This is a genomic window from Cobetia sp. 1AS1, assembly GCF_029846435.1.
GTDB classification, from domain to species: Bacteria; Pseudomonadota; Gammaproteobacteria; order Pseudomonadales; family Halomonadaceae; genus Cobetia; species Cobetia amphilecti.
On sequence record NZ_JARWKU010000001.1, the window covers coordinates 230,686 to 904,188 of the forward strand.

Annotated in this window: 569 protein-coding genes, 3 tRNA genes and 2 riboswitches (1 of these 574 only partly in view); of the genes, 339 read left to right on the forward strand and 233 right to left on the reverse strand. The window is 61.9% G+C overall.

The features are described from left to right. On the reverse strand, positions 1 to 621 hold the 5' portion of the coding sequence (locus tag QD280_RS00980; protein WP_279838036.1) for a helix-turn-helix transcriptional regulator. It extends 192 nt beyond the left edge of the window; the window shows 621 of its 813 coding nt (coding positions 1–621); the start codon lies at positions 619 to 621; its stop codon lies beyond the left edge, outside the window. A gap of 293 nt (positions 622 to 914) precedes the next feature. On the opposite strand from QD280_RS00980, the gene QD280_RS00985 reads away from it, so the two are divergent. The 13 genes from QD280_RS00985 (at position 915) to QD280_RS01045 (ending at position 8,521) form a co-directional block, all read left to right on the forward strand. After that, a complete protein-coding gene (locus QD280_RS00985) occupies positions 915 to 1,409 on the forward strand; it encodes a phage regulatory CII family protein (protein WP_279838037.1) in 495 nt (164 codons plus the stop codon). An 81-nt stretch (positions 1,410 to 1,490) separates the two neighbouring features. Further along, a complete protein-coding gene (locus QD280_RS00990) occupies positions 1,491 to 1,811 on the forward strand; it encodes a hypothetical protein (protein WP_279838038.1) in 321 nt (106 codons plus the stop codon). Next, entirely contained in the window at positions 1,808 to 2,068 is a 261-nt protein-coding gene (locus QD280_RS00995; protein ID WP_279838040.1) for a hypothetical protein, read from the forward strand. Before QD280_RS00990 ends, QD280_RS00995 begins: the two co-directional genes overlap by 4 nt. Further along, entirely contained in the window at positions 2,065 to 2,961 is an 897-nt protein-coding gene (locus tag QD280_RS01000; RefSeq protein ID WP_279838041.1) for a DnaT-like ssDNA-binding domain-containing protein, read from the forward strand. The genes QD280_RS00995 and QD280_RS01000 overlap by 4 nt, the downstream gene beginning before the upstream one ends. Continuing rightward, positions 2,903 to 3,646, forward strand: a complete 744-nt coding sequence (locus QD280_RS01005) for a replication protein P (protein ID WP_279838042.1) — start codon at positions 2,903 to 2,905, stop codon at positions 3,644 to 3,646. Before QD280_RS01000 ends, QD280_RS01005 begins: the two co-directional genes overlap by 59 nt. Further along, entirely contained in the window at positions 3,639 to 3,995 is a 357-nt protein-coding gene (locus QD280_RS01010; protein ID WP_279838043.1) for a hypothetical protein, read from the forward strand. The genes QD280_RS01005 and QD280_RS01010 overlap by 8 nt, the downstream gene beginning before the upstream one ends. 181 nt (positions 3,996 to 4,176) lie before the next feature. After that, complete coding sequence (locus tag QD280_RS01015) at positions 4,177 to 4,461, forward strand: hypothetical protein (RefSeq protein ID WP_279838044.1); 285 nt, start codon at positions 4,177 to 4,179, stop codon at positions 4,459 to 4,461. Continuing rightward, positions 4,458 to 4,979: a VRR-NUC domain-containing protein gene (locus tag QD280_RS01020; RefSeq protein ID WP_279838045.1), complete on the forward strand. Its 522-nt coding sequence runs from the start codon at positions 4,458 to 4,460 to the stop codon at positions 4,977 to 4,979. The genes QD280_RS01015 and QD280_RS01020 overlap by 4 nt, the downstream gene beginning before the upstream one ends. A gap of 35 nt (positions 4,980 to 5,014) precedes the next feature. Next, positions 5,015 to 5,572, forward strand: coding sequence for a hypothetical protein (locus tag QD280_RS01025; RefSeq protein ID WP_279838047.1), 558 nt, complete (start codon positions 5,015 to 5,017; stop codon positions 5,570 to 5,572). A 723-nt stretch (positions 5,573 to 6,295) separates the two neighbouring features. Next, on the forward strand, positions 6,296 to 6,826 hold the full coding sequence (locus QD280_RS01030; protein ID WP_166019408.1) for a glycoside hydrolase family 104 protein: 531 nt from the start codon (positions 6,296 to 6,298) through the stop codon (positions 6,824 to 6,826). Positions 6,827 to 6,870: 44 nt separating this feature from the next. After that, positions 6,871 to 7,224, forward strand: coding sequence for a phage holin, lambda family (locus tag QD280_RS01035; RefSeq protein ID WP_131431534.1), 354 nt, complete (start codon positions 6,871 to 6,873; stop codon positions 7,222 to 7,224). Further along, positions 7,212 to 7,637 (forward strand): hypothetical protein, encoded by a 426-nt coding sequence (locus tag QD280_RS01040; RefSeq protein ID WP_279838049.1) that lies wholly within the window; start codon positions 7,212 to 7,214, stop codon positions 7,635 to 7,637. The genes QD280_RS01035 and QD280_RS01040 overlap by 13 nt, the downstream gene beginning before the upstream one ends. A gap of 389 nt (positions 7,638 to 8,026) precedes the next feature. Further along, a complete protein-coding gene (locus QD280_RS01045) occupies positions 8,027 to 8,521 on the forward strand; it encodes a KilA-N domain-containing protein (protein WP_279838051.1) in 495 nt (164 codons plus the stop codon). A 16-nt stretch (positions 8,522 to 8,537) separates the two neighbouring features. Here the strand turns inward: QD280_RS01045 and QD280_RS01050 are convergent, their stop codons facing one another. Next, positions 8,538 to 8,729 carry a DUF2188 domain-containing protein gene (locus tag QD280_RS01050; RefSeq protein WP_279838053.1) on the reverse strand — a complete coding sequence of 64 codons (192 nt, stop codon included), beginning with the start codon at positions 8,727 to 8,729 and terminating at the stop codon, positions 8,538 to 8,540. 399 nt (positions 8,730 to 9,128) lie between these two features. Between QD280_RS01050 and QD280_RS01055 the strand changes: the two genes are divergently transcribed. From QD280_RS01055 to QD280_RS01155, 21 genes are all read left to right on the forward strand, one after another. Further along, positions 9,129 to 9,455, forward strand: a complete 327-nt coding sequence (locus QD280_RS01055) for an HNH endonuclease (RefSeq protein WP_279838055.1) — start codon at positions 9,129 to 9,131, stop codon at positions 9,453 to 9,455. A gap of 124 nt (positions 9,456 to 9,579) precedes the next feature. Next, on the forward strand, positions 9,580 to 10,059 hold the full coding sequence (locus QD280_RS01060; protein WP_054557049.1) for a phage terminase small subunit P27 family: 480 nt from the start codon (positions 9,580 to 9,582) through the stop codon (positions 10,057 to 10,059). A 6-nt stretch (positions 10,060 to 10,065) separates the two neighbouring features. Further along, complete coding sequence (locus QD280_RS01065) at positions 10,066 to 11,775, forward strand: terminase TerL endonuclease subunit (protein ID WP_166019414.1); 1,710 nt, start codon at positions 10,066 to 10,068, stop codon at positions 11,773 to 11,775. A 1-nt stretch (position 11,776) separates the two neighbouring features. After that, on the forward strand, positions 11,777 to 11,941 hold the full coding sequence (locus tag QD280_RS01070) for a hypothetical protein (RefSeq protein ID WP_166019415.1): 165 nt from the start codon (positions 11,777 to 11,779) through the stop codon (positions 11,939 to 11,941). After that, a complete protein-coding gene (locus QD280_RS01075; protein WP_054557051.1) occupies positions 11,938 to 13,158 on the forward strand; it encodes a phage portal protein in 1,221 nt (406 codons plus the stop codon). Before QD280_RS01070 ends, QD280_RS01075 begins: the two co-directional genes overlap by 4 nt. After that, positions 13,155 to 13,757: an HK97 family phage prohead protease gene (locus QD280_RS01080; protein WP_084208182.1), complete on the forward strand. Its 603-nt coding sequence runs from the start codon at positions 13,155 to 13,157 to the stop codon at positions 13,755 to 13,757. The genes QD280_RS01075 and QD280_RS01080 overlap by 4 nt, the downstream gene beginning before the upstream one ends. Before the next feature lie 15 nt (positions 13,758 to 13,772). Continuing rightward, the gene (locus QD280_RS01085) at positions 13,773 to 15,008 is read left to right on the forward strand and encodes a phage major capsid protein (protein ID WP_279838059.1); all 1,236 of its coding nucleotides are present in this window, start codon (positions 13,773 to 13,775) and stop codon (positions 15,006 to 15,008) included. 77 nt (positions 15,009 to 15,085) lie between these two features. Further along, positions 15,086 to 15,415: a head-tail connector protein gene (locus QD280_RS01090; protein WP_054557054.1), complete on the forward strand. Its 330-nt coding sequence runs from the start codon at positions 15,086 to 15,088 to the stop codon at positions 15,413 to 15,415. 7 nt (positions 15,416 to 15,422) lie between these two features. Further along, positions 15,423 to 15,968, forward strand: coding sequence for a head-tail adaptor protein (locus tag QD280_RS01095; RefSeq protein ID WP_279838060.1), 546 nt, complete (start codon positions 15,423 to 15,425; stop codon positions 15,966 to 15,968). Between the two features lie 11 nt (positions 15,969 to 15,979). Then, positions 15,980 to 16,558: a hypothetical protein gene (locus QD280_RS01100; RefSeq protein WP_279838061.1), complete on the forward strand. Its 579-nt coding sequence runs from the start codon at positions 15,980 to 15,982 to the stop codon at positions 16,556 to 16,558. Further along, positions 16,555 to 16,995: a hypothetical protein gene (locus QD280_RS01105; RefSeq protein ID WP_279838062.1), complete on the forward strand. Its 441-nt coding sequence runs from the start codon at positions 16,555 to 16,557 to the stop codon at positions 16,993 to 16,995. The genes QD280_RS01100 and QD280_RS01105 overlap by 4 nt, the downstream gene beginning before the upstream one ends. Positions 16,996 to 16,998: 3 nt before the next feature. Then, positions 16,999 to 17,745 (forward strand): hypothetical protein, encoded by a 747-nt coding sequence (locus tag QD280_RS01110; protein WP_279838063.1) that lies wholly within the window; start codon positions 16,999 to 17,001, stop codon positions 17,743 to 17,745. A 12-nt stretch (positions 17,746 to 17,757) separates the two neighbouring features. Next, positions 17,758 to 17,949 carry a hypothetical protein gene (locus QD280_RS01115; RefSeq protein ID WP_054557059.1) on the forward strand — a complete coding sequence of 64 codons (192 nt, stop codon included), beginning with the start codon at positions 17,758 to 17,760 and terminating at the stop codon, positions 17,947 to 17,949. A 71-nt stretch (positions 17,950 to 18,020) separates the two neighbouring features. Next, positions 18,021 to 21,824, forward strand: coding sequence for a hypothetical protein (locus QD280_RS01120; RefSeq protein ID WP_279838064.1), 3,804 nt, complete (start codon positions 18,021 to 18,023; stop codon positions 21,822 to 21,824). A gap of 33 nt (positions 21,825 to 21,857) precedes the next feature. Next, positions 21,858 to 22,256: a hypothetical protein gene (locus tag QD280_RS01125; RefSeq protein ID WP_279838065.1), complete on the forward strand. Its 399-nt coding sequence runs from the start codon at positions 21,858 to 21,860 to the stop codon at positions 22,254 to 22,256. A 29-nt stretch (positions 22,257 to 22,285) separates the two neighbouring features. Next, positions 22,286 to 25,660 carry a hypothetical protein gene (locus tag QD280_RS01130; RefSeq protein ID WP_279838066.1) on the forward strand — a complete coding sequence of 1,125 codons (3,375 nt, stop codon included), beginning with the start codon at positions 22,286 to 22,288 and terminating at the stop codon, positions 25,658 to 25,660. An 80-nt stretch (positions 25,661 to 25,740) separates the two neighbouring features. Next, entirely contained in the window at positions 25,741 to 26,898 is a 1,158-nt protein-coding gene (locus QD280_RS01135) for a hypothetical protein (protein WP_279838067.1), read from the forward strand. Next, complete coding sequence (locus QD280_RS01140; RefSeq protein ID WP_279838068.1) at positions 26,899 to 28,584, forward strand: LamG-like jellyroll fold domain-containing protein; 1,686 nt, start codon at positions 26,899 to 26,901, stop codon at positions 28,582 to 28,584. Next, positions 28,581 to 28,982 carry a hypothetical protein gene (locus QD280_RS01145; RefSeq protein WP_279838069.1) on the forward strand — a complete coding sequence of 134 codons (402 nt, stop codon included), beginning with the start codon at positions 28,581 to 28,583 and terminating at the stop codon, positions 28,980 to 28,982. Before QD280_RS01140 ends, QD280_RS01145 begins: the two co-directional genes overlap by 4 nt. 103 nt (positions 28,983 to 29,085) lie before the next feature. Beyond that, positions 29,086 to 30,852 (forward strand): hypothetical protein, encoded by a 1,767-nt coding sequence (locus QD280_RS01150; protein ID WP_279838070.1) that lies wholly within the window; start codon positions 29,086 to 29,088, stop codon positions 30,850 to 30,852. A gap of 42 nt (positions 30,853 to 30,894) precedes the next feature. Beyond that, positions 30,895 to 31,116 carry a hypothetical protein gene (locus tag QD280_RS01155; RefSeq protein ID WP_279838071.1) on the forward strand — a complete coding sequence of 74 codons (222 nt, stop codon included), beginning with the start codon at positions 30,895 to 30,897 and terminating at the stop codon, positions 31,114 to 31,116. 145 nt (positions 31,117 to 31,261) lie between these two features. Here QD280_RS01155 and QD280_RS01160 read toward each other — a convergent pair whose 3' ends face one another. From QD280_RS01160 to QD280_RS01175, 4 genes are all read right to left on the reverse strand, one after another. Further along, on the reverse strand, positions 31,262 to 31,774 hold the full coding sequence (locus tag QD280_RS01160; RefSeq protein WP_279838072.1) for a hypothetical protein: 513 nt from the start codon (positions 31,772 to 31,774) through the stop codon (positions 31,262 to 31,264). Positions 31,775 to 31,974: 200 nt separating this feature from the next. Continuing rightward, positions 31,975 to 32,598: a hypothetical protein gene (locus tag QD280_RS01165; RefSeq protein ID WP_279838073.1), complete on the reverse strand. Its 624-nt coding sequence runs from the start codon at positions 32,596 to 32,598 to the stop codon at positions 31,975 to 31,977. A gap of 137 nt (positions 32,599 to 32,735) precedes the next feature. Next, positions 32,736 to 33,416, reverse strand: coding sequence for an NYN domain-containing protein (locus QD280_RS01170; RefSeq protein WP_279838074.1), 681 nt, complete (start codon positions 33,414 to 33,416; stop codon positions 32,736 to 32,738). 883 nt (positions 33,417 to 34,299) lie between these two features. Beyond that, a complete protein-coding gene (locus QD280_RS01175) occupies positions 34,300 to 35,469 on the reverse strand; it encodes a glycosyltransferase (RefSeq protein WP_279838075.1) in 1,170 nt (389 codons plus the stop codon). Positions 35,470 to 35,781: 312 nt separating this feature from the next. On the opposite strand from QD280_RS01175, the gene QD280_RS01180 reads away from it, so the two are divergent. Then, positions 35,782 to 36,723: a methyltransferase domain-containing protein gene (locus QD280_RS01180; RefSeq protein ID WP_279838076.1), complete on the forward strand. Its 942-nt coding sequence runs from the start codon at positions 35,782 to 35,784 to the stop codon at positions 36,721 to 36,723. 81 nt (positions 36,724 to 36,804) lie between these two features. Then, positions 36,805 to 37,860 (forward strand): methyltransferase, encoded by a 1,056-nt coding sequence (locus QD280_RS01185; RefSeq protein ID WP_279838077.1) that lies wholly within the window; start codon positions 36,805 to 36,807, stop codon positions 37,858 to 37,860. Positions 37,861 to 37,905: 45 nt separating this feature from the next. Here the strand turns inward: QD280_RS01185 and QD280_RS01190 are convergent, their stop codons facing one another. Further along, positions 37,906 to 38,445, reverse strand: a complete 540-nt coding sequence (locus QD280_RS01190; protein ID WP_279838078.1) for a GreA/GreB family elongation factor — start codon at positions 38,443 to 38,445, stop codon at positions 37,906 to 37,908. Between the two features lie 196 nt (positions 38,446 to 38,641). Here QD280_RS01190 and QD280_RS01195 point away from each other — a divergent pair, with 196 nt between their 5' ends. The 6 genes from QD280_RS01195 (at position 38,642) to cysN (ending at position 44,758) form a co-directional block, all read left to right on the forward strand. Beyond that, entirely contained in the window at positions 38,642 to 39,325 is a 684-nt protein-coding gene (locus tag QD280_RS01195; protein ID WP_131431568.1) for a hypothetical protein, read from the forward strand. Between the two features lie 332 nt (positions 39,326 to 39,657). Further along, on the forward strand, positions 39,658 to 40,296 hold the full coding sequence (locus tag QD280_RS01200; RefSeq protein ID WP_043337028.1) for an NUDIX domain-containing protein: 639 nt from the start codon (positions 39,658 to 39,660) through the stop codon (positions 40,294 to 40,296). A gap of 331 nt (positions 40,297 to 40,627) precedes the next feature. Further along, positions 40,628 to 41,074, forward strand: a complete 447-nt coding sequence (locus tag QD280_RS01205; protein WP_043337025.1) for a DUF1249 domain-containing protein — start codon at positions 40,628 to 40,630, stop codon at positions 41,072 to 41,074. Positions 41,075 to 41,194: 120 nt separating this feature from the next. Further along, complete coding sequence (locus tag QD280_RS01210; RefSeq protein ID WP_192838500.1) at positions 41,195 to 41,941, forward strand: metallophosphoesterase; 747 nt, start codon at positions 41,195 to 41,197, stop codon at positions 41,939 to 41,941. A 295-nt stretch (positions 41,942 to 42,236) separates the two neighbouring features. Next, positions 42,237 to 43,148 (forward strand): sulfate adenylyltransferase subunit CysD, encoded by a 912-nt coding sequence (gene cysD / locus QD280_RS01215; RefSeq protein ID WP_054557074.1) that lies wholly within the window; start codon positions 42,237 to 42,239, stop codon positions 43,146 to 43,148. A 158-nt stretch (positions 43,149 to 43,306) separates the two neighbouring features. Then, positions 43,307 to 44,758 (forward strand): sulfate adenylyltransferase subunit CysN, encoded by a 1,452-nt coding sequence (gene cysN, locus QD280_RS01220; protein WP_279838079.1) that lies wholly within the window; start codon positions 43,307 to 43,309, stop codon positions 44,756 to 44,758. A gap of 165 nt (positions 44,759 to 44,923) precedes the next feature. Here the strand turns inward: cysN and QD280_RS01225 are convergent, their stop codons facing one another. Then, complete coding sequence (locus tag QD280_RS01225) at positions 44,924 to 46,141, reverse strand: globin domain-containing protein (protein ID WP_279838080.1); 1,218 nt, start codon at positions 46,139 to 46,141, stop codon at positions 44,924 to 44,926. A 195-nt stretch (positions 46,142 to 46,336) separates the two neighbouring features. On the opposite strand from QD280_RS01225, the gene norR reads away from it, so the two are divergent. Continuing rightward, positions 46,337 to 48,118: a nitric oxide reductase transcriptional regulator NorR gene (gene norR / locus QD280_RS01230; RefSeq protein ID WP_279838082.1), complete on the forward strand. Its 1,782-nt coding sequence runs from the start codon at positions 46,337 to 46,339 to the stop codon at positions 48,116 to 48,118. Positions 48,119 to 48,282: 164 nt separating this feature from the next. On the opposite strand, the gene cmoB is transcribed toward norR, so the two are convergent. Both cmoB and cmoA read right to left on the reverse strand, forming a co-directional pair. Beyond that, the gene (gene cmoB, locus QD280_RS01235; protein ID WP_279838083.1) at positions 48,283 to 49,311 is read right to left on the reverse strand and encodes a tRNA 5-methoxyuridine(34)/uridine 5-oxyacetic acid(34) synthase CmoB; all 1,029 of its coding nucleotides are present in this window, start codon (positions 49,309 to 49,311) and stop codon (positions 48,283 to 48,285) included. Between the two features lie 31 nt (positions 49,312 to 49,342). Beyond that, a complete protein-coding gene (cmoA, locus tag QD280_RS01240) occupies positions 49,343 to 50,089 on the reverse strand; it encodes a carboxy-S-adenosyl-L-methionine synthase CmoA (RefSeq protein ID WP_043335167.1) in 747 nt (248 codons plus the stop codon). A gap of 204 nt (positions 50,090 to 50,293) precedes the next feature. Here cmoA and pgi point away from each other — a divergent pair, with 204 nt between their 5' ends. From pgi to QD280_RS01270, 6 genes are all read left to right on the forward strand, one after another. Further along, the gene (gene pgi / locus QD280_RS01245; protein WP_279838084.1) at positions 50,294 to 51,997 is read left to right on the forward strand and encodes a glucose-6-phosphate isomerase; all 1,704 of its coding nucleotides are present in this window, start codon (positions 50,294 to 50,296) and stop codon (positions 51,995 to 51,997) included. Between the two features lie 269 nt (positions 51,998 to 52,266). Beyond that, positions 52,267 to 53,019, forward strand: coding sequence for a YqiA/YcfP family alpha/beta fold hydrolase (locus QD280_RS01250; RefSeq protein ID WP_225996379.1), 753 nt, complete (start codon positions 52,267 to 52,269; stop codon positions 53,017 to 53,019). Positions 53,020 to 53,233: 214 nt separating this feature from the next. Continuing rightward, the gene (gene parE / locus QD280_RS01255; protein WP_043335172.1) at positions 53,234 to 55,114 is read left to right on the forward strand and encodes a DNA topoisomerase IV subunit B; all 1,881 of its coding nucleotides are present in this window, start codon (positions 53,234 to 53,236) and stop codon (positions 55,112 to 55,114) included. 107 nt (positions 55,115 to 55,221) lie between these two features. Then, complete coding sequence (parC, locus tag QD280_RS01260) at positions 55,222 to 57,498, forward strand: DNA topoisomerase IV subunit A (RefSeq protein ID WP_279838085.1); 2,277 nt, start codon at positions 55,222 to 55,224, stop codon at positions 57,496 to 57,498. A 106-nt stretch (positions 57,499 to 57,604) separates the two neighbouring features. After that, a complete protein-coding gene (gene serB, locus QD280_RS01265; protein WP_131431580.1) occupies positions 57,605 to 58,816 on the forward strand; it encodes a phosphoserine phosphatase SerB in 1,212 nt (403 codons plus the stop codon). A gap of 239 nt (positions 58,817 to 59,055) precedes the next feature. After that, positions 59,056 to 59,304: a TIGR02647 family protein gene (locus QD280_RS01270; RefSeq protein ID WP_043335179.1), complete on the forward strand. Its 249-nt coding sequence runs from the start codon at positions 59,056 to 59,058 to the stop codon at positions 59,302 to 59,304. Positions 59,305 to 59,414: 110 nt separating this feature from the next. Here the strand turns inward: QD280_RS01270 and QD280_RS01275 are convergent, their stop codons facing one another. Together QD280_RS01275 and epmB are read right to left on the reverse strand one after the other, a co-directional pair. Continuing rightward, positions 59,415 to 59,774: a 5-carboxymethyl-2-hydroxymuconate Delta-isomerase gene (locus QD280_RS01275; protein ID WP_043335180.1), complete on the reverse strand. Its 360-nt coding sequence runs from the start codon at positions 59,772 to 59,774 to the stop codon at positions 59,415 to 59,417. A gap of 125 nt (positions 59,775 to 59,899) precedes the next feature. Then, positions 59,900 to 61,117, reverse strand: coding sequence for an EF-P beta-lysylation protein EpmB (gene epmB, locus QD280_RS01280; protein ID WP_279838086.1), 1,218 nt, complete (start codon positions 61,115 to 61,117; stop codon positions 59,900 to 59,902). A gap of 91 nt (positions 61,118 to 61,208) precedes the next feature. On the opposite strand from epmB, the gene efp reads away from it, so the two are divergent. Together efp and QD280_RS01290 are read left to right on the forward strand one after the other, a co-directional pair. Then, positions 61,209 to 61,775 carry an elongation factor P gene (efp, locus tag QD280_RS01285; protein ID WP_043335182.1) on the forward strand — a complete coding sequence of 189 codons (567 nt, stop codon included), beginning with the start codon at positions 61,209 to 61,211 and terminating at the stop codon, positions 61,773 to 61,775. 239 nt (positions 61,776 to 62,014) lie between these two features. Next, positions 62,015 to 63,115 carry an EF-P lysine aminoacylase GenX gene (locus QD280_RS01290; RefSeq protein ID WP_279838381.1) on the forward strand — a complete coding sequence of 367 codons (1,101 nt, stop codon included), beginning with the start codon at positions 62,015 to 62,017 and terminating at the stop codon, positions 63,113 to 63,115. 487 nt (positions 63,116 to 63,602) lie between these two features. On the opposite strand, the gene asd is transcribed toward QD280_RS01290, so the two are convergent. Next, a complete protein-coding gene (gene asd, locus QD280_RS01295; RefSeq protein ID WP_279838087.1) occupies positions 63,603 to 64,526 on the reverse strand; it encodes an archaetidylserine decarboxylase in 924 nt (307 codons plus the stop codon). A gap of 291 nt (positions 64,527 to 64,817) precedes the next feature. Continuing rightward, on the reverse strand, positions 64,818 to 65,681 hold the full coding sequence (locus QD280_RS01300) for a rhodanese-like domain-containing protein (RefSeq protein ID WP_279831148.1): 864 nt from the start codon (positions 65,679 to 65,681) through the stop codon (positions 64,818 to 64,820). A gap of 596 nt (positions 65,682 to 66,277) precedes the next feature. On the opposite strand from QD280_RS01300, the gene QD280_RS01305 reads away from it, so the two are divergent. Then, positions 66,278 to 67,612 (forward strand): NCS2 family permease, encoded by a 1,335-nt coding sequence (locus QD280_RS01305; RefSeq protein WP_153635353.1) that lies wholly within the window; start codon positions 66,278 to 66,280, stop codon positions 67,610 to 67,612. A 111-nt stretch (positions 67,613 to 67,723) separates the two neighbouring features. On the opposite strand, the gene rsgA is transcribed toward QD280_RS01305, so the two are convergent. After that, positions 67,724 to 68,734, reverse strand: a complete 1,011-nt coding sequence (gene rsgA / locus QD280_RS01310) for a small ribosomal subunit biogenesis GTPase RsgA (RefSeq protein WP_192837873.1) — start codon at positions 68,732 to 68,734, stop codon at positions 67,724 to 67,726. Between the two features lie 183 nt (positions 68,735 to 68,917). Between rsgA and orn the strand changes: the two genes are divergently transcribed. Further along, entirely contained in the window at positions 68,918 to 69,490 is a 573-nt protein-coding gene (gene orn, locus QD280_RS01315) for an oligoribonuclease (protein ID WP_107335235.1), read from the forward strand. A gap of 45 nt (positions 69,491 to 69,535) precedes the next feature. Here the strand turns inward: orn and queG are convergent, their stop codons facing one another. Next, a complete protein-coding gene (gene queG, locus QD280_RS01320) occupies positions 69,536 to 70,606 on the reverse strand; it encodes a tRNA epoxyqueuosine(34) reductase QueG (RefSeq protein WP_279838382.1) in 1,071 nt (356 codons plus the stop codon). A gap of 288 nt (positions 70,607 to 70,894) precedes the next feature. Between queG and QD280_RS01325 the strand changes: the two genes are divergently transcribed. From QD280_RS01325 to QD280_RS01415, 19 genes are all read left to right on the forward strand, one after another. Continuing rightward, complete coding sequence (locus QD280_RS01325; RefSeq protein WP_279838088.1) at positions 70,895 to 72,700, forward strand: NAD(P)H-hydrate dehydratase; 1,806 nt, start codon at positions 70,895 to 70,897, stop codon at positions 72,698 to 72,700. Further along, positions 72,681 to 73,166 carry a tRNA (adenosine(37)-N6)-threonylcarbamoyltransferase complex ATPase subunit type 1 TsaE gene (gene tsaE, locus QD280_RS01330; protein ID WP_043335197.1) on the forward strand — a complete coding sequence of 162 codons (486 nt, stop codon included), beginning with the start codon at positions 72,681 to 72,683 and terminating at the stop codon, positions 73,164 to 73,166. Before QD280_RS01325 ends, tsaE begins: the two co-directional genes overlap by 20 nt. Positions 73,167 to 73,287: 121 nt before the next feature. Further along, the gene (locus tag QD280_RS01335) at positions 73,288 to 74,742 is read left to right on the forward strand and encodes an N-acetylmuramoyl-L-alanine amidase (protein ID WP_279838089.1); all 1,455 of its coding nucleotides are present in this window, start codon (positions 73,288 to 73,290) and stop codon (positions 74,740 to 74,742) included. A 163-nt stretch (positions 74,743 to 74,905) separates the two neighbouring features. Next, positions 74,906 to 77,263 (forward strand): DNA mismatch repair endonuclease MutL, encoded by a 2,358-nt coding sequence (gene mutL, locus QD280_RS01340; RefSeq protein WP_279838090.1) that lies wholly within the window; start codon positions 74,906 to 74,908, stop codon positions 77,261 to 77,263. A 60-nt stretch (positions 77,264 to 77,323) separates the two neighbouring features. Next, positions 77,324 to 78,307, forward strand: coding sequence for a tRNA (adenosine(37)-N6)-dimethylallyltransferase MiaA (gene miaA, locus QD280_RS01345; RefSeq protein ID WP_279838091.1), 984 nt, complete (start codon positions 77,324 to 77,326; stop codon positions 78,305 to 78,307). Positions 78,308 to 78,421: 114 nt separating this feature from the next. Then, positions 78,422 to 78,670, forward strand: a complete 249-nt coding sequence (gene hfq / locus QD280_RS01350) for an RNA chaperone Hfq (protein WP_043335203.1) — start codon at positions 78,422 to 78,424, stop codon at positions 78,668 to 78,670. A gap of 15 nt (positions 78,671 to 78,685) precedes the next feature. Beyond that, positions 78,686 to 80,056 (forward strand): ribosome rescue GTPase HflX, encoded by a 1,371-nt coding sequence (gene hflX / locus QD280_RS01355; protein WP_052384759.1) that lies wholly within the window; start codon positions 78,686 to 78,688, stop codon positions 80,054 to 80,056. A 388-nt stretch (positions 80,057 to 80,444) separates the two neighbouring features. After that, positions 80,445 to 81,665, forward strand: a complete 1,221-nt coding sequence (gene hflK / locus QD280_RS01360) for an FtsH protease activity modulator HflK (protein WP_043335204.1) — start codon at positions 80,445 to 80,447, stop codon at positions 81,663 to 81,665. After that, positions 81,665 to 82,546: a protease modulator HflC gene (hflC, locus tag QD280_RS01365; RefSeq protein ID WP_043335206.1), complete on the forward strand. Its 882-nt coding sequence runs from the start codon at positions 81,665 to 81,667 to the stop codon at positions 82,544 to 82,546. The genes hflK and hflC overlap by 1 nt, the downstream gene beginning before the upstream one ends. Before the next feature lie 348 nt (positions 82,547 to 82,894). Next, positions 82,895 to 84,079 (forward strand): ATP phosphoribosyltransferase regulatory subunit, encoded by a 1,185-nt coding sequence (locus QD280_RS01370; RefSeq protein WP_279838092.1) that lies wholly within the window; start codon positions 82,895 to 82,897, stop codon positions 84,077 to 84,079. Between the two features lie 188 nt (positions 84,080 to 84,267). After that, the gene (locus QD280_RS01375) at positions 84,268 to 85,563 is read left to right on the forward strand and encodes an adenylosuccinate synthase (RefSeq protein WP_043335209.1); all 1,296 of its coding nucleotides are present in this window, start codon (positions 84,268 to 84,270) and stop codon (positions 85,561 to 85,563) included. A 406-nt stretch (positions 85,564 to 85,969) separates the two neighbouring features. Then, complete coding sequence (locus QD280_RS01380; RefSeq protein ID WP_279838093.1) at positions 85,970 to 86,476, forward strand: SUF system Fe-S cluster assembly regulator; 507 nt, start codon at positions 85,970 to 85,972, stop codon at positions 86,474 to 86,476. Positions 86,477 to 86,611: 135 nt separating this feature from the next. Further along, complete coding sequence (gene sufB, locus QD280_RS01385) at positions 86,612 to 88,054, forward strand: Fe-S cluster assembly protein SufB (protein WP_054557094.1); 1,443 nt, start codon at positions 86,612 to 86,614, stop codon at positions 88,052 to 88,054. Between the two features lie 74 nt (positions 88,055 to 88,128). Further along, positions 88,129 to 88,878 (forward strand): Fe-S cluster assembly ATPase SufC, encoded by a 750-nt coding sequence (sufC, locus tag QD280_RS01390; protein ID WP_043335213.1) that lies wholly within the window; start codon positions 88,129 to 88,131, stop codon positions 88,876 to 88,878. After that, complete coding sequence (gene sufD / locus QD280_RS01395; RefSeq protein WP_279838094.1) at positions 88,878 to 90,290, forward strand: Fe-S cluster assembly protein SufD; 1,413 nt, start codon at positions 88,878 to 88,880, stop codon at positions 90,288 to 90,290. Before sufC ends, sufD begins: the two co-directional genes overlap by 1 nt. Then, positions 90,287 to 91,531, forward strand: a complete 1,245-nt coding sequence (locus QD280_RS01400; protein WP_153635361.1) for a cysteine desulfurase — start codon at positions 90,287 to 90,289, stop codon at positions 91,529 to 91,531. Before sufD ends, QD280_RS01400 begins: the two co-directional genes overlap by 4 nt. A gap of 166 nt (positions 91,532 to 91,697) precedes the next feature. Continuing rightward, positions 91,698 to 92,273 carry a putative Fe-S cluster assembly protein SufT gene (gene sufT / locus QD280_RS01405; protein ID WP_043335218.1) on the forward strand — a complete coding sequence of 192 codons (576 nt, stop codon included), beginning with the start codon at positions 91,698 to 91,700 and terminating at the stop codon, positions 92,271 to 92,273. Positions 92,274 to 92,528: 255 nt separating this feature from the next. Further along, entirely contained in the window at positions 92,529 to 93,134 is a 606-nt protein-coding gene (locus tag QD280_RS01410; RefSeq protein WP_153635363.1) for a YceI family protein, read from the forward strand. A 138-nt stretch (positions 93,135 to 93,272) separates the two neighbouring features. After that, positions 93,273 to 94,205, forward strand: a complete 933-nt coding sequence (locus tag QD280_RS01415; protein ID WP_279838095.1) for an ElyC/SanA/YdcF family protein — start codon at positions 93,273 to 93,275, stop codon at positions 94,203 to 94,205. 105 nt (positions 94,206 to 94,310) lie between these two features. On the opposite strand, the gene QD280_RS01420 is transcribed toward QD280_RS01415, so the two are convergent. The 4 genes from QD280_RS01420 to QD280_RS01435 all read right to left on the reverse strand — a co-directional run bounded on the left by QD280_RS01420 (position 94,311) and on the right by QD280_RS01435 (position 98,318). Beyond that, positions 94,311 to 94,769 carry a hypothetical protein gene (locus tag QD280_RS01420; protein WP_043335223.1) on the reverse strand — a complete coding sequence of 153 codons (459 nt, stop codon included), beginning with the start codon at positions 94,767 to 94,769 and terminating at the stop codon, positions 94,311 to 94,313. 308 nt (positions 94,770 to 95,077) lie between these two features. Beyond that, complete coding sequence (rimK, locus tag QD280_RS01425) at positions 95,078 to 95,986, reverse strand: 30S ribosomal protein S6--L-glutamate ligase (protein WP_043335225.1); 909 nt, start codon at positions 95,984 to 95,986, stop codon at positions 95,078 to 95,080. Positions 95,987 to 96,183: 197 nt separating this feature from the next. Beyond that, a complete protein-coding gene (locus tag QD280_RS01430; RefSeq protein ID WP_082388802.1) occupies positions 96,184 to 96,693 on the reverse strand; it encodes a RimK/LysX family protein in 510 nt (169 codons plus the stop codon). Positions 96,694 to 97,193: 500 nt separating this feature from the next. Continuing rightward, positions 97,194 to 98,318: a DUF3549 family protein gene (locus QD280_RS01435; RefSeq protein WP_279838096.1), complete on the reverse strand. Its 1,125-nt coding sequence runs from the start codon at positions 98,316 to 98,318 to the stop codon at positions 97,194 to 97,196. Between the two features lie 780 nt (positions 98,319 to 99,098). Here QD280_RS01435 and QD280_RS01440 point away from each other — a divergent pair. The 3 genes from QD280_RS01440 to QD280_RS01450 all read left to right on the forward strand — a co-directional run bounded on the left by QD280_RS01440 (position 99,099) and on the right by QD280_RS01450 (position 101,416). After that, positions 99,099 to 99,833, forward strand: a complete 735-nt coding sequence (locus QD280_RS01440) for an amino acid ABC transporter substrate-binding protein (RefSeq protein WP_043335456.1) — start codon at positions 99,099 to 99,101, stop codon at positions 99,831 to 99,833. A gap of 147 nt (positions 99,834 to 99,980) precedes the next feature. After that, positions 99,981 to 100,655, forward strand: a complete 675-nt coding sequence (locus QD280_RS01445; protein ID WP_043335389.1) for an amino acid ABC transporter permease — start codon at positions 99,981 to 99,983, stop codon at positions 100,653 to 100,655. Continuing rightward, a complete protein-coding gene (locus tag QD280_RS01450; protein WP_131431600.1) occupies positions 100,652 to 101,416 on the forward strand; it encodes an amino acid ABC transporter ATP-binding protein in 765 nt (254 codons plus the stop codon). Before QD280_RS01445 ends, QD280_RS01450 begins: the two co-directional genes overlap by 4 nt. 191 nt (positions 101,417 to 101,607) lie before the next feature. Here QD280_RS01450 and QD280_RS01455 read toward each other — a convergent pair whose 3' ends face one another. Then, positions 101,608 to 101,874, reverse strand: coding sequence for a late competence development ComFB family protein (locus QD280_RS01455; protein ID WP_054556810.1), 267 nt, complete (start codon positions 101,872 to 101,874; stop codon positions 101,608 to 101,610). Between the two features lie 199 nt (positions 101,875 to 102,073). Further along, positions 102,074 to 104,062 carry a cation:proton antiporter gene (locus tag QD280_RS01460; protein ID WP_082388800.1) on the reverse strand — a complete coding sequence of 663 codons (1,989 nt, stop codon included), beginning with the start codon at positions 104,060 to 104,062 and terminating at the stop codon, positions 102,074 to 102,076. Positions 104,063 to 104,137: 75 nt separating this feature from the next. On the opposite strand from QD280_RS01460, the gene QD280_RS01465 reads away from it, so the two are divergent. Together QD280_RS01465 and QD280_RS01470 are read left to right on the forward strand one after the other, a co-directional pair. Beyond that, positions 104,138 to 104,503 carry a YqcC family protein gene (locus tag QD280_RS01465; RefSeq protein WP_279838097.1) on the forward strand — a complete coding sequence of 122 codons (366 nt, stop codon included), beginning with the start codon at positions 104,138 to 104,140 and terminating at the stop codon, positions 104,501 to 104,503. 87 nt (positions 104,504 to 104,590) lie between these two features. Further along, positions 104,591 to 105,091: a gamma-glutamylcyclotransferase gene (locus QD280_RS01470; protein WP_279838098.1), complete on the forward strand. Its 501-nt coding sequence runs from the start codon at positions 104,591 to 104,593 to the stop codon at positions 105,089 to 105,091. Between the two features lie 128 nt (positions 105,092 to 105,219). Here the strand turns inward: QD280_RS01470 and brnQ are convergent, their stop codons facing one another. Both brnQ and QD280_RS01480 read right to left on the reverse strand, forming a co-directional pair. Continuing rightward, on the reverse strand, positions 105,220 to 106,560 hold the full coding sequence (gene brnQ, locus QD280_RS01475) for a branched-chain amino acid transport system II carrier protein (RefSeq protein WP_197738709.1): 1,341 nt from the start codon (positions 106,558 to 106,560) through the stop codon (positions 105,220 to 105,222). 269 nt (positions 106,561 to 106,829) lie between these two features. After that, on the reverse strand, positions 106,830 to 108,092 hold the full coding sequence (locus tag QD280_RS01480) for a DUF1853 family protein (RefSeq protein ID WP_279838099.1): 1,263 nt from the start codon (positions 108,090 to 108,092) through the stop codon (positions 106,830 to 106,832). A 1,228-nt stretch (positions 108,093 to 109,320) separates the two neighbouring features. On the opposite strand from QD280_RS01480, the gene QD280_RS01485 reads away from it, so the two are divergent. The 6 genes from QD280_RS01485 (at position 109,321) to QD280_RS01510 (ending at position 112,949) form a co-directional block, all read left to right on the forward strand. Next, positions 109,321 to 109,662, forward strand: a complete 342-nt coding sequence (locus QD280_RS01485) for a hypothetical protein (protein WP_107335218.1) — start codon at positions 109,321 to 109,323, stop codon at positions 109,660 to 109,662. Positions 109,663 to 109,749: 87 nt separating this feature from the next. Beyond that, the gene (locus QD280_RS01490; RefSeq protein WP_279838100.1) at positions 109,750 to 110,082 is read left to right on the forward strand and encodes a hypothetical protein; all 333 of its coding nucleotides are present in this window, start codon (positions 109,750 to 109,752) and stop codon (positions 110,080 to 110,082) included. Between the two features lie 96 nt (positions 110,083 to 110,178). Continuing rightward, on the forward strand, positions 110,179 to 110,511 hold the full coding sequence (locus QD280_RS01495) for a hypothetical protein (RefSeq protein WP_043335408.1): 333 nt from the start codon (positions 110,179 to 110,181) through the stop codon (positions 110,509 to 110,511). Between the two features lie 115 nt (positions 110,512 to 110,626). Then, positions 110,627 to 110,959, forward strand: a complete 333-nt coding sequence (locus QD280_RS01500) for a hypothetical protein (RefSeq protein ID WP_279838101.1) — start codon at positions 110,627 to 110,629, stop codon at positions 110,957 to 110,959. Positions 110,960 to 111,521: 562 nt separating this feature from the next. Beyond that, a complete protein-coding gene (locus QD280_RS01505; protein WP_192837887.1) occupies positions 111,522 to 111,788 on the forward strand; it encodes a hypothetical protein in 267 nt (88 codons plus the stop codon). A 477-nt stretch (positions 111,789 to 112,265) separates the two neighbouring features. After that, positions 112,266 to 112,949: a carboxylesterase gene (locus QD280_RS01510; RefSeq protein WP_279838102.1), complete on the forward strand. Its 684-nt coding sequence runs from the start codon at positions 112,266 to 112,268 to the stop codon at positions 112,947 to 112,949. Between the two features lie 112 nt (positions 112,950 to 113,061). Here the strand turns inward: QD280_RS01510 and QD280_RS01515 are convergent, their stop codons facing one another. Next, the gene (locus QD280_RS01515) at positions 113,062 to 113,628 is read right to left on the reverse strand and encodes a DUF6314 family protein (protein WP_279838103.1); all 567 of its coding nucleotides are present in this window, start codon (positions 113,626 to 113,628) and stop codon (positions 113,062 to 113,064) included. Between QD280_RS01515 and QD280_RS01520 the strand changes: the two genes are divergently transcribed. Continuing rightward, positions 113,627 to 114,502 carry a carboxylate/amino acid/amine transporter gene (locus tag QD280_RS01520; RefSeq protein WP_213113909.1) on the forward strand — a complete coding sequence of 292 codons (876 nt, stop codon included), beginning with the start codon at positions 113,627 to 113,629 and terminating at the stop codon, positions 114,500 to 114,502. The two genes, QD280_RS01515 and QD280_RS01520, sit on opposite strands and share 2 nt — an antisense overlap. Before the next feature lie 39 nt (positions 114,503 to 114,541). Here the strand turns inward: QD280_RS01520 and QD280_RS01525 are convergent, their stop codons facing one another. After that, positions 114,542 to 116,248: a PLP-dependent aminotransferase family protein gene (locus QD280_RS01525; RefSeq protein WP_279838104.1), complete on the reverse strand. Its 1,707-nt coding sequence runs from the start codon at positions 116,246 to 116,248 to the stop codon at positions 114,542 to 114,544. Positions 116,249 to 116,403: 155 nt separating this feature from the next. Between QD280_RS01525 and QD280_RS01530 the strand changes: the two genes are divergently transcribed. After that, positions 116,404 to 117,396: a DMT family transporter gene (locus QD280_RS01530; RefSeq protein ID WP_279838105.1), complete on the forward strand. Its 993-nt coding sequence runs from the start codon at positions 116,404 to 116,406 to the stop codon at positions 117,394 to 117,396. Between the two features lie 159 nt (positions 117,397 to 117,555). Here the strand turns inward: QD280_RS01530 and QD280_RS01535 are convergent, their stop codons facing one another. The 3 genes from QD280_RS01535 to QD280_RS01545 form a co-directional block, all read right to left on the reverse strand. Continuing rightward, a complete protein-coding gene (locus QD280_RS01535; protein WP_279838106.1) occupies positions 117,556 to 118,305 on the reverse strand; it encodes an OmpW family outer membrane protein in 750 nt (249 codons plus the stop codon). Between the two features lie 342 nt (positions 118,306 to 118,647). Then, positions 118,648 to 119,241, reverse strand: a complete 594-nt coding sequence (locus tag QD280_RS01540; protein WP_054556795.1) for an OmpW family outer membrane protein — start codon at positions 119,239 to 119,241, stop codon at positions 118,648 to 118,650. 361 nt (positions 119,242 to 119,602) lie between these two features. Then, positions 119,603 to 120,466, reverse strand: a complete 864-nt coding sequence (locus tag QD280_RS01545) for a lipopolysaccharide kinase InaA family protein (RefSeq protein WP_063124274.1) — start codon at positions 120,464 to 120,466, stop codon at positions 119,603 to 119,605. A gap of 586 nt (positions 120,467 to 121,052) precedes the next feature. Here QD280_RS01545 and QD280_RS01550 point away from each other — a divergent pair. From QD280_RS01550 to QD280_RS01595, 10 genes are all read left to right on the forward strand, one after another. Continuing rightward, entirely contained in the window at positions 121,053 to 122,669 is a 1,617-nt protein-coding gene (locus QD280_RS01550; RefSeq protein WP_279838107.1) for a cytochrome ubiquinol oxidase subunit I, read from the forward strand. A gap of 6 nt (positions 122,670 to 122,675) precedes the next feature. Continuing rightward, positions 122,676 to 123,809, forward strand: coding sequence for a cytochrome d ubiquinol oxidase subunit II (cydB, locus tag QD280_RS01555; protein WP_192837894.1), 1,134 nt, complete (start codon positions 122,676 to 122,678; stop codon positions 123,807 to 123,809). A 120-nt stretch (positions 123,810 to 123,929) separates the two neighbouring features. Then, a complete protein-coding gene (gene cydX, locus QD280_RS01560) occupies positions 123,930 to 124,031 on the forward strand; it encodes a cytochrome bd-I oxidase subunit CydX (RefSeq protein WP_024951692.1) in 102 nt (33 codons plus the stop codon). Between the two features lie 59 nt (positions 124,032 to 124,090). Continuing rightward, positions 124,091 to 124,396, forward strand: coding sequence for a cyd operon YbgE family protein (locus QD280_RS01565; RefSeq protein WP_279831094.1), 306 nt, complete (start codon positions 124,091 to 124,093; stop codon positions 124,394 to 124,396). A 543-nt stretch (positions 124,397 to 124,939) separates the two neighbouring features. Further along, the gene (locus QD280_RS01570) at positions 124,940 to 126,076 is read left to right on the forward strand and encodes a glycosyltransferase family 2 protein (protein WP_225996383.1); all 1,137 of its coding nucleotides are present in this window, start codon (positions 124,940 to 124,942) and stop codon (positions 126,074 to 126,076) included. Then, complete coding sequence (locus tag QD280_RS01575; protein ID WP_159055771.1) at positions 126,066 to 126,500, forward strand: GtrA family protein; 435 nt, start codon at positions 126,066 to 126,068, stop codon at positions 126,498 to 126,500. The genes QD280_RS01570 and QD280_RS01575 overlap by 11 nt, the downstream gene beginning before the upstream one ends. Beyond that, complete coding sequence (locus tag QD280_RS01580) at positions 126,497 to 127,696, forward strand: hypothetical protein (protein WP_279831088.1); 1,200 nt, start codon at positions 126,497 to 126,499, stop codon at positions 127,694 to 127,696. Before QD280_RS01575 ends, QD280_RS01580 begins: the two co-directional genes overlap by 4 nt. Then, on the forward strand, positions 127,671 to 128,366 hold the full coding sequence (locus QD280_RS01585; RefSeq protein ID WP_279838108.1) for a hypothetical protein: 696 nt from the start codon (positions 127,671 to 127,673) through the stop codon (positions 128,364 to 128,366). The genes QD280_RS01580 and QD280_RS01585 overlap by 26 nt, the downstream gene beginning before the upstream one ends. A 243-nt stretch (positions 128,367 to 128,609) precedes the next feature. Beyond that, complete coding sequence (locus QD280_RS01590; RefSeq protein WP_234368228.1) at positions 128,610 to 129,449, forward strand: mechanosensitive ion channel domain-containing protein; 840 nt, start codon at positions 128,610 to 128,612, stop codon at positions 129,447 to 129,449. Between the two features lie 144 nt (positions 129,450 to 129,593). Then, positions 129,594 to 131,465 carry a glucosyltransferase domain-containing protein gene (locus QD280_RS01595; protein ID WP_279838109.1) on the forward strand — a complete coding sequence of 624 codons (1,872 nt, stop codon included), beginning with the start codon at positions 129,594 to 129,596 and terminating at the stop codon, positions 131,463 to 131,465. Positions 131,466 to 131,634: 169 nt separating this feature from the next. On the opposite strand, the gene putP (QD280_RS01600) is transcribed toward QD280_RS01595, so the two are convergent. From putP (QD280_RS01600) to QD280_RS01615, 4 genes are all read right to left on the reverse strand, one after another. Continuing rightward, the gene (gene putP / locus QD280_RS01600; protein WP_279838110.1) at positions 131,635 to 133,116 is read right to left on the reverse strand and encodes a sodium/proline symporter PutP; all 1,482 of its coding nucleotides are present in this window, start codon (positions 133,114 to 133,116) and stop codon (positions 131,635 to 131,637) included. Between the two features lie 468 nt (positions 133,117 to 133,584). Further along, the gene (gene putA / locus QD280_RS01605) at positions 133,585 to 136,764 is read right to left on the reverse strand and encodes a bifunctional proline dehydrogenase/L-glutamate gamma-semialdehyde dehydrogenase PutA (RefSeq protein WP_279838383.1); all 3,180 of its coding nucleotides are present in this window, start codon (positions 136,762 to 136,764) and stop codon (positions 133,585 to 133,587) included. A 660-nt stretch (positions 136,765 to 137,424) separates the two neighbouring features. Next, on the reverse strand, positions 137,425 to 138,183 hold the full coding sequence (locus tag QD280_RS01610) for an AraC family transcriptional regulator (RefSeq protein ID WP_192837901.1): 759 nt from the start codon (positions 138,181 to 138,183) through the stop codon (positions 137,425 to 137,427). Further along, positions 138,183 to 138,548, reverse strand: a complete 366-nt coding sequence (locus QD280_RS01615) for a hypothetical protein (RefSeq protein ID WP_043335450.1) — start codon at positions 138,546 to 138,548, stop codon at positions 138,183 to 138,185. The genes QD280_RS01610 and QD280_RS01615 overlap by 1 nt, the downstream gene beginning before the upstream one ends. A gap of 200 nt (positions 138,549 to 138,748) precedes the next feature. On the opposite strand from QD280_RS01615, the gene QD280_RS01620 reads away from it, so the two are divergent. Further along, the gene (locus QD280_RS01620; protein ID WP_279838111.1) at positions 138,749 to 139,414 is read left to right on the forward strand and encodes a helix-turn-helix domain-containing protein; all 666 of its coding nucleotides are present in this window, start codon (positions 138,749 to 138,751) and stop codon (positions 139,412 to 139,414) included. Between the two features lie 125 nt (positions 139,415 to 139,539). Here QD280_RS01620 and QD280_RS01625 read toward each other — a convergent pair whose 3' ends face one another. The 3 genes from QD280_RS01625 to QD280_RS01635 are packed head-to-tail and all read right to left on the reverse strand — an operon-like array spanning position 139,540 to position 142,471. Then, entirely contained in the window at positions 139,540 to 141,060 is a 1,521-nt protein-coding gene (locus tag QD280_RS01625; protein WP_043335451.1) for a tripartite tricarboxylate transporter permease, read from the reverse strand. Further along, positions 141,060 to 141,497: a tripartite tricarboxylate transporter TctB family protein gene (locus QD280_RS01630; protein WP_043335453.1), complete on the reverse strand. Its 438-nt coding sequence runs from the start codon at positions 141,495 to 141,497 to the stop codon at positions 141,060 to 141,062. Before QD280_RS01630 ends, QD280_RS01625 begins: the two co-directional genes overlap by 1 nt. Continuing rightward, complete coding sequence (locus QD280_RS01635; RefSeq protein ID WP_225996384.1) at positions 141,497 to 142,471, reverse strand: tripartite tricarboxylate transporter substrate-binding protein; 975 nt, start codon at positions 142,469 to 142,471, stop codon at positions 141,497 to 141,499. The genes QD280_RS01630 and QD280_RS01635 overlap by 1 nt, the downstream gene beginning before the upstream one ends. 604 nt (positions 142,472 to 143,075) lie before the next feature. On the opposite strand from QD280_RS01635, the gene QD280_RS01640 reads away from it, so the two are divergent. Next, the gene (locus QD280_RS01640) at positions 143,076 to 144,728 is read left to right on the forward strand and encodes an MFS transporter (RefSeq protein ID WP_279838112.1); all 1,653 of its coding nucleotides are present in this window, start codon (positions 143,076 to 143,078) and stop codon (positions 144,726 to 144,728) included. Between the two features lie 176 nt (positions 144,729 to 144,904). Here the strand turns inward: QD280_RS01640 and QD280_RS01645 are convergent, their stop codons facing one another. After that, the gene (locus tag QD280_RS01645; RefSeq protein WP_279838113.1) at positions 144,905 to 145,972 is read right to left on the reverse strand and encodes a tripartite tricarboxylate transporter substrate-binding protein; all 1,068 of its coding nucleotides are present in this window, start codon (positions 145,970 to 145,972) and stop codon (positions 144,905 to 144,907) included. A 335-nt stretch (positions 145,973 to 146,307) separates the two neighbouring features. Between QD280_RS01645 and QD280_RS01650 the strand changes: the two genes are divergently transcribed. Further along, complete coding sequence (locus tag QD280_RS01650) at positions 146,308 to 147,348, forward strand: adenosine deaminase (RefSeq protein WP_347881944.1); 1,041 nt, start codon at positions 146,308 to 146,310, stop codon at positions 147,346 to 147,348. A 158-nt stretch (positions 147,349 to 147,506) separates the two neighbouring features. Continuing rightward, a tRNA-Gly gene (locus QD280_RS01655) sits at positions 147,507 to 147,580 on the forward strand. 78 nt (positions 147,581 to 147,658) lie between these two features. Here the strand turns inward: QD280_RS01655 and QD280_RS01660 are convergent. Continuing rightward, entirely contained in the window at positions 147,659 to 148,378 is a 720-nt protein-coding gene (locus tag QD280_RS01660; protein WP_279838114.1) for a hypothetical protein, read from the reverse strand. Between the two features lie 99 nt (positions 148,379 to 148,477). Beyond that, positions 148,478 to 148,930 (reverse strand): HIT family protein, encoded by a 453-nt coding sequence (locus tag QD280_RS01665; protein WP_279838115.1) that lies wholly within the window; start codon positions 148,928 to 148,930, stop codon positions 148,478 to 148,480. 351 nt (positions 148,931 to 149,281) lie between these two features. Here QD280_RS01665 and QD280_RS01670 point away from each other — a divergent pair, with 351 nt between their 5' ends. Beyond that, positions 149,282 to 149,920, forward strand: a complete 639-nt coding sequence (locus QD280_RS01670) for a LysE family transporter (protein WP_279838116.1) — start codon at positions 149,282 to 149,284, stop codon at positions 149,918 to 149,920. Positions 149,921 to 150,028: 108 nt separating this feature from the next. Here the strand turns inward: QD280_RS01670 and QD280_RS01675 are convergent, their stop codons facing one another. Further along, the gene (locus tag QD280_RS01675; protein ID WP_279838117.1) at positions 150,029 to 151,027 is read right to left on the reverse strand and encodes a TRAP transporter substrate-binding protein; all 999 of its coding nucleotides are present in this window, start codon (positions 151,025 to 151,027) and stop codon (positions 150,029 to 150,031) included. Positions 151,028 to 151,195: 168 nt separating this feature from the next. Next, complete coding sequence (locus tag QD280_RS01680) at positions 151,196 to 152,209, reverse strand: TRAP transporter substrate-binding protein (protein WP_279838118.1); 1,014 nt, start codon at positions 152,207 to 152,209, stop codon at positions 151,196 to 151,198. Between the two features lie 322 nt (positions 152,210 to 152,531). Between QD280_RS01680 and QD280_RS01685 the strand changes: the two genes are divergently transcribed. The 10 genes from QD280_RS01685 (at position 152,532) to xylB (ending at position 163,903) form a co-directional block, all read left to right on the forward strand. Next, entirely contained in the window at positions 152,532 to 153,125 is a 594-nt protein-coding gene (locus tag QD280_RS01685; protein WP_082388794.1) for a Yip1 family protein, read from the forward strand. A 181-nt stretch (positions 153,126 to 153,306) separates the two neighbouring features. Continuing rightward, a complete protein-coding gene (locus QD280_RS01690) occupies positions 153,307 to 154,263 on the forward strand; it encodes a sugar-binding transcriptional regulator (protein WP_043334551.1) in 957 nt (318 codons plus the stop codon). A gap of 867 nt (positions 154,264 to 155,130) precedes the next feature. Further along, on the forward strand, positions 155,131 to 156,474 hold the full coding sequence (locus QD280_RS01695; RefSeq protein WP_107335189.1) for a sugar ABC transporter substrate-binding protein: 1,344 nt from the start codon (positions 155,131 to 155,133) through the stop codon (positions 156,472 to 156,474). A 248-nt stretch (positions 156,475 to 156,722) separates the two neighbouring features. Then, complete coding sequence (locus QD280_RS01700) at positions 156,723 to 157,610, forward strand: sugar ABC transporter permease (RefSeq protein ID WP_043334545.1); 888 nt, start codon at positions 156,723 to 156,725, stop codon at positions 157,608 to 157,610. Between the two features lie 28 nt (positions 157,611 to 157,638). Beyond that, positions 157,639 to 158,526, forward strand: a complete 888-nt coding sequence (locus tag QD280_RS01705) for a carbohydrate ABC transporter permease (RefSeq protein ID WP_199852368.1) — start codon at positions 157,639 to 157,641, stop codon at positions 158,524 to 158,526. Positions 158,527 to 158,733: 207 nt separating this feature from the next. Then, entirely contained in the window at positions 158,734 to 159,981 is a 1,248-nt protein-coding gene (gene ugpC, locus QD280_RS01710; protein ID WP_153635405.1) for a sn-glycerol-3-phosphate ABC transporter ATP-binding protein UgpC, read from the forward strand. A 41-nt stretch (positions 159,982 to 160,022) separates the two neighbouring features. After that, the gene (locus tag QD280_RS01715) at positions 160,023 to 160,733 is read left to right on the forward strand and encodes an HAD family phosphatase (protein ID WP_279838119.1); all 711 of its coding nucleotides are present in this window, start codon (positions 160,023 to 160,025) and stop codon (positions 160,731 to 160,733) included. Between the two features lie 21 nt (positions 160,734 to 160,754). Further along, entirely contained in the window at positions 160,755 to 161,600 is an 846-nt protein-coding gene (locus QD280_RS01720; RefSeq protein ID WP_153635406.1) for an L-iditol 2-dehydrogenase, read from the forward strand. Positions 161,601 to 161,659: 59 nt separating this feature from the next. Continuing rightward, positions 161,660 to 162,361: a nucleoside/nucleotide kinase family protein gene (locus tag QD280_RS01725; RefSeq protein WP_318833280.1), complete on the forward strand. Its 702-nt coding sequence runs from the start codon at positions 161,660 to 161,662 to the stop codon at positions 162,359 to 162,361. 24 nt (positions 162,362 to 162,385) lie between these two features. Next, complete coding sequence (xylB, locus tag QD280_RS01730; RefSeq protein WP_279838120.1) at positions 162,386 to 163,903, forward strand: xylulokinase; 1,518 nt, start codon at positions 162,386 to 162,388, stop codon at positions 163,901 to 163,903. 125 nt (positions 163,904 to 164,028) lie between these two features. Here the strand turns inward: xylB and mgrA are convergent, their stop codons facing one another. Continuing rightward, on the reverse strand, positions 164,029 to 165,057 hold the full coding sequence (mgrA, locus tag QD280_RS01735) for an L-glyceraldehyde 3-phosphate reductase (protein WP_192837910.1): 1,029 nt from the start codon (positions 165,055 to 165,057) through the stop codon (positions 164,029 to 164,031). Positions 165,058 to 165,251: 194 nt separating this feature from the next. Between mgrA and QD280_RS01740 the strand changes: the two genes are divergently transcribed. Next, positions 165,252 to 166,157, forward strand: a complete 906-nt coding sequence (locus QD280_RS01740; RefSeq protein ID WP_279838121.1) for a LysR family transcriptional regulator — start codon at positions 165,252 to 165,254, stop codon at positions 166,155 to 166,157. Between the two features lie 172 nt (positions 166,158 to 166,329). On the opposite strand, the gene QD280_RS01745 is transcribed toward QD280_RS01740, so the two are convergent. The 4 genes from QD280_RS01745 to glcD all read right to left on the reverse strand — a co-directional run bounded on the left by QD280_RS01745 (position 166,330) and on the right by glcD (position 171,044). After that, a complete protein-coding gene (locus QD280_RS01745; protein WP_043334532.1) occupies positions 166,330 to 166,737 on the reverse strand; it encodes a heme-binding protein in 408 nt (135 codons plus the stop codon). A 102-nt stretch (positions 166,738 to 166,839) separates the two neighbouring features. Then, the gene (gene glcF / locus QD280_RS01750; RefSeq protein WP_279838122.1) at positions 166,840 to 168,162 is read right to left on the reverse strand and encodes a glycolate oxidase subunit GlcF; all 1,323 of its coding nucleotides are present in this window, start codon (positions 168,160 to 168,162) and stop codon (positions 166,840 to 166,842) included. Between the two features lie 28 nt (positions 168,163 to 168,190). Further along, a complete protein-coding gene (gene glcE / locus QD280_RS01755; RefSeq protein WP_279838123.1) occupies positions 168,191 to 169,393 on the reverse strand; it encodes a glycolate oxidase subunit GlcE in 1,203 nt (400 codons plus the stop codon). A gap of 151 nt (positions 169,394 to 169,544) precedes the next feature. Beyond that, positions 169,545 to 171,044 (reverse strand): glycolate oxidase subunit GlcD, encoded by a 1,500-nt coding sequence (gene glcD, locus QD280_RS01760; RefSeq protein WP_279838124.1) that lies wholly within the window; start codon positions 171,042 to 171,044, stop codon positions 169,545 to 169,547. 390 nt (positions 171,045 to 171,434) lie between these two features. On the opposite strand from glcD, the gene glcC reads away from it, so the two are divergent. Both glcC and QD280_RS01770 read left to right on the forward strand, forming a co-directional pair. Beyond that, on the forward strand, positions 171,435 to 172,250 hold the full coding sequence (gene glcC / locus QD280_RS01765; protein ID WP_153635413.1) for a transcriptional regulator GlcC: 816 nt from the start codon (positions 171,435 to 171,437) through the stop codon (positions 172,248 to 172,250). A 151-nt stretch (positions 172,251 to 172,401) separates the two neighbouring features. Next, complete coding sequence (locus QD280_RS01770) at positions 172,402 to 172,986, forward strand: VTT domain-containing protein (protein WP_279838125.1); 585 nt, start codon at positions 172,402 to 172,404, stop codon at positions 172,984 to 172,986. A gap of 4 nt (positions 172,987 to 172,990) precedes the next feature. Here QD280_RS01770 and QD280_RS01775 read toward each other — a convergent pair whose 3' ends face one another. The 4 genes from QD280_RS01775 to QD280_RS01790 form a co-directional block, all read right to left on the reverse strand. Further along, positions 172,991 to 174,418: a D-serine ammonia-lyase gene (locus tag QD280_RS01775; protein ID WP_279838126.1), complete on the reverse strand. Its 1,428-nt coding sequence runs from the start codon at positions 174,416 to 174,418 to the stop codon at positions 172,991 to 172,993. A 614-nt stretch (positions 174,419 to 175,032) separates the two neighbouring features. Then, the gene (locus QD280_RS01780; RefSeq protein ID WP_043334523.1) at positions 175,033 to 175,452 is read right to left on the reverse strand and encodes a CBS domain-containing protein; all 420 of its coding nucleotides are present in this window, start codon (positions 175,450 to 175,452) and stop codon (positions 175,033 to 175,035) included. Between the two features lie 158 nt (positions 175,453 to 175,610). Continuing rightward, positions 175,611 to 177,095, reverse strand: coding sequence for a dihydrolipoyl dehydrogenase (locus tag QD280_RS01785; protein ID WP_279838127.1), 1,485 nt, complete (start codon positions 177,093 to 177,095; stop codon positions 175,611 to 175,613). Between the two features lie 113 nt (positions 177,096 to 177,208). Continuing rightward, positions 177,209 to 177,958 (reverse strand): glutathione peroxidase, encoded by a 750-nt coding sequence (locus QD280_RS01790; RefSeq protein WP_107335176.1) that lies wholly within the window; start codon positions 177,956 to 177,958, stop codon positions 177,209 to 177,211. 375 nt (positions 177,959 to 178,333) lie between these two features. Between QD280_RS01790 and QD280_RS01795 the strand changes: the two genes are divergently transcribed. From QD280_RS01795 to QD280_RS01820, 6 genes are all read left to right on the forward strand, one after another. Further along, the gene (locus QD280_RS01795; RefSeq protein WP_279838128.1) at positions 178,334 to 178,612 is read left to right on the forward strand and encodes a hypothetical protein; all 279 of its coding nucleotides are present in this window, start codon (positions 178,334 to 178,336) and stop codon (positions 178,610 to 178,612) included. Positions 178,613 to 178,696: 84 nt separating this feature from the next. Continuing rightward, entirely contained in the window at positions 178,697 to 178,858 is a 162-nt protein-coding gene (locus QD280_RS01800; RefSeq protein ID WP_043334518.1) for a YqaE/Pmp3 family membrane protein, read from the forward strand. A gap of 368 nt (positions 178,859 to 179,226) precedes the next feature. Then, the gene (locus QD280_RS01805; RefSeq protein ID WP_175089820.1) at positions 179,227 to 180,375 is read left to right on the forward strand and encodes an ABC transporter ATP-binding protein; all 1,149 of its coding nucleotides are present in this window, start codon (positions 179,227 to 179,229) and stop codon (positions 180,373 to 180,375) included. A gap of 174 nt (positions 180,376 to 180,549) precedes the next feature. Further along, a complete protein-coding gene (locus QD280_RS01810) occupies positions 180,550 to 181,686 on the forward strand; it encodes an extracellular solute-binding protein (protein WP_225347830.1) in 1,137 nt (378 codons plus the stop codon). A gap of 174 nt (positions 181,687 to 181,860) precedes the next feature. Further along, complete coding sequence (locus tag QD280_RS01815; protein WP_054556762.1) at positions 181,861 to 183,162, forward strand: ABC transporter permease; 1,302 nt, start codon at positions 181,861 to 181,863, stop codon at positions 183,160 to 183,162. A gap of 3 nt (positions 183,163 to 183,165) precedes the next feature. Continuing rightward, on the forward strand, positions 183,166 to 184,017 hold the full coding sequence (locus QD280_RS01820; RefSeq protein WP_043334517.1) for an ABC transporter permease: 852 nt from the start codon (positions 183,166 to 183,168) through the stop codon (positions 184,015 to 184,017). Between the two features lie 180 nt (positions 184,018 to 184,197). Here QD280_RS01820 and QD280_RS01825 read toward each other — a convergent pair whose 3' ends face one another. Beyond that, complete coding sequence (locus QD280_RS01825; protein ID WP_279838129.1) at positions 184,198 to 186,102, reverse strand: sigma 54-interacting transcriptional regulator; 1,905 nt, start codon at positions 186,100 to 186,102, stop codon at positions 184,198 to 184,200. A gap of 682 nt (positions 186,103 to 186,784) precedes the next feature. On the opposite strand from QD280_RS01825, the gene QD280_RS01830 reads away from it, so the two are divergent. The 7 genes from QD280_RS01830 to QD280_RS01860 all read left to right on the forward strand — a co-directional run bounded on the left by QD280_RS01830 (position 186,785) and on the right by QD280_RS01860 (position 195,409). Beyond that, entirely contained in the window at positions 186,785 to 187,951 is a 1,167-nt protein-coding gene (locus QD280_RS01830) for an ABC transporter ATP-binding protein (RefSeq protein ID WP_279838130.1), read from the forward strand. Beyond that, positions 187,951 to 189,189 carry an ABC transporter ATP-binding protein gene (locus QD280_RS01835; protein WP_279838131.1) on the forward strand — a complete coding sequence of 413 codons (1,239 nt, stop codon included), beginning with the start codon at positions 187,951 to 187,953 and terminating at the stop codon, positions 189,187 to 189,189. Before QD280_RS01830 ends, QD280_RS01835 begins: the two co-directional genes overlap by 1 nt. Then, a complete protein-coding gene (locus tag QD280_RS01840) occupies positions 189,189 to 190,058 on the forward strand; it encodes a sugar ABC transporter permease (protein WP_043334509.1) in 870 nt (289 codons plus the stop codon). The genes QD280_RS01835 and QD280_RS01840 overlap by 1 nt, the downstream gene beginning before the upstream one ends. 11 nt (positions 190,059 to 190,069) lie before the next feature. Further along, positions 190,070 to 190,870, forward strand: a complete 801-nt coding sequence (locus tag QD280_RS01845; protein WP_043334505.1) for a carbohydrate ABC transporter permease — start codon at positions 190,070 to 190,072, stop codon at positions 190,868 to 190,870. A 73-nt stretch (positions 190,871 to 190,943) separates the two neighbouring features. After that, entirely contained in the window at positions 190,944 to 191,216 is a 273-nt protein-coding gene (locus QD280_RS01850) for a DUF2160 domain-containing protein (protein WP_043334560.1), read from the forward strand. Between the two features lie 145 nt (positions 191,217 to 191,361). Further along, positions 191,362 to 193,452: a DUF4955 domain-containing protein gene (locus QD280_RS01855; protein WP_279838132.1), complete on the forward strand. Its 2,091-nt coding sequence runs from the start codon at positions 191,362 to 191,364 to the stop codon at positions 193,450 to 193,452. Positions 193,453 to 193,756: 304 nt separating this feature from the next. After that, complete coding sequence (locus tag QD280_RS01860) at positions 193,757 to 195,409, forward strand: ABC transporter substrate-binding protein (protein ID WP_279838385.1); 1,653 nt, start codon at positions 193,757 to 193,759, stop codon at positions 195,407 to 195,409. Positions 195,410 to 195,562: 153 nt separating this feature from the next. Here QD280_RS01860 and gcvP read toward each other — a convergent pair whose 3' ends face one another. Then, positions 195,563 to 198,457 carry an aminomethyl-transferring glycine dehydrogenase gene (gcvP, locus tag QD280_RS01865; protein ID WP_279838133.1) on the reverse strand — a complete coding sequence of 965 codons (2,895 nt, stop codon included), beginning with the start codon at positions 198,455 to 198,457 and terminating at the stop codon, positions 195,563 to 195,565. 311 nt (positions 198,458 to 198,768) lie between these two features. Then, positions 198,769 to 199,161, reverse strand: a complete 393-nt coding sequence (gcvH, locus tag QD280_RS01870; RefSeq protein WP_043334495.1) for a glycine cleavage system protein GcvH — start codon at positions 199,159 to 199,161, stop codon at positions 198,769 to 198,771. An 879-nt stretch (positions 199,162 to 200,040) separates the two neighbouring features. On the opposite strand from gcvH, the gene QD280_RS01875 reads away from it, so the two are divergent. Further along, a complete protein-coding gene (locus QD280_RS01875; protein WP_043334493.1) occupies positions 200,041 to 201,408 on the forward strand; it encodes a sodium:alanine symporter family protein in 1,368 nt (455 codons plus the stop codon). A 228-nt stretch (positions 201,409 to 201,636) separates the two neighbouring features. Beyond that, positions 201,637 to 202,752, forward strand: coding sequence for a glycine cleavage system aminomethyltransferase GcvT (gene gcvT / locus QD280_RS01880; protein WP_279838386.1), 1,116 nt, complete (start codon positions 201,637 to 201,639; stop codon positions 202,750 to 202,752). Between the two features lie 265 nt (positions 202,753 to 203,017). Here the strand turns inward: gcvT and QD280_RS01885 are convergent, their stop codons facing one another. From QD280_RS01885 to QD280_RS01895, 3 genes are all read right to left on the reverse strand, one after another. Further along, on the reverse strand, positions 203,018 to 203,224 hold the full coding sequence (locus tag QD280_RS01885) for a cold-shock protein (protein ID WP_043334489.1): 207 nt from the start codon (positions 203,222 to 203,224) through the stop codon (positions 203,018 to 203,020). 636 nt (positions 203,225 to 203,860) lie between these two features. Further along, positions 203,861 to 204,523, reverse strand: a complete 663-nt coding sequence (locus tag QD280_RS01890; RefSeq protein WP_043334487.1) for a 3-oxoacid CoA-transferase subunit B — start codon at positions 204,521 to 204,523, stop codon at positions 203,861 to 203,863. Positions 204,524 to 204,650: 127 nt separating this feature from the next. After that, positions 204,651 to 205,352, reverse strand: a complete 702-nt coding sequence (locus tag QD280_RS01895) for a CoA transferase subunit A (protein ID WP_043334485.1) — start codon at positions 205,350 to 205,352, stop codon at positions 204,651 to 204,653. 357 nt (positions 205,353 to 205,709) lie between these two features. On the opposite strand from QD280_RS01895, the gene QD280_RS01900 reads away from it, so the two are divergent. Then, the gene (locus QD280_RS01900) at positions 205,710 to 206,606 is read left to right on the forward strand and encodes a LysR family transcriptional regulator (RefSeq protein WP_043334482.1); all 897 of its coding nucleotides are present in this window, start codon (positions 205,710 to 205,712) and stop codon (positions 206,604 to 206,606) included. 151 nt (positions 206,607 to 206,757) lie between these two features. Here QD280_RS01900 and QD280_RS01905 read toward each other — a convergent pair whose 3' ends face one another. The 5 genes from QD280_RS01905 to QD280_RS01925 all read right to left on the reverse strand — a co-directional run bounded on the left by QD280_RS01905 (position 206,758) and on the right by QD280_RS01925 (position 211,415). Then, the gene (locus QD280_RS01905; protein WP_279838134.1) at positions 206,758 to 207,567 is read right to left on the reverse strand and encodes an alpha-ketoglutarate-dependent dioxygenase AlkB; all 810 of its coding nucleotides are present in this window, start codon (positions 207,565 to 207,567) and stop codon (positions 206,758 to 206,760) included. An 85-nt stretch (positions 207,568 to 207,652) separates the two neighbouring features. After that, entirely contained in the window at positions 207,653 to 208,204 is a 552-nt protein-coding gene (locus tag QD280_RS01910) for a phosphatase PAP2 family protein (RefSeq protein WP_043335024.1), read from the reverse strand. Beyond that, positions 208,176 to 209,333: a glycosyltransferase family 1 protein gene (locus QD280_RS01915; protein ID WP_043335027.1), complete on the reverse strand. Its 1,158-nt coding sequence runs from the start codon at positions 209,331 to 209,333 to the stop codon at positions 208,176 to 208,178. Before QD280_RS01915 ends, QD280_RS01910 begins: the two co-directional genes overlap by 29 nt. 236 nt (positions 209,334 to 209,569) lie before the next feature. Beyond that, on the reverse strand, positions 209,570 to 210,523 hold the full coding sequence (locus tag QD280_RS01920) for a LysM peptidoglycan-binding domain-containing protein (RefSeq protein ID WP_279838135.1): 954 nt from the start codon (positions 210,521 to 210,523) through the stop codon (positions 209,570 to 209,572). Beyond that, a complete protein-coding gene (locus QD280_RS01925) occupies positions 210,513 to 211,415 on the reverse strand; it encodes an acyltransferase (RefSeq protein WP_192837934.1) in 903 nt (300 codons plus the stop codon). Before QD280_RS01925 ends, QD280_RS01920 begins: the two co-directional genes overlap by 11 nt. A 271-nt stretch (positions 211,416 to 211,686) precedes the next feature. Here QD280_RS01925 and nhaD point away from each other — a divergent pair, with 271 nt between their 5' ends. Next, on the forward strand, positions 211,687 to 212,976 hold the full coding sequence (gene nhaD, locus QD280_RS01930) for a sodium:proton antiporter NhaD (RefSeq protein ID WP_153635427.1): 1,290 nt from the start codon (positions 211,687 to 211,689) through the stop codon (positions 212,974 to 212,976). A gap of 460 nt (positions 212,977 to 213,436) precedes the next feature. Here nhaD and QD280_RS01935 read toward each other — a convergent pair whose 3' ends face one another. Beyond that, entirely contained in the window at positions 213,437 to 214,219 is a 783-nt protein-coding gene (locus QD280_RS01935) for a DUF1338 family protein (protein WP_043335032.1), read from the reverse strand. A 149-nt stretch (positions 214,220 to 214,368) separates the two neighbouring features. Here QD280_RS01935 and QD280_RS01940 point away from each other — a divergent pair, with 149 nt between their 5' ends. Next, a complete protein-coding gene (locus tag QD280_RS01940) occupies positions 214,369 to 215,235 on the forward strand; it encodes a DMT family transporter (RefSeq protein WP_225996441.1) in 867 nt (288 codons plus the stop codon). Positions 215,236 to 215,383: 148 nt separating this feature from the next. Here QD280_RS01940 and QD280_RS01945 read toward each other — a convergent pair whose 3' ends face one another. The 3 genes from QD280_RS01945 to QD280_RS01955 form a co-directional block, all read right to left on the reverse strand. Beyond that, the gene (locus QD280_RS01945; protein WP_107335164.1) at positions 215,384 to 217,141 is read right to left on the reverse strand and encodes a monovalent cation:proton antiporter-2 (CPA2) family protein; all 1,758 of its coding nucleotides are present in this window, start codon (positions 217,139 to 217,141) and stop codon (positions 215,384 to 215,386) included. A gap of 214 nt (positions 217,142 to 217,355) precedes the next feature. Next, positions 217,356 to 217,622 carry a GrxA family glutaredoxin gene (locus QD280_RS01950; protein ID WP_043335038.1) on the reverse strand — a complete coding sequence of 89 codons (267 nt, stop codon included), beginning with the start codon at positions 217,620 to 217,622 and terminating at the stop codon, positions 217,356 to 217,358. A gap of 177 nt (positions 217,623 to 217,799) precedes the next feature. After that, entirely contained in the window at positions 217,800 to 218,852 is a 1,053-nt protein-coding gene (locus QD280_RS01955) for a YeiH family protein (RefSeq protein WP_225996387.1), read from the reverse strand. A gap of 214 nt (positions 218,853 to 219,066) precedes the next feature. On the opposite strand from QD280_RS01955, the gene QD280_RS01960 reads away from it, so the two are divergent. The 3 genes from QD280_RS01960 to QD280_RS01970 all read left to right on the forward strand — a co-directional run bounded on the left by QD280_RS01960 (position 219,067) and on the right by QD280_RS01970 (position 222,258). After that, positions 219,067 to 219,975, forward strand: coding sequence for a LysR substrate-binding domain-containing protein (locus tag QD280_RS01960; RefSeq protein WP_153635429.1), 909 nt, complete (start codon positions 219,067 to 219,069; stop codon positions 219,973 to 219,975). 193 nt (positions 219,976 to 220,168) lie between these two features. Further along, positions 220,169 to 220,993: an alpha/beta fold hydrolase gene (locus QD280_RS01965; protein WP_347881945.1), complete on the forward strand. Its 825-nt coding sequence runs from the start codon at positions 220,169 to 220,171 to the stop codon at positions 220,991 to 220,993. Beyond that, the gene (locus tag QD280_RS01970) at positions 220,990 to 222,258 is read left to right on the forward strand and encodes an MFS transporter (protein ID WP_192837939.1); all 1,269 of its coding nucleotides are present in this window, start codon (positions 220,990 to 220,992) and stop codon (positions 222,256 to 222,258) included. Before QD280_RS01965 ends, QD280_RS01970 begins: the two co-directional genes overlap by 4 nt. 136 nt (positions 222,259 to 222,394) lie before the next feature. Here the strand turns inward: QD280_RS01970 and QD280_RS01975 are convergent, their stop codons facing one another. The 3 genes from QD280_RS01975 to QD280_RS01985 form a co-directional block, all read right to left on the reverse strand. Next, positions 222,395 to 223,699 carry an ABC transporter substrate-binding protein gene (locus tag QD280_RS01975; RefSeq protein WP_279838137.1) on the reverse strand — a complete coding sequence of 435 codons (1,305 nt, stop codon included), beginning with the start codon at positions 223,697 to 223,699 and terminating at the stop codon, positions 222,395 to 222,397. Positions 223,700 to 223,881: 182 nt separating this feature from the next. Continuing rightward, positions 223,882 to 224,649 (reverse strand): ABC transporter permease, encoded by a 768-nt coding sequence (locus QD280_RS01980; RefSeq protein ID WP_279838138.1) that lies wholly within the window; start codon positions 224,647 to 224,649, stop codon positions 223,882 to 223,884. Then, positions 224,646 to 225,398, reverse strand: a complete 753-nt coding sequence (locus QD280_RS01985) for an ABC transporter ATP-binding protein (protein ID WP_279838139.1) — start codon at positions 225,396 to 225,398, stop codon at positions 224,646 to 224,648. The genes QD280_RS01980 and QD280_RS01985 overlap by 4 nt, the downstream gene beginning before the upstream one ends. Positions 225,399 to 225,456: 58 nt before the next feature. Then, positions 225,457 to 225,570, reverse strand: a riboswitch (TPP riboswitch). 152 nt (positions 225,571 to 225,722) lie between these two features. On the opposite strand from QD280_RS01985, the gene QD280_RS01990 reads away from it, so the two are divergent. From QD280_RS01990 to QD280_RS02000, 3 genes are all read left to right on the forward strand, one after another. Continuing rightward, positions 225,723 to 226,688, forward strand: coding sequence for a hypothetical protein (locus QD280_RS01990; RefSeq protein WP_192837940.1), 966 nt, complete (start codon positions 225,723 to 225,725; stop codon positions 226,686 to 226,688). A gap of 137 nt (positions 226,689 to 226,825) precedes the next feature. Next, a complete protein-coding gene (locus tag QD280_RS01995; protein ID WP_131431696.1) occupies positions 226,826 to 228,535 on the forward strand; it encodes a potassium/proton antiporter in 1,710 nt (569 codons plus the stop codon). A 173-nt stretch (positions 228,536 to 228,708) separates the two neighbouring features. Beyond that, complete coding sequence (locus tag QD280_RS02000; RefSeq protein WP_216059892.1) at positions 228,709 to 229,833, forward strand: GGDEF domain-containing protein; 1,125 nt, start codon at positions 228,709 to 228,711, stop codon at positions 229,831 to 229,833. 143 nt (positions 229,834 to 229,976) lie between these two features. On the opposite strand, the gene QD280_RS02005 is transcribed toward QD280_RS02000, so the two are convergent. From QD280_RS02005 to QD280_RS02015, 3 genes are all read right to left on the reverse strand, one after another. Beyond that, positions 229,977 to 231,188, reverse strand: coding sequence for a DEAD/DEAH box helicase (locus QD280_RS02005; RefSeq protein ID WP_279838140.1), 1,212 nt, complete (start codon positions 231,186 to 231,188; stop codon positions 229,977 to 229,979). Between the two features lie 223 nt (positions 231,189 to 231,411). After that, positions 231,412 to 231,502: transfer RNA gene (locus tag QD280_RS02010), tRNA-Ser, on the reverse strand. Between the two features lie 219 nt (positions 231,503 to 231,721). After that, positions 231,722 to 231,812 (reverse strand) — tRNA-Ser (locus tag QD280_RS02015). A gap of 254 nt (positions 231,813 to 232,066) precedes the next feature. Between QD280_RS02015 and QD280_RS02020 the strand changes: the two genes are divergently transcribed. The 6 genes from QD280_RS02020 to QD280_RS02045 all read left to right on the forward strand — a co-directional run bounded on the left by QD280_RS02020 (position 232,067) and on the right by QD280_RS02045 (position 235,473). Next, on the forward strand, positions 232,067 to 232,735 hold the full coding sequence (locus QD280_RS02020; RefSeq protein ID WP_054557334.1) for a Bax inhibitor-1/YccA family protein: 669 nt from the start codon (positions 232,067 to 232,069) through the stop codon (positions 232,733 to 232,735). A gap of 127 nt (positions 232,736 to 232,862) precedes the next feature. Continuing rightward, on the forward strand, positions 232,863 to 233,252 hold the full coding sequence (gene tusD, locus QD280_RS02025; RefSeq protein WP_043335054.1) for a sulfurtransferase complex subunit TusD: 390 nt from the start codon (positions 232,863 to 232,865) through the stop codon (positions 233,250 to 233,252). 55 nt (positions 233,253 to 233,307) lie between these two features. Then, positions 233,308 to 233,718, forward strand: coding sequence for a sulfurtransferase complex subunit TusC (tusC, locus tag QD280_RS02030; protein ID WP_235507078.1), 411 nt, complete (start codon positions 233,308 to 233,310; stop codon positions 233,716 to 233,718). A gap of 121 nt (positions 233,719 to 233,839) precedes the next feature. Then, a complete protein-coding gene (gene tusB / locus QD280_RS02035; protein ID WP_043335056.1) occupies positions 233,840 to 234,130 on the forward strand; it encodes a sulfurtransferase complex subunit TusB in 291 nt (96 codons plus the stop codon). Positions 234,131 to 234,185: 55 nt separating this feature from the next. Further along, the gene (locus QD280_RS02040; protein WP_279838141.1) at positions 234,186 to 234,539 is read left to right on the forward strand and encodes a TusE/DsrC/DsvC family sulfur relay protein; all 354 of its coding nucleotides are present in this window, start codon (positions 234,186 to 234,188) and stop codon (positions 234,537 to 234,539) included. A 205-nt stretch (positions 234,540 to 234,744) separates the two neighbouring features. Further along, positions 234,745 to 235,473: a YebC/PmpR family DNA-binding transcriptional regulator gene (locus QD280_RS02045; RefSeq protein ID WP_054557332.1), complete on the forward strand. Its 729-nt coding sequence runs from the start codon at positions 234,745 to 234,747 to the stop codon at positions 235,471 to 235,473. Positions 235,474 to 235,638: 165 nt separating this feature from the next. Here the strand turns inward: QD280_RS02045 and QD280_RS02050 are convergent, their stop codons facing one another. After that, a complete protein-coding gene (locus QD280_RS02050) occupies positions 235,639 to 236,325 on the reverse strand; it encodes a DUF4396 domain-containing protein (protein ID WP_153635435.1) in 687 nt (228 codons plus the stop codon). 280 nt (positions 236,326 to 236,605) lie between these two features. Between QD280_RS02050 and QD280_RS02055 the strand changes: the two genes are divergently transcribed. From QD280_RS02055 to QD280_RS02095, 9 genes are all read left to right on the forward strand, one after another. Then, a complete protein-coding gene (locus tag QD280_RS02055) occupies positions 236,606 to 237,202 on the forward strand; it encodes a RimK/LysX family protein (RefSeq protein WP_052384744.1) in 597 nt (198 codons plus the stop codon). A 69-nt stretch (positions 237,203 to 237,271) separates the two neighbouring features. Further along, positions 237,272 to 237,667, forward strand: coding sequence for a DUF393 domain-containing protein (locus tag QD280_RS02060; protein ID WP_153635436.1), 396 nt, complete (start codon positions 237,272 to 237,274; stop codon positions 237,665 to 237,667). Between the two features lie 141 nt (positions 237,668 to 237,808). Further along, positions 237,809 to 238,690 (forward strand): siderophore-iron reductase FhuF, encoded by an 882-nt coding sequence (gene fhuF / locus QD280_RS02065; RefSeq protein WP_279838142.1) that lies wholly within the window; start codon positions 237,809 to 237,811, stop codon positions 238,688 to 238,690. Positions 238,691 to 238,776: 86 nt separating this feature from the next. Beyond that, on the forward strand, positions 238,777 to 239,973 hold the full coding sequence (gene rlmF, locus QD280_RS02070; protein WP_279838143.1) for a 23S rRNA (adenine(1618)-N(6))-methyltransferase RlmF: 1,197 nt from the start codon (positions 238,777 to 238,779) through the stop codon (positions 239,971 to 239,973). A 331-nt stretch (positions 239,974 to 240,304) separates the two neighbouring features. After that, positions 240,305 to 241,189 (forward strand): glycosyltransferase family 2 protein, encoded by an 885-nt coding sequence (locus QD280_RS02075; protein ID WP_279838144.1) that lies wholly within the window; start codon positions 240,305 to 240,307, stop codon positions 241,187 to 241,189. Further along, positions 241,189 to 241,665 carry a lipid-A-disaccharide synthase N-terminal domain-containing protein gene (locus QD280_RS02080; RefSeq protein ID WP_279838145.1) on the forward strand — a complete coding sequence of 159 codons (477 nt, stop codon included), beginning with the start codon at positions 241,189 to 241,191 and terminating at the stop codon, positions 241,663 to 241,665. Before QD280_RS02075 ends, QD280_RS02080 begins: the two co-directional genes overlap by 1 nt. 101 nt (positions 241,666 to 241,766) lie before the next feature. Then, positions 241,767 to 243,458: a glycosyltransferase family 39 protein gene (locus QD280_RS02085; RefSeq protein ID WP_279838146.1), complete on the forward strand. Its 1,692-nt coding sequence runs from the start codon at positions 241,767 to 241,769 to the stop codon at positions 243,456 to 243,458. A gap of 113 nt (positions 243,459 to 243,571) precedes the next feature. Beyond that, positions 243,572 to 245,356, forward strand: coding sequence for a hypothetical protein (locus QD280_RS02090; protein WP_279838147.1), 1,785 nt, complete (start codon positions 243,572 to 243,574; stop codon positions 245,354 to 245,356). A 2-nt stretch (positions 245,357 to 245,358) separates the two neighbouring features. Next, on the forward strand, positions 245,359 to 246,525 hold the full coding sequence (locus QD280_RS02095) for an NAD-dependent epimerase/dehydratase family protein (protein WP_279838148.1): 1,167 nt from the start codon (positions 245,359 to 245,361) through the stop codon (positions 246,523 to 246,525). 113 nt (positions 246,526 to 246,638) lie between these two features. Here QD280_RS02095 and QD280_RS02100 read toward each other — a convergent pair whose 3' ends face one another. Both QD280_RS02100 and QD280_RS02105 read right to left on the reverse strand, forming a co-directional pair. Continuing rightward, entirely contained in the window at positions 246,639 to 247,802 is a 1,164-nt protein-coding gene (locus QD280_RS02100; protein WP_279838149.1) for an NADH:flavin oxidoreductase, read from the reverse strand. Between the two features lie 399 nt (positions 247,803 to 248,201). Next, positions 248,202 to 248,687, reverse strand: a complete 486-nt coding sequence (locus tag QD280_RS02105; RefSeq protein WP_279838150.1) for a hypothetical protein — start codon at positions 248,685 to 248,687, stop codon at positions 248,202 to 248,204. A gap of 421 nt (positions 248,688 to 249,108) precedes the next feature. Between QD280_RS02105 and QD280_RS02110 the strand changes: the two genes are divergently transcribed. Next, complete coding sequence (locus QD280_RS02110; RefSeq protein WP_175089859.1) at positions 249,109 to 249,540, forward strand: OsmC family protein; 432 nt, start codon at positions 249,109 to 249,111, stop codon at positions 249,538 to 249,540. A 174-nt stretch (positions 249,541 to 249,714) separates the two neighbouring features. Here QD280_RS02110 and QD280_RS02115 read toward each other — a convergent pair whose 3' ends face one another. From QD280_RS02115 to QD280_RS02125, 3 genes are read right to left on the reverse strand one after another with little or no spacing between them, the layout of a single operon-like run. Continuing rightward, entirely contained in the window at positions 249,715 to 250,776 is a 1,062-nt protein-coding gene (locus QD280_RS02115; protein ID WP_279838151.1) for a YihY/virulence factor BrkB family protein, read from the reverse strand. 47 nt (positions 250,777 to 250,823) lie between these two features. After that, positions 250,824 to 251,774 carry an EamA family transporter RarD gene (gene rarD, locus QD280_RS02120; protein WP_279838152.1) on the reverse strand — a complete coding sequence of 317 codons (951 nt, stop codon included), beginning with the start codon at positions 251,772 to 251,774 and terminating at the stop codon, positions 250,824 to 250,826. Next, complete coding sequence (locus QD280_RS02125; protein WP_215824197.1) at positions 251,771 to 252,124, reverse strand: DUF1904 family protein; 354 nt, start codon at positions 252,122 to 252,124, stop codon at positions 251,771 to 251,773. Before QD280_RS02125 ends, rarD begins: the two co-directional genes overlap by 4 nt. A 330-nt stretch (positions 252,125 to 252,454) precedes the next feature. Here QD280_RS02125 and QD280_RS02130 point away from each other — a divergent pair, with 330 nt between their 5' ends. The 6 genes from QD280_RS02130 to QD280_RS02155 all read left to right on the forward strand — a co-directional run bounded on the left by QD280_RS02130 (position 252,455) and on the right by QD280_RS02155 (position 259,694). After that, positions 252,455 to 253,369 carry a nitrilase family protein gene (locus QD280_RS02130; RefSeq protein ID WP_052384749.1) on the forward strand — a complete coding sequence of 305 codons (915 nt, stop codon included), beginning with the start codon at positions 252,455 to 252,457 and terminating at the stop codon, positions 253,367 to 253,369. Next, complete coding sequence (locus tag QD280_RS02135) at positions 253,369 to 254,070, forward strand: pseudouridine synthase (RefSeq protein ID WP_153635445.1); 702 nt, start codon at positions 253,369 to 253,371, stop codon at positions 254,068 to 254,070. The genes QD280_RS02130 and QD280_RS02135 overlap by 1 nt, the downstream gene beginning before the upstream one ends. A gap of 355 nt (positions 254,071 to 254,425) precedes the next feature. After that, positions 254,426 to 255,385: an ABC transporter substrate-binding protein gene (locus tag QD280_RS02140; protein ID WP_279838153.1), complete on the forward strand. Its 960-nt coding sequence runs from the start codon at positions 254,426 to 254,428 to the stop codon at positions 255,383 to 255,385. Positions 255,386 to 255,700: 315 nt separating this feature from the next. Beyond that, on the forward strand, positions 255,701 to 257,023 hold the full coding sequence (locus QD280_RS02145) for a dicarboxylate/amino acid:cation symporter (protein WP_279838154.1): 1,323 nt from the start codon (positions 255,701 to 255,703) through the stop codon (positions 257,021 to 257,023). A gap of 91 nt (positions 257,024 to 257,114) precedes the next feature. Next, complete coding sequence (locus tag QD280_RS02150) at positions 257,115 to 258,641, forward strand: amino acid racemase (RefSeq protein ID WP_279838155.1); 1,527 nt, start codon at positions 257,115 to 257,117, stop codon at positions 258,639 to 258,641. A 138-nt stretch (positions 258,642 to 258,779) separates the two neighbouring features. Next, on the forward strand, positions 258,780 to 259,694 hold the full coding sequence (locus QD280_RS02155; RefSeq protein WP_279838387.1) for a LysR substrate-binding domain-containing protein: 915 nt from the start codon (positions 258,780 to 258,782) through the stop codon (positions 259,692 to 259,694). Between the two features lie 210 nt (positions 259,695 to 259,904). Here QD280_RS02155 and QD280_RS02160 read toward each other — a convergent pair whose 3' ends face one another. Continuing rightward, a complete protein-coding gene (locus tag QD280_RS02160; protein ID WP_043335079.1) occupies positions 259,905 to 260,258 on the reverse strand; it encodes a hypothetical protein in 354 nt (117 codons plus the stop codon). Positions 260,259 to 261,554: 1,296 nt separating this feature from the next. Between QD280_RS02160 and QD280_RS02165 the strand changes: the two genes are divergently transcribed. From QD280_RS02165 to QD280_RS02185, 5 genes are read left to right on the forward strand one after another with little or no spacing between them, the layout of a single operon-like run. Further along, complete coding sequence (locus QD280_RS02165) at positions 261,555 to 263,828, forward strand: class I SAM-dependent DNA methyltransferase (protein ID WP_279838156.1); 2,274 nt, start codon at positions 261,555 to 261,557, stop codon at positions 263,826 to 263,828. Continuing rightward, complete coding sequence (locus QD280_RS02170) at positions 263,828 to 265,141, forward strand: restriction endonuclease subunit S (protein ID WP_279838157.1); 1,314 nt, start codon at positions 263,828 to 263,830, stop codon at positions 265,139 to 265,141. The genes QD280_RS02165 and QD280_RS02170 overlap by 1 nt, the downstream gene beginning before the upstream one ends. Next, entirely contained in the window at positions 265,134 to 266,000 is an 867-nt protein-coding gene (gene dinD / locus QD280_RS02175; protein WP_279838158.1) for a DNA damage-inducible protein D, read from the forward strand. Before QD280_RS02170 ends, dinD begins: the two co-directional genes overlap by 8 nt. Before the next feature lie 40 nt (positions 266,001 to 266,040). Continuing rightward, the gene (locus QD280_RS02180; protein WP_279838159.1) at positions 266,041 to 269,079 is read left to right on the forward strand and encodes a type I restriction endonuclease; all 3,039 of its coding nucleotides are present in this window, start codon (positions 266,041 to 266,043) and stop codon (positions 269,077 to 269,079) included. Between the two features lie 27 nt (positions 269,080 to 269,106). After that, positions 269,107 to 271,206, forward strand: a complete 2,100-nt coding sequence (locus QD280_RS02185) for a DUF262 domain-containing protein (protein ID WP_279838160.1) — start codon at positions 269,107 to 269,109, stop codon at positions 271,204 to 271,206. A gap of 326 nt (positions 271,207 to 271,532) precedes the next feature. On the opposite strand, the gene QD280_RS02190 is transcribed toward QD280_RS02185, so the two are convergent. From QD280_RS02190 to QD280_RS02205, 4 genes are all read right to left on the reverse strand, one after another. Next, positions 271,533 to 272,048: a flavin reductase family protein gene (locus tag QD280_RS02190; protein ID WP_279838161.1), complete on the reverse strand. Its 516-nt coding sequence runs from the start codon at positions 272,046 to 272,048 to the stop codon at positions 271,533 to 271,535. 272 nt (positions 272,049 to 272,320) lie between these two features. Next, entirely contained in the window at positions 272,321 to 273,355 is a 1,035-nt protein-coding gene (locus QD280_RS02195; RefSeq protein WP_054555785.1) for a methionine synthase, read from the reverse strand. A 97-nt stretch (positions 273,356 to 273,452) separates the two neighbouring features. Continuing rightward, positions 273,453 to 274,442: a DUF1852 domain-containing protein gene (locus QD280_RS02200; protein WP_279838162.1), complete on the reverse strand. Its 990-nt coding sequence runs from the start codon at positions 274,440 to 274,442 to the stop codon at positions 273,453 to 273,455. A 542-nt stretch (positions 274,443 to 274,984) separates the two neighbouring features. Next, positions 274,985 to 277,036 carry a sigma-54-dependent Fis family transcriptional regulator gene (locus QD280_RS02205; RefSeq protein ID WP_279838163.1) on the reverse strand — a complete coding sequence of 684 codons (2,052 nt, stop codon included), beginning with the start codon at positions 277,034 to 277,036 and terminating at the stop codon, positions 274,985 to 274,987. A gap of 400 nt (positions 277,037 to 277,436) precedes the next feature. On the opposite strand from QD280_RS02205, the gene QD280_RS02210 reads away from it, so the two are divergent. Both QD280_RS02210 and QD280_RS02215 read left to right on the forward strand, forming a co-directional pair. Beyond that, positions 277,437 to 279,233, forward strand: coding sequence for an NAD(P)/FAD-dependent oxidoreductase (locus tag QD280_RS02210; protein WP_279838164.1), 1,797 nt, complete (start codon positions 277,437 to 277,439; stop codon positions 279,231 to 279,233). Positions 279,234 to 279,317: 84 nt separating this feature from the next. Next, positions 279,318 to 280,094: an SDR family NAD(P)-dependent oxidoreductase gene (locus tag QD280_RS02215; protein ID WP_279838165.1), complete on the forward strand. Its 777-nt coding sequence runs from the start codon at positions 279,318 to 279,320 to the stop codon at positions 280,092 to 280,094. 183 nt (positions 280,095 to 280,277) lie between these two features. Here QD280_RS02215 and QD280_RS02220 read toward each other — a convergent pair whose 3' ends face one another. Then, entirely contained in the window at positions 280,278 to 280,751 is a 474-nt protein-coding gene (locus tag QD280_RS02220; protein ID WP_279838166.1) for an META domain-containing protein, read from the reverse strand. Between the two features lie 243 nt (positions 280,752 to 280,994). Here QD280_RS02220 and QD280_RS02225 point away from each other — a divergent pair, with 243 nt between their 5' ends. The 6 genes from QD280_RS02225 (at position 280,995) to QD280_RS02250 (ending at position 286,898) form a co-directional block, all read left to right on the forward strand. Further along, entirely contained in the window at positions 280,995 to 281,990 is a 996-nt protein-coding gene (locus QD280_RS02225) for an ion transporter (RefSeq protein ID WP_153635470.1), read from the forward strand. A 214-nt stretch (positions 281,991 to 282,204) separates the two neighbouring features. Then, positions 282,205 to 283,242, forward strand: coding sequence for a TauD/TfdA family dioxygenase (locus QD280_RS02230; RefSeq protein ID WP_279838167.1), 1,038 nt, complete (start codon positions 282,205 to 282,207; stop codon positions 283,240 to 283,242). A 282-nt stretch (positions 283,243 to 283,524) separates the two neighbouring features. Beyond that, positions 283,525 to 284,844, forward strand: coding sequence for an ergothioneine biosynthesis protein EgtB (gene egtB, locus QD280_RS02235; protein ID WP_279838168.1), 1,320 nt, complete (start codon positions 283,525 to 283,527; stop codon positions 284,842 to 284,844). Between the two features lie 77 nt (positions 284,845 to 284,921). Continuing rightward, the gene (locus QD280_RS02240) at positions 284,922 to 285,263 is read left to right on the forward strand and encodes a DUF427 domain-containing protein (RefSeq protein WP_279838169.1); all 342 of its coding nucleotides are present in this window, start codon (positions 284,922 to 284,924) and stop codon (positions 285,261 to 285,263) included. Between the two features lie 111 nt (positions 285,264 to 285,374). Continuing rightward, positions 285,375 to 285,914: a DUF4823 domain-containing protein gene (locus QD280_RS02245; protein WP_131431741.1), complete on the forward strand. Its 540-nt coding sequence runs from the start codon at positions 285,375 to 285,377 to the stop codon at positions 285,912 to 285,914. Positions 285,915 to 286,160: 246 nt separating this feature from the next. Then, on the forward strand, positions 286,161 to 286,898 hold the full coding sequence (locus tag QD280_RS02250) for an NERD domain-containing protein (protein WP_244995188.1): 738 nt from the start codon (positions 286,161 to 286,163) through the stop codon (positions 286,896 to 286,898). 437 nt (positions 286,899 to 287,335) lie between these two features. Here the strand turns inward: QD280_RS02250 and QD280_RS02255 are convergent, their stop codons facing one another. The 7 genes from QD280_RS02255 to QD280_RS02285 all read right to left on the reverse strand — a co-directional run bounded on the left by QD280_RS02255 (position 287,336) and on the right by QD280_RS02285 (position 298,253). After that, positions 287,336 to 289,948 (reverse strand): site-specific integrase, encoded by a 2,613-nt coding sequence (locus QD280_RS02255; protein WP_279838170.1) that lies wholly within the window; start codon positions 289,946 to 289,948, stop codon positions 287,336 to 287,338. Continuing rightward, a complete protein-coding gene (locus QD280_RS02260) occupies positions 289,945 to 292,542 on the reverse strand; it encodes a hypothetical protein (protein ID WP_279838171.1) in 2,598 nt (865 codons plus the stop codon). The genes QD280_RS02255 and QD280_RS02260 overlap by 4 nt, the downstream gene beginning before the upstream one ends. Before the next feature lie 18 nt (positions 292,543 to 292,560). Beyond that, positions 292,561 to 293,394: a hypothetical protein gene (locus tag QD280_RS02265; protein ID WP_279838172.1), complete on the reverse strand. Its 834-nt coding sequence runs from the start codon at positions 293,392 to 293,394 to the stop codon at positions 292,561 to 292,563. A gap of 364 nt (positions 293,395 to 293,758) precedes the next feature. Beyond that, entirely contained in the window at positions 293,759 to 294,706 is a 948-nt protein-coding gene (locus QD280_RS02270) for a site-specific integrase (protein WP_279838173.1), read from the reverse strand. Positions 294,707 to 295,038: 332 nt separating this feature from the next. Continuing rightward, complete coding sequence (locus QD280_RS02275; protein WP_279838175.1) at positions 295,039 to 296,604, reverse strand: DEAD/DEAH box helicase family protein; 1,566 nt, start codon at positions 296,602 to 296,604, stop codon at positions 295,039 to 295,041. Continuing rightward, positions 296,601 to 297,377 carry a hypothetical protein gene (locus QD280_RS02280; RefSeq protein ID WP_279838176.1) on the reverse strand — a complete coding sequence of 259 codons (777 nt, stop codon included), beginning with the start codon at positions 297,375 to 297,377 and terminating at the stop codon, positions 296,601 to 296,603. The genes QD280_RS02275 and QD280_RS02280 overlap by 4 nt, the downstream gene beginning before the upstream one ends. A 522-nt stretch (positions 297,378 to 297,899) precedes the next feature. After that, positions 297,900 to 298,253 (reverse strand): helix-turn-helix domain-containing protein, encoded by a 354-nt coding sequence (locus QD280_RS02285; RefSeq protein WP_279838388.1) that lies wholly within the window; start codon positions 298,251 to 298,253, stop codon positions 297,900 to 297,902. A gap of 191 nt (positions 298,254 to 298,444) precedes the next feature. Between QD280_RS02285 and QD280_RS02290 the strand changes: the two genes are divergently transcribed. The 12 genes from QD280_RS02290 to QD280_RS02345 all read left to right on the forward strand — a co-directional run bounded on the left by QD280_RS02290 (position 298,445) and on the right by QD280_RS02345 (position 313,768). Beyond that, positions 298,445 to 299,323, forward strand: a complete 879-nt coding sequence (locus QD280_RS02290; protein WP_279838177.1) for an ABC transporter substrate-binding protein — start codon at positions 298,445 to 298,447, stop codon at positions 299,321 to 299,323. Positions 299,324 to 299,634: 311 nt separating this feature from the next. Further along, entirely contained in the window at positions 299,635 to 300,084 is a 450-nt protein-coding gene (locus QD280_RS02295) for a DUF417 family protein (protein WP_279838178.1), read from the forward strand. A 442-nt stretch (positions 300,085 to 300,526) separates the two neighbouring features. Next, positions 300,527 to 301,537: a LacI family DNA-binding transcriptional regulator gene (locus QD280_RS02300; protein WP_248379047.1), complete on the forward strand. Its 1,011-nt coding sequence runs from the start codon at positions 300,527 to 300,529 to the stop codon at positions 301,535 to 301,537. 680 nt (positions 301,538 to 302,217) lie between these two features. Further along, on the forward strand, positions 302,218 to 304,641 hold the full coding sequence (locus tag QD280_RS02305) for an FAD-dependent oxidoreductase (protein WP_279838179.1): 2,424 nt from the start codon (positions 302,218 to 302,220) through the stop codon (positions 304,639 to 304,641). A 245-nt stretch (positions 304,642 to 304,886) separates the two neighbouring features. Beyond that, on the forward strand, positions 304,887 to 305,639 hold the full coding sequence (locus QD280_RS02310) for an electron transfer flavoprotein subunit beta/FixA family protein (protein ID WP_054555819.1): 753 nt from the start codon (positions 304,887 to 304,889) through the stop codon (positions 305,637 to 305,639). A 10-nt stretch (positions 305,640 to 305,649) separates the two neighbouring features. Further along, on the forward strand, positions 305,650 to 306,579 hold the full coding sequence (locus QD280_RS02315) for an FAD-binding protein (protein WP_054555820.1): 930 nt from the start codon (positions 305,650 to 305,652) through the stop codon (positions 306,577 to 306,579). A 32-nt stretch (positions 306,580 to 306,611) separates the two neighbouring features. Continuing rightward, positions 306,612 to 307,472 (forward strand): formyltetrahydrofolate deformylase, encoded by an 861-nt coding sequence (gene purU / locus QD280_RS02320; protein WP_279838180.1) that lies wholly within the window; start codon positions 306,612 to 306,614, stop codon positions 307,470 to 307,472. Positions 307,473 to 307,489: 17 nt separating this feature from the next. Beyond that, positions 307,490 to 308,407 carry a bifunctional methylenetetrahydrofolate dehydrogenase/methenyltetrahydrofolate cyclohydrolase FolD gene (gene folD, locus QD280_RS02325; protein WP_279838181.1) on the forward strand — a complete coding sequence of 306 codons (918 nt, stop codon included), beginning with the start codon at positions 307,490 to 307,492 and terminating at the stop codon, positions 308,405 to 308,407. 11 nt (positions 308,408 to 308,418) lie between these two features. Next, on the forward strand, positions 308,419 to 310,077 hold the full coding sequence (locus QD280_RS02330) for an electron transfer flavoprotein-ubiquinone oxidoreductase (protein WP_279838182.1): 1,659 nt from the start codon (positions 308,419 to 308,421) through the stop codon (positions 310,075 to 310,077). Positions 310,078 to 310,126: 49 nt separating this feature from the next. Next, positions 310,127 to 311,071 (forward strand): glycine betaine ABC transporter substrate-binding protein, encoded by a 945-nt coding sequence (locus tag QD280_RS02335; protein WP_279838183.1) that lies wholly within the window; start codon positions 310,127 to 310,129, stop codon positions 311,069 to 311,071. A 68-nt stretch (positions 311,072 to 311,139) separates the two neighbouring features. After that, entirely contained in the window at positions 311,140 to 312,261 is a 1,122-nt protein-coding gene (locus QD280_RS02340; protein ID WP_279838184.1) for a glycine betaine/L-proline ABC transporter ATP-binding protein, read from the forward strand. After that, positions 312,251 to 313,768, forward strand: coding sequence for a proline/glycine betaine ABC transporter permease (locus tag QD280_RS02345; protein ID WP_279838185.1), 1,518 nt, complete (start codon positions 312,251 to 312,253; stop codon positions 313,766 to 313,768). The genes QD280_RS02340 and QD280_RS02345 overlap by 11 nt, the downstream gene beginning before the upstream one ends. Positions 313,769 to 313,943: 175 nt before the next feature. Here the strand turns inward: QD280_RS02345 and QD280_RS02350 are convergent, their stop codons facing one another. From QD280_RS02350 to QD280_RS02400, 11 genes are all read right to left on the reverse strand, one after another. Further along, entirely contained in the window at positions 313,944 to 314,936 is a 993-nt protein-coding gene (locus tag QD280_RS02350; protein WP_279838186.1) for a nucleoid-associated protein, read from the reverse strand. Positions 314,937 to 315,016: 80 nt separating this feature from the next. After that, the gene (locus QD280_RS02355; RefSeq protein ID WP_279838187.1) at positions 315,017 to 316,072 is read right to left on the reverse strand and encodes a LacI family DNA-binding transcriptional regulator; all 1,056 of its coding nucleotides are present in this window, start codon (positions 316,070 to 316,072) and stop codon (positions 315,017 to 315,019) included. A gap of 145 nt (positions 316,073 to 316,217) precedes the next feature. After that, positions 316,218 to 317,936 (reverse strand): alpha-amylase family glycosyl hydrolase, encoded by a 1,719-nt coding sequence (locus QD280_RS02360; protein ID WP_279838188.1) that lies wholly within the window; start codon positions 317,934 to 317,936, stop codon positions 316,218 to 316,220. A gap of 178 nt (positions 317,937 to 318,114) precedes the next feature. Next, positions 318,115 to 319,419, reverse strand: a complete 1,305-nt coding sequence (locus tag QD280_RS02365; RefSeq protein ID WP_279838189.1) for an ABC transporter substrate-binding protein — start codon at positions 319,417 to 319,419, stop codon at positions 318,115 to 318,117. Between the two features lie 92 nt (positions 319,420 to 319,511). Next, positions 319,512 to 321,179 (reverse strand): alpha-amylase family glycosyl hydrolase, encoded by a 1,668-nt coding sequence (locus QD280_RS02370; protein ID WP_279838190.1) that lies wholly within the window; start codon positions 321,177 to 321,179, stop codon positions 319,512 to 319,514. Between the two features lie 38 nt (positions 321,180 to 321,217). After that, positions 321,218 to 322,867 (reverse strand): alpha-amylase family glycosyl hydrolase, encoded by a 1,650-nt coding sequence (locus QD280_RS02375; RefSeq protein ID WP_279838191.1) that lies wholly within the window; start codon positions 322,865 to 322,867, stop codon positions 321,218 to 321,220. A 151-nt stretch (positions 322,868 to 323,018) separates the two neighbouring features. After that, the gene (ugpC, locus tag QD280_RS02380; protein WP_248379032.1) at positions 323,019 to 324,125 is read right to left on the reverse strand and encodes a sn-glycerol-3-phosphate ABC transporter ATP-binding protein UgpC; all 1,107 of its coding nucleotides are present in this window, start codon (positions 324,123 to 324,125) and stop codon (positions 323,019 to 323,021) included. A 45-nt stretch (positions 324,126 to 324,170) separates the two neighbouring features. After that, positions 324,171 to 325,811 carry an alpha glucosidase gene (locus QD280_RS02385; protein ID WP_279838389.1) on the reverse strand — a complete coding sequence of 547 codons (1,641 nt, stop codon included), beginning with the start codon at positions 325,809 to 325,811 and terminating at the stop codon, positions 324,171 to 324,173. Between the two features lie 26 nt (positions 325,812 to 325,837). Next, complete coding sequence (locus QD280_RS02390) at positions 325,838 to 326,680, reverse strand: carbohydrate ABC transporter permease (protein ID WP_043334057.1); 843 nt, start codon at positions 326,678 to 326,680, stop codon at positions 325,838 to 325,840. Positions 326,681 to 326,691: 11 nt separating this feature from the next. Continuing rightward, complete coding sequence (locus QD280_RS02395) at positions 326,692 to 327,666, reverse strand: sugar ABC transporter permease (RefSeq protein ID WP_043334056.1); 975 nt, start codon at positions 327,664 to 327,666, stop codon at positions 326,692 to 326,694. A gap of 15 nt (positions 327,667 to 327,681) precedes the next feature. Beyond that, positions 327,682 to 328,950, reverse strand: a complete 1,269-nt coding sequence (locus QD280_RS02400; protein WP_248379031.1) for an ABC transporter substrate-binding protein — start codon at positions 328,948 to 328,950, stop codon at positions 327,682 to 327,684. A gap of 381 nt (positions 328,951 to 329,331) precedes the next feature. Here QD280_RS02400 and QD280_RS02405 point away from each other — a divergent pair, with 381 nt between their 5' ends. The 13 genes from QD280_RS02405 (at position 329,332) to QD280_RS02465 (ending at position 346,402) form a co-directional block, all read left to right on the forward strand. Then, positions 329,332 to 330,873: a carbohydrate porin gene (locus tag QD280_RS02405; RefSeq protein ID WP_225996396.1), complete on the forward strand. Its 1,542-nt coding sequence runs from the start codon at positions 329,332 to 329,334 to the stop codon at positions 330,871 to 330,873. 638 nt (positions 330,874 to 331,511) lie between these two features. Further along, a complete protein-coding gene (locus tag QD280_RS02410) occupies positions 331,512 to 331,706 on the forward strand; it encodes a CsbD family protein (RefSeq protein ID WP_043334054.1) in 195 nt (64 codons plus the stop codon). A 674-nt stretch (positions 331,707 to 332,380) separates the two neighbouring features. Then, on the forward strand, positions 332,381 to 333,412 hold the full coding sequence (locus QD280_RS02415; protein WP_054555839.1) for a LacI family DNA-binding transcriptional regulator: 1,032 nt from the start codon (positions 332,381 to 332,383) through the stop codon (positions 333,410 to 333,412). Between the two features lie 279 nt (positions 333,413 to 333,691). Next, positions 333,692 to 334,927: a Gfo/Idh/MocA family oxidoreductase gene (locus QD280_RS02420; RefSeq protein WP_279838192.1), complete on the forward strand. Its 1,236-nt coding sequence runs from the start codon at positions 333,692 to 333,694 to the stop codon at positions 334,925 to 334,927. Between the two features lie 138 nt (positions 334,928 to 335,065). Continuing rightward, positions 335,066 to 336,793 (forward strand): L-arabinonate dehydratase, encoded by a 1,728-nt coding sequence (gene araD / locus QD280_RS02425; RefSeq protein ID WP_279838193.1) that lies wholly within the window; start codon positions 335,066 to 335,068, stop codon positions 336,791 to 336,793. Between the two features lie 120 nt (positions 336,794 to 336,913). Continuing rightward, positions 336,914 to 337,870 (forward strand): SMP-30/gluconolactonase/LRE family protein, encoded by a 957-nt coding sequence (locus tag QD280_RS02430; protein ID WP_279838194.1) that lies wholly within the window; start codon positions 336,914 to 336,916, stop codon positions 337,868 to 337,870. 72 nt (positions 337,871 to 337,942) lie between these two features. Beyond that, positions 337,943 to 338,725 (forward strand): aldolase/citrate lyase family protein, encoded by a 783-nt coding sequence (locus QD280_RS02435; RefSeq protein WP_107335096.1) that lies wholly within the window; start codon positions 337,943 to 337,945, stop codon positions 338,723 to 338,725. A 62-nt stretch (positions 338,726 to 338,787) separates the two neighbouring features. Further along, positions 338,788 to 339,552 (forward strand): SDR family oxidoreductase, encoded by a 765-nt coding sequence (locus tag QD280_RS02440; protein ID WP_192837993.1) that lies wholly within the window; start codon positions 338,788 to 338,790, stop codon positions 339,550 to 339,552. Between the two features lie 419 nt (positions 339,553 to 339,971). Further along, entirely contained in the window at positions 339,972 to 341,822 is a 1,851-nt protein-coding gene (gene iolD, locus QD280_RS02445; protein WP_131431787.1) for a 3D-(3,5/4)-trihydroxycyclohexane-1,2-dione acylhydrolase (decyclizing), read from the forward strand. Positions 341,823 to 341,921: 99 nt separating this feature from the next. Beyond that, positions 341,922 to 343,124, forward strand: coding sequence for a Gfo/Idh/MocA family oxidoreductase (locus QD280_RS02450; RefSeq protein WP_054555846.1), 1,203 nt, complete (start codon positions 341,922 to 341,924; stop codon positions 343,122 to 343,124). A 143-nt stretch (positions 343,125 to 343,267) separates the two neighbouring features. Then, entirely contained in the window at positions 343,268 to 344,176 is a 909-nt protein-coding gene (locus QD280_RS02455) for a TIM barrel protein (RefSeq protein WP_279838195.1), read from the forward strand. A gap of 164 nt (positions 344,177 to 344,340) precedes the next feature. Continuing rightward, a complete protein-coding gene (locus QD280_RS02460; RefSeq protein ID WP_082388443.1) occupies positions 344,341 to 345,846 on the forward strand; it encodes a sugar porter family MFS transporter in 1,506 nt (501 codons plus the stop codon). Between the two features lie 160 nt (positions 345,847 to 346,006). After that, complete coding sequence (locus tag QD280_RS02465) at positions 346,007 to 346,402, forward strand: VOC family protein (RefSeq protein ID WP_192837996.1); 396 nt, start codon at positions 346,007 to 346,009, stop codon at positions 346,400 to 346,402. Positions 346,403 to 346,558: 156 nt separating this feature from the next. On the opposite strand, the gene QD280_RS02470 is transcribed toward QD280_RS02465, so the two are convergent. The 9 genes from QD280_RS02470 to QD280_RS02510 all read right to left on the reverse strand — a co-directional run bounded on the left by QD280_RS02470 (position 346,559) and on the right by QD280_RS02510 (position 358,925). Next, positions 346,559 to 348,028 carry a sugar porter family MFS transporter gene (locus QD280_RS02470; protein WP_279838196.1) on the reverse strand — a complete coding sequence of 490 codons (1,470 nt, stop codon included), beginning with the start codon at positions 348,026 to 348,028 and terminating at the stop codon, positions 346,559 to 346,561. A 191-nt stretch (positions 348,029 to 348,219) separates the two neighbouring features. After that, positions 348,220 to 349,050, reverse strand: coding sequence for a sugar phosphate isomerase/epimerase family protein (locus tag QD280_RS02475; protein WP_192837998.1), 831 nt, complete (start codon positions 349,048 to 349,050; stop codon positions 348,220 to 348,222). 80 nt (positions 349,051 to 349,130) lie between these two features. Further along, positions 349,131 to 350,636 (reverse strand): CoA-acylating methylmalonate-semialdehyde dehydrogenase, encoded by a 1,506-nt coding sequence (locus QD280_RS02480; RefSeq protein WP_192837999.1) that lies wholly within the window; start codon positions 350,634 to 350,636, stop codon positions 349,131 to 349,133. Between the two features lie 198 nt (positions 350,637 to 350,834). Then, positions 350,835 to 351,740 carry a myo-inosose-2 dehydratase gene (gene iolE / locus QD280_RS02485; RefSeq protein WP_192838000.1) on the reverse strand — a complete coding sequence of 302 codons (906 nt, stop codon included), beginning with the start codon at positions 351,738 to 351,740 and terminating at the stop codon, positions 350,835 to 350,837. A gap of 119 nt (positions 351,741 to 351,859) precedes the next feature. Beyond that, positions 351,860 to 353,737 (reverse strand): 3D-(3,5/4)-trihydroxycyclohexane-1,2-dione acylhydrolase (decyclizing), encoded by a 1,878-nt coding sequence (iolD, locus tag QD280_RS02490; RefSeq protein ID WP_279838197.1) that lies wholly within the window; start codon positions 353,735 to 353,737, stop codon positions 351,860 to 351,862. Next, positions 353,734 to 355,725 (reverse strand): 5-dehydro-2-deoxygluconokinase, encoded by a 1,992-nt coding sequence (iolC, locus tag QD280_RS02495; protein ID WP_279838198.1) that lies wholly within the window; start codon positions 355,723 to 355,725, stop codon positions 353,734 to 353,736. The genes iolD (QD280_RS02490) and iolC overlap by 4 nt, the downstream gene beginning before the upstream one ends. 116 nt (positions 355,726 to 355,841) lie before the next feature. Continuing rightward, positions 355,842 to 356,624, reverse strand: a complete 783-nt coding sequence (locus QD280_RS02500; protein ID WP_192838264.1) for an ATP-binding cassette domain-containing protein — start codon at positions 356,622 to 356,624, stop codon at positions 355,842 to 355,844. A 110-nt stretch (positions 356,625 to 356,734) separates the two neighbouring features. Next, the gene (locus QD280_RS02505; RefSeq protein WP_192838003.1) at positions 356,735 to 357,853 is read right to left on the reverse strand and encodes an ABC transporter permease; all 1,119 of its coding nucleotides are present in this window, start codon (positions 357,851 to 357,853) and stop codon (positions 356,735 to 356,737) included. 79 nt (positions 357,854 to 357,932) lie between these two features. Next, the gene (locus QD280_RS02510; RefSeq protein ID WP_279838199.1) at positions 357,933 to 358,925 is read right to left on the reverse strand and encodes a sugar ABC transporter substrate-binding protein; all 993 of its coding nucleotides are present in this window, start codon (positions 358,923 to 358,925) and stop codon (positions 357,933 to 357,935) included. Positions 358,926 to 359,208: 283 nt separating this feature from the next. On the opposite strand from QD280_RS02510, the gene QD280_RS02515 reads away from it, so the two are divergent. The 3 genes from QD280_RS02515 (at position 359,209) to iolB (ending at position 362,069) form a co-directional block, all read left to right on the forward strand. Continuing rightward, positions 359,209 to 360,096 carry a MurR/RpiR family transcriptional regulator gene (locus tag QD280_RS02515; RefSeq protein WP_279838200.1) on the forward strand — a complete coding sequence of 296 codons (888 nt, stop codon included), beginning with the start codon at positions 359,209 to 359,211 and terminating at the stop codon, positions 360,094 to 360,096. 125 nt (positions 360,097 to 360,221) lie between these two features. After that, positions 360,222 to 361,217, forward strand: a complete 996-nt coding sequence (gene iolG / locus QD280_RS02520; protein WP_215824256.1) for an inositol 2-dehydrogenase — start codon at positions 360,222 to 360,224, stop codon at positions 361,215 to 361,217. 48 nt (positions 361,218 to 361,265) lie between these two features. Next, entirely contained in the window at positions 361,266 to 362,069 is an 804-nt protein-coding gene (iolB, locus tag QD280_RS02525; protein WP_192838006.1) for a 5-deoxy-glucuronate isomerase, read from the forward strand. A gap of 97 nt (positions 362,070 to 362,166) precedes the next feature. Here iolB and QD280_RS02530 read toward each other — a convergent pair whose 3' ends face one another. From QD280_RS02530 to QD280_RS02550, 5 genes are all read right to left on the reverse strand, one after another. Continuing rightward, complete coding sequence (locus QD280_RS02530; protein WP_233593508.1) at positions 362,167 to 362,295, reverse strand: putative transporter small subunit; 129 nt, start codon at positions 362,293 to 362,295, stop codon at positions 362,167 to 362,169. Between the two features lie 39 nt (positions 362,296 to 362,334). Continuing rightward, positions 362,335 to 364,038, reverse strand: a complete 1,704-nt coding sequence (locus QD280_RS02535; protein WP_279838201.1) for a sodium:solute symporter family protein — start codon at positions 364,036 to 364,038, stop codon at positions 362,335 to 362,337. A gap of 812 nt (positions 364,039 to 364,850) precedes the next feature. Further along, a complete protein-coding gene (locus QD280_RS02540) occupies positions 364,851 to 366,473 on the reverse strand; it encodes a BCCT family transporter (protein ID WP_279838202.1) in 1,623 nt (540 codons plus the stop codon). Positions 366,474 to 366,787: 314 nt separating this feature from the next. Beyond that, positions 366,788 to 368,398: a BCCT family transporter gene (locus tag QD280_RS02545; RefSeq protein ID WP_279838203.1), complete on the reverse strand. Its 1,611-nt coding sequence runs from the start codon at positions 368,396 to 368,398 to the stop codon at positions 366,788 to 366,790. Between the two features lie 363 nt (positions 368,399 to 368,761). Beyond that, positions 368,762 to 369,721, reverse strand: a complete 960-nt coding sequence (locus QD280_RS02550) for a LysR substrate-binding domain-containing protein (protein ID WP_279838204.1) — start codon at positions 369,719 to 369,721, stop codon at positions 368,762 to 368,764. Positions 369,722 to 369,777: 56 nt separating this feature from the next. Between QD280_RS02550 and QD280_RS02555 the strand changes: the two genes are divergently transcribed. From QD280_RS02555 to QD280_RS02575, 5 genes are all read left to right on the forward strand, one after another. Next, on the forward strand, positions 369,778 to 370,683 hold the full coding sequence (locus tag QD280_RS02555) for a phytanoyl-CoA dioxygenase family protein (protein WP_318527679.1): 906 nt from the start codon (positions 369,778 to 369,780) through the stop codon (positions 370,681 to 370,683). 82 nt (positions 370,684 to 370,765) lie between these two features. Continuing rightward, a complete protein-coding gene (locus QD280_RS02560; protein ID WP_215824260.1) occupies positions 370,766 to 372,013 on the forward strand; it encodes a Xaa-Pro peptidase family protein in 1,248 nt (415 codons plus the stop codon). A 291-nt stretch (positions 372,014 to 372,304) separates the two neighbouring features. Further along, on the forward strand, positions 372,305 to 373,219 hold the full coding sequence (locus QD280_RS02565) for a LysR substrate-binding domain-containing protein (protein ID WP_192838010.1): 915 nt from the start codon (positions 372,305 to 372,307) through the stop codon (positions 373,217 to 373,219). Positions 373,220 to 373,582: 363 nt separating this feature from the next. Next, the gene (locus QD280_RS02570) at positions 373,583 to 374,542 is read left to right on the forward strand and encodes an NAD(P)-dependent oxidoreductase (protein ID WP_279838205.1); all 960 of its coding nucleotides are present in this window, start codon (positions 373,583 to 373,585) and stop codon (positions 374,540 to 374,542) included. Positions 374,543 to 374,650: 108 nt separating this feature from the next. Further along, positions 374,651 to 376,084 (forward strand): aldehyde dehydrogenase family protein, encoded by a 1,434-nt coding sequence (locus QD280_RS02575; RefSeq protein WP_107335082.1) that lies wholly within the window; start codon positions 374,651 to 374,653, stop codon positions 376,082 to 376,084. A gap of 307 nt (positions 376,085 to 376,391) precedes the next feature. Here QD280_RS02575 and QD280_RS02580 read toward each other — a convergent pair whose 3' ends face one another. The 4 genes from QD280_RS02580 to aldA all read right to left on the reverse strand — a co-directional run bounded on the left by QD280_RS02580 (position 376,392) and on the right by aldA (position 381,797). Then, positions 376,392 to 377,150 carry an IclR family transcriptional regulator gene (locus QD280_RS02580; protein WP_107335081.1) on the reverse strand — a complete coding sequence of 253 codons (759 nt, stop codon included), beginning with the start codon at positions 377,148 to 377,150 and terminating at the stop codon, positions 376,392 to 376,394. A gap of 179 nt (positions 377,151 to 377,329) precedes the next feature. Beyond that, positions 377,330 to 378,958 (reverse strand): GMC family oxidoreductase N-terminal domain-containing protein, encoded by a 1,629-nt coding sequence (locus QD280_RS02585; protein ID WP_279838206.1) that lies wholly within the window; start codon positions 378,956 to 378,958, stop codon positions 377,330 to 377,332. Positions 378,959 to 378,963: 5 nt separating this feature from the next. Continuing rightward, positions 378,964 to 380,199 (reverse strand): mandelate racemase/muconate lactonizing enzyme family protein, encoded by a 1,236-nt coding sequence (locus QD280_RS02590; RefSeq protein WP_077373025.1) that lies wholly within the window; start codon positions 380,197 to 380,199, stop codon positions 378,964 to 378,966. Between the two features lie 173 nt (positions 380,200 to 380,372). Further along, on the reverse strand, positions 380,373 to 381,797 hold the full coding sequence (aldA, locus tag QD280_RS02595; RefSeq protein WP_054555865.1) for an aldehyde dehydrogenase: 1,425 nt from the start codon (positions 381,795 to 381,797) through the stop codon (positions 380,373 to 380,375). 429 nt (positions 381,798 to 382,226) lie between these two features. Here aldA and QD280_RS02600 point away from each other — a divergent pair, with 429 nt between their 5' ends. The 8 genes from QD280_RS02600 to QD280_RS02635 all read left to right on the forward strand — a co-directional run bounded on the left by QD280_RS02600 (position 382,227) and on the right by QD280_RS02635 (position 390,753). Continuing rightward, complete coding sequence (locus tag QD280_RS02600) at positions 382,227 to 382,436, forward strand: antibiotic biosynthesis monooxygenase (RefSeq protein ID WP_225347905.1); 210 nt, start codon at positions 382,227 to 382,229, stop codon at positions 382,434 to 382,436. 162 nt (positions 382,437 to 382,598) lie between these two features. Then, the gene (locus QD280_RS02605) at positions 382,599 to 383,312 is read left to right on the forward strand and encodes a UTRA domain-containing protein (RefSeq protein ID WP_054555867.1); all 714 of its coding nucleotides are present in this window, start codon (positions 382,599 to 382,601) and stop codon (positions 383,310 to 383,312) included. A 145-nt stretch (positions 383,313 to 383,457) separates the two neighbouring features. Then, on the forward strand, positions 383,458 to 384,504 hold the full coding sequence (locus tag QD280_RS02610; RefSeq protein ID WP_200019508.1) for a putative 2-aminoethylphosphonate ABC transporter substrate-binding protein: 1,047 nt from the start codon (positions 383,458 to 383,460) through the stop codon (positions 384,502 to 384,504). Between the two features lie 62 nt (positions 384,505 to 384,566). Next, positions 384,567 to 385,790 carry a putative 2-aminoethylphosphonate ABC transporter ATP-binding protein gene (locus QD280_RS02615; RefSeq protein ID WP_279838207.1) on the forward strand — a complete coding sequence of 408 codons (1,224 nt, stop codon included), beginning with the start codon at positions 384,567 to 384,569 and terminating at the stop codon, positions 385,788 to 385,790. Continuing rightward, positions 385,787 to 387,478, forward strand: coding sequence for a putative 2-aminoethylphosphonate ABC transporter permease subunit (locus QD280_RS02620; protein WP_279838208.1), 1,692 nt, complete (start codon positions 385,787 to 385,789; stop codon positions 387,476 to 387,478). The genes QD280_RS02615 and QD280_RS02620 overlap by 4 nt, the downstream gene beginning before the upstream one ends. 48 nt (positions 387,479 to 387,526) lie before the next feature. Further along, entirely contained in the window at positions 387,527 to 388,666 is a 1,140-nt protein-coding gene (locus QD280_RS02625; protein ID WP_279838209.1) for a 2-aminoethylphosphonate--pyruvate transaminase, read from the forward strand. 13 nt (positions 388,667 to 388,679) lie between these two features. Then, a complete protein-coding gene (phnX, locus tag QD280_RS02630; RefSeq protein ID WP_279838210.1) occupies positions 388,680 to 389,498 on the forward strand; it encodes a phosphonoacetaldehyde hydrolase in 819 nt (272 codons plus the stop codon). Positions 389,499 to 389,856: 358 nt separating this feature from the next. Next, a complete protein-coding gene (locus tag QD280_RS02635) occupies positions 389,857 to 390,753 on the forward strand; it encodes a drug/metabolite transporter (RefSeq protein ID WP_279838211.1) in 897 nt (298 codons plus the stop codon). A gap of 116 nt (positions 390,754 to 390,869) precedes the next feature. Here the strand turns inward: QD280_RS02635 and QD280_RS02640 are convergent, their stop codons facing one another. Next, positions 390,870 to 392,351 (reverse strand): mannitol dehydrogenase family protein, encoded by a 1,482-nt coding sequence (locus QD280_RS02640; protein WP_279838212.1) that lies wholly within the window; start codon positions 392,349 to 392,351, stop codon positions 390,870 to 390,872. 140 nt (positions 392,352 to 392,491) lie between these two features. Then, positions 392,492 to 394,252: a hypothetical protein gene (locus QD280_RS02645; protein ID WP_131431814.1), complete on the reverse strand. Its 1,761-nt coding sequence runs from the start codon at positions 394,250 to 394,252 to the stop codon at positions 392,492 to 392,494. Positions 394,253 to 395,056: 804 nt separating this feature from the next. Here QD280_RS02645 and QD280_RS02650 point away from each other — a divergent pair. From QD280_RS02650 to QD280_RS02675, 6 genes are all read left to right on the forward strand, one after another. Further along, positions 395,057 to 395,452: an RcnB family protein gene (locus QD280_RS02650; RefSeq protein ID WP_279838213.1), complete on the forward strand. Its 396-nt coding sequence runs from the start codon at positions 395,057 to 395,059 to the stop codon at positions 395,450 to 395,452. Between the two features lie 282 nt (positions 395,453 to 395,734). Beyond that, complete coding sequence (locus QD280_RS02655; RefSeq protein WP_279838214.1) at positions 395,735 to 396,829, forward strand: ADP-ribosylglycohydrolase family protein; 1,095 nt, start codon at positions 395,735 to 395,737, stop codon at positions 396,827 to 396,829. An 837-nt stretch (positions 396,830 to 397,666) separates the two neighbouring features. Further along, positions 397,667 to 398,011, forward strand: coding sequence for a hypothetical protein (locus QD280_RS02660; protein WP_043334022.1), 345 nt, complete (start codon positions 397,667 to 397,669; stop codon positions 398,009 to 398,011). 65 nt (positions 398,012 to 398,076) lie between these two features. Continuing rightward, complete coding sequence (locus QD280_RS02665; RefSeq protein ID WP_279838215.1) at positions 398,077 to 398,415, forward strand: hypothetical protein; 339 nt, start codon at positions 398,077 to 398,079, stop codon at positions 398,413 to 398,415. 69 nt (positions 398,416 to 398,484) lie between these two features. Further along, on the forward strand, positions 398,485 to 398,823 hold the full coding sequence (locus QD280_RS02670) for a hypothetical protein (RefSeq protein WP_043332307.1): 339 nt from the start codon (positions 398,485 to 398,487) through the stop codon (positions 398,821 to 398,823). 77 nt (positions 398,824 to 398,900) lie between these two features. Next, the gene (locus QD280_RS02675; RefSeq protein ID WP_043332305.1) at positions 398,901 to 399,248 is read left to right on the forward strand and encodes a hypothetical protein; all 348 of its coding nucleotides are present in this window, start codon (positions 398,901 to 398,903) and stop codon (positions 399,246 to 399,248) included. 405 nt (positions 399,249 to 399,653) lie between these two features. On the opposite strand, the gene QD280_RS02680 is transcribed toward QD280_RS02675, so the two are convergent. The 6 genes from QD280_RS02680 to QD280_RS02705 form a co-directional block, all read right to left on the reverse strand. After that, entirely contained in the window at positions 399,654 to 401,600 is a 1,947-nt protein-coding gene (locus tag QD280_RS02680) for an ABC transporter ATP-binding protein (RefSeq protein WP_279838216.1), read from the reverse strand. 23 nt (positions 401,601 to 401,623) lie between these two features. After that, a complete protein-coding gene (locus tag QD280_RS02685; RefSeq protein ID WP_279838217.1) occupies positions 401,624 to 402,523 on the reverse strand; it encodes an ABC transporter permease in 900 nt (299 codons plus the stop codon). Positions 402,524 to 402,530: 7 nt separating this feature from the next. Then, complete coding sequence (locus QD280_RS02690) at positions 402,531 to 403,475, reverse strand: ABC transporter permease (RefSeq protein WP_279838218.1); 945 nt, start codon at positions 403,473 to 403,475, stop codon at positions 402,531 to 402,533. Between the two features lies 1 nt (position 403,476). Continuing rightward, the gene (locus tag QD280_RS02695; protein ID WP_279838219.1) at positions 403,477 to 404,754 is read right to left on the reverse strand and encodes an alkaline phosphatase family protein; all 1,278 of its coding nucleotides are present in this window, start codon (positions 404,752 to 404,754) and stop codon (positions 403,477 to 403,479) included. Further along, a complete protein-coding gene (locus QD280_RS02700; protein WP_279838221.1) occupies positions 404,754 to 406,253 on the reverse strand; it encodes an ABC transporter substrate-binding protein in 1,500 nt (499 codons plus the stop codon). The genes QD280_RS02695 and QD280_RS02700 overlap by 1 nt, the downstream gene beginning before the upstream one ends. Before the next feature lie 305 nt (positions 406,254 to 406,558). Continuing rightward, complete coding sequence (locus QD280_RS02705; protein WP_064503243.1) at positions 406,559 to 407,539, reverse strand: LysR substrate-binding domain-containing protein; 981 nt, start codon at positions 407,537 to 407,539, stop codon at positions 406,559 to 406,561. Here QD280_RS02705 and QD280_RS02710 point away from each other — a divergent pair. From QD280_RS02710 to QD280_RS02720, 3 genes are all read left to right on the forward strand, one after another. Further along, entirely contained in the window at positions 407,538 to 407,687 is a 150-nt protein-coding gene (locus tag QD280_RS02710) for a hypothetical protein (RefSeq protein ID WP_192838059.1), read from the forward strand. The two genes, QD280_RS02705 and QD280_RS02710, sit on opposite strands and share 2 nt — an antisense overlap. 162 nt (positions 407,688 to 407,849) lie before the next feature. Beyond that, entirely contained in the window at positions 407,850 to 408,947 is a 1,098-nt protein-coding gene (locus QD280_RS02715) for a TauD/TfdA family dioxygenase (protein ID WP_279838222.1), read from the forward strand. After that, on the forward strand, positions 408,944 to 409,519 hold the full coding sequence (locus tag QD280_RS02720; protein ID WP_043332289.1) for an HD domain-containing protein: 576 nt from the start codon (positions 408,944 to 408,946) through the stop codon (positions 409,517 to 409,519). Before QD280_RS02715 ends, QD280_RS02720 begins: the two co-directional genes overlap by 4 nt. Positions 409,520 to 409,535: 16 nt before the next feature. Here QD280_RS02720 and QD280_RS02725 read toward each other — a convergent pair whose 3' ends face one another. After that, positions 409,536 to 410,438, reverse strand: coding sequence for a LysR family transcriptional regulator (locus QD280_RS02725; protein WP_043332286.1), 903 nt, complete (start codon positions 410,436 to 410,438; stop codon positions 409,536 to 409,538). A gap of 235 nt (positions 410,439 to 410,673) precedes the next feature. On the opposite strand from QD280_RS02725, the gene QD280_RS02730 reads away from it, so the two are divergent. Next, the gene (locus tag QD280_RS02730; protein WP_279838223.1) at positions 410,674 to 411,660 is read left to right on the forward strand and encodes a zinc-dependent alcohol dehydrogenase family protein; all 987 of its coding nucleotides are present in this window, start codon (positions 410,674 to 410,676) and stop codon (positions 411,658 to 411,660) included. Between the two features lie 161 nt (positions 411,661 to 411,821). Further along, on the forward strand, positions 411,822 to 412,631 hold the full coding sequence (locus QD280_RS02735; RefSeq protein ID WP_279830778.1) for an SDR family NAD(P)-dependent oxidoreductase: 810 nt from the start codon (positions 411,822 to 411,824) through the stop codon (positions 412,629 to 412,631). Positions 412,632 to 412,760: 129 nt separating this feature from the next. Here the strand turns inward: QD280_RS02735 and QD280_RS02740 are convergent, their stop codons facing one another. From QD280_RS02740 to QD280_RS02755, 4 genes are all read right to left on the reverse strand, one after another. Then, entirely contained in the window at positions 412,761 to 414,011 is a 1,251-nt protein-coding gene (locus QD280_RS02740) for a PAS domain S-box protein (RefSeq protein WP_054555892.1), read from the reverse strand. 330 nt (positions 414,012 to 414,341) lie between these two features. After that, on the reverse strand, positions 414,342 to 415,754 hold the full coding sequence (locus QD280_RS02745; protein WP_279838224.1) for an amidase: 1,413 nt from the start codon (positions 415,752 to 415,754) through the stop codon (positions 414,342 to 414,344). A gap of 190 nt (positions 415,755 to 415,944) precedes the next feature. Further along, a complete protein-coding gene (locus QD280_RS02750) occupies positions 415,945 to 417,471 on the reverse strand; it encodes a sodium:solute symporter family protein (protein WP_248378983.1) in 1,527 nt (508 codons plus the stop codon). A 10-nt stretch (positions 417,472 to 417,481) separates the two neighbouring features. Beyond that, complete coding sequence (locus tag QD280_RS02755; protein WP_279838225.1) at positions 417,482 to 417,721, reverse strand: hypothetical protein; 240 nt, start codon at positions 417,719 to 417,721, stop codon at positions 417,482 to 417,484. Between the two features lie 268 nt (positions 417,722 to 417,989). Here QD280_RS02755 and QD280_RS02760 point away from each other — a divergent pair, with 268 nt between their 5' ends. Further along, positions 417,990 to 420,182, forward strand: a complete 2,193-nt coding sequence (locus QD280_RS02760; RefSeq protein WP_279838226.1) for an OsmC domain/YcaO domain-containing protein — start codon at positions 417,990 to 417,992, stop codon at positions 420,180 to 420,182. A gap of 99 nt (positions 420,183 to 420,281) precedes the next feature. On the opposite strand, the gene QD280_RS02765 is transcribed toward QD280_RS02760, so the two are convergent. After that, a complete protein-coding gene (locus QD280_RS02765; RefSeq protein ID WP_279838227.1) occupies positions 420,282 to 421,223 on the reverse strand; it encodes a LysR substrate-binding domain-containing protein in 942 nt (313 codons plus the stop codon). A 169-nt stretch (positions 421,224 to 421,392) separates the two neighbouring features. Between QD280_RS02765 and QD280_RS02770 the strand changes: the two genes are divergently transcribed. Together QD280_RS02770 and QD280_RS02775 are read left to right on the forward strand one after the other, a co-directional pair. After that, the gene (locus QD280_RS02770; RefSeq protein ID WP_192838068.1) at positions 421,393 to 422,097 is read left to right on the forward strand and encodes an SDR family oxidoreductase; all 705 of its coding nucleotides are present in this window, start codon (positions 421,393 to 421,395) and stop codon (positions 422,095 to 422,097) included. 244 nt (positions 422,098 to 422,341) lie between these two features. After that, on the forward strand, positions 422,342 to 423,025 hold the full coding sequence (locus tag QD280_RS02775) for a type 1 glutamine amidotransferase domain-containing protein (RefSeq protein WP_279838228.1): 684 nt from the start codon (positions 422,342 to 422,344) through the stop codon (positions 423,023 to 423,025). A 161-nt stretch (positions 423,026 to 423,186) separates the two neighbouring features. Here the strand turns inward: QD280_RS02775 and QD280_RS02780 are convergent, their stop codons facing one another. The 9 genes from QD280_RS02780 to QD280_RS02820 all read right to left on the reverse strand — a co-directional run bounded on the left by QD280_RS02780 (position 423,187) and on the right by QD280_RS02820 (position 437,302). Beyond that, entirely contained in the window at positions 423,187 to 424,242 is a 1,056-nt protein-coding gene (locus QD280_RS02780) for an ABC transporter substrate-binding protein (RefSeq protein WP_279838229.1), read from the reverse strand. Between the two features lie 142 nt (positions 424,243 to 424,384). Then, the gene (locus tag QD280_RS02785) at positions 424,385 to 426,580 is read right to left on the reverse strand and encodes a TonB-dependent siderophore receptor (protein WP_192838069.1); all 2,196 of its coding nucleotides are present in this window, start codon (positions 426,578 to 426,580) and stop codon (positions 424,385 to 424,387) included. Positions 426,581 to 426,963: 383 nt separating this feature from the next. Further along, positions 426,964 to 428,796 (reverse strand): allophanate hydrolase, encoded by a 1,833-nt coding sequence (gene atzF / locus QD280_RS02790; RefSeq protein ID WP_279838230.1) that lies wholly within the window; start codon positions 428,794 to 428,796, stop codon positions 426,964 to 426,966. Further along, positions 428,796 to 432,635, reverse strand: coding sequence for an urea carboxylase (gene uca, locus QD280_RS02795; RefSeq protein ID WP_279838231.1), 3,840 nt, complete (start codon positions 432,633 to 432,635; stop codon positions 428,796 to 428,798). Before uca ends, atzF begins: the two co-directional genes overlap by 1 nt. Positions 432,636 to 432,799: 164 nt before the next feature. Beyond that, positions 432,800 to 433,510 (reverse strand): urea amidolyase associated protein UAAP2, encoded by a 711-nt coding sequence (locus QD280_RS02800; protein WP_192838071.1) that lies wholly within the window; start codon positions 433,508 to 433,510, stop codon positions 432,800 to 432,802. 90 nt (positions 433,511 to 433,600) lie between these two features. After that, positions 433,601 to 434,359 carry an urea amidolyase associated protein UAAP1 gene (locus tag QD280_RS02805; RefSeq protein WP_279838232.1) on the reverse strand — a complete coding sequence of 253 codons (759 nt, stop codon included), beginning with the start codon at positions 434,357 to 434,359 and terminating at the stop codon, positions 433,601 to 433,603. Beyond that, positions 434,343 to 435,224, reverse strand: coding sequence for an ABC transporter ATP-binding protein (locus QD280_RS02810; RefSeq protein ID WP_279838233.1), 882 nt, complete (start codon positions 435,222 to 435,224; stop codon positions 434,343 to 434,345). Before QD280_RS02810 ends, QD280_RS02805 begins: the two co-directional genes overlap by 17 nt. Continuing rightward, positions 435,221 to 436,045: an ABC transporter permease subunit gene (locus tag QD280_RS02815; protein WP_043332237.1), complete on the reverse strand. Its 825-nt coding sequence runs from the start codon at positions 436,043 to 436,045 to the stop codon at positions 435,221 to 435,223. The genes QD280_RS02810 and QD280_RS02815 overlap by 4 nt, the downstream gene beginning before the upstream one ends. A gap of 108 nt (positions 436,046 to 436,153) precedes the next feature. Then, positions 436,154 to 437,302: a putative urea ABC transporter substrate-binding protein gene (locus tag QD280_RS02820; RefSeq protein WP_279838234.1), complete on the reverse strand. Its 1,149-nt coding sequence runs from the start codon at positions 437,300 to 437,302 to the stop codon at positions 436,154 to 436,156. 53 nt (positions 437,303 to 437,355) lie between these two features. Next, positions 437,356 to 437,464, reverse strand: a riboswitch (guanidine-I (ykkC/yxkD leader). A 441-nt stretch (positions 437,465 to 437,905) separates the two neighbouring features. Between QD280_RS02820 and QD280_RS02825 the strand changes: the two genes are divergently transcribed. Both QD280_RS02825 and QD280_RS02830 read left to right on the forward strand, forming a co-directional pair. Then, positions 437,906 to 438,748, forward strand: a complete 843-nt coding sequence (locus QD280_RS02825; protein ID WP_279838235.1) for a hypothetical protein — start codon at positions 437,906 to 437,908, stop codon at positions 438,746 to 438,748. Between the two features lie 562 nt (positions 438,749 to 439,310). After that, positions 439,311 to 440,549: a histidinol-phosphate transaminase gene (locus tag QD280_RS02830; RefSeq protein WP_279838236.1), complete on the forward strand. Its 1,239-nt coding sequence runs from the start codon at positions 439,311 to 439,313 to the stop codon at positions 440,547 to 440,549. A 78-nt stretch (positions 440,550 to 440,627) separates the two neighbouring features. Here QD280_RS02830 and QD280_RS02835 read toward each other — a convergent pair whose 3' ends face one another. Together QD280_RS02835 and QD280_RS02840 are read right to left on the reverse strand one after the other, a co-directional pair. Then, positions 440,628 to 441,041, reverse strand: coding sequence for a DUF6691 family protein (locus tag QD280_RS02835; protein WP_215824289.1), 414 nt, complete (start codon positions 441,039 to 441,041; stop codon positions 440,628 to 440,630). Continuing rightward, positions 441,038 to 441,496, reverse strand: coding sequence for a YeeE/YedE family protein (locus QD280_RS02840; protein ID WP_279838237.1), 459 nt, complete (start codon positions 441,494 to 441,496; stop codon positions 441,038 to 441,040). Before QD280_RS02840 ends, QD280_RS02835 begins: the two co-directional genes overlap by 4 nt. 139 nt (positions 441,497 to 441,635) lie before the next feature. On the opposite strand from QD280_RS02840, the gene QD280_RS02845 reads away from it, so the two are divergent. Then, the gene (locus QD280_RS02845; RefSeq protein ID WP_165873919.1) at positions 441,636 to 442,547 is read left to right on the forward strand and encodes a LysR family transcriptional regulator; all 912 of its coding nucleotides are present in this window, start codon (positions 441,636 to 441,638) and stop codon (positions 442,545 to 442,547) included. Between the two features lie 141 nt (positions 442,548 to 442,688). Here QD280_RS02845 and QD280_RS02850 read toward each other — a convergent pair whose 3' ends face one another. From QD280_RS02850 to QD280_RS02890, 8 genes are all read right to left on the reverse strand, one after another. Continuing rightward, positions 442,689 to 443,438, reverse strand: coding sequence for a 2OG-Fe(II) oxygenase (locus QD280_RS02850; protein ID WP_279838239.1), 750 nt, complete (start codon positions 443,436 to 443,438; stop codon positions 442,689 to 442,691). A 291-nt stretch (positions 443,439 to 443,729) separates the two neighbouring features. Further along, the gene (locus tag QD280_RS02855; protein WP_279838242.1) at positions 443,730 to 444,518 is read right to left on the reverse strand and encodes a CmcJ/NvfI family oxidoreductase; all 789 of its coding nucleotides are present in this window, start codon (positions 444,516 to 444,518) and stop codon (positions 443,730 to 443,732) included. Positions 444,519 to 444,702: 184 nt separating this feature from the next. Continuing rightward, on the reverse strand, positions 444,703 to 445,023 hold the full coding sequence (locus tag QD280_RS02860; protein WP_043332225.1) for a multidrug efflux SMR transporter: 321 nt from the start codon (positions 445,021 to 445,023) through the stop codon (positions 444,703 to 444,705). 14 nt (positions 445,024 to 445,037) lie between these two features. Continuing rightward, entirely contained in the window at positions 445,038 to 445,406 is a 369-nt protein-coding gene (locus tag QD280_RS02865) for an SMR family transporter (protein WP_054555915.1), read from the reverse strand. A 269-nt stretch (positions 445,407 to 445,675) separates the two neighbouring features. Further along, complete coding sequence (locus QD280_RS02870) at positions 445,676 to 447,085, reverse strand: NAD(P)/FAD-dependent oxidoreductase (RefSeq protein WP_279838245.1); 1,410 nt, start codon at positions 447,083 to 447,085, stop codon at positions 445,676 to 445,678. Positions 447,086 to 447,248: 163 nt separating this feature from the next. Then, positions 447,249 to 448,139 carry a PAS domain-containing protein gene (locus QD280_RS02875; RefSeq protein WP_279838247.1) on the reverse strand — a complete coding sequence of 297 codons (891 nt, stop codon included), beginning with the start codon at positions 448,137 to 448,139 and terminating at the stop codon, positions 447,249 to 447,251. Next, positions 448,136 to 449,083, reverse strand: a complete 948-nt coding sequence (locus QD280_RS17855) for a response regulator transcription factor (protein ID WP_347881947.1) — start codon at positions 449,081 to 449,083, stop codon at positions 448,136 to 448,138. Before QD280_RS17855 ends, QD280_RS02875 begins: the two co-directional genes overlap by 4 nt. Further along, a complete protein-coding gene (locus QD280_RS02890) occupies positions 449,080 to 450,393 on the reverse strand; it encodes a histidine kinase (RefSeq protein WP_279838250.1) in 1,314 nt (437 codons plus the stop codon). Before QD280_RS02890 ends, QD280_RS17855 begins: the two co-directional genes overlap by 4 nt. Positions 450,394 to 450,659: 266 nt before the next feature. Between QD280_RS02890 and QD280_RS02895 the strand changes: the two genes are divergently transcribed. From QD280_RS02895 to QD280_RS02915, 5 genes are all read left to right on the forward strand, one after another. Then, positions 450,660 to 453,119, forward strand: a complete 2,460-nt coding sequence (locus QD280_RS02895) for an aminomethyltransferase family protein (RefSeq protein ID WP_279838252.1) — start codon at positions 450,660 to 450,662, stop codon at positions 453,117 to 453,119. Between the two features lie 352 nt (positions 453,120 to 453,471). Continuing rightward, entirely contained in the window at positions 453,472 to 454,830 is a 1,359-nt protein-coding gene (locus QD280_RS02900; protein WP_107335007.1) for an ammonium transporter, read from the forward strand. A gap of 164 nt (positions 454,831 to 454,994) precedes the next feature. Then, positions 454,995 to 455,162: a hypothetical protein gene (locus QD280_RS02905; protein WP_153635554.1), complete on the forward strand. Its 168-nt coding sequence runs from the start codon at positions 454,995 to 454,997 to the stop codon at positions 455,160 to 455,162. A 182-nt stretch (positions 455,163 to 455,344) separates the two neighbouring features. Further along, the gene (locus QD280_RS02910) at positions 455,345 to 456,277 is read left to right on the forward strand and encodes a phosphodiesterase (protein WP_192838087.1); all 933 of its coding nucleotides are present in this window, start codon (positions 455,345 to 455,347) and stop codon (positions 456,275 to 456,277) included. After that, positions 456,274 to 456,912, forward strand: coding sequence for an HAD hydrolase-like protein (locus QD280_RS02915; RefSeq protein ID WP_279838255.1), 639 nt, complete (start codon positions 456,274 to 456,276; stop codon positions 456,910 to 456,912). Before QD280_RS02910 ends, QD280_RS02915 begins: the two co-directional genes overlap by 4 nt. A gap of 138 nt (positions 456,913 to 457,050) precedes the next feature. Here the strand turns inward: QD280_RS02915 and QD280_RS02920 are convergent, their stop codons facing one another. Then, positions 457,051 to 458,460 (reverse strand): NAD(P)/FAD-dependent oxidoreductase, encoded by a 1,410-nt coding sequence (locus tag QD280_RS02920; RefSeq protein WP_279838257.1) that lies wholly within the window; start codon positions 458,458 to 458,460, stop codon positions 457,051 to 457,053. Between the two features lie 952 nt (positions 458,461 to 459,412). Between QD280_RS02920 and arfA the strand changes: the two genes are divergently transcribed. Next, positions 459,413 to 459,592: an alternative ribosome rescue factor ArfA gene (arfA, locus tag QD280_RS02925; RefSeq protein ID WP_107335003.1), complete on the forward strand. Its 180-nt coding sequence runs from the start codon at positions 459,413 to 459,415 to the stop codon at positions 459,590 to 459,592. A gap of 116 nt (positions 459,593 to 459,708) precedes the next feature. Here arfA and QD280_RS02930 read toward each other — a convergent pair whose 3' ends face one another. Further along, complete coding sequence (locus QD280_RS02930) at positions 459,709 to 460,908, reverse strand: oxidoreductase (RefSeq protein ID WP_279838260.1); 1,200 nt, start codon at positions 460,906 to 460,908, stop codon at positions 459,709 to 459,711. A 167-nt stretch (positions 460,909 to 461,075) separates the two neighbouring features. Between QD280_RS02930 and QD280_RS02935 the strand changes: the two genes are divergently transcribed. Together QD280_RS02935 and QD280_RS02940 are read left to right on the forward strand one after the other, a co-directional pair. Further along, entirely contained in the window at positions 461,076 to 461,954 is an 879-nt protein-coding gene (locus tag QD280_RS02935) for a LysR family transcriptional regulator (RefSeq protein ID WP_279838262.1), read from the forward strand. A 111-nt stretch (positions 461,955 to 462,065) separates the two neighbouring features. Further along, positions 462,066 to 462,845: an NYN domain-containing protein gene (locus QD280_RS02940; RefSeq protein ID WP_279838264.1), complete on the forward strand. Its 780-nt coding sequence runs from the start codon at positions 462,066 to 462,068 to the stop codon at positions 462,843 to 462,845. 88 nt (positions 462,846 to 462,933) lie between these two features. Here QD280_RS02940 and QD280_RS02945 read toward each other — a convergent pair whose 3' ends face one another. From QD280_RS02945 to QD280_RS02955, 3 genes are all read right to left on the reverse strand, one after another. Then, a complete protein-coding gene (locus tag QD280_RS02945; RefSeq protein WP_054555932.1) occupies positions 462,934 to 463,176 on the reverse strand; it encodes a YdcH family protein in 243 nt (80 codons plus the stop codon). Between the two features lie 120 nt (positions 463,177 to 463,296). Continuing rightward, positions 463,297 to 464,142, reverse strand: coding sequence for an enoyl-CoA hydratase/isomerase family protein (locus QD280_RS02950; protein ID WP_192838093.1), 846 nt, complete (start codon positions 464,140 to 464,142; stop codon positions 463,297 to 463,299). Between the two features lie 252 nt (positions 464,143 to 464,394). After that, positions 464,395 to 465,582 carry a CNNM domain-containing protein gene (locus tag QD280_RS02955; RefSeq protein ID WP_279838266.1) on the reverse strand — a complete coding sequence of 396 codons (1,188 nt, stop codon included), beginning with the start codon at positions 465,580 to 465,582 and terminating at the stop codon, positions 464,395 to 464,397. A gap of 542 nt (positions 465,583 to 466,124) precedes the next feature. Here QD280_RS02955 and QD280_RS02960 point away from each other — a divergent pair. Then, positions 466,125 to 467,072: a helix-turn-helix transcriptional regulator gene (locus tag QD280_RS02960; protein ID WP_279838268.1), complete on the forward strand. Its 948-nt coding sequence runs from the start codon at positions 466,125 to 466,127 to the stop codon at positions 467,070 to 467,072. A gap of 125 nt (positions 467,073 to 467,197) precedes the next feature. On the opposite strand, the gene QD280_RS02965 is transcribed toward QD280_RS02960, so the two are convergent. The 3 genes from QD280_RS02965 to QD280_RS02975 form a co-directional block, all read right to left on the reverse strand. After that, positions 467,198 to 469,177 (reverse strand): tripartite tricarboxylate transporter permease, encoded by a 1,980-nt coding sequence (locus QD280_RS02965; protein ID WP_213115147.1) that lies wholly within the window; start codon positions 469,175 to 469,177, stop codon positions 467,198 to 467,200. Between the two features lie 176 nt (positions 469,178 to 469,353). Next, complete coding sequence (locus QD280_RS02970) at positions 469,354 to 470,487, reverse strand: tricarboxylate transporter (protein WP_279838270.1); 1,134 nt, start codon at positions 470,485 to 470,487, stop codon at positions 469,354 to 469,356. A gap of 183 nt (positions 470,488 to 470,670) precedes the next feature. Beyond that, positions 470,671 to 471,786 (reverse strand): 4-oxalomesaconate tautomerase, encoded by a 1,116-nt coding sequence (locus QD280_RS02975; RefSeq protein WP_153635566.1) that lies wholly within the window; start codon positions 471,784 to 471,786, stop codon positions 470,671 to 470,673. A gap of 134 nt (positions 471,787 to 471,920) precedes the next feature. On the opposite strand from QD280_RS02975, the gene QD280_RS02980 reads away from it, so the two are divergent. Both QD280_RS02980 and QD280_RS02985 read left to right on the forward strand, forming a co-directional pair. Continuing rightward, on the forward strand, positions 471,921 to 472,811 hold the full coding sequence (locus QD280_RS02980; RefSeq protein ID WP_043332186.1) for a LysR family transcriptional regulator: 891 nt from the start codon (positions 471,921 to 471,923) through the stop codon (positions 472,809 to 472,811). Positions 472,812 to 473,073: 262 nt separating this feature from the next. Beyond that, the gene (locus tag QD280_RS02985) at positions 473,074 to 474,915 is read left to right on the forward strand and encodes a dipeptidase (protein WP_279838271.1); all 1,842 of its coding nucleotides are present in this window, start codon (positions 473,074 to 473,076) and stop codon (positions 474,913 to 474,915) included. 239 nt (positions 474,916 to 475,154) lie between these two features. Here the strand turns inward: QD280_RS02985 and QD280_RS02990 are convergent, their stop codons facing one another. Beyond that, positions 475,155 to 476,603, reverse strand: coding sequence for an amidase (locus QD280_RS02990; RefSeq protein WP_279838272.1), 1,449 nt, complete (start codon positions 476,601 to 476,603; stop codon positions 475,155 to 475,157). 219 nt (positions 476,604 to 476,822) lie between these two features. On the opposite strand from QD280_RS02990, the gene QD280_RS02995 reads away from it, so the two are divergent. Beyond that, a complete protein-coding gene (locus QD280_RS02995; RefSeq protein ID WP_043332182.1) occupies positions 476,823 to 477,011 on the forward strand; it encodes a DUF3008 family protein in 189 nt (62 codons plus the stop codon). Positions 477,012 to 477,164: 153 nt separating this feature from the next. Here the strand turns inward: QD280_RS02995 and QD280_RS03000 are convergent, their stop codons facing one another. Beyond that, a complete protein-coding gene (locus QD280_RS03000; RefSeq protein ID WP_279838273.1) occupies positions 477,165 to 477,953 on the reverse strand; it encodes an OBAP family protein in 789 nt (262 codons plus the stop codon). A 272-nt stretch (positions 477,954 to 478,225) separates the two neighbouring features. Here QD280_RS03000 and QD280_RS03005 point away from each other — a divergent pair, with 272 nt between their 5' ends. Further along, on the forward strand, positions 478,226 to 478,963 hold the full coding sequence (locus QD280_RS03005) for an HAD family phosphatase (RefSeq protein ID WP_279838274.1): 738 nt from the start codon (positions 478,226 to 478,228) through the stop codon (positions 478,961 to 478,963). A 311-nt stretch (positions 478,964 to 479,274) separates the two neighbouring features. Continuing rightward, on the forward strand, positions 479,275 to 480,336 hold the full coding sequence (locus QD280_RS03010) for a capsular polysaccharide synthesis protein (protein ID WP_279838276.1): 1,062 nt from the start codon (positions 479,275 to 479,277) through the stop codon (positions 480,334 to 480,336). Between the two features lie 222 nt (positions 480,337 to 480,558). Here the strand turns inward: QD280_RS03010 and QD280_RS03015 are convergent, their stop codons facing one another. Then, positions 480,559 to 480,870, reverse strand: a complete 312-nt coding sequence (locus tag QD280_RS03015) for a hypothetical protein (protein ID WP_043332181.1) — start codon at positions 480,868 to 480,870, stop codon at positions 480,559 to 480,561. 576 nt (positions 480,871 to 481,446) lie between these two features. On the opposite strand from QD280_RS03015, the gene QD280_RS03020 reads away from it, so the two are divergent. Next, on the forward strand, positions 481,447 to 483,078 hold the full coding sequence (locus QD280_RS03020) for a BCCT family transporter (RefSeq protein ID WP_192838101.1): 1,632 nt from the start codon (positions 481,447 to 481,449) through the stop codon (positions 483,076 to 483,078). Positions 483,079 to 483,265: 187 nt separating this feature from the next. On the opposite strand, the gene QD280_RS03025 is transcribed toward QD280_RS03020, so the two are convergent. Further along, positions 483,266 to 484,297: an LLM class flavin-dependent oxidoreductase gene (locus tag QD280_RS03025; RefSeq protein WP_279838277.1), complete on the reverse strand. Its 1,032-nt coding sequence runs from the start codon at positions 484,295 to 484,297 to the stop codon at positions 483,266 to 483,268. A gap of 289 nt (positions 484,298 to 484,586) precedes the next feature. On the opposite strand from QD280_RS03025, the gene QD280_RS03030 reads away from it, so the two are divergent. Together QD280_RS03030 and QD280_RS03035 are read left to right on the forward strand one after the other, a co-directional pair. Then, complete coding sequence (locus QD280_RS03030) at positions 484,587 to 485,354, forward strand: extensin family protein (protein ID WP_279838279.1); 768 nt, start codon at positions 484,587 to 484,589, stop codon at positions 485,352 to 485,354. A 285-nt stretch (positions 485,355 to 485,639) separates the two neighbouring features. Next, positions 485,640 to 486,077 (forward strand): Sbal_3080 family lipoprotein, encoded by a 438-nt coding sequence (locus QD280_RS03035; RefSeq protein WP_131431883.1) that lies wholly within the window; start codon positions 485,640 to 485,642, stop codon positions 486,075 to 486,077. 153 nt (positions 486,078 to 486,230) lie between these two features. Here QD280_RS03035 and QD280_RS03040 read toward each other — a convergent pair whose 3' ends face one another. Beyond that, a complete protein-coding gene (locus QD280_RS03040) occupies positions 486,231 to 486,653 on the reverse strand; it encodes a hypothetical protein (protein WP_153635572.1) in 423 nt (140 codons plus the stop codon). Between the two features lie 278 nt (positions 486,654 to 486,931). On the opposite strand from QD280_RS03040, the gene QD280_RS03045 reads away from it, so the two are divergent. From QD280_RS03045 to QD280_RS03055, 3 genes are all read left to right on the forward strand, one after another. Then, entirely contained in the window at positions 486,932 to 487,657 is a 726-nt protein-coding gene (locus QD280_RS03045) for an SCO family protein (protein WP_279838281.1), read from the forward strand. Then, entirely contained in the window at positions 487,654 to 488,130 is a 477-nt protein-coding gene (locus QD280_RS03050) for a hypothetical protein (RefSeq protein WP_279838282.1), read from the forward strand. Before QD280_RS03045 ends, QD280_RS03050 begins: the two co-directional genes overlap by 4 nt. A 108-nt stretch (positions 488,131 to 488,238) precedes the next feature. Continuing rightward, entirely contained in the window at positions 488,239 to 489,762 is a 1,524-nt protein-coding gene (locus tag QD280_RS03055) for a PepSY domain-containing protein (protein WP_279838284.1), read from the forward strand. Positions 489,763 to 490,111: 349 nt separating this feature from the next. Here the strand turns inward: QD280_RS03055 and QD280_RS03060 are convergent, their stop codons facing one another. From QD280_RS03060 to QD280_RS03085, 6 genes are all read right to left on the reverse strand, one after another. Beyond that, positions 490,112 to 490,696, reverse strand: coding sequence for an NAD(P)H-dependent oxidoreductase (locus QD280_RS03060; RefSeq protein ID WP_153635580.1), 585 nt, complete (start codon positions 490,694 to 490,696; stop codon positions 490,112 to 490,114). 245 nt (positions 490,697 to 490,941) lie between these two features. Next, positions 490,942 to 492,216 carry a Y-family DNA polymerase gene (locus tag QD280_RS03065; RefSeq protein ID WP_279838390.1) on the reverse strand — a complete coding sequence of 425 codons (1,275 nt, stop codon included), beginning with the start codon at positions 492,214 to 492,216 and terminating at the stop codon, positions 490,942 to 490,944. 8 nt (positions 492,217 to 492,224) lie between these two features. Further along, entirely contained in the window at positions 492,225 to 492,686 is a 462-nt protein-coding gene (umuD, locus tag QD280_RS03070; protein WP_043332158.1) for a translesion error-prone DNA polymerase V autoproteolytic subunit, read from the reverse strand. 242 nt (positions 492,687 to 492,928) lie between these two features. Beyond that, positions 492,929 to 493,240, reverse strand: a complete 312-nt coding sequence (locus tag QD280_RS03075) for a putative quinol monooxygenase (RefSeq protein WP_043332154.1) — start codon at positions 493,238 to 493,240, stop codon at positions 492,929 to 492,931. Between the two features lie 233 nt (positions 493,241 to 493,473). Next, entirely contained in the window at positions 493,474 to 494,964 is a 1,491-nt protein-coding gene (locus tag QD280_RS03080; protein ID WP_279838286.1) for a CoA-acylating methylmalonate-semialdehyde dehydrogenase, read from the reverse strand. Positions 494,965 to 495,085: 121 nt separating this feature from the next. Continuing rightward, complete coding sequence (locus tag QD280_RS03085; RefSeq protein WP_279838287.1) at positions 495,086 to 496,435, reverse strand: aspartate aminotransferase family protein; 1,350 nt, start codon at positions 496,433 to 496,435, stop codon at positions 495,086 to 495,088. A 201-nt stretch (positions 496,436 to 496,636) separates the two neighbouring features. On the opposite strand from QD280_RS03085, the gene QD280_RS03090 reads away from it, so the two are divergent. Beyond that, positions 496,637 to 497,623, forward strand: coding sequence for a LysR family transcriptional regulator (locus QD280_RS03090; RefSeq protein WP_279830654.1), 987 nt, complete (start codon positions 496,637 to 496,639; stop codon positions 497,621 to 497,623). Continuing rightward, a complete protein-coding gene (locus tag QD280_RS03095) occupies positions 497,620 to 498,687 on the forward strand; it encodes a LacI family DNA-binding transcriptional regulator (protein ID WP_279838288.1) in 1,068 nt (355 codons plus the stop codon). The genes QD280_RS03090 and QD280_RS03095 overlap by 4 nt, the downstream gene beginning before the upstream one ends. Before the next feature lie 64 nt (positions 498,688 to 498,751). Here the strand turns inward: QD280_RS03095 and QD280_RS03100 are convergent, their stop codons facing one another. The 5 genes from QD280_RS03100 to QD280_RS03120 all read right to left on the reverse strand — a co-directional run bounded on the left by QD280_RS03100 (position 498,752) and on the right by QD280_RS03120 (position 504,740). Next, the gene (locus QD280_RS03100; protein ID WP_279838289.1) at positions 498,752 to 499,888 is read right to left on the reverse strand and encodes a hypothetical protein; all 1,137 of its coding nucleotides are present in this window, start codon (positions 499,886 to 499,888) and stop codon (positions 498,752 to 498,754) included. Positions 499,889 to 500,058: 170 nt separating this feature from the next. After that, on the reverse strand, positions 500,059 to 501,534 hold the full coding sequence (locus QD280_RS03105; protein WP_279838290.1) for a sodium:solute symporter family protein: 1,476 nt from the start codon (positions 501,532 to 501,534) through the stop codon (positions 500,059 to 500,061). 526 nt (positions 501,535 to 502,060) lie between these two features. After that, positions 502,061 to 502,489, reverse strand: a complete 429-nt coding sequence (locus QD280_RS03110; protein ID WP_279838291.1) for a GNAT family N-acetyltransferase — start codon at positions 502,487 to 502,489, stop codon at positions 502,061 to 502,063. Positions 502,490 to 502,553: 64 nt separating this feature from the next. After that, complete coding sequence (locus QD280_RS03115; protein WP_347881948.1) at positions 502,554 to 503,231, reverse strand: XRE family transcriptional regulator; 678 nt, start codon at positions 503,229 to 503,231, stop codon at positions 502,554 to 502,556. A gap of 363 nt (positions 503,232 to 503,594) precedes the next feature. Beyond that, entirely contained in the window at positions 503,595 to 504,740 is a 1,146-nt protein-coding gene (locus QD280_RS03120) for an aminomethyltransferase family protein (protein ID WP_107334968.1), read from the reverse strand. A 685-nt stretch (positions 504,741 to 505,425) separates the two neighbouring features. Between QD280_RS03120 and glnT the strand changes: the two genes are divergently transcribed. The 8 genes from glnT to QD280_RS03160 all read left to right on the forward strand — a co-directional run bounded on the left by glnT (position 505,426) and on the right by QD280_RS03160 (position 514,741). Further along, on the forward strand, positions 505,426 to 506,760 hold the full coding sequence (gene glnT / locus QD280_RS03125; RefSeq protein ID WP_279838292.1) for a type III glutamate--ammonia ligase: 1,335 nt from the start codon (positions 505,426 to 505,428) through the stop codon (positions 506,758 to 506,760). 117 nt (positions 506,761 to 506,877) lie between these two features. Then, positions 506,878 to 507,795: a glutamine amidotransferase family protein gene (locus tag QD280_RS03130; RefSeq protein ID WP_054555958.1), complete on the forward strand. Its 918-nt coding sequence runs from the start codon at positions 506,878 to 506,880 to the stop codon at positions 507,793 to 507,795. After that, positions 507,795 to 508,481: a protein glxC gene (locus QD280_RS03135; protein WP_279838293.1), complete on the forward strand. Its 687-nt coding sequence runs from the start codon at positions 507,795 to 507,797 to the stop codon at positions 508,479 to 508,481. The genes QD280_RS03130 and QD280_RS03135 overlap by 1 nt, the downstream gene beginning before the upstream one ends. A gap of 14 nt (positions 508,482 to 508,495) precedes the next feature. After that, positions 508,496 to 509,836: an FMN-binding glutamate synthase family protein gene (locus QD280_RS03140; RefSeq protein ID WP_213114087.1), complete on the forward strand. Its 1,341-nt coding sequence runs from the start codon at positions 508,496 to 508,498 to the stop codon at positions 509,834 to 509,836. A 687-nt stretch (positions 509,837 to 510,523) separates the two neighbouring features. After that, positions 510,524 to 511,210 carry a dimethylamine monooxygenase subunit DmmA family protein gene (locus QD280_RS03145; RefSeq protein WP_279838294.1) on the forward strand — a complete coding sequence of 229 codons (687 nt, stop codon included), beginning with the start codon at positions 510,524 to 510,526 and terminating at the stop codon, positions 511,208 to 511,210. Then, entirely contained in the window at positions 511,195 to 512,139 is a 945-nt protein-coding gene (locus QD280_RS03150; RefSeq protein ID WP_279830634.1) for a PDR/VanB family oxidoreductase, read from the forward strand. Before QD280_RS03145 ends, QD280_RS03150 begins: the two co-directional genes overlap by 16 nt. A 39-nt stretch (positions 512,140 to 512,178) precedes the next feature. After that, entirely contained in the window at positions 512,179 to 513,234 is a 1,056-nt protein-coding gene (locus tag QD280_RS03155; RefSeq protein ID WP_153635593.1) for a DUF3445 domain-containing protein, read from the forward strand. Positions 513,235 to 513,394: 160 nt separating this feature from the next. Next, the gene (locus QD280_RS03160; protein WP_279838391.1) at positions 513,395 to 514,741 is read left to right on the forward strand and encodes an ammonium transporter; all 1,347 of its coding nucleotides are present in this window, start codon (positions 513,395 to 513,397) and stop codon (positions 514,739 to 514,741) included. A gap of 285 nt (positions 514,742 to 515,026) precedes the next feature. On the opposite strand, the gene QD280_RS03165 is transcribed toward QD280_RS03160, so the two are convergent. From QD280_RS03165 to purU (QD280_RS03195), 7 genes are all read right to left on the reverse strand, one after another. Next, on the reverse strand, positions 515,027 to 515,872 hold the full coding sequence (locus tag QD280_RS03165; RefSeq protein ID WP_279838295.1) for an IclR family transcriptional regulator: 846 nt from the start codon (positions 515,870 to 515,872) through the stop codon (positions 515,027 to 515,029). Positions 515,873 to 516,013: 141 nt separating this feature from the next. Continuing rightward, the gene (locus QD280_RS03170) at positions 516,014 to 516,709 is read right to left on the reverse strand and encodes a hypothetical protein (RefSeq protein ID WP_279838296.1); all 696 of its coding nucleotides are present in this window, start codon (positions 516,707 to 516,709) and stop codon (positions 516,014 to 516,016) included. A gap of 1 nt (position 516,710) precedes the next feature. Next, positions 516,711 to 519,719 carry a 2Fe-2S iron-sulfur cluster-binding protein gene (locus tag QD280_RS03175; protein WP_279838297.1) on the reverse strand — a complete coding sequence of 1,003 codons (3,009 nt, stop codon included), beginning with the start codon at positions 519,717 to 519,719 and terminating at the stop codon, positions 516,711 to 516,713. Continuing rightward, entirely contained in the window at positions 519,716 to 520,027 is a 312-nt protein-coding gene (locus QD280_RS03180) for a sarcosine oxidase subunit delta (protein ID WP_054555966.1), read from the reverse strand. The genes QD280_RS03175 and QD280_RS03180 overlap by 4 nt, the downstream gene beginning before the upstream one ends. 115 nt (positions 520,028 to 520,142) lie before the next feature. Next, positions 520,143 to 521,384: an FAD-dependent oxidoreductase gene (locus tag QD280_RS03185; RefSeq protein ID WP_191236889.1), complete on the reverse strand. Its 1,242-nt coding sequence runs from the start codon at positions 521,382 to 521,384 to the stop codon at positions 520,143 to 520,145. A gap of 38 nt (positions 521,385 to 521,422) precedes the next feature. After that, positions 521,423 to 522,370, reverse strand: coding sequence for a bifunctional methylenetetrahydrofolate dehydrogenase/methenyltetrahydrofolate cyclohydrolase FolD (gene folD / locus QD280_RS03190; RefSeq protein WP_279838298.1), 948 nt, complete (start codon positions 522,368 to 522,370; stop codon positions 521,423 to 521,425). Positions 522,371 to 522,477: 107 nt separating this feature from the next. Further along, positions 522,478 to 523,356 (reverse strand): formyltetrahydrofolate deformylase, encoded by an 879-nt coding sequence (gene purU / locus QD280_RS03195; RefSeq protein WP_279838299.1) that lies wholly within the window; start codon positions 523,354 to 523,356, stop codon positions 522,478 to 522,480. Between the two features lie 454 nt (positions 523,357 to 523,810). On the opposite strand from purU (QD280_RS03195), the gene QD280_RS03200 reads away from it, so the two are divergent. From QD280_RS03200 to phnE (QD280_RS03225), 6 genes are all read left to right on the forward strand, one after another. Continuing rightward, positions 523,811 to 524,134, forward strand: coding sequence for a hypothetical protein (locus tag QD280_RS03200; RefSeq protein WP_279838300.1), 324 nt, complete (start codon positions 523,811 to 523,813; stop codon positions 524,132 to 524,134). A 597-nt stretch (positions 524,135 to 524,731) separates the two neighbouring features. Next, the gene (gene phnD / locus QD280_RS03205) at positions 524,732 to 525,679 is read left to right on the forward strand and encodes a phosphate/phosphite/phosphonate ABC transporter substrate-binding protein (protein WP_192838126.1); all 948 of its coding nucleotides are present in this window, start codon (positions 524,732 to 524,734) and stop codon (positions 525,677 to 525,679) included. 236 nt (positions 525,680 to 525,915) lie between these two features. Continuing rightward, a complete protein-coding gene (gene phnD, locus QD280_RS03210) occupies positions 525,916 to 526,863 on the forward strand; it encodes a phosphate/phosphite/phosphonate ABC transporter substrate-binding protein (protein ID WP_279838301.1) in 948 nt (315 codons plus the stop codon). 22 nt (positions 526,864 to 526,885) lie between these two features. Next, the gene (gene phnC / locus QD280_RS03215) at positions 526,886 to 527,722 is read left to right on the forward strand and encodes a phosphonate ABC transporter ATP-binding protein (RefSeq protein WP_153635600.1); all 837 of its coding nucleotides are present in this window, start codon (positions 526,886 to 526,888) and stop codon (positions 527,720 to 527,722) included. A gap of 56 nt (positions 527,723 to 527,778) precedes the next feature. Continuing rightward, positions 527,779 to 528,540, forward strand: coding sequence for a phosphonate ABC transporter, permease protein PhnE (gene phnE / locus QD280_RS03220; protein WP_225996452.1), 762 nt, complete (start codon positions 527,779 to 527,781; stop codon positions 528,538 to 528,540). Between the two features lie 5 nt (positions 528,541 to 528,545). After that, entirely contained in the window at positions 528,546 to 529,361 is an 816-nt protein-coding gene (phnE, locus tag QD280_RS03225) for a phosphonate ABC transporter, permease protein PhnE (RefSeq protein WP_279838302.1), read from the forward strand. 190 nt (positions 529,362 to 529,551) lie between these two features. Here phnE (QD280_RS03225) and QD280_RS03230 read toward each other — a convergent pair whose 3' ends face one another. Then, positions 529,552 to 530,442, reverse strand: a complete 891-nt coding sequence (locus QD280_RS03230) for a LysR family transcriptional regulator (RefSeq protein ID WP_279838303.1) — start codon at positions 530,440 to 530,442, stop codon at positions 529,552 to 529,554. 122 nt (positions 530,443 to 530,564) lie between these two features. On the opposite strand from QD280_RS03230, the gene QD280_RS03235 reads away from it, so the two are divergent. The 7 genes from QD280_RS03235 to QD280_RS03265 all read left to right on the forward strand — a co-directional run bounded on the left by QD280_RS03235 (position 530,565) and on the right by QD280_RS03265 (position 536,396). Continuing rightward, positions 530,565 to 530,855 carry a putative quinol monooxygenase gene (locus tag QD280_RS03235; RefSeq protein WP_279830606.1) on the forward strand — a complete coding sequence of 97 codons (291 nt, stop codon included), beginning with the start codon at positions 530,565 to 530,567 and terminating at the stop codon, positions 530,853 to 530,855. A 137-nt stretch (positions 530,856 to 530,992) separates the two neighbouring features. Further along, positions 530,993 to 531,721 (forward strand): glycine betaine ABC transporter substrate-binding protein, encoded by a 729-nt coding sequence (locus QD280_RS03240; protein WP_279838304.1) that lies wholly within the window; start codon positions 530,993 to 530,995, stop codon positions 531,719 to 531,721. A gap of 124 nt (positions 531,722 to 531,845) precedes the next feature. Then, positions 531,846 to 533,012, forward strand: a complete 1,167-nt coding sequence (locus QD280_RS03245; protein ID WP_279838305.1) for an L-dopachrome tautomerase-related protein — start codon at positions 531,846 to 531,848, stop codon at positions 533,010 to 533,012. A 336-nt stretch (positions 533,013 to 533,348) separates the two neighbouring features. Continuing rightward, on the forward strand, positions 533,349 to 534,362 hold the full coding sequence (locus QD280_RS03250; protein ID WP_153635607.1) for a zinc-binding alcohol dehydrogenase family protein: 1,014 nt from the start codon (positions 533,349 to 533,351) through the stop codon (positions 534,360 to 534,362). Between the two features lie 157 nt (positions 534,363 to 534,519). Continuing rightward, positions 534,520 to 534,915 carry a VOC family protein gene (locus QD280_RS03255; protein ID WP_279838306.1) on the forward strand — a complete coding sequence of 132 codons (396 nt, stop codon included), beginning with the start codon at positions 534,520 to 534,522 and terminating at the stop codon, positions 534,913 to 534,915. A 235-nt stretch (positions 534,916 to 535,150) separates the two neighbouring features. Continuing rightward, positions 535,151 to 535,588: an RcnB family protein gene (locus QD280_RS03260; protein WP_279838307.1), complete on the forward strand. Its 438-nt coding sequence runs from the start codon at positions 535,151 to 535,153 to the stop codon at positions 535,586 to 535,588. A 379-nt stretch (positions 535,589 to 535,967) separates the two neighbouring features. Continuing rightward, positions 535,968 to 536,396, forward strand: a complete 429-nt coding sequence (locus QD280_RS03265) for an RcnB family protein (RefSeq protein WP_175090282.1) — start codon at positions 535,968 to 535,970, stop codon at positions 536,394 to 536,396. 98 nt (positions 536,397 to 536,494) lie between these two features. On the opposite strand, the gene QD280_RS03270 is transcribed toward QD280_RS03265, so the two are convergent. From QD280_RS03270 to QD280_RS03300, 7 genes are all read right to left on the reverse strand, one after another. Continuing rightward, positions 536,495 to 537,886: an amidase family protein gene (locus tag QD280_RS03270; RefSeq protein WP_279838308.1), complete on the reverse strand. Its 1,392-nt coding sequence runs from the start codon at positions 537,884 to 537,886 to the stop codon at positions 536,495 to 536,497. Beyond that, positions 537,883 to 538,566: a DUF2848 domain-containing protein gene (locus QD280_RS03275; protein WP_279838309.1), complete on the reverse strand. Its 684-nt coding sequence runs from the start codon at positions 538,564 to 538,566 to the stop codon at positions 537,883 to 537,885. The genes QD280_RS03270 and QD280_RS03275 overlap by 4 nt, the downstream gene beginning before the upstream one ends. Before the next feature lie 114 nt (positions 538,567 to 538,680). After that, the gene (locus QD280_RS03280; RefSeq protein ID WP_054555981.1) at positions 538,681 to 539,961 is read right to left on the reverse strand and encodes a TRAP transporter large permease; all 1,281 of its coding nucleotides are present in this window, start codon (positions 539,959 to 539,961) and stop codon (positions 538,681 to 538,683) included. Beyond that, positions 539,961 to 540,566: a TRAP transporter small permease gene (locus tag QD280_RS03285; RefSeq protein WP_279838310.1), complete on the reverse strand. Its 606-nt coding sequence runs from the start codon at positions 540,564 to 540,566 to the stop codon at positions 539,961 to 539,963. Before QD280_RS03285 ends, QD280_RS03280 begins: the two co-directional genes overlap by 1 nt. 235 nt (positions 540,567 to 540,801) lie before the next feature. After that, complete coding sequence (locus tag QD280_RS03290) at positions 540,802 to 541,848, reverse strand: TRAP transporter substrate-binding protein (protein WP_043332132.1); 1,047 nt, start codon at positions 541,846 to 541,848, stop codon at positions 540,802 to 540,804. Positions 541,849 to 542,053: 205 nt separating this feature from the next. Beyond that, positions 542,054 to 542,854, reverse strand: coding sequence for a putative hydro-lyase (locus tag QD280_RS03295; RefSeq protein WP_279838311.1), 801 nt, complete (start codon positions 542,852 to 542,854; stop codon positions 542,054 to 542,056). A gap of 176 nt (positions 542,855 to 543,030) precedes the next feature. Then, positions 543,031 to 543,933 carry a LysR family transcriptional regulator gene (locus tag QD280_RS03300; RefSeq protein WP_064503238.1) on the reverse strand — a complete coding sequence of 301 codons (903 nt, stop codon included), beginning with the start codon at positions 543,931 to 543,933 and terminating at the stop codon, positions 543,031 to 543,033. A 437-nt stretch (positions 543,934 to 544,370) separates the two neighbouring features. Between QD280_RS03300 and QD280_RS03305 the strand changes: the two genes are divergently transcribed. The 5 genes from QD280_RS03305 (at position 544,371) to QD280_RS03325 (ending at position 549,674) form a co-directional block, all read left to right on the forward strand. Beyond that, a complete protein-coding gene (locus QD280_RS03305; RefSeq protein ID WP_279838312.1) occupies positions 544,371 to 545,339 on the forward strand; it encodes a LysR family transcriptional regulator in 969 nt (322 codons plus the stop codon). 470 nt (positions 545,340 to 545,809) lie between these two features. Further along, positions 545,810 to 546,838, forward strand: coding sequence for a TRAP transporter substrate-binding protein DctP (gene dctP, locus QD280_RS03310; RefSeq protein WP_054555987.1), 1,029 nt, complete (start codon positions 545,810 to 545,812; stop codon positions 546,836 to 546,838). Between the two features lie 227 nt (positions 546,839 to 547,065). Next, on the forward strand, positions 547,066 to 547,632 hold the full coding sequence (locus QD280_RS03315) for a TRAP transporter small permease (protein WP_279838313.1): 567 nt from the start codon (positions 547,066 to 547,068) through the stop codon (positions 547,630 to 547,632). Further along, positions 547,629 to 548,906, forward strand: coding sequence for a TRAP transporter large permease (locus tag QD280_RS03320; RefSeq protein WP_279838314.1), 1,278 nt, complete (start codon positions 547,629 to 547,631; stop codon positions 548,904 to 548,906). The genes QD280_RS03315 and QD280_RS03320 overlap by 4 nt, the downstream gene beginning before the upstream one ends. A 6-nt stretch (positions 548,907 to 548,912) precedes the next feature. Beyond that, complete coding sequence (locus QD280_RS03325) at positions 548,913 to 549,674, forward strand: M15 family metallopeptidase (protein ID WP_192838144.1); 762 nt, start codon at positions 548,913 to 548,915, stop codon at positions 549,672 to 549,674. Between the two features lie 125 nt (positions 549,675 to 549,799). Here the strand turns inward: QD280_RS03325 and QD280_RS03330 are convergent, their stop codons facing one another. Both QD280_RS03330 and QD280_RS03335 read right to left on the reverse strand, forming a co-directional pair. After that, a complete protein-coding gene (locus QD280_RS03330) occupies positions 549,800 to 551,077 on the reverse strand; it encodes a Zn-dependent hydrolase (RefSeq protein WP_213114113.1) in 1,278 nt (425 codons plus the stop codon). Between the two features lie 123 nt (positions 551,078 to 551,200). Next, positions 551,201 to 552,037, reverse strand: coding sequence for an FCD domain-containing protein (locus QD280_RS03335; RefSeq protein ID WP_279838315.1), 837 nt, complete (start codon positions 552,035 to 552,037; stop codon positions 551,201 to 551,203). A gap of 230 nt (positions 552,038 to 552,267) precedes the next feature. Between QD280_RS03335 and QD280_RS03340 the strand changes: the two genes are divergently transcribed. After that, positions 552,268 to 553,701 carry an FAD-dependent oxidoreductase gene (locus QD280_RS03340; RefSeq protein ID WP_279838316.1) on the forward strand — a complete coding sequence of 478 codons (1,434 nt, stop codon included), beginning with the start codon at positions 552,268 to 552,270 and terminating at the stop codon, positions 553,699 to 553,701. A gap of 94 nt (positions 553,702 to 553,795) precedes the next feature. Here QD280_RS03340 and QD280_RS03345 read toward each other — a convergent pair whose 3' ends face one another. Together QD280_RS03345 and QD280_RS03350 are read right to left on the reverse strand one after the other, a co-directional pair. After that, positions 553,796 to 555,466: an SEC-C metal-binding domain-containing protein gene (locus tag QD280_RS03345; protein ID WP_279838317.1), complete on the reverse strand. Its 1,671-nt coding sequence runs from the start codon at positions 555,464 to 555,466 to the stop codon at positions 553,796 to 553,798. Positions 555,467 to 555,680: 214 nt separating this feature from the next. Beyond that, a complete protein-coding gene (locus QD280_RS03350; protein WP_279838318.1) occupies positions 555,681 to 556,838 on the reverse strand; it encodes an alpha-hydroxy acid oxidase in 1,158 nt (385 codons plus the stop codon). A 258-nt stretch (positions 556,839 to 557,096) separates the two neighbouring features. Between QD280_RS03350 and QD280_RS03355 the strand changes: the two genes are divergently transcribed. The 14 genes from QD280_RS03355 (at position 557,097) to QD280_RS03420 (ending at position 572,568) form a co-directional block, all read left to right on the forward strand. Then, positions 557,097 to 558,908: an aminoglycoside phosphotransferase family protein gene (locus tag QD280_RS03355; RefSeq protein ID WP_279838319.1), complete on the forward strand. Its 1,812-nt coding sequence runs from the start codon at positions 557,097 to 557,099 to the stop codon at positions 558,906 to 558,908. Next, positions 558,901 to 559,803 (forward strand): GAK system ATP-grasp enzyme, encoded by a 903-nt coding sequence (locus QD280_RS03360; RefSeq protein ID WP_279838320.1) that lies wholly within the window; start codon positions 558,901 to 558,903, stop codon positions 559,801 to 559,803. Before QD280_RS03355 ends, QD280_RS03360 begins: the two co-directional genes overlap by 8 nt. Next, on the forward strand, positions 559,800 to 560,993 hold the full coding sequence (locus QD280_RS03365) for an HprK-related kinase B (protein WP_279838321.1): 1,194 nt from the start codon (positions 559,800 to 559,802) through the stop codon (positions 560,991 to 560,993). The genes QD280_RS03360 and QD280_RS03365 overlap by 4 nt, the downstream gene beginning before the upstream one ends. Before the next feature lie 2 nt (positions 560,994 to 560,995). Then, positions 560,996 to 561,988 carry an NUDIX domain-containing protein gene (locus QD280_RS03370; protein WP_192838152.1) on the forward strand — a complete coding sequence of 331 codons (993 nt, stop codon included), beginning with the start codon at positions 560,996 to 560,998 and terminating at the stop codon, positions 561,986 to 561,988. Between the two features lie 108 nt (positions 561,989 to 562,096). Continuing rightward, on the forward strand, positions 562,097 to 562,837 hold the full coding sequence (locus QD280_RS03375; RefSeq protein ID WP_279838322.1) for a histidine phosphatase family protein: 741 nt from the start codon (positions 562,097 to 562,099) through the stop codon (positions 562,835 to 562,837). 280 nt (positions 562,838 to 563,117) lie between these two features. Further along, a complete protein-coding gene (locus QD280_RS03380) occupies positions 563,118 to 564,410 on the forward strand; it encodes a metallophosphoesterase (RefSeq protein ID WP_279838323.1) in 1,293 nt (430 codons plus the stop codon). Positions 564,411 to 564,430: 20 nt separating this feature from the next. Continuing rightward, positions 564,431 to 564,712 carry an amphi-Trp domain-containing protein gene (locus QD280_RS03385; protein WP_279838324.1) on the forward strand — a complete coding sequence of 94 codons (282 nt, stop codon included), beginning with the start codon at positions 564,431 to 564,433 and terminating at the stop codon, positions 564,710 to 564,712. Positions 564,713 to 564,878: 166 nt separating this feature from the next. Continuing rightward, positions 564,879 to 565,874, forward strand: coding sequence for a class A beta-lactamase (bla, locus tag QD280_RS03390; protein WP_279838325.1), 996 nt, complete (start codon positions 564,879 to 564,881; stop codon positions 565,872 to 565,874). Positions 565,875 to 566,070: 196 nt separating this feature from the next. Then, positions 566,071 to 567,177 (forward strand): NADH:flavin oxidoreductase/NADH oxidase, encoded by a 1,107-nt coding sequence (locus QD280_RS03395; protein ID WP_279838326.1) that lies wholly within the window; start codon positions 566,071 to 566,073, stop codon positions 567,175 to 567,177. A gap of 434 nt (positions 567,178 to 567,611) precedes the next feature. Continuing rightward, positions 567,612 to 568,484 (forward strand): DMT family transporter, encoded by an 873-nt coding sequence (locus tag QD280_RS03400; RefSeq protein ID WP_279838327.1) that lies wholly within the window; start codon positions 567,612 to 567,614, stop codon positions 568,482 to 568,484. Positions 568,485 to 568,773: 289 nt separating this feature from the next. Next, a complete protein-coding gene (locus tag QD280_RS03405; protein WP_279838328.1) occupies positions 568,774 to 569,730 on the forward strand; it encodes an NAD(P)-dependent oxidoreductase in 957 nt (318 codons plus the stop codon). Positions 569,731 to 569,854: 124 nt separating this feature from the next. Next, positions 569,855 to 570,604, forward strand: coding sequence for a class II aldolase/adducin family protein (locus tag QD280_RS03410; protein WP_197738731.1), 750 nt, complete (start codon positions 569,855 to 569,857; stop codon positions 570,602 to 570,604). Between the two features lie 102 nt (positions 570,605 to 570,706). Further along, on the forward strand, positions 570,707 to 571,381 hold the full coding sequence (locus QD280_RS03415) for a TetR family transcriptional regulator C-terminal domain-containing protein (RefSeq protein WP_279838329.1): 675 nt from the start codon (positions 570,707 to 570,709) through the stop codon (positions 571,379 to 571,381). A gap of 2 nt (positions 571,382 to 571,383) precedes the next feature. Beyond that, entirely contained in the window at positions 571,384 to 572,568 is a 1,185-nt protein-coding gene (locus QD280_RS03420) for a pyridoxal phosphate-dependent aminotransferase (protein ID WP_279838330.1), read from the forward strand. A gap of 169 nt (positions 572,569 to 572,737) precedes the next feature. Here QD280_RS03420 and QD280_RS03425 read toward each other — a convergent pair whose 3' ends face one another. Then, positions 572,738 to 572,956 (reverse strand): TIGR02450 family Trp-rich protein, encoded by a 219-nt coding sequence (locus QD280_RS03425; RefSeq protein ID WP_043332808.1) that lies wholly within the window; start codon positions 572,954 to 572,956, stop codon positions 572,738 to 572,740. A 93-nt stretch (positions 572,957 to 573,049) separates the two neighbouring features. Then, positions 573,050 to 573,955: a LysR family transcriptional regulator gene (locus QD280_RS03430; RefSeq protein WP_043332806.1), complete on the reverse strand. Its 906-nt coding sequence runs from the start codon at positions 573,953 to 573,955 to the stop codon at positions 573,050 to 573,052. Positions 573,956 to 574,355: 400 nt separating this feature from the next. Here QD280_RS03430 and QD280_RS03435 point away from each other — a divergent pair, with 400 nt between their 5' ends. From QD280_RS03435 to QD280_RS03465, 7 genes are all read left to right on the forward strand, one after another. Further along, positions 574,356 to 575,369 (forward strand): D-cysteine desulfhydrase, encoded by a 1,014-nt coding sequence (locus tag QD280_RS03435; protein ID WP_054556003.1) that lies wholly within the window; start codon positions 574,356 to 574,358, stop codon positions 575,367 to 575,369. 128 nt (positions 575,370 to 575,497) lie between these two features. Further along, positions 575,498 to 576,814 (forward strand): histidinol dehydrogenase, encoded by a 1,317-nt coding sequence (gene hisD / locus QD280_RS03440; protein WP_279838331.1) that lies wholly within the window; start codon positions 575,498 to 575,500, stop codon positions 576,812 to 576,814. A gap of 9 nt (positions 576,815 to 576,823) precedes the next feature. After that, a complete protein-coding gene (locus QD280_RS03445; protein ID WP_279838332.1) occupies positions 576,824 to 578,032 on the forward strand; it encodes an aminotransferase class I/II-fold pyridoxal phosphate-dependent enzyme in 1,209 nt (402 codons plus the stop codon). A gap of 168 nt (positions 578,033 to 578,200) precedes the next feature. After that, the gene (locus tag QD280_RS03450; protein ID WP_213114127.1) at positions 578,201 to 579,139 is read left to right on the forward strand and encodes a TRAP transporter substrate-binding protein; all 939 of its coding nucleotides are present in this window, start codon (positions 578,201 to 578,203) and stop codon (positions 579,137 to 579,139) included. A gap of 135 nt (positions 579,140 to 579,274) precedes the next feature. Continuing rightward, the gene (locus tag QD280_RS03455; RefSeq protein WP_077376958.1) at positions 579,275 to 579,832 is read left to right on the forward strand and encodes a TRAP transporter small permease; all 558 of its coding nucleotides are present in this window, start codon (positions 579,275 to 579,277) and stop codon (positions 579,830 to 579,832) included. 4 nt (positions 579,833 to 579,836) lie between these two features. Beyond that, positions 579,837 to 581,117 carry a TRAP transporter large permease gene (locus QD280_RS03460; RefSeq protein ID WP_043332797.1) on the forward strand — a complete coding sequence of 427 codons (1,281 nt, stop codon included), beginning with the start codon at positions 579,837 to 579,839 and terminating at the stop codon, positions 581,115 to 581,117. A 131-nt stretch (positions 581,118 to 581,248) separates the two neighbouring features. Further along, on the forward strand, positions 581,249 to 581,968 hold the full coding sequence (locus QD280_RS03465; protein WP_279838333.1) for an amino acid racemase: 720 nt from the start codon (positions 581,249 to 581,251) through the stop codon (positions 581,966 to 581,968). 9 nt (positions 581,969 to 581,977) lie between these two features. On the opposite strand, the gene QD280_RS03470 is transcribed toward QD280_RS03465, so the two are convergent. Next, a complete protein-coding gene (locus QD280_RS03470; RefSeq protein ID WP_279838334.1) occupies positions 581,978 to 582,856 on the reverse strand; it encodes a helix-turn-helix transcriptional regulator in 879 nt (292 codons plus the stop codon). A 156-nt stretch (positions 582,857 to 583,012) separates the two neighbouring features. Here QD280_RS03470 and QD280_RS03475 point away from each other — a divergent pair, with 156 nt between their 5' ends. Together QD280_RS03475 and QD280_RS03480 are read left to right on the forward strand one after the other, a co-directional pair. Further along, the gene (locus QD280_RS03475; RefSeq protein WP_279838335.1) at positions 583,013 to 584,245 is read left to right on the forward strand and encodes an MFS transporter; all 1,233 of its coding nucleotides are present in this window, start codon (positions 583,013 to 583,015) and stop codon (positions 584,243 to 584,245) included. A gap of 191 nt (positions 584,246 to 584,436) precedes the next feature. After that, entirely contained in the window at positions 584,437 to 586,347 is a 1,911-nt protein-coding gene (locus QD280_RS03480) for a bifunctional 2',3'-cyclic-nucleotide 2'-phosphodiesterase/3'-nucleotidase (protein ID WP_279838336.1), read from the forward strand. Positions 586,348 to 586,512: 165 nt separating this feature from the next. On the opposite strand, the gene QD280_RS03485 is transcribed toward QD280_RS03480, so the two are convergent. Further along, the gene (locus tag QD280_RS03485) at positions 586,513 to 586,818 is read right to left on the reverse strand and encodes a hypothetical protein (protein ID WP_084208808.1); all 306 of its coding nucleotides are present in this window, start codon (positions 586,816 to 586,818) and stop codon (positions 586,513 to 586,515) included. Between the two features lie 177 nt (positions 586,819 to 586,995). Between QD280_RS03485 and QD280_RS03490 the strand changes: the two genes are divergently transcribed. After that, the gene (locus tag QD280_RS03490; RefSeq protein ID WP_279838337.1) at positions 586,996 to 587,838 is read left to right on the forward strand and encodes an alpha/beta hydrolase; all 843 of its coding nucleotides are present in this window, start codon (positions 586,996 to 586,998) and stop codon (positions 587,836 to 587,838) included. Between the two features lie 127 nt (positions 587,839 to 587,965). Here the strand turns inward: QD280_RS03490 and QD280_RS03495 are convergent, their stop codons facing one another. Further along, entirely contained in the window at positions 587,966 to 588,664 is a 699-nt protein-coding gene (locus QD280_RS03495) for a GNAT family N-acetyltransferase (protein ID WP_192838167.1), read from the reverse strand. A 510-nt stretch (positions 588,665 to 589,174) separates the two neighbouring features. Between QD280_RS03495 and QD280_RS03500 the strand changes: the two genes are divergently transcribed. Genes QD280_RS03500 through QD280_RS03515 form a run of 4 tightly spaced genes read left to right on the forward strand, consistent with a single transcriptional unit; the run spans position 589,175 to position 593,977 of the window. Next, positions 589,175 to 590,626, forward strand: a complete 1,452-nt coding sequence (locus QD280_RS03500; RefSeq protein ID WP_279838338.1) for an ABC transporter substrate-binding protein — start codon at positions 589,175 to 589,177, stop codon at positions 590,624 to 590,626. Then, a complete protein-coding gene (locus tag QD280_RS03505; protein ID WP_054556011.1) occupies positions 590,623 to 591,549 on the forward strand; it encodes an ABC transporter permease in 927 nt (308 codons plus the stop codon). Before QD280_RS03500 ends, QD280_RS03505 begins: the two co-directional genes overlap by 4 nt. Next, on the forward strand, positions 591,546 to 592,463 hold the full coding sequence (locus QD280_RS03510) for an ABC transporter permease subunit (RefSeq protein WP_197738734.1): 918 nt from the start codon (positions 591,546 to 591,548) through the stop codon (positions 592,461 to 592,463). The genes QD280_RS03505 and QD280_RS03510 overlap by 4 nt, the downstream gene beginning before the upstream one ends. Further along, entirely contained in the window at positions 592,460 to 593,977 is a 1,518-nt protein-coding gene (locus QD280_RS03515) for an ATP-binding cassette domain-containing protein (protein ID WP_279838339.1), read from the forward strand. The genes QD280_RS03510 and QD280_RS03515 overlap by 4 nt, the downstream gene beginning before the upstream one ends. Positions 593,978 to 594,178: 201 nt before the next feature. On the opposite strand, the gene QD280_RS03520 is transcribed toward QD280_RS03515, so the two are convergent. Beyond that, on the reverse strand, positions 594,179 to 594,718 hold the full coding sequence (locus tag QD280_RS03520; protein WP_279838340.1) for a tryptophan-rich sensory protein: 540 nt from the start codon (positions 594,716 to 594,718) through the stop codon (positions 594,179 to 594,181). Positions 594,719 to 594,886: 168 nt separating this feature from the next. Then, the gene (gene rhtA, locus QD280_RS03525) at positions 594,887 to 595,780 is read right to left on the reverse strand and encodes a threonine/homoserine exporter RhtA (RefSeq protein ID WP_192838169.1); all 894 of its coding nucleotides are present in this window, start codon (positions 595,778 to 595,780) and stop codon (positions 594,887 to 594,889) included. 147 nt (positions 595,781 to 595,927) lie between these two features. Between rhtA and QD280_RS03530 the strand changes: the two genes are divergently transcribed. The 3 genes from QD280_RS03530 (at position 595,928) to QD280_RS03540 (ending at position 599,914) form a co-directional block, all read left to right on the forward strand. Further along, complete coding sequence (locus QD280_RS03530) at positions 595,928 to 596,500, forward strand: XRE family transcriptional regulator (RefSeq protein WP_215824525.1); 573 nt, start codon at positions 595,928 to 595,930, stop codon at positions 596,498 to 596,500. A 651-nt stretch (positions 596,501 to 597,151) separates the two neighbouring features. Further along, on the forward strand, positions 597,152 to 598,609 hold the full coding sequence (locus QD280_RS03535; protein ID WP_279838341.1) for a Na+/H+ antiporter NhaC family protein: 1,458 nt from the start codon (positions 597,152 to 597,154) through the stop codon (positions 598,607 to 598,609). A 267-nt stretch (positions 598,610 to 598,876) separates the two neighbouring features. Further along, the gene (locus QD280_RS03540) at positions 598,877 to 599,914 is read left to right on the forward strand and encodes a hypothetical protein (RefSeq protein WP_279838342.1); all 1,038 of its coding nucleotides are present in this window, start codon (positions 598,877 to 598,879) and stop codon (positions 599,912 to 599,914) included. A gap of 307 nt (positions 599,915 to 600,221) precedes the next feature. Here QD280_RS03540 and QD280_RS03545 read toward each other — a convergent pair whose 3' ends face one another. From QD280_RS03545 to QD280_RS03555, 3 genes are all read right to left on the reverse strand, one after another. Continuing rightward, positions 600,222 to 600,737, reverse strand: coding sequence for a DUF3455 domain-containing protein (locus tag QD280_RS03545; RefSeq protein ID WP_054556016.1), 516 nt, complete (start codon positions 600,735 to 600,737; stop codon positions 600,222 to 600,224). Positions 600,738 to 601,029: 292 nt separating this feature from the next. After that, positions 601,030 to 601,569, reverse strand: coding sequence for a redoxin domain-containing protein (locus QD280_RS03550; protein WP_279830484.1), 540 nt, complete (start codon positions 601,567 to 601,569; stop codon positions 601,030 to 601,032). A 238-nt stretch (positions 601,570 to 601,807) separates the two neighbouring features. Further along, the gene (locus QD280_RS03555) at positions 601,808 to 602,377 is read right to left on the reverse strand and encodes a manganese efflux pump MntP family protein (protein ID WP_054556018.1); all 570 of its coding nucleotides are present in this window, start codon (positions 602,375 to 602,377) and stop codon (positions 601,808 to 601,810) included. Between the two features lie 384 nt (positions 602,378 to 602,761). On the opposite strand from QD280_RS03555, the gene yghU reads away from it, so the two are divergent. Further along, the gene (yghU, locus tag QD280_RS03560; RefSeq protein ID WP_153635652.1) at positions 602,762 to 603,625 is read left to right on the forward strand and encodes a glutathione-dependent disulfide-bond oxidoreductase; all 864 of its coding nucleotides are present in this window, start codon (positions 602,762 to 602,764) and stop codon (positions 603,623 to 603,625) included. A 144-nt stretch (positions 603,626 to 603,769) separates the two neighbouring features. Here yghU and QD280_RS03565 read toward each other — a convergent pair whose 3' ends face one another. Both QD280_RS03565 and QD280_RS03570 read right to left on the reverse strand, forming a co-directional pair. After that, on the reverse strand, positions 603,770 to 604,834 hold the full coding sequence (locus QD280_RS03565) for an alcohol dehydrogenase family protein (protein WP_279838343.1): 1,065 nt from the start codon (positions 604,832 to 604,834) through the stop codon (positions 603,770 to 603,772). Next, entirely contained in the window at positions 604,831 to 605,352 is a 522-nt protein-coding gene (locus QD280_RS03570; RefSeq protein ID WP_279838344.1) for a TetR/AcrR family transcriptional regulator, read from the reverse strand. The genes QD280_RS03565 and QD280_RS03570 overlap by 4 nt, the downstream gene beginning before the upstream one ends. A 384-nt stretch (positions 605,353 to 605,736) precedes the next feature. On the opposite strand from QD280_RS03570, the gene QD280_RS03575 reads away from it, so the two are divergent. The 3 genes from QD280_RS03575 (at position 605,737) to QD280_RS03585 (ending at position 610,317) form a co-directional block, all read left to right on the forward strand. Next, a complete protein-coding gene (locus QD280_RS03575; protein ID WP_279838345.1) occupies positions 605,737 to 607,887 on the forward strand; it encodes a TonB-dependent siderophore receptor in 2,151 nt (716 codons plus the stop codon). A 465-nt stretch (positions 607,888 to 608,352) separates the two neighbouring features. Further along, complete coding sequence (locus QD280_RS03580; RefSeq protein WP_279838346.1) at positions 608,353 to 609,246, forward strand: LysR family transcriptional regulator; 894 nt, start codon at positions 608,353 to 608,355, stop codon at positions 609,244 to 609,246. A 369-nt stretch (positions 609,247 to 609,615) separates the two neighbouring features. Next, positions 609,616 to 610,317 carry an HD domain-containing phosphohydrolase gene (locus tag QD280_RS03585; RefSeq protein WP_279838347.1) on the forward strand — a complete coding sequence of 234 codons (702 nt, stop codon included), beginning with the start codon at positions 609,616 to 609,618 and terminating at the stop codon, positions 610,315 to 610,317. A 106-nt stretch (positions 610,318 to 610,423) separates the two neighbouring features. Here QD280_RS03585 and QD280_RS03590 read toward each other — a convergent pair whose 3' ends face one another. Both QD280_RS03590 and putP (QD280_RS03595) read right to left on the reverse strand, forming a co-directional pair. After that, positions 610,424 to 611,293, reverse strand: coding sequence for a DUF1989 domain-containing protein (locus QD280_RS03590; protein ID WP_279838348.1), 870 nt, complete (start codon positions 611,291 to 611,293; stop codon positions 610,424 to 610,426). A gap of 162 nt (positions 611,294 to 611,455) precedes the next feature. Further along, the gene (gene putP, locus QD280_RS03595) at positions 611,456 to 612,940 is read right to left on the reverse strand and encodes a sodium/proline symporter PutP (protein ID WP_279838349.1); all 1,485 of its coding nucleotides are present in this window, start codon (positions 612,938 to 612,940) and stop codon (positions 611,456 to 611,458) included. 330 nt (positions 612,941 to 613,270) lie between these two features. Here putP (QD280_RS03595) and QD280_RS03600 point away from each other — a divergent pair, with 330 nt between their 5' ends. Further along, on the forward strand, positions 613,271 to 614,203 hold the full coding sequence (locus QD280_RS03600) for a LysR substrate-binding domain-containing protein (RefSeq protein ID WP_279838350.1): 933 nt from the start codon (positions 613,271 to 613,273) through the stop codon (positions 614,201 to 614,203). Positions 614,204 to 614,410: 207 nt separating this feature from the next. On the opposite strand, the gene QD280_RS03605 is transcribed toward QD280_RS03600, so the two are convergent. The 4 genes from QD280_RS03605 to QD280_RS03620 all read right to left on the reverse strand — a co-directional run bounded on the left by QD280_RS03605 (position 614,411) and on the right by QD280_RS03620 (position 617,431). Next, positions 614,411 to 615,724 (reverse strand): arsenic transporter, encoded by a 1,314-nt coding sequence (locus QD280_RS03605; RefSeq protein WP_213114685.1) that lies wholly within the window; start codon positions 615,722 to 615,724, stop codon positions 614,411 to 614,413. A gap of 61 nt (positions 615,725 to 615,785) precedes the next feature. Further along, on the reverse strand, positions 615,786 to 616,520 hold the full coding sequence (arsH, locus tag QD280_RS03610) for an arsenical resistance protein ArsH (protein ID WP_225348124.1): 735 nt from the start codon (positions 616,518 to 616,520) through the stop codon (positions 615,786 to 615,788). 81 nt (positions 616,521 to 616,601) lie between these two features. After that, the gene (gene arsC / locus QD280_RS03615) at positions 616,602 to 617,033 is read right to left on the reverse strand and encodes an arsenate reductase (glutaredoxin) (RefSeq protein ID WP_279838351.1); all 432 of its coding nucleotides are present in this window, start codon (positions 617,031 to 617,033) and stop codon (positions 616,602 to 616,604) included. Beyond that, positions 617,030 to 617,431 carry a helix-turn-helix transcriptional regulator gene (locus tag QD280_RS03620; protein ID WP_279838352.1) on the reverse strand — a complete coding sequence of 134 codons (402 nt, stop codon included), beginning with the start codon at positions 617,429 to 617,431 and terminating at the stop codon, positions 617,030 to 617,032. The genes arsC and QD280_RS03620 overlap by 4 nt, the downstream gene beginning before the upstream one ends. Positions 617,432 to 617,607: 176 nt before the next feature. On the opposite strand from QD280_RS03620, the gene QD280_RS03625 reads away from it, so the two are divergent. Continuing rightward, the gene (locus QD280_RS03625; RefSeq protein ID WP_192838184.1) at positions 617,608 to 617,991 is read left to right on the forward strand and encodes a hypothetical protein; all 384 of its coding nucleotides are present in this window, start codon (positions 617,608 to 617,610) and stop codon (positions 617,989 to 617,991) included. A gap of 60 nt (positions 617,992 to 618,051) precedes the next feature. Further along, positions 618,052 to 619,140, forward strand: a complete 1,089-nt coding sequence (locus QD280_RS03630) for an NAD-dependent epimerase/dehydratase family protein (protein ID WP_279838353.1) — start codon at positions 618,052 to 618,054, stop codon at positions 619,138 to 619,140. Between the two features lie 78 nt (positions 619,141 to 619,218). On the opposite strand, the gene QD280_RS03635 is transcribed toward QD280_RS03630, so the two are convergent. Beyond that, complete coding sequence (locus QD280_RS03635; protein ID WP_279838354.1) at positions 619,219 to 619,431, reverse strand: DUF3820 family protein; 213 nt, start codon at positions 619,429 to 619,431, stop codon at positions 619,219 to 619,221. 135 nt (positions 619,432 to 619,566) lie between these two features. Between QD280_RS03635 and QD280_RS03640 the strand changes: the two genes are divergently transcribed. Then, a complete protein-coding gene (locus QD280_RS03640) occupies positions 619,567 to 621,033 on the forward strand; it encodes an aldehyde dehydrogenase family protein (protein ID WP_279838355.1) in 1,467 nt (488 codons plus the stop codon). A 241-nt stretch (positions 621,034 to 621,274) separates the two neighbouring features. On the opposite strand, the gene QD280_RS03645 is transcribed toward QD280_RS03640, so the two are convergent. Further along, a complete protein-coding gene (locus QD280_RS03645) occupies positions 621,275 to 622,081 on the reverse strand; it encodes a sulfite exporter TauE/SafE family protein (RefSeq protein WP_279838356.1) in 807 nt (268 codons plus the stop codon). 306 nt (positions 622,082 to 622,387) lie between these two features. Between QD280_RS03645 and QD280_RS03650 the strand changes: the two genes are divergently transcribed. From QD280_RS03650 to QD280_RS03675, 6 genes are all read left to right on the forward strand, one after another. After that, a complete protein-coding gene (locus QD280_RS03650) occupies positions 622,388 to 623,062 on the forward strand; it encodes a response regulator transcription factor (RefSeq protein ID WP_279830439.1) in 675 nt (224 codons plus the stop codon). Continuing rightward, entirely contained in the window at positions 623,040 to 624,374 is a 1,335-nt protein-coding gene (locus QD280_RS03655) for an ATP-binding protein (RefSeq protein ID WP_279838357.1), read from the forward strand. The genes QD280_RS03650 and QD280_RS03655 overlap by 23 nt, the downstream gene beginning before the upstream one ends. Positions 624,375 to 624,458: 84 nt before the next feature. Beyond that, entirely contained in the window at positions 624,459 to 626,435 is a 1,977-nt protein-coding gene (locus QD280_RS03660; RefSeq protein ID WP_279838358.1) for a copper resistance system multicopper oxidase, read from the forward strand. A gap of 9 nt (positions 626,436 to 626,444) precedes the next feature. Continuing rightward, positions 626,445 to 627,227, forward strand: coding sequence for a copper resistance protein B (locus QD280_RS03665; RefSeq protein WP_216060277.1), 783 nt, complete (start codon positions 626,445 to 626,447; stop codon positions 627,225 to 627,227). 225 nt (positions 627,228 to 627,452) lie between these two features. Further along, positions 627,453 to 628,184: a cytochrome c gene (locus tag QD280_RS03670; protein ID WP_248378614.1), complete on the forward strand. Its 732-nt coding sequence runs from the start codon at positions 627,453 to 627,455 to the stop codon at positions 628,182 to 628,184. 109 nt (positions 628,185 to 628,293) lie between these two features. After that, positions 628,294 to 628,740: a hypothetical protein gene (locus QD280_RS03675; protein WP_279838359.1), complete on the forward strand. Its 447-nt coding sequence runs from the start codon at positions 628,294 to 628,296 to the stop codon at positions 628,738 to 628,740. A 75-nt stretch (positions 628,741 to 628,815) separates the two neighbouring features. On the opposite strand, the gene QD280_RS03680 is transcribed toward QD280_RS03675, so the two are convergent. The 3 genes from QD280_RS03680 to QD280_RS03690 all read right to left on the reverse strand — a co-directional run bounded on the left by QD280_RS03680 (position 628,816) and on the right by QD280_RS03690 (position 632,850). Beyond that, positions 628,816 to 630,042, reverse strand: a complete 1,227-nt coding sequence (locus QD280_RS03680) for a TauD/TfdA family dioxygenase (protein WP_279838360.1) — start codon at positions 630,040 to 630,042, stop codon at positions 628,816 to 628,818. A 128-nt stretch (positions 630,043 to 630,170) separates the two neighbouring features. Next, positions 630,171 to 631,262, reverse strand: a complete 1,092-nt coding sequence (locus tag QD280_RS03685) for a GlxA family transcriptional regulator (protein WP_279838361.1) — start codon at positions 631,260 to 631,262, stop codon at positions 630,171 to 630,173. Positions 631,263 to 631,458: 196 nt separating this feature from the next. Beyond that, the gene (locus QD280_RS03690; protein ID WP_225348018.1) at positions 631,459 to 632,850 is read right to left on the reverse strand and encodes a diguanylate cyclase; all 1,392 of its coding nucleotides are present in this window, start codon (positions 632,848 to 632,850) and stop codon (positions 631,459 to 631,461) included. Between the two features lie 216 nt (positions 632,851 to 633,066). Between QD280_RS03690 and QD280_RS03695 the strand changes: the two genes are divergently transcribed. Next, complete coding sequence (locus QD280_RS03695; RefSeq protein ID WP_279838362.1) at positions 633,067 to 635,514, forward strand: DNA polymerase II; 2,448 nt, start codon at positions 633,067 to 633,069, stop codon at positions 635,512 to 635,514. Between the two features lie 73 nt (positions 635,515 to 635,587). On the opposite strand, the gene QD280_RS03700 is transcribed toward QD280_RS03695, so the two are convergent. From QD280_RS03700 to gloB, 10 genes are all read right to left on the reverse strand, one after another. Further along, positions 635,588 to 636,754: a DUF1513 domain-containing protein gene (locus QD280_RS03700; RefSeq protein ID WP_279838363.1), complete on the reverse strand. Its 1,167-nt coding sequence runs from the start codon at positions 636,752 to 636,754 to the stop codon at positions 635,588 to 635,590. Between the two features lie 86 nt (positions 636,755 to 636,840). Then, a complete protein-coding gene (locus tag QD280_RS03705; RefSeq protein ID WP_279838364.1) occupies positions 636,841 to 638,019 on the reverse strand; it encodes an imelysin family protein in 1,179 nt (392 codons plus the stop codon). Between the two features lie 16 nt (positions 638,020 to 638,035). Further along, entirely contained in the window at positions 638,036 to 639,508 is a 1,473-nt protein-coding gene (locus QD280_RS03710; protein ID WP_279838365.1) for a di-heme oxidoredictase family protein, read from the reverse strand. 204 nt (positions 639,509 to 639,712) lie between these two features. Next, a complete protein-coding gene (locus QD280_RS03715) occupies positions 639,713 to 641,023 on the reverse strand; it encodes an imelysin family protein (protein ID WP_279838366.1) in 1,311 nt (436 codons plus the stop codon). Positions 641,024 to 641,346: 323 nt separating this feature from the next. Next, a complete protein-coding gene (locus QD280_RS03720; protein ID WP_279838367.1) occupies positions 641,347 to 642,984 on the reverse strand; it encodes a dipeptide ABC transporter ATP-binding protein in 1,638 nt (545 codons plus the stop codon). Beyond that, positions 642,981 to 644,015, reverse strand: coding sequence for an ABC transporter permease (locus tag QD280_RS03725; protein ID WP_279838392.1), 1,035 nt, complete (start codon positions 644,013 to 644,015; stop codon positions 642,981 to 642,983). The genes QD280_RS03720 and QD280_RS03725 overlap by 4 nt, the downstream gene beginning before the upstream one ends. 106 nt (positions 644,016 to 644,121) lie before the next feature. Then, the gene (gene yejB / locus QD280_RS03730) at positions 644,122 to 645,210 is read right to left on the reverse strand and encodes a microcin C ABC transporter permease YejB (protein ID WP_279838368.1); all 1,089 of its coding nucleotides are present in this window, start codon (positions 645,208 to 645,210) and stop codon (positions 644,122 to 644,124) included. A gap of 172 nt (positions 645,211 to 645,382) precedes the next feature. Beyond that, on the reverse strand, positions 645,383 to 647,383 hold the full coding sequence (locus QD280_RS03735) for an extracellular solute-binding protein (RefSeq protein WP_279838369.1): 2,001 nt from the start codon (positions 647,381 to 647,383) through the stop codon (positions 645,383 to 645,385). Positions 647,384 to 647,796: 413 nt separating this feature from the next. Further along, a complete protein-coding gene (locus QD280_RS03740; protein WP_279838370.1) occupies positions 647,797 to 649,203 on the reverse strand; it encodes a LysM peptidoglycan-binding domain-containing protein in 1,407 nt (468 codons plus the stop codon). 208 nt (positions 649,204 to 649,411) lie between these two features. Continuing rightward, entirely contained in the window at positions 649,412 to 650,200 is a 789-nt protein-coding gene (gene gloB / locus QD280_RS03745) for a hydroxyacylglutathione hydrolase (protein WP_279838371.1), read from the reverse strand. 747 nt (positions 650,201 to 650,947) lie between these two features. On the opposite strand from gloB, the gene QD280_RS03750 reads away from it, so the two are divergent. The 4 genes from QD280_RS03750 (at position 650,948) to nudC (ending at position 654,319) form a co-directional block, all read left to right on the forward strand. Further along, complete coding sequence (locus QD280_RS03750) at positions 650,948 to 651,814, forward strand: class I SAM-dependent methyltransferase (protein WP_279836327.1); 867 nt, start codon at positions 650,948 to 650,950, stop codon at positions 651,812 to 651,814. Between the two features lie 341 nt (positions 651,815 to 652,155). Further along, positions 652,156 to 652,590, forward strand: coding sequence for a ribonuclease HI (rnhA, locus tag QD280_RS03755; RefSeq protein WP_054556047.1), 435 nt, complete (start codon positions 652,156 to 652,158; stop codon positions 652,588 to 652,590). 149 nt (positions 652,591 to 652,739) lie between these two features. Beyond that, positions 652,740 to 653,546: a DNA polymerase III subunit epsilon gene (dnaQ, locus tag QD280_RS03760; protein WP_279838372.1), complete on the forward strand. Its 807-nt coding sequence runs from the start codon at positions 652,740 to 652,742 to the stop codon at positions 653,544 to 653,546. Further along, entirely contained in the window at positions 653,546 to 654,319 is a 774-nt protein-coding gene (gene nudC, locus QD280_RS03765) for an NAD(+) diphosphatase (RefSeq protein ID WP_107334885.1), read from the forward strand. The genes dnaQ and nudC overlap by 1 nt, the downstream gene beginning before the upstream one ends. A 124-nt stretch (positions 654,320 to 654,443) precedes the next feature. Here nudC and QD280_RS03770 read toward each other — a convergent pair whose 3' ends face one another. Continuing rightward, positions 654,444 to 654,761 carry an SCP2 sterol-binding domain-containing protein gene (locus QD280_RS03770; RefSeq protein ID WP_043332726.1) on the reverse strand — a complete coding sequence of 106 codons (318 nt, stop codon included), beginning with the start codon at positions 654,759 to 654,761 and terminating at the stop codon, positions 654,444 to 654,446. Positions 654,762 to 655,294: 533 nt separating this feature from the next. Here QD280_RS03770 and sohB point away from each other — a divergent pair. Next, the gene (sohB, locus tag QD280_RS03775; RefSeq protein WP_279838373.1) at positions 655,295 to 656,398 is read left to right on the forward strand and encodes a protease SohB; all 1,104 of its coding nucleotides are present in this window, start codon (positions 655,295 to 655,297) and stop codon (positions 656,396 to 656,398) included. A 166-nt stretch (positions 656,399 to 656,564) separates the two neighbouring features. On the opposite strand, the gene QD280_RS03780 is transcribed toward sohB, so the two are convergent. Further along, positions 656,565 to 656,879 carry a metalloregulator ArsR/SmtB family transcription factor gene (locus tag QD280_RS03780; protein ID WP_054556050.1) on the reverse strand — a complete coding sequence of 105 codons (315 nt, stop codon included), beginning with the start codon at positions 656,877 to 656,879 and terminating at the stop codon, positions 656,565 to 656,567. 567 nt (positions 656,880 to 657,446) lie between these two features. Between QD280_RS03780 and QD280_RS03785 the strand changes: the two genes are divergently transcribed. Then, positions 657,447 to 659,417, forward strand: a complete 1,971-nt coding sequence (locus QD280_RS03785; RefSeq protein ID WP_279838374.1) for an AMP-binding protein — start codon at positions 657,447 to 657,449, stop codon at positions 659,415 to 659,417. A gap of 128 nt (positions 659,418 to 659,545) precedes the next feature. Here QD280_RS03785 and QD280_RS03790 read toward each other — a convergent pair whose 3' ends face one another. Further along, the gene (locus QD280_RS03790; RefSeq protein WP_279830389.1) at positions 659,546 to 661,147 is read right to left on the reverse strand and encodes a Na+/H+ antiporter NhaC family protein; all 1,602 of its coding nucleotides are present in this window, start codon (positions 661,145 to 661,147) and stop codon (positions 659,546 to 659,548) included. Positions 661,148 to 661,654: 507 nt separating this feature from the next. On the opposite strand from QD280_RS03790, the gene QD280_RS03795 reads away from it, so the two are divergent. From QD280_RS03795 to QD280_RS03805, 3 genes are all read left to right on the forward strand, one after another. Next, complete coding sequence (locus QD280_RS03795) at positions 661,655 to 663,106, forward strand: sodium:alanine symporter family protein (protein WP_279838375.1); 1,452 nt, start codon at positions 661,655 to 661,657, stop codon at positions 663,104 to 663,106. Between the two features lie 337 nt (positions 663,107 to 663,443). After that, complete coding sequence (locus QD280_RS03800) at positions 663,444 to 664,109, forward strand: 7-cyano-7-deazaguanine/7-aminomethyl-7-deazaguanine transporter (RefSeq protein WP_200019710.1); 666 nt, start codon at positions 663,444 to 663,446, stop codon at positions 664,107 to 664,109. Between the two features lie 103 nt (positions 664,110 to 664,212). Next, the gene (locus QD280_RS03805) at positions 664,213 to 665,277 is read left to right on the forward strand and encodes a ParA family protein (protein WP_347881949.1); all 1,065 of its coding nucleotides are present in this window, start codon (positions 664,213 to 664,215) and stop codon (positions 665,275 to 665,277) included. A gap of 156 nt (positions 665,278 to 665,433) precedes the next feature. Here the strand turns inward: QD280_RS03805 and QD280_RS03810 are convergent, their stop codons facing one another. Beyond that, positions 665,434 to 666,258, reverse strand: a complete 825-nt coding sequence (locus QD280_RS03810; protein ID WP_043332713.1) for an inositol monophosphatase family protein — start codon at positions 666,256 to 666,258, stop codon at positions 665,434 to 665,436. A 467-nt stretch (positions 666,259 to 666,725) separates the two neighbouring features. Between QD280_RS03810 and QD280_RS03815 the strand changes: the two genes are divergently transcribed. After that, the gene (locus tag QD280_RS03815) at positions 666,726 to 668,009 is read left to right on the forward strand and encodes an alanine--glyoxylate aminotransferase family protein (RefSeq protein ID WP_235506999.1); all 1,284 of its coding nucleotides are present in this window, start codon (positions 666,726 to 666,728) and stop codon (positions 668,007 to 668,009) included. Continuing rightward, positions 668,006 to 669,358 carry an allantoate amidohydrolase gene (locus QD280_RS03820; protein ID WP_279838376.1) on the forward strand — a complete coding sequence of 451 codons (1,353 nt, stop codon included), beginning with the start codon at positions 668,006 to 668,008 and terminating at the stop codon, positions 669,356 to 669,358. Before QD280_RS03815 ends, QD280_RS03820 begins: the two co-directional genes overlap by 4 nt. Before the next feature lie 35 nt (positions 669,359 to 669,393). Here QD280_RS03820 and uraD read toward each other — a convergent pair whose 3' ends face one another. Further along, positions 669,394 to 669,927 carry a 2-oxo-4-hydroxy-4-carboxy-5-ureidoimidazoline decarboxylase gene (uraD, locus tag QD280_RS03825; RefSeq protein ID WP_279838377.1) on the reverse strand — a complete coding sequence of 178 codons (534 nt, stop codon included), beginning with the start codon at positions 669,925 to 669,927 and terminating at the stop codon, positions 669,394 to 669,396. A 397-nt stretch (positions 669,928 to 670,324) separates the two neighbouring features. Between uraD and uraH the strand changes: the two genes are divergently transcribed. From uraH to QD280_RS03840, 3 genes are all read left to right on the forward strand, one after another. Beyond that, positions 670,325 to 670,678 (forward strand): hydroxyisourate hydrolase, encoded by a 354-nt coding sequence (uraH, locus tag QD280_RS03830; protein ID WP_054556057.1) that lies wholly within the window; start codon positions 670,325 to 670,327, stop codon positions 670,676 to 670,678. A gap of 9 nt (positions 670,679 to 670,687) precedes the next feature. Beyond that, positions 670,688 to 671,935: a urate hydroxylase PuuD gene (locus QD280_RS03835; RefSeq protein ID WP_279838378.1), complete on the forward strand. Its 1,248-nt coding sequence runs from the start codon at positions 670,688 to 670,690 to the stop codon at positions 671,933 to 671,935. Between the two features lie 201 nt (positions 671,936 to 672,136). Beyond that, the coding region (locus QD280_RS03840; RefSeq protein ID WP_279838379.1) for a Cache 3/Cache 2 fusion domain-containing protein at positions 672,137 to 673,503 on the forward strand (1,367 nt) is incomplete at its 3' end.

The following is a 673,503-nucleotide window of genomic DNA, read 5'->3' on the forward strand; positions in this document are numbered from 1 at the left end:
GATGTGACGGCAGCTCTTGTCGATGCCGATAGGGGACCCGTCAAAGATGGCTGGCTCCATAGAGTCACCTGAGACAGTAGCGCAGGCGGCTTGCTTGGGATCGACCCCTGCACGCGCCAGTCGCGACAGGCTGAAGCGCATGTAGGCCCCGTGATTCTCGATGACCTGAGTGCGACCATCACCAGCCGCCATCTCGACTTCGCGGAAGTAGGGGATTTCCACCTCATCCTCAGCTAGTGGAGCATCGCCATCCACGATTTCCGTTTCATGGAAGACAAGCTCATTTTTCCTGGTCTCCCGCATTGGCCCAGACCCGAACCTTAGCCACTCCGCGCGTACGTTCAGCCCTTTAGCGATCGCCACCAGCTTAGCCTGGCCTGGCATTGATTCGGCATTGAGCCATTTGCTCGCGGCTTTGGGTGTAACGCCGGTGAGGTTTTTTAGGTGCACGCCCTGGCCACGATCAGGTATGCCCTGCTCGGCGAGTGCTTTCTTGAGGCGGGAGGCGAACTCATCCCTTTCTGACAATGAATGAACCATAGGTCCAATGATGATCGGACTTGCCTTGACTTTCAGTACATGTTTATTATGTACTTCCGGTACAAATTGAAGGGTGAGCAAATGAACTCCTTGCGCGAATTGGTCGAGCAGGCAGGAGGTGTGGAGGCGGTATCCAAGGCATGTGGAGTTTCAATTCGTGCCGTTTACAAGTGGGTCGAAAAAGGATGCCTACCGAGGACTGAGTACACGGGCGAAACCTGTCATGCGGAGGCCATCGCGGAGATCTCTCCTGCTGGATGTGACGCTGCAAACATTCGAGCTCTTTTCACGCCCAAGAGAAGCACCGCCTGACACCCACAGCCTAGCCCGCCGCCCATATCGGCTTAAACGGAACGAACACGGAGAGATTCACCATGGACAGCCATACAGTCCCCGAACGTGACATGGATACCTATCTGGATGCGGTACATGACGTGGTTTTCGAGTGCTGCCCCAAGGTGCTGGCAAGCGATATCGGCATGTCGGTGAAGTCACTTTACCGCCGAGTGGCCGAGGACGACCCCATGCCGATGCGTCTGATCGATGTGGTGGGGATCTTCTGGAACGTGGATCGCGAGCATCAGATGCGTTTGATCGCCCCGTTTCTCGATCACTTGGGGATGGTCGCGGTGCCGCGTTATGAGCAGGGCGAGGTGAGTCGTGGTGACGTGTTCGCGTCAGTGCTGGATGCCCAGCAGGGCCAGGGTGCGATGGCGGCGCTGATTCAGGCGGCGATTGCGGATGGCGAGATAGATGACAAAGAGGCGGCGCAGCTTGAAGCGCAGCACAAGGCCATCGAGCAGCAGATGAGCACCCTGATGGGCCAGCTGCAGGCGATGCGTAAGCCGCTGAAGGTGGTGAGCCGATAACCGGGCACCAGATACGAAAATCCCCCGAAGGCGTCCAAACCATTCCGGGGGAAGCATCTCACTATGCCAAGGGAGTATGGCATGACGATCAAGACGAGTGAAGCCAAGCAGATGTTGACCAGCTATCGCGGTTGGAGCTGTGAGTCCCTCAAGGCCGAGACCTATCGACTGGCGGTGGCCATCGAGAAGCGTGAGCGGGTGGGTGGCGTGATCGATTTGCGCATGAGCATGCAGCACCACCTGGCTGTGGTGGCCCTGCTGGAATGCGGCAAGGGGCAGGGGGAGACGGCCAAGGAAGATGCCCGCCGATCCCTGTCGATCGACCACCACATGAGCGAGGCAGGACGCTATGAGCGCTTGTCGCTGGGAATGGCTGCCAAGGGCGACGAGGTAATGGCATGACGATAACGGCAAGCATGAGCACGGCACGTATTGAAGCCGAGATGGCTCGCGCGAGTCGTCATATTGCTCAGCGAGAAGATATCCGCCATGAGCAGCCGGTGCGGGCCCGTGAGTATCACGAAGCTTATGCCACTTGGCACAAGTGCAATGCCATTCTCGCTGCCCGCCGAGGTGACAAGGGCGATGAGCTGGGCGGCAAGAAGTGGCACCGGGCGCGTGCGGCACGTCACTTGAAGTTGGCGGGAGGTGAGGCATGAGCCTGCATGCGATGAGTTGGGCGCGTGAGGTGATGCTCGAGATGCCTGAGTCGATCAAGGCGGGCCCGCGTCTGTTGCTGTTGTTGATGGCCGATTACGCGAACGAGCAGGGCGTGTGCTGGCCGTCCGTTCGTCGCCTGGCGGATGAGATGGCCTGTTCGATGCGCACGGTGCAGCGCGCGATTGAGGCGCTGGTCGAGCAAGGGGTCATGACGGTTGTGGCCCGCAAGACACCCTCTGGACGCCAGACCTCGAACTTCTACCGCCTTGCCATGGGTGATGACCAGCAGCAACCGCAAGCCGCCGATGAGCCGTCACCGGAAGAGCTCGAGGCGCTGATGGCCGGTAGCGATGAGGAAGAGGCACCTGTCGAGCCTGCCACCGCACCTGCCCAAGCCGAGCATCTCATCTTCGCCAATGCCGCCCAGCAGGCAGACAACGCCCAGTCGCAAGTGACTGCCGGTGCCCGTCAGGTGCCGATGACGCTGGACTGGCGACCGGACGATACCCACTGGCAGGCGGAGACCCTGCGCCGGGGTGATCCATCGCTGACATGGGATCAGGGCGAGCTGGCGGACTTCACCGCGCACTTCGCGGATCAGCCCGGGCGGAGGCATTCGCATCATGCCTGGTGCGCCAAGTTCGCGGGCTGGGTGAGTGAAAACCGCAAGCGAGAAGCGGCCCGTCAGGCCCGCATGAGCCAGAACGCCAACACTTCATCGAACAACAATGCACGCAACGCTGGAGGCACCCATGGAAGCCGTCGCTCAACTGGTCCAATCCGTAACTCGAAACTCTCAGCCGCTGAAGGGCGTGCACTCATTGAGCGCCGCCGTGAACAAGCCGAAGGCCAGCCGCCGTCCGGCGACGTCATCGATGGCGAGTGGTTGTGATGACCTGCCACGAGTGAGTCAGAAGGCGGTGGATGCGCTGTTCGATCGCTTGGCCCAGTTGCATGGCGCCCATTGGCACCGCCGCTGCCGTGAGATGGGCTGGGGAACTGAAGAGAATGGCCAGTGGGTGAGCTGTGACGTGGAAGGCGAGTGGCTGGCGGCCCTGAGCCACCTGAGCGCCCAGCACCTGCGCTGTGGCTTGCAGGCCGAGAAAGCCCGCACGGCCAAGTCACTCCAACAGCGTGGTAACGCCTTCCCGCCTGACAGCGCCATGCAGTTCGCCGAGCTATGCCAGATGACACCCGAGGGGCTGGGCCTGCCGGACTTCGATACCGCCTGGCAGGCATTGCAGGACCACGCCTTCACCGGCAAGCCGTACCCGCATGAGGCCATCGCCGCCGCGGGCGAGCACATGGACCTTCATGGCATGGCCTCGGCCACCTACCAGCGAATGGACAAGCATGAACGTGCCTTCCGCGTGTACTACCAGCAGGTGGTGGAGCGATACGCCCGGGGTGATGACCTCAAGCCGCAAGCGGCGATTGGACATGATGGCCAGCTGTCACCGGCAGAACGAGCCGCCATGGCGGGGGAGGAGAAGGCCCGTAAGGCAGCGGGTGAACTGGCAGGTATTACACCTGCCCAGGCACTGAAGATGATGCGGGGAGGGTTAGCGCATGGATAACCATGAATATCAAGCACTCACAACCACTACCGGTGCCAACATTGGCAGAACCCCACGGCCACGACGTGCGGCGCTGGACAACCCCGCAAGTCAGCTGGGGCGAACTTATCTGGCGCTTAGCGAATCGCGCTCATGGCTGATGCTGCATGAGCTGGCCGCCGAGATCCGCAAGCGCTTCGATCGGTTGGATAGTGAGGCAGCTATCAGCGCCCGCCTGCGAGATCTGCGTCGCCATCATGGGGTAAGAGTGGAGAGTCGCCGCCGTGGGGGGAGTGCGGCCCATGAGTATCGCTTGCTGCATCTTGCTCGAGGCAAGTCCCAGTCTGACATGCTGGAGGCTCTGCAGTGAGCTATCGCCCCGCTGGCAGCTTCAGCCGGCCGAATCGTTCAGCCCTGCGTCGCTGCTTTGCCTGCGGTAGGCGTGTAGCCGTTGATCAGCTGGCGGCGTGCCTGGGTACGTGCAAGCGCTGCATTGCCCTGGGTAGGCCCCACTACAACGCCAAGGGTGCTCGGATAAGAGGAACAGGGTGATGGGGTATTCAGGCGGCAAGTACGCTCAGATGGCGGAAATGTTGCTGGCTACGGAGGACTTTCTGCTATTTCTCGATCATGCCAAGCGCTACCGCTACAAACTTGATGAGAACACTATTCCGGATGGGACTCATCAATATGAGGATGGCGTGGATTTCCTTTGCAAGGCATGCGGCGTCACGACTTTTGCCGATATGGACAAGAGCAAGCGATCTGGCCAGATGCTACCGCGAATCATCGCGAACTTTCGTCGCTGGCAGTCGGCGCAAAGGAGGCCTGAATGAGCTGGGCAACACACCCATCCGCCAAGGTGGCGGCCCGCAAGGCAGGCCAAGCCCGCAAGTCGGCGCCACGCATCGACCGCGAGGGCAACGAGCAAAAGGTGCTGATCCGTTGGCTCAAAGGCGAGCAGCGACGCGGAAAGCAGGTGGGGGTGCTGCTCGAGGATGTCACCTATCACGTCCCCAATGGCGGCCAGCGCAACAAGAAGACGGCGGCAGACCTCAAGATGCAGGGCGTGCGGGCTGGGGTGAGTGACCTGGTGGTGGCCACGGCCCGCGGTGGGTATCACGGGCTCTACATCGAGTTCAAAGCAGCCCCGCCACATGATGCCGCCCTGGCGAAGTCTCAGCGCGAATGGCTTGAGAAGATGGAGGGCAATGGCTATCTGGCGGTGCTGGCCAAAGGCGTGGATGAGGCCAAGGCGGTGCTGGTGGCTTATGCGAGCTGGCCCGAGACAGTGGTGGCCGGTGAGCCGGAGGTGATGCCGCATGGCAGTGAGTGGCGCAAGGCAACGGCATAGGGCTCACGTAGTAACTCGGAGCAGGAGGGCAGGACATGCAGCGGATCGAGGATATGGGGCTGGCGGAGACCTTCCGCCTGATCGAGAAGCTGCCGGAGGGCGTGAGGCGTCAGCAGGCGTTGGCGCATGCCCTGGATGAGCTGCTCGAGGAAGAGATCGAGTATCGCACCGGGCTGCGCCACCAGAACGCGGGATGGCATCAGGTGTCATCGGTGGGCGGCATGGGGGAAGGGCGTGGCGAGTGCACGGGCCTGGTGGATCACGTCGGCAAAGCGTCAGAACGTTATCAGCAGGAAAGCCAGTGGCGGACGATGGCGGCAGCACTGCTGTCACGCCTGAGTGATCGACAGCGTATGGCGGTACTGCTGGCGGCCTATGCCATTCCGCCGGTGCAGAATTGCCAGTCGCCGCGCATGATGACCCAATCGCAGGCCGTGGCGGCGCAGGTTGCGATTCTGGCGCGGCTGGGCTGGGTGCCCGGGGCAGTGAAGGTGGAGCCGTTCAAGTCGGCCAAATCGATGCAGTGTGCGGCATCTCGTGGTCGTGAATCGCTACTGCATATGGTGCTTTCTCAAGCTGAAATGGCTGCCTGACTACCATATGTTGCAAAAGCGAGGGTTTGAGGGTACGATCCAGCTATTGTGTGATTCTTGCGTCTCTGGATCACCGCTCATTTCAAGGCCCTGCCATCTGGCGGGGCTTTTTGGTTTATATCTCGTTGATCGATAGCTTAGCTCTTCTCCCCGATATAGCTCACCCTCGCTGATGGGGGCACTCTGAGCAGGGGATAACATGAATCACATAGACGCTGGACTCGTTGAAAGAGCTAAGGCTGACCCTTCGGAGCTTCTGGCTCTAGGGGCTTTGCTAAATAAAGAGCGAAACAGGGACGAGCTCACCTTCTCGGAGCTACTCGAACGCTATAGACACTTAGGGCTGACGAGTGACATAGCAGGTTCGGCCTGTCACGAGGAGGAGCTTGCGCGCAGGCTGGAGCAAGCGAGAGGTATCAATCGAACTTTTTCCTTTAAGGACGGCCATGCTCGATGACATCATTTGTGTGACTCATGTGGAGATGGCCAAAGGGGGCGATTTCAGGCCTCTTGGCGAGTCTCTATGCATTGTGTGTGACGACATGGGGATAGACTTGGATGTTGTCATTGAGGAATGTGAATTTACACGGCTCACTCATGACGTAGCTGAGGCAGCGCTGGAGCACGGCCGTTCCCGCAGACGATATTCGTAGTGTGTTCCATATAATTTGCGAGCCCTGCCATCTGGCGGGGCTTTTTCGTATCTGCTCCCCGGTGATTCCTATGCCTGCACATGCTCCCGCGCACTGGCTCGATGAGGTCGAGCTGGTGGGCTTCGATGCGCCTATTGATCCGTCGGCTGATGATGCCAGCAATCTGTCGGCCTTCCTGGACACCATTGCCTATGCCGAGGGCACGCCGCGCTTCAGCTCGATTGAGGGCTATGACGTGCTGGTGGGCGGCAAGACCTTCGGTGGCTTCGATGATCATCCCCGCCAGTCGGTATGGCTGAAGTCGTACAACATCCACAGCACGGCGGCGGGCCGGTATCAGTTCCTGGTCGGGACGTGGGATGACCTGGCCAAGCGCTTCCACCTGTCGGACTTCTCGCCCGCCTCGCAGGATGAGGCAGCCAAGCAGTTGATCCGGCAGTGTCGGGCATTGGGCATGGTGTATGACGGGCGTATCGCTGAGGCCATCCACGCCTGCCGGCGCATCTGGGCGAGCCTGCCAGGGGCAGGTTATGGGCAGCGTGAGCTTGATACCGATGAGCTGCTGGGCGTTTACGTGCGTGCTGGCGGCCACATCGCATAACGATAACGACGAACTACGCAGGGCCTACCGACTCAGGAGGCCATATGCATGACGACGACCACGAGCCCGCCGATATGCCACACCGCGATCCATCGACATGGCAGATGCTGCTGGAGTGGCTACAGCCGTATCAAGCCAACCTCTATGCAGCGGGGCTGTCATTCGTGATCGCGCTGCTGCGCGGTCTACATGCCGGTGGCCGCTTCTACAAGTCATTGCTCGAGGCGACCCTGGTGGGTGGCCTGACATTGGCGCTCAAGCCGCTGCTGGACTGGGGCGGCTTGGATCAGGACATGGCCGTGGCCATCGGGGCTGCGATTGCTTTCCTCGGTGTCGAGTGGCTGCGTGCCAAGTCTGACGCCATCTTCGATAAGGTGCTGGGACGATGGCTGCACTGATCACGACCGCGTGGGCATGGGGCCGCAAGCTGATATCAGGTGTGAAGGTCGAGGTCATCCTGATGGCGGTGGTGCTGGGCTGGGGTGCCATGAAGACCTATGAGGCGACCAAGGCCGAGCAGCAAGCCAATGACCTCAAGGCTGAGCTATCCACCGAGAAGGCGGTCAACCGTGGGCTCGAGATGATGGCGTTGCACTACGGCAATCAGATGAAGCGATTGTCCGTCGCATTGGAGGCCCGCGAAGCCAGCCGCGCCCTGGATGACCGTTCAATCATGGCTGCCCGGGCAGCTGCACGCCGGATGGAGAGAGACGATGCGCCGACTGGGGATTGGGCTGACCGGCCTGTGCCTGACGCTGCTGCTGAGTGGCTGCAGCGCCTTCGAGAGCAAGCCAGTGGTGATGCCAACTGAGTGGCAGTGCACACCTGAAGTGCCGAGCTACCTGCTCAATCCACTGCCTGCGCCTGATCGGTCAGTGACATCCAACCGCGATCTGCTCAGCCTGCTGGCTGACTATGAGTCGCAGCGCCGTCGCTTCAATGCTGACCGCACGGCGACGGCCTCAATCCTCGAGCGCCTGGCCGATGGGCCTGATGGGGCCGAGCAGACGATTGCTGAGTGACACCACAAGAATTGAAAAGCCCTGCCATCCGGCGGGGCTTTTTTGTGGGCGCTTCACCCGCGCCCGGTACTTACCAGAGCCTTTCAGGATAGAGCCTGAGGAGCGCCGATGGCTTCATCGGGCCTCTCTGGGTTGGCGACTCCTGGGTGACAGGCTCTATCTCTAAAAGGCTCTACCGATGACAAACGTTATTCCTCTCGACTACGAAGGCCAGTCCATCCGCTTCAACACAGATGGCTGGATCAATGCCACCGACATTGCCAAGCGCTTTCATAAGCGCCCTGTGGATTGGCTTAAGCAAGACGAAACGCAGGCGTATCTTCGAGAGTTCGCTGCGGCACTTAATTGTGATCCTGAGTCACTTTTAAAAACCCGCCGTGGTCGTTATGACAGTGGCACATGGTTGCACCCGAAACTCGGAGTACGGTTCGCCCAATGGCTGGATGTCCGGTTCGCAGTATGGTGTGACCTCAGAATCGACGCATTCATGCGGGGCGAGCTAAGCGCTATGCAAGAGTTCGAAAAGGCCTGCTGCGCACTGGATGACCAGAATGCCAAGGGGAGCCTTGCCGGTCGCGAGCTGGCCAGCCATCGATGGATCAAGCCGGCACTGGAGTCTCGCGCTGACTACTGGCGGCAAGAGCTTCAGATGGCGCTGCCCATCGACTCTTAAGCACTCCTTGCTCCGGTCACAGTACGCGGTCTCGCCCAGTTCCCCCGTCGCGGATGACATAGAGCTTGTATCCCTTGATATGAGCGAGAGCCTCTGCGTACTCGCGGGCTTCGGCTTCCTGCTTGAATGTCTTGTGTGGCACATCCTCGAGCTCACGACGTACTGCCCAACCGTCAGAGCAGCGATAGAGATATAGCTCGAGCATCATGAAAGGCTCCTGTGATCGATAGCCATGGATCGATATATGTGTAGTTCTTACTGTAGTAATGGTGAGTATTTATCAACAATGTTTCCGCCTCTTGCTTCAATCACGAGCTTGGTTCTCAGTCGGGTCGCGAGGACGCGTGCGTAATCAATCGCATCGTATTGCGTTGTAAAGCTTCTGATACACAGTGTTTTCCCCTCTCGCTTCACGGCCCACTGATTATCTCGGATGACCACGCGGATACTCTTAGAAGTCGTCATATCGGCCCCCCCTTCCTATAGATATGGCTCGTGCATCTTCGTGCACTAAATTAGCTACATCAATAAGAATAATTATATCTATCGATTCTCCTGTTGAGGTCTTCACATGCCTATCAAGCCACCACGTCCATGCAAGGCACCCATGTGTGGTGGCAAGACGACGGCCTCTCATGGGTACTGCGAGGCGCATGCCGATCGCGCTATCAACTGGGGCAAGAGCAAGCGAGGCGGGCAAGGCCGAGGCGGCCGGCCTTGGCGACGACTGCGAAACGCGATTCTCAAGCGTGATCGCTACCTCTGCCAGCCATGCGAGCGCATGAATCGCATCACGCCAGCCACTGAAGTTGATCACATCGTGGGTAAGGCTCAGGGCGGGACAGACGCCCCTGACAACCTCGAAGCGATCTGCAAGGCCTGCCATCAGGCCAAGACGGCAAGCGAGGCGCAGGTGGCCAGACCAGGCGACTGAGGCAGGCCCTGAGTGGGGGGAGGGGGTGCAATCTCTACCACCTTTGGGGGCGGCCACCGTTCCGTTACGTTTCTTTCTCACACCCGCGAAATTGAAAAATCAGCCTAGCGCGAAGGATTCTCAGATGACACGAGGTCGCAAGCCCAAACCAAGCCACTTGAAGGCGGTGCAGGGCAACGCCGGCAAGCGTGCCATCAACCATGACGAGCCCGAGGGCGATGCACTCGATGAAGCCCCGCCGGCACCCGACTGGCTGTGCGAGATCGGCCGCGATGCCTGGGACAAGCTCGCGCCCTGGTTGGTCGGCTCCAAGATCCTGACGCGCTCTGACCTGCATCAGCTCGAGGCCTACTGCGATGCCTACGCCACTTGGCGTCAGGCCGTGGTCGAGATCCAGCAATGCGGCCTGGTGCTGGAAAGCCCTGCCACCGGCGCCCCCATCAAGAACCCAGCTCTGACCGCGAAGAATGAGGCGGCCCGTCAGATGACGACCTTCGGCAGCGCACTCGGTCTCGACCCATCCAGCCGAGCACGCCTGGCCGTGCCCGGGTCCAAGGATGCCGCCAACCCCTTCGCCGAGCTGCTGGGTGGTAACAAGCGATGACACTCAATGGCCAGCTATCCCAACGTCAATGCTGCGAACAAGTACGCTCGGGACGTGGTGGCTGGCCGGATACCCGCTTGCAAGTGGGTCCGTCTTGCCTGCCAGCGTCATGTCGATGAACAGAAGGCGGCCAAGACGCGCGCCTTTCCCTATCGGTTCGATCGTGACGCCGCCGAGCGGGCATGCGCCTTCATCCAGCTGCTGCCTCACACCAAGGGCAAGTGGGCACGCGAGCGCAAGCTGATCACCCTCGAGCCCTGGCAGCTCTTCATCTTCAGTGTGCTGTTCGGCTGGATGAGCAAGCGCAGTGGGCAGCGTCGTTATCGTGAGGCTTACATCGAGGTACCGCGCAAGAACGGCAAGTCAGTGATCGCCGCTGGCGTGGCCACCTACATGCTGGCCGCCGATGGGGAATACGGCGCCGAGGTCTACTGTGGTGCCACCACAGAGAAGCAGGCTTGGGAGGTCTTCCGCCCGGCCAAGCTGATGCTGCAGAAGTCACCGGCCCTGATCAGCGCCGCCGGCATTGAGGTGATGGCCAAGAACATCAGCATCCCCGGTGACGGCTCCCGCCTGGAACCGATGATCGGTGACCCGGGCGACGGCTCGAGCCCCAGCTGCGCCATTGTCGATGAGTTCCACGAGCACCAATCGCCCAGCCTCTACGAAACCATGCTGACCGGCATGGGTGCCCGCGATCAGCCGCTGATGTTCATCATCACCACTGCCGGCTTCAACCTCGCTGGCCCTTGCTACGACAAGCGCCGGCAAGCGCAGCAGATGCTCGAGGGTGTGGTTGATAACCCTGAACTCTTCGCGCTGATCTACACCATCGATGAGGGCGACGACTGGCAGTCACCGGACGTGCTGCGCAAGGCCAACCCCAACTTCGGTGTCAGCGTCAGCGAGGAATTCCTGCTCAAGGCGCAGCGCGATGCCATCCAGTATCCCAGTCGCCAGAACTCCTTTCTGACCAAGCACCTCGATGTCTGGGTCTCGGCACGCAGCGCCTGGCTGAACATGGCCACCTGGCTGGCGGCCGGCGATGACTCGATGTCGCTGGACCAGATGGAGGGCGAGCCCTGCTGGCTGGGCGTTGACCTTGCCAGCAAGACCGACATCGCCGCCATCGGCCTGATCTTCCGCAAGGTGCGCGAAGACGCCAAGGTCGAGTGGCGTGCCTTCGTGCGCAGCTACCTGCCGGAAGGTGCGATCGAGCGCGCCAGCAGCAACCGCGCTGCCTATGAGGGCTGGGTCAACTCCGGCCACCTGATCATCACTGATGGCGAGGAGCTCGACTTCGAGGTCATCCGGCAAGACATCCTCGATCTCTCCAGTCGCTTCGATGTGCAGGAAGTCGCCTACGATCCGTGGCGAGCCACCCAGCTCGCCCATCAGCTGATGCAGGAAGGCGCGCCGGTCATCGAGTACCGCAACACGGTCCAGAACATGAGCCCCGCCATGCGCGAGATGGAGGCCGCCGTCACTGGTGGTCGCTTCACGCACCCGGCTGACCCGCTGCTCACCTGGATGGCCAGCAATGTGGTCGCCAAGGCCGACGCCAAAGAGAACATCTACCCGCGCAAGGAAGCCGCCGACAACAAGATCGACGGCATCATCGCGCTGCTCATGGCGTTGGGGCGTGCCATCACCCTCGATGTCGAGCCACCCAGCCTTCTCGACTCCCTCTCAGACGACGACTTCCTGGTCATGTGACATGCGAAACCTACTGTTCGACACCCTCGGGCTGGCCGGCTTCGCCAGCCTGACGGGCGGCCTGTACCTGCGATTCGGCCTCGCGGACGCGCTGATGGTCAGTGGCAGCCTGCTACTGGTGTTGGCACTGCTCGGCGCACGCGCCATGCGCAAGGGGGCCTCATGATTCTCGATCAACTGTTCTCCACCCGCTCGGTCGAGAACCCGGCAACACCGCTCACCGGTCAGACGCTGGCGGACTATCTGCATGGCGACTCCAGCATCACGGTCAACCAGCAGAGCGCCATGACGCTTGGCGCGGTCTACGCCTGCATCTACGTGCTGTCATCCTCGCTGGCGCAATTGCCGCTGCACGTCATGCGCAAGCAGAACGGCGTCATCACCGCCGCCACGGACCACCCCGCGTATCAGCTGCTGCATGACGAGCCCAACGACTGGCAGACCAGCTACAAGTGGCGCGAGACGGCCCAGTCCCACGTGCTTGGCTGGGGCAATGGCTACACCGAGGTGGTTCGGGATGCGCGGGGCAATGCCGTCTCCCTGCAACGCCATTGCCCGTGGAACTGCAGCCCAGTGAAGCGCGGCAACCGCTGGCTATATGCCGTCACCGATGAGGATGGCTCACGTGCCGTCGCCACCGAGGACATGATCCACGTTCGCGCGCTTGGCTCGCACGATCGCACCGGCGTCAGCGTGGTGCGTCAGCACGCCGAGACCATCGGCCTCGGGCTGGCGGCTCAGCGCTACGGCAAGGATTTCTTCGAGGGAGGCGGGCGCCCGACCGGGCTTGTCACCGTCAAGGACAGCTTGAACGCCGACAGCTGGAATCGCCTCAAGGAGACCTGGGCCAAGGCCGTGGCCAGTCTGCGCCAGTCCGAGAACAAGACGCTGATGCTCCCCGCACAGCTGGATTACAAGTCGATCACCATCGCGCCGGAGGACGCCCAGTTCCTCGAGACGCGCAAGCTCAACCGCTCCGAGGTGGCCGGCATCTTCAACGTGCCCGCGCACATGATCAACGACCTGGACAAGGCCACCTTCTCGAACATCTCCGAGCAGGCCATCCAGTTCGTGCGGCACACGATGATGCCCTGGGTCATCAACTGGGAGCAGGAGATCAACCGCGCCATCTTCACGCCCACCGAGCGTCGGGCTGGCTACTACGCCAAGTTCAACCTCGCCGGGCTGCTGCGCGGCACCCCCACGGAGCGTGCCGAGTTCTATCACAAGGCCATCACCGATGGCTGGATGGATCGCAACGAAGTCCGCGCCCTGGAAGACATGAACCCACGCGATGGCCTCAGCGAGATGCTGATCAGCGTCAACGCCACCCCAGCCAGTCAGCTGGGCCAGTCACCCTCGCCCGAGGACTCCACATCATGAGTGAGACAGAAAAGCGCGCCCTGACGTGCGAGGTCCGCGCCGAAGCGGGCGAAGAAGGGCAGCCGTTGCGGATCATTGGTCACGGCGCCGTCTTCAACAAGCGCAGCGAAATGATCATGGGCATGTTCAAGGAGCAGATCGCCCCCGGTGCATTCGACAACGTGCTGGGCGATGACGTGCGCGCCCTGTTCAACCATGACCCCAACTTCGTGCTCGGCCGCACCCTCAGCAACACGCTGTCGCTGTCCGTGGATGAAGAGGGCCTGCGTTATGAGATCGACCCACCCGACACCCAGTCGGTGCGTGATCTGGTCATGGCGCCGCTGGCACGGGGTGACATCACCGGTTCCAGCTTCGCCTTCCGTGTCGCCCCCGATGGTGACGAGTGGGGCGAGGACGAGCACGGCGTGATCGTGCGCACCATTCACCGATTCAGCCGCCTGCTGGATGTGTCCCCCGTGACCTATCCGGCCTACCCCGATGCGGGCGCCGCCAAGCGGTCGCTCCAAGCCCGTTGCGATGAACTCCGAGAGATCACGCAGCGTGCCGTCAATCAGCGCCGCGCCCGCGAGCGCTTCCTTGAACTCATCAATGCCTGAGCCCGTGGAGGCTACATGAAACTCTCTGAACTGAAGCAGAAGTACGCGGCCATCGCCAAGGACATGCGCAAGATGCATGAAGATGCCGGCGACACCGAATGGAAGGATGAGCAGCGCAGCCAGTGGCAGTCCATGAAGAGCGAGCTGGATGGCCTGCAGGACAAGATCGATCGCGAAGAAGCCCTGCGCGATGCAGATCAGCGCTTCGTGCGTGACAACGAAGAGGAGCTGCGCGGCCAGTCTCAGACGCCGGAAGCTGGGCAGTCCCAGGGCCTGAGCGTGGATGAGCAGCGTGCCGCGGCCTTCGATGCCTTCGTACGTGAAGGCATGGGCAACATGAGCAAAGAGCAGCGCGCGATCATGCGTGAGATGCGAGCTCAGGCAGCGGGCGAGAATGACAAGGGCGGCTACACCGTCCCGACCACCATGCTCAACCGCATCCATGAGTCCATGCAGGACTATGGCGGGCTGGCCTCGGTCGCCCAGATCCTGAATACCTCCGATGGCGCCACCATCGAATGGCCGGTGTCTGACGGTACCGGGGAAGAGGGCGAGCTGCTGGGCGAGAACACCGCCGCCAGTGAAAAGGATGTCGAGTTCGGCATCCAGAACCTCGGCGCCAAGAAGCTGAGCTCCAAGGTCATCCGTGTCTCCAATGAGCTGCTGCAGGACTCGGCCTTTGACATCGAGGGCTTCCTGGCCTCGCGCATCGGCTCCCGTATCGGTCGCGCCGAAGCCAAGTACCTGGTGAGCGGTACCGGTGCCGGCACTCCCCAGCAGCCCAAAGGCCTCGCCACCTCGGTCACTGGCACCGTGGCGGCAGCCGCTGCGGCCAGCCTGAACTGGAAGGACATCACCAAGCTGATCCACAGCATTGATCCGGCGTACCGTCGTGCCGCGAACTTCCGTCTGGGCTTCAACGACAACACCCTGCAGAAGATCACCGAGATGGAAGATGGCCAGGGGCGCCCACTGTGGCTGCCGGCCGTCGCGGGCCTGGCACCGTCCACGGTACTCGGTCAGTCCTACTTCATTGATCAGGGCTTCGAGGACATGGCCGCGAGCAAGAAATTCATGTTCGCCGGTGACTTCCAGCAGTTCGTGATTCGTCGCATCAACTACATGACGCTCAAGCGCCTGGTCGAGCGCTATGCCGAATTCGACCAGACAGCCTTTCTCGCCTTCCATCGCTTCGATTGCGTGCTGCAGGACACTGCCGCCATCAAGGCGCTGACCGGCAAGGCGGCCTGATCCTCACCCACCACCTGACACAAGGGCCGCCATCGCGCGGCCCTTGCCTGTTGGGGCCAACCCAATGAGGCATGTCGATGCTCGAGCTGGACATCATCAAGTTGCACGTCCGGCTGGAGCCGGACTTCTCCGAGGACGATCAGCTCCTGGAGACCTATTCCAATGCGGCCCGTCGCGTCATTGAAGGACGCACGGGACGCACGCTGTATGAAACCCACGACGCCATCCCGGCAGAAGGGGATGAGCACGCGCTGGTCATCGATGACGACATCACCACCGCGATGCTGCTGCTGATCGGCCACTGGTACGAGACCCGTGAAGCCGTGGTCATCGGCACCATCACCTCAGAGGTACCCATGGCCGTGGGCGCCCTGGTCGATCACTACACCCATTACCATTTCGCATGAGGTGACTATGCGCGCCGGACAGCTTCGTCATCGCGTCACCCTGCTGGGTAGCCGCACCGGGCATCCGCCCAGCTGGCCCACCTTGCGTGAGGTCTGGGCCGAATTCGTGGAGCCCAAGAGTGCCGGGCGAGAAGAGCAGTCGGGCATCCGTGCCCCATCCTCCACGCTGGTGCGCATGCGGCCCCGCGATGAGTTGACAGCAGGCCAGATCATCCGCCGCCGCGATGGGGTGCTGTTCATCATCGAATCCCTCGACCCGGCACGCAGCATGGTCGAGATTGCCGCGCGTCGCCTGCAAGGCGTGGTGGCCGAGTATGAGCCGATGAGGGGTGAGGCCTATCCCATTCAGGCATGGCTGCACCGGCAGAACGTCTTCATCGGCCAGGCCAATGAGGCCCGCAACGTGGTCGAGATACTGCAACCGGAGCTGCGCTGGCCGTGGCCAGAGCCCGGCGACAGGATTCACATCGCCGGCCTGGCGCTCGAGATCGAAGGCATCGTGGAAGGCAGCGATGACGGCATCACCGTGCAGCTGTTCACCATTCCTCGCTGACAGGAGGCCGCATGCCTCGCAAGCGTGGCAAGAACTCACGGCTGCCCAAGGGCGTGGCCATCGAGGGGTTGACCGATAGCCTGGCGGAGTTCAAGGCGCTACCCGCGGCCACCCGCCGCGCGATGACCTCGGCCATCAATGAGCAGGCATCCGCGACCCGCAAGCAGCTCATCGATGACATCAGCGTCGATGGCAAGGTCAGGCCGACGGCGGTGCGCTCGCGCATCACGGTCGAGAAGGCCAGCAAGGACCAGCCAAGCGCCAGCCTCACGCTCAGCCGCTCACCGGTGCCATTCAAGTTCTGGCAGTACCGCACCGAGGTGGAGGATGGCACTGGTACCCGCGCCAGTATCTGGATTCGCAAGGGCGGCAAGCGCATGCGGGTCTATGGCTTCGTCAATCCCAAGGGCGGCAGCAAGACACCGCTGGTGCGCTACCGCAAGGGCAGCCAGCGTCGCCTCACCCGTGCCAACGGCTGGACCCTCAAGAACCACTGGAATCATCAGGTGAATGGCGAGCTGCGCAAGCAGGTCGCCTTCGACCTCCAGCAACGCTTCCTCGCTCGCCTGGCCAAGGAGAGAGCCACATGACGCCCATCACCCGCGTGATCGATGCCTTCGTGGCACAACTGGCGGCCATCTCGACGGCCAATGGCCATGCCACCGACATCGCGCATATCGAGACCGAGGCCATCCAGATCAACCTGCGCTCGGAGACCCCGCTGCCACTGCTGCATGTCCGTCGTCTGACCAGCAACGTGGATGCCCGTGCCGGGCGGGGGACGCGCAAGGAATCGATCAGCCTTCAGATCGAGGCCTACCTCGACCTCAAGACGCATGGGCGTGCCGGTCAGGATGCGCTGCTCAATGATCTTTACAACGCCATCTATCCGGAGAGCCAGGTACTACTGGATGGGCTGGCGGTCGCCATCACGACTGGTGAAGCCGAACTGGATGATGCGGAGCTGGGCAGCCGCATTCTTCCCATCTATCTGCCCGTGACCATCACCTACACCCGCACGAGGTAACTCATGGCTGATTTCAAAGACACAGGCCTGATCATGTCTGGCGACATCTTCATGGCCGAGGTGGATGCCAACGGCAAGTTCGGCGCCCTGAATGGCCCGATGAACGTGCCGTCCCTGAGCATCACGCCGACCAGCGTGAACCGCATTTCTCGCCCTTCCTTCCAGAAGGACAACTACGGCCAGGCGCTGGATGCCGTCAACCTGCCCAGTGACTCGGCCAGTGTCACCATCCAGTTCGATTCCATGCCGGCCGCCATGCTGGCGGAGACGCTTGGCGGCACGGCAGAGCTGGCGGATGCCGAAGCTGACAGCGTGACCGGCGAGGCGCTGACCCTGACGGAAGGGGCTTGGGCGGCGCTGCCGCATTCCTCGCTGGCCGCGGGCAGTGTCGTGGTCACCAAGGACGCTACCGATGTCACTGCTGACTGCGAGATCAACCTGAGTGCCGGCCTCATCAAGGCGCGTACCGCTGCCGCGGCAGGTGATGTCACCGTGGATTACGATACCGAGGCGGTCACCGGCCATCGCGTGATGGGGGACACCGAGATCTCCAAGCCGCGTTACATCCTGGTGGATGGCATCAACCTCGCCACCGGCAAGCGTACCCGGGTCGAGATCTTCCGTGCCGTGTTGTCGGCGGATCAGGCCACCGAGCTGATGGGCACCGAGTTCATCACCGGGCAGCTGTCCGGCTCGCTGGTGGTGCCGCCCGGCAAGGGCGCCGCCTACACCGCCACCATGTACAGCTAACGGGAGCGAGCCATGACCGACAAGACTGCTACGGGCAAGACTGGCACTGAGGCCAAGCCCGGCACTGAGGCAAAGCCCACCGACTCGGTGAGCGTCAAGCTCAGGAAGGCGCACCGCCACGGCGGTAAGGAGTATGCCGCCGGCGACTCCCTCACCCTCGAGGTGCGCCAGCTGGATCGACTGAAGAAGGCGGGCAAGGTCTGAGCCTGCCTGCTGTGAGTTGCACCACCTAGCCCGCCATCTGGCGGGCTTTTTCATGTCCGGAGCACGACACGATGGCCAATCAGAGTGACATTCAGCTGCGCATTCAGGCCGCGGTCGATGGGCTGCAAGACATCGGCAAGCTGATGAGCGAGCTGGACAATCTCGGGCAGGATAGCAGCGAGGCCTCAGCCGAGGTCGAGCGCCTCTCTGAAGAAATGTCGGCCATCGGCCAGCAACAGAAGCTGGTCACCCAGATCAACAAGGTCGCGGCGGTCGTGGATGACGCCGGGACTGCCATGCGCGAAGCCGTGGACAAGGCTGACGGCTTGCAGGCCGCGTATGAGAATTCCGCCAATGGTGCGGACTCGCTGCGGCTGGCGACACAGCGGGCTGCTCAAGAGGCGGACGACGCCAAGGCGGCGCATGTCGCCCAGACTCAGACGCTGACCCAGCTGCAGACCAGCTACAAGGGCGCCCAGACCGCCACCACTGCCGCCCGTCAGGCATGGCGTGATGCCGCACAGCGTGTGCGTGACCTCAAGTCCGAGATCGGCCGGAGCGCCAACGCCACCGACGAGCAGCGCCAGGCATTGTCGCGGGCCAGTGGTGCCGTGGAGCAGGCGAAGGATACCTACGATGCCCAGGCACAAAGCCTCAGCAGTCTGCGTGATGAGCTGCAGCAGCAGCGTGAAGCGACGGATGAGGCCAAGGAGGAGTGGCAGAGCGCTAGCGCCAGTGCGGCCCAGCTGACTGCCGAGCTCAAGCCGGTCGAGCGCGAACTGAAACAGCAGGAAAAGGCCCTCAACAAAGCCCGCGCGGCAGCCGACAAGGCGACCGCCGGTCATGAGGCTCAGGCCCAGAAGCTCACGCGCCTGCAGCAGGATGCCCACGCCGCGGGTGTGAACATCGACAACCTGGCCGATGAAGAACAGCGCCTGGCCCGCCAATCCCGTGAGCTGGAAGACAACGTGACCTCGCTGGCATCCGGCTTGCGTGAGACCGCCGCGGCCGCCCGCGAATCCGGTGAGGCAGCCGAGCGCAGCGAAAGCCGCTTCAAGAAAGCGGGTGCCTCACTCAAACAGTGGGCTGCCGGTGCTGCCGCCGCCACGGTGGCAGGGGCAGGGCTGGCCGTCGGCTGGGCCACGCGCTACACCGCTCAGCAGGCCGAGATGGCCCAGCAGCTGGATATCACGTCGCGCTCGCTGGGTATCTCCACTCAGGCGCTGCAGGGCTATCAGTACGCCTTTCAGCGTGCCGGTATCGATGCCGACAAGACCGGCAATATCTTCAAGGACACTGCCGACAAGATCGGTGACGCCTACCAGAACGGCGGCGGTGAGGCGCAGGACGCCCTCGATGCTCTGGGCATCAAGGCCGAGGAGCTGATCGAGCTGGCGCCAGACGAGATGATGCTGCGCCTGGCCGATGCCATGAAGAATCTGCCCCAGGCAGCTCAGGTCAACCTGCTGGAATCACTGGCAGACGATGCCACACGCCTGCAGCCACTGCTTGCCAATAATGCCGCTGAACTCCGAGCGCTGATGGAAGAGGCCAGCGAGGTGGGGCTGATCATGTCCCCCGAGCAGATCGCCAATCTGCAAGCGACCGATGCCGCCATCACCCGCCTGCAAGGCCGGCTACAAGGGTTGAGCAATCGCCTGATGGGCGAGCTGTCACCGGCGGTCAATCAGGTATCTGCCGACTTCGAGCGGGCACTGGCGGAAAACCCCGGGCTGCTGGATGACCTCGCCACGGCCATCGGGGGTGTGATTCGCACCGGCGGAGAGTGGGCGCGAAGTTTCATTGAGCATCGCGAGCAGATCGGTGGTGCCATGCAGTCGATCATTGATACCGGGCAATTCCTCGGCAACTCCCTCACGGCGGTCTTCCGTGGTGTGCAATCTGTTGTCGCGGGGCTGGTCGCTGCGGTCGCGGCAGCTTCCACCTGGGTGCTGGAGTTGACGGCTACCTCGGTCAGGGCGCTGGAGGTGGTGGGGCTGGCATCCGAGGCACAGGTGGCGCAGGCCAAGGCGCGGGCCGTGGCTGCCCGTGCCACCTTGAATGACTTGAACGCGGATGCAGTGCGCTATGCCCAGCAAGCTGCTGCCGCTGCCAAGAATGCCTTCAACGCCTTCGACAACAGCGATACGGCCGCGCAGAAGGCCGCCAAGTCGGCTGCCAAGCAGGCCGCTGCCGCTGAGGCTGCGGCCATTGCCGCCAAGAAGCAGGCCGAGGAGGAAGAGAAGGCTGCCAAGCAAGCAGCGGATGCGGCCGCCAAACGCCAGAAGGCACTGGAAAACGCTGCCACATCTCTCGGTACCTCGCTGGGCGAGCTGTCCAGTGGTATCGCCGACAGCGAGCAGGAAGCCCTTGATGCCTTCGCCACGCTGGCGGCCAGTGGTGAATTGAGTGCAGCGCAGCTGGCGACGGCCTTCGAGAAGGCGCAGGACAAGATCAAGTCTGACAAGGGGATCGCCGCCCTCAAGGATCAGGTCGATGGGCTGGTGAATGACGGCGTGAGCGGCGCGGATTCTCTCGCGACCAAGTGGAAGTCTGCCGGTGCCCGCCTGGCCAAGGACATGGGCACCACCCTGGAAGAGATTCGCACCGGTGTGACCGAGGCGGAACGCTCGGCCATTGATGCCTTCACCAAGATCGCCTCCACCGGTGAGCTGTCCGCCAAGGAGCTGAGCCGTGCCTATGTCGGCGCCAAGGAGCAGATCAGCTCGAAGGAAGGCATCAAGGCCTTCGGCGCGGTTCTCGATGGGCTGGTCAAGGATGGCGTGACCGGGGCTCGCACGCTCAAGGCCCAGTGGATCGAGGCGCAGGAAGCCACGGCCAAGGCAGCCCGGGACACGGGAGACAAGGCGCAGCAGGCCTCTGCCGACACGGCCAAGACGGTGGAGGCCTCTGTCACACGCAGTGCCCAGACCATTGCTCAGCTGATGAGCAATGCCTTGCACGAGACGGAAGAGCAGATGCGGTCACTCAGTGACGCCGCCTATCAGGCCTTCGCGACTGACTGGGGGATCGATACCCAGGCCGAAGGCATCGAGGGAATGCAGGACCGCATTGCCGAGTTGGATCATGAAATCGGTGATCTTCGCGACAACCTCGCCACCCGTCTCGACTCCACCGGCTTCACGGCCTGGATGACGGACCTCGCCACTACGTCACGTCAGACCGAGATCGCCTTCCTCGAGCAGAAGATCGCCGTGGAATCGCTGACCGATCAGATCGAGGCAGGGCGGGCGCCAGCCAGCGCACTCTCACAGGACATGGACGATCTCTCAAGCCGCTTCGACCTGCTCGATGAGTCGGATCTTTCCGGCCTCGAAAGCTCCATTCAATCGGTGCGCAGTCAGGTCGAGTCGCTGTCAGACAGCGTGAGTGACACCTTGGCCAGTCTGCGCTCGGAGCTCGCCAGCCTGCAGGGCGATAGCGCCCAGGTCGAGGCGCTGCGGTATCAGCAGCAACAGGCCGAGCTTCAGGAAGCGCTCAACGCCGCCCGGGCATTGGGCGATGCTCAGACCATCAGCGCGGCACAGGAATCGCTGCGGCTGGCGGAACGCGCCCACGATCTTCGCCTTGAGGATATCCGCGCCCAGTCCGAGCAGGAGAAGCAGCAGGCCTTGGCCGATGAGGCTGAGCGGCAGCGCAACGTGCAGGAGGCCGAGGTCACCCAGCGCGAGAACAACCGTGACGCCCAGAACCGTACCAGCCAGCTCACCCAGTCGGTGCAGGCTCAACGCCGCGTGGCGGTGGATCTCAACATCGCCGGCCAGCAGGTCACGCTGAACGGGGTGGACGAGCGCGAGGCCGATGTCTTCCTTGATCGATTGGCCCAAGCCTCACGCACGACGGCCCGCCGCTGATGGCGGGCGTTTCATTTCTATTGAGAGAGCACCATGGCGATCACCCTTGAGGGCATTGTCTTGCCCGATGACATCCAGTGGACCGATGAGCTGGTGTCCCACAGCGTCGGCCAGGTGCAGACGCCCACGCTGACCGGGGCACTCATCATCGAGGAATCCGCGCAGGCGGCAGGGCGTCCCATCACCCTCGCCAGTGGCAACGGGGCCTGGGTAACCCGTGCCACCGCGTTGTCCCTCACTGAGCTGGCGGCCACGCCACGGCCAGACGGCACGCCCATGACGCTCATCTGGGGCGATGGGCAAACCTTCGATTGCGTGTTCGATCGTGCCAGTGGTGAGGCGGTCACGGCCACCGAGGTCTATCGCCTCGCCGCTGGCGGCCAGGGGCCGGATCATCCCTACACCATCACCCTGCGCCTGATCACCGTCTGACACCCCATCATCTTGCTGGAGCCAGCCCAATGGCCGACGAAACAATCCATAGCGGCGACATCCGCATCCTGCAGTCTGAGCGCATGACCGATAACGCCGATGGCGGTGGCCGGCTGACTGGTCGCCCCGTGGTCGATGGCGCGAGCAATGACATCTTTGATGACATCTCTGACCTCGATCGCGCCGCAGGGCGCACCTCGCTGCGCAAGGTGGGTGCCGGCGTACTGACCGACAACACCGCCCAGTATTTCGGCGCCCACGCGATCATCGATCAGGTGCCATCCGACCCGAACGTCAGCGTGGTGATGTTCGATACCGGCTCCCCCTCGGATGAGCGGGAGTCCGCGCGTGACCATGTGGAAAGCTATGTCACCGCCGGCGTCAATTCACGCATGACACTGCTGGGCGATCAGCTCGCCGGTCAACGCAGCCTCACCACGTTTCAGATGACCGAGGCCCCATTGCCGGACCTGGGCGATGTGCTGGCGCTGATCACCGAGCAGGGCGACTTCGCCGGCGAGGTGCAGTACGTGCGTATCACAGAGATCGATCACGAGATCCGCACCTTCGAGTATCTGAATGGCAGCAGCGTGCAGACGTTCGAGCGCCGCGTGCTGACGCTGGGGCTATCCACTGCGCTGCGCCAGCGTGTCTATGGCGTGCAGCCCAAGCCCGGCACCGTGGACCCTGACACCGTAATCCGCGAAGGGCAGAGCACTGATGCTGCCCGATACTATGGCGTCAGCACTCTGGCCCAGCCCGCTGAGTTTGGTGACAACACCGTGCAGGTCGCCAGCACCTACGCGCCACTGGTACCGGCCACCACCACCGAGCAGGCAGTGACCGACGTGCAAGTGGGCGGCACGGCGAGTATCACCGTCAGCAGCAACGGCCAATCCTTCGAGGTGGCGCAGATCGCCAGCACCACCCAGATCGCGGTAGAGCTCAACAATCGCGCCTTCACCTATGTCAATCGCCTGAATCCGCTGCCGGCCCCGGGCAGCGTGGTGATCGCCTTCCGTAGCTTGGGCAAGTGGTATGAGCTCAGAGATGAAGACAGCAATAGCGACCTCACCGGCAATGGCGCAGGTCGGGTGGATTACACCAGCGGCTCGGTCAACGTCACGCTCAGCGCCATGCCGGATGTGGGCAGCGCCATCCTGTTCAGCTGGGGCACGCCGGTCCATTACGAAGACCGTGCCGGTCAAGCCACCATCGACAAGCCGTGGATGACCTTCCCGCTCGAGCATCCGGGTGTGGTGCCCAACTCGGTCACCGTGCGTTGGATCGCTGGCGGTAGCCAGAAGACTGCCACCGATGATGGTCTGGGCACTCTGAGTGGGGCCGCCACCGGCCGCATCGTCTATGGCTATGCAGACCGCAACGGCAATCCTCAGCCGGGCGAGGCCTATGTCGCGTTCAACGGCGATGCCTTCCCGGATGCCAACTCTCAGGTCGAGATCGAATACGACTACGGCGCCCCGACCACCGAGCAATTCCTGCCGTCTGCCAATGGGGCAGGGCTGGTCAGCCTGACCATCAGCGATGCGCCAGTGCGTCCGGGCAGTGTGTCACTCACCTGGACCGTCACGCGTACCTGGTCCAGCTCCGAGAATGAGACCAGCACCTCGCGCAATGGCACCTGGGAGACTGTCGAGCAGAATGGCGGCGAGGCCGATGTCACCTACACCATCACCGATGATGGCCGTGGCGGCTTTAATGGTGGCTGGGAGGGCAGCATCGACTACGCCACCGGCGCGGTCACTTTCGAGGTTGAGAAGGTCCGCGAGGTCAAGGAATGGGATGACGGCGACAACCTCAACCGTGAGTGGGGCAGTTACGAGAAGCGCGACAACTTCGAGAATGGTTCCAGTGTGTGGCTGACCAGTCAGCTGGATAGCGCTGCGCCGACCACCCACACCATCACTCAGGATCTTGCCCCTCTGGATGTAGACCTGATGCCGCTGCTGCAGGACAGCGTGGTGCCCGGCACGCTCAGCTTCACCTTCCGTGGTGACACCTTCATCGACCGCCAGGGCAGCCTCTATCGCAGCGTGGACAGCAATGGCGCTGGGGTGTTGGCGGGCACCATCGATTATGGCAGCGGCGATGCCCGCATCACCGACTGGCCGACAGGCACCAGCGCCACCATCACCGTGCAGACACTCGTGTCTACTTTCGGTACCTGGACGCTCGATGAAGCCTTCTTCCGCACGCCCGGCTCGCCGCTGCAGGTGGGTGGTCTACTGATTCAGGCCACCACGCTCGACGGCCGCTCGATCACCGGCCAGGCGGCACTCTCTGGCGAGATCGAGGGTGATGAGATGGCAGGGCAGGTCAGCTTCGAGACGGGCGTGGTGCGCGTCATGTTCGGCAAGCAGGTGGCCGATGCCAGTCTGACAGCCGCCGAGAAGTCAGAAAGCTGGTATGACGCCGCTGCGGTGGATGATGCCGGTATGATCTGGCGACCGACACAGATCATCCCCAGTACGGCCCGCTTCAATGCTGTGGTGTTGACCACTCTGCCGCTTGAGGCTGAGTTGATCGGTATCGACCCCGTGCGCCTGCCTAGCGATGGCCGCGTGCCCATCTATCGCGCCGGCGGCGTGGTGGTGGTGCACCACACTGGCCGAGCGCCGTTCCCCTTGGGGCTGGCGGATGGCACCACGCTGGATGTGGGACGTACCCGTCTGGCCAGTCTGGTGGTGGAGGACGCTACCGGCGAGGAGGTGCCGGCCACCCAGTACAGTGCAGACCTCGATGCCGGCACCGTACAGCTCGCCGCGCCTGACACGGCCACCTACCCCGAGCCCTGGTACGCCCTTCACCGTGTCGAGGACATGCTGCTGGTGGGTGACGTGGACCTCTCAGGCGTGCTGACGCTCAAGGGCAATCTGAGCCACGACTACCCGTCAGATGACACTCTGGTCAGCGCCGCGATGGTGGCCGGTGACCTGCAGGCGCGCGTCACCAATTTCTTCGACCTCGCCAGCTGGGACCGGGACTGGAGCAAGGATGATAACGACGGCGCAGACGGCACCCTGGCCGAGTACAACGTGACCACCTATCCGCCCATCATCACCAACCGCGGGGCCATCACCGAAGACTGGGCGCTGATCTTCACCGGCTCGAGCACGTTCCGCATCATCGGTCGCACTGTAGGTGAGATTGGCGTGGGCAATATCAATGAAGACACCGCCCCCACCAATCCCAATCACGGCGTGCCCTACTGGACCCTCAAGGCGGGCGGCTTCGGGGCCGGCTGGGTGAATGGCAACGTGATCCGCTTCTCGACCATCGGCGCGAGCTTCCCGATGTGGCTGGCGCGCGTGATCCTGCAGGGGCCGGCCAGCGGCCAGCAAGATTCTTTCCGCCTGCAGATCCGTGGCAACGCCAACGCCTGACCGCCACCGGCAGGCGCAACCCTCTATCCCTCAACCGCCCAGCCACTCGCTGGGCGGCCTTGTTTCTGGAGACGTTCAAGATGGCCGATTTTCCCGTGAAGTGGCTCAGCAGTGACATGGGCGGCAGCCCCGAGAATGGCGACCAATATGGTGCGCTGATCGAGCTGCTGAAAGCCTGCCTCGTGACCGGCTTCAACACCAAGCCCATTGCCTCGCTGACGTATGACAGCGCTACCCAGCAAGCCACCGCGAGCGTGGGCAGTGGTCATGGCTATCTCAAATGGCAGGTAATCGCCATCAGCGGGGCAGATCAGGCTGGCTACAATGGCGAGCATCGAGTGACCGCTATCGGCAGCGACTGGGTGCGCTTCGCGCTCGATACCGCGCCCGCTGCCAATGAGGCGACCGGCGATCTGATCGAGATCAAGACGGCACCCGTGGGCGGCTGGGAGATCGCAGCAGAGGATGCTGACAATCATCGCGCAGTGTTCAAGCGTACCAGCGAGCGTGCCACCGAGGTGATGCTGATGGTGGAGAATGGCACCTGGGGAGGGCATAGCAGTAACAGTGGCCGCCAGGCGCGTGTCAGTCTCATTGAAGAGATGATCGACATCGACACGTATACCGTGGCCGCGTCACGGCAATGGCCCTATTCCGCAAAGGAGACGACGCGCGATTGGGCATTGTTGGGGGATGGTCTGACGATGTTCTACCTCAACCGCTATGGCGGCCAAGGTAAGCACGGGGTATTCGTCTGGGGTGACATTAAGACGGTACGCCCAGGCGATGCGTATCATTGTGTGGTCGCGGGGCTGCAGGATGGCACCTGGTCCTCAAGCTCAGACACTTACGAGACGTATAGTGCGCTTCCCTACTTTGGCTCGACTGTCGAGATGAGTATCGCGCGTGCCTGGCATCAGCTGCCTGGTGCGGTGGGCTGGACGCTGGAGGGTGTCGGGGATCGCATCGGTAGCCTGATCAGTTACCCGAATCCGCAGGATAATGGCTTCTATGTGGCGCAGGGCGAGATGCTGGTCATTGAGTCAGGCGGCGTGCGCGGCTCGATGCCAGGGATGCTGCAACCGCTTCACACGGGGGCAGGGTACGACAAAGCGGTGGTGGACAATCTGCCCCAGATGGATGATGTGCCCGTCATGTTTCGCCTAGCGGCCAGTCGCGGGAATGCCGGCAAGGAGACGTTGATGGCCTGGCGGCTTGATCGCTGGCAGGAGGTATAAATGGCACTCACACACCATTACCCGCTAGAGGGTGATCTAGTGGATGAGCTGGGCGACTCTACCGCTCAGCAGGCGCTGGGTGACTGGACACCGAGCCAGATGCTCGAGGCGACCAAAGAGCTTGATCTGGCCGTGCCTGGTGCTAGCGCCTTATTTCCGATGGGGCTGGTGGCACCCTGGACGCTCGAGGTCTGGATGCTGTCAGCAGGGGGCGGCACTAGCCTTGTCCTGGGTGACAGCGGCATCGCGCTAGAGACAGATGCTGATGGCCTCTGGCTTGTCGTATCCGGCGAGCGCGTGCAGGCCCAGGGATTTTACCCTGGCTACTATCACACCGTTTTTATCACGCATGACGGGGCAAGTATCGGCGTGGCACTGGATGGGCGAGAAGGCATCGAGAGGCCGGCGGCTGCCATGCCACTCGAAACGCTGACCATCTCTCAGGCCACTGCGGCTGACCTGCGAGTGGTCGATGTTCGAGGGTATGACCAGGCGTTGACCAGGCCCGAGCAAGACCAGGCAGCGATGAGTCTTGCGGTACGTGACTTCCGCCCTAGCTGGGCAGTCGGCGGGATTGGCGGGGAGATCGCGGCGTATGACATGAGCATCGTGGCCGGGGGCAAGGTGGTCGATCAGGTCGGGGGCATTGATGCTGAGATCGTCGGGGCAACACCTACCACCCTAGGCGGCGTGCCTGCCATGGCGTTTGATGGTGAGGCCATGCTGCGAAGTGACAGTAGCCCCGCCATGATCAAGACCAAAAACCACACCATTGCCATGCTCTATCGCATGGATTCTATCGGTCACGACAATTTTTCCAACCTGGTCACGCTGGGCAGCCCTGGCGAGGATGTGGCCAGTAACTACTATTCGTGGCGCATTGATGTGTCTGCTCGCCTGTATACCTTCTATGAGGTGGGGGCTGGGGCAAATCGTAATACCTATCTCAATCACCGGCTGAAGCTCGATGGAAAGTCTCATTTTCTGGTGCTGCTGGTGGGTGATGGTGTTGTCAGTATTTATGAAGATGGGGTGCTGTCAGAGAGCAATGCGGCGTTTGGCCATTCCGACTCTGAGGCCACGCAAGTTGCCATAGGCGCAAACCCCGACACCGGCAGTGATGGATTTATTGGCGCTATTGGAGCGTTCACGTCCTATGACCGGCTATTGACTGAGAGTGAGATACTGGCGCTGACGGCCCGTTTCGGCATGCTGGCAGAGGCAAGGATGCCCAAGCAGTCGATGCGCCCACTAACTCGCCCCAAGCCCCAAGGGTATACCACCGCCACCGTGCCGGTGCCCAATCCGTCCGCGATTGATAGCAGAGGCATGAGCGATCAGAGGGTGGAGGCAACGGCAGGGGAAGGCATGTCGCACCTCGATCAAGTCGATGGCAGTGGTGCCAATGGCACGCCGACTGGCGGCGTCTCTGATCCGACGCGCATGGGCGTCATTGCAGGCACCGTTCTGGACATTCAGGCGCAGCCCGTCAGCCGGCGGGTGCGGGTGCATGAGCGCGCCACTGGCCGCATCGTGCGCGAGACATGGAGTGATGCCGATGGCAAATACCGACTTACGGACCTCGACCCGCGTCGCGCCTTCTTTGTGATGGCGTTCGATCACACCCTGCAGCAGAACGCGGTGGTATCTGACAACGTGCATCCTGAGCTGGAGGACAGCCCGTGATCCAATTCTCGACAGCAGTGAAGAATGAGCGGCTGGCAGCCATTGCCACCGCTATCGATGCCGGCGAGTCGCCGGCATCTTTCGTTGTGTACTCAGGCACTCGCCCATCACCTGGTGCTGCCGTCACCGATCAGGTGGCGCTGGCCACGCTGGAGGTGCCCCAACCCTTCGCGGCTGACATCTCGAGCGGAGTGCTGACAGGGGCCGGATTCGAGGAAGTCATGGCCGACGCCGACGGCGAAGCCACCTGGGCGCGATTGGTGGATGGCGAGGGTGGCTGGGTGATGGATCTGGATGTCGGCATCGAGGGATCAGGCGCTGACGTGACCATCAGCTCGACGACGATTTATCGCGGCATCATTACCCGAATCAGTCGAATCATTTTCGCCGAGGCCTGATGTGACTCCAATCGATCTGCGTTTCACTGGGCAGCCGTTGGCAGGCGATGCCCTTCAGCTGGTGTTGGATTTCAGCGGTGGCAAAGGTGAAGAGCGGATCACGTTGGCAGTAGATACTACGCTGCCGCCCCCAGAGCTGGATGCCACGCTCAGTCAAGGGCTGCTGATCGAGCTCGTCGCCACGCTGGGCGCACCGGCGGTTATCGATGTCGCCATGACTCGGGACATCAATGCCTATCGTGGTCCTGCCGAACAGGCGGGGTCACGGTTCGAGAATGCCGCGCGGGTAGAGGCCCAGGGCAGCACCCGCTGGCAGCAGCCTGCTCGCCCCTATGGGGCCACCGTGTCAGGCTTCGAGCAGGGCGCAACGCTTGCGGCCAGCCAGGGCGGCCAGTGGTCGGCACGGCCCCGCACCGATGCCGCCAGTGGCTCGCGGTGGGAGCAGGCCGAGCGCATCCTGGGCACCCTCAGCGGTAGCTCATGGCTGAGCTTGCCGCGTGTCCGCCGCGGATCTCGGCCGGTATGGGAGCAGGGGCAGGGAATCGCCGCGGCTCGCTCGAGCGGCTACCAGCACCCGCCCCGCAATGATGCCCGCCGGCGCTCGCGCTATGAGGAGGCCCGCACCCTCGAGCCGGTGACGATGGAGGTGCCCTATCAGCAGGGGCGCACCACCGGCGACGATTGGCGCGTGCCCTGGGAGCAGGCCCGCCGGCCACCGCCTGGCCTCGACTTGCCGCCAGACCCGCCTGAGCCGCCGGTGCTCGAGCCGGTGGAGGGTGGCACCACCCTGCAATTCTGCCACGCCATGCCGAGCGCCCCGTGGGTGCTGCAGTTTGGTCTGACGTGTGAGATACCCACCCCGACCATTCCCGTCAAAAGGCTCTATATCGTGCAAAACTCCGCGCGCCTGGTGCGCCTCTCCGATGGCCTGGAGCTGCCGGCCACCCAGATGACGCTCAGCATCGACGCTGACAGCTGGGCATGGTCATTCTCTGCCGGCCTGGCAGGGCGTGATGCTCAAGCGCTGGTGACCGGTACTGATGGCCAGCCGGTGGAGGTGATGGCCGAGATCAATGGCGAGCAGTGGCGGTGCTTGGTGGATGGCTGGCGACGCTCTGAGAGCTGGCAGAGCCATAGCGTGACCATCAGCGGCCGCTCGCTTGCGGCGTACCTGGGCGCGCCCTACGCCACCGCGCGCAGCCACACCGAGGACAGCCAGGCCACCGCCTCGCAGCTCGCCCGTGCTGAGCTGCCAGAGGGCTGGTCACTGGATTGGCGCATGACTGACTGGGTGGTGCCCGCCGGCGCGTGGAGCTATGACAGCCTCGCGCCCATCGACGCCATCTCGCGGATCGCCCAGGCGGCCGGCGGCTATGTGCAGGCCCATCAGCAGGATCAGACCATCATCGTTGCGCCACGCTTCGAGTCAGCGCCCTGGCGCTGGGCTGAGGTCGAGGCTGATCTGGCGGTGCCGCGTGACATCATCACCCAGCTGGGCAGCGATCAGCAGCCAGGTGATGCACGCAATGCCGTCTGGCTCCATGGCGACACCGGTGGCATCCAGGCCCAGATCATTCGGCAGGGCACCGCCGGCGATCAGCTTGCGCCCACCGTGGTGGATGCCCTGATCACCGATCAGGCACCGGCGCAGTCGCGCGGGATCGCTGAGCTGGCCGCTACCCTACGCCAGAGCACCGAGAGCCTGCAGATGCCCCTGGCGGCCTCTTTGGGCGGCCTGCTGCTGCCTGGCATGATGATCGAGTGCGATGGCTGGCGTGGTGTCTCGCGGGGCGTGAGCGTCAGCGCAAGCCTGCAGGGGCGTGCCCTGAGCGTGCGCCAGTCTATCGAGCTGCAGAGATTCCATCTGTGATGGCGTCGTGTGGTATCAGTTCAAGCAAAGGAGGGGGATAGCATGGCCAATCCATATCGCCGCTTGCTGGCGTTGCTGCCGACCACGCCGCGCCAGGTAGGCGAGGTGATCAGCGTCAGCGGCTCGCGCGTTCGCGTGGATCTGGTAGGGGGTGGGGTGCGCACCTGCCAGGGCGATGCCCAGGTGGGTGGCATGGTCTACGTGGAGGGGGACCAGATCACTGGCGTGGCTCCGAATTTAAAAATTATTGTTGTTGAAGTGTGAGTGAGAAGGATATTGCTTATTAAGTGATTAGTACTTAGATGTCAGGATGAGTTAGAGAGATTTAGGTAGTTAGTTAAAGGCCGGCTCACTTAGAACCGGCTGGAGTTATAAAGCATCTCGAGATTTTCAATGAGTAGCTATTTTATTAAAGTGCCGCTAACAAAGCAGACGAACCAGCACCAATAAGACTAGAAACAGTAGGGTTTTCGAGAAGCGATTTTAGTTTTGATTTTGCGTCTGTGTCTTGGCTTTCGGCTACATGCTTAACTATTTCTTTTATAGTTGCGTTGTGTATTAGTGTATTATTGTTTCCGACTTGTACGCTATTGGATGAAATTGACCCGATATTAATTGTGTTGCTTTCTGGCTTAGGCTTATGTTTTTCAGCAGCCTGATTGGTGATATATAGTGTAAGTAAACCTGGTGATTTTGTGCCCACACTTAATGACCCTTTTTCGTTAAAGTCAAAGTCAGTAATCATTAGCGGGATAAGCAGGGAGCCAATTTTTTGTTCTATTACCATCCCATGAGTTATGGCAGGGATGTCTTCGCAAGGAATTAGGACCTTGCCTTCTTTAGTTATTTTTTGAGCCCCATATTCTTCATTGTTGATTATCACTAAATCTGGGTAAAAGAATTTGTCTACAGTATTAATCATAACCGCTCCTTGGTTTGCTATATTTTATTAGTCTCACCCAATTCACTGTAGTCTAGTCGTTATGTTCTGTAAAGACGCTAGGTGCTAAAATTAGATGTATATTTATACGAGTAAACTATTTTGTCAGTGCATACTAAACACTGCTGGTGTTCTTCACTAGATATAAGTCATGCAATAGCTTTGTAGATGCTTTAAGTAAGCTATTTTAAGTTGCTGGAGGTCAAATTTTCACTTGTCTTATTAATCCCCCACAATGTGCGGGAAATTCCATCTTCTCTTTCCTTTCCCTTCTCTATCAGCCCATCTTCCTTAAGTTTCTCTAGAGATTTTGTTAATTCTACCCTACTAATAGGTAAAGTAATTCTTAGGCTCCGTTCAGTAAAAAATTTTCCCTTATTGTTATTAAGGTAGCTGTAAACTTGTGATTCGCTCGACTCAGCCAATCGCTCGTTGAGTGAGTTTAATACTGACTTTTTGAACTTGTTCCAGTCAATGTTATTGTTGATGTTGTTTTCATTTTTCTCATGGTTAAAATCTTCAATTGATTTGTCTATGGATTCTGTAACTGACTGCTCCAAGCTATGCGCGAGCAAGTAGTGATTTTGATCGATAAAGTCACTTGGCGCATACAAGCATTTATTGTTGAAGAGTAGTGCATAAAAAAATAAAGCCACTAAAATTATAGGGAAAGCCATGACAAAATAAACAAATATCTTTTGTATTTCAATCGGTAGGTTTACTAACGCAAGTGCAGCAAATGCTTCCGCTGCGCCTGCAAATACCGATATTAATGTAAGTGGATTGCTTATCTTGAATCTATCCATGACCACATCCTTGTGTATCAATAGCTTTTGGAGTTAACAAAATATTTTTGGTACTAAATGTAAAAATAAATATTAAGTTCTCCGTAAATACTTCTTTATCTTCGAAGTGCTAAGAGTTTTTTGGGCAAAGCAGTATGTCAACTGTGTTTACTCGTAGCTATTTGAGGGCATGTGCTACGTAGCCCATCGATATGCTCATCAAGGGCTGCTGGTATTTCGCGCCTCATTGGATCTAGAATGAAATCGATCCCCTCTCGTCGAGCTATTTTGGCTACGGGTACAAAATCTGCGTCACCTGCGAATAGAATTATCTGATCGACCTGGTTCTTCAAGGTCAACGATGTGACATCAACACCTATTCTCATGTCTACACCCTTCTGACGAGTAGACATTTTGACATCATCAGGACCAAGTTCTTCCAGCTTATACTTGCCTTTCAGCATCTTTTCAATGATATGAGGCTTTATGGTCCATTGTGTATCTTCCGATAAGTTTCCCAAGCGCAAGGCTACTTTGCGTTTCTTTTTAAGGGAACTATGCAACTCATTTCTAAAAACAGCTTCGTCAGTTTTTGAAAAATCTATAGCTCGCTTTGTTATTGGGTTATGGGCTTTCTTTTGAAGAGGAGGGCAGTCGTATACAAATATGCGATAAAGTTCTTTCCTAGACTTTTGGCCATGTATACGTTCATTCAAATGGCTAACAGCCCAGCGATGTAAACAGTCAGCTGCTCTTGACGCATTATAAGCATTTTCAGGCTCGATCTTTCGAAAGCGCTTAATGAAATAAGCGCAGTCAACTAGTATTGCTGTTGGCAATTATTTTCTCCTTGAAACGTAAACGCCCCTGGGCTGGGCACACCTCATGATTGTTTGAGGAGGCTTACTGCCAGGGGCGAAGATGAGTAAAACATACAATCCTTTTCTAGGGGTGTCAACATTCTCCCATTGAACTGGGTTGATGCTATACGAAAGGAGGGGGCCGTGAGGTTCTATGAAGTCGCCTGATGACGCTGCTGCCAGCCTTGCTACGTTGCTAGGTGGGGAACCAGGATAGACGTCAGCGGCTGCGCGTTCGCGTGGATCTGGTAGGGCGCGGGGTGCGTATCTGCCAGGGGATGCCGAGGTGGGCAGCATGGTCTACGTAGAGGAGGATCAGATCATCGGTGAGGCACCGAGGTTGCCAGTGGTGGTAGAGGTGTGAGCTAGCGGTACTATGAGAATGTGTGAAGATCGATTCTCAAAGCCGTGCAGTGATGTCTTAGTCCATAGCTGTGCCCCGTGTATGGTGACATGTATGGTGGAGATAGAAATATGCCGTTGGGCCCAGTATCTGCCGGTCTATTAGACTCCTGCAGGGGGCGCCAGCAATCCCACCTTCTGGACGACGTCGTCTGCCCTGCCTTCTGCGTCATCGCCTTATCGTCTTCTCAGTACCCTTCGTTGTGTGCTCAGCCCTCGCGGTGAGCAGCGTCTGTCTTGGCTTCAGGCCCGGAGTAAGAATTGCCGCACTTGATCTTCCTATCCGATACTCAATCAACAATGCCCTGACTCCTGGTCTGGACATCGCACCGTCGTGTCTGTCGGTCGCTTTGTCACTCAAACGTATTGCCAGCCAATCGTCCTGCCAGTTCAGCGCCGCGGGAAGGCGCAAGAGCAAGCCCTGCAAGAGAGTCTCTCGATAAATGCAGGGCTTTGGGTGTCAGCGGGAGTCTGATGTCACGGCATCAGTGGGCAGGGACAGAAACTTCTGCATGATGCGGGTATCGCGGAAGCGTTCGATCAGCTCCGGATCCGAGTCGAGTGCCGGCGGGTTGGCGAGACCTTCACGAATCTTGGCTGCCAGCGCCTCGATGGAGTCTTCGGAGATCAGGCGCGCCTGATCATGGATCAAGACATTGCGAATGCCGCCGGGGACATCCGGTGCCACGCACGGCGTGCCACAACACATGCTCTCCACCAGCACGATGCCGAAGGCCTCACTGCGTGAACTGAGCACGAACAGGCGGGCGTGCTTCATCCACGGGTAGGGGTTCAAGCGGCTACCGATCAGGTGGACCCTGTCGCCGACGCCCAGCTCGCGGATCAGTGCTTCGGTGGCTTCCCGCTTGGGGCCATCGCCGACGATGACGAGGTCTTCCTCGATGCCTGAGGCGAGGTATGCCTTGATCAGCACATCCTGACGCTTGACGTCCGAGAGGCGACACACCTGCACCACATAGGGGCGGGAGGGCAGTTCCACCTCTTCCTCTGCCATGGCGGCGATGGCATCCAGATCACAGACATTGCCGATGGTCGCGAGTCGCGCCGCCTTGATCCCGTGATGGTCCAGCAGGTGCTCGAGTTGCTGGCGCACATTGTCGGTGTTGCACACGACCTGCTTGCCGCTATACAGGCGGCTTAACAGGAAGCGTTGTTGCCAGCCCTCTTTCAGGTCGCCGGGCCATGACACCGCCACCTGCCACAGGCGTGGGTCCCGCCACGACCAGAAGGTCTCGAAGGCGCCCTGGCCGCGCGTGATGACCCGGTCGATCGGGCCGTGTTCCTTCTCCAGGCGCGCGATGAAACGGCGCAGGTAGTGACCGCCGTAATAGCCTCGCCAGACGTATCCTGAGCCCTTGATCCACGGAGCCAGCAGCAGGCGAGTGAACAGGTCGTAGAACAGGCCGATGCCCGTCTTGCGAAATGCCTTGTCGAAGTCGACCTGATGAAGGTGCACGCCGGCATCCGGGACGAGCTCCAGTTCGCCCTTCAGTACCAGTACATGGACCTCATGGCCTTCGCGGTGCAAGACATTGGCGAGATTGACGGTATTGCGTTGGATACCGCCGATGTTGAGCTTGCGGACGATTAGCAGGACGCGTTGTTTCATGGCTGAGGTCTATGTCGGAAGTGGAGTCGATGTGCACAAGTCAGTCACGTTGAAGCCTTGGCTGCTCAAGTCGATCAAGTGTCGGTCTTTCTCTGCCCCATGACCTCTTTCCTCGCCATGTGCCGTTCCTTGGCCCCTCGATGCAGGCGCCATTCTACGCCGATCCATTTGGCGGAGGAAATGCGTGGCGGCGGGCCATCAGCGGCATCAGTGCGCGGTTCATCCGCACCGAGAAGTGCCTTTGGCGAGTGAGTGAGGCATTATCTGCACCATTGCTTCGTCAGTTCTTTCTCCTTCGCCAAGATATTCTTCATGCCTGAGCCGAAAACCTCGTCCCGCGCTGGCGCTTCCCGCGTTCGCCGTGCCACCGCTGATCGTCATTTCGACGGTCTGGCCGACAAGTTCGAACGTGGTTTCTACACCACGGAGCGCGGCCGTGTTCGCCTTGCGCTCACCCAGCGCCTGATGGATGAGCGTTTCTCGCATTTGCCGCCTTCCCCGGTACTGGAAATCGGTGCGGGGCTTGGGCAGACAGCCCACTGGTGGCTCACGCGCGGACACCATCTCACGCTGGTCGAACCCTCTGGCGAGATGCGTGAGCGCGCGAAACGCTTCCTGAGCACTGCCGCGCCGCAAGGCCAGGGGTTGTCCGTTGGTACGACGGCTGACCCATCCCGGGCGGCTCAGGAGGCGTCAGATCCGCAAGTGCCAGGTCAAACCGACGCGCTGTCGAATGATGAGCCGTTCGCTGGGCGGCTGGTCTGGGAGGAGCGTGATCTGCAGGGCTTCGCCGCCGAGACTGATCAGCAGTGGCCGGTGGTGGTGTGCCACGCCGTGCTGGAGTGGCTGGTCGATCCCCGGGAGGGTTTTGCATTGCTCGCGAAGTTGCTGGCGCCCGGTGGCGTCATGTCGCTGAGTGTCTTCAATCGCGATGCGCTGGCGTTTTCCAATGTCAGCAAGGGCAATTTCGACAAGGTACTGGAAGGGCGCCTGGCAGGCTGGGGTACCGGCAAGCGCTTGACGCCCATCTCACCGCTGCGCGATGGCGAGATACGTCAGTGGGCCGCGGAGGCGGGGCTTGAGGTACGTGAGCTGACCGGGCTGCGCGTCTTCCATGACTATCTGCGCTCACGCGACCCGCTGAGCGAGGCTGACATGCAGAAATTGCTCGCGCTCGAGTGTCAGCACTGGCGCACGCCCCCCTTCGTCTATCTGGGCCGCTATCTGCACTATGAGCTGGTGTGTCCAGCCTGAGGCGGCACCCGCACAACCGTATTGTTTCGATATCCGGCGCTCTCGCCGTTGTTCGTATCTTCCTACCCTGTTGGAGTCTTCATGTCTGCTCAAACCCCCGCCTGTCAGCTGCTCGAGCGTCAGGACAGTGATTTCCGTGATTGGCTGTGGGTCGCTGCACCGCGTGATGACTGGTGGCTGTCATCGGACCGCCAGCGGCGTGTCTGGGGGCATGACACAGGCATCGTGAATGCCGCGCGGGAGGCCGGGCACCGGGTCAGCCATGCGGTGTCCTTCGCCGATGCGCGAGCTGATGACACCATCGCGCAAGCCGCGGGCGCCATCGTGTTCTGGCCCAAGGCGCACGCGCTGGGCGAGTGGTGGCTGGTGGCGCTGTGCCAGGTGTTGCCGGCCGGTACGCCGATCAAGGTGGTGGGCGAGGTCAACGGTGGCATCAAGCGCGCTGAGCGCATCCTCAAGGCGCTGGGAATGACGGCGCGCAAGGACGATACCGCGCGCCGTTGCCAGCTGTGGTCATCCTCCACGCGTGAGTTGACGGCCGAACAGGCCGCCAGCAGTGAATCGCCACTGGCAGTGGCTGGACAATGGACAGAAGGCTGGGGCGAATTCGAGGCGCTGGAGATGCGACTGACCAGTCATCCGGGGCTCTATGGCAATGCCAAGCTGGATCCGGGTACCGCGCTGCTGCTGGAGAACCTGCCGATCCGTGGCTACAAGCGTGCGCTGGATATCGGGACGGGTGATGGCATCATCAGCTGCTGGCTGGCGCGCCACGGTGCGCGCGTGATGGCAGGCGATGTCAGTGCCTTCGCGGTGGAAGCGACCCGTCGCAGCCTGGCGCTCAACGGGCTTGAGGCGGACGTACGCCTGAGTGATGTCTTCGCGGCGTTCGAGGGGGAGCGGTTCGAGGCCATCGTGGCCAATCCGCCGTTCCATCATGAGCGCGATATCGATTACGGACCGGCGGCGCGCCTGATCAGCCAGGCACCGGATCACCTGATGCCCGGCGGCACCCTGACACTGGTCGCCAATGCCTTCCTGCCGTATCCCGACCTGCTGCAGGCGGCCTTCGGCGAGTTTGAAGTGCTCGCGGAAACGCGCCAGTTCAAGGTCTATCGTGCACGCAAGGCGCGCTGATTCCCTGCGACCTGAGCCTCTGCGGCCTGATGCCCAGCTCGCCGCTTACGCCTCTGGCGACTGATAGCGGATGGCCGTGATGATGTAGGTCGTCTCGCCACCCGGTGCGGCCACGCTCACCTCGTCATCCAGCCCCTTGCCCAGCAATGCCTTGGCAAGGGGGGCATCGACGCTGATCCAGCGGCGCGGATTGTCGGTCTCGTCAGGGCCGACGATGCGGATCTCCATCTCCTCTCCCTGCTCGTCCTCCAGCGTCACGAAGGCCGCGAAATAGACGCGCTCCAGATCCGCGGGCAGGCGATCGACGACCGTCAGCTCATCCAGGCGTTTCTCCAGATAGGCGATCTTGGCGATGGTCTGATTGAGCGCCTTCTTGTTGTAGGTGTAATCCGCATTCTCGCTGCGATCCCCCATGGCGGCAGCTTCGCCCGTCTTGCGCGAAAGCTCCGGGCGCCTCACGCGCCTCAGGTGGTCGGCCAGCCCCTTCATCTTCGCGTGGCCCTGCGGGGTAATCACTTTGCTCTTCTTTTCCTGGCGCGGGTCCGTCTTGGGGTCGCGCCAGCGTGTCATGTTGCGACCTTGCATGGTCTGCTCCGCTGGTTCTGTGGGTAAGGCTCAAGGCGTCGTGTGCGATGTTCGCTAGCGTTGAGACCTGCGACCAAGGGTGATTGGCGGCCGATTCAAACGTTCGTTACAGTCAGTGTGTGCTCGCCGGAGCACTTGCGCGTCACCCATGCTGAATCTGCCAACAATAACGAAAATCAGGGAGCTGTCCATGCCCATGCTGCCATCTTCACACCCGTCTTGCCGTGTCATATCCCGTTGCTGTCGCGTATTGCTCTCCGGGGGCATGGCGCTGGGCATCACGCTGGCCGGCATGACCGGAGTCCATGCTGCCCCGGGCGATGATGACGTCTTCCCGCTCTCCAAGCGCTGGGCACAGATCAATTATCAGGTCTCCGGTGATGCTCAGGAAAAGGGCATGGAGGCCCTGGGCAAGGAGGTACGCGCGCTGGCGGATCAGTATCCGGACAATGCCCATGTGCTGACCTGGGAAGGCATCATTCTGGCCTCATGGGCCAAGGCGCGCGGTGGCCTCGGAGCGCTGGATCTGGCCAAGGAAGCCAAGGCCACGCTCGAGAAGGCGATCACGCTCGACCCCAAGGGCGACAATGCCTCCGCCTATGTGACGCTTGGCGCGCTCTATGACAAGGCGCCCGGCTGGCCGGTGGGCTTCGGGGATGATGAGAAGGCGGGAGAAGTGCTGCGCAAGGGGCTTGAGGTCAACCCGACGGGCATGGATACCAATTATTATTACGCCGATTATCTGGCCTCAGAAGGCCGTGATGAGGAAGCGCTCAAGCATGCGCGTCTCGCACAGGACGGGCCGCCACGCCCCAATCGTGAGCTGGCCGATCAGGAATTGCAGAAAGAGATTGCCGCGCTGATCAAGCGCCTGCAGTGAGTCTCCGCCGCCCGTATCGCTTGCATGGCTGCCAGAAGCGGAGACTGGCTGGAGTGACATCAGTGAGTCATGCAAGTGAACGGCAGCGCTGGCGTCAGGCGCTGATGTAACATCCCCGAATGAATTCCTGCATGACACGGCCCGAGCGGAGATCCCGCTCGGGCCGTGTCGTTTACCGCTCTGTGGATGAGAAGTCGCCCAGATGCCTTCAGGTGGCGCCTTGAATGGCGCTGATGACGGACTCAGTGCGGCGCGGCAAGCAAGTTTGCAGGTGACGGGCTGGCCAGTCTCGCGGCAGGACAGGATAATGCCTGCTCAGCCAAGGAGGATGCATGAGCGAGCAACAAGAGCACGTCGCAGGGCAACAGGCCTTCGCACATGATGATGTCGAGCTGGTCGAAGCCAGGGTGTTGCAGGACGGCTTCTTTCGCCTCGAGCAGCGCGAATTCCGCCACCAGCGTTTCAACGGTGGCTGGAGCGATGTGATCCATCGCGAGGTGCATGTTCGTCACGATGCGGTAGGCGTATTGCCCTACGACCCGGTCAACGACCGCGTGGTCTTCGTCGAGCAGATTCGTGCCGGCATGCTGGAAGATGCACGCACGCCCTGGAGTCTGGAGCCGATTGCGGGGCTGGTGGACAAGGACGAGCAGGCCCATGAGGTCGCGCGCCGTGAGGCGATCGAGGAGGCGGGGTGTGAGCTGACCGACCTGATCGAACTCTACCGCTACTATCCGAGCCCCGGCGCCTGTACCGAGGAGGTCACGCTGTTCATCGGTCTGTGTGACAGCAGTGGGCTGGGCGGCGTGCATGGTCTGGCCGAGGAGAATGAAGATATCCGCGTGCATGTGCTCGATTTCCAGGCGGCCCTCACGCTGCTGGAACAAGGGCGGTTGGGCAATGCGATGGCCATCATGGCCATGCAATGGCTGCTGCGTGAACGTGCCTCGTTGCGCGTCATGCATGCCTGAGGCAGTGAAGGCGAAGCTTGGCAATCCCCCGCGTCTCACGCAGGCTTCCTCAACCTGCGCGTCAGAGCTGCTATTCTAGAGGCTTGCTGAAAACCGGCAGCCAGCAACGATCACTGTCTGCGCCAGTGTCCGTATCAGTCTCGGTTTTCGTCTCAGCCTCAGTCCCGAGAGCTGGACTCGAGAGTCGATAGCCGAGAGCTGATCGCCGACAGCCTGAGCGCTGGCGCAGCGCTTGATTTATCGCACGTTGCCCGCATCTTGCCACGCACGATAGCGGGCGTGCTTTGACAGACAACATGCCAATGTTCTGAGATTCGCAAGGAGATCGCCCATGCAGGTCAAGAAAGCCTATGTGGCTGACCTAAAAGCACTCCATGCCGAGTGCGGGTCCAATTATCTGCGCCTCACGCGCATCCTCGGCAAGGCCGAGGCCGGTGACAGCTTCGCCTTCCCGCTGGCGGGCAATCAGGGCCACTTCGGCACGCTGCTGCTCGAGGTGGTCGAATGCGCGCCCTATACCACCATGGTCACGGTCGCCCAGACCGGCGTGCTGGACCACATCATCGATTCGCCGCGCATGAGCGTGCACCTGTACCACGACGTGCGCATGGCGGAGGTCACCGACTTTCAGCGCCAGCGTCACTTCTCAGGGCGCAATCGTTACCCGAATCCGCGCATGCATCAGCCGGACGAAAAGCTTCAGCTCAATCGCTTTCTCGGCGAATGGCTGACCCATGCCCGCGCCTTCGGGCAGGCGGATGTGCCGGAGTTGCCGTGACGTTTGGGGCTGGCATGGCGCACAGGCGCTGACACCCGATGGATTTCCCGTCTTGATTGACAGAACCGCGATGGCCCGGCCGTCGCGGTTCTGTTCATTTTCCTGCTGCTCGAGAGACCGATGCGACTGATTCAGATAAGTGATTGCCATCTGCGCGCCGACCCTGATGCGCGTTCACGGCTGGGCTTCCCCTGGCGTCAGCTGGAGGCGGTGATGGCGCATGCCTCGCGCCTGCGCCCCGATATCCTGCTAGTGACCGGTGATGTCAGCCAGGATGAGAGCCCTGCCTCCTATCGCATGGCGGCAGAGCTGTTCGATGGCCTGGGCTGTCCCTGGTTCTGGTTCGCGGGCAACCACGATCATCCTGAATTCATGCAGGAGCTGCGTCCCTTCCATCACGAGCTGGATCTGGGCGACTGGCGACTGCTGTGTCTGGATTCGCGCGTCACCGGGCAGGCCGGGGGGGAGCTTGGCGAGGAGCAGTTGAGCGAGCTTGCGCAGTCACTGGCGCTGTCCGTCGAGCTGGACCCGCGTCCGATCCTGCTGGCCATGCATCATCATCCGCTGCCGATCGGCTCGGACTGGATGGATGCGCTGGGCCTTGCCGACCGCGATGCGCTGTGGGAAACGTTGCGTCCATACCCGCAGGTGCGGGCCGTGCTGTGTGGGCATATCCATCAGGCCTTCACGCAACTCATGCCGTGTGGGCAGGGCAGTGTGGCCGTCTATGGCGTTCCCTCCACCTCCGATCAGTTCGCTCCGCTGAGCCATGATTTCGCCGTGGATGAGGCGGCGCGCCCCGGCCTGCGCGTGGTGGATCTCGATGGCGAGCATCTCGAGACCTGGGTGGAGCGGGTCACGCTCTAGCCAGGCTCGCAAGGAAGGGCGGGCAAGCTCACCCCATGCGCTGGCGCTGCCTCGGCGTCAGCGTGAATGCCCTCGGTGTTGATGAGTGTGGTGCAAGGCCCACAGGTATCAGGTATGCCTTTTTGGTCTTAAAAGATAGTTTCTGATTCTTTGACGTTATCAAGGCGGGGCGAGTACCGTGTAACCATTCGGCGTGCTCCCTCGGGGCATTCATCTGTCGCTGACAGAGCGCGCCACTGACTTCACGGGCCGCCTCTCGGGGCGTGTCCCAACGCTCACGAGGTTGCCGCACGCGATGCTTACCCCCGAACGTCAGACCCACCTCAAGCAGCTTGAGGCCGAATCCATTCACATCATCCGTGAAGTGGCAGCGGAATTTGCCAATCCGGTCATGCTGTACTCCATCGGCAAGGATTCCGCCGTCATGCTGCACCTAGCGCGCAAGGCCTTTGCGCCGGGCGTGCCGCCGTTCCCGCTGATGCACGTCAACACCACCTGGAAATTCCAGGAAATGATCAAGTTCCGCGACGAGATGGCCGCGGAAGTCGGCATGGAGTTGATCGAGCACATCAACCAGGAAGGCGTCGAGGCGGGCATCAACCCGTTCGATCACGGCAGCGCCAAGTACACCGACATCATGAAGACCGCCGGTCTCAAGCAGGCACTCGACAAGCACGGCTTCGATGCTGCCTTCGGTGGCGCACGTCGTGACGAGGAAGCCTCGCGCGCCAAGGAGCGCGTCTACTCCTTCCGCGATCAGTACCACCGCTGGGACCCCAAGAACCAGCGTCCGGAGCTGTGGAACATCTACAACTCCAAGATCAACAAGGGTGAGTCCATCCGCGTCTTCCCGCTCTCCAACTGGACCGAGCTGGACATCTGGCAGTACATCTATCTCGAATCCATCAAGATCGTGCCGCTGTACTACTCCGCTGTGCGTCCGGTGGTGAAGCGTGACGGCCTCGACATCATGGTCGACGACGACCGTCTGCCGCTCAAGGAAGGCGAAGTGCCGGAAATGAAGTCCGTGCGCTTCCGTACCCTGGGCTGCTACCCGCTGACCGGCGCCGTGGAATCCACCGCCGCGACCCTGCCGGAAATCATCCAGGAAATGCTGCTGACGCGTACCAGCGAGCGCTCCGGGCGTGCCATCGATCACGACCAGGCAGGTTCGATGGAGAAGAAGAAGCGCGAAGGTTACTTCTAAGGTCGCCTCAGCACATTGCCTGCAGGCGCCGCCACGCGGCGCTTGATGACCCGAACGAACAATTCGCCTGATGAGACGGCTCGCAGCCTCACGAGACACTGGTTCGCGACACTGGCTCGCCACCTCATCAGGCCCATGACAGCGGCAAGGAGAAGAGTGTGTCCCACGCGTCAGACAAGATTTCCGCAGATATCGAAGCCTACCTGCAAGAACACGAGCGCAAGGACCTGCTGCGCTTCATCACCTGCGGTAGCGTCGATGATGGCAAGTCGACCCTGATCGGTCGTCTGCTGTTCGATTCCAAGCTGATCTATGAAGATCAACTGGCCTCCATCACCCAGGCCTCCAAGTCCAGCGGCACCACCGGTGACGAGGTCGATCTGGCTCTGCTGGTCGATGGCCTGCAGTCCGAGCGTGAGCAGGGCATCACCATCGATGTCGCCTATCGCTTCTTCTCGACCGATAAGCGCAAGTTCATCATCGCCGACACGCCGGGGCATGAGCAGTACACCCGCAACATGGCCACCGGCGCCTCGTCCGCGAGTCTGGCGATCATCCTGATCGACGCGCGCTACGGCGTGCAGACCCAGACCCGTCGTCACAGCTTCATCGCCGACCTGCTGGGCATCCAGCACCTGGTGATCGCGGTCAACAAGATGGACCTGGTCGATTACTCCGAGACACGCTTCAACGAGATCGTCGCCGAGTATCAGGAATTCGCCAACAAGCTGAATGCGCCCGACATCCGCTTCGTGCCGATGTCAGCGCTCAAGGGCGACAATGTCGTCAATCGCAGCCCGTCACTGGACTGGTACACCGTCGATGGCGAAGCGGGCCCGTCACTGCTGGAGGTGCTGGAAACCGTCGAACTGACCCACGACCAGAACCTCAGCGATCTGCGCTTCCCGGTGCAGTACGTCAATCGCCCCAACCTCGATTTCCGCGGTTACTGCGGCACCCTGGCGGCCGGTGTCGTGCGCCCGGGGGACAGCGTCAAGGTGCTGCCGTCCGGCAAGACCTCGACCATCGAGCGCATCGTTACCTTCGATGGTGATCTCGAGATCGCCTACCCGGGTCAGGCCATCACCCTGACGCTCGACGACGAGATCGACATCTCGCGTGGCGACTGGCTGGTGGCGGCGGATGCCGAGCTGCCGCTTTCCAATGCGCTGGAAGCGGATGTCGTCTGGATGCACGAGAAGCCGCTGCAGCCGGGCCGTCAGTACGATATCAAGCTGGCGACCCGCGACCTGACTGGCCAGGTCAGCGCCATCGACTACCTCTACGACGTCAACACGCTGGAGCATCACGAGGGCGACAGCCTGGCGCTGAACGCCATCGGTCGCGTCCAGCTCGAGCTGACCCAGGCGGTGCCGGTGGATGACTACCGCTCAAGCCCGGGCACCGGCAGCTTCATCGTCATTGATCGTCTGAGCAACGTGACCGTCGGCGCGGGCATGATTCGCGGCGTGGGTCGCTCCGGCACCCAGGCCACCACCCAGCAGACCGACTGGGCCGCGTTTGAAGCCGACCTCAACGCGCTGGTGCGCAAGCACTTCCCGCACTGGGAAGCCCGCGATGTGCGCGAGCTGCTCGGCCGCACCAACTGATTCCGTCCTGTAGCGACAGCAGAATGGAAGTCAGCGAAATACCAACAACAACGCTGGACACGCAATAACAACACGGCCTGCTGGAATGAAGCCGGAGAACGCAAAAGCCCCCATGGCCGCAAGGCGATGGGGGCTTTTTGCATGGCGCGGCTCACCTCTGGCGCATCAGGCGACAGCAGTGTCGATGGCGAGTGGGGCGGAGGGGCCGAAATGCTCGTGGTGACACTGGCTGAGCGGTACGCCGATACGGCTGAGGTGCTGGATCATGCTCTGCATGAAGCCATGCGGGCCGATCACGAAGGCCTGCAGCGACTCGGCGCTGGCACCGGTCGCGGCGATCTGCTGCGCCAGCCAGTCGCGCTCGATGATGCCCAGCTGCGCATGGGGCGGCAGCGTCTCGGCCTGTTCGTAGCAGACCTGATAATGCAGCTGCGTTGGATACTGCGCGACCAGTGCCTTGAGAGTGGCGTCGAAGGCATGCACCTCGGGATTGCGCGCCGCATGCAGGTAGATCACCTGGCGGCCTGCCGCCAGCGCCGCCGTCAGCAGCGGCAGCATCGGCGTCTGGCCGACACCCGCCGACAGCAACAGCACCGGGGCATCGGCGCTCTGCGGGGCAGCATGCTCGAAGGTCAGCTCGCCGGCTGGCGGCAGCAGTTCGATCTCGTCACCTGCCTTCAGCGCATGCAGGTACTGGCTGGACTGGCCGTGGGCCTCACGCTTGACCGAGATACGGCAGAAGCGCTCGTCCGGCGCGTGGGACAGGCTGTAATGGCGATGGATCACGCCCTGGGGTGTCGTCAGGCGCATGCCGATGTACTGGCCCGGCAGGAAGGAGAACATCGGGCCTTCCACCGGCGCCAGGTACAGCGAGCGAATCTCGCGGCTCTCGTCCTGCGCGCGCACGATGCGGAAGCGGCGCAGCCCCTGCCAGCCGCCGCGGGTGGCGGCGAAGCTGTCGTAGCGGCCCTGCTCGGCGGCGATCAGCACAGCGGCCAGTTCCCCGTAGAGGGCGCCCCAGGCATCGGCGATCTCCGGCGTGACGGCGTCCCCCAGCACCTCACCGATGGCGGCCAGCAGGCACTCGCCGACGATGGGGTAGTGTTCCGGCAGGATATTGAGCGAGACATGCTTGCTGACCACGGGCGCCAGCAGGCGGTCCACCGCCTCACGCGAGTGGCGCGCGCCGACATAGGCGAGTACGGCGCCGGCCAGCGCACGGGCCTGGCCGCCGCTGGCCTGGTGGGTCTGGTTGAACAGCGGCTTCACCTCGGGATAGCGCTCGAACATCAGCGGATAGAAGCGCGCCGTGATGGCATTGAGATGCTCGGCGACGACGGGAGCGGTGGCGGCGATCAGGTCTTCCTGGGCGTTGGTCAGCATGACGATACCTCTGATTGATGTCCTCCTATCCATGGCAAGGGGCGTGCCAACTCTCGAGGCCAGTCGTCATGCACCCTGCAGGCCAGTGATGTCAAAAAGACATGGTCATGTGGCGTGTTTTAATGACATCAAGCGTGTCATGATGACATCAAGATTCAGCTCTCTCTCACTCCCGATACCCGCAAGGATGCCCGCATGCCCGATGCCCACTTGCCCCTGAACGATACGCCGGTCGCGGCCGTGAATGCCTGGCTTGCCGCCTGGTTGTCCCGCGAGGAGGGCGGCGAGCGGCGCGCGCTGCCATGGACGCGTCTGCTGGCCGCGATCATGCAGCAGCTGCCCGGTGAGGCGGCGACCCTGATGCGCTACCTGCCCGAGCGTGACGAGCTGTTGCCACTGGCCACCTACGGCCTGCCTGCCGAGGTGCGCGGGCGACGCTTCGCGCTGGCGGAGCACCCGCGGCTCAAGGCGATCGTCGAGCACACGGGAGTGCATCGTTTCGCGTTGGACAGCGACCTGCCGGACCCCTTCGATGGTCTGCTGGGGGACGTGCATGGGCCGGATCTGCTGGTGCATGACTGTGCCGGTATCGCGCTGCGCGAGGGCGATACCTTGCTGGGGGTGATGACCTTCGACGCACTGACGCCGGGGGTGCTGGCCCCGCTGGAATCGCTGTGCGCCTTTGCGAGTACGGACGAGCTGGCACCTCCGCTTAAGGAGTTGCAGGCCTGGTTGTCACTCCCCGCACACTGTCTGTCGCTGTCACTGCGACAGGAGTGGGCTGCGGGGGCCACGGACGGCAGGTCAGGGCTTTCGGCACCGATGGTGGTCTCACCGACAGGCATGGCGTCACAGAGTGCCATGGCCTGCCCGCAGCGGGGCCCGGCGATGGCCAGGCTCGAGGCGCAGCTGGAGGCGGTCGCCGATACTGAGATGACGGTTCTGGTGCAGGGCGAGACCGGCGTGGGCAAGGAGGGCGTGGTCCAGCGTCTGCATGACGCCTCTCGGCGGGCTGCGCGGCCGCTGGTACGCATCAACTGCGCCGCCTTGTCGCCGGACCTGGTCGAGAGTGCGCTGTTCGGGCATCGGCGTGGCGCCTTCTCGGGCGCGACCCATGATCACCGTGGCCACTTCGTGATGGCGGATGGCGGCACCCTGCTGCTGGATGAGATCGGCGAGCTGCCGCTGGCGCTGCAGCCCAAGCTGCTGCGGGTGTTGCAGGAAGGCGAGCTGCAGCCGCTGGGCAGCGATCGCGTAGTCAGGGTCGATGTGCGCGTCATCGCGGCCACCAATCGCGATCTCGAGGCGGAGGTCGCCGCCGGGCATTTCCGTGAAGACCTCTACCACCGCCTGAGCGTCTATCCGCTCAGGGTGCCGCCGCTGCGTGAACGCGGGCGTGCGGATCTGCTGGCGCTGGCCGGCACCTTTCTTGAGCACAACCGCACGCGCCTCGGACTGGGCAATCTGCGCCTGACGCCGGCGGCGGAGCGCCTGCTGTGCGAGTACCCCTGGCCCGGCAACGTGCGTGAGCTGGAGCACTGCCTGAGCCGCGCCGCCCTGCATGCCCGGCTCGCGCATGGTGCCCACCCGACTCGCCTGCGCGCCGATGGGCGCCAGCTGGTGGTGATCACGCCGGAGCTGCTGGGGCTGGAGGTCAACGCCGAGGTGTCACTTGAACGGGCCACCGGCGCGGCGCAGGAGATTCAGGGCGCGCAGGTGGGGCTGGTGGATCAGGCGGGAAGAGCGAGTCAGGCGGCGGAAGCGAGTCAGACAGAAGGAGCAAGCTCTACACAGCGCGCCACCTGGCAGGACGACGACGAGACGCTGGGACTGCGCGATGCCACCGAGGCGTTTCAGCGCGAGCACATCTCGCGGGTCTGGCAGGCGAGTGATCGCAACTGGGCGGAGGCAGCGCGCAGGCTCAAGGTCGATCGCGGCAACCTGTACCGGCAGGCGCAGCGTCTGGGGATTGTCTGAGGCGAGTTGCAGTGCCTGAGACGAGGGGCAGTGTCTGAGGAGAGAAAAGAAGACGGCGATGCTCATGGAGCATCGCCGTTCTTGTATTTCTGCTGCTGTCGGCTCTGGCGCGACGAGAAGTCCGTGTCTCGAACGCGCGTTCAGACGCCAGCTCAGACGCCAGTTCAGGCGCGCGTGGCGATCAGCACCGCACGCCGCGGCGCCGGGTGGCCTTCGCGGGTCAGGCTCGGGTCAGCGGGATCGAGGAAGTCGCTCAGCGAGTGGTAGGTCATCCAGTCGGTGGCACGCTGCTCGTCCAGGGTGGTCACGGCTTCATCGACGATGCGCACGTCCTTGAAGCCGGCGCGCTCGCACCAGTGGGCCAGCGCCTGCGAGGAGGGCAGGAAGTAGACATTGGGCATCGCGGCGTAACGCTCGCCGGGCATCAGCACCGTCGTCACGTCACCTTCCACCACCAGGGTTTCCAGCACCAGCTCGCCGCCGGGACGCAGGGTGTCACGCAGCTGGAAGAGGTGGTCCATCGGCGAGGGGCGATGATAGAGCACGCCCATCGAGAACACGCTATCGAAGGCGCCCATCTTCGCTGGCACATCCTCGATGCCCACCGGCAGGAAGTGCAGATTGCGGCCCTGGGGGTGGTCCGCGCCGATGAAGTGGCGTACGGCATGGAACTGGCAGTAGAAGCGTGGCGAAGGGTCGATCACCAGCGTGAAGGTCGCGCCTGCACCGACCATGCGCCAGCCGTGGTAGCCATTGCCGCCGCCGACATCCAGCACGCGGCGATGGGTGAGATCCGACAGGTGCGGCGCGAGACGCTGCCACTTCCAGTCGGAGCGCCATTCGGTGTCGATATGGATCTCGTCGAGCTGATAGGGGCCCTTGCGCCACGGCATCATCGCACGCAGCAGGTTCTCGCTCTGGCGCAGCTGGCCGCTAGTCAGGCCAGTGGGAAAGCGTGCACCGACCCGGTCGGCATCCAGCTGTACATCGCGCGCGTCGGGCAGGGCGGGCAGCTTTTCCAGCGCGCCATGCCAGGCCTTGAGGTCGGCGTGACGCTTGCGGTCCAGGCCATTGGCCAGTTGCTCGGGCAGGGCGCCCAGCCAGCGGGCGAAGCCGTCGCCGACGGCGCCTGGCTCACAGGCAAGCTCGGTGAAGGCGCGGTAAAGGTCGCGGTCGTACGGGGAAATGCTCATGCGCTGGGTCGGGTCCGTGCAGGCGTAGCGGTCATTCGGCGGCTTTGAAGGCGACCATCGATGCGAAATTCAGGTATTGCAGCCAGGTGTGGCTGCGCTGGAAGCCGGCGCGCGCCAGGCGCTCGTGATGCGTGTTCAGACTGTCGGGCTTCATCACGTCCTCGAGGGCCTCACGTTTCTGGGAGATTTCCAGATCGGAGTAGCCGTTGGCGCGCTTGAAGTCATGATACCGTTCGATCAGCCAGGCATTCTCGACCGGATCATCGCTGATGATCTTCTCGGAGAGGATCAGCACGCCGCCGGGTTCCAGCGCCGCGAACAGCTTGTCGATCACGGCGTCGCGGTCTTCCGGCGGCAGGAACTGCAGCGTCAGATTGACCACGATCATGCCGGCCGGCTGATAGTCGAGGGTGCGAATGTCGGCTTCGGTGACGTTGATGCGGTGGTCGGGGAAGGCCTCGGCGAGTTCGCGGCTGGCGCGCTCGACCATCGGTCTGGACAGATCGACGGCTTCGATCTCGATATCCTCGGCGGCCATCTCGCGGGCCAGCGCCATGCTGGCAGCACCCAGTGAGCAGCCCAGATCATAGACCCGCGCGCCGGGGCGCAGGTGGGCGCGGGCCATCAGGCCCAGCATGGCGATGATCTGACCGTAACCCGGCACCGAGCGGCGCAGCATGTCCGGAAAGCAGCTGACGACCTGCTCGTCGAAGGAGAAGCTGGCGACACGGTCAAGGGGTGTCGTAAATATCGCGTCACGGTAAGATGCATCACTCATGGATCAAGGCTTCATCGGGCAGTGGGCCAGGGCGACATGCCTGTGGCCGAGGACCGGCCGGGCAGAGCGCCCCGTCGGGCCCGCCATTCTACGCATTCGGCGCCCGTGACGCACCCGTCACGGCCGGTGGGTGATGCCTCCATCAATCGATTTCAGGCCGGGCCATGCAGGGCCGGTCATTACACTTCAAGGAGAGAGGTGGCCATGTCCACTCAATCAGCGGCACGTTCTGCGCGTCGTAATACCCAGGCCTGGCAGGCTCTCGCGCGCCATCATCAAGAGCAGATGGCCGATGTGCATCTGAAGGACCTGTTCGCCGAGGATGCGGCGCAAGGGCGTGACCGAGTGGCGACCTTCACACGCTCTGCCGCGGGGCTGCGTCTGGATCTCTCCAAGCAGCGCCTCAAGGGCGAGACCTTGGAGCTGCTGCTGGAGCTGGCGCGCGAAACCGGCGTCGAGCAGGGCATCAAGCGCCTGCTGGCCGGTGAGCATGTCAATCGCTCCGAAGACCGTCCGGCGCTGCACGCCGCGCTGCGTCTGCCGCGCTCCGCCAGCCTCGAGGTGGACGGCGAGGATATCGTGCCGGCCATCCACGAGAGCCTCGAGCACCTGGCCGAGATGGTCGACACCTTCCACAGCGGCCAGTGGCGTGGCGCCACCGGCAAGCCGATCACCGACGTGGTCAACCTCGGTGTCGGTGGCTCGGACCTGGGCCCGCTGATGGTCTCCAGCGCCCTGAGCGATTGCCGCCCCAAGGACATCCACGAGATCGGCGTGCACTTCGCCTCGACCATGGATGGCTCCCAGCTGGCGGATTATCTGGAGTCCTTCAGCCCGGAAACCACGCTGTTCATCCTGTCCTCCAAGTCATTCTCGACCATCGACACGCTGTCCAATGCCCGCACTGCCCGCGACTGGCTGAAGTCACGCCTCGACCCGGAAGGGCGCCTGGAGGCGCTGATCAACCGTCAGCACTTCATCGGCGCTTCTGCCAAGCCGGAGAAGATGACCGAGTGGGGCATCGCGCCGGAACATCAGCTGCTGTTCTGGGATTGGGTCGGCGGGCGCTATTCGCTGTGGGGCACGATCGGTCTGCCCATCGCGCTCAATGTCGGCATGGACAACTTCCGTCGCCTGCTGGCCGGGGCGCATGAGCTGGATGAGCACTTCCGCACCGCGCCGCTGGAAGACAACCTGCCGGTGCTGCTGGCGCTGGCCGGGATCTGGAACAACAACTTCCTCGATATCCGCGCCCACTCCATCCTGCCCTACGATGGTCGCCTGGAATACTTCGCCAGCTACCTCGAGCAGCTGGAGATGGAATCCAACGGCAAGTCAGTGACCAACGATGGCGAGATGATCGACTACTCGACCTGTCCGGTGCTGTGGGGCCAGCTGGGGCCGAACGCTCAGCACGCCTTCTATCAGCTGCTGCACCAGGGCACCCAGGCGGTCGAGTGTGACTTCATCGCGCCGATGTGCCGTTATGATCACGTCGAGGACGCCGAGACACGCGCCCACCTCAAGGCACAGCACCGCCTGACGCTGGCCAACTGCTTCGCCCAGTCACGTGTGCTGATGCTGGGCGATGACGCCATCCCCGGTGATGAGGCGCAGCCGAACCACAAGCGCTACCGTGGCAATCAGCCGTCGACCACGCTGTTGCTGGAGACGCTGACACCGGAAACGCTGGGTGCGTTGATTGCGCTCTATGAGCAGAAGGTCTTCGTTCAGGCCACCATCTGGGATATCAACCCGTTCGATCAGTGGGGTGTGGAGCTGGGCAAGCAGATCGCCACCGCCACCGAAGCGACCATGACCACCGGCGAAGGCTTCGAGACGCTGGATGCCTCCAGCCGTGCGCTGATCGAAGCGGTGTGGGCAGCCCAGGATCAGGACCCGCGCTGAGCCCACGGCGGATGTGAGTGAGAGTGAGAGTGTGTGAGTGAGGGCATGCTGATATGCCATGCAAGACGAGCGGCGGCGTCAGTCGTCGCTCTCTGTTGATTTATACAGTATTCTCGCTATCCTATAAGCGAATCAATCGTTTACACTAGACAGCACGACGCGGACCGTCGAAATCCCTGCTTCCAGCGTATGAACGCTCGAGATATGCCCAGCCATCTTGAGGCGTGGGAGGGAAGGTTTCGCGGTCTGGCGTGTTGTCGGGAGTGCTGATGGCCAATTCCCCCTTTCCGTCAGATACGGCAGTGATGCACGCCACCGCGCCCGTCAAGGGTCTGCTGTATCTGCACGGCTTCAATTCGGCCAGTTGTTCGCCCAAGGCACGCTTGATGCAGCGCGCGGCAGAGCAGTTCGGCCTGCCGTGCGTGATGCCGGACATCCCCCCGGAGCCCGGCGCGGGTCAGGCGGCGGTCAACGCGGCCTATCTCACGTTGTGTGAGCGCCTGGCGCTGGACCCCGCAGACCCTGCCTGTGATGACGCCATCATGGTGATCGGCAGTTCCATGGGCGGCTTTCTGGCCACCTGGCTGGTCGCGCGTGAGGCCGCGCGCCTCGAGGGGCCGTCTGGTCCCTCTCAGAGCGTCTGGCGTCAGGGGCCGCGCAGCGTGCTGATCAATCCGGCCGTGCGTCCCGCGCGACTGGTCAGCGAATGGCTCGGTTCGGTGCATGCCAACCCCTATACCGGCGTGACGTTCACCGTCACCGAGGATTTCGGGCCCGGACTGCTCGCATTGGAAGCGGAACCGGTCACGGCGCAGCGCACCCTGGTGCTGTTGGCGACGGCCGATGAGACATTGGATGTCAATGATGCCGCAGGGCTCTATCAGGGAAGTCGCTTGATCATCACGCCGGGTGGCGATCACGGCTTTGCGCAGCTGGCGGAATACCTGCCGGCGATCATGGCGCATGGCGGGCACCGACTGGCCCCCGCCACCGCAGCGGCGATGCATGTCGCGCCGGACTAGCAGGTCATGTGCGTGGTGCTTTCTGCTACGAGACACCACGACCTGGCTGGGCACGGCACCTCTTGGCACGACATGGATTGGCACGACTTGGCAGGGCGTTCGATGCTGTACGCCAGGCGCCGGTCTCTCATTTTTCAGGAATCCGTTGTCCGTCTCGCGCACGTGAAATGGCGAGTCGGAGGGCGGACGTCAACACCAAGGACACAAGGCTGCGATGAGTCAGTACAGCGCCAGTTCCATTGAGGTCCTCTCCGGCCTCGAACCGGTCCGCAAGCGGCCCGGCATGTATACCGACACTTCTCGGCCCAACCATCTGGCGCAGGAAGTCATCGACAACTCCGTCGATGAGGCGCTGGCGGGGCACGCGAAGGAAATCCGCGTGCGCCTGCTCGAGAATGGCGGTATCGAGGTCGGCGATGACGGTCGTGGCATGCCCACCGACATCCACCCCGAGCATGGCGTGACCGGCATCGAGCTGATCCTCACCAAGCTGCACGCGGGGGGCAAGTTCTCCCAGGACAGCTATCGCTTTTCCGGCGGCCTGCACGGCGTGGGCGTCTCGGTGGTCAATGCGCTGTCGACACGTCTGGAAGTGGAAGTGTGCCGCGATGGCCTGCGTCAGCGCATCGCCTTCGAGAATGGCGAGAAGGCCGAGGAGCTGACCCAGATCGGCACCGTCGGCAAGCGCAATACCGGCACCCTGGTGCGCTTCTGGCCGGACGAGAGTTACTTCGATAGCCCGCGCCTGGCGATGCCGCGTCTGCGCCACCTGCTGCGTGCCAAGGCCGTGCTGTGTCCGGGCCTCAAGGTCGTGCTCATCGAGACCGATGGCAGCGAGACGACCTGGCACTACGAGGATGGCCTGCGCGATTACCTGCTCGGCGCCACGGATGGCTTCGAGCGCCTGCCGGAATCGCCGTTCGTCGGCCATTTCGAGGATGAGGAGCACGGGGTCGACTGGGCGATCCAGTGGCTGCCGGAAGGCGGCGAGCTGGTGCAGGAACCCTACGTCAACCTGATCCCCACGCCGCTGGGCGGCACCCACGTCAACGGCCTGCGCTCCGGCCTGCTCGAGGCGCTCAAGGAATTCTGCGACTACCGCAGCCTGCTGCCGCGTGGCGTCAAGCTGAGCGCGGATGACCTGTGGGAGCGCGCCGCCTTCGTGCTGTCGGTGAAGATGCTCGATCCACAGTTCGCCGGCCAGACCAAGGAACGTCTGTCCTCGCGCAGCGTCGCCGCCTTCGTCTCCGGCGTGGTCAAGGACGCCTTCTCGCTGTGGCTCAACCACCATGTCGATCAGGCCGAAGCGCTGGCGGAACTGGTGATCTCGGCGGCCCAGCGCCGTCTGAAGAGCGCCAAGAAGGTCGCGCGCAAGAAGGTCACCTCCGGGCCTGCGCTGCCGGGCAAGCTCTCGGACTGCTCAAGCTCCGACCCTGCCGACAGCGAGCTGTTTCTGGTCGAGGGTGACTCCGCCGGCGGCAGCGCCAAGCAGGGCCGCAACCGCGAGACCCAGGCGATCCTGCCGCTGCGTGGCAAGATCCTCAATACCTGGGAAGTCGAGTCGCATGACATCTACTCCTCCCAGGAAGTCCACGACATCGCGGTCGCCATCGGCCTGGACCCGGGCTCGGATGACCTCACCAAGCTGCGCTATCACAAGGTCTGCATCCTGGCGGATGCCGACTCCGATGGTCTGCACATCGCCACGCTGCTGTGCGCGCTGTTCGTGCGTCACTTCCCGGCGCTGGTGGATGCCGGGCGCGTCTTCGTCGCCATGCCGCCGCTGTACCGCATCGACCTGGGCAAGGAAGTACATTACGCCCTGGACGAGAGCGAGAAGGCGCACATCCTCAAGCAGCTCGAGAGCAAGCGTGGCACGCCCAATGTGCAGCGCTTCAAGGGTCTGGGTGAGATGAATCCGCTGCAGCTGCGCGAAACGACCATGGCGCCGGACACCCGCCGTCTGGTGCAGCTGACGCGCAGTGCGGATGACGGCACCCACGAGATGCTCGACATGCTGCTGGCCAAGAAGCGCGCCAGTGATCGCAAGAGTTGGCTCGAGGACTACGGCAACATGGCCGATATCGAGGTCTGATCATCGGTTGAGCTGCAAGAGAAGACAAGCTGCGCGACAGCATTCTTTCGGGAGCGCCACAGTCAGGCGCTCCCCGGTTTTACGCTCGTAATCAAGGTCAAGCGCCCATGAGCATGGATATCCAGGTTGCGGAGGGTGACGTCGAACGTCTGGCCCTGCGCGACTACACCGAAAAGGCGTACCTCGACTACTCGATGTACGTGATTCTCGACCGCGCCCTGCCGCATGTCGGCGATGGCATGAAGCCGGTGCAGCGCCGCATCGTCTACGCCATGCGCGAACTGTCTCTGACGGCCAACGCCAAGTACAAGAAGTCGGCGCGTACCGTCGGCGACGTGCTGGGCAAGTTCCACCCCCACGGCGACAGCGCCTGTTACGAGGCGATGGTGCTGATGGCGCAGCCGTTCAGCTATCGCTATCCGCTGGTGGATGGCCAGGGCAACTGGGGTAGTCAGGATGACCCCAAGTCCTTCGCGGCCATGCGTTACACCGAATCGCGGCTGTCGAAGTACTCCGAGGTGCTGCTGTCCGAGCTCTCCCAGGGCACCGTCGACTGGGTGCCCAACTTCGATGGCACCATGAACGAGCCCAAGGTGCTGCCGGCGCGTCTGCCCAATGTGCTGCTCAACGGCACCACCGGTATCGCGGTGGGCATGGCCACCGACATCCCGCCGCACAACGTGCATGAAGTCGTGGCCGCCACCCGCCATCTGCTGCGCCATCCGGACTCCGACAGCGATCAGCTGATGGAATATCTGCCGGCACCGGACTTCCCCACCGAGGCGGAGATCATCACGCCGCGCACCGACCTCGCCAAGCTCTACCGCACCGGTCGTGGCAGCGTGAAGATGCGCGCCCGCTACGTGCTGGAAGAGGGCGATATCGTGATCACGGCACTGCCGTATCAGGTCTCCGGCGCCAAGGTGATCGAGCAGATCGCCGCCCAGATGCAGGCCAAGAAGCTGCCGATGGTCGCGGACCTGCGTGATGAATCCGACCACGAGAACCCGACGCGCCTGCTGATTCAGCCGCGCTCCAATCGTGTCGATATCGAAGGCCTGATGGCGCACCTGTTCGCCACCACGGACCTCGAGAAGAACGCGCGCGTCAACATGAACGTCATCGACCTCAAGGGGCGCCCGCGGGTGATGGCGCTGCACGAGATGCTGGCCGAGTGGCTGCGCTATCGTCGCGCCACCGTGCGTCGTCGCCTCGAACATCGTCTGGCCAAGGTCGAGGACCGTCTGCATATCCTCGAGGGTCTGCTGACGGCTTATCTGAATCTCGACGAGGTGATTCGCATCATCCGCGAGGAGGAGGACCCCAAGGCCAGCCTGATCGAGACCTTCCAGCTCTCCGAGCGTCAGGCCGAGGCGATCCTCGAGCTGCGTCTGCGTCATCTGGCACGTCTTGAAGAGATGAAGCTGCGTGGTGAGCAGGACGAGCTCAAGCGCGAGCGCAAGCACCTCAAGCATCTGCTGGGCAACGACGAGGCACTGACGGACCTGATCGACAGTGAGCTTGAGCAGGCCGCCACCGACTTCGGTGATGCACGTCGCTCGCCGCTGGTCGAGCGCGGCGAAGCCAAGGCGCTGTCGGAAGTCGAGCTGATGGGCGCCGACCCGATCACCGTCGCGCTGTCCGAGAAGGGCTGGATCCGTGCCGCCAAGGGGCATGATATCGACCCCGAAGGCCTGTCCTACAAGGCCGGCGACCGCTTCCATCTGGCGGCGCGCGGCAAGACCAATCAGCCGCTGGTGCTGCTGGATGACACCGGGCGTGCCTACACCCTGGCCGCGCACAATCTGCCCAGTGCGCGCGGGCAGGGCGAGCCGATCACCGGGCGCATGAATCCGGCGGCGGGGGCGGCGATGGTCGGGCTGCTGCTCGATGCGCCTTCCGCGCGCTATCTGCTGGCCTCCGATGGCGGCTATGGCTTCGTGACCACGCTCGAACAGCTCACCGGCAAGAACAAGTCCGGCAAGGCGGCGCTGACCTTGCCGCGCGGCTGTGCGGTGCTGCCGCCGGTCGAGGTGCCGACAGTGCCGGAGGCTGCCGATGGCACGCCCGCGGCCCTGGAAGTGGCGGTGGTGTCCAACGAAGGGCGCCTGCTGGTCTTCCCGCTCTCCGAACTGCCCGAGATGTCCAAGGGCAAGGGCAACAAGATGCTGTCGATTCCGGGCGAACGCGCCGCCAACCGCGAGGAGTTCGTGCGCTCGCTGGTGGTCTTGCCCGCCAGCGCGACCCTGGTGGTGCATGCCGGCAAGCGCAAGACCCTGCTCAAGGGGGCGGATCTCGATTATTATCGTGGCGAGCGTGGCCGCCGCGGCAGCAAGCTGCCCAAGGGCTTCCAGAAGGTCGACCGTCTGGCCGTCGATAGTTGAATCCGGGCCGGATGGCCTGGCTTGTTAGCTGAGGTGCGTCGGCGTTGACGCCGACATGCCCCGTGGGCGACACCTTGATGATTCATTGCTCAGGAATGATTTTCCAATGACACAACGTATCTTGATCCGTGCCACCGGTACGGCTCGTCCAGGACAGCTGGCAGGGCTTGGTCAGGCGCTGGCGCGCAGCGGCGCACGACTGCTGGACATTAATCAGAGCGTGACCTTCGGGCTGGTGTCGCTGGAAGCGCTGGTGGCTCTCGGCGCGGAGTCCGACCTGGAGGCCGCGCTGGCCGCCGCCGGTGAACAGCTGGGGCTGGATGTGCAGGCCGTGCAGGTCGGTGCTGAAGAATATGCGCGCTGGAGCCATCAGGCGGAGCGCCCGCGCTGGATTCTGACGCTGCTGGCGCCGTGTCTGCCGGCCGGCATTCTGGCCGAGGTCGGTGGCCTGACGGCAGAATTCGGCATCACCGTCGAGCTGATGCATCGTCTGTCGGGGCGTGAGCCGCTGGATGGCGAGTCACCGGCCGAAGGCGCCTGTGTCGAGTGCTGGCTGCGCCTGCCGGAGAGTGGCACCGACATCAACGCCCTGCGCGAGAAGGCGCTGGCGCTGGGCGCGCTGCACGGTGTCGATATCGCGATCCAGGAAGACGATATCTGGCGTCGGCATCGTCGCCTGATCTGCTTCGACATGGATTCGACGCTGATCCAGACCGAAGTGATCGACGAGCTGGCGCGTCGTCACGGTGTCGGCGAGGAAGTCTCGGAAGTCACCGAGCGTGCCATGCGGGGCGAGCTGGACTTCAAGGAAAGCTTCCGCGAACGCATGAGCAAGCTGGAAGGCCTGGATGAGTCGGTGCTGGCCGATATCGCCGCCAATCTGCCGCTGATGGATGGGGTCGAGCGCCTGATGGCCAACCTGAAGGCGCTGGGCTATCGCACCGCGATCCTGTCCGGCGGCTTCACCTACTTCGCGCGTCATCTTCAGCAGCTGCTGGGCTTCGATGAGATCCACGCCAATGAGCTGGTGATCGTCAATGGCAAGGTCACCGGTGAAGTGCGCGAGCCGATCGTCGATGCCGAGCGCAAGGCGCTGCTGCTGCGCGAAATCGCCGAGCGTCATGGCCTGCGCATGGAGCAGACCATCGCCGTCGGTGACGGTGCCAATGACCTCAAGATGCTGGCCGAGGCGGGGCTGGGCATCGCCTTCCGCGCCAAGCCGCTGGTGCGTGAACAGGCGCGCCAGTCGATCTCGACTCTGGGCCTGGATGCCGTGCTCTACCTGATGGGCTATCGCCAGCAGGATCTCGAGCACTGATCCGTGATTCAGCCGCTGAACGCCTGTGCTGAGTGACAAGCCAGTGTGTGAGTGACAACGCCCCCATCGCCGCCGCGATGGGGGCGTTGTCGTCTGGTCATCAGGTCATAGAATAGTCCCAAAGCAGCAATGCGCTTTCGGGTGTGAGGGCTAGACTGGAGGGGAAGCGCCGACGACTCGTCGCTCGTCAGTTGACGCCACACTGAAACGCCACTCGCCACGCCGTCAGGAGTTTGCCCATGCCGTCACCCTATGACGATGAACTGCACCTGCTGTGCCTGTTTCCGCATGATGCCGCCCTCAAGGGTTTGAAGATTCGCCACGATGCCAGTCCCGACATGGTGGCCGCCGCCGAGCGTCTGCATGCCAAGGGGTTGACCACGCTGCCGGATGGCGGCTATCTGACGTCGGTGGGCCGTGAGGCCGCCGAACACGCCCATCGTCTCAATGACCTGCTTCACGTCCCGATGGCCATGACGGGCACCTGAGTTCGCCCACTGGCTTGAATCGCTGATCGCGAGAAGGAAAAACGCCCCGTGGCTTTCGGTCACGGGGTGTTTTCGTCTGCGGTCTCAGGGGCGGTGAGTCACCCGTGCGCTCAGGCCTTGTGCTTGCGATAGGTCGCGCGGGTGATCTCGACGATCTCCACGCTGACTTCGCGGGCCGCCTCGCAGTGAGGCTTGAGGGCCTCCATCAGGATATCCGCCAGGCGCGACTTGTCGTCATCGCTGCGGCCTTCCAGCTGGTGGCAGTGCAGATTGACGAAGCCGTGCTTGTGCGCCAGCGGTGCCTGATTGCCTGCCAGACGCCAGTGGCGCCAGCTTTCCGCGCGCACCTTGATGTCGGTTTCCTTGAACAGGCCACTTTGCATGGCAGCGGCATGCAGGTCATCCATGATCGCGTCCATGTCGAGGCTGGGGGCCAGACTGTCGGCATAATCAATGACGAGATGAGGCATGTGATGGGCTCCTTGAGGATGGCCACGCCTCTCGGGGCGTGTGCCGATGATGAAATTGGCCAGCGATAGTAGCAAATTTTGTGCAGCACGCCGCCTGTTGTTGCAGCACGCTGCCAGTGCGCCATTCACGCGCTGGCGATGATACCCGTCAGGTTGAGCGAAGATGGCTCTCCCTCGTCGCCCGCGGGGGAAGACGCCGAAGGGCCAGTGGCGGCGCCGACTCCCGGATGTGTCTTGGACTCCGTGGGCTTGGACACTGTGGGCTTGGACAGAGGTGTCTTGGAGCGTCGTCCGGGCACTTCACGTACCAGGCGCGGCATCAGGAAGCCGGGCAGGTGCTCAAGCAGCGCTTCCATCAGGTTGCAGGCTTCTTCATCGCTGACCGCGAAGTGGGCGGCACCTTGCACGGGGTCGAAGGCATGCAGGTAGTAGGGCAGTACGCCGCACTCGAAGAGGCGCTCGGCGAGGGCCGTCTGCACTTCCACGCTGTCATTGACGCCGCGCAGGATGACTCCCTGGTTGAGCAGGGTGACGCCGGCGCTCTTGAGGCGAGTCATGGCGGCAGCGACGGCGTCGTCCAGCTCGTTGGCATGGTTGGTGTGAATGACCAGCACCTTCTGCAGGCGTGTGGCACCCAGCCAGCCGAGCAGCTCGTCATTGACGCGGTCCGGAATCACCACCGGCAGGCGCGTGTGGATGCGCAGGCGCTTGAGATGCGGAATCTCGCCCAGCGACTCCACCAGCCACGCCAGGCGCTTGTCGGGGGAGACCAGCGGGTCGCCGCCGGACAGGATCACCTCATGGATGCGCTCGTCGGCACGCAGGTAGTCGAGGATATCCTGCCACTGCGCGCGGCTGGGCTGGTGGTCGTCATAGGGGAAGTGACGGCGGAAGCAGTAGCGGCAGTTGATCGCGCAGCCGCCGCTGGCCATCAGCAGCACCCGGTTGGTGTACTTGTGGATCAGCCCCGGCAGCGGCGTATGCTCGGCCTCTTCCAGCGGATCGGTGACGTAGCCGTCGAGCACGTCGGTCTCGGCGTCCAGCGGCAGCACCTGGCGCAGCAGTGGGTCGTCGGGGTCATTGGCGCGAATGCGGCTGGCATAGGCCTCGGGCACGCGGATCGCGAACAGTTCATGGCCGTCGCGGGCGCCCGGCAGCCACTCGCGCTCCAGTCCCAGGCGCTCCAGCAGGGCCTGTGGAGAGCGGATCACGTCGCGTAGCTGTGCACGCCAGTCATTCGGGGCAGACGGGGCTTCACCGGCAGATGAGAAGGCCTCTGAGGCACGACTTTCGTGGCTGGTGTGCGGGATGGTATGCAAGGATGCAGGGGTTCGGGTTATCATGCGCATCACTTCTAGTCATGATTGCAGCCAATTGACTGCAATCTGGAATTCATGGCGGGCAAGACCCGTTAACGAGTCGAGAGCGAGCAAGATGGCCAACTATTCTACCAACGAATTCAAGTCCGGTCTGAAAGTGATGCTGGACAATGATCCCTGTGCCATCGTCGATAACGAACTGGTCAAGCCGGGCAAGGGCCAGGCCTTCAACCGCGTCAAGCTGCGCAACCTGAAGACCGGTCGTGTATGGGAGCGTACTTTCAAGTCCGGCGAGAGCATCGAAGCCGCCGATGTCATGGAAGTCGACATGGAATACCTCTACACCGACGGTGAGATGTGGCACTTCATGCGTACCGATGGCTCCTTCGAGCAGTACGCTGTCGATGGCAAGGCGCTGGGCGACACGGTCAAGTGGCTGAAAGAGCAGGTCGTCTACACCATCACGCTGTGGAACGACAACGCGATCGCCGTCACCGCGCCGAACTTCATCGAGCTGGAAGTCGTCGAGACGGACCCGGGTCTCAAGGGCGACACCGCCAACGGTGGCTCCAAGCCGGCGACCCTGTCTTCCGGTGCCGTGGTGCGTGTGCCGCTGTTCATCAACCAGGGCGAAGTCCTCAAGGTTGATACCCGCAGCGCCGAGTACGTGTCTCGCGCCTGAGCCCTTTCGCTCACGCCGTGAACACCCTGATGCCTCGCCTCGTGCGGGGCATCATCGTTTGTGCTGCTCATTCGTGCTCCTCATTCCTGCTGGTCGGTCGTGCAGGGTGATCGTGTCGATCAGCCCTCGCGATAGGCCAGCGTTCACCGCTGATCCCTTCCTCGAGCCTGTCCATGTCTGATGCCGATTCTTCCGCCGCTGCTTCACCTCTCTCAGCCGCTGCCGCGCCAGGCGCCGCCCTGGCAGAGGACTGGGCGCCCACTGCCACGCGCGAGCGGCTCGTCCAGCGCGCGCGTCTGATGAGTGAGGTGCGCACCTTCTTCGCCGAGCGTGAGGTGCTGGAGGTGGAAACGCCGGTGCTGGGGCAGGCCGGTTCGACGGATGTCGGTCTCGCGTCATTGTCCTTGACCGCACAGCTGCCGGGCGAGCGTGAGCGCGTGCCGATGTGGCTGCAGACGTCGCCGGAATTTCACATGAAGCGATTGCTGGCGGCCGGCAGCGGGCCGATCTTCCAGATCGCGCGTGCCTTCCGCGATGGCGAGGTCAGCCGCCGCCACAATCCCGAGTTCTGCATGCTGGAGTGGTATCGCCCCGGCATGAGCCTTGAGGCGCTGATGACGGAGACCTGCGAGTTGATCCGGCGCGTGATGGCGCTCGGGGCACAGTTGACCGGTCAGCCGTCGTTGCTCAATGAGTCACAAGGCGCCCAGGCCAGGCCTGCCATCACGCCTTACCGTGCGCTGTTTCGCCGTGTGCTGGCGCTGGACCCCTTCACGGCCTCGCTTGAGGAGCTACGAGCCGCCTGTGCGCGAGAATGTGAGGTCGCGGCTGACGACTGGTCGCATGAGACCTGCCTGGATGCGCTGATGAGTCTGGTGATCGAGCCGACTCTTGGCTCAGGGTCACAGGGCGCAGAAGCACAGGGCGCAGGAGCGCAGGGGCCAGGGTCAGAGGGGATAGAAGCGCAGGGACAAGCCACCGTGGAGCTGGTCACCGAGTATCCGGCCGCGCAGGCTGCCTTGGCGCGCAAGCATCAGGACAGTGAGGGTGATTGGGTGGCGTCGCGTTTCGAGGCCTATGTGGCGGGCATCGAGCTGGCCAACGGCTATGACGAGCTGACCGATGCCAGTGAGCAGGCGGCGCGCTTTGCCGAAGACAATGCCGCGCGAGTCGCCCAGGGTCTGCCTGAGGTGGCGGCGGACCAGCGCCTGGTGGCGGCCTTGCAGGCGGGGATGCCCGCGGGGAGCGGGGTGGCGCTGGGGCTGGATCGCCTGATCATGTTGGCGCTGGGAGAGCGCGATATCTCGGCGGTCATCGCTTTTCCGGCATCACGTGCTTGAGAGCCGATATGAGAGGCAGCTTTCGATGTGATTTGCGTGAATCCCAGCGTTTATTGCCAACACGCTTGCCGAGCGTGCGTCGACTAGACTGTAGAGGTCAGCGTGGAGGGTTGGCGCTTGCCTGCGAAGCCCGCAGACAAGGTGATGGCAGGACCAAGGCAATGGTCGCAGCGGGTCTTCTTTTATCGGGCATGGTGAAAGAAGGCGACAGATGATGGCTCGAACCCTCGGAGCCTTCGAGGCATCATCCGGCAGTCGCGTCGTGAGAGCGTGACGCCCGTCATGGAGGACTCTGATCTGTTTGGGCACTGAAGGTAGTGATCACCCCGATGGCAACGTTCATCGCGGGGCAAGGCAAGAAGGCGAGGAGCGCGGTCAGTCTCCTGTCGTTAAAAAGGGAAGCCAGGGGCTTCCCTTTTTTTATGCTCGGGTTTCATGTGCGGGCTTTATGCGCGAGTGTCGTGCTCGCTCTGTGCCAGACCTGACCTTATTTCTCGTCTGTGGTCGGCGAATCCTGCGCCGTCTCTGTCGCATGCTCTTCTGCCTCGGCCGGGGCCGGCGCCGGTGCTGTCGCAGACGGGCGCATGCCGAGTGACTGACCCATGCTGACCTTCTGGCCCGGTGTCAGGGCGTCATCGAACTCGACGCTGTCCGGGAAGCACATCACCACGGTGGAGCCGAGCTGGAAACGGCCCATCTCGGCGCCATGTGCCAGCTCGATGAGCTGATCGAAACGGGTCGTCTCGACATCACCGGAAAGCGGCGTGACCTGACCGCTCCAGACGGTCTTGATCGCCGCGACGATCATCGCGCCCACCAGCACCATGGCCATCGGACCATGCTCGGTCTCGAAGATGCACACCAGGCGCTCGTTGCGGGCGAAGAGGCCCGGCACGTGCTTGGCGGTGGCTTCGTTGACCGAGAACAGGCGTCCCGGGACGTAAGCCATCTCGACCAGACGACCGGCCACCGGCATATGGACGCGATGGTAGTCCTTCGGTGACAGATAGACGGTGGCGAAGCGACCGTTGCGGAAGGGCGCGGCGCGCTCTTCACTGCCACCCAGCAGCTGGGTCAGTGAGAACGCCTGACCCTTGGCCTGTACCAGGGTGCCGTGGTCGATGTTGCCGAACTGGGACAGTACGCCATCGGCCGGTGACACCAGGCCTTCACCGATGGGGCGGGCGTCCGCCTTCAGGGCGCGGGTGAAGAAGTCATTGAAGCAGGCGTAGGCCCGCGGATTCTCCTCGAGCGCCTCGTTCATGTTGACGCCGTAGGCCTTGATGAAACGCTCGATGAAGGTGTTCTTGACCCACGGATTGGTGCAGGCGGCGACACGGCCGATGAGGCGTGAGATCAGGTGCTGGGGCAGTGGGTACTGGCTCAGGGAAAACAGCTTGGCGCGATCCACGATGGCGATCCTTGCAGGCACTTTCAGGAATGAAAAGCCCGCTCCTCGAGAGGGCGGGCGTTGGCCGGCAACAGCGGCGGCCAGCAGTTGGGCTGCACCTTAGCCCATCGTCAATAACGGCTCAAGCCTGCGAATTGCCGCAGCCGTGGGCCTGGTGACAGTTGCCAGGCAGGCCACGCGTGTCATCCCGGCATGGCCTGCCTTGGCGTGCTGGCGTTCGATAGGCCCGTCTCAGGCTGCCGTCTGGAGCCTTCAGTCTGTTATCAGGAGCCTTCAGCCCATTATCAGTCGTCAGCGTTCGATGGGCGTGTCGTCACGGTTGCCCCATTCCTTCCAGGAGCCCGGATAGGCGCGCACATCGCTGAAGCCCAGCGCCTGACCCACCAGCCAGGTCAGGCCGGAGCGGTGATGGCTCTGGCAGTGCGTCACGATGTGCTGTTCGGGGTTGAGGCCGCGAGCGCCCAGTTCGGTCACCAGCTCCGCATAGTCGCGGATACGCAGGTTGCGCTCACGGTCCATGGCCTCGGTCCACTCGAAATGCACGGCGCCGGGGATATGGCCGAGGCGGGCGTTCTGGCCCTTCTCGCCGCGATACTCTTCCGCGGAGCGTGCATCCCAGACCACGACGCTTTCCTGCGGGTCCTCGGCCGCCAGTCGATCGAGAATGTCTTCCCGCGTCGCCATCACGCTGGTGTCCATGTAGGCGGCGTGATACTCGCTGGGGCTCCAGTCGCTGGCGGTGTCACTCAGCGGCAGGCCATCGCCTTGCCATGCGTGCAGGCCACCATTGAGGTAGCTATAGCGGGTATGGCCGAGCAGCGCCAGGGTCCACAGCAGGCGTCCGGCCCAACCGCCGCCTTCATCGTCATAGGCCACCACATGGCTGTCGCGGGTGATGCCAAGGGCTGACATCACGCCAGACAGTGCCTCGGGGCTCGGCACGCCGGGAATGTCGTCGTCATTGCTGCCGACCAGCTGCTTGAAGTCGAGCAGGCGAGCGCCGGGCACGTGACGCGCATGGCTTTCGGCTTTCAGCGGCACGTCGACGATCACGATATCAGGATGGTCGAGCATCTCCGCGAGCTGCTGCGGTTCGACGATCAAGGGCAGCAGGTCGGCTTCCGAGGGGGAAGGGTGTGAAGAATCGTGAGACATGGCGTAATCCTTGCTTCTACGAATAGAGTGATCCTTCCGGCATCATGGCACGTCGGCTGGCACTGTGGTCAAGTCACTGCGATCAAGTGACTGCGGCGAGGCGAAGTGTCACCGCGCCAGATTCCTTGCCATCTTGTCCCCTGAAACGACATGTTTTCAGTATAATGCCGCGCGTCACATTCCGGGGCGAACGTGTGAATGCCCAGTGCGCACGCATAACGGCACAGACGTGGACGACGCGTGTGCCAGCAGGGCACAGTGCGCGCCATGACCTGACCTTCTGGACAGCCTTCTGGACAGGCTTCTGATCTGCTGGCGAGGCCAGCCAGTAGCCCCAGCAGCCAGTAGATCCAGTAGGTCTTGTCGAAAGAAGCGGTTGTTTCAGTGCAGCGGGCCTGAGGCGAATGCCACATTCTGGCCCTCGGGAACACCCTCTTCACGGCCCCAGGCAATACACTGTCTGTCGCCAGTGGCGCTGCTGCACTCTTCGAGTGCGGTACGGGCGCTCAATGTGTGTCATTTCGGTGCAGCGTGTCGGCGACTCGTCGACGCTGAGCTGCTACTCAATCGCTTCATCCTGAACGGGAGTCATCATCTTGCTCGAGCGCCTATTCTCACTGCGTGCCGAAGGCACCACGACGCGCACGGAAGTGCTGGCGGGCATCGCCACCTTCATGGCGTCGATGTACATCATCGTGGTCAATCCCGGCATCCTGTCAGCCGCCGGCGTGCCATTCAGTGCCGCCCTCACGGCGACCGTGCTGGTCAGCTTCTTCGGCAGCCTGATGATGGGCCTGTACGCGCGCAACCCGATCCTGGTCGCGCCGGGCATGGGCATCAATGCCCTGTTCGCCTACACCATGGTGCTGGGCGGCGGCATGAGCTGGGAGGTCGCGTTGGGCTGCGTGTTCTGGGCCGGCGTCATCTTCGCGGTACTGGCCCTGTTCAACGTGCGCCGCCTGGTGATCGATGCGATTCCCGCTCAGCTTCGCTACGCCATCGCCTGTGGTATCGGCCTGTTCATCACCTTGATCGGTCTGGTGAATGCCAAGCTGATCGTCTCCAATCCGGTCACCGTGGTCAGTGTCGCGCCGATGACGCCCTCGCTGGTGGTCTTCCTGCTGGGGCTGGCGCTGACCGCCATCCTTGTCGCGAAGCGCATCCACGGCGCACTGATCATCGGCATCATCGTCACGACCCTGATGGCGACCACCATCGGGCGTCTGTGGGGGGATGGCAGCGCCTACTTCCCGCCGGAGATCGCTCAGCCGACGCTGGTCAACTTCACCGGTATCTTCGCTGCGCCTGATTTCAGCGGCCTGCTGGCGCTGGACCTGCTCGGTTCGCTCAAGGTGGCCTATGCGCCGTTCATCTTCGTCATCCTGTTCACGGTGTTCTTCGATGCGCTCTCGACCTTCATGGCGGTGGCCGAGGCGGGCAATCTGAAGGACGAGAATGGTGACCCGCGCAATATCCGTCGCTCGATGATGGTCGATGCCTTCTCGGCGCTGGTATCTGCGCCACTGGGTACCAGCCCGGCAAATGCCTACATCGAATCGGCGGCCGGTATCAGTCAGGGCGGACGCACCGGGCTGGTCGCGGTGGTGGTGGCGCTCTGCTTCCTGCCGTTCCTGTTCCTGGCGCCGTTGCTGTCGCTGGTACCGTCCATCGCGACCGCTCCGGCGCTGATTCTGGTCGGTGTGTTCATGATGGAGCCGATCGGCAAGATCCACTGGCACCAGTTCGATGATGCGATTCCGGCCTTCATCGCCATGGTGATGATTCCGCTGACCTATTCCATCACCCACGGTATCGTGTTCGGTTTCCTGAGCTTCGTGGTCATCAAGCTCGGCGTCGGCAAGGCGCGCGAGATTCGCCCGACCATGTGGGTGCTGTTCGCGCTGTCACTGCTGCTGTTGCTGGAAGGCTAGGCTTCGAAAGCGGCAGTGATGTGTCTCGAGAGCGTCGTGCATGAAAAAGCCCCGCCAGGCAGTGACTGCCTGGCGGGGCTTTTTGTTGACGGCTTTTTTTATAGCGCCTGATCAGCTCTCGGTCAGCGAGAGCAGGATCTTCTTGTAGCTCTCGAAGCGCACGCGGCCGATCTCGCCGTTGTCCACGGCCTGCAGCAGGGCACAGCCCGGCTCCTTCTCATGCTTGCAGTCGCGGAAGCGGCAATAGCCGAGATAGTCGTGGAACTCGCGGAAGCCGTCGGTGACCTGCTCGGGAGTCAGGTGCACCAGGCCGAATTCGCGGATGCCGGGCGAGTCGATCAGGTCACCGCCATCCGGCATGTGATAGAGCCAGGCAGTGGTGGTGGTGTGCATGCCCTGGCGTGATTCGGCCGACAGCGGGCCGACACGAACTTCTTCCCTGGGCAGCAGCATGCCGATCAGGGACGACTTGCCGACGCCACTCTGGCCGACGAAGACCGAGGTGCGGTCGCTGAGCTGGGCCTTGAGGGCATCGAGCCCCGACTCGCCACGCGTGGTACAGGCGACGACTTCGTAGCCGAGCGCTTCATAGCGCGCCAGCAGGTCGCGCAGCTCACCGCCGCTTTCCGGCAGCAGGTCGACCTTGTTGAGCACCAGCACCGGCGTGATGCCGGTGGCTTCCGCGGCGATCAGATAGCGGTCGATCAGGTTGGGCTGCGGGGCGGGTTCGGCGGCGAACACGATCAGGATCTGGTCGATGTTGGCCGCCACCGGCTTGAGCACGCCGCGCATGTCGGGGCGTTCAAGCTCGGTGGTGCGTGCGCCACGCGCGACGACGACGCCGCTGGCATCGCTGGCTTCGCGCCAGATGACCCGGTCACCGGTGACCAGCGTCTCGAGGTTGGCGCGCAGGTGGCAGCGGTGCAGGCTGCCGGATTCGCTTTCGACTTCCAGGCTGCGCCCGAAGTGGGCGATGACACGGCCATGCTGCTCCGGGCCATATTCGCCGGCGTCGAGCTTGTCACGGTCCTGCGTCTCGCGCTTCTCGGCGCGCTTGGTACGCTCGGCCTGCACCTTCTCGATTCGCCATTGCTGCTGGCGGCTTAGCTTGCGTTTACTCATGCTTGGCTGGTGACTCCGGTCGCCGTTCGTTCGCCAGGGATGGGAGAGTCTTCCCCCCTTTGCGGCGCGATTGTACCCTTTGCGCCCTCGGGTGTCGTGCGACGCCCCGGGATGGCGTGTGATACTGCTGTCATCGACTGGCGTCCCGCGCCATTCCATCATCTGCTCAGCAAGGAGTGACCTATGGCAAATCCCACCGCGCAGGCCGACCGCCTCATCTGGATCGACCTGGAAATGACCGGTCTCGACCCAGCGCGTGAGCGCATCATCGAGGTGGCCACGCTGGTCACCGACGGCGACCTCAACCTGATCGCCGAAGGCCCGGTGTTGGCCGTGCATCAGCCGGACAGCCTGCTGGAGGCGATGGATGAGTGGAATACGCGCACCCATGGTGAATCCGGGCTGGTGAAACGCGTCAAGGAAAGTCAGATAGATACCGCCGAAGCCGAACGCCAGACCCTCGAGTTCCTGGCCCGGCACGTGGCGGCAGGCGCCTCGCCGATGTGTGGCAACAGCGTGCATCAGGACCGCCGCTTCCTGCAGCACGAGATGCCGTTGCTGGAAGAATTCTTCCACTACCGCAACATCGATGTCTCGACCCTCAAGGAGCTGGCCAAACGCTGGAACCCGGCCGCGCTCGACGGCTTCAAGAAGCGTGCGACCCACCAGGCGATGGACGATATCCGCGAATCCCTGGCGGAGCTTGCGCATTACCGCAAGACCTTCCTCAAGCTGACCCAGCAGGGCATCGTCTAAGCATCGTTCCTCAACTGAAAGCGATAGCCCTGGAGGCAACGGCTCTCAAAGCGCGGTGGCCAGACGGGCGCCGCGCTTGATGGCCTGCTCCTTCAGCGCCCAGCGCACATGCTCGCGCAGTGGCTCGCTGGGGTAGGCCAGACGGGCGCGCAGCACATGCTCGACCTGCTCCGACCAGGGCGCGTTGCCCAGCCCGATGGCGATGTTGGAGAGCCACTTCTCGTAGCCGATGCGTCGAATCGGGCTGCCTTCCGTCTTGCTGAGGAATTCCTGCTCCCCCCAGCAGAACAGGCGGATCAGCTCGATGCGATCCAGATCATGGCGCGGCGAGAAGTCAGTCTCCTGAGTCGCCTTGGCGAAGCGCGTGAAGGGGCAGAACAGCTGACAGTCATCGCAGCCGTAGATGCGGTTGCCCATCGGGCGACGGAATTCCTCGGGGATGGCGCCATCGAGCTCGATGGTCAGGTACGAGATGCAGCGCCGCGCATCGACGACCTTGTCCTCGACGATGGCATCCGTCGGGCAGGCGGCCTTGCAGGCGTTGCAGCTGCCGCAGTGTTCCTTTTCAAAGGGGGCGTCCACCGGCAGGGGCAGGTCGGTGTAGAGTTCGCCCAGAAAGAACAGGCAGCCGGCCTGCTGATTCATCAGCATGGCGTTCTTGCCGAACCAGCCGATGCCGGCCTTCTGTGCCAGGGCGCGCTCCATCACCGGGGCGGAGTCGACGAAGGCGCGATAGCCGAACTTGCCGACTTCCTTCTCGATCTGCTTGGCCAGATTGGCCAGTCGCTTGCGCATCAGCTTGTGGTAATCACGCCCCAGCGCGTAGCGTGACACATAGGCGCGCTCAGGTTGACTGAGCACCTGAGTGGTCTCGACCTCAGGCGGCAGGTAATCGAGGCGCACGCTGATGACGCGCAGTGTCCCGGGCACCAGCTCCTCAGGACGAGTGCGCTTGGTGCCGTGCTTGGCCATGAAGTTCATCTCGCCGTGATGGCCGTTGGCCAGCCAGCGCTCCAGATAGGCCTCGTGGGCCGAGAGGTCGACATCGGTGATGCCGACCTGCTGAAAACCCAGCTCGCGCCCCCATGTCTTGATGCGCGTTGCCAGTTCCGCCATGGCCTGTTCATCGGCGGCGGGGCTCCCGGTGTCGGCAGGTGAAGCGGCGGCGGTGGATGAGTGCGGAGCAGACATGGGTGTTCCAGCGAGATCGAGGGCAGAGGCGCGCCACCTTAGCGCAACTTGCCGGTCAGCCCAAGCGTGCTGCCTGACGGCGTGAGCACGGCAGGTAAAGTGCAGTAGAAAGGAAGGTGGCATGCAGCGCCATGCCTCACGATAGGCAACGCATATCCAGACAGGCAACGAGCGTCCAGACGGGCAATGGATATCCAGACAAGGAGTGTAGGCATGACAGCGCACGAATCGACCCCTGACCAGACCTGCCCCCCGGCATCTTCGGCAACCATGACGCTGTGGCGTTCGGTCAACTGTCTGTGGCCGTTGGCGGCGCTGCGTGATCTGGAGCATTGGATGCTCGCGGAGGAGACCGTCGCCGCTGACAGTGGCCAGAGCGAGGCGCCGGTGGAGAAGCGCCTGATGGGGCGCGCCGCGCAATCGGCATTCGATCTGCTGCGTCAGCGTTGGCCGGAGGCGCGCAGGCTGTGCGTGCTGTGTGGTGGCGGCAACAATGGCGGTGATGGCTATCTGCTGGCGCGCCTGGCATTGCTGGCGGGCTTCGAGGTGCGAGTCATCGCCTTGACGCCGGAGGATGCCTTGACCGGTGATGCGCAGCTGGCCGCGATCGCGGCGCGCGAGGCTGGTGTCGAGACGCTGGCATGGCCGAAGGCCGATGAGGAGGCGGCGGATGCGCTGCTCAAGGGCTGGCCCTTGCTGGTGGATGCACTGACCGGCATCGGCCTGCGCGATGCCCCGCGCGGCAGCGTGGTCGAAGCCATCGAACGCATCAATCACGCTCATCAGCAGGGCGTGCATGTCATGGCGCTGGATGTGCCCTCAGGCTTGAACGCCGCGACGGGCGCGGTCGCGGGTGTCGCCGTGGAAGCGGATGTGACGCTGACGTTTCTGGTCGACAAGCCGGGCCTGCACACCGGACGCGCCGAGCTGCACGCCGGGCACGTCAGTCTGGCGCGCCTGGGCGCGGCGCGCGTGTTGCCGGAGGTGGTCGCGCAGTCGCGAACCGCGGCCTTGCTGGCAGAGGACGCCGTGCAGCGGCTGACACCGCGCTGGCTGGAGTCCGAGCTGGTGCCGCGCTCGCCGCTGGCCCACAAGGGCGATACCGGCAGTGTGCTGGTCTTCGGCGGCGGGCCGGGGCTGGGGGGCTCGGTGTTGCTGGCCAGTGAGGCAGCGGCGCGGGCCGGCGCCGGCAAGGTCGCGCTGCTGACGGCGCCCGCGCATATCAGCGCCAGCCTGACGCGCTGCCCCGAGGTCATGGCGCGCGGTCTCAAGAGTGGCCCGGAGGGCAGCAGCCATGATGGCTTCGCCGTGCTGGAATCACAGCTGGCACAGGCCAGTGTGACGCTGGTCGGACCGGGCATGGGCACCGAGAGTCTCGGGAGCATGCTGTGGGGCTGGGGCGGCATGTCGCGGGTGCTGGCGGCGGGGCAGCCGCTGGTCGTGGATGCCGATGGCCTGAGCCTGCTGGCCTGGCGCGCGAGCGAAGGCGACATCATCCGTCGCGACGACTGGGTGCTGACGCCGCATCCCGGCGAGGCCGCGCGTTTGCTCGATTGCAGTGTGGCGGATGTCGAACACGACCGGATCGCAGCCGCAAGAGCACTCCAGCAGCGTTTCGGCGGCAGCGTGGTGCTCAAGGGCGCGGGCAGTCTGGTGGCGAGTCCTGCGGGGGTACTTGAGGGGCCGGCGGTGGCGCTCTGCCCCTATGGCAATCCGGGCATGGCCAGTGGCGGCATGGGCGATGTGCTGGGTGGCATCATCGCGGGTCTGGCGGCGCAGGCGCTCAACGGCGGCTTCGATGCACGCCAGCCGCGTTCCTCCCAGGATGAGGCGGTGCAGGCCCGGCGAGTCACGCGCGCCATGGCGCAGGCGGCCAGGCTTGGGGTGCTGGTGCATGCCCTGGCGGCCGACCGGGCGGTACAGGAGCGTGGTGAACGTGGCCTGCTCGCAGGTGATCTGGCATCCTATATGCATTTATTGCTCAATCCACGGGCCCGAGATGCGCATACTTCTGTCTGATGAAAACGCCCAGGTTGCCTTCGGCACTCAATTGGGAAATATCCTTGCCGGCCGCGGGCTGGTGTTCCTGGAGGGCGAGCTGGGGGCGGGCAAGACGACCCTGACCCGCGGCGTGCTGCGCGCCTATGGTCACCAGGGCGCGGTCAAGAGCCCGACCTACACCCTGGTGGAGCCCTACGTGCTGCCACGGGCCGAGGGTGGCGAATGGCACATCAACCACTTCGACCTCTACCGTCTCGCCGACCCTGAAGAGCTCGAGTTCATCGGGGGGCGCGATCTGCTCGCCGCCGACAGCCTGGCGCTGATCGAGTGGCCGAGCTGTGGTCAGGGCTTTCTGCCCACGCCGGATCTGCGCATCACGCTGTTCGTCGCCGACGAAGGACGCGAGGCCGAATTGACTGCCCTGACACCGCGAGGTGAGGGTTGGTTGGCAACACTGGCCGAGCGCCGAACCTCTCAGGCATGATGACGCCGATCCGCTTGCGCTGTCTGGCGGCGCAGTGTCCGATCATTCGTTATCTTCATTCATGTTCTTTCTGTCTGGGTCATCCTGTCTGATGCCTGAAATAGCGTCCAAAATCCCCCGTATGCGTCTGGCGCGCAGCCTCCGTCGCTGGCTGGCGGGTGGCGTCGTCTGCTCGCTTGCCAGTCTGGTGCTGGCGCCGCAGGCGCTGGCCGCCAAGGTCGAGAACCTGCGCCTGTGGACCGCACCGGATCACACGCGGCTGGTGTTCGATCTCGACAGTGCCGCCAAGGCCAAGGTCTTCGGCCTCGACAATCCGCGCCGTCTGGTGATCGACCTTGCCGGCAGCGAAGTGGCCAGTGCCGCGGTCGAGCGCAAGTTCGCCGCGCTGAATCTCGAAGGCAGTGCCATCAAGTCGATCCGCAGCGGACGTCAGGGGGATGCCCTGCGTGTGGTGCTCGACCTGACGCGCCCGGTCAATCCCAAGGACTTCACGCTGGCGCCGAATGCCAAGTACGGCAATCGCCTGGTGGTGGATCTCGAGTTCCCCGGCGAATCGGCGGTCGAGAACCCCATCGACCCCATCGAGGCCCGTATCCGCGAGCAGGAACAGGCCGCGGCCAAGCGCAAGCTGAAGGGCGAGCCGGCGGAACCTGTGGTCAATACCCAGGCGGCGGCACATCCCAAGCGTGACATCATCATCGCGATCGACCCTGGCCACGGCGGGGAAGACCCGGGCGCCAGCGGCCCCAGCGGGACTCGAGAGAAGGATGTGGTGCTCAAGATCGGCAAGCGCCTCAAGCGCATGTTCGATGCCCAGCCCGGCTTCAAGGCCATCCTGACCCGCAATAGCGATTACTACATTCCGCTGCGCAAGCGCACCGAGATCGCGCGTGAGCAGAAGGCAGACTTCTTCGTCTCGATTCACGCCGATGCCTTCAACAGCCCGCGCCCGCACGGCAGCTCGGTCTTTGCGCTCTCAAGCCGCGGCGCGACGTCCGAGACCGCACGCTGGCTGGCCGCCACCGAAAACCGTGCTGACCTGATCGGGGGCGTGGATGGCAATCTCAGCCTGAATGACAAGGATGAGATGCTGCGTGGCGTCTTGCTCGACCTGACCATGACCGCGACGCTCAATGATTCTCTGGCGGCGGGTAGCGGCGTGCTGGCCAACCTCGGGCGCATGAATTCCCTGCACAAGCGTCAGGTGGAGCAAGCGGGCTTCGTGGTGCTCAAGTCGCCGGATATCCCCTCGCTGCTGGTGGAGACGGGCTTCATCTCCAATCCCCAGGAAGAGCGCAACCTCAACAGCGGCCCCTATCAGGAGAAGCTGGCGCGCTCGATCTTCTCGGGAATCCAGAGCCACTTCGAGCGCAATCCGCCGCCCGCGAGTCTGCTGGCATGGCAGCGCAGCCAGGCACGCGGTGGCAATGGCGGCGAATATCGCGTCAAGAGTGGCGATACGCTGTCGGAAGTGGCCCAGCGCCACAACGTGAGCATGGCGGCCCTCAAGCAGGCCAACAACATGAGTGGTGACACGGTGCGCGTGGGCCAGCTGCTCAAGATTCCGCGCAGCTGAACCTGACGTCATGAAGTCGCCCTGACCGCGCCTTGCGTTGGCGGGGCGCAGACACTGTCCGCTGATGCAGTTCCGGCATGCGTTGCTTGCCGTGGCTGGGTCGGCGGACAGTATCGTTTTCAGAGAAGCGGGGTTTTTCGCTCGTGTATCCAGGAGTCTATCGATGTCTGACGAGCTGACCGACATGCAGCCCGCTCGCCCTGGCGAGCGACGGATCCGTATCCTCAATCCGCGCCTTGCCAACCAGATCGCGGCGGGTGAGGTCGTGGAGCGGCCGGCTTCCGTGGTCAAGGAGCTGGTCGAGAACGCCATCGATGCCGGCAGCACCCGCATCGAGCTGGAGCTGGAAGGTGGCGGAGCGCGGTTGATTCGCGTGCGCGACAACGGCTGCGGCATCACCGAGGAAGACCTGCCGCTGGCGCTGTCACGGCATGCGACCAGCAAGATCGAGAGCCTGGATGATCTCGAGGGCGTGGTGAGCCTCGGTTTCCGGGGCGAGGCACTGGCCTCGATCAGTTCGGTCTCGCGGCTGGAGCTGTTCTCGAATGTCTCGGAGGAACCAGCCAATGGCTGGCGCGTGGTGGCGGAAGGGCGCGAGATGGCGCCGCGCGTCTCCCCGGCGCCGCATCCGCGTGGCACCAGCGTCGCGGTGCGTGATCTGTTCTTCAATACGCCGGCGCGCCGCAAGTTCATGCGCACCGAGAAGACCGAGTTCGGCCATGTCGAGGAAAGCTTCCGACGGCTGGCACTGTCACGCCACGATATCGGCTGGACGCTGCGTCACAACCAGAAGGTGGTGCACCAGCTGCGCGCCGGTGAAGACACCCTGACGGTGGAGCGGCGCATCGGTGCGCTGCTCGGGCGCAACTTCCTCGAGCATGCGCTGCATCTGGATATCGAGGCCTCCGGGCTGCGCCTGTCCGGTTGGGTGGGCTTGCCGACGCATTCGCGTGCCCAGGCCGATCAGCAGTACTTCTTCGTCAATGGCCGCGTGGTGCGCGACCGGCTGGTCGCGCATGCCGTTCGTCAGGCCTACCGCGATGTGCTGTTCCATGGTCGGCATCCGGTGTTCGTGCTCTATCTGGAGCTCGACCCGACAGTGGTGGATGTCAACGTTCACCCGACCAAGCACGAAGTGCGCTTCCGGGACGGGCGACTGGTGCATGACTTCCTGTTCTCGAGCCTGCACAAGGCGCTGGCCGAGGTGCGCCCCGGTGACAACAGCGCCGCGCCTACCGGCATCGACGGGCAGGAGAAGGAAGAGGACCCTGGTTGGCAGCAGCAGGGCATGCGCCTTGGCCGTCAGGAACAGGACGCCCAGCCAAATGCCGCCTCCGAGCAGCAATCGACATCGGCCGGTCCGCAGGCCGGGGGCGACTCGTCGGCCTCGCCGAGCGCGCCTGCAGGCCGCCCTGCGGCCCCCTGGCAGCCTTCCTCGCAGTTGCCGCCTGCCGGTGATGGTCGCTCCAGCGAACGCCTGAGTGCCGAGCGTGTGCGTCAGTTCATGGCCGGCTATCGGGCACTGCACCCCAGCGAAGATCATCTGCTCACGCCAGGTGGCGGCGCAGGCGGCGCAGGCGGTGCGGGCGTGGCCAATGATCCGGCGGCGATCGCCAGTGCCGAGCGTGAGGCGCGGCGTGCACCACGTGTCACGCTGGGCGAAGGTGACCGCGAGGGTGACGGGCCAGGACCGGGCGCAGGACAGGGGAGTGCGCAGGCCGGTGTCGGGGAAGCTGCGCCCGGCTGGCGGGTCGACTTGGCGCCGGCGGGCGCGCCTTCCAGCGACGCAGGGTCTGGCATGTCGGCGCCGTCTGTCTCTAGTGGCTCGGGCTCAGGCAGTTCGGTCTCGGGTGGCGCGGTCTCAGGTGGTTCGGTCTCAGGCAGCTCGGCAGTGGTGATGCGTGGTCTGCCGGCCCAGAGTGACGACGATGACACCCCGCCGCTGGGCTACGCCGTGGCGCAGCTGCATGGCGTCTATATCCTGTCGCAGACCTCGCGCGGGCTGGTGATGGTCGACATGCATGCCGCTCACGAGCGCATCACCTATGAGCGCATGAAGCAGCACGTTCACGGCGGCGGCCATCTGGAGGCCCAGCCGCTGCTGGTGCCGGTATCGCTGGCGGTCAGTGCGCGTGAGATGGGCACCTTCGAGCGCGAGTCCGAGGCGTTCACGCGTCTGGGCGTCGAGCTGGACGCTGCCGGGCCGGAAACGCTGCTGGTGCGTCAGGTGCCGGTCGTGCTCGGCAATGCCGATGTGGAACCCCTGGTGCGCGGCATGCTGGAAGATCTTGAGCGCTATGGGCGCAGTGACCGCATGGAGGCGCACATGAATGAACTGCTCGCCGACATGGCGTGTCGCGGCAGCGTGCGCGCCAACCGCCGACTGACGATTCCGGAAATGAATGCCCTGCTACGTGACATGGAGCGCACCGAGCGCTCCGGGCAATGCAATCATGGCCGGCCGACCTGGACCGAGCTTTCGATGCATGAGCTCGACAAGCTGTTCCTGCGCGGCCAGTAGATGACGCCCCGTGTCGTCGCGGTTCACCCCTGATTCACCTCCCAGCCCAGACAATAGGCCATGACCCAGATTCAACCCCCTGAAGATTCCCGACACCACGCGCCTGAGGTAGCTGACAAGCCGCCTGTCGTGTTGTTGATGGGGCCGACGGCCTCCGGCAAGACCGACCTCGCCATTCGCTGGCACGAGGAGCAGGGCGCGGAGCTGGTCAGTGTCGATTCGGCGCTGATCTATCGCGGCATGGATATCGGCACGGCCAAGCCGAGCGCGGCCGAGCTGGCCCGAGCGCCACACCGCCTGATCGACTTTCTCGACCCGCTGGAGAGCTATTCCGCCGCCGAGTTTCGTCGCGATGCGCTGGCGCATATCGCCGAGATCCAGTCCCGCGGCAAGATGCCGCTGCTGGTCGGTGGCACCATGATGTATTTCAAGCGTCTGTTGGAAGGCGTAGCGGAGCTGCCGGCAGCGGATGCCGAGCTGCGCGCGGAGCTCGAGGCGCGTATCCAGTCCGAGGGTCTGCCGGCGCTGCATGCGCAGCTGGCGCGGCTTGATCCGGCCACGGCACAGCGCATTCGGGCCACTGACCCCCAGCGGCTGACACGCGCGCTGGAGGTCTGTCTGATCAGCGGGCGCCCGATGAGCGAGCTGCTCGCGGAGCAGCCAGAGGCGGAACTTCCGTTCCGGCCGATAGCGATCGCACTGGCGCCCCACGATAGAGCCGTGTTACATGAACGTATCGAGACGCGTTTTGATCAGATGTTGGAACAGGGCTTCATTGCCGAGGTCGAAGCGCTGAAGGCACGTCCGGAGCTGCATGCGGGCCTGCCCTCGATACGTTGTGTCGGCTACCGTCAGGTGTGGGATTTTCTCGATGGCCATCTGAGCCGGGATGAGATGCGCGAACGCGGCATCATCGCGACGCGTCAACTCGCCAAGCGACAGTTGACCTGGTTGCGGAGCTGGCAGGGGATTCACTCGGTGGATTCCATGGGTGTAGATCCTTACAGTGAAACCTTGAAAATCGTGCGCCAGACCTGCACTTAGCGTAACATGAGCGGTCACGACCCGCGCCCGTGAAGCCCCCTCAAGAGGGCAACCCGGAGCGCTGGCGAACATAACCATACTTACCTCGAACGAGACATTTTTACGGAGAGTCACATGTCCAAAGGTCAATCACTCCAGGACCCGTACCTGAACATCCTGCGCAAGGAACGTATCCCGGTCTCGATCTTCCTGGTCAACGGCATCAAGCTGCAGGGCCAGATCGAATCCTTCGATCAGTTCGTGATCCTGCTGCGCAATACTGTCTCCCAGATGGTTTACAAGCACGCTATCTCGACCGTGGTGCCGTCGCGCAATGTGCGCCTGCCGGCCCAGGATCCGAGCGTGCCGTCCACAGAAAGCTGAAGTTAGAGGCGCTGATTGTTCTTCGAACGACCCGAAGCCGGTGAAACGGCCGTCCTGGTGCATGTCAATTTCCGGGACGAAAAAGAACGCGAGGATGCCGGTGAGCTCCTCGAACTCGTACGTTCGGCAGGCGCCGTGCCGGCGACCCTCATCGAGGGTAGCCGGCCCCGCCCCGACTCCCGTACGTTCATCGGAGAAGGCAAGCTTGAGGAAGTGCAAGAGGCCCTGGCCGTGCACGAAGCCGAGCTGGTCATTTTCAACCATTCATTGAGTCCTTCCCAGCAGCGTAACCTCGAAGCCACGCTCAAGTGTCGCGTCATCGACCGTACCGGTCTGATTCTCGACATCTTTGCCCAGCGTGCGCGGACCCATGAGGGCAAGCTGCAGGTGGAACTCGCACAGCTCGAGTACATGTCCACCCGCCTGGTGCGGGGTTGGACCCACCTTGAGCGTCAGAAAGGCGGTATCGGTCTGCGAGGCCCGGGGGAAACCCAGCTCGAGACTGACCGTCGCCTGTTGCGCGCCCGTATCAAGTCGATCCACAAGCGACTCGAGAAGGTGCACAAGCAGCGCGATCAGAACCGCCGTGCCCGTGCGCGTGCCGAGATTCCGAGCCTGTCGCTGGTCGGCTATACCAACGCCGGCAAGTCGACGCTGTTCAACGCGCTGACCACCTCCGAGGTGTACGCCGCCGATCAGCTTTTCGCGACGCTGGACCCGACGCTGCGTCGTCTGGAGCTCGAGGATGTCGGTCCGGCAGTCCTTGCCGATACCGTCGGCTTCATTCGTCATCTGCCGCACAAGCTGGTGGAAGCCTTCCAGGCGACCCTGCAGGAAGCGGCGGAAGCGGATCTGCTGGTACATGTCATCGACGCCGCAGACCCGGAGAATGACCGCAATACCGAGCAGGTCAATCACGTCCTGAGCGAGATCGATGCCGGTGATGTGCCGCGTCTGTTGGTCATGAACAAGATCGACCGACTCGACATGGCGCCGCGCATCGAGCGTGATGGCTTCGGTCGTCCGCTGGCGGTGTGGCTGTCGGCACGCGACGGCAAGGGGCTGGATCTGCTGATGCAGGCCTTCGCCGAGCTGCTGTCCGACAACGTCATCTCCATGCAGCTGACGCTGGGGCCTGCGAAGTCCCGTCTGCGGGCAGGCCTGCATGAGCTGGACGCGGTCAAGGACGAGCAATATGACGAGCAGGGCAATGCGCTGCTGGACATTCGTCTCGAGAAACGCGATTTTCTGCAGTTGTTGTCGCATCTTGGTGAATCGCCTGAAGATTATCTCGGCGGTGAACATGACGACCGCGAAGCCTGGCAGCGTGAGCTGTCCGCCGAACGCGCGGAAAAGCATCGCGTGTCGGTCACGCACAAGTCCTGATACCGTCTGGTAACGAGACTTGTGCCGGTGCGCTGCGCAGCAGCTCGATGATAAGTGGCGAACGACGCAGCATCGCACCGTTGTCGCAACGCAGTGGCAAGCACTACCCGGCATCCATCGCCGCGCACGAATGACGATGGATGCCCTCGCGCAGGGCATGCCCTGCGCGTCAGAGCAGCGGGCATTCAGCAGGATTGGCTGGATGCCGTCCGACGGACGATGGCCGTCGGGCAGGGCCATGGCCTTCTCCCGCAAGGGACGCGTCGCCATGCCGTACGAGAGAACCGGTCGCCGGAGGCCATCAGGCTCAAGGCACGGAACCGGTCGCAGCTGGCAGGGCGGCGTCATCATAATGACGAGCGGAACATCGACTGAGTGGAGACGACGTATGGCTTGGAATGAGCCGGGTGGCGGCAACCAGCATGACCCGTGGAGCGGCGGTGGTCGCAACGGGGACAAGAAGGGGGGCGGGGGTAACGGCGGTGGCAATGGTGGACCGCCCGACCTCGACGAAGCGCTGAAGAAATTCCAGGATAAGCTCAACGGCATGCTCGGCAATGGCCGCAAGCGTCGTGGCGGTGCCGGTGGCAATGGCGGCAACGGTGGCAGCACCAATGCCTTCGCACTGCCGGGTATCATCGGCGTCATCCTAGTCGCCATCTGGGCGGCTTCCGGTTTCTATCTGGTCGATCAGTCAGAGCGTGGCGTCGTGCTGCGTTTCGGCAAGTACAACGACATCGTCGGTCCGGGCCTGCACTGGAATCCTCCGATCATCGACGATGTGCGTGAGGTCAACGTCACCAAGGTGCGTTCGCTCTCCCAGACCAAGTCGATGCTGACCCAGGACGAGAACATCGTCGAAGTCCAGATGTCCGTGCAGTATCAGGTGTCCAACCCGCGTGACTTCCTGCTCAACGTCCGTGCGCCCGAGATCAGTCTCGAAAACGCCATGGACTCTGCGCTGCGTCATGAAGTCGGCAGTGCCGACATGAACGACATCCTGACCTCCGGTCGTGAACTGCTGGCCAGCAACGTCAAGTCGCGCCTGCAGTCCTATCTGGACAACTACGGTGTCGGCCTGACGCTGCAGACCATCAACGTCGAGTCCACCTCTGCGCCGGCAGCGGTCCAGGATTCCTTCGATGACGTCATCAAGGCGCGTGAGGATCGTCAGCGCACGATCAACCAGGCACTGGCCTACGAAAACTCGATTCTCCCGGAAGCCCAGGGTCAGGCGCAGCGCATCATCGAGGAAGCCGAGGGTTACAAGGAGTCCGTGGTCGCGAAGTCCCAGGGTGAAGCCAACCGCTTCACGTCCCTGCTGACCGAGTACCAGAAGGCGCCGGAAATCATCCGCGAGCGCATGTATCTGGAAACCATGGGCGAAGTGCTCGGCAAGACCAACAAGGTGCTGGTGGATGTCGAGAACGGCAATTCTCTCATGTACCTGCCGTTGGACAAGCTGGCCAACAAGTCCAGTGCTGCCGCTGAAGACAGCAGTGGCATGAGTCGTAGCGAGCTGGACCGTGTGTCCCGACAGGCGAGTGATGCCCTGAGCCGCAGCCAGAGCACTGACAGCAGCAACAGCATCCGTCGGGAGGGTCGTTAATGATCAACAATCGCTCACTGATGGCCGTCGCCGGTCTGGCCGTAGTGGCCTGGCTTGGTAGCAACAGCCTCTACACGGTTGATGAGACCCAGCGCGCCATCAAGCTCAAGTTTGGTGAAGTGGTGGAAGACAACATCCAGCCCGGCCTGCACTTCAAGCTGCCGGTCTACAACACGATCCGTACCTTCGATACGCGCGTGTTGACGCTGGATGCCCAGGCAAGCCGTTATCTGACCCGCGAGAAGAAGGCCGTCATCGTCGACTCCTTCGTCAAGTGGAAGATCGTCGATCCGAAGCGCTACTACGAAGCGACCTCCGGCGACGAGCAGATGGCCGAGCGCCTGATCGCGCCGCGTGTCGACGAGAGTCTGCGTAACGAGTTCGGCAAGCTCGAGCTGGTGCAGATCATCTCCGAGCAGCGTGACGCGCTGATGAAGAAGCCCACCGAAGAGCTCGACGAGGTGATGCGCAAGGAACTGGGGGTGTCGATTCTCGATATCCGCGTCAAGCGTATCGACCTGCCGGACGAAGTCTCCCAGGCGGTCTACGAGCGCATGAAGACCGAGCGTCAGCGTGAGGCACGTGAGTATCGTGCCCAGGGTCAGGAGCAGGCCGAGAAGATCCAGGCCAATGCCGATCGTCGTCGTTCCGTACTGCTCGCGCAGGCCGAAGAACAGGCGCAGACCCTGCGCGGTGAGGGCGATGCCTCCGCCGCCGCCATCTATGCCGGTGCCTACGGGGCGGATACCGAGTTCTTCCGCTTCTACCGCTCACTGCAGGCCTATCGCGACAGCTTCAAGGGCGATGGCAACATGATGGTCATGCAGCCGGACAGCGAGTTCTTCCGCTTCTTCAAGGACCCGCAGGGTGGTAGCAAGTAAGCAGCATCACTCAGCCCGAAGGCTCGCCTTCGGGGATGTTGCGCGCGGCCTCTGGCAGCATCAGAGGCCGCGCAGTGGATGAACCTCGCTCGAGAGGTTCGCGGGGTTCATCCCACAAGGATTCATGCTAGACTCCTGCAACCGGGCACCGCCCGGTTTTTTTGTGGCCGCTTTTCATGCACAGGCGCAAGGCCGACAGGAAAGCGTCGAGCAGGACCTTGCTTCACGGGTCTCGGTCGGCTGCTGTGAAATCCCCCGCAGGCGTCGCGTTCGTCACGCACGCCAGCCGGGTGCATTTCCTCGCGTCACGAGTCACCCCTTGTCATAAATCTCTCGCAGGATAGCGCAATGACCATCGCAGATCGCTGGCTCCTCCCGGATGGCATGGATGAGGTATTGCCCCCTCAGGCAACCCGTATGGAGGCGCTGCGCCGCGCGCTGCTCGACCTCTATCATCGCTTCGGCTATGACCTGGTGCTGCCGCCGCCCGTCGAATTTCTCGATTCGCTGCTGACCGGCACCGGTACCGAGCTTGATCTGCAGACCTTCAAGCTGACCGACCAGATGACCGGTCGCATGATGGGCGCCAGCGCCGACGTCACCCCGCAGGTGGCGCGCATGGATGCTCACTCCCTGCACCGCGAAGGCCCGGTACGTCTGTGCTACTGCGCCAACGTGCTGCGCACCAAGGCGGACAAGCACCAGGGCGGTCGCAGCCCGGTGCAGGTCGGTGCTGAGCTCTTCGGTCACGCCGGCCTCGAGGCCGACCACGAGATCCTGCACCTGGCCCTGACCAGTCTCGAGCAGGCCGGTGCCGGTGAATTGCACCTGGCACTGGGTCATATCGGCATCTACCGTGCCTTGATCGCCGAAGCCGGCATGAATGACGAGCACGAGCGTGAGCTGTTCGCCGCCATCGAGCGTAAACAGTATTCCGCTCTCGATGCATTGATCGATCGCGTGGTGGGTGACAAGGTAGTGGCGGGCATGCTCAAGGCGCTGCCGCACCTGCACGGTGATGACGAGATTCTTGCCCAGGCGCGTACCGCCTTCGCCGGCGCACCGGCGGCAGTCGCCAGCGCTCTGGATCAGCTGACGGCGCTGAGCTGCGCGGTCCGCGAGCGTCATCCGCAGGTCACGCTCTATTTCGATCTCGCCGAACTGCGCGGTTACGAGTATCACACCGGCATGGTGTTCGCGGCCTACGTCCCGGGTTACGGTCAGGCGCTGGCCAAGGGGGGGCGCTACGACGATACTGGACGTGCCTTCGGTCGTGCGCGTCCTGCCACCGGCTTCTCGATGGACCTCAAGCAGCTGGCCTCGCTGGCCGTGCAGGCTCCGGCCTGCGACGGCATCTGGGCGCCGGCACTCAACGACAGCGCGCTGCGTGAGTGTGTCGATCAGCTGCGTGCCGCTGGCGAGCGTGTCATCGAAGCGCTGCCGGGCCAGACCACCGGCGCGGATGCACACCGTTGCAACCGTGAGCTGGTCAATGGCGACGGCGGCTGGCAGGTCGTCACACTCGATGACTGAGCTTGTATGACTTAGCCTAGATGCCTGAGCTTGAAGGGTTGAGCTTCGGTGATCCGAGAGCGATGGCAGCGAGTGACAGATAGCAGAACAGCTGGGGCCACTGGGTCCCGAGGTGCAGCTGCCGACAGGGCAGCTGCACTTGTGAGTGGGTTTTCACCGACGGTTATTCACCGAAAGAGATAGGAACCATGGGCAAGAATGTAGTCGTGCTCGGCACCCAATGGGGTGATGAAGGCAAGGGCAAGGTCGTCGACCTGCTGACCGAATCCGCCAGCGCCGTCGTGCGTTTCCAAGGTGGCCACAACGCGGGTCACACCCTGGTGCTGGACGGCAAGAAGACCGTCCTCCACCTGATCCCGTCCGGCATCCTCCACCCGGGCAAGACCTGCGTCATCGGCAACGGTGTCGTGCTGTCTCCGGAAGCGCTGATCAAGGAAATCCGTGAGCTTGAAGCCAACGACGTGCCGGTGCGTGATCGCCTGCGTCTGTCGCCGGCCTGCCCGCTGATCCTGTCCTACCACGTGCGTCTGGACCAGGCGCGCGAGAAGGCCCGTGGCGTCGCCAAGATCGGCACTACCGGTCGCGGCATCGGTCCGGCCTACGAAGACAAGGTCGCGCGTCGTGGCCTGCGTCTGGGTGACATGCTCCACCGTGAGCGTTTCGCCTCCAAGCTGGGCGAAGTGCTGGATTACCACAACTTCGTGCTGCAGCACTATCACGGTGAAGCGCCGGTCGATTTCCAGCAGGTGCTGGACGAAGCCATGGAAATGGCCGAAGAGCTGCGCCCGATGGTCTGCGACACCGTGGATCTGGTCCACTCCGTGCGCAAGGCCAACGAGAATATCCTCTTCGAAGGTGCTCAGGGCTCACTGCTCGACATCGACCACGGTACCTACCCGTACGTCACCAGCTCCAACACCACTGCCGGCGGCACCGCCACCGGTTCCGGCGTCGGCCCGCTGTATCTCGACTACGTGCTGGGCATCACCAAGGCCTACACCACGCGTGTCGGCTCCGGCCCGTTCCCGACCGAGCTGTTCGATGAGTTCGGTCGTCACCTGGCCGAGCGTGGCCACGAATTCGGTGCCACCACCGGTCGTGCGCGTCGTTGTGGTTGGTTCGATGCCGTCGCTCTGCGTCACGCCGTGCAGATCAACTCGGTCAGCGGCATCTGCCTGACCAAGCTGGACGTGCTGGACGGTCTCGAGAACATCCGTGTCTGCATCGGCTATCGCAGCAAGGATGGCGACGTGCTGGACAACCCGGTGGATTCCGAAGGCTACGAAGCCATCGAACCGCTGTACCAGGACCTGCCGGGCTGGAGCGATTCCACCATCGGCGTGCGCGAAGTCGACAAGCTGCCGGCCAACGCCCGCGCTTACATCAGCTTCCTGGAAGAGCAGGTCGGCGTGCCGATCGACATCATCTCCACTGGCCCGGACCGCAACGAGACCATCGTGCTGCGCAACCCGTTCCACGGCTGATCATCACGCATGGCTCCGATGAGCCTTGCATGACGGCATGATGGCGTGACCAAGACACCCCGTCGGGATTCTCCCGGCGGGGTGTCTTGCGTTGTGGAGTTGTGGAGTTGTGGAGATGGAGAGGGGCTTGAGAAGTGGGGGTCTTTAGAGAGGGCTTGCGTTGCAGGGGAGGGGGCGGCCGTCATCGATCTCTCGCTGCGCACGGGAAGCGCCTGGGGCTTCGGGCGTGGCTGGTAGATATTTTAAATGGGAATGATTGTTATTTTTGTTGTGATCGGCGGCTATCTTGTCGGCAAACTGGTTGCCCAGGTCGCAATTCGACGTTTTCGGTGGGGTCCCCGCTTCACATCGTTCTGATACAGGACTAAAATGGTCCCCAATTAATCTTCCCGTGGTGGAGGCCAGCATGCTGAAGCTTTCCAAGATGACCGATTATGCCGCTGTCGTGATGGCGCGCATCGCCCGCGAGCCGGACTCGGCCCATGCGGCGATCGATCTGGCCGAAAGCGTGCAGCTGCCGCATCCCACCGTGAGCAAGACGCTCAAGGCGCTGGTGCGGGCAGGGCTGCTTGAGTCGCGGCGCGGTGCGCTGGGCGGTTATCGCCTGGCACGCCCGGCCAGCCAGATCACGGCCAGCGACATCATCAGCGCCATCGAAGGTCCGGTGGCCGTGACCGAGTGCAGTCACGCCGACGGCGATTGCGAGCTGGTCAACACCTGCGGGGTGGCCGACAACTGGCAGCGCGTCTCGTACGCCATCAGTGAGCTGCTGGGCAGCGTGACACTGGCGCATCTGGCGTCATCCGCGCCACTGCGCATGCCGGTGCAACTGCCGATTCAGGCCATCAGCCTGTACGGGGATGACGAGCCGCCCCCCATGGCCACGGCAACCAACGGCACTGGCAAACGCTAGAACCGGCAAACGCTGAATCCATTGCCGCGCGACACATGTCGCCGTGGCAACACGAACATTCGAACTTCGCTGCGATTCGGGCGGGGTGATCAGGCATCTGAACAGACCCGGAGCTCTCCGGGAGAGGAGACCAGCATGGCGAGCCAGGAGATGGAGCAGCTTGTACAGCGCGAGTACAAGCAGGGCTTCGTGACCGATATCGAGAGCGACACCATTCCGCCGGGACTGGATGAAAGCGTGATTCGCTTCATCTCGGCCAAGAAGGGTGAGCCGGAGTGGATGCTGGAGTGGCGTCTGGATGCGTATCAGCAGTGGCTGAAGATGAAGGCGCCGTCCTGGGCCCACCTGGATTATCCGGAGATCGACTACCAGGCGATTTCCTACTTCAGCGCGCCGAAGAAGCCGGAAGACCGCCCGCAGAGTCTGGACGAGGTCGACCCCAAGCTGCTCGAGACCTACGAGAAGCTGGGTATCCCGCTGCACGAGCGTGCCGCACTGGCGGGTGTCGCGGTCGACGCGGTCTTCGACTCCGTGTCCGTGACCACCACCTTCAAGAAGGAGCTGTCCGAGGCGGGCGTCATCTTCTGCTCCATCTCGGAAGCCATCCAGGACTACCCGGAGCTGATCAAGCAGTATCTCGGTACCGTGGTGCCCAAGGCAGACAACTACTTCACCGCGCTGAACGCGGCCGTCTTCACCGATGGCTCCTTCGTGTTCGTGCCGGAAGGCGTCACCTGCCCGATGGAGCTTTCCACCTACTTCCGCATCAACGCCGCCAACACCGGCCAGTTCGAGCGCACCCTGATCATCTGCGAGAAGCAGGCTCAGGTCTCGTATCTGGAGGGCTGTACCGCGCCGCAGCGTGATGACAACCAGCTGCACGCCGCCGTGGTCGAGCTGGTGGCACTGGAAGACGCCTACATCAAGTACTCCACCGTCCAGAACTGGTATCCGGGCGATGAAGATGGCAAGGGCGGCATCTACAACTTCGTCACCAAGCGTGCCGACTGCCGTGGTGACCGCTCCAAGGTCTCCTGGACCCAGGTCGAGACCGGCTCCGCGATCACCTGGAAGTACCCGTCATGCATCCTGCGTGGCAAGGACAGTGTCGGGGAGTTCTACTCCGTCGCCGTCACCAATGGCCGTCAGCAGGCGGACACCGGGACCAAGATGATCCACATCGGTGAGGGCACCAAGTCCACCATCGTCTCCAAGGGCATCTCGGCCGGTAATTCCGAGCAGTCCTATCGTGGTCTGGTCAAGATCGGCCCGCGGGCCAAGGGCGCGCGCAACTTCACCCAGTGTGACTCGCTGTTGATCGGCGACCGCTGTGGCGCGCACACCTTCCCGTATCAGGAAATCGGCAACGCGACGGCCACCGTCGAGCACGAGGCGACGACCTCCAAGATCGGCGAAGATCAGCTGTTCTACTGCCGTCAGCGCGGCATCAGCGAGGAAGATGCGGTCAACATGATCGTCAATGGCTTCTGCAAGGACGTCTTCCAGGAGCTGCCGATGGAGTTCGCCGTCGAGGCCGAGGCGCTGCTCAACGTCACCCTTGAAGGCGCCGTCGGCTGATCCCGCCGTCCCTTTCGCATTCACCCCATTCTTGAGGGCCGCTCGCGGGCGGCCTGTCAGCAAAAGGTATCAACATGCTCGTAGTCAAAGATCTGCACGTTTCGGTGGAAGGCAAGGAAATCCTCAAGGGTCTCGATCTGACCATCAACAAGGGTGAAGTCCACGCCATCATGGGCCCGAACGGCGCAGGCAAGTCCACGCTGTCTTCCGTGATCGCCGGCAAGGACGGCTATGAAGTGACCTCGGGCACCATTACCTATGAAGGTGAGGATGTGCTGGAGATGGAAGTCGAAGAGCGTGCGCGTGCCGGCATGCTGCTGGGCTTCCAGTACCCGGTGGAAATCCCGGGGGTCAAGAACGTCTACCTGCTCAAGGCGGCGCTGAATGCCAAGCGTGAAGCCGAAGGCCTGGGCGAGATTCCGGCCCCGGAATTCATGAAGCTGATCCGCGAGAAACTGGCCTTCATGCAGATGGACGCCAGCTTCCTGCAGCGCGCCGTCAACGAAGGCTTCTCCGGCGGCGAGAAGAAGCGCAACGAGATCCTGCAGATGCTGGTGCTGGAACCGAAGCTCGCCATGCTCGACGAGATCGACTCCGGCCTCGACATCGATGCCCTCAAGGTCGTCGCCAAGGGTGTCAACTCGCTGCGCAACGAAGACCGCGCCGTGCTGATGGTCACCCACTACCAGCGTCTGCTCGAGCACATCGTGCCGGACCAGATCCACGTGCTGATGGATGGCCGCATCGTCAAGTCCGGCGACAAGTCGCTGGCACTCGAACTCGAAGCCCAGGGCTATGACTGGCTGCAGGAGGAAACCGCGTAATGACAGCACTTGCTACCGCGTCCGTCCCCGGCAGCGAAGCCTTCGCCAGCGAATTCGCTGCCCGCAAGGCCCGCTTTGCGGCTGATCCGAGCTGGATGGCCGCCCGCCGTCAGGCCGGCATCGCCCGCTTTGAAGCCCTCGGCCTGCCGACCCGCAAGGTCGAGGCCTGGAAGTACACCGACACCCAGGCACTGGGTCGTCAGCAATATCGTCTTGCCGACGATGCAAGCCTCGCGCCGGCCGTGAAGGATGCGCTGGCTCTCGACGTCGACGCCTACCGTCTGGTGTTCGTCGATGGCCTCTACAATGCCGAGCTGTCCGATGTGGCAGACCTGCCCGACACCGTGCGTGTCGTGCCGCTGTCTGACGCCATCGTCAATCAGCCGGAAGTCATCGGTGGCTCGCTGAACCGCCTGACCGGCATCGATTTCACGCCGTTCGTGGCGCTGAACTCCGCCTTCACCGAAGAGGGTGCGGTGATTCAGGTCGGCCCGCGCACGGTGCTCGACAAGCCGGTCTACGTGCTGTTCCTGTCGCGTGCCGCCGTCGAAGGCCAGCCCGTGACCATGAGCCACCCGCGTCTGCTGGTGCAGCTGGGCAGCCGCGCCGAAGCCAGCGTGATCGAGCATCACATCGGTGAAAGCGGCGCGACCAACTTCACCAACATGGTCAGCGAAGTGATGCTGGAGCGCGGCGCCGTGCTCAATCACTACAAGCTGGGCGAAGCCGCCACCGGCGAGACGCATATCGCCTCGCTGCAGGTCGAGCAGCCGCGTGACAGCCAGTATCGTTCCATCAATCTGAACACCGGTGGTGGTCTGGTGCGCAACGATATCGTCTGCGACCTGAACGGCAACAACGCCCATGCACGCCTCGATGGCCTGTTCTTCGGTCGTGATCGCCAGCACGTGGACACCCACTCGCTGGTCAATCACAACGAGGCGCTGACGTTCTCCGACGAGAACTACAAGGGCATCCTGGCCGACCGTGCCCGCGGCGTCTTCAATGGCCGCGTGCTGGTCAAGCGCGACAGTCAGCAGATCGAGGCGCATCAGAACAACGCCAACCTGCTGCTGTCGGACCGCGCCGAGATCAACACCAAGCCGGAACTCGAGATCTACGCCGACGACGTCAAGTGCTCCCACGGCACCACGACCGGCCAGCTCGACGAGACCGCCGTGTTCGCGCTGCGCGCCCGTGGCATCGATGAGCAGACCGCCCGTGGCCTTTTGACCCTGGCCTTCGCCAACGAAGTCATGACCGGTCTGGGCATCGACGCCATCGCCGAGCGCATCGAGCGCAGTGTCGCGGGACGCCTGCCGTCACGCTTCCACCTCGATGAGCTGGTCGATCTCAGCGTCGAGCTGGGCGGTGGCGCCGTGGCGGTGGCACGTGATGAGGACTTTGCATGAGCGCACTCGACAACCTGATGCTCGACGTCGTGCGGGTACGCGAGGATTTTCCGATCCTCGAGCGTCGCGTACATGGTGATGTGCCGCTGATCTATCTGGACAGCGCCGCCACCAGCCAGACGCCGACCGCCGTCATCGACGCGATGAGCGACTACTACCGCAAGACCAATGCCAACATCCACCGCGGCCTGCATACCCTGGCGGATGAGGCGACGGCGGCCTTCGAAGGCACGCGTGAGAAAGTGCGCAGCTTCATCAATGCGCGTCTGACGCGGGAAGTCATCTTCACGCGTGGCACCACCGAGGCGATCAATCTGGTCGCCAACAGCTGGGGGGCCAACTGGCTGAACGCCGGTGATGAAGTGCTGATCTCGGTGATGGAGCATCATGCCAACATCGTGCCGTGGCAGCTTCTGGCCGAGCGTCTCGATATCGTCATCAAGGTCATCCCGTGTGACGACGATGGTGTGCTCGACATGGCGGCCTACCGCGACCTACTGGGCGAGAAGACGCGCCTGGTCTGCGTCAATCAGGTCTCCAACGCCCTGGGCAGCATCAACCCGGTGGCCGAGATGGCGACGCTGGCACACGCTCACGACGCGCTGATTCTGGTCGATGGTGCCCAGGCGGTACCGCATCAGCAGGTCGATGTGCGCGAGATCGATGCTGACTTCTATGTCTTCTCGGGCCACAAGATGTACGGCCCGACCGGCATCGGTGTGCTCTACGGCAAGGAAGCGCTGCTGGAGGCGATGCCGCCGTGGCAGGGTGGTGGTGAGATGATCCGCACGGTGTCGTTCGAGAATGGCACCCTGTTCGCGGACCTGCCGCACAAGTTCGAGGCCGGCACGCCGCCCATCGCCGAGGTCATCGGACTGGGCAAGGCCATCGACTGGCTGGACTGCACCCACATGGCGCTGATCACGCGCTGGGAACAGCAGCTGATGCGCCATGCCAGCGAGCGCATGCGCGAAGTGGACGGCCTGCGCATCATCGGCAACTCGCCTGACAAGGCGGGCGCGATCTCCTTCGTGGTCGATGGTGCCCACGCCCAGGATATCGGTCTGCTGATCGACCAGCTGGGGGTCGCCATCCGTACCGGCCACCACTGCGCGCAGCCGGTGCTGCGTCGCTTCGGTGTCGACGCCACCTGTCGGGCTTCCTTCGCGGCCTACAACACGCCGGAAGAGATCGACATGTTCGTCGATGCCCTGCAGCGTGTGCTGACCATGGTGCGCTGAGCACCACCCTGCGGTGGCCCTGACGGGCGCTGATCAATGAGGCTCGCGCATGGCGGGCCTCATTGGTATCGGCCCTTCCCAGGGGATGTTGTCACCCGCACGTCTTGAGTGAACCAACAGAATTCACGAGCCGCATGCCTGTCATGCGGCTCGGCAAGGAGAGGGCATGAGCCACACTGAAGACCAGCTGGCCAGCCTCGGCAAGGGCCAGAAGATGCCGTTGCAGCGGGACGTGGAGGGCATCTCGGTACCGTTCGGCAAGTCGGTGACCCTGCACGAGGACTCGGTGGTCGAAGTCATGCAGGCCAAGGGCGGCACCGTCAGCGTTGCCTTCGAGGGTCGCATGTACCTGATCGAGAGCTTCAGCCTCGATGCGCTGGGGCTGGACGCCGTGCCGCGTCCGCATCTGCCGGCCGGCCAGAGCGATGCCGACATCGAGGCCTTCGTCTGGGCCCAGCTGCGCACCTGCTTCGACCCCGAGATCCCGGTCGACATCGTCGAGCTGGGGCTGGTCTATGGCTGTCGTATCGATACCCTGATCAGCGGCGAGAAGATGGTCAATCTCAAGATGACGTTGACCGCGCCGGGCTGCGGCATGGGCAACGTCATCGCCGAGGACGCCAAGCGCAAGATTCTCGGCGCCGAGGATGTCTCCAAGGTCCACGTCGAGATCGTGTTCTCGCCTGCCTGGTCGCGCGAGATGATGAGTGAGGATGCCCGCCTGGAACTGGGCATGTTCTGAGCATCATCAGCGCGCCTTTGTCGTCTGCTGTTGTCGCCCTTTATTGTCTGCGGCTCCCTGGAGGCCTTTCATGGCCGTCAGTCGCAGTAACACTTGGGTGAGATGCAGCAAACGCAACCGGATGGGCGGGAACCTCTCGTCCATCCGGCTATCCAATTCACGTTGCTGAGCGTCCGGGCAAGTTGCTGCCTCGGGCCGCGTCGGCACGTCCGTTTGACGGTTTCCCGTATCACCTGCCTCAAGGAAGACTCCCCAATGCGATTCCAGACTGCGCTGCGCACCCTGACCGCCACCCTGATCCTGAGCACCGCTGCCAGCGCGCAGGCCGCCTGGAAGCTGGATGGCGATGTGTCACAGCTGAGCTTCCAGACCACCAAGATGGCCAAGTCGGGCGCCAGCACCGTCGAGACGGATGCTTTCACCTCCTGGCGTGCGCGCGTCAATGACGCCGGTCAGCTGTCGGTGGAGATCGACCTCGACTCCGCCAGTACCGGTATCGACATTCGTGACCAGCGCGTCAGCGAGAAGCTGTTCGAGTCCGGCACCTATCCGTTGGCCGTGATGACCGCCAGTCTCGACATGCCGACCCTCAAGGTAATGGAGCCTGGCGACACTCAGAAGGTGGATGTCGAAGGTCAGCTGACGCTGCACGACAACACCCAGAACCTGCCGATGAGCCTGCAGGTGACGCGCCTGCGCGGCGATCGCTGGCTGGTGCAGACCCTCACGCCTGTGATGGTCGATGCTGAGCAGTTCGCGCTGGTCGATGGCATTCGCACCCTGCGTGACCTGGCCGGGCTTGGCAACATCGCGACCCAGGTGCCAGTCAACGTCAAGGCCGTGATGGTGCAGGAAGACTGAGCGGAGTCACCCGCATGCGTGGCCGGAGAACAGTCAGTGCTGGCAGAGCCTCGGCCGCTTGGGTAGGCTGGGCGCTCATGCCTGCACGATGTGACGGTAGCGGCAGGAAAGACAGGCAGGGATGGGCGTGAGGAAGAGATGCAGCGAGTGATCATGCGGGCTGGCTGGACCATCGTCGGTCTGCTGGCCGCCGGGGCAATGACGGTGGTCGGGCTCAACCTCTGGGTCGTGATGGCAACGCACGACCGCATTGCCACGTCACCGCTGACCTGTCAGAGCCGTGCGGTGGGGATCGTGTTCGGCACCTCCCACGGCCTGGTGGGCGGGGGCAGCAATCCACACTATCAGGCACGCCTTGATACCGCCGCCCAGCTCTACCGCCTGCGCCGCGTCTCCAACCTGCTGCTCTCGGGAGACAACCGTACGCGTTACTACAATGAGCCGATGACCATGTGGCGTGACCTGCGAGCACGTAACGTGCCGCAGGAGTTCATGACGCTCGATTACGCGGGCTTCTCCACCTTCGATACCCTCGTACGAGCGCACAAGGTCTTCGGTGTCGACGAGGCGGTGCTGGTCACCCAGCCGTGGCACCTGCCGCGTGCGCTGTTCATCGCCGATGCACTGGGCCTGGAGGCTGTGGGCTGTCCGGCCATCTCCGAGCGCCAGCCGCCGGGGCTCAAGCTGATGCTGCGCGAGTGGCTGGCCCGTGCGGCGACAGTGGGTGATCTCTACCTGTGGGGGCGCAAGCCGCGCTTCCTCGGACCGCAGGAGTCGCTGCCGACGCCGGTGTTGTCATCGCACTCATCTTCGCATCCCTCATCATCTCACTCCTCAGACAAGCACGTGATGTCGCCGCGGGAGGACTCCGTGACAGCCGGAGCAGGGCAGCAGGCCGCTGTCAGTCGTGATGTGGCGGATGAAGTGGATGTGACGGATGAAGAGAGCGCTGCCGACACGCCGGAACCGCATGCCCTCGCGCGTCAGGCGCAGGCAAGCCTGCTGGCCAGTCTGCCCGGGGTGAAGCAGGCATTGCTCCAGTGGCTGCCTGTCAGGTCTGATACGAACTAGCCGCGTATTGGTCTCGTCTGACGCACAGGGTCAACACGAAGACGCCCCGCACTTCCTTTGGAAGGCGGGGCGTCTTGCGTTCACGGCTTGGCGGCGGGCAGGTGGCTAGCCGGCGCGGCGGCGGGCGGCCTGACCTGTCTGGTGACGGTACAGCTCGCGGATCAGATGGCGGCAGTTGTGGAAGATGCCTTCCAGTACCTTTTCCATGCTGTCAGGCAGCGGATGCGTGAAGGCAGTCGAGCAGGCCTGCATCAGGACGCGTTCCTGTTCGAGCAGCTCGTTGATCAGCACCTGATTGTCATTGCCGACGATGCTCTTCAGGCGACTCCACAGCCACATGTAGTCATCGCGCTCGACATCGGCGTCGCGCGGCATCAGGCTCAGATGCTTGCGTGTCTCGACTTCCAGGGCCTGTTTGAGCTCGACACGGCTCGCATAGAAGGGCTCGAAGGCCTTCAGGAGCGCGGGACGCAGCCGTTCGGCATTATCCTCGAAATAATCAAGACTGTCTGCCAGGGCTTCCTGGACGCTATCCATCGCCACCTGGCGATTGTCGAGAAACATGGGCGGTCACCTCCTCCGTCAGAAGAGATTGTGCGGGTGAAAACAGTGTTTTTCTACCCCTGAAGGGCAGAAAGTCAGGATATTTATTCCCGCACTGTCAATCCCTGCAGTTTACGACAATACAATGACGTTCTGGTGACGATTATCGTTGCCTTCCAGACGCTGGCCTTGCCCTGTTTCCAACGCTCACGCTTGTGCACGCGCGGCCATCTGACCCAGAGACGCCAAGGGTGCAGTCATGACGACCTGCACCCTTGATCAAGCGTTGCCCGCAATGCTCTCAGGCTTCAGCCCTAAGGCTCAAGCCCTCAGCCCTTGGGCTTGGGCGGAATCTTCTTGGCCGGCGCGGCGGACTTGGCGATGTGATCGATGATCAGACCGGCGATGTCCTTGCCGGTGGCCGTCTCGATGCCCTGCAGGCCCGGCGAGGAGTTCACTTCCATTATCACCGGGCCATGATTGGCGCGCAGCAGGTCGACACCGGCGACGGACAGGCCCATGGCTTTGGCGGCGCGGATGGCGGTGGAGCGCTCTTCCGGCGTGATGCGGATCTCGCTCGCGGTGCCACCACGGTGCAGGTTGGAGCGGAACTCGCCATCGGCCGCCTGACGCTTCATGGACGCCACCACCTTGTCTCCCACCACCAGGCAGCGGATGTCGGCGCCACGCGCTTCCTTGATGTATTCCTGCACCATGATGTTGGCTTTCATTCCCATGAAAGCCTGGATCACGCTCTCGGCGGCCTGGTTGGTCTCGGCGAGCACCACGCCGATGCCCTGGGTGCCTTCCAGCAGCTTGATGACCAGCGGCGCGCCCTTGACCATGGTGATCAGGTCAGGGATGTCATCCGGCGAATGCGCGAAGCCGGTGACCGGCAGGCCCAGCCCCTTGCGTGACAGCAGCTGCAGGGAGCGCAGCTTGTCGCGGGAGCGGGAGATGGCCACGGAATCATTGACCACGTAGGTGCCCATCATCTCGAACTGACGCAGCACGGCGCAGCCATAGAAGGTGACGGAGGCACCGATGCGCGGCACGACGGCATCGAAGTGCTCGATCTCGGCGCCCTTGTAATGGATGGACGGGCGGTGCGAGGCGATGTTCATGTAGCAACGCAGCGTGTCCACCACGCGCGCGGTGTGGCCACGTGCCTCGGCGGCCTCGATCAGGCGACGGGTGGAGTAGAGGCGTGAGTTACGCGACAGGATACCGATATGCATGAAATCCTCCGGAGCCGAATGGGCCAGACAGAGATAGGAATGAATCAGAAGAAGACTGACGTGATGCCCGTCAGGAGGCGTGGTATTCGCCGGTGAAGCCCTTGTCGTCTCGAGGCGTCACGCGATGCAGATGGCAGCGGGGCCAGCGTCTTGAGGCGAGATGCCGAGGCATGCCGCCGCGCGCCTGGCTGGTGCCGTCAGGGTTCGCCATGCAGATAGGCGGCGCCCGGTGCGACCAGCAGGCGACGCAGGGCACGGCGCCCCAGCAGAATGGGGTGACGCATCTGGGAGCGGTCCACCAGCGTCATGTCGATATCGTAGTCAAGGCCGGCCAGCTTCATGCGCGAGCGAATCGCGTAGCGCCATTCGGCCTGACCATTGGATGAGCGCACGCGGCGGCGATCATGCACCGGCGTCTCGACCGTATGCGGCGGGGAGTCGCTACCGCCGGTTCGGGTGATGAAGCGAACCCACAGATCATCGTTGTGTTCGAAGACCTCGATGCTCTCGGCATGCAGCGCACTGGAATGCGCACCGGTGTCGATCTTGGCATTGAGGTGCAGCTTGAGTTCCGGCAGCTCGATCAGCTCACGCCGACCCACCACGCCCCGCGGACGAAAGCCCAGCAGGTCATGATTCAGTGTCTTGAGATCGAGGGGCGGTGCCTTGTCGATGTGATGACGCGAAGTGTTCTTGTGATGCGACATGTTTCATCCTGAATCAGAGGGCGTGAGCGAAGCGGGCAGCGGCTCACGGCATGAAGACACCGGGCAGGCGCGGCACAGCGTAATGTGCGTTGCCGGCATGGCGGGGTAATGGCCAGGCGGGCGCGCAGCATAGTCACTTAACGTACTGACAGCAATCCTTGCTGAAGCCTCTTTTTTCGCCTCACGAATCGGAGATGACGGTGGCGCTGGCAACGCCCAGCAAAACCGCCCCGGGCACGCGGTCATGGCGCGCGGTGATGGCGCGCTTTCATCGCCGCCGGACGCCTCGCTTGCGGGCGCTGGGCAAATCACCCACGGCCACAGGCGCGGGTGACATCGTGCCGGTGGCGCGTTGCCGCGCGCCTTGTTCACCGGTGCCGATCAGCCCCGATTCCATGCCTTGAGCAAGTGTCCGATCAAGTGTCTGTTCAAGTGTTCGATCAAGTGTCGTGGGTTATGCGCATGATCTCAAGCACTGTCACCTGTGGGCATGCCCGGCGTCAATGACGCGGGGCAGGATTGCCGGTATCGGCCTGGCGTGTCAGGGCGGCAAGCGCCTGACCCAGCGGGCTGTCCGCGCTTGCGTTGCGCAGCGTCATCAGTACCGGCAGACGCAGACGCGGAATCAGGGCGAGGTCGCGGGCCAGGGCAGCGAAGTTGGCCTGCGGGCAGCTGGCCAGGCGGGTCAGGAAGGCCGGCAGACGTTCGGCATCTTCCAGATGGGCGTAGCCGCGCGCGGCGATCGCGACCAGCACGTCGACATTGACGGCCTCGTCGTCGGCCAGCAGGGCATCGATCCACTCCGCCGCCGCAGGGCGTGGGCTGGCACCGGCAGCCCGCAGGCAGGCGCACAGCGTCTCCAGATCCCCCAGGTCACGTGCAGCCTGACCACGCGCGATCAAGGCGGTGAGCAGCTCGGTCTCGTATTCCTCCGGCAGCGGGGCGGCCAGCTGGGCATGGGCGGGCGGTGCCTGCTCCAGACACAGCGCGATGGCGCGCAGCGGCGTGTCCGGCAGGTCAGCCAGACGCTGCACGAAGGCCGCGGCAAGCTCGCTGGACAGCTCGCCGCGCCGTGTCAGCACGTCGGCGATGCCCTGCAGACCGAGTGACGGCCAGTCATCCAGCGGTAGCTGGGCGGTGAGATACTGCTCGGCGAGCTCGTAGTACTGGCTGGCAGGGCGGTCGCAATCGAGACTGGCACGGGCGTGCAGCATGGCGCGCAGGCTGTCATCCGGCGTGAAGGCCAGCGGATTGTCCTGCATCAGATTGTCGATCTTGCCTGCCTCGGCCTGCTGGAGATCAGGCCGGCCGACGGTCAGCGCCGTCTGACCCAGCGTCGTGATCAGGCGTTCCAGGAAGGCGTCGCGTTGCGCGGGGGACAGACGGCCTTCCTCATCCAGCGGCAGGGCCAGAAACCACACCAGCGGATCGTCGAGCCCGGCCGGACGGAACACGCATGCCAGGCGGGCCTGGCCCTTGAAGGGCTGCTCCCACGGCTGCTGTTCGGTCTCGAAGGCTTCCAGTTGCTCAAGACTGAGCGGCGCCAGGGTGCGACCCAGGTGATAAAGGTGCAGCTCGGCGCCGGTGCGTGTGAAGAAGTTGCTCAAGGAAGAGAGAGGAGTCATGAGGCTCACCACGGCTGTGTCTCCGCCACGCCTTGGCTTGGCGTGCGGAAGAACGGAAGAAAAGAGTCTTGTCGAGCATCATTGCCAGGCGTGGCATGTGTCGTTGAGTGACAGCTGCCGGCGCGTGACATGTGCCTGAGCATGTCTGGAATGGCAGCGACTTTAGCGATTCACCGGCTGTCATGCCACCCGCTGGCGTGTGCTGGCGGCCAGAGGGAAGAGGGCGACCTGTCCCTATTATGGCCGCTCTTTCGACCCGTGACGGCTTGACAGATGACGCGGCACCTCAAGTCCCGCTGAGCGTTTTACAGGTTGATGATTTTTTGATCAATTTTCGTCATCCCACGGCTGGCGCGGCTTGCAGCGTGACCGAGACGGGTTATCCACAGCATCGTCCACGGATGGCGTGAATAACTGTCATCCACTTGTCGTCAGGCTGACATCTAGCGCTGCAGGTGGCCCAGACGGCGCCACTGGCCCGCCATGACAGGCATGCTAGAATCGCGCTCATTGACAGAATTGCTGTCTTATTCCTTCTGGTTATGTCCTTAAGGGATGAAATGATTGGGAATGCGGGGCAGTCCCGTTATCCTATACAACCAAATCACATATAAAAGGCTGTGCTTATACCTGTTCTGTTGGCTCGACATCCGCGATCAGCCGAATGTCAGCGACCGTCCAGCGCCAATGGCCCAGTCTTGCGATCCATGAGGAATCCCGATGCGCCAATCACGTTCGCTCGCAGCTGTCTTCTCTTCTACCGCTCTCAAGGGCGCCGTGATGGCTGCCGCGCTGGGCGCGACCACCCTGGGCAGCCTGGCGGCACAGGCTGACACCCTCAAGGTCGGCATGTCGGGCGGCTACTTCCCGTTCACCTTCGTCAAGCAGGACAAGCTGCAGGGCTTTGAAGTGGATGTCCTCAACGCCGTCGGCGAGATCACCGGCGACGACATCGAATTCGTGACCATGAGCTTCTCCGGCCTGATCGGCTCGCTGGAAGCCGGCCGTATCGATACCGTGGCCAACCAGATCACCATCACCGATGCGCGTAAGGCCAAGTTCGCCTTCACCCAGCCCTACGTCTATGACGGGGCTCAGGTGGTCAAGCGTCGCGGCAATGACGAGATCACCGGCGTCGAGTCCCTCAAGGGCCACAGCGTGGCGGTCAACCTGGGCTCCAACTACGAAGCGCTGATGAAAGAGCTGCCCTACGCCGACCAGATCGACATCAAGACCTATGAGTCCAACATCGAGCAGGACACCGCCCTGGGCCGTGTCGATGCCTTCGTGATGGACCGCGTCAGCGCAAGCCAGGTGATCCAGAAGACGCCGCTGCCGCTGGAACTGGCTGGCAAGCCGTTCTCGCGCCTGGAGAACGCACTGCCGTTCCGCAAGGACGCCGAAGGTGAGGCCAAGCGTGACGAGGTGGATGCCGCGCTGACCGAGCTCAAGGAAAATGGCCGCCTGGCCGAGATTTCCAACAAGTGGTTCGGCAACGACATCACCACGCCTTGAACATTGCCCGCTGCGCCCTGATACAAGGGCGCATGCCAGGATGTCATGTGCCAACGGGGTGACGGCTTGACCGTCGCCCCGTTGTCGTCATGTCGACGGGTGTCTTTCCAGACCCTCAGCCAAGCCCCCAGCCTGTCCGGATAACGAATGGATACTCTCAATATCGATTACATGCTTGGCCTGTTGCCGGTCATGCTCAAATACCTGCCACTGACACTCAAGATGGCCTGTATCGGCATGGTGGCCGCGCTGGTGCTGGCCTCGCTGTTGGCGGTAGTGCGGGTGCTCAAGGTGCCGGTGCTGAATGCGCTGACCATCGTGTTCATCTCCTTCTTCCGCGGCACACCGCTGCTGGTGCAGTTGTTCCTGTTCTACTACGGTCTGCCGCAGGTGATGGCGTTCCTGACCCAGATCGATGGCGTCACCGCGACGATTCTCGGCCTGACGCTGCACTTCTCGGCCTACATGGCCGAATCCATTCGCGCCGCCATCGTCGGGGTCGATCGCAGCCAGACCGAAGCGGCGCTCTCGATCGGCATGACCAATGTCCAGCTGATGCGACGCATCGTGCTGCCCCAGGCGGCCCGCGTGGCGGCCCCCACGCTGATGAACTACTTCGTGGACATGATCAAGTCCACGTCGCTGGCCTTCACGCTGGGGGTGACCGAGTTGATGGGCGCGACCCAGAAGGAAGCGGCCAGCAGCTTCCTGTACTTTGAATCCTTCATCATGGTGGCCATCGTCTACTGGGTGATGGTGGAAGGGCTGTCCTTCGTGCAGCGCTGGATGGAGAAACGTCTCAACAAGGCCTATCAGCGATGATTGCAGTCAGAAACCTGGTCAAGAAATTCGGCGGGCAGGCCGTACTCGATGGCATCACTCTGGAAGTGAAGCAGGGTGAGATCATCGTCGTCATCGGCCCGTCAGGCACCGGCAAGTCCACGCTGCTGCGCTGCATCAACTTCCTCGAGCAGCCCGATGGTGGCGAGATCCAGATCGGCGAACGCAAGGTCGAGGCCACGCGCGCCAGCCGTCACGACATTCTGGGACTGCGTCGCAGCAGTGCCTTCGTGTTCCAGAACTATGCGCTGTTCGCCAACAAGACGGCGCTGGAGAACATTGCCGAGGGCCTGATCGTCGTCAATGGCTGGCCAAAGGCCAAGGCGCACCAGCGGGCGCGCGAGATTCTCGAGCGTATCGGCATGAGCGAGAAGGCGGATGCCTTCCCGGCGGCTTTGTCCGGTGGTCAGCAGCAGCGTATCGGCATCGGGCGCGCCATGGCCGCCCAGGCCGAGGTGATCCTGTTCGATGAGCCGACCTCGGCACTGGACCCGGAATGGGTCGATGAGGTGCTGGAGCTGATGAAGCAGCTGGCGGTCGAGCGCCAGACCATGATCGTGGTCACCCACGAGATGCAGTTCGCGCGGGAAGTCGCCGACCGCGTCATCTTCATGGAAGGCGGACGTATCGTCGAGCAGGGGCCGCCGAGTCAGCTGTTCAGCGCGCCGAAGGATGACCGCACGCGCGCCTTCCTGCGCAAGGTGCTGGATGAAGTGCCGCCGCAGTGCGCCGAGGGAATCTGATGCTGTCCGATTGAGGTAGTGCCCCTCAGGCCACGTGAGGTAACGCCTCGGGCAGCATCTGCGACAGACACAACGGCCACCGCGATATCCATCGCGGTGGCCGTTGTCGTTTCTCTGGCGGTGATCATTGACCCGCTTCTGGTGTTGCAGGGCGCGTTCAGGGCGACGCTTCATGGGGCCGCAGCGCGTGGCTAGCCGTGGCGGGGCATCGAACGCACCTTGTCGAAGGCTTCCTGAAGCGCCATCGAGACGCGCTCTTCCAGCAGCTCCTGCTCGGCGGGCGCCATGTAGAACGCCATGTCGACGTCGTGGCGGATATAGCGGGGCGCCAGCTGATTGAGCGCGATGCAGGCCACGTCTTCGCGGCTGTCGACATCCATGGCATGGCTATCGGGATGCAAGCGCAGCTGGTCGAGCACCAGCTGCTCCATGTAGTTGTGTACGCCTGCGCTTTCCATGTGTATTGCCTCCTGGTGATGGGGGCTATCTCCCATGCAGGGCCGTGCCCCCTGACATGTCGATCCCTTCAGTGTGCTCATCAGTTTTTTCATCCGAGCTGACTCTCTGTGACGCTCTCCCTCCCGCACGCCAGCTCGGTTGCTGGCGGCAGGACAGCAGGCGGCGGAGTCTTGGGTGTCGCCTGCCGCTCAAGGCCTGTCAGCCGGTCAGCAGGCGGGTTTCCGCCTCTTCAATATGATCAGCCAATCCCGATAATACCAGTGTATCGCCACACGCCAGCGTCAGGTCGCCGGTGGGCTCTTCCAGGTTCTCGCCACTGGCGCGCACCACGCGTGAGACGAGAATGCCGCACACTTCCGGCAGGGCGATGTCGTCCAGTCGCCGGCCACAGGCCCAGGCATCGGCGGTCAGCGTCAGCGGATGACGCCGCAGCAGCGGGTTGCCGCGTTTGTCGGTCAGCTGGGACTGCTGACCATGGAAATAGCCATGCAGCATGCTGTAGCGAGCCTCGCGCGCATTCTGGATCGAGCGCGCCACCCGTCGGAAGGGCACCTCGAGATTGACCAGCACATGCGAGACCAGCATCAGCGAGCCCTCGAGCACCTCGGGAATCACCTCGGTGGCCCCGGCGGCCTTGTAGGTCTCGAGGTCCGCGTCATCCTGGGTGCGCACCAGCACCTTGAGGTTCTCGAGCTCCAACGGCTGGATGGCACGCAGAATGGCCAGCGCATGCGAGAGCTGATTGACGGTGATCACCACCTGACGGGCGCGCTCGATACCGAGTGCGCGCAGGATTTCCAGACGCTGCGCATCACCGAACACCACCGGCTCGCCGGCGCTGGCGGCCTCGTGGACGCGGATGGGGTCGGCATCGATGGCGATCCACTCAAGTTTCTCCTGAGTGAGAAATCGTCCCACCGTCTGGCCGACACGCCCGAAGCCACACACGATGACATGGCCACTGAGCGGGGCGGTGGCGGCGCTCAGCTCCGCGGTGGTGTGCGGGTTCTCCTGGGTGGGCGTGGTGGAGCGACACAGGCGGCGCGTCAGCTGCTGGTTGTGGCGAATCAGGCTGGGCGTGACCACCAGCGAGCCGATGATGATCGCCACCACCAGGCCCACGGTCTCGTTGTCCATCAGGCGTTGCTGACTGGCCAGGGCCAGCAGCGCGAAGCCGAATTCGCCACCCTGGGACAGCACCAGGCCAGTGCGCAGCGCGCTGTCCAGCGGGCGGCCGGAGAGGCGCGCCAGTCCGGTGATCAGCAGTGCCTTGGTCGCCAGCAGGCAGGCCACGCCGATGACGACCCAATACCACTGGGCCAGCAACACCTGCGGGTCCAGCAACATACCCACCGAGACGAAGAACAGCCCCAGCAGGATGTCGCGGAAGGGCCGGATGTCGGCCTCGATCTGATGGCGGAAATGGCTCTCGCCGAGCATCATCCCGGCCAGGAAGGCGCCCAGCGCCATCGACAGGTGCAGGCTGTGGGTCAGCCAGGCGGAGAACAGCGCCACCAGCAGCACGGTGAGCACGAACAGCTCTTCCGAGCGCGCGCGCGAGATTTCCTGGAACACGAACGGCAGCACCCACTTGCCGATCATCAGCATCACCGCCACCAGCCCCAGCCCCTTGATGAGCATCAGGCCCAGGTCACTGAGCAGCTGGCTGCCATCACCAGCCATGGCCGGAATCAGGATCAGGAACAGCAGGGCGGCGAGGTCCTGGAACAGCAGCACGCCCACGGCGGCATGGCCGTGGGGGCTGTCCAGCTCATTCCAGCGCGCCAGTTCCCGCGTGACGATGGCGGTGGAGGAAAGCCCCAGCGCACCGGCCGCGACCAGCGCCGCCGCTGGTGACAGGCCCAGCGCCGAGCCCAGCGCCCAGAACAGGCCGCTGCATACCGCCACCTGACAGGCACCCAGCCCGAACACCGTGGTCTTGAGCGCGCGCATGCGCGGCACCGAGAATTCGAGGCCGAGCGAGAAGAGCAGAAATACCAGCCCGAATTCCGACAGGAAGGCGAGTTCTTCCGGGCGACCGATCCAGCCCGCCAGATGGGGGCCGACCAGAAAGCCGACCGCCAGATAGGCCAGCACCGGCGGCAGATGCAGGCGGCGGAACAGCGCCGCGGCCACTACCGAGGCTCCCAGCAGTATCATCACATCATTGAACAGCGTGTCTGCCATGCGGCCTCCTGGCCTTCCGTGAGCATCATCGGGATAATAGCGTGAACGAACCATGCATGATTTGACGGAGGTCGCATGAATCCGACTGAACAACCCCAGGACGGCGAGATCGTCGGCAATCCCTACGACGAGCTGCGCGCGCTGCTGGCACGTCTGGAAGCGACAATGAAGGCAGCAGACCTGTGGCGCATGGACACGCCATCTCCGCAGGCCTTCATGAGTGTGGAGCCATTCTGTGTCGATCGCATGGACATGGGTCAGTGGCTGCGCTTCGTGTTCATCGCTCGTCTGCAAGCGTTGTGCGATGCCCGCGCGCCGTTCCCCGCCAGGTGTGAAGTGGCGCCGGCCATCGAGGCCTGGTTGAAGGATGCCCGCCCCGAGCGCCGCGTGGCGATGACGGAAGTGATTCGCGAGATCGACACGCTGATCACGACGCACTGAGCCTCCTCTACCCGACACCGCCCACTGTGCCCCTATGCAGGCGTGATGCCCTCGCATTGCGCCTCGAGACAACTGTCAGGAGCTTGCATGGCCTATTACTTCGCCTACGGCAGCAACATGAATCCGGCGCGTGTCGAGGCACGCATCGGCGAGACGCGACGGGCCGTGCATGGTTGGCTGCAAGAGCATCGCCTGAGTTTCGACAAGGCCTCTCGGGTCGATGGTATCGCGCATGCCAACGTGCAGCCTGCGCCGGGCGAGCGCGTCGAAGGCGTGCTGTATGAGTTGCTCGAGGCCGAGCAGATCACGCTGATGGACCCCTTCGAAGGCCGCCCGCATGAATATGAGCGTTTCCTTCATCCCATCATCACCCGCGAAGGCGTGATCGACGCTTGGGTGTATGTGGCGCTGCCCGAGCGCACCGCCGAGGGCCTCAAGCCGGCACGAGAATACCTGGAGCACCTGCTTGGCGGGCGTGACTTCCTGACGCCGGACTACTTCACGGCGCTGAGCGGCGTCGAGGCCGTGCATGCGCTGGATGACGCCACCCTGGCTCAGCTGGGCCTGTCGCGCAGTACGCCGCGCTGACGGTCGCCTGATAGCGGACGGGTGCCTGTCATCTGTCACCTGTCGTGTGGCAACAAAAAGCCCGCCTCTCATTGGAGAGGCGGGCTTTCGTGTTTCTGGTCACGCTGCGCGACTGATTGGCGTGAGCCTCAGTCCTGCGCGGCCAGTGCCGGGTCCAGGTTCGTCTGGTCACGGCGGCTTGCCAGCATGCCGATGATCAGCCCCGCCAGCGCTGGCGCCAGCCAGCCCAGATTCATCGAGGCCAGCGGCAGCAGCGGCTCGATGCGGTGCGAGATGGCCATCAGCGAGTCGATGCCACTGGCTTCGAAGCCATCCAGCAGGCTGACCAGCAGCGTCAGGCCCAGGGTCCAGGCGAACACGCGCGGCGCATCGTGCAGGCGCGGACGCAGGTAGGACAGCAGCGTCAGCACCAGCACCAGCGGATAGAGCGTCACCAGTACCGGAATCGAGACGCTGATCAGGGTCGAGAGGCCCAGATTGGCGATCAACGCCGAGGCCACGGCCATCACGATCACCAGCAGGCGGTAGGGCACGCTCGGCAGCAGGCGATGGAAGAACTCGCCGCAGGAGGTCAACAGGCCCACCGCGGTGGTCAGACACGCCAGGGTGATGACCAGCGCCAGGATCAGCTTGCCGGCATCGCCGAACAGTGCCTCGACGTAGACCGGGATCAGCTCGCCCTTGGCCGCTTCGCTGACCAGCGCATGGCTGGTGGCGCCCATGTAGGTCAGCGGCAGATAGACGGCGGCCAGACAGATGGCGGCGATGGCGCCGGCCCACAGGGTGTAGCGGGTCACGTCAGCGGTCGCGGTGATGCCGCGTGCCTTGATCGCCGAGACGATCAGGATGCCGAACACCATCGAGGCCAGCGCATCCATGGTCAGGTAGCCCTGCTGGAAGCCGGTCATGAATGGCGCCTCGGCCCACTCGGGGCTCACCGGCCCCAGCGGCCCCTGCGGGTCGATGATGGTGAACAGCGCAATCAGCGCCAGCAGCGCGATCAGCAGCGGCGTCAGCCACTTGCCGACCACATCCATCAACTTGCCCGGGCTCAGCGCGATCAGCGTGGCGATGCCGAAGAACAGCACCGAATGCAGGGCCAGGCCGCTCTGTGCTGACATGTCGATGAAGGGGCGCATGCCCATCTCGAAGGCCACGGTGCCGGTGCGCGGAATCGCGAACATCGGCCCGATGGACAGGTAGATGGCGACGCCGAAGGCTGCGGCCGCCCACTTGGGCAACGGCGAGGTGATCTTGTCGAGGCCACCGCCGATCACGGCCACCGCGACGATACCGGCCAGCGGCATGCCGACACCGGTGGCCAGAAAGCCCAGTGCCGCCGGCCAGAATTCGGCACCCGCGCCCTGACCCACCTGAGGCGGGAAGATGATATTGCCTGCGCCCAGAAAGAGGGCAAAGGTCATGAAGCCCAGCGCCACGATATCGAGGCTGGAAAGTCGTGTTTTCACTATGACGTCCTACGGATTCAGCAGATGCGTTGCAGCAGGCGTCATCAGGTGACCGATGAGGTGGTCGGTCAGGCAAGAAGACGTGCCGAGAAGCCGTTGGCTAGCGACAGGGGTGGGTCACCAGCAGACCCGGGAGCAGCGGGGTAGTGTTGCGCGCGGGCCGAATGGCGAGATCAGGCTGACGGATTGTCGCCACCCTGATCTGACGCGGCGCATTATCGTTGATTTCACGTAGCAAGACAAAGCCACCAGCAAGTCACGCGGCAGGCTCACTGCGTGGCAGGCGCCGGGGGCGGTAGTGGAATGAAGCTCGGCCAGTCGTCCGGCACCACGAAGATCCGCCATTGCTGGCGGGGCGAGCTGGCGGTGGTCGGCTCGCCGTCAGGCGCCGCCACGCTGCGCTCCAGCCACAGCTGGCGGGGGTGTTGATGCGTGCGCTGGGGGCTGTGCTGCTGAACCGGTTCGTCCGGCCTGAGGTCATCAGCGGCAGGTGGCACGAAGTGATCGCGCAGCCAGCGGTCCAGTTCATGCCATGGTTGTAGCGACGCCACGGGCGGGGCGGCCAGCCAGGCAGGTTTTTCCCTGACACAGCCCAGCAGTGGGCCGCCATGCATCGGGGAGGCCTCGAGGGTTTGACAGAAGGCAGCAAACTGGCTGACGCTCATCCACCAGCCGGCCTGGCGCGCACTCTCGGGGTGGCAATGGCGGGGCGAGGGCAGACAGTCGGCGGGAGCTACGTCTGGCTGCCAGGGGCGAAACAGGCAGCCGGGCAATGCCAGTTGCTGGCCTGCAAGCAGCGGGGCAGACGGGCATTCTATCGGCGGCGGGTTCGTCTCGCTCGCGCCTGCCTGTCTGGCCAGTGCTTGTCTGGCTAGTGCCTGGCGGATCGTCTGCTGTCCGCGCTCGGTATAGGCCAGGGGCAATTGATGCTCAAGGCTGCGCTGATACTTGATGGCGAGGCTGTCGGCGCCGCCGGGGCCTATCCAGCGTGCGGGGCTGTCGGCCGCTTCGGGGCCTTCGGGCAGGCCGAGATAGAACTTGATCGCGACCTCCAGGTGCGTGGGCGCCGTGTCCTGCGCCGCCAGATAGAGCATGTCCAGCTCGCCCAGCGTGATCTTGCTCTGGGAAATCCTGAGGTTGTTGACCAGCAGGCGACTGCCGGGCGCATGTGCCAGCACGAATTGCCAGAGCAGCTCATGGTAGTGGCCCAGGCGATAGTGGCGGCGCTCATTCACGGCGGCCTCGAGCGCGTGGGGCGCCTGCTCCAGCGTCATCAGCCAGCGGTGGCGGACGCGGTCATCCTCCAGCCCGAGTGCCGCCAGGGACGGGCGCGGATAACGCGCAAGCTGCAATAGGTCTGGGGCACTCAGAAGCCAGGCGATATCCCTGACGCGCGGGTGACTGTAGTGCGCGCAGTCGCGGCGCAGGTCGCAGCCGGTCGCACAGGGGGAGTCGGCCCATTGGGCAAAAGGGGGCGATGACTCGGCTGCACCGGGCGATGCATGGGGCGGGGCTTCGGGATCGATAGGCATGACGCCAGTGTATCCCACGTCGGATGACGGTCGATAATGCGTGGCACCGTTCGGGGCTGGCCCTGTGCTGAACCGAGCCGAGTGCTGCTTGCCGGCCGTGGTGTCCTGCTGCTCCTTTCCTCCCACTCTCTGCTCCCTCTGTCTGCCCCCTCTGTCTTTTCGCTCCTTTTCCTCACTCGCCACTCTTGTCCGACCCTTTACGCCAGTCTTGCGCTGCTCACGCGACACTTTCTCGCCGCTCTTCCAACACGTTCTGCTGTCCGCCGACGGAAATGCGACGGCTGTCTCCGGGCTGTCATCATTTTGACATCGTTACGTGGGTCGCCTAAGCAATTGAAAACGTTGGGATTACTTCGCGTGGGTGGGTGAAGGGGCTTCCGTCTGGGTTGGAAGAGCGCTGAATTGATTCGCTGGGGGAATCAATCCTGTTCCAGTGCGGGGATATATCCCGCGCCTCGCGAGGTTCACAATGCACTCCATCAACGTTGCAGCAAATATGCAGGGCTGATGAGGCGGGGTTGACCTCGAGCTCTTGGTTGTCGAGCGACATGAATCTTCTCGACATCAGTGGGCAAGGCGTCACCGACTGGCAGTGTGAGGGGCAGAATCCACACCCTGAACAATCGGTCAATGAATATTCGTAAAGATTGATGTGCACAATTTCTTGCTGCTGGACGCTGTTTTCAGGCGTCTCAGCCAAAGCAGAAAGAAAAATACGCATTTTCTTGTTTTTGTGGCATCCAGTTCTGCTGTGGCGACGTATAACTCATCAGCACAGCAAGACACACCCTGCAGCGTGCAGCATGTTCGACCAAGGTGGTGGGCGAGACACTGTCTTCCTCAACCAAAGTCGATAGTGATCTGCCAGACCGAAGCGCCGCTCAAGGGGATGGGCCAGCACGCAAACAAGGAATTCTTGCACTCTCCATGTTGTACAAGTCTTTTTCAGAACCACTGCAATAGCTTTATGGGTGATGAGAGGGGCAGGAGGGTCAATCGCTGGGGAAGGCCGTTCGTTTCCAGTGGCGTTGCTCAAAGAGAAACAGTGAGCTTCCAGTTGCACGGCTAGTTTGAACGCAGCATAACAATTAGTCTGTTAATCATCGAAACGCAGCACGCACTACAGTCAGTGAAGGCCAGGACCCGGACAGGGGTCAGCAAACCACTCCTTCACTGACTGACAACGACTCAAAGCGGAAGCATCCGCACCAGGACCAGGAGATACACCATGAAAAACATTTCCCTCAAGACTCTGATTGCTACCGTCGCCATCGCCACTGCCAGCACCTCCGTGTTCGCAGCCGACGATAGCCCTGCCGCCGTGCGCGTCCAGAACGCCATCAGCAGCCAGCAGATCATGGGCCAGACTCAGCCGGCTGCCACCAGCCAGCAGAGTTTCTCCGAAACGGGCATGAGCGTTGCTGCCGGTCGCGTTGAGCAGGCGCTCAATGCTGACCACATCCGCGGCGTCGATACCGCTGCCGTGTCCCAGGCCAACGCCACCGTCAATGATCAGGGCAAGAGCGTCGCCGCTAGCCGCGTTCAGCAGCACATCAGCGACAACGCCTGAAGCAGAGTGGGCCACGCTGACAACTCGGTGACCCCCGAACATCGCCTCACCTGACATTCGATCCTTGCCCATTTCTGGAGAATCATCATGAAAACCCTGACTTCCCTGATCGCCGCCGCTGCCATTTCCATTGCTGCCACCGGCGTTGCCACCGCTGATGAAAGTGTTGCCGATGCCCAGGTGCGTGCCGCACTGAGCGAACAGGTCATCCACGGTCAGGCGCAGCCCGCCGCGACGCAGCTGAATGCTGCCGAGTCCGGCATGAGTGCCGCTGCCAACCGTGTCGAGCAGTCCCTGAACGCCGACACCATCAAGGGTGAACAGACGCACGCCGTCTCCCGCGGCCAGAGCCTGAGCAACGACAACGGCAAGAGTGTCGCGGCATCACGCTTTGAAGATGCACTGAACGACAGCGCCTGAGTCTGCAGGTCCTGATTCATGGCCCCAGGCCCGGGACCACAGCAGCATTGATCTTCCTTTTATCTATTCGCTATTCACCTTTTCTGGAGTCATCTCATGAAAACCCTCAATGCCCTTATCGCCGCCGTTGCCCTGTCCGTGACCGCCACTGGCGTCGCCAATGCCGATAGCGTTGCCGACCAGCAGGTTCGCGCCAACATCAGCGAATCCGTGATCCACGGTCAGGCCCAGCAGGCAGCCACTCAGCAGCAGGCCATCACCGATGCAGGCAAGAGCGTTGCGGCCAGCCGTGTCGAGCAGGCGCTGAACAGCCAGACCATCAAGGGCCAGCAGGCGCAGGTCACTCGCGACACTCAGCAGTTCGTCAATGATTCCGGCAAGAGCGTTGCCGCGTCACGTGTCGAGCATGCCCTGAACGACAACGCCTGATGCGTCGCGCCGTCACAGTGACGGCACCTAAGACAGACTCTGCTTGCGACCTGGCTGACCTTGTTGACCCGGTTGGCCCAGTTGACCCGAACAAAGATTTCACTGGAGATATTTCATGAAAATGCTCAATACCCTCATCGCCGCCACCGCGCTTTCCGTTGCTGCCACCGGTGCTGCCTTTGCAGACAGCGTCGCTGACCTTCAGGTGCGTTCTGCGCTCAGCGAATCCGGCATTCACGGCCAGGCCCAGTCCGCCGCCGCCGAGCAAGGCACCTTTGCCGATACCGGCATGAGCGTTGCTGCGGGCCGTGTCGAAAGCTCCTTGAACGATGCTGCGATCGAAGGTCAGCGCGAGACCCTGGCGTCCGACGCCCAGCAATTCGTCAACGATGCTGGCAAGAGCGTTTCCGCGACTCGCGTCCAACATGCTCTGAGCGAAAGCGTCTGATTCAGATTGTCTGAGCCAGGTTGTCTGATTCAGGTTGTCTGAGCCCCGCTCTGATTCGTGACTACGCATAGCAGCAACTGACTCAAGTGTCCCCGCAGCAAGTGTCGTCATGAGCAGCAGCCAGAGTTTCAAGCAGCTAGAGCTTGAAGACATAAGGGCTTGGAGACATAAGGGCTTGAAGAATTAAGAGCGTGAACAAGCCAGTCTTAAAGCAGTGTCACTGACACTGATCGCCAGGTGATACCTCGTCGCGAAGCGAAACGGCAGTCTGACCCTTCCTGAAATGGCCGGTATCTGTCGGGAGTCATCCCACGCAGCGACGCCCCGTGCCTAATACGATGACGTAGAAGGGTCCCGCCATGGGCAAGCCTGAATATCGCGCCATCGTAAGCCGCATCCTTGTGGGTAGTGCTTGTTGATGGTCTTTATCAATAGGTCACGTGGGTGATGTCAAGTATCAACTCTGATAGATATCCCGCCTGGATATACGCAGTACATGAAGTGATCAATGATGTGTCACTTCATGGCAACTCGATAGTGAAAATGAACGGAGGATAGAAAGATGATCAAGTCATTCATGACTCACGGCCTGGCAGCGTTTGCCCTCGCCACCAGCGGTCTGGCCAGTGCCGATATCAGCACTGATGACAGCAGCAACGCGCGATTCAATAGCGCTCAATCTCACGGTATTCACAGCGAAGTGCGTGATTATCAGAAGAGCGAAAAGCGCTACGCCGCAAATCCTGACATTCTGATCACCAGCCGCGGCAATGTGTTTGCCGATAGTGATGTGCATGGTGCAGTCGATATCGACGCCGATCATCGCTGAGCTTTCGATGATGATGGTTCACATGACTCGGTTCACATGACTCGCTTCACACGACTTCATGCCGCAAGTTGTCATTGCGAAACAATTGAAGCGCTGTGATTTGATTGCCGCTGCTTGAATCACCGCGCAGCGATGATCGAAGGCGTAGGCACTGATGCGCAAGCCAGTGACTACCGAAATTCAGGGAAAGCGAAAGGAAATATCCCAGACGTAGAGACACTTGGATAGTGAGCAGAACGCTTGAGCAAGGGCTTTGGGCCCCTCCACCAGCCCGTCTTGAACGACTCGGTGGCAAAACCCTTTCTCAAACGCTTTCCTGTCCTGGGTGTCGCTGTCCCGACATTCATTGCCCGCCACCATGGCGGGTTTTTTTATGCCCGGATTCATGCTGTACGCAACATGAGGCACGCAGGTGGCAGATGCCAGCGTCAATGGTAGGCTGGGCGGCATTCCCCTTCTTACCGACCGGAGCTGAATATGAGTGACGCATCACAGCAGCATGGCCACCGTGCCCCTCAGATCATCGAGCCGAGCGCCCAGGCGGATGCCTGCGTGATCTGGCTGCACGGCCTGGGTGCTGACGGCAGTGATTTCGTGCCCGTGGTGCCTGCGTTGGGTCTGCCTGAGAATCACGGCGTGCGTTTCGTCTTTCCGCATGCACAGGAGCTGGCCGTGACCGTCAATGGCGGCATGCGCATGCCGGCCTGGTACGACATTCTCGAGATGAATCTCGGGCGGCGCGTCGATGAGGTGCAGCTGCGTGAATCCGCGTCCTACGTGCATGCCTTGATCGAGGAGCAGATCGCTCAGGGCATCGCCAGTGAGCGCATCATTCTGGCCGGCTTCTCCCAGGGTGGCGCGGTGGTCTATGAGGCGGCGTTGAGCTGCGAGCGTCCGTTGGGCGGCTTGCTGGCGCTCTCGACCTATTTCGCGACCAGCGCGACCATTGCGCCGAGCGCCGCCAATCAAGGCCTGGCCATCAGTGTCCATCACGGTACCCACGACGATATCGTGCCGCTGGCACTGGGCGAGGCGGGCGCCGAGAGTGCGCGTGCACTGGGTCATCCGCTGGAATGGCAGACCTGGCCGATGGCGCACGCCGTGTGTCTCGAGGAAATCGAGGCGATCGGTGAGTGGTTCAAGGCGCGTCTGCTGGCCTGATCGGCCGCTAGGCAAAAACGCCGCTGACGGAGTGATCCGTCAGCGGCGTTTTCACGTGCTGCCAGCGGTCCCGTCATGCGACGTCAGTAGTCTTTGCCAGTGCTGGTCGCGCTCAGCAGCGATAGCGGTAGGCGAGGTGTTCATCCTTGCGCGGGCCGGTGATGCGCCAGTCGAGATCAAAGCCCAGGGCATTGCCCGCCTCATCGCGCACGATGACCAGCGTGGCGGCGTAGAGATCATCGATGCACAGATGCGCTTCACGACTGACGAAGTGATCTTCGCCTCGAGCGCTGTCGGCCACCAGGTCGAACAGGAAGATGGCGGCATCGCGGCCACGGCGTTCATGACTGAGCGACAGCGCCTCGCCATCCGCGGCCAGCTGCCAGCGATAGCGGTTGTGGAAGTTGACGCTGGATGACTGGCCCTCTAGCTGGAACTGGCCCTGTTCCAGAAATACCACGCTTTCCGCCTCTTGCTGAGCCGCTTGTCGTGACCCGTCGTGAGGGGAGGCAGTGGCTTCGCGGGTTACCGTCACCTCGCCGCTTCCCTGGCCAGACCAGGCATTGCGCGAGGCCGGGCCGGAGCGTGACGAAAAATCCAGCCGGCGAATCTGCGCGAGCAGCGCATAGAGGGTTACAATTGGTGTCAACTTCTTCTGGCTACCGAGTTTACTCGTCATGTCCTACCTGATTGGTGTCACGGCCCTCTGGGCCTTCTCGTTTTCCCTGATCGGCGTCTATCTGTCCGGTCAGGTCGATAGCTATCTGGCCGTACTGACGCGTATCGTGCTGGCGTGCCTGATCTTCGCGCCGTTCATGCGCCCGCGGGCGATCAGTGGTCGTCTGCGCTTCCAGTTGATGGCCATCGGCGCGATCCAGCTCGGCCTGATGTACATCTTCTTCTATCGCTCCTTCCTGCTGCTGCCTGTGCCGGAAGTGCTGCTGTTCACCATCTTCACGCCTATCTACATCACCTTGCTCGATGACCTGATGAACAAGCGCCTGTCGCCATTCTACCTGCTGACCGCCGCAATTGCGGTGCTGGGTGCAGCGATCATTCGCTACGACGGGGTCAGTGACGGCTTCTGGCTCGGCTTTGCGGTCGTGCAGGGCGCCAATCTGTGCTTTGCCATCGGGCAGGTGGCCTACCGTCAGGTTGCCCCGCAGCTGCCGGCGGATGTCGCCCATCGCCATGTGTTCGGCTGGTTCTATCTCGGCGCGCTGGCGCTGGTGATCGTGATGTTCCTGCTGTTCGGCAGTACCGACAAGCTGCCGTCGCAGCCGGTGCACTTCGTGGTGCTGGGCTGGCTGGGCATCGTGGCCTCGGGGCTGGGCTACTTCCTGTGGAACAAGGGCGCGACGCGGGTCGATGCCGGCACGCTGGCGATCATGAACAACGCGCTGGTGCCGGCGGGCCTGCTGGTCAATCTGCTGATCTGGAACCGCGACGCCGATCTGGCGCGTCTGGCGCTGGGTGGGGCGGTCATCGTGGCGGCATTGGTGATCAATCAGGTGTGGGCGCGCCGCCGCGAGCAGGCGCTGCGCATGGCCTGAAAGTCTGTGCCATAAGCAAATCCAGACATCGCACCTCAATCAGCCCTCGCCCTGTGCGAGGGCTTTTTGCAGGTGAGCGGTGAGGCGCGCCAGTATGTCCTGCTGGCGGGGAATCTCGTCAGAGGGCCGCGCAGCGCTCTGCGTCACTTCCTCACCGAGCTGGGCCGCATTGAGACGCAGGCCGGACTGTTCAGCATTGAACAGGCTGCCGGGCAGGGTGGCGATGCCTGCATTCAGCAGGTCCTGATGCAACTGCTCCAGCTGGCGCGCCTCAAGGCTGGGCAGGCCACACCATTGCAGATAGCCGCCGCTCGGCGGCGGCAGCCAGACTCGGTCACCCAGTGCTGCGCTCAGGTGCGCGCGCAGACGTTCCAGGCGGCGCGCATAGCAGCGTCGCATGCGCTGCACATGGCGGCCGTAATCCCCGCTGGTGATCAGTTCGCTCAGGGCAGCATGCATCCACGGCATGTCGCCCATGCCATTGGCCCAGCGTGCTCGAATCATCGCCTGCAGCCCCAGTGGTGACTCCTGCTCGGGCCGTGACAGCCACAGCCAGCCGCAGCGGGTGCGGGGGTCCAGCGTCTTGGAAAATGATCCGAGACTGATCAGCGCAGGCATCGGCCTGTCGGCATGGCGGTGGGCGAGGTCGGCCAGCCACGGCTGGCGGGTATCGAAACTCAGCTCGGCAAAGGTGGTGTTCTCGACCAGCAGGATGGCGTGGCGGGCCGCCAGTGCCAGCAGGCGGTGGCGATCTGGCGTGCTCAGCTGTCCGCCCAGGGGATTGTGGCCATCCGCGGTCACGATCAGGGCATCCAGCGTCAGGGCGGGCGTCTTGTCATCATGACGTTCGAGCAGACGCTCGAGCGCCGCGACATCCAGTCCTTGGTGCGCGCGGGCAGGAATGGCGATCGCCTGATGGCCCTGGGCTTCGATTGCGGCCACGATGCCGAAATAGCCCGGCGCTTCGACGCCGACCCGGCAGCGGCCCTTGGCGGCACGCAGCTGGCCGAGCAGCAATGACATGCCATGCTGCGCCCCCTGGCTGATCAACAGGGCATCGCTGTCACAGGGATGACCGTGGTGGCTGAGGTGCTGGGCGATGGCAGTGCGCAGCGCGCTCGAGCCCGGCGGCAGGGCATAGGCGCTGGGATGCTGGGCATGCGCCCCGAGCTGAGTGCGCGCCAGACGATACAGGCGACGCACGGCGGGGGCGTCCAGCTCCGGGTGAGCGGCACCCAATGGCGCCAGGCGCGGATCACTGGCATTCGCCATCGCCTGCCAGGCCGGGTCACTGATGGTGAGTGTGGTGATGGCGCGCGGCCTGTGATGTGACTCCCGCTGCCCGTGCTGCGACTCCCTAGGGTGGCGTGATGAAGTCGGGCTGTTCTGTGAGCCGGTATTCAGGTCATCCGTGTCGTGAGCAGCCTGCGTCGATGGCGCGACCCGATAGCCGGCACGCGGTTCGGCGATGATCAGGCCCGTCGCCTCCAGCTCGCCATAGGCACGAATCACGCTGTTGAGGCCGAGCCCCGACTGCGCCGCCTGCCGCCTGAGCGAAGGCAGGCGCTGTCCTGCGTTCAGTTTGCCCGTCGCCATCTGGGCCTTGAGTCGCTCGACCAGCTGCTGATAGCGCGGCAGCGTCGCGGCAGTGGCGCCTGAGCTGGCGATTGAGCTGGTGGTTGAGCTGATGGCATCGCCGGCAAGCGAAGGGCGGCTGGCGGACGAAGCGTGCTCGGCGGATGACATGCCTGTCTGTACCCCTTGAATTGGTGATTATCTGTATCTTGTGCCCCCTTGAGGGTTCGCGGCAAGCTGAAGGCTCATGTCGTGGTCCCGTCGGTGCATATCCTGCACCTGCCCCGGGCCGACCGCTTGTCATTTCTCTCGCTGGAGTCTGCGTGATGTGGATGCCACTTTGCTTCGTGTTTCTGTTCGCCAGCGGCTTCATCGCCGCACGCTTCGGTACCCTGGACGCTGAACCCTTCACCTTGCTGCTGGTGCGCAGCCTGCTGGTGCTGCCGGTGCTGGGGTTGATTCTGTGGCTGCGCCGCAAGCCGCGTCAGTGGGGGCGGCGCAACGACCGTCTGGCGCAGATGGGCATCGGCATGCTGTTGCATGGCGCCTATCTGGGTGGCGTGTTCGCGGCGGTCAAGGCGGGGCTGCCGGCGGGCCTGACGGCGCTGCTGGTCAGCCTGCATCCACTGGTGACGGCGGCCTTGTCACTGCCGTTGTTCGGCGTGCGGCTGGGGGCCAAGCAGTGGGCGGGGCTTGGCTGTGGCGCCATCGGCGTCAGCCTGGTGCTGGGGGCAGGGCTTGCCAAGGACGGCGCGGGCACCCTGGAGTGGCCGCTGATCGGGCTCGTCTGGTGTCTGGTGGCGCTGATCGGCGTGTCCAGCTCGACGCTGTGGCAGAAGCGGGTCTCCGGGCGCATGGGGCTGGTCGAGGGGCTGATGTTCCAGTATCTCGGTGCGGGCGCGGTATTCATCGTCGCCGCGACCAGTGTCGGCAGCTTTGCCTTTGACCCCACGCCGCGTCTGCTGCTGACCATGGCCTGGCTGGTGATCGCCATCTCGGTCGGTGCCATCTGGCTGCTGATGCTGATGCTGGAGCGGGGCGAGGCCCATCAGGTCGCGCGCACCTTCTTCCTGGTGCCGCCGTGTGCCGCGCTGATGGCATGGTGGCTGTTCGATGAGCAGTGGACCGCGCTGATGGTGGCGGGCGCGGCACTGGTGGTGCTGGGACTGGTGCTGGACCGTCCGCGTCCGGGCAAGGTGAGCAAGGCGCCGGTCGACGAGGCCACGCCGCCTTCGCCCTCAACGCCCTCAACCTCATCGACTGCAACAACTTCCAATGCTTCGGCAACGACGAACAGTGGGCAAGCCGCCCCGCGCTGAGGCGTGCCGAGCGCACAACTCACAACTCACAACGCACAACGCACAACGCACCAAGTACAAAGCACAACGCCCCGCCGGCCCGAGATGGGCTGGCGGGGCGTTGTCGTCTCTGGCCAGTCAGATGCGCTTGATCAGAAACGCTAGCCCAGCAATGCCTGGTCAGAAGCGATAGCTGATCCCGGCCATGGTCACGATGGGGTCGATCTCGACCTTGTCGTTGACGCTGCCCGCCACGGTGACATCGGAATCGATATCCAGATACCAGGCGGCGACGTTGGCCGCCCAGTGCTCGTTGATCACCAGATCGACGCCGATCTGTGCGGCCGCGCCCCAGCTGTCATCCATCTCGAGTTTGGTGCCATCGTCGAGGGTTTCGTCGGAGAAGTGGGTGTAATTGACCCCCGCGCCGATGTACGGCTGGATGCGCGATTCACGTCCGCCAAGCGGGTAGTACTGCAGTGTCAGGGTCGGCGGCAGGTGATCGACGGAACCGGCTTTCTGGCCATTGAGCGAGATGTCGTGGTCGAAATCTTGCGCCGCCAGCAGTTCGATACCGAAGGTGTCGGTGAAGCGATAGCCGAGAGTAAAGGCAAAGGCGCTGTCATCATCGACATCCACATCGGCGCCGATGGCATCGATGCGACCGTTGTCACTCTTCGGCGAGACCTTGGCGACACCCGCTCGCGTCCAGAACTGCCCGGCGCCGTAGTTGAGAGAGCTGAGAGAGTTGAGAGAGCTGTGAGAGCCGCCATTCAGCGAGTCGGCGGCCATGGCCGGTGCGGCACCGAGAGTCGCGAGGCCGGTGAGGCCTGCCAGTGCCAGAAGCTGCCACGGGCGTGCTGCAGAGCGCGGGCTGCGCGAAGTCAGGTGCGCGGGGAGGGAGGCTGAGCGAGTGACGACGTCGGACATGATGGCTCCTGAAGGATGGCGGGGAACAATGCCCTCATTCTAGGTGGCCGAATTTCGAGAAATTTGATCTGGGACAAGAGTTTACGCGCGTTCTTGCTCGGTGAGGGACGTGGTTGATCCAGGTCAATTTCTGCGCCGCGCCTCTGAAGATCGGCCATGTAGCCGTTGGCTGACCACAACGAAAACGCCGCAGACCCGAAGGTCTGCGGCGTTTGTGTGTGATGCCCATCTGCGCCTGGACGGCACGGCGTCGCCGAGCTCCATCGCTGACGCTTGCGTGATGTGGCATCACACGGCTTGCCAGGTACTCGCTGGAGGCATGTTCACGCCTCCCACAAGGACTTAGAAGCGGTAGGTGACACCAGCACCGACAGTGACCGGGTCCAGCTCGGTGTCGTTCACGTCCTGACCGGCGATCTTGGTATCGGCCTTGACGTCGGCGTAACGAGCGAAGCCGTTGACGGCCCAGGCTTCGGTGATCTTGAGGTCCACACCCAGCTCGGCAGCGGCGCCGTAGCTGTCGTCGATGTCCATGCTCTGGCCACCGGCAGACTCACCGGAGAAGTGGGTGTAGTTCAGGCCGACACCAGCGTACGGCTGGACGCGGGCTTCAGTACCGCCCAGCGGGTAGTACTGCAGCATCAGGTTGATCGGCATCTGATCGAAACCACCGGCGCTGTTTTCCCAGTCAGTGCTGAATTCTTCAGTGGACTGCAGGGCGATGGCCAGGTTGTCGTGGAACATGTAGCCCACGGAACCGGCGAAGCCAGACTCGTCCTTGGCGATCAGACCGTTGCCGTTGTTGCTCTTGCCGTCGACCTTGGCAACGCCACCGCGCAGGAAGATATCACCCTTGCCATATGCCATGGCGGATTGTGCGCCCATTGCCATGGTGCCGGCGATAACAGTAGCGGTCAGGATCTTGATAGCTTTCATGTGTAGTTCTCCTTGAAGCTTGGCTTCGTGAGCTGCCTGTCAGCAGTGCCTCGCTACCCTACGGCTTGGGCCGTGTGCTCTGCGTGGCTGCGTCGATCAGGGGACGCTGCGAACTATAAAAAACAGCGTTCTGTTTGGCAAGCATTTTTTTAGAACGTTGTTTGAAAACTTGTTAGGCGTCCTGTTAGCGGATGTTACCGATTATTTCAGGGAAGTTTAATGTCTCACGAGTGAGACTTGCGATGACGCATTCGAGCGACATCCCCATTCATCCTCGCGCAAGGTGACCAAGACCTTGGTCGCATGCCGTGCGCGAGGTTAGTACTCACTACGCCAAAGATCGTCACCGGGCTCTGCAGGCTCAGCGCCGCTTGCGTGCGGCGCGTGCTTCCAGCTCTTTCAGCCACTGACTGACCTCGGCGCTCTGCGCATCCGCATCGCGATAGACGGCCAGAAATTGTCGCCATTCATCGTGCTGCCAGCCCTTCAGGCGGCGCCACAGCACGTAGAGATCGCGCAGGCACTCGTGACGGCGCAGCACGAAGCGGCGCGTCTTCTCGAGGTCGATGATGACGGCGTCCATCTGCCAGGTGCTGGCCGGCGACTCACTCGGCGGGCGACTCAGGAAGAGGTGCTTGGGGAACAGACAGCCATGCATCAGGCCAGCCTGATGAATCTCGCGAACGAGGCGGGCGCTGGCGGTGATGACCTGAGAGCGCATGCCGGCATCGAGTTCCGCCCAGCGTTCATGCCAGTGGTCCAGATCATCGCGCCCGGCGAGATCGAAGGTGATCAGGATGGCGCGCCATTCCCGGCCAGCACGCCGCTCGCCGTACCAGCCGGCGTCCACTGCCGGTATTCCCAGCGCGTGATAGTGACGGATGGCACGCCATTCGCGAGAGAAGGTCGGTTCGCCCAGCGGGCGCGCCAGGCTGCGGCCCAGGTGGTTGGTCTGGCGCTTGAGATAGAGGCGATGGCTGTTGCCGTCCTCATCCTCGAGCGTCAGCAGCGAAACCGTCGAGACGCCGCCGCGTTCACGATTCGGCGCGTCGACGTCGTGGGCTGCCACTTGCCACAGGGCATCGAAGCTATTGAGGTCGTGCTGCTCCAGCAGGCGGGCGAGGCCGGCTTCGCAGTAATCGCCGTGGCCGCGCGGCGCCGTGGCGCTGGGGCTGGTGGTGGCGGTGTGACCAGCAGAGGGATGAATGGGGGAGCGATGCGTCATGTCAGGTAGGAATCACGGTCTCGGGTGATAGGCGGTAAGCGTTCACTGGCAATCCTTGTCGGTGAGCGCTGCGATGACTGGCCATGATAGTTAGCCTGCTGGGGAAGTGACAGGCCTGCGGCACAAAACTCTCGTTCCCAGCGCGTCAATGGCTCGGGGCCGTGATGGCTTGCTGCGCGGCGCCTGACGGCGCTTGGATGCGCCAGTCGGTCGCAGCGTGGTGCAACGTCGCAGTGTGGTCGATGGTCGCAGCGCGCGCAGGGGTGCGCAGAGTCAGCGTTGAGATGGCGCCAGGCCAGCGAGCCCCATCGCTCCAGCATCCATGCGGCTTGCAGCGGAGTTGTCCAGTGACAACAGGCACTTGGCGGAGGTGGCGGGTGCGACATTCGCCCGGTGAGTGCGACAACCTGACATCTGGAGACTGGCGCGGGAGGGTAGACAATGCCGACCAAGGTCTTGGTGCCACGGTGCCATTGCCTGTGTGCTTGCCGGCGAGAGTCGGCCTGATGCGTCCGCCCGACGTCGGTGGCAAGCGCATGCAGGGACGGCAGCCTGACCGTCCGCCTTATCGCAAAGGGGTTAAGACATGATCTCCGATACCGTCGTGGAGCTGTCGCGGTTCCAGTTCGGCATGACCGCGCTCTACCACTTCCTGTTCGTACCATTGACCATCGGCATGGCCTTCCTGCTGGCCATCATGGAATCCCTGTATGTCATGACCGGCAAGCAGGTCTACCAGGACATGACCAAGTTCTGGGGCAAGCTGTTCGGTATCAACTTCGCCCTTGGCGTTGCCACTGGCCTGACGATGGAATTCCAGTTCGGCACCAACTGGGCCTACTACTCGCATTACGTCGGCGACATCTTCGGTGCGCCGCTGGCCATCGAGGGCCTGGTGGCCTTCTTCCTCGAGTCCACCTTCGTTGGCCTGTTCTTCTTCGGCTGGGACCGCCTGACCAAGCGTCAGCACCTGATGGTGACCTGGCTTGTCGCCTTCGGCTCCAACTTCTCGGCGCTGTGGATCCTGATCGCCAACGGCTGGATGCAGAACCCTGTCGGTGCGGCCTTCAATTTCGAGACCATGCGCATGGAGCTGACCAGCTTCGCGGATGTCATCTTCAACCCGGTCGCCCAGGCCAAGTTCGTGCATACCGTGTCGGCCGGCTATGTGACCGGCGCCATGTTCGTGCTCGGCATCAGCGCCTTCTATCTGCTCAAGGGGCGTGATCTGGGCTTCGCCAAGCGCAGCTTCGCCATCGCCGCCGCCTTCGGCCTGTTCTCGGTGGCTTCGGTGATCGTGCTGGGCGATGAGTCCGGCTACGAGGTCGGGGATGTCCAGAAGGCCAAGATGGCCGCCATCGAGGCGATGTGGGAAACCGAGCCGGCGCCGGCGTCATTCACGCTGATCGGTCTGCCCAACGAGGAGACCCAGCACACCGATTACGGCATCCACATTCCCTATGTGATGGGCCTGATCGGTACGCGCTCGCTGGATACCGAGATCCCCGGTATCAAGGAGCTGACCGAAGACCACCGCGGACGCATCCTCAATGGCATGCAGGCCTATGACCTGCTCCAGCAGTTGCGTGATGGCCAGGACGACATCGCCACCCGCAAGGCCTTCGATGCGGTCAAGGATGATCTCGGCTACGGCATGCTGCTCAAGCGCTACGTCGAGACGCCCTCCGATGCCACGCCGGAGATGATCGACAAGGCCGCCGCAGACTCGATTCCGCCGGTCGCGCCGATGTTCTTCTCGTTCCGCATCATGGTTGCCTGTGGCATGGCGATGCTGGTGATCTTCATCGCTGCGGTGTGGATGACCGCCAAGCACCGCTTCGACGTGCGGCCCTTCCTGTGGATCTGCCTGCTGTCGATCCCACTGCCGTTCATCGCCGTGGAAACCGGCTGGTTCGTGGCCGAATTCGGACGTCAGCCGTGGGCGGTGGGTGAGATCCTGCCGACCTTCATGGCGGCCTCGAGTCTGGATGAGTCCGACCTGTGGTGGTCCATCGGTGGCTTCCTGGCCTTCTACAGCCTGTTCTTCGTCATCGAGATGTGGCTGATGTTCCACTTCGCGCGCAAGGGGCCGTCTTCCCTGCACACCGGTCGCTATCACTTCGAGCGCGGCGGCATCCACCATGGCGCCATGTCCGAAGATGACGGCATGTCACTCAATCCTTCGCTGTCATTCAAGGAGTAACGGATCATGTGGGATTACGAGATCCTCAAGCTGTTCTGGTGGGTGGCGGTAGGGCTGCTGCTGATCGGCTTCGTCATCACCGATGGCATGGACATGGGCGCGGCGATGCTGATGCCGCTGGTCAGCCGCAGTGACAGCGAGCGCCGTGTGGTGATCAATACCCTGGCCCCGCACTGGGATGGCAATCAGGTGTGGCTGGTCACGGCCATCGGCGCGGTGTTCGCGGTGTGGCCGGTGGTCTACGGCGCCGTGTTCTCCAGCTTCTATTTCGCGATGCTGACCATCCTGTTCTCACTGTTCTTCCGCCCGCTGGGCTTTGACTACCGCTCCAAGCTCGAGAACACCCAGTGGCGTGGCTGGTGGGACCGCGGCATCGTCGCCGGCAGCCTGATTCCCACCGCCTTCTTCGGGCTGATCTTCGGCAACCTGCTGCAGGGCGTGCCGCTGGAAGTCGATCAGTTCATGCGTGCCAGCTACGCCGGCAGCTACCTGGGCCTGTTCAACCCCTTCGCCTTGCTGTGCGCCGCGCTGTCGGTGGTGATGGTGATGCTGCATGGCGGCACCTGGCTGGTGGCGCGTGCCGATGAGGCCGTCGCCGCTCGCAGCGCGCGTCTGGTGCAGCCGCTGGGTCTGCTGACGTTGGGGCTGTTCGCGCTGGGCGGCCTGTGGGTGTGGCTGTCCGGCATGGGCTACAGCATCGATCAGATGGGCGATACCGCTTCGGCCTTGAAGCTGCTCGACAAGCAGGTCGGGCCGGGCAGCTGGCTGGATGTCTATGCACGTGAGCCGTTGACGCTGCTGGCACCGCTCAGCGTGGTGGTCGGTGTGCTGGCCGCGATGGTGCTGTCGGCTCGGCGCAAGGGCGGCGCGGCCTTCACGGCAAGCTCCGTCGGGGTAGGGGGTGTGGTCGCCACCGCCGGCATCAGCATGTTCCCGTTCATCGTGCCGTCCTCGCGCATGAGCGAGGCCAGTCTGACGCTGTGGGATTCCGTTTCCAGCGAGCTGACGCTCTCCATCGTCACCGTGGCGGGACTGGTGATGGTGCCGACCATCATCCTCTACACCACCTGGTGCTACGTGAAGATGTGGCGTCGCGTCAACGTCGCGCATATCGAGCAGGACGGTCACAGCCTGTATTGAGGTGCGCTGGGCTGATCTGACCTGAGTTGAGCTGGCCTGAATTGAGTTGAGCTAGCTGAGCCAATTGCTTCCATTTGCTATCAACAGGCGAGGGCAGTGCCCTCGTCAGGAGACGACACCATGTGGTATTTCGCCTGGATTCTCGGTGTGTTGCTGGCCTGCTTCGCGGGCATCATCAATGCATTGTGGCTTGAGCAGACCCACACCTTTGACGATGATTGAGTGAGGCGGCCCCCAACGTTACTTCTGCGCCGCTGACCGTTCCGATCAAGGAGAGCTCGATGTCACGACCCTGGTACGCCTCACGACCACCGGCCTGGTGCCGAACTCGACCTGCCCATCTGGCCTCGCTGCTCCTGTCTGCCATGGTGGCCATCTGGATGCTGCTGGGGCCGGATGCGATAGCCTCGATGCAGACAGGGCCGCGCTATCTGATGTTGCTGGTCGCGCTGTGGGGGCTGGGCGCCGGCTTCACGCATGGCGTCGGCCTGGTGCCGCGCCATGCGACCCGCGCCTGGCTGCTGGGGGCGCCGCTGAGCTGGGGTCTTTTGCTCATCACGCTGTTGGCCCTCGCGTCCAGCCAGTAACGCGATTGCGCAGACTCCTTGCATTGCGATTCCTGTCATGGCACAAGCAAACACGGCCGCTCCCTGGAGCGGCCGTGTTTGTTGATGGCTAATGGCATGGCTTGCAAGTCCTTGAGTGATTCAGGCTTTACTTGTTGAGGCCGCAGGCTCTATAACGCAGCGAGGTGGTGTCGCGCTCATTGACCCGCGCAGACCGCTCTCACCGACCACTCTCGCAAGCCCTCGCCGGCCCCGCAGGCCATCGTAAACCCTCACAGGCTCTCGCAAGCCATTGCCGATGTCTGGCGCTGTGCGGAGCTTTTCACGGATTCTGGCAGCTGGCAGACCGGTTCGCGCTGGCCGCCATCCGCATTGACGCCGTGTTGTATTCGTCGCCCTCGGCCCCAAGAGGTAATGGAGCGGAGGGAGGAGAGGCGCCGATCGAGAGCGGGCGAGTGTCTGGTAAGGCGCTGGTGCAGCACCTGTGTCCTCTTCACTCTTACCTTGTCAGATGATGATGCCCTGGCGTGCATGAATGACGGGGCTCTCGATGGAGGAAATACCATGCGGTCCTCAGCTGATGCATCCTGTGGCCAGGCGTCTGGCCGGCAGTCCTCGTCGGGGCATATTCCCCGCGACATGTCGCGCCGCCTTTCCGGTGACTGGGTCTTGTCATTGGTGGTGCCGGTGATGAACGAGGAGGAGACCATCGGTCTCTTTCTGGAGGCCATCGAGAAGACCCTGGGCTCGCAGGTGCCACATCTTGAAGTGCTGTTCGTCGATGATGGCTCAACCGACGGCACCTTGGCGTGTCTGGAGGCCGCGGCGGCCGGTGATGCCCGCGTGCGCTACCTGAGCCTGACACGCAACTTCGGCAAGGAAGCGGCCATGTCCGCCGGCATCGAGCAGGCGCGTGGCGATGCCGTCGTGCCGATGGATGTCGATCTGCAGGACCCGCCGGAGGTGATCCTCGAGTTCATCAGCCAATGGCAGGCCGGCTACGACATGGTCTATGGCGTGCGCGCCGCGCGCGATGAAGACACCGCCACCAAGCGCAAGACGGCAGGCTGGTTCTACCGCGTCTTCAACCGCTTGACCTTCACCGAGATACCGCGCGATGCGGGCGACTTTCGCCTGCTGGACCGCCGTGTCGTCGAGGCGCTGCGGCGCCTGCCCGAGCGAAACCGCTTCATGAAGGGCCTGTTCTCGTGGCCCGGCTATCGCTCGGTGGGCGTCACCTACCAGCGCCCGTCGCGCACGGCCGGCACCACCAAGTTCAACTACTGGAAGCTGTGGAACTTCGCCCTCGATGGCGTGGTGAGCTTCTCGACCTGGCCGCTGCGGGTCTGGACCTATATCGGCAGTGTCGTCGCCGCTCTGTCCTTCCTCTATATCCTGGTGATCATCAGCAAGACGGTGCTGTTCGGCGCCGATGCGCCGGGCTATGCCTCACTGATGGTCGCGATCCTGTTCTTCGGCGGCATGCAGCTGATCTCGATCGGCGTGCTGGGCGAATACCTTGGTCGCCTGTTCATGGAAACCAAGCAGCGTCCGCTTTACTTGATCGACCATGACAGTCTGCACGACAGCCCGCCGGGCAGCGTGTCACCGGACAGGGGCCTCGACAGCGGCCTGAGCACTGCGCGAGTCGTACGCGGCGCGTCACGCGACGCGGCGCGAGGTGAATCACTTGAGCGCTGATCGTGAAGGCGTCAGCGAGTCCGACAGACCAGTCACTGCCCGCGCCAGGGAGGAGGCGGGCACCGCGACCCGCTTCGGGCTGGTCGGGCTTGCCGCGACGGGCGTGCACCTGGGCGTCGCCGCCTTGCTGCTGTTCCTGTGGCCGCAGCTCAATGAGTTCATCGCCAATATCATTGCCTTCTGCGTCGCCTTTCAGGTCTCGCTGGTCGGCCATCGCCGGCTGACCTTCAAGCGCCAGGGCAGTGCCTGGCGCTTCGGACTGGTCGCGGCGGGCGGCTTCGCGCTCAACAATGGCCTGTTGGCACTGCTGATGCAGGGGCTGGATCTGTCGGGCTTCGTCGCCATCGCGATCGCCACGCTCTCGGTGCCGATCGTGACCTATCTGGCCTCACGGTTGTGGGCCTTCAAGGAAGACCATGCATGAATGACAGCGTCACCGCAGGGCCGCGCTCGACGCTGGGGGAGCGCCTCAAGACACTGGCGGCCGAGACGCCGCCCCCCTTTGAGGCGCTCGCGCGGGCGCAGGCCGTGCGCATTCCCTGGGGGCATATCCTGCTGGCGTTGCTGGTGACGCGCGCCGTCTGGCTCGCCATCGCGCTGTGGGGCGATCACAGCTATCTGCACGCCATGGCGCAGTTCGACGGCAGCTGGTTCAAGGGCATCATGACGCGCGGCTACGATGTCGAGGCGCGTGGCATGAGCGACGGCGACGCCGCCAACTGGGCCTTCTTCCCGCTCTATCCGGCGCTGCTGTGGCTGGTGACGCTGGGCGGCCAGCTGGACCCCGAACTGATGGGCGTGCTCCTGAGCAATGCCTTGCTGGCCGTCGCGCTGGGGCTGGGCTGTCGCTATCTGGCCATCACGCGCCCCGGCGCGCCGTTGCTGCTGTTCGTGTGGCTGGCGGCCAGCATGCCGTACAGCTTCTATTTCAGCGCACTCTATTCCGAGTCACTGTTCTGGCTGCTGTGTCTGGCGTCATTGATCGACTGGCGCTGTCAGCGCACCGGTCGCGTGATGCTCTGGACGCTGCTGTTGTCGATGACCCGCGCCACCGGGGTGTTCTGGGTCATCGCGATGGGAATCGAGCTTGTGGCACGCCTGCGCCTGCGCGCCTTCGCCGAGCTGTGGCGGCGGCCCGATTGGCTGCTGATCGGCGTGGTGGGACCCTTGGGGCTGTTTCTGTTCATGGCGCTGCTCTATCACCGGACGGGCGACGCGCTGGCCTTCAGTCATGTGCAGATTTCCTGGGGCCGTGAGATGGGCAACCCCCTCGCCAACCTCATTGAAGGGCTGAGCTATTGGCAGAGCGCGCCGGAAACGCTGCGCCCGGCGTGGCAGGCGAGCATGGCGCTGGTCGGTGTCGGCCTGATCGGCTGGCTGGGCGTGCAGCGGCGCTGGCTGGAGATGGGGCTGGCGGGCTTCACGCTGTTCGTACCGCTGGCGACCGGGCTGGACGCCATTCCGCGCTACATGATCGGCATGCCCGTGTTCGTGCTGGCCCTGCATGACCTGCTCACTCGTCTGCCACGCACGCTGGCCTGGGGCCTGGTCATGCTGGGCGCGCTCGCTAATCTCTGGCTGGTGGAGAACTGGTATGACACCGTCTTCTGGCTCGTCTGATGCCCTGTATGGCGCGCCACGGCCACGGCGCAGCCAGCGGATCTGGCTGCTGCTGGCCACCGTGGTGGTGCTGGCCTTCGAACTCACCCTGCTGTGGCTGGCGCGCACGCCCAGGGTCGATGATCACTATCGGCGCTACTTCATCGAGCATGCCACCACCTGCTATCGGCCGATGGGCGAGGTGCCGGTACTGACGCCCGGTGAGCGCTATCCCGTCCGCAAGGGCGAGCCGCTGGGCAATTGCGGCGTGCTGTGGGCCGGTTTCTACTCGCCCCAGCCAGACGTGCCGGTCAGTGCGCGGCTGGCGGAGGTCACCTTGCGCCTGCGGGTCGCGCCCGAGGTCTCGCCGGCAGGCTCGCAGGCCGTGGTCGTGGCGCTTGAGCTGTCACGTTTCCCGGATTCGGCCACCGCGCTGCCGGTGGAAGTCATGATCGGAGAGCAGACCGTCACGCGCTGGCCGGTGGGCGGCCGTTATGAGCGCTTCGAGGTCGAGGTGCCCGCCGCGCTGATTGCGAGCGACGGCAGATTCAGCCTGACCCTCAAGGGGCCGCCGCCCATCGCGCCGCGTGATGCGGGTCTGGATGCCAACAAGTTTCCCGTGGGCCTGCGCCTGGACGCGCTGACGCTGCGCTCACCGCTGGGACTGACGCCCGCTCGGGCGCAGCCCTGACGTGCGCCCTGGATTTAGGAATGGCGTGATGAATGACGTGATGAGCGCAGAGCTGGGCACGCGGTCCCCAGTGGCAAGAGCACTGACGTGACGCCGATAGTCAGGTAAATTGTGCGCGCGTGAATACCCAATGATCCGTTCGGCCGAGTGTCGGTGCGTCCCCGGCGCCCGCCTCGTGCCCTATAACGATAAAGCACCCGGTGGTCTGCTGACTGCCACGCAAGGGATGCTCAAGGAGTTGTCGTGGAATTTTTGAATGCCATTCCCATGGATACCAGTCAGCTGTTCGAGATAGGGCTGCAATGGGGCGGAACCCTGCTGTCGGCGCTGGCCGTGCTGGTCTTCGGCATGTGGGTCGCCAAGCGCCTGACCCAGTGGGCGACCTCGCTGCTGCACCGCAAGAGCATGGACGAGGCGGCGGCCGGTTTCGTCGGCCAGATCGCCTACGCCATCCTGGTGGTCATGGTGCTGCTGACCGCTCTGGACCAGCTCGGTGTCGATACCACCTCCATGATCGCCGCGCTGGGTGCCGCGGGGCTGGCGATCGGTCTGGCGCTGCAGAGCTCGCTGTCCAATCTGGCCTCCGGCTTCCTGCTGGTCACGCTGCGTCCGTTCAAGAAGGGCGATTACGTCGAAGCCGCCGGCACCTCCGGTAGCGTCGATCAGATCACCATGCTGCAGACCCGCCTGGTGACGCCGGACAACCGCAAGGTCACAGTGCCGAACTCCAGCGTCATGTCCAACACCATCACCAACTACTCGGCGCTGCCGACGCGTCGTCTGGATCTGGTCGTCGGTGTCAGCTATGACGACGACATCCGTCAGGTCAAGGCGGTGCTCGAGGAGCTGGTCGCCGGTGACGAGCGCATCATGAAGGAGCCGTCTTACCTGATCGCCGTGGCGGAACTGGCCGACAGCTCGGTCAACTTCAACTTCCGCATGTGGTGTCAGGCCTCCGATTACTGGGCGCTGAAGTGGGACATGACCGAACGCATCAAGCTGACCTTCGATGAGCGCGGCATCAGTATTCCTTACCCGCAGCGCGATGTGCACTTCCATCAGGCCAGCACGCCGGCCGAGTAACTTCTGCATCACGTATGCAGGTCGACAACGCCACCCTCGGGTGGCGTTTTTCATGGGCTTTCGTCGGGGCATTCCATCGCGCCCCGAGTCAGGTACTCTCGACGTCATCCGTCCTGGGTATCGTTCTGATCGGGAGTCCAGTGCATGACAAGGTCGCAGCCGTTGTCCCAAGCGTGTGATGCCTCTGATGCCAGACGGCGTCAGGCATGGCGCATCCTGCTTGCCAGTCTGGTGGTGATCGGCCTCGGGCTTGTGCCGCTGATCGCCACGCGCGCGCTGTATCTGGATGACATGAGTCGCGCGCTGGATGGCTATTACGGCTGGATGCTCAATGCGCGCCCGGCCGCCGAAGGCATCATGCGTCTGCTGGGCTTCGGCGACGTGCTGGTCAATGTCGCGCCCTTGCCACAACTGGCGGCCTGGGGGCTGGCGGCGGGCATGGCGCTGGCCTGGTGGCGATGGCTGCCGGGGCTCTCGCTGGCGGGCTGCGTAGTGGGCAATGCGCTGGTCTGGCTGACGCCCTTCACCCTGCAGAATTTCAGCTACACCTTCGACAGCCTGCCGATGAGCGTGGCGCTGGCCAGTGCCATACTGGCCAGTCTGGTGCTGCGTGCTGGCGGGAAAAGCAGGGAAGAGGGAGAGCAAGCCGGAGGGATAAGCGAAGGGCCATGGCAGGCCTGGCAGCCACCGCTGAGCGCCTTGCTGCTGTTGTTGCTGGCGCTGTGTTGCTATCAACCGGCCCTGAATGCCTTTCTGGTGCTGAGCCTGCTCGAAGCCCTATTCGCGGGCGCTGCCAGCACGTCACTGTGGTCGCGCTGGCGGATGCTGTTGCAGCGTGGGGCGCTGGCCGCCGTCGCCTTGCTGCTCTATCTGCCCATCACGCGGCTGCTGGTGGCGGGCGAGTACAGTCAGCAGCATGGCCAGATGCTGCCCTTCGCCGACCCTCAGGCCTTGCTGGCAGGGATCGAGCACAACCTGAGCGTGGCGCTGGGCGCACTGCGTGAGGGGATGGGGCAGGTCACGCTGCTGCTCAGTCTGGCGCTGCTGGCCGGGGTGGCGCTGCTGCGACTCCTGTCTCACGGCGCGCTTGTGCGACAGGAAGCCGCTACTGGCGCGCCCGAGGGCAGGTCTCGCTCGGCGCGCCAGCTATCCCTGCAGCGCATGAGCTGGGCCCTGTGGGCGCTGCTGCTGGTTCCCGCCCTGTGGGGGCCGATGCTGTTGCTGGCCGAGCCGGTATTTCATTCGCGCACCCTGATCGCCTGGGGGCCGCTGCTGGGTGGCGCCCTGATGCTGGCACTGAGCGTGAGAGCAAGAGAGAGCGTTAGATCGAGCGCGGAGGCAAGCGCAACGCCGAGCATGACTGAATCGGCCAACACGCAGCGCAAGACATCTGTCTGGCGGCGTCTGGCGCAGTGCCCGTTGATGCAGTGTCTGTTGATCGTCGCCGGCCTGTTGCTGGTGCGCCATGAGGTGATCTTCGCCGCCTGGAGCAATGCGCTGGCCGCCCAGCAGGCCCATGAGACACAACTGGCGCGCACTCTGGTGGCTCAGGCGCGGGAACAGGGCCTGCCGCTGGACTCGCCCCGCGACGCCGAGCGCTACCAGCCGCGCGATGCCTTGCCGGTACTGGTGCTGGGCGAGGCGCCAGTGGCGCCACTGGCGCGGGTCGCTCGCCAGCAGGTGGCGGCCGTGGGCCAGAATCTGGTCGCCGCCTTCACGCCCGACAACTACTGGGCCGTGGTGCGGCTGCGCCTGGCGGGCGCCAGCGCGGTGACCTTGCTGCGCGATGAGGCGCTCAAGGCACGCCTGCAAGCACGGTCGCCCTGTGCGCCGGGCGATGCTGCCAGTCAGGCCTCCGATCAGCCCACCAGCCAGCCTACCGGTAAGTCCTCCGCCCCTTCATCAGTTCAGTCTCAAGTTCTGCCTCAAGCTCGGTCTCAAGTGCCATCGCCAGCGCTGTCACTGCAAGAGGGAGTCTGGGTGATCGATTTCCGCAAGCCTCGCCAATGTGATTAGGCCGTGCGAGTCACTCATGTGACCAGGCCATATGAGAAAGCCATGACAGCCAGAGTCAGTGAGGACAAGTTGCCATGAACGACAACGCCGCCCCGAAGGGCGGCGTTGTCGTATTGCCGATATGAACGGCAATAGGTACAGGCTTCAACAGTGTCTTGTCACACCTCGATCAGGCGTGGTTCTCGACCTTGTCGAATTCCGTGGTGATCTCATCAGCCGGTGCTGCGCTCATGATGCTGACCACGTAGATGGCGATGTAGGCGAAGATGACGCCCGGCACGATCTCGTAGAGATCGAAGATGCCACCGGAAAGCTGCTTCCAGACCACCACGGTCACGCCACCGACGATGATGCCGGCCAGCGCGCCGAAGCGGTTCATGCGACGCCAGTACAGCGACATGATCAGTGCCGGACCGAAGGCGGCACCGAAGCCGGCCCAGGCGTAGGACACCAGACCCAGCACGCTGGAGTTCGGGTCCAGCGCCAGGATCCAGGCGATGATGGCGATACCGACCACCGCGAAGCGACCGACCCACACCAGTTCGGACTGGGTCGCATCCTTCTTGAACAGCGCCTTGTAGAAGTCATCGGCCAGGGCAGAGGACGACACCAGCAGCTGGGAGTCAGCGGTGGACATCACGGCAGCCAGGATGGCGGCCAGCAGCACGCCGGCAACCGCCGGGTGGAAGATGAAGTTCACCATGACCATGAAGATCTTCTCGCTGTCGGCCAGGTCCTTCGGCACGTAGACGAGACCCAGCAGGCCGATGCAGATGGCCGCGAACAGACCCAGTGCAGACCAGACGACGGCGATGGTACGTGCCGCGCCGATGTCCTTCTCGCTGCGGATGGCCGCGAAACGCGCCAGGATATGCGGCTGACCGAAGTAGCCCAGGCCCCACGCCAGTGAGGAGACGATGCCGACCAGGGTCAGCGCTTCGCCGGTGGAGGCGTCACGGAACCATTCCAGCAGCAGCGGGTTCTCGGCGGTGATGCGCGAGGTCGCTTCTGCCACGCCACCCATGTCGGTGAGTGCCACGATGGGCACCACGATCAGGGCAGCGGCCATCATCAGACCCTGGATGAGGTCAGTCCACGACACGGCGAGGAAGCCGCCGAAGAAGGTGTAGGACACGATGGCGATGGTACCGACGGTCACGGCGATGGTGTAGTCGAGGCCGAAGACGGTCTCGAACAGCTTGCCACCTGCCACCAGACCGGAGCTGGTGTAGAAGAGGAAGAACAGCAGGATGAAGACGGCCGAGATGACGCGCAACATCTTGGAGTTGTCGCGGAAACGCTTCTCGAAGTAATCCGGCAGGGTCAGCGAGTCGCTGGCGATGAAGCTGTAGATACGCAGGCGCTTGGCGACGATCAGCCAGTTGAGCCAGGTACCGGCCAGCAGACCGATGCCGATCCAGGCAGCGGACAGGCCGCTGAGGTAGGCGGCGCCGGGCAGACCCAGCAGCAGCCAGCCGGACATGTCAGATGCACCGGCGGAGATGGCAGACGTCCAGGGGCCCAATGAGCGGCCACCCAGGATGTAATCCGACATGTTGGAGGTGCGCTTGTAGGCCAGCAGGCCAATGCCGAGCATCACCGCCAGATAGATAGCGAACGTGATGAGTATGGTGGGGCTGTTATCGACCATCGTGGAGTAAATCCTTTGCATTTATTGTTGTCGGACGGCGAGCGTCGTGATGATTCACTGCCAGTGACGGTTCCTGTCAGACCGTCGCCGGGAGTCCTGCGTCATGCATCGAACGTCCTTCGAGGGCCATGTCGCGGCGGCTCTCGCAAGTTCCTGCCAATCTTGTACGTTCAGACTAGCGCATAAACGAATCTTCTGACGTTCGTCCGTCCCCGCATATTGCCGTCGAGTCAAAAAGGGAAACGGCAACGGACACCGCAGGGCACGAGCATGAGGGGCCAGTCGCTGGCGATTCATGTCCGTGGGCGTCCCTGTCGGTGTCCGGGGCAGATGACGGCCTGGCGTGCTCGCCGTCATCCACTGGGCATCGTCCTGATGCCCTGTCACCTGGCTACCTCATGCACGTCCAGCATGCAGTCTTCCGCCAGGCATGACCTCTGCTGCTGCCGCGAGAGCAGGCAGCGTCGGTCATTCGTCGCCCATGGCGAGAAGAGACGCGTTGCCGCCGAGAGCCGTGGTGTTGACGGTACGGGTCTTCTCGGTAGCGAAGCGGTGCAGGTAGTGCGGGCCGCCGGCTTTCGGGCCAGTACCAGAGAAGCCCTGACCACCAAACGGCTGTACACCTACCACAGCACCGATGATATTCCTGTTGACGTAGACATTACCAACACGAATTTTCTGTGCAACGGCATTAGCAAAACTTTCGTTTCGCGAATGCACACCGAAGGTCAGGCCGTAGCCGAGGCCATTGATGGTATCGATGACCTTGTCCACTTCGCCGCCTTTCCAGGTCGCGATGTGCAGGACCGGACCGAACTGCTCGCTTTCCAGGCTGTCGATGCCATCGATGCGCAGGGCGACCGGCGCGACGAAGGTGCCGTGCTCGGTGATGGTCTTGTCGACGGCGGCTTCGGCGATCACGCGGCCCTGGCTGCGATATTCCTCGATGTGCTTGAGCAGGCCGGCACGTGCTTCCTCGTCGATGACCGGTCCGACGTCGGTGCCCAGGTCACGCGGGTCGCCGATTTTCAGCTCGTCCATCGCGCCCTTGAGCAGGCCGATGACGCGCTCGGCGACGTCTTCCTGCACGTAGAGCACGCGCAGGGCGGAACAGCGCTGACCGGCGCTCTGGAAGGCGGACTGCACCACGTCATTGACGACCTGCTCCGGCAGGGCGGTGGAGTCGACGATCATGGCGTTGAGGCCACCGGTCTCGGCGATCAGCGTCGGCAGTGGAGCGTTCTCACGCGCGGCCAGCGAGCGGTTGATGATCTGCGCGGTCTGGGTGGAGCCGGTGAAGCACACGCCAGTGATACGCGGGTCGCTGGACAGCACGCTACCCACGGTCGGGCCATCGCCCGGCAGCAGCTGGACGACATCGTGCGGCATGCCGGCTTCGCGCAGCAGCTCTACCACGCGGTGAGCGACCAGTGAGGTCTGCTCGGCGGGCTTGGCGACCACGGTGTTGCCGGTGACGGCGGCGGCGACCATCTGGCCGCAGAAGATCGCGACCGGGAAGTTCCACGGGCTGATGCAGGCGAAGACGCCCTTGCCGCCGAGCATGATCTGGTTGTGCTCGCCGGTCGGGCCCTGCAGCTCGGTCGGCTCGGCGAAGTCGGCACGCGCACGGTTGGCGTAGTAACGGCAGAAGTCGACCGCTTCACGGATCTCGGCGATGCCGTCGGTGAGCAGCTTGCCACCCTCGCGGGAGCACAGGGTCATCAGCTCGGCGGTGTGGGTTTCCATCAGGTCACCGAAGCGCTCGAGAATCGCGGCGCGTTCCTCGACCGGCGTCTGCTCCCAGCGCGGGAAGGCAGCCCAGGCGGCGTCGATGGCCTTGGAAGCTTCCTCGGCACTGGTCCACTGCACATGGCCCAAGGTGTCACGACGGTCGAACGGGCAGGTGACGGCCTGACGACGATCGGCATTGACCTCGACATCGAAGGCCAGCTGCGGACGCACGTCGTAGGTGGTGTCCATGTGCGTGGCCATCTCGTCGATCAGCGGCTGGTACTGGCTATTGATGTTCAGATTGATGCCCCGTGAATTCAGGCGGTCCGCGCCATAGATGTTCGGCGGCAGCGCGATGCGTGGGTTGTGGTAGGTCTTGTACTGATTGAGCGTGACCACCGGGTGGGTGCACAGGCTCTCGACCGGCACGCGCGGGTCGACCAGCTGGTGAACGAACGAGGAGTTGGCCCCGTTCTCCAGCAGACGACGTACCAGGTACGGGAGCAGGTCCTTGTGCGCGCCGACCGGCGCATAGATACGGCACCAGGTTCCCTTGGGGGCGCGCTTGAGCGCGGCTTCATACAGGGCTTCGCCCATGCCGTGCAGACGCTGGAATTCGAACTGACGTGTCTCGCCGGCGTTGGCCACATCCAGAATGGTGCTGATGGTGTGGGCATTGTGGGTGGCGAACTGCGGGTAGATGCGTCCGCGAGTGTTCTCGGACAGCAGGAAGCGCACGCAGACCAGGTAGCTGACGTCGGTGGAGGCCTTGCGGGTGAACACCGGATAGCCTTCGACACCCAGCTCCTGGGATTCCTTGATCTCGCTGTCCCAGTAAGCGCCCTTGACCAGACGCAGCGGGATCTCGTCGCCTTGCAGGTCGGCGATGCGGTTCAGGTACTGCAGGGTCGGCAGGGCCCGCGTCGAGTAGGCCTGCACGACGAGGCCGAACTTGCCCCAGCCACGGCAGGTGTCGCTCTCGTAGACGGCGCGGAACACTTCCAGCGAGATCTCGAGGCGATCGACTTCCTCGGCATCGATGGTGATGGCGACGTTCAGCTCGCGGGCGATGCCGGCCAGTTCACGCACGCTTGCCACCAGCTCTTCCAGTACCTGCTCACGACGGCCGAATTCATAGCGCGGATGCAGGGCGGACAGCTTGATGGACACGGACGGCGACGGGGTGCCTTCCTTCAGCTTGCGCGAGGTTTCGCCGACGGTGCGGATGGCACGCGCGTAGTCGTCGAAGTAGCCCTTGGCGTCGTCGCGGGTACAGGCCGCTTCGCCCAGCATGTCGTAGGAATAGGTGTAGCCCTTGTCGAACAGCGGCTGGGAGCGCTTGAGCGCTTCCTTGATGTCGCGGCCCAGCACGAACTGCTTGCCCATCACCTTCATCGCCTGGTACATGGCGCGGCGGATGACCGGTTCGCCGAGACGATTGACCATGCGGTTGATGAAGGTGGCCGGCTTGCCGTCACCCTTGGGCAGATCCATCTTGATGACGTTGCCGGTCATCAGAAGACCCCAGGTGGAGGCGTTGACGAACCAGGACTCGCTCTGGCCCAGGTGGGACTTCCAGTCGGCCACGCCGAGCTTGTCCTCGATCAGCGCATCGGCGGTTTCCTTGTCCGGAATGCGCAGCAGCGCCTCGGCCAGGCACATCAGCAGCACGCCTTCCTGGGTGTCGAGGCTGTACTGCTGCAGCAGCTCGTCGATGGAATCGACGGCGGTGTCCATGGTGCGGATCTCGCGTACCAGCTCGGCCGTCTTGTCACCGATGCGCTTGGCATCCTTGTCTTCGGCATTCAGCAGCCCGACCAGCTCGCTGACGTAGGCGCTTTCATCGACCAGGTAGTGGTCGCTGACGCGCGCGAACAGCGCCTCCGGAGACTGCTGCCAGGTGCTGGCGGCCAGCATCTGGTCACTGCGCAGGATGTTGTCCTTGAGCACATTGCCCTTGAGCACCCCTTGCTTGTCGTTTGTCGATGACTGGGCGGCTGTGGACGTGGCCGAGGCGATCGCGGCATTCACTGCACTGGACTGATCGGAGGAAGTGGAGGTGGTCATGGTGCGAACCCCTTGCTGCTGGGCGTCGAAGCGCCGAATGGGATTGCCGAGTCACAGCGCCGGGAGTGATGCAGAACGCATCAGAAAGCGCGACAGCGGCACGTCTGGATGTATGACTGAGAATGTAGGGTGGCGCAGGGGGGCGGGTCTTTCCAATTTCTCGGCTGCGCATGTCAAATTCACGGGCATGTCAGAAAAGCGACACGCTTCTCCGACCTTTGTCGGAGGCTATGCCGCGAAATGACGCGATCTTGTTATACCAAGGTGGTAGAGGCTTGAGGGGGGAACTGGCTTGCAGCTGACGGTAGGAGCGTCGTTGAACGGCGTGCGTCTCCCTGGTGACGTACTTCCAGCGAGGGGTGAATTGAGGAAGGGCGTGCTAGAGAGAGGGGCGAATCAAGGAGGGCGTGCTAGAGAGAGGGCGAATCGAAGAGCGGCGAATTCAAGAGCGGCGTGCCAGACACACGGGCGGATCTGACACGCACGCCTCACCGGCTCCTGCCGACTCGATCACGACTTGCGCAGTGCCGAAGGCGGGAAGCCGAGATGCTTGCGGAAGGCGTGGGACAGGGCGCTCTGGTTGGCAAAGCCGCAGCGATCCGCAATCTGGGACAGGGAAAGCTCGCTGGTGCCCAGCAGCTGGCGTGCCTCTTCCAGCCGACGGCGCAGCAGATACTGATAGGGCGAGAGCCCGGTCAGTACGCGGAAGCGCTCGCTGAAATGCTGCTCGGAGAGATGTGATTGGCGGGCAAGATCCGCCACGCTGAGGCGCTGGCCGAGATTGGCGTCGATGAAGCGGTTGAGCGCGACCAGATCCAGCTGACGGCCACTGGTGCTCAGCGCGCTCATCGGCTCTTCGATGCGCGTGTTCAGGCAGGCGAGGAAGGTGGCGGCGAGCAGATCACCCGGCGCCTGCTGGTAGTCGTTGACTTCCGCGAGCATGAATTCGAGATAGCCGCGCAGGCGGGTGTCCAGCGTGAAGAAGCGCGGGCGCTCGAACAGACGCTTGAGGTCGCGATGATGGCCGGTCAGGTAGGGCGCATCATCGGGCAGGTCGAGAATCAGCTGGCGATTCTCGCCGATGCCCGCGTAGTAGTGGACATGATCGGCCGGCACGATGCAGCCGGTCAGCGGGCGAATCTCGCCGCCCTGGCCCTCGATCTCGAACTCGGCCAGGCCATCGAGGCCGATCACCAGCTGGTGATAGCTGTGATCGTGGTGCTCGCGCAGGTTGGAGAGCGGGATCAGGCGCATCTCGCTGGCGGCCATCAGGCGCGAGTCTCCGCGACACCGGTGCGGGCACGCAGATGGCCCAGCAGCACGTTGAGCTCTTCACGACCGGCGCGCGAGAACAGCGCACCGCCCTGGGCCAGCTGCCACGGCCTGGCATGGTTGTCGAAGATGCCCTGGCAGCGGCGACGCAGGCTTTCCAGGTACTCATCATGGCGAATCGGGTAGCCGATCACGCTGTGCCACTCGTTCTCGTTGATCTCGCCGCTGATCGCCTGGTCCAGCACGCGGGCGATATCGCTGTAGTCGGTACGAAAGCGCGGCGTACGCGACATCATCAGCATGGCCACGGTGCCGACGGTGACGATCAGGCAGACCACGAAGGTGATGATGAAGATGGACATGAGCGAACCTTGTGCGGACGTAACCGGAAATAGTGTGGTAGCTCACCATTCTACCACGCTGCACGGCCAGTATCGTCAGTGCGACAGGCGCGTCATGTTCTGTCTGTCAGAACGTTATGGCATGATTCAAGTCCATTGAGACGGCATGGCGCACGTTGCCTGTCAGCCTCGTTCTTCACCTGCCGTGGGAGTCCCGCCGCATGGCCAATCAACGTGTGGAAGCGGTCGAGCGTGCCTTGACGCTGCTGGAAGCCTTTACCCCCGCGACCCCTCGCCTGACGCTCAATGAGCTGGCGCAGGCCAGTGGTTTCTACAAGAGCACGATTCTGCGGCTGATGGGCTCGCTTGAGCACTTCGGCTATGTGGCGCGTGACAGCCACGGCATCTACTCCATCGGCGCGGCGCTGGGGCGTTTTGCCCAGCTGGCACCGGCGCTGCCGGCCCGCGAGGTTCAGCTGCGCGGCTGGTTGGCGGCGCTGAATGCCGCCAGTGGCGAGACGGCCAGCCTGATGCTGGTCGAGCACGGCCCGCTGGCCGAGGCGCGACCGGTGGAGGGCGTGACACGCCCGCGTCAGGCGATGTGCCAGTACGCGCATGTCAGCCAGTGGCCGCTGCGTCATCAGCTGGAGGAGGGCGAGCTGGTCGATGAGGCGCTGTCCGCCTTGCTGCAGCAGTGTGTCGACAGTGGCGAGATCGAGACCGGTGAGGCGGCCGGCCTGTCGGTGGCGGCGCTGGCGGTCAGCGTCGCCCAGCATCACGACGAGGGGCTGGCACCGGCGGAAGTCATCGTGCTCAGTGGCCCGACGGCGCGCCTGACGCCTGCTCAGGCCCACCGCCTGCTCGCCCAGTGGCAGCAGGGCGACTGATACGCGACTCGCCAGTGACACGTTATGGAAAGTGCTGAAATGACAACGCCCCCGCCGGCAAGACCGGCGGGGGCGTTGTCATTCAGGGAATGCCACCTCGCGAGAGGCGCAGACCCTGGCCTGGATCAGGCGTCGGTGGCGGCCTTGGCGGCGCTCATGCGGCGACGCAGGATGGGGCCGACGATCACCGGCAGAAGCAGGCCGGCGATGGCGATGCACCACAGGGTCACGGCCAGCGGGCTACCGATCAGGATGGTCCAGTCGCCGTCAGACAGCTGCATGGCGTGACGCAGGTTCTTCTCCATCTCTGGCCCCAGCAGCATGCCGAGAATGACCGGCACCAGCGGGATATCCAGCTTGCGCAGGAAGTAGCCAGCGACCCCGAAGGCGACCATGAAGTACAGGTCGAAGGTCGAGTGGCTGATGGAGTAGATGCCCACGAAGGCGACCATGGTCACCACCGGCAGCAGGTACTTGGGCGGCACGGACAGCAGCTTGACGAAGATGCCGACCATCGGGATGTTCATCAGCAGCAGGATGACGTTACCGATCAGCAGCGCCGCGATCACGCCCCACACGATGTCGCCGTGCTGGGTGAACATCAGCGGGCCCGGGGTGATGTTGAGCGAGATCAGCATCGCCAGCAGCACCGCGGTGGTACCGGAACCCGGCACGCCCAGCGTCAGCATCGGCACCAGGGCACCAGAGGCGGCACCGTTGTTGCCGGCTTCCGGGGCGGCCACGCCGCGCGGATCACCTTCACCGAAGTTGCCTTTCTTGCCGAGGATCTTCTTCTCCAGCGTGTAGCTGATGAAGCTGCCCAGCGACGCACCGGCGCCCGGCAACACGCCGGAAATGAAGCCCAGCACACCGCCGCGGAAGGAGGTCGGCAGGATGGCGACGATATCCTTCAGCTTCAGGGTCATCTTGTTCATGGCGATCATCGGCTTGCCTTCACCGGCGTGCTGTTCGATGAAGAACAGCAGCTCCGAGATGGCGAACAGACCGACGATGGCGATGATGAAGTCGATGCCCTCGAACAGCTCCAGCACGTCGAAGGTGTAGCGTTGGGTGCCGGTAGAGCCATCGATGCCGACGGTGGCGATCATCAGGCCGATGGCGGCGGCCATCAGCGTCTTGACCGGATTCTTGCCGGTGATGCCGCCCAGGGTGGCGAAGGCCAGCACGAACAGCGCGAAGTATTCCGCCGGGCCGAAGGTCAGCGCGAAGCTGGCCAGCCACGGCGCCATCACGATCAGGCCGATGGTGGCGATCAGGCTGCCGATGAAGGAGGCGATCGCCGAGATGGCCATCGCTTCGGCGGCCTTGCCTTTCTGGGCCATCGGATAGCCATCGAGACAGGTCATCATCGCCGGCTCATCGCCCGGGATGTTGAGCAGGATCGAGGAGATGCGCCCGCCATACATGGCACCGGCGTAGACCGAGGTCAGCAGGATCAGCGAGGTTTCCGGGCTCAGGCCCAGGGTGAAGGCCAGCGGAATCAGGATGGCCACACCATTGGCCGGGCCCAGGCCCGGCAGTGCGCCGATCAGGGTGCCCAGGAAGGCCCCCAGCACGGCGAACATCAGATTCTCTGGCTGCAGGGCGATGCCGAAGCCCTGCATCAAGAAGCCAAGACTTTCCATTACGCCACCTCCAGGATGCCCAGCGGCAGTGGTAGCTCAAGCACGAAGTTGAACAGGGCAAAGACGACGATGCCGCCGAGCAGGCCAGTCACGTAAGCGCGAACCGGCTTGGAGCCCATGCGCCAGCACAGGGTGCCGACCGCAGCGGTGGTCGTGACGATGAAGCCCAGCGGCTCAAGCAGTGCGGTGTACAGGCACAGGATGACGATGGCCAGCACCATCTCGGCGCCGGTGCGGCTCCACGGCCATTGCTGGTCCGGGTCGGGACGCACGATCAGATACAGGCTGCTCAGCGCCAGCACGATCGAGAGCACCGTGGGGAAGGTTTCGGGCCCGATGGACTCGGCCCCGCCGAAGGGTTCGGGGAACTGCTGGGCACCCCAGCCGTACGCGACGGCCAGGGTGAGCATCAGCAGACCAAAGATGCGGTCATTCATCAGCGAATCAGCCCAATGTCCTTGGAAAGGGTCTGGATGTCCTTGATCTGTGCCTTCACGAAGGCATCAAACTCGGCACCCGATTTGTGGAACGGCATCAGGCCGCTCTTGGTCATCACGTCTTTCCATTCTTCGCTTTCATAGACGCTGTCCAGCGTGGTGGTCCAGTACTGCTCGGCATCGTCGCTGACACCCGCCGGGATATAGAAGCCGCGCCAGTTGGGGGCGACGGCATCGATGCCCTGTTCGCGAGCGGTCGGCACCTCAGCCAGCTTGCCCGGCAGACGCTCTTCTGAGAGCACGGCCAGCACTTTCAAGTCGCCGGATTCCATGAAGCCCTGGATCTCGGAGATATCACCGGTGAAGGCCTGCACGTGGCCGCCGACGACCTGGGTAATGGCTTCGCCGCCGTTGTTGTAGGACAGGTAGGAGACCTTGGGCAGGTTCTCGACATCGGCTGCCTGGGCAGCGATCAGCACCTTGAGGTGATCCCAGCCACCTGCGGCACTGCCACCGGCGAACTTGACGGATTTCGGGTCTTTCTTCAGCGCGTCCATCACCTCACTCAGGGTGTTGTACGGCGAATCCTTGGAGACGGCGATGGCGCCGTAGTCCGCGCCCAGTGCGCCGATCCACTCGACCTGGTCCTGATTCATGCCCGGGAACTGGCCCTGGGCCAGACGGGTGGTGGTCGCGGTGGAGGCGGCCACCAGCAGCTGCTCGTCACCGGCACGCTTGGAGACGGTGTGCGCAAAGGCGACGCCGCCACCGGCACCGGCCATGTTGATGGTCTGCACGTTGCCCGGCACGAAATCGAGCTCAGACAGGATCTTGCCGACGCTGCGGCAGGTGAAGTCCCAGCCGCCGCCCGGGTCAGCCGGAGCGATGCAGTCAACCTTGCCTTTCGGTTCGAAGGCGAAGGCCTGGGCGGACATGGCGGTGACCACCGCGGCTGTCAGGAGTTTGAGTGTCATATGACGTGTCATGGCGACCTCTAGTGTTATTGGATTGTGGTAGCGGCACATGTCGTGGGCCAGGCGCTGGCAGCGGTCGAGCGAGAGACTCGCCCTGCGGCCGCGAACCTGACAGCAACCTTACAGTTCTGTAAGGCGGAACTTTATTCTGTATGGTGAAATTAGACTGCCGCCCGATGGCTCGCAAGATACCCATTCGTCGCACCGACCTTGGTCGAAAGGCATATTTGCGCACCTTTGCGGTGCATTTTTGTGAATGATCTGGCTGGGTGTCGTGTCGGAATCTGGCGGTTTCCGACGCTCTCTTGCTTCTCTCTTGTTCCTCTCTCGCTTCTCTATCGTTGCTCTCTTGTTTCTCTCTCGCTGCTCTTGCATGCCTCCCTCGCACCTCTCCCAGCAGGCCTGAGCGGGGCACTTGCGCCGCCTGCGTGAGCTGTCCGTCCACGAGTGCTCTGGCTTGCTTGTCGTGTTTGAAACGTTATGCGGCGTTGCAGCAGAAGCGTGGCCATTGGGCTTTGGTCTAGCGTGTAGCCGGTGGCCAGACTGCGTGCTGACCGGGTGCCATCGGCAATCGTGCAAGGGGACAGGGGAGGGGAGAAGACTCATGGCCAAGGTGTTGGGCAGTGTGTGGGCGTTGTTGCTGGGTATCGTGCTGATCATGCTCGGCAATGGCATGCACTTCACGCTGATCGGTCTGCGTGGCGGCATCGAGGGCTTCTCCTCGGCGGAGCTGGCGATCGTCACCTCGGGCTACTTCGTGGGCTTTCTCTCCGGCGCGCGCTATACGCCGGTGCTGATCCAGCGGGTCGGGCATGTGCGGGTGTTCGCGGCGCTAGGCAGCTTCATCTCGGCGGCCTTGATCGCCTTGCCACTGCTGACCGAACCCTGGGCCTGGACGTTGCTGCGCCTGCTGATCGGCTTCTGCATGTCGGGCATCTATGTCACGGCGGAAAGCTGGTTGAATGCGGCTGCCAGCAACGAGACGCGCGGCAAGGTGCTGTCGGCCTACATGATGGCGCAGACACTGGGCATTATCGGCGCGCAGGGCCTGTTGACGCTGGGCGACGCCGCGACCTCGGTGTTGTTCATCTGTGCCTCCATCCTGGTGTCGATCTCCTTCGGGCCGATTCTGCTGTCGGCGGCCGTGGCTCCGGTGGTCGAGGTGTCGCGGGCCATGTCGTTCGCGAAACTGTTCAAGGCGTCACCGCTGGGCGCCATCGGCATCTTCCTGCTCGGCAGTGTCTATGCGACCCAGTCGGGGATGGGCGCGGTCTTCGGCACCCAGGTGGGCCTGTCGGGCTCACATATCGCTCTGTTCATCGCCATGCTGTTCGCCGGTGCGCTGGTGTTGCAGACCCCGATCGGCTGGCTGTCGGACCGCATGGACCGCCGCGTGCTCATCTGTGGCCTGTCCGCCGCCGGGGCTGGCTCATGTCTGTTCGGCTGGATGGCGGGTGATGCGCTGTGGCCGTTGATCGCCTCGGCCTTCTTTGCCGGGGGCGTGACCACACCGTTGTACGCGCTGCTGCTGGCCTTCACCAATGATTCGCTGTCGGCCGAGGAGATGCCGGGCGCCTCCGGCGGGCTGGTGTTCGCCTTCGGGCTGGGCGCCATCGTCGGGCCGCTGGCGGCAGGTGGCGCGATGGAAGTGATGGACCCCTACGCCTTCTGGCTGGTGCTGGCGACCACCTTCGTGGCCATCTCGCTGTATGCGCTCTATCAGATCACCCAGCGCGAGATGGTGCCGGTCGAGGAGACCGACAGTTACCTCAACATCCTGCCGACGGCGTCACCGATGGCGGTCGAGGTGGCGGTGGAGTGGGCGCATGAACACGCCGAGGATGAGCAGTTGGCCGCCGAGGCCGCCGAGGCAGCGGCGCAGGAAGAGGCCTTCGAGGTCGCACTGGAAGAAGCCTTCGAGGAGGCATTGGAAGAGGCGCTGGATGAGGCGTTCGAGGCCAACGTCGCACCGCTGGAGGAAGCGGAGCTGGTAGAGCCGGACCACGAGTACGTGGCAGAGCCGCTGCTCGAGGCTGACGCTGACACGGAAATCGCGTTCGAGACGGAGCGGTTGTCCGAGCTGTTGCCGGGAGCGGAGCTGGCAACTGAGACAGAAGCAGCGCCGGAAACAGAGCCTCGCTCACAGACAGATTCAGAGAGAGATTCTGAGCCGCACGAAGAGAGCGACCAGGCATCGCCCTGTCAGTTTGACTCCGAACATCAACCGCCCAAGGGGCCCTGGCCCTCCATGCCTTGAAAACGCTGGGACAAACCAGCCAGTAAAAAAGAGACGCCACCCCGGGAAATGGGGTGGCGTCTTGCTTTCGGCAGCCTTGAGCTATTGTCAGCCTTGAGGTTTACCAGTCTCGGGCTTTTGCCAGGCGAGCGCGGCGCCCAGGGCTCAAGGGAGTCAGTACCTCAGTCTTCAGTTGATCATTGCAGGCCCAGCTCCTGCGACATCTGCTCCACATCGCTGACCTGCTGGGTGATGAAGCGATCCAACGCCTTGCCGGACTTGTGGAACGGCATCAGGCCATTGTCCTGCATCACCTGCTGCCACTCGGGCGTCTCGGCCATGCGGTTGAGGGTCTGCTCCCACCAGTCGAAGGCCGCATCCGATGCGCCACCCGGCAGGTAGAAGCCGCGCCAGTTGGGTGCGACCACATCGATGCCCTGCTCACGCGCGGTGGGAATGTCGCTGTACTGACCGGGCAGGCGCTCTTCACTGAACACTGCCAGCAGGCGCAGGTGGCCGGATTCGACGAAGCCGCGGGCTTCGGTCATGTCGCCGGTGAAGGCTTCCAGGTGGCCGCCCATCACCTGGGTGATGGCGACGGAGCCGGAGTCGTAGGCGAGGTACGGCAGGGCACGCAGATTGTCGATGCCCGCCTCACGCGCCGCCATCAGCACCTTGAGGTGATCAAACCCGCCCGCGACATCGCCACCGGCGAAGCGCACCGCCTTGGGGTCTGCCTGCATGGCGGCCAGCAGCTCGTTCAGCGATTGGTAGGGCGAGTCCTCGGCCACGGCAATCACGCCGTAGTCGGCGCCGAGCGTCATCAGCCAGCGTACGTCGTCGACCTTGCCGTCCTGATAGGCATGCTGGCCCAGGCGGGTGGTGGTCGCGCTCGAGGCGGCGACGATGACCTGCTCATCGGCGTGGCGCTTGGACTTCACATGCGCGAAGGCGACGCCACCGCTGGCGCCGGGCACGTTGAGGGTCTGCATGCCGGCAGGGATGAGGTTCTGCTCATCCAGCAGGCGGGCCACGCTACGACAGGTGAAATCCCAGCCACCGCCGGGCTTGGCGGGCGCGATGCACTCCGTCTTGCCCTGCGGGGCGAAGTCGGTCTGTTCGTTCTGCTCCTCTTGGGCGGCGTTGGCGCTCAAGGGCGCCAGCAGGCCAAGGCTGAGCAACAGGGCAGCGGGCAGGGCGCCAGCGCGCTGTCGAGCATGCTTTCTGCGTGAGAAGGGATGGCGGGCAGGGGATATGGCGTGCATGGCAATCGTGTCCTTGGTGTTCAGCGTCGATCGTTATGGTTATGTCAGTCAGCGCGGCATGGGGCTGGGCGTTGCTGGCTGTCGCACGCTCATGACTGTTGTGGTGAACCGGTGTCGTGAGCTTGTGTCGTGAGCTTGCGAGAGTGCGAATGAACGAAAATAGCCTATTTCGGCGAGTCGCGAAAAGGCACGGCAGGCGGGCAGTGAGTAGAGAAATCGCATTTCCCGCGCCGTCACTCCTCAAGGTGGTCTCGGGGTTGCTAGAATTGCGCCATCAGGCTGTGGTGAGCGCTCCGCGATCTTCCAGCCGCCGCCTTTCATTGAGGAGATGGGCCATGACCCTTACCCCGCGCATGCACGACTTTCTCGCCCGCCTGCCCAAGGTGGAGCTGCACCTGCACATCGAAGGCTCGCTGACGCCGGCCTTGATGTTCGAGCTGGCGGCGGAGCAGGGCATCGAATTGCCCTGCGCCACCCTGGAGGAGGTCGAGGAGGCCTATGACTTCGCGGACCTGCCTGCCTTCCTCGCGCTCTATTACCAGGGCATGGGCGTCTTGAATGACGAGTCACACTTCTACCGCCTGGCGCAGGACTACTTCCGCCGTGCGAGCGCCGATGGCGTCAAGCATCTGGAGCTGTTCTTCGATCCGCAGGCGCATCTGGCGCGTGGCGTGAGTCTGGAAACCCAGTTCGCGGGGCTGGAGCGCGCCTGTCGTGAGGCGGTGAAGGAGTTCGATATCACCTCGGCGCTGGTGCCGAGCTTCCTGCGCTGTCATTCCGCGGCGTCTGCGAGCGAGCTGTTCGACGCGCTGATTCCCTTCGAGTCACGCTTCGTGGGCGTCGGCCTGGACAGCGCCGAGATCGGCAATCCGCCGGAGAAGTTCACCGAAGTCTTCCAGCTTGCGGGGGAGCGCGGCTGGCATCGTGTCGCGCACGCAGGTGAGGAAGGCCCGGCAGAGTACATCCGCACGGCGCTTGAGGTGCTGGGGGTGGAGCGTATCGACCACGGTGTGCGCTGCCTGGAAGATGCCGCCCTGGTCGCGGAGCTGGCCGAGCGGCGTATCCCGCTGACGGTGTGTCCGCTGTCCAATGTCGCGCTCAAGGTGGTGGAGCGAATGGAAGACCACCCGCTGCCGAAGCTGATCGAGGCGGGCCTCAATATCACCCTCAATTCGGATGATCCGGCCTATTTCGGCGGCGGCATGCTCGACAACTTCATCGCCGTGCAGCAAGCGCTGAATCTCAGCGAGGCGCAGTGGCTCACCCTGTGCCGCAACGCCATCGACGCCGCCTTCCCGCAGCGTGCCGAAGGCCTCGGCATGAGTGACGCCCGCCGTGGCGTGCTGCTGGCGCAACTCGATAGCTGCGCAGCCTGAGAATTATCACTGGCGCTTGAATACTGAATGCAATCAACGGCTTGGCCACCAACATCGCCAGCATGACGCCGCCTGCGGCAACCGCTCCATCAGATGTTGCTTGACCGCGCTAAGTCGTTGAGTACAATGCAGTTCTGGCGTGCGCAATGCACCGCCCTGCGGGTGTAGCTCAATGGTAGAGCAGAAGCTTCCCAAGCTTAAGACGAGGGTTCGATTCCCTTCACCCGCTCCAGATTCTTCAAAAAAGCCTCCCGAATGGGGGCTTTTTTGTATGTTTAAAAATACTATAGATAGACAGGTTGTATGTTTTTTAATTTTTTTCATGCTGGCTTGTAAGGCTTTTTATTTCAATATATCTCGATTCCGATATGTAGCCAGAATCCCTAAGTAAAGGCGCTATAGTTATAAGTCGATTTTTGTAATAGGCTATTGTTGGAGAATTTTTGTCAGGATGTTTTGCTTTATGTTCTTTGAGTATGTCAAACATGTTGTTAACTATTTCATTTAGTGAGTATACATAGGACCAAACAAAAGACCCTTCACTCTGGGCAACTTCTATAAACTTGATATAACTATCACTTGCCTCTAAAGGTCCATTGGTTCTTTGTGCTTCCATACACATATGGAATATCTGTAGTTTATTCAGGGAGCCTTCTGGTGATACTACCCGAAAAAGCAAATCTGTTAATTGCTTTTCTCCATTGGAAAGCACTGTAAAGGTTTCATTATCTAATCTTTGTTCTTGAGCTAGCTCTAAGTTTTTAGCTGCTGTATCTGAAGCTGCAGAAAGATGCTCTACAGAAGATTTAAATTCTTTTATTTGAGTGTTTAATGTTTGGTATAGCATAAGGATTGCTAAAAATGCTATAATTGGGTTTAAGATTCCTCCAAAAAAGGTTCCAAAATGTGCCCAAGTAGTTTGTTGATCAGATAAGTTTGTGCCAAAGCAAACAACATAAATTGCTGGGGTGATAAATAATGATGCTCCTCCTAACATCAAAACGATTCTTGATGTGCTAATGCTATTCAATGTATGTACTCCATCAGAGGGGGTAATGTTTTTCCGCTATTAAGTATCGCGGATGGAAGTTATGGTTTCTATAATTTAAATTAAAATCTAGAGATTTTATCAATTGCGAACTATCTCCTCCGCCAGTTCAGCGAGCTGCACATCGTCCCCGCGAGGGCCGTCGGCGCTGACGACGTAGCCATCGTATTCGGTCATGTAGTACTTCATCTTCGAGTGTCTGGCCTGCCATTCGCCTGGCTGTGTGCCATGCAGCGGGATTAGCTTGGCGTGCAGGTGGTTGACGCCGTAACCCTCGAAGATGATGGCGGTGCGTGCTACCCCGAAGTAGGCGTCGAGCTTGTGTGCCACGCGGCGCGTGAAGCGCATCAGGCCGAGAATCACCTCATCGTCTTGTTCATACACGCAGCTGCCCAGGTGGCGTTTGGGAATGACGACCGTGTTGCCCGGAGTAGAGGGGAAGATGGAGAGAAAGGCCAGGAAGTGCTCATCTTCGGCCACGACATGGCTTTGACTGTGGCCCGCAACGATCTGACAAAACACGCAGTCACTCATGGTTCTTCCCTGGTAGTTTAGTGTCGCCAGATTCGTCCTGAATCTGGGGCAGAGTTCTGTGATCGGAGCCCTTGTGATCAGAGCTTTTGTAAGCAGGCACCTTGTGAACATAGCCCTTGTAAAGAGAGCTCGGCAGTCTCCTTGCATGAGTGAAGTGTGATGGAGACTGGTTGTCAATGCCAGGCAGCCCCCGCAGAAGTGGTTATCGGCAGCAACAACATGCTCAAAGAGGGGAGCGGCTGTCTTGCCGAACCGATCGGAGCGAAAAGTGTTGCTGGCGCGGCAGAGAGCCGCGATATTGGCAGGTCACCTTTCAGCAGTTCGTCACTCGTTGAACGACAAGGAAACCCAGTGGAACTCACCGTCTGGCTGGCATATGTCAGCGTCATCACCGCCTTGATCACCTTTCCCGGACCGTTTGCGTTGCTGTGCATGGATCATGGCCTGCGCCACGGCCGACGCCGCTCGTTCGCGACGGTGGCGGGCGGGGCGGCGGCGTCACTGGTGTTGATGGCCTTGTCGTCGCTGGGACTCGGCGCGGCATTGGCAGCCTCCGAGACGGGGTTTCTGGTGCTGAAGATCGTCGGGGCGCTCTATCTCATCTATCTGGGCATTCAGGCCTGGCGGGCGCCATCCCAGCCGGTGGTGTTCGATGCCGTGGGGGAAGACGGGCAGATGCGCGCCAGAGCCACGCGTTGGCAACTGTGCCGCAAGGGCTTCGGTATCGGGATCAGCAACCCCAAGGACCTGCTGTTCTTCGGTGCGCTGTTTCCCAACTTCATCGACATGGCCCAACCGCAGCTGCCCCAGTTCGTGGTGCTGGCGCTGTCCTGGCTGGTGGTGGACCTGCTGACGATGAGCACCTACGCCCATGCGGGTTCCAGCATCAGTCGCTGGTTTGATAGCCACCGGCGCGTGCGGCTGTTCAATCGCACCACGGGCAGTCTGTTCGTCGTGGCCGGCGCGGGACTGGCGGCGTCGCATCGCTGAGCAGAGCCCCGCTCTATTGCACAAGACGTGAAGCGCACGAAGACGACAACGGCACCCGAGGGTGCCGTTGTCGTGTCTGGAGCCTGACGATCATCAGTGCTTTCGGGCTCAGCGCTCGGGCCGTGATTCGAGATACTTCGTCAGCAGTTCGCGATCCTCACTGGTGACCTTCTGCTTCCAGCTTTCCACCACATGCTGGCTGGCCTCCTCGAGGGCATCCTGCAGCTCAGGTGGGGCCGGGGTGATCAGCTTCGCGCCGTTCTCCTGCAGAATGGTGTAGGCCTCGTCCAGCACGCTGTGGGTGGCCGTCCAGCCGGCAGACTCGGCGGCATGCGCGGCATCGATCAACGCCTGCTGCTGTGACTCTGTCATGTCGTCGAAGCTATCGCGATTCATGTGAATGATATTGAGCGGCATCGCGTAGTTGAGCGTGGTGAAGTGGGGCATGTAGCGGTAGAGCTCCGCACTGACACCGCCCATCGCGGAGGTCAGCGCGCCGTGGATGCTGCCACCGGGCAGCAGGGGTTTGAGCTCTCCCCAGCTCATCACCTGAGGCGCCGCGCCCAGATTGAGCAGCACCCGCTGCGTGTTGCGGTCGTAGGTGCGGATCGGCATGTCCTTCAGGTCATCACCGTCAGCGATGGGCGCTTTCGACCACAGGCCGCTGGGTGTCCACGGCAGGGCATACAGCAGGATCTGGTTGTATTCGGCGAGCAGTTCCTCGTAGCGCGGCTTCGCGACCACGTACAGGCGGTGAGCTTCATCGAGGTCGTAGGCGATCGCCGGCAGCGAGGAGATGCCGAAGAAGGGGGCTTCCTCGGCGAGCGCGCCACTGAGTGTCGCGGCGATGTCGATGACACCGCCGGCAGTGGCCTGCAGGTGACTGGCGGAGCGAATGTCCGAGCGCAGCGTCAGCGTCAGGTCGCCTTCGGACTGGCTGGCGACCTGCTGGCTGAATTCGGCAGCGCGTTGGCCCATCATCGTGTCGGGCTCGTAATCGCTGCTCATGCTGAGGGTCGTCTGGGCGTGCGCGCTGAGTGCGCCGATCAGGCCTGCCGTGGCCAGGCCAGCGGACAACAGGGCGGAAATGCGTGAGGAAGACGTCATGGGGAATCCTTTCTTTTTGTCTTTGACCTTTGCCCGCTAGGGTAGTGCATGCCTGCGTTTATGCTCAGCTGCAGGGTGACGTCGCGCATTTTCCCTGCGCTGTCGGGAGAGGTTGCCGCGTGGGGTGGCCGTCATGGCCAAGGTCGGTGGCGTGGGCGCGCGCCTGACTCACAGGGTATCGCGTTGTGCGAGATAGCGATCCAGCAGTTCGCTTTGCTCGAGCTCAACCTTGCTGCGCCAGCTCTCGATCACGCTGACACTGGCGCGTGCCAGTGAGCGCTTGAGTTCGGGCGAGAGCGGATTGCTGACCGTCACGCCGGCCTCTTCCAGCTGGGCATGGGTCTGCTCCAGGACGCTGGCGATGGCGTTCCAGCTGGTGTCTTCAATCTCGGTCGCGGCGCTGAGAAGGGCCTCGCGCTGGGGGTCGTCGAGCGCTTCGAAGCGTGACCGGCTCATGTGAACGATATTGAGCGGCATGGCGTATTGCAGCGCGGTGTAGTGATCCAGCGTGCGGTTGAGCTCCGCCGTCAGGCCGCCCAGGGCCGAGGTCATCACCGCCTCGATACGGCCTTCGGCCAGCTGCTGCTGCATCGGCTCCCAGCCGAGCACGGTGGCGATGGCGCCAAGGTTGAGCAGCACGCGCTGGGTATTGCGGTCGTAGGCCCGCACGGGCACGCCCCGGAGGTCATCGCGTGTGGTGATCGGCTTGCGCGACCACAGCCCGCTGGGCGGCCAGGGCAGGGCGTAGAGCAGAATCTGGTCATGCTCTTCCAGCTGCGCTTCATAGCTGGGGCGCGCCAGGCGGTAGAGTTCGCGCGCCTGATGCGGGTCATCGACCAGGGTCGGCAGTGAGCTGAGGCCGAACAGCGGTATCTCGGCGGCCAGCGCGCCGCTGTGGGAGTCGGCCAGCTGGATGATGTCGGCGTTGATGGCCTCGAGATGATTCACCGAGCGCAGCCGACTCAGCGGGCCTTCTCCGAAGGTGATCGCGAGCTCGCCCCCGCTGAGCGATGCCACCTGATCGACGAACTGCTGGGCGCGCTGGCCCATCATGGTCTGGGGGCCGTATTCGCGGCTCATGGTCAGCTCGACAGGCTCCGCCTGGGCGGGCGTGCCCAGGGCGGAAAGCCCCAGCGCCAAGCCCACGCCGAGCGCTCTCTTGATGCCGAACATTCTCTTCATGTCGAGCACTCCCTGCATGACAAGCACTGCCTTCATGCCGCTACGCTGTCCGATTGGCATTCGTCGTCATCCATCCATAGGGGGTAAATCAAGTATCTCTCAAAAGTGCAGGGCGTGCTGTCGCTGTCCCGGTCAACGCTTCCCTCGTTGGCCTGTTTCACGCCTGCACCGGCACGATTCGGTAGGGGCAACGGGCGTTGAACTGCCAGTTGGCGCAATGTGGTCTACGCTCAAATCATGGCTGTGCAACTGCCCTGACACGAACTCCGCGCCGGGACCGCATGGCCGGATTGTCGACGACTGTCAACGGGAGGTAGACCACATGCTGACCCACGTATGGGGCTTGATGGCGCATCCGCAACGGGAATGGCAGACCATCCGCAAGGAACACGAATCCATCACCCACCTCTACGCACATCATGTGCTGCTCATGGCGCTGGTGCCTGTCATCTGTGCCTATATCGGGACCACGCAGTTCGGTTGGAGCCTGACGGAAGGCCACGCCATTCTTCTGGAGCCACTGGATGCCTTCTTCGCCGGTATCGCGTTCTATATCGCCATACTGACAGCGATCGGCTTCATGGGCACTGTCATTCACATGCTCTCGCAGCGTTTCTCGGGGCACCCCAGCCGCCGACGTTGCATCATCTTCGCGGGCTATGTCGCCACGCCGATGTTCCTCGCGGGGCTGGTCGCGCTCTATCCCGTCATCTGGGTGTGTATCCTCGCGGGCACCATTGGCCTGTGTTACAGCGCATACCTGCTGTATCTGGGCATCCCGCCACTGCTCGACATCTCCAACAAGGAAGGTTTCCTCGTCACCGGGTCGACACTGGGGATCGGGGTGCTGGTCCTGGAGGGCCTGCTGGCGGTCACCGTGCTGCTGTGGGGGTATGGCGCACGCTGGTTCATGTAGTCCTTCGCGGCACGTAGGCGTCAGTCTGCTGATGCCATCGGCGCGAAAAAGCGTCTCTGCAACGCCTCGCCTTCATCGGCGGGGCGTTGTCGTTTTGCGCGCGGGTTGGCGCGTGGCACTTGTGCTCGGTGGCGGCGGCGTGGAAAGTGTTGGACTCAATCGACAGTGTGGAAGAAAGCGCATGGACAAGTTTGAACAGCGACTGGAGCAGGCTGCGCGGGCTGCATGGTTGTCATATGTCGGTGGACGGACCCAGGATGACATCGCGGTTCAGCTGGGGGTGTCGCGCCCCGGCGTGCAGCGCCTGCTGTCGTTGGCGCGCCAGGAGCGGCTGGTCAAGATCTCCATCGATCATCCCGTGGCCAGCAGCATGGCGCTGTCGGATACGCTGGTGGAGCACTTCGGGCTGAGCTTCTGCGATGTGGTGCCCTCGGACACCCAGTCACCGGAGAGCATCGCGGAGTATCTGGCGGTGGCGGGTGCCGAACGTCTGGCGTTCTATCTCGGTCGCCAGCAGCCGCAGACCATCTCGCTGAGTACCGGGCGTGCGGTGCGCGCGGCGGTGGAAGCGCTGAGTCGCAGCGAGCGCCCCCAGCATCGCATCGTGTCACTGGTCGGCAATGTGGCGCTGGATGGCTCATCCAACCGCTATGACGGCGTGATGCTGCTGGCGGACAAGATCGGCGCTGATCGCTTCCTGCTACCCGCGCCCGTGGTGGCGGCCAGCATCGAGGAGAAGGAGTCGCTGCAGGGGCAGAATCTGGTCAAGGCGGTGTTCAAGGTTGCCTGTGAGGCCGATGTGGGCATGATCGGCATCGGGCGTCTCGATGCCCAGGCGACGCTGTTCCAGGATCAGTTCATCAGCGCCGCCGAGCGCGATGAGCTGATGGAAGTCGGTGCCGTGGGCGAGTTGATGGGCTGGCCGCTGGACACCCATGGCCGGCTGATCGATTGCCCGCTGGCGCAGCGCATCACCAGTGTGCCGCTGACCTCGCTCAAGGCGCAGCCGCTGATCGGGCTGGCGGGCGGGCACGACAAGGTGCCGGCCATCCTGAGTGCATTGCGCGGTGGTTGGCTGCAAGGGTTGATCATCGATGAGGTGGCTGCCCAGCGGGTCTGCGCGGCCCTCAAGGAGTGAGCAGAGAACTGCCGTCTTCGTACAGTTTCATCGAGATGTCTGCAGCCTGATGGTTTTCTGCTGACGGCTTGCGCTTGACGACTGGCTCCCGATGACAGGCTCCCGTGGATACACGTCGTGCAAGACGCCGTACAAGGCGCCGAGCGAGTCATCGGGAGCAGGGCGGGGCGTATGGCCCCATGCCTTGCTCCTGGTGTCGTTCTTGGTATCGTTCTTGGTGACGTTATCGTGGTCAGGGTTCAGCATTGTCGTAGCCCGCGTGATGCCCAGGCGTTCCCGTTACCTTCCCGGCGCTATTGCTCTGCTGTTTCTCCGTCACTCCTTCGCCATTCCTTCGCCATTCCTTTGCTATTTCTCCTCGATACCTGCTTTTTTTCTTGCCCTTTGCTCTCTCTTGATTCGCTCTTTGTCCTCTCTTTATTTTCTCTTCGTTCTCCCATCCTTGCGTCGGAGCCATGACTTTTGGGGCGAACACTGCCTTCTCTTGTCTGACAATCGGACGCGTTTGTTCGCCTCAATGATAAAGAATCGGGGCGGCAATCGTGGTCTGCGTTGTTTCGTTTAACGCTAATGTCTGTCTATGCTGAATTGCACGCAAGCTCAGTGGCCATGCCGCCTTGTGGCCTACACCCAAAGGATCAGATCCCAAGGTTGTATAGCCCAAGGTATAGCGCTTCAGAGTTTGCTTTTTCACAGGTCTGATCCGATCATTTGTTCACTGAATGACGTTTTGATCGAACGTGTTTGCGTCGCGATGTCTCGCCAGGACATCCGTTCACCAAGCCGGTTGATGGGAAGGTATCGGTGCTCAAGGCGCCGCTGCCCTCGAAAAGAACAATGCCAATAACGCCCCGATGGAGTGCCCTCATGCGCCTACCTCACATCACCAAGTCCCGCCGTCATCTGCTCTCGCTCGCCAGTGTCGCTGCCCTGGCGCCGCTCAGCGCCCAGGTCAGTGCCGAGACCATCACTGTCGCGACCGTCAACAACGCCGACATGGTGGTCATGCAGAGCCTGACCAGCGAATTCGAGAAGGCGCATCCGGACATCACCCTCGACTGGGTGGTACTGGAAGAGAACGTGCTGCGCCAGCGTCTGACCACCGATGTGGCGACCCAGGGTGGCCAGTTCGACGTCATGACCATCGGCACCTATGAAGTGCCTATCTGGGCCAAGCATGGCTGGCTGACCAAGCTCGACAACCTGCCGGAGGACTATCAGGTCGATGACCTGATCAAGCCGGTGCGTGATGGTCTGAGCGTGACCGAAGGCGAGAAGAAGGGCCTCTACGCGCTGCCGTTCTATGGCGAAAGCTCCATGCTCTACTACCGCAAGGACCTCTTCGAGCAGGCCGGTATCGAGATGCCGGAGCAGCCGACCTGGAGCCAGGTCAACGACTGGGCCGCCAAGCTCAACTCCGCGGATGAAGGCGTCTACGGCATCTGCCTGCGCGGCAAGCCGGGCTGGGGCGAGAACATGGCGGTGCTGGGTACCATGGTCAACAGCTTCGGCGGTCGCTGGTTCAATGAAGAGTGGGAGCCGCAGCTGGATTCCCCGGCTTGGAGCGAGGCTATCAACTTCTACGTCGACATGATGGGCAAGTACGGCCCGCCGGGCGCGACTTCCAACGGCTTCAACGAGAACCTGGCACTGTTCTCCAGCGGCAAGTGCGGCATGTGGGTCGACGCTACCTCGGCGGCCGGCAAGCTCTACAACCCGAAGGAATCTTCCGTGGCCGACAAGCTGGGCTTCGCGCCGGCACCGATCGCCAAGACGGAGAAGGGCTCGCATTGGCTGTGGTCCTGGGCGCTGGCGATTCCGGAATCCTCCAAGTCCAAGGATGCCGCCCAGACCTTCATCACCTGGGCCACTTCCCAGGAATACGTGAATCTGGTCGGCGAGCGTGAAGGCTGGGCCAGCATCCCGCCGGGCACCCGTGTCTCCACCTACGAGAACCAGTCCTACAAGGACGCCGCACCCTTTGCCGGCTTCGTGATGGACGCCATCACCAGTGCCGACCCGACTGACCCGACGCTTGAGCCGGTGCCCTATGTCGGCGTGCAGATGGTGACCATCCCGGAATTCCAGTCCATCGGTACCCAGGTGGGTCAGATGATCGCCGCGGCGCTGGCCGGCCAGATGTCGGTCGAGCAGGCACTGTCCTCCGCCCAGCGTTCCACCGAGCGCACCATGCGCCAGTCGGGCTACTGATCTGATCCAGCCGATCTGATCCCCACGGATCTGGTCTCAACCGATCTGATCTGAACGTTGCAATGGCCTCCCGTCTTGCCTAGAGCCTCAACAGAGATTGACTCGAAGCACGGCGGGAGCCCCGTCCGGCACCCGCGGTACCCCCTTCTTCTCGAGACTCCTGCAACGCCCTCGCGGCGTGGCACGGGGAGCCTCGGCCTGAAGCCCACCGCATTGCCTGACTTCCTCACCGTATCGAAGGACTCACCATGCGCACGAGAGCATCCGGACGCACCGTCGGGGGATTGCGAACCCTGTCGCTGCAAGCCCCAGCCGTAAGCCTGTTGTTGATGTGGATGCTGGTACCACTGGTCATGACCCTGTGGTTCTCCTTCCAGCGTTACAACCTGATGATGCCGTCGGTGTCCGGCTTTGCCGGCGTCGACAACTATTACTACCTGCTGACCGACCCGTCCCTGTGGACCGCCATGGGCAACACCTTGCTGCTGGTGGGCTGGGTGCTGGTCGCCACCGTGGTCGGCGGCACGCTGCTGGCGGTATTGCTGCAGCAGGAATTCTTCGGCCGCGGCGTCGCGCGCCTGTTCGTGATCGCGCCGTTCTTTATCATGCCCACCGTGAGTGCCCTGGTGTGGAAGAACATGATGATGCACCCGGTCAACGGCATTCTGGCCTGGGTCGCCGGGCTGTTCGGTCTGCCGGCCATCGACTGGTTCGCCAGCCTGCCGCTGACCTCCATCGTGATCATCGTCACCTGGCAGTGGCTGCCGTTCGCGGTGTTGATCCTGCTGACCGCCATCCAGTCACTCGATGACGACCAGGTCGAGGCGGCGCGCATGGACGGGGCAGGGCCGGTGGCGATCTTCTTCTACATCACCCTGCCGCACCTCAAGCGTGCCATCAGCGTGGTGGTGATGATCGAGATGATCTTCCTGCTGACCATCTTCGCCGAGATCTTCGTCACCACCTCCGGTGGTCCGGGGCTTGCCTCGACCAACCTGGCGTACCTGATCTACATCCGCGCCCTGCTGGACTTCGATGTGGGTGGTGCCTCCGCCGGTGGCGTGATCGCCATCATCCTGGCCAATATCGTGGCCTTCTTCCTGGTGCGTACCGTCGCCAAGAATCTCGAGAACTGATGACAAGCGCTCAGCACAGGGAGACTCAATGATGTCGACTTCAACTTCCAATTCCGTGGCCGCCGCCAGCGCTGCCGTCAGCGCCAGTCGCGCGCGCCGCAGCGTGATCAACAAGAAGCTTGTCCTGACCCTGGTGGCCTGGACCATCGCGCTGGTGATGTTCTTCCCGATCTTCTGGATGATCCTCACTAGCTTCAAGACCGAGGCCGAGGCGATCGCCACGCCGCCGAGCCTGTTCTTCACGCCCAGCGTCGAGGGCTATATCGAGATCCAGGCACGTGCGGACTACTTCAAGTACGCCCTCAACAGTGTGGTGATCTCGCTCGGGGCAACGCTGCTGGCGCTGCTGATCGCGATTCCGTCCGCCTACTCGATGGCCTTCCTGCCCACCAAGCGCACCCAGGGGACACTGCTGTGGATGCTGTCGACCAAGATGCTGCCGTCCGTGGGCGTGCTGCTGCCGGTCTACCTGATCTTCCGCGATCTGGGACTGCTGGATAGCCGCACCGGCCTGATCATCATCTACATGCTGATGAACCTGCCGATCGTGGTCTGGATGCTCTACACCTTCTTCAAGGACATTCCCAAGGACATCCTCGAAGCCGGGCGCATGGATGGCGCCAGCACCCTGCAGGAGATCTTCCACCTGCTGCTGCCGCTGACCCTGCCGGGCATCGCTTCCACCGGTCTGCTGTGCGTGATCCTGAGCTGGAACGAGGCGTTCTGGAGCCTGAACCTGACCACCTCCAACGCCGCACCGCTGACCGCCTACATCGCGTCCTTCTCCAGTCCGGAAGGGCTGTTCTGGGCCAAGCTGTCCGCGGCTTCCACGCTCGCCATCGCGCCGATCCTGATCTTCGGCTGGATGACCCAGAAGCAGATGGTACGCGGCCTGACCTTCGGCGCCGTCAAGTAATCCGCGCCAGTCATAGACATGCAAGACGCACACGCAAGACGCAAAAGCCACAGAGAGGTACGCCGCCTGCGCCACATTGGCTGATGAACATTGACTGATAGCGGATCAGCGCAGGCGGCCGAGAGCCACACGCATGTTGCACCCTTGCCATGCCACCCAAATTTGCCATCACCTGCCCTCGGGCAGGTGCGGATAAGGAAACTTCCCATGTCCACACTCACGCTCAAGAACATCGTCAAGGAATTCACCTCCGGCAGCGGCGCCAGCGCCTCCACCACCCAGGTCATCAAGGGAGTCGATCTGGAAGTGAAGGACCAGGAATTCGTGGTCTTCGTCGGCCCGTCCGGTTGCGGCAAGTCCACGCTGATGCGCATGATCGCCGGTCTCGAGAACGCGACCTCCGGTGACATCCTGATCGATGGCAAGCGCATGAACGATATCGGCCCGGCCGAGCGCGGCCTGGCGATGGTGTTCCAGAGCTACGCGCTCTATCCGCACATGACGGTGGGCGAGAACATGGGCTTCAGCCTCAAGCTCGCCGGCGTCTCCAAGGAAGAGCGCGCCGAGAAGGTCAACGCCGCCGCTGAGGTGCTGCAGCTCGGGCCGCTGCTGGACCGCAAGCCCAAGGCTCTGTCCGGTGGGCAGCGTCAGCGTGTCGCCATCGGCCGCGCCATCGTGCGCAACCCGAGCATCTTCCTGTTCGATGAGCCGCTCTCCAACCTGGACGCCGCGCTGCGGGTGCAGATGCGCATCGAGCTGGCGCGCCTGCATGCCGAGCTCAAGGCGACCATGATCTACGTGACCCACGATCAGGTCGAAGCCATGACCATGGCCGACAAGATCGTCGTGCTGCAGGGCGGCGTGGTCGAGCAGGTCGGCTCGCCGATGGAGCTCTACCATCACCCGCGCAATCGCTTCGTGGCCGGCTTCATCGGCTCGCCTAAGATGAACTTCCTCGACATCACCGTCACTGGCGTGGCCGGCGAGGGTGTCACGGTGCGCCTGCCCGATGGCAGCGAGCGCCTGATTCCGGTGGTGAGCCAGACCGAAGATGGTGCCTCGGTCATCGTCGGCGACAGCCTGACGCTGGGCGTGCGCCCCGAGCACCTGATGCTCGACGCGCAAGGCCCGTTCAGCGGCCAGGTTCAGGTCATCGAGCGTCTGGGCGGGGTGACCTCCCTGTACCTGGCGACTCCGGATGGTTCCGGCGATGCACCGATCGGCGGCCTCAAGTCCGACGAGCAGTCCGACAGCGGCTGGATCCTGATGGCAGATGGCGACGTCAACAGCCGCGTGGGTGACAGCATCCGCTACGGCTTCGATACCGAGCGTGCGCACCTCTTCACCCGTGAAGGGCTGGCGCTGCAGAATCTCAACCGTCACCCGCTGACCAGCCTGACGCGTCAGGACAATTCCCTGTCCAGTGCCAGCGCCGCACAGGAAGCCCGCGCATGAACCGCGCAGCCGCGAATCGGGAAGCCAGAGAGGAGGATGAGATGAGTACACCCTTGCAGCAGGTGATCTTCGATTGTGACGGCGTGCTGGTGGACAGCGAAGTGCTGGCCGAGGAGGAGTTGTCGCGTCAGCTGGGTGAGTGGCTGCCGGACCTCGACACCGAGGCCGAGCTGCGCGCGGCGCTGGGCATGACCACCGAGGCCATCCTGGGCCATCTGGAGGCCATGAGTACTCACACTCTGCCGCCGCAGGCGATGGAGCGCATCGACCACGCCATCGAGTCACGTCTGGCAAAGGAACTTGCGCCCATCAGCGGCATGGCGGAATTGCTTGGCGGACTGTTGGCGAATGGCGTGGCCGTGGCGATCGTGTCCAACAGTGCCGAGCGGCGAGTGCGAGCCTCGCTGGCCGCCACCGGTCTGGATCGCTGGCTGGGTTCGGTGCCGCTCTTCACGGCCGAGCAGGTCGCCCGCCCCAAGCCCGCGCCGGACGTCTATCAGCTGGCGCTGCGTCAGCTGGGACGTGATGCCCTGGAGTGCGTGGTGATCGAGGATAGCCTCGCCGGCGTCAGCGCGGCGGTCGCGGCCGGTCTGCGCGTGATCGGCTTCACCGGCGCCGGGCATATTCCGCCGGGCCACGCCCAGCGTCAGCTGGAGGCGGGTGCCTGGCAGAGCCGTGCGAGCATGGAGGAGGTCAGCGCTCTGATCAGTCAGCTACGTATCGGTCAGGCCAGCGACCTGAGCGCCACATGAGCACCGTCAGGGAGTGACAACATGCAGACGCTATCCGAGTCGGCCAATAATAGTGAGCCGCTGACCTCGCCGCGCAGCGCCCGGCTCGCCGGCAAGGTGGCGGTGGTCACCGGCGCTGCGGGCGGTATCGGCCTGGCCATCGCCACCCGCTATGTCGCCGAAGGCGCCTATGTGGCGCTGGCGGACATCAATGGCGAGGCGGCGGAGCGCGCCGCCCAGCAGCTGCGCGAGCAGGCCGGGCCACAGGCACGCGTCCTGGCGGTGACGCTGGACGTGACGTCGAGCGTCTCGCGTCAGAGCATGCTGGAATGCGTGCAGGCACAATTGGGGCCGATCGATATCCTGGTCAACAATGCCGCCGTCTTCGCCATGGCGCCGGTGCTGGAGGTCAGCGAGGGCATGCTGCGCCACCAGCTGGCGGTCAATGTCGAGGGCCTGTTCTTCACCCTGCAGGCGGTGGCCAGAACGATGGTCGAGCGCGGGCAGGGCGGCAAGATCATCAACATGGCCTCGCAGGCCGGACGACGCGGCGAGGCGCTGGTCAGCGCCTATTGTGCCTCCAAGGCCGCCGTGATCAGCCTGACCCAGTCCTGCGGGCTTGATCTCATCCGCCATGGCATCAATGTCAATGGCATCGCGCCGGGCGTGGTCGACACGCCGATGTGGGATCAGGTCGATGCGCTGTTCGCCCATCATGAACAGCGCCCGCTGGGCGAGAAGAAACGTCTGGTCGGTGAGGCGGTACCCTATGGACGCATGGGGCTGCCGGATGACCACGCCGGCGCCGCGGTATTTCTGGCCTGTGAAGACAGCGATTTCGTCGTCGCCCAGACACTCAATGTCGACGGTGGCAACTGGATGAGCTAAGGATGAGAGACACCTTCCGTCCCGCTGCAAGGGTGCGCATCCATGAATGAGGTAGTCACGTGACATCTTTACCCGATTCTCGCCTGGCCCACATGTCGCCCTCGTTGGACGACATGGCCAGCCGTGTGCTGGCGGAACACGCCTCCAGTCAGCGCACACGTACCATCGTGGCCCTCGCCGGCCCGCCGGCGGCGGGCAAGTCGACGTTGTCGGAATCCCTGTGCGAGACCCTCAATGCGCTGGAACCCGGCATCGCCGTGGTGGTGCCGATGGATGGCTATCACTATGACAATGCCGTGCTGGCGCCGCAGGGCCTGCTCTACGTCAAGGGCGCACCGGAGACCTTCGATGCGCGCGGGCTCTATCATGATCTCGTCAGGGTGCGCGCCGATGATGGCCCGGTCGCCGTGCCGGTCTTCGATCGCCCGCTGGACCTGGCACGTGCCGGTGGCCGCGTGGTCGAGACCCACCATCGCATCGTGCTGGTCGAGGGCAACTATCTGCTGCTGCGCCACGCGCCCTGGGACGCGCTGCTCGGCTTGTTCGATATCAGCATCTTTCTGGATATCGAGGATGAGGTGCTGGTGCCGCGCCTGCTGCATCGCTGGCGCGAGATGGGCCAGGATGCCCGCGGTGCCCACGAGCGCACCCATCACAAGGACATGCTCAACGCGCACCTGATCAAGCAGGACTCGCTCAACGCCGACTGGCGTTGGCGCCTCGCGAATGCCCCCATCGGCCCCGATGGGGAAGACCGCTGAATGACGGATGGCAGGGAGAGCCCCATGTGGGTAGGCGTTGATTGTGGGACTCAGAGTACCAAGGTGGTGATCGTCGATCCGGCCTGCGGCAGCATCGTGGCCCAGGGCCAGCGCAGTCATGCGCTGCAGGAAGGCGCCAACGGCCGCCGTGAGCAGGACCCGCAGGACTGGGTGGCGGCGCTTGAGGGCGCCTTCGCTGATGCACTGGCCGCCTCGTGGCTGGACCCGCAGCGCATCACGGCGATCGGGGTGTCCGGTCAGCAGCATGGCATGGTGGTGCTGGATGCGGCCGGCGTGCCGCTCCATCCGGCCAAGCTGTGGTGTGACACCGAGACCAGCGAGCACAATGCCGCATTGATTGAGGCGCTGGGAGGTGAGGCGGGCTGTCTGGAGACGCTCGGCCTGGTGCTGCAGACCGGCTACACCGCCTCCAAGCTCGCCTGGCTGCGTGAGCGGCATCCCGAGCGCTACCAGCGCATCGCCAGCATCCTGCTGCCGCATGACTATCTCAACTTCTGGCTGACCGGCGAGCGCGTCGCCGAATATGGCGATGCCTCGGGCACCGGCTATTTCGATACCCGGCGGCGCTGCTGGCATCTGGATGTCTTCGCGCAGATCGCCCCGGAGCTTGATGCCCGGCGCGTGCTGCCCCGATTGATCGACTCCCACGAGCCGGCCGGACGCATTCGCCCCGAGATCGCCGCGCGCTTCGGGCTGCGTGACGACGTCATCGTCTCCAGCGGCGGCGGCGACAACATGATGAGCGCCATCGGCACCGGCAACATCGCGCCGGGGCGGGTGACGCTCAGCATGGGCACCTCCGGCACGGTATGCGCCTGGTCGGCGGACTATCCGGCCGGCTGCGACCCTCAGGTGGCCAGTTTCAGCGCCAGCGATGGTGGCTGGCTGCCGCTGGTATGCACCATGAATGTGACCTCGGCGACCACACGGGTACGCGAGATGTTCGGCTTCGACATCGCCACCTTCTCCGCCCAGGTGGCAAGTGCCCCGCGCGGAGCCGAGGGCGTGCAGGTGCTGCCGTTCTTCAATGGCGAGCGCGTGCCGATGCTGCCGCGTGCCCAGGCCAGTTTCCATGGGCTGGACAGTCGCAATGCCACCCCGGCCAACCTGTGCCGCGCGACCATGGAAGGCGCAAGTTACGGCCTGCGCTACGCACTCGAGTGCATGGGGCCGCTGGGCAATGAGGCGCGCCAGATCCGTCTGGTGGGCGGTGGCGCCAAAAGTCCGCTGTGGCGTCAGATGCTGGCCGACATTCTCGGCCTCGAGGTGGTCTGCCCGCAGGTGACCGAAGCCGCCGCCTTGGGCGCCGCGATTCAGGCGGGCTGGTGTCTGGGACAGTCAGGCAATGAGGGTCAAGGCCGCCACAGCGAGACGCTTGAGCAACTCTGCGAGCGGCTGGTCGCGCTGGATCATGCGACACTCGCCCAGCCCCAGGCCGAAGGAGTGGCCGCCTACCGCAAGGGCTACGCCGATTACCGCGGGCTGCTGGCCAGCGAGCACGGCATTGCCGCCGGCGGCTGAGCACGTTGTCAGAGCTCAATACATCAGCACGTCACGCCAAACCACATCGCCCCCGTCGAGTCGCACTCGGCGGGGGCGATGTGTTTCACGCGCTCCATTGCATCAGTCGCGTCTCAGACTCGAGTTCAGGCATTGGACGAGCGCGCCCACAGATTGACGCCGCCATCGACGGCGTAGCGATCGATCTCGTCGAGCTCGGCCTGGGTGAAGTCGAGATGATCCAGCGCCTTGACGCAATCGCTGACCTGTTCCGGACGGCTGGCACCGATCAGTGCGGTGGTGACGCGGTTGCCGCGCAGCGCCCAGGCGAGGGCCATCTGGGCCAGCGACTGGCCACGGCGCTCGGCGATGGCGTTGAGGGCGCGCACCCGCTCCAGATTGTCCTCGGTAAGGTGGTCTTCCTTGATCGCTCCGCCGCGTGCCAGACGGCTATCCTGTGGCACGCCGCCCAGATACTTGTTGGTCAGCACGCCCTGGGCCAGCGGCGAGAACACGATGGAGCCGATGCCCTCGTCATCGAGGGTATCGAGCAGGCCGTCTTCCTCGATCCAGCGATTGATCATCGAATAGCTGGGCTGATGGATGATGCACGGCGTGCCCAGCTCGCGCAGGATGGCGGCGGCTTCGCGGGTGCGCTGGGCATTGTAGGAGGAGATGCCCGCATAGAGCGCCTTGCCGGAACGCACGGCACTGTCAAGCGCGCCCATCGTCTCTTCCAGCGGCGTGTCCGGATCGAAGCGGTGCGAATAGAAGATGTCGACGTAATCGAGATCCATGCGCTTGAGGCTCTGGTCCAGACTCGAGAGCAGGTACTTGCGGCTGCCCCATTCGCCGTAGGGGCCAGGCCACATGTGATAGCCCGCCTTGGTGGAGATCACCATCTCATCGCGATAGCCGGCGAAGTCGCGCTTGAGCATGCGACCGAACATTTCCTCGGCGCTGCCCGGCGGCGGCCCGTAGTTGTTGGCCAGATCGAAGTGGGTGATGCCTAGATCGAAGGCGGTCTGGCAGATGGCGCGCGCATTGTCTTCGTGGGCGTTGTTGCCGAAGTTGTGCCAGAGCCCCAGTGACAGGCGGGGCAGTTTGAGGCCGCTCTTGCCGCAGCGCTGGTAGTGCATGCGTTCGTAGCGATCTTCAGCCGGGGTATAGCGCATGGCGGAGTCCTTTCACGAGTGGAGGCGTCGATGTCACCCAGGGGTGAGGTGACATCGGATGACGCCTTCAGTCTAGGTCGCGTCTGCAGGTCTGATAAGCACATGCGAACGAACAGATTGTTCGTCAGAGCGTACAATACTGTGGCAGGCTCGTTCACTGAAATTCCGGATGGCTGGCATGAGGAGCAGGCAGGATGCGGCATCACAAGCAGGTGGAGCGACTGATGTTGTTCGCTCAGGTGGCGGAAACCCTCAGCTTCACCCGGGCAGCCAAGGCGCTGGGCGTGTCGCGTGCTCATCTTTCCGAGCAGGTGCGGCGGCTGGAGCAGGACATCGGGGCGCCCTTGCTGATCCGCACCACGCGGGCGGTCCGTCTCACCGAGGAAGGTGAGCGCATTCGCCAGCGCATGCAGTCGGTACATGGCGAACTGCTGGCATTGGAGCGTGAGCTTGAACACGACCTGGAGCAGACGAGTGAGTCGGAGCGCCAGGGCTACAGCGGGGTGTTGCGCATCACGGCGCCGGTGCTGTTCGCCGAGCGTTATCTGGTCGAGGTCTGCAATGCTTTTCAGGGGCGCCATCCGGCGGTCGAGCTGCGTCTGGACGTCAGTTACGAGAGCCATGACCTGACCCGCGAGCCATTTGATGTGGCATTTCGCGCCACGCGCACGCCACCGGACAACATGATCGCGCGTCGCCTGCTCGATTACGTTCACTGCTGCTGCGCCTCGCCCGAGTACCTTGCCGCGCATGGCACGCCGCACACGGCCGCGGCGCTTGGCGATCATCGCTGCCACGTCTGGTCAGGACAGTCCGGCTGGCCGCTGGCCAGTGGTGAGGTCAGTCTCGCGGGGGGATTGGCCATCAATGATCACCGCCTGCTCAAGCAGCAGGCGCTGGGTCATACCGGCATCATCCGGGTCGCCCATTACCTGGTCGACCGTGAGCTGGCCGAGGGCCGTCTGGTGCGTCTGCTGGCGCACGAGGAGGGCGAACCCAACAGCATCTACATGCTCTATCCCCAGCGCCTGCCGCAGTCGGGCAAGCTGCGTGCCTTCATGGCGGCGGTGGAAGCCGCCATGCCGCCTCGCGGGGCGTGACGGAAAGGCACAGACGCAAGAGTGGCGTGTGCAAAAAGACCGCTGCGCCCTGGCGGGCACGGCGGTCTTTTCATTCGCCTCTTTTATCCAGGCTGGCGAGGGCTTTTTACCTAAACCGGTGAGGACTTTTTATTCAGACCGGTGATGCCTCTTTATCCAGGCTGGCGGGGCCTCAGAGGCCCAGTGCGGCGACCCCGGCCTTGGCGATCTGGGCATCCTGCTCCGGCTTGACGCCGGACACGCCGATGCTGCCGGCGATCTGGCCTTCGACCATCACCGGCACGCCGCCGCCCAGCATGCCTTCAAGCTGCGGCGCTGACAGGAAGGCGGTGCGTCCGCCGTTGATGGAGTCCTCGAACAGCTGGGTCTCGCGGCGACCCAGGGCGGCGCTCTTGGCCTTCTCCTGGGCGAAGTAGCCGGTCATCGCCGGGGTGTCGTCGAGGCGACGCAGGCCCAGCGGGTGGCCGCCATCGTCGGCAACGGCGATGGAGACGGCCCAGCCATTGGCCTCGGCTTCCTTCTGGGCGGCGTCCAGCATCTGATTGACGTCAGCGAGGGTCAGTACGTGGCGAGTGATCATCGGGCTTCCTTGGCAGTGGTGAGGGAAAAGGACAGTGAAAGAGATAGTGAAACAGATAGTGAAACAGATAGTGAAACAGGTAGTGAAACAGGTAGTGACGCTTCATTTCTGCGGGAGCGTCTCGGGCAGGGCATCATCCACCAGTTCGATCCAGTGACTCACCGGCGTGCGTCCGGCGCTCGAGAGATGCGTCTGACAGCCGATGTTGGCGGTGGCGATGCGCGCAGGCCCGTTGGCCTCCAGCGCCTCAAGCTTGCGGTCTCGCAGCTGGCGTGACAACTCCGGCTGCGTGATCGAGTAGGTGCCGGCGGAACCGCAGCACAGATGGCCCTCCATGACAGGCGCCAGTGTAAAGCCCAGTTGCGACAGGATCTTCTCCACCTCGCCGCCCAGTCCCTGGGCATGTTGCAGGGTGCAGGGGCAATGGAAGGCCAGCGGCTGTTGGTCGGGCGCGGCCGCGAGACTCTTTCGATCATCGCGGGCGATCTCCTCGCCGAGTACCTCGACGATATCGCGGGCCAGGGCGCTTACGCGTGCGGCGCGCTCAGCATAGTCCGGGTCATCGGCCAGCATCTCGCCATATTCCTTGACGAAGGCCCCGCAGCCGCTGGCGGTCTGCACGATCGCTTCCGCACCGGCCTCGATGGCCGGCCACCAGGCATCGATGTTGGCACGCATGCGCGCGCGACCGGCCTGCTGGGCGTTGAGGTGATAGTCGATGGCGCCGCAGCAGCCGGCCTCCTGAATGGGCGTGACGCCGATGCCGAAGCGCGCCAGCACGCGGGCGGTGGCGGCGTTGATATTGGGGGCCAGGCCCGGTTGCACGCAGCCCTCCAGCATCAGCACCTGGCGCGGAAGCGCCTGATCAGAAGGCGTCGCGGTGACAGGGGCAGTCGGGTGCTTGGCTTGACGGTCGCGCTCGCGGGTCAGCGGGATCTTGTCGGCCAGCGCGCCAGGCGCGAGGGGACGAAAGCGCACGCCAAGTGCCAGCAGGGCCTTGAAGCGCGCGGGTTCGACCAGCGCATGGCGCAGGCCACTGCGCAGCAGGCGCTCTCGCCACGGGCGGCCGACGCGGCGCTCCAGTTCCTGACGCCCGATATCGAGCAGGGTGTGATACTGCACGCCCGACGGGCAGGTGGTTTCGCAGCTGCGACAGCTCAGACAGCGATCCAGATGCCGCTGGGTCTCGCGGGTGATCTCGCTGGCCTGCTGGCGGGTACTTGCGTCCGGGCTTTCGGGGTCGCTCTCCAGCAGCTGCTTGATCAGATAGATGCGCCCGCGCGGTCCGTCACGCTCATCGCCCAGCAGCTGATAGGTAGGGCAGGTGGCATTGCAGAAGCCGCAATGCACGCAGCTGCGCAGGACCTTGTCGGCCCGCTGGATATGCGGTCTGGCAAGCGCGGCGTCACTGAAGTGGGTCTGCATTCAGGTGCGTCTCCTGTCGTGGCGTGAGTCACATCTCGGCATACAGGCGACCGGGATTGAGGATGCCGTGGGGGTCCAGCTGCTGCTTGAGCTGAAGGTGATAGCGGGCATTGGGGGCGGCCAGCGGCATCAGCGGGCTGTCTTCGGCGGCGACGGTGCCCGGGGTATAACAGATGGCATGGCCACCCAGCCGGCTGGCCAGCGAGCGGATGCGCTGGGCCGGGGCGGCGCTTGCAAGCCAGCGCTGGGCGCCCGCCCAGTCACACAGCAAGTTGGTGTCATCCACAGCGCCCAGCAGTTCGCTGACGGCGGCTTGCCACTCGAGGTGGTTCAGCGCCAACGGCAGCGACAGTCGCCACAGCGCCTGATGCGGTCCCGGCGCGCTGAAGAAGGGCAGGCGGTGTTCACGCAGCTCAGTCCAGTGCGCCGTCGCCTGATCCGCCGTCAGCGCCTCGCCGCCCAGCTGCTCGCACCCGGCCTGGACCGACCGCTCGCCCCCTTCCAGGCGCAGGGTGAGGTGGCCGTCATGCCAGCTGGTCGCCGTGATCGGCAGCGGCGTGCGGCCCCAGGCATTCAGGCGAGTCAGCGCCTCGGCGAGGCTGAGTTCCAGACACAGCGATTCGCTTGCCACCGGGCGCGGCATCACCTTGAGCGAGACTTCACTGATCACGCCCAGCGTGCCCTGAGCACCGCACATCAGGCGCGACAGGTCGTAGCCCGCCACGTTCTTCATCACTTCCCCGCCGAAGCGCAGCGCCTTGCCGTCGGCACTGATGATGCGCGTGCCCAGCACCAGGTCGCGCAGGCTGCCGCTCCAGGGGCGGCGTGGGCCGCTGAGTCCCGAGGCGAGCGTGCCACCGACGGTCGCCGCGGGGCCGAAGTGGGGCGGCTCGCAGCTCAGGTGCTGACCTTGCTCGGCGAGTACGGCCTCCAGCGTCGCCAGCGGGGTGCCGGCACGCACCGAGACCATCAGCTCCACCGGGTCGTAGTGGGTGATGCCATGATGCGCGCGCATGTCGAGCACTTCCTCGGCGGCCACTTCACGGCCGAGGAAGGCCTTGCTGCCACTGCCGGCGATGCGCAGCGGGCGTCTCGCCTCATGGGCGGCGCGGACCTGTTCACGGAGTGCCTCGCTGGCATCCTGCTGCTGTGGGGGCTGGCAGGCGGCAGGCGTAGCGCACTCGGCATGGCTTGGCACCTGATCCTGGAGCGAATCATCTGGCTCTGGCATGGCATGTCTCTATTGAAGTGGCGATGAAGTGGCGAACGTCCGATAGCGAAAGATCCGGTAGCGAAAGGTCAGGCGGCGGCGGATTCGAGAGCTGTCCATGACAGAGAAACCGTCCAGCCACGCGGCAGCTGTCCAGCCACGTGGTAGCTGTCTAGAAACGCGGCAGATCGGGATGCGGCAACTGGTTGTCATGCACATGCATGGCACCGAATTCGGCGCAGCGCGCCAGCGTCGGGATGTTCTTGCCGGGGTTGAGCAGGCCAGCGGGGTCGAAGGCGGCCTTCACGGCATGGAAGACGCTGATCTCCTCGTGGTTGAACTGGGCGCACATCTGATTGATCTTCTCGCGGCCCACGCCATGTTCGCCGGTGATGCTGCCGCCGGCGGCCACGCACAGTTCGAGAATCTTGCCGCCGACCTCCTCGGCCAGTTCCAGCTCGCCGGGCTGATTGGCATCGAACAGGATCAGCGGGTGCATGTTGCCGTCACCGGCATGGAAGACATTGGCCACCGCGAGCCCCGATTGGCGCGAGAGCTCCGCGATGCCGTTCAGCACGGCGGGCAGCTCGCGGCGCGGAATGGTGCCATCCATGCAGTAGTAGTCGGGCGACATGCGGCCCACGGCGGGGAAGGCATTCTTGCGCCCGGCCCAGAAGCGCGCGCGCTCGGCCTCGTCCTGTGCTTGGCGGATCTCGGTGGCGCCGGCGCGCTCCAGCACCTCACGGACTCGCGCGCAGTCATCCACGACATCGGCCTCGGCGCCGTCCAGCTCGCAGAGCAGAATGGCGGCGGCCTCGACCGGATAGCCCGCGTGGATGAAGTCCTCGGCGGCGCGGATCGCCAGGTTGTCCATCATCTCGAGCCCGCCGGGGATGATGCCGCAGGCGATGATGTCGCCCACCGCGCGGCCGGCCTTGTCGATATCGGCGAAGCTCGCCATCAGCACCTTGGCGGTCTCGGGCCTGGGCAGCAGGCGCACCGTGACTTCCGTGACCACCCCCAGCATGCCTTCGGAGCCGGTCATCAGCGCCAGCATGTCCAGCCCGGGTGAGTCGAGGCTGTCGGCGCCGATCGTCATCGCCTCGCCTTCGATGGTCAGCATCTCGAGCTTGAGCAGGTTGTGAACGGTCAGGCCGTACTTGAGGCAGTGCACGCCACCGGCATTCTCGGCCACGTTGCCGCCGATGGAGCAGGCGATCTGCGAGGAGGGGTCCGGCGCGTAGTAGAGCCCGAAGGGCGCAGCGGCCTCGGAAATGGCGAGATTGCGCACTCCGGGCTGCAGGCGTGCGGTGCGGGCGTCGGGATCGATCTCGAGAATCCGCGCCATGCGCGACATCACCAGCAGCACGCCTTGTGCCAGCGGCAAGGCGCCGCCGGACAGCCCGGTGCCGGCGCCACGTGTCACCACCGGCACGCCCAGCGCATGACATTCACGCAGCAGGGCGGCGACCTGCTCGACCCGCTCCGGCAGGACTACCAGCATCGGCATGACGCGATAGGCGGACAGGCCATCACATTCGAAGGGGTGCAGGTCCTCTTCGCGGTGCAGCAGCGTCAGGTCCGGCAGCAGGGTGGTGAGATGCGCCAGCACCTGGCCCTTGTCGTGCTGGGCCAGCGGTCCATCCAGCGTCGGGTCATAGAGGATATTCATGCACTGCCTCCCGGGAGGTTGGGGTCTGCGCGGCTGCTGTCTGTCGTTACTGTTGGCTGGTGCGGGCTTCGAGCGAGTCGCCTGTCGACTCCGCCGGCGAGAGGGATCTGTCTTGCCTGATCTGTTTCAACTGACCTGCCGCACCTGACCTGCCCACAATCTGGCCTGCCTCCCCGGCCTTGTCCATGCTTCACATCAGTGGTCTGACCAGACATTCGTCTAGTGTTTGCGCAAGGAAAACCACGCTTTACTGGCCTCACACCCGCTGCCATCAAGCGGCTATGCGCCCGCTGATCGACAGGTCTGACCAGTCGGAAATCGCCAGGCGCTGCCAGCGGGTTGATCAAGGCAGAGCACACAATTGTTCAGCACAAAAAGGGGAGGGGCAGGATGCTGCGAACCATCGCCGAGTCAGGAGCTGACCCCCGCGCGGCGGATCAGGCGGCGGCACGCCTGGAGCAATTGATTCTGGACGGCGTGCTCAAGCCCGGGCAGATGATCCCCTCGGAGCGCCGGCTATGTGAGCGGCTGGGCATCTCGCGGGCCTCGCTGCGCGAAGGGCTCAGGCTGTTGCGTGGCAAGGGCATCATCGAGACGCGCCATGGCAAGGGCTCGAGCGTCGCGGCGCTGTTGCCGAGCGGCGATATCAGCCCGCTGATGCACCTGTTTCGGGATCAGCCGCGCACCCTGTATGACCTGCTGGAAGTACGGGCTCTGCTGGAAGGGCAGTCGGCGCGACTGGCCGCCCAGCGCGGCACGCCGGCGGATAGAGTGCTGATCCGGCGTCATTACGAGGCGATGGCGGCCTGCGTGCGCGAGTATCCGCCGGACTTCGCGTCCTCAGCGCCGGGCGATGAGGCGCTGCCGGATGCCCAGCAGCTGGCGCGTCACGACCACGCCTTCCACCACGCCATCTGTGAGGCGTCCCACAATCCGGTGCTGGTGCATACGCTCAAGGGCATCAATGACCTGCTGCTCAGCTCGGTGTTCGCTTCGCTGCGCAATCTCTACCATCGCCCGATTCCCCGCGGCCAGATCAATGCCCAGCACACGGCCATCTACCGCGCGGTGATGGACCAGCAACCGGAGGCGGCGGAGAAGGCGGCGCTTGAGCATCTGCACAGCATTCGCGACAACCTGCGCGAGCTGGAGGCGGAGGACGAGCGGCTGGTGCGCTCGGCCATGCGGCTGGAAGGCTTCGAGTAGCGCGTCTGGGTTTTTGGCTCAGGCTCAGGCGTGTGCGCTGGCTGGCATGGGGGCTGGACTGGAGTGCGCGCTGGCGGACAAGCAGGCTGGCAAGCGGGGCGGACTCAAGGCAAAGTGGGCAGCTCATCGCCCAGGACAACGTGCTGCCTTCATGTGGAAACTCTCTTCCGCGAGTGATTGGCTCGACCGCCTCAATCACTCCCGCCACGCCATGCTGTGGCTGTTCATCGCCTCGATGCTGGAAACCCTGCTGATCCCGATTCCCATCGAGGTCGTTCTGATCCCGTGGATGCTGCGCCACCCCAAGCGCCGATGGCGCGTGGCCGCGGTGGCACTCGCCGGCAACCTGACCGCAGCATTGCTGGGCTTCTATCTGGGGGCCTACGCGCTGGCGACGTGGGGCGATGGGCTAATCGGCTTCTTCGGCGGGCAGCAGGCCTTCGAATCCTTCCAGCAGCGCTTCAGCGAGCAGGGCTTCCTTGCCATCATGCTGATCGGCATCGTGCCGATTCCCTTCCAGAGCGCCATGCTGGTCGCCGGTGCCAGCGGCTATCCGGTCGCGTTGTTCCTGCTGGCGGCGCTGATCGGGCGCGGGGTGCGCTATTTCGGACTGGCAGCCCTGGTGGCCCTGGTCGAGGATCAGGCGCTGGCGCTCTGGCAGCGCTACTCGCGCCCGCTGGGAGTGATCGGGCTGGCGCTGACCGGCGTGTGGCTGTGGCAGGCCTTCATCGCCTGATCGCTCACTCTTGCCGGCTTGTGCTGACCTGCGACAGCAACGCCTTGCCGCGCTGATAGTCGGCCTGCCAGATCGCCTCGGGCACCATGCTGCCGCCGGTGGCCCAGACGACATGGGTGGTGTTGGCCTGCATCTCGCCGTTATCCAGCCCGTTGGCCGTCCGCCAGGCATGCCACTCGGGGGCATCATTGCGCAGTACGTGGCGGATACCGGGCACGCCGGCCAGCGCGGACGGCTCAAGCATGAGGCCTTCGCTGTCATATGCCAGCGCGAGCAGTTCGAGCAGATGTTCATCGCGCACGGTATGGATGCCGCTGAGCAAGGGGGCCATCACGCGCCCGACGAAGGCCGAGGCGCGACCCACCGCCAGGCCATCGGCGCAAGTGCGATTGTCCAGCCCGATATCCTCGACCGCGATGCCGTCATGTTCGCCGGTCAACATGCCCAGCAGCATGCAGGGGGAGTTGACCGGTTCAGCAAAGAAGCAGTGCACGGCGTCACCGAAGACCTGCTTGAGGCCATAGGCCACGCCGCCCGGGCCGCCGCCGACGCCACAGGGCAGATAGACGCAGAGCGGATGGCGGGCATCTACCGGGATGCCCTGCGCCGAGAGCTGCTCCGCGAGGCGGCTGGCCGCCGTGGCGTAGCCCACGAACAGGTCCCGCGAGCTTTCATCATCGATGAAGTGGGCGTTGGGCTGCTGCGCTTCCTGGCGCCCAGCGGCGACGGCCTTGCCGTAATCTCCGCTGTGCTCCACGACCTCCGCGCCCCGCGCGCGCAGCAGGTCCTTCTTCCACTGCTTGGCATCCGCCGACATGTGCACGGTGACGCGAAAGCCGAGCCGCGCGCTCATGATGCCGATGCTGAGTCCCAGGTTGCCGGTGGAGCCCACCACGACCTGTTGGCCGGCCAGCAGGTCACGTATCTCATCACGCTGGAATGCGCGGTAGTCGTCTTCCTGATGCAGCAGCCCAGCGTCAATGGCGAGACGCTCGGCATGCTTGAGCACCTCATGGATGCCGCCGCGCGCCTTGATCGAACCCGAGATGGGCAGGGCGTTGTCGCACTTGATCATCAGGCGGCCGGGCAGCGGGGATTCGGTTGCGCTGAGGGGAGAAGCGGTCAAGGCTATGCCGCTCAGCGCCTGCTGCAAGCCGGGCGCCGCCACCAGCGGCGATTCGATGCGCCCTGACGCGGCGGCGGTCTCGGGGAAGGCCTCGGCAATCCAGGGAGCGAAACGCATCAGGCGTGCGTCGGCGTCCTCGATGTCCTGGGCTCCCACGCCACTCGCCTGCAGCGCCGGTGAGGCGAGCGCCTTGGCGGTCGCGACGCGTTCAGGGTTGAGCCAGCCGATTTCGCGGCCGGCCATCAGGCTGGCGATTTCCGGGTGACGCAGCGTCAGGGCGTGGAGGTCATGGGGCGTGGCAGGCATGCGGTGTCCTTGTGGGGCTCGATCCAGCGATCAGGTCAGATCACAGGTTAGCGCGTCTTCCACTGGCAACGCACGTAGCCCAGCTTTCACATTCCGTAAAGGTCAGTGACAAAAAAGACCGAATTTTTTGGCAACCGTCGGGATAGAAATGCAAAAGGTGCAGTCATAGTAAGCAAGGACATGATGTTATCGCGATGTTATGTCTGGCTTTAACTGTTCTTTGGTCCGCCACGGTTTTCCTGGCGGATTTTTTTATGCCTGAAATACGCGGGATTTTACAGGTTTTCGCCTGGGACGTTCGAATATCCCCAAGCTTTCAGCGACTTTCACTGTGACCAGAGGTCTTGGTGGCAGGGTGCGGCACAGCGCTTCCCAATGACAATCACCGCCCCGGGTTGCGGCGCGAGAATTGATGGGCGTCAGGCTGGCGGCAGAGATTGATTAGCCATTGGGTAATCTTCGAGGCGTTGGCCTGCTGGTGCAAGCATGCTGAAGGCGCTCTCGATGCACTCGGTTTTCTCAGCCATCACGTACAGAGCCCCCAGCGGTGATGACCGCTGGGGGCTCTGTGCACAAGGTCTGGCTCTAAGCAGTTTCTTGATGGATGAACTGTCTCAACAGCCGTTCTGCATCACCAGCAGGGCACTCAGGACATCGCGGCGGGTGACCATACCGATCAGGCGGCCCTGCTCGACCACCGGATAGACCTTGGGACGCTGGCCATTCATGTGCTGCGCCAGATCCGTGATGCTGTCATTCGGGCCGACGCTGAGGACTTCGTGACGCATCAGGTCGCCGACCTGGGCATGCTGGCCGCAGTGATAGGCACTGTCGAGCAGCTTGCCGAGGATGTCCTGCTCGGAGATGAAGCCGATCAGGCGGTCCAGGTCATCGACGACCGGCACGCCGGGCAGACGGTGGTGGGTCAGACCCTGGGCGAGTTCGAGAATGCTGGTGCGTGCCTTCACGCGATAACAGTCGCGGGACATGATGTCGCGAAGGGTCGAGGGCACCTTGAGCTGGGTGGCTTTCATGGGCAGGTCTCCTGCGTCACTGCTCTCCGACTCTCCGGTGAGGGAGCCGTGCGATGAATGCCGGCAGCCACTTTCGTGACTGCCGGCGACATTCAACATCTGTTCAGAGCATAGGGCATCACTGCGTGAGCTGCGCGTCCCGTTGCCTTGAGGGGGTATCAGTCACCCGGACCGCACTCCATGCAGCGCTCGACGATGGCCGGGCCCAGCTGCAGGTTGGCGTTGAGGTCACGCAGCGCGGTGCGCAGGCCTTCCTCGATCACCGGGTGATAGAAGGGCATTTCCAGCATCTGCTCGATGGTCATGCGTTGCTGATGGGACCAGGCCAGCAGGTGGGCGAGGTGCTCGGCACGCGGACCGAAGATCTCGGCGCCCAGCAGCAGACCGGTGCCTTGCTCGCCATAGACGCGCAGCATGCCTTTGTTCATGCGCATCACGCGGGAGCGACCCTGGCCGGTGAAGTCGACTTCGCCCACCGCGTAGCAGTCGCAGGCACCGTAGCGCTGTTCGATCTCGGCGGTCGAGAGGCCGATGGTGGCCATCTGCGGATCGCTGAATACGACGGCGATGGTGCTCTTGCGCTGACCGGCACGCACCTCGGGGAAGCGACCGGCGTTGTCACCGGCGATACGACCCTCATCGGAGGCTTCGTGCAGCAGCGGCAGGTCGTTGTTGGCGTCGCCGGCGATGAAGACATGGCTCGGCGTGTCGTCGCTCAGACGAGTCTGCAGGGTGTGACGATTGAAGATCGGCACGCCGCGCTCGTCCAGCTTCAGACCCAGCGCCTCGATATTGAGGCGATCGACGTTCGGGCGACGGCCGGTGGCCGCGAGCAGGTAGTCGAAACGCTCGGTGAGACGTGCTTCGCTGCCACGCTCGATGAAGATGATCTCGACACCGGCGCCATTCTCGTCCTCGACGCGTTCGATCTTCTCGACCTTGGCGTCCGGGTCGAGATAGAACTCCTCGTTGAAGACGCGATCGGCATTGGCACGCAGCTTCTCGTCACGCAGCGGGCCGATGGCACCGCCGACACCGAACATGCGGATGCGCACGCCGAGACGCGTGAGCGCCTGGCCCAGCTCCAGTCCGATGACGCCCGGGCCGAAGACGGCGACGGATTCCGGCAGGTCGTCCCAGTCGAAGACGCTGTCGTTGATGATCAGGCGGTCACCGGCATTCTCGAAGAAGCCCGGGTAGCTGGGGCGTGAGCCGGTGGCGATCACGACACGCTCGAAGGTGACGCGGGTCTCGTTGTCGCCGATGATCAGGCTGTTGGCGGTCTCGAAACGCGCATTGCCGCGCAACTTGTCGTGGGAGGGGATGCCTTCCACGGACTCGACCACGAAGCCGACGAAGCGGTCGCGCTCACGCTTGACGCGGTCCATCACGGCGCGGCCATCCACCTTGACCTCGCCTTCGACATTGATGCCGAACGGTGCGGTATCACGGGCGTGATGCGCGGCTTCGGCCGCACTGATCAGCAGCTTGGACGGCATGCAGCCGACACGGGCACAGGTGGTGCCGTAGGGGCCACCTTCGATCATGACCACGGAATCGGTGTGTGCCTTGGCGGCGCGATAGGCACCCAGACCGGCACTGCCGGCACCGATGATGGCGACTTCAACCTGGCGTTCGTTCACGTCGTACTCCTCAAGGCGCGCCAGCGGCGCACCTGACAATGGGGTCTCAAGCGCGAGCGTGGCCCGCGCGTGATGAAAAGAGAAAGTTATCGGGGCCTGTCGGCGTGATGCGTTCAAGCGCTGGTCAGGCTGCCGAAGTAGCGGGCGACTTCATCGCTGCCGCCGACATGCTCGCCGTCGATCCAGACCTGCGGCACGGTGGCCTGGCCGGTCATGGCGCGCAGGGTGCGTGAGGTCACGCCGCGGGTGCCGACTTCGATGACTTCGTAGCTGATGCGTGCTTCGTCGAGCATCTGCTTCGCACGTGCGCAGTACGGGCAGCCCGGCTTGCTGAACAGGGTAGCGAAGCTGGGACGGCCGGCGTCCGGGTCCAGATAGTCGAGCATGGTATCGGCGTCGGAGACTTCAAAGGGGTCGCCCGGCTTCTGCGGCTCGATGAACTGCTTCTCGACCACGCCGTTGCGTACCAGCATGGAATAGCGCCAGCTGCGCTTGCCGAAACCGATGTCGCTCTTGTCGACCAGCATGCCCATGCCGGCGGCGAAGTCACCGTTGCCATCGGCGATCAGGCTCAGGTTCTCGGCTTCCTGATGCTCGCCCCAGGATTCCATGACGAAGGCGTCATTGACGGACAGGCAGACGATCTCGTCGACGCCGACAGCATAGAAGCGATCGGCCAGCTCGTTGTAGCGCGGCAGGTGAGTGGAGGAACAGGTCGGGGTGAAGGCGCCCGGCAGGGCGAAGACCACCACGTTGCGGCCCGAGAAGATCTCCTCGCTGGTGCGCTCGACCAGACGGCCGTCGCGACGGATCTTGAAGCTGACGTTCGGGACCTGCTGGCCTTCGTGTGATTCGAGTTGCATGAAATTGGCTCCGGTCTCGATGAGACGTATCTAAAGGGGATGGCAGGCGACTGAGGCTCGATGACAATGCCGAGTGCATGAGAAATCAGTGCCTTGCGAAACTGGAGCCAGTCTAGGGGCAAGCCTCTTGCGGGTGAATTTGATTGCATCAAGCGAGGCGATAGCTTTTCTTGATGATGGTGCTGACAGTCAGGCGTGTGCTGGCTCATGGCCTTGTTCTCGGCAGGAACGTGCTGGCCGGCAAGCGGCTTTTTTGCCGGAAATAGTTATACAGACTTGATATTTGCCCCTGTCAGCCATAGGTAGTGGGTACGTCACAGCATCGTCAGGCGTCGAGTCTGGCAAGCGAGGCAATAGATGAACGCACGAGAGTACATGGCGAAGCACGGCCTGGACGGCGACAAGGACAAGGAGGAGGACAAGCCTCAGAGTCTGGAAGAACATGCCTGGGCACGTGCACGTGAGTCCGGCAGCCATCGGCCCCGCACCGGGACGCCGCATGACTGGGAAGACTGGGAGCGCTACCACGAGCAGCTGGCCGCGGACTCCGAGAAGCTGTCCCAGAAGATCGATCGTCAGGCCCGCGCCGGCGGACCCGCCTCTGCGCACGACGATGACGTCGACAAGGCCGACGCTGATCAAGACGGGCAGTAATCAAGAAGGACACTGATCAACACGAGTACCGAACATTCATGACCTCCGTGGAGTCACGGTTGTCACAATCGCAAGGAGCAACTCATGGATATCATTCGCATCATTCTGGCCATCATCCTGCCGCCGCTGGGCGTTCTCATGCAGGTGGGTGTCGCCAACAAGCATTTCTGGATCAACATCATCCTGACCTGCTTCGGTTTCCTGCCGGGGATCATCCACGCGGTGTGGGTCATTACCAAGTTCTGACCACCGCTGAGCCCCAGAGGCTCTGACATGGCTGCCCACCGCGGGCAACCCAGAGTTGAAAGGCCCAAAGCCCCCGCTGCCTTGTGTGCAGCGGGGGCTTTTCAGTGGGCGCTCACCGGGGAGGCGCCATGTGGCGTCGGTGATACAGCGGCGGGGCTTGCCGAGGGCCCTTGGCGAATGGCAGGCGACGGTAGTTCAACATGTAGACTTTCGCATAGCCTGATTTCAACGCTTTTCAGTGAGCGCGGCGCTTGTCGCCTCTCGCTTGCCCCCGTAGGGTCAAATGGGACTTAGGGCAGCGATCAGGGCCGGTGAAGCCTGTTCGATCACATGCTCCACGATAACAACAACACGTATGGATACCACGCATGGTCACGACTGCTGAGCCCGACGCGCCGCAGGAGACCAGCTCCTGCTTCGCGATCTTCAATGATGTGCAAAAGAGTTATGACGGCGAAACGCTGGTGGTCAAGGGCTTCAATCTTGAAGTCCAGCGCGGCGAGTTCGTCACCCTGCTGGGGCCGTCCGGTTCCGGCAAGACCACCTGCCTGATGATGATGGCAGGCTTCGAAACGCCGACCCACGGCGACATCCTCCTCGACGGTACCCCCATCAACGACTTGCCACCGCACAAGCGCGGTATCGGCATGGTCTTCCAGAACTATGCGCTGTTTCCGCACATGAGCGTGGCCGAGAACCTGGCCTTCCCATTGGAAGTGCGCGGCATGAGCAAGGAGGAAATCTCGACCAAGGTGGCCAACGCGCTGGATATGGTGCGACTCGGCGAATTCGGCGATCGCCGCCCGGGGCAGCTCTCCGGCGGGCAGCAACAGCGGGTCGCCCTGGCACGTGCGCTGGTCTTCGAGCCGGAGCTGGTGCTGATGGATGAGCCGCTGGGGGCGCTGGACAAGAACCTGCGCGAAGAGATGCAGTTCGAGATCAAGCGCATCCACCAGCGCCTCGGTGTCACCATGCTCTACGTGACCCACGATCAGACGGAAGCGCTGACCATGTCGGACCGCATCGCGGTCTTCAATGACGGCATCGTCCAGCAGCTGGCAACCCCCGAGGCGCTGTATGAAGCGCCGGAGAATGCCTTCGTCGCCTATTTCATCGGCGAGAACAATCGCCTCAACGGCCAGGTATCGCAGCTCGACGCTCAGGGTGAGCATTGCACGGTGACCCTCGACAGCGGCGAGCAGGTACGGGCACTCAAGGTGGCCGTCAATGAGGTCGGCGAGCGCACCCAGCTGTCACTGCGCCCGGAGCGGGTGCGCCTGCTGTCGGCGGAAGAGCCAGGCGCCGCGGGCACGCCAAGCCCTCCCGACAATGTCTTCTCCGCCGAGGTTCTCGAGGTGATCTATCTTGGAGATCATCTACGCACGCGCGTGGCGGTGTGTGGCAGTGACGAATTCATCATCAAGACACCCAACGCCGAGGGTTATCCGCCCTTGCGGCCCGGGCAGACCCTGCAGGTCGGATGGGACGCCTGCGACTGCCGGGCGCTGGATGCCTGAGGCCAGCAAGGGTCAGAACAGGCCAGAAGCACAGGCGAGAAAGGACAGGCGAGAAAAGGACAGGCGAGAAAGGACAAGGCAGCACGGGAGGTGAAGCACGCTTCCTCAGCAAAGCAAGAGCAGATTTCGCGACAAGAGTGCAGCACAACAACAAGAAATCAGGGAGACTCATCCATGTCAGTCATCAATCAGTTCACCGCGTCATTCACTACCTCACGTCCGGGCATGCCGCTGCGCAGCCTGCTGGCGGTTGCCGTGGCAGCGGCCGGCATGAGCGCCGGTGCGGCCCAGGCCGAGACGCTCAATATCGTCTCGTGGGGCGGCGCCTATACCGACAGCCAGAACAAGGCCTATCACGAGCCCTGGGAAGAGAAGAGCGGCGACACCGTCGTCAATATCGACAAGTCATCCAATGCGCTGTCCGGTCTGCGCGCACAGGTCCAGGCCGGCAACGTCACCTGGGACCTGGTCGACATGCTGCCCAGTGATGCCTTGATTGCCTGTTCGGAAGGCCTGATCGAGCCGCTGGACCCGGACACCCTGTTCGCGGCAGCGCCGGATGGCACGCCGGCCAGCGAGGACTTCATCGAGAATTCGCTCAGCGAGTGCTTCGTGCCGCAGATCGTCTACTCCAACATCGTGGCCTTCAATACCGAGATGTTCCCCGAGGACAAGCAGCCGGATTCCATCGATGACGTCTTCAATCTCGAGGAATTCCCCGGCAAGCGTGCGCTGCAGAAGAAGCCGATCAACAACATGGAGTGGGCGCTGGTGGCCGATGGCGTGGCCCCGGAAGATGTCTACGAGATGCTGGATTCCGAGGAAGGCATCGAACGTGCCTTCGCCAAGCTCGATACCATCAAGGACAGCGTGATCTGGTGGGAAGAGGGCGCACAGCCGCCGCAGCTGCTGGCGGACAAGGAAGTGGCCTTCGCCTCGGCCTACAACGGACGCATCTTCGATGCCGAGGTCAACGAGAAGCAGCCATTCTCCATCGTCTGGGATGCCCAGGTCTTCGAGCTGGATGGCTGGGTGGTGCCGACCGGCAAGCTCGACAAGGTCAAGGATTACCTGATGTTCGCCACCGATACCCAGCGTCTGGCGGATCAGGCCAAGTACATCTCCTACGGGCCGGCGCGTACCTCCTCCGCGGCTCTGGTCTCGACCCATGCGGACACCGGCATCGACATGAAGCCGCACATGCCGACCTATGGCCCCAACTTCGAGACCGCCATCCCCAAGGATGACGAATTCTGGGCCGACAACCTCGATGAACTGAGCCAGCGCTTCAACGCCTGGCTGGCACGCTGACCCCTGCACTGACCCGCTGGCCCCGGTGGCGCACACCCGCGCGCCGGGGCCTTTTTGATCATGCCTGATGGCCCCTCGGCCATGCTCGATTCCGCCAGGTTGTCTTCCGTCACTGTCACGCGGAAGCCGGCTGGCGGCCCAGGCATCCTCGGATAGCCGATCAAGGAGTGCAGGATGAGCGATTCCTCCGCCCCGGCCACGTCCGGAAGCGCAGCACATGACCCCAATGGTGCCCCCGGCGCGGCGCTGACCACCGCCGATGGCGTACCGCTGAAACAGAGCCTCAATCGTGCCATCCGCCGCAGCCGCATCAAGGCGTTGTTGCTGGTGGCGCCGTTGCTGGTCTTCATCGGGCTGGCATTCGTCATGCCCATCTTCGACATGCTGTCACGCAGTGTCGACAACCCGGAAGTCTCCACCTATCTACCGCGCACCAGCGAGGTGCTGGTCGACTGGGACGGCGAAGGGTTGCCGGAAGAGGCCGCCTACGCCGCCCTGGCGCAGGACCTGGCCGCGGGACTCAAGGCGCGCAATCTCGGGCGCGTCGCCTCGCGTCTCAACTACGAAAAGTCCGGCATGCGGTCGCTGTTCATGAAGAGCGCCCGCCGTGCCGGTCGCATGGAGGCCCCTTACAAGGCCGCGCTGATCAAGGCCGATGAGGATTGGGAGGACCCGGATATCTGGCGTCTGATCAAACGCGAATCGTCGCCTCTCACCGCTTCCTACTATCTGGCGGCGGTGGATCGCCAGTTCTCACCGACAGGCGAGATCGTCGAGAAACCGGAGTATCTGCAGATCCACGTCTCGCTGTTCATCCGCACCTTCTGGATGAGCGCGGCGATCACCGGGCTGTGTCTGTTGCTGGCCTATCCGGTGGCCTGGCTGCTGGCGACCCTGCCGGCCAGTCGCGGCAATCTGCTGATGATTCTGGTACTGCTGCCGTTCTGGACCTCGCTGCTGGTGCGAACCACCACCTGGATCGCGATCCTGCAGCAGCAGGGGGTGCTCAACGACATGCTGGTGGGCGTCGGGATACTCGCCGAGGAGGCGCGTATCCAGATGATCTACAACAAGACCGGCACCATCATCGCGATGACCCACATCCTGCTGCCGTTCATGATTCTGCCGCTGTACTCGGTGATGAAGACCATCCCGCCCAGCTACATGCACGCGGCGCGCTCGCTGGGCGCCGGGCCGATTACCGCCTTCCGGCGCGTCTACTTCCCGCAGACCTTGCCGGGTATCGGGGCGGGCTCGATTCTGGTCTTCATCCTCTCCATCGGCTACTACATCACGCCGGCACTGGTGGGCGGGCAGTCGGGCCGCTTCATCACCAACTTCATCGCCTATCACATGCAGACCTCGCTCAACTGGGGGCTGGCAGCGGCCATTGGCTCGATTCTGCTGGTCGTGGTGATCCTCTTCTATCTCGTCTACAACCGTCTGATCGGTGTGGACAAGGTCAAACTGGGGTGACAGATGGCCATACCTTCCTATGCAACTCGTGGTGAGCGGATCTGGCATTGGGTGTTCTGCGTGCTGTGCGCGCTGATCTTCCTGTTCCTGATCGGGCCGATCCTGGTGATCATTCCGCTCTCGTTCAATGCCGAACCTTACTTCACCTTCTCGGAGAAGATGCTGTCGCTGGACCCGGAGGGCTACTCGCTGCGCTGGTATCAGGAGTTCTTCACCTCGGATGAGTGGATGCGCTCGATCAAGAACAGCATCATCGTGGCGGTGTGCGCGACGGTGCTGGCCACGGTACTGGGCACGCTTGCCGCACTGGGGCTTTCCAGCCGCTTCATGCCGTTTCGCAATACCATCATGGCGATCCTGATCTCGCCGATGATCGTGCCGCTGATCATCAGCGCCGCGGCGATGTTCTTCTTCTTCTCGAAACTGGGGCTGACCCAGACCTATCTGGGCGTGATTCTGGCGCACACGGCGCTGGGCATTCCCTTCGTGGTGATCACGGTGACGGCGACGCTGTCCGGCTTCGATCACTCGCTGACACGTGCGGCGCACTCGCTGGGGGCCAGTCCGAGTCGCACCTTCTTCCGCATCATCCTGCCGCTGGTGACGCCGGGGGTGGTGTCCGGTGCGCTGTTCGCCTTCATCACCTCGTTCGATGAAGTCGTGGTGGTGCTGTTCATCGCCGGGCCGGCGCAGACCACCATCCCGATCCAGATGTGGTCCGGTATCCGCGAGGAGATCAGCCCGACGATTCTGGCGGTGGCCACGCTGCTGGTGCTGGTCTCGATTCTGCTGCTGACGACACTGGAGCTGATTCGCCGCCGCAATGAACGTCTGCGCGGCCTGACGCCGAGCTGATCTTTGTCCTCTACCCTCTGGCCTCTGCCCTTGAGTGCTGAGCGCTTGATAGCGGTGAGAAACAGGAGTCGCAAGAAACGCCCGTGCCCCCGCAGAGTCTGTCTGCGGGGGCGCGGGCGTTTCAGGGCCGGGGCTTGAAGATAGGGCTTGGAGACAGGGCTTGAGGAAAAGCCTACTGCGTCAGGCCGCGCCGAGCCGCTTGTAGAGCGTGGTGCGGCTGATGCCCAGCTCCCGCGCGAGACGCGAGACGTTGCCGCCCAGCGCGTCCAGCGCACTCTGCAGCTCCTCGGCGCTGGAGAGATCATGCAGCGAGGGCAGGCCGCTCGGTTGCGGGGGCTGGTGGGCAATCTCGCCCTCTGCCGCGAGGCAGTCGCCCTGTGATGCGAGACAGTCGCCTGCCAGCATCACATGGGCCGGCTCCAGGGCCGGCCCGTCGCACAGTGCCAGTGCCAGACGCAGCACGTTGTCCAGTTCGCGCACGTTGCCGGGCCAGACATGCTGGGTGAGGCGATCGAGGAAGGCGGGCGTGATGCGCGGCAGCTCACGTTGCTGCTCCCGGCACAGCCGTGTCAGCAGGGCACGACTCAGGCCGGCGATGTCGTGACGCTCCCTCAGCGGCGGCAGGGCAATGGTGGCCCCACACAGGCGATAGTAGAGATCCGCCCGGAAGCGCCCCGCCTTGACCAGCTCGTTGAGAGGCTGATGGGTGGCGGCGACCAGTTCGAAATCGACCCGCTGCGGCTTGCCGCCGCCCAGCGGCGTGACTTCACGCTCCTGCAGCACGCGCAGCAGACGCGCCTGCACATGCAGCGGCATGTCGCCGATCTCATCCAGGAACAGGCGCCCGCCATTGGCCTCGAGCAGGCGGCCTTCGCGTCCGGCGGGGTCGGCACCGGTAAAGGCGCCGCGCCGATAGCCGAACAGTTCGGCCTCGACCAGCTCATCAGGCAAGGCGGCGCAGTTGATGGCGACCAGCGGCTGATGGGCGCGATGACTGGCCTGATGCAGCGCCTTGACCACTTCCTCCTTGCCGACGCCGGTCTCGCCCTGCAGCAGCAGTGGCAGGCGGGCGTTCACCAGCCGCGTCAGCAGTTCGCAGACCCTGGCCCAGCCGGCATCGCCATGATGCAGGCGCGCAAGGCTCGGGTGGCACGCAGTCTCTCGAGTAGCTGCCTCGGCCGTGGGCTGGCTTGCGGAGCGCTCGGCCGGCGCACGGGCCACGACCCGTGGCCTGGGCGGGGCTGCGCACAGGGTGTAGCCCGTGAAGCGCGGGTGCTGCGTGAGTGCCACACACTGCGCATCGGCGAGCTGGGCCAGCGGCGTCCAGTCCAGCTGCCAGCGTGCCAGCGGCTGGCCCAACAGCAGGTGGATGTCATCGCGGGTGGCGCAGCTGTCGCTGTCCGTTGCATTGGCCGCGCTGTTCGATGCATTGGCTGCGCTGTGAGATGCGGTGTCTGCGCTGTCGGAGGCGGGCGTGAGTTCAAGGTGAGCCGCCAGCAACTGCAGTCCCCGGCGACTGGCAGCCGCGACCTGACCTTGCGGCGTGATAGCCAGCAGGGCCGCGCTGGGCGAGTCCAGCTGCGAGCGGTTGAGATGCAGGCGCAACAGGTGATGGTCGTGCCCATGCGCTTCGCCCAGTCGGCGTTGCTCGATGTCATCCGCCAGTACCCCGAGCATGCCGAGGCTGTACTGGCGGACACGGTAGGGGTCGCAGATCAGCCCCAGGCACCCCTCGCAGGCGCCGGGCGCCAGGCCGCGACTGGCACTCCAGCTGGCGGGCGCCAGCAGTGCGGCACTGGCGCTGGCCAGCCCCTTGAGGCATTCGGCGTCATGCGCCTCGAGCGCGATGCGCGCCAGGCGATTGGCGCGCGGCGCATTCAGGGTCTCGGCGATGGCGTTGTGACCCAGCGACTCCTCACGCCAGCGCGCGCCGGGGTGCAACAGGGCGGCGTCATTGCCCAGCAGCTGTTGATGGCCGTAGCTTGCCAGCACCACGCCGTCGCGGTCGGTCAGTACCAGACACGCCTGCCAGTGATCGAGCAGGTTGAAGGTATGACCGGCCACCGCTGACGCCACCGTCGCCATCAGGCTGGCGGCCTGACGCTGACGCCAGACGAGCTCCTCCGGCGGACACCTGAGGGTTGAGGGCGGCAGCGCCGAGGGGAAAGAAGAGGGAACAGAAGAGGAGGGAGCAGGGGGAAGCGCCGCCGCAGGCGTTGCGCAGGCGGCGCCTGGATCGAGCGCCTGATCCTCCGCGTGGTGAGCTGGATGCTTGGCCGAATGATGAGCAGTGTGACGCGCTGAGTGCTTGGCGGCGTGGGGTAGTGGCATGCGACGTCCCTTGTGCGGCGGGCCTTTCAGGCCTCTGTTGTTATGGGTGCTGTTATCGATGCTGATATCGGCCTGGGGGAGTGTTCACGGCAATGTTCACTTGTGCGTGGCGAGTGTTCAGTTCCGAGGACTCCAGTGTTCAGTTCCGAGAACTTTAGTGTTCAGACACTGTTCATCAGAGTAGCGGCAGACGCGGCGGATGACGGGCTAGACCATGGTCTGCCCCTGCCTTGGTCGCATCTGGCAAGTGGCTGAATGATCGACAGAAGAGCGGAATCTGGCGCCCTCCGAGGGCTGAAGGAGGGAGTCTGTGGGCAGGTGTCTGCGCGCGGCTGGCACAGGGTTCGCTTGAGGATAGTCACCAGGTGGGTGTGAACACTCGGCAGTGGTTGGCCGTGTCCTTGCCCCGATGACTTTCACCAGACGAGACAGCGCCATGTCCTTGAGCCTTGAGGCGGTCACCCGCCGGGTTGGCCGCGAGACCCATATCGACAGGGTGGACCTGACCTTCGAGCCCGGCTCCTTCAATGTGCTGCTGGGACGCACCCTGTCCGGCAAGACGTCGCTGATGCGCCTGATGGCGGGCCTCGATGTGCCCAGTGACGGGCGCATCGTGATGAACGGCGAGGACGTGACCGGCCGTCCGGTGCGCGAGCGCAACATCTCGATGGTCTATCAGCAGTTCATCAACTACCCGAGCCTGAGCGTCTACGACAACATCGCCTCGCCGCTGAAGCTGGCGCGCATGGCGCCCGAGGAAATCCGCCGCCGCGTGCACGAGATCGCCGAGATGCTGCATATCGAGCAGTTCCTTGCGCGTCAGCCAGCGGAGCTGTCCGGTGGCCAGCAGCAGCGCACGGCCATGGCGCGGGCGCTGGTCAAGGACGCCGACCTGGTGCTGTTCGATGAGCCGCTGGTCAATCTCGACTACAAGCTGCGCGAAGAGCTGCGCCACGAGATGCGCAGCCTGTTCGCGACCCGCAATACCATTGCCGTCTACGCCACTACCGAGCCCGGCGAGGCGCTGGCACTCGGCGGCACCACCACCCTGATGCATGAAGGGCGGGTGCTGCAGTCCGGGCCTACCGAAGCCGTCTACCATCATCCGCTGAGTGTCGAGGCGGCGAAGCTCTACTCCGAGCCGCAGATCAACCTGTTCGAGGCCGAGGTGCGCGGACGTGAGCTGGCGTTCTCCGGCGCGGCCAGTGCCGGCGAGCAGGGCAGCCGTTTCGTGTTGCCCGCGCCACTGGCGGGAATCGAGAGCGGGGCCTATCGCTTCGGTATCCGCCCCAGCCATCTGGGGCTGGCACCACTGGCCGATGATGATCTGGAGTTCGCCGTCACGGTGGATATCGCCGAGATCTCCGGCTCCGAGACCTTCCTGCATGTCAGCAATGCCGATCACTCGCTGGTCCTGCATCTGGCCGGTATCCACGACTTCGCCGTGGATGATGCCATCCGCGTCTATGCCCCCGCCCACAAGCTGTTCGTCTATGCGGATGACAAGGGCCGCGCTGGCGGTGAAGTGGCAGGCCCGGGCGGCGATGGGGCACTGATCCGATCGCCCGAGCGACCCACCACGACTGGCGGAGGGCTGGCCTGATGGCGGAAATACACCTCAATGATCTGGCGCACAGCTACCTGGCGGCGCCCACCGCCGACAGTGATTACGCCATCCGGCGCATGAATCATGTCTGGCAGCAGGGCGGCGCCTATGCACTGCTCGGCCCGTCGGGGTGTGGCAAGAGCACGCTGCTCAACATCATCTCCGGGTTGCTGGCCCCCTCCGAGGGCGAGGTGCGCTTCGATGATCGCGTGGTCAATCGGCTGCCGCCGGAAGAGCGCAACATCGCCCAGGTGTTCCAGTTCCCGGTGGTCTACGACACCATGACCGTCTTCGACAATCTGGCCTTCCCGCTGCGCAATCAGCGCCAGCCGGAGCACAAGGTGCAGTCCCGGGTGCGTGAGATCGCCCAGGTGCTGGAGCTGGAAGACCTGCTGACGCGGCGTGCCAGCAACCTGACGGCTGACGAGAAGCAGAAAGTCTCGATGGGCCGTGGCCTGGTGCGCGATGACGTGGCCGCCATCCTGTTCGATGAACCGCTGACGGTCATCGACCCCCACCTCAAGTGGAAGCTGCGCCGCAAGCTCAAGCAGATCCATGAGCAGTTCAACATCACCATGGTCTACGTCACCCATGATCAGCTGGAGGCCTCGACCTTCGCCGACAAGATCGCGGTGATGTATGAAGGCCGCATCGTGCAGTTCGGCACCCCGCGCGAGCTGTTCGAGGACCCCGCTCACACCTTCGTGGGCTACTTCATCGGCTCGCCGGGCATGAACCTGGCCAGCATCACGCTGGAATCGCAGGGCGTACGGCTCGGAACGGGGGAGGGTGCGCCCCTGCTGCATCTCCCACGGGCGCTGCTGGCGACACTGGCGGAGCGCAAGGGCGAGTTGAAGCTGGGCATTCGCCCCGAATTCGTCGAGCTCGAGGCCAGCGACAGCTCACCAGCGACGGCGGTTCCCGACACCCGCGAGCACTGGCTGAGTGGTCAGGTCACGCTGGTGCAGGACCTGGGCACCTACAAGGTGGTGGATCTCGACATCGGTGGCGGCTGCCTGTTCAAGGCGCGTATCGAGGAAGATGCGCCGCTGCCGACAGGCCGCGTGCGTCTGCGCCTGCCGGCCCGCTGGCAGCGCTTCTATCTCGATGAGCACCTGCTGGACCTGTCACAGGCCGGCGCGCCCGACAGTGGCGAGGCGGACAGCTTTGCCAGAGGGGAGAGTGGCGGCCCTGTCAGAGGGGAAGATGACGAGCGGCCGGGAGGAAACGCCTGATGCAACGCACACACAACAATCGCGCCTGGTGGCTGGTGCTGCCGGTGGTCATCGTGGTGGCGTTCTCGGCCATCATTCCGATGATGACGGTGGTCAACTACTCGGTGCAGGACATCTTCGATCCCTCCACGCGCTTCTTCGTCGGCACCGAATGGTATCGCGAGATCCTGCGTGACGAGCGCCTGCACGATTCGCTGATCCGGCAGTTCGTCTATTCCTTCGCGGTGCTGGCCATCGAGATTCCACTGGGGATCGCCGTGGCGCTCTCGATGCCGCGCAAGGGCTTCATGGTCTCGCTGTGCATGATTCTGCTGGCCTTGCCGCTGCTGATTCCCTGGAACGTGGTCGGCACCATCTGGCAGATCATCGGTCGTGAGGACATCGGTCTCTACGGCTGGGCGCTGGGCCAGCTGGGCATCGACTACAACTACGCCTCCAATCCGGCTGACGCCTGGGTGACGGTGCTGGTGATGGATGTCTGGCACTGGACGTCGCTGGTGGCGCTGCTGTGCTATTCGGGGCTGCGTGCCATTCCCGATGTCTATTACCAGGCCGCGCGCATCGACCGTGCCTCGCCCTGGGCCGTGTTCCGCTACATCCAGCTGCCCAAGCTCAAGAGCGTGCTGTTGATCGGCATCATGCTGCGCTTCATGGACAGCTTCATGATCTACACCGAGCCCTTCGTGCTCACCGGTGGCGGGCCGGGTACCACCACCACCTTCCTGTCCCAGACCTTGACCCAGATGGCGATCGGCCAGTTCGATCTTGGACGTGCCGCTGCCTTCTCGCTGATCTACTTCCTCATCATCCTGCTGGTCTCGTGGCTGTTCTATACCGCCATGACCCATCAGGACAGTGACGACGCCTGAGGAGACAAGTGATGACCACACGCAAGCGTCTGGTAATGACGATCTATCTGCTGTTTCTGCTGGTGCCGATCTACTGGCTGCTGATCATGTCCTTCAAGTCGAATCAGGAGATTCTCGGCGGCCTGACCCTGTGGCCCGAGAACTTCACCTTCGACAACTATCGGGTGATCTTCACCGACCCCAGCTGGTACATGGGCTACCTCAACTCGATGAGCTACGTGGTGCTCAACATGCTCATCTCGCTGGCGGTGGCGCTGCCGGCGGCCTATGCCTTCTCGCGCTATCGCTTCCTGGGCGACAAGCATCTGTTCTTCTGGCTGCTGACCAATCGCATGGCGCCGCCGGCGGTCTTCCTGCTGCCGTTCTTCCAGCTCTATTCCTCGGTGGGGCTGTTTGATACCCCGCTGGCGGTGGCTCTCGCGCACTGTCTGTTCAACGTGCCGCTGGCGGTCTGGATTCTGGAAGGCTTCATGTCCGGCGTGCCCAAGGAGATCGATGAGACGGCCTATATCGACGGCTACAGCTTCCCGCGCTTCTTCCTGACGCTGTTCATTCCGATGATTCGTCCGGGGATCGGGGTGACCGCCTTCTTCTGCTTCATGTTCTCGTGGGTGGAGCTGTTGCTGGCGCGAACCCTGACCTCGACGGAGGCGAAACCGATAGCGGCGGTGATGACGCGAACGGTCTCGGCCTCGGGCATCGACTGGGGCGTGCTGGCCGCCGCCGGTGCCCTGACGCTGATTCCCGGCATTCTGGTGATCTACTTCGTGCGCAACCATGTCGCCAAGGGCTTCGCCCTGGGCAGGGTGTGATCGTCACCAGGCCGAGCGCCGCTGTCATTGCCGTCAGCAAGTCTCTGCTGGCGGCCCACAAGAGGACATGATGATGGAATGGATGGCCTGGACACTGCCCACGTCACTCTTCTTTGCCGGTATCGGCACCCTGCTGCTGGGCATGACCGCCTGGCAGTTCGTGACCCCGACGCTGAGTCGGCAGGGATTTCTGCCCATCGCGACCACGCGGGGCGACAGACTGTTCATCGGGCTGCTCTCCAGCGGCTGGCTGCATCTGCTGTGGCTGGGCTTTACCGATCAGGTGCTGTGGATGATCAGCATCGTGTGTGTCGTCTGGATGCTGGTGTTGATGAAGTGGGGATGAAATGCGGGGAGATGTGGAGAGGAGAGAGCGCTGACGACAGGCAGCGTCGCCCGGTGGCAACACGGAACCGGACAGCCTGAGGGGAGTCCCAAGCGGTTCTGACTGGCATCCGCCAGTGACATTCGCCGCTCTGGAATCTCGTTGCATGTCGTCATCTCGCTCACCGCATCGCTCGTCTACAGGTAGTGCTTCAAAGGGTGCTTTACATGGCGCTTCACATGGCGACTCTCCCTCGCCGGGCAGCAAGAACCGCCGTCGTCTCTGGGCGGGCGTGACAGGGCTGAGCATTGCCTGCGTTGTCGCCCTCGGTTGGTGGGCCGGTACACCGCTCGAAAGCCCGGGCGCCCCGACGCCTGATCAGCAGGTCGGGGATGGCGAGGCGGAAGATGCAGGGCAATCAACATTGTGGCAGCAGTATCAGCGTGTGTGGCAGGCCAATCAGGCCCGCTCACCCGAGGCGCGCAAGCCACTGCCACTGCCAGATGTTTCTCGCGCCGGCTACCATCAGGGCGAGGCACTGCCGGCACTTGAGCTTGAGTCCCGTGACGAGGGTGAAGCGGCAGGAAAGGGCAAGGCAGAAAAGGGCGAGGCAGAAAAGGGCACGGCAGGTGAGAGCGAAAAGGGCGTGCTGCGCCGGTTCGATGTCACGGCCTACGGCGCGGATGGCAGTGACACCCTGAGCGATCGCCGCGCGATCCTCAGGGCGCATGCCGCCATGCGTGATTGGCAGCGCCAGGGCAGTGATGACGCTGACCGCCCGGCGCGCCGCGGCGTGCTGTATTTCCCGGCGGGGGATTACGTGGTGTATGGGGCAGCCGAGCGCGACTGGTTTCACTCCCGCCTGGTGGCACTGAAAGCCGCGGTGGCGGATGCAGAACGCCAGCAGGCGCTGCGCGAGGCATTGCTCAAGATGCAGGGTTTGAGTCTGGCAGGCAGTCATTGGACCTTGATGGGCGCGGGCAGTGATGTCACGCACCTCAGGCAGACCCGGCCGATGCTGCCGTTGCACGCCAGCTGGTACTGGAGCACTCCCTGGCTGCTGCATCTGGGCAATCTGGCCGAGGGGGGCAGGCAGGAAGAATGGCAAGCCGTCACGCCGACGAGCCACCGGCAGCCGGCGGATACGCAGGACACGATCACGCTGGCGGATGAGGCGGATGAGGCGGGTCAGTCGGATGAATCAGATGGCGCAGCGCTCGCGCCAGGCGATGAGGTGCTGCTGGAGAGCATCGACAAGCGGTCTGAGGCAGTGGCGCGTGCCCTGGCACCCTATCAGATGGAAAAGGACGCCAGCACCGGCGAGTCACGCTGGTTGATCGAGCGTGACGGAGTGATCAAGCGGGCGCGCTACCGCGTGGTGGCACGTGACGGCAAGCGTCTCACGCTCTCGCTGCCGGTGGTGCATGAGCGCTTTCCCGGTGAGCAGTGGCGCATCGCACGCCTGCACCCGGCACGGGAAGTCGGGGTGCAGGGCATCACGCTCAAGGGCAACTGGCGGGGGCACTTCAAGCATCACCGCAGCGCCGAGGATGACAGCGGCTTCGGCCTTCTGGACCTGGATGGCATCACGGATGGCTGGGTACGTGACGTACGGCTCGACAGTTTCAATCAGGGGGTGAAGGTGCGCCACAGTTCACAGCTGACACTCGAGGACGTGACGATGACCGGCAAGCCCGGGCATATCGCGATGACGATCAGTGACAGCAATCAGGTACTGGCCCGCCAGGTAGTCGACCAAAGTCATGCCTGGCATGCGCCCGGGGTGGCCCGCTACGCGACCCATAACGTCTACCTTGAACTGGAGCACGCCGGTGACAGTGGTATCGAGCTGCATGGTCAGCAATCGCGCGACAACGTGTTCGATCGCAAGCGTGGCGGTCATGTGCGCGACCGCTGGGGCGCCAGTGTCGGCCATCAGCCCAATCATCTGCGCGGGCTGGTGCTGTGGAACCCGGTCAATATCGGCAAGCCACATGCTGCCTGGCCCTTCATGCGCGCCGATTCTCACTTCGGCAAGGTGATCATGCCGACGGTCGTCGGGGCGACCGGGCATGCGCTGGGCATCGCCAATCGCCATGACTATGCCCGGGTGATGAATGCCAAGGGCGTGACCGAGTATGACCCCTTGCCGCCGATGGATGCCTTGCAGGCACGCGTCGAGTCGCCGGGCGAGGCCGTGAAGCCCGCCTCGCTCTACCGCGCCCAGCGCGAGCTGCTGCAGGAGGCGCGAGAGTGACAGCAAGCCGCTGAGCATCAGGGCGTCAGTGCATCAGAGAAATCAGAGCAACAAGGACAACAGAGCAGCAGCTAACGACAGCCGATCGGAACGGCAGGAGGACGAGCAGCACCGACAGCAAGCAAGGCGGCGAATCGCGCCGCGCGACACGTGATTGACGGAAGTGGTTGTTGGAAGACGCGACACAACAATAACGCCAATGAAGGGACATCCCATGAGTCAGCACATCATTCGACCCGCACGCCTGCGTTACGCCATCGCCTTCGCCACGGCGGCGGGGCTTGCCGGCCTTTCCAGCCAGGCCATGGCCGATCAGTATCAGGATGCGGCAAGGAAGTGGATCGATCAGGAGTTCTCACCCTCCACGCTGAGCAAGGACGAGCAGATGTCCGAGCTCGAATGGTTCATCAAGGCCGCTGAACCGCTGCGCGGCATGGAAATCAAGGTGGCCTCGGAAACCCTGACCACCCATGAATACGAGTCCAAGGTGCTGGCCAAGGCCTTCAGCGAGATCACCGGCATCAAGCTGACCCACGACTTGATTCAGGAAGGCGACGTCATCGAGAAACTGCAGACCCAGATGCAGTCCGGGCGCAATATCTACGATGGCTACGTCAACGACTCCGACCTGATCGGCACGCACTTCCGCTATGGCAAGGTCGTGCCGATCAGCGACATGATGGAAGGCGACGGCAAGGCCTTCACCTCGCCGACGCTGGATCTGGACGACTTCATCGGACTGGATTTCACTACCGGCCCGGATGACAAGCTCTATCAGCTGCCGGACCAGCAGTTCGCCAACCTCTACTGGTTCCGTGCCGACTGGTTCGAACGCGAAGATTTGAAGAAGCAGTTCAAGGACAAGTACGGCTACGAGCTGGGGGTGCCGGTCAACTGGTCGGCCTATGAGGACATCGCTGACTTCTTCACCAATGACGTCAAGGAAATCGACGGTGAGCGGGTCTACGGCCACATGGATTACGGCAAGAAGGACCCGTCACTCGGCTGGCGCTTCACCGATGCCTGGTTCTCGATGGCGGGTGCCGGCGACAAGGGTCTGCCCAACGGCCTGCCGGTGGATGAGTGGGGCATTCGTGTCGAGGAATGTCAGCCGGTGGGCTCCTCGGTGACGCGTGGCGGCGCGGCCAACGGCCCGGCGGCCGTCTATGCCACCACCAAGTATGTCGATTGGCTGGGCAAGTACGCACCGCCGGAAGCCCAGGGCATGACCTTCTCCGAGTCCGGCCCGGTGCCGTCCCAGGGCAACATCGCCCAGCAGATCTTCTGGTACACCGCCTTCACCGCCGACATGACGCGGGATGGCCTGCCGGTGGTCAACGACGATGGCACTCCGAAGTGGCGCATGGCGCCGTCGCCGCATGGCCCGTACTGGGAAGAGGGCATGAAGCTTGGCTATCAGGACGTGGGCGCCTGGACCTTCTTCGATTCCACCCCGGAGAAGAATCGTCACGCGGCCTGGCTGTACGCGCAGTTCGTCACCGCCAAGACCGTCTCGCTCAAGAAGACCCTGGAAGGGCTGACGCCGATCCGCGAGTCGGATATCCAGTCCCAGGCGATGACCGATGCCGCGCCGAAGCTGGGTGGTCTGGTCGAGTTCTATCGCAGCCCGGCGCGGGTGCAGTGGTCGCCGACCGGCACCAACGTGCCGGATTACCCCAAGCTCGCCCAGCTGTGGTGGCAGTACATCTCCCAGGCCGCCAGTGGCGAAGCCACGCCGCAGGAAGCCCTCGATGGCCTGGCCAAGGCGCAGGACCGCATTCTCGAGCGTCTCGAGCGCGCCAAGGTGATGGACAACTGTGGGCCGAAGCTCAACGAGGAGCGTGATGCGGAGTACTGGTTCGCCCAGCCGGGTGCGCCGAAGGCCAAGCTGGAAAACGAGAAGCCCAAGGGCGAGACCATCGCCTACGACGAACTGCTCAAGAGCTGGAAGGAGTAAGTTTGGCTGGCGCGACACTGCGCCTTCGAGCAGTTTCCTGAAAGACAGCAGCAACGACAACGCCCCTGCCGGTTTCCCGGCAGGGGCGTTTTTGTGCCAGAGCAATCAGCGACAGCGTTTCATCACTGCCTCACGGCTGCTCAGTCACGGCTCTCAATCACGGTAGAGATCGATGCTTGGGCAGGAGCAGATCAACTGACGATCGCCGTGCACGTTGTCGACCCGGTTGACCGCCGGCCACTGCTTGGCGGCCTTGACGTGCTCGCTGGGGAAGGCGCCGATCTCGCGGGAGTAGCTGCGCGTCCACTCGGCGTCCATCAGGTCGGCCTGGGTGTGCGGCGCGTGTACCAGCGGGTTGTCTTCCAGTGTCCACTCGCCTTGCTCGACACGGGTGATCTCGGCGCGAATCGCGATCATCGCTTCACAGAAACGGTCGATCTCGTAGAGCGACTCGGACTCGGTGGGCTCGACCATCAGGGTGCCCGCCACCGGGAACGACATGGTCGGCGCGTGGAAGCCGTAGTCGATCAGGCGCTTGGCGATGTCTTCCTCGCTGATGCCGGAAGCGGCCTTCAGCGGCCGGATATCGATGATGCACTCATGCGCCACGGTGCCGTTCTTGCCGCGATAGAGCACCGGATAGTGCCCATCGAGACGCGTGGCGATGTAGTTGGCGTTGAGGATCGCAAGCTCGGTGGCTTCACGCAGCCCCTGCGCGCCCATCATCTTGATGTAGGCCCAGGAGATCGGCAGGATCGCCGCGGAACCGAAGGCGGCGGCCGAGACGGCGGTGCACTCCGGCTTCACGCCTTCCAGCGGGGTGACCACGTGGTTGGAGACGAACGGCGCCAGGTGGGCCTTGATGCCGATCGGGCCCATGCCCGGGCCGCCGCCACCGTGGGGAATGCAGAAAGTCTTGTGCAGGTTGAGGTGCGAGACATCGCCGCCGAAGTCCCCCGGGCGGCAGATGCCGACCTGGGCGTTCATGTTGGCACCGTCGATGTAGACCTGGCCGCCGTGATCATGAACGACCTGACAGGCCTCGCGCACGGTTTCCTCGAACACGCCGTGGGTGGACGGGTAGGTGATCATGATCGCGGACAGCTTGTCGCTGTGCTGTTCAGCCTTGGCGCGCAGGTCGGCGATGTCGATGTTGCCGTTGGCGTCACACTCGACCACCACCACCTTCATGGCGGCCATCGCGGCGGAGGCCGGGTTGGTGCCGTGGGCGGAGCTGGGGATCAGGCAGATGTCACGCGCGCCTTCGCCGATGGAGGCCTGATAGCGACGGATCGCGACCAGCCCCGCGTATTCCCCCTGCGCGCCGGAATTCGGCTGCATGGAGATGGCGTCGTAGCCGGTGATCTCGACCAGGAAGGCGGACAGCTCATCGATCATCTGCTTGTAGCCGACCACCTGATCTGACGGTGCGAAGGGGTGGACGTTGGCGAATTCGGGCCAGGTCACCGGGATCATCTCGGTGGTGGCGTTCAGCTTCATGGTGCAGCTGCCCAGCGGGATCATCGCGTGGGTCAGCGACAGGTCCTTGTTCTCCAGACGCTTCAGATAGCGCAGCATCTCGGTTTCCGAGTGGTAGCGGCTGAAGGTCGGGTGGGTCAGGAAGTCGCTGTCACGCTGGCAGGCCGCCGGAATCGCGCTTGCGCCCTTGGCCAGCAGGTCCTGGTCCAGCGCGGCGACGGACAGGCCGTGCTCCTCGCCGAGCAGCACGTCGAACAGCACGCCGACGTCAGCGGCGGTGGTGGTCTCGTCGAGGTTGATGGTGATGCGGCCGTCGCCGTGGTGGCGCAGGTTGATCTCGTGGGTCAGCTCGCGACCGTGGATCTTGCCCTCATCCACGCCGGTCACGGTGATGGCGTCGAACCAGCTGTCGTGGGCCAGTGCCATGCCGCAACGGCTGACGCCCTCGGCGAGAATGCTGGTCAGGCGATGCACGCGGGTGGCGATGCGCTTGAGGCCCTCGGCACCGTGATAGACGGCGTAGAAGCCGGCGATGTTGGCCAGCAGCGCCTGGGCGGTACAGATGTTGGAGGTCGCCTTCTCGCGGCGGATGTGCTGCTCGCGGGTCTGCATCGCCATGCGCAGTGCCGGGTTGCCGCGCGAGTCCTTGGAGACGCCGATGATGCGGCCCGGGATGGAGCGCTTGAGCTTGTCGGTGGTGGCGAAGAAGGCCGCGTGCGGGCCGCCGAAGCCCATCGGCACGCCGAAGCGCTGGGAGGTACCGACGACGATATCGGCGCCGAGGCTGCCCGGCGACTTGAGCAGCACCAGGCTCAGCAGGTCGGCGGCCACCACGCTCATCGCGCCATTGGCGCGCGCGGCGTCCAGCAGCGGCGCGAGGTCGCGCACCTGGCCGGTGTTGCCCGGGTACTGGAAGAGGGCGCCGAAGATGTCGTGCTCGCCGACGTTCTCGGCGGTATCGATGATCAGCTCGAAGCCGAAGTAGTCGGCGCGGGTGCGCATGACGTCCAGGGTCTGCGGCAGCACGTCATCGGCGATGAAGAAGCGCTTGCTCTTGCTCTTCTTGTTGCCGCGCTGACACAGCGCCATGGCCTCGGCAGCGGCGGTGGCTTCGTCCAGCAGGCTGGCGTTGGCCAGCTCCATGCCGGTCAGGTCCATTACCGCCTGCTGGAAGTTGAGCAGCCCTTCGAGACGGCCCTGGGCGATTTCCGGCTGATAGGGCGTATAGGCGGTGTACCAGCCCGGATTTTCCAGCACGTTGCGCTGGATGACCGCCGGCAGGTGGGTGTTGTGGTAACCCTGGCCGATATAGGTCTTGAACACCTTGTTCTGACGCGCGAGGCGCTTCAGGTAGTCCAGTGCTTCGGATTCCGTGCGTGGCCCTTCGAGATCCAGCTCACGGCCCAGACGAATGGCGGTGGGCACCGTGCGGTCGATGAGCGTGGCGATGCTCTCTTCGCCCAGCGTCGCCAACATGCGCGTCACATTGGCATCGGTCGGCCCATTGTGGCGGGAGATGAAATCGTCGTGTCCGGCCAGCTGGGCCAGGGTAAGCGTCTCGTGAGCCATGCAAGAAATCCTGTGCTGCAACGGGGACTGCAGAGGGCAGTCCGCGGGAGGAACATCACCGTGCCAGCGAGGAAGCGGCGGGCAGGGCGTCGGGAATCATGGGGGCATCGACATCACTGCCGAGCATGCTGCAGTTGCTTCACTCCCCGCGCGACCTGCAAGGGCAGTCGCGTCAGGGGTATCGTGCCGTCGAAACGGGGTGGCGCAGTCACGAAGGTGGCTGTGCGCGAGTGCGACTTTATGCGAGCGCGGAAAGGCGCTGAAACCTCCTGCCCTGAGCGTCTGCGGCATGGACAGGAGGTTGACGGCGATCAGGCTTCGCTTTCGACCAGTTGAGAATAGGCATCAGCGTCGAGCAGCTTGTCGAGTTCGGCGCTGTCAGCGACCTTCATCTTCAGGATCCAGGCATCGTCATAGGGGCTTTCGTTGACGGATTCCGGCGCGTCTTCGAGGCTCTCGTTGACGGCGATGACTTCACCGGCCAGCGGCGCGTACAGATCAGAGGCCGCCTTGACGGACTCGATGACCCCGAACTCTTCTTCCAGCGCCAGCTCACGGCCGACTTCCGGCAGTTCGACGAAGACGACATCGCCCAGCGCTTCCTGGGCGTGGTCGGTGATCCCGATGGTCACGGTGCCATCACCGTTGTCCTGAACCCACTCGTGACTCTCGGTGTACTTCAGCGTGGCGGGAATATTGCTCATGAGTGTTTTCCTATGTGAAAAGATTTTCTGATTCAGGGAATCGGTACGTCATTATGCCCCAAGGTCCCGGCGTGTGGCAGTGGCAGACTGCCGCGTGATGCTACGACTTTGGGCGTGTGTTGCTGACGGCCGTACCTCTATCGTGGTCTGTCACTCTTCGGGCGTCCAGTGTCTTGCGTGGTTCACTCATGAAGCCCGCCATCACGGGCTTGTCTGGCCCGTGGCTGCGCATCGCTGGCCAGGCCGCCCGGCGCCTTTCCAGTGCGCCGTGACACCTCGTGAGAGGTTGAGTGCAGCGCAGCAGTGCGGGAGATCGGTCGCGCCAGTGGCCGAGGATGTCCGAGTCACTGTTGCGAGGCGCTCAAACTCGCGTTATGGTGCCGACAGTTTCTTATCGGAAACTTGTTTCCATGTTGTGTCGTGAAGACCCGGCTGTCAATGCCTGATGCGTTCAAGCAGAGCGAACCTGATGAGAGCGCATGAGAGCGCTGGTGGCACTGAGAGAGTCTTTACCTGAGCGTGACCGCGTCGGGCATGCGGCTCTGCATCTAGCTCGTCATTCGGCTCGGTTTGTTGTGAGCCTTTTTTCGCCAGTCTCGAGATCACCCGGCGCAGGATCTGCTGCCAGAAGACACGATGAGGCGATGAAACATGCGAGTTAGCGCAGTCTCATCGTACTTTTTACGCAATGATTGCCTCACCTGCCAGCGTAAAGCCCTGTTGGGCTAGTGAAGTGAGATAGCTTCCGCTAATGTGAGCTGTCCCAACGGTGAAAATGCCGTGGGAGGCTCGTCGCGGGTCGATCACCCGCCTGGGGATGGCACCGCCACGAGTCACTGCGCATCGTGTGATAACAACAATTCAGCGGAGGAAATCTGCGTGGAAATGATCAGTTCCGTCTTTAGTGCCATCAATGGCGTCGTCTGGGGCCCATTGATGCTGATCCTGTTGCTCGGGGTCGGCTTCTATCTTCAGGCAGGCCTCAAGGGCATGCCGCTTCGCAAGTTGGGTACCGGCTTCAAGCTGTTGTGGAATGGTCGTGCGCCGGGCAAGGATGGCGACGGCGAGATTTCTCCTTTCAATGCCCTGATGACGTCGCTGTCGGCGACCATCGGCACCGGCAACATCGCGGGCGTGGCAACCGCCATCGCGCTGGGTGGCCCGGGGGCGATCTTCTGGATGTGGATCACCGCGCTGGTCGGCATGGCGACCAAGTACGCCGAGGCCGTGTGTGCCGTGCGTTATCGTGAAGTCGATGACACCGGCAACCATGTCGGTGGCCCGATGTATTACATCCGCAACGGTCTGGGCGCCAAGTGGGGCTGGCTGGGCGGTGCCTTCGCCTTCTTCGGTTGCTTCGCGGCCTTCGGCATCGGCAACACCGTGCAGTCCAACTCGGTCGCGGATGCGCTGGAAACGTCCTTCGCCATCCCGCACTGGGTCTCCGGCGTGGTGATGATGGTGCTGGCCGGTGCCGTGATTCTCGGTGGCATCAAGCGTATCTCCAGCGTGGCCGGCAAGCTGGTGCCGTTCATGGCCATCGCCTACTTCCTGGCCGGCATCATCATCCTGGTGATCAACGCCGACCAGATCGGCCATGCCTTCGGTCTCATCTTCACCTATGCCTTCAATCCGGTCGCGGCTACCGGCGGCTTTGCCGGGGCAGCGGTGATGGCCGCCATCCGTTTCGGTGTGGCGCGCGGTATCTTCTCCAATGAAGCGGGCCTGGGCAGTGCGCCCATCGCCCACGCGGCGGCGCAGACCAAGAACCCGGTTCGTCAGGGTCTGGTCGCGATGCTGGGAACTTTCATCGACACCATCATCATCTGCACCATCACGGCGCTGGCAATCATCACTTCCGGCCTGTGGTCTTCCGGGGAAACCGGCGCGGCCCTGACCTCGATGTCCTTCGATCAGGCGCTGCCGGGCGTGGGCAACCACCTCGTGGCCATCGCGCTGGCGGTCTTCGCCTTCACCACCATCCTTGGCTGGTCCTTCTATGGTGAGAAGTGCTTCCAGTACCTGTTCGGCACGCGTGCCATCATGCTGTATCGCATCGTGTTCGTGATCGCGATTCCGCTGGGCGCGATGGCCAAGCTCGACCTGATCTGGCTCATGGCTGACACCTTCAATGCGCTGATGGCGATTCCGAACCTGATCGGTCTGGCGCTGCTGTCGCCGGTGGTCTTCAAGCTGACGCGTGATTATTTTGATGGCAAGGAAGTGCTGGCTGGCGAAGATCGCTGAACGACGCTGATGACTCGCCTGGCCCTACCGTGCCACTGACTGCCTTCTGCATCGCCCGGGTCGCCTGACCTGGGCGGTGCAGGCGCAGGGCGCCCTGTTCAAGTCGGCAGTGCCCTTGAGAGCAGTGCCCATGACAACAAGCCTCCAGAGAGCGTGTGCCGTTCGGGCGCCATCTCTGAGAGTCATCGCAAGCCAACCTGGAGAATGACGATGTCCGATTCCGCCACAGTGACGGGTCTCAAGCAGACCGCCCTTCATGACCTGCATGTCGAGCAGGGGGCCAGGATGGTCGAGTTCGCCGGCTATTCTATGCCCGTGCAGTACCCGCTTGGCGTCAAGAAGGAGCATGAACACACGCGCGCCAAGGCAGGGCTGTTCGATGTCTCGCACATGGGGCAGTTGATCCTGCGTGGCGAGAATGTGCAGGCGGCGCTGGAGGCCCTGGTGCCGACGGATATCATCGACCTGCCGGTGGGCATGCAGCGCTATGGCCTGCTGACCTCCGACACCGGCGGTATCCTGGATGACCTGATGATCGTCAATGGCGGTGATCACCTCTACGTGGTGGTGAACGCTGCCTGCAAGGATCAGGACATAGCGCATCTGCGGGTAGGCCTGCCGATGGATATCGAGCTTGAGGTGCTGGATGATCGGGCGCTGCTCGCACTACAGGGGCCGATGGCTCACGCGGTGATGCAGCGTCTGTCGCCCGAGGCCTGCGAGCTGACCTTCATGCATCATGCCCACGTCACCATCGAGGGCATCGAGTATTGGGTCAGCCGCAGTGGCTATACCGGCGAGGATGGCTTCGAGATCTCCGTGCCCGATGCCGATGCAGAGCGCTTCGCGCGTCTGTTGCTGGCGATGGAGGAGGTGGAGTTCATCGGTCTTGGCGCGCGGGACTCGCTGCGTCTCGAGGCGGGGCTGTGCCTGTACGGTCACGATCTCGATACCACCACCTCGCCGGTGGAAGGCAGTCTGATCTGGGCGTTGGGCAAGGTGCGTCGTCAGGGCGGTGAGCGTGAAGGCGGCTTCCCGGGGGCCGATGTCATCCTGACCCAGATCGCCAACAAGGATCACACCCGCAAGCGGGTGGGGCTGGTCGCCCACGGGCGTGCGCCTATCCGCGAAGGGGCTGAGCTCTATGATGCCCAGGACAACCGTATCGGTGTGGTGACCTCCGGCAGCTTCGGGCCGACCTATGGCAAGCCGGTGGCGATGGGCTACGTGGGCATCGCTCACAGCGCACTCGAGACCGAAGTGTTTGCCGATGTGCGTGGCAAGCGCCTGCCGATGACGGTGACGAAGATGCCGTTCGTCGAGCAGCGCTACTATCGGGGGTAAGCGCGCCGTGGCCAGCTGAGCCACAGTTGGCGCTCGCTGCGAGGCGTGACGACCCGTCGCGGGTAGCAGCGCCTTGAAGAGATGCGAAAAGGAAGAGAAACGAAAAAGGGACTGCCCAGGCAGTCCCTTTTTTCATGTCTGGCACTCGGGCATGCGGAGGGATGAGATACCCCGCGGCCTGCGCGAACGCCAGACGCAGAAAAGCCCGCCGAAGCGGGCTTTTCTGTCGGAGGAGGGGTTAGCCTCTTCCAGCTAAAATCAAAGCTTAGTCGATCAGCTTGATGTTAGCGGCCTGGAGGCCTTTCTTGCCCTGGGTGACGTCGAAGGAGACCTTCTGACCGTCTTGCAGAGACTTGAAGCCTTCAGCCTGGATTTCGGAGAAGTGTGCGAACAGGTCGTCACCGTTGTCGTCCGGAGAAATGAAGCCGAAACCTTTGGTGTCGTTGAACCACTTGACTGTGCCAGTTGCCATGATCGTAATTCCTTACTGATGATATTGCCGGGAGTTACCCGATAAACGTGGGTAAAACAAGGAGGATATACACCAGGTACCGAAGTGCTTCGATCACGACTGACGATATTCGACTTGCTAACCAACGAGAGCAATACTGCGCTGCTCGGGCGGCAAGGTCAAATGAAATATCAAAAACTTATCCTTTTGCCTAATAATCGTGCGCAGAATTCGCCCGCAAAGCCATGCCAATAGTGCTGAGAATTTCGCCACACCGAGGGCAGGGAGCCCGCTTGTTTTTTATCCCGTTATCTTGGCGTGAGCGATGACGCCTGTAGGAAAAAGACCATAGTGCGGCTTTGCTTGTATAGAGGTTTGAATGGCGCAAAGCCCCGTATGGCGGGCGATGGACACAAAAAAGCCGGCAGCGATGGCAGCGCTGCCGGCGGATGGCGTCGAAGCCATCAAGGCTCTCGGAGAGAGGATGTGATGCGCCCATCACATCATGAGAGATTTTCCTCAAAAGAGTCGGCAAAAATCCGTGGGATGCCGGGGCCGTGTTTTGCCACCCTCGAGCGCAATTGTTTCATGAGTCAAAAGTGGCTCGATGGTCAAAAGCGGCGCGAGGGTGGCCAGTGCCCGGGGGCAGAAGGTGCCTCAGGCATCCAGCTGCATTTCCGGCACGTGTTCCGGGACGACCAGCTTGCCTGCGGTCAGACGCTCGATTTCCTCGACGCTCACGCCTGGCGCGCGCTCCAGCAGGTGGAAGGCACCATCCTTGATCTCGAGGAAGGCGAGGTCCGTCAGCACGCGACGGATGCAGCCGGCACCGGTCAGCGGCAGTTCGCACTGGCTGAGCAGCTTGGATTCGCCGTGCTTGGAGGCGTGGGTCATGGTGCAGATGATGTTCTCGGCACCGGCGACCAGGTCCATGGCGCCGCCCATGCCCTTGACCAGCTTGTTGGGGATCATCCAGCTGGCGATGTTGCCGTTCACGTCCACCTCGAAGGCGCCGAGCACCGTGAGGTCGACGTGGCCGCCACGGATCATGGCGAAGGATTCGGCCGAATCGAAGATGGCGGCGCCATCGATGGCGGTCACGGTTTCCTTGCCGGCATTGATCATGTCGGCGTCGACTTCGTCTTCATAGGGGTAGCGGCCCATGCCGAGCAGGCCATTTTCGGACTGCAGCATCACCTCGATACCGTCGGGGATATAGTTGGCCACCAGTGTCGGGATGCCGATTCCCAGATTGACGTAGGAGCCGTCCTGGATTTCCTGAGCCACTCGCTGGGCCATCTGTTCGCGTGTCAAAGCCATGATTGTTTCCTTGTCTTGGGTGCCATCAGCCATGAGGCACTGTGCCGTGTCGTGAAGGCGGTCGAGAAAGTTCGCCGTGGGGCCTGTCGCCCTGATGGCGGCGATTCATGCCGGCGGAGCCCTGGGCTCAACGCGAGCGGACGGTGCGTTTCTCGATGCGCTTCTCGAAGTTGCCCTTGATGACGCGATCCACATAGATGCCGGGCGTGTGGATGTCGGCGGGGTCCAGTTCCCCCGGCTCGACCAGCTCTTCGACTTCGACCACGGTGATCTTGCCGGCGGTGGCGGCCAGCGGGTTGAAGTTGCGCGCGGTATGGCGGTAGACGACGTTGCCGTAGCGGTCCGCCTTCCAGGCCTTGACGATGGCGAAGTCGCCCTTGATGGACTCTTCCAGGATGTAGGGGCGGCCATCGAACTCGCGCACTTCCTTGCCCTCGCCGATCGGTGTGCCGTAACCGGTGGCGGTGAAGAAGGCGGGGATACCGGCGCCGGCAGCACGCATCTTCTCGGCCAGCGTGCCCTGGGGGGTGAGGATGACTTCCAGATCGCCGTCGAGCAGCTGCTTCTCGAACAGCGCATTCTCGCCGACGTAGGAGGCGATCATGGTCTTGATCTGACGGTCTTCCAGCAGGATGCCGAGCCCGAAGCCATCGACGCCGCAGTTGTTGGATACCACGGTGAGGTCCTTGGCGCCGAGGCGCTTGATCTCTGCAATCAGGTTCTCCGGGATACCACACAGGCCGAAGCCACCGGCGATTACCGTCATGCCATCTTCGAGGCCTGCCATGGCCTCCGCGTAGCTGGTCACCACCTTGTTGAATCCTGCCATGCGAATCTCCTTGAGTATCCAAGCTGTTGTTGTCGGGATGTCTTCATCATTGCCGACAATCCTGAGTCTGTATATATTTAATAAGTTTGTTTTTTCTATCCATTGATCAGTTTTTAATAAGAATTGATCTGCTGTTTATCGCGCCTTTTCGCGAGGAAAAAGTCCGCCAAACCCCATGCTGGCGGGGCTGACGCGGTAGCGGGGCGGAACGGCCTGAGCTGAGTGGTCAGTCATGTGAGAGCTTCGTGGCTGTCATCTATGACCAATGGCCTAGATGCCCTGCGAGCGACAGATGACGAACTGCGCCACATCACCTCTTGTGACATCTCTTGAAACACCCCCGGGACAGGACACGACATGACTCTCAAACAGCTGAAGGCCTTCGTGGCCGTGGCGCGCACGCTGTCCTTCGCCGAGGCGGGCACGCTGGTACATCTCTCGCAGCCGGCCCTGTCGTTGGCGGTCAAGAATCTGGAGGAGTCGCTGGGCGGGCGCCTGTTTCAGCGCTCGACCCGACAGGTCAGCCTGACGCCGGAGGGGCGCGCCTTCTTCCCGCTGGCCAGGCGCCTGCTGTCGGACTGGGAGCATGCCGAGGATGAGATGCGCCAGCGCTTCAGCCTCGGGCGCGGCCGCGTGGCTCTGGCTGCGATGCCGACCTTCGCCGGCAATCTTCTGCCCGGGGTACTGGCCGATTTTCGCCGCCAATATCCGGAGATCACCATCGAAGTGAATGACGTCATCGCCGAAGAGGTGGTCGAGCGGGTTACCGATGGTCGCGTCGAGCTGGGGATCTGCTTCGACCCCGGCGTGCGCCAGGACCTGGTGTTCGAGCTGCTGTTCGAGGACCGCTATGTGGCGATCATTCCCCCCGGCCACGCCTTGCTGGCAGAGGCGCCGACCTCCATCGAGTGGTCACGGCTGCTCAAGGAAGACTTCATCACGCTGCAGCGGCCCTCGGGGGTGCGTCGCATGCTCGAGAAACGCCTCGAGGATGCGGGCATGGCGCTGCATGTCGCCTTCGAGACCCACCAGCTGGTCACCTGCGGGCGCATGGTGGCGGAAGGTCTGGGCGTCAGCGCGGTGCCGGCGATGAGCGCGGCGCAGATGAGTGCGCTGGGTTGTCAGTGTCTGCCACTGACAGGCCCCGAGATTCAGCAGCGGGTCGGGGTGATCCGTCGCGGCCGTCATGAGCTGTCGGTGGCGGTACAGGCGATGCTGGAGACCCTGCGCGCGCGCTACCCGTCGGCGGATTGACCCCGGGGTGCAGTGACGCTGGAGGGGACAACAAAAAGGGACAATAAAGCAGGCGTTAGAGCAGGAAGTGAGCAGGAAGAGGGCGAGAGGAGAGCGAGAAGAGAAAAAGTAGAGAGAGAGCAGAGAGCAGAGAGCAACAAGAAAGACGACCTCAGCGCGAGGGCGTCAGCAGCTGACGATAGGTCAGGCTGATGCGCAGTCCCTCCAGCTTGCGCGGCGGCAGCGCATGATGGAGGCGGTCCTGACAGCCACGACCCATCACCAGCAGCGAGCCGTGCGGCAGCCACAGATTGAACGCCGGCGTGTCGGCATAGGGGCTGCGCGGATGGCCCTTGAAGCGCAGGGGGCGCTCTCGTCCCAGCGAGATGGCGAGCACGATCGGGCGAGTGCCCAGCTCCGGCTCGTTGTCGCTGTGCCAGCCCATGCGGTCGGCGCCATCGGCGTAGCGATTGGCCAGCAGGCTGTTGAAATGCTCCGGGATCACGGGCTCGTTGCGTCCCAGGTCATCGCGTTGCGGGCTGAGCTCGTGATTGATGGCATGACGCGACAGCTCGCCCAGTTGCCAGGCGGTCATGTGCCAGGGGTTGGGTTCGAACAGACTGCCGGAGTAGCGATAGCGGGCGCCGACATCGCCCATCCACACCTGACGGCGTGGAATCGGGTGCGTCTTGCCATGCACGCTCAGGCTGGGGCGCTGCCAGTCGAGATCGCCCTCCAGCGTGACGAGGGCCTGATCGGCCTGCAGTGGCGTCAGGGCGCGCGGCTTGAGATACAGCGGATGCAGGGGGTGGCGGTACCAGCCGTGCGCGAGGGTGAGCCAGTCCTCGGGCAGCTCGCGCGGGCGAGCTGCCAGGACCGAGCCATCCACCGCCGTATGGCGCGCAGCTCCATCAGCCGCGGACGTCGAATCAGAGGTCGAGAGGGCGGCGAAGAGATCATCGCCAGTAGAAGGAGTCGTCATGCGGCGAGAGTGCCAGAGCCGCGTCAGGTTGGGCAAGTGGCTCTCGATTCGCGCCGACCCCGGGCTGACGCATGCCTCGCGAGCATCAGGTCGTCAGCAGCGCCTCGAAGGTCAGGATGGCCACTTCGGCAAGGCCCAGCCCCAGCAGCGCGCCGGCCAGCACATCACTGACGTAATGCAGACCGAGGATCACCCGGGAAAGCGCGATCAGAAGCGCCAGTGGCGTGACGAGGATGGCAAGCTCCGGCAGCTGCTGAGCGGTCAGGCTGGCGAAGAGGGCGGCATGCAGGGTGTGACCGCTGGGAAAGCTGTAGCGGTCCAGCGGCGGCATGGTGCAGTTGATGGTGTTGAAGGTGATGAACGGGCGCTCCCGACACAGCCGCGTCTTGAGCGCGCGGTAGAGCAGTGCCCCGGCACCGGCTGCCAGGCCGAATTCCAGAAACAGCCAGCCGCCCATGGCATGGTGCAGCGGCAGGCTCAGCGTCAGCAGCGCCCATACCGGCCAGTCGCCCAGGCGCGAGACGATACGAAACAGGGTGAGTATCGGCCGGAACAGCGCCAGGCGTGCGACCTGGCGGCACAGGCGCCACTCAAGAAGGTCCAGTCGCTCAAAGACGGGAAGGCTGCGATCGTGCATCGGGCTTCTCCTCGGCGTGGCGCAGGCAGGTCAGAAAGCCCTCGGCGATGCGGCTCCAGCCCAATGGTTCGACGCGCACGCGGGCGGCACGTCCCAGTCTGGCGATGCGGGCCGGCCGCTGGCAGGCCTCCACCGCCTGTTCGATGAAGCGCTCCGGCTGGCTGCAGGGCGCCAGCAGGCCCTGGTGATCATCGCGGATCACCTCGGCGGCCGCCGCGTAATCGAAGGCGATCACGGCCAGTCCGCTGGCCATGGCTTCCAGCACCACATTGCCGAAGGTCTCCGACAGTGACGGGAAGACGAACAGGTCGGCACTGGCGTAATGGGCGGCCAGCGCCTCACCGGTCTGGAAGCCGGCGAAGATCGCCTCGGGCAGGCGCTGTTCCAGGCGCTCGCGCAGCGGGCCGTCTCCGACCAGCACCAGGGCGAGGTCCGGTTGCACGGCCAGCATGGCCTCATAGGTGCGGATCAGCAGCTCGATGTTCTTCTCGGCGGCCAGGCGCCCGACGTGCAGCGCGACGGGTTGCTGTGAGCTGACGCCCCATGACTTGCGCAATGCTTCGCTGCGATGACTGGGCGAGAAGCGCTCGCAATCCAGGCCGCGTCCCACCACCTGCACATGCTCGAAGCCTTGCTGCATCAGGCTGTCAGCCTGGGTGCGGGTCGGTACCAGCGTCATGTTGGCGGCATTGTGGAAGCGGCGCAGGCCGCGCCGCACCAGCGGACGTAGCGCCTTGAGCCGGTAGTGGGTGCTGTATTGATCGAAATTGGTATGAAAGCCCGCGACCACCGGCAGGCCCAGACGGCGTGCGACCATCAGCGCGCTGATGCCCAGCGGGCCTTCGGTGGCGATATAGACGACGGAGGGGCGATGCTCGCGCCACATGCGCATCAGGCGCTGCGGCGCCGGCACGCCGACCTGCACGGTGTCATATCCGGGCAGGCGGAAGCCGCGTACCTGAAGTTCCTGCTGGACACGCGGCTCCAGGCTGCCATCTCGGGTGGCGGGACGAATGAGTTGGAGCTCACAGCCGCGTGCGATGAGTTGATCGCACAGATGACTCAAGGTATGAGCCACGCCATTGATCTCCGGATGCCAGGTTTCACTGACGAAGGCAATGCGCTCCATGACGTCTCCCTAGATGACTATTGTGGTCATTATCGAGAGAGGGAGTGACGGCGGCATAACAAGCAGGTGACGAAGCGATGACACACCCTCAACCCCTCACAACTCAGAGGTATGAGGGTTGTCTCATGAATCGTCAAGCAAGGACGACAGTCACCGGCGTGGCACCGGCGCTGTCGTCATCTGGCGGGGATTGGAGGTGGCGCCATGTCGGGCTGGCGCCGTGAAGCAACGCTGGTTCAGCGCTTCTCGAGAATCTCGCGCGGGTCGATCGGCTTGCCGCCGTGGCGCACGTCGAACAGCAATTCATGCTGACCGTTGTTGCCGCGTGCGACGCGACAAAGCGGCGTGCCCGGAGTGACCTGCTGACCCACCTTGACCAGAATCTCGCCGCACTGGGCCAGCACGCTCTGCAGGTTGCCGGAGTGGTGCAGGATGACCACGTTGCCCAGTTGGCGCATGGAGTCGGCGAAGCGCACTTCGCCCCGCGCCGGTGCACTGGCGATGCCGCTGGCGGCGGTACGAATCTGCATGGGCGCCAGCTGGCCATTGCCGTTGGTGCCGAATTCACGCGTCACGCTGCCGGCGGCAGGCCAGCGCCATGACTGGCCCGGCTTCTGCAGCGGGCCGGGGTCCGGGCGGGCGACCAGGCTGCCACCGCTGGCGCGCGCGGCCGGGGCGCTGCGGCTCGGGCCACCGTTGAGCGGCACCGAGATCAGCATGCCGACATCGAGATCATTGGGGTCCTTGCCGGGGTTGGCAGCCTGAATGCGCTGCGGGCTGGCACCGAAATAGCGTCCGACCTTGGAGTAGGTGTCGCCGGGGCGAAGCTGATAGCGATACGGTCCGCCGGAGGGCGCTCGCTCACGCGCGGTGGGCACCAGGATGCGCTGACCGACCTTGAGGTCACGAATCTTGACGCCCGGATTGAAGCGCGTGAGGCGCAGCAGGGGAATGTCGGCATCGCGTGCGATCTGCCCCAGGGTATCGCCCTTCTGGATGGTGACCCACTGGCCGGCCGGCGAGCCGGAGTAGCTGCCGGTCGCGCAGCCGCTCAGCCACAGGCCGAGGCAGATCAGCGCCAGCCAGCGCAGCGCGAGGCCGGCCCGCTGCAGAAATGGACGGTTCACGTCAGGTTCGGCCTGCGCTCGTGCCGAGAAGTCCGCGGCATTCAGGCCGTATTCAGTGTTCATCAATGTCATTCCCTGCACGTGACAGTCGGGCATCCTTGTCCTTCCAGACCTGATTGAGCCATTGCTGGAAGCGCTCGCGATAGGCGGCGTCCGCATGATAGTTGCCGTCCAGCATCCAGGGCTCCAACGGCCGCTGAGTGATGACGAGCGTGATGTCGCCCCCGTGACCGCAAAGGAACTGCCAGAAACTGGCATCGGCATGCCGGTAGTCGAGGGTGGCATCCAGAATACCGGAAAGTCGATCGCCAAGCGTGTTGATCACCTGGGCACTGCCGCCGGCACGCGGCTTGAGCAGGTGCTGGAAAGGGCTTTGCTGCTGGCTGTGCTTGGCGGGCGTGAAGCGAGTGCCTTCCACGAAGTTGAAGATCGCCATCGGCGCCTGGCGCGAGCGCTCGCACATGCGTCGCGTCGCTTCGCGATCACGCTCGGCGAGCCGCGGATTGCTGGCCAGTTTCTGCTGGCTGTAACGGCGCATGAACGGGAACTCCAGCGCCCACCAGGCAAGGCCGATCACCGGTACCCAGATGAGCTCCTGCTTGAGGAAGAACTTGGGCATCGGCGTACGACGGTGCAGGGCGTACTGGAGAACGAAGATGTCAGTCCAGCTGCGATGATTGGCGATCACCAGCCACCAGCGACGTCGGGCAGACCCATCGCGCAGCGATGGCGGCACGTGGATGTCCCAGCGCGGGCGCAGCACATGGCGAATCCACAGGTTGTTGGTGCCGATCCAGCCCATGGCGAGGCGGTTGAGCCCCTCCAGCATGTGCAACTGCAGGCGGCGCGATGGCGTGATCAGCTTGAGTGCGGCCAGCAGATACAGTGGCAGCGCCCAGCACAGGGTATTGATGATCAGAAAGACAAGGCTGATGACACCTCTGATACTCGACATGCATGACTCCTTCATCAGGTGGCGCCATCGTAATTCACCCAGGAGTGGATGCCCACCCCGCTTGCGTAGGGGATGGCAACCCTGCGTTGCATGAAGCGAACGCCCCTCAGGTCGAATGGCGGGGCGCACGCAGCTGTGATGAGATGCATCGCCGGTCGTGTGACGGGTCGGTGCAAGGGAAAGGTCGTGGCAGGGTTCACGTTGAAGTCACGCCGGGCACCGTCAATCATCGCCGCCGCTGCGTGGCGATATCTCAGGGAGTGAGAGTGGCATGTGGTTGCAGGGACTGTTGATCGGGCTGGCGCTGGCCGCCTTCGTGTTGATTGCCATCGAGGATGTGATCCATCTCAACAAGGCCAAGACGACCTTGTTGCTGGGCACCTTCAGCTGGTTGCTGCTATTCATCTTCGGCCCCGCGGCCCTGGCGGTAGATGATGTCCCCGAGGCCTTGAACGAGAACCTGCTCGAGATCGCCACCTTGTGGCTGTTTCTGATGGCGGCGATGACCTTCGTGGCCTTTCTCAATGCCAAGGGGCTGATCGCCAATCTGATCTACCGCCTGCTGCCGAAACGCATCGGGGAGCGCGGCCTGCTGTATCTGACGGGGCTCTTTGCCTTCGCCTTTTCATCGCTGGCCGACAACATCACCGCGACGCTGGTTTCGCTGACCCTGGTGCTGTCGCTGGGCCTGGCGCCGAAGAAGACGCTGCGCTTTGCGGTGCTGGCGGTATTCGCCGTCAACTCCGGCGGGGTGGCGCTGATCACCGGGGACGTGACCACGCTGATGATCTTCCTGGCGGGCAAGGTGCGCATCAGTGAGCTGATGCTGCTGGCGCTGCCGTCCTTCCTCAGCGTGATGCTGCTGGCGACGCTACTGCTGCCCGGGCTGGGAGGCGAGGTGAACCTGGTGCGCGAGCCGCGCGAGACCCGGCGTCTTGATCGTCTGGTCGCCTGGCTGTTTCTGGCCACCATCCTGTCGACCCTCGGGCTCAATGTGCTGTTTGGCGTGCCGCCGCTGCTGACCTTCCTGTTCGGGATGTCGTTGATGTTCCTGCTTGGGCATGTCGCCGAACGGCGCAGCGACAGCGAAGAGCGCCGCATACTTGATTACATTCGTATTATCGAATTCGATACATTGCTATTCTTCCTCGGCATCCTGCTGATGGTCGGGGCGCTCAAGGAAGCTCGTCTGCTGGAAGGCCTGGCACAGCTCTATGCCCTGATGCCGGCGATGCAGGCCAATTATCTGGTCGGGCTGCTTTCGGCGCTGGTGGATAACGTGCCGCTGACCGCCGCAGTGCTCAAGGCGGATGTCAGCATGAACGATGCGGAGTGGCTGGCGCTGACCTATGCCGCAGGCGTGGGTGGCTCGCTGCTGGTGATTGGCTCCGCCGCCGGGGTGATCGCGCTTTCCAAGGTGCGCGAGGTGAGCTTCATGAGTTATCTGCGCTTCTTCCCGGCGTTGTTGCTGGCCTACAGCGTGGGCTATCTGGGGGCATACTGGCTGGGCGGGCAGATCACGAACACGCCAGTGACATTGGCGCTGTCGTCTCTGAGCTGATGTGGAAGTTGATGGGGGTGTTCACTACGGCCACAGCCGCTGCCGCAGTCGCTGCCACAGCGGCCGCCTGATGCACTGCCAGATGCGTGGTCGGAAGGGGAATTGGCGCTGTTTGCGGTCGACTGATCATTTTTTGATCAATCTGTCTGCGCTCGCCTGATCTCGATGGCGATACCTAGATGTACAGAGATTCTTCACAGCTTTTTCCACAGCTTCTGTTGATAACCTGTCTGCGACGTTAGGTTTAGAGGCTCAGACACAAGACGCAGGCATGGCGGGGGAAAGCGGCGAGTCGTGCGGTGATGACACCATGGGGTGATGCCATGAAGGGTGATGGCAAGAGAGGGTGTGAAGGGTATGGCATGACAGGGCATGTCACCCGCTGAACACAAGAGCCCCCTACACATGCGTAGGGGGCTGAATGCGACTCATCTCATTGCGCAGTGCTGCCAAGAAGCCGTTACGCGCTGAGCTGGCACAGCGTATGTTCCGGCAGCAGTTGTTCTGCGGGACGCTGTTTTCCTTCTTGTTGAGTCGTCACCGGTGCCGTCGCCAGCAGGGCGATGCCGCCCAGCACCACCATATGCTCGTCACCGTCCGCGAACACCATGCGCTGGGCGTGGGCCGGGTAGTAGTGATACTGCAGCTTGGGATTGATGGGCAGTACCGCATGATGGCGCCCGGTCTGCGGAGCCATGCCGTAGGCCAGCATGCCCTCGCAGACCGCTTCCAGCGTTTCGCCAAGCTCTTCGGCATTGAAGCCGACATGGTGCAGGCGCGGCCCCATCACGGAGAGCCAGGCAGCCAGCGGGTTGGCCTCGAGCAGGCGCTCGAAGGTCGGCCAGTCCGGCATGTCCCACGGACGGCAGGGCGCGAGCAGGTTCTGTCCCTTGCAGTCATCACGATGACTCTGACTGATCAGGCGCTTGAGCAGGTCGCGGTGCATCGGCGGCAGGCTGTTGGCCTGCAGTTCCGCCAGCATGACGGCAGCGCCACCATCCGGGGGAAGCAGCAGATCGACCAGCAGGCCGCGGTCGGCCATGGCGTACTGTTTCACGCGGCGATAGCCCTGGTGATACAGGCTGGGTAACAGTTTCTCGCTTCTGAAAGGCCCCTGATTCAGCGTCAGGAACATCAGATATTCAGGGTTGATGCTGTCTGGCCAGATATCCAGCGCCCCGATGTCGGGATGGCGATGGACGAAGTCCAGCCATAGCTGCTGTTGGAATTCCTTGCGTTGCATGATGCCTCCTTGGACGGCCCCTATGACCTCAGTGCTGGAGCGATTATAGGTAGTCGTGCAAAGGGGTATTCAACGCCATTATCCGTTTTTTCGCGTTTCTTGATCGGAGAGTAAAAATGCCAGTGCTGGTGGCGTATTGCGTGGTTCTCATGGTGTGGTCGACGACACCGCTGGCCATCTCGTGGAGCGCCTCGGGCTGGCTGCCTGCCTGGTCGGCGATGGGCAGAATGTTAATTGCCGCATGCCTCGGTTACCCATTGTTACGCATGATGGGGCTGAAAATTGACCTTTCGCGTGGGGCGCTGCGCAGCTACTCGGCAGCTGCTCTGGGTATCTGGGGTGGCATGTACTTCGCCTACCTCTCTGCGGCCTGGTTACCAAGCGGTATCATGTCGTTACTGTTTGGACTGGCACCTTTGCTATCAGGGCTTTATGCACGCTGGTGGTTGAAAAGTGCTCCACTTGACAAGTTGCAGTGGATGGGGTTTGCGTTGGCATTGAGTGGACTGGCCGTCGCGGTCTCGGATTCCCTGGCGTTGCCGCCGGGCAGCTGGAAGGGAGTGCTGACCATGCTGCTGGCCGTCAATTGCTTCGCGGCCTCTGGGGTACTGGTGCAGCGCGAGCGGGCAGGGCTGCATCCGCTGGTGCAGACGGAGGGGGCGCTGCTGGTCTCTCTGCCGCTCTATCTGGTGTGTGCGCTGATCGTCGATGGCGTGCCGCAGGCCCTGCCGGAGGGGCGTCCGATGGCGGCCATCCTCTACCTTGGCATCTTCGGCTCGCTGATCGGCTACCTGTGCTACTACTTCGTGCTGTCACGCCTGTCGGCCAGTACGGTGGCGCTGGCGACCTTGATCACCCCCATCTTCGCCATGAGCCTGGGCGCGGTGCTCAATGATGAGCTGATCTCCAGCCGCGTGCTCGCCGGGGCCTTGCTGATCGTGATCGGGCTGTGCGCCTATCTGTTCGGCCCGCAGTGGCGGGCGCGCCTGACGTCCCGCCGCCTGTCGCAGGGCTGAGCAGGCCTCGGGCCGCCCGTCTGTCTCTCGAGAGGGCGGGTCTGCACGCAAGGTGTTGCCGAGTCCACCAACGACAAGGGCCGCCCCTGCCGGGGCGGCCCTTGTGTCTTTTCAGGCGCGACTGAGCGCTCTGGCGAGTCGTGCGACGTCAGTCCTGATTGTTCTGGAACAGACGCTTGAGCTCGACCATGGCGGCCTGCTCGCTGTTGACGAGTGCTTTCTGGTCGTGACGGTGCTCGTAGTTCTGCTTGAGCATGTTGTCATCCATTTCCCGGAACGCACGCGCCACTTCCGCCGCGCGAGCACTGGGGTAGCCCATCGCCACCAGCAATTCTCCGCCCATCTCCAGGCTGCTGGCATAGGTGTCACGAATCACGTGCTCCACGCCCAGTTCCATCAGCTCCCAGGCGTGGTGGCGGTTACGGGCACGCACGAACAGCTTCAGGTGCGGGAATTGATGGCGCACCATGCGCACGATGCCTGTCGAGGTCTCGGCATCATCGACCGCCACCAGCATGATCCTGGCCTGCTCGGCACCCGCTGCCCGCAGCAATTCGGCGCGGCTGGCATCGGCGTAGAAGATGCGCGACCCGAACTGACGCACGAACTCGACCTGGGTGATATTGGGGTCAAGCGCGGTGAAGTTGATGCCCTGGCTCTTGAGCATGCGCGCGCTGATCTGGCCGAAGCGGCCAAAGCCGGCGATCACCACCTGCGGCGTCTCCTCACCGAAGTCCTCATCATAGGGACGCTTGGCTTCGCTGGTGGCGCCGAGGTGGCGGGCATAGCGATAGAGGAAGGGCGTGGCAGCCATCGACAGGGTCACCGCACTGATCACCAGGCTGGTGAGGGTCTGATCGAAGATGCCGGCGGCCATGCCGGCGGTCAACAGCACGAAGTCGAACTCACCACCCTGTGACAGGACCGCGGCCAGCGGCAGGGCCTCGGCCATCTTGAGGCGTGCGACGCGTCCGACCAGCGTGATGACGATGACCTTGCCGAACATCAGCGCCAGCGTCAGCGCCAGCACGGTCAGCGGACGCTCCATCACCAGCGACACGTCGACCGACATGCCCACGGCCATGAAGAACAGCCCCAGCAGCAGCCCCTTGAAGGGCTCGATGTTGGCTTCCAGCTCGTGACGGTAGACGGTATCGGCCAGCAGCACCCCGGCCAGGAAGGCGCCCAGGGCCATGGACAGGCCCACCCACTCCATCAGCAGCGCCGTACTGATCACCACGAACAAGGCCGCGGCGGTGAAGATCTCGTGGATCTCGCTGCGCGCGACCATCTTGAGCAGGCGCGGCACGACAAGGCGCCCGACGATGATGACCGCCGCGATCATGCCGATGCCCTTGGCGATGCCGATCCAGTTGGTGCCGGTGGAGGCATCGAAGTTGTCAGCGAACAGCGGCATCAGGGCCAGCAGCGGAATCACCGCCAGGTCCTGGAACAGCAGGATGGCGAATGTCGACTGGCCGTGCGGCGTCGCCAGCTGCTGATTCTCGCTCAATACCTGCAGCGCGAAGGCGGTCGAGGACAGCGCCAGAATCAGGCCCAGCAACACGGCGGCAGGCAATTCCAGCCCCAGCCACAGGCCGACAGGGGTGAGCAGGGCGCCGCACAGCAGCATCTGGGCGCTGCCCAGGCCCGCAAGCTTGAGGCGCATGTCCCACAGGCGCTTGGGTTCCAGTTCCAGTCCGATCATGAACAGCAGCATGACGACCCCGAATTCGGCGAAGTGCAGTACTTCGCCAGGCTCCGAGATGAAGCCGATCAACGACGGACCCAGCAGTACCCCGATGGCCAGATAGCCCAGGATGGAGCCGAGGCCCAGACGCTGGAAAAGTGGCACGGCAACCACCGCGCACCCCAGCAGCACGGCGCCTTCCATCAACATGTTCATGTGCGTGTCCTTGTGCATACACGGGCGGAGAAGGCAGCGATTGTCGCTGCCCCCTCCTTTTGTCGCAAGCGGCAAGGTGCGCAAGACGCGACCTTGTGCACAGCGCGGTAATGCGAGTGAGTGTCGTGACCAGGGGTTAGAGGGGGTGACGCAGGCACAAAAAAGCCCCCGCCAATGGCGAGGGCTCCAGCAGTGAAGCGGCTGATGGCGGCGATCAGGCCTGCGGCATCAGAGCTTCGTCCTGCACGTACTGGTTGAACTCGGTGAAGCCACCGATGTGGGTCTGATCGACGAAGATCTGCGGCACGGTCTCGACCGGCTTGCCGATGGTCTTTTCCATGTCGGCCTTGCTGATGCCTTCGGCATGGATGTCGATGTAGCGGAAGTCGAAATCATCGCGCTTGGCGGTGAGCTCTTCCGCGAGGTCCTTGGCGCGGACACAGAAAGGGCAACCCGGACGACCGAAAATGACTGCAAGCATGAGACTCTCCTAAGGTTCGTGATTCTCGTTCAGCCCGTACTGGGTGGGCCGAGAAAATGGCGCCGGCACTGCCGGTGAGTAATCGATGGCCGCCATTGTGCTTGAGCCTGCCCGGGTTTGCCAATTGAGCCGTACTACCAAAGTCATTGGGGCAATCAATCACTGCCGTGCTGAGGATTAGCCCATCAGCAGCAGATTGGCGCCAAAGCCACCGACGATCAGCAGCGTGAACAGGATCAGCGCGAGCAGGAAAGGCTTCATGCCCAGTGAGCGCAGACGATCGATGCGAGTCTCGACGCCCAGGCCCGCCATGGCCATGGTCAGTGCCACGCTGCCGAGGGTAGAGAGGCTTGAGTGCACTGCCGCCGGGATCTCGCCGGTGCTGTTGATGCCGGCCATGGCGATGAAGCCCAGCGCGAACCACGGAATCGTCATGCTGCCGCCGGTTTCGCGGTCATCGCCCTCGGTACGGGCACGCATGGCCCACAGCTTCGGCAACAGCAGCAGGAAGGGTACCAGCATCATCACGCGCATCAACTTGACGATCAGCGCATTGGCCAGGGCGTCCGGGCCGACCGCTTCACCGGCGGCCACGACCTGAGCGACCTCGTGGATGGTGGAACCGATATAGATGCCGAACAGGCCTTCATGCATGCCGCTCAGCGGGTAGAGCAGCGGGTAGACCAGCATCGCCAGCGAGCCGAACAGCACCACCGTGGCTACGGCCATGGCGGTGGCCGCCGGGCGTGCCTTGATCATCGATTCGGTCGCCAGTACCGCCGCGGCGCCACAGATGGCGGAACCGGCACTGGTCAGCAGTGCGGTGTCGCGGTCCAGCCCCAGCCAGCGCGTGCCGATGAAGTAGCCGCTGCTCAGCACCGCGGTGATCACCAGTACATCGAGGAAGACGACGCTCCAGCCCAGGCCGAGAATCTGCTGCAGGGTGATGGAGAGGCCGAACAGGATGATGCCGAGACGCAGCAGCTTCTTGGTCGCGATATGCAGTCCCGGGGAGAGCGCCGCGGCGTGACGGCTGGTGATCGGCAGGTTGCCGACCACGATACCGCACAGCAGGGCGAAGACCAGCGGGCTGATGCCGGTGGAGGCCAGCGCCGGAATGGAATGCAGTGCCAGTCCCACCAGGGTCAGGCCGCCACACAGGGCGAGGCCCGGCAACATGCGGCGCAAGCGCTCGGCAGTGGCGGGGGGAGTCAGGGTCTGTGCGTCCATGAGCATTCTCCTTGAGGAAGGTGGCCTATCCCGTGCGGAACATGGCCTGTCTTGTTATGGGTCGTGCGCTGGCGTGTGGTGCACGGCTGTCATCGGCAAGGGCGCTTGAGTCTGCGTTGCTTGCTTAGTGTCTCTGGTTTGATGATTAGTCTATTCGGGAATATTATTCGGCAGTTAGTCGATTATTCTTTTATTACATACCGGAAAAACCGATATGCAGATCCACATCACGCTGCGCCAGTTGCAAGTGTTCGTGGCGGTGACCCGCCACGGCTCCGTCAGCGCCGCGGCGCGCGAGATCGGCCTGTCGCAATCGGCGGCGAGTCAGGGGCTATCCGAGCTTGAGCGTCATCTCGAGGTGCAGCTGTTCGAGCGCCTCGGTCGCCGCCTGGCCCTGAACGCCAATGGCCGCCGCTTGTTGGCGCGCGCCGAGCAATTGCTGGAGCAGACCCACGCGCTGGAGCTGGAGGCGCGTGAGCCCGGCGTGGTGGATGGCAACCTGCGTGGCGAGCTGGAAATCGCCGCCAGCGCCACCATCGGCACCTGGTTGTTGCCGGGGCTGGCTGGGGCCTTCATGCGCGAACATCCGGGCACCGAGCTCAATCTGCGCCTGCGCAATACCCATCAGGTGGTGGAGGCGGTGCTCAACTATGACGCCGAGCTCGGCCTGATCGAGGGTGACTGCCATGCGCCGCGCCTGATGAGCCAGACCTGGCGCGAGGATGAGCTGGTGGTGGTGGCGCCGCCGAGCCATCCGCTGGCCGTGCGCGGCGTGGCGCTCAGCGACGAGGACCTCGCCACCGCCGACTGGATTCTGCGCGAAGGGGGCTCGGGCACGCGGGCGGTCTTCGAGCGTGCACTGCACGGGCGGATCGAGCGCCTCAAGGTGCGCATGGAGCTGGGCCAGCACGAGGCCATCAAGCAGGCCGTATTCGCCGGGCTGGGGCTGGGGTGTCTGTCGCACCTGTCAGTGGCCGCCGAGATCGCGCGTGGCGAGCTGGTGGTGCTGGCCACGCCCCAGCTCAACCTGAAGCGGCGCTTCTCGATGCTGTGGCACCCGGAGCGTTATCGCAGCCCGCTGTGGCAGGCGGTCAAGGTCTATCTGGAAGCCAGCCCGCGCTGAGCCGTCGAGGACGGAGCCGCCGCGCGCTTGATAGTTTGCTAACATAGGCGCTCCCCGCGAGCCGGCTGCCGCTGAGCCACGCCGCTGAGCCACGCCGCTGAGCCACGCCACTGAGCCTGAGCTACCGCGCCTGAGCTACCGCGCCTGAGCCACGGGGAGCGTAACGGTCTGTCTAGCGTCCATGGAGATGATGATGAGCACAACGGTCGAGCTTTATTACCACGAGAGCGATGCTCGTGATGGCGCCGAGGAACAGACAACGAGCCAGCAGGACGCGACGCCGCTGGTCATTCTTCACGGCCTGTTCGGCAGTGCCGACAACTGGCGTTCGCATATCAAGTCATGGTCGCGGACGCGCCGCGTGATCGCGGTGGATCTGCGCAACCACGGCCGCAGCCCGCACGTGGCCGGCATGAGCTACCCCGAGCAGGCCGCGGATGTCATCGCGCTGCTCGACAGCCTCGCCATCGAGCGCTGTGACCTGCTGGGCCACTCGATGGGCGGCAAGGTCGCCATGCAGGTCGCGCTCGAGGCGCCCGAGCGTCTGCGCAGCCTGCTGGTCGCCGATATCGCGCCGGTCGCTTATGGCCACGGGCATGACGATATCTTTGCCGCCTTCGAGGCGGTACGTGACGCGCGCCCGGCCTCACGCAAGGAGGCTGATACGGTGATGGCGCAGCATGTCGATACCCCGGCCATTCGCCAGTTCCTCGCCACCAATCTGGTGCGTCTCGACGATGGCGCCATGGGCTGGCGCGTCGGGCTGGACCATATCGCGGCGGGCTACCCGCAGATCGTCGAGGCGCCGCACGGTCAGGGGCCGGTCGAGCTGCCGGCGCTACTGCTGTGGGGCTCGCGCTCCAACTATGTGCAGGCCGAGGGCCTGGCGACGATGCGCGAGCACTTCCCTGCGCTGGAAGACGACTCGCTGGAGGCCGGCCATTGGCTGCACGCCGAGCGTGCCAGCGAGTTCCAGCAGGCGGTGGTGGCGTTCCTTGATCGCGTCGCACGCGCTTGAGTACGCCGAGCCGTCACTCCGAAAATCGTCAGCCGGCCGCGAGCGAGCGGGTCATCCCGCCGGTGACCACCCACGAGCGCCTGGTGGTGGCGCTGGTCACCCTGCTGCAGTTCGCCGTCATCATGGGCTTCACCATGGTGATGGCGCTGGGCCCCGACTTTGCCACCTCGCTGGGCATTCCGCTGGATCACCTTGGCTATATCGTCGGCAGTTATCCGCTGGCCGCCGCGGTGGGCACTCTGCTGTGGACGCGACACGCCGATCGCTTCGACCGGCGCTGGGCGGTGCTGGGCTTCCTGTTCGGCGCGGCGCTCTGTCACCTGATCGCCAGCTTCGCCACCGACTTCGAGACCCTGCTGGCGGCGCGCATGCTGGGGGGCCTGTTCGGCGGTCCGGCGGCGGCGACGGCGCTGGCCATCGTGATCGACGTGGTGCCGGGAGTACGCCGGGGGCGTGCCATGGGCCTGGTGATGGGCGCCTTCTCGGTGGCCTCGGTGCTGGGGCTGCCGTTTGCGCTGTGGCTGTCGCAGGGCTTCGGCTGGCAGGCGCCATTTCGCGCCGTGGCGCTGTTGGCGCTGCTGGTGTGCGGGCTGCTGGCCTGGATACTGCCGCCGATCCGCGGCCATCTCGATAACCCCGAGACGCGTCAGCGCAGCCGCAAGGGCACCACGATCCTGGCCATCCTGGCCCAGCCCGACCATCGGCTGGGGCTGGCGCTGATCGCCACGGCGATGTTCAGCAACTTCCTGGTGATTCCCAACCTGGCAAGCTATCTGCTGTTCAATCTGGGCCTGCCGCGCGAGGATCTCGGTGGGCTCTACATGATCGGTGGCGGCCTGTCGCTGGTCGGCATGCAGCTGACGGGACGGCTGTGTGATCGCTATGGCTGTGTCTGGCCGGGCACCATCACCTGCCTGATGACGGCGCTGGTCGGCTGGGCCTTCCTGCTGCATTCGCCGGGACCGTCGCTGATCTGGATCGGCTTCGGCGCCTACATGCTGTTCTCGTCGGCGCGGCGTGTGACCCAGAATACGCTCAACAGCTTCATTCCCGCCGACCACGAACGGGCAGCCTTCACCAGCACCCAGAGTGCCGTGCAGCATCTGAGTTCTGCCGCCGGCAGCTATGTGGGCGCCGGACTGCTGGTCAGTACCCCGAGCGGCGCGTTGGAGGGCATGCCGCTGCTGGTCGCGGTGCTGATGATCGCGCTGGTGATTCAGCCGCTGCAGATTCTGTGGCTGTCGCGTCGCCTGGCACGCCGCTAGCGCTTGTGGAGTAGGCACAAGACGGCGAGAGCGAGCCGGTCCTGAACCCAAAACGCCCTGTCGGAATCTCCGGCAGGGCGTTTTGCATGGGGCGCGCAAGCGCTCAGCGTTTCAAGAGCTCTGGGCGCTCAACGTCTCAGGGCGCGTTGACGTCGACGGCCAGGTGGCTCAGCGACTGGCGCTTCTTGATCATGCCGCGCTCGAACAGGAAGTCCTCGAAGTCACGGTAGCGGCCGGCATCCAGCGCGGCAGGACGCAGCGCGAAGCGCGGCAGGGTGGCGTACCAGGCTTCCTTGTTGAGCTCGGTAGCCAGTGCCGGATCGGAGTCGCGGAACATCTCCCAGCCCTGGTCCGGGTGATTGATGATCCAGGCGGTGGCTTCGCCGACGGCGGCGAGGAAGCCGGCGTACTGGGCCTGCTTGCGCTCGTAGCTGTCGCTGTTGGCGACGAAGATCAGCTCGTCATAGGTCGGCACGCCTTCTTCCTCGATGTAGAAGGCGCGGCCCTTGACGCCTTCCTGGGCCATCTGGGCCAGCTCGAAGTTGCGGAAGGCGCCGGTGACGGCATCGACCTTGCGCGTCAGCAGGGAAGGCGTCAGCGAGAAGTTGACGTTGGTCAGTGTGATGTCATCCAGCGTCAGGCCGCTGTGCTGCAGCATGGTGGAGAGCAGCACTTCCTCGACACCGCCCACCGAGTAGCCGACCCGCTTGCCCTTGAGGTCGGCGATCGACTGGATGTCGCTGTCGGCGCGCACCACCACCACATTCAGCGGTGTGGCGACCAAGGTGCCGATACGCACCAGCGGCAGGCCCTGATCGATCTGCAGGTGCAGCTGCGGCTGATAGCTGATGGCGATGTCGACGCGCTCGGCGGCGGCCAGCTTGGGCGGCACGCTCGGATCGGCGGGGGCGATCAGCTCGACATCAAGGCCGTGCTTCTTGAACAGGCCCAGCTCCTGCGCCAGCACCAGCGGGGCGTGGCCGGGGTTGGTGTACCAGTCGAGCATGACCTTGAACTGCGTCAATGGCTGCTCGGCGGTGGCAGCATCCTTGGTAGCGTCATTGTCGGCGCCCTTCGAGTCAGCATCAGCGCTCTGTTCGTCGCTGGCGGCTGGCGGGGCATCCGCGGACGGTTCAGTACCGTTCTTCGCCTGTTCGGCGGCGCCGGCGGTCGCTTCCACGGCTTCCTGGCTTGCCACCGGCGCGGAGGCGGCCGAGTCGCCGTTCACTCCGACCTCGGCCTGCTGAGCGACGATTTCCGGCGCTGACTGGGTGCTGGTGGCGGGTTCTGCCTCGGCAGCGTGGGCCGACATGGCGGTGGCTGGCAGGCTGCTCAGGCACAGCGTGGTCAGCAGGGTGGCGAAGGCGGTGGACAGCAGCGAGGCACGCGGTGAACGTGTCGGCTGCGCTTTGCGCCGTGGCGCCGATGACGAAAGAGACATGGCGGAGTTCCTTGTGATCACAGGGTAGTGGTGCTGCCGTTCGTGGGCGGCAGTCGTCAGGCTCATGCAATTTGTGTCGAGCGTCGTTGCGTCTTTCGGTAACGCGGTCATGCGGTCATGCGGTCATGCAGTGTCTGCCCGAAGGCCAGTCGTCTTGACCCGGGTGTATCAGCTCAGGCGTGTCAGCCCAGGCGTGTCAGCCGGTCGCGGTGCCAGGGCATCAGGGCGCGCAGCAGCGCATCCAGCGAGAAATAGAGCAGCAGGGAGAAGGCGACCAGCACCAGCAGGGCGGCGAACATCAGGTCGATCTCCATGCGCGCGTTGGCGTTGAGCATCAGATAGCCCAGCCCCTGACTGGCACCGGCCCATTCCCCGATGACGGCGCCGATGGGGGCGGCGGTCGCAGCCATGCGAATGCCGGAGGCCAGTGCCGGCAGCGCGGCGGGCAGCTGGATGTGGATCAGTCGGCGCCATGGGCTGGCGCCCAGGGTATGGGCAAGATCCAGCCAGCCCTGCTGGGTCTGGCGCAGGCCGTCGTAGCCGGTGGAGGCGACCGGGAAATAGATGATCAGCGTCGCCATCACCACCTTGGACAGCATGTCATAGCCGAGCCACAGCACCAGCAGCGGCGCGATCGCGAACAGCGGTATCACCTGACTGATCAGCAGCATCGGCAGCAGCGTGCGGCGCAGGCGGGGAATGAAGGCCAGCGCCAGCGCGGTGGCAAGGCCGAGCAGAATGCCCAGCACCAGCCCGGCCAGTATCTCGCTGATGGTGACGCCAGCGTGATGGGCCAGCAGTGGCGCCTTCTGGATCAGCACCTCGAGCACGGCCTGCGGCGTGGGCAGAATGTAGGGCGGTACGGCGGTGACGGCAATGATCAGCTGCCAAAGCCCCAGCAGGAGCAGCGCGCTGATGACGAGGTGACGCATGGCGTGCAGACGTTTCATGCGGCCTCCTCGCTATCACGCAGGCGGGCGATCAGTTGCGCCTGCGCCGGTGGCAGGGCCGGGTCATCCAGCGGCACCGGGCGTGCGGCGCCAAGCCCCGGCAGGCGTTCCAGCTCGGCGCCGTGGCCCGGGAGGCTCGAGGGGCGCAGCACCAGCAGTTGATCGGCAAGGCGCAATGCCTCCAGCGGGTCATGGGTCACCATCAGGACGGTGCGGCCCCTGAGCAGGCGGCTGGCCAGATCATGCAGCTCCAGACGGGTGATGGCATCCACCGCCGAGAACGGCTCATCCATCATCACGACCGGTGCCTGCTGGTAAAGCGTGCGGGCGAGGGCGACGCGCTGGCGCTGACCGCCGGAGAGGGCGTCCGGCCAGGCCTGCTCACGGCCCTCAAGCCCGACCGCGGCCAGCAGCTCATGGGCAAGCTTGCGATTGCGCGGCCGCCGGCGCAGGTCATCGCCCAGCCACAGGTTGTCGATGACGCGCCGCCACGGCAGCAGCAGGTCCTGCTGCGCCATCCAGGCGACGCGGTCGGTCAGCGGCTGACCGTCATCGGTGGCGAGGTCGAGCTGGTGGAGGTCTGACATCTCAAGGCCGGCCAGCAGGCGCAGCAGCGAACTCTTGCCGCAGCCGGAGCGCCCAAGCAGTGCCGTCCAGCTACCGGCTTCCAGACGCGCGGAAATATCGCGGAACAGCGTGTGGCCGGCGTAATCGATTCGTGCGTTGTTGAGGGTGAGTCCCAGCGACACAGGCAATTCCGTGGTCAGGCGGCGTGCCGGCAGGAGGAAGCAGGTGACGCGCCGTGCAGGGCACGCGTCGGGGATTCCCTCCGCCGGTATCAACCGGATCAGGTTCCAGGGGTTGTCGCGCGACGTATCGCTGCGGCTCTCAGCCCATCCTCGGGCACCCCCATCCAGGCCGACAGTGTAACGTCACTGTCTTGCCGGTGTCTTGTCCGACGCGGGTCAGGTGGGCAGGGCAGAGGTGGCGTGCGAAACGGACTATGCCGATGTGCCACGCCTTGGGTATGCTGAGCATTACTGTAACAAGACGTGTAGCCCAAGGAGATCATCATGCCCGACACACCGGATCTCTCGACCTGTTCCAGTTATCCCGTTCCCCCACGGCGGCCGAGCACGGCTGAGGCCGTGGGCGAGCCGCGTCCCGTGCCCAGGGGCTGGCCCGAGGAGTCACTGACCCGCCGGCTCTCGACCTATCTGGGTCAACCCCTTGAACCGCTGGCGCTCGCCTGGCCGGATAGCGCCAACTGGCTATGGCGCCAGCGTGGCGGCACGCCCGGCCTCATCAAGCTGGCGCGCACCGGCCCAGACCATGACCCCTTCTGGCGCGCCATGCGCGGGGTCTTCGGCGCCGATCGCTGGGCGACCCCGGAGGGCCTGACGCGACTGGCGGGCGCCTTGCCCGCGCGCCTGCCGATTCCGCCGCTGCCCCTGACCTTTCTGGGGCGTCTCGATGGCGCGCCCATCTGGCACCTGCCGTGGTCCAGCGGGCAGCCGAGTGATCTCAGCATCACCTTCTGTGAGCTGCTGGGCGACCAGCTCGGTCGCCTGCATCAGGATACGGTGTCGGGCTTCGGTCAGCCGCTGGCGCAGCCGATGCCGCTATTGCACTGGAATACCCGTGTCACGCGCTTTCTCGCCCATCACCCGCGTTGCGCGGAACTCGGCACGCTGCTCAAGCGCACCTTCCCGGCACCGACTCGCGCGGTGTGGTGTCTGCCGGACATGCGCGCCGATCAATACCTGTGCGCCGCCACCGGCTGGGTATGGAGCGATTGGGAGGCGCTGGTGTGGGCACCGATCGAGTTCGACTGGGCGCTGGTGGAGTTGCTGCTGGAAACGCCGGAGCAGCGTCAGGCCTTCATGAAGGGCTATTCGCGCCATGGGCGCATGATCGATCTCGATGGCCAGCGTGAGCTGTGTCGTGCGCTGTTGTGGGCGATGGAGGCCTTCGGTCCGCGGTCCTATGCTGAGCTTGCGGCAGCCCCGGCCTGGGTCTCGCCGCGCAGCCTGGCGTGAAATCCGCGTGCTGCACACTGCAAGTACATGAAAGGTGTGAAATTTCTCTGCAGCCCCATCGCTGACATGGAATACTGTGGGTGAGTCGTCGTGGACGTCACTCGAGATCTGATGTAGGGCTTGGCGGGGGAGCACTCGTGGTAGAGAACCTGAATTATTATTTCTTGCTGGCAGGCACGCTGATCGCCTTGAGCGTGTTGGCCAGCCGCGTCTCGGCGCGTCTTGGCATGCCGCTGCTACTGCTGTTCCTCGGCCTTGGCATGCTGGCGGGTGAAGATGGCGTGCTGGGCATCCAGTTCGACGACGCCTCATCCGCTTACATGATCGGTAACCTGGCGCTGGCGCTCATTTTGCTCGATGGCGGCCTGCGCACACGGCTGTCCACGTTTCGTGCCGGCCTGAAACCGGCGCTGGTGCTGGCCACCGTCGGGGTCTTCATGACCAGCGGCCTGGTGGGCCTTCTGGCCATGTGGCTGTTTGACCTCACCCTGATCGAAGGCCTGCTGGTCGGGGCCATCGTCGGCTCCACCGATGCCGCGGCGGTCTTCTCGCTGCTGGGCGGCCAGGGTGTCCACCTCAATGAGCGTGTCGGTGCGACGCTGGAAATCGAGTCCGGCACCAACGACCCGATGGCGATCTTCCTGACCATCACGCTGGCCGAGATCCTGACCGGTCAGCTCTCCGGTGTCGCGTCGGGCATCATGAGCTTCCTGCTGCAGTTCGGTGTCGGCGCCGCCATGGGCATCGCCGGCGGCTGGCTGATCGCCCGCCTGATGCGCTATCTGGACCTCGCGCCCGGCCTCTATTCGCTGCTGGCGCTGGCGCTGGGCTTGAGCCTGTTCGCCACCACCAACGAGATGGGCGGCAGCGGTTTCCTCGCCATCTATCTGTGCGGCCTGATGATCGGCAATCACCCCGGCCGGCATCTGGAGCACATCCTGCCGGTGCATGATGGTCTGGCGCATCTCTCGCAGATCGTGCTGTTCCTGATGCTGGGCCTTTTGGTCTCGCCCTCGACCATGCTGCAGTTCGCGCTGCCGGCCGCCATCCTCAGCGTGGCGTTGATTCTGGTGGTGCGCCCGCTGGCGGTCATCCTGTGTCTCAAGCCGTTCTTCCGCTTCCGCTGGCGTGAGTTGTGGTTCATCAGCTGGGTCGGATTGCGAGGGGCGGTGCCGATCGTGCTGGCGATCTTCCCGGTGATCACCGGGGTCGAGAATGCCGGTCTCTACTTCAATGTCGCCTTCTTCGTGGTCATCATCTCGCTGCTGGTGCAGGGCTCGTCGCTGGCGCCGATGGCGCGCAAGCTGAGGGTGGTGGTGCCACCGGGCGCACAGCCCAGTCGCCGCAACCTGCTCGGCATCATGCCGGTCAATGACTATGAGATGCTGGTCTATCGCGTCGACAACACGGCGCTGGAAGGCGTGGCGCTGCGCATGTTGCGCTTCCCGTCGGGGGCCAAGGTAGGGGCGCTGTTCCGCAACAAGGTGTTGATCCACCCCAAGGGCAGCACCTGCCTGCATCAGCAGGATGTGCTGTGCGTGGTGGGGCGCTCGTGTGATGTGCCGAGCCTCAATCGCATGTTCAACGGCGAGAGTCTGCAGCACGAGCAACGCGCCTTCTTCGGGACCTTCACGCTGGAAGGCGATGCCAACATGCAGGATATCGCCGATGTCTACGGCTTGACGCTCTCCCAGGGCGAGCACCACCTGACCATCGCCGAGTTCATCACCCGTCGAGTCGGCGGGGTGCCGGTGGTCGGCGACGATGTCGACTGGCATGGCATCCACTGGGTGGTGAACGAGGTGGAAGGCAATCGCATCACCAAGGTCGGCCTGCGACTGCACTGAGCCTGTGTCTGGGTCTGCGCCTGCGCTTCACACACTACGACGCCCCCATTGCACTGCGTGTAATGGGGGCGTCGTGTTTGGACTCATCAATATCGTATTCTGTTGATGTCAGGCCAATTTGTCCGTGACAGCGCCTGGCCACCGATTGTGGCCAGCGACAAGGAGGTGACTACATGGCCAGCCCACATCCTCATCTCGCGGGCTTTCTGCGACGATTCGAGCAATTCCCGCCCGGACTCACGGCGGATGAGAAGACCTTTCATGCCACCTTCAACGTGGTCTACGTGCTGGCGGTCAGTTGCCATCTGCTCTACGCCATCCTGCTGTTGTGGCTGGGCGAGATGGGCATTCTGGCGCTGAATCTGGCGATGCTGATCGTCGATCTGGTCTGTCTGCAGCTGCACCGAGCTCGCCGTGAAGCCCTGGCGGCAACGCTGATGGCGCTGGGCACCTGCGCGCAGATCAGCTTCTCGTTGCGCTATTTCGGCTCGGAGGCCGCGTTCGACTACTTCTACTTCGGCGCCTTGCTGTGCATCTACTCGATCCGCATGTCGTTCATGCGGCGCGTTCTTCTGTGCGCCGCCTGCCTGAGCATGCCGCTGCTGGCCTACATCATCCTGATGCTGGAAGGGCCGACCAATCCGCTGCCCGCCGGCTGGATGCTGGCATTTCGCATCATCAATCTGGGTGTCTTGACCATCTTCTTCACGCTGGTGCTGGTGCAGATGGGCTGGTCGGTGGAGCGCCTGCAGCAGCGTTTCGAGACGGGGGGGCGCTTCGATGCGCTGACCGGCGCCCTGAGTCGCGCCGAGCTGGTCGACAGCGGGCGTGGCATGTTGATCAACAACGGGGCGCTGAGCGTGATGATGGTGGATGTCGACCATCTGGCGCTGATCAACGAGACCTGGGGTCGCCAGGCCGGTGATCAGGTGCTCAAGGAGCTGGTGCGGCGCATGCGCAGCATCCTGCGCGGGGAGGACCTGGTCGGGCGCTATGGCGGCGAGGAGTTCGTGCTGTTGTGCCCGGGGCTGCATGGCGAGCGCGTCGATCAGGTGGCAGAGCGTCTGTGCAAGGGCGCCTCGGCGTTGCCGTTCGTCATCAATGACGGCCTCAACAGTCTGGATGTCAATCTGTCGATCGGTGTCGCCCAGCGCCAGTCCGGCGACAAGGACCTGGAAGGCCTGATCGCCAAGGCCGACGTCAATCTGTTCCGCGCCAAGCAGGACGGCGGCAATGGCTTCGTCAGTGACACTCAGCTGGGTCCCGTGGGTGGGCCGGGCATCGCCGCCATCAATTGAGCGCTACACTACGCATAGAGCTTTGCGCATGGAGATTTGCGAACAAAGCTTGGTGTACAACCCAGCACGCCCCCGGAGAATGACGTTCATGTCTCCGGGGGCGTGCTTGTGTCAGGGCGTCATCAGGCTTGCCCTGAGAAGAGTCAGCGGCGGTTGGACTGGCGACGACGGCTCTTGCTTGCGGACTTGGGGGCGTAGTCGCTGTTCGAGGCCGGCACCGCGAGCTTGGGCGCAAAGCCTTCCACGACTTCGCGCGTCACGAAATAGCCCAGGTGCTGCTCGATGGCGCACAGGTTGCGGAAGTCATCACGCGAGACCAGCGAGATGGCTTCACCGCTGGCCCCGGCACGGCCGGTACGCCCGATGCGGTGGACATAATCCTCGGCGGCGTCCGGCAGGTCATAGTTGACCACGCGCTGGAGGTCATCGATGTCGATGCCCCGCGCGGCAACGCCGGTGGCCACGAGATAGTTGATGGTGCCGGCCTTGAAGTCGGCCAGCAGCTGCTCGCGCATTGCTTGGCTGCGACCGCTGTGGAAGGACTCGGCGGCGATGTCACGCTTCTCCAGCTGACTCACCAGCTTGGCGGCGCCGCGCTTGGTCTCGATGAAGATTAGCGCCTGCTGCCACTGCTTCTCGTGAATCAGGTGGCTCAGGAGGGCGGACTTGAACTCCTTGTCGACCGTGATCAGATACTGGCTGATATCCGGCGCGGTAACGTTCTCCGGTGCAACCATGATCTCGACGGCGTCCGTCACTGCGGTCTTGGCGAGCACACGCACCTGGGCCGAAAGCGTGGCCGAGAACAGCAGGTTCTGGCGCTCCCTGGGCAGCTTCTCGACGATCTTGTTGATGTCGGCGATGAAGCCCATGTCGAGCATGCGGTCCGCTTCGTCGATGACGAGGGTGCGTGTCTCGTCGAGATGGATCGCGCGGCGGGTCAGCATGTCCAGCAGGCGGCCGGGCGTCGCCACCAGGATGTCCACGCCCTCGATCAGGCGTTGTTGCTGGGGTTCGATCTCCACGCCGCCATACATCGCCATGGAGCTGACTTCCAGATACCTGGAGTAGTGCTGGATGTTGTCTTCGACCTGAATCGCCAGCTCCCGCGTCGGCGTCAGGATGACGGCATGTACGCGCTTGGCGCGTACCTTGGGCGCCTGCTGCAGGGTCTGCAGGATGGGCAGCACGAAGCTTGCCGTCTTGCCGGTACCCGTCTGGGCGGCGGCGATCAGGTTGTCACCGGCCAGCACGACGGGGATCGCCTTCTCCTGGATGGGAGTCGGGGTCTGGTAGCCTTGCTCGGTGACGGCCTTGACGATGGAATCGCTCAAACCAAGGGCAGAAAATGGCATGGTGTCTCGACTTGTCTCAAAGGGGGAGGGGCAAGCGCACATTCTGCGGCAAGGAATGTCTGGCGCAGTGATGCTCACTGTAGCCGAAAGTCCGCTGACGGCCCGGCGCATCATTGGCCATCGCTGCTCAGGCAGGGTAGCGAAGTGGCGGCGATGGGCGCTGCGCGGCAACAATGAAAAAGCCCCGCCTACCTGAAGTAGACGGGGCTTTCGGAATTCAAGGTGGTGGAGGGACAGGGATTCGAACCCTGGGTAGGCTATTAACCTACGCCGGTTTTCAAGACCGGTGCATTCAACCGCTCTGCCATCCCTCCGACTCACGGAGCGAAATACTACCGAACCTGATGAGAATAGCAAGAGCTAGGCGAAGAAAAATCTTCGGAAAAGCCATCGCGGACAATCACTTGCAGCAGGATGGCGCCGGGGTGAGGCCGCCGGAGCCGCCTGCTGGCACCAGACCATGAATCAGGTCATGACTCAGGCCACGAAAAAGCCCCGCCTACCTGAGGTAGACGGGGCTTTCGGAATCAAGGTGGTGGAGGGACAGGGATTCGAACCCTGGGTAGGCTATTAACCTACGCCGGTTTTCAAGACCGGTGCATTCAACCGCTCTGCCATCCCTCCGACTCACGGGATGAAATACTACGGATTTTTCAGTCAGGGTCAAGGACTTGGCGTAAATTTCCTTGTCGTTCAGATGCTTGAAAGGTCGCACATGCCACAATGGCTGCGGAGACTGACGATGTCGTTGCCTTGCACGCGCCGGATGGTTGCCTCAATAGGGCTTTTCATCGTTCTGTCTCTTGATTAGGCAAACCCCTGAGGGCATGCTGGGGTCAAATCGATGAATCCATCGTAGCAACCTGAGGATAGACACCATGGCTAACAGCTCCTGGCAGGTCTCGCAGGATACCGCGAGCCGCTCGCTCAGTACTCACAAGGTACTGCGCAACACTTACATGATGCTGGCAATGACGCTGCTGTTCTCCGCGCTGACCGCTGGCGTGGCGATGAGCATGGGCGTCGGCCGCATGAACATCTTCGTGCTGCTGATCGGTGCCTACGGCCTGATGTTCCTGGTCCACAAGACCGCGAACTCCACCGCCGGCATCTTCGCGACCTTCGCCTTCACCGGCTTCATGGGCTTCACGCTCGGTCCGGTACTGAATGCCTACCTGAGCCTGCCCAACGGCGGCCAGCTGGTGATGACCGCGCTCGGCATGACCGGCATCACCTTCGCCGGCCTGTCCGCGGTAGCACTGGTGACGCGCAAGGACTTCTCGTTCCTTGGCAACTTCCTGTTCGCCGGCGCCATCGTGCTGATTCTGGCGATGCTGGCAGCGATGATCTTCAACATCAGCGGCCTGGCACTGGCCGTCTCCGCCGGTTTCGTGCTGTTCGCCTCCGCGGCGATCCTGTTCGAGACCAGCCAGATCATCCACGGCGGGCAGACCAACTACCTGCTGGCGACGGTGAGCCTGTACGTCTCCATCTACAACATGTTCGTCAGCCTGCTGGCCCTGCTGGGCTTCGCTTCCGACGATTGATCGTCAAGCGAAGGAACATGAGACCTGCAAACGACCCCGCCTCGGCGGGGTCGTTTGCGTTCGGGTGTCAGGTGGCGTGACACGCGCTAGAATGGCGCCCATTCATGAGCAGTCACACGAGGTTCGCATGCGTTATGCTCTGGCCGTCTACGGCGGCCCCTACAGCCAGCAGGCCAGCCATTCGGCGCTGCGCTTTGCCGACGCCCTGCTGGCGCGCGGCCATCAGCTGACCACGGTGTTCTTCTATCACGATGGCGTCTACAACGCCGCCAACATGATGGCACCGCCCCAGGACGAGCCGCATCTGCGCGATCGCTGGCTGTCGCTTGCCGAGAATCACGCCACCCGCCTGCAGGTGTGTGTCGCGGCGGGCCTGAGACGCGGCATGCTCGATGAGCGCGAAGCGGCGCGGCATGGCAAGCAGGGGCATACCCTCGAGGCGCCGTTCGAGCTGACGGGGCTGGGCCAGCTGGTCGAGGCGACGCTGGACAATGACCACCTGATCACCTTTGCATGACGTCATTTCTTGTCGTCACTGATGATGATGTCACTTATCGAGTGAGGAGCAGACCATGAGCGATGTGATGACGGCAGCCCCAGCAGGCGATGACGCCGGGATAGCCGCCGGTGATCTGCTGGTCATGCTGCGCCATGGCCCGCATGGCAGCAGCTGGCTGCGCGAGGGGCTGGAGGCGGCGATGGTCGCGGCGGCCTTCGGGCGCGAGGTCGGGCTGTTGTTCACCGGCGATGGCGTGATGGCGCTGCTGGAAGGGCAGCAGGTCGGGCCACTGGGACAGAAGGGCAGTGACAACCTGCTGGCGGCGCTTGAGATGTATGACGTCGAGCGCTGCTACGTCGATGCGGCGGCGCTGCGCGCACGGGGCCTGACAGCGCAGGATGTCACGCTGCTGCCGGTCACGCTGCTCGAGCACGACGAGGTGGTCGCACTGACAACCGCGTTCTCGCGCGTGCTGAGCTTCTGACACGTCACTGCCGCCAACGCTGGCGACTGATATGCTCGCATCAGTTTCCTGATGCCATGTCATTGATATCTCTTGATTGATGGCCAGTGGCAGTCCCAGCTTCCCTTGCCTGGATAATTGCATGAATCTACATCTACTCAATCGTTCGCCATTCTCCAGCCGCATCCATGATGATGTGCTCAATGCCATGGGCCCGGAAGACCAGCTGCTGTTGATCGAGGATGGCGTCAATGGCGCCCTCGACAACGCCGAGCAGCACCTTGCCGGGCTTGAGGGACGGCTGTTCGCGTTGCGCGAAGACCTCGAGTCCCGCGGCCTGCTGGGGCGCTGCGCGGAGAACGTCATCGTGGTCGACGTCGACGGTTTCGTCGCCTTGACCGAGGCCGCCGACAAGACCGTCAGCTGGTTCTGAGGCGCCAGGCGCTTCTCCCTTTCAATTTTCATGCAAGACGTGAATCAGGATCTGTATGGCCAGTAGTGAAACGGTGCGCACACTGACGCTTGATGGGCGTGATATCGGACTGGATGCGGAAGGTTATCTGGTCGATCTGGATGACTGGAGCCCGGCGCTGGCGGAAATGCTGGCCGCCGAGGAGGGGCGTGAACTGACGCCGGAGCACTGGGAGGTGATCGAGGTGTTGCGCGACTTCTATCAGCGCTTCTCGCTCTCGCCGGCCATGCGCCCGCTGAGCAAGGCGATGATCCAGCGGTTTGGCCCCGACAAGGGCCGCTCGCTGCATCTGATGCGGCTGTTCCCGGACAGCCCGCCCAAGGTGGGCGCGCGCATCGCCGGGCTGCCCAAGCCGACCAACTGTCTGTGACGGCCAGCCGCATGCATGAGTCACCTTGCCCGTCGTGGTGCGCTGCGCTCAACGCGCAAGACCCGGCAGGGATGGCGACGTACGGCGTTGTCTGCGTTACTATTCGTCACAGCGTTGCGGTATCGGCCAGGAGGCCGATGCTGCTTCAGGTCCCGCGACATGGTCGCAAGGGCATTTGAATTCAGGCGGACAAGAGTCGACTTGCATGGGAAGAGCATTCCAGAACCGTAAAGAATCAATGGCGCGTACCTCTCTCAACAAGGCACGCGTGTATTCACGTTACGGGCGCGAGATTTACGTCTCGGCCAAGAGCGGTGGCCTCGACCCCAACGGCAACCTGAGCCTGCGTCGTCTCATCGAGAAGGCCAAGAAGGACCAGGTGCCGACTCACGTCATCGACAAGGCGATCGACAAGGCCAAGGGCACCGGCGGCGAAGACTTCGCTCTGGCGCGCTATGAAGGCTTTGGTCCGGGCAACGTCATGGTCATCGTTGATTGTCTGACCGACAACAACAACCGCACCTTCGGCGAAGTCCGCACCTGCTTCAACAAGGGCAAGGGCAAGCTGGGCGCGCAGGGTTCGGTGTCGCACATGTTCGACCACCGCGCCATCCTGGCCTTCAAGGGCGCGGAAGAGGACGAGGAAAAGGTCCTAGAAGCGCTGATGGAAGCCGACGTCGATGTCAGTGACATCGAGCTCGACGAAGGCATCATCACGGTTCTCGCGCCGACGACCGAGTACTTCAAGGCCAAGGGTGCGCTGACCGACATCTACGGTGAAGACCTCGACTTCGAAGTCGATGAGATCAGCTTCATTCCGCAGATCCATACCGAAGTCGGCGGCGATGACGCCGAGCTGCTCAACAAGATGCTCGAGCTGCTGGACGATTGTGAAGACGTGCAACAGGTCTATCACAACGGCGAGTTCGTCTAGGCCAGCGTCTTGAACGTGATGCGACTGGCCGCTTCGCGCTGACAGTGATGCGAATGTCAGTGTGAAAGGGTCAGTCAGAGAAAAGCCCCGTCGGCATGCCGACGGGGCTTTTTCATGTCTCAACCCTCAATACTCAACACTCTGCGTGTCTCAGCAGTGTGCGCTTCAGCAATGTGCATGGTGCTGCGCTTGCGGGTCCGTCTCGCGTGGGTCCGCCATGCCACCCTTGACGCCATGCTTCACCAGCCAGACGTTGACGGGCCATGCGGCGAGCAGCCCCAGACTCAGGGAAATGATCAGCGAGTTCCAGAACAGCGGCTGATGCATGCCGGCGCCACCCGCAAGCCAGAGGTCCACGGAAATCGCCACCACTTCCATCACCACGATGGAGGCCGTCTCGCTCTTGAAGGCATCACGAATTACCTGCGGCTTGTCATCACTGCCGCCCTGCAGCATCGGGCCGACCGTCAGCAGGAAGCCGAACAGGTAAGCGAAGATGAAGGTGATGATGGCGGTGGAGATATTGCCCATGGCCAACAGGCCGACCGCCAGACTGACGCCGACGAATTCCCCCAGTCCGCAGCCCGAGTAGCAGTGCGCGACACTTCTCAGCCCCTTGCGGGCATCACCGTTGGCGGCGATCTGGCGGCGCCCGGCAAAGCGATAGACCAGCAGTCCCACGACACCGGAGTAGAGCGTGGTCAGCCCCCAAACCCACTTCATCATCGGGGCCAGGTGAGCATTCTTCGTGGTCAGGTCACGCACGACCCAGATCAGCGCCGGTACCATCAGCAACAGCCAGCACAGCAGCAGGCTCCAGTGGGAAAGTGACTCACGTAATAGATCTTGCATGGTGACCCCCGTCGAGTGGATGTCGCAGATGGCCGTGCGCCGATAGCAATACGCTGATAGCAGTACGCTGATGACGCGGCCCTCCTTGATAGCTGGTGGGGGAAGCGCGCCATATCAAGGGTGGCTTGTCATCGCCTGCTCGCAACCGGCCGTTGCTTTCGCCTGACAGGGTGACAGACGAGGGTGTGTTCTCACGCCTTGTTAACCTTGGCGCAAGCCTCCATGGTGAAGGATGTCGGGCATTGCCCTTGCAATGTCGCCACTTTTTCCAGGAGTCACCATGTCGAGACACGCTGCTACATCCCTTGCGCGCGCCGCCCGTCAATTCGCCGGTGTCGGCTTGATTGCCTCGCTCGCCGCGCCAGCCGTGGCCCAGGCGGCAGACGACAAGGTCTTCGGCTGGGTGGAAAAGGCGACCATCGAGCCGTGGGGTGTGATGGTGAAGGCCAAGCTGGATAGCGGCGCGCTGACCTCCTCGATGCATGCCGAGAATATCGAGACCTTCGAGCGTGATGATGAGGAATGGGTGCGTTTCGATGTGGAAGTCGAGGACGAAGCCAAGGGTGACAAGGTCGAGAACACCTTCGAGCGCCCCCTGTATCGCGACCTGACGGTGTCCGGCGCAGGCGGACGCGATACGCGCCCGGTGGTGCTGATGACGCTGTGCATGGGCGGCGAGCGCTACGAGGAGCAGTTCAGTCTGCGCGATCGTGACGGCATGAATTACCCGGTGCTGCTGGGGCGCCGCACCATCCAGAGCCTGGGCGTACTCGATGTGCGCAAGACCTTCCAGACCAGCCCGGACTGTGCCGAGGACGCGCCGCTGCATCGCTATGAAGACAAGGAGTATTCCGATCGCATCGGCGCGGCGTCCTGATCTGATGTCGCGCTGAACGCTCATTGAGAAACGCGCACCGCGCACATTCATCACAAGAGGGAGGCCAGCATGTCGGATACCGCCAGCCAGCAACCTCAGCGTGACGGTTTGCCACTCATCAGGATCTACTACGACGCGCGCTGCCCGGTGTGTCGTCGTGAACGCGCCCGCTACGAGCGGCTGTCGCGCCAAGACGCCAATGTGGAGTGGTGGGATGCGACGGATAACGCCGAGCATCTCGCCGCTCGTGGCATCGGGCTTAAGCAAGCATTGCTGTCGTTGCATGTCGAGACAGCGCAAGGGCAGATCCGTGAGGGCATGCCGGCGTATCGCCTGCTGCTTGCGCGCATCCCCGGTCTTGCCTGGCTGGGGTGGCTGATCACGCGGCCGCTGATCGAGCCGGCGCTGACGCGAGTCTACGATGCCTGGGTGCGTCGTCGGCTGTGTCGGGACGGCAGGCTGTGAGTGCTGGCGAGCCCGACGCAGCGAGCTGGAAGCCCCATTGCAAGCCCTGCTGGTTTATCATGTTTTTTTGATATGCAAATGCTAATAGTTTTCGTTAGTATGTGAGGCACTGTTTGTTTCTTCACGTCTGCGAGCTTCCCGATGATCGACGCGCTTTCCCCGCTCTTTGCCGGTCCGATGGTTGCCTATCGGGACCTGATCACTACCTACGCTCAGGTGCAGGCAGGTGATGAGGCGTCGCTTCAGCGTGTCGTGCCGGCGCGCGATGTGCTCAGCCCTGGGTGGCTGGCGGCGTGCATCGCCGCGCATGGCATGCAGTACGAGACCGGCCCGGCAGACGCCGCCTCTCCCCACAGCGCCCCCGATGAGCAGGCGCTGCTATCCCAGTGGTCCAAGTACCTGTTGTCCTCGATGGTGTCGCTGCCGCTGGCGGCCAACCTGCTGCTGGACCATCAACTGCCGCTGGAGCTGCGGTATCTTTCGCTGCGCCTTGGCGAGCATGGCGTGGTCACGCAGCTGATACTCGATGATGCGGCGGGGCAGGGCGCAAGCCTCCCGGCGGAGATCGAGTCGGCCGATGAGGCGACGCGGCTCCAGGCGCGCTTTCAGGGCTACCTGGCGCATCTTGAGGCCGTCATCGAGCGCCTCGTGCCGCACACTGCGCTGGGGCCCAAGGTCTTCTGGAGCAACGCGGCACATTACTTCGTCTATATCGTCGGCATGCTGGAAGAGCAGGGCTGGGTCGCGCAGGCGGCGCCGGCACGTCAGCTGATGGCGACCAGAATTCTGGCCGACGGGCGGCGCAATCCGCTCTATCAGCCGGTCAGTGACGTGATGGACCGCCATGGCGAACGGCATACGCCGCGCAAGGTGTGCTGCGTGCGTTATCGCATCGAGTGCCTGGGCTATTGCAGCAATTGTCCGCTGAGCATCGAGCGCGCCACGGCACGTCGCGCCCAGACGCGTCGGGTCGATCAGCGCGCCAACTCGCGCGCGGCGCTGATCGGTAGCGACCTGTCCTGATAGGTAGCGTCCTGAGCGGCAGCGGTCTGTGTTGATCGGCGCCCTCTGGTAAGATGGCGGCCCCTGTCATTGTCCGGTATGTCGTCATGTCCTCGTCTTCGCGCCGCCCACGCGGTGCTTCCCTCGCCAAGTCCGGTGCATCCTCCCGACACGACTCGGCTGACAGACGTCAGCAGGGCACCGCGGCTGACCGTCGTGATCCGGCCGCGCGCGAGAAGCCTGGTGCGGCCAAGGCGCCTTCCGTCCAAGCGCCTTCCAACAAGGCGCCTTCCGTCAAAGCGCCTGCCATCAAGGTGACGCCGGCTCGCAAGGGTCAGCTGCACCCTCGCAACCCGCATCGTGGGCGCTATGACATGGCCGCGCTGGTCAAGGCGAGCCCGGCACTGGCGGCCTTCGTGATCAAGACACCCGCTGGCAGCGAGTCCATCGACTTCGCCGATCCCGTGGCGGTCAAGGCGCTCAATCGGGCCTTGTTGAGTCGCCATTACGGCATCGCCCACTGGGACATTCCCGCCGGCTATCTGTGTCCGCCCATCCCCGGGCGCGCCGATTATCTGCATTACCTGGCGGACCTGATCAGTGAAGCGAATGGCGGTCAGCTGCCGGCGGGTGAGCACGTGCGCGCGCTGGATATCGGCACCGGTGCCAACCTCATCTACCCCCTGCTGGGCAATCGCAGCTTTGGCTGGCAGATGGTCGGCAGTGATATCAGCGCGCAGGCGATCGACTCGGCTCGCGCGATTGTGAGCGCCAATCTGCGCCTCAAGGGCCAGATCGAGGTGCGTCTGCAGGCCGATCGCACGCGCCACTTCGCTGGTATCTGGGGTGCGGATGAGCGCTTTGATCTGGTGCTGTGCAATCCGCCGTTCCACGCCAGTGAAGCCGATATGGCGCGGGAATCGCAGCGCAAATGGCGCGGGCTCGACAAGTCGCGCCAGCAGCGCGGCAATGCCTCACGCAAGGGGCGTGCACGCAACGCGCCAGCGCTGAATTTCGCGGGTCAGGCGGCCGAGCTCTGGTGTCCGGGCGGTGAAGAGGCCTTCGTCACCCGCATGATCCAGGAGAGCCGCAACCTCGCCACGCAGTGCCTGTGGTTCACCTCGCTGGTCGCGCATTCGGCGAGCCTGACCGGCATCAGGAAAGCCCTCAAGCGCAGTGGCGCCAGCGAGGTCAGGGTGATCGAGATGTCCCAGGGGCAGAAGGTCAGTCGCTTCGTCGCCTGGTCGTATCTCACGCCCGACCAGCGTCGGCAGTGGGGACGGGATCACTGGCAAGGGAAGTGAAGCGTCTGTCATAGCCGTATCAATAGAGTCTTCGACTCAATGATGTCTTTGCATTGAAGCCCCCGTCGCCCAGCGCGACGGGGGCTTCTTGCATTGGCGGTTGTCATCCGCGCTTCACTTAAGCCTGCCTTAATAGTTTGCGGGCAAACTTTCTGCCAGAAACGCGCAGCCTGCCGGTTCCGATCGCTGCAGGATCTGACATTTATCCGGCTTGCTCGACGCCCAGTCATTGCTCAGGAGTTATTCCATGAAGTCCGCGATCACCATGACATCGCCTGGTCCAGACCACCCCTCGGCGCAGGGCGAGGGGCCCTTGTGCGGAGGAGTTTCGGTGTTGATACCGGCTCGTGATGAGCGTGACAACTTGCCGGGCCTTATTGCCGAGGTGCATGAGGCGCTTGCGGGGCAGCGCTACGAGATCATCGTGGTGGATGATGGTTCCAGTGATGGCAGTTGGAGTTGGCTCAAGCAGGCTGCGCAGGAAGATGCACGATTGCGCCCCTATCACCACGGCACCAGTTTCGGACAGAGTACTTCGCTGTGGCAGGCTGCCCGGCTGGCGCGCGGTCGATGGTTGGCGACCCTGGATGGCGATGGCCAGAATGATCCAGCGGACTTGCCGGACATGTTGTCACTGGCAACGCTCGAAAAGCTCGACCTGGTAGCTGGTCATCGCACGCAACGCCGCGATGATGCCGTCAAGCGTGTGTCATCACGCTTGGCCAATGCCATCCGACAAGCGCTGCTGCACGATGACACGCCAGATACCGGCTGCGGAATCAAGGTCATGCGTCGTGACGTCTTCCTTCGGCTGCCGTATTTCGATCACATGCACCGTTTTCTGCCGGCGTTGGTTCGCGCTCAGGGTGGCAAGGTGCAGTCATTGGCAGTCCGTCACCGCGAACGTGTGGCAGGAGTGTCCAAGTACGGCTTCTTCGATCGGCTCTGGGTCGGTATTGCCGATATCGTCGGAGTGATGTGGCTGGTGCGTCGCTCACGTCTACCGTCACCGCTCGAGAATATCTTTGGCCATGCTACCAGTGAGGCCATCGACCATGGTTCGCTGCCGTTGGTGGGGACGCCCGTGTCGACGCCCTCTGCATCCGCGCCAACAAGCCTGTTTGACTCCCCCTCTAGATATCAAACTGACGGTCACGATGCAGCAGTAGGTGACAGCAACCCGGACCAGGCCGACGTGGCGCGGGGTGCCTGCTGATGGATGTCAGTCCGTGGTGGGTCGCTGTCGGTTTTGGAGGCCAGGCGCTGTTCTCGGCGCGTTTCATCATTCAGTGGCTGGCCAGTGAGAAGGCACGTCGTTCCATCGTTCCGCGTGCCTTCTGGTGGTTCTCGCTTGCCGGTGGCATGACGCTGCTTGCGTATGCCATCCACCGCGAGGACCCGGTATTCATTGCCGGTCAGGGGGCAGGGCTTTTCATCTATCTGCGTAATCTGAGCTTGATCAAGCGGGATCGCCGGTCACTCACGTCGCCTGGTAGCGAAGCGTCGTCCCAGGTGCCGCAGGAGTCCACTGTCGTCGAACACGCTTGTGGCAAGACGGATGATCGCGAATCGGGCACTGACGACTCCCTGAAGGCCAGGCTCGCGTCGCTGGAGATAGAAAACGCCCGACTCAAGACTGAAGTGGCACACCTTCATGCCAATCCCGTTCAGCACCAAGGGACAGGCGCATGAAGGAAATGACGCCAGCTGGCGGTGTGTACCGAAGACTTTTCCGCCATCCCTGGTGGGTCCTGGGGGCGTTGTATCTATCTGTCTCTGCCATCGGGCTTGGCATGCGCATGCCGTGGCCTGCCGATGAGCCACGCTTCGCGCTCAATGGTCTCGAAATGTGGATCACGGGGGACTGGTGGTTGCCACACCGCGCGGGAGAGCTTTATCCCGACAAGCCGCCGATCTTCATGTGGCTCAGTGCCTTGTCCAATGGCTTGGTGGGGGATATCCGCATCGGCTTTTCCCTGCCATCGCTGGTTGCCGGGGCCGCGACTCTGGGGCTGAGCGTGGATCTGATTCGCCGCCTGCATGGCCGGCACACAGCCTTCATTGCCGGGCAGTGGTTGCTCGCGTCAGTGCAGTTCATCTTGCAGGCTCGTACGGCTCAGATCGACATGCTGGTCACGGCTTTCATCCTGCTGGGTAGCTGGGGATTGTTGCGGCATGCATTGCTCAATGATGGCGTGCGCTATTTCTATCTCGGCTGCTTTGCGATGGGGCTTGGCATCCTCACCAAGGGGGTCGGGTTCCTGCCGTTTCTGATGTTGCCTTTCTGGCTGATGGCTGCGCGTCACGCATCGACTTGGCGCAGCAGTGGTCGTCGCGCAGGGCAGCTGGCATCACGCGAGCTGTTGATCGGACTCTGCTGGATGCTGGCGGCTCCGCTGCTCTGGGTAGGGCCGATGCTGGTGATGTCCTTCGTGTCCGGCGATTCGGAGCTTGCCGCCTATCGCGACAACATCCTGCTCAAGCAGACCGCTGAGCGATACACCGACAGCTGGCATCATTTGAAGCCTTGGCATTACTTCCTGACCAGTGTGATTCCCTGGGCATGGATGCCGTTGCTGCTGACGCTACCCTCGTGGCCGAAGGCACTCGCTCGCCGCTTCTCGCGCCGCGATCTACGAGTCTGGCTGCCCCTGGTGGGTGCGGCATTGATGGTGGTCTTCTTCTCGTTGTCTCCAGGCAAGCGGGGAGTCTATATCCTGCCGGCGCTGCCGTTGTTGGTGATCGGCCTGGCACCCATGTTGCCGGGGTTGTCACGTAAGCCTCATGTCTCCTGGCTGGGGTTTGCACTTTGCGCCGGATTGGCAGGCATCTTCCTGATCGCGGCACTGCTCGGTGCCTTCGGGTACCCGGGATTGACGACGCTTGCCGAAAAGGAGGGGGTGGTGCCGTGGGGGTGGTGGGGGCTGCTGGGTGTCAGCGGTATCGCGCTCTGTACCTGGCTGAAACCACGGAACGGCTTGTTGGCCTTGGGGATTTGGCTCGTGGTGTTCTGGAGTCTGTGGGGCACCTGGGGGGCACGATTGATGGACCCGGTTCGCAATCCTGCCGTACTGATGGCGCAGGTTGCCGAGAAGAGCGATTACCAGGCATTGGCCATTCCCGACTTTCGTGAGCAATACATCCTGCAGGCGCGCCAGCCATTGTGGCACTTCGGTTACAAGACGCCGGAGGAAGACCAATTCTCGCGCCTCTATGCATGGCTAAAGGAGGCCCCGCAGAACCGCTGGGTCTTGTTGACACCCCGCAAGCTCAAGCGGCATGCCTGTCTGGATGGCGCACAGGCCATCACATTGAATGAGCCGGATGAGCAATGGGTACTGCTACCTGGCAGCGCGGCCGTGAAATGTCAGGGCAATCCCGATGCTGCGCCGATGTATCTGGCGCCGACCTCGGTCTCGAATGAAGCGGCACAGCTGATCGGACTCCCCCAGCGCCATACTCTGATGCCGGAGGTTCAGCCATGAAGTGTCAGAAGCAACTTTCATGTGCGATATCCCTAGTGGGAAGGGGCTCCCATTCGTTGATCAACCTGAATGCCAGCGAGCGAATATGTTGGACGCTATGGGGAGTGTTGCTGATGTCAGCAGCGCTGGCACGACCCTATCTGCCCATCGATGAAACTCGCTATGTCTCGGTGGCATGGGAGATGTGGCATGCCGGCAGCGGGTTCGTCTCGACCATGAACGGGGCGGCCTACGCTGACAAGCCGGTACTGTTGTTCTGGTTGGTTCACGCCGGATGGGTGGTCTTCGGAGTCAATGATGTCTGGCCAAGATTGGTGATGCCGCTGGTCAGTCTGCTGGGTATCTGGCAGATAGGGCGTGTCGCCCGCACCCTGTGGCCGGCCACTGGCCTGGCCGATGCCGAACGGCAGAGACATGAACTTTGGGTACGCATGGTGCGTTGGATACTCGCCGGTTGTCTGATGTGGGTGCTCTATAGCCAGGCCTTGATGTTAGATGTGCTGTTGACGACGTGTCTACTGGGCGCGTTGCGGCCCTGGTGTACACCACAGGGAGGGCAGCCGTTCAGCCTGAGCATCGTGCTCGAGAGTGGTGTGTGGCTGGGGTTGTCCTTGCTGGCCAAAGGGCCGGTCGCACTCTTGTGGTTTCTGTTGGTGGTCGGCTCGCGCCCCTGGTGGACGCAAGCACAAGCCCGCGAGGTGTGGGTCTGTGAGTGGCGCGGTTGGGTGTTGAGCCTGCTGCTGAGCATCGCGGTGTTGTGCATCTGGTTGCTTCCCGCCGTCATCACTGGCCCTCCCGACTATGTCGAGGATCTGCTTTGGGGCCAGACGGCAAACCGCGTCGTCTCCGCGCAGGATCATGCTCGACCGCCATGGTGGTATCTACCGTGGCTGGCGGTGATGATCTTCCCGCTCAGCCTGCGCCCGCGATTGCTGATCGAGGGGTTTCTGGCCTCGGTTGCTCGGCGGCCAACGTCAGAGCAACCCTTGCTGAAGCTGGGACGCTTCTGGGCACTGGGCGGGCTGCTGGTCTTTTCACTTATCTCCGGCAAGCAAGTGCATTATCTGATGCCGTTACTGGTACCGGTGAGTCTGCTGCTGGCCTGGGCTGCTCTGCGCCAGCCTCCGGCTCGCACATCGCTGAAACTGCTGGCAATGATCAGCGGTGGCCTGGGACTGACAAGCCTGGCGTTGGCGGTCATCGTCATGCCCGCAGGCTGGCTGACTGATGCCTCATTTCTGCCGACCAACGCAGCGCTGGTGGCTTCGGGCAACGCAAGCCTTGCGTGTCTCATGGCGGGAGCTAGCTTGCTGGCCTTGATGGTATGGCTATGGCCTTCCGTGGATGAGGCGAGACGCTCCATCACGGCTCAAACACCTGCCGCTGAGTCACTGGGCAATAGCGCGCTAAATGCTCAGCGGCGACTGGCGCTGGGCAGCGTGTTGCTGGTGACCTGCTTGCTGGCCCTGACATTGCGTCCGTTATGGCCGCGCCTGGATCAGGCTGCCCTGGCTCAATGGGTTCAGCACCATCAACAGGAGGGCCAGGAGGTGGCCGTCGTTGGCTGGGACTATCAGGCAACCTGGCAATTTCTGGGGCGACTGACCCAACCGCTGAAGCAGTTGAAGCGCGATTCGAGTCAGCTGAATTCCTGGCAGACAGCGCATTCCGATGGCTGGCTGATAATCGAGGCTGACAAATGTCTGCGTCTACCCGGCACGCGAGGCCCTCTGGCCGGCATGCGTGATTGGTGTCAGGCGGCAGTAGACGATGGAGCCAATGCCACGCCGGTCTTTCATCAGGGACGCCACCGATTATTGACGGTACCCGCAGCGGCATTGGGCGGCCCCTCATCAGCACCAACGGCGTTGGTCATGACCGCTCAGGAGAAACGATGAGCATGAAAATACTGGTAACTGGGGCTGCAGGTTTCATTGGTGCTGCTCTGTGTGAGCGACTCTTGAAGGAAGGCCTGCAGGTCGTCGGTCTCGACAATCTCAACCCCTACTATCCGTTGGCGCTGAAGCAGCACCGCCTGACACGTCTCGAAGCACTTGCCGGGCAGTGCGTTGCTGCCCCCGGGAATGCACGCCGGCTGGGCAGCTTTCGCTTCGTCAAGCTGGATCTTGTCGAACGTGAGGCGCTTCGCACATTGATGCAGGAAGAGGAGTTTGATGTCGTCGTCAATCTGGCGGCCCAGGCTGGGGTGCGCCACTCCATCACTCAGCCTTTTGATTATGTCGACAGCAACCTGGTCGGCTTCGTCAATCTTCTTGAGGCTTGTCGTGACACGGCTCCGAGCCATTTGCTCTATGCTTCCAGCAGTTCCGTTTACGGGGATGATACCCGTCAGCCTCTGCAGGAATCCCAGGCGGGTGTACGCCCGCTCTCGCTGTACGCTGCCACGAAGCGCTCAAATGAATTGATGGCTTACAGCTACGCGCATCTCTATGGTTTACCGGTGACAGGGCTACGCTTCTTTACCGTTTATGGCGCCCGCGGGCGCCCGGACATGGCGCCACTTCGTTTCGCACGCAAGCTGCTGGCCGACGAGGTGATCGATGTCTACAACCATGGACAGATGGCACGTGATTTCACCCATGTCAGTGATATCGTGGAGGGCATCTACCGGCTTATGCACCTGCCGCCGACGCAGGAAGTGAATGCCGCTCCCTCGCGTGTCCTGAACCTCGGGCGTGGCGAGCCCATCGCATTGGGGAATTTCATCAATGGCCTCGAGGCAGCGCTGGGTGTCCCGGCTCGCAAGCGTCTGCTGCCGATGCAGCCAGGGGATGTCGAGCGTACCTGGGCAGATACCTCGACACTCGAGATGCTGACCGGCTTTCGCCCCAGTGTCAGTCTTGCCACAGGGCTTGAGGAGTTGGCTGAGTGGGCGCAGCAGTATCCGTCATTGCTGAGAGAAACCGATGATGAGCAATCGCCCCGGGTGGGATGTCCTGACGAAGCAGGCGTCGCTGTAGGTGGACATTCTGGACGCATGACAAAGGCCGGCATGTCCGCCATGACGGCCTTGGCCTTCAGTAGTGGAACTCTCTTGAAGGCCTGAGTGGGATCAGCGGCTGTATATCTGAGATCAGGTCGAGAAGAGGCCAGCCCCCAATGCAAAGAGCCCCGCCAGTGAACTGGCGGGGCTCTTTGTATCTTGCCTGTCAGCCGCTATCAGCAGCGACCCTCGCAGTTGGCAGGCTTGTCATTGGCGATGCGCCAGTCTTCCTCGTTGGCCAGCGTGGCCAGCGGCGACAGCATCGAGAAGTCGAACTCGGTGAGGCAGGTGCCGCGTTGTACGCGCTTGGGCCAGTCATGATTGGCCAGCGCCGAGCGACCGATGGCGACCAGGTCCGCGTGGTGCAGGGCGGCCTGCGCCTTCACGACGCTGGCGACATTGCCATTGGTGATCAGGCTCACCTCGGCGGCCTTCTCGCTGCGCACCTGTGCTGCCAGTGCGGTCAGGCTGAGGCTGCGCTCGCGCTCGTCGTCTGCCTCGGGGAAGGCGGGAGCATCGACATCGCTGCCGGTCAGGTGCAGGAAATCCAGCCCGGCCTCCATCAGCTTGGCGAAGCGCTCGCGGGCCTTGTCAGGCCCGCCCTGCCAGGTGAGGTCCGGCTCAGTCACGGTGCCCTGGGACAGGCGAATGCCGATGGCGAAGTCGGCGCCAACCGCCTCACGCACGCTGCGGATGACCGCCAGCGGGAAGGCCAGACGCGCGATGGCGTCGCCGCCCCAGGCATCGTCACGCTGATTGAAGCGCTCACTGATGAACTGGTGGATCAGGTAGCCGTTGGCACCATGCAGCTCGATACCATCGAAGCCGGCTTCCTTGGCGCGACGGGCGCTGGTGGCAAAGCCGGCGATCGCATCATGGATTTCCGCTTCGCTGATCTCGCGGGCCAGCGGGAAGGGGCCGGAGCCACCGTAGAAGCTGAGCATCTCGCCACTGGCGCGGCTCTCGGAGGGGGCGACGACCTCATCCTTGAAGCGGTTGTGCTGGGTCTGGGCGCCGGCATGCATCAGCTGGGCGATGAGGCGGCCACCTTGTTGATGCACGGCGTCGACCACCGGACGCCAGCTGTCCAGCTGTGCCTGGTTGGCCAGCCCCGGCTGGTTGGCGTAGCCTTGGCTGAAGGCGTCATCGGTGTAGATGCCTTCGGTGATCAGCAGCGAGAAGTTGCCCCGCGCGAAATCGCGATAGTAATCGACCATGTCGAAGTGCACCTGGCCGTCATCCTGCGCGCTGGTACGCGTCATCGGGGCGAGCACCAGGCGATTGCTGAGCTCCAGCCCTGCGAAGGCATGGGGGGTGAACAGTGCGGTGGTGTCTGTCATCTAGTACGTCTCCCGCGGAAAGCATTCCGCTGTCGTATCCGGTCGTAGGCCCCGAGCGTCTGCGTGCACAAAGAGGTGAAGATCGACGCAGTGCGGTGGCCTGAATGAATGATCGACGGATCATCTGTATGCCCTATATCGTGCCTGCCGCACCTGGGTGTCACAAGCCGGAACGCTGGAAGGAGAGTGTTGTCGTTTTGACAACCTGTGCATGTAATTGACTGAATTTGCGAGATTTTTTCTCAAATAATTCAGGGTTGCTGCATGAAGTGGCAACGCAGTGCTGCTTTCCATGCACATAAGCATATGCGCGCAACGACGCAGGCCCCGCAACCGTGGGTTGCGGGGCCTGCGTCATCAGCGCCAATCGTGTCTATGGCGAGTGCTCAGTGCTGGCGATCACTTGCCGTCGCACTGGGCGTTCTGCTTGCTGCTGCCGGAGGGCGGGCAGCCGAACCAGTTCTCGGTCGGCTTGGCCTGGCCAGTGTTGGCGTGTCGGCCGCCCTGGCTGCCGATCTCGCCGCCATCGAGGCTTTTCTGTACCTGGCGCGTGGCGTTGTCCTTGGCTTGCTGGCGTGCTTCGGGCTGTTCGTTCTGTTGATAGTGCGCGCCGTTGTCAGCTGCACCGTCTGCGGTGCGCTTGGAGTGGCTGGGCGTTGGCTGGCCCTGCGAGGAATGCTGGGAAGAGGCCGCGCCGCTGGTCCCTGTCTCGGTGTTCATCTCGTCGAAGGCCTGAGCCGGGGAGAGGCCTAGCAGGCCCAGCATCACTGCGGCGGCGCCAATGCCACGACGCAGGCGGGTGCTCGCGGCAGGGTGCAGGCCGGGGCGCTGGCCATGGAGAGAGGCGTTGTCGTCAGTGATGTCTGTCGAGGTCTTGTAGAACATGATGAGGGGACTCCTTGCGGGTCTGGCTGCCGGTGTCGGCAGCCGCGCGGGTGAGGGATTCACCGGCGACGTATGAGGTGTCGGCGAATGCTGCGTCAGCTTGCGAGCGCACGATGCCAGACATGAGAGGGTGACGTGAGTGACTGCAACTCGGCGTTGCGCGCTAGGTAATCGATAGAGCAGTTATCGGGGCACGCGGCGCGAATTCAACTCTTGTTCAATAATTGGCCGTGGCGACGGGCGCTCTCGCCGGGGCGGGTGGCGTGTCTTGCTCACTCGATTGAGGCGCAGCCGACACGCGATCGATCAGACACTTCTGATGGCAAAAGGGCAGACGCCCCTTGAAGTCGCGACGCGCCATGACAATGTGAGAGGGACAGGGCAACGGCCCTGAGTGTTCACCCAGGTCAAGGAGACAGGCATGACGATCAAGAAAACCGGTTCCGCGCATTGGGAAGGTAGCGTCAAGCAGGGTAAAGGCACTGTCAGCAGTGAAAGTGGTGCGCTCAAGGATCAGCCTTACGGCTTCAATACGCGCTTTGAAGATGGCGCCGGCACCAATCCCGAAGAGCTGATCGGGGCGGCCCACGCCAGCTGCTTCTCGATGGCACTCTCGATGATGCTGGGCGAGGCGGGTCATGAGCCCAAGGCCATCGACACCACCGCCACCGTCCATCTGGACAAGGACGACAGCGGCTTCAGCGTGACCAAGATTGCTCTGGTGACCAAGGCCGATGTGCCGGGCATCAGCGAGGCAGACTTCCAGTCCACCGCCGAGAAGGCCAAGGGTGGCTGCCCGATCTCCAAGCTGTTCACCGCCGAGATCTCGCTGGAAGCCTCGCTGGTTAATTGAGGCGTCGCTTGGCGACCCATTCGTCGCGGGCGAATAGCCGTCAGGCGTCGACCACGACGACAACGACAGCGACTCGCGTGACCGCAGGCATCATCTCTGCGACGTGAGCATAAAAAACCGCCCCTCGGGGCGGTTTTTTCGTTGTGTGCGCGGTGAGCTTTCCGAGCGCGTGTACTAGCGCTTGTCTGAGCCGCTTTCTGAACCGTTTGCTGAGCCGTTTTCTGCAACCTTGTCTGAACCCCTGTCTGGGTTCATTGCCAACTCCTCCTCGCTGATCTCGCCGGCGTGCTGCATGGCATTGCGGCGCGATTGCAGGCGCGTCAGTGGCTTGCGATCCGGCGTGCGGTACCAGCGGATGTTCTCGCGTGAGCACTGCTCCAGCTCGGCGATCACCTGGGCGCCGAGCAGCAGGATCACGGCACCGATTTCCAATCCCAGCAGCAGCACGATCAGCGTCGCCAGCGAGCCGTAGACGGCGCCGACGAAGGACAGGTGGGTGAAGTACCAGCTCAAGGCGAGACGCGTCAGCTCCCACAGGGTGGCCGCGACCAGGCCACCGACCAGCGCGCGGCGGGTCGAGACGCGGGTCTGGGGCAGTATCTTGTAGATGGCGCTGAACAGCCCGAACATGCCGACGATGCTGATCAGATAGATCACCTCGCTGCCGGCATCGCCCAGGGTCAGCTCGATGCCGGTCAGCAGCGTCAGGGCATCATTCATCGCCGAAGCCAGCGCCACCAGCAGGGTCAGCGCCAGCAGGCCCGCGCCCAGCACCATCACGAAGGCGTAGGGCAGCAGGGCGGAAATCCAGGCGCTACGCTTACGAATCACCGGGTGCTGATGGAAGATCAGCGCGATGGCGTCTTCCAGCATGCGAAAGGCCAGTCCGGCGAAGAACAGCAAGCCGCCCATGCCGATCCAGCTGATCACCTCGCGATTGGCCAGCAGCTTGCGCACCGCGTCCAGCAGGATGTCTTCCTGGCCCGGTCCCAGATGCTGGACCTGAATGGCGATGATGCTCATCAGGCGCGTTTCATCCACCAGGTGCGTCAGCAGCACGCAGAGCAAGGCGAACAGCGGCACGCTGGACAGCAGGATGTTGTAGCCGACGCCACCGGCCAGCAGTACGCCACGGTTGGCGATGAACTGTCCGATGACGCGCAGGGCGAAGGCCAGCAGGCGCGGCAGAAAGCGCAACAGGCGGCTGCTCACGGAGTCTGCAGCAGGGTCTGGCATGGCTGGGCATCCTCGCTTTGGTTCGTGAAGTCAGTTCAAGGGTGATATCAGCTGCGCTGCCGAGCACGATGCTGGAAGAACGTCGAGGCGGTATAGAGCGCCAGACCGGTCCAGATCAGTACGAAGGTGATCAGCATCGTCGGATGCAGGGTTTCCTTGAAGATCAGCAGCGCGACCAGAAACTGCATGGTCGGGTTGATGTACATCAGAAAGCCGACCGTGGCGAGGCGCAGGCGACGCGCCGCCCCGGCAAAGGCGAGCAGCGGCAGCGCGGTGAGCACGCCGCTGGACATCATCAGCACGCTGGCGGGAAGCCCCAGCGGGCCGACATCGCTGGCCGTGAAGTGCGATTCGCCGGAGAACCACTGGCCGCCGATCAGCAGCAGCGCGAGTGGCGCGAGCATCATCGTCTCGACCAGCAGGCCCGACAGACCATCCAGCGCGATGCGCTTTCTGAGCAGCCCGTAGGTGCCGAAGGTGACAGCCAGCGAGAGCGTGATCCACGGCAGTTTCGTCAGGCCGATCAGCTGCAGGCTCAGGCCGAGAACGGCAAGCCCCAGCGCGAACAGCTGTACGCGCGACAGGCGCTCCTTCAGGAACAGCATGCCGAGCCCGACATTGACCAGCGGCGTCATGAAGTAACCCAAGCTTGCCTGCAGTACCTCATGCACCTCCACCGCGTGGATGTAGATGCCCCAGTTGAGCGCGATCAGGATCGAGCAGGCCAGCACCGGCACCAGCTTGCGGGGTTCGGCAAAGGCAGCGCGCACCGGTGACCAGCGCCGGATGACGCTGATCAGCAGCACCATGAACACGCAGCTCCACAGGATGCGGTGCAGCAGCACTTCCCAGGCGGGAATACCCTCGAACAGCGCGAAATAGAGCGGAAAACAGCCCCACATCACATAGGCGCCCAGTCCGAAACCGACGCCCTTGGCGCTCTCGCGGCGCGCCTGCGCCAGACTCTCGGCGCAGGGACTTGCCTGCTCCCGCCTCATGCGGAGTCGCTCGAACCATCCTGCGCCAGTGGCTTGCCTGCGATGTAGTAGCCAGAAGGTTCAAGGGCGATGAAGAAGCTTTCGGCCTCCGGGTAGCCGGCCTCGTTCATGGCCTGCGCGATGGACTGGGCGCACAGATCGCGCACCTTCTGGCCACGTTCGAACCACAGCACCTCGACGAAGGGGAAGGCATCGACGAGCTGACCATCGAACACATACTGGGTGGTGATGCATTCCAGCGTGAATTCGTCGCGCGCGGTGGCGGTCGCTTCGCTCAGCTGATCGATCAGTGCGCGCGAGACAGGGGCAAGACGGGCAGGCGTGACACCGTGGAAGCGAAGCTGAGGCATGAAGCTCTCCTGTGAGTCGGGATGGGGAGTGGGCGAGCAAGCTCGCGGTGAACAGACGTCGCCGCAACCTGGCGTGGCGACTTTGCGTTCATCGCCAATATATCACTGGCTTCTGATGCTCACACCCGCCGCCAGGGATTCGTGCGCGTGCTGAGCAGTGCAGTGGTGACAGATCATGCTTTGCCTCTCACATCTGATCGCCACAGACGGTAGAATGAGCGCTTTCAAGGCATGGCACGACCAGCGGCAGGGTGGGCAAGGCTCATGCCGCCGCGAATCCGCCAGTTGCCACTCAAGCGTCCATTCAGCCAGCAGGGAGGCACGACGACCATGACGACACAGCCACAGGCGACTTCCTCGCAAGCGAATGCTGGCGATGCCTCGCGAGGGGCGACACTGCGTGTCAGCCTGGTGCAGGCGGACCTGCGCTGGGAAGACCCGGCGGAGAACTGCCGCCTGCTCGGCGAGCAGCTGGATGCCGCTGGCCTGGTCATGGGCGCCGATGGCCGCAATGCCGAAACGGACCTGATCGTGCTGCCTGAGATGTTTGCCACCGGCTTCACCATGAATTCGCGCGAGATGGCCCAGCCGATGGAGTCCAGCGAGAGCGTCGACTGGCTCAAGGCACAGGCCATCACCCGTGGTTGCGTGATGACCGGCAGCATCGCGGTGCTGGATGACGGCGAGTGTTACAACCGCATGCTGTGGGCCACGCCTGACGGCGAGGTGACGCACTATGACAAGCGCCATCTGTTCCGCATGGCCGGTGAGCATGAGCGTTATGGCATGGGCTATGAGCGGGTGCTGGTCGAGCTCAACGGCTTTCGGATTCAGCTCTCGGTCTGCTATGACCTGCGCTTCCCGACCTGGCTGCGTCAGCGTCCTGTCATCGGTGGCGTGAGTGCCGCCGAGACCGCCGCTGACAGCGCCTTTGAATATGACCTGCTGCTGTGCGTGGCCAACTGGCCGGGCGTACGGCGTCATCCGTGGCGTACGCTGCTGCAGGCGCGCGCCATCGAGAATCTGGCCTACGTGGTGGGCGTCAACCGTGTGGGTGACGACGCCAACGGGCTGCACTATACCGGCGACTCCATGGTCTGCGACTTCAAGGGCGAGCCCATCCTCGACCCTGCGCCAGACCAGCCCTTCATCGAGACCGTGACGCTTGAACGCGGCGCGCTCGACGAGTTTCGAACCAAGTTTCCGGCGTGGATGGACGCCGATCATTTCACTCTGGAGGCCTGATGCGCCTGGACAAATTCCTTACCGAAACCACGGATCTCAGCCGTAGCGATGCCAAGAAGGTCGTGCACCGCGGCGATGTCACCGTGGATGGTGAGGTAGTCAAGAACACCGCGAGCGCCGTCAAGGATGGCATGCGCGTCGAATGGAATGGCGAGCACCTGGAGCTGATGGGGCTGCGCTATCTGATGCTGTACAAGCCGGCCAATGTGGAATGCACCAGCAAGCCGGGCCTCTATGAGCGCGCGCATGACCTGATTGATCTGCCCAATGTCGAGCGCCTGAGCATCGTCGGGCGTCTCGATGTCGACACCACCGGTCTGGTGCTGATGACAGACGACGGCCAGTGGAACCACCGTGTCACCTCGCCCAAGAAGGCCTGTGCCAAGCGCTATCGCGTCACTCTGGCGCGTCCGCTGGAAGGCGATGAGCTGGCCACCGCCATTGCCGATTTCGAGCACGGCCTGATGCTGGATGGCGAAGAGAAGCCGACGCGTCCGGCGCGTCTCGAGATGGAAACCGCCACCGTGGGTCTGCTGTGGATCACCGAAGGCCGTTACCACCAGGTGAAGCGCATGTTCGCGGCCATCGGCAATCACGTCGAAGCCCTGCATCGCGAAGCCATCGGGGCTGTCGAGCTGGACCCGGAGCTGGAGCCGGGCGAATGTCGCTTCCTGCGTCCGGAAGAGATCGCTAGTTTCTGATCATTGGCTTCTGATCATTCGCTTCTGGTCGCTAGCTTCTGATTCATCGACGTATGCGTCATGAAAAGCCCCCGTCATTTTTCACGAATGGCGGGGGCTTTTTCATGCGCGTCGTTGGCCGCCGAGCCTTGTATCGATCCAACGATCGCGCTTAAGGTAGGCAATTGTCTGCTCGTATTGTGAATTATTTGCTGGAAGCGGGTTTTGCAGAAGTAGTATTTATGCAGAGGCTGTCTTCAATCAAACGCTTGTTTCCAGTATTTTCATGACAATGACGTATTCATAACAACAACGAGGAAAGTCCACTATGTCGTCCCCCTTCTTCAAGTCGTCTCCCTTCACCAGGTCCCACCTGATGAAACCCCTGCCGCTGCGCATGGCGCTGGCGGGTAGTGGCCTGTTGCTGGCAACGCTGTCAGCGCCGGCGACTGCCGCGGAAGATGCCAGTGTCGTGTTCGCGGCGCCGCCATGGCCGGGCGTGACCATGAAGACCGAGATTGCCTCCGAAATCTTCGAGGCACTGGGCTATTCTCCCACCACCCGCCAGCTGGGCGCGCAGATCACTTACGAAGGCATCTCGCTCGGGGAAGTCGATGTCTACCTGGCCGCCTGGTTGCCGGGGCAGAGCACCATGTACAAGGCGGCTATGGCAAAGGATGCCATGGTCGACTTCGGCAACAACGTGGATGGCGCACGTGCCAATTTCGCCGTGCCACGTTACGTGGCCGAAGCCGGTGTCACCTCACTGCATGACGTCGACAAGCCGGAATTTGCCGACAAGTTCGAAAAGACCATCTATTCCATCGAGATCGGCTCGGGCTCCAGTGAAATCGCCAACCGTGCCGTCGATGAGGACATCTATGGTCTCGGCGATTGGGACCTCAAGGAGTCTTCCACTGCTGGCATGCTTGGGACAGTCGCCAATGCCATCAAGCGTGATGAGTGGGTCATGTTCGTCGGCTGGACTCCGCACTGGATGGGCGTCGAATACGACATGGTGTTCCTCGATGACCCGGAAGACCTCTGGGGCCCGGGTGGTGGCGCCAGTGATGTGAAGACCTTGGCCAACAAGGCGTGGTCGGAAGCACATCCCAATGCATCCATCTTCCTGGATCAGATCTCCTTCACCTCCGAGGAGCAGAGTGAACTCATCTATGGCTATGGCAAGGAAGAGCGCCCGCAGGAAGAGGTGGCGGGAACCTGGATGAAGGCCAACCCGGCCAAGGTCAAGGCCTGGCTGGAAGGCGTGACCACCCGTGATGGCGAACCTGCCTGGCCGGCCGTCAAGGAGGCCCTGGGTCTGCCGGAGGCATGATCGACAGCTTGAAAAGGTGCCGCTGATCTTTGTTGATTCAGCACCTTGAATGTAGTGCCAAGAACACGAAGCCCGCTCATTGAGCGGGCTTCGTGCGTTCTACAGCAGCGAACGTATCAAGAAAACGCACAGCGTCAGAGCCGGGAATAGCCTCTGGTATGCCGCGCATCAGGAGGAGAATTCATCGTCATGCAAATCTTGCATGGAAAATCCAAATAAAGAATTGGTCGCGGGATAGGGGCCTGTATCACCATCAGTCTGCACTCTGCGCTGCTTCCACGCGTAGCCAACAATAATGACAAGAAGGAAACACTCATGGCTGATTCAGGCTCTTCCTCCGCCCCGATGCCTCGCTCTCCCGGGCCCATTGCGCGCTTTCTGTCTCCCTGGACACGTCTGGCGCTGTGGAAGCAGATCTTCATCGCGCTGGTTCTGGGCCTGGGGCTGGGCATCGTGCTCAACCAGACCGGGCGCGCCGATATCGCCGCCGATATAAAACCGCTGGGTGACCTGTTCATCCGCGGCATCAAGATGCTGATCGTGCCGCTGGTCTTCATCTCGCTGGTCACTGGCGTGGCCTCGCTCAACAACCTCTCCAAGATCGGCCGCCTGAGCGTCAAGACGCTGGTGCTCTATCTGGGCATGACGGCGGTTGCCATCACCATCGGCCTGGGTCTGGCCACCGTCTTCCAGCCGGGCGTCGGGATCGACCTGGGCAACGCGGCCAATGTCGAGGTGCGTGAAGCGCCGACCGCCGTCGATACGCTGCTCGGGCTGGTGCCGACCAATGCCGTCGAGGCCTTCGCCGAAGGCAATGTGTTGCAGATCATCGTCTTCGCGATCCTTTTCGGCCTCTCCATCACGCTGGTGGGGGAGAAAGCCCGTCCGGTGCGCGTGTTCTTCGAGTCCGCGGCGGAAATCATCTATCGCATGACCAGCATCATCATCGCCTTCACGCCCTACGGTGTCTTCGCCCTGATGACCTGGGTGGCTGGCACCTATGGCCTGGCAATGCTCGCGCCGCTGGCCAAGGTGATCGGCATCGTCTATCTCGGCTGCTTCGTGCATGCCATCGTGGTCTATGGCGGCATGCTGCGCTTTCTGGCGCGTTTGAACCCGCTGCGCTATTTCCAGGGCAGTGTCGAGCCGATCATGCTCGCCTTCACCAGCACCTCCAGTTCCGGCACCTTGCCGGTGACCATGATGGCCGCCGAGCAGAATCTGGGCGTCAAGCGGGGTGTCTCGAGCTTCGTGCTGCCGCTGGGCGCGACCATCAACATGGATGGCACCGCGCTGTATCAGGGCGTCTGCGCGCTGTTCATCGCCCAGGCCTATGGCGTTGATCTGGGCATGACCGAATACGTCACCATCATCATGACCGCGACGCTGGGTTCCATCGGTACCGCCGGTGTGCCGGGTGCCGGCTTGATCATGCTCTCGCTGGTGCTGACCTCCGTCGGCCTGCCGCTGGAAGGCGTCGCCATCATCGCCGGCATCGATCGTGTGCTCGACATGGCGCGTACCGGCCTGAACGTGGCGGGTGACTGCGCCGTCAGCTGCCTGGTCGCCAAGAGCGAAGGCGAGCTCGACGAGGAAGTCTTCAATACGCCCCACGTCATGCGCTCAGAGCTCAGTTGAGCGCTCTTGTCTGAACACCCACCGCGTCATCATCATCGGCTTGTCGGCATCCGCGTGATAAGCGTGTCAACGACATCAGGAGAACATCGTCATGGAACGCCCCAACGCACTTTCACATAAAGCCAGCCCCTCTGTCGTTCGCTACGGCGTCGTGGGTGGCCTGGGGGCGATCGGCAGCGCGGATGTCCTGCTCAAGACGGTGCGCGCGGCGCAGTACTGCAAGCCGCCGGGCGGGGTGGATATCGCCTTCGAGCAACGCCACTTCGATGATGGGCCGGGAATCGCGGCGGAGGCCTACGACCCGCTGCGGCGCAAGTTCTACGTCTACAACGTGCTCAAGGACATGCAGGGCAAGGTCGAGAACGCGATGGTGCCATGCTTTCTCTCCCACACCTTCCTGGCCGAGATCACCCCGGAAATCAGCTTCAACGTCGTCGATATCTTCGATGCGCTGCTGGCACGCATTCGCCGCGACTATCCCGAGGTGCGCAAGATCGGCGTGCTGACCTCAAGCTATGTGCGCGCCTCCGGCATCTTCGAGCAGCGCTTCGGGGAGCCGGAGGCCACGGCGGCCGTCACGCACGCCACTCAAGACGGTAACTTCGTGGCAGGTGACGGCCTCGAGGTCATCTACCCCGATGCCACGCTGCAGCGTGATGCCCTGATGCAGGCCATCTATGGGCCGAGTGGCATCAAAAGCGGCCATCATGGAGGCGAGTGTCTGCAACTGTTGCTCGAGGCCTGTGATGATCTGGTCAGTCAGGGCGCGGAGATCATCGTGCCGGGCCTGAGCGAGATTCCGGTGCTGATGGAATCGCTGCAGCCGCTGGTGCCGGTGCCCTTGCTCGACTCCAACCTCATCTACGCTGAATACGCACTGGGCGTGGACCGTGAGCGCGAGAATCGCAACTTCAAGCTTGGCGTGCTCGGTGGGGTAGGGCCGGCGGCTACGGTGGACTTCATGCGCAAGGTGGTCAGCCTGACGCGTGCCGAACGCGATCAGGACCACCTCAAGATGGTGGTGGAGCAGAATCCGCAGATTCCCGATCGCACCGCCAATCTGATCGGCAAGGGCGAAGATCCGAGCATTCCGATGCTCGCGACCTGTCAGCGGCTGGAGGCCGATGGCGCCAATGCCATCGCGATCCCCTGCAATACCGCGCATGCCTTCGTGGCGCGTATCCAGCCCTATATCGGCATCCCGATCATCAACATGCTGACGGCGGTGGTTGACCATATCGCAGCGATGCAGACGCCGGTGGCGCGGGTCGGGTTGCTCGCGACCAGTGGCACCGTGACCAGTCGGGTCTACCACGACATCATCGAGGCCTCGGGGCGGGAAACGCTGGTGCCCGACGCGCGCTGTCAGACCCAGGTGATGGAGGCGATCTACGGGCATCACGGCGTGAAGGCGGGCCATACGACAGGGGAGTGCAGCGAGCATCTGCAGGCTGCCATTTCCCACCTGCTGGCGCGGGGCGCAGAAGTGATCATCCTGGGCTGTACCGAGCTTCCGTTGATCGAGCTTGATGCGGCGCTGCGAGAGCGGGTAGCGCTGCTCGACCCCGCGGAAATTCTCGCGCAGCGCTGTGTGGCACTGGCGCAAGCCGAGGCCTGATCAGCGCTGCACCCATCCGGTAAGCCAGTGAAGAGAGCTTGAAGAAAAGACACGCAGCGACGCGATATACTGCGCCCACGCAGGCGCGCTGTGTGCCTTTGCCTCATTCATGCCTCTCTTCAGGTGCTCGCCGTGGAAATGAACTGGCTGGAAGACTTCCTCACCCTGGCGGTGACGCGTAACTTCTCGCGCGCCGCCACCCTGCGCAACGTGACGCAACCGGCCTTCAGCCGTCGTATTCGCAATCTGGAGTACTGGGTCGGTGCCACCCTGATCGACCGCAGCCTGTTCCCCGTCGGCCTGACCCCCGCGGGCGAATCCTTCCAGCGCACCGCCCAGGATGCGCTCTCGGTATTGCGCGTCGGCCGCGATGAGGCGCTCGGCTTCGTGCCCAAGATAGAGGAAGTCGTCTCGATTTCCGCCTCGCACACGCTGGCGGTGAGCTTCTTCGTCGACTGGCATGAACAGCTGCAAAACCGACTGGGCAATCTCAAGGCACGCATCGTGCCCGACCACGTCGCCGGCTGTGTCGATGCCCTGATCAGCGGCAACTGTGATCTGATGCTGGCCTACAACAGCCCGCTACTCCCGACGCTCACCGACATCGTGCGCTATCCCTCCATCGTGCTCGGCTCCGAGCGACTGGTGCCCGTCAGCGCCCTCGATGACACAGGCCAGGCGCTTTACTCCCTCGACAGCGACACGCCGCAACCCTATCTCTGCTACTCCAGCGACAGCTACCTCGGGCGCCTGACCGCACTGATCATTGGCCGCCAGAACCTCGCCGCGCGTCTCAACTTCCGCTACGAATGCTCGATGTCTGACGTGCTCAAGCGTGGTGCACTCGCCGGTAGCGGCATCGCCTGGGTACCGGAGCGCGCTGTACGTGACGAGCTGGCTGCCGGACGTCTCGTCATCATCAGCGACGATAGCCACACCGCGCCGCTGGACATCTGCCTCTTCCGCCACGCCGAGCATGATCAGCGCGTGGCCGAACGCATCTGGCAAGCCTGTCTGACTGCCGAAGACGAGGCCCTCGAGCCAGACCAATAGCCCGCTCGCGGCGTGCTAGGGAAGGGGGAGAAAAAGAAAGGGCCCGGAGAAGAAAGAGTACGGAAAGGAAAGAGCAGGGCAATGAACTGAAATCATCGCGAGAGCACAACGCAAGACGGGAGCCGCCTGGGCTCCCGTCTTGCGTTGTGGCATCTGAGCGCATCTCAGCTCACAGCCTAGCGGCCGCAGCTGCAAGTCATGCATTGCCTCTCACGACAGTCGACGCGAGTTGGCCGTCGTACGCTTGTGCAACGGCTTGATGAAGAGGGTGCCCGTCGTCCACCACGGCGCCACCTTGCCGCCCGTCATCGCGTTCATCCACGCCTTCTGCATCACGAACCACATCTCCCAGCTGGCCGCGATCTTCTCCGACACCATCTTCTGGTTCTCGGTGATCATCTTCGGGTCCAGCGGTGACTGGGTTCCCCACAACTGAGTGCGCGACATGATGGTCGACATGGCCGTCGACCACATCTCCACCGACGTCGTGCCCAGTTTCCAGACATCGAACATCGCAGCCGGCGTCGTCGGGACCAACTCTGACCAGGCAGGTTGTTTAGCCATTGTGCTCTCCAAGTAAGGAACCTGAGTACATTGATACGCCTGTTTTTGCTGCAGTGCAATATGAGTTTTGGCTGTGAGATGAGATAGGGCGATTCGGAGCCTCGATTATCACCACTTTCTATATGAATCAGTAAGTTAGCGATAGTGTGGGGCAGAAAAACCGGAATTTCCCGTGCCTGGGCGGAAATTTCCCGTGGGGTTGGAGAAAGTGGATTTGGAATTTGTTGGCAATGTCTTACGTAGGCGTATGAATTTGATGCAGCTGGATATCAGTTGAGTCAGACAGTAGGCGTAAGCGTTGGCGAATGGCGCGGAAATTTCCGGCGTGGAGTTCGATTCGATAGAGCGAAGGGGGCGGCGAGGCGCGTTGGGGATCGAGTTTAGTGTCTCATTAATGCGATGCTGAGTGTCGCGTAATCGAGCTAACGGTTTCTTTCCGCGCTTGCCTCGACTCAGCTATTATTAGGCTTCTTGAAATTTCCTATATTCAGATATGCATTTCTCGCCAAGGCAGGACGCCATGGTGGAAGACCATGAGACGGAGCTCGCCCCAGCGGTAAGCGCCGTGCGGTAGCCGTGCTAAAAGTAGAAGGTCAGTTGATCTAGGGACTCATAAGCCAGCGGTTCGGTGGCTGACTACCGAAGAGCTGGACGAACTGCAGCGAGATATGAAAGATGCATCCGCTTGGGCGCGGGCTGAGTTGAAGCGGCGTAGGGAGAGGGGGCATTCATAAGGTGTAGCCCACCCTGCTTCTAACCTCCTGTGTTGGGTTCAAGGCCTTTCGCGTCGACCTTGTTGGGTGCGGAGCTCGCGAGAACCTGGTGGGGTCAGCCCGGAAGGAGCCCGTCGGCTCTCCTCTAGGTAGTGGAACCTGGCTGCATCGGTAAGCCGATGCCGTGTATGATTCCCTCAATTACTCATAATTTGCGTTACGTAGGGGAAGCATCGTGGATGCTGCACTCAGCAGCGAGCGATCGCAATGGACCTTCCTAGCTGTCAGCGAGAGCGCGGGTTGATAGAGGCCGGCGCATTGCAAGCTGCTCTGGAGTCTGGTGGAGGTTGTCGCCGCCGACTCAAGGGGGATTCCACCAATGCCGCCTCACTAGGATCGGAACTGATGTGGTTATCGGCAGATGGCTTCTTATTACAGCTATCGATGGTATCAGCACGGTGAACTCAATGCTTACGCCTGCGTAACTGAAACCTTCTTGAACACTGCGCTAACGCTGTCCTGGCACCTGGCTATGTCGACACGCATGGCAAGACAGCAGTAACTATTAAATAGCGAGAACAGCATGCAACAAAACCATCATCAAAACCTTGTCGGCTTCATCTGGAACATCGCGAACAAGCTGCGAGGCCCGTATCGGCCACCCCAGTACCGGCGGGTAATGCTGCCAATGATCGTCTTGCGTCGGTTTGACCTGGTATTGGCGGAAAACCAGAAAAAGGTACTGGCTGAGAAGGAACGCCTGGAAGCCCGCGGCATAACCGGCCCTGCACTGGAAAAGGCGCTATCCCGCATTGCCACCAGTGGCCGCAAACAGGAGTTGTTCAATACCAGTGGCTTCACCTTCGATAAGCTACTGGCCGATCCGCCCAACATTGCGGGCAACATGATTGCCTACATCCAAGGTTTCTCACCCCGCGCTCGGGACATATTCGATAAGTTCGATTTCGAAGCGGAAATTGCCAAGCTGGATGAGGCCAACCGCCTTTTCCTGATTCTCAAAGAGTTCTGTAGCAACGAGATTGACCTCTCGCCCAAAACCCTCGGCAACCTACAGATGGGCTATCTGTTTGAAGAGCTGGTCAGAAAGTTTAATGAACAGGCCAATGAAGAGGCTGGGGACCACTTTACTCCCCGCGAAGTCATCCGGTTGATGGTGCAGTTGTTGTTTACCGATGAGGAAGGCATCTTCGCTCCAGGCATTTACCGGAGCATCTATGATCCCACTGCCGGTACCGGTGGCATGCTCTCGGAAGCTGAAAAGTACATCTGTGGTGATGGTATCCATGAAGGGTTAAACCCGGATGCTCACATCGAGCTGTTTGGCCAGGAGTACAACCCAGAATCCTACGCTATCTGTTGCTCGGACCTACTGATCAAAGACGAACCCATCGATAATCTCATTTATGGGGACACGCTGGGCGTGAAAGACGCCAAGAACAAAAACAGCGGCTTCGTGCCATACGATGGCCACCAGGAAAAGAAGTTCCACTACATGCTCTCCAATCCACCTTTTGGTGTCGAGTGGAAGCCGGAAGAAGATTTCGTGCGAGAAGAATACTCCGCACAAGGGTTTTCAGGCCGTTTTGGTGCTGGGTTACCAAGTATTGATGATGGCTCGCTTCTATTCCTTCAACATATGATTTCCAAGATGCATAAGCCGCCGGTAATAGTAGACGGAATAAATGCTGGTGGAGATGGTTCTAAAATAGCAGTTGTTTTTAATGGCTCCCCTTTGTTCAGCGGAGACGCAAGCTCTCCTACATCTAAAGCTAGAGAGTCAAATATAAGACGTTGGATCATCGAAAATGATCTGCTCGATGCCATCGTGGCCCTGCCGGACCAGATGTTCTACAACACCGGCATCTACACCTACGTCTGGATTGTCAGTAACCGAAAGCCGGAACACCGCCGAGGCAAAGTGCAGCTGATCGACGGCACCCGCCATTACAAGAAGATGGACAAAAGCCTGGGTAACAAGCGAAATGAGTTGGCTGAGGAGCATATCCGCGAACTGGTTCGCCTCTACGCCGAACATCAGCATGAGGCGACCTCCGCAGCGCCGGTACATACCAAAGGATCATCAAGACCGACAGGAACCGAAACCCGTACCGTCAGCAAGATCTTTGATAACCACGAGTTTGGCTACCTGAAAATCACAGTGGAACGCCCTCTAAGGCTGAATTTCCAGGCCAGCCCACAGAGGGTTGCTCGCCTGGACGAGCAACGGGCGTTTGCCAACCTGGCTACCAGTAAAAAGCGTAAGGACCAAGCGGCCTATCAGGCGGAAATTGAGGCGGGTAAACAGACTCAGGCTGCCATAAAAGACCTGCTCGGAGGGCTGGATGGCAAAATCCTTTATCAGAACCGGGACGAATTCGAAGGCGTGTTGAATAAGGCTTTGAAGAAGGCGGACCTGAAGGTAGGTGCTCCGGTGAAGAAGGCGATACTGGCGGCGCTGTCAGAGCGAGACTCACAGGCCGACATTTGCCGTGACAAGAAGGGCAATCCAGAGCCGGATCCGGAGTTGCGTGATACCGAGAATGTGACTCTGCCCAACGATATCAGCCTGCCCTTACCGCTGAAATACGACAACGAAACCGGTCATGACAAGCTGCTTGCGTTGGTAAAGGACCATTGCGAGGCCTATCTGGCCGCTGAGGTGTTGCCGCATGTGCCCGACGCCTGGATTGACCATAGCAAAACCAAAGTGGGTTACGAGATTCCGCTGAATCGCCATTTCTATGTCTATGAGCCACCACGCCCACTTGAAGAGATCGCTGGTGAAATTAGCCAGTTGGAAAAGGAAATTATTGGTATGTTGGCGGAGGTGGTTTGATGAAAATATATCAGCTTCCTGATATTCCGATAGAGTGGGAAATAAAGCAGGTTCGTCATATTTTCGAAATTCATAACGGATCTACACCGAAAAGCGGTAATCCTGAGTTTTGGAACGGAGATATTGATTGGATTACTCCTGACGACTTGGGCAGTAATGCCGGTAAATTAATTACATCGAGTCGCAGGAAGATTACTCAATTAGGGTACAAAAGCTGCGGAGTTTCGTTAGCACCATCAGGGAGTATTGCGCTGTCAACGAGAGCTCCGATAGGGCATATAGCGATCACAAAAATGGCAGCTTGTGTAAACCAGGGTTGCCGGATTTTGGTGCCTAAGGAGGGCTTAAAAGAGTACTGGTATTATTCTTTGATCTCAGCAAGGGCTTTGCTTATTAGCCTTGGTCAAGGAACCACCTTCATGGAGCTTCCAAGGCAAAACTTAGCTTCGGTCGCGTTGCCAGTACCACCTTTCGATGAGCAAAAAGCCATCGTTCGTTTTCTTGACTACAAAACGGCTCAAATTGATGCACTGATCGCCAAAAAGCAGTTGCTATTAGACAAAATAGCCGAACAACGAGTAACCATAATAAACAAGGCTATAACTAAAGGGTTAGATTCTTCAGCAGCAATGAAAAGCTCAGGGACGCGGTGGTTAGGAGATATCCCTAAACATTGGACGCCAAAGAAAATAAAGTACATGACGAAAATTTCAAGAGGTAAATTTTCTCATCGTCCCAGAAATGATCCCAGATTTTATGGCGGAGATTACCCTTTCATTCAAACTGGTGACGTAGCAAATGCAAGAAAGTTCGTCTCTGGTTACTCTCAGACGTTAAATGACGATGGGCTTAGAGTTAGCAAGGAGTTTCCGGCAGGAACATTAGTTATGACCATCGCCGCAAATATTGGTGATATGGCTATCCTGAATTTTAAAGCATGCTTTCCCGACAGTATTGTTGGATTCGTGCCATATGATGACATAAGTCTCAATTACCTTTTCTATATGTTTATTGCAATGAGGCAACAACTATTAACTACAGCGGTTTTAAATACTCAGCTCAACTTGAACATAGAAAGAATTGCAGGCCAGATAGGTCCCTGTCCACCTGCCGAAGAGCAAATCAAGATAGCGGATTACTTGGATAACATCACTTCCAAAATGGAAGAGCAGGCGGATTACATTCATAAAGCGATTGATAAGCTTAAAGAGTACCGTTTAGCTTTAATAACGAACGCGGTCACCGGAAAAATCGATGTTCGGGACTTCTGCTCAACTACTATCAATGAGCAAAAGGAGGTTGCCCGTGGCTAATACGCCGTCCACCAATACCCATCATGAGAGCTTCGAAGGCATCCGCAGAGAGGATGAGCACGGCAACGAGTTCTGGTCCGCCAGGGAGCTGGCCCCCCTGCTGGAATACCCGCAGTGGCGGAATTTTGTCCCCGTCATTGATAAGGCCAAACATGCCTGTGAAAGATCTGGGAACGACGTTGCAGACCATTTTGCGGACGTGCGCAAAATGGTTGGTATCGGCTCTGGAGCGCAACGTGAGGTACCGGATGTACACCTGTCACGCTATGCCTGCTACCTGATCGTCCAGAACGGCGATCCCACGAAGCCGGTGATCGCCAATGGTCAGACCTACTTTGCTATCCAGACGCGCCGACAGGAGCTGGAGGACAGCGAGCAGTTCACATCTCTCTCCGAGGATGAGAAGCGCCTGGCAATCCGTAAGGAGCTTATTGCCCACAACAAATACCTGGCGGCGGCTGCCCAGGATGCAGGCGTAGAGTCTCCGCAGGATTACGCCATTTTTCAGGATCATGGCTATAGAGGTTTATATGGCGGCTTGGGAGCCAAGGGTATTCACGCTATAAAAGGCCTCAAGAAGAGCCACAAAATTCTGGACTACATGGGCAGCACGGAGCTTGCTGCCAACCTGTTCCGTGCGACACAGGCAGAAGAGAAGCTGCGCCGGGACAACATTCAGGGTAAGCGGCAAGCTAACCAGACCCATTTCGAGGTAGGCCAGAAAGTACGGCAAACCATTGGCGAACTGGGCGGCACCATGCCGGAAAACCTGCCCACGCCGGATAAAAGCGTCAAACAGGTAGAGAGCGCTCAGAAGAAGCTGGGAAAGCAGCAGAACGAGGATTCTGACCAAGAGTAGTCGCTGGAACCCAGCCAAGTTTTAAAAAGGAACATAGGTTATGCACAAAGAAATCGACTTTGAGAACGCCATAGAGCAGGCGCTGATCACCCAGGGTGGCTATCAGAAGGGAGATCCCACCAGTTTCGATGCTGAAACAGCCTTGTTCCCGGCGGATGTCGTGAGCTTTGTGCAGAAGACACAACCCAAGATCTGGGAGCGGTTGAACAACCTGGATGCGAGCAAAACCGAGAGTATGCTCCTGGATGCGCTCACCAAGGAACTGGCCGCTAAAGGGGCTCTGACGGTACTGCGCGAGGGATTTAAATGCGTCGGCAAGTCGGTGAAGCTGGCTTATTTTGCCCCCAATACCAGTATTGATACCGGCGCGGCTGCACGCTACGCCGCGAACAGGCTTACCGTGGTTCGCCAGGTACATACCAAGACGGGCGCAATTCCTGACATGGTGCTGGCTGTGAATGGTCTCCCAGTTGCCACATTGGAACTGAAAAATGCCATGTCGGCGACCGGGTGGACCGTTGAAAATGCCAAGTCCCAGTACCGCTTCGAACGAAACCCCAAAGACCCGCTGTTCGCCTTCAAGAATCGCTGCCTGGTGCATTTCACGGTAGATACCGAGCAAGCTTTTATGACGACCCACCTGGAGGGTAAGGATACCTTTTTCCTGCCTTTCAACCGGGGTTTTAATCACGGCGCTGGCAACCCGCCGATGGAAGGTGATGTTCGTACCGCCTACCTCTGGGAAGAGGTGCTGGAGCGGGACAGCCTGATGGATATCCTCGCCCGTTTTCTGCACCTTCAGGTAGAGGAGAAAACGGTCGTGACCGAAAAGGGAATCAAGCGCCACCGCAAGGAAACATTGATCTTCCCACGGTACCACCAGCTGGATGCCGTAAGGTCTCTGACCCAGCACGCAAAAGCCAAGGGCTCCGGCCATAACTATCTCGTACAGCACTCTGCGGGTTCCGGTAAATCCAACTCCATTGCCTGGTTGGCCCATCGTTTGTCCAGTCTGCACGATGCTAATAACGAGAAAGTATTCCATTCTGTGGTGGTGATTACTGACCGCCGGGTACTCGACCAGCAATTGCAGAACACCATCTTCCAGTTCGAGCACAAGTTGGGCGTCGTCCAGAAGATCGACGAGAATACTCAGCAACTGGCCAAGGCGTTGGCTGACGGCGTGCCGATCATCATCTCGACTATCCAGAAATTCCCCTTCATCAGTCAGGCCATCCGCACGCTGGAGCAGAAAGGCAAAGGCATTTCAATTTCGACGGAAGGCAAACGCTTTGCGGTGATTGTGGATGAGGCGCACAGCTCGCAGAGTGGCGAAACGGCTATGGAGCTGCGGAAGATCCTCAACAAGGATGGCATCGAGTCAGCTATTGCTGAGCAATTACTGGACATGGAGGACGAGAGCCTCAGCGAGGAGGTAAAGAAAGAACTCATCCGTGAGCAGCTCAAACGTGCCAAACAGCCAAATCTGAGCTTTTTTGCGTTCACCGCTACCCCCAAGTTCAAGACGATGGCCGTGTTCAACGAGCCGGGACGAAACGGAGAAGCTCCGTTCCATCACTACAGTATGCGGCAGGCCATTGAAGAGGGTTTTATCCATGACGTTTTGGCCCACTACACCTGCTACAAACGTTATTACAAGCTGATCCAGAAGGTGGAGGATGACCCTGAAGTGCCACGCCGCAAGGCAGCAAGGGCGCTGGCTCGTTTTGTCTCCTTCCATGACTATGAGATAGCGCAGAAGGTTGAGGTGATCGTTGAGCACTTCCGCACCCATACCCGCCACAAGATCGGTGGCCGGGCAAAGGCCATGGTAGTGACCAGCTCTCGTGAACATGCGGTGCGCTACAAGCTGGGCTTCGACAAGTACATCAAATCTAAAGGCTATACCGATGTGAAGTCCCTTGTAGCCTTCTCGGGAGAAATCGCTCTCAAGGAATATGCTGACAAGACATTTACCGAAGTCGGTATGAACGAGGGCATCAAGGAGTCTGAGCTACCGGATAAATTCAACACCGAGGAATATCAGGTGTTACTGGTCGCTGAAAAATACCAAACCGGCTTTGACCAGCCACTGCTTCATAGCATGTATGTGGATAAGAAGCTGTCAGGCATTCAGGCGGTGCAAACGCTGTCACGGCTTAACCGAACGGCCAGGGGCAAGACAGATACCTTTGTCCTGGACTTCGTGAATGAGCCGGATGAAATCTACAAGGCGTTCAAACCCTATTACGAGGTGACCACCAAGGAAGAGGATACCGACCCTCAGCAGCTCAATAACCTGGCCCACACCCTGTCCACCTGGCAGATTTTTACGGAGGGTGAGGTGAGCGCGTGGTGCGAGATCTGGTTCCGGAACCGACTGAACCCGACGGGCGGCGAACACAAGAAGCTGAACAGTCTGATTGACCTGGCTGTCGAGCGTTTCAAGAAATTGAGCGAGGAAGACCAAGCCCTGTTCAAGGGGCAATTGGTCAGCTTCCGTAACCTGTACGGCTTCGTTGCCCAGATTATTCCTTATCAGGACTCGGACCACGAGAAGCTGTACACCTATTCCCGCTTCCTGCTCACCAAGCTGCCTTACACCACCGATACGCGCACGGTGCAGGTTGATGACGAGGTAGAGCTGAAGTACTACCGACTTCAGAAAATCAGTGAAGGAGCCATCGACCTGAAAGTAGGCGAGCCGGAAGCCCTCTATGGTCCGACCGAGGTCGGTACCGGCCAGGCAGAGGAAGAGGTGCAGTTATCGACACTGGTCGACAAGCTCAATGAGCGATTTGGTACAGCGTTTACCCCGGCGGACCAGCTGTTCTTCGATCAGGTGAAGGAAACCGCCGTTGCCAACGAACAGCTACGGCAGGCCGTTATGGCCAACAGCCTGGAGAATTTCGAACCGGTATTTAACAAGCAGCTTGAGAACTTGTTTGTAGAGCGAATGGATGGCAACGAAGACATCTTCATACGCCTGATGAACGACGAGTCCTTCCGCAATATCGCTTCTGAGTACCTGATGCGGGCAGTGTATAACCAGGTCAAAACCAGCATTAAATCTCAGTAACAGAACAAAAAAGGGATAACGTCCGTTATGAAAGCTACAGAAGCCAAGTTGCTCGACTTCTTGAAGAAGTCGCCACAATTTGTCATTCCGATCTACCAGAGAACGTATTCCTGGTCTGAACAGCAATGTCGCCAACTGTGGGACGACATTATGCGAGCCGGTACCAACGATGGTATATCAGCACATTTCATTGGCTCGGTGGTTTACATCGAGAAGGGGCTTTATCAGGTGTCTAGTCAATCACCATTGCTGGTCATTGATGGGCAACAGCGACTGACTACCACCATGCTGATTCTTGAGGCGCTATCTCGACACCTTGGGGACACAGAACCTCTGGAGGGATTTTCGGCTAAGAAGCTGCGCAATTACTACCTTCTTAACCCGTTGGAAGATGGTGAGCGAGCTTACAAACTGCTATTAACCCAGACGGACAAAGAGAGCCTGCTGGCGTTGGTCACGCAGAAGCCGTTATCTGATGATGGTTCTCTTCGAATCCAGGAAAACTTCGAGTTCTTCAACAGCCAGATTGAGCGGCTTAACGGGGAGCTGGGAACCCTCTGCCGGGGCCTTTCAAAGCTCATCATCGTTGATATTGCGCTGAGCCGAGACCAGGATAATCCGCAACTTATTTTTGAGAGCATGAATTCCACAGGAAAAGCTCTGAGCCAAGCTGACCTAATCCGGAACTATGTGCTGATGGGACTGGAGCCGGAGCATCAAACTCGGCTCTATCGCGACCACTGGCGTCCGATGGAGGTGGAATTCGGGCAAGAAGGCTATGGCGTTTACTTTGACAGCTTTATGCGCCAGTACCTCACGGTTAAAACCGGGGAAATTCCACGGTTAGATGAGGTGTACGAGGCTTTCAAACAGCATTCACGTCGCGCCGAAGTGGCGGATGCTGGTGTCAATTCATTGGTTGCTGAAATACATGCTTTCGCCCGATATTTTTGTGCGATGGCGTTGGGTAAAGAGACTGATAAACAGCTCGGAATGGCATTTAAGGACCTGCGGGAACTCAAAGTCGACGTGGCATATCCGTTTCTGCTGGAGCTTTACCATGATTACCAACAGGGTAATCTGTCCCGAGATGACTTTCATAGCGCTATTCGGCTGATCGAGTCCTATGTGTTCCGTCGTGCGGTTTGTGCCATCCCCACAAACTCCCTGAACAAGACCTTTGCGACCTTTCAGAAATCATTGCAGAAGAAACGTTACCTGGAGAGCATCACGGCTCACCTGCTCAGTTTGAGGTCATACCGGCGTTTTCCGAATGATGAAGAGTTCAAACGGGAACTCGCTGTACGCGATCTCTACAACTTCCGCAGTCGGAGTTACTGGTTACGCCGCCTGGAGAATTTCGAACGCAAGGAACGAGTTCCGGTCGACGAATACACGATCGAACACATCATGCCGCAGAATGAGAATCTGTCTGCTAGATGGAAGGATGAGCTAGGTCCGGAATGGAAGCGTGTGCATGAAACCTGGCTGCATACGCTGGGTAACCTGACTCTTACGGGCTACAACTCAGAGTACAGTGACCGAGCCTTCATCGATAAACGCGATATGCAAGGCGGGTTCAAACAGAGCCCCCTACGGCTCAACGATGGCCTGGGAGCTGTAGAAGCATGGAATGAGGACTCAATTAAGGATCGGGCCGTAAAGCTGGCCCAGGAAGCGGTGCGGGTTTGGGCTGCGCCGATATTGCCGGACGAAATCCTCGATACCTACCGCAACGTGGCCGTCAAACCAGAAGCCTACAACCTTGAGGATCACCCTCAACTGGCAGACGGAAGCCCGATGCGCGCTCTATTTGAGCAGCTGAGAAAGGAAGTTCTGGCGCTCGACCCAAGTGTCACTGAAGAGGTCCTCAAGCTTTATATTGCATTCAAAGCCGAGACGAACTTTGTCGATGTGGTTCCGCAAAAGCGCCGACTCCGACTGTCTTTGAACATGGCATTCCACGTGTTAAATGATCCCAAAGGAGTTGCGGTCGATGTAACAAACTTAGGTCGCTGGGGCAACGGGGATGTAGAGATTGGTCTAAGCAATGCCTTTGAATTGCCGTATATTATGGGATTGATTCGTCAATCCTTTGAACAGCAAATGGGTATTGATGGCGACTAGGTACTGACGATCGCTGTATGTCTTTTCGGATGGCGTGCGTGGTCTTGGCGCGTTTGTGAAGTACTTAAGCCATGGGTCCTCCTCCGATAACGGTTGATACCTTAGACCACTACACCCTGGGACTAAACACCTAGTACACCACCGGTACACACACCAGCTTCGTGCGCAATCCTCAACTTTCGCTAACCTACTGATTCCAAAGAACTGTACTTTTCGCTTGATTACGGTTGCTTTTCTTTTTTGCCAGTAACTTATTGTTTTAAAAGCCAGCTCATAATCCCCTAGCCTGATCCTAAAAAGTTTCGGGCGACGAGTATCCTCCAGTCTTATTCTCCCCCAGCCAAGCCCCCGTACTTCCCCTTGAAATACAGCAGTGGCCGCGCCGTCCCCGCAACATCCAGATTCAGTCCTTTCACTTCCCCTATCACGATCAGGTGGTCACCTGCGGGGTGCTCTGCGTGAATCTTGCAGTCGAGCCAGTGCAGGCTGTCATTGATCACCGGGTTGCCGAGGGGGGAGAGCTGCCAGTCGATGCCTTGCCATTTGTCCGCGCCACGCATGGCGAACTGGTTGGAGACGTGGCTCTGCTCGCTGGAGAGGATGTTGACGGCGAAGCGTTCTGCCTGGCGGATCTTCGGGTAGCTGAAGGAGCTTGCCTTGACGCTGAAGGAGACCAGCGGCGGGTTCATCGAGACGCTGTAGAACGACTGGCATGTGAAGCCGATCGGCTCGTCGTCGACCTGGGTAGTGATGATCGTGATGCCGGAGGCGAAGTGGCCGAGGGCTTCACGGAAACTGGCGGGGTCGATGGTGGGGGCTGGAGTAGTGTTTGAGAGCGACATGGCAGGTCCTGCAAGATTGGGGAGGTGGTAATTGTCAGCCGTGGGGAGGGGCTGCAGCGATAGCGCGGGACTGGACGCTTGGGTGACAAGGGTAAGAGTGATGAAAAAATGGCCGTCGTGAATCCTTCACGATGGCCATTTTTGTTTGCGGCGGTATCAGCCGCTGCTGCTTTCACTCTCGAGCACTATCGTCGGGCCAACTCGGTTTGGAACTAGCTGGACGCTATCTGTCAGTGCTGTGTCCTGGCCCGCGCTCTGTCTCGGCCAAGCGATCAGCGCTGTGCTTCGAGTTCCTTGCGCACAATGGCGGCGCCGGCGCTGAGTGCCTGCAGCTTGCCGCGGGCGACTTCACGAGAGAGCGGTGCCATGCCGCAATTGGTGCAGGGGTAGAGCTTGTCGGCATCCACGAACTGCAGCGCCTTGCGCAGGGTCTCGGCGACTTCTTCCGGCGTCTCGATGGTGTTGTTGGCGACATCGATGGCACCAACCATGACCTTCTTGCCACGGATCAGCTCGATCAGCTCCATCGGCACGTGGGAGTTGTGGCATTCCAGCGAGACGATATCGATGTTGGATTGCTGAAGCTTCGGGAAGGCTTCTTCGTACTGACGCCATTCGGAGCCTAGGGTGTTCTTCCAGTCGGTGTTGGCCTTGATGCCGTAGCCGTAACAGATGTGGATGGCGGTCTCGCACTTGAGGCCTTCGATCGCACGCTCCAGCGTGGCGATACCCCATTCGTTCACTTCATCGAAGAACACGTTGAAGGCCGGTTCATCGAACTGGATGATGTCGACGCCTGCCGCTTCGAGTTCCTTGGCTTCCTCGTTGAGGATCTTGGCGAATTCCCATGCCAGCTTCTCGCGGCTCTTGTAGTGGCCATCGAAGAGGGTGTCGACCATGGTCATCGGTCCCGGAAGTGCCCACTTGATTGGTTGATCAGTCTGCGAGCGCAGGAACTTGGCATCTTCGACGAACACCGGCTTCTGGCGAGAGACTGGGCCGACCACGGACGGCACGCTGGCCTCGTAACGATCACGGATCTTGACGGTTTCGCGCTTCTCGAAATCCACGCCATTCAGATGCTCGATAAAGGTGGTGACGAAGTGCTGACGCGATTGCTCGCCATCGCTGACGATATCGATCCCGGCGTGCTGCTGCTCCTGCAGGGAGACGCGCAGGGCATCCTGCTTGCCCGCGATCAGTGCCTCACCTTCGAGCTTCCAGGGGGACCAGAGGACCTCCGGTTCGGCGAGCCAGGAAGGTTTCGGCAGGCTGCCAGCGGTGGAGGTCGGGAGTAATCTCGTCATGATGAATAACCTTGTCCTTGGAATGGTTCAGATGGCGGAAGTCGTTCGTCGATCAGCGCGCGCTGTTTGCGGATCAGTGAGCTGACCGATGATGGATTTATTGGTTGGCGGACCAGTTGGCGGACCACTGCTCGAGCAGGCTCTGGTAGGGCTTGATGAAGCTCTCTTCCACGAACTTGCCCTGCTCGATGGCGAGTTGGCTGCGCTCTTCGCGGTCGTACACAATGCGCGTCAGTGAATGGTCCTGCTGCTTCAGGCTCGCCTGATAGGATTTGCCGGCCACGGAATTGGCGTTGTAGACCTCGGGACGATAGATCTTCTGGAAGGTGTCCATGGTGCTGATGGTGCTGATCAGCTCCAGATTGCTGTAATCGTTGAGCAGGTCGCCGGTGTGGTAGAAGGCCAGCGGCGCAACGCTGCCCGGCGGCATGAAGTAGCGCACCTTCAGGCCCATCTTGCTGAAGTACGCATCGGTCAGGGAATCGTCGTCCTGGCGATATTCCACCCCGAGGATCGGGTGCACATTCTCGGTCTGCTGGTAGGTCTTGGTGGTCGAGACGCTGATGCAGATGATCGGCGGCTTCTTGAAGCATTCCTTGTAGGCAGCAGAACCCACGAAGGCCCGGAACAGATTGCCGTGCAGCTCGCCGAATTGCTCCGGCACGCTGAAGGAGTCCTTGCCCTTGTTGTGCTCCAGCAGGCGCACGCTGAAGTCATAATCGCGCACGTAGGACGAGAAGTTGTTGCCGGTCACGCCGTCGATGCGTTGATTCGTCTGGTGGTCGACGATGGTGGTCTGCAGGATCTCGATGATCGGCAGGGCGTTGTCGGAACGCGCGGCATCGAGATTCAGCTCGACGGAGATGATGTCCAGCTCGACGGAGTAACGGTCGCCCTTGGGGTTGTCCCAGTTGGCCAGCGCATTGAATCGGTTGTTGATCATGTTCAGCGTGCTGCGCAGGTTCTGCTGACGGCTCTCACCACGCGCCAGGTTGGCGAAGTTGGTGGTCAGGCGGGTGTTTTCCGCCGGAACGTAGTTCTCGTCAAAGCGCAGACTGTTGATGCTGAAACCGAATTCGTTGCTCATGGCGTTCACCCTGATCCTGAGAGAGAAAATTCACTGTGTCGTCGACATCTTCCCGTGATCTTTCAGGCGTCTCGTGAGCGGGTTGCTCTCTGTGAGAACGCATCCATGCCGGGAGAGGCACGCTGCTCGCCATCACGTTCCGTGTGCTGGCTGTGAAGTGCAGCGTCATGGGAAGTCTTCATCAACGATCTGATGCAGATGAGTATCTAGCTCCTGACTCCATGAGACAAACTGGATTTTTTAATGTTCAAGTTGAGTGAAATTCATGATGGGGGCGGGCGTCATGTCTGGCGCTTTGAAAGCCGGCGAAACGAGCGGGGGTAGGCGGGCTCAGAAAGCACGCAACGTGAGCCGCAGAGACGTTGACGCGAGGAGTTTGTAAGAAGGGAAAGAGGGGTAAGAGGGGAAAGAATGGAAAACACACACGCAGGCCCGAACTTCCGCTCGGGCCTGCGTGTGTGGCAAGCACTTGACGCTTCAGAGCACGACATCCTCATGCACTCTTCACGCTCTCCATACTCGGCCATGAGGATGCAGTTGGTTCATGAGGCGAGCGGCTGATGATTGGGCGCCACCAGGCCATGGCGGCGCATGCGGCGGTAGATGGTGGGGCGTGAGACGCCGAGTTGGCGGGCGACCTGGCTGACGTTCCAGTCCGTGTGGCGTAACAGCTCGAGCAGTTCGCTGGCGTCCGCATCAACCCCCGCATCAACCCCTGCAGACGCGAGCGCAGGAGAGGCCGGGTTCGAGGAAGCGCCGGACGCAAAGGGGGAGGCAGCGACAAGCGAGCTGGCAGCCCCGCGGGCGCTGCCGGTGTGGGTCTGGCAGACCTCCGGCAGATCATGCAGGGTGATTTCATCGCCTTCCGCGGTAGCCATCGCGAAGGCAATCGCATTGCGCAGTTGGCGTATGTTGCCCGGCCAGTGATGACTCAGCAGCGCACTGATGGCATCGGCGCGCAGGTGGAGTGTCTGGTCGCGTTCGGCCTGTAGCTCCGCATGCAGCTGGCGAATGAGGTAGTGGCGGTCGGCGCGCTCACGCAGTGCGGGCAGCAGGAGTTCGGCGCCGTTGAGGCGGTAGTAGAGGTCTTCGCGGAATTGCCCGCTGGCAATCAGTTCCGTGACATCACGATGCGTGGCGGTGATGACGCGAATATCCACCTTGATGGGCGTCTCGGCCCCCAGTGGCGACACCTCCCGTTCGGCGAGCACGCGCAGCAGGCGCGACTGGAGCGGCAGCGGCATGTCGCCGATCTCATCCAGAAACAGCGTGCCGCCGTCGGCCTGTTGGATCAGGCCGCGCATGCCCTTGGGCCTTCCTCCCGTGAACGCGCCCGGCAGATAGCCGAAGAGTTCACTTTCAATCAGCGATTCCGGAATGGCGGCGCAGTTCACCGCCACGAAGGGCGCCTTGGCGCGTGGCCCGCTGTCATGCAGCGCCCGCGCCAACACTTCCTTGCCGGTACCCGTCTCGCCACGAATCAGGATGCTCACGCTCTCGTGACGCATGCGGCGCGCCAGCTTGAGCAGCCGGTGCATGGAAGGGTCGTCTCCCGCGAGCTGATCAAGCTCGGGCACCGGGTCATCCTGCTGGCTGACAGTGGGGAGGGCCCGCACCGGATAACCGCGTGGCTCGATCAGCGTCACGAAGACGATGGCGTCATCCGCCCGCAGGCGGAAGGCGCGAATCTGATCCCGGCTGGCGTGCGGAATGCTCAACAGCTCATTGAGCTCCCCATCGAACAGCTGCGTGACGGCGGGCAGGGTGGAGACCGTCCACGGTGGCCAGCGCTCTAGATGCGCATCGATCAGACGCCGGCCTTCGTGGTTGGCGGCGATCACCTTGCCATCTTCCTGAATGGCAAACAGGCCACGACCATTCAGGTGCACGAATTCCCGGGCGGTGTCGAAGCGCAGGATCAGGCAATCCCGATAGCGATGCAGGAAGTAGGCGTCCTCGATCATGCGGGCGTGCAGGGTGACCAGGGAGAGCGCAAAGGTCTGGCTCTCCTGCGGGCGGGGCGATTTCAGCGCCGAGATGTCGAGGGCAGCGATTACACGGCCCTGGGGATCGGTGATGGGGGCTGCAGTACAGGTCAGGTCGATGTGGGTAGCATCGAAGTGCTCACGCTGATGACAGGTGACGGCTGCGCCATCGTGCAGACAGGTGCCCGCCGCCGAGGTGCCGGCATAGCGCTCGTTCCAGTCCGAGCCGAGATAGAGGCCCGCGCGCCGCAGCTCACTCAATTGATCACGCTGACCGCGGAAATCCACAGCGATACCGCGTTGATCGGTGAGGATCAGCGCATAGCCATGTTGTGCGATCTGACTATAGAGCCGCTCCACCCCGGCACGCGCCACATGCAACAGCTCATCCGCCGATTCCTGATGATCGCGCAGCGCCTGCTGGGTGAGGACGCGGACCGGGCGAGGGCGGCTGGGGTCGAGCTGATATTCCTCCAGACAACGCTGCCAGGAACGACGGATGACGTCGCGCTGCGTCTCAGGGAAGACGTCGCGGCCTTCGCCCAGTTGCATCAGGGTCTGGATATGCTGCCGCTTGTCGGGCTGCATCGTTTCGAGTTGGCGGATCATGGCTGCCTCGGCGCTGGCCGTCTCGGGACGGCTCTTTTGATAGTGGCTATGGCGCTTGTGAAAGTGGCGGTGGCGGTTGTCACAACAGCGGCCATAGCGAAAGCGGCGTGTGCTCCTTCAAGCGTATGCGGTGTGGCGGGAGCGTCAATCATCCTGTCCTGCATCCTTGGTCGGGGCGTTACAGGTGTAACGCCCCGTGTCAGGCGTACGGCGTACAGTTGTCACGAGGACGGTGGAGAGCCCGGCGAGGCGAGGAGGTTGGTGGCGCGGTAGTGGCGAATTTTTGTCATTCACGACAAGTGCTTACGAGCTTTGTCAGTCGTGCATGACGAAGCTGGCATGCTTGATGCCTTGCATGGGAGGCGTGACTACAACATCCAACAACACGCGGAGAGACGCCATGACCGCACGCACGCCAACTCAGATCGCTCAGCAATGGCTCGATGATTTCGAGTCCTCCCTGACTCAGCGCGATATCGCCCGGGTTCTCTCGTTGTTTGGCGAGGAATGCTACTGGCGCGATTTGATCGCCTTCACCTGGAATCTCAAGACGTCGGAGGGCAAGGACGAGATCCAGTCGATGCTCGCGGCGACCCTCGAGCATGTCGCTCCCTCTCGCTGGCAACTGGATGGTGAGGCCAGTGAGGCCGGCGGCATCGTCGAGGCCTGGTTCACCTTCGAGACCGCAGATGCACGCGGCAAGGGCTTGTTGCGCCTGAAGGAAGGGCGCTGCTGGACGCTGTTGACCGCCATGCGCGAACTCAAGGAATTCCCTGAGCCGCTGGGAATGCAGCGCCCCAAGGGCGCCGAGCACGGTGCCAACAAGCAGCGTGAGACCTGGCTTGAGTCGCGTCAGCGCGAAGAGGCCGAGCTGGGCTACGAGCGCCAGCCGTATTGCGTGATCATCGGTGGCGGTCAGGGCGGCATCGGGCTGGCCGCAAGGCTCAGACAGATGGATGTGTCAACTATCGTGATCGACAAGAATCCGCGCGCGGGCGATGCCTGGCGCAATCGCTACAAGTCCCTGTGTCTGCATGACCCGGTGTGGTACGACCACATGCCCTACATTCCCTTCCCGGCAAACTGGCCGGTCTTCGCGCCCAAGGACAAGGTCGCGGACTGGCTGGAGATGTATACCAGGATCATGGAGCTCAATTACTGGAACTCCACGGCCTGCGAGAGTGCTCAGTTCGATGAGGCGAGCGGCGAGTGGGTGGTCGAGGTGGTACGCGACGGCAAGCCCGTGACCTTGCGGCCCAAGCAACTGGTACTGGCCACGGGCATGTCGGGCATGCCCAACGTGCCGCACTTCCCGGGGGCCGAGACCTTCGAAGGCGAGCAGCAACACTCTAGCCAGCACCCGGGGCCGGATGCCTATCGTGGCAAGAAGGTGGTCGTGGTGGGCGCCAACAATTCCGCTCACGACATCTGCGCCGCGCTGTGGGAGCACGACGCGGATGTGACCATGCTGCAGCGCTCCTCCACGCATGTGGTGAAGTCCAACTCGTTGATGGAAGAGGCGCTGGGTCCGCTCTATTCCGAGCAGGCGGTGCAAAACGGCATCGATCACCACAAGGCGGACCTGATCTTTGCCTCGATTCCCTACCGGATACTGCCAGACTTCCAGCGGCCGATCTTCGAGGCGATCCGCAAGCGTGATGCGGACTACTACCGGCGGCTGGAGGCGGCAGGCTTCCTGCTCGATTTCGGCGATGACGACTCGGGCCTGTTCCTGAAATATCTGCGCCGCGGCTCCGGTTACTACATCGATGTGGGTGCCTGTGATCTGGTCGCCAATGGTGACATCAAGCTGCGCAGTGGCGTCGGCATCGAGTGCATCAATCCGCGCTCGGTCACCTTGACCGATGGCTCGGAGTTGCCCGCTGACCTGATCGTCTATGCCACCGGCTACGGCTCGATGAATGGCTGGGCGGCACGAATCATCTCGCAGGACGTCGCCGACAAGGTCGGCAAATGCTGGGGCATGGGCTCCGATACGCTCAAGGACCCCGGGCCCTGGGAGGGCGAGCTGCGCAACATGTGGAAGCCGACCCAGCAGCAGGCGTTATGGTTCCACGGCGGCAACCTGCACCAGTCCCGCCACTATTCCCAGTATCTGGCGCTGCAGCTCAAGGCGCGGCTCGAGGGTATCCCGACGCCGGTCTACGGCCTTCAGGAAGTCCACCACCTGAGCTGAAGCCAGTGGCGCTGGACCGTGTGCCAGCGTCATGGCAGCAGCGCAGCATTTGCAGATTTCCGTGAGAGATTCAGGAGACGACTCATGCAACTGAACGACAGGATTGCACTGGTAACAGGGGGTGGGCGCGGTATTGGCCAGGGGATCGCGCTGGCATTGGCCAAGGCGGGCGCGGATATCGTGGTGGCGGATCTGGATCTCGCCATCGCCCGCGAGACGGCGGCGAAAGTGGAGGCACTGGGCAGACGGTGTCTGGCGCTACAGGTCGATGTCGCGGATGCGGCGTCCGTGCGGCGCTTGATCGAGGAGGCCGAAGCCGGACTCGGCCCGCTCGATATCGCCGTCAACAATGCCGGCATCATCGGCATCCATTCCATCGATGCGCTGACGGTGGAGGAGTGGGACCGCGTCATGAACGTCAACGCCCGCGGTACCTTCCTGTGCACTCAGGCCGAGGTCGCCGTGATGCGCTCACGCCGCGTCGGGCGGATCATCAACGTGGCCTCGATGGCCGGCAAGGTCGGCTTCCCTGATCTGTCGCACTACTGTGCCTCGAAGTTCGCGGTCATCGGCTTTACCAATGCCGTCGCCAAGGAAGTGGCAGCGGAAGGCATCACCGTCAATGCGATCTGCCCGGGCGTGGTGGGTACCGGCATGTGGCGGGGCGAGAGCGGGCTCTCGGCACGCTGGAGTCAGGAAGGCGAAAGCGAGCCCGCTGCATGGGAGCGCCTACAGAAGAGCCTGCTGCCCCAGGGAATCGCCCAGACACCTGAGGACATGGGGCAGCTGGTGGTCTACCTCGCCCAGGCCGAACACGTGACAGGGCAGGCCATCGCCGTCGATGGTGGCTTCACGCTGTGAGTCAGCAATGAGTCAGCATTGAGTCAGCACAGAGAGCAAGGTTGAGCTCAGTGGCTGACGGCAAGGGGTGATCGCATGACACAACGCCGCCTTCCGGCAACGGGAGGCGGCGTTGTGGTGTCTGGTCTGTTGCGCAGAGTATTCAGCTCAAAGTCACTATGCGCTGGACGGTTATCGAAGAGATCAATAAAGGTGAACGGCCTCCAGGCGGGCACGCGACTCACCTTGCTCATCGGTCAGCGTGAGTGTCTTGCCTTCTATCTGCCAGCCCGACACGTCATTGAGTGTCGCGAGGAAATTGCGTTCGAGCGTTGCTGCTTCACCGGGGCACGCCATTCGCGTGGTGGCCAGACGGCCGAAGCCGAGTTCTTGTTCATCATGGTGATATTCCCCCATCAGGCGATTGCAGCCGGTGGAGCCAGCCACTCGCGAGTTCTGAGTCGAAGAGTCAGGGGTATGCAAGACGATATGGGCTTCACGCTTGCCTTCCATCACGGGTGTCGGCTGCTCATCGAGTGCCACCAGCTTCCGGTAGGTGTTCTCCAGCGGCTCATCCACGCCTTGATAATCCTCAGAGGATTGAGCGCCTGCGCAGCCGCTCAGGGTGAGTGCTGCGCTCATCACGGCGGCCCATGTCATTACTTGCGCTTGTTTCATGCGGGTGTCTCCCTCACTAATAGGTTGTCTACGGCGATTTCGGGGCTGTGCTTTCAAGGGCCGTGCTTTTCGGTCTGTGCTTTTCGGGGCTGGGCTCCGGTAGCGCTGCAAGCCCTCGCAGACAGCGTCATCGCCAGTGTGGTCAGCTGATGCGCGGTCATCGCCAGCGTGGTCATCTGAAGCGTTGTAGGCTGAGTCAGGAAGACGCGTTACGCATTCTGAAACAATCGCCAAGGAGTTGTCATGCCAGCCACCCGCACGCCCTCGTCCGCCAGGGAGCGGATACATCTGTGGTGGGATCTGTTCATCATCGTGCTCGTGATCGCCAATCTGGCATTGCTGCTGTTCGATAGTCTCTTCCTGATTCCCCCGCTGAACACGGCCTTCGAGGCCGTGACACCCGGGTTGCATGCGGCCTATGAGCAGAACATCCACGCCAATTTCCTCTCTATCGACCTGGCATTCGTCGCCGTCTTCCTGCTCGATGTGCTGGCGGGGTGGGCAGTGGCCATCGCGGAGCGGCGCTACCATCGCTGGTTCTTCTATCCCTTCGTGCACTGGTATGACGTGCTGGGGTGTATCCCGCTGAGCGGCTTCCGCCTGTTGCGTGTGTTGCGTGTGATCTCGTTGCTGTTCCGCCTGCAACGTCTCGGCTTGATCGATGTGCGCCGCTGGTACGTCTACGGCGTGGCGGCCAAGTATCTCGATATCCTGCTGGAGGAGCTGACGGACCGTATCTCCCTGCGCATGCTCGACAACGTGCAGCAGCAGTTGCGCGACAGCGATGACCTCTCATCTTCGGTGATCGAGCGTGTCGTGGAGCCTCGCAAGCAGGCCTTGATCCGTGAAATTACCCAGCGCCTCGAGACCATGGCGGGGGATGTCTATACCCAGAATCGCGACGATACCCTGCGCTATGTGCGGGGCCTGGTCAGCCGCACTCTCGCCGAGAGTCCGGAGCTCCAGCGTGTCTCGCGCCTGCCGATGGGCACCCAGCTGACCAAAGGGCTCGAAAGTTCGCTGTCGGATCTGGCCTGTCATCTCGTCGATGAAGCGCTGGTCGGCCTGCGCTCCAAGGAGTTCTCGGCGTTGGTGGGGCATCTGGCAGAGAGTGGTTTCGATGCCTGGTCGCGCACTGACCCGAGGACGGAGCAGATCACCGAGCAGGTGCTGATCGACATGCTGGATCTGCTCAAGGAGCGGATCGCCGTGAAGAGTTGGCAGAAGAAATACGAGTGACGTGATTGACCAGCGTCATCCTGATGGGCCACTCGCGCCGTTCGGGATGAGAAGGTTCGATGTTTGGCGCACGGGAATGTGTTTGCGAGAATGCTGATACATTCATCCCACGCTGAGAGTCTGCGAGTTGTGGGTGTCATCACGCAGCGATAGCGCTGCCTGATGACACATCAGCGTCTCGTCAGCGTGGGAGCCGCGACAGGAGGTCAGTGTCATGGCGAATCCAACACGTACTGAGGTAGCCGAGTCAGCACCAGGCGTTCCGTTCGACCCGGCACAGGTAGCTGTCATCGAGCAATTCGGCGGCAGCATCACACCGCTGGAGCCGATAGGCGCCGAGGTGAGGGGGATCGATCTGTCCGCTCAGGACGCGCCGCCCGCGCCAGTGCTTGAGGCGCTGGAGCAGATCATGGCCGAGCGCGGTTTTCTGGTCTTCAAGCGCGATACGCCTCTGGAGGCCGATGACTTCCTGCGCGCCAGTTGCTGGTGGGGCGGCAAGGAGCTGCACAGTACCCATGGGTTGCACCCTGCCACCCCCGACGGCAACCGGCACATCTTTCGGCTATCGAACGATCGCCGTCACGGCATCCCCGGCGTCGGGCCGCAGTGGCATAACGACGGCAGCTTCAATACCGATACGTTCTCGCACTCGGGCTACCACATCATCCGTCCGGCCGAGAAGGGCGGTGGTACCTGCTTTGCCCATCAGGGCGCGGCCCATGACGCCTTGTCTGCCGAGCGTCAGGCCTTCTGGCGCCGTCTTGCTTCAGTGAATTCCTCCTCCGGGGCCGTACATCCGGTGGTACACGAGCACCCCATCACCGGTCGCAAGTGCATCTGGCTTCATCTGGGCATGACCGGCGCAGTGATCGAGAAGCTACCCGATCAGGACGCCTTCCGGCTGCTGACCGCCGAAGAGCTGACGCAGCTCTGCCGTGAGTACAACGCCATCCTGAATGCCGGCTTCACCGAGGGTTACGCCCTCGACTTCGAGTACCAGGAAAACGACTGCGTGTTCATCGATAACCTGGCGGTGGCTCATCGGGCCGCGCCCGGCGCGCACTTGCCGGCACAGGAGCAAGGACTGCGGATCATGCATCGCAGTACCGTGCGAGGCACTCAGGATCTGGCACCTGGCTTCGGCCTGCCGCTGCAGGTGGATATCCATGGCCCCAGCCCGCTGGAGAATGGTGTATGGCAGGGCGGCGGTATCGGCTTTCGTTGGGAAGAGAATATTCCGATGCAGAACTGAGGCTGGCGCGCTCAGGCAAGACACTTGTAGCGGGACGTGCGTTACGGCGAAGTGAAGGCCAGGGCAGATCAGGGCAGATCAGGGCAGATCACGGGGCGGATCTAGTTTCAGAGGAAAGACCAGAGCCCGTGAAGAGTTGGCATCAGCCGCACGAGTGATAGGGTGGGGACATCATCCCGGCCAAGCGTTGATGGGGCAGGGGAGGCGTGTCAGCCGTGCTGGCCGCCTGAGCCTGTCCGATCACGTTTCAGGGAGAGAACCAGACTCGCAAAGGAAGCCATCATGTCATCTGCCCATGACACCGTCATCGAAAGACCCGATAGCCTGCATGCCAAGGAGTGGCTACGCGCGTACCAGCGGGTTCGCGCCGCCACTGAGGCGATCTGTGCGCCGCTGCACAAGGAAGACTACATGGTGCAGAGCATGGCAGATGTCAGCCCGCCCAAGTGGCACATCGCCCATGTCACCTGGTTCTTCGAAGCCTTCATCCTGAAGCCGTTTCAGCCGGACTATCAGACGCTCGACCCCGCCTACGACCACCTCTTCAACTCCTACTACGAGACCCATGGCGTACCGTTCCCGCGCGCCGAGCGTGGCACGATCTCGCGCCCGACCGTCGACGATGTCTATCGCTATCGCGCGCACGTCGATCAGGCCATGCAAGCGCTGCTTGAGAATCCGCCACGGGAACATCTGCCCGAGATTCTTCGCCGCCTGGAGCTGGGGCTGCCGCATGAGCAGCAGCATCAGGAGCTGCTGTTGATGGACATCAAGCACATCCTGGCGCAGAACCCGCTGTGTCCGGCCTATCGGGATGATCTGACTCCGGGATTGGCACCAGCCCCTGCGCAGGAAGTGCCGCCGCTCGGATGGCTGGCCTATCCAGCCGGGATTCGCGACATCGGTCATGATGCAGCCGAAGGTGGCTTCGCCTACGACAACGAGATGGGCCGTCACCGTCAGTTCGTCGAAGCGTTCCAGATGGCCGACCGTCCGGTGACCAACGGCGAGTTTCTCGCCTTCATGCAGGACGGCGGATACGCCACCCCCGAGTACTGGCTGGCGGATGGCTGGGCGACGGTCAAGGCCGAAGGCTGGCGGGCGCCGCTTTACTGGGTCGAGCGCGACGGCGTCTGGCATCACTACACCCTCGGCGGCCTGGTGCCGGTGGATCTGAGCGCGCCGGTCTGCCATGTCAGCTTCTTCGAGGCCGATGCCTACGCCCAGTGGGCGGGCGCGCGCCTGCCCACCGAGGCCGAGTGGGAGACAGTCGGTCAGGATGTCCCACTTACGGGCAACTTCGTCGATCAGGATCATCTGCAGCCAGTCGCGGCCGCGAGAGCCGAAGGCACGCCGGGTCAGATGTTCGGCGATGTCTGGGAGTGGACGGGCAGTGCCTATCGTCCGTATCCGGGCTTTCGCAAACTGCCGGGCAGCTTGGGAGAGTACAACGGCAAGTTCATGTCCGGTCAGATGGTGCTTCGCGGAGGCTGTTGTGCCACGCCCGCCGACCACATCCGCGCGACCTATCGCAACTTCTTCCCGCCCGAGGCGCGCTGGGCGTTCTCCGGCTTCCGTCTCGCCCGAGATGGAGAGGCATGATGGGCTGACCCCTTCAGAACGCGCCTCCAAGCACCTTCATCTTCCGCTTCTATCCTCTAACCCGTAAAGGAGTGTTCATGGCCGACCACCCCGAACCGCGTATCACGCTGCACCCGCTATCCTCACGGGTGCGAATCCTGGTTGGCGAGACGGTGATAGCCGACACCTGCAATGCGATGGAATTGCGCGAGAAAGGCTATCCGCCAAGGCTCTACCTGCCGCGCGCCGATGTGGCGATGGAAAGGCTCTCGGTCTCCAGCACCGTCACCCATTGTCCCTTCAAGGGCGACAGCACCTATTACTCGCTACCAGATCTTGCCGATATCGCCTGGAGTTACGATCAGCCCATCGAGGAAATGCAGGCGATCGCCGGGCGACTGGCGTTCGATACCGACAAGGTCACGCTGGAGGCGGAGTGATGCCACTCAGGGCACCAGGCTAGCAGCCCTGGCTTGACCCGCTGATCCAAATCACCGCATGTTTAACATGAGCTATAGCTTGATAACTCCAACTCGGACGGAGATGACAAGATGCGAAAAATGATAAGAGCGCTGTCATTATTCTCGGCAATGTTGCTGTTAGCGGCATGTGCGGATAGCCATCAGCTCACGAAGTCGGCTGGTTCACCGACATTTTCCCTGGATTCCTCTGACACTATCTATGTATCAGTGCCAAGAGATGGTGTTTATGGCTCTCAGCGTTATACCGGCTCTGGCATGACGACCGCTCAGATAATTCAAGGCGCGTTTCTCAAGCACGTAGATAGCGTGAATTACGGCAACTCAACGCAGTCAAGAGACGATGCGTGGGAAGCTGCTATGGAGGCTGGCGCTCTCTATCTGGTCTATCCCACTATCTTGCACTGGGAGGATAGGGCCACTGAGTGGTCGGGCAAGCCTGACCGAGTCGAGGTCAAGATGCAGGTGATAGACGTTGCGACGAATACCACGGAAGCCACTGCGATAGCCAAGGGCAAGAGTGGGCTGGCCACCATGGGAGGGGATCATCCTCAGGATCTCTTGCCAGACCCGGTCAATGAATTCGTTTCATCGCTGTTTAATGCCCAATAAGTTAATGAAAACAGTGGCTTGATCGCTGGTCAGTCATTAGAATCCTGCGCTTGCTGCACCGCGCCCAGCCATCGGGCGCGGTCAGTGTTCATCTGCATTGGCCTGCCGCAAGCGCGCCGCAGCCTTATCGCTCTTTCATCACGACTCAGTACTCTCGGTTGGACGAATCACCCCGCTTGATTCCTTTCCGTAAAGGCTGCACCAGGAGTCAAGACAGTGGTTGTCTCTTCGAACATCGCGCCAGTGATGAGTGTACTGCTATGCCTCGTCCTGGCGTCCTTCGTCAGTCGTTACCTCAAGTCCCCCCGCATGAAAGGTCGCATCGGCGAGTGGCGGGTGCGTTGGATGGCACGTCGCCTCGGCAAGCAAGGCTACCGAACGCTGCACAATGTCACCCTCAAGACCACGAACGGCACCACCCAGATCGATCATGTGCTGCTGTCGCGATTCGGCTGCTTCGTGTTGGAAACCAAGAACATGAAGGGCTGGATCTTCGGCAGTGAGCATGAGGCGCACTGGACCCAGCAGTTTCCTCGCCAGTCGTTCAGCTTCCAGAACCCATTGCGTCAGAACTACCGGCACCTCAAGGCGCTGGAGACGACGCTTGGCGTGACTCCCGAGCATCTGCATTCGGTGATCGTCTTCGTCGGCAGCGCCAGGCTCAAAGGTGAGATGCCATCCAACGTGACGCGCGGGACTGACTTCGTTTCCTTCGTACAGTCATTTCAGAACCCCGTCTTCAGCGAGGCGCAGCTCGAGGCCATGCATGAGGCGCTGCTGACGGGGCGTCTGGCCCCGACTCGGGCGACCCAGCGTGCCCATGTGCAGCATCTCAAACAGCGCAATGAACCACAGGCGAGACGTGAATGCCCGAAATGCGGCAGCCGGATGGTGCTGCGCACTGTCAAGGCCGGTGCGCGAGAAGGCCAACAGTTCTGGGGATGCTCGGCCTATCCGGAGTGTCGTGCAACACAGGCGGTGTGATGCTTGGATTTAGGGAACAAGTGCTGCAATTATTCTATGAATCCAGAAAATTATCCCTATAGGGATAATTAGCCAGACATAGCGAAGCTAACCATAAATTTTCCCTGCAGGGAAAATGGTTAGTATGCGAGCTGTGAGCGCTTTGATTTTTCTCTTTAAGGACAATTTGGGGCGATCAGTCTTTCAAAGTATCAAGGAGATCATCGCACCACGCATGAACTGCTAATGCCCCATCCGTGTGTACAGACTCGGACGGCCTACTGCACCTCCTGATTCATTCCGACCGCCGGGCGTGAGATGGCGCAGGTGGACTCAGAGTGCAACACCGCAAGTGATGGAGGGTGATGCATCGGGGTTGGGCTATCTCTAGCCCGTCGACCACCTGCGCTTCGGCTTCGATAGACGACAGCCAGTATTCGAGTATTCAGCCTTCGCCTTCAGCGTCGCTTCATCAGCTCTAGAAGTACCTCACCATGTATCTCACCCAGCACATGCGTGTAGTGATGTGTCAGTGTTTTAGAGTTGCGGTGCCCGATCAACTTGGCGAGTAACTCGAGACGGTGACCTCGTGCCTTGGCATCTCTTTCCAGTACGTCGTAGGCCGCTCGGCGGCAGTTCGCCAGTGCTGGGGGAGTGAAGGACCAATGCCCTCGGCAGGCGGAGGAAAGACGATCCAGGAGCTGAGGGTAGTCGTCGCTGTAGAGACGAAGTACGAGCCACGAGATCGCGTTGTGCCTCAAGAGATGAAAATCGAAGTGGATGTCCTCCAACTTCAGTCCGGGCGTGAGGGCACCTCGGAGAGACTGCCGGGCCCATGCCATGAGCGGGGCCAGCAGGCTCTCTCTTGAATAGCCCAGCGGAGAGCTTTCTGGCCCCAGCAAGGCAATGTTCTTCAAACGATGCTGGCCAGCAAAGGACTCTCTGCGTCTATCAATCCATTCTTTCACCAGCGTCATCAATTCTGGGGATATCAGAAGATGAAGAGGAACGCTGCGACGAGCATTTGCGGTCTTCCCAGCATGGATTTCTACGTAACAGTAGGTGGGTCCGTCATCTCCTGGCTGATTGATGATGACGTCATGCAGTGTCAAGGCCATGACTTCTCCTGCTCGCAGGCCCCCGTAGTAGCCAAGGAGGAAGGCGATCAGCCAGCTGCGCCGCAATCCACTCCGCCTTCGGGAGAGCGCCCGGGTCAGATGTTCTGCCTCGTGTGGCATGATCAGATGTGTACGCAACGTACTGATGAAACGGCCTCCCTCACCCTGCACGGGGGGAATACCCGTTAATCGATCGTTACCTTGGCAGAAGCTGATGAACTGATTGAACGTCTGGAAGAAGTTGTGGGACGTCGAAGTGTCCCAGCCTTTCTGAGTCGGTAGCTGTTCGCTGATCGCCTCCATCAGTTCTCCATCCCAGAGCGTCAACCATGGGATATCGGGCAACATCATCATGGAGGTGGGCGTCAGTCGACTCAGGTAAGTTCTGAGCGTGCTGGCTTTGTTGCCTTGAGTGCTCGATTGATAAGACAGCCATAGCAGTATCCAGAGTGGGTAGCTGTCTTCGCCCAGCATGTGTATCAGCTTCTTCGCGTAGCGAGACGTAATGGCGTCATGACGCTGGATCGCGGATTCCCCTCTGGGGGTTATCAGACCTTCATGCTCCAGTTCGGTGATATACGCATACATTTGGTTGCCTGCTTTCACATACCAGTCTGTTGATAGTTGATCCTGCCTGTATCGAGGGGAGGTTGATGGTGACGATTCGTTACTCCTGTCGCCTCCTCCCATAAGAAGTTCAGGGGTGTGAAGATCGGTCTCGATGTCTTCCGGTTCAGAGGCATCCATGGCGCCGGAAGCGCTTGACGTACCGGAGGTAGGGCGGGATGCCGCCGATAAAAAGAGGCTTTCGTCATGCTGCCAAGGAGAACGCCAGCTACACACCGGCAGGGGATAGCGCCGAAGCAGCTGTGACCAGATGGGCGCAGGGCCCAACAATGTCGTGCACCGGAAGGCATGACGAAGCAATGATCGGACATTCTTCAGCGAAGCGGAGGAACCAGTCCTGCGTGATGCCTGGCTATCTAGTAGCTGTGAAAGACCGGTGACCAAGAGCTGATCCAGATGGGCAGCTCGTGCTTCCAATGGACTGTTCAGATCCAGCGTAGCATCCGAGGAGAACCACCATACATCTGCTTGCTGGGAGGAGGTGGCTGGTGATGGGACAGGGGACTGACGGCAAGCCCTGAGTAGCCTCCTGAGATGATTCGGGATTTTTAGCCGGTAATGGGCTGGATGTGTTCGAGATAACCCTGGCAGACAGCCGATGAACCAATGGTGGGGGCCGCGCTTGGTGTTCAGGCGTGGCAGGTGCTCTGGGCTCAAGTTCAGCAAGGTATGGCGAATCACTTCTTCCTCCATCCCTAGCAGGGTACCCATGCTCAGGGCCAGGAAGAGAAGAGACTGCTCTGGCGTGCATTGGTTAGCGGGAATGCTCTGCAGGGCGCGTACCGAATCCAGCACCCGTTGCTGAACCTTGATATCTCGTGATGAGGTAGCCGCGGATGAGGGTCTGACCGGACGCTTGATACTGGTCGGAATCGTAGCCTCGAAGTCAGGCTCTCGGTTGAGATGAGTCAGTACAAGCGCGACTTCCTTGGTGACCTTTCGGGAGCTGAAGTCGAGTTCAGCTTCCTTGGCAAGCTGGATGGCGTTGCGAATCAAGGCTTGTACAGCTCGCTGGTTCAAGCGTGTGGCATTGTGTCGAGCGCGAGACGGCTTGGTGGAAGGCGCACTTTGCGCTCTAGCCTGTGCTCTGGTTACCTTTTTCTTATGCCGTCGCCAGGCGTAGCGTGCGACATTCTTGCGGAAATGTCTGAGCTCTTCAGATGAGGAGAAAAGGCGATGACCTGGATCATCCCAGCGACGGAATATCCTACCCAGTGTTTTCGAAAGCTCGATCGGAGACAGCTTCGGAGTTGTAAGCTCTTGGTGCGTGGCCTGGGCAGGTACATCGGTTTTCTTCCGAAGATCAATGGTGGTAACAGCGCTCATCCTCTATCTCCTTGAATGGCTGGTCCGGCGTGCTCAATGGGCCATGGGAGGTCGTCTCTGTGAAGCAGATCCGGTGTCAAGCCGCATAGTCTGGCGATATCGGTTAGTGCGCTTCGTGTCGCCGATTGAATCAGGCTCCGATCACTGGCCGGGGATTGGAGTGAGTGCCCCTGGGTGGTGTGCCCAGCGAGTGCGCTAAATTCAGCGTGAGAAAGTCGCGATTGGAGCGCGGTGAGCATGCTGTGGCGCGTGATATTGGAAGGCTGGTGGCCCCACTGGCTCAATTCAGTTGCCAAAGGCGAAGGCATGAATGTTGGAAGATCCTTGAGCCACTGTCGCCAGTCAGCATGCTGCATGCGTTGCTGCGTCAACATCATTGTCGAGGCATTGAACTTCCATTGAACGGGGTAGGCGACTTGTTCATGCCTAAGAAAGTCTGCTTTGCCACCGTGGCGTTTCCACCATCGTTGCCATTCCTCCCGCCACTCATGCTGAAGCCGGAGCAATGCGCCAAGGGCAGGGACAAGTGGAATTTGGCGGCTTTCCTGTGCCCGAGCCGAATCCTTGTCGCGTAGCCAGAGCGTATTTTCCAGCTGCTCACATTGGGTTTTGGATCCAATTGGGCGAGCCAAGGTGCAGAGCTGCCATGCAAGTAAGGTCAGCGCTCCCAGTATCTGACCTTGCCGGGCAATGGCTTCGCCGACTGCCCGTAAGTCGCTACTACGATTCTCTTGTGAGGTAATCAATGAGGTAACCAGCATGGCGTGGTTCTTGGTAAGTTGCGTCAGCAAATGAAGCGGACGTTTGAAATAGCTCGGCTCCTGGGCTTTTGTGGATCCCACGGTGTGATCTTCGCGAGGTGTACGACAGTCTTCTTCTAATAAGGGAAATAGGCCAAGCGCAGCTTGAGCCGAGAGAAAAGCCTTCTGAATCTTGTGCAGAGGTATCGTTCGATACGTTGCCGGGGCAGAGAGTGAGAGCGGGAGCTCGCCTCGCAACCAGGTCGCGATCACTTCATCTTCACAGGCAGGCACCACCCAATGATGATGACTGGCAGACACGCGCCTCAACGTCAGGGTGCTTCCCGGGCGATTATCCCCCCAGCGCTTGAGTTTTTTCTCGATTATTGATTTCAGTGCTTTGAAAGGCTGGGCGCCGGGGAGCCATACCTTTTCGGCCATGAGTGAGTGATTGAGAGCGTTGGGCAAGGGCAACGTGATGATGGTTTCGGTAGGTGCCTTGTTGACAGAGTAGTGGAGTAGCCCCTCCTCCGGTGACCAGCTGGGAATTTGATCCAGCGTCTGGCAGATGATCCACTCACGATTGCTGTCGCTATTGAGGGGCAGCTTGGGGGATCGGGAGATTACCGTCGTCTGCAGCAAGCGCTCAGGTGCTATTCCACTGCAAAGTAGAATGCTAAGAAATGCCAAGGCTTGTCGGTTTGCAATGGCACTCTCAGATTCTATGAGAAATTCCTCATCTTTCGGTGGTTGGAAGATACGTAAAGCTGCTAGAACCTCTTCTTGTGGGCGTAGGCTGATGTCTGCAGATGTCTTGAGATTGCGGGCCTGTTGCAAGAGCTGTACGCTCTCAAGGTGAAGCGCCTGATCGCCTTGTGAAAGCAGCGTGTTATGGAATAGCTCTTTCACTGGGTCGAGGGGTGAGATACTGCTTTGGTTTAGATCATTAGATGATGATTCATTCTGATGTTCATTGTCATCCGTGAGCTCTTCATCATCCTCTATTAAGGCATGGTCAAGTGCTTGGATTGACCTGTCAAGGGATCGATAGTCGGTATATTCAGCATGAATTTTGTAAGATTTGTCACTGGCCCAAAGTGGCGAATCACGAAGAATGGTATCGACATGTTGGCGTCTTTTTTGATTTTCATTGCGAGCTCTATGCTGTTTTCTTATTGGGCTACGAGTGAGCTGGCTCGACTGATAAATTTCGTCAAGCAAAGCGCGTGTCGCTTTCTTATTGCGCAGCTGGTTGGGATGCTCCGATGGACGATCAGTTGCTGTATCATAGGCATGAAGAAACTGTTCGAGCAGCTCCAAATCAGCATCGGAAAAATGCTCGGGAGGAGGAACTAACTGCTCTCCCAGGGTAGGGGAAATGGGTCTGGGGAAACTGTTTTGAATATCATCCAGGTCGCCCCAGTTAAGTAGCCGCTTAAGCGTCTTTCTAAGCTCAAGTATCTGGGTGTAATATTTGATGGCAGAGCCACGTCTCACAGTACGACGAGGCTGACAAAAAATCAGTCTAAGCAGCTTTCGGATACTGCTTACGCGAGGATCAGTGAGCGATGTAAATCGGTAGTTCACCGTGTAATGAAGGCAGTGAGACATTCTATGATTTCGATGTGACTCATCTTCCATAAAAAATTGGCTTTCTAGAAACTCTTCTACTTGGGGCACAAGGTCTGGCACCGAGTAATCGGCGGCAAAGAGGCGAGCACTGAGGCGATATTCTGAGGCAATCAAGGGTGGGAGGCTCCTCTTGAGCCACTCCGGTACAAGGGGCCAGCGGGACCCGATCGCATTGAGGTCGTAATTAGCCAATATTTGGTCAGGTAGTTGGTGTTCACTCACGTGAAAGCCTCCTGTTTATCAGTCAAGCCAACTTGAAAGTGCAAGTCCCATTTGCGGATTCGAGTCGGTTTCCTCCTTGTTATTCGAGTGCTTGCTTTTTTCTTTAGCGTTGCTTTTCTTATTGATATCTGGTTGCTGCTTCCTATTATCTTTTCGTTTACTATGATAGTTTTTATTATTTGTTTCAGCGGCAGTAGCAGCGTGTACCGTATTCCTATCTTTAGATACACCGCTTTGGTGAGTATTTGTGTTTTTATTTATTTCGTTCATAAATTTCCTGATCGAGTCATCAGAATAACGATGCCTGAACATTGATGAGATTTGCTTGCGTGTTATTGGCAATTTTTGTTGAGTGACTACATTGCTCCATGCGTGTTGTAATCTTTCATCACTAATGAAGTTTATAAGTATATGGTTCCATAATTTCTTTTCGTTTATTTTGATATCGCCAGTGGTATGTAGGTTGTGGATATTGATCCATTCCCAGCCAAGCTCGAGCAGAGGCTGTAGCACCTGGTAATAGAATCTCACCACCTGGACTTCATCTTCGTTGAGTCTGCCGATATCGATCTCGATGCAAAATACACTTTGTGAGACGGGCACTTTCTGTGTGGATACGATGGCTTTGATGACATGAAAATTCACGAACTCCTCGGAAGTGTGAGTCGACTGAACGTTGCTGCGGAAGCGGACAGGCGCTAGGGGCAGGCTCTCTGTCGCGACCGTTGGTCGAAAAGCATGCTCCTCGTTCATAAGCTCGGCGGTGTCCACCTCGAGTACTCGCTGATAGATGACAAGCGTCTTGTCAGCGCTGATTTTCACTAGTGACGGTGTATAGGTAGCATCTGGCATATTGATGACTCCAACGATAGGCAAAGGGGGGCCGAGACGTATGAGAGAATCATTCGTCGAGTTCATGTCCAGCAAACGCGAGTAACTTTGAGTAGTGATGATCAGTCGAGTAATACACCCGACCTGTAGAACGATATCTCTGGGAGTGCCGCCTCCTGATATATCCAAGCTGAATCAGTGTGTACTAATAGCATAACTCAAGTTGCAAGAATCTAAGGTATCTTTTAACCGTCAAAATCGACCGTTTCGAGAGCATTAGGGATTCTTGGCGTCAAACTTGGTAGGTATTTTGTATTGCGAGCCCTCGAGCGATTGCTTTTGTCAATTAATCGATTATTGAACGGTAATGCATTGCTCATGTTTATCAAAAGTCGTTGGCGCTGTTTTCGAAAGGGTCTGCGACCCGAATGTACTCCGTCAAGGTGCTGAGATGCCTGTGACCTGTCACGCGTTGTATCTGCTCCAGGCTCTTCCCCCGCAGATGAGCTTCAGTGATCAGGCCAGCACGCATGCTATGTGTGCTGAATCCGCGTGAAGTCAGGTTTGACCGCTCAAGCCCCCTGATCAACGCATTCTGAAAAGCAGTTCGAGAGAGTTTCGAGCCTCCTGGCCTGCCGCCCAGCGAGACGCTGCGAAATACCGCACCTCTCTGGATATGGGCGGCTTCCAGCCAGCGATACAGGAGATTGACGGGGCAGTAGGGGAGCGAGGTATCAGCATGGTGAATAGCTTTGACTTCATGACGTCCTTCTTGATTGGTCTTGCTGCGGGAGAGCCTGACCAACACGCCTCGTGTATCCCATGTGAGGTGCTCGACACGAAGGTTGAGGACTTCGCTGTAACGAAATGCTCCATAGAACGTCAGGCAGAACATGGCGGCGTCGCGCAGATCTCGCAACTCGCTCAAATCCAGGCTATTTAGCAGCTGATGCAGATCGTCTCGCATCAAGGCTGGTGCACGTTTCACCGGCACTTCATTGAGGCGTGCACAGCCGCGCATGACCCCCTTGATCATTTGCTCATTGCCCAGGGTGGGGCAATTCATGACAAGGTGCCAACGCCGTAACGAGCACAGCTGTCGCTTGAGCGTATTCGGTTTATAACCGTCCTCGAAACACCGGGTGAGGTAGTTGGCAATCTCCGTGTCGTTGCTGGGGAGGGTGCCGCCACGTCTGAGAAACATCCGTATGTCGCTTTGGAAGGCTCGGATGGTACTCGGTGCAAGGCTTGCCATGATCAGCTTTCGTGCCGAGACCGTCAGGCAAAGTCCCGGCAGAGAGTCCTGGTTTCCCTGATAGGGGATCACTTGCATTGCCTGAGGTCTTCGTCTTTGAGGCGGGTGGATGCCTGTCGGTGGTCTGGACACCATGAGGGATCTCCATCGATGTCGAAAAGTTGGAGTGGGGGCCGATATGCGCTGTGAGGTGGCCATCGAATTTCACGCTATCACCCTTCGTAAATCAGCCAACCCGAAATGCATGCCCTAGAAGGCATGGAGAGTTGAGAGTCACGCATATGCAGGATTATTTGAGTAATTCCACTGGTAAATGTGCGATTTGTGGATGTTATGCTTAGGATTAGGCTATAAAAAAGTGAAATCATCTGGTGATTGGGTGGGCGTGGCTGCCGAGCCACCTCCTGTAATCAGAGCGATACCAGGCGCGCCAAGAAGGCGTTGGAGAACGCCACATCATTTGCCAGATCAAGAGTGATCTCTCGTACTCCCTCTGAGAAGCTCACACACTCACTCATGGGGGCCTGAGCATTTGGCGCGCCACGCATGTCAATCGACGGGAGTTTTCCACTCGTGCCAGGGTCGTTGGAGGCTATCGAATCAGTGGCTGGATAGACGATTGGGGCGGAGTCTGTCGGGGAGGAGAAGGGATCCAGTTGGATCGCAGCATGCTCGTCGGGCAAGTCGTCAAACAGTCGGTAGGCGTAGTGTCGTAACGTGCTTTCGTTGAGGGCATAGAAATAGCACGCATCATCCTGTGCATGTCGACGCCGTATGATTCGGCCTAGCACCTGACGAAAATACTGTTCGGTCCTGACGTGGCTGAGGTAGCAACAGACCTGCAAGCGGGGAATGTCGATCCCTTCACTGACCATGTTGACGGAGATAATCCACGAGGTATGGCCGTAGCGAAAGGCCTCAAGTCGTGCGTGCGCCCCTTCCGTCTGGCTGGTTACCAGGCACACCGTCTGTCCCATCTGTTTCAGACAATCAGCGATGTCTTCCGCATGAGAAATGTTGGATGCCACCACCAATCCTGCGGCGGTCGGGTCTTTCTCCTGAAGCTGTCGCAAGCGTTGGCAGCTGACGTCCAACAAATGTTGCTGAGGCCCCGGGTGACGCAGCAAGGCGGCGTAATGCACCCCAGGATGACGTAACAAGGCCGGGATGCTTTGGTAATACAGTGTCTCACGCTGCGCCTGCTGTTCTGCCACCAGACGTATGTCGTCATTATCTATCAGGTATATCTGGGGAGTACGGCAGACATCATCCTGGATGGCATCACGCAGGGTATAAGTGAAGTCTGGGATCAGCTCCAGGCGGTCACTGTTAGCCGATGGCAGTGTTGGTACCGCTGGCTTGGACGTCGAGGCGACTTCATAACTTGGCGCCATATAACGCAGCATGGGAAGACAGCTGCCATCAGTGCGCCAAGGAGTGCCTGACAAGGCGAGCGTAAAGCGAACATCGCGCTCCAATGCCAAGAGCGCCAATCCCCATTGATTGGCGCCTGTGGCTGCCGAGCTGGTGTAGGCGTTTTTTGCGGCGCACGCTGTCGCGCCGGCGGCATGGTGGCTTTCGTCCCAGACCAGCAGGACACGTCCTTGGCGACAGAGTTGCTTGAGTTCCTCCAGGCGGAAGCTGAGCGCTTGATAGGTCAGCGCGATACCGACATCCCCCAGTCTGCCCTGCATGGGGCGCCCTAGAATTTGCGAAAACGTTTCACGCGCACGCTCTACCACGGCGGAGGTGGGGCCCAGATAGATGACGTGATCAATGCTCCCGTTGAGAATCAGTTCCTCAGTTAGAACGGCTGCCATCAGCATCTTGCCCGCACCCGGGGTGGCCTGGCACAGGAAATGGGGCTGCTGATCCGAAAGCCGTTGAAGCGCTGTCTCAATACAACGCGCTTGCCAGGCTCTGAGTGTCGGGCTTGTCAGAGAGGGCAGTAATCGATTGATCTGACGCGGCGTCATGATGCACCTCCAGCATGGCGTTTTGCAGAGAGCGCCAGCACGGCGGCCAGTTGTCCCTGGAGTTCGCAGGCGCGCTGAATCGCATCATCCTGTAGCGAGGCGATGTCCGATTTCGCTTCCGGATAGTCCTTTGCCAACTGATACAGATGCTCGGCTTCCGCCTTCGCGGCCCGCATGGATTTTTTCAAGGCTCGACGTTGTTCTTGCAGTGCTTCATCAAGCGGCAGGAGCGATGTGCCATCGCTTTTCGACGTGGCGATACCCTGTCGATTGCTCGGCAGTGAGACATCGGAGGAATGTGCTGAAGTGTTATCAATGAGTTGATAGACGCGGCGACGTTTACCGATGGTATCGGACTGGACAGCGTGACCATCAATGACCAAGCGATCGATCAGGTCACCGACACGCTGAAGGACAATAATGGGCTTATAGCCCGCCAACTCTGGATGTTTCATCAGCTCGTTACGGCAGCTGACTTTGGTGAAATGGGTCGGCTTATCCTTCAGTGATTTCAACCACTGCTGGAAGTGCTGTTTGATCAGCTGTCCCCGCCGATAAGCTGCCGCAGTCGAGGAGTCTTGGAAAGTTGAAGAGTTCGAGGTGTGAGGGGGAGGAGAGCGATGCTGATTCTCTGAGGTGGTGGTAGATGACGAGTCGTGTGACGCCGAAGTCTCAGGCATCTTGGAAGACTCGGCTATTGCCTTGCCCGTAACAGAGGGCATATGAGGAGTAGATGAGGGTGTTGGTGTGGTGTGAGAAGAATTCGAGGTCATGACAGCACCTCGCTGCAGTCGCCAGCGTTACGTGCACGACAGTCATGGGAAGGGGGATCGGGGTAGCCGCCATAGGGAGTGGGCAGATCGGGGCTACGCGGAGATGCCGTAGTCTGAATGACCATGGTTGAAGCTCCTAGAGTTGAGGAGCCGCACCCGCTGTCGCCAAACAGTGATGGGGGCGGCCGTACGCAGGTTGGCGAACCGGCACTCTAGGAAACCGGCAGACCCTAGGGTCTCCCACGCACGACCGCCATAACGCATGGCAGACACAAAAAAAGCGCCTGTCATGGTCTGGGGCGCTTATGCGCCTAGAGGTATTCGAGTCGCCAAACCCGATCGGGGATTTTGCCCCGATGCTCAAAATTTAGCAGATGGTCGATGGGAGGTAAATATCACTTGTTCGATTCGTCACTGATAATCGGTCTGACACCCCGACGAGAATGGAAGATCATCGGTTAACAAGAGGATCTCTGAAGTGCCCAGTGCCCAGTGCCCAGTGCCCAGTGCACTTGAATCCCTTCATGCTTCCAGCATGGGGTTGGCGCGATAACGTGACAGCGTCACCGACGGCCGCTCGCCAAACAGATGACGATAATCTTGCGCGAATTTTCCCAGGTGATAGAACCCCCTGTCATTGGCAATCTGGCTCACCGTACTGGTGCTGTCCGGGTCACATAGCCGACGTCGTACATGGTTGAGGCGGTTCAGGCGAATGAAGTGCATCGGGCTGATACCGAGAATGCTGACGAAGCTGTTGTGAAGCGTGCGCTGGCTGACATGGGCGATGTCACACAGGGTGTCGATGCTAATGGAGCCTGATAAAGGCACCTGATGCCGTGATTGACGTTCTGCATTGAGACTCTGAACCAGCATCGCCGACAAGGAGGGCCGAGGCTCCCCTTGTCGGCGATGTTGCAAAAGCCTGCCGTGACACGAGCGTTTCCGACGCTGGAGTGCATAAGTTGCATTGAGTGCAACGCACAGTTGCAGGATAGCTGAAGAAAGGTGTGCTAGTTTCCAGAACACAAATCGAACCAATTATTATTTGCACCAAGGGAATGTCGATGAAAGTGTCTGGACTCACGCTATCTGTCACCACGTTGTTGCTGGCCTCTCTGCCATTGAGCGCGCAGGCTCACGAGGTTGAAGGAGGCGCGCATGGTCCCTCCGTCGTCAGCCTGGACTGGGGTGCTGCCGATACGCTGGATGAGCTCGGCCTGTCTGAGCATCTGATCGGTGTGTCGCACAAGCCCGCGCCTGCCTATGTGGCGCATCTGGTAGAGGGGCGAGCAGACATCGGCGGGCTCAAGGAGCCTGATGTCGAGGCGATCGCGGGACTGGAGCCGGACCTGATTCTCGTCACCGGCCGTCAGTCTGGATCGCTTGAGGCGCTGAAGGCGGTGGCGGAAACACGCGATGTGACTCTCGCAGAAGGCGACTATTTCGAGGCACTGAGCGGCAAGGTACTGAGCCTGGCGTCTGAGTACCATGCCCAGGAAAAGGCACGTGAGCACTTGGCAGCGCTTGAGTCGGATATCGCGACGGCTCGTGAAGGGCTGGCGGAGGATCTCGAGGCACTGGTCGTGATCCATAATGATGGTCGTTACATCCTGCGCCAGGAGCCGGTCGTGACGGAGCTTCTGCAGATCGCCCAGCCTGAGCTGTCGGATTCCGTGGAGCCGGTCAGCCGTGGCAAGCGCACCTTCTACCCGCTGTCACCAGCAAACATCGCCGAGATGGCGCCGGATGCGCTCTATGTGATCGATCGCAGTGCCGCCATCGGTCAGACCCCGATGGATGCTGAGGCGCTGAAAGCCGCGTTGGCCGACGCTGGCGGTGAGACCATTGGCGTTACCGTGCTCTCGCCTGGCCTCTGGTATCTCTCCGGCAGTGGCCTGCAGAGCGTGCGGGCCCAGATGAATGAGATTCTCGAAGGGCTGTAAGATCACGCTTAGACCACTATCAACACCGCTCTGGCAGTCTGCAGAGCGGTGTTTTTCGTTCTATGCATTGTGTTGCATGTTGCGTTGCAGGGTGCGGCCGCCACGGAGACAGATGCGCCCGATACGGGGTCTGACATTCCCGAGAAGACAAATAAAACACCTTCCTTTGCATCCACGCGCGAGGAACTGCCGTATCTCATTGCATCAGTCATGCAGGAATCCTGGCCGTGGAGACATTACTGCCGGGGAGCATGATGAACGCTGAGGCCGACAGGTTTCGTGAATCGAGATGAGTGGAGTGAGGGTGAGGAATGCAAGGTAATCATCAAGAAATCAAGCAGGGCAGTATCGGCTATTACGTTGGCGTATTCGGTGTTGCGTTGCTCTTTCTATGGCTGGGAGTCTACAAATTCACTCCCACGGAAGCGGGCCTCATTCAGCCGCTGGTCGAGAACCATTTCGCCATGGGTTGGCTCTATGACGTGATGTCGGTACAAGCGGTATCGAACCTGGTCGGCCTGTCAGAGATCCTTGTCGCTATCGGTATTCTGATTGGGCTCAAGTACAGGAAGGTAGCGTTCTATTCTGGTCTCGCGGCCAGTACCATATTCTTGACGACACTGAGCTTTCTGTTCACGACCCCCGACGTGTGGAAAGTGACCGATGGCGTATTGATCGCCAACTTCTTCCTGGTAAAGGATATACTTTTCCTGGCGATATCCATCAGCATGATCGAGAGAAATGCCCCGTCAAAGCGTTGATGCGCTGAGCGATCTTCCCGCCGTGGCAGCGAGGTATTCGCACATCCTTCACTCTCGCCAGGTAGCGCTTCAGCCGTTGGAGAATACTGAGCGACGAGGTGACTCAAGGGCCCGCTGAGAATTCAGCGGGCCCTTGGCGTTGCAAGGAGGGAGTCTGTGGGCTATCAGTACGTCAACCACGAATGCTGATTGATGCCGAACGGGATTTTTTTACCTCTGGCAATGATGTACCGGGCCAGGGGTGAGACGGTTTGATTTTTCTCGTGCAAGGTGTGATCTAATAGGGTTGTCACGTGATGCGCGGTTGTCATATCCCGGAAATATCAAGAGCTGCCGCACATGCCAATATTTACCTCATCGCAAGTGACATGGTAAGTAGCAGCCAGGCAGGTCATGGGATGTTGGTCTTACAGGGCAGGATATCAAGAAGGCGAAATCCAGAATGAATAGTGTGACACTTGACGATGTGGCAAGACACGCGGGCGTGTCGCCGGCGACGGTTTCGCGGTATCTCAATAACCCGGATATCGTCAGTGAGCGCACCAAGCTCAAGATAGAGAAGTCGATATCGACGACTGGCTACGTCCCACATGCCGCGGCGCGTGCCCTGGCATCCAACAAGTCACGCATGATCGGCGCTATCGTCCCGTCATTGGACAACACACTTTTCGGCCACTCACTCGAAGAGTTTCATCAGTATATTTCCAATTCCGGCTATACCATGGTGGCGGCGTCGTCTCGCTATGATGTCGAGGAAGAGCGTGAACAGATCATCCAGATGGTGGCGCATGGCGTGGATGCATTGCTGTTGGTAGGCCTGTCACGGGATGACGGTATCTATGACCTTCTCAACGCGAAGGGCATCCCCTATGTCATCAACTGGTCCATCGATACGACATTGCGACACCCCTGCATCGGTTTCGACAATCATGACGCTGCCAGCAAGGTGACTCAGTACCTGTTGGACCTGGGGCACCGCGACTTCGCGATGATTTCCGGGCGGCTGGAAGGCAATGATCGTGCGCAGCACCGCTTGCGGGGGATACGGGAGACATTGGCTGAGCACGGAATCGTCATGCCCGATACGTCTGTCATACAGAGTCCCTTCGGCGTGGAGCATGGCCAGCAGGGGTTTCGGGAGCTGATGTCACGCGACAGCAAGCCAACCGCCATCATCTGTGGCTCGGACCCCTTTGCTTACGGGGCGATCTTCGAAAGCAGAATCATGGGCATCGATGTGCCGCGGGAGGTCTCCATCACCGGCTTTGATGACACCTGGCTGGCCGAGCACCTGACGCCGGCTCTGACGACACTGCGAACACCGCAACGCCGGATGGGGGTACTGGCAGCTGAATACCTGATCGCACGGTTGAAGGAGCAGGCGCATCCGGTCCCCGCCTTGCTGGACGTCGAGCTGGTAGTACGCGACTCCTGTGCGCCCCCGCGTTCCTGATCGAGAGGCCCGTTCACTGCAGTACGTCATTTGTCGCTTGCGCTCCCCATTGTCGCGCTTGCCCGCCCCGCGCATGGCTTCCTGACCTCTGTCCCTCATTTCACCCCTCAGTCCATGAGGGGAGATGTCATTCTCCGGCCATGGCGCATGGCTGGCTGCTTGAACACACCTCCTGTTTCGCCACCTGTCGCCTGGTGCGCATTTCCTCTGATTTCTCTTCTGCCAACATCGTCTATCGCATTGCGATCCTTCGTCTGGTGCCTTCCCATGGCCCCTTGGGCGATCACGAAGAGGGGGCGGCCGTGATTTTTTTCATGCTCCCGTGTTACCAGCCTGCCAATGAACCCGCGATTGTAATCACTTCTCAGGACTGCCTTTCTTTCAGAAGGCGATAGCAATTGCTTTGTGCCGAATCCTTGCCAGTTGTTTCCACTGGATAGCGCGCTAGGTTGATTCCGCGTTGGACTGGTGTGGGAAGGGGCCTATTTGCTTAGAGGTAAAAAAGTGAGCTGGCGTACCTTGTCAGCCCTGAATTCTACTGCTAGAAATGAAAGCGCTTTCATTCATTGTGATGCACGGCCGAAAGACACCGCCCAAGGAACAAGTACAACGCTGAGATGAGCCCGTTCGTGCCGGTAATGTTTGATGTTTTATCAATAAGAACAAGCTGAGGAATATCAATGAAGACACATGCAAAAGTCGTCGTCATCGGCGGTGGGATTGGCGGTTGCAGCACGCTGTATCACCTGACCAAGGAAGGGTGGACAGACGTGGTGCTGGTGGAGCGCAACGAACTGACCTCAGGGACGACCTGGCATTCTGCTGCACAGGTGACCAACTTCGGCGCGGTTCAGACGATGGTGGGACTGAAGAGTCACAGCATCAAGCTCTACAAGGAGCTGGCCCAGGACCCGGATCACCCCATCAATTACCACCATGCCACCGGGGGGATCCGCCTGGCGTCGACCCAGGAACATATGGATGGCTATAAGCACTTCATCTCCCTGGCCAAGGGCATGGGGGTCGACTTTGAACTGATCGATGCTCAGGAGTGTGCCAAGCGTCATCCGCTGCTGGAGGCCGATGAAGAGCTGTTGGGCGGCCTTTGGGACCCACTCGATGGCGATATTGATCCGGCCCAGCTGACCCAGGCGCTGGCACGTGGGGCGCGTAAAGCCGGGGCGGATATCTATCGCCACAACCCGGTGGAGAATGTCTATCAGAAACCCGATGGCGAGTGGGTCGTACAGACCAAGAATGGCGATATCACCTGCGAGATCATCGTCAACGCCTGCGGGTACCGGGTAAACGAAGTCGGCAAGATGCTGGGAGTCGAGTATCCCGTCATCTCGATGGAGCACATGTATTTCCTGACCGAGTCGCTACCCGAGCTGGAAGCCCGCGAGGAACGTGTCCCGCTGCTGCGTGACCCGCGTGATGACTTCTACAGCCGTCAGGAGAAGAAAGGTCTGCTGGTCGGTATCTACGAACAACGCTGCAAGACCTGGGGCATGGACGGTATCGACCCCAACTTCGTCAATGCCCTGTGCCCGGATGATCTGGACCGCTGCCTGGACAACATGGAGCGTGTCTTCAAGCGCATGCCATGCCTTGAGCGCACCGGGATTCACAGCATCATCAATGGCCCCATCACCTATTCTGCCGATGGCAACCCGCTGGTCGGCAAGACCCCGGGGCTGACCAATGCCTATTCCATCATCGGCCTGCGTGCCGGGCTGGGTGAAGGTGGCGGTCACGGCAAGATTCTGGCCGAACTCATCGTGCATGGTGAATCCGAGTGGGACACCTGGTGTCTGGACCCGGCGCGCTTCACCGGCCATGCCAATACCGAGTTCACCGCGCTGAAGGCGATCGAGGACTATCAGAATGAATTCCGCTTCCACATGCCGCATGAGCATCGTGACGCGGGACGTCTGGCCAAGACCACGCCGTTGTATTCCGTGTTGAAGGAGAAGGGCGCCGAGTTCGGCACCGTCAATGGCTGGGAGCGTGCACTGTTCTACAAGCCGACGCCGGACTTCGAGTTCAAGCACAGCTTCCGCTTTACCGAGGTGGACAAGATCGTCGCCGAAGAGGTCAAGGCGGTGCATGAAAATGTCGGCCTGATGGAAGTCAGCGGTTTCAACCGCTACGAGATCAAGGGGCCCAAGGCGGCAGAATGGCTGGATAGCCTGATGTGCGGCAATGTGCCGAAGAAGGTCGGCCGTGTGGGGCTGTGCTACTTCCTGACCGACAAGGGCAATGTCGCCGGTGAGGCGACGCTGGCCAAGTTGGCCGATGATCGCTTCTGGTACGGCTCTGCCGCTGCCGCCGAATATCACGACATGGAATGGCTGAAAGCGCACCTGCCGGATTGTGGTGTCGAGCTGGTCCCCATGACCAATTCACACACCATCCTGGTCGTGAGCGGGCCGAAGTCACGTGATTTGTTGGCCTCTCTCTCGCCACGCACCGACTGGAGCAACCAGGCATTCCCGTGGCTGACGGCCAAGAAGGTCTATATCGGTCATGCCGAGGCCATGGCGCTGCGGGTGAGTTTCAGCGGGGAACTGGGTTGGGAGCTGCACGTCCCCAACGAGCAACTCTATCTGGCCTACAAGCTGCTGGATGAAGCAGGACAAGCCTTTGATCTGAAGCCCTTCGGCTCACTGGCTACGGAATCCATGCGTCTCGAGAAGAGCTATCGCCACTGGAAAGCCGATCTGATCACCGAATTTGATCCCTTCGAGAGTGACCTGGGCCGCTTCGTGAAGATGGACAAGCCGACCTTCCCGGGCAAGGAAGCGCTGCTGGCCAAGGAAGGCAAGCCGATGCGCCGCAAATTCGTCACCCTGGTGGTCGATTGCCAGCATGCGGCCGCGCACCCCGGTGATTCCATCTACGCCGATGGCAAGGTGGTCGGCACCGTGACATCGGCTGGCTACGGCTATCGGGTCAACAAGAACATCGCCATGGGCTTCGTGAACCCGGAGCACGCTGAAGAGGGCGCGGATCTGCATGTCGACATCATCGGTGAGCAGCATGCGGCACGTGTCGTGGCGGGGCCATTGCTCGATCCCGACAATGCGTTGCTCAAGTCATGACGTTCGCGTGAGGTCTTGAGTCATCACATTGCAGTGCCGTGATGCGTTTCGTTGAGCAATGTTGAGAGCACCTCTCTGTCGTTGTTGTCTGGCGGGCCGTCACGGCCCTGCCGAGAGGTGCTGTCTCTCAATCACTGTTTCTCAATTACTGTTTCTCAAACACTCACTGCCTCTCAAACAATCATCGTCTCGCGCACACCGTTGCTTACAACACTACAAATCGACGCTAGTCGTGGAGGGATCGCATGAAGATTCTGGTAGGTGTCAAACGTGTCATCGATCACAACGTGCAAGTCAGGGTCAAGGCCGATGGCTCCGGGGTGGATCTCGACAACATCAAGATGGCCATCAACCCCTTTGATGAGGTGGCCGTCGAACAGGCCATCACACTGAAGGAAGCCGGCGTCGCCGAGGAAGTCATCGTCGTCTCCATCGGGCCGGACAAGTCCCAGGAAACGCTGCGCCAGGCACTGGCAGTCGGAGCTGATAGAGCCATTCATGTGCCTTTCGACGGGAGTACCGAGTCGCTGTCAGTGGCCAAGGTCTTCAAGGCGCTGGTCGAGCGGGAAGGGGTGGACCTGGTCATGCTGGGCAAGCAGGCCATCGATGATGACTGCAACCAGACCGCCCAGATGCTGGGCGCCATGATGGACTGGCCGCAAGGCACCTTCGCTTCGACGTTGACCACGACGGACGGTGCACTGGAAGTCGTACGCGAGGTCGACAACGGCCTGGAAACGTTGGCGTTGTCCTTACCGGCGGTGGTCAGTGTGGACCTGCGTCTGAATGAGCCGCGTTATGCCTCACTCCCGGCGATCATGAAAGCCAAGAAAAAGCCGCTGGAAACCGTGGAGGCCAGTGAGCTGGGCGTGGACCTCACGCCACGACTCGAGCTGGTGTCGATGAGCGAGATGCCGGCACGCGAATCCGGGGGAGTGTTGGTCAATTCGGCCGGCGAACTCGTGGAAAAACTCAAGAACGAAGCCACCGTCATTTAAGGAGTGCGTCATGTCGATTCTTGTCATCGTGGATCACGATAATCGTGAAATTGCCTCGGCCACTCTCAATACACTGACGGCGGCACATCAGCTAGGCAGTGACATCGACCTGCTGGTCATGGGGCATGACTGTGAGGCAGTCACCCAGGCGGCCGCTCGGTTCAGTGGAGTTCGTCAGGTAATGACGGTAGACGCAGCACAATTCGCGCTGCCGGCAGCAGAAGATATGGCACCGATCGTCAAGGGGTGTGCAGAGGGCTACACGCACCTGCTGGCCCCGGCCAACAGCTTCGGCAAGAACCTGATGCCGCGAGTGGCGGCGCTGCTCGATGTCGCGCAACTCTCCGATATCAGCGCGGTGGTGGACGCCAATACCTTCGAGCGCCCCATCTATGCCGGGAACGTGCTGGCGACCTATCGCAGCCAGGAGGCGACCAAGGTCATTACCGTACGCAGCACCAAGTTCGAGGCCTTCAGTGAAATGGAGGGAAGCGCAGAGTGTGTGGCATTGCCGGCGCCGTCACCGCAAGAGAAAGCCCGGGTCATGGGGCGCTCCGCGCCACAATCCGAGGGCCCGGAGCTCGCCACCGCCCGTGTGGTCATTTCAGGCGGGCGCGGCATGGGGAACGGTGAGAACTTCGCAATGCTCGACAGCGTGGCCAACAAGATGGGGGCTGCCGTGGGGGCCTCGCGTGCTGCAGTGGACGCCGGCTTCGTTCCCAACGACTACCAGGTTGGCCAGACCGGCAAGGTGGTCGCACCTGAGCTTTACATTGCTGTAGGCATCTCCGGCGCCATTCAACACCTGGCAGGCATGAAGGACGCCAAGGTCATCGTGGCCGTCAACAAGGATCCGGATGCCCCGATCTTCCAGGTCGCTGACTACGGTATCGTCGGTGATCTCTTCGAGGTCATGCCGCAATTCGATTCCGCTCTCTAAGAGCCCGACCCAGGAGCGTAAAAACAACAATCATGAAAAACAAGAATTCCTACATCCTCAAAGTCTCCTGCCCGGGACGTGTCGGCATCGTGGCGGCACTGGGCAACTTTATGTCGGACCGTGGTTGCTTCATCAAGGAACTGCATCAATTCGATGACCAGGAAACCGGTCGCTTCTTTTCGACCATCGAGTTTGTCTTTGAAGGGGATCGCACCTTCACGGTCGACCAGATGAAGGCGGCCTTTGAAGTCACTGCCATGAGTTTCGACATGGAGTGGGAAATCCATGATGCCTCGGAACGCGCCAAGGTGCTGATCATGGTGTCCAAATATGATCACTGTCTGCGTGACTTGCTGTATCGCCGTGCGACCGGCGAACTCATGATCGACATCACGGCCATCGTGTCCAATCACGAAGACCTGCGGGAGATGGCTGAGCGCGAAGGCATCGATTTCATCCATCTGCCAGTGACCAAGGAGACCAAGCCGCAACAGGAATCGCGCCTGCTGGAAATCATCCGCAGTACTGATACGGAACTGGTTGTCCTGGCACGTTACATGCAGATTCTCTCCGACACGCTGAGCAAGGAGCTGGCAGGGCGCTGCATCAATATCCACCACTCCTTCCTGCCCGGCTTCAAAGGGGCCAAGCCGTATTACCAGGCCTACGACCGTGGCGTGAAGCTGATCGGTGCCACCGCACATTACGTGACGGGAGACCTGGACGAGGGGCCCATCATCGAGCAGATGGTCGAGCGGGTCGACCATGCCCATGATCCGAAGCATCTCACCCAGGTCGGGCGTGACATGGAAGCGCAGGCGCTGGCGCGAGCTGTCAAATACCACGTCTCGCACCGTGTCTTCCAGAACGGATTGAGAACCGTCGTCTTCTGAGGCAGAGGAGTGGAGCAATGAATCAGCTGAGTGCCTCCCAGGCAATCGAAGAGACGTGCAGCATCGTGATCGATGGCAAGGCCTTCGCCAAGCGGCTGCGAGGCGAGGTGGCAGAGGAGGTTGCCATCTTCGCGGCCGAGACGGGACATCAACCGGGACTTGCGGTGGTGCTGGTCGGCAGTGATGCCGCCAGTCAGGTGTACGTCCGGACCAAGATGCGTCAGGCCGAAGAGGTCGGCATCGCCTCATTCCAGCATCTGCTGGGCGCTGAGACGACCGAGGCGAAATTGCTGTCACTGATCGCACTCTTGAATGAAGACGACAGTGTGGATGGCATTCTCGTACAACTGCCGTTGCCTGAGCATATCAATGAAAGCGCTGTCATCGAGGCGATCGATCCTGCCAAGGACGTCGATGGATTCCATCCCATCAATGTCGGCCGCCTGAGCGCAGGTGAGCCGGGCATGGTTCCCTGCACGCCACTGGGGTGTCTGTTGCTGCTGCAGGACCGCCTTGGTGATCTGTCCGGCTTGAAGGCTGTGGTGGTCGGTCGCTCCAACATCGTGGGCAAACCCATCGGTCAGTTGCTGCTCAATGCCAACTGCACGGTCACCACACTGCACTCGCGTAGTCGGGATATGGTGGCGGAGTGTCGGCGGGCGGATATCCTCGTCGTCGCCGTGGGCCTGCCCGGTGTGATAGGTGCCGAGCACATCAAGCCAGGGGCCACCGTCCTCGATGTCGGTATCAATCGCATCGAGAACGCCAAGGGCGAGACACGCCTGGTGGGGGATGTCGATTTTGACGCAGTGGTCAGCAAGGCCGGTGGCTTGACGCCGGTACCCGGGGGGATCGGTCCGATGACGGTTGCCTGCCTGATGCGCAATACCCTGGCGGCGGCGCGTCAGCGTTCACATACCTCGATGATCGGGTGAGGAGAGAGTCCATGAGTCAGGATGATCGTGAAGCCATGGAGTTTGATGTCGTCATCGTCGGAGCAGGCCCATCGGGCCTATCGGCTGCCTGTCGATTGATGCAGCAGGCGCAGGCAGCGGGGACGGAGCTGTCGGTCTGCGTCGTCGAGAAGGGCTCGGAAGTCGGTGCCCATATCCTGTCCGGCGCCATTCTGGAAGCGCGTGCCCTTGATGAGCTGTTCCCGGACTGGGAGGCGCGCGGGGCGCCCATCGGCGTGCCTGTGGCCGAGGACAAGGTGCTGTACCTGCCCAATCAGGAGCGCACGTTGCAATTTCCCGATTGGCTGGTGCCCAGGACACTTCATAACCAGGGCAATTACATCGTCAGTCTCGGCAATCTGTGTCGCTGGCTGGCTGAGCAGGCGGAGGCATTGGGGGTCGAGATATTCCCCGGATTCGCCGCCAGTGAGGTGCTGTATCACGACAATGGCGCCGTGAAGGGTATCGCCACCGGGGACATGGGGGTCAGTCGGGATGGCCAGCCCAACGACAGCTATATGCAGGGGATAGAGTTGCACGCCCGCTATACGCTGTTTGCCGAAGGCTGCCGGGGCCACCTGGGCAAGTCGCTCTATCAGAATTTCTCGCTGGACGCCGAGGCCGACAGTCAGCATTACGGTCTGGGTATCAAGGAGCTTTGGGATATCGCACCGGAGCGCCATCAGCCGGGGTTGGTCGTGCATGGCACTGGCTGGCCATTGAGCGATGGCACCTCAGGTGGCTTCTTCCTCTATCACGGCGACAAGCAGCAAGTGGTTGTCGGCTTGATCGTCGATCTGAATTACTCCAATCCGCATGTCAGTCCCTTCGATGAGTTCCAACGACTCAAACATCACCCGGCGCTGGCGCAATACCTGACGGGAGGCAAGCGCGTTTCCTACGGGGCGCGTGCCATCTGCAAGGGGGGCTACAACGCCTTGCCGAAGATGACCTTCCCGGGCGGGCTACTGATTGGCTGTAACGCGGGCACATTGAACTTCGCCAAGATCAAGGGCACACATACCGCGATGAAGTCGGGGTTGCTGGCGGCAGAGACTGTCTTTGAGGCACTGCAGCAAGGCGATAGCGGCGGCAATGAGCTGCATGAGTATCGCGAGCGCTTCCAGGCGTCCTGGGTGTACGAAGAGTTGTATGCCAGCCGCAATTTCGGGCCGGCATTGCACAGACTTGGGCCAGTGTTCGGCGGGGCCTTCAATTTCCTCGATCAGAATCTATTCCGAGGCAAACTGCCATTTCGTCTGCGCGATGATACCCCCGACCACGCTCAGATGAAGCCCGCCGAAAAATGCCGTGCCATCGAGTACCCCAAACCCGATGGCGTCCTCAGTTTCGACAAGCTGTCCTCGGTGTACCTCTCCAATACCCAGCATGCAGAAGACCAGCCCTGTCATTTGACACTGCAGGATGCGTCGATTCCGATCAGCGTCAACCTGCCCAGATATGAGGAACCGGCGCAGCGTTATTGCCCGGCTGGCGTATATGAAGTCGTGCAGGAAACGGCAGGCAAGCGCTTCCAGATCAACGCGCAGAACTGCCTTCACTGCAAGACCTGTGACATCAAGGACCCGGCACAGAACATTCGCTGGGTCGTGCCGGAAGGTGGCGGCGGGCCCAACTATCCCAACATGTAAGTCACTCATACCAAGACAACAACAATACAAGGAAGCAGTGATGATACCGATGAAACATATCACGTCGACATTGATACTCTCCCTGTCCAGTGGCCTGGCAAACGCTGCGGATGTCACCGTGGGCGTCCCCAATTGGCCAACCGCTGCGGCGACCAGCCACATTCTGAAAGTCGTGATGGAGGATTATCTCGGTCTGGAGGTCGGGATGCAGAATGGCACCAACGCAGTCATCTTCGAGGCGATGGACAAGGGCACTATCGATGTTCATCCCGAGGTGTGGCTCCCCAATCAGCAGAGTCTGCATGACAAGTACGTCAAGGAGCGCGGCACCGTGCTTCAGGACATGAATGGAGTGGAGGCAACACAGGGTATCTGTGTGACCCGAGAGGTATCAGAGCAATACGGCATCTCGTCCATCTATGATCTGACCAATCCCGAGACGGCGAAGCTATTTGATCGTGACGGGGATGGTTACGGCGAGCTGTGGGCGGGACCGCCTGCTGCTGCCTCCAGCATGGTCGAAAGAATCAAGGCCAAGAGCTACGGCTATGATCAGACCATGAAGCTCTACGAGCTGGACGAAACCCTGTTCGTCGCCGAGCTATCTGCCTCGGACAAGGCTGACAAGCCGATCGTCTTCTTCTGTTACAGCCCGCACCAGATGTTCCAGATGTATGACCTGGTCCATCTTGTGGAACCCCCGCATAACCCGGATACCTGGCATATCATCCAGCCGACTGATGACCCTGATTGGCTGGAGAAGTCCAATGCCGACAGCGCCTGGCCGGAGGCCGCGCTCTATATCCATTACGCCAGGAAGCTCGAGTCCGAGCAACCTGCTGCCGCGAACCTTCTGAGTCATGTAAATCTGGATCTCGAACAGATCAATGACATGAGTTACGCCCTGACCGTCGACAAGAAAGACCCTGAGGCCTACGCCCATGAATGGGTGGCTGACCACGCGGATCTTGTGGAGTCATGGCTTGCGCAGTGACGCCATGCATGACAATCGACTGACAAGTGAGACGACTCCTGCCTTTCCATGAGGGAAAGGCATCAGTCATGGAATCGCCCACTGGCTTGACTAGAGTCACGGCGCTGCCGACAGGACAAGGGGTACGCATCATGCAGGAAACGGTCATTCGCCTGGAGGGTGTCTGGAAAATCTTTGGTCAAAACCCTTCGGATGTCTTGAAGGCCATTGAAGAAGAGGATCTGGACAAAGCCAGTGTCAGAGACAGATACGACTGTGTCGTCGGGATCTCTGATGTCTCCTTCAGCGTCGAGCGCGGTGAGATATTTTGCATCATGGGGTTATCGGGCAGTGGCAAGTCGACCTTGATTCGCCACTTCAATCGGCTCATTGAACCTACCTCAGGCACCATCGAGGTGCTTGGCAAAGACATGGCGACACTGTCGCGCGATGAATTACGTGATATACGCGCCAAGAATATTGGCATGGTCTTTCAGCACATGGCATTGCTTCCCCATCGCAGTGTGCTGGATAACGTCGCCTTTCCGCTCGAGGTCCAGGGAATTCCCAAGTCCAAGCGTTGGGATATCTCCCAACATGCCCTGTCCCTCGTCAATCTCGATGGCTATGAGGATTATTACCCCTCTCAACTTTCCGGGGGGATGCAGCAGCGTGTTGGCTTGGCGAGGGCGTTGGCCAGTGACCCGGAAGTGTTGTTGATGGATGAGCCATTCAGTGCACTGGATCCCTTGATTCGCCGTGAGCTTCAGGATCAGTTCGTGACGCTGACCAAGACGCTCAAGAAGACCACCATCTTCATCACTCATGACCTGGATGAGGCAATCCGTATCGGCGATAGGATCGCCATCATGAAGGATGGCCAGCTGGTGCAGGTGGGAACGCCCGAGCAGATCGTCATGCATCCTGAAGACGATTACGTACGTGAATTCGTCAAGGATATCTCGAACCTCAAACTCATCTCGGCCAGCGCGATCATGCAGGAGATCGATGTCGAGATGCTCAGTGATGCAGATGCGATGCGCCAGGCACCACGTGTCACACAAGAGACGTCTCTGGAAGCATTGATCGAGGTATCCACCTCCAGCGACTTGCCCGTACTCGTGACGCAGAGCGATGGCGAGGAGGTCGGCATGATTACCAAGGACAGGCTGCTGTTGGGTATCCGGGGAGGGCAACAGGATGAAAGATAACGTGAAGCCATCGACGGTGTCAGGAACCGACCATTCGGTTCAGAATTTTGCCGACAGAAACGGCAAGTACTACGAGACACAATTCCACAAGGTGCAGTCACATACCGGCATGGCATGGACCTTCAATGTCACTGCTGCCGTCTTTGGCCCCCTGTGGGCAGCATCACGTCATCTCTGGGGCATGTTCTGGTTGAGTGCGATCGCCTGTCTGTTGGCGATGGTGCAGATCGGCAAGGGCCTCTGGGGGGAGCTGGGAGCAGAGCAGATCTCCCGTGCCACTGGCTTGATGGCCAAGTCAGAGGAAATGGCCGAGAAGGCCAGGCTGGCCCTCGAGGCGGGGGCGGCCAACGCGGACTCCCTGCAACGTGCCTCGGATAACCTGCAGCAAGCCGCGGAAAGGATGATGACGGCCGCCAATGCCTCAGCCTCAGGCGGCAATGAGTTGATGCTGTGGGGTGGGGTCGCCCTGGCGGTGATCATGGTCGTACAGGGGCTGGTCGCGATTCCCGTCTATGAGAAGAAGTACTGCCGCTGGCGGGTCAACAAGCGGGAACGTAGTGGTTTCAGCTGGCTGAGTCTCTTCTATGGGGTGCTTGCCCTGGTGCTGATATACCCGGTCACCCTCTATCGCTACACGGTTGAGAAGCCGGTCAGCTGGTTGCTGGCATTCCCCAGCAATCAGGCCATCTACTCTTCTACGGCCAGCTGGACCGACGGTGTCTTTGATTACATCGCCCTTCACGGCGGGAGTGTCTTTGACGGCATCGCCAACGGCATCAGCCTGTTGCTCGACACGCTTGAAGTCATTCTGGTCGATACGCCCTGGCCGGTGATCATGATCCTGACGCTGGTCATGGCCTGGCGTCTGGCGGGGCCCAGAGTCGCCATTTTCACTGCAGCGGCCCTGGGCTACCTGGCATTCCTGGGCTTCTGGGAAAAGAGCATGTCGACGATAGCGCTACTCGGGGCCGCCGCCACGATCTGTGTGCTCATCGGTGTACCGCTTGGCATCTGGTGTGCCAAGAACCGGTATGCGCATGCCGTCACGGAGCCGGTGTTGGACTTCATGCAGACCATGCCTGCCTTCGTCTATCTGATACCCATCATCGCGTTCTTCGGGACAGGCAAGCCGCCTGGGATCATGGCGACCATCATCTTCGGGCTGCCACCGGTCGTCAGGCTGACAGCATTGGGCATTCGTCAGGTGCCACCCACCATCGTGGAGGCGGCATTGGCCTTCGGCTGCACGCGACGCAAGCTGCTGCTCGATGTCGAGATTCCCTTGGCGATGCCCAACATCATGACAGGGGTCAATCAGACGATTCTGATGTGCCTGTCGATGGTGGTCATCGCCTCCCTGATCGGTGCCGAGGGCTTGGGGTCTGATGTGCTGATGGCGCTGCAGTACGCCGCCAAGGGGCAAGGATTGTTGGCCGGTATCGCCATACTGCTGTGCGCCATGGTGATTGACCGTATCGTGCAGGGGCGCTTCAAGAGCGTGGCGTGACCCGCCACTGCCACTTGGCAAGCGAGAAGGACAGAGAGCGCAGAAGGACGAAGAGCGCAGAAGGACAGAGATAGACGACAAGGGCCCGCTGCATCAGCAGCGGGCCCTTGTCGTTGTGATGCACTGCTGGCGGGTCAGCGCACATCTGTTCGCGTCAGCTGCCAATTGGCATGGCTCAGCGCTGCTTGAGCTGATCACGCAGGCCGGTCGGAACCTGCTTGATGATCAGACGGTCACTCGCTTCATCGTATTCCACCGAGTCGCCCAGCAGGTGCGAGTCAAAGCTGATCGAGACACCCGCGGCGCGCCCGGTGAAACGCTTGAACTGGTTGAGCGTCTTCTTGTCCGGCGGGATTTCCGGCGACAGTCCGTAGTCACTGTTGCGAATGTGATCGTAGAAGGCCTGTGGGTGCTCTTCATCGATCAGCTCAGACAGCTGGTCCAGCGTGATCGGCTCGCCGAGCTTGGCCTGATCGGTGGCGTAATCGACCAGGGTGTCGGTCTTCTGCCGGCTGGCTTCCTCGGCCATGTCTTCCTTCTCGACATAGTCGCTGAAGGCCTTCAGCAGGGTGCGGGTTTCCTGGCCGGCATCCCGCTGCTCCTGTGCGCCCAGCGTCTCGGCGAAAGCTTCGGCGAGCTTGGTGCGTCCGCGATCGCGCGCCCAGGACAGATAGGGGTGAGACGTCGAGCTGCCTTGCCACTGACTGATATCCAGTCGTGCGGCCAGCGACATCTGGGTCAGGTTGAGCTGTCGGGCGGGCGTTACCGCGAGGGACTCGTCGATCGCGAAGCCGTCACGATGGTGCAGCAACGCCATGAACAGGTGGCGCGTCTCGCCCTGTTGGTGATCCACCACCAGCAGATGGCCGCCTGTCGGGAGGTTGTCATCGATCAACGGCATGAGTCGACTGGCAAGCGTCTGGGTCAGGCTCGCGAAATCGGTATCACCTGCGAGGAAAGACGCCAGCTCGGCGGGGAAGGCGGCAGGTGCGTCTTCATTGAAACGCCCCCAGTTCTTGGCCTTGCCGTGGTAGGCATCATTGAGCCCGGACACCAGATCCTCCAGTGCATCGGATGCCGGCAGGGCGGTGGCGGCAGGCACCAGCTGGGCCGGCGTCTCGCTATTGCCCTTGTCGATACGGTGAATGATGCTGTGCAGGATCGGCATGGAAACCTCCCTCGGCTGCGATGAACGGGCTGGGGATGATACCTGCCACGCCCCATAGCGTCACTCCTGGCGACGCCTCCTCACGGACAGGTCTCGCCCTGGATCAGCTGTGTCGAGAGTCGGTGTGATGAGGCGGGCTCCAGCCCCAGAATCATTCGCGCGGCAAGGCGGCCTTTCTCGGTACTGTCCTGGTGGACGGTGGTCAGGCGCGGTGACCGATATTGTCCTTCCTCGATGCCATCGAAGCCGGTGATACGCAGATCCTCGGGAATTCGGATGCCACGTTGTTCGGCCAGGGTCACGGCGGTCAGAGCAATACGGTCTGACATGCACAGCAGGAGGTCTGGCCGCTCGCTGGCCGGCAGGTCGAGTATCTCTGCCAGCACCGGTGCGCAGACTTCATAGGTGTTTTCCTCGATGTTCCACATCGCGACGTCTTGCAAAGGAACCTCTCGCTCTGCCAGGGCGCGATGAAACCCCGCCAGACGCGAGCGAGTAATGGTACGGCCGGCCGGAAGCAGCGTATGGGCATCGGTGATGGGGCCATTGCAGGGCGTGTCGGTCAGGCGCAGGTTGACGATACCGATACGACTGGCGGGTGTCTGCAAGGCATGTTGCGCGATGGTGTAGCAGGCGGGCTCATCATCCACATGGATGGCGGGGTGATCGCCCAGATCGAAGTCGACGGCCACGATAGGCTTGTGACCCGCACTCTGGAGTTCTTCTACCAGCGCCATGCTGGCCATCAGCCCGTAGACGATGAAGCCATCGGCGATGCTGGAAGATCCGGGCACCTGGGAGGCATTCTGGCGGCCTGAAAGCAGCAGTAGGGTATGGCCGTGAGCATCCAGCACTTCCGCGATGCCCGACAGCAGTTCGCTGGCGACGGCGTCCTTGAGGCTGTAGGTCAGCGTCTCCGCGAGTACTACGGCGATGATCCGTGAGCGCCCCGTGCGCAGACTGCGCGCCTTGGCGTCCGGGCCACGGTAGCCAAGGCGTCTGGCCTCCTCGAGCACCCGCTCGCGCAATGCTGGCGAGAGCTGGTCGGGGCGGTTGAAGGCGTTGGAGACGCTGGCGGTGGAGACGCCGAGTTGTGCGGCTAGCTCCTTGAGAGTGATGCGGCGAGGCGATGACACAGGCGTCGGGTTCCTGAAGATGAAAAGCTTGAACGATTAAGTGCAGAGATAGCATATCGCCGCGTACCAGAAATGCCCAGAAAGTGTCGGAGTTGGCCGACCGAGCGGCCAACTGCGCACAAGGCGTCCAGCCGGGCAACGCCTGCTAGCGGTCCTGCTCTTGCGAGGTATCGGCTGGCACGACCAGCCAGGCTGCCATCCCCGGCGCCAGGCTCAATTGGCCTGCTTCAAGCGAGGGCGTTGCCATGCCGGGCAACGAGACGACCTCTATGGGGTCATGATGCTGGCCATGAGGCATTCGCGAGCCCAGCAGGGCAGGCAGGTCGAGCATGACGGGGGCGTTGTCGTGTTCCGAGGCGTGACCTGTCTCGTGTTCCAGATTGGCCAGGCACACCATCTGCTGGTGAGGGGTGTGGCGTATCACGCCAAAGACTCCCTTCGGCAGCACGGAAGGAGAGATGAGTGTCTGTTGCCCCGTCTTCAGCGTCGCATTCTCACGACGCAGTTCCAGCAGCCGGCGAACGCGATTCAGCAGGCTCTCGGGCGCCTCTTGTTGCAGCGAGACCGCCTGTGCCTGATGAGGGGCATGGACGGGTAGCCAGGGCGACAGGGAGTCGGCGCAGAAGCCACCGTTGCAACGGGGCTCCCACACCATGGGCGTGCGACAGCCATCGCGTCCCTTGACCTCGGGCCATAGCGCGATTCCGAAGGGGTCCTGCAGCTCCGCGTAGCTCAGCTCCGCTTCCTCGAATCCAAGCTCTTCGCCCTGATAGAGGCAGAGGCTGCCCCGCAATGAGCAGAGTACCGTCAGTGCCAGCAAGGCGCGTGCGCTCCCCCAGCGACTGGCACTGCGCGGAACATCATGATTGGACAATGCCCAGCACGGCCAGGCGTCCTCGCCATGCTCGGCAAAGCGTGCCAGAACGGCGTGCAAGTCCACGGCATCGCCCGTGCTGTTGAGCAGGTCGAAGGTGTAGGCCATATGCAGGCGGTGCTGGCCCGCGGTGTAGGCTGCCATGGCGGGAAGCGGGTCGCTGCCCCCGACCTCGCCGACGCTGGTGGCGCCGGGGTATTCCTCCAGCAGGGCACGAATCTCTTCCAGATAGTCGAGATTCTCCGGCTGATCCGCATTGTGTTTCAGCAGTTGATAGCTGCGGGGATGACCACGGCTACGGTAGTCGTCCGAGGACGGCGGATTGTCCGTCAGCGCCTGGTCATGGAAGTAGAAGTTGGCGGTGTCGAAGCGGAACCCGTCGACGCCCAGCTCCAGCCAGAAGCGCAGATTGTCGAGCTGTGCCTGACGCACCTCGGGATGATGGAAGTTGAGGTCCGGCTGGCTGGCGAGAAAGTTGTGCAGATAATACTGGCAGCGCCGTGAATCGAAGGTCCAGGCCGGGCCACCAAAGGCGGCTAACCAGTTGTTGGGCGCACCGCCATCCGGGCGCGGGTCTGCCCAGACATACCAGTCAGCCTTGGCATTGTCCCGGGATTGGCGACTTTCCCGGAACCACGCATGCTGATCTGAGCTGTGTGACAGCACCTGATCAATGATGACGCCCAACCCGAGCTCGTGTGCGCGGGCGACGAGCCGCGAGAAGTCCTCCAGAGTGCCGAACAGGGGATCGATGTCACGGTAGTCCGAGACGTCATAGCCGAAGTCCTGCATGGGCGAGGTGAAGATGGGGGAGACCCAGATGGCGTCCACCCCCAGGGTCGCGAGGTAGTCCAGACGTTGGATGATGCCGGCAATATCGCCGACACCATCGCCATTGGCGTCCATGAAGCTGCGCGGATAGATCTGATAGAGCGTTGCACCGCGCCACCAGTCGTGTGCGGCATGGCGATGGAGTTGGGTAGATGTCATTGCACGATCCTTGTTGTCAAGACGGCACGGGGCACGGGGCACGGGGCACGGGGCACGGGGCACGGGGCACGGGGCACGGGCAAGCAAGAGCGCCGGAAAGGCCCCGCGTCTCTGCGCGAGACCTTTCGGGCGTCATCAGTCTGCAGGCGCAAGGCCTGGCGGGGTGAGGCCGTTGGCGTTACCAGCCGCGGCGTCCGATGCGGGTGAGTTCTCTCCCGAGCGCTTCCACCGCCTGAGTACCGGTCTCCTCGCCCGACAGCACCTGATGGGTGCGGTTGAAGAAGGCATTGGAGACGCGTGCGTAGGCATCTCCCGTCACCGAGGCCGGGCGCGCGACGCCGGTTCTGAGCGCTTCATAGAGCTCGCCCATCGAGGGGTTGCTCGCCAGCACCTCGTCATCCTGATAGAGGTGTTCGATGGTGGGGTTGCGCCCCATCTTCATGGCGTGGGCCTTCTGCTGCGGAGCGGCGGTGATGTAGGCGACCAGCTCCGCTGCGGCCTGTGGGTGCTCCGAGTAGCGTGATACCGCAAGATTCCAACCGCCCAGGGTTGCGCGTGACTCGCCCTGCGGGCCATGCGGGAGGGGCGCCATGCCGACCTTGCCTGCCACCGGACTGCCCTCGGCCTGGCTGAGCTTCCAGACATAGGGCCAGTTACGCAGGAACAGCGCATTGCCCGACTGGAACAACCCACGTGACTCCTCCTCGGTATGATTCAGCGCACCTTCCGGAGCGATGCTGCCGATCCAGGAGGCGGCAAGGTCGAGTGCCTCGGCGGCGCGCGAGTTGTCGATGGTGACCTCACCGGCATCATCCACCAGGGTGCCGCCGCCCTGGCTTGCAACCCACTCCAGTGCGTTGCAGGTCAGCCCCTCGTAGGCGCGCCCCTGGAAGCTGTATCCCCAGAAATCGGCATTGCCGGCGTCGCGTTCCGCCGCCTGGATCGTGCGCGCCGTCTCGGTGAGTTGCTGCCAGGTCTCCGGCACCTGCTGGTCGTATTTTTCCAGCAGGTCCTTGCGGTAATAGAGCACGCCCGCGTCGGTGTACCAGGGCATGGCCACCAGACGTCCCGCTACGGTGCCGTTGTCGACCAGCGCGGGGAAGAAGCCCTCGGTGGCATCGTCGGGCAGGTAACGGGAAAGGTCGACCAGGTGATCGTCGAGCAGCCCTGGCCACGCCATGTCGACGATCAGCACGTCGATGTCACTGGAGCCGCTGCTCAGCAGCTGCTGATACAGCGAGAGCTTCTCGGTGGTGTCGTTGGGAGTGGAGATCACATTGACACGATTGCCGGACTGCTCGGCCCATTGCTGGGCGAGCTCCGGACACATGTCGGAATCTCCGCCGGGGCCACAGGCAATCGTGACCTCGGTGGCCAGTGCGAGGGGGGCCGTCAATGAGGCCCCGCTCAACAGCAGGGCACCGGCGCTACCCTTGAGGGTCGTGAGCATCCGTTGGCGTGGGGTGCTGATAACAGAAGGCATGGCGTGCGACTCCATCATTGTGATTGTTGTTGCGGCGTCCGGGATGACCGTCATCCACCGTGCATCCCGTGAAGCATCGAATCTGCCAGGCGTCAGTTGAGGGCGAGCCACATGGCGCTGCCTGGCATCAGCGACAGGGGGTGGTGAGAGGCGTGTGTCGCCGTGACACCGGCGATCTCGAGGGTGGTCCAAGTGGTGATGTCTGGCGCCAGTTGACTCGGGTCGATCACGCTCGGCGTATCGCCTGTCCCGAGGTGTGCCAGACACAGCAGGCGTTGGGCTCCATGCTGACGCACGCTGGCGAAGACGTCGCCCGGGAGGCGCTCGGGTGCAATCAGGGTCTGATCGCCCTCGCGCAGCACCTGGCTGGTGCCGCGATAGCGCAGCAGGCGACGCGCTCGCGACAGGAAGCTGTCATCACGGCGTTCCTGCTGCGCCACCGACAATGGCAACTGGCGTGGGGAGACCGGTAACCAGGGCGTGGCCTCAACGCCGGACTTCGACGCACAGCGGCTGAATCCACCGTTCAGGCTGTCATCCCAGACCATCGGCGTGCGACAGCCATCGCGGCCCTTGATCTCGGGCCACAGGTTGATGCCGAAGGGGTCCTGTAGGTCCTCGAAGGCCAGCTCCGCTTCGGGAAGCCCCAGTTCTTCTCCCTGATAGAGGCACAGGCTGCCACGCAGCGAACACAACACCGTCAGGGCGAGCAGGGCGCGCGATTCTCCCCAGCTGGTCGCACTGCGTTCCACGTCATGATTGGACAGGGCCCAGCAAGGCCAGGTGTCTTCGCCTTGCTCGGCAAAGCGCGTCAGCACGTCGTAAAGCGCGCGGGCATCGCCATCACTGTTGAGCAGGTCAAAGGTGTAGGCCATGTGCAGGCGGCGTTGGCCGGCGGTATAGGCAGCCATGATCGGGAGAGGGTCATTGCCGGCGATCTCGCCGACACTGGTGGTGCCCGGGTACTCATCGAGCATGTCGCGGATGCGCTCCAGATACGCCAGATTCTCCGGTTGCTCGATATTGTGCTGCATTCGCTGATAGCTCTGCGGGTTGCCCGGGTTGACGCCTTCGCGTGGCATCGCCGGGTTGTCGGTCAAGGCGCGGTCATGGAAGTAGTAATTGACGACGTCGAAGCGGAAGCCGTCCACCCCCAGATCCAGCCAGAAGCGCAGGTTGTCCAGCTGCGCCTGGCGCACCTCGGGATGATGGAAATTCAGATCCGGCTGACTGGCCAGGAAGTTGTGCAGATAGTACTGGCGGCGCTTGGCATCGAAGGTCCAGGCGCGGCCACTGAAGGCTGCCATCCAGTTGTTGGGCGGGTTGCCATCTGGGAGCGGGTCGGCCCAGACATACCAGTCGGCCTTGGCGTTGTGGCGGTCCTGACGGCTTTGCTGGAACCAGACATGTTGATCGGAGCTGTGAGACAGCACCTGGTCGATGATCATGCGCAACCCCAGCTGGTGGGCTTGCGAGACCAGGTGCTTGAAATCCTCCAGGTGGCCGAACATCGGGTCGACATCCCGATAGTCCGCGACGTCATAGCCGAAATCCTTCATCGGCGAGGTGAAGAAAGGGGATAGCCAGATGGCATCCACGCCGAGACTGGCCACATGGGGCAGGCGCTCGATGATGCCGGCCAGGTCGCCGATGCCGTCGCCGTTGGCATCCATGAAACTGCGGGGGTAGATCTGATAGATCGTGGCACCACGCCACCAGTCGAGGCGTGCGTGAGGGTCGAGTTGAGACAGGGTCATCATGACCTCCTTGTGAGTCGCGTGATCGGCAAGCGGGAGATTCAGTGCGCCTCGCCAACACAGCGCGCGATGGCAACGCCGTGGGGCGGCAGCGTCAGGCGACCTGCCTGCCAGTGACCATTGATCATGCCGGGGGCATCCTCGAGGGCTTCCGCTCGCCAGGCGGTCTCCAGAGTCAGGGCCTGAGTAGAGAAGTTGAGCGCGACCAGCAACGACTCGCCGTCTGAGAGACGCGTGAAGCAGATGACTTCCTCATGCAGCGAGTGGAAGTGGATCTCCCCTCGGCTGAGAGCGGGGTGACGGCGGCGGAAGGCGAGCAGCTCCCGGCTGGCATTCAACAGCGATGCCGGGTCGTGTTCCTGATGGTCGACGGCCAAGGCATGGTGGAAGTCGGGAACCGGCAACCAGGGAGACACGCGAGAGAAGCCCGCATGTGACTCACCGGCCTGCCACGGCATGGGCGTCCGGCAGCCGTCGCGTCCCTTGTAGCGTGGCCAGAAGGTGATGCCGGCGGGGTCCACCAGCTGGTCATGGCGTAGCTGGGCTTCGCTCAGTCCCAGCTCTTCGCCCTGATACAGGCAGACGCTGCCGCGCTGGGTCAGCAGGAAGGCGAGATAGAGGCGCAGGCGCGCCGGCGAGGCTTCGGCGTCCCAGCGCGTTGCCAGACGTGTGACATCGTGGTTTCCCAGCGCCCAGCACGGCCAGCCGTCCCCGATCTGTGCTTCCATCGTCTTCAGGGTCGCCAGGAGGTGGTCGGGTGAGGCGTTCTCGGTCAACAGATCGAAGGAGTAGGCCATGTGCAGCCGCTGGTCGCCCCGGGTGTACTCGGCCATGACACGCAAGGAGTCATCGTCGCCGACCTCGCCAACGCTGGTGGTGCCGGGGTATTCATCGAGCAGACTCCGCAGCCGTTCGAGAACGGCGAGGTTCTCGGGTTGGGTCTTGTCGTGAAGATGTTGTTGATAGCCGTAGGGGTTGTCCGGGCGCACGCCAATGAAGCCCTCAGCGATCTCGCGCCGCGGCGGGTTATCCTTTAGCTCACCATGTGTACAGAAGTTGATGGCATCCAGGCGGAAACCATCCACCCCCCGCTCCAGCCAGAATCGCACTTCTTCAAGAATGGCCGTCACGACATCGGGGTGATGGAAGTTGAGGTCCGGCTGCTCGATCAGGAAGTTGTGCAGGTAGTACTGGCAGCGGCGAGTATCCCATTGCCACGCGGAGCCCCCGAAGATCGATTGCCAGTTGGTGGGCGGTGCGCCATCGGGTCTGGGGTCTGCCCAGACATACCAGTCGGCGCGCGGGTTATCGCGGCTCTGGCGGCTTTCCTCGAACCACGGGTGGGCGTCGGAGGTGTGTGAGAGCACCTGATCGATGATGACTTTCAGGCCGCGCGCATGCGCTGCCTCGACCAGACGGTCGAAGTCCTCCAGGGTGCCGAACATCGGGTCGACATCGCGATAGTCGCTGATGTCATAGCCGAAATCCTTCATGGGCGAGGTGAAGAAGGGAGATAGCCAGATCGCATCGACATTCAGCGAGGCGATGTAATCCAGGCGCTCGAGGATGCCCGGCAGATCACCGATGCCATCGCCATTGCTGTCCTGAAAGCTGCGCGGGTAGATCTGATAGATGACGGCACCGCGCCACCAATCGTGGGCCGACACCTGGGTGTCTCGAATCGTGGACATGCGAGTCTCCTGGGCGGGAGCCATGGCTCCCGCCCGTGCGGTCCTTGCGGAGAATGAAGCGGTTGGCCTGAGGCGCCGTGAGTAGGTGCTGGATACTCAGTCCTGGCTGCCAGGTCCTCGAGGAAAAGCCCTGCAGAACAGGCCCTGAATGTCAGGCTGCCTGGCGTTGCTGGGTCAGGCTCAGCGCGCGATCCTGGCTGTCGAAGAGATGCACGTGCTCCAGGTCCGGCACCAGCGCGACGCGTTGGCCGATCTTCCACTGACTTGGGGCTTCACTGCGGTGGATCAGCAGGCTGTCGCCGTCTTTCGGATCCAGATAGACATAGACTTCGTTGCCCAGGTACTCGACGTTGACGATCTCGAAGGCGTTGTCGCCACGGGCCTCTTCCAGGCAGAGGTGTTCGGGGCGAATCCCCAGCGTCAGGCGGCTGCCGGTGCGTTCGTCGCCGGCATCGCGAGGCAGATCCAGTTCGCCGATCCCGGGCGTCGTGATGCGACAGCCATTGCCCTCGCTTCGCAGTAGCTCTGCCGGCAGGAAGTTCATGGTCGGGGAGCCGATGAAGCCGGCCACGAAGCGGGTCGCCGGCGCCTGATAGAGCGTCTGGGGGCTGCCGACCTGCTCGATACGCCCATCACGCAGTACCACGATCTTGTCGGCCAGCGTCATGGCTTCGACCTGGTCGTGGGTGACGTAGACCATGGTGGAGCCCAGGCGATGGTGCAGGCGGGCGATCTCGTTGCGCATCTGGACGCGCAGCGAGGCATCCAGATTGGAGAGCGGCTCGTCGAACAACAGGATCTTGGGCTCACGCGCCATGGCGCGCCCCATGGCGACGCGCTGGCGCTGGCCACCGGAAAGCTCCTTGGGCTTGCGATTCAGCAACTCCTCGAGCTGGAGGATGCGCGCCGTTTCCATCACGCGCTGCTCGACGTTGTCCTTGTCGGCCTTGGCAAGCTTGAGGCCGAAGGCCATGTTCTCGTACACCGTCATGTGCGGGTAGAGCGCATAGGACTGGAAGACCATGCCGACGCCGCGCTCACGCGGGGGGAGGTCATTGACCAGATCGCCGGCGATATGCATCTCACCTTCGGTGATCGATTCCAGCCCGGCGATCAGGCGCAGCAAGGTCGACTTGCCACAGCCTGACGGCCCGACGAAGACCACGAATTCTCCGCTGCCGATCTTCAGGTCCAGGTCCTTGATGATGTGCGTGCTGCCGAAGGTCTTGTTGATCTTGGAGAGGGTTACGCTTGTCATCTTGCGACTCCCAGCCGGTGCTCGGCACCGGCTTTCGAAAGAAGGTTAGTCGAGTGCCAGGAAGGCAGCCTGATAGGCCGGCAGTGCCAGGCGCGCTGCCTGGGGCTGAGCCTCGTCCAGTTCGGCAGTGAAGCCCGTGCCCTCGAGAAGGCGCGCGCCGCCTGCGTAGGCTTGCGGCAGTGCGGTGGTCCGTTCGGTGCCGGTCAGGTTGAAGAGACACAGCATGCGCTGGCCATCGTGCTCGCGCTGAAACCCCAGCAGCTCGTCACCCACGTCCACCAGTTCAATGTTCCCCTCGCGCAGGACCGGGTGTTGGCGGCGGAAATTCAGCAGGGTGCGTGTGGCATGCAATACCGAGTTGGCGTCGTCTTCCTGATTGGCCACGGCCAGCGGCAGGTGGCGTTCATCGACCGGCAGCCAGGGCTCGACATTCGAGAAGTCCCCCCGGGCCGTCTGACGCCAGGGCATGGGAGTCCGGCAACCGTCGCGGCCCTTGAATTCCGGCCACAGCACCTTGCCGTAGGGGTCCTGGATGCGCTCGAAGGGCACCTCGGCTTCCGGCAGGCCCAGCTCCTCACCCTGGTAGAGGCAGACGCTGCCGCGCAGTGACAACACCATGGCCAGGGCGACCTTGGGGTAGGCCACCGGGTCTTCGTCGGCACCCCAGCGTGTGGCGCTGCGCACGACGTCGTGGTTCGACAGGGCCCAGCATGGCCAGGCATCACCGGCCAGGCGCTGGAAGCGCTCGATGACTTCTCGCAGATAGCCTGCGGCGTGCGGGGCATTGAGCAAATCAAACCCGTAGGCCATGTGCAGCTTGTCGCCCCCGGCGGTGTACTCCGCCATGCGCTCCAGCGGCTTGTCATCACCGATTTCGCCCACTGTGGTGGTGCCGGGGTATTCATCCATCAGGGCGCGCAGGTCTTTCAGGAAGTCGAGGTTTTCCGGGCGGCTCAGGTCATAGACGTGGCGCTGCCAGGTATAGGGGTTGGAATCCGGGGCGCCCAGTGTCTTGGCTTCGCCCGCCGGCACCGGGGGATTGTCGCGCAGGGCCTGATCGTGGAAGTAGAAGTTGACGGTATCCAGGCGGAAGCCATCGACGCCCAGGTCCAGCCAGAAGCGCATGTTGTCTAGCTGAGCCTGACGGGCCTCCGGGTGATGGAAGTTTACGTCGGGCTGGCTGGTCAGGAAGTTATGCAGGTAATACTGCTGGCGGCGTGAATCGAAGGTCCAGGCCGAGCCGCCGAAGATCGACAGCCAGTTGTTGGGCGGCGTGCCGTCGGGCTTGGGGTCTGCCCACACGAACCAGTCGGCCTTGTCATTCGTACGGTCCTGGCGGCTTTGCTGGAACCAGGGATGTTGATCGGAGGTGTGGCTGATCACCTGGTCGATCATGACCTTGAGATTGAGCGAGTGAGCGCGCTCCAGCAGCACCTTGAAGTCCTCCAGGGTGCCGAACATCGGGTCGACATCACGGTAATCGCTGATGTCATACCCGAAGTCGAGCATCGGAGAGGTGAAGAAGGGCGACAGCCAGATGCCATCCACGCCCAGGGAGGCCACGTAATCGAGTCTGGCGGTGATGCCCGGCAGATCCCCGATCCCGTCGCCGTTGCTGTCCAGGAAGCTGCGCGGGTAGATCTGGTAGATGACGCCACCTCGCCACCAGCTGGAGGAGGTCTGCATTTGGGCTTCGAGCAATGACATGAAAATTATCCTTTGACGGCGCCGGCGGTCAGGCCGGATACGATGCGGCGCTGGAAGATCATCACCAGGATGACCAGCGGTATGGTGACGGTGACGGAGGCGGCCATGATGGGGCCCCAGGGGAGCTCATGCTGGCTGCCGCCGGAGATCAGGGCGATGGCGACCGGCACGGTGCGTTCGCTGTCGGTCAGCGTGAAGGTCAAGGCGAACAGGAACTCGTTCCAGGCCGCGATGAAGGCGAGCAACCCGGTGGTGGCCATGGCCGGCCACATCAGGGGCAGGAAGACCTTGGTGATGGTCTCCCACGGCGTGGCGCCGTCCATGATCGCGGCCTCTTCCAGTTCCATGGGCAGCTGACGCATGAAGGTCGTCAGCACCCAGACGGTGAAGGGCAGCGTGAAGATGGTGTAACTGAGAATCAGGCCACCGGGGTTGTTGTAGAGATTCAGGCTGCGAATCACCTCGAACAGCCCGGACAGCACCGCGACCTGAGGGAACATCGAGACCCCGAGGATGATCAGCATCACGGTGGAGCGGCCGCGAAAGCGCACGCGTCCCAGTGCATAGGAGGCGGTGATGCCCAGCAGCAGCGCGATCAACACGACGCTCAAGGCGATCAGGATCGAGTTGCCGATCGCCTGCAGGAAACTCTTCTGCGCAAAGATCTGGGCGTAGTTGCTGAAGTCCAGTGAGGTCAGCCAGTAGTTGACCTCGAACAGCTCACTGGACGGTTTCAGCGAGGTGATGACCGCGTAATAGAAGGGGAACACGGCGTAGACGATGATGATGGCGATCAAGGCCCATTTGCCGACCAGCTTGGCGAGTCGGGTCATCTGGTAGCGATTCATCGGATGCTGATTCATTTATCCACTCCCAGTTGGCGGCGGCCAAGGTAGAGGTAGACCACGACGGCCAGCGCGATGATCAGGAACAGCATCGTGGAGGCGGCACTGCCGTAGCCCACGTCCTGGAACTCCACCAGTTGCTGGCGGGCGTAGATCGACATGGTCATGGTGCTGGACGAGTTGGAGGTCAGCACATAGATGACGTCGAAGACGCGCAGTGCATCGAGAAGACGGAAGATCACGGCGACCAGCAGGGCCGGGGTGATCAATGGCAGGGTGACACGGAAGAACACCTTCACCGGGTGGATGCCATCGACCTCGGCGGCTTCATAGCAATCCTTGGGCAGCATCTGCAGCGCGGCGAGTACCAGCAGTGCCACGAACGGGATGGTCTTCCACACATCGACCATGATCACGGCCCACATCGAAAGATCGGCATCCGCCGTCCAGGCCAGTGGCGCATCGATCAGCCCCAGCCCCATCAACAGATGGTTGATGATTCCGAACTGGTCATTGAGCATCCAGGCCCACATCTTGGCGGAGACGATGGTCGGGATGGCCCAGGGGATGAGCACCGCGGCGCGGACCAGCATGCGCCCCTTGAATTCGGCGTTGAGCAGCAGGGCCACGATGATGCCGAAGACGACTTCCAGCGACACCGAGATGACGCTGAAATAGACGGTGTTCCAGACGGAATTCCACCACACCGGGTCAGCCAGCAGGCCGTACCAGACGCCGTCGTCCTTCACGAGATAGTTTTCAAAGCCGATGAAGGCGGCGCCGGTCGTGTCCGAGAGCGAGGCATCGGTCAAGCTGAGGTAGAAGGTTCTCAGCAGTGGCCAGCCGGCCACCAGGGCCAGCGCGACCAGCATCGGCGCGAGATAGGTCCAGGCCGCACGTACCCGCTGGCGTCTGACCTTGGTGCCGCGTTTGCGGGTCCGGGCCGAGGGCGTATCCGTCGGCACTGACTCATTGAGCGTGGTTGTCATGCGAAACCTCCCGGGTTACCAGCGACGACGTTTGATGCGAGCCAGCTCGCCCTTCAGCTGAGCCACGGCCTGGGCGCCGCTCTGCTCGCCGCTCAGCACACTGTGGGTCGCATTGAAGAAGGCGTTGCTGACCTGGCCGTAGTTGTCACCGGTGACGGCAGACGGACGTGCCACGGCATTGGTGAAGGTGTCGTAGAGCGTGCCGAAGAAGGGCACGGCGGTGAGCACCTCTTCATCCTGATACAGCGCCGTGAGGGTCGGGTTGTAGGCGGCCTGGATGGCCCGGCGTTTCTGCTCGGACTCACCGGTGAGGAAGGCCACCAGCTGTGAGGCGAGCTCGGGGTTCTCGCTGTACTTCGAGACCGCCAGGTTCCAGCCGCCCAGCGCCGCTGCGCTTTCTCCCTCGGCGCCGTGAGGCAGCTTGACCACCCCGACCTTGCCAGCCACCTTGCTGTCATCGCTCTGGGTCAGCGACCAGGCGTAGGGCCAGTTGCGCATGAAGACGGCGTTGCCGGACTGGAAGATGCCGCGGGCTTCTTCCTCGGAATAATTGAGCGCCCCCTGCGGGGTGATCTCGCCGATCCAGCTGGCGGCCAGGTCGAGAGCGGAGGCCGTATTGGGGTTGTCGACGGTGATCTCGCCATCGGCATCGACAATGGCGCCACCGTCGTTGCTGGCGACCCATTCCAGCGCATTGCAGGTCAGGCCCTCATAGGCACGCCCCTGGAAGACGTAACCCCACATCTTCTCGCTGCCGGCCTCGCGTTCCTTGGCCTGGATCTGCGTGGCAGTCTCTGTCAGCTCCTGCCATGTCTCGGGAGGTGCGAACCCGTATTTCTCCAGCAGGTCCTTGCGGTAGTAGAGCACCCCGGCATCCGTGAACCAGGGCATGGCCACCAGGCGGCCATCGACCGTGTTGTTGTCGATGATGGTCTTGAAGTGGCCCTGCGCTGCCTTTTCGCCGAGCGTCTGGTGCAGATCAAGCAGGTGATTGCCGAGCAGGCCCGGCCAGACCACATCGATCTGCAAGACGTCGATGTCACCGGACTGCGCTGACAGAATCTGCTGGTAGAGCGAGAGGCGTTCCGTCGAGGAATTGGGCGTGGAGACGATATCGACCTCATGGCCGGTCTTGTCTTCCCAGGCAGCGACGCCCTGTTCACAGAGTTCCAGTTCGGCCCCGACCGCACCGCAGGAGATGGTCAGGTCCGCGCCCATGGCAGGGGCGGTGGTGGCTGCTCCCAGCAGGGCGAAGCTTGAGGCGATTAGCGTCTTGCGTTGCATGGTGGATCCTCGTCACTTGTTGTTGTTTGACCCGCATCGGACGTCTGGGTGGGGGAGAGTCACAACGTCGTCTGATGGTGGTTTCTTAATCGATTAAGGCGTAGTCACAGTCAAGCGATTGGCGTCGATATCCGCAACCTGAACTTTGGTCTTGCTGTCACCGATATGTCGCCAGAAATGGGAGTTTTACGCGGTGATCGCTCCCCTTTGGTCGAATTTCGACATAAGTCGTGTGTCTGGAGCGCCGGATTGCCACTAGGGTCTTAAACGATTAAGTGAATGTGGCCACCCCTCCAACGCCAACGCCAATGATTCGGGCGCCACTTCGCTGATCATCGCCAAGCGAGTGATTCGTCAACAACAACAAAGGCTCTCTTCAACATGACAACTCCCCCTCAGCACCCGCTCAAGACCCCACTCGTCATGGCCGTTGCCATAGCGGTCATGAGCACCAGTGGACTCGCCAATGCCGACGGGACAGGCGATATCGAGGCGCGGCTCGCAGAGCTGGAACAGCGTATCGATGACGCCGAACAACGGGCCAGAGCGGCTGAGCGTCGCGCCGCCGAGGCAGAGCGCGCGATGGCCGTTCAGCGCCAGTCGAATGAGGCTGATCAACCCGCGCGCGTGACCGCGCAGACCGAGGACCTCGAAGAGCGTCTGGCGGCCGTCGAGCGCCAGGCCAGTGGCGAAGAAGGTTTCTCCTTCAATGCCTATGCCCGCTCTGGGCTATTGATCGGCGAAGGAGGCAAGAGCATCGAAGGCGGCCCCTATCTCACGCCGGCGGGCTCGGTGGGCGGGGCGGTCGGGCGGCTGGGGAACGAGCCCGACACCTACGTCGAGTCGGTATTCAACTACAAGACCCGCTACGACAACGGGACGAAGGCGCTTTACCGCACCATGATTGCCGACGGAGTAGAGACCAGTAACGACTGGACCTCGGACGAGTCCAGTCTGAACGTACGACAGGTCTTCGTGGAGTTGAGCGATCTGCCGAGCTTTACCGGCGCCTTCGAGAATTCCTCCATCTGGGCGGGCAAGCGCTTCGATCGGGACAACTTCGATATCCACTGGCTAGACAGCGATTTCATCTTCCTCGCCGGGACCGGCGCAGGTATCTACGACGTCCAGCTTGCCGATGACTGGAAAGCCAACTTCTCGGTCTACGGGCGCAGTTACAGTGAATACCCGACAGAGGACTCCGATACTGGCGGTAATACCGACAACCTGACGTTCACCATGAACAACTATGTCGGCCACTGGCAGTGGATGGTCAGTGCCCTGTCGGCGGCAGACAATGAAGAGCGCGCCATGGACACGGGGGCCGAAGCGGCCGATTCCGGCTTCCACACCATGCTGGCCTACCATGGCGACAGCTTCTTTGGCCTCGCCGATGGCAGCTTCAAGGCCGCCGTGCTGCATGGCCGCGGGCTCGGCGCGGAGACCAAGGTCATCGGGGCTGACGGGAACCTGACGGATGACGCCACCTCTACTCGCCTGGGGCTTTACGGCACGACCTATCTCGCACCCAAGTGGCGCTTCGCACCAGCCGTTCTGGCAGAGGTGAGCAAAGATCGCTACGACGACGGAGATGAGTATTCCTGGGCGACCTTCAATGCGCGTCTGGCCAATGAGCTGACGACGAATTTCGAGATGCAGTACGAGCTGAGCTATCAATGGATGGACCTGGACCCAGGCTCGACAGGCACTGCCGTGGAAGGCGGGTATCGCAAGTTCACCATTGCACCGACCTTCAAGCCTGAAGTCGGTGGCTTCTGGAAGCGTCCGGAAATTCGCCTGTTCGCGTCCTGGAGTGACTGGGATGAGGAGCTCAATGATTACTCCGAAGACGATGCCCTCGGGAGTGCAGGCTTCACGGGAGGCGAATGGGCCTTCGGTGTCCAGAGCGAGGTATGGTTCTAGGAGCAGGATGCCAAGCTGATCATCGTCTGCCAGTGTTTCGATCTTGCCCGCGGTTAGCCGCGGGTTTTTTGTAACGCCATCGCTGGATGGTTGAGACGCTGACCGAAAACTGACGAGCGAGATCTTGTTCGTAATGCTGGAAGGAGCTGCTTAGGAAGTCGGCATGAATTTTCGGTGTCGTTGTCTCTTGATTGTGCAGCTTGATACCCATGATGCCTTTTCTGTATGAATTGCTTGTTGGGTATACGAGAGGCCAATAAAGGATAGGTTCATTGTAAGAATCGATCATCCGGCACCTTATAGTGAGTTGTTGATAGGTTATGCTGAATATTTCCTCCTTATATATTTAATGGCAGTTTTCATATTGATTTTTGAAGGCAGGGGAATGACAGTATGTCACGGAAAGATGAAGGGAACTTTCTGTCGATGATGTTGTATTGAGTCGGCTGGCTCGCGCTATATTTTATGTAAAGTCAGTGGTCGCGCCACCAATGAGGTGAAGCGGTAGGGCTGTTGTTGAGCCCTAATATCTGTGCTAGCTTATATTCGTGGCCTGCCATGAGGCTCAATCACAGCATGTGACTGGTCATTGGTTGATTTTTATTTGTCGCATTATCTGTTTGATTTAGGAGACTGCCATGAATAGTGATATCGCCGAAGGTAAGTGGAAGCAACTCAAAGGTAAGGTCCGCGAAGGTTGGGGAGAGCTTACAGATGAAGATGTCGACGAAATTGCGGGTCGCAAGGAGCACTTTGTCGGAAAGGTTCAAGAGCGTTATGGCATGAACAAAGAAGACGCTGAAAAGGAATGGAATAAACTGTCCGATTCGTAAAGCTTTTTTAATATATATTCCATGTTACCGATGCTTGCGCTTTGCAGGCATCGGTTTTTTGTGTCTGAGCTCCAGCAACAAGAGCAGCACGCATGGTATACAGGGTTTTAGAACATTCTCTCGAGAATACTTGGGATGGCTATTCGATAGCCGAGGCGCTGTCGAGAATGGTCATTCCGTTTCTCGACGCACCTTGCGTAGCTCAGTATTACTGACATTCTTGGAGACTGCCCCTTGGAGAAGTACTGGCGTGTCAAGCCATTGATATTCTCCTTGGTCCCTCGCCAGGTGGGGCTATAGAGGGCATAGCAATACATTTACTGTCAAAGCCCTTTGCACATCTTCGTGATTGGCGACCTCCGAGTCGTATCCAGGGTCATCGTCTGGGTGTGCCACGACGAGGCTCCAGCAACCGATGCATCGGCTGTTGCGTCAGTTCTACTGTGGTCCTGAGCCGTCGTGCTGCCAGAGATAGTCGCCAGGGTCGTGTTATCGAAAGGCGGCTATTGAATCCCTGGTGGCACACGTCAAAGCCAACGTGATATGGCTGTATTCTTCATCATACGCCTGCTGCATGCTTGCGTGATCCGCGGTATGGTCGGCCAATGATTATCCAATGTGGGGTGGAATGCCTTGATGAGATGTTGAGCATTGAGCCCCGTTAGGGAGTGAGCATGAAGAAGTCCGAGGACATATCCTCATCCAAGCGTGTCACCATCACTGAAGTTGCCAAGGAGGCCAACGTCTCGATTGCGGCGGTCTCTCGGGCAATGAATCCTGAAGGCAGCAGCTCCCCCGAGATGCGTAGCCGGATCCTGGCGGTAGCCGAGCGAATGGGGTACAAGCCGAATCGTCTGGCACGAGGCATCAAGTCGCAATCCAGCCTGATCGGGATTCTCGTGACCAATTTCGAGAACCCTGTCTACCTGGCGATTCTCAGCGAATTTTCTGCTGCGATTCAGCGGCATAACTGCCACACCTTATTGATCAACGTGAATACCGAGAAAAGCATCTCGGAGGCTGTCTCGTTGGTGATGGAATATCATGTCGATGCCTTGATCGTCACTTCTGCATCGGTGCCGCCGGAGTTGGTCGAGGCCTGTGCGAAGCAGAATACGCCTGTGGCCATATTCGGGCGTGATGGAGAAGACTCCGGCGCCTGTGTGGTGACCTGTGACGATGTCGAGATGGGGCGCATGGCAGCAGATCATCTCATTGATCTCGGTTATCGTCGGCTGGCCTATGTGGGGGCGTCGACCAAGGAGCAGGCCACGCTGGATAGAAAGCGTGGCTTCATCGAGCGGCTGGAGCAGCGCGGGCTGACCTTGCATGGCGTGGGGGAAGGACATCGCCACAGCTACGATGCGGGTTATGAAGCCACCTGTGAGTTGTTCGCAGAGGCGGAGGTCATTCCTGATAGCATCTTCTACTTTGACGATATCATGGCATGTGGCGGCATGGACGCCATACGTCATGAGTTCTCGCACCGCATACCACAGGATATCGGTATCGTCGGGGTGGATGACATTCGCTTTGCCTCAAGCAAATCCTATGATCTGACGACGATCTGCCAGCCATTCACGGAAATGGTCAACAAGACGGTGTCGTTGTTGTTCGCGCGCATCAAGCAAGGTGGCATGGCGCCCAGTCGGGTCATCATGCCGTGTCAGATCACGCAACGCGGGTCGACTCGTCACGTCAACTGACACGCGCACTGCAGAACGCTTGATAGTTTTCTCGTGAAATCTTCTCTGGTGGCGGAGCAGCACTCTCTTGGTAGTCCGCCTGGAATACTGGCGATTCGTTGGCACATCGGTGGATTTTCGTTCTTTCTCGTCCCTTGGTCTAAATGGCTTTGAAAACATTTTCAAAGCCGGTTTGGCTGCGCTAGGCTGCTTGATATGCAGCGTACCAAAGCCAAGGAAAAGCCCCTGTGGTACGCGATAGAACAATAACGCCATCCACGCCTGAAGCCGAGACGCCCAATGACTCAGCAGACACCGCCCTCACTCGACCACCGTTCAAGCTCACAGCAGACAGCGGAACACCAGTCGAGCACTTTGGCCCCCAAAGTGCTGCGCATGGGGATGATCGGGGGAGGCGTTCAGTCTTTCATCGGTCAGGTCCATCGTGCGGCGGCGCAGATGGATGGACGGTATCGTGTCGTCGCCGGTGCGCTGTCATCGAATCCCGAGCGTGCTCGCCAGCAGGCGGAACAACTCAACATCGCACGTGGTTATGGCGATGGTGAATCACTGCTACGCGAGGAAGCTGCCCGCGAAGATGGTGCTGAGGTGATCGCCATTCTCACGCCCAACGATAGTCACTTCGTCCTGGCCAAGCTGGCTCTGGAGCTGGGCTTTCATGTCGTCTGTGAAAAGCCGCTGGTCAATGATCCGGCTCAGGCTCGCGAGCTTGAAGCGATTGCCGAGCGGGCAGGGCTGCGCTTCTGCATGGCCTATGGCTATACCGGTTATCCCATGGTGCGTCAGGCACGCGCCATGATCGAGAATGGCGAGCTCGGTGAAATCCGTCAGCTGCAGTGTGACTACGTTCAGGGGCACCTGGCCTGCCTGACGGATGCGGAAAAGGCAGGCCACGACTGGCATATGGACCCCGCCATCGCGGGGGAGTCGATGATACTCAATGATATCGCGACCCACGCCTTTCATATGCTCGAGTATGTTTCCGGGCTTGAGACCAGTGAATTGAGTGCCGATGTCACGGCCAGCGTGGCCGGACGCGAAGCGCACGATAATGCCAACGTAATGTTGCGCTATGGCAATGGTGCCCGCGGCCTGATGTGGATTACCCAGGCGGCTGCCGGCGCCGAGCATGGCCTGAGCTTCCGTATCTTCGGCAGTCTCGGGGGGCTCGAATGGCATCAGGAAACCCCCAATCAGCTCCTGTTCCGCCGTCTTGATGGCGCTCCTGTGCTGCTCTCCAAAGGGGCAGCAGGACTTCATGAAGCCTCCACGCGTATCTCTCGTGTGGCCTTTGGACACCCCGAAGGTTATCGCGAAGCCTTTTCTTCCCTGTATAGCGATCTCCATGAGGACATCACTGCCTGCCAGCAGGGGACTGAGCCGCACCCATTGGCCTGCTGGTATCCCGACCTGCGCAGTGGGGTGCGTGGTGTCGAGTTCGCCGCCACCGCGCTCGACTCCAGTCGACGCAACGGCGATTGGGTGTCTCTCCCCTCACGGCGGACAGTCAATTGACGCGCTGATTCGGCTGTTGAATTGAGATAGCCAACGCCACTTCATTCAGGAATGACGCAATGACGGGCCGCCCTCGAGGTAGCCGGTGCGGATTCTGCTACGCCATTGTTCGGTCAATTACGTTGTAAGGAGTACGGGATGAACAGGAAAGGGGTCGACGATCTGCGCAGTAATCGCTGGTTCAAGCAGGATGACCTGCGCTCTTTCGGGCATCGCTCTCGCGTCAAGCAGATGGGTTACTGGGGAGAGGAGTTCGTCGGCAAGCCGGTGATCGCCATCATCAATACCTGGAACGACCTCAATACCTGCCATTCTCACTTTCCTGAGCGGGTCAAGGATATCAAGCGTGGTATCACGGCAGCGGGGGGCTTTGCTGTCGAACTGCCTGCCATGTCATTGGGTGAGCAATTGATGAAACCCAGCGCCATGATGTATCGCAACATGCTGGCCATGGAAGTCGAGGAATTGCTGCGCAGCTACCCCGTGGATGGCGCCGTGGTCATGGGCGGGTGTGACAAGACCACGCCGGGCGTGCTCATGGGCGCGATCTCCATGAATCTGCCGACCATCTATGTCCCCGCTGGTGCCATGCTGCGCGGCAATTACCGTGGTCAGGTGTTGGGGAGCGGTACGGATGTCTGGAAGTACTGGGATGAGCGACGTATCGGCAACGTCAGTCAGAGTGACTGGAACGAGATCGAGAATGGGATTGCCCGCTCTCCGGGCACTTGCATGACCATGGGCACGGCGGCAACGCTGATGTCGATCGGTGAATCGCTGGGCATGAGCCTGCCGGGGGCCTCAAGCATCCCCGCGGTGGACGCCAATCACAACCGTATGTGCTACGCCAGCGGCAAGCGAGCGGTGGAAATGGTCTGGGAAGATCTCAAGCCGACCGATGTCATGAGCGAGGCCTCCTTTGATAACGCGATTGCTGTCGACATGGCGATCGGTGGCTCGACCAACGCCATCATCCACATCGTGGCCATGGCACGTCGTCTCGGAATCACGCTGCCGATGGAGCGCTTCAACGAGATATCGCGTCGTGTGCCGCTGGTGCTGAACCTCAAGCCTTCCGGCGAATATCTGATGGAAGACTTCTTCTATGCCGGAGGGCTTCCGGCATTGATGACGAACATCGGCAGTGAGCTGAAGCTCTCCGCCATGACCGTGACCGGCCGCACCCTGGGCGACAACATCGAGGGCGCCAAGGTCTGGCGCCCGGAAGTCATTCTCCCGCTGGACACGCCGGTCAATGCCTCGGGCGGGACTGCCGTACTGACCGGCAGCCTGGCGCCGAAGGGGGCCATCATCAAGCCGACCGCGGCGGACCCTCGTCTGCATGTCCATCAAGGGCCTGCCTATGTGTTCGAGAATATCGCCGACCTCAAGGCGCATATCGATGATGAAGACCTCCCGGTCACGGCTGACAGCATCATCGTGCTCAAGAATGGCGGACCGGTGGGCGGCCCCGGCATGCCGGAGTGGGGCATGATGCCGATTCCGGCCAAGCTGCTGAAACAGGGCGTGCGCGACATGCTGCGTATCTCCGACTCGCGCATGAGTGGCACCAGCTACGGGAGCTGCATTCTGCATGTGGCGCCTGAAGCCGCCGTCGGCGGACCGTTGGCCATCGTCAAGACCGGCGACATCATCGCCGTGGATGTCCCCAATCGGCGGCTGGACCTGATGGTCGATGAGGAGGAGATCCAACGTCGACTGGCAGATTGGCAGCCGCCCAAGGACCGGCACCCTCATGGCTATGCCTCTCTCTACAAATCGCATGTCACCCAGGCAGATGAAGGCTGTGACTTCGACTTTGCCAATGGTGCACCTGGCAGTACCCCTGAGCCCGATATCTATTGAGCGCCGCTGCCTGAAGCAGGGAGATAAGGTCGAGGGTATCGGGGGCAGAGAGATAGAAGGTGTAAGCCCGCAGGGGTATCCACGCATGTGCCATAGCCATCGTCGACGGGAGTCCAGGAAATGGCGGAAATCGAACTGTTGATAGAGAGCCGGGCGGAATTGGGTGAATCCCCGGTCTGGGATGCCAGTCGCAACAGCCTGTTATGGGCGGACCTTTATGCCCCGGCGATCGAGCGCTACTGCCTGAGTGATGGCAAGCGAGAGCGTCGCGTGCTGCCAGAGACCTTGGGTGCCTTCGGGCGCTGTGCCGATGGGCGTTTGATCGTTGCCATGCGTTCGGGTATCCATCTGCTCGATTTCGAGTCGGGTGCACTGGAGTTCCTGGCCTGCCCACCCGGTGAGCCGTTGGCTGGCACGCGCTTCAATGACGGCAAGGTCGCACCGAATGGACAGTTCGTGATCGGCACCATGGATGAAGCGAGCCGCTCCCGGCCGTTGGGGCATTTCTACTCGGTCACGCCTGAGCGCGAGACGCATTGTCTGCATTCAGGCCTCATTGTCGCCAATGGACTGGCCTGGAGTGCTGATGGACGGCGCATGCATTTTGCGGATACGCGGCGCGACACGATCCATGTCGCGGACTACTGCCCGGAAAATGGTGTCATGGGAACGCCGCGAGTGTTTGCCGAGACCCAGCCTGCACTGCACGGTCGCCCCGACGGTGGGGCGATGGATATGGCGGGAGGCTACTGGAGTGCAGGTGTCTTTGGCGGAGTCCTCAATTATTGGGATGCCCAGGGACGTCTGGCGCGCCAGGTCCGCCTGCCATGCCCCGGCCCGACCATGCCGTGCTTTGGCGGGGCCGATATGACAACGCTGTTCGTGACCACCTTGCGCAAGGGCATGAGCCCTGAGGCACTGGCCGCAGCCCCCTTGTCTGGCAGTGTCTTCGCGCTGGAGGTCGAGGTGCCGGGTGTCCCCATCGCCACCTTTGCCTCTCGCTCTCCAGCATCACCCGACGTGCTGAATGGAGAACGCTCACCCTCCCTGGACACGACCCGTGAACCTCACGCGTGACTGACCTTGTGACTGCTCTTGTGCCCCGTCCCTTGTGACCTCCACCGTTGATGAATTCCAGAGGGAGACCCCATGCGCCTCAATCGCCTCAAGCAACGCATTGCCCAAAAAGAGGGCGTCGTGAATGGCTGGCTCTCCATGCCGTGTGCCTTCTCGGCAGAGATCATGGCCCATCAGGGCTGGGACAGCCTGACCATCGACATGCAGCACGGGGTGATCGATTACAGCGATCTGCTGCCGATGCTGACGGCCATCTCCACCACTGACACCGTCCCGCTTGTCCGAGTGCCAAGCCTGGAGCCGGGGTTGATCATGAAGGTGCTGGATGCGGGGGCCTATGGCGTGATCGCGCCTTTGATCAACACGGCCGATGACGCCAGGGCACTGGTGGCCGCCTGTCGTTATCCCCCGCTGGGGATGCGCAGCTTTGGCCCTCATCGCGCCATGCTGTATGGCGGAGCGGATTATGCGAAGCATGCCAATGACGAGATGCTGGTGCTGGGCATGATCGAGACCCGCGAAGGCGTGGCGAACCTGGAAGAGATTCTGGCCGTCGAGGGGCTGGATGGCATCTATATCGGCCCTGCGGATCTGGCGTTGTCACACGGGCACACACCTGGGTTCGATCACGGTGATGGCCCCATGGATATCTTGATCGACGAGATTGTCGCACGGGCTCGGCAGCACGGCAGCGTCATCGGTATTCACAACGGCAGTGCCGCGCATGCGCGACGGATGTTGGCGCGTGGCTGTGATCTGGTCACGGTCGGAGCCGATACACGTCTGTTGATGGCAGGGGCACAGGCAGTACTGAAGGACATGGAGCGCAGCGCGAATCATTGTGAAGGCTATTGAATGCACCTGGCCGTGGCAGTCGTTCGCCTGAGCCAGCGATACGCTATCAGAGGAGAGGCAAAATGAATCAGTTCGCACGTTATCCCAGCCTGGAAGGCCGGCATGTCTTCATCAGTGGCGGCGCCAGCGGCATCGGCGCGACCTTGGTAGAGCATTTCTGTGAGCAGCAGGCGCGAGTGAGTTTCATCGATATCGATGATGCCTCAGGCGAGGCCCTGGCGGCGCGTCTGACCGATCAGGGAGGAGAGGTGCATTACCGACATTGCGATGTGACTGACATCCAGCAGCTGCGCACGGTCATCGAGGCTGCAGCAGATGAGTGGGGGCCGATAGGGGCCCTGGTCAACAATGCCGCGCGTGATACCCGGGTACCGCTCACGGAGCTGGATGTCGAGACATGGGATGACCTTCAGGCCACCAATCTTCGCCATGTGGTGTTTGCTTGTCAGGCAGTCTTTGCCGGGATGCAGGCGGCGGGCGGCGGGTCGATCATCAATTTCAGCTCGCCCAGCTTCCTGCGTCGCTCGCGGGACATCTCGGCCTATTCGAGCGCGAAGGCGGCCACCATCGGTCTGACGCGCACCTTGTCGCGTGACATGGGAGATGCGGGGATTCGCGTCAATACCGTGCTGCCGGGGTGGATCATTACCGAGCGTCAGAAGGCGCTGTGGTGGAATCCCGAGCTGGAGAAGCAGGTATTGGAAAATCAGAGCCTGCACCAGCGGGTACAGCCCGAGGATGTGGCTCGGATGGTGTTGTTCCTGGCAGCGGATGACAGTCGCATGATGACGGCCCAGACCTATATCGTGGATGGTGGCCTCGTCTAGCCATGCTGAAGTGGTCATGGCGTTTTCGCAGAGCGTTTTGGGAGGCTGCGTTTTGCATGCATCACTCCCCATGAAGCGCTTTTCGTGCCAGCGCCACTGGCAACGAGATGGCGGCTTTCGCCGGAGTGGTATCGAGTGCTCCTTGGGATGATCAATAGGATAAGGGTGATCGAAGCGACAGTTTTATAGGCTGCTTCAATCATGCCAAGACATCCTTATTGAACTTTGATCCAAGGAAAGCACTTTTTTTGAAAATGAAGGTGAAAACGTTTTCAGGCGCTGCTAGTGTCTTTTCAAACGGCGAAGAATTCAGCGCTGACCATCATTTTCCTACGTCATCATCACTGAGCTTCAGGTGCGGATTTTTCGACCTGAATGCACACAATAAAACAACGCCATATGCTCGTCGGGAGAGAGGAATGAAAACGATAAAATTGACCGTCTCCGAAGCCATCGCCAGATACCTGGCTGCGCAGAAGATTGAACTCGATGGCAGTGTCGAGACCTTGTTCGGTTGCGGGTTCGCCATCTTTGGCCACGGTAACGTGACCTGTCTGGGGCAGCAGCTGCACAACATCCAGGACACGATCCCGATCTGGCGCGGCCAGAATGAGCAGTCCATGGCGGTTGCCGCCGTTGCCTACGCCAAGGCCAACAAGCGCCAGCGCATCGGGATCGCCAGCACCTCCATCGGGCCGGGTGCCACCAACATGATCACGGCTGCGGGTATCGCGCACACCAACCGCCTTCCGTTGCTGATGTTCGCCGGCGATGCCCATGTCTCACGCCTGCCAGACCCGGTGCTGCAGCAGGTCGAGCATGCCCATCAACCAGGCCTGAGCGTCAATGATGCCTTCAAGCCCGTCACTCGCTATTGGGATCGCATCACTCATCCCGCACAGATCATGCAGTCCTTGCCGACAGCGATCGCGACGCTGACGGACCCCGCCAATTGCGGGCCGGTCATGATTTCATTGCCACAGGATATCCAGGGCGTTGCCTATGACTATCCAGAGGCACTCTTCGAAGAATGCATCCATCATATTCGTCGTCCGGAAGCCGATACGCGTGCTGTACAGGATGCCATTTCCCTGCTGGAAAAGGCGGAGAAGCCGCTGATCATCGCTGGCGGTGGCGTTCATTATTCCGAAGCCAATCAGTTGCTGGCCGACTTTGCACAACGTCGTAATATTCCGGTGGTCGAGACGATTGCGGGCCGTTCTTCGCTGCTGCAATCCCACCCCTGCAATATCGGCCCGATTGGTGTGACTGGCTCGAATTCCGCCAATGCCATGGCGGCACAATGTGATGTGCTGGTGGCCATTGGCACACGCCTGCAGGACTTCACCACCGGATCCTGGTCGGTGTTTCGTAATCCAGCGCTGAAGATCGTGTCAGTCAACGTGGCGCATATGGATGCCATCAAGCATCGCGCCATGGCGGTCATCGGCGATGCTCGCCACACGCTGGAGCGTCTTGATTCCGGGTTGGGTGAATGGCAAGCCGATCAGCGCTGGCTGGAAAAGGGCCAGGCTGAGGTCGCCGAGTGGAAATCCCTTTGCGCCAACCGTGGCGAGATCACGCCCGGCGAGATGGCGTCCTACGCCCAGGTCATTGCCAGCGTCAATGCGGTGCAGGAACCCGGCGATACCGTGCTGACGGCCGCCGGTGGCTTGCCGGCAGAGCTCAACATGAACTGGCAGAGCAAGCAGCTCGGCAAGTTCGATATCGAGTTCGGCTTCTCCTGCATGGGATATGAAGTGGCGGGCGGCTGGGGCGCCAAGATCGCCAATCCCGACAACGAGGTCGTGGTCCTGGTCGGCGATGGCTCCTACATGATGATGAATTCCGACATCTACAGCTCGGTGCTGACGGGCCACAAGATGATCGTGCTGGTGTGTGACAACGCCGGGTTTGCGGTCATCAACAAGCTGCAGAACAACAGTGGCAATCCGTCCTTCAACAACATGCTGGCCGATTGTCGCAGCCAGGCCGATGAGCTGGTACGCGTCGACTTCCTCAAGCATGCCCAGTCGCAAGGTGCCTATGGTGAGCACCTGAGTGACATCAGTGATTTCCGGGCCGCCTACCAGCGCGCCAAGGAGAGCCCGCGGACCTACGTCATCGTGGTGGATATCGATTCCAGCAAGTGGTCTTCCTGTGACTGCTGGTGGGATGTGGGGCTACCCGAAGTCGTCCGCGAGGACGTGGATGAAGCGCAGGTCACCGCCATGAATGCCGGCCGTGTCCATCAGCGTCGCGGGCTCTGATTCTGCGTGAGGCCTGGCGCACACCGCAACGGGCCTCATGAACACGCTTGGAATGACAACGCCAATTACCAGCACCCATGCATTTGCAGGAGAACCCTGATGTTCAATGAAGAACACAATATCGCACCGCTGCGCTGGGCCATGGTCGGTGGTGGCCGTGGCAGTGAAATCGGCCACGCCCATCGTGCTGCTGCCCATCGTGACAACTTGTTCCAGCTGGTCGCCGGTGCCTTCGATCTCGACGCTGAACGCGGGCGTGAATTCGGCACCAACCTGGGACTCGATCCAGAGCGTTGCTACCCGGATTACGCCAGCCTGTTCGAGGCCGAAGCTGCTCGCGAGGACGGCATTCAGGCGGTCAGCATCGCCACGCCCAACAGCACCCACCATGCCATCAGCCTGGCAGCGCTCAAGGCCGGTCTGCATGTGATCTGCGAAAAGCCGGTGACCTTCACGGTTGCCGAGGCCGAGGAGCTCAAGGCCGAAGCACAGGCGCGCGGTCTGGTCTTCGGTGTCATGTATGGCTATAGCGGCTATCAGATGCTGCACCAGGCCCGTGCCATGGTGCAGTCGGGTGAGCTGGGGCAGATCCGCATGGTCAACATGCAATTCGCTCATGGCTTCCATAGCCAGCCGGTCGAACAGGTCAGCAGCGGCGCCAAGTGGCGTACCAGTCCTGCTGTTTCCGGGCCGACTTATGTGCTGGGGGATCTCGGGACGCACATCTTCTATGCCGGCCAGTTCATCACCGGACTCAAGGTCGAACGCCTGATGTGCCACCGCCAGAGTTTCGTGGCCTCGCGTGCGCCGCTGGAAGACAACGCCCAGGTGTTGCTCCAGTACCAGAACGGTGCGGTGGGGTCGCTGTGGGCCAGCGCCGTGAACGCGGGTTCCATGCACCAGCAGAAGATTCGCGTGGTGGGAGAGAAGGCCAGTATCGAGTGGTGGGATGAGTATCCCAACCAGTTGCGTCTGGAAGTGCAGGGCGAGCCGGCCCGCATTCTCGAGCGTGGCATGGGCTATCTCGCCGAAGGCGACAGCGCCGTGAACAGCAACCGCATCGGCGGTGGCCACGCGGAAGGCTTCTTCGAATCCTGGGCCAATGTCTATCACCGCTATGCACTCGCCATGCAGGGCGCCGAAGCGCGCCGTGATGGCAGAAGTACTCAGCATCTCGGTCTGTCAGAGCAGGAGTTGGAGTCGCTCTGGTTCCCCAATATCGACGCCGGTATCGAAGGTGTGCGGTTGCTGGAGTGCTGTGTGGAATCGTCTGACAACGAGAATCGCTGGGTCGCGTTCTGACCTGACTGCCGGCATCTGGAGCGCCTCTCTCTGACGCTATCACCGCCATGGATTGGCGGTTGCTGTGAGGTCGCTTCGCCAATGCGCTACTGATGATGGTTATTTCAAAAGACAACGACAACGCCAAAGAGAAGGACATCCTCATGCAAATCAAGCTTTCCAACGCGCCGTGTTCCTGGGGTATCGAGTTTGCCGACAATCCCGCCAACCCCAGCTGGCAGACCGTACTGGATGAGATCGCCGGCGCCGGCTTCAAGGCGACGGAGCTGGGTCCGCTCAACTATCTGCCGACCGAGCAGGCAGCACTGGCGTCCTCGTTGGACAGCCGAGGGCTCGAGCTGATCGCCGGTACCATCTTCAAGCATCTGCATGACGCGTCACGTCGTCAGGAAATCCTGGATTACACCCGCGCGACCTGTGAAGTGCTCAAGCCGCAGCAGGGCAACTATATGGTCATCATCGATCACGTCAGCTCGCCGCGCACCGATGAGGCTGGCCAGCAGGAAGCCGCGACACGTCTCAATGATGAGCAATGGAATGAGATGATGGTCACTATCCGCCAAGTGGCTGAAATCTGTCAGGAATATGACGTGATGCCGGTGCTTCACCCGCATGCCGGCACCTATATCGAGTATCGTGATGAAGTCGATCGCGCCATGAAAGAGCTGGACTCTGACCTGGTCAAGCTGTGCATCGACACTGGCCATTGCACCTATGCCGGGATCGACCCCGCCGAGCTGATTCGCACCTACGGCGAGCGCGTCGCCTATATCCACTTCAAGGATATTCAGGCGCCGGTGCTGGAAAACGTGGTGAAGGATGGCATCGACTTCTACACCGCCATTGGTCAGGGCGTGTTCTGCCCGCTGGGCCAGGGCTGTGTCGACTTTGACGCGGTTCGCGAGAGTCTGGAATCCATCGGCTATCAAGGCTGGATCACCGTCGAGCAGGACGTGGACCCGACCAAGGACAACAGCGCGCTGGAAAATGCCCGCGAAAGTCGTGAATTCATTGAACGCAGCATTCTTGAAAAGGGCCTGGCGGAAGCCTGATCCGCATGAAGCCCTGTCGTCATCGCGCCAGAAGACGGCAGGGCACGGAAGATACCGCAATGACTTGTCTCGATAGCGTGGTGCGTCAGATGCCACGAGCACTCGAGCCACACCTGCCTCAGCAGTTCTCGTAATACTATAACAATCGATCACGAGAGGTCGTCATGCCCACTTCACACCCCGGTAGCGACACCGCTACCCCCTCAGCATCCACCGATTCCTCCTCACCCGACAATCAAGAAAAGCTGACGCCAGCGCAGCTTGTCTTCCTGATCAAGATCATTCTAGTGGCCGCCCTGGGTGGCCTGCTGTTCGGTTATGACACCGGCGTCATCTCCGGGGCCATCGGGCCCATCGCGCAGTATTTTGATCTGTCCGCCGCCGAGAAGGGCTGGGCAGTCTCATCTGTGGTCATCGGCTGTATCGGTGGCGCACTCATCGCCGGACGGCTGTCCATTGCCTATGGGCGCAAGGCCGTCTTCATGCTGTCAGCGTTGATGTTCACGGCGTCAGCACTGGGATCCGGCCTGGCGAGCACCTTTGATGCCTACATCTGGTGGCGCATTCTCGGCGGGATTGCCGTCGGCATGGCCAGTGTCATGGCACCGATGTATATCTCCGAGATGTCACCCGGGTATATGCGAGGGCGCACCGTCAGTCTGTTCCAGCAATCCGTGGTCTTTGGCCAGATGGTGGTGTTCTTCGTGAACTACTTCATTGCCAAGGGCATGGCGGAAACCTGGATCCTGAATCACGGCTGGCGCTGGATGCTGGGGTCTGAAGCGATCATTTCCATTCTGTTTGCGGTGCTGATTCCTTTCGTGCCGGAATCTCCACGTTGGTTGGTGCTGAAAGGGCGCTTGGACGATGCCCGCCGAGTCCTGGCGCGCTTCTATCATGGCGACGCCATTGAACGCACGCTGGGCGAGATCCAGAAATCCTTCCAGCACAATGAGAGCAAGCGTCACGCGTCGCTGCGTACCAAGGGGATGCTGGGGCTGGTGGCCATCGGGATCTTCATCGCGGCTGCCCAGCAACTGACCGGCATCAATGTGGTGATGTACTACGCCCCGGATGTGTTGTCCGCCGTCACTTCCAGCAATGAAGATGCCCTGTTCCAGACCTCCATCATGGGGGTGACCTTCGTCGCCGGTAACCTGCTGGGCATGCTGCTGATCGACAAGGTTGGCCGTCGTCCGCTGCTGATTGCGGGGAGCCTGGGCAGCATCGTTGGCATGACTTTCCTGGGTGTCGTGATCGGCAATGGCGAACCGGGCATCAGCGCCTTGATCGCCCTGATCGTCTATGTCGTCTCGTTTGCCATCTCCTGGGGGTGTGTCTGCTGGACACTGGTCTCCGAGATATTCCCCAATGCCATCCGCGCACGAGCCATGTCACTGGCCGTCGCCGCGCAGTGGCTGCTGGGCTTCATCGTCACTCAGACCTTCCCGATGATGCGCCAGAGTGACTTCCTCAATGAACTCGTCGGTGGTGGATTCAGCTTCTGGCTCTACGCTGTCCTGACCTTCATCAGCTTGATGATCGTGCTGCGCTACGTGCCGGAAACCAAGGGCAAGACATTGGAGGAGCTCGAGAACATCACAGGCACTCGCTTGAGCAAGCGTCGCCGTCGTCTTGCTCGTCAGGGCTTGCCACTGACCGCTGAGTAAACCAGGAGCGCTCTGGACTGTTCATCAAGCCGTCGTTATCTACTCCCGCTGGCAATCTTCACGTGCTGGCGGGAGCATGTCTTGCACCGGGCACTATCGTTCTGCCCCGATACCGATGGCATGATCAAAGGACACCAAGCCACAGCCAGAGGACACATGGATGAAGCATAACGTCGCGCGGTATGGCCTGATATTGAATACAGAACGGTTCGAGGAGTGTGTCGCTTTCTATCAAGGTCTTTTCGAACTGCCGCTGATGTTCAGCAAGGAAGATGGCAGTTTCAGGCTGACCTGCCTGTCTTATGGGGCGGGCTATCTGATGATCGAGCAGGGTGGGAAAGCCATTGAAGGCGGCAAGACACCAGAACAAGGTAGCGCCAAGCTACGCTTCAATGTCAGGGATATCGATCAGGCATTGGCAGATGTCAAAGCCTGGGGTATCGACGCCGAAATTGAAGAGACACCATGGGGCAGGACCATACATCTGCATGATCCCGACGGTAACCGGGTGGGGATTCGGGATGAGTCCGGGTTCGAGTTACAGGTCTCGAAATGAGAGCCTAACCCATTTGCACGATATCTTCTGAGAAGGCGAATCGTGTTCGCGTGTTTCTGGCCTCAAACACTTGCCCCTTGCGAGCCATCGCAAAATGATGGCAGGCAAGGGGCAGGTGTTACGACAAGTCAGTCTTGCGATGGCGAGGGTAGAGTATCAACTGCTGGCATTGGCGCTTGCGAGCTCCCGGCGGCGCTTACTTAGACGTGTACCAGTAATATCTTCCAATTCTTCCAGCGTCTTGCCTTTGGTCTCGGGCACATAGCGCATCACGATCAGCATGCTGAGCAAAATCAAGACGGCATATAGCCAGAAACTGAAGCCAGTGCCGAAGGCCGAGTTGAGGAACTCACTCTGACGTAGCATGGGGAAGGATTGGGTGACCACAAACCCCATGAACCATTGAGCCGCCAGAGCGATGGCCATTGCACGGCCGCGGATGGCATTGGGGAAGATTTCTGACAGTAGCGTCCAGCATACGCAGCCCCAAGAGACAGCAAAGGAAACGACATAGACAATAAGCGCCAGTAGTGCGCCGTAGCCAATGGCATCGCGCGAAATGATCAGCCCTAGTGCGCACATACCGATCATGCTGCCAATGCTTCCCGCTATCAGCAGCGGACGGCGGCCGACCTTATCGATGAGTAGCATGCCCAGCAAATTCCCGCCCACGAAGGTCACACCCATGATGGAGGTTTGTAACAGCGCATCTTCACTGCTTGAAGTTACGGTGGAGAGGACTTCCGGCGCGTAATACATCACGACGTTGATTCCTGTCAGCTGCTGGGCGCAGGCCAAGAATGAGCCCAGCACCACTAAACCAAGCAGGCCACGCTCTTTGAGGCTGATGCGATTCTCCAGGGTGGCGTCACGATAGGAAGAGACGATTTCTTTCAGCGTGCTCTCGACACGAGAGGCAGGGGTAAATTTGGCCAACACTCCGCGTGCTTGCTCGTGTCGTCCACGGAGGACCAACCAGCGAGGTGATTCGGGAATGAACATCAACAGAATGGCAAACAACAGGGCGGGCAAGGCTTCTGATCCCAGCATCCAGCGCCAGCCATGCTCAATGATCCAGGCCTCTGCCATGCCCTTGGCAATGAAGTAATTCACGAAGAAAACGACCATCTGACCAAAGACGATCGATTGCTGGAACAGGCTGACAGTGCGGCCTCGCAGGTGGCTTGGTGACATTTCTGATATGTACATCGGGGCGACGACACTTGCCAGGCCGACGGCCATACCACCGATGACTCGCCAGATACTGTAAACGGTGAAGTCCGTAGCTGTCGCTGAGCCAATGGCAGACAGGAAAAAGAGGATGGCAGCAATCAGGAAGGCCATACGCCTTCCGAATCGAATAGAGACCCAGCCTGCACAGATGGCGCCGCCGATACAGCCGATAACCACAGACGATACGGCCCAACCTTTCTCTGCTGGTGCTAATTGGAAGTAATCCGTGATGGGACCGATAGCACCTGAGATGACGCCGGTGTCATACCCGAATAGCAGTCCCCCTAGGGTTGCAATCAGCGTGATACGAATCAGATAGCCCAGTTGTCCTTTGGTCAGCCCCTGATGTTCGAAGCCGGTCTTGTGATGTGTCGATCCTGACGTGACTGGCATGCATGTCCTCCAGCGTCATGCTTGTGCAAGACGCGGTTGGCCAGGGTTCCGGCGGGTTGGCGTGGCCGGTCCTGATATTGTTCTGTTCTGAGGATGGACGTCTTGACGTTCTTGGCCCATGCGGGCCTATCCATCCTGATAAGACCGGAGCCAGCCATAAGGCTGACTCCGATATAGTGGGCACTATGAAGTTAGATTGCGGTAGCGGGGGCGAATTGCTCGCGGAGCGCTGTAACGCTCAGTGACAACTGATGTTCAAGCTTGGTGAGGTAGTCGCCCTCTTTGACAGGAGTGAAGGGGTCAGGGCCCATAGCTGGCGCCTCGATGATAATCGGCCCTGGATAACCCATTTCAGCCAGTTGTTCGAATTGTGGCTGCAGGGCGCTGTGGCCTTGGCCAATTCCGCCTCGATTGGAATCTGCGACGTGGTAAAGGCCGAGCTGCTGGCCGGTCTGCGCCAGTGCCTTCACAGGGTCGGCTTCCTCGATGTTCATGTGATAAGCGTCCAGCAACACTTTCAGCTGATCGCTGCCGACATCCTTGATCAGTTGGCGGCATTGCTCCCCAGTATTGATCAGGTGAGATTCGTAGCGGTTGAGCACTTCGAAAACCAAAGGTACCTGCCGCTCTGCAGCATAGGCACAGATTGGCCTGAGGAATTCAACGAGATAGCCGTATTCAGTGGCATGATCGCTACCTGCGGAGGGGCGGATGCGTCCCACCAACCCATGGAGTGATACTCGAGCACCGCCAATTGCATGCGCAAAATCAATAAGATCTCGGTAATACTTATCAGCGGCTTCCCGATCTGATGCATCCGGAGATGCCGGATCACAGTCACCCGGCGTCAGGGAAAAGACTTGCAGGTTGTGCTTCTGGCACAAGCCCAGTACATACTCGGGAGTAAAGCTTTCCAAGTCTCCGTGCAGCTCGACACCGTCAAACCCCAAGCGCGAGACGCGCTCAAAGGTATTTTCCAGAGAGATCGGGCCGAAAGTCCAAGTGCAGACACCTAGTTTCATGAATGACTCCATTGATCGCTATTGTTGTTGAAGGAAGTGAGTGCCCCCTGCCAGGATTAGATGTATGGCAGAGGGAGACATCAAAGTGTTGGCATCGTGAAGTGGCTTGTCTGCTCGCTTCTGAGTCCATCCGGCCAGCGAGTCGTTACGGCCTTCATGCGGGTATAGAAACGCACACCATCCGGGCCGTGCATGTGAAGCGGACCAAAGAGTGAGCGCTTCCAGCCGCCAAAGCTATGGAATGCCATCGGCACAGGGATGGGGACGTTTACGCCGACCATGCCGACCTGAATACGGGTGGTGTATTGGCGGGCAGCATCACCGTCGCGAGTGAAGATGGCCGTGCCATTGCCATACTCGTGGGCATTGATGAGGGAAATCGCCTCGTCGAGTGATTCCTGGCGAACCAGACACAAAACCGGCCCGAAAATTTCTTCGGCATAGATGCGCATATCTGGGCGCACATGATCAAAGAGGGTAGCGCCCACGAAATAGCCGTTCTCGTGCCCGGGAACCTTGATGTCACGGCCATCCACGACCAGCTCCGCACCTTGCTCGACACCGCTGTCGATGAACTCGATGACCTTGTCGGCATGCACGCGCGAGATCAGCGGTCCCATGTCATTTTCTTGCCCCTCGACTTCGCCGGGGCCAACTCGCAGGGTGGCCATCCGCTCGAGGATCTTGTCACGCAGTCGCTGAGCGGTTTGCTCACCGATCGGTACTGCTACGGAGATCGCCATGCAGCGCTCACCAGCACTGCCGTACGCCGCTCCCATCAGAGCGTCTGCGGCCTGATCCAGATCGGCATCCGGCATCACGACCATATGATTCTTCGCCCCCCCCAGGGCCTGAACACGCTTGCCATGTGCAGAAGCTGTGGAATAGATGTATTCGGCGATCGGGGTGGAACCGACAAAGGAAACGGCCTCGACCCGCTCATCGGTCAGCAGGACATCGACGGCTTCCTTGTCCCCATTGACGACGTTGAATACGCCCGGCGGCAGTCCGGCTTCTGTCAGCAGTTCTGCCATGCGCAGCGGAGCAGAGGGATCTTTCTCCGAAGGCTTCATGATGAAGGTATTGCCGGTTGCCAGGGCAATGGGGAACATCCACATCGGTACCATGGCCGGGAAGTTGAATGGGGCGATGCCTGCGCAGACACCTAGCGGTTGCATCAGAGAGTGGCTGTCTACGCCGGTACCGACGTTAAGAGAGTGTTCACCTTTTTGAAGGTGAGGCATGCCACAGGCGAATTCGACGACTTCCATGCCGCGAGTCACCTCACCGAGCGCATCCGAATGCACTTTGCCGTGCTCACGCGAAATCAGTGTGGCGAGTTCGTCGCTATGCTTTTCCAGCAGTGCCTTGAAGCGGAACAGGATGCGTGAGCGCTTGAGGGCTGAGGTGTTGGACCAGCCGGGGAAGGCGGCGCTGGCGGCAGCAATGGCGGAGCGGGTTTCCTCGGCACTGGCCAGTGACACACTTGCGGACTGCTCGCCCGTGGCCGGGTTGTAGACTGGTGCATTACGACCGCTGTCGCCGGGTTGCGTTTGACCATTGATGAAGTGATGTAACTGTTGCATGAACGTGTCCTCGTGGAGAGTGGTATTGGCGCTGACTCAAGCGAAGTGATCTGAGTCGTGCGGGCTGTCTATGCAGCCTAGTGGCCTAGAGCCGGCTCCCTCCGTGCGCAGAGGAATAAGAACCGTTCTATTTGTTGAGCGCGGTTGCCACATCATCCCGGCCCAAATATTTCGGATAACTTTGAAATGGCAGATGAATCAGGCGTTGATCAGCTCTGCCTCGCGTGCGAGATGAGCCAGATTGTCGTGACCGAGCGTTGCGTAGGTCAGCGGGTCGGCGACGGCAGGGTCTTGCTCGGCCTCTACAACTAGCCAGCGATCATCGTGCTGACCATATCCCTGACGCTTCAGCTCGGCGAAAAGCGCGGCAAAGTCGACACCGCCGTCTCCCGGCACGGTGAAAACGCCATCCAGTACGGCATCCAGGAAGGACTTGTCACGGTTGATCGCGTTGTCCATCAGTGCCATACGGATGTCCTTGCAGTGGACGTGGGTAATGCGGTTGCCATGCTTGCGTGCCACAGCGACGGGATCGCCACCGGCATAGGTCAGGTGACCGGCATCCAGCAACAGCTTCACCTGCTGGGTGGAGGCCATCAAACGGTCCACATCGGCTTCACTCTCGATGACGGTGCCCATGTGATGGTGATAAGCCATTTCCACGCCTTGAGACGCCATCTCTTTTGCGACAGCATCCAGGCCGGTTGTTAAACGCTCCCAATCGGCATCATTCATGACGGGGCGGCGTGAGACAGGAGTGTCTTGATCCCCATGTACACAGCGGCTGACTTCGCAATACACCATGACAGTAGCGCCACACGTCTTGAGCAGCTGAAGATGATCATTCAGGGCTTCCAGCTCTTCCTCGACGCTACGCTCCAGCAGGCGGCTTGAGTACCAGCCAGATACCAGCGCCAGATCGTGAGCATTGAGCACCTTAGACAGGGCATCGGGTGTGCGCGGGAATTTGTTTCCTAGCTCGAAACCGGCAAAACCTGCTTGGCGGCCTTCGCTGAGACAGACTTCCAGCGGTGTGTCGGCACCGAGGCTCGGAAGGTCATCGTTGGTCCAGGTCAGCGGGTTGATGCCTAGGCGAATGCTCATGGCGGTATCCTTCTTCGAGATATTAAGAGTGCAGGGAGACACGGTGGCCTCCAACGGCATGGCGTAGCTTCAGGGCCGGAGAGACTGGCTGTCTGTTGTCGCCCGACCCTGTGAATGTCTTAGTGAGCTTGTTGCTGTTTTTGCGTCACATAGCCCTGGTAGGCGTCACGGACCTCAGTACGTTCGCTGACCTCGGGAATGGCGACCTCCCACCAGTGCCCGCCTTCCTGGGTGGAGGGCAACGGATCAGTGTCTAGCGCGATGACGTAGGTTGTCTCTGAGGCCCGGGCACGCTCGAGGGCGGCTTCCAGTTCGCCAATCCCTGTGACCTGTTCGGCCTGACAGCCCAGCGCACGAGCGTGTGCCGCAAAATCCACCTTGGGAGCGCCTTCCGGAACGGTGCGACAGTCCTTGAGCAGATTGTTGAAACCGGCACCGCCAGTCGCGTGTTGTAGGCGATTGATGCAGCCGTAGCCTCGGTTATCGAGCACGACGACGGTCAATTTGTGGCCCAGCATCACTGAGGTGGCCAGCTCGGAGTTCAGCATCAGGTAACTACCGTCTCCCACTACGACGGTCACATCACGCGATGGGTGAGCCATCTTGACGCCCATCCCGCCGGCCAGTTCATAGCCCATGCATGAGAAGCCATATTCCACGTGATAACTGCCGGGGACAGTGGCTGCCCATAGCTTGTGAAGCTCACCTGGCAAGCCGCCGGCGGCACAGACCACGGTGGTGTCTTCTGTCGCTTGACGATTTACGGCACCAAGTACCTGAGCATCGGTTGGCAGCGAGAGTGCCTGGTCAGCCATCACGCTTTCCCTGACCGCTTTCCATTCCTGCTTGAGTCCAGATTGGCGTTGCACCCAGCTGTCTGGTGCAGCCCAGTCGGCTAGCCCCGTCGTTAAAGCTTCTATTCCGCGCAGTGCGTCGCACTGCAGCTGCTGTGCGCCATGCTTGACGGCATCGAAGCGACCGACATTGAGGCTGATGAGTGTTTGATCGGCGGCTTCAAAGAGCGTGCGAGAGCCGCTGGTAAAGTCTTGGAGTCGTGAACCGATGGCCAGAATGACATCTGCTTCACGTGCCAGCTGATTGGCGCTGGCCGCGCCCGTCACCCCAATCGCGCCCATATTGCGAGCGTGGCTCCAAGGCAGGGCACCTTTGCCTGCCTGTGTTTCGACCACGGGGATACCGTGCTGCTCGGCAAAGGTGGATAGAGCATCGCACGCCTCGCTGTAGTGCACGCCACCGCCTGCAATCAAAAGTGGGCGCTTGGCTGAGCGGAGCGTGTCTAACGCCATCACAAGCTCTTCCTGGGCGACAGGAGCACGGCGGATACGATGGAGCTGGCGGTCGAAGAAATCGGTAGGCCAGTCGTATGCCAGCGTCTGGACGTCCTGTGGCAGACACAGGGTGGCAGGGCCACAGTCCACGGGATCCAACAGCGTCGCCAATGCTTGGGGAAGGCTGGTCAGCAACTGTTCCGGCCGTGTGATGCGATCAAAGAAGCGCGAAACAGGCCGGAAGCAATCATTGACGCTCAGGCCGGGGTCGTTGAAATGTTCGACCTGTTGAAGCACCGGGTCTGGTGCGCGGCTGGCGAAGGTGTCGCCTGGCAAGAACAGCACCGGTAATCGGTTGACATGGGCAAGCCCGGCAGAGGTCACCATGTTGGTGGCACCAGGTCCGATGGACGAGGTACACGCCATGATTCGGCGACGGTTGTTCGCCTTGGCATAGGCGATGGCAGCATTGGCCATGCCTTGTTCGTTATGAGCACGATAGGTGGGGAACGCATCACTTGCGGCGTGCAAGGCCTCGCCAAGGCCTGCCACATTGCCGTGGCCGAAGATGGCAAAGCAGCCACCGAACAAGGGGACTTCCTGTCCGTTTTGCTCGATATATTGCGCACTCAGGTATCGCACCAATGCCTGAGCGACTGTCAGGCGCACGGTACCCGGCGCTGCCGCTGAGTGAGAAACAGAGCTCATTGCAGGACTCCTTCTGCGAGCGTGGTGGCAGAACTGGCATCCTCTGCGTTGCAATAGGCATCACGCAGTTTCTGCCAATGGGTAATCAATTCGAGATAGTTGTCAGCGGCCTGTCGGGTCAGGGTCGCGTCATCGATAGTGCCCGAAAGCCAAGCTTGGCTAGGGGCGGTGAACAGTGTACGGCCGACGGTGAACCCTTTGCAGATCGGGAAGCGTGCTGCTTGCTCGAAACCACGCTTTACGTCTTCGATGGGGGCATCCAGTCCCAGAAGTACGACACCGTGACACCAGCTATCACGTGTACTGATGATTTGGCTCACCTTTTCCCAGCCTTGGGCTGAAAGAGCCGGAAGCTTCCACCAATCAGGACGAATGCCGAGGTTGTAGAGACGCTCCAGACTGCGCGGAATGGTGGTCTCGTCGCAGGTGGGGGCGTCTGCCTGACGTGGCGGAATCACTTCAATCAGCAGTTCATGTCCAGAAATGCAGCAGGCGTCATACAGCTGGCGCAAGCGGGCTTCCTGGTCAAGGCGCAGTGTGGCTTCGTCATCGGGGTGGTAGAACACCAGGCACTTCACGATGTGATGGCGCGGCCAGCGTCTCAGCTGGCTACCGATGTCATCGCCATGCTGGAAGCGAAGTGGGCGTGAGCTGGGGAGCTCGACCGGGCGGCCGACCCACCATTCCAGTTCAGCGGTGTCATTGAGTGCATCCTGGCCCAAGACATCATCACAGAGGATCGCCGGCCGTGCGATGCCGGCTTGCTGTGCTGCTGTGCGGGTGGCTTGTACCAGTAACTGCTTCAAGCGAGGCAGACGCTCGGGGTTACCTTCGACATCGCGTGCCATGTCCAGGAATTGGCGGCGATGGTCGAATGCCAGTCCCAGCACGCTGTCCCAGTGCGCTACACGACGAGTGGTGACGCGATGCAGGTGGGTTAGATGATCATCAAGATCCGGGCGAGGCACGGACTCGCGGCGGCTCAGATAATCGAACAGTTCCGCCTCTGTGGGCATGGCTGGTGCACACCCGTGACGGGACACCACCAAGGCGCCGCACGCGTTGGCGTAATGGCCGCAAGTTTCCCAACCTTCATCGCGCAGGTAGCCACGCAGGAAACCGCTCATGAAAGCATCGCCGGCACCGAGTACATTCATGACCTCGACCTTGACGCCCTCGACCAGAATGCCGTCTTCCAGTTGTTGCGGGATCTCTTCTTCGAAGATGACGCAGCCACGCGCCCCTATCTTGCACACGAGCACTGCCTCGCTATGACGGCGAACTTCACGCAGCGCTTCTAGCGTGTCAGTACTGTTGCCGGCAATGTGAAACTCTTCTTCCGTGCCGACGATCAGGTCAAAGTCGCCAAGCCAACGTGCCATGTGCTGGCTTACGCTTTCATCCGCGACGAACCGAGTCTCGCCGTCGCCAATGCTGGTCAGCCCCCAGAGCACTGGCCGGTAGTCGATGTCCAAGACACGCTTTACACCAGCGTTTCGTGCAGCATCCAGTGCCTTGCGAGCAGCGCGCTGCGTACGCGGTGTAGAGAGATGAGTGCCGGTGATGGCCAAGGCACGTGCCCGGGAGATAAATGCTGGATCGACATCATCTTCATCAATGGCCATGTCAGCACAGTCGTTACGAACAAAGAGTAGGGGGAACTGGTCTTTGTCCTTGATGCCGAGGAGCACCAGGCCCGTCAGGCGTTCAGGATCGCGGATTAAGTGGCTGACATCACAACCGGCCGAGGTGAGCTCTTCGCGCAGAAACTCCCCCATCTGCTCGTTGCCAACTCGAGCTAGCATCGAGGATTTGAGTCCAAGGCGTGCCGTACCATACGCCATATTGCCGGAGCTCCCGCCCAGGTATTTCTTGAAGCTGGTGGCGTCCTCGAGACGCGCACCGATCTGTTCAGCGTAGAGGTCAACGGCGACGCGGCCGAGGCAAATGACATCCAGATCCGGTGAGTGAGGAGAGTGGCGCGTCATGGGCATATCCCTTAATGGGCCGGTGTTACCCGGCATTGACAATAATCGATGTAGATCGAGGTATCGGGGGAGCCCCGTAGTGCTTATTGATGATCTACGTGTACGCCTGCTAGCAGTCAGGCAACAGAGGCGGAATCCGTCCGTTGGAACTCTGCCAACTCTGCATCCAGGCTGGCCATTTCCTCGCCACCGGCCATCATGTTGAGCACTTCCTCACGAGTGATGTCCTCTTTGCGCCAGCTTCCTAATGAGGTGCCGCGCTTGAGCAGAGTAAAGGCATCACCGATGGGGTAGGCGTGATGGACGTTATGCGTGATGAAGATGACGCCGAGCCCTCGGTTGCGCGCCTGAGCGATATAGCGCAGTACCTTCGATGCCTGCTTGACACCTAGTGCTGACGTTGGCTCATCCAGAATGAGCACCTTGGCACCGAAGTAGACAGCGCGTGCGATTGCGACACACTGGCGTTCGCCGCCTGACAGCGTGCCGACTGGTTGAGACGGGTCACGCACATCGATCCCGATCTTGGCCATCTCTTCACGTGCCACCCGATCTGCAAACTCCCAGTCCACATATTTGAAAGGACCGAACCCCTTGGTGGGCTCACGGCCCATGAAGAAATTACGGGTGATCGACATCAAGGGAATCATTGCGAGGTCCTGGAAGACCGTTGCGATGCCGGCATCGAGTGCCTGGCCGGGGGACGTGAAATTGGCAGGATTCCCCTCCAGCAGCAGTTCACCGTGAGTCGGGGCATGCACTCCTGATAACGTCTTGATGAGGGTCGACTTGCCGGCGCCGTTATCGCCGAGCAGGCACATGACCTCGCCTGCGTAGACTTTCAATGAAATATTGGAAAGGGCGACTACGTTGCCGAAGTGCTTGTCGACAGCCTGCATCTCGATAAGAGGAGTGCGGGTGTCAGCGGCTTTCGGAGTATCACCTCTGGCGCGATCGGCGGCGGTCGTAGTCTGTTCCGGCGTCTGTTGCAGGTTGGCGTTAGTAGTCATTACTTAGCCTCCAGAGCTTTCTTGCGCACGTAATTGTTGAACAGTACTGCGATCAGGAGCATGGCGCCGAGGAAGACCTTGAACCAGTCAGTGTTAACGCCGGTGTAGAAGATGCCCATCTGTACCGTGCCGAAGATAAGCGCACCGAATACGGCACCCACGGCAGAGCCATAGCCGCCTGTCAGCAGAGCTCCGCCGATCACGACGGCGATGATGGCTTCCAGTTCCTTGAGCAGACCGCGAGTCGTGTCGGCTGAACCGGTATCCATGACTTGCAGGCAGGCAAAGATGGTGGCGGCGACAGCGGTAAAGATGAACAGCAGGATCTTGACCTTCATTACAGGGACGCCGACGTTGCGTGCAGCATTCACATCACCGCCGCAGGCGAATATCCAGTTGCCGAAGCGGGTGTAAAGCAGCAGCCAGGTCGCGGCAGCGGCCAGTACAATCCACCAGACGATAGAGACCGGGACACCAGTGACACTTGGATTTCCCGCGAAGTTGGTGGCAATCCAGCCTTGGGCTGCCATCCAGCTGAAGAGGCCAGTAAATACCTCGCCGGAGAAAAACGGTGCCAACCAGTCATGATCGGCAATCTCTTGCAGACCGCTGACTTGGGTGCGTCCAGTCGTCAAGCGGGTCAGGCCGATGGCCAGGCCGCGCAGGATGAACAGAAAGCCCAGTGTGACGATGAAGGAGGGCAGACCTGTGCGCATCACCAGATAGCCGTTAATCCAGCCAATCAGGACGGCGCAAGCAAAGGCGAAAGTAATGGCCAGCCAGAGGGGCCAGCCGTATTGCACGGCAGGGATGGCAATCAAGATGCCGGCAAAGCCGATCATTGAGCCTAGGGAAAGGTCGAATTCACCACCGATCATCAGGAGCGATGCCGCGATGGCGAGAATGCCTAGCTGCGCAGAGACTTCCAGGAAGTTGAGGATGCCCGCCAGGCTGAACATGCCGGTCCCCGAAGCGGCGACAGAGAAGAAGGCAAATACCAGGATGGTGCCGGCAATGGCGCCAAATTCGGGACGTTTCAGTGCGGCCTTGAGAGGGTGGACGCGGCGAAGCCGTTCGTCATCAGCGGCCGGAACGGCACTGATAGTGTGATCAGTCATGATGCTCTCTCCGGGCGTCCTCATAGGGGGAGGACGCCATGTCATGGAAATGAAAGTTTTGCCAAATTGAGCTTTTCGCTTAGCGAATGCCTTGCTCTGAAAGCTCGATGACCTGACCTGCATTCTCGGCGGTGACAAATCCGGGGCCTGTGGCGACATCGCCAGCCGGCATCAGACCGTGTATGTGGTACTGATGCATGAAGACCACCGGCAGATAGCCCTGCAGGTACTGTTGTTGATCAATGGCAAAGTTCATTTCACCCGACTGAATGGCGGCGAGTATGTCGGGGGAGAGATCGAAGGTGCCGAGCTGGAATTTTTGAGTAGCGCCAGCTTCTTGCATTGCCTTGAGCATTGGCTCGGAACCGAGAGGCCCCAAGGCGAGGATGGCATCCACTTCGCTGTGCTGATTGAGGTAGGCAACGAGAGAGTTTTTGATTTCGGTGGGATCGGTGCTGGTGGCTAGTTCACTGGCGCTACCGTCGAACCCCTTGATGAAGCCCGCGCACCGTGCATCTAGCCCTACGTTGCCTTGCTCCTGATTGATGCAGAGTCCGTGTTTGGCGCCGCTCTCTACCATGCGTTCTGCCGCACCTCGCCCTGCTTCATATTCACTCTGACCAATGTGAAGTTGTGCGCCGACCTCCTTGGACTTATCGCCACCAGAATTGATGGTGATGACCGGGATCTGCTGATCCACAGCATTCTTGATGCCTTTGCCCAGTGCATCAGCGTCGGTCAGGGAAATGATAAGGCCATCTGGCTTTGAAGCTACTGCAGCATCCAGCAGTTGCGCCATCTTTGCCATGTCAAAGGTAGAAGGTGCGCGGTACTCGACTTCGACGCCAAGTTCTTCAGCTGCATCGTCAGCGCCGCGCTTGACGACTGACCAGAAGGGGTCGGAGTTCTGGCCATGCGTGATCATGACGTAGCGCTCGGTGTCGGCTGCCCAGGCGGCATTGGCCACAGAGACTGCTAACAAGGCTGTCGTGAGACTGGCTATCGCACGACGCAGGCGTGGCATCCTTCTGTGAGAGTTCGGAGAGGTGGCGAGAGGCTCGACTTTGTACATGGTTGGCTCCTGACGTTCTTTGGTTATTGTCTTTGTCAGTGAGGAAGAGCGGACTGGCGCTGCTCTCTTCCAGTATGCGAGTGCCCGGTGGTCTGGAACATGGCGTATTCCATCGCGACCGGTAGTTGGAATGTAGATTCCACTCAGATGGAATGCAACCGGAATATTCATTTTATTTTGATCTTGGAATTTTCATTCCATGCGCCTAGACTCCTCCCTATCGCCTACCGGGGGATCGCCAAGATCTCAGCGCCCAGTCAGGTAGGCACAGCGAGGAGTATTTATGCCAGATCCCAATTCCTTGCAGCGCGCCGCGCGTCAGCTGCAGACTTTTGAAGCCCTAGAGGCGCATATAGGCGAGCAATATCCCGAGCTCTCCAAGCGCTTGCAGCAGAGTGCTCGCTTTCTTCTGGATCATCCCCAGGAAGTGGCATTCGGCACGGTAGCCGCACTGGCTGACAAAGCTGGGGTGACACCCTCCACCATGATCCGCTTTGCGAATGCGCTGGGATTCTCTGGCTTTTCGGAGATGCAGAAGCTGTTCCGCTCACGCTTGGTTGAGGCAGAGCCCGATTACAACGAACGCATTCGTGTGGCTCGTGAGGTCACTGGGACGAGCCCAAGCGTCAACGAGCTACTGATGAATTTCGCCGAGGCCAATCTGCAAGCTTTGGCTCAGTTGCCTCATCGCGTGCCGACGCAAGATATCGAGCGGGCGCTGGACCTCATGCAGGCCGCGGAGGCCATTCATCTGTTGGGTGCTCGCCGTAGCTTCGTGGTCTCAAGTTACCTGGCCTATTCGCTGCGTCACGTGGCCAAGCGTGCGTTTCTCATGGATGGGATGGGGGCGATGTATCGCGAGCAGGCCGAGGCAGTGTCTGAACGGGACTGTCTATTGGTGACCAGCTTTGCCCCCTATGCCGAGGAGGTACAAAACGCCGTCAGGTCGGTCAGGGAGCGAGGGGTCCCCATCATATTGATTACGGATTCCTCGTTGAGCCCTCTGACTCGCCAAGCGGATGTGGCATTGGTCGTCAATGAGGCGGAAGTACAGGGATTCAGAGGATTGACCTCCACGTTATGTCTGGCACAAGTGCTGGCAATCGGGCTGGGGGTTCGCAATGAAGCCAATATGGCAACAGATAGTCAGAAATTGCAGATAGAAAACTGATGTTTCAATAACCAGCGGGTTCTCTTGGCAAGTCAACACAGGAGGTGTTGCCTTCCAGCCCCGCGACTTCTCGCAATGCAGTTGCAACAAGCTCAACAACAAACGCCATGAAGAGGAAGTCTTATATGAAAATCGCTCTGTTAGGTGCCGGTCGCATCGGCCGTGTTCATGCTCGCGCTATCTCTGACCACCCGACGGCCGAGCTGGCTTCGGTTAGCGACGCCTTTTCTGCAGCAGCCGAGTCACTGGCTAGCGAGTACGGCGTGCCGGTGCTAAGTGCTGATGATGTTTTCAGCTCTGACGATATTGACGGTGTCTTGATTGCGTCTTCAACACCAACGCATTCTGACTTCCTGGAACGCGCCGCTCGTTCTGGCAAGGCCGTACTGTGTGAAAAGCCGATTGACCTGGATCTAGTGCGTACGCGCCATTGTCTCGCGGTATTGGAAGAGTATCCGGTCACCTGCGCTCTGGGGTTCAATCGTCGTCACGACCCCCAGTTTTCCGCGCTGAAGACCGCAATGGACTCAGGACGCATTGGCAAGTTGGAAATGATCACGATCACCAGCCGTGACCCTGAGCCGCCCCCCGCTGAATATATTGCAGCCTCGGGCGGTATCTTCCGTGACATGAGCATTCATGATCTGGATATGGCTGCCTGGTTGCTCGGAGAGCCTGTAACGGAAGTGACAGTAAGTGGCAGCTGTCTTGTGGACCCGGCTATTGGTGAGGCAGGTGATCTCGACAGTGTCCTGATCAATCTGAAGAGTGCGTCGGGCAAGTTGGTCAATATCAGCAATTCTCGCCGGGCCTGCTATGGCTACGATCAGCGTATTGAAGTGTTTGGCAGCAAGGGGATGTTGGAGGCGCGCAACGAAACGGATACTCAGTTGCGTTTCACAGGTGCCGAGGGGGTCGTGGATGAGCGTCCACAGTGGTTCTTCCTCGAGCGTTACTCGCGCGCTTATGCACAGGAAGTCGCCGACTTCGTGGCAGCCTGGCAGGAAAATCGGGCGCCGTTGGCAGGAGCGCAAGATGGTCTGGCGGCACTTGAACTAGCAGAAGCCGCGCTGATTTCCTACCGAGAAGGTCGGCGAGTCTTGCTCAGTGAAATCCGCTGAGACCTGCTTAGTAATTTGAATTGCCATCGCCATGATAGGAGTCGACCAATGAGCCTTCTGGTAAGACCGCATGCCCCGAGTGAAGATGGCACCTTGCTCGAGGTAACCCCGGAATCTGCAGGCTGGACACACGTGGGCTTTCGCGTGCATCGCTTGAAACAAGGTGAGCGTTTCGAGCGCCACACCGAGAGTCGTGAGCAATGCCTCGTGCTGCTCTCGGGGCGCGCGACCGTGCGTACCGGTGACCAGACTTTCGAGAATATCGGCGAGCGCATGAGTGTTTTCGATCACTTGCCTCCCTATTCGGTGTACCTGCCAGATGGCGTCGCCTACTCGGTAGAAGCCCTGACAGAGCTTGAAATAGCAGTTTGTAGTGCTCCGGGGCATGGCAACCATGCCGCGCGCCTGATTCGCCCCGAGCAGGTGGCCTGTTCGACACGAGGCGAGGGGACCAATACGCGCCATGTGCAGGACATTCTTCCGCAGACAGAGCCTGCTGATAGTTTGTTGGTGGTTGAGGTCTATACACCGCCGGGTAATTGGTCCAGCTACCCGCCGCACAAGCATTGTGCGGACAACCTCCCGGAGGAGTCTTTCCTTGAGGAAACCTATTATCACAAGCTCAATCCGTCACAGGGCTTTGCGTTCCAGCGCGTCTATACCGATGATCGCTCTCTGGATGAGACCATGGCGGTGGAGGACGGTTGCTGTGTGATGGTGCCGGAGGGATATCATCCCGCCGCCGCCCCGCACGGCTACGAGCTCTACTACCTCAATGTCATGGCCGGCCCCAAGCGGGTGTGGAAGTTCAAGAATGATCCTGCGCATGAGTGGATCGTCGAGCAGGCGTGATAGACAGGCTATTCTTCGGTAAGTCGTAAAAAAGCCCGCCTCTGGACATTCCAGAGGCGGGCTTTTGCGTTCATGGCGTCACATTACGCCAGGAGCTTCATACCAGCTCGCGGTTTTCTTGCCGTGCACTGCGGCGATCACGTGCGACCGCGCGGCAGATGACGATCAATACCGCCAGGGTGAGCACTGGCCATACCAGTACGTAGGTGGCAAATAGCAATGTCATGTGTGTTGTCTCCCTGTTCTGTCTCGGACGTATCCAGAATCATGCGCCGGTGGAGGCAGCAGGCTGAGTCTGGATCGGTGTTGTCGTATTACGATCACCTGAGTCGAGTGCTTCGTCATAGTTGCCGACACGTGCGGTGATGGTGTCGAAGTCGAAGCGTTCCTGGCGGCTGGCGAGGCTCATGACCACACACACCAGGGTGCTGGTGCCGTAAGCGGTCAGCGATGCCAGTAGGACGGTGTAGTCGCGCAGGAAGTCAGTCGCGAAGATCAGCATGGCGATCATGGCCGCGATTCCAGCAAGGATGCCAAGGATGCGCCCCAGGAAGCCGAATACCATCAGACCGATGATCACGCCGCCGCCGATGCTGGCGAGCAGCTCGAAGAACAGACCGCTCATGCCCGTCAGCGGCACCAGTTCAAAGCGTGCCAGGCAGAACATCACCATCGCGACGATGACCGACGTGGTGAAGGCGGTGTTGGTCACCCGGTTCCAGAAGCAGCTGGCGATGACCGGGAAGACGATCGCGCCCCACAGAGCCCCGACGAAGACCAGCATCACCAGGATATCCAGTGAGAAGCTGGCGAAGACGATACCCAGCACCGTGGCGATGATCATGGTCAAGCGGCCGATGAAGAGCATGCGCTTCGGGTCTGGCTTGCCGCGGGCGATATTCTTGCCATAGACATCGGCCATGATGATGGCGGACAGCGCGGAAAGGTCGGAATCCGCGGTGGAGGACAGCGAGCCGATCACCAGAATGAAGAACAGCGCGATGAAGAACGGCGGCAGATACTCGGACACCATCTGCGGGATGAGGTTGTTCATGTCGCCGTTGAGCGGCTCTACCCCGAGTGTCAGTGCCATCAGGCCAATCATGCCCAGGCCGATGACGATGGCGCCATAGCCCAGCGTCGCGGTGAGGAAGGTCGGCTTGATGTGGTCTTCGTTGACGGCGAACAGGCGCTGGGAAATGGTCTGGTTACCGATCGCATAGGCCAGTACCGCGACGAAGAAGGGCGCCCCCTGGTTCAGGATGGCATCCGTCGAAAAGAAATTGGCCTGCTCTGGCGTCAGGTTATCCAGGCCTGCGACCAGCTCTGTCGGGCCACCCATCGCAAAGAACACCGCCGGAATGATCACGATGGCGATCGCCATCAGGGCAACCAGTTGCGCGAAGTCGGTCAGTACCGAGGCGCGGAAGCCCGACCACAGGGTATAGAACAGCACCCCCACGCCCGCCATGATCACGCCCGCCTGGAAGGACAGCGGCGAGAGCACGGAGACGAGCGCCCCGGCGGCGGTGAAGTTGACCATCAGGCTGATCACGCTACCCAGCAGGTTGGAGAGCGCCAGAATCAGCTGACTGGAGGAGCCGTGGCGCGCATGGATCAGCTCGCCCAGTGTATGCGCATTGGGCGCCAGCTTGCGGAAGCGGCGACCGAAGGGGTAGATGAACAGAATCATCAGTGCACCCCACAGGCCATAGTGGATCGGCCCTGAGACACCATAGGTATAGCCGGAGGTAGCGGCAGCATAGAAGGAGGCCGCCCAGATCCAGGTAGCCGTCATGCTTGCCGCGCCCATGCCGAAGCCAACGCGATGGTTGGAGACCATGAAGGCATCGGCATCTTCATTTTTCTTGCGGATCCCCAGCGTCATCAGGTAGGTGCCGCCATAGAAGGCAAGCAGTAGCAGTACGACAGTCAGGGTAGAGAATTGATATAGCGATTCGTTGTTCAAGAACTGGCCCTCGGTAGGGAAACAGGGCGCTACGCAACGCAGTTGCCCGAGGGCAAACGGTTGTCGATAGCGACGAGTAAGGAGGGGAAGGTTCTTAGCCGTGGACGTAGTTCTGCGTCATTTGCTCAAGCAAATGGCATCCAGCGCAGCACATGGGCCGCGTCATCAATAATCGGCAATCTCGGTCAATGAAGACGGAGTTGGTGGCACTTCCCGGTCAGGCGGGAACTTGGGGGAGGGCGGCGTGGCATGCATCTGCCTTCATCGGAATAATGATATCGCATACGCGTCCTTGTTATCGGTCAAGCCTTGCAAGAGCGCTGATGCGAGTTGTTGGTCAGCCCCAAGCTTGGCGAAACGGTGTTTTTATTTTCTCTTGTTATCAAATTCGTTGGCAACGATAAATTATGCGCATGTCAATGTCCACACCCTGGCGGGGAAAGCTTGCCTCTCATTCACGTCAACGGTGGTTGGACGAGCGGGTGCGACGATGTTGAGTTGCGTGACACGTGCCAGAGCAGCATGGAAGACATGACGTATTATATAAATAATATTGCTCGGCACGACTTGTGTTTATTTGCTGAGTTTTCTGAATGGTGCCAGAAAACGGAATAAATCGTTGTCATTACGTAATGCGTATTACTTGTCCAATGCTTGAGGAAAAGACTCCTTCAATGGCCCAGGCAACGACTGACTCGGCGTGGAAGAGGATGTTGACGCATGGGAGAGCGAGTCTTCAAAGCGGCCTACCCACAGTAAAACGCCCTGTCCGAAGACAGGGCGTAGTGGGCATGCTCAGCGCAGGGTTTGGTTTACCGAGAGCTTTCTGCCGTCTTGCGAGTGCTTTCCCAGCGCAGGTGCGCTTCGGGAGAATAGCTACGTGACGGCGTGTGCTCGAGACCGATCTTGGCGGTACCGATCGACACCAGACGCAGCAGGGACGCCGTGGCGGCAATCACGATGAACAGCGCCGGCACACCGCCGAGGTTGGAGAGCATCTTGATGCCGTCAATACCCACGAAGGCCGTCATGATCCAGGCGACGGCGCCGATGGTGCAGCCCCAGATGATCTTCATGAGCAGGCGATCATTGGTATTTTCATCACTGTCACCGGCCATGGCGGCCTGGCTGTCGGTGCTGCACAGCTGGCTGATCGCTTCGGTGTTGGAGTCGGCCGCCGTCACGAAGGACAGGAAGGCGATGATCAGGAAGACGGCGCTGACCAGGGTGCTCATCGGCAGTTCGTCAAACAGGGCATAGATGACAGAGCCTGCACCAGACTCATTCAGCAGTTGGTAAAGCGCACCGCCACTTTGCATGTCGAACTGGATAGTGGAGCTTGCGAAGACGCTCACGTAGGTGATCGAGAACAGTGCCGGCGCGACCAGGTTGATCAGCATGAACTGGCGCACGGTATAGCCACGGGAAATCTTGCCCAGGAACAGGGCGGAAATCGGTGCCCATGCCATCCAGTTGGCCCAGTAGAAGATACTCCAGCTTTTCGGCCACGGATCGTCATCGAAGGCCCCGGTGAACAGGCTCTTTTGCATGAAGTTGTTGAAATACTCACCCGCAGCTTCGGTGCCATAGCCAAGAATGGTCTGGGTCGGGCCGCACAGGAAGACGAAGGCCATGAAGACGAAGAAGGCTTTGGCGTTGATGGCGGACAGACGCGCAATGCCTTTCTGCAGACCGCTGGCCGCGGAGGCGGTAAAGCAGACCACGATGGCGAGAGTCACCAGTGCCAGCATCAGCGGGCCAGTGCCGGTCCCCAGGAAGCGGTCCAGGCCGCCGGCCAATGTCATGGCGCCCGTACCCAATGACGATGCCATGCCGCAGACCAGTGCGAACAATGCCAGTGCATCCAGCGCGCGGCCCTTGCGTCCGATCAGGCGATCACCCAACAGCGGCACGAAGAGCGTGCCGAGCGAGAACGGCTTGCCCAGGTTGTAATGCATGAGGGCGAACAGCAATGCCGGGACGGTATAGATCGCATAGGGCGTGAATGACCAATGCAGGAACATCGTCGAGAGCGCAAAGCGCGCCGCCTCGGGAGAGTTCGCCGTCAGATCCAGCGACCCGGGGGGAGTATGCAGGTGATAGAGCGGTTCTGCGGTCGACCAGAACATGATGCCGACGGCCAGCGTGGTACATAGCGTGATGGAGAACCAGCGCCAGGGCGACAGGATGCGAGAAGCACTTTCCCCCCCGATACGCGTGCGACCAAGTGGCGAGAGATAGGCCACCAGGCAGGTCACGACCATCGCAAGTGAGGTGACCGAGAACAGCCAGCCGAACTTGTTCAGCACCCAATCGTTCATCGCCGTCGTGGTAGCGAGAAAGCCTTCAAGATTGATGAGGCTAGCGGCGACGGCCACCATCAGCAATATGAATGGCGGCCAGAAGACGAGTGGGCGGACGGATGAACCAAACATGCGTACTCCTATAATTTTTTATGAGGGTGCGGATCCTAACCCATAAAATTCTGTTTTGTCAGCGTTGAGATTCGCTCATCAACGGCGTATATACGCGCGCGTTCATGTAATGCGCTGGCGGGATTTCCAGAAAGTTCCGTCCGGAAATTGCGTCAGTGGCTAACGCCCTCGAGCCGTCACGCAGGCTGCATGGCCCACGACACAGTGCGGGCCATGACACTCAAGAGAAAACCACGACACCCCCGTCGCCTCTCGGCGCGGGGGTGTCGTGGTTTCTCCTAGAGGACTTGAGTATCACGCCATCTCGAGTTGGCTCAGCTGGACTGGGAAGATTGCCAGCGCTGATGGGCTTCCGCCGAATAACTGCGTGACGGCGTGTGCTCGAGGCCGATCTTGGCGGTGCCGATCGAGACCAGACGTATCAGAGACGCCGTGGCACCGATCACGATGAAGAGCGCTGGTACCCCGCCGAGGTTGGAGAGCATCTTGATGCCATCGATGCCGACGAAGGAGGTCATGATCCAGGCGACGGCACCGATGGTCGAGCCCCAGATGATCTTCATCATCAGGCGGCCCTTGCTGCGGTCTTCGCTTTCATTGCCTGCCAGAGCCTCCTGGCTATCCGAGCTGCAGAGTTGGCTGATGGCGTCGGTATTGGAGTCGGCCGCTGTCACGAAGGACAGGAAGGCGATGACCAGGAAGATCCCCCCCACCAGAGAGCTCATCGGTAACTCATCGAACAGTGCGTAGATCACCGAGCCAGCCCCGGCCTCGCTGAGGATGGTGTTGAGTGCCCCGGCGGTATCCATGTCGAGCTTCAATGTCGTGCTGCTGAACACCGCGACATAGATGATCGAGAAGAGCGAGGGCGCCACCATGTTGATCAGCATGAACTGTCGCACGGTATACCCCCGTGAGATCTTGCCCAGGAACAGGGCCGAAATCGGTGCCCATGCCATCCAGTTGGCCCAGTAGAAGATGGTCCAGCTCTGTGGCCAGGGGTCATTGTCGAAGGCCCCGGTGAACAGATTCTTGCTCATGAAGTTGGTGAAATACTCGCCAGCCGCTTCCGTGCCGTAGCCCAGGATGGTCAGCGTCGGACCGAAGGCAAACACGAAGATGAGAAAGGCGAAGAAGGCCTTGGCGTTGATGGCGGACAGGCGTGCGATGCCTTTTTGCAGACCACTGGCCGCCGAAGCGGTGAAACACAGCACGATCGCGAGGGTGACGATGCCCAGCATCAGCGGGCCCGAGCCAGTGCCGAGGAAGCGGTCGATGCCGCCTGCCAGTGTCATGGCCCCTGTGCCGAGGGATGACGCCATGCCACAGACCAGGGCGAAGAGCGCAAGTGCATCGAGCGCACGTCCCTTGCGACCGATCAGTCGATCTCCCAGCAGCGGCACGAACAGGGCCCCGAGCGAGAAGGGCTTGCCGAGGTTGTAATGCATCAGGGCAAAGATCAGCGCAGGAACGGTGTAGATCGCATAGGGCGTGAACGACCAGTGCAGGAACATGGTCGAGAGCGCGAACCGCGCGGCTTCCGGGCTATTGGCGGCAATGTCCAGCGAGGTGGGCGGCGAGTGCAGATGATAAAGCGGCTCTGCGGTCGACCAGAACATGATGCCCACGGCCAACGTGGTGCATAACGTGATGGAGAACCAACGCCATGGGGACAACAGTCGCGTCGCGTTCTCGCCGCCGATACGGGTGCGGCCCAGCGGCGAAAGATAGGCTATCAGGCAGGCCACCACCATGCTGAGCGCCGTGATGGAAAACAACCAGCCGAACTTGCTCAGTACCTGGTTGTTGAGATTGGTGGTGACAGCCAGAAAGCTGTCGAGATCGATCAAGCTCGCCAATACGGAGGCGAACAGCAGAATGAAAGGTGGCCAGAAGACCAGTGGGCGCACGGATGCTCCGAACATTTGATACTCCTCGATCTTGTTGTCGGGTGTAGCCGATCATCTTGTTGTCAGGTGTTACCGATCATCTCGGGGTGGCGCTTGACGTCTTGTCTGCGCCGATCAGGGGCCTCATCGGTAAGGGGGGGGAATGAGCGTCTGATCATGTAGGGACGATCATCTGATCTTGCAACGTCAGTGCTCGAGGAGGAGGCGGAATGACGTCAGCTTTCCGGGCTCCCTGTGACATGCAGCGAACTGCCGTGCAGCGTATTGCAGGGCAGATCGGAAAATCTTCCATCCTGTCGCAGGCAGAATGTCAGGGGTCGTAATGGAGATAGTAAAAACGCCCGTATAAGCAGCAAGACCAGTGATCCTGATGAGGACTCATCGCACTTGAGGTTTCTCTCGCAACAATTCGCGAATCATCTCTGCGCAAGTGTCGAAGATTGGATGCGTCAGGCTGGGGGAACGATGGAGTTCAATTTCGGCAGTGGGTAGCGCCGGAAGCCCTGCTTCGGTGCCCAGCTCGCACCAGTCCTCAGGCAACGAGCGTCGATCTGCCACCGTGATGGCATGGCCCTGATTGACGATGACTCTCAAGCCACTGGGGCTCTGACTGGTGGAATCGATACGCCAACTGCGTTCTGCCTGGGTCAGGGCGGACAATGCCCTCTCGCGATAGATGCATTGTTCGGGGAACAGTGCCAACGGCAGCGGAGCGGAGGGGTCCAGCACAAAGCGTTGATGCGCCGCCCACACGACAGGCTCGCGAGACAGCAGTTCCCCCTGGCGTTGTTGGTTGTGGCTGACCGCGATGACCAGATCCAGCTGGCCGGCATCGAGCTGTTCCAGCAGTTCCGTGGACATCCGGCAGTGGATGTGCGGACGGATCTGGGGGTAGCGCTCGCCGAGATGTGCCAGCAGCTGTGGCAACCAGGTGGTGGCGTAATCCTCCGGTAAGCCGAGGCGCAACGTGATCGGGTGGTCGTTTTCGCTGAGGGCGGCCACGGCTTCGCGTTGCAGTTGCAGGATGCGTCGTGCGTAACGCAGAAACGTTCGACCGGCATTGGTCAATTCCATATGACGGCTGGTTCGCATCAGCAGTCGATAGCCAAGACGCTCCTCGAGGGTGCTGATGCGCAGACTGACAGTGGACTGCGTGCGATGCAGATGCCGCGACGCCTGAGTGAAGCTCCCGCTGTCGGCCACCGTCACGAATGCCAGCAGGAGATCCGTATCCAGCGATGGCAGCGGGCGAGGGGCGTCTGTGCTTGATGTATCGGGTTTGCCGATGGATTTCATTGGAATGACTCGTTTCTCAAATGCATGGATTCTGGCCAGCATAGTGCCTGACCCACGAGCTGTCTTGTCCCCCAGCCCCACGACGTGAGGATACCTCCGTGACTGACCTGACTTCCGCGATGCCCCCGCAATTGGCCGATGCCGAGACCGTCGATCTCTCCGCGTTGGTCGATACCGAGCGTTACCCCCTGCATGACCCCCGATCTCCAGCGCTTGAGGCCACGATCGCCAAGGCGCGTGAAGATCTCGAACGTGAGGGTTGCGCCGTATTGAGAGGATTTCTGCGTCCGGAGCGCCTTGCGCAGATGCAAGCGGAAACGGCCCGTCTCGCCGAGACCGCGTTCTACAACACCCGCGAGGTGAATGCCTATTTCACGGCCGATGACGACCGCTTGCCCCAACAGGACCCGCGTCGCTTGTTCATGACGCGCACCAGTGGCTTCGTGACGCGTGACATGATCCCTGCCGATAGCCTGATGCAGCGGCTGTACGTCTCGCAGGCCATGAAGCAACTGGTGTCGGCCTGTCTTGGTCGTGAGCGGGTGTACGAGTATGCCGACCCCTTTGCCGGGCTCGTGCTCAACGTGCTGCCAGATGGCACCGAGCAACCCTGGCACTACGACACCAACGAATTCATCGTCACCATGATGACGCAACAGCCCGAGAGCGGGGGGCAGTTCGAGTATTGCCCCGGCATCCGCACCCCCAACGATGAGCACTACGCTGCCGTAGGCGAAGTGATCCGGGGAGAGTCGCGTGAAGCGGTGAAGACCCTGAGCCTCAACCCGGGCGATCTGCAGTTGTTCAAGGGGCGGTTCAGTCTGCACCGTGTCACGCAGGTGTCGGGTGTGGTCCCCCGGTTGACGGCGATCTTCGCGTATTCCGAAACGCCGGGAGTGGTCGGCCGGCTTGAACGTACGCGTCAGCTGTATGGACGAGTCTCGGAGCAGCACATTCTGGCGGAAGCTCAGCACGTCCAGCGTGCCGATGGTCTGCTCGACTGAGACGGGCGCGACATTCCCGTGACGCCTTCCCCCTTGTACGCGCCTTGGCGCTTGACCGAACTTTTCCCACAGGGCACTTCACATGAAAATGGACCTGACAGCGATGGGCATTCTGGCCCCGACCCATGCACTGGAAGACTGCGAACCGACTTCGGAAGAGATTGCGCAGATCCAATGCGACCGACTCGCGCGTGTTCGCCAGGAACTGGCCCGTCGTGATATCTCGGCGGCAGTGCTGTTCGACCCGGCCCATGTCCGCTATGCCACCGGGTCTCGCAACATGCAGGTATACAGCTCACGCAATCCCGCTCGCTACGTATTCGTCCCCGCGGCAGGGCCGGTCGTGCTGTTCGAGTTCTCGGGGTGTGAACACCTGGCCAGCCATCTGCCGACCGTGGACGAGATTCGTCCGGCCAAGGCGATTTCCTATTACTTCAATGAGAAGAATACACAAGACGTCACCAGGGCCTGGGCGGATGAAATCATTGACCTGGTGCGCCAGTGTGGCGGAGGTGAGCGGATCGCCCTCGAAAGCGCGACTGCAGAAGCCGCTTTCATGCTCGAGCAGCGTGGCTATCAGGTGTTGGATGCCCATGAGCCCCTTGAGCAGGCACGTGCCATCAAGGTACCCAACGAGATAAAGATGATTCGCTCCTCCCTGAGAGCGGTCGAGGAGGGGGTGCGCAAACTGGAGACCTCCATCCGTCCTGGCGTCACCGAGAATCACGCCTGGTCGCGGCTGCACCAGCACATCATCGAGACAGACGCCGATTTCATCGAGACACGCCTCATGAATTCCGGGCCGCGCACGAACCCCTGGTTCCAGGAATGTTCCGACCGTGTCATCCAGGCAGGAGAACTGGTCGCACTGGATACCGATGTGGTGGGACGTTACGGATACTATGCGGATTTCTCGAGAACCTTCCTGTGTGGTTCCGGGGAGGCCAGCGCCGAGCAGAAATCGCTCTATCGCATGGCGTATGACCAGATCCAGACCAACATGGAAAATCTCAAGCCCGGGGTCAGCTTCAAGGAATACGCCGAACGCGCCTGGCGAATCCCTCCCGCTTACCGCGCGCGTCGTTACTTTGCCCTGGCGCATGGTGTCGGGATGAACGGCGAGTATCCCTACATCGTTCATCGCGAGGATATCGAGGACAAGGGTTACGACGGCATCCTCAAGCCGGGGATGACGCTGTGTGTGGAGAGCTATATCGGGCATGAGTCCGGTGGTGAAGGCGTCAAGCTCGAAGAGCAGCTGTACATTCGTGACGATGGTCAGGTGGAGCTGTTGTCCGACTACCCCTTCGACGAGCGCCTGCTGAGCTAGGCTGCCTGAGTCAGGCTGGTTGAGTCAGGCTGGTTGAGCCGGGCCGGTTGAGCCGGCCACGGGTAGCTTGCCGACGCGCATCGGCATTACGCGGCATGGCGGCTTTGGTAACATGAGGTCAATTGTGCGGGTGGCTGTCAGCGACGGTCACCCGCTTTGCCATTGTCTCATGGCGAAAGAGGGCCAGATGGCAGCCGTGTGCCGTGAACGGGAGAGAGTGTCGAGAACGTCTATCGTTCATGGGATACCGGTTGCTTCCTGCTCGCCTTTTGCCTTTCGTGAGTGTCGTCTATGCCAACCCCTCTGCCACTGCAGAAACTGCCGCCCTTGAGTTCGCTGAAAGGGTTTGAAGCTGCTGCGCGTCTGCTGAGTCTCCGCGCGGCTGCCGAGGAGCTGAACCTGACGCATCCGGCCATCGCCAACCAGATTCAGCGTCTCGAAGAGAGTCTGGAGGTGAAACTGTTTGCCCGTGAAGGCCGTCATGTGGTGCTGACGGCGGCTGGCGAGCGTTTCTATCCGGTAGTGCGTGAAGCGCTGGCGGGCCTGGTGCAAGGCGCCGAGTCTCTGCGCCAGATGCAGCATGCCCAGCCGCTGACGATTCAGGTCTATGTGACGACCTCGATTCGCTGGTTGGCACCTCGCTTGTCGCATTTCCAGGCCATGCATCCTGAAGTCGAGCTCAAGCTGATGACGTGCAGTCTCGGCTGGGAGTTCGATGAGGCCAATGCCGATGTCGGTATCGTCTTCCGCGATGCGCCGCTGGCGGACCACCTGCACTGGCAGCCGTTGTTCGAGTCACGCCTCCTCCCGGTATGCAGCCCCCAGCTGCTGGGCGACGATGCACACCCGGTTCCCGCGGATGCCTTGAAGACGCTGCCGTTGATCGGGGTCTACACCGAGGGCTGGAATTGGGAGAGTTACTTCGAGGCATTGTCGCTAGGCCCTTGTCCCACCCGGAATTGCATCGTGGTCGACACCCTGGCAGTCGCCCTGGAGATGGCGGCGCGCGGGGAGGGCGTCGCACTGGTCAACGGGCCCTTTGCCGACGATGACCTGGCGAACGGTCGACTCATCAACCCGACCGGGCAGGTGACGACCGGGCGCGGTGAATGGGGGGCTGTCTGTCATCGCGAGCTGGAGCGGGATCCGCGCGTCGCGACCCTCCTTGGCTGGCTGGAGGCACAGAGTCGCAGCGTGCCCACCTGATCCGCCAGAGCGAGAGCTGTTACGTGACAACGCCACCTTCGGGTGGCGTTTTTTGTTTCCGGGTTCTGAGTTCTGAGTTCTGGGCTCTGGGTTCTGTGTTCTGAGTTATGGGGGGCTGGGCATCTGGCATCTGCCGGTTGATCGCTGTTCGCTATTTGCTGTTCGTTCGGAGACGTGGGGTCTGGGGGACTCACAAAAATTGTTACCAATTGCCAAATTCTTATGAATTGTTGGCAGGCAGGTCGGCCAGTAGGGTGAGCTTCAAGATGACATGGGCCACGACGGACAGGATTCCACTCCGTCCCAAGCGGCCCGGTGCAGTACACCGGACAGCCAGCAGGCAGACAGCAAAGAGGACAGCACATGAAAGTCGGATTCATCGGTCTCGGTAACGTGGGTGGCAAGCTGGCAGGTAGTCTGCTGCGCAATGGACATGACGTCACCGTGCGTGACCTTGACCCGGAAGCCGCCAAGCCTTTCCTCGCGCAGGGTGCCAAGTGGGCGGATTCTGCCAAGGAACTCGCCGAAGCCAACGACATGGTCATCACCTGCCTGCCGTCTCCGGCTGCCTGCAGCGCCGTGATGGAAAGCGACGACGGCATCATCGCCGGTCTGCGTGAAGGCAAGATCTGGCTCGAGATGAGCACTACCGACGACGGCGAACTGCGTCGTATCGCCGACAAGGTGCTGGCCACCGGTGCCAAGGCACTGGAAGCACCGGTCTCCGGCGGCTGCCACCGCGCCGCCACCGGCAATATCTCCATCTTCGTCGGCGGTGACCGCGAATCCTTCGAGCAGGTGCTGCCGGTGCTGACCAACCTGGGGCGTCGAGTTCTGCACACCGGGGAGCTGGGTACCGCCTCCGTGCTCAAGGTGATGACCAACTATCTGGCCACCGCCAACCTGTGCGCCGTCGCCGAAGCCCTGACCGTCTGCAAGAAGGCCGGCATGGACATGAACACCACCTACGAGGCGATCAAGATTTCCTCGGGCAACTCCTTCGTCCACGAGACCGAGTCCCAGGTCATCCTGAACGGAAGCCGCAACATCAGCTTCACCATGGATCTGGTGCTCAAGGATGTCGGCCTGTTTGACACCCTGGCCAAGAACCTGGATGTGCCGCTGGAAATCTCCCCGATGCTGATGGACATCTTCCGCGATGGTCAGGAGCGCTTCGGTCCGCGTGAGTGGTCCTCCAACATCATCCGTCGTCTCGAGGAAGCCGCCGATGTCCGTGTGCTCGGCACCGGCTTCCCGGCAGAGCTGACTGATGACGAGCCGGAAGAAGTCGGCTACGAAGTCGGCGTTACCGGCCGCAGCTGAGCCGTGAAGACTGCCCCGGAGCGCCGTGCGAATGGTCTCCGGGGCATTTGCGTTTGAGACTCACCCTCAGGGAAAGTGTTATCTCCCACCAGCAACGAGAGGTCTGGCATGCAACATCACGACAACTTCTACATCAATGGCCACTGGCAGGCACCCTTCGGGCGCGAGCGCATGGAGGTCATCAATCCGGCCACCGGCGAGCTGTGCGCCAGTGTGCCGCGCGCCGGTGAGCAGGATGTGGAGGCTGCCATCATGGCAGCACGTCAGGCGCTGCCTGCCTGGTCCACGACATCTGCGCAGGAACGCCACGATATCCTGATGGCGGCAGCGGATGAGATGCAGCGTCGCTTCGATGAGCTGCGCGACGTGCAGGTGCTCACCATGGGTTGCCCGGTGCAATTGGCCGGCGCGCTGCACGTGGAAGGCCCCATCGAAGGCATGCGTTACTACGCCGAACGTGCCTTCCAGATGGAAGAGGACGAGCGCAAGGGCGATGTGACTCTGATGCGCGAGCCCATCGGTGTCTGCTCGCTGATCAACCCGTGGAACTATCCGCTGCATCAGTTGATCGGCAAGCTGGCCCCGGCGCTGGCGGCAGGCTGCACCGTGATCGCCAAGCCGGCGGAGCAGACGCCGCTGCAGGACTTCATCATGGCCGAGATCTTCGAGAAGGTCGGTCTGCCTGCTGGCGTCTTCAATGTGGTGACGGGCGAGGGCAGCGAGATCGGCCCGGTGATGTCCGGCCATCCGCAGGTCGACATGGTGTCCTTCACTGGCTCGACCATTGCCGGTAGCAAGGTCGCCGAGAGTGCCGCGCCCACCGTCAAGCGGGTCTGTCAGGAACTGGGCGGCAAGTCGCCGCTGCTGGTGACGGAAGATGCCGACCTGGCCGCGGCCGTGCGCTTGAACGTCGAGAACGTGATGGCCAACACCGGTCAGACCTGCGACGCCTTCACGCGTCTGCTGGTGCCGCGTTCGCGCATGGAAGAGGCGACCCGCCTGGCGGTCGAGATCGCCAATGAGCAGGTGGTGGGTGACCCGAATGATCCGGCGACCACCATGGGGCCGCTGGTCTCCCAGCGTCAGCGCGAGCGGGTGCTTGATCTGGTGCAGCGGGCCATCAATGACGGTGTCGAGCTGGCGCTGGGTGGCGTCGAGCCGCCCGAAGGGCTCGAGAAGGGCTGCTATGTGCGGCCGACCATCTTCACCAATGTCAGCAATGAAATGGAGATCGCCCGTGAGGAGGTCTTCGGCCCGGTGCTGTGCATCCTGCCCTACGACGACGTGAAGCAGGGGATCGCCATCGCCAATGACAGCGTCTATGGCCTGTCATCTGCAGTCTATGCGCGTGACGCCGAGGCAGCATTGCCGATCGCCCGCTGCATGCAGGCAGGGCAATGCTATCTGCAAGGGGCAGAGTTCTCCTTCGATGCGCCCTTCGGTGGCTACAAGCGTTCCGGCAACGGCCGTGAATGGGGCGACGAAGGCCTGGCCGAATATGTCGAGGTCAAGGCACTGCTCGGCGCGCCGGTCATCTCCTGACAGGAGGCGATTGACGCCGCCGTGATGCCACGCAAGATACCCGTGATTCGTGAGGCCAGGGTGGCCTTGTGAATCACGGGTATCTTGCATTCGCGCCATCGACCATTCGCGCCATCGACAAAAGACACCCTCAAGGCGCTTGTCGGCTGTCGCGGATGCGCTTCGCTATCAGAGCAACGCCCATCGCGTCTGTCACATCGCTGAGTACTGAAAAATACCTATATGCTCAGTGCTAAAAATACTTATATATAGTGGCAAGACTTTGTGCGGTGCAGCATAAATGGCTCGTCAGGTGCCGTTTTCGACCTCAGATGATGCGCGAGGACAGCTGACGCGCCGCCTGAACCAGATGCTTGGAGTAGGCGCGAGCCTGCTGCGGATTCAGGCAGTCCTGGCTGATGACGGCGCTGATGGCGGCAATGGGCTCGTTGCGCATGTTCAGCACAGGCGCCGCGATACAGCTCAGCTGTCCTTCGGCCTCGCCGCTGGACACCGCATATCCCAGGCGTTGTGCACGTTCAAGCTCGGCATCCATCTCGTCACGGCGTTCGGCCAGGCCGGGCGTACTCCGCGTCGCAGCCTCCAGATACAGTTGGCATGAGGCCTCGGGGCGCATGGCGAGAATCGCCTTGCCGGCGGCACAGGCGTGCTGGGCCATGGTCTTGCCGATGTAGAGGTTGTAGCTGCCACTGCCGGAGGCATCGACCTTCGAGATCACCACCACCTGATCCCCGATGGGGATGCACAGGAAGATCGAGCGGTGAATCTCGTTCTTAAGAATCTCGGCGATGGGGTAGAAGACCGGAATCAGGCTCTGCTTGTTGTAGATCGTCGAGGAGATCTGGAAGATGCGCGAGCCGATGCAGTAGGACTTCTTGCGACCGGGATCGTGGGCGACCAGCTGATGGTGCAGCAGGGAGTTGATCACGCGGTGTCCGGTGGCAGGCGAGATGCCGGTGGACTCGCAGATTTCCGAGAGCGTCAGCGGGTAGGAGGCTGCCGCAAGCAGATCCAGAATCATGACACTGTGGTCGACGGCAGGGGCTTTGGTCTTCTCGTGATTCATGAACGCGGGGACACTCCGAAACGCGAATCTCGGTCACAGACGGCGTGCATCCGGGGCTGTGACACTTTGACGACGGATGAACGATGCCACACGGCATCTCTCATGCGCTGAAAATAAAACGGCCCATAGGGTACCAGACCCATGGGCCGTGCGCGGGTTGTTTGGTGGCTGACCTCGGCTCACTCGGTGTGATCGGCCAGCACCAGGTCCGCGCCTTTTTCCGCCACCATCATCACCGGCGCATTCAGATTGCCGGAGGTGATATTGGGGAAGATGGCGGCATCGATGACGCGCAGCCCCGCCACACCATGCACCTTCAGCCGGCTGTCGACCACGGCGTTCGCCTTGTCCGGGCCCATCGCGCAGGAGCCGCACAGGTGGTAGATGGAGCCTCCCTGAGAGCGGAAGTACGCAAGCATGCTGTCCTCATCCTGGACCGTCTCGGCCGGGGCGACCTCGCACTCGGTGATGGCCTTGAGCGCGGGCGCGCCCATCAGCTTGCGCACCAGGCGACTGCCCTGGATGACCTCATCAATGTCTTTCTGGGTGCTGAGGTAGTTGGGGCAGATGGTCGCCGGCGCCGCCGGGTCTGCCGAGGCCAGTGAAATGCTGCCACGGCTGGTCGGCCTGCAGGAATTGAAGGCCAACAGGAAGCCGGAATACGGCTCCGGCGTCAGCTTGGCCTTCGGGTCGTTGGGAATCTGGTAGGACATCGGATTGAAGTAGAGCTGGATGTTCGGCTCTGACTCCGCGTCGCTTCCGCGGAAGAATCCCCCGGCCTGATTGACGCTCATGCCCAGCGGTCCGCTGCGATTGACCAGATACTGCAGTCCCGCCTTGGCCTGGCCCCAGAAGGACGCGAAGTCGTCATTCAGCGTGGTGCGATTGGCGCGGTAGTAGTAGCTGGCGCACAGGTGGTCCTGCAGATTCTGACCGACGGCCGGCAGGTCTACCTGCGTCTGGATACCATGCGTGGCCAGCGCCTCACGCTCGCCGATCCCCGAAAGCTGCAGAAGCTTCGGGGAATCCACGGCGCCAGCGCAGAGAATGACTTCGCGACGCGCCGTCACCTCGATGACTTCGTCATCAAGCCGGTAGACGACACCCGTGGCGCGCTTGCCGCCATCAGGCGTCTCTTCCAGCATCACGCGCTCCACCCGACAGATATGCTTGAGCGTGAGGTTGTCGCGTGACAGCGCCGGCTTCAGATACGCGGTATTGCTGGAATCCCGCTGTCCCTTGCGGATGTTGGCCTCATAGATGCCAGCACCCTCGAAGTGTTCGCCATTGAAATCATCATTGAGCGTGTAACCCAGCTCGCGGGCCCCTTCCAGCCACGACTGGCAGATCGGGTGCGCGCCATGTTTCAGCGGCGTGATGCCAATCGGCCCCTGGCCGGAGCGATACTCGGTGTCGCCATCCGGGTGGCATTCAAGACGCTTGAAGTAGGGCAGTACCTCGCGATAGGACCAGCCGTCGTTGCCGGCGCGCGCCCAGTCATCGAAGTCCGAGGCCTGGCCCCGGACATAGATCATCGCATTGATGGAGCCGGAGCCACCCTGCACCTTGCCGCGGGGGGTATAGATCTTGCGCCCCCCCATCGCGGCTTCTTCCTTGCTGTAATACATGTAGTTGTAGGTCGGGTTGTAGTAGGTCTTGGCGAACCCGACCGGCACCTTGATCCAGGGCGAGGTGTCCTTGCCGCCGGCCTCCAGTAGCAACACGCTGTGGCGTCCGCTGGCGCTGAGCCGGTTGGCGAGGATGCACCCCGCTGACCCGGCACCGACAATGATGAAATCGTATTGCATCGGCGTTACGCCTCCGGCTTGCGCTTCCAGTCGGTGCTGGACTGTTCCTTCACGTCATAGGGACGCGGGTCCATGCTCAGGTGCAGGGTTCGGCCGGTGTAAGGCGAATTAGCCTTGACCACGTCCATGTCCAGCTCAACCCCCAGGCCCGGCTTGGTGGACGGGATGATGTAGCCATCACGCCACTCGATCTTCTCCTTGAGCACATCGGCGTGGAAGCCATCCCAGGTACCGATGCTTTCCTGAATCAGGAAGTTGGGCGTGGCGGTCGCCAGCTGGATGCTGGCCGCGGCGCCGACCGGGCCGTTGTAGAGATGCGGGGCGATCTGGGCGTAATAGACTTCTGCCAGCGCCGCGATCTTCTTGCCTTCCAGAATGCCGCCGACGCGTCCCAGGTTCATCTGCAGGATGGAGGCCGCGTTGTTCTTGAGCACATCGTGGAATTCGTACTTGGTGGTCAGGCGCTCACCGGTCGCGACCGGGATGGAGGTGTGGTCTGCCACGCGCGCCATGGCTTCGCTCTGTCCCGGCGGCACCGGCTCTTCCAGCCACAGCGGGTCATACGGCTCGAGATACTTGGCGAGACGAATGGCGGATGCCGGCGTCATCTGGCCGTGGGTGCCGAACAGCAGATCACAGCTGTTGCCGACCGCTTCGCGGATGCGGCGGCAGAAGGTGGCGCTCTTGTCCATGCCTTCCAGAGACAGCATCTGGCCGGAGTAGGCGGTGTAGGGGCCGGCCGGGTCGAACTTCAGCGCGGTGAAGCCCTTCTCGCGGTTTTCCAGTGCGCATTCGACAGCCAGCTCGACGTTGTCATAGTCGTAGTTGCCGCGTGCATCCTTGGGGTACAGGTAGGTATAGGAGCGCAGCTTGTCGTGGACCTTGCCACCGATCAGCTCATACACCGGCAGACCGGCCGCCTTGCCGACGATGTCCCAGCAGGCCATCTCGAGACCGCTGAGCACACCCATCATGGTGAGGTCAGGGCGTTGGGTGAAGCCACTGGAGAAGGCTTCGCGGTACAGACGTTCAATATGATGCGGGTTCTTGCCTTCCAGATAACGCGAGAAGACATCGGCGATCGCCTTGCTCATGACTTCCGGGTGGAAGGTGGCGGCATAGACTTCACCGACCCCTTCGATGCCGCAAGCGGTACGCAGCTGAACGAAGATCCAGTACATGCCGCCGACGTGGGGCGGCGGAGTGGCGACGATGTGTGTCTCGCAACTGACAACTTTCATGGTGGCAGGCCTTTCAGTGGTCACTGGCTAGCAGGAGGTTATGGATGCGCACTGCCTGGCATGCCGTCATTCGACGCCAACAGCGCGCTTCCGGAAAGAAATGGGGTAGGGCGTCAGCGCCTCCGGGGGAGAGGGTTCCCCGAAGGCGTGACAGGTAAAACGGAATGGCGTGATCAGTAGTTCATCACGACCAGACGGGTCTGGGTGTAGTCGAGCATGCCGTGCTTGCCATCATCACCGCCCAGGCCAGAGCGCTTCCAGCCGGCGTGGTAGCCCTGGTAGGGGTCCGCCGGGGTGCGGTTGATGTAGAGCTCGCCGGCTTCGATGTTGTTGGCGACCTTCATGGCGGTGCGATAGTTCTCGGTGAAGACCACGGAGGCCAGACCGAACTGGTGGTCATTGGCCAGTGCCAGCGCTTCATCCACATCGCTGTAGGTCAGCACCGGCAGTACCGGGCCGAAGATCTCTTCCTGCACGATCTCCATGTCCTGGCGGCAACCGGTCAGCAAGGTCGGCGGGTAGAAGTGACCCTTGCCCTCGGGGATATAACCGCCGATTTCCAGAGTGGCGCCGTCATCGATGGCGCGTTCCACCATCTGATGGATGTTGAGACGGGAATTCTCGTTGATCAGCGGCCCCATCAGGCTGGCATCTTCCAGACGGTTGCCGAACTTGACGCCTTCCATCTGCTGCTTCAGCTGGGCGACGAAATCGTCATAGACGGATTCGTGCACATAGACACGCTCGATGGCGGTACACAGCTGGCCACAGTTGGTGAGGGTAGAGGCCGCGATCTGTGCCGCTGCCTTGGCCAGGTCGGCATCCGGCTCGACGATGGCCGGTGACTTGCCGCCCAGTTCCAGTGAGGACTTGGCGATGTTGACCTGGGAATATTCCAGCACCTTGCGACCGGCGCCGACGCTGCCGGTCAGGGTGATCATGCCCACCTTGGGGTGCGTGCAGACGGCTTCCGCGGTGCCGTGGTCCATCGCCAGGATATTGACGATGCCTGCCGGAATGCCGGCATCCTGAATCGCCTTGGCGATCTCGAAGGCGGAGGTAGGGGTGTTGTTGCTCGGACGCACGACCACGGCATTGCCGGTAATCAGCGCCGGGGCGATCTTGCGCAGCAGGGTGAACACCGGGTAGTTGAACGGAATCAGGCAGGCCACGACGCCGATGGGCTCACGCTGCAGCAGCAGGCTTTCATTGGGAGTGTCGCTGGGGACGATCTCGCCCTCGATACGACGTGCCCACTCGGCGTGGTAGCGCGTGATGTCGGCGGCGTAGACGGCTTCATTGGTGGCGTCTTCCAGGCTCTTGCCGGATTCATCTGCCAATGCCTGGCCGATGGCATCCTTGCGCGCCATCAGAGCCTCGGCAAGCTTGTGCATGTAGCCGGCACGCTCGGTGCTGGTCTTGGCACGCCAGTCCTTCTGAGCCTTGGCCGCAATGCTCACCGCTTCAAGCGCTTCGTCAGTGGTTGCTGCCTGCACCTGACCTACCAGTGCTTCGGTGGCCGGGTTGTAGACCGAAATCATCTCGCCCTGGGATGAGGCGACGAATTCGTTGTTGATGAAGTTCTTGTCAGTGCGCATGCATCACTCCTCCTGAATTTGGCCTACAGGCTATGAAGTGACGCCAAAGGTGTCAAACTGTTTTTCACATGTAGAAATAGATTTCCGTATATAGAATTTTGTTTGGGAATTATAGTTGGGCGAGTACTGCTGGTGGGAATGGCGTGAAGGTGATTTCGTACGCCATTGCCTACCCATGGCCATCAGTCTGGAAACAGGGAAATCAGCGTCCTGTCAGTGCGTTCAGCAACAACTGGTCATCCTTGTTGCCGGGTACTCCAGCGTTTCCGCGTTCAAGGTTTCATTGAAAGTCTTTCTCCGCGCCGCGGGTTTTTCAGCCAGGCAGCGAAAGATAGTGTCAGTCACTTCCCGAGACAGAGCTGCTGCCACGTGACGCAGCAGGTCTTGCCGTTGGGCCGATGACAACCATTGACTATAAGGGGCATCTCCATGCTCACCTTGATCGTGAAATTTGACGTCAAGCCCGAACAACTCGCTACCTTCAAGCAGGCCTTGGCTGACAACAAGCTGGGCTCAGCGGCTGAACCGGGGATGCTGGAAATGCGTTTCTTCGCGGCCAAGGATTCTCCCACCGCCATCCACGCCTGTGAGCTCAACCAGGCGGCTGTCATGAAATCCTGCAGCGTCAGCGGCACATAAGCTGGCAGGCCAGTGCGAGTCACGCGAATGTGATAGTTTCTGGAGCATCCAGCCGTTTGTCGGCGCAGAGTCCCGGGCATTTTCTTCGCCGGCGGGGCAAGCGGCGCCATGTTATTACCCGGTAGTGGCAACCCTCTTCATCTTTGGTCAGGACTCCTCGTCATGAGTGATGCGTATTACCTCCACCTTACCGATCGCCTGCGCGAACAGCTGAAGGATCCTGATGCCTTTGAAGAGGGGCGTTTGCCTTCTGAACGAGTGCTGGCCGAGCGCTTCGATACCACGCGCGTGACGTTGCGTCAGGCGTTGGGGCAGCTGGAGGGAGAAGGGCGCATTCATCGCAGCAATCGCCGTGGGTGGTTCGTGTCGCCGCCACGGCTGGATTACGACCCCACGCGTGACTCCGGCTTCAATGACTATGTGACGGCGCAGGGACGGCGGCCACGGACGGAAGTGCTGCTGACCGATGTTCAGGCCTACCCACCGGCTGCGCAAGCGCTGGGCCTGGCGGCCCAGACACCGCTCTATCATATTCGCCGCCGGCGTTTCGTGGATGAGCGCGCAGTGCTCAGCGAGTCGATGTGGGTGGTGCCGGAGCGCGCCCCGGGGCTGCTCGAGGAGGGCCAGTTCGGGGTGTCACTGTGGGCGGAGCTGCGCGGGCGCTACGGCCTGACGCTGGCCCACCGTGAGCTGCGCTTCTACTCCGAGTCGCTGGGGGAGCAGGCCGCCCGGGAGCTGGGGGTCGCCATGGGCAGCCCCGGTCTGACCGTGCGTCGCGCTACCTTCGATGAGCAGCATCGTCCCATCGGCTATGACGAAGAGCGCTGGCTGCACAATGCGCTGTGCATCACCGTCACGCTCAAGAACAAGCCCTGAGCCCGCGCTGCAGGGACACTATATGAGATAACACTGTTTCACCGGGCCTTCAACTGACTGTCACGGGGGTGTCATTCGGCCCGCTCATACTCTTGGTATATACCAGATGGTGAGAGCCATTCATTCCAAGCGTTGGAGAGTCCCGATGTCCTTCTTGACCCGTTCCTTCCTCACCCGTTCCTTGCTGGCCAGTGCCGTTGGTCTGGTCGTTTCCCTCAATGCCCAGGCGGCCACCGAGCTCACCGTCTATACCGCGGTGGAGTCCGATGATCTGCAGAAATATGCCGAGCGCTTCCAGCAGGCGCACCCGGATATCGACATCAAATGGGTGCGCGACTCCACGGGCGTGATCACCGCACGATTGCTTGCCGAGAAGGACAACCCGCAGGCGGATGTGGTGTGGGGCCTGGCCGCGACCAGCCTGCTGGTGCTCGAGAAGGAAGGCATGCTGTCGCGTTATGCCCCCAAGGGAGTCGAGGCGCTGGATAGCAAGTTCGTCGACCCCGCCTACCGTGATGGCCAGGACCCGTCCTGGGTCGGGATGGACGCCTGGGTCGCCTCGCTCTGCTACAACACCGTCGAAGGTGAGCGACTGGGAGTGCCCAAGCCGACGTCCTGGGAAGACCTCACGCGTCCCGAGTTCAAGGGCCACGTGATCATGCCCAATCCGAGTTCTTCCGGTACCGGCTATCTGGATGTCGCCAGCTGGTTGCAGCTGTGGGGTGACGAGGGCGGCTGGGAGTACATGGACCGCCTGCACGACAACATTGCCCGCTATACCCACTCAGGCTCCGCGCCCTGCAATCTGGCCGGTTCCGGCGAGGCCGTGGTCGGTGTGTCCTTCGCCTTCCGAGGCGCACGCCTCAAGGCACAGGGCGCACCGGTGGATCTGGTCTTCCCCGAGGAAGGGCTGGGCTGGGACATGGAAGCCGCGGCGATCATGAAGGGCACCGACAAGCGTGAGGCGGCGCAGACACTGATGGATTGGGCAGTCTCCAAGCCGGCCAATGAACTCTACAACGAAGGCTATGCGGTCGTGGCCTATCCGGGGGTGGCCAAGCCGATCGAGCATTATCCGGCCAATATCACCGAGATGATGATCGAGGCTGACTTTGCCAAGGCGGCCAATCAGCGGGATGCAGTGCTCGCCGAATGGCAGCGCCGTTACGACGGCAAGTCCGACAGTCAGTAAGTCACGCCTAGCCACCTTCGTCATTGCCCCGGCGCCTTGCGCCGGGGTCGGGAGTTTCTCGCATGTCTCTTGTGACCGCCCCCCCGCGTCATCACGCCTCGCGTCAAGCGCCGCCAGCGACTGCCGGCGCCTCGCCGCGCGCGGTATCCGCCCCTGCAGCCCGGGCGCCTGCGCGTGACGCAGTGCCTCAGGCACTCACCACGCGTTCTGCGTCGTCAGACAGCATCCACCTCAAGATCAGCGGCCTCACCAAGCGCTATGGCCAGTTCACGGCCCTGAGCGAGATCGACCTCGCGATCCGCGAAGGCGAGTTCGTGTGCTTCCTCGGCCCCTCCGGCTGTGGCAAGACCACCTTGCTGCGCGCCATCGCCGGGCTTGCGCCGCAGAGCGAAGGCACCATCCACCAGCGCGGCCAGGACATCTCGCGTCTGCCGCCCCAGGCGCGCGACTTCGGCATCGTCTTCCAGTCCTATGCGCTGTTCCCCAATCTCACCGTGTTCGACAACGTGGCCTATGGGCTGCGCAATCGGCGCGATGCGCGTGATGCGATGCGTCGTCGCGTGACGGAGCTGCTCACCCTGGTGGACCTGGCCGGCAGTGAAGGCAAGTATCCGGCGGCCCTGTCCGGGGGCCAGCAGCAACGCGTGGCACTGGCACGAGCGCTGGCGACCGAGCCGGGGCTGCTGTTGCTCGATGAGCCGCTGTCGGCGCTGGATGCGCGCGTACGTCTGCATCTGCGCAGTCAGATCAAGGCGCTGCAGGCACGGCTGGGCGTCACCACCATCATGGTGACCCACGACCAGGAAGAGGCCCTGGCCATGGCGGACCGCATCGTGGTGATGAACCATGGCGTGATCGAGCAGATCGGCACCCCCGCCGAGATCTACCGTCAGCCGGCGAGCGCCTTCGTGGCCGAATTCATCGGCAGCATGAACTTCCTGCAATGCTGTCCCGAGAACGCCAATACCCTGCGTCTGGGCCAGCAGCGTCTGGAATGTGCGGCGCATGATCTTGAGGGTCTGGATCAGGCGCGTCTGGCCATTCGCCCGGAAGCCGTCTCATTGTGCGCAGTGGGTGAGGGGCTGTCGGCGCAGGTGGATCACGTCGAGTTTCTCGGCGCCTTCCTGCGTATCACTCTGACGCTTGAGGGCTGTGGGCAGACACTGTCGGCGGATGTGGCGCTCAAGGACAGCGAGTCACTGGGCGTGCGGGTCGGTGCCCGGGTGGGTGTGCGTCTGCCCTCCGAGGCGATCCGCCTGTATCCGTTGGTGGAGGCGCAGGCATGATGGCGCGCGCATTGCCCTTGTCGGGTCGGCTGTCAGGCGAGGCCGGCTTGCGTCTGTTGATGTTGCTGCTGGCCCTGGCGCTGCTGGTCATCGGGCTGCTGTTGCCGCTCGCCACCATGCTGATCAAGAGCGTGCAGGACCGCAGCGGCGACTTCGTCGGCCTGGCCAACTTCGCGCGCTATGTGCAAACGCCGGCGCTGGTCGGCTCGATCATCAATTCCGTCAGCATCGCGTTGATCAGTACCCTGACGGTGGTGAGTCTGGCGTTTCTGTGCGCGTACGGCATCACCCGCACCTGCATGCCGGGCAAGCGCGTCTTCCGCATGCTGTCCATCCTGCCGCTACTGGCTCCGTCACTGCTGCCAGCCATCAGCCTGGTGTATCTGTTCGGCAATCAGGGCTGGTTCAAGGATGTGCTGCTAGGGGAGAGCATCTACGGCCCCATCGGCATCGTGATGGGCATGACCTTCTGGATCTTCCCGCATGCGCTGATGATCATGATGACGGCGCTCAGCAACAGCGATGCCCGTCTCTATGAAGCCGCGGATGCACTGGGAACGCCCAAATGGCGCAGCTTTCTGACCATCACCTTGCCGGGCGCGCGCTACGGCATCATCTCCTGTGCCTTCGTGGCCTTCACGCTGGCGATCACCGATTTCGGCGTGCCGAAGATCATCGGCGGGCAGTTCAGTGTGCTGGCCACCGATGTCTATCGTCAGGTGGTGGGGCAGCAGAACTTCCAGATGGGCGCGGTGGTCAGCGTCATCCTGCTGTTGCCGGCCTTGCTGTCCTTCGCGGTGGACCGCTGGATCCAGCGCCGTCAGGTCGCGCAGCTCTCGGCGCGCGCCGTGCCCTGGCAGCCGACGCCAAGCCCGCTGCGCGACTGGGTCTTCGCGCTGCTCTGCTACGGCGTGGCCGCCGCGATTCTGGCCGTGATCGGCACCGCCATCTATGCCTCGCTCGTGCAGTTCTGGCCCTACAACCTGAGCCTGACCCTGGATCACTACGCCTTCAAGGCGCTGGCGGGCGGTGGCTGGGACGCGTGGCTCAACTCGCTGACGCTGGCCTTCTGGGTCACCTTGATCGGCACGCTGGTCATCTTCTTCAATGCCTGGCTGACCGAGAAGAGTCAGGGCTATCGCCCGCTGCGCCAGGGGCTGCACTTCATGGCGATGATGCCGATGGCCGTGCCGGGCATGGTGCTGGGTCTGTCCTACATCTTCTACTTCAACCAGGCCGACAACCCGCTGAACTGGATCTACGGCACCTTCGCGATTCTGGTGCTCAACACCCTGGTGCATTTCTATACCGTCTGCCATCTGACCTCGGTGACTGCGCTCAAGCAGCTCGATGGGGAATTCGAGGCGGTCGGTGCCTCACTCAAGGTGCCGTTCTGGAAGACCTTCTGCCGCATCACCTTGCCGGTGTCCCTGCCGTCAGTGCTGGATATCTCGGCCTATCTGTTCATGAACGCGATGACGACCGTCTCGGCGGTGGTATTTCTCTACAACAGCGATACCCGACTGGCCTCCATCGCGGTGATGCATCTCGACGAAGCCGGGCACTTCGCCAGCGCGGCCGCCATGGCAGTACTGATCTTCTTCACCTGTCTGGGCGTCAAGCTGCTGCATGCGGTGGTCAGTCATCTGCTGTTGACCCGTGCCCAACGCTGGCGACAGGCGATCTGATACGCCGTTGGCCGTCTTTTTTTTGTGCAAATTAACTGGTATATACCAATGAGTATTCAACATCCGTACCTGCTGACTCCCGGTCCCTTGACCACCAGTGAGAGCGTCAAGGCCGCCATGATGAAGGACTGGGGCTCCTGGGATCAGGACTTCAACACCAAGACCGCCGAGATCTGCCAGCAGTTGCTCCGCTGTGCCAATGCCAGTGAGCACCATGAGTGCGTGCCGATGCAGGGCAGCGGTACCTTCGCGGTCGAGGCGGCGCTGGGCAGTCTGATCGAGCCGACGAGTACGACGCTGGTGCTGGTCAATGGCGCCTATGGCAAGCGGCTGGTCAGTCTGCTGACCCGCATGGGGCGTGACTGCGACGTGCTGGCGTGGGGCGATGCCGAGGCGCCGTGTGCCAAGGCCGTGGCCGACAGACTCGCGGCAAGGCCCGAGATCGGCCATGTCGCCATGATTCACTGCGAGACAAGCTCCGGGATGCTCAATCCGGTGGCGGACATCGCCGAGGTGGTGGCAGCACACGGTCGTGAGCTGATCCTCGATTCGATGAGTGGCTTCGGGGCGCTGGAGATCGATGCGCAACGTATTCCGTTTCTGGCGCTGATCTCCTCGGCCAACAAATGCTTCGAGGGGGTGCCGGGGTTCGGCTTCGTGATCACCCGGCGTGATGCGCTGCAGGCGGCACAGGGGCGTAGCCACTCACTGTCGCTGGACCTGCACGATCAATGGCAGTACCTCAAGCGCACCGGCCAATGGCGTTATACCCCGCCGACTCACGTGGTGGCGGCGTTTCACCAGGCGCTGAAGGAACACGCCGAGGAGGGCGGCGTCGCGGGTCGCCACGCCCGGTATCACGCCAACATGCAGCGACTGGTGGCAGGCATGCGTCAGCGCGGCTTCACGACCCTGCTCGACGATGCCTGGCTGTCGCCGATCATCACCACCTTCCTGAGCCCGGCACACCCGGACTTCGACTTTTCACGTTTCTACGCCGAGCTCAAGGCACGTGGCTTCATCATCTACCCGGGCAAGCTCACCGACGTGGAGAGCTTCCGCATCGGCAGCATCGGGCAGCTGGATGTCCGCGTGATGGATCAACTTCTGGCCGCCGTGGATGACGCGCTGGCCACCCTGGGTGTCGACGATGCCCGCCCGTGCGCTGACGCTGTCGCACTCAACTGACTGGAGAACTGTCATGCAATATCACACCCCGGATCGTCTGCAGGCTGCCATCTTCGATTGGGCCGGCACCCTGGTGGATTTCGGCTCCTTCGCGCCGACCCAGATCTTCGTCGAGGCCTTCGCGGAAATCGGCGTGGCCATCAGTCTGGAAGAGGCGCGCGGCCCGATGGGCATGGGCAAATGGGAACACATCCGCACCCTGTGTGATGACCCAGCGATCGCGGCCCGTTTCGAGGCAGCCTGTGGCCACGCCCCGAGTGATGCCGATGTCACGGCGCTTTATGAGCGCTTCATGCCGCTGCAGATCGACAAGATCGGGGCGCACTCCGCACTGATTCCCGGTGCGCTCGAGGTCATCAACGGGTTGCGCGACAAGGGCATCAAGATCGGCTCCTGCTCCGGCTACCCCCGCGAAGTGCTCGAGCAGGTGGTCGCACGGGGCAAGGGCAATGGGCTGGTGGTGGACCATGTCGTGGCCACCGATGAGGTGCCCAAGGGGCGGCCCTCTCCGGCGCAGTCTCTGGCCAATGTCATCGCGCTGGGCATCACTGACGTGGCGGCCTGCGTGAAGGTGGATGACACGGCGCCGGGGCTGCTGGAAGGTCGCAGTGCCGGCATGTGGACGGTCGCGCTGACCTGCTCCGGCAACGCCATGGGGCTGGATCACGCAGCGTTCATGGCCCTGTCAGAGGCAGAGCTCAACGAAAGGCGCTGCGCCATCGAAGCCCAGTTCGCGCCATCCGGGCCGCACTTCATGATCGACACCATCGCGCAGCTGCCCGAGGTGATCCGCGAGATCGAGGCGCGTCTGGCGCGCGGCGAGCGCCCCTGACAGCCTGGTGACGGGGCGGCGACGCCAGGCCTGACGCTGCACTGCCTATCACCTCGCTCGCCACCTTGATCTACCATTTCACCCCACCCCTTCACTCCACCCCTTCAGGCGCCAGCCTCGGGTCCTTGCACAAGGCCTTGAGGCTGGCGTCTTCTCGCAAAAGGTAAGGACATATGCTCATTGGCGATTGCCGCCTGGTTGCCCTGAAAGCCCGTAATTTCCGCATGCCCGTCCGCATGCCCGTCCGCATGCCTGTCCCCATGCACGGGCAAGCTCACTCTCAAGCCCAATTTCATGTTCAGGCCCAATCTCATGTTCAAGCTCAAGTTCAAACCCACACGATTGCCGTGAGTGCCTCTTGAGCCCACTGGCGCTGGGACTCATCCTGATCTCGGTCTGTCTGCATGCCGGCTGGAATCTGCTCGGCAAGGGGCGGGCGCCGTCGCTGGCCTTCTTCATGCTGGCCATGGCCAGTGGAGCGCTGATCTTTGCGCCGCTGCTGGGGCTGGGGCCGTCGTTTGCCGTGCTGCCCGGTGAGTTCTGGGGCTGGCTGGTGGCCACCGGACTCTGTCAGGTGCTCTACATGGGCGGACTTGCCTGGGCCTATGCGCGCGGCGAGGTCAGTGTGCTGTATCCCATCGCGCGGGCCTTGCCGGTGGTGCTGGTGCCGCTGGTGTCGCTGAGTCTGCTGGGCAGTCAGGCACTTACGGCGTTGGATCTGGTCGGCATGGGGCTGATCGTGCTCGGCGCGTTGGTGCTGCCCTGGAGCAGTCCGCAGGGCCTGCGCCCCTCGACCTATCTGACCCCGGCACTGGGGTTCGCGCTGCTGGCAGCAGTCGGCACCACCGGCTATTCGCTGATCGACAAGCAGGCGCTGGATATCATGGTGAGTGTCGGTTACTCGCCCACCTCGGCGGGCGCTGTCTTCCTGGTGTTGCAGGCCATCATGACCGTCGCCTGGGGCGCGCTGCTGGTGATGTTGCTGCCGGCAGAGCGTCGCCGCCTGCCCGCGCTATGGCGGGGGGAGCGGGGCAGCATGGTGCTGACCGGAGTGATGGTGATGGCGACCTACGGGCTGGTGCTGGTTGCCATGACGCTGACGGCGGAGGTCAGCCTCGTCGTGGCGATGCGTCAACTGTCGATCCCGCTGGGCGTGATGCTCGGGGTGCTCTGGTTGCGCGAGCGAGCGGCCATCGCCAAGTGGATCGGCATCGTCATCATGCTGGCGGGACTGTGGACCGTTGCGCTGGTGTGAGGAAAGGCGTGGCATGAGGCACAAAAAAGCGAGACAGGCGGCTGCCTGTCTCGCTTTTGTCTTTCTGCGGGCGCTGGCGGGGCATCACGTTGTCGTGAACCCCTGCACCGCCATGCTTACTTGGCGTCTGCCACCAGCATTTCCAGCGTGGCGCGCGCGCCGTTGTCGTGCAGGCTCTTCAGCGCTGCCAGGTAGGCGTCGCGGAAGCGCGGCTGATCGACCAGGTCACCGAACAGTTCACGGTTGTCCAGGAAGGCAGTCGGCTCTTCGCGCTGACGGCTGGCACGCTCCATCAGCTCGTCCTTCAGCGGGTCGACCACGTCGATGGTCTCGCCTTGCTCATCCACGCCTTCTGCATAACGTGCCCAGCTGGCCACGATGGCTGCGGTACGACGCAGTTCGCCGTCGGTCTTGAGCTGTGCGTGTGCCACCGGGATCAGGAACTTCGGAATGCGGTCGGAGGTCTCGGCGCACAGACGCGCGAGGGTGTCCTTGACTTCCGGGTTGGCGAAACGCTCGATCAGCGTGCGGCAATGGGCGTCGAGATCGATACCCGGCAGCTGGGCCAGCGTCGGGCGAGCTTCCTCGTTCATGTAGCCGAGCAGGAAGTCGACGATCAGCGGGTCGTTGCAGGCTTCATGGGCGTAGCGATAGCCGGCCAGATAGCCGAAGTAGCACAGCGCCTGGTGACCGGCGTTGAGCAGACGCAGCTTCATCAGCTCATAGGGCTCGACATCTTCCACCGGCTGCACGCCGGCATCTTCAAAGGCCGGGCGGCCATTGGCGAAGTGGTCTTCCAGCACCCACTGGGTGAAGGGCTCGCAGACCACCGGCCAGGCGTCTTCCACGCCGAAACGTGAGGACAGCTCTTCGATGTCAGCCGGCGTGGTCACCGGCGTGATGCGGTCGACCATGGAGTTGGGGAAGGGCACTTCGGCTTCGATCCATGCCGCCAGTTCTGCATCACGTGCACGCGCGTAGGCAGTGAACATCTTGTGAGCGACGTTGCCGTTGCCTTCGATGTTGTCACAGGACATCACGGTGAACGGGGCGACGCCACGCTCGCGACGACGTGCCAGGGCTTCGGTGATCAGGCCGAAGCTGGTCCTGGCTTCCCCCGGGTTGGCCAGGTCGTGCTGGACGTCGGCGTTCTCGAGGTTGAATTCGCCGGTGACCGGGTGGAAGTTGTAGCCACCTTCGGTGACGGTCAGCGAGACGATGCGGATCGCCGGGTCAGCCATCAGCTCGATGACGGCATCCGGGGAGTCCGGGGCAAAGCGGTAATCGATGATGGAACCCACCACGCGCGGCTCATAGTTGCCGTCCGGGTGCTTGAGTACCACGGTGTAGAGGTGGTCCTGCGAGGCCAGGGCTTCCTGCATGCGGCGGTCACCCGGCATCACGCCGACGCCGACGATGCCCCAGTCCAGCGCCTTGCCCTGATTCATCAGCTCGTCGAGATACATGGCCTGGTGCGCACGATGGAAACCGCCCACGCCGAAGTGGACGATACCGGCGCTGACCGCAGTGCGATCATAGTTCGGAGTGGCTACCTTGGCGTCCAGCTGAGTCAGACTGGCATTGGAGAGACGGGTCATGGGGAGGTCTCCTGCCGCGTGTCGCGGTCGAGTCGAGATGGGTAAAGAAAGGGTAGGTCGTAACGGCCAGCGGCGAAGGTCACCCGTGTGATTCAGGCTTCCTTCGCCGCTGGCATGGCAGGGGGCGAGCCCCTGCCGACTCAGCTAGCGGTGGCCGCTTGCTTGGGGGACTGCTTGTTGAACAGCGCCTTGCTGCGCTGCAGCTCCCAGTACGCGAAGATGAAGTAGATGATCGTCGACCAGATGGTCACGTCATAGAACAACTCACGATTCGCTTCGTAGCTGGCCAGGTCCGGGCTGCCGAACAGCACGCGCAGCGCGAGGACCATCGGCACCGCCAGGCCCAGCACCATCCAGACGGCCTTGATGGCCTTGGTCAGACCCGAAGTGTCCTTGACCGGTGCGTGGTTGGTGGTCTCGGCCTGCTTGGCGTGCAGGGCTTCGACACGCTCCTGGAATTCCCGCTCGGCCGCTTCGGCTTTCGGGTAGGAGTCGGCAGCACCGGCAGATCTGGCCATCAGGGTGTAGAGGATGATGGAGACGAACCAGGTCGGCAGGAACAGGTAGTAGAACGGGATCACGTCGACCATCTCGAGGCCAAAGCCGAAGATCAGTGACAGCGCCCAGGTCGCCAGTGCCGGCGTGTTGTGCTTCACGCCCTTGTAGCGCGCCCAGTAACGGCTGAAGCCGAGTTTCGGGAACAGGTGATGCTCAGCGAAGATGATCCCGCCGACCGGCACCAGCACCAGACCCGCATAGGTCAGCAGCGGCAGCATGCTGCGATAGACGAACGGGAAGCAGCTGAGCACGGCAACGCAGATACCCACGGCCAGCGTCGCCTTGTTGCGCGACAGGTTCGGCATCGCCGACTGGGCGGCAAGGCCTGCGCGGTACAGGTTGGCGTTGGCGGTGGTCCAGCCTGCGACGACCACGATCACGAAGCCAGCGGCGCCCAAGGCGTGCAACGCCACTTCGCCCGGTTCCAGTACATCGATGCTGATACCGGCGACGGCTGCGGTGGCCGCGCCCATCAGGCCGGCGGAGATCCAGGCGACGTAGTGGCCGAACATCATGCCGGTGCTGGTCGCAAGGCCGGAGCGCATGCGCTTGGCATAGCGCAGCAGCGCCATGTCGATCAGACCGAAGTGGGAGAAGGTGTTGGCGGCCCAGGAGAAGCCGATGACTTCCCAGATGCCGATGCCCGCTTCGCCCTGGGAGTTGATCCCGGTGAAGACGGTGCTGCCGGCGACATCAATGAAACTCGAGAAACTGTTCAGGCTGGTTTCACCAGTGACGGACTCCGCCAGTTCCGGCAGCAGAACCATGCCGCCGACGGTGAACATCAGCATCAGCCACGGGGCACAGATGCTGGCGAATTCGGTCAGGGCGTTGAAGCCATAGACCGCGACCAGTACCACGATGGCTGCCACGGCCAGTGCCAGCAGGATGAACTCGAAGCTGGTGGGGTAGGCCTGGGTCTGGGCCGGAATGTCGAACAGCAGCCTGACCGCCGTGGCGGAAACGGTGATCATGGCCGCCGATATGGCGGTGAATATGACCACGTTGGCCCAGTTGTAGAGCCGTGACATCGAATCACCGGCAATACGGTGAAGATAGGTGAAGAGGCTCAGACGGGTCTCGATCGCGATTGGCGTCGTGATCAACCAGAAGCTGAGCACTGCGAGGCCATTACCGATCAGCAGGCCCAGCAGGATATCCCAGATACCGGCACCGAGCGCCACGAAGGTGGCACCGATGACGAACTCGGTCGCGGCAACGTGCTCGGCGGCATAGAGACCGGCAAAGTGCGGCCACCGGTGCAGTTTATGACGTGGCACCGGCAGTAGCTCATCGTCCATATGGGCGATCTGCCGATCCAAATCTGGCGCAGTACTGGCCATGATTGGCTCCTGTTTTTTTACGGCTTGTCTTGCTGCTCCTACCCGAGATGTCACGCAGCCGCCTTGGCGATCCTGTCGGCGATGACGAGGGTAGATCGTCTATTATCGATCAAATGACTCAGGTGTGGTGCAAATGATCGGTGAATGGTCATCAAAACGCAAAGCCCGCGTGCTTGAACTTTGGGCTATGACCTCGAGTGATCATGACTATGGAAGTGAGGAAGGCGCTGAAGGCCGCATGAAATCTGGGATTGCGCGGGGGTGTCTCGATTCAATGACACGATTCAGCAAAATGAATTTTTCCGTTCTCACACCCCGTTCGGCGCCTGAAGCATTGTGTCCTGGCTAAAACGGCCAACGATCCAGGGCCAGATATCTCACATCTCTGAGGGTGAGCTTGCACCGATATGGTGCGATCGGCGTACCAGGCATCGTCGCTTTCTTGCCATGCCTCGGCAGTGTCCTGATCGAGGCTCGAGAGCCGAAAGGGGAAAAGGGATAACGGGAAGGGAAGCGGAAAGGGCAGCGGAAGGGCAGCGAAAGTCGGGTCGCTGCGAGAGAGCACTATAGAGAGCGCTATAGAGGTGGCGACATATAAAGGTGGGTGTTGGTCAGTGGCGACATCGGTTTCGGCGCAATGCGACGGAAAGTGCATGAAATAACGACAAAGAACGAGAAAAATGAGACATCTTGCGGCGTTCCCCAGTTCTCGCTAAGGTTGCGCAACACTGTTTCCTAACCAGGAAGCCCCCAACATGACTCCCGGCGCTTGATTGGCGACGGGGCAAGGCGAGGAGGCCAGCCATGCGAACGCGCACACTGACCATTCTGATGATGATATTCACGCTGCTGGGAGCCCCGCTGGCTCAGGCAGGACCGCACGATAGAGGCCATGGGCATCATGACCGTGGGCATGGCCACCACGACCGCGGCCATCACGGCAAACAGCACAAGAAGCACCACAAGCAGCAGCGTCATCATGAACGCCGCCGTCATGAGGCGCGACGCCATCGCCAGTGGCGCCGTGGCGATCACCTGCCGCGTCATTACTACTCCGACAGCCGCTACTGGGTGAAGGACTGGCACCATCGTCACCTCTCCAAACCGCCGCGCGGGCATCGTTGGCTGAACATCGATGGGCGTTATGTGCTGGCTGCGGTGGCGGGTGGCGCGATCACGGCCATCATTCTCAATCGCTGATAAAGCAGTCAGCACACCGCGGAAAGTCACAACTGCATGAAGAAGAACGGCCGCCTCTTGGGCGGCCGTTCTTGTATGAGGGTCTCTATCGTCGGGCTTGTCATCGGCGTTGTCTTCGGTGCTGCCAACCTCACGCCTGCCGATACTGAGCGCCCATCCAGTTCTGCCTGAATATGTGCACCACTGGTTGAGCCTGCTTTTCAGCAAATGCGCAGATGCTGATAGCGTAAGGCGTATCGAGGGTGGCTGACGTCACCTGAAGGTCACGCAGGGGAGAGGCACATGACGCTTGAGATGACATCGCGGTTTCGTGGTTGCCTGTTGGGTGGTGCGGTGGGTGACGCCCTGGGGGCGGCGGTGGAGTTCCTGTCGCACGGGGAGATCCAGGCGCGCTTCGGCAGTGATGGGATAGCCGACTATGCACCGGCCTATGGTGGGCTGGGGCGGATTACCGATGATACGCAGATGACGCTGTTTACTGCCGAGGGCCTGCTGCGCAGTCATGTGCGTGGCTGCTTGAGAGGCATCACGACGCAAAGTGGCCTGGTCAGCAGCGCCTACGAACGCTGGCTTTACACCCAGGGCGAACGCTCGCGGAAGGAGACCGAGCAGGAATGGCTGGACAGTGGCTGGCTGATCAAGCAACGCGAGCTCCATTCGCGGCGCGCCCCGGGCATGACGTGTCTGTCAGCGCTCAAGCAGGTGCGTGCCTACGGTGACAGGGCGCAGAACGACAGCAAGGGCTGTGGTGGGGTGATGCGTGTGGCCCCTGTCGGCTTGTTCGCGCATGCGATGGGGGCCTCCCATGAGATGTGCTTCGAGCTCGGGGAAGAGGTCTGTGCGCTGACCCATGGGCACGTGACCGGCCAGCTGACCGGCGGCGTGCTGGCGGTGATGATCCAGTGTCTGGTGGCAGGGGATTCGATGGCACAGGCACTCGCGCATGCTCTGCGTATTCTCGAGCGCAAGCCGGGCTGTGGTGACACCCTGCAGGCCCTGGAGCAAGCCCGCGCCTTGGCCGAGTCCGAGACGTCGGCACTGGCCGCAGTGGTATTGCTGGGGCTGGGGTGGATCGCGGAAGAAGCCTTGGCAATCGCTGTCTACTGCTCGCTCACTGCCCGGGATTTCCGCTCTGCGATTCAGCTCGCGGTCAATCACGACGGGGATTCGGATTCCACCGGGGCCATCACGGGCAATCTGCTCGGGGCGCAATGGGGTGAGGAGGCGATACCGAGTGACTGGCTGGCGCCCCTTGAACTGCGTGCCGTCATCGGCGAGATCGCCAAAGACCTGCACGACTGCCCCCGCTGGGAGCTCTACACCGAGGGTGGTGGCAAGGATGAAAAGTGGGCCTGGGAGAAATATCCGGGTTATTGAGTCGCGGTGCAGCAGCATGAAAAAGCGCGGAGCCATCTTCCAATGGCTCCGCGTTTTCGTGTCTGGACAACAGTTTTCATCGCCCGTTGCGATGCAAGGGGAGCGCAGAAGCGCAGGGAGTGCTTGAAACAGGTGACTTGAGAGGGCGTCCACGGGCTTCGTAAGCGGTTGATAATACTATGCTTATTACCAAAGTCGTAGATGAGTGTCTGTCCAGCGGGTCAGGTGGGTGACGCATTGGTTCGTGTTTGGAATCAATGCTGTTCCAGTGGAGGGATATCTCGCGTGGCGGGTTTCGTCCACAATGCGCTCATTCCACATTGCACGAAACGGCAGTCTGGATTCGGTCGATGGCTGGCGCCTGTCAAGACGTCTTCCACTTTTTTGGAGATGGTATGCATCCAACCCGTTGGCGCAAGCGTAAGACTCTACAAGCACAACGGTGAGGGTTTCAGCAGGGTAGAAAGACATACTGCTGACGAATGCCTTCCTCATGATCGCGACCAAAGTTGAAGTGTCAGGCAGCGGTGCCGGAGCAGACCTGAGTGACTGATCGACATTCGATCACTGGCGACATGCACCTTCATGGTTGTACAGAAGTTATGCAAAAAGCTTGCAAGGGTTTTGCGTGGTGAGAGACTTCACCACTTACGGGTACCGAGGCAATGACAAGGCATCGCAATCTGGTTCTTTGATGGAAACAGTGAGCTGCCAGCGACACGGCTAGTGTGATAGCGCAATAATCATTAGTCTGTTAACAAGTTAGACGGGTGCAGCCGAGACTGCACACGACATCACAAGGGCAACATCGCCCAGGACAAGCAAAGGAAAATCATCATGAAAACTCTGAACCTCAAGACTCTGATCGCCGCCGCCGCTCTCGCTACCGTGAGCACTGCCTCCTTCGCAGCGGATGACAGCCCGGCCGCACAGCGTGTTCAGCAGTCCGTCAGCCAGGACGTCGTCGTCGGCACTGCCCAGCAGGCACCGACTGCCCAGGCCACCTTCGCCGATACCGGCATGAGCGTTGCCGCAGGTCGTGTCGAGACTGCCCTCAATCAGTCCGCCATCGAAGGCAAGGGTGTTGCCACCGTCAGCCGCGAGCAGGCCTTCGACAATGACGCCGGCAAGAGTGTCGCAGCGACTCGCGTTCAGCACGCTCTGAGCGACAGCAACGTCTGAGTCATTCAGCTTCTTGCCCGGGCACTCACGCCCACTGACCACTTTGTTCATCGAGGAGATTCATCATGAAAACCATCAAGACTCTGATCGCCGCCGCCGCTCTCGCTACCGTCAGCACCGCCACCTTCGCCGCGGATGACAGCCCGGCCGCCCAGCGTGTCCAGCAGTCCATCAGCCAGGACGTCGTCGTTGGCACCGCTCAGTCAGCCGCTACCCAGCAAGCCAGCTTCGCGGACACCGGCATGAGCGTCGCGGCAGGTCGCATTCAGCAGTCCATCAGTGCCGATCGCATCCATGGTCAGTCGCACACCGTGGCCACTGCCAGCCAGGCATTCGATAACGATGCCGGCAAGAGTGTCGCCGCGACTCGCGTCCAGCACGCCCTGAACGACAGCAACGTCTGAACCATCGTCAAGCCTGACCTGGATTGCCGGGTCTGATCATCGCTTTGCTTTTTATCGAGGAGATACACCATGAACACTCTCAAGACTCTGATCGCCGCTGCCGCACTCGCCACCGTCAGCACTGCGTCCTTCGCCGCCGACGATAGCCCGGCCGCCAAGCGCGTCCAGCACAACGTCAGTGACAGCGTCATCCATGGCTCTGCCCAGCAAGCTCCGACCGCCCAGGCGACCTTCGCGGAAACCGGCATGAGCACCGCTGCTGGCCGTTTCCAGGTGGCATCCGGTGACGACGAGATCCGTGGCCATGATCGCTCCATCCATCTGCAGGAATTCGATGTCGCCAATGATTCCGGCGATAGCGTTGCCGGCACCCGTGTTCGTCACGCCGTGAGCGACGTCAACGTCTGAGACGCCCGACGTCTGCGTCAGGCGCTTGCAGGCCAGGTGTCTGCACTGACATGACTTTTTTCGACAGGAGAACCCCCATGCAATCCCTCAAGTCTCTATTTGCCATTGCCGCATTGTCCGTTGCCGCCACTGGCGTGGCCTCTGCCAATGACAGCGAAGCCGATGCCCGCGTCCGTGCCACCCTCAGTGATCGCGTGATCATGGGCCAGGCACAGCCGGTGACTCAGCAAGCCGCGCTGCATCACGATGACGCCGTGGAAACCGGCATGAGTGTCGCTGCCAGCCGCGTCCAGAAGTCCATCAGCAACGCCGGCATCCAGGGCACCACCCGTGCACTGGCGAGCGATTCGGCTGATTACGTCAACGATGCCGGCAAGAGTGTCTCTGCTACACGCGTCGAGCATGCCTTGAACGAAAGCGCATGATCTCTCGTCGGCGGATGAATATCCTCCGACTCTGCAAGACAGCCAAGGATGCCGATATGCCATCGACTTGCCCCTGTCAGTTGCTGAATGGACCCACTGACCATCGTGTCGCGTCATGATGGTCAGTGTCCCAGAGAAGAATACGTGAGAGAGAAGAACGCTTGAGCAAGTGTTTTGGCTGAGTGGAAGCCAGTGTGGAAATGCGCACTCGTCGTCAACTGCAGAGCCCTTGCTCAAACGCTTTCCTGTCCTGAATGTCCTGTCCCGACATTCCCTGCCCGCCATTGGTGGGCTTTTTTCGTTGCATGAAGGTAATCAGCAGCGGCGATCGGCAACAGGGAGAGGCAGCAGGGAGAGGCAGCCGGGACAGGCAGGCGGGACAGAATAGTGGGACAGAAAGCCGGGTCATGCTGCAACCAGCTTGGCCTCCATCAGGGTTTGCACATAGGGCGGCAGGTCCCCTGTGGCGAGGCTTGCGACATTTCCCAGATGCTCGGTGCGGCCATTGCGCAGCACCAGTACGCGGTCCGCGAAATGACTGACCAGCCCCAGGTCATGGGTGACGAAGACCAGGCTCAGGCCGCGCTCACGCTTGAGGCGTTGCAGCAGGCGAATGATGGCGGCCTGAACCGAGACATCCAGCGCCGAGGTGATCTCGTCACACAGCAGGATGTCGGGCTCGGCGGCCAGCGCGCGGGCGATGGCGACGCGCTGTTGCTCGCCCCCCGACAGCTGGCTGGGCAGACGGTCCAGATAGAGCGCGGGCAGGCGCACCTCTTCCAACAGCGACTGGGCACGCTGGCGGGCGCCATCGCCCTTGAGATCGAACCAGCGAGACAGCACCGGTGCGAGAGATTCGAACACGGTCAGACGAGGATTCAGTGCCGTGCTGGCATGCTGGAAGATGTACTGGATCTTCTGACGCTGCACCGGACGCCGCTCGGCGACCAATCCCGCCAAGGACTCCTGGCGCAGACTGAGCTGCCCGGAGACGGGGGAGAGCAGGCCGGCCAGCGCCTTGAGGATCGAGGTCTTGCCGCTGCCGGATTCGCCGATCAAGGCCAGCGTCTCGCCTTGCTTGAGCGAGAATGCCACATCGCTGACGGTGAGAGCCGGCGTTTCACCGCGCAGGCGCGCCAGCCAGCCGGGCATGCGATAGCACAGGTTCAGCGACTCCACGGCCAGCAGCGGCGCGATGTCCAGTGACGTGGCTGACTGCGAGTCGTTCTTTACGCTATCCGCCCGCTCATAGGTCGTTGCGTCACTTTCCGCACTTTCCGCACTTTCTCCGCTCTCCGCATGCGCTCTGCCCACTGATTCATGACCCTCCAGCGCATGATGACAGGCGTAGCGACCTTGCCAGCTCGGCACGCTGTCACGGCACGTATCACTTGCGCGCGGACAGCGCGGTGCGAAGGCACAGCCCTTGATGGCGCTCCCCACCAGGGGCGGCGTGCCCTCCAGCGCGGCGTCAGGTCGATAGCACTGACTGCCCGGAGTCGCGGCCAGCAGCGCGTGACCATAGGGGTGGCGCGGGCCGTTGAGGAAGTCGCGAGTCGCGGCGACCTCCACCAGCTGACCGGCGTACATCACCGCTACTCGGTCACATAGGTGAGATACCGCGCCCAGATCATGACTGACGAAGACGATGCTCATGCCCAGCTCAGCGCGCAGCGAGGCCAACAGCGCCAGAATCTCATTCTGGGTGCTGGCATCCAGTCCGGTGGTCGGCTCATCCATCACCAGCACTCGTGGGCGTTGCGCCAGGGCCAGCGCCAGACTGGCGCGTTGCTGCTGTCCGCCGGAAAGCTGGTGCGGATAGCGCTGCATCAGCACTTCGGGGTGAGGGAGGTGGACGCGTCGCAGCCATGCCACGGCCTGCTGTTCGCGTTCCGCCTTGCTTTTCACGCCCTGTGACAGCAGCGTCTCGCACAGCAGGCTGCCGAGCGTGAGATGGGGCGTCATGGCCTTTTCGGCATGCTGAGACACCAGCCCGAGCCTGAGTTCGCCCAGCCAGCGCCCCGGTTGATGATGAAAGCTCAGCCGGCGGTGCTCGTCGTGAACAGGGGCATAACTCGTAGAAGTAGAGGCGGTGGCAGAGGTGGAGCCAGAGGCGGGCGCAGGTAAGGCGACACTCACCTCGCCGGTGCGCACCAGGCTGCCCCGACGCAACAGGCCCAGCATGGCCGTGGCCAAGGTGCTCTTGCCGCTGCCGGACTCGCCCACCAGACCCAGAATCTCGCCCTGGCCCAGGCTCAGGTTGATACCGCGCAGCACGGGTCGCCAGGTCTGCTGGCGATCATGAAAGCCGATGTTGAGATCGCGAACGCGGATCACGGCGTTGTCCGTCATGGCGTCACCTTTGAAGTTCGGAATCATTCGGGGCGCCCCGCACGGTCGATGCCCAGTGTCTTGGCCAGGGTGTCGGCGACCAGATTGATGGCGATGATCAGGCTGGACAGCGCCACGATGGGCGGCAGCACGGCCCAGGGCGCAAACGACATGAAGCCGCGGCCATCGGCGACCATCAGTCCCCAGTCCGGGGTCGGCGGGGAGACGCCGAAGCCGAGAAACGACAGCGAGCTGAAGGCCAGCAATGCCCAGGACCAGCGCATCGCCAGCTCGACGAGGATGGTGTCGAGCACGTTGGGTTTGATCTCGCGCCACAGCAGGCGCATCAGGCTGTCGCCGCGCAGTCGTGCGGCCTGTATATAGTCAAGGCACAGCACTTCGCGGCACGCCGTGACCATCACGCGCACCACCGCCACGCCATAGAAGATGCCCAGGGTCAGGATGAAGACCAGCGGGCCGGGGCCCATCACGCCGATGACCAGCAAGAGGAACAGTAGCCAGGGAATCGACAGCAGGGCGTCCACCAGACGCATGGCGATGTTCTCGACCCGCCCACCGATGATGGCCAGCAGCATGCCGCAGGCACTGCCCCATACCACGGCCAGCATGGCGGCCGGCAGCGAGGTGTAGATGGCCTCGCGGCCCCCGGCCAGGGTGCGGCTGAGGACATCGCGGCCGAGCTGGTCGGTGCCCAGCCAATGTTCGGCACTGGGGGGCAGCAGCGAGGCGAGACTGTCACCCGCAGAGATGTCATGGGGCGCCAGCCAGCGGCCAGCGACGGCCAGCAGAAGATGCAGGCCGATCAGCACCAGGCCCAGGCGGCCCTGGCGGTTGGCCCACAGCAGCGCCAGGGTGTGTTGTCCCGGCAGGCTGGCCATGGCCAGTCGCGGGCCGCGCGCGGTCGTCGAGAAAGAAGCGTTCATGAGTGACTCAGGCTGTCTTGAGTTTGGGATTGAGCACGATGACCAGCATGTCGGCGACCAGATTGCACAGCACATAGGTGACGGAGAGCACCAGCGCGCAGGCCTGCACCACCGGCATGTCGCGGTCATTGATGGCCGAGATCATCAGGCGCCCCAGCCCCGGATAGTTGAAGACCTGTTCGACGATCACCACGCCGCCCAGCAGCCAGGCGATGGTCATGGCGGCCAGACTGATGGTCGGCAGCAGGGCGGCCGGCGCCAGATGACGGATCACCAGACGCCAGCGCGGCAGCTGGCGGATACGCGCCATGTTCATGAAGTCGCTGTCCATCACGCTGATGGTGTTGGAGCGGGTCATGCGCATCATGTGTGCCATGGCCACCAGCGCCAGCGTGATGGCGGGCAGCCAGACACCGGGCAGCAGGTTCCACAGGCTCTCATTGGCACCGGCCACGGTGATGGCAGGGAACCACGGCAGCCAGATGGCGAAGGCCAGGGTCAGCAGGGTGGCGCTGATGAATTCCGGCACCGTCATGGCGATCAGCACCAGGCTGGAGAGGCTGGAGTCGATCCAGCTGTCGCGCTTGAGCGCCGCGATCAGCCCCAGCAGGATGGCCAGCGGGATGGCCATCACGGTCGCGATGCCGCCCAGCAGCAAGGTGTTGGCCAGACGTGGCATCAAGGTATCGCTGACCGGTGCACGACTGGTCAGCGAGGTGCCGAAATCACCACTCAGCAACTGCCCCCACCAGCTGACGAAGCGTGTCGTCATCGGCGTATCCAAGCCAAGCTCGGCGCGACACTGGGCGAGATTGATCGGTGTCATGCTGCGTCCCAGATAGTTGACGCAGAAGTCGCCGGGCAGCATCTCGATCACCCAGAACACCACGCAGGCCACGAAGACCAGCGTGAAGCCGCCATACAGGCAGCGCTGCAACATCATTGCCCACATCTCAGTTCACCTCTTGAAGATCGCGTGCCCGCTGTGGCGTCGAAGCCTCACCGAGGGGCGGCAGGCCCAGCACCTGACGCAGGCGCGGGTGGAGGGCCAGAGACTCGAGTTCAAGGCGCTCACCCGCAGTGATTGACGGGCCATGCAGAATGGCGAAGCGCTGGTCCGACATGGCGCCGGGGCCGAAACCGTGTGTGGAGACATAGCCGGGCGCCGCCACCAGCTCTGCGTGATGGGCATGCTTGCAGGCGGGTTCGAAGCTCATGCCCGGCGGTGCCTGATAGAGCTGGATATGCTTCACGTCCGGGGGCAGGAAGTCGGCGGCCGCGAGCGGCGTGACGCCGAACTCGGCCAGGCGCGCGGCCTGCTCGCGTTGGCGTTCGTCATCGTCACAGGCCACCAGCAACAGGCCACCATCACATTGCAGCGCGACATCCGGTAGAAGGCGGTCTGCCACCAGCGCCCGCTGGACCGGGGCATGACCATGATCACTGAAGACACACAGGTGGTAGGCCTCGCGCTTGTTGATGGCCTCAAGGCCGGCCAGCAGGCTGCCGAGCTGGGCATCGACCATCATCAGGGCCCCATCGACCAGGGCGTCATCATTGCCATGCACATGCAGGCAGTAATCGGGAGTGTTGAGTTCGAGCAGCACCAGCTCTGGCGTTTCGCGCTCGATCAGCGACAGCGCCTCGTTGAGCAGTTGCTGGTCATTGCTCATCGCGCGCATCAGGGCGTCATTGCGGGCATCCCAGTGATTCAGACGCGGCACAGTCATGCCCTTGGCGCGCAGGTCGCCTTCCTCCCACCAGGGCGACAGATACCAGTCACAGCTCTCGGGACGGGCCAGCCCGAAGCCGAGGCTGGCCACCCGCAGTCCTGCTGCGCGCGCGGCCTCGAGCAGGGTCTCGCCACGCAGGTCCTCGACCGCTGCTGGACGAAAATGCCCTGCAGTGGCGCTGGCGTCTGAGGCGTGACTGTCGCGATCCGTCTCAGTCCCTGTAACAGACGCAAACTCCGTCTCCGTCCCAGAACCGGGGCCATGGATGCCGTTGGAATAGATACCGTTTGAGTAGATGCCGTGCACCTGAGCCGGTTGCCCGGTCAGGACACCCGCTCGCGCGGGCATCGAATTGGCATTGGTATCGGCACCCAGGCGCTCGATCAGCAGGCCGTCTCTGGCCAGGGCATCGAGATGCGGCAGGCGCGCCCGTGTCTCGGCGAAGCGCTGACTGCTGATGCCGTCCATCAGAATCAGGATCAGGCCAGGGCGGGACATCAGCTCTCTCCCTGCTTGTCGACCTGGTGCCAGCGAATCGCGAAGTGCTCGACCGCCGGGATATGCACCTTACGCTTCATTACGCGATTGTTGTTGAGGTGGAAGGGAATCAGCGTCGCGCCGGTCTCGGTCAGCAGCGCCTGGGCCTGGTGATAGAGCTCGGTACGTGCTTCGTCATCCAGGGTGGCGCGCGCCTTGGCGAGCAGGGCATCGAATTCGGGGTTCTTGTAGGCCGACTCGTTCCAGTTGGCCTCGCTCTGGAAGATCTCGTTGAGCACCTGATCGGTGGGGCGCTGGCCCCAGGCCGCGGTGAAGGCCGGCTTCTTCATCCAGGCGGTGTTCCAGTAATCCGCCGCGGGCACGTTGTGCACGTTGACGGTGATGCCGGCCTCGGCTGCCTGACGCTGGTAGAGCTCCGTCATCGGGCGGAAATAGTTGTCGACGCCGCTGGTGTAGACGTCGATCTCCAGCCCATCGGCATACCCCGCGTCGCTCAGCAGGCTGCGAGCGGTGTCGAGGTCCTGCGGGCATTGCTGCACCAGCTTGTACTGATCGCCATTCCAGACCGGGTTGTCACAGGTAATGGTGGCGCCGCCCTTGCCGAACAGCAGGTTGACCATCTCTTCACGGTCGGCCACCAGACGCAGCGCACGGCGCACGCGCACATCCTGGAAGACCTCGTCGTCGGCGCGGAACACCATGCCACGCCAGTCGCCGGTGGCGATGGAGTCGTAGTGGTAGGCCGGGTTGCTGGAGAACAGGCGCAGCTGCTGGGCGTTGACGCCATTCCAGCCCGACCAGTCAATCTGGCCGGCCAGCAATGCCTGGGTGCGGGCGTTGTCATCGGGAATGCCGATAAGGTCCATGCCATCCAGCTTCGGTGCGCCTTCCCAGTAGTCAGCGAAGGCTTCGAAGGTGGTGGTGCCCTGCGGATCGAATTCGACCAGCTTGAAGGGGCCGGTGCCGATGCCCTGCAGTGAGGTGTCGTCATCAAAGCCGACCGGCACGATCTTGGCGCGGTAATCCATCAGCAGAATCGGCAGGTCAGCATGGGACTGGCTGAGGCGGAACACGATCTGGCCGGCCTCATTGACGCTGACGTCCTCGATGACTGACAGCGCGGCACGTGCCGGGGCATCGCGCTCGGGGTCGAGCAGACGCGTGAAGCTGTAGATGACGTCATCCGCGCTCAGCGCCTTGCCGTTGTGGAAGCTGACCCCGTCACGCAGCGTGAAGGTCCACTCATCGGCAGCGGGATTGGCCTGCCACTCGGAGGCCAGGTCCGACACCGGCTCGCCCTTGCTGCCCTGACGGACCAGGCGGCTGTAGATCAGCTGGTTGGCCGAGTAGAAGCGCGTCGGGGAGATGGGGTCCAGCGACTCCTTGCCACTGAACTCGACCCAATGCGGGGTGCGCAGTGTCTCGGCATGGGCCAGCTGGGGGACGGCCAGTTGGGCGAAGGCGGCAAGGCCGATGGCGGCGATCATGGGCTTCTTCATGTCAGGCTCCAGGCAAGGGCAACGGTCAGGGACGGTAGTCAGGGACGGTGGTCAGGGACAGTGGTCAGGTACGGTCATCAGTGACAGCAAGCAGGTACCGCAAGACCGGGGCAGGCCGACAGGCAGGCCGTTGGATGGCTCGTGGCGCAGCCCGCCGGGACGGTCGAACTGCGTCAGCGCTGTCGTCTTGAGGCGTCATCTTTGGCGCAGATGATGACGTTTCCGTGACAGATGCCTGCCGTTGGCCGCAACAAAAACTGTGACTGTGCCTTAGAAATTATGAGGCTCGCGTCTTCCTGCCCGTGCTAGCGGGGCTGAGAGGGCATCTCGCTGGTGACAGGATTGGCCTGAGAGGTGTGCATGGTGCTGCGCAACCAGGCACAGAAATCGTTGACCGCTGGGGCATGGCGGCGCTCCGGAGACACCAGCAGGTACTGGCTGCTGGTGCTGGGCATGCGCAAGGCGTGGGCCAGTTGCAGGCGACCGTTCTTGATCAGGTCCATCACGAAGGACTGGCGGACGAGCAGGAAGCCATGCCCCTCGAGTGCCGCGGCAATCGCCAGACTGGCATTGCCGAACTTGAGGCCGGCCGGCGGGATGTGGCCGCGAAACTTCTGCAGGCGGAACCAGTCCAGCCAGCTTTCGCGGTAGCCGATGCACTCGATTCTAGGCGCGCGGGCCAGCTCGTCGAGTGGGCTCGCGGGCGAGGCATTGGGGGCGAGGGAGTGGTGCAGGAAGGTGGGGCTGGCCACGACGACCCACTGCTCATCGGCCAGTTTCTCGTACTCGCGCCCGCACCAGCCGCCGTAGCCATTGATGATCTCGATATCGACGTCGGGCTGCTCGTCCGGGAGTACCTGGTTGTGCGGCAGCACCGTGACCTGGATGTTCGGGTGCAGGCGCTGGAAGTCCTTGAGCCTGGGGATCAGCCAGTATTCGACGAAGCTGTGATTGGAGCGCAGTGTCAGGCTCTGTTGCTCATCGTGCTGGAAGAGGGTGGCGGTACCGCGCTTGAGGGTCTCGAACACGCCACTGACCAGCGGCAGATAGGCATGCGCCTCATCGGTCAGCTCGATGCGATTGCCGCGGCGCACGAAAAGGCTGACCGCGAGGAAGTCTTCCAGCTGCTTGACGCGCTGACTGACGGCGCCCTGGGTAATGCACAGTTCGGCGGCGGCGCGGGTCAGGCTGCCGAGGCGGGCGGTGGCCTCGAAGGCGGTCAGGGCATTGAAGGGGGGCAGGCGCTGAGCGAGGCGCTGGGAAGGGTGATAGGCAGGACGCGACATGCAGAACTCCAGCTTGACTGAGCCAGTCGCCGCATCGGCGGCTGGTGCTGAAGCCATGACTGCAGATCCTGCCGCGGCACGCGGCCGGGCGCTCATTCTTGCAGCCGTGCATGACGATGACATGACAGTCTGCGCGCATAAAAACTAAGGCTCGCCGCCAGAAAGTCTCGCTATGGCCGCGGGTCTGCGTTCACTAGCATGGCGGGCATCCACTGGCGTATCGCTCGTTTGACATGAGCGCCAGCCACACCCGTTCGTCATGCCGTGCCTTGCGGCTTGTGATCGCACTCGACAGACAGGAAGACCCTGCATGCCTCGCCTCGCGTTTGACGCCGAACAGCTTCACCTGACTCTGGATGATGGCCAGACCCTTGCCCAGCATGTGCTGTGGCTGCAAGACCATGACCCCGCTCGTCGCCATGCCAATGGCCAGCGTCTGGACAGTGTGCTCGACCTCGACTGGGACGCCGCCATCAGCGAGGCGGCGCTTGAACAGGGCGACGTCCTGCGAGTGACACTGAGCAATGCACGCGAGATTCGCTACGGCGTCGATGAGCTGGCCGCCTTGAGCACCGGCTTCCCCGATGAGCGCAGCAGTGCGCACAAGACGCTGTGGCAGGGCAGCGAGTTCTCGGTCGCCCGGGTCGAGTGGGCCGATGTCGTCGCCGGGGGAGAGGCACGTCGCAAGGCACTGGCCTGGGTCCGTGACACCGGGGTGGTGTGCCTGCGTGGCGTGCCTGTCGAGCCGGGCAAGGTGCTCGAGGTGATCGCGCAGTTCGGGTATGTGCGCGAAACCAATTACGGCAAGCTGTTCGATGTCCGCACCGAGGTCTCGCCGAGCAATCTCGCCTTCAGCAATCTCGGGCTCGGGGCGCATACCGACAATCCCTATCGTGATCCGGCGCCGAGCATCCAGCTGCTGCATTGCCTGAGCAACGAGGTGGAAGGCGGCCAGACCCTGCTGGTGGATGGCTTCGCCGCCGCCGAGCGCCTGCGCGAACTGGCGCCCGAGAGTTTCGCGCTGCTGACGCGCACGCGGGTGCCGTTCCGCTTTCATGACGCGGACCATGCCGATCTCAGAAGCTGGGTGCCGTTCATCGAGACAGACCACAAGGGCAACATCCGCCAGGTGCGTTACAACAACCGCTCCATCGCCTCGTTGCCGCTGCCGCTTGAGGCGCAACGCGCCTTCTATCGTGCCTATCACGACTGGGCGCGCGTGATCGGTCAGCCGGAGCAGGCCACGCGCCTGCGCCTTGCCCCGGGGGACTGCCTGCTGTTCGACAACAGTCGCGTGATGCATGCCCGTACCGCCTTCGTGGCCGGTGGCAATCGTCATCTGCAGGGTGCCTACGCCGATCTCGACAGCCTGTATTCCACCCTCAATCTGCTGGAGAACGCCCGATGATCACGCAGCCTGCCAACGCCGAGGGCATCGTCGGCTTGATCGAGGACATCTTCGCCCTGCACGGTGCGGACTCCTATCTGGGCGAGGAGGTGACCATGGCCGAGCACATGCTGCAGGCGGCGCATCTGGCCGAGCAGCAGGGGGAATCCGAGTCGGTGATTCTGGCCGCCTTGCTGCATGACGTGGGGCATTACGCCAATGCGCTGCCGCCGGAGGTCTTGATGAACGGCCAGGACAACCGTCACCAGGTCAGCGGTGCCGACTGGCTGGCGCGCTTCTTCCCGGCCGAGATCGTCGAGCCGGTACGCCAGCACGTGGCGGCCAAGCGTTATCTGGTCGCGGTGGAGCCGAGCTATCGCGCCTGTCTGTCACAGGCTTCGCTGGATAGCCTGGCCCTGCAGGGCGGGGCGATGGAGCCGCACGAGGCCGCGGCCTTTGCCCAGCTGCCCCAGCTTGCGGCCATTCTCAAGGTGCGGCGCCTGGATGATGCCGCCAAGGTGGCCGGCATGCAGACGCCGGACTTCGCTCACTACAAGCCGATGCTTCAGCGCTGGGTGCTGGCGGCGGGATGACGGGCTTTCCGGTGCCTCAGCCCTGTTGGACATCCCAATAGGGCGGGCTGCCGAAGTATTCGGAGAAGTAGTCCAGGAAGGCGCGCACCTTGGGGGCCAGCTGGCGGTTGCTGGGATAGACCGCCCAGATGCCGGTCTCGCTGATCAAGGGCGTCTCGGGCAGCACCTCTACCAGGCTGCCTTCGGCCAGGTGGCGGTAAATGCTCCATGTCGAGGACAGGGTGATGCCCAGGCCAGCGGCGCAGGCGTCACGTACGGCTTCGCCATTGTCGGTGCGGATACGCCCCTTGACGCGAATCGGCTCGACACCGTTCTCGCACTGAAAGCACCACTGGTCCATGCCGATCAGGGTCAGGCATTCGTGTTCGTGCAGCATCGAGGGGTGCGTCGGCGTGCCATGGCGCGCGAGATAGTCCGGCGAGGCGCACAGAATGCGCTTGTCCGGTGCCAGGCGCCGGGCGATCAGGCTGGAATCCTTGAGGGCGGAGTTGCGGATGGCGATATCAAAGCCGCCCTCGACCAGGTCGACGATGGTGTCGGTCAGGCGCAGGTCCAGTTCCAGATCAGGGCAGCGCTCGAGAAAGCCGGCCAGGCCCGGCACCAGGTGCATGCGCCCGAAGGAGGCGGAAGCGGTGATGCGCAAGGTGCCGCTGGGGGAGGTCGTCCCGATGCCGACGGCAGCCCGCGCGGCCTCGGCGCTGATCAGCACCTCCTCTGCATGGGGGAGAAAGGCACGGCCTTCTTCGCTCAGTGCCACATGACGCGTGGTGCGATGCAACAGGCGCACCCCCAGACTGTCCTCGAGCTTGCGCAGGTGAGAGCTGGCGACGGCGGGCGACAGCCCCAGGTCCTCGCCGGCCTGACTGATGCTGTTCACGGCGGCCAGGCGGACGAACAGCTTCAGGTGCTCAAGATTCATGCGGGTGTCCTCATTTGCGTCGACGTGCGTGGCTCCCGATGGCGAGAGGCACGCCAGCAACGGCTTGGCGCAACGTTCGTGACGTCCACTACATCCAACAAGCTCAATACGTCCAACACGGCCAATACATCCATTACTTTCAATAAAACCAATAAACTGATTGTAGTTTATCGCCGTTTATCATTCAGGCCCATGACAATTATGCTGGCTCCACATCCACGCAGGAGACAGACTCATGAAAGCGATGCTCGTCAAATCATTCGGTGGTCCCGAGGTGTTCGAAGCGGCGGAAATCGCCAAGCCCCAAGCGGCGGCAGGTCAGGTACTGGTGCGCATCGCCGCCACCAGCATCAACACCGTCGACACCATGATTCGCGAGATGGGCCCTGAGCTGCCGCTGTCTCCGGCACTGCCGGCGCTGCTGGGCATGGACTTCGCCGGTACCGTCGAAGCCGTGGGCGAGGGCGTCGAAGGCTACGCCATCGGGGATGAAGTCTATGGTTGTGCTGGTGGCCTGGCCGACCTTCCGGGCACCTTGGCCGAGTATATCGCCGCCGATGTCCGCCTGATCGCCCACAAGCCGAAGTCCCTGAGCATGGTGGAAGCCGCGGCGCTGCCGCTGGTCGGCATCACGGCCTATGAAGGCCTCAAGCGCGCCAACATCGGGGCCGGTCAGAAGGTGCTGGTTCACGGTGGTGCGGGCGGTGTGGGTCATATCGCCATCCAGCTGGCTCGTCACTTCGGTGCCGACGTCGCCTCTACCGTCGGCCGTGATGAGCACGAGACGCTGGTCGAAGGGCTGGGTGCCAGTGCCATCAATTACCGCAATGAGCAGGTCGCCGACTATGTGGCCAAGCACACCGATGGCAAGGGCTTCGACATCGTGTTCGACTCCGTCGGCGGCGCCAACCTGCCGACCTCCTTCGAGGCTGCCGCGCTCAATGGCCATGTCTCGACGACCGTGTCCTTCATGGAAATCGATCTGTCCACCGCGCACTTCAAGGGCCTGTCACTGCACGTTGTCTTCATGCTGATCCCGATGCTGCATGACTTCCGTCGTCAGCAGCACCACGAGATTCTGGCCGACATGGCGCGTATCGCCGATGCCGGCGCGCTCAAGCCGATCATCGATGATCAGGTCTTCCCGCTTGAGGAAGTGGGCCAGGCCCACGCCCGTCTGGGCAGCGGCAAGGCAACCGGCAAGGTCATCGTCGAGGTCTGATGCCGAGGTCTGTTAGCGAGACCTGATAGCGAGACCCGCCAGCCATCCAGGCGGCAGCATTTTGACACTGCGCTGGCACAGATGAACGACAGGGTGTGGCCATACGGCACGCCCTGTCGTTCGCGTCTCAAGCGTCGTGTGACATTTCAAGGAGAGAGCGCATGAAAACCATCCTTATCACCGGTTCTACCGATGGCATCGGCCTGGTCACGGCCAAGGCCCTGCTGGAGCGCGGCCATCGCGTGCTGATCCACGGGCGCAGCGAGCAGAAGGTCAATGGCGTCGTTGCCGAACTTGCGGCGCTGGCAGGGGCTGAGCGTGTCGCCGGTTTCGTGGCCGACCTGTCCGACCTGGCCGCCATCGATTCACTGGCAAGCGAAGTGCTGGCGGCCAACGCCAGTCTGGATGTCCTGATCAACAATGCCGGTGTCTTCCAGGCCCCCAGCGTCGTGACGGCTGACGGTCTCGACCTGCGCTTCGTGGTCAATACCCTTGCCCCTTATCTGCTCACCCAGAAACTGGCTTCGGCACTGCGTCCGGCCGGGCGGGTCGTCAACCTGTCCTCGGCGGCTCAATCCTCCGTGGACCTGAAGGCGCTGACCGGAGAGGTCGCGTTCAACGACCACTACGCGGCCTATGCCCAGAGCAAGCTCGCGATCACCATGTGGACCCGCACGCTCGCCCAGGACTGGGAAGGCCAGGGGCCGATCCTGATCGCGGTCAACCCGGGCTCTCTGCTGGCCAGCAAGATGGTCAAGGAAGGCTTCGGCGTGCCGGGCAAGGACCTGGGCATCGGTGCCGATATCCTGGTGCGTGCGGCACTGGATGAGGAATTCGCCGGCGCCAATGGTCAGTACTTCGACAACGACGCCCAGCGATTCGCACCGCCGCACGCCGACGCACTCGATGATGCGCTGTGCCGTGAAGTGGTCGCGACGATGGAGAAGACGCTCGGCTCTGTGGCTGGCTGAAGCGCGCCGGGAACCGCTGTCACGCTGCAATATGACGCCCCGCTCATGCTGATGATCTCTCAGCGTGGGCGGGGCGTCGTCGTATGCAAGGGCATGCAACGGCTGGCGGATGGATGGCGCAGGCTAGCCTCAGAGGCGATCGATCGCGGCGCTGACCTGCCGGGCACCGGCCAGGATCTCGGCGATGACCGCCTGGGTCTGATCGACGCTCTGCTGGCCGGCTTCACTGTGGATGACGACGGTGTTCATGCGCTCGCCCGCCTGGCGGATCAAGGCCGTGTTGTCGCGCAATACCTTGCTGATCTGCTCGGCGGATTGCGTAGTGGCCTGTGACAGGCGTCGAACCTCGTGGGCCACCACCGCAAAGCCTCTGCCATGATCCCCCGCGCGGGCGGCTTCGACCGCCGCGTTCAAGGCCAGCAGGTTGGTCTGCTGCGCAATGTGGGAAATGCTTTCGGCCATCTGGTTGATGCTTCTCACATGATGATTGAGCGCCTCGATGACCTGCCGCGCCGTCGCGACTTCCGTGCCGGCACGGGTGACATCTTCCACGGCGGCCGCCAGTTGTGTCAGGCCGTCAGCGGCGATGGTCTCCGTCTGCTGGGCGCTGGTGCGCGCGGCAGTGACGGCGTCTCGCGTGGCCTGATGCTGCTGCATCTCGGCGGTGATATCGCTGGCGAACTTGATGACGCGAACCACCTTGCCGCGGGCATCGAGCACCGGGTTGTAGGTCGCTTCCAGCCAGATCGGGCTGCCATTGGCCGTGACGCGCGCAAAACGCCCCTGCTTGAAGCTGTTATTGGCCAGCTCGCGCCAGAAATCAGGGTTTTCCTCATAGAAGCTGTCAGCGCAGAAGCGACGATGATGCTGCCCGATGACGTCATGGGCCTGATACCCCATCACCTTGAGGAAGTTGTCGTTGGCCTTGAGTACGGTGCCATCCGGTGCGAATTCGATCACTGCCATCGAGGTGTTGAGCGCGGTGAGAATGGCGTCCTGACTGCTGGCGCTCTCGTGACGCTCACTGACATCGCGGGCAATCTTGATGATGTAGCGCACACGTCCGCGGCGAGTCATGACCGGCAGGTAGGTCGCCTCCAACCACAAGGTCGCGCCTCTGGCATCGCGTCGCTCGAAGGTGCCACCGCGTGAATGGCCGGCGGCCAGCTGTTGCCAGAAGTGTTGATAGTCAGGGGCCTGATGGACCTCGCTCGAGCAGAACATGCGGTGATGCTGCCCCACGACCTGATCACGGCGATAGCCCGTCGCTGACAGAAAGGCGTCGCTTGCGCCAAGAATGCTGCCATCCGGGCGAAAGAAGATGCAGGCAGTGTGGTCTTCCAGCGCACGGCGCAGGGCCTGGGCACGATCGAGCAGCATGGGAGAGTTCCTGGCAAGAGAGGGGAGGCATCAATCAGTACACCGACTGTCGATATCTTTGATGCGATTGTGCTGAAATAATGTTTATTTACTGTTGAATCCTCTATCGACACGGCTGCGCAGATCTTTAGCATCAAATTCCTGATGATGTGGGTATCAGGCTTCTCATCACTACGCTTGCCCCGCACGATTGCTCGGGCGGGGCGGGATGTGAGGTGTGAGGTGTGAGGTGTGAGGTGTGAGGTGTGAGGTGTGAGGTGTGAAGCGAGCTGAAGCCAGAGGCTTGAGGCATGCCATAAGCTCGGCGGCTGGTTGATGGACTTCTCTTGGCTAGGGCTTGGGGTAGACAAGTCCAGGAAGCATCTCCTCAAGCAACATGGCAGCATGCATCACTTTCATGTCCTGGAACTTTCCTCCCACCAGATGCAGTCCGACAGGCAATCCCTGGTCATCCAATCCGCAGGGGAGTGATGCCGCGGGTTGTTGGGTCAGGTTGAAGGGGTAGCTGAACGGCGTCCAGTCCATCCAATCAGTGTATTTCTCGCCGGGTGGGACGTTGTGCCCGGCGACAAAGGGTGAAATGGGTAGGGTGGGGGTAACAAGCAGATCCCATTGCTCGTGGAAGGATTGCATGTGTGCGCAAAGTGCAGTCCGCTCTCGTCTTGCCGCCAGATATTGCGACAAGGAAATGTTGCTGCCTCGCTCTGCAATATCCAGCAAGCCCGGGTCCATTTGATCTCGCTGGCTGTCGGTCATCTTTTCGACCACCTGGGTGGCACCCGCGAACCACAAGGTATTGAAGGTATCGAGGGGACAGGCAAACCCGGGGTCTATCTCGATGACGTCAGCGCCCAGTCTCGAGAGTAGAGCGACCGCTTCGTCCACTCGCAGGCGTATGTCCTGTGCAACGTCGACATACCCAAGCGTCGGGCTGTAAGCGATTTTCCATCCTTCAAGAGACAATGGGAGTGGCGCATTCCAATGAATGCCATGCGGGTTGCCGAGCAATCCGTCTCGGGCATCCGGTCTTGCCATGCTGGCAAGCATCAGGGCGCTATCGGACGCCGTCCGCGTCATCGGTCCCAGGTGTGAGAGTGTCGACATGGCGCTGGTCGGCCATTGAGGTATCCAGCCAAACGTGGGTTTCAGGCCGAAGGTGCCGGTAAAGCTGCAGGGTATGCGGATCGAACCGCCCGCGTCACTTCCTTGATGGAGCATGCCCAGGTTCAGCGCGGCCGCTGCTCCAGCCCCGCCTGAGGATCCACCCGACGTCAGCGCGGTATTCCAGGGGTTGCGGGTCACGCCGTGCAGCGGGTTGTCCGTCACTCCTTTCCAGCCGTACTCCGGTGAGGCTGTCTTGCCGAGAAAGACGGCGCCTGCCTTGCGCAGGCTCGCGGCGACGGGGGAATCGACGTCACTCCCCCCGTCGGGTGATGTGGTGGCAGAGCCGTACCGGGTTGGCATGTCCCGGGACAGCGTCAGGTCCTTGAGTGTTGTCGGTACACCGTCCAGCGGGCCGCAGGGCGAGCCGTTCATCCAGCGGGCTTCGGCGTCTCTCGCCGCCTTCATTGCCCCATCATGGGCGATGTGCACGAAGGCATTGACCTTGGGGTTGAGCGTATCGATACGTTCCAGGCAGTCCCGGGTCAGCTCGACAGGGGATAGCTCGCCTTGGCGAAATAGCGTCAGGGCGTCAGTGGCGGTCAATTCAGATAATTGCGTGGGAAGAGAGGCTGGGGTCATGTCAGATCCTGTCCATTGGCTATCAAGTGCCGGCTATCAGGTACTGTGATCAAGTAATCGCACGTGGGACGTTCTTGGCACGTGGGACGTTCTTGGCACGTGGGACGTTCTTGGCACGTGGGACGTTCTTGGCACGTGGGACGTGCTCGGCAATGAAAAGGGCCTGCGCAATGCAGGCCCTTGTCGCTGGTCAGCGGGCTTCGATCACCTGAGGTGAGGGAGCCACATCATCTTCCAGCTGTTCCGGGTGATATTCCGCGGTGTAATCCCGACGCGCCTGCGCGAAGCGTTCTACCACATCGGCATCCTTGCGCTGCAAGGCGAGGCTGATGATGACGAAGGCTGACGCATTGAGGATCAGGCCCCAGATACCGGCATGCAGGCCAAGCGGGTTGCTGACACTGGCGCCGTATGACAACCAGAGGACGGTCACGATACCCAGGATCAGGCCCCAGAAGGCCGCTTGCGGGTGCGCCTTGCGCCAGGTGATGGCGCCCAGTGTCGGCACGATCAGCTGAGCGGTGCCCGCCAGTGCCGCGATCCCTATGGTGACGAGCAGCCCCGGAACGGTCAGTGCCAGGATGTAGGCCGCCAGAGAGAAGCCGACCAGAGACAGTCGCCCGATGTGGACGATGCGCTTCTGATCCGCTTGCGGGTTCACGTAGCGCTTGTAGATATCCATGGTGACGACGGTCGATACCGCATGGATCTGGGAGTTGGCGGTAGACATCGCCGCTGCCGCGCCAGCCGCCATGATCAGCGATGCCAGCAGATAGGGCGCATAGTTCATCAGCATGACGGGCAGGATCTGGTCAGCGTTCTCCAGGCCAGGCTCCAGCAGTACACCGGTGTACCCCGTCAGTACCGAGCCGAAGTAGGCGAAGGCGGCGAGCCCCAGCAGGAAGGGCATCAAGCCGAACAGCTTGCCGCTTTTCACCGAATACATGCGCAGCCAGATCTGGGGACCCATGAAGGCGCCGATGGCCACGATCACGAACAGCGAGAACCACATGGAGTAGCCCATGTTGCCATTCGGCCCCGGCAGCGTGAGATGCGCGGGCGAGTCACTGGCGAGCTGCGCGAACATGCTGGTCGGGCCACCTGCCTGTCCGGCGATGTAGTAGCCCGCATACATCATGCCGAAGAACAGCAGCGCCCCGTAGATCACATCTGTCCAGGCGATGGCGCGAATTCCGCCGACCCACACATAGACGATGATGATGAAGTAGAACAGCAGTGCGGCCAGCCAGAAGGGCACGACGCCACCGGAGGCGACTTCGATCAGGTAGGCGCCGCCTGTCAGCTGGATCTGCAGGTATGGCACGGTAAAGATCAGCGTGATGACGGCAACGAGGACTCTGAGTGCTTCACTGTTGTAGAAATCGCCCATCAGGTCTGACGGCGTCAGGTAGTCAAAGCGCTTGCCGAGATACCAGACGCGCTTGCCCACCCAGTAGTACATGAAGCCGAAGAGCAGGTTCCACGCAAGCGCGGTGAGATAGATCGGGCCACTGGTGTAGAAGGTGGCATTCGATCCCAGGAAGGCAAAGGCGCTCCACCAGGTGGCCGCCACCGTGAAGAATACGGCAATGCTGCCCATGGCCCGCCCCTGAACGAAGAAGTCTTCGCTCGTCGTCTGGGACTTGCGGGCCGAGACGAGCCCGACGATCAAGGGAATGATCATGAAGGCCGCGATGATCAAGATGCTTCCTGTCATGGTGAGCTCCTCAGCGCTTGCCGCCGGTGGAAGGGGTTCTGGCGCTACCCCAGTTGGTCAGGTAGGCATACAGGAATACGGCGGTGAGGAAGCCCCACCACACCAGGTTCCAGACGAGGAAGAACGGAACTCCCATCACCATGGGCTCGATCTTGTTGGCCATCAGCATCAATGGACTCTCGAGCATCAAGAATCCCAGCAGCATGCTGCCGTAGATGGCGACCTTGCGGGTCGTGAAGCGCTTTCTCATTGCATTCCCCTTTATTGTGGTTGGTGGGGCGGGTTGTGACCTGTCGTGTCGATGGCAGGGAACCGGGCATGGCAAAGCATCAATTATTGTATTTATGCGTATAAATTAACCAATAGGTGACAATCCCCCTACCGTCAAGGAAGTCACGGCGTTTTCGCTTTTCGCCTCACCCGCGACGCAGGCCCCCAAAATCTGGATAATGGCGGCCATCGCGTAGCCGTCTGACTGGCGTGCTGGCGCCCACACTCTTCACAGCGGTGCATCGTTCATGGAAATCAAGGTCAACTTTCTCGACAACCTGAGGCTCGAGGCGAAATTCGACGACTTCACGGTCATCACCGATCAGCCCATCCGCTACAAGGGTGATGGGTCGGCGCCGAGCCCGTTCGACTACTTCCTGGCGTCGTCGGCGCTGTGCGCGGCGTACTTCGTGAAGGTGTACTGCGTGGCGCGGGACATCCCGACCGAGAACATCCGCCTGTCGCAGAACAACATCGTCGACCCGGAGAATCGCTACAACCAGATCTTCAAGATCCAGGTGGAGCTGCCGGAAGACCTCTCCGACAAGGACCGCCAGGGCATCCTGCGTTCCATCGAGCGTTGCACAGTGAAGAAGGTCGTCCAGACCGGCCCGGGCTTCGAGATCGAGACGGTCGACAACCTCGACGAGGACGCCCAGGCATTGCTGATGGCGGAGCCGCCGGAAGGGCAGAGCACCTGGATCGAAGGCAAGGATCTGCCGCTGGAGCAGACCATCGCCAACATGACGGGCCTTCTGAATGATCTCGGTATGAAGATCGAGATCGCCTCCTGGCGCAACATCGTGCCCCACGTCTGGTCACTGCACATTCGTGATGCCGCCTCGCCGATGTGCTTCACCAACGGCAAGGGCTCGACCAAGGAGAGCGCGCTGTGCTCGGCTCTGGGCGAGTTCATCGAGCGCCTGAGCTGCAACTTCTTCTACAACGATCAGTTCTTCGGCGAAGCCATCGCTGACAGCGAGTTCGTGCATTACCCGAACGAGAAGTGGTTCCAGCCGGGCCCGAACGACGAGATCCCGGAAGGCGTGCTGGACGATTACTGCCTGGAGATCTTCAATCCGGACGGCGAGCTGGGTGGCTCCAATCTGATCGACACCAATTCCGGGCGTGTGGATCGTGGCATCGTGTCTCTGCCGTTCACCCGTCGCTCGGATGGCGAGACGATCTACTTCCCGTCCAACCTGATCGAGAACCTGTACCTCAGCAACGGCATGAGCGCCGGCAATACTCTGCCGGAAGCCCAGGTGCAGTGTCTGTCCGAGATCTTCGAGCGTGCCGTGAAGCGCGAGATTCTCGAGCAGGAACTGACCCTGCCGGACGTGCCGCAGGAGGTGCTGGCCAAGTACCCGGAAATCGTCGAAGGCATCGAGGCGCTGGAAGCCCAGGGCTTCCCGATTCTGGTCAAGGACGCCTCGCTGGGCGGCCAGTTCCCGGTGGCCTGCGTCACGCTGATGAACCCGAAGACCGGCGGTGTCTTCGCCTCCTTCGGCGCGCACCCGAGCTTTGAAGTCGCCATCGAGCGCAGCCTGACCGAGCTGATGCAGGGCCGCAGCTTCGAGGGTCTCAACGACTTCATGCCGCCGACCTTCAACTCGCTGGCCGTGTCCGAGCCGAACAACTTCGTCGAGCACTTCATCGACTCCTCGGGTCTGGTCTCCTGGCGCTTCTTCAGCTCCAAGACCGACATCGAGTTCGTCGAGTGGGACTTCTCCGGCAGCAACGAAGAAGAAGTCGCCAACCTGTTCGGCATCCTCGATGAGATCGGCAAGGAGTCCTACATGGCGGTGCATGAGGATCTCGGTGCGCCGGTGTGCCGTATCCTGGTGCCGGGCTATTCCGAGGTCTATCCGGTCGAGGACCTCGTGTGGGACAACACCAACATGGCGCTGGATTACCGCGAGGACATCCTCAATCTGCATCGTCTCGATGATGAGCAGCTGGCGGACCTGGGCGAGCGTCTCGAAGAGAGCCAGCTTGATGAGCACATGGACATCAAGACGCTGATCGGTATCGAGTTCGACGAGAACACCATCTGGGGCCAGCTGACGATTCTCGAGCTGAAACTGATGATCAACCTCGCGCTGGGTCAGCACGAGGACGCGCTGGATCGCGTCGAGATGTTCCTGCAGTACAACGACAACACCGTCGTGCGCGGCCTCTATTATCAGGCCATGAAGGCGGTGCTGGAGATCACGCTGGATGACGAGCTGGAACTCGAGGACTACCTCTACAACTTCCGCCGCATGTTCGGTGAAGACACCATGGCTGCCGTGGTGGGCTCCGTGCAAGGCGAGGTGCGCTTCCATGGTCTGGAGCCGACCAACATGCAGCTGGAAGGGCTCGATCGCCACCTGCGTCTGATCGAAAGCTACCAGAAACTGCACGCCCATCGTGCTGCCCTGGCGGCCAAACAGGCCTGATGCTCGCCTGTTGAATCCCGTGGCATGACAAGAACGGCCCCTCACTGGATGGTGAGGGGCCGTTTTCGTAGCCGGGCGCTTATTTTCTGTGCTCAGGGCTTAGCGCAGCACCTGCTGTCCCTCTGCCAGACGCTGACAGCATTCAATGATCTGCTCGCGGATCCAGCGATGCGCCGGGTCCTTCTGATAGCGGCGATGCCAGCTCAAGTGGAAGGGGAAGGAGGCAAAGGCGACCGGCGGTGCCACACGGGTGACGGCGAACTGGCGGCAGAAGTGCTGGCATAGCCCGGTGGGCAGGCTCGCGATCAGTGGCGAGCGCTCCAGCAGGGAGGGCACGGCCATGAAGTAGGTGACCGCCAGGGCCACCTCACGCTTGAGCCCCTGGCCCTCGAGCTGCTTGAAGATGCCGCTTTTCAGGCGGGTATGGGGCTGTACCAGCACATGGGCGTGGTGCTCGAAATCCGCCTTTGTCATGCGGCCTTCATCATCCATACGCTCCAATAGCGGATGCCCGTTGCCGACCAGACAGTCGATGCCTTCCGTGATCACTTCCCTGACCACCAGATTCTCGGGCGGATCGACCTGACGCCCGAAGGCGAGGTCCGTCGTGCCGCTCATCACGCCGGCTTCGCTCATGTCCTGCGTGAGACGGCGTACCTGGAGGGTGATGCCCGGTGCCTGTTCACGCAGGATCGTCGCCAGTTGCGGCAGGATCAGCACCTCAAAGTAGTCGTTGGCGGCGATCTCGAAATGACGGCTTTCGGTGGTGTGGTCGAAGTGCCGCTCACTGTTGATCAGGCCATCGAGGTCGGTCAGCGCCGCCTCGATGGTCGGGAACAGGTGATCGGCCTTTTCGGTAGGGCGCATGCGCTGGCGGTCGCGGATGAACAGCGGGTCATTGAACAGCTCGCGTAGCCTGGAGAGCGCCGCGCTCACAGAGGGCTGACTCAGATGCAGACGCTCGCCTGCGCGCGTGACGTTCTGCTCGAGATACAGCGCATGGAAGGTGCGCAGGAGGTTGAGGTCGTAGTTGAGCTTCATGATGACTACCAGAGCAGGCGGAGTGTCGCGGCTGCACTCAGGTGAGTGAGCACTATTTGTCTGGATGATAGCAGCTATCTGTACTATCGATTATCACGATGGCAAGTGCAGGCGGTAGGGTAGTGATCAGAGCACGACGAGTGATCCAAGCGACCCACAGGAGTGAGCCATGAGTGATGTGAAGCGGACGCAAGCCGAAGAGGAAAAGATCGTGCTGATCACCGGGGCCTCCAGTGGTATCGGTGAGGCCACCGCGCGCACACTGGTGAAGGCCGGGCACAAGGTCGTCGCGACCGCCCGTCGCAAGGAGCGTCTCGATGCGCTGGTCGATGAACTGGGCAGCGACAAGGTGCTGGCGATTGCCGCCGATGCGACGGACTACGATCAGCTTGCCAAGGTCGTCGAGCAGGCCGTGGCCCAGCATGGCCGTCTGGATGTGGCATTCGCCAATGCCGGTACCGGCGTCAGCCAGGCAGGCACCGAGAACGGCGATCCCGAAGAGTGGAAGCGAGTCATCGACATCAACATCAATGCGCTGCTGTGGACCGCCCACGCGACCCTGCCGCACCTGAGAGAGAGCAAGGGCCACTTCATCCTCACCAGTTCCGTGGCCGGCCGCGCCAACCATGCGGGCTCCATCTACAGCTCCAGCAAGTGGTTTGCCTACGGCTTCGGCCAGAACCTGGCGATGGAAATGGCCGAGTGGCAAGGCCGCTGCACCACCATTACCCCGGGCATGGTCAATACCGCCTTCTTCGACCAGCCCAAGCCGGACAAGCTGGACCCGCAGGATGTGGCGGATGCCGTGCTCTACGCCATCAGTGCTTCTCCGCGTGCCAATATCCGCGAAGTGCATCTGATGCCGACCTATTGAGCCGGTTGCCGGCATGCGAGTTGGCAAGTGTTTGGGTCGATGAGCACGCTGGTGCAAGATAACTATTTGTGTGTGCGATAGTGGCTATCCGGGCTATCGATTATGACGATGGTGGCGTGAGCAGTAAGCTTCATTCAACACAGGGCGAGCATCACTTGGTGACCATCACGTGGTGACCATCACGTCGCCGACATCTTTCGTGAAGTGACCGTTGCGGGCTATCCCGCACGTTGAGGAGAGCATCATGAGCAAGGTTCTGGTAGTAGTGACATCCCACGATACGCTGGGTGACACGGGCAAGAAGACAGGCTTCTGGCTGGAAGAGCTGGCGGCTCCCTACTACGTCATGAAGGACGCCGGCATCGAGGTGACGCTGGCCTCTCCCAAGGGCGGTCAGCCGCCGCTGGATCCGGCCAGTGAGGCCGAGGACTTCCAGACCGACGCCACGCGTCGTTTCGATCAGGATGAGGCTGCCAAGCAAGACCTCGCCACCACCGCCGTGCTGGCGGATATGAAGGTCGAAGACTTCGACGCCATCTTCTACCCGGGTGGCCACGGCCCGCTGTGGGATCTGACCAACGACGCGGATTCCATCCGTCTGATCGAGCAGTTCCATGCGGCTGGCAAGCCGGTCAGCTCCGTCTGCCACGCCCCGGCAGTGCTGTTGAACGCCCGCAAGCCTGACGGCACTCCCTTCGTGGACGGCGTGCGTGTCACCGGCTTCACCAATGGCGAAGAACAAGGCGTCGGCCTCACCAATGTCGTGCCGTTCCTGGTCGAAGATGCCCTGCAGCAGAAAGGCGGTATCTATGAGAAGAAGGCCGATTTCACCTCCTTCGCGATTCAGGATGGCCTGATCATCACCGGTCAGAATCCGATGTCCTCCGAAGGTGTCGCTGAGCTGCTGATCGACAGCCTCAAGAAGTAAATCGTGCTAGTTCAGGCAGCATGAAAAACCCCGCTACCGGGTCACCGGTCGCGGGGTTTTCGTCTTTCAGGTGGCGGGTCTCATCTGCGCCCGCCTGGTTCAGTAGAATGAGTCAGTCGCCTGTTTCAGTAGAATGAGCCAGTAGAACGAGCCAGTTTCCATCAGCTATTCGAGGCTTTCGCTGCCCGCGCAAGCTGGGTTACGTAGGCATCGAGCACTTCCGGCATCGAGAGCGGTGTCGGGTTGGCCGCCGTGCCCATCGGGTCATTCTCCAGCAGGATAACCCTGTCGTTGCTGAAGGTGGGCAGGTCATTGTCCGCGAGGTGCTGGTTGAGGCGCTCAATCAGCGCCTGGCCACCATAGGTCAGGATGATATCGACGTCGGCCAGTTCCGCCAGTTGTTGCGGGGGCACTCGCCCGCCAATATTGCCGTCGCTGGCACTCGCCGTCACGAAGGACGGGGAGGTCAGCCCCAGCTCGGCAAGGAAGCGCCCCCGGGCATCGTTGTCGTTGTAGAAGGCGATCCGGGTCGGGTCTTCGGGGTCGATATAGCGCAGGGTGATGGCCGACTTGCCCTTGATCTCCGGATGGGTGGCGATGTTCTCGGCGACCTGGGCCTCGAGACGCTCGATCAGCGCTTCCCCTTCGGCGGCCATGCCCATGCCGGCACTGTCGAGGCGAATCATGTCGCGCCAGCTGGAAGACCAGCGCGGCCCCGGGCGCGCCACGACCGGCGCGATCTTGCTGAGCTTGGCGTAATCGTCTTCGCTCAATCCTGAATAGGCGGCGAGGATGACGTCCGGCTGGCTGGCGGCCACGGCATCGAAATCGAGGGTCTTGCCCTGATCGAACAGATTGGCCGAGTCGGCCCCCAGTGCTTCCAGGCGCGCCTTGACCCACGGCATCATGCCGTCGCCGTCATCATCCCCGAAGTCCTGACGGGGGAAGCCCACCGGCACCACGCCCAGTGCCAACGGCACTTCATGATTGGCCCAGGCGACGGTGGCGATACGTTGCGGCTTGTTCTCGATGACGGTAGTACCGAAGGCATGTTCGATCGTGAGCGGATACTGCGCCGTTGCCTCGGTGGAGGCGGCAGATGATCTGGCAGATGACGTGTGTGCAGTCGCTGACTCGTGTGCCTGTACGGCCGGCGTGAGACAGGCGGCCATGACGGTGGTCAGGCCGATGGCGCAGGAAAGTCGCGTGAGTCGCAAGGGAGACTCCTTGTGTGATCGGCTGGCGGCAGACGCCGCTGGCCAGAGACGAGGTGACAGCCCCTGGCGGGGAGGGGCTGTCATTGGGTAGGCAAGCGTTACGTGTGGAGACGAGTGCCCTGTCGGCAGGGCGGGCCCATGCTTAGAAGTCGTAGGTCATGCTCAGCAGCGCACTGCGCGGCGCGCCGTACAGGTACTGGCTGTAGAAGCCCTGCTGCGTGTAGTACTCCTCATCGAAGAGGTTGGACACGTTGAGCTGGGTGCTGAAGTTGTCATTGAAGCGATAGCGCGCCATGGCGTTGGCTAGGAAGACATCGCCCTGGCCGACCTTCTCGGTACCGGTGGGCGTGTCGGTATCCTTGTAGGTATCCCCCTGCCAGGTGCCACCAGCGCCCAGCGTCAGACGCGACCAGTCGCCGGGCAGCTGCCAGGTGGCGTAGACCTTGGCCTGCTGACGCGGATAGCTGGTATTGAGCTGGGTGCCATCGGAGTCCTCGGCGTCCACCAGTGCGTAGCTGGCGGAGAGATTGATGCCCGGCGCGACTTCACCGGCCACTTCCAGCTCGAAGCCTTCGACCACGGCGCCGTCGGACTCGGTGTAGGCCTGATCGGTGGTGCCGGCGACATAGACGCCTGGGATCTCGACGGCCAGATTGTCCTGCTCGCTGCGGAAGACGGCGAAGGACACGTCAGCGCGGTCCTCGAACAACGCCGCCTTCAGGCCCGCCTCATAGCTGGTGCCCTCGAGCGGGTCGAGCAGGGCGCCATCGGGGGCACGTTCGCTCTGGGTATTGAAGATCTGCGTGTAGCTGGTATAGGCGGTGAGGTTGTCGGTAATGTCGACGATCAGGCCGGCATAGGGCGTGAACTCGTCGTTGTATTCATAGCTGCGCTCGCCACGGTAGTCCTGGTCGATCTCCCAGTCGGTCAGGCGGGCGCCGATGATCAGGTGCACGGGGTCGGCCAGCGAAAAGCGCGTCACGGCGTAGAAACCGCTCTGCTCGGTTTCGGTGTCGTCGGTCAGGCCCCATTCGCCCCATTCCGGCTCGGCCAGCGCCGGGTCATCGCGATCGGTGAAGCTGCCCAGCGCCGGCACGGCGCTCGCCGGGGTGCGGCTCCAGATCTCGTACTCTTCCTTGAGCCGCATGTAGCCAAAGCCCAGCTGGTGCTCACGACCGAGCAGCTCGAAGGGGCCCTCGGCGCTCAGGTTCAGATTCTTCTGGGTGCGATCACCGCGATAGTCGACCAGATAGGAGGTCGTCGGTACCTGACGGTTGCTGTCGTAGTAGAGGATGCCGTTGTCACGATCCACATAGCCGCCACGGTAGTTGTAGGTCAGCCCGTAGTTGGCATCGCCATGACTGTAGGCGGCGGTCGCCTTCCAGCCGTTGGCGAAGTAGTGGGTCAGGTCGGCGAAACCGCGAGTGTTCTCGGTGAAGAAGTGCGCCCATTCGGTATTGTTGGCGACCGACTGGTCGAAGTCGGTGCGCGTGCCGTCGGTGTAGTAGAGCGGCACGCCCAGATAGGCGCCATCCTGGTCATAGCGCTGATACTCGACGCCGACGTTCAGCTCGGTGTCAGGCGTCAATTCGGCGGCGATCACCCCGTAGAGGGTCTCGCGGTCATTCTCGACATCATCCATGAAGCTGTCGGAGCGGTCCTTGGCGGCCACGAAGCGCACGCCGACCTTGCCGGCATCATCCAGCGGTGTGCTGACATCCACCACGCCACGCCGGCGGTCCCAGCTGCCGACGGCGCCTGTCACGCTGGCCGCGGCTTCGTCCAACGGCTTCTTGCGCACGAAGTTGACGGTGGCGGACGGGTCGCCGACGCCTGTCATCAGGCCTGTGGCCCCGCGGACCACCTCGACGCGATCATAGATGGCGGTGTCCCACTCGGCGTCGCCGAACGGCCAGAAGCTGCTGGTGTTGCTCTGTTGGCCATCGAACTGGAAATTGCGGATGGTATAGCCGCGCGACTGGAAGCTGGCGCGGGTACCGTCCAGGCGATTGGAGGACACGCCCGGCAGGCGGTTGATCGCCTCCGTGGTGCTGGTCAGCGCCTCATCATCCATCTGCTGGCGGGTCAGAAAGCTGACAGACTGCGGTGTCTCGCGCGGCGACAGGGTCAAGCCATTGGCGCTGGTGCTGGAGTCGACCGTATACGCCTGAGTCTCTTCCGTGGTGCCGCCTTGCGCCTCACCGACGATGGTCATCGCCTCAAGCGTGCGAGTCTCATCCGCGATAGCGGTGGCACTGAGCAGTGACGAGGTCGCGAGCGCAATGGAGAGGGCGAGTGGCGAGCGAGTGAAACCTGGACGGCGGAGTGAGTGAGCCAAGACTGCGTTCCCTAGTTGTTTATAATAATCATTATTATTTACCCGCTGGCGGCACTTTTGTTTTGCGAAATGCCAGACACGCTTTGCGGGATGCCAAGAATGAAAATTTCGGGGAACTTCATGAGCCCGGCGTGGTGCTATCGGGCGATGGGTCTGGTCTTGTGGCAGGCCAGAGACAGCTGCCGGGCCACTCATGCAGGCCATGCATGCGGGCCACGTGTTCGACACATTCAGGCCACGCACGCAAGCGTCATACTGAAACGCCCCGCGACCGTTCATCCGGTCGCGGGGCGTTTCGTTTCAGAACTGTTGCTCTTTGTCTTGTGGTGCAGGGCGGCTGAGGGTTATGGATCAGAGGTTGCGGATCAGGGGTTACGGCGCGCTTACTCGCGCTCGACCCACGCCTTCCAGCCGCCGTACTCGCTGATGTCCGTCATCGGCACGCCGCTGTCAGCGGACACCGAGCAGATGAAGCCCGCGACCCAGCGGCCATCTTCGAGTTCGATCTGGCCCAGTCCCAGCGGGAAGGGGATGCCGGCGAGGAAGCTGCCGACACTGCCGATGGGCAGAGACCAGACCTCCAGCGCGATGCTGGTGCCGTCTTGCGGGGCACGCAGCATGGCCGGTTTGGCGGGTGTCGCGTCATCCAGTTGATAGAGGCGGTAGCTCGGGGCGCTGTGAGTGCGCGCAACCAGACGGGCATCGCGCTGGGTGAGCTGATGATTGAGCGGCATGCCACTGAGGTGCGCACCACAGACGGCGAGCTCGAGTCGGCCATTGGCCGCCGCGGGCAGCTGGCTTTCCGCGAGGCGCGCCTGAGGACGGGCGACGGCGCTGGCACCCAGCGGCAGCGCGAACTCGTGCTCGAGCAGACGCGCGATGCTGAGCAGCTGCAGGTCTTCGAAGGCGGGCGCGAACAGCGTCACGCCCCCCGGCAGGCCCTGGCGGTTGAAGCCCACCGGCACGGCCAGCGCGCTCAGATCCAGCAGGTTCATGAAGTTGGTCCAGGTACCCAGCTCGGAATTGACCGCGATCGGCGCCTCGGCCAGCTCCACCTTGGTGGGAAGGCGCGGCGTGGTTGGCGCCAGCATCACGTCCACCTGCGCCAGCAGCGCCTCGGCCTGACGGCGGTATTCGGCCAGTTGATAGCGCGCATCGAAGGCATCGACGGCCAGCGGCGTGGCACCGCCAAGGGTGATCTCGCGGGTCACCGGGTGCAGCGCCTCGGGATTGCGCTCGATCAGCTCGCGCACCGCGTGATAGCGCTCCGCCACCCAGGGGCCTTCATACAGCAGGCGCGCGGCGGCCAGCAGCGGGCTGCAATCCAGTTCGACCAGCTCGGCCCCCAGCGCCTTGCACTGGCGCATCGCGGCTTCCATGTAGCCGCTGTAATCGCTGTCGGTATGCCACTGAGCCCGCGGCGGCACGCCGATGCGCAGGCCGGCGAGATCCGGCAGCACGCCATAGGCCTGGCCGTGAACGCTGAAGTCATGCTCGCGCGCCCAGCGGTTGTCGGCATCGAACTGTGCGGTGACGGACAGCACCTTCGCGGCATCATCGCAGCCCAGCGCGAAGATGGAGATGGTATCCAGCGTCGCGCAGGCCGGCACCACACCACCTGCACTGAGCAGACCAAGTGTCGGCTTCACGCCGACCAGATTGTTGAAGCAGGCCGGAACCCGCCCGGAACCCGCCGTGTCCGTGCCCAGCGCGAAGCTGACCTGGCCCTGGGCGGTGACGACGGCGGAGCCACTGCTGGAGCCACCCGGCACATAGGCGGGGTCGAAGGCATTGGCCGGGGTGCCGTAGACCGGCAGGGCGCGTTCCCCGACCAGCCCGGTGGCGAACTGGTCCAGATTGGTCTTGCCCATCGGAATCGCGCCTGCCGCGATCAACTGCTTGACCACGAAGGCGTCATCGCTCGGCGTGTAGGCAAATTCCGGGCAACCGGCGGTGGTGGTCACGCCGGCGAGATCGATATTGTCCTTGATCGCGAAGGGAATGCCGTAGAGCGGCAGCGACTCGGGCGCCACGTCGTCCAGACGTGCCAGATAGGGTTCCAGCTGCTGTGCTGACAGGCGGGTGATCCAGGCGGCGTCGGTCTCGGCCTGCGCGGCCAGCAGCTCGTCCACCAGTTGGCGCGGCGTCATCTCACCGGCCTGATAGGCCTTGCTCAGCGCCGTGATGCTCAGGTTGAGCGGGGTATGGGTCATCATCACAGCGTCTCCTCGGAGGACAGGGTCGATCGGGCGTTGTCTGGTGCGCTGGTATCAGCGGAATCCGTGGCTTCCACGGCGGTCGACAGCACGATCAGCGGTTGGCCGGGGGCGACGCCGCTGCCTTCCTTGATCGGCAGGCGCACGACACGGCCAGCGGTATGGGTGCGAATCTCGACTTCCATCTTCATCGACTCGACCAGCGCCACCACCTGGCCGGCCTCGACGTCATCGCCCTCGGCGACTTCCAGCTTCCACAGGCTGCCGGTGACCGGCGTCTCGATGCCCAGCTCGTCATCACCCAGGCTGTCGGCTTCCTGCACCTCGTTGATCTGATCCTCGAAGGTGAACTGGCCGCGCGCATGCCAGTCGTCGATTTCCTGCTGGAAGGCGGCTTGGCGACGTTCGCGGAAGGCATCGGTCTCGGCCTGGTGTTCGGCGATCTGTGCTTGATAATCGGCGAGACGGAAGCGGGTCTTCTCGATCTTGAGGTTGTAACGCCCCTGAGGGTGATCACGGCGAATCTGCTCGAGCGCTTCATGGCTGACCGGATGGAAGCGCAGCTGATCGAACACGCGCAGCAGCCACGGGGTGGTGAAGTGTTCGGTGCGGCGATAGCGATTCCACATCTGCAGCGTGCGGCCGACGAACTGATAACCGCCCGGGCCTTCCATGCCATACACGCACAGATAGGCGCCGCCGATGCCCACCGAGTTCTCGGCAGTCCAGGTGCGTGCCGGGTTGTACTTGGTGGTCACCAGACGCTGGCGCGGGTCCAGCGGCGTGGCAACCGGCGCGCCGAGATAGACATCGCCGAGGCCCATCACCAGATAGCGGGCGTTGAGCACTGTCTCGCGCACTGCCGCCTCATCGGCGAGGCCATTGATGCGGCGAATGAATTCTAGATTGCTCGGGCACCAGGGGGCGTCCGGGCGCACCGAGCGCTGGTACTTGTCGATGGCCTGCTGACACGCGGGGTCATCCCAGGACAGCGGCAGGTGCACGGTGCGCGCTTCGATCTCGATGTCCTCGACATCCTTGAGCGCGACTTCGGCCTGTTCGAGATGCGCCATCAGCGTGGCGAGTGACAGGCTGCGCGGGTCGTAATGCAGTTGCAGCGAGCGGATGCCCGGGGTCATCTCCATCAGGCCGGGCAGTGGGTGTTCCTTGAGCCACAGCATCCAGGCGTGGGCGCGGAAGCGCAGCGCGATATCCAGCTCCATCTGGCCGAACTCGATCAGCAGGAAGTCATCCCCTGCGCGGCGATAGACGATCTGCTCGCCGCCTTGCTCGGCACTGAGGCATTTGAGCACCGGTGAGTCATCGGGGCGCGGACGTTGCGCGGCGATGGCGCTCAGCATGGCGCCGCCGGTCTCCGCCAGGCGCTGTCCCAGAGTGTCGAGCTGGCCACTGGCGAGGGCGGCGATCACGGCGTCCTGCTGCACCTCGATGGTGCGGGCTTCCTCCAGAGTCAGCGCGACGAAGCGGATGCGATCGCCGGCGGCCAGCTGGCCCAGCTTCCAGCGCTCGGCACGCACCACGGTGGCCGGACACACGAAGCCGCCCAGCGACGGGCCGTCCGGACCGAGGATGACCGGCATGTCGCCGGTGAAGTCGATGGTGCCGAAGGCGTAGGCGTTGTCGTGGATATTGGAGGGGTGAAGACCGGCCTCGCCGCCATCGGCGCGCGCCCACTGCGGACGCGGGCCGATCAGCCGTACGCCGGTGCGGCTGGAGTTGTAATGCACTTCCCAGCGGTGGCCGAAGAAGGTGCTGATGTCGTCTTCGGTGAAGAAGTCCGGCGCCCCATGTGGGCCATAGAGCACGCCGATCTGCCATTCGCGGCCTTGTGTCCTGTCTTGTGCGTTCCCGCCTTGTTCATCCGCGACCAGGCCAGCGCCCTGCGGGATCAGCGCCTCGGGCAGCCGGGTCAGGGCGGGCGGGTGGCACTCGGCGAGATCGGCCAGCGGCAGGGTGTCGCCACTGCGCAGCGCACGTCCGGCATGGCCGCCGAACTGGCCCAGGGTGAAGGTCGCGCGCGAGCCCAGATACTGCGGGCAGTCGATGCCGCCGGCGATCAGCAGATAGCTGCGCGCGCCAGCGGCGACCTTGCCCAGACTCAGAGTGCTGCCAGCGGCGATCTCATGCACCTGCCACAGGGCAAGCTCGTGAGTCGCGGCGTCATCAGCGCCGTCTTGCGGTGCTGAAACGGACAGCGTGGCGGGCAGCGGCGCGCCGGCCAGCACCACGCGCGTGGCGCGGTGGAAGTGCAGCGTCGGGCCATTGAGGGTGATTTCGAGGCCTGCGGCATCGGCGGCATTGCCCAGCAACGCATTGCCGAGACGGAAGGCGTAGTCATCGAAGGGGCCGGAGGGCGGTACGCCCACATCCCAGTGGCCCAGGCGGCCCGGCATGTCCTGCACGGTGGTCAGAGTGCCGGGGACGAGTACCTCGAAGGTCGGCGCGGCCCACTCGAGGCCTTCCAGCCAGCGGGTGTAGATCTCGACATTGATGAAGCGCGGGTCCTCCAGCAGGTGCGACAGCCACTGGCGGTTGGTCTCGATGCCGTAGAGGCGAGAGGCCGCCAATGCCTTGGAGAGATCGCCGCGCGCCTGCTCACGGGTCGGGGCGTGCACCATCACCTTGGCCAGCATCGGGTCGAACCAGGCGGGTACCTCGAAGCCGGCCTCGATGGAGTGATCCACCCGCAGCTGGCTGTCGTCGGCGAGGGCGGCGGTCACGGCGTCATTGGCGAACTCCACCTCGGTGAGCAGGCCGCTGGAAGGGCGGAAGTCGTGCTGCGGATTCTCGGCATAGACACGTGCCTGCATGGCGTGGCCGCGGGGAGTCAGCGGCGCGACCAGCTCGCGCAGATTGCCCAGCTCACCGGCGCCCAACTTGAGCATCCAGGCGACGATGTCCACGCCCCACACAAGTTCGGTGACACCGTGCTCGACCTGCAGACGCGTATTGACCTCCAGGAAGTAGAAGGCCTGACGCTCGGCGTCATAGATGAATTCGACGGTGCCGGCGCTGCGGTAATTGACGGCCTCGCCCAGGCGGATGGCGGTGGCGATCATGTCTTCGCGAACGTGCTCGGGCAGGTTGGGTGCCGGGCATTCCTCGATGACCTTCTGATGGCGGCGCTGACTGGAGCAATCGCGCTCGCCAAGGGCGATCACCGTGCCTTCGCCATCGCCGAACAGCTGCACTTCCAGGTGACGGGCGCGGGCGATGTACGCCTCGAGGAAGACGCCACCATCACCGAAGTTGCGCTCGCCCAGGCCCTTGACCGAATCGAAGGCGCGGGTGAGGGAGGCTGCGTCGTCACAGACCTGCATGCCGATGCCGCCGCCGCCGGCGGTGGACTTGAGCATCACCGGATAGCCGATACGGGCGGCCTCGCTCAGTGCGCTCTCGACGTCGTCCAACAGGCCGGTGCCGGGCACCAGCGGCACGCCGGCGTTCTCGGCGATGGTGCGCGCTTCGTGCTTGAGGCCGAAGGCGTGGATCTGCTCGACGGTCGGGCCGAGGAAGACCAGGCCGGCGGCGTCACAGGCCTGGATGAAGCGGGTGTTCTCGGACAGGAAACCATAGCCCGGGTGCACGGCCTGGGCGCCACTCTCGTGGGCGATGGCGATCAGCTTGTCGATGTCGAGATAGGTCTCGGCGGCGGCCCCTTCGCCGAGGCTGTAGGCTTCATCGGCCTCGCGCACGAAGGGGGATTCACGGTCGGCTTCTGCGTAGACGGCGACGCTCTGGACACCGAGGGCACGCAGCGTGCGCTGGATTCGGGTGGCGATGGCGCCACGGTTGGCAATCAGGACCTTGTGGAACATGACGGAGTCATCCTTCCGGCGGCGGGTCGTCCCGCCTTCAAACTGTGAGCTGCCGGTCGTCCGGTAGCCGGGCAGAGCCTTGGAGAGCTGACGAGTGATGCAAGAGAGATGACATCGTCAGGTGGGGCTCGGCCTATCTTGTCGTGTGCTTGTGTGACGGCGGCTCAACCTAGCGGCGAGTCGCTGATGCGGATGGCGACCGGTGTCGGGTCGTAGCCATTGCAGGGGTTGTTGAGCTGCGGGCAGTTGGAGAGCAGCACGTAGACGTCACGCTCGGCGACCATCTCGACGTACTTGCCCGGGCCGGACAGGCCGTCCTCGAAGCTCAGGCCGCCATCGGCGGTGACCGGCACGTTCATGAAGAAGTTGATGTTGTGGCCGATGTCGCGCTTGGTCAGGTCGTACTTCGGGTAGCGGGCGATGGCCAGCATCCAGTTGTCGCGACAGGAGTGCATGTGGCGTTTCTCCAGGTCGTAACGCACGGTGTTGGACTCGCTGGAGCAGGCGCCGCCCAGGGTGTCATGCCGGCCGCAGGTATCGCCGGTGATGGTCAGCAGCGCCCGGCCACGGGTGGAATAGAGCACCGTGCCGGTGGTCAGGTAGACCTTGCCCTGCTCGCGCACGGTATCCATCGCGCTGTAGCGCTCGGCGGTGTCGTCGGCTGAGAAGAACAGGGTGTCGGCGGCCTGATTGCCGTGCAGGTCGGTGATACGCAGGTGCTGGCCGGCGCGGACCAGGCCGATGAAGTGATCGCCGGCCTCGATGGTGCGCTCAAGCTCGCGCGGCTGCTGTGCGGGGTCGGCGTAGCTCAGCGGGGCTCCGTCCGTCGCGGCCGGGGTGTGGGCATGTGGGTGTTCGAGTGTCGAGGTGCACATGGGGATGTCCTTTGTCCTTGTCATCTGGGGCGTCGTTTCCAGTTGCCACTAGCCAGTCGGCGTGGCGTCCGTCTGCTGTCGAGGGGCGCCTCAGCCCGCCAGGTGATAGAGCTGGTTGTTGGCATAGGCGCGGGCATTCTCGGGGCGCGACAGATAGCAGGCGTCGTGCTCATCCATCGGCGTCGCGGTGCCAAAGGTCATGTCCACGCCGCGCAGCGGATAGTCCTCGGCGGGGTCCAGCGGATGCGGACAGGTGTGCAGCATGACGAGGGTGTCCATCTCGAAGCGCAGGGTGACGCTGTCGCCGGCGGCGCAGTGGTCCGCGACGTAGTGCAGGTTGGCGTCTTCATCGGCGCGCACGCGGGAGAACAGGTTGAGGTTGGCGCACAGGTCGCGCTCGCTCAGGCCGTACTTGGCCATCTCGATCAGCAGGCTATCGTGGCCGCTGGGCGTGAAGTCGTTGAAGGCTTGCTGATAGGCCTTCTTGTGCCAGCCCTTGGCGGCGAAGTGATGCTCCATCAGGTTGCCGCTGGCGCTGTCATGCCAGCCGAGGTCGTCCTGGATGATGGAGGCGAAGATACGGCCCATGTCGGAATACAGGCAGTGGCCTTCGGTGAGGCGGAAGGTGTGCTGACCCTTGAGGGTATCCGGCAGATTGAGGCGCTCAAGCGTGTCCAGCGGGTTGTACATCACCAGGCCGACATTGGCGTTGGACTCGCTCGCGGTCAGCTTGAGCGCACTGCCACGCGGCATGCGCATCGACCAGTGATGGCCGCCGGGCAGATGGGTCTTGTACTTTGCAGTAAAGCTGGCGCGGGCGGCGGTTGCGGCATCAAGCGGTATGTTCATTGAATTGGCCTCCGGTGAGAGTGGCTTGAGAAACGGAGTGGGCTGGTGTCGTCAGCGCTTCGTGCTCGGGCGTCGGTTGGCCAGAGCCCGTTTGGACAGAGCCTGTTGGGAAAGAGCCCGGCTGCCGGGACGACGCCTTGGCCTTGCTGCGCTCGGTGGGCAGGTCATAGGTGATGGTCGATCCATAGGCCTGCGGGGCCTGCGCATCGACACGCACCTTGTCGAACACCCAGACGCGCGAGCCCAGCTCGAAGGCTTCCTTGAGGTCGTGGGTGATCATGAAGATGGTCAGCTGCTGTTCTTCCCACAGGCGCAGGATCAGCTGGTGCATGTCCTTGCGGATGCCCGGGTCCAGCGCGCCGAAGGGCTCATCCAGCAGCAGGATGCGCGGCTTCATCATCAGCGCCTGGGCGATGGCGAGGCGTTGCTGCATGCCGCCGGACAGCTCATGCGGGTACTTGTCCAGTGCGTGGGACAGACCGACTTCCGCCAGACGCGCTTCGGCGGCGACCCGTGCTTCACGGCGCTTGGCCCCGAACAGCTTGCCGGTCAGCGGGGCTCGTGCCAGCTCCTCGGCCATGATCACGTTGCCCAGCACGGTGAGGTGCGGGAAGACGGAATACTTCTGGAAGACAATGCCGCGGTCCGGGCCCGGCTCGCCGGGGATGGGCTTGCCATCGAGCAGCAGCTCACCGCGCGAGACGCCCTCGGTGCCCAGCAGCAGCTTGAGGAAGGTGGTCTTGCCGCAGCCGGAGGCGCCGACCAGAGTGATGAATTCTCCGGCCTCGACGGTCAGGTTCATGCGTTCCAGCACGACCTGCTGGCCGTAGTGCTTCTCGAGACCCTTGGCGTGGATCAGGCTCATGATTGGCTCTCCTCAGCGTGGTACCAGGGGAAGGCGCGGGTCGAGACGAGCACCAGCAGACGGTCGAGCAGGAAGGCCAGCAGCGTGATCCAGGCCACGTAGGGCAGGATGACGTCCATTGCCAAGTAGCGACGTACCAGGAAGATGCGATAGCCGAGGCCATCCTGGGCGGCGATGGCTTCCGCAGCGATCAGGAACAACCAGGCGCTGCCGAGTGCCAGGCGCGTGGCGCTCAGAAGGCGCGGTGTCAGCTGGGGCAGCAGTACGCGGGTCAGCACCTGCCAGGAGCTGGCGCCCAGCGTCTGGGCCTTGATCAGCTGCTCATCGGGCAAGCGCAGGGCCTGATTCTGCAGGTCGCGAATCAGGAAGGGCGTGATGCCGATGACGATCAGCGCGATCTTGGCCAGCTCGCCGGTACCGAAGGCGATGAACAGGATCGGCAGAATCGCCATCGGCGGAATCAGGGACAGCACGGTGATCAGCGGTGACAGCTTGGCACGCAGCAGCGGCAGGCCACCGGTGAGCAGGCCGACGGTCAGACCGATCAGCGCACTGATCAGCACGCCGGCCAGCAGGCGTTCGAGACTGGCGAAGGTGTCGGTCCACAGCGGCAGGTCGCCGGTGCGCACGTTGACCTCGGTGGCCAGTCGCGAGAACGACTCGCCCATGGCGGCGAAGGACGGCAGCAGTCGGTCATTCGGGTTGTCGAGCAGTCGCTGGTTGGACTGCACGATGTAGAGGATGGCCAGCAGCGCGAAGGGCAGGCCACCGAGCAGCCAGCGGCCACCACGGGAGGGTGTCAGATTGATCAGGCGTTTCATGCGCGGGCTCCACGGGTGCGAACGAGGGTGCGGTCGAGGGAGGCGGTCGGTTCACGATCCGCGAGGCAGGCTGCCCCGCGGAGCGTGTGCGGCATCCACCGCGTGGCGTTACTGGCTGTCGGCCAGTGCGGCGGTGTAGCTCGGGTCGAAGCGCAGCATCACGTTGCCTTCATTGCCGATGACACCGGCGGGGGTCTCGATACCGATGAAGCCGGCATCCGGGGCGCCTTCGCCCAATAGGCCCTGCGCGAAGCTGAAGTCGGCGATGTGCTGCATGGTGTCCTTTAGGCTCGGCGCATTGAAGGCGGCCACGGCCTCGGCGGGGGTGTAGTACATGTGGGTCGCGGCCAGCTGGGACTGATAGCCGGCGAGGTCGGTGCCGGCGGCATCGGCCATCTGGGAGAGGGCGGCTTCGTCACCGGCCTTCATCTTCTCCATCACCTCATACCAGGCTCCGACCAGTGCGTGGCCGAAGTCCGGGTTGTCCTTCAGCGTCTGGGTATTGACGACCATCAGGTCGAGAATCTCGCCGGGGATGTCGCTGGAGTTGAAGACTTCGGTGTAGCCGGGCATCTCCTTGAGCGTGGCCAGCTGCGGGTTCCAGGTCACCACTGCCTGGGTGTCGGTGTTGCTGGCCAGCGCCACGATGTCGGCATCGCCGGTATTGGTGGTGGTCAGGTCGCGCTCGCTCATGCCGACGCTGTCCAGTGCGCGTGCCAGCAGGTAGTGGGAGACACTGAACTGCACCAGATTGACCTCGCGGTCCTTCAGGGACTCGATGGAATCGCCATCGCGGACCATCACGCCGTCATTGCCATCGGAGTAGTCGCCCAGAATCAGCGCGGTGGAATCGACGCTGCTGGCGGCGGGGAGGGTGAGGGCGTCCATGTTGGTCATGGCGCAGCCATCGACATTGCCGGAGGTGTACTGATTGATGGACTCGACGTAATCGTTGACCTGCACCACATCGATATTGATGTCGTACTTCTTGGCCCACTTGTCGACGATGCCCTGGGTGTCCGCGTATTCCCACGGCATCCAGCCGGCATACACCGACCAGCACACGCTGAAGGAATCCTGCGCCATGGCCTGCGGGCTCAGCGATGCGCCAAGCAGCAGGGCGCCGGCCAGCGCAGCACGTCTGGAAGCGTTTCTGGAAACGGCGGATGAAGCAGATGAGACAGCAGCGGATGACACCTGGGCGCTGGTATCCGAGGGGGAAGTCGCGGACTGGGAAAGGCGAGTGAGCTGGGTCATTGTCGTTATCTCCGGCGGAAAAATTGAGAGGCGCCGACCTTTACAGGCTTTGCGTCTCCCGGGCTTTTGTCCCGCCGTGTAACCCCCAGCTTGGAGGTCGAGTGCTCTCGGACCAGTCGTGACGGCCATCAGCCAGTCACCGGAACCCTAGCGCTCCATTGGTGTAGATTTTCGATTGTTGTATGCCTATCGGTGCCTCGGTGAATGTCTAGCAGGAAGTGTGCCGAAGAGAATTTGTTTATATAAAACAATGATATATAAGAACTTCTGCAACATGGCTATGAATATCGAATGCGTGCGCTGCACCAATTTGATGAATTTTTCTGTCTCTTGCACCTCGGTGAGGTCACTCGAGCTGCAGTACCGTTCAGTGGCCCTTAGAGAAAAGTTATAGAAGTGTTTTGATGCAATTTTAGTTGTTTTTGTATAACTTATATATAAAGCATAGGTCTATTGTTAGTTGGTGATTAAGTTTTGAGGAAAAGTGGTTTTCAAATATTGGTGGAGTTCTGATATTTAATTTTTATGCATTGGTGAGCTTTATCTAAGCAGGTATTTGGTATTTTAAAAGCTTGGTTCTATGTGTTATAAAGGAGTCTTTTTTTGAAAGAATTATTAGTTTTCATTTATTGGTTGGTATTGCTCTCTGGCTTATTAGGCTGGTTATGTCGCGTGCACGATATAAATTCGTCGAGTGAGGGTCATCGCTCTTGGAAAAAACATATACCTTCTGTGCTTAATTTTTTCATGATTTCAGCGTTAGTGTTTGCCTATGTTTATCATGTTCTGTTTTCCGTTCATCATAATTACTATATACTAATATTTGTTCTTGTTCCGTTCGTTGTCTCTTTAGAGTATGCTTGTATCCTTTTGAGGGATAAGATTTTTATGTTGTTAAGACTTTTTACTATTAGAATTATTTTTTTGGTTATGGGTGTTTTGATAGTATCCTATGTCAATTCAATTTCCTCAGGTTACATAGCACAGCTAACAGGGGTTTATCCGTCTGTTTTTGATACATTTATCTACTTTTTTGTTTTTTTCCTTAGTGGAGCTTTGTGGGTAGTAGTTGTACAGTTTTTTTTAATTCTGGCTTTACTTGCATTCTACTTAAAATATATTGAGGTTAAGGGGAAAGATCTTAGCTTGTCGCTATTTTATATTTGTGTGGTTTCATTGTGTATAGCGTTTCTTAGTTTTGTCGCTCATTACTTGACACATGACTTTGTCCGAATTTCTTTTGAGAAATATTTTGTGCAGTACTCTTATCACGAGAATAAATCAAGTAGTGGTGGGTTTATATGTAAAAACCTAAATGGTTCTGAGAGAATTGTTCTTCTCCCATCTGGCCGAGTATCAATAGTAAGGGAAGGCGTCGATAATGATTATGTGTTTTATGTCAGTGATTGCGAGCATAGTAATGAATTGCCTAGCAAAAATAAATAAGCTAATAAAATTGATAGTTATAGTTCGGAGCATTTGGTCTATCGAAACTTTAAGAAAATTTAGTGATTTTTGTGCCTCGATAAAAGTAGTAACTCTCTTAACAGTGTGGAGGTCTATTCGAAATCTTTTTTAATAAGATACTTGTACTATTCACAAGTCGACAAGGCAGCTGAATCTACCATTTATACATGGTAACGGTAATCTTCATAACACCCGTCAGCTGGGTAGCCTGGTCATCAGGGAGATTGCTCAGGAATCTACTGGGTGATTCAGCTGTGATGGGATTCAAGACGCCGGCCATTGTCCGGCGTCTTCGTGTCTAGAGCTGCTTTTATTTCTGCTTTTTCGGGCGCTCACAATGCAGCGCGCAGCTTTCCCAAGGGGTTGCCATTGCCGCGGCGCATGGTTGCGCGATCCGGCGCGTCGTTTCGTTGTGCCTCTCACCAAAGTCTTATACGTTGGTGGTGCTTTATTAGCACATACAAAAACAACGGCTTGCTCCCGATGGCCCGTGTGGTTTCACACGAGGGGAAGGGCAGCAGCGACAGACAGAGGACACACGATGACAGACGTAGTCGAGAAGGATCTGCAGGAGTCTTCTGTGGTTCAGGCGGTTGAGAAGGGCTCTCCATCATCGCGTTCGCGTCGTGGTTTCCTGGGCATGAGTGGGGCGGCAATTGCCGGGGCGGCGTTGGGTCAGTTCCTGCCGGGAATCCCCAGTGCCTTGGCCAAGGAGACGGCACCTGCGGCGGCGGTGCTCAAGCCTTCCGCCAAGTCTCCGGTGCGTCTCAATTACAACGAGAATGCGCTGGGTATGGCACCGTCTGCACAGCGCGCCGCAGCGGCATCCATCCCGCATTCCAATCGCTATCCCTTCGCCCATCTGGGCAAATTGCAGTCCCTGGTGGCGACTCACCACAAGGTGCCGAGCGAGAGCATTCTGTTCACGCCGGGCTCCTCCGATGCGATCCGTGCCAGTGTGCTGGCCCATGTGACTCCCGATACCCAGCTGGTGATTCCCGAGCTGACTTATGGCGATGGCGCCCTGTATGCCGGCTTCTATGACCTCGCCATTCGCAAGGTGCCGTCCTCGCGCGAGGACTGGTCATTCAAGATTTCCGACATGAAGCAGGCCGTGGCCGACCACTCCGGCCCTTCTATCGTCTATCTGGTGAACCCCAACAACCCGACCTCGACCATCATTTCCAGTGATGAACTGGAGGCCTGGGTCAACGACAGCCGCGACGACACGCTGTTCATCATCGATGAAGCCTACGCCGAATTCGTCAATGACCCTGCCTTCCGCTCCGCCGATCATCTGATTGCTGGTGGCGCGAAGAACGTCCTGCTGCTGAAGACCTTCTCCAAGATTCACGCCATGGCAGGCCTGCGTGTCGGCTACGCCGTCGGCGATGTCGATCGTCTCGAGCATGTCTCCCACTACGTCGAAGACGATGCCATGACGCTGTCATACCCTGGCGTGATGGCGGCGACGGCCTCCATGCAGTCGCCGGAGTTTCTGGTCCACAGCAAGCAGAGCAACGATGAAGCGCGCGCCATCTTCACGGCGACGCTCGACGAGCTGGGCTGGGAGTATCTGCCGGGGCAGACCAACTTCGTCTTCCACCGTATTTCCAGGCCGCTGAAGGAATTCCAGACCGCGATGAAGGAACGCCACGTGCTGATCGGTCGCGCCTTCCCGCCGGCCGATGGCTGGTGTCGCATGTCTCTCGGCACACCGGAGGAGATGCACTACGTCGCCGCCGTGCTGCGCGAAATGAAGGCCAAGGGTATCGTCTAGTCGTGACGGACTCCCTTGTAGAAAGATGAAACGCCCGCCATTTGGCGGGCGTTTGCGTTTCAAGGCGGGATTGTCAGATCAGCTGTTGCGCGTCAGGCGGGTGGCCAGCCACCAGCCCAGCAGCATCGTCACCAGAAAGCCCGCCAATGGCAGACTCATGGCGCTGCTGGAGACGATGGCAGGCCCGGGGCAGTAACCGCTCAGCCCCCAGCCGATACCGAACAGGGTCGCGCCGAGCAGCAGGCGGCCATCGATATCGCGACGCGTGGGCAGCTGGAAGCGCTCGCCCAGCAGGGGAGTGCCACGCCGCCAGACGAGGCGGTAGCCGAGGAAGGTGGTGATGACGGCACCACCCAGCACGAAGATCAGCGTGGGGTCCCAGTCTCCGGCCACGTCGAGAAAGCCGACCACGCGCGCGGGGTCGGTCATGCCGCTGAGTGTCAGCCCGAGGCTGAAGACCAGCCCGGTAAGAAAGCCGATGACCGTTTTCATGGTGACTCCCCCAGCAGATGTTGGCTCACGAACACTGTCAGCATGGCCACAGCCACGAACACCACCGTGGCCACCAGCGAGCGGGGGGAGAGACGTGCGATACCGCAGACGCCATGACCACTGGTACAGCCGCCGCCGATGCCTGTTCCGATACCCACCAGCAGACCGGCGAACATCATGCTCAGCACCCCGCTGGCGGGATTGCCGATCAGCGCATCCGTGCTTGCGGCCACATTGCCCCAGTCGAGATTGAGCAGCAAAAGCAGCAGCGGGCCACTGATCAACCCGAGCACGAAGGCGAGACGCCAGCGGCGGTCCGGGCCTGATTCCAGCAGCGCGCCGCGCGTGATGCCACTGATACCGGCGATACGTCCCAGAAAGGCCATCAGCATCACTGCCGATAGACCGATCAGGACGCCACCGGCGAGTCCTTTCATGCTGCTTATCATGTCCATGTCGTTCATCCTCGTGTCGCGGTCATCCTGCGGTGCGTCGATGATATGCTCGTGGCTGGCGAGCGCCAACCGGCTGTCTGGCCGCTTGGCTGTACGACAAGGACGCCGACCTTTCGATTGAGGGCACCGCAGGAGCACCATGAACGAACTGACCCAACGCCTGCGCACCTTTCTCAAGGTGGCGGAGCATCAGAGCTTCAATGTAGCGGCGCGGGAGCTGGATATCGCCAGTTCCACGGCGACGCGTCACGTCAACCATCTGGAGCGCCAGCTGGGCGAGCCGCTGCTGGTGCGCACCACGCGCCATGTACGGCTGTCGCCGGCCGGCGAGCGCGCCCTGATCCGCTTTCGCGCCATTCTGGCCGAGGTGGACCAACTGGAGGATGAGCTGGAAACGCTGAGTGAGCGGGTCGCGGGGCCGCTGCGCATCTCGGTGCCGTGGCGCTATTCACGCCTTTATCTGGCGCCGCTGGTGAGCGAGTTCATGCAGTGCTATCCCGAGGTGGCGCTGGATATCGTCAGCAGCGACCAGCGGGTGGACCTGGTCGAGGACCATTTCGACGTGGCCCTGCGCATCGGCCATCTGGAAGATTCGAGCCTGATCGCGCGCCATATCAGTGATCAGCGCTTCGTGCTGGCTGCCGCGCCGTCCTACCTCGCCGCCCAGCCGCCTATCCATCAGCCACAGGACCTGGAACAGCACCGTCTGCTGACCTTCAGTTATACCACCGCCAATCATCACTGGCGGCTGGTGCAGGGCGATCGGGAGCATCGCATCTCGGTGCGCGCCCGCGCGCTGCGCACCAACAACGCCGACATTCTCACCCAGGCAGCACTGGGGGGCGCCGGCGTGGTGGTGCAGCCGCTCTGGGCCATCCGGGAAGAGCTGGCAAGTGGCCGCCTGCTGCCGGTGCTGGAGGACTTTCAGGTCACTTCATCGGATTTCGACACCGGTATCCACGTCGTCTTCGCGCGCGAGAATCAGCACAACCCGCGCGTACGTGCCTGGGTCGACTTCCTGCTTGCCCGCCGCGAGCGGTTGTCCTGCTGACATGCCCTGTGAACGACACACAGGAAAACACGAAGGGCCCGGTCTCGAGAGATCGGGCCCTTCGTGTTTTTCAGGCTGCGCTGGGTACTTATCAAGCGGCAACTGCCAAGCGGTGCCTGGCCACTGCTCATCAGGCAGCCATCAATAGAGGATATCGCTGCGGATGATGTACTTGGCGCCGTCGCGGATCGGCTCGCCGGCATGCACGCAGTGCTGCGGGTGCGAGCCATGCGGGAAGCACAGTACGCCACCCTTGGGCGTGGAGACCGAGACCTTCTGGATGTCATCCTGCGACTGGGCCGGCTTGCCGGGTTCGCGACGGCTGACCAGAAACTCGGTGCGCCCGCCGGTATAGCCATCGCTCAGGAAGATGAGGAAGGTGTACTGGCTCATCAGGCCCGGATAGGCGTCCTGGACGATCTCGCCATTGATGACACGACTGCCCGGCCAGGCACCATCGGTATGCGGCTTGAAGAAGTCGCCGGCCTCGTAGCGATAGACACGAAAGCGCGCATTGATGCCCTTGGCGCCCTCGCCCTGGATCTGCTCGGTCACTAGCGGCGCCGAACGCTGCCAGAGGACCTGATCGACCGCTTCACTGACGACCCAGTTGACGTTGTGGTTGTGGCGTACCGAACGCGGCAGGGAGACGGGCGCATCTTCCTCGAAGCCCATTTCCTCCAGGGTGGCGACGAAGTTGTCGGCCTCGGCGGGTGTCAGCACATTGAGCAGCTGGAAGGCACCCGGGACACCCTCGACTTCCTGACGGACCACCTCTGGTGTCGCGTCGGCCTCGAAGAGATCAGACACGTCGCCGTTGTCGGTCCAGATGGGCAGGGGCGTGGGAGAGAAGCCGCGTTCGTGGCGGACGACATGGAAAGACAAGCTCATGGCAAAGCTCCTGAATGACGAAGAATGTGTGACGAGAATCTGGTGGCCGCCAGGCGGTGGCCGCCAGGCGGTGGCCGCCAAGCGGTGGCCGCCAGGCCTGCAAGGAGGGAGGCCTGGACGACGGTCATCTGGCGGCGAGTGCCGATAAGCTCGCGAGAGGGGCGAGAGAGGGGCAGCTACCCGGATGGGCCAGGTCTCTGCCATCTCGACCGCGGCGCTCAGCCGCCACCAACCAGTCGTTATCGACCAGTCATTTTCAACCAGTCGCTATCAACCAGCGGCCGTGACACGTCAGTCGGGATAGCGGACCAATACCCGCGTCTCGAGACTGGTGCGTGTCGGCGCATCGTCGGGCGTATCGAGCAGCTCGGCCGCGGTATGCGCGACCGACGGCTTGCCGGCGCTGTCGAAGGCATTGAAGACGATGGCTTCGTCGGGGCGCATCTGTGAGGCGAAGTACCAGCGGTGAGCCGGGTTGTGCACGAGGCCCTGGATCTGGCCGCAGCGGTCCGGATAGAGGATGTCGATGTTGACCCAGTCCTCGTGTTGCACGCTCTGGGTATCGGCGAAGGCCAGCGGGTCACGTGCGACGGCTTGCTCGACCGGCTGCCAGACATTGACGATGCCGTAGTGGCCGCTCAGCCACTGCTCCGCCTGCTCGGGCGGGAGCAGATCGCGCACGCGCTGCGGGCCAGAGCGAGGCGAGTAGTCGACATGCACATGCTGCGCCGGCACGCGCTCACCCTCGAAGCCGCGCAGGGTGTGGTCGAACACCTGCACTTCACTGACGCCGAGCTGCTGCTTGAGCAATGCCTCGATGGCCGGTGTGTGCAGGCGATCGCGCACCCCGGCATCGCGCACATCGACCGCAAGTTCTGGCGTGTCGAGAAATAGCAATCCCTGGCAGGCGAAGCTGGGCGGTGTGGCGCGCAGGTCCTGCAGCCTGACACCGCGGCGGTCATGCTCCGGCTCGATGCGGCGACCGGTCTCGCCGTTCGGGTCCACCTTGATCTGCAGGCCTTCCGGGCAGTCGAGCTGATAATTGACGAACGCCATGCGGGTAGGGACGGGCGCTGACATGAACGAGACCTCCTTCACGATGGGTTGTCAGAGGATGCCGCAGGGACAGGCACTCAGGCGGGTGCCTGCGGTGCCGAGTCCAGGAGGCTGGTTCACGAGGCTAGTGCACTGGCGCGGGCAGAAAAAGGCGCCGGTCGGCAATTGGTTATTGCACAAATGGCAATAATCAACCGCCGACCGGCGCTCAATGCCCGCCGGACAGGTGCAGACCGGCGATGGACAGCACGATGACGCCGATGCAGGCCATGCGGCGAAACGAGAAGTGCTCGCGCCAGAACAGCACGCCGATGATGGCGCTGACCACGGTACCGATGCCGGAGAACACGGCATAGGCGATGCCCAGACTGATGGTATCCATGGCCAGATACAGCAGACTCAAGGAGGAGCTGAAGCCCAGCGCGACCAGCAACACGCCCATGCGGCGGTGCTGATTGGCGTACTGGTTGAAACCGGTGACGCCGACGACTTCACAGCAGCCGGCGGCGATCAGATAGACCCAATCCATGGCGTCACTCCTGGTCATTCACTGAAGGTGGTCTGCGGTGTGGCACTCGCGCGGGGCTGCTTGTCGGCAGGTGCGCTGGGGGCCGTCTTGAGCACGATGATGCCGATCAGCATCAGCACCACGAAGCCCAGCGTGGACCACTGGAATTCGAGATCGAAGAACAGCAGGTCAGCCACCACCGTCCCCACCGTGCCCAGGCCGACGAAGATGGCGTAGGTGGTGCTGGCGGGCAGTGTCTTGGCGATCTGGGTGACCAGACTCAGGCTGATGATGACCAGCAGCACCGTCAGTGCCCATTCAAGCGGACTGTCGGCGACTTTCAGGCCCGTGGCCCAGCCGATTTCGCACAGGGTCGAGATCAGGAAGTAGAGCGTGATGCGCATGGTGATCGGGTGTCCTTGTGGGGGGGCAGGAAATGCGGTGTTTCATCACCTGTGAGAGACCTGCGTGCCATCAATATCCAACATCAGTCTATATGAGTTTTTGTTGATGTTTTGATGCAGGAAAAGGCGGAGGGAGCCCCTCCGCCTGGTGTCCCTCCACCTGCTGCCTGGCAAGTCGTTCGTGCAGCCTTGTTTGGCCAGAGCCCCTGTCAACACGAACCCCTGAGACCAGAAGCCCCTTTGAACAAGAGCCCAGGTGACCAGGAGCGTCAGGAGGCCAGCGGCGTGGTCGTCGCCTGAGCAGCTGACTCCTCGTTGAGTGGTGTCGCGACCTCGGCAGGTTGGGCCAGATAGGCTTCCAGCGAGTCATCCATCGCCTCCAGCCACGGCGTGTGATGCTTGGGCGCCAGGGTGCCGGTCATCAAGGAGCGATAGCCGTGATCGCGGAAGGTCATGATGTTCTCGTGCTTGTGATGCTCCCATTCCAGGAAGGTGCGATTCACGCCATCGATATCGAAGCTCGGGTAGTCGGTCGCTTCGATCAGCGATTTCACGTAATCGCCCTGGAAAAGAATCATGTCCTCATCACTTTCCAGCGTTTCCTCGCGCGCACGCCACGCCAGACTGTCTTCACGCATCGCGTCCAGTGACGGCAGGGGCAGGGTGCCGAGAATCGCATCACGCACCCACCAGGCCTGGGCATCGAACATGTTGAAGGTGTACCACTGGTCCTGCATGCCGAGATAGAACAGGCGCGGATTCTCTTCCCACACCACCCCCTTATAGAGCCCCAGCGGCCACATGCGGTTCTGGGTCTTGAGGCGCAGCGACTCCTCGAGGAACGGGAAGTGGTGCAGATAGCCGGTGCACAGGATGATGGCATCGACGCGCTTGTGGCTGCCGTCACTGAAATAGGCGGTATCGCGATCGACCTTCACCAGCAGTGGCTTCTCTTCCCAGTTGTCCGGCCATTTGAAGCCCATCGGGGCGGTGCGATAGCTGGTGGTGATGCTGCGCGCACCATACTTGTAGCACTGCGAGCCGATGTCCTCGGCGGAATAGCTGCTGCCGAGCAGCAGCAGGTCCTTGCCCTTGAATTCCAGTGCATCACGGAAGTCATGGGCATGCAGAATGCGGCCATTGAAGCTCGAGAAGCCGGGGAATTCCGGCACATTGGGTGTCGAGAAATGCCCGGATGCCACGATGACGTGATCGAATCTTTCGCTGGTCACCAGATCGAGCGCCTGGTCATGCACGCTGACCGTGAATTGCTGGCTGGCATCATCGAAGGTGACCTGGCGCACCGGGCAACCGAAGCGGATGTACTTGCGAACGCCGGCCTTCTCGACGCGACCCTTGATGTAGTCGAACAGCACCGCGCGCGGCGGATAGGAGGCGATAGGGCGCCCGAAATGTTCTTCAAAGGAGTAGTCGGCGAATTCGAGACATTCCTTGGGGCCATTCGACCACAGGTAGCGATACATGCTGCCGTGGACCGGCTCGCCGTGGGCATCCAGTCCGGTACGCCAGCTGTAATTCCACAGACCGCCCCAGTCATCCTGCTTTTCGTAACAGACAATCTCGGGAATCTCGATGCCCTTGTCGGCGGCGGATTGAAAGGCACGCAACTGAGCCAGGCCACTGGGTCCTGCACCGATGATCGCGATACGTTGGGTCATGGATACCTTCCTGTTCTTGTTGTGTCTTCATGCGTTATCCGAGGCTTCAGGACGTGATGACGTCGTGAAACACTGACAACGAAACAGGCTAGCGAGATGTGGTCCGGCTGCACATTGCTCGGAAAGGGTAGCCATAAAGGGGTACATCAGTTCATGTCTCAGTTCATGTCTCATTTAATGGTTCAGTCGATGGCGGTACGTCTGAGATAGCCGAGGTGTCGACGGCGAAGATGATGCCCTCCACCGCCAAGGGCGTGCCATCCGGTGAATAGATGCCATGGCCCTTTTCCTGCACCCGGATGACCTCGCCGTCGCGATGGCGAATGCGGTAGGCAAGGGTGAAGGGGGTGCGGGCCTCAAGGGCTGCCTGCACCTGATCCCACACGCGGTCGGCATCTTCGGGATGGATCATCTCGCCGTAGGTAAGGGAGGGATGATCGAGCAGTTGCTGGGGGCTGAGGCCGGTGATGGCCAGGCAGCCGTCACTGATGTATTCCATCGACCAGTGGCGGTTGTTGCGCGCGCGATAGACCATCGCGGGCAGCCCCTTGATCAGCCGCGTCAGGCTGCGCAGATTGGCGGCGTCGATCTGCTCCTGCTGCACGCGCTCGCTGATGTCATGCAGGGTGAGCGTGGCGGGCCAGGGCGAGGCCAGCGAGAGCGACTGGCTGCGCACTTCACACCAGCGATAGTGGTGGTCCGCCCCCAAGATGCGCAATCGCCAGCAGTCAGGGCGTTCGCGGCGCGAAACGTGGCGGGCGAGCATGTCCCAGCGCGATTGATCCGCGGGGTGCAGGGCATCGCGCAGGCGCTGCGCTGCCGTGCCGGGCCCGTCCGCCCGAGTGGCGGTGGGCGTCTCTTCTCGTGGGTCGCGCGATTCGTGTCCGCTCAGGGCCTGCCAGCCGCGCGAGGCATACAGCAGGGTACTGTCGGCATCCACCACCAGCACGGCATCACTCAGCCCATCGAGAATCGCCTGGGCGCTGAAGGGCGAGGCAGTCGAGGCGGGTGAGGCGATCGAGGCGGAGGCGAACTGTTCGAGAAAGCGCATCATCGCAGGCTCTCCTTTTCGGCCCGGTTCGTATCCGTTTCGGCGCCTGTCGCGTCCTCGGCGGGCGCTCGGCTGGCATCACTCGCGGGCGTCAGCGGGTGAGCGTAGACCCAGGCGGCCAGCTCCAGTCGCGAATGCAGGTTCAGCTTGCGCAGCAGATTCTTGACGTAGACCTTCACCGTGCTGTCGCTGATGCCCAGCTCGCGGGCAATCAGCTTGTTGCTGAGGCCGCGCCCGATCCATTTGAGGGTATCGCGTTCACGCTCGGTCAGGCCTTCGTACCATTCAGGTGCCGTGGGCAATTCAGGTGCCGTGTGCCAGTCAGGTGTCGTGGGTCGGTCGAGAGCGGCGGCCCCGTCGAGCGTGGAGCCAGCAGGGGGATTCGCCACGGTTGGCAGCGCCTCAGTCTGCTCCTGCTCCTGTTTATGCTGCTGTTTATTCGTCTGTGCTTGCGAGTGTTGTTCGCGCTGGCGGTGGTCCTGCTGCAGACGCCGGGCGAGCAGCAGCAAGGTCTCTTCTTCCAGCCCCAGCTTGCCGTCGACCACGGCCTGCAGGCGCTCGAGAATGCGTTCGGGGTCGGTGTCCTTCATCAGGTAGCCATCCGCCCCTTGCTGGATGGCATCCAACAGGTGGCGGCTGTCATCGGAGGCGGTCAGCAGCACTACCTTGAGAGTGGCATCACGCTGCTTGAGATGGCGCATCAGGGTCAGGCCATCGAGCTGCGGCATCTGCCAGTCGACGATCACCAGCTCCGGGGCGAGGGTGGACAGGGCGTCAAGCAGATCGGTGCCGTCATCGAAGTCGGCCACGACCTCGAACAGGCCACCTTCACTCAACAGCTCGGCAAGCCCGCGCCGAAACAGCGGATGGTCGTCGACGAGCACGACTCGTGTCGGGGGTGTCGAGGGTGTCTGGTGTGTCGAGGGCATCTGGCGAGTCACGGTCATGTGTCGTGGCGCTCCCAGCTCAGTGTCACGCGGGTACCGCCATGGCGGGGTTGGGTGATGGCGAAGTCGGCCCCGAGCTGGCGTGCGCGATCCTGCATGATGCCCAGCCCGAAATGGGCGGGGGCGATGTCGGCGGGGTCAAAGCCGCAGCCGTTGTCCTCGATGGTCAGCAACACCCGCTCCGCTGGCTGAGGCCCTGAAGACTGATAGAGCAATTGCAGGCGCAGGTGGGTGGCCCGGGCATGGCGCACGCTGTTGGTCATCGCTTCACGCACGATGAACATCACCTGCAGGGCCTGGGCATCGGGGAGGTGCAGCGACTGGATGCGGTTGTCGAGCTCGAACACCAGGCCTGAGCGTGTCTCGAATTCCTCGATCAAGTTGTCCAGCACACAGGCCAGCGGCGCGTCTCCCCAGGTGGCGTGCGCGCCGTTGATGAGCTCCCGGGTCTGGCGCAAGGCGCGCCGGGACTGGGTATGCACGTCCTCGGCCAGTGCCTGCACTTCCTGTGGCGCACGACGAGCGGCGCGAGTCAGGCGTGCGCTCTGCATCTGCAGATAACTCAATTCCTGGGCGAGGGTGTCGTGCAGCTCCGCCGCCAGATGTCGGCGTTCGTTCTTCAGCGCCTGCGCCACCGCTGCCTTGATGTCTTCGGCGTGACGCGCCTGTTGCTGCTGATGCAGTGCCAGGCCACGGCTCAGGGCATCGATGGCGGCGCTCGCCAGCCTCGATTCGAGGGCTGCGGCGGCCGGCTCTCCAAGCCACAACCAGTCATCGCCAGTCGCCTGTCTGTCAGTGGTGTGGGTGAGGGCGACCAACACCCCGTGGGGCCTGCCCGAGACAGCTGACGGCTGGCGGCTGACGTGCGCGTCATGGGCGATCTGGCTGACGATCTCCTGCAGGGTCTGACGCGTCTTTGCGGGCAGGGCGAGGCCAGTCGGCGCGATCACCTCATGGCGTTGCTGATCGACCCCACGATGCAGCACGCAGCTCTCGACAGGACGTGAGCAAGCCTGAGTACCGGCAACCTGCTGGCTCAGTAAGTCCATCCTCTCTCCCTGAAGGTCTCCCCAAAGCTCTCGCAGCAGCTCTCCCAGCAATGATGGCAGCGTCTCCGTGAGGTCAGCGCAGGTGGCGATGCGCAGGGTGATGGCGTCGAGCTTGGGAGTCTCGCGCCTCGCATCGCCGGGGGAGGAGTGCAGTGGCTCGTCGTCGCGGCGTACGTCGGCACGGCGTACATCAACCAGGGCGGCCGCCGTTCGTGCAGCAGGCACCTTGCCTTCCTTCCCTGCGCCGAGAATGACTTCCATGCGAGCTCCTCTCTCTACTTCCTGCTTCGGGGTTCTTTCTTCGGGCTTGCGATGTCGCGTCAGCAAGCTTGATGAGCAAGCTTCATGCCAGTGAACGGCTTACCCCTTCATGGGTAACTCTCTTGATGGATTGTCGCGATCTCCACTGTGAGTAAATTTAATTAACCATGAAGAACGTGGTGCGTCGCAGAAGGGGACATGCACCATCCAAGCACATCGGGGAGCTGCTTCACCCCATCACGCGTGCAACGCCGGACCTACTTGCCATGACCACAAGAGGTATCACCACGATGGAGCTTGCAGTCGAGATACCCGCTGCCACGCCGTGCCAGCTGTATCGTTATCGAATACCCGGGCTGGATGCGCTGGCGCTTGAGCTGTCGCCGGGGGACAGCGTGCAGGTGTCATCCGTCGATGGTGCCCAGGCCTGCGAGTGGCTGCTATTGCCACCAGGGGGCCGGGAGGGTCAGCACGGGGTGGCAGAAGCTGGAGGGGCAGAAGCTGGAGGGGCAGAAGCTGGAGGGGCAGAAGCTGGAGAGATTGCAGACACAGTCGATGGACTGACACTCGCGCGCTACGCCAGCATCACCTGTCTGGAAGAACATGCCTTTGCCAGCCAGCCACAAGGGGCAGAAGAGGGTAAGGCCGAGCAGGTGCGAAGCCCGTTCACCCAGCAGCGTCTGGCAGCGCTGGGAGTCGCGCAGGTGCCGCTGTCGGAGTGGCAGCGCTTGTCAGTGGCCGGGTTGCCGGCCGAGATTCGCTGGCCGCGTGAAGCGCCAGCCGCGCGACTGATTCTGCTGGCCCCCGGTGATGACATGCAGCTCGATGGCAAGCATCTGGCCACCGAGCTTGAGGTCTCGCACTTCTGCGAGGGGCTGGTGGGGCAGGAGCAGCTGCCAGCGCCATTGGCGCCGATCAAGCAGGAGACGAGAGTCTCGGCGGGCACGGTCGAGGTCTATGAGGTCAAGCAGGGCGAGTGGATCCAGATCATCGATGTGGCGGGTCGTCAGTGCTCCGATTTCGTGGCCTTCGATGCCAATGCCTGGGCGCAGGGTAAAGAGCTGGGGCTGGACGCCGGCGCCACGCGCAGCCTGTCCGGTCATTGCATGCCCAATCCGGGGCTCTATTCGGTGTTCTTCGATCAGCATCTGCATCCGATGCTGGAAGTGGTGCAGGACACGGTGGGGCGCCATGACAGCTTCATGCTCGCCTGTTCGCCGCAGTATTACGAACACCACGGCTACTTCGGCCACGATAGCTGCACGATCAACTTCAACAACGCCCTGTCGGCGTCGCATGGCATTCAACAGCGTGCCAGCTGGCCGGCGATCAACTTCTTCTTCAATGCCTATGTAGAGCCCTGCGGCACCCTGGCGGTGGACGAGCCCTGGTCGCGCCCCGGCGACTATGTGCTGCTGCGCGCCGACCGTGACCTCATCTGCGCCTCATCGGCCTGTCCGGATGACATCGACGCCGCCAATGGCTGGGTGCCGACCGATATCCAGGTGCGCATCTACGCCGCTGAACATGATTTCCCCCGTGGGATCGCCTATCGCAATCGGCCCGAGGAATTGCCGCGCATGACACTGCCCACTGCCTTTCATCCCTGCACCTCCGCCTTGACCAAGCAGTTCATCGACTACCACGGCTACTGGCTGGCCACGCATTACGAAGGGTGGGGTGCGCGGGCCGAATATCTGGCCTGCCGCGAGCGGGTCGCGATGATGGATCTCTCGGCGCTGCGCAAGTTCGAGGTCGCCGGTCCCGATGCCGAACGCCTGCTGCAATACGCATTGACCCGCAATGTACGACGGCTCTCCATCGGCGAGGTGGTGTACTCCGCCATGTGTCAGGAAACCGGCGGCATGCTCGATGACGGCACCTTGTTCCGCATGGGCGAGCAGACCTTCCGCTGGATCTGCGGTGACCCGGCCAGCGGCCAGTGGCTCAGGGAGCTTGCCCAGCGCCAGGGCTATCGCGTCACGGTGCGTGACTCCACTCATCAGCTGCACAACATCGCGCTGCAGGGGCCGAAGAGCCGCGAGGTGCTGGCGCCGCTGATCTGGAATGCGCGTACCCAGCCAGACGTTCAGGGGCTGGGCTGGTTCCGCTTCATGATCGGTCGTCTGTCGGGGCCGGATGGCATTCCGCTGATGGTGTCGCGTACCGGCTATACCGGCGAGCTCGGTTATGAAATCTGGTGTCATCCCAAGGACGCCCCGGCCGTGTGGGAGGCGATCTGGGCGGCGGGTGAGCCCCATGGCATCGCGCCGCTGGGACTGGATGCCCTCGACATGCTGAGAATCGAGGCGGGGCTGATCTTCGCCGGTCATGAATTCTGCCCGCAGACCTCCCCCTATGAGGCGGGCATCGGCTTCACCGTGCCGATGAAGAGCAAGGAAGAGGACTTCGTCGGGCGGGCAGCGCTGCAACGCGAGGCGCCGGAATCACGGCATCGCGTGATGGGCCTGAAGATGCACAGCAGCGAGTTGGTCAGCCATGGCGATCTCGTCTACCACGGCCGCTATCCGGTGGGCGTGGTCACCAGTGCCACCCAGTCGCCGCTGCTCGATCGTTCCATCGCGATGTGCCGCCTGGCACCGGACTTCGCAAGCCCGGGAACCCAGCTTGAGATCGGCCAGCTGGATGGCCATCAGAAGCGCCTCGCCGCCGAGGTGGTGACATTGCCCTTCCATGACCCGGAGCGCCTCAAGGTGCGTAGCTGATCTCACTGCCAGGAGGGGAAGCATGAGAGGTGAGTCGCGCGCAATGACTTGCGTATATGCAGCGCCCTGCAAGTCATCTCGCGGTGCATGCCGTGGCCGGCATGCCTCAATAACGCCCATCCTCCTCGCAGGGAAGGCTCCATGGGCTTCATATCTGAAGAGGAGTCCTCGGTTTCAAGAATGATGCAGTAAAAACAACGAATTGCTGAGGGTGGCCAATGAGGGTCATCTGGCATGTCGCTTGCTTTATCCAGCAGGTCCCCTTGAAAAACAACAACAACCCCCGGACGGGCAGTGCCGCTTGCACAGTGAAGCGCGCTGATCCACAGGCTCCGGTAAAGGAGAAAAGACGATGGATGAAAAGACGTTGCAAAGCATATTGGATATGCATCAGGCGATGAACATCGAGGTGTTCTATTGGTGGTGTACCGCCATCATGTTCCTGATCCATGCAGGCTTTCTGGCCTATGAGATCGGTGCCTCGCGTTCCAAGAATGCGTTGGCATCCGGCATGAAGAACGTGCTGACGCTGGCCTCGATCATCCCCGCCTTCTACTTCGTGGGCTGGTGGATCTACAACGCCTTCCCCAACGGGCTGATCCCCATCGAGGCGTCCGCCGCTCTGCCGTGGAGCGCGAGCATGCGTCCGGACGCCGATGACATGGGCACCGGCATCTTCTTCGCCGCCTTTGCCCTGTTCGGCGCGACTACCGGCTCCATCCTCTCGGGGGCGGTGATCGAACGCATTCGCCTGGGGGCCTTCCTGATTCTGGCGGTGATTCTCGGCGCCGGTGTCTGGATCATGGCGGGCGCCTGGGGCTGGCATCCGGATGGCTGGATGCTGCACAAGCTGGGCTACCACGATGTCGGCGCCGCCGGTGTGGTGCACGCCGTGGCCGGCTTCTTCGCGCTGGGCGTGCTGCTCAATCTGGGCGCGCGCATCGGCAAGTACAGTGACGATGGCAAGCCGCAGGTGATCGCGCCGCACAACATGCCGATGACGTTGATCGGCCTGATGCTGATCATCGTCGGTTTCTTCGGCTTCCTCGGCGGCTGCATCATCTTCAACACCGGTGACATCGGCTGGACCACCATCTACGGCAATCGCACCAACCTTTCTGCCTTCGCCTTCAATACCCTGATGGGCTTCGGTGGCGGCGTGATCGGTGCCTATCTGTCCTCGCGTGATCCCTTCTGGACCATGTCCGGTGCGCTGGGCGGCATCATCACCGTCGCGGCGGGGCTGGATCTCTACAACCCGGGCCTGGCCTTCGTGCTGGCGGTCACCGGTGGCGCCCTGATGCCGAAGATTGGCGCACTGCTCGAGAAGCGTGGCCTGGATGACTCCGTCGGCGCCTTCGCGGTGCATGGCTTCTGTGGCTTCTACGGCGTGGTACTGGTGGGCATCTTCGCGGCCGGCTTCCCGAATGTCGGCGAAGGCGTGCCGGACGTCTCCTTCACCGGCCAGCTGACCGGCGCGGTGGTGATGGCACTGACGGGCTTCATTCCGGGCTGGGGCGTGGCCTATCTGCTCAAGAAGTTCAACCTGCTGCGCGTGCCGCCGCATGTCGAGGTACTGGGGCTGGACCTGTTCGAAGTCCCGGCCAAGGCCTACCCGGAAAGCCTGTCCTCCGAGACAAGCTCCAGCGTGCCGGCACGTTCCGGTGGGGTGGTCGCGGCGCCGATGGACAAGCGTCCTGACATCAGCTGAGCCCTGGTAGCTGAGCCCTGGTAGCTGAGCCCTGGTAGCTGAGCCCCGGCGCACATCCTGAAGGGGCCGGTCTGTCGAGATGATGTCGAGATAAGCGCTGACTGGCCCCGTTATTGCAGTACTGGTAGACCCATCCGATATCCGCTTTCGCAAGGAGTCTTGCAATGGAAACTGTCGATACTGTGGTACACGCTGGCAACTATGCCTTCTTCTTCAGCAACTCTGGTGCCGTGGCGGTGTGCCTGCTGGTCGCCGCTGGCGTCTGCATTGCGCTGAGCGCCAACATCCTGCGTCACGAGAAAGCGTCCTTCGAGAGCAAGAAGACGCCGTGACCCTCTGGGCATCATGACCGGCACATCAAACGCCGCAGCGCTCAGCGCTGCGGCGTTTTTGATAGGTGGCATGCACCCGATTGGCTTTGCGCGAAGAGAGTGTGGCGTGCGTCACGCAGTCGTCACCTGAGAGCTTGATAATGGCGGCCCCTCAAGGTGGCCCTCATGGAACGCGCGATAGCATGAAACTGATCCATCTGACCGACACCCATCTGGTCGCTCCTGACAAGCGACTTTACGGGCTGGACCCACGTGCACGGCTAGCGGCTGCCGTTGCCGATATCAATCTGCACCACGGCGATGCTCAGGGCGTGATCATCAGCGGTGACCTGACCGATCGCGGTGAACCGGCCGCCTTCCAGGCGCTGCGTGAGGTACTGGAAGAACTGTCGATGCCGTATTTCCTCGGCATGGGCAATCATGATGCGCGTGAGGCTCTGCAGGCCGCCTTCCCGGAGCTGCCCTGCGATGACGGAGGCTTCGTGCAGTATGCGCATGCCTTCGGCCCCGGCGCTGATGATTGCGTGCTGGTGATGCTCGATTCGGCGGTCGCGGGGGAGCATGGCGGTCTGCTGTGTGAGTCCCGCCTGGCGTGGCTGGATGCCTGTCTGGCTGCGCATCATGATCGCCGTATCCTGCTGGCGCTGCATCATCCGCCCATGGTCCTCGGCATCCGTTACATGGACGACATCCGCTTGCAGAATTCACAGGCGCTGCATGACGTGATCCAGCGGCATGGCAATGTCGAGCACTTGCTGTTCGGGCATGTGCATCGTCCGGCCAGCGGTGTCTGGCGGGGGCTCTCGTTCTCGACCCTGCCGGGCGTCAATCACCAGGTCGGGCTGGATCTGGTCTCTGCAGCGGATTGTCTCGCCGGCAGTCATGAGCCGCCGGCCTATGGCGTGCTGATGATAGGCCAGGAGCAGATCGTCAATCACCTGCACCTCTACATGGATGACAGTCGCCGCTATTTCTTCCACGACACGCTCGAGGCCGCCCAGTCGCTGGAGGCGCTCGATGAATTGATCGCTCTGCAGCGCGATGAGCGGATTCCGACTCGCGAGCGCGAGCCGTTGAGCAACACCTTGCAGGCAGCTGAGGCAGCAAAAGAATGAACAAAGCGTTATATGTCTTTGATTTTGATGGTGTGATTGCCGACAGCCTGACACTGTGTCTCAAAGCCTGCGCGCATGCGGCGCGTCTGGAAGGGCGGACGATCGTGCTGGAACGCAATAGCTGGGAGTCGCTGGACAACGTGACCTTCGAGGAGATGGCGCGTGTGCAGGGCTTCACGGACGAGGCCGTCGCGCGCTTTGCCGCACATGTCTTTGCCTATACCCGCCAGGCGACGCCGCCGGCGGTCTTCACCGGCATGCGCGAGGCCTTGTCGGCGCTTGCTGAACAGGGCGACGTCATGGTGCTGTCGGCCAATCACAGCGAGATGATTCGTGCCACGCTCGCCGCCGCCGGCCTGTCGGATTGCGTGTCACAGGTGCTGGGCGGTGAGATCGCGGGCAGCAAGGGGGCCAAGCTGGTGGGTCTATTGGCAGCGCCGCAAGTGGCGGTGGAGCGCAGCTGGATGGTGGGCGACGCCGTCAGCGACATTCGCGCCGCGCACGAGGCAGGGTGTCGTGCCGCTGCCGTCAGCTGGGGATGGCAGAGCCCCGAGCGGCTGGCCAGCATGGCACCGGAGCGGGTCATCACGCAGCCGCAGGCGCTGATATCACTTTGCGATGTGCTGCACGAGTGAGCTGTTGCACGTGTGAATTGATAGAACGAAGCCGCCGAGTCGTGTCACGACTCGGCGGCTTCGTTGCCTGACAGATCAGGAAGCTCGTCGTCTCAGACGGCTTGCTCGTTCAGACGGCTGCTGACTGAGACGGCCTGCTCAGGCGTCGTCAGTCGCGAGCTGCGCGGCGGTGGCTGTCTCGCCGCCTGCTTGTCCAGCGCTCTTGTCGGGCTGCGCCAGGAAGGCTTCCAGCGAATCATCCATCGCGTCGAGCCAGGGCGTGTGATGGCGCGGGGCCATGGTGCCGGTCATCAGCGAGCGGTAGGAGTAGTCACGGAATGTCATGATGTTCTCGTGCTTGTGGTGCTCCCACTCGAGGAAGGTGCGATTGACGCCGTCGATATCGAAGCTCGGATAATCCGTCTCCGAGATCAGTGACTTCACGTAATCGCCCTGGAAGAGGATCATTGATTCATCGCTGTCCAGTGTCTCTTCCCTGTCACGCCATGCCTGACTATCCGCCTGCATCGCCTCGCGGCTGGGCAGCGCGATCTCACCGAGAATCACGTCACGCACCCACCATGCCTGGGCATCGAACATGTTGAAGGTGTACCACTGGTCCTGCATGCCGAGGTAGAACATGCGCGGATTCTCTTCCCAGGCAGCGCCCTTGTAGAGACCGAGCGGCCACATGCGATTGCCCGTCTTGAGGCGCAGTGGCTCATCCAGGAACGGGAAGTGGTGGAGGTAGCCGGTACACAGGATGATGGCATCGATCTTCTTGCTGGTGCCATCGCGGAAATAGGCCGTGTCGCGGTCCACCTTCAGCAACAGCGGTTTCTCTTCCCAGTTGTCCGGCCAAGCAAAGCCCATCGGGGCGGTGCGATAGCTGGTGGTGATGCTGCGAGCGCCATACTTGTAGCACTGTGAACCGATATCTTCGGCAGAGTAGCTGCTGCCGATCAGCAGCAGGTCCTTGCCCTTGAATTCCAGCGCGTCACGGAAGTCATGAGCGTGCAGAATGCGGCCATTGAACTGCGAGAACCCCGGGAATTCGGGCACGTTGGGGGTCGAGAAGTGACCCGATGCCACGATGACGTGATCAAACTGCTCCTGAACGACCGCATCGGCCTGCAGGTCATGGACACTGACGGTGAACTGCTCGCGGTTGTCGTCAAAGCTGACGTGGCGCACCGGGCAGTTGAAGCGGATGTACTTGCGCACGCCTGCCTTCTCGACTCGACCCTTGATGTAGTCGAAGACCACCGCACGTGGCGGGTACGAGGCGATGGGATGGCCGAAGTGCTCCTCGAAGGAATAATCCGCGAACTCCAGACATTCCTTGGGGCCGTTGGACCACAGGTAGCGGTACATGCTGCCGTGGACGGGCTCACCATTCTGATCGAGACCGGTGCGCCAGCTGTAATTCCACAGGCCACCCCAGTCACTCTGTTTTTCATAACAGACTATTTCGGGAATATCGATACCCTTGTCAGCGGCAGATTGAAAGGCGCGCAGCTGTGCCAGGCCACTCGGCCCTGCGCCAATGATCGCAATGCGTTTTGTCATGGGTATTTCCTGTTGAGACTGTAATGAGACGTCATGTTCCGTGAACCCCGCGTTGCGGGATCTCGTGTTGACCAGGTGCTTTTTCCTATGTAATGGAGCGCGATAATAATGAGCGTTATCCAGCGCTTGGGTGGCCTGGAAAGGTAAGGGATCCAGTTGACTGGCCACCTGACATTTCGCTGAACCTGAGCACGGAGGCCGTATTTTTCTTGCCTTGAGAGCAATCTACGGCTCGCGGAACGTGAGGCATCCTCGCAGAAATGATGCGCCATCTCAAATGTTAGACATTGATTCTGAGTGTATGAAGTGTACACGATCACGAGGGTGTTTAGACTTTAGTGGTAAGATTATTTCGGGTTGTGTCACTTTGGAAAGGTCAGGCGCAAGGATGCGATTTATCAACTCATGGTTTGGGTTGTTTTTTTGTAAGATATTGATTTTCGTGTATATTTTTGATGTTTTGGCGGTGGTTTTTCGTGGCGTTATCTGGCTTTTTTCTATGAGGAAAGAAAAGAAGATTGCCGTGTTGCAATATCGATTCGAAGGTGGATAGTTTTCTGCCTATTCAAGGCATGCTGAGTCAAGCGGGTGGAGGGCTGAAATGATCTATTGGTCAAGCAGGTGGGTGCTTGTAATTTTGAGATTTTGAGTAAAATAGGGGTGTGAGGAGGATGGAAAAGGGGTGTCACAGTAGTGAGTGGTGTGTGAATGGAGAAAGAGACGGGATCAGGAGGGAAAAGGGCGCCAGATTAGCAAATAACCCTCGCTCAAGGGTTCGCTGGAAGATTCGCTGGTGGGGAAGGCTAGAGGATCTGCTGGGCTATTCGCTGAACTATTCGCGGGGCTATTCACTCACCAGGCCAGCGACGAGGGGGAAGCGGAGGTTGATCACTCTGCATGCCGAAAGGGCGTATACTGGGCCGGTGATAGAGAAGCCACAGGAGAAGACACCATGACTCACAAGCGCAAGGTACAGGACAACGCGCTCAAGGCAGTGCTGCGTACCCCGATGTTCAAGCAACGCGTGGTAAAGGCGCGCAAGGGCAAGGGCAGCTATCAGCGCCAGGGCAAGTCGCAGGGAAACAGGGGCGGCAGTGAAGCGCCTTCAGTCAGTGTGCACAACGCTGCCTGAAGACGCTTCATTGGTGCGGCTTCCCACGACCTGACATGCATCACTGCAAGGGACTGAAACATGAACGCCGCAGCGTCAGCGCTGCGGCGTTTTGCGTCTGTCCTACTGAAAGCGACTCAGTTCGAGAAGTGCGCATTCCAGGTCTCGGCGCGTGCGGCGTCGCGGGCTTCATAGTCGGCCAGCACCGTCTCCAGTTCGCCCAGTGATTCATGCTCACGATCCTCGCCCAGCTGGGTCAGGCGCAGGGTATACCAGGCTGTCACTCCGCCTTCAGGCGGCGCGCTGAAACGCGGGAATTCTGGCGCGGGGCATTCTCCGGCCTGCCAGAGGGCGGGCAGTGACGGATGCAGCGCCAGTGGGCGGGCCAGGCCGACGAGGTCGACGGCGCCCTGTGCCACGGCGTCTTCGGCCTGGGCGAGTGTCTTGAAGCCGCCGGTTGCCATCAGGGGCAGGGTCGTAACCTCGCGTGCACGCTTGGCGAATTCGACGAAGTAGGGGCCGCTGGCACTGGCATCCGACGCGGAGCTCGCGCCGGGGAAGTAGGTGCCGCCACTGATATCGATCAGATCGATGGGTAGCTCATCGAGTGCTGCTATCACCTGCAGCGCTTCGGCTTCCTCGAAACCGCCTTGCAGTTGGTCGCTGGAGTTGAGCTTCACCAGTACCGGGTAGTCGTGGCCAACGGCCTCACGCACGGCAATGATCACCTCACGCATCAGCCGCATGCGGTTGTCGAGGCTGCCGCCGTAGTCATCCGTGCGCTGATTGAAGAGGGGAGACAGAAACTGGCTGAGCAGGAAACCGTGTGCCGCATGCACCTGTACCCCGCCAAACCCGGCTTCACGGGCCAGACGAGCCGTCGTTGCCATGGCAGCAGGCAATGCCTTGATGGCCTCCAGGCTCATGGCCTCGCAACGTAGCCCGGGAATATCCAGTGCACTGGGGCCGTGCGCCGTGCTGGTCGGTGGGTAGGCCATCGCACCGGCGTGGCCGAGCTGCAGCCAGAGGTCTGCACCATGCTGTTGACCGCGCTGGGCCAGTTGCGTGAAGGCCGCGAGATCGGATTGCGTGTTGAGCACCAGGTTGCCCGGTTTCTCGGCATGGTGGTGGTCAGGCTGTACCTCACCGACCAGCGACGCCGCCACGCCACCTTCTGCCCAGCGCTCGTAAAGGCGCAGCTGTGCCTCACTGGGATGCCCCGTGCCATCGCCGAGAGAATCCGACATCGCAGCCTTGACGATTCGGTTGGCGAGCACCCGGCCGCTTGGCAACGTGAAAGGGGTAAACAGGGCGGAGGCTGTCGGCTGGTCTGTCATGGTGGCGATGTCTCTCTTGGTGCGCGTTAAGTAAAAGATGTGGCAAGGGATATGGCGAGCAATGTGGCACTGAATCTGTCATTTCAGGAACTGATGACAGGGTGACATGCCTTGCGGACGGTGATAATCCGTTGTGCGCGCACAGTATCCGTGAGCAAATGGAATATATGAAAACGCATACGGACCTCGACATCTTTCACGCCGTCGTCGACGCCGGTACCTTCACCGGGGCGGCGCGCCAGCTTGGCATTACCCACTCCGCGATCAGCAAGCGCATCGCGCAGCTGGAACAGCGTCTTGGTGCCCAGCTGTTGATTCGCTCCACTCGGCAGATGCGCTTGAGTGAAGCGGGGCAGCTCTATGCCCTGGAGACGCGGGAGTTGCAGGAGCGCCTGCGCAATGTCGAACAGGAGATCGCCGAAGGCAGCGGCGCGCTCAAGGGGCGCATTCGCCTCTCGTGTTCCAATGCCTTGGGCAAGCTGCAGGTGATGCCCCTGCTGTTGCGCTTCATGGAGCGCTATCCCGAGGTGATCGTGGACCTGACGCTGTCGGACGCGGTGGTCGACCTGGTCCATGAAGGGATGGATCTGGCGATACGCAGCACCGCACAGCCCGAGCTTGGCCTGATCGCCAGGCGGTTGGCCACCAACCATCGCGTCATCTGTGCATCACCGGACTATCTGGCAAGCCACGGCACGCCGCGCTCAGTGCCGGAGCTGGCAGAGCATGTCAGCCTGATCCTGAATCTTCCCGGCGGGTTCAATGCCTGGGGGCTCAAGTCACTGCCTGACATGCGTTGCGGCTTCCTCTCCAATTCCCTGGAAACCCTGCATGCCGCCTGTCTGGGCAGTCGCGGCATTGCCTGTCTGCCGCACTACCTGATCGCCGATGACCTGGCTTCTGGACGCTTGATCCCGCTGCTGGAAGACATCCGTGGGGACGGCGCAGATACCAGCATCTACATCGTCCGACCGGAGACGTCGATTCTTCCTCGGCGAGTGAGGGTGCTGATGGATGCCTTGATAGAGGGATTTGAAACCGGCTAGGAGGCGTTTGCCAAGGCCATGACTTATCTGGTGATCATCAGGGTCATTACATGACATATTATCCCAAGGAGAGATAACAGGATTTCAGTGACGTACATCATGGAGCGATACATGTCACAGATAGGACGCAATAGATTGGCGGTACTTGTTGATGCTGACAATGCGCAGGCTGCTATCTGCGAAGCGCTGCTGGCAGAGATTTCAAAACTGGGGGGCAGCACCATCAAGCGGGCTTACGGAGACTGGACGACGCCGAATCTTGCGCCATGGAAAGAGCATCTTCTGCGTCATGCCATTCATCCGGTTCAGCAGTTCAGCTATACCCAGGGCAAGAATGCAACTGACTCTGCGTTGATCATCGATGCCATGGACTTGCTGTACTCGGGGAACGTGGAAGGGTTCTGCCTCATCTCTTCGGACAGCGATTTTACGCGCCTGGCGGCTCGTTTGAGAGAGAGCGGCATGCTGGTATATGGCTTCGGTGAAGACAAGACGCCTCAGCCATTCGTGTCTGCCTGTGACAAGTTCATCTACAGCGAAGGACTGCGCAAGGTGGCTGAGAAGCCCGCCCCGGCCATGCCAGTCAGCAAGTCGGCCGCTGAGCCGGTAGCCCTCGTCAAGCCGACCAAGGCACAGAGGCAGTTGAGGTCGCATATCTTGAGTGCGGTGAATGAGCTGCAGCAGAAAGATGGCTGGACTTCCTTATCAGCGGTAGGAAGTTATCTAAAGAAGAAGATGCCTGACTTCAAACCGGCCGATCATGGGGCCAGCAAGCTTGGAGTCTTGATCCAGGGACTGGATTATCTGGATAAATGGAATCGTCCGGTAAAGGGGGGTGTGCAGCATTTATATATCCGGAAAAAGGCTAGCCGGCCTGCAAAGGCCAGCTGATCAGGCAATCTAATGATAGAGGTAGTCAGTCACACAAGCCGATGGATATTAATCGGCCGCTATTTCCAGGTAATGAGCAGTCGTCGCTTTACTCAGCCGCCATCATTCGCTCGTATAGACCATCCTTGAGCAGGCTACGCTGGTGCTTGAGTTGGTGCATGGAGTCATCGCCGATCGGCGATTCATCGACTTCCAGGGCGTGAATCTCGATATCGATACGGGTATAGGCTTCCGCGATGCGGGCAAACTCTTCATTGCCATTGATCAGGCGCAGAATGAGTTCACGTTGCTGAGGGAAGTCGTTGCACAGGGAGTGGTCATCGATATGCATGGTGTGGCTCCGAAATAGGGTGGGAGAATCCAAAAAGAGAAAGGGGGTGGGAGAATCCAAAAAGAGGGAGTGTTGCCACTCCCCTAAAGGGCATCCTTGCTTACGTTGCAGGACGTATTCTCAAACGATGGACTGGACGTCGATCACGATCTGGTCCCAGTTGCGCTGGGCGGTCATGTCGTTTTCGACATCGCTGTCATAGGCATTCTGGAAGCGCTTGATGGCGGCGGTCTGGCTGGTGGCCTGATAGAGCCAATAGGCTTCTTCCTTCAAGGCGTCTTCGATGGGCTTGTCGATGGAGGCGTAGACGGCCTGTTTGCAGGCGTTGATGGCGGCTGATGGCCACAAGGAGATTCGCTCGGCCAGCGAGTCGACGAAGGGGCCGATCTCCTGCGGGTCCAGCGCGCGATTGATGGTGCCGTATTCGGCGGCCTGATCGGCATCGAAGTCCTTGGCGCTGAGGATGATTTCCAGCGCTCGGCCAAGGCCTGCCTGACGTGCCATGCGTGAGGCACCACCCCCGCAGGGCAGAATGCCCATCGCGACTTCCATCTGCATGAAACGGGCCTTGCCACGTGCGGCGAAGCGCATGTCACAGGCCAGGGCAAATTCGTGACCACCGCCGCGGGCAAAACCTTCAATCTTGGCGATGGTCGCCTGGGGCAGGCGGCTTACGCGCTCGAGGACCACCTGCAGGTCCAGCAGCTTGACCTCACCCTGGTGGACCGCATGAGTCGACATGTCCTTGAGGAAGTCTACGTCGGCATGGGCGACAAAGATCTCGGGATGGGCTGACTGGAAGACCACCACCTTGGTGTCGCTGTCACGCTCGAGCTTCTGCGACAGCATGGTCAGGTCGGCCAGCATGGGAATGTCCTGAATATTGACCGGCGGATAATCGAAGGTCACATACAGAATGGCGCCTTTCTGTTCAGTGCGGAACGTCGTAAATTTCTTGTATATCATTATTTTATCTCGGTTCGTTCGCTGTCCGTCGTGTGTGATTAACGTTAGCACCGAGTCCGGGGATTGATTACCGAGAGATTGGAAGAAAGAAATTATTCGATTGATTGAGAGTAGGGGTTCGCAAGAGGAATCAATGGGTTATCAGGCGGTATCAACAGCCGCCAATAAAAAAAGTCCCGCGATAGTCGTATCTGGCAACGACTTTCACGGGACTTTTGCCTTCGAGCGGGTCACACGCGTGGAGGGTCGGGCCTAGCCCTTGCTGTCATCGGCGCTCTTGGCAGGCCCTTTGGCAGAGTTATTGGCTGAGCCCGCATCTTTCTCGGTGTGCTCGTAGACGGGTAAAGCACCTTCACCAGAGCCAGCTTCATCGCCCGAGACAGCGCCTCCACCAGCCGCCGTTGCAGCGGAAGGCTGGGTGCTTGAGGTGTTGGCACCGATACGCTTGGTCCAGCGCTGGCGGGCAAAGCGGCGCAGATTGGCCACGTTGTCCGTCTCGTCGATGATGTCCTCGCCCAGAATCGTCTCCATCACGTCTTCCAGCGTGATGACACCCAGCCAGTTGCCGAGGTTGTCGTAGACCACGCACAGATGCTGGCGTTCGCGCTGCATGAGCCCAAAGGCATGTTCGACGTTGTCTTCGGCGTGCAGCTCGCTGATCGGGCGCATCAGGTTCTTGAGCGGCGTGGTGGGCTCTGCCTGATGGGCATCGGCTCGATGGATCATGCCCAGCGTTCGCTCATCGTCGGTCATCACCGGGTAGCGGCTGAAGGGCCAGATCGTCAGCTGGTCATTGAACTCGGCCACGCTCATCTCGGGACTGACCGTCTGGCAGACAGGGCGCGGCGTCAGCACGTCACGCACCTTCATCTCGTGCAGATTGAGGATGTTGGTGATGACGCGCTGTTCATCATTTTCCAGGGCTTTCTTGTCGAGCCCCATCTGGGCCAGTGCCTTGATCTCGCCACGCACATCGATGTCATGAGCATCCTTGCCGATGCGCGAGGTGATCAACTCCGACAGCCAGATCAGCGGCTTGAGCGCGATGACCATGGCATTGAGCACGCCGGGCAGCATCGGCGACAGCTGACGCCAGTAGGTGGCACCGATGGTCTTGGGGATGATTTCCGAGGCCACCAGGATCAGCAGCGTCATCACCGCCGAGGCCACGCCGACCCAGGCTTCCCCGAAGACGACCGATACCTGCGCGCCCACCCCCGTGGCACCGACGGTATGCGCGATGGTATTGAGCGTCAGGATGGCGGCCAGCGGCTTGTCGATATTGTCCTTGAGCTTGGCCAGAGCGGCGTGGCGCTTGGGGTGCTGGTCTCTCAGGCTTGCCACATAGCTGGGGGAGAGCGACAGCAGCGCCGCCTCGAGCACGGAGCAGATGAATGAGATGCCAATCGCGATGGCAGCGAAGAGGATCAACAGAAACATGAGGCGTGCTCCTTGGGGGAAAGGCATCCATTAGTGACATAAGGTGCAGTACTGTCAAACCCGTGAATTCTCGCAGAGTTTTCAGCCTGCTGGCCAAGCTTGCCAGCCTGTGACGCAAAGTGCCGTTGACTCGATGGATGCATGAGGGCTGCAAGAGGGTTGGAAGAGGGCTGGAAGAGGGCTGCATAAGAGAACAAGGCTTTACATGAAACAAGATGCAATACTTATATGATAATGAGATTGTTTTGCTTTCGGTAATCATTGTATTTTGTGGTCGCCAGCCGTATTCGCAAGCCGCGGCCTGGCGTGGCCGCTGAGTGGCATCGTGCGACCCTTCAGCCGTCAGTGCGACCCGCAGCAGGCGATAGGCCTTCACCAGGATTCACCTTGCAGGGATTTGCAGCGTCATGTCACAGCCGCTTGGAGACATAGCCGACAGTCGGGCCACTCGCCGCGTCATGGCCCCACCTCAACAGCGCCCTTCATCGCTCAGCGAGCGGCGAGGCTGGCGAGCAGCGAAATATCCGCATTGCGAGGGGCAGATGCATGACCTGCATCCCTGGCGGGATGCGCATCTGACGCTGTGTGATCTAGAGGTGTCACGCGCCTATCACGGCCAGCATCAGTTTCACGAGGGCCTCTATCTCTGCCTGGTGCTGGAAGGGCGGCTGACGCTATCAGGCCTGGACGGCGCGGGGATCGACTTGTCCGCGGGGCAAGGGGGGATCTTTCGCCCGGCGAGAACGCAGTCTGCGCCGCCGACGCTGAAGAGCTATCACCCTCAAGGCCGCCTGCGCTGTATCAGCTTGCATCTGGAGGGCGAGGCCAGCCAGTCCCTGCAGGTGCGGCGGGGGCTGGCGAACTGGGATGCATTGCCGTGCGCGCGTCACTCCAGCCCGCTGGGTTGGACGCCGGGGCGCTGGCTTCATCAGCAACTGGATGAGCGTGTCAGAGCCCCTGATGGTGAGGGCCCACGAGGAGAGTGCGAGACGCCAGCGACCCCCGCCTGCGAGTGGGAGATGCTGGAGTGGCAGGGGATCGCGCTGCAGTTGCTGGGGGCGGCACTCAAGCGCCGCGCTGGTGAGGCACAGGAGGTGCCTGCGTTCTCCGCAGCCCCCGCACCCCCTGCATCGCCATTAGCGTCCCCATCGCGACCTCACGGCGCCTGTCGACATCTGGAAGCGGTGCGCCAGCGTCTTGCCGCCGTGCCGCATGGCGCACACTCGCTGGAGGAGCTGGCGCGGCTGGCCTGCATGAGCCCCTCCGGCTTGCGCCACAAGTTTCGCCAGGCCTTCGGGCAGTCACTGGGCAGTTATCAGCGTGAATGTCGCATGCGGTGTGCCGAGCAGGCTCTGCGGCGCGGGGTGAGCATTCAGCAGGTGGCGCATCAGGTGGGGTATGCCCATGCCTGCAACTTCGCCACGGCCTACCGGCGTCATTTCGGGGTATCGCCACAGGTGGCACGAGCCAGGTTTCATCGCGTCGATTGAACCGTGATGGCGGCGAGCACCTGACAATGGGCTTGGGGTTGTCACAATACGCAAGCGGGCACCCAATGGGTGCCCGCTTGCGTATGTCGTACTCGAGAGTTGAGTGCTGGTGATGCCAGCTGGCCTTACAGGAAGGGAATCATCGGCAGCACCACGTCATCCAGCAGACCCGTCGGGTAGTGCAGATTCATCGCCGCCTGCATGCCGAGCAGGAAGACTGCCACGCCCAGCGCGAAGAGCCCTGCGAACAGCGGCGACTTGCGTGCGATGGTGAGCTGGAAGCCCAGGCAGAACAGCACGGCGGTGGAGACGAAGCCCAGCAGCGCACTGACGCCTATCAGCACGAAGAAGCCAAGTACCACACCCACTGCCTTGAAGGCCGGTTGCTTGACACGAATCATGCCGCGACGCCAGCCGTTGAAGACCACGGCGATCACCGAGAGCAGCGTGATGAAGGCGGCCAGCGTCGGGAAGGCCTTGCCCAGCGGCATCAGGTCCTTGACGTCGTAGAGCGCCCACAGGGCGGCTGCGCCCATCATCAACAGCAGCAGGAAGTCGACGCCACCGAAGCCACGCGATTCCAGCACATCCTCTTCCGGCGACGGCGCGGTCTCGACCACTTCATGGGTCTGGCGACGACGCATGATCGCCTTGCGGATCACCGGCAGGAAGAAGGCCAGCAGGATCAGGCCGAGGATGATCAGCACGCCCGGACGCAGGAAGGCTTCGGCGCCGTGGAACTGCATGCTCTGGTAGAAGTAGTTCTCGGCACCCGGTGCCAGCACGAAGCCGATCAGGAAGGCCGGACGCGACCAGCCAGCACTCTTGAACAGCACACCGATCATGCCGATCATGCCCAGCGCGGCCCAGTCACCCAGCGAGCGGCTGGCCTGATAGGCAGCGAACAGGATCAGCACGGTGATGGCAGGGGCCAGAATGGCGAAGGGTACACGCGTCAGCTGCGCGACCGGACGCGCCAGCATCAGACACAGGCCCGCGCCCAGGATATTGGCCAGCGCCAGTGACCAGATGATGGTGTAGGTCATGTCCAGATTGGTGGTGATCATCGACACGCCGGGTTCCAGACCCAGCAGCAACAGCCCGCCCAGGAAGACCGCCGCCGTGCCGGAGCCTGGCACCCCGAACAGCAGTGTCGGCACCATGGCACCGCAGGCGCAGGCATTGTTGGCGGATTCCGGCGCGATGACGCCGCGGATGTCGCCCTTGCCGAACTGGCTCGGGTCCTTGGCGGTCTTGACCGCGAAGCCGTAGGTGATCCAGTCGACCACGGAACCCGCCAGACCCGGAATGGTCCCGATCAGGCTGCCGATACCGGCACAGCGCGCGACCAGCCACTTGTTCTTGACCACATCCTTGATGCCGGCAGACCAGCCCTTGCCCAGGTCGGTGTTGCCGTTCTTGGCGATACTGCCACGTCCCAGCAGCAGCTCGACGATTTCCGGCAGGGCGAAGATGCCCAGACCCAGCACGATCAGCGGTACGCCGTCGTACAGGTAGTCGATATCCAGGTTCATGCGGTACTCGCCGGTCGCCGGTGCGGCGCCGATGGCACCGACCAGCAGGCCGAGGCCGCAGGCAGCGGTGCCCTTGAACAGGTTCTTGCCGGACAACACCGCCACCATCGTCAGGCCCAGTAAGGTCAACACGAACAATTCGGCTGACGAGAAGGCCAGTACGAGGGGGCGTGCGACGAGGATGAAGCCGGTCAGGATGATGGCACCGATCACGCCACCACACAGGGAAGACAGGAAGGCACTGGTCAGCGCGCGGGCTGCCTGGCCCTTCTTGGCCAGCGGGAAGCCATCCAGCACCGTAGCTTGCGACGCGCTGGAACCGGGAATGCCCATCAGGACAGAGGCGAAGGTATCGCCGGTAGGAATGACCGCGACCATGCCCATCAGCATGCCCAGGGCGTAGCCCGGGTCCAGTCCATAGAGGAAGGGCAGCAGCAGGGCCATGCCGGCGATGCCGCCCAGGCCGGGAATGATACCGACCAGCAGGCCGACGAAGATGCCGATCATCATGAACAGCAGATGCGTCAGCGTGAAGACGTGTCCAATGCTGGACAGGAGAGTGTCGATCATGGCGTTACTCAACCTCTTGTTCTTCTCTAGATGCTTCTCTAACACTCAGAGGCGGTGCCGGGGAGAGCATGGTGAGGCAGGGAGTGAAAGGCTCACGGGGCTGCTGATCGGCAGCCCCGTGAGTGGGTCCCCATCACACCCGTGGGTTCAGACCGTTACGGGTGTGATTGCGCGCGTCAACGAGATTGCAGGCGGATATTGTGGCGTTCCATCAGCCAGTTCTTGACCCATTCGTGCTCGGCTTCGCTCAGCTGCATGGCTTCCTGAAGCTGGGACGCGGCGGCCTTGCCGACCATCAGGCCATAGGGCCCGACCTTCTCGGCGGCCTCCTTGAGGAACTCGGGGTCCTTGGCCAGATCACGCGCGGCCTGGCGGTAAAGCTCCAGCAGTTCCGGGTCCACGTCCTTCGGCACCAGCAGCATCTTCTGCATGGCGTAACCGGAGGCGAAGAACTTGTGGAAGATCTGGTAGGCCTCGTCGTCACGTGAATGGCCTTCCTGGGCCAGATACAGCTCGGAGAAGGTCGGCAGGTCCGGGAAGGACGGATCGCGCTCGATATGGCCTTCGTCATCCATCACGCCAAGGCTGAACAGCGGTACGGCCTGGCCGGCGTCGACCAGCGGCGTGACGTTGCTCTTGTAGGCGGAGGTTGTCTGGAAGTCGAGGGCGACTTCGCCACGTTCGAAGGCCAGGCGGCCCTCACCACGGCTCTTCATGCCGAAGACCGGGTCGACCTGGAAGTCGAGCAGATCGAAGGCCATCAGCACCGGCATCTCGAGCCCGGTCGGGTTCTGGCCGGCGAACTTCACTTTCTGGGAGGCGAGGGCCTCGAGCGCACTGGCGCTGTTCTTGCCCAGCGAGCTTGAGGCGTAGACGACACCCCCTGTCGGTGCGGCGAAGATCGGCTCCCAGTCGGCATAGTCATAGCGCACGCGACGGTCGCGCAGCATGGCCGGATACTGGGTAGAGGCCGAGGTGACGACCATCTCGTCGCCGTCATCGCCGGCACGCTTGCTGAACAGGTTGACGCCGGTGATGGAACCACCGCCCGGGACGTTGTCGATGACGACAGCCGGGTTGCCCGGCAGGTCCTTGGTCACCCAGTTGGACATGAAGCGTGCCCAGACGTCCGTGCCGCCCCCGACACCGAACGGGACGGTCCAGGTCAGGGTGTCAGGGACTTCCGCCGCGGCGTGAACGGCTGAGGACAGTGGCATCAGGCCCATGACGGGCAGCATGAAGGCCAATGCGGTGGTGCGGGCATGACGCTTGAGGGTCTGGCGCTTGGGGGTAGACACGATGATGGACATGGTCTGACTCCTGATTATTGTTGGAATGCGTTGTCGATCAGTGATGCGCTATCTGCATGGCGGCGCAGTCAGGCTATTTCGTTTAGCGAAAATTCATTGTAAATCAATATACTGCAGTACCTGCTCGTTGCCTGTCGACGAACTCTTCGCCTCTGGCGCTTGCCAGTGCGGTCGTCTGGCGTGTCATGCACGCCCAGGCATCTCCACCGAGTCGGGGAGGTTCAAGAACACCTCGCCACTCATGATCTTGCGTGCCGTGCGCAGCAGAGACACGCGGCTGGGGGTCATCGGGTCGGCATTGGCATGCTCGACCTCGACATCCAGAAATCCGGCGGGATGTTCCAGATGGACGTTTGCCGCCAGGCTATCCGGTGCCAGAGTGCCGGCCGCGAGAGCCACACGATTGGCCAGGGTGCCCGGGATGCTGGTCGCAACGGCCAGCGTGATGGCACCCGTGACGGCCAGGGCGCCATGGCAGCGATGCGGCACGAAGTAACGGGCGCATAGAGTGCCGTCCTGGGTGCGCGGGGCGGAGAGAATCACCGGCTTGGGCAGCACCGAGCCGCTGACGTCGCCCATGCCCATCAATTCCCCCGCCTTGAGGCGAATCTGCTCGAGACGTGCCATCGCCTCGCGGTTGGCGTCCATCTCGGCCGGCGCTTCGTTGCCCGCCCAGCCCAGACTTGCCGCTTCGATCAGCACCACCGGCGTGGCGGAGTCGAGACAGGTCACCTCGACGCCATCAATCACGTCGATGACCTGGCCGCTGGGCAGCATCTTGCCGGTCTTGGCGCCCACCGCGCCGAGGAAGCCCAGCTTGATGGCGCTGCCGGCGCCGGGTACACCACTGATGCGCGTGTCACCCTGGTAGGCCACCGCGCCGCCGGGCGTCGGCACCTGGCTATCGATCAGCGTGCGGGTGTTGAGGTTGTGAATCCGCAGACGCGTCAGGTCGCCCTGCGGCGCAATCATGCCGGTCTCGATGGCGTAGGGGCCGACGGCGGCCAGCATGTTGCCGCAGTTGGGCGAGAAGTCGACCTTGTCGCCTTCTACGTCGACCTGAGCGAACAGGTAATCGACATCAGCTTCAGGATGACTGGGCGGCCCGACGAGGGCGACCTTGCTGGTCAACGAATTGCCGCCGCCCAGGCCATCGATCTGCAGTACGTGGCCGGAGCCCATGACCTGACGCAGAACTTCGCGACGGCCTTCGTCATCGGCGGGGAGGTGATCCAGACGCAGGAAGGGACCCCGAGAGGTACCGCCACGTAGGATCATGCAAGGAAGTGAATGCATCATGTTGGAACGCGCTCCTGTCTGTTTGCGCCTTCGTGAAGCATCACAGCCGATGATCTATGCATCAAATGCAAATAAAACCTATACTGTCATCATTGTGCGCATTAATCTGAAAACTGAAACAATAAGGTAGTTGCATGCATAGATTGGAGTTTCTGGATCTGTCGGCGTTCGTCGAGGTCGCCGAGAATCATTCCTTCAATGAGGCGGCAGAACGGCTGCATATTTCGCAGCCGGCGTTGTCGCGCCGCATCCAGAAACTGGAGGAGATTCTGGGCGCCAAGGTGCTCGAGCGCACCACGCGAAGAAGTCGTTTGACGCCCGTTGGGCGTGATTTCCTGCCCAAAGCCCGCAAGTTGCTCGAAGATTATGAGTCGTCTCTGGTCGGCGTCCGCGAGCTTGCCACCCACCGCAAGGGGGTGCTGACCATCGCTTGCCTGCCCACGGCAGCCTTCTACTTCCTGCCCAGCGTGGTGCGCGAATTCAATACCGCCTATCCCGGTATCCGGATTCGCATCCTGGATGTCAGTGCCAATGAAGGGGTCGAAAGGGTGGTCTCGGGGGAGGCAGACTTTGGTATCAATATGGTCAGTGCCCACCATCCGGCGGTGGATTTCACCTCCATCTATCGTGATCCCTTCGTGCTGGCCCTGCGTCGAGACCATCCTCTTGCACAGAAACAGCGCGTGGAATGGAGCGACCTGGACGATGTGCGCCTGATCACGGTCTCGCGTGACAGCGGCAACCGCATTCTGCTCGACAACACCCTGCTGTCCGCCGGCCTGCATCTGGATGGCTTCTACGAGGTACAGCATCTCTCGACGTCACTGGGTCTGGTAGAGAGCGGGCTGGGCGTCGCCATCCTGCCGTCGATGGCCATGCCGGGGCCGGAACACGAGGTGCTGTGTCAGCGTGAACTGCCCGAACCGCGCATTGACCGCACCATTGGCCTGCTGCGGCGGCGCGGTGAGTCCCTGTCGCCGATCGCGGAACTGTTCATCGAGATTCTGCTCAAGCGCTGGAACTGAATCGCTCGTCTGGCGCGAAGAGGACCAAGGCCATAATGGAGAGCAGAGTGGCAGGCACCTCTCGCCAGGGTTGGCGTGGCGTGGTCTAGTACATAAGATGGTTGTGTATAAGACATTCATGTTTCACGGCAAGGCCGATGAAACCGTCTTGATGTCGCGTGGTCAGCTGCCGCCGGGTGGCGGTGAGGGTCTTCTCCTCATCGCTTGTCTCTGCGGCCATTGACGACGTGGTGTCTTGCCTAACACAAGGATGTACATGCCCATGAGTACCCGCACAGCCACTCACGCTACCTCTCGTCAGACGGCCCTCGCGCTGGGTCTGGCACTCGGGCTCGGCAGCGCGCTGCCTGTCAGCGCAGACGAGCCGATGGCGGCCGATGACACTGGCAAGCGCGCACCGCAGGGTGAACATACGCTCAAGCGTGCGCAGCTGGTCAGCTTGATCGAACAGGGCCGGCAGGAGCTGGCGCCGGACTTCAATGGCTTTCTGACCCAGGTTGCCGAACGCAATTCACAGGACACGGCGGTCAGGGCCGCCATCGAGCAGTATCAGGCCGGTGAGACGCTGGAAGGTGACGCCTTCGTCAACATCTATCGTCTGCTGGGGGTCTACAACCGTCTGCAGTACGGCGATGACGTCCAGGCGCTGCTCAAGGAAATGGTCGCGATCCCGACCGCCAAGGTGGGGGAGAAGCCGCAATTCGAGAACCCGGAAATCGCGCGCTTCGGTGAGCTGATCAAGGCGCGTGCCGAGGCGTTCGGCCTGACGTTCCGTAACGTCGACAATCGCGTCTTCGAGGTTGAGCTCGAGGGAACTGGCGATGACGTGTTCGGCATTCTGACCCACGGCGATGTGGTACCGGCAGGCGAGGAGGGCTGGACACTCGACGACGGTACCCATCTCGACCCGTTCGCGATGACCGAGATCGACGGCAAGCTCTACGGGCGCGGTACCGAAGATGACAAGGCCTCTATCGCCGCGGCGCTGTATGCCATGAAGTCGCTCAAGGAGAATGAGGTGCCGCTCAAGCGCACCATTCGCCTGATGATCGAGACCACGGAAGAGACCGGTGGTGATGGCTTTGAGTACTACAAGGCCAGAAATGACCTGCCGGAATACAACATCGTGCTCGATAGCGGTTATCCGGCGATCACGGCCGAGAATGGTTTCGGCACCATCGATGCGCGTTTCCCCTTGACGCCCAAGGCGGGCGAGGCGTCATCTGATCAGGCAGTCGACGCTCTGCCGACGATCACCGACTTCAAGGGTGGCCTGGCGACCAACCAGATTCCGGAGCGCTCCACCGCCACGTTGCAGGCGGCTGACGCAGCGGGCGCCAAGGCGCTCAGTCACAAGCTTGAAACGCTCGGCAGCCGCTACGTCAAGGAGCATGGCCAGGACTTCAGCGTCGCCAGTGAGGTGGAAGGCGAAGAGGTCAGCGTGACGGTGACCGGCAAGTCGGCCCACTCCTCGGCGCCGGCCAACGGTGTCAATCCTGTCACACGGCTGGCGGGCCTGCTCGCCACTTCCGGCATCGATTTCCATGACAATGCCTATGAAGATGCCATCCATTACCTGAACGACAACTACGGGCTGGACTATCACGGCAAGCAGCTGGGCATCGCGTATTCCCATGATTTCATGGGGCCGCTCAAGGTGACGCCGACCTTCTTCGCCAGGGAGGACGATGCGCTGCGGGTCGCGGTCAATGTGCGTGCGCCCGCCGGCGAGAAATCACCTGAGGAATTGAGCCAGACGATTCAGGACAAGCTGAGCGCCTATGCCAGCGAGCAGGGCATGGACATGACGCTGAACGTCGAGATTCGCGACTGGATGCTGCGTGACACCAGCGGTGCCTGGCTGCAGACGCTGCTCAATATCTTCGGGGATACCACCGGCATGGAGGCCGAGCCGCGCTCCTCCGCGGGCAGCACGACCGCCAAGCTGTTGCCCAATGCGATCAACTTCGGCCCGTCCATGCCTGGCGAGACCTATACCGGGCATACCTCCGAGGAGTTCAAGTGGGTCGATAACCTGATGCTCGACATCCAGATGTTCACAGAGATGATGGCGCGCATCGGAAATCAGGATTCGCTCAAGTAACAGGGCCGGCTCACGGGGCCGCGTTCATGTGAATCGCCTTTTGCATGGTGTATTGAAATAGCCCTGTGAAATAGCCACTTTGATAGCTCGTTGAAATAGTTCTCGGAAATAGTTCCTGGAAATAGCCTGTTGCCTGGATGACAGGCATCACGGCCAACGCCCGCCACCGCCCTGATGAAGGGGCAGTGGCGGGCGTTGTCGTATGTGAAGGCCGCCGGTCAGACAGTGCGGCCGCGATTTCACCTCGGGCGGTAGGGCTCGGCGGGATGCGCGGTAGGGTAGGCATCCATATAGGCAGCGGCTGCCCGCAGCAGTCGCACATCATCGTGCTTGCCGCCTGCCAGCTGAAAGCCGACGGGCAGCCCCTGAGACGTGAAGCCACAGGGCACTGACGCCGCAGGTTGGCCGCTCAGGTTGAAGGGATAGGAGAACGGCGCCCATTCCTCCCAGTCATGCATCTGGCTATCCGGGGGTACCTGATGATTCAGGGCGAAGGGGGTGACGGCGACGCTGGGTGTCAGCAACAGGTGGAAATCCTGGTTGAATTGTTCCAGCGCCTGGGTGATCCGGTAGCGCTCCTCGAGTGCCTTGAACAGATCCAGCGACGACCATTCGCGTGCACACATGGCATTCTCGACCAGCCCGGGGTCGAGCTGTTCACGCTGCTGGGCATCGCAGTCATCCCAGAGCCCCAGCGAGGCGGTGAACCAGATCTTGCGAAACGTCTCGAGGCTTGTCGCGACCGGGGGATCGACTGTCACGATGTCCGCGCCAAGGTTCGCCAGACGCTGTGCGGCGCGCTCCACCAGGCTTGCGATCTCGGGGTCGACCTCGACAGACCCGAAACATGGCGAGTAGGCGATGCGCAGTCCTGCCAGCGACTTGCCGATATCCGTGCCCCAATCCTCGGGTTGGCCGCGGTTGGCGTAGGGGTCCTGGGCATCGTGACGGCCGATGACATTGAGCATGGCGGCGGCGTCACGGGGACTGCGGGTCATGGGCCCGATGCTGGACAGAAAGGCAGCCTTGGAGGGTGGCCACTGCGGTGTCCAACCGAAGGTGGGCTTGAAGCCGAAGATGCCGCTGAAGGCGGCAGGGATACGAATCGACCCACCGGAATCACCGCCCTGATGCAGCACGCCCAGATTGAGGGCGGCGGCGGTAGCCGCGCCACCGGAAGAGCCGCCGGGCGTCAGTTCGGTATTCCATGCATTGCTGGTGGTGCCATGCACGAGGTTGTCGGTGACGGCCTTCCAGCCGAACTCGGGGGTGTTGGTCTTGCCCAGTAGAATCGCGCCTGCCTCACGCAAGCGCCTGACCGGCGGCGCATCCTGTTGGCATGGCGTGGCCGGTGTGATCAGGGAGCCTGCTCTCGCTGGCATGCCGGCAACATCGGTCAGGCCTTTCAGTGAGGTCGGAATGCCATCGAGCGGACTCAACGGCTTGCCGGCCTGCCAACGCTGCGTGGATTCACGCGCCTCCTTCAGCGCCGTGTCATGCGCGACATGCACATAGGCATTGACGAGCGGGTTGAGTCGCTCGATACGATCGAGCACCGCTCGGGTCACCTGTAACGGGTCGAACTCACCGCGTTGATACCCGCATGCCAGTTGCTCGGCGTCCAGCGCAGTCAGGTCATCCTTGGCAGTATGGGGCGAAAGATGTTGAGGAAATTCGACGTCACGCATGGTGGCTCTCCTGCTGCTGGATGGCGATATTCTTGTTGAGGACAGTCATCTGCCTCTCCTGCATGGCCTTGGGTCAGAGAGGGGAAACTCAAGGCATGGCGAGGCTTGAAAAGGGCGAAGGCGGGCCGCATGGCTCATGGAGAGTGACAGCAAAGCGGCATGGTCGAGCTCATGGCAGCCGACCATGGTTCACGATAATCGCCCAGAGGGAGGACAATCATGCCAGCCAAGTCCAAGGCACAGCAGATGGCAGCCGGGGCAGCACTGTCAGCACGTCGTGGCGAGCAGAAGGTCAGCGAACTGGATGGGGCCGCTCGCTCGATGTATGACTCCATGAGTGAAGAGGAGCTCGAGAAGATGGCCTCGACATCACGTGAAGACAAGCCGCGACACGACAATCAGAGCTGAGCCCTGCGGGATGCCCATTGCGGCTTCCTGACGCGATAGCTGAAACGACAAGGCGCCTGGCAAATGATTGCCAGGCGCCTTGTCGTAGATGCATGTCGTAGATGCATGTCGTTGGTGCGTGTCGTGGCTTGTGTCGCTGATGCGCCGCTGGCCTCAGCGGCTGTCGTTCAGGCTCTCATGCGGCGGCTGGTGGGACTCGTTGTCGGGCGGGGTCGGGCCACCGTTGGCCTTGGGGCTGACATCGGGCAGCGGAATCTCGGCGCGCTTCCGGCGGCGCTCCTCGGTGCTGATGCCCAGGCGCTCATCACGGCGCTTCATCAGCTCCTCGTCGATCTGACCATCACGGGTGAAGGCCATCATCAGCTGCGGGATACCGTAGGGGAAGTCGTCGCGGTCGATCTGCCAGGTGTGGAAGGTCTTGCCGTAGGTGGTGACGAGGTCCTCGAAGTAGCTGCGCTCCGCCAGTTCCGGGATCCCCGGGGCCACCAGGATGCCGGACTTCACTTCATAGTGATGACTGTGCCAGAGCGGCTTCTCTTCCTCGGGCAGCTGCTCGTAGCGCTCGGCGCTGATGATGTATTCGATCCCGATCAAGCGGGCATCACTGCGATTGGAATCGAAGATCACGCATTGGTGCAGATCATGTTCCAGGTGGATGCAGAAGTGGCTGGCCTCCACCTGACGTCCCATGTCATCGGCGTAATGGTGGAAGCCGTTGAGGTAGGTACTCATCGCTTCCATCGGATACTTGCGCTGCATGACCTGCGAGGCCGCATCGAGCACCTGATGCTTCAGCGGATGGCCGCTACTGACCTTGCGAGCACTGTTGAGGCGCCGGCCCAGAAAGAAGGCGGTTGCCGCGGCGGCGCCGGCCAGAAGGCCCGTGCCGAAGCCGGACGAGTGTGAGGGATGTGAACATGTGCGGGAATGGCGATGTCGCATACTTCCTCCTGCATGGGTGTCTTGATAAGGCAAGAATTCCTGTCATGACGTTGCCATTGCAGTGCATTACCCTTGAGCGCGTCAAGTCACCTACCGACAGCCTTGCCTCGGAAAATCCTCGCCCAGGTCTGCTGCAGAATGCCGGGATTGCTTTTCAGTTTTCTGCCCTCATCAATGAGGGATATCACTTCTTGTGGCCGCTCAATGCCTTGCGCGACAAGGCGTCTTGTTCATCACGTGTTTCGGCCATCTTTTCTCGAATAGGAGCTCGCATGAAGCAACTTATCTTTGATTGTGACGGTGTATTGGTGGATAGCGAGATCATCGCTGATGGCGTGCTCAAGGAAAAACTTCCCGTCTGGCTGCCAGACCTGGGGAGTGCAGAACAGATCGAGCATGAGCTGGACCGCTGTCTGGGCATGATGACGCGCGATATCCTGCTGGACCTGGAAGCACGCAGCCAGCACACGCTGCCCGTGGATGCGCTCGACCAGGTACGCCATCTCGTCGATGCCCGCCTGGCCGACTCGCTCAAGGCCATGCCCGGGGTGCGTAAGACCCTGGAGTGGATTCGCGATCAGCGTCTGCCGTTGGCGATCGTGTCCAACAGCTCTGAGCAGCGCATGAAGATCAATCTCGAGAGTTCGGGGCTGCGTGGCATTCTCGATGAGATTGCCGCGGCCAATGGCGATGAGCAGCTGCCGATCTTCACCTCCGATGAGGTCATGAATCCCAAGCCGGCGCCGGACCTCTATCTGCTCGCCCTCAAGACGCTGGGACGCTCCGCCGAGGAATGTCTGGTGGTGGAAGACAGCCGCACGGGAATGCAGGCAGCCGTGGCCGCGGGCCTCAAGGTCGTCGGCCATCTGGGCGCCAGCCACATCCCGCCGGGTCACGCCGAGGTGCTGCGGACCACAGGCGCCTGGCAGGTCATGAAGCACTGGGATGAATTCAGCCGCCTGTGCGCTGATGCCGGTTTCGTGGCCAATGAAGAAGCCATCAGCCAGTGAGGTGTTGCACTGATATGTGCGCTGACCGCTCAGCTGGCATGTCTTGAAAGACGAATGCTGCTTACGTGGTTTCCTGATTCTTGTCATCGGTGAACAGCTTCATCGATGACAAGTCTTCATTCTCTGTTGCAAGCCCTGTCACAAGCCCTGTCACAAGGCCAAGACTTGTCCTCGACTCATCCGGCCTTGCACATTTCCTCGAGTTTTCCCTTCTGTTAGACAATTCTGCAAACTATCGGTATTTTTACGCGATTCGCGTTATTTATCGTTACCTATGCGCTGTCATGGGTAACTAATACCTGGGTTGCCTGATGATCAATGCATTCATTCGAAGCGATACTTTCGAGAACAAGGGCTATTGGCTGCGCAAGCATGTTGCGTGGTTCAGCCATCGCTACAATGCGCATTATGGAATCGCGCAGCTGTCGCCACAGAGTCCACGTTACCAGGTAGCACGGGATTCACTCGCAGAATTGCAGCGTGCGGCGTCATTGGGGCCCAACCCGGGGGCGGCGACTCAGTCACAAGCCCAGCCCAAGATAATCTGGATGTACTGGGATGTTCCGCTGGAATCAGCACCGGAAGTCGTACGTCTGAGCGTCAGGTCTTGGCAGGCGCTGAATCCAGACCACGAAGTGCGACTGCTCAGTGATGACAATATCCAGCAGGTACTTGGCTTTGATTTCCTTGCTGCCTTCGAGCTGTCGACGGTCAGGTTGAACCCTGCCATCAAGGCGGACGTATTGCGGCTGTATCTATTGAGTCGCTATGGGGGAGTCTGGGCTGACAGCACGACGTTCTGCCTGACGCCATTGTCGGAGTGGTTGCCTGTGGCAATGAGTGAACTGGGCTTTTTTACCTTTCGTCAAAGCAAGGCGCCCGCCAGGCCGATGGAGGTCTGGTTCATTGCGGCGGTGCAAGGGCGGGAAATCGTGACCCATACATTGGGCCTGTTTCTGGAACATCTTTTCTTGCCCCGGCGCAGTGCGATCTTCATTTCCAATCGTGCCAAGAATCACGCGAAGCTGGGGGTCGGGCGCCAGCATCCTGAGCTGCTCTATGCGGATTTTGTCCGCCGTGCCGAGCGCTTTGGCTTCATGCCGTATTTTTCGTTCAGCTATTATCTCAACGAAAGCTTGCGGGAATACCTGTCCTCGGCGGATATAGAGCGCTTCATGTCGCTCGAGAATCGCTACGTAGGGAATGGAGAGGAGTTTGAAGCATTCCAGGAGGCGCTGGTCTCCAAGCAGACCTATAAAAGAGATTACCAACAGCGCCCCGTATTTCTGAAGCGCAAGGACTACCTTCTGTCCCTGCTGGCTGACACCAAAGAGGCTGAGGCTCGTGTCGGCGTGAGCTCTGCTTCAGCGTGAAACTTGGCTGGTTAAAATTCTGGCTAGAGTGAACTCTGGATAGAGTGAGTACTGTATAGGGTAAAAGAACAAGAGCCTGTGGCCATTGGCTGCAGGCTCTTTTGGCTTGTCATCCACCTCCCCATCATTTGAAGGCCTTCAGCCTGATGGTCTCTCGCCAAGGTGCCTGTGTCCGTGAAGTCGCAGGCTCTGGTATCTTCCCTGGCATCGTGAGGCTATTCCTCACTTGAAACAGATACGCGTGCCCCAGGCGAGCAGTTCTTCCTGATTGAGGCTGCGCGATTCGACTCCGATCATTTCATCTCCCCATTGATCTGCCCAGGTCAGCACGCCGTGGCTGATGCCGCGTGCGCCCATCAAGTCGCGTATCTCACCGGTGCCCTTGAACCAGAGCGCGCTGTGATCGTTGCGCGTCAGGTCCGAGATGCCGTGGCAATGATGGATTCTCACCTTGTAGATGCCATCCAGTGACATGACCTCGACCACCGGCACCATGCCGTGCTGCAGTGCGCGTGCCAGCGACTCGAGTGTCATGCTGGTCTCGTCCTGGTGGGCGAGCGGCTGATCGGCGAGCTGGCTTGGGGGTAGTGGGGTAGCAGGCGACGCGTGGGTGGGGGTCACAGCGGTGCGTGGCGAGTGTGTTGCAGTGGTATGTGCAGGCATCGGGAATACCCTCAGTGGGATGTCATGACGGCGGTGAATCGCGTTTTATAACTATCGTATAAGTAATGTAGAGGTTGTCTGGCGATCTCGCCATCGTGACTGGCCAGCTTGCCCGGGACTTCCGGTCTCTCTGCTCCGTCGTCACTGCCCTTCCAGGGCATGCGCTGTCTCTCCAAGGTCTGCACTGTCCTTTCAAAGCCTGCACAGACCTTTCAAAAGCGGCTTTCTCCTCCCACGCGGAGGCTGTGGCCTGGTTGGGGCAAACGCTTACCTGTACAGACGGTGACAAATTTTCCTGTGCTGCTGACGTCGTCTGCCCTTGAAGTTCTGGGGAATCAGGTTCATGTCTAGAAGGCACTGCGAATATTCGTTGGCGATACGCTACTCGTTTCTCGCTGGTGCGCGATCCACCTCACCGCTGTCACAGCTCACAGGGAGTAGCGATTTATGACATCTGGAGGAAAGCGCGTATTCAGCGCGTCGGTCATCATCATTCTGGGGCTGGTCGCATTGGGGGCAGGATTCCCCACCCGTTTCGGTGAATTGGCAGATCAGGCGCTCGGCGCCGTGACCAGCATGTTTGGCTGGTTCTATCTGATATCCGTGTTTGGTTTCGTGATCTTTCTCATCAGTCTCGCGTTGAGCAAGTACGGCAAGATCCGGCTCGGGCCGCAGGATAGCCGGCCTTCCTATACCTTCTTTTCCTGGGTCAGCATGCTGTTGGCAGCAGGGTTTGGCGTCGGGCTGGTGTTCTATGGCATGGCGGAACCCATGCAGCACTATCTGAAGCCGCCGTTCGCCGATATGCCGGGCGAGACGCCCGAGTCTGCGCGCTATGCCATTCAATATGCCTTCTTCAACTGGGGCGTCCATCAGTGGGCTGCCTTCTCGGTGGTCGGCCTGATCATTGCCTATTTCCAGTTCCGCAAGGGACAGGCGGGGCTGGTGTCCTCGGTGCTGTCATCCGTGACGGCCAAGCATCCCAAGGTGCGCCGCTACGGCCCGGTACTGGATGTCTTTGCGGTGGTGGCGACCGTGATGGGGGTCGCGACATCGCTGGGCCTGGGCGTGTTGCAGATGAATGGAGGGCTGCACTTCGTCTTCGGCGTGGAAGAAGGCTGGCAATGGCAGTTCATCATCATGGGCGTGATGTTCTGTGCCTACATGGCCTCGACCTGGTCCGGGCTCGACAAGGGCATCAAGCGCCTGTCCAACCTCAACATGAGCATCTGCATCGCGCTGATGCTGTATGTGCTGTTCACTGGCCCGACGCTGGACATTCTCAAGACGATCACCCTGGGCATCGGCGATTATCTGCAGAACTTCATCGGCATGAGCCTGCGCATGTCGCCCTATGACGGCAATGACTGGAACAGCTCCTGGACCGTCTTCTACTGGGCTTGGGTCATCGCCTGGTCGCCGTTCGTCGGCACCTTCGTCGCGCGTGTCTCGCGTGGCCGCACCATCAAGGAGTATGTGGTGGGCGTGCTGATCGTGCCGCCGCTGCTGGCGTGCCTGTGGATCGGTGTCTTCGGTGGCGCGGCGATCAACATGGAGTTGACCAGTGATGTCGGTCTGGCGGCCGCGACGGATGCCAACATCACGTCTGCCTTGTTCGAGATGTTCGACCTGATGCCCTTCAGCAGCGTGCTGTCGGTGGTCGCGATCATGCTGATCTTCATCTTCCTGGTGACCTCCGCCGATTCGGCGTCCTACATCGTGGCGCAGATGACCGACGGCGGCTCGATCAATCCGCCGCTCTACAAGCGTATCGCCTGGGGCGTGCTGATCGCGGCCATCTGCCTGACGCTGATCTCGACAGGCGGTCTCAAGGGCTTGCAGTCAGCCTCGGTACTTTCGGCCTTGCCCTTCACCTTCATCATCTACGGCATGATCGTGGTGCTGGTGAAGGAGCTGCGGGCTGATCGTCGCCAGATGCTCAGTCAGCTGTATCGCCGTCATGGTGAGACACCGGTCGGTGCGGATATCTTCGAGGCTGACAGCCTGGCGGAGGAAGATCGCATCCGCCGTGCGCCGGACGTCAAGAATCGTCGCGTGAACCCGCGCGACCATCATTGAGCCGAGTCGTGGCATGAACTTATCGTCATGAACTCATCGCCTTGAGTTTATCGTTTTAAGCTCATCGCCTTCAGCTCATGACGTCAATACGTGCCTTCACGGCAGGCTCAGAACGACAAGACGCCGCTCACAGGAGATGTGAGCGGCGTCTTGTCTTGGCAAGCCAGTCAGCGTGAAGGGGCTCACGTCATTGACTGGCGGCCGGCGTCCGGCGGCCGGCGACCTCGGCGAGTATCTCGTAGCTCTTCAGGCGGTCGGCATGCTCATAGAAATCCGAGTTGAACATCATTTCGTCGGCCTGGGTTACCTCCAGCAGATGCTCGAGTTCGCTGCGAATGCGCTCTGGCCCGCCGATGATGGCAGCGGCCAGATTCTGGCCGACCATGGCTTCCTCGCGTGCTGACCAGTCCAGTGTCTCGCGTGGGGGCAGGGCACGCGTGCTCTTGCCGCGGATCAGATTGAGGAATTTCTGTTGCTGGGTGCTGGCCAGGAAACGGGCGCGTTCATTGCTGTCGGCGGCGATCAGGGGCAGGCCGAGCATCACGTAGGGCGCATCCAGCACCTCGGAGGGCGTGAAGTTCTCGCGATAGAGCTTGATGGCCTCCAGCATGTAGCCGGGGGCGAACTGGCCGGCGAAGGCGAAGGGCAGACCTTTTTTCGCTGCCAGGCGTGCGCTGTAGTCGCTGGAACCCAATAGCCACAGAGGGACATGAGTGCCTTGCCCCGGCATGGCCTTGACGCGCTGACCGGGTGAGGCCTCGCCCAGATACTGCTCGAGTTCGGCCAGGCGCTGGGGGAAGTCATTCACGCCGGCGGAAGGATCGCGGCGCATCGCCTGCATGGTGATGCCATCGGAACCTGGCGCGCGGCCAAGTCCGAGATCGATCCTGTCGGGGTAGAGCGTGGCCAGGGTGCCGAACTGTTCCGCCACCACCAGCGGGGGATGGTTGGGCAGCATGATGCCGCCCGAGCCGACCCGCAGGCGGGAGGTCTTGCCGGCCACATGGCCGATCAGCACCGAGGTGGCGGCACTGGCGATGCCATCGATGTTGTGATGCTCGGCCAGCCACAGGCGATGAAAGCCCAGCGCTTCGACATGCTGGGCGAGACTGACGCTATTGTGGAAGGTTTCAGCAACACTGCCGGTATCGCGGATGGGGGCAAGGTCCAGCACCGAGAGCGGGATCGTGCCCAGGCGTGAGGTAGGGGCTGTCGTCATGTGCGCTCCTGATAGCGGGTTGGCGTGCAGAGGGCAGCCGGGGCTTGGCCCCTCAAGGGCATGTGGCTGGTCTGCTGAATGGCGTCCAGCATAGTGGACAGCCGCGTCTCTGACAGCGCCTCGCCCCTTCATTTCACTGTTTCTGATATGGCATATATGAGGCGGTCGATACGTCATGCCATTCACGGTGGTCAGTCATCCTGGGGCAGGTGAAGCCCAGAGCAGGTGAAGTCCAATGCAGGCGACGCCCGGGGCAGGTGAGGGCCTGCAACGTGTACAGGAGGCGAACATGAACGGTTTGCAGCACAAGCAGCGCCGCAAAGGCATGGGGATCACGTTGATATGTCTGGTGCTCATCGGCCTGGGCGTTGCGATCCAGCGCGACATCATCGTGCTGGACCGCTGGATACCCGCTCACTATCTCCCGTGGGCGCCACTGCAATTGGAAGACCCGCCCGGCATGGTGACCGGCTGGAAGCTCTCACGCTTGAACGAGAACCCGGCCGCCTGTCGCGCATTTCTCGAGCGGGAAGCCCCGCAACGGGTTTCCTTCCTGCCGGACCGCCCCAGCGACAACGGCTGTGACCTCATCAACAGCGTACGCATGCATTCGGCGTCAGGCGTGAGTGGTGAGCAGGGCGTTCGCTTCAACCAGTCCTTCATTGCCAGCTGCCCGCTGGCGGTGAGCTGGTTGCGCTTCGAGCGCCATGGGCTCAAGTCTGCGGCGCAGGAAGTCATGGGGAGCGAGGTGACGCAAGTGTCCCATGTGGGCAGCTACGCCTGCCGCAACATCTACGGACGAGAGAACGCACGTCGCAGTGAACATGCCACTGCGGATGCGCTGGATGTCACAGGCTTCACGCTGGCGGATGGCCGTCAGATTCGCCTGCCGCGCGACTGGACGGCACCCGAGGATGAAGATGCCCCGGGCCGCTTCCTGCGTGCCGTGCAGGACGCCGCCTGTGAGAGTTTCGGTACCGTACTGGGGCCGGATTACAACGCCGCCCATCGTGATCACTTCCACCTCGGCACGCGGGGCTGGCGATTCTGTCGCTGAGCAACACCTGATGCTGCGTCGGGCACGAGTGCGGTAATGCGGACATCCGCGCACGCTGTCAGTGGGTCATTATTGGCTCGGCGTGATAAAGGGGACTCATGTTTGCCACGCCTGTCATCATTTGTCGGTGTAGCTGAAGGAGACTCGCGCTTGCATGGGGGGATTACGACTGATCACGGGCAGATTCCTCGCATTTATTTGTTTTCACTAATACCCTGCGGACAAGCATGCCTTCCATGGCATATCTCGCGATAAAGCCTCTTGTTCGATGACAGGGAGTCAAGAATGACAGGGATGACGAAGGCGTTATTGGCAGCTTCCATCACTTTCGTGATGGCCGGCTGTACCTCGGTGCAGGTTCAGCCTCTGGAACGCATGTCCTATCTGGATACCGTGTGCATCGAGCGCAATGAGGCCGTGATCGTGCCCGGCTTCCTGAGTGTGATCAAACGGGGCTTCAGTCGCAATGGCTTGAATACGCGAGTCTATGACGCTCCGGTCCCCGGCCATTGTGAAGTGATATTGACGTATACCGCTTTGCGCTCCTGGGACGTCACGACTTATCTGTCACACGCAGAACTCTGGCTCAATGATCCGTATGGCGATGAAATCGCCTATGCGCAATATCATCTTGTCGCAGGGGGTGGCCTGACGTTCTCAAAGTTTGCCGGAGTCGAAACCAAGATGAACCCGGTCATCGATGACTTGCTGGTCAACTACTGACGCCTCAGCCGTGATGGGCATTCAAGCCATCTGCTTGTACGCCTCACCGGAACGTCATTTCTCGCCATGATGGCGCACTTGATAGCGGGGCCGGCGCTTGTGTCATGCGCCGGCCCCTGCGGAGACTCTCGAGCCATCTGGTGTGCTGGAATCTCAGGGTGCCATGCCCATGCCACGGCTGATCGTCGGGGCGCAGCGCTCGGGGTTGATGCTGACCACGCGTAGGCGATGCCCATCGGGGAGCACGCAATCGAGCACCTGCCAGGCACAGCCGGGGGCGCTGCTGCCGTGACTCTCGATCAGATGCGCTCCCTGGGCCTGCCATTGGTCGCGGAAGCGGGCAAAGTCCGTTCGCTCGATCTCAAGCGTCAGCTGGCGGCTGTCGGGTTGCTCGGCACTGCGCTGCAACAGCAATACGCTGGTCTGCTTGTCTCGGCGATGGTTCAGCTCCAGGGTCGCGCTGGTGGCGTTGCGCAACAGGATGGGCAGGGCGAGTGTTTCGGTGAAGAAACGGCAAGCGGCATCGAGGTCGCGCACTTCAAGGATGGCTGGGTGCAGGGAAAGGCGCTGAATCATGGCGAAGCCTCATGGCGTGAGGGGAAGAAGGGGTTGGGGGACTGGCTCAATTGCGTGAGCATGGAGACAGTGTCGTGTTCGTCCGGGTGAGACGCACTTTGAATCTGATGATGGTGGTGATGGCTTTACGCTATCTGGGGCCTTGTCGCGCTTGCGAAGGCCCGGGGCAATCGCTGTGGCAACTTGTCGCATTAGTGGTTTCACGGGTGTGAATGGTTAGCATCCCTGTCATCGACCCTGCTGCCTTTACCTTCTCTGCACGCCACGCTGGAGTGTTCATGTCGCCGCGCAAGCTGATCCTGATGGGACTCAGTGCTTTTGCCCTCGTCATTATCGCGTTGATCACGGGGCTTTCTGCCTCGCATCAACCGCGTGATGCGTGGCCGACGACCCTCGAGCTGCCTTCCACGCGGGGACTGCTGCACGCGGACACCCTGTCTCGGGGGGAAGCGGGTCACCTGAGCGTGCTGATTCCCGGCTTTACGCATTGTCCGGATATCTGTCCGTTGTCGCTTGCCCGGCTGCAGATGGCCTGGCAACGCCTTGACGAGACGTCACGCGCGCATCTGCATCCGATGTTTCTGACGCTGGATCCGGCGCGAGACACCCTGCCCGTGCTGTCACGTTATCTGTCTGCTTTCAGCCTGCCGGTGACCGGCCTTCGCCTCCCGTCACAGGACGACACGCGTCTGGAGGAATTTACCCAGCGCCTCGGTATCCAGTTTCAGCGGCGAGAACCCGAGCAGAGTCATCCCCCTGAACACGCGCAAGCGCAGGCGTCGGCGGGCGAGGCCGATTACATGATCGACCACAGCGTGGCGATCTTCGTGATCGACGAGCAGGGTCGGCTGCGTGACACCCTGCCGCTCAGTCAGACGCCTGCGCAGCTTGCCGACCGCCTGACGTTCCTGCTCCAGTCCGTGGTCGCAGCGCCGTCTTCTGACAGTGTTGCGACCGTCAACACGAGCGCAAACGCGAACGTGCCGGCCACGGGGGGCGCATGACAGCGACTTGTCCCTCGACTCGCCACGCCAGGCGTGAATCCGTCTCCTATCATCGCGCCCTGTCGCGCCTGACTGCGGCCAATGGGCATGTCGTCTTCGTGATGCTGATCGCGTTGGCCGCCATGCTGGTCATGCCGCTGGCGGCCCCGCGTGTGGTGATGGTCAACGACCATGCCGTCTTCGAGAGCGTTGGTACCGGGCGTTGGGTGAGTGCCGATAGCGACTGGATAACGCGTGCCGCTCGCGAAAGCGGTTCGCAGACGCAGATCACCCATAGTTCCGCTGCCTCGGATTGTCCGTTGGCCAGCATGGCGGTCTTCACGCTGGCATTGGTCGCCGTTGCCCTGTTGCTGGCATTGGGGCGGTTGTCTCGCGACGCGGCCCCGCGTCCCTGCCTTGTCGCGTTCCGCGGCATCAATGTCTATCTGCGTCCGCCCGGGCGCGCGCCACCTCACGATTCCCTCGCGCCATGAATTGCTGGGCCACCTCGCGGTGGCTCTCCATAGTGTTCGGTGACCTCACGTTGACCGGCGGACAAAGCATCCGTCGCGCGTCGTGGCACCTGTCGATGGGTAATCGAGATGAGTACAACCAATACCGACTCCGCGGGTCGCGCCGCTCGCGGTTTCAGCGATATCTACCGCGCCGTGTGGCGCTGGCATTTCTATGCCGGCCTGCTGGTGCTGCCTTTCCTGACCTTGCTGGCCGTCACCGGCGGTCTTTATCTGTTCCGTGAAGAGATCGACCACTTCGTGCATGCCGACCTGATGAAGGTCAACACGCCGGTGGTGCAACAGGTCAATGGCCAGGCACAGGCGAGTGTCCCGCTGAGCGAGCAGGTGCGTGTCGCCGTGCAAAGTCTGCCCGGCAAGGCCGTGCGTGTCGTGCCGCCTGCGGCCAGTGACCTGACCACGGAAGTCGATATCGTGGCAGCCGATGGCAGTGGCAAGCAGGCGGTCTACGTCAATCCCTACAGCGGTGAAGTGCAGGGGCAGATGGCCTACCGTGACAGCATCATGTGGACGGTGCGCAATCTGCACAGCCTCGCCATCACCGGCCCCATCGGCAATGCCGCGATCGAGATCGCCGCTGGCTGGAGCATTCTGCTGGTACTCAGCGGCCTGTATCTGTGGTGGCCGCGGGGCCAGAAGGGCGGCGTCGTCACGCTGCGTACCACGCCTGCGCGCCGTCTGTGGTGGCGCGACCTGCATGCCGTGTGTGGCATCTTCGCCGCTGGTTTCATCCTGTTTCTCGCCGTGACCGGCATGCCGTGGTCAATGGTGTGGGGTGCCAAGGTCAACGAGTTGGCCAACGGGCATAACTTCGGGTATCCCGATGGCGTGCGCGTGAATACGCCGATGTCGGATACCCGTCTGGTGGACCAGGAGCGGACGACCTGGTCGCTCGAACAGGCCGTTATCCCGTTATCCTCCTTGCCGGCTGCAGCGACAAGCCACGTCGTGGACGAGGGGGAGCATGCTGGGCATGGCGGCGGCACCAGGTCTGGTGCCGAGCAGGCCTCCGGCGCTGCGGGCGTGCCGCTGAGCGCCGCCGAGATTGCCCATGCCGATATCGGCCTCGATCAGGCTGAGCGCATCTTCGCTCGCGAAGGCCTGGCGCCGGGCTATGCCATCAATCTGCCGGGCTCGCCGCAGGGCGTCTACACCGGCTCCATCTATCCGGATGCGCTGGAGCGCCAGCAGGTGGTGCATGTGGATCGCTATTCCGGCGATGTGCTGCTGGACATGCATTACGCCGATTATGGCCCGCTGGGTCGAGCGCTGGAGTGGGGCATCAATGTTCACCTGGGGCAGCAGTACGGGCTGATCAACCAGCTGGTGCTGGTACTGGCCTGTATCGTGATGGTGATGATGAGCGTCGGTGCGGGCGTGATGTGGTGGAAGCGTCGTCCGGTGGGCGGTATCGGTATCCCGCCGCTGCCCAAGGAGCGCAAGCGTATCGCCGGTGTCTGGGGCTTGATGATGATCATCGGTGTCATCTTCCCGCTGGTCGGCCTCTCGCTGATCGTGATGGGGCTGCTGGATTGGCTGTGGATTCGCGCCACGCACAAGCGAGGGGATGACCTGCAGGAGGCCAAGGTGTAAACGGGCACACCTCTCCACTGGCAGGCACGTTTACCGTCTTCGCCAGTGGATCTGCCATGCTCGCACCGGTCGTTCGACAAGGCCTACGCCTACCACGTCAATCGCTTCTACGACGATCCGTTCCAGGGTAGTGTACAGGGCGATGTACAGGTCAATGAGCCGGGGCGTATCTTCTGGACGCACGCCAGCTGGAGCTTCTGAGACCTGTACCCTCTCAATAGTGAGCGCTGGTCGCCGCTATTCGTTAGAACGCAAGAAGCCCGCCATCGGTCATGTCACCGGTGGCGGGCTTCTTGTATTACGAGCGGGCTCGAGTGCTTTCAGCGCTCGCAACTCATCTCTCGAGCCTTCAGGCGTGGCCGACGTGCTCGCGCAGGTGCGTGCGGTAGGCCTGGGTGTAGGCTGCCAGGTCAGGATTCTTGATCACATCAGTGGCCAGGTAGGTCGGCAGGGCCGTCATGCCGAGGAATTCCATCGCCTTGTGCACCGGGAAGTAGACGCCATCGATGCCCTTGCCCTCGAAGAAGTTGCCTTCTTCATCAAAGGCCTCAAGTGGTGCATTCCAGGTCAGTGACAGCATGTACTGGCGGCCCTGCATCAAGCCGCCAGTGCCGTAGCCCTGGGTCGGACTGGTGCGATGACGGCCATCGCTGGCGTACAGCGAGCCGTGGCCCTCAGTCAGGATGTCATCGAGATACTTCTTCACGGTCCACGGCAGACCCATCCACCAACCTGGGGTCTGATAGATGATCAGGTCCGCCCACAGCTGCTTCTCGATTTCCGCCTTGGCCTCGAAGCCTTCCTCGATGACGGTTTCACGCACCTCATGACCCAGCTCGGCCAGCTCACCGCGCGCCAGTTCATGCAGCGTCGCGTTCAGCTCGCCATTGGAATGGGCAAAGGCCTTGCCGCCGTTGATCAGTAGAATCTTCATGCCGGGTACTCCAAAACTGTTGGCTTTTCAGCAATGGCGCACAGCATGAGCGTTCGCAAGTCATTGATAAAGCGGCGCTGGCGTAAAACACCTTTGCTGTGGGTGCAACAATCCGATCAGGTTACGCGCGATATCTACGCATTCACTCCCTTCATGCCTTCTGCGGTATGAGCGCCGAGGAAAGGGATTGTATTGCTGATGGTTGTGGCGGTCGAAATTGCGCTCGGAGCTTTCGGCCAAGCCCACTAACGCAACCGCTTCAATTCCTGCCAGTTGGTGGTGTAGCGGGCGCTGCGGTGGGCGCAGCGCAGCTGCCAGGCGGCGTCGGGGCGTGCGACGCCCAGACGCACGGTGCCGCGGCCCATCTTCTGATTCATGGCGTCCAGTGTCGCCATCAGCTGCTGACTGCGTTCGCGCCTGGCGATGTCATCTTTGCTTTCCAGCAACGAGAGTTGCTCGCGTGGCTGGTCGATGAGGTCGAGCAGCATCACGCCAGCCTTCATGAAGCGATAGCCGCGCAGGTAGATATGCTCCAGCGCCTGTTGCGCGGCGGCGAGTATCTCGCGGCTGTCATTGGTGGGGGCGGGCAGCTCGACGATGGTGCTGGGTGAGTATTGCGGCAGGTCGGGTCGGTGACGATTGCTCTTGAGGAAGACCAGCACGGCGCGTGTCAGGCTGCCTTGATGGCGCAGTTTCTCTGCGCCGCGCTGGGCATGTTGGCGGATGGCGTCCCTGAGTTCATTCAAGTCACCGGTCATGCGCCCGAAGGAGCGCGAGGTCATGATGCGCTGGCGAGCGTCATCGGCATCATTCATCTCGAAGCAGGGTGTGCCTTGCAGTTCGCGCGCGGTGCGTTCCAGTACTACGGAATACCGCTGGCCGATGGCGCGCGGGTCGGCGCAGCGCAGGTCCCAGGCAGTGTGCAGGCCTTGCAGTGCCAGGCGTTCGACCAGTCGTCGGCCCACGCCCCAGACATCGCCCAGTGGCGTATCGGCCAGCAGGCGCTGGGTGCCGACTTCATCGGGTTCCAGCACGCAGACACCACCGAATTCCGGACGCTTCTTGGCAGCGCGATTGGCCAGCTTGGCCAGCGTTCGAGTTGGCGCGACCCCGACACACACGGGAATGCCGGTGAACTTGCGGACATTGCGGTGCAGGGTGCGGCTCAATGTCAGCATCGAGTTGCGATCAAAGCCATCGAAACGCACGAACATCTCATCGATGGAGTAGGGCTCGACCCCGGCGGAATATTCCTCCAGCACCTCACGCACGCGCGCCGACATGTCGCCATACAGCTCGTAGTTGGAGGAGAGCAGGTGGATGCGCCCCTCACGGACGAGTGGCTGTAGCTGGAAGGCGGGGGTACCCATCTCTACGCCCAGCGCCTTGAGTTCATTGGAGCGCGCGATCACGCAGCCGTCATTGTTGGACATCACGCCGACAGGGCGGCCCTCCAGGCGCGGGTCGAACACTCGCTCGCAGCTGGCGTAGAAGTTGTTGCAGTCCACCAGTCCGATCATTGGCGTCTTCATACCGCGTATTCGTGGATGACGGAGCGCACCACCCCCCAGACCTGGCATTCGAGGTCGAAGATCGCGACCGGCGGATACAGGGCATTGCCGGAGCTCAGATAGGGGCGCTGACCGATCAGCTCATAACGCTTGACCACCACCTCACCCTCGACCAGTGCCACCACGATATGCCCGGGACGGGCATCGATGGAGCGGTCTACCACCAGGGTGTCGCCCTCATAGATGCCGAAGCCTTCCATGCTGTCACCCGCCACCGTCATGAAGAAGGTCGCTGCCGGGCGCTTGATCAGCCGCTCGTTGAGGTCCAGCGTGCGCCCCGCGTAATCCTCGGCCGGCGAGGGGAAGCCGGAAATGCCAGCGCGCCCCGTGATGTGAGGGTGCGGCAGTGCACAGGGCTCCGGCGCTGGATGAGGGCGAGCCAGCGAGGCGTGGGATGGTTGAGCGGCAGATACGGTCATGGGTGGGGTCTCCTTTCGATACTGTATTCATATACAGTATCGGCGCTGAGAAGCCCTCAGGCAACCGATAATCCCTGCGAGTGCTGCACATTCACGAGACGCAGATCAGACGGGGTGTACCTGTGTTCAATGGTGGACGGCAGGTAAAGCTGCTAGCGGATATTGCTCAGCGGTATCTCACGAAAAAGCCCGGCCTCCTGGAGGCCGGGCTTTTTGGGGCTTTCCCAATGCTGTTCTGTCTATCAGCCCGCCGGGCTCAGGATGCGGATATCGCCATCGGCGATCCAGTCACCGGCGTTGTCGCGGAAGCGCTGCATGTGTTCGGTCTCACGGTGGGCCTGCAGCGCATCGTGGGATTCCCAGGCTTCCACCACGGTGATGGTATCGGGGCGTGGGTCGTTGTCCTTGTCGGCGGCGCGTTCGGAGTCCAGGCACGGGTGGTAGGCGTGGCAGCCATCTTCCTCGCGCACGGTGGGTGCGACGGCGCAGAGTTCATTGAAGACATCCTGAACGTGGCCTTCCTTGGCGGTAACGGTGGCGATTACCCAGATCATCTTGGCTCCTTGTGACGGTGCTGACCGCCGATGTTGTCGGAATTCTCGTGATGAGATGTCCTGACTATGTGGAGCCGTTTCTGGCCACTGCAAGGGGCAGGGGCTGACTGCCGGCATGACCCTGCATGATGAGCACACGTAAGCGCCGGACAGCAGGGCTGTCCGGCGCAGTTGTTATCAGGCGCAGTTGTTATCAGATGATGATCCGCGGATCAGAAAGCGAAGGCGATGGATCAGGACGGGAAGGCGAACTGGGCGCCTTCACGCAGGCCGGCGGAAGGCCAGCGCTGGGTGATGGTCTTGCGGCGAGTGTAGAAGCGCACCGCATCCGGGCCGTAGGCGGACAGATCGCCGAACAGCGAGCGCTTCCAGCCGCCGAAGCTGTGATAGGCGACCGGTACCGGCAGCGGCACGTTGATGCCGACCATGCCGACCTGGATGTGATCACTGAAGTAGCGGGCGGCTTCGCCATCACGGGTGTAGATGCAGGTGCCGTTGCCGTATTCGTGATCATTGATCAGCTGCATGGCGGCTTCCATCGAATCGGCGCGCACGACCAGCAGCACCGGGCCGAAGATCTCTTCCTGGTAGCAGGTCATCTCCGGGGTGACGCCATCGATCAGGGTGCCGCCGACGAAGAAGCCGTTCTCGCCGCCTTCGACCTGCGGATTGCGGCCATCGACCACCACCGTCGCGCCTTGCTGCTCGGCGCTGTCGATGTAGCCGACCACCTTGTCACGATGGGCCGCGGTGATCAGCGGGCCGAAATCATTGCCCTTGTCGCTGTAGACGCCGACCTTGAGGCCTTCCATCTGCTGCTTCATCTGCGCGATCAGCTTGTCGGCGGCGTCATCGCCCACGGCCACTGCGACGGACAGTGCCATGCAGCGCTCACCGGAGGAGCCGAAGGCGGCGCCATTCAGTGAGTTGGCCACGTATTCCATGTCGGCGTCCGGCATCACGATGGCGTGGTTCTTGGCGCCACCGAGGGCCTGACAGCGCTTGCCGTTGGCCGCGGCGCGGCTGTAGATGTATTCGGCGATCGGGGTGGAGCCGACGAAGCTGACCGCCTGGATGCGCGGGTCGTCCAGCAGCGTATCGACGGCTTCCTTGTCGCCATTGACGACATTCATGACGCCGGCCGGCAGACCGGCCTCCATCAGCAGCTCAGCGATGAACAGCGTGGACGTCGGGTCGCGCTCGGAGGGCTTGAGGACGAAGGTGTTGCCGCAGGCGATCGCCATCGGGTACATCCACAGCGGCACCATGGCCGGGAAGTTGAACGGCGTGATGCCGGCAACCACGCCCAGCGGCTGGAATTCACTCCAGGAATCGATGCCCGGGCCGGTATTGCGGCTGTGCTCGCCCTTGAGCAGTTCCGGGGCGCTGCAGGCATATTCGACATTCTCGATGCCGCGCTGCAATTCGCCCAGCGCATCGTGACAGATCTTGCCGTGCTCCTGACCGATCAGGCGGGCGATCTCGTCGGCGTGTTCTTCCAGCAGCTGCTTGAAGCGGAACATCACTCGGGCGCGCTTGATCGGTGGCGTGTTGCGCCATTCCGGGAAGGCGGCCTCGGCGGCCGCGATGGCTTCCTCGACCGTCGCCTTGCTGGCCAGGCGCACCTGACCGCCGACTTCGCCGGTGGAGGGATTGAAGATGTCCTGGGTACGGCCTTCGCTGTGATCGATGTTGCCGTTGATGAGGTGTCCGAGCGTCTTCATTGGGTGGGCTCCCTGAGATGACTTGTGAAATGAATGGCGATGAATGAAGTAGTGTTGATCGTCAGTTCTGAATGTTGATGGTCAGTCTTGAACGTCGATCGTCAGCCTTGAGCGTCGAGCGTCAGTCCTGGGCGGCGAAGGCATCGCCGAGGGCATTGATCAGGCGGTCCAGCTCGTCGTGTTCGGTGATGAATGGCAGGCCCAGCTGGATGGTGTCGCCGCCGTAACGCACATAGAAACCGGCCTTCCAGCAGTGCATGGCAATCTCATATGGGCGCCGCGCCGGCTCGCCGGGATAGGCCTCGACCTGCAGGGCACCGGCCAGGCCGTAGTTGCGGATGTCGCTGATGTAGCGCGTGCCCTTGAGCTCATGCAGCTTCTTCTCGAATACCGGACTCAGCTCGCGAACGCGGGAGATGAGCTGGTCGTTCTCGAGCACGTCGAGGGCTGCCAGCGCCGCGGCACACGCCACCGGGTGACCGGAATAGGTGTAGCCGTGGGGAATCTCCATCATGTAGTCGGGGCCGCCGTTGTCCATGAAGGTCTGGTAGATGTCGCCCTTGACGACCACGGCGCCCATCGGCACCGCGCCATTGGTGATCTGCTTGGCGACGTTGAGGATGTCCGGCGTGACCCCGAATTCCTCGGCGCCGCTCATGGCGCCCATGCGCCCGAAGCCGGTGATGACCTCATCGAAGATCAACAGGATGTCGTGCTGGTCGCATATCTCGCGCAGGCGCTTGAGATAGCCTACTGGCGGTGGCAGCACGCCGGCGGAGCCTGCCATCGGCTCGACGATGACGGCGGCGATATTGGAGGCATCATGCAGCGCGATCAGCTCCAGCAGCTCGTCGGCGCGCTCGGCACCGGTGCTGGGCATGCCGGGCGTGAAGACATTTTCCTTGAGCAGGGTATGCGGCAGGTGATCGGCATCGACCCCCTGACCGTAGAGCGAGCGGTTGGCCCCGATGCCACCGACACTGAAGCCCCCGAAGTTGACGCCGTGATAGCCCTTGCTGCGCCCGATCAGCTTGGTCTTGGTCGGCTTGCCTTTCTTGCGCCAGTAGGCACGCGCGATCTTCAGTGAGGTGTCGGCACTCTCGGAGCCGGAGCCGGTGAAGAAGACGTGATCCAGCCCCTCGGGCATCAGCGTCTTGATGCGGTGCGCCAGCTCGAAGGCCTTGGGGTGGCCGTACTGGAAGGCGGGTGCGTAATCCAGTTCGCGCAGCTGCGCGCTGACCGCCTCGGCGATTTCCGGGCGGCAATGACCGGCACCGCAGGTCCAGAGGCCTGACAGGCCATCGAAGATCTGGCGGCCCTGGGAGTCCGTGAAGTAGGCCCCCTGGGCCTTGGTGATGATGCGCGGGTCCTGCTTGAACTGGCGGTTGGCCGTGTAGGGCATCCAGTAGGCATCGAGCTGCTCCTGGCTCAAGCCTGCCTGGGCGGAAGGGGATGTATCGAAGGCGGTCATGATGTCTCCCACAGAGTGTGTTGTTGTTGGTTCTCGGCTCCTGTCCAACGAGATTAGGAAGTCCTTTTGGTAAGATAAATGCCATTGTCTTTATCTTCAGGAAAGCATTTACTTAACTTTCTGCTGGCGTTCGCTACGCCATCTCGGCGCAGTGAGGCGCCGTCTGGCGCGGAACCGTTCAACAACAGGAGGCGCGGGCCTATGCGAGGCGAGGTCATGCGGGGGCAGCTCGGCGATACCGACCTGCGTCTGCTGCGTATCTTTCGCAAGGTAGTGGAGTGCGGTGGCTTCTCGGCGGCCGAGATCGAGCTCAACATCAGTCGTTCCGCCATCAGCATGGCGATGAGTGACCTGGAGACGCGGCTGGGCCTCAAGCTCTGTCAGCGCGGGCGCAGCGGGTTTTCTCTCACCAATGAGGGGCGGGAAGTCCACGAGGCCGCGATGCAGATGCTGGCGGCGGCAGAGGGCTTTCGCACACGCATTAATGGCCTGCATGCCTGGCTCAAGGGCGAGCTGAACATCGGCATCACTGACAATCTGGTCACCATGCCCGAGATGCACATCACGGATGCGCTGAGTGCGCTGAAGGGTCACGGCCCGGAGGTGATGATCAACATCCGCATGATTCCCCCCAACGAGATCGAGCGCGCCGTGCTGGATGGCCGTCTGCATACCGGGGTGATCCCGACGCTCAAGACGCTGCCGGGGCTCGAGTATCGCTCGCTCTACGAGGAAACCTCCTGCCTTTATTGCGCGCGGGGCCATGTGCTGTTCCGTGAACCTCGGGCGGGCGATACCCTCGCGCGCGGGCGTCCGGTGGGCGAGGAAGAGATTCGCCAGCATGATGCGGTGCTGCCGGCCTACGCGCAGACGCCTGCGATCAAGGCGCTGCATGAGCCGCTCAAAGCCGCCGCTTCCGCGACTGACCGCGAGGGCATCGCCTTCCTGGTGCTTTCCGGGCGCTATCTCGGCTATCTGCCCACCCACTATGCCGAGCGCTGGGTGCGCGATGGCCAGATGCAGGCGCTCAGCCCGGTGGCCAACTCCTATGTCACCTATTACAGCGCCATCACGCGCAAGAGCCGCCCACCCAATCTGGTGCTGGAGCGTTATTTGACGGAGCTGGATGCCCTGCGCCAGGCGAAACCGGCCCGAAGAGCGCAGGCGGCGAGGGAGAGCAAGCCATGAACAAGCCCAGGCGTGCCGGGGTCAGGGAAGTCGCCCAGCTGGCGGGGGTGTCGGTCGCGACGGTCTCGCGGGTACTCAACAATCCGGAAAAGGTGGTGAAGAAGACGGCCGACAAGGTGCTGGCGGCGGCCGACGCACTCGATTTCCTGCCCAACAATGCCGCGCGTGTGCTGTCTCAGCATCAGTCACGCACCCTGGGAATCGTGATCCCGACCTTCGAGAACCCGATCTACGCCAAGTTCATCGATGCATTGGAAGGCGCGCTGGCGCGGGCGCACTACAGCCTGCTGGTGACGACCACCCAGAAGGGGCGGGTGACGGAATTCGACAAGGTACGTGAGCTGGTCAACATGGGGGTGGACGCCGTGATTCTGCCCGGAGGCAGTCATGCCGCCGAGACACTGGACTACCTGTCACGCTTCTCGGTGCCGGTGGTCTTCAACAGCATCTACTTGCCGGATTCGCCGTTGATCACGGTGGGCTATGACAACTACGGCCTGGCCAAGGCACTGGCGGAGTATCTGATGTCCTTGGGCCATCAGCGTATCGTCATCCTCTCCGAGCCGCTGGCGCACAACGACCGTGCGCGCCTGCGCTACGACGGCGCCGTTGCCGCGCTGCAGGCGCTGGAGAGTGCCAGCGCCGATCGCGAGCATGATCAGTTCGTCGATGTCACCACCGCCGGGGCGAGCGCCGCGATAGGCGAGCTTTCTTGTGAGGCTGGGGGCGCGCTCGATGGCGAAGGGCAAGGCGGCCTGCGGGATGGCATTACCGCCGTGATGTGCCTCAATGACGTGCTGGCCAGTGGTGCCATGCTGGCGCTGCAGCGGCGGGGAATCCGTGTGCCGCAACAGGTCTCGGTGGTGGGATTCGATGACCTGGAAATGGCGGAGTTCCTCAATCCACCGCTGACGACGGTAGACCTGCCGGTGGAAGAGATGGGCGAGGTGATCGCCCGGGCGTTGATCCGCCATCTCGAAGACGATGCGCCCTTGACGTCACGCTTGCTGGACGCGTCGCTGGCGATTCGTGGCAGTGCAGGCCCGGCGCCCAGCCAGGGCTGAGCACCTGTTCACGGGGCCTGATTCTCGGGGCCTCACTCACGGGGCCTGACTGATAGCGCCTGACTCACAGCGTCTTGTAGTCGACCCATCCCGGACCATAGATCGGCTGCAACCAGGCGCGGTGCAGGGAGTTGTCCAGTGACTCGGCCTGAAAGCGCACGTACTTCCAGTCGCCGTCCAGTTCCAGCTCCCACTCTGCAGCAGCGGTGGGGGCCGTGATCTCGATCAGCTGCGGCGCGTCTGGCTCGCCCGCGCCTGTGAGGGGCATGCCTCGCTGCACCATCGCCTTCCACTTCACCTTGTCCTGTGCGCTGACGCGCAAGGTGTAGCGTCCCTGCTGTTCAGACATTGCCAGTGGCGTATCGGCCAGCATCACCCCGGTGCTGGCATAGAAGCGGTTACGCTTCACGTTGCGCAGGATATCGGCCTCGTTGAGCGCCGCGGCCACCATGATGAAGCCCAGTGGCGCGTAGTTCTCGTAGACATATTGTTCGCGATAGAACTCGTCGTTGCCGGCAAAGCCTGCACAGCGCACTCCCTCACACAGAAGATCATCCCAGCAGGGCTCTGCCAGGTGCGGCGCGTAGGGCCTGGCCCCCATGTGTTCCTCCAGGATGGAAAGGCCGTTGTAGACCTCCATGCCCATGATGTTCATCTCCGCGAGGCGCGCACAGGGGTTGAGGAGCGTCTTCTTGATCTGTGTCCATTCGCCGCCTTCCCGTGGACGGGTGGTCTCGAAGAAGTTGGGATGGGCGCAGATCGACAGGCCGCCGACCTTGCCCATGCTCAGCACATGCAGATATTTCGAATGCTCGCCGGCGAAATAGCCGTCGAGATAGCCGCCATCGTCGATGGTGTCGTTCTGGATCTCGCGCCCCGGAATCACCACGAAGTCATCACGCTGCTCGCCACGTGAGAACAGCTCGATATTGTTGAGGTAGGGGTGAACCGACGTGCACACGAAATCGAAGTGGAAGGGAGCGGCCTGTGAGCGCCGGATCACTTCGTCATGATCCTCGCCATGAATCCGGTCCATCGAAATGCTCTCATCGAGCGCTTCGCGGGTATGCACATGGATATTGCCCTTGAGCCAGCGCGTGCCGGGCTGAGGCTTTGACTCGCTCAGCGGGGCGTAGGGATTATGGACACGATGGGCGGCTGGCCTGGCGGCGCTGTGGGAAGTCGGTACTGCTCGGGTCATGTGAGTCATCCTTGTCATGACGGCGTGCCAGAGAATCCTGCTGATCAGTCAGCGGGTGAAGAGATCACAAGCAAGCGGCAAGCCAGGCACCAGGGGCGGTGAAATGGCTCGTGGCGATGACAAGCCCCGAGCCACTTCCTGTCTTTGCGGTCCTGGTGATCCGGTGTCGCTCAGACAGCCTTCGAGGCCAGCGCGATATCCGGTTTGGCGGCGTCCGGGAGAGCGCTTGCGGCGTGTGACTCGGCGCCATCCCAGTAATAGGCCGCGACATCCTCGCTGGGGCTATGGCGGGTCAGCTTGCTGACGACCACCAGCACGACCAGCGACGTCAGGAAGCCCGGGTAGGCGGGGTCGATGCCAGTCGACAGCAGTGGCCAGAGGGCGGTGACACTCAGGGCGCTCGCCATGCTGCTGATGCAGCCCCGGGACGTCGCATGCTTCCAGAACATCACCGCGAAGAACGGGAAGATCAGCGTGGTGGCCGAGATGCGCAGCGCCCATTGATAGGCCGAGATGATGTCGGTCATCAGGAAGGTGACGCCCAGTCCCAGTACGCTGATGATGACGACACTCAGGCGCGCCGAGGCCATTTTCTGCTTCTCGTTGGCGTGACGATTGATGAAGTTGCCATAGAGGTCATGCGCCAGGTTGGAGCTGCCCTGCAGAATGTAGGAATCCGCCGAGGTCATCAGGGCGGCCAGCAGGCCGACGATGACCAGCCCGCCGATGGCCGGGTGCAGCAACTGCATGGTGACGTAGGAGAAGACGAGATCGGCCGAGGTATCCAACGGCACGAATTGGCGTGCCAGCACGCCGATGCAGTAGGGAAAGAAGGAAATCAACATCACGATGGAGAAGCCTGATACGCCGGCCTTGATGGCCACGTCTTCGCTCTCGGAGGCGAAGATGCGTTGCCAGGTGCACTGCCAGACGAGGTAGAACGGCGCCACCGTCAGCGCGAAGGTCACCACTTCCATCGTCTTGCCCTCGGGCAGCGGGGCGAGGAACTCGATCGGCGTATTGAGCAGTGCATGTTCCAGTCCTCCGGCATAACTCAGGGCAGTGAAGCCCAGCACCATGATGCCGGCGATCAACAGGATGCTCTGCAGGGCATCGGTGACGATGGCCGCTTCAAGGCCGCCCAGAATGGTGAAGCCGAGAATCAGCGCAAAGGACACGAAGATGGCGGTATTGAACTCCAGCCCCAGCACCACGGTGAGAATGGTGCTCATGCCGATGATCTGGATCGCGGTGGCAGGCACCGAGTAGACGAAGGCCGAGAAGAACGAGGGAAACAGACTGGCCTTGCGGCCGAAGCGGCGCCCGAACAGATCCGCCAGGGTATAGAGCTTCTTGCGACGCAGCGGGCGACTGAAGAAGATGACCAGCATCAGGCTCGCGATGATACCGGGCAGGGCGAACATGAAGTAGCCGGAGAGCCCCTTGGAAAAGCCCATCCCCATCCAGCCGATGAAGGCTGCCGCACCACACCAGGTGCTGATGGTGGTGCCGGTGATCTTCCAGTAGCCCATGTTCCAGCCGGCAATCAGATAGCTGTCAGAGGTCTTCACCTTGCGGAAGTAGTAGTAGCCGATCGCGAACATGATCACGAAATAGCCAATGATATAGGAGTAGTACCAAGCCATTGTCGAGTCTCCGTTTATTGTTGATTGTTCTATGAAGGTCATGCATGGAGCAGGGCGTACGTGGCGTAGCAGGGACTGAAGCGACCCTCTGATTGTTGGGGATGATGCAGTGGGGCAGGTAGCGGACATGGCCGGGGCAGCCATGTCTTGTCTTCGAATGTAACCCGTTACATCGACTCAATCTAGCCGAGAAAAAGGCACTGTCAAAAACATATTTCACCGGCGGACGAAAGTCTCATGCCGGCGCGATGGCAAGATTCTCGTGGGGAGGGATGTCATGCAAGAAGCGGCATCCTCATGCCTCTTCGCGCAGAAAACAGGTGCCGTAGCTGGAGGAAACGACGACAACTCTGCCGCCATTCAGGCGATATGACTGCCAGAGGAATGAAGGGCTATACAGGTCGCGTCTCACAACGCTGTCATGGCAGGCGATTTTTTCTTCGGCCTGTGGGGCATGGCAGGGCATGAAATCGGGGCGTGCTCAGTCAGGAATGTGGGGCGAGCTCGATCAGGAAGGCGGGCAGAATCACGGGGTCATCTGAAAGACGCACTGTGTCTTGGCCAGCGTAAAGCCGCAGGCGGCATAGAATTTCCTGGCGACATCGCGTGCCTCATGGGTGCGAACTCGCAGGGTCAGCGTCTCGTCGGTTGCCCAGGCAATGGCCTGCCTGGCCAATGCCCGTCCTGCGCCTTGTCGTTGCGCCTCTTGTGCGACGGACAGGCCCAGTATCTCGATGAAATCGGCTGAAGCGACACGAAAGACATGCTGGGCATGCAGCCAGCCAATCACTTCACCCGCCTGTTCCGCCACCCAGATGCGGTCATGGCGTGACGCCAACAGGTGCTCCAGTCGCTGCAGGATCAACGCATCATCGTCGTGGGGCAGATAACCCAGTGCGGACGCGACGCGTGAAATTCCCTGAGCATCCTTGGGTGTGGCAAGGCGAATCTTCATTGATGTTGTCCAGTCCCCATGACGATGATGATGGATGTTCGAGGGGCTCATTCGTCAAAGAGGCTCATTCATCGTCGTAGTGAATGATCGACAGCAGCTGAATCGGCACCTCGTTCAATTTCTCGGGACCATGCGGCACACCGGCATCGAAGGCCAGGCTGTCACCGGGCCCCATGTCATAGAACTTGTCACCATGACGGTAGGTGAGGTTGCCGGAAAGCAGGTAGATGAATTCATGCCCGGCATGACAGAAGTTGGGGAAGACTTCGCTGGCGTCATCCATGGTGATCAGGAAGGGTTCGTAGCGCTTCTTGGGACCCTGCTTGTAGCTCAACAGTTGATAGGCATGGCCGACTTCCGTGCCGGTGCGCACCACCTGCATGCCTTGTCCGGCCTTGATGTGCTGGGCACCACGCCCATTGACATCGTAATCGCTGAACAGCTTCGAGATCGGCAGGCTCAAGGCATTGCACAGCTTGTTGAGGGTATCGAGGCTGGTGGACACCTGGGCGTTCTCCACCTTGCTGATCATGCCCTGGCTGACACCGGCGATACGCGAGACGTCGGAAATCTTGTAGCCCTGCGAGACTCGCTGCTGCTTGAGCGCGCGCGCAATGTGCTGCTCGAGTCCCAGGCGTGTCTCGTCAGCTGCCGCGGTGATGGTCTCCTTCACCTCGGACTGCGCGGCAGGTTCCGCGGCCAGCGAAGGCGCTTTCGTGTCAGGAGCTTTCGTGTCAGACACTTTCGTGTCAGGCGCTGTCGGTTGAGGTGTATTGGAGGAATGGGAGGATTCTCGCGGCATGGATAACTCCTGTGGCGGAGGTGAATGCGATAAGGACAATGATCAGGCGGGGTGAGAATACGCGTCCTTGTGGGAGTCGTTGCGCGTCACCCGCGTGCGAATATCGGGTGACATTATCAAGTTTACCGCCAACCCTCATCCACGTTTGTGGCCAGTCCTCGGTCTGACTCCATGGCATGTGATGCAAGAGGCCTCCTCGACGCCATGCCGAGGAGGCCTCTCAGGTTTCACGCTATCCAGCATCACGCGATTCGCGCTGTCGCCGCGGGGCTTGAGCTGTTGCCTCGTGGCTGTGGCGCGCGATCAGCCGCGAGCCAGACGCTTGGCCTTTTCCGGGTCATCGAAGGGCAGGGAATGGCTGATGGCCGAGAGGCTGGTCTCGCCGTCAGTGCCGGTCTTGAGGGTCAGCGGGGTGCCATGCTCGGCATAGCCGGGTTCGAGACGTGCCAGCGCCATGGAACGATCGCTCAGGCGCGAGTACATGCCCTGGGTGATGACACCGACACACTTGCCGTCGGCGTAGACCTTGTCACCGATCTGGGCGACGTCTTTCGAATCCAGCAGCACGCCATAGACCTTGACGCGCTCCTTGCCCTGCAGCGCGAAGTGTTCGCTGGCGCCACGGAATTCGGTCTTGCCCGGCGAGACGGTGAAGTCCAGTCCCAATTCCCACAAGGTGTCGCCCACCGGCTGGTCGGGGTACGGGTAGGTTTCGGAATTGTCCGCCGGGTAGAACAGCAGGTGGCTCTCGACCCGCAGCCAGTCAAGGGTGCCGAAGCTGCACGGCTTGATGCCCATGTCGGCACCCTCCGCGAGAATTTGTTCCCACAGAGAGGGGGCGTCCTTGGCCTTGCAGAAGATCTCGTAGCCACGCTCGCCGGTGTAGCCGGTGCGCGAGATCATCACGTGGCAGCCGAACAGCTGGGTCTGCAGATGGTGGAAGTAACGCAGCTCACGGATACCCGGCACGTGACGCTCCAGGAAATCCACCGCGACCGGCCCCTGCAGTGACATGTCATGCATGTCGTCATCGAAGGTCAGGCTGACGGCGCGTCCCAGGGCACTCTTGGCCAGCATTTCATTCGCGGTGCCCGTGCCGTGCACCACGAGGTAGGAGTTCGGCGCCAGGCAATAGACGATGCAGTCGTCGACGAACTTGCCGGCCTCATTCAAGACGCTGGCGTACACCGACTTGCCCGGATACAGCTTGGACATGTCCCGCGTGGTGACGTAATCCAGCACGGCCTGAGCATGCGGGCCATTGCAGTGGATCTTCTTGAGCCCCGAGACATCCATCAGACCGGCGCGGGTGCGAATGGTCTCGTGGTCATCGGCCGTGTCCGAGACGGCGTAATTCCAGGCGGTGCCCATGCCATTCCAGTCTTCAAGCTCCGCGCCCAGCTTGCGGTGTTGTTCGGCCAGTGCCGAGATGCGCCATGAATTCGCCATGCGTCCCTTTCTCCTGTGAGTCGTGCTGCCTAGCGTAAATGGGGGTGCCGTAGTCCTGCTGATGCTGGCGAAGATGGCGCGCAAGACGCGCATCCGCCGCAGGAGGTGTTGTTGTTCTTTCGCCTTTTCAGGCGCCTCTTCAGGCGCTTCACAAGGGCTTGTACCTGCTGCTTGCCTTGCCTGATCGCACGAGGAGCGATTCTTCAAAGGAAAGAAACATTCCTCATGGTTAAGCAAGGGGCTTGCCAATTCCGTCAAAGGCCATGGCCACGGCAGCCCTTGAGCGAGTCAGGCGCCGATTGTCAGCACGAATCAGGGCGTGAATATTAGCGCTTCGCGTCATTCTGGTGCGAAGAGAGGGCTTTGGGCACCGAAATGATGCCTATTTCGAGAAACGAGCAGGAACTCACTCAGGATCACTTGGCGTTTCCTGTTGGGTAAAACGAGCTTGGAAAATAAATTTCCATGCAAAACAGGAGGTTGGTGAAAAGTTCTGGGCGGCAACTGGTGAAATGGCATGCTGCATGCTTTTCTTTAGGGGAAATAAAGTTGACCAGCAGGAATCACAAAAACTCGTTTCATCCGCTATCTTGACGTGGCGAGTCACCACAAGGGGTCAGGTTTCCCGGGGTGGCAGACAGTGTCGAGGGAGATGGAACCCGGTCCGCTCTCAGAGGAAACCCAGATGTCACCCGAAAACGCGCAACAGTTCATCAAGGATCACGACATTCGCTATCTGCTGGCGCAGTTCGTGGATATTCATGGCGCTGCCAAGACCAAGTCCGTGCCGGCCAATTGCCTGATGGATGTGGTCGAGAAGGGCGCCGGCTTTGCCGGCTTCGCCGTCAGTGGTCTCGGCATGTCGCCGGAGGGGCCGGACTTCATGGCGCGGGGTGATCTGAGCTCGTTGTCGCTGGTGCCGTGGCAGCCGGGCTATGCGCGCATGGCCTGTGATGGCTACGTCAATGGGCAACCGTTCGCCAACGACAGCCGCGTGGTGCTGCTCAAGCAGCTGGAGCGCCTGAAGGAGAAGGGCTGGACGCTCAATACCGGGCTGGAGCCGGAATTCTCGCTGTTCCGCCGGGGGGGAGCGGGTGAGCTGTTGCCGGTGGACGAGAGCGATACCCTCGCCAAGCCCTGCTACGACTACAAGGGCCTGTCGCGTTCGCGTGAATTCCTCGAGCGTCTGGTCGAATCGCTGCAGGCGGTGGACTTCGACGTCTATCAGATCGATCACGAGGACGCCAACGGCCAGTTCGAGATCAACTACACCTACAGCGATGCGCTGACCTCGGCAGACCGCTTCACCTTCGTGCGCATGGCCGCCGGCGAGATCGCCAATGACCTGGGCATGGTGTGCTCCTTCATGCCCAAGCCGCTGGCGGACCGCCCGGGCAATGGCATGCACTTCCACCTGTCCGTGTGTGATGACACCGGGCGCAACCTGTTCGGCGATGATTCCGACGCCCAGGGCATGGGCCTGTCGCCGCTGGCGTACCACTTCCTCGGCGGCCTGCTGGCACATGCTCCGGCGCTGTGTGCCTTTGCCGCGCCGACCGTCAATTCCTACAAGCGTCTGGTCGGTGGTGGCAGCACCAGCGGCGCGACCTGGGCGCCGGTCTTCATCGCCTACGGGGACAACAACCGCTCGGCCATGGTGCGTGTGCCCTATGGTCGCCTCGAGTTCCGCCTGCCGGACGCCGGCTGTAACCCCTATCTCGTGCACGCCGCCATCATCGCGGCGGGGCTGGATGGCGTGGCGCGCAAGCTGGACCCGGGCACGCCCCACAACATCAATCTCTACTCGCTGACCCCGAGCGAATGCGCCGAGAAGGGCATCGAGAAGCTGCCGCAGAATCTTTCGCTGGCCATCGATGCGCTCGAGGCGGACAGCATTCTGCGCGAGAGCCTGGGCGAGGGAATCTGCGCCGAGTTCATGCGCCTCAAGCGTGAGGAATGGCTGGATTACAACGCACAGGTCAGTGCCTGGGAAGTCCAGCGCTACGCCGAATTCTTCTGATCTCATCCGGCGGCGCTCGCGGATCTCGCGGGTCATGCCAGACGAGGGTCGCCACTGTCACCACCACGCTCAAGACACCAGGCAGGAGACGCCTCCTGCCCGTGAGAGGACATCACCATGTGTGGAATCGTAGGGCTTTATCTCAAGAACCCGGCGCTGGAATCGCGCCTGGGGGAACTGTTCGAGCCGATGTTGATCGCGATGACCGATCGCGGCCCGGACAGCGCCGGCTTCGCCATCTATGGCGACGAATTTGACGCTGGCATCAAGCTGACGCTGCAAAGCGATGGTGCCGATGAGGATTGGGAGGCGATCGCCAAGGGCCTGGGCGAGCAGGTCGGCACGGTGGCGGACTGGTTCAGCAATGCCAGTGTCGCGGTATTCAAGATCGCCGGGGAAGAGAGCGCCGTGCGCAGCTGGCTTGCCGACAGCGCCCCGCAGATTCGCGTGCTGAGCGTGGGGCAGAGCATCGAGATCCTCAAGGCGGTGGGCCTGCCGGCCCATATCGCCAGCCTCTATGGACTCAAGGGCATGCAGGGCAGCCACATCATCGGCCATACCCGCATGGCGACCGAAAGCGCCGTGACCCTGCAGGGCAGCCACCCGTTCTCCACCGGGCGTGACCTGTGCCTGGTGCACAACGGCTCGCTGTCCAACCACAACTGGCTGCGCACCAAGCTCAAGCGTGAGGGCATCAGCTTCGAGACCGACAACGATTCCGAAGTCGCCGCCGGCTACCTGACCTGGCGTCTGGAGCAGGGCGACAGCCTGGAAGCCGCGATCACCGGCGCCCTGAAGGACCTTGATGGCTTCTTCACCTTCACCATCGGCACGCGTGATGGCTTCGCCGTGGTACGTGACCCGATCGCCTGCAAGCCAGCCGTGATCGCCGAGACCGATGACTACGTGGCCATGGCCTCGGAATACCGTGCCCTGGCCAGTCTGCCGGGCATCAAGGATGCCCGCGTGTGGGAGCCGGAACCCGGCCGCCTGTATCTGTGGGAAAAAGACACCGCCCGTTCGGAGGCCGCGTAATGATGAAGACACACGATCTGGCCGTTGAAGGGCTGCGCGAATTGAACCAGGCCCTGCACGATGCCGACACCCTGAAGGACGCGCGTGAGTGGCGAGTGGTCAATTCCGAAGGCGCCCACAACATCGCCTGCGGCATCAATGACGACATCAGTGTCGATATCGATGGCCATGCGGGCTATTACTGCGCGGGCATGAACCAGAAGGCCAACGTCACCATCCACGGCAACACCGGGGTCGGGGTGGCGGAAAACATGATGTCCGGCTGCGTGCGGGTCAAGGGTGATGCCTCCCAGTCCGCGGGCGCGACCGCCCACGGCGGCCTGCTGATCATCGAAGGCAACGCCTCGGCGCGCTGCGGCATCTCGATGAAGGGCGTGGATATCGTCGTCAAGGGCAACATCGGGGCCATGAGTGCCTTCATGGGCCAGGCGGGCCGCATGGTGGTCTGCGGCGACGCCGGTGAAGGTCTCGGCGATTCGCTCTATGAAGCGCGAATCTACGTGAAGGGCACGGTCGCATCGCTGGGCGCGGACTGCATCGCCAAGGACATGCGTGCCGAGCACCTGGAAGAACTGGCGGAGTTGCTGGCGAGTGCCGGAATCGATGAAGACCCGGCCAGCTTCACGCGTTATGGATCTGCGCGTCAGCTCTATCACTTCAAGGTCGACAACGCCTCAGCCTACTGATCAGGATGCTCAACATGACCGACGAGACTCAAACACAGCCCTACAACCCGGCACTGCGGGAATCTGCGACCTTCGGCCGCGATGTCATCCATGAGATCCAACGGGCGGCGGAGACGGGAATCTACGATATCCGTGGCTGGGGCGCCAAGCGCAAGGTGCCGCATTTCGATGACCTGCTGTTCCTCGGCGCCAGCATGTCGCGCTATCCGCTGGAAGGCTATCGCGAGAAGTGCGAGACCGAAGTCGTGCTCGGCACGCGCCATGCCAGGAAGCCGGTCGTGATCAGCACGCCGGTGACCATCGCCGGCATGAGCTTCGGTGCCCTGTCCGCCCAGGCCAAGGAAGCGCTGGGGCGGGGTGCCTCGGAAATCGGCACCTCCACCACCACCGGCGATGGCGGCATGACCCCGGAAGAGCGCGGTCAGTCCTCGCGCCTCGTCTATCAGTATCTGCCGTCACGTTATGGCATGAACCCGGACGACCTGCGCAAGGCCGACGCCATTGAAGTCGTGCTCGGCCAGGGCGCCAAGCCCGGCGGTGGCGGCATGCTGCTGGGCCAGAAGATTTCCGAGCGGGTCGCGGGCATGCGCACGCTGCCGCAGGGCATCGACCAGCGCAGCGCCTGTCGCCACCCGGACTGGACCGGCCCGGATGACCTGGCGATCAAGATTGCCGAACTGCGCGAGATCACCGACTGGCAGGTGCCGATCTACGTCAAGATCGGCGCGACCCGCACCTACTACGACGTCAAGCTGGCGGTGAAGGCGGGTGCGGATGTCATCGTGCTGGATGGCATGCAGGGCGGCACCGCCGCCACCCAGGATGTCTTCATTGAACACGTCGGCATCCCGACCATGGCCGCCATCCCCCAGGCCACTCAGGCACTGCAGGAGATGGGCCTGCACCGTGAGGTGCAGCTGATCGTCTCCGGCGGGATTCGCAACGGCGCCGATGTGGCCAAGGCGATCGCGCTGGGTGCCGACGCCGTGGCCATTGGTACCGCCGCCTTGATCGCGCTGGGCGACAACCATCCGCGCTATGCCGATGAGTATCAGAAGCTGGGGTCCGCCGCCGGTTTCTATGACGACTTCCAGGATGGCAAGTGTCCGGCCGGTATCTCCACCCAGGACCCGGAGCTGAGCCAGCGACTGGACCCGGTCGCAGCCGGCAAGCGTCTGGCCAACTACCTGCGCGTGCTGACACTGGAAGCCCAGACCTTGGCACGTGCCTGTGGCAAGTCGCACCTGCACCACCTGGAACCGGAAGATCTGGTCGCCCTGAACGTGGAAGCCGCGGCCATGGCCCGGGTGCCGCTGGCGGGCACCAACTGGGTGCCGGGACAGGGCGGTTACTGATGGTACGATCTTTGTTGTGAGTGTTCCGTTGCGCATGAGCGCGATTGTGCATGGCTGGCATTGCGCATGATTGTCATGGCAAAGCTGCGAAGCCTTTTTTCAGCAAGTTCGCCGCAATGTTGTCTAGGCAAGCTGTCGCAGTGACAAGAACTACGCTCCGGTTGATGTGGAAAAATATGACCTGACGCCATCGAGTCACTAAAGCGCCTCACCCTTCGGTGAGGCGCTTTCTTTTGTGCTGAGTCCAGTCAAGTAATCCGGCCAATATCATGCAAGCGAAAGCGCGTCAGAATGCTGATGATGGAGAAGCAAATGGTGTCGTGTCGATGGAGGGGTCGTGATTTTCTCAAGGCAGAGTTTTTCCATTATTTCAGGATCTTGTGGTTATTTCATGAGAAAGATGCCAGACGTAGAGATTGGCTTGTGGGGTGAGATTGAATCAGGGCAATAATGGTGAATGCAAACCGTTTTTCATGAACTGAATGTTCTGTTTTGGTGCGCGAATGTCTCGATTGATTGTTCATATATGAAGCGGGGTTTTCAGGCGATTTTTCCGGGTATGTTGGGCAATGATTTCGCCGTCAATGGCACGAAATATGCTCAAGAAATGGAGTGGTAGTCGGATGCACGTCATCGTCAAGACGGCGGCATTACAACAAGGACAATTTCTCAGAGTAGGGTCGTGTCATGAAAAGCCCGCAATCATCCTCTGTCACTGCCGGGATTCGAAGTCGGCAACACTATCCACGCATCGAGGCGCTGCCCGATGCCCAACGCTATCTGGTGGCGTGCCAGTCTCCCGAGAGCCTGCCAGGCACTGGTGAGGCGGCGGGCAACGCCCGTCAGCAGCTGCAGATGCATTGTCAGCTGATCAGTACGCTGCTCGATCAGCTCGGCAGCCACGAGGTGGGAGGCGCCGTGCAATCCGCCCCGGCAACAGAGGCGTTGCCCACGGGGCCCGCCGACAACGCCCGCCTGCATCGCTGGTATGACGTCGATGACCGCCCGAAGGCCTGCGACGCACTGGTCGGCGCCATCAGCGAGATCGGTGTCGCGGGGTGTCTGGTCATCATCGGCAGTGAGCATTTCGTGTGGCAGGTCGCCAATCTGGCTCAGCAGCAGGGGCTGCTGCTGGACGACATGGTGATGTTGCCGGTCGCTGCCCTGGGGCGGCATGTGTTCTGCGTGCACTGTCAGCAGGTCAGTGAGCATGTCATCCACTCGCCGGCAGCCTGTGATGGCTGCGGTTTGATGCTGGAAGTGCGTGATCATTTTTCCAAGCGTCTCGGCGCCTACCTGGGCGTGCGAATCGATGCGGAAGCCCCGGGAGAGATTCCCCCACAGGAGGAGGTGGCACCATGTCTCGCTTCATGAAGGCGCGGGTCACCGCGGTCGATCAGCTCAGCAGCAGCGTGCGCCGTCTCACTCTGGTGCCTGCCGATGAGGCTTCCCCCTTCACGCCGTTCTCGCCGGGCAGTCATGTGGTGCTGGGCATTCCGGGAGAGGGGCGGGTGTGTCGCAACGCCTACTCATTGATCAGCCCGCCGGATGATCCCTCGCATTACTGCATCGCGGTGCGTCGTCAGCCGGTCTCGCGTGGTGGCTCCGAAGCCATCCATTCCCGCGTGCAGGTCGGCGACGAGCTGGAACTCAGCCCGCCGGCCAACCTGTTTCTGCCGCACTGGCAGGCGCGCCATCACCTGATGCTGGCAGGCGGTATCGGCATCACGCCGTTTCTCTCCTACCTGCCGGAGCTTGAGCGGCGTGGCGCCAGCTGGGAGCTGCACCTGCGCAGCCAGGACCTCGACGTCGCCCGCTTCCCGGAGGCCGCGCCCTATCTGGCGAGTGGCAACATCACCCAGCATCGCCTCGAACGCCCGAATCTGAAGGCCTTGCTGGCGCGTCAGCCCGCCGGTACGCACGTCTATCTCTGCGGCCCGCAGGCCATGATCGATGCCGTGAAGGAAGCGGCGCGCGAGCTGCACTGGAGTCTCGCGCGCATCCACCACGAGGTCTTTGCCGCCCCGGAACCGGGGACTCCCTTCACGGCCGTGGCGCGCGCCAGCGGTGTGGAAGTGGCGGTCGGCGCCCAGGAGTCGATGCTGGAAGCGCTGGAGCGCAGCGGTGTCGAGGTGACGAGCCTGTGTCGTGGCGGCGTCTGCGGGCAGTGTCGGGTTGAGATGCTGGAGGGGGAGGCGGAGCACCGTGATGCCTTCCTCGATGAACAGGAGCGGGCCAGTCAGCGCTGCGTGATGCCCTGCGTTTCCCGGGCACGCAGCCAGCGGCTGGTGCTGGATCTCTGAATACGTCTTTCGCGAGATGGACCCCCAAGGAGCAGGAACATGCAATTTTCCCCGCGAGATGACCAGGCGTTCCATGGTCTGTTCACCTTCAAGAATTCCGATCACGCCATCCAGCGTTTTCCCTTCCCGTTCCCGGAAGATGAGTACCGTTACTCGGTCAATATCGAGCCGCATACCTTGCCCGGCAAGCCGGGTTCCATCACCGAGCACATGCTGGATATCGATGAGCACTATCTGAGCGAGATCGCCGAGCGTGAGCGGGTGCTGGCCAAGGACCCCAGGCGCTGCCTGGTGATGCCGCACATGCAGCCGGCCGCCTGGGACTTCCTGGAATTCGTGATGACGCATTACGCCAGGGACTATCCCGAGGCCTTCAGTTTCGAGCGCGACGGCGATGACTGCGTTTGGCGCAACCATCTGCTGGGGCTGGAGCAGGCCTTTTGCATGGGTGATGACGCCAGCCTGCCATTGCCACCGCTGGACTATATCGGCCGTCAGATGCAGGGCGATATCGCGCTGCTCGACCAGCGCGACGGTGACCTGTTCATGGATGCCGGCATGATCACCTGTCCGGCGGACTGGTCACTGGCCTTCGATGCCGGCATGAGCTTCAAGCAGTGGCATGGCCCGGTGCCGCTGGCGCATGAGATGGGCGTGTTCGATCGCGCACTCAAATACCTGTGTGCCATCCAGGTCGGCGGGCCGGTGCGGCGCCTGAACTGGACCATGACCATCCATCCGCGCATGGACAGCTCCCCGGAGACCTACGCCGAGTGGGGCAGTGATCGCACCACCATCACGCCGGAAAACGCCGGCCGTGATGTGCATCTGCGGGTCGAGCTGCAGACGCTGGTGCGCATGCCGCGCAGTCATGCGCTGTTCTTCGGTATCCGCACCTATCTGATCAGCCTGGAAGACCTGTGTACCAACCCGGTCTGGCAGACGCGGCTGTTGAAGGTGCTGAAGACCCTGCCGGCGGAGCTGATCGACTACAAGGGACTGACGCGCTATCTGCCCAGCGTGCTCGAGTGGCTGGAAGCCCGCGAGGCAAGTGTCGCGGCCAACGCCGAGGCGACGGCGCAGGCAGCGGTCTAGGCCACGCGCTCGGCAAGCTGCTTCTGGCAAATAGCTTCTGGCAAATAGCTCCTGATAAAGAGCTCTCGGCAAACAACTCTCGGCGCCGAGGGCGTGACAGGGAATGGATCGCAAGCCACTGACCAAAGCGCTTGCGGATAACAACAAAGGGGAAACGCTGGTGAATATCGATGTGCTGCAACTCAGCTACGCGCTGGATACGTTCTACTTCCTGATGTGTACCGCATTGGTCATGTTCATGGCCTGCGGCTTCGCGATGCTGGAATCCGGGCTGGTGCGCTCCAAGAATACCGTCGAGATCCTGACCAAGAATGCGCTGCTCTACGGCATCGCCTGTCTGGTGTTCCTGGTGGTGGGCTACAACGTGATGTATCCCGGTGACAACGCCATCAGCAGCGTGATTCCGGGGCTGTCGTTCATGCTCGGCGCTGACAATAGCCTCAGCGACATCAGTGCCGGCGAAGGCGCCGCCTATTATTCCAGCATGGCGGACTTCATCTTCCAGGCGGTGTTTGCCGCCGCGACCATGTCCATCGTCTCGGGGGCCGTGGCGGAACGCATGCGCCTGTGGCCGTTCCTGATCTTCGCGGTGGTGATGGTCGCGGTCATCTATCCGGTGGAAGGTTACTGGAAGTGGGGCGGCGGTTTCCTGGATGCGATGGGCTATCAGGACTTCGCAGGCTCGGTGGTCGTGCACATGGCGGGCGCGGCGGCGGCATTGGCGGCGGTATTGCTGGTCGGTCCGCGCAAGGGTCGCTATGGCGCGGACGGCAAGGTGCGTGCCATCCCGGGTGCCAACCTGCCGATCGCCATGCTCGGCATGTTCATCCTGTGGATGGGCTGGTTCGGCTTCAATGGCGGTTCGATGCTCAAGATCGCCAGTCTCGATGATGCCAACAGCGTGGCGCGTATCTTCGTCAACACCAATGCGGCGGCCTCTGCGGGCATGGTGGCCGCAGCGCTGCTGTCACGCGCCATGTTCGGCAAGACCGACATGACCATGGTGATGAACGGTGCCCTGGCCGGTTTGGTCTCGATCACCGCGGAACCGCTGCTGCCGTCTGCCGGCCTTGCGGTACTGGTCGGCGCGGTGGGCGGCATCATCGTGGTGCTGTCGGTGGTGGGGCTTGATCGCCTCAAGATCGATGACCCGGTCGGTGCGATTTCCGTGCATGGTTCCGCAGGCCTGTGGGGCATCATGGCGGTGCTGTTCTCCAATCCGGAGGCGGATTTCGGCACCCAGATCCTGGGCACGCTGATCATCTTCGCCTGGATGTTCGGCGCAAGCTTCGTGGCGCTGCTGGTGATCAAGAAGGTCTGTGGTGGCCTGCGTGTCAGCGAGGAAGAAGAACTGGAAGGCATGGACATGCACGAATGCGGCATGGGCGCCTACCCGGAATTCGTCAACATGTCCTCGCCGTCACAGGGGGAAGGCAATGTGTCCGGGCACGTCGGCAAGGCGAGCGCAGCGGCCTCGGCTGCGGTACTCAAGGGGGCAACGCGTTGAGCCCGCACCCCGAGTGCTGGAGTCTCAGAGTCTGATGATTCAGAGGCGCAGAATTTGATGACTCAGAGCGTGATGCGCCCCGCCAGCATGTGATACGAGAAGGCCCGCCAATTGGCGGGCCTTCTCGTGTTCCAGGGCGAACGGAGAGCGAACGGAGGGCGAACGGAGGGCGAACGGAGGGTGAATGGCGGGGGAAAGGTGGGGAAAGGATAGGAAAAGCAGGCGGAAACAAGAGAGATGATGAAGGCCCCTGGATGAACAGGCCGCGATCAGACGGACACGGCGTCAGCGGCGGTGCAGGCCACCCAGCTCATGATTGATATGGCGGGCGCAGTCCATCAGCGCACCGCGCAACAGCAGGCGGCGGCGCTCATCGGCCATCATCGCATCAGGGCCCGAGATATTGATGGCGCCGACCAGATGACCGGTGTGGTCATACAGTCCCGTGGCGATGGCGGTGGCGTAGTCGGAGCGACTCTCCACCCATCCCTGGCGGCGGGCCTCCTCGATGGCATCCTTCAGGGCAGGCAGATTCTGAGGCGCCGGCGGTGGGTAGTCATCCAGGCGAATCTGGCGGTAGAGCTGCTGCAGTTCATCCTCGCCAAGCACCGTGAGCAGAATGCGCCCCATGGCGCTGACATGGCACGGCAGGCGGGAACCGATGGGGATGTTGACCGACATGCGCTGTGCGGCGAAGGCGCGGTAGAGATAGATGGCATCCGTGCCCTCGCGAACGCTCAAGTGGCACGACATGGTGGTCTGGTCGCGCAGGGTGTCCAGGTGGGGTGCCACCACCTCGACCAGGTCACGACTGGCCAGATAGCTGAAGCCCAGCGAGATGACCTGTGGCCCCAGTTCATAGGTATTGCGGGCGATCTTCTTGAGATAGCCCATGTCGGTGAGAGTGATGACGATGCGGTAGATGGCCGAGTTGCTGGTGCCCAGCTCCTCGGCGAAGTCGTTGGTGGTCAGCACCTTGCGACTGCTGCTGAACATCTCGAGGATTCTCAGCCCGCGAAACAGCGCCGGCACGGTGTAATCGTTCTCGCGCGATGCCGCGAGCGAGGGAAGTGCTGTCGGGGCGCTCGCGACATCTTGCCCGCTGGAAAGCGACACTTGGGAATCGGACATACCTGGTTCCTTTGGCAACGTACGACAGGCGGTTGGCGAAACGCAGCGTCCCCGTCGCGGCCTGTGGGTCAGGCAGCGACGGGGAGCGGGTGATAAAGCGAGAGGCATCCGCGGGCGGATACCGATGTCGCGCCGCAATCGCTAGCCGTGATGATGGGCCAGCAGGGCAGCGGCTGTCACTTTCTCGCCGGAGTATTCGCGCATGGCATCGAGCATGACGCCCCATAGATAGTGGCTGGAGGCGATGTCGAACAGCAGGTGGAAGCAGGGACACGCAAGGCTCCCCGCATTGACGATGATGGCATTGGTGCGTGCCACCGAGGTCTGGGCGACGCTTCCCGGCGGGAAGGCTTCGCCGCGCAGATCCACCCCGCACAGCTTGGCCATCAGGGCGGGCAGGGTGCTGCCGCTCAGGCTGAACCAGGCGTGGGAATCACGCCGTGGCAGGGAATGCACGCGCATGCCCTGGGCCAGTGCGTCATCCGCCTGTGCGATGAGCGGCAGCTCGGCCACGCCCGCCTGTGGGGGGATGGCCGGCGTCAGGTGCAGAAACTCACCCACTGACAGCCTGACCAGCCAGCTGCCATCTGACTGAAGCGTTGCCGCATTGGGCGTGCCCGGCACCGTGAAGCCCAGCGCGACCAGCCAATCGGCGGCGTCGCGGCCGCGCACGCCTGCGCGTCCCAGGGCGCTCATGTCGGCGAGCGCACAGTGGCTGAGGGCCGCCGTCGAGACATCTGTCGTCGCGGTCGTCATCGGGCTGACCAGGCTCTCGGGCAGTGGACAGCGTGCCAACGCCGTGGCGCCGCCCAGCGTGTTCGTCATGGTTGTCGTCATCTCACAGCTCCTGGCGGGCAGACTCGGGATCGAAGAATGGCAATGCGACGACGTCGGCCTGGACCAGTACGTCGCCCTGCGTGCGGATGGTGATCTTGCTGCCGGGTGTACTGCTGTCGATTCCGGCGTAGGCCAGGCCGATGATGGCACCCAGCGTCGCGCTGTACTCGCACGAGGTCACGTTGCCGGTGATGTCGCCGCCGGGCTTGGCGGCGTCTGCGCTCTGCTCACCTCCGCTTAGCACCAGCTGACCTTCCAGCGGTTGCGGGCTGTCCTTGGGCAGCATGAAGCCGACCAGCTTGCGGGTCTGGGGCTGGGCGGCAAGGATCTCGATCGCCCGCCGTCCGACACAGAAGGGCTTCTTGTGGCTGACCGCCCACTCAAGGCCAATCTCACCGGGATGGCTCATGCCATCGGTGTCCTGACCGATGATGATATGGCCTTTCTCCAGACGCAGCAGACGCTGGGCCTCGACACCGAAGGGGCGGATATCGGCCTGCTCGCCTGCCAGCATCAGCAGGTCCCACAGTGCTTCGCCGAAACGGCTCGGCACATGGATCTCGTAGCCCAGCTCACCGACGAAGCCGACCCGCAGCAGGCGTGCCGGTATGCTGCCGGTGGTGCCCAGCAGCCCGGTCTCGATGTGGCCGGTGCGCAGCTCAAGATAGGGGAAGGCCTGGGGGCTCAGGTCGATATCGCGGCACACCTTGCTCAGCACCTCGCGGGCTCGGGGGCCGGCCAGATTGACGGCGCACCAGGCCGTGGTGACGTTGGTGATATCGACATCCAGCCGCCACTGGGCATTCCACTTCAGCATCTGCTGGTAGACCCGGTCCACGCCGCTGGTGGTGGCGGTGACATAGAAGTGCTCCTCACCGAGGCGGCACGAGACGCCGTCGTCGATGATGACGCCTTGCTCGTTGGCCATGGTGGCGTAACGCGTGCGCCCCACCGGCTGCTTGAGGAAGGCGAAGGTATAGACGCGGTTGAGCAGTTCGGCGGCGTCCGGCCCGCGCAACTCGATGCCCCCCAGGGTCGAGACATCGATCAGGCCCACGCCATTGCGCACGGCTAGTGCCTCGTTCTGCATGGCGTCATTGCGCTCCTCCGGGCGGCCATAGAAGGCCGGGCGCGCCCAGTGGCCGGCCGGCATCATGGTGGCGCCCAGATCCAGATGGCGCTGATGCATCGGTGTCTGGCGGTAGGGGTCGAAGCTGCGACCGGCCAGCAACGGCAGCGGTTCGGCCACGAAGGGCGGGCGCGCGGTGGTCACGCCGGTCTCGCTGACGGTGCGCTGGGTGGCTTCGGCGACCAGACGCGCGGCCGGCAGTGCCGAATGACGGCCCTGGGACGGGCCCATGCCCAGCGTCGAGAAGCGCTTGACCAGCTGGATGTCGCGATAGCCGTGGCGGGTGGCATTGAGGATGTCGCGAATCTGCAGGTCTTCATCCAGATCGACGAATTCCTTGCCCTTGGGGTGCGCGAACAGCGGCCAGCCATGCTGACGGAAGGGGCGTGACGGCGTGATGGCCGCCGGCTCACTCGCCTCAGGCGTGACATCCACGATCTTGCCTGCGGCGGCCAGCCCGGCCAGTGCAGACCTGGCGGCACGCTGGCCATCGGCCATCACGTCCTTGAGGTGATAGAGGCCATTGGCGGAGCCCGCCATGTGCAGGTGTGCCGGCAGGCCGCTGAGGCTGAAGCGTGCATCGTCATCCAGATAGGAGAGCTTGGCGCCCGCCTGGCAGGCCAGCTGATAGACCGGCATGTAGCCCGCCGTCATGCAGACCAGATCACAGGGAATCACATCCCCTTCGTCAGCCAGTTCGCCGCGCGCGACGATCCTGCGTACCTCGACGCCCGTGACGTGATGCAGCGACTTATCCGCCTGCGCTTCAAAGATGGCGTGCTCGAGCTTCAAGGCGATGCCACAGTGACGGACGGCATCGGCCAGACTTTCATCATCCGGCTGGGCGCGCATGTCGAGCAGGGCGACGATGTTGACGCCGTGCTCCATCAGGTCCAGCGCCGCCAGATAGCCATCATCGCTGCCGGTGATCACCACCCCTTGCTTGCCCGGCAACACGCCATAGTGCTGCATCAGGCGCTGGGCGGCACTGGCGAGCATGATGCCCGGCAGGTCGTTGTTGCGAAATACCACCGGCTGGTCGAAGGCGCCGCTGGCGAGAATGCACTCCTTGGCCCGCACCTTGTAGAGGCGCTTGCCGCGGATCACCGGCAGGTAGTTGTCGGTGAACCAGGCATTGCAGGTCGCCTCGGTCATCACGTCGATGCGCGGATGCGCCGTGACGGCCGCGGCGAGACGCTCAAGCGTCTGGCTGGCCTCATGTCCTTCGGCATCGAAGCGTGCGTAGGTCAAGGCACCGCCGAGCAGACGGCCCTGTTCGACCAGCAGCACGCTCGCGCCGCCCTCGGCAGCCTCAAGCGCGGCCGTCATGCCGGCCGGACCGGCGCCTACCACCACCACGTCGTGGAACAGATAGGCCTTGTCGTGATAGTCGCCGCGCACGTCCAGATTCAGCGTGCCGAGCCCGGCCTTGCGGCGAATCAGCGGCTCCCAGTACTTCCAGACACCCTTGGGCTTGTAGAAGGCACGGTAATAGAAGCCCACCGGCATGAATTTCGAGAACTTGCCCAGCCGCATGTCGCGGTCGTTGTCCAGGCTGCCAGAGACGTTCTGGGCGGTGACTTCAAGCCCCGGGCTGATCTGGCGCTCATCGCCCAGCACGTTGGGCTCATCCGGCAACTGCACCAGGGTGTTGGCATCCTGGCCGGCGAAGGTCAGGGCGCCACGCGGGCGGTGATACTTGAAGGAGCGCGACAGCAGCCAGCGGCCATTGGCGGCCAGGGCACTGGCGATGGTGTCGCCGGCAACGCCCTGATAACTCTTGCCGTCGAAGCTGAAGGTCACGGGCGTATCACGGTCGATCAGTCGACCCATCGGGGCCGGCAGACGTGCGCCTCGGGTCATGGGGACTCTGGCGTTCATGCGCGTTCTCCCGAGCTATCCGTGGTGTGCAGTGGGAACTCCACGCGCTGGGTGAAGCGCTCGGAGGGGTCGAAGGTGCGCAGGATCTCGTCGGTCACGGTGTGACGCTCGGCGAGGAACCAGTAGCTGGAGGCCGCGTGCATCCACCATTCGGTAACGACACCGGCGGTGTTGTCGCTGAAGAAGACGTAGTCGGCCCACTCGCGATCACTGCAGGTATCGGGGTCTGGCATGTCGGCAAGCTCGCCGCCATACACGAATTCGCTGATATTTCGGGGCCCATTGAGTGGGCAGGGCATGATCTTCATCGCGGAAATCCTTGACCGTTGTTCTTGTACATCCAGCGTGGGGTGCGTATTCCCGGGCAGTCATCGAGCCTTGTAGGTCGAGCCGTCGCGAGCCGTTGCGATCCATCGCGAGCCATCAGTGGCTGGCGGCAGTCGCGCCCATCTCGTTGACCTGACGGAAGCGCGCGAAGCGTTCCAGTGCGAAGGGGGCAATCAGGTCCGGAGTCTTGCCGCCGGAGGCGACCAGCTCGGCCATGGTCTTGCCGCAGATCGGCGTCGCCTTGAAGCCCCAGGTGCCCCAGCCGGCATCCAGGTAGTAATTCTCGACGGGGCTCTCGCCCATGATCGGGCTGTAGTCTGGCGTCATGTCGGTCGTGCCCGCCCATTGGCGCATCAGGCGGGCCTGGGACAGGAAGGGGAACATCTCCAGCGCCGCGGCGATCAGGCTTTCCTTGAGGTCCAGCGTCGAGCGGGTGTTGTAGAGCGGATAGGGGTCGGAGCCACCGCCGAACACCACCTCGCCACGGCTGGTCTGCTGCACGTAGCAGTGCAGGGCCGAGGAGCTGACGAGCGGGTCGAGGAACGGCTTGAACGGCTGGGTGACCATCGCCTGCAGCGGGTAGCTGATGATGGGCATGGTGAAGCCGGCCTTGCTGGCGAGCACCGAGCTATGCCCGGCCACCGCCTGCACCACGCAGCCGCACTGCACGGTGCCGCGATTGGTCTTCACGGCGCGGATCTTGCCGCCTTCGACCACCAGGTCCTGCACTTCGGTGAGCTGGTGGATCTCGACGCCGCGCTTGGCGGCCTCCTTGGCGTAACCCCAGGCGACCGCATCATGCCGCGCGGTGGCGCCATCGATATGCCACAGGCCCGCCATGACCGGCAGGTGGCCGGGGTCCAGATTCAGGGTCGGTACCAGCTCGCGGATCTGCTGGCGATCCAGCATCTCGGTGCGCCCGCCGAAGTGGGTGTTGACCTCGGCGCGCTGGCGGAAGGCGCGCACGGTGGAATCGGTGTGCGCGAGGGTCAGCTGGCCGCGTTCCGAGTACATGATGTTGTAGTCGAACTCGTTGGACAGTCCCTGGAACATGCGCACCGATTCGCTGTAGAAGCGCACGCCTTCCGGCGTCAGATAGTTGGAGCGAATCACCGCGGTGTTGCGCGCGGTGTTGCCACTGCCCAGGTAGGCCTTTTCCAGCACGGCGATATTGGTGATGCCGTGATACTTGGCCAGATAGTAGGCGGTGGCCAGGCCGTGCCCGCCGCCGCCGATGATGACCACGTCGTAGCGGGACTTCAGCTCCGTGGGCGGGGGGAGGTCGACTTCGGCCGGATACTCGGAGGACAGGCCGTACTTGAGCAGGGAAAAGGGCATCGGTGACTCCCGGTACGCGCAAACGTACCTCTAGTGGTTCAGGCCGACTGGCGACGCGCGGCAGTCAGGGTGTTGGCGAGCAGGCAGGCGATGGTCATCGGGCCGACGCCCCCCGGGACAGGCGTGATGGCGCCGGCGATCTTGCTGACCGCAGCGAAGTCCACGTCCCCGACCAGGCGGGTGCGTGCCTTGCCGGTGGGGCTTTGCTCGGCGGATTGCGCGATGCGATTGATGCCCACATCGATGACCACGGCGCCGGGCTTGATCCAGTCGGCGCTGATCATGTTCGGGCGCCCGACCGCGGCGACCACGATATCGGCCTGGCGACAGAGTTCGGCGGGATTCTGGCTGCGCGAGTGCAGCTGGGTGACGCTGCAGTTGGCGGCCAATAGCAGACTGGCCATCGGCTTGCCGACGATGTTGGAGCGGCCGATGATCACCGCATGTAGCCCGGAAAGGTCACCGGCGCGCTCGGTAAAGGTGTCACGCAACAGGCGCATGCAGCCGGTGGGCGTGCATGGCGCCAGGGCATCGGCGCCCTGCACCAGCGCCCCGACGTTCATGCGATGGAAGCCGTCGACGTCCTTGGCGGGATCGATGGCCTCCAGCACCGCGTCTTCCTGGATATGCGCCGGCAGCGGCAGCTGGACGAGGATGCCATGCACCTCGGGGTCTGCATTGAGTCTGGCGACCAGCGCCAGCAACTCGGCCTCGCGGGTCTCGCTTGGCAGCACGTGCTCGAAGGACTGCATGCCACACTCGACAGTGCGCTTGAGCTTGTTGCGCACATACACCTGGCTTGCCGGGTCTTTGCCGACCAGCACGACGGCAAGCCCCGGTATCACGCCCTGTTGCGCGAGGCTTGCGACCTCTGCCGTGACTTCCTTGAGCAGTCGCGCCGAGGCGGCCTTGCCATCGATCACGGCGGCGGTGGGCTGTGCGAGTGTCTCGTCCGCGCTCGCGGTGGGTGTCGCTTGGGTATTCATGACTGCGCTTCCTCCCTTGGGTGACGGCCGATGATTCACACGTGGTCTGTCTTGAAGGCTTGTGTGACGCCTTGCTTGAAGACTTATTTGACGCCTTGCTTGAAGACTTACTTGAAGATCACGGTGCGATCATTGGCGAGGAAGACGCGGTGTTCGATGTGATAGCGCACGGCATTGGTCAGTGCCTGAGTCTCGGTATTGCGGCCCGCTGCGACCAGATCTTCCGGGGCGAAGTTGTGTTCGACCCGCTGTACGGCCTGATCGATGATCGGCCCTTCGTCGAGATCCGCGGTGACATAGTGAGCGGTGGCCCCGATCAGCTTGACCCCGCGGGCATGGGCCTGGTGATAGGGCTTGGCGCCCTTGAAGCCCGGCAGGAAGGAGTGGTGGATGTTGATGGCGCGCCCGGCCAGCTTCTGGCACAGCTCATCGGAGAGAATCTGCATGTAGCGCGCCAGCACCACCAGCTGAGTGCCGGTCTCGTCGACGATGTCCATCAGGGCCGCTTCCTGGCGCGCCTTGGTGTCCTTGGTGATCGGCAGGTAGACGAAGCGGATGCCTTCGCGCTCGACCATCGGGCGTAGGTCGAGGTGATTGGAGACCACCGCGGTGATCCGCATGTCCAGCTCACCCTTGCGGTAGTGATAGAGCAGGTCGTCAAGGCAGTGGTCGAACTTGGAGACCATGATCAGCACCGGCATCTTGTCCTGGCCACCGTGGATCTGCCATTGCATCCCGAAGGGTGCCGCCACGTCCTCGAAGGCCTGACGCATCTGGGCGATATCGCCTTCGACGCCTTCATTGAAGCGGAAGCGGGCGCGGAAGAAGAACTGCCCCTTGTCCTCATCATCGTATTGCGCCAGCTCACTGATGTAGCACTCATGGGTGGTCAGGAAGGTGGTGATGGCCGCCACGATGCCGGACGTCGCCGGGCAGCTGATGGTGAGAATGAAGTTATCGTCTGAGGTGCAGGTCGCGTGAGGCATTCTGGGCTCCGATGTCGGCAGAGAGGCATTGTTGTTGTGATGTGAAGAATGTCATTCACTGACGTGGCTGTGGCTCGGTTATTTCCTGTCAGTGACTTAATTTTCTTCTCAAGTAAATAACAATGTTTTTCTGGCGCTGGGTCAAGCCTGATCGACGCGCCAGCCGGCGTTAGTGCCCATGAAATGAAGACAATCATTCATTGATGAATTTTCTTCTGCTTTGGGGGAGTGCGGCGCAGGGCAAAGCCATGCGGCGGGCGAGGGTGGGACAGGTGCCAGATGAGACACGCTCGTCTCGGGATGGCTACAACTTTCGGATAAGGTGAAAGAAATCGTCATGTCAGGGATCGACAATTGCGAGCTTGAATATCAACACGTTAGTGTCTGCTCATGACAAACCTCGAGGGACACCCTCCAGGACTCGGTATTCATGCAAGATGACGAGGTAGACACGATGCGCAAGTTGACGATCGCAGCACTGATGGTGGCCAGCATGGCCGGTTCCTCCGTGGCACTGGCCGGCAATCCGACGCTTGAGGCTCACAAGGACAGCGCCAAGTCCCAGTACACTCAGTCCAAGAACAGCGCCAAGTCATCTGCCAAGTCTGCCGCCCAGTCCCACAAGGCCACGGCAAGCAGCAAGGCATCGGCCAAGACATCACACGCCAGCCAGGCGGCCAAGTCAGCCAAGTCCAGTGCCAGCAACAAGGCGAGCGATACCCAGTCTCGTTACCAGAAGAAGAACTACGCCGACGTGCTCAAGAACGAGCGCCACTGAGGCATGACATCGCTGCCTGATGGCAGCTGAGTGCCCCGAATGATGAAAGCCCCCGCAGCCTTTGGTTGCCGGGGGCTTTTGCGTTTCGGCCTCTTTTGGTCAGATTCTGTCTCCAGCCGCTGTGGCCAAGCCCTTTGCGTAAAGCCCTCGGGTCCAAGCTCTCGGGGCCAGCGCCTTGGCTACTTGCTCACGACGACAGGGCGTAAAGAGCGAGTGGATCTCCGCGTTCTCGAAAGCGCGACCTTCACGCCGTGCTGGGGGTCTGTCAGGCAAGACAGCTTCATCGCGTGGCGAAGTGCTCAGCTCGCCATCTTCAAATGAACGTCAATCAGCGGGGGAGCAGGCCACGATAGCGGGGCATCATGGGGCCTGGCGGCCTCGGCGCGGACCGTTATCGGAAAATACATATGGAGATTCATATTTTCAGATAACCATGAAAGTCGCCTCTTCACGCTCGCTCCAGGGCGCTGTCTTTGGACTGTCATGCGAGCGCATCACGTTCGCAATCCAAGCGTCATCCAATCTTCATACGAAGCGCCTACTTTACATCCGCAGCTGGATCTCGGTTCGAACGAAAAAACTCAAGGGGCAGGGAATATGAAGACGCTTGGCTTGGTGGTAGGCGCGATGATGCTGGTTCCTTCGATGGCACAGGCGGCGTTCAGTCTGGATAGCCGTTACAACGACGCCGATGGGGATCTGGTGGCGGATATTCCGACGGATGCCTCACAGCTCAAGGACCCGAGCACGCTGGTATTTGCCTATACCCCGGTGGAAGACCCGGCGGTCTATGCCGATGCCTGGTCTGACTTCCTGGATTACCTGGCCGAGAAGACTGGCAAGAAGGTGCAGTTCTTCCCGGTGCAGTCCAACGCCGCCCAGATCGAAGCCATGCGTGCGGGTCGTCTGCATATTGCCGGCTTCAATACCGGTTCCAACCCGCTGGCCGTGGCCTGTGCCGGCTATCGCCCGTTCACCATGATGGCGGCGGCGGATGGCAGCTACGGCTACGAGATGGAAATCATCACCTACCCGGGGTCCGGCATCGACAAGGTCGAGGACATCAAGGGCAAGGAAATGGCCTTCACCTCCGAGACCTCCAACTCCGGCTTCAAGGCACCGTCTGCCATCCTCAAGGCCGATTACGACATGGTCGCCGGCACCGATTTCACGCCGGTGTTCTCCGGCAAGCATGACAATTCCATCCTCGGCGTCGCCAATCACGATTACGTCGCTGCTGCCGTCGCCAATTCGGTGATGGGGCGCATGGAAGATCGCGGCGTGATCGAGGCGGACCAGATCAAGACGCTCTATACCTCGCAGACCTTCCCGACCACCAGCTACGGCGTCGCCTACAACCTGACGCCGGAGCTGCAGGCCAGGATCAAGGACGCCTTCATGAGCTTCCCCTGGGAAGGCTCCTCACTGGCAGCGGAGTTCTCCGAGTCCGGTGAAGCGCAATTCGTACCGATCTCCTTCCAGAAGGAGTGGGAAGTGATCCGCAAGATCGATGACGCCAACAACGTTCAATACAACTGCCGCTGAACCCCGCAAGAGGGATCAGGCAGTGACATGACGGGCGTAACGCGACCTCCCGAATTGATGCCATGTGTGGCCGGCCGGGAGGTCGTAAAGGGTCAGGACCCTGAACGCCAGTGCCGCCAGTCTAAAATATTGGCTTATATGGATCAGTGAATATTGTCGGGTGGCGTCGCCAGCTGATGATATCTGTCCCTCGCGCGAGGCGGGGGGGCAGATCAAAGAACACACGGGAGAAGGGAATGAAGCGTCTTGGATGGTGGTTGGGGTCATTGCTGTTGGTGCCGACGCTGGCGCAAGCGCAGTTCAGTCTGGGCGAACGCTACAGCGATGCCGATGGCGACATGGTGGCGGATATTCCGACGGACCCCGCCGAACTGAAGGACCCCGCCACCCTGGTATTTGCCTATACCCCGGTGGAAGACCCGGCAGTCTACGCCGATGCCTGGTCTGATTTTCTGGAGTATCTGGCCGAGAAGACCGGCAAGAAGGTGCAATTCTTCCCGGTGCAGTCCAACGCCGCCCAGATCGAGGCCATGCGTGCCGGCCGTCTGCAGATCGCCGGCTTCAATACCGGTTCCACCCCGCTGGCGGTGGCCTGTGCCGGTTTCCGTCCCTTCACCATGATGGCCGCGGACGATGGCTCCTTCGGTTACGAGATGGAAATCATCACCTATCCGGGCTCCGGGATCGACAAGGTCGAGGACATCAAGGGTCGCGAGATGGCCTTCACCTCCGAAACCTCCAATTCCGGCTACAAGGCACCGTCGGCGATTCTGAAGTCCGACTACGGCATGGTCGCCGGTACCGACTTCACCCCCGTGTTTTCCGGCAAGCATGACAACTCGGTACTCGGTGTCGCGAACAAGGATTACTCGGCCGCCGCGATCGCCAACAAGGTCGCCCGTCGCATGGAGCAGCGCGGTGTGATCAAGCCCGAGCAGCTCAAGACGCTGTATACCTCCCAGACCTTCCCGACCACCAGCTACGGCATGGCGCACAACCTGACGCCGGAGCTGCAGGAGAAGATCAAGGACGCCTTCAGGACCTTCCCGTGGGAAGGCTCGTCACTGGCAGAAGAATTCACGCCGGTGGGGGAAACCCAGTTCATCCCGATTTCCTTCAAGAAGGAGTGGGAAGTCATCCGCAAGATCGACGCGGCGAACAACGTTCAATACCACTGCCGTTGATCGGCAGGGTCGGGAGTCAAACGTGCTGAAACTAGAGAAAGTCACCAAGACCTACAAGACAGGCGACCTGGCACTCAATGCCGTCAGTCTTGAGGTACCGGCAGGGCAGGTGGTCGGGTTGATCGGCCCGTCAGGGGCGGGCAAGTCGACCTTGATCCGCTGCATCAACCGGCTGGTCGAGCCGACCTCCGGCGAGATAAGTCTGGCCGGCGAGTCCCTGACGGGCCTCAAGGGGAGCGATCTGCGCCGCGTCCGTCGGCGTATCGGGATGATCTTCCAGGAATATGCACTGGTCGAGCGTCTGACGGTGATGGAAAACGTGCTATCAGGCCGACTGGGCTATGTCTCGTACTGGCGCTCGCTGTTGCGTCGTTATCCGGCGGCAGACGTGCAGCAGGCGTTTGCATTGCTGGAGCGGGTGGGGCTTGCGGGGCGTCACGACAAGCGTGCCGATGAGCTGTCGGGCGGGCAGCGTCAGCGAGTCGGCATCGCACGGGCACTGGAGCAGAATCCGGAGCTGTTGCTGGTCGATGAGCCGACCGCCTCACTGGACCCCAAGACCTCGCGCCAGATCATGCGTCTGATCCAGGGCATGTGCCGCGAGCGCGGCCTGCCGGCGATCATCAACATCCACGATGTGATGCTGGCCCGCAACTTCACGGACCGCCTGATCGGGCTGCGTGCCGGGGAAGTGGTCTTCGATGGACCGCCGGACGCACTGACCGACGAGGTGCTGACCACCATCTATGGTGCCGAGGACTGGACGCAGCTCAATCCGGAAGAGGGCGCCGAGGAGGCGGCAGATGAACCGGCGGTGCGCCCGCAGGCACCGCGCGAGCAGATGGTGGCGGCGACATGACAACGCCAGCTCCCTCTTCCTCCACCATGCCGACCCGCTGGCAGCGTCCGCCGGTGATGTTCAAGCGTCGCTGGCATGCCTGGCTGTTCATGCTGTGTGCCATCGCCTATCTGGTGGTGGCAACCTCGACCATCGAAGTCGACTGGGCACGGGTCCAGGAAGGCATGATCCGCGGCTGGCGCTTCCTGCAGGGCTTCCTGGTCCCGGATTTCACGTCGCGCTGGCGTGATATCCAGCAAGGGCTGATCGAGAGCCTGACCATGACCTGGACCTCGACGCTGGCGGGCATTCTGATCTCGATCCCCATCGGGATCGGCGCAGCACGCAACCTGGCCCCGGCGCCGATCTATTTCCTGTGCCGCTCCATCATAACGCTGTCGCGCTCCTTCCAGGAAATCATCATCGCCATCCTGCTGGTGGCCATGTTCGGCTTCGGACCCTTCGCGGGCTTTCTGACGCTGACGTTCGCCAGCATCGGCTTCGTCGCCAAGCTGCTGGCCGAGGAGATCGAAGCCTGTGAGGCCGTCCAGATCGAGGCGATTCGTGCCACCGGCGCCGGATGGTGGCAGGTGGTCAACTATGCCGTGCAGCCTCAGGTCATGCCGCGCCTGATCGGCTTGTCGCTCTACCGCCTCGACATCAATTTCCGTGAGTCCTCGGTGATCGGCATCGTCGGCGCGGGCGGGATCGGCGCGACACTCAATACGGCGATCGATCGCTACGAATACGATTCCGCCGGCGCCATCCTGATCATGATCATCGCCATCGTGCTGGTGGTGGAATATTCCTCTTCCTATATCCGTCGGTGGGTGCAATGACAGTCATGACAGACAGTTCCTCGTCTCACGCCCCTGTCTGGCAGCGTTCTTCGTCGCGTCAGCGCCTGGTGAAGTGGGTTGGCCTGTTCTGGCTGGTGGCGTTCAGCGTCTACTGCTGGCAGGTGATGAATGAAGACACCATCTGGGCCTTCGTGGAGGATGCGCCCGCCCAGGCGGCCGATATCGGTGGACGCATGTTCCCGCCTGAGTGGAGCTACCTGGGGCGCCTGTGGCAGCCGCTGTGGGACACCCTCAACATGGCGACGCTGGGTACCGTGCTCGGCGTGATCATGGCCGTGCCGGTCGCCTTCCTCGCCGCCAGCAACACCACGCCGAGCGTGAGCTTCATCCGTCCGCTGGCGCTTTTGATCATCGTGGCCTCGCGTTCGATCAACTCGCTGATCTGGGCGCTGCTGCTGGTCGCCATCATCGGCCCGGGGCTGCTGGCGGGGGTGATCGCCATCGGGCTGCGCTCCATCGGCTTCGTCGCCAAGCTGCTCTACGAAGCCATCGAGGAGATCGATGAGCGTCAGGTCGATGCCGTGCGTGCCACCGGTGCCTCGGGGCTGCAGGTGATGAACTACGCCGTGGTGCCGCAGATTCTGCCGGCCTTCTGGGGTATCAGCGTGTTCCGCTGGGACATCAATATCCGCGAGTCGACGATTCTGGGGCTGGTCGGGGCCGGTGGGCTGGGGCTCAATCTGCAGTCCTCGCTCAATGTGCTGGCGTGGAACCAGGTCAGCATGATCTTCGTGGTGATCCTGTTCACCGTGATCGCCTCCGAGTGGGTCTCGGCCAGGGTGCGCCAGGCCGTGTTGTAACCTGGCCCATCCTCATCCCCCAGATCCAGACCCTGAGGCATGTCCGCAACACGCGCAAAGCAAGACGCCAACACCTCTGTCGCGCGCAATGCGCACAGAGGTGTTGGCGTTCTGGTTGCGGCAAACGTCTCGCCAGATCGACAGACGACGGGCCGGCAAATGACGAGGCGGCTGTGCGCCTGGGTCCCGATCAGGCCGGTTCGCTGAAGGTATCGACCAGGTGCTGGGCAAACGCCTGCACGCGACGCGGCTGGGCGCGCGCCGGCGGAAACAGCAGCTGCAGCGGCGAGGGCGGCGCGGCATGTTCCGGCAGCAGCTCGATCAGGCGACCCGCACGCAGATCCTCCTTCACGTCGACTTCCGATTTCAGGGCGATGCCCAACCCTTCCAGGCACCACTGACGCACCAGTTCGCCGTCATTGGCGATCCGGTTGCCACTGACGGTGACGATCTGCGGCACCTTGTGACTGCCGAAGCGCCACTCGTTGTCGAGGCTCTTGCCGAAGCGCATCACCAGGCAGTTGTGGTGCTTGAGGTCTACCGGCGTCAGCGGCGCAGGATGCTGCGCCAGATAGGCGGGGGAGGCGCATATCAGGCGGCGTTTCTGGCCCAGATGCCGCACGCGCAGCGTGCTGTCCATGATGGTGCCGAAGCGCAGGGCAAGATCGATTCCCTGGCCGACGATATCCACGTAGCTGTCCGACAGCAGCAGTTCTATCTCGATGGTGGGGTGCAGATGCTGGAATTCGGTGATGGCGCGTGACAGGGCATTGCGGCCCAGGTCGCTCGGCGCACTGACGCGAATGCGGCCGGTGAGGGTCTGGGCGCCCAGGCGGATGCGGGTCTCCAGTTCCGAGACGCTGTCGAGCAGGCCGCGGGCTTCCTCCATCAGTGTCCGGCCTTCTTCGGTCAGGCTGATGGCGCGCGTGGTGCGATTGAGCAGCACGACCCCGTAATGGGCTTCCAGCGCGGCGAGGCGCTCGGACACGGTGGTGGGCGACAGCCCCGTCTCGCGTCCTGCGGCGGTCAGGCTGCCTTTCTCGATGATGGTCAGGAACAGGGCGATATTATCCAGCAGCATTGTACGGTTTTTCCGAATTATCTTTGCGTAAGGTGGATGTTTATACGGATGAGGCTTGTGGCTAGGATGACCATATCGCTTGCGCAACTCAAGCTTCCCGATCACGCCACGGAGTTCCTTTCATGACCCAGCTGACCATCATCGCCAATATCCATGCCAAGCCGGACCAGATCGAGCAGGTCAAGGCAGCGCTTCTGGCACTGGTGCCCATCACCCGTGCCGAGGAAGGCTGCCTTGGCTACACCCTGCACCAGAACAACGATAACCCGGCGCATTTCACCTTTCATGAGAATTGGGCCTCGCGGGAGCTCTGGCAGCAGCACATGCAGGCCCCGCACCTGGAAGAGTACATGGCAGCGACGGAAGGCGCGGTCAGCGAATTCACCCTGCATGAAATGACCGCCTTCTACTGAGGGCGGGTCCTCGCCTTGGATATGGGCCCTGGCCTTGAATATGGGCTCTGGCCCTGGATATGGGCCCTGGCTTACCACCGCGGCCATGCAGGCCTGCTCGCTTTTTTTCTCCTTCAAACAACCCACTCGAGGCAGTCATGACAGACCCCATCCGTATCGGCCATATCGCGTTGTCCTTCCATGAGGCCAGTGCTCTGGAAGTGGCGCGTGTTCTGGAGAGCCACGGCCATGAGGTGACCTTCGCCTCTGCTCCCCACGAAGAGGCCTTCGCGATGCTGGGGCGAGGGGAGGTCGACATTCTGGCATCTGCCTGGTTGCCGTCGAGTCATGAGACCTACCTGGCCCCCATGCTGGAGGACGTCGACAAGATCGCCGTCATCTATGAGCCGTATTGCATCTGGGGAGTGCCGGATTACGTGCCACAAAGCGCGGTGGCAAGTGTCACGGACCTGCTGCTGGAACCGGCGCTCAGCAAGATGGAGCTGATCATCCAGGGCATCAATCCGGGGGCCGGCATCAGTCGCTTCTCGGCCGAGATGATCAAGCAATATGGTCTGGACGCCGCCGGGTATGTCTTCCGCACCGGCAGCGAAGCGGACTGTTTCGATCGTTACGAAGCGGCGGTGGCGCAGGGGCGTTGGGTCGTGGTGCCGCTGTGGCATCCACAGTTCCTGCATCACCGCTACCGGATTCGCGCCCTCAAGGAGCCCAAGGGGCTTCTGGGCACCCAGGATGACGCCACGCTGGTGGTGCGCAAGGAGGCTCGCCTGCGCATCGGCGCCGCGGCCCTCAAGGACCTCTCTCAGCTCTACATCGGCAATCCTCGCTTGAGCGAACTGGAAGACGACCTGCGTCGCCGCGCCTGAATCTTCTCGCCTGAATCTCGACAAACCCTGGGCGATGGCCACGTCACCGCCCAGTCTCTTCATCTCATCATCATCGACCCTGCTGGTGCAGCGCGCAGCGCCAACCGGCGGGCAAGGAGCCCCCATGCCATTTTCTCGCCTCAAGACTGCCATTCTCATCGCCTCGCTGGGCGTTGCCACTGTCGCCAGCGCCGCGCAGGCGGCCGCTGACAGCACGGCCGTGACCCCCCAGAATGTGCAAGCCGCCTCCCTGCGCGACGGCACGCTGACCACCGTCGCCGAATATTCGGACACCCGCCCCGGCAACATCACCTTCACGCCGGATGGCCGCTTGATCATGTCTCAGCAGCCACTCGATGCACCGGCGCTGCGCGTGGTCGAGATCACCCAGGACGGCAAGCGTGTGCCGTTCCCGAACCTGGACTGGGCCGATGGCCCGGAAAAGGGCGAGGTCGGCATCGCCTCGATCATCGGCGTGCACTCCGACAGTCAGGGCGTGGTGTGGATGCTCGACATGGGCAGCCAGGACAGTGCGCCCAAGCTGGTGGGCTGGGATACCCGCAGTGATTCGCTCAAGAAGGTGATTTCGCTTGCCGGTGGCAGCGTGCTGCCGATCTCCTTCCTGCAGGATTTCGTCATCGATGAGCAGCGCGGCAAGATCTATATCGCTGACATGACCTTTACCGCGCCGGCCTCCAGCATGAAACCGGCCTTCGTGGTGGTGGATATCGCCAGCGGCAAGACGCGTCGCGTGCTGCAGAGTGATGAAAGGCTGATGCCGGTGGAACACGACATGGTCATCAATGGCCATCTGATGGCGGCCAAGGGCGACAAGAATGGTGAGCCGAAGCCCTGGTACCTGGGCTTGAATGCCATCGCCTTCGATCCGACGGATGACGTCGTCTATTTCGGTGGCGTGAACGGCAGTGAGATCTATCGTCTGCCGGCGGCTGAGCTGGCCGATGACACTGCCACGCAGGCGGAACTGGCTCGCGCCATCACGCCTTACGCTCCCAAGCGCCCCAATGATGGCTTCATCTTCGATGCCAAGCGCGGCGGCATCATCGCCGGTGACGCGGAGCACAACGCACTGACCTTCTCATCGCCGGAGGGCATGTCGGTGATCGCCCAAGATGACGAGCGTCTGCGCTGGCCGGATGGCTTCGCCTTCGCGCCGGATGGCAGTCTCTACCTCACCACCAACCAGCTGAACGCCCATCCGGCACTCAATCAGGGCGTGGATGGCAGTGACAAGCATTACTACCTGCTCAAGCTGACACCCGCCAACTGACCCTTGCTCCCTTGGGGCTTGGTCCTCGGGCAACTTATTGCCTTGGCGCCATGGCTGCCTCGCTAGTCTGTGATCTGCGCAGGACGTGTCTCACGACCGTCCTGCGTTGTCGTTTTTGTGTCTGGCCGGCGCATCTCGCATCGCAAGCTGATCACCCGTCGGTGTCTCCTTGCACGCAACACGCAAACTCGCCATACATTATCCGCTTTATCCGGATTAACCTTGCGGTCATGGGCTGTTTTTACGCCAAGGACAGAGAGTTAACATGCTGTCATCGCTTCACGGCAAGGCCATTCAGTGCTGCCGTGACTGACATGATCTTTAGGAGAGACTCTGATGAAAGCCATTGGTTACTACGCTGCCGGTTCCGTTGATCGTGACGACGCCCTGGTCGATATCGAACTCGAGACACCGGTCGCTACCGGTCACGACCTGCTGGTCAAGGTTGCCGCGGTTTCTGTGAATCCGGTGGATTACAAGATTCGTGAGAGCCGCGAGCCGGCCGCCGGCGAAGCTGCCGTCATCGGGTGGGACGCCGTGGGTGAAGTCGTCGCCATCGGTGACCAGGTCACAGCCTTCGCCCCGGGCGACAAGGTCTGGTATGCCGGTGATCTCACCCGCGCCGGCACCAACAGCGAATTCCACCTGGTGGATGAGCGCATCGTCGGCCATGCGCCCAAATCCGTGGCGGCCCATGAGGCGGCTGCGCTGCCGCTGACCACGCTGACCGGCTTCGAGATGCTGTTCGATCGTCTGCGTGTCACCGAGCCGGTGCCGGGCGCTGCACGTGCCATCCTGATCATCGGCGGGGCCGGTGGCGTGGGCTCCATCACCATCCAGTTGCTGCGTGAGCTGACCGACCTGACCATCATCGCCACGGCGTCACGTCCCCAGACCCGCGAGTGGGTGAAGTCACTGGGCGCGCATCACGTCATCGACCACAGCCAGCCGCTGCCGGCCCAGATCGAGGCGCTGGGCATCGGGGCACCGGCCTTCGTGTTCTCGACCAACTTCTCCGAGCACTACGCGCCGCAGGTTGCCGAATTGATCGCGCCGCAGGGCCGTTTCGGCATGATCGATGACCCGGAGACCCTCGATGTGGTGCCGTTCAAGCCCAAGGCCGTTTCCATCCATTGGGAGCTGATGTTCACTCGCTCACTGTTCACCACCGCCGATATCACGCGTCAGGGCGAGATTCTCACCAAGGTGGCGGGTCTGCTGGACACTGGCAGAATCACCTCCACCGCGACGGAAACCTTCGGCACCATCAATGCCGAGAACCTCAAGCGCGCGCATGCCTTGCTGGAAAGCGGCAAGGCCAAGGGCAAGATCGTCCTCGAAGGCTTCTGATCGAAGCCACTGTCGAGACGGTGATGTGAAAGGAGTGCGGCCGGGCAACCGGTCGCACTCCTTTTCGTGAAAGACACTCTCATTGCCACCCATCACTCACAAGCCACCTTGACTGCTGGCGAGTGCCGGGTGGCTGATACAATGATGGAACCCTGTCATGGGCATACAGCGCCTTGATCATGTGAACCTGCGAACCGGACAGCTGAGTGCCATGCTCCAGTGGTATGGCGATGTACTGGGGCTGCACAGCGGGCCGCGCCCCGATTTCCCCTTCGCCGGTGCCTGGCTCTACGCCGGGGAGGTGGCGGTCATCCATCTCATCGACATCGGTTGCCTGCCAGCGATCAACAGTGATGCCAGTCTCCGGCTTGAGCATTTCTCGCTTGCCGCCACGGATATCGAGGCATTCGAGGCGCGCCTGGCGGCGTCCCGTACGCACTATCAGCGGATCGCGCTCGCGGGTGGCGGGCTCGTGCAACTGCACATGCGAGATCCGGACGGCAATCATCTGCATCTCGATTTTGCCACCGCACCCTGCCGCGCCGTGGCGTGATCTGGCTCTTGGAGGTCATATCTGGCTCTAGGAGGTCATATCTGGCGCCAAGTGGCTGCCAGACTTGAGGAAAGCGTGTAGATCGTGCGTTATCCAACCGCAAATTGCGCCGCTGACGCGATAAGCTGATGGTAGGGAATGGCGATCTGGAACGCAGGGTGTCCAGCCGTCAGCAAGATGGCCTGAGCTGGACTCAGCACATCGCACGCATACGCAATCAGCCGAGGAGGCCAACATGGCGAAGCGGTCATTTGCGGTACTGACCCTGATGTTGTCGTTGCTGGGTGCTGGCCTCGTGCAGGCTGACTCGGCGGGTGATGGCAATGATGACAAGGGCGAGGAGCGTCTGCGCCAGAAGCATCATGATCTGGAAGGTCAGGTAAAGGCGCAGCGCGTTCAGGCGCAACAGATGCGGGAATTGAAGAAGATTCAGCACCAGGAAAAGCTGGCTGAGAAGAAAGCGGTGGCAGAGGCTTCGCCGGCTCATGTCTGGAAGCGGGGCGGCAAGGTACCGGACACTGTCGCCCGGGATGACGGCCTTCGGGTCGAGAACTGGCAGCAGCACAAGCTCTCGGAACCGGGCGCCAACCAGCGCTGGCTGCAGCTCAAGAATGCCTTCGTGCTGATGAATACCGAAAGCCATGTCATCGATGAGATCGTGCTCGAGCAGTGATGCCCCGGGCAGCGATGACATTACCTATCTCTGATGCAAGCTGTCCTCATCTGGCGACGCTCTGATGGGGCGCCCACCCCCTTGCGACCATGGAATGCGCAGGCACCAATGCTTGCCACGCACCATGGCGTGCCATATCAGCCATTACGAATATCTGCTTCTCGATGTCGTCATTGCGCAACAAGGATACGTCAACTGGCGACAAGTCGTTGCGAATTGTGCGCAAAAGTGGAGGTTGGCGCGCTGGCTTGCCGTGGCGAACACGAGACGATAGTGTTCTCTCATACCGTTTGTTAACACTGTTTCTTAACTCTGTTTCATGACCCCTGATTCACAGCCTCGGCATTCCTTGATGCCGAGTACGACGAGGAGGCCAGACATGCGCAATCGCACCCTGACCGTAATGATGATGATCTTCACCCTGATGACCGCGTCGCTGGCGCAGGCATCGCCCAACGACCGCGATAATCGTGGCGGTCAACACAACAGCCAAGGCAACCAGCACAACAGCCACGGCAATGGCCATCAGAAGAAAAAGCAGCAGACGCGTCACGACCAGTCTCAGCGTCATAATCAGCAAAAGCATCAGGCGCAGGCCAGGCATCAAGGTCAGAAGTCACACAACTGGCGTCGCGGCGACCATGTGCCGCGCAGCTACTACTCCAACAAGCGTTACTGGGTGAGCGACTGGCGTGCTCACAAGCTGTCTGCGCCGCCGCAGGGGCATCGCTGGTTGAACATCGATGGTCGCTATGTGCTGGCGGCCGTGGCGGGCGGTGCCATTACCGCGATCATTCTCAATCATTGAGGACAGTCAGACTGTCCGCGTCATGAAAAAGGGGCCTCCATCTGGAGGCCCCTTTTGCGTTTTTGCGGTCAGCCGTTGTTGCTATTCGCAGCACAGCACTATTGCGCGAGCAGTGTCTCCAGCGCCTGGGCGACGCGCAGCAGCGCCACATCCTGGCCCTGAGGGCGTGACAGCATCAGGCCCAGCGGCTCTTCGTTCACCGCTGCTGGCGCCGGAATCGAGATCGAGCTGGCATCCAGGTAGTTGAAGACGCTGGTGTTGCGCAGCGCGCGCTTGTTGAGCTGGGCGAAGAGCGCGCCATCCTGCTCCAGCAGGTCACGACGCGGGGCACGCATGGCAACGGTCGGCATCAGCACCGCATCGACATCCTGCACCTGCTGGGCGAAGCGTTGCTGGATGGCGGTACGCGGCCACAGGCGCGCCAGATATTCGCTGGAGGTGATGTCGCGCCCGCCGTTCAGGCGTTCGGCGATCAGCGGATCATACTGGGCTTCGTGGGTGGCCAGCAGTTCGTGATGCACGGCGGCCGCTTCCGGAATGACCAGGCCGCCGCGCTGATTGATGGCGTAAGCGGCCTCGATGGCCTCGACCGGCGCACGCTGGAGGCGAACCCCCAGACTCTCGAGCCGTTCCAGCAGGGCGGCGAAGTCGGCGGCCACATCGGCGTCCACTTCACTGACCAGCTCGCTCTCCGGCACCAGCAGCGTCAGCGGTCGAGTGAGCGGCGTCGGGTCAGCGACCTCACCGCTCAGGACTTCCCACAGGCGGCGACAGCAGGCGACGCTGGGCGCGATGGGGCCGATGCAGTCCAGGCTCGGTGACAGCGGGAAGGCGCCATCTCCCGGCACGCTGGCCTGTGACGGCTTGAAGCCCGTCAGGCCACAGAAGGCCGCCGGAATCCGCAGCGAGCCGCCGGTATCGCTGCCCAGGGTCGCGGCGGCCAGCCCGAAGGCGACGGAGGCGGCACCGCCGGAGGTCGAGCCGCCGGTAATGCGCTCGCCGTCGAAGGGGTTGGGCGGCGTGCCGACATGCGGGTTCAGGCCCAGGCCAGAGAACGCGAACTCGCTCATGCTGGTGCGGCCGGCATGCAGGATACCGGCGGCTTTCAGGCGGCTCAGCGCCACAGCGTCCTGATCGGCTGGGTGACTCTCTGCCAGTGCACGCGAGCCTGCCAGCGTCGTCATGCCGGTCTCGTCGAAGAGGTCCTTGATCGAGACCGGAACACCCCCCAGCGGCAACGATGTCGCAGCCGCCTTGAGTTGCTGCTGAGCGGTGGCCTGCACGCTCATGCCAGCATCATCGCGGCTGATGATGCTGTGGCTGGCGCTCTCACCCAGGGCCTGATGGCGCTCGGCAAGTACCGTGGCGGTCTGCTCGGGGCCGAAACTGCCTGTCTGATAGGCCTCCAGCAACTGCGTCAACGTGCGCTGGCGGGGCGGGCGCGCCCAGAATTCACGCGCCTGTTCAAGGCGCTTGTTCTCATCACTCATGCCACCACCTCAAGTTCTTCCACCTCGTAACGGTGCTCGATGCGACGACCGGTCTGCGGGTCGATCAGGCGCATGGTAAAGCTCGGGCTAGGGCGGATGCCACCGATTGCCGGCACGGTGCCGCACAGCAGCACGCTGTTGGGGGCCAGGCTGCCGTCCTTGGCGATGCCGGCCGGCAGGCGCTCCATCAGGGTGGCGACCGGCAGCAGCTCGGCGAGGGTGCCCTGCTGATAGCGCACGGTCGTGCCGGCGTCTTCGATCTCGCTTTCGATCTCGAGGCTGTCCCAGTGGTCGATGACCTCACTGAGCTTCCAGGCATGGCGGGCAATCGGCTTGGCGCACAGCTGCTTGGATTCGGCGACGCCGACGGCTTCGAGCTTGCGGTCGGTGTGATCCGAGGCGATCGTCACCCACAGGGTGCCCTCGGCGTCGCTGACCAGACAGGTCTCGACCTCACCGGAGCCTTCGCCGCCGAGCATCGCGACCTGAGAGGCCTGGGTCAGGGTCTCGCGGGTCACGCGGTAGAACAGCGGGGTCTGGGAGGGCGGCGCCACGCCCAGCAGCTTGAGCTCGTCGATATGGTGCTGCACGCCCGCCTGGTCGCGTCCGGCCCAGCCGGCAATCGCGACGCGCTGGACATCAAGGGTGAATTCGCCGTTGTCATGGGTAAAGGTCAGCATGGGAATCGCTCCGTTATCGGGGGTTGTCGTTGTTCTGTGCAAGAAGTCTTGAATGAACGGTGTTGCGCCAATGACACCTGCCGGCTTGCCAGCAGGTGCCACGCAAAAGCGGCTTTACAGTGCCGAAGGCAGCCACAGCGCGATCTGCGGGAAGGCCACCAGCAGCGCGGCCATCACCAGCATCGCGCCCAGATACGGCAGGGTGCCGATGATGACGTCGGCGAAGGCTTCGCCACGCCGCGAGGCCTGCACGATGTAGAGGTTCAGGCCGACTGGCGGGGTGATCAGTGCCAGCTCGACGAACAGGATCATCACGATGCCGAACCACACCTTGTCGTAACCGGCTGCCGCGATCAGCGGGGTGACGATGGGAATGGTGATGACCATCAGCGACAGGGTCTCGATGAAGAAACCGAGCACGATGAACAGCGCGATCACCGCCATCAGCAGCGCGAAGGGCCCCAGGTCGTAGGCTTCGAGCAGGCCGGTGACCTGCTGGACCATGCCGGAGGAGGCCAGTGCGAAGTTGAGGAAGGAGGCCGCCATGATGATGAACAGGATCATCGAGGTGGTCTTGACGGTGCCGTCCAGCGCGCGGCTGATCATCGACAGATTCAGCGAGCGGTTGATGGCGGCGAGGCCCAGCGAGGCCAGCACGCCGATGGCGGCGGCTTCGGTCGGCGTCGCCCAGCCCAGATAGATGGAGCCGACGATGACGATGAACAGCACCAGCAATGGCAGCAGGAACGACAGGCTCTTGATGCGGGTGCTCCAGCTGGCGCTCTGGCGCGGGCCGCCCAGTGACGGCTTCCAGACACACAGCAGCAGCGAGGCCAGCATGAACAGCGCCGCCAGGCCGAGGCCCGGCACCAGGCCGGCCATGAACAGCTTCGGGATGGAGGTTTCGGTCAGGAAGCCATAGACGATCAGGTTGATCGACGGCGGAATCAGGATGCCCAGAGTGCCGCCCGCGGCGATGCTGCCGCAGAACAGCTTGGCGTCATAGCCGAGCTTCTTGCCCTGGGGCAATGCCACGGTCGAGACCGTCGCCGCTGTCGCCACTGAGGAGCCGGAGGTCGCCGAGAACAGTGCCGAGGTGGTGATATTGGCGTGCAGCAGGCCGCCCGGCAGCCACGACAGCCAGTGGTCCATGGCGCGGTAGGCCTTCTCGGCGATGCCGGCGCGCACGATGATCTCGCCCATCAGCACGAACAGCGGAATCGCGATCAGCAGGAAGGAGTCCGCGGCAGACCACAGGTTCTGGCCCAGCGCCTTGGTCAGCGGGAAGAAGGAGTAGAACTGGTCGATCCCGAAGGCGAGCAGGAAGAGGGTGACCGCAACGGGAATGCCGGCCAGCAGCAGGGTGAGGATACCCACCGAAAGAAAGCCCAACATCAGCGAGTCTCCTTGGTCGTGGAGGCAGCCTGGGCCAGAGCCCCTTCGCTTTCTCCGTGATCGGGGCCGGCCAGTGTCTCGAGCGTGGTGGTATCACGCAGACAGGCGGCAACGAGAATGCGCAGTCCCAGCACGCTGGTGGTGATCGCGAACCAGGCATAACCGGACAGCCACAGCAGCTGTGGAATCCACAGCGGTGTCGCCAGCGGGGTATTGGCGGTGGAACCATTGCTCAACGATTTGCCGAGTACCGGCCAGGCATTGATCAGAATCACCCAGGCCACCAGGTTCAGCGCCAGCATCGCGAGGATATCCAGGGTGTGGCGCGAGAAGGCCGGCAGCTTGCCGTGCACGACATCGATACGGATATGGGCGCGCTCCATCAGGGTGTGGGAAAGGCCCCACGCCGAGAGCATCGCCAGCACATACCCGGCATATTCGTGCACGCCGGGCAGCGGATGATTGAACAGTTGGCGCATCAGGATTTCGGCGCCGATGAAGACCACGACAGCCAGCAGCAACAGGCCCATCAGGCGTGCGGCGTGGCGTGATATCGCGCGTGTCAGTGACACGAGGACATCGAGTGCGTGAAGGAAGGAGTTCATGAGTCGGGTCCTGCTGGGGCGCTGAACGAAGGCCGCTTTCTCGGAGCACGCTTTTTCAATCCACGCTGTCTGAAAGCGTGATTATTGAAAGTCTGCTTTTGAAAGCTTGCGCTTGAATACACAGGCGCGAGTCGTTCAGCGCTACGTCTCTGGGGAACATGTCTGCCACGTCGGGACAGGGCGGGGCTATCGGCACCTGCTCGCGAACAGGCTTCGGTGAGCAGGTGCCGCTGGATCACTCCGCGCTAGCGGTCAGGCCGACGACCTTGCCGACGCTCTCGTTCCAGGTCTTGCGGGTCTCGGCATCGACACGCGCCGCCCAGGCAGGCAGGACGGTGTCTTCGAGCGCCGCACGTGCGCGCTTGGCATCGTCATCGCTGAAGTCGACCAGCGTCATGTCGGCGCTCTTGCCCAGCGGGCAATCGCCTTCACCGGTCAGGCAGGCCACGCCACGCGCGGTCTCGCCACGCGCGTTTTCCCACACCGGCGCGGTGAACTCGCTATCCACCTGCTGCTGGATCAGGGTCTGGGTCTCGGCGCCCAGGCCCTGCCACTTGTCCTGATTGATGGCGGTGATCACGTAATCCCAGCCACCCAGCGGCAGCGGCATCAGGTGGCTGGACACTTCATGCCAGCCGGCGCTGTAGCCGGAGAGCGAGCCGGTGACGGCGCAGTCGATGACGCCACGCTCCAGGGAACCGGGCACCTCGTTGAAGGCGATGTTGAGGCTCTGTGCGCCCAGCGCCTCGATGAACTCACCGGTGGAGCGGCCGCTGGCACGCACCTTCTTGTCCTGCAGGTCATCGAGCCCTTCGATCGGGGTGTTGCAGAACAGCACCTGAGCCGGATACGGCACGATCGCCAGCACGTGGCTGTTGAAGCGCTTGTTCATTGTGGACTCCGCCAGGGGGCGGAAGGCCTCGGCGACCTGCTGCGCTTCCTCGGCAGTGGGGGCCATCATCGGCAGATCCAGCCCTTCGAGTTCCGGCGCATCGGACACGGTGTAGTCGGCCACGGTCATGCCGACATCGAAGACCCCATCGCCCAGATAGCGATAGACGTCGGATCCGGGGATACCCATCTGATCGAAGGTGGTGACCTGGGTGCTGAGTTCACCGCTGCTGGCGGCCGGGAGGGTCTCGCTCCAGAACGGCTTCTCGAACTGACGGTTGAGCTCCAGGCTGCTCCAGCTGCCTACCACGTTGAGGGTATCGGCAGCATTGGCGCTACCGGCGGCGGCGAGTGCGAGACCAAGGGCGGAGAGGGCAAAACGTGTCTTCATGGGAATCACCATTGTTGTTGTGCATCTGGTGTTATCGGAAAAGCTTGTTGGCTACATCTTTGCGGGGTGTGTCTTTCCCGCTGCTGTTCTGTGCGTTGCTGTGCTGTGTTTCGATTCGCGGTGCGTCCCTGCACTGCGCCGAGCGTGATGAGTGCGGATTTCTCTCATGCCCGGCAGTACGCTCGGCAGCACGCTTGGCAGCAGGTCATCCGTACTTGAGACGATGATTGGGAATGTCGGTAATCAGCATGTGTCCCGGGCTATGCGCGATTGCCAATGGCAGTCGGGCATTCTCCAGCGCCAGTTGTGGCGTGACGCCACAGGCCCAGAACACCGGCATGTCACCTGTCTCAAGCGTAGGCGCATCGCCGAAGTCGGGGCTTTCGATATCGGAAATACCGATCAAGGCGGGGTCGCCCAGATGGACGGGCGCACCGTGCACACGAGGCATGTCGGTGGTGATCTGGATCGCGCGAATGGCGTGCGCCGCCGACATCGGGCGCAGGGATACCACCAGGTTGCCGTGGAAACGACCGGCACTGATCAGCGGGATATTGGTGCGATACATCGGCACGTTGCGCTTCAGGCGCGCATGGCGAACCTCGACACCCTCGTTGAGCAGCGCCTCTTCGAACGAGAACGAGCAGCCGATGGAAAACGCCACGAAATCGTCCTGCCACAGGGCGGCGATATCCTCGCGCGTTTCCTCACGCTTGCCGTGACGATAGATGTGATAGGCCGGCAGGTCGTGGCGCAGGTCGATGTTCTCACCGAGCCCTGTCGGGGCGGGAGAACCGACGGCCGTGACATCCAGCAACGGGCAGGCCTTGGGGTTGGCCTGGCAGAATTGCAGGAATTCGCCGGCAGCCTCGGCTGGCAGGATGATCAGGTTGGTCTGGGCGTAGCCGGCAGCGATACCGCTGGTGTGGCTGACCCAATGACCGCTGCGGATCTGCTCGCGCGCCTCGCGGGGGGACGACGCGGCACTGAGAAGTGTCTGGGGCATCGTAGGGGCTTCTTGTGAAGTTGTTGTTGTCTGTCTTCACCATAAGAAGCGCACTCGGATAAATCCAATCGATTTTTATCGAGTCAAGTCATCGGAAATTCCTTTCATGTGGAGCGAGTCAGTAGAGGCATCCTGCTCGAAAGGGACGCTATGCAGGGTATGGAAGCCCTGTAAGATCAGGCGATTCGTGAATGCGCCTCCTGATCCTGGCGGGCGATCTCGATGGCGAGTTCACACACGCCTTCGGCGAGGGCGCTTTCCATATGGGTCGGCCAGGAGGCGGTGAAGGTCAGTTCGGGGAGATCGCAGGGCAGGCTGAGCAGGGTGCCCTGGCGGATTTCCTCGGCGACGATGCGTGGCGGGATGGCGCCGACGCCCAGGCCATCCAGCGTCATGCGCACGATGGTCCACAAGGAGCTTGAGCAATGAAGCTTCACGTCATCCAGCCCCATCTGATGCAGCATGGAGCCGAGCTCATGGTGGGGCCGGCTGTTGCGGGCAAACGAGATCAGCGGCAGAGAATTCAGGCGCCGCAACGAGAAGTTGTCTTCGGTGAAGCCCAGCGCGGGGCTGATCACGAAGCCCATCGTGTAGTTGCAGAGAAAACGATTGAGCACGCTCTCAGCCGTCACCGGCCCCATCAGAAAGGCGAGGTCGATATCGCCGGCGGTGAGCATGGCGGCAAGTCCCGGGGAGCTGTCGACCTCGAGTTCCAGCGTGAGGTCCGGGTAGCGGCGCGCCAGTTCGGCCAGAAAGCCGGGCAGCCAGCTATGCGCGACGGTCTCGACGACGCCCAGTCGCAGCACTCCCTGGAAGGGCGTATTCAACTCCATCATGGATAGCGCTTTCTGGCGCGCTTCCAGAAGCGCCTCGGCGTGGCGATAGAATTCGCGCCCCTTGAGCGTCGGCTGTACCGGTCGGCGAGTGCGCTCCAGCAGGCGGGTCTCCAGCGTGGTTTCCAGCTTGTTGATGCGTTCGGAAATCGAGGGCTGGGTCAGATGCAGGTGCTGGGCGGCTAGCCGGAACGACCCCAGGCGCGTGATCCACACGAAGGCTTCCACTTCCTTGAAATCGAACATGGCCAGATCCTGTCGTGATTGATGCCGCAAGCTTGGGCTAACATTACCACTCGTTGAAAAATTGCGTTCTCGATGGCGTGTATTCCGGTACGATGTGGGGTATCGAGACATGTGTATTTTCATGAAAAGGAATGATGATGAAGTCTAGCGTGCGAGTTGTCAGTCTGGTGATGCTGAGTACCCTTTTCATGGCAGGGTGCAGTTATACACCGGCGCGGATCGATGCCGAGCCTATCATCGAGATCGGTGATGGACACCATGACCACAAGCGTGGAGGCGGCGGTTTCTGCCCGCCGGGGCAGGCCAAGAAAGGTAACTGCTGATCACGTCGAACCAGAAGGAGCCGCTCATGCGGCTCCTTTTTCGTTGTCGACCGCTTCGCGATATGGGCCTCTGGAGCCGCTCGATCTGCAAGGGTATCCTGCGTGATCAGAGTCTTGCCTCTTCCTCCACTGCTGCTGGCGGGTACTGTCTCCATGCTGAATCCCAAGGCGCTGACGGCGCTGAATGAAATCATCCGCCGGGGCTCACTGAGGCGCGCGGCGCGGCACCTGAATCTTGACCCTTCAGCGGTGAGCCGCCAGATCAAGCAGCTGGAAGAAGAGGTGGGTGTCGCGCTGTGCGAGCGCAGCGAGACGGGCATGCGCGCCACCCAGGCCGGGGTGTTGCTGCTGGATCACTTTCATCGCCAGCAGGCGGCGGAGGCGGCAGCGCTCTCGCAGCTGAGCGCCTTGCAGGGCCTGCGCAGTGGTGAGGTGAGAATCGCGGTGGGCGAAGGCTTCATTGCCGATCTGATCTCGCTGCCGTTGCAGAGCTTCATGGCACGTCATCCCGGCATCGAGGTCGTGGTGCGCATGGCGGGGGTGAATGAGGCGACTGAGCTGTTGCGCGACTTCGAGGTGGATATCGCGCTGCTCTACGCCCCGCCTGTCGATCCGATTCTTTGCTGTCATGTAGAGACCTGTCAGCCGCTGGATCTGATCGTGCCGGCGGAGCATCCGCTACTCGAGATTGCAGAGCCGTTGACGCTTTTGCAGGTGGCACAATGGCCGCTGGCGTTGATCGATGAATGCACCGGTATGCGTCAGATGGTCAATCAGGCGGCGCAGCAGGAGCGCGTCTCGCTGCGCGCGCAGTTGCGCACCAATTCCGTGTCGGTGCTCAAGAATTTCGTGCGTTCGGGGATCGGAGTGACCTTCATGCCGGAGTTGAGCGTGGTGGAGGAGCTGCGGCGTGGCGATATCTGCCTGTTGCCGATGCAGCACCCCGCGCTGGCGACGACCCGTGCGCAGATGTGTACGCGGCGTGGGCGCGAGATGACCGTCGCCGTCGAGGCCTGCGTCACCCATCTTCAGCAGGGCCTGCGATTCTTTACCGCGGATGCACCACGCCTGCTGAGCAAGTGACGTTCGACAAGTGACGTTCGTCACGTGATGTGCGCCACGTGATGTGCGCCACGTGACATTCAAGCAGCGTCGCTCGACGCACAGGCCAGGGTATCGGTGCTGACGGGCGCTTGTTCAGCTCTATCTCCTCACATGATTGTCCCATTGCACAGGCCATTCTCTCGCTTAGTGCAGCATGTCACAGAACGTCCCGACTGCCCCGTACAGCCCATGCTGGCGGGGCAGTCGTCGTCAGGAAGGGCACTCTTCAGGCGCTTTTTCAGGTCAGGCGCTTTTTCAGGTCAGGCGCTTTTTCAGGTGTGGACGAAAAAACAACACTCAGGCGATTGATTAGTCTACAGCGGCAACGCTACTTTCGAGGTGTGAAGGCGAAAGTCCCTCACCTTGACTGGCCGCAGGGCCACACTGACAAAGGCGGCGTCACTCCCGCCGCATACAACGAATATTTACAACAACAAAAGGGAATCCACATGTCCTTGTCCAAGACATCTCTGCTGCGCAAGACGCTCACCGGTTCCACTCTGGCGCTCAGCCTGCTGGCGGCCAGCGTGCAGGCCCAGACCATCAACCTCAGCTACAACGGTGCGCCGGATGCCGACAAGAATGCGGTGCATGTCTTCGCCAGCAATCTGAAGACCCTGGTGGAAGAGAAGACCGACGGCGAGCTGGAACTCAAGCTCTATCCCAACAGCATGCTGGGCGAGGAGCAGGAGCGCATGGAGCAGGTGATCAGCGCCCCGAACCTGAATATCGCCTCCTTCGCGGGCATGGCCCCCATCGTGCCGGAAGTCTATGTCAGCGCGACGCCGTTCATGTTCGACGGCTTTGATGAGGCGCGCCGTTTCTTCGATGAGGGTCAGTATTGGCAGCAGGTGCAGCAGCTGTTCAGCGAGCGCACCAATGGCGCCGAGATTCTGGCCGTCGTGGAGGAAGGGGGCTTTCTGGCCTTCACCAACGACAAGCGCCCGATCACCAGCCCTGATGATTTCGAAGGCCTGCGCTTTCGCGCGATGGACCCAAGCCAGGTAGCGCTCTACGAGGCCTTCGGTGCCTCGGGCACGCCGATTCCGTGGACGGAGGTCTACATGGCGCTGCGCACGGGGGTGGCGGATGGTCAGATGAACCCGCCGATGTACATCCTGCTGGGTAGTCTGCAGGAAGTGCAGAAGTACCTGACACTGGCCAACATCCAGTATTCCGATCAGTTCCTGGTCGCCAATGGTCAGCTGCTCGAGAGCCTGTCGGACGAGGAGCGCACGGCACTTCTCGAGGCGGTTCAGGAAGCCAATGCCCAAGCCCGTCAGGACAACCAGAGCCAGGTCGAGTCACGTATCGCCTCGCTGGAAGAGCAGGGCATGCAAGTGATCCGTCCCAGTGAGGCTGATCTCGAGGCATTTCGCAGCAAGGGCCAGCCGGCCTACCTCGAGTGGCTCAAGAGCCAGGACATCGCGCCAGAGCTGATCGATACCGCCATGAAGGATGCTGGCCTGTCTTCGTGATGGTCTGTTGCGATGACCTGTCGCGATGGTATTTCGAGATGGCCTGTTGCGATGCCCTTTCGAGATGACCAGTCGTGATGACCTGACACGCTGACTCGGTGAAAGGCGAGTGACGCTCAAGCATCAGCGAGCATCCCGCTGCGGTACCCGGTGCCCGGGCAATGACAGTCCGGGCATCGAGGCTCTGAATTTCCCTCCTTGCTGGTGGATTGCGGTAAATGACTTCCATGACTCCTTCACGACAGCCTTCCCTGCGGGAAGGCCTGCTGCTTGCCTGTGGCCGCGTGACACTGGCGATAGCGGCAGTACTGCTGGCTTCCACGGTGCTGATCATGCTTTACGGCGTGGTGATGCGCTATGTACTGGGCGGCGCGCCCATCTGGGTCGATGAGCTGACCCGCTATCTCATCATCGCCAGTGTCATGCTGGCGATCGGCGTCGTCTGGGCAGAAGGGGCGCACATGCGCGTGGCGCTGCTGGAACGGCGTCTGCCTCCGCGTATGGCCAAGGCGCTGATCCATTATCAGTGGTGGCTGACGCTCGTGCTGATGGCGGGCGCGACCTGGATGACCTGGCACTACGCCATGTCGGCGAGCATGTTCCGCACCATGGGACTGGGCGTCAGCCGCAGCGTGCCGATGCTATCGATGCCGATCGGCTTCGCGCTGATCACGCTGCAGGTCCTGCTGCATGGCCCACGGCCGCTGACATCCCCGACGCATGAGATCTCGCCGGACGAGGAGGTCGACGAGCCTGCGACACACGATGACAGGACAGGAGGGCCACGCACATGATCTGGGCAATGTTGGCCATCTTCGTCGTGCACGTGCTGCTGGGCCTGCCGCTGTTTCTCTCCCTGCTCGTCACCGCCGTGACCGGCTTTCTGTTCGTCGATATTTCGATGCTGGAGCGCCTCGGGCCGCAGCAGTTCTTCGGCGGCATCAATGCCTTCTCGCTGATGGCGATTCCGCTGTTCATTCTCGCCGGCAACCTGATGAACATCAGTGGCCTGACCGAACGCCTCATGCGCCTGGCACGCCTGATGGTCGGACATCTGCGCGGTGGCATGGGCCATGTCAACGTCGTCTCCAGCGTGTTCTTCGCTGGCGTCAATGGCTCGGCGGTCGCCGATACCTCCGCGCTGGGCTCGCTACTGGTGCCGGCCATGCGCAAGGAGGGCTATTCGACTTCCTTTGCCGCAGGTCTGACGGCGGGCAGCTCGTTGATCGGGCCGATCATCCCGCCCAGCATCTTCATGATCCTCTACGCCTCGCTCACCAACACCTCCGTGGGCAGCCTGTTCCTGGCCGGTGTCGTACCCGGTCTGGTGCTGGCGGTGGCATTCATGGCGATGAATGCCTGGTATGCCCGGCGTCATGGTCTGCAGGCACGTGGCCAGGCACCGGCGCGTCGCGAAGTGATCGCGGCGATCATCGGGGCACTGCCGGCACTGGTGGCACCGGTAATCATCGTCTCCGGCATCGTGCTGGGCATCGTGACCCCGACCGAATCCGGCGCCTTGATCGTGGCCTATGTGCTGCTCTGCGGCTTGTGCCAGGGACCGCTCAAGCTTGTCGATGTGTGGGGTGCCATCAAGGACACGGCCCGCCTGACCAGCGCCATCTTCGTGATCATGGCGGTGTCGTCCATCGTCAGCTGGCTGCTGTCCTATGCCCAGGTGCCCAATCAGTTCGTGGCATTGCTGACGCCCTATATCGACAGCCCGATCCTGATCCTGTTGCTGCTCAGCGCCATCACCTTCGTCACCGGCATGTTCATGGAGGAAGTCTCGGCCTTGATGCTATTGACGCCGATCTTCGTGCCCGTGGCCATGGCCGCCGGCATCGACCCCGTGCACCTGGGGGTCATCATCACGCTCAATATCACCATCGCGTTGATCACGCCGCCGATGGGCGCCTGCGTGTTCGTGGCCGCCGCGGTCAGCAAGCTCGAGATCACCTCGCTGTTTCGCACTATCTGGCCGTTCGTGCTGGTGGCGGTCGCGGTGCTGCTGATGCTGATCATCTTCCCGCCTCTTACCCTGTGGTTGCCGACCCTGTCTGGATAACAACTCATGACGTCAACATTGAATCGCCCAATTCCCCCCATCCCGAGTCATGACGAGCCGGACTGGACGCAGGTCACCCGAATCCCCGTGAAGGGATGTGGCAGTACTCTGGTGCCGACCAGCCTCGGGCCGTCATGCCTGAAGGTCTATCCCGCCTACGCGCGCCTCGGTATCCCCGGGGCGGTCAATGAATGTCTGGTGCGGCGCGCGGTGTATCAGCGCCTGTTGCAGGCCGCGCGCGCCTTGCCGCAAGGGCTGTCGTTGGTGGTGATGGATGGCTGGCGTCCCTGGCGGGTGCAGCAGTATCTGTTCGAGACGCTGTATCAGTCGCTCAAGACGCATGACCCTGAGCTGGATGAGGCCCAGCTGCTGGCGCGTACGCGCGAATTCGTCTCGCTGCCCAGCCGTGACCCGGACGCGCCGAGTCCACATCTCACCGGCGGCGCCGTCGATGTCACCCTGTGTGACGCCGATGGCTTGCTGCTCGAGATGGGGACGCTGTTTGACGAGGCGACACCCGAGTCCCACGCGGATCATTTCGAGCGTCATCCCCCTGCCAGCGATACGCCCCAGGCCGAGGCACGCGACAACCGGCGTCTGCTCTATCACGTCATGACCGAGGCCGGTTTCACCAATCTGCCCAGCGAATGGTGGCACTTCGATTTCGGTGATCAGCTCTGGGCCTGGTACCGCGGCGAGCCCGAGGCGCTGTTCGGCCCGGCGGAGATGGACAGCATCGAGAGTCTCTGGAAACGCTCACTGGCGTGAAGGTGTCAGAGCATGCCTGACAGCCGCTGGCCTGCAAGACATGAAGCCCCGCTCGATGACTTATCGAGCGGGGCTTTCGTTTCAGCAGCTTATGCGATCAGCGTTCGGCGGGCCGTGCCTGATGCTCAGCTGACGATCTCGGCCTGATCGAGCATCGCATGGAAGAGCACGTTGCAGCCGGCGTGCAGGTCCTTGGGCGCGGCATTCTCGATCTCGTTGTGGCTGATGCCGCCTTCGCAGGGCACGAAGATCATGCCGGCGGGGGCGATACGGCCCATGAAGATGGCGTCGTGGCCGGCGCCGCTGACGATGTCGAGATGCGAGTAGCCGAGCTGGCTGGCGGCATTGCGCACCGCGTTCACGCAGTTGTCGGCGAAGTGTTCCGGCACGAAGTCGGCGGTGGGGGTGAGCTCGTAGGTCAGACGATGCCGCTGACTGACGGCTTCGACGACTTCTTTCAGCTCCGCGACCATTGCGGTGAGGGAGTCGGGTTCCAGCGAGCGCAGGTCGATGGTCATGTTGACCTGCCCGGGGATGACGTTGCGCGAGCCCGGGTGGACCTGCATCACACCCACGGTACCGCGACCGTGCGGCGCGTGATCGATGGCGATGCGATTGACGGCGACGGTGATCTCGGCCGCGCCAAGCATGGCGTCCTGGCGCAGTGACATGGGCGTGGGGCCCGCGTGCGCCTCCTGACCGGTCAGGGTCAGATCGAACCAGCGCTGGCCCAGCGCGCCCATCACCACGCCGATGGTGGTCTCTTCATCTTCCAGAATCGGGCCCTGCTCGATGTGGCTCTCGAAGAAGGCGCGTACGTTCTCGCGGGGGATCTCATCACTGCCGCGATAGCCGATGGAATCCAGTGCCTCACCGGCGGTCACGCCGTCGCTGTCCTTCTGGGCGAGCATCTCATGCAGTGACAACTGGCCGGTATGCACGCCGGACCCCATCATGCAGGGCGCGAAGCGACAGCCTTCTTCATTGGTCCAGACCACCACTTCCACCGGGCAGCGGGTCTTGATGTCGTGCTGGTTGAGGCTGCGCAGGACCTCAAGCCCGGCCATCACCCCGAAGCAGCCATCGAACTTGCCGCCGGTCGGCTGGGTGTCGATGTGGCTGCCGGTCATCACCGCCGGCGCGTCCGGATCGGTGCCGGCGCGGCGCGCGAAGATGTTGCCGATGGCATCGATACGGATCGTGCAACCCTCGGCCTTGCACCACTGAATGAAGAGGTCACGCGCCTGGCGGTCCAGCTCGGTCAGCGCCTGGCGGTTGACGCCGCCCTTGGGCGTGGCGCCCAGCTCGGCCAGGGTCATCAGTGATTGCCACAGGCGATCGCTGTCGGTGCGCAGCTCGCTCAGGGTATTCGCGGGCGATGTGTCCATCTGGGCAGTGGTCATCGGCTTCATCCTCTCGTGGATATTGTTGTTGTGCTTCCGGTTCCGCTCTCGGTTCTGCTCTTGTATCAATTGCGCTCTTGTTTTGGGCTCCGCTCCTGTTTCGGTCCAGGCTTCGGCTTCTGGTCAGGCTCTACTGTCGGCCATCAGCTGCGCGGGGGTGACGAGCAACTGGTCGGCCATTTCCACCTCGAGTGCCGTCATGTGGTGCTCGGCATCCTGCATGTGTTCTGTCATGAGCTGTCTGACCTGCTCATGGTCCTCGTGGCGAAACGCCGTGATCAGGCCCGAGTGGTAATGCTGATTGGCCTGGTCGAACTGCTTGCGTTCCGGCAGGTAGGCCTTCTTGATGACGACCAGCTCATGCAGCATGTCGTTGAGAAACTGGCACATGAAGCTGAGCAGCGGGTTGGGGCAGGCACGGGCCAGCACCTGATGGAATTCGATTTCCAGAAAGCGCTGGCGCCGCTGGTCCTCTTCCTGTGGCTGGTGGCAACTGCAGTCATGGACATTGTTCTCGAGCGCCACCAGGTCTTCTTCGCTGAGCAGGCCCACCACCGAGACCGCCATCTCGACTTCCAGCAGTCGGCGTAGCTGATAGACCTGGGCGCCATTGAGCGTCTTGAAATGCAGGAAGCTCCTCAGCATGCGGCTGGCCGGTTCCATGCTTGGCGCATTGAGCACGGCGCCGCCATTGGGCCCCGTCTTCAGGGTGATCAAGCCCTCGACCTCGAGAATCTTGAGGGCTTCGCGCAGCGTGCCCTTGGCGCAGCCGTACTGGGTCATCAGCGCCTTCTCGTTGGGCAGCCGGTCGCCTTCGCTCAACCCATCGCGCACGATGCTGCGCCTCAGGTCATCACTGATCAGCTCGGCCAGCTTCTGCCGCTTGGGCAGGTGGGCGCCGGAGGCGTTGGCACTGGTGCTGGCACGTGAAGTGTCCAGGGGGGAGGGCGATGTCGGCATGCGATGTCCTGAGCGGCAGCGAGTCAGTTATATTTATTCGTATAAATAAGCTTTAGTCGCGGACTCGAGCGCTGTCAAACCCCAAGGTGGCCTCAAACGTTGCGCAGGCGATCACGCCAATGATGCGTCGCATCAAAGGCTGCGCATTGGCGAAGTCATGCGTGTCAGTCTTGAAAAGCGCCTGGTCTGACATAAGGTTTCTATATTCGACCCCGCTAAAGGAGGCCCCTATGGAAACGCATGATCCTCAGCGAACGCGCGACGCCGATATCGTCATCGTCGGTGGCGGTGCCGGCGGACTGGAGCTGGCGGTTCGCCTTGCCAAGGCAGGCCACAAGGACGTCTTGCTGATAGACCGCGACACCAGTCACGTATGGAAGCCACGACTGCATGAGATCGCGGCGGGCCTCGGGCGGCGACAGGTCGATGAGCTGGGGTATGCCGGTCTGGCCGAGCAGTGGGGGTTCCGTTATGAGTGCGGCACACTCGAAAGCGTGGACCCTGAACAGCGCCAGATCACCCTGGCCGCGATCCCGGGCAGGGAAGATCACGCGAGCGCCGAGGTGCCGGCGCGCGTCAGGGGCTATCGTCAGCTGGTGCTGGCCCTGGGCGGTGTGACGCCGGACATGGGGGTCGAGGGTGTGCTGGAGCATGCCTGCCTGCTGGATTCCCCCGACGATGCCGAGCGCATCGCCCAGCAGTTCTCGCGTGGCCTGCTGGCCAACCATGTGGCGATGGAAACAGCACCGACAGGCAATGCTGGTGTGTCAGCCAGCCAGGGCGGCGCTCAGGTTGGCACTGAGGGAGGCACGCAAGATAGTGCCAAGGATTCCCCGGGGCGGCCGTATCAGGTGGTGATCGTCGGCTCCGGCGCCACCGGTGTCGAACTGGCCGCCTATCTGCATGAGGCGCGTGGCATGCATGACGCCCCTGCACCCAAGGGCGCGAAGGTCGAGATCACGATTCTCGAGGCCACCGAGACCTTCATGCCCGGTGTCTCACAGGAACTGCGCGAGTCGATCCATCAGCGACTCGAGGAGCAGGGCATCAAGATCGAACTGTCGCGTCAGGTCGCCAAGGTGTCCCCCGGCAGTGTCGAGATCAGTGAAGGCGACGAGTCGGTGACGCGGGACGCGGATCTGGTGGTCTGGGCGGCAGGACGTGTCGGGCCTGCCATCGTCGAGGAAATCGACGCCCTGGAAAGCAACAAGAAGCGTCAATTCACGGTGACGCCCGGGTTGCAATGCCTCGGCCACGACAGCATCTTCGCGCTGGGCGATTGTGCCAACCTCGATGAGGCACCGCTGCCGCCCACCGCTCAGGTGGCCAGCGAGCAGGCCGAGTTTCTCGCCGATGAACTGCCGCGTCGCCAGCAGGGTGAGCCGGCTCAGGCCTTCGAGTTCAAGGACCGCGGTACCTTGCTGTCACTTTCCAGCGCCGGCAGCGTCGGTGAGCTCAGCGGCAAGTTGAGTGACAAGCTGGGCAATGCCCAGGGCAGCAAGGGCAATGATGATCTGCAGGTGAGAGGACGTTTCGCGCGTGCCGCCTATCAAGGGCTGCAGCGCCAGCACCAGTTCCTGCTGCTGGGGCCGCTGAAGGGCTCCGCCGAGGTGGTCAGCGACGTGCTGCGTCGTAGCATGGGGCCGCGTCTCAAGGTGCACTGAGGCTTTTGTTAGTAGTAATATATATTTTTGTTGTTTTAACTATTATGCTACGCACACAAAATATAATTTGTATGCGTAGTATTTTCGTGGCAATTCAGTTCCCATGGCAGCGTTTATATTTATTCCCGGAACCGCATGGGCAAGCTTCATTCCGCCCAACTTTTTTTGAGCTATTGGCGAGATTTAGAGTGTTTTGTTTCATTATGGATAAATTGTTCTTCTGACGTGGTGGAGCCTGTTTTATACATGCTTCTCGAAGCAGTTTTTCAGAAATTTCATCAGGACTTAAACTCTGCATTTGTATGATGTGGGCAATTTCCATTATTCTTGCTTGCTTATTTTTACAAGGCGTGAAGCTCTTGTTAAATAAGCATGATGCGATTATGTCCGCGAACTGCAGTTTTTCATCTGGTCCATTTTTACTCAATCTTTCGCGCAATGTTGAAACAATTACCTTTGATGTATCTAGGCAACTTCTTTTCAGCATTTGTGTGTCATCATCGCTTTTAATATGTTCGTAGCAAAGTTGTAAATAATTTGCAGCTTCCATCAGGTCTTCTGTGGTAATGTTTCTTTTGTATTGTATTATTTTGGCTAATGCAAGTGATGATCTACATATAAAATCATCATAATCAAGAAGGTTTATGTATAAAGAGACTGCATATTCAATGGTGTGATTTTCTACCAGTCCATTAGAGATGCATTCAGCAAAGGAGTATTCAGCATCAGGGTAATTTTGTTCTACTGCTTCTTTTAGCCACTTTAGTGCTTTAGTATCATTTTGCTCTAATCCAGATCCCTCTCTATATAGTATAAATAGGTTATATTGTGCTCGAGGATAACCATGTTTAGCCGCGCCTAATGTAAGTGTCGCTGCTAGTTCGCTATCTTTTTCTCCCCCAGTACCTGTTGCATACATTTCGCCCAGCATAGACATTGCTTTAGGCTGTTGAAGGTCCGCTCCACGCTGTAATAATTCTCGAGCATAGTGAGGGTCGTTGTTAGTGATAGCACTGCTCGCACAGTACAATATTGCCTCTGGGTGGTCTTCAGTAGCCGCTCTTAATATATAGTTTTTGCCAATAAATTTTTTTTCGTTATCCTTGTGATTGGCAATATAAACACCATATTCGTACATGCAGTTAACTTGCCCGGCTTCTGCTCCTTGCTTAAACAAAAAAACAGCTTGTTCGATATCCTTCTGAGCAGACCAGCCATAACCATCTTCTAAAAAAATGTTATCTTCTTCTGTCAGTTTTATTGCCTTCTCCTTGAAGTATACTCCTGCCTTATAGATCATCTCTTCATTTCTATCAATCATGGCTCCTTTACACATTTCTTCAAACGCATTAGTTTTTGATTCTTCTATGACATAAACAGGATTTATAGAGTGTTTCAAAGAGTAGAGGTGTTCTATTAAGCTTCTGGCCGACCCTAAAGACTCTACAGTTAATGTAGAAAAGTCCGGTTTCTTTTCCTTGGGTAAATAGTCTTCTGGGTGTGCAGCTTTATTACCATTGCGTTGCAGTGTTTTTAAATGCTGGGTTAGAGAATGACTCAGCATTCTATTTTCTTTAAGATAATGGATTTTACTAGAAAGATTGAGTTTTGCTAAATCATTGTCTAGTGCATCACAAAACACAGAAGCAAGGCTTCTAAGATAGGTGATGGATAGTGCGGGCGCAGTTGAGCTAAATTCTTTAGCAGTTTTGTACAGGTCTCCTATGCTAGGTGAGACATTGTTTGCTAACTCTATATCATTCATATTTGGGTCGCTGATATGTATTGTATTGGTATGATAGTTGTTAGGCGCAGTTGGTCATTTGTATAAGTTCAAAAGGCGCCTGTTTATTAGCTAGATATATCAGGCAAGAGCTATTTTGACTGCTCTTGCCTAGAGATATGGTGATTTACGACTCTACTTTTGTCAGTAAAAGTGTTTTTTGTAAAAATTTTGAGATTTAATATCGAAGAATAAACTATCCCTTTGCCACCGGATAGGTGCCGGGCCTGAGAATTCGCGTGTCCACGTCGTGGATATCACGCAGTCCGCACAGGGCCAGCGTGGTGTCGAGTTCCTTGTGGATGATCTCCAGGGACATGGTCACGCCTTGTTCGCCCATGGCGCCGAGCCCATAGAGGAAGGCGCGACCCAGATAGACGCCCTTGGCACCCATCGCCACCGCCTTGAGCACATCCTGTCCGGAGCGGATGCCGCCGTCCATGTGGACCTCTGTTCTGTCGCCGACTGCCGCGAGAATGTCCGGCAGGGCGGAGATGGAGGAGGCGGCACCATCCAGCTGACGTCCGCCGTGGTTGGAGACGATCACCGCATCGGCGCCTGCCTGCACGGCCAGCTCGGCATCTTCCGGTTCCATGATGCCCTTGATGATCAGCTTGCCGCCCCAGCGGTCCTTGATCCACTTGATGTCGTCCCAGCTCAGGCTCGGATCGAACTGGCTGGCGGTCCACTTCGAGAGGGAGCTCAGGTTCTCGGCATCCTTCACGTGGCCGGCGATATTGCCGAAGGTGTGGCGCCTGGTCTTGAGCATGCCGGCGCACCAGCGCCACTTGGTGGCCAGGTCGAGCACGGTTGCTAGGGTAGGGTGAGGGGGCACGCTCAGGCCGTTGATCAGGTCCTTGTGGCGCTGGCCGATGATCTGCAGGTCAGCGGTGAGTACCAGCGCGGAACACTCGGCGGCCTTGGCGCGATCGATCAGTCGTCCGATGTAATCCTTGTCGCGCATCACGTAAAGTTGGAACCAGAAGGGCCGTGAGCTGACCGACGCGACGTCCTCGATGGAACAGATGCTCATGGTCGAGAGCGTGAAGGGGATACCGAAGTCACTCGCCGCGCGCGCGGCCAGCATCTCGCCATCGGCATGCTGCATGCCGGTCAGGCCAGTCGGCGCGATCGCCACCGGCATGGCCACCTCCTCGCCCAGCATCTTCGTGCGCAGAGTGCGATTGTCCATGTCGACCATCACCCGTTGGCGCAGCCCGATCGCGGCGAAGTCGGCCTCGTTGGCCCGATAGGTGGACTCCGTCCACGAGCCGGAATCGGCATAGTCGTAGAACATCTTCGGCACGCGGCGTTTCGCCAGGCGTTGCAGGTCATTGATGCAGGTGATGGTCATGCGGGTCTCCATCCGTGGTGGGTCGCGCGGGGGCTGGCAGGGTCGCTTGCGCTACTTTCACCGAATCCGGTCTTGTCCAGCTATAGGCGATACGTCTAGGGGGAAGCGTTCGGGTGGTGGAATTCAATGAAAAAACCGCGCTCCAGCCCGGCCGACCACCCACAAGACAGTCGATTCCTCCAGCGCGTGTCGCGGATTGTCATCTTTGCGTGGAATACTATGGCATTGGGATGATTTCCGAGTGGATGGAGAGATGGCATGGATCAGGCCTGGCCTGAAAGCACGCGCGACAACCTTCGATTTCTGTGTTCGGAAGTGGATAGCCAATATGGCTGGCTGCAGGCGTTCGTGTCCGCGCCGACGGCGGCCATGGCGCGCAAGCTGCTGGAGCGCCAGGGGTACGCCGAGAACCTCTGCCAGCGTATCGAACAGGCATGCCCTGAAGCCCGAAACCACAAGCGCTCGCACGCGCGGGCCCGCTTCCAGCAGAGCCTGGTCGAGGTCGCCAGTGGTCTGGCACGGCTCAGTGAGCTGGCGCGCAGTTGTCTGGAGCAGCTGATTCGCGTCGATGATGTCCAGCTGGTCGATGATGTCGTGCTGGTCAAGTCGCTGCGCCGTGTGCGTCGCGGCATTCTGCGCAGCGAGATGTCGCTGGAGAACGGCTCCCTGTCCCTGGCCCTGAAGCTCGCGCGCAGTCGCGAGAAGCTGAAGCGGGACAGTGAAGGCCGCATTCGGGCACTCACCGGCCAGCTCAAGAAGAAGAGCGCTCCCGCCGAAGACCTGACACACCTGCTGTTCGTGGCCCGGGAAATCAGCCAGATGGGCGAGGTGCTGGGGCAGCTGGGTGAGGCGGTCATCTCGGCAACCCTCGGTCAGTCACTCAACTTCGAGCGCTATGCCTCGCTGACCCACCTGGTCAATGAACTCGGTGATGGCAGTCAGACGGCGGGCGAGATGCGCGTCGACACCCTGGCCGAGACACGTTCCGGCAGCCGGATCTCGGGGATTGCCAGCGAGAAGCCCAGTGAGAGGGCTGTTGAGAAGGTCAGTGACAAGGGCAATGACAAGGGCAAGCCGGCCAACGACAAGCAACAGGGCAGCAAGTCAAAGGACCGCAAGACTGACGCGAGCAAGTCCAAGGGCAGCAAATCCAGGGACCGCAAGCCAACCGGTGATCTGCCGCTGACCTCGCCGGAGTATCTGGCCATCTTCAAGGATGGCCTGGGGCGCAAGGTCGAGGAGGAGCGTCAGGGCGTCGAGCGCTGGCACGACATCTATCCCGGCATCGCGCCCCGCATCCTCTCGCATCATCAGCAGGGCGACAGCGCGGCACTCTTGATCGAGCATCTGCCGGGCATGACCCTCGAGCATCTGTTGATCAACGAATCGTCACGCCTCAATCGTACCGCCCAGCAGGCGCTGGTTGAGACGCTACACTCGGTGTGGACCACCACCCGCCGCGACAAGCCGGTCACTGCAGGGCACATGCGCCAGCTGCTCAAGCGGCTGAGTGATGTCTATCAGATCCATCCGGAATTTCGCCACTGCGGTGCCTCGCTGTGTGGGCGCGAGATGCCCTCGCTGGAAGCGTTGATCGAGCAGGCCGCAGGTCTGGAACGTTCGCTCGAGGCTCCCTTCGCCGTCTATATCCACGGCGATTTCAATGTCGACAACATCCTCTTCGATCCGGCGAAGCAGAGCATCCGCTTCATCGATCTTCACCGCTCGGCTTATCAGGACTATGTGCAGGACGTGTCCGTGCACATGGTGTCCCATTACCGCCTGCAATTGACGGATGCGGCGCTGCGGGCTCGTATTCTGGCGCTGGCCCTGAGTTTCGGTCAGCAGATGCGTCGCTTTGCCCATGAGCAGGGCGATACCACCTTTGAATGGCGTCTGGCACTTGGCCTGGCGCGCTCCTTTGCCACCTCGACACGTTTCATCCTCGATGCCGGGCTGGCAGGGCGCATGTTCAACCGCGCACGCTTTATACTCGAGCATGTGCTTGGCGCCGACCCTGAACGGCCGGCCGATTACCGTATTCCCCTGGAGGAGTTGTTCGTTGACTGATTTCAAGATTGGCGTCGTGGGTATTCCCGGCAAGTGGTCGACCGAAGTGCTGGCGGATGCCATCGAAGCACGGACGGGCTTTCGTCTCGTGATCGACATGGCGGCCGTCTCGCTGGACCTGACCCGCAACTGCCTCGAATTCCGTGACTCTGCCGGGGTGCGCCATGACCTGACCGAGCTGGACGCCCTGATCGTCAAGAAGATCAGCGCGGAATATTCCCCGGGCAGCCTGGACCGCATGGAGCTGCTGCGCGTCGCCGAAGCCAGGGGCGTGCGCGTCTTCAGCAGCGCGGAAAGCATGATTCGCCTGATCGACCGTCTGAGCTGCACCGTCACGCTAGCCAATGCCGACATCCCGATGCCGGCCACGCTGGTCACCGAAGACGTGGCGGCGGCCTGCGAGGCCGTCAAGCGCTTCAAGGCCGCCGTCTTCAAGCCGCTTTTCTCCACCAAGGCACGGGGCATGTGCATCATCGAGGACACCGGCGATGATGCCGCGCTGGAAGCTGCCGTGCGTGAGTTCGCCGCCGAGCACCCGATGATGTATCTGCAGCAGCGCCTCGACCTGCCGGGGCAGGATTACGGCATGGTCTTCGTCGGTGGCCGTTATCTGTGCAGCTACGCCCGTGTCAGTGGGGGCGATGCCTGGAATACCACCATCCACGCCGGTGGCAAGTACGCGCCCTTCGAGCCCTCCGAGGAGCTGATCACCTTGGCGCAGCGTGCCCAGGAGCCGTTCATGCTCGACTTCACCACCGTCGATGTCGCGCTGACCGACGATGGCCCGATCATCTTCGAAGTCTCGGCCTTCGGCGGCTTTCGCGGTGCGCTGGAAGGCGCCGGTGTCGATGCGGCCACCGCCTATCTTGATCACGTGATGGAGTGTCTGGCATGAGCGCGACGACCTGTGACAGCCCGGCCAACCTTGCCACGCTGCCCTTTGCAGAGTGGACGGCCGCCGCCTGCTTCACGGCGCTGACGCCGTCGCGCCAGTGCCTGAGTGAGGCGCTGCTGTTCGAGGTGGATGACTTCCGCCTGTGCGTGATGACGGACATGCCACGGCTGCTGCAACGTCTGGCGACATATTTTCGCCATTGCGCGCGCATCGTGGCGCTCGACAATGTGCCGATAGAAGTCAAGATCGTACATGTGCTCAAGGCACCGGTACTCAAGGACACGCCATTGGCAGCGAGGCTCGGCATCGTGCCCGAGGCCTTCGTCGATTGGATGCCGGAACCTGGCAAGACACGCCGCAAGGACGCCATCATCGACCTGGCCGACGGGCGCCTGATCCACAAGGTGCGCACGGGCATGGCCTTTCTGCGCAGCAACGACCACAACCTGGCGTTCGGGCCCTGTGAAGACAACGAGAGCCAGGTGATCAACTTCCTGCTCAATCTGCACATGTCGCATCTGCAGCAGAATGACGGCTTGATCTGTCACGCCTCGGCGCTGTCGAAGGGCGATCGCGCGGTGGCCATCGCCGCCTTCTCGGGCGGCGGCAAGTCCACCACCATGGTGAAGGCGCTCGACAATCCCGAGTTCGACTTCATCAGCAATGACCGGCTGTTCCTGGACCGGCCGGGGCGGGAGGGAACATTGCGAGCCCGCGGCGTCGCCAAGTTGCCTCGCATCAATCCCGGCACCATGCTCAACAATCCGCGTCTGCGCCCGCTGCTGAACCCCGCGCGTATCGCAGGCTATGAAGCGATGCCGCCAGAAGCGCTGTGGGATCTCGAAGAGAAGCACGATCTGATCATCGAGGACGTCTACGGGCCCGGGCGTATCCGCGCCAGCGGCGAGCTTGCGGCCATGGTGATACTCAACTGGACGCGCGGCAGCGAGGCACCGCTCGAGGTGCGCGAGGTCGAGGTCAGCCGCAGCGAAGCGCTGATGCGCGCGGTGATGAAGACACCGGGGCCCTTCCACCAGCAGCGGGATGGCCGTTTCGTGCCCAATGGCGCAAGCCTTGATCCCGCGCCGTATCTGGAGCGCCTGGCGGGAACCCGCGTGCTTGAGGTGACCGGGCGCGTGGACTTCGCTGCGCTGGTCGAGAACCACCTGACCCCCTTGCTGGAGGCTTGAACATGCGTCGTGAACTGCTGTTGATGCGCCACGGAAAGTCGGACTGGTCAGTGGCAGCTGACGACTTCCATCGACCCCTCAAGGAGCGCGGCAAGCGCGGCGCCCAGCGCATGGGGGCCTGGCTTGCCCAGGAGGCGCTGGTACCGGATGCCATCCTGAGCTCGCCGGCCCTTCGCGCGCGCGCCACGGCGGAAAAGTGCGTGAAGTCGATGGGCCTCGGCGTCGACATGATCGAGCTCAAGCCTGCGCTTTACTGCGAGGACGAGGCGCCGCTGCTCAAGACGGTGCGCGCCTGCCCGGACAGCGTGCAGCGGCTGATGATCATCGGCCATAACCCGGCATTGGAAGATGCGCTGGTCTGGCTGACCGGCAAGCGTCCGCGCCCGCCCAAGGAGACCAAGCTGCTGCCGACGGCGGCGGTGGTCAAGCTGACCTTCGAGGGGCGCTGGGAAGACCTGCGCTCCGGCCAGATGAGCCTGGAGCTGATCCAGCGCGTGCGTGCCTTGCCGGATGGCTTCCCCTGGCCATTCCCGGCCGGTGAGGAGCGCCGCGAACGCCCCGCCTATTACTACCGCCAATCGGCCGTCCTGCCCTGTCGTCTGCAGGGGGAAGGCGACGATGCCCAGTGGGAGGTGCTGTTGATCGGCTCTTCCTCCAACCGTCACTGGAGCCTGCCCAAGGGGATCGTCGAGCCGGGCATGAGTCCGCTTGAGTCCGCGCTCAAGGAAGCCCGCGAGGAAGCGGGCATCGAGGCGGAGGCGCTGGACCACGCAGCGCTGGAATTCAGTTACGAGAAGTGGGGTGCTCCTGTCGCGGCCAGTCTGCACGCCGTGAGAGTCGTGCATGAGCAGGAAGAGAGCGAGCGGGAGGAGCCACACCGCAGTCGGCGCTGGGTGGCAGCGGAGGTCGTGCCGAGCCTGTTGAAGAACCACGAGATGGGGCACGCCGCCATGGCGCTGCTGGCACGGCTTGAGCAGTCGCGCCAGGCGACGTGAGCGCGGGAGACTGGCGCCACTAGCGCCACTTGCACCGTTCGTGTCGACGCATGGCGAGGACCGCCAGCATGAATCAATACCGAGTGAAGACGGGAAGAGCGACGGCCGATGACTGATGAACCGACAATCCGACGTGTGGCATTGATTCGTCATGCCGATTATCACCAGCAGATTGATACCCCGAGCGCGCTGCAGCCGTTTCCCTTGACCCGTCGCGGTGAGCTGCAGGCGCGTGAGGGAGCCGAGGAAGTGCTGACGCTGTGTCAGGCACATGGCTGGCAACCGGCCAGCACGGTACATGCCTCCAGCCTGTTGCGTGCCTGGCAGACGGCGCAGGTGATGAATGAGGTCATGGGAGACAGGACAGGGCGTGAGTTCTCGCTCATGGCACACGATGCCCTGTGGGAGCGGAGTCTGGGCAGCGCCGCCAATCTGACCACGGCACAGATCGCCGAAGCGGTGCGTCATGACCCGCGCGTGGATTTCCTGCCGGCCGACTGGAAATCCAACAGCCACTTTCGCCTGCCGCTGCCGGGGGCTGAATCCCTGATGCAGGCCGGTCAGCGGGTGGCCGACTTCATTGCTTCGCTGCCGGCTTCCCCATCACCTTCTGTCTCGGCTCCCACATCACCCCTCACATCGGGAGCCACGCTGACACTGGTCGTCGGCCATGGCGCGGCGTTGCGGCATGCGGCGCATCTGCTGGGCGTGCTGGACTTCGACCAGATTGCCGGGCTGAGCATGCACCATGCACGGCCGGTGGTCATCGAGGAAACCTCTTCAGGGTCATGGCGGCATGTGGCTGGCGAGTGGAAGGTGCGCCATCGTCACGAGCCCGCGCAGGACTGAGTTGGCGGCTAGCCGGCGGGGTACTGAAGTGCCGGGAGCGGGCGGGGTGCTGGAGAGCAGGGGATGGGCGGAGTCATTGACAGCAGAGAAGCAGGCCTGCGCACCAGGGTGATACGGGCCTGTCATCTTTCTGTGATCAAACGGTCATAAGCTTGTCGCCCTGTGCTCGTGAGCTCACACATTCCTCATCCCCGGATGGGCCCCAAGGAGCGGCAAGGCGCTTGCTTGCCACAAGCCGGTAGTTCAACGAGGCAAGCAGATGCCACAAGGAGATAGCCCAATGACCCTCAGACCCCCCATGAGCGACGCCGTACCGCGTTACCGAGGCCCGACGCGTTATCTGAAGGCGCTGCCCAGTCACGCGGCTCAGTGGCCCGAGACACATCAGCACCTGCGCGCCGGTGACAAGGTATCCCGCGCTGCTCGCAAGCTGGGCAGCAAGGACTGGCCACGCCGCGATGTCATCTTCATCTCCGATGCGCATGCCGACGCGGAAGCCTTCATCGCATCTCTGGTGGCCAGTGGCGGTGTGCGCCTGACATCGCGGGACAACCTGGTGTTGACGGCGCGGGGCAAGCGCAGTGTCTTCGTCATCGGCGGTGACTGCCTCGACAAGGGCCCCAGCAATCTGGAACTGCTGGAAGCCCTGCGCACCTTGATGCGCAGCGGGGCACGTCTCAAGTTGCTGGCGGGCAATCACGACATGCGGCTGATGCTGGCGCTGATGCGGCTGAGTCATGATGATTCGGCGCGTACCGATCATCTGTTCGTGCGCATGGGCGCCAAGGGACTGGCGCTGCTCAAGGAAGTCTTCGATCACTATCTCGCGGACAGACCGCGGGCGATGAAGAGCATTCCCTCGCGAAGTGAATGCCGTCGGCGCCTGTACCCGGGGCCGGACTGGGCGGAGCAGTTTCGCAAATCGGCAGGCCATGTGCTCAAGGGGGAGGCGCTGGAGAAGGAGATCACTCGCCTGAGCGCCAAGGCCGATGGCTTCGAGCATGCCTGTGAGAAACATGGTCTCTCGTTGCGCCAGACCTATGCCGCCGCGCTCAAGGCCCACGAGCTGTTTCTCAAGCCCGGCGGGCGCTTTGCCTGGTTCTTCGACGAGATGCGCCTTGCCTATCGCAGTGGCGCCTTCCTGCATGTTCACGCAGGCGTGGATGATGCCTTCGCCAGACGACTCGGCCGCCAGAAGGTCTCGCAGGTCAATCAGGAATTCCGGCGCATCCTGCGCGAAGACCCGTTCACCTTCTATTACGGTGAGCTGGCCAATGTACTGCGCACCAAATATCGCAAGAGCGACATGGTGCTGAGCGCCGCGGGCGTCAAGCGCCTGCACAAGGTCGGCATTCGTGCCGTGATGCATGGCCACGTCAATCATCAGGCGGGCCAGCAACTGGGCTGGCGCCACGGGCTTTTGCATATCGAGGGCGACGTCACCCTGGATCGCAATTCACGCCGCAAGGAAGGGCTGGATGGCGTGGGCATGGGGGCGACGCTGATAGAAGCCTGTGGACGCATCGTCGGCATCAGCAATGACCATCCCGAGGTCAAGGTCTACGCGCCCTGAAACACGCACAGGAGAGGCAGGTGAAAGACGGCAAGCAGGACAAGTCGCTGTTCCGACATGAATCATTGCAGTCCATCGATGGCGTTCAGGACATTCTCAAGGCCATCATCAAGGGGCTGGGCAAGGGACTGCTGTCATTTCGCGATGAGGACGGCGAGATACGGCTGGCACCGCGCGGCCTGATGACCCTCAAGGTCACGGCGCGGCGAGAGGATGATCATCATCGCCTCGATATTCGCCTGTCATGGCATGCCAAGCCCGGCGCCAAACGCAACAAGACGCTCAAGGTTCTCGATGAGTGAGGGCAGCGTGCGCTGGCGTTGACCCAGATCAAGTCTCTGCCAGACCGCGGCCCGCGGTGAGATGGCCGACATGTCCGCGCTTACGCGACTATGGTACATGTAGCATGCTGCATATTGGGTCGTGTCTTGCGACACGGCCGCTCCCCATGATCAGGACATGTCATTGATGCCTTCAACTCCTCAGCGCCGGTGCGGTGCTGATCACCCCTCGTTTCGCTTGCACTCCGCCAGCCTCGCGGCAAAGCCTGCCGTCAGGCCCACAAGTCGCTGGCAACAATGGCTGGCGGCCGCCGCGCTTGCCTGTCTGTCGCTGGGCGCTCAGGCCGCAGACGATGCGCTGGCCGCTGACAAGCCGCTCTCGGCGTCGGCCATTCAGGCCATCGAATCAGAGGTCAGCGCGCGAATCGGTGTCACCGTTCTGGATACCGCCGATGGCACCCGTTTCAGCTGGCGGGGGGATGAGCGCTTCCCCATGAGCAGTACCTTCAAGGTGCTGGCCTGTGGTCATCTGCTCTCCCGAGTGGACGAAGGTCAGGAATCGTTGTCACGCAAGGTGGAAATTCGCCCGGCGGATCTCGTGACCTATTCCCCCATCACCGAGCACCACACCCGGGATGGAGGCCTGACGCTTGAGGCGTTGTGCCATGCCACCATCACGACCAGCGACAATACCGCGGGCAACCTGATTCTCGACGCCCTGGGCGGACCTGCCGCACTGACGGCCTATCTGCGGCGCCTGAATGATGACAGCACGCGGCTGGACAGACGTGAAACGGCGCTCAATGAGGCCACCCCCGGCGACCCGCGCGATACCACCACGCCGCACGCGATGGCGGCCACCCTGCAGCGACTGCTGGTGGGGGATGCGCTGAGCGAGCCATCGCGCCTTGCTCTGCAGGGCTGGATGCTGGCCAACACCACCGGCGATGACAAGCTGCGGGCGGCCTTGCCCGATGACTGGCAGATCGCGGACAAGACCGGCGGCGGGGGATATGGCACCAACAATGACGTTGCCATCCTGTGGCCGCCGTTGCGTGCCCCGTTGATCGTGGCGGTCTATCTGACCGAAAGCGAGGCGGATCTGGCAGCGCGCAATGCCGCGATTGCCGATGTCGGGAGTCTGCTGGTCAAGGAAGTGCTGGAGGGCAAGGCGAGTCGCTGATGGTGGGGCGCTGGTAGGGCGTGCGTGAAGCATGGGCAACTCAGCGTTGCCGTTATCACGGCCAACTTGCGCTTGTGGCGCCTGTCCGGTGCCCGCATTGTGCTTGCACTGCATTGGCTTTGGCAGCACGGACCTTCTCGTCATGTTCGCGCCTGCGCCTTGCCGAACCCGCCCTGTCAGCCTCCAGAGGAACTCCATGTCCACACTGTTTTCACCGCTCACCCTCGGCCCGCTCACGCTGGACAATCGCATCATCATCGCGCCCATGTGTCAGTACTCCGCCGAGGAGGGCCAGATGCAGGCCTGGCATGATCAGCATCTTGGCAATCTCGCCCAGTCCGGGGCTGGGCTTCTGATCTTCGAGGCCAGCGCCGTCGCCCCGGAAGGGCGCATCACCCATGGCGATGTCGGACTCTACGATGAGGCATGCCAGCAAGCCATGCAGGGGGTCGTCGAGCGTATCCGCCGCTATTCGCCGATGCCGCTGGCGGTGCAGATCGGTCATGCGGGACGCAAGGCTTCCTGCCAGAAACCCTGGGAGGGCGGTGCTGCCATCGCGCCAGGCAACGACAATGGCTGGCAGGTGCTTGCCCCCAGCGCGATTCCCTTCAGCGAAGGCGGGCCGCTCCCCGAGGCGTTGAGTGGTGAGCAGATCCGCCGCACCATCGCGGACTTCGTGGCGGCGGCACAGCGCGCCGTCGAGATTGGCCTGGATGGCATCGAGCTGCATGCGGCGCATGGTTATCTGCTGCACGAATTCCTGTCGCCGTTGAGCAATCAGCGCGACGATGACTACGGTGGCTCGCTCGAGAACCGCATGCGTCTGACGCTTGAGGTCTTTGACGCCGTGCGGGCCGCTATCCCGCAGCATGTGATGCTGGGCATCCGGATCAGCGCGACGGACTGGGTCGAGGGCGGCTGGGACCTCGAGCAGAGCATTGAACTTGCCAAGGCGCTGGACCGTCGTGGCTGCCACTATCTGCATGTCTCCAGTGGCGGGCTCAGCGCGCAGCAGCAGATTCCGGTAGCGCCCAATTATCAGGTGCCACACGCCGAGGCCCTGAAGGCGCAGGTGAAGATGCCGGTGATTGCCGTTGGTCTGATCACCGAGCCGCAGCAGGCCGAAGACCTGCTGGCGAACGAGCGTGCCGATGCCATCGCGCTGGCGCGTGGCATTCTCTACGATCCGCGCTGGCCGTGGCACGCGGCCGCTGCGCTGGGGGATACCGTCAAGGCCGCGCCCCAGTACCTGCGTTGCCAGCCGCATGGCCTGAAGTCGCTGCTGGAGAATCAGCAGGACTGAGCCGTGTGAAGAGACATTGAGGACTGACGCCCGCGTTCACGAGCTCCTGCTCGCTGATCGCGGGCGTTTTGCTGTGCGAGGCTTGCCTTGAAGTTCTGGCTTTCCTTGACGTTCAGATTCGAGCGCGCCGGGCGCCTGACGCCATATCTTTCGTCTAACAAGAGCGCTGCCAGCGCATCACTCGAGTGCCGGATAGCGTGGCCTTGCGCCATCATGGGGGTTTCTGAAACGCCTCTTTGCGGCAATCGCGCCTGTTTCACCTCAAGCGCAGGGTGCAAGACTTGATGGCGTGGTGGCGGGATGATGCCACCGATGATCAAGCGGACCCGCTGCCTGCCGTGGGGTGATGTTGCAGCGCGATACGCGCTTGATCCTGGCCGCCAGACCCTCTGGTGAATGTGACTTGAAAGATCAAGGTGGCGTGAGTGGACAATATGCGTAGCAGTGTTTTCATGGTCATCGCGATGGCAGCATTCGCGGTGGAGGATCTGTTGTTCAAATTGGCGGCGGGGCATACCTCGACCGGTATCACCCTGATGCTGTTCGGTCTTGGCGGCATGCTGGTCTTCATGCTGTTGACCTGCCTGCGCGGCGAGTCCCTCCTGCCTGCGGCGATCTTCTCGCGTCCGATTCTGGTGCGTGTCATCTGTGAAATCATCGCCCGCAGCAGCTTCGCCCTCGCCATCACCCTGATGCCGCTTTCCACCGCCTCCACCATCCTGCAGGCGACGCCGCTGGTCGTGGTGGCCGGGGCGGCACTGTTCTTCGGGGAGCGCGTCAGCCGCAAGCGCTGGCTGGCAATCGGTGTCGGCTTCATTGGCGTGTTGCTGATCGTGCGCCCCGGCCTCGACAGCTTCAACATGACCTCATTGTTTGCGGTGATCAGCACGATCGGCTTCGCCGGACGGGACCTGGCGACGCGCGGCGCGCCGGCGTCGTTGTCCAACGTCCAGCTCGGCATCTATGGCTTTCTCGCCCTGATTCCGGCGGGGGGGCTGATCGCTCTCTACCAGCAGACCCCGCTTGCGTATGCGCCCGAGGCGACCTGGCTGATCGTGGGTGCCGTGATACTCGGGGTCATCGCCTACAACGCCTTGACGATTGCCATGCGCAAGGGCGAGGTCTCGGTGGTCACGCCATTTCGCTATACCCGCGTCCTGTTTGCCTTGGCGCTTGGGGTCATGGTGCTGGGGGAAAGCCTCGATGCCATGACCTTGCTGGGCGCCGCCATCGTGGTCGCAAGCGGTATCTACATCGTCACCCAGGGCAAGCAGCGCCCGCCAGTGGCGAAGGTGGCCTCGTTGTGAATCCCCTCGCTGCCATCAGGCTGGCAGCGGCAGGCTGTCATCACCGCTGACGCCAGCTTGTACCATCGACCAGATGACACATGTGAAAGGAGAGGCGCTTGCGCCTCTCCTTTCACATGTGTCATCCAGAACAGTGCGGTGACGGCAACACCCCATCGATCAAGGCATTGGCAAGGCGATGAGGGAGCAGGGGAGCACGTGACGGTTGGCAGTAGTTATACGAGTGTGTAATAGTGAGGGTGAATCCATGGCAACCCACTCGCTGCCAGTCGTGTCACAAGGAGAGCCAATGCCAAGCCAAGCCCCGATTCTGGGTGTCTATCTGAGTGAATCCCTGGACCTGGACAGCCTCTACGGTGAAGCGCTGCGCCAGCTGGGCGACGATGTCGTGCTGCGTCATCCGCATGAGATCGAGGACCCGAGCGCGGTGCGGTTCGCCATCTGCTGGCAGCCGGGGGAGGACGCCTTCACGCCGTACCCGAATCTTCGGCTTGCCATGTCGATCGCGGCAGGAGTGGACGCCCTGCTGGGGCATCCTGGGCTCTCGGCCGAGGTTCAGGTCGCACGGGTGCGCGACCCGCATCAGGCGTATCTGATGGCCGGTTTCGCCGCTCACGAGGTACTGCATCGCGAGCGCCAGTTTGCCGTCATGGCCGACAATGCCACGCGTGGCGAATGGCAGCCGTTGGCAATGCGTGCGCCAGAGAAGGCACAGGTGGCAGTGCTGGGCCACGGCAGCATGGGGCGCGCCGTGGTCACTTCGCTGGCGAGCCTGGGATTCTCGGTGACGGTCGCCTGTCGCAGCGAACCGGCTGCGCCGGTGCCGGGTGTGCGTTACCTGACCGGTGAAGCTGCCGTCATGGCGGCGGCTGACGGTGCCGATTACCTGATCAATATCCTGCCGCTGACTCCGGTGACCGAGAACGTGCTGAACGCTGCCTTGTTCGCCCGGCTGCGCCGTGGCGCCTGGCTGGTGCAGATCGGCCGCGGCGAGCACTTGGTGGAAGCGGACCTTGAAGCCGCGCTCGACGCCGGGCAACTGGCAGGCGCGACGCTGGATGTTTTCCGCGAGGAGCCGTTGGCGCCCACTCACCGCTGGTGGCAGGACGTGCGCCTGCGCATCACGCCGCATGTGGCCAGTGACTCGCTCCCCGAGGTGGTGGCCGAGCAGGTGGTGGCCACGGCGTGTGAGTTGCGCGATGGCCTGCCGCTCACGCTGGGCGTGGATCGCCAGCGCGGCTATTGAGGGCCGCAGCGATTGAGCCCCGCGGCGCTTGAGCCCCGAAGGTGGACGCTTCAATGCTTCTCGAGGCTCAGCCGAACCTTTCTCGACCCCAGACAGCGACATTGTGACCACAGGAGACAGCAACATGCCGGCATCGACCATGAGTGACGCGGAGTGGCAAGCACGCCTGGACCTGGCGGCCTGCTACCGGTTGGCAGCGCACTATCGCATGACCGACCTGATCTACACCCACATCACCGCGCGGGTGCCGGATGAGGAAGGGCATTTTCTGATCAATCCCTACGGCTGGCGCTGGGAGGAGATCACGGCGTCCTCGCTGGTCAAGATCGACGTCAACGGCCAGAAGGTCGATGACAGCGCCGCGCGGGTCAATCCGGCCGGTTTCACCATTCACTCGGCGATTCATGCGGCAAGTCACTCAGCCAGCTGGATCATGCATACCCATACCCGCGCCGGTGTGGCGGTGTCGAGCCTGGAAGAAGGGCTCTTGCCCCTGAATCAGATCGCCCTGCAGTTCCATGGCCGCGTCTCCTACCACGATTACGAGGGTATCGCGCTGGATCTGGACGAGCGCGAACGCATCGTGGCGAGCCTTGGCGACAATCCGGCGCTGATCCTGCGCAATCATGGCCTGCTGACCACCGGTGCCTCTGCCGCCGAGATGTTCAACAACATGTTCTATCTCGAGCGCAGCTGCGAGATCCAGGTCGCGACTCTGTCCATGGGCCAGCCGGTGCGCCGCCTCTCGCCCGAGATCTGTGAGCATGTGGTCGGTCAGTACGACATGGCCATCCACGAGGAGGGAGATCTGGCGCTGGAGTGGGAGTCTCATCTGCGACTGCTGGAGAGCCTTGGCTGTGATTATCGTTGTTAATAGCAGGTGCGCTGTTGAAGGCATCGTCGTGGAAGGCATCGTCGTTCGAGAGGCCATCGAGTGCCTGATGCGCGGGGCAGCGACCGGACGGGAGACATCACAATGAGTCGCAAGGCATTCCAGCGGCTTTCCCAGGATCAGCGTCGTCGCGACCTGCTGGAAGCCACCCTGAACTGTGTCGCACAGCACGGTCTGGCCGGCGCCAGCGTGCGCCGCGTGGCGGAGGCTGCCGGGGTCTCGCCCGGACTGATTCGCCACCATTTCGGCACCAAGGACGACATGGTGCGGGCCGCCTACGCCTACATGATGGGCCAGTTGACCTCCGATATCGCCGATGCCAGCCCGGCCAGTGATGAATCCCCGGCGTGTCGTCTGGCGCGCTTCATCGCGGCGAGTCTCACGCAGCCCAACCTGGCCGCCCACAAGATCTCCCTGTGGGCAACCTTCATCGGCCGGGTGCGCCACGATGCCAGCTATTCGGCGGTGCACCAGGAAACCTATCGCGAGTTTCTCGATCTGCTCGCACAGCTGGTCCAGCCGGTGCTGAGCGCCCACGCGCTGCCCGCCACCGAGAGCGAATGTCAGGAGCAGGCGATCGCCCTCAATGGCTTGATCGATGGCCTATGGCTGGAAGGCGGGCTGGAACATGGCCTCTATCCGGTCGAGCGGCTGCCCGCGATCGCCATGCGGGCGGCAGAGGGCATTCTGCGGCTGCCACAGGGCACCTTGCTTGAGCACGTCGCTATCACGACATCACCCCCACCTCACAGGAGTTGAGCATGCGCTACGCCACCATTACCGAACGACTGAGTGATCTGGGCGGTGACAAATGGGCCGTTCACAGCGCTGCCCGCCAGCGTATCCAGGCCGGCGAGCCGATCATCGAGCTGACCATCGGCGAGCCGGATATCGCCACGCATCCGGCCCTGGTCGAGCACTGTGTCGAGGCGCTGCGCGCTGGCCGTACCCGCTATTCCGATGGCCGTGGCGAACCGGGGCTGGTCGCGGCACTGGCCGAGCGCTACGCCGCGCGCATGCCCGAGATCAGTGCAGACAACGTGCTGTGTTTCCCCGGCACGCAGACGGCGCTGTTCGCGGTGATGCTGGCGCTGGTGGAGGAGGGGGCCGGCGTACTGACCGGCGACCCCTACTACGCGACCTATGAGGGCGTGATCCGCGGCGCCGGCGGTGACCTGCAGCCGGTACCGCTGCGCATGGAGCATGGCTTCGTGTTGCAGCCAGACGATCTGGCCGCGGCCATCACGCCGCAGAGCCGTGTGTTGCTGCTCAATACCCCGCACAACCCGACCGGGGCGGTGATGGACCGGGCGACCCTCGAGCACATCGGCGCGCTATGTCGCGAGCATGATCTGTGGATCGTCTGTGATGAGGTCTATGAAGCGCTGATCTTCACGGGCGAATTCGTCTCGCCGCTGGAAATCGAGGCACTGCGTGAGCGCACCGTGGTGGTGTCCTCGATCTCCAAGAGTCACGCTGCCACCGGTTTTCGCAGTGGCTGGGCCATCGGCTCGGCGGAATTCTGTCGTCGGCTGTTGCCTGTCTCGGAAACCATGCTGTTCGGCAACCAGCCCTTCATCGCCGACATGACCGAGGCCGCGCTGCGCGGGGATTTCGATACCACCGAGCGTCTGCGCGACTCTCTCGGGCGCCGCGCGCGTCTGGTGCATGAGGCGCTGGCGGCCATCCCGCAGCTGTCCTCCAGCCTGCCCCAGGGCGGCATGTTCCTGATGGTCGATGTCTCACGCACCGGCCTGGACGGTGAGCAATTCGCCTGGCGGCTGCTGGAACAGCAGCAGGTGGCGGTGATGCCCGGCAGCGTCTTCGGTGATTGCGGTACGCCGCTGATACGTGTCGCCCTGACCGTGCCGGACGACAGCCTGCTGGAAGCGGTGCAGCGCATGGCGCTGCTGTGTGACCAGCTGGAAGCCGAGGTCGTGGCCTGAGATCTTTTCTCAGCGCCTTGCGGTCAGTCTCAAGGCCAGCCAAGGTCAATCAAGGTCAGCCAAGGCTAGACAAGATCAGGCTTCAATCCGTCTCATCCTCTGTTGCGTAGACGCAGAAACGCCGCCCTCGGGCGGCGTTTCTGCGTTCAGCGCTGCTCAAGTCAGCCCGTCATTTCCAGCCCATCTGCCAGACATCATCTGCCTTGAGCTCGCGCCAGGCGAGGGTGTAATCCCTGCGTGTCAGCACCGCCTGCAACACGACCTCGACCACATGTTCGTCCTGCTCATCGCGGATCAGGCGCGTGACGATGAAGTGGCGCTCACGCTCCCGGGGTGACACGGCGGTCCATTTGCTCTGCAACAGCTTGTCGGGGTTGATGCGATTCATGCTGGTTCCTCAAGAAACGGTTGGCAGCTGCGTGCCACTCCTGTCAGTGCTAGTGAAGTCAGTGCTCGGCAGACAGGTGAACGCCAGGTGGGCTTACACCGAGGGTGGGCTCTCGTTGAGCAGTTGCCACAGCGACTCGGTCGCCGCGCTGTGCTTGCCACGACGACAATAGCAGGCCACTTCGAGGGTCGGGCCGCCCAGATCATCCAATAGCGAGACCAGTCTGCCGCTCTCCAGATCATCCTCGATCAGGCCGTGGGGCAGCCAACCGACTCCCAATCCGGCCATCACCAGTTCACGAATGCCCAGCGTGAAGGACGTCTCGCAGATGATGTCGATGTCCTGGGCGCGCTGCAGGTCCATCAGGTAGGGCGAGGCCAGAATCTGGCCCAGGAAACTCTCCGGATCATAGGCGATCAAGGGCAGGCGCTGGTCACTGCGCGGCAGGTGCAGGGGGCGCCCCTGGGCGTCCGGGGCACACACCGGCAGCAGCCGTTCCAGCCCCAGTGAGATGCGCTGGGTGTCGCCGTTGTCATCGAAGATCGGCGCCCCCTGCAGTTCGGAGCACAGCAGCAGGTCTGCCTGGTCATGCTCGAACAGTTGCAGGCATTCGCTGCGATCCAGTGATTTCACCTGCAGTCCGGCTTCGGGGGAGTTGTGCCGGAAATAGCGCAGCAACCGCGGCAGATAGCTGACGGTGAGGGTGTGCTGGGTGGTGATGATCGCCTTCGGCCCCTGGCGGGCCTCGCTGCGCAGACGGCTGCGCAGCGTGTAGAGCCGCGCCAGCCATTCCCGCATTTCCTGCTCATATTCCAGCGCGTGCTCGGTGAGGATCATGCGCTGCGACTGACGATAGACCAGCTCGACGCCCAGCCACTCTTCCAGCTGCCGTATCCGGCGCGAGAAGGCGGGTTGCGTCACGTTGCGTCGCTCGGCTGCCAGCGAGAAGGTTCCGGCCTCGATCAATGCGAGAAAGTCTTCGATCCATTCGATCTTCATGCGTCGCCTGAGGAGATGTCGGTTGTTGTTGGAGGTCGGCCATCATGCACCGAGTGCTTGTTGGGGTGAAGCCCGCCCGCACACCCCCGGAGCATGACCCATCCATGGTTCGTCAATGGTGGGGAAGCGCCGAAGGGCCAGGGGCGACAGGCAATGGATATGACTGCCGGTCGGCGTTGCGGGCATGGCGATCTTCTGGATGCCTGAGTCGGACCAGAGCAAAGATCTGATCATGCAGAAAAGTAACAAACTTTGAGAAACATGGCATTGGGACTGGCGAGAATCGCGGCTTACTGTTGAGAAGACCGCTCGGCGGCGTGCCGGAGTGATGTCACACATTCGACGAACGTCGTTATGAGAGTAACCCCCTATGACAACAATGACTCGCCTGGAGGCTCGTATGCATCTGTCCCGTTTTCCCCGTGTTCGCCTTGGTCACCTCTCGACTCCGCTGGAGCCGATGGACAACCTGAGCAAGCTGTTGGGTGGGCCGCGTCTCTGGATCAAACGTGATGACTGCACCGGGCTTTCCACCGGTGGCAACAAGACCCGCAAGCTGGAATTCCTGATGGCGGACGCGCTGGAGCAGGGCGCCGACACCATCATCACCCAGGGCGCTACCCAGTCCAACCACGCGCGTCAGACCGCTGCCGCTGCCTGCAAGCTGGGCCTTGAGTGCCACATCCTGCTGGAAGACCGTACCGGCAGCGACGACCGCAGCTACAACTACAACGGCAACGTCTTCCTCGACCAGCTGCATGGCGCGACGGTCGCCAAGCGTGAAGGCGGTGCCGACATGGCCGCCGAGATGGAAGCGCTGGCCGACAAGCTGATCGGCAAGGGCAAGAAGCCTTACATCATCCCGGGTGGTGGCTCCAACGAGATCGGCGCGCTGGGTTACGTGAATGCCGCCCTTGAACTGCTGTCCCAGGCCAACGACATGGGCCTCAAGATCGATCACCTCGTGCACGCCACCGGCAGCGCCGGGACCCAGGCGGGTCTGGTGACGGGCCTGACCGCCTGCAACTCCGGCATTCCGGTACTCGGCATCGGCGTGCGGGCACCGAAGGACAAGCAGGAAGGCAATGTCTTCGCGCTGGCACAGAAGACCGAAGCCAAGCTGGGCCTGTCTGACGTGGTCAAGCGTGAAGATGTCGTCGCCAACTGCGATTACGTCGGTGAAGGCTACGGCATTCCGACCGAAAGCATGGTCGAGGCCGTCACGCTGCTGGCTCAGCAGGAAGGCATCCTGCTGGACCCGGTCTACTCCGGCAAGGGCATGGCCGGTCTGATCGACCTGGTGCGCAAGGGGCACTTCAAGGAAGGCGAGAACGTGGTCTTCCTGCACACCGGCGGTGCCGTGGCCCTGTTCGGCTACCCGGATGCCTTCAACTTCGCGGATTACCAGGCCTGATAGCGTTTGCGGCCAGTGATGCGTCCCGCCTGACGACAGCGGCGTGACTGACGCATCCCGTAACGACACGCTCCCCGGCCCAGCTGGCAAGGGAGCGTGATGATCACAGCAGTTTTCGGGGAATCACAATGACAATCAGACACCTCAAGCTGGCTGAAGCAGCCGACGGCGTGGCAGAGGAAGATCAGCGCACCACGGCCATCGTCCAGGACATGCTGCAGGACATTCGCGCGCGTGGTGAAGACGCCGTGCGCATGTATGCCGAGAAGTTCGACAACTGGAGCGGCGATTTCGTCCTCAGCGAGGAAAAGCTGGCCACGCTGATCGAAAGCGTGCCGCAGAGCGTCAAGGACGATATCGATTTCGCCCATCGCCAGATCCGTCGTTTCGCCGAAGCGCAGCGCGACAGCCTGACGTCCTTCGAGATCGAGACCGAGCCGGGTGTCGTGCTGGGTCAGCGCGTGCTGCCCATCGATGCCGCGGGTTGCTACGTGCCGGGCGGACGCTACGCGCATGCCGCCTCGGCGCTGATGAGTGTCGCCACGGCCAAGGCCGCCGGCGTCAAGCACATCACGGCCTGCTCGCCGCCGCGCGGTGACAGCATCAATCCGGCGGTGGCCTACGCCATGCACGTGGCCGGCGCCGACCGCATCCTGGAGATGGGCGGCGTTCACGCGGTCGCCAGCATGGCCTTCGGCCTGTTCGGCGGGCGCGAAGCCGACATTCTCGTCGGCCCGGGCAACGCCTTCGTGGCCGAAGCCAAGCGCCTGCTGTTCGGGCAGGTCGGCATCGACGTCTTCGCCGGCCCCACCGAATCAGCGGTGATCGCCGATCACACCGCAGACCCGATGACCATCGCGGTGGACCTCGTCTCCCAGGCGGAGCACGGCCCGAACTCGCCGGTCTGGCTGTTCACCACCAGTGAAGAGGTCGCGCGCCGCGTCATCGAGCTGGTGCCGCTGGTCGGCAACGACATGCCCAACGCCGAGGTCATCCACGCCGCCTGGCGCGACTACGGCGAAGTCATCCTGTGCGACACCCGCGAAGAAGTGGTCCAGGTCAGTGATCAGTACGCCTGCGAACACCTGCAGGTGCTGTGTGAGGACCTGGAGTGGTGGAAGCAGAATCTCAGCAACTACGGCTCTCTGTTCCTGGGCGAAGGCAGCACCGTCACCCACGGTGACAAGTGTTCCGGCACCAACCACATCCTGCCGACCAAGCGCGCCGGTCGCTACTCCGGCGGTCTGAATGTCCACAAGTTCATGAAGGTACTGACCACGCAACAGCTCAGTGCCGAAGCCAACCTCAAGTTCAGTGCCATCGGTTCGCGCATCTCGCGCACCGAAGGGATGGAAGGCCATGCGCGTGCCTGTGACTGGCGCCTCACCAAATACTTCCCCGAGCAGGATTGGGGTTTCCCCGTCTATGCCCAGAAGCGTTATTGAGGAGGCCACATGCGTCGTTTTGCCAAGTCATTCACCCAGCAGGAAGCCATCTCCGACACCGCCATCGAGGCTGCCGTCGCCGTGATGCGCAGTGGTCGCCTGCATCGCTACAACCTGGCGGAAGGCGAGCAGGGCGAAACGGCGCTGCTGGAACAGGAATTCGCGGCGAGTCTGGGCATTCCCCATGCGCTGGCCTGTGCCTCCGGCGGCTACGCCCTGCAGCTGGCGCTGCGCGCCTGTGGACTCGAGGCCGGTGACAAGGTGCTGTGCAATGCCTTCACCCTGTCCCCGGTGCCCGGCAGCATCGTCGCCGCCGGTGGCGAGCCGGTGCTGGTGGATATCCTCGAGGACACCACCGTCGATCCGGAGGATCTGGCACGCGCGGCCGATCAGAGCGGGGCCCGCTTCTTCATGCTCTCGCACATGCGCGGCCATATCGGCGACATGCACGCGATCATGCAGGTCTGCGACAGCCGCGGCATCACGGTGATCGAGGATTGCGCGCATACCATGGGCGCGAGCTACGACGGCAAGCCCAGCGGCACCTTCGGCAAGGTCGGCTGCTACAGCACCCAGACCTACAAGCACGTCAATTCCGGTGAAGGTGGCCTGCTGGCGACCGCCGATGATGAGGTGATGCGACGCGCCATCATCCTGTCGGGCTCCTACATGCTGTACGACCGCCACCTGGCGGCGCCGGCCGCGGAGAGCTTCGCCGAGACGCGCCTGCAGACCCCCAACATGAGTGGTCGCATGGACAATCTGCGTGCCGCCATCCTGCGCCCGCAACTGGGGGAGCTGGCAGAGCGTCGTGAGCGCTGGAATGCCCTCTATGCCCGCATGCAGGACCGGCTCGCGGCCATGGAGGGCGTCACGCCCATCCTGCGTGGCCCGCTGGAAGGCTACGTCGGAAGCTCCATCCAGTTCACGCTGGCGCAGTGCTCCCACGAGCAGATCGCCGCCTTCATTGCAGGCTGTGAAGCGCGTGGGCTGCCGGTGAAATGGTACGGCAAGCCGCTGCCGGAGGATTACACCAGCCGCTACGACAGCTGGGCCTATCTGGGCAGCCATCGTGCAGTGCCCAATGCCGACCGGGTGCTGGCGACGCTGTGTGATCTGCGTCTCCCGCTGACCTTTGACGTGCAGGACTGTGAGGTCATCGCGGACTTGATCCAGGACGCTCTGCACAGTGCACGACCTGTCTCGACCGTCGCGTGACTACGCCCGGCGGCAGCACGTGACGGGGATGAACCCATAACGATAACGCTTTGAAAGCCACATTATCTTCAATCCGCATGTCCTGGTGACAGGCCATGCGGACCCGCAACCAGTGGAGTAATAACAATGTTCAATAAAGCTCTCTTGGCAACCGCAGTGATGTTGGCGATGTCAGCGACCGCCCAGGCAAAGACCTTCAAGGTCGGCATGGGCGATCCGATGGATTCGGATCAGGGCGCGCTCGCTCAGCGCTTCGAGGAACTGGTCGAGGACCTTTCCGATGGCGAGATGCAGGTGGAGTTGTTCCCGGGCGGTCAGCTGGGCTCCGAGACCGGCATGATCCAGGACACGCGCATCGGCAAGCTGGACTTCGCGCTGATCGGCGTCGGCAACCTGACGCCCTACGCGCCGCGCCTCGGCGCGCTCACCATGCCCTATGCACTGCGTAGCCATGCGGACGCCGTCAAGGCCACCACCGGCCCGCTGGCGGATGAATGGAACCAGATCGCCGAGAAACAGGCCGGCGTCCACATCGTCAGCTGGCTGTATTCCAACTTCCGTTATCTGACCAACTCCAAGCGTCCGGTGACGTCGCTGGAAGACCTTGAAGGCATGAAGATCCGTGTGCCGCAGAACAAGATCATGCTCGCCACCTATCAGGCCTGGGGCGCCAGCCCGATCAGCATGTCGTGGCCGGAAGTCTTCACCGGTCTGCAGCAGGGCGTGATCGATGGCCAGGACAACCCGGACATCGTCAACTACACGATGAAGTTCCAGGAAGTGCAGAAGTATCTGACCGAGGTCCACTACCAGTACTCCCTGCAGCCGATCGTCATGGGAGTGCGTACCTACAACAAGCTCTCTGACGAGGAGCGCGAGATCATCGATCGCGCCGGCCTGGAAGCCCAGCTCTATGCGCTTCAATTCCAGCTGACCGAGGCCTCTCAGGCGCGTGCTGCCATGGAAGCGGAAGGGGTGCAGTCCGCCCAGCTGACCGACGAGGACAAGTGGATCAGCATTGCCAAGGAAGAAGTCTGGCCGCAGTTCTATGAAGAGATCGGCGGCAAGGAATCCTTCGACGAATTGCAGAAAGCATTGGGCCACTGAGCCCGAGTGGGCGGGATCGCTCGCGGCGTCAGCGTGAATGACGCCTGAGCGACCCCCGCTGTGTTCAATGCTATCGAGCAGGGATACCAGACAGTGCTGGTATCCCTCTCACAGTTCATCGTGAAGGAGGCTCGCATGTTGGCCAGATTGAACAATATCGAGGATTACGCCTGCCGCTTTCTGCTCGCGGTCTTCGTACTCCTGCTGTTTTCCCAAGTGGTATTGCGTGTCGTGTTCGGTATCGGCATGGCATGGATGGAAGAGCTGGCACGCTACGCCTTCGTCTGGTTCGTCTTCCTGGGGGCTGCGCACGCGGCTCACTTGAGTGCCCACAATCGGCTGCAGACCCATATCAATCTGCTGCCGCGCAAGGTGGCCAACGCCATCCTGCTATTCGTCGACCTCATCTGGGCGCTCTTCAGCCTGATCATCGCCTACAAGAGCCTGGATCTGATCGGGCTTCTCACCGAGTTTCCCTATGAGTCACCGGCGCTCGGCTGGTCGCTCGCCTACGTCTATTACATCTTCCCCGTGGCCTTCACCTTGATGGCCTTTCGCGTATTGCAGGTGCAGTTCCTCAAGCTGGTCAGAGGCATCGAGCCTGGCAACGTGGACGACGAGGAAGTGAAGCGCATCACGGAAGCGGCCCCGGATGCCGCCGATGACACCCGCACCGCCAAGATGGGAGGCTGATGCCATGGCCGCGACTATTCTGTTCTCTCTGTTCGGTGCACTGCTGTTTCTGGGCTCACCCATCGTCGTTGCCCTTGGGGTGGCGTCCATGGCGGTCTATGTCGTCAGTGGTGATGACATCACCTCGCTGGTCGAGCTGGCGTTCTCGGCGATCAACTCCTTCCCGCTGATGGCACTGCCGTCCTTCATTCTGGCGGGCGCCCTGATGGGCGACGCCGGCATCGCGCGGCGTCTGATTCGTATCGCCGAAGAGCTGGCGGGGCCGGCCGCAGGTGGCCTGGGGGCGGCAGCGGTGATGGCCTGCATGTTCTTCGGCGCCATCTCCGGCTCGGGTCCGGCGACCACGGCGGCCGTGGGCATGCTGGTGATTCCGGCGATGATCGAACGTGGCTACGGCCGCAGCTATCCGGCGGCGATCACCGCCACTGCTGGCGGACTGGGCGTCGTAATTCCGCCCAGCATGCCGTTGGTCATCTACGGGGTGACCGCCAACGAATCGATCTCGGCGTTGTTCATGGCGGGTGTCATCCCGGGCATCATGCTGGGGGCGGCCCTGATGATCGCCAACTACATCACCGCCAAGCGCAACGGCTATCAGGCCCAGGGCGAGCCGTACGACAAGGCGCGTGTCTTCAAGGTGCTCAAGGAAGGCTTCTGGTCATTGATGGCACCGGTGGTCATCCTCGGCGGCATCTACAGCGGTCTCTTCACGCCGACCGAAGCCGCCGTCGTCTCGATCTTCTATGCGCTGTTCGTCGGTGTCTTCATTCACAAGGAGTCCTCGCTGCTGGGCTTGAATGAAGCCTTCCAGAACACGACCTGGCTGACCGGTCGCGTGCTGATCATCATGTTCACCGCCACCGCCTTCGGTCGCATCCTGGTGGAGCATCACATTCCGGCCATGATCGCCCAGGGCATCCTCAACATCACCGACAGCCTGTGGCTGGTGTGGGTGCTGGTGATCGCTTTCCTGCTGATCGTCGGCATGTTCATCGAGATTCTGGCCACCATCATGATCGTCACGCCGGTGTTGCTGCCGGTGATGGTGGAGCTGGGCGTCGACCCGGTGCACTTCGGGATCGTGCTGGTGGTGAGTCTCGGGATCGGCTTCTCGACCCCGCCGCTGGGCGAGAACATGTTCATCAGCTCCAGCATCGCCAACGTGTCCATCGAGAAGATCTCGGTGCGTGCACTGCCGCTGGTCGGCACCATGGTGCTGATCGCCTTGCTGCTGGCCTTCGTGCCGCAGCTGACGATGTGGCTGCCGGACATGATGGGCTTCTAGCGGCGCAGCGGAGGGTGAACACAGCCCTTCGTGAACAGTGCCTCATGAAACAGTTTCTCGAGAGGGTGCCGGCCACGTCGCCATCCTCTCGAGCCTTGATCTTCAGTGAGAGTGTTGTCGGAGAACGACCAATGAGAAGCTCGCATGACGCCTCGGGCGCAGAACATATCGTCGTGGGCGTGTTGGGCGGCATGGGGCCGGATGCCACGGTGGCCTTCATGCAGCAGGTGATCCAGGCCACGCCGGCCGAGGACGACATCGACCATGTACATATGGTGGTCGACAACAATCCCAAGGTGCCGTCGCGCATCAAGGCGCTGCTGGAAGGGGGCGATGTCTCTCCGGGGCCTGCCATCGCGGAAATGGCCCAGCGACTGGAGCAGTCCGGGTGTGATTTTCTGGTCATGCCCTGCAACACCGCCCACTACTACTGGCAGGATGCGCAGGACGCCGTCTCGATTCCGGTGTGGCATATCGTCGAGCGCACCCTGGACCGGGTGGCGGCGCAGTGGCCGGGCGCACGTGTCGGCATGCTGTGTTCCCCGGCGCTGCGCAAGATTGGCCTTTACGAAGGCTTCATCGAGTCGCGTGGTCTGTCGCTGGCCTATCCCCGGGATGAGGACGCGATGCTGGAGGTGATCCGCAGCGTCAAGAAAGGCCAGGTGAGTGACGCCGTCGTCGGGGGAGCCTTCCGTCAGGCAGCTGCTGACCTGGTGGCGCAGGAAGCCGATGTGCTGGTACTGGCCTGCACGGAGCTCTCCATTATCAGCCATCTGCTCGATGACCGGCTGCCGATCGTGGATTCCGTCGAAGCGTTGGCCGTCAGCGTGGCGCAGGCGGCCACTCAGTAAGCGTCGCCGTCACGCGCCGCCCATGCCACTGCCCGAGCGGCGTTGCTCGCGTTCCTGCAGGTAGCGGGCGGGCGTGGTACCGAGCAGCTTCTTGAACATGCTGATAAAGGCGTTGACGGACTGATAGCCGACGTCTTCCGAGACGCGCTGCACGCTCATGCCTTCGGCCAGCAGGCGAATCGCCACCACCAGGTGCAGTTGCTGACGCCAGCGGCTGAAGCTCAGGCCGGTGTCACGCTGGACAAGCCGGGCGAGGGTGCGTTCGCTCATCGCCAGTTCGCTCGCCCACTCGGCCAGGGTGCGTCGGTCGTCCGGGGTCTTGATCAGGGCATCGCTGATGCGGGTCAGCCGCGGGTCTTCTGGCAAGGGCAGGTGCAGACGTTCGCTTGGCATGCAGGCCAGCTCTTCCAGCAGCACACCGACCAGCCGCGCGGTCGGCCCCTGTTCAGGATACGGCTGGGGTAGCTCCGCCAGGCGCAGCACCAGCTCACGCAGCAGGGGCGAGATCGACAGCGTGCAGCTGTGGCTTGGCATCTCGAGCGCACCGGGCTCGATGAACAGGTGGCAGACGCGGCCGCCACGGGTCAGATGATTGCTGTGGGGCAGATTGCCGGGAATCCAGACCCCGCTGTGCGGGGGCACCATCCACAGACCTTCCGGCACGCGACTGGTCACCACGCCATGCAGGGCGATGACCAGCTGTCCCTTGCGATGCTGGTGGATCGGCACCTCCATCACCTGCTGGCCGGTCTCGACATGCAGGGCGCTGGCCGGGATCTCGTAGACATCCGGGTCATGCTCGCAGACGCTGCTGGAGAAGGGCACCTGATCGGGGCCACAGGTGCTGACCCCGGGCGATGACGGTAGGACGGGTATGGTCACTGACATGGCGGCTCGCAGATTGTCTGATTTCAGTGATCTGATGTCATGATGGCTCAATTCTGCAGTGGGCGAGGGGATTAAGCTAGCCTCACTCTGTGCGCGGACTCATCTCTTGGGTGTCGTCCCGCCATTACCCCGTTTCACGATCGCTGCGAGCGCCTCATGACTGAACTCTGCCACTCGTCTCCTGTCCGGCGACTGAGCCATCCGGCCGTATTGATCGCCGGTATCCTGTTGATCGCCATGAACCTGCGCGCGCCCTTCACCAGTATCGCGCCACTGCTGGAGCGCCTGCAGGCAGCGCTGGGCTTCAATGCCACGGCGGCTGGCCTGTTGATGATCCTGCCGCTGCTGGCCTTCGTCGTCGTCTCACCCTGGGTGCCGCGCCTCGCCAGAGGTCTCGGGCTTGAACGCAGTCTCTTCCTCGCCTTGGTGGTGATTGCCGCAGGCATCGCGCTGCGGGTGCAGGGCAGCATGCTGGCCCTCTACCTGGGTATCGGCCTGATCGGGGCGGGTATCGCCGTGGGCAATGTGCTGCTGCCCAGCCTGGTCAAACGCAGCTTTGCGCAGCATGTCGCGCTGCTCACCTCCTGCTATGTGCTGACCATGGGCATCATGGCCGCCATCGCCTCGGCGCTGATGGTGCCGTTGGCCCAGGGCAGCAGCGCTGGCTGGCAGTACGCGATGCTCATAGTGGTCGTTTTGCCATTGGTGACGATGGGGGTGTGGTGGCCGCAGTTGTCACGTCGCTCCCTGCCGGCGGCGGCGAAGGTAGCCGAGAAGGGTGCAGCGCGTCCGGTGCGTCAGGCAGCGGTGTGGCACTCGCCACTGGCCTGGCAGGTGACGCTCTTCATGGGCATCAATTCGCTGCTGTTCTATACCGTCAACAGCTGGCTGCCGAGCATGCTGGCGGACAATGGCTTCTCGGCCGAGAAGGCGGGCTCGCTGCATGGTCTACTCCAGCTGGCTTCGGCCTTTCCGGGATTGATTCTGGTGCCCCTGATGCCGCGCCTGAAGGATCAACGCCTGATCGCCTTCGCGACGCCCTGCATGTCGCTGGTGGGGTTCATCGGGCTATGGCTGATGCCGGAGTGGGCACTGGTGTGGGTGCTGTTGCTGGGCGCGGGCTCCGGGGCCAGCTTCATTCTCGCCTTGTCATTCATGGGGCTGCGGGCGCGCGATGCCATGCAGTCGGCGTCGCTGTCGAGCATGGCGCAGACGCTGGGCTATCTGCTCGCGGCCATGGGACCGCCGCTGATCGGCGCGCTCTACGACATGCAGGGCAATTGGCAGCTGGCACTGATGGTCTGCGCCGTCCTCAGTGTGCTGATGGCAGGTGTCGGCTGGCTGGCGGGCAGGGACCGCCAGTTGCCTGAGGCGTCGGCATCTGAATAATGGAGCGCTGCCCCCAAGGGGCACTGGCACATCCCCCCATGACAAGGAAGTGAGAGATGGCGAATGCTTCATCGGCTAGCGAAGATCAACGGGCGTCTGACTCGCCAGGTGTTGCGCAGCACCCCGGGCGTCAACGCAAGCAGCGTCTGCGGGCAGCCATCCTTGGCCTGGCCAGTCTCGGAGGTATCTTCATGATCGCTCAGCCAGCCAATGCCGCGACGCTGTCACTGCGCGTGATCGAGACCACCGACATCCACGCCAACGTGATGGATTACGACTATTACAAGGACCGGCCCAGCGTGCGCATCGGCCTGGTACGCGCGGCAAGTCTGATCAAGCAGGCGCGTGCCGAGGTAGCCAACAGCGTGCTGCTGGACAATGGCGACCTCATCCAGGGCAGTCCGATGGGCGATTACATGGCGGCAGAAGGTCTCGAGGAGGGTGATGTCTTCCCGGCCTACAAGGTCATGAATCAGCTGGATTACGATGTCGGCAATATCGGCAATCATGAATTCAATTACGGGCTCGAGTATCTCGAACGGACGCTGTCCGGCGCGCAGTTCCCCTATGTGAACGCCAACCTGCTGGACGCCACGACAGGCGAGCCGTACTTCACGCCCTACCAGATCACCGCCCATGCCTTCACCGACAGTGAGGGCAACGCTCAGACATTGAAGATCGGCTATATCGGCTTCGCACCGCCGCAGGTGATGACCTGGGACCGCAAGCACCTCCAGGGCCGCCTGACGGCCGAGGACATCACCGAGAGCGCCAGGCGCTGGGTGCCCGAGATGCGCCGGGCGGGCGCGGATGTGGTGATCGCCATCCCGCACTCCGGCATCTCGACCGACCCCTACCGGGTGATGGCCGAGAATTCGGTGTATTACCTCTCGCAGGTCGAGGGCATCGATGGCATCGCCTTCGGGCATGCCCATGCCGTCTTCCCCAGCGAGGAATTCGCCGAGGTACCGGGGGCCGATATCGCCGGGGGCACCCTGAATGGCGTGCCGGCGATGATGCCGGGGCACTGGGGCAGCCATGTAGGCGTGATGGATCTCGAACTGAGCAATGCCTCGGGCCAGTGGCGGGTAGTGAGCGGTCAGACAGAAGCCCGACCGATTCAGGTGGGTGGCGAGGCACAGGTGGCGGAAGATGCCGAACTGGCGGCGCTGGTCGATCATGAGCACGACGCCACGCGCGAGTACGTCAATCGCAGCATCGGCCGCGCCAGTGCGGCGATGAAGAGCTATCTGGCGCTGGTGCAGGACGACCCGACGATCCAGATCGTCAATCGCGCCCAGGCCGATTACGTCAAACGCTTCGTCGAAGGCGACCCGGACCTGGAAGGCTTGCCGATTCTCTCGGCGGCTGCGCCGTTCAAGGTCGGCGGCCGTCACAATGACCCGACCCAGTTCACCGAGATGGAGGCGGGCGAGCTGAGCTTCCGCAATGCCGCCGATCTCTATCTCTATCCGAATACGCTGGTGGCGCTCAAGGTCACCGGCAGGGAAGTGCGGGAATGGCTCGAGTGCAGCGCCGGCCAGTTCCATCGCATTGATCCGGATCTCGCCACGCCCCAGGCCTTGATCAACTGGGAAGGTTTCCGCAGCTACAACTTCGACGTGATCGACGGCGTCGACTATCGGGTGGATGTCACGCAGCCGGCGCGTTACGACGGCAATTGCACGCTGATCGAGGCCGATGCCCACCGTATCCAGGGCCTCACCTACCAGGGCGAGCCGGTCAAGGACGACGATGTCTTCCTGCTCGCGACCAACAACTATCGCGCCTACGGCGAGGACTTCCCCGGCACCGGAGAGTCGCATGTCGCCTTCGCGTCACCGGATGAAAATCGCAGCATTCTGGCCCAGTATATCTCGCGACAGACGCAGCAGCAGGGCGCGGTGGACCCCGCGGCGGATCACAACTGGCGGCTGGCCGCGATCGACACCGATACCCCGCTGGACATTCGCTTCACCACCGCCCCCGGCGCGGATGCGCAGCAATTCATTGATGCCCAGGCGGTCTACCCGATGACGTTGGTGGACCAGGACGAGATGGGCTTTGCCCGGTATCGCGTCGGGCTGGACCGGATGAAATAGCCAAGGCAGCGCATTGTCGAGCACGTCGTTCCTGGCCTGGATTCAGGTAGGAAAAAACGCCAGTCAGCAATTGCTGACTGGCGTTTTTTTGTCACCAGGCGCTACCCGTTATCTGTCTCATTATTCGCTTTTGCATCAGGTTCTTTTGCGCAGCCTCATTGCGGGTCAGCGCCAGGGCGCGTGCAAGGCGATGCTCAGCAGTACGCGTTTGCCGCGCTCGATGCGGCTGACGCTGTGTTCATGAAGGTCGGGGCGAAACAGCACCACGCGGTCCGCAAGGCGAAAGAGGCTGCCATCGGTCTCGAAGACACCGCCCTGGCGGGGCTTCTTGAGCACGATATTGAGCTTGTAGTAGCTGCCGCTGCCCATCGGGTCGTTGTGGCGCATTACGCTGTGGCCTTCGGGGTAGGTCACCAGATTGATGGTCAGGCGGCGAAGATCGAGCAGACTGCGGTTGATGACACGGGCCATGGGCGTTTCCCTTGAATTTGATGGGGCCATTAAAGCGTATTTTGAGCAATCAATCAAAATCGTGCTTGAGTGATCGCTCAGGAATCCGTAAGGTGGTCCCACGTTCACGGCAACACCGCGATATAGCACTGTTTCGCCAGGCCGTGATTGAGTATTCATCAAGCGAAGAGGTCAGCAATGAGCCACGACAACGTGACAATGGAAGCCCTGGAAACCCGTTATGCGCTGATCGAAGGTCACCGCATTGCCTACAAGGAAATGGGTAAAGGTCAGCCGCTGTTGTTGATTCACGGCATTCCGACCAATAAGTTGATGTGGCGCGATGTGATGCCGGAATTGGCCAGGCATTATCGTGTCATCGCCCCAGACATGCTCAACTATGGCGAGTCGGACATGCCGGTGGATGCTGACGTTTCCATCAATGCCCAGACACGCATCTTCATCAAGCTGATGGATTCACTGGGTGTGGCGAGTGCGGATGTCGTCTCGCATGATATCGGCGGAGGTATCGGTCAGCTGATGGCCGTCAATCATCCCGAGCGTGTTCGCCGTCAAGTACTGATCGACAGCGTATGCTTCGATTCCTGGCCGATTCCGGAGTTTAAGCAGCTGCTGGAGCCGGGCGTCGAGGAAGCGACCAGCGTCGAGGAATTCATCAGCACCATGCGCGGCTTCATGCCCAGTGGTGTGCATGATCCGGCCGTCGCGACCGAAGAGATGGTCGAGCGCTATGTGTCCCAGTGGAACAGCGAGCAAGGCAAGGCGGCTTTCTTCCGCAACATGCGTCGTCTCAACAAGGAATACACCCAGGCCATCGCCGGTGAGCTCAAGAATATCGAGATCAAGACTCTGGTGCTGTGGGGCGACAAGGACAACTTCCAGAAGCCGGATTACGCCCCGATGCTGGCAGATGCCATTCCGGGTGCCGAGCTGATCTGGGTGAAGGATGCCGGTCACTGGGTGACGGATGAAAAGCCGCAGGATACCGTGCGCTATATCCTGGACTTCCTCGCCCGCTGAGGAGGAGCCCATCAGCCATCAGTGCAGTAAATCTCACCCCATGATGGTGAATGAACCCTGAGCGACAATGCCCGGTCATAGGATCGGGCATTGTCATATCTGGCGGAAATCGCGCGCGGGAAATCGCCTAATGATGCGCGATATTCCGCGCGGCCGGAGGGGACTGTCGCTTGCGCTTGGCGGTGATCGTCAAGGCGTCTTCCTCGGTAAGGTCGTCGATGATCGTGTCGAGAGAGGCATTGCCCGACAGGGGCAGGGGCGCGTGATCACCCCGCGGGGCGAGCGTCGGCGCTGTCTGGAAGGCGAGGGGTCTTTCCAGTGCCATGATGCTGCCACTGCGCGTCGGGGTGCACTGCTCATTGACCAGGGTGAAGCCGTGGCGCTGGTAGAGCGCCAATGCCGGGCTGTCGGAGAAGACTCTCAGGCGCAGCGCGCGCGGGCAGGGCTGAGCGCCCGGGGAGAGTTCGGAGGCGCGGTCTTTCATCAGCGACTGGCCGTACTCCTGTTGCGTTGCCAGCTGGATCAACCAGTTCAGGCAGGCGGAGCCGACGCCACGGCCTTGCCAATGTGGCACCAGTTGCAGGTCGCGCAGATACAGGATGTCCGGCAGGGCCTTGAGGCTGATGAAGCCGACCCACTCGCCATTGATGCGTATCGCGTAGTTCTCGTTGTCCCGCCAGCGCTCGCTGAACAGCTCCTCGTCCCAGCTCATGCCATGCCGTTTGTAGGTCGCGAGCATGTTGCCGCAGCACAGTCGCCGAGCCGCGGCACTCAGATAGCTGCTGCAAGCCGAATCGCTGATAGGGGTAATGCTGAGATCATCCATGATCCTGTCGCTTATTGTTGAGGGAAGGGGCACAGATGCGCGGACTGATGACCATTCGTCCAGAATAGCGGACCAGTCGGTTAGCGCATACTAATGTAGTTTGCCATCTATCATCGGATGTTGGGTTGCCGCTGACAAGTGAATGCCTGTCCAGTACTTGTCCTGCACCTCTCAAGTGCCTCTCAAGTGCCTCTCAAGTGCCTGTCCAGCCTTGCCCAGTCTTAGAAGGTGAGTCGAGAGTTGCCAAAACGTAATGGTTACACTATAACATTGCGTTTTTGTTCGTCGGCGCCGGTTGCGCGTCGGCATCCATGCTCTTGCTCGGGACGCGCGATATCGATGGTCAAATTGCTCTCAAGGCTTCGGTGGCAATACCGAACCTTCCTTCACGATCGTAGGCAGCTGGCCGTCGCCAGCGTCGCGCTGAGCCTGGCCGTGGTGCAGCCCAGCCATGCGCAAGATGCCTCAGCGGCGCAAGCGTCGGCGGCGGACACACGGCGTCTGGAGATCGTGGCACCCTTCGACATCAAGGGGGCGGATCCGCTGCTCAGCGGCATTCTTTTCCAGCGCATGCAGATCGTCGAGACACTGGTCGAGGTGGATGCCACGGGAGAGCTGCAGCCGGGATTGGCGACCGATTGGGAGGTCTCGGATGACGGCCTGGAGTGGCGCTTCACGCTCCGCTCCGGCGTGCAGTTCCATGATGGCAGCCAGCTGGATGCCGAGGTGGCGCGTCAGGTGCTCGAGATCGCACGTGCCAAGCCGGGCCTTCTGAAGTCGGTGCCGGTCGAGCGGATCGTTGCCGAAGATGCCCAGACGCTGGTGATTGCCCTCAGCGAGCCCTTCGCCGCATTGCCCGCCTATCTGGCCGATTATCGCCAGCAGATACTCGCGCCGGCAGCCTTCGATGAGACGGGCACCGCCCAGCAGGTCATCGGCACCGGCCCCTATCGCATGCTGCGCATGACGCCGCCCTTGAGCCTGGAAGTCATCGCCTTCGAGGACTATTGGGGCCCGCAGCCCGAGGTGCGCCAGGCGCGCTATCAGGCGGTGAGCCGCGCCGAGGGCAGGGCATTGATCGCCGAGAGCGGAGATGCCGACTTCACCTATGGGCTGGACCCCGCCAGTCGCCAGCGTCTCTCCCAGTCGCCGCGTGTGACTCTGGCGGCGGCCGCGACGCCGCGCACGATGCTGTTGAAGGTCAACGCCAATCATCCGGCCTTTCAGGACCCCGCTGTACGGCGTGCATTGAGTCTAGCGATCGATCGCACCGCCATCGCTCAGGTCGTGCTGCGCTATCCGCGTGGCGCCAGCCAGCTGTTCCCGCCGATGGTGGAAGGCTGGCATGACCCCGAGCTGCCCGAGCTGCATCAGGATGTCGCCAAGGCGCGTGCGCTGCTGGACGCCGCTGGCTGGAAGGTCGCGGAGGATGGCATCCGCCACAAGGATGGCCAGCGTCTCGCGATCAGCCTGATCACCTTCTCGGACCGTCCGGAGCTGCCGCTGGTCGCCACGGTGCTGGAGCGCCAGTTCCACGCCATCGGCATCCAGACGCGTCTGGATATCACCAACTTCTCGGCGATTCCGGCCGGCCACCACGACGGCAGCCTCGACATGGCGCTGTTCGCGCGCAATCTGGCCATGGTGCCGGACCCCATCGGCAACGTGCTGAGCGATTACGCGGGAACCCCCGAGGCCCCCGGTGGCGACTGGGGCGCGATGGGCTGGTTCGATGCGGACTTCACCGCCGAGCTTGAGCGCATGGCACGCGAGGGCTATGGGCCCACGCCGGCAGGGCAGGACCCGCGCGCCCAGGCCAGCGGCGTGATCCAGCGGGCGCTGCCCGTGATCCCCATCGCCTGGTACTACCAGAACCTGGCGATCTCCAATCGACTGCAAAGCGCTCAGGTAGATCCCTGGGAGCGTAGTTTCGGCCTTTCAGAATTGCGGTGGGCACAATGAATCTCCCTTCACGTCTGTTGCAGCTATTGATGGTGGTGCTGATGGTCGGCGGCGCCAGCTATCTGATGATGCAGAGTCTGCCCGGCGATGCCGCCTGGCGTATCGCGGCCGGCCGCTATGGCTATGATGCGCTGGATGCGGCCGCTGCGGCCTCGGTACGCGCCGAACTGGGCCTCGAGGCACAGGGCGGCTTGCACTTCCTTTACTGGCTGGGCGATATCCTGCGCCTGGAGCTTGGCACCTCGCTGATTTCCGGTGAATCGGTGTGGGTGGAGATTCGTCATCAGCTGGGCAACTCCCTGTCGCTCGCCGGCGCGGCGCTGGGCATCTCGCTGCTGATCGGCCCGCCGCTGGGGCTGCTGGCCGGTCTGCGTGCCGGTGGCTGGCTGGACCGTAGCCTGCTGGCCGTCTGCAGTCTGCTGCGTGCCACGCCGCAGTTCCTGCTGGCGCTGGTGCTGATCCTGCTGATCTCGGTGGAGATGGGCCTGCTGCCGGCCGCCGGTCACGGTGAGCCGCAGCACTTCATTCTGCCGGCGATGACGCTGGCGCTCGGGCTGGCAGCGGTATCGGCACGCCTGGCACGTGATGCCATGGCCGCCGTCACCCAGACGGCCTTTCATGATTTCGCGCGCTGGAAGGGCCTCAGCAACGCCCAGACCTTCTGGCGTCACGGCCTGCGCCATGTGGCCTTGCCGCTGGTGACCTATCTGGGACTGCAGTTCGTGACCCTGGTGGAGGGTGTGGTGGTGATCGAGAGCATCTTCGGCTGGCCGGGCATCGGCCATGCGCTGGTGCACGCCATCTTCTCGCGCGATGTGCCGATGGTGCAGGGCACCGCCCTGGTGCTGGGCGTCGGCTTTGTCTTGATCAATCTGCTGGTCGATCTGCTGGGTCGCCAACTGGACCCACGGGGTGTGAAATGAATCAGGTGGTGGAAGGGCTTGCGCCGCAGCGCGTGGAAGCCGTGCGTCGTCCACGTCTTGACTGGCCGTTGCGCCGGGTGATCGGGGCCGCGATGGTCGCCAGTCTGGTGCTGCTGGCCTTGCTGGGCAATCTGGTGATACCGGGAGACCCGCTGGAGCAGCATCTCTATCGTGCACTGCAGGGCGCGGATGCCGTCGGTGTCTCTGACGCCGGCGAGGTGATCACCAGCGCCCCGCTGGGCTATGACCACCTTGGGCGCTCCCTGTATCACCGCCTGGTGGCGGCGCTCGGGCTGTCGCTTTCCATTGCCGCGGGGGCGGTGATTCTGGCCGCTTTTTCGGGCATTTCGCTGGGCCTGCTGGCCGCGGGACGCGGTGGCTGGGCCGAGCGCCTGTTGAGCCTGGTAGCAGACAGCCTGCTGGCATTGCCGGGGCTGCTGCTGGTGCTGATGGTCAGCGTCATCTTGCCGTCGACGCCGCTGGCATTGTGGTTGGGTCTGTCGCTGGTGCTGTGGGTGGAATTCTTCCGCCTGGCCCGCGCTACCGGCCGCAGCGTGCTGGCGAGTCCCGGCGTCGAGGCCAGTCGTCTGCTGGGCTTCGGGGCCTGGTACCGTTTTCGTCATCACCTGTGGCCGGAAATGGCGCCCGTGATGATGACGGCGATGGCCTTCGGCATGGCCAACGCCCTGATGGCGATTGCCGCGCTGGGCTTCGTGCACGTCGGCATTCCGGAGCCCACGCCAGAGCTGGGCACCATGATGGTCGAGCTGTTGCCGTACTGGCGTGAAGCACCGTTCGCGCTGCTGACGCCGGTGCTGGTCACCTTCCTGCTGTTGCTGGGGCTGTTGCTGATGTCCGGTAGCAAGGCCAGAACGTCAACCGCCGCGGACACCCTCGAAGGAGCGCGCCCATGAATGTCGCGACAATGACTACGCCTGCCTCTCACACGCGGCATGGGGCAACGGCGGATGATGTGGTGCTGAGTGCCGAGGATGTGAGCGTGCGGGTCCGGGGCGCGCAGACGGCGCTGCTGGAGCCTGTCTCGCTTGTGCTCAAGGCGGGCGAGCCGCTGGTGGTGATCGGTGAGACGGGGTCCGGCAAGAGTCTGCTGGCTCAGGCACTGCTGGGCACGCTGCCCCGGGAGCTTGTGGCCTCCGGCAGCCTGTGGCTCGGCGGCGAGCAATATCCTCTGCACACGCCAGAGAATCGTCGCCCGCTCTGGGGTCGCCGCCTGGCGGTATTGCCCCAAGAGCCCTGGCTGGCGCTGGACCCGCTGATGAAGGTGATTCGTCAGGTCGGAGAGGCATATCGACTGGTCGCGGGGCGTTCGGCGCAGGCCTCCCATGCGGCCGCGCGCAGCGATCTGGAGCAGCTGGGGGTCGCCGCGGCCAGCGAGCAGTTGCCGGGCAAGTTGTCCGGTGGCATGGCGCAACGTGTGGCCTTTGCGGCCGCCCGCGCTGGTGGCGCGCCGCTGTTGATCGCCGACGAGCCGACCAAGGGACTGGACGCCGCCCGCGTCAGCGAGATCGGCGAGCTGCTGCTCAAGTCACTGGCCGAGACACCGCGTGCCGGCTTGATGGTCATCACCCATGACATGGCGCTGGCACACCAGATCGGCGGCCGGCTGATGGTGGTACGCAGGGGGCAGGTGATCGAGCAGGGCGCGACGCGTGACGTGCTGGCCGCGCCGACACATGCCTATACTCGACGCCTGGTGAATGCCGCGCCGCAGGCCTGGCCGGAGGCCGCCTTCAAGCCGGCAGCCGACAGTGCGAGCGGCGATGGCAAGGCGGCAGGCGAGACCATCATCCGCGCCGAGAATCTGACCATCGCGCGCGGGGACACCACACTGCTGCGTGACGTGGAACTCAGCGTGAAGGGCGGTGAGATCATCGGCGTCCAGGGCGCTTCAGGCTGTGGCAAGTCATCGCTGGGCGATGCGCTGCTCGGCCTGTTGCCACCGCATTCAGGACGCGTGCTTCAGCATGCCGAACGCCTGGAGTATCAGAAGCTCTATCAGGACCCCGTGGCGACCTTCCCGCCACACCGGACACTGGGGCGCCTGCTGAAGGATCTCAGCGCACGTCATCGGCTCGATGACAGCCAGCTGCCGCAGCTGATGGAGCAATTGAGCCTGGCGCCGGAATTGCTCTCGCGTCTGCCGGGACAGGTCTCGGGTGGCGAGCTGCAGCGTTTCGCGCTGTTGCGTCTGATGTTGATCAAGCCGCGCTTCGTGTTCGCCGATGAGCCGACCTCACGTCTTGATCCGCTGGTCCAGCAGGAGGTGATCGCCTGCATGGTGAAGATGGTGCGCGAGCAGGGCACGGCGCTGGTGCTGGTCAGTCATGATGCGGCGCTGCTGTGCAAGGTCGCGGATCGCGTACTGGTAGTAGAGGAAGGTCGCTTGAAGGCGCGTCAGGCGATCTGATCGCTTACCAGGCCCGCACGGCGGCATCAGTGGACCGTGAATAGTCGCACCAGCAAGACGACACTTGATACGCCAACGCCCGGCCGAGACTCTGCAGGAGTCTCGGCCGGGCGTTGGCGTTTGGTGTCCGAGAGGGATGTTCTGGCGTCGCGGGGCCCGAGTGCTGGCCGCTCCTCTGTCGTCAGGTCGATCGCTGACGGTTCAGCCGCCCAGCAGGGCCGGATTGGCTTGCCAGACGGACCAGGTGAGCGCACTGGCCAGCGTCACCCACGCCAGATAGGGCAGCATCAACAGCCCGGCGAGGCGACTGATACGCCAGAAGGCGATCAGGGTGACGGCGATCAGCGTCCACAGCACCAGCACGTCGATGAACGCCGCCTGACCGAGATGCCAGGCGAAGAACAGCCAGCTCCACAGGCCGTTTACGATCAGCTGCACCACGAACAGCCCAAGCGCCAGATGATGGCGCCAACGGAAGCCATTGCTGGCATGCAAGCCATCGCGCGCGACACGCCAGGCGGCGAGCGCCATCATCACGAACAGCGCCGTCCACACCGGCCCGAAGGCACCCGCCGGCGGGGCCCAGGCCGGTTGGGTGAGGCTTGCATAGAAAGTCTTGGCGTCAACCGAGGCCAGCGCGCCGATGGCGGCAGTGAAGAAGCTCAGCCCGAACCACACCACCATCTGGGCGGTGGAGCGCGCAGCGGAGGGTGAGGAAGACGCGGAACGTGGTGATGTCATCTGGCGGTCTCCTGTCTCGGAAAGCGTGATAGAGGAAGACACGATATCCCACGCTGCGTCTTGATTCACCGTCTCGTTCTTCCTGAAAGGTGCACCGGAACGGTTCAGCTGGGAGGTACGTCTGCACGGTTCAGCTGAACGGCTCAGCTGCAGACGGCAGCGCCATCCTCAATCCGGCACCGGTCCATCGAAGACTTCCTTGCTGCGACCGGTCAGCGTCGTGCCCACCGAGGCGGTGATGACCAGACCGATGGCGAGCCACTGGAAGATGCCCAGCGTCTGACCGAGGAACAACAGGCCGGAGAGCGCCCCGATGGCGGGTTCCAGGCTCATCAGGGTGCCGAAGGTGTGGGTCGGCAGGCGCGGCAAGGCCACCATCTCGAGGGTGTAGGGCAGCGCGGTCGAGAGCACCGCGACGGCCAGTGCCAACGGCAGGATATCGACCGAAAACATGGCGCTGCCGGCCTCCATCAGCCCGACGGGCGCGACGACCACCGCCGCGATCGTGATGCCCAGCGCCGCGCTCTGGGTGCCATTGCCTGCGCCGGCCTTCTGGCCGAACAGGATATACAGCGCCCAGCAGAGGCCAGCGCCGAGGGCGAAGGCGGCACCGACGGGGTCGATCGGCGCGGCGGTGTCCTCACCCAGCAACAGCAGCAGTACCAGCCCGGTGATCGCCAGCGCCACCCAGCCAAGGTCGATCCAGCGGCGCGAGCTCAGCAGCGCCACGGCCAGCGGGCCGGTGAATTCCAGTGCCACGGCGATGCCCAGCGGTACCGTCTTGAGGGCCTGGTAGAACAGCAGGTTCATCACGCCCAGCGCCACGCCGTAGATGGTGATGGACTTCCAGGCCTTGCGCGTCACCGGCTTGCGCCACGGGCGCAGAATGGCCAGCAGCAGAATCGAGGCGATGATCAGACGAATCGCTGTCGCGCCCGCCGCGCCGATCATCGGGAACAGGGAAGTGGCCAGCGAAGCACCGCTCTGGATCGAGCACATGGCGACCAGCAGCATGGCGACGGGCCACAGACGAGAAGAGGAGGCGGCGACGGCAACGGACATTGAAGTCTCCTTGAGCGATCCAGTGGATGACGGGCATGGTCAGTCAAGAACACATGCGGCATGATTCAGGGACATTGAGGTAGCAAGGGAAGGGAGCTTGAGGCCAGTGGGATGCCGGCTTCCCTCATCGTCAGCGGGATTGTACGGATGCGCACTATATTGCACAACAGTAAAGATCGACCCGATGTTCTGGTCCATGTCGCGGCCAATGTTCGCCGTCTGCGTCTGGCCGCCGAGCTGAGCCAGCAGGCACTCGCGGATCAGGCCGAGATCAGCCGCCGCATGCTGGTGAACATCGAGAAGGGCGACGTCAATGTCAGCCTGGGCACGCTCGACAAGCTCGCCGAGGCGCTTGGGGTACTCTTCTACGCGCTGGTGCAGCCCCCGGAAAGCGAAGACTCGGCACGCATCAATGAGGTGGCGTGGGTCGGGCAGGCGCCCGAAAGTCGCGCCGTGCTGCTGGCCAGCAAGCCGGCGACCCAGGAAGTCGAGTTATGGGACTGGACCCTAGCCCCCGGCGAGCACTATGACTCCGCGCCCGATGATGCCGGCTGGCACGAGATGCTGGTGGTCACGCAAGGCGAGCTGACCCTTACGCTGGAACGTGAGGAAATCGTCATTCACGCCGGGGATTTCCATGTCTATCCCAGTGATCAGGCCTACCGCTACCACAACACGGGCACCGGGATGCTGCGCTTCATTCGCAATGTGCTGCACTGATCGCCCGACATGACGTGAATTGCTACTCGCCCGGGCTCCTGCGCTGACTCTTCGGTTCATGAAGATGGTGCAGAGGATCGGTGCAGAAGGTCGGTGCAGAGGATCGGTGCAAAAGATCAAAGCGTGCCCCTTCATCGCGCACTTGCCGATCACACGCTGCGCTTCCGCGCGGCGCTAGCGTCAGTCCTGCCTTCACCCACGATCATCCTCCCGGCGTTTCACTTGTCCGCATGCGCCCCTGCAAGCCTTTGCAGGGGCGAGTGTCGAACCGCGTTTTGCCCCAAGGCCCCAGCTCAGCGAGCTTTCGCAGCTGATACCACTCGCCAGGACGGTCTCTCTCCAGGACTGTTTCTCTCCAAGGCTGTCTCTCACCAACACTGCCTTGCAGCAACGCTGATTGATGCGGCAGCACCCTGACAGATCACTGGCTTGTTAGCGCTTTAGTATGTGAAATTCCTGATTTTCTAATGTTTGGCAGAGAGATTGCTTGGTCATGTGAAAAAGTAATCGCTTGCCACTGATTTTGCATTGGTCGTCACGCAAGTGGCTCGCATAGCCTGTGGCTGTCTGGCTGGGGCCTGGGCCGTCATGTGCAGGCCTGCCAGGCAAGGATGACTCCAATAACAAGACTCGCGTGTGAGGGACAGGAATATGCAGCAACAGGACACGAAGGAACTGGTGTTTCGGGGTGGTGTGGTGGGCGCCCTGGTGCCGCTGATGGTGCTGGTGGCGGGGCTGATCTACCTCTCGGTATTCGAGCGTGCGGGCACTCAGCCTTTCTGGGCCTGCGCCTGGCTGGCGATGGGGGTCGGGCTCTTTCTGTGTCGTGACCGCTCGGCCTACTGCGAGAGCCTGCTGCGTGGCATGGGCAACCACACCGCGACCGCCATCATTGCCCTATGGCTGCTCGCCGGGGTCTTCGGCAAGCTGATGATGGCAGGTGGGCTCATCGATGGCCTGCAATGGATTGGTGCCTCGATGGGTGCCACCGGTGGTGTCTTCGTGGTGCTCGCCTTCGCCATCTGCATGGTGTTCTCGCTGGGTACGGGCACCAGCGTGGGCACTGTCATCGGCCTTGGCCCCGTGCTGTATCCGGCCGGCGTGATGCTGGGCGCAGACCCGACGATGCTGGCGGTGGCACTGCTCTCGGGCGCTGCCTTCGGTGACAATCTGTCGCCAGTCTCGGATACCACCATCGTGTCCTCCTTCACCCAGGGGGCGCAGGTCGCGGATGTCATTCGCACGCGTCTGCCGCTGGCACTGTCCGCAGCTGCCATCTGCGTGGTGATCTTCCTGTTGGCCGGTGGCAGCGAGACAGCGCTGGCCGAGGTGCCTGCGCTGGCATCAGGCAATGCGCTCGGCCTGGTCATGCTGTTGCCTCTGGCCGTGGTGGTCGGCTTGGCCCTCAAGCGTCGCCATATCATTGAGGCGATGTTCTTCGGCAATCTGGTCGCCATGCTCTGTGCTCTCGTGATCGGCGCCATCAGTCTGGGCGATATCTTTGCGCTACCGGCACAGCGCGGTGAAAGCACCGGCTTGATCGAGAACGGCATCGCCTCGGTGACCGGCGCCGTGCTGTTCGCCCTGATGGTACTGGCGCTGACACAGGTGATTCTGGATGCCGGCCTGATGCGTCGTCTGCTCGACAAGGCCAATGACAGCTTGATCACGTCGCGTACGGGGGCCGAGACAGGCATCGTGGCGGTGACGGTCGCGGCGTCCATCCCGCTGTCCGCCAATGCGCCGGCACTGTTGCTGGTCGGCCCCGGGCTGGTGCGCAAGCTGGCCGAGAAGTTCGGGATCGCGCCGGAGCGCAGTGCCAACCTGATGGATTGCGCCGTCTGCACGGTCTTCTTCCTGCTGCCCTGGCATATCGCGGTGGCCGTCTGGCAGCAGGTGATCGCTGCCAGTGCCGCCGAGGCGGGTGTCGCGGCGCCGAGTGCCATGGCGTCCTTCTTCACGCCTTACCCCTGGGCGATGCTGGTGGTGCTGGCCATCTCCATCACCTGGCGTGCGCGCAGCTCTCGCAAGCAGGGCACTCACGCACAGCAGGCCGCTGGAGGTGGCAATCACGAGACGGTGCTGGCGGCGCCGGCCAGGGAAGTGTGAGCCGCACACCGCTAGCCTGTACGTAAGCCAGCGCTCTGACGTTTGAGGCTTGATGCACAGCGCCCCGCGACACTCCTGACTGATGGAGTCTCGCGGGGCGTTGTGGTGTCTGGCAGACGCTTTTCTGCTTCTGTCCCAGTGTCAGGGAATGCCCCAGGGGTTGCCCCTGTCATTGGCCTGGCTGTCACAAGGCGGCATGCATTGTCCCGAACTCAATCCCGCATGGCCTGTCCCACTGTCATGACGTTTCATTTCAAGGAGCCATGCATGGCGAAGGTACGTATCACGCAACAGGGCACGATCCATTGTTTTCCGGCCGGCTTGAAGGATGAGGATGGCAAGCTGGTGAACGCGGAAATTTCCGCCGTGGCCTATGACGGCGAGCGTCTGTTGATGGCGAGTGACAAGCCGATTCCGGGCGAGGGACGCTCGGCGGTCTTCTCCTTGCCACTGGATTCGCACGGGCCCGATGACAGTCAGCTTGAGTATCTGACCACGCCGTTGATCCGTCAGGCGGTCAAGTATGAAGACTTCGCGCTGACCACCGATGGCCGTCACATGTTGGCAACCACCGGGTTTGATCGCATCGACAGCGAGAGTCATGCCCTGAATGCCTACAACCACCTGTTGATCTGGCCGCTGGGTGAGCCGGACAAGGTGCAGGTGGTCGACCCGGACCCGCGTGATGGGGTCGAGGGCTCACTGGAATTTCGTCAGAAGCTGGAAACGGCCATTGGCCAGCCGTACTACAAGATCGAAGGTCTGGCGGTCGTGCCGAGTGACAAGGGCGATGGGCTGATCCTGTTCGGGGTGCGCGAACAAGGCAACTCGCATGAAGACTTCGCGTACGTGCGTCGCGTCATCGGGGCGCGCTATGCCATGACCGACAGCGACAATATCGAGTTCATCGAGGACCTTCACGACGTCTATGCCTTTGACCCCGCCGAGTATGAGGGGGTGAATCACGAGTGTGGTCTTTCGAGCCTGGAATATGATCCCTATCACGCACGTCTCTATCTGGTGACCAGCTTCGAGACCGAGCAGGGCAGTGAAGAGGTGATCGGGGGCTATCTGTGGGTGCTATCGCTGGCCGACTTCCACGCAGGCAAATCCCCGACGTTGGTGACGCATGAGGATGGTCGCGTGCTGGAGTTCGAGCACAAGGCGGAAGGGCTTGCGGTACTGGATCGCGAACGGCTGTTCGTGGTCTATGACAATGATCGCAACCATGAGCTGGGCAGCGTGGATGAACGCGATGAGCGCCACTCCTGTGAAGCGCCCTATACGATGCTGGCGCTGGTCTGACGGCAACTTATCGGCTCAGAGATCGGTTCACGGGGCGGGGAAACAAACTCACGGCTTTTGCACCGAAATGGAAGGCTGACTATCTTCGTGATGGCCTTCCTGACCTTCTCTGTTAGCACTTCTGTTATCGCCTGCGCGTTGCTGATTGAGCTCCATTATGAATCATCATTTCCCCGCCGGGATTGATGACGACAAAGCCCCGACATGCCTATGCATGTCGGGGCTTTTCATGATCGCACCTTCCCTGTGTCAATGCGCTTTGTCACACGACATCGAGTGGTGAATCCATTCTATTCAAGGCTTGAGATTACATGGCCTTGTAGAACAGATAATCGGCCTGGTACATCACGATTTCGACCTTGTCCTTGTGAGCTTCATCACAGGCCATGTCAGGTGCGGCACCGCCCTGGGTATTGAGGCGCTGAACATAGGTGACGCCCTGCATATGCCCTTCACCTTCGGCCGGGTTGGCCTCGACCAGCTGCAGCGGAATATTGCCCTTGCCGTTGGGCTCAACCGCCAGCTGTGTGCCGGTGATCTTGGAGCCATCCATGGATTCCCAGGTGGCGGGCGGACCATAGTATTTGCCGACCTGCTTGCCATCGGCATCATTCAGCGCAGCATCCGGGCCCTTGAAGACCCAGCCCATGGTGCCATCGTCCTTGGCTTCGCAGGCCCATTTGATCTTGCCGACACCGACGGTTTCCATGGCGACTTCATTGCCTTTTGGCACCGTGACGCTCTCGGGAACCTCCATGGCTTGAGCCAGCGGGCTCAATGCGAGGGCAGCGAAAATACCAGAGATACAGGCGATTGTTTTCATCTTGACGACTCCGTAGACAGATAAGGTTCAGCTAGCGGTTGCAGGTGTGTCGTTGTCTCCCTTGCACTGTTCATAACGCTGGCCTTTCTCGTCTGGATGTCACGGGATCAGATTTTTTTCGTGGTTTTTTCGTGGCCTGTTTTCAGCGCCTATCAGCGGCGTCATGAAAAGAGGCCAAAAGCGCAAAGCGGGCGAGGTGAAGGCCAGGTAGCAAGCAACAGGCCCAGACACACAGACGCCCCGCAGCACGAGGCTACGGGGCGTCTGTGTGACGGCGTGAACCCTGAGGGATTCAGTCGTAATCGCGGGTGCCGCGAATCGGGTAGTCGTTATCCGGCTTGCGGATGAACTCGATGCCCCCGATGAGGGTATCCAGATCAGGGCGCACGAAGGGCGCGTTGGCGATCTCCTGAATCTGGATCTTGCCTTCACCATTGACGATGAAGAAGGCAGGCTCCGGGAAGTCGTGATCGGTTTCCTTTTCGCTGCGCGGCGTCGAGATGAACAGTCCCAGCGATTGCATCTGTTCGAGGGTCAGCCCATACGCGAGCGGGAAGTTGACCTCCAGCGACTCGCGATGCTGCGTGAGCTGCTGCTCATCATCGGCTGACACGGCGACCAGATCGACGCCCTGGGCGCTGAAGCGCTCGCGATAGCCCTCCAGCTTGTTGAGAAACTTGGTGCAGATCGGGCAATGCTTGCCGCGATAGACCACGACCAGCTGCCAGTCATGCTCGCCCTGGGGCTTGCCGAGGGTCAGTGCCTCACCGTCGCTGCGTTTGACCTGGATGGCCGGGAATTCACTGCCTGGATGAAGCTTGCGTGTATACATGCAATCTGGCTCCCTTTGGAAGATCACGGCGTTGGCTTTCATGTCATCGCTGATCAGGCGGCGGATATCACGTGTCTGGATATCAAGCGCCTTGAATGGCCAGCGACAGAATACGCCATGTGTCCCCCTTGAATGACACCATTGTCAGGGTTTTCAAGGGGGCCCTTGGCGCAACGCGTGGGTGCGTTCATCGCCAGGGGCCGCCACGGGGCTGTTCAGGGCGCTTTTCAGCAGAGGATCAACCCAGGTAGCCGGTGTGATCGAGCAGGATGGTCGTGCCGATGCCGATCAGCACCAGGCCACCGATGATTTCCGCGCGCTTGCCGACCATCTTGCCCAGCACACCGCCCAGCATCACGCCGGTGGTGGCCATCACGAAGGTGGCGGTGCCGATCGCCAGCGCAGTGGTGACGATGTTGACGCCCGCAAAGGCAAGCCCGGCACCCACGGCCATGGCATCGATACTGGTGGAAAGGCCGGTCAGCATCAGGCGGGGCAATGACTGCGGGGTGGTGCAGTCCTCGTCTTCCTCGTCCTTGGAAAGCCCCTCATGGATCATGTGCAGACCGAGCAGCAGCAGCAGGGCGAAGGCGATCCAGTGGTCCCACTGTTCGACATAGACGGCCAGTGAGCGACCGATCAGCCAGCCGATCACGGGCGTGATGGCTTCGATGACCCCAAAGATGAGGCCGATGCGCAGGGCGTCTTTCAGAGAGGGACGACGTATGGCGGCTCCCTTGCACAGGGCGGCAGCAAAGGCGTCGCAGGACATGGAGAAGGCGAGCAGAAATGTCGGTAGCAGAGGCATGAGTCAGGATGTTCCAGGCCGGTTGCGAGTCAATAACAGAAAGACACCACCGGCCGGAAGCGTCTGACTGTCATTGGTCTCGCCGAACCTCTTCCTGACTGATCACGGGCATGATCGGATAGGTGGGTCCTCGGTGCCACGGCAATGCCTGCCGACTATGTTGACATCCGAGACTCTCGTTGGGTGACGAGAGCGGGCTACTCCCCAAAAACTGGTGGCATACTAGCAACAAAATCTTGTCATTTCATCCCCTTGTGTCACGAGCGCCTGACCGTCATAACTTGTCTATCGAGTCAGAGCGGCGCCACGCCGACGTGTCTGACGCCACCGAAGTCTTGAAGTGTCAGTCTTGAAGCTTCAACAGGATGCCAAGGAGTCAAGGGTATGAGCGACAGTTATCAGCCACCCAAGGTCTGGACATGGGAAAGCGAGAGTGGCGGCAAGTTCGCCAGTACCAATCGGCCGATCGCGGGCCCAACGCATGACAAGGAGCTGCCGGTCGGCGAGCATCCCTTCCAGCTCTACTCCATGGCGACCCCCAACGGCGTGAAGGCCACCATCATGTTCGAGGAGCTGCTGGCGCTCGGGCATAGCGGTGCCGAATACGATGCCTGGCCGATCCGTATCGGCGAAGGCGATCAGTTCGGCAGTGATTTCGTCGCGATCAATCCCAATTCCAAGATCCCCGCGCTGATGGACAGAAGCGGCGAGACGCCGATTCGCGTGTTCGAATCCGGCTCCATCCTGCTGCATCTGGCCGAGAAGTTCGGCGCCTTGATCCCCAAGGACCCCGCCAAGCGTGTCGAAGTCATGAACTGGCTGTTCTGGCAGATGGGCTCTGCGCCGTACCTGGGCGGTGGTTTTGGCCACTTCTATGCCTACGCCCCGGAGAAGCTCGAGTACCCGATCAATCGCTTCGCGATGGAGACCAAGCGTCAACTGGACGTACTGGATCGTCAGCTGGCCGACAATGCCTACATCGCCGGTGACGAATACAGCATCGCGGATATCGCCATCTACGCCTGGTATGGCGCACTTGTCGAAGGCAAGCTCTATGACGCCGCCGAGTTCCTCTCCGTGCAGGACTACACGCACGTGCAGCGCTGGGCCAAGTCGATTGCCGAACGCCCGGCGGTCAAGCGGGGTCGCATGGTCAATCGTTTCTGGGGAGAGCCGCAGGAGCAGCTGATCGAGCGCCACTCGGCGAGCGACTTCGAGACCAACACCGAAGACAAGCGTAGCGACTGATTATCGCGACACGTTCGTCAGACAGAGATCGTCTGGCAGTGACCGTCGAGTAATGACTGCCGAGCAATCAGCGTTCAGTCACAACAAGGGCTACCCATCGGGTAGCCCTTTTGCGTTCTGGCCGGTCGCGCGGGCAGGGGGCTTTCAGTCCTGACGGACCTTGAGCACGACCTTGCCCACGTGACCTTTCTGCTGGAAGACCTCCTGAGCGGTGGCTATCTCGGCCAGCGCGAAGGTGTCAGCGACCAGCGGCTTGATGTTGCCTTGCTCGATATGGCGCACGAGATTGGGGAAGACCTCCGGTTCCAGCACCGTGCAGCCGAAGAAGCTCAAGTCCTTCAGGTACAGCGTGCGCAGGTCGAGTTCCACCATCTCGCCACCGATGGCGCCCGCGACGGCGTAGCGCCCCTTGTAGCCCAGGATATCCAGCAGTTGCGGCCATTGCGGGCCGCCCACCAGATCGATGACCACCTCGACACTCTGGCCGTTGAGCGCCGCGTCGAGTGGCTGATCGCGCAGCACGATGTCATCGGCTCCGAGATCGCGCAGGGCATCGGCCTTGGCCGCGCTGGTGACGGCAATCACATGGGCACCACGGGCCTTGGCGAGCTGGACGGCCGCGGAGCCGACCCCGCCGGAGGCGCCGGTGATCAACACGCGCTCGCCCTTGGCAAGTTGTGCGCGGGTCAGCATGTTCTCGGCGGTGGAGTAGGAGCAGGGGAAGGAGGCGAGTTCCACATCGCTGAGTGAGCTCTCGACGCGCAGGGCATGGCGCGCCGCTACCCGGGTGTATTCGGCGAAGCCGCCATCGCATTCGGCGCCGATATACCAGGCGGACTCCAGCGCCTGGCCGTCGTGCTCCCTCAGGCAGGGCTCGATCAGTACACGCTCGCCGAGGCGCGCCTGGCTGACGTCTGAGCCGACCGCGACGATCTCGCCGCAGATATCAGCCCCCTGGATGCGCGGGAAATGGATCGGCTGCCCGGACCAGCTGGCATCCTCGGCCTCGCCATCGCCCTTGGAGTACCAGGCCAGCCGCGTGTTGAGGTCGGTATTGTTGACGCCAGCCGCGCCGACCCGCACCAGCACGTCACGCGGGCCGGGTGTCGGGCGAGGAATGTCGTCACGCACTTCCAGCACTTCCGGGCCGCCATGGCCGGTCAGGTAGACGCCGTGCATGCTGTCTTTGCTTGTGGCAAGTGAGCTCATCGGTGGGGTGCTCCCAGTAGGGTCAGTGTGGTGGAAAGTGCGGCCTCGATGGCCTTCTCGCCCAGCACCAGCCAGGCAGAAGAGGCGCCTTCATGGATCAGGAACAGCTCGGTGGCGAGGTCTGGGCGGCGGCTGTGTTGGCCGAGCCACTCGAGAGTCTCGTGCTTGTGGCGATCGACCGCCTCGCGCACCTGCGGGTTGTCGGGAAAGGCCGACAGGGCATTGACCGACATGCAGCCATTGGGCGCCTCGAACGCCATCCAGTGCCCCAGCCGCTGGTAGAGGTGGCTGAGCGCCGCAGCGCCATCCTCGGGCACTCCCTCTTCGAGGAAGGCCATATAGCGCTCGTGGCGATGCTGAAGTGCACCGATCACCATGCTCTCCTTGGAGGGGAAGTGGCGATAGAGGGTGCGCAGACTCACGTCTGACGCTGCCTTGAGCTCGGCAACACTCGGTTCTGCGAAGCCGCGCTGGCTGAAGAGCGTCTCCAGGCGGGCGGCGATATCGTGCTGGATCATGTCGGTGCCATGGTCGAATCAACGAGGGAGAGTGTTTGTTCTACCTGTGCAGGGTAGAGCGCTCATTCTCCCTGTGTCAATGCAGCGTTTCCCAAGCCTTGTGTCGTTGCTCCCACGTTCTGATGTCGCGCATTGCGGGTGTGACGCTTCGATGTCAGTACAATTACGCAAATAGAGGTTTGCTGAGCGTTAAATAAGGCAAAGCTCAGGTCATTCCGCGGAAAAATCACGCATTTTTCGTTGCGGTAGCATTTGATAAAGATTAGCATTCGCGACTCATTTACTGGCGCGGGGGGCGTCAGTCATGGCCACTTTCTGCTCATCGAGCAGATGAAAGGTGTGGTTCAGCAGGACGCTGTCGCATCGCGTACAAAGGGTTTTCAGGTGCCAAATCATTCTCGGGATAGCGCTGCAAGCACGAACAAGGGACATTTCTCCTGCCTGATCTTCAGCCTGATGGCATTGCCGGCCTCTTCGCTGGCGGCAGAGGGTGCCACCTCAAGCGAGTCGCCAGTCGCGAATTCGGTGATCGTGGTGACCGGAGAGCGTGAAGGCGAAGTGGCGCCGGGCAGCTACCGCGCCGAGGCCTCGAGCCTGGCCAACAAGCAATCGGTGGACTTCCTCGAGCAGGCGCGCACCATCAATGTCGTGACCCAGCAGGTCATGCATGATTTCAATCTGGATGATCTGGAAGAGGCGCTGCAGCCGGTCGCGGGTATCCAGCTGGGCAACACCCTGGGGGGCACCGAGGACGGCTTCGTCAAGCGGGGCTTCGGCAGCAACAGCGATGGCTCGATGCTGATCGACGGCATCCGTCAGCCGCGCCGCACCTACACCACGGCGACCGTGGGCCGCGTCGAGGTGCTCAAGGGGCCGTCATCGCTCTTCCAGGGCCAGCAGAACCCCGGCGGCGTGATCAACATGGTCACCAAGCGTCCGCAGTACGAGACGCACACCGAGATCAGTGGCGAGGTCAGCTCCTTCGGCGGTGGCAATACCACTCTGGACACCACCGGCCCCATCGAGGATACCGGCCTGGCCTATCGCTTCATCCTCTCGCATGAAGATGAAGACTCCTGGCGCGAGTACGGCAATGACCGTCGCACCACCATCGCCCCGTCACTGCGTTGGGAAGGCGAGCACAGCAGTGCCCAGATCAGCTACGAGTACCAGGACTACGAGCTGGATATCGACCGTGGCACCGTCTTCTACAACGGTAGCGCCGCCAACGTCACGCGTGGCACGCGTTTCGATGAATCCTGGAACCGCGTCTATGGCCATGACGAGTCCGTCAATGCCTGGTGGAAGCAGGAAGTCACCGACAACTGGGACATGAAGCTGACCTACGGCTGGACGCGTCGTCAGTACAGCGATGCACGCGCCAATGTCACCGACGTCAGCGACAGCGGCGATGTGACCGTGCGCGCCGAAGAGAACCAGGGCTATGATCGCAGCGAGCACTACACGGCGCTGGACGCCATGGGCGATGTCGAGATCGCGGGCCAGCGTCATCAGCTGGTCATCGGGGCGGACTACGAGACCACTCGCGACTATCTGGATGAGCGCTATTTCGGCGATTCCGTCACGGTCTCCACCGTCACTGACGTGAACCACGGCCAGCTGGCCCAGGTGACCTCCGACGACATCAATACCTCGCGCAGCAATCGTCTCGACGAGACCCAGGCCATCGGGGTCTATGTCAGCGACCGCTGGTATCTGAGCGACAAGTGGATTCTGGGCCTTGGCGGGCGCTACACCTGGTTCGATCAGCAGAGCGGGCAGGGCGAGGACTTCGTGTCTGACCCCGATTACAGCGACGACCTGTTCCTGCCCTCCGCGAATCTGCTGTATCGCATTGACGATGCCAGCTCCGCCTACATCAGCTACAGCGAATCCTTCGTGCCGAACGGCAGCGACAGTGACAGCGGCGAGAGCCTCGACCCCGAGCTCGGCAAGGGCTACGAGATCGGCTACAAGCGTCAGTGGAATCCGCGTCTGGCGACCTCCGTGGCGCTCTACCAGATCCGCAAGGAAAACGTCGCAGTCACTGACAATGGTGTGACTCGCACCATCGGTGAAGCCGGCTCGCAAGGCCTGGAATTCAGCCTCGAAGGGGCCCTGACGGATCGCACTTCCTTGCTGTTCAGCTACGCCTACACCGATACCGAAGTGCTGGAGGATACCGAAGGCACCGAGGGCAATCGTCTGCCGAATGCGGCGCTCAACGCGGCCAGCCTCTATCTGGCACATGATCTGGCGATCGATCCGTCCTACGGCGAGTGGCGTGTCGGCGGTGGCGTGCGCTATGTCGGTGAGCGTGAAGGCGATGACGACAACAGCTTCTCGATGGATGCCTACACCGTGGCAGATGCCTTCGTCGGCTGGCGTCATGACTTCTTCGGCCCGGACACCGAATTCAAGCTGAATGCGAAGAATCTGTTCGATACTGGCTACTACTACGGTAGCGGCGGCGATACCCGCGTGCTGGTGGGTGACCCGATGGAAATCACCCTGTCAGCCAGCGTCGGCTGGTAATGCGACCGCCTCTGGCAGGCTGACTCGCAGGGGGTGGCTAGATGCCAGGATAGTTACGGCATATAGACAGTCTTGACATATAGACAGTCACGGCATCCAGGCAGGCAAGACGGACGATATAAGCCAGTTTCGGAAGTCGGGTGACCTGGTCATAAGCTGGTGATCTAGAAATAGACTGGTGATCTATAAATAAAAAGGGGCGCTCATCAGCGCCCCTTTTTGTATGCGTTATCTAATGCCAAGGATCTTCACGCGCCATCTATCGTCGGGGAAACTTCGTGATGAAAGCCTGCGCTGCCGCTGAAGACGTCGATGCGGCTGGTAGACTGCTGGCATGATGCTCTGTGACTGACTGTCTTTGATCGCGTGTCGTCGATTGCGTGTCTTCGGTCGAGTATCTTCGATTGAGTGTCTTGGCGTGCCTACTCTGTGTTCCCTCTCGACATCACACCTCTGGAGAGCCCCATGCTCGAGTCGCTTCCTCTGGCCGATATTCGCGCCTTCGTCATGACGGCGGATCATGGCAGCTTCACCCGCGCCGCCGAGCAGTTGGGCGTGTCGCGGTCGCAGGTCTCCAAACAGGTGACTGCGCTTGAACAGGCACTTGGCGTGTCGCTGATGCAGCGTTCGACACGCTCGTTGCGACTCACCGAGAGCGGCCATCTGCTGCATGCCCAGTGTCGCAGTGCGTTGGGTGACATCACCCAGATCGTCACGCTGGTACGTGAGGAGCGCAACGCCATGCGCGGGAGGCTGCGCATCAACAGCGTCGGCGGGCCGATCGGCGAGCGGCTGCTGGCACCCGCCGTACATGCCTTCATGCAGACATGGCCGCAAGTGCAGGTGGAGCTGGATTTCAGCAGTCATCGCGTGAACCTGATTCGTGATGATTTCGATATCGCCCTGCGCATGGGCGCCCTCGAGGATGCCGATTTCATCGCGCGTCCGCTGATGACATTGCCCTACGTGGTGGTGGCCAGCCCCGACTATCTCGCTCGCCATGGCGCGCCAGACACGCCCGGTGAGCTGGTGGATCACCGCTGCCTGGTCGGCTCGGTCTCGCGCTGGTCCTTCACTGCACGCGGGGCAGAGCCTCGCGAATTGCAGGTGGATGTCGGGGCTCAGCTTGAGTGCCGCAACGGGCACGTGCTGGTCAGTGGTGCCATCGCCGGCAACGGCATCATTCGCGTGCCCAGGCTCTACTGTGAATCAGCCATCGCGCGAGGGGAGCTGCAGGAGTTGCTGAGTGACTGGCAGCCGGCGGATGTGCCGTTGTCATTGATCTATCATCGTGAGCGCCATCGCCCGCTGCGCACGGTGCGCTTGATCGAGCATCTGCTGGAATGGTTCGCGAGATGATATGCGCGCGTCTCTGAGCGCGGAATGCATCATTGTTGCAATACGAATAAGGTAAAGATTTGATGAAGGAAACATTGAGACACGTCATTATTATCGCCTAATATTCACCAGGTACCTTTTATCACGTGCTTTCTATCAAGTGCTGTCTATCAAGTCCTTTTTAGCAAGTGCAGGGTCTTGGAAGAGCTGGTCTTCAAAAACGGATATGAAGGTCCGAGCTTGCGAGACGGATGTGAAACACAAATCTAAAAATGCGAACGAGAAATAGGCGTTCGTCATTCCGGGCTGATGCGATCCTATCTGGCGCATCGATCATGAGCCCCCTGATGACTCACGACCCTTGATAGGCAGATTGAACAGGGAGGCTCCATGGAAGATGCCCCGCGCGCGATGCGATTCGCGCATGCCGGTGATGCCCCCTTGCCGGATTACCTCTTCAAGCCGCCCCCGGGGGCGAAGACGCTCGAACCCGGAGTCCTGGCCCTGGCGCGCCTCCTTCATCGTCATCATGGCGATACCCTGGCGCATTCCTGGCGGGTGGCGGGGCTGACGGTATTTCTCTACGCAAGGCTGTTGCCGTCCGGTCAGCGCAAGGTGCCACTGCATGACCTGCATAGCGCGGCCCTGCTGCATGATATCGGCAAGGTCGGCATCTCGGCGGAGCTTCTGAATGCCCCGCGTGCGCTCAGTGATGAGGAGCGTGTCACGATGCGCGATCATGCCAGTCACGGCGGGCGCCTGTTGTTTACGCTGCGCGGCCCCCTGAGAGCGCTGGCCAGCCTGGTGGCGATCACCCACCACGAGGGCTGGAATGGCCAAGGCTATCCTGCCGGGTCCGCCGGGGGTGCCTTGCCACTGCATTGTCAGGTGGCCGCGATGATGGATGTCTTCGATGCCCTGGCCTCGCCGCGCGCCTACAAGCCGGGCTGGTCGCTGAAGCGTCTGGTCGGATTGTTCAGCGAGGAATCGGGCAAGCAGTTTGATCCTCGCTTGATTGCCCGCATGGCGCCGCTCTGGACATCGCTGCACGCCGAACATCGCCGTTTGTATGAGCAGACAAGCCAAGGGTGAGGCGGCGATGTCCGCACAAAAGGCAAAGCCCCCTGTCGAGAGTCTCGGCAGGGGGCTTTGTTACATCAGTACCCGCTAAAGGCGATCAGCGTGTCAAAAAGCCGCATCAGCAGCAGCGTTCACGCTTGATGGCGGTCCAATCGGTGGTGGGGTGCTGGCGGCCGTGGTTGCCGGCGTAAGCCGCGACCTTGGGCGACTCCCAGCCTGCGAGAACATCGCCTTCCAGTCGATAGATCTCGACACCGAGCGGGTTGCAGGTCTCGAGCGGGTCTCGCGCATCAGGGCCCCACAGGTCCACTGACAGATCGCCGCCCGGGCAGCAGGACATCGCGCACAGCAGGTCCGTCTCGGCGAAGAACTCCAGGTAATCGCCCTTGCGTGCCGGGCAGGCCTTCATGAAGTACTTGTCTTCATTGTTGAGGCCGGTGCACTGGAAGATGTTGAGCACATCATGGATATCGAATTCGGTCAGGCCCCAGGGCTCCACCGCGCGCACCAGGTTGGAGTGGCAGTGGTGATCGAAGTCCTCGCCGGTCAGCAGGCGATTCACGTAGGGGTCGCAGCGCGTTCCCAGCAGGTCATGCACGCGACCGCCTTCTGCATCGACGCCATAGTCGGCGAGGGTGTCATCGATGATGGTCGCCATCGGGCGCAGGTAGGGCAGTGTGGACCACAGGCGATCATAGGTACTGACATGTGCACGCTGCAGCTGGCGGGTGCGAGACGCCCACATGCGCTCACGCGGGTTGTGCAGGTTCCACATGTTGAAATCGCCGACCTGTGAACCTTCGGTGATCTTGATGCGCAGCACGTGGCCCGCCGGCACTTCCCACGCCAGGCCATCGCGCAGCGGCACGGTATGGGTCGCGACCAGGGTGCGCTCGGCCTTGCCTTCGGTGAGGCTGTCGTAGAAGTCGCGATCGACGTCCAGAATCGAACCCTTGCTGGCTTGATAGGCGGCAGGTACATCACTCATGACAGAGCTCCTCGTAAATCGAAATTGGATCTGATGACCAGGCCGGACAATCTGGAATTCGCTGCCCGGCTGGGGGCTTTCGTGCACTGCCGGCAAGAGTCGTGGCCAGCAGTGGCGGTATCTGCAGGGCGCAGGGGAGGTTCTCGGGCCCCCTGCGCGGGGTCATGCCTGTTCGCGGCGCCAGTGCTTCATCAGACGGTCGAAGCAGGCGCTGGCGGCGGGTTCTGCGTTCATGCGGCTGACGAGGACGACGGCGATCAGGGCGAACAGGAAGCCGGGTACGACCTCGAACATGTCGAATATCTCCAGCGGGCCGCCGCTCAGCGGCTTCCAGATCGCGACGGTAAGGGCACCGATCAGCAGGCCGGCGATGGCGCCATTGCGGGTCATGCCACGCCAGAACAGTGACAGCAGGATGACGGGACCGAAGGCGGCGCCGAAGCCACCCCAGGCGTAGGACACCAGGCCCAGGATGCTGCTGTCACGCTCGCTGCCCATCACGGTGGCGAGCAGTGCGATGCCGATCACGCTGGCACGGCTCAGCCAGACCAGCTCCTTCTGCGTCGCCTTGGGGCGAATCAGGCCACGGTAGATGTCTTCGGCGATGGCGCTGGAGCAGACCAGCAGCTGGGAGTCGACGGTACTCATGATCGCGGCCAGGACGCCGGCCAGAATGAAGCCTGCCACCCAGGGGTTGAGCATGATCTGGCTCAGGGAGATGAAGACACGCTCGCTGTCCGTGAGACCGCCACCCAGCTCACCGCCGAACCAGTAGTAACCCAGCACGCCCACTGATACCGCAGCCGCCATGGTGATGGCGGACCACAGCAGGGCGATACGCCGCGACACCTTGATATCTTCACGCTTGCGCACGGCCATGAAACGCACCACGACGTGTGGCTGGCCACAGTAGCCGATCGCCCAGCCGGCCAGCGACAGCATGCCCAGGAAGGTCACGCCTTCCATCAGGCCACCGATGGGGGCGACATCCTGCGCCGCTGCCGGGGCGGCTGCGCCATCGCCGAACAGCGCCACTGCCGTCATGGCAGCCACGGCACACAGCGAGGCGGCCATCATCAGGCCCTGGATGAGGTCGGTCCATGAGGCGGCGAGGAAGCCACCGAGGAAGGTATAGCCGACGATGACCAGCGCGCCCAACCACAGTGCGACGCGGTAATCGATATCGAAGAGACCTTCGAACAGCACGGCTCCACCGACCAGACCCGCCGAGACATAGAAGGTGAAGAACACCAGCATGACCACGGAAGACAGGGTACGCAGTACGCGTGAGCGGTCTTCGAAACGCGCTTCCAGATAGTCCGGCACCGTCAGCGCATTGCCGGCCGCTTCGGTGAACACGCGCAGTCGCTCGGCGACCAGGGTCCAGTTCAGGTAGACGCCGACCAGGGTCCAGACCGCGATCCAGGCTTGCGAGAGGCCACCACTGAAGATGGCGCCGGGCAGGCCCATCAGGGCCCAGCCGCTGAGATCGGAAGCGCCGGCACTCAAGGCCGCGACGCTTGGCGGCAAGCCGCGTCCCCCGAGTATGTAATCCGACAGATTGTGGGTGATGCGATAGAAGTAGATGCCGATGCCCAGCATCAGCAGCAGATAGAGCCCGAACGACAGCAGGACAGGTAAGTTCATCCTAGGAGACCTCATGGTGACGCCGAGGCGTCTTGTTATTGTTCACCAGTGGTGTCGTGTTGCAGCAGGCTTGCGCGGAACAAGCAGCGGGGAGCTGGCAATATCACTGACACCTTCACCTTAGCCATGAGGTGGATTGCAGAAAACTGACCATTTTTCGTTTAACCTATGACTTCATATCATGGGTTGCCGTCACATGCTGGTTGACGCCTTTCTTCTATCAGGGCGCTCTCGCAAGCACTCAGCACAGCGATTGGCACAGGAACTCGGCACCCAGTTTCTGGCACCCGGTTTCTGGCACCCGGCCAGACCAGTCATCAAGGACATCCCATGCGACCCAGTCTGTCATCGCTCAATGCCTTCGAGGTCGTGTCACGCCTGGGGAGCATCACCGCGGCTGCGGATGAGCTCAACATCACCCAGTCGGCGGTGAGTCACCAGATACGCCGCCTGGAGGCCACGCTGGAGGTCAGTCTGCTGGAGCGGGCCGGACGCGGCGTGGTGCTGTCACACGCCGGGCGCCGACTGGCCGATGGCCTGCAGGCCGGCTTTGCCAGAATCGAGCAGTCGGTAGCCGAATTCGAGGTCGACCCACAAGGCGTGCATCAGCGGCGTCAGCTGCGCGTCAGCTGTCTTCCCTCGGTGGCGGTGCGCTGGCTGATCCCGCGGCTCAACAGCTTTCGCGAGCAATGCCCCGATATCGCGGTCAGTCTGCAATATGCCGGCATCAGTGCGCGGGGGCTGCTGCCGGAGGTCGATGTGATGATCACCTGGCAGGACGAACTCCCGGACAAGGCGTCACAGGCGTTCCGCTTGTTCTCGGGGGCCACCCAGCCGGTGGCGAGCCCGCTGTATCTGGAGCATCACCGCCGCCCGACCCAGCCGGCAGACCTGTTGAAGCTGGAGCTGATCCACGATCAGTCGCGCCAGCCCTGGCATGACTGGTTCAACAATTGCGGGCTGTATCCCTCCCAGCTCGACAAGGGCGATCTCTATCAGGATTTCAGTCTGCTGAGTGCTGCGGTGGTCGCGGGGCAGGGGGTCGCGCTGTGTCCGCCACGCCTGATCCGCAAGGAGCTTGAGGACGGCACCCTGGAATGCCTGTTCGAGATGGCCGCCAATCGCCAGCGTGCCTATTGGCTGTTCCATCATCCGCAGCCCGCCAGACATGTGCAGCAATTCTGCGACTGGATGCGCGCGGAGATCGCCGCCGAGGGAGAAGCGGCCGACAGCGGAGTCATCGTTAGCCGCCGCCAGCCCTGACGGCGGGCATCTCGCTGCCAGTCAATGGCGCACGCAACGCAAAAGCCCCGCCGGGATTCGGCGGGGCTTTCTTGTGCAAGTGCTCATGTCATGATGGCATGGGCCATGACCTGAGACATGACCTGAGACATGACCTGAGACATGACCTGAGACATGACCTGAGACATGACCTGAGACATGGCCCTTGGCCAGGAGATGGCGGGCCTGTCAGCCGTTGAGCACGCCCAGCCAGGCCCATAGGCCGAGCAGGGTGGCGATCAGCACCGGCGGCGTCAGCACCAGGCCGACCTTCATGTACTGCCCCCAGCTGATGTGATGGCCTTTCTGATCGAGCACATGCAGCCACAGCAGTGTGGCGAGACTGCCGATCGGGGTGAACTTGGGCCCCAGGTCATTGCCGATCACGTTGGCGTAGACCATCAGCTCACGCGTCGCGTCATTGACCTGCTGCGCGGTGAGGTGGTCGATGGCCAGCGCGCCGATCAGCGTGGCAGGCATGTTGTTCATCACCGAGGCGGTGACGGCGGCCAGCACGCCGGTGCCGAGGGTGGCGACCAGCTCGCCCTGACTGGCAAGCCAGGCGAGGATGTCGCTGGCGTGATCGGTCAAGCCGGCATTGCCCAGCCCGTAGACCACCAGATACATGCCCACCGAGAACAGCACGATCTGCCACGGCGCGCCGCGCAGCACCGGGCCGAGTTCGATCACGGCATCACCGCTGCCCAGCCAGCGCCCGGCGATGGCCAGCAGAATCAGCGCGGCGCTGCCGGTGACGACGGCGAGCGGGATGCCCAGCGGCGCGGTCACGAAGTAGGACACCAGCAGTACCCCCAGCAGCGGGAAGGCTGCGCGGAATACCTGGCGGTCCTTGATAGCGCTCGACGGTGCCTCGAGCTTCTCCAGCGCGTAGTGCGAGGGCAGCTCCTTGCGGAACATCAGCCACAGCACGATCAGCGTGGCGGCCAGCGCGATCAGATCGACCGGCACCATCACGGCGGCGTAATGCGTGAAGGAGATGTCGAAGTAGTTGGCGCTGACGATGTTGACCAGATTCGAGATCACCAACGGCAGGCTGGTGGAGTCGGCCACGAAGCCGGTGGCGATGATGAAGGCCAGTGAGGCCGCCGCCGAGAACTCCAGGCGCACCAGAATCGCGATCACGATCGGCGTCAGCAGCAGGGCCGCGCCATCATTGGCGAAGAAGGCCGCGATCACCGCGCCCAGCAGCACGATGAGCGGGAACAGCTTGCGTCCGTTGCCGCCGCCCCAGCGCGCGACATGCAGCGCGGCCCAGCTGAAGAAGCCCGCCTCATCGAGGATCAGCGAGATGATGATCAGCGCCACGAAGGTGAAGGTGGCGTCCCAGACGATATCCCAGACCACCAGCACATCCGGCAGATTGACCACACCGCAGGCCAGCGCGACCACGGCGCCGCCGAGGGCGCTGGTGCCGATGCCCAGCCCGCGTGGCTGCCAGATCACCAGTGCCAGCGTGATGGCGAAGATTGCCAAGGCAAGCATGACGTCTCCTTGTCGAGGGTGAAGAGTAAGTGAGAAGCCGCGTGCGCGACCGCGGATTGCGTCAGATCGTGCTCTGATTGACGCGTCGGGAGACCTCTTCGGCGCTCTCGACACGCTCCGAGTAGCGCTCGGTCAGATAGGCGCTGCGGTCGCGGTTCATCCAGGTGAACTTCATCAGCTCTTCACAGACATCGACGATGCGCAGATACAGCGGCGACAGGCGCATGCGGCCATGCTCGTCGAATTCATTGAAGGCCTTGGGCACGGATGACTGGTTGGGGATGGTCAGCATGCGCATCCAGCGGCCCAGAATGCGCATCTGGTTGACGCTGTTGAAGCTCTGGCTACCACCACTGACCTGCAGGATGGCCAGCGTCTTGCCCTGGGTGGGGCGCACGCCGCCCAGTGACAGGGGAATCCAGTCGATCTGTGCCTTCATGATCGAGGTCATCGCGCCGTGGCGCTCCGGGCTCGCCCACAGCATGCCCTCGGACCACTGGGCCAGCTCGCGCAGCTCCTGCACCTTGGGATGGTCGGCCTCGCAGTCATCCGGCAATGGCAGGCCGGCCGGCGAGTAAAGGCGCACCTCGGCACCGAAGGCACGCAGCAGGCGCGCCGCTTCCTCGGCGGCGAAGCGTGAGAAGGAACGCTCACGCAGGGAGCCGTACAGCACCAGAATGCGCGGCGCGTGACGCGGGGCATCCGGCCCGACCAGGCGATCGATCTCCAGCGGTCGCCAGTGCTCGGCATCGATATTGGGCAGGTCGGCCAGTGCCGCTTTCATCTCATCGGTCATGATTTTATCGGGCATGAGTTCATTGGTCATGGTGTCGCCTGTCGGCAGGTGAGACGTGTCGGGAGTGTGTGCGTTCATGATTCAGGTCCTGGGGGCGTGGATGACGTCGCCGTCTTCCTTGGTGTATTGCGCGACCGGGTTGTCCAGCAGCTCCAGCACCGCCTCCGACGGGCGGCACAGGCGTGTGGCCTGTGGCGTGACCACGATGGGGCGATTGATCAGGATCGGGTGGGCCATCATGGCGTCGATCAATGCTGCATCGCTCAAGGCCGGATCATCCAGATTGAGCTCGTCATAGGGCGTGCCCTTGCGGCGCAGCAGCGGGCGCGGGCCACCTCCCATGGCGGCAATCAGGGATTCCAGCGTCTCGCGCGTCGGCGGCGTGACCAGATACTCGATCACCTCCGGTGTCTCGCCGGAGGCCTTGAGCATGGCCAGCACATTGCGTGACGTACCGCAGGCCGGGTTGTGATACATCGTGATCTTGCCGGAAGAACGGGCGGAATCAGTCATCGTTGCCAGGCTCCTGAGAAGCACAGGGGGGGGGAAGAGGCGCTGCAGTCGGGCACGGTGAGCGAGGCCAGCAGTGGGTCGCAGACCACCGAGGAGCCGGCGCAGCAGTCGCGTACCAGAAACTGCACGGTGGCGAGCATGTGCTCGAGGTTGGCGCGGTAGATCAGCGAGCGGCCTTCGCGCTGGGAGTGGATCAGCCCCGCGCGGCTCAATACGCCCAGATGGGTCGAGAGGGTGTTGTGCGGCACCTCGAGACGACGGGCGATCTCGCCGGCAGGCAGGCCTTGTGGCTCATGGCGGACCAGCAGGCGAAACGTGTCCAGACGCGTGGCCTGGGACAGCGCCGCGAAGGTGTCCAGCGTGGCCTGCGGGTCGGGCAGGCTGTCGGAGTCATTCATTTGATCTGTCCATATGTCGAGACTTGTCGAAATGACGATGATGCGATGATAGATCAGCGTGCCGCGAATGGGAAGATGCACGAGACGATGCCGGGGCGTGCATTCCGGTCAGGCATTTGCCCGGCAGTATTGGTAGCATGTGCGCCATTGATTACCGCACAAGGGAAGATGGCACGATGATGATGGTATTGCAGATTCTGGGCGGCTTCGTGCTGACAGCAGGGGTACTGCTGGCGGCAGTGCCGGAGCTGGTCAACCGCTTCAAGGGCCCGAACGACACGCCGCAGACCGTGCCGAAGGAGACCGGCGCGGCGATCTCGCGGCGCATTCGTTGGGGCTGGGTCATCGCGGTGGGGTATCTGCTGATGTATCCGCCGATCGGCCTGGGTGTGTTGCCGGTGCTGGTGACGCTCGCGGTGGCCGGTATCGCCGGCATCATGACGGCCCGTCTGATGGGACTGATGCTGGATGGCATCGAGATGCGCCATCTGTTCCGCTTCGCCGCCGAGTCGCTGATTCTGGGCGGCCTGTGGACCTGGTTCGTCAGGCTGTCTGCCTGACGCCATTGCCGCGCACACTGTGCCGTCAGATCGCCAATTACTGCATTCCGGGAGTCGTCCATGCCGCTCAATGCGTCTACGCAAGCTTCATTGGCAGGCCTGGAGCGATCGCGCCCGGTACTGGTGACCGGGGCGACCGGCTATGTGGCGGGGCAGCTGATTCGTCGCTTGCTGGAAGAAGGCCTGACGGTGCATGCCGCAGTGCGCGATCCTGGCAATAGCGAACGTCTGGCGGCGCTCATGGCGCTGGGCGAGCGCTTACCGGGGGAGCTACGTGTCTTTGCCAGCGATCTGCTCAAACCGGGCTCCTACGCTCAGGCGATGGCAGGCTGTGCGGTGGTCTTTCATACTGCCTCGCCCTTCGTGGTCAGTGTCCTGGACCCCGAGCGCGATCTGGTGCGCCCGGCAGTGGACGGCACGCGCAATGTGCTGGAAGAGGCCAATCGTCAGGCCAGTGTCGAACGGGTGGTGCTGACCAGCAGCTGTGCCGCCATCTACAGCGACAATGCCGATGCGCAAGACACCCCGCGCGGCTGTTTCGACGAGAGTGTCTGGAATACCACGGCGTCGCTTGAGCATCAGGCCTATTCCCATTCCAAGACGCTGGCGGAACAGGCCGCCTGGCAGATTGCCGAGCAGCAGTCGCGCTGGCGGCTGGTGGTGATCAACCCCTCGCTGGTGCTCGGCCCCGCGATCAGCGATGACACGCGCGGCGAATCCTTCAGCCTGATGACGCAGCTATGTGATGGCACGCTCAGGATAGGCGCGCCGGATTACGGCATGGGCGTGGTGGATGTGCGGGATGTGGCCGAGGCGCATCTGGCGGCAGGATTTCTGCCTACGGCCAATGGGCGTCATCTGGTCGCCGGGCACTCCTCAAGCTTCATTGCACTGGGGCGGACCTTGCGCCGTCACGCCGGCTCGCAGTACTCGATTCCCACTCGCCAGCTACCCAAATGGCTGGTGTGGCTGGCGGGTCCGCTGGCCAACAAGGCCGTGACCCGCAAGGTCGTCGCGCGCAACGTGGGCCATCCCTTCGTCTTCGACAATACCCGCAGTCGCGAGCAGCTGGGTCTGATCTACCGGCCCCTCGAGGCGACGCTGCACGACATGTTGGATCAACTGGAGGCCAGCGGCCGCCTGTCGTGATTCCCACTCGCTGACTTGTCCGCGACGCTGCGGCTTGCGTAGCTCTTCTGTATTTCACTCCCTCAGCGCCTCAGTCCCTCAGCGCCGCCGCAGCGGCTCCAGCAACGCATTCAACCCGTTGTGATCAATCTCGTGCATCAGCGCGAGCAGGCGACCGATCTCGCCCTGCGGAAACCCCTTGCGCGCAAACCAGACCAGATAATCCCCGGGCAGGTCGGCAATCAGGCGTCCGGCATACTTGCCATAGGGCATCTGGCGGGTCGTCAGTTTCTGCAGGTCTTCAGGGCTCATCCTTTGACTCTCATTCGGTTTCGGTAGGGGGAGGCTCTCAGTTGGCGGTGCCATTCTGGCATAGCTGAGTTGCGGTGGTTGGGTTTTGCCACACTATCGCCATGTCTCCTGTAACCCCATAGCACGGAGAGACTCATGCCTCGCGATTACCAGAACCTGGAGCAGCTACCTCTCGCCGGTGAATGGCGTGCCGGACGAGCCGGCAAGACGCTCGAGGTGGTGGACCCCTTCGATCAAAGCTCGCTGCTCTCGATTTCCATGGCCAACGCCGAGGATCTCGACGCCAGCTATCGCAAGGCGCGCGATGTTCAGCCTGACTGGGCCCAGACGCCGGCAAGCGAGCGCGCGGGCGTGATGCACAAGGCGGTGGAGCTGATGGACGAGCGACGCGAGGAGCTGCTCGGCTGGTTGATTCGTGAGTCCGGCAGTACTCGCATCAAGGCTCAGGCGGAGCTGGCCGCGGCCCGCGCGATCACGCTGGAATCTGCCGCGATGGCCAACCGCGTGGCCGGGATAACGATGGAGGCTCAGGTGCCGGGCAAGGAGAGCCGTGTCTTCCGCAAGCCGCTGGGTGTCATCGGTATCATCAGCCCGTGGAATTTCCCGCTGCATCTGACCCAGCGTTCCCTGGCACCGGCATTGGCACTCGGCAACAGCGTCGTCATCAAGCCGGCGAGTGACACGCCGCTGACGGGTGGCCTGCTGCTGGCCCGATTGTTCGAGGAGGCGGGCCTGCCTGCCGGCGTCTTGAGCGTGGTGGTCGGTTCAGGCAGCGAGATCGGCGATGCCTTCGTGGATCACGAGGTGCCGAGGCTGATCTCCTTCACCGGTTCCACCCAGGTAGGCAAGGGGATCGGCAAGCGCGCCGTCGGTGGTGATCACCTCAAGCATGTTGCCCTGGAGCTGGGCGGTAACAGTCCCTTCGTGGTGCTTGATGATGCGGATATCGAGCAGGCGGTGGACGCCGCTCTGGTCGGCAAGTTCCTCCATCAGGGGCAGATCTGCATGGCCATCAACCGCATCATCGTCGATGAGTCGGTCCATGACGCCTTCGTCGATCGCTTCGTGGCGCGTGCCCGTGGACTCAAGGTCGGCGAACCCGCACAGGACGATACCGTCATCGGGCCGATCATCAATGCCAAGCAGCGTGATGGTCTGCTCGAGATGATCGAGACGGCCAAGGGCGAGGGCGCCCAGGTGATGCTGGAGGGCGAGACACAGGGTCAGCTGGTGCCGCCGCATGTGTTCACCGATGTCACCAATGACATGAGTCTGGCGCGCAACGAGATCTTCGGGCCGTTGGTCGGCATCCAGAAAGCCCGTGATGAAGCGCACGCGCTGGAACTTGCCAATGGCACCGAGTATGGCCTCTCGGCATCCGTCTTCACCGCGGATATCGCACGCGGCGAGCGCTTCGCGCGCCAGGTCGAGGCTGGCATGGTGCACGTCAATGACATGCCGGTGAACGATGACCCGCGCGCGCCCTTCGGTGGCGAGAAGAACTCCGGCCTTGGGCGCTTCAATGGCGACTGGGTGCTTGAGGAGTTCACCACCGACCAGTGGGTCAGCCTGCAGGTCGAGCCCCGCCAGTATCCGTTCTGATTTCTGGTCTGTAGTTGACGCATGACAAGCAGCGCCCCGCTCAGCCTGATGCCTGAGTGGGGCGCTTTTGATGGTAGGTAATGCTGACGCCGTCATGATGGGTGGAGCAGGCTATAAGGCCAGCTGAGTGTGATACCCGGGGCATCCCTGTCGACAGGCCAGGGGCACATGCTGTGATCATCAGCGCGACCGCCAGATGAGCCGTGCGTGAGAAGCGGATCAGGGCGTGGCTGGCGGCGGATCAATGACTGATCAGAGAAGCGCTACCCAGCCAGGCAAGCCTGAGCGCCAGCAACGACAGCGCCCATTTGAACAGGCCATCGAAATGCCGGTTGGAGACGCGATCCAGAAAGCGCAGTCCGAGGCGGGTGCCGATCAGGCCCGCGCCGATCATCAGCACGATCAGGGGCAACCACTCATGGAAGAGAAACCCTGCCATGCCGAAGATGAAGGCTTTGGTGAGGTGCTGCGCGACCATGCAGGCCGCGAAGGTCGCCACCTTGGCGTGACGCTCGCCGCCGCCTTGCTTGATGAAGCTCGCGACCAGTGGGCCGCTGGCACCGATCAGACTCGAAAGGAAAGTCGTGATGGCTCCGGCGATCAAGGTGCCCGTGCGGCTCAAAGCTCGCTTGGGCAGTGCCGGCCCCCAGCAGGTGAACAGCACGAACAGCGCGATGGAAAGCTCCAGTACCCCTTCAGGCAAGCGGATCAACACCCAGGCCGCGACCAGCGCACCCAGCGCCACACCGGGCAGAAAGGCCAACAGACGGCGCATGTCGATATGGCGCCACGTCATCGCCATGCGGCCGCCGTTGGAGCCCAGCTGCACCATGCCATGCACCGGAATCAGGGCAGCGGCAGGCATCAACTGCGCCATGAACATGATCAGCAGGGTGCCGCCGCCAACCCCGACGGCAGCGGACATGGCTGACGTCAGCAGGGCAAGCAACAACAACGCGCAGACGATAGGCAACGAGAGTGGGAAATACTGCGCGAGGCCCTCAAGCAGGCTTGCGAGGTAGGGAAAATCGGCGGGACTGGCGAGCATTGCGGGCATCCTGTGGAGATAGCCAATAAAGATGGATAGGGATTCAGGCAGCCGACATGACGCATGACCTGCCTGACAGGCGTGCAAGGCTACCGTGACCAAGAGGCGCTATCCAGCCAGGCGTGCGTGGCTGAATAGCACATGGGAGATTCGAGCGGCTTCGCGTGGTGGTGAGATTGTGTATTGCTGTCTTTTCAGCCAGTGATCAGCTTTCCCCCATAGGATGGTGAGGCTTACCATGACATGTTGGTTTAGCCCTATGCCGCAGTGTTCAGTGGGTATTTTGTGGATCAGGAGAAAGCTGGCATGAAGCTGTTGTTGCTTGAAGATGATGACCTGCTGGCGGAAAGCCTGGCCGAGCTGCTTGAGGATAATGGTTATCGGCTGGATGTCTCCTCGAATTTGAATGATGCGCAAGCCTTCATGGCAACCGAGCAGTACGCGCTGGCCATTCTGGATCTGGGACTGCCTGACGGCTCCGGGTTGGATTTGCTCAAGCGCTGGCGTCAAGGTCAGGTGGATATTCCAATACTGATTCTCACGGCCCGTGACACGTGGGAAGACAAGGTCATCGGTTTGCGCAGCGGGGCAGATGATTACCTTACCAAGCCATTTCATGAAGCAGAGTTGTTGGCACGTCTTCATGCGCTCCTTCGGCGTCGCCAAGGGGCAAGTCATGGGTATCTTCAGGTGAGCGGAATTCAGCTGGATGAAGAGGCGCAGCGTGTGTGCTGCGATGGAGAGCAGTGGGCGAGCTTGACGGCCACCGAATTCCGCCTGTTGCGCTACCTCATGCATCATCCAGACAGAGTGCACTCCAAGGCACAGTTGCTGGATCAGCTATATGCCCTGGAGCAGGACGCTGCGGCGCCCAATCTGGTAGAAGTCTATATCGCTCGCCTTCGCCGCCGCCTGGGCAAGGACTTGATACAGACCCGCCGCGGACAGGGGTATCTGCTTGTTTCACATCGATCGTCGTAGCCTTCGTTTTCGCCTGCTGACCCGCCTGGGAGGAGCATCTCTCGCGGTGGTGCTGTTTGCCTGGTATCTGCATGGCTTCTTTCTCCACGAGCTGGCGAAGGACTTTCTTGGCGAGCGTCTCAAGGATGAGGCATCGCATATCGTCACCTTGCTCAAGAAGGATGAGCGACCTGTTGCCCAGCTCATGGCAGCGGCCCGAGAGGAGTCTCTGAGCTTTCATCATTTCTATGTGTTGCGAGTCGGGGAGAAGGTCAGTACTTCGCTGCCTGCCTTGCCGACGCAGATGCTCCCTTTGCTTGAGGGCAAGGGGGATGCGTTGTTCATGCATCAGTTTCAGCAACAGCCACTGTTGGTCTATCGGCACGTCTTCGATATCCGCGGGGACGCCGTGCAATTGCTGATTGCCGAGAATTTCTCGCCAGTGGAGCAGGGCTTGACCCGAGTTCATTGGTGGATTGCCGCCAGCGCCATCCTGTTATGGGGAATTCTGATATCACTCAATCTGCTGGCGGTAAGGCGGGGGCTCAGGCCGTTGAGTGTCCTGCGTCATCAATTGAGTGAACTCCAGTCCGGGCACCGAAAGCGGATTGTGCTTGAGGCCCCTTCCGAGCTTGATGCGTTGGTATCACAGCTCAACACCCTGCTGGATGAGTTTGATCGTCGGTTGTCTCGTTCACGAGAGTCTGTGGCGAATCTGTCCCATGCGCTCAAGACACCCCTGGCGGCACTGGCACAGGTGCTGCGCGGCAAGCGACCGATCAATGAGGTACGTCGTGGCAAGATGCTGCAACGTGTAGAGACGATTCATTCCCAGCTGGAGACAGAGCTCAGGCGAGCCCGCATTGCTGGCCCGCGCGCCGGTCAGACAACACGCCCGGTTGAAGAGGCCCAGCGCTTGATCGAGATGTTCCAGGGGATCTATCCGCAGCGTACCTTCTTGCTGGAGTGTCTGGGCGTATCTAATCAGCATGCGGATAGCTGGGTGAATGTCGAGACACAGGATTTCACCGAAATGCTCGGCATATTGCTTGATAATGCGGGCAAGTGGTCTGTCAATCAGGTGCAATGCCGATTGACGATAGAGAGAGACCAGATCGTGCTCTGCGTCGAGGATGATGGTCCGGGGGTGCCGCAGGCACAGTTGGCCCATCTTGGCGAGCGTGGGTGGCGGCAGGACGAAACTCACCCGGGGTATGGGCTGGGGCTCTCCATTCTTGCGCATCTCGTCAAGCATTACGCTGGTTGCGTGAGCTACTCAACAGCAGCCGCAGGGGGATTGAGAGCCGAGGTGCATCTGCCCACCCGCAAATAGGCACTCCATTCAGGTTCGTTTCAGCTTGCCGTGGCTTCATCCATGTCATGACTCATCATTCATGACTCGGGAGCAGCTACGGCCATGGCACCAAAACCGTCTGAATTTTCTGTATCACGTCGTCAGTTGCTCAAGGGAGGTTCTGCCCTGGGGCTGGGCGCAATGGTGTCAGGCGTGGCACCCGCCTGGGCCAACCCCTGGGGGCGCACATCAGGTTACTCCCAAGGGGTTGAGCATGGGCCCGAGATCTCTCTTGTCATTCGACGTGAAGACATCGACATTGCCGGGCAATTCGCTCGTCCCATCAGCATCAATGGCAGTAGTCCCGGGCCCATGGTGCGCTTGAAGGAAGGGCAGGATGCTGTCATCAAGGTGACAAACCTGCTCGATGAGCCAACCTCCATTCACTGGCATGGCATCATACTTCCCCCGGAAATGGACGGTGTGCCGGGTATCAGCTTCGCAGGGATCGCACCGGGCGAAACCTTTACCTATCGGTTCCCTGTCACTCAGAGCGGTACCTACTGGTATCACAGTCATTCAGGCCTCCAGGAGCAGGAGGGCCACGCAGGTCCATTGATCATCGACTCCGCAACACCGGAAGCCTTCACCTATGATCGTGAGCATGTCCTGCTGCTGACTGACTGGACATTCGAAGACCCCAAGTCCGTATTTCGCAATCTCAAGACCATGGAAGGCTACTACAACTATCAGGAGCGTACCGTCGCTGATTTCTTTGCGGATGTACGACGGGGTGGTTGGGTGGACACGATCGAGTCGCGCAGCATGTGGGCAGAGATGCGCATGAGTTCACGGGATATTGCCGATGTCACCGGCAGTACCTATACGTATCTTCTCAATGGTCATTCACCAGAAGAAAACTGGAGCGCGCTATTCAAGCGCGGGGAAACAGTGCGTCTGCGTGTCGTCAATGGCTCGGCAATGAGCTACTTCGATTTACGCATTCCCGGCTTGAAGATGACCGTGGTAGCGGCAGATGGACAGCCAGTGCAACCGGTAGAAGTGGATGAGTTCCGTATTGCCGTGGCGGAAGCCTACGATGTACTGGTGACACCGGAAGATGACAAGGCCTACACCATCTTCGCCGAAGCCATGGACCGCAGTGGCTACGCGCGAGCCACGTTGGCACCCCGCCCCGGGATGGAGGCGCCCGTACCTGAGCGACGGCAGATCGCTGATCGCGGGATGGAGGCCATGGGCGCTCATGCTGGAATGGACCACTCGCAGATGGCAGGTATGGATCATTCGCAGATGGCAGGCATGGACCATTCGAAGATGGCAGGTATGGACCATTCGCAGATGGCGGGCATGGACCATTCGCAGATGGCGGGCATGGACCATTCGCAGATGGCGGGCATGGACCATTCGCAGATGGCTGGCATGGACCATTCGAAGATGGCAGGCATGGACCATTCGAAGATGGCAGGCATGGACCATTCGAAGATGGCAGGCATGGACCATTCGAAGATGGCAGGTATGGACCATTCGAAGATGGCAGGTATGGACCATTCGAAGATGGCGGGCCTGCAGGCCGATGCAGCCCAGGGCGGCATGCTGATGGCGGGTGCTGTTCAGCAAGGGGCTCGTTATGACCAGGCGGGAATCGGTCTGGACCAATCGCTGCGTCGTGTACTGGTCTATCAGGATCTCAAGGCCTATTCACCATGGCCGGACAGACGCGGCCCCATGCGCGAGATGGAGTTGCATCTGACCGGCAATATGGAACGTTATATGTGGTCCTTCGATGGCAAGAAGTTCAGCGAAGTCAATGGCCCTATTCATTTTCATAAAGATGAGCGCCTCCGTCTCATCTTGATCAATGACACCATGATGGAGCATCCCATTCATTTACATGGGATGTGGATGGAGCTCGAGAATGGCCACGGTGATCTGATTCCTCGCAAGCACACCTTGAATGTCAAACCCGGTGAGCGCGTTTCAGCGTTGATCACTGCCGATGCAGAAGGTAGCTGGGCTTTCCATTGTCATCTTCTGTACCACATGGATGCAGGTATGTTCCGTGTCGTAAAGGTTTCCTGAGGAGTCATCATGTCAATCAGTCAGCATTCATTTCGTCTTGCCTGCGTGACGGTATGTCTATTCTCCGGTGCTGGTGTCTCCCAGGCATTTGCCCAGGATGGATATGATGCCCCGGCGTCATGGCCATCGCCCATGGCCGAACATCTCCAGTGGAGCGCAGTCTTCGATCGCCTGGAATATAGCCTTCCGGATAAGGGAGAGGACTCCCTGGTGTGGGATTTTCAGGCCTGGTATGGCGGAGATACCCACCGCGTCTATCTCAAGTCAGAAGGGGAGAATGTCCAGGGCGATGGGGAAGAAGCCGAGTTTGAATCCCTTGAGCTTCTCTACAGTCAGCTGGTTGCCGATTTCTGGGAGTTCCAGATCGGAGCTGGCTATCAGGGTGGTGTGTTCAACGATGATCATGATGAAGGCGTGTATGGGGTGTTCGGCTTTCAGGGAACCGCCCCCTACCGGATCGAGACGGATGCCGCAGTGCAGTACCGAGAGGAAGGTATCGTGACTGCCAGCCTGGAGCTGGAACATGATGTGCGCCTGACCCAGCGCTGGTATCTACAGCCACGCAGTGAAATGGTGTTCGCTGCCAATGAGTCCAGGCAACAGGGGATTGGAAAGGGCCTCAACTCAGTACGAATCGGCTTGCGTGCTCGCTATGAGATAACTCGGCGGGTAGCGCCTTACGTCGGCATGTATTGGCAGAGAGAGTATGGCGAAACCGCTGATATGCAGCGTGAAGAAGGTGAGGATGTGGAGGATACGGCTGTCGTGGTCGGTGTGCGCTTGATGTTCTGAATCTCGATGGCTGTCGTGTATTGGCTGCTGGTGGTCGAAGTCATTCTCTGGAGGTGTTCCTTGAATGATGCAGAGACAGCTCAATGAAATCGGACAAGCGTTTCAGGTGCCAAGGCGCTGCCCGATGCATCGCGTCATGTCGCTGGTATTGTTGGCCGTCAGCCACCGGCTTTTTTACATAGCGGTCTGGGCGTTGAATCATGTTGTTTCATCAAGGGGACTGACATGAAAAAAGTACTGGTAGGGATGTGTCTGGCATTCCTGGTGCTGCTGGCAGCCGGGGCTGGAGTCATTTACTCCGGCGTCGTCAGTGTCGCGGCAGATGATCCGCATGGGCCATGGGTCTATGGAATTCTTGAAACGGCGCGTGATCGTTCGATCGAGAGCCACGCGAGTGATATCGCAACGCCATCCCTCGATGATGAAGCCATGAAAGTGGCGGGGGCCGGTAATTATGCATCGATGTGCGCCTCCTGCCATCTCGCGCCAGGCATGCAAGAGACTGAACTCAGCAAGGGGCTTTATCCCAGTCCACCGAATTTTGTGACTTCGGATATCCATGGTGAGCCTAGAGAGCACTTCTGGGTCATCAAACATGGGATAAAAGCCAGTGGAATGCCGGCATGGGGCAAGAGCATGCAGGATGAATATATCTGGCAGATGGTCGCTTTCATGCAAGAGCTACCGGGCATGAGTGCTGCGCGTTATACGGCTCTTGTGGCAGCAAGTGATGGTCATCAACATGGCGGAGGCGAGACTGCACAATCACCGTCATCGCATCATGACGATGACACCCGCCAACCACATCACGCTAGGGAAGCTGATGGGCCTGCTGATTTACAAGACAGCCATGAGCCGGAGGGCAGTCATGAGCCGAAAGAGAATCATGAGCCGAAGGACAGTGGCCGGGCTGAGGATCATCCTCACTCATCACATGATGCAGAGCATCAACATTGAGGCCAGGGCCAGCATCAGGCATCGGAAGTGACGTACACGGCCAGCTACAAACAACATGACCTGCCTGACAGGCGTACGATGCCAGAGCCGGCCTCAGCTTGAAGAGGTGGTGCACGGCGACATTCTCGATGTGCTGGCAGAGACGCCGGCATCCTGCGTGGCGATCAGCTGTCGCATCAGTGCCAACTGGCAGCAGGGCGAGCAACTCGCGAGACTCGTCGAGGTGATTCTTCGTCATCCACGCCTGCGAATCGTGATCGATGCCTTTGATCTCGAGCGTCTGCTGTTGTCCACCCGCATCGTGTCGGGCAGCGGTCGTCATCAACTGGCCTGGCAGACCCTGTCACGTCACATGCTGGAGCCGGAATGGGGCATGCATGCCGTCCATTGGCGGGGCGAGAAGCCTGATAGGCCGGCATGGGTCAGCGCCTTTGAACCTGCGACGCTGACCCGATGTCTTGCCCGCCAGTTGTCCGGTCATGAGGTGCGCTGTCTGCCGCCCCTGATTCCGCAGGACCCCGGCTTCACGCTCGTCATCACGCCACGCACGCCCTGACTTCCCCGCACGTTCTCGTTCTCATGCCGGCCATCGGCGTGAGCTGATACGCGAGCAGAGGCACGCCGTGCCGAATCACACTGTCTGGGTGGCTTCCTCGACCCGCTCGGCGCGTTCGGCACGCTTGAGCATGCGATAACGAGAGCGCACTTCGTCACGCTCCAGGTAGCAGCCCTGCAACCAGCGGCTGCCGCTGTCGCCCTCGAAGGCATCGCGGGCGTGCAGCAGGCGGCGATTGTCGAAGATGACCATGTCGCCGGGGGCATAGGTGAAACGCATGGCGAAGCGCGGCTCACGCAACATGCGCTGCAGCGTCATCAGTGCTTCATAGGCGGTCTCGGTCTGCTCGAACGGGGCCATCATCGGCCCGCGCAGGAAGTCGGCGATCCGCACCTCCAGCAGTTCTCCTGCCTGACCCAGCACGATCATCGGCGAGTACCAGACATGATCGGTATTGCGCGAGGTATTGGCGTAGCGCCAGTGCACCGTGGTGAGTGTCTCGTAGGCCTCGGGGTGTTCCTCCTTCAGCGCCGCCGCGATGGCGAAGCCGTCCATCATCACCGCCATGCCGCCTTCCACGGTGTTCTCGAGACAGTAGAGGCACTGCAGGCCCGGCTGATATTCCCGGGTCGGCAGGTCCACATGCGGCGGCAAGGCGATGGAGGTATAGGCGTTGGAATCCGGGTTCTGGATCGCGCGGACATTGAAGAGGTGGCCGAAGTTGGTGGTGCGGATCGAGCCGATGCGCTCGGCGACCTTTTCGATGGCGCCTTCTTCCGTCGGCAGGTTGCGCAGGCGCACCAGTCCCTTGCCGAGCAGTTCGTGCAGGGTCGGATACAGAATCTCCGCCTCCTGCGCGCTGCCATGGTCGGCCTCGGCCAGGCGGGCGGCATCGATGGTCGGCGGCTGAACCAACTGCTCACCGTGCCAGAGCGTCAGCGGCGGCAGTTCCGGCGGCAGCGCGTCCTGGTTGTCATAGTCATTGGCGCGCAGGAAGCCCGGGTGGAAGCGCAGGCGGCGGTCTTCGGGCGTGAACAGCACGCTGAGTGCGCCGTCCTCATCGATGCTGGCCTCGGCGATTTCCGGCCAGGCGGGAATCTGGGAGAGGTCCAGAATGCGTTCGCGCGTCGCCGGATTGACGGTGGTATCGTCCGCGGCGTTCTCGCGCAACCAGACACTATGAAAACGGCTGACGCGGCCATCGCTCCAGGTCACGCTCAGATAGCGTGCTTCGTGAATGACCTTCACGAGAGTCTCGTCAATTGGCCAGCTGTCGTAATCGGGTGTGATCGGGAGCGCCATGGAGAGTCCTTCCTTCTGTCAGGTGAGCGATTCCCCGACAGAATGGCAGCCCACGGCGCTCGCTACTGTGCCCAATTCGACACCGACTGTGCCCAATTCGACATCGCGATGCGGATAACGGGTGTGGATCAACCCAAGGGGCGCGGTGGCTGGCGGCGTGCCTGGGTCGGGGTGATGCCGAAGCGACGGCGAAAGGCGCGGGTGAAACTCGAATGCGAGGTGAAACCGCAGGCCAGGGCGATATCGGTGACGCCATGGCGGGTATCGTGAAGCAGGCTGCGTGCGTGCAGCAGGCGACGCTCCCCATGATAGGCGCGAGGCGTGCAGCCGAGCCCTTGCTGGAAGCGGCGCTCCAGCTGGCGCCATGAGAGGCCGAGCTCCTCGGCGAGTGCCTCGATGCTGAGCGGGGCCTCCAGGGTGTTCTCCATGCGCGTGATCGCACGCCTGAGCAGCGGGTCGGCCAGATCGGCCGTCTGCTGACTGATGCCGCGCTGGCGGCTGGCCGGCAGGCGACCCTGATCGAGAATCAGCTGTTCGCGTACTGCCTGATAGAGCGCCTGACCATGCTGGCGGCGAATCAGCTCCAGGCTCATGTCCAGCGGGGCGCTGCCGCCGGCGCAGAAGAAGCCATCGTCACTGATTTCATACAGTGACTCCACGGCGTCCACCTCATCGAAGCGCTGGCTGAATTCCGGCAGGCTTTCCCAGTGCAGCGTCACCGTCTTGCCGGTGAGCAGGCCGGCACGCGCCAGCACGAAGCAGCCGGTGTCCACGCCGCCGAGCTGGCAGCCGCTATGGGAGCGCTCCTGCAGCCAGTGCAAGGTGCGGTCTTCCAGATAGGCTTCCGGGGCAAAGCTGGTGCACACCACCAGCGTGTCCACTGCTGCGAGGTCATCACGTGCGGTATCCACCGGCAGCACCATGCCGTTGGAGGCCTTGACCGACGCGCCATCCTGGCTTGCGAGTGTCCACTGATACAGGCGTGTTCCGCGCAGTCGATTGGCGATGCGCAGCGGCTCGATCATCGAGAACAGCGCGACCATCGCGAAGCCCGGCAGCAGGAAGATGCCGAGTTGATGACGGTCAGCGGGGGCAGGTGAGGCAAGGGTGGCGGTCAAGGGCGCAATGCTGGTGGGCTGGTCAGACAACACGCCGTCTTCCGGAAGGCCGAAGGCATAGGACGCATCGGGCGGCGTAGCGCTGGAATCGTGTGAAGGCATGAGGATAGGCAACGACGACGTCGGGTGGCTCGGCAGAAGGGGATGGGCCTGACCTTAGCGTGTTCGCCACCTGAGTGCGAGAGGGGTGATGGCGGGGCGCGAGGGCTTCTGTGAGCGGGCTTTGGTGAGAAGGCTCCGTCCTGCTTGTGGCTCCTGACCAGGACAGGCAGGACGGAGCAATTCACGCATCATTGCGTTACAGCATCCTGAGGCAGTTGCGTCCTTCTTCCTTGGCCGCGTACATGGCTTCATCGGCGCGTGCGATCAACTGCTCGCGGGTGGCGCTGTCATCGGGTTCCAGGCAGGTCATCCCGATGCTCAATGACAGGGGCAGACGTTGGCCAGCGTATTCCACGACACTGTCCTTCATGCGTTGTCGCAGCAGGTTGATGCGCGTGGCCGAGTCACTGAGCAGCGAGTCAGGCAGAATCGCCAGGAATTCCTCGCCACCCCATCTGGCGAGGGTGTCGCCGGGCAGCAGAATCTCCTCGGCGAGCACGCTCAAGTGTTGCAAGGCAAGATCACCGGCGTCATGGCCATGATTGTCGTTGATCTTCTTGAAATGGTCGAAATCCAGCAGTGCCACGCACAGGGGGTGGTCAACCTCGGCGGTGGCCAGTGCCGCGATGCTGTCATCCAGTACCTGCTGGGCATGACGGCGATTGTAGAGGCCGGTCAGCGGGTCGGTGATCGCGATCTTCTCGAGCGCCTGATGCGCTTCCTTCAGGGCATTGATGTCATTGGCACGCGCGACTTCGTGGCCGGCCCACAAGGCGATGAGACGTACCAGCTCGATGTCCTGAGCGGTGAAGGGCGGCACCGGGTCAGGGCTTGAGAAGTTGAAGGTGCCGTAGCGCTCACCATCCACGATCACCGGTGCCCCGATGTAGGCTTCCAGATTGAAGTTGGCATAGCAGGGATGGTTGCGGATCTCACTGCTGGCCACATGATGGAAGGCCTGGACGCAGTCGGCCTTGTAGACGTGATCGCAATAGGTATCGCTGAGCGAGAAGCTCAGTCCCGGTTCCAGCAGGTCTTCCGGGTGACAGGCGCGCTGGACGACGTATTCGCCGCCCTGGATGCGGCTGAAGATACCGATCGGCAGGCCGAAATGGGCGCAGCCCAGTTTCAGCAGCTCATCGATGCGCTCATTGAAGTTGAGTTCACGTGATGAGGTGATGGCATGCAGGCTGTGGAGAGTATGTTCCGCCGTCACACGGCGTGAGACATCGCGGATCAGCCCGAACATGAAGATGTTGTCGCTGGTGGGGTCCTTGATGGGGCCGCCGAGCGTCTCACCATAGAAGTAGGTGCCATCCTGGCGACGGTAGCGGATGACCCGGCCTTCCTTGGCGGGCTGGGCATCGACACGAAAGCGCCTCTGCCCCTGGCGCTCGAACTCATCGCTGGAGGCATACAGCATACGTGTCTGCTTGCCGATCAACGCTTCACGCGGGTAGCCGAATGCCTTCACCGCGCTGTCATTCAGGTAGGTGATATGGCGCTGATCATCTGCAAGCAAGATGATGTCGTCGATCTGGCCCAGCATCTGGCCCAGCAGGGTTTGAATCATCTCAAAGCGTTGCATGACGCAGGCTCCTTGTGGGGTGCCGCTATCTCGGGAGAGGCATTCCTTGCCGCAGACATCCATCCTGTCGCCGGGAAGGCACGGTATTTCCGTCGTCAAGCTCAGGCTTCACGCCGGATGTTGTACGATACAGAATTCATATTATCGTATGAGGATACAGACGCGTCTTGCTCTCATCCTGCCCGGCATTCGTATATTCAACGTAAAGGTAATGCAGTGCCAGAGGCCGCATCCGAAGATTCCCGCCACGCTCCTGTTGAACTTCATGGCTTCGTGCTGACACGTCATTGGCGGGACACGCCCGAGGGGGTGGTGATCAGCTTCTGGATTCGCACCGACGAAGGCGCCGTACGTGTCGAATGTGCACCCCAGGAAGTCGTCGCTTTCCTGCCCGCCGAACAGCAGGTGCTGGCTCAGACACTGGTGAGCTTTGAGGCCGGCGCCGAGCTGCGTCCGCTGGCACTGGAAGACTTCCACCATCGCCCGGTGGCGGGGCTCTACTGTCGTGAATATCGCACCCTGGGCCAGCTGGCGCGCCGTTTGAAGGCGATTGGCGTCGACGTCTATGAAGCGGATGTTCGTCCGACGGACCGCTACCTGATGGAGCGTTTCATCACGGCAGGCGTCACGGCACGCGGCGAGCGCCAGCCTGATGGCAGCGTGAAGAATGCGCGCCTGACACCGCTTGCGGGCTATCGGCCACCGCTGCGCTGGGCATCGCTGGATATCGAGACCGATGCACGGGGCAATCTGTATTCCATCGCGCTCGAGGGCTGCGGACAACGTCAGGTCTACATGCTGGGACCCCCCAATGGCGAGGAGGACACCAGCCGCGATTTCTCGCTGGAGTACCGCGATAGCCGGCGTGAGCTGCTGCAATGCCTGCTGGACTGGGTCGCAAGGCATGATCCGGATGTCATCATCGGCTGGAACGTCATCCAGTTCGATCTGCGCATGCTGGTGCGGTTGTCAGAGGCCAAAGGCCTGCCACTGCGACTGGGGCGTGACGCCAGCGTGATGCAGTGGCGCTCTCATTCCCGCCAGGCCGAGCACTTCTTTGCCGAGATCGCCGGGCGTTGGGTGGTGGATGGCATCGAGGCGCTCAAGTCGGCCTTCTGGCATTTCGAGTCGTTCAGTCTCGAGAATGTCTCGCGTGAGCTGTTGCAGGAAGGCAAGGCCATCGATGACCCCTACGGCCGGCTGGACGAGATTCTGCGCATGTTCGCCGAGGACAAGCCTTCCCTGGCGCGCTACAACCTCAAGGATTGCGAGCTGGTCACGCGAATCTTCGCGAAGACGCGACTGATGGAGTTTCTGCTCGCGCGGGCCGCTGCCACGGGGCTCGAGGCAGATCGCAGCGGTGGCTCGGTGGCGGCCTTCACGCATCTGTATCTGCCGAGATTGCACCGGCTGGGCAAGGTCGCGCCCAATCTGGGAGACGTGGTGGGGGAGGACAGCCCCGGCGGCTTCGTGATGGATTCCCAGCCCGGGCTTTATGACTCGGTGCTGGTGCTGGATTTCAAGAGTCTGTATCCCTCCATCATCCGCACTTTCCTGATCGACCCGCTGGGCCTGGTCGAAGGGCTGCGTGGGTCAGAGAACGGCTCGGATGATGCCCCTGAGGCCGGTGTGCCCGGCTTTCTCGGCGCGCGCTTCTCGCGTGACCGACACTGCCTGCCGGGCATCGTCGCCGAGATCTGGCAAGCACGTGACGCCGCCCGCGCGGCGGGTGATGCCCCGCTGACCCAGGCGCTCAAGATCATCATGAATGCCTTCTACGGCGTGCTGGGGTCACGCGGCTGTCGTTTCTTCGATCCCCGGCTGGCGTCCTCGATCACGCGGCGTGGCCATCAGATCATCCAGCAGACGGTGGAGTTGATCGAGGCGCAGGGCTATCGCGTCATCTATGGCGATACCGACTCCACCTTCGTGTGGCTGGGCGCTGCGCATGAGGAAGCCGAGGCGAGCCGGATTGGCCGTGAGCTGGCGGCGCATGTCACCGACTGGTGGCGACGGCATCTCAAGGACAGTCTCGATCTCGACAGCGCGTTGGAACTGCAGTTCGAGACCCACTATCAGCGCTTCGTGATGCCGACCATTCGCGGGGCCGAAGAGGGCAGCAAGAAACGCTACGCCGGTCTGCAGCAGACAGGCAGCAGCGGCCAGACGGAACTGGTATTCAAGGGACTGGAGTCGGTGCGTTCCGACTGGACGCCGCTGGCCAAGACCTTCCAGCAGGGGCTCTATCGTCGCATCTTCGAAGGCAGCCCCTATCAGGAGTACCTGAAAGGCTACGTGCAGGATTACCTGCAACGCCATGCCCATGGCGCGGCGGACACCATGGATGTCGAGGCATTGATCTACCGCAAGCGACTGCGGCGCAAGCTCGACGACTATCAGCGCAACGTGCCGCCCCATGTCCGTGCGGCGCGTCTAGCGGATGACGAGAATCGCCGGCGGGGCCTGCCGTTACGCTATCAGCGCGGCGGCTGGATTCGCTATGTGATGACCACCTCCGGCCCGGAACCCGTCGAGTATCTGCGCTCGCCCATTGATGTCGAGCACTACCTGAGTCGTCAGCTCAAGCCCGTCGCCGATGGCATCCTGCCGTTCGTGGACGATGATTTCGATCGCCTGCTGGATCGTCAGATGACGCTGTGGTGATTTGCACGCTTAGGCGCTCAAGCTCCCGTCACCACAGCGCCTCCACCCGGTTATCAAAGCGCCAGATGCCTGGCTACATCAGCGCCAGGTGATTGTCCCAGTGGGTATTCGCCAGCCGCACCGGGCCAAGCGCCGGCAGCCCCTCCTCATCGATCAGCAGCCACTCGCCGCGACCATTGCTGACCACGAAGCCTGCAGGCGTCTGCTGCGTGGCCGGCACCGCCAGAACACCAGCGCAGTCGGCGAAGTCCAGAGTCGTGTCCAGCTCTCCCGTCGCGAGATTCCAGAGCGTGATCAGATTGCCGCGCGGGGCGGTCGCCACGGCCAGTCGCCCATCGGGGGAGACGGCGATGCTGGCGATGTACTGCTTGAACTGCGCGACGTAGTCCCGCGGCAACGGCAGCTCCTGCAAGCGGTCACTGCTGGGATGCTTCACCACCACCAACGGGCGGTGGTCCGCCGCGGGGCCCTGGTACTGATAGCCCGCGACGATGACGCCCTCGCGGCTGACATCCAGGTGGCGCAAAGACAGCTGGTGATGGGAGGGCTCGCCTTGCCAGCGAATCTCGCCCGAGACACGGTCGAGCAAGGTCAGATTCGACTGCATGCTGTCCAGGTTGAGCTTGACCCGACCGGTGTCGGGCCGCGTCAGAATCCCGCCATTGGCGATGATCAGCTGCTGGCCATCCGGATGCAGGCGAATTTCATGCGGGCCGATCCCGCCACTGGCGAACTCGCCGATCCGCGCGAAGTCGCGATTCACGTCGTAGATGCCGATGCGGCCTTCTCCGGGCGCGATGGCATTCTCGGTGGTGTAGAGCAGACCGCCATCCGGGCTGAATACGCCATGTCCATAGAAGTGGCGGTCCGGTGCGGCCTCGATGCGTGCGATCCGCTCACCGCTATCGAGGTCGAAGACATTGATTTCCGTCCCCGGGCGCCGTGAGAAGATCAGCGCCCACGGCTTGTGAGGATGTCGGGTGGCGCCGTGGGCGCGCTGGCGTATCGGCTGGCGCCAGCGCTCCACTCCCTGATAACTGGTGCAGCTGGCAAAGTGTTGCCCCGTATCATCATCACATGCCGAGATGGCCACCCCGAGTGGCTCGCGCCCCTGGGCGCTGGCGGCGTTGTTGCCGCCCGCCACGGCCATGCCGCCGGGCAGGCCCATCAGTGGCGTGCAGGCCAACGCCTTGAGCAGCCGACGTCGCTGGCGGGCGTCGGCTGCATGTGTGTCTGTCATGCCGTGAGGCATCTCGCCTGGCCCCTTGTCAGTTGTCATTCGCCGCTCTCAATTCGCCACTTGCCACTCACAATTCCCCGCCCTGATCAGTCGCCATCGGTGCTGTTGAAGCCCAGTGACAGGCCCAGCGCCGGGTTGAGCGTGTCGGCAAAACCGGCCTGCAGGGTCTCGATATGGATCATGGCCTGCTGCAGCTCACCATTGCGCGGATCATCGCGCAGTATGCCGGCGAGGTCATCCGGCAGGGCGGCGAAGGCCTGGCGCGCATCGACGAAATCGCTTGTGGTGGAGGCCACCATGCGCGGGTCGAGCTGGCCATTCAGGTAGCCTTGAATGCCAGCGGCCTCGTCATTGCCGAGCCAGAGGCGTTCCATCATCGCGAGAGTCGCCGCGATGTTGGCAAGCCCCATGCCGCCGCGCCAGGACTCAGCCGCATAGGGGTTGGCCGTGCCGCCGTTGTCGAGGCCGATCGGCCGGCGCAGTTTGCGGTCCTTGATGGCTTCCAGCTGCACGGTCAGCGCGCGAACCAGAGACAGCACGGCGTCACGTGAATCGCTGAAGGCGCCAGTGCCTTCGGCCAGTTGCGGCGCGAACTGCTGCCACTCATCACGCAGCGTCTTGCCGGTATTGGCGGCGTAGGCGGTGTTGGCCGTCATCAACTCGCAGCGGCGCGAGTCGGCCGTCAGGGGCGAGTCGGCATAGCGGGCATCGAACAGCTGATACTCCACGCTGCCCAGGCCTTGCATGACGATGGATTGCTCCGCCAGACTCTCGACCGTGATCGGGGCATCACCGGCGAGCAGGGCGCGGGTCTTGCGCGCGACCAGATCCTTCTTGTCCGGCCAGAAATACAGCTGCCACTGACGCGAGTTCTGCAGGATCGGGCCCATTTCCACCCAGTTGACCTGATTCAGCCCCAGCATGGCGCTGCGCCAGTCCTGCTTGAGGGTGTCGAGGGTGACGTCACCCTCGGCGGAGCAGAACGCCTGAGTATGCTGCGCGAGCTGTTGCAGGCGGCTGGCAAGTTGCTGGTGCGCCTCGCTCAGCGTGTCAGCGGCAAACTGGCTTACGGCCTTTGCGCTGTTGGTGTCAGTGGTGGCAGCGTCTGTGTTGGCGGCAGAGGAGTCCGTCGCCGCCAGTGTGCTTGTCGAGAACAGCGCGGCGCCCATCAGTGTCATGCCACAGGCCATCAGGGCCAGGGGCGAGGTCTTGCGCTGTGCAGGTTTCATCGGGGTTGCAGCTGGGGTGAAGGTGTCGCGGGGCATGAACGGGTATTCCTTGTCAGAGAGTCTCGAGGAAGCGCAACAGGGCTTCACGCTGGTCAGTCGGCAGGGCCACGACGGCATCGCGGCTGGGCTGGGCTTCGCCGCCATGCCAGAGCACGGCCTCGAGCAGGGTGCGTGCACGGCCATCATGCAAGAAGCCCGTGGCAGGGTTGACCGTCTGGGCCAGGCCGATGCCCCACAGGGGCGGCGTGCGCCATTCCTGGCCGCTGGCGTCGAATTCGCGGCGATCATCTGCCAGTCCTTCGCCCATGTCATGCAGCAGCATGTCGCTGTAGGGCCAGATCGTCTGCTCGGCCAGTTGTTCCGCCACGCCGCCGGACTGGGTGGTCAGGCGAGGGCGGTGGCAGCTGGCGCATCCAAGCTCGCGGAACAGTTGCTCGCCTTGGCGTACCGTCGGGTCATCGATATCACGCCGGGTGGGCACGGCCAGATTGCGCGAGTAGAAGGCCACGTTGTCCATCACGTTGTCGTCGACCTCGATCTCTCCCCCATCGGGCAATGTCTCGCACTTCTGGAGCGGGGTGCAGTCGGTGGAGCTGACCAGATGGGAGGTCAGTCCCATGTCACCGGCGAAGGCCTTGGCGCTCTGCTGTCGCACATCGGGCTGGCCGGCCTTCCAGCCGAAACGCCCCATGACCTCGCGTTGCTCGGCAAGTGACCAGACAGTATTGGCGCGCCCGCTGATGCCGTCGCCATCCGCATCCTGCGGGTCGGCCCACTCGAGCAAGGTCTCGTCGCTGACCGCCTCGAGCAGCCCCAGCCCCACCATGCCGGGGGCGAGACGTGGGGAGAGCGCGATGGCGCCCGGGTCCCCGAAGCCCGGTTCGGCGATGGAATAGCGCGGCTTGCGCAATGCGATCACTTCCCCGTCCGCCAGGGTCACCGTCACTTGCTCGTAATCCACCTGCATGCGGCCATCGCGCTCGATGCCGGGCACGGCGGCATTCTGCAGCTGGGTGCCATAGACAGGATGCGGCATCACCCCGGCGATACGCCGGAATTCACGCTCCTCATCGCTCCAGCTGTCCTCGTGACTGTCCGGCAGGCCCAGGCGCAGGAAAAGGCCCACCGAGGGATCGCCCTCGGCCGGCAGGCTGCCGCGGCCATCCTTGACGTGGCAGTTCTGGCAGGCGTTGGTGTTGAACAGCGGGCCGAGGCCATCGCGTGCAGTGGTGCTGGCGGGCGCGATCACCCAGGGGCTCTTGAAGAAGCTGTTGCCGACACTGAAGGACAGGCGCTGATCGAAGCTCAGGTTCTTGGCCGGCAGTGAATAGGCATTGGTATCGTGCTTGGGCACGCTGCCGTCGCCACCGCTTCTGTCGGTGTCCTGCAATGGCAGTTCGGCCAGATACGCGCTCACGGTCAGCGCTGGCTGGGCGGCCTGTGCTACGCCCAGCGGCAGGGCGGCAAGCGTGATGGCGAGAGACAACGCGTGGAGTGTGGGGTGTTTCGGGACGACGTGTGGCATCAATGTAGGTCCTGGCTTGCGCGGTCAGGCTGCAGGTTCTTCCGGTGCTGCGCAGCAGCCTGAAAGAATCAGCAGACGCGCATCAAATGCTGGCGCGAAAAGCATCAACGCCCGAACCTGTGCGTAGACGGGTTCGGGCGTGGGGCTGCGCTGCATGGGGAGGATCAATCGTCACCCCATGGACTGGCAATCTCGAGCGTGTGCTTAGAACTCATGGTCCGCGGTATCGGCCTTCATGCCGCTGATGCCGACATCGTCGGCGATCTCTTCGATCAGGCGGGTCTGGGCGACCAGATCCTGAATGCTGGCATTGATGATCTCGGCGCCTTCGGCATTGCCCGGGGCGATCATCTGGTCAAACTTCATGCCGCCCTCGGCTTCTGCCGTGTCGACCATCACCTGCAGCTGGCCCATGGTGGTGTCCAGCGCCTCATGCATCTTCTCGGCCAGTTCCGGGTCATTCTGGGCGACGAGTGCATGCAGTGACGGGCCTTCGAAGGTGCGGCCGTCCAGGGTCACGTACTTGCCTTCGTAGACGTTCTGGATGCCCTTGGCATTGTAGAAGTGCGAGTAGTGAGTGTTGTCGGAGAAGCAGTCGTGCTCGTCTTCATAGGAGTTGGCTTCCAGCGCGACCTTCATGCGCTCACCGGCCAGCTCACCCAGTGACAGGGAGCCCATGCCGAACAACATCTTCTCGAGGCCTTCACCGGCCGGCAGTGAAGTCAGTTCCGCGCGGTAGTTGTCCTTCTCGCCCTGTGCCCACTGGCCGACCATGTATTCCAGGTCGCTGATCAGCAGGTCGTTGGCGGCCAGCAGGTAGGCGCCACGACGGTCACAGTTGTCGGCGGTACAGGCATCGCCCTTGGCGAAGTCGGTCGCCGGGCGCTCGCCGGCACCGGCCTCAAAACCGTGCATGTCCTGACCCCAGAGCAGGAATTCGATGGCATGGTAGCCGCTGGCCACGTTGGCCTCGAAACCGCCCAGCTCGTTGAGGGACGCCAGCAGCTCCGGGGTGATCTCGGTGGTGTCGATCTTGTCGGCACCGATCTGCACGCTGTCGCTGGCGATGATGTTGGCGCTGGCACCCGGGTTGCCCAGCTCTGCCTGATAGCCGTCGCCTTCGACGTAATCGATCAGCCCTTCATCCAGCGGCCAGGCGTTGAGCTGACCTTCCCAGTCATCGACGATGGCATTGCCGAAGCGGAACACTTCACTCTGCTGATACGCCACGCGCGCCTGCTTCCAGGCGGCACGTGCCGCGGCCAGCGTCTCGTCGGACGGCGCCTCGATCAGCGCGGCATTGGCGGCGCGCAGGGCATTGGCACTGGCCAGGGCATCGCTGTAGGTGGCATGTGCGACGTTGGCGTACTGGGCGACGACAGCTTCGGCCGTCAGCGCCTTGTCATGAGCGTCGCCATGATGCTCTGCCAGAGCGGCACCGGTGAACATGGAGGCTGACAATGCGATGGCAGCTGCCAGCGGCTTGCGTGAGGCAAAACGGAAAGAGGCAGTCATGTGGATCCCTTGATCGGTCTGTTGTTATGCAGTGCGCGCAGAACGGCAGTGCGTGGGGCCGCTCGAGAGGGGGCGGGAAGTCATTACACGGTCTCTCGATGGTCGGCCCGCATCTCACTGGATCATATTGAGAACCTTTATTATTTGCAATCGACAAAACGTGCGTCTTGCAACGCAGGGGTGCACTGACTGCAATGCGCCAACGCCCTGCTCATCATCTGTGGCTGCCCGAGCAGGGCGATCGGCATGCTATGGCAGAGCAGGACAGAGCAGGTCAGGTCAGCCCAGGCCAACAAGCTATGGTCAGGCCATGGCAGAGCGTGTCAGGCCAGACCCGCGGCCTGTATCAAGGCACGCGTATAGTCCTCGCGGGGATTGCCGAGCACTTCTGCCGTCGTGCCCGTCTCCACCAGGCGTCCTTCACGCAACACCATCACCCGATGGGACAGCGCGCGTACCACCGCCAGGTCATGACTGATGAACAGATAGCTCAGGCCTCGGCGTGTCTGAAGTTCACGCAGCAGGGCAATCAGCTGTTTCTGCACGCTGCGGTCCAGTGCCGAGGTGGGCTCATCGAGCACCAGCAGTCTGGGCTCGAGGATCAGGGCGCGCGCCAGAGCAATCCGCTGACGTTGGCCGCCGGAGAACTCGTGGGGATAGCGATCGGCACACGCCGAGGGCAGTTCGACTTCCTCCAGCACCTGCGCCACACGCAGGCGAACCTCGTCTTCACTGAGCGTTGGATGATGAAAGCGCAGACCTTCACTGATGATGTCCGCCACCGGCATGCGTGGCGACAGCGAGCCATAGGGGTCCTGGAAGACGATCTGCATCTGGCGGCGACGCAGGCGCAGCGTATTGCGATCCAGCGTATCGATGCGTTCGTTCTCGAGGTGGATCTCGCCCTTGGCGCTTTGCAGCTTCAAGAGCGCCAGGGCGAGTGTTGTCTTGCCGGACCCCGATTCCCCGACCACGCCGAGCGTCTCACCGCGCGCCAGCGTCAGATTCAGCGGATGAACGGCGACGAAGTCCGCGGGGCGCTTCTGGAAGAGCTTCTTGCTGCGCGCGAAGCGCACCTCCAGCTTGCGCGCGGCGAGAACCGGTGTCGCGGCGTCCTCGGCACTCAAGTCGCTGGCGAGGCCTTCGGGTTCGGCGGCCAGCAGCTCGCGGGTGTAATCGGCCTGCGGCGCATCGAATACCTCGTCGACACGTCCTTGCTCGATGCATTCCCCGTCGCGCATCACGATCACGCGGTCGGCATGACGGCGCACCAGATTGAGGTCATGGCTGATCAGGACCATCGCCATGCCCTGGTCGCGACGCAGGCGATCCAGCAGCTGGAGTATCTCCTGCTGCACGGTGACATCCAGCGCCGTGGTCGGCTCATCGGCGATCAACAGCGGTGGCTGATTGGCCATCGCCATGGCGATCATCACGCGCTGGCGTTGGCCGCCGGAGAGCTGGTGCGGCCAGGCGTCGATCAACTCCTCGGGACGTGGCAACTGCACCTGGCAGAGCAGTTCCAGCACGCGCTGGCGGGCGGCATTGCCGCGCAGCCCCTGCTGGAGGCGCAGGCTTTCACTGATCTGTTCGCCGACACGCGTCAGCGGGTTGAGCGAGGTCATCGGCTCCTGGAACACGAAGCCGATCTGCCCGCCGCGCACCCGCTGCCACTGGCGTGGCGTCAGGGCAGCGAGATCCAGCGTCTTGCCGTCCGGCCGCGTGAATTCGCGCTGCCCGGTGACATGCGCATGCCCCGGCAGCAGGCCAAGACTCGCCAACAGGCTGACGGACTTGCCCGACCCGGACTCGCCGACGATGGCCAGGCATTCTCCCCGTCGGACCTCAAGGGAGAGATGCCTGACGACGGGGGTCTGGCCGAAGCGGATGCAGAGGTCGTCGAGTCTCAGTACGCTGGCAGCGGCGCCGGTGTTGTCTGCAGGTGAAGTGAGATGACTCATGCGTTCTGCTCCCGGGCACTGATATGACGTGGGTCGAAGGCATCGCGCAGCCCTTCGCCGATGAAGACCAACAGCGTCAGCATGATGCCGAGGCTCAGGAAGGCGGTCATGCCCAGCCACGGTGCCTGCAGGTTGTTCTTGCCCTGGGCGACCAGCTCGCCCAGCGAGGGTGAGCCGGCCGGCAGGCCGAAGCCGAGGAAATCCAGCGCGGTCAGGGTGGTAATGGCGCCGGTGAACAGGAAGGGGATGAAGGTCAGGGTGGCGACCATCGCGTTGGGCAGCACATGCCGCCACATGATCAGCCGCGAGGGCAGTCCCATGGCCCGAGCGGCGCGCACGTATTCCAGATTGCGCGCGCGCAGGAATTCGGCGCGCACGATATCGACGATGCCCAGCCACGAGAACAGCAACATGATGCCAGTCAGCCACCACAGGTTCGGCTCGACGATGCTGGCGAGAATGATCAGCAGGAACAGCACCGGCAGGCCGGACCACACCTCGATCAGACGCTGGCCGATCAGGTCGACCTTGCCGCCGAAGTAGCCCTGCACGCCACCGATCACCACCCCCAGTACCAGCGAGCCCGCTGTCAGTACCAGCGCGAAGATCACCGACAGCCGGAAGCCATAGATGACGCGCGCCAGCACGTCACGGCCCTGATCATCGGTGCCCAGCCAATGACGGCCATTGGGAGCCGACGGCGCCGGAGAGCCCAGATTCAGATCCAGGGTGTCGTAGGAGTAGGGAATCAAGGTGTTGAGCATGAAGCCCTGCGCCTCGATGGCCTCGATCACATAGGGGTCGCGATAGTCGGTGGCGGTGGGCAGGAAGCCGCCGAAGGTGGTCTCCGGATACTCGTGCAGCATCGGCAGGTAGGTCTCGCCCTGATACTCGACCAGCAGCGGACGGTCATTGGCGATCAGCTCGGCCCCCAGCGAGAGCACGAACAGCACGCCGAAGATCAGCAGCGACCACCAGGCGCGACGGTTGTCACGAAAGGCCGCCATGCGCCGTCGAGTGATGGGCGACAGGCGTGAGGCACGCGGGCGTTGCTTCGCTTGCTGGCTTTCGTCGCTTACGTCGTGAGCGGGTGTCTCGTGATTTGATGTTCTGTGAAGCGTTGTCTCTTGGCGCATGTCAGGCCTCCCGTGTCGCGAAGTCGATGCGCGGGTCGATCCACACATACATCAGATCAGAGACCAGCTTCAGGATCAGACCGATCAGGGTATAGAGATACAGGGTGCCGAAGATCAACGGGTAGTCGCGTTGCAGGACAGCCTCGAAGCCGAGCAGTCCCAGGCCGTCGAGGGAAAAGATCACCTCGATCAGCAGCGAGCCGGTGAAGAAGATGCCGACCAGCGCCGCGGGCAGCCCGGCGATGATGATCAGCATGGCGTTGCGGAAGACATGCCCGTAGAGGATGCGGTTCTCGCTGGCCCCCTTGGCGCGCGCCGTCAGGACGTATTGCTTGTGGATCTCGTCCAGGAAGCTGTTCTTGGTCAGCATCGTCAGGGTCGCGAAGCTGCCGATGGCGGAGGCCAGCACGGGCAGGGCGATGTGATGGAAGTAATCCAGAATCTTGCCGGCGGTGGACAGCTCATCGAAGTCCGGCGAGGTCAGCCCCCTGAGCGGGAACCAGTCCAGATAGCTGCCGCCGGCGAATACCACGATCAACAGGATCGCGAACAGGAAGCCCGGAATGGCGTAGCCGACGATGACGACGCCGGAGGTCCAGATGTCGAAGCGCGAGCCATGCACCAGTGCCTTGCGGATACCCAGCGGGATCGAGACCAGATAGACCAGCAGCGTGGTCCATAGCCCCAACGAGATGGAGACCGGCAGCCGCTCCAGCATCAGGTCGATCACGGGGCGGTCACGGAAGAAGCTGTCGCCGAAATCGAACTGGGCGTAATCGACGACCATGTCGGTAAAGCGCTCCCAGACCGGCTTGTCGAAGCCGAACTGCTGCTCCAGCTCCTCGATCAAGGCCGGGTCGACCCCTGACGCGCCGCGATAGGTCGAGGAGCCCCCGCCACCGCTGGTGACACCATCACCGCCGCCACTGTTGAGGCGGGTGCTGGCACCGGCACTTATGCCGTCCAGACGTGACATCAGTTGTTCGATCGGGCCACCGGGGGCGGCCTGAACGATGAGAAAATTCAGCAACAGGATTCCGAGCAGCGTCGGAATCATCAACAGAATCCGGCGCAGAATATAGGCACCCAATGGCAATCTCCCTGCGTGCCCCTCATCGCCGGCATCTTATGTGCGGTGCAAGGGGCATCGGTTATTGGTGTCGTGGACGCATCAGCAAGGCGTCATTGTCGCCAGGCGTCTATGCCTGGCATATGCGCCGAGCGTGTTCTTCAGGCTTGTTGACCCGGCTTACTGAGCAGGCTTATTCACCCGGCTCCAGCGAGGCATCCTTGTCCGGCTCGATCCACCAGCTGTCCAGGCTCAGCTGATATTCCGGGAAGGGCTGCGGATAGCCGAACTTGTTCCAGAGCGCGATGCGCGTCGCCGCCAGGTGCCACTGGGGCACGACATGGAAGCCCCAACGCAGTACGCGGTCGAGTGCCCGTGTCGCGCTGAGCAGGTCTTCGCGGGTCTGCGCCTGAATCAGGGCATCGGTGAGCGCGTCCACCACCGGGCTCTTCAGCCCGATCAGATTGCGTGAGCCGGCCACGTCGGCATAGTCGCTGGTCCAGTATTCACGCTGCTCGCTGCCGGGGCTGTTGGACTGCGGATAACTGCCGACCACCACGTCGAAGTCGAAGCTGCGACGGCGGTTGATGTACTGATTGACGTCGACGGTGCGAATCCGTGCCTTGATGCCGATGCGCGCCAGATTGCGAATCCACGGCTGGATGATGCGCTCGAACTGGGTGTCGTAGTTGAGCACCTCAAGCGTCAACGGCTTGCCGCTGCTGCGGCTGACCAGCTGGCCCTTGACCACTTCATAGCCCGCTTCGCGCAGCAGCCCCAACGCCTTGCGCAGGCGAGGGCGCAATTCCTGTGGCTCATCGATCGGCAGTGGCTTGTCGAAGACCGCGCTGGGCAGCTCATCCTTGAAGGGCTCAAGCAGCGCGAGTTCCTTGCCGGTGGGCATGCCATCCGCGGCCATGTCCGAATTCTCGAAATAGCTGTGGGTCTGCTGGTAGGCGCCGTAGAAGAGGTTGCGGTTGATCCAGTCGAAGTCGAAGACCAGCGCCAGTGCCTCACGGACTCTCGGGTCCTGGAAGCGCTCACGGCGCTCGTTGAGCACGAAGCCCTGCATGCCCGCCGGGTTGCTGTCCGGGACTTCCAGCTTCTTCAGGCGCCCCTCGTGCAGCGCGGGAGTGTCGTAGGCGGTCGCCCAGTTCTTGGCGCTGCTTTCGACATGCAGATCGATGCTGCCGGCCTTGAAGGCTTCCAGCGACACGGTCTGGTCCCGGTAGTAGTCGTAGACCAGCGTCTGGATGTTGTGGCGGCCCTTGTTGACCGGCAGGTCCTTGCCCCAGTAATCGTCGACACGCTCATAGCGAACCTGGCGGCCGGCATCCAGAGACGCCATGCGATAGGGGCCGGAACCCAGCGGGAGTTCCAGGGTGGCGCGCGTGAAGTCGCGGCTCTTCCAGTAGTGCTCCGGCAACACCGGCAGCTGGCCGATGATCAGCGGCAATTCGCGCGCGGCGCCTGGCGCCATCTCGAAGCGCACGGTGTCGGCATCGATCACGCTGACGCCGGTGACATCGTGGTAGTAGCTCTTGAAGAACGGCAGGCCTTCATCCTTGAGCAGGCGATAGGTGAAGACGACATCTTCGGCAGTCACCGCCACGCCATCGTGAAAGCGCGCCCGAGGGTCGATATCGAATTCGATGGCGCTGCGGTCCTCGGCCAGACGGACACCACTGGCCAGCAATCCGTATTCGGTGAAGGGTTCATCGGCGGAGGGGATCATCAGGGTGTCGTAGATCAGTCCGCCGAAGTAGTTGAGTCCCGCCACCGAATTGCCCTTGAGGATGAAGGGATTGGTGGAGTCGAAACTGCCGATGGCGGCGCGCGTCATGCGCCCGCCGACCGGCGCCTCTGGATTGACGTAAGGAAAGTGCGTGAAACCGGGCTTGTGGGCGGGCTCGCCGTAGATGGCCAGGCCATGCACGGTCGGGACGTCCAGCGGTGTCTGCACGTTCGAGGTGGGGATACTGGTTGCCTGCGCGCTGGTTGCCTGCGTGGCCGACGCCATGTCGGCGCTGGGGCGTGAATCGGCAGATTGCTCGCTATTCGCATTGGACCCGGCTGCATTGGGCTCAGCCGCGTTGGCCGTGGCAGTGAACGAGCCGCTCACCATCAGCGCCCCCAGGCATAGCGCGCGTAGCGCGGCCCAGCGACGGTGGGTGAGTGAAGAAACACGCTGCATCGAAGACTTCCTTGACTGAATGACCCGGGCCTCGCGGCCGTGATGAAATGACCGGCATCTGGGCAGCGGATGGTTTGCGCCTGACTCGCCATCAACTTCGCTGCCTTGGGTCTCCTCAGCGGTTGTCGACAAGAGTGTCGACAAGTGTGACGACACCGCTGTCGACACACTACCGTGAGCTGCCGTGAGCTGAAGAAGAACCGCAGGAGAACTGCGGAAGCGGTGCAGCAGGTGCACGCCACGCGCCGGGCTGCGGCCGGTCTCCTTGCATCGACCCCGCCAAGAGTAACGAAGTTCCCTGTCAGCGGCCATGCTGCGGCGTTTGAATCGCAAACGCCCCCACCATCGCAAATGGCAGGGGCGTTGAGGAGTCGCCTATCAAGCGTCGTGCAACGACGCGTGAATCGACTGACTCAGTTGGCGCTGTAAAGGGTCAGCATCTGACCGGGGCGCAGGTAGTCCGCAGATGACAGCTTGTTCCAGCGCGCGAGCTGGCGAGTGCTGACATTGTGACGTGCGGCGATCAGGGACAGGGAATCGCCACTCTTCACGCGCACTTTCTTCTCGCCGTTGGCCGAGGCCAGCTGGGTGGCCACCGAGGCGCCGCGGTCAGGCACCATCAGTGCCTGGCCGATGCGGATGGTGTTGCCCGAGAGGCGGTTCTTCTGCCTCAGCTCGGAAAGCGTCAGGCCATTGCGGCGCGCGATGACGGACAGGGTGTCGCCGCGCTTGACGCGATAGCTGGCCCAGCTCTGGCGCGCTTTTTCAGGCAGCGTGGCCAGCTGGCTGAGGAAGGTGTCGCGGGCGGTGGCGGGAATCACCAGCGAGCTGTCACCCGGCGTGGTGGCCCAGCGCTTGTAGGCCGGGTTCAGGGCGCGCAGCTCGTCTTCACTGATGCCGGCCAGCTTGGCGGCGGTAGACAGGTCCAGTTGTCCGCCTGTCTCGACGGCCGCGATTTCCGGCTTGTCGTCAATCTTCGGCAACGAGAGCCCATATTCCTCAGGGTCGCGAATCACCGCGGCCAGTGCCAGAAGCTTCGGCACGTATTCCATGGTCTCGTTGGGCAGCTTGATGTTCCAGTAATCCTCATCGCCACCGGCGCGGCGGCGTGCACGGTTCACGGTGCCGGCACCGGCATTGTAGGCAGCCAGCGCCAGCTCCCAATCGCCGTCATACCAGCGCTCGCCCTGGGTCTCCAGGTAATCCAACGCGGCGTCCGTGGATAGCAACACGTCCTTGCGACCGTCATACCAGCGGTTGCGCGTCAGCCCCATGGCGTCACCGGTGCGGGGCATGAACTGCCACATGCCGGTCGCACCGCCCGGATGCGCGGCATCCGGATCGTAGGCGCTCTCGATGAAGGGCAGCAGTGCCAGCTCTGCCGGCAGGCCGCGTGCTTCGGTGCGCAGTGTCACGTAGCGAATCCAGGGGCGGGCCTGTTCCGCGATACGCTCCACGTGGTGGGGGTGCTCCTGATACCAGCTGATCCATTTGCGCACGCGTGGACGACCGGTGTCCTGCTGCAGCTGATAGCCGGCCCGCAGGCGCTCCCAGACGTCGTCGTAGTGCGCGGGAATGGCGTCGACGGCCTCCATGAAGTCCAGCGGGGCGCGCTGATATTCACTGGTGGGCGAGACCCCGGACACCATCGCTGAGTTGGCGCTGGCGGTCAGCGGCATCAGGCACAGGGTGGCACCCAGAGAGGCGAGGCGAATCAGGTGACGCAGTCGAGCCGGACGGAAAGGGGCCTGGGTCGGAGTGACACGACACGGCGTGTCGGCGGCCATCTGGCCGTCGGTACGGAGGTCTTGCTGATGCATTGACGAAATACTCTCTGGCGAGCCGCGGCTGGATGGGTCAGCAGCGGCTCGGCTGGCCGGTCATGCCGGCACGAATCAGTGACTGCGGGGGCTGATCGAGATCAGGAATGTTCTCGACCCGCTGTCACGCGAAATGCCATTCACGCCGCGCTCCAACCGCTCACCTGAGTGGCGTCGGAACGGGGGCAATGGCACGCGGGCAGCAGGGCTAGAAGTTGTCCTTCCACTGACGCAGTGCCGTGAAGGCCGCCAGTGGGGAATCTTCCTGACCCGAGGGTGCCGAGAGGCGTCCTTCCTGCTCGAGGTGGCGTTGCAGCGCGACCTCATCACTGCGCAGGAACGGATTGATCTGCTTTTCTCGGCCGATGAGGGTGGGCAGCGTGGGGCGGCCCAGTGAACGCAGCTGTTCACATTCTGCGTTGAGGGTGTCCCGCGCCGGGTTGTTCGGCTCGGCGGCACTGGCGAAGGCCAGATTGGCCAGCGTGTACTCGTGTGCCGGGAAGACGAGCGTCTCTTCCGGCAGGGCGGCCAGGCGCGACAAGGAGTGATGCATCTGCTCCGGCGTGCCCTCAAACAGGCGACCGCAACCGCCACTGAACAGGGTGTCGCCGCAGAACAGCAGCCCCGGCATGCCGGAGCTGACGAAGGCGATGTGGTCCAGCGTATGGCCCGGCACTTCCATCACCTCGAAGAGGCGGCCCTGCAGGCGGAAGCTGTCGCCATCGCCGACACGCTCGTCGATACCGTGGATGGCCGGATTGTGCGGGCCAACCACGCGAGGCTGATAGCGTTCGATCAGCTCCGGCAGGCCGCCGGTGTGATCCTGGTGGTGATGGGTGATGAGGATGGTGTCGAGGGTCAGGCCTCTGGACTCCAGGGTCTCCATCACCGGGCGTGCATCACCGGGGTCGACGACCGCCACGCGGGGGTTGTCGTCGCTCTGTATCAACCAGATGTAGTTGTCCTGAAAGGCCGCTATGGGCGTAACGCTCATCATGGTGGTCAGGTGCTCTTGATGTCTTGCAGTCGTCGATCGAGGCAATGACAGGCCAGTGACGCGAAAAGTGGCTTCATACGTCCTCGCCGAGGAATCGGCCAGGCTGAAGCAGATGAACATGGCATGTCATCGTCGCCTGCAATGCTGATGGGCAGGCGGTTCCATCGACTCCTTACTGAGAGTTAGTTGTCGAAAGCAGCATAAAGTCATGCTCAGAGACGGCTCAGGACGGTCGTGCTCCTGGCGCTCCCCTGGCCGCGTATGTGGGCGGGAGGGGCAATCTGTATGCTCTATGATCGACAACGCATATATATGGGTCATTCGCAGGATGTTGGGCAACACCTTGCTTCACTCTATCCTGAGTGTCGGGCCGGGCGTGTCGAGACGCTCGGTGCCCGCAGTCCTGTTCAAGACTCGCTTGTCGGGATTTCGTTCCCGGTCAGACTCGCCGTGTGCGATCAGGCGCCGAGTGGCTGACGCAGAGCCCAACAAGAAGAGTCCAGCAGGAAAAGTCACGACTGGCCGCCGGTGCCAAAGTCCATGAGCGCCATCAATCGCAAGGCCAATAGCCAGCACGATGATGCCCAGTGGATTGATTCGTGGCGGGAATCTGAATTTTCCGGATAACAAGCCTGACGAGCCAGCAGGTAAGTGTCAAACCTCTTATGGTGTGAGAATGTAGACAAGTGTCAAAGCCTGTCTATGCCGTGGGGAGTGTCTCCCCGCCTGAAGCCCGGGAGATGCAAGATGTGGAAAGGCCCCTTTGGTGTGAATGACTCCGGTGCGGACAAGGCCAGCGCGTCCCTGACCGCCGAGGAGCGCCAGCGCCAGCATGCGCGCCAATTGAGTGCCCATGTGCGCGCCATGCGTGCCTTTTTCGAGGGCCCGGATGGGCAGGACATCCTGACGGCGGAGCGCGAGATGCTGTCACCGCTGTTCGAGCGCTGCTTCGGTTTTCACAGCCTGAACCTGGGTCCGGGCGGCAATGACCTCCTGTCACTCTCCGCCATCCGCCATGCCATCCAATGGAGTCCCGAGGCAGCGCTTGCCGAGTCACCTTCCACCTTGATCTGCCCGCTGACGCAGCTGGCTTTGCCGGACGAGAGCATGGATCTGGTGATGCTCCACCATCTACTGGAGGTCGCGCCGGAGCCGCACCGACTGCTGCGTGAGGCGGCCCGCGTGCTGCGCTCCAGTGGCTGTCTGGTCATCGTCGCCTGGCAGCCGTTCTCCGGTGAGGGGCTGCTGCGTCTGGACCCGCGGCGTCGCCACATCACTCCCTGGGAGGGAAGCTGGCGGACGCCGGCGGCCCTGCGCGATTGGTTGGCCTTCGTGGATTTCGAGATCGAGCGTATCGACTATGCCGGCTTCCATCTGCCGGGGTTACGCCTGCGACACGGTTGGCTTGAACGCATGGGGCGCCGCTACAACCTGCCGTTGGGCAGCCTGATGTTGATACGGGCGCGGCGCAATGTCGGGTACGTGCAACCCTTGAATGCCAAGCGACCGCGAGTCGCCATCCCCGGTGTCTCCATCGGCCAGGCCACGCGAGTGCATTCGCGGGAGGGACATGTGAAGCGTGAGTCGCGCAGAGATCTGTCCGAGCGTGGCTAGCTCGAGGGCTCCCTTTTCTTCAAGGCTTCAGTCTGGCGGAAGCTGTAAAAAAACACAGGGACTTTGGCCATGCTGCATGCGAGTGGGTAGAATGGCGCTCATTGTGGCGAGGCCTGCTGTTGCCGCGGGAGGGCTACCGGAGAGTGATTGTCAGGGGCCGGTTTCCAAGCCCCGCCTCTGCGAGCCAGGCTTGCCCCTGTCGTGACAGCCAGCGCCGTCGCACTTGCCCGTCTTCGTTTCCTTTGTCGAGAGTGCCGTTTGTGAGCCAGAGTGCATCCACGTCCGAACCCCAGAATCCCTCCGCTGCTGCGACGTCCGAATCCAAGGCGGCGCCGACTCGCGTGGTCATCCACACCGATGGTGCCTGTCGTGGCAACCCGGGTCCGGGTGGCTGGGGCGCGATTCTGGTCAGTGGCAAGCATCGCAAGGAACTCAATGGCAGCGAGGCCCAGACGACCAACAATCGGATGGAGATGATGGCGGCGGTCGAGGCGCTGACGGCGCTCACCAAGCGCTGTCAGGTGGTGCTGTGGACCGACTCCGAATACGTCAAGAACGGCATCACCAAGTGGGTGCATGGCTGGGTCAAGCGCGGTTGGAAGACGGCAGCCAAGCAGCCGGTCAAGAATGAAGATCTGTGGAAGGCACTGCTGGCCCAGAGTGAGCGTCATGATATCGAGTGGCGCTGGGTCAAGGGGCATAGCGGCGATGAGGGCAACGAGCGCGCCGATGCGCTGGCCAACGAGGCCATCGACGAGATGCAGCGCCGCCGCTGAGTGCCTCGGCTGGCAGGCACGCCGAGCGCGGTGGCCAGCCGTGTTTGAGCACGGACATGCAGGATCCGATATTGAGGCACCCTGATGCGCGGCCCGAAGCTTGAGGCGGACCGATCAGGGAGCTGTCACTGTTTACCAAGAGGTCTGAGATGCGTCAGATTATTCTCGATACCGAAACGACAGGTATCGATCCGAAGGAAGGCCATCGCCTGATCGAGATCGGCGCGGTGGAGATGATCAACCGCCGCCTGACCGGACGCACCTACCATCAGTACGTCAATCCAGAGCGCTTGATCGATGCAGAGGCGATCGGAGTTCACGGCATCACCGATGAGCGAGTCGCCAACGAGCCGGTCTTCGCCGAGATTGCCGATGCCTTCTGGGACTTCATCAAGGGTGCCCAGCTGGTCATCCACAATGCGCCCTTCGATGTGGGCTTCATCGATAACGAATTCGGGCTGATCAACCCTGGGCGCGCCAACCCGCTGGGCCCGGTCGCCGATCACTGTGCCATACTCGATACCCTGAAGCTGGCCCGAGAGAAGCACCCCGGACAGCGCAACAACCTGGATGCGCTGTGCAAGCGCTACGATATCGACAACGGGCATCGCGTGCTGCACGGCGCCTTGCTGGATGCCGAGATTCTCGGCGACGTCTATCTGGCGATGACCGGTGGCCAGACGGCGCTGGGCCTGGACGTGATAGAGGAAGGCGATGGCGAGGAGGGCGGTATCGTCGGGGTTCGTCGCCTGCGTGCCGATCGCCCACGTCTGGTCACGCCCGGGCTTTCCGCGCTGGAGCTTGAGCGTCACTCGGCCTGGTGTGAAGAGATTCGTGGCAAGGCCGATGAGTGCCTGTTCGATCGCCTCTCGATCAATGCACTGGGCAGTATTGATAGTGCCAGTCTTGATGGCGCCAGTCTGGACAGCCGAGGCAACCGCGGAGACGACGCCTGATGTTGATTCGTGATCTCTCGCGTGTGACCCAGCGCCATGGTTATCTGATTCGCGTGGGGCGTGATGGCGTGGCGCCTGCGCCGGATGGCGGCATCATCCAGCCCATCGCGGACTGGCCCAGCGGCGCCGTGGCCCTCGGGGAATGGCAGGGCGCGCCGATTGCGGTGTTCGGTGAGAATGGCAGTGCCGATTGGCCCGCCGCGCGTCAATGGCTGCATACGCTGCCACGTGATCAGTTTCCGCTGCTTTCCAGTGCGTTGCAGGTGCTCAAGTGGCTGCGTGATCATCGATTCTGTGGCCGTTGTGGCAAGCGCATGAAGCGTCTGGAGCATGAATTCGCCATGCACTGCACCGGTTGTCAGCATCGCAGCTACCCGCGTATCTCGCCGTGCATCATCACGCTGATCACCCGGGGCCGCGAGATGTTGCTGGCTCGCAGTCCGCGCTTCGGGCCGGGCATGTATTCGACCCTGGCGGGCTTCATCGAAGCCGGTGAAAGTGCCGAGGAAGCCGTGCGGCGTGAGGTGCACGAGGAAGTCGGTGTCGAGGTCGGGCGAGTCAGCTATTTCCAGAGCCAGTCGTGGCCGTTCCCGCACTCGTTCATGCTGGGCTACTACGCGGAATATGCCGGTGGCGACATCACCATCGATGGTGTCGAGATTGAAGATGCCCAGTGGTTCACGCCGGAAGACTTGCCGGGGCTGCCCCCGAAGTTCTCGATCTCGCATGCCTTGATCGACAACTTCCTGCGCTCGGTCGCGACGGGCCGCTGATATTGCAGGCCTCTCCCCAAAGAAAACGCCCCGACCATTGGCCGGGGCGTTTTCTTTGGCTGGTGCATCAAGCGAACCTTTCCATCGGGCTTGTTCGCAACGATGCACCTGCTCAAGCAGACGCTTACTTGTTCGGGAACAGAGACGTCAGCTTGGTGGCCAGCATGATGTTGCCGGTGGCTTTCAGGCGGCCTGTCATGAAGGCCTGCATGCCGTCGACTTCGCCCTTCATCACGCCCTTGAGGGTGTCGCTGTCGGTGCTCAGGGTCACGGACGGGTCATCGTGCTCACCTTCGCCGACGTCCAGAGTGCCGTCCTTGACGACCATGTAGTAGTCATCGCTGTCGGTGATGTTGAATTGAAAGACCTCATCCATGCCCTTGGCGGCTTCGGGGTTGAAACGGCTCTTGAGCATGTCGATGACGGCGTTGGCGTCGGCCATGGTGATATTCCTTGTCAGTGCTAGCGGTGGAGAAAGGTCAATGATCGCGCGGAAAGATGACGTGCATGGCGAGGGGTGGGGTGTCATTCATCACCTTGCTCACCATGAAGTGATCACGCTGCTGACCTTCAAGACTGATATCAGACTATTTCAAACGAGCGTTCCAATCAAGTCGTGTGATCGATCTGGCGTGTTCCGCGCTTCAGCGCTCAGTTCTGAACCTGCAGAGATAACGTACGGATCGCGTCCAGGTCACCTGGAGAACCCGTACAGGCGGCTCGCCAGTCCCATGACAATACGAACAGTGTGAAATATGCCCAGGCGCCAACCAGCCTTGCAGGCGGGCAAGCTTGCCCCCATATCGAGTACCATCCCGCACCGGCCCTTTAGCCGGTGATTTCGTTATGGGGTCCAGGTCGTGTGGCAGATGCCTTGACCTTCTGCCTGAGAGCCATGCACTCGAGAGCGAGCGATCGTCGCTCACGTGCTGGCGAGAGATCAGACACCTTCTTCAATGTTTCAGGAGCAAGTGCATGCAATGGATTTCACAGTACGGCCTCTTTCTGGCCCAGGCGATCACCGTGGTGGTCGCGATCGCGGCCATCGTGCTCATCATTGCACGTGCTCGACAGGGGGAAGCGGCAGAGCGCCAGGCCAAGCTGAAGATTCGCCCCTGGCATGAGCGCATCAAGGGTTATCAGCGCGAATTGAGCCACGCCGGACTGGAGGAGGCCGAGTACGCCGCCAAGGAAAAGGCGCGGGCCAAGAAGCACAAGCAGGAAGCCAAGGCGCTCAAGAAGTCGCTCAAGGCCAAGGCGAAAGCCAACAAGGGCGGCAATGCGGACAAGGACGATACGCCGGCCAGTACACGTGGGCGTCGGGTCTTCGTGCTCGACTTCGTCGGCGACATCAAGGCCAGCGGTGTGGAAAGCCTGGCGGAGCAGATCACGGCGCTGGAAGGCGTGCTGGGTGAGCAGGATGAGGTCGTGCTGCGACTGGAGTCCGGTGGTGGCCTGGTGCATGCCTATGGCCTGGCCGCGGCACAGCTGGACCGTCTGCGTGCCAGTGGCGCGCGCCTCACGATCACGGTCGACAAGGTCGCGGCCAGTGGCGGCTACATGATGGCCTGTGCGGCGGACCACGTGGTGGCAGCGCCCTTTGCGGTCATCGGCTCGATCGGTGTCGTGGCTCAGGTGCCCAATGTGCACCGTCTGCTCAAGAAGCATGATGTGGATGTCGAGATTCTGACGGCGGGGCGTTACAAGCGCACCTTGACCATGCTCGGCGAGAACAGTGAAGAAGGGCGTGAGAAGTTCCTGTCGGACCTGGCGCGCACCCATGAACTGTTCAAGCAGCATGTCGGCAGCCGTCGTCCGCAACTGGACGTCGAGGCAGTGTCCCAGGGCGATATCTGGTATGGCAGTGAAGCCATCGATATCGGTCTGATCGACGAGGTCGGTACCAGTCAGGCGTTGCTGGCACGCTATCTGAAGGAAGAGGTCAAGATCTTCGAGGTGAGTCTCGAGAAGCCGCGCCGCGTGATGGACCGTTTCGGCAAGGGCGTGACATCGAGTCTGGATCGTGTGCTGGACCGCGTGCTGGAGCGCAATGCGGAGTCGCGCTGGCATCAGCAATAAGCGACAGATTGCCGTCGCGGGCGAAGAGAAGAGGCTTGGAAGGCCATTCCGTGGCCTGCCCGATCTTGTTGGAGTCGGCGAGTGATACAGATGTCTAGCGGGTCACGATCAGCGTGACTCAGCGACATTCCCCTCAAAGGGCGTCAGTCACCGGCTGGCGCCCTTATCAGTTATAGAGGTCCTGCAGGGCACGAATGACACCTGCGGCGTTGGGGCCTTGCAGCGAATAGTAGATGGTCTGCGAGGCGCGGCGCGTCCGCACCATGCCTTCACGACGCAGAATCGCCAGATGCTGCGACAACGCGGACTGCGACAGTTCCAGGCGCGAGTTGAGCTCGCTCACCGACATTTCGCTGTCGCTGAGCAGGCACAGGATGCGCAGGCGGTTCTCGTTGCCCATCGCCTTGAGCAGGGCAGTGGCTTCTTCGATGACGCGGTCACCGGCCTGGTGCAGGGTGATGGCATCGCTGGACACTGGCATGGGGTTATTCCTTGCAGCTGTAGAAAGTGTTGCGTTCATGCGGTCTCTCCCGGTCGGTCTATCTTGGTGCATCCCGAGGGACGCAATGGGCCATTGGCATGTTGTTATGACCTAACCTTGTTTTAGTGAATGATCAATAACTCCGCGTGCTACGTCCAAGACAATCTTAAACGATAAATCATCGACTTTGTCGTTCTCAGGCTTTGACTTTTTGTCGCATCTGCTGTGAGACCGCGTTCAAGCGTATGTTTTATTGCGCGAATGACGCCTTTCACGCTGTCAGGTCGTCTGCGACCAAGGATTGAGTATAAGACCATCAGACGCTGAAAACGGTGAGCCGAGCACGTTTGAAGGGCGATTTTTGGCCTAAGGTTTCAACGTAACTATCGGTTCAGGCATCTCTGTCCTGCCTGTCCTTCCTCCATCGTCGTCTGTCGCATCACCGTTGGCGAGCGACATCAATGACGACATGAAAAGAGGTCCGGTCAACGGGCCCCGGAGACAAGGCCTTGCGTCAGGTCAGGCAAGAGATGCCCATAAAGCCATTCGTGGATCACGAGGTACGCCATGCCCGACGCCAATCACTCCTGTGCACGCGAGCGTTATCTAGCCCTGACGGCGAGAGCCAACGAGACGCCAGAAGACTTCTGGGCTGAGCAGGCGCAACGCATCGCCTGGTTTCGCCCGCCGCAGACCATTCTGGCCTGGGATGAGCAACAGCATGCACGCTGGTTCATCGATGGCGAGATGAACATCTGCCATGCCGCGCTGGATCATCACGTCGCCAATGGGCGCGCGGATCAGGTCGCGTTGTACTGGGATTCGCCGGTCACCCAGAGCAAGCGGCAGTACACGTTTCGTGAGCTGCGTGATGAGGTGGCCCTGCTGGCGGGGGCATTGCGCAATCTCGGGGTGGAGAAGGGCGACCGTGTCGTGCTCTACATGCCGATGGTCGCCGAGGCCATGATGGCGATGCTGGCCTGTGCACGCCTCGGGGCGGTTCATTCGGTGGTCTTCGGCGGCTTTTCTCCCAAGGAGCTGGCGGTACGTATCGATGATGCCGCGCCCCAGGTGATCATGGCGGCGTCCTGCGGGGTGGAAGTCGATCGCATCATTCCCTACAAGCCTTGGCTGGATGAAGCCATCGAGCTTGCCGAGCATACCCCGCAAGCCTGTCTGATCCTGCAGCGTGAACAGCAGCGGGCGTCACTCGGGCCGCGTGATCATGACTGGCATGAATGTCTGGCCAGCGCCCAGGCTACCGAAGCGGTCAGCATGCTGGGCAGCGAACCTCTCTATGTCCTCTATACCTCCGGCACCACCGGCAAGCCCAAGGGAGTGGTGCGTGATCACGCCGGTTACGCTGTGGCGCTGCATTATTCAATGGAGCTTCTCTATGCGACCCGCCCCGGGGATACCTTCATGGCGGCCTCGGACATCGGCTGGGTCGTCGGCCACTCCTATATCGTCTATGGCCCGCTGCTGATGGGGGCCAGTACCGTCATGTATGAAGGCAAGCCGGTCAAGACACCGGATGCCGGAGCCTTCTGGCGCTTGATCGAGGAATACCGCATCAACTGCTTCTTCACTGCGCCGACGGCATTTCGCGCCATGAAGAAGGAAGACCCGGAAGCCAGTCATATGGCCGATTACGACCTTTCCAGCCTGCGCAGTCTGTTCCTGGCCGGAGAGCGACTGGACCCGCCGACCTATCACTGGCTCGCCGATCTCCTGCCGGTGCCGGTCGTCGATCACTGGTGGCAGACCGAAACCGGCTGGCCCATCGCCGGCAACCTGCTGGGCCTCGACATGTTCACCGAAGGCAGCCGCGAGGTGAAGGCGCCGGTCGAGGCACGCGCCGGTAGCGCCACCTGGCCATTGCCGGGCTTCAATGTGCAGATTCTCGATGGCATGGGGGATGAGGTGCCCACGGGTGAGCAGGGCAATGTCGTGTTGCGCCAACCGCTGCCGCCGGGCTGCCTGACCGGACTCTATCAGGACCCCGGACGCTTCCATTCTGCCTATCTTGCCGCCTACCCCGGCTATTACCTGTCCGGTGATGGCGGCTACTTCGATGAGCAGGGCTATCTGTTCGTGATGGGACGCATTGATGATGTCATCAACGTGGCGGGGCACCGTCTGTCGACGGGTGAGATGGAGCAGGTACTCGGTGCACACGCTGCGATCGCGGAATGCGCGGTGATCGGCATCGAGGATTCGCTCAAGGGCGAGATGCCGCTGGGACTGGTGATTCTCAAGGATGGCTGGCAGGGGGATGGAGCCAGCCTGTGCGCCGAGCTTGCCCAGCGGATACGCCAGGAAATCGGGGCCTTTGCCTCGCTCAAGGAGGTGCTGATCGTCGAGCGCCTGCCCAAGACGCGCTCCGGCAAGATACTGCGCAAGATGATCCGTCAGATCGCCGCAGGCGAGCAATACCAGGTGCCCTCGACGATAGATGACCCCTCAAGCCTGGAAGATGTACGTGAGGCGCTGAGCGAGGCCGGCGTCGGTCAGGCCAGTGAGGCACGCAGCGCATGAACCGAAGCGCATGAACCGATGCAGTGATATCGCGGACGCCTGACGCGGCCCGCGCTGCTCCAATAATGAAAAAGCCCCCGCCATGAGACATGGCGGGGGCTTTTTTCAGCAAGGCAGCATTTATTGCATCAGGTGCGTGCCACGACCGGATTGGCCATCTCGCGGCGTGCAAGCCAGGCGATGCTGATGACCAGCAGACCCGCCAGGCTCAACCAGCCGAACAGGGTGCTGTCGGTCAGGCCCATCACCAGGTAGGCGATCAGCGAGATCGCGGCACCCAGCAGGGCGTAGGGCAGCTGGGTCATCACGTGATCGATGTGATGGCAGCTGGCACCCGTCGAGGACAGGATGGTGGTGTCGGAAATCGGCGAGCAGTGATCCCCGAACACGGAGCCGGCCAGCACCGCGCCCATCATCGGCAACATCATGGCGAGCTCGGTGGCGGCCGCCATGTCACCGGCGATGGGCAGCATGATGCCGAAGGTGCCCCAGCTGGTGCCGGTGGCAAAGGCCATCAGGCCGGAAAGCACGAACAGCAGCATCGGCAGCCAGGTCGGAGACACGACGCCCTCGACCAGCGTGGCCAGGTACTGGCCGGTCCCCAGAGAGCCGATGATGCCGGTCAGCAACCAGGCGAAGACGAGGATATAGACGGCCGGCAGCATGGAACTGGCGCCCTGGGCGATGGCGCTCAGGCTGCGACCAGCGCCCATGCGATGACGCAGCAGCATCACTACCGCGGCCAGCAGGCCGATGGCGCCGCCGATGATCAGCGACTTGGCGACATCCGTCAGCTCGAAGGCGCGAATCAGGCCGAAGGCCTCGCCCTCGGCGGCCAGTGCGCTGGCGCCGGTCTGCACGATCATGAAGAAGGTCGCGATGACCAGCACGATGATCGGGATCAGCAGGTCCATGGGGCGGCCACGCTCGGACTCTTCCACGTGGGTGTTGCCCGGCGGGTTGCCGCGCTTGGCATCGAAAAGCTCACCGTCGCGCGCCGCGATGGCATGACGGCGCATGGCACCGAAGTTGATGTCGAACCAGGCCGAGGCGATCACCAGCACCAGCGCCGCAATCGCGTAGTAGTTGAGGGCGGACAGCTCGAGGAAGGCTCCGAACGGGCTGACATCCGTGATGTGGTGGGTCGCCAGGATACCGGCGATCAGGCTGATGATGTAGGCACCCCAGCTGGAGATCGGCGTCAGCACGCAGACGGGCGCGGCGGTGGAGTCGATCAGATAGGCCAGGCGCGCGCGCGACAGCCCCTGACGATCGGTCAGCGGACGACAGATGTTGCCCACGGCCAGGCTATTGAAATAATCATCGATGAAGATGAATACCCCCAGCAGCACGGTCATCAGCTGCGAGCCACGACGGGTAGTGACTCGCGCCCGCGCCCAGTTGCCGAAGGCACGGGTGCCGCCTGCCAGCGTGATCACGCCGACCATGGCACCCAGTGCCAGCAGGAACAGCAGGATATAGACATTCCAGCTGTTGAGGCTGGCATCGGCAAGCTGACCGCTGTCCGGCATCTCGATGAAGACGGCAACCAGCTGCTGCCAGAGATAGTGCAGCGTGACGAGCGGCGAGAAATCATTCAGCAGCAGGGCGCCTGACACGATACCCAGCCCGAGGGAGAGCATGACACGACGTGTCAGTATTGCGAGACCGATGGCTATGATCGGGGCGAGCAGCGAAAGCGGGGACGCCGCGTAGCTGGTCAGTTCCATGTATCACCTGTAATCAAAGGCAGGCGCCGGGACAAAGCGCGCTACCGGGTGCCGTTATGGCGGTTATGGTGCGTGGGTGTCAGGGAGTTGCACCGCCTGATCGCAGCGCACACTCGCGGGATCGCCGTTGCGCAACGGCAATCGATGAGTCGCGAGCCTGCGCCCGACAAGTCCTGGGCCGCCACTGGCAGGCGGCGACTTCCGGAAGGGGGCGCATTATGCCCGAGCCAAACAAGACGTGAAACATTACCGTGTTCACCTAAAGTCTAGGTCGCAGTGAAAAACACCGCCATTGCGCTATTTTTCCCCTAGAATTCGGGCGTAGAAGTCCGCTTTACAGTGGGCTCTTCTTGCTTATCCCCGTGGGATATGAAGAATGGCGCTCACCAAAGCATGTCGAGCAACCCCATCGTAGTGGTTGCTCGCTGTCAGTCGCAGGAAAGTCATGGGCTTTCCGTTGCCCTGGCAGCGTCGACAAGACCAAAAACCCGCCAAAGCGAGACCGACATGTCGGAAACAACGTCCATCATTCCAGCGCCGATTCTGGCGTTGATCGATGCAGGCAACGGCCTGCTGTGGGGCAGTGTATTGATTTACCTGCTCATCGGAGCGGGTCTCTTCTTCACGGTCATGACCAAGGGTATCCAGTTCCGCTATTTCGGACACATGTGGAAGCTGCTGGCCACGTCTCGTCAGGGCAGCGAAGGCGGCATCTCTTCCTTCCAGGCACTGGCCACCTCTCTGGCGGCGCGCGTCGGTACCGGTAACCTCGCCGGTGTCGCCGTGGCGATTTCCCTGGGTGGCCCGGGCGCCATCTTCTGGATGTGGATGACGGCGCTGGTCGGCATGTCCACCAGCTTCATCGAGTCCACCCTGGCGCAGGCCTACAAGGTCTCCCACGATGACAACACCTTCCGTGGTGGCCCGGCCTATTACATCGAGAAGGGCCTCGGTCAGCGCTGGATGGCGATCCTGTTCTCCGTGTGTCTGATCATCGCCTTCGGCCTGGCCTTCAACTCCGTGCAGTCCAACTCCATCGCACTGGCCATGGAGCAGGCCTTCAGCGTGCCGCCGTGGATCATGGGCGCGGTGCTGGTCGTGGTCATGGTGCCGATCATCTTCGGCGGCATGAAGCGCATCACGCGTACCGCCGAGCTGATCGTGCCGATCATGGCGCTGCTCTATCTGCTGCTGGCCATCTTCGTCGTGGCCATCAACATCACCGAGCTGCCGGCGGCGCTGGGCACCATCTTCCGCAGTGCCTTCGGCCTTGAGCAGGCCGCAGGTGGCGCGCTGGGTTACACCATCGCCCAGGCGATGATGAACGGCATCAAGCGGGGTCTGTTCTCCAACGAAGCGGGTATGGGTTCCGCCCCGAACGCCGCCGCGATGGCGACCACCAAGCACCCGGCGTCCCAGGGCTTCGTCCAGATGCTGGGCGTGTTTATCGATACCCTGGTCATCTGCACCGCGACCGCGGCCATCATCATCATGAGCGGCACCCTGGGCAACGATGGCGGCAATGACGGCATCCAGATCACCCAGGCAGCGCTGTCCTCACAGGTCGGTAGCTGGGGTGGCGGCTTCGTGGCCATCGCCATTCTGCTGTTCGCCTTCACCTCGCTGGTGGCGAACTACTCCTATGGCGAGTCCAACATCGAGTACATCGCCGGCAAGAAGAACGCCAAGGCCGTCATCATGGTCTACCGCTTCGCCGTGCTCGGCATGGTAATGCTCGGTGCTGTCGCCAGCCTGAAGAACATCTGGAACTTCGCTGATCTGTCGATGGGCGCGATGGCCTTGATCAACCTGATCGCCATCCTGCTGCTGTCGCCGTTGGCCTTCCGTATCTTCAAGGATTACGACCGTCAGCATAAGGCCGGCAAGGAGCCGACCTTTGATCCGGAGCAGTTCCCGGAGCTGAAGGGCAAGGTCGATGCCAGCATCTGGAAGAAGTGACTCTGACACTCGCTTTCATTGCATAGCTTTCTTTGCAACGTAAGGGCTGCCGGGGGAGACTGACGGTCTGACCATCTGGCCAGATTTTCTCCGCAGGTACCTGTCAATGGCCGTGCATCGTGATACGATGCGCGGCCATTTTGCGTTCTGGCGACGTGCAAGTCTCACTGCGGTTGTCAGTGACGCATGCCTGCAGCGCTCAATCGCTGCGACAAGGCGTCAAGGCCGATGTCAGGCCATGGCAGCTGATGTCAGAATCGACGACGCAAACCTCAACACGCTCGTGACAGGGTTCCCTCACCCCTGGACGACGGCTTTGATCCAAAAAGGACCTGCAATGCTACTCCTCTCGTCTGCCCAGACGCAGCGCGCACTCGTCGCCCTGGCCCTGTTTCACATCCTCATCATCACCGCCAGCAATTACCTGGTGCAGTTGCCGATGACCCTGTTCGGCTTCCATACCACCTGGGGCGCCTTCAGTTTCCCGTTCATCTTCCTGGCAACGGATCTGACCGTGCGTCTGTTCGGCAAGTATCAGGCGCGGCGCATCATTGCGCTGGTCATGCTGCCGGCGCTGTTGGTCAGCTACATGGTGTCGGTGATGTTTCAGGCGGGCAGCTTTGCCGGGGTAGAGGCACTGGCTGACTTCAACCTGTTCGTGGCCCGTATCGCGCTGGCAAGCTTCATTGCCTACGTGATCGGTCAGTTGCTCGACATTCAGGTGTTCGATCGTCTGCGTCGCAATGCCCACTGGTGGATCGCGCCGTTGGCGTCGACATTGTTCGGCAATCTCGCTGACACCTTTGCCTTCTTCTCGGTGGCGTTCCGCAATGGGCCCGATGCTTTCATGGCGGCTCACTGGGTCGAGATCGCCTGGGTGGATTACGCGATCAAGCTGGCCATCTCGATATTGCTGTTCCTGCCGATGTACGGATTGTTGCTCAATCGCCTCACGAATCAGTTGCTCAAGCGCGGCCTGGTCGATGAGCGAGAGCCTGTCTGACATAAAACTGTCATATCATTTTCTCCCGTTTCGCCGTTGTCAGTCAGGGATATGGCGCCGGATTGTGCTAACGTTGCACAAACTGGAATGACGGGAGGGAGCCATGAAAATCGCTGCGGTGTACAGCATCAAAGGGGGCGTGGGCAAGACTGCTTCTGCCATCAATCTGGCGCATTGTGCCGCCAACAGTGGCCTGCGTGTGTTGCTGTGGGATCTTGATCCGCAGGCCGCTGCGACCTTCTATGTGCGTACCAAGCCCAAGCTGAAGGGCGGGGTCGAGAAACTGATCAGCGGCAAGCAGGACATGTCCCGCGTGATCCGTTCCACGGATTATCAGAACCTGGATGTTCTGCCGGCGGAATTCTCCTACCGCAATCTTGACCACATACTCGAGGAAGAGAAGCGTACCCGACTTCGCAAGGTCCTCAAGCCGGTACGCGATGACTACGACCTCGTCATCCTCGATTGTCCGCCGAGCATTTCCAGTCTTTCCGAGCAGGTCTTCGCCTCTGCCGATACCCTGCTGGTGCCGATCATTCCCACGGTTCTGTCACTGCGTACCCTGGAGCAATTGAACGCCTATCTGGCCGAGATCGATCTAGATGTGCCCGTCTGGCCGTTCTTCACTCTGGTGGATCGCCGCAAGACATTGCACAAGGATGTGATGGAATCGCTCAAGCAGGATTATCCATTGCAGCTCAGTGGCTTCATCCCGTATTCCAGCGTGGTCGAGCGCATGGGGATCGAGCGCAAGCCCATCGGGACTTTCTCGCGCAACAGCTCACCGGCGGTCAGCTATCGCAGCCTGTGGCAGGAAATCGGCCAACGCCTGAGCCTGCTCAAGGAGCCGACGGTGGCGCCAGCCGCCGCCAAGGCCTCTGAGGCTGAATCAACCGTAACCGCGCCTCAAGGTGCTGCCACCGGCAAGGCCAGCGCCAAAGGGGAGGCGGCCAGCAAGCCCGCCGCCAAGCCCGCAAGCAAGGAAGCTTCGAGCAAGCCAGCGGCCAAGCCTGCCAGCAAGGCAGCTTCAAGCAAGAAAGCGCCCAGCGCTGACAAGAAGCCGGCGAGCAAGGACTCTGCCAGCAAAGATGCCAGCAAAGACAGCAGCAAGGCGACCAGCAAGTCGGCTGCCAAGGGCAAGAAGAAGGGCGGTAACCTGGGCGATTGAGGCCGAGTGCCAGCCAGAAACACAGAGCCCCGCCAATTGGCGGGGCTCTTGCGTATTGCAGCGGCAGTCTGTCATTAAAGTCATGTCATGAAAGTCAGGTCATGAAAGTCATGCCATCACCGCCGCGTCACTACAGTCCTGTATGTGAGTTCTTCACTACAGCCCCGGCAGCCCTGAACTGGCATCGGCCTCTTCCAGCAGGCGCTTGAGCGGGGCATGCAAGGCCGGTGAGGCCACCACGATATTCTCGCCATAAAGCTCATCGGGAATGCCGTCTGGGCAGCGATACAGGTGCCCCGTGCGTGCGCCGGCTTCACGCGCGATCAGAAGGCCTGCCGCAAAGTCCCAGGGGGAAACGCTTTCGTAATAGGCATCCAGACGTCCGCACGCCACATCACAGAGATCCAGCGCGGCACTGCCGTTGCGGCGCACATCCTGACAGACCAGCAGCATGGCCGAGAGGCGCTTGAGCAGCGGCGGACGGCTGTCACGGTTGTAGGGGAAGCCGGTCGCGACCAGTGCGCGGCTCATCTCATCGGTCTCGCTGACCGAGATGCTCTCGCCGTTGAGCCAGGCTCCCTTGCCGCGGATGGCGGTGAAGGTCTCGCCGAGGAAGGGCGCATGCACGACCCCCATCTGGATCTTGCCGCGCTCGCACCAGGCGATGGACACGGCGACATGGCGCAGGCCATGGGCAAAATTGACGGTACCGTCGATGGGGTCGATCACCCACAGGCCGCCCTTGGTACCGATCACATCCCGCTCAGGTGACAGCTCTTCGGTAAGGCGCGCATCCTCGGGAAATTCGGCTTCGAGCGCTTCCGCCAGGAAGGTATCGATCGCCACGTCGATGTCGGTGACCAACTCATCGCCTTTCTTGTAATGGTGCGCGAAACCCTGTTCCTCGCGCGCTTGCACCATGCGTTCACCAGCCTGTCTGGCCAGTTCCGTTGCTCGTTCCAGGCGTTGTTCCAGCGTCATGTGGCTCTCCGGCAGCGATGATCAGGTCGGATGAGGCAACCCTCACTCATCCGATGCCTCCTTGTATAACAGACTCATGTGGCGAGTTCAGCCTCGGGCACTGAGCGCCGGCGCATGAAACAGGTAATGAAAGCGTCGATTCAGCTCATTCATGCCCCGTCATGGTGCCTGGCAGGCAAGGCATGCACTGTCAGAGCGACATCGTTCAGTGTGGTTAGCAAGATTATAGCGTTATCTTGTAGCCATGCCGTCTTTTACCGGGCTGCCTTTCTGTCACTCGGTTATCAGAGAGCCTTTTGCCTCGATGCGCACACCATGGCAGGGGGAGTTCCCGTCGAATACATCCGCAATTCAACATTTGTTTCATTTCTTAAATTCTGGCGCACTTGTTGCAGTAGTCTGGGCATGAGGCTCGGCGAGTTGGCGAGTCATCCCGCATTCCATGCCCTGCTGCACGAGGAGCGACCGTGAGCCCGACCTTTGACCAGATTCATCCTCCCCAGCGCCTGCTGATGGGCCCCGGGCCGATCAACGCGGACCCGCGTGTATTGCGAGCGCTTTCCGCTCCCTTGATCGGTCAGTACGACCCGGCGATGACGCACTACATGAATGAGACGATGCAGCTCTATCGCGGCGTCTTCGAGACCACCAATGATGCCACCCTGTTGATCGATGGTACCTCGCGTGCCGGTATCGAGGCGGTGCTGGTCTCGTTGATCCAGCCGGGGGAGCGTGTGCTGGTGCCGATCTTCGGCCGTTTCGGTCATCTGCTGCGCGAGATCGCCGAGCGCTGCGGTGCCGAGGTGCATACGCTGGAATGCGAGTGGGGCCAGGTGTTCCGCCCGGAGCAGATCGAAGCCGCCATTCGCGAGGTCAAGCCCAGCGTGCTGGCACTGGTGCAGGGCGATACCTCGACCACCATGTGCCAGCCGCTGGAAGACATCGGCGCCATCTGTCGCCGCGAAGGCGTGCTGTTCTACAGCGACGCCACGGCCTCGCTGGCGGGCAATCCGCTCAAGACCGATGAGTGGGGGCTGGACGCCGTCACCGCAGGCTTGCAGAAGTGTCTGGCGGGGCCGTCAGGCAGTTCACCGTTGACGCTGTCGCCGCGTGCGGTGGAGGTGGTGCATGCCCGGCGGCATGTCGAGGCGGGCATCAGCAGCGGCAGTGATCGTCTGGCGGAGCCGGGCGCGCGCATCCGCTCCAACTATTTCGATCTCTCCATGGTGCTCGATTACTGGGGAGAGCTGCGCCTCAATCACCACACCGAAGCCACCAGCATGCTGTATGGCGCACGTGAGTGTGCGCGCCTGCTGGTCAATGAGGGCATGGACAACGCCATCGCGCGCCACGCGCTGCATGGCCAGGCGATGGTCGAAGGCTTGAAGGGGCTGGGGCTTGCGCTGTTCGGCGACCAGGCCCACCGCATGAACAACGTCAGCGCGGTGATGATTCCCGACGGCCTGGATGGCGATGGCCTGCGCCGCAGCATGCTGGAGGACTTCGGTATCGAGATCGGCACCAGCTTCGGCCCGCTGCACGGCAAGGTCTGGCGTCTCGGCGTGATGGGCTACAACGCGCGTCGCGATACCGTGCTGACCACGTTGGCGGCGCTGGAGCAGACCCTGCGCCGTGGTGGCGTCAAGACTGTGGCCGGCGGTGGCGTCGGCGCCGCGCTGGACTTCTATCAAGAGCATCAGGGACAGGCGGCCAATGGCCGTGCCAATCCCGGCACGGGAGGCCAGTCATGAGCGATGCCGGATCCATACCCCCGGACGCCATCGCGCCGCTGGAAACGGCCGCCGATGTGCTGGCCGCCTGCGACACCCTGGCGGTGATCTCACGCAGCGACAGCGGGATCGACCGCCGCTATCTGACGCCGGAACACGCCGCCGCCAACGCCACCACGGCTGGCTGGCTCAAGGCTGCCGGTCTGCGCAGCTGGCAGGATGGCGCCGGCAATCTCTGGGGCCGCTGGTGTCCGCCCGCTCTCACCGCTGCCGCTGACAGCGAAGCCGGCGTGCCGCGACTGGTGATCGGCTCGCATCTGGACAGCGTGCCGGACGCCGGCCGTTATGACGGCATTCTTGGTGTCCTGCTCGGGGTGGCCGCCTTGACACATTTCAAGCAGCGCGCCGATGCGGGCGAGCAGAGCTTGCCCTTCGCGCTGGAAGTGGTCGGTTTCGGTGATGAAGAGGGCACCCGCTTTGGTGCGACTCTGCTCGGCAGCCATGCCATCGCCGGACGCTGGCAGTCGGACTGGGAGCGGATAGAGGATGAGGACGGCATCCCGCTTGGCGATGCGCTCGAACGCTTCGGGCTTTCCGGGCAGACGGCCGCCAAGGCCAGCCTGCAGGCGAATCCGCCGCTGGGCTATCTGGAAGTACATATCGAGCAGGGCCCGGTGCTGGAAGCCGAGAATCTGGCGCTGGGTACCGTGACCGGTATCGCCGGCGCACGACGCTTCGCGGTCAACTTCGTCGGCCAGGCGGGACATGCCGGCACCACGCCGATGGCACTGCGTCAGGATGCGCTGTGTGCGGCGGCGGAGTGGACACTGGCGGTGGAATCGCTGGCGCGTGATGTCCAGGTGGGCAAGCGCGCTGACATGGCGGACCACTCGCTGGTCGCGACCGTGGGGTGTTGCGAGCTGCGTCCCGGGGCGGTGAATGTCATCCCCGGGGGGGCGGCGTTGAGTCTGGATATCCGCGCGCTGGATGATGCGCAGCGGGATCGTGCGCTGGATGAACTCTTGAACGAGGCACATCGAATCGCGGCGCGACGGGGCCTCACCTTCCACTGTGAGCAGACGCATGCGGCCGATGCCGTGGCCTGTGACGAGGGATTGATGCAGGCCGTCGATGCCGGTATTGCCGCCATCGGTCAGGCGCCATTCCGGCTACCGAGTGGTGCCGGGCATGACGCCATGGCGGTCAGTCATCTGTGCCCGGTGGGCATGCTGTTCCTGCGCTGTGAGCGCGGTATCAGCCACCACCCGCTGGAGGCGGTGACCGAAGACGATGTCGCCAAGGCCCTGGCGGCACTGATCGCCAGTATCGAGGCCGTGGCCGTCAGGTACGTGTTGGACAGCACGCGGTAGACAGAACCTATTAGCGGCCGCAGGGGCGCTGGTCACTAACTGGCCTCGAGCAGCCCCGGCAGGCGCACTGCGGCGATCGCATTTATCTGGGCCAATGCCTCCTGGTATTCCGCCTCGGTGGATTGCGGCAGACGGCGCTCCAGTTCCTCGAGAATGCTGCTGGCGCTGTGGCCCTTGACGCAGATGATGAACGGAATGCCGTGGCGGGCCTGGTAGTCGGCATTGGCCGTCAGGAAGCGTTCACGGGTGGCGTCATCGAGCTGATCCAGCCCTGCGCCACGCTGCTCGCCCTGCGAGGCGGGCGTCAGGCTCTCCAGCTTGCCGGCAGCCAGCTCAGGATGGGCCAGAATCAATTGGTGGCGCTCGACATCACTGGCCTGGCGTACCGCATTGGCACACGCCGTCAGCAGGACTTCCATGCTCGCGAACGGGCGCTCTGCCGCGGCGCGTTCCACCACCCAGTCCGAGTGCTCATAGAGACCACTCAAGCGTCGTGCCAGCGCCTCGGGTGGCAGGGCGTTGAGCGTGTCCAGCATCACCAGATAGTGCATCGGGGTCTCGATTGGCATGCGCCTTGCTCCAGAGAGGGGGATAGGTTTGAAAAGCTCAAGGAATCATCAGCTTGCAAGGCGCATGCCGTCGCTGGCAACGCGTCTGACCAACGCTGTGTCACACGCTGAATCGCCATGCCAGCGGTTGACGACAAGGCTGTATCGCCACTGACCTGCCTGACGGCGCCGAGCGGCGTCTGTCATGGGGCGATACGGCCTGCACCTTGACCGATCGGTCAGAATGCAGCAACGCACTCATCGGGTGCAATACCACCAACCGCTGACGGCAGGCCAGAGCAGGACAGGCCAGAAAACCGAAACACTGTCTTCATTCGTACAGCTTGCATTGCTACGGGGTCGATACGTACAGAGCCCAGCCGTACCCGCCACATCCACACAAGAACAGGAAATCGCCATGCCCAGACTGACGACGCATGTGCTCAATCAGGCAGAAGGCATCGCTGCCAGCGGTGTGCATATCACCCTGGAGCGCCAGGATGCGCAGGGTCACTTTCACGAGTTAGCGCAGGTCACGACCAATGCCGATGGGCGTCTCGATGCGCCGCTGCTTGAGGAAACCGACGCTTCCGCTGATCTCTCCGGCGTCTATCGTCTGACGTTTCAGGTCGGGGATTACTTTGCCAGCCGCGCGGTGGGCCAGGGCATGCTCGGCCGCGTGCCGGTCGAGTTCACCCTCGAGGCCAGCGGCCATTATCACATTCCGCTGCTGGTCACCCCGTGGGCCTACAGTGTCTACCGCGGCAGCTAAGGAGCCGGCATGAGCGCATATCTTCTCGATTGGGCGATGCTGCTGACCCGCTGGCTGCATGTCATGGCGGGGATCGCCTGGATCGGCGCATCGTTCTTCTTCATCTGGCTCGACAATCGGCGAAAGCCGGCCACTCATGCGGTGGATGGCCGCCCCGGCGGCGAGCTGTGGGCGGTGCATGGTGGCGGTCTCTATCATCTGTTTCGTCATGATGGGGTCAGCGAAACGCTGCCCAGCGAGATCCACTGGTTCAAGTGGGAGGCCTATGTCACCTGGTTGTCCGGGATGGGGCTGTTCACGCTGATCTACCTGCTGCAGCCGCATGCCTACCTGATCGACCCGCGCGTGTTCGAGATGAGCGGCACCCTGGCCGTGTGCAGCGCTCTGGGCGTGCTCGTCGGTGGCTGGCTGGGCTACGAGGCGCTGTGTCGCAGCCCCTTCAAGCGCCATGCCGGGGCGCTGTTCGTCGCCGTCGGTGTGTGGCTGACGCTGGCGGCGTGGGTGGCGACCGAACTGTTCTCGGGGCGTGCCGCCTTCCTGCTGATGGGCGCGCTGATGGGCAGCATCATGGCGGGCAACGTCTTCAATGTGATCATCCCGGGTCAGAAGGCTCTGCTGGCCGCTGCGCAGCGTGGGGAAACGCCGGACCCGATCCACGGCCAGCGCGCAAAGCAGCGCTCGGTGCACAACACCTTCATCACGCTGCCTGCGGTGCTGATGATGATCAGCAACCACTATCCGCTGCTGTATGCCAATGACTATCGTCTCGGCGTCATCCTGCTGTTGCTGGTGACCGGCGGTCTGATCCGTATCGCCACGGTGGATCACCACAAGGGCGTCAAGCGCCTGTGGGTACCCATAGGGGCAGTGTTGGCGCTGGTTGGCGTGATCCTGCTCTGCGCGCCGCGCTCACAGACGACGCCCTCGACTGCCGAGACAAGCGCGCCTTCAGTATCTGTGGCGGCCAGCAGTGCAACTGGTACTGAGGCCCCGGGGGAGAATCAGGCCTTGCGAGACAAGGTCAGCCATATCGTCGAGCAACGCTGCGCCGGCTGTCACAGTGATACGCCGAACTTGATCGGCTTGACGGCTCCGGCAGCAGGCGTGGCCTTCAATGGCTGGGATGACATCCAGCGTCAGGCCATGCGTATCCATCAGCGCACGGTGGTCGACAAGAGCATGCCGCTGGCCAACATGACCCAGATGACCGATGCCGAACGCCAGCTTCTGGATGACTGGTGGCAGGCGACACGCTGAGGAGCAATGGATTAGGGAGCGATGGCTGAGAGAGTCATGAATGAGGGCGTCCTGACCAGCGGCGCTCCAAGGGCGCCACTGGTCAGGACCCACTCATCAGGGCCACTTTTAGAATCCACTCGTCAGCAGCAACGCTACAGTTCTGAGTCCGGTGGCCGATAGACGTGATACTTCTCTCATGGATCGGGGTATCGCGTAGTGATGACAATAAAAAAGCGTCTGGCCCGCGCCAGTGTCGGCAGCAAGCTCGCCTTGCTGGTATTGCTGTTGATGATGGCGGCCTTCACGGCGCTGGGCCTGGTGTTCTCGACGGCCAGCATGCATCAGGTGGAAGGCGAGACAGAACGCGCTCTCGCTCAGCAGCAGCAACAGATCACCAACACCATCGAACTGTTCGATACCACCATGCAGTCCAGCGTGACGCGCATGCTCAATGCCTTCCTGGCGACCATTCCTGACAACTTCACGCTGATCGAGGACCGACGTCTGCCGATCGGCGAGCGCGATGCGCCGGCGCTGCTCAATGCCGGCTTCATGCTCAACAATCAATCCGGTTATCTGGCCGACTTCGCCAATCGCACCGGTGCGCCTGTCAGCTTCTTCGTGCGCGATGGTGAGGATTTCGTGCGCATTGCCACCACCCTCAAGACCGAAGATGGCTCAAGCCTGCTCGGGCTGACGCTGAGTGGTGGGGTCAAGGATGCGCTGAATGCCGGCCAGCCCTATACCGGCATGCTCTATCTGGCGGGCCGTCACTACATGACGCGCTATCGCCCGATCACCGACTTCAATGACAACCTCATCGGGGCCTCGTTCATCGGGGTGGATGTCGGCGAGCAGATCGATGAGCTGTATGCCACCATCACCAATATCCAGTTGCATGAGAAGGACTTCAGTCTGGTGGCGAGCACGGCGCCGGGCCAGCAGGGCAAGGTGCTGACGACGGGTCAGTGGCAGGGCCGCTCGCTGATGGACTTCAATAATGCGCAGGGCGAGCCGGCCTTCGCGCCGCTCTTCGCCGCCGACAGCGGTCAGATCGATTACCGCCTGGCGGGCGAAGACAGTGACCGTATCACCAGCTTCCAGCACTATCCGGCGTGGGACTGGGTGGTGGCGACCACGATCGACAAGCAGGAAGTGACGGCGGGCATCACGCAGGTCCGCAATCAGGTCTTCGGGCTGGCACTGCTGTTGGCGCTGGCCGTGGCCGGCATTCTCTACTTCCTCGAGCGTCGTCTGATCAGTCGTCCGCTGGATGCGCTGGTGTCACTGGCGCAGGCATTGGCGCGGGGCGATCTGTCCCAGCGCATCACCAGTCAGCGTCAGGATGAGATCGGCAAGCTGACCGCGGCCATGAACAGCGTCGGTGAGGACCTGAGCCGAGTGGTCGGTCAGGTGCGGGGCACCACGGGCGCCGTCAATCAGGCAGCCGGCGAGATTGCCCAGGGCAACGAGGAGCTTTCGGCGCGCACCGAGCAGTCCGCCTCCAGCCTGCAGGAAACCTCGGCCTCGATGGAGGAGATCACCACCACCGTGCAACACAGTGCCGATTCCGCCCAGCAGGCCAG

What these genes read in the sequence shown, in the direction of transcription:
- QD280_RS00985 (WP_279838037.1), top strand. Translation starts at nt 915, where the DNA reads ATGGACAGCCATACAGTCCCCGAACGTGACATGGATACCTATCTGGAT.
- QD280_RS00990 (WP_279838038.1), top strand. Translation starts at nt 1,491, where the DNA reads ATGACGATCAAGACGAGTGAAGCCAAGCAGATGTTGACCAGCTATCGC.
- QD280_RS00995 (WP_279838040.1), top strand. Translation starts at nt 1,808, where the DNA reads ATGACGATAACGGCAAGCATGAGCACGGCACGTATTGAAGCCGAGATG.
- QD280_RS01000 (WP_279838041.1), top strand. Translation starts at nt 2,065, where the DNA reads ATGAGCCTGCATGCGATGAGTTGGGCGCGTGAGGTGATGCTCGAGATG.
- QD280_RS01010 (WP_279838043.1), top strand. Translation starts at nt 3,639, where the DNA reads ATGGATAACCATGAATATCAAGCACTCACAACCACTACCGGTGCCAAC.
- QD280_RS01015 (WP_279838044.1), top strand. Translation starts at nt 4,177, where the DNA reads ATGGGGTATTCAGGCGGCAAGTACGCTCAGATGGCGGAAATGTTGCTG.
- QD280_RS01020 (WP_279838045.1), top strand. Translation starts at nt 4,458, where the DNA reads ATGAGCTGGGCAACACACCCATCCGCCAAGGTGGCGGCCCGCAAGGCA.
- QD280_RS01025 (WP_279838047.1), top strand. Translation starts at nt 5,015, where the DNA reads ATGCAGCGGATCGAGGATATGGGGCTGGCGGAGACCTTCCGCCTGATC.
- QD280_RS01030 (WP_166019408.1), top strand. Translation starts at nt 6,296, where the DNA reads ATGCCTGCACATGCTCCCGCGCACTGGCTCGATGAGGTCGAGCTGGTG.
- QD280_RS01035 (WP_131431534.1), top strand. Translation starts at nt 6,871, where the DNA reads ATGCATGACGACGACCACGAGCCCGCCGATATGCCACACCGCGATCCA.
- QD280_RS01040 (WP_279838049.1), top strand. Translation starts at nt 7,212, where the DNA reads ATGGCTGCACTGATCACGACCGCGTGGGCATGGGGCCGCAAGCTGATA.
- QD280_RS01045 (WP_279838051.1), top strand. Translation starts at nt 8,027, where the DNA reads ATGACAAACGTTATTCCTCTCGACTACGAAGGCCAGTCCATCCGCTTC.
- QD280_RS01050 (WP_279838053.1), bottom strand. Translation starts at nt 8,729, where the DNA reads ATGATGCTCGAGCTATATCTCTATCGCTGCTCTGACGGTTGGGCAGTA.
- QD280_RS01055 (WP_279838055.1), top strand. Translation starts at nt 9,129, where the DNA reads ATGTGTGGTGGCAAGACGACGGCCTCTCATGGGTACTGCGAGGCGCAT.
- QD280_RS01060 (WP_054557049.1), top strand. Translation starts at nt 9,580, where the DNA reads ATGACACGAGGTCGCAAGCCCAAACCAAGCCACTTGAAGGCGGTGCAG.
- QD280_RS01065 (WP_166019414.1), top strand. Translation starts at nt 10,066, where the DNA reads ATGGCCAGCTATCCCAACGTCAATGCTGCGAACAAGTACGCTCGGGAC.
- QD280_RS01070 (WP_166019415.1), top strand. Translation starts at nt 11,777, where the DNA reads ATGCGAAACCTACTGTTCGACACCCTCGGGCTGGCCGGCTTCGCCAGC.
- QD280_RS01075 (WP_054557051.1), top strand. Translation starts at nt 11,938, where the DNA reads ATGATTCTCGATCAACTGTTCTCCACCCGCTCGGTCGAGAACCCGGCA.
- QD280_RS01080 (WP_084208182.1), top strand. Translation starts at nt 13,155, where the DNA reads ATGAGTGAGACAGAAAAGCGCGCCCTGACGTGCGAGGTCCGCGCCGAA.
- QD280_RS01085 (WP_279838059.1), top strand. Translation starts at nt 13,773, where the DNA reads ATGAAACTCTCTGAACTGAAGCAGAAGTACGCGGCCATCGCCAAGGAC.
- QD280_RS01090 (WP_054557054.1), top strand. Translation starts at nt 15,086, where the DNA reads ATGCTCGAGCTGGACATCATCAAGTTGCACGTCCGGCTGGAGCCGGAC.
- QD280_RS01095 (WP_279838060.1), top strand. Translation starts at nt 15,423, where the DNA reads ATGCGCGCCGGACAGCTTCGTCATCGCGTCACCCTGCTGGGTAGCCGC.
- QD280_RS01100 (WP_279838061.1), top strand. Translation starts at nt 15,980, where the DNA reads ATGCCTCGCAAGCGTGGCAAGAACTCACGGCTGCCCAAGGGCGTGGCC.
- QD280_RS01105 (WP_279838062.1), top strand. Translation starts at nt 16,555, where the DNA reads ATGACGCCCATCACCCGCGTGATCGATGCCTTCGTGGCACAACTGGCG.
- QD280_RS01110 (WP_279838063.1), top strand. Translation starts at nt 16,999, where the DNA reads ATGGCTGATTTCAAAGACACAGGCCTGATCATGTCTGGCGACATCTTC.
- QD280_RS01115 (WP_054557059.1), top strand. Translation starts at nt 17,758, where the DNA reads ATGACCGACAAGACTGCTACGGGCAAGACTGGCACTGAGGCCAAGCCC.
- QD280_RS01120 (WP_279838064.1), top strand. Translation starts at nt 18,021, where the DNA reads ATGGCCAATCAGAGTGACATTCAGCTGCGCATTCAGGCCGCGGTCGAT.
- QD280_RS01125 (WP_279838065.1), top strand. Translation starts at nt 21,858, where the DNA reads ATGGCGATCACCCTTGAGGGCATTGTCTTGCCCGATGACATCCAGTGG.
- QD280_RS01130 (WP_279838066.1), top strand. Translation starts at nt 22,286, where the DNA reads ATGGCCGACGAAACAATCCATAGCGGCGACATCCGCATCCTGCAGTCT.
- QD280_RS01135 (WP_279838067.1), top strand. Translation starts at nt 25,741, where the DNA reads ATGGCCGATTTTCCCGTGAAGTGGCTCAGCAGTGACATGGGCGGCAGC.
- QD280_RS01140 (WP_279838068.1), top strand. Translation starts at nt 26,899, where the DNA reads ATGGCACTCACACACCATTACCCGCTAGAGGGTGATCTAGTGGATGAG.
- QD280_RS01155 (WP_279838071.1), top strand. Translation starts at nt 30,895, where the DNA reads ATGGCCAATCCATATCGCCGCTTGCTGGCGTTGCTGCCGACCACGCCG.
- QD280_RS01160 (WP_279838072.1), bottom strand. Translation starts at nt 31,774, where the DNA reads ATGATTAATACTGTAGACAAATTCTTTTACCCAGATTTAGTGATAATC.
- QD280_RS01165 (WP_279838073.1), bottom strand. Translation starts at nt 32,598, where the DNA reads ATGGATAGATTCAAGATAAGCAATCCACTTACATTAATATCGGTATTT.
- QD280_RS01175 (WP_279838075.1), bottom strand. Translation starts at nt 35,469, where the DNA reads ATGAAACAACGCGTCCTGCTAATCGTCCGCAAGCTCAACATCGGCGGT.
- QD280_RS01180 (WP_279838076.1), top strand. Translation starts at nt 35,782, where the DNA reads ATGCCTGAGCCGAAAACCTCGTCCCGCGCTGGCGCTTCCCGCGTTCGC.
- QD280_RS01185 (WP_279838077.1), top strand. Translation starts at nt 36,805, where the DNA reads ATGTCTGCTCAAACCCCCGCCTGTCAGCTGCTCGAGCGTCAGGACAGT.
- QD280_RS01190 (WP_279838078.1), bottom strand. Translation starts at nt 38,445, where the DNA reads ATGCAAGGTCGCAACATGACACGCTGGCGCGACCCCAAGACGGACCCG.
- QD280_RS01195 (WP_131431568.1), top strand. Translation starts at nt 38,642, where the DNA reads ATGCTGCCATCTTCACACCCGTCTTGCCGTGTCATATCCCGTTGCTGT.
- QD280_RS01200 (WP_043337028.1), top strand. Translation starts at nt 39,658, where the DNA reads ATGAGCGAGCAACAAGAGCACGTCGCAGGGCAACAGGCCTTCGCACAT.
- QD280_RS01205 (WP_043337025.1), top strand. Translation starts at nt 40,628, where the DNA reads ATGCAGGTCAAGAAAGCCTATGTGGCTGACCTAAAAGCACTCCATGCC.
- QD280_RS01210 (WP_192838500.1), top strand. Translation starts at nt 41,195, where the DNA reads ATGCGACTGATTCAGATAAGTGATTGCCATCTGCGCGCCGACCCTGAT.
- cysD (WP_054557074.1), top strand. Translation starts at nt 42,237, where the DNA reads ATGCTTACCCCCGAACGTCAGACCCACCTCAAGCAGCTTGAGGCCGAA.
- QD280_RS01225 (WP_279838080.1), bottom strand. Translation starts at nt 46,141, where the DNA reads ATGCTGACCAACGCCCAGGAAGACCTGATCGCCGCCACCGCTCCCGTC.
- norR (WP_279838082.1), top strand. Translation starts at nt 46,337, where the DNA reads ATGCCCGATGCCCACTTGCCCCTGAACGATACGCCGGTCGCGGCCGTG.
- cmoB (WP_279838083.1), bottom strand. Translation starts at nt 49,311, where the DNA reads ATGAGCATTTCCCCGTACGACCGCGACCTTTACCGCGCCTTCACCGAG.
- cmoA (WP_043335167.1), bottom strand. Translation starts at nt 50,089, where the DNA reads ATGAGTGATGCATCTTACCGTGACGCGATATTTACGACACCCCTTGAC.
- pgi (WP_279838084.1), top strand. Translation starts at nt 50,294, where the DNA reads ATGTCCACTCAATCAGCGGCACGTTCTGCGCGTCGTAATACCCAGGCC.
- QD280_RS01250 (WP_225996379.1), top strand. Translation starts at nt 52,267, where the DNA reads ATGGCCAATTCCCCCTTTCCGTCAGATACGGCAGTGATGCACGCCACC.
- parE (WP_043335172.1), top strand. Translation starts at nt 53,234, where the DNA reads ATGAGTCAGTACAGCGCCAGTTCCATTGAGGTCCTCTCCGGCCTCGAA.
- parC (WP_279838085.1), top strand. Translation starts at nt 55,222, where the DNA reads ATGAGCATGGATATCCAGGTTGCGGAGGGTGACGTCGAACGTCTGGCC.
- serB (WP_131431580.1), top strand. Translation starts at nt 57,605, where the DNA reads ATGACACAACGTATCTTGATCCGTGCCACCGGTACGGCTCGTCCAGGA.
- QD280_RS01270 (WP_043335179.1), top strand. Translation starts at nt 59,056, where the DNA reads ATGCCGTCACCCTATGACGATGAACTGCACCTGCTGTGCCTGTTTCCG.
- QD280_RS01275 (WP_043335180.1), bottom strand. Translation starts at nt 59,774, where the DNA reads ATGCCTCATCTCGTCATTGATTATGCCGACAGTCTGGCCCCCAGCCTC.
- epmB (WP_279838086.1), bottom strand. Translation starts at nt 61,117, where the DNA reads ATGATAACCCGAACCCCTGCATCCTTGCATACCATCCCGCACACCAGC.
- efp (WP_043335182.1), top strand. Translation starts at nt 61,209, where the DNA reads ATGGCCAACTATTCTACCAACGAATTCAAGTCCGGTCTGAAAGTGATG.
- QD280_RS01300 (WP_279831148.1), bottom strand. Translation starts at nt 65,681, where the DNA reads ATGTCTCACGATTCTTCACACCCTTCCCCCTCGGAAGCCGACCTGCTG.
- rsgA (WP_192837873.1), bottom strand. Translation starts at nt 68,734, where the DNA reads ATGAGTAAACGCAAGCTAAGCCGCCAGCAGCAATGGCGAATCGAGAAG.
- orn (WP_107335235.1), top strand. Translation starts at nt 68,918, where the DNA reads ATGGCAAATCCCACCGCGCAGGCCGACCGCCTCATCTGGATCGACCTG.
- queG (WP_279838382.1), bottom strand. Translation starts at nt 70,606, where the DNA reads ATGGCGGAACTGGCAACGCGCATCAAGACATGGGGGCGCGAGCTGGGT.
- QD280_RS01325 (WP_279838088.1), top strand. Translation starts at nt 70,895, where the DNA reads ATGACAGCGCACGAATCGACCCCTGACCAGACCTGCCCCCCGGCATCT.
- tsaE (WP_043335197.1), top strand. Translation starts at nt 72,681, where the DNA reads ATGCGCATACTTCTGTCTGATGAAAACGCCCAGGTTGCCTTCGGCACT.
- QD280_RS01335 (WP_279838089.1), top strand. Translation starts at nt 73,288, where the DNA reads ATGCGTCTGGCGCGCAGCCTCCGTCGCTGGCTGGCGGGTGGCGTCGTC.
- mutL (WP_279838090.1), top strand. Translation starts at nt 74,906, where the DNA reads ATGTCTGACGAGCTGACCGACATGCAGCCCGCTCGCCCTGGCGAGCGA.
- miaA (WP_279838091.1), top strand. Translation starts at nt 77,324, where the DNA reads ATGACCCAGATTCAACCCCCTGAAGATTCCCGACACCACGCGCCTGAG.
- hfq (WP_043335203.1), top strand. Translation starts at nt 78,422, where the DNA reads ATGTCCAAAGGTCAATCACTCCAGGACCCGTACCTGAACATCCTGCGC.
- hflK (WP_043335204.1), top strand. Translation starts at nt 80,445, where the DNA reads ATGGCTTGGAATGAGCCGGGTGGCGGCAACCAGCATGACCCGTGGAGC.
- hflC (WP_043335206.1), top strand. Translation starts at nt 81,665, where the DNA reads ATGATCAACAATCGCTCACTGATGGCCGTCGCCGGTCTGGCCGTAGTG.
- QD280_RS01370 (WP_279838092.1), top strand. Translation starts at nt 82,895, where the DNA reads ATGACCATCGCAGATCGCTGGCTCCTCCCGGATGGCATGGATGAGGTA.
- QD280_RS01375 (WP_043335209.1), top strand. Translation starts at nt 84,268, where the DNA reads ATGGGCAAGAATGTAGTCGTGCTCGGCACCCAATGGGGTGATGAAGGC.
- QD280_RS01380 (WP_279838093.1), top strand. Translation starts at nt 85,970, where the DNA reads ATGCTGAAGCTTTCCAAGATGACCGATTATGCCGCTGTCGTGATGGCG.
- sufB (WP_054557094.1), top strand. Translation starts at nt 86,612, where the DNA reads ATGGCGAGCCAGGAGATGGAGCAGCTTGTACAGCGCGAGTACAAGCAG.
- sufC (WP_043335213.1), top strand. Translation starts at nt 88,129, where the DNA reads ATGCTCGTAGTCAAAGATCTGCACGTTTCGGTGGAAGGCAAGGAAATC.
- sufD (WP_279838094.1), top strand. Translation starts at nt 88,878, where the DNA reads ATGACAGCACTTGCTACCGCGTCCGTCCCCGGCAGCGAAGCCTTCGCC.
- QD280_RS01400 (WP_153635361.1), top strand. Translation starts at nt 90,287, where the DNA reads ATGAGCGCACTCGACAACCTGATGCTCGACGTCGTGCGGGTACGCGAG.
- sufT (WP_043335218.1), top strand. Translation starts at nt 91,698, where the DNA reads ATGAGCCACACTGAAGACCAGCTGGCCAGCCTCGGCAAGGGCCAGAAG.
- QD280_RS01410 (WP_153635363.1), top strand. Translation starts at nt 92,529, where the DNA reads ATGCGATTCCAGACTGCGCTGCGCACCCTGACCGCCACCCTGATCCTG.
- QD280_RS01415 (WP_279838095.1), top strand. Translation starts at nt 93,273, where the DNA reads ATGCAGCGAGTGATCATGCGGGCTGGCTGGACCATCGTCGGTCTGCTG.
- QD280_RS01420 (WP_043335223.1), bottom strand. Translation starts at nt 94,769, where the DNA reads ATGTTTCTCGACAATCGCCAGGTGGCGATGGATAGCGTCCAGGAAGCC.
- rimK (WP_043335225.1), bottom strand. Translation starts at nt 95,986, where the DNA reads ATGCATATCGGTATCCTGTCGCGTAACTCACGCCTCTACTCCACCCGT.
- QD280_RS01430 (WP_082388802.1), bottom strand. Translation starts at nt 96,693, where the DNA reads ATGTCGCATCACAAGAACACTTCGCGTCATCACATCGACAAGGCACCG.
- QD280_RS01435 (WP_279838096.1), bottom strand. Translation starts at nt 98,318, where the DNA reads ATGACTCCTCTCTCTTCCTTGAGCAACTTCTTCACACGCACCGGCGCC.
- QD280_RS01440 (WP_043335456.1), top strand. Translation starts at nt 99,099, where the DNA reads ATGGCTGCCGCGCTGGGCGCGACCACCCTGGGCAGCCTGGCGGCACAG.
- QD280_RS01445 (WP_043335389.1), top strand. Translation starts at nt 99,981, where the DNA reads ATGGATACTCTCAATATCGATTACATGCTTGGCCTGTTGCCGGTCATG.
- QD280_RS01450 (WP_131431600.1), top strand. Translation starts at nt 100,652, where the DNA reads ATGATTGCAGTCAGAAACCTGGTCAAGAAATTCGGCGGGCAGGCCGTA.
- QD280_RS01455 (WP_054556810.1), bottom strand. Translation starts at nt 101,874, where the DNA reads ATGGAAAGCGCAGGCGTACACAACTACATGGAGCAGCTGGTGCTCGAC.
- QD280_RS01460 (WP_082388800.1), bottom strand. Translation starts at nt 104,062, where the DNA reads ATGGCAGACACGCTGTTCAATGATGTGATGATACTGCTGGGAGCCTCG.
- QD280_RS01465 (WP_279838097.1), top strand. Translation starts at nt 104,138, where the DNA reads ATGAATCCGACTGAACAACCCCAGGACGGCGAGATCGTCGGCAATCCC.
- QD280_RS01470 (WP_279838098.1), top strand. Translation starts at nt 104,591, where the DNA reads ATGGCCTATTACTTCGCCTACGGCAGCAACATGAATCCGGCGCGTGTC.
- QD280_RS01480 (WP_279838099.1), bottom strand. Translation starts at nt 108,092, where the DNA reads ATGCCTATCGATCCCGAAGCCCCGCCCCATGCATCGCCCGGTGCAGCC.
- QD280_RS01485 (WP_107335218.1), top strand. Translation starts at nt 109,321, where the DNA reads ATGAAAAACATTTCCCTCAAGACTCTGATTGCTACCGTCGCCATCGCC.
- QD280_RS01490 (WP_279838100.1), top strand. Translation starts at nt 109,750, where the DNA reads ATGAAAACCCTGACTTCCCTGATCGCCGCCGCTGCCATTTCCATTGCT.
- QD280_RS01495 (WP_043335408.1), top strand. Translation starts at nt 110,179, where the DNA reads ATGAAAACCCTCAATGCCCTTATCGCCGCCGTTGCCCTGTCCGTGACC.
- QD280_RS01500 (WP_279838101.1), top strand. Translation starts at nt 110,627, where the DNA reads ATGAAAATGCTCAATACCCTCATCGCCGCCACCGCGCTTTCCGTTGCT.
- QD280_RS01505 (WP_192837887.1), top strand. Translation starts at nt 111,522, where the DNA reads ATGATCAAGTCATTCATGACTCACGGCCTGGCAGCGTTTGCCCTCGCC.
- QD280_RS01510 (WP_279838102.1), top strand. Translation starts at nt 112,266, where the DNA reads ATGAGTGACGCATCACAGCAGCATGGCCACCGTGCCCCTCAGATCATC.
- QD280_RS01520 (WP_213113909.1), top strand. Translation starts at nt 113,627, where the DNA reads ATGTCCTACCTGATTGGTGTCACGGCCCTCTGGGCCTTCTCGTTTTCC.
- QD280_RS01515 (WP_279838103.1), bottom strand. Translation starts at nt 113,628, where the DNA reads ATGACGAGTAAACTCGGTAGCCAGAAGAAGTTGACACCAATTGTAACC.
- QD280_RS01525 (WP_279838104.1), bottom strand. Translation starts at nt 116,248, where the DNA reads ATGTCATCCGCCGAGCACGCTTCGTCCGCCAGCCGCCCTTCGCTTGCC.
- QD280_RS01530 (WP_279838105.1), top strand. Translation starts at nt 116,404, where the DNA reads ATGTGGATGCCACTTTGCTTCGTGTTTCTGTTCGCCAGCGGCTTCATC.
- QD280_RS01535 (WP_279838106.1), bottom strand. Translation starts at nt 118,305, where the DNA reads ATGTCCGACGTCGTCACTCGCTCAGCCTCCCTCCCCGCGCACCTGACT.
- QD280_RS01540 (WP_054556795.1), bottom strand. Translation starts at nt 119,241, where the DNA reads ATGAAAGCTATCAAGATCCTGACCGCTACTGTTATCGCCGGCACCATG.
- QD280_RS01545 (WP_063124274.1), bottom strand. Translation starts at nt 120,466, where the DNA reads ATGACGCATCGCTCCCCCATTCATCCCTCTGCTGGTCACACCGCCACC.
- QD280_RS01550 (WP_279838107.1), top strand. Translation starts at nt 121,053, where the DNA reads ATGATCTCCGATACCGTCGTGGAGCTGTCGCGGTTCCAGTTCGGCATG.
- cydB (WP_192837894.1), top strand. Translation starts at nt 122,676, where the DNA reads ATGTGGGATTACGAGATCCTCAAGCTGTTCTGGTGGGTGGCGGTAGGG.
- cydX (WP_024951692.1), top strand. Translation starts at nt 123,930, where the DNA reads ATGTGGTATTTCGCCTGGATTCTCGGTGTGTTGCTGGCCTGCTTCGCG.
- QD280_RS01565 (WP_279831094.1), top strand. Translation starts at nt 124,091, where the DNA reads ATGTCACGACCCTGGTACGCCTCACGACCACCGGCCTGGTGCCGAACT.
- QD280_RS01570 (WP_225996383.1), top strand. Translation starts at nt 124,940, where the DNA reads ATGCGGTCCTCAGCTGATGCATCCTGTGGCCAGGCGTCTGGCCGGCAG.
- QD280_RS01580 (WP_279831088.1), top strand. Translation starts at nt 126,497, where the DNA reads ATGAATGACAGCGTCACCGCAGGGCCGCGCTCGACGCTGGGGGAGCGC.
- QD280_RS01585 (WP_279838108.1), top strand. Translation starts at nt 127,671, where the DNA reads ATGACACCGTCTTCTGGCTCGTCTGATGCCCTGTATGGCGCGCCACGG.
- QD280_RS01595 (WP_279838109.1), top strand. Translation starts at nt 129,594, where the DNA reads ATGACAAGGTCGCAGCCGTTGTCCCAAGCGTGTGATGCCTCTGATGCC.
- putP (WP_279838110.1), bottom strand. Translation starts at nt 133,116, where the DNA reads ATGGTCGATAACAGCCCCACCATACTCATCACGTTCGCTATCTATCTG.
- putA (WP_279838383.1), bottom strand. Translation starts at nt 136,764, where the DNA reads ATGCTGGCCGCCAGCACCTGGCAGCAGTCTCCGGAGGCGCTGTTCGCG.
- QD280_RS01610 (WP_192837901.1), bottom strand. Translation starts at nt 138,183, where the DNA reads ATGGCCGCCAGCGAGATGCGCCTGATCCCGCTCTCCAACCTGCGCGAG.
- QD280_RS01615 (WP_043335450.1), bottom strand. Translation starts at nt 138,548, where the DNA reads ATGTCCATCTTCATCATCACCTTCGTGGTCTGCCTGATCGTCACCGTC.
- QD280_RS01620 (WP_279838111.1), top strand. Translation starts at nt 138,749, where the DNA reads ATGGCCAATCAACGTGTGGAAGCGGTCGAGCGTGCCTTGACGCTGCTG.
- QD280_RS01625 (WP_043335451.1), bottom strand. Translation starts at nt 141,060, where the DNA reads ATGGAAAGTCTTGGCTTCTTGATGCAGGGCTTCGGCATCGCCCTGCAG.
- QD280_RS01630 (WP_043335453.1), bottom strand. Translation starts at nt 141,497, where the DNA reads ATGAATGACCGCATCTTTGGTCTGCTGATGCTCACCCTGGCCGTCGCG.
- QD280_RS01635 (WP_225996384.1), bottom strand. Translation starts at nt 142,471, where the DNA reads ATGACACTCAAACTCCTGACAGCCGCGGTGGTCACCGCCATGTCCGCC.
- QD280_RS01640 (WP_279838112.1), top strand. Translation starts at nt 143,076, where the DNA reads ATGGCCAAGGTGTTGGGCAGTGTGTGGGCGTTGTTGCTGGGTATCGTG.
- QD280_RS01645 (WP_279838113.1), bottom strand. Translation starts at nt 145,972, where the DNA reads ATGCACGCCATATCCCCTGCCCGCCATCCCTTCTCACGCAGAAAGCAT.
- QD280_RS01650 (WP_347881944.1), top strand. Translation starts at nt 146,308, where the DNA reads ATGACCCTTACCCCGCGCATGCACGACTTTCTCGCCCGCCTGCCCAAG.
- QD280_RS01665 (WP_279838115.1), bottom strand. Translation starts at nt 148,930, where the DNA reads ATGAGTGACTGCGTGTTTTGTCAGATCGTTGCGGGCCACAGTCAAAGC.
- QD280_RS01675 (WP_279838117.1), bottom strand. Translation starts at nt 151,027, where the DNA reads ATGACGTCTTCCTCACGCATTTCCGCCCTGTTGTCCGCTGGCCTGGCC.
- QD280_RS01680 (WP_279838118.1), bottom strand. Translation starts at nt 152,209, where the DNA reads ATGAAGAGAATGTTCGGCATCAAGAGAGCGCTCGGCGTGGGCTTGGCG.
- QD280_RS01685 (WP_082388794.1), top strand. Translation starts at nt 152,532, where the DNA reads ATGCTGACCCACGTATGGGGCTTGATGGCGCATCCGCAACGGGAATGG.
- QD280_RS01690 (WP_043334551.1), top strand. Translation starts at nt 153,307, where the DNA reads ATGGACAAGTTTGAACAGCGACTGGAGCAGGCTGCGCGGGCTGCATGG.
- QD280_RS01695 (WP_107335189.1), top strand. Translation starts at nt 155,131, where the DNA reads ATGCGCCTACCTCACATCACCAAGTCCCGCCGTCATCTGCTCTCGCTC.
- QD280_RS01700 (WP_043334545.1), top strand. Translation starts at nt 156,723, where the DNA reads ATGCGCACGAGAGCATCCGGACGCACCGTCGGGGGATTGCGAACCCTG.
- QD280_RS01705 (WP_199852368.1), top strand. Translation starts at nt 157,639, where the DNA reads ATGATGTCGACTTCAACTTCCAATTCCGTGGCCGCCGCCAGCGCTGCC.
- ugpC (WP_153635405.1), top strand. Translation starts at nt 158,734, where the DNA reads ATGTCCACACTCACGCTCAAGAACATCGTCAAGGAATTCACCTCCGGC.
- QD280_RS01715 (WP_279838119.1), top strand. Translation starts at nt 160,023, where the DNA reads ATGAGTACACCCTTGCAGCAGGTGATCTTCGATTGTGACGGCGTGCTG.
- QD280_RS01720 (WP_153635406.1), top strand. Translation starts at nt 160,755, where the DNA reads ATGCAGACGCTATCCGAGTCGGCCAATAATAGTGAGCCGCTGACCTCG.
- xylB (WP_279838120.1), top strand. Translation starts at nt 162,386, where the DNA reads ATGTGGGTAGGCGTTGATTGTGGGACTCAGAGTACCAAGGTGGTGATC.
- mgrA (WP_192837910.1), bottom strand. Translation starts at nt 165,057, where the DNA reads ATGCGCTATACCCCGGCTGAAGATCGCTACGAACGCATGCACTACCAG.
- QD280_RS01740 (WP_279838121.1), top strand. Translation starts at nt 165,252, where the DNA reads ATGCGGCATCACAAGCAGGTGGAGCGACTGATGTTGTTCGCTCAGGTG.
- QD280_RS01745 (WP_043334532.1), bottom strand. Translation starts at nt 166,737, where the DNA reads ATGATCACTCGCCACGTACTGACCCTCGCTGACGTCAATCAGATGCTG.
- glcF (WP_279838122.1), bottom strand. Translation starts at nt 168,162, where the DNA reads ATGCAGACCCACTTCAGTGACGCCGCGCTTGCCAGACCGCATATCCAG.
- glcE (WP_279838123.1), bottom strand. Translation starts at nt 169,393, where the DNA reads ATGCCAGAGCCAGATGATTCGCTCCAGGATCAGGTGCCAAGCCATGCC.
- glcD (WP_279838124.1), bottom strand. Translation starts at nt 171,044, where the DNA reads ATGAATATCCTCTATGACCCGACGCTGGATGGACCGCTGGCCCAGCAC.
- glcC (WP_153635413.1), top strand. Translation starts at nt 171,435, where the DNA reads ATGCTGCGAACCATCGCCGAGTCAGGAGCTGACCCCCGCGCGGCGGAT.
- QD280_RS01770 (WP_279838125.1), top strand. Translation starts at nt 172,402, where the DNA reads ATGTGGAAACTCTCTTCCGCGAGTGATTGGCTCGACCGCCTCAATCAC.
- QD280_RS01775 (WP_279838126.1), bottom strand. Translation starts at nt 174,418, where the DNA reads ATGCCTGCCACGCCCCATGACCTCCACGCCCTGACGCTGCGTCACCCG.
- QD280_RS01780 (WP_043334523.1), bottom strand. Translation starts at nt 175,452, where the DNA reads ATGAAAGCCACCCAGCTCAAGGTGCCCTCGACCCTTCGCGACATCATG.
- QD280_RS01790 (WP_107335176.1), bottom strand. Translation starts at nt 177,958, where the DNA reads ATGCAACTCGAATCACACGAAGGCCAGCAGGTCCCGAACGTCAGCTTC.
- QD280_RS01795 (WP_279838128.1), top strand. Translation starts at nt 178,334, where the DNA reads ATGGCGAAGCACGGCCTGGACGGCGACAAGGACAAGGAGGAGGACAAG.
- QD280_RS01800 (WP_043334518.1), top strand. Translation starts at nt 178,697, where the DNA reads ATGGATATCATTCGCATCATTCTGGCCATCATCCTGCCGCCGCTGGGC.
- QD280_RS01805 (WP_175089820.1), top strand. Translation starts at nt 179,227, where the DNA reads ATGGTCACGACTGCTGAGCCCGACGCGCCGCAGGAGACCAGCTCCTGC.
- QD280_RS01810 (WP_225347830.1), top strand. Translation starts at nt 180,550, where the DNA reads ATGTCAGTCATCAATCAGTTCACCGCGTCATTCACTACCTCACGTCCG.
- QD280_RS01815 (WP_054556762.1), top strand. Translation starts at nt 181,861, where the DNA reads ATGAGCGATTCCTCCGCCCCGGCCACGTCCGGAAGCGCAGCACATGAC.
- QD280_RS01820 (WP_043334517.1), top strand. Translation starts at nt 183,166, where the DNA reads ATGGCCATACCTTCCTATGCAACTCGTGGTGAGCGGATCTGGCATTGG.
- QD280_RS01825 (WP_279838129.1), bottom strand. Translation starts at nt 186,102, where the DNA reads ATGGCGACGGTGGCGTCAGCGGTGGCCGGTCATACCTTCAACCTGCTC.
- QD280_RS01830 (WP_279838130.1), top strand. Translation starts at nt 186,785, where the DNA reads ATGTCCTTGAGCCTTGAGGCGGTCACCCGCCGGGTTGGCCGCGAGACC.
- QD280_RS01835 (WP_279838131.1), top strand. Translation starts at nt 187,951, where the DNA reads ATGGCGGAAATACACCTCAATGATCTGGCGCACAGCTACCTGGCGGCG.
- QD280_RS01840 (WP_043334509.1), top strand. Translation starts at nt 189,189, where the DNA reads ATGCAACGCACACACAACAATCGCGCCTGGTGGCTGGTGCTGCCGGTG.
- QD280_RS01845 (WP_043334505.1), top strand. Translation starts at nt 190,070, where the DNA reads ATGACCACACGCAAGCGTCTGGTAATGACGATCTATCTGCTGTTTCTG.
- QD280_RS01850 (WP_043334560.1), top strand. Translation starts at nt 190,944, where the DNA reads ATGGAATGGATGGCCTGGACACTGCCCACGTCACTCTTCTTTGCCGGT.
- QD280_RS01855 (WP_279838132.1), top strand. Translation starts at nt 191,362, where the DNA reads ATGTCGTCATCTCGCTCACCGCATCGCTCGTCTACAGGTAGTGCTTCA.
- QD280_RS01860 (WP_279838385.1), top strand. Translation starts at nt 193,757, where the DNA reads ATGGCCGATCAGTATCAGGATGCGGCAAGGAAGTGGATCGATCAGGAG.
- gcvP (WP_279838133.1), bottom strand. Translation starts at nt 198,457, where the DNA reads ATGGCTCACGAGACGCTTACCCTGGCCCAGCTGGCCGGACACGACGAT.
- gcvH (WP_043334495.1), bottom strand. Translation starts at nt 199,161, where the DNA reads ATGAGCAATATTCCCGCCACGCTGAAGTACACCGAGAGTCACGAGTGG.
- QD280_RS01885 (WP_043334489.1), bottom strand. Translation starts at nt 203,224, where the DNA reads ATGGCAACTGGCACAGTCAAGTGGTTCAACGACACCAAAGGTTTCGGC.
- QD280_RS01890 (WP_043334487.1), bottom strand. Translation starts at nt 204,523, where the DNA reads ATGGCTTTGACACGCGAACAGATGGCCCAGCGAGTGGCTCAGGAAATC.
- QD280_RS01895 (WP_043334485.1), bottom strand. Translation starts at nt 205,352, where the DNA reads ATGGCAGGATTCAACAAGGTGGTGACCAGCTACGCGGAGGCCATGGCA.
- QD280_RS01900 (WP_043334482.1), top strand. Translation starts at nt 205,710, where the DNA reads ATGACTCTCAAACAGCTGAAGGCCTTCGTGGCCGTGGCGCGCACGCTG.
- QD280_RS01905 (WP_279838134.1), bottom strand. Translation starts at nt 207,567, where the DNA reads ATGACGACTCCTTCTACTGGCGATGATCTCTTCGCCGCCCTCTCGACC.
- QD280_RS01910 (WP_043335024.1), bottom strand. Translation starts at nt 208,204, where the DNA reads ATGCACGATCGCAGCCTTCCCGTCTTTGAGCGACTGGACCTTCTTGAG.
- QD280_RS01915 (WP_043335027.1), bottom strand. Translation starts at nt 209,333, where the DNA reads ATGGAGCGCATTGCCTTCGTCAGTGAAACCTGGCATCCGGAGATCAAT.
- QD280_RS01920 (WP_279838135.1), bottom strand. Translation starts at nt 210,523, where the DNA reads ATGAACACTGAATACGGCCTGAATGCCGCGGACTTCTCGGCACGAGCG.
- QD280_RS01925 (WP_192837934.1), bottom strand. Translation starts at nt 211,415, where the DNA reads ATGTCGAGTATCAGAGGTGTCATCAGCCTTGTCTTTCTGATCATCAAT.
- nhaD (WP_153635427.1), top strand. Translation starts at nt 211,687, where the DNA reads ATGTGGTTGCAGGGACTGTTGATCGGGCTGGCGCTGGCCGCCTTCGTG.
- QD280_RS01935 (WP_043335032.1), bottom strand. Translation starts at nt 214,219, where the DNA reads ATGCAACGCAAGGAATTCCAACAGCAGCTATGGCTGGACTTCGTCCAT.
- QD280_RS01940 (WP_225996441.1), top strand. Translation starts at nt 214,369, where the DNA reads ATGGTGTGGTCGACGACACCGCTGGCCATCTCGTGGAGCGCCTCGGGC.
- QD280_RS01945 (WP_107335164.1), bottom strand. Translation starts at nt 217,141, where the DNA reads ATGAACATGTTGATGGAAGGCGCCGTGCTGCTGGGGTGCGCGGTGGTT.
- QD280_RS01950 (WP_043335038.1), bottom strand. Translation starts at nt 217,622, where the DNA reads ATGCTTGCAGTCATTTTCGGTCGTCCGGGTTGCCCTTTCTGTGTCCGC.
- QD280_RS01955 (WP_225996387.1), bottom strand. Translation starts at nt 218,852, where the DNA reads ATGGACGCACAGACCCTGACTCCCCCCGCCACTGCCGAGCGCTTGCGC.
- QD280_RS01960 (WP_153635429.1), top strand. Translation starts at nt 219,067, where the DNA reads ATGCAGATCCACATCACGCTGCGCCAGTTGCAAGTGTTCGTGGCGGTG.
- QD280_RS01965 (WP_347881945.1), top strand. Translation starts at nt 220,169, where the DNA reads ATGAGCACAACGGTCGAGCTTTATTACCACGAGAGCGATGCTCGTGAT.
- QD280_RS01975 (WP_279838137.1), bottom strand. Translation starts at nt 223,699, where the DNA reads ATGTCTCTTTCGTCATCGGCGCCACGGCGCAAAGCGCAGCCGACACGT.
- QD280_RS01980 (WP_279838138.1), bottom strand. Translation starts at nt 224,649, where the DNA reads ATGAAACGTCTGCACGCCATGCGTCACCTCGTCATCAGCGCGCTGCTC.
- QD280_RS01990 (WP_192837940.1), top strand. Translation starts at nt 225,723, where the DNA reads ATGCCCGACACACCGGATCTCTCGACCTGTTCCAGTTATCCCGTTCCC.
- QD280_RS02000 (WP_216059892.1), top strand. Translation starts at nt 228,709, where the DNA reads ATGGCCAGCCCACATCCTCATCTCGCGGGCTTTCTGCGACGATTCGAG.
- QD280_RS02005 (WP_279838140.1), bottom strand. Translation starts at nt 231,188, where the DNA reads ATGCCATTTTCTGCCCTTGGTTTGAGCGATTCCATCGTCAAGGCCGTC.
- QD280_RS02020 (WP_054557334.1), top strand. Translation starts at nt 232,067, where the DNA reads ATGGCTAACAGCTCCTGGCAGGTCTCGCAGGATACCGCGAGCCGCTCG.
- tusD (WP_043335054.1), top strand. Translation starts at nt 232,863, where the DNA reads ATGCGTTATGCTCTGGCCGTCTACGGCGGCCCCTACAGCCAGCAGGCC.
- tusC (WP_235507078.1), top strand. Translation starts at nt 233,308, where the DNA reads ATGAGCGATGTGATGACGGCAGCCCCAGCAGGCGATGACGCCGGGATA.
- tusB (WP_043335056.1), top strand. Translation starts at nt 233,840, where the DNA reads ATGAATCTACATCTACTCAATCGTTCGCCATTCTCCAGCCGCATCCAT.
- QD280_RS02040 (WP_279838141.1), top strand. Translation starts at nt 234,186, where the DNA reads ATGGCCAGTAGTGAAACGGTGCGCACACTGACGCTTGATGGGCGTGAT.
- QD280_RS02045 (WP_054557332.1), top strand. Translation starts at nt 234,745, where the DNA reads ATGGGAAGAGCATTCCAGAACCGTAAAGAATCAATGGCGCGTACCTCT.
- QD280_RS02050 (WP_153635435.1), bottom strand. Translation starts at nt 236,325, where the DNA reads ATGCAAGATCTATTACGTGAGTCACTTTCCCACTGGAGCCTGCTGCTG.
- QD280_RS02055 (WP_052384744.1), top strand. Translation starts at nt 236,606, where the DNA reads ATGTCGAGACACGCTGCTACATCCCTTGCGCGCGCCGCCCGTCAATTC.
- QD280_RS02060 (WP_153635436.1), top strand. Translation starts at nt 237,272, where the DNA reads ATGTCGGATACCGCCAGCCAGCAACCTCAGCGTGACGGTTTGCCACTC.
- fhuF (WP_279838142.1), top strand. Translation starts at nt 237,809, where the DNA reads ATGATCGACGCGCTTTCCCCGCTCTTTGCCGGTCCGATGGTTGCCTAT.
- rlmF (WP_279838143.1), top strand. Translation starts at nt 238,777, where the DNA reads ATGTCCTCGTCTTCGCGCCGCCCACGCGGTGCTTCCCTCGCCAAGTCC.
- QD280_RS02080 (WP_279838145.1), top strand. Translation starts at nt 241,189, where the DNA reads ATGGATGTCAGTCCGTGGTGGGTCGCTGTCGGTTTTGGAGGCCAGGCG.
- QD280_RS02085 (WP_279838146.1), top strand. Translation starts at nt 241,767, where the DNA reads ATGCGCATGCCGTGGCCTGCCGATGAGCCACGCTTCGCGCTCAATGGT.
- QD280_RS02090 (WP_279838147.1), top strand. Translation starts at nt 243,572, where the DNA reads ATGTCAGCAGCGCTGGCACGACCCTATCTGCCCATCGATGAAACTCGC.
- QD280_RS02095 (WP_279838148.1), top strand. Translation starts at nt 245,359, where the DNA reads ATGAAAATACTGGTAACTGGGGCTGCAGGTTTCATTGGTGCTGCTCTG.
- QD280_RS02100 (WP_279838149.1), bottom strand. Translation starts at nt 247,802, where the DNA reads ATGACAGACACCACCGCACTGTTCACCCCCCATGCCTTCGCAGGGCTG.
- QD280_RS02105 (WP_279838150.1), bottom strand. Translation starts at nt 248,687, where the DNA reads ATGTTCTACAAGACCTCGACAGACATCACTGACGACAACGCCTCTCTC.
- QD280_RS02110 (WP_175089859.1), top strand. Translation starts at nt 249,109, where the DNA reads ATGACGATCAAGAAAACCGGTTCCGCGCATTGGGAAGGTAGCGTCAAG.
- QD280_RS02115 (WP_279838151.1), bottom strand. Translation starts at nt 250,776, where the DNA reads ATGCCAGACCCTGCTGCAGACTCCGTGAGCAGCCGCCTGTTGCGCTTT.
- rarD (WP_279838152.1), bottom strand. Translation starts at nt 251,774, where the DNA reads ATGAGGCGGGAGCAGGCAAGTCCCTGCGCCGAGAGTCTGGCGCAGGCG.
- QD280_RS02125 (WP_215824197.1), bottom strand. Translation starts at nt 252,124, where the DNA reads ATGCCTCAGCTTCGCTTCCACGGTGTCACGCCTGCCCGTCTTGCCCCT.
- QD280_RS02130 (WP_052384749.1), top strand. Translation starts at nt 252,455, where the DNA reads ATGACGACACAGCCACAGGCGACTTCCTCGCAAGCGAATGCTGGCGAT.
- QD280_RS02135 (WP_153635445.1), top strand. Translation starts at nt 253,369, where the DNA reads ATGCGCCTGGACAAATTCCTTACCGAAACCACGGATCTCAGCCGTAGC.
- QD280_RS02140 (WP_279838153.1), top strand. Translation starts at nt 254,426, where the DNA reads ATGAAACCCCTGCCGCTGCGCATGGCGCTGGCGGGTAGTGGCCTGTTG.
- QD280_RS02145 (WP_279838154.1), top strand. Translation starts at nt 255,701, where the DNA reads ATGGCTGATTCAGGCTCTTCCTCCGCCCCGATGCCTCGCTCTCCCGGG.
- QD280_RS02150 (WP_279838155.1), top strand. Translation starts at nt 257,115, where the DNA reads ATGGAACGCCCCAACGCACTTTCACATAAAGCCAGCCCCTCTGTCGTT.
- QD280_RS02155 (WP_279838387.1), top strand. Translation starts at nt 258,780, where the DNA reads ATGAACTGGCTGGAAGACTTCCTCACCCTGGCGGTGACGCGTAACTTC.
- QD280_RS02160 (WP_043335079.1), bottom strand. Translation starts at nt 260,258, where the DNA reads ATGGCTAAACAACCTGCCTGGTCAGAGTTGGTCCCGACGACGCCGGCT.
- QD280_RS02165 (WP_279838156.1), top strand. Translation starts at nt 261,555, where the DNA reads ATGCAACAAAACCATCATCAAAACCTTGTCGGCTTCATCTGGAACATC.
- QD280_RS02170 (WP_279838157.1), top strand. Translation starts at nt 263,828, where the DNA reads ATGAAAATATATCAGCTTCCTGATATTCCGATAGAGTGGGAAATAAAG.
- QD280_RS02180 (WP_279838159.1), top strand. Translation starts at nt 266,041, where the DNA reads ATGCACAAAGAAATCGACTTTGAGAACGCCATAGAGCAGGCGCTGATC.
- QD280_RS02185 (WP_279838160.1), top strand. Translation starts at nt 269,107, where the DNA reads ATGAAAGCTACAGAAGCCAAGTTGCTCGACTTCTTGAAGAAGTCGCCA.
- QD280_RS02190 (WP_279838161.1), bottom strand. Translation starts at nt 272,048, where the DNA reads ATGTCGCTCTCAAACACTACTCCAGCCCCCACCATCGACCCCGCCAGT.
- QD280_RS02195 (WP_054555785.1), bottom strand. Translation starts at nt 273,355, where the DNA reads ATGACGAGATTACTCCCGACCTCCACCGCTGGCAGCCTGCCGAAACCT.
- QD280_RS02200 (WP_279838162.1), bottom strand. Translation starts at nt 274,442, where the DNA reads ATGAGCAACGAATTCGGTTTCAGCATCAACAGTCTGCGCTTTGACGAG.
- QD280_RS02205 (WP_279838163.1), bottom strand. Translation starts at nt 277,036, where the DNA reads ATGATCCGCCAACTCGAAACGATGCAGCCCGACAAGCGGCAGCATATC.
- QD280_RS02210 (WP_279838164.1), top strand. Translation starts at nt 277,437, where the DNA reads ATGACCGCACGCACGCCAACTCAGATCGCTCAGCAATGGCTCGATGAT.
- QD280_RS02215 (WP_279838165.1), top strand. Translation starts at nt 279,318, where the DNA reads ATGCAACTGAACGACAGGATTGCACTGGTAACAGGGGGTGGGCGCGGT.
- QD280_RS02220 (WP_279838166.1), bottom strand. Translation starts at nt 280,751, where the DNA reads ATGAAACAAGCGCAAGTAATGACATGGGCCGCCGTGATGAGCGCAGCA.
- QD280_RS02225 (WP_153635470.1), top strand. Translation starts at nt 280,995, where the DNA reads ATGCCAGCCACCCGCACGCCCTCGTCCGCCAGGGAGCGGATACATCTG.
- QD280_RS02230 (WP_279838167.1), top strand. Translation starts at nt 282,205, where the DNA reads ATGGCGAATCCAACACGTACTGAGGTAGCCGAGTCAGCACCAGGCGTT.
- egtB (WP_279838168.1), top strand. Translation starts at nt 283,525, where the DNA reads ATGTCATCTGCCCATGACACCGTCATCGAAAGACCCGATAGCCTGCAT.
- QD280_RS02240 (WP_279838169.1), top strand. Translation starts at nt 284,922, where the DNA reads ATGGCCGACCACCCCGAACCGCGTATCACGCTGCACCCGCTATCCTCA.
- QD280_RS02245 (WP_131431741.1), top strand. Translation starts at nt 285,375, where the DNA reads ATGCGAAAAATGATAAGAGCGCTGTCATTATTCTCGGCAATGTTGCTG.
- QD280_RS02250 (WP_244995188.1), top strand. Translation starts at nt 286,161, where the DNA reads ATGAGTGTACTGCTATGCCTCGTCCTGGCGTCCTTCGTCAGTCGTTAC.
- QD280_RS02255 (WP_279838170.1), bottom strand. Translation starts at nt 289,948, where the DNA reads ATGAGCGCTGTTACCACCATTGATCTTCGGAAGAAAACCGATGTACCT.
- QD280_RS02265 (WP_279838172.1), bottom strand. Translation starts at nt 293,394, where the DNA reads ATGCCAGATGCTACCTATACACCGTCACTAGTGAAAATCAGCGCTGAC.
- QD280_RS02270 (WP_279838173.1), bottom strand. Translation starts at nt 294,706, where the DNA reads ATGCAAGTGATCCCCTATCAGGGAAACCAGGACTCTCTGCCGGGACTT.
- QD280_RS02275 (WP_279838175.1), bottom strand. Translation starts at nt 296,604, where the DNA reads ATGACGCCGCGTCAGATCAATCGATTACTGCCCTCTCTGACAAGCCCG.
- QD280_RS02280 (WP_279838176.1), bottom strand. Translation starts at nt 297,377, where the DNA reads ATGACCTCGAATTCTTCTCACACCACACCAACACCCTCATCTACTCCT.
- QD280_RS02285 (WP_279838388.1), bottom strand. Translation starts at nt 298,253, where the DNA reads ATGCTGGTTCAGAGTCTCAATGCAGAACGTCAATCACGGCATCAGGTG.
- QD280_RS02290 (WP_279838177.1), top strand. Translation starts at nt 298,445, where the DNA reads ATGAAAGTGTCTGGACTCACGCTATCTGTCACCACGTTGTTGCTGGCC.
- QD280_RS02295 (WP_279838178.1), top strand. Translation starts at nt 299,635, where the DNA reads ATGCAAGGTAATCATCAAGAAATCAAGCAGGGCAGTATCGGCTATTAC.
- QD280_RS02300 (WP_248379047.1), top strand. Translation starts at nt 300,527, where the DNA reads ATGAATAGTGTGACACTTGACGATGTGGCAAGACACGCGGGCGTGTCG.
- QD280_RS02305 (WP_279838179.1), top strand. Translation starts at nt 302,218, where the DNA reads ATGAAGACACATGCAAAAGTCGTCGTCATCGGCGGTGGGATTGGCGGT.
- QD280_RS02310 (WP_054555819.1), top strand. Translation starts at nt 304,887, where the DNA reads ATGAAGATTCTGGTAGGTGTCAAACGTGTCATCGATCACAACGTGCAA.
- QD280_RS02315 (WP_054555820.1), top strand. Translation starts at nt 305,650, where the DNA reads ATGTCGATTCTTGTCATCGTGGATCACGATAATCGTGAAATTGCCTCG.
- purU (WP_279838180.1), top strand. Translation starts at nt 306,612, where the DNA reads ATGAAAAACAAGAATTCCTACATCCTCAAAGTCTCCTGCCCGGGACGT.
- folD (WP_279838181.1), top strand. Translation starts at nt 307,490, where the DNA reads ATGAATCAGCTGAGTGCCTCCCAGGCAATCGAAGAGACGTGCAGCATC.
- QD280_RS02330 (WP_279838182.1), top strand. Translation starts at nt 308,419, where the DNA reads ATGAGTCAGGATGATCGTGAAGCCATGGAGTTTGATGTCGTCATCGTC.
- QD280_RS02335 (WP_279838183.1), top strand. Translation starts at nt 310,127, where the DNA reads ATGAAACATATCACGTCGACATTGATACTCTCCCTGTCCAGTGGCCTG.
- QD280_RS02340 (WP_279838184.1), top strand. Translation starts at nt 311,140, where the DNA reads ATGGAATCGCCCACTGGCTTGACTAGAGTCACGGCGCTGCCGACAGGA.
- QD280_RS02345 (WP_279838185.1), top strand. Translation starts at nt 312,251, where the DNA reads ATGAAAGATAACGTGAAGCCATCGACGGTGTCAGGAACCGACCATTCG.
- QD280_RS02350 (WP_279838186.1), bottom strand. Translation starts at nt 314,936, where the DNA reads ATGCCGATCCTGCACAGCATCATTCACCGTATCGACAAGGGCAATAGC.
- QD280_RS02360 (WP_279838188.1), bottom strand. Translation starts at nt 317,936, where the DNA reads ATGACATCTACCCAACTCCATCGCCATGCCGCACACGACTGGTGGCGC.
- QD280_RS02365 (WP_279838189.1), bottom strand. Translation starts at nt 319,419, where the DNA reads ATGCCTTCTGTTATCAGCACCCCACGCCAACGGATGCTCACGACCCTC.
- QD280_RS02370 (WP_279838190.1), bottom strand. Translation starts at nt 321,179, where the DNA reads ATGATGACCCTGTCTCAACTCGACCCTCACGCACGCCTCGACTGGTGG.
- QD280_RS02375 (WP_279838191.1), bottom strand. Translation starts at nt 322,867, where the DNA reads ATGTCCACGATTCGAGACACCCAGGTGTCGGCCCACGATTGGTGGCGC.
- ugpC (WP_248379032.1), bottom strand. Translation starts at nt 324,125, where the DNA reads ATGACAAGCGTAACCCTCTCCAAGATCAACAAGACCTTCGGCAGCACG.
- QD280_RS02385 (WP_279838389.1), bottom strand. Translation starts at nt 325,811, where the DNA reads ATGCAGACCTCCTCCAGCTGGTGGCGAGGTGGCGTCATCTACCAGATC.
- QD280_RS02390 (WP_043334057.1), bottom strand. Translation starts at nt 326,680, where the DNA reads ATGAATCGCTACCAGATGACCCGACTCGCCAAGCTGGTCGGCAAATGG.
- QD280_RS02395 (WP_043334056.1), bottom strand. Translation starts at nt 327,666, where the DNA reads ATGACAACCACGCTCAATGAGTCAGTGCCGACGGATACGCCCTCGGCC.
- QD280_RS02400 (WP_248379031.1), bottom strand. Translation starts at nt 328,950, where the DNA reads ATGCAACGCAAGACGCTAATCGCCTCAAGCTTCGCCCTGCTGGGAGCA.
- QD280_RS02405 (WP_225996396.1), top strand. Translation starts at nt 329,332, where the DNA reads ATGACAACTCCCCCTCAGCACCCGCTCAAGACCCCACTCGTCATGGCC.
- QD280_RS02410 (WP_043334054.1), top strand. Translation starts at nt 331,512, where the DNA reads ATGAATAGTGATATCGCCGAAGGTAAGTGGAAGCAACTCAAAGGTAAG.
- QD280_RS02415 (WP_054555839.1), top strand. Translation starts at nt 332,381, where the DNA reads ATGAAGAAGTCCGAGGACATATCCTCATCCAAGCGTGTCACCATCACT.
- QD280_RS02420 (WP_279838192.1), top strand. Translation starts at nt 333,692, where the DNA reads ATGACTCAGCAGACACCGCCCTCACTCGACCACCGTTCAAGCTCACAG.
- araD (WP_279838193.1), top strand. Translation starts at nt 335,066, where the DNA reads ATGAACAGGAAAGGGGTCGACGATCTGCGCAGTAATCGCTGGTTCAAG.
- QD280_RS02430 (WP_279838194.1), top strand. Translation starts at nt 336,914, where the DNA reads ATGGCGGAAATCGAACTGTTGATAGAGAGCCGGGCGGAATTGGGTGAA.
- QD280_RS02435 (WP_107335096.1), top strand. Translation starts at nt 337,943, where the DNA reads ATGCGCCTCAATCGCCTCAAGCAACGCATTGCCCAAAAAGAGGGCGTC.
- QD280_RS02440 (WP_192837993.1), top strand. Translation starts at nt 338,788, where the DNA reads ATGAATCAGTTCGCACGTTATCCCAGCCTGGAAGGCCGGCATGTCTTC.
- iolD (WP_131431787.1), top strand. Translation starts at nt 339,972, where the DNA reads ATGAAAACGATAAAATTGACCGTCTCCGAAGCCATCGCCAGATACCTG.
- QD280_RS02450 (WP_054555846.1), top strand. Translation starts at nt 341,922, where the DNA reads ATGTTCAATGAAGAACACAATATCGCACCGCTGCGCTGGGCCATGGTC.
- QD280_RS02455 (WP_279838195.1), top strand. Translation starts at nt 343,268, where the DNA reads ATGCAAATCAAGCTTTCCAACGCGCCGTGTTCCTGGGGTATCGAGTTT.
- QD280_RS02460 (WP_082388443.1), top strand. Translation starts at nt 344,341, where the DNA reads ATGCCCACTTCACACCCCGGTAGCGACACCGCTACCCCCTCAGCATCC.
- QD280_RS02465 (WP_192837996.1), top strand. Translation starts at nt 346,007, where the DNA reads ATGAAGCATAACGTCGCGCGGTATGGCCTGATATTGAATACAGAACGG.
- QD280_RS02470 (WP_279838196.1), bottom strand. Translation starts at nt 348,028, where the DNA reads ATGCCAGTCACGTCAGGATCGACACATCACAAGACCGGCTTCGAACAT.
- QD280_RS02475 (WP_192837998.1), bottom strand. Translation starts at nt 349,050, where the DNA reads ATGAAACTAGGTGTCTGCACTTGGACTTTCGGCCCGATCTCTCTGGAA.
- QD280_RS02480 (WP_192837999.1), bottom strand. Translation starts at nt 350,636, where the DNA reads ATGCAACAGTTACATCACTTCATCAATGGTCAAACGCAACCCGGCGAC.
- iolE (WP_192838000.1), bottom strand. Translation starts at nt 351,740, where the DNA reads ATGAGCATTCGCCTAGGCATCAACCCGCTGACCTGGACCAACGATGAC.
- iolD (WP_279838197.1), bottom strand. Translation starts at nt 353,737, where the DNA reads ATGAGCTCTGTTTCTCACTCAGCGGCAGCGCCGGGTACCGTGCGCCTG.
- iolC (WP_279838198.1), bottom strand. Translation starts at nt 355,725, where the DNA reads ATGACGCGCCACTCTCCTCACTCACCGGATCTGGATGTCATTTGCCTC.
- QD280_RS02500 (WP_192838264.1), bottom strand. Translation starts at nt 356,624, where the DNA reads ATGCAGGCTGTCGACAAGCACTTCGGCAACGTAGTCGCCCTTTCCAAT.
- QD280_RS02505 (WP_192838003.1), bottom strand. Translation starts at nt 357,853, where the DNA reads ATGACTGATCACACTATCAGTGCCGTTCCGGCCGCTGATGACGAACGG.
- QD280_RS02510 (WP_279838199.1), bottom strand. Translation starts at nt 358,925, where the DNA reads ATGTACAAAGTCGAGCCTCTCGCCACCTCTCCGAACTCTCACAGAAGG.
- QD280_RS02515 (WP_279838200.1), top strand. Translation starts at nt 359,209, where the DNA reads ATGCCAGATCCCAATTCCTTGCAGCGCGCCGCGCGTCAGCTGCAGACT.
- iolG (WP_215824256.1), top strand. Translation starts at nt 360,222, where the DNA reads ATGAAAATCGCTCTGTTAGGTGCCGGTCGCATCGGCCGTGTTCATGCT.
- iolB (WP_192838006.1), top strand. Translation starts at nt 361,266, where the DNA reads ATGAGCCTTCTGGTAAGACCGCATGCCCCGAGTGAAGATGGCACCTTG.
- QD280_RS02530 (WP_233593508.1), bottom strand. Translation starts at nt 362,295, where the DNA reads ATGACATTGCTATTTGCCACCTACGTACTGGTATGGCCAGTGCTCACC.
- QD280_RS02540 (WP_279838202.1), bottom strand. Translation starts at nt 366,473, where the DNA reads ATGTTTGGTTCATCCGTCCGCCCACTCGTCTTCTGGCCGCCATTCATA.
- QD280_RS02545 (WP_279838203.1), bottom strand. Translation starts at nt 368,398, where the DNA reads ATGTTCGGAGCATCCGTGCGCCCACTGGTCTTCTGGCCACCTTTCATT.
- QD280_RS02550 (WP_279838204.1), bottom strand. Translation starts at nt 369,721, where the DNA reads ATGCTGGCCAGAATCCATGCATTTGAGAAACGAGTCATTCCAATGAAA.
- QD280_RS02560 (WP_215824260.1), top strand. Translation starts at nt 370,766, where the DNA reads ATGAAAATGGACCTGACAGCGATGGGCATTCTGGCCCCGACCCATGCA.
- QD280_RS02565 (WP_192838010.1), top strand. Translation starts at nt 372,305, where the DNA reads ATGCCAACCCCTCTGCCACTGCAGAAACTGCCGCCCTTGAGTTCGCTG.
- QD280_RS02570 (WP_279838205.1), top strand. Translation starts at nt 373,583, where the DNA reads ATGAAAGTCGGATTCATCGGTCTCGGTAACGTGGGTGGCAAGCTGGCA.
- QD280_RS02575 (WP_107335082.1), top strand. Translation starts at nt 374,651, where the DNA reads ATGCAACATCACGACAACTTCTACATCAATGGCCACTGGCAGGCACCC.
- QD280_RS02580 (WP_107335081.1), bottom strand. Translation starts at nt 377,150, where the DNA reads ATGAATCACGAGAAGACCAAAGCCCCTGCCGTCGACCACAGTGTCATG.
- QD280_RS02585 (WP_279838206.1), bottom strand. Translation starts at nt 378,958, where the DNA reads ATGCAATACGATTTCATCATTGTCGGTGCCGGGTCAGCGGGGTGCATC.
- QD280_RS02590 (WP_077373025.1), bottom strand. Translation starts at nt 380,199, where the DNA reads ATGAAAGTTGTCAGTTGCGAGACACACATCGTCGCCACTCCGCCGCCC.
- aldA (WP_054555865.1), bottom strand. Translation starts at nt 381,797, where the DNA reads ATGCGCACTGACAAGAACTTCATCAACAACGAATTCGTCGCCTCATCC.
- QD280_RS02600 (WP_225347905.1), top strand. Translation starts at nt 382,227, where the DNA reads ATGCTCACCTTGATCGTGAAATTTGACGTCAAGCCCGAACAACTCGCT.
- QD280_RS02605 (WP_054555867.1), top strand. Translation starts at nt 382,599, where the DNA reads ATGAGTGATGCGTATTACCTCCACCTTACCGATCGCCTGCGCGAACAG.
- QD280_RS02610 (WP_200019508.1), top strand. Translation starts at nt 383,458, where the DNA reads ATGTCCTTCTTGACCCGTTCCTTCCTCACCCGTTCCTTGCTGGCCAGT.
- QD280_RS02615 (WP_279838207.1), top strand. Translation starts at nt 384,567, where the DNA reads ATGTCTCTTGTGACCGCCCCCCCGCGTCATCACGCCTCGCGTCAAGCG.
- QD280_RS02620 (WP_279838208.1), top strand. Translation starts at nt 385,787, where the DNA reads ATGATGGCGCGCGCATTGCCCTTGTCGGGTCGGCTGTCAGGCGAGGCC.
- QD280_RS02625 (WP_279838209.1), top strand. Translation starts at nt 387,527, where the DNA reads ATGAGTATTCAACATCCGTACCTGCTGACTCCCGGTCCCTTGACCACC.
- phnX (WP_279838210.1), top strand. Translation starts at nt 388,680, where the DNA reads ATGCAATATCACACCCCGGATCGTCTGCAGGCTGCCATCTTCGATTGG.
- QD280_RS02640 (WP_279838212.1), bottom strand. Translation starts at nt 392,351, where the DNA reads ATGACCCGTCTCTCCAATGCCAGTCTGACTCAGCTGGACGCCAAGGTA.
- QD280_RS02645 (WP_131431814.1), bottom strand. Translation starts at nt 394,252, where the DNA reads ATGGCCAGTACTGCGCCAGATTTGGATCGGCAGATCGCCCATATGGAC.
- QD280_RS02650 (WP_279838213.1), top strand. Translation starts at nt 395,057, where the DNA reads ATGCGAACGCGCACACTGACCATTCTGATGATGATATTCACGCTGCTG.
- QD280_RS02655 (WP_279838214.1), top strand. Translation starts at nt 395,735, where the DNA reads ATGACGCTTGAGATGACATCGCGGTTTCGTGGTTGCCTGTTGGGTGGT.
- QD280_RS02660 (WP_043334022.1), top strand. Translation starts at nt 397,667, where the DNA reads ATGAAAACTCTGAACCTCAAGACTCTGATCGCCGCCGCCGCTCTCGCT.
- QD280_RS02665 (WP_279838215.1), top strand. Translation starts at nt 398,077, where the DNA reads ATGAAAACCATCAAGACTCTGATCGCCGCCGCCGCTCTCGCTACCGTC.
- QD280_RS02670 (WP_043332307.1), top strand. Translation starts at nt 398,485, where the DNA reads ATGAACACTCTCAAGACTCTGATCGCCGCTGCCGCACTCGCCACCGTC.
- QD280_RS02675 (WP_043332305.1), top strand. Translation starts at nt 398,901, where the DNA reads ATGCAATCCCTCAAGTCTCTATTTGCCATTGCCGCATTGTCCGTTGCC.
- QD280_RS02680 (WP_279838216.1), bottom strand. Translation starts at nt 401,600, where the DNA reads ATGACGGACAACGCCGTGATCCGCGTTCGCGATCTCAACATCGGCTTT.
- QD280_RS02685 (WP_279838217.1), bottom strand. Translation starts at nt 402,523, where the DNA reads ATGAACGCTTCTTTCTCGACGACCGCGCGCGGCCCGCGACTGGCCATG.
- QD280_RS02690 (WP_279838218.1), bottom strand. Translation starts at nt 403,475, where the DNA reads ATGTGGGCAATGATGTTGCAGCGCTGCCTGTATGGCGGCTTCACGCTG.
- QD280_RS02695 (WP_279838219.1), bottom strand. Translation starts at nt 404,754, where the DNA reads ATGTCCCGCCCTGGCCTGATCCTGATTCTGATGGACGGCATCAGCAGT.
- QD280_RS02700 (WP_279838221.1), bottom strand. Translation starts at nt 406,253, where the DNA reads ATGAAGAAGCCCATGATCGCCGCCATCGGCCTTGCCGCCTTCGCCCAA.
- QD280_RS02710 (WP_192838059.1), top strand. Translation starts at nt 407,538, where the DNA reads ATGCAGAACTCCAGCTTGACTGAGCCAGTCGCCGCATCGGCGGCTGGT.
- QD280_RS02705 (WP_064503243.1), bottom strand. Translation starts at nt 407,539, where the DNA reads ATGTCGCGTCCTGCCTATCACCCTTCCCAGCGCCTCGCTCAGCGCCTG.
- QD280_RS02715 (WP_279838222.1), top strand. Translation starts at nt 407,850, where the DNA reads ATGCCTCGCCTCGCGTTTGACGCCGAACAGCTTCACCTGACTCTGGAT.
- QD280_RS02720 (WP_043332289.1), top strand. Translation starts at nt 408,944, where the DNA reads ATGATCACGCAGCCTGCCAACGCCGAGGGCATCGTCGGCTTGATCGAG.
- QD280_RS02725 (WP_043332286.1), bottom strand. Translation starts at nt 410,438, where the DNA reads ATGAATCTTGAGCACCTGAAGCTGTTCGTCCGCCTGGCCGCCGTGAAC.
- QD280_RS02730 (WP_279838223.1), top strand. Translation starts at nt 410,674, where the DNA reads ATGAAAGCGATGCTCGTCAAATCATTCGGTGGTCCCGAGGTGTTCGAA.
- QD280_RS02735 (WP_279830778.1), top strand. Translation starts at nt 411,822, where the DNA reads ATGAAAACCATCCTTATCACCGGTTCTACCGATGGCATCGGCCTGGTC.
- QD280_RS02740 (WP_054555892.1), bottom strand. Translation starts at nt 414,011, where the DNA reads ATGCTGCTCGATCGTGCCCAGGCCCTGCGCCGTGCGCTGGAAGACCAC.
- QD280_RS02745 (WP_279838224.1), bottom strand. Translation starts at nt 415,754, where the DNA reads ATGACCCCAGCCTCTCTTCCCACGCAATTATCTGAATTGACCGCCACT.
- QD280_RS02750 (WP_248378983.1), bottom strand. Translation starts at nt 417,471, where the DNA reads ATGACAGGAAGCATCTTGATCATCGCGGCCTTCATGATCATTCCCTTG.
- QD280_RS02755 (WP_279838225.1), bottom strand. Translation starts at nt 417,721, where the DNA reads ATGAGAAAGCGCTTCACGACCCGCAAGGTCGCCATCTACGGCAGCATG.
- QD280_RS02760 (WP_279838226.1), top strand. Translation starts at nt 417,990, where the DNA reads ATGGAAATCAAGGTCAACTTTCTCGACAACCTGAGGCTCGAGGCGAAA.
- QD280_RS02765 (WP_279838227.1), bottom strand. Translation starts at nt 421,223, where the DNA reads ATGAAGCTCAACTACGACCTCAACCTCCTGCGCACCTTCCATGCGCTG.
- QD280_RS02770 (WP_192838068.1), top strand. Translation starts at nt 421,393, where the DNA reads ATGAGTGATGTGAAGCGGACGCAAGCCGAAGAGGAAAAGATCGTGCTG.
- QD280_RS02775 (WP_279838228.1), top strand. Translation starts at nt 422,342, where the DNA reads ATGAGCAAGGTTCTGGTAGTAGTGACATCCCACGATACGCTGGGTGAC.
- atzF (WP_279838230.1), bottom strand. Translation starts at nt 428,796, where the DNA reads ATGATGACCCATACCCCGCTCAACCTGAGCATCACGGCGCTGAGCAAG.
- uca (WP_279838231.1), bottom strand. Translation starts at nt 432,635, where the DNA reads ATGTTCCACAAGGTCCTGATTGCCAACCGTGGCGCCATCGCCACCCGA.
- QD280_RS02800 (WP_192838071.1), bottom strand. Translation starts at nt 433,510, where the DNA reads ATGTGCACCTCGACACTCGAACACCCACATGCCCACACCCCGGCCGCG.
- QD280_RS02805 (WP_279838232.1), bottom strand. Translation starts at nt 434,359, where the DNA reads ATGAACATACCGCTTGATGCCGCAACCGCCGCCCGCGCCAGCTTTACT.
- QD280_RS02810 (WP_279838233.1), bottom strand. Translation starts at nt 435,224, where the DNA reads ATGAGCCTGATCCACGCCAAGGGTCTCGAGAAGCACTACGGCCAGCAG.
- QD280_RS02815 (WP_043332237.1), bottom strand. Translation starts at nt 436,045, where the DNA reads ATGAAACGCCTGATCAATCTGACACCCTCCCGTGGTGGCCGCTGGCTG.
- QD280_RS02820 (WP_279838234.1), bottom strand. Translation starts at nt 437,302, where the DNA reads ATGACCCAGCTCACTCGCCTTTCCCAGTCCGCGACTTCCCCCTCGGAT.
- QD280_RS02830 (WP_279838236.1), top strand. Translation starts at nt 439,311, where the DNA reads ATGACAGACGTAGTCGAGAAGGATCTGCAGGAGTCTTCTGTGGTTCAG.
- QD280_RS02835 (WP_215824289.1), bottom strand. Translation starts at nt 441,041, where the DNA reads ATGAAAACGGTCATCGGCTTTCTTACCGGGCTGGTCTTCAGCCTCGGG.
- QD280_RS02840 (WP_279838237.1), bottom strand. Translation starts at nt 441,496, where the DNA reads ATGGACATGATAAGCAGCATGAAAGGACTCGCCGGTGGCGTCCTGATC.
- QD280_RS02845 (WP_165873919.1), top strand. Translation starts at nt 441,636, where the DNA reads ATGAACGAACTGACCCAACGCCTGCGCACCTTTCTCAAGGTGGCGGAG.
- QD280_RS02850 (WP_279838239.1), bottom strand. Translation starts at nt 443,438, where the DNA reads ATGAGCTTGTCTTTCCATGTCGTCCGCCACGAACGCGGCTTCTCTCCC.
- QD280_RS02855 (WP_279838242.1), bottom strand. Translation starts at nt 444,518, where the DNA reads ATGTCAGCGCCCGTCCCTACCCGCATGGCGTTCGTCAATTATCAGCTC.
- QD280_RS02860 (WP_043332225.1), bottom strand. Translation starts at nt 445,023, where the DNA reads ATGGATTGGGTCTATCTGATCGCCGCCGGCTGCTGTGAAGTCGTCGGC.
- QD280_RS02865 (WP_054555915.1), bottom strand. Translation starts at nt 445,406, where the DNA reads ATGCGCATCACGCTCTACTTCCTGATCTCGACCCTGTGCGAAATCGGC.
- QD280_RS02870 (WP_279838245.1), bottom strand. Translation starts at nt 447,085, where the DNA reads ATGACCCAACGTATCGCGATCATCGGTGCAGGACCCAGTGGCCTGGCT.
- QD280_RS02875 (WP_279838247.1), bottom strand. Translation starts at nt 448,139, where the DNA reads ATGATGCGCTTTCTCGAACAGTTCGCCTCCGCCTCGATCGCCTCACCC.
- QD280_RS17855 (WP_347881947.1), bottom strand. Translation starts at nt 449,083, where the DNA reads ATGACCGTGACTCGCCAGATGCCCTCGACACACCAGACACCCTCGACA.
- QD280_RS02890 (WP_279838250.1), bottom strand. Translation starts at nt 450,393, where the DNA reads ATGGAAGTCATTCTCGGCGCAGGGAAGGAAGGCAAGGTGCCTGCTGCA.
- QD280_RS02895 (WP_279838252.1), top strand. Translation starts at nt 450,660, where the DNA reads ATGACCACAAGAGGTATCACCACGATGGAGCTTGCAGTCGAGATACCC.
- QD280_RS02900 (WP_107335007.1), top strand. Translation starts at nt 453,472, where the DNA reads ATGGATGAAAAGACGTTGCAAAGCATATTGGATATGCATCAGGCGATG.
- QD280_RS02905 (WP_153635554.1), top strand. Translation starts at nt 454,995, where the DNA reads ATGGAAACTGTCGATACTGTGGTACACGCTGGCAACTATGCCTTCTTC.
- QD280_RS02910 (WP_192838087.1), top strand. Translation starts at nt 455,345, where the DNA reads ATGAAACTGATCCATCTGACCGACACCCATCTGGTCGCTCCTGACAAG.
- QD280_RS02915 (WP_279838255.1), top strand. Translation starts at nt 456,274, where the DNA reads ATGAACAAAGCGTTATATGTCTTTGATTTTGATGGTGTGATTGCCGAC.
- QD280_RS02920 (WP_279838257.1), bottom strand. Translation starts at nt 458,460, where the DNA reads ATGACAAAACGCATTGCGATCATTGGCGCAGGGCCGAGTGGCCTGGCA.
- arfA (WP_107335003.1), top strand. Translation starts at nt 459,413, where the DNA reads ATGACTCACAAGCGCAAGGTACAGGACAACGCGCTCAAGGCAGTGCTG.
- QD280_RS02930 (WP_279838260.1), bottom strand. Translation starts at nt 460,908, where the DNA reads ATGACAGACCAGCCGACAGCCTCCGCCCTGTTTACCCCTTTCACGTTG.
- QD280_RS02935 (WP_279838262.1), top strand. Translation starts at nt 461,076, where the DNA reads ATGAAAACGCATACGGACCTCGACATCTTTCACGCCGTCGTCGACGCC.
- QD280_RS02940 (WP_279838264.1), top strand. Translation starts at nt 462,066, where the DNA reads ATGTCACAGATAGGACGCAATAGATTGGCGGTACTTGTTGATGCTGAC.
- QD280_RS02945 (WP_054555932.1), bottom strand. Translation starts at nt 463,176, where the DNA reads ATGCATATCGATGACCACTCCCTGTGCAACGACTTCCCTCAGCAACGT.
- QD280_RS02950 (WP_192838093.1), bottom strand. Translation starts at nt 464,142, where the DNA reads ATGATATACAAGAAATTTACGACGTTCCGCACTGAACAGAAAGGCGCC.
- QD280_RS02955 (WP_279838266.1), bottom strand. Translation starts at nt 465,582, where the DNA reads ATGTTTCTGTTGATCCTCTTCGCTGCCATCGCGATTGGCATCTCATTC.
- QD280_RS02960 (WP_279838268.1), top strand. Translation starts at nt 466,125, where the DNA reads ATGCATGACCTGCATCCCTGGCGGGATGCGCATCTGACGCTGTGTGAT.
- QD280_RS02965 (WP_213115147.1), bottom strand. Translation starts at nt 469,177, where the DNA reads ATGATCGACACTCTCCTGTCCAGCATTGGACACGTCTTCACGCTGACG.
- QD280_RS02970 (WP_279838270.1), bottom strand. Translation starts at nt 470,487, where the DNA reads ATGTCCATCATCGTGTCTACCCCCAAGCGCCAGACCCTCAAGCGTCAT.
- QD280_RS02975 (WP_153635566.1), bottom strand. Translation starts at nt 471,786, where the DNA reads ATGATGCATTCACTTCCTTGCATGATCCTACGTGGCGGTACCTCTCGG.
- QD280_RS02980 (WP_043332186.1), top strand. Translation starts at nt 471,921, where the DNA reads ATGCATAGATTGGAGTTTCTGGATCTGTCGGCGTTCGTCGAGGTCGCC.
- QD280_RS02985 (WP_279838271.1), top strand. Translation starts at nt 473,074, where the DNA reads ATGAGTACCCGCACAGCCACTCACGCTACCTCTCGTCAGACGGCCCTC.
- QD280_RS02990 (WP_279838272.1), bottom strand. Translation starts at nt 476,603, where the DNA reads ATGCGTGACGTCGAATTTCCTCAACATCTTTCGCCCCATACTGCCAAG.
- QD280_RS02995 (WP_043332182.1), top strand. Translation starts at nt 476,823, where the DNA reads ATGCCAGCCAAGTCCAAGGCACAGCAGATGGCAGCCGGGGCAGCACTG.
- QD280_RS03000 (WP_279838273.1), bottom strand. Translation starts at nt 477,953, where the DNA reads ATGCGACATCGCCATTCCCGCACATGTTCACATCCCTCACACTCGTCC.
- QD280_RS03005 (WP_279838274.1), top strand. Translation starts at nt 478,226, where the DNA reads ATGAAGCAACTTATCTTTGATTGTGACGGTGTATTGGTGGATAGCGAG.
- QD280_RS03010 (WP_279838276.1), top strand. Translation starts at nt 479,275, where the DNA reads ATGATCAATGCATTCATTCGAAGCGATACTTTCGAGAACAAGGGCTAT.
- QD280_RS03015 (WP_043332181.1), bottom strand. Translation starts at nt 480,870, where the DNA reads ATGACACTCGAGTCGCTGGCACGCGCACTGCAGCACGGCATGGTGCCG.
- QD280_RS03020 (WP_192838101.1), top strand. Translation starts at nt 481,447, where the DNA reads ATGACATCTGGAGGAAAGCGCGTATTCAGCGCGTCGGTCATCATCATT.
- QD280_RS03025 (WP_279838277.1), bottom strand. Translation starts at nt 484,297, where the DNA reads ATGACGACAGCCCCTACCTCACGCCTGGGCACGATCCCGCTCTCGGTG.
- QD280_RS03030 (WP_279838279.1), top strand. Translation starts at nt 484,587, where the DNA reads ATGAACGGTTTGCAGCACAAGCAGCGCCGCAAAGGCATGGGGATCACG.
- QD280_RS03035 (WP_131431883.1), top strand. Translation starts at nt 485,640, where the DNA reads ATGACAGGGATGACGAAGGCGTTATTGGCAGCTTCCATCACTTTCGTG.
- QD280_RS03040 (WP_153635572.1), bottom strand. Translation starts at nt 486,653, where the DNA reads ATGATTCAGCGCCTTTCCCTGCACCCAGCCATCCTTGAAGTGCGCGAC.
- QD280_RS03045 (WP_279838281.1), top strand. Translation starts at nt 486,932, where the DNA reads ATGTCGCCGCGCAAGCTGATCCTGATGGGACTCAGTGCTTTTGCCCTC.
- QD280_RS03050 (WP_279838282.1), top strand. Translation starts at nt 487,654, where the DNA reads ATGACAGCGACTTGTCCCTCGACTCGCCACGCCAGGCGTGAATCCGTC.
- QD280_RS03055 (WP_279838284.1), top strand. Translation starts at nt 488,239, where the DNA reads ATGAGTACAACCAATACCGACTCCGCGGGTCGCGCCGCTCGCGGTTTC.
- QD280_RS03060 (WP_153635580.1), bottom strand. Translation starts at nt 490,696, where the DNA reads ATGAAGATTCTACTGATCAACGGCGGCAAGGCCTTTGCCCATTCCAAT.
- QD280_RS03065 (WP_279838390.1), bottom strand. Translation starts at nt 492,216, where the DNA reads ATGATCGGACTGGTGGACTGCAACAACTTCTACGCCAGCTGCGAGCGA.
- umuD (WP_043332158.1), bottom strand. Translation starts at nt 492,686, where the DNA reads ATGACCGTATCTGCCGCTCAACCATCCCACGCCTCGCTGGCTCGCCCT.
- QD280_RS03075 (WP_043332154.1), bottom strand. Translation starts at nt 493,240, where the DNA reads ATGATCTGGGTAATCGCCACCGTTACCGCCAAGGAAGGCCACGTTCAG.
- QD280_RS03080 (WP_279838286.1), bottom strand. Translation starts at nt 494,964, where the DNA reads ATGAAGACGCTCGGACACCTCATCAACGGCAACATCGATCACAGCGAA.
- QD280_RS03085 (WP_279838287.1), bottom strand. Translation starts at nt 496,435, where the DNA reads ATGACCGCCTTCGATACATCCCCTTCCGCCCAGGCAGGCTTGAGCCAG.
- QD280_RS03090 (WP_279830654.1), top strand. Translation starts at nt 496,637, where the DNA reads ATGCGAGGCGAGGTCATGCGGGGGCAGCTCGGCGATACCGACCTGCGT.
- QD280_RS03095 (WP_279838288.1), top strand. Translation starts at nt 497,620, where the DNA reads ATGAACAAGCCCAGGCGTGCCGGGGTCAGGGAAGTCGCCCAGCTGGCG.
- QD280_RS03100 (WP_279838289.1), bottom strand. Translation starts at nt 499,888, where the DNA reads ATGACCCGAGCAGTACCGACTTCCCACAGCGCCGCCAGGCCAGCCGCC.
- QD280_RS03105 (WP_279838290.1), bottom strand. Translation starts at nt 501,534, where the DNA reads ATGGCTTGGTACTACTCCTATATCATTGGCTATTTCGTGATCATGTTC.
- QD280_RS03110 (WP_279838291.1), bottom strand. Translation starts at nt 502,489, where the DNA reads ATGAAGATTCGCCTTGCCACACCCAAGGATGCTCAGGGAATTTCACGC.
- QD280_RS03120 (WP_107334968.1), bottom strand. Translation starts at nt 504,740, where the DNA reads ATGGCGAATTCATGGCGCATCTCGGCACTGGCCGAACAACACCGCAAG.
- glnT (WP_279838292.1), top strand. Translation starts at nt 505,426, where the DNA reads ATGTCACCCGAAAACGCGCAACAGTTCATCAAGGATCACGACATTCGC.
- QD280_RS03130 (WP_054555958.1), top strand. Translation starts at nt 506,878, where the DNA reads ATGTGTGGAATCGTAGGGCTTTATCTCAAGAACCCGGCGCTGGAATCG.
- QD280_RS03135 (WP_279838293.1), top strand. Translation starts at nt 507,795, where the DNA reads ATGATGAAGACACACGATCTGGCCGTTGAAGGGCTGCGCGAATTGAAC.
- QD280_RS03140 (WP_213114087.1), top strand. Translation starts at nt 508,496, where the DNA reads ATGACCGACGAGACTCAAACACAGCCCTACAACCCGGCACTGCGGGAA.
- QD280_RS03145 (WP_279838294.1), top strand. Translation starts at nt 510,524, where the DNA reads ATGAAAAGCCCGCAATCATCCTCTGTCACTGCCGGGATTCGAAGTCGG.
- QD280_RS03150 (WP_279830634.1), top strand. Translation starts at nt 511,195, where the DNA reads ATGTCTCGCTTCATGAAGGCGCGGGTCACCGCGGTCGATCAGCTCAGC.
- QD280_RS03155 (WP_153635593.1), top strand. Translation starts at nt 512,179, where the DNA reads ATGCAATTTTCCCCGCGAGATGACCAGGCGTTCCATGGTCTGTTCACC.
- QD280_RS03165 (WP_279838295.1), bottom strand. Translation starts at nt 515,872, where the DNA reads ATGTCCGATTCCCAAGTGTCGCTTTCCAGCGGGCAAGATGTCGCGAGC.
- QD280_RS03170 (WP_279838296.1), bottom strand. Translation starts at nt 516,709, where the DNA reads ATGACGACAACCATGACGAACACGCTGGGCGGCGCCACGGCGTTGGCA.
- QD280_RS03175 (WP_279838297.1), bottom strand. Translation starts at nt 519,719, where the DNA reads ATGAACGCCAGAGTCCCCATGACCCGAGGCGCACGTCTGCCGGCCCCG.
- QD280_RS03180 (WP_054555966.1), bottom strand. Translation starts at nt 520,027, where the DNA reads ATGAAGATCATGCCCTGCCCACTCAATGGGCCCCGAAATATCAGCGAA.
- QD280_RS03185 (WP_191236889.1), bottom strand. Translation starts at nt 521,384, where the DNA reads ATGCCCTTTTCCCTGCTCAAGTACGGCCTGTCCTCCGAGTATCCGGCC.
- folD (WP_279838298.1), bottom strand. Translation starts at nt 522,370, where the DNA reads ATGAATACCCAAGCGACACCCACCGCGAGCGCGGACGAGACACTCGCA.
- purU (WP_279838299.1), bottom strand. Translation starts at nt 523,356, where the DNA reads ATGCCTCACGCGACCTGCACCTCAGACGATAACTTCATTCTCACCATC.
- QD280_RS03200 (WP_279838300.1), top strand. Translation starts at nt 523,811, where the DNA reads ATGCGCAAGTTGACGATCGCAGCACTGATGGTGGCCAGCATGGCCGGT.
- phnD (WP_192838126.1), top strand. Translation starts at nt 524,732, where the DNA reads ATGAAGACGCTTGGCTTGGTGGTAGGCGCGATGATGCTGGTTCCTTCG.
- phnD (WP_279838301.1), top strand. Translation starts at nt 525,916, where the DNA reads ATGAAGCGTCTTGGATGGTGGTTGGGGTCATTGCTGTTGGTGCCGACG.
- phnE (WP_225996452.1), top strand. Translation starts at nt 527,779, where the DNA reads ATGTTCAAGCGTCGCTGGCATGCCTGGCTGTTCATGCTGTGTGCCATC.
- phnE (WP_279838302.1), top strand. Translation starts at nt 528,546, where the DNA reads ATGACAGACAGTTCCTCGTCTCACGCCCCTGTCTGGCAGCGTTCTTCG.
- QD280_RS03230 (WP_279838303.1), bottom strand. Translation starts at nt 530,442, where the DNA reads ATGCTGCTGGATAATATCGCCCTGTTCCTGACCATCATCGAGAAAGGC.
- QD280_RS03235 (WP_279830606.1), top strand. Translation starts at nt 530,565, where the DNA reads ATGACCCAGCTGACCATCATCGCCAATATCCATGCCAAGCCGGACCAG.
- QD280_RS03240 (WP_279838304.1), top strand. Translation starts at nt 530,993, where the DNA reads ATGACAGACCCCATCCGTATCGGCCATATCGCGTTGTCCTTCCATGAG.
- QD280_RS03245 (WP_279838305.1), top strand. Translation starts at nt 531,846, where the DNA reads ATGCCATTTTCTCGCCTCAAGACTGCCATTCTCATCGCCTCGCTGGGC.
- QD280_RS03250 (WP_153635607.1), top strand. Translation starts at nt 533,349, where the DNA reads ATGAAAGCCATTGGTTACTACGCTGCCGGTTCCGTTGATCGTGACGAC.
- QD280_RS03255 (WP_279838306.1), top strand. Translation starts at nt 534,520, where the DNA reads ATGGGCATACAGCGCCTTGATCATGTGAACCTGCGAACCGGACAGCTG.
- QD280_RS03260 (WP_279838307.1), top strand. Translation starts at nt 535,151, where the DNA reads ATGGCGAAGCGGTCATTTGCGGTACTGACCCTGATGTTGTCGTTGCTG.
- QD280_RS03265 (WP_175090282.1), top strand. Translation starts at nt 535,968, where the DNA reads ATGCGCAATCGCACCCTGACCGTAATGATGATGATCTTCACCCTGATG.
- QD280_RS03270 (WP_279838308.1), bottom strand. Translation starts at nt 537,886, where the DNA reads ATGAGTGATGAGAACAAGCGCCTTGAACAGGCGCGTGAATTCTGGGCG.
- QD280_RS03275 (WP_279838309.1), bottom strand. Translation starts at nt 538,566, where the DNA reads ATGCTGACCTTTACCCATGACAACGGCGAATTCACCCTTGATGTCCAG.
- QD280_RS03280 (WP_054555981.1), bottom strand. Translation starts at nt 539,961, where the DNA reads ATGTTGGGCTTTCTTTCGGTGGGTATCCTCACCCTGCTGCTGGCCGGC.
- QD280_RS03285 (WP_279838310.1), bottom strand. Translation starts at nt 540,566, where the DNA reads ATGAACTCCTTCCTTCACGCACTCGATGTCCTCGTGTCACTGACACGC.
- QD280_RS03290 (WP_043332132.1), bottom strand. Translation starts at nt 541,848, where the DNA reads ATGAAGACACGTTTTGCCCTCTCCGCCCTTGGTCTCGCACTCGCCGCC.
- QD280_RS03295 (WP_279838311.1), bottom strand. Translation starts at nt 542,854, where the DNA reads ATGCCCCAGACACTTCTCAGTGCCGCGTCGTCCCCCCGCGAGGCGCGC.
- QD280_RS03300 (WP_064503238.1), bottom strand. Translation starts at nt 543,933, where the DNA reads ATGTTCGATTTCAAGGAAGTGGAAGCCTTCGTGTGGATCACGCGCCTG.
- dctP (WP_054555987.1), top strand. Translation starts at nt 545,810, where the DNA reads ATGTCCTTGTCCAAGACATCTCTGCTGCGCAAGACGCTCACCGGTTCC.
- QD280_RS03315 (WP_279838313.1), top strand. Translation starts at nt 547,066, where the DNA reads ATGACTCCTTCACGACAGCCTTCCCTGCGGGAAGGCCTGCTGCTTGCC.
- QD280_RS03320 (WP_279838314.1), top strand. Translation starts at nt 547,629, where the DNA reads ATGATCTGGGCAATGTTGGCCATCTTCGTCGTGCACGTGCTGCTGGGC.
- QD280_RS03325 (WP_192838144.1), top strand. Translation starts at nt 548,913, where the DNA reads ATGACGTCAACATTGAATCGCCCAATTCCCCCCATCCCGAGTCATGAC.
- QD280_RS03330 (WP_213114113.1), bottom strand. Translation starts at nt 551,077, where the DNA reads ATGACCACTGCCCAGATGGACACATCGCCCGCGAATACCCTGAGCGAG.
- QD280_RS03335 (WP_279838315.1), bottom strand. Translation starts at nt 552,037, where the DNA reads ATGCCGACATCGCCCTCCCCCCTGGACACTTCACGTGCCAGCACCAGT.
- QD280_RS03340 (WP_279838316.1), top strand. Translation starts at nt 552,268, where the DNA reads ATGGAAACGCATGATCCTCAGCGAACGCGCGACGCCGATATCGTCATC.
- QD280_RS03345 (WP_279838317.1), bottom strand. Translation starts at nt 555,466, where the DNA reads ATGAATGATATAGAGTTAGCAAACAATGTCTCACCTAGCATAGGAGAC.
- QD280_RS03350 (WP_279838318.1), bottom strand. Translation starts at nt 556,838, where the DNA reads ATGACCATCACCTGCATCAATGACCTGCAACGCCTGGCGAAACGCCGC.
- QD280_RS03355 (WP_279838319.1), top strand. Translation starts at nt 557,097, where the DNA reads ATGGATCAGGCCTGGCCTGAAAGCACGCGCGACAACCTTCGATTTCTG.
- QD280_RS03365 (WP_279838321.1), top strand. Translation starts at nt 559,800, where the DNA reads ATGAGCGCGACGACCTGTGACAGCCCGGCCAACCTTGCCACGCTGCCC.
- QD280_RS03370 (WP_192838152.1), top strand. Translation starts at nt 560,996, where the DNA reads ATGCGTCGTGAACTGCTGTTGATGCGCCACGGAAAGTCGGACTGGTCA.
- QD280_RS03375 (WP_279838322.1), top strand. Translation starts at nt 562,097, where the DNA reads ATGACTGATGAACCGACAATCCGACGTGTGGCATTGATTCGTCATGCC.
- QD280_RS03380 (WP_279838323.1), top strand. Translation starts at nt 563,118, where the DNA reads ATGACCCTCAGACCCCCCATGAGCGACGCCGTACCGCGTTACCGAGGC.
- bla (WP_279838325.1), top strand. Translation starts at nt 564,879, where the DNA reads ATGCCTTCAACTCCTCAGCGCCGGTGCGGTGCTGATCACCCCTCGTTT.
- QD280_RS03395 (WP_279838326.1), top strand. Translation starts at nt 566,071, where the DNA reads ATGTCCACACTGTTTTCACCGCTCACCCTCGGCCCGCTCACGCTGGAC.
- QD280_RS03400 (WP_279838327.1), top strand. Translation starts at nt 567,612, where the DNA reads ATGCGTAGCAGTGTTTTCATGGTCATCGCGATGGCAGCATTCGCGGTG.
- QD280_RS03405 (WP_279838328.1), top strand. Translation starts at nt 568,774, where the DNA reads ATGCCAAGCCAAGCCCCGATTCTGGGTGTCTATCTGAGTGAATCCCTG.
- QD280_RS03410 (WP_197738731.1), top strand. Translation starts at nt 569,855, where the DNA reads ATGCCGGCATCGACCATGAGTGACGCGGAGTGGCAAGCACGCCTGGAC.
- QD280_RS03415 (WP_279838329.1), top strand. Translation starts at nt 570,707, where the DNA reads ATGAGTCGCAAGGCATTCCAGCGGCTTTCCCAGGATCAGCGTCGTCGC.
- QD280_RS03420 (WP_279838330.1), top strand. Translation starts at nt 571,384, where the DNA reads ATGCGCTACGCCACCATTACCGAACGACTGAGTGATCTGGGCGGTGAC.
- QD280_RS03425 (WP_043332808.1), bottom strand. Translation starts at nt 572,956, where the DNA reads ATGAATCGCATCAACCCCGACAAGCTGTTGCAGAGCAAATGGACCGCC.
- QD280_RS03430 (WP_043332806.1), bottom strand. Translation starts at nt 573,955, where the DNA reads ATGAAGATCGAATGGATCGAAGACTTTCTCGCATTGATCGAGGCCGGA.
- QD280_RS03435 (WP_054556003.1), top strand. Translation starts at nt 574,356, where the DNA reads ATGCATCTGTCCCGTTTTCCCCGTGTTCGCCTTGGTCACCTCTCGACT.
- hisD (WP_279838331.1), top strand. Translation starts at nt 575,498, where the DNA reads ATGACAATCAGACACCTCAAGCTGGCTGAAGCAGCCGACGGCGTGGCA.
- QD280_RS03445 (WP_279838332.1), top strand. Translation starts at nt 576,824, where the DNA reads ATGCGTCGTTTTGCCAAGTCATTCACCCAGCAGGAAGCCATCTCCGAC.
- QD280_RS03450 (WP_213114127.1), top strand. Translation starts at nt 578,201, where the DNA reads ATGTCAGCGACCGCCCAGGCAAAGACCTTCAAGGTCGGCATGGGCGAT.
- QD280_RS03455 (WP_077376958.1), top strand. Translation starts at nt 579,275, where the DNA reads ATGTTGGCCAGATTGAACAATATCGAGGATTACGCCTGCCGCTTTCTG.
- QD280_RS03460 (WP_043332797.1), top strand. Translation starts at nt 579,837, where the DNA reads ATGGCCGCGACTATTCTGTTCTCTCTGTTCGGTGCACTGCTGTTTCTG.
- QD280_RS03465 (WP_279838333.1), top strand. Translation starts at nt 581,249, where the DNA reads ATGAGAAGCTCGCATGACGCCTCGGGCGCAGAACATATCGTCGTGGGC.
- QD280_RS03470 (WP_279838334.1), bottom strand. Translation starts at nt 582,856, where the DNA reads ATGTCAGTGACCATACCCGTCCTACCGTCATCGCCCGGGGTCAGCACC.
- QD280_RS03475 (WP_279838335.1), top strand. Translation starts at nt 583,013, where the DNA reads ATGACTGAACTCTGCCACTCGTCTCCTGTCCGGCGACTGAGCCATCCG.
- QD280_RS03480 (WP_279838336.1), top strand. Translation starts at nt 584,437, where the DNA reads ATGATCGCTCAGCCAGCCAATGCCGCGACGCTGTCACTGCGCGTGATC.
- QD280_RS03485 (WP_084208808.1), bottom strand. Translation starts at nt 586,818, where the DNA reads ATGGCCCGTGTCATCAACCGCAGTCTGCTCGATCTTCGCCGCCTGACC.
- QD280_RS03490 (WP_279838337.1), top strand. Translation starts at nt 586,996, where the DNA reads ATGAGCCACGACAACGTGACAATGGAAGCCCTGGAAACCCGTTATGCG.
- QD280_RS03495 (WP_192838167.1), bottom strand. Translation starts at nt 588,664, where the DNA reads ATGGATGATCTCAGCATTACCCCTATCAGCGATTCGGCTTGCAGCAGC.
- QD280_RS03505 (WP_054556011.1), top strand. Translation starts at nt 590,623, where the DNA reads ATGAATCTCCCTTCACGTCTGTTGCAGCTATTGATGGTGGTGCTGATG.
- QD280_RS03510 (WP_197738734.1), top strand. Translation starts at nt 591,546, where the DNA reads ATGAATCAGGTGGTGGAAGGGCTTGCGCCGCAGCGCGTGGAAGCCGTG.
- QD280_RS03515 (WP_279838339.1), top strand. Translation starts at nt 592,460, where the DNA reads ATGAATGTCGCGACAATGACTACGCCTGCCTCTCACACGCGGCATGGG.
- QD280_RS03520 (WP_279838340.1), bottom strand. Translation starts at nt 594,718, where the DNA reads ATGACATCACCACGTTCCGCGTCTTCCTCACCCTCCGCTGCGCGCTCC.
- rhtA (WP_192838169.1), bottom strand. Translation starts at nt 595,780, where the DNA reads ATGTCCGTTGCCGTCGCCGCCTCCTCTTCTCGTCTGTGGCCCGTCGCC.
- QD280_RS03530 (WP_215824525.1), top strand. Translation starts at nt 595,928, where the DNA reads ATGCGCACTATATTGCACAACAGTAAAGATCGACCCGATGTTCTGGTC.
- QD280_RS03535 (WP_279838341.1), top strand. Translation starts at nt 597,152, where the DNA reads ATGCAGCAACAGGACACGAAGGAACTGGTGTTTCGGGGTGGTGTGGTG.
- QD280_RS03540 (WP_279838342.1), top strand. Translation starts at nt 598,877, where the DNA reads ATGGCGAAGGTACGTATCACGCAACAGGGCACGATCCATTGTTTTCCG.
- QD280_RS03545 (WP_054556016.1), bottom strand. Translation starts at nt 600,737, where the DNA reads ATGAAAACAATCGCCTGTATCTCTGGTATTTTCGCTGCCCTCGCATTG.
- QD280_RS03550 (WP_279830484.1), bottom strand. Translation starts at nt 601,569, where the DNA reads ATGTATACACGCAAGCTTCATCCAGGCAGTGAATTCCCGGCCATCCAG.
- QD280_RS03555 (WP_054556018.1), bottom strand. Translation starts at nt 602,377, where the DNA reads ATGCCTCTGCTACCGACATTTCTGCTCGCCTTCTCCATGTCCTGCGAC.
- yghU (WP_153635652.1), top strand. Translation starts at nt 602,762, where the DNA reads ATGAGCGACAGTTATCAGCCACCCAAGGTCTGGACATGGGAAAGCGAG.
- QD280_RS03565 (WP_279838343.1), bottom strand. Translation starts at nt 604,834, where the DNA reads ATGAGCTCACTTGCCACAAGCAAAGACAGCATGCACGGCGTCTACCTG.
- QD280_RS03570 (WP_279838344.1), bottom strand. Translation starts at nt 605,352, where the DNA reads ATGATCCAGCACGATATCGCCGCCCGCCTGGAGACGCTCTTCAGCCAG.
- QD280_RS03580 (WP_279838346.1), top strand. Translation starts at nt 608,353, where the DNA reads ATGCTCGAGTCGCTTCCTCTGGCCGATATTCGCGCCTTCGTCATGACG.
- QD280_RS03585 (WP_279838347.1), top strand. Translation starts at nt 609,616, where the DNA reads ATGGAAGATGCCCCGCGCGCGATGCGATTCGCGCATGCCGGTGATGCC.
- QD280_RS03590 (WP_279838348.1), bottom strand. Translation starts at nt 611,293, where the DNA reads ATGAGTGATGTACCTGCCGCCTATCAAGCCAGCAAGGGTTCGATTCTG.
- putP (WP_279838349.1), bottom strand. Translation starts at nt 612,940, where the DNA reads ATGAACTTACCTGTCCTGCTGTCGTTCGGGCTCTATCTGCTGCTGATG.
- QD280_RS03600 (WP_279838350.1), top strand. Translation starts at nt 613,271, where the DNA reads ATGCGACCCAGTCTGTCATCGCTCAATGCCTTCGAGGTCGTGTCACGC.
- QD280_RS03605 (WP_213114685.1), bottom strand. Translation starts at nt 615,724, where the DNA reads ATGCTTGCCTTGGCAATCTTCGCCATCACGCTGGCACTGGTGATCTGG.
- arsH (WP_225348124.1), bottom strand. Translation starts at nt 616,520, where the DNA reads ATGACCGATGAGATGAAAGCGGCACTGGCCGACCTGCCCAATATCGAT.
- arsC (WP_279838351.1), bottom strand. Translation starts at nt 617,033, where the DNA reads ATGACTGATTCCGCCCGTTCTTCCGGCAAGATCACGATGTATCACAAC.
- QD280_RS03620 (WP_279838352.1), bottom strand. Translation starts at nt 617,431, where the DNA reads ATGAATGACTCCGACAGCCTGCCCGACCCGCAGGCCACGCTGGACACC.
- QD280_RS03625 (WP_192838184.1), top strand. Translation starts at nt 617,608, where the DNA reads ATGATGATGGTATTGCAGATTCTGGGCGGCTTCGTGCTGACAGCAGGG.
- QD280_RS03630 (WP_279838353.1), top strand. Translation starts at nt 618,052, where the DNA reads ATGCCGCTCAATGCGTCTACGCAAGCTTCATTGGCAGGCCTGGAGCGA.
- QD280_RS03635 (WP_279838354.1), bottom strand. Translation starts at nt 619,431, where the DNA reads ATGAGCCCTGAAGACCTGCAGAAACTGACGACCCGCCAGATGCCCTAT.
- QD280_RS03640 (WP_279838355.1), top strand. Translation starts at nt 619,567, where the DNA reads ATGCCTCGCGATTACCAGAACCTGGAGCAGCTACCTCTCGCCGGTGAA.
- QD280_RS03645 (WP_279838356.1), bottom strand. Translation starts at nt 622,081, where the DNA reads ATGCTCGCCAGTCCCGCCGATTTTCCCTACCTCGCAAGCCTGCTTGAG.
- QD280_RS03650 (WP_279830439.1), top strand. Translation starts at nt 622,388, where the DNA reads ATGAAGCTGTTGTTGCTTGAAGATGATGACCTGCTGGCGGAAAGCCTG.
- QD280_RS03660 (WP_279838358.1), top strand. Translation starts at nt 624,459, where the DNA reads ATGGCACCAAAACCGTCTGAATTTTCTGTATCACGTCGTCAGTTGCTC.
- QD280_RS03665 (WP_216060277.1), top strand. Translation starts at nt 626,445, where the DNA reads ATGTCAATCAGTCAGCATTCATTTCGTCTTGCCTGCGTGACGGTATGT.
- QD280_RS03670 (WP_248378614.1), top strand. Translation starts at nt 627,453, where the DNA reads ATGAAAAAAGTACTGGTAGGGATGTGTCTGGCATTCCTGGTGCTGCTG.
- QD280_RS03680 (WP_279838360.1), bottom strand. Translation starts at nt 630,042, where the DNA reads ATGGCGCTCCCGATCACACCCGATTACGACAGCTGGCCAATTGACGAG.
- QD280_RS03685 (WP_279838361.1), bottom strand. Translation starts at nt 631,262, where the DNA reads ATGCCTTCACACGATTCCAGCGCTACGCCGCCCGATGCGTCCTATGCC.
- QD280_RS03690 (WP_225348018.1), bottom strand. Translation starts at nt 632,850, where the DNA reads ATGCAACGCTTTGAGATGATTCAAACCCTGCTGGGCCAGATGCTGGGC.
- QD280_RS03700 (WP_279838363.1), bottom strand. Translation starts at nt 636,754, where the DNA reads ATGACAGACACACATGCAGCCGACGCCCGCCAGCGACGTCGGCTGCTC.
- QD280_RS03705 (WP_279838364.1), bottom strand. Translation starts at nt 638,019, where the DNA reads ATGCCCCGCGACACCTTCACCCCAGCTGCAACCCCGATGAAACCTGCA.
- QD280_RS03710 (WP_279838365.1), bottom strand. Translation starts at nt 639,508, where the DNA reads ATGCCACACGTCGTCCCGAAACACCCCACACTCCACGCGTTGTCTCTC.
- QD280_RS03715 (WP_279838366.1), bottom strand. Translation starts at nt 641,023, where the DNA reads ATGACTGCCTCTTTCCGTTTTGCCTCACGCAAGCCGCTGGCAGCTGCC.
- QD280_RS03720 (WP_279838367.1), bottom strand. Translation starts at nt 642,984, where the DNA reads ATGAGTCATCTCACTTCACCTGCAGACAACACCGGCGCCGCTGCCAGC.
- QD280_RS03735 (WP_279838369.1), bottom strand. Translation starts at nt 647,383, where the DNA reads ATGCAGCGTGTTTCTTCACTCACCCACCGTCGCTGGGCCGCGCTACGC.
- QD280_RS03740 (WP_279838370.1), bottom strand. Translation starts at nt 649,203, where the DNA reads ATGCATCAGCAAGACCTCCGTACCGACGGCCAGATGGCCGCCGACACG.
- gloB (WP_279838371.1), bottom strand. Translation starts at nt 650,200, where the DNA reads ATGATGAGCGTTACGCCCATAGCGGCCTTTCAGGACAACTACATCTGG.
- QD280_RS03750 (WP_279836327.1), top strand. Translation starts at nt 650,948, where the DNA reads ATGTGGAAAGGCCCCTTTGGTGTGAATGACTCCGGTGCGGACAAGGCC.
- dnaQ (WP_279838372.1), top strand. Translation starts at nt 652,740, where the DNA reads ATGCGTCAGATTATTCTCGATACCGAAACGACAGGTATCGATCCGAAG.
- nudC (WP_107334885.1), top strand. Translation starts at nt 653,546, where the DNA reads ATGTTGATTCGTGATCTCTCGCGTGTGACCCAGCGCCATGGTTATCTG.
- QD280_RS03770 (WP_043332726.1), bottom strand. Translation starts at nt 654,761, where the DNA reads ATGGCCGACGCCAACGCCGTCATCGACATGCTCAAGAGCCGTTTCAAC.
- sohB (WP_279838373.1), top strand. Translation starts at nt 655,295, where the DNA reads ATGCAATGGATTTCACAGTACGGCCTCTTTCTGGCCCAGGCGATCACC.
- QD280_RS03780 (WP_054556050.1), bottom strand. Translation starts at nt 656,879, where the DNA reads ATGCCAGTGTCCAGCGATGCCATCACCCTGCACCAGGCCGGTGACCGC.
- QD280_RS03785 (WP_279838374.1), top strand. Translation starts at nt 657,447, where the DNA reads ATGCCCGACGCCAATCACTCCTGTGCACGCGAGCGTTATCTAGCCCTG.
- QD280_RS03790 (WP_279830389.1), bottom strand. Translation starts at nt 661,147, where the DNA reads ATGGAACTGACCAGCTACGCGGCGTCCCCGCTTTCGCTGCTCGCCCCG.
- QD280_RS03795 (WP_279838375.1), top strand. Translation starts at nt 661,655, where the DNA reads ATGTCGGAAACAACGTCCATCATTCCAGCGCCGATTCTGGCGTTGATC.
- QD280_RS03800 (WP_200019710.1), top strand. Translation starts at nt 663,444, where the DNA reads ATGCTACTCCTCTCGTCTGCCCAGACGCAGCGCGCACTCGTCGCCCTG.
- QD280_RS03805 (WP_347881949.1), top strand. Translation starts at nt 664,213, where the DNA reads ATGAAAATCGCTGCGGTGTACAGCATCAAAGGGGGCGTGGGCAAGACT.
- QD280_RS03810 (WP_043332713.1), bottom strand. Translation starts at nt 666,258, where the DNA reads ATGACGCTGGAACAACGCCTGGAACGAGCAACGGAACTGGCCAGACAG.
- QD280_RS03820 (WP_279838376.1), top strand. Translation starts at nt 668,006, where the DNA reads ATGAGCGATGCCGGATCCATACCCCCGGACGCCATCGCGCCGCTGGAA.
- uraD (WP_279838377.1), bottom strand. Translation starts at nt 669,927, where the DNA reads ATGCCAATCGAGACCCCGATGCACTATCTGGTGATGCTGGACACGCTC.
- uraH (WP_054556057.1), top strand. Translation starts at nt 670,325, where the DNA reads ATGCCCAGACTGACGACGCATGTGCTCAATCAGGCAGAAGGCATCGCT.
- QD280_RS03835 (WP_279838378.1), top strand. Translation starts at nt 670,688, where the DNA reads ATGAGCGCATATCTTCTCGATTGGGCGATGCTGCTGACCCGCTGGCTG.